The sequence below is a fragment of the Pseudomonas putida NBRC 14164 genome (assembly GCF_000412675.1).
Lineage (GTDB): Bacteria > Pseudomonadota > Gammaproteobacteria > Pseudomonadales > Pseudomonadaceae > Aquipseudomonas > Aquipseudomonas putida.
This window is the reverse complement of record NC_021505.1, coordinates 2,442,152-3,364,897: the sequence shown is the minus strand read 5'-3', so window position 1 is coordinate 3,364,897 and position 922,746 is coordinate 2,442,152. Positions and strand designations below refer to the sequence as shown.

Genomic DNA, 922,746 nt, shown 5'->3' with positions numbered 1-922,746 from the left:
AAAGCTATCAACAACCCCTGCGCGTCGGTGTCGGCGGCCCGGTCGGCTCTGGCAAGACTGCACTGCTGGAAGCGCTGTGCAAGGCCATGCGCGACCACTACCAGATCGCCGTGGTTACCAACGATATCTACACCAAGGAAGACCAGCGCATCCTCACCGAGGCCGGCGCCCTGGAGCCCGAGCGCATAGTGGGCGTGGAAACCGGCGGCTGCCCGCATACGGCGATCCGCGAAGACGCCTCGATGAACCTGGCGGCCGTCGAGGCGCTGGCGCGTAAGTTCGGCAACCTGGAGGTGATCTTCGTCGAAAGCGGCGGTGACAACCTCAGCGCCACGTTCAGCCCGGAGCTTGCCGACCTGACCATCTACGTGATCGACGTGGCCGAAGGCGAGAAGATCCCGCGCAAGGGCGGCCCAGGCATTACCAAGTCGGACTTCCTGGTCATCAACAAGACCGACCTGGCGCCTTATGTAGGGGCTTCGTTGGAAGTGATGGAGCGCGACACCCAGCGCATGCGCCCGCAGCGGCCGTGGACCTTCAGCAACCTGAAGAAGGGTGAGGGGTTGCAGGCGGTGATTGATTTCATTGTCGAGCGCGGCATGCTGGGTGTGCGTGGCTGACATATCGCGGCCCCTGTGGGAGCGGGCGCGCCCGCGAATCAGGCGACACGTTGCCTGGCACCGGCTTCGCCGGTGTTCGCGGGCATGCCCGCTCCCACAGGAGTGCGTGCTCCTTGCTTCAGTTGTGGCAGCAGTGTGGCTTGTCTGGCTGCCCTTCATAGCGGTCATGGTGCCGCACCCAGTCCATGGTTCCGCTTTCGTTGCGCCCCAGTGGCGCAATGTCGAGGAAGTTGTAGGTATTGACCAGAATGTCCAGCCCGCGGGCATAGGTCGAGTAGGTGTGGTACACGCTGCCATCCGCTTCGCGGTAGAACGCACTCAAACCGGGCAATTCGCTTTCACTGCCCTCATACGGCTCATAGTTGTACTGCCGCTCACCCGCGCTGCCGACACTGACGCCAAAGTCTTCGTTGAACCCGCTGCCGTGTGACGAGTACCAGGGGAACTGCCAGCCCATGCGCCGGCGGAACGCCTGGAACTCGGCGTAAGGTGCCCGCGATACCGCCACCAGCGACACGTCGTGGTGAGCCAGGTGCAGGTTGGCACCGTCAAAATGGTCGGCCAGGAACGAGCAGCCGGGGCAGCCTTCGCTCCAGCCCTCGACGAACATGAAGTGGTAAAGCAACAACTGGCTGCGCCCCGCAAACAGGTCGGCCAGGCTCAGCCCGCCCTCCGGCCCCTGAAACTGATAGTCGTGCTCGACCTTGACCCAGGGCAGGGCGCGGCGGGCTGCTGCCAGCGCGTCGCGGTGGTGGGTAAAGGCTTTTTCGTGCAGCCACAGTTGCTGGCGGGCCGCCAGCCACTGGCTACGTGAAACCACCGGGTGCCTGCTTTCGCTTGTGCTCATGGTGCTGTCTCCACACTGGGGGATTCACACACTAGTCGAGCACGCCAAGGTCGAATCGACAGGCACCGGTGGCCGGCTGATGAGCGGTAAGGCGCTCAGCCCGAATGGGCGATATGCCCCTCGGTCAGTTCATCCGCTGCGTCTTCCTCGCCGGGCAGCGCGGTGATCACGCTGAAGTCACTGACCTCCACCTTGCCGCCGCCGTAGCCCAGCAAGTGGAAGGAAAACGCTTTGCGCTCGATCGGGTTGTCAAAGCTGAACTCCATTTCCAGCGGCTCGTCGGCGGTGACCTTCACTTCAGCAGGCAAGCCCAACGGTACGTCCTGCTCCAGTTGCTTGGCCTTGAGCTGGATGTAGGCCACACGCTTGGGGTCCAGCGAGCGAACCTTGACCCGCACGCGGGTATGCGAGCCTTCCGGCATTTCCAGGTACTGGGCGCCGATCAGGTTGTCGGCCCAGTCATCGTGAATGCGCTTGCGCAACTTGATCGGCGAAGGGCCGCCGAACTGGTAGCGCAGGTTGAGCGGGGTTTGCAGCAGTGACTGGTCGAGCACCCCGGCCAGGGCGCCGATCTGCTGGCCGAGCAGGCTGTCGCCCGGGCCCAGGTAGCGGGCCTGATCGGCAATGAAGCCTTCGCTGGCGTACCGTCGGCAGCGTTGCTGGAAGTCACACTCTGTGAACACGCCTTGGCCATTGTGGTAACGCAGCATGCCGTTGGTGTAGGAAATCATCTCGCGGCCGGTGTCGTAGTCGCGGTACAGCGAGCGGCCGCCAAGCGCCATGGGAATGGGCAGCGCAAAGTAGTCGAGCACCGAGGTGGCCAGGTCGATATGGCCATAGGTGCCGCGTTTGATACGCGGCAGCTGCGCCTGCTCCGGCGCGAGGGTGAGGTTGAAGCCCCAGGACGAGGCCAGGCGCACGCCGTCGATACCATGGGACTCGTCGGAGGTCACCACCACCAGAGTGTCCTTGAGTACGCCCTGGCGTTCGAGGTTGTCGAGGAAGGCCCCGAGCGCGTCATCCAGGTAGGCGACCGCTGCCTGTTTTGGCGTGTCATAGCGCTCCAGGTATTCGGCTGGCGCGGAGTATGGCTGGTGGGTACCCACGGTGAGCAGGGTCAGCATCCACGGCTTGTCTTGTTTCTGTAGCTGGCCGACGTAGTCCAGGGCACCTTCGAAGAAGGCGCGGTCATCCTTGCCCCAGGGGAAGTCCAGGTAGTTCTTGTTGCGGAACCACTCCAGGCCATGTACCGAGTCGAAGCCGATATGCGGCATGATGCGGTCCTTGGCCATGAAGCGCAGGCCGGCACCTTGCAGGTAGTGGGTGGTGAAGCCGGCCTGGCGCAGTTGCGCTGGCAGGCAGGCCTGGTTGCGTTCGTTCTGCGTCAGCAGCTCTACGCCCTTTGGCGTGCCATTGGCCAGCTTGTCGTAATCACCACACAGCATCGCGTACAGGCCGCGGATGGTCTGGTGGGTATGCAGCACATAATCCGGGGTATTCATGCCCCGCTCGGCCCATTGACTGACCTTGGGCATCAGATCTTCGTCAAAGCGGCTGTGCAGGGCCTGGCGGTTGGGCCGCAGGTAGGCACCGGGGATGCCCTCCACGGTAATGACCAGCAGGTTGCGAGCGCTGCCCGGCCCGGCCAGCAGCCGCTGTCCGTGCAGGTCGGACTGGGTCAGGCCACTGCTGGCCAGCGGTGTGAACGTTTGCGTATGGCCCATCCAGCCTTCGACCGTGCGCTCCAGGCTGCCGACCCCGGCCGACATCAGTTGGTGGGTGAGGTTGTATTGGCGCCACTGGTCGGCGTCGGTAGGTGCCAGCTGCTGGCTACCCCAATGGGCACCAAACAGCACTACCGGAATGGCCCAGGCCGTGCGTGGCAGCGGGGTGCTGCGCTGGCTGCGGCTGCGCCAGGCGGTGGCCAGCCAGGCCAGCAGGCCGGCCCCCAGGGTCAAGGGCAGCCAGGCATGGGCCAGGCCGCCGCCGGTTGAATTCTCCATGAACTGCGGGTCGACCAGGTAGGTCAGGTCGGCGCTGGTGGGTAACCGGCCCACGGCGCTTACCAACTCGGCTGAAGCCACCCACAGGGCTGCCCAGGCCAGCAGCACGGGCAGGGCCAGCCACCATGGCCGACGGTGCAGCAGCACTATCAGCAGGCTGCCAAGAGCGAGGTCGGACAGGTAACCGAGCGGGTTGGACCAGCCCAGCATGGCGCGCGTACCCAGTGGGATCACCAGTACCAGGGTTGCCAACGCGGCAAGCCGGGTACGTGGGTGGTCTGACAGGTTCTTCACAAAAACTTCCCTTTTGCCATTAAATCGTCATGCATCTGTGCTGGATGATAACAGGCCGGGGAAGGGAAAGCGGTTTGCTACAAGGATGGTAACCAAAAGCCGGGCCCGCGCTAGCGGGCCCGGCCGAGGGCAAGTTTCAGAAGTAGTAGGGGAATTTCAGGCTGAAGGAAAAGTCTGGCGCATCATCGGTCAGACCAATGGACAGGTTGGGCACGATGGTCAGGTTGTTGGTGGCGGCGAAGGTCAAGCCCACGTTGAAGTTGGCCGCGTTGTAATCGCTGTTGGAGATCGATTGCCAGTCGCCGCCATCGGGTTTGATCTTGCTCTTGCGGGCGAACTGGTCAGACACCGAGAACGACATGCTCATCTTTTCGTTCAGGGCAAAGGCAATACCGCCGCCAATCTGCCAGGAGTCGCCAAGCTTCACGTCACCCGGCACCTTGCTGTTGACCTGTGGGCTGATATCGCTGAACGAGTCCTGCATGTTGTAGGTGTACGACAGGCTGCCGAACAGCACGGCCGGGTCGAAGGTCTTGACCAGCGAGATGCCCGGTGTGATCGACCACACCCCGTTGCCGGTCGGCAGGCTGTCCGGGACTGCCAGGTTGCTGTTGCCGTCAACCTCGCGCAGCTTGATGCCGTATGGGTCCTTGCCGGTCGGCGCCTTGACCCGCAGGGTGGCAACCGCGTCAGGCCAGGTCTCGTCCTCGTCGAGAAACTTGTAGGCCACGCCCACGTTGATGTCGCCGATTTCCGGGTCGCGGGTGACGGTCGCATCGGAGGTGGTCGCCCCGGCGCCTCCCGCACCGCCGGAGGAATACGTTGATTCGCGGTACACCACGGGCACGTTGATGTCGAACTGCCAGCGCTGCGCCAGGTTGTAGCGCGCGGTCATGTCCAGGGTCCAGTTGTCGGCCTTGATCCGGTCAAGGTTGATACTGCCGAGGAAGATCGAATCCAGTGCCAGGAAGCCATTGAGCGTCAGCGCACGGGTATCGTAATGGGTGTAGGTGACACCGGTTTCGAAGCTGAACTTGCCGCCGCCAAAGAATCCGCTGGCTTCGTCGTACAGGTTGGAAACGCTTTGCGCCGGCTCGGAATCGGCGGTCAGCGCCTGGCCGTAAGAGCTGCCTGTGGTGCCTGGCGCGCCTGAGGCGACGGTCTGCGCACCTTTGACCCCCTCGGCGGGGGACTTGACCAGGCGTTTGGGCGGCGCTGCTGCGGGGGCCTCCTCGACCTGGCGCACGCGCTGTTCAAGTACCATCAGAGCCTGTTGCTGGGCCTCGTAACGGCGTTTGAGTTCGATCAGTTCCTGTTTCAGCGCTTCGACCTGTGGGTCGGCGGCTGCGTAGAGTGCTGTGGGTGCCAAGGTAGTCAAACACACAAAAGCTCTGAGCGTAAAAGATCGGTACATGGAGTTGCCGTCCCTTCCAACTACTTTTGATGAGACTGAGCGTAGATCAGTATCCGAAGGTGCGAAGACCTTTGAGCTGGTCAAGGCTGCCGTTGAGCGAAGCCGCTGTCGGCACGTTCTCACGCATGACGACATTCAAGGATGTCATGTTGCTGACCCGGTTGCCGTTGCCGAGCAATGTCGAGTTCTGCATCAGCCCCCCCTGGGCCAGGCGTTGCACGCTGCTGCCCTGGTTGTTGCTGGCATTGATGTTGAGCTGCACACCTACACCGCTGGAAGACACACTGAGCGCGCCTGCGCCGTTTTCCCCGACCAGGGTCTGGCCGGCGGCCAGCACCTGGCCTTGCTGTTGCACGGCGGGGGCCTGATTGGCCTTGGTGACGTTGATATCGACGTTGTTATAGGCCGCGTTGTTGTCACCGGCCGCACGTACCACCTGGGTCACACCCTCGGTAGTGGCAAGGCCATTGCCGCCCGTGACCACGCCAGTCCCGGCAGAAGGCGCACTGCCCGGCGCCGTACCCGTGCCTTTTTCATCAATCATCGATACATAGAACTGAGGCTTGATGGTCGACTGCTGAACCTGCAGCGTGGACGTTGCCCCAATCACGTCGCCCTTGGCGTTTTGCCAGGTGCTGCTCATGACGATGCCGAAGCTGACGATGCGTCCCGGCATCACGTAGCGGCCACGCAGGTTCGCCAGCTCCTGGTCCTTCAGTTCAATGGGTTTCAACGCCTCGGCGTGGCTTGGCAGGCTGGCAGCCAGGCAGGCCATGGCCAGCCACAAAGAAGTCTTCATGAAATGCTCCCTGGAGCATCATGCTCCTTGTCATTAGAACAGTCGTTAGAAGAAGTCGCTTTTGATGAAGCCGAAGTCCAGCAGCTCGTTGTCCTTCACGGGGGTGAAGGTGTCCACCCGGCCCTTGGCGGTCAGCGGCAGGGGCGGGTCGAGCAGGATGTTGTTCTTGTCGTAACCCTGGCCGATCACGGCGAAGATGATGCCGTTCCAGCCTTTGAGGAAGTCTTCGACTTTGTAGCGTCTATGGCCCAGTACCGGGTCACCGACGTACACCCAGCCTTTATCGACCTTCTGCATGACCACAAAGTGCTTGTAGCCGCGTACATCCATCAGCACCACGACCGGGATGCGCACGTTGTGCAGGGTGTCGGGCGCTACGCGATACCCGCGGGCACGCATTCCTAAGCTTTCGACGTAGCGTTTCATGTCGAGCATCGAGAAGCCCTGCGTGCGCACCAGGTCCTGGTCGGCGTGGGCCAGCATGCCTTCGATGATTTGATGTTCGTCCACATCCAGCCAGTAGGCCTGGCGCAGGATGGTGGCCAGTGCGGCGGCGCCGCAGCTGAAGTCGGTTTTCTGTTGCACCAGGTCGGCAAACTTGCGTTCGCGCACGCTCTGGATGGGTTTGAACACCACGGCGCCGCCCGGCAGGACGGACAGCGGCATTTGTGCAGCTTCGCTCACGCTGGCCAGGCACAGCAAAAACGCCAAGGCGAAAATACGCATGATCGGACGCCTTACGGTGTGTTGAAGAAAGGCCCCCCGAAGGGGGCCTCAAGCGCAGCGTTTAGAACGAGGTGTTGGAGATGGCCAGCGAGTTGCTCTGCTGGTTGCCCACACCGGCTGCCACGTTTACGCCCAGGTTGCCGCTGCCACCGTTTACCGAACCGCTAAGGGTTGCAGTATTGGTAACAGGGTTGGCCCAGCCGGTCGGGGTCAGCACTTGGAAGGACACGGTATTGCTCAAGTCGTAAGCGCTGCTTTCGCTGTAGCTCTTCGAAACGTCGTTCGAGGATTGTTTTGATTTCTCGCCAGACTTCGAGAAATCAGACGCCGAAGCATTCTCGTACGAAGAGTCGTGAGACTTGGTGTACGAAGACTCTTTGGACTTGTCGTACGACGAATCACGCGACTTGTCGTAGTTGGAGTCGAATGCTTTTTCGAACGACGAGTCGTATGCACTTTCGTGCGACTTGTCGACCGATACATCCAGCGATGCACTCAGCGAACCGTCGAAGGTGCTGGAGCGGGTGCGCTCGCGACGGCCATCATCGGTGGTGAGCGTACGCGTAGCGTTGGCGGCTGCATCCAGCGATGCGTTCAGGTTGGCACTGCTCGACGAGCTGTTGCTGCCGCTGGCCGAGCCGCTGGCACCCCAGCTGTTCGAGCCGCTTGCGCTCGAACTGTTGGACCCGCTGGCGTTGCTGGTTTTCGAACCGCTGGAGTTCCAGCCACTGGAGCCGCTGGAGCTGGCGCTTTGCGCGCCGGCCACGCTGAAGCTCGACGACGAGTTGCGGTCATCGGTCGAGTTGAACGTGCCATCACGCGAGCTCGAACCGCTTGCCGAGGTGGTGATGGTAATCGTATCCACCCGATAGGTACGGTCGGCGGAGTTGTTCACCGTCAGGCCTGGGCCATTCTGATCGGCGGACGCGGTGGCAGTGGCATTACCCAATGGTGCATTGGAGTTGGCGATTGCCATGGTGTTTTTCTGTTGGTTGAGGTCGCCACCGGCCACGTTGATGCCGATATTGCCTTCAGCCCCACTGGCCGAGCCGCTCATCACAGCCGACGACTGGGTCGACCAGTTGTCGACCCGGTTGTTCCTGCTGGTTTGCTGAACGTCTGCAGTCGCGTCGGCCATACCGAACACGAAGCTGTTATCCAGGCTCGAATCGGCGCCAGCATTGGCAATGGCAGCGGCGTTGTCCTGCTGGTTGCCGTTACCGGCCGCCACGTTGACACCAACGTTACCGCTGGAACCTTGGCCCGAGTCGCTCATCTCGGCTTCGTTGATGGTGCCTTGGTTGGTGATGGTGTTACGGGTGCTGCTTTGGGTGTCTATAGCATTGGCCGTTGCATACACAGGGATTTTGGTGGGTGGAGGCGTATGCTGACCATTGTTATGGTGGCCGTTATGGTGGTCATTACGCCGATCGTTTTGCCCAGCTTGTACAGCAACAGCCATGACCGCAGCAATTGCGAACACCAGAGGCTTGATTGCCATCGAGGGTTTCATGGTGATTCTCCGTACTTTATTAGGTTAAGTGTTGTTCTTAACTGATTGGGTCAATCCGCGACCCGGATGCTCAAGGTGTTGGCCATGCGGTTTCCCACCCCGGCACTCTGGTTCAACTGAATCACCCCACGGCTACCGGTGAATGCCTGGTCACTGGTGGTGACCTGGCGATAGCCGGCTGGAATGTCAGTTGCTCCGGAGTTGTTGATCAGCGCCACGTTCTGTTGCATGAGGACGCTGTCGTCGATACTTTGCGGTTGAGCACTGAGGGTGATGCTCAGGGCGTTGGCTTGCTGGGTGTTGGCCCCGGCGCTCTGGTTGACGCCCAGTGCGCCACTGCCGTTGCTGAAGGCGTTGCCCTGAATGGTCGAGCGGGCATCCATCGCGGGGTCGGCAGGCGTGTTCAGCCGTTGCCGGATCTGCGTGCTGGCGTTCGCTTCAGGCCCCACGGCGATGGCGCGCGCATTGACCTGTTGCTGTTTGTCGCCAGCCGCCTGGTTGACAGAGAGGTTGCCCTGGTATCGGCTGCCGGAGCTGTCGATGTTGGCGTTATTGATGACGGGAACGAGTGAATCGGCGAGGGCTGGCGCACTGCAAAGGGTGGCCAGAATCAGCAGCATGTGCTTCATCTCACTTGCCCCCGCCCGTCAGGATCTGCAACGGAGCGAGCCCGCGCTGAACACTTGAGTTGACCATATTCGAGATGCCGTTGCCCGAACCGGTGCCCCGGCCACCCGCCAGGTTGGGCAGCTGGTTATGATTGCCGAGGTTACCGCCCAGGTTGTTGGTCTGCTGGGTGATCATGTTGCTGATGCCAGCGCCGCTGCTGATGCTGGCGAAGTCGCCATCGCTCAGCTCGTTGGTTTGTTTGAGCACGTAGGCAGAAGGGTTGGCGTTGACCGTGGTCGGGCTCGGGTCAGGGATCAGGGGGGGGATCGTCGCGTTGCGCACCTGCACGTCACGCTTGATGATGATGATCCCGTTGTCCGCCTGGGCCGCCAGGCTCAGTGACCCCAATACACAACCCACCAGTACGAGGTGATAGAGGCGTTTGTCACTTTTCCTCACGACGGCGACTCCTTCTTTGAGCGCTGGCCCTGTTCAGCGATGCGAACAACAGAGCAGAAGGTGTGCCGCTTTTGAGAATCGTTTTCAGATCAACGGGTTAAGGCAAATGGCTGAGAATCTGCGGCGTATTCTGTCTCAGGGTTGATACAGGTAGCCGTGGGTATTGCCGGGCAAGCCAGCAGTGGCTTTGACTGGAAGGGTTTTTGCAGGGGTGTTTCACTGGCTTGACACTGTCCCCGATGAGGGGGAAACCCTCGCGTTTTCGGGGGCTTTGCCCCACTGGTGTGTCTCAGTGGCTTAACACTCGGTAGGGCATGATGGCGCATCGATATTAAGCAGCATAGCAACCGCCTGCAGTGCCCGCAATTGGCGCTGCGGCCAATTGCCCTCAAGTATCTGGTGTGCCTGATGATGCCGCTTCAGCCAGGCCAGGCTGTCGTCGAAAAAGCGTTGGCGATCGTTGAGATCGGGCTGGCTGCGCTGGCCGTCGGCAACCCAGTCCACACCTTGCGGGCTGGGCAGCAGGTGCAGGTCGTAACGTCTTGCAAGCAATGCCTGTTCCAGCCAGGGCGGACAGTCATCGAACAAGGCGTGACTCCAGAGCATGTTGCTGAGCAGGTGGGTGTCGAGGATGAGCAGCGGTGGGGCCTGCTCGCGGGCCCGGTCCTCCCAGGCCAGTTGGCCCCGGGCGATGGTGGGGATATCCGCGTAGCAGGTATCGCGGCACTCCTGGTCGATAAAGTGCCGCACGTACTCGGCTACCACCACGCCGCCGAAATGCGCCTGAATCACGCCACTGAGCCAGCTCTTGCCGCTGGATTCGGGGCCGCACAGCACCAGTACCTTCATGGCCTGTTCTGCGCTCATGGCTGCACCAACGCCGGGTCACGGCGCCATTCCAGCCAGCCGCGCACGGCAATCAGGGTAAGCACGACGAAGAAGCCGGCGGTGAAATACAGCTGCTGGTGCAGGTACTGGCCTACATAGACGATGTCTACCACTACCCACAGCTGCCAGCATTGCAGACGCTTCTGGGCCATCCACAGTTGCGCTACCAGGCTGAAGCCGGTGAGGGTGGCGTCCAGCCAGGGCAGGGCGGCATCGGTCCAGTTGGCCATGGCCGCGCCCAGCGCCGCGCTCAGCAGGAGCCCGGCGACCAGGCCGCTGAGCAGTGCCGGGCGTTGCAGGCGGGAAACCTGGCGGGCGTCTTCCTCATGACCGGGGCGCTTCCATTGCCACCAGCCGTACAGTTGCAGGATGGCGTAGGCCAGTTGCAGCAACATGCCCGAATACAGCTTTACCTCGTAGAACAGCCAGCCATAGATCAGCACCATGACCAGGCCGATCGGCCAGCACCAGGCGTTCTGCTTGACCGTTAGCCAGACAGCGGTAACGCCGAGGACGGCGGCGATGAGTTCAAGGCCGGTCATCGGCGATCCTTGGAGGCTTAGGGGAAGGGGCGAGATTGTAGCGGCTCATTGGGCCAAGTTGTAGCGCACATTGTGGGAGCGGCCTTGCCGGGGCGCCGGACCGGTCGGAAAGGGCCGCAAAGCGGCCCCGGGATTTCGGCATCAAAACATAGATTGCTGGGGTCGCGCTGCGGCCCTTTCGCGGCGCAAGGCCGCTCTTACAAAGGCCGCGTCGATGTCCAAAGGCTAGACCCGGAACTGCCGCAGCAACTGTTCCAGCTCCTCGCTCAACTGCCCCAGCGCCACCCCGGCATCACTCGATTGGCGCGCCGCGTCAGCGGTTTGCTGGGACAGCCCGGCGGTATCCAACACGTTTCGGTTGATCTCTTCGACCACATGCGCCTGCTGCAAGGTGGCACTGGCAATGGATGCATTCAAGGCCGTGAGATTGTTCAGCACCTGGTTGATGGCATCCAGGCTGGCGCCGGCCTCGCGGGCTTGCTCGACGGTCTGGCGCGAGGCTTCGCTGCTGGTGTCGATGGCCTTGACCGCCGCGTCCGACTGGCTTTGCAGGTGCTCGATCATGGTATGGATCTCGGCCGTTGACTGCGCTGTGCGCTGGGCCAGCAGGCGCACCTCATCTGCGACCACCGCAAAGCCGCGACCTTGCTCCCCGGCCCGTGCCGCCTCGATGGCTGCGTTCAGCGCCAGCAGGTTGGTCTGCTCGGCGATGGAGCGGATAACGTCCAGTACGCCACCGATGCGCGTGCTGTGCCCGGCCAGGTCGCGGATCACTTGCACGGCCTGGTCGATGGTCAGCGACAGCCGATCGATCTGTGCCAGGCTGCCATGGATGGCTTGCTGACCATGCGCTACCTGCTGCTGCGCGGTGCGCATTTCCCCGGCGGCCTGTTCGGCGGTCTTGGCCACGTCCTGCACGGCGTACGTCACCTCGTTCACGGCGGTGGCCACTTGGTCCATCTGTAGCGATTGCTGGGCACTGTGCTGTTGTGCGGCACCCGCATTGTCACCCACATGCCCGGCGGATTGGGCCAATGCGTGAGCGGCGCCCTGCAGCTGGCCGACCACACCTTGCAGCTTGCCGTTGAAGCGGTTGAAGTGCTCGCCCAGGTGGGTGATTTCGTCACGACCGTGGGTGTCCAGGCGCCGGGTCAGGTCGCTTTCGCCGCTGGCAATGTTGCCCATGGCCTGCACGGCCTCCTGCAAGGGCCGGGCGATGCTACGGGCAATCAGCAAGACCACCAGCGCCATCAGCAGGGCGATGCCCACGCCCACCAGTGAGGCGTCGCGCAGCTGGCGGGCGAATTCGGCCTGCACATCATCAATGTACACGCCAGACCCGATGATCCAGCCCCAGGGCTTGAACAGCTGTATGTAGGAAGTCTTGGCCACTGGCTCGCTGGCGCCGGGCTTGGGCCAGCGGTAGTTGACCGGCCCGGCGTCCTGCAGGCGGGCCAGTGCGACCATCTCGTTGAACACGGCAAAGCCGTCAGGGTCGCGAATGGCCGAGAGGTCCTGGCCGTCGAGCTTGGGGTTGGCCGGATGCATGATCATCCTGGGCCCCAGGTCGTTGATCCAGAAGTAGTCGTCGTGGTCGTAGCGCAGAGCCCGCACCACTTGCAGCGCCTGCTGCTGGGCAGCTTCGCGGCTGAGTGTGCCGGCCGCTTCCAGCCCTTGGTAATAGGCCAGTACACCGGCCGCCGTCTGCACCACGTGGCGGGTTTTCTCCGCCTTGGCCTGGTACAGGTCACCGTGGATCTGGCGCAGCATCAGCAGGCCCAGCACCACCAGCATGGCCACTGCCACCACCAGGATCAGCCACAGCCGACGGCTGATCGACATCGATCTCAGAGTCTTCATCCACGAGCTCCCGCATTGTTCTTTTTATTGAGGTGCATCCAAGCATGCTTTGCGCCAGGGCCCCACTCGACTAATGGCTAAGTGATATCTTAGTTATAGTCTGCAGCAGGTCTCGTAAAGCGAATGCAAAGGCGCTCTGCTAGGATTTCGGCCGCGCAAGATGAAACCTTTAGCAGCCGTGAACTTTTCCACTGGCGTTGCGCCCAACAGTCGCTGTAAAACAGCCGGGCCGCGTGCGGCAATTTCAAGCAAATCAAGAACAAGGGGCCTGCAGCAAGCAGCGCTCCATCCGGGGGAATGATGGATTTTTGGACTGCCTTCCAGGCAATCATCTTGGGCGTGGTTGAAGGGCTGACGGAGTTTCTGCCGATTTCCAGTACCGGGCACCAGATTATCGTCGCCGACCTGATAGGTTTTGGCGGCGAACGGGCCATGGCTTTCAACATCATTATCCAGCTGGCGGCGATCCTGGCAGTGGTGTGGGAGTTTCGCGGCAAGATTCTCGAAGTGGTATTCGGCCTGACCAGCCAGCCCAAGGCACGGCGTTTTACCGGCAATCTGCTGTTGGCGTTCATGCCGGCGGTGGTTTTGGGGGTGCTGTTCGCCGACCTGATTCACGAGTACCTGTTCAACCCCATCACCGTGGCGACGGCGCTGGTGGTGGGTGGGGTCATCATGCTCTGGGCCGAGCGTCGCGAACACAGCGTGCAGGTGGACCATGTGGACGACATGCGTTGGAGCCATGCGCTGAAGATCGGTTTTGTCCAGTGCCTGGCGATGATCCCGGGCACTTCGCGCTCTGGCTCGACCATCATCGGCGGCTTGCTGTTCGGCCTGTCGCGCAAGGCGTCGACCGAGTTCTCGTTCTTCCTGGCGATGCCGACCATGGTCGGTGCGGCGGTGTACTCAGGCTACAAGTACCGGGACCTGTTCCAGCCCAGTGACTTGCCGGTGTTTGCCATTGGCTTCGTGACTTCGTTCATTTTCGCCATGATCGCTGTGCGTGCGCTGCTCAAGTTCATCGCCAACCACAGCTACGCGGCATTTGCCTGGTATCGCATTGTCTTCGGCCTGCTGATTCTGGCGACCTGGCAGTTCGGCTGGGTTGACTGGTCCACAGCTCATGGCTGAGGCGTTGCGCGGGCAACGTGAAGGCGTACGCAATGTGCGCCTGAAGCTGCTGCTGTTGGGCCTGCTTTGCCTGTTGCCTGGCCTGGGTGCTGTGCGCATGGCCTGGAACGATCAAGCCTGGTGGCCATTGGCGCTGTACCCGGCAATGAGCCTGATCAGCCTGTTGCTGTATTGGCAGGATAAACAGCAGGCGCGTACGCGGGCCTGGCGCACGCCAGAGAATGTGCTGCATGCCAGTGAATTGCTGGGTGGTTGGCCGGGTGCGCTCCTGGCGCAGCAGCTGTTTCGGCACAAGACCCGCAAGGTTTCGTACCAGTTGGTTTTCTGGGGGATTGTGCTGGTGCATCAGGTGTTCTGGGCGGACTGGCTATTTTTTGAAGGGCGTTATCTGCCCTTCAATTGATGTTTACCTGTACTGGCCTCTTCGCGGGCTTGCCTGCTCCCACAGGTACAGTACAGTCTTCAAGACTGTGGTGGCTCTGCGGGAGCGGGCAAGCCCGCGAAGAGGCCGGTACAGGCTGACTAGATCAACAAACCCACCTGCAACCGCTTGGGCAACCGCCGCACCACCAGTTGGTGCGAGCGCTGCAGCAAATCACACAGCTCATCACGCCCCATGGGATAGGGCAGCGCCATGCTGATCCACCGCGCCCGCGCCAGATACGGCGCAGGCCGCACCCCTGGGCGGTCGCAGTAGCCGAGAAACAGCTCATCGGCCACTTTGAAAGACAGCCCCGCACCTGCCAGGTCCAGCACCGCGAACATCTTGTTGCCCGCCACCGAAAACACCCGAATGCCGCCCCATTTGTAGTCTTCCCGTGCACCCGGCAGGCTCAGGCAAAACGCTGCCACCTGGGCTTCGCTCATCTTCCTGTCAGACATACCGCTCTCCACAGGCCTCGAATGAGGCCGCCAGGTGATCGATCCATACCCGCACCGCGGGCAATACACCGCGCCGATGCGGGTACACCGCCTGCAGGTAGCCGCCTGGCAGTGACCAGTCTGGCAGCAGGCGCACCAGTTCACCGCGTTCCAGTTCCTCTTCGCAGAACATGCTGGGCAGCGCGGTGAACCCCAGTCCCGCCCGTACAGCAGCGTTACGTACTACGAAATCATCGATGGCCAACCTTGGCTCCAGGGCAATTTCCTGCTGTTTGCCCTGGGGGCCGAACAGGCGGAAGTGCACCAGCCGGTCTGCCTCGGCGGCGCCCAGTACCGGCAATGACGCCAGCTCACCCGGCTCGCGGATGTGGTCGGCGAAACCGGGCGCGGCCACCAGTTGCATCTGCGCCTGGCGCAGGCGGCGGGTGACCAGGGCCGGGTCTTCATCACCCAGGTCCCGCACGCGCAGCGCGACGTCGATGCCCTCGGAAATCAGGTCGACCCGGCGGTTGAGCAGCACCATGTCCAGCTGCACCAGCGGGTACTGGGCAAGAAAGCGGCTGATCACATCCGGCAGAAAGGCATGCGCCAGCGCCACCGGGCAAGACACCCGCAAGCGCCCGCGCGGCTCGCTGCTCATGCTGGCCACGGCTTCATCGGCGGCTTCGGCCTCCAGTAGCATGGCCTGGCAGTGGTGCAGGTAGCGTTCGCCCACCGCAGTGAGTTTCAGCTGCCGTGTGGTGCGTTGCAGCAGGCGGGTGCCCAGACGTTCTTCCAGTTCGGCAATGCGCCGTGACAGGCGCGACTTGGGGATGCCCAGCTGGCGCCCGGCTGCAGCGAAACCGCCGGCTTCGACCACTCGGGCAAAGTAGAAAAGGTCGTTGAGGTCTTGCATGGGAATGTCTCACTGTTCCATATGTGGGACAAACTAGCGCATTTTTGCCGGCTTATCAGTCATTACTCATCCCGGTAGGATTCTCTCCATCGTGATCGCCCAACGCTGCGGTCTTCAATCACAGGAGAGTCCCATGAAACTGTTGCACATCGATTCGAGCATCCTGGGCGACAATTCCGCCTCCCGCCAACTGAGCCGTGAAGTGGTCGAAGCCTGGAAAGCCGCTGACCCGAGCGTGGAAGTGGTGTATCGCGACCTGGCCGCCGACGCCATCGCCCACTTCTCTGCCGCCACCCTGGTGGCCGCAGGTACCCCTGAGGATGTGCGCGATGCAGCCCAGGCGTTCGAAGCCAAGCTGAGCGCGGAAACCCTGGAAGAGTTCCTGGCCGCTGATGCCGTGGTGATTGGTGCGCCGATGTACAACTTCACCGTGCCGACCCAGCTCAAGGCCTGGATCGACCGCGTTGCTGTTGCCGGCAAGACCTTCCGCTACACCGAAGCGGGCCCGGAAGGCCTGTGCGGCAACAAGAAAGTGGTGCTGGTGTCCACCGCCGGTGGCCTGCACGCTGGGCAGCCGACGGGCGCCGGGCATGAAGACTTCCTGAAAGTGTTCCTGGGCTTTATTGGTGTGACCGACCTGGAAATCGTCCGCGCTCATGGCCTGGCTTATGGCCCGGAACACCGCAGCCAGGCGATTGATGCTGCCCAGGCGCAGATTGCCAACGAGCTGTTTGCTGCTGCCTGATCCTCATTAGCTGGCCTGTCATGGCCTCATCGCAGGCAAGCCAGCTCCCACCCAGCACTTGTGGGGGCTGGCTTGCCGGCGATGAGGCCGTTTCAGGCCACCGGGATGGTGGGGTCGGCAGCCGCCAGTGCCACTGCCCGATCGGCCGCTGGCGGGTAGATCCACTGTGTATTGATCTGCGCCTTCAGCACCTTGGCCTCGGCCTTGTCCTCCGGTGGCGACACGGCACGCTCCCACCCCTCGGTATACACCGCGCCCCAGGCGCCCAGGTCCAGGCACGTCACGTACTTGGGCTGGCTGTAGGTCATGGGTGCCACGTCAATCAGCTCGGCAGCGGCATTGTTGCCTGCATGGCGCCCCAGCGGAATCGCATGCTGGCAGGACATCACTGCGTAATTGTCTAGCTCGTCACAGGCGGCATAGGCCACATCGCCGGCTGCGTATACCGCATCATTGCCCTTGACCTTCAGGTTGCCATCCACGTGCAGGCGCCCCAGGCGGTCACGCTCGCCGGTGATCTGTTCGGTGAGCGGGTTGGCCTTGAAGCCCACCGTCCACACCACGGTATTGGCGTCGATGCGCTGGCCGTTGTCCAGCAACACACCGGCCGGGTCAACCGAAGCGACTGTGGCACCGCACACCCACTCCACCCCCAGCGCCTCGCAAGCCTGTTCGATGGCCGGGCGGATGCCGTCTCCCAACGCAGCACCCATCCTGGCGCCGCGGTCGATGACTAGCACACGCAAGGCTGCGTCCTCACCGAGGATTTCCCGAAGCCGTGCCGGCAGTTCGGTGGCCGTCTCGATACCTGTAAAACCGCCACCGGCCACCACCACGGTATTGCGCGCCGGCGTGTCGGGCAGGCTGGCCAGCGACTTGAGATGGGTTTCCAGCCGCGCAGCGCTGTCGATCTTGTCGACGTCGAAAACGTGCTCGATACCGACCATGTCAGGCCGGTTGAGCACACTGCCGCAGGCCATGATAAGGCGGTCGTAGGGCAGGGCGCACTGGGTGCCGCTGCGGGTACGGTAGCTGACCCGGCGGGCCGCTTCATCAATGTGGAATGCCGTGCCTTGCACGAAGCGAACGTTGACGGCATCGAGCAGGTCCTGCAGCGGCGCGGCCATGGTGTGAACGTTGGGCTCGTAGAAGCGCGGGCGCACATGCAGTTCGGCCTGGGGGGCGAGCAAGGTGACCTCGACGTCCTTGCTACCGTTGAGGTCAAGCTGGCGGATGGCGCTGAGTGCGCTCCACAGGCCGGCAAAGCCCGCGCCAATGATCAGGATCTGCTTCATGGTTGTGCTCCTTTTCAAGTTCGGTGGACAAAGTAGACCGTATTGCAGGTCAACGGTGTTACGAACGCCGGCAGGAGTGCTTCAGAATGTTGGCGGCGTGATCACCCAGATCACCACGGCATCCACCTCGCCGGGGTTGCCGTAGCGGTGGGGCTCCTGGCTGGAGAAGCTGAAACTGTCGCCTTCACCCAGCTGGAAGTACCGTTCGCCCACCCAAAGCTCGAAGCTGCCACTCAGGATGTAGCCGGCTTCTTCGCCTTCATGGCTGTAGCTTTGCTGGCTGTAGGTGCCTGGGGGGAAGCGCGAGTGCAGGATCTCCAGCTGGCGGTTGGGCTGGGGGGTGAGCAGCTGATCGACGATGCCATCTTCATAGTGCACGCTCAGGCGGCTGTTGCGGCGCACCACATAGCCCTGGTCCTCTGGTGCAGTGGTGGCTTCGCTGGCGAAGAACCACTGGATGGTGACACCCAGGCTGCGGGCGATGTTGAACAGCGCCGGGATCGACGGGTAGGAAAGGTTGCGCTCCAGTTGGCTGATGTAGCCGGCGGTCAGTTCACTGTGCGCGGCCAGCTCCGCCAGGGTCATGCCGCGGCGCTTGCGCAGGCCGCGGATGCGGGTGCCCAGGAACTGCGGCGCGGCGCCCCCTGCTTCGCTGGCGGGGGGCTGGGGGAGTTGGCTCATGCACGTCGGTCCATCGCAAAAGCCGCAGTATGTACAGCCTCAGAGCGACCAGGCAACCGTCAAGCCGTCGTGAATCGCTTCTTCCGCGGTACGTGGCGCCAGGCAGTCGCCAACGCGCCGCACTTCTACCAGGCCGGTCAGGTCGCTGGCCAGGCTGTCTTCCGGCTGATGGCCCATGCACAGCACCAGGGTGTCGATGCCCTCGAAGATCATCGGTTCGCCGCTGGCGGTGTGCTGCAGGTACACCGTGTTGTCGTCGCTGCCATACAAGCGCGCATAAGGGGTGATGGGGATGCCCAGGCGATGCAGCTCGCCGGCCAGTTGGTCGCGCACGTACAGCGGCAGGTTCTCGCCGCAATGGGTACCGTTGACTGCCAACTGCACCTGGTGCCCCTCGCGCACCAGGCGTTCGGCGATGCCAGGGCCGATCCAGTCGCAGCGCCAGTCGATCACCAGCACCGAACGCCCCAGCTTCATTTCATTGCGCAGCACCTGCCAGGCATCCACCACCTGCAGTTCACCCGTGCGCTCGAACGACGGCCAGTAGGGGGTAGCGCCAGTGGCGGCAATGACCAGGTCGGGGCGCTCGCGCTCGACCAGGGCACGGTCCACCCGGGTGTTGCGAACGACTTCCACGCCGGCCAGGGCCATTTCCCGTTGCAGGTTGGTGCTGGCCCCGCCGAACTCGCTGCGCCGCGGTAGCAATTGGGCCAGCAGCACCTGGCCACCGAGCTGCGGGCCGGCTTCGTACAGCGTTACCTGGTGCCCACGGGCGGCGGCCACGGCGGCGGCCTTCATGCCGGCCGGGCCGCCACCGGCGACGAGGATACGTTTGGGCGTGGTGGTGGGCGTCAGCTGCCCGTACTGCAATTCGCGGCCGGTTTCTGGCCGCTGGATGCAGGAGATGGCCAAGCCACGATGAAAGTGGCCGATGCAGGCCTGGTTGCAGGCAATGCAGGCGCGTACATCTTCGACCTGGCCGCGTTCGGTCTTGCTCGGCATCAGCGGGTCGCAGATCAGTGCACGGGTCATGCCGCAGACATCCGCCTGGCCGCGGGCCAGGATCAGTTCGGCTTCCTGGGGCTGGTTGATGCGCCCGGTAACGAACAACGGAATGTCCAGTTGCTGCTTGAAGGTTCCCGCTTCTCGGGCCAGGTAAGCCGCCTCGATGGCCATAGGCGGGACGATGTGCACGGCGCCGCCCAGGGACGCCGAAGTGCCAGCGACGATGTGCAGGTAGTCGAGCTGGGCTTGCAGGGCAACCGCAGCGGCCAGCGACTCATCCTCGCTCAGCCCTTGGCTGTCGCGCTCGTCGGCGCTTATGCGCAGGCCGATGATGAATTGCTCGTCGGTGGCGGCGCGCACGGCGGCCAGCACTTCACGCAGGAACCTCAGGCGCTGTTCCAGGCTGCCGTTGTACCCGTCGCTGCGCAGGTTTACCCGCGGATTGAGGAACTGCGCGGGCAGGTAGCCATGGCTGGCCACCACCTCGACGCCATCCAGCCCGGCCTGGTGCAGGCGCCGGGCCGCACTGGCATAGCCCTGGACAATTTCGTCGATCATCGGCTGGTCCAGTGCACGTGGCATCACCCGGAAGCGTTCGTTGGGCACCGAAGACGCGGAGTAGGCAACCGCCAGCAGGCCGTCCGCCGACTCCATGATTTCCCGCCCGGGGTGAAACAGTTGCGACAGCACCACGGTGCCGTGTGCATGGCAGGCCTCGGCAAGCTGCCGGTAGCCGTCGATGCAGGCATCGTCGGTGGCCATCAGCACATGCGAGGTGTAGCGGGCGCTGTCATGTACCCCCGCAACCTGCAGCACGATCAGGCCGACGCCACCGGCTGCGCGGTCGCGCTGGTAGGCGATCAGCTTGTCGTTGACCAGGTTGTCGGTGGGCAGGCAGGTGTCATGGCCAGTGGACATGATGCGGTTCTTCAAGCGTTTGCCGCGCAGCTGCAAGGCTTCGAACAGGTGAGGGAAGGCGGTCTGCATACAGGCGGCTCCGGTGCGGTGTTGTTCTTGTTTTGTTTATGAAAGTGTAGCGCCAGTAAAAAATCAACTTGTTTTTTTACTTGTGCGCGACTAGGTTTTGATCACCCTCACCGCGAGGGTGTGACCTCACAACAACAAGAAAACGGGCCCTAGGGCACCGGCAGGAGGAAGCTAAGATGCAGTTAATACCCCGTGTTCCTGGCCTATGCGCAACGTTGCTTGCCCTTGGCCTGGGCAGCGCGCATGCCGCGCCGCAGATGGTCGTGGTGGGCTATGGCGGCGCCGGCCAGAAGGCCCAGGATGAGGCCATCTTCAAGCCCTTCAGTGCCCAGGATGGCAGCAAGCTGATCCAGAGCGAATACAACGGCGAGATGGCGCGGATCCAGGTGATGGCCGACACCGGCAACGTCGATTGGGACGTGGTGCAGATCGAGGGGCCGGACTTGATGCGCGGCTGTGAAGAGGGGGTCTACGAACACCTTGACTGGCAGCGCCTGGGCCATGGCGCCGAGCTGATCCCCGACGCAGCTCAAGACTGCGGTTCGGCTGCGCTGGTGTGGAGCGTGGCCATCGCCTACGACCGCAACAAGCTGGCTGAGGCACCGACCTCGTGGGCCGACTTCTGGGATGTGAAGAAGTACCCGGGCAAGCGGGGCCTGCGCAAGCGTGCGGTGTACAATCTGGAGTTCGCGCTGCTGGCCGATGGGGTGAAGGTGGAGGACGTCTACAAGGTGCTGTCGACGCCGGCCGGGGTTGAGCGTGCGTTCGCCAAGCTCAGCGAACTCAAGCCCTATATCCAGTGGTGGGACGCCGGCGCCCAGCCTGCGCAGTGGCTGGCTGCAGGTGATGTGGTAATGACTTCGACCTACAGCGGGCGCATCGCCGTGGCGGCGCAACAAGGTAGCCCGCTGGCCGTGGTATGGCCTGGGAGCCTGTATGGCATGGACTACTGGGCCATCATCAAAGGCTCGCGGCATGTCGACCAGGCCAAGCGATTGATTGCCTATGCCAACCAGCCTGATACCCAGGTGCGCTATGTGCAGCAGATTCCCTATGGGCCGACCAATACCCAGGCAGCTGCCAGGCTGGACCCGGCCTTGGCCAGATGGGTACCCACGGCGCCGCAGAACCTGCAAGGGGCGCTGGCGATGAATGTGGAATTCTGGGTCGACCATGGCGAAGAGCTGGAACAGCGCTTCAATGCTTGGGCGAGCAAGTAGTTTCAGGCCACTTCATCTATAGAGATAACGACCATGAACGCCACCGAGCAGCGCCTGCGCCAGGAACTCGCCGCCTGTTATCGGCTGATCGCGCATTTTCGCATGAGCGACCTGATCTTCACCCACATATCCCTGCGCCTGCCAGGGCCGGAGCACCACTTCCTGATCAACCCGTACGGCCTGCTGTTCGACGAAATCACGGCCTCCAGCCTGGTGAAGATCGACCTGCAGGGGAGGCCGGTCGAACCTTCGCCGCACCCGGTCAACCCGGCTGGCTTCGTCATTCACAGCGCCATTCATGCCGCCCGCGAGGACGCCCACTGCGTGCTGCACACCCACACCCGTGCAGGTTGCGCGGTGGCTGCGCTGGAGTGCGGGCTGCTGCCGGTCAACCAGATGTCCATGGAGTTTTACGGCCGAGTGGCTTACCACGCCTATGAAGGTATCGCGCTGGATATGGACGAGCAGCAGCGGTTGGTGGCCGACCTGGGCGACAAGCCAGTGATGATCCTGCGCAACCATGGCCTGCTGGCCACCGGGGGTAGCGTGGCCGAAGCATTCCTGCGCATGTACTACCTGGAGAAGGCCTGTGAGATCCAGTTGGCAGCGCAGATTGCCGGGCAAGTGATACTGCCGCCGGCTGAAGTGTGCGCGCATACCGAGCGGCAGTTCAACGCGCCGGGGAGGGGGTTGAAGCAGGGTGAGCTGACCGACCCGGATGCGCTACAGCTGGCGTGGGCGGCATTGTTGCGGATGCTGGAGCGGGTAGCGCCTGGTTATCAGGATTGAGCGCCGTCCAGGCGGCCAGGAACAGTCACTGTTGCGCAACCCTTGGCCGCAACTGTAATGGTCCCATTTGAGGGAATCGTCTTATGCTGTAACGAAATATGTATATAAAGCTTGAGGAAGGACGCTGCAATGCCGCTTAAGGACCTGCTCATCGCCCTGGTGGTGATCGTCGCCTGGGGAGTCAACTTCGTGGTCATCAAGGTAGGCCTCGATGGCTTGCCGCCGATGTTGCTGGGGGCGCTGCGCTTCTTGTTGGTGGCGTTTCCGGCAATCTTGCTGGTCAAGCGGCCGAAACTGCCCTGGCGCTGGTTGATCGCCTACGGCGCGACGATTTCGCTGGGTCAGTTTGCCTTCCTGTTCCAGGCCATGTACAGCGGCATGCCGCCTGGGCTGGCCTCGTTGATCCTGCAGTCTCAGGCATTCTTTACCCTGGGTTTTGCCGCGCTGTTTCTCGGTGAACGGCTGCGCGTGGCCAGTGTGCTGGGGCTGCTGGTAGCGGCCAGCGGCCTGGCGTTGATTGGCAGCGAAGATGGCGGCCATGTGCCCCTGCTGGCACTGCTACTGACCTTGTGCGCTGGTGCCATGTGGGGCATGGGCAACATCATCACCCGGCGTTTTGGCTCGGTTGACCTGGTGGCGTTGGTGATCTGGGGCGGGCTGATACCGCCACTGCCGTTCCTGGCGTTGTCCTGGTGGCTGGAAGGGCCGGAGCGGATCGGCCATGCACTGGCCAACATCAGCTGGAGCTCGGTGCTGGCCCTGGTGTACCTGGCCTTTGTCGCCACCATGCTCGGCTACAGCCTGTGGAGCAAGCTGCTGTCGCGCCACCCGGCCGGCAAGGTGGCACCGTTCTCGCTGCTGGTACCCGTGATTGGCTTGAGTTCGTCGGCGCTGTTGCTGGGCGAACGCCTGACCGCCATCCAGGGCTGGGGCGCCTTGCTGGTGATGGTGGGGTTGCTGGTGAACGTGTTCGGCGCGCGTATCGGGCAAAGGTTGCGGGCAGTCAGCGCGTAAACCGCGCAAATAGGCTGCTCGGCGCTCTGTTAGAATCGGCCTCTTTATCCAGGCCTACGGAGCGCTTTCATGATCATTTCCACCACCAGCCAGCTCGAAGGGCGCCCGATTGCCGAATACCTGGGCGTGGTCAGCTCCGAATCGGTGCAGGGCATCAATTTCGTACGCGATTTCTTTGCGCGTTTTCGCGACTTTTTTGGCGGCCGCTCGCAAACCTTGGAAAGCGCCCTGCGTGAAGCACGCGAGCAGGCCACCGAAGAACTCAAGGCGCGGGCACTGCAGTTGCGCGCCGACGCGGTAGTGGGTGTGGATTTCGAGATCAGCATGCCGTCAGTGCAGGGTGGCATGGTGGTGGTATTTGCCACCGGCACGGCGGTGCGCCTGAAGTAGAGCAGTTTGCCACTGGTCGGCTGCAAGGCCCTTGTCCGGGCGGTCCGCAAATGACCAGCTAGTCTCTTTTTCACAGGCCGCGTTTTCTGGGCGACTCTTCTGGTTGCCGGCGCGACTGCCACTGGAGGGAGACAGGGCATGAGCGAATCCTTTTTCGAAGACCTGAACGATGCGTTCCCGATCAACAGCCAAGTGCGTTGCGGCCAGGCGGCCTTCCGCCTGGGGTTCGCCCACATGACGCTGGATGATTCCGAACAGCTCCAGCCTGCACATTTGCAGCGCAGTAAAAAAGGCCGCTTCATGCCGCGGGTTCCGCTGAAGAAGTGATCCCGCCCCAGCACATAACCCCGCCCAATGGCGGGGTTTTTATTGCGCTTTATTGATCCGCCTCATGGCATTGCCGGGTTGCGCTCGCCGGCTGGGTGAGGTTGTGGTTTTCTGTCGGGGCATTCCAGCAACGGAGGATTGAATGCTCATGCGCGTCAGGGAACAGACTTATTGGCAGTGGGCCGACGCCCAGTTGCACAGCCGCAGCCACGACGAAGTCCTCAGTGACGGCACCACGCTGGATGTGCAGGTGCGGTTGTCACGTCTGGGGGCGACTCAGCTGTTTTTGGGGTTGTATGCCGGGGATGGGCGGGCATTGCTGGAGGAGTACTACCCTGCGCGGCCAGGGGAGACCATGACCCGCGCCCTGGTATGGGGTGTGGACCGTGCCCGTGCGATGGCTACCGGGGCCTTGCCATTGCCGCAAAGCCGCCGCCAGCGGCGCCAGGCATGAAAAAGCCCGGCCTATGTGGGCCGGGCTTGGTTAAGGGTGAGAACCCTCAGTTGAGCGGTTCGATCACCTTGACTGCCTGCCGCTCACGGGCGGCTGGCCATTCTTGTTGCAGGGTCTGCAGGACGCGGCCAACGAACTCGGTGTCGGCGGCGGCCTTCTTGCCGACGTAGCCTTGGCCACGGCGGTAGACCTTGAAGCGGGCACGCATGCTGGGCAGGTGCTCTTCAAATTCATCTTCGATCGTGTTCGGTGGCAGGCGGTCGAGCCGCACCTCACCGGTTTGGCTGACCCACAGCAAGTGATCGTCAAGGCTGTCCTTGCGTACGGCGAACAGCTGCGCCAGTTGATCGATAGTCGGATTGTTGTTCAAGTTCATCATAAAGCCCCCATTACCCATTCGTAGGTGATTTTCACAGTTGGCGCTAACACGGTGTAGCGCACTACCAACGCTGCTACAGCAGCATCGCAACAGGGGCTTTCTCACGCTGCCTTTTGGACAGTTCCCTCTCCACGGACGGCCTGCGTTACCGCGCAAGCCGTCTGGAACACCCTTGCCACCGCTCCCGATCAGGGAGACGGCTTCATCATGCACAAGGGCGATGAGCGGCGTCAATGGTTTTGTAGTGAATTTTTTTACCCACTACATTTCTGTCGTTTTGTTCGACAATCGCTGCTCGTACTACAGCCCGGACAGTATCTTGAAGGCTGCGCGAACCCGCTCTTCGTTCGGGTAATTTCGATTCGCCAGCAACACCACTGCCAGCTTTTCACTGGGCACAAAAGCGGCGTATGCACCGAAACCGTTGGTTGCACCGGTCTTGTTGTACCAGGCCGCTGGCAGCGGCGGCAGGGCCGGTTGCAAGCGCGTGGTCGCATGCGGTTCACGGATCATCCGCGCGCTGTTGCCGTCTACCAGGGTACCCAGCGTGACCGGGTAGGGATAACGTTCCCAGCCCAGGCCCTGGGTCATGCTGCCGACCTGGAAGTAGCCCTGCCCGGTAATGGCGGTTGCTTTTGCAAGTGCCGGTGGCAGGCCCTGCGGCTGCATGTGCAGCCGCACGTACTGCAGCAGGTCGCTGGCGCTGGTCTTGATGCCGTAGGCCTCGTCGGCGTACGGGCCGGGGCCGACGCGCACCGGTTTGTCGGCGGCGTCGTAACCTTGGGCATAAAGCCCCTGAGCACTGGCCGGGACGTGCAGGTAGGTGTTTTTCAGGCCCATTTTAGCCAGCAGGCCCTCGGTCATCAGTGTAGAAAACGGTTGATGCTGCGCGCGGGCGGCCAGGTCACCGAACAGGCCAAGGCTGGGGTTCGAATAGCAGCGCTGGGTGCCGGGTTCGGCATGGGGTTGCCAGTGGCGGAAGAAATCGACGACTTGCTGCGGTGTCTGCACCGCATCGGGGAACTGCAAGGGCAGGCAGTCGGCACTGTAGGCGCCCAGTTCCAGCACCGTCGCATCACCGATGGGCGCCCCCGCCAGTGCCGGATGGTAGCGCTTGGCCGGGGCGTCAAGGTCCAGCTTGCCCTCGGCGCTGGCCAGCGCGGCCAAGGTGGCGGTGTAGGTCTTGCTCAGCGACCCGATCTCGAACAGCGTGTCTCGGCTGACGGGCACATTGTCGGCCTTGCTGGCCACGCCATAGCTGAAATAGTGCGCATGGTCGCGGGCGTAGATCGCCACGGCCATCCCGCTGATACCTTGCTCCTGCATCAACGGGCGGATGATCTGGTCGACCTTGGCTTGCAACTGGTCGTCGGCCTGGGCGCCGGTGTGGCCCAGAACCAGTGCGATGACAGCCGCTAGCGCGGCCGGGCGGGAGAGGGGCATGAGCGGGTCCTTTTGCGGAACGTGTCCGTTGAGCGATACCGATGGGGGTTCCGGCGTTAGCGGCGAAAAGCCGTAGACCTTATCGTCTGCCCTTGCACAATGACAAGACGGACACTGTGATGAAGTATTTGCGCATGTTATTCGATAATTTCACCCTGGCCTTGCTCGGGGTGGTCCTGATCGCCACCGTGCTGCCTTGCTCGGGCGACGGTGCGGTGTATTTCGGCTGGCTGACCAACCTGGCCATCGGCCTGCTGTTCTTCCTGCATGGCGCCAAGCTGTCGCGTGAGGCGATCATTGCCGGCGCCGGGCACTGGCGCCTGCACCTGCTGGTGTTCTCTTGCACATTCGTGATGTTCCCGCTGCTTGGCCTGGCGTTCAAGCCGCTGTTCGTGCCGCTGGTGGGTAACGAGTTGTACCTGGGCGTGCTCTACCTGTGCGCCTTGCCGGCCACGGTGCAGTCGGCCATCGCCTTCACCTCGCTGGCCCGCGGTAACGTGCCAGCAGCCATTTGCAGCGCGGCGGCATCCAGCCTGCTGGGCATCTTCCTGACCCCCTTGCTGGTGATGATGTTGCTGGGCGCCAGTGGTGACACCGGTTCTGGCCTGGATGCCGTGCTGAAGATCACCCTGCAACTGCTGGTACCGTTCGTTGCCGGGCAGATTGCGCGGCGCTGGATCGGCGCCTGGGTCAAGCGCAATGCGCGCTGGCTCAAGGTGGTGGACCAGGGTTCGATCCTGCTGGTGGTGTATACCGCCTTCAGCGAAGCCGTGGTCACGGGCTTGTGGCACACGGTATCGCCGCAGCACCTGGCCGGGTTGTTCGTCGTGTGCGGGATCCTGCTGGCGGTGGTGCTGTTTGGCACCCGCGTGCTTGGCAAGGCATTGGGCTTCGACCTTGAGGACCGCATCACCATTTTGTTTGCCGGCTCCAAGAAGAGCCTGGCTACGGGCGTGCCCATGGCCCAGGTGTTGTTCGTGGGCAGCGGTATTGGCGCGATGATCCTGCCGCTGATGCTGTTCCACCAGATCCAGCTGATGGTCTGCGCGGTGCTGGCGCAGCGTTATGCCAGCCGTGAGCAGGACGCTGAAGAGGCTTCGGCGGCGTCCTGAGCGCATGCGCGGTCCCCTGTAGGAGTGGCCTTGTGTCGCGATGGGCTGCAAGGCAGCCCCGGCGATATCCGCAGCGATACTGAAATGGGGGCTGCTTTGCAGCCCATCGCGACACAAGGCCGCTCCAGAGATCGCGTAGTAACTGATATCAGCGGGCCTGCCCCGAAGCGCGTTCGCGCAGCGCCTTGCCGACTTCGGCCTCGATCTTGTAGGCCGGCCCCTCCAGATCGTCATAGTTGCGCGTATAGCGTCGGGCAAATTCCTCCACACCCAGCTCCTGATACTGCTGTACATGCTTGAGCTCGTGCGCCCACAGGGCCACATTGTCCTCGGCATCGCCGGCCCGGCGGAAGATGATCGTGTCGATCAGCGTCACGGCGTTCACGTCGGGGTTCTGCAGCAGCGCGTTGGCCGCGCTCATTTGCTGTTCGTCACCCACCCGGAAGCGCGCCGCATCGAGCACGGCAAAGTCGTACCAGGGTTCGAGTTGCGCACGGATATGCAGCGGGATCGGCTCGACGCCGCTGGCGGTGGCCTCATCCCTGGCCTGGCGCAAGGCGAACGTCAGGCTGGATGAGGCCATGACCTCCACATCCTTTAGAATCTGGCCCGCTTGACCAGGGTCTATCGGCGCACAAAAACAGCCCATCAGGCACACTTGATACTGCCCGGGTGGGCAGGCTTGTTCGGCAAGCGCGGGCAGCGCCAGCGTCAGGCCCAGGAGCAGGCTAATCCACTTCATGCAGGGCCTTTTCGACAAACTGGCGGCTTGCGTCCAGCACTTGCGACTGCACATGTTCAGTGGCCAGCATGCGGCCGACCATCAATGCACCTACGCACTGGCTGATCAGCACCCAGGCCAGTTGATCATCCTCCAGCGTTGCGCTCCAGGCCTGGTGCAGGTCGACCAGCCAGTGCTCGGCCTCTTCGCGCACCGGTGCTGCGGCCCGGGCGATTTCCACACCCAGCGGCGGCAGCGGGCAGCCGCTTTCGGCATTGTGCAGGTGGGCCAGGCTCAGGTACTGCTGCAGGCAGCGGCCCAGGCGCTCGCGGCTGGCGCCTTGAGTGGCCAGGCGGGCCAGCGGGCTGTTGTGCAGCTCCTGGCGTACCACCTCGGTAAACAGGTCATCCTTGGAAGGGAAGTGGTTGTAAAAGGCGCCGCCGGTCAGGCCAATTGCCTTCATCAGCCCGGCGACGCCAGTGCTGGAAAAGCCCCCACGCTTGGCCAGCGCACCGCTGCTGCTCAGCAAACGTTCGCGGGTTTGCTGCTTGTGTTCGTTGGAATAACGCATTCACTTGCCTCTGCAGGCGGGCTTGACGATGACGGGGATCATAACATAGCGTTCGTTTACTAAACGATCATTCACTAATGGAGGCGGGCATGTCAGAACAACAAAAAGTAGTGCTGGTGATCGGTGCGGGCGACGCTACCGGTGGCGAGATTGCCAAGCGCTTTGCCCGGGAGGGCTACATTGCCTGCGTGACGCGGCGGCAGGCAGAAAAGCTGCAACCGCTGCTGGAGGAAATCCGCGCCGCTGGCGGCCAGGCCCATGGTTTTGGCTCCGATGCGCGCAAGGAGGAGGAGGTGGCAGCGCTGGTCGATACTATCGAGCGCGATATCGGCCCGATCGAGGCGTTTGTTTTCAATATCGGCGCCAATGTGCCCTGCAGCATCCTTGAGGAAACCCCGCGCAAGTACTTCAAGATCTGGGAAATGGCCTGCTTCGCTGGCTTTCTTACCGCTCAGGCGGTTGCCCGGCGCATGGTCCAGCGTGAGCGCGGCACCATCCTGTTCACCGGCGCCACCGCTGGCACCCGGGGTGCGGCAGGTTTCGCGGCTTTCGCCGGGGCCAAGCACGGCTTACGCGCCCTGGCCCAGAGTATGGCGCGAGAGTTGGGGCCACGGAATATCCATGTCGCGCATGTGGTGGTGGACGGGGCCATCGACACCGCCTTCATCCGCGACAGCTTCCCCGAGCGCTATGCCCTCAAGGACCAGGACGGCATCCTCGCCCCGGCGCACATTGCCGACAGCTACTGGTTCCTGCACGCCCAGCCCCGGGACGCCTGGACGTTCGAACTGGACCTGCGCCCCTGGATGGAACGCTGGTAAGCCCCTCTCACCACGCAAGGACCGTAACCATGCACAAGACTGTCGATTTCTTTTTTGACTTGGGCAGCCCGGCCAGCTACCTGGCCTGGACCCAACTACCAGGCCTGTGTGCCCGCCAGGGTGCCACGCTGCATTACCGGCCCATGCTGCTGGGCGGAGTTTTTCAGGCTACCGGCAATGCTTCGCCGGCCATGGTCCCGGCCAAGGGGCGCTACATGTTCACCGACCTGGCACGCTTTGCCGCGCGCTACGGGGTACCGTTCGGGCTGCCGCCGGGGTTTCCGGTCAATACCTTGGCCTTGATGCGTGGGGTGATGGGCACCCAGTTGCGCTCGCCAGAGCGGTTGGAGGCGTTGCTGTCGGTGCTGTTCAATGGGCTGTGGGTGCAGCGTTGCAACCTGAGCGATAGCGCCGTTCTGGACGAAACACTGAGCCAGGCAGGGTTCGACCCGCAGGCGTTTCACGCGCTGGCGGCTGACCCTGAAGTGAAAGCAGCGCTCAAGCAGGCGACCGAGGTGGCAGTCGAACGCGGCGTGTTTGGCGCGCCGACCTGCTTTGTCGGTGAGGCAATGTTCTTTGGGCAGGACCGCCTGGACTTTGTCGAGGAGGCGTTAAGTCAGCGGGCCAGCAGCTTCTCGAGCTGAGTGCGTTCCCACAGGCTGAGCAGGTCGACCGGGTTGGTGCCGTAGCGCTGCCAGTCCTCGGTCCCGGCATGCTGGCCGTCAGGGGATTGGCAACTGATGCAATGCGCCAGGCCTTCGGCATCGAGGGCCAGCGTCAATTGCCAACCCTGGATGTCGATATCGACCAAACCGCCATCGCGGCGTGCTCTCACCTCAAGGTGATGCACGCCAAGGGCCGCGTTGCGCAGGCTCTGGTAGATGGCTCGGGTGTTCAGCGTACCGCTGCGCGTCAAGGTCAGAAATTCGCCGGTGTGTTGGCGCTGATGATCTCGGCCTCGTCCGGGCCGATGTTCTTGAAGCTGTGCGGCAGGGTAGTGGGGATGTAGTAGCCGTCGCCCGAGCTGAGCACGCTGACTTGGCCATCGACCCACAGCTCCACGGTGCCGCGGGTGACCAGGCCACATTCTTCGCCTTCGGCATGCACGATCGGCTCGCCGGAATCCGCACCCGGTGCGTACAGCTCGCGCAGCATGCGCATCTGCCGGCCCTCGACACTGGCGCCGACCAGCAGCATGCGCAGGCCGTTACGGCCCAGATCGGGCTGCTCGCCGCCACGGAACACAAAGCGCTCTTCTCGCACCGGCTCGTCGAAGCTGAAGAACTCCGCCAGGCTCATGGGAATGCCTTCGAGCAGTTTTTTCAGGGAGCTGACCGAAGGGCTGACGCGATTCTGCTCGATCTGCGAGATCGTCGAATTGGTCAGCCCGCTGCGGCGGGCCAGTTCCCGTTGGGAGAGGTTGTTGCGTTCACGCACCAGTTTGAGTCGCGTCCCCGTGTCCATAGCCGCCTTGTAATCAGAGGTGTAAAAAATAATGAGCGATGCGCATTAAAACACACTCTGCACGCTTGCGCGCTGTGCTTCTCAGGCACGCTGGTCGCGCGGCATCGGCCATAGCCCGACCAGCAGCAACAGCGCGGCCACGGCCAGAAATGGCAGGCGCGGATCGAGGGCATAGACCAGGGTGCCGGCCATTGGACCGATCACCGCGCCCATGCCTTGGGCCGCACCAATGGAACCGGCTGTGGCACCTTGCTCGGGCGTGCATGGCGTTGGCCGCCAGCGCTGAAAACGACGGGAAGACAAAGCCCATGCCTGCAGCCGCGACGAAGTAGCAGCCCCATAGCCAGGGTGCGGTGGTCGCGAGCGCGCCGCAGGCAAAGCCCAGGGCCGAAACCGTAGCGCCTACCCGGATCATTTTCAGTGGCGGCCATTCCAGTTTGCGCAGCAGTACCTGTGACAGCATCAGTGCCACGCCCACCGTGGTCAAAGCGATACCGGCGGCCTGGGCAGCTTCTGTCGGGCCGAGGTGCAGGCGGTCCAGGGCAAAGAAGCCGACAATGATCTGCGACACGGTAACACTGAGCATGGCACTGAACGCTACCAGCAAGGGCCGGCGCAGGCGTGGGTCGTTCAAACGCACCGGGCTTGGGGCATGGTTGTGGGGTAGCGCCTGCGGCTTGAGGGTGAACAGCAGCACGAGAAAGGCACTGGCCGGCAGCAGCGACATGATATGGAAAGGCAGGCTCAGGCTGTGCCGCGCCAGTAGCGCCGCCAGTGCCGGCCCTACTACCAGGCCGACCGCGTTGGCCGCCCCCAGCGAAGCCATGGCCCGAGCACGCCGCTGCGGCTCGACATGGTCGGCGATCAGCGCGTTGCAGCCTACCGGGATTGCAGCATAGAAGGCGCCGATGCAGCCGCGTGCGACCATCAGTCCGATGAACGCTGCGGTCGCGCCCGGCAGCCAGCGCAGCGCGCCCTCGACAAACAGGCATAACAGCCAGTAAGCCAGGGTGAAGCCGGCGGTCCCCAGCAACAGGATACGTCGCCGGCCCAGGCGATCTGCCGCACGGCCCCAGGGCCGGGCCAGCAGCACCCAGACTACGCCGGCCACCGTCACGGCAGCGCCGGCCTGCCAGGTGGCCATGCCGAGTTGGCGGGCAATCGGGCCGATCAGGGCGACGAAGGCCATCATCGACATGGTACAGGCCATGTTGGCCAGCAGCAGCGGACGCAAGTCCAGGGTGCTGGCAGGTTTCAGGGTTGCAGGATCCTTTGCGACGTTCATTGGGCAGTCCAGGGCAGTAAGGCAAATAGAAAGCCGATCTTATTAAGAACGATTATTGATTGTCGAATGCCCCGGGCTGCTGCAGGTCATTCGCTGCGGCGCAGGGGGCCAGGCCACATGCTACGCAACACGCCGTCACGGCGCACCCACGCGTGCATCAAGGCTGCACCCACATGCACCAGCACTGTGGCGAACAGCAGGTAGCCGGCCCAGCCGTGTGCCAGGCGCAACACGGCATACAGTTGCAGGTTGTGCGGGGCGATGGCGGGCAAGCCCAGCGGGCGAGGGTAGTCACCAGCCGACAGCATGGCCCAGCCCAGTAGCGGCATGGCCAGCATCAGGCCATAGAGCAGCAAGTGCGATGCCCCGGCGGCCCAGCGCTGCAGGGTTGGCAGGTCTCGCGGCAAGGGTGGGTGAGGCACGGCCAGGCGCACCCCGATACGCAGCACTACCAGCACCAGCAGTGCCAGGCCGGTGGCCTTGTGCAACCCGATCAATACAGGATGGCGTAGCGACAGGTCTGCAACCATGCTCACACCAATGAACAGCATGGCCAGGATCAGCACGGCCATCAGCCAATGCAGCAGGCGGGCAAAAGGGTGGAAGGCTTCGGGTTTCATGGGCGGGCTCCGGTGCTGAGCGATTCACGGCTGCGGCGGTTGAACGATTCCGAGTAGGCAGCCGAACGGGCGGCGAGGATCGGGTCGGCAGATGCCTCTATGCCTCGGGGCAGGATCAACGGGTCGAAATTGAGGTCGCGGCATGCCCCCTGCTCAGGGGCGTCGACCTGTTCCAGCACCAGGGTGCCGGCGTCTACGCTGCGCCGCTCGGCGGGCCAGGGCCGGGCAGGGTCATCCACCGCATCGCCGGGTTCGGCCAGCACCAGGCGAAGCGTCCAGCGCAAGGGGCCCTGGGCCAAGCGTTGCTGCAGGTCGTGTTGTAGAAACTGTTTGTCATCGATCTGGGTGGGCAGCGCGGCAAACGCGGTTTGCGGCTCAAGCTGCCAGCGCACCGGGTGGCGCGTGCCGCCTGCGTCGATCAGGTGAAAGGCGTTGATACTGTGGTATTGGGTGCTGGCGAAGCTGTTGCTGGGCTTATAGCCCGCCGCCCATTGGCGAAACGCCGCGCTCTCCGGGTGGGCTGCGAAAAACGCCTGCAGGCTGGCAGGGTTCGGTTTGCCGGTGGCCGGGTCTGGCGTGTTGGCCAGCACTTGCTCGTAGAACCCTTGCGGTGTGCTGATTGCCAGCACTGGCGGGTTGTTCATGCCGGTGCGCCATACCTGCCCGTCGTCGGTACTCAGCTGAATGGCCAGGCTGCGCACGGGTATGCCGGTGTCCGGTGCGAACGGGTTGGCACCGCCAATGGCGAAACGGCCGGTTACCGGCACGCGTGCCTGGCTGAAGACGCGCGCAGTAGAAAGGTTGGCGGCCTGCCCGCTGGCCTGGAAGTAGCCGCTGACGCACAGGCCCTTGGCATGGTTCTTCCGGTAGCCTGGGTAATGCCCGGCCTGGGCCTCGAAGGTATCGATGATACGCTGTGGCGTCAGCCGGCTTTCGCCGAGCCAGCCGGCGGCGTAGGCAAAGCCGGCGCCTGCGGCCAGCATCACGGCGCCGATGGCAGCCAGGCGCACGGCTTTCGCCGGGCCGTGCAAAGGTGAGTTCATGGTCATCGTCCGGTTTGGTGAAGGTGCCAGTACGACGCGGCAGGGAAAAACTTATTCCATCGGCGGGAATAGAATTTCCTGGCAGGCGTCTGCCTTTACAATGACAACTTCAACGGCCGGGACTTTTCCATGCACGATCTGGATGACCACCAGTGGCGCGAGCTGCTGGCCCGCCTGCGCCGCTTTGCCGTGTGGCTGACCCGCGAGCCGGGCAGCGCCGATGACCTGGTGCAGGCCACGGTCGAGCGGGCCCTCAGCCGACGTCACCAGCAACGCGATGCCGAGGCGCTGCGGGCCTGGCTGTTTACCATCCTCTATCGGCTTTTCCTTGATGGTAAGCGCCGCGACCGCCTGCATGCGCGCTGGCTGTCCTGGTTCGGCCGTGCCGAGTACGAGGAGGAGCCGCAAGGGGCCAACCTTGAGGCCAGTGTCCTGGCCCAGGCCGACTTGCAGGCGTTTGCCCGGCTGACGGCCGAACAGCGCGCCTTGTTGCTGCTTATCAGCATCGAAGGCTTGAGTTACAAGGAAGCCGCCCAGGCCCTGGGCATCCCTATCGGCACTGTGATGTCGCGCCTGTCGCGCGCCCGCAGCGCCTTGCGCGAACTGACCGAGGGCAACCCCCAGCCCCCGGCCTTGCGGAGACTGAAATGACGCGTCTGATCCCCAGCGAAGACGAATTGCACGCTTACGTCGATGAGCGCCTGGCGCCTGTGCGCCGGGCCGAGGTGCAGGCCTGGCTGGCGGCCAACCCACAGGCGGCGGCACGGGTGGAGGGCTGGCGCGCCGATGCCCGCCGGTTGCGTACTGCGCTGGCCGGGTTTGGCGAACTGCCCGGGGCAGCGCAATTGGACCTTGGGCAGGTGCGTCGGCAATTGCGACAGCGTCGGCAGCGGCGTTGGGCCGCAGCGGCGGTGGTGATGCTGGCATTGGGTGTGGGAGGGCTGGGCGGCTGGCAGGTGCGCGATGCGTCCCTGGCACGAGTCGACCTGCCCATGGCCGATGCCGTCCAGGCGCACCGTTTGTTTGCCGGCAGCGAGGCGCTGGATATCCAGGCCAGTGATGCGGGGCAGTTGCGCGACTGGTTGGGGCGGCATTTCAGCCGCGTAGGGCAATTGCCGGACCTGGCGGGCTATGGCTTCAAACCGGTGGGGGCGCGCTTGCTCAGCAACGAGCAGGGGCCGGCGGCGCTGCTGGTGTTTGAGGATGGCAAGGGCCAGCGCATCAGCCTGTTCTTGCGCTCACCAGGCGAGCTGTATCGGCGCATGCCGGACGGGCAGCGGGTCGATGGCCAGCTGGAGGCGCGGTACTGGTCGCATGGGGCTTACAACTTTGCCCTGGTCAGCGCGGCGGACGATGTCCGTGGGGCCGGGGTGGGGGAGGCGTTGCGGTTGGGGTTGTGAGTGCGGAGGTCGAAAGCGCCACACACCTACTGTGGGAGCGGCCTTGTGTCGCGAAAGGGCCGCGCAGCGGCCCCAGGATTTCTGCGTCAACGTCTACATTGCTGGGGCTGCGATGCAGCCCTATCGCGACACAAGGCCGCTCCCACAGGGTGGCGGTGATGCGGATATGGCACCCGGCGATCAGCTCAGTTCCAACCAGATCGGCGCATGGTCCGAGGGCTTTTCCATGCCACGCAGTTCATAGTCCACGCCCGCTGCCTTGATGCGCGGCACCAGGTGCTGCGAGGCCATGATCAGGTCGATGCGCAGGCCGCGCTTGGGATCGTCCTCGAAACCACGGCTGCGGTAGTCGAACCAGCTGAAACGGTCGGTGACGTCCGGGGGCAGGTGGCGGAAGCTGTCAACCAGGCCCCAGCCTTTCAAGCGCTCCATCCACTCACGCTCTTCTGGCAGGAAGCTGCACTTGCCGGCCTTCAACCAGCGCTTGGCGTTGTCCGGGCCGATGCCGATGTCGCAGTCCTGCGGCGAGATGTTCATGTCGCCCATGACAAGCAGTGGCTGGTCGTTGCGGAACTGGCCTTCCAGCAGTGCCTGCAGGTCGCTGTAGAAACGCTGCTTGGCCGGGAACTTGGTGGGGTGGTCGCGGCTTTCGCCCTGGGGGAAATAGCCGTTCATGATGGTGATCGGGTTGCCATCGGCATCGGCGAAGGTGCCCCAGATGAAGCGGCGCTGGGCTTCTTCTTCATCGGTGGCAAAGCCCTTGTGCAGGCTCAACGGGGCCTGGCGCGACAGCAGCGCCACGCCGTAATGGCCTTTCTGGCCGTGGTAGTGCACGTGGTAACCCAGCGCCTCCACCTCGGCCAGCGGGAACTGATCGTCGCTGACCTTGGTTTCCTGCAGGCCGATTACGTCCGGCTGGTGCTTTTCGATCAGCGCTGCCAGCTGGTGCGGGCGGGCTCGCAGGCCGTTGATGTTGAAACAGACGATCTTCATGGAAAGACGATCCCGGTAAAAGGCGGGATGCTAGCCGACATCGCCCCACATCACCAGCATGGCGGCTTCGGGAGCCTGCTGCTAACGTGCTGTAGGGGGTGAACGAAGCGCGGTGGTGCACCTCCAAGGCAATGTACGCCCATTCCAGGAGGTCTGCCCGCAATGCCCGAAACCACTGCCGCCCCGGCTCAAGTCTGCCTGCTCGATGACGGCTACAGCCGCGAGGCGCGTTCGCTGCTGTACAACGCCTACCGCCACGAACCTACCTTTGCCTATATCTTCGAAGCCCAGCGCCCAGGGTATGAGCAACGCTTGCGGGTGATGGTGCGCGAATGGGTGCGCCAGCACTTTTACTTGCAGTTACCTGCCATCGGTTTGCTGGTGGACGACCGCCTGATTGCCCTGGCCCTGATCGTGCCGCCGGTGCGCCGGTTGGGCGTTGCCGACAGCTGGGCCTGGCGCCTGCGCATGATCCTCGGCACTGGCCTGCGCTGCACGCGGCGTTACATGGACTACCAGGCCGCCCTGTCCACCTGCCTGCCCACCGATCAGGTGCATGTGTTGCCATTGCTGGGGGTACATCCGCAGTTTCAGGGCAAGCATTACGGGGAGCAATTGTTACAAGCCGTGCACGACTGGTGCGCGGATCAACCAGGCACCCAGGGCGTGGTGCTCGACACCGGCAATGAGCATTACCTGGCCTTTTACCAGCGCCAGGGCTATGAAGAAATTGGTGAGGTCGCCGTAGGACCTATCCGGGAACGGGTCTTCTTCCATCCCAATCCAGTCTCTTCAACCTCCACTTTTGCCTGAACATCCCGCCAGGCGGCTCCCTTGAGCGCCTGGCTCTGGTAGCATTTGCCGCATGACGTATTCAGGAAGATTGACCTGGGGCCTGGTTATCTGGGCCGCCAGTTTCGCAGCATGGGGCCAGAGCGAGTTGCTGGTGAAGGTAAAACCAGCCAACAAAGCGCTCAAGGCCAATGTCGAAGGCTATATAGGCACCCTTGGTGACCGCGATGAAGAAGCATTGTTACGCTTCAGTCGCGGGGCAGAGGAGCAGGCGCGCAAAGCCGCGCAGGCACTTGGCTACTACCAGGCGCAGATTGATACCGAGGTAAAGCCCCCCAAAGACGCAGACCATTCCCCGCAACTGATCCTCAGCATCAACCCGGGCGAGCCGATCCGCCTGCGCAACGTGACCGTGCGCATCGAAGGCCCCGCCAGCGAAATGAAGGCCTTCCGTGTGCCCGACAGCAAGGCACTGCGCCCAGGTGAACAACTCAACCACGGCCATTACGAAGATGCCAAGCGGCTGATCCAGAACCAGGCGTCGCGCTACGGTTTTTTCAGTGGCCGCTTCAGCAGCCAGCGCCTGGCCGTCGACCCGCAGGCCGGTGTGGCCGATATCGAACTGGTCTACCTGAGTGGTCCGCGCTATCACTTGGGCGCAGTGACCTTCGGCGGCGACACGCCGCTGGACGATGACCTGCTGCAGCGCATGGTGTCGTTCAAGCCGGGCACCCCCTACGACTCGGAGCTGATTGCCGAACTGAACAATGACCTGCAATCGAGCGGGTATTTCGAAGGCGTGCGGGTGGATGCTGCGCCCACCGCCGCGGTGGGTGAAGAAATCCCGGTGGATGTCCGCCTGGAAACCCGCAAACCACGCACCATGGGCTTGGGCCTGGGCTTCTCGACCGACGTCGGTCCGCGTGGCAAGGCCAACTGGACCCGCCATTGGGTCAACCCGCAGGGCCACAGTTATGGTTGGGAAACCGAGCTGTCGGCACCGCGGCAGAACGTTGGCCTGTGGTACGACATCCCCCTCGACCCGCCACTGACCGACAAGTTGCGCTTCGCCGGCGGCTACCAGAACGAGGAGCTTGCCGGTACCGATACCCTCAGCAAACTGCTGACAGTCGGCCCCGAGTGGCACAGCAAGCTGCCCAGCGGCTGGCAGCGGGTCATTTCGCTCAAGTACCAGCGCGAGGAGTATCGCCTGGGTGACGATTCCGGGCTGAGCAACCTGCTGATGCCTGGCGTGAGCTATTCCTTCCTGCGCAGTGACAACCGCATCGATCCGCACAACGGCTACCGACTGCAGTTCGATGTGCAGGCGGCCAAGGAAGGGCTGGTTTCCGACACCAACCTGTTGCACGGCAATGTCCTGCTCAAGGGCCTGACCACGCTTGGCCAGAACCACCGCTTGCTCGGTCGCGTACAGTTCGGCGGCAGTGCGACCAATGGGTTCAAGAACAACATTCCGCCGTCGCTGCGCTTCTTCGCCGGTGGCGACCAGAGCGTGCGTGGCTACGACTACCAGACCCTGTCGCCGAAAAACAGCGATGGCGACCGCATCGGCGGGCGTTACATGGTGGCCGGCAGTGTCGAGTACCAGTATTCGTTGACCGAAAAGTGGCGGATCGCGACGTTTGTCGACCAGGGTAACTCGTTCAACAACCTTGAGCTGCCCAGCCTCAAGACCGGTGTCGGTTTTGGTGTGCGCTGGGTATCGCCGGTCGGGCCATTGCGCCTGGACCTGGCCAAGGCGCTGGATGACGAAGGGGGCATTCGCCTGCACTTTTCCATGGGGCCTGAGCTGTGAAACGCGTGATCAAATACATTCTGCTGGGCCTGCTCGGGGTAGTCGCGAGCCTGGGCCTGGTGCTAGGCCTGCTGCTGGGTACCGAGGCGGGCAGCCGCTGGGCGCTGGGCAAGGTGCCCGGGCTTGAGGTGGCCGATTTCCAGGGGCGCCTGGCGGGTAGCTGGCAGGCCAGCATGCTGCGCTGGGCCGACGGTGGCAGCACGGTAGAGTTGCAGGCACCGCTACTGGCCTGGTCGCCTGCCTGCCTGCTGCGCGCCACCCTGTGCATCGACCGGTTGCAGGCACAACGCATCGACATGGCCTTTGCGCCAAGTGTCGAGCCGGCCGAAAGCGGCCCGCTGCAGCTGCCGGCGCTGCGCTTGCCGCTGGCCATCGAACTGGGCGATGTCAAGGTCGGCCAACTGCGGCTGGATGGCAGCGACCTGCTGGGTGACTTGCAACTGGCGGCGCACTGGACCGGCACCGGGATGCGCATCGACAGCCTGCACCTGCAGCGCGATGACCTGCAATTGAACCTGCAGGGCGACCTGCAGCCCGAAGGTGACTGGCCAGTGCAACTCCAGGCGCAGCTGCAACTGCCAGCCGTGGACGGCAAACCCTGGCAGTTGGCACTGACCGCCACCGGCGGATTGCAAAAGACCCTGAAGCTTGCGGGCACCAGCAGCGGTTACCTCGACGCCACGCTGAACGGGCAGTTGCAGGCGTTGGCCGAGCATCTGCCGGCGACCCTGCAGATTCGTTCAGAGGCGTTCAAGCCGGCGGGCTCGCTGCCCGATACCTTGCAGTTGAATCAGCTCAAGCTTGATGCCAAGGGCGACCTGCTCAAGGGTTATCAACTGTCGGGAACGGCCAGCCTGCCGGCTGAACAGTCGCCAATCGCGTTGGCGCTGTCCGGGTTGGTCGACAGCAAAGGCGCCAGGCTCGATGCCCTTGACCTGACCGCCAGCGACACCCAGCGCGTGAAACTGCAGGCCACGGCCGACTGGCAGCAAGGCTTGACCGCCGATGCGCAGCTGGACTGGCAGGACTTCCCATGGTTGCGCCTGTACCCACTGGAGACACCGCCCGAGGTTACCCTCAAGCGTTTCAATACTCAGGTGCATTATCGCGATGGCAATTATCAGGGCACCTTCAAAGGCGACCTCGACGGCCCGGCAGGGGCGTTCAGCCTGGTCAGCCCGTTCGAAGGTGACCTGACCCAGGTGAAACTGCCGCAACTGGCGCTGACCGCCGGGCAAGGCAAGGCCGCCGGCAGTGTGGCCGTGCGTTTTGCCGACACCTTGGCCTGGGATGTCGACTTGCAGCTTTCGGCGCTCGACCCGGCCTATTGGCTGGCGGAGCTGCCGGGCACCTTGGCGGGTCCGCTGCGCAGCAATGGCGAGATGAAGGGCGAGGTGCTCACCCTTGATGCCCAGCTTGATCTCAAGGGCCGCCTGCGCGGCCAGCCGGCAGTGTTCAAGGCTGAGGCCCAGGGGGCGGGGCAGAACTGGACACTCGGCGCCCTGGCGATCCAGCTGGGGGACAACCGTATCAACGGCAGTGGCAGCTTGCAGCAGCGCCTGGCCGGGCGAATCGACCTTGACCTCCCGCGCCTGGGCCAGCTGTGGCCAAGGCTGCAAGGCCAGGTCAAGGGCCGGCTGGATGTTGCCGGCACCTTGCAGGCTCCTCAAGGCACGCTGACCTTGCAGGGCCAGCGCTTGGCCCAGGCCGAAAACCGGCTGCAACAGCTGGACCTGGATGCCCGCCTGGACAACGCCCAGCGCGGTGTGATCGAGCTAAAGGCCACTGGCATTCACCTGGGCGACACGGCATTGGGCACGCTGCAGGCCAACGGCAAAGGCGACATTCGCCTGCAAGCCTTGACCTTGGCGCTGGATGGCCCGCAACTCAAGCTTGACCTGGGCCTGGATGGCCAGTTGAGCAAGGGTGACTGGCGTGGCCGCCTCGCGAGTGGGCGTATCCAGGCCGGTGGCCAGGATTGGCAGCTGCAATCGCCGGCACGCCTGCAGCGTCTGGCCAGCGGCCAGCTGGACTTCGGTGCCCATTGCTGGCGATCTGGCCAGGCCAGCCTGTGTGGTGACGACCAACGCCTGGCGCCCGAGCCGCGCTTGCGCTACCACCTCAAGCAGTTCCCGCTCGACAGCCTTGCCCAGTGGCTGCCAAAAGACTTCGCCTGGCAGGGCCTGCTCAATGCGGATATCAATCTGGACATCCCGGCCAGCGGCCCCAAAGGCAACATTGTCATTGATGCCAGTGGCGGCACGCTGCGTGTGCGCGACAAGGGCCGTTGGGTCGATTTCCCCTATCAGGCCCTGCGTGTCGACAGCACGTTGGCGCCACGGCGTATCGATACCCGCCTGGTGTTCCGTGGAGAGCGCCTGGGCGAGCTGAACGTCAATACGCGCCTCGACCCGTTGGGCAAGAACAAGCCTCTGTCAGGTGATTTCCGCCTGGCCGGGCTGGACCTGTCGGTGGCGCGTCCGTTCGTGCCGATGGTCGAACGCCTGGCCGGGCAGCTCAACGGCAGTGGGCGGCTTTCAGGCACCTTGCTGGCACCACAGGTCAACGGCAACCTGATGCTCAGCGGTGGCGAAGTGAGTGGCGCCGAGTTGCCGGCCAGCCTTGAGGACCTGACATTGCAGGCGCTGATCGCCGGCGATCAGGTGCAACTCAATGGCAACTGGCGCAGCGGCGATGCAGGGCGCGGCCAGTTGAGCGGCAACCTCACGTGGGGGCAGGCATTGGGCATGGACTTGCGCCTGCAAGGCCAGCAACTGCCGGTCACGGTCGAGCCTTATGCAACGCTGGAGGTCGCCCCGGACCTGACCTTGCGCCTGATCGACGACAAACTGGCGGTTACCGGCAAGGTGCAAGTACCCAAAGGCAAGATCACCGTGCGCGAACTGCCACCGTCGACCGTGAAGGTATCGGATGACACGGTAATCGTCGGTCACCAGACCGAAGAGGGCAAACCGCCCATGGCGATGGCCATGGACATCGATGTCGAGGTGGGCCGCGACAAGTTGTCGTTCAGTGGCTTTGGCCTGACCGCCAACCTGCTTGGCCACGTGCATATCGGCGACAACCTCGACACCCGTGGCGAGTTGAGCCTGGCTGACGGTCGTTACCGTGCCTACGGCCAGCGGCTGACCATCCGCCGTGCGCGCTTGCTGTTCGCCGGCCCGATCGACCAGCCGTACCTGGACATCGAAGCCATCCGCACGGTCGATGATGTGATTGCCGGTATCCGCCTGAGCGGCAGTGCCGAGCAACCCACAACCAAGGTGTTTTCGGAACCGGCCATGAGCCAGGAGCAGGCGCTGTCGTACCTCGTGCTGGGGCGGCCTCTGGGCAACTCTGGCGAGGACAACAACATGCTTGCCGAGGCAGCGTTGGGCCTGGGGCTGGCAGGCAGTGCCGGCATCACCGGCAGCCTGGCATCGAGCTTGGGGATCGATGACTTCCAGCTGGACACCGAAGGCTCGGGCAACAGCACCAGCGTGGTCGCCAGCGGCAACATCACCGAGAAGCTGAGCCTGCGTTACGGTGTGGGTGTGTTCGAGCCTGCCAACACCATCGCGTTGCGTTACAAGCTGAGCAAGAAGGTGTACCTGGAAGCCGCCAGTGGGCTGGCCAGCTCACTGGACATCTTCTACAAGCGCGATTTCTGAAGCGGTGTCGGGGCGGCCGTCAACGGACAGTGGCCGCCTCGATGAATTCGTTGGTGTCGGGCGAGGGCAGTGGGCCGGGGGCGCGTACCGGGGTGATCAGGCTGGTGTACTCCTCGATGAGCCGGTTCAGGGCTTCCGGCGGCTCGCTGGCCTGGAACTGCATGCGGATCTGCACTTCGTCAGGGTCACGGCCTTCGCCCTGACGGCCTTGGCCACCGATGGTGACCTTGAAGCTGGCAGCCTTGTTCTCGCTCGCGGTCAGCAGTGCCTGTTGTGCTTCGGTCCCTTTGACCCGGACCGACAGGTCCACCTGCATGCGCTCCAGGGCCAGGCCCTTGGGCGACACCAGTGCAAACAGGGGGACGCGCATGATGTGCTGCCCATCCATGGCCACTTCGACCATCTTGGCTTTCATGGGGGCGCCCAAGGCGTCGCTGTCGCACTCGAAGAACTGGTCGAACAGGTTGATGTACTGCTGTGCAATCAGGCTGTTGGTGGCGCTTGCGGCTTCCTGCAGGCCACGTGTGATCTCACGCAGGTCAATGGAGGTCATCGGGGCAGGGGGCTTGTTCATGGGCTCGACTCCTCAGGCCAGGTGGTGCCCCCCCGGTGCTGGCCAGGGGGCTGTTTGCGGCTCGTGGAGCGTCTCAAGGGGTGTTGTTGCCTGCATCGGCAGCAGGGTCTTTCAAGGTGTCGGCCTGGGAAATTTCGTCCGGGCTCTGCAGTTCGGCAGTTCTGACCACGGTTGGCTTGGTTGCCGCGTCGGTGAGGAACTCGATCACCCTCATCATTGCTTCAGGTGGCTCCTGGCGCTTCATCGTCGTATTGAAGGCGTAGCGGGCGCGGGTGTCGGTCTTGCGTGTCTGGGCGGACTTGTGGCTGACGCTGCCCTTTACGTTCAGCTTGAAGGGCCCCCACCCCAGTGAGCCGGTCACGTCCGCACCCATTTCCGTGCTGGAGGTGTCTTCCGACATCTGATTGATGATCAGCTCGAATTCGACATTACCTTCATCGATGGAGATGTTCGGGTGTGTGATGGCCGCCAGCAAAGGCACCTTCATGGTCTTGCTGACCACGCCCTTGTATTCACCCTGTTCGTCGACGATGGTCTCGTCGTAATCGAACTGGATAGCCACGGCCTTGCCGTCCTGCACACATACCTGCATCAGGAAGTCGGCGTACGACTTGCTGGCGGTAACCTGGGCCTGGACCATGGCCTGCAGGGGGCCTGCGATCATGCGGTCCATGGGCAAGGCGTTGATCACGGATCCGATGAGGCTGTTATCTATCGACATGTTTTGTTGCTCTTTTTATGGAGGGGAAGGGTGGCCACCTCTGGCGGCCTCGGTGCTGGTCGTCAGCGAGCGCAAGGTTCCTGGCGACGGATGTTGCCGATCTGGCGCAGGCTCAGGCCGTACTTGTTGGCCAGCAGGCTGCGTGAAAGGCCATTGGCGCTTTCTTTCTGGATCTGCTGATTGCGCAGCTGGCGTAGGAAGTGGTCAGCCTTGGGGATCTCCAGGGCTACCCCGGCAAAGCGCTTGATCAGTGCGTCCAGCGCTTCGGCCGGCAGTACGTCGGCGAGCTTGGTACGCTCGCGGTACTTGGGGATGTATTTGGGCCTGCCGCCGTAGGCGCAGGTCAACTGGTAGGCATTGTCGATGCCGATACAGTCGACCAGGGCCTGCAGCGAGTGGGGCAGTTGGCTGATATCGATGAGGCTCAAGTCTGGTAATTCCATATGGCGCTCCTTCGGGATGGGGGTGTGCGACCCGATCACCAGCGGCGTTATGTCGACGGTGTGAGCAAATTCTGTGTGACAGCCACGGCGCGTCGCTAGGCGGCATATGGGTTGCAATTTGTAGCCTCGGTGAACAGCAGTTGCAGGCAGCGATATCCTGCGTTGTAGGACATGTCTTCAAGATGTGGCTGTGGCGGTTGATTTCCCATCAGGGCGCTGTGCACGTCGAGTGATGGGGCGGGGCACCCCTCAGTTACAGGGGTAGCTGGTCACCAGACTGGCGCTGCGCAGGTAGGCCTGAGGCGCATCGAGCATGCTTTGTGGCAGCGCCCGCCAGTCGACCAGCAGGCACAAGGCATGCAATGGCTGCCCGCCGCGCTGACCGATAACCGTGCCGGAAAAGCTGCGGCGGTACAACGCCTGGGTCTGGTGCAGCGCCTGCACCTGATCGGCTTGGGCCAAGGTCTGCCGGACCAAATCGGGCAACTGGGCCATGGGGGCGCTGAAATGCAGTGGGGCGCCGGGTGCCTGCAGGTAGCCAGCCTGACGCACCCGCTGCCACAGTTGTTGCCACTGGCTGGCGCCAGCATGGCGCTCCAGGTCGCGACCAAGCTCAAGCAGTTGCGCTGCCGTTACCTCGCGGGTGTCCAGCGCGTGAAGGGTAAGCGGGGTCAGAATCAGGGACGCGAACAGCAGGGGTTTGTACATGGTGCCTCCGGCATGGGTGCTTGGAGACCCATGCTTTCAGGCAGTCGCCACCCTACCCAGCAGGAAATGCAGCGCCGGGCCCTATGGGCGTTGTATCATTGCCACGGCTCGTTGCGAGCCATTTGCCTTTGATGTTGCAAGGAACTTTCGATGACACACGTGCAGCGCCTCAAATATTCCCTTCTGATCATCCTGGTGGTACTGGGCCTGATGCTGGGCCTGTCCCACCTGCAGAAGCAGGGCACGATCAGTGAGCAGACCTTCCAGATGGCGGCCATCGCCATCGCCGTTGTGGTCGTGGTGATCAACGGCATTCTGCGGCGCAAGGTCAAGCCCTGATCCGTGCGGGCCGGCCAGGTGTGGCCGGCCATGCGCTCAGCGCGTGTGTGTCTGCTCCAGTACGGCGCGCGCCTGGGGGTTGAGGCTGTAGCACTTGTCGTTGCCCAGTTCGATGACACCTTCGGTGCACAGCCGCTTGAGCACCTCACGCACGCTGAGGAACGACAGCGGAATATCCAGCTGTTCCAGTTGTGCGTGCACGCCGCGTACGCCAATGCTGCGGCCATTGCGGTCAGCGGCGTGCAAGGCATCGATCACCTTGAGCCGGATCAGGCTGGTTCGCAGGCCGAAAGTGCGCAGCAGCTCGCGGATCTGTTCGTTGCCGATGCGTTCCTCAGAAAAAACGTCCTGTCCGTTGGGCGCTTTGCCTGGGACGCGCCCGGCGTGAGTCGAGGGTTGCGGGTTGTACATGTGAATGCTCCTTTTCGTGGACGAACCCGAAATGTGGTTGCCTCACTTACTAGGACGAATGAGAACGCAAAAACTGCAACCCACTCGTAAAAAAAATGGCTGTTCCTCTTCAAGACGTTCCATCGCCTTGTAACACGTAAAATTTTCACCTGGCCGTTCGTCTGATCGGGATAGACCCCGAATCCGAGGAGTGCCCGTGTTTCCACTTTCCCGTCCCATGACGTGCGCAGGCCTGGCCGCTGCACTGGTGGCCTTCAGCGTTGCGGTGCAGGCGCAGCCCGCTACTGATGCCAGCGCGCAGATCCGTCGAACCAGTTACGGGGTGCCGCATATCGTGGCCAAGGATGAGCGCGGCCTGGGCTACGGCGTTGGCTATGCCTATGCCCAGGACAACCTGTGCCTGCTGGCCAACGAGGTGCTGACCGTGAGCGGTGAGCGCTCACGCCATTTTGGTGCCAAGGGCAAGACCCTGGAGCAGCGTGACAACCTGACCAGCGACCTGTTTTTCACCTGGCTCAACAGCCCGACGGCGGTCGACGCGTTCCTGCAAGCGCAACCGACGCAGGTGCAGGCACTGCTGGCGGGCTATGCCAGCGGCTACAACCGGGCGCTCGCCGAGCGCCGCCGCGAAGGCTTGCCCGCCGAATGTGGCAGCGGTGAGTGGCTGCGGTCGATCACCAGCCAGGACCTGGTCAAGCTGACCCGCAGGCTATTGGCCGAGGGGGGTATAGGGCAGTTCGTCGAGGCACTGGCAGGCGCGCACCCACCTGCGGCGGGCAGCCAGCAGGCGTCGGCAGGTTTCGCCAAAGCGCTGGCGCGGCAAGAACGCTTTGCCACGGAGCGCGGCAGCAATGCGGTGGCCGTGGGCGCGCAGCGTTCGGCCAATGGCCGCGGCCTGTTGTTGGCCAACCCGCACTTCCCGTGGATGGGCGGCATGCGCTTCTACCAGATGCAGCTGACCATCCCTGGCCAGCTCGATGTGATGGGCGCGGCATTGCCGGGCCTGCCGGTGGTCAATATCGGTTTCAACAGGCACCTGGCCTGGACGCACACCGTCGACACCTCCAGCCACTTCACCCTGTATCGGCTGCAGCTCGACCCCAAGGACCCGACCCGTTACCTGCTTGATGGCAAGTCGCTGCCACTGGCCAGGCAAACCATCAGCGTTGCGGTCAAGGCAGAAGATGGCAGCGTGAGCCAGGTAGAGCGGCAGGTCTACAGCTCGCAATTCGGCCCGGTGGTGCAATGGCCCGGGCGCCTGGACTGGGATGCGCACGCGGCCTACAGCTTGCGTGACGCCAACCTGGACAACACCCGAGTGTTGCAGCAGTGGTACCAGATCAACCGTGCCGACAGCCTTGCGGCGCTGAAAGGCTCGGTCGAGCAGTTGCAGGGTATTCCTTGGGTCAACACCTTGGCCGTGGACCAGGGCGGTGGGGCGTTGTACCTGAACCAGTCGGTGGTGCCGTATGTCGACCAGCAACTGCTGGGTGCCTGCAGCAACCCACAAGGGCAAGGGCGCATGGTGGTGCTGGATGGTTCGCGCAGCGCCTGTCAGTGGAAGGTCGATGCGCAGGCTGCGCAACCGGGAATCTTCCCGGCGCGACTGTTGCCGAGCCTTGAACGCCAGGATTTCGTGCAGAACTCCAACGACCCGGCATGGATGGCCAACCCGGCGCAGCCGCTGACCGGCTATTCACCCTTGGTCAGCCGCAGTGACCAGCCGCTGGGCATGCGCAGCCGCTTTGCCCTGCAGCGCCTGCAGGGCACGGCAAGGCTGGGCGTGGATGACCTGCAGCGCATGGTGACCGACGACGAGGTCTACCTGGCCAGCCTGGTGCTGCCAGACCTGCTGCAATGGTGCAAGGGCGCAAGCGCGGATGTACAGGCCGTGTGCAGTAGCCTGGCGGCCTGGAATGGCAAGGCCGACCTCGACAGCGGCATTGGCCTGGTGCATTTCCAGAACCTGTTCAACGCCCTGGCCGAACACCCGGAAAGCTGGCGCGTAGCCTTTGACCCGGCCGACCCGCAGCACACGCCGCGTGGTTTGGCGGTGGAGCAGGCGGCCGTGCGCAAGCTGGTACACGAGGCGGCACTGGCTTCGCTCAAGCAGGTGAGCGACAGCGGTGTAGCGGGGGAGGCGCGTTGGGGGCAGGTGCAGCAGGCGCTTGATGGCACGCCGGTACCGGGTGGCCCGCAGGCGCTGGGCGTGTACAACGCGATGTACAGTGTCCCGCACGGGCAGGGCAAGCGGCTGGTGGTGAGTGGCACCAGCTACCTGCAATTGGTCAGCTTTACCGACAAGGGGCCAGAAGCCCGTGGCCTGCTTGCCTTTTCCCAGTCGAGTGAGAAGGCTTCGGCGCATGCCAGTGACCAGACCAAAGCATTTGCGGCCAAGCAACTGGCGGTGATTCCGTTTACCGAGGCTCAGATCAAGGCAGACCCGGCGTATCGGGAAGTGGTGATCAGTGAGCGGGACAAGGGGGTGGTAGTCAGCCAGCCCTGAAGCGTCAGCGTGCGCCGGCCCATTCGCGGGTAAACCCGCTCTCACAGGAATCGCTCCGCTTGCAGCGTTGATACGGAGTCTGTGGGAGCGGGTTTACCCGCGAAGAGGGCGACCCGCCGGGTCAGGAAAACTCGAACGGCGCCAACTGAAAGCCCTGCTCGTCAACCTGCAAGGCCCAACCGCGGCGGTCCCAGTCCCCCAGCACGATGCGCCGTGCCGGCTCCCCATCAACCACCAGCTTGTGTATCGCCGGCCGGTGGGTATGGCCATGCACCAGCGTACGCACGCCATGCGCCGCCATCACCTTGGGCACTTCCTCCGGTGTGACGTCGACAATTTCGGTGGACTTCATCCGCACTTGCGTGCTGCTTTCACTGCGCAGTTTGCGCGCCAGCTTGTAGCGGGCTGACAGTGGCAGGTGGCGCAAGATCCACAGGCTCAGCGGGTTGCGCAGCAAGCGGCGCATCTTCATGTAACCCAGGTCGCGGGTGCACAAGGTGTCGCCATGCATCAGCAGTACCTGTTCACCGCCCAGCTCGATCACACTGGGGTCGCTCAACAACGTGCAGCCCGCAGCATCGCAGAAAGCCTGGCCAATCAGGAAGTCACGGTTGCCATGCATCAGGAAGATGGCCGTGCCGCTGTCGCTCAGCCGGCGCATGGCCTGGCAGATCGACTGCTGGAAGGCGGTCATGGCATCGTCGCCGATCCAGGCTTCGAAAAAGTCGCCCAGGATGTACAACGCCTTGGCGTGGCGGGCACGGCCGTCGAGCAGATCAAGAAACGCCCGGGAAATGTCCGGGCGCTCTTCTTGCAAATGCAGATCGGAGATCAGCAGTATCACCCAATGATCTCGGCTTTCTCGATGATCACGTCTTCTTTTGGTACGTCCTGGTGGCCGGACTTGGAACCGGTGGCGACCTTCTCGATGGCATCAACCACTTCACGGCCTTCGATCACTTCGCCGAACACCGCGTAGCCCCAGCCCTGTACGTTCTTGCCGCTGTGGTTGAGGAAGTCGTTGTCGGAGGCGTTGATGAAGAACTGCGCCGAAGCAGAGTGCGGCTCCATGGTGCGGGCCATGGCGATGGTGTACTTGGCGTTTTTCAGGCCGTTGTCGGCTTCGTTCTGGATGCTGGCACGCTTGTCACGCTTTTCGTTCATGCCTGGCTCGAAACCGCCGCCCTGAATCATGAAGCCTTTGATCACCCGGTGGAACACGGTGTTGGTGTAGTGGCCTGCGTTGACGTATTCGATGAAGTTGGCCACGGTAATCGGGGCTTTTTCAGCGTTCAGTTCAATGACGATGTCGCCGTGGTTGGTGGTCAGTTTGACTTTGGACATGCTGAAACTCGCTTTTTCAAGGCAATCGGGAATTAGGGTGCGCAGGGCGCCGATTATCACCTGACGCATGTTCAGGCGATCACGACACATGGCGCGCACTGGCCATTTTGCCAGGCTTGGGCAAAAAGCCGTGATAAATCACGCCAGTTTGTCCGGGCCCGACTGTCAGCAGCTTGACTGCTTCGGCTATGATAGGCCCTTTGATTCAATCGGCCTACCCAGGCCGGACACGTGCATTCAAGGATCCTATGAGCAAGCCCACTGCCGACAACGCGCCCAACGCCGCTGCCAAAGGCGCCCCCGCTGTCCCTGCGAACTTCCTGCGGCCGATCATCCAGGCCGACCTGGACTCGGGCAAGCACAGCAGCATCGTCACTCGCTTCCCGCCGGAGCCTAACGGCTACCTGCACATCGGCCACGCCAAGTCGATCTGCGTCAACTTCGGCCTGGCCAAGGAATTCGGGGGCGTCTGCCACCTGCGTTTCGATGACACCAACCCGGCCAAGGAAGACCAGGAATACATCGACGCCATTCAAAGCGACGTCAAATGGCTGGGCTTCGACTGGGCCGGTGACGTGCGTTATGCGTCCAGCTACTTCGACCAGTTGCACGACTGGGCGGTGGAGCTGATCAAGCGTGGCAAGGCCTATGTCTGCGACCTGACCCCTGATCAAGCGAAAGAATATCGCGGCAACCTCAAGGAACCGGGCAAGAACAGCCCGTTCCGCGATCGTAGCGTGGAAGAAAACCTCGAGCTGTTCGCCCGCATGAAGGCCGGCGAGTTCAAAGACGGTGAGTGCGTGCTGCGGGCCAAGATCGACATGGCCTCGCCGAACATGAACCTGCGCGACCCGATCCTGTACCGCATCCGTCATGCCCACCATCACCAGACCGGTGACAAATGGTGCATCTACCCCAACTACGACTTTACCCACGGCCAGTCGGACGCTATCGAGGGCATCACCCACTCGATCTGCACCCTGGAGTTCGAAGGGCATCGCCCTTTGTACGAATGGTTCCTCGACAACCTGCCGGTGCCGGCGCACCCGCGCCAGTACGAGTTCAGCCGCCTGAACCTGAACTACACCATCACGTCCAAGCGCAAGCTCAAGCAGCTGGTTGACGAAAAGCACGTCGACGCCTGGGACGACCCGCGCATGTCGACCCTGTCCGGCTTCCGTCGCCGCGGCTACACCCCGGCTTCGATCCGCAACTTCTGCGAAATGATCGGCACCAACCGTTCCGACGGCGTGGTTGACATGTCGATGCTCGAGTTCAGCATCCGTGACGACCTGGACCGCACCGCACCGCGCGCCATGTGCGTACTGCGCCCACTGAAAGTGGTCATCACCAACTACCCGGAAGGCCAGGTGGAACAGCTTGAGCTGCCACGCCACCCGAAAGAAGACATGGGCGTGCGTGTGCTGCCGTTCGCGCGCGAGCTGTACATCGACCGCGATGACTTCATGGAAGAGCCGCCGAAGGGCTACAAGCGCCTGGAGCCGGCCGGTGAAGTGCGCCTGCGTGGCAGCTACGTGATTCGCGCCGACGAAGCCATCAAGGACGCCGATGGCAATATCGTCGAGCTGCGTTGCTCGTACGACCCGGACACCTTGGGCAAGAACCCTGAAGGCCGCAAGGTCAAGGGCGTGATCCACTGGGTGCCGGCCGAGGGCAGCGTCGAGTGCGAAGTGCGCCTGTACGACCGCCTGTTCCGCTCGCCGAACCCGGAAAAGACCGAGGACGGCGGCAGCTTCCTGGACAACATCAACCCGGACTCGCTGCAAGTGCTCAGCGGTTGCCGTGCCGAGCCGTCGCTGGCCCAGGCGCAACCCGAGGACCGCTTCCAGTTCGAGCGCGAAGGCTACTTCTGCGCCGACCTGAAAGACAGCCAGCCGGGCCGCCCGGTGTTCAACCGCACTGTCACCCTGCGTGACTCCTGGGGCAGCTGAGGAAACGCCGTGCTTACCATTTACAACACCCTGAGCAAAGCGAAGGAAACCTTCAAGCCGCTGGATGGCAACAAGGTGCGCATGTACGTGTGCGGCATGACCGTGTACGACTACTGCCACCTGGGCCATGGCCGCAGCATGGTGGCCTTCGACCTGGTCACCCGCTGGCTGCGCAAGAGCGGCTACGAGCTGACGTATGTGCGCAACATCACCGACATCGATGACAAGATCATCAACCGGGCCAACGAGAACGGCGAAAGCTTCGACGCGTTGACCGCCCGCATGATTGACGCGATGCACGAAGACGAGCGCCGCCTGAACATCCTGCCGCCAGACCAGGAGCCACGTGCCACCGACCATATCGCCGGCATGCACGCGATGATCCAGACCCTGATCGACAAGGGTTATGCCTATGCCCCAGGCAATGGCGACGTGTACTACCGCGTCGGCAAGTTCGTCGGCTACGGCAAGCTGTCGCGCAAGAAGATCGAAGACCTGCGCATCGGCGCACGCATCGAGGTCGACGAAGCCAAGCAAGACCCGCTGGACTTCGTGCTGTGGAAGGGCGTCAAGCCCGGTGAACCGAGCTGGGAATCGCCATGGGGCCCGGGCCGTCCGGGCTGGCACATTGAGTGCTCGGTGATGTCCACCTGCTGCCTGGGTGAGAGCTTCGACATTCACGGCGGTGGCAGCGACCTGGAGTTCCCGCACCACGAGAACGAGATTGCCCAGAGCGAGGCGGCCACAGGCAAGCAGTACGCCAACGCCTGGATGCACTGCGGCATGATCCGGATCAACGGCGAGAAGATGTCGAAGTCGTTGAACAATTTCTTCACCATCCGCGATGTGCTCGAGAAGTACCACCCTGAAGTGGTGCGTTACCTGCTGGTGGCCAGCCACTATCGCAGCGCGATCAACTACTCCGAAGACAGCCTGCGCGACGCCAAGGGCGCGCTTGAGCGCTTCTACCACGCCCTGCGCGGCTTGCCACGGGTAGCGGCCAAGGGCGGCGAAGCGTTTGTCGAGCGTTTCAGCGTGGCGATGAACGACGACTTCGGCACCCCCGAAGCCTGCGCCGTGCTGTTCGACCTGGTACGCGAGATCAACCGCCTGCGCGACAGCGACCCGGAGGCTGCTGCCGGCCTGGCTGGCCGCCTGCGCGAGCTGGGTGAGGTGCTGGGTGTGCTGCAACTGGAGGCCGATGACTTCCTGCGTGCAGGTGCCGAAGGCAAGGTCGATGCTGCCGAGGTGGAAGGCCTGATTCAGGCGCGGCTGCAGGCGCGTGCGGACAAGAACTGGGCCGAGTCGGACCGTATCCGCGACCAGCTCACCGCGATGGGTGTGGTGCTGGAAGACAGCAAGGGCACGACTACCTGGCGTTTGGCTGACTGACCGGCGTACTGGGGCTGCTTTGCAGCCCTTCGCGGGCACGCCCGCTCCCACAGGTTGGCGCGACATGTCCGGTGTGCGCTATCCCTGTGGGAGCGGGCGTGCCCGCGAAGGGCCGCAAAGCGGCCCCTGCTTTTATTTGGCCAGCCCGGCAAGCGGGCAGTGCAATACCAACTTCGCCCCACCCAACTCGCTCTCCCCAATTTCCAGCCTGAACCCATGCAGGTCCACGATCGCCGCAACGATCGACAATCCCAGCCCAAACCCGGCATGGCGATGGCCTTCATCGCTGCGATAGAACCGCTTCAGCACCGCAGTACGCTCTTCTTCGGGAATGCCCGGCCCGCTGTCCTCGATAGCCAGGTGCACGCCGGTGTCGTCGTGTGTCGCGCTAATTCGCACTTGCCCACCTTCGGGCGTGAACTTGATACCGTTGCCCATCAGGTTGGCCAGTGCCTCGAACAGCAGTTCGCGGTCACCGTGCAGTGCCGGCAGCTGCGCGGGCTGGTGCAGTTCCAGGTGGATGCCGCCATCCTCGGCCAAAGGCAAATAGAAGTCGTGCAGTTCGACCAGCAGTTCATGCGGGTCAAGCTGGACGAAGCCGGCCCGGCGCTGGCGGTCTTCCAGTTCGCTGATGCGTAGCAACCCGCGAAAACGCGCCATCAGCGTGTCGGTTTCGCCGATGGCCTGGTCCAGCGCCTCGGCTTGCGCGGAGTCGACGTCGCTCTGCTGGCGAATCCGGTACAGCTGGGCGCGCAGGCGGGTGAGCGGGGTGCGCAGGTCATGGGCAATGTTGTCGCACACCCCCTTGACCTCATGCATCAGCCGCTCGATGCGGTCCAGCATGGCGTTGACGATGGCTGCCAGCATGTCCAGCTCATCGCGCCGGGCCGACAACGGCAGGCGGTGGGTCAGGTCGCCGGCAACGATCAGCTCGGCCTGGGCCTGGATTGCGCGGATACGCTTGAGCGGCCTGCGCCGTAGCAGGTACCAGCCGGCAAAGCCTGGGATCAACGTCAAGGAGATACCCCAGAGCAGGGCATCGAGGATGATCCGGGTAACCACGAACAGTGAGCCGTTATCGCGGAACAGTACCAGCCAGCGGCCATCTTGCACTTTGATCGCCACCGCATCGCAGCTGTCGCGGGGCAGGTGTGGGTCGTCGGCATCCAGGCAGCGTTTCAACTCATGGATCTTGCCGTCCAGCCTGAGCTCCGGGGGCAGGGCGCGCACACTGCCGCCAATCGGGTTGAGCTGGGTGTCGAACAGGCCATAGGCGTCAAAGCTGCGCTCCTCGAAGGCCTGGCTGGCGATCAGGGCGTCGTCCAGCTGCTTGCCGCTCATGTGCGCGAACAGGTGTTGGCGCTGCAACATGGAATGGCGGGTGAGCTTGTTCAGGTAGCTGGACACCTCGAAGTACAGCACCCCCATGAGGATGCTGCTCCAGGCCACGAACAGAAAGCTGTACAGCGCCAGCAGGCGGCTTGTCGAGGAGCTCCAGCCTTTAGACGGGTTCAGCAATGGCATAGCCGGAGCCCCGTACCGTACGGATCAGCGGCGACTGGCCGGGGGAGTCGATTTTCTTGCGCAGGCGACCGATGTGCACGTCGATCAGGTTTGTGCCGGGGTCGAAATGGTAGCCCCAGACTTCTTCGAAAATCATCATCCGTGTGATCACCTGGCCGCTGTGGCGCATCAGGTACTCCAGCAGTTTGTATTCGGTGGGCAGCAGGTTGAGCGTATTGTCACCGCGGCGCGCCTCGTGGCTGATCAGGTCCAGTTGCAGGTCGGCGACCTGCAGGCGTGTCTGGGTCATGGGCACACTGTTGCGGCGCAGCAATACCTCGACCCGTGCGGCCATTTCGTCGGAGGCAAACGGCTTGGTCAGGTAGTCGTCACCGCCGGCCCGCAGGCCGCGTACCCGTTCGTCGACGTCGGAGAGGGCGCTGATCATCAGGATCGGCGTGGCGATCTTGAGGCTGCGCAGGGTGGTGACGATGGTCAGGCCATCGACCTCGGGCAGCATGCGGTCCAGGGTGATCAGGTCGTAGCCACCGGCAATGGCCTTGGCCAGGCCTTCACGGCCGTTGTCGGCCCATTCGACCTCCAGGCCGTGGCTGGTAAGTTCGGCGACGATTTCCTGGCCGGTGACGGCGTCGTCTTCGATGGTCAGTACGCGAGGCATGCTGGTTCCTGGGCATCTAATAGAGATTTGATTGTGCCAAAGAATAGACAACCGGCGATTTAAGAAAAATTCATCTAGTCATCTGGCTGCTCTGGAGCGATCCGCTGTCTTGCCTGAATTCAGAAGCTTGCGCGGTCATTGTGGGAGCGGGCATGCCTGCTCCCACAGAGTATCGTGCAGTTCTGGATTGAGGGCTCATCGGGCGCCGATACCCTCGGCATGCATGATCTGCGCAATGATCGGCACCGGGGTCATCAGGTGCGAGCGCATCATGGCGCTGGCGCGTTCGGCGTCACGGGCGAGGATCACCTCGACCAGCGCCGCATGCTCCTGGCGCTTGAGCTCAAGGGCCTGTTCGGAGAACACCGTCTGCGTCAGCCACAGGTGGCGGTAGCGCTCGGCCTGGTCGAACAGGTAGGTGCGCGCCTGAAGCAGGTGCTTGGAACCGCAGCCCGAGGCAATGGCGGTATGAAACGCCTTGTGCCGCTCGTCCCACACATCCAGGCGCTGCTCGCGGGTTTTCACTTCCACCACCTTGGCCAGGGTATGCGAGTGGGCCAGCACTGACGCCTCCCAGGCGTCGTCGCCGCGCTCGATGGCCAGGGCGATGATCATCGCCTCCAGGTTGGCGCGGGCATCGTAGATGTCGTTCATCTCGTCCAGCGACATGGGCGCCACCCGGTAGCCTTTCTGGCTGATCGCGTTGACCAGGTGCTCGGCCACCAGTTGCGACAGTGCTTCGCGCAGCGGACCCACGCCCAGGTCGTAGCGTTCCTTCAGGGCGCTCATCAACAGTTTTTCACCGGGTTTGAACACGCCCCGGATGATGTCCTTCTTGAGCCTCTCATACCCGCTGAAAGCTGAGTTTTGTCGGGGGGCGAGCGCGTCCAAGATCCTGTTCCTCAAAACGTTTTGCCGATCATACCGAAACCGCCTGCTGACGAAAAACAATGGATAAAAAACTAAATTGTCGCTCAAATACAAAAATGTAGACATTTTCAGTTAGTGGCGATATTTTTACCTCGCCCGCACTGATCCAGGTCATGACCGGACGGCGCTCTCCACTTTTTCTGCCAGGACACTGCCATGAACGCTTTTACGCAGATCGAAGAACTTGTGATGCCACTGCCCCTCGAGCCGCGTGGTTACACCATTGCCCCTTCGAAACAGTCGCCGCGCCTGCTTGAACTGACCTTCGCCCCTGAAACCGTCGAAGCGTTCGTCCAGGCTGTTGCCGAGTGGCCGGTGCAGGCGTTGGAGTACAAATCGTTCCTGCGTTTCCGGCTGGGTGAAATTCTTGACCAGCTGTGCCAGGGCACCCTGCGCCCTGTGCTGCTCAACACCATCCTCGATCGAGCCACCGGCGGCATGCTGATTACCCCGCTGGGCCTGGATGACGTGAGCCAGGCCGAAGACATGGTCAAGTTCACTACCGCCTGCGCACACCTGATCGGCCGTTCCAACTACGACGCCATGAGCGGGCAATTCTATGCGCGCTTCGTGGTGGTCAACTCCGACAACTCAGACAGCTACCTGCGCCAGCCGCATCGGGTGATGGAACTGCACAACGACGGCACTTTCGTGAACCAGATCACCGATTACGTGCTGATGCTGAAGATCGACGAAAAGAACATGGAAGGCGGCAACTCGCTGCTGCTACACCTGGATGACTGGGAGCAGTGCGAGGAGTTCTTCCGCCACCCGATGGCCCGCCGCGAAATGCGCTGGACCGCACCGCCGAGCAAGAAGGTCGCCGAAGATGTGTTCCACTCCGTTTTCGACACCGATGGCGAAGGCCGCCCGACCATGCGCTACATTGACCAGTTCGTGCAGCCGGAAAACTACGAGGAAGGCATCTGGCTGAACGCCCTGTCCGATTCGCTGGAAGGCAGCGGGAAGAAGGTGTCGGTACCGGTGGGTGTGGGCAGCTTCCTGCTGATCAACAACCTGTTCTGGCTGCATGGTCGCGACCGCTTCACCCCGCACGAGGGCCTGCGCCGTGAACTGATGCGCCAGCGTGGTTACGTCGCCTTCCCCAAACCGCTATACCAGCGCGGGCAATAATGACAGGGCGCAGGGCGGGCGCCCGCCCATGCGTCGTTGCACAACATGATGCCACCAGGGCCCGAGCGGGCCTTGGTGAGCGAGCCAGGCAATGCCTGCGTGTGAGGTAAGGCTGTGTACGATTTCATCATTATTGGCGGTGGCATTGTGGGCATGTCCACGGCCATGCACCTGATCAAGGTCTACCCGGACGCGAAGATTCTTCTGCTGGAGAAGGAGTCCGGCCCGGCCCGCCACCAGACCGGTCACAACAGCGGCGTGATCCACGCTGGCGTGTACTACACCCCCGGCAGCCTCAAGGCGCGCTTCTGCCTGGAAGGCAACAAGGCCACAAAGGCCTTCTGCACCCAGCACGGTATCCCCTTCGATGAGTGCGGCAAGCTGCTGGTGGCCACCAACGAGCTGGAAATGCAGCGCATGAAGGCGCTGTGGGAGCGTACCGCGGCCAACGGCCTGGAGCGCCACTGGCTGTCGGCCGACGAACTGCGCGAGCGCGAGCCCAATATCGTGGGGATGGGTGGCATCTTCGTGCCGTCCAGCGGCATCGTCAACTACGCCAAAGTGACTGCTGCGATGGGCGCTGAATTCCAGCGTGCCGGCGGCGAAACCCGCTATGGGGCAGAGGTGGTCGGCCTGCAGGAGCAGGCCAGCGAAGTGATCGTGCGCACACGGCGCGACGAGTTCCGTAGCCGTTTCCTGGTGACCTGTTCGGGCCTGATGGCCGACCGCGTGGTCAGCATGCTGGGCCTGCGCACCGAGTTTGTCATCTGCCCGTTCCGGGGCGAGTACTACTTGCTGCCCAAGCAGCACAACCAGATCGTCAACCATCTGATCTACCCGATCCCCGACCCGTCGATGCCGTTTTTGGGCGTGCACCTGACCCGCATGATCGACGGCACCGTCACGGTTGGCCCCAACGCCGTACTGGCGATGAAGCGCGAGGGCTATCGCAAGACCGACGTCAGCCCCGGCGACCTGTTCCAGACCCTGACCACCCCTGGCATTCTCAAGGTGCTGGCGAAGAACTTCCGCCCTGGCCTGATCGAGATGAAAAACTCGCTGTTCAAGGGCGGCTATCTCAAGCAGGTGCAGAAGTACTGCCCGAGCATCACCAAGGCCGACCTCACGCCTTACCCGGCTGGTGTGCGCGCCCAGGCGGTATCGCGCGACGGCAAGCTGATCGACGACTTCCTGTTCGTCAACACCGCGCGCAGCGTCAACGTGTGCAACGCACCGTCGCCGGCGGCCACCTCGGCCATCCCGATCGGCGCCTACATCGTCGACAAGGTGTGTGAGCAAGTCACCCTGGCGGGTGGCAGCGTCCCCAAGGCGGACCTGGCGGCCAGCCGGCGGGCGGCCAGCTGACAACGCGGTAACAGGTTCTGCGGTTTCCTTTTACTCAACCCGAACTGCCCTGCTAACCATTCAGGGCAGGGCGGGCTTTTTCGCGCCTGCGTCGGCGACCGTGCAGCCGGCGGCACCAGCGTGGGCATGACAAAAACAACAAGGTAGTGCCATGCAAACCCACAAGAACAATTTGAGTCATGGATTGAAATCACGGCATGTCACCATGCTGTCCATTGCCGGTGTGATCGGCGCCGGCCTGTTCGTCGGCTCTGGTCGTGCCATTGCTGAAGCAGGGCCGGCCACCATCCTGGCCTACATCCTGGCCGGCGGCCTGGTGGTGCTGGTGATGCGCATGCTGGCCGAAATGGCGGTTGCTTCGCCGGATACCGGTTCGTTTTCCACCTATGCCGACCTCGCCATCGGCAAGTGGGCGGGTTATACCATCGGTTGGCTGTACTGGTGGTTCTGGGTACTGATCATTCCCATCGAAGCCAATATTGCCGCCACCATCATCAATTCCTGGGTCCCGCAGATGGAGATCTGGGTATTGTCGTTGGTGATTACCCTGTTGCTGACCGCCACCAACCTGTTCAGCGTGAAGAACTACGGTGAGTTCGAATTCTGGCTGGCACTGGTAAAAGTGGTGGCGATCGTCGCGTTCATTGCACTGGGTGTGTGCGCCATATTTGGCTTGCTGCCCGGTACTGGCGTCAGTGGTGTTTCGCGCCTGTGGGATACCGGCGGATTCATGCCTAATGGTTTCGGTGCGGTGCTGAGCGCCATGCTGATCACCATGTTCTCGTTCCTCGGCGCCGAGGTGGTGACCATTGCCGCAGCCGAATCCTCTGATGCGGGCAAGCATATTTCCAAGGCCACCAATTCGGTGATCTGGCGGATCACCTTGTTCTATATCCTGTCGATATTCATCGTCATCGCGCTGGTGCCCTGGACTGACCCGCGCCTGGCGACCGAAGGTTCCTATGTCACGGTGCTGGATACCCTGGGCGTGGCGAATGCCAAGGCCATCATCGATTTTGTGGTGTTGACTTCGGTGACCAGCTGCCTTAACTCGTCGCTGTATACCGCTTCGCGCATGGTCTACTCGCTGAGCCGCCGCGGTGATGCACCGGCTTGCGCCCAGGTGACCAGCCGCAGTGGCACGCCGGTGGTAGCGGTACTGCTATCCACTGGCGCGGCATTTTTGGCCGTGATCGCCAATTACCTGGTGCCGGCCAAGGTGTTCGGCTTCCTCATGGCCAGCTCGGGGGCCATTGCCTTGCTGGTCTACCTGGTTATCGCGATTTCCCAGCTGCGCCTGCGCCAGCGCCTGACCGCACAGGGCAAGAGCCTGGGGTACCGCATGTGGCTGTTCCCGTGGCTCACCTGGGGCGTGATCGTATTCATCTGCAGCGTGCTGGTCGTGATGCTGCTGCGTCCAGATCATCGCCTGGAAGTGGTGTCGACCATGGTGCTGGCTGTTTTGGTGGTGTGTTCCGGCTTGCTGGTCACGCGCCGGCGGGCGCGCGGGGTGCCGATCAACAGCTTAGGGCAGGGCGCCTGATCAGCCTGGGCTGAAGACAGACGAGCAAGTCGTCCCCGGCTGTGAGAGGATGTCGACCATCACAGCCAGGACCCCGAACACAGCCTGATGAAGACACCCAAAAGAATCGAACCCCTGATCGAAGACGGCCTGGTCGACGAAGTACTGCGGCCGCTGATGAGTGGCAAGGAGGCCGCCGTGTACGTGGTGCGCTGCGGCAACCAGGTGCGCTGCGCCAAGGTCTATAAAGAAGCCAACAAGCGCAGTTTCCGCCAGGCCGCCGAATACCAGGAAGGCCGCAAGGTGCGCAATAGCCGACAGGCCCGGGCCATGGCCAAGGGCAGCAAGTTCGGCCGTAAAGAAGCCGAAGATGCCTGGCAGAACGCCGAAGTTGCGGCATTATTCCGCCTGGCCAGTGCGGGTGTGAGGGTACCGAAGCCCTACGACTTCCAGGACGGCGTGCTGTTGATGGAGTTGGTGACCGATGCCGATGGCGACGCCGCCCCACGCCTGAACGACGTGCACCTGGAAGCCGAGGATGCCCGCACGTTCCATGCCTTTGTCATTCGCCAGATCGTCCTGATGCTTTGTGCGGGGCTGGTGCATGGCGACCTGTCCGAGTTCAACGTGCTGCTCGGCCCGGACGGCCCTGTGATCATCGACTTGCCGCAGGCCGTGGATGCAGCCGCCAACAACCACGCCTTCAGCATGCTGCAGCGCGACGTGGACAACATGGCCCATTATTTCGGGCGCTTTGCCCCGGAGCTGAAAAGCACCCGGTATGCGGAGGAGATGTGGGCGCTGTTCGAGGCCGGTGACTTGCTGCCCGACAGCCCGTTGACTGGGGTGTTCGCAGATGACGAACATGAAGCTGACGTGTCCGGGGTGATGCGCGAGATCGACGCGGCCCGTCTGGATGACGCACGCCGCCGTGCGGCGCGTGACGAGGCTGAGCATGGAGCGGTCAAGGCTGAGGAACCCACGCCACCCTGGTTGCAATAAGCCGTTGCAGACGCCTCACATCGTTGTGGGGCCTTTCCTGAAGCTGTGCTGTCTCTGTGGGAGCGGGTTCACCCGCGAAGGGGCCGGCACAGGCAAAACCTGGCCATTGCCATTGACGCAAGACACAATCTCGTCATTTAGCCTTTTCACTGGCGCGCGACAGGCATAAGGTATACGCCGTTCAAAATGCCCTGGAGCTGTCATGTCCAACCAATTCCCGTCCGTTCGTCCACGCCGCCTGCGCCAGAACGAATCCCTGCGCACGATCTTCCAGGAAACCGAATTCCGCCTGGAAGACCTGATCCTGCCGATCTTCGTCGAAGAGGGCATCGATGACTTCGTGCCGATCTCCAGCATGCCTGGGGTCAACCGCATCCCCGAGAAGCTGCTGGCCCAGGAAATCGAGCGTTATGCCCGTGCCGGTATCAAGTCGGTAATGACCTTTGGCGTGTCGCACAACCTGGACGCCACCGGCAGCGACACCTGGAACGAAAACGGCCTGGTTGCGCGCATGTCGCGCATTTGCAAGGACACCGTGCCGGAAATGGTGGTGATGTCCGACACCTGCTTCTGCGAATACACCAGCCACGGCCACTGCGGCGTGCTGCATGACCATGGCGTGGACAACGACGCCACCCTGGCCAACCTGGGCAGGCAGGCGGTCATTGCCGCCGCTGCCGGTGCGGACTTCATCGCCCCGTCGGCGGCAATGGACGGCCAGGTACAGGCCATCCGTAGTGCGCTGGATGGGGCCGGTTTCCACGACACCGCGATCATGGCCTACTCCACCAAGTTCGCCTCGTCGCTGTATGGTCCGTTCCGTGAAGCCGGCGGTACCACGCTGAAGGGCGACCGCAAGAGCTACCAGATGAACCCGATGAACCGCCGCGAAGCCGTGCGCGAATCGCTGCTGGACGAGCAGGAGGGGGCGGATGTGCTGATGGTCAAGCCAGCGGGCGCCTACCTTGACGTGATCGCCGACATCCGCGCTGCCTCGCGCCTGCCGTTGGCGGCGTACCAGGTGAGTGGCGAGTACGCGATGATCAAGTTCGGCGGCCTCGCGGGCGCCATCGATGAAGGCCGGGTGGTGCGTGAAAGCATCGGCGCAATCAAGCGTGCCGGCGCCGACCTCATCCTGACCTACTTCGCCATGGACCTGGCGCGCGAAGGTATCTGAAGCCAGGCCTTGGGTACGAAAAGCCGCTGCAGTTGCAGCGGCTTTTCTTTGTGCGCTGTTGGTGAAGCGGCGCAAACGCACAAAAAATCAGTAAGCGCTGAATTATTTAGTGTCCCGTTGTATCTGATCCCTTAGAGCATTCATCGACAGGGATACGGGTATGAAACCTCGCAAGAAAAAAGTCCAGCCAATCGGCCTGAAGGACATCACCATTGTCGACGACGCCAAGATGAAAAAGGCGATCACCGCCGCCGCTCTGGGCAATGCCATGGAGTGGTTCGACTTTGGCGTCTACGGCTTCGTGGCTTATGCCCTGGGGAAGGTGTTTTTCCCCAACGCCGACCCCAGCGTGCAGATGATTGCGGCGCTGGCCACGTTCTCGGTGCCGTTCCTGATCCGGCCATTGGGCGGTTTGTTCTTCGGCGCCTTGGGCGACAAGTTCGGGCGGCAGAAAATCCTCGCGGCGACCATCGTCATCATGTCGCTCAGCACCTTCGCCATCGGCCTGATTCCGTCCTATGCCAGCATCGGCATCTGGGCACCGATCCTGTTGTTGCTGGCCAAGATGGCCCAGGGCTTTTCGGTGGGCGGCGAGTACACCGGCGCGTCGATCTTTGTGGCCGAATACGCCCCCGACCGCAAACGCGGTTTTCTCGGTAGCTGGCTGGACTTCGGCTCGATTGCCGGCTTTGTCCTGGGCGCGGGCGTGGTGGTGCTGATTTCAACCATTCTGGGCGAAGAAAAGTTCCTTGAATGGGGTTGGCGCCTGCCGTTCTTCCTGGCCCTGCCGTTGGGCATCATCGGCCTTTACCTGCGCCATGCGCTGGAAGAAACACCTGCGTTCCAGCAGCATGTCGACAAGCTGGAGCAGGGCGACCGCGAAGGCCTGGCCTCCGGGCCCAAGGTGTCGTTCAAGGAAGTGGCCACACAGCACTGGCGCAGCCTGGTGACCTGCATCGGCGTGGTGATTGCCACCAACGTCACCTACTACATGCTGCTCACCTACATGCCCAGCTACCTGTCGCACAACCTGCATTACAGCGAAGACCATGGCGTGCTGATCATCATTGCGATCATGGTCGGCATGCTGTTCGTGCAGCCGGTGATCGGCCTGCTCAGCGACAAGTTCGGCCGCCGGCCGTTCATCATCCTCGGGAGTGTCGGCCTGTTCGCCCTGGCCATTCCAGCGTTCATGCTGATCAACAGCGGCGTGCTGGGGGTGATTTTTGCCGGGCTGCTGATCATTGCCGTGCTGCTGAACTTCTTCATCGGTGTGATGGCCTCGACGCTGCCGGCGATGTTCCCTACGCACATCCGCTACAGCGCCTTGGCAGCCGCTTTCAACATTTCGGTGTTGATCGCCGGGCTTACCCCGACCCTCACTGCCTGGCTGGTGGAGAGCACGGGCGACCTGTACATGCCGGCCTACTACCTGATGGTGATCGCCGCTATTGGCCTGCTGACCGGGCTGACCATGAAGGAAACTGCCAACAAGCCGCTGCGCGGCGCGGCACCGGCGGCGTCGGACATCGAAGAAGCGCGTGAGCTGTTGCAGGAGCACCACGACAACATCGAGCAGAAGATCGAGGACATCGATGCGCAGATTGCCGAGCTGGAAGCCAAGCGCGAGACGCTGGCACAGCAGCACCCGCGCATTGATTGATCAGCGCGGCATGTAGCCACGCTGCCAGCCGCGCGGGATGAACCGCGACACCAGGGCCAGCACACAGGCCAGCGCGCAGCTGCCAGCCAGTGCCTGCAGGCCCAGGCGCTGTTGCAGCCAGGCGCCCAACGCGGCGCCTAGCAGCATGCCGGCCCAGGGCACTAGCTGCACCCGCCAGCCGTTGCGCCGCTCGCCCATCAGCCAACGCCCCAGGCCACGGCCGAAGCGGGACAGGGCGCCGGTGACGTAAGTCAGGCCGATGGGCAGGCCGTTCACCTGTTCAACCACGGCATTGATCATGCCCATGGCCAGTGTGGCGGCCAACAATGCCGGGAAGGTGGCCGCCAACGGCCACGCCGCTGCGAACGCCAGCAGTACCGCAACCATCAGCAACACGGGCCAGGCCCGGCGGCGCAAACCACGCGCCAGCATCACGCCCAGCGCATTGCCAGCGACAAAACCCAGTATCGCGCCACTCAGGCGCAGCACCAAGGCAAGGTCTGCCTCACTGATGGCCACTGCCAGGCGTGTTGTATTGCCACTCATGAACGACACGAAGTCCCCCAGCGCCAGCAGGCCGATGGCATCGGTCATGCCGGCCAGCACCGACAAACCAGCGACCAGGCCAAGGCCGACACGGCCACGCAACACTTGCACGCGAAGCCGCCTGGCCGTGCGCGCGGGGAGGGCGTTAGGCAGCATGGGCAGGCCTCAGCGCAGCAGTTTTTCGCGGGCCAGGGTGCCTTTGATGGTGCGCTCCACCACATCGACCAGCACCATGGTCTGGTGATCGACCTCGATATTGAGCTGATCGCCGGCCTTGTAGCTGGCAAAAGTGGTCTGGCGCAGGGTTTCCGGGATCAGGTTGATGGTGATGACGTTGTCGTCGACATCGGCGACGGTCAGGCTGCAACCATTGACCCCGATGAAACCGCGTGGGAACACGTACTTGCCCCATTCCGGGGGCATGCGGAACTTGATGAAGGCGCCGGTTTCCTTGATCGACAGTTCGACGATTTCGGCGGTGGTGGCGATATGGCCGGCCATCAGGTGGCCACCGACTTCGGCGTTCATTTTCGCCGAACGTTCAATGTTGACCCCCTGGCCCGCCTTGAAGAAGCGTAGGTTGGTGCGTTCGAGCGTGGCGGTCATGGCGTCGAACCTGACTTGGGTGCCGGCGATTTCAGTGACCGACAGGCAGGTGCCTTCGACACTGACGCTGGCACCGATCTTCAGCTCCTCGAGCAGCTCCGGTGTGAGGTCGATGGTGAACTGGTTGTGGCCCGGGTAGGTGGTCACATCAAGCAGAGGGCGAACGGCCTGGACGATGCCGGTGTACATGGAATTGCTCCTGGGCACGGAAAAGAAATCCCCCGAACGCTATGCCCGTAGCGTTGTAAATGCAAGACCGACCTGCCCCTCTGCTGCTGCACCGCCTTAGCCCGGCGCCATTTACACATGTCCACTGCTGTTGACGATTCGCAGGCACAGTGCCTCGTACGGGTCCAGGTTCACCAGCAGTCGCCCATCCTCGGTCAGGTCCCCTTCGACCGTTTCGTTGATCATGTCCACTACCGGCCCCGGCGTGAACCCGGTCAACTGCAATTGCTCGGCAATTACTTCCTGGCCAAAATTCAGTGCACTGATCTGGATACCGCGCCCGGCTGGCAGTTCATGCACCATCACCAGCAACCCTGGGCTGCTGACTTCAGGTACCAGCACCTGGCGGCTGGTGGCGATGCCATAGGCCTGTCGCACTGCCAGCAGTTTTTTCACCTTGCAGGCAAACGAATCACCACGGTCCAGCTGGCTGTCGAGGCTGCCATACAATGCCCGGGCCCGCGGCATTCCGCGCACTGATTCCTCGGCCTGTGGGGCGAGCCCGGCCAAATCGTAACCGCCTCGGTGAATCCAGCGGGTATCGCCATCCAGCATTCGTTGCGCGACCGCCTCGGCGGGCAAGGGCAGGGCGCCGACCAAGTCCCAGCCGGACAGCGCGACCACCCCGGGCTGCATGGCGTTGTACATGACCAGCAGCAGGTGCACTTTCTGGATCAGCTCGATTTCGGCTGCACCGATTTGCTCAAGGTCGCGGATGCCCAGTGCTGCGGCGATCAGGCTGGCCGTGGTGCAGGCGATGCCATTGGTCACGAAGCGCAGGTTGTAGGGGGCGTGCTCGCCCGAGAGGCGTTCGTAGATCTCTTCGCGGACATGCTCACGCAGGATGCTGCCGGGCAAGGTCTGGCCCTTGTACAGGTACATGTCGTGGGCGTGCAGGGTCCAGAAATGCACCAGTTCCACGGTCAGCTCGTCGTGGTTCTGAAGGGCATGGATCAGCGAGGCCGGGTCGATGCCGAAGGCGTGCATTTCCTTGAGCATCAGGCGCAGGAACTCAGTGTCACCGGTCAGCAGCGCATGCTGATAGGCCGGGCGGGTGATGAAGTCGTAGGACAGGTCGGCCCCGCCCTTGGACATCTGCGCGATGTCGTCCAGGGTCAGGTTCAGTTCCTGGAAGCTGAAGCCGCCCGCCTTGCGGATCATGCCGCCGATCAACTGGTTGCCGACGATCGACAGGGGGTGGCTTTCCGACCAGGCGGTGCCGCTGGCCCGCGTTTCCACGCCCAGAAAACCGTTGGCGTCCAGGCGCAGGCCGCGCGCGCCCAGGCAGTCCAGGGCGTGCAGGGCATCACCAATGATCATCTGCTGGGCCGCGAAGGTCGGGTCCAGCCAGTTCAGCGAGGGTTGGCCGTCCTTGAAGTAGTGCAGGTAGACCCAACGACGGGTTTTGCCATCGACACCGGTGATGGGCGGCGTGACGCTCCAGTCGGTTTCTTTCACTCCGGGCTCGAAGAAGATCACCCGTTGCAACTGGCCGACGATGTAATGGCGGGCCTTGAGCTCGTCGCACTGGGCCGGCAGCAGGTTGACCGAATCGCGGCCGTTGGGCACCTCTGGCAGTAGTGGCCAGTCTTCTTCGCGGATTTCGACCATGTGGTACAGCCCCGGGTAAGGCCCGTGGGCCATCTCGGCCAGGCGGAAGTCGGCACCTTTGCCGGTGTGCGAGGGGATCAGGTCGTCGATGGTCACGGCATTGTGCGCGGCGGCCATGCGGCTCATCTGCACCAGTTCCTGCTCGCTGCCGTACAGCGGGTCGATATCGAAGCTGATGCGGTCGAAGTTACCGTCCACGCTGGGGGTGAGTTCGCGGCCACGGATGCCGCCGGACAACTTGATCGGGCCAGTGTGCAGGCCTTGAACGCCGATCTCCGACAGGCGCTTCCACAGCGCTTCGTGGGCCAGCGCGCCGAGCACGGAGCAGTCTTGCGGGGCGATGATGGCGTCGGGGTAGACGGTCAACCAGACCGAGGCGATTTCAGTGGCGCGGCGGGGCTGGGCTTCGGCGTAGGGCTGTTGCCACAGGCGTGACTGCCCTGAATACAGGCTGGCCCGCTCTTGGGAAGCCTTGAGCATGGCGCGGTCTTCGAGCCATTTGACGTATGACGGGTCGGGCTGGGTCATTTCGCGTCCTCTTTGCGTGTCGGCACCGGCTCAGGTTATGACGGCAGTGTGGCCTGATCGTTCGGCTGAAACCTGTGATGGCCTCTTCGCGGGTAAACCCGCGAAGAGGCTGGCCCTGCCAGTACACCCTCAGCGCCGGGCGGACAACTGCTGGGGCGCCAGGAACGCATCATGGAAGTAATTACGCACGGCCTGCATCGCCGGGCTGAATGCCCGCTCACGGTGCCAGGCCAGCCCTACACTCATGGGTGTGACCGGGTCGCTGATGGTCACCGTCTCGATGCGCTTGCCCTCCAGCGACCAAGGTCTATGCACCAGATCTGACAAGATCGCCACACCACTGCCATTGGCAACCATGCTGCGCACGGCTTCCACCGAACTGGTCCGCACCCGTACGCTCGGGCGCTGCCCGCCCAGTTCCCAATAACGCATGGCGCTTTGCTCGGCCTCGTCTACGGTCAGCAGGATGAACGGTTCGCAGGCGACATCGGCCAGGCTTACAGCCGAACGCTCGCACAGCGGGTGGTGGCCGGGCAGCCATAGCCGGCGCTCGGAGTTGAACAGGGTTTCGGAGACGATGTCGGGGTGGGTGAGGTTGGCCGTGAGCACAACCGCCATGTCGAAACGCCCCTCCAGCAAACCTTGCTCGATGGCGCTGCGCTCCTGTTCGTACAGCTCCAGGGTCACATCCGGGTGCCAGTGTTCCAGGCGCTGCAGGTGGTGTGGCAGGAAGTAGCCGATCACTGTGTAGCTTGCCGCCAGGCGCAGCAGGCCGCTGGCGCGCACGTTCGGCAGCGGGCTGTTCAGTGCGTCGTCAACACTGCGCAGAATCACGTAGGCGCGGTTCAGGAAGTGCCGGCCAGCCTCGGTCAAGCTCATGCCTTGGGCCGAGCGCTGGAACAGCAGCACGCCAAGCATGGCTTCCAGTTCCTTGATTGCCGTGGTCACCGCCGACTGGGAGATGTTCAGGTGGATGGCTGCCTGGGAAATCTGGCCGATCTCGGCGGTGGCAACGAAGTAGCGGACCTGGCGCAGGGTCAGTGACACGGTTGGCTCCTGAGGTATCTGATTTTCCGAAGACACCCTATCTGTTTATAGATCTTCCCAAGGGGGTAGGGAGAATCTAACGTGGCTTGCATGCAGTCACAAGCACCAGGAGAGACAGTCATGCAGGTGGTGGATTTCAACTCGGACATGGGTGAGGGATTTGGTCCGTGGACCATTGGCGACGGCGTCGACAATGAGCTGATGGGCTACATAAGCACGGCCAACATCGCCACGGGTTTTCATGCCGGCGACCCCGGCACCATGCGCCGCACCGTCGAGCGGGCCAAGGCCCTGGGCGTGGCGGTGGGTGCGCACCCGGGCTTTCGTGACCTTGTCGGCTTCGGTCGCCGGCACATCAACGCGCCAGCCCAGGAACTGGTCGACGACATGCTCTACCAGCTGGGTGCACTGCGCGAAATTGCCCGTGCCCAAGGGGTGCGCCTGCAGCACATCAAGCCGCACGGTGCGCTGTACATGCACCTGGCGCGTGACGAAGAAGCTGCCCGCCTGTTGGTGGAAAACCTGCGGGTGATCGAGCCGGAGCTGCTGCTGTACTGCATGCCGGGTTCGGTGATCTGCCGTATTGCCCAGGAACTTGGCCAGCCAGTGGTTCGCGAGTTCTACGCCGACCGTGAGTACGACCTGAGCGGCTCGATCGTGTTCACCCGCAATGTGCGCGGCCATGAGCCCAACGCGGTTGCCGAGCGCGTATTGCGGGCATGCCAGCAGGGCCTGGTGCGCACGGTCGAGGGGCAGGACCTGGCCATCGAATTCGACTCAATCTGCCTGCACAGTGATACCCCCGGCGCGCTCGACCTGGTCGAGGCCACGCGCAGGGCGCTGGACGCGGCGGGTATTGTGGTGCGCGCGCCACGCTGAGCCCGTGAGGCATCCGTCTGGCACAAGCCGGAGCCCGTGTATTTTTTTCGCCTGCCTTTCTATAAAGATTCCAAGAAAAGGAACAGTCATGGCCGAACCGCTTGCTACAACCCCGATCCGCTACAGCTTCGGCGCAGACGAGCACCTGTTTGCCGAAGTCAGCGACAGCATGTCGCTGGAAGCGTTTTTCAAGGGCATGGCCGTCACCCGCGCCGTTGAACGGCTGGCTCTGGATGGCGTGCTGGACGTGTGCCTGGCAAATGCCTCGTTCCAGATCCGCTTCGACCCCGACCGCATTGCGCCGCAGGCGCTGCTTGAAGCGGTGCAAGGTGCCGAGGCCGAGGCTGTGGCCGAGCGCTCGTTGCAGACGCGGATCATCGAGATCCCGGTGCTGTACAACGACCCCTGGACCCATGAAACCCTGATGCGTTTCCGAGACCGCCACCAGGACCCGGCCAGCACCGACCTGGAATACGCGGCGCGCATCAATGGGCTGGCCGATGTCGACGCCTTCATTGCCGCCCACAGTGGTGCGCCCTGGTTCGTGTCGATGGTCGGTTTCGTGGCCGGCCTGCCGTTCATGTTCCAGATGGTCGAGCGCGAGCGGCAGTTGCAGGTGCCTAAATACCTTCGCCCGCGTACCGACACGCCCAAACTCACCCTGGGCCATGGCGGTTGCTTCGGTTGCATCTACTCGGTGCGCGGTGCGGGGGGCTACCAGATGTTCGGCGTCACCCCGGCACCGATCTACGACCCTCGGCAAACACTGAACTACCTGAAGGCGCACATGGTGTTTTTCCGCCCGGGTGACATCGTGCAGTTCAAGCCCATTGATCGCCGGGCCTACGACCAGGCAGTGGCAGATGTGGAAGAGGGCCGTTTCGACTTGCGTATTCGCCCGGTCGAATTCTCCCTGGATGCCTTCCTTGCCGACCCGGTCGGTTACCCCAAGTCGCTGCAGGAGGTATTGGCATGATCAAGGTACTCAAACCCGGCCTGGCCACCTCGGTGCAGGACCTGGGCCGTGAAGGCTACTACCACCTGGGCATTCCGCCGTCCGGTGCACTCGACCAGTACGCCCTGCGCGCGGCCAACCACCTGGTGGGCAACCCGGCCGGCGCAGCAGCCCTTGAGTGTGCGCTGGTGGGGCCGGAGCTGGAGTTCCAGCAGGATGCGCTGGTAGCGGTCTGCGGTGCACAGATGCCCGCTTTGCTGGATGGCCGCGAGCAGCGCCCCGACACGGCATTTACCGTGCGCGCAGGGCAGGTTTTGCGCTTCGGCTTCCCCACGGCGGGCGCCCGTGCCTACCTGGCCGTTGCCGGTGGCATTGATGTACCTGAGGTGCTCGGCAGCCGTTCTACCTACGCGCTGGGGGCGTTGGGCGGGTTCCAGGGGCGCAAGCTGATGGCAGGCGACGTGCTGCCGGTCGGTGTGCCCAGCGGCAAGACGCGCGCCGGTGCGAGCCTGCCCATGGCCCTGCGCCAGGCCCTGGGCGGCGAGGTGGTGGTGCGGGTGGTGCCCGGGCTGTACTTCCATCGCCTGACCGAGGCCGCAGCGCAAAGCTTCTTCACCCAGGCCTGGACAGTCGGCTCCGAAGCGGACCGTATCGGCTATCGCTACAAAGGCGGCAGCGCCTTGAGCTTCCAGCCGCGGGAGCAACCGTTCGGTGCCGGCTCGGACCCGTCGAACATCGTCGATAGCTGCTATCCGATCGGTTCGATCCAGGTGCCAGCGGGGCTGGAACCGATCGTCCTGCACCGTGATGCGGTGTCGGGTGGCGGCTACGCCATGATCGGCACGGTGATCAGCGCCGACCTCGACCTGATCGGCCAGATGCAGCCCAACCAGCAGGCAAGGTTCCTGGCGGTGAGCCTGGAGCAGGCGCTGGAGGCGCGGCGATCATACAAGAAGAAACTGGCCTGCCTGGCCAAGCTCTTTGGCTGAGCGCGAGGCGCTTGTGGAAGGGTTGTGCGATCCCTGCAGGAGCGGAAAACCCGCTCCTTCAGGGCGCTATTCTCTAGCAGGATGTTGCCAGGGAAACGTTTGGAAACTTGATTCAGAGAAGGATCCTACAAGCATTTGGGAAGCCCCAGACTCCTTGGAGAATTGATTCCCCGATAGTGTTCATGTCTTCAGTTTTCTCGAAGACAAGGACCACTTCATGCCCGGCCCATCCGATCTGCCTCCGGTAAAACCCGACGGCGCTGTCGATGCCCATGACGCTTCAGAACGCAGCGTCTACGCGATGCTCGAAGTGCCGGAGGGCAGCGATTCACCCTATCCGGCTGACCAGGGGCAGCGAGCAGGACCGGATTTTGAAGGTTACCCCGCCGACCTGGAGTTCCAGCTGCGTGGCGGCTTCGCAAACCTGATGCTCGACGCGGCAAGCCCGCTGTTCGGGCTGGTCATTCGCCTGCGCACCCTGGATGACCTGCCCAACCTCTCCTACGTGCACAAGACCGTGCAAAACCAGGTCAGCAACATTCGCGAAGAAATCCAGCAGCACGGGTACCCCATCGTGCACCAGGAAGTCTATTCCTACGCCCTGTGCCTGTACCTGGACGAGGCCGTGATGAGCCGCCCGTGGGGCAGCAATTCGTGCTGGAGCCACCAGCCGCTGCTCAGCATCTTCCACGACGAAACCCAGGGCGGCGAAAAGATCTTCGTGCTGCTCGAGCGGGTCATGCAGGCGCCCAGGGAATTCCAGGATGTACTGGAGTTCCTGTACTACTGCTTCTGCCTGGGCCTCAGGGGCAAGCACGCCCTGGACCCCAAGTGCGAAGACATCATCAAAGCCTTGATCTCGCGCATGCACACGGTCATCCGCGAACTGCGTGGCCCCACGCCGGAAGAGGTGTGCGACCCCTACAGCAACGTCGTTCATTGCCCCCACCGCCCGCGACGCTGGGAGTGGCCCTGGTGGAGCCCGCTGGTGATCTCCGCCGTCGCCATGGTCTGCGCTTACAGCTACTACAGCTACTACAGCTACCGCCTCGACCTGCTCACCGCCGAAGTCCTGGAATCGCTCAACGCGATTCTGCAGCAGTAGCAGGGGCCGCCATATGCCTAGCCAATCCGATTTGCGCTTTACCTTCCAGCCGCTGGCTGGCCGGAGTGAGTTCGAAGTGGTGTCGTTCGAACTGGACGAAGCCATCAGCACGCCGTTCCAGCTGAAGCTGGAACTGGTCAGTTTCGAAGACGATGTCGACTTTGGCCAGTTGCTCGACAAGCCGGTGCTGTTCACGATCTGGCGCGGCGAGCGCCCGCTGCGTTACGTGCACGGCCTGGTCAGCACCTTCAGCCAGGGTGAAACAGGCTTCCATCGCACCCGTTACCGCGCCCTGGTCGAACCCGTGCTGGCCCGCGCCGGGCTGCGCTCGAACTGGCGCATCTTCCAGCAGAAAACCGTGCCGCAGATTCTTGAGATCATGCTCAAGCGCCAGGGCATCACCGGCTACGAGCTGAGAAGCATCGACAAGCATGAGGTGCGCGAGTTCTGCGTGCAGGCCGGTGAAACCGACCTCGACTTCATCGCCCGCCTGGCCGCCGAAGAGGGTTTTGTCTACCGCTTCGAGCACACGCCAAAACTGCACAAGCTGCTGATCACCGACCGGCTGCTGGGGCTGGGGCAGATCAGCCAGGGCGCCATCAAGGGCGATGACGAGGACGAAGTTTTCTTTGACGACGACACCGACCCCAACCAGGTGCTGTACCACGCCAACAGCGGCGGCAACCAGGCCAGGCCGTGCCTGCGCCGCCTGCGTTACAGCGAGCAGGTACGTACCGCGCGCCAGGTGCAGCGCGACTACACCTTCACCCACCCGGCCTACCGCCAGGAGCAACGTGCCGACGGCAGCGACCTGAAGCACCAGTCCACCACGTACGAGCGCTTCGACTACCCCGGCCGCTACAAGCGCGGGGCGGTCGGCGCGCCCTTCACCGCCACCCGCATCACAGCCTGGCGCCATGACGCCCGCATGGCCGAGGTGGGCGGCGACGACGTGCGCCTGCAGCCGGGGCTGAGCTTCACCCTGATCGAGCACCCGCGCAACGACCTGAACATGCATTGGCGTGCAACCCGCGTGCACCATGAAGGCACCCAGTTCACCAGCCTTCAGGAAGAGGCTGCGGGTGCCCGGCAAGACACCCGCTACACGCAGGCAGCCGTGCTGGTGCCCGGCAGAACCGAATGGCGCCCGGCGCCGTTGCCCAAGCCGCGCATCGACGGCCCGCAGATGGCGACGGTGGTGGGGCCCAAGGGCGAGGAAATCTACTGCGACCAATGGGGCCGGGTGAAGGTCAGCTTCCCCTGGGACCGGGAAAGCCAGGACAACGAGTTCAGTTCCTGCTGGGTACGCGTGTCGCAAGGCTGGGCCGGTGGCAGCTGGGGTTCGATGGCCATTCCGCGCATAGGCCAGGACGTGATCATCCAGTACGTCGACGCCGACCCGGACCAGCCGATGATCACCGGGCGCACCTACTGTGGCAATCAGCTGCCGCCGTATGACCTGCCCAAGCACAAGACGCGGATGACCATCAAGAGCCAGACCCATAAGGGCGATGGCTTCAACGAACTGCGTTTCGAGGATGAACTGGGCAAGGAGGAAGTGTTCATCCATGCCCAAAGGAACCAGGTCAATGTGGTGGGCAATGACGAAACCACGACTATCGGGCGCAATCGAGTGGAGCAAGTTGGCCAGGATGAGCAACTGACCATCGGCAACAACTTCCGCCAGGACACGGCCCGTGACCATACCCAGGTCATCGGGCAAAACAGCCGTGTGGACATCAAGCATGACCTGAACGAACAAGTGGGCAACAACCGCAGCGAGTCAACGGGCGCCAACCAGCGGGTTGTCATCGGCAACAACAGCGAGCTTGTGATCAAAGGGGTTCAATCGATCAGCGTCGGACAGGGGGTGCAAACACGCACGACGGTCTACCAGTTGCTGGCCAGTGAACGCATCGAGTTCAGAAGCCCCGGCGGCAGCATCGTGCTGGATGCCCAGGGCATTACCATCAACGGCTTGACACTCGATCTGCAGGGGCAGACCAAGGCGGTAGCGAAGGGGGATGGCAATAGTCAGTCACTTGAGTTTACGGCTGATGGCAGTAACAAGTGCGAGGTCAAGGCATGAAGATCGAGAACCTGGCCCGCAGCATTGAAGGGCACCATGCGGCGCATTTGCATTGCCATGTACTGATAGACCCACTGGCGGTTACGGCTGGAAGCGACCAAAACTTGCTTGCCCGACTGCGCGAAACGTTAGGCGAAGCGGCGTTGACGCGTGTGCACAGGGCCGATCTGGCCCATGTGCCTCACCTGCACCCGGTATTGGCCTGCTTGGCCTCGCCCGGATCTTTTCCCCGCAGTGACTTGCTCGAATTGACGGCTCGTGCAGCGTACAGAGGGCTGCACCAGCACCGACGCTACTTGAGTGGCTGGCTGTTCAGCGAGGCAACACCGGCCACTGTAGCCGCTCACCTCACGGCCATGTGCCAAATACCCGATGCCAAGCGCCACTTCAACTTTTACCCAGTCTATGAACCCGTTCGCCTGGAGCTGCTCGCGGCAACGTTCAAGCAGGTCGAGCATGGCCCGTGGTGGCCGATCAACAGCTGGTTGTTCCTGAGTAGCGGTGGAAGGTTGGCCCACCTCAAAGGGCAGAGCGGACCGCGGCACTCTTTGCCGGAGCCTGCCCAGCGGATTCAGGAGGATGTGGGGTTGGTCGAGCGCGTGCTGGCTGTCTGGAGAGTGCTGCGTGCGGGCTCGGAGGACGCGAGCCAGTGCCAGATACCGCCATTAGCCGCCGTGCGTGTATCAAACCATATTGACGACGCGCGAGCGTTGGGCCTGAGCGCAGAGGAGGACATCACGGTTTTCGCTCTTCATCACCTGTGCATCCATCCCAAGCTGAATGCCGTTGCTGCAGTGCGCAGCATGGTTGAGGCAGCCGTCAACGATCGCCGTCCACTTGCCCCAATGCTCGCTCGTTATTCCGAGGCGCAATGGTGTCGCCTGATCGACCCCCTCCCAGTAAACGAGAGGCGCTTATGACCCTCAGTCAACGTATCGCCATTGCGACAGCCGAAGCCGGGCTCCCTTCTGACCAGTGCATGGCCTGCGAGCGGCAAGGTTTGCCGATACTACCGCTGCGCCGCGCCCTCGTGCCGGATGCGCGCCCAGGTTGCGTCACCACCGTCGCCGGTAGCCTGCACGTTTCAGCCAGGATGGGCCTGCGCACCTTGCGCCTGGGTTACCTGTATGTGCTGCTTGATCAGCAGGTCTGGCATGCCTACGAAGTCAGCGAACAGGGCCACCTGCGGCGCTTCAACCCCTACGAACCGTCAGACGGCCTACCCGCGTCGCTACCCGAAAAGTGTGTGAATGAGAACCACGATATCCCTTCGGCCTTCCTGAACATCGATACCGACCGGTATGGCACAGCCTGGCTGGCCTTCTCCAGCGATGCCTGGCCGGTCAGCGTGCTGAATGCCTACAAGAAAGGCCAGGCGCCTGCGCACCGCTTCGAGGGGGTCGACCTCACGCAAGCCCGCAACAACCCAGAATTACTGGGCATGGCCATGACGCCCGACAACCTGCAGATCGACAAGGATGTGTTCGAGTACGCACAGCGCGGCTGCTCACCGTTCGACAGTGCACATGGGTTTCACAGCCGCTGGCTGCGCCGGTTTGCGATGCGCGGCTATCTGGTCAACGCGATGAACCGGCACAAGCTGGAGAACGGCGTGCTGGCGGTGGTGCTCGACGATACCGTTGGCCTGATTCAGGAACTCAACCATCAGCGGTTGAACTGGGTGGTGAAGCGCCAGGTCTGGCGCGAAGACCCCATGCGTGCCTACCAATTGCAGACTTCGCAGATCCTGCAGGTCATTCGCGCCACGCAGCGGGAGTGGGCAGCGCAGAAGGTGCCTTCACTGGAGCCGATGGCGGGTAGAGGGCCGTTTGTACCGATTGACCCTACGGTAGAGCGGCCGCGTATGGTCGAGCAAGCGATGAAGGACAGCGACGATAAACTCGAACAGCGCTACCACGAACCGCAACGGGCGGCGTTCCAGGCCGGGTATGACCAGCAGGAAGCCGAGTTTCAGCGCTACATCGACAAGGACGCCCGTGCTTACGCCGTGCTGTTCGACACGCCCATGTTCAAGGTGGCCGAGCAGTACGACTACGACGGCGATCATCGTGAGTCTGGCGTGGCGTACGCCAAGACCATGGCGCTGTGCCTGGGTGGCGGGATTACCGAGGCGATTGTGCCTGGCGCGGCTGCTGCGGCCGGCACTAGCGAAACCCTCTGGCTGAAATGGCTAGAGGATCCAGACAGCCCACCCTACCGCGCATTGCTGATGCGCGACCGTATGTTGTTGGCTGGCCTGCTTCCCAGCTTTTCAGCTGCCGAAACCATCAACTGGAATGACAGCGACAAGCTTTATTCGATGCTGAGCAAAATCATCGCCAGCGACGATGCCGGCTTGCACATGCGCAACACCCTCAAGCAAGCCATCGCCGAAACCCAAGGCGCGCTCAACGCCGCCAGCCAACGGTTGTCGCCCAACTTGCCCCCTGGCATTCAGACTGCTGTGCGGCACCTGAACAGTGCAACCCAGTTCCTTTACAACGGCGTGCACCTGATCGAGCTGGAAGTGAAGATGAAGCTGGGCGAGTACTACGCCCTGCAGAGTGCTCATTTACGCGAATTACAGCACAAGGCCAACGCCTCGATCGCCGAGGCCAGGGACCGGATGCATCGCAACATTGATGACATCGACATTCATTCAACCAGGGCCTGGAACAAGGTGCGGCCGATCATCCAGCACGGGCTGATGAGCCTGGCAGTGCTGGATCCGCGGTTTACCAACACCATGATCAATGTGTCGGTGTGGGTCGAGGGTACTGCGGCGGACGTGCAGGGTCGGTTGTTTGAGGAAGCCAGCATGAAGGTGACTCAGGCGAGCAGCTTGGCGCAGCGGGCGTTGGTGGATATCTCGGTGGCGGCGGGGACGCTAGAGCCGGATGCGCGAAAGGTGTTCCAGAGGATGAAGATCACTGCGCAGCAGGCGGCGGAGTTGGTGCGGACTGGCTTTCGCGGCTTGCGGGGTGTGGCGGGAAGCTGGGAAGTACTGCTGGCGATTGGAGGGCTGTACTTGCAATACGACAGCCTGGCCAAGAATCAGGAAAAAGCGGAAGCGGAGATTGGGCCCAAGGCGCATGAGGCCAAGTTAGCGTTGCAGGGTTCGCAATTGGGGTTGCTGGGCGGGCAAATTGAGCTGATTGGGCTCGTGCTGAGGTCAATACCCGGGGCTAAGGGCGCGGCGGGAACTGGCGTTTCGCTAATCAAGTTTGGTGCAATTATTAGTGCAATAGCCGGGATATTCGATACGGCGCAAGCATTTGCTGCAGCAAAGCGCGTGCTAGCAGCAGGAGACAACAGAGCCGGAGCTATATATATCGGGGCGGGATTTGGGTTCACCGTTTCAACTGGCGTATTTGTATATGCAGTATTTAAACCGCTCATATTAGGGCCTTTAGGGTTGGCAGTGATGCTGGCGCTCACGGCGTACGCAATCAGCAAGTGGGCTGAAGGAAACGAATCTGTAGCCTTGGAGCGATGGGCGCGACGCTGCTGCTTTGGCAAAGCTGATGAGAAGCCAGCCGTATTCTGGGGCAGCCCGGAATATGCGGATATTGCGTTTGCAGAGCTTAATGCGGCGACCCTGGGTGTTTGCGCGGCGATTAACTTCGAGTCCAATCGGTCAATCAATTCGGCTGCGCCCAGGATAGGAGGGTTGGTCAGTTTGGAGTTAGAGCATAAACTTAAATTTCAAGTCGTGTTACCTAGTTACAGTGATGAATGCTCAGCTTTTCGCTTGGTCCTCGTAGTGCATCGGCATGGTGATGGCACTTTCCCCGACTTCTTTGGTGGAGAAACTGTGCTTGTGGAAGAATATCAGGCTCTCCCGATTGAGGCTCTCACTAAAGCGGCAAGATTTTCTGGTTTCTCTCAGCCCAGACTACCCGACTATAGAAAAAATATTTCAGTGAATAGAAAGCGTAAATCCGAGAGGTCAGAGGATTTGGCAATATCTTGGCTGGAAATCACTGGGGTTACAGAACTGGTGCCGACTATCGGGTCGCACACCATAGGTGCTGCGACGCTGCTAGTAATGTACTGGCCAGATACAGCGCTGCCGGATGCTTATATTGAGATTTGCGTCAAGGAGCTTAACGAGTGAAAGCCAAGCCTAGAGCTCTTTGGGATAGGGCTTTGTTTTGGAGCTATGATCTGCCTGATGTGAATTCGCAGTCAGCTCCGCGTTTTGGTGTTGAGGATGTTAAGCCAGCGCCGAATTATCTTGATGATGTGTGCCTAGAGCTTCCGAGGTCGAGTGTCAGTTTGCGCGGTGTTGCTGCTCTGGTAGGAGGGGCAACTTTAGTCATATCATTTGGAATGGCCATATATTTATATTTGCTAATGTTGAATGTTAATTGGTCGCGTGACTGGTTTGTTTGCCTCGTCATGGTTTTATTGCCGCCGATCGCCATGTGGGCAATTGCATCCCATGTAAAGATGGACCTGATGCTCCCAAGGGACGAACCCATTCGTTTCAACCGCCTGCGTCGGAAAATCTATCTCTATCAATTCAGATTCCATTACATCTACCTATTCAGCCGAAAACACTGGGGTGTTAAACCTGTCGCCTACAACTGGGACGACGTAACCGCCGAGGTTTATCGCGTCTATGCCCCCGGCCACGGCGGCCTGATAGAAAACGTCATGCTGTCGGTGCGCAATCCTGAAAGCAACGAAGTCATCGATCGCGTCTTCTTCACCCACGACCTCTACCACGGCGAGGCCTACTGGGCCATCGCCCGGCTGTTCATGCAACAAGGCCCCGAAGCCCTGCCAGAATTCGTGCACCCACCCCGCGACTGGAACGATGACGATGGCTTGAGCCACATGCATTGCCTGGCGCCGAAGGTTCATTGGCCGGAGGCCATAGATCGCGAATCCCGTACTGCACCGTCTGAAGGCGAAGCCCTATGAATCCGGTTGTACTTGTAGGACACCAACATAACTGTCCGCTGCATGGGGTAAACCAGGTCGAAAGCGGCAGCGCTACGTATACGTTTAACGGCAGGCCGGTCGCCAGGGTAGGTGACCGGACCACCTGTGGCGCGGTGATAGAGAGTGGGGCCGGGCATTTCCTGATCGAAGGTGCGGCGGTGGCCCGCAAAGGCGACCGGACGGATCACGGTGGTGTGCTTGAGGAAGGGGATGCTGGGTGGCTGCTGTAAGAGGGGCTTGTGAAGCAGGTATTGAAGTGGATGGCACCGGCTACGCCGGTGTTCGCGGCTAAAGCCGCTCCCACAAAGATGGCGTGTGACCTGGGCTTGCGCCGTACCTGTGGGAGCGGGCATGCCCGCGAAGCAGGCAACGCGGTGGATGGCACGGGCTGCGCCCATGTTCGCGGGCGCGCCCGCTCCCACAGTGATCGTGCAAGCCTCAAGACGCCATGCAAGACAACGTGAGACAGTTATTTTTTCAGCTATCTGCTGGCGCGTTGATCTGTTTGCCGGGTTTGGCGGCAACTTCAACGGCTTGGCCGTCCCGCTGTTTGCCTTGGCGGGCCAGGCCTTCGAGTTGCGGTATCAGCATGCCTTCCGGCAAATGCCGCCAGAACCGCCCGGGCATGTGCAGGCGCAGGGCATCGGGGTTGAGGCGGGCGGGGTTGAAGGTGTGGCGGTAGTAGGTGCGCCATAGTTCGGCGCCTGGGTCGTCAGCGTTGCGCGCCCATTGCTGCCAGCGCTCGGGGCATCGGCGTTGGTAATCGAACACCTGGCCGTCGAACCGAATGCCATCCTGTGGTGTGGCGATCAACCAGCGCAAACGCCCCAGGCGGTCAGCAAAATGTGGGCTGGCACTTTCCAGAATGTCATGTGCCGGTTCGTGGTAAGCGACCAGATCAAGTTGCAGGCGTTCTGCCAACGCCTCTGGCAATGGCACGAAGCGCACAAACGCATGCAGGTGATGCGCCTCTCGGCTGACTTGCTTGATGCGCCTTTGCAGTTCACTGCCCAATCGGTCGCCCGCCAGCATGGCCGTGCGGTCACCATGGGCCACCCGCCAGAGCACTTCGTACAACAGGTTCCAGCGTTGCTCGCCGCAGTAACGGGCAGCCTGCTCCAACTGGTCCAGCAGCGCGGCAGGCACTTTGGCGCGAAAAGGGCCAGGGCCTTCGGGGGGCGACGCAGGCACTGCCAACAGGTCTGCCATCGGGCCCTGTGACCAGGTGACTTGCGACGGGTCGATGCCATGCCCCAGCAACACGCGGGCCTGATCCCGCCAGGTGGCGAACCGGTCATCGCAGTCGAGCGCAATCATCCCCACAGCCCCATCTGCACCGGCGCTTGCGGTTCACGCAAACGCGCCCGCAGCAAGCCGCTGCGCAGCTCGGACTGGGCTGGGCGGTAATCGCTGGTGACGATAAACGGCCGTGCCTTGTCCAGCACGCAGCGCAGCTGGATGAGGTCGTCATAGCGGATGCGCCGTTCCCGGCGCAGCGCGACCAGGCGCTGCACGCTGCGCAGGCCGATACCGGGAATACGCGCGAGCAGCGCAGGCTCGGCGCGGTTTACATCCAGCGGAAAAATGTCGCGGTTGGCCAGCGCCCAGGCCAGTTTCGGGTCGATGTCCAGCGCCAGGTTGCCGCTCTGTCCCAGTAGTTCACCTGCCTTGTAGCCGTAGCCACGCAGCAGGAAGTCGGCCTGGTACAGGCGGTGCTCGCGCAGCAGCGGCGGTGCAGCCAGGGGCACGCTGCCCGGGCTGTCGGGGATCGGGCTGAAGGCAGAATAGTACACGCGCTTTAGGCCGTAACCTTGGTACAGCGACTCGGCATTGCGCAGCAGGGTGCTGTCGTCGGTGCTGTCGGCGCCGACGATGACCTGGGTGCTTTGCCCGGCAGGGGTGAAGCGCGGGGCCTTGGGTTCGTTGGCCACGGCTTGCTGGCCCTGGTGAATCACGCCCATCGCCTGGCGGATGGTATGCGCGTGTTTTTCCGGCGCCAGGCGCTTGAGGCTGGCGTCGGTGGGCAGTTCGATATTGACGCTGAGGCGGTCGGCCAGGCGGCCGGCCTCTTCGATCAGTAGCGGGTCGGCATCGGGGATGGTCTTGAGGTGAATGTAGCCGCGGAAGTTGTGCTCTTCGCGCAACAAGCGGGCTACGCGGATCAGTTGCTCCATGGTGTAATCCGCCGAACGGATGATGCCGGAGCTGAGGAACAGGCCACTGATGCAATTGCGTCGATAGAAATCCAGGGTTAGGCGCACCACTTCCTCAGGGCTGAAGCGCGCGCGGGGGACGTTGCTGGACCGGCGGTTCACGCAGTACTGGCAGTCATACAGGCAGAAGTTGGTCAACAGTACCTTGAGCAGCGACACGCAACGGCCGTCGGGGGTGTAGCTGTGACAGATGCCCATGCCGTTGGTAGCGCCCAGGCCGTCGCCGCCGCGCGAATTGCGCTTGGGTGCACCGCTGCTGGCGCAAGATGCATCGTATTTGGCGGCGTCGGCAAGGATGCCGAGTTTGGCGATGAGTTGCATGAGGCTGTCTCACTGTACTGAATATTCATACAGTATTTTGAGATGTGTCTGATTGCAAGTGGTTGTGCGCCAGCCATGCCCGACTAAATCCGTCAGCTAAGCTTGTGGCTGGACTTACGGATAGCAACGAGGCGCGGAAAAGGTTATGAAAATTACCCTGAAGCCGGAGCTGGCGCTGGCCGGGCTGGCCTTGGCCTTTGGCATGTTCAATGCCCAGGCCGCAGAAACCAGGAAGGTCGATGTGATGCTGGTAGGCGGCGGCATCATGAGTTCTACGCTGGCGGTCTGGCTCAACGAACTGGAGCCGGGCTGGTCGATGGAAATGGTCGAGCGCCTGGACAAGGTCGCCGAAGAAAGCTCCAACGGCTGGAACAACGCCGGCACCGGCCACTCGGCCCTCGCCGAACTCAACTACACCCCGGAAAAAGACGGCAAGATCGACATCAGCAAGGCGGTGGAGATCAACGAGTCGTTCCAGGTCACCCGCCAGTTCCTGGCCTGGCAGGTGAAGCAGGGGGTGTTGAAGAACCCGCATTCGTTTATCAACACCACGCCCCATATGAGTTTCGTCTGGGGTGACGACAACATCCGCTTCCTGAAAAAGCGTTATGAGGCGCTGCAGGCCAGCCCGTTGTTCAAGCCCATGCAGTACTCCGAGGACCATGAGCAGATCCGCAAGTGGGTACCGTTGATGATGGAGGGGCGCGACCCCAACCAGAAACTGGCGGTAACCTGGACGCCGATTGGCACCGACGTCAACTTTGGCGAGATTACCCGGCAGTACGTGGGCTATCTGCAGACCCGGCCTAACTTCGACCTCAAGTTGTCCACCGAAGTACAAGACATCACCCGTAACGACGACGGCTCGTGGCATGTCGAGTACAAGAACCTCAAAGATGGCAGCAAGGCGGCCACCGACGCCAAGTTCCTGTTCATTGGTGCTGGTGGTGCGGCGTTACCCCTGCTGCAGAAGTCGGGGATTGACGAGGCCAAGGACTATGCCGGTTTCCCGGTCGGCGGTTCGTTCCTGGTCACCGACAACCCGGCTATCGCGCAGCGTCACATGGCCAAGGCCTATGGCATTGCCGCCACCGGTGCGCCACCCATGTCGGTGCCGCACCTGGACACCCGGGTGCTCGATGGCAAGCGCATGATCCTCTTCGGGCCGTTCGCCACCTTCTCGACCAAGTTCCTCAAGCAAGGCTCGCTGCTCGACCTGCTTGCCAGTACCAGCGTGCACAACGCCTGGCCGATGGTGCGGGTCGGGGTACGCGAGTTTGACCTGGTCCAGTACCTTATCGGTCAGGTGCTGCAATCCGACAATGACCGCTTCGAAGCGCTGCGCACTTACTTCCCCGAGGCGAAGAAGGAAGACTGGCGGCTGTGGCAGGCGGGCCAGCGGGTACAGATCATCAAGAAGGACGAGGCATTGGGTGGCGTGCTCAAGCTCGGTACTGAGGTGGTGATGTCCAGGGACGGTAGCATCGCCGGGTTGCTGGGCGCCTCGCCGGGTGCCTCGACCGCGCCACCGATCATGCTCGATGTGCTCAACAAGGTGTTCAAGGACAAGGTAGCAACGCCGCAATGGCAGGGTAAGATCAACCAGATCATCCCGTCCTACGGAACGCGCCTCAACGACCACCCCGACCAGGTATTGAAGGAGTGGGCGTACACCAACGAGGTGCTGCAACTCGATCCGCCAGCCGGCACCGCTGCGCCGTAGCACGGCGGGGGAGCAGGTTTTAACGAGCGACGGGCGCGTCTGCCCAGGCAAAGCGGTAGACGTGACCCGGGGCAGCGGTTTGGCAATGGCCGTTGTCGGCATCGGCACCCACCACATACCACTCGGCCCGCGAAGTCTCGCCAAGCTTGCGTGCCTTGTCGGCACTGAAGCAGCGGCCCAGTTCGGAGGCCGGGATCAGGGCGAAGGCGGTGGGGTTATGGCGCAGCCAATAGGCCGCCGCATCCGCCCTGGATTGGCCGGTAAAGCCGAAATGCACGATGGGCTGCCGGGCAAACAGCCAATGCCCTTCGCGCCAGTTGACCAGCACCAGCTCGGCTCCGCCGGTGGCGCGTGCCGCTTCGCTCATCAGCGCCTCATGCGGGTTGCGGCCCTCCTTCAGCGGCTCGACGAAGCCGCGGGCGAACCACAGCGCGAACCATGTCAGGGCCACGGCGACAAAGGCCTTGCGCCAGGCCGGCCGGCCCAGCAACCAGCGTTTGAGCAGCCACGGTATCAGCGGGGCGATGGCCAGCACCAGGCCCGGCAGCGCTGGGAAGATGTACAACTTGCGCTTGCCACTGCTGAAGCTGAAAAACAGCAGCACCAACGCCACCCAGCCGAGTAGCAGCAAGAAGCGCCCGTCGCGCTTTTGCAGCTGGCGTCGCCACGCCGGTACCAGCCAGGGCAGGGCCAGCACCAGCGGCAGCCAGTACTTGGGAATGACCTTGACGAAGAAGTACCAGAATGGCTCGCGATGGTCCCAGGCATTGGTATAGCGGCTGGCGGTCTGGCGCAGCAAGATTTCGTTGAGGTAGGCCAGCTCCGCTGCGCCACCGCCCTGGGCGATCGACACCAGCAGGGGCACAAGCCACACCGCGCAACCGGCCAGCAGGCAAAGCAGCCCAAGGCTCCAGCGCCAACCTTGGCCAGGCAGGGCCACAACGCCGTGCCAGCCTTGGCGCACCGCCCAGGCATAGGGCAGCAGCATCAGCGCCGGCACAAAGCCCACGCCCTTGCTGATGATGCCCAGCCCCATGGCCGCACAGGCCAGGTAGAACCAACCCCACGCCGGCCCCGATAGCAGGTGGCGCACCATGCCATAAAAACCCAGCGCTACCCATAGGCACAGGAAGCTGTCGATCTGCCCGGTACGCAGGATGCTGTAGCTCTGGTAGGTGGCCAGGAACAGCAAGGCGGCGATCACGCCGATGCGCCGGCTCCACAGGCGCCGCCCCAGGTCGTGCAGCACCCAAGTGATGGTTGCCGCCGACATCAACCCGGGCAGGTAGAGGGCAACCTTGGGCGAGCCGGTCAGTTGGCTGAACAGGGCCACGGTCCACATGAACAGCGGCGGCTTGTCGCCGTATATTTCCGCTGCCCGGTGGGGGATGAACCAGTTGCCGCTTTGCAGCATTTCCAGGGCTACGCCCAGAAAGCGCTCCTCATCCACATTCATCGGCTGTCGCCAGCCGATACCTGCGCCCACCAACATTACGGCGAGGGCAATCAGGGCCAGGCGTTCGGCCCCAAGCGTCTTGAACCTGGGCAAGGGCTAGTCCTTCTGTTCCTGGTTGCGGGCGATCAGTTGCAGGTTGCGCAGGTACACCAGAAAGCCGAAGCTCTGGCCGATGATGAACACCGGGTCCTGGCGGTAGATGGCGTAGGTCAGCAGCAGGGCACTGCCGAGCATGCTGAGGTACCAGAAACCTACCGGGATCACGCTGCGGCGCTTGAACTCGCTGTACAGCCACTGCAGCACGAAGCGCCCGGTGAACACCGCCTGGCCGGCGAAGCCGATGATCAGCCACAGGGTTTCGCGGGTCATCCTTCAAGTTCCTGCGGGCGGCTGTCCAGGCGGGTGCGGCGAATCAGCCACCACACCCCGAACAAGTCGAGGATGCCAACCAGGGCGCGGTCCAGGTTGCCGTACTTGGAAACCCCGGCATGGCGTGGCCGGTGGTTGACCGGGTGCACCAGCATGCGGCCGTTGTGGCGCAGGATCAGGGCCGGGATAAAGCGGTGCATGTGGTCGAAGTAGGGCAGGCGCAGGAAGGCTGCGCGTTCTATCAGCTTCAGCCCGCAGCCGGTGTCTGGCGTGGCGTCCTTGAGCAGGCGCCTGCGCAGGTTGTTGGCAAAACGCGAAGCCCAGCGCTTGCTGGCGCTGTCACGGCGGTTGACGCGGTGCCCGGCGACCAGTTTCACGCCGCCGGCCAGGGGCTGGTTGGCGCGCACCAGGGCCAGCATGCCCGGGATGTCTGCGGGGTCGTTCTGGCCGTCGCCGTCGAGAGTGGCCAGCCACTGGCCGCGGGCCGCCTGCGCGGCATGCCACAGTGAGGTGCTCTGGCCCAGCGAGCGCTCGTGACGCAGTATGCGCAGTTGGGTGTAACCCTGGCTTTTCAGTTGCTGCAGCACGCTCAGGGTACCATCGCTGCTGCCGTCATCGACCACCAGTACTTCATAGGCTTCGGCCGCCAGTGCGGCGCGGATTTCCATCAGCAGTGATGGCAGGTTTTCGACCTCGTTCCTGGCGGGGATCAGTACCGAGAGGTGAAGTGGATCTGTCATGAGGCTACCTGTGGTCTTGTTGTGAGGGCGCGGCTCAAACCCGGTAAAAATCCCGGTACCAGCCAACGAAAGCGTTAACGCCGTGTTCCAGCGATGTGCCCGGGATGAAGTCGATCCAGCGCGCCAGCGAGCCCACATCGGCCCAGGTCTCCAGCACGTCTCCCGCTTGCAGTGGCAGGTAGTCGCGCTGGGCCTTGATGCCCAAGGCGTCCTCCAGGCACTCGACGAAATGCAGCAGCCGCACCGGCTGGCCACGGCCGATGTTGAACAGCTGGCAGGGCGGTTGCCCGTGGGCAGGCTGTGGTGGCTTCAGGCGCAGGCGCAGGATGCTTTCGACGATGTCGTCGATGTAGGTGAAGTCGCGCCCCATCAGGCCGTTGTTGTAAATCTCGATCGGGCGGCCTTCGAGCATGGCGCGGGTGAACTTGAACAGCGCCATGTCGGGGCGGCCCCACGGACCGTAGACGGTGAAAAAGCGCAAACCCGTGGTCGGTAGGCGATACAGGTGCGCATAGCTGTGCGCCATCAGTTCATTGGCGCGCTTGCTGGCGGCATAGAGCGACACCGGCTGCTCGACCGTGTCGTCGACGCTGAACGGCAGCTTGGCGTTGGCGCCGTACACCGAGCTGCTGGAGGCGTAGATCAAGTGGCGCGGCGGATGCTGGCGGCAGGCTTCGAGCATATTGAGGAAACCGACCAGGTTGGCTTGGCCATAGGCCCCGGGGTTGTCCAGCGAATAGCGCACCCCGGCCTGGGCCGCCAGGTGGATCACTTCACTGAACGCCTGCCCGGTGAACAGCTGTTGCAGGTCGGCGCTGTTGGCGATGTCCAGGGGCTGAAAGCGGAAATTGGCGAAGCCGGACAGTTGTTGCAGGCGCGCCCGTTTCAGCTCGACGCTGTAGTAGGCATTGAGGTTGTCGATGCCGAGCACCTCGATGCCAGCCTCGCACAGGCGGCGCGCGACGTGGAAGCCGATAAAGCCGGCCACGCCGGTAATCAGTACGGGCATGCTGGCTGCACCTGGCCTCGGCCGATACCGTAGTAAGTCAGGCCGGCAGCGGCCATGTGCTCGGGTTCGAACAGGTTGCGGCCGTCGAACACCACTCGATCGGCCAACAGATCCGGCACTTTGTCCAGATTCAGCACACGGTAGTCCTGCCACTCTGTGACGATGACCAGGGCATCGGCGCCCTCCAGCGCATCGTCCTTGCACGGCACCAGCTGCAAATCGGTGCGCGGGCCGTAATGCCGCAGGATTTCGTCCATCGCCTGCGGGTCGTGAGCCTGCACTCGCGCGCCAGCAGCCCACAGCGCTTCCAGCAAGATTCGGCTGGAGGCTTCGCGGATGTCATTGGTGTTGGGCTTGAACGACAACCCCCACAGGGCGAATACCTTGCCGCGCAGGCCATCGGGATAATGCCGCTGGATCTTGCTGAACAGCCGACCCTTCTGATGTTCGTTGACCGACTCCACCGCACGCAGCAACTGCGGCTCGAAGCCTTCAGCTTCGGCGCTGCGGCGCAGGGCTTGCAGGTCCTTGGGGAAGCACGAGCCGCCAAAGCCGCAGCCGGCGTAGATGAAGTCGTAACCGATGCGCGGGTCGGAGCCGATGCCGCGGCGCACCATTTCGATATCGGCCCCCAGGTGCTCGGCCAGGTTGGCGATTTCGTTGATGAAGGAAATTTTGGTCGCCAGCATGCAGTTGGCCGCGTACTTGGTCAGCTCGGCGCTGCGTGCATCCATGACCATGAGTTTTTCGCGGTTGCGGCTGAACGGCAGGTACAGCTCGCGCAGCAACTCCACTTCGGCCGGTTCGGCGCCGCCGATGATGATGCGGTCCGGCCGCATGCAGTCGTCCACGGCCGAGCCTTCCTTGAGAAACTCCGGGTTGCTGATTACCTGGAAGCGAGCGGGGTCGGCGACGGCCTGGGCTATGCGCGACTTGATGCGGTGCACCGTGCCGACCGGGGCGGTGGACTTGTTGACGATCACCTTGGCGCCGTCAGCATGTTCGAGAATGCTGTCGACCACGGCAAAAACCTGCTTCAGGTCAGCGCTGCCATCGGCTTGCGGCGGTGTGCCGACTGCAATGAACTGCAGCCTGGCGTAATTGGCTGCTGCCCTGGCGTCGGTGGTGAAGCGCAGGCGGCCACAGGCCAGGTTTTTCTCCAGCATCGGCGCAAGGCCGGGCTCGAAGATCGGGCAATGGCCTGCATTAAGGGTGGCAACCCGCTCGGCGTCGACATCCATGCACAACACCGAGTGCCCCACCTGGGCCAGGCACACTGCCTGGGTGAGGCCGACATAGCCGGTACCAAAAACCGTGACTTTCATCTTTCCGCTCCTTGATAAGAAAGCTGAAAAAAAATGTCACAGTCTTGTTTAGGAATTGTTACCTGAAGGAGGAATTCCGCCGCTATTTAGACGGGATCTCGTCGCGTATGTGCAGAAGATCTAGACTTACCGAGTGCTCGCGATAACGCGCTGTAGGGCGAGCACAAACCCTTGAACCGACCACCGCCTCCCCGGATCGGAGTTCCCTCGCTGGCGATGGCCTTCTTGCAGAGGAGGGCAGGTCATGGACGAGGCAAGGCTTCACGATTTCATGGGCAAGCTGGTGGGCGACATGGGTGCAGCGGCGACCCTGGCCAATGTCATCCTGGGCGATGAACTGGGGTTGTATCGAGCGATGGCCGATAGCCAGCCAACTACCCCCGAAGCACTGGCGGAAAAAACCGGCTGCCATCCGCGGCTGGTGCGCGAATGGCTGAACGCCCAGGCCGCTTCGGGTTACATGGCACACGACAAGGGCTCTTTTGTGCTGCCCGAAGAGCAGGCCATGGCCTTGGCGCTGGAGGACTCCCCGGCTTACATGGCCGGTGGGGCCGCAGTGATCGCTGCGCTGTTCCATGACAAGGACAAGCTGGTCGCGGCCATGCGCGGCGATGGCGGGCTGGCCTGGGGGGACCACCACCCGTGCATGTTCAGCGGTACCGAGCGGTTTTTCCGGCCGGGCTACCGTACGTTTCTGGTCGCTGAGTGGTTGCCAGCGCTCGAGGGTGTAGTGGCCAAGCTACAGGCGGGCGCCAAGGTCGCGGATGTAGGCTGCGGGCATGGCGCCTCGACGCTGGTCATGGCCCAGGCGTTTCCAGCGTCTACCTTTGTCGGCTACGACTACCACGGGCCTTCCATCACCACCGCCAACGATCGTGCGCGTGAGGCGGGGCTAGCCGAGCGGGTGAGTTTTCAGCAGGCCAGTGCGAAGGATTACCCGGGGCATGACCATGACCTGGTGTGTTTCTTCGATTGCCTGCACGACATGGGCGACCCGGTGGGGGCGGCCAAGCATGCCTATCGGGCGTTGAAGGCCGACGGCACGGTCATGCTGGTCGAACCTTTTGCCGAGGATTCGCTGGACGGCAACCTGACGCCGGTAGGGCGCTTGTTCTACGCAGCGTCTACCTTCATCTGCACGCCGAATTCGCTGTCGCAGGAGGTGGGCTTGGGGCTGGGCGCGCAAGCCGGGGAGGCGCGGTTGCGGGCGGTGTTCGAGGAGGCGGGGTTCAGCCGGTTCCGGCGTGCGACGCAGACGCCGTTCAACCTCATTCTTGAGGCGCGGAAGTAGGGTGTAGTCCTGCACGGGCCTCTTCGCGGGCTTGCCCCCCCACAGGATAACTTGAGGCCTGAGAAGCACGTTACCTGTGGGAGCGGGCGAGCCCGCGAAGAGGCCAGGCCTGGAAACGCAGAAGGGGCGCCATGTGGCGCCCCTTCTGTTTGTTACTTAGGCTTCAGCGTCCCAAGGACGATCGCCTTTTTCATCCTTGACGCAGGTTGGCAGGCCCATCACGTCCAGCGCCTTGAGGAACGGCTCGGCTGGCAGCTCCTCGACGTTGACCATGCGCTTGGCATCCCATTCGCCACGGGCAACCAGCAGGGCAGCAGCCACTGGCGGTACACCGGCGGTGTAGGAAATGCCCTGGCTGTCGGTCTCGGCGTAGGCTTCTTCGTGGTCAGCCACGTTGTAGATGAACACTTCGCGCGGCTGGCCATCCTTGGTGCCCTTGACCAGGTCACCGATGCAGGTCTTGCCGGTGTAGCCAGGGGCCAGGGAGGCCGGGTCTGGCAGTACGGCCTTGACCACTTTCAGCGGTACCACTTCCAGGCCTTCGGCGGTTTTCACCGGTTGCTCGCTGAGCAGGCCCAGGTTTTTCAGCACGGTGAACACATTGATGTAGTGCTCGCCGAAGCTCATCCAGAAACGCACGTTCGGTACGTTGAGGTTCTTCGAAATCGAGTGAACTTCGTCGTGGCCGGTCAGGTACAGGTTTTGCGAACCTACCACGGGCAGGTCGTCGGTACGCTTGACCTCGAACATGGTGTTGCTGGTCCACTGGCTGTTCTGCCAGCTCCACACTTGCCCGGTGAACTCGCGGAAGTTGATTTCCGGGTCGAAGTTGGTGGCAAAGTACTTGCCATGCGAACCGGCATTGACGTCGAGAATGTCGATCGAATCAATGCTGTCGAAATACTGCTGCTGCGCCAGTTTGGCGTAGCTGTTTACCACACCCGGGTCGAAACCGACGCCGAGAATGGCTGTAATGTTCTTTGCCTGGCACTCTTCGAGGTGTTTCCACTCGTAGTTGCCGTACCACGGCGGGGTCTCGCAAATCTTGCCCGGCTCTTCGTGGATGGCGGTGTCCAGATAGGCGACACCCGTATCGATGCAGGCACGCAGCACCGACATGTTGAGGAAGGCGGAACCTACGTTGATCACGATCTGCGATTCGGTCTCGCGGATCAGCGCCTTGGTTGCCTCGACATCGAGGGCATTGAGCGAGAAGGCCTGGATGTCGGCGGGTACCTTGAGGCTACCCTTGGCCTTGACGCTGTCGATGATGGCCTGGCATTTGGAGATGTTCCGTGACGCGATAGCGATACGACCCAGTTCGTCGTTATGCTGTGCGCACTTGTGGGCCACCACCTTGGCGACACCTCCTGCACCAATGATAAGAACGTTCTTCTTCAATTTACCTTTTGCTCCTTACTTGGAAAGCCGGCCTTACGACAGGCTGGAAACGTAGTCTTCAAAACCGAACTCGCGGACGACTTCGACGCTGCCGTCGAGTTGCTTGACCACGATGGATGGCATTTTCAGACCGTTGAACCAGTTTTTCTTGACCATGGTGTAACCCGCCGTGTCGATGAACGACAGGCGATCGCCAATGGCCAACGGGCGATCGAATTGGTACTCGCCGAAGATGTCACCGGCCAGGCACGACTTGCCGCAGACCATGTAGGTGTGCTCGCCGTCGTTGGGGGCCATCTTGGCGTTGAGGCGGTAGATCAGCAGGTCGAGCAGGTGCGCTTCAATCGAGCTGTCGACCACGGCCAGGTGCTTGCCGTTGTACAGGGTGTCGAGCACGGTCACTTCCAGCGAGGCGCTGTTGGTGATGGCCGCTTCGCCCGGCTCCAGGTACACCTGCACGCCGTACTTCTCCGAGAAGGCTTTGAGGCGTGCGCAGAAGGCGTCTACCGCATAGTCTTCACCGGTGAAGTGGATGCCGCCACCGAGGCTGACCCACTCGACCTTGTGCAGCAGGTGACCGAAGCGCTCTTCGATGTGCGTGAGCATCTTGTCGAACAGGCCGAAGTCGCCGTTCTCGCAGTTGTTGTGGAACATGAAGCCGGAGATCTGTTCGATCACCTGCTCGATCTTGGCAGGGTCCCATTCGCCCAGGCGGCTGAACGGACGTGCCGGGTCGGCCAGCAGGTAGTCAGAGCTGCTGACCTGCGGGTTGACGCGCAGGCCGCGCACCTTGCCTTCGGACTGTTCGGCAAAGCGCTGCAGCTGGCCGATCGAGTTGAAGATGATCTTGTCGCAGTTCTCGAGCATTTCCTCGACCTCGTCGTCGGCCCAGGCCACGCTGTAGGCGTGGGTCTCGCCGGCGAACTTCTGGCGGCCGAGCTTGAGCTCGAAGAGGGAGGACGAGGTGGTGCCGTCCATGTACTGCTGCATCAAGTCGAAGACCGACCAGGTGGCGAAGCACTTGAGGGCAAGCAGCGCCTTGGCACCGGAGTGTTCACGCACGTAGGCGATCTTCTCCATGTTGCTGAGCAGCTTGGTTTTATCGATGAGGTAATACGGCGTCTTGATCATTTAAAGGCCCCCGGCCAGGCCGGCCAAAAAAAGGACACGCATTGTGCCTTCACTTGCCGCAGACCGAAAGGGTGCGATACGCATTTCGTCAGGGTTGACGCCGTTGCGAGGGCATTTTTCCGGTTGCGGCGGGCTCAGTAGAACAGGCGCATGTGACTAACGTAATCACCACCGACAGGTGGCAGCCTCAATCGGCTTGCTGCAGCCACGCCCGAATTTGCTCAAGCGTTGCCGTAGCACCACCACAAACCACCACCAGCACATTCTGGTATTGCGCCAAGGCGCCCGGCGCATACGCCAATGCCAGCGCCGCTCCACACGCTGGCTCGACCAGCACGCGATGGTCCAGCAGGAACCGCTCACAGGCTTCCAGCGCTGCACGATCGCTGACCAGGTGGCTGTGCACCGGGTGTTGCTGCGCGCAGGCCAGCGCCTGATCGGCTACCCGCTTTGCCCCCAGCGAGGTCGCCACCGAGGCGATGCGCTCCAGCTCGACCGAATGCCCCGCCTGCATGGCCGCATGCAGCGACGCGGCGCCGTGGGTTTCCACCGCCAGCACCGGGACATCACCCCAGCCATTGCGCTGCAGCCCCTGGACCACGCCGCTGAGCAAGCCGCCACCGCCCACCGACAGCACCACGGCGTCCGGTTTGACGCCTGCTTCGGCGACTTCATCGATCAGGCTGGCATGCCCGGCCCACAGCAGCGGATCGTCAAACGGGTGGATGAACGCATCATCCGGCCCCACCAAGGTCTGCGCCAGGGCGTTGGCCTCTTGCCAAGAGCTGCCATGCACCACCACGTTGGCGTCTTCCAGGCGCAGCAGCTCCTTGGCCCGCTCGGTGGTGGTCTCGGGGACTACCACGGTCACCGGCACACCCAGTTTGCGCCCTGCATAGGCCACCGCCAGGCCGGCATTGCCGCCCGACGATGAGATGAACTGCCGGGCGCCACGGGCCTGATGCACTTCGCAGGCGTGGCCCACCCCGCGCAGTTTGAATGAGCCGCAAGGTTGCAGGGCATCGAGCTTGAGCCAGACGTTTCGGCCCGCAGCCAACGACAGCGAGCGGGATTCGATCAGGGGGGTGTGGATATGCAAGGTCATTGGCTGGTTCCGCGTAATTGTTCAAGGTAGTTGTAAATGGTGTAGCGGGTTACGCCGAGCGCACTGGCGGCCTTTTCCACGCCGCCCTTGACGATGAACAGGCCGCGCTCCTGCATGACCCGCACGGCTTCAACCTTGGCCTGTTTGTTCATCCGCCCTTGGCCGCTGCGTTGCAGGGAAGCCTGGATGATCTCGCTCATCAGCAGTTCCATGTCGGCGGGTTCGTTGACGGCAGGCGTGGCCCCCAGCGGTTGGAACTGCTGGAGAAAGTTCATGGCGGCGTCCAGGCCGGTGACGTCGGTGTTGACGCAGAGGCTGGCGAAGGGGTGGCCGGTGCTGTCGCGAAAGATCGCGGTGGCGCTGCGCAGGGTGCGGCCCTTCAGCGTGGTGGGGTAGTCGGGCAGTACCACCGGCTCGCTGCCGTGCTGGTCCGCTGAGGCCTGCATCAGTGCCTTGAAGCCTTGGTCCTGCTCTGGGGCGGCGAGGATCGGGCTGCCGACGCTGCGGCCGGAGAGGTGACCGTTGACGATCGCCACCACGGAATGCTCCGGGTGATCCAGGTCGTGCAGAAGGATTTCCATGTTGCGTGCGGCAACGCTGCCCAAGGCCTGGATGGCGGCCTTGAGCACCGTGAGTGTGAGGTGGCGTTCTTCGCTGGGGGGGATAGGCATGGCAGATCGCAAAATCAACATTTTGTGTATTTTTACACATTGAGTTGAATTAAGCGATCTGCGATGGGCCGCAAAGCGGCCCTTGTAAAAGTCAGCCCAGCGCCGGGGTGCGCGGCGGGATCATCCGGCGCGAGCCGGTCGCCTCGAAGGCGGCACCAAAGCTCAACAGCGCATTGTCGCTATAGGCACGCCCGGCAAAGGTCAGCCCCACCGGCATGCCGATGTCGGCCATCACGCCCATTGGCACGGTGACGGTCGGTACACCCAGGTGACGGATCGCCAGGTTGCCGTTGGCCACCCAGATACCGTTGCTCCAGGCGATGTCCGCCGATGCCGGGTTGACGTCGGCATCGGCCGGGCCTACATCGGCCACGGTCGGGAACAGCACCGCATCCAGGCCCAGGTTGTCCATCCAGTCTTCCAGGTCCAGTTTGCGGGTGTGCTCCAGGCCGCGCAGGCCATCGGGCACGGTCTCGATCTGGTCCCAGGCCTTCAGCCCGCGCTTGGCCATGTTGACGTACTCGTCCATGCCCGCAGCCAGGTCGTCCTCGCGGTTGGGCAGGGTGCCCGGGTCGTGCGGGAATATCTGTGGGCCATCGACATCGGCCAAGCGGTTGAGCTTGGGGTCGCCGTTGGCTTGCAGGAAGTCGTCGAACGCCCAGCCCGACAGCTCCCACAGCTCGTCATGCAGGAACTCCTTGCTGACGATGCCGCGGTTGTAAACGGTCGGTGCGCCCGGGCGGTCGCCCTCGCAGTTGGACACCAGCGGAAAGTCCACTTCCAGCACTTCGGCACCAGCCGCTTCCAGGGCCTGGCGTGCCTGTTGCCACAAGTCGATTACAGTAGCGCGGGTGTTGATGCGTTGGCCGGTCGGGCCACCGATGCCTGGTTTTTCGGAGGTGCCTGCTTCGGCATCGGCATTGATGTACATGCGCGGTACGCCAAAGCGTTTGCCCTTGAGTGCGCTGGCATCCACTGCCAGGTCCAGGTAAGAGGCAGGGCGCACAGTCGATGCCGCCGGGATCGGCACCCAGGGCTGCAGGCGCCACAGGTCGCCGCGCTTGTCAGCGTCATCGGCGACCACCACGTCGAGGATTTCCAGCAGGTCGGCCATGGTACGGGCGTAAGGCACCACCACGTCCATGGTCGGGGTCAGCGGCCAGTTGCCGCGCACCGAAATCACGCCGCGCGATGGGGTGTAGGCGCACAAGCCATTGTTGGACGCCGGGCCACGGCCGCTGGACCAGGTTTCCTCGGCCAGGCCGAAGGCGCTGAAACTGGCGGCGGTGGCGGTGCCGGCACCGTTGGACGAGCCCGAGGCGAAGGGCGCAGTCAGGAAGTTGGCGTTGTACGGGCTTTCGGCGCGGCCATACACGCCGCGCTGCATGCCACCGTTGGCCATGGGCGGCATGTTGGTCTTGCCCAGGCACACGGCACCGGCGGCGCGCAGACGCTCGATGGTGAAGGCGTCGCGTTGGGCTACCAGGTCCTTGAACGCAGGGCTGCCCGAAGCGGCCGTCAGGCCTTTGACCAGGTAGCTGTCCTTGGCGGTGTAGGGGATGCCATCCAGCGGGCTCAGAACCTGGCCTTGGGCGCGGCGGGCGTCGGAGGCCTCGGCTTCTTTGAGCGCCTCGGGGTTGCGTACCACGACAGCATTCAGGGCGGTGGCGGTGTCGGCGCCATCATAGGCGTCGATACGCGCCAGGTAAGCCTTGACCAGCTCGACCGCCGTCGTGCGGCCCGACTCGAGCGCGTCGCGCAGCTCGGCAATGGAAACCTCGGTTACCTCGATCATGCGTTCACCAAAAAATTTGTGCAGGTGGGGGCTAGTGCGAGGAGTGTACAAGAAGGGCTTGGCGGACGCAGGTTTGCGCGGGGGCAAATGGTTTTATGCAAGCGGGCATTGTCGGGGTCGCCCAGCGACCCCGGCCAACCCTCAATCCAGGTCCTGCGCCGTATGCCGCTCGGGCACCTGGCTGGCCTCATCCCCCCACGTCCGGTTTACCCGAGTTCCGCGCTGCACCGCCGGGCGCAGGGCAATTTCCGCGGCCCAGCGCTGTACGTTGGGATACTCATCCACCGCCAGGAATTCTGCCGCGTCATACAGGTTGCCGCGCACCAGCTGGCCATACCACGGCCACACGGCAATATCGGCAATGCTGTACTCATCACCGCCCAGGTAACGGCTCTCGGCCAGGCGGCGGTCAAGCACGTCCAGTTGACGCTTGGCCTCCATGGTGAAGCGGTTGATCGCGTATTCGAATTTTTCCGGGGCGTACACGTAGAAGTGACCGAAGCCACCACCCAGGTAAGGCGCCGCGCCCATCTGCCAGAACAGCCAATTCAGGCTCTCTGTGCGTGTAGCGGGCGATTTTGGCAGCAGTGCGCCGAACTTGTCTGCCAGGTACAGCAGGATCGAACCCGATTCAAATACGCGCACAGCTGGTTCGACGCTGCGGTCGAGCAGGGCAGGGATCTTGGAATTGGGGTTGACCTGGACGAAGCCGCTGGAAAACTGGTCGCCCTCACCAATGCGTATCAACCAGGCATCGTACTCGGCTGCGGTATGGCCCAAGGCAAGCAGCTCTTCAAGGGCAATGGTGACCTTGACGCCATTGGGTGTTGCCAGGGAATACAGCTGCAGCGGGTGCTTGCCCAGCGGCAGGTCCTTGTCGTGCGTCGGGCCGGCAACCGGGCGGTTGATGCTGGCGAACTGGCCGCCGGAGGCTGCCTCGTTGCGCCAGACCTTGGGGGGTACATAGGCGGGCTTGCTCATGCATGAATCTCCTTCATTGGCGCGAAACGGTCACGTAAAGACGTGGACCTGTATCTATGCCACGGGTTCGACGCCATGCGCAAATGCATAGGGTGCGCGCGCAACTTGCATGACGATGGTTTCATCCAGTTTTCATCCGGCGCCAGCCAGGCCGGCTCTATGCTGGGCTTTCTCTTCGCCCTGCAAGGAACCGCTGGCCGATGACTATTCCCCGCTGCCTGTTGGCGCTGGTCCTGCTCGGCGGCCTGCTGGCCCATGCCGAGGCTGCGCCGCGGGTTGTCGGCCTGCACCCTATGACCTTGGCCGACCCGGTCGATAGCCGGCCGATGCAAGCACTGGCGTTCTACCCCGCTATTGGTAAACCCCGTAGTAGCCGTATAGACGGCTATCCAGTCGAGGTGGCTGAGGAGGCACCCGTCGCCACGGGCCGATTCCCGTTACTGGTCCTGTCCCACGGCAATACCGGCAGCCCATTGGCGCTGCACTACCTGGCAACCGCGTTGGCGCGGCGAGGCTTCGTGGTGGTGGCGGTAGTGCACCCGGGGGACAACGCCCGCGACCACAGTCGTCTGGGCACCCTGAGCAACCTGTATGGTCGGCCGCTGCAAGTCAGCGCCGCAATCACCGCCGCCCGCGATGATGCATTGGTCGGGCCTTATCTGGACGAAGGCAAGGTGGGCGTGATCGGTTATTCGGCTGGTGGCGAAACCGCGTTGATCCTTTCCGGTGCGCGCCCGGACCTGGACCGCCTGCGCCAGTACTGCCTGGAACGCCCGAACGACGCCGACGCCTGCAAGACCCACGGCATATTGATTGCCGACCGCAGCGAACTGGCGCCGCAGGCCGACCCGCGGGTAGGGGCGGTGATGCTGATGGCACCGCTGAGCCTGCTGTTCGGGCGCCATGCCTTGGCCGGGGTTCAGGTGCCAGCCCTGATCTATAGCGGCGATAGCGACCAACTGGTGGCGGTGGACCGCAACGCCGAGGCTCTGGCCCGCAAGCTGCCGGTCACACCCGATTACCGCCTGTTGGCCGGCGCCGGCCACTTTGTGTTCATGGCCCACTGCGACGCCGAGCAGTACGCGCGGATGCCGGCGCTGTGCAAAGATGCCGAGGGCGTGGACCGCCGCCATATCCATCATTCGCTAGAGCGTGAAACGGCGGCGTTCTTCAGCCAGGCGCTGGGCACGCCGCAACTGGCCGAGCGGTCAGCTGCGGCGAGCGTGCCGCGACAGCAACAGCGTTAGGCCCACCCCGGCCAGGGCGAGCAGGGCAGCCACGCAGAAGATCGAGGCATAGCCCAGGTGCACGGCTACTGCGCCCATCACCGGGCCGGCGATAGCCAAGGCCATATCGAAGAACACCGCATAGGCCCCCAGCCCCGCGCCGCGGCTGCTGCTGGGGACCTGCCGGATTGCCTCGACGCCCAGCGCCGGGTACACCAGCGACAGCCCGAACCCGGTAAGCCCTGCGCCAACCAGAGCCCAGGCCGGCGAAGGCGCGAGCCACAGCAGGCTCAGGCCGAGCACTTCAGTGGCCATGCAGGCGACCGCCACGTTGTAACCACCAAACCGGTTGACCGCGTTGACGAACAGCAGCCGCGAAATGATGAAACACACACCAAACGCACTCAAACACCAGGCTGCGCCACCCCAGCCGCGCTCCAGATAGTACAAGGTGACGAAGGTGGTCAGGGTGCCATAGCCGATCGAGGCCAGGGTCAGGCCAAGGCCGCACGGCGCGACCCGGGCAAACGCCGACCAGAACGGCAGGCGTTCGCCGCGTACCACCACCACGTCGGGACGCTTGCGCAACACCAGCATGGCAAGGGTTGCCAGCACCAGCAAAGCTGGCCCCAGCACGCTGAAATCCAGCCCATCCACGGCCAACACTCCCAGGGGCGCGCCAATCGCAATCGCGCCGTAGGAGGCGATGCCGTTCCATGAGATCACCCGGGCGGTGTGTTCGGGGCCGACCTGGCTGATGCCCCAGCTCAAGGTGGCCACACCGATCAGCCCCTGGGCGATGCCGAGCAGCAAACGGCCCACAAGCAGCAGCGCCAGGCTCAGCAGGGGCAGCGTCAGGGTCCAGGCCGATAACAGGGTCAATACCCCGCAGCCGGCAATTCCCATCAGGCCGAAACGGATGGCTTGCTTGCCCCCGAGGGTATCTGCAACGCGCCCGGCAAACGGGCGGCTGAGCAGGGTGGCCAGGTATTGCAGGCCGATGGTTATCCCGGCGATCACTGCACCAAAGCCCAGTTGGTCGTGCACGAAGCTGGGTAGCACCGCAATCGGCAGGCCGATGCAGAGGAAGGCAATGAAGGTGTAGAAAACGATCGACAGGATCTGCTGAGTGATGTGCTGCGTGTTGCTGGCGGGGGCAGGTTGTTGCGCGGTCATGGGCTCTTTCGCGGGCGGGCGGTTGGGCGTGGTTCCATGATGGCTGTTACATGAAGGAAATGAAAGCAGGCTAACGAATTATTCGTCGGGTTGCGTCAGCTGTAGGGCTGGCGGTGGGATCTTCGCGGGCAAGCCCGCGAAGAGGCCCAGCCATACACAATGGCCAGGCCTTACCCATCAATCAGACCAGTACGCCCTGGCTGCGCAGGTAATCGTCGTAGGTGCCGCTGAAGTCCACCACGCCATCGGGCGACAGCTCGATGATGCGGGTGGCCAGCGACGACACGAACTCGCGGTCGTGGCTGACGAACAGCAGGGTGCCCGGGTAGTTTTCCAGCGCCAGGTTCAGCGCCTCGATCGATTCCATGTCCAGGTGGTTGGTAGGCTCGTCCATCACCAGCACGTTAGGCTTTTGCAGGATCAGCTTGCCGAACAGCATGCGGCCTTGCTCACCACCGGAAATCACCTTCACCGACTTGAGGATCTCGTCGTTGGAGAACAGCATGCGCCCCAGGGTGCCGCGAATCACCTGCTCGCCGGAGGTCCACTGGCCCATCCAGTCGAACAGGCTCAGGTCGTCTTCAAAGTCGTGAGCGTGGTCCTGGGCGTAGTAGCCCACTTCGGCGCTGTCGGTCCATTTCACCGATCCGGCATCCGGGGTCATTTCGCCGACCAAGGTACGCAGCAGGGTAGTCTTGCCAATACCGTTGGGGCCGATGATCGCAACGCGCTCGCCCGCTTCGACGGTAATGTCGAAGTTCTTGAACAGCACCTTGTCGTCGAAGGCTTTCGCCATCTTCTCGACCACTACCGCCTGACGGTGCAGCTTTTTGGTCTGCTCGAAGCGGATGAACGGGCTGACACGGCTGGAAGGCTTGACCTCGGCCAGCTGGATCTTGTCGATCTGCTTGGCGCGCGAAGTCGCCTGCTTGGCCTTGGAGGCGTTGGCCGAGAAGCGGCTGACGAAGGTCTGCAGCTCTGCGATCTGTGCCTTTTTCTTGGCGTTGTCCGACAGCAATTGCTCGCGCGACTGGGTAGCCGCAGTCATGTACTCGTCATAGTTGCCCGGGAACAGGCGCAGCTCGCCGTAGTCCAGGTCGGCCATGTGGGTGCAGACGCTGTTGAGGAAGTGGCGGTCGTGGGAAATGATGATCATGGTGCTGTTACGCGCCGTGAGGATCGTTTCCAGCCAGCGGATGGTGTTGATATCCAGGTGGTTGGTCGGTTCGTCGAGCAGCAGCACGTCCGGGTCCGAGAACAATGCCTGGGCCAGCAGCACACGCAGCTTCCAGCCTGGCGCCACTTCGCTCATCGGGCCGAAGTGTTGCTCCAGGGGGATACCCAGGCCGAGCAGCAGTTCACCGGCGCGGGATTCGGCGGTGTAGCCGTCCATTTCGGCGAATTCGGTTTCCAGCTCGGCGACGGCCATGCCGTCTTCCTCGGTCATTTCCGGCAGCGAGTAGATACGGTCGCGCTCGGCCTTGACTTTCCACAGCTGGCCGTGGCCCATGATCACGGTGTCGATCACGGTGAATTCTTCATAGGCGAACTGGTCCTGGCGCAGCTTGCCCAGGCGGGTGTTCGGCTCAAGCATGACCTGGCCACCGGACGGCTCCAGGTCGCCGCCGAGGATCTTCATGAAGGTCGACTTGCCGCAACCGTTAGCGCCGATCAGGCCGTAACGGTTGCCGTTGTTGAATTTTACGGAAACGTTTTCGAACAGCGGCTTGGAGCCGAACTGCATGGTGATGTTAGCGGTAGAAATCAAGTGCTTGTCCTGCGGGGGTTCCAGAGGTGTATTTAGGCCCTGTCGTCAGTCTTGGGCCAGTTTTGGGCCAATTCGACTCGGGGCGGCAGCTTCTCCAGCTCCCTCCAGTCCGAGGAGGAGCTGATCCATTTCGCGTAGGTAGAGAGCAACATCTCGACGCTGTGGCCAAGCTGGCTCGCGATGAACACGGGGTTCATCCCAGACATCAGGCACATGGTTGCGTAGGTGCGGCGGGTGTCGTACTGACGGCGTTCACGGATGTTCAGCGCCTTCAGCGCCGATTTGAATTGGCGGATTGTAACACTTGGTTCGTTGATCCACAGCCCACCTTTGCTCGGTTGGAACACGAAAGGGCTTTCGGGGTTAGCTGACTTGGAAGCCATGCGTCGAAGATTCGCAATCTGCCGCGGTCACGCTCATACCCACGGGCACCGGGTTCCTCATGGGCGGACTGCTGTCAGACCAGCCGGCATTCATCTAAAGCGGCCTGCGTTTGCCTTGTCATCAGACCTGACGGTGGGATCGGTCACTGTGGCGAAGACGGTCGCTAACCAGCCGCTCCCACTCGCGCACTCTGGCCACTTCTTCCGGCCACCTGGCGGCGCTCTCTCGCCGATCATCAGCGGCAAGAAGACGTCTTCGATGGTCGGGTTGCTTAGTTGCTGGATGTAGACGCTTTCTCTGATGAGGTAAGCAAGTGTGAGTGCATCTGCGAAGTGAGCATCTCGATTCTTTCACTCATTTGCTTTGTTACTTCCGTGAGCTGTGTATTTTGCTCCAATAACTGCAGTATCTGCTGGCTGTGAATCTCTGCGTCCCGCTGCCGTCGTTGATTGGCCATGGCAATTGCCTCTCGATGTCGTGCGTCTGCTTCAGAGGTAGCTTTGTCACGGTCGGCTTGGCGAGTTTGGGCAAGAAGAATTAGAGGGGCCGCATAGGCCGCCTGCAGACTAAACGCTAGGTTCAATAGAATGAAAGGGTAAGGGTCGAACGCTGACAGCCCCGATAAGCTGATACCCATCCAAATAAGAACCACTACTGATTGAGACCCTAAGAACAACGGTGTGCCAAAGAAACGGGCGAAAGCTTCGGCTCTGCGGGCAAATGCATCATTACCAAAGGGATGGTGCATATGCTCATGGGCGCGATGAAACCTGAGATGGTCGGCGTCTTCAGGAGTTTCATGAGGTTTCGACTGATCAGAGGTTAACGGGTCCATTTGCTGGCTCCGTGGTGGTTTCTCATGTCCAGTCTAGACTAGCCCCCCCGCTTTCCCGGTAGGCGCCACCTTCAGCGAGCAGGCTTTATCGTTGAACGGAGAAGCGCTGGCTGACGGCACGGCGCCACGTTATCAGTGCTGTTGCTCAGTGGATGCTGGGAGCGCACATACCTCACCTCTCGTCCGTCAGAATTTTTACCGGTCAGGATTGACCGGGCAGCCGATGCCAGATTTACTGTATATACATACAGCTCGCATCGGACCTTCCACCATGACCATCAAATTTTTGGGTACGCCAACCGGCGGAACCGAACTGCTTCCGCTGTATTCGTTTCACGTTCCGGCTGGTTTTCCTTCACCTGCCGCGGACCATCTGGAAGGCCATATTTCCCTTGATGAGCTATTCGACCTTCGCGCACCTCATGTGTATCTGGTGAAAGTGGAGGGCGACAGCATGCAAGGGGCAGGGATCTACTCGGGTGACATCGTCATCGTCGACCGCGGTCGTGAGGCGGAGCATGGGGACATTGTCATCGCTGCAGTCAACAGCGAGCCCGTTTGCAAGCGTCTGCATCGTCGCGATGGCGTGGTAATCCTGAAATCTGAAAATCCCGCCTACCCGGCACGGTACATCATGGAAGGCGACGAGCTCGTTGTCTGGGGCGTTGTGCGTTACAGCGTTCGCGACCATGCGCAGTGACCAGGTATTCGCGCTGATCGACTGCAACTCGTTCTACGCGAGCTGCGAGCGCGTGTTTCGGCCCGACCTGGCCAAAACCCCGATCGTCGTGTTGAGCAACAACGACGGCTGCGTGATCGCCAGGTCATACGACGCGAAGCCCTTCGTGAAGATGGGCGAGCCGTACTTTCAAGTGAAGGACAAGCTGCGCCGGCACGGCATCAAGGCTTTCAGCAGCAACTATGCGTTGTACGGCGACATGAGCGAGCGGGTCATGACCCTGATCGATTCGATGGTGCCGGCCACTGAGATCTACAGCATCGACGAGTGCTTCGCTGATCTGTCCGGAGTACAGGAAAACCTGACCCAGTTCGGACGCAAGATGCGGTCCAGGATCTTCCAGTGCACCGGTATCCCCGTGGGTGTCGGTATCGCCGGCACAAAGACGCTCGCCAAGCTGGCCAATCATACGGCGAAGTGCCTGCAGGCGCAGACCGGGGGTGTGGTCGACATTACCGATCCGTTCAAGCGCGATTGGGTGCTGCGCAACACCGAAGTTAAAGAGGTATGGGGCATCGGGCGGCGGATGACCGCCCACCTCGAGGCGATGGGCATTCACACGGCAATGGATCTGGCCAAGGCTGATGCCTGGACGCTGCGGCAGAAATTCAGTGTGGTGGTGGAGAAGACTGCCCGCGAGCTCGCAGGCACGCCGTGCCTGGAACTGGACGACCCCGACCCCCCAAAGCAGGAAATCTGCTGCAGCCGGATGTTCGGCAAGCGGCTGACAGAGCTGGCGCCCATCAAGCAGGCAGTGGCCACTTACGTCGGCCGAGCAACGGAAAAACTCCGCGCCCAAGGCTCAGTGTGCAAGCGCATGCGTGTGAGCATTCGCACCGGCATGTTCAACCCGGATGAGGCGCACCACGCACAGGGCGCGTTGGTGGAGCTGCCATACCCCACCTGCGACACGCTGCTGATGACCCGACTGGCCACCGATGCGGTCGGGCGAATCTTCAGGCCAGGATTTCGCTACAGCAAGGCAGAAGTGCTGCTGATGGACCTGCGGCAACCAGGTGATTTTTCAGAGGATTTGTTTGCGCTCAAACAGTCAGTGGCATGTGATCGACTGATGCAGGTGATGGATGACATCAACGGGCGCTGGGGGAGGGGGACGATGCGAGCCGCCAGCGTGCCGGCATCCCCGGACTGGGGGATGAGGAGGGAGATGATGAGCCAATCCTATACGACGCGGATCGATCAGCTCTGGACGGTCAAATGTTAAGCCTGCCATCGGCGTGGCTGGACGAGCTGAGCGAATGGCCTTGCCGGAGGTTATGGCGTAGAGGCATGCAGATGGACAGCTAAGCCGGGAGTAACCAGACCGTTGGCAATGGCACTGGCTTCAAGCTTCGCATGCTCTGCGTTCAGAAAGACATACGCGGCTTGAAGCGTGGCGATCTTCGCTTGAATTTCGGTCATCTTGCTGGCGACCAAGGCTGCGCCTTGCGCGCAATCGATCTTGTTACCTCGCTTGGCTGCAAGAATTTCTCCAATCTCAGCGAGGGAAAAACCGCCACTCTGAGCGCTCTGAATAAAGGCCAGGTCAACAACCGTCTGATCGCTGTAACTGCGGTAATTGTTGGCTTGCCGTTGTGCCACGATAAGCCCGAGCTGTTCGTAATAGCGCAATGTATGCCGACCGACACCACTGCGGCGCTCTAATTCTCCAACGTTCACATTAAAAACCCCTTGACTGTAGAGCGTGCTCTACACCTTAGCCTGCACCCATTATCCAGACAAGGAATCAGGCATGAGTGTGGAATGCTTCGTCACAGGCGGCAGTGGATTTGTGGGGCAACATCTACTGGCCCGTCTTACTGCTGCCGGGTACAAGGCCTGGGTGCTTATGCGCACCCCTGGCAATATTGAGCGTCTCAGAAAACAGGTAGGTCAACTGGGCGGTAATCCTGCGTATATCCATGCCGTTGAGGGCGATATCAGCAGAGAGGGGCTCGGGATCAGCGAAGCGGACAAGCAGTGCGTGTCTTCGGCCTCTGTGATCTTCCACCTCGCCGCGGAGTTTTCCTGGGGGCTGTCAATGGAGCGCGCCCAGGCAGTCAATGTGCTTGGGGCGCTGAGGGTCGCCAAGCTTGCGGCGAGCCAGCGCATCCGATTGCTGATGGTGGGCGGCTTCATGCTGCAGAACCTTGATCACCTTGCCAGTGTCGGTGTTGATAAAGAGTGCCCTGAAAACACAAATTGGCCTACAGTCTACGGCCGGGTAGGTGGCTACGAAGGCAGCAAGATCGAGTCACATTTTGCAGTCATCCGTTATATGCAGGATGCGGGCGCGGACTACACGATCGTTCATCCTGCTACGGTGTGCGGCCACAGCGAGAGCGGTCACATCCTGGAAGGGCAGCCTCTGGTCGCACTCGTTCGAAATTTGGCACAAGGTCGGTTCAAAGCGGTCCCCGGCTCCCCCAGGCACTGGCTGCCATTAGTCAGCGTTGACTACCTGGTGGCGATGATGACCTGTGTGGCGTTCGACCCCTCGATGGCCAACCGCCAGGCGCTGGCGCTCCATGAACACACATCGGGCCTGCAGGGGATGCTTGAGCAGATCGCAAAAACGCTGGAGGTCAGGGCGCCACGCCGGCATGTACCAATAAGATTGCTCAGGTGGCTTTTGGCGATTCCCGGGCTGGAAGCACGGTTTGCGATCAGTGCCGAGTCATTGGACTTTATCCAGACGCAGCGCTTCGACATGAGTGATAGCGAGCAACTGGAGCGCAAGTATCAGTTAATACATCCCGATATGGCGCGCACTTTGGACAAGACGGTGCAATACGTCAAGGATCACTTTCTCCACTGAGGCAGGCCAGTGGTAATGGCTTAAGCAATACGTGTGACAGCGAGCTCGCGTTCGACGCGCGTGGCCCCGTATCAGCAAGACCTCGCCATACTCTAAAGACCCCGTGACAAGGAATGTATTAAATAGCGGAATACTGGCGCGATGATGGTATTTTATCCACGCTGGAATGGGTCAGGTTAGAGATTCAGCTCTATTGAGACGCTGCGCAAGCGCCACAGCAGGCGGCCTGCCGCAGTAGTATGCGTAAGGTCCTCTATCGGAAAAGGGTGAGTGTGTTGAAGGGAGTTCAGATGGCATTTAGAGCGTTTGCGGTTGTCGGTCTCTGTTCGGCCATATTCCAGCCAGCCCTTGCGGGCGACGACAAAAACAGGGTGTTCGTCGCCAAACGATGGTACACGGAGTCCTACGTCAGGGAATACACCGAAAAAAATCATCCCTTGATATTCAGAGATATTTTTAGCAAGCAAATGTCCTATAACTTTGCCGCTGACGGGCCCCCGCCTGGTATGGAAGCTTACAACTATTACGCCAAGCCCAAGTCGATTCGAGAGGGAAATTTTTTAAAGTGGAAGGCTGCAGGCAGTGGCAGGAGCCTGGAGGCTGAGCTTGATAGGCTGTGTGTGCTTGAAGTGTCCGGGGCATTGGCAAGGTTGAAGGGGTGGATAAGGAATACTGTGCGGATGCGGGAGGTAAAACCTCAAAAGGGCGATCTGGATCATGTCATAGTCGCCGCCGTTCGGTCGGGCCAGCTCAGTCGCGCGCCCTTGAATCTGGATCAAAGCAACAAAAATTCAATCTCTCCGATTCCTCCTGAAGGCCCCGGGCGGCTTCTCTGCAATCTCTATGCAACGAGAAAAAGCAATGAGGTGATCTACCACGCATCTGTGGCGCTTACTGCAGAGGGTTTCTACTATGGCTCGGGGCGATAGGTGATGATGGGGGAAACACTGGAAAACTTCCGAGCGTGGTTCACACCACGTAAGCGCCTGTGGACAGGAATAGGTCTGTTCGCACTAACTATTGTTGTACCGGCTGTTAGCCCAGGCACGAGCGTCAGTTGGCTTATAGGGCCGGCGGGTGTTTTTTTCGCAGGTGGTTTTATGCCTGCATCGAGCGAAAAGCGCCAAGGCGATGGCGGCCAGCGCTGATCTGGGGTATTGCTTCGATCTCGGTCAATCCATTGGAGATGTGTGAGATGAAACGCTTATTGCTGGGTGCTTTGCTGGTAGCGTCGGGCGCTGCCCAGGCCGGGATTCCATTGTTGAACGCAACGTGCCCCGGCAACATCGAGGTCCATGCCGACAAGGGCGGGCCGATCTATATCAATGGCAAGGAAGGCAAGCTGAAGAAGTTCAACGATAACTACTTCGAAGCCAAAGGCAGCGGGGTGACGGTTTCACTCTCGATCAATCCCGACGGTTCGCCCGATGTCTCGTATACCGGCAAGAACAAAGCCAACGGGGTGTGCCAGGTCAAGGCGTCGTAGAAGGCCGCCACGCATGAGCGCAGTGGTAGCTGTTGGATGCGGTTCGATGCTGGAACGGTAATTGCTGTGACCCTGAGACATTGACCTCGCGGAGAGCGCCGAAATGACTCAGGATGACCGCTATTACATGGTTTTCGTTGTGGCTGCTGTGCTGGTACTGGATCTGGTGGCAACCCTGGTGTTTCTCAAGGCCATTGCCTGACCCCGAAAGTGGGCTCGGTAATACTCGGAGTTGGGGTCATTTGCCGTCGCTTATGCCCGTCCGACTGTGACATGCCCGAACCCCGCCGGAATCCTTGCGGCCAGGCTGGCCGGCCTGATGCTTGCGAGAAAAGCAGCAGGAGAAAAGCCTGGCTATAACTCAAATGAATCCTGAACCCATATAGCAAACAACCCTATGGCACGGTTGTGATTGAGCAGTAACATGGGTTCACGAAAACTAAAAAATGGGCGTACTACTTGGCAACACTTTTCCAGGTTCTCAATGGGGGAGCAGGAGTGTGTCGCGTGAAGCGTTCAACATCGGTAGCAGGCGCATTGCTTGTGTCCACCCTCGCTACAGTGTTCCTGGCAGGTTGCGCACAAAACCCTGACGTGCGTGACGGGCATGATTATACCTCTGGCACCACCGCGAAAAGCCCACCGGCGTATCTGGGGTGCGTGAAGGGCGAACTTCCAGGGAATGTGAAAACCTACGAGGTCGATGGCGATCACTCGGTCAGACTGTTCATCGAAAGCACCGACCCCAGCAAGGCAGAGGGCCTTGTGGAGTTGCGCAGCACAGCAGGCCAGCAGCGGTTCACCGCCTATCAACGCGATGCCTGGTACGACCACGGCAGGTTGCTGGATGCCGCGTTGATGTGTTCAAGAGCATGATCATCCAACACCAGACGCAAAATGCCCGCCGTCGAGAGCGGGCTTTTTGCCTGTGGGCCGGGTAAGCTTGCGTGCTCAAGAAACGGCAGCAGGCGCCGATAGCCTGCCCGCTAATGTCTCGATGACGCCGTCACTGCCCTCACCACCGTCGGACTTCTCGCTTGCTCTTATTCGTCGCAAAACTCAAAAAAACATTATCCCCTCGTCAGTTCATGCGCTTGCTGGATACCCATGACCTGGGCAAGAAGCAGGTGAATCGCCTCTTGGCCAAAACAGGTGCCAGCACCGAAAGCCATGTGGTCATTCGACCGCCGTTCTACTTCGAGCGCGGCAATCTTGAACTGGGGCAGGGCGCTTTTATCAACAGCGGATGCGTGTTTCTCGACGAAGCCACTATCCGGATCGGCCGCATGGCCATGCTCGGCCCACAAGTACGCCTGTGCACGACCAGTCACGATATCAACCCGCAGCGGCGCAAGGACAATGACTACATTGCCCCGATCACCGTGGGCGACAATGCCTGGATTGGTGCGGGCGCCGTGGTCTTGCCCGGTGTCAGTATCGGCCACAACAGTGTGGTCGCGGCGAACAGCGTGGTAACCCAGGATGTTCCGCCCAACGCGCTTTATGCAGGTTCACCGGCAAAGTTCAAGAAGTGGCTGGTAGAACCGGACAGGACTTGAGCAGCGCCTGTTTTGCATTTGCCTGCCTTGCCCGTGATAATTCACGCATTTGAATGGAGGACAGTGGGTGGAAGCAAGAAGCGTTGTCGCCGAAATGTTCATTGGGATCCCGACGCATTTCTGGGTGTTGCCCGTTGCCGGCCTGGTTGCATACTTCGGCCTGAAATGGTCCGCCAGATTCAGCAGCCGTAGCACCCTCCTGCAAGCCTCGACTTACCTGTTGTTGCTGGCCTTGGCGGTGTTACCCAACGGCTTTTATGCCCTGTTTCCACCGGCGCCCGACCCGGATGTGCTGTTGAATCACGCGCCATTGCCCAACTATGCGGGGCGCTTCTACCTGGATGCGTTCTACGTGTTCAGTGGTTGGGCGCTGAGCAAAGTGGCGAAGCTCAAGTTCAGCTGACTGGCTGCCCTGGCACCTGATGCGACCTGGTCACCCGCTTCGCTCATCATCAAGCGCCTTTGATGTCGTCGATTTTCGCAGCCACAGAGCGCAACTCGTCCGCAACCACATCGATGGAGCGGATGTGCGCCGTGACATCGATCTCGCGCTGTGAACCTCGCGCCTCCATGAACCGGGCGTGGCCGCTCATGGCCTGACTGAGTTTTTCCAGATGATCGGCTGTTCTGACCAGATCCGACTTGATGCTGTGAAGCGTCTCCATAGTGCTAAAGGCCTTCCTTGTCTATTGCTTCATCGGTCCCGTGAGCATCGCCTCAGGGCCGGGTGAAACGCAACAGATTTGTGGAAGGCCCATCCTTGACGGAGCTCTGAAAAGCTTGTGCGATCCCTGCTGTGGGGGCGGAGGTTTCAGCTTTTTTCCTGCACCTGCAGTACCGAACCCTTGTCGTCGGTCACCAGCAATCCGCTGGAGTGAGTGCCGTCTGATTGCTGCTCGGCAAGTGGCACGTCCGAGGAGCGAAAGATGCTGCGGCCCTGTTCACCGGTTTTAAGAGTGACCAGCTTGCCGTTCTGATAGAAGAATTGCGTGGTGTTGGCGTTCTTTTGCATGGTGTGTAATCCCTGGCCGAGTCGCGGTGTGATGCCCCATTGGCAGGTTCACTTTCCCAGCGTTCAGCCGGCCATGCTACTGGCAGAAATATCAGGTGCACTGTATGTCACCCGTTCACGCTTCGTCCGGCAACCGCCCTGGGCTGAAGAAAAACGAGGCCACCACCACCGCCGTGATCACGCCTGTAGCATCTGCAAGAAACAGCAGCAAAGCACGGGTATCACCCGGTGTCAGGTGTTTGCCTAGCGCGAAGTCCACACCGTGCGGGCATGCGGCGATCATGAGCAGCATGGCGGCCAGCAGGCCAGAAAGCAGCTTCATGTAGGCCCTGCCGAATGCCAGGCCATAAGCCCAGAACACGAAAATACAGAGCACGGCCAGGCCGGTGGAGGTTGCATATTGGGCGAGTAGGTCCAGCCACCAGAGCATGGGGTTCTCCTGAGCAAAGCCGGCCGTTGATGCCGTGATGTTAATCAGAAGCAGGGCAGAATGAATTCGTTCCTTGGGTCACAACAATTAATTGCTGCTCCCGGGCGCTAGTAAACAAGCTGCTATGTGTGTTTGTTGTTGCTGGCGCGTTGGTACTGTGTCAATTACGCGAAAATTCAGCTGCAAGACCTTGGTTGATTAGGAACTCGGCGCAACCCTCGCTAGAATGCAGCGTATCCCTGACGGCCAATTGCAAATGCCTACTTTTCGTATCTTTCTCGCCTCTGCGTTAGTTGCCACTCTTGTCGGCTGCGCAACGCCCGGCAAACCCACTGCCAGCAAGCTGACCAAAAAATCACCGCAGCAGTATGCTGCCTGTGTCCTGCCCAAATGGCAGGCCTTGGCACCCCAGGCCACACAGAAGTCGATTGCCCACGGTTACCGGCTGACGGCATCCAGTGCGGTGGCAAGTGACGATGTGCTGGACGTGGTCGACGCTCGCGAGGGCAGCCGCGCGACCTTCTACAAGGGCAGCTTCCTGTCTGGCGACAGATTGCGCCAGGCGGCCAAGGAATGCCTGGACTGAATCGGTACCCGCGAGCCTGGGGCGGGGGCATGTACTGTCCGGCGTTCAGCGCTCCCGCATGAAGAAACCGGCGACGAACTTGCGGAAGGTTTCCAGGCTCTTGAAGTCGGCGTAGCGCTTGAAGTTTTCGGTGTCCGGCTCTGGTCCGATGGGCTGTTCCAGCAGCGACACTGACAACACCCTGTCCTGGTCCGAGGTCAGCACCAGCTCATCCATCACCTGGCCGCCGATCACTGGCCGGCGCATCTGCACCTTGACGCCTTTGCTGGCCATCCAGTCGATCAACGACACCAGGGCCTTGAGCGGTTCGCGCTCTTCATCGCGATACACCGGGAACAGATGCGAACGGGACAGCACCGGCACGCTGGCCACGTGGATCAGCTCATAGAAATGGCTCCCGGCGCTGGTCGGCGAGTAGATCATCAGCGCCAGCAACGGCCCGGTGGTACGGCTACCGCCCCAGTACAGGTGGTGCCCCTGGAAGCCGAAGCCGTCTTCACTGCGGTTGTTGAACAGCTTGCGCCCTTTGATCTGGTCGACGCAGTCCAGCATCAGCCCATGGCGGCGATGGTTGCCGAACACGGTGGCTTCGCGCAGACGGGACTTGAGCATCATCATGTGCTTCATGTCCAGCCGGGTTTCCAGGTAGTTGCTGGCAGGTACCCGTTCCAGCAGCGGGTAGCGGCTGGCCACGCTGCGCAATTCGGCAAACTGCGTGGTCAGGTCTTTTTTCAAGTGGGTGGCGTAGAGATTGAGGCCACTGGTTTCGATCCAGGTCAGCAACAGCGACAGCAAGCGCTGCTGTTCGCGCCGCTCGTGACCATCACTGGTGGCACTGGCGTTACCGGCGCGGAAGTCACCAATCAGGCGCAATGGCGCGTCAGGCGGTAGCCAGGCGGCGGGTGGCGCAGGGTCGTCTTCGCGCCCGGAGGCCTCCCGCTCGTCCTTGGTGAACGGGCAGCCAGGCGCGTGCTCGGCGGTGCCTGGGTTGTTCTTGAGGAACAAGGTGCCGGTGCTGCCGTTAAGGGTGACATTGAGCACCGGCAAGGCGTCTTTGCGGCAGTCACAGGCCAGCCACTGGTTGGCGTTGCGCACCTTCATCAGTAGCTGGTTGGCCTGCAGCAGGCGAGGGCCGACGAGGCTGCCGGCAGCAAAGCCGACCAGCAGCTCCTCTTCGGCGGAGGTCAGGCTGCGCACCTGCGCAGCGGTTTTGTCGATGATTCGCATGAAGCAGCTCCAGGCTACGAGCCTCAAGCTTCAAGCAAAGTCGCGCCGCTTTCAACTTGCCGCTGGGTTACCACCGAACATCTTCGCGGCGCGGGCACGAATTTCATCAGGGCTCAGGTCCTCCTTATGGGTGGAGACGAACCAGATATTGCCGAACGGGTCCTTCAGGGTGCCGCTACGGTCGCCGTAGAACTGGTCGGTCAAGGGGTGCAACTGGGTGCCGCCAGCCGCCAGGGCCTGGGCGTATACCTTGTCGCAGTCCTCGACATACAGGTGCAGGCCCACGCCTGCGCCACTGAGCTTCTGGCTGGCGGTAAGGCCGCCCTCCATGTCGCAGGGGTCGCCCAGCATCAGCGACGAGTCACCGATCCTCAATTCGGCATGGCCCACGCGCCCACCAGGGGCATCGAGGCGGAACATCTCGACCGCACCAAAGGCCTCCTTGTAGAACTCGATGGCCTTGGCGGCGTCGTTGATAGCCAGGTAGGGGGTGATGCTGTGCTGGCCTTCCGGGATGGGTTTGACTGCCATGTTCGACTCTCCTTTGCGGTGGGCGCCGGAGGGCGCCCTGTTGCTTAGAGTCGTTTGCGCCGATGGAAAATCGACAATGGCGCTAGATCGATTTTCTATAAGTGCGGCCGTCAGAAGATGTAGTCGGTGGTCAGGAAGCTCGATTGGCGGTTACGGATGATTTCGCTGATCAGTGCCTTGTTGGCCTCCTGGAAGCGGGTGGCGACCAGGGTGCGGATAGAGAAGACACGCAAGGCGTCATGTACCGACAGGGTGCCTTCGGCGCTGTTCTTGCGGCCGTTGAACGGGTAGGTGTCCGGGCCGCGCTGACATTGTGCATTGATGTTGATGCGCCCCACCTGGTTGGCGAAGATGTCGACCAGGCTGCCGATGGTCGCCGGGTCGTTGCCGAACAGGCTCAGCTGCTGGCCGTAGTCGGAGTCCAGCACGTAGTCGATGACGGTTTGCAGGTCGCGATATGGCACTACGGGTACCAGGGGGCCGAACTGCTCCTCGTGGTACACGCGCATTTCGTGGTTCACCGGGTACAACAGGGCCGGGTAGAAGAACGACCCGCGGCTTTGCCCGCCACCTTCGTTCAGCACGCGCGCGCCCTTGGCTGTGGCATCGGCGACAAGGCCGTCGAGGTAGTCGACTTTGCCGGGCTCCGGCAATGGCGTCAGCGCGACGCCCGGTTCCCAGGGCATGCCGGGCTTGAGCGCGGCCAGTTTGCGCTGGAACTTGTCGAGGAAGGCGTCGACCACGTCCTCGTGGACAAACAGGATCTTCAGTGCCGTGCAGCGCTGGCCGTTGAACGACAGCGCGCCGGTAACCGCTTCTTCGACGGCGTTGTCGAGGTCGACCTGCGGCAGCACGATGCCCGGGTTCTTGGCATCCAGGCCCAGTGCGGCGCGCAGGCGGTGGGGGCGTGGGTGCAGCTTTTTAAGGTCGCTGGCAGCCCTGTGTGTACCGATGAAGGCGAACACATCGACGTTGCCGCTGGCCATCAGCGCGCTCACCGTTTCCCGGCCGCGGCCATAGATCACGTTGATCACACCCGGCGGGAAGCTGTCACGGAAGGCTTCGAGCAACGGTCGGATCAGCAGCACACCGAACTTGGCCGGCTTGAACACTACGGTGTTGCCCATGATCAGCGCCGGGATCAGCGTGGTGAAGGTTTCGTTCAGTGGGTAATTGTAGGGCCCCATGCACAATGCCACGCCCAGGGGCGCGCGGCGGATCTGGCCGAGGGTGCCCTGTTCCAGCTCGAAGCGGCTGGAGCGGCGGTCGAGGTCCTTGAGGGCGTTGATGGTGTCGACGATGTAGTCGCAGGTGCGGTCGAATTCCTTTTCCGAATCCTTGAGGTTCTTGCCGATCTCCCACATCAGCAGCTTGACCACCGCCTGGCGCTGCTCGCGCATGCTTGCCAGGAAGGTTTCGACATGCTGGATACGTTCGGCCACTCGCATGTTCGGCCAGGCACCGCGGCCCTTGTCGTAGGCCTGTACGGCGGCGTCGAGGGCGGTGAGGGCGGTGTCGGCATCGAGCAGCGGTGCGCTGCCCAGCACCACCTGGCGTTCATCAGCACCCTCCTTGAGCCATACCGGACTGCGTACCGTGGCCAAGGGGCCGTCCCAGCGCCTGAGCTCGCCGTTCACCAGGTAATCTCGTTGTTCCAGAGGGGCTCCCAGGCGCCAGATTTCAGGGATGTTCTCGGCGCTGGGGAAGAGTGAATCGAGCAGACGGTCCATAGGTACTGCACCTCACATTGCGGGGCTGGTTTCAAGCCGGGTGAATCGCTTCAGCTGCGAGCATGCACCGGCCGCCGGAAAAACACCAGTCTGGCTCAAGCGGACCTTGTGTGCTTGCCAAATGAGCCAGCAGGCACCTTGTAAAGCGTTCAGGCAGTTTGACGTTTCTTTTATGCAAAGAAGATATCAAACGCTAATTATCAATAGCCAAGTGGTAATGAAATGCCAGGTGTGTCGGCACGCTTATAGCAAACTTGCGATTGGCGTGGGTTTCTACGCAGGAAATTTGACGCCATCAAACTTGATCTAAAGTCAGCCAGAAGCCGCTTGCCAAAGCGTTTGCAGGCATCTTAAATTGTTACTGAATGTGATAGGCAAGTTTCACGGCAAACTATAAAAATCAAAGCGTTAAGTGTTTTTGCTGATTTTTTCTCTTTTTCAGATAGACCATAGAGCACTTCAAAGGACGTCGAAGAAGAAATGAAAGAGACCTTGACGGCTGTGGCGCGAAAGCTCCTGTCACCCTCCATGCGCTACGAACTAAGGCTGCTGGCCAGCAAAGTTCGGGAAATGGCGGCGCGTGCCTGTTTCTGGCGTTGGGAAGTAGCCAGGTTTCGGCTACAGCAGGAAAGCCCTTACGAAATTCTTTACATCGGCCGCAAGCAACAGCGGGAAATGGCCAAGCTGCTGATCGGTGGCAAGGGCCAGGGCAGCGCTTCTATCGTGGACAGTGCAAGTGCGACGGCGGCTGCCAGCCATGTCGTGGTCATCAGCGAAATGCCCTCGTCGGGGGCGCTGTCAGTGCCCCATTACCTGAGCGCCGTAGTGCCACTGGGCCGCTCGCTGGAGGACATCACGGCGCGCTACGACAGCGAACTGCGGCGCAGTATTCGCAAGAATCGCCCGCTGTACCAGATGCGTCAGGCCCTCTCGGACGACGAGATCGCCATGGCAGACCGTGAGCTGCTGCGCCCCTATGCCACCGCCAGGCAGGGTATCCATGCTGCGCAGTTCCCCACGGAAGAAGTGTTCCGCATTGCCAAAAGCGTCGGCAGGCTCGACCTGATCACGTTGGGTGACGAAGTGATCGGCTGCCATTTGGGTTGCGAAGTGGTACGCGGTGGCAGGCGCTACTGGAGCACGTTGCGTTTCGGCTATTGCGAGGCGGTGTTCAGTGATGCCAAGAGGTTGCGCGAGGTCAATTCGATTACCACTTTCATGGCGCTTGAATGGGCCTTGGAGCAGGGCTTCGATTATTACGACATCGGCCTGTGCCTGGCGCGCCCGGACGACGGCCTGCTGAAATGGAAGCGCCGTCGCGGGGGGGACATCGACTCTTTGGGCAACCATGCCTACCTGTTTGTTCGCCTGCCCAAGACCGGTACGGCGAAGTTCTTGTGGGATACCCCGATGTTTGCAGTGGAGGGCGACAAACTCACGCTGCACCTGGGGTTGCCGGATGGCCCGAGCGATGAGGAGGTTGCCAGCCGTTACCACGAAATGGTGTTTGGCGGCCTGCACAAGATTTATCTCTATGGTGGCAGAAGTGCGGGTGAACCGTTCGTGGAAACCCTGCGCAGCCGTTACGCCAGCCTGCAGTCGCCGCCCACCATGGAAAGAGTCACATGCAACTGAGTGGTTGCCAGGGATGCATTGATCTGGCGCTTTACGCCAGGGTTTAGACTTCGTCATCAGGGGAGGACGCTTCATGGGAAGCGACATCTCGCAGTTCAGTGCATCGCCCGAAACCAAGCAGCACACGTGGACGTTGGCCGCCTACCGCTACATGGCGCGCAAGCGGCTGGGCAAGAACACGGCCCTCGACCTCAAGAGCATCGCCACCAAGAGTTGGGACATTGCCCCGGGTGAAACCACGGTGTCGCCGCCGGCCATTTTCCTGCCTGGCCAGATGGAGCGGGTCACGGGCTGGGAGGGCAAGCGTTTTTACCCCTACGTGCACCCCGCTCGCACCATGGAGGGCGGCATCAGCACGCTACAAGGGCCAACCCGCGGCTACCTGATCAAGAATGTGTGGCTGGTCGATGGCGCGTTGTACAAGGGCAAGGCCAGCCACTGGCTGTCGCTGAAACCGAGCACCTTTCCGACCATCATCGTTGACAACGAAATAGACCGCGGGGCCATTTATTGCACGCAAAACGGCAACTCGTGGTTCGGCACCTGGCTGATGGAAGATTGCCCGACCTATGCGCTGGCCTGTAACGAGGGCATACCGGTGACCACCGCGCCATCGGCCCGGTACCCGCTGTTCACCCAGGCGCCGGCCTACGAAGACTGGCTGGGCATGAAACCGGTGCGCCTGCGCAGTGCTTTTTTCCGTGAGCTGGTGCTGTTCGATGACCAGAGCAACAATCGCAGCCGGCATGCCCGCTACCGGGCCATGGGTGACAAACTGCTGTCGCACGTGCCGCATGCCCCGCATCCTGGCGTATTCCTGCTGCGCGGGGGGGATGGTGACCTGCGCCTGTTGCGCAACGAGCTGGAGCTTGCCGAGCACCTGCGTGTGACCCGTGGTTTTCGCATCGTCAATCCGCTGAAGTCCGACGTGCCGAGTATTGTTGCGGCCTGTGCCGGGGCCAGAGTGGTCATCGGCGTGGAGGGCAGCCAGTTGGTGCACGGGGTGAATGTGCTTCAGCCTGGCGGCTGCCTGCTGACCTTGCAGCCGCCGAACCGCTTTGTCAGCTACTACAAGTACCTGACGGATCGTGACTACCAGCATTTTGGCTTTGTGGTCGGCCTACCGGAGGGTGATGGCTTCGTGATTGATATCGGTGAGGTGGAGCGGACGCTGGACCTGTTTCCACAGGTAAACGTGTAGTATCGGTGCATGTCGGCAGCGAGTGGGCAAGGGGATGATCGAGGTTTCGCGGTTCTGGCGTGACCCTGCATTACCCTTTGTCGAAGCGCGGCGGGTAGGGGACGGGCGGCAGGTGTGCTACGCCGCGCACTCGCATGAGAGCTTTTCGATCGGTGTGATCACCGGCGGGCGAAGCACCTACCTCAACGGTGACCTGCGCATCCAGGTAGGGGCCGGTACCACCGTGCTGATGAACCCGGGCGTTGTGCATACCTGTAATCCCATCGACGGTGAGCCCTGGTCTTACCTGATGCTGTTCGTCGACCTCCCCTGGTTACAGGCGCAAGGCTTTGAATTGCCGACGCACACCTGGAGTGACTCCCCTGCGTTGTACCAACGGTTATTGCAGGGGTTTGCAGACCTGTTCGATGCGGGTGTGCCTGACCGGGAAGGCCGCCTGGCCGCGCTGTTCGGCTCATTGCCGGACTTTCTCGGCGCCAATGCCCGTGTCACTGACGAAGGCCACCCACGGCTGGACGCGGCAGCAGCGTTCATACGCGCTCATCGCAGCGATCCGCTGAGCCTGGCAGATGTCTGCGCAGCGTGCGGCCTGTCGCGCGCCTACCTGATTCGTGCCTTTCGCCAACATTACGGGCTGACACCGCATGGCTATCTGCTCGACCAGCGCGTTCAGCTGGCCAGGGCGCAGTTGCGTCAGGGGCGGGCCATTGCCGAGGTCGCGCAGGAGGCCGGGTTTGCCGACCAGGCGCACTTGCAGCGGGCGTTCAAAAAGCATTTGGCTGCGACGCCGGGTCATTACCGCAATGCCACCGGGGTCAGATAACCAGGTACACAGCGCTGCCCGCCAGCAAAACCGCCAACCCTCGATTGAGCAGGCGCATGTGCCGTGGGTTGCTCAGGTACTGGCGAATCACGCTGCCTGCCCATGCCCAGCTGGCCACCGAAATGAAACAGATCGGCCCGTAGATCCAGGCGAACAACCACAGCAAGTGCTGCTCACCGCCGGTATAAGCGCCGACCCCGGCCACTGCCGCCAGCCAGGCCTTGGGGTTCAGCCATTGCATGGCCGCGCCGTGCCAGGCCGAGGGGGCGGGTGTTGAGTGCGCGCCTGTCAGCTGGCCATCGTCGCGGGCCAGTTTCCATGCCATGTACAGCAGAAACATCACCCCACCCCAGTGCAGCAGCACACTCAGCATGGGCCAGCGCAGCAGCAACTGGTGCAGGCCCAGCCCGACCAGCACCAGCAACAGACAGAAGCCCAGGGTGGCGCCGGCGACATGCGCCAGGCTGGCACGTAAGCCATGGCTGGCGCCGCTGCTCAGGGCAACGATGTTGACCGGGCCGGGGGAGATTGACGCCGCCAGTGCGAAGGCGGCCATGGACAGGGACAGGCTCATGTGAGAGATCCGGTGGTTGCAGGGAACCCTGATTTTCAGCTGTTGGTTGTCTAGAGTATTGAATAAAAGTACCCCCAATGCGGACTCACACGCGTTACAGGTTTTGTAATAGTTTTGCGCTATCAGAGAAAACTGCTGTGCCTGTAGGATTATTTTCCCAATTTTCTATCAAGGTATATATGAGCACCTTCGCGGAGCCCCCCAGTCTCTGGCCTCTCAGGCCGTCCTCCCTCTGTCCTCGTGACGCTTCCTTCGTGAGTACCCGCTAATGGAATGGCTAGCCGATCCCACGGCCTGGCTGGGCCTGTTGACGCTTATCGTCCTTGAGCTGGTGCTGGGTATCGACAACCTGGTGTTCATTGCCATCCTGGCAGACAAGCTGCCACCGCATCAGCGCGATCGCGCGCGGGTGATTGGCCTGAGCTTGGCATTGATCATGCGCCTGGGCCTGTTGGCCAGTATTTCGTGGATGGTCACCCTCACCGCACCGTTGATCGACGTGTTCGGCAAGAGCTTCTCTGGCCGTGACCTGATCATGCTGTTCGGTGGTGTGTTCTTGCTGTTCAAGGCCACCATGGAGTTGCACGAACGCCTGGAAGGCCATGTGACCCAGGCCAGTGGCACGCTGCGCCATGCCGCATTCTGGCCTATCGTCGCCCAGATCGTGGTGCTGGACGCGGTGTTCTCGCTGGATGCGGTGATCACGGCAGTGGGCATGGTCGATGAGCTGTCGGTGATGATGATCGCGGTGATCTTCTCGATCGGTATCATGATCGTTGCCAGCAAGCCGCTGACCCGCTTCGTCAACGCCCACCCCACGGTGATCATGCTGTGCCTGGGCTTCCTGATGATGATTGGCTTCAGCCTCACCGCCGAGGGCCTGGGCTTCCATATCCCGAAAGGCTACCTGTACGCAGCGATTGGCTTCTCGATCCTGATCGAGCTGTTCAACCAGCTGGCTCGTGCCCGCCGCAAGCGCAGCTTGCAGCAGCACCGGCCGCTGCGTGAGCGCACCGCACATGCCGTGCTGCGCCTGCTGGGCGGCCGCCGGGTCGAGGCTGACGAGGTGGGCGAGGAAATAGCCGACCTGGTCGAAGGTGGCGAGGAACAGGTGCTGTTCGATCGCAGGGAGCGGGTAATGATCAGTGGCGTACTGAACCTGGCCGAGCGGCCGATCCGTACGGTGATGACCGCACGTGCCGAGGTTGATGTGATCGACCTTGCGCAACCGGCCGAAGCCATTGCCCAGGCCCTTGCCAACTCGCCGTACTCGCGCCTGCCGTTGATACGTAATGGCCGTGTCGACGAACCACTGGGCTTCGTGCACAAGAAGGAGCTGCTCAAGGAGTTGTTGTCGGGCCACCAGCCGGAGCTGGAAGGCATGGTACGGGCGCCGTTGAACCTGCTGGAGAGCTTCAGCATCCTCAATGCCCTGGAGCAGATGCGTGGGCAGTCGACCCACATCGCCTTTGTGGTCAACGAGTTCGGTGACTTCACCGGCCTGCTGACCATGACCGACATCCTTGAGTCGATTGCCGGTGAACTACCGGACGCGAGCGAGGTTGAAGGCCCCGGTATCGTCCAGGAGGGTGAAGGCTTTGTGGTGAGCGGTGCACTGAACCTGAGCCAGGTACAGGCACGTACCGGCTTCAGTGCCCGTGCCACCGATGATTACCAGACCCTGGCAGGCCTGGTGATGAGCCTGCTCGACCGCCTGCCGATGGTGGGGGATCGCCTGGCCTGGAATGGCTGGACGCTGACCGTGGAGGCGGTTGAAGAGCGGCGGGTGCGCCAGGTTCGGCTCATACCGAACGGCGACGCTGACGCAGCAGGTGCTTGAAGCCTTCGAGCACCAGCACCAGTACCGCGGCCCAGATCGGCAGGTAAGTCAGCCACTGATCCGGGCCGATGGTTTCGCCCAGCAGCAGCGCCACCCCCACCAGCAGCACGGGCTCGACGTAGCTGAGCAGGCCGAACAGGCTGAATGGTAATAAGCGACTGGCCAGCACGTAGGCGATCAAGGCCGAGGCGCTGATCGCCCCAAGGACCGGGATCAGGGCATACAGGCCCGGGTGAGCCTGCAGGTCGCCGGACGAAAGCGGGCCCTGGATCACGAAGTACAGCGCCCACGGCAGCAGCAGGCACATGTCGCACCACAGGCCACCCAGGTGGTCGGTGCGGCAACGCCGGCGCAGTACGAAGTAGATCGGGTAGCCGATCGTCACCAGCAGGGTTTCCCAGGCAAAACTGCCATTCTGGTACAGCTCGTGGCCTACGCCCAGCGCGGCGCAGGCCACGGCTACCTTCTGCAGGCGCGACAGGCGCTCGCCATACACCAGCCGCCCGGTCAGTACCATGGCCAGCGGCAGCAGAAAGTAGCCCATCGACACTTCCAGGCTGCGACCGTGCAGGGGCGCCCAGAGGAACAGCCACAACTGCACGCCCATCAGCCACGACGTACCGACCATGCCCAGCAACAGTACGGGCGTGCGTTTTACCCGGGCCAGCAGCTCGCCTACCCGTTTCCAGTCCTTCGAGACAAGCATGAACAAGGTGAGGCAGGGCAGCGTCAGCAGGGTGCGCCAGCCAAAGATCTCTTCGCCATCGAGTGGCGTGAGCAGCGAGGTATAGAAGTACATCACAGCGAACAGACAGGACGCCATGACCGATGAAACAATGCCTTTTGACACAAATGCCTCGAATGGGGAGTTGAGCGGTTGGATCAGCCGCGCATGATCTCAGGGGGCGCGCCTTGCGGCAACCGTGACGCGCCCGGATGTGAGGCCAGTGCCTCAAGGAACTGCGCCGCAGGCATGGGCCTGGCGAACAGGTAGCCTTGCTGGAAGTCCACGCCATGGCGGGCCAGGTAGTCGCGCTGGGTGTCGGTTTCGACACCCTCGGCAACGATGCCAAGGCCCAACTTGGCAGATAGCTCGATGATGGTTTCGAGGATGTGCACGGACAGCGCATCGGCGCCGATCATGGCAACGAAGCTCTGGTCGATTTTCAGGTAGTCGACCTTGAACTGGCGCAGGTAATTGAGGCTGGATTGCCCGGTGCCGAAGTCGTCGAGTGCAATCATCACCCCCATGGCATGCAGTTTCTCGAACAGTTCCAGGGTGACCGGGGTGGGCTCGATAAGCTTGCGCTCGGTCAGCTCCAGGGTCAGTACCACCCGGCCAGGCGGGAAGTGCTGCAGGAAGGTGCGGCAGTCGTCCAGCAGGCGCAAGTCGCGGCAGTGGTCGGCGGTGATGTTGACCCCGATGTGAAAGCCATCCTCCAGCAGCCCAATGTAGGGCGCGAGGCTCTGGGCAGTGTGCATCATCAGCGCCCGGGTCATGGCGACGATCTGCCCGCTGTGCTCGGCATAGGGGATGAACAGGTCAGGGCGAACCAGGCCTTCTCGCGGGTGGTTCCAGCGCATCAGCACTTCAGCACCGGCCCAGCGGTAATCGCCCTTGCGCACCACCGGCTGGAAGTACGGCAAGAATTCGTCAGCCTGCAGGGCCCGATCCAGCTCGGCGCGGGGCGAGGTGGCGCGGCGAATTTGCCAGCGGCAGACCAGCGCGGCCACGGCCCCCAGTACCAGCAGCAGGCTGAGCAGGGCAGGGTAGTGGCTGCGCAGCAACTGGCCTTGCTTGTCGGCGCTGTAGCCGCCCTGCACGCTAAACGGGTAACGCGTCGAGCCCAGCAACACATTGGCACTGGCTGCGGCAGGTGGTGCGCCTATGTGTACAACGCCGTCCTTGCCCATCCAGGCGTTGCCCACGCGTATTTGCAGCTCTTCATCCGGGCCGATCAGGCGCAATGCGGTCAACAAATGGTCGCCATCCACCGTGGTGATCGCGCCGTTGTCGCCGTCGCTGGCGCGGTACACCAACAGCGGATGCCCCGGGGTGACCGAGTTGCCGTCCATCAGCCACAGCTTGCCGTCGGTGTAGTCGCTGGCGTTGACCGGCTCGTCGAACTCGCCGAACAGCGAGGTGCAATAAAGGGTGTTGTGCCTGAACAGGTTGGTCGAGCGCACGAAGGCATTGCGGGTGACCTGGGCACGCAGCGTAAGCTGGACCTGGTCGCAAGGGCTGGCAGTCAGGGGGAGTAGCGCATTGGCAGCACGGGACAGGTTGTCGAGGATGCGTTCGACGTGCTCCACCGCCTGGCGGGCGGTGGCCTGGCTGCTGGCCTGCATCTCGCGCTCTACCTGCCAGTTCATCACGGCAAGGCCGCACAATACTGGCAGCACGCCGACGACCCAGGGCAGCAGGTTGCGCCAGCTCAGGCTGGCGCGGCGTTTGACGGTAAGAGGCATGCGGGAATGATCTGTGTGAAGGGTAACGAGAGGATAGCCGCTTGTCGGGACGTGCGGCCAACTAAAACGCGACAAACGTTTTTACGCAATGTAGAATCCATTTACGAATACAACAATAAGGTCCTTTAATACCGAAGGATCAAGCCCGCCGAGAATGGGTCCATATGACATACCATGGGTTCAAGCTGATCATAGGTGACTTCCTCGCCCGCAGCGTGCGAGGCATCCCCTGCGCCCCGCCGTTTCTGTCCCACATCCTACGCAATCAATAATATTTCGCTGCAGATGAGGACACGAACATGGCTGATATCTTCGAAAATCCAATGGGCCTGATGGGCTTCGAATTCATCGAACTGGCTTCGCCGACCCCGGGCGTACTTGAGCCGGTCTTCCAGATTCTGGGCTTCACCAAGGTGGCCAGCCACCGTTCCAAGGATGTGCACCTGTACCGCCAGGGTGGCATCAACCTGATCCTGAACAACGAACCCAAGAGCATCGCCTCGTACTTCGCGGCCGAACACGGCCCGTCGGTGTGCGGCATGGCGTTCCGTGTGCGCAATGCCCATGAGGCCTATGCCCGTGCCCTGGAACTGGGCGCCCAGCCGGTTGAAATCGAAACCGGGCCGATGGAGCTGCGTCTGCCGGCAATTAAAGGCATCGGTGGTGCGCCGCTGTACCTGATCGACCGTTTCGACGAAGGCAGCTCGATCTACGACATCGACTTCAACTTCATCGAAGGTGTGGACCGCAACCCGGTGGGTGCCGGCCTGAAAATCATCGACCACCTCACCCACAACGTTTATCGCGGGCGCATGGCCTACTGGGCTGGCTTCTACGAGAAGCTGTTCAACTTCCGCGAAATCCGCTACTTCGATATCAAGGGTGAGTACACCGGCCTGACGTCCAAGGCCATGACTGCTCCCGATGGCCTGATCCGCATTCCGCTCAACGAAGAGTCGTCCAAGGGTGCAGGCCAGATCGAAGAGTTCCTGATGCAGTTCAACGGCGAAGGTATCCAGCACGTGGCCTTCCTGACCGACGACCTGCTCAAGACCTGGGATGCCCTGAAGGGCTTTGGCATGCGCTTCATGACTGCGCCGCCGCAAACCTACTACGAAATGCTCGAGGAGCGGCTGCCTGGTCACGGCGAGCCGGTCGATCAGTTGCAAGCACGCGGCATCCTCCTCGATGGTGCCTCGCAGCCCGAAGACAAACGCCTGTTGTTGCAGATTTTCTCGGAAACCCTGCTCGGCCCGGTGTTCTTCGAGTTCATCCAGCGCAAAGGTGACGATGGCTTTGGTGAAGGCAATTTCAAGGCGTTGTTCGAATCCATCGAACGTGACCAGGTACGCCGCGGTGTGCTGAGCACCGACTGATGCCCTCTGGGTAGCGCCGCCTTCATGTAGCATTGGCGGCTCTATCTCGGCTGCTGGCGCGTGCCCTGAACAGCCCCAGATAGACGATCAGGCCGGTCACGGTCCCCACCAGCACCAACGAGGGCAGGATCTGCAGCATGGACTGGCGGATTTCCTGGGCGGTGTAACCCTGTGCGTAGCCGCCTTTTACCCTGTACCCATATTTGGCCGACAACGCGGTGGCGAAAAACTCGGACTGCGAAGGGCGCTGTGAGTCACGGCTATCGCCTTCGCTCCAGATCCAGCGGTTGCCAAACTCCACCAGCAGCGTCAGTCCGTCCTGAAAGGCATCCAGTTCATTGCGCAGCTGTGAGGCATAAGCGGTCACGATTACGCCGCTTTCGTTGCCTTGCAGGTAAAAGTTGACCAGCAGTTTGCGGCGCCTGTCAGGTTGGCCATAGGACAGTTCGACCTGTTGGCCAGATGAGGCGAAGGCAGATAAGTGGTCAAGTGAGTCTGAAGCGCTGCTGCAGTAGGCTTCATTGCCCTTTACCAGGGTCAACGACCTGAGCATGGAACGGCTCACGACCTGCTCCTGTAAAGCACTGTTAACGCTTTGGCAGGGCTTGCCTGCCAGCGGCAGGGTGCGCTGGGCAGCCTCTTGCAGTCGATTCAGTGCCTGGTCAATGCTGAAAACCGCTTCCTGAACGGAAATGGCCGCGTTTTCCTCAAGCTTCATTTCCAGCTGCACAATCATCACCAGCAAACCGGAAATCACAGGCACCAAGCCTACAGTGGTGAGCAGCAGGAGCTCCCGCAGGCGGCGCCCGGCGTGCATGATTTTCAACATGGTGCATTAGTTCTCCGGGCAGAAGCTGTTCGTGGTGTACAGCTGAGCCCAGAGCCTATGCATTCGATGACCTGCCGGCTGTAGTCCGCGTGCAGTCTGCGCCACAGGAAAAACAGAAGGCTGATGTAAGGGTTTACTTGGCGTGGAGTTTCTCCAGTACTTTCTCTGCGAGCAGCGCAGTGGAATCTGGGTTCTGACCGGTGATCAGCAGACCATCCTCGACGACGTATGGCTTCCACGGGTCATCATGTTTGCTGTACTCGCCGCCTCGGCCACCTAGCTCTTTTTCCGTCGAGAAAGGCACCACCTTGTCCAGCTCGACCAGTTGTTCCTCAATATCGGAAAAGCCGGTCACTTTGCGACCTTTCAGCAGAAGGCTGTTGTCGCTGAGCTTGATGTTAAGCAGGCCGGCCACGCCATGGCAGACCGCGGCAACAATGCCGCCTTTTTCGTAGACCTTGCGCGCCAGCTCCTGCAGCGGCTTGTTCTCGGCAAAGTCGTACATCACCCCATGCCCACCGGTGTAATAGATGACGCTGTATTCCTCGGCTTTTACCTGGCCAGGGCTCAAGCTGGTGCCCAGGCGGGTCATGAAGCGCTTGTCGTCATACCATTGCCAGTCCAGGTCGGGGGCCATCTGCAGGCTGTGTGGGTCGACAGGGACATAGCCCCCCTCTGGGCTGACATAATCGACCATGTAGCCGGCCTTTTCGACTTTCTCGACAAAGTGCACCGCTTCACCCAGCCACAGCCCCGTCGCACGTTTCAAGGTCGGATACTTGGCTGTGTTGGTCAGCACTACCAGCATTTTCTTGCTCATGACCACGCTCCTGTCGGCAACCTGGATGGGCCGTTGCTCCCTGGCCCGGAGAAAACCTAATCAGCATAGCTGCCGGGCGCACGTACGCCATAGTTCGCAGCTTATGCTGTGCTAATTTGAACGAAACCCTCGGGGGAAGCCTTCGGCACTCGGGGTGAATCCTTGCATTGCTGGAGTAACGCTATTGGCCGTACACGGTACGCCGCGCAAACCTGCGCGGCAGCTCACCTTGACAACGCCCGTATCGCCATCGCTCGACCTGATGAGCGATAGAATTGCGCAATTTGACTGGGGGCGTACAACCCTTGGGCCGTTGCCGCGATGGCCGGCATCGTTGCGCATTGCCGTCGACATGATGCATTTGTCACCGTTTCCCTGCGCAGTGGTTTGGGGGACGGACCTCTGCGTGGTTCACAACGATGGCTATCGGGCGCTGCGGACCGCCCGACCGGATGCACTGGGCAACGGGTTCGATGCGCTGTGGAGTGATCTCTGGCCGGCAATGGGCCCCTGGGTGTTCAAGGCGCTTGAAGGGCGTTCGAACTTTGTCGAGGACCCGCCCCAGCGTATCGTCTGCGGCGAAGGCAGCGAGCCGCTGTGGTGCGCGTTCGGTTATGCACCACTGCACGATGAACTTGGCAACGTGGCGGGTTTTCTGCACACGGTGATCGAGACCACGGCTAGCGTTGAGGCGCATCATCATTGGCGTGAGCAGGCGCAAGGCTTTGAACGGCAGATAGAGCGGCATGTGGCCGAGCGCGAGCAGATCTGGCAGTTGTCGCGTGATGCAATGATGACGATAACCCCTGAGCTTAGGGTGCATGCCGCCAACCCGGCCTGGTACCGCATTCTGGGCTGGACCCAAGAGCAGGTTCATGATCTGCCGTTACTGGAGCTGGTGCATCCGGCGGATCGCACCGAGGTCCAGGTGGCGGTCTCCGGGCTCCTGCAGTACCACGATGCCGAGCAGGTGCAGACTCGCTTGCGCCACCGCGATGGCCATTATCACTGGTTTAGCTGGAGTGCCCGGTTCGACGGCAGCCTGCTGACGGCAGTCGGTCGGGATATCACCGAAGACCGCGAAGAGGCCGCGCGTCAGTCTGAAGCGCTGATGCGCAACAGTGAACGCATGGAGGTTGTGGGGCAGTTGGCCGGGGGCATGGGCCACGAAATGAACAACCTGCTGTCTGGTATCGGTGGTAGCCTCGAACTGTTGCAGCGGCGCTTGCAGGAGGGGCGCATGGAGCGGATTGAAACCTATGTGGAGGTCGCTCGCGACTCCGTGCTGCGCGCCATGGAGCTGACTCATCGCCTGCTGGCATTCTCTCGGCATCACCCACTTGCACCCAAGAGCCTGGACTTCAATCGGCAGTTACGGCAAAGCGAGCCGTTGCTGCTCAAGGCGCTGGGCGCAGAGATGCGCTTGCACTGGCAACTGGATGTCGCGCCGTGGGCGGTACGTCTGGACATTCCCCAACTTGAAAATGCCTTGGTTAACTTATGCGCAAATGCCCGGGAGGCTTGCCTGGAGCGTGGCAATGTCACTGTTCGCAGCGTCAACGAGCGGTTGACGGCCAGTTTTCCCGATGAGGGTGGCCTGCCGCCAGGCGACTATGTGGCCTTGCATGTCGAGGATGACGGCCATGGCATGTCGGCAGAGGAAATTTCCAGGGCCTTTGAGCCATTTTTCACCACCAAGGCCATCGGACGTGGTTCCGGGCTAGGGCTATCGATGGTGTATGGCTTTGTCGGCCAATCGGGGGGGTATGCGTGGATCGAATCGGCCCCGACCCAAGGCACCAAGGTTTCCATGCTGTTCCCAAGATGCCATGAGCCAGTACCCGAAGAGCCCAAACCCCGGCTGCGCTCCCAACGTATGGCCCAGGGCGAGCGTTTACTGCTGGTGGATGACGAGCTCAACTTGCGTACCGTGATGCGCGAGTACCTGACCGAACGCGGTTTTGTGGTCACTGATGCGAGTGATGCCAATACTGCGCTGGAGCGCTTTCGCCTGGATGATCCCTTTGACCTGGTGATTACCGACATCGGTTTACCGGGCGGCTTCAGTGGCCGGCAAGTGGCCAAGGCCATGCGCATGCAGGTGCCTGCTCAGAAAATCCTGTTCATCACCGGCTATGCTGACCATTCTGTTGAAGCGCAGTTGATCGATCAACCGGGAACGGCATTGATGAACAAGCCGTTTTTGCTGGCGGACCTTGCCGATCAGGCGCTAACCATGCTCGACCAACAATAGGTTTCAGGACTCGGCAAGAATCCGCGTCACCTGCGCCTTTATTTCTTTCAGTTCAAACGGTTTGCAGATCAGGTGCATGCCCGCGTCAAGAAACCCTTCGCGGGCCATGGCCGTTTCCGCGTAGCCGGTGATGAACAGCACCGGCAAATGCGGATGCAGGCTGCGGGCAATTTCGGCCAGTTGCCGGCCATTCATGCCGGGCAAGCCGATATCGCTGACCAGTAGATCAACGGGTTGTGCCGAGCGCAGGACTTTAAGGCCTTGGGTGGCGTCGGACGCGCTGTGGCAGGGGAAGCCGCTCTCGCGCAGCGCCTGACACAACAATTGACGTACATGGGGGTCGTCCTCGACGACCAGCACATGACGGCCTCGGGGAACTTGCACAGGTATCGGCTTGCTCGGTTCCCGGGCCTGGCCGATATGGCGCGGCAGGTACAGGTCTACCTGGGTGCCTTGGCCGATCTGGCTGTGCAGCGTGACATGCCCGCGGGACTGCTTGCTGAAGCCGTACACCATCGACAGGCCCAGGCCAATGCCCTGGCCGATCGCCTTGGTGCTGAAAAACGGCTCGAAAGCGTGCTCCATCGTACTTTGCGCCATGCCCTGGCCGTCATCTTTGATGCTCAGGCGCAGATAGTCACCGGCGCACAGGGTTGCGCCGGTGAATTGTGTGCTCTCGATGTGCTGGTTGCTCGCCTCAATTCGTAACTGGCCGCCATTGGGCATGGCTTCGCTGGCATTGAGCAGCAGGTTGTCCAGGGCTTCCTGCAACTGCTTGTTATCAGCTTCTACGGGCCACAGCCCTTTGGCGATGTGCACGTGCAGGGTTACGGCAGGGTTCAGGCAGGCCTTCAGTCGTTCCACCTCAAGCAGGCTGTGCAGGTCGACGCGCTGGCTGTGCAGCGATTGGCGGGAGGAAAACGCCAGCAAGCGGTGGGTGAGGCGGGCAGCGCGTGCAACTGCCTCACGGCCCATGCGCAGCACGCTGTCCAGGCCATCGCAGCGGCCTTGATGCAGTCGCCGTTCAATCAGCTCGAAGCTGCCGCCAATACTGGTGAGCAGGTTGTTGAAGTCATGAGCAACCCCTCCGGCCAATTGGCCAATGGCTTCCATCTTGCGTGCCTGGTAGTGGGCGAACTCGTTGCGTTCCTGCTCCTGGTCTGACGATGCGACCGGGGTGTTCAGACGCTGCTGCAGGTCCTGCAACTGGTCGCGTGTCAGGTATTGCCGGCGCCGGTTGCGCAGGGCGGATCGGGTCATGTGCAGCAGTTGGGCATTGTCGAACGGGGCGACCATCAGCAGAAGATTGCCTACCGGGTGGTTACTCGCGCCCGTGGCCGACCAGGCACCCTGGATCAGCAGCACGATGGGCAGGTCCGACCAGCTTTGTTGCTGGTCGAGGAATGCTTGCAGCAACGCGCTTGGGCCCTGGCTGAACACTTGCTCGGCAATGATTGCCAGGCCTGCGCCTTCAGCCAGGCAGCTGTGCAGGTTGGCCAGGTCGACAGTGCACAGGCTATCGATGCCGGCGGAGGCGAGCAGGCGCGAGGTATCCGCCGCTAATGGCGGAGGTGCCAGAATCAAGGCACGTTCATCCAGCGCCAGTGAATGGGCCAAAACGACTCTCCTGTAGGGTGGCCTGATACCCACTGGACCCTGGGCACACACTCAGGGTTCAACAATATTCAGGTGTTGCCTACAGGCCCTGTTGTAATACGGGGTCGTCCGGGTTCTGACGCTCCAGCTCGGCCAGCAGCACTTGTACGTTCTGCAGTTGCCCGGTCTCTTTCGAGTACTGGATCAGCAGCACCCGCGCCCGGCGGTTGGCCGGTTGCCGGCTGAGCACGGTTTCCAGCTGCTTTTGCGCGGCGTCGAGTTGTTCCAGCTCGTGCAGCGTGACTGCCAGCGTATAACGGTAGTCGGCGTTGTCCGGGTCCAGTTCGACGGCGCGGGACAAAGCCAGCAAGGCGTACTCGCGCTGCTCGTGGCGGTTCAGCCAGAGCCCCAGCTCGTACTGCAGGAAGGCTGAGTCGGGGCTTAGCGCCAAGGCTTTGCCCAAGACCTGGCGCGAGGCATCGTGGTGGCCCTGACGCTCCAGCAGGCGCACCTGGGTGGCCAGGGCGTCGAGGTTGCCGGGTGCAACCTCTAGCGCCCGCTGCAAGGCCGTGGCTGCCTGGGTGTGGTCGTTTTCGTGCAGGTACAGGCGCGCCAGGTGTACCTGGGCGTCGGCATCCTCGGGTTGTTGCTCGAGCGCCTGCTGGTATTGTTCCAGGGCTGCCTGCAACGGGCCGAAATACAGGCCGATGGCATCGGGATCGAGGCCCAGTAGGGCATCCACGGCAGCAAAGCGCACGCTTTGTTCGTCGTCGTCCAGCAATGGGCCGAGCACCAGGCTGCGCTGCGCCGCCGGCAGCAGGCGGCGGATACCGGCAATGGCCGCACGGCGCACCAGCGGGTCGGCATGCTCCAGGTCCTGGCGGGCGAGTTTCAATGCCTGGGGGGAGGGGTAGTTGGGTAACTCGGCATACAGTGCAGCGCGGCGGACAGGGGACAGGTCGTCGCGTTGCAATTGCTGGTACAGCACGCGCGCAGCGCCGGGTTGGCCGTCATGGGCCTGGCGCAGCGCCTTGGCATAGCTGTGTGCGGGCAAGGTCGGCGGGGCTGGCTGCTCATCGCGCCACAGGTAACCGAACAGGGCCGATACCAGGATCAACAGCAGTAGGGCGATCAGGTAGCGGTTGCGTCTGTGCATCGGACGGTCCGTGGCGGCGGGAAGGGCAGAGCTTGGGCCAGCCGGGGGGTAAATGCAACCGAGTGCAGGCGCCAAGGCGGTCGCGCGCGTATCTCGCAGGTTCGATTGGCCCGAAACAAGCGTAGGAGCGAGCGCAGCTCGCGATGCGCCGCGCGGGCGGCGCTCGTTCTCGCAAGCGCTGAAGATTAAACGACATAAAAAAGCCCCGCGGACCAAGGCCAGCGGGGCAAACGGTTGGGGGAGGAGCCAACCAAAGGAGTCGTTGAAACGGGTGTGTCAGCGTGTGCTGGCTACGGTCTCCGGTTGCCAGCCGCCGCCCAGGGCCTTGTAGATGGAAACGATACCGCGGTACAGATCGACCTCACCCTGGGCCTGCGCATCCTCGGCGCTCAGCCGCTCGCGCTCGGCGTCGAGCAGTACCAGGTAGTCCACCGTACCTTCGCGATATCGAATCGAGGCCAGCTCCGCTGCCTTGCGGCTGGCGTCGCTCTGGCGCATCAGCGACAGCAGCCGCTGCTGGGTCTTGTCGTAATCGCTGAAGGCATTGGCCGATTCTTCCAGGGCCAGCAATACCTGCTGCTCGTAGTTGGCCAGCGCCCCTTCGGCATCGGCCTTGGCGCCACGCAGGCGGGCCCGCACGCTGCCCAGGTCGAAGGCTGCCCAGGTAATGCTTGGGCCCAGCGCCCAGGCATTGGCTGCCGAGGAGCCGATCTGCGAGCCGCGTGCGGCAGTAAAGCCAAGGAAGCCGCTGAGGCTGACACGGGGGAACAGGTCTGCCGTGGCCACGCCGACGTTGGCGGTGGCGGCAGCCAGCTGGCGCTCGGCACTGCGGATGTCCGGGCGACGGCGCAGCAGTTCACCCGGGTCACCCACCGGCAACGCCTTGGCGATGGCCGGCAGGTCCTTGGGTGACAGGTCTACGCTGAGCGCGTCCGGGCGCTGGCCGAGCAGGGTGGCGATGCGGTGCCGCGCCCGTGCCTGTTCGGCCTGCAGTTGCGGCACGGTGGCTTCGACCCCGGCCAGGCGTGCATCGGCACGTACCACGTCGAGGTCGTTGCCCACGCCGGCATCGCGCAGGGTTTCGGTAATGGTCCGCGATTCCTGCTGGGTCTTGAGGTTGGCCAAGGCGATCTTCTCGCGCAATTGCGCACCGCGCAGTTGCCCATAGGCATCGACCAGTTCGGCGATCAGGCTGACCTGCAACTGTTGAAGGTCGGCGGCGGCTACCGCTTCCTGGGCTTCGCTGGCCTCGATCTGGCGCTGGATGCGCCCGAACAGGTCAAGCTCCCAGGCCATATCCAGGCCCAGGTCATAGCGCTCGCTGTTCACCCGCTGCGTGGTCTGGCCGGGGATCTGGCCCTTGCCGATGTCGCTGCTGGCGCGGCTGGTGACCACCGGGAACTGGTCGTTCTCGGCGTCTTCGCGGATCGAACGGGCGGATTTCAGGCGGGCGAAGGCCACGCGCAAGTCACGGTTGCCGTCCAGCGAAGCCTGCACCAGCTGGTTCAGCACCGGGTCGTCGAACTGCTTCCACCACAGGCTTTCGAAGCGGCTACGGTCGTAGGCCTTGGCCTGCACATCGCTGCTCATTTGTGCAGGTTCGGTTGCCGGGGCCTGGTAGTCCGGGCCTACCGCACAGGCTGCCAGGGCCAGTGCCAGCAGGCTTGGGGTCAGGGGTTTGAGCAGGTTCATGCATGGTTCTCCAGCACTTGAACGCGCTCGGCCTTGCGGGCCTGGCGACGCTCGACGAAACGGCGAATCAGGAAGAAGAACACCGGGGTCAGGAACAGGCCGAAGACGGTCACGCCGATCATCCCCGAGAACACCGCCACACCCATGGCATGGCGCATTTCCGAACCTGCACCCGAGCTGAACACCAGCGGAACCACACCCATGATGAAGGCAATCGAAGTCATCAGGATCGGCCGCAGGCGCAGGCGGCAGGCTTCCAGCACCGCAGCCAGCGGATCCAGGCCCTTGGCCTGTTCATCCTTGGCGAACTCGACGATCAGGATCGCGTTCTTGCACGCCAGGCCCACCAGTACGATCAGGCCGATCTGGGTGAAGATGTTGTTGTCGCCACCCGACACGATCACACCGGTGATGGCCGACAGCAGGGTCATCGGTACAATCAGGATCACCGCCAGCGGCAGGCTCCAGCTTTCGTACTGGGCAGCCAGCACCAGGAACGCCAGCAGTACGCACAGCGGGAAGACCAGCAGTGCGGTATTGCCCGAGAGGATCTGCTGGTAGGTCAGGTCGGTCCACTCGAAGGTCATGCCGTTGGGCAGTTCCTCTTTAAGCAGCTTCTCGATGGCAGCTTCGGCCTGGCCAGAGCTGTAGCCCGGGGCTGCGGCACCGTTGATTTCTGCGGTGATGAAACCGTTGTAGTGCATGACGCGGTCCGGCCCGGAGGTGTCGCTGACCTTGAGGAAGGTCGCCAGCGGGATCATCTCGCCGAGGTTGTTGCGCACCTTCAACTGGCCGATCTGTTCGGCATCGAGGCGGAACTGCTGCTCAGCCTGGACGTTGACCTGGTAGGTGCGGCCAAAGCGGTTGAAGTCGTTGGTGTACAGCGAGCCCAGGTAAACCTGCAGGGTGTCGAAGATGTCGGTGATCGCCACGCCGTGGGTCTTGGCCTTTTCCCGGTCGATGGCGGCATCGACCTGCGGCACGTTGACCTGGTAGCTGGTGAACAGGCCTGCCAGCTCCGGCACGTTGTGGCTCTTGGTGATGATGTTCTGGGTTTCCTTGTACAGCGCTTCGTAACCCAGGTTGCCACGGTCTTCGATTTGCAGGCGGAAACCGCCGATCGTGCCCAGGCCCTGTACAGGCGGCGGCGGGAAGATGGCGATGTAGGCGTCCTGGATATCGGCGAACTGGGCATTCAGTGCAGCCGCGATGGCCGCCGCCGACTGGCTCGGGTCCTTGCGCTCATCGAACGGCTTGAGCGGAGTGAACACGATGCCGCTGTTCGGGCTATTGGTGAAACCGTTGATCGACAGGCCAGGGAAGGCCACCGAATCGGCCACGCCAGGCTGCTTCAGGGCGATTTCGCTCATGCGCTTGATCACCGCTTCGGTGCGGTCGAGGCTGGCGGCGTCCGGCAGCTGGGCGAAGGCCACCAGGTACTGCTTGTCCTGGGCCGGCACGAAACCGGTCGGCGTGGACGAGAAGCCGAGGTAGGTCAGGCCCATCAGGCCGGCATAGACGAACAGGGCGATGCCGCTGGAGCGGATGACCCGGCGCACGCCACCCACGTAGCGGTGGCTGGCGCGGTCGAAGAAACGGTTGAACGGCGAGAACAGCCAGCTGCCCAGCAGTTTGTCGAGGAACCGCGAGAAACGGTCCTTGGGCGCATGGTGGTCCTTCAGCAGCACGGCAGCCAAGGCCGGCGACAGGGTCAGCGAGTTGAACGCCGAGATCACGGTGGAAATGGCGATGGTCAGGGCGAACTGCTTGTAGAACTGCCCGGTAAGGCCGGAAATGAACGCAGCCGGTACGAACACGGCGCACAGCACCAGGGCGGTGGCAATGATCGGCCCGGTCACTTCGCTCATCGCCTTTTGCGTGGCTTCCAGCGGTTTCAGGCCCAGCCCGATGTTACGTTCGACGTTCTCCACCACGACGATGGCGTCGTCCACCACGATGCCGATGGCCAGCACCAAGCCGAATAGCGACAAGGCGTTAAGCGAGAAACCGAACAGGTGCATCACTGCAAATGTACCGATCAACGATACCGGCACGGCCAGCAGCGGGATGATCGAGGCACGCCAGGTCTGCAGGAACAGGATGACCACCAGCACGACCAGCACCAGGGCTTCGAACAGGGTGTGCACCACTGCTTCGATGGAGCCGCGCACGAAGATGGTCGGGTCATAGACGATGCTGTAGTCCATCCCTTCAGGGAAGTCCTTCTTCAGCTCGGCCATTTTCGCCCGCACTTCGTCGGAGATCTCGATGGCGTTGGAGCCTGGGCGCTGGAAGATCGGGATGGCCACCGCCGGCTGGTTGTTCAGCAGCGAGCGCAAGGCGTACTGGCTGGAGCCGAGTTCGACCCGGGCGATGTCCTTCAGGCGGGTGATTTCGCCATCGGCACCGGCACGGATGATGATGTTTTCGAACTCTTCCTCGTTGACCAGACGGCCCTGGGTGTTGATCGACAGCTGGAAGCTGGTGGAGCCCGGGGCGGGCGGGGCGCCCAGCTGGCCGGCAGCCACCTGGCGGTTCTGCTCGCGGATTGCCGCTACCACATCACTGGCGGTGAGGTTGCGCGAAGCGGTCTTGTTCGGATCGAGCCACACGCGCAGCGAGTAGTCGCCCATGCCGAACAGTTGCACGTCGCCTACGCCGCCCAGACGCGCCAGCTCGTCCTTGATGTTGAGGATGGCGTAGTTGGACAGGTAGAGCATGTCGTAGCGGTTGTCCGGCGACGTCAGGTGCACGACCATGGTCAGGTCGGGCGAGGCCTTGTCGACGGTGATACCGATACGCGTCACTTCCTCGGGCAGCTTGGGCTGGGTACGGGTGACGCGGTTCTGCACCTGCACCTGGGCGTTGTCCAGGTCGGTGCCCAGGGCGAACGTGATGGTCAGCGTCAGCTTGCCGTCAGCGGTGGACTGGGAAGACATGTACAGCATGTTTTCCACACCGGTAATTGCCTGCTCCAGCGGCGCGGCGACGGTTTCGCCGATGACCTTGGGGTTGGCGCCGGGGAAGTTGGCACGTACCACCACGGTGGGCGGCACCACTTCGGGATATTCGCTGATCGGCAGCTGGAACAGCGAGATCGACCCCGCAATCAGCAGCACCAGCGACAGCACCGCGGCGAAAATCGGCCGGGTAATGAAGAATTTCGAGAAGTTCATCGGTATGTTCCCTTAACCGCGTGGCGCCTGGGCGCTGGCGACTTTCACGTTGTTGCCCGCCACTTTCGGCGCCGGGTTGCTGGCCTCCAGTGCCTGGCGCTGCTGGGCGAGGGCGGCGAGGGTCTGTTCGCTGGCCATTGGGGTTTCTTCCGGGGTGACCGGCGAGCCTGGGCGCACGCGCTGCAGGCCCTTGACCACGATGCGGTCATCCTTGGCCAGGCCGCTACGCACGATGCGCAGGCCTTCCAGCTTCGGCCCCAGTTCCACGGCGCGGTAGGTGGCCTTGTTGTCCTTGTCCATGACCAGCACGAACTTCTTGCCAAGGTCGGTGCCCACGGCTTCGTCGTTGATCAGCATGGCGTCGTACTGGGCGCTGCCGACCAGCTTCAGGCGTGCGTACAGGCCCGGGGTGAACTGGCCGTCGCGGTTGTCAAACACCGCACGACCACGGATGGTGCCGGTGCGCGGGTTGACCTGGTTGTCGACGAAGTTCATCTGGCCCTGGTGCGGGTTGCCGGTTTCATTGGTGAGGCCCAGGTACACCGGGGTGCTCTGGCCACGCTGGCCTTCGCGTGCCAGCTGGGTGTACTTGAGGTACACGCGCTCGTCGGCGTCGAAGTAGGCGTAGACCTTGTCGGTGGACACCACGCTGGTCAGCGGGGTGACATCGGCCGTGACGATGTTGCCGGCAGTGAACTGGGCACGGCTGACGCGGCCACTGATGGGCGCGGTGACGCGGGTGAAGCTGAGGTTCAGGCGCGCCAGGTCGAGCTGTGCCTGGATCGCGTCGACCCCGGCGCGGGCTTCGGCGGCAGCGCTGCTACGCGATTCTGCAAGTTCGGCGGAGATGGCGTTGCTGTCGCGCAGGCGTTCGCCACGGCGCGCTTCGTTGGCGCTGCGAATGGCGGTGGCCTTGGCCTGTTGCAGTTGGGCTTCGAGGCGGCGGACTTCAGCCTGGAACGGGCGTGGGTCGATCTGGAACAGCAGGTCGCCTTTTTTCACCTGGGCGCCTTCGGTGAAGGCGACCTGGTCGATCTGGCCGGCTACCCGCGGGCGAACTTCAACAGTTTCCGGGGCTTCAAGGCGGCCGGTGAATTCGTCCCATTCGTTGATCGGTTGCTCGATCACCTTGGCCACAGTGACCTTCGGCGCGGCGGGAGCCTGCACGGCGTCTGGGGTTCGACCGCAAGCGCTGATCACCACCACTGCCAAGGCAGCGAGGGGAAAGCGCAAGGGTTTGAGAGATTGTTCCATGGAGAACTCCGCCAATGTATTAGTAGTGGGCGGAGTGTGAGTGTGTTGCGCGTGAGGCACGAATCGAACGGGACGAAGGTTAATATCACGCTGAATGATATGTGTGGATCATTCATCGATGGCGGGCATGATGGGGCTGCCTGGCAGCCCCGTTCGCGTGCATTCCCTCAGAACCGCCAGCGGGCATTCGCCACCAGGTTGCGTGGCTCACCATAAGAGCCGGAGCTGAACGTGCCCAGGCCGTCATAGTACTTCTTGTCGAACAGGTTGTTCAGGTTCAGCCCTACGCTCAGGTGTTCATCGAAGGCATAGTTGGCCAGCAGCCCGACCACGCCATAGTCACGCTGGTGCGCCTTGGTGCCCAGATCTGAATTGACCGCGTAGATGTCGCTTTGCCAAGTCATGTTGCCGCCCACGGTCAGCTTGTTCCAGTCACCGGGCAGGCGATAAGTTGTGGCCAGCTTGAACAGGTTCATGGGCTGGTTGGTTTCGACGCGGTTGCCCTCCTTGTCGTGGGACTCGCGGTAGGTGTAGCCGCCAAATACATTCCAGCCTGGCAGTACTTCGCCGGAAATTTCCGTCTCGATGCCGCGGGTGGTAGTGCCGGCAATGGCCCGGTAGATTTCCTGGGGGCCACTGTCATCCACCAGTTGCGGCGTGTTCTTCTGTTTGACTTCGAACAGTGCGGCGCTGGCGTTCAAAGCGCCGTCGTAGAACTCGCCCTTGATGCCAAGTTCGTAGTTGTCGCCTTCGAGCGGGTCCAGCGAGGTATTGCTGGCGGTCTTGTAATAGGTCTGGGGCAGGAAAATCTGCGTCCAGCTGGCGTACACCGAATACGTGTCGTTCAGGTCCAGCACCACACCGGCGTAGGGCGTGACCACGCCGGATTTCTTCGTGCGGTCGCGGCCAGTGACCTCGCCGGTCAAATCATCGCTGCTGTCGTCCTTCTGGTTCCACCAGCTCACCCGGCTGCCGAGAATAATCGACAGCGGATCATACGGCTTGAGGCGCACGGCGGCGTAGACACCGGACTGGCTCAGGCGTGACAGGCTCTCTTCGGTCTTGGCCAGGTGCGGTTTGCCATGGGGGTCGCCATCCCATGCATAGATGTTGTCGACCGCAGGGAAGCCGCGTTCGTAGGTGGGGTAGTTGAGGTGGGTGTAGGCCAGGTTGCTGCCCAACACCAGCTCATGTTCGCGGCCGCCCAGCTGGAAGGGGCCGGTGGCGTACAGGTCGAAATTGTCCTGTGTCTGGTAGCTGTCGAGGCGGTTGATATACATCGATACGCCGCTGCCGGTAAGGGGGGCGGGCGTACCGGCGCTGGCGGAGCCGGTGACGCCACAGCGGTACGCGTACTGGTGGCTGTAGGCGGCCTTGGCGACCCAGTCGTTGGCCAGCTTGTGCTCCAGCAGGCCGGTGAAGTTGTACTGGGTATTGTTCAGGTAGCTCCAGCGCGCGGCGGGGTTGAACGACCGCGAGAAGTTTGTTGCGCTGCCATCGCTGTTGAACAAAGGGATGTGCCCGAAGCTGACGCCATCGGCATTGTTGTTCTGGTAGTCCAGGCTCAGGCGCAGCAGGGTGTCTTCGCTCAGGTCGATGTCCAGGGCACCGTACATCACGCGCTTGTCGGTCTTGTACCAGTCAACGAACGAGTTGGCGGTTTCGTACACCCCGACCAGGCGGCCGCGGATGTTGCCGGCTTCGGTGAGCGGCCCGGAGACATCGGCTTCGGTGCGGTAGCGGTCCCATGAACCGACTTCGCCAGCCACCGTCGCCTGTGCATCCTCCGTAGGCCGCTTGCGCACCAGGTTGAGCGTGGCCGACGGCGTGCCTGCACCACTGAGCAGGCCGGTGGCACCTCGGACCACTTCGACCCGGTCATAGATCGCCATGTCGGCCAAGGTACTGGTGAATTGTTGCGACTCGTTGGCGATTTGCGCCGGGATACCGTCGTACTGGAAGTTCTGGATCTGGAAGCCGCGGGCATAGAAGGTATAGCGTTCGCTGTCACGATGGTTGCTGGACAGCCCCGGGGTGAATTTCACCACATCGTCGATCGAGGCCAGGTGGTGATCGTTCATCACCTGGCGAGTGACCACGCTGACCGACTGCGGCGTTTCGCGCAGTGACAGGCCCAGTTTGGTTGCGGTACGGGTACGCCCGGTGGTGTAGGCCCCCGTGTTCTCGGTGGTTTCGGCCAGGCCATCGCCCACCACGCTGGTCGCGCCCAGTTGCACAGCATTGCCGGACTCGGTCGGGTACAGCACATAGGCGCCTTGCTCGGCGGGCGCAGCGCCCAGGCCGGTGCCAGCCAGGAGTGCGGCGAAGCCCTGTTCGACACTGTAGGTGCCCTGCAGGCCGGCACTTTGCTTGCCAGCAGTGAGCTGGCTGTCGAACGACAGCACAACCCCGGCTGCGTTGGCGAAGCGGCCGAGCACCGTGCTCAGCGGGCCGCCGCTGATGGTGTAGGTCTTCTGCGCGTTGGCTGCCTGGGCCATGGCTGCACCGGGCAGCAGCGGCGGGAGCAGGGCGAGCGAGGCGCCGAGCAAGGCAAACGTGAGTGCTTGGCGGGGTGGTGAGATAAGGCGGCGCATGCGGGCTTCCTGGGCGTAGTGTTTTCGGTGTTATTGCCAGGGAGGCGAATGGGCGAGGGCAAATCGACAATGCCCTGTGCATTTTTTTCAGGCATTGCCGCTCAATGGCTCCACGCGTGTCCAGAAGCGGGTATGGCGCACCAGCTTTACCGGCAGCGAGCGGGCAACGGTGGCCAGGGTCAGGTCAAGATCGGTGAGCGAATAGGCGCCGGAAACCCGCAAGTGGCCGACGGCCGTGTCGCAGCCCAGGTAGCCAGTGCGGTACCGCTGTAATTCTTCGAGCAGGTGATCCAGGCGCCAATCGTCTACCACCAGTTGGCCTTCGGTCCAGGCCGCGTCGGTACTGGCCAGTGGCATGCGATGCAGGATGCGGGTGTTGTCGAACAACAGGCCATGGCCACTGTCCAGGCGGGTTTGCTCGCCACCCGCGTTGATCGGGTTCACGACGACGGCGTGCTGGTAAACGCATACGCGGGTCTGGTGGTCCTGTTGTCTGACGCTGAACCGGGTGCCCAGCGCCCTGATGTACCCTTCGCCAGTACTGACCATGAACGGGCGGTGATCGGCGGCAGTTTCGACAAAGATCTCCCCGGCACGCAGCCGTAGCTGGCGGGTGTCGTTGCTGAAGGCAATGTCTACCGCACTGCCGGTGTTAAGGATAAGGCGGCTGCCGTCACTCAGCGTCAACCTGCGCTGTTCGCCGATGGCAGTGCGCACATCGGCCAGCCACGCCGGCGCATCCCGATAACCGCGCCAGCCCAAGGCGCCGAGCGCCGAGCCCAGCAACAGCCCCTTGAGCAGCATGCGCCGCTGCAGCGCCGGGCCCTGCTGGCCGACACGCTCCAGCACGTCATGGCCTAGTGCGCCTTGTGCCTGGTTCAGTTGTGCCTGCAACATGGCCACCCGCTGCCACGCCCACTGGTGCTGCGGGTCGGCTGCATGCCAGGCCTGCCAGCGTTGCTGCAGGTCCGGGTCTGCAGGGGCCTCGCCCAGCCGGGCAAACCACTGCGCGGCGGCACTCAGTGCCTGTCGTTGGGGCAGCGGGCTCACTGGCCGTGTTCCAGGGCAAACAGCAAGCAGTGCTCGGTGGCGCGGGCAATGTACTTGGTGACCGAACTGACCGATACGTCCATCTGGGCGGCGATGTCCTTGTAGCCCAGGCCACGCAACTGCGATAACAGAAACGCCTGCTTTACCTTCTTGCCCAGGCCTTCAAGCATCGCATCCAGTGCTTGCAGGGTTTCGACCAGCATCCAGCGTTCCTCGGGGGAAATCGCATACTGTTCGGGCTGTTCGGCCAACAGTTGCAGGTAGGCCTGCTCCAGTGCCCGGCGGCGGAAGCTGTCGATCATCACGCGCCTGGCCATGGTCACCAGAAAGTGGCGCGGCTCGCGCAGTTCACTGAGCAAAGGCTGGCTGCGGTCGGCCAGCAGTACACGCACGAACGTGTCCTGGGCCAGGTCGGCGGCCTGCTGCGAACACTGCAGCCGGCCGCGCAGCCAGTTCACCAGCCAGCCATGGTGGTTGGCGTACAGGCCGGCCAGGCTGTGTCCGGTCGAGGGGAGGGAGTCAGGCATGGTGCTGTTGCGCGCTAATGAGAATTAGTCGCAATTTATTTCAATTGCGCACATTCAGCAATGGCCCAGCTAAAAAGGTGAGGGGGAAGAGAAGCTGCCCGGAACAAGCAGGGCGCAGTGATGTGTTGCGAAAAGGGGCGCAACGCGCCCCGGCAATCTCAGCTCAATACGTTGAACCCGTGGGTGCCATCCCGCTCCAGCTGGGCAATCAGCCCGAACTCCCAGTCCAGGTACCCCTGCATGGCCTCACGCGGGTTATCAGTGCCTTCATAAGGCCGGCGATAACGGTCGGTACGCGCCACCGCCAGGTGCTTTTCGCCACTTTCCAGCGGCTTGCCTGCCGCAATCCACTGCGCCGTGCCGCCGTCCAGTACGTACACCGGGGTTTGCGTAAGCGCCTGCAAGTCTACCGCCGCAAAGCGTGCCAGCAGGCTGCTGCCGCAGGTCAGTACATAGCGCTCGGCTACTGGCAGCTGTTCCAGCACCTGCGGCAACTGCGCGCGAATTGCCCAGTGGGCGCCTGGAATATGGCGTTTAACGTAGTTGGCACTGGTGGTGAAGTCCAGCACCACGGTGCCTGGCGTTTGCAGCCAGTCGTCCAACTGCTCGACGCCGATTTCGGTGACTGCGGGCAGTGGCGGTTGGGGAGCCTGCCAATCACCGGTCTCGCTGAAATCTTGCGCCGACACGCCATCGAGCACGGCGACCTGCCAGCCCATTTGCGCCAGCCAGGAAGCGCTCATGTTGGCCCGCACGCCGTCGTCATCCACCAGCACGATTCGCGCCCCCCGCACGCTGGCGACGTGGTCGGTTTCCTGCACCAGTTGCCCGCCCGGTACACTGCGGCTGGCCGGCAGGTGGCCGTGGGCATATTCCTCGGGGGTGCGCACATCGAACAGGTAGGTGGTGCGCCGGGTATCGGCCTGCCAAACGGCCAGGGCTTCGCGCTCCAGGCGCAGCACACCGGCGCGGTCGGCCACATTGCGGGCGCGTTGGGCGGCGTTTGCGCGGGTGTTGTCGCTCACCTCGGCGAAGCGGCGCTCCTGGCCGTGTGCCAGCGTTTGCCCGGCCAGGGTCCAGCCGATGGTGCCGTTGCGCAGGGCAGCCACGGGGTTGGGGATGCCGGCGTTGACCAGCGACTGGGTGCCGATGATGCTGCGGGTGCGCCCTGCGCAGTTGACGATGACCTGCGTGGCGGGGCTGGGCGCCAGTTCGGCAACCCGCAGTACCAGTTCGGCACCCGGCACACTGATGCCCCCCGGGATGCTCATGGTCTGGTATTCGTCGAAGCGGCGGGCGTCGAGCACCACCACATCGGCCTTGTCGTCCAGCAGCGCCTGCACCTGTTCGGCCGCCAGCGACGGGGTATGGCGCACGCTTTCGACCAGCTCGCCAAAGGCCTTGCTCGGTACGTTCACGTCACGGAACAGCTCGCCACCGGCGGCGCGCCAGCCGGCCAGGCCGCCTTCGAGCAATGCGACATCGCTGTACCCTAACGCCACCAGGCGTTCGGCGGCCTGATGTGCCAGGCCTTCACCGTCGTCATACACCGTAATGCGGGTGTCGCGCCGTGGCACGCGGGCGAAAATCTCCAGTTCCAGCTTGGACAAGGGGATATTGGCAGTGAACAGGGGGTGTTCCTGGGCGAACGGGTCTTCCTCGCGCACATCGATCAGCGCCAGTTCTTCGTGGGCCAGCAAGGCCTGGCGAATGTCTTGGTAGGAACGGGGGGCAACGGTACTCATGGGGCAGGGTTCTCTTTGGACAGGTCCCAGATGTTGGGCAGAAGGCTGTTGGAATAGCCGGAAATGAACGGTTTTTCGCTGCCGTCGGGCGAGTACACCGCGCGGCTGACGGCACCGATGTTGGCGCCATACACGTGGATGCTGATAGAAACCCGGTCGTCGAACGCGTTGCTGACTTGATGAACATCGCCAATACGCGGCGAAACGGCCTCTACATGGCCGGGATCAAGGCGTACAGGCTCACCCGCTGGCAAAAATGCGCCGTGTTCGCTACGGGCGAAGCCTTGCGAATATTCCGCGCCGCGCAGCATGCCGATCAGGCCCCAGACCCGGTGGTCGTGGATCGGTGTCTGCTGGCCTGGCCCCCAGACGAAGCTGACGATGGAAAAGCGTTGGCGCGAATCGCAATGCAGCAAATATTGCTGGTAACGGGTCGGGTCTGGCTGCGCCAGTGCTTCGGGCAACCAGTCGTCGTGGGCGACCAGGCTGCGCAGCAGGCTCTGGCCGTGGTCGAGGAGGGTGGCTTCGTCGTTTTCTTGGTCCACCAGTTGCGCAAGCGCGTCGATGAAGTGGCGCAGGCGCTCAAGGCGCAGGGGTTGGCTCATGGTTCAGGCTCGGCTGACGGTTTGGGTTAACCCTAGCAAACGCACTGAATATTCTCAAAAGTAAAAATACGAATAAACTAATATGCAAATAACGCATTTACAGATGGGTGAATCTGTTTTGAAATGGGCGCATGGGCAAAGCATTAGGTTATGCCCAAAACGAATTTCACGGCGCTGCGCTTAATCGATAACTTATAAGCATTGCTCTGGTTATATTCAAAGTGAATATATCAGCCCCATGCCCCCCACGAGACCGCACGCGCGGATCGGCCTGAAGTACCCCTACGGTACCTGGAGACGAACGTGCGATACCTCAAGCAATTGGCTGCCGGTGTGCTGGCCAGCTCCCTCAGCCTGGCCGCTGCCGCGCAAACCTTGGTGGTCGGTGACCAGAGCTTCAATGCCCGAGCGGTCATGGAAGCGGCCGGCGTGCTCGACGACCTGCCGTATACATTGGAGTGGAAGCAGTTTACGGCCGGCTCGCCGGTAGCCGAGGCGCTGAACGTGGGCAGCCTGGACATCGGCCTGCTGGGCGATGCGCCGCCGTTGTTCCTTGGTGCCCTGGGCGCCCCGATCAAGGTGATTGCGGTCAGCCGGCAGAACCTGGATGGCGTGGCGATCCTGGCGAGTAAGGACTCGAACATTCACAGCCTCGAAGACCTGCGCGGCAAACGTGCGGCGATCTGGAAGGGCTCCTGGAGCCAGCAGTTGCTATTCAGCGCGCTGGACAAGGCCGCCGTGCCGCGTGATGCCCTGGAGCTGCGCTACCTCAGCGCCCTGGACGCCTCCCATGCCCTGGATGGCGGTTCAGTGGATGTGATCGCGACCTGGGAGCCCTATGTCACCCAGCAGGAGCGCCAAGGGGCGCGGGTGCTGGCCACGGCCGAAGGATTGATCCCGGCGCAGAGCTTCGTGGTGGCCAATGCCAAGGCGGTGGAGGCCAAGCGGGCACAGATCAGTGATTTTCTGCAGCGCCTGAAAAAGGCCCGTGACTGGACCCTGAGCGACCCGGCCCATACCGAGGCTTATGCCGATGCCTGGGCCAAACGCACCCGTGCCGACCGCGACATTGCCCGCATCTGGTTTGCCCGCGCCCGTACCGATGTCGCGCCGCTGAACCCGCAGGTGATCGTGGATGCGCAGAAGACCGTGGACTTCTTTGCCGGGCTGGGGCTGATCAAGAACTACCCGGCGTCGAGCCTGTTCGATACCTCGTTCGCGGCAGCGCTCGACCATTAAGCACTTCTGTAATGGCCCTATCGCCGGCAAGCCAGCTCCCACAGGTGCACCGTTGGGCTTCGGCCTTAGGGGCTCCTGTGGGAGCTGGCTTGCCGGCGATAGGGCCGGTACAGGCAGAACCTTTTTGAGGAATGACCATGACTACTCGCAAAATCAAGCTTGGTGCCCTGACCATGGGCTGCGGCGGCCCAGGCCGGCACAACCTGTGGCTGGACCCGGAGCTGCCCGCTGACGCCAGCGTCAATATCGACTGGTACATCGACATCGCCCGCCAGGCCGAAGCGGCGCTGTTCGACCTCATCTTCATCGTCGACAGCCAGTACATCACCCCCGGCTCGCCGTCTCACTACCTCAATCGCCTGGAACCGCTGACCCTGCTCTCGGCGCTGGCAGTGACCACGCGGCACATCGGCCTGGTCGGCACCCTGACCACGTCCTACAACGAACCCTTCAACGTCGCCCGCCGCCTGGCCTCGCTGGACCTGATCAGCAAAGGCCGCGCTGGCTGGAACGTGGTCACCAGTGGTGACGCTGGTACCGCTGGCAACTATGGCCGTGACGAGCACTACGACTACGACACCCGGTATGCCCGTGCCCAGGAGCATGTGGCTGTGGTGCAGGGGCTGTGGCACTCCTATGAAGACGGCGCGTTCCCGCGCAACCGCGCGACCGGGCAATTCCTCGACCCAAGCCGAATGCATGCCCTGAACCACAAGGGCGAGCACTTCTCGGTCGTAGGGCCGCTGAATATCCAGCGTTCCCCCCAGGGCCAGCCGGTGATCTTCCAGGCGGGCGAGTCGCAGCAAGGGCGCGAGCTTGGGGCGGCCACGGCAGATGTCATTTTCACTCATGCCGCCAGCATCGAGCAGGGCCAGGCGTTCTACCGCGATGTGAAAGACCGCGCTGCGCGGCTGGGGCGCGACCCCGAGCAACTGCTGGTATTGCCTGGTGCCGAGATCTACGTAGGCGATACCGACGAACACGCCCGCGAGATCGAACGCCATTACCACCAGCAGGACCATAGCTTCGAGCTGGCCCTCAAGGAATTCGGGCGCAATTTCGGCTGGCACGAGTTCAGCCAGTACGACCTTGATGCGCCGTTCCCCCAGGAAAGCCTGGAGCACGCACGCAGCAGTTTCTTCACCAACGCCAAGCGCATCGCCGACCAGGCCCGGGAGCAGGGGTTCAGCTTGCGCCAGGCGGTGGAATTCGGGCGCAAGCTGCGCCCAGGGGCGTTCGTTGGCTCGGCCGAAACGGTAGCGGCAAAAATGACCGAGTGGTTCGAGGCGCGGGCGCTGGATGGCTTCAACATTTACATCGGCCACCCCGGGCAGTTCCGCCGGTTTACCCAGCAGGTGGTGCCGCTGCTGCAAGAGCGCGGGGTGTACCGTACGGCATACGAAGGCAGCACTCTGCGCGAGAGCCTAGGCCTGGCCATTCAGTGAATGCTTGAGGCCAGTTCGAAGATCGGCATGTACATCAGGATCACGATCAGGCCGATCAGCAGGCCGATGAACGTCATCAGCAGCGGTTCGAAGAGTTTCACGAACCATTCCACCCAGCGGCCGATTTCCTGGTCATGGAAGTCGGCGCAGCGTTCCAGCATCTCGCCCAGGTTGCCGGATTGCTCGCCGGCCCGCAGCAGGCGCAGCGACACGGGTGTAACCAGGTGCCCGGCCTCCAGCGCATCGGACAATGGCAGCCCTTCGCCCACCCGTTGGCTGGCCTGGCCCAAGCCCTGGGCTGCTGCGCTGCCGAGCAGGCCGCGGGCCATGCCCATGGCGGTGAGGATGGGAATGCCGCCTTGCAGCAGGATGCCCAACGAGCGATAGAAGCGCGCCAGCTCGTACATCATCAAGCGTTGATGCAGCGCCGGCAGGCGGCGCAACTGGCAGGATGCCCAGCGCCGTACCCGTGGGTGGCGGCGTAGCAGCCACAACGCCGTGCCCCCAACGACCGTGCCCAGCGCCAGCGGCAGTTGCTGGGCATGCAAAAATAGCCCGATCTGCATCAACACCCGTGACAGCCAAGGCAATTCGGTACCCATGCCCTCGAACACCTGGCTGAAACGCGGCACCACATAGCCAAGCAGGAACAGCACTACGCCGCCACCCACCAGCAACAGCAGCAACGGGTAGACCGAGGCCCCCACCAGCTTCTGCCGTACCAGGTCCAGGCGCTGGCGATAACTGATGTAGCGCGTGAGGGCGTCGCCCAGCGCACCGGTGCGTTCGCTGGACTGCACCAGCGCCACGTACAGCGGCGGAAATATCCGCGGTTGCTGGCCCAGGGCCTGGGACAGCGAACGGCCTTCGTACAGCTGGCGTACCAACTCGGCCAGCACCTTGCGTGTGGCGGATGCAGGGGCCTTTTCTGCCAGGCTCTCCAGTGCGTCGATCAGCGGCAGGCCGGCATTGAGCAGGGTCGACAGTTCCTGGCTGAACAGAACCAGGTCGAATGCCGCTTCGCGTCGCCAGGCCATACCGCGCAAGGCGCCGCCGTTGCTGCGCAGGCTGAGCACGCGCAAGCCTTGGTCCTCGGCCTGGCGGCGGGCCTGGTCGGCGTCCTCGGCGTCGATCTGCAACTGCACCACGCCCTGTCTGCCCAGGGCCTTGAGGCTGTAGCGCATGGCCACTCTCCTTACTGCCAGCTGGTAATTTCGGCGTTTTCCCCGTCACCGCCGGGCTGGCCGTCCTTGCCCATCGACAGCAGGTCGTATTCACCACCGTTTTCGCCAGGTTGCCGGTAGATGTAAGGGCGGCCCCATGGGTCCTGGGGCACGGCCTTCTGCAGGTACGGGCCGGTCCAGCGCGCTTCGCCACTGGGGGCGATTACCAGGGCCTGCAGGCCTTGCTCGCTGTTGGGGTAGTGGCCGACCTCCAGGCGATACAAATCCAGCGCCTTGCCCAGCCCTTCTATCTGCGCCCGCGCCACCTTGGCTTCGGAGCGACCGAGCTGGCTGAAGTACTTGGGCGCGACGATGCCGGCCAACAGGCCGAGCACCACCAGCACCACCAGGAGTTCGAGCAGGGTGAAGCCACGTTGCGGTTTGGTTCTGCACTGCATGGTGAAGCCCTCCACTGCATGGGGACACGGGTTGCCAAGCACCATGCAACAGCCGTGCACGTCTGCCTCGGGGCCTTGCGCCATGCGGTACAGGAAGCGGCACAGTGCTTGCGTCGTGGTCATCGACCTCGGGTTTTCCGGGGCATTTCCCCCACTTCGGGGGCCACGACGAAGAGGCAACCGTCATGCGTGGACTCATCCTCGGTTTGATCTGGCTGGCGGCAGGTGCCGCCCAGGCCGATGTGTACATCTCCATCGATGCCAAGGGCGGCTACGTACTGACCAACGTCCATCGACCCGGGCGCCACTATGAAAAGGTGATCAGCGAACAGGCGGCCCAGGCTGGCCCGGCCAATGCGCAGATGATCACTGGCCGGCCTTACGCCGAGGTGGTCGCCACGGCAGCGCGCATCCACAACGTGCCACCGGCCCTGCTGCATGCGCTGATCAAGGCCGAGTCCGGCTACAACCCGAAGGCCCGGTCGCGGGCGGGGGCAGTAGGGTTGATGCAACTGATGCCGGATACTGCCCGCGAAATGGGCGTGGAAGACCGCCTGGACCCTGAGGACAACGTGCAGGGCGGGGCACGATACCTCAAGCAGATGCTTACCCTCTTCGACAACGACATCACCCTGGCCGTGGCAGCTTATAACGCTGGGCCGGACGCCGTGATGCGGCGGGGCGCCGTGCCGCCGTTTGCCGAAACCCGGCGCTATGTGCCCACGGTGCTGCGCGAATACCGCAGGCTGCAGGGGTTGGCGAATGATTCGCCACTGTAATTGCGTGTCAGAGGTTACGCGGTCCCTGTACCCTTCGGCGGTTGCCATCAATTTAGCACTACGGTTTCCCCAGGTCTGGGCTATAACCTTCTGAAGGTGCCCAGCTGTGGAGCCCGCCATGGACATCGCCCCCCGTTCCGACGCCATCGAAGTGCCTGCCGGTAACGAGCTGACAGCCCCACGCAAGCCGTTCAACCTGTTGCGCTGGTATGCCTGGGTCAGCCTCGCCATCATCCTTTCGGTGGCTGTCGGCCTGGGGCTGATTTCCAGCCGATTCATCATCGATGAGAGCGTTGAGCGTGATGCCTTGCTCACGGCACAATTCATCACCTCCATCGCCGACGCCGAAGTGCGCCATGTGTCGATCCCCAACGTGCGCACAATGGGCGAGCTGCTGGACCCGCGCACCGACCGCAGCAACCTGCCGGACGTCGACCCGGATGCCCGGCGCAAGGCCCGCGGCGAGTTTCTTGACCATATCGCCCACCTGCCAGACATGCTGCTGGCCAATATCTATGCCCCCGACCGTATGGTGATCTGGTCCACCAACCCGGCGCTGATTGGCAAGCTGATTGACAGCGACGACGACCTGGAGCGGGCTTTCGAGTACAAGATGCGAGTCTCGGCCAGCTACCACAACTTCGAAGAGGCCCGCGCCGAGCAGAAGTTTGTCACCCCGCCCGAGCAGCTGTTCATCGAAAACTACATTCCGCTGTTCGCTGCTGATGGCGAGCATGTCACGGCCATGGTCGAGATCTATAAAGAGCCCCATGACCTGATCGTGCGTATCGAGCATGGCCTGATACTGATCTGGCTGGCGATCACCGTCGGCGCCGCACTGGTCTACGTTGGCCTGTACGGCATCATGCACCGCGCTGCGCGGTTGCTGGCAGTGCAGCAGAAGCGGCTGATCAACAACGAAACCTATGTGGCACTCGGCGAGGTGTCCTCGGCGGTGGCCCACAGCCTGCGCAACCCGCTGGCCAGTATCCGCTCCAGTGCCGAGCTGGCCCAGGCGTTCGACGAAGGGCCGGCACAGCGCAATATCAACGACATCATCAGCCAGGTTGACCGCATGTCGCAGTGGATCCGCCAGATGCTGCAGTCGCTGCGCCCACTGAACGATGAGGCGGTCGCGGTGGACTTGTCGCTGGCCTTGCAGGAGAGCCTGCAGAGCTACGCCGTGCAGTTGGCGCGTGAAGGGGTGAGCCTGGACCTGCAACCGTTACCGGCGGTACAGGTGTTGGGGCATCCGGCGTTACTGCGGCAGATTTTCAGCAGCCTGATCGCCAATGCGCTGGAATCGATGGAGCAGGGCGGACGGCTGCGTATCGAGGTGGTGCGCCATGACCGGCGCAGCCTGACCCTGCGCCTGTCCGACAACGGCAAGGGTATGAACGAACAGCAGCAGCGCATGGCCTTCCGGCCGTTCTTTACCACCAAACAGGGTGGGTTGGGGGTGGGGCTGGTGCTGGTGAAACGCATCATGGAACGCTTCGGCGGCTCGGTCAGGCTCAGCAGCAGTGAAGGCCATGGTACGCGAGTGTCGTTGAATTTCCGCTTGGCGACGAATTGTTAAATGGCTTTAAAAATCCATCACAAGATATTGATTTAAATGAATTAATTGTTTTTGGGTCATTAGTACCCAAATGTGGGGCCTGATCTTTATGTAGTTTTTAAAAAGACCTCCTAAGATACTGAAAGATATGGTTTTTAGATTTGTACTGTGCGCTGGCCGAGTTCTTGCAGCGTGATAGACGAAGCGCGACACGCGACACATGGCAGCTTATGGCTGCCCAGGCGGGGTGCTATCAACTGGCTGCTGTTGGTTGGCCTTGATGCATTTCTGAACGGACGCCTTGTGCGGGAACCACGCGATGCAGATGCTGGAAAACGACGTTCGCGACAAGGCCAGTGCGACTGCCAGCGGTCTGGCCGTGCCATTGCGTGAGTTCAACCTGTTGCGCTGGTTTTCGGTCATCAGCCTGTTGATCATCACGGCGGTGGCGGGCGGGCTGGGTTATGTGTCCACGCGCTTTGTGGTCCGCGATAGCGTGCAGCGTGATGCGATGCTGACCGCGCAGTTCATTCAGGCCATGGCCCAGGCCGAGGTACGCCATTCGCAGTTGCCACCGGGCACCACGATGGGTGAACTGCTCGACCCGCGCCTGGACCAGCAGCACTTGCAGTTCACCCCGGCGCTCGCCGAATCGACCCGCGTCGAATTTCTCGACCATGTCGAGCATCTGCCTGATACCTTGCTGGCCAATGTCTACGCCCGCGACCGCACCATCGTCTGGTCCACCAACGTCGAGCTGATCGGCAAGCGGATAGAAGCCGATAGCGATCTGGATCGCGCCTTCCGCTCGCGCAAGGCGGTGTCGGCCAGCTACCACAAGGCCGAGGATGACCGCGAAGAGCAGAAGTTTTTGCGTCAACCGCGCTACCTGTTCATCGAGAACTACATTCCGCTGTTCGACAGCCAGGGCGAACAGGTAATGGCCATGGTGGAGATCTACAAGGAGCCGCAAGACCTGATACGACGCATCCAGCGCGGCTACGTGCTGATCTGGGCTTCGACCCTGGTAGGCGGGGCGTTGATCTACTTCGGGCTGTTCTGGATCGTGCGCCGGGCGGCGCAGATGCTGAACCTGCAACAGGACCGGCTGGTGGCCAGTGAAACCTACGTGGCACTGGGCGAGATGTCGTCTGCAGTGGCGCACAGCCTGCGCAACCCACTGGCCAATATCCGTTCCAGCGCCGAACTGGCCCAGGAAATCGCCAACCCCGCAGCGCAGAAGAACATTACCGACATCATCAGCCAGGTGGACCGCATGTCGCGCTGGGTACGCGACCTGCTGGTGTCGTTGCGCCCGCTCAGCGACGAGGCCGAGGCGGTGGACCTGGTGGCGGCCATCGAGGACACCCACCTGGCGTTCGTCCAGCAGATCGAGCGCAACGGGGTGCGCTTTCATTTCGAAGGGCCTGATGAGCAGTGGGTGGCCAGTCAGCCGCTGCAGCTCACGCAGATTCTCAACAGCTTGTTCTCCAATGCCCTGGAGGCCATGCCGGCAGGCGGCATGCTGACCGCCCAGGTCAATGTCAAGGACGGCCAGCGTGCCGAGTTCGTGCTCACCGACACCGGCAAAGGCATGAGCCAACAGCAGGAGCGGATGGTGTTCAAGCCGTTCTTCACGACCAAGCAGGGCGGCCTCGGTGTAGGCCTGGCCCTGGTCAAGCGCATCATGGAACGTTTTGGCGGCTCGGTCAGCCTGAGCAGCCGCGAAGAGGAAGGAACCCGCGTCAGCCTTACATTCAATATCGCAGCGGGAGGGGACCATGGAGCACAGCATCCTGGTAGTCGAGGATGATGAAATCCTCGCTGACAACATTCGCACCTACCTCAGCCTCAAGGGCTTCGAGGTCACCGTGTGCCACAGCGCCGAGCTTGCGCTGGAGCAGGTCAAGCGGGCCCAGCCCGACGCGGTGCTGACCGACAACTCATTGCCAGGCATGAGCGGGCACGACCTGCTGCGCAGCCTGGTGGTGCAGGTGCCGGGCCTGAAAGTGATCATGATGACCGGCTACGGTAATGTCGAAGATGCCGTGCAGGCGATGAAGGAGGGCGCCTTCCATTATCTGACCAAGCCGGTAGTGCTTGCCGAGCTCAAATTGACCCTGGACAAGGCACTGGCTGCCGAGCGCATGGAGCGCACGCTGTCGTTCTACCAGGAGCGCGAGGCGCAGAAGTCCGGGTTGCAGGCGTTGATCGGCGAATCGTCGGTGATGCTCACCCTCAAGCACACCCTGCGCCAGGTGCTGGATGCCGAGCGGCGTATGGCCAGCGACGATTTGCCACCGGTGCTGGTCGAAGGTGAGACCGGGACGGGTAAGGAGCTGGTGGCGCGCGCCCTGCATTTTGATGGTTCTCGCGCCAAAGGCCCATTCATCGAGTTCAACTGCGCCTCAATCCCTGCCAACCTGCTGGAAGCCGAACTGTTCGGCCACGAGAAGGGCGCATTCACCGATGCCAAGGAGCGACGGCTGGGCTTGGTAGAGGCCGCCGACGGCGGTACCTTGTTCCTCGACGAAATCGGCGAAATGGACCTGGTGCTGCAGGCCAAACTGCTCAAGCTGCTGGAGGATCGCAGTATCCGCCGGATTGGTGCGGTGAAGGAGCGCAAGGTAGACCTGCGGGTGATCAGTGCCACCAACTGCAACCTGGAGCAGATGGTGCAGCAGGGCAAGTTCCGCCGCGACCTGTTCTTCCGCCTGCGCATAATCGCCATAAAGGTGCCGCGCCTGTATGCCCGTGGCCAGGACATCCTGTTACTGGCAAGGCATTTCCTGGCCCACCATGGCCGGCGTTACGGCAAGCCGAATCTGCGGTTTTCCGCCGAGGCCGAGAGCCTGATGCTGGGCTATAGCTGGCCTGGAAACGTGCGCGAACTGCGCAACATGCTGGAGCAGACCGTGCTGCTGGCGCCGAACGAGGTGGTGCAGGCGCACCAGTTGAACCTGTGCATGACCTTGATTGACGAGCCATTGGTTCAGCAACCGGCGCCAGCGATGTTCGAGATGCCACGGCACGACCCGGAGCCAGGCACCAGCCTGCCGGACATGGAACGCGACCTGGTGTGCAAGACCCTGGACCGTACGGACTGGAATGTGACCAAATCGGCGCGGATGCTCGGGTTGTCGCGGGACATGTTGCGTTACAGGATCGAGAAGCTGGGGCTGACACGCCCAGACAAACGCCAGTGGTAATTGATCAATCTTTACTGCCCATGTCGGCCTTTTCGCGGGCATGCCCGCGAAAAGGCCAGTACAGGCATACACCAATCCCTGCGATTTTTTAAGGTGGACCACTGGTTAGCGTAGTCAAGGGTTGCCTGTACTGGTACCGCTGTTTCCCTGATATCCGCTACCCTCCGAGCCACTGCCATCCATCCCCGGCAGATCGCGGTTGTCATTCTGCTTGGCCGGTGGGCTTTCCGGGTCGTTACCTTGGATGCGCGTGTCAGTATCCCGCGGCATGGGCTTTTCGATCGGGTTGAGGGTGCTGTCCACGCCCGGCCGTGGCGCCGGGTTGTGTGGGTCGTCAGGGTAGGTGGGGCCAGTGCCGGCGGCCAGGGCCATTGGCGAGGCGAGCAGGGCAATCAGCAGAATGCTTGAGCGGGGCATGGCAGGCTCCTTTGCTTCGGATAGGTCTCATGATTTCCTTTGGCCCTACCCAAAGCATCAAGGTGCCATTACCCCGATAAACGGTTACACCACCTGCGCCAACAACATGATGAAGATGATGCCAACCACCGAGAGGATGGTTTCCATCATGCTCCACGTCTTGAAGGTTTCCGCTACGGTCATGTTGAAATACTGCTTCACCAGCCAGAAGCCGGCGTCGTTCACGTGCGACAGGATCAACGAGCCAGCACCGGTGGCCAGCACCAGCAACTCACGGTTCACACCCGGGACCAGTTCGATTACCGGTGCAACAATACCTGCCCCGGTAATGGTAGCGACCGTGGCAGAGCCGGTCGCGATGCGGATTACCGCTGCCACCAGCCAGGCCAGCATGATGGGCGAAATCTCTGCCTGCACGGCCATCTGCCCGATCACGTTGCCCACGCCGGTGTCCACCAGCATCTGCTTGAAGCCGCCGCCAGCACCCACGATCAGCACGATGGCGGCCGTGGGGGCCAGGCTCTGGTCAAGCATCTTCATGATCTGCTGGCGGTTGAAGCCGCGGGCCGAACCAAAGGTGTAGAAGGCCAGCAGCAGGGCCGCGAGCAGGGCGGTAATGGGGTGGCCGATCAGGTCCATCCACTGGCGCACGATGTGCTCGGCCGGCAGTACCACGTCGGCGAAGGTTTTCAGCAACATCAACGCTACGGGTAGCAGCACGGTAATCAGGGTGATGCTGAAGCTTGGCAGGTTGCCCTGGTCGGACTCCTTGGCGATCTGGTCCATCAGCTCCTGGGACGGGTTGCCCGGGATGTAGCGGGAAATGAAATTGCCGAACAGCGGCCCGGCGATGATCGCGGTGGGCAGTGCGACGATCAGGCCGTAGAAGATGGTCTTGCCGATATCAGCGTGGAAAATACCGATCGCCAGCAATGGGCCCGGGTGTGGCGGCACCAGGCCGTGCACCACCGACAGGCCGGCCAGCAGCGGGATGCCGATCTTGACCAGCGATACGCCGGAGCGCCGCGCCACGATGAACACCAGCGGAATCAGCAGCACAAAGCCGATTTCAAAGAACAGCGGAATGCCCACCAGGAAGGCGGCAAACATCATCGCCCAATGCACGTTCTTCTTGCCGAAGGCCCGGATAAGGGTTTGTGCAATCTGGTCGGCACCCCCAGAGTCGGCCATCAGTTTGCCCAGCATGGTGCCCAGGGCGAGCACGATGCCGACGAAGCCGAGCACACCGCCAAAACCATCCTGGAACGACTTCATTACCTTGGCCACCGGCATGCCGGAGGTAAGGCCAAGGAAGCCGGCCGCAAGGGTGAGGGCGACGAAGGGGTGCACTTTGAAGTGGGTGATCAGCAGGATCAGCCCGACGATGGTAACCAGCGCATCGAGCAGCAGGAAGGTGTCAGTAGCCAGTCCGAACATGGTTTGAAGGCCTCGATCTTATCGTTGTTTTTGGCGTAGCGTTTTGGAACTTTGCCCGCACTCACGGGTCAAGGTAGCGCTGTCTTTGGTGAGCCGGGAAAGCCGCCGGAGTCAGGCGGTTTGCGCTAGCCCCTGCTCACCACAGCGCTTTAGCCAGCGGTCCACCGCTTCGGCGAGTGCTTCTATGGGCTGGGTAGCGTCCAGCGCCAGCGTCAGTGGCTCGCCGCGTGGCGATTCCAGAGCGGCAAACTGGCTGTCGATCAGGCTAGCCGGCATGAAGTGGCCGGGCCGGGCCAGTACGCGTTTTTCCGCCTCGGCGGGCGACAGTTCGAGGAACACGAACACCAGCCCCGGCATGGCATCGCGCAGGGTGTCGCGGTAGCGGCGCTTGAGTGCCGAGCAGGTCAGGATCGGGCGCTCCCCAGCCTGGGTGGTGGCCTGCAACTCCTGGCCAAGGCGCACCAGCCAGCCGGCGCGGTCACTGTCGTCCAGCGGGATGCCATCGCTCATCTTGCGGATGTTTTCGGCAGGGTGGAAAGCGTCGCCTTCGATCAGGCGGCCGCCGCTTCGGGCAGCAATGGCAGCGCCGATGCAGCTTTTGCCGCAACCGGCCACGCCCATCACCACGATGGCGGACAGGGGAGAATTCATCAGTACCTCCTGCGGGGTGAGATAGCGCTGTCTCGTCGCCGACGAACAGCCACCTCCCCGGTGTTATTGGTCTTGTCCTTACGCAGTATGGACGCCTGGTAGCGAGCGCGTGCGGGCTGCTGCCAAAGATTACATTGCCTGCGTCCTGAGACAGCGCTACCTTAGTGGCCGTTCCCTATCCTTGCAAGTAGTAAAATTACAACATCCATGTCCCGCACCGGCTCCCGTACTACAGGTCGTCCCACCCTGGCCGAAGTTGCCAGGCTTTCCGGGGTTTCCCCGATTACCGCCTCGCGCGCCCTGCGCGGGGTCAGCACGGTTGCGCCTGAACTGGTCGAAAAGGTCGTCGCTGCAGCGGCGAGCCTGGGCTACGTGGCCAACCCGGCGGCCCGCGCCCTGGCCTCGGCCCGCAGCCAGTCGGTGGTGGTGTTGATCCCGTCGTTGTCCAACCAATTGTTCATCGACACGTTGGAAGCCATTCACGAGGTCATGCGCCCGCGTGGCCTCGAAGTGCTGATTGGCAACTATCACTACGACCTTGCCGAAGAAGAGAATCTGATCCGCAATTACCTGGCCTACCAGCCCTGCGGCATGCTGTTGACCGGTTTCGAGCGCAGCGACGCGGCGCGGCAGATGCTGGCCGCCAGCGGTGTGCCGTGTGTGCACATGATGGAGCTCAATGGCGAGCCAGGGGCATTGTCGGTGGGTTTTTCGCAGCAGCAGGCCGGGCGCGCTGCGGCCAGGCATTTGATCGAGCGTGGGCGCCAACGCCTGGCGTTCATTGCCGCGCAGCTCGATCCACGGGTAATGCAGCGGGCCGAAGGTTTCCGCCAGGCGTTGGCCGAGGCCGGTTTGCAGGCGGCCGAGCTGGAGGTACTGGCGCCGGAGCCTTCGTCGATTGCCTTGGGCAGTGTGCTGTTCAGCCAGTTGCTGCAACAGTCGCCGGATGTCGACGGTATCTTCTTCTGCAACGACGACCTGGCCCAAGGGGCGGTGCTGCAGGCACTGCGCCAAGGGGTGGAAGTGCCACGTCAGGTGGCCATGGTGGGGTTCAACGACTTGCCCGCTTCGGCACACATGGTGCCGCGCCTGACCTCGATTCGCACGCCCCGGGCCGCAGTCGGGCGTGGCGCGGCGCAGGCGCTGCTGGCGTTGCTCGATGGCAAGCGGGTGGCGGATACGCAACAGGATCTGGGCTTTGAGCTGATGGTGCGCGAGAGTTCGTAGCGAGAACTCGTGGCTGTGCAGGCGCGTCCTGTCATATCAATGTAGTAATCCTAAAGTGATAGCACTGTGCTTGCACGGCGCCAACGGCGATCTATGCTCAGGACACCGCGCATAAAGGAGCCCGGCGTCATGTTCGATTTCCATCGCAAATCCGATTTGGTTGAGATCCAGCGCACTCACCAGGCCTTGAGCGGCACGCAAGCCAAATTGGCGGCGATCAGCCGTTCGATGGCGATGATCGAGTTCGCCCCTGATGGCACCATCCTCGATGCCAACGAGCGTTTTTGCCAAGCCATGGGCTACAGCGCAGACGAGCTGCGGGGCAAACACCATCGGTTATTCTGCGAACCGGGCTATGCGCAAACTGCCGAGTACCAGCAGCTGTGGCGTGAACTGGGCCAGGGCAAGGCGATCAGCGGTACGTTCGAACGCCTCGACAAGGCCGGCCGCGAGGTTTGGCTGGAGGCCAGCTACATGCCGGTGCTGGACGAACAGCGCCAGGTAACCAGCGTGATCAAGGTGGCAGCCGACATCAGTCAGCGGGTCGTGCAGGAGCACGAGAGCGAGAGCCTGCTCAAGGCCATCGGTCGCTCCATGGCAGTGATCGAGTTCACCCCGCAAGGCCGTGTGATCAAGGCCAACCAGAACTTCCTCGACACCATGGGCTATCGCCTGGACGAGGTGGTTGGCCGCCATCACGGGTTGTTTTGCCTGCCGCAGGAGCGCGAATCGGCCGAGTACCGTGAGTTCTGGGCATCGCTCAACCGCGGCGAGTACCATTCGCACCGCTTCGAACGCATCAACAAGCAGGGCCAGATGGTCTATCTGGAGGCCTCCTACAACCCGATATTCGACAGCAAGGGCCGCTTGTACAAAGTGGTGAAGTTCGCCAGTGACATCACCCGTCAGGTCAGTACCCAGCAAACCGCCGCCGACGCCGCCCATGCCAGTTCCATGCAGACCGATGCCTGTGCGCGCAAGGGCACCGAGGTGGTGCAGCAGACGGTGCAGGTGATCGAGCAGATTTCCCATGAGCTGAACGAGGCTGCACGCAGCATCGATGCCGTGAGCAAGCAGTCAGATGTGATCGGCCAGATCGTGCTGACCATTCGGGGCATTGCCGACCAGACCAACCTGCTGGCCCTGAACGCGGCCATCGAGGCGGCCCGCGCCGGGGATCACGGGCGCGGTTTTGCCGTGGTGGCCGACGAGGTGCGCAACCTGGCGGCGCGGACCAGCAAGGCCACCCTGGAAATCGTCGATGTCGTGCGGCAGAACCACGACCTGTCACTGCTGGCCGTGGCCAGCATGCAGTCGAGTTTGACCCGCACCGGTCATGGGGTTGCACTGGCCAATGAGGCCGGTACGGTGATCATGGAAATCCAGCAGGGTTCGCGGCACGTGGTGGATGCCATCAGCCAGATCAGCTCGACGCTTCAACTGCATTGAGTGCGTCGCTCAGCTCGTTCAGCAGGGCTTGCAGGCTGATTTGCAGTTGTTCACGCTGATCAACCGTTGGCAGGCCCCGCGCATGAGCGTTCTCGATGGCTTCGCAATCCTTGACCACGCCGCGCACCCTTATCATCTTCGCGCCGCCCTTGATGCGGTGAGCCAGGGTGCGAACGGCCTCATCGGAGGCCTCGGGTGCCAACGCGCGCAAAGAGGCGAGATCTTCGCCGACACTTATTGAAAGCTGTTCCAGCAGATGCCGCGTCAGTTGCCTGTCGTCCTGGGTCAGGTGGCGCAGTTCAGCCAGGTTGAAGCCGCTACTGCGCAGTGGCGGTTCTGGGGCGCTGCGGGCTTGAGGCAGGTGAGCCTTGAGGGTGCTCAGGCCGATCGGTTTGAACAGGCATTCGTTCATGCCGCTGGCCAGGCATCGGTCACGTTCTTCGGCCTGGGCATTGGCAGTCACGCCGAGGATCTGGCACGCCGGCAGGCCGCGTTCGGCTTCAAGGCTGCGAATGCGGCGGGTGAGTTCGTGGCCGTCCATCACCGGCATGCTGCAGTCGGTGATCACCAGGTCGAAATGCCCTGCCTGCCAGCGCTCCAGCGCGACCTGGCCATTTTCTGCCAGGGTCACGTGATGGCCCAGGGTGTGCAGTTGTCGCTCCAGCAACAGCAGGTTGGCAGGGTAGTCGTCGATTACCAGGATATCCAGCGGGCCACTGCTGCTTTCGGCTGCCGGGGTGTGCTGCTCAACAGGTTGCGGTGCCGGGCAGGCTGGCAATTGCAGGCTGACTTGCACCTTGGTGCCGACACCTTCGACGCTTTGCAGGCTCAAGTTGCCGCCCATGAGTTCGGCAAAGGTGCGGCTGATCACCAGCCCCAAGCCCGCCCCTTGGCGTGCCCGCGGTCCATCAGCCTGCACGAAGGTGTTGAACAGCCGGGCCTGATCAACGGGGCTGATGCCGATGCCGGTGTCACGCACAGACAGGTCGATAGACTGGCTACTGTCCCCCCCAGTTGAAGGTATCAGCAAACTGGCCTGTACCTCGCCGCGGTCGGTGAACTTGATGGCGTTGCTGATCAGGTTGGACAGGATCTGCTTGAGCCGCAGCGGGTCTGCCAGCACCCAGACCGGCTCGGCAGGCAGTGCTGCGTGCAGATACAAGCCTTTGGCCCGAGCGTTTCCTTCGAACACCCGTACTGTAGCGCGTACCAGCTCGACCAGGTTTGTGGGTACCGGTTGCAGGGTAATGTGCCCAGATTCGATGCGGGAAATGTCGAGAATATCGCCAATCAGCTCAAGCAGGCCGATGGCCGAGTCATGGGCAGTCTGAAGGGTCTGGGCGTCGCAATGCCCCTTGCGGCTGTCTTCCAGGGCCAGCTCCAGCAGGCCGATCACGGCATTCATCGGGGTGCGGATTTCATGGCTCATGGTGGCCAGGAAGGTGCTTTTGGTCTGGCTGGCCTGTTCGGCGTCGTCCTTGGTCTGACGCAGCTGTTCGAGCAGGCCGCGGCTCAAGGCCAGCTGCGCCTGCAGCGCGTGCTGGGCCTCGGTGCGCTGGTTGATCAGCTTGCGCAGATAGCTGTTCCAGAACACCACGCCCGCCAGCAGCAGGGCCGACAAAACCAGTACCTGCAAGGCCAGGGTGCGGTAGTCGCGCCAAGGGCTATCGCTGACCAAGGTGCTGGTGCGCCAGCGGTTGGCCAGCTGGTCGAGCTCTTCGGGTGGAATGCTCAGCAGTGCCTTGTCGAGGATGGCCTGTAGCTGCGGCTGGTCCGCGGCCACGGCGAATGCGGCAATGGCCGGGTCGTCGTCCAGCACGCTGGCGATGCGCAAGCGGCCCTTGAAAACATGGCTGATGTAGTAGGCGGCGTTGATATGGCTGCTAAGGGCAGCGTCGGCAGCCCCCCCGGCCACGGCCTCCATGAGACCGAGCGGGTTGTCCACTTCCACCAGCCGGGCCTGCGGGTAGCGTTGTTGCAGCAGCGCCCGCTGCGGCGAGCCGCGTACCACGGCGATGCGCTGACCATCCAGCGCCTTGGCCTGTGCCGGGAAAGTACTGTCGCTAAGGGTAACCAGAACGCGTGGGCTGACCAGGTAGGGGCGGGTAAAGCGCAGTTGTTTCGCGCGATCCGCGCCATAGCCCAATGCGCCAATCATTTGTGCATCGCCACGGGCCAGACGCTCGACCATTGCCTGCGCCGAATCGCTTTCGACCGCGCTGAAGTGCAGCCCTGTGCGCAGCGAAATCTGTTTCAGCAGGTCCAGGGTGATGCCGGTTGGGCGGTGTTCGGCGTCGTTGAACGTCAGTGGCGCCAACGAGGTGTTGACCAAGACATTGATGTTGGGGTGGGCCGCGATCCAGGCTTCCTCTTCCTTGCTCAAGGCGGTGAGGTGACGCTGCAGCAGCAGGCTGGTGTGGCCACTGCTCCAGCGGCGCAGGATATTCAGCCGCTCGCTGTCGGTGATGCGCGCTAGCGCCATGTCGACCAACCGACGCAAGCGAGGGTTGTCGCTGGCCAGGGCAAAGGCAAATGCCCCCGCAGGGACCTGGCAGAAGTGGTCGATTCTGAGCGTGCCCTGGTAACTCTTGCCAATCGTGAAATCGGTACTGATGGCATCGCCCAGGTAGGCATCGGCCTCGCCCAGATCGACAGCGGCCAGCCCGGCCAGGGTCGAGCGGTACAGGCTTAACTGCGCCTTGGGGTACAGATTGCGTACGGTGCTGGCCGGCAGGTAGTGATCGACCATCGCTAGGCGCAGGCCGGCGAGGTCGGGTTTGTTCTTCAGGCTGGTTCCTTCGCGGGTGACGATGACGGGCATGTCGTCGGCATACGGGGTGCTCAGGTCAAGCTGGGCATCTGCCGCCTCGAAGGCATTGGAGCTGCCCAGCAGGTCGATACTGCCCTCACGCAACGCAGCGATGGCCTCGTGGCGGTTGTCGAACCGCCGTACTTCGACGTTTATGCCCAGCTGCTCGGCGATGATGCCGGCGTAGTCTGCGCTAATGCCTTCGTAGTCCTGCTGGCTGGCGTTGAGTTCGAAGGGCGGATAGTCGGGACGCGAACTGCCCAGCACCAGGTATTGGCGTTGCTTCAGCCACTCCCGGTCTTCCCTGGACAGTTGCAACGGCGCTGCGGCACTGACCGAGCGCGCCAGCAGTTGGCGAGGTTCGCTGTCGGCCAGCAGCGCGGCGGGGCCGGACAGGCCGATGGCCAGGAGCATGCACGCCAGCAGGCGCTTCATGGCGGCCGAGCGCTCAGTAGACGCTGTTGCGTTTGGCCAGGTCGACCATTTCAACCAGCGATTCGGTCTTGAGCTTTTCCATGATACGGCCCCGGTAGGTGCTGATGGTCTTGGCACTCAGGTTCATGCAGGTGCCGATATTTTTGTTGTTTTCGCCGCGCGCCAGGCGCCGCAGCACTTCCATTTCACGGTTCGACAGGCTGGCCAGGCGTACCGGTTCGCTCTCCAGCGAGTTGCTGTTGACCGACATTTGCGGGAAGGTCGAATAGCCCTTGACCAGGGCCTTGAGGGCAAACAGCAGCGCTTCGTGGTCTTCTTCCTTGGTGACGAAAGCGCCGATGCCGGCATCCAGACAGCGCCGCACGTACAGGTCGGTGGCCTGGCCGGTCAGCACCATGATCTTGGGCACTGGCTCCAGGCACTGCAGGCGTTTGATCACTTCCATGCCGTCCAGGCCGGGCAGGCCGATGTCGAGCACTACCACGTCCGGGCGCAGGTCGCGGGCTACCTGCGCCACTTCGCTGCCGTTACCCACCTCGCCAACGACATGAAAACGTTCACGCTCCAGTAGTAGGCGCAAAGACAGTCGGACAATGGGGTGGTCGTCGACGATCAGCACGGTTGTCATGTGGAAAACTCCTGTCAAGATGTGGTCCGCTTCCTGGAACACTCAGGAATACGTCTGCAAGTGGGTTAATCGGAAGCGCTGCAAGATACGACCAATCCCGAGGTTTGGTAATGCCGAGTATAGAAGTGTTGATAATCCGCGCGCTTGTTGTTGAAAAGTCCTACAAGCAACGGGAAAGGCATCACCCTATCAAAGCGGCAATGCCTGGTTTGAGGTGTGGAGTCAGGCGCAAGCAGCGTGTGCTTAGTTCACGCGTTGGGTGGCAGCGGGGTTATTGACCAGCGCCTGGCCGACCCGCGTCGGGCGGGCCACCAGCTGGCCGGCACAGTTGGGGCAGCGGCCCTTGAAGCGGGTATCGGCGCAGGCGCGGCAGAAGGTGCATTCGAAGGAGCAGATCAGCACATCGGGGCTGTCGCCCGGCAGGTCGGTATCGCAGCACTCGCAGTTGGGGCGTAATTCCAGCATGGGTGTGACTCCTGTTCGCAGGCGGGAACCCGGAGTCTGCTACGCCCGTGGCAATGCTGGCAATGCTCAGTCGCCAGGGCGGTACAGGTGCGCGTGCCCGGCACGGTACAAGGCCGACTCGGCGAATGGAGTGTCCCCGAGCACATGGCCTACCAGGATCAGCGCCGTGCGGCGAAAATCCTTGGCTGCGACGCGCTCGACGATATCGCCAAGGGTGCCGCGCACCCAGTCCTGGTCAGGCCATGTGGCACGATGGACCACCGCCACCGGGCAGTGCGCGCCATAGTGCGGTAGCAGTTGTTCGACGATTCGCGACAGGTGCTTGACCCCCAGGTGAATCGCCAGGGTGCTGCCATGGCGCGCAAGGTCGCCCAGTTGTTCGCCGGGTGGCATTGGCGAACTGTCGCCATAGCGGGTGAGGATCACCGTCTGCGCGACCTGTGGCAGGGTCAGCTCGCAGCCAAGCAGAGCGGCGCTGGCCGCCGTGGCCGTGACCCCGGGTATGATCTGGTAATCGATGCCCAGCGCCTGCAGGTGGCGGATCTGCTCACCGATGGCGCCGTACAGGCTGGGGTCGCCGCTGTGCACCCGGGCCACGTCCTGGCCTTGTTCGTGCGCGCTGCGCATGGCGGCGATGATCTGCTCCAGGTGCAACTCGGCACTGTTGATCACGGTCTCGGCCTGGTGGCCGTCGAGCACGGCAGCAGGTACCAGTGAGCCGGCATAGATGATCACCGGGCACTGGCGGATCAGCCGTTGGCCCTTGACCGTGATCAGTTCCGGGTCGCCGGGGCCGGCACCGATGAAATACACCGTCATGGAAAGTCCTTGCAAGAAAGAGGAGCGAATTGTTCAGCAGGCCAGGGCGAGGGTCGCCGGGCCCAGTACCTGGCGGGTCAGCAGCAACCGGGCTGTGCTCCCGGGCTGCTCGCTGGCGAGGGCCAGCGCCGCGCTTTCGGCCACGCCCCAGCAGCCGCTGTGGGCATGGGCTGTGGCAGAGCGGTGGCTGAGCAGCGGCTCAAAGGCTTGCAGTTGTGCGCTATGGTACAGCACCAAAGGCAAGCCAAGGCGTTCGGCCAGTTGCTGCAAGCCGGCTTCGTCGGCCTTGAGGCTGATACTGGCAATGCCGCGCAGGTCGGCAAGCGCCAGGCCCTGGCTAGCCAGGGCTTGGTGCAGCAGGGTTTGCAGGGTGTCCGCCGGGCAGCCCCGGCGGCAGCCGAAGCCGGCGTAGAACGCTGGCATCAGGCCTGGCTGGAGCGGCGGAACAGCCACGCACTGAGCAGGCCCAAGGCTACCCAGAATGCAGCGTTGGTCAGCCAGGAGGCCATCTTGAACTGGGTCTCCAGTGCTTCGGGGGCCAGGCTTTCATGTACTTCGGGCTGCGGAGCACCGATTACATGGGGGATTACCAGCAGCACGGCGCCCAGCGCCTTCAGTAGCCAGTGGCGGGCGAACACCAGCAAGGCCAGGCCAAGGGCCGTGGCGCTGGCCGTGCCAATCCACCAGGCCTGGCGTTGCCCCAGGTCGGCGGCAGCAGTGCCGGGCAGCTCCGGTGGCAGCCCCAACGTCGGGGCCAGGCAGAACACGGCAAAACCGGCCAGGCCCCACAGCGCACCGGTGCCGGCACGCTGCGGTTCGCGCAGGCTGTACAGGGCGGCGAGAATAAGGGCGAAGCCGACTGCGACCACCAGGTTGCCCCCGGTGGTGGACAGCACCCGCTGCCAACCGTCTTCCGGCGACCAGGCTTCGGCGCTGTGCTCATGGGCGGCCACTTCGCCACCATGTTCGTGCTGTGCGGCAGGGGCCGAGGATTCGTAGGTTTCCGCCTCAAGAATCAGCGGGGCGACCCAGAAGCTTTGCAGCAGGGTCAGCAGCAGGGCCGCAAGCAGCCCGCTGAAGCCCGCGGTACGGGCAATGCGCGTGATCATCAGGCGTACTCAGTGGCAGGGGAAGGCGGCGCTGTGGCGGGTGTCGTGGGCGGCGTTGTGCACGGCCTCGATGTGCGAAAAGCCGGCGAAGTACACCAGGCACAGGCCCAGCAGGCTGGCGCCGACGGCGATGACGACGCGCTGGCTGAGGGTGACGGGTGTGGCAAGGCTGTGCTGCTTGGTGCTGGTGACGGGCATGACGCGTTCCTCTGCTTTTTGTGGGCAACGGGCAAGCGCGGCATCCCCGATGCGTGGCCGCCCAGGGGAATGCAACAGCGCCCGCCCTCCGCGGGGTGTTCATGAACGCCAGGCCGGTCTCCGGGCTTGCGAGGAGGAGCAGGGCTCCTGGAAAGCGTCACCTTCCCATGCCGGACTACATGGCACAGTGGTACAGACGCTTCACTCGCTTACCGTTGCGGGGGCAGCACCGGCATTGTCCGGCCCTGCTGGAGGGCCTGGGACGCACCGGTTTCCCGTTTCACCCCCTGTGGGGGCACCTGAACGTGAGGCATAAGGAGAGCATGGGGGCGGGGTTTGCGTCAATTGCCAAGTACCGAAGGTGCAAGGCACACCTGTGGGAGTGGGTTTACCCGCGAACACCGGCTTTGTCGGTGCCATGCACCGGGTTGGATGCTTCGCGGGTGAACCCTCTCCCACAGGCCAGGAGCAAATGTGCAGATGCTTCAGAAGTCATAGGCCAGCTTGGTGTACCAATAGCCGCCACCTGGGTGGAACGGTGGGTTGCCGTACGCCGCCTGGTTGCCGTTGGCGTTGTACACGCCGTTCTTGTCGGGTCGCACATTGAAGATGTTGGTGCCACCCACACTGACGGTCAGGCTGTCGAACAGCAGGTAGGACAGGTCCAGGTCGGTGATCCACTTGGCGCCGAAGGTGCGGTCCTGGGCCTGGTTCTGCTGCCAGGTTTCGACCTTGCCGTAGCGGGTGGTCTGCAAGGTGCCGGTGAAGCTGCCCAGCAACCACTGGCTGCCCAGTACCCATTTGGTTCTCGGCGAGGCTGCCACCAGGTCGCCCTCGCGGCCATGGCCGACCACGTCGATACCGGCGGCGGCCAGCGCTGCGGGCGTACCCCGGGTGCCGCGTACGGTCGTCTTGTTCCAGTTGAAGCCCAAGGTCCAGCGCACATCGCCCCAGGCACCGAACTCGCTGGTGTGGTCGCCCACCAGGTCGAGGCCGCGGGTGCGGGTGTCGAAGGCGTTGGTGTAGTAGTTGATCCAGGTTGTGCGTGCCAGGCCCAGCGATTCGAGGATGTCGCCAATGGCACCGGCACCGTTCTGCCGGTCGTAGAGGTTTTCGGTGAGCAGGATGCGGTCGTCAATGTCGATCAGGTAAGTGTCCAGGGTAACGCTGGTGCGGTGCGCCGGTTGCCAGGTCAGGCCAAGGCCGGCGTTGCGCGATTTCTCCGGGTCGAGCTTGTCGCCGCCGAATGCCAGCGCGGCGGCACTGCCGGGCGCCACGGTGCGGCGCAAGGCCGGCACTACGTTGCCGTCGGCGTCCAGCGCGGTGCGGTTGTCGCTGACGGTGTAGCCGCTCTGGGTCAGCGACGGGGCGCGGAAGCCGCTGCCCAGAGTGCCGCGTACCGCCACGGTTTCGCTCAGTTCATAGCGTGAATTGAGCTTGAAGCTGGCGGTGTTGCCCGAGTCGTCGTCGTAGTGCTCGACGCGCGCGGCGGCGCCCAGGTACCAGCGCGGCGTCAGGTCCAGGCCGAGGTCGATGTAGGCGGCATAGTTGTTGCGCTTCACATCGGCCTCGTCTTCCGGGCGAATGGTCAGCGCAGCCTGGGCGCCCACGGCGGTCTGGCCGTTGGCCAGCGCATAGAGCGGGTTGGGGCGCCCGTCTGCCAGGGTAGCCGGGTAGGTGTAGGGCCCGACGCTGTAGGCGATGGGGTCGCCGGCAAAGGTCTGGAAGCGCTCCCAGCGGTGCTCCAGGCCGGCCGAGACGCGGGTCGGTACCGCCAGGCCGAACAGGCCGTCGAAGGCGCGGGTGAGGTCCAGGTTGTTCACCCACTGGTCAAACCGCAAGGTTGCCAGGTCATCGAACGAGGTTGGCGAGGCCGGGCCGTAGGTGGGGTTGATGGTCAGGTCGCTGGACTGCTGGTTCTTGTTGCGCCCGTAGGTGGTGGACAGGTCCCAGTCCCAGGCACCGGCGGCGCCACGTGCGCCGAGCAGCCACTGGTAGTCGGTGTCCTTGATGTTGTTGAGCGGGAAATACCCGTCGGGGAACAACTCCGGGATCGAGGCGTTGCTGTTGGGCAGGCGGTAGTTGTTGAAAGCCTCCAGCTTGCGCTCGGCATAAGTGGCGAATGAATACAGCTTCAAATCGTCGCTGATGGGCAACTCGGCGTTGTAACCGAGGTTGAAGGCGCGCAGGTCAGGGTCGCCGTTCTTCACCGCCCGGTGGTCCCAGGCGGCCTGGCGGTCGTCTTCGAAGTAGGCGCGGTAATCGGGGGCGGCCTTGTCGATCCAGTTGGCGGTGCCGCGCTTGCGTGCCTCGCCCGACAGGTGCAGGAAACCGCCGTCACCCAGGCTGAAGCCCTGGTCGCCCGCCAGCTTGATGGTTTCGCCCTGGCCGCTGTACAGCTGGCCGTAACTGCTTTCGTAGTGGCCGCCGCTGCTGGCGCTCTTGAGGATGATGTTGATCACTCCGGCCACCGCATCCGAACCGTACTGGGCGGCGGCGCTGTCTTTCAGAACCTCGATGTGCGACACCGCGCTGACCGGGATCATGTCGATATCAACGGCGTTGGCACCGCTGTTGTCGGTCGAGCCGCTGGCCGGCACGGCGCTGTTGTGGCGGCGTTTTCCATTGACCAGCACCAGGGTGTAGGCCGGGCCCAGGCTGCGGTTGCTCAGTGGCCGCACGCCGGATTGGAAGCCGGCAATGTTGGTGCCGAAGTTGAACGAGGGCAGTAGTTTGGAGATGGCCTCGGACAACTCGGCGCGGCCGGTACGCAATAGCTGCTCGCTGCTGATCACGTCGATGGGGGCCGGGCTGTCGGCGACGGTGCGCTGGTTGCCTCGCAGGCCGGTGGAGATCACCGTGACGGTGTCCAGGCGCGGGTCTTCGGTAGTTGGGGCGGCATTGGCGAAGGGGGTGAGCAGGCAGGCCAGGGGCAGGGCGAAAAGCGGTGTTCTAGACATCATGTCCTCGGAGTACGGTGGAGCACGCAGGCGAATAGGCGCCAGGTCCTGATAAGGCTGGCGTAGGGTGTTGGGGAAGTGTTTGCCTGCACCGGCCTCTTCGCGGGCATGTCGAGGCGTCGAACCGCCGCGAAGAGGCTGGTGAAGCGAATGGAGATCTAGGCTGTGCGGGTGCTGCGTCCAGCCTCATGCTGTTCTACCAACGCCCGAATACGGGGAATGAGGTCCTGCCCGTATTCCACCGCATCGCGCAGCTGGTCAAAGCCGCGGAACAGGAAGGTGGTCACCCCCAGTTCGTAGTAGGCCAATGCGGCCTCGGCCACCTGGTCTGCAGTGCCTACCAGCGAGGTGGAGTTACCGGCACCGCCGCCCAACGCAGCAATCTCGGTCCACAGCCGGGTGTCATGCACCTTGCGCTGGCTGGCCAGTTGCACCAGGCGTTCGGAGCCGGTGTTGCTCTTGCCGAAGTTTTTCTCGCGGCGGTTGCCCTGACGGATGCCGATGCGTTCCTGGGCATCGGCCAGAATACGCTCGGCGCGGGCCCAGGCTTCGGCCTCGGTGCCGCCCAGGATCGGTCGCAACGACAAGCTGAAGCGGATGTGCTTCTCGCGCCCGTAGCGGGCGGCAGCCTTGCGCACCTTGGCGATGCGCTCGCGTACCTGATCCAGCGGTTCGCCCCACATCATGTAGACGTCGGCGTGCTTGGCGGCCACTTCAACCGCGGCGTCTGACGCACCGGAGAAGTAGATGGGCAAATGCTGCACCGGTTTGACCAAGGTCAGGTTGTCTTCAACGCGGTAGTGAGTGCCCAGGTGGTCGAACGGCTCCTGGCGGGTCCAGGTGTTGCGCAGTACCTGCAGGTACTCATCGGTGCGGGCATAACGGGCATCCTTGTCGAGGAAGTCGCCATCGCGCTGCAGGTCGCCGCTATCGCCGCCGGTGATGACGTTGATCGATGCCCGGCCCCCGCTCAATTGGTCAAGGGTGGCGAACTGGCGGGCAGCGAAAGTTGGCGCCTGGAAGCCCGGGCGGTGGGCGACCAGCAGGCCGATACGCTCGGTAAGCGCTGCCACGTAGCTGGCCAGGATCATCGAATCCGGCGCACTGGTGTTGACTGCCAGCAATGCCTTGTCGAAGCCGCCATATTCCTGGGCCTGGGAGAAGGCCTTGATGAACTCAAGATCAACCAGCGGGCCACGTGGCGCCTGGGATTCGCTGCTTTCCTGCGGGCCGATGAGGCCGATGAATTCGAGGCTCATGGAACAAAACTCCTTGTCTGGGTAGGCTCAGGCAACCGCTGCCTGGCTGCGGCGCAGGGTGTTGCGGTTTTCCGGCACGCTGAGGCCGAAATTGTCGCGCAGGGTTTTACCGGTGTACTCACTGCGCACCAGGGCACGGGCTTGCAGCAGCGGTACCACGTGTTCGGTGAAGTACTGCAGGCCGTCGGGTAGCAACGAGTTGATGATGAAACCGTCGGCAGCGTCGTTTTCGAACCAGTGCTGCAAGGCATCGGCAACCTGCTCCGGGGTGCCGACGAAGTCTCTGCGTGGGCGCGAGAAGCGCAGTGCCAGTTCGCGCAGGCTCAGGCCTTCATCACGGGCCAGTTGCTTGAGCTGGTCCGAGGTGCCCTTGTGGCTGTCGTTGCCCAGGGTGCCCAGGTCGGGGAAGGGCGCGTCCAGGTCATGCTGGCTGAAGTCGTAGTCGTTGAAGGGGCGACCCAGGGCTACCAGGGCATCCTCGATGCTCACCAGGTTGACGGCCTGCTGGTAGCGCTGCTCGACCTCCTTGGCGTTGCGGCCGACGATGGGGCGGATGCCGGGCAGGATGAATAGTGCGTCGGGGTCGCGGCCATGGCGCGTGGCACGCTGCTTGAGGTCCTGGTAATAGGCGTGAGCGTCGTCGAACGATTCCGGGCTGACAAAAATGGCGTCGGCGTTTTGCGCCGCGAAGTTGCGACCGTCTTCCGACACGCCAGCCTGGAAGATCAGGGGCTGCCCTTGGGGCGAACGCTGGATGTTCAGTGGGCCCTTGACCTTGAAGTACTCGCCCTGGTGGCCGAGGGTGTGCAGTTTGGCCGGGTCGAAGAACTGCCCACTTTGCTTGTCGCGGGTAAAGGCGTCGTCTTCCCACGAGTCCCACAGCCCCTTGACCACATCCACATGCTCACGGGCAATCCGGTAACGCACGGCATGCGGCGGGTGTTCAGCCTTGCCGAAGTTGTCGGCGGTGCCGGAAAGCCAGGAGGTCACCACGTTCCAGCCAGCACGCCCGCCGCTGATCAGGTCCAGCGAGGCAAATTGGCGTGCCACCTGGAACGGCTCGGTGTAGCTGACCGTGACCGTGGCCACCAGGCCGATGTGCTCGGTAACCGCAGCCAGCGCCGAAAGGATGGTCAGCGGCTCGAAACGGTTGAGGTAGTGGGGGCTGGAACGGGCGTGGATGTGCAGGCTGTCGGCGATGAAGGCGAAGTCGAACTTTGCCGCCTCGGCCAGCTTGGCCTGCTGTTTGTAGAAGCCGAAATTGACACTGGCATCGGCCAACGCCTCTGGGTGGCGCCATTCGCCCCAGCCGTGGCCGACGCCATGGATCATGGCGCCCAGGCGGATCTGTCGTTTGCTCATCGGAGTACCTGTGGGTTGTGTTGCAAAGGGAATGGGGACAGCCATGCGTCACCTGGCCCGTGGGCGAAGATGAAGCAGGGGTGCGGGTGAGAGAGGTGGCATGCGTGCAAGGCTCCTGGGGTGGTCGTGGTGGACGGCCTCCGCCAGGAAAGGGGTCGGTCTGGAGTGACCTTAGCGGGTGTGGGGCGGGGTTGTGAAAGGCTTTGTGGTTCTATGCTAATATTATTTAATGGTATTAAAATCAATGCGATGATGCATAATATGCATTTTAGGTTGCGTCAAATGCTATGGAATAACCCCGTTCATTGGGGGCGTTCTTAATGCTCTCTTCAATCATGCGCTTCGAAATTTTTTAGCGTCTTGTGGTGTGAATTCTACGAATGAGTAAGCCCGTGGGCGTTGTGGTGTTGTCTCCGCAATGCCTTCATAAGGTTCGGATAAAAGCCCGAAACTGAAGGTGCCAGGTTCTACGCCGTTTACCATCGTTGCGTCGCCGATGCCGGGAATAGCGCTGACCTTGACATTGTTCTGATTTGAGAATTTTTGCCCAAACGATTCGCCGTAGCCTCCTAGGCAAGTGGCAAAAATGACTTTCCTGTATTTCTGAAGATTTATATTTTTGCTCGTTAGCCATGTGGCGAATTCAAATGGGCCCATGGCGACGTCGTCGATTAGTATTTTATTCTCGTTGCCATGAGTGTATATCAATAGCTTGGGCTTTTTAAAAAGACCAGGTTTGGATTCATAGACCCCAAAATTTTCATCGAATGCTTGAATTTTTCTGAAACCGTATTGGAACCGACGCATCTTGGTTCCATGGAGTATCGGAGCCGACGGCGCGTGACCGTCTAGATCGAGCAGATTAACCGGGTCGTTGCGAACATAGGTGTAGGCATTGATGCCCCCTTTAGCAAAAGGGCTGAGGTTGTCAGGGCTCGAAAAACGCATACATTTTGTTGAAAGCCAACGGTATCCTGCGCCCAAACCGTACATGCCTGTCACAGCGTCGCAGTGCTCGCCGTTAAAGCCTACAGGCAGTTCCCCGGTCGCTTGGTTGAAGCCAAAAGGGGTGTAAGACAGTGAGTGCAGGACGTGGCCGCGAGCCTCCACGACGGAGGATTGCATTTTGTCTGAGGCAATTATACTAATAGAGGAGTGTGATCTGTATTGGATGGCGAGCGCCTGTCGGCTTTGATTGAATATTCGAGTAGTTCTGGAAGATTGAACCAAGGCAGTGGGTTTGCCAGACTGATAAAATATAAACATGAATAGAGCCTCCTGATTTCAATCTAGCTTGATGGGATGCCCACAGCCTTGCAACTGGCAAAAATATCAGGCTGTGGGGCGCTAGAACTCAAGCCGCAGCAGAGGCTGGGCGCCCAGGAATGGCAGCAATCAACTCCCGCGTATACTCGCTCGCCGGCCGCTCGAAAACCTGCTCCACCGCCCCGTGTTCCACCACTTGACCCTTGCGCAATACCAGCACCTGGTCGGCCATGCTCGCTACCACCGCCAGGTCATGCGATACCAGCACATAAGCCATGCCCAACTCTCGTTGCAGCTCATCCAGCAGTGCCAGAATCTGCGCCTGCACCGACACATCCAGGGCACTGACGGGCTCGTCGAGCAGCAACAGTTCTGGCTGTAGCGCCAGCGCCCGGGCAATCGCCACGCGCTGGCGCTGGCCGCCGGACAGTTCGCGGGGCAGGCGGTCCAGGTAATGCAAAGGCAGGTGCACGCGTTCGATCAGTTGACGCGCGCGTTGCTCCAGGGCCGCACCTTTGAGCAGGCCAAACGACACCAGCGGCTCGACGATGCTGTCGAACACCGTGAAACGCGGGTCGAGGGCAGCGAAGGGGTTTTGCTGCACCAGTTGCATGCGTCGGCGCAAGGGGCGGAACTGGCGCCAGCCGTGGCCCGTGACATCCTGCTGGTCGAACAGCACGTGGCCTTGGCTGGGCGTTTCCAGGCCCAGGGCAATGCGCAGGGCGGTGCTCTTGCCCGAACCGGATTCACCGACGATGGCCAGCGTTTGCCCCGGGTGAACCTGCAAGTCCAGGCCCTGCAGCGCGACAAAGCTTTTGTCCTGCCCTTTGACCTTGGGCAATTCGAACGTTTTGCCAACACCCTGCAGGCTCAGGATCGGCTTTGAGCCCGGCGCCAGTTGGCGGGGCTGGCGACGAGCGCTGAATGCCGGTGCGGCATTGAGCAGGGCGCGGGTGTACGGGTGCTGCGGTGCCTGCACGATCTGCGCGGGTGGGCCTTGCTCCACCAGTTCGCCCTGTTTCATCACCAGCAGGCGGTCGGCGCGGTCGGTGGCCATGCCCAGGTCGTGGGTGATGATCAGCAACGAGATGCCACGCTCGGCCACCAGCCGCTGCAAGTGATCGAGGATCTTGCGTTGCACGGTCACGTCCAGCGCGCTGGTGGGTTCGTCGGCGATGATCAGCCGTGGGTTACCGGCCAGGGCGATGGCGATCAGCACCCGCTGGCGCATACCGCCAGAGAGTTCGTGCGGGTACTGGCGGGCGCGCACCGCCGGGTTGTCGAGGCCAACCTGGGCTAGTAACTCCAGCACATCGGCATCGACGCTGCGCGAGCGGCCGCCTTGGGCCAGCACTAGCGCCTCGCCGATCTGCTGGCCAATGCGCAGGGTGGGGTTGAGGCTGACCATCGGGTCTTGCGGCACCAGGCCGACGGTACGCCCACGCAGCTGGCGTTTCTGCCGTTCGCTGGCGCGCACTACATCCAGCCCGTCGACCCACAGTTGGCCACTGTCGATGCGCGCCGTGCCCGGTAGCAGGCCGAGCAGGGCGTTGGCCAAGGTCGACTTCCCCGAGCCTGACTCGCCGACAATGGCCACGGTCTCGCCCTGGGCCAGGCTGAAGGCAAGGTGCTTGACGGCCTGCGTAGCCTGGCCGGAGGCCTGATAGCTGATGCTGAGGTCGCGTACCACAAGCAATGGCTGGTCGTTCATCGTGGGTGCTCCTCGAAGGTGCGGGCAAGGTGGTTGAGGCTGAATACCACGGCGACCACGAACAGGCCGGGCAGCAGCGACACCCAGGGAGCGGTGATCAGGAAGTGCCGGCCGTTGGCAATCAAGGTGCCCCATTCGGCCGCTGGCGGTGCTGCGCCAAAACCGAGGAAACTCAGGCCGGCCGTAGCCAGGATGGCGGCGCCGAAGTCCAGCGTGGCCAGCACGGCCACCGGCGCCCAGGCATTGGGCAGCACATGCCGCAGCAAGGTGCGGCGCCAGCTGGCGCCACCCAGGCGTGCGGCCTCGACATAGGGCAAGGTCTTGACCCGCAGCACTTCGCCGCGGGTGGTGCGGGCAAAGCCGGGGATGATGCCGACGCCCACGGCGATCGCCACCGGCACCGTGCCAAAACCGATGGCGGTGACAATGGCCAGGGCCAGCAGCAGGCCGGGCAGGGCCAGCAGCACATCGACCAGGCGCATGAGGGCGGCATCCAGGCGCCCGCCGGCGAACCCGGCGAGTACGCCCAGGCTCAACCCGCCTGCCAGGGCAATGCCAACCGCCAGCAGTGCGGCCTGCACCGACAGGCTGGCGCCATAGACCACGCGGGTGTACAGGTCGCGGCCAAGCTCGTCGGTGCCGAACCAGTGGACGGCGCCAGGGGCGCGCAGCTTGTCGACGGGGGACGTGGAGTAAGGGTCGAAGCTGGTCAGCCAGTGCGGCGCGAGAGCCGCCAGCAGGGCGAACAGCACCACCAGCAGCGCCAGGCTGAAGCCCGGGCGCGCCAGCAAAGGGACGAGTGCCTGGCCCAGGCGCTGCAGGCGTGTGCGGCGCTTCCAGGTGGCTGGGGGGGCGGCGGCACGCAGGGGGTGAGTATCGGCGGTCATGGTCAGGTCACCTTCGTGGCGTGGGCGATGCGGGGGTCAAGGTACGGGTACAGCAGGTCGACGATCAGGTTCACCAGCACGAAGGCCGCTGCTGACACCGCGACAATCGCCAGCACTACCGGGATGTCCTGGCGCAGCACGGCTTCCTGGGCCAACCGGCCGACGCCATTGCGCGAAAATATGGTCTCGACCAGTACTGCCCCGGACACCGTGTTACCCACCTGTAACCCGACCAGGGTAAGGATCGGCAGGGCCGCATTGCGCAGGCCGTGCCGCGCCTGTACCTGCGCACGGCTCAGTCCCTTGGCGAATGCGGTGGCGATGTACGGCTCCTGCCATACGCTTTGGAAGCCGCGCTGCAATACCTGGGCGTACACCGCAGCACTGGGGATGGCCAGGGTCACGGCCGGCAGCACCAGGCTGGCAAAGCCCTGGTTGCCGGTGGCCGGGAACCAGCCCAGGCCGAAGGCGAACACCTGGATCAGCAGCAGCCCCATCCAGAACACCGGTACGGAAAAGCCCAGTGACGGCAAGCGTGACAGCGCCACTTTCAGCGGCTGCCATTGCAGGTAGGCGGTGAGGTAGGCCAGGCCGATGCCGCCAAGCACCGACAGCGCGATGGCAAAGCCGGCCAGGGCCAGGGTTTGCGGCAGGCGCTCGGCCAGCAGCGCGGTCACCGGCCGGTTCAGCGACAACGACTGGCCCAGGTCGCCGTGCAGGGCCCGCCACAGCAGGTCGAAGTACTGCTCGAAGATACCCTTGTCCAGCCCGTAGTAGGCACGGGCTTTGGCCAGGTCCTCGGCCGACAGGCCATCGGCTTCCATGCCCGATGCACTGAGCATGATCGCCAGGGTGTCACCGGGCAGCAGATAGAGGATGAAGTAGGTGATGGTGTAGGCGCCCCACAACACTAGCAGCGCCTGGCCGATGCGGCCGATCAGGTAGCGGTTCATGGCTGCGCGACCTGGATGTCGCTGAGGAAGGCAAAGCCTTCGGCTGTCCAGCGGAAGTCCTTGACCCGTGGTGCGGTGGCGGCTTGCCACACGCGCTCGTACAGCGGGAACGCCGAGGCTTCGTCAACCAGCAGGTCTTGCAGCTGGCCATAGGCCTGGGCGCGTTGATCGTCGCGGGTGGCGGTAATGCCGCTGTCGAACAAGGTTTGCGCCTGCGCCAGGGTGTGTGGCTCGTAAGTGTTTGTGGCCAAGGTGGCACTGCTGGCGGCGCGCGGGTCGAGGATGGTCTGCAGGATGATCGGGTCGGCGCGGGTCATGTAGGTGGAGGTGAGATCGTAGTTGCCCGAGGCGTTGCCGGCCACCCATTCGGCACGGGTCAGCACGTTCAGCTTGAGGTCGATGCCGACCTTGCGCAGTTGGTCTTGCACCAGCACATCGCCGGCACTTTCGGCGGGGGTGAGGTTGTAACGCAGGGTCAGGCGTTTACCGTCCTTGTGCCGGTAGCCGTCGTCACCCTTGCTCCAGCCGGCGGCGTCCAGCAGGCGCTCGGCGCCCTGCGGGTCGTAGGCCAGCTTGTCGGCCTGGGGCTTGAAGTACGGCGTGGTCACGTCATACACCCCGGTCACCACCGGGAACTCGGCGTTGTATACGGTGTGGGCGTAGCTGGTGCGGTCGATGGCCTTCTGCAGGGCCAGGCGCACCTGGCGATCGCCCAGCAGGCGGTTGTTGCGGGTGTTGGGGTAGAGGTTGAGCGCCGGGCCTGGCAACGATCGGCTCTGGATGGTCGCGCCTTTTGCCTGGAACAGCTTCAGGTCAACTTCGGAAAACGGGTTGCGTGGCCAGAGGATGTCGGCCTTGCCTTGCAGGAACAGGCCGTTGCGCACGCTTTCTTCGGGGATGTAGCTGATGTCCACGCGGTCCAGGTGGGCGGCGCCGGGGTTTTTGACGTTGGCGGAGGCCCAGGCATAATCCGCCCGCTTGACCAGGCGTGCACCTACTTCCGGGGTGTAGTGTTCGAGGATGAACGGGCCGGTGCCGATGATCTTGCCCAGCGAACGCTCCTGGGCAGTGAGCGCGTAGGAGGCCGGAGCGAGGATTGCCAGGTTGGTGGTGGACGTGGCCTGCAGGAAGCCGGCGTTGGGCCGTGAAAGCACCAGGCGGACGGTGAACGGATCGACCACTTCGGCATGGTCAAAACCGGCCAGGTAGGTGGCGCCGAACGTGGCAGGCAGTTGCGCCGCGAAAGCCTTGTTGCTGTCGAAGGCGGTTTTCACGGCTTGGGCGTCGAAGCGCTCGCCATTGCTGAAGGAGACGTCCTGGCGCAGGTGGAAGGTGTACTGAAGCGCGTCGTCGCTGACCTCCCAGCTGCTGGCCAGCCAAGGGATGATGCGGCCTGTGGCCGGGTCCTGGTCGGTGAGCGATTCGGCGACGTTGCGCAGTAGTACGCGGTGCTCCAGCCAGTAGACCTGGAACGGGTCGACGCTGACCAGCGTGGTGTTGTCGCCCCAGAAGGCGATGTTCAGGGTTTTGCTGGTGGCATCTTCGCCGGAGGGGGAGCAGGCGGCGAGCGTGAAGGCCAGGGTGGCGCAGGCCAGCAGGCTTCTGGCCATGTGAAGTGGAGGCATTGGGCGTTCCTTCAAGGGGATATGAGGTGTTTGTTCGGGCCCTATCGCCGGCCAGCCAGCTCCCACAGGACCAGCACAGGCCTGAATCCGATGGAATTCCTGTGGGAGCTGGCTGGCCGGCTATAGGGCCGGTACAGGCCACAGCAAACCTGTCAGTCCTGGTAATCCAGCCCCTCCCGGTCCAACTGCCGGATCAGCGCATCCCAGTGCCGCTGGATCCCTTCACCCAACCCGTCGGAAAACCGCTTGGACTGCTCATGCACCTTGGCGATCGCCGCCGGCGCAGCATGCAGCAACTGGTCGTTGCCCCCGGCCTGCGCCGCTACCTGGATGTTGCAGGCACGTTCCAGCCCGTGCAATTCACGGAAGGCATGCTCCACGCTGACCCCCCCGGCGAGCAGCCCATGGTTGCGCAGAATGAGGATGTTGCTGTCGCCCAGGTTGGCCACCAGCCGCTGCTGCTCGTCCAGGTCCAGGGCGACGCCTTCGTAGTCGTGGTACGCCACCCGGCTGTAGTACGCCAGGGCGTGCTGCGAGATCGGCAGCAGGCCGTCGCGCTGCGCCGACACCGCCGCGCCATCTCGGGTGTGGGTGTGCAGCACGGCCTTGAGGTCATGCCGGGCGCGGTGGATCGCGCTGTGAATCACATAGCCTGCCTGGTTGATGCCCAGGCCCAGCGGGTCGTCGATGATGGTGCCATCCACGTCCACCTTCACCAGATTGGACGCGGTGATCTCGTCGAACAGCAAGCCAAAGGCATTGATCAGAAAGTGCTCGTCAGGCCCCGGCACGCGTGCCGAGAAGTGCGTGTAGATGTGGTCGGTCCAGCGGAACAGCGCGGCCAGGCGGTAGGCGGCGGCCAGCTTGACACGCACCTCCCATTCTTCGGCGCTGACCCGCTGGCGTACGGTGTTTTCCTGGGCGATGACGACAGACAGTGCAGTCATGGTGTTCTCCAATAGGTGTGGGTTCAGTAGCCGCGCTGGGTGTCGACCAGGTTGTGCAGCGGTGCTTGTTCGCGGTAACGGGCGAAATTGTCGAGAAACGCGTCGAGCAGGGCCGGGTAGCCGTCCTCGGAAATGGCCGAGGTGTGCGGTGACAGGAACACCCGAGGGTGCTGGTAGAGCGGGTGGCCCGCTGGTAGCGGCTCCGGGTCGGTGACATCGAGGCTGGCGCGACCGATCAGCCCGTTGTCCAGGGCTTCGAGCAGGGCGCCCTGGTCGAGCAGCCCGCCACGGGCGATGTTTATCAGGTGCAGCCCGGGTTTGGCCTGGGCCAGCACCTGGCGGTCGATCAGGCCACGGGTGGCGGGGGTGAGCGGGGCGGCGATGACCAGGTGATCGCTGCCGGCAAACAGCTGCTGCAGGCTGTCGACGCGCTGCACGCCCGGCACCTCGGCAATGGGTTGGCCTGGGCGGTTCAGCGCCAGTACCGGCATGCCCAGGGCGTTTGCCTTGCGTGCCAGGCTCTGGCCGATGCTGCCGAAACCGAAGATGCCCAAGGTGCGGCCACGCACGGGGGCCAGCGGGGTCAGGCGCCAGTCGGCGTCCTTGACCCACAGGCCCGGCAGCTGTTTGGCTGCGGCAAACACCAGGGCCAGGGCGAATTCGGCCACCTGCTCGGCATTGGCGCCGCGGCCACTGGTGACCGGCGGGCCCTGAAACACCCAGTCGGGGTAGAAGTCGATGCCCGAGGACACTACCTGCACCCAGCGCAACGCCCACGGCCAGCCCGCTGGCGGGTTGTCCACGCGGTTACCGCGTACATTGATGGGGCGCACGATGAACACATCGGCGGAGACGTCCAGCTGCAACTGGCCCGGGGCGATATCGATCACCTCATGGTCGGGCAATCGATCACGCAGGTATTGGTTGGCCGGTGCGTCCAGCTGGCTGGCGATGATCGAGTGGCTCATGCCGCCACCTCCGCCAGGGCGGCACGGCCGACATGGCCGAGCACCACGTCGTCCTGAGGCGTGTGGATGCGGCTGCACAGCACATCACGGTAGTGCCGCTCCAGCGGGTTGCGCCGCGACAGGCCTGGGTTGCCGGCAGCCTCGATGGCCAGTTCCACGGCCTGGATGGCGTTGCGGCTGACCAGGTGCTTGAGCTGCCCGGCGTGGCGCGGATCGACCTGCCCGGTCACGGCCGCGTTCAACAGGCTCTGGTTGGCGAACAGCAACGTGTCGATACGCCCGACCACGTCCTGGAAACGTGGCAGGCTGGCCAGCGGTGCACCGAGGTTGGACGGCGCGCGCTGGTTCAGGAACTGCACCAGCCAGTCGCGTGCGGCCTGGGCCACCCCGTCGTACAGCGCAGGCAGCAACACTGCCATCCACAGAAGGCCCGTGCTGTCGAGCTCGGCGCGGGGTGCGCTGGCCGGGCTGACGCTGACGGCATGATCGAGCGGGATCAGCACCTCGTCGAACTGCACTTCATGGCTGCAGGTGGCGCGCATGCCCAGGTGGTCCCAGTCTTCGATGATACGGATGCCCGGGGTGTCCTTGTGCACCAGGAAACCGCCCACCAGTGGGTCCTGGTCGTCGCTGCGTGCCCATACCAGGTACCAGGTCAGGCCATGGCTGCCGGTGGAGTAGATCTTGCGCCCGGACAACCGCCAGCCTTCGGCGGTACGCCGGGCAAGGGTGGCCGGCAGGCCGCCGCGGGCGGGTGTGCCCAGTTCGGGTTCGACGCGAAACGCGTTGATCAGTGCGCCGTCGGCCACCGCGTCGCGGGCCACTTGCAGGCGCAGGTGCTCGGGCCAGCGCTCTTCGTCCTGCAGGCGAAAGTGCTGCAGGTACTGCATGACGAGGATCAGCGCGGTGGACGGGCAACCTTTGCCGACCGCAGCAATGACCTGGCGCGCACTGGCCAGGTCGGCGCCACCGCCGGCCAATGCGCGGGGCACGGTGAAACCCAGCAGGCCGTGGCGGTGCAACAGGTCGAAGTTGTCGGCGGGGAACTGGCCGCTGCGGTCGTAGCGTTCGGCGTTGGCGGCCAGGGCCTGGGTGAGTTCGGCGAGCGCGCTGGCGGAAGGGGGGTGACTCATGGGTATTCATCCCTGGAACACGGTGGGTTTCTAAGACCGTATTCGTATGGATGATCGCTGTAAAAGTCTTTTTAGTTCTATGCTAATTATTAACTGTAAGAATTACGTTGATATTTAGTTATGCGAGTTGGTTATTTTATTTCGGTGGAATGCCAGGGCTGCTGCGCAGCCCAATCGCGACGAAAGGTCGCTCCCACGGTGATCGCGCGAACTTTTGGATTTTGAACAAGGCAGTTGTTCTCACAAGGGATTGCGCTTTCAGCTCACCCGCACAGTTGCTGCCCGGCCACCCGGCCAAACAGCTCGACCGGCTCCTGCAGGTTGCCCAGGTAGCGTGGGTGGAACAGCCACAAATCCACCTGCGGCTTGAAGTCCGTCACACTGACCACGTCCAGCGCATCCCGGTGGCGGCTGTTATGCAACAAGGGCTCGGGCACCAGCCCAAGCCCCTGCCCATTGGCCACCAGCCCCAGTTGCAACTCGGTGCCAAAGGTCTCCAGGTTGATCGACAGCCTCAGCCCCTGTTCGCTGAGGGCGCGCTGCAACCCCGCGCGAAAGCCGCAACCATCAGGGTTGAGCACCCAGCCACGGGTGTAGCAGTCCTTGAGCTTGAGGCTGCGCTTGCCGGTACTGCCCTTGGCCGCTACCACCCGCAGCGGCATGCGGGCGATCGACTGGCTGGCGATGCCCTCGGGGAAGATCTTGCCGGGCGGGAACAGTGCCGCAGCGGCATCCAGCTCGCCGTTTTCCATGCGTGCGATCAGGCTGCTGCCCCAGCCACTGGTGACCTGGGTGCGCAGGTCGGGGTAGGTTTCCCGAATCTGTGCCAACGCATCGAGCAGCACCACATCGCCAAGGGTTTGCGGCACGCCCAGGCGCAGGGTACCGGACGGGGCCCCGTCGTTGGCCACCAGCTCGCGCAGCGAGTCGATCTCACGCAAGATCGCCTTGCACTGCTCGTAAACCCGCAGGCCCATGGGGGTGGGCTTGAGTGGCTTGGTGTTGCGGTCGAGCAGGGTGGCGCCCAGGTCTTCCTCGAAGTTCTGCACGCGGCGGGTGATGGCCGGCTGGGTCAGTTGCAGGGCCTCGGCGGCAAGGTTGGTCGACTGGCAACGGATGACCGCCACGAAGGCGTCCATGTCATCGATTTTCATATTCGGCGCTCACATATTGGGGCGGTGGGACATACCGGAGGAGAATAATCCTCAATGGCCGGATTGTCACAGCACCTGTGCACCTCACGCGCTTTCGCGGGCAATCAACTCACACGCCAGCAGGTTCAGCCGCTGCACTTCACCCTCACACGCCACCACACCCAGGTGCTGCAACACCCGCAACGCCGCCACTTCGCCTATTTCCCGCGAGGGCGGGCGCAGGGTGGTGAGGCTGGGCAGCAGCATGTTGGCGAAGGGATAGTCGCCAAAGCCGACGATGGCCATGTCTTCCGGCAGGCGCAAACCGGCGCGTTGCCCGGCCAGCACAGCGCCGGCCGCCAGGTTGTCATTGGCGAAGATGATCGCCTCGGGCCGTGGGGTGCGGCGGATCAACGCTTCCATGGCCTGCTTGCCCGCCTCGAACGGCGCGCAGTCGGCCGAGGGCACGAATACCCAAGGCTCAAGCCCGGCTACCCGCAACGCCTCGATATAGCCATCGCGCCGCTCCAGCGCACTCAGGTCGCCGGCCGCGCTGTTCTGCACGAAAGCGATGCGCCGGTGGCCCTTGTCCAGCAGATAGCGGCAGGCCTGTACGCCCACCTGGTGATGAAGGAAGCCCACTTGCAAGGGCGACCGCTCAGGGCGGTAGTCCCATATTTCCACGACGGGCACGTCTGCGTCGGCCAGCATCTTTTCTGTGGCCGGGCTGTGGAAATGGCTGGTCACCACCAACGCTGCCGGCGACCAGCCGAGAAACGCCCGCACCGCGCTTTCTTCCTGCGCTTCGCTGAAGTAACTGGACGCCAGCAACAACTGGTAGCCATGGCGGCTGAGGGTGTCGCTGAACGCCTGGATCGTCTGGGCGAAGATCGGCCCGGAGATATTGGGGATCACCATGCCGACGATGCGCCCACGGGCCGACGCCAGCCCCCCGGCGACCAGGTTAGGCACATAGCCCAATGCCTGCACGGCAGCTTCGATACGCTCGCGCAAAGGTGGCGACACCTGGTCTGGCTGGTTGAAGTAGCGCGACACGCTGATGGCCGAAACCTCAGCGGCTCGTGCTACCTCGGCAAGGGTGACACGGCCTGCGCCGCGGCGCTTGCGGGGGGGATCCTTGGCCTGGCTCACCGGGCTGCCTCCTGGGGAAATGGCGCGATGGTAGCGCTAACGGGAAGGCGGTTGGCAAATAGCTTTATTGCATATCAATCTGACTTTTAAGTATTTGACGTGCTAAGCGAAGGCCTCTGATACTTGCTCATGTTAGCGCTAACAAGCGCAGCTGTTGGCAAGCGCCTGCCACTCGCACGAGCGAGACCAGACAACCACAGCAACTTCGTGTCGGCCCCGCCTGAAGGGGCCTGGTCTGGTTTCCCGAGGCAGTGAGCACCATGCAGAAAAGCCGTACACCATTCCCCGCTACGCAACGTCGGCCGCTGGCCGCAGCCATCCTGTTGGCCGCTTTTGGCCAAGGTGCCCAGGCAGCCGAGCCGGCCGAAGCAGCGGCTCCGCAGGCCACTGCATTGGGCGCCGTCACTGTGACCGCCACGCGCCGAGAAGCCACGCTGCAGGAAGTGCCGGTGGCAGTGTCGGTGATCGATGGCGAACAGTTGGAGCGAGACAACCGCAACAACGTTGCCAGCATCGTCCAGCAAGTGCCTACCCTCAATTACCGCGCCGGCGCCTCGAACAAGGACACTTCGTTGTTCATCCGCGGCGTGGGCACCATTTCGACCTCGCCCGGCGTCGAGCCAACCGTGGCGACGGTGGTCGACGGCGTGGTGTTCGGCCGCCCGGGCCAGTCGACCCTCGACCTGCTCGACCTTGAACGCATCGAGGTACTGCGCGGGCCGCAGGGCACCCTGTTTGGCAAGAACGCCTCGGCGGGTGTACTCAACGTGGTCAGCAAGGCCATCCCCGAGCAGACCCAAGGCTATGTGGACTATTCGCACTTTGGCGGTGGCGACGAGAACCGCCTGCGCTTTGGTATTGGCGGGCGCCTGAGCGAGCAGCTCAAGGGCTCTTTGAGCACCTTGTGGGGCGATTACGATGGCAATGTCGAAAACGTTGCCAGTGGCCACGACGTCAATGGCTACGAACGCAAAGGCGCCCGCGGCAAGCTGGAGTTCGAGCCCAACCAAGACTTGCGCCTCACCCTGATTGCCGACTACATGAAGGGCGAGGACACCTTGCCCAGCGGCGTGATCACCAGCGCCAGCGCCGCATTCGCCAGCCAGTTGCGCCCGGTGACGCCAAGCGCCCACAACCGCGACATCAACAGCGACTTCAAGACCCACGTCGAAGACCAGAACCAAGGGCTCTCGGCCCAGCTGGACTGGCAGCTGGGCGACTACACCCTGACGTCGATCAGCGCCTGGCGGGGTTGGGACAATACCCAGTACCAGGACGGCGACCGCCGCGCCTTGCTGCCGGTGACGGCGTCCCATGACAAGGGCACGGTGGACTATGACCAGTACAGCCAGGAGTTTCGCCTGACGTCGCCCAAAGGGCAGTTCAACGAATACGTGCTGGGCGCCTTCTACATGCATGGCACGTCCAGCGAGACCTACCAGCGCCTGTCGGTCAATGGCGGCGTGGCCAACACTGGCCGCGCCGACTATTCCACCACCAACGACAGTGTCGCGCTGTTCGGTGAGAACACCTTCAACTTCACCGATGACTTGCGCGCCATTTTCGGCCTGCGCTGGACCCACGACGACCTTGAGTACGACCACCGCCGGGTCTCTACCTCCGCCACCGCAGTGACTGGTATCCAGCCCTCTACTGCAAGTTCCGGCTCGGTGGACGAGGACGGCTGGAGCGGGCGCACCGGCTTGCAATACGACTTCAACGACAACCTGACGGGCTACGTCACTTACTCGCGCGGCTATAAAGGGCCGGCCTACAACGTGTTCTTCAACATGCAGCCGCGCGACACCGGGGCACTCAAACCCGAAACCTCGGATGCCTACGAAATCGGCTTGAAAAGCACGGCGCTGGACAATCGCCTGACCGCCAACCTGGCTGTGTTCCACACCGACTACGACAACTACCAGGCCAACTTCTTCGACACCGTGGCCAACCAGGTGGTAACCCGCCTGGTGAATGCCGGCAAGGTCAAGACCCAGGGTGTGGAGCTGGATGCCAGCTTCCAGGCCACCTCGCGGCTGAAGCTGTCGACAGCCGTGGCCTACACCAAGGCCCGTGTCGATCACTTCAACTGCCCGGCCGGTGCGGCGGCCAACTGCAACATCGATGGCGGCCGCCTGCCGTTCACGCCGGACTGGAAGACCTACCTGCGCGCCGATTACGTGATCCCGCTGGACAACGGCCTGGATGTGGAACTGAGCAGCGACTACAGCTGGCAGGACGCCGTGCAGTTCAGCCTCGACCAGAACCCGGACACCGTGCAGGGCGCCTATGGCATCTGGAACGCCAGCATTGCCCTGGCCGACTACAACGATGGCTGGCGCGTAGCCCTGCTGGGCAAGAACCTGGGCGACAAATCGTATGCGCAGATGCTGGCCAGTGGCGGCGACTACATCTACCGCTCAGTACCGCGGGATGACGGACGCTACTTCGGCGTACAACTGCGCAAGGATTTCTGAGTGGCGACCGGTGGCCTGTACCGGCCTCATCGCCGGCAAGCCAGCTCCAACAGGTACAGCGCAGCCTGAATGAATTGCGCGCTCCCTGTAGGAGCCGGCTTGCCGGCGATGCGCCGCAAAGCGGCCCCAATCAAGATTTCAAGGAGAACAACATGCCCCGCCAAATGAATCTGGGCGCTTTCCTCATGGCTACCGGTCACCACGTGGCCGCCTGGCGCCACCCGGAGGTACCGGACGACCCGCTGGACTTCGCCACCTACAAGCGCACCGCACAAATTGCCGAAGCCGCGTGCTTCGATGCCTTGTTCGTCGCCGACAGCGTCGCCGCCCCCAGCGACCCCCTGGCCAGCCACAGTGCCCGCTCGGTGTACTTCGAACCACTGACCCTGTTGTCGGCGCTGAGTGCAGTCACCGAACGCATAGGCCTGATCGCCACCGCCACCACCAGTTACAACGAGCCGTACCATGTGGCACGCAAGTTCGCCTCGCTGGATCACCTGTCCGCAGGCCGTGCCGGCTGGAACCTGGTCACCTCCGACGCTGCCGCCGAGGCCGGCAACTTTGGCCGCCAGGCGCATATCCCGCATGCCGAGCGTTACGCCCGCGCCCGTGAATTCCAGCAGGTGGTGCAAGGGCTTTGGGACAGCTGGGCCGATGACGCGTTCTTGCGCGACAAGGCCAGTGGCCTGTTCCACCACCCGCAGGCCGTGCGTGCCCTCGACCATGTGGGCGAGCACTTTCGCGTCAAAGGCCCGCTCAATGTCGCCCGCTCGCCACAGGGGCGACCGGTGCTGGTGCAGGCTGGCTCGTCCGAGACCGGCCGCGAGCTGGCCGCACAAAGTGCCGAGGTGGTGTTTACCGCCCAGCCGAGTCTGGCCCGCGCACAGGCTTTTTACGCCGACCTCAAGGGCCGCCTGGCTCGCCATGGGCGAGATGAGCATTCGCTGAAGATCATGCCCGGCGTGTTCGTGGTGGTGGGGCAAAGCCAGGCACAGGCCGAGGACAAGTACGAACAGTTCCAGGCGCTGGTCGACCCGCGTGTCGGCGTTGGCTTGCTCGGGCGCATGCTCGGCAACTTCGACCTTTCCGGCTACCCGCTGGATGGGCCGCTGCCAGAGTTGCCGCCCACCGAGGATGGCCAGCGCAGCCGCCAGCAACTGCTGACCGAACTGGCCGGTACCGAACAGCTGACCCTGGCCCAGCTTGGCCGGCGCATCGCCGGTGGGCGAGGGCACCACAGCCTGGTCGGTACCCCGACGCAGATCGCCGATGAGCTGCAAGCCTGGTTCGAAGGCGGCGCCGCCGATGGCTTCAACGTGCTGGTGCCGCACCTGCCCCTGGGCCTGGAAGACTTCGCTGTGCACGTGGTGCCCGAGCTGCAGCGTCGCGGCCTGTTCCGCCGTCAGTACCAGGGCCACACCCTGCGCGAGCATCTGGGCCTGCAACGCCCAGCCAACCCACACTTTGCCGAACGAGGCCAACCATGAGCTACACCGCCAACCCCGAGCGCTATGCGCGCATGCCTTACCGTCGTGTCGGTCGCAGCGGCCTGGTGCTGCCGGCCCTGTCCCTGGGCCTGTGGCACAACTTTGGCGATGCCACGCCTATCAGCACCCAGCGCGCCTTGCTGCACACGGCGTTCGATGCCGGTATCAACCATTTTGACCTGGCCAACAACTACGGCCCGCCCTATGGCAGTGCCGAGACCAACTTCGGCCGACTGCTGCGCGAGGACCTGCGCAGCTACCGCGACGAGCTGATCATTTCCAGCAAGGCCGGCTGGGACATGTGGCCGGGACCGTACGGGCAGGGGGGCAGCTCGCGCAAGTACCTGATCGCCAGCCTGGACCAGAGCCTGGCCCGGCTGGGCCTGGATTATGTCGACATCTTCTATTCGCACCGCTTCGATGCCGACACCCCCTTGGAAGAAACGGCCATCGCACTGGCCGACATCGTGCGCCAGGGAAAGGCGCTGTACATCGGCATCTCGTCCTATTCGGCTGGCAAGACTGCTGAAATTGCGGCGTTGCTGGGGGCAATGAATGTACCGCTGCTGATCCACCAGCCGTCGTACAACCTGTTCAACCGTTGGATCGAACGGGACCTGCTCGACACCACCGATGCCTTGGGCGCCGGGGTGATCGTGTTCACTGCGCTGGCCCAGGGCCTGCTCAGCGATAAATACCTCAATGGCATCCCGGCTGATGCCCGTGTGAACCGTGCGGGAGGTGGCTCGCTGCTACCCCAGCATTTGTCGGAAGCCAACATCGCCCGCGCACGCGCCCTGAATGAGATTGCCCGTCAGCGTGGCCAGAGCCTGGCCCAACTGGCGCTGGCCTGGACCCTGCGCGACCCACGGGTGAGCTCTGCGCTAATCGGCGCCAGCCGGCCCGAGCAGATCACCGAGAACGTGGCCGCGCTCGACAACCTGGCCTTTACCGCCGAAGAGTTGGCCGCCATCGACCGGTACGCCGTGGAAGGCGGGATCAACCTGTGGGAAAAACCCTCGACCGACTGGAAGGAGTGACCCATGCGCATGCTACGCCTTGCCATGCTGCTGTTGCTGGCCTTGGCCAGCGCGGCCCAGGCCGCAGACCCGGCTACCTTGCGTATTGGCTACCAGAAGGGCTCGATCAGCCTGGTGCTGGCCAAGCAGCATCGGCTGCTCGAGCAACGCTTTGCCAACACCCGCGTGCAATGGATCGAGTTCCCCGCCGGCCCGCAGATGCTTGAAGCGTTGAACATCGGCAGCCTCGATATCGGCTCGACCGGTGATATTCCGCCGATCTTCGCCCAGGCCGCAGGCGCTGACCTGTTGTACATCGGTGCCGAGCCGCCCAAGCCCCAGGCTGAAGTGATCCTGGTGCCGAAAGACAGCCCGATCAGCGCTGTGGGTGAACTCAAGGACAAGCGCATTGCCCTGCAGAAGGGGTCGAGCGCGCACAACCTGCTGTTGCGTGCCTTGGCCAAGGCCGGGCTGAGCATTGGCGATGTTCAGCCGGTGTACCTGGCACCTGCCGATGCCCGGGCAGCGTTTGAGCGGGGCAGCGTGGACGCCTGGGCAATCTGGGACCCGTTCTACTCGGCCATCGACCTGGAGGGTAAGGCGCGGCTGCTCGCCGACGGCCAAGGGTTGGGGCTGATTGGGCCGTTCATGCTGGGTTCACGCACCTACGTCGAAGCCCATGGTGCCTTTGTCGGGCAATTGCTGGACGAAATTAGCCGAGCCGAAGCGCTTACCCGCAGCGACGAGGCCGGCAGCATCCGCTTGCTGGCACAGTTCATGGGCTTGCCGGAAAAAGTGGTGCAGCGCAGTTTCAGCCACCGGCCAGCGTCACCAGTGCTGCCTGTGAGTGATGAGATCGTGGCGGCGCAGCAGCGTACGGCGCAGTTGTTCTTCGACAACAAGGTACTGCCCAAGCGGGTCGACATTGCCGGGGCAGTGTGGCGGCGGCAGTAACTTTACCTTCGGGCTCACATCGGTCCCTGTAGATACTCTGTTGGCGGTCAAGCTTTTCTAAGGTGTTCAGAGCTGAAAAGCTTGGCCGTATCAAATGGTTCATCGCCGCGCATGCATGCCCATATGCCTGTCAGGTACTTGCGCATGACAGCGGCGATCGCTTGCATTTTTTTCTTGCCCCTGCTGACCAGCGATTCATAAAAGGCCTTCGCGTAAGGATCGCAGCGCACCGCCGTCAACGCAGGCATGTACATGGCTGCCCGTAAATAGGCATTCCCGCTTTTGCCGAGCCGACCAGGTTTATCAATGCTTGTCCCCGACTGTGTCTGTCGAACATCTAGACCAGCATGACGAGCGACCTGAGAGGACTTGAGCATTTGAGGAAGGGTGGTCAGCTCGGCCAAGGCAGCAAGTGCCGAGACTTCTCCCATTCCCGGGCCCGCTAGTAACTGCTTGTACTGCCGGTTAAGCGTCGGACACTGAGCGATCAACTCACGTCCGGCCTTGCGGAAACGCTCAATGCGATTGTCCAAAGTGGCAATCGCTTCCTCTTGATCTTCGATCAGCATCGACACGGTCGTAGCGGTCGCCTGCAATGCATGCAGTTCATTCTTCGCCCTGGTGCGGTGCCCGACCAGACGATTGATGTGCCGGCCAAGAGCCCTCAGCTCAAGCTGTACGGAGCTTGGCGGTGTCCACAAGCGCGGTGTCATACGTTCACCGTACTCGGACAGCAACTGAGCATCTATCGAGTCAGTTTTACTGTTCACCAGCATCAGCTTGGCGAAATTATGGAAGCTCTTGGGGTTGATCACCGAAACAGGAAGGTCGGCAGCATGCAGCTCAAGGGCCAGGTCCAGGTAATAGATTCCGGTAGCCTCCATCACGATCGACTTGGGCTTGAGCGCCTGCAGCTTTTTCACCGCTGCCTTACGACCAGCAGGGGTTTGAGCGATATCCCACTGTCCAGCGGGACGCCCATCTTTACGCACCCCAACGATCGACGTACGAGAACCAATATCCAGGCCCACACAGACATTCATTCTTCCCACTCCCAAGCGAGTTAGGTAACAATGGCCTCCGGTTCCCCGACCTCGAACTTCATGCCGCTGCAACCTTGTAATGCGAAGTCCGACTTGTCGGCTTCTCGATACTCTTCGTAGTGGGCAATGAGGCGGGGGGCCTCTCTACATACAAGGTCAGGGGCAAGCCCTGCCTTCAGGAGCGATCGGCCTCCCCGGAAGTGCTTCTATAGCCTGACGAGAATAACCTCTCTCATCAGGCTAGGCACAACATACAAGGAGCGGCCTTGTGCCGCGATCGGGCTGCATAGCAGCCCCGGCAATGTGTGCATATGCGCAGAAACCTGGGGCCGCTTCGCAGCCCGTTCGCGGCACAAGGCCGCTCCTACAAATGACCGCGTAAACCCGGCGGTCACCCGCGGGCGAATGCCGCCAGCTTCTCGCCATCCAGCCGGTAGCGCACCCACTCGTCCTGCGCCTCGGCCCCCAGCTTCTGATAGAAGCCGATCGCTGGCTCGTTCCAGTCCAGCACGCTCCATTCCAGGCGCCCGCAGTTGTTCGCCACAGCCTCGCGGGCAATGTGCCGCAGCAATTGCCGGCCAGCGCCGTCGCCACGTTGTTCAGGCGTGACGTACAGGTCTTCCAGGTAAATACCGTTGCGCCCGAGCCAGGTCGAGTAGCTGTAGAAGTACACGGCAAAACCGACTGCCCGGCCATCGCGTTCGCACATCAGGCTACGCACTGTGCTGCCCTCGTCGAACAGGCTGTGCTCGATGTCGGCCAAGGTGGCGACCACCTCGTGGCGGGCACGTTCGTACTCGGCCAGCTCGGTGATGAAGGCCAGGATCTGCGCGGCATCGGTGCGAACGGCTGGGCGAATGGTGAGGCTCATGGTGACGGCTTCCTTGATCCGGGTTAACGGTACAGTGATGTGTATCTGAATAATTTAATATAACTGTATCGGTCGCTGGAGTGGGCGACTCCGTTAGTGTGACAGCACCTATAACGAAAGTGGAATGCCCGCCATGCTTGCCTCTGCCGACCTGCCGACCTGCTGACTGCTTTCGTGCTGTTTGCCTTCGTATCCTCCATCACCCCCGGCCCCGGTTGGCACGGCCTCGTCCAGCGCCCGTAAACCGCTGGGTTTCTGGGGGGCGGCGGCGTTCCAGTGGGTCAACCCCAAGGCCTGGGTGATGGCGGTGGGTGCGATTACCACCTACACACCGGCGCAAGGCTATGTAACCAACGTGATCGTCATCGCCGCCTTGTTCGCCCTGGTCAACCTGCCCAGCGTCGGTGTGTGGGTCATGTTTGGGAGCGCCCTGCGCAACGTATTGCAAAACCCGCGCTGGCTGATGCTGTTCAATGTCCTGATGGCCTTGTTGCTGGTGATTTCCCTCTACCCGCTGCTGTTTGTAGAATCGGCGTTTTCCTAGCCCCGCGAGTACAGCAAGCCGATGCAGTTGATCCCCTGGTCCCATGAATGCGCCGAAGGTTTTACCCTGCGGGGTTGGCGAACCCCGGCCAGTGGCAAGCCGTTGCTGCATTTTTTGCACGGCAATGGCTTCTGTTGCCTGGCCTACCAACCGCTGCTGATGCGCCTGGGCGAACATTTCGACCTGTGGCTGTGCGACGTTCAGGGGCATGGCGACACTGACCATGGTGGGGTGTTTCGGGGGTGGAACCGCACGGCCGAGCTGGCAGTGGAAGCCTTTCAGGCCGGGCGTGGCGAGTACGGCGATGTGCCGCGGTTTGCCGTGGGGCACAGCTTTGGCGGCGTGCTTACGGGCCTGATCCTGGCCGCTGAACCTGCGCTGTTCGCGCGTGCGGTGTTGCTTGACCCGGTGTTGTTCAGCCGTCGCATGCTGGGTGTGATGGGCGCGGCAGCACTGGTTGGCCTGCACCAGCGTCATGCTCTGGCGCGCAAGGCCGCCAGCCGCCGCAGCCACTGGCCTGATCGCGAGGCAGCGCTGGCCTCCCTGCAAGGGCGGGGCATCTTCAAGGGCTGGACCGATGCGGCGCTGCAGGCTTATATCGAACACGCCATCGGCGATTGTGGCGATGCAGTGGTGCTCAAGTGCCGGCCCAGCCGGGAAGTGGAAATCTTCAGTTCATTCCCCAAACGCATGTGGGCGCGCCTTGCAGCGATCAGTACGCCGACACGGATTCTGTATGGCGAACAGACTTATCCCTTCGTGCCTCATTCGGTGAACCGCCTGGCCACGCTCAACCGGCATGTAACCGCCCGACAAGTCGGCGGTGGGCACTGTTTCATGCAGGAAGACCCGGCCATGGCGGCCGAGCAGGTGCTCGCTTTCTTGCAGGGTTGATTGTTCCATAGGTGGAACGATGCATGCCGAATAACCCGTCTACCGCCTGATTGGTATCATTGATAAGGTTATCCCAGCCAAGAGAGGAGCCTTCTCATGAAAAACATTCTGGGTATCCACCGCAGCCCACACGCCCATTGGGTAGGTGATGGCTTTCCCGTTCGCAGCCTGTTCACTTACGACAACCTTGCCAGCCGGATCAGCCCGTTCCTGCTGCTGGACTACGCTGGCCCCCATGACTTCACCCCGACCACTGCGCGGCGCGGCGTTGGCCAGCACCCGCACCGCGGTTTCGAGACCGTGACCATCGTCTACCAGGGTGAGCTGGAGCACCGTGACTCCACGGGCGCTGGCGGCCTGATCGGGCCAGGTGATGTGCAGTGGATGACCGCCGCCAACGGCATCATCCATGAAGAGTTTCATTCCCCGGCCTTTGCCCGCAGTGGCGGTACGCTGGAAATGGTCCAGCTGTGGGTCAATTTGCCAGCGCGTGACAAGCGAGCAGCCGCCGGTTATCAGACGCTGCTGGGCAGCGACATCCCGGTGGTGGCGCTGGACGGAGACGCCGGTAGCTTGCGGGTGATTGCCGGTGACTACCGTGGGCACCAGGGGCCTGCCCGGACCTTTACCGCCATGGATGTGTGGGACCTGCGGCTGAATGCCGGGGCGTCCTTGCAGCTGCCAGTTGCTGCCGGTCGAAACGCCGCGCTGGTCGTGCTGCGCGGTAACGTGCGAATCAACGGCGAGCGTGAAGCGGGCCCGTCCAGCCTGGTCCTGCTGGACCGTCAGGGTGAGGATGTCACCGTCGAGGCGTTGGAAGGTGCCAGTGTGCTGCTGCTCAGTGGCGAGCCGATCGATGAGCCGATTGTCGGCTATGGCCCGTTCGTGATGAACAGCCAGGCGGAGATTGCCGAGTCGTTCGACGATTTCCATGCCGGGCGGTTCGGGCAGATGCAGGATGAGCGCGAAGGTGTTCAGCACTGAGTCTTGGTTGAAAAGCTGGGGTTGCGAAGCGCCCCCGGCTTTCTTGAGCATGGATTGAACCCCAGGGCTTTGGCATGATCAGCCCATGCCCAAGCCCACACTCCAGCACGCCGTCCGCCGATCATTGCCCACCCCCGGCCAACACACCTTGTGGCTACGCTACCGTGCCCCGTATCACTGGCCCTCGACCCTGGGTTTCCTGACTGCCCGCTGCATCCCCGGTATTGAGACCTGCATCGACGGCACCTATCGCCGCACCCTGGCTATTGCCGGCCACCACGCTGTCTTGCACGCCACCCCCTTGCGCAACCAGTTGCGCGTGCACCTCGAAGGCGTTCCCTCAACTGCATTGCCTGGCCTGATCGCCAGACTGAGGCGCTTCTTCGACCTCGACGCCGACCCTGTGCGCATCGCGGCCGAATTGTCCCGCGACCCCTTGATGGCCCGTTTGGCCCGCGAGCGCCCAGGCTTGCGTGTGCCCCAAGGCTGGGATGCCTGCGAACAAGCCATGCGTACTGTGCTGGGCCAGCAAATCAGCGTGGCCGGCGCCATGACCCTGGCAGGCCGGCTGGTACAACGTCACGGCACAGCGCTGCGTTCGCCGGTCGCGGGGCTGAGCCATCTGTTCCCGGCTTTGCCGGCATTGGCCAATGCGCAATTCGAAGACATGGGCATGCCGCGAGCGCGCGCCATCACCCTCGGCACCTTGGCAAATGCACTACTGGCTGAACCCGGGTTGCTGCGTCGCGGGCAAGCGCTGGATGAGCTGCTGCGCAACCTGTGCCGGCTAAAAGGCATTGGGCCGTGGAGTGCGCACTACCTGGCGCTGCGCCAGGCCGGCGCTGCTGATGCCTTGCCGTTGGGTGATGTGGCGTTGATCAAGGCATTGCGCCTGCTTGAGGGTGATGACGCGAAGCTGGCCGAACGGGCGCTGGCCTGGCGACCGTGGCGGGCCTACGCGGCGCAGCACCTGTGGGCATCGCTGGGGTCGGCAGGGACCGCTCGTCGTTAAGTCGGCCAATGCATTCGAACACTCGGCTCACGCCTGCAATCTTCCACTAAGGTGCTAGAGGATTCCCCGCATGATCATTGCCCCCGCGCATGGACGGCTGCCCGGGCATGTGCAATATCAATTGGCGCCCCGCCCGATAAAGGCGTACTCACTCACAACAGGCCATCGCACAGAGAGGGTCGTACCATGTCGTTGATAGGAGTTTCGATGCTGGAAATGCGGCAGATGATCGAGCAGGCCTGCTTGCCTGATCGCTGTGAAGTCAGCTGCCTGGATGGCGCCAACCTGACCATCCGCCTGGGTCAGGGTCAGAGTCTGGACGAGGGCGTGACCCTGAACGGGGTCCCGCTGCAAAGCCTTAACAGCTGCCGTGATCTGGTCCACCTGGTGGGGCAGCTGCACGCGCTGCGTGACAGCCGCCCGGCGCGAATCAGGTCGATTGCCTGAGCGCGCCCGTCGTGCCCCGGTCAGCCCAGGCTGGCCGGGCGTACGTATTCCGGCATCAGGCCGTTGAACCAGAACAGGATCATTGCCACCAGCATGGTCACCAAGAGTAGAAGCCCCACACCCCAGACGCACGTCGCAAACAGCATCGCCTGTTCCTTCTTCAGCCGCAGGAATGTCTGCAACCCGCCATACAGCAATACGCTGGCGTAAGCCGAGGCGGCGAGCAGTGCGGCGAAGGCCAGCCAGCGGATGGGCACCAGGCCGACCACGCCGGCAAAGAACCACGGCGTGGCACAGTAGGCGGCAAAACCAATGCACTGGTTGAGGCTGGGCTGCGCATCGAACCCTCGCGACATCCAACGTATCATCACCCCCATCAGCATCACGCCCACGACGGTAGTGGCATACAGCAGCCCTGCCAGTTGCGCGGCGCTGCCCATGCTCAGGCGCACCCGCTCCTCGGCTGCGAGGCTCCAGCCGAAGGTGGTAGTACCGACAAACAGGCACACAGCGGGTATCAATGCCAGGGCCAGGAGGCGCGGCAGGTATTGCTGGGGGTGGTCCTCTTCGGCTCGGCGGATATCCAGCCAGGCGTCGGCGGGGTGGGTGAAGAGTTTGAGCAATGGACTGTTCATGGCGTTCTCCGGCAGGCACGGGCCCTTTTGCTATGGAGATACGCCGCACCGGGCCGGTTCAGCCGGTTTGGCCGCCGTTGATCGGCTTATTGCAGTTCCAGAAGCAAGTTCAGGCCGCCATCGCCGCACTTGCCCTTGTCCCGGACTACGCCATGGTAACTGCGCCCATCCCAGATAAAGGCCACGCTGTGAGCACGGTCGACCTTGTCAGGCAGTGGCGGGCAGATGTGCAGGCGCAGCCCCGGTCGGCCCTGCAGGTTGAGGGCGGCAAGCTGGCACTGGCATTCCACGCTTTGCGCCACCGGCCCGAACAGGGTGTCGCGTACGTAATCGAGCTGCAGCGAGGCATTCGGTGCGCGGCCAGGCATCTTCATCGGTAGGTGGCTCCATCGCAACGGCTTGATGGGCAGGGCGGGTTCGGCATGGCAGGCTCCAGGCAAAAGAAGGCGGCTTAATATTTGAAGCTTGCCTGGCCAAGATGTTCAACGTGTTTCATGTGCATTCATCTTGTTTGCGCCGGGTGGCAGACCACAGGTCCTGTTCAGGCACCCGCCTTGCGCAAGGTCAGGTTGATCCGCCGTTCGCCCATGCGTGGATGCACGCCAGGTTTTATAGGCAGCACGCCGTGAAAGCGCAAGCGGTCCTCACCGCCCCAGACCAGTACATCACCGTGGCTCAGCGGGATGCGACGGGCCTTGTCGGCGCGCTGCAGGCCGCCGAACAGGAACACCGCCGGGAGGCCCAGCGATACCGACACGATCGGCTGGCCGAAGTCTTGCTCGTCGCGGTCCTGGTGCAGGCTCAGGCGTGTGCCTGGCAGGTAATGGTTGACCAGGCAGGCATCCGGCACGAAACCCTCGAAGCCGGCCAGGCCCGCAGCGCGGGCGGCGAGGGCGAGCAGCACCGGAGGCAGCGCGGGCCAGGGCTTGCCGCTGAGCGGGTCGCTGGGGCTGTAGCGGTAGCCGTGTTCGTCACTCACCCACCCCAGCGTACCGCAGTTGGTCAGGCCTACTGCCATGCGCAGGCCACCCGGCGTGTACATGTGCCGGAAGGGCGCTGCGCGCAGCACCGGGCGCAGGGCATCGAGCAGCGCCTCGGTTTCGGCCAGGGCGAAGCCGGGCAGCAGCAGGGTGTGGCTGGCCAGGCGTTGCGGCTGGGGGCCGAACAGGTCTAGGTCGGACTGGATCATGGCATCGCACAGGTTCGAGGGATTGGACATTGTATCCCTGCAATCGCAATCCCTGTAGGAGCAGCCTTGTGCTGCGAAGAGGCCGGTATCTCCCAAAGATGTGCCGGTGCTGCAGGCCCTTTCGCAGCACAAGGCTGCTCCTACCGGGAATGCACATATCCGGCAGAACGAGAAGTTGCGTAGGGTGTGAGCGAAAAAGGAACCGCGGCACCAGGGAGAGGAGTGCCGCGATTCAAGGGGGGAGAGGTTTACTTCTGGGTCACAGTGGCCAGGTTCGCGCTGCCCAGCTGGGTGATGGTGGCGGTTTGGGCGATACCGCTCTGGTCGACGAACGCCTTGTTGCCCTGGCCTCCCTGGGTCACGTAGGCGACGTTGATGCTGTCAGTCTGTTTGATGGTGGCTTCGTTGCCGCTACCGTACAGCTGGTTGGTATAGCTCTGGTTGCTGTAGCCGGACTGGTCCAGGGTGATGGAGTTACCGGTGCCCTGACTGTTGCCGTAGGCATAGTTGTCGGTACCGCGCTGGTCGGCGATCAGGATGTTGTCGGTGCCGTTCTGCTCGAAATACAGCTCGTTGTTGACGTCGTCCTGCTTGGTCGACATCTGGTTGCCTTTACCGGTCTGGTTTAGCGTGGCCACTTGGTCGGCGCCTTTCTGGGTCAGGTTGACGCCGTTGCCATTGCCGTTCTGGTTGATGGTGGCGTTCTGGTTGGTACCGAACTGGCCGCCCATCTTGGCGCCTTTCCAGTTGCTGGCGGTTATGCTGTTGCCATTGCCCTTGGTGTTGATGGTCAGGTTGAGGTTTTCACCATTCTGGTAGGTGAAAAACAGATTGTTGTTGCCGGTCTGGGTAATGGTGGCGGTCGCGTTATTGGTCTCGAACTGGTCCGACCAGCTGGCGTTGGCATTGCCTTGCTGCGACAGGCTGACCTTGTTGGCGGTGCCGAAGCTCTGGTCGATATAGCCTTCGTTCGTCTGGCCGGTCTGGACCACGGAGGCCTGGCTACCGACCTGGGTGTCCTGCCACACTTCCACCGAGTTGCCGCCACCGTACTGGCCAATGCCAATGGTGCCACCGGTGCCTTCGCGCTGGTCGCCGTAGGCCCAGTTGTCGTGGCCATCCTGGTACACCTGGATGTCGCCATCGACGTGGTTCAAGTGCTCGGCGGCGGCGTAGTTGTCCTGGCCGGTCTGGTTGACGGTACTGCGGTTGTTGGTGCCACCGAAGGTCTGCTCGATGAAGGCTTCGTTGCGCTGGCCGGATTGCCAGGTGGTGGCTTTGCTGCCTTCCTGGGTGTCCTGCCACACGGTGGATTTGTTGCCGACACCTTGCTGGGTTTGCAGCGATTCATTGTTCAGCCCTACCGACTGGCTGGCGAAGGCATCGTTGTAGCTGCCCCCGGCACGCTGGGTGATCTTGCTGCCGTTCTCGAACAGTTGCTCGGCGTAGCCGGCGTTGTACTGGCCGGTGGCGCTCTGCTGGATATCGCTGGTGCTCTCGGTCTGCACCGCCATATGGTTGTGGCCCTTGCCCGTCTGGTTCTGGGTGGCCGAGGCGAAGGATGCTTGGGTCTGCGAGACTTCGGCGATGTTTTCCTTGCCGTCCTGGGTCTGGGACGAGGTGCTGTCAGCAGCCATGGCCTGACCTGCGAGGGCCAGGACGATAGCGGCACTTAAAGGGGCGAGCTTGTACATGGTGGTGCCTCCAGGTCTATCGATATTGGGTGATCTGAACATGCTGGCCATTGCCGGTCTGGGTCACGGAGCTGTTGAGGCCCGAGCCGGACTGCACGATGCTGGCGCTGTTGTCGTTCCCGATCTGCTCGATGGCTGCGCTGTTGCTGCTGCCGCTCTGGCGGATCGACGCGCTGTTGCCGTTTCCCTGTTGGCTGATGCTGGCCATCAGGTCACTGCCTTCCTGCAAGATGTAAGCTTCCTGCGTACCGCCAGACTGGACGATACGGCCCAGCAGGGCCTGACCGTTCTGGTCGAGGGCGGCGCGGTTGCCTGAGCCCTGCTGCTCGATCACCGCAGCCTGGCCGGCACCGACCGGCAGCAGGCGGATGATCACCGGTTCACCGAGGTCGTTGCCGGGCGCGAGGTCGGCATTGTCCATCAGGTCGTCGGCCCAGCTGGCCTGGCCCGCCAGGGCCAGGCTGAACAGCAGTGGATACAAGCGTTTCATGGCGTTTCCCCGCCTTTACTGCACAACCACGTTGACGGTGCGGGTGGTACCCGGGCTGGTGGTGATGGTTGCCGTCGGTGCGGCAGTCGGGATTACCGTGGTGCTGTTGCTGACTGCCAGGCGCCAGCGGCCGTTAACCGGTACGGTGGCGGTGCCCAGTGTCTGCACCCCGGTGGTGGTGGTGACCCGGACGGTTACAACGTTGCCCGTGGTTACCGACGAAGTACCGCTGATGTCCCAGTTGTAACGGTTGTTGGAGCGCGCCGTGACGGTGGCTGCCGTGACCGCGAAGGTTTCGGCGGCGGGCCGTGGCGACACGTTGACGGTGACCGTACCCGGGGTGGACAACGCCCCCAGCGAGTCACGTGCCTGGTAGGTGAAGGTGGTGGTGAAGGCCGCCGTAACCGTGGCCGGCGGGGTATAGGTCACGGTGGCGCCGTCGGTGCTGACCGTACCGCGGCCGGCAGCCGGTTGGGTGACGGCAGCAACAGCCAGCGGTACATTGCCTTCCGGATCGGTGTCGTTGGCCAGCACGTTGATGGTCAATGGCACACCCAGGGTGGCGACGGTTTCCGGGTTGGCGACCGGTGGCCGGTTAGGCGCCACATTGATGGTGACCGTGGCCGGTTCCGATTTCAGGCCCTTGGCATCCACCGCCCGGTAGCTGAAGGTGGCCACCAATGGTTGCGTAGCGCCGACTGGCGGGGTGTAAGTGACCGAGGTGGTACCGTTGAGCACCACACCGCCCAGGCCGGTACCCGGCTGGGTGAGGTCACTGAGGGTCAGCGGCACATTGCCGTCCGGGTCGCTGTCGTTTTGCAGCAGGTTGAGGGTGATCGGCACACCAACGCTGGTGCTGCCGACATCTGTCTGGGCCAGCGGTGGCTGGTTGGCCGCCTCGACGGGTGCGTTGCCGACCACGATCACGGGTTCCACGTCAGTACCACCATGGGCAGACTTGACCGTGACGGTAGCTGGCGGTTGTGCCACGTCGTTGACCGTGATGCTTTGCAGCGTGCCGGATTTCGACAGGCGGCCGTAGCCCTGGGCGAGCATGTCGGGGATAGCGACTTCGTCACTGGACCTGGCCTCGATCAGCAGGCGCTTGTTGGCCCAGTCGTAGCGCGCGGTGCTGACCTTGACCACGTCGGTGAGCTTGCTCGACAGTGCGGTTGGCTGGGTGCCGCCGGCACTGTTGCTGGCCGTGACCACCACCACCGCGGGTGGTGCTGTCTGGGCGAGCTGTTGGTGGAAGAACAGGCCGTTGTTGTCTGCCGTCAGGTTGAACTGGCAAGGCGAAGGAGGCGTGCCGATCAGTGCCAGGCCGTTGCGCATGCACAGGCTGGCCTCTTTCGGCGCCTTGGCGAACACTTCCACGCGGGTCCCGCTGCCGTTGCGCGAGTAGGTGGCGCGCTCCAGGGCGACCGAGGTTTGTGCACGTTGGTCCAGCACCTTGCCCGAAACCGTGAACAGCGCGGTTTCGATGCGCCCGGGCGGGCCGTCGATGCGGATGAAGTTGGTGTTGAACGGGCTGCCGACCACGGCTTCCGGGCGATTTGGGTCACCGATGAAGGTTTCGGTGGCGCCAGTGTCCGGGTTGACCTCGGTGTAAGGCCCGCCAACCCCGCGCAGCCATGGCCCGAGTGCGCCGTTGAGAGCCCCCGTGAAGTTACCCGGCGCTCCGATGCCTATGTCGCGGGTGATGTTGATCGCCCGCCGGCCGGGCGTTGTGACATTGACCGTCTCGACGCCGAAGGGGTGGGTGATGGTGTATACCCCCGCACGCGGGACCGACACGCGAAGCCGGATGCGGGCGAAGCTTTGCTGGTCGCCGTCTACCGGATTTTCGGCGGCAAAGGCCGCTTCCAGGCCTGCGACGTAGGCATCCAGCTCATAGCCGCTGTTACCGACGGCAGGGATGGTGGCTTCGGCCAGGAACCAGAACATTTCTGGCGGCCAGTTATCGGGGAACACCAGCGGCAAGGCGTCGTCGTAGATGCCGGGCTCCGGCAGCAGGGTGCACATGTATGACGGTGCGGCCGGAGTGCCGGGTACCCGGGTACTGGTCGCACGTGACTGGCACAGTTCCAGCGACTGGTTGAGGCTGTCCTTGTACCACATCGGGTAGCCACCAGTGGCGAAGGTGTAGGGCCCCGGGTCTACATCAGACAACGCGGCAAAGGCGGCGCTGGTAACGGTGAGGGAAAAACCGGCGGCGAACAGCGCACGGCGCGACCAAGTGTTCATGCGGCCTCCTTGAAGGCTGAGCCTTTGTCTGTTCATGGCACCAACACCACGTCTTCGGTGTCGCTACCGCCATTGGCACTGGTGACCTGCACCTTGGCCGGCGGGATGGGCGAGAGGGACATGCTCAACGTCTTCACGGCGCCGGTGCCGCCCAGATTGCCGATCAAGGTACCGTTGCCGGTATGGGCAGTGAGCACGGGCGGGGTGGTTTCGTCGCTGGTGCTGGCCACCAGGGTCAGCTCGCCGGTGGACAGGCGGTACTGGGCCTGGGTGATAGTGACCAGGTCAGTCAGTGGCACATTGCGGGTGGTCAGGCTGCTGGTCGGGATGGCCACGCTGTTGTCGGCGGTCAGGGTCACGATGGTACCGGCCGCCGGGTTGAGGGCCGACTGGGCGTACCAGGCGCCAGTGGCGTTGGCCTCGGTCAGGCTCAGGTTGGGCGTCTGGCTGGTCAGGGTGACGCTGGCCGGTGGCGGCGGGGCCATCACGAAGATGTCTTGCTGGGCACGCAGGTCGCCGTTCTCGGTGTGCCGTGAGTAGGTGCTGCGCTGTGGCATCAGCGGGGTAGGCAGGGCAACGGTCGAGAGCTTGCCCGATATTGCGAACAGCTCGGTGCGCAGGTCGATGCCGCCCGGGCCTTCGATGCGCACGAAGTTGGTGTTGAACGGGCTGCCGGTCACCCGTTCTTCAAGGTTCGGGTCACCGATGAAGCGCTCGTTGCCTTCGGTGTAGGGGCCGTTGACACTGCGCAGGAACGGCCCGACATCGCCCTTCAACGCACCAGTGAAATCGCCTGCCCCGGCAATGCCGATGTCGCGGGTCATGTTGATCGCCCTACGCCCTGCGGCGGGGACATCGAACACTTCCACGCCATAGGGGTGGGTGACCACGTAGGTGCCAGCGGTGGGAACGTCGACCCGGATACGCACCCGGGCGAAGCTGACCTGGTCACCCTCGACCGGCTCTTCGGCGGCGAATGCCGCTTCGATCGCGGTGCCGTAGCTGAGGTCGATGCCACGCGCGGCGTCGACGATGGCAGCGTCGGCAGTGAACCAGAACGCTTCGTCAGGGAAATTGGTGGGGAAGACGATGGGTTGGGTATCGTCGAACACGCCGGGCGTGGGCAGCAGCGTGCACATGTAAGACGGTGCGCCGGGTGCGCCGGCAACCCTGGAGCTCACCGCCTTGGTCAGGCACAGGTCGAGGGTACGACCGTGACTGTCCTGGTACCAGGCGGGGAAGCCGCCGTTGGCGGGCACGTAGGCGCCTGGATCGACAGCATTCAAGGCAGCCTGCGCCGGGAGCTGGAGCATGCCGGCGAAAATCGCCACTGCCAGCGGGTGAGGTATCGGTCGGTGCATGAGTCAATTCCTCCTGCAAACGGGCCAATGGACTTGGGGCGTCTGGGAGGAGATCGGCAAGAGCTGTGCCACAACCTGGAAATAGCGTTGCAGGCCTTGTGGGGCAAGGGGGCGAGCCTTTCAGCGGAGCATTTTGCGAGTGGCCGGCAGTGGGCTACGTTCCCCCAAGGTTGGGGATTGGGGGCAGGTAATTCAAACCCGGTTTTCGAAGCAAATGCGGTTTTTGCTACATTGCATCGGCGGTCCCATTCCCCTGCCGAGCCAAGCGATGCAACCCCTCGACCACCTTTCCCTGAACCTGTTCATCGTTGTCTGTGAAGAAGGCACCATCGCCCGCGCTGGCGAGCGCGCGTTCATGGCGCCTTCCGCCGTCAGCAAACGTATTTCAGACATCGAGGCGCGCTTTGGCACCGCCTTGCTCAAGCGCAGCAAGCGTGGCGTGGAGCCCACCCCAGCGGGCTTGGCGCTGCTGCGTCATGCCCGGGGCAATCACTCGATGGGGGCGGCCGGTTTCTCATGCGATCGCGACTTTGATCTGCGCGGTTTGCGTGGTTTTTTCTCAGGCCGTTTGCCGGGTTTGAGCTGCCAGCGGTAGGCATTGGCGAGCAGGCGCTCCTGGATTGCGGGTGGGTAGTCGCTGAGGGTGGTCACGGGTGGGACGGGCTTGCCGGGCAAGCCGGCCTCGCGGATTACTTTCGGCCAGCGCGGTCGCCAGCACAGCAGCAGACTGAGCCAGTGGCCGGTGCCAACGATGACGAAAGCGGGCCAGACCATCAGCAGGATGACTTTGAACAGCCAGCTGCTCTTGCGGAAGAAACGCCCAAGCCCCTCGAACTGGGCGCTGAAGGCCTGGATGGGTGATGGTAGTTGTGTGCTCAGCCGGGGGCGGGGGACGGCGTGGGGACCTTCTTCCATGTAGCGGCGGATGAATTCCCACTCGTCACGCAGTTCGCTGCCGCCTTGGCCTTGCTTGCCGAGTAGGGCCATTTCCATATGGGGAAGGCCGGTGCGGCTGGGGTGCCAGACTAGCCCTAGTCGCATGCCCAAGCTGAGTGAGTCATCTTCTGGGTCGATGGCTGTGCTTCCGGTTGTTTTCCACGGAAAAGTGACGATGCCGCCGCAGTATTTCGGTCGATGTAGGTGAACTTGTTGAGTTATTCGATTGAAACGGATGAGCTGGTGACGGCTAGTCAGCATTTCCAGTCGGGTTAAGTGAATTCCATACTTTGAATAAAGATACACTAAGGTCGAGGTGACTGAGAGCATTATAAGTGTTGTAAGAATAGTGATTACGGAGCGACCCTCAGGGTCTGTGATGTCCATCCATAAAAATCCAGTGGTGGTAATTAGTCCAACAGCAATGGCCGGGGCGATAGCGCCGAGCGTTGCGAGCGTAATCAACCCGCGCTTTTCTTCTGAGCCACCACAGCGAATGTCTAAGAAGATGTCGTTAAAAGCGAATACAGGGCCTCTTGTGCGTGGGTTTTCACTCACCGGTTGAAAGTGCATTTCTTCAGCCAGCTCGTCCTCATACAAATCCTGACGTTTTTCTTTCGTTGTCAGTTCTGCTTCATAGGCTTTTCGCGTAGCTTCGGATTCAGTAGCCATTTGCCAGAAACCCCATTCGATCAGATACATCACAATACCTCGCTGAATGCGGAGTGTAGGGTATTCAGTTCTTCGTGTTCTTCAAACGGTTTTGAGTTTTTTGCAAGGCGGAAGCTGCTGCGTTTGCACCACTTCTCCAAAGCGTCGTCTTCAAATATGTAAATTATCACTGTCAGGACTATGCCAATCCAGAAAGCGCCAAGAATAAGGCGGGCAAGTAATAACCGAGCGGCCTGCGTTCCGAGCTTTGCTGCAAGTGCTCCAAGGGACGTGGATAGCGTCTTGGCCAGCTTGGTCTTGGCATTTTGAGAAAGGTAATCGAAGAAAGGTTTTGCAACAGCAATGGCTGTTCCTATTTCGGCCAGCGACAGGGTTATTGTGGCCATTCCTCTTACAAGGTACGTAGTGGCCAAGAGCCTGGATTTTTTTTGAGTCAGTTTGGTGTGTCCAGCGTGACTGTCGTTGAAATTTTCCAGCCAATCTGTGAAATCCCACCACGCCAGCAGCGAACCTCCAACGCCAGCCAATCCAGCCCCCCAGAGCTTCAACCTCCCCAATGTCGCGGCGGCCCCTTTCCCGGTCACACTGTTAGTGCCGTATCGGGTTACCACTTGGTCCACATAGCTGGCTCCAATTTCAAAGCCTGCTGCAGCCGTAGTCATCGCGGCCGCCATGAGTTCAGTCTTGATCCGTGCATCACTGTCAGGCAGCTCGCGGGCTTTGAAGGCCATCAGCATGCCCTCTATGAGGCATATCAGGCCGGCAGCACGAACTTTATAGAAGTCGCTTTGCTTGTTATCAGCCTGCATTAGCCCTTCGGCCCAGGCCTGATCCAGGTACCGTGCAATCTGGCCACCGCTGCGTTGCGGGTTGATTGGCTGCCCACTCCGTGCAGCTTCACTCACGCGTATTTCGACAGCCGTTTCATGTACCGAAGCAAACAACGCCAGGCGCAGGCCATGGTGCAGCGCACGGTCTACGCTGCTCGGTGCGCCGGTTCTCAGCACCTGTCGACCCAGCGCGACGTACCAACCGTACAGGCCGATACTGACGCTACTGTTCCGCTTCTGCAGTTCTTCATACAGTGCATTCAGGCGTTCGAAGGCATTCGCAGCGGCGTGGGCGCGTTTGGCAAGGCCTTCGGCCAGCGTGAAGTTGAATTCTGCCGGTGGTTCGGCCTTGGCGGCTTGCAGCAGCGCCGCAAGCTCCTCTCGGATGTCATCCTGGTTGTAGCTGATGCCGCGTATTGCCAGGTTTGCCCGGTCGGCCACGTCGCTACGCCACCAGTGGTCCAGCACCTTGGTGCCCCATTCACTCAACTCCATGCCGATCACGCACTGGCCGGTCTGCTCGGCAAAGGCCAGGCCGTTGATGAGGTCGGCGTTGTCGTAGCGGTCCAGCGCTTGCAGCAACCGTTCGCTGACTACCCAGCGGGCATGGTCCTTGGCGCGGTCTTCTGCCGCTTGCTGGGCGTGTTGCATGGCCTGCTCAAAGGCTTCGAGCTGATCGTGCATGGCCTGACGGTCGACCAGGTGGCCGTATTTCTGGTCGAACTTCTTGCTGAACTCGCCAGCCTCCTGACGGGCCTGGACTTTGGCGCGGACATCGCGCTCGAACTGCGCCAGGTGAGGTTTCATGCGCTCGTCATGGGCATCGGCCTGCTGCCTGGCCCGCTCGGAAAAGGCGTAGATCTCGGCGTGCACGTAGGGTTGGTTGCGTATGTTTTCAGCCATGACTTCGCGCTTGACGATCTGCTCGGCCATCATCTGCGGGTAGAGCTTTTCGATCTCCAGGAACGACTGCGCGACCAGCAGCTTGCGCTCGTTGTCCACGCCAGGCTCCACGGTGCGTTCCAGCCACCTGGTCTTCACATCATCGACAGCGGCATTGCGCCAGGCGTTGAGCTCCTGGGTGATGCCGATGGCGTCTTCGATGACGATGGCGGCGCCACGGGGCTTGCTCTGGTTCATTAGCGGCGCCAGCGCTTGCCGTGAGGCGTGCGGCGAGACGATCTGGTCATTGTTGAACGGCTGCAGGTCCAGTAGCGCCTGCAGATCTGTGTCGTCCTGGGCCTTGAAGTCGGCTACCCAACTCAGTTGGTCATGCTTGAGCACGTGGGGCTGCGGTGGGGCGTCGGAGGGCTGGATGAAGCGGGCGATATCGATCGCAGGCAGGCTGCTGCGGTACTCGTCTTCAAGCAGGCGGCAGCTGTCGAGCATGCGCGGGGTCAGCGGGGAAGGGCTGAACAATGGGCGCAGTTCCTGAATGTCATCCAGGTCATAGAGCGTGATGGTCCAGCCGAAGCTGCGGATGATCTCATCGAGATTGCCGGCGCTGGGGGCGGGCTCCCAGGGGGCGTCGGCGCTGATGTACAGCAGGGAGCCGTTGGGTGCGACGCGGTACTGGCTGTGCCACTCGTAGGCAGGGGCGCTGTGGCGTTTTATCAGCAGGTAGAGAAAGCCCTCCCGCAACGGGCGGATGGCGTAGCTGGAATGCGTCATCTCGGCGACGTCCGAGAATGGGCTGAGATAGCTTGGCAGTTTCGGCAGGCGGGCGCGTTGTGCCGGGTTGCCGCCGATGGCGGCGTAGCGCAGGGGCAACAGTTCGAAGCGGCGGGTGCAGTTGGCGACGGGGCTGTTGCGCAGGGCGGGGCGGTAAGCGGGCCAGACCATCAGCAAGATGACTTTGAACAGCCAGCTGCTCTTGCGGAAGAAACGCCCAAGCCCTTCGAACTGGGCGCTGAATGCCTGGATGGGTGATGGTAGTTGTGTGCTCAGGCGGGGGCGGGGGACGGCGTGGGGGCCTTCTTCCATGTAGCGGCGAATGAACTCCCACTCGTCACGCAGTTCGCTGCCGCCTTGGCCTTGCTTGCCGAGTAGGGCCATTTCCATGTGGGGAAGGCCGGTACGGCTGGGGTGCCAGACTAGCCCTAGTCGCATGCCCAAGCTGAGTGAGTCATCTTCTGGATCGATGGCTGTGCTTCCGGTTGTTTTCCACGGAAAAGTGACGATGCCGCCGCAGTATTTCGGTCGATGTAGGTGAACTTGTTGGGTTGCTCGATTGAAGCGAATGAGTAGGTGACGGCTAGTAAGCATTTCCAACCGCGTTAAGCGAAGGCCGTATTTTAGATAAAAATAAACAATAGCACCGTCCATGACAGACATCAGCATCATTATGATGATGTCTATGACAGCAGGATCTCTACTGGTGAAAAGGTAAAGATAAACGGATCCCAGGGTTATTGTGACGCCGCTATATAGGATTGGCCCTAGTCCTCCCAGCGTCATGATTGTGATCAAGCCACGTTTTTCCTCCGATCCGCCGCAACGCATCTCAAGGAAATTTTCATTGAAGGAGTAAACAGGGCTGCGTGCGCGAGGGTTTTCGCTCACCTTCCGAAAATGGACTCCCTCTTCCAAGTCACCTTCATAAAAGTCCCGCATTGCGCGTTGGTCTACTGGCGTCATTTTCGCAACGTACGCCTTACGCGTAGCCTCAGACTCGATTGCCATCTGCCAGAAACCCCATTCGACTAGATACACTACAAGACCTCGCTGAAAGCCGAATGAAGCTCTTTCAATTCTTCGTGTTCTTCATAAGGCTTTGCTGTTTTTCCGATTCGGAAACAGCAGCGCCTACACCACTTCTCCAATGCATCCTCTTCAAGGAGGTAAATTACGATCGTCAGGACGAGACCTATCCAAAAAGCTCCGACTACCAGGCGTGCGAGCAGAACGCGCGCAGCTTGGGTTCCCAGTTTTTTTGCAAGCTCACCCATAGAGGATGCCAACATTCTTGCAAATTTAGTCTTGGCGCTATGGGATAGATGATCAAAAAAAGGTTTTGCCATAGCAATTGCTGTTCCGCCCTCAGCCAGAGCAAGAGCTATCGTCGCGGCGCCTCGAGCTCTGTACGCGGAGGCTAGCCTTATGTTTCGCGCGCTTGATTCTTTATTTTGGGCTTCACGGATATGTTTATCGGCATCGGCGAAATCCCACCACGCCAATACCAGCCCTCCAGTACCGGCCAATCCAGCCCCCCAAAGCTTCAACCTTCCCAAGGTCGCCACAGCACCTCTGCCAGTCGCACTTCTTGCGCCGTATCGGGTTACCACCTGGTCCACATAGCTGGCCCCAATCTCGAAGCCCGCCGCTGCCGTGGTCATCGCGGCCGCCATGAGTTCAGTCTTGATCCGTGCATCACTGTCAGGCAGCTCGCGAGCCTTGAAGGCCATCAGCATGCCTTCCAGCAGGCAGACCAGACCGGCGGCACGCACTTTATAGAAGTCGCTCTTCTGACCGTCAGCCTGCATCAAGCCTTCAGCCCAGGCATGATCCAGATAGCGCGCAATCTGGCGACCGCTGCGTTGTGGGTCAATGGGTTGCCCGCTGCGCGCAGCGTCGCTCAGACGAATGTCGACCGCCGTCTCATGCACCGACGCAAACAACGTCACGCGCAGACCGTGGTGCAGCGCTCGGTCTGCACTGTTGGGGGCGCCGGTTCGGAGTACCTGTCGCCCTAGCGCCACATACCACGCATGCAGGCCGATGCTGGCGGTGTTGTTGCTCTTCTGCAATTCCTCGTACAGCGAGTTGATACGCCCGAACGCATTCGCGGCGATGTGTGCCTGCCGGGCGAGCGATTCGCGCAGTACGAACGACGACTCTGCCGGTGGTTCGGCCTTGGCGGCTTCCAGCAGCGCCGCAAGCTCCTCTCGGAGATCATCCTGGTTGTAGCTGATGCCGCGTATTGCCAGGTTGCCCCGGTCGGCCACGTCGCTGCGCCACCAGTGGTCCAGCACCTTGGTGCCCCATTCACTCAACTCCATGCCGATCACGCACTGGCCGGTCTGCTCGGCAAAGGCCAAGCCGTTGATGAGGTCGGCGTTGTCGTAGCGGTCCAGCGCTTGCAGCAAACGTTCGCTGACTACCCATCGGGCATGGTCCTTGGCGCGGTCTTCTGCCGCTTGCTGGGCGTGTTGCATGGCTTGCTCAAAGGCTTCGAGCTGATCATGCATGGCTGGACGGTCGACCAGGTGGCCGTATTTCTGGTCGAACTTCTTGCTGAACTCGCCAGCCTCCTGACGGGCCTGGACTTTGGCGCGGACATCGCGCTCGAACTGCGCCAGGTGAGGTTTCATGCGCTCGTCATGGGCATCGGCCTGCTGCCTGGCCCGTTCGGAAAAGGCGTAGATCTCGGCGTGCACGTAGGGTTGGTTGCGTATGTTTTCAGCCATGACTTCGCGCTTGACGATCTGCTCGGCCATCATCTGCGGGTAGAGCTTTTCGATCTCCAGGAACGACTGCGCGACCAGCAGCTTGCGCTCATTGTCCACGCCGGGTTCCACGGTGCGCTCCAGCCACCTGGTCTTCACATCATCGACAGCGGCATTGCGCCAGGCGTTGAGCTCCTGGGTAATGCCGATGGCGTCTTCGATGACGATGGCGGCGCCACGGGGCTTGGTCTGGTTCATTAGCGGCGCCAGCGCTTGCCGTGAGGCGTGCGGCGAGACGATCTGGTCATTGTTGAACGGCTGCAGGTCCAGCAGCGCCTGCAGATCTGTGTCGTCCTGGGCCTTGAAGTCGGCTACCCAACCCAGTTGGTCATGCTTGAGCACGTGGGGCTGCGGTGGGGCGTCGGAGGGCTGGATGAAGCGGGCGATATCAATCGCAGGCAGGCTGCTGCGGTACTCGTCTTCAAGCAGGCGGTAGCTGTCGAGCATGCGCGGGGTCAGCGGGGAAGGGCTGAACAATGGGCGCAGTTCCTGAATGTCATCCAGGTCATAGAGCGTGATGGTCCAGCCGAAGCTGCGGATGATCTCATCGAGATTGCCGGCGCTGGGGGCGGGCTCCCAGGGGGCGTCGACGCTGATGTACAGCAGGGAGCCGTTGGGCGCGACGCGGTACTGGCTGTGCCATTCATAGGCCGGTGCGCTGTGGCGCTTGATCAGCAGGTAGAGAAAGCCCTCCCGCAACGGGCGGATGGCGTAGCTGGAATGCGTCATCTCGCCGACGTCCGAGAATGGGCTGAGATAGCTTGGCAGTTTTGGCAGGCGGGCGCGTTGTGCCGGGTTGCCGCCTATGGCGGCGTAGCGCAGGGGCAACAGTTCGAAGCGGCGGGTGCAATTGGCGACGGGGCTGTTGCGCAGGGCGGGGCGGTAGCCGGTGGTGATGCGCCGACACAGTTCGAGGGTTTCACTCAGAGAGTCCATGGTCATTTGCCTCAGTCCTTGGTGCGCAGGCATCGCTGCACATTGTCCATCAGGGATGTCTGTTGCTCGCGGGTGGCGGCAACCGCCTCCTGCCAGGCCGGTGAGTTACTGAGTTGTTCCCCACCGCGAGCCAGCATGAGCACATAGCTGATCAGATCGTCCTCACGGTCCAGGCCTTGCTCGCGCGCCTGATCCAGGTAGTGCTGGATCAAGCCAACCCGCGTGCCGTGGCAAGCGGCAGCCAGGGCAGTGCAGGACGGCTCGACCTTGAGCAACTCGGCAAGCTGATAGCTCAGCGGGTCACCCGCCAATTCGGCCCAACACGCTTCGTTCAACGTGATTGGCGGGAAGTGCGAGGATTGAGGCTGATCACCGCCGGAGATCTGCAGCCACAATCGCTTGTTCGGGTGCGCGACGGGCGACCACCAGTGATGGATGGGCGCCAGCCATTCGCTTACACCGGGCAGTTCACGGTGCGTATCCAGCACTTGCAAGGCTGCAGCGGTGTGAAAACGCAGGAGGTACGAATGGCCGTCAGCACCCGTGACGATGTTGGCGTGGCTTAAATGCCGCGCGAGCCGGTCGGGGGGGAGGGCGCTGACTATCCAGCCGCATACTGCGCCCGCTGCACCCTGTTCAAGTTGCCATTGAAAATCATACTGGGCCGAGACATCCGAGCCCGGGCGCGAACCAAACAACCAGGGGCCTGCTGTGCGCAGGTTGCTGAACTGTGCTTGCTGCAGCAGTGGCCAGCATCGGTCGGCGTAGTACCCGGTCAGTCTTTCCTGCACCTCGGGAGTCAGATTGGCCATTTCCACGATGGCGCTCAGGCGGTAACGGTCGGATGCTCGCAGCACCTCGACCATCGCTCTGACAAATGGGCTGGGCATCAGCTTGCTCCTTCCATGCGAATCATGTTGTGGCCGTCGGCGATCGCTTTCAGCAGGCAGCTGAGGCAAATGGGTTCGCCGGGCTCAGGTACACCAGAAGTTGAAGTGATGCGATTGCTACCCGTAACCTGCTGGTTGACCGGCCCTTTGAAGGACAGCGCAAGGCCGTCCAGCGTGATACCGGCGCCATCGATTCGCAGCAGGCCCGCCGGGCTCCTGATCGTCAGGCTTTCGCTGACCTGAATGTCATAGACCTTGGTGGTGTGCCGGATAGCTTCACCCGTTTTCAGGTTGTGGTGACCGGCCACGACCTGTTCCAGATGGCCGCCGATTTCTACCGTGTGGTTGGCCTTGGTGATGTCCTGGCGGTGGTTGCCTACCTGTTCGATTCGATCCTTGCCTGTGGTGATCGTGTGGGTGCGACCAATGCTCAGGCTGTCGTCGTTGGCGATTTCATGTACCCGGTTCTGGCCAATGCCGACGGACTCGTCACGGGCTACTTCTTCGCGACGGTCCTGCCCAATAGAGATTGTCTCGTCCCGTTCCACGCGCTCCGTGCGGTCGTTGCCCACCCGCGTGGTTTCGTCGTGCTTGACGATGTTGTTCTGGTCCCGCTGGGCATGGATGAACACTTCCTCCTTGCCCAGTTCATCCTCGAAACGCAGTTCGTTGAAGCCATCGCCCTTATGGGTCTGGCTCTTGATGGTCATCCGCGTCTTGTGCTTGGGCAGGTCATACGGCGGCAGCTGATTGCCACAGTAGGTGCGCCCGGTGATCATCGGCTGGTCCGGGTCGGCGTCGACGTACTGGATGATCACGTCCTGGCCTATGCGCGGAATGGCCATCGAACCCCAGCTGCCACCGGCCCAGCCTTGCGACACGCGTACCCAGCAGGAACTGAACTCGTTGTCCTGGCTTTCCCGGTCCCAGGGGAAGCTGACCTTCACCCGGCCCCATTGGTCGCAGTAGATTTCCTCGCCCTTGGGCCCCACCACCGTCGCCATCTGCGGGCCGTCGATGCGCGGCTTGGGCAACGGCGCCGGGCGCCATTCGGTTCTGCCGGGCACCAGCACGGCTGCCTGCGTGTAGCGGGTGTCTTGCCGGGCACCCGCAGCCTCTTCCTGAAGGCTGGTGAACTGGGTGCCTTCATGGTGCACGCGGGTTACACGCCAATGCATGTTCAGGTCGTTGCGCGGGTGCGCGATCAGGGTGAAGCTCAGCCCCGGCTGCAGGCGCACGTCGTCGCCGTCCACCTCGGCCATGCGGGCGTCATGGCGCCAGGCTGTGATGCGGGTGGCGGTGAAGGGGGCGCCGACCGCCCCGCGCTTGTAGCGGCCGGGGTAGTCGAAGCGCTCGTACGTGGTGGACTGGTGCTTCAGGTCGCTGCCGTCGGCACGTTGCTCCTGGCGGTAGGCCGGGTGGGTGAAGGTGTAGTCGCGCTGCACCTGGCGCGCGGTACGTACCTGCTCGCTGTAACGCAGGCGGCGCAGGCACGGCCTGGCCTGGTTGCCGCCGCTGTTGGCGTGGTACAGCACCTGGTTGGGGTCGGTGTCGTCGTCAAAGAAACCTTCGTCCTCGTCATCGCCCTTGATGGCGCCCTGGCTGATCTGCCCCAGCCCCAGCAGCCGGTCGGTGATCAGCAGCTTGTGCAGTTTTGGCGTGTGCTCGAAGCGGTAGACAAAACCCTCTTCGGCGGCCAGGCGGGCGATGAAGTCGAGGTCGGTTTCACCGGCCTGCACGCAGAACTCGCGCACCTCGTGCTTGTCGATGCTTCTCAGCTCGTAGCCGGTGATGCCCTGGCGCTTGAGCATGATCTCGAGAATCTGTGGCACGGTTTTCTGCTGGAAGATGCGCCAGTTCGAGCGCAGCCCGGCGCGGGCCAGCACGGGTTCGACCAGGGCGCGGTAACGGGTGCGATGGAAGCCTGTTTCACCCTGGCTGAAGGTGCTGACCAGGCCGTGCACGTAACGCAGCGGGCGCTCGCCGCGCCAGATCGTGAACAGCACCGGCTTGTCGAGCAACTGGCCAAAGTCGACATCGTCTTCGAAACTGACCAGTTCCAGCTTCAGCTGGAACGGCGTGCTGATAGCTTCGTCCAGTTCGAACGACACCACTTCGAACTCACTCCGGCCAGCCAGCGGCTGGAAGGTAAAGCGCAAATCGGATTGGCTAGGCATATGGCGGCCCCTGCTACTGCTGCAGAATCGCGTTGAGCGATTCCAGGACTTCGGCGGTGAGCAGGTCGAGGCGGTAGCTGTAATAGCTGTAAGCGCAGACCATGGCGACGGCGGAGATGACCAGCGGGCTCCACCAGGGCCACTCCCAGCGTCGCGGGCGGTGGGGGCAATGAACGACGTTGCTGTAGGGGTCGCACACCTCTTCCGGCGTGGGGCCACGCAGTTCGCGGATGACCGTGTGCATGCGCGAGATCAAGGCTTTGATGATGTCTTCGCACTTGGGGTCCAGGGCGTGCTTGCCCCTGAGGCCCAGGCAGAAGCAGTAGTACAGGAACTCCAGTACATCCTGGAATTCCCTGGGCGCCTGCATGACCCGCTCGAGCAGCACGAAGATCTTTTCGCCGCCCTGGGTTTCGTCGTGGAAGATGCTGAGCAGCGGCTGGTGGCTCCAGCACGAATTGTTGCCCCACGGGCGGCTCATCACGGCCTCGTCCAGGTACAGGCACAGGGCATAGGAATAGACTTCCTGGTGCACGATGGGGTACCCGTGCTGCTGGATTTCTTCGCGAATGTTGCTGACCTGGTTTTGCACGGTTTTGTGCACGTAGGCGAGGTTGGGCAGGTCATCCAGGGTGCGCAGGCGAATGACCAGCCCGAACAGCGGGCTTGCCGCGTCGAGCATCAGGTTTGCGAAGCCGCCACGCAGCTGGAACTCCGGGTCGGCGGGGTAGCCGGATAGATCCGTTGCGAGTTGAGGACCAGTACCGGTACGAGGCTGTTGGGTACCCTTGATATCCTCCAGCAGAATTGGCTTTTTCTTGGCCGGCACGGGTGTTTCAGTGCCATCGGACTCTTTGGACATCCTTAATCCTCGTCTAGTTGGAAGGTCAACTCACACAATGGCTGCGAACTTCCCATATGATCGGGCGCAAGCATTATGCGAAAGCCTGAAGACTAACGAGGAATCAATATCTATGGGAGATTGAAACTTCCTAATGGTCTGTAGGAAGTTTCGCTTCAAGTTATTTTTAAATAATTATTAACGAGCAGAGGCTTGATGATTTGTCTGAATTGTTGTTGCTTTTGTGACTGCCGGAGGCTCTATTACGAAGGCTGCGGGATAGCAGGATCACGCATGGCAGGGCAGTTTTCCGGCGCCTGCAACGCGACGCGCCCATAGAAGAACAATGCCGTTGCCCAAGTTGTCAGCCAGACAAAGATCCCAGCCCAGAACGTATGGGACATATAGTGCCAACCCTGCACCACCCGGGTAGTGCCGTACACGAACCCGATCAGCAGAATTGCCACCAGCAACTTGCGCGCATGTGCCCAGCGGTGGCGCAGGGCTACGAAATAGAGCGCCAACAAGGTAAATCCGCTGGAGGCATGGCCACCCGGCCAGCAGCGACCATCGCCGGCCTTGTTCCACACGGAGAAGTTTTCGAACCATTCGACCCGGGTCTGCGAGCCGCCATATAGCGTGGTTTCCACAGGGCAATACACGCTGGTGTGGCTTTTCAGGTAATGAATCACCGTCGTGCTCAGTGCGAACGCCACCACCACGAACAGCAGGTCACGGCGGTGTCGGGTGGTAAAGCGCAGCAATGGTGCGATGCGAGCCTTTTCCAGCATCCGGGTCAGGCCCAGTTGAGGGTGGTTGGCCAGACGCGGCCAGATGAACGACAGCAGGCTGCCGATGACTGCCAGCTCGCCGGTCCAGTCCGGCAGGATGCGAGGCCATTTGTGGGTGGCTTTTTCGAACCACTGGTTGTGCAGCAATGGGAACTGGCCGGTGGCCGGGTCGAGGAGCAGGTTGCTGATCCAGCGATCGAGCTCGGTGAGATCGAATGCAATAAACACGATGGCAGCCAGCAACAGCGGCAGCAGCAGATTATTACGGTAGAAGGCGGTACGAGAGGGCATTGTTCAGAGTTCCTTGGCATCAACGAGACTGGGCCACTCACTGGCCGCTATCTGGCCCAGCAGCTTCGCCTTGCCATCGCTGCCCTGGGTGATGAACAGGGCGCTGGCATAGCTGTTCGACGTCGCGCTGGCAGGTACTTCGAGCGCCTGCTCCAGCCGTTCCATGCAGCCGCTGTGGCTGACCAGCACGAGGTTGTGGCCGTTTCGCTTGAGGGCCAGAGCGTTTTCGGCGAAGTGGCCGTCACACTGATTCAGCCAGCCTCGCGTGGGAACGGTCTTATCAAACATGGCGTGTGCGGTCTGCCGGGTACGCACTTCCGGGCTGGCCCACACGTCGGCTGAGCCCAAGCCAAGGTGCTGCAGGCCGTTGCCGACCTCGGCGGCCACATGGCTGCCCGCGACCGTGATTCCGCTGGGGGCACCCAGGCAAGCACCGCTGGAGCGGTCGCAGCGTTCGGCATGGCGCAGCACCACAATCACCGAGCCTTTCGCCCAGGCGGCCACTAGCCCGCTGTGTTGCAGGTGATGAGGGTTGCCCAGGTTGGGGATGGCCGTGCGGGCATGTGCCCAGGCTGCCGCTACGCCCAGGATCAACAGCAGGCACAAGACTGCGAACACCGCAGTGCCCCAAGGCAATCGGGGTACCTGGGACGCGGGTGATTTGTCGATTACGCCTTGCAGCATGTTTGCCACTCCAGTCAGCTCGCTCCACACAAGAGCGTCGGCACTGTAGGTAGCGGGATGTCGCTAGAGAGTGAGGCTGATGTGAAAAACGCGTTGCCCCGACAGCAGTCAGCCAGTGAGAAGTCAAGTATGAAACCGGTTTCAAAACATTTCTGAACGCGCTAGATTATTCGGCTGTCTTCTTGATGGCCTATCAAGATCACCCCCCATGGAAAATCAGATGGCGCTTATCAAGGCCGCCGCACAGCCGATGAGGATTCGCAATGCCTGAGCATGCTCCAGACAACCCGCGCAGGGATTTTCTGCGCAAGACCTTGACCCTGATCCCCGTGGTTACCGTGGCCAGCACAGGGCTTGGCGTTGGCGCCAGCCAGCTGCTTGCGGCCCCCCAACCGCGTCAGCAACCGAACGTACCGGCCACGCCGCCAGCGGGCAACTATCAACCGACGTTCTTCAGCGCCGAAGAGTGGGCGTTTATACAAGCTGCGGTATCGCGCATCATCCCGGCTGATGAGCTTGGCCCCGGCGCACTCGAAGCCGGCGCCGCCGAGTTCATCGACCGCCAGATGAACACCCCCTACGCGACTGGCGCGCAGTGGTACATGCAAGGCCCGTTCAACGCCGACGCCGCGCCCGAGCTGGGCTACCAGTTGCAGCTCAGCCCGCAACAAATCTATCGCCTGGGCATCGCTGCCGTGGACGGCTGGTGCAAAGCCAACGGCGGGCAAGTTTTTGCCGCGCAAGATAGCGCTACCCGAGACCGTATTCTCAGCAAGGTCGAGGCAGGAGAGCTGGTGTTCGACACCGTCCCGGCGAAGGTGTTCTTCAGCCTGTTGGTGCAGAACACCCGTGAGGGGTTCTTCTGCGACCCGATTCATGGCGGCAACAAGGGCATGGTCGGCTGGACCCAGATTGGCTTCCCCGGTGCCCGCGCCGACTTCATGGACTGGGTCGAGCGTAACGAGCCTTACCCGTTCCCGGCTGTATCGATCCGCGGCGAGAGGGCCTGAGGCATGGCGACTGTGTTGAACAAAGTGGATGCGGTTATCGTCGGCTTCGGCTGGGCTGGCGCGATCATGGCCAAGGAACTGACCCAGGCCGGGCTGCATGTGGTAGCCCTGGAGCGGGGGCCGATGCAGGATACCTACCCGGAAGGCAGCTACCCGCAAGTGATCGATGAGCTGACTTACAGCGTGCGCAAGAAGCTGTTCGTGGATGTGTCGAAAGAAACCGTCACTATCCGCCACAGCGTGAAGGACGTGGCACTGCCCAATCGCCAGCTCGGTGCCTTCCTGCCGGGCAAGGGCGTTGGCGGCGCAGGCCTGCACTGGTCGGGCGTGCACTTCCGGGTCGACCCGGTCGAGTTGCGTCTGCGCAGCCATTACGAAGAGCGCTACGGGCGCAAGTTCATCCCTGAGGGTATGACCATCCAGGACTTCGGCGTCAGTTACGAAGAGCTGGAACCGTATTTCGACTTTGCCGAAAAGGTCTTCGGCACCTCAGGCCAGGCCTGGACCGTCAACGGCCAGGTGGTGGGTGAAGGGAAGGGCGGCAACCCCTACGCGCCGGACCGTTCCAACCCGTTCCCGCTGCCTGCGCAGAAGAACGTGGTGTCGGCCAGGCTGTTCGAAAAAGCCGCCACCAGCCTGGGCTACAAGCCCTACAACCTGCCATCGGCAAACACCTCCGGGCCTTACACCAACCCGTACGGGGCGCAGATGGGGCCGTGCAACTTCTGTGGTTTCTGCAGCGGCTACGTGTGCTACATGTACTCCAAGGCCTCGCCCAACGTGAACATTCTGCCGGCGCTGCGCCAGGTGCCCAACTTCGAGTTGCGGCCCAATGCCCATGTGCTGCGGGTAAACCTGGACGACAGCAAGCGCAAGGCCACTGGCGTGACCTACATCGATGCGCAGGGGCGCGAGGTGGAGCAGCCGGCGGAGCTGGTGATCCTGGCGGCGTTCCAGTTCAACAACGTGCGCCTGATGCTGCTTTCCGGCATCGGCAAGCCCTACGACCCAGTCAAGAACGAAGGTGTGGTCGGGCGTAACTTCGCCTATCAGAACATGGGCACGGTCAAGGCGTTCTTCGACAAGAACACCTACACCAACAACTTCATCGGCGCGGGTGGCAACGGCATTGCCATCGACGATTTCAATGCCGACAACTTCGACCATGGCCCCCACGGCTTTGTCGGCGGCTCGCCGATGTGGGTGAACCAGGCCGGCAGCCGGCCGATTGCCGGCACCTCCAACCCGCCGGGTACGCCGGCCTGGGGCAGTGCCTGGAAGAAAGCCACGGCCGACTACTACACCCACCAGGTGTCGATGGACGCCCACGGCGCCCACCAGTCCTACCGTGCCAATTACCTGGACCTGGACCCCACCTACCGCGACGCCTACGGCCAGCCGCTATTGCGCATGACCTTCGACTGGCAGGAAAACGACATCAAGATGAACCAGTTCATGGTCGACAAGCTGAGCAAGATCGCTCAGGCGATGAACCCCAAGGCCATTGCCGTGCTGGGCAAGCAGGTCAAGGACCACTTCAACACCGCCAGCTACCAGACTACCCACCTGAACGGCGGTGCGATCATGGGCACCGATCCCAAGACCAGTGCACTGAACCGCTACCTGCAAAGCTGGGACGTGCATAACGTGTTCGTGCCGGGGGCTTCGGCGTTCCCGCAGGGGCTGGGTTACAACCCGACCGGGCTGCTGGCCGCGCTGACTTATTGGTCGGCACGCGCGATCCGCGAGCAGTACCTGAAAAACCCCGGCCCGCTGGTCCAGGCCTGAGGAGCGATGAGCATGAAGACAATGTTGATCGCAACCCTGCTGATCGGTGCCACTACGGCCTTACAGGCCGTGGCGAATGACGATGCGCAGGTGCGCCAGGGCGAGTACCTGGCCCGCGCCGGTGATTGTGTGGCCTGCCACACCGCCAAGGGCGGCAAGGCCTTTGCCGGCGGCCTGCCGATGGAAACGCCAATCGGCACGGTGTACTCCACCAACATCACCCCGGCGGCCAGCGGCATCGGCAATTACAGCTTCGAAGACTTCGACCAGGCGGTACGCAAGGGCATTGGCAAGGATGGCAGCACCTTGTACCCGGCCATGCCATACCCGTCGTATGCGCGGGTCAGCGAGCAGGACATGCAGGCGCTGTACGCCTACTTCATGAAAGGTGTGGAGCCGGTCGAGCAGGCGAACCAGGCCACTGACATTCCCTGGCCGCTGAGCATGCGTTGGCCGCTGGCAATCTGGCGTGGTCTGTTTGCGCCAGAGGCCAAGCCTTGGCAAGCCTCGGCCGCAGCCGACCCGGTGGTGAACCGTGGCGCTTACCTGGTTGAGGGCCTTGGGCATTGTGGCGCCTGCCATACGCCGCGGGCGCTGACCATGCAGGAAAAGGCGCTGAGCCCTGCAGAGGGCGAGCAGTTCCTGGCCGGCAGCGCACCGCTGGAAGGCTGGATCGCGAAAAACCTGCGTGGCGATCACAAGGACGGCCTGGGCAGCTGGAGCGAAGCGCAGCTGGTGCAGTTTCTGAAGACCGGGCGTAGCGATCGCAGCGCGGTGTTCGGCGGCATGAGCGATGTGGTCGAACACAGCATGCAGCACATGAGTGACGCCGACCTTACCGCTATCGCCCGTTATCTGAAGACCCTGCCGCCGAGCAACCCGAATGACCAGCCGCACGTCTACGACAAGCAGGTGGCGGATGCGCTGTGGAAGGGGGATGACAGCAAACCCGGAGCGGCGGTGTACATCGACAACTGCGCGGCCTGCCACCGTACCGATGGCCAAGGCTACACCCGCGTGTTCCCCGCGTTGGCTGGCAACCCGGTGGTACAGACCGCAGATGCCACGTCGCTGATTCACGTGGTGCTTGCGGGGGGGACGGTGCCGGCGACGCACACCGCGCCGTCGAACTTCACCATGCCGGCATTCGGCTGGCGCCTGAGTGACCAGGAGGTTGCCGAGGTGGTGAACTTCATCAGAACCAGTTGGGGTAACCACGGCAGCGCCGTTACGGCGGGTGATGTGAAGTCGCTTCGCTGACCTCTCCAGCTGCACACTGATCCACTGTGGGAGCGGGTTTACCCGCGAATGCGATGTCGAAGCTACCGACGCATTCGCGGGTGAACCCGCTCCCACATTTTTTTGGTTGAAATTGTATTTGCATCAATCATTTAATTTTATTATCTAACCTTGAATATCAAGTTTTTTTTCAACATTGCCGACCAACGGCAGGTTGACGAACTGCCGTAGTTTTGCTGTATTGAAACCGGTTTCATCGCTATCACAATAATCATAAGGACAGCCCATGACCGACGCGCCTGCCCATCCCCGCGAACGGGTCACCATCAGCGAAGTAGCGCGTGTCGCTGGCGTTTCCAAAGCCACCGTCTCCCGTTACATCGGTGGCGATCGCCAATTGCTGGCCGAAGCCACGGCCAAGCGCCTGGCAGATGTCATCGAACGCCTTGGCTACCGCCCCAACCAGATGGCCCGCGGCCTCAAGCGTGGCCAGACGCGACTGATCGGCATGCTGGTGGCCGATATTCTCAACCCCTATTCAGTGGCCGTGATGCATGGCGTGGAAACCGCCTGCCGTCAGCACGGTTACAGCCTGGTGGTGTGCAACACCAACCGCGACGACGAGCAGGAGCGTCACCACCTGGTGGCCCTGCAGAGTTACAACGTTGAAGGGTTGATCGTGAACACGCTCGGGCATCACCCCGGCGAACTGCTCAACCTGCAGCGTGACATCCCCATGGTGCTGGTCGACCGCCAATTGCCCGAGCTGAATGTCGACCTGGTGGGCCTGGACAATGCCGATGCGGTCGAGCAGGCCCTCGACCATCTGCAGGCCCAGGGCTACCGCGACATCCTGGCGGTCAGCGAACCCCTCGATGGCACCAGCTCACGCCTGGAGCGGGTGCAGGCATTCGGCGCGTCGGTCAGCCGCCGGCCCGGCATGCGCCAGCAGGTGCTGGAAATCAGCGCCGGGCTGCAGGGCCAACTGGCTACGTTTCTTGCCAGCCGCGGCCATGGCCCGCAAGCCATCTTCACCTTCAACGGCGTTGCCACTTTGGCGGTGACCAGGGCCCTGCACGAGGCCGGATGCAACCTGTTCGCCGATGTCGGGCTGATCGCCCTCGACGACCTCGACTGGTACCCCTTGGTGGGCAAAGGCATCACTGCACTGGCCCAACCCACCGAGCGTATCGGTGTGGCGGCATTCGAAAGCCTGCTCGGTCGCCTGCGCGGCGACAGCGGGGCAGCCCGGCGCATCGACTTCAAGGCCAACCTCATCATCCGCGGTTCAACCCAACCCCAGTAAGCAACGGCAGGTCTGCGCCTGCTACTGCCGACTAAAAATGAAACCGGTTTCATAAGGATAAAAACAATGCACCCGAACCCCGTTTCCATCAGCCTCTCAAGCTACGGTGCCGACTTTGTGCGGCAGCGTGGCCAGGAGCAGTTCCTGGACATGCTGGCGGCCGCTGGCGTCAGCCGAGTGGAATTGCGCGAAGAGTTGTTCGCCAGTGCACCGGACGCGGCTGCACTCGGTGCGGTCATCGCCGCACTGCGCCTGGAGTGCCTGTACTCGACACCTCTTGAACTGTGGACCGCGCAAGGCGTGCCTGACCCGCTACTGGTCCATAAGCTGGAAACTGCCCGGGCGCTTGGCGCTGTAGCGCTGAAGGTTTCCTTGGGGCACTTCGATGCGCACTGCGATGTAACCGCCCTGGCAGCGCTGCTGCCTGCGCATGGGCCGCTGCTGCTGGTGGAAAACGATCAAACCGCACAGGGTGGCAGGATCGAACCGCTGCTGCAGTTCTTCCAGCGTGCCGACACGCTTGGGCTGCGCCTGGGCATGACCTTCGACATCGGCAACTGGCAGTGGCAAGGCGAGCCTGCGCGGCAAGCCGCACGGCAACTGGGCCGTTGGGTGCGCTATGTGCATTGCAAGGCTGTGCAGCACCGGGCCGATGGTCGCCTGGTTGCCATACCGCCCCAAGCGGCGGACCTGCAGGCGTGGGCAGCGCTGATGACCGAGTTCGCCCCCGGTGTGATGCGCGCCGTGGAATACCCCCTGGTTGGCGAAGACTTGCTGGCGGTTACCCGTGCCCAGGTACGCAGCCTGGCTGCATTGGGCGCGAGGGTGGAGGTGGCCCATGCATGAGCATGACGTGCTGTGCTTCGGCGAGACCATGGCCATGTTCGTCGCCGAGCAAACAGGTGACCTGGCCAGTGTCGGCCAGTTCGGCAAACGCATCGCCGGCGCGGACAGCAACGTGGCCATCGGCTTGGCACGCCTGGGCTTCAAGGTGCGCTGGCTGAGCAGGGTAGGCGACGACTCGCTCGGCCGTTTCGTGCTCGAAAGCTTGCGCCGCGAAGGCCTTGACTGTTCCGGTGTCGAGGTGGATGCCAGTTACCCGACGGGTTTTCAGCTCAAGGCGCGTTGCGATGATGGCAGCGACCCGGCAGTGGAGTACTTTCGCCGCGGTTCGGCAGCCAGCAGGTTGTCGCCCGCACTGCTGAGCCCTGCCTGCCTTCAGGCTCGCCACCTGCACGCCACCGGCATCCCGCTGGCGCTGTCCGACAGCTGCCGTGCGCTGTCCCACGCGCTGGTGGACGCCATGCGCGCAGCCGGGCGCAGCATATCGTTCGACCCCAACCTGCGGCCCTCGCTGTGGCCGGATCAAGACAGCATGGTGCGCGAAACCAATGCCCTGGCGGCCAAGGCCGACTGGGTTCTACCGGGCCTGGAAGAGGGGCGGTTGCTGACCGGCCAGCATACCCCGGCGGACATCGCCGCGTTCTACCTCGACCAAGGGGTGGAACTGGTGGTGATCAAGCTGGGCGATGCCGGCGCCTACTTCCGCAGCGCCAAGGGCGAAGGACAGGTAGCACCCGTGCCGGTCAGCAGAGTGGTGGACACCGTCGGTGCCGGTGACGCCTTCGCCGTCGGCGTGCTCAGCGCGTTGCTGGAGGGCCGCGCCGTGCCCGCAGCAGTGGCGCGTGGCAACTGGTGCGGCAGCCGCGCCGTGCAGTCGCGCGGCGACATGGAAGGGCTGCCGTTGCGCCACGAGCTGGAGGCCTACGACCTGCGCAGGAGCGCGTGAGCCAGCCAACCCCGAATCACCTGTTGCAACAAAAAAAACAAGCTCAGGAGAACCAAACCATGCAAAGCCAAAGCCTGGCACCTCGCCGCTGGTGGTATATCATCCCGATTGTGTTCGTCACCTACAGCCTGGCGTACCTGGACCGCGCCAATTACGGCTTCGCCGCCGCCTCCGGCATGGCCGAAGACCTGCACATCACCCCCGTGCTGTCTTCGCTGTTGGGTGCGCTGTTCTTTCTCGGTTACTTCTTCTTCCAGGTGCCCGGCGCCATCTACGCCGAAAAGCGCAGCGTGAAGAAGCTGATCTTCGTCTGCCTGATCCTGTGGGGCGGCCTTGCCACGCTCACCGGCATGGTCAGCAACGTCTACATGCTGATCGGTATCCGCTTTCTGCTCGGGGTGGTAGAGGCCGCCGTCATGCCGGCCATGCTGGTATACCTGTGCCACTGGTTCACCCGTGCCGAGCGCTCGCGTGCCAATACCTTCCTGATGCTCGGCAACCCGGTGACCATCCTGTGGATGTCGGTGGTTTCGGGGTACCTGATCAAGCATTACGACTGGCGCTGGATGTTTATCATCGAAGGCCTGCCTGCCGTGATCTGGGCGTTCTTCTGGTGGCGCCTGGTGGATGATCGCCCGGCCCAGGTGAAGTGGCTGAGCGATCAGGAGAAGGCGGCGCTGGCGCAGGCACTGGCTGCCGAGCAACAGGGTATCAAGCCCGTGAAGAACTACCGCGAGGCGTTCCGCTCGCCGCAGGTGATCATCCTGGCGCTGCAGTACTTCTGCTGGAGCATTGGCGTGTACGGTTTCGTGCTGTGGCTGCCGTCGATTCTCAAGCAGGCCGCGAATGTGGATATCGTGCAGGCCGGCTGGCTGGCCTCGGTGCCGTACCTGGCGGCGGTGCTCGCGATGGTGGGTGTGTCCTGGGCGTCCGACCGCCTGCAAAAGCGCAAGCGCTTCGTCTGGCCGCCACTGTTGATTGCCGCCGTGGCGTTCTATGGCTCGTACGCGTTGGGCAGCGAGCATTTCTGGCTGTCGTACGCGTTGCTGGTGGTTGCCGGCGCCTGCATGTACGCACCCTATGGCCCGTTCTTCGCGATCGTGCCCGAGATCCTGCCGGCCAACGTCGCAGGCGGGGCCATGGCGCTGATCAACAGCATGGGCGCGCTGGGCTCGTTCGGCGGCTCGTGGCTGGTGGGCTACCTGAATGGCGCTACCGGTGGACCAGGGGCCTCTTACCTGTTCATGTGCGGCGCACTGCTGACCGCGGTGGCACTTACCGCCGCACTCAATACATCCCAGACGTCTGGCCGGGCCAAGCGCGGTAGCTCGCGGCTGGCCATGAACCCATAGGAAAACTGCAATGAAGAAGCGAATCGTGCTGTACAAACGCCTGTCCGACGACTTGATGGCCCGCCTGCAAGAGCGCGTTGAGGTGACCTGGGTGGATACCTCCCTGCCCGATGGCCTGGCCCGCCTGCGCGATGCGTTGCCGGGGGCTCACGGGTTGCTGGGGGCCAGCCTGCGCCTGGATGCCAGCCTGCTGGACCTGGCGCCTCAGCTGGAAGTGGTGTCCAGCGTTTCGGTGGGCGTGGACAACTACGATGTTGGCGAACTCAGCCGGCGTGGCGTGATGCTGACCAACACACCTGACGTGCTCACCGAAACCACTGCCGACACCGGCTTTGCCTTGATTCTGGCTAGCGCCAGGCGGGTGGTGGAGCTGGCGAACTGGGTGCGTGACGGCCATTGGCAGGCCAACCTGGGGCCGGCGCATTTTGGCTGTGACGTGCATGGCAAGACCTTGGGCATCGTTGGCATGGGCCGCATCGGCGAAGCCTTGGCCCGGCGTGCGGCAGCCGGCTTTGGCATGCGCGTGCTGTACCACAGCCAGCGCGCCAAGCCCGAGGTGGAGGCGCGCCATGCGGCACGCCAGTGCAGCCTGGATGAGTTGTTGCAGCAGGCGGACTTCGTTTGCCTGACGGTGCCGCTGAGCGCCAGCACCGAAGGCTTGATCGGCGCACGGGAGCTGGCGTTGATGAAGCCTGAGGCTATCCTGGTGAACATCTCACGCGGGCGCGTGGTGGATGAGCAGGCGCTGGTCGAAGCGTTGCGGGCCAGGCGCATACGCGGTGCGGGGCTGGATGTGTTTGTGCAGGAGCCGCTATCAGTAGACTCGCCGCTGTTGCAGCTCGATAACGTGGTAGCGACACCGCATATCGGCTCGGCGACCGAGGAAACCCGGCAGGCCATGGCGCGTTGCGCGGTAGACAACCTGCTCAGCGCGCTGGCCGGCGAGCGGCCGGCGAATTTGGTGAATGAGGTGTGCAGGACGTGAGAACAAGGGGCCGCTATGCGGCCCATCGCCGGCGAGCCAGCTTGCACAGGCCTGAGCCTTGCGCAGTCCCTGTGGGAGCTGGCTTGCCGGCGATGGGCTGCACAGCAGCCCCCGGACAATACAGGTCTATCGGCAGTTACCTGCCTTGCGATAGCCCGCTGCCTGAGCCTCACCCTCGTTAGCGAAGGTAACCTGGTTCTTGGCGGCCACCTGGTTGAAGCCCGGGCAACCTACAGACAGGTGATAAACGTGGCTGTTGCGGTTGCCAAGCACGGCCCCGACTGACTGGACACTGGCCAGGCTCGGTTTGGCCTCTGCCTTGGCGGCTTTCACCGGCACCGCTTGCACTACGCCACTGCCAACCGGCTTGTAATCAGCCGTCCACTTGCGTTCCCCGCTCACGAACGGGTTGGCATGCCCCATGATCGCGGCAATGCGCCGGTCGCGCTCTTTCTCCCAGGCCGACACCGGGTGCTGTTTGTCCCAGGCCATCAGCAGCTGTTGCTGCTGGCGCGACATGCTCAGTTGGTAACGGTCGAACATGTAGAACGTGGTACGGGCCACCAGGCCTTTGACTTCATCGCGCGGTTCGGCGGCGCGCTGGACGAAGTCGACCTTGGTGGTGCACTGGCCATACTCGCCGGCATTGCCAGCGACCATGCCGTAGTTGAAGTTGCTGCGGTCACCGTTGACCTCGCCCACGGCCGGGTAGAGGTTGAACAGGTCGGCTTCCATGGCGCGGAACACCGGGTCGTTGTCCACGCAGTGCTCGCGGCCGCCGTTCTTCCAGCACTGGCGCTGGTTGCCGAAGGTGTAGGCGGGCACGATGTGTTCCCACTCGGTGCGCTCGGCGCGGTTCTGTTGCTTGCGCGTCTGGTAGCCGCACGAAGCCGCATCGATGCGCCCACCCGACTTGCCCACCCAGGTCCACTTGCAGCCGCAGTACAGGTCACCCATGGCACTACTGGCCTGGTCCAGGTACACCTTCTGCTTGGCCACCACCTTGGCCTCGGTGAACGTCGCTGGCGGGTTGGCCAAGGCAGGGAGGGTGAAGGAAAACACTAAGGTTACGGCGTAAAGCAGTGATTTCATGGGAAAAACATATTTCAGATTGGGGGGCGCATTGTAATGCTTTCCCCGTCGCTGGCCAGCTCGCTGAGCCATACCAGCGGTCGGCCCGGGTCGTCGCCGGCCATGCGGTCGAACGTGGCTGAGTCGAGCATATCCCTGACCTGAGCGCCCATGCGCAGCAGCCGCTCGATGAAACCGGCACCGACGTCGCCATAGTCCTCAAGCGAAACGCCGCTCTGGTTGTGCTGTATTGCCAAGTGGTAATGACTGACCCCGGCGCCATTGCCACTGCCGCCCAGCACCACGGTAAAGCGTGGGCCCAGCAGGCCGGCCAGGCGTTGCTGGACCAGGTCGAGCAGTGCGACCGGTACTTCATCGTGGCGCAGTGATGTGGGGAAACAGGGTGTGAACGGAGGCATGAGGGTGTCCTGGTGGGCGGGTTCGAGTGTTGCCCAGCTTAGGCAAGGTGACTGTCAACTTGGGTTAAGCGGGGGTAAAAGCGGGTAATACTCAAACAGGCCCTACGCGGTCCCTGTAGGAGCGGCCTTGTGCCGCGATGGGCTGCGCAGCAGCCCCGGGATTTCAGCGTCATGGCAACAACTGATGGGGCTGCTGCGCAGCCCATCGCGGCACAAGGCCGCTCCTACAGGGACCGTGCATGGCTGGTGTATCAGAACGTTTGCCCCAGCGAGAACTGGAAGATCTGGGTCTCGGCGTTGTCCGGCTTTTTCAACGGCGCCGCCAGGCTGAAGCTCAGCGGCCCCATCGGGCTGTACCAGGTCACGCCCACCCCGAGCGACACGGCCAACTGTGCCAGGTCGACGCTGCCGCAGCCCTGGGTGGTCGACAGGTAGCAGGTGTCGGCATAAACGTTGCCGGCGTCGACGAACAGAGAGCTGCGCAGCTGGCTCTGGTCCTTCACGAACGGCAACGGGAAGAGGTATTCGGCACCGCCGGTCACCAGAATGTTGCCCCCCAGCACATCCGTGTCACGGTCGGAATAGTAAGCCTGGCCCGCGCTGGCGTAGGTGCCGGTGGCCGGGGTATTGCGCGGGCCGAGGGTGCCGTCCTTGAACCCGCGTACCGAGCCCTGGCCCCCCGCGGTGTAGCTTTCATAGAACGGCAAGCCGTCGGTGGACCCGTAGCCATTGCCATAGCCCAGGCTGGTGTGCAGGCGCAGCGAGGTGTTGTTGGTCACCGGCAGGAAGGTCTGGCCGTTGTAGTCCAGCTTGTAGAACGACAGGTCGCTGCCAGGGGTGGTGGCCATCAGCGTGAGGCTTTGCGAGTGGCCACGTGTGGCCAGCACGCCTTTATTCAGCGTGGACTCGGACCAGCCGATCGACGCTTTGAGGTTGTTGAAACTCTTGCCCTCACGGGAGATGAAGTCGTAGATCTCGTCGGCGCTGTAGGTACCCGGCGAAATGTCGTCATGCTGCAGGGTCAGGCCGTAGGTCAGGCGCGAGGTTTCGTTGATCGGGTAGCCAAAGCTGACCCCGGCGCCGTAGCTGTTGATCGCATAGTACGAAACGCCATCGTCGTAGTAGTCGCTGTAGTCGGTGGTGTTGTAGAACAGGTTGTAGCCCAGGCTGACACCGTCGGCGGTGAAGTAGGGGTTCACGAAGCCGAAGTTGTACTTGGTCTGGTATTCGCTGCGAGTCAGGCCGATGGACACCTTGTTACCGGTACCCAGGAAGTTGCTCTGGCTGATCGAACCACCGAGGATCAGGCCGGCGCTCTGGGCGAAACCGACGCTGGCGGTGATCGAGCCGGAGGCTTGCTCTTCGACGCTGTAGTTGACGTCGACCTGGTCGTCAGTGCCGGCTACCTGCGGGGTCTCGACGTTGACTTCCTTGAAGAAGCCCAGGCGCTCCAGGCGGGTCTTGGACTGGTCGATCAGGTAGGTCGAAGCCCAGCCGCCTTCCATCTGGCGCATTTCGCGACGCAGCACTTCGTCTTCGGTCTTGGTGTTGCCGCGGTAGTTGATGCGGTTGACGTAGGCACGCTTGCCCGGGTCGACCACGAACATGATGTCGACCGTGTGGTCCTGGTCGTTCGGCTGTGGCACGCCGTTGACGTTGGCAAAGGTGTAGCCTTCGTTGCCCAGACGACGGGTGATCAGCTCGGAGGTGGTGGTCATCACCTTGCGCGAGAACACCTGGCCCGGCTGCACCAGCAGCAGCGACTTGACCTGGTCTTCCGGCACTTTCAGGTCACCGGACAGCTTCACGTCGCGAACGGTGTACTTCTCGCCTTCGTTGATGTTGACGGTGATGTAGACGTGTTTCTTGTCTGGCGTGATGGACACCTGGGTGGAGGCGATGTCCATCTTGATGTAGCCGCGGTCCAGGTAGTAGGAGCGCAGGCGCTCCAGGTCACCGGACAGTTTTTCGCGGGCATACTTGTCGTCGTTCTTGAAGAACGACAGCCAGTTGGTGGTCTTCAGCTCGAACAGCTGGCCCAGGGTGTCATCATCGAACACGTTGTTGCCAACGATGTTGATGTGCTGGATGGCAGCGACGGTGCCTTCGTTGATCTTGATCTTCAGCGCCACGCGGTTGCGCGGCTGCGGCACGACTTCGGCGTCGACCTCGGCCGAATAGCGGCCCTGGGCCACGTACTGGCGCTGCAGTTCGTTACGCACACCTTCAAGGGTGGCACGCTGGAAGATCTCGCCTTCGGCCAGGCCCGATTGTTTCAGGCCCTTCATCAGGTCTTCGGTGCTGATCGCCTTGTTGCCTTCGATCTCGATGCTCGACACCGATGGGCGCTCGACCACGTTGATGATCAGCACATTGCCATCGCGGTTCAGCTGGATGTCCTGGAAGAACCCGGTCTTGAACAGGGAACGGGTCGAGTCCACCAGGCGGCGGTCATCGGCCTGATCGCCGACGTTCAGCGGCAAGGCACCGAAGACACTGCCAGCGGAAACCCGCTGCAGGCCGTTGACCCGGATGTCGGCGATCCTGAAAGGGGAGGCTTGGGCCAGCGAGGCTTTCAGCAACAGGATGGAGAGCAACAGGCGCGGGTAGTTCATCGGGGGTTCCAGACAAGCGGATTCGTAGGGGAGCAAGCGCGGGCAACCCGCTAGCAGCGGGCGATGAGGATACGGGCGGGCTGTGTACGGCGCGGTTAGCCGAGGGTAAAGATGTGTAAAGTCCGACCGGCCGGCGGTGACAGTGCCGGCCTGCGGGGCGATCATTACAGCCCCTGCAATTGCGATGTCTGGCCCCGATGATCCCTGTGCTGCTGGTCGACGACGACCGCGAACTGACTGAAATGCTCTCTTTGTACCTGGCGCGCGAAGGCTTTCAGGCCACTGCCGTGAATACGGGTGAAGAGGGCGAGACCCAGGCGTTGTCCGGTCACTTCCAGGTGGTGGTGCTGGATGTGATGCTGCCGGGTATCTCTGGCATTGAAGTGCTGCGGCGCGTGCGTGCGCGCAGCCAGGTGCCGGTGCTGCTGCTGACTGCCCGTGGCGACAACATCGACCGTATTGCCGGCCTTGAGCTGGGGGCCGATGACTACGTGCCCAAGCCCAGCTCCCCGGGTGAACTGGTCGCACGCCTGCGGGCGATCCTGCGCCGGGTGCAGCCGCATTCCACGGGTGAGGGCAGTGCGCCCGAACACGTGCGCACGGGCGCATTGAAAATGTGGCCGGGCCGTCGTGAGGCGCATTGGGGCGAAGCCACGCTGGAGCTGACCGGCTCGGAGTTCAGCCTGCTCGAAGCGTTGGCCCGCCAGGCTGGCCAGCTGGTCAGCAAGCAAGACCTGTCACTCAACGCCTTGGGCCGGCCGCTGACTCGTTATGACCGGCGCATCGACGTGCACGTCAGCAGCATCCGGCAAAAGCTCGGCCCACGCGCCGACGGCAGCAGCTGGATCCAGAGCGTGCGTGGCATGGGCTACATGCTGATAGTCGAATGATGCGCCGGCGCCTGTTCTGGAAGCTGTTCCTGGCGTTCTGGCTGGCCAACTGCCTGACCTTCCTGGTGGGCGCGGGCGCCTTCATGCTCAATGAGTGGCGTGGCGATACCCCGGCGCTGCGTTCGCTGCTGGCCACCGAGCTGCAGGTACTGCAGCGTTATGGTGAGCAGCCCGGCCGGCAGTTGCTGGAGGTGTCGCCGCAGCCGCCGGATGTGCAAGTGGGCCTTTACGACGGCCAGGGCCAGTTGTTGGCAGGCAAAGCGGTGCCGGTCGTGCGTTTCGAGCAGGCGTTGAACGACAGTGAAGGCCGCCCACTGGTGCTGCGTGCTTCGGTGGCCACGGTGCTTGGCGAACCGCCGCGTCCTCGAGGCATGGGCCCGCTGTTTACCGGCACGCTGATGAGTGCGCTGTTTGCCTTCCTGTGCAGTTTGTACCTGACTCGCCCGTTGGCCTGGCTGCGCGAAGCCATGGGCCAGGTAGCTCAGGGCCGGTTCGATGTGCGCGTGAAACCCAGGTTGGGCAAGCGCCGCGACGAGATCGTCGAGCTGGCCGAGGACTGCGACCGCATGGCTGGCCAGCTAAAGGCCCTGGTGCAGGCGCAGCAGAACCTGCTGCACGATATTTCCCACGAACTGCGCTCACCGCTGACCCGCATGCATGCCGCCATCGGCCTGATGCGTCAGCAGCCCGACCGGCACGACATGCTGGAACGGGTGGAGCGTGAGTCACGGCGTATGGACGACCTGATCGAGCAGCTGCTGACCCTGGCCCGCGCCCAGGCGCGGCAGGGTGACAGCGACTTTGCCAGTGTCGATGTGGTAGAGCTGCTGGCGCAGATCGTCGAGGACGCCCGTTTCGAGGCGGGCATGAAGCAGTGCCAGGTGTCCTTGCACGCCCACGGCGCGTTTCTCATCCATGGGCATGAAGAGCTGCTGTACCGTGCGTTCGAGAACATCATCCGCAACGCCGTGCGCTACACCGCAGCCAGCACCGAAGTGTTGGTCGAGGCCGCGCTGGCGCCGGGCGGGCAATGGTTTCAGGTCAGTGTCAGCGACCACGGTCCGGGCGTGGACCCGGCGCGGCTGAAGCGCATCTTCGAGCCGTTCGACCGGGGCACCGACAGCAGCGATGATGGTTTTGGCCTGGGTCTGGCGATTGCCCAGCGCGCCATTATCCTGCATGGTGGCAGCATCACCGCGCAGGCCGCAGCCAGCGGTGGGCTGCGGGTGCGTATCGACCTGCCGCAAGCCAGCGCTACTTGAAACCGGTCACCGTGTGGGGGACGTAAGGGGCCTGCAAGCGTGCCACTTCGTCCTCGCTCAGCTGCAGTGTCAACGCGCCCAGTGCATCGTCCAGATGTGCAGGCTTCGAGGCGCCGACGATAGGGGCGCTAACGCCGGTTTTACCCAGTACCCAAGCCAACGCCACTTGGGCCATTGGCACGCCCCGTTCGCCGGCGATTTGCTCGACCACGTCGATCACCCGGCCGTCTTCCACCTCGGTCTTTTCATAGAACGACTGGCCGGATACATCGCTGCGCGTGCGTGCGGTCTGCTGCCCATGCGGCCGTGTCAGGCGCCCGCGGGCCATCGGGCTCCAGGGCATCAGGCCGACGCCCTGGTCCAGGCACAGCGGGATCATCTCGCGTTCTTCCTCGCGGTAGATCAGGTTGAGGTAGTTCTGCATCGACACGAAACGGCTCCAACCGTTACTGACCGCCACCTGCTGTGCCTTGGCGAACTGCCAGGCGTACATGGACGATGCACCGATGTAACGCGCCTTGCCGGCCCTGACCACGTCGTGCAGGGCTTCCATGGTCTCCTCGATGGGGGTGTGGTAGTCCCAACGGTGGATCTGGTAAAGGTCGACGTAGTCGGTGCCCAGGCGGGTAAGGCTGGCGTCGATGTTGGTCATGATCGCCTTGCGCGACAGGCCTTGTTCATTGGGCCGGCTGGCCCCTTCCCACATGTTGGCCGGGAAGAACACCTTGGTGGCGATCACGGTTTCTTCGCGGCGGGTGAACTCCTTAAGCAGTTTGCCCAGGATGCTTTCCGAAGTGCCGGCCGAGTAGCTGTTGGCGGTGTCGAAGAAGTTGATGCCTTGCTCGACGGCATGGCGAATGATGGGGCGGCTGGCGTCTTCGCCCAAGGTCCAGGGATGAGTGCCGGCGTCGGGTACGCCGAAGGTCATGCAGCCCAGGCACAACCTGGAGATGTCCAGCCCGGTGTTACCCAGCTTTACGTATTGCATCGTCGTCTCCTTCAAGGGCGTTAGTGATGGAGTGAGCCTAACGCGGGCAGCCTTGCGCGAAAATTCCATATTGATGCAGGTCCAGTCCGCAAAAATTCACAAGCGCAGCAGTGGCCGCACCTGTTGCTGGAGGAAGTCGGTAACTGCCTTGATCCGTGGGGTGGCGCGCACGTCCTCATGCACTGCCAGCCAGATTTCGATGCTCATGGTCTGCTCGGGGCTGCCGGCTTCCTTCAGGCCGTGCTCGTGCGCCATGAACGCGGGCAGGCAGGCGATTCCGATGCCGCCGGCACAGGCTTGAGCCTGGATGCGCAGGTCGTTGCTGTGCAGCACAAAGGGCTGCTGGCCGGCTTGGCGGTACAGCCATTGTTGCTGTGGGGAACTGGCCTGGGACTCGTCGTAGCCGATGTAACGCCAGGCCGCGGCGCTGGCCAGGTAGTTGGCAGAGGCGTACAGCCGGTAGTGCAGGTGGCCCAGCAGGCTGACCACCAAGGTCGGTTCCGTGGGCCTGGCCAGGGCGATGCTGATGTCGGCTTCGCGGCGAGCCAAGGATGCCTTTGATTTGCTGCCCACCAGCTTCAGGCGCAACTGCGGGTAGCGCTGGTACAGCTCGCCCAGGCGCCGGGCGACGATGCTGCCGAGCAGTGCCGGTGGTGCCGACAGCACCACTTCGCCTTCCACCGCCTGTTGGCCGGCGCTGGCGAAATGTTCAAGGGCGAAGGAGGACAGGGTCATTTGCTCGGCTAGTTCGGCAACGCGTCGGCCTTCGTCGGTGAGCACATAGGCGCGGGGGCGCCGGTCGACCAGCTTTAGCTTGAGCGAGGCTTCGAGCGAAGCGATGCGCCGGGCTACGGTGGCGTGGTCGACGCCCAGGGCCTTGGCGGCGGCGGACAGCGAACCGGCCGAGGTGAAGGCAGAGAAATGACGCAGGTCTTCCCAATCGAACATGGAGGGCTCGGCAGTAGCTTGTGCAGAAGGGGGTAGGGTAGCGTTTTTTTGGGGGGCCATAGTGGATTGCGGTTGATTGGAGATTTTGGGGCTGCTTTGCAGCCCCTCGCGACACAAGGCCGCTCCTACAGGATTTGCATTTGCCTGGAAGGCCGTAATGTACGTGTGGGAGCGGGCCTCAGTGCCCGCCTTTCATCCGTCGCGCCACCAGATAGATGCCCAGGCCAACCAGCGCAGTCGCCGCGCCGATATAGCCAGTACTGGTCCAGCCCATGCCCGCAGTAATCGCCATGCCACCCAACCATGGCCCCAGCGCATTCGCCAGGTTGAATGCGGCATGGTTGGACGCTGCAGCCAGGCTCGGCGCTTCATGGGCAATGTCCATCAGGCGGATCTGTAGCGGCGCGGCCAGGGCAATCATGGTCCCCACCAGGCCGATACCCAACAGGAGGCTCCACAGCGCCTGGGCGGCGAAGGTGAAGAACAGCAGCACGGCGATCGACCACACCAGCACCAGCCCCACGGCGCGGAACTGCAGGCGGTCGAACAGTTTACCGCCGGCAATGTTGCCGACGATGCCGCCCACCCCGAACGCCGCCAGGCCGAACGGAATCCACTGTGGCGATACCTGGGTCACTTGCAGCATGGTCGGCGCCAGGTAGCTGAACACCGTGAACATGCCGGCGAAGCCGATCGAGGCGATGGCCAGCGCCATCCACACCTGTGGCAGGGTGAAGGCTTGCAATTCCTTGCGTGGGTCGCTGCGCACTTCGTCGTGGCGCTGCGGCACAAAGCGCCACACCAGGGCGATGGTGCACAGCGCGATGGCGCCAACCAGCACGAACGCCGAACGCCAGCCAAAGTACTGGCCCAGGTACGTGGCTACCGGGTTGCCGAGCAGCATGGCCAAGGTCAGGCCCATCATCACCCGGGCAACCGCACCCGCTCGCTGGTCCTTGGCCACCATGCTCGATGCCACCACAGCGGCAATGCCGAAGTATGCGCCGTGGGGCAGGCCGCTGATGAAGCGGAAGGCAACCAGGCTGCTGAACGAGGGGGCGAAGGCGGTCGCCAGGTTGCCAAGGGCGTACAGTGCCATCAGCAGCAACAGCATGTGCTTGCGCAGCAGCCGGGCGCCCAGAATCGCTAGCGTCGGGGCGCCAACCATCACCCCGAGTGCGTAGGCACTGATGGCATGGCCCACCTGGGGCTCACTTAATTGCAGGTTGCTGGCGATGTCGGGCATCAGGCCCATGATGGCGAATTCGCCGGTGCCGATGGCAAAGCTGCCCAGCGCCATGGCGGCTTCCATCTTTGCGACGGTGCCTTTACTGGGGAGAGGGGGTATTTCCTGGACTGACATCTGTATCCCTTTTGAAACATGCTGAAACGTTCAAGGCGGGATCATAGTCAATATTTGCGGGCAACGTCGAGGAAGCTGAGTAGCTGTAGGGTCATGACGGCTCTGCCGGGGGAGACTACAAGGTCAGCTTCTTGCTGAACTTGGTTTCCATGACAATGTGCGAAGCTGTGTGCGTGACGCCCTTGATCATGTTGATGCGGGTCAGCTCGGCATTGAGCTCACCCAGCGTATGGGTAGTCAGGTGGATGATGAAGTCCATTTCGCCCGACACCGCATACACCGCCTGCACCGCGTCCATCTTGCGCAAGGTGGTCATCACATCGGTGTAGCTCTTGTTGCTGCACGAGGTCATGGTGAAGCAGTTGATCACCTGCTGCAGCTTGTCCTGGTCGATGCGCACACTGTAGCCGGTGATAACCCCAGCGTTTTCAAGGCGGTTGATGCGCTCCTGTACTGCCGAACGCGATACGCCCAGCTTGCGCGCCAGCGAGGCGGTAGGCTCGCGGGCGTTGGCCTGTAGCAGCCCCAGCAGTTGCCGGTCTTTTTCGGTCAGTTTGAACAGTGCGCCGGGTGGAAGGGCGTCCATGGTGGTTCCTGGTGATTTGTTCTAGTTGTTGTACTGCGCGCGGGCTTCCTGGAACCTGTCCATCAGCTTCAGGCCGGCATACACCGTTTGGGCCGCAGCGGGTCCGAACGGCCCGCCATTCCATTGCAGGCCATAGGCGTCGAACAGGCGGTAGCGGTCGCTTTCGCCGCAGATTGCCTCGGTGACTACCCGGGCGCCTACAGGTGCGGTGTTCATACCATGGCCCCCAAATGAAGTACAAGCCCACAGCCCCGGGGCCAGGGGGCCGATGTGCGGCATCTTGTGGCGGGCGTAACCCATCAGCCCTGACCACGCCTTGGCGATTTTCAAACCCTGCAACTGTGGGTAGACGCTGAGGATGTCGCGGGTCAGCAACTGCCCCAGCCGCTGCTCGTCCTGCAGGTTGCGCGTGGTGATATGGCCGCCCCACAGCAGGCGGTCACCCTCGACGACGCGGTAGTAGTCGGAGGCGCGGCGGTTGTCGCCGACTGCGTCCGTGGTACGTACTACATCACGCAGGCGCTCACCCAGGTGCTCGGTCAGCACCACATAAGTGGCAATCGGCAGGAACGCCCGGCGCAGCTGGCCGAACTCCGGGCCGCCGTAGCCACCGCAGCAGTACACCACATCGGCACAGGTCACCGAGCCGTCGGCTGTGATCACGCGATGACTGCCGGCCCTGCGCTCTACCCGCAGCATCGGCGACTGTTCGTGGATGCGACCACCGGCCAGCTCGACCAGCTCGGCCAGGCCCAGGCAGTAGTTCAGTGGGTGGAAGTGAAAACCATGGCTGTCGCGCAGCCCCTGGAAGTAGCAGTCGGTGTTCAGGCGGCTGCGCAGTGCCTGTTTGTCCAGGTATTCCAGGTTGAAACCGAAGTCGCGGGCCATGCGGTCGCGGGTGCGCTGCAGGTTGTCGGCGTCGTCGTAGCGCACCACGCTCAGCTTGCCAGTGGTGGCGGCGCAGCCTGGCAGCTGGTGGCCGGCGATGGTGTCACGGACGATATCGACGCCTTCCAGCGATAGCCGGAACAAGGCGGCGGCGGTCTGCTTGCCGCAACGCCGCTCGATGGCCGACAGCCCCTCGGACCAGCCCTGCAACACAAAGCCGCCATTGCGCCCGGAGGCGCCCCAGGCCACCCGTGCTGCCTCCAGCAACACCACCGAGCGCCCACGCGCCAGCAGCTCGCGGGCCACGCTAAGGCCTGCCAGGCCGCCGCCAATCACGCATGCATCGGCCCGGGTTTCACCGGCCAACGCGGCACGCTGCGGGGCAGGGCGCATGGTCCCGGTATAGTAGTTGTTGCTGTAGCTGGGCATCGGCTGGGTCATCCTTTTACTGGGCGAGGCAGGTTTGGCGGGCATGGGGGTGCCGCACGCCCTTCAAGCAAAGGGCGCCGGGTTGCGGGTAATGGGTTACTGCACTTGTGTGAGGTCGGCGCCGTACCATTTTTCGGACAGCTGCTTCAGCGTGCCGTCGGCTTTCATGTCGTCGACGGCCTTGGCCAGTTCAGCGTTGAAAGCGTCGTCGCCCTTGTCGGTGGCGATGGCCAGTGGCTCGTAGTAGGCAGGCTTGCCCTGCACCGGGGCAATCGGGTAACCGGCCTTGATCGCACCCATGATGGTTGGCAGTGCCGACAGGGTGGCGTCCAGACGGGTGCCATTGCCTATGCGCAAGTCGTCCAGCGGGCCCATGCTGTCGCCGTACGTTTGCACACTGCCGGGCTCCACGCTGTAGCTGAACGCGGGTACGTCCGCGGCGTCGATTTTCAGCCGCCGGTTGATGTAGTCCTCGGAGGTGGTGCCGGCTTCCACGCCGATGGTCTTGCCATTGAGCTCGGCAGCGCTGGCACCGGCGGCGTCCTTGTGCACGGCGAACACATACGGGGTGTAGTAGTAGATGGCCGGAAAGTCGAGCACCCGTCCACGCTCGGTGGTGGGTGTCATCGAACCGACCGACAGGTCCCAGCGGCTGGCCCAGCGCCCGGCGGTGATGATGCCGTATTCAGGGGTGACGAACGCCACCTTGGTACCCAGACGTTTGCCAATCTCGTTGGCCACATCAATGTCGAAGCCCTTGAGGGTGTTGTCTTCGCCAAGGAAAGACTGCGGTGGCCAGTTGGCGGCAGTGGCCACTTTCATGACCTTGCTCTGGTGGATCCGATCAAGCGTGGCGCCGGCCCACGCGGCCCCTGTCATCATGGACAGGCAGCTGGCAACGGCGGTCAGGGCGAACAAGCGAGCGACAGGGTTCATTCGGTAAGTCTCCGGGCATGCAATTGTTGTTGTGGTGTTGGCACAGCGGTAGACACAAGTTCAGTGGCTGAGGATTTGCGAGAGAAACTCCCTGGCGCGCGCATGGCGAGGGTTGTCGAAGAACGCGTTGGGCGGGCCTTGTTCAATAACCTGGCCCTGGTCCATGAAGATGATGCGGTCCGCCACCCGGCGGGCGAAGCCCATTTCGTGGGTGACGCAAAGCATGGTGATGCCGTCCTGGGCCAGCTCGCCCATCACGTCGAGCACCTCCTTGACCATTTCCGGGTCCAGCGCCGAGGTGGGTTCGTCGAACAGCATGATGCGCGGCTTCATGCACAGCGCACGGGCAATGGCCACACGTTGTTGCTGGCCGCCGGAAAGCTGCCCGGGGAACTTGTCGGCCTGGCTGGCGATACGCACCCGGTCCAGATACTCCAGCGCCAGGGCGCGGGCATCGGGCTCGCTGAGTTTGCTGACCAGGCGTGGGCCGAGCATCAGGTTTTCGAGCACGGTCAGGTGCGGGAACAGGTTGAACTGCTGGAACACCATGCCCACCTGGCGGCGGATGGCGGCGACGCTCGCCGCATCGCGGTTCAGCGTGTTGCCGGCGATCTGCACCTGACCCTTCTGGAAGTCTTCCAGCAGGTTCAGGCAACGGATCAACGTGGATTTGCCCGAGCCGGAAGGCCCACAGACCACCACGATTTCGCCGCTGGCGATCTCCAGGTCGATGCCCTTGAGCACATGAAAATCCCCGTACCATTTCTGCAGGCCGCGAATCGAAACGGCGGCCTGGGCGGCAGCGGGGGTAAAAGGCTGGTTCATGTTGGGGCTCCTCGATCAGCGGTGGGCGCGGTCGAAACGTTTTTCCAGGCGCGACTGCACGGTTTCGAGCAGGATCGACAGCACCCAGTACAAGACGGCAGCGGTGATCAGCATTTCCAGGTGGCGGAACTCCGCGCGGCCCTGGGTGCGGGCGAGGAACATCAGCTCCCATACGCCGATCACCGACACCAGCGAGCTGTCCTTGAGCATGGAGATGAACTGGTTGCCGGTAGGTGGAATGATCAGCCGCATCGACTGCGGCAAGATCACCCGGGTCATGGTTTGGAAGGGCGTCAGGCCGATCGCCCGCGAAGCTTCCCATTGCCCGCGCGCGATGCTGCTGATGCCGGCGCGGAAGATTTCCGTCATGTAAGCGCCGTAGCACAGCGACAACGCCAGGATGCCTGCCGGCACGGCGCCGACCACATAGCCGAGCTGGGGGATGCCGAGGTAGATCAGGTAGATCTGGATCAGCAGAGGCACGCCGCGGAAAAACGAGGTGTAGAAGCTGGCAATGGCGATGGCGAAACCGTTGGACGACAGCCGTGCGGTAGCCCCCAGCAGCGCCAGGACGAAGGCGATGGCGATGGAGAGGGTGGACACGTAGACGGTGGTGAACACCCCCTGGGTGATCATGAAGCCCACCTTGGTGGCGATGAAGCTGTACGACAGGTCGAAGGTGTCGAAGAACAACAGGAATAGCAGCAACAGTTCACACCACACCGTGATCACCTGGGCCCGTAACGGAAAGCGGCCAAGGATGAACAGGTTAAGTACCAGGGTCACCGCCAGGGTGCCGGCCACGGCGGCGTTGCGCAGCAGCGGTGCCTGGAGGTCTAGCACGATCGGGCCCATCAACCGCGCCAGGCTACCGTCACCCACGCCGTAGAGCAGGGCGAGGGCGAATATCACGGCGGCGACCAGGCCCATGAATGCCGGTTTATCGGTCGCACGCGGTTTGACGATGTGGTCTCTGTACATGGGGTCGTGCCTCACGGAGCTGGGCTCGTTTGTTGTTGTGGGGTCATTGTAGGGAGGCGAAGCGCAGGCAAGAACCTGCGGAATCGCAATAAATACGCAATTTGTTTTGGCAATAGCCGAGGTTGGACCCTGACATTTGCACCTCAATGCCTGCCAGATTGCTACCGTGGCATAGGGCGAGTACAAATGTACTCCGCACGTATTTTGAGCTGTCTACCGCGCGCATAACTGAAATGCCGGGATGTTATGGCAAGCCGTACGCCAGCTCTTTTAGACTGCCGCCTGCGTGTGCCGACATCCGGCCCGCTTGGTCGATAAGGTTGCTTTAGTGAATGCTGGCGTACGTTTTCCCGGGCCCTTGGGTATTTTCTGGCTGGGGCTGCTGCAAATCCTGGTGTGGGGTGGTTCGTTCTTCCTGCTGGCGGTGATGGGTAAACCGATCCTGCGCGAGACCGGCTGGGACAGCGGCTGGGTATATGGGGCGCTTTCGCTGGGCCTGATGGTTTCGGCGCTGCTGGCGCCGCTGTCCAGCCGCCTTGTGGCGCGTTATGGCGGGCGCTCGCAACTGGCCGCCAGCGGTGTGGTAGTAGGGCTGGGCTTGCTGGTGGTTGCCAACTGCCACAGCCTGCCGGTGTTCCTGCTGGCCTGGGTGATCATTGGCGCGGGGATGGCAATGGGGCTTTATGAAGCGCTGTTTGCCACCCTCGGTGCCTTGTATGCGGAACGGGCGGGGCGGGCGATTACCGGTATCACCCTGATTTCGGGGTTTGCCACCACCATCACCTGGCCGGTGGTGGCCCTGGCCATCGAGCAACTGGGCTGGCGCACGGCGTGTACGGCTTATGCGCTGGTGCTGATCGTTGCCGTGGCGCCGTTGTACCTCTGGGTGTTGCCGGCAGGCCAGCCCCTACACAAGGCCCAGGGCGCGACGGTGACGAACGATCTGCCTGTGGACCGCCGCTTGTACTGGCTGCTGACCGCAATCTTTGCCATCGGCGCGATCATCATGACTGCTGTTTCGGTGCAGCTGGTAGCGGTACTGCAGGGCCAGGGCCATTCGCTGGCGGCTGCCATTGGCCTGAGTGCCTTGCTCGGGCCAAGCCAGGTGGCGTCGCGGGTACTGCAGATCATCGCCGGCAAGCGCCACCCGATCTGGACTGCACTGGTGTCGTCGGTGCTGGTCGCAGTCGGCCTGACGCTGGTGGCCGTGGCGCCGGGCGTGACCGCGCTGGGCCTGCTGCTGTATGGCTGTGGCAATGGCTTGCGGGCGATTGTCAGGGGGCTGCTGCCGCTGGCCCTGATGCCACCAGCCCAGTATGTTGCGCTGATGGGCAAGATGTCGCGCCCCTCGTTGGTTGGCCAGGCACTGACGCCCTTGGTGGGTGGCTACCTGTTCCAGCACTTCGGCGCGACGGGGATACTGGCAACGCTGTCGGCACTGGCATTTACCAGTGTCGTACTGGTGTTGCTGGTGATGCATGGCCTCCCGCGGCAAACGGCGTGATCACGCGCCACTCATTTGGCTAGCAAGGACGAACACGATGTCGGATGCACCACGTAACCCGTTGCTTATCGCTGGGCCGGCCGGCCAGATCGAGCTGCTGATCGACCACCCTGCCGGGCCGCCCAAGGGGGTGGTGCTGGTCAGCCACCCACAACCGCTGCTGGGCGGCACCCCGCGCCATATTGTGCCGCTGACCCTGGCGCGGCAGCTGTGCGCAGCCGGTTGGCAAGTGGTGCGGCCGAGTTTCCGTGGGGTAGGGCAGACACAAGGTGCGCACGACGAGGGTATCGGCGAAGCGCAAGACTGCATCGCGGTCATCCGGCACTTCTGCCGGGAGTTGCCGGAGCTGCCAATAGCCTTGGTAGGGTTTTCTTTTGGTGCCTATGTGTTCGCCCGTGTGGCCTGTGCGCTTGAAGGGCAGTTGCAGGCAGTGGCGTTGCTGGGGCTGCCGGTGGGTGATGTACCAGGTGGGCGCTATTACGAGCCATTGCCGGTGCCTGCGGATTGCCTGCTGCTGCATGGCGAACAGGATGAAATGGCGCCGCTGGCCAACCTGTTGCAATGGGCAGGCCCGGGGCAACGGGCGGTGTCGGTTTATGCAGGTGCCAACCACTTTTTCAAGGGCTGCCTGGGGCGGGCGGCTGAGCAGGTGATCGCCCACCTGGCATTGAAAACCGGGCGCTGACAGGAACACCTGCGTCGGTCTGGCACCGGCGTTGCCGGTGTTCGCGGCTAAAGCCGCTCCCACATCGGTCGCGCTCGCTTCAAGGCATGCGCCAACCTGTGGGAGCGGCTTTAGCCGCGAAAGGGCCGGAACAGGCTAGCCTCACCGCTCCAGGTAATGCGTCTGCGCAGCAAAGTCGATGAACCGCTTGCTGGCCAGCGACAGGTATTCCCCCGAGCGCCAGCACAATCTGAAGCTCATCTGCTGCGCGGGCCGGAACGGCACCCCAACAATGCCCGGCGTGCGTTGCTGGACCGAGCGCAGCAGGGTCGCCACGCCCATGTTGTCCAGCGCGGCCTGCACCACCAGCGAGACGAAGTTGCTCTGTAACGCCACCTGGTAAGTGATGCCATGTTCGGCGAAGAACGCGTCCAGCAGGTGACGTTGAACGAATGTGCGGTCGAACACCACCATGTCGGTATTGCGCAGGTCTTCCGCCGTGAGGAAGGCCTTACCGGCATAGGGGTGGTCGGGGTGCATGCACGCGAGCATCTCGTCACTGCCCAGCAGGATCGATTCCTTGTCGGGGGGCACGCGCCTGGACTCCAGCAATGCCAGGTCGATTTCCCGTTGTTCCAGGCGATGGCCAATGTCCTCGGCACTGCCTTCGAACACGGTCATGGCAATGCCTGGAAACAGCCGGCGGAAGGCATTCATCAACCCGGGCACATAGTGCAGGCCGAACATGGGCGGGATGCCCAGGCGCACTTCGCCGCGCTTCAGGTCGGCCATGTCACGCAGCTCTTGCCGGGCAACATCCATTTCGCGCAGCGCGGACGCAATGCGTGGCAGGAACTGTTCGCCCTCGGCGGTGAGGATGACTTTGCGTGTGGTGCGGTTGAACAGGGTCACGCCCAGTTCTTCTTCCAGCCGGGTTACGGCCATGCTCAGCGCAGGTTGGGCGATGTGCAAATGCTGCGCAGCCTTGGTGAAGCTGCCCTGGCGCACGATCTCGACGCAGCAGCGCAATGCCTTGAGGTTCATTGAGGCGTTCTACCATTCATAACGAACTGTGATGCTAAGCATCATAACAATATATTTATTATTATTAACCAGAGGGCCTACGATGCGCGCCACTGAGACATCCTGCAATATCTCAGTCACGCAGCGAAATAAAGCTGCAATCCCACAAAGATTTTGAGGTAGTACCCCAAATGGCCAAGGCCGCCGATGTCGTTGTGCAATGTCTGGAAAACGAAGGTGTCGAGTATGTGTTCGGCATTCCTGGTGAGGAAAACCTCGACCTGCTCGAATCCCTGCGCAAGTCGAAGATCAAGCTGGTACTGACCCGTCACGAGCAGTCTGCAGGCTTCATGGCTGCCACCTACGGCCGCCTGACCGGCAAGACCGGCGTCAGCCTGTCGACCCTCGGCCCTGGCGCCACCAACCTGGTTACCGCCAGCGCCTACGCCTACCTGGGCGGCATGCCGATGATGATGATCACCGGGCAGAAGCCGATCAAGAAGTCCAAGCAGGGCCGCTTCCAGATCATTGATGTGTGCGGCATGATGGACCCCATCACCAAGTACACCCACCAGTTCGCCTCGGCTGACAACATCCCGGCCCGCATGCGCGAAGCCTTCCGCCTGGCTGAAGAAGAGAAGCCAGGTGCGGTACACCTGGAACTGCCTGAAGACATCGCCGCCGAGCAGACCGACGCACTGCCGATCCCGCGCAGCCTGCACCGCCGCCCGCTGGCCGAACACGTGGCCATCGAAGCTGCAGTCGAGAAGCTGAAGACCGCCCGTAACCCGATTCTGGTGATCGGCGCTGGCGCCAACCGCAAGATGACCGCCAAGGTCCTCAAGCAGCTGATCGACAAGACCGGCATCCCGTTCATCACCACGCAGATGGGTAAAGGTGTGGTCGATGAGCGCCACCCGCGTTTCCTCGGTAACGCTGCACTGTCGTCGGGTGACTTCGTGCACCGCGCCGTCGAAGCGGCCGACCTGATCATCAACATCGGCCACGACGTGATCGAGAAGCCGCCGTTCTTCATGGTCCGCGGCGGCACCGAAGTCATCCACATCAACTTCCGCTCTGCCGAAGTCGATGCCGTGTACTTCCCGCAGGTGGAAGTGATCGGCGACATCGCCAACGCCGTGTGGCAGATCAGCGAAGCGCTGAACGACACGTCGCACTGGGACTTCACCCGCCTGATGGCCATCCGTGAAGCCAACGAAGCACAGATCGCCGAAGGCGCTGATGACAACCGCTTCCCGGTCTACCCGCAGCGCCTGGTGGCCGACATCCGTCGCGTACTGCCGTCCGAAGGCATCGTTGCCCTGGACAACGGCATCTACAAGATCTGGTTCGCCCGCAACTACAAGGCGCACAAACCGAACACCGTGCTGCTAGACAACGCCTTGGCCACCATGGGCGCCGGCCTGCCATCGGCCATGGCGGCGCACCTGGTGCACCCGGACCGCCCGGTGATCTCGGTGTGCGGCGACGGCGGCTTCATGATGAACAGCCAGGAGCTGGAAACGGCTGTACGCCTTGGCATGCACATCACCGTAGTGATCCTGCGTGACGATGGCTACGGCATGATCCGCTGGAAGCAGGCCAACATGGGCTTCACCGATTTCGGCCTGGACTACGGCAACCCGGACTTCGTCAAATACGCCGAAGCCTACGGTGCCAACGGCCACCGCGTGGAAAGCGCCGAAGGCCTGCTGCCACTGCTGGAACACTGCATCAAGACCCCAGGCGTGCACGTGATCGACTGCCCGGTCGATTACAGCGAGAACGACCGCATCCTCAACAGCGAGCTGCGTGAGCGCGCGCTGGCGGTGTAAGCCTTAAGGTACGGCGCCAGCCTCAGGGCTGGCGCTGTCCTCCTGCAAGAGCGGCTTCTGCCGCGCCATCCCCCCAGGCCTTGCTGGCCGCACAATGTCCGTCACTTCTGTCAACGATCCAACAGGCCCTGCAGGCTGGCCAGGATGCTATTGGCATCGTAAGGCTTGCGCGCTACGGGGACGCCCTTCAAGTGCTCGGGAATGCTGATGCCATCGCCATAGCCTGTGGCAAACAGGAATGGAACCTGACGGCGCACCAGTTCATCGGCCACGGAAATGGATGTGCCGGTGCCCAGGTTGACATCCAGTATCGCAACGTCCGGTGTGCGGCGGGCGAGCAATTGCATCGCCTCGGCTTCGGAATTGGCGGTGATCACCTCTTTGATTTGAGCATCGTTGAGAATCTGCTCCAAGCCGACTGCAATCACCAACTGGTCTTCGAGGATCAGCACGCACAAGCCCGCCCGTGTTGCAAAGGTATCGCCTACGCGGGCCATGGCCGAGACCGGGATGGCTGGCTCGAAGGTGTCAGCGACGGTCAGGTGCTTGTCAGGGATCCGGAAAACGCCTTGCAGGCCTTCGGGGTAATATTCCACCGTGCTGGTGCCGCCCAGGTCGAACGGGATACTGCGGTCGATCAGTACCGATCCAAAGCCAGTGCGGCTGGGCGGGCGTACCGTTGGCCCGCCACTTTCACGCCAGCTGATGACGCAGGCGCTGGCGGCGTCGATCGCCCAGCTCACCGCAAGCTTGCCGCCGGCCCGCGATAGCGCACCATACTTGGCCGCATTGGTGGCCAGTTCGTGCAGCACCAGGGCCATCACCGAGTAGGCGCGCGCGTCGAGGATGACGTTCGGGCCCTGCAGCTCGATCACGTCGGCAGCAGTGCGATAGGGCGAAAGCTCGGCCTCCAGCAGCATTGCCAGGCGGCCGCCACCATCCCCACGCACCACTTGGTCGTGGGCCAGTGACAATGCCTGGATACGCCCTTTGAGGGTGGCCACATAGTCCTGGAGGGTCTGGCTCTCGGAGGTCGGGTGGGCAACCAGCGCACCAATCAGCGACAGGATATTCTTGACCCTGTGATTGAGCTCCTCGTTAAGGATGCGCTGGCGCACTTCAGCCTTCGAGCGCTCGCTGGCGAGCAGCTCGCTGTTGTGCAGCACCACTTCGACGATGGCGGTGCGGATGGCATCGCCAAACTGGCGATCCTGTTCGGTCCAGGGCAGCGACTGCTGGTGAACGGTTTCTTTCCAGATGGCGAAGCTTTTGCGTGGCGTCAGGCGATCGCCCAGCGCGCCGCTGTCGTAGGTCTTGTTCGGGTCCCCGGCCCATTCGAGCGTCTCGATGACCTCCTTGCGAAAGAAGATCAGGTAATCCCTCGGCTGCTGCGACATCGGGATGATCAGCACGCCGGACACATCGGTGAAATACGCCTGGGCCGAAGGGTGCACCATCGACAGGCGGTTGGACGCCCAGGTACGGCCATCGGCGACCGTATCCGCCAGGCGCAACAGGTCGGGCACGGCAGCCTTGGGCAATGTCAGCCCCGCCGATGCCCAGCGGCCTTGCAACGACATGCCGATGCCATCGCAGGGGATCAGCGACATCAGCCGCGGCAGGCGTGAGTGGAAGAACCCATCGATGTCCGCTGACTGGTTGGCATCGCGCACGATGCTGTCCAGTGCTTTGTGAACCCGCACGGCGGCTTCGAGTTTTTGCCGGCTGCGCAGGGTCTCGATATGCAACGCGAAGAACTCGCCGAACATTTCGGCGGCCACCCGCTGCCCCATGGCCAAGGTACGTGGCGCGTAGTGGTGGCAGGCGATCATCCCCCACAGCTCGCCGTTGACGATGACCGATATCGACATGGAGGCGCCCACGCCCATGTTGCACAGGTACTCGCAATGGACCGGCGACACGCTGCGCAGGTGCGCGTAGGACAGGTCGAGCGGTTCGCCTGACGGGTCAAGGACCGGCTCGATGGCGACCGTTTTGAACTGGGCGTCGGAAATCACCCGGACCGGGTTGCGCAGGTAAAGCGCTCGGGCCTGCTGTGGGATGTCGGAGGCGGGGAAGTACTGGCCCATGAAGCTTTCAAGGTCGCCACGTTTGGCTTCGGCGACCACCTTGCCGGCACCGTCTGCGCCGAGCTGGTAGATCATCACCCGGTCGTAGCCCAGTACGGCCCGGACAAAGCGGGCAGCGTCGCGGAACAATTTGCCGGTCTGGTCGATTTCGCGCAGCTGCGCGATCAGGGTACGGGCCAGCTCGATGGGCTCGGCGATGCTGGCACCGGCCGGTTCAAACTCCAGGATTGCCGTACCTTTGAACAGGTGGGCGGCGATATCGAAGGCCTGGCCGTTGGGCAGCATCACGCTGAAGCTGAGTGCAGGGCGCGAGGCTTCGCGGGTACGGGCCAGTGCGTTGCGCAGGGTATGGGCTACCTCGTCCCCTAGCACCGTGTGCAGCTTCTGGCCGTTGATATCGCCTGCCAGGCCCAGCAGATGCGGGGCGTTGACCGAATGGCGCAGCACCACTGTCGCGGATGCATCACAGGCCAGCAGGCAGCCGTGGGGCTGGATGCTGCCAGGGATCTGGATGGGTTCGCGGTCGCAGTTTGTCAGGTTTACTTGTGGGTCGAAGGTCATTTGGCCCGTGCCTAAGGGTAAAGAATAGGCTGCCAGGACGGCCGCCATCGTCAGCCTAGCAGGCATTGTCCGCCTTGGGCATTGCCGGGTGGTTGCCTTTTCAGGCTGATGGGGTCTCCCCCCGTTCATCTGCGAACCCCAGCTCCCGTATGAACATTGAAAACAATTCGGGGTGAGACGAGATGTTCAGCTTCGCGTATAGGTGGCGCCGGTGCACCTTTATGGTTTCTGGCGAGATACCGAGCCGTTGCGCCATCGCTTTCGACGAGTAGCCGCGCAGGATAAGGCGGGCGATTTCCAGCTCCCGCTCGGACAACAGGCCTTGGGCGAACCTGGCCAATGCATCGCCAACCGGCGCCTGCACGGGCACCGGCACGCCACTACGCGCCCAGTGCTGCCCAAGCAGTGCCAGCACCCAGGCACTGATCAGGTTGAGCTTGCCCAGCTCTGTTGCGTCGAAAGCGCGGCGCATGCCCAGTGACAGCGACAACACCCCATCGGGCAGCTGTAACAGGAACTGGACTTCGTCGACCAGCACATGGTCCTGGAAGTAGTTCTGGTAATAGTCCGTTTGCCAGAAATGGTCCGGGGCCACTTCTTCCAGGTGGTAGCAACCACTGGCCAAGCCTTCGCGGCCGGCCTGGTAGAAAGGGTCTAGCAGGTACAACCCGTCGAGGTACAGCTCACCCGCTGCGGGGGCTGGCGCTGCATCGTATTCCTCCAGCACTTGTGGGGCGCCCTGGGGAGGGAAGTGCATCGCCAGCGCGTTATCGAACGGCACCCAGTGCCTCAGCACCAGGATCAGCTGACGCCAGAAGCGCTGGCTGCCAATCTGCTCGATCGTTCTGGCCAGCGCGGTGTGGCCGGCAACCTCATGAAAGAGAATTTCCACGACAGCGTCCTTGAAAGAAGTAGGGCATTGGCACCCGCTTTGCCTCAGCTGTCAACCGGGGGTACCCCTTAGTGGGAATTGTCCTGCCGGGCGCCGCCGCATAGATTTCATACCAATCAAGCGGGCCGTCGAGCTCGCCACGTTTCGCTTACTGGTTCTGCCTCTGACACTAACAACAACGTGAGGATGAACAAATGACGTCCTGTAGTGCACCCACCCCAGAACTCAAACCGACGCTGAGCGTCGCAGATGTAGTCGCCATCACCGTGTCATCGGTGACACCCGCAAGCTCCGTCTTCGTCATTGCGCCCTTTGCTATCGCCCAGGCAGGTACAGGTGTGATCTGGGCCTTCGTGCTAGGTGGTGTGCTGGCGCTGATGTTTGCGCTTTGCTATGCCGAACTGGGCCGCGCGCACAGTGCGGCAGGGGGTGAATACGTGTTTGCCAAGCGGGTATTTGGCGGGATGGCCGGTTACGCTACGTTCCTTACCGTGCTGGCTATGCTGGTGTTCATTCCACCGGTCTTGGCCACGGGGGCAGCCACTTACCTGAATGCAGCGCTCGGCACCCAGCTTGACGGGCAGACGGTGGCCTTGGTGATCGTGGCTCTGGGCTATTTGCTTGGCATTCTCAACATCAAGCTGAACGCGTGGGTCACCGGCATTTGCCTGTTCCTTGAGGTGGCGGCACTGATGGTGATCGTGGTGTTGGGCTTTGGCCACGCCCAGCAACCGGTCAGCAGCCTTGTCAGCCCGCTGGTACTCCATAACGGGATACTGCACGCGGCGCCCTGGGCGCTGGTGATTGGTGCGGTGGGCACTGCGCTGTTCTCTTTCAACGGTTATGGCGGCGCCGTGTTGCTGGCCGAAGACATGAAATGTGGCGGGCGTGGGATCGCCAAGGCAGTGCTGTGGTCGCTGGTGCTGGTGCTGGCCATCGAAGTGGTCCCGCTGGTGGCGCTGCTGGTAGGGGCACCCTCGCTTGAGGCGATGCTGGCCAGCCCGGACCCTATCGGCTACCTGCTGACGGCCCATGGCAACGAAACACTCTCGCGCCTGGTCAGCGCCGGGATTTTCCTTTCGGTGTTCAATGCCATCATTGCCCTGGTCATCCAGAGTGGGCGGGTGATCTACAGCAGCGGGCGGGATGCGTTGTGGATGCCGACCCTGAACCGCGCTTTCATCCGCATTCACCCCAAGTGGGAATCGCCCTGGCTGGCCACGCTGTTCCTCGCCGTGCCTTCCGCTGCCTTGACGTTCAGTTCCAACCTGTCGGAGCTCACGTCCTTCACCGTGCTGCTGATCCTGTGCGTGTACCTGGTGGTCGGGATGTGCGCGCTGTTCAGCCGCGTGCTGCGCCGCGACCGTGAGCACCCTTACCGGATGCCGCTGTGGCCACTGCCGGCCTTGGCTGCGGTGACCGGGGCCGGGTACCTGTTGACTACCCTGTTGAGTACGGCTTCAGCCCGGGACATTTTCATCATTCTTGGCATTCTGCTGACCTCCGTGTTGCTGTACGGCACGTATGGCAAGTTGAGCCCGGCCTTCCAGAAACTTTGAGCGAGAGACAAGATGCGAGCACGCGATTTCGGTATCACGCTGGGCCTTGGTCGGCCTGGCCCCCACAACGCCATTACCGATGTGCCGGGTGTGCGGGTTGGCCACGCCACCCTGGACAAGCACCACAATGGCAAGCCTGTACGCACCGGTGTCAGTGTCATCGAGCCCCGCGAAGGCCCGGCGCGCCATCAACCGTGCTTCGCCGGCTGCCATGTGCTCAATGGCAATGGCGACGCCACAGGCCTGGAGTGGATTCGTGAGGCGGGCCTGTTGACGACAGCCATTGCCACCACCAACACGCACAGCGTCGGCGTGGTGCGCGATGCACTCATCGCCCATGAGCATGCGACCCTGGCGGACGCGTCGACCTACTGGTGCATGCCGGTGGTGATGGAGACCTACGACGGCGTGCTGAACGACATCTGGGGGCAGCATGTGAATGCGGACCTGGTTCAGCAAGCGCTGGGGGCGGCCCGTGGCGGGCCCGTTACCGAAGGTGCGGTAGGGGGGGGTACCGGCATGATCTGCCATGAATTCAAAGGCGGGATCGGTACTGCGTCGCGGGTATTGCCGGCAGAGCAGGGTAGCTGGACGGTGGGTGCCTTTGTCCAGGCCAACCATGGCCAGCGCCGCGATCTGCGGGTGGATGGCTATCCCGTAGGCCGGGTGTTGCTTGACCTGCCCACGCCATTTGACCAGCAGGATACCCCCGGCATGGGCTCGATCGTGGTGGTACTGGCCACCGATGCACCGTTGCTGCCGCATCAGTGCCAACGGCTGGCGCAACGTGCTGCGCTGGGCATTGCCCGCACGGGTGGCGGCACCGATGACTCCAGCGGCGATATCTTCCTGGCATTCTCGACGGGGAATACCGGGCTGGCGCCTGCCGACTACAATCGCCGCGATCTGCCGATGACAGCGCAAGTGGCGATGGTCAACAACGACCATATATCGCCGCTGTTCGCAGCAGCGGCCGAGGCGGTGGAAGAGGCCATTGTCAACGCGATCCTGGCTGGCAGGACCATGCAGGCAGAGGATGGGCGAGAGGTGCCGGGCCTGCAGGGTAAGCGGCTGCTGACGGCCCTTGAGCAAGTGGGTTGGAAGGCTCAGGGTTGACGCAGAAAGAGAATCGCTTGAAGCCGAGCCACGATCAATGGTCTCATCCCGCGCCTGAGCCTACTGGTATTGAACGATGAACCGCCCGCTGTTTGTTTCCATTGATGGGCCCAAGGGTACCGGCAAGACCACGCTGCTGGAGGCCGTCACTCAAGCCTTGCGGCTGGACGGGAACAAGGTGATCCGCCTTTGTGAAAGAAAGAACGACCCTTGCCGGGGCGAGACCATGGCCCTGGTCAACCAGCTTGCCAGAAGCCCATGCCGGGACCTGGAGTTCAAGGTGTGCGAGCGCTTTGCCGAGAGCCGCGCCTGGATTTCCCGGCATGTGCTGCCCAGGCAGCCAGCTGACAGCATCATCCTGATTGATCGCTGGTACCCCTCCGATGCTGCGTTCCGCCGCACGGTGCCGTTCGACCAGATTTTGCGGCTGAACCTTGAGCGAAACGTGCAAGTGCCCGATTTGCATGTCGGGGTTGTCACAGCCCCTGAAACCTCATGGGCACGAGCCGCAGCGCGTACGCGAGGGCTGGGCAGTACGGTGATCTACAACCTTGATGAACAGGTGGCCTGTACCGAGGCGTTTGAGCGTGCCGTTGCAGAGCACGGCTGGGTGCTGTGCCGCAATGAAGGGGCGATCGACGAGGCAACCCGGCAGGTGGTTGGGGAAATTCAGGGCGTGCTTGCACGCATGTGAGCTGTACCCGCAACGTGATCTGGCTGTTACAGCCCGGTTTCCTCAAGGGCCCATCGGGCTGCCAGCTGGTCAATGAAAATGCGTATTGCAGCAGGTACATACATGCTGTTTCGGTACAGCGCATGAATGGGTTGCCGTGCAAAGTGTTGTGGGTCAAGGACGGTGCAGAGCTTACCCTTCGCGATGGCGTCGTCTACCAACCAGCTTGGTAGAAGCGCAACCCCGAGCCCGCGCGAGGCCATGTCCAGCAACGCCTCTGCGCTATCTGCCTGAAAGCGGGACGGGCGCACGAACTGGCAGCTTTCGGTCATGGACTGTGAGTTGAAGAAGCGCCAGGGCGCATCGCTCAGGTGCGTATGAGCCAGCCAGTGCACGTTGACCAGCGCCTCCGTTGAGCGAACCGGGTGCCGTAGCAGATACGCCGGGCTGGCGACCAGCTGCAAGGCATAGTCGCCAATCCTGGCGGCCTTGTAATCGGAGTCCGCCAACTCGCCTAGCCGGATTGCAACGTCGAAGCGTTCAGCAACCAGGTCACAGAGGTGCGATGACGCTACGTGCTCGATCGACAGATCCGGATGAGCTTCTGCCATGTCTGCCAGCACCGGCAGCACTGCACGCTGTGCAAAGGCAGAGGTACTGGTGATGCGTAACCGCCCGCCAAGCCCCGCGGATGACTGTTGCACGCTGGCTGTCGCGCGCTCCACCTGGTCAAGCAGCTGACGTGCTTCAACCAGAAACCGTTCACCGCAGTCGGTCAGCACGCTGCGGCGTGTGTTACGGGCCAACAGGCTGGCGCCTAGCTCAGCTTCCAGGCGCCGTACATTGAAGCTGATCCGCGCCTTGGACTGGCCCAGCAACTGGGCAGCCTTGGTAAAGCTGCCGCTATCTGCAACGGCGACAAAGCTGGCAACGCGATTGAGGTCGAGCATCATTGTCAAAAATCAGTTAACAGTGTGGGCGATATTACAGCACTTATGTCGCTGTCGGTGCAGGGGTACAGTCACGCTCGCTGACTGGAGTTCACCGTGGCCTTACTCAACCTGCGCCGTCGCATCACGCTGTTCTACTTGCTGGGTTTCTTCGTAGACCTGATCAATACCTTCATCACCGCCGTGGTTTCACCGAAAATAGGTGAAGCACTGCACGCTGATGTCGCCACGCTGGCTTGGGTGAGTACGGCCTATCTGCTTGGGCTGATGCTGGGAATGTTGCCCAGCCGATGGCTGGGGCAGCGCATGGGCGAGCGCCCGGTGCTGCTCGGTTCACTGGTGTTTTTCTCAGGCGCCACACTGCTGATCGCCTGGTCGGGGCAGATGGCAACGCTGTTGCCTTTACGCGGGCTGCAGGGTTTTGCCGCCGGGCTGTTCATTCCCCTGGGCCAGGCACTGGTCTACCGCCTGTACTCGGCCCATGAGCGGCCAAGGGTGACCATGGCGATCATGGCCATAGGCTTGCTAGCGCCAGCCGTATCACCCCTGGCAGGCGGTTGGTTGTCGCAACGGATGCCCTGGCAGTGGGTGCTGCTCGCCAGTCTTCCCATGGCACTGCTGGCCTTGCTTCTGGGTGCTTGCTGGTTACCGCGCCCACCGGCAGCAGCGCGCAATGAACCCTTTGATGGCAAAGGCTTGCTACTGGCTGGGGCAGGGGTGGCCAGCGGCTTGCTGGGTATGACTGATGCGGGGGGTGGCCAAGGTGGCATGGCTATGGCCTGGGCCGCACTGGCTGCAATCTTGCTCGGCAGCTATCTGCGTCACTCACGGCGTATCGCTGCACCCCTGCTGGACTTCTCGGTGATGCGAGAGCCCGTTTTCGCCGGATCGATGATGTTGTACCTGGCTGTGCCGGGCCTGTTCATCGGCGTAAACCTGTTGGCCATGCTTTACCTTCAGGCCGACCTTGGATGGACCGCAAGCGCAGCAGGCAGCCTGATGTTGCCATGGACCGTGGGGGCAGCGCTGGCGATCGCTTGCACCACCTGGTGTTACAGATCATTCGGGCCCACCCCGTTACTGCTGCTGGGGCTGGCGCTGCAGATACCGGGTTATGCGCTGCTGGCGCTGGCTTACAGCACGTCTTCACTGATGATTGCCTACGCGCTGCTCGGTGTCGGGGGGAGCTTATGCACCAGCGTCGCGCAAAGCGCTGCCTTTTCAGCATTGGCATCATCGGAACTTGGCCAGGCCAGTACCTTGTGGGCCCTGAACCGGCAGTTGAGCTTCTGCCTTGGCGTGACAGCCGTCAGCCTGTTCTTCAGCTTGCTGACCATGCTCTTGGGGACTCGGCAAGCCTACCAAGCCACATTCATGCTGGCAGGAGGGGTGCAGGCAACCTGCCTGGCCGTCCTGTTCTGTCTGCGGATACGCTCACTTGTCAAACGAAAGGAACGTCATGAATCGGTATCTGAAAGAAGTCATTGATCTGCACGTATTGATCGAGGTGCTCTTCGCCAGGGGGGAGGGTTCTGTTGCAGCCATGGTCGAGCGGTTTCACGCGGATTTTTCAATGGCGACGCCTGCCGGTGCTCAGGTAGGCCTGGGCGATGTTTCATCCCTGTTTGCTCAGCGTGCAGGGTCTCAGCCAGGGTTGAGCATTGAGGTCACCGAACTGGAAACCATCGCACAATGGCCGGAGGGTGCCGTGGTGTGCTATCGCGAGACGCACCATTTGCCCGGCCAGAAAGCGAAGGCGCGCATCTCCACTGCATTGTTAAGTGCTGAAGGCGGACGCGTGTTGTGGCGCCATCTTCAGGAAACCTGGGCGGCTTGAGGCTGCGCGATGATGGGTTGGAAAAGCCGCTTTCCGTGATCCGAAAGCGGCTTTTTCCTACTTGGCAGTAAAACCTGCAAACCGCTTGTTGAAGCCAGCCACCCGGCCCTCGGCCTTCGCCTTGCGTTCCTGGCCGGTGTAGATCGGGTGCGAGGCACTGGAAACGTCGAGGGTGACGTAGGGGTAGCTGATGCCATCGGTGTGCACGTGGGTCTTGTCTGTTTCGATGGTCGAGCGGATCAGCCAGAAGGCACTGGCAGCCACATCGTGAAACAGAACGGGGCGGTAGTCGGGGTGAATGCCTGGTTTCATTGTAGAACTCCTTAGCGAATGTTATACAGTAACAAAATAAGCCAAGTGACGATTCATTTGCAACCCGGGCCCGACCTTCGAATGCTGCCGCGAGCGTATGGACATGACCGAACAAGAACTGCTTTGCATGCCTGCAGAGGCCTACATGGATGCCCGCCAGCAGGGGTTCTTCCGCGACCTGCTGTTGTCGCAGCGCAACGAGTTGCAAGCGCGAATATCCAGCGATTTCGAGCTGATGCGCGCATTCGAGCCAACCAGCGACCCATCTGACCTGGGCACTGTGGAAGAGCAGCGGCAATGGCAGCTGCGCCTGCTTGAGCGGGAAAAAAAGCTGCTGGACAAGATCGACGAAGCCTTGGAGCGCATTGCACGAGGTGAGTACGGGTGGTGCAAGGACACCGGCGAGCCCATCGGCCTGAAGCGCTTGCTGCTGCGGCCGACAGCGACACTGAGCATCGAGGCCAAGGAGCGGCAGGAACGCCAGGAGCGGCATATACGCGAAGCTTGATTCCCTAGGCGTGGATGGCACCGGCCAAGCCCGTGCCATCCTGCAGGTCGTCAGGCACCCTGGCGGTCGATATCACGGCGCAGGACTACCGACGTGGTAATGTCATCCACGGATTCGTGGCGTGCGACGTTGTCGCGTACCTGGTTGAGGTCGTCGATGGTCCGGGTCTCCACTTCAACCACCAGGTCAAGCTGACCGCTCACCGAGGAAACCCGCCGCACGCGTGCGTCAGTAGCCAGCTGGTCAAGCAGCCCCATGGCAGGTGTGCGCTGTAACGTTACCAGCAAGATCGCGCGGATGACATTGGCGTCTATCTCGCCGATATCCGCCCGATAACCGCGAATGATCCCGCTGCGTTCAAGGTTGGCAACGCGCTCGGTCGTGGCGCTTCTGGAAAGGCCTATGCGGCCGGCTAATGACTTCAGCGCAATGCGCGCGTCCTTCGAAAGTACTTCAAGAATCTCACGATCTTTTGCATCCAGCTCACGCATTGCAGCACCCGATTAGCTCGCCGTCTTTATGCCGGTCAGAACCGGCATAATGCCTGTTGATCCCGACCGTATGCAGGGTGTCGGTTTCGCTGGTGCATGACAAGCTATTGAAAAAACAATTTGCTCGCTCGGAACGTGATGATATGACAGACCTTTCCCACCCGGCACCTCGGTTTTCGGCAAGCGATGCAGAGGGCCTCGCAAAAGATTTCTTCAATGTCTCTGGCACTGCCACGCCCCTGGACGGGGAGCGTGATCGCAATTACCGGCTGCAGACGGGCCTGGATGCGGGCTGGATACTCAAAATCGTCAATGCCAGCGAGCCCAGGGTAGAAAGCGAGTTTCAAACCGCGCTGCTCGATCACCTGGCCGTGCACGGCGGGCATCTGGGCGTGCCTCACTTGCGGGCCAGCGTGGCTGGCGACTACCTGCCGTCGGTGACCGGTGCCACAGGTGAAAAGCATGCAGTGCGCCTGGTCAGCTGGTTGGCCGGCACGCCACTTGCCGAGGCCAGGCGCTCATTGGCACTGATGAGCAACTTCGGCCAGGCACTCGGTGAACTCGACCGCGCGCTGCAGGGCTTCATGCACCCGGGGGCCATCCGCGACCTTGACTGGGATCTGCGCCATGCTGCGCGCTCCCGTTCGCGGCTGCACTTCATAAAGAGCCCTGAACGTCGGGCCATTGTCGAGCGCTTCATCACCCAGTTCGAACAGTCTGTACAGCCAAGGCTGGCTTCCCTGCGGGCCCAGGTGATCCACAACGATGCCAACGACTGGAACATTCTGGTCGATGCCGAAACTACCAGTACCGTGACTGGCTTCATCGATTTTGGCGATGCCGTGCATACCGTGCTGATAGCCGAGGTTGCGATCGCCAGTGCCTACGCCATTCTCGACATGGACGACCCGATCGGCGCCGCTGCTGCGCTGGTCGCCGGTTTCCATGAAAAGTACCCTCTGCAAGCGCAAGAGCTTGATGTGTTGTTCAACCTGATCGCCATGCGCCTGGTCATCAGCGTCACCTTCTCCGCTTCCCGGCATGACCAGACAGACGACAACCCCTACCTGGCGATCAGTGAAGCGCCTGCCTGGCGCCTTCTGGAACAGCTTGATGCGATGAACCCACGGCTGGCCACCGGCATCCTGCGCAAGGCCTGTGGTTTCGATGCCATCGAAGGCGCGGGTGATGTCCGCCGCTGGATTGCGGACAACCACAAATCCTTCGCCGACCTGGTACGCCCGTCTGCCGCCATCCTGAACAAGGTGATTGCCCCATTTGGCGACGCCACCCACGAGATGACCATCGCCTCGGCTGAGCAGCGCCCTGCAGATGCAACCCGTTGGTGGGACGAGTTCTCTGCTGCTCACCAGGTGCCGCTGGCCATCGGGCCGTGGGGTGAGTTGCGCAGCATCTACACCGACAGCGCGTTCGAGTCCCGCTTCATCAAGGGGCAACGCCGTACACTGCATGTCGGTGTCGACCTGGTGATGCCAGCAGGTACGCCGTTGTACGCACCGGTCGCTGGCACTGTCAGAAGTGTGGAGGTTGAACCAGACCCGCTGGGGTATGGTGGCCTGGTGATGATCGAGCACACGCCACCCGGTTGCCCGCCATTCCTGACCTTGTGGGGGCACATGGCCCATGAAGCGCTCAGCCGCTTGAAAGCCGGTGACAAGCTCGAAGCTGGCGACCTGGTCGGCTACATGGGCACCGATCATGAAAACGGCGGCTGGATTCCCCACCTGCACCTGCAGATGACCACCGATACCCAGCTGAGCGCGAGCGAGGTCATTGGCGTGGGTGAGCCAGAGTACCGCGAAGTGTGGGCCGACCTGTTCCCCGATGCCTCGTCCTTGGCGGGTATCCCGCCAGAGACCTACACCCAGCAAGGGCTGACCAAGGCCCAGATCATCGCCAGGCGCAAGGAACTGCTGCTACCGAACCTGTCGATTTCGTACAGCGACCCGATCAAGTTCGTGCGCGGTGATGGCGTATGGCTGATCGACAATTTCGGGCGCGCCTACCTGGACTGCTTCAACAACGTGTGCCACCTGGGCCATAGCCACCCCGACGTGGTCGAGGCCTTGACCCGCCAGGGCGCGCTACTCAACACCAACACCCGCTACCTGCACGACAACATCGTCGAATACGCCGAACGCCTGACCGGTACCCTGCCAGAGGGCCTTTGCGTAGCGTCCTTTGGTTGTTCGGGGAGTGAAGCCAACAGCCTCATGCTGCGCATGGCGCGCAACTACACCGGCAGTGACCAGGCGATCGTGCTGGACTGGGCCTACCACGGCACCACGCAAGAACTCATCGACCTTAGCCCTTACAAGTACAAACGCAAGGCCGGCAAGGGCAAGGCAGCGCATGTATACGAGGCGGTGGTCCCGGACAGCTACTACGCGCCTGAGCACTGGCCAGTGGAACAGCACGGCAAGCGCTTTGCCGAGTCGGTAGCAGAGCAGCTGGATGCCATGCGCAAGGAAGGCAAGGGCCCCGGGTTCTTCCTTGCCGAGTCGATTCCCAGCGTGGCAGGCCAGGTGTTCCTGCCTGACAACTACCTCAAGGAGGTCTACGCCATGGTTCGCGCCGAGGGTGGGCTGTGCCTGGCCGATGAAGTACAGGTCGGGTTCGGCCGCGTCGGTAGCCACTGGTGGGCGTTCGAGACCCAGGGCGTGGTGCCGGATGCCGTCACCATGGGCAAACCGATTGGTAACGGCCACCCGATGTCGGCGGTTGTGACCACCCGTGAGGTTGCCGATGCCTTCAACAACGGCATGGAGTATTTCAATACCTTCGCCGGCAACCCCGTGTCGTGCGCGGTAGGCCTGGCGGTGCTCAATGCAATCGAGCGCGACCAGTTGAAAGAAAACGCCTTGAACGTCGGCAATTACTTGCTCGAGGGTTTCCGCAAGCTTCAGCAGCAATTTGACGTGATTGGTGATGTGCGCGGGCTGGGGCTGTTTCTCGGTATCGTCCTGGTCACCGACCGCAAGTCGAAGGCGCCGGCCACGGCCCTGGCCCGGAAAGTGGCTGATGGCGCCAGGGAACGCGGCGTGTTGATCGGCACTGAGGGCCCGCATGACAACGTGCTGAAAATGCGTCCTTCAATGATTTTCAGCCGGGCCAATGCCGACTTCCTTCTCGAGGTGCTGAAAGACAGCTTTGTGGCAGCCTTGAAGTAGCCCTTACAGATTGCGCGGTCCCTGTAGGAGCGGCCTTGTGCCGCGATAGGGCTGCGCAGCAGCCCCGGCAATTAGTGCATCAGCACTGAAACCTGGGGCTGCTTCGCAGCCCTGTCGCGACACAAGGCCGCTCCTGCATCACGCCTTCTGCCGGTCTATGTCACGCCGGAGCACTACCGCCGTGGTGATGTCGTCTACAGAGTCGTGGCACGCGACGGCGTCCCGTACACGGTTCAAATCATCAATCGTCCGTGCTTCAACCTCCACTATCAGGTCGAGCTGCCCGCTGACCGATGAAACCCGTTTTACCTGGGCGTTCTGTGCCAGGAGGTCCAACAACCCGAGCGCCGGTGTACGTTTCAGCGCTACCAGAATGATTGCTCGTATGACATTGGCATCGATTTCACCGATGTCGGCGCGATATCCTCGTATGACCCCGCTACGCTCCAGTTGCAAAACCCGCTCGCTGGTGGCACTTCTTGACAGGCCAACTCTTGCAGCCAGCGCTTTAAGTGCCACACGCGCTTCCTTGGAGAGTATTTCGAGGATTTCCCGATCTTTGACGTCTAATTCGCGCAATGCTGACACTCCCGCCTGATCACCGGTAAATGACTGGCCGCCCCGGAAAAGTGCAGTAGGCAAACCCGCCGAATACTTGCTTGTTTTTAGTGCATTGGCAGACACTACTCCAGTTTTCCAATGCCCGATGTAGTACCGGCATTGTGTCGGTGGATTCCGGCAATGTGCCAGTCGAACGCGCACATTGCAGGGTGATTTCAAGGTATCAGTGTGCAAAGCTCTCAGTGAAGGTTGGGGCCTCAGAACCCAAGACAATAAGAAATAGAAACTTCCAAGGAGTGCCTCGATGCTGGCAAGAAAAACCAGGATGCTACTGGCTTCCACCGCTGTTGCGGCGGCTGGGTTGTTCTCTCACGGTCTGGCGCACGCCGATGACTTGCAGGCCGTTCAAGCGTCAAAAGTACTGCGCGTGGCAATGAGCGGCCAGTACGCTCCCTTCAGCTTTGCCAATGAAAGGAATGAAATTGTCGGTTTCGACGCCTCTATTGGTGAAGCACTCGCTCAGCGTTTGGGCGTGAATATAAAAATTATTACCACACCGTTTGACGGCATTATCGCCGGGCTGCTGGCCAAGAAGTATGACGCTGTCATTGCCTCGATGACCATTACCCCCGAGCGGCTGAAAGCCGTTGACTTCGTGGGCCCTTATTACCATGCAGGCCGTACCATCGGCGTCAAGCAAGAGTCTCCGATCAAGGGGCTGGTTGACCTCAAGGATGTCACCGTCGGCGTTACCCTGGGCGACTCGCATGACAAATGGGCGCGTAATCGCGGCAATCTTAAGGTGCGCACCTATAAAGGCTTGCCGGAAATGCTGGTGGACCTGGAAGCCGGTCGTATCGACGCGGTAGTAATGGACAGTATTCCGGTAATGGTTGCGGCAAAAGAGACCGGGCAGAAGGTGCGGATCATCAGCCTGCCGGACGAGCAGGGTGGTCGTGAAGGCCTGGGCATTGCCATTCGCAGAAACAACCCTGAACTCAAGGCCCAGTTACAGAAGGCCCTGGACGAGATCCTGGCCGATGGCACCTATGAAGAAATCTCCATGAAATGGGTGGGTAGCGACATCCGCTGATGCACACCTGGAGTGGCCTGACCGAGAGGCTGGGCCGGGTTGGCTGAATTTTGTGAGTGGTTTTTATGGACCTGTCATTGATCCATCGCACCTACCCGTTCTTCCTGGAAGCCGCCTGGGTAACTGTGCAGATCTCGTTGCTGTCACTCTTGCTGGGTTTACTCCTTGCAATCGTTCTGGTGGCGTGCCGGTTATCACCATTTATTATCTTGCGGTGGGCAGCCAACATCTACGTCAGCGTATTTCGCGGTACACCCTGCCTGGTGCAGTTGTTCATTATCTATTTTGGTGGGCCACAAATAGGTATTGAGCTTGAGCCGTTTGCTGCTGCGGTGATCGGTTTAGGCATGAATATAGCGGCGTATATGTCGGAGTCCATTCGAGGGGCTATCGATAATGTCGACCCAGGCCAGGAGGAAGGCGCGCGGTCGATTGGCTTCAGCCGCAGGCAGACGCTGTTGTTCATCATCATTCCCCAGGCAATGAAACTGATGATCAGGCCGCTCGGCGTAAATGCCATCGGGCTGATCAAGGGTTCTGCCCTGGTGTCGGCCATTTCGGTGGTAGAACTGACTTACACCGCGCAGCGTTTTATCAGTTCAACTTACAAGCCGTTCGAGATATTCATGGTGTCGGCGTTGCTTTATATCGTCATGGTCTACTCGGTCAAGTACCTGGTGGACATACTGGACCGGCGATACGCAACCCAGTGAGGAGTGCCAGTGGAAGGACTAAACCTGAGTGTCATCACGCCTTACTATGAAATGCTGGCAACCGGCCTGTGGTGGACGCTTGTCATGTTTCTCTGTTCCAGCGTCATCAGCCTGACGGTGGGTGTGCTGTTTGCCCTGATCGACCTGTATGCGCCGAAAGCCATGGCATTGCCTGTACGTTTCGTGACCTGGCTGTTAATGGGCACGCCATTGTTGCTGCAACTGTATCTGATCTATTACGGGCTGGTTCAGGTCGGTATCGATATACCGGCGCTGGCTGCGGGGATAATCGGGCTAAGCCTGCATTTTGCGGTGTACAACGCCGAGGTGATCAAGTCCGGGATCGAGGCGGTCGACCCAGGTCAGATCGAGGGCGCGCGCTCGATTGGCATGAGCAGGGCCATGACCCAGCGCTACATCATTGTTCCGCAGGCGCTCAGAAAAACCATTGCGCCGCTGGGGAACAACCTCATTGTGTTGCTGAAGGACACTTCACTGGTGTCGATCATCGGTATTGCCGAACTCGTCTACAGCGCCCAATTGGCCGTCAGCGAAACGTACAGCCCGTTTGAATTCTATATCGCCGTCGCAGTGATCTACTACGTGGCCAACCTGGTGCTCGAGGCCGGGTTGCATCTTATTGAAGCCAAGGTCGAGATGTCACGATGAACAACAACGCTATGGTAGAAGTGAAGGGCGCTCGCAAAGCCTATGGCACACTTGAGGTGCTCAAGGGCATCGACCTGTCGGTTTCGCGTGGGCAGATCTACGCCATCATCGGCCCGAGTGGCTCTGGCAAAAGCACCTTGCTGCGGTCGATCAACCATCTCGAAGTGCTCAATGACGGTGAAATCTGGCTGGATGGTGATCAAGTCAACCGCCCCTTGAAAGGCCGCGCCTTCGAGCAGCACATCAATCGGGTGCGCCAGCAAATGGGCATGGTGTTTCAACACTTCAATCTGTTCCCGCACCTTACCGTCTGTGAAAACGTCGCGATCGGGCCTGTGAAGCTCAAAGGCTACTCGAAAACTGCGGGCAGAGCGCTGGCCCTGGAGTACCTGCACAAGGTCGGGCTGGCTAACAAGATCGACGAATATCCTTCGCGCTTGTCCGGTGGGCAGAAGCAGCGCGTGGCCATTGCCCGGGCGTTGGCCATGCAACCCAAGGTCATGTTGTTCGATGAAGCAACCTCAGCCCTGGACCCGGAGCTCGTGGAAGAAGTGAACCTGGTGATGAAGCAACTGGCGGCCGAGCACATGACCATGTTGATCGTCACGCATGAGATGCGCTTTGCCGGCGAGGTTGCTGACCAGATCGTATTCATGGATGGTGGGGTTTTTGTGGAACAAGGGGCTCCTGGGGAAATCCTGAGGAATCCGGTGCAGGATCGTACCCGGGCTTTTCTGAAGAAGCATTTGCAAGCCGACCCTTTGTAAGAGGGCCGGGCTGCTTCAAAAACCAGGCAGGCTGGTCAGGCCAGCTTTTCCAGCTCCGGAACCGCTTCGAACAGGTCGGCAACCAGGCCGTAGTCGGCCACCTGGAAGATCGGCGCCTCTTCGTCCTTGTTGATCGCAACGATCACTTTGGAGTCTTTCATGCCGGCCAGGTGCTGGATCGCGCCGGAGATACCGACGGCGATGTACAGCTGTGGCGCAACGATCTTGCCGGTCTGGCCGACCTGCATGTCGTTCGGCACGAAGCCTGCGTCGACCGCAGCGCGCGAAGCGCCGACGGCAGCGCCGAGCTTGTCGGCCAGGCTGTACAGGTGCTTGAAGTTGTCACCGTTGCCCATGCCGCGGCCGCCGGAAACGACGATCTTGGCAGCGGTCAGCTCTGGGCGGTCGGACTTGGCCAGCTCTTCACCGACAAAGGCAGAGATACCGGCGTTGTGCGCGGCACTCACCGCTTCAACAGCAGCCGAGCCACCTTCGGCAGCGACTGGGTCGAAGCCGGTGGTACGCACGGTGATGACCTTGATCGAAGCGCTCGATTGCACGGTGGCAATGGCGTTACCGGCATAGATCGGGCGCTTGAAGGTGTCGGCGGACTCGACCGAGACGATCTCGGAGATCTGGTCCACGTCCAGCAGCGCGGCAACGCGCGGCAGGATGTTCTTGCCATTGGTGGTGGCCGGGGCCAGCACGTGGCTGTAGCCCTTGGCCCCGCCTTGTACAACAAGAGCAACGATCAGCGGCACGACGTTTTCCGGCAGAGCATGGGCATAGGCGGCGTTATCGGCCACCAGCACCTTGGCCACACCAGCGATCTTGGCAGCGGATTCGGCAACGCCACCGACGTTCTGGCCTGCGACCAGCACGTGCACATCACCACCGATCTTGGCGGCTGCGGCGACAGTGTTCAGGGTGGACGGGGCTACGGCACCGTTTTCCGGACCTTGTAGAAGGTCAGCGACAACCAGGACAGTCATTTAGATTACCTTCGCTTCGTTCTTCAGCTTCTCGACCAGTTCGGCCACCGACTTGACCTTGATGCCAGCGCTGCGGGCAGCCGGCGCTTCAACTTTCAGGGTCTTGTTGGTGGAGGCGAGGGAAACGCCCAGCGCGTCTGGAGTAACGGTCTCCAGCGGCTTCTTCTTGGCCTTCATGATGTTCGGCAGCGACGCATAGCGTGGCTCGTTCAGGCGCAGGTCGGTGGTAACGATGGCTGGCAGGTTCAGCGACACGGTCTGCAGGCCGCCATCGATTTCACGGGTGACGTTCAGCTTGTCGCCGGCGACTTCCACCTTGGAGGCGAAGGTGCCCTGGGCGTAGCCGGTCAGCGCAGCCAGCATCTGGCCGGTCTGGTTGTTGTCGCTGTCGATGGCCTGCTTGCCAAGAATGACCAGCTGAGGCTGCTCCTTGTCGACAACGGCTTTCAGCGCCTTGGCCACCGCCAGGGAGTTCAGCTCGTCAGCGGCTTCTACCAGGATGGCACGGTCGGCACCCAGGGCCAGGGCGGTACGCAGTTGCTCCTGGGCAGTGGTCGGGCCGACGGAAACGACGACGATCTCGGTCGCAACGCCTTTTTCCTTCAGGCGTACGGCCTCTTCCACGGCGATTTCGCAGAAGGGGTTCATGGACATCTTGACGTTAGCAAGGTCGACGCCGGAGTTGTCCGCCTTGACGCGAACTTTGACGTTGTAGTCGACCACTCGTTTGACGCTTACCAGTATCCTCATAAGCTCTCCAGTCATTGATATTGCGAACGCGGGGCAGCGGGTGTCTGACAATGACGGTAACGTAGGGAATGTGCGGGTGGATCGTCCGTTTCAACTAGTTGATCGGCGATTCTGCGCCAATGTTCAGGTTTCAGGCATAGGCAGAAAGCCGCGAGGGCGCGGCCAGGTGTTGATAGGTCCGCCAGAGCAGCACGATCGGTATGACAATGGTAAGACTGACCAGCAGCAGGGCGTAGCGCAGCGACTCGTCTCCCAGCAATGGCATCAGTACATCGCTCAGTAGCCCGGTTGCCAATGGGCCGATACCGACCCCACACAAGGTCGAGATGATGGTCTGCAGGGCGACGGCGGTAGCCCGGCGGTGGGCGGGCACCAACTGGGTCAACAACGAGAAGCACGGGCCCACCCACCATACCGAGAAAAAGCTGCCCAGCGCGCACCAGAGCATCGCGCTGGGTACCGGAACTGCACCCGCATGCAGCAGGATGTCACGTGGCCAAAGCAGGTAAATGACCAACGCGCAGTTGCCGACCACATGGCCGATGAGCGGAATGCCGATTTGCCACTGCTGGCTCCTGATCACCAGGCGGTCAGTTAGCCACCCACTGAACAACGCCCCTAGCCCGGCAAAGGTGCCGCCGACCAGGCCGGCCAGGAGGCCGGCGTAATGCAGGGGCAGGTCATGCGATCGCACCAGGAAGCTGGCATTCCACATGGCAAAGGCGTAGGCGCTGAAGGTGGTGATGCCGCAAGCCAGTACCAGGCAACGGTAGGCCGGCTGTGCCATGAGTGCACGAGCACTGCCCAGCAGGCTTTGAATGGGCGGTGCAGCCTGGCTGGCGTGGCTATGGGGGAGGTCGAAGCGACCACGTACCGGGTCGCGCATCACAAAGGCAAACACCGCGCTGATCAGCAGGGAAGGCAGGGCGACAGCAAAAAAAGCGCTGCGCCAGCCATATTGGTCGACCACCCAGGCGCCGGCACTAAGCGCAACGATGGTCGAGAACGTCGGCGCGGCGGTGTAGCAACTGATGGCAAAAGAACGCCGGTGCGGTGGGTAGATATCGGCAATGATCGACATCGAGGTGGAGGTGCTTGGTGACTCGAAGACTGCTACCGCCATGCGCGCGATCACCAGCATCGCAAAGCTTGTCGAGAGGCCGCAGGCCACCGTTGCCAGCGCCCACAACGAGCAGGTGATGGCCAGCAGGCGTGTGCGTGACAGGCGATCGGCCAGGCGCCCGGCAGGCAGGCCCAGCAGCACATAGACGGCAGCGAAGGCCAGGCCCGAAACCAGGCCCATGGCGGTGTCGCTGGCACCGAACTCTTGTTTGAGCGGTTCGATCATCACGGCAATGATCTGCCGCCCGACAAAGTTGTCGGCGTACATCATCGCGAGCACAAACAGCAGACCATGGCTGCGCCAGCCGATGGGTTGAGGGTGCGTACTGCTCATGGATGACTCCCGGTCAAACCGCAGAGATGGGCAATGGCCCAAGCTGTGCCTGGGCCTCGTGAAGCGGTCAGGCGCTGGCTTGGCGTTGCCTGGCCAGGGTCATCGCGGTGTCTTCGATCATGTCTTCCTGGCCGCCGACCATGCCGCGCCGGCCCATTTCGACAAGAATTTCCCGCGCGGGGACGCCGTACTTTTTTTCAGCGCGCTTGGCAAACAGCAGGAACGAGCCGTAGACACCGGCATAGCCCATGGTCAGGGCATCGCGATCGCTGCGGATCGGGAAGTCCATGATCGGCACCACCAGGTCCTCGGCAACGTCCTGGATACCAAACACACTCACGCCGGTTTCGATGCCCATGCGGTCGCAGACGGCCACCAGTACTTCCATGGGGGTATTGCCGGCGCCGGCGCCCAAGCCTGCGCAAGCGGCATCGATACGGGTGGCGCCAGCGGCAATGGCCGCGATCGAGTTGGATACGCCCATCGACAGGTTGTGATGGCCATGGAAGCCGATTTCAGTCTCGGGCTTGAGCGCTGCACGCAGCGCCGCGACCCGCGCGCTGACGTCGTGGGGCAGCAGGTAGCCGGCCGAGTCGGTGATGTAGATGCAATTGGCACCGTAGCTCTCCATCAGCTTGCCCTGGGTGGCCAGGCCTTGCGGGCTGTTCATATGGGCCATCATCAGGAACCCGACGCTGTCCATGCCCAGCTTGCGGGCCGCGCCAAGGTGCTGTTCGGACACGTCTGCTTCCGTGCAGTGAGTGGCGACGCGAATCGTGCTGACGCCCAGTTCGTAGGCCATCTGCAGGTGATCGACCGTGCCGATGCCCGGTAGCAGCAGTGCGGAGACCTTGGCGTTTTTCATCAGCGGGATGACCGCCGACAAATACGCCTCGTCGCTGTGCGCCGGAAAACCATAGTTCACCGAACTGCCACCCAGGCCATCGCCATGGGTCACCTCGATCATCGGCACACCGGCGGCGTCGAGGCCACAGGCAATGTCTTTCATTTGCTGCAGGGTGATCTGGTGGCGTTTGGGGTGCATGCCGTCACGCAGGCACATGTCGTGGACGGTGATGGATTTGCCGTGAAGGTCCATGGTGCGCTCCTTAGGCGATGGCAGGTTGTGGGGTGCTGGCACGCAGGGTCAGCTCGCCTTTGAGCATTGCTTCGGCAAACATCTCGGCGGTGCGCGCGGCGGCGGCGGTCATGATGTCGAGGTTGCCGGCATACTTGGGCAGGTAGTCGCCCAGGCCTTCGACTTCCATGAAAATCGATACCCGGTTACCGTCGAACACCGGGCCGTTGACCAGCTTGTAGCCGGGCACATAGCGCTGGACTTGCTTGATCATGTCGGCAATCGCGACGGTGATGGCTGCCTGGTCAGGCTCGGTTTCGGTCAGGCAGTGCACGGTGTCGCGCATGATCAGCGGCGGCTCGGCGGGGTTGACGATAATGATTGCCTTGCCCTTTTTTGCGCCGCCAACCTGTTCCACGGCCGCCGCGGTGGTGCGGGTGAATTCATCGATGTTCTTGCGTGTGCCCGGGCCGACCGATTTCGAGGCCGCCGTGGCAATGATCTCGGCATAGGCCACCGGCTGCACGCTGGACACCGCGGCCACCAGCGGGATGGTCGCCTGGCCGCCACAGGTCACCATGTTGACGTTCATCGCGCCCAGGCCAAGGTTGTGCTTCAGGTTGACCGGTGGCACGCAGTAGGGGCCGATGGCTGCCGGAGTCAGGTCGATCATCAGCACACCCAAGGCATTGAGCTTGCGGCTGTTTTCGGCATGCACATACGCGGAGGTAGCATCGAAGGCGATCTGGATGCCGTCTTCCAGTACATGCGGTAGCAGGCCATCGACGCCCTCGCTGGTGGTTTTCAGGCCCAGCGCGGCGGCGCGGGCAAGGCCTTCGGAGGTGGCGTCGATACCCACCATCCAGACGGGTTCCAGTACTTCACTGCGCTTGAGCTTGTACAGCAGGTCGGTACCGATGTTGCCGGGCCCGATGAGGGCGCATTTTATCTTTTTACTCATGGCATTGTTCTCGATCGGAATAAGGAACGGCCGCAGGCTCAGGGCACGAAGTTCAGGTGCATCTCGCCCATGCCGCTCAGCGACAGGCTGACGAAGTCACCCGGTGCAACCGGTACCAGTGGCGCGAGGGCGCCGGACAGAATGATTTCGCCCTTGCGAAACGGGATGCCCAGTCGGCCCAGGGTATTGGCCAGCCAGGCCACGGCGGCGCAGGGGTGGCCTTGCACCGCCGAGCCCAGGCCGCTGCCCACCGGCAGGCCGTTCTTGAACAGGTGCAACTTGACCTCGGCCAGGTCCAGTTCACGCGGATCGACGCGCTGCTGGCCCAGGGCGAAAACACCGCATGAAGCGTTGTCGGCAACGGTGTCCTGAATGCGGATCTGCCAGTTCTCGATACGCGAGTCGACAATTTCGAAGCACGGCATAACCCACTCGCTGGCCGCCAGCACATCGTTGGCGGTGATATCCGTACCTTGCAGGTCTTCGCCCAGTACAAAGGCAATCTCGCCTTCGGCCCGTGGCTGTACCAGATGGTGGGCAGCAAAGCTGATGTCGTTGCCATCGGCAACCTGCATACGGTCGGTTAGAAAACCAAAATCGGGCTGATGCACATCGAGCATTTCTTGCACGGCGCGGCTGGTCACCCCGATTTTCTTGCCGATCACTTGCTCGCCCACCGCTTCGCGACGCGCCAGAAATCTCCGGGAAATCTGGTAGGCGTCGTCAAGGCTGATGGCCGGGTAACGTTGGGTCAGCGGGGGCAGGCTCTGGCGTGCGTTCAGGGCATGGAACAGCTCGTCGCCCAGTGTTTCAATCAGTTGCGCATCCATAGGGAGGTCGCTCTGTGGCAAGTGGATAACAGGCCGGGCCAGCTGCAGGCACGCCCGGCAAAAAGGCCTCAACCCGGCCAGACACTGGAATCGGCGCCGCCATCGACATCGATGATCTTGCCGGTGACCCAGGCCGAGGCGGGGCTTGCCAGGTAAAGGGCCGCGGCTGCGATGTCCTCTGGTTGGCCCAGGCATTTGAGCGGGGTGTTGCTTTCCATCGTTTTGCGCATGGCATCGGGCATGACCCCGGCCAGGGCGTCGGTCAGGATTGGCCCTGGCGCCACCGCATTGACCCGGATCTGCGGCGCAAACTCTTGTGCCAGCAGGCGCGTCAAGTGAGTCAGGGCAGCCTTGGCGGTGCCATAGGCGCTGAAATGGCGCTGGGCATAACGGGCGGCGACCGAGGTAATGTTGATGATGTTGCCGCCCCCGGCGTCGCGCATCAGGGGAACGCAGAGCTGTGAAAGGGCATAGGCGGCGCTGACGTTGAAGCTCAACACCTGCTCGAAGTCTTGCGGGCTCATCTTCAGCGGGTCATTGGGGCCGCCGCCCCCGGCATTGTTGACCAGATGGGTGATGCGCCCCAGCTGTTCGGCGGCGTTGGCGACCAAGGCGCAGCGCTGTTCGCTGTCGGTGACATCGCAGCTCAGGGCCAGGGCGCGCCGCCCTCGGCTGCGTACCTCTTCGGCGACGGCCTCGACATCTGCCAGCGAACGGGCGCTGCAGACCACATCTGCGCCAGCATCGGCGTAGGCCAAGGCAATGGCGCGACCGATGCCGCGGCCGCTGCCGGTGACAATGGCGACACTGCCAGTGAGGTTGAAGCGTTGCAGAATGCTCATGGCTGTCCTTGTTGTTCTAATGGTTCAGGGAAGTCACAGTGCTTAGCGCGGCGCCCACAGGTCCGGCAAGCCCGGGTCGGAGGTGGCGATCAGGCGCTTGAGCAACACCTTGAGTGCCTGGCTGTCACCGGCGCCGAGACGGGCAGCGATATCCTCCTCGACGGCTTTGGCCAGGGCCACCTCCTGCAACGAAGCCTCCCGCCCGTCGGCTGTGAGTACATAGCGGACCTGCTCATTATCAAGCTCACGGGCGACCAGGTTCTGGCGTTCCAGGAAGCGCATGCTGGTGGCGCTGACCACATGGCCGGTGTAGCCGACGAAGGCGTTGATCTCGTCCAGGGTCAGGTTGTCCCGAATGCACAGGGTGGAGAGGATGAAGAACGCGTGTTCATCGAGCTGCTGGTTCTTCAGCAGACGGCGCAGTGCAAACAGCATCTGGTAGTGCGAGCGCCCGAGCAGGTAGCCGAGCAAGTCTTCGGTATAACTGCACTCGGGCGGTGGCGGGGTGGTTGCCAGGCGCAGCTCGTTGCGCGGTTTGCGCATTGCCAGGGCGTACTGGCCACTCTGGAAGGCCAGCGGCGCGCGATCGCTATGGTCGAAGGCGAGCACCTCGCCGACGAAGATGACATGGTCGCCGCCCTCATACTGGAAGGCCGTACGGCATTGGAAGCGCGCCGTACAGTCTTGCAGCAGCGGTGCCTCGCTGATGCCGGTGTCGAGCTGGATCTCGGAGAACTTGTCTTCCCCTTGGCGTGCAAAACGGCCGGACAGGGTTTCCTGCTCCGTCGACAAAACGTGCACGTTCCAGTGGCGACCACCGCTGAACACCGGCAGACTGCGGGCGTTCTTGGACAGACTCCAGAGCACCAGAGGTGGGTTGAGCGAGACCGAGTTGAAGCTGTTGGCGGTGATGCCAACCGGCGAGCCGTCTTCGGCCTGGGTAGTGATGATGGTCACTCCCGTGGTAAAGGTGCCGAGCGCGGCGCGAAACGCTTGAGGGTCGAAACAGGCGGGCGTTGCCATGATGGGCCTCATGGAATGAGTGTGCGTGCTGGCAGTATTCCCAGCGTCACGGGGCTTAGCATCGTCTCAACGGACTAACGTTTTTGGCTCGATCGTCCACTTGGACGAGGCGGTCTCCGGGGTCTGGGGCTAGTTTGCGGGGCAGGGCGTCGTGCAACGACGGCCATGGTGGGCACAGAGGCGACATGCTGGCCCTTGTTCAGTTGAGGAGGCACCAATGAGTTGTGCAAATTCTTCCGTCGACACGCTGTCGGCCTTGCTGCGTGAACAAAAGGCTGCATTCAACGCTCAAGGGGCTGTCACTGCCGTGGCCCGCCGCGCGCGGATCCAGCGGGTGATCGACATGCTGGTGGCGCACCACGAAGCGCTGGCCGAGGCGATGGACGCCGACTTTGGCGGCCGCCCCCAGGGTTTTTCGTTGATGAATGATGTGCTGGGTTCGCTGGGGTCGCTCAAGCACGCGCGCGACCACCTCGAAGGATGGATGCAGGATGAGCCGCGGCCCGTCTTCAGCCCTTACGATCAGCTGGGCGCCGAGGCCTGGGTGATGTATCAGCCCAAGGGTACGGTGGGCATTCTGGGCACCTGGAACGCCCCCCTGTATACCTTGCTCAGCCCCCTGGCTTCGGCGTTGGCGGCGGGTAACCGGGCGATCCTCAAGCCTTCAGAGGTGGTGCCACGCACTGCTGCGCTGGTGGCGAAGCTGTTTGCCGAGGCGTTCGATCCTCTCGAAGTGGCTGTGGTCACCGGTGGCGCCGACCTGGCCCAGGCCTTCACCGCACAGCCGTTCGACCACCTGGTGTTTACCGGCAGTACCGCGGTGGCCAGGTCCGTGATGCGTAACGCGGCCGAGCACCTGGTGCCGTTGACGCTGGAACTGGGCGGAAAGTCGCCGGTCATCGTCGCCCGCAGCGCCGACCTGGGCACCGCAGCGTTTCGTATTGCGCTTTCCAAGACCACCAACAGTGGCCAGGTCTGCATCAACCCGGACCTGGTCTACGTGCCACGCGAGCAGCTGGAAACCTTTCTTGAGGCCTTTGCCAGCGCTTACCGCCAGTTCATCCCTGAGGTGAGCGACAACCCGGACGTGGTCGCGGTGGTCAATGCCCAACACCTGTCCCGTGTTGAAAACCTGGTTCAGCAGGCGCTTCAAGCCGGTGCCCGGGTAGTGAGCCTACCCTACGCGCAAGCGGCTGATGAGCAAAACCGCCGCCGACCGCTGCAACTGGTGATCGACCCGCCCCAAGGCAGCCTGATTCTGCATGAAGAAATCTTCGGCCCGGCAATGGTGGTTCTGCCTTTTGATGAGGTTGACCAAGTCATCGCCCAGATCAACGCGCGCCCGCGGCCTTTGGCCCTTTACTACTTTGGCAGCGACGCCAGGGAGCTGCGCCAGGTGCTGGAGCACACATTGTCCGGCGGTGTCACCCTCAACGATGTGATGATGCATGCCGCCTTGCATGATGCCCCGTTCGGTGGGGTTGGCGGGTCAGGCATGGGCCACTACCACGGTCGCGAAGGCTTTATCGAGTTCAGCCACCTGCGCACAGTACTCAAGGCGCCCGAACATGATCCGCGCGGTGAATGGGGCCTGCTACCGCCTTACAGCGAACACTTCCTGGCCGCGATGAAAGCGCAGATCACCCCGTACTGATCGGGGAAACCGGCGCGCTGAGCGAATCGAACAGACACAATAAAAAACGGAATTCTGCACATGGAAAAAAACGCATTGCCACTGGCCGACACGCTTGCCCCAGCGGGTGCCGACGCCGCTGACGGATGGCCGCGCCGGCAGGTGCTCAAGGCCGGCGCGGTGGCGCTGGGCGTCGGGCTACTGGGGCGCTTTGCCGATGCCCGGGCCGCAGGCGGCTTGTCGGCCAGCGATTACCTGGGCCTGGATGCCTGGGCCATGGCCAAGGGCTTGCAGGCCGGCCACTTCAGTGCCGAAGACTTGCTCGGCGCAGCATTCGCCCGTTGTGACCTGGTGAACCCGAAGATCAATGCAGTCAACATGCGCCATGACGATTATGCCCGCGCGTTGCTGGCGGCCAGGCAGAAGGCCGGGACCCTGGCCCAGGGCTCGCTGGCGGGCGTGCCGATCCTGCTCAAGGACCTCAACACCTACTTGCAGGGCACGACCACCAGCAACGGCAGCCGGCTGTTCAAGGACGCGCCACCGTCGAGCATTACCAGCACCTTGATCCGCCGTTATGAAGCCGCCGGGGCAGTGCCTTTCGGTAAAGCCACCAGCCCGGAGTTCGGCCTGACCACCACCACCGAGTCGTTGGCATGGGGGCAGACCCGCAACCCCTGGAATCTGGCGTTGAGCTCGGGTGGTTCGTCCGGTGGTTCCGCTGCGGCGGTGGCCGCCGGTATCGTCCCGGTCGCCCATGCCACCGACGGTGGCGGCTCGATCCGGATCCCGGCGTCTTACTGTGGGCTGGTCGGCCTCAAACCGACACGCTACCGCACGCCCAGCGGGCCGGCACGCCTGGAAGGCTCGTTTGGCGCCAGTGTCGCCAACATGGTCTCGCACAGCGTGCGCGATACCGCGTTGTTTCTTGATGCCGGTCAGGGTCACGAACCAGGGAGCCCGTACTGGAGCTCACCGCTGGTGCGTCCCTACGTTGAGGAGCTGGGCCGTGACCCGGGCCGTTTACGGGTTGCACTGGTGCGCGAATCGCTGACAGGGGCACCGCTGGACCCGGCGATTGCCAAGGTTCTGGAGGACACCATCAAGCAATTGCTGGGCCTTGGCCACGAGGTGGAAGAACTGCGCTTGCCAATTCAGGCCCAGCAGCTGTTCGGCGCCCACGGCGTGGCTATCGGCAACTCGTTGCTGGTCACGGTTAACGACCGGGAGAAAGCCCTGGGCCGCGCGTTAGGGCCGCAGGACCTAGAAAGCATCACCTTTGGTGTGCTGGAGCGCGCAGCGAAGGCCACAGGTGAGGGCGTAGTCCGTGCCCGGCATGCGTTTGAAGACATCAGCATGGCCATGGAACAGCAGTTCGAGCGCTTTGATGTGATCCTCTCACCGGTGACCGCCAGCCTGACACCGGCCTTGGGCGAGCTCTCGCTCAACCAGCCTTACGAAAGTTACGCCCGCAAGGCCATGGGCAGTGCCGCATTCACCGTGCTGGCCAACGTCAGCGGCCAGCCGGCAATTTCCTTGCCGTTGGGCATGAGTGACAACGGCCTGCCAGTAGGCATGATGTTCACCGCTCGCCTGGGCGGGGAAGACGTGCTATTGCGCCTGGCCTCGCAGCTGGAGCAGGACCGCCCGTGGGCCGCCAGGCGCGCCGCGATCTGAACCTGAAAAGGCGCCAGGGACGGCGCCGTGCTGTGTTTCCCTAGTCCGCTTTGACGATGAATATTCGCCTGCTGCATTCGATCATCAACCAAGACTCGCGCAACCGCGCAACGAGATTGGGAGAACGAACGGATGGACAGCATGCGAGTAAGAACGCCGGAAGAAATCGAACTGCTTGAACACGCCCGGCGCCTGGTGCCGGCGCTCAAAAGCCGCACCGCGCGCGCTGACCGCGAGTTCCGGGTACCTGACGAAACCATCTTCGAATTGCAACAGGCCGGCTTGTTGCGGGCCTTGCAACCACGTGCGTTTGGCGGCTACGAGGTCGATCCGCGGACGTTTTTCGAAATCCAGATGATCCTCGCCGAGGGCTGCATGTCCACAGCATGGATTTATGGCGTGATGGGCGTACACCCCTGGCAGCTGGCGCGTTACCCGATCGAGGCCCAGCGCGATGTATGGAGCCAGGATCATACGACCCTGATCTCGTCCACCTACATGCCCGTGGCCAAGGTAACCGTGGTTGAAGGCGGTTATCGCATCAGTGGTCGCTGGGGCTTTTCCAGCGGCAGCGAACACTGCCAATGGTGTTTCCTTGGTGGTGTGCTGCCCGCCGATAGCGACCGTGCAGCAGAGCACGGCACCTTCCTGATCCCGCGCAGCGACTACCGTATCGAGCACAACTGGGACGTGCTGGGCCTGCGCGGCACCGGCAGCCACGACATTGTGGTCGAAGATGCCTTCGTGCCGGCACACCGCGTGCAACGCACCAATAACTGCACGCTGGAGGCGACGCCAGGACGCCTGGTGAACACCAATCCGATTTATGCCATTCCTTTCGCCCAGGTGTTCACGCGCGCTGTGTCCTCATCGGCCATCGGTGCCTTGCAGGGGGCGATCAACGAATTTCGTGCCAATGCCGCTGCGCACATCGGCAAGCACGGCATGAAAACCGCCGATGACCCGGTGGCGCAAACCACCGTTGCCGAGGCGACGATCATCGTCGACAGCCTGAGGCTGGTGCTGGAGCGCAACTACGCGCACCTGATGGCGCTGGCTGAAGCGGGTGAGTACCCGGACGTGGAAACCCGCCTGCTGTACCGCTACCAATCCTCCTATGTGACCAATATCTGCGCCGAGAAGGTCAACGAACTGCTGCGCTGTATGGCCGCTTCCGGGCTGTACAACACCAACCCTGTGGCGCGCCTGTTCCGCGACCTGCACCAGGCACGTGGTCATATCGCCAACAACTACATGGCCTTCAGCCGCAGCCTTGGCGCCGTGCAACTGGGCCTGCCCAACCCTGATCCTTACGTATGAGCCGTGCCCGGGCCTGGCTGCAGGCCCGGGTATGCGCACCCCTGGCCGGCACGCCGGGATATTTCCGATCACAGCCAAGGCACAACAACAATGACAGCTAAAGCTCAGCCTGTTTCACACTACGACGTGATCGTCGTCGGCTCCGGCGCCGGTGCGATGACCTCGGCGCTGTTTGCTGCCGAGCAGGGTCTATCGGTACTGGTTGTCGAGAAAAGCGACAAGTTCGGCGGTACGTCGGCGATCTCCGGCGGCGGCATCTGGATTCCCAATAACCACTACTTTGCCGCCAAAGGCGGTGGCGACAGTGTGGAGCTGGCCCTGCAGTACCTCAAAGCTGCCACTGGTGAGCATGGCGATGACAAGCGCTTGCGTGCCTACGTCAAGCACGCGCCGCAGATGATCCGGGCCCTGGTGGACAACAGCCATGTGCGCTACGCCGTGGCGGCGAAGTACCCGGACTACTATCCGCAACTGCCAGGCTCGCTGGCCGGTGGGCGCACCCTCGACCCGGAACTGTTCGATACCAGCCTGCTCGGTGATGAACTGGCCAACCTGCGCACACCGTCACCCTCGACACTGCTGATGGGGCGCATCGCCTGGACCGCACGGCATGCGCACAAGGCCATGTCGCGCTCCTTTGGCTGGCGCCTGCTAATTCTCGGCCTGATGCTGCGCTACAAGCTCGACTTCAAATGGCGCCGCAAAAGCCGGCGCGACCGCCGCGCCGCCTTGGGCAGTGCGCTGGTCGCCTCGTTGCGCCGTTCGCTGATGGACCGCAACATTCCACTGTGGTTGAACACCGACTTCCAGAACCTGATCACCGAAAACGGCCGGGTCATTGGCATGCAGGTTTGTCGTGACGGGCAGACGCTGCAGCTGCATGCCCGCCATGCGGTGATCTTCGGCTCCGGGGGGTTTGAACAGAACCAGGTGTTGCGCGAGCGCTATCTACCGCAGCCGACCCTGCGTGACTGGAGCGCCACGCCACCGGGCAATAACACCGGTGCTGCGTTGCAAGCCGGTATCGAACTGGGTGCGGCGACCGCCCTGATGGATTGGGCCTGGTGGGCGCCGACCATTACCGTGCCCGGCGAAGACAAACCCCGTGGGGTATTTGCCGAGCGGGCGTTCCCTGGTGCCATCGTGGTCAACAGCCTGGGCCGGCGCTTTGTCAATGAGGCTGCGCCGTACCTGGAATTTGTCGACGCCATGTACCGCGATAACCAGCACACCGGCGGCAAGTCGATCCCATCCTGGGTGATCTTCGATGGCCATTTTCGCTTCAACTACGCCATGGGGCCGTTGATGCCGGCCCAGGTCATGCCCGACAGCCGACTGCGCAAGGAATGGCTCAATACCTTGTATTTCAAGGCTGACAGCCTGGCGGCGCTGGCGGCGCAGATTGGCGTCGACCGCGCAGGGCTCGAGCAGACCGTGCAGAAGATGAACGCCTACGCCCGCAGCGGCGTCGATGCCGACTTCGGCCGTGGCGGCAACGTTTTCGACCGGTACTACGGCGACAGCAACGTCAAACCCAACCCGTGCCTGGCGCCCCTGAGCAAGGGGCCGTACTACGCGATGCGCCTGGACGCCGGCGATATCGGCACCAAAGGTGGGCTATTGACCAACGAACACGCCCAGGTTGTGAGCCAGGACGGCGAGGTCATTCCTGGCCTGTATGCCATTGGCAACTGCTCGGCGTCGGTCATGGGCACCAGCTATCCCGGTGCGGGGGGCACCCTGGGGCCGGCCATGACGTTCGGCTATATCGCAGCCCATCACATTGCTGCCAATCGTTGAGGAGTTGCCATGCCAGCCGCTGTCAAATCGACATGTACCGATATCCAGCCGGCGTTGCAGGTGGCTGATGCCGACGCCATGCTCTGGGATGACCACTGTGATGTGCTGGTGATCGGCTGGGGGGCAGCCGGCGCCTGCGCTGCCCTTGAGGCACGCGCCCAGGGCGCTGACGTGCTGGTCGCCGACCGTTTCACCGGCGGCGGCGCCAGCGCCAAGAGCGGTGGCGTAGTGTATGCCGGCGGTGGCACCCGCCAGCAGCAGGCCGCAGGCTTTAGCGACACGCCCGAGGCGATGTTCGCCTATCTCAAGCACGAAACCCAGGGTGTCGTCGCCGATACTACGTTGCGGCGTTTTTGCCAGGACAGTGCCACCAACCTGGCCTGGCTCGAGGGCCATGGCGTGCCTTATGCCCACAGTATGCCGCCCGGCGGCAAAACCTCGTATCCAGCCGATGGCCAGTTTCTGTATTACTCCGGCAATGAGCTGGTGCCGTCGCACCGTAGCGAGTTGCCGCCTGCCCCGCGTGGCCATCGCACGGTAGGCAAGGGCCAATGTGGTGCGGTGCTGTACGCGCACCTGAAGGCTGCTTGCCTGCGCAACGGTGTGCGGCCGCAAGTTCAATCCGCTGCGCGGCGTCTGGTGAGCGATCACACGGGCAGGGTTGTCGGCGTGGAACTGTGGTGCCTGCCGGCCGGAAGTGCCCAGGCGCGGTTACATGCCAAGTTGGCTGCGCGTGCCGAACGGCTGCAGAACTTTGCCCCACGCTACTGCGATACCTTGCGCAAACGCGTGCGCCAGCTGGAACTCGACTTTGCCCGGCCGCGGCTGGTGCGCGCCCGGCGTGGTGTAGTGCTGAGCACCGGTGGCTTCATCTTCAACCGTGAGATGGTCAGCGAGCATGCCCCCAAGTTTCGCCGCAACTTCAAAGTCGGCGCGACTGGCTGCGATGGCAGTGGCGTACGCCTGGGCGTGAGTGTCGGTGGGGTCAGCGACCGATTGCATCGGGTGTCGGCCTGGCGGTTTATCAACCCACCGTTGTGCTGGCCCAAGGGCATTGTGGTCAACACCCTCGGGCAGCGCTTCGTCAACGAAGAAGTATACGGCGCCACCCTGGGCCAGCCCCTGTGTGAAGAGCAGGGCGGCAAGGCCTGGCTGGTGCTGGACGCACGCCTGCGAAAGCAATCGATCAAGCAAGCGCTGTTCGACGGTTACTGGTGGTTCCAGAGCTTGCCGGCATTGCTGCTGATGCTGCGCGGTGTGCGCAAGGGCCAGAGCATCGAGCAGTTGGCCAAGGCCACGGGCATGCGTGCTGATGTATTGCGCAGCGCATTGCACGCCTACAACGCAGCCGCCCGGGGGGACGCCGAGGATGCCTTCGGCAAGTCGCAAAGCAGCCGTCAGGTACTCGATCAGGGCCCTTACTATGCCTGTGACATTTCTGTCAGCAACCCGCTGTTCCCCCTCGGGGCGTTGACCCTCGGCGGCCTCAAGGTCAATGAAGACAGCGGCGCGGTGCTGGGCCCTCAAGGCCTGCCGATACCCGGTTTGTACGCCGCCGGCCGTACCGCCATCGGCATTCCTTGCCACTTGTACGTCAGCGGCCTGTCGCTGGCCGATTGTGTGTTTTCCGGGCGACGTGCCGGGAGGTCGTTGACCGCGGCCACGGCTGACGTCGAAATCGAACCCAGCGAGCAATTGATATGAGCCTGGATTACCTGTCAGTACGTGTAACCCGCGTGATTGAAGAGACCGCCGACAGCCGCTCCCTGGAGTTCGAGCTGCCAGAAGCGCTTGCCGAGCGCTTGCGCTATCGACCTGGGCAGTTTCTGACCCTGCGTGTGCCTCACCAGGGGGGGTGGTTGCCGCGCTGTTACTCTCTGTCGAGCACGCCACTGCTCGATGAGCCATTGCGGGTCACGATCAAACGGGTGCGCGACGGACGCGCGTCGAACTGGCTCTGTGACGCCGTGCAGGCGGGCGATACCTTGCAGGTGCTGGCGCCGGCCGGGGTGTTTGTGCCGCGCCAGCTGGACACCGATCTGCTGCTGTTCGGCGGCGGCAGTGGCATCACCCCGGTGCTGTCCATCCTGCGCTCGGCGCTGTTGGCGGGCACTGGGCGCATTCTGCTGATCTACGCCAACCGGGACGAAGCGTCGGTGATATTCCGTGACTCGCTCAAGGCCCTGGCCAGCGCGCACCCACAGCGCCTGCAAGTGATCCACTGGCTCGACTCGGTGCAGGGCATTGCGTCGGTGAGCCAGTTGGCCGAGCTGGCGCGCCCGTTCGTCAGTGCCGAGGCGTTCATCTGCGGTCCTGGACCGTTCATGGATGCTGCCGTCGCTGCCTTGCAGGCGTTAGGCATGCCGAGTGCGCAGGTCCATGTCGAGCGGTTTGTCTCGCTGCCCGAAGAGGGCGAAGTCGCAGTACCGGCTGCCGTCGATACCCGCCACCCGAGCAGCCAGCTTTCGGTGCGCCTGGACGGTGAAGAGTTCGAGGTGCCCTGCGCCGAAGGCGAAACCCTGCTCAACGCCATGCGCCGGGCCGGCCTGAACCCGCCAAGTTCTTGTCTGGTCGGCTCCTGTGCCACCTGCATGTGCACGGTTGAACGGGGTGAGGTGCAGATGTTGCGCAACGATGCCCTTGACCAGCAGGAGATGGACCAGGGCTGGACACTGGCTTGCCAGTCCCTGGCCCGCAGCGAGCACCTGCGGGTGCTCTTTCCCGAATAACCCGATGGCGAGTTTGTCACTATGACTGCATGTTCAGCATTACCGGGCAGCGTCCATGCCTGGAACTTGTTGCCTTTATCGATTCCTGCCTTGTTGTTCGCCAGTGCCGAACGCTTTGCCGGTCGGGCAGCGATCGAGGAAGACGGCAGTGTCACTGATTACCGGGATTTGCCGGGGTTGGCGCTGGGTGTCTGCCGCAGCCTGATGGCTCTGGGGATCGAGGCGGGCGACCGCGTGGCGATCTGGGCACCCAATTGCCGCGACTGGGTGGTCGCCGCCTTGGGCGTGCATTGCGCAGGGGCTGTGCTGGTGCCGATCAATACCCGCATGAAAGGCGCCGAGGCGGCCGATATCCTGGCGCGCAGCCAGGCGCGGGTGCTGTTGACGCAAGGGGTATTTCTGGGGCTGGACTACCCGGCCATGCTGGCGCCGCTACGTCCGGCCAGCCTTGAACAACTGGTGGTGTTCGGTACACAGCCGCCGCAGTTGGCCAGCGACCTGGATTGGGCCGGTTTTCTCGCCAGGGGCGAGTCTGTCAGTGAGCTGCAAGCCCGCCAGCGTGCGGTGGCGGTTGGCCCGCGGGACTTGTCCGACTTGCTGTTTACCTCCGGCACCACCGGCAAACCCAAGGGTGTGATGAGTGCCCATGGGCAGAACCTGCGGGCGTACCACGAATATGTGCGGGTCATTGGCCTGCAGCCGGGTGATCGTTACCTGATCATCAACCCGTTTTTTCATGCCTTTGGCTACAAGGCCGGATGGCTGACCTGCCTGCTGGCTGGCGCGACTATCCTGCCGCATGCGGTGTTCGATGCCGAAGCTGTATTCCAGCGTATCGCCGCGGAGCGCATCAGCGTGCTGCCAGGGCCACCCACGCTGTACTTGTCGATGCTGGCCCACCCGCGCCTGGCCCAGACTGATTTGTCCAGCTTGCGCATCGCTGTGACCGGTTCCTCGACGATCCCGCCGGTGTTGATCGAGCGCATGCGTCGCGAGCTGGGGGTAGATGTGGTGACCACCGCCTATGGCCTGACCGAGTGTGGCGGCCTGGCGACCATCTGCAACCCGGATGACCCCGCCGACATTGTTGCCGGCACCAGTGGCCGGGCCATCGATGGCACCGAGGTGTGCATTCGTTCGGCAGATAACCAACCGGTCGCCACGGGCGTGTCGGGGGAAATCTGCCTGCGCGGTTTTCATGTGATGCGGGGTTATTTCAATGACCCGCAAGCGACGGCGCAGGCCATTGATGCCGAGGGTTGGCTACACACGGGCGATATTGGCAATCTGGATGTGCATGGCAACCTGCAGATTACTGACCGCCTCAAGGATATGTTCATTGTCGGTGGCTTCAATTGCTATCCGGCAGAGATAGAGGCTGGTTTGATCGAGCATCCGGCCATCGCGCAGGTAGCGGTGATCGGGGTTGCGGATGAGCGCATGGGGGAGGTGGGGTGTGCCTGCGTGGTATTGCGTGCAGGCCAGCAGCTGGATGAGCCGTCTCTGATCGCCTGGGCCAGAGAGCGGATGGCCAACTACAAAGTGCCGCGACAGGTTCACTTCTTTGAATCATTGCCGGTGAATGCCTCGAACAAGGTGGTCAAACCAGAGCTGCGTCAGGCGGTTCTGCAGGCTGAGGGCGGGCGGGCCTCGTGATGAGGCCCTCATTGAACTGCAGTGATATCGTGTAGCACCGCAGCAGCGAGGGGGCCCGAAGTTCAGCGTAGGGCCCCTGAAGCGTTCATTGGCGCTGGGCCGGCACCTCTATCAATGGCCTTCAAAGCGGGCAGGCCGCTTATCAATGAACGCCTGCATGCCTTCCTTCTGGTCACGTGAGGCAAACAACAACGCATTGGCCTTGCGCTCCAGCGCCAAACCCGCTTCCAGGGGCGCATCCATCCCCGCAAGAATCACTTCCTTGATCTGCTCGGCAGCCAACGGCGGCATTGCCGCAACCACCTGCGCCAACTTCAAGCCGTGAGCGAGCACCTGATCATCGGCCACCACCTCACTGACCAGCCCTGAAATCCAGGCCTCCTCAGCCGTGATCGGCTGACCGGTCAGCGCCATTCGCATCGCCTTGGCTTTGCCGACCGCCCTCACCAAACGCTGGGTGCCGCCAATCCCGGGCATGATCCCGATCTTGATCTCCGGCTGGCAGAAGCGTGCACTCTGCCCGGCAACAATGATATCGGCGAGCATCGCCAGCTCGCAGCCACCGCCATAGGCATAACCGCATACCGCCGCGATCACAGGTTTGGGGCAGTGCTGGATCGGCGCCCAGACCCGCTCGGTGTGGCGCTGATAGATATCAATCGGACCCACCCCGGCCAGGCTGTTGATATCGCCCCCGGCGGCGAACACCTTGTCGCCACCGGTCAGCAGAATGCAGCGCACATCAGCATTGCTCCCCAGCTCAATGAAGTAGTGCGACAGCAGCGCCTGCAGCTCCAGGCTCAGGGCATTGGTGGCGTGCGGGCGGTTGAGCCGCACCAAGGCAACCCCTGGGGCCGGGTACTCCAGCAGCACCGGCGCGGTAAGTGAATCGGACATGATCAACCTCTGGCAGTAGGCACCGCAGAGCGGGCGCCATTGCGCGGATTGTTGCCAGCGCCACGCCACGCTTCATCGTCCGTTCAGACGACGTGGCCGAGCAGTTTTGCCCCTAGAGTGGCCCTCAACACAAGCATGAGGAGCGTGCCATGAGTGGTCACTCGGGGCTGGATTACAACGGCAAGGTGGTACTGGTCACCGGCGGAACCAAAGGCATTGGCGCTGGCATTGCCCGCAGCTTTCTGGCTGCCGGGGCCAAGGTGATCGTGTGTGGGCGCAACCTGCCCGAGCAATTGCCGAGCGTTGCTCAGGGCCAGGCGGACTTCATTGCCGCCGATGTGCGCGACCAGGCCTCCTTGCAAGGCCTGTTTGACAGCATCCGCAGCAACTACGGCCGCCTCGATGTGCTGGTCAACAACGCCGGTGGCAGCCCCTCGGCCGACGCCGCTAGCGCCTCGCCGCGTTTTCATGAGGGGATTATCCGCCTCAACCTGATCGCACCGCTCAATGTCGCCCAGCAAGCCAACCTGCTGATGCAGGCCCAGGCCGACGGCGGTTGCATCGTGTTTATTGGCAGCATCAGCGGCCTGCGTGCCTCGCCAGGCACGGCAGCGTACGGCGCGGCCAAGGCCGGCGTGTTGGCCCTGGTGCAGTCGCTGGCAGCGGAGTGGGCGCCAAAGGTGCGGGTGGTGGCGATAAGCCCAGGCCTGGTGCGCACCGAGCTTGCCCATCTGCACTATGGCGACGAGCAAGGTATCGCTGCGGTCAGCGCCGGTATCCCGGCCGGGCGCATGGCGGTGCCCGAGGACATCGGCAACGCCTGCCTCTATATCGCTTCACCGCTGGCCACTTACGCCAGCGGTTGCAACCTGTTGCTGCATGGCGGTGGTGAACGCCCGGCTTATCTCGGTGCGGCGCAGGCTACCCCGCACTGATCGACCCACGTCGGCGTTGCGTTGCGGGCGCCGCTTTGAACACGCAGGAGACGAACTTGGCTGATCCAGAATTGCTATCCAAAGTGCGCGCCCTGGTTGGGCGCCAATACGGCCGTGTAAACGCCTGGGACGAGGTCAACGCGCCAATGATTCGCCAGTGGTGCGAAGTCATCGGCCTTGAAAACCCGCTCTACACCGACCCTGTGGCAGCTGCCAACAGCAGCAATGACGGCATCATTGCGCCGCCACCCATGCTGCAGATCTGGTGCATGGAAGGCTTTCACATCAATAACTACGCACCAGGCTCGACCACCGAAAACCCATATGAAGTGCTCGGTGTGATTGAAAGCTATGGCTACCCGTCGGTGGTAGCGGTGAACTCTGAGCTGACCTTCGAGCGCAACCTGCGCCTGGGCGAAAAGCTCTACTACACCACGCGCCTGGACTCGGTCGGCGAGGAAAAGACCACCGGCCTTGGCACTGGCTTTTTTGTCACCCTGGTCATGAGCTACTTCTCGCAGCAGGCCACGGGCGACGAAAAAGTCGGCGAGCTGTTGTTCCGGGTGTTCAAGTTCCGCCCGGCCAACGCGCACAAGGTCCAGGCGCAGCCCCAGGCCGTGGCCGAGCCGGCGCAGGCGCAGGCGCAGGCGAAGCGTCCGGCGCCCGGCGTCAGCGACGACACGCGGTTTTTCTGGGACGGCTGCAAGGAAGGCAAGCTGTTGATCCAGCGCTGTACGCAGTGCCGCACATTGCGCCATCCGCCGGCACCGGTGTGCATCGAGTGCCATTGCTTCGACTGGGATACCCAGCAGGCCAGCGGCAAGGGCCGGTTGTACTCCTTCGTAGTGATGCACTACCCGCAGGTGGCACCGTTCGATCATCCCAACCCGATCGGTCTGATCGAACTGGATGAGGGAGTACGCCTGATCGCCGGCCTGGTTGGCGTCAAACGTGAAGACATCAGCATTGGCCAGCGTGTGGAGGTCGAGTTTCAGACCTTCGACGACGACCTGGCGCTGCCGATGTTCCGTCCATCGGCACAGTAGGGGGCACCATGGATTTTGAACTCAGCGAAGAGCAGCGTGCCATTGCCGAAATGGCGGGCAGCCTGATGAGCGACTACTGCACCGACGAGCGCCTGCGTGACTGGGACCTCTGCGGGCAAGCCTATATGCAAGACCTGTGGCACAGCTGCGTACAAACCGGCCTGCATGCCCTGGCTATCCCCGAAGCTGCTGGTGGCAGCGGGCTGGGCATGACCGAGCTGGTGCAGATCCTCGATGCCCAGGGCGGTGCCCTGGCGCAAGTGCCGTTGTGGCGTCACCAATTGGCCGCGACCACCCTCGCCCAGTTCGGCGACAAGGCCCTGGCACCATGGGTGGAACAGGCTGTGGCGGGCTCAGGCTTGCTGACCCTGAGCCTCGATGGCCTGAACACGGTGCGCGGCATCGAGCTCGAGGCCAGCGCCGAAGAGGGCGGGTGGCGCCTGGATGGCCGGGTTGCGGCACTCGCCTTGGCCGAGCAGTCGGTGGCAGCGCTGGTACTGGCCCGGGTTATGGGGCAGCCACGGCTGGTCCTGGTGGACCTGAGCCAGTCGGGCATCAGCCGTGTAGCGGGGGTCATGACCCACGGCGAAGCCATTGCCGACCTGGACTTGCGCGGCGTCACCCTGAGCAATCAGCAAGTGCTGCCCGCCGCCGCCCTGGATTGGCTGGCCCCGCGCGCAATTGCCTCCCTGGCGGCCTTGCAGCTGGGCGTCAGCGCCGAGCAGGTGCACCGCACCGTGGCCTACGTCAGTGAGCGTCAACAGTTCGGCCGCTGCATCGGCAGTTTCCAGGCCGTGCAAATGAGCATGGCTGACACCCATGTGCACCTGGAGGTGTTGCGCAGTGCCCTGTGGCAATTGTGCTACCGCCTCGACGCCGGTCTGCCGGCCCCTTCGCAAGCCTTGGCCACCGCGTACCTGGCGTGCGAGGCCGGGCACCGCATTGGCCACACCGCACAGCATGTGCATGGTGGCATCGGCGTCGACCTGACGTACCCGATCCATCGCTTTCTCTACTGGAGCCGCGCCCTGAGCTGCGCATTGGGAGGGTCGTCGATGATCCTGGAGCGTCTGGGCGACTGGTTGAGCGATAACACTACCTTGGGATGGAAATATGACCTCGATGAACACCAAGCGCTTTGAAGACGTGCGCCCTGGGGAGCAACTGCCCGAGCTGACGATCCCGATCACGGTTGGCCTGATTGCCGGTGGGGCGATAGCCACCCGCGACTACTTTCCCGGTCACCATGACCTGGACGCGGCGCGCGAGCTGGGTTCGCCTCATATCTTCATGAACATCCTGACCACCAACGGCCTGGTGCAACGCTTCATCGAGCAGTGGAGCGGCCCGCAGGTGCAGTTCCGTACGCTGAAAATAAAACTGGGCGCGCCAAATTACCCCGGCGACAGCATGACCTTCAGCGGTGAAGTGACCCATCAGGATGCCGCTACGCGCAGCCTGGAAGTGACCCTCAAGGGCAAAAACTCCATGGGCAATCACGTGACCGGCACGGTCGCGCTGGTTCTGCCTTGATCCGCGGGAGACAACACAGATGACGAATTCGTCGATTTCCGGGCGCGCCGCCATTGCAGGGCTGGGCGCGACCGAGTTTTCCAAGAATTCCGGGCGCACCGAACTGCGCCTGGCCATGGAAGCGACCCTGGCAGCGCTCGAGGACGCCGGAATTGACCCTGGCGAAGTGGAGGGTTTCAGTTCCTATTCGGTCGATAAGGTACCGGAGTACGAAATTGCCCGCCTGCTGGGCTGCAAAGACGTCAAGTTCTTCTCCCAGGTGCCCCACGGTGGCGGCGCCGCCTGCGGGCCGGTGATGCATGCGGCGATGGCGGTGGCCACCGGGGTGGCCAAGGTGGTGGTGGTCTATCGGGCGATGAACGAACGCTCCTGGTACCGCTTCGGTACCGGCAGCTATGGCTTTGCCTCGACGCCGACCTTCGAGAACGTGAACTACGGCTGGTACATGCCGCACGGCTTTCACACCCCGGCGGCCTGGGTCGGCATGTTTGCCCAGCGCTACATGCACACCTACGGTGCTACCTCCGAGGACTTTGGCCGGGTGGCGGTGGCAGTGCGCGATTTTGCCGCCACCAACCCCCAGGCATTTTTCTACGGCAAGCCCATCACCCTTGAAGAACACCAGGCCTCGCGCTGGATCTGCGAGCCGTTGCACCTGCTGGACTGTTGCCAGGAGTCCGATGGCGCGGTGGCCATGGTGATCACCTCGGCCGAGCGGGCCAGAGACCTCAAGCAAAAGCCTGTGATCATCAAGGCCGGCTCCCAGGGCATCAGCGCCGGGCAACAAGTGATGACCTCCTACTACCGCGACGACATTACCGGGCTGCCGGAAATGGGTGTGGTCGCCAAAGAGCTTTACAGCCAGTCGGGCCTGGACCCGGAGGCGTTGCAGACTGCCGTGATCTACGACCACTTCACGCCATTCGTACTGCCGCAACTGGAAGAATTCGGCTTTGCAAGGCGCGGTGAGGCCAAGGAATTCATCCGTGCCGGGCACCACGCCCGTGGCGGCAAACTGCCAATCAATACCCACGGCGGGCAGTTGGGCGAAGCCTACATCCACGGCATGAACGGCATCGCCGAAGCCGTGCGGCAGGTTCGGGGTACGGCGGCCAACCAGGTGGACAGTGTTGAAAACGTGTTGGTGACCGCCGGAACCGGCGTGCCCACCAGCGGCCTGATTCTCGGCGCGGTATAAGGAGCGTCCCATGTTCGTCGATCTCACCCCCGAACAGCATGCCCTGAGGCTGAAGGTCCGGGACTATTTCCAGAACCTGATGACCCCCGAGCTTCGCCAGCAGATGCGCGGCACCGAAGGCGGCGAGCTGTTTCGCCGCACCATCGCCCAGATCGGCCGTGACGGCTGGCTGGCGGTTGGCTGGCCGAAGGCCTATGGCGGCCAGGGTTACGCGGCCACTGAGCAATTGATCTTCTTCGAAGAAGCCAACATCGCTGGCGCACCGCTGCCGTTCGTGACCATCAGCACCGTTGGCCCGGCCCTCATGGCCCACGGCTCGGCGCTGCAAAAAGAAAAATTCCTGCCCGGTATCGCCGCCGGCGAGATCAACTTTGCCATCGGCTACTCCGAAGCCAGTGCCGGCAGCGACCTGGCCGTGCTGAAAACCACCGCGCGCGAAGACGCCGACGGCTTTTTGGTCAACGGCAGCAAACTGTGGACCTCGGGCGCCGACTCGGCCGACTACATCTGGTTGGCGGCACGTACTGATCCTGAGCAGGCGCGGCACAAGGGCATCTCGATCCTGATTCTCGATACCCAGGCCGAAGGCTTCTCCAGTACGCTGATTCCAACCTCCGGCAACCCCACGGCCGCCACGTATTACGATAACGTGCGGGTGCCGAGGGATATGCTGGTGGGCGAACTGCACGGTGGCTGGAAACTCATCACCGCACAGCTCAACCACGAGCGCCTGGGCCTGGGTGCCTGGTCGGACAAGGTCGTCAGCCTGTTCAGCCGGGTGTACCTGTGGGCACGTTGTGCCGACGAGCAAGGCCAGCGTGCTACCGACCACGCCTGGGTGCGCCGCGATCTGGCCGAGTGTTATGCCCGGCTCGAAGCCATGCGCCTGATCAACTTCCGTATTGCCGCCGACCTTGAGCGGGACCGCGTCGATGTCGCGCTGGCCTCGACCACCAAGGTCTACGGCTCGGAATCGGCGATCGAGATCCTGCGCAAGCTGTCGGCCATCGTCGGTGCCAGCGGCTTGACGCGGGCGGGCTCTGCAGCGGCTTATCTGCTCGGCGAGCTGGAGTATGAAGTGCGCGCCTCGGTTAACCTGACCTTCGGCGGTGGTACCAATGAAATCCAGCGCGAGTTGATTGCCCAGTTCGGCCTGGGCATGCCGCGCACGCAACGCTGAGTCACCGTTGTACCCTTCAAGCGAATAACAATAACGTCCCTTTCAGGTGAACGAATGAGCGCAATCGAGCAGTTCAGGCAAGCGACGCGCCAATGGCTGGAGGCCAATTGCCCGCCATCGCTGCGCACGGCCACCCCCGACGGCGAAATCGTCTGGGGTGGCCGTCAAGTAGACTTTCCCAGTGAAGACGCCCGGCTCTGGTTCGAGCGTATGCGTGACAAAGGCTGGTTCTGCCCGCAATGGCCCAGCGAATACGGCGGTGGCGGGTTGAGCGCCGAGTACAACGCGGTGCTGGAAAGCGAGCTGCGCCGGCTAAAGTGTCGGCCGGCGCAGATCAACCTGGGCATCTGGATGCTCGGCCCGGTGCTGCTGGAGTTCGGTAGCGAAGCGCAGAAGCAGGCGCTGCTGCCACCGATGTGTCGCGGCGAAGTGCGCTGGTGCCAGGGCTTCTCCGAGCCCAATGCCGGTTCCGACCTTGCCAGCCTGAAAACCTCGGCGGTGGTCGATGGCGATGACTTCGTGGTCAACGGCACCAAGATCTGGACCTCCTATGGCGACAAGTCCGACTGGATGTACGCCCTGGTGCGTACTGATCCGAAGGCGCCCAAGCATCAGGGGATCAGCCTGATCGTGCTCGACATGAAAAGCCCTGGGGTGAGTGTTTCACCGATTGACCTGATCAGCGGCAAATCGGCTTTTTGCCAGGTGTTCTTCGATAACGTGCGTGTTCCGCAAAGCCAGTTGATCGGGCCGCTCAACGGAGGCTGGAACCTGGGCAAGAGCCTGCTGCAGCACGAGCGCAAGGCCATGTCCAAGTTCGGCGAGTTCAGCCTGCCCACGCACTTTCACCTGCTGCCGTTGATCGAACGCTACCTGCCCGACAGCCAGGCGCCTGCCGACCAGGCCCTGCGTGCTCGGGCCCAGGCCTGCGCGATGAATGAACATGCCTACAACCTCACCGTGCAGCGCATGGGCGAGGAGGCCCGGGCTGGCCTGGATATCAGCGCGATCATGGCCATCATGAAACTGGTGCATACCGAGCAGGAACGCGACAAGTTCGAGATTCTCCTCGATGCCCTTGGCTACCGCGCGCTGGGCGTTGAAGGCGAGCCGTTCAGCGGCCAGGAACTGGCGATTACCCGAGGCTGGCTCAACAGCTATGCCCTGACCATTTCCGGCGGTTCGTCGGAGGTGCAGTTGAATGTCATCGCCAAGCGGGTCTTGAACCTGCCCAGTGCTTGAGGGGAGTTTGAACATGAGTCTGGTGTATAGCGAAGAGCAACGCCTGTTGGCCGACAGCGCCCGCGAATTCCTCGCGGCGCGCAGCCCGGTGGCGGCGCAGCGGCGCCTGCGCGATGAGGCAAGCGTGCCAGGGTATGACCCGCAGCTGTGGCAAGAAGCCGTGGGCCTGGGCTGGAGTGGCATTCCATTTCCCGAGGCATTGGGCGGGCTTGAATTCGGCTGCATGGGGCTGGGGCCGATTTTCGAGGCCATAGGCAGAAACCTCTCGGCTTCACCCTTGTTGTCCAGTGTGGTACTCGGTGGCTCGCTGATCCACCTGGCTGGCGGCGCGGCGCAACAGGACCAGTGGCTGACGGCGGTGATCAGTGGCGAGCGGCGCGTGGCCCTGGCACTGGATGAAAAGCCGCGCCATGCCCCTGAGCATACGGCACTGACGGCGACGGCCGAGGCTGGTGGTTATCGTCTGGATGGCGAGAAATTCTTCGTCATCGATGGCCTGGGCGCCGATGCCTACCTGGTAGCGGCGCGCACCAGTGGCCGCGCGGGTGAGAAGCAGGGCATCAGTGTATTCCTGATCCCGGCGAACACACCGGGCTTGCAGGTCAGCGCATTGACGCTGATCGACTCGCGCAATTGCGCGCGGCTGCGTCTGAATGCCGTGCAAGTGGCCAGCGAAGCTTTGCTTGGTACGGTCGGTGGGGCTTGGTCGGTGCTGGACGAGGCGCTGGACCGGGGACGTGCTTGCCTGGCCGCTGAGTTGCTCGGCGCTGCCGAGCAACTGTTCGCCATGACCCTGGAGTACCTCAAGACCCGCGTGCAGTTCGATGTCCCCATCGGGTCGTTCCAGGCCCTGCAGCATCGGGCCGCGCGCTTGCATGTGGAGTTGCAGCTGGCCCGCAGCGCGGTGATGGCAGCATTGGCCGCGCTCGATGACAGCGCATTGAGCGCGGCCGAGCGCGGGCGGCTGGTGAGCCTGGGCAAATGGAAGGCCGGCGAGGTGGCCGCCCAGGTCAGTAATGAGGCGGTGCAGATGCACGGTGGCATCGGTGTCACCGATGAACTGGACGTCGGCCTTTACCTCAAGCGGGTTCGCGTGGCCCAGGCGTGCCTGGGTGACAGTGATTTCCAGTGCGCGCGTTACGCCGCTTTTGCGTCTTTGGAGAACTGAGAACATGAAGCTGGAACAGTGGCGCAACGCCTGGCAGCAATTGATTGGCCCTGGTTCGCCGTTCGAGGTGGTGTCTTCGCCCAACGACGGCCTGCGGTATTTTCGCCATGCACCTGCAAACTTGCTCGAAGCCATCGATGCAGGCCGTGCACACGGTGAGCGTGAGTTCCTGGTGTGGGAGCAGCAACGTCTGACGTTCGCCGGCTTTTTCGATCAGGTCGACCGCCTGGCTGCGCAACTGGCGCAGCGCTTCGGGGTAAAGCAGGGTGATCGAGTGGCCATTGCCATGCGCAATCAGCCGGCCTGGCTGGTGGCCTTCGTGGCGGTGCAGCGTTGTGGCGCGGTGTGCGTGCCGTTGAACAGCTGGGGCCTGCGTGACGAATTGTTCCATGGCCTGCAAGACAGCGGTGCGCAGGTGCTGGTCTGTGACGAACAACGCCTGCAACTGCTGACCAGCGACCTGCTCGCACAGCGGCTGGTCAGCATTGTGGTTGGCGTGCCGGCGGGGCAAGCATTAGCGGCCAACTGCCAGCGTTTCGAAGAGCTGATCCAGGGGCCGCTGCTAGCGCTGCCGGCCATCGAGATCAATCCGGCTGACCCGGCGCTTATCCTCTATACCTCTGGCACCACAAGCCGGGCCAAGGGCGTGCTGTCCAGCCATCGGGCCATTTGCCAGGCGCTGGCAGCACTGGAGTTCCAGTCGGCGTTCTGCGCCGTGAGTTCGCCCGAACGGATCCAGGCGGTGATCGCCAGTGGCTTGGCACCGACCAACCTGATGGCGGTGCCGCTGTTCCATGTCAGTGGCCTGCACGCGCAGTTTTTGCTGGGGCTGCGCAGCGGCAGGCGCTTGTTGCTGATGTACAAATGGGACGTGGACAAAGCGTTCGACCTGATTCGCGACGAGCGCTGCACCCAGTTCAATGGCGCACCGGTAATGATGCAGCAATTGCTTGGCTCGCCGCGGTTTGCCAGCACCGACAGCGACAGCCTGTACGGCCTCGGCCTGGGCGGGGCGGTGGCCTCCAGTCGGCTGCTGGCGCATATCAGCAAGCGCAAGCCCCATGCAATTGGTGGCAGTGGCTATGGCTTGACCGAAAGCAACGGCATCGGTGCCGCAGTGGGCGGCGATCAGTTCGTCTACAAACCCGACTCGGTGGGCTGGCCGCTGCCGATCGTGGATGTATGCATTGGGCCGGACCCGTATTCACCGCTACCGGCGGGGCGCAGCGGTTTGATCTGGCTACGTTCGCCGACCTTGATGAGCGCTTACTGGCGGCTGCCTGAAGCCAGTGCCGAGACCTTGCGCGACGGTTGGCTGGACACCGGTGATATCGGCCATCTGGACGACGAGGGCTTTCTGTACATCACTGACCGTGCCAAGGACCTGATCAACCGGGCGGGCGAGAAGATATCCGCCAGTGAAGTGGAGTCGTGTATCTGCGAAATGCCTGGCGTGACCGAGGCGGCCGCCTTTGCCCTGGACGATGAGGAACTGGGCGAGCGCCTGGCCCTGGTATTGCGCAGCGAACTGCAGCCAGCGCCTACCCCGGAGCAAGTGTGTGCCTTTATCGGCCAGCGCCTGGCGGCCTACAAGGTACCGGCCGAGGTACACCTGCGCCGCGATCCGCTGCCGCGTAATGCGTCGGGCAAGGTGATCAAGGCGCAACTGAAGGAATCATTGGTCGGCGCCTGACTGATTAGTCTTTCCGGACGATGTACTCCCCCGCAGATCAGGAACAATGGAGGTACCCCAGTAGTCCTGGTCTGCGAAGGAGCCAACCGATGAAAATAACAACAAAAGGCGTGATGTTCGTAGCTGCAGTGGCCGCCAATGTCGGCCTGCAAGGCAACGCACTTGCGCAAGTGTCGCCTGAAGAGGCTGCCAAACTCGGCAAGGAACTGACCTGTGTCGGTGCCGAGAAAGCCGGTAATGCCGAGGGCACCATCCCGCCCTACACCGGCAAGTACCTTGGCGAAGTGCCGGGCTGGAACCATGTGAAGTTCTCTGGCGATCAACCTGTCGACCCTTACGCCAACGAAAAGCCCATCCTGGTGATCACCGCGCAGAACATGGGCCAGTACGAGAGCCATTTGACCGAAGGCCAGAAGGCCCTGCTCAAGCGCTATCCCACCACCTACAAAATGAACATCTACCCGGGCCATCGGGACTTCCGTTACCCGGACTACGTCTGCGAGCGGGCGATGAAGAACGCCTTGAGCGCCAAGCTGGTCGACGACGGCATGGGCATCGAGGGGATTGGCCAAGTCCCGTTCCCGATTCCGAAAAACGGCATGGAGCTGCTGTGGAACCACCAGTTGCCGGCACGGGCCTACACCGAAGAAAAGGTCAGCGACCTGGCTTCGGTGTTGCCAAACGGCAGCATCGGCTGGGGCCGCGCCTATGCGCGCAACCTCTCGCAAGCGAACTCACCGACCGTCGAGCCAAAAACCGAAGGCCAGATACAGGCCATGAGCTGGAACACCACCTTGAAGCCGGTGCGCGACAACGGTGTGGTGAGTATTTCGCAAGAGCCCTATAACTTCCTCGCCAACCCCCGCCAGGCCTGGAGCTACAGCCCGTCCACCCGGCGTGTGCGGCAACTGCCTGGCTACGGGTACGATCAACCAATGATCGGCACCAACGGCACGATGACGGTTGACGAAGACCGTCTTTACAACGGTTCGCCCGAGCGCTTCAACTGGACGCTGATCGGCAAGCGCGAAGTCTACGTGCCGGCCAACGCCTTCAAACCCAATACCGGTGACATCAAGTACGCCGACATGCTTACCCCCAACCACCCCAACCCCGACTACATGCGCTACGAGCTGCGCCGTGTGTGGGTGCTTGAGGCCAAGTTGAAAGAAGGCTACCGCCATGTGTACGGCAAGCGTGTGCTGTTTATTGACGAAGACACCTGGAACGCAGTGGTTGCGGACAACTATGACAGCCGTGGTGCCTTGTGGAAGCACGCGATGATCAATTACTACTACCACCCGGACATGAGCGCCTGGCAGGCCGGTTCGCAGTTCTTCATGGACCTTAACTCGGGCCAGTACACCGGCTACGCCATGACCAACGAATCGAAGAAAGGGCCGATTCTCAACGAAGCCAAATTCACCCCGGATATGTACACCGCTGATGCGGCTAGGGCGATGGGGCGGTAACGACAAAGCCAAAAAAACCCCAGGTAGAACCTGGGGTTTTTTTTGGCTTCAGGCTTCTCGCCCAGCGCGATTGCCGGCGGCGATGGCGCCTTCGATATAACCCAGGCTCTGACAGTCACCAATGCTCACCACCTTCAACCCGGCACTGCCCAGTGCATCGCTCAGGCGGGTATCAGGCGTCGCACCACTGGCCAGCACCACGGAGTCCCCGCGCACCTCGGCAGCTTCACCTTCGGCTGTCTGATAGCGCACGCGGTTACCGTCGATGGCGGTAACGCTCACCCCGGTCAGCAGCTGGCCACCGTGCACACGGATGCCATGCAGCACCCGCCAACGCCGCACAATCGCCAGTTCCCGGCCCAGGTGGCCGCTGCTTTCCAGCACACACACCTGACGCCCACGCGCCATCAGGAACTCCGCCAGTTCCAGCCCCACCAGCCCACCGCCGACAATGATCACGCGTTTGCCCAAGGGCATCCACACGCGTGACAGCTTTTGCATGGCATCGGTGCTGTCGGTGACGCCGATCAGGTTGCCGGCCTTCATCAGGGTGCGTTGCGTCAGCGACAGCTTGCGCCGGGCGATCTCTTCGGCACGGTCGCCGGTCATCAGCCGGCGCAGTTCATCACCACTCCAGACATGATCCTGCTCGGCGCCTGGGATGCCCGGTGCGGCGCGCTGTGCGCCGGTGGCCACAATCACTTGATCGACGCCCAGGTCGCGCAGCAAGGCTGCATCCACCGTACTGCCCATGCGTACATCGATGGGCAGTTGCCGCACCTGGTACAGGAGGTTGTCGAGCAGGCGTCCGTTTTCGGGGTAGGCGAGGGCAGCAAAGAACAGGGTGCCGCCCAGGCGGTCACTGCGCTCCAGCAGCGTCACGCGATGGCCACGCAATGCCGCCACGCGAGCGGCTTCCAGGCCTGCCGGGCCACCGCCGATCACCGCAACATGTTGCGGGGCTGCAACCGGCGTGATGATGCGCTCGCTTTCATGCCCGGTTTGCGGGTTGACCGCGCATTTGACCCGCTCGTTGATAAAGATCTGGCTCACGCACACATAGCAGTAAATGCACGGTCGAATGGCCTGCAGCTCACCGGCCTGCAGTTTGTTGGGCAATTGTGGGTCGGCCAGCAACTTGCGGCCCATGGCGATGAAATCACACTGGCCGGCGGCAATCGCGGCGTCGCCGGTTTCTGGTTCGATACGCCCGACTGCAATCACCGGAATGCTCACGCATTGCTTGAGGGCCGCTGTCCATTCGAGAAAAGCCCCGGGCTTTTGCACCAGCGGCGCTTCGGTAAAGGCCACGCCGCTACTGGTCATGGCGTAGGCCGAGACACTGACTGCATCGGCGCCAGCGCCCTCAGCCAGGCGAGCAACCGCCTTGGCGTCGTCGAGGGTGATGCCCCCGGGGGTGAGCAGTTCTTCGGCATCCAGCCGCAGCCAGACGCCAAAGCCGGTGCCAACCCGCGCGCGTATGGCCGCCAGGACCTCAAGCAGCAAGCGCGCACGGTTTTCCACTGCGCCACCGTATGCATCTTCACGCCGGTTGTAATACGGCGATAGAAAGCCGGCGATGATGTAGTTGTGCGCGGCATGGATTTCCACACCGTCGAACCCGGCGCGCTGTGCACGCTCGGCAGCGGCTGCGAACCATTCGACCATCTGTGCGATGTCGTAGTGGTCCATCACCCGCATCTCGATGCCGCCTTTGCGACCGCGTACGGCGCTGACAAAGGAGGCGAGTTCTTCCGGGGTCAAGGCCTGCATCATGTCGGAGGTACTGGCCGGGGGCAACGACGGCACCCACAGCGGCCGGCCCGCAGCCATGTCCCGTATGGCGTTCTTGCCGGCGTGCTGCAGCTGCATGGCGATCTTTGCGCCGTGCCTGTGCACGCGTCCAGCCAGTTGGGCAAGGCCCGGGATGAATTCATCAGAAGAGACACCGACCTGGTAAGGCTCGGCGGTACCGGCGGGGAAGGCGACGGCGCACACGCCCATGATCAACAGCCCGGCACCGCCTTCGGCACGTGCTTCGTAGTAGGCCTGGATACGTTCGCCACAGTGCCCGTCGGCTTCGGCGAAGTTGGAGCCCATGGGCGCCATGATGATGCGATTACGCAGTTGAAGGGGGCCGATGCGGCCAGGCGCAAGCAACTGGGAGAGTTTTGTCATTGTTATGTCAGCCCTTGGTGGAAGCCAGTCGATACGACAGCGGCCAGGTTGCTGCTGTCGCAAGGTACGTTGCGTACGACGACTAGGCTTGGCGCAGGAACTCGAGGCAGGAACGGTTGAACAACTCACGGTGCTCCACCTGGACCCAATGTCCACAGCGATTGAGCAGAATAAAGCGGGCGTCAGGGGCGTTGTCGAGCACTTTCATCGCGCCACCGACCGGGTTGAAGTTGTCGTTGGTGCCCCAGAACCCCAGAATCGGTACGCACAGCTCCTCGAGGCGCTCGGTCATGTTCGGCACCATCATGGTCGAGAACAGGCAGTGCGGCTGGTATTTGGCCACGGCAACGCGTTCGGCCAGCAGGCTGTCGGGCAGTTGCGAGGCATCGAACAGCTGCAGGCTCATGATCTGGCGCATTTTGTCGATGTCGAGCGGGCCGGCATTGAACAGCTCGACCATGCGCTGAATACCGATCTTCTTGAAGTAGGTTTCGCGCTCTTCGACACCGCCCGGGGCCATCAGGATCAGCTTGTCGAGCATTTGCGGTTCGGCCAGCCCCAGGCCAATGGCGATGGCACCACCCAGGGAATTGCCGAGCAGGGTACAACGATGCACTTCAAGGGCCTTGAGCAAGCCGGACACGGCGTTGACGAAGAAATCCAGGTTGTACTGGACGTTGTCGGGCTTGTCCGAACGGCCGAAGCCGGGCAGGTCGATCACCAGGTTACGAAAGCCGGACGCGACGAACTCTGGGTAGTTGCCCTTGAAATTGCTGTAGCCACTGGCGCCCGGGCCACTGCCATGCAACCACACCACGACAGGGCCGCTGCCTTCGTCGAGGTAATGCAGGCGCAGGCCGTTGTCGAGGGTGACGAAGTGGCCGATAGGCAACGGTAGGTCTTGTTCTGACATCTTCGAATCTCCATTGATCAGGCAGTTACGGCATTTTCAGGGGTGGCAGTCGGTGCAGCCGATCGCTGCAGTTGCGCGCGGTAGCGGGGCAGGGCCATGCCCAGGAATACGGTCGAGAGCATCAGCATCGAAATGGAGGCGGCCAGCGCATAGCGCAGTGCCTCGGTGCCGAGGGCCGGGGTGAACAGATCGCTGAGTACCCCGATCAGCAGCGGGCCGACGCCGACACCCAGTAGGGTCATGGCCATGACAAAGATTGAAGTTGCCTGGGCCAGGCGCGCTGCCGGGAACAAATGCGTGACGGCGCCCAGGCACGGGGTCGCCCACCAGGTACCAAAGAAGGCAAAACCTGCATAGAAGAGAAACGCGGTCGGTACCGGGGTGCTACCCAGGTGGAACAGAATGCCGGTTGGCCAGAGGAAGTACGCCAACGCGAACGGGATACTCACCAGCGTGGCAAGCAGCGGTACGCCGATCTGCCAGCCGGCATCACGGCGGGCCATGCGGTCGGAAATGATGCCGCAGGCCAAGGTGCCGAAGGTGGCACCGCTGCCGCCCACGACGCCGACCAGAAAGCCTGCGTCCTGAAGGTTCAAACCGTGGGAGCGGATCAGGAAACTCGGGCTCCAGGTGCCAATCGCATAGCCGGCGATGGCGCTGGATGCGCCGGTCAGCACCAGCCAAAGAAACGATGGGGTCTCCATCAGCTTGGCCACGGTCTTTGCCCAGCCTTCCTGGGCGACCTGGACCTTGGTCTGCACTTCGCTGGCAATTTTCGGCGCACGGACCGTAAGCCACAGCAGCAGCCCCAGCAGGATGCCCGGTACGCCAATGATCAGGAACGCCGAGCGCCAGCCGTAATGCTGGGCGATCCAGCCACCGAAACCGAGGCCGAATATGGCGCCGAAGCTTGAGCCGAGCATCAGGATGGACAACGCAGTGGAGCGATTTTTTGCTGGGTAAAGCTGCGAAATCATCGCCACCGAAGGCGCCGTGCCGCCCGCTTCACCAACGGCTACGCCGATCCGCGCCAACACCAGCAGCCAGAAGCTGGTGGCCAGGCCGCAGGCCATGGTCATCACACTCCAGGCAATGCAGCATGCTGCAATCACCGGTTTCGGCCCGATACGGTCGGAAAGCCGGCCCAAAGGGAAGCCGAACAGGGTATAGAACACCGCAAATGTCACCCCCGAGAGCAGGCCGATGCCCGTGTCGGAAATGCCGAACTCCGCCTTGACCGGTTCGATCAGGATCGCCATCAACTGCCGGTCGATGTAGTTGAAGATGTAAATCACGGCCAGCACGAACAGTGCGTAGTGGCTACGCCAGGTGACGCGGTTGGAAGAGTTCACGACGGGTGCTCCCGGTTTTGTTCTAGTGAGCAGGAGCGTGGCGCCGATCACGCTCGGGCACATCGTCCATTCAGACCACTTGCTTACGGCACACAGGGCAAGCGCGGCTGCGTAGTCTTATCGGACGATGTTGCGGTTTTGTACAGGGTTAATGATTTGTCCCGTGCTCGATCATCCAGCGCGTTGTGCAGCTGATCGGGGAAGCCAAGGCTTGCGGGAGATCAACGATGAAGTTAGCGAACAAAGTGGCCCTGATCACGGGTGCCGGGCAAGGCATGGGGCGGGCGATTGCCCAGCGCTTTGCAGAGGCCGGCGCACGGGTGGTGGCGGCCGACATCAACCTGCAGGCTGCCGAGCAGACGATCGAAGGGCTCGGTGAGCACGCCTTGGCGCTGGCGTGCAACGTCGCCGACAGCGACTCGGTGGCGGCGGCGATGCACAGGCTGGAAGCCCGGTTCGGTGCCCTCGACATCCTGGTGAATAACGCCGGTGTCGGTTCAGTCGACACCTTTGTCGACACCCCGGACGCGCATTGGCAGCGGGTCATTGGGGTCAACCTCACGGGCACCTTCCTGTGCAGCCGTGAAGCGGTGCGGCTGATGCAAAAGCACGCCATTCAGGGTGTGGTGATCAATATCTCCAGCACCGCCGCGATGACTGGCGAAGGCCCAAGCCATTACTGCGCAGCCAAAGCCGGCGTCATGGGGCTGACCCGCAGCATGGCGCGGGAGCTGGCCGCCAGCGGCATCCGCGTCAACACCCTGGTGCCCGGCCCGACCAACACCCCGATGATGGCCGACATCCCCGATGAGTGGCTGCAAGGCATGCTCAAGGCAATCCCCCTGGGCCGTATGGGTGAGGTCGATGAGATCGCCCGCGCCGCCGTGTTTCTGGCCAGTTCCGACGCCAGCTTCATTACCGGTCAGAACCTCGCCGTCAACGGCGGCATGGCCTTCATTTGAACCGGGAGCAGGCAATGAGCACACGACTTCAAGGCAAGATCGCCTTCATTACCGGTGCCAGCTCCGGGATTGGTGCCGCCACCGCCCGACGTTTTGCCCAGGAGGGCGCCACCGTGGTGCTCTGCGGGCGTAATCAGGCGCCATTGGACGCTGTGGCCAGCGCCATTCGCGAAGCGGGTGGCAAGGCCCATTGGCAGGTCGCCGATGTCAGCGACGAGCACGCCTTCGTCAGCGCAATCGAGGCCGCAGCGCAGCAGCATGGCCGCCTGGACATCCTGGTCAACAACGCCATGGCCTACACCTGGGGTGCCATCGACAGCACCAGCACGGGTGACTGGCACGCCAACTTCCGCACCACCGTGGACGGCACGTTCTGGGGCACGCGCACGGCCATGGCGCTGATGAAAGCCCAAGGCGGCGGCGCCATCGTCAACATCGCCTCGATCTGCGGGTTGTTCGGTACGCCCTGGATGGCCGGCTACTCGGCAGCCAAGGCCGCAGTGATCAACTTCAGCCGCGCTGCAGCCAGCGAAGGGGCGGCCAACAGGATTCGCTGCAACGTGGTGGTCCCGGGCGTCATCGAAACCCCGGCAACCGCGGGCATGCTGGCCGACGCCAAGGCCCGTGGCAACACCGAGAAACTGATCCCGCTGCGCCGTATCGGCCAGGCGCAGGAGGTAGCCAACGCGATTCTGTTCCTGGCCAGCGACGAAGCGTCCTATATCACCGGCGCGTGTGTGCCGGTGGATGGCGGGCGCAGCTCGGAACTCTACACGGTGCTGGAGTGATGAGCATGGAACCGAACACGTTGTTGGCACGCATCGACCGGCTTGAGTCGATTGAGGAAATTCGTCAATTGGCGGCCAAGTACTCGCTGTCGCTGGACATGCGCGACCTCGATGCCCACGTCAATCTGTTTGCCGAAGACATCCGCGTCGGCCGCGACAAGACCGGCCGTGCGCATCTGAAAGCGTGGGTCGATGCCACTTTGCGCGATCAGTTCAGCGGCACCTCGCATCACCTGGGCCAGCACATCATCGAACTGCTTGACGCCGACAATGCCGTTGGCGTGGTGTATTCCAAGAACGAGCATGAGACCGGCCCCGAGTGGGTGACCATGCAAATGCTTTATTGGGATGACTACCAGCGCATCGATGGCCGCTGGTACTTCCGTCGCCGCCTGCCGTGCTACTGGTACGCCAGCGACCTCAACAAGCCGCCGATCGGCGAGCGAAAGATGCGCTGGCCAGGGCGTGAACCCTATGCCGGCAGCTTCCACGACCTGTTCCCGTCGTGGGCCGAGTTCTGGGCGCAGCGCCCGGACAAGGACCAACTGCCCGATGTCGCCCCGGCCGCGCCCCTGGAACACTTTCTAGCCACCCTGCGACGCGGTGCTGCGGCACCGAAGATTCGTGTGCGCTGAGGAATCGCGATGAGCATTTTGTTTGAGCCCGTGCGCCTGGGCGAGCTGGAGCTGAGTAACCGCATTGTCATGGCGCCGATGACCCGCAGCCGCGCCACCGCACAGGCGGTGCCGACGGCTGAAATGGTCGACTACTACCGCCAGCGCGCCAGTGCCGGGCTGATCATTGCCGAAGGCACTGCACCGTCCGCCGACGGGCTGGGCTATTGCCGCACGCCGGCCATCTACGACAGCGCGCAGATCGAGGGTTGGCGCCAGATCACCCGGGCGGTGAGGAATGCCGGCGGGCGCATGGTGTTGCAGTTGATGCACGTCGGCCGCGCGGCCAGTTGGCAAAACAAACCAGTCGGGGCACGGACCGTCGCCCCATCGGCGATACGTGCCCGCACCCAGGTGTTCTGCGACGGGGCTGGCCTGGTCGATACCGATGAGCCTCTGGCGTTGAGCCTGGAGGACATTGAGCGCGTGATCGAGCAATACCGGCGCGCGGCCCTGAACGCCCGCGAAGCCGGGTTCGAAGGGGTCGAGCTGCATTGCACCAGTGGTTACCTGCCGATGCAGTTCATGGCGTCGGGCAGCAACCAGCGCAGTGATGCGTATGGCGGCGCGGTAGCCAACCGCGTGCGTTTTCCAGCCCAGGTGCTGGCCGCGATGGCAGCGGCAATCGGCTCGGGGCGTGTGGGGTTCCGCCTGTGCCCTGGTAACCCTTACAACGACATCAGTGACGCAGACCCGGCCGCCACAGCACAAGCCTTGTGCGAGCAGGTCGAGCCGCTTGGCCTGGCGTACCTGCACATCATGCGCTCGCCGCTGGCCGCACTGGATGCCTTTGCCATGGCCCGCAGCCATAGCAGCAGCGGGCTGATCCTCAATGACGGTTTCGACGGGCCTTCGGCCGCTGCGGCAATAGAAGCCGGGCAGGGCGCCGCGGTGTCGTTTGCCCGCCACTTTATCGGCAACCCCGACCTGGTCGAGCGCCTGCGCGCCGGCCTGCCGCTGGCCGGCTTCGACCGCAAGACACTTTATACGAAAGGCTCGCCTGGCTATTCGGACTATCCGACCCACGCCCAGGCGACTGCATGAACAGCCGGTTTTATCGGAGGTAGGGATGAACAATTTCAATAACAACGCAAGCCTGCTGTCCAGTATTGATCGCGGGGTTGTGCCACGCGAACAAACCCAGGCCATCCTTGATCGCCGGGCCGAAGCCGCCGCGCGGATCAAACCTGCGGATCGCTATACCCTGGCTGATCGCCTCGAAGAACAGGCGCAACGCCACGGCGAGCGGCCTTTCGTCATTTATGGCGATCAGCGCTTGAGCTACGCCCAGGTTAACGCGCGGGCCGACCAGCTGGCTCACGTTTTCCATGCCCGAGGCTTGCGCCCCGGCGATGTCTGCGCACTGGCCATGGAGAACCGGCCTGCGTTTTTCTGCTGCTGGTTTGGCCTGGTCAAGCTCGGTGTGGTGGTGGGCTTCGTCAATACCCAGGTCAGTGGCCGGCCGCTGGTGCACGCGCTGGAGGCCATCGAGGCCAAGGCAATGCTGGTCGGCGAGGAAGTGCTGGGCAACGTGCTGGCCACCGAAGGCCTGCCGCCGCTGCCGCTGTGGCTGGTCGAAGATGCCGAGCAACCGTGGGGCGGGGCGATGCCTGCACAGGTTGACACCGGTTTGGCCGAAGCATTGGCCAATGCCCCGTGCACGCCATTCCCGCGTGACCTGCGTGCCGACCTGCGCGCCGAGTCGCCGAGCCTGCTGATTTTTACTTCGGGCACCACGGGTTTGCCAAAAGCGGCGCGTTACAGCCACATGCGCTGGATGTCGACGGGCGACATCATGGAAGTCACCCTGCAGACCACGCCGAGCGACGTGTTTTATTGCTGCCTGCCGCTGTACCACGGCGCTGCGGCCACTTCAGTGACGTCAACCGCGCTGAAAACCGGTGCGGCGATCGTGGTGCGGCGCAAGTTCAGCGTCCGCGAATTCTGGAAGGACGTGCGCGAGCACCGCATCAGCGTGTTCCAGTACATCGGCGAGATCTGCCGCTACCTGCTCAACCAGCCCGAGGCGGCCGGCGAACGCGAGCACGGCCTGCGCTGCATGCTCGGCGCCGGGTTGACGCGTGAAACCTGGCAGAACTGGGTGCAGCGTTTCGGACCGATCCAGGTGTTCGAGGGCTGGGGTTCTACCGAGTCCAATACCAACGTGGTCAACGTCGACAACTATGTGGGCGCCTGCGGGCGCATACCGTTCTGGGACAAGAGCAACCTGCGCCTGGTGCGCTATGACGTTGAAGCCGACAGCCACCCACGCGACGAGCACGGCTTTTACCAGCTCTGCGAAGTGGGTGAAGTGGGTGAAGCCCTGGGCTTGATCATCGACCATCCGCAGATCGGCGGCGGCCGCTTCGAGGGTTACACCTCGGCCGAGGCAACCGACAGCAAGATCCGCCGCAATGTCTTGCGCCATGGGGATGCCTATTGGAGTTCGGGCGACCTGCTGCGTTATGACGAAGACGGCTACCTGTACTTCATCGACCGCATCGGCGACACCTTCCGCTGGAAAAGCGAGAACGTTTCTACTCTGGAGGTGGCGGCCGCGCTGGGCGATTTTGCCGGGCTCGAGCTGATCAACATCTACGGTGTGCAGGTGCCCGGGCAAGAGGGGCGCGCCGGCATGGCGGCGGTGCTGATGCAGCCAGGGCAGCCTTTTGACCCTGAAGCGTTCTACGCGCTGACCGAAGCGCGTTTGCCACGCTATGCGGCGCCTGTGTTCGTGCGGGTGTCGGCGGCGGCCGACCTGACCAGCACCTTCAAATTGCGCAAGGTCGACCTGCAGCGCCAGGGCTACGCGCCGACGGCGTTCAGCGACCCGCTGTTCATCCGTGACGAAAGCAGCCGCAGCTATGTGCCGTACAGCACCCCCGTGCTGGAGCGCATTGGCCTGGCCGCTTTTGCGGGTGACGTCAGTGAGTAGCCTGGATGCCCAGGGGCACGAATGGCGCGCAGGCCTGCGCTTCCCCTGGCCGCAGCCACCGGCCAATGGCGAGGTTCAACAGGTCGCTGAAGGGCTGTTGTGGCTGCGCATGCCGCTGCCGTTCGGGCTTGACCACATCAACCTGTACCTGTTGCGCCACGGCGAGGGCTGGGTGGCGGTCGATACCGGGCTCAACAACACGCAGACCCGCGACATCTGGGAAGCGCTGTTTGTCACGGTGTTGGGTGGTTTACCGCTGCTGGCGGTGATCTGCACGCACTTTCACTCGGACCATGTCGGGGTGCTCGGCTGGTTGACCGAGCGCTTCCGCTGCCCGGTGTTCATGAGCGCCAGTGAATATCAGGCGATGCACCAGTTGGGCGCGCCAGGCGACACCGGCACTAGCTGGGCGTTCTACCAGCATTACCAGCGCGCAGGTTTCAACCAGGAACAGACCGCAGCGTTGTTCCCGCTGCTGGGCTCCGCGCACTTCCGGCCAGAGGTGCCGACCAGCTTCCGGCGCCTGCGTGAAGGCACCCGACTGATGATTGGCGGGCGCCGTTGGCAGGTCCTGATCGGCCGCGGCCATTCGCCGGAACATGCCTGCCTGTACTGCGCCGAGGACGGCCTGTTGATTTCCGGTGACCAGGTGCTGCCGCGCATCACCTCCAGTGTCTGCGTGCAGGTCACCGAGCCCGATGCCGACCCGCTGCGCGACTGGCTGGACTCGGTCGAGCGCTTGCGGGAGGTGCCCGACAGCGTGCTGGTGCTGCCGGCGCATGAACGGCCGTTCTACAACCTGCATCTGCGCCTTGATCAACTGCGCGCACACCACCAAGGGCACTTGCAGCAACTGTTGGCCGCCTGCACCGCGCCGCGCAGTGCCGTGGAGCTGATGGCCGAGCTGTTTCCGAAGGTGAAGGGGCGCTTCGATGAATTGATGGCGATTGGCGAGACCCTGGCGCATGTCAATTACCTGATTGCGCAGGGGCAACTGGTGCGTGAAGAAACAGCCGGCGTGTTCCGCTACGGGCGCACGCCCGAGGGTGTCAACGTTCAGTCGGTGCTAGGGCAGCTGTGAGCGGGCTGAAGGTAACGAGTGGTGTTCTTGCACTTTTGCGCGACCGTCAGGTCGTTAATCGGAGAGGCAGTGTGACTAATAAAAACAACAAATATGGTGCTGGCCCAGCTGTATCGGGTTTCGAATTATCGGGTCTGGTGGTGGCAACCGCATTGGTTTGCACACCCGCATGGTCTGGTGAAACGATCGAGTTCGACAACGGCACGACAATCGACTGGACGGTGACCACCAGCTACGGCCTGGGGGTTCGCCTGTCGAACCCGTCAAGCAAGCTGTTGACACCCAACGCCGATGATGGCGATCGCAACTTCGACAAGGGCAGCCTGGTGACCAACCGGATCGGCGCCCTGGCCGAGATGATCGTGCGCAAGGACAACTACGGCGGGGTGCTGCGGGCCAGTACCTTCTACGATGATGTTTACCATCGTTCCAACGACAACGACTCACCGGGCACGGTCAACAAGGCTGGCGACCATGACGAGTTCACCAGCGACACCAAGTATTACAGCGGCGGGCGCAGCAAGTTCCTCGATGCTTATGTGTTCAGCGGCTGGCGCTTTGACAATGGTTCGATGCTCGACGTCAAGGCCGGGCGGCATATCGAGTCGTGGGGTGAAAGCTTGTTCTACCCCGGCGTCAGTGGTGTACAGAACCCGTCCGATGCGGTCAAGGCCGCGCAGCCAGGGGTCGAGGTCAAGGAAGTGCTGTTGCCGGTCGGCCAGGTGTCGGCGTCGTATCGCCTGAACCCGCAGTGGACCTTGGGCGCTTACGTGCAATACGAATGGATGGGCACGGAACTGCCGCCGGTGGGCAGCTACCTGTCCACCAGCGATGTGGTCGGGCCAGGGCGAGAGTTTCTCATCGGCGCCAATGGGTCGCGTATCAACTACCAGGGCACCGATGAGCCGCGTGACAGCGGTCAGTGGGGGGCACAGGTACGCTTTCGACCCGTGCCCGCCCTGGAACTGTCACTGTTTCATGTCAATTATCATGACAAGAACCCAGCCACTGCCCTGGTGGGTTACCGGGCCGTCCCGGCCGGGCCAGGCGTGTTCTTCGGAACGCCGGATGGCTACCGCATTACCTACTTTGAAGACATCAAGCTGACCGGGATCAGTGCCTCGACCAAAATCGGCGAGACCCAGATCGGTGGCGAGTGGTCGTATCGCGACGGTGCACCGGTCATGGTCAACACCGGCCTCGGCCCCACGCCTGCGCGTGGCAAGGGCCAGCAAATGCAGTTGTCGGCGATCCGTATCCTGGGTGACCGGCCTTGGGCGAGCCAGACCTCGCTCACCGCCGAAATCGTGCATGTACGTGTCGACAGTGTTGATGAGGCCTCGGCCGCGCCGAACCTGCTGGGCCTGGGCAACAGCCTGATTCCGTCCATGCGCCCGCTGGTGCAACCGTCCGACGACTACACCTACAAGACCTCGACTGGCTGGCGCAGCAAGACCGCCAGTGCCTACACCCTGGGTGCGTCCTTCAGCTACCCGGGCGTGTTCGAAGGCTGGGACCTGGAAGTGCCGGTGAACTTCTCCAACGTGTTCAGTGGTGCCACGCCGATGGCCGGGACCATTTCCGGGTTGCAGGGTGACCGCCGGTTGAGCCTGGGCGCCACCTTCAAGTACTTGGGCAACCTGGAAGTCGCCCTGCGGGTTACCGGTTACCTGGGCGACGCTGACCCGGTCAAGCGCTTGCTGGCAGACCGCGACTACGGGACATTCTCGGTCAAATACAGCTTCTGACTGGCGCGACGGCGTCAGGGTTGAGTCAACCCTGGCGCTGGCCGCTGTTCTAGTCAAAATGGACGATCACTCGCCACGGCACCTGTGGCATGGTCGCAAGACAAAAACCTCAAGCACACAGCCTTCGAGTGGGGGATACATGGGTCTTAAAGGTCATGCGGCGATTGTCGGCGCCGCGCAATACAAACCCGAGAAGTACGCCACAGCGCCGCGAATGTTCCATCTTGAGCAAGTGGCCGACCTGGCGGCGCAGGCGCTGCGCGACGCCGGCTTGCGTGCCGAAGACCTGGACGGTCTGGTGATCAATGGCCCGCACTTCCACGAAGCTTCGGTGTTCGTGCCGGCCATGGCCGCCGAATACCTGGGTTTGTCTGTTAATTTCGCCGAAGTGGTCGACCTTGGTGGTTGTACCGCAGTGGGTATGGTCTGGCGCGCGGCTGCGGCGATCGAGCTGGGCCTGTGCCAGGCGGTGCTGTGTGTAATGCCGGCGCGCCTGGCGCCGATGGGCCCCGATGAAGATCCCGGGGCAATGGCCCGCGCCATGCGTTACGGCGGTCACAGCACCGCCTTTGGTGCGCCGGAGGCGGAGTTCGATCTGCCTTATGGCCACATGGGCCAGAACACCGGCTACGCCATGATCGCCCAACGCTACGCCGCGCAGTACGGTTATGACCCGATAGCCATGGCCAAGATTGCCGTTGATCAACGCACCAATGCCTTGGCCAACCCCCAGGCGATGTTCCATGGCCAGCCGTTGACGATCGAGCAGGTGCTGGCGAGCAAGCGCGTGGCTGATCCTTTGCACGTACTCGAGATTGTCATGCCGGTGGCCGGTGGCGCGGCATTGATCATTGCCTCCAAAGAAGTGGCCGCACGTGCACGCAAGCGCCCGGCATTCATCACCGGCTTCGGTGAGCACCTGGCGTTCAAGTCGCCTTCGTATGCCCAGGACATGCTCCATACGCCGATTGGGCCTGCTTCGCGCCGTGCCTTCGAGATGGCCAGGCTCAAACCGGGCGATGTCGATGCGGTGCAGATCTATGACTGTTACACCATTACCGCGTTGCTGACCCTGGAGGACGCCGGCTTCTGCGCCAAAGGCGAGGGCATGCAGTTTGTTCGCGAGCATGACCTGACCTGGCGCGGCGATTTCCCCATGAACACCCACGGTGGCCAGCTCAGTTTTGGCCAGGCCGGCGCTGCCGGGGGCATGTCACAGGTGATCGAGGCTGTCACGCAGATCAGCGGTGAGGCGGGCGAGCGCCAGCTTGAACGCTGCGACGCTGTCTACGTGTCCGGCACTGGTGGCGTGATGAGTGAGCAGGCCGCGTTGATACTTCAGGGAGCATGACCCGCATGTCGAACAATAAACCAATGCCGGTGCCGACTGAAATTTCCGCGCCGTTCTGGGAAGGCCTGAAGGCACAGCGCCTGTTGATCCAGCAGTGCAACGCCTGCGAACACTGGGTGTTCTACCCGCGCAGGCATTGCCCGCAGTGCCTGGCCCATGACCTGAGCTGGCGCGAAGTCAGTGGTGGCGCCACCCTGTACAGCTTCACCGTGGCACGCATTGCCACGTTGCCCGATTTTGCCGATGAGATGCCACAAAAGCTGGCTGTCATCGAGTTGGACGAAGGCGTGCGAATCAACACCACCCTGGTGGGGCTTGAAGAGGATCAGATCCGCATCGGCATGCGGCTCAAACCGGTGTTTGCCGAAGTCGACGCCAAGGGTACGCGTTTACTGCGCTTTACCGGTCCGGACCAGGACAGCAGTGCGCTACAGCGCTACAACGGCACGCCTCAGGCGCAAATGCCGGAGCAGGGTGAAGCCGCATCTGTGCGTTTGGTCGCCATGGATGATGATGTGGCGCTGCAGAGCCTGGTCAGTGAGACCTTCAGCCCCTGGAGCAACCAGATTGTCATCGATCAAGCCCTGATCGATGCCTTTGCCGCGCTGTCGGGTGATGACTACTGGATTCACACCGATCCGCAGCGTGCACGCAAGGACAGCCCGTTTGGCGGCACCATTGCCCACGGCGCGCTGGTACAGGTGTTGCAGTCGCGGCTCAAGCTGGCGCTGGGTTATGAAATCACCGGTTTCAGCACCATGGTCAATTACGGCTCAGACCGCCTGCGCTTCCCGGCGCCGGTGCCGGCCGGCTCGCGGGTTCATGCGCGGGCCAGGGTCAAGCAGGTGGCGCGGGTCAAGCGCGGCACCCAGTTGACCCTGGAGGTGAATACCCACGTCGTCGGCAGTGATCGCCCCTCGGTCATCAACGACCTGGTAATCCTGTACATGTAACCACTCCGAAGGCGCGAGATTGCCCTGCGATGCGATGTGCCTGGCGCATCACTGTCGCGGGGCAAGCCTGTTTCCACCGCCTGCATTTCAGTATTCCCGATAGATCAACTGCTTAGTCTCAACGGACGATGAGCACCAGGCCTGCCCTCAGCACAATGAAGACCAACAAAGGTCCAGTCATTGAGGAGCAGGGCATGATGGATATCCGGGGGCTGAGCTACTTCGTCGCTCAAATCGAAAACCTCAGTCAGTGGCAACGTTATGCCGAAGACGTGCTGGGCATGATGGTGGTGCCCGCGCCCGGTGGCGGACTGTATGTGAAGATGGACGAGCGGCCGTTTCGCATGCTCATCGTCGAAGGCGCCGAGGCAGGCTACCTGGCCTCTGGCTGGGAACTGGCCAGCGAGCGGGCATTCAACGCCGCATTGCAGGCACTGGAACAAAACGGTGTGCGCTGGCAAGCAGGCTCTGCCGCCGAGATCGAGCAGCGTGGCGTACAGGCACTGGTCAGTGTCCTGGACCCCTCCGGCAACCGCCACGAATTGAGCTGGGGACACCGTTCCGACTGCCTGCCATTCGTTTCGCCGCAAGGCGTGCCGGGTTTTGTCACCGGCGACATGGGCCTGGGCCACACCGTGCTGCCGGCCCCGGAGTTTGACGCGACCCTGGCCTTCGTCAAGGACGTGCTGGGCTTCGAACTGTCGGACATCTTCAACTTTCGCCCCGACCCGGCAGCACCGCCAATCCGCATTCACTTCCTGCATTGCCGCAACAGCCGCCATCACTCGCTGGCGCTGGCGGAGTACGCGGTGCCTTCAGGCTGCGTGCACGTGATGGTGGAAGTGGGCTCGATGACTGAAGTGGGCCGCGCCCATGACCGGCGCCTGGCCCATCAGGTGCCGCTGTCGGCGACCCTCGGCCAGCACCTCAATGACCGAATGACCTCCTTTTACATGAAGACCCCATCCGGCTTCGACCTGGAGTACGGCTACGGCGGCCTGCAAGTGGACTGGGCTGAGCACTCGGCCTTCGAATTTACCCGGGTAAGCCTGTGGGGGCATGACTTTTCCGTCGGCCAACAGCAAGGAGATGTGCAATGAACAAGCAAATGACGGCGGCCGATGCCGTTGCGCACCTGCGCGATGGCATGACCATCGGCTTCGGCGGCTGGGGGCCACGGCGCAAGCCGATGGCGGTTGTGCGCGAGATTTTGCGTTCTCCCGTCAAAGACCTGACTGTGGTCGCCTACGGTGGCCCCGAAGTGGGCATGCTGTGTGCGGCGGGCAAGGTCAAGAAGCTGGTGTTCGGCTTTGCCACCCTTGACGCCATTCCGCTGGAGCCCTATTACCGCAAAGCCCGCGAAGCCGGTGGGCTGGAGTTGCTAGAGGTGGATGAAGGCATGTTCCAGTGGGGCCTGCGTGCAGCGGCCATGCGTTTGCCGTTTCTGCCGACCCGCTGCGGCCTGGCCACCGATGTCACACGGCTGAACCCTGACCTTAAAACCATCCAGTCGCCGTATGACGACGGCGAAGTGCTGCTGGCCATGCCCGCCCTGAACCTGGACGTGGCGTTTGTCCACGTCAACGTCGCCGACCGCCTGGGCAACACCCTGGTGACCGGCCCAGACCCTTATTTCGACCATCTGTTCGCTCGCGCGGCCCAGCAGTGCTTCGTGTCTTGCGAGCAATTGCACGAACGACTGGAACTGACCACCGAACAGGCACGCTGCAACACCTTTGAGCGGTACCTGGTCAGTGGCGTGATCCATGCACCGCTCGGCGCCCACCCGACCGCCTGCCAGCCCGAGTATGGCTGGGACCTGAGCCACCTCAAACGCTATGCCGCCAGTGCCGGGGAAGAGGGCGGCTGGCAAGCCTATGTGGCGCAGTACGTGGCGGCCGGTGAGCGGGCTTATCAAGAGCAGAACGGCGGTGCCGAACGCATGGGCTCCCTGGCCCTGCCAGTGTTCTGAGGAGGATGAAAATGTCGACTACCTGTGAATTTACCCTCGCGGAACTGATGATTGTCGCGGCCAGCGAAGCCTGGCGTGACAACGGCGAGCTGATCGCCTCGGGCCTGGGCGTGATCCCGCGCCTGGGCGCTAGCCTGGCCAAACTCAGCCACAGTCCGCAACTGTTGATGACCGACAGCGAGGCCTACCTGGTCGAAGAGCCGATCCCGCTAGGGCCGCGTGGCGATCATGTGCCGAAATATTCGGGTTCGCTCAACTTCGAGCGGGTGTTCGAGTGCGTCTGGGGTGGCCGCCGTCACGCCATGATCGGCCCGACCCAGATCGACCGCTGGGGCCAGAGCAACCTCTCCTGCGTGGGCGATTACCACAAGCCCAAGGCTGCAATGCTCGGTGTGCGCGGCTTGCCCGGCAACAGCATCAATCACATCAACTCGTTCTTTGTACCCAGCCATAACACACGCGTGTTCGTCAGCGGCGAAGTGGACATGGTTTCCGGTGTCGGTTTCAAGGCCGACCGCTGGCCAAAAGGGGTACGCCGCGACCTGATGGACATCCGCCTGATCGTCACCGACTTGTGTGTGATGGATTTCGACGGCCCGGACCGCGCGGTGCAGGTGCGCAGCTTGCACCCGGGGGTGAGCTTTGAGCAGGTGCAGGAAAACACCGGCTTCCCGTTGCTCAAGTCAGCGTCGCTGAAAGAAACCGTACATCCGACGCCTGAGCAATTGGCGCTGATCCGTCGGCTCGACCCCCATGATCTGCGCAGTTCGGCGATCAAGGGCAACCCGGCTGGCATTCGCGTGGCGTAAGGCGAGGGACATGAGCATGAACAGCCCTGACAGTGAATTCGTCGAGCGTGCAGACCACTCGGTCTACGAAACGCAGGAACCGGTGTTGTACAGCGTGGCCGAGGGTATCGCCACGCTGACCATGAACCGGCCAGGCTTCAATAATGCGCAGAACTCGCAGATGACGTATGCGCTGGATGCGGCGCTGCGCCAGGCTGTCAACGATGACGCGGTCAAGGTCATTGTACTGCGCGGGGCGGGCAAGCATTTTTCGGCCGGCCATGACATTGGCACGCCCGGGCGCGATATCAACAAACCGTTCGAGCGTGCACACCTCTGGTGGGATCACACCAACAAACCCGGCGGCGAGCAGCTGTATGCCCGCGAGCAAGAGGTTTATCTGGGCATGTGCCGGCGCTGGCGTGAGCTGCCCAAGCCGACCATTGCCATGGTCCAGGGTGCGTGCGTGGCCGGTGGGCTCATGCTGGCCTGGGTGTGCGACCTGATCGTGGCCAGCGATGATGCGTTTTTCCAGGACCCCGTGGTACGTATGGGCATTCCGGGGGTGGAGTATTTTGCCCACCCGTATGAGCTGAACCCGCGCATCGCCAAAGAGTTTCTGTTCACCGGCGATCGCATGAGTGCCGAGCGTGCCTACCAGATGGGCATGGTCAACAGGGTAGTGCCACGTGAGGAACTGGAGCAGGGCACCTATGCGCTGGCGGCCGGTATTGCCCGGCAGCCGCGAATGGGCCTTGCGCTGACCAAGCAGGCCATTAACCACGTCGAGGATCTGCAGGGTAAACGCACGGCGATGGACGCTGCCTTTGCCTGGCACCACTTCGCCCATGCCCACAATGAACTGCTGTCGGGCGACAAGCTGGGCGGCTTCGATGCCAAGGCCATGGCCCAGGCCAACAAGGCTGCCGCCAGTGGAGAGCAGGCATGAGCCGCTGGTTGTGTACGCCACTGACCGAAGCCTTGGGCTGCCGTTACCCGATCGTGCAGACCGCCATGGGTTGGGTAGCTGACGCCAACCTGGTGATTGCCACGACCCGCGCCGGTGGTTTCGGTTTTCTGGCCGGGGCCACGATTGCGTCCGATGCCCTGGAAGGCGAGATCAACAAGGTAATTGCCGCCACCGGTGGCAGCAATTTCGGCCTGAACTTTCATATGTTCCAGGAAAACGCGGCCCAATGCGTTGACTTGGCGATTCGCTACCGCTTGCGGGCGGTCAGTTACGGACGTGGCCCGGACAAACAGACCATCGCCCGCTTCAAGGCTGCCGGGGTGCTGTGCATCCCGACGGTGGGCGCACTCAAACACGCCCTGAAGGCGGTGGAGCTGGGCGCGGACATGATCACCATCCAGGGCGGCGAGGGCGGCGGGCATACCGGTGGTGTGCCCAGTTCGATCCTGTTGCCCCAGGTACTCGCCGCGGTGTCGGTCCCGGTAATCGCCGCAGGTGGTTACTCCACCGGCAGGGGCCTTGCCGGCGCGCTGGCGACCGGCGCCGTGGGTATTGCCATGGGCACGCGCTTTTTGATGACCCGGGACTCGCCTACGCCGTCGAGCACCTTGGTGCATTACCTCGAGGTCAACGACCCGCAACGGGTGCGGGTGACCACGGCGGTAGATGGCATGCGCCACCGCATGATCGAGAACCCGTTTATCAACCGCCTGGAGCAGGCCGGGTCTTTCGGGCGCCTGCGCATCGCGTTGCGCAGCGCCTGGAAATGGAAGCAGCAAACCGGAATGAGCCTGAGCCATCTGTTCGGTGTGCTGCGCCAGGCACTCAAGGAAGACCCCGGCGCGCTGTCGCAAACGCTGATGGCCGCCAACCAGCCGGTACTGCTGCAGCGTTCGATGATCGACGGTGTTCCGGACGAAGGCATTCTGCCCAGCGGCCAGGTAGCCGCCGCCATTGGTGAACTCAAGAGTTGCCAGCAAGTGATCGAAGAAATTGCCCAGGAAGCCGAACGCTGCCTGGAAGCCCTGTTGGCCTGCCGTAGCGAGCATCCGCCTGCCGAACTTTGGAGAACACCCTCATGAGTCAAGCATTTACCACACAGATCGAGGCGGGCATTGCCGAGCTGGTGCTGGCCAAACCGCCGGTCAATGCCCTGGGCAGCCAGGAGTGGATGGACCTGGCCCATCAGGTAGAAGCCCTGGGCGCCAACCCCGACGTCCGGGTGATCGTCATCCGTGCCGAAGGCCGTGGTTTCTGCGCGGGTGTCGACATCAAGGAACTGGACGCCCACCCCGAACGCATCGTAGCGGTCAACGCCGGTAATTATGCGGCGTTCAAGGCGGTACATCGCAACCCTGTGCCGGTCATCGTCGCCGTGCACGGCTTCGTCCTCGGTGGTGGCGTCGGCATTACCGGTGCTGCCGACATTGTCGTGGCCTCAGAGTGCGCCACCTTTGCCTTGCCCGAAGTTGACCGTGGGGCCATGGGCGGCGGCGCGCACCTGCAGCGTTTGTTCCCGGTGCAGAAGGTTCGTTATCTGTTCTTCACCGGCGACAAGATCGGCGCCGCAGAGGCTGCGCAGTATGGCTTCATCGAGCGCGTGGTGCCCAAAGAGCAGCTGCGCGAAACCGCGCTGGAGATTGCCGCCAAAATCGCTGCCAAGAGCCCGGTGATGATCCGTATCGCCAAGGAAGCCCTGAACGGTATCGAGGACGGCAACCTGGAAGACAAATACCGCTGGGAGCAGGGGCTGACCCTGCAGGCCTACACCAGTCCGGATTCTGCGCAAACCCGCCGCGCCTTCGTCGAAAAACGCGACGCCAAGTTCTGAGAGAGTGCCATGGAACTAGCTTATACCCCCAAACAGAAGGCCTTCCGTGAGGAAGTGCGTGAATGGCTGGCGGCCAATCAGCCGACTACGCCCCTTGCCAACTATGACACCCGGGAAGGGTTCGAGCAGCACCGGGCCTGGGAGGCGAAGCTGTTCGAGCAGCGCCTGTCGATGGTCATGTGGCCCAAGGCCTACGGCGGGCGCGGTTGCGACCTGATCGAGTGGCTGATTTTCGAGGAAGAGTACTACGGCGCAGACGCACCGATGCGTATCAACCAGAACGGTCAGCTGCTACTCGGCCCAACGTTGATGGAGTTCGGTACCGAGGCGCAGAAGCAGCGCTTCCTGCCGCGCATGGCGTCCAGTGTCGACATGTGGGCCCAGGGCTGGTCCGAGCCCAATGCCGGCTCCGACATGGCCGCGATCACCAGCAAGGCCATCCGTGATGGCGATCACTATGTGCTCAACGGGCAGAAAACCTGGTCCAGCCGCGCACTGTTTGCCGACTGGCTGTTTGGCCTGTTCCGCAGCGATCCGGCCTCGACCCGGCACAACGGCTTGTCGTTCGTGATGGTGCCGCTCGATGCCCCGGGCGTGACCATCCGGCCGATCAAGGCGCTGAATGGCAAGAACACCTTCGCCGAAGTGTTTTTCGACGATGTGCGCGTGCCGCTTGAAAACTGCATTGGTGCCGAAGGCCAGGGCTGGCATGTGGCGATGGCCACCGCGGGCTTTGAGCGTGGTTTGCTGTTGCGTTCGCCGGCACGCTTCCAGGCCACGGCGCGCAAGTTGATACAGCTGTACAACGCCAACCGGCAGAGCGCCGACCGTGACCCGAGCATCCGCGAAGCGGTTGTCGAGGCCTGGCTGGGCGCTGAAGGCTACGCGCTGTCGTCCTACCACACCGTCGGGCGCTTGAGCCGTGGCGCGCAGATCGGCGCCGAGTCGAGCATCAACAAGATCATCTGGTCGGAGCTCGACTTGAAGATGCACGAAACCGCCATGCGCATCCTGGGTGCGCACGGGGAGTTGTTGAGTAGTGCTGCGCAAGCGGTCGAAGGCGGCTGGCTTGATGGCTTCCTGTTCGCTCAGGCCGGGCCGATCTACGCCGGCACCAACGAAATCCAGCGCAACATCATCGCCGAGCGCATGCTCGGCCTGCCGAAATAGGAGCCGGCCATGGACTTTACCTTTACCGATGATCAGCTCACGTTTCGCGAAGCCATCAGCCGTTTCCTGATGACCGAGGCGGCGCCCGAAATGCTGCGCGAGATCTGGGAAACCGATACAGGCCGCTCCGCTGACTTGCGCAACAAGATAGCCGAACAGGGCCTGACGGCATTGTCGGTGCCCGAACAGTTCGGTGGCCTGGGCATGGACGATGTGGCCTGGGCACTGATGACCCAGGAGCTGGGCTACTACGCCATCCCGGACTCGCTGGCCGACACGGCTTATGTGGTCACCGGGCTGCTCAACGGCCTGCCAGACGACAACCCGGTCAAAGCCCGCCTGCTGCCGCGCATCGCCGATGGCAGCGTGCGCCTGGCTATCGGCCACCCGATCAACCCGTTGGTGCCTGATGCACCGCTGGCAGAGTGGCTGATCCTTGCCCACGGCGATGAGGTGCATGCGGTGCCGCGCGCGCAGGTCGATGTGCAGGCCAACGCCAGTATCGATGCCTCCAGGCGCCTGGGCCTGGTGAGCTGGCAGCCAACTCGCGACACCTTGCTGATCGGCGGCGAACAGGGGCGGGCCTTGTGGGCCGATACCTTGAACCGCGGCGCCTTGTCGGTTGCCGGGCAACTGCTCGGGCTGGCCCAGCGAATCCTCGACCTGTCGGTGGACTACGTGGCCCAGCGCAAGCAATTTGGCAAGCCGATCGGCAGCTTTCAGGCGGTCAAGCATCACCTGGCCGATATCGCCAGCAAGATCGAATTCGCCAAACCTGTGTTGTATCGCGCGGCCTATGCCCTGGCGCAGGGGGATCGCCGCGCCGATGTCTATGTATCGCAGGCCCGGCTGGCCTGTTGCGACGCCAGCTGGCTGGCGGCGCGCCACGGTATCCAGGTGCACGGTGCGATGGGTTACACCTGGGAAGTCGACCTGCAGATGTTCATGAAGCGCGTGTGGTCGCTGGACCCGTCCTGGGGCGACCGTGCCACCCATAAAACCCGCGTCGCCGCCTATGTGCTCAGCGATGAAGCCCGGCTTGGGCCGGGCGCTACCTTCGAGGACTGAGCCATGCCCCAAGCGTATATCGTCGATGCCCTGCGCAGCCCCACGGGCAAACGCAAAGGCAGCCTGGCCCATGTGCATGCCATTGACCTGGGCGCGCATGTGTTGAAAGCGCTGGTCGAACGCAACGCCATTCCTGCCCACGCGTATGACGACGTGATTTTCGGATGTGTCGACGCCATCGGCTCGCAGGCGGGTGACATCGCTCGCACCAGCTGGCTGGCTGCCGGCTTGCCGCTGAACGTGCCGGGCACCACGGTCGACCGGCAGTGCGGTTCGTCGCAACAGGCGCTGCATTTTGCCGCGCAAGCGGTGATGAGTGGCATGCAGGAGGTGGTGGCTGTCGGTGGTGTGCAGACCATGACCCAGATCCCGATCTCGTCGGCGATGCTCGCTGGCCAACCGCTGGGCTTCAGTGACCCGTTTTCCGGCAGCAAAGGCTGGCAGGCGCGCTTTGGGCAGCAGCCGGTCAATCAGTTTTACGCCGCCCAGCGCATCGCCGATCACTGGCAGATCAGCCGCGAAGAAATGGAGGTGTTTGCCCTGGAAAGCCATCGTCGTGCCTTGGCGGCCGCAGAAGCCGGCTATTTCGCCCGTGAGATCGTTGCCTGCGAAGGCCTGGCCTTTGATGAAACGCCGCGGTTCAGCAGCCTGGAGAAAATGGCCAGCCTGGAGCCTGTAAGCGCTGAGTTCCCGTCGATCACAGCCGCCGTATCGAGCCAGACCTGCGATGCGTCCGCGGCCTTGCTGGTGGTATCGGAGGCGGCGCTCAAGCGCTACAACCTGACCCCCAGGGCACGCATTCATCACCTGTCGGTGCTTGGCGACGACCCGATCTGGCACCTCACGGCACCGATTGCAGCCACCCGTGCGGCGCTCAAGAAGGCTGGCCTGCGCATGGCTGATATCGACCTTGTGGAAATCAACGAAGCGTTTGCCTCGGTGGTCATGGCCTGGGCCAAGGAGCTCGATTACGACCCGGCTCGCACCAACGTCAATGGCGGCGCCATCGCCCTTGGCCACCCGCTGGGCGCTACCGGTGCGCGCTTGATGACCACCTTGCTGCATTCGCTTGAACGCACCGGCGGGCGTTATGGCCTGCAGACCATGTGTGAAGGCGGTGGCCAGGCCAACGTCAGCATCATCGAACGGCTTTGAAGCCACCCACACTCAACAACAGGAAAACATCCTATGGGAATCTGTGCAGGTCGTACCGCGATCATCACCGGTGCCGGTGGCGGGCTGGGCCGCGCGTATGCGTTGGCATTTGCCGCCGAAGGCGCCAATGTGATGGTCAATGACATTCGTCGCGAGGCCGCCGAGGCAGTGGTCGACGAGATTTGCTCCAAGGGTGGCCGAGCAATCGCCAACGATGGCGACATCACCACCCTGAGCAGCGCTCAAGGCATCGTCGATGCTGCATTGGCGGCGTTCGACGAAGTGCATGTTTTGGTCAACAACGCCGGGGTCTTGCGTGACCGCATGTTCATCAGCCTGTCGGAAGAGGACTGGGACATGGTGATGCGCGTGCACCTGAAGGGGCATTACTGCCTGGCCAACATCCTCGGCCGGCGCTGGCGCGATCAGGCCAAGGCCGGTACGCCGGTGGCGGCGCGCATTATCAATACCAGTTCCGGCGCCGGCTTGCAGGGCTCGATCGGGCAGTCCAACTATGCGGCGGCCAAAGGCGGTATCGCTTCCCTGACCCTGGTGCAGGCGGCGGAACTGGCCCGCTATGGCGTCACCGCCAACGCCCTGGCCCCGGCGGCGCGTACGGCGATGACCGAAAGCGCAATGCCGGACATGGTCAAGCGGCCCGATGACGGCAGCTTCGACGCTTGGGCGGCAGAGAACGTCGCGCCTTTGGTGGTGTGGCTGGGCAGTGAGGCTTCCGGGCATGTCAGCGGCCAGTTGTTCGAGAGCCAAGGTGGCCGGATTTCCCTGGGTGATGGCTGGCGTACCGGCGTTACCCGCGACAAGGGGGCACGCTGGCAGGTCGCTGAAGTCGGGGCGGCGGTCGATGCGATCCTCAGCGAAGCACCCAAGGCGCAAAAGGTCTGGGGCACGTGAGCGCAGCTTGAAGCACAGGCGTCGGCATTACCGGCGCCTGCCTCTTGTTCCCCTGCCACAACCGACCCCGTCCGTTTTGACGATGTGCCTGCCCCCTGCGGCCTTTATACCTGTCGACAACCTGTTTTCTGTCAGAGGTATACCGCGTGAAACAAGCCCCTCCTTATGTGCCAGGCCACCAGTTGCTGGCTGGCAAATCCGTGCTCATCACTGCCGCCGCCGGCGCTGGCATCGGCTATGCCGCAGCCAGGCGCTGCGCCGAAGAAGGCTGCCGCGCCCTGATGATTTCCGATGTTCATCCCCGGCGCCTGGAGCAGGCGGTGGAACAGCTCAAGGCCGACACCGGCTTGCAGGCCGTGTACGGCCAGCTGTGCAACGTCACCGTCGAGACCGAGGTGCAAGCCCTGGTCGCCGCCGCCGAACAGGCCCTTGGCGGCGTCGATGTGCTGATCAACAACGCAGGCCTTGGTGGTTCCAGGCGGGTCACCGAGATGAGCGACGAGGAATGGCTGCGGGTAATTGATGTGACCCTCACCGGCACCTTCCGCATGACCCGCGCGATGCTGCCGCATATGGAACGCCGAGGGAGCGGGGCGATCGTCAACAACGCTTCAGTACTCGGCTGGCGTGCGCAAAAAGAGCAGGCACACTACGCCGCCGCCAAGGCCGGGGTCATGGCGCTGACCCGCTGCAGCGCGCTTGAAGCCGCCGAAAGCGGGGTGCGCATCAACGCCGTGTCGCCGTCGATTGCCTTGCACGATTTTCTCAAGAAGGCCAGCAGCGAAGAACTGCTGGCCAAACTGGCCGACCGTGAAGCCTTCGGCCGCGCCGCTGAAGTGTGGGAAGTCGCCAACGTCATGATCTTCCTGGCCAGCGATTACGCCTCCTACATGGTCGGCGAAGTGCTGTCGGTCAGTTCACAACAGGCTTGAGGGCACCCCATGAGCACCCGATTCAGTAGCGCCGAGCAAATGCTCAAAGCCCAGGGCCTGGACTTGGGCGTCACCGACTGGCTGCAGCTGACCCAGGCGCGGGTCAATCTGTTTGCCGAAGCCACTGGCGATCAGCAGTGGATACATGTCGACCCCGAGCGCGCCGCCAATGGCCCGTTCGGGGCGTGCATCGCCCATGGCTACCTGACCCTGGCGCTGGCCAACCTGTTCATGCCGCAGCTGATGAGCATCGACAACATGGCCATGGGGGTGAACTACGGCACCGACCGCGTGCGATTCCCCGCCGTGGTGAAAGTCGGCGCGCGGGTACGCGGCAGAGGCCAGATTGTCAGCGCCGAGCTGATCGGCAGCGCGGTACAGCTGGTGGTGCGCATCAGCGTCGAGATCGAGGGCGCCGAACGCCCTGGCTGCGTGGTCGACACCATCAGCCGTTACACCTTCAACCCCATCACCGAGTGAGCCTGTTCATGGACAAGCAAGACGTTGTAATCGTAGCGACTGCCCGTACCGCGCTGAGCAAATCCTTTCGCGGCTCTTTCAACGACACCGAAGCCCCGGTGCTTGGCGGCCATGTGGTGCGCGCGGTGGTCGAGCGTGCCGGTATCGAGCCTGGCGCGGTGGATGACGTGATCATGGGCGCGGCGGTACAGCAGGGCACCCAGGGCTACAACATTGGCAGGCTGTGTGCCTACACCGGCGGTTTGCCCGACAGCGTGCCGGGCATGGCCCTGGACCGTATGTGCGCTTCCGGCCTGATCAGTATCGGCATGGCGGCGAAGAACATTCTGGCCGGTGAAATGAGCATTGTCATTGGCGGGGGGGTCGAGTCGCTGTCGCTGACCCAGAACAAGCACAAGAACACCTACCGCAACCAGTCGGAGGCGGTGCTGGCGTGCATGCCAAGCGCCTATATCCCGATGATCGAAACCGCCGAGATCGTTGCCCGGCGCTATGGCATCAGTCGCGCGGCCCAGGACGACTACTCACTGCAAAGTCAGCAGCGCACCGCAGCCGCCCAGCGCGACGGCCTGTTCGACGAAGAAATCGTACCGCTGCAAGTGCGCAAGCTGCGCTTTGACAAGGAAGGCCAGCCCGATGGCCATGAGCAGGTGGTGGCCGAGCGCGACGAGTGCAACCGTCCTTCGACCCGCTTCGAAGACCTGGCGGCGTTGAAACCCGTGTGGAAGAACGGCCAATGGGTCGAGCAGGGCGAGTTCATTACCGCCGGCAACGCCTCACAGTTCTCCGACGGCGCATCGGCCAGCTTGCTGATGAGCCGGGCCGAGGCCGCCCGGCTTGGCCTGAAGCCGCTGGGGACGTACCGCGGCATCGCCGTGGCCGGCTGCGCGCCGGAAGAAATGGGCATCGGCCCGGTGCTGGCGGTGCCCAAGCTGCTCAAACGCTTCGGTTTGAGCGTGGCCGACATCGGGCTGTGGGAAATCAACGAAGCCTTTGCCTGCCAGGTCCTGCATTGCCGCGACGCCCTGGGCATCCCTGCGGAGCGCCTGAACGTCAACGGCGGGGCTATTTCGATTGGTCACCCGTTCGGCATGTCGGGTGCGCGTATGGTCGGTCATGGCCTGCTGGAAGGGCGCCGCCGCGGCGTGCGCTACGTGGTCGTGGCCATGTGCATCGGGGGGGGCATGGGCGCGGCGGGCCTGTTCGAGCTGGACTGATCCGCGGTTCTGTCTATCGGCAGCGGGGTAGGCCATTTGGACGATGTCCCGCAGGTCGAGCAGACGGACTATCTACACACCTCAGACACCGCGCCCAGGTGGCGCGGTGATTCACGACTACAAGAACAAGAGGGTGGACCGTATGTCTATTGTCGAGCGCCTGGATGTCGCTGCACGCAGTCGCCCATGCGCCAAGCTTATTGCCTATTTCGTGTGCATTACGGTTGCCGCAATCGTTGCGCTGGCATTTACCCCACGCGGCGCGCTGAACATTGCCCAGACCACACTGAATACCGAGCGCATGCAGATAAACGGCCTGCTCAATCTGGGCACCCGTCAGGTGGCGGTGGGTGAGCGCGGCACCATCCTGATCAGCGACGACCGCGGCCGCAGCTGGCAGCAAGCCACAGTCGAGCCGCAACGTCAGATTTCCCTGACGGCTTTGACCGCGTTGAACCCCGAGCAATTGGTCGCCGTTGGCCAGGACAGCCTGATTCTGCGCTCCAATGACGCTGGCAGCAGCTGGCAAGAGGTGCATTTTGATCCCGCAGCTGGTGAGCCGCTGCTCGGTGCGTGGGCGGCCGGTGGCAAGCAGGTTGTCGTGTTCGGCAGCTACGGCAAGTTCTACCAGTCCGACGATGCCGGGCGCAGTTGGCGCGCGGTGGCGCTGGAGGTCGACCGTGCTCATCTCAATGCGCTGGATGGCGGCAGCGATGGCCGGCGCATGCTGGTCGGCGAACAGGGCCTGGTCATGCGCAGCGCCGATAACGGGCAGCATTGGCAACAGTTGCCGGCGTTCTACAACGGCTCACTGTTTGGCGTGGTTCGCCTGAGCGCCCAGCGTTGGGTGACCTATGGCATGCGCGGCCATGTGTTTGTCACCGACAACTTCGGTGAGCAGTGGCAGGCGATCAAGGTTGGCAATACCCAGCCGCTTTATGGCCATGTTGTGCTACCAGACCACAGCGGCGTACTGATTGTCGGCGGCGGCAGCTCAATGGTGCGCCTGGACACAGAAGGCCGCTTGATCGGCACCACCCGCCAACCGGGGTTGGGCACCTTGACCGCAGCCATCGTGGTGGGCACCGATCAGTTGCTGGTAGCCGGTGAACGGGGCGTTTTCCAGGGGAACGGTAACAGCGTTGCCGCTCTGGGCAAAGGAGAGCAAGTGCATGAAGTACGCTAAAGCCCGAGCCGGGCGCCTGGTCGAGCGTTGCGCCGACCTGCTGTTGGCACGACGCAAACTGCTGTTGACGGTGTTCCTGCTGCTGACCCTGGGCCTGGGCTATAGCGCCACGCATACCCAGCTCGACCCTGGCTTCAATAAGCAGATCCCGGTGCGGCATGAGTACATGCTCAACTTCCTCGAATTCAGCCAGTACTTCACCGGCGCCAACCGCTTTCTGGTGAGCGTCAGATGGAAGGGCGAGGGTGACATCTACAACCCCGAGTTCCTCGACACGCTGCGCAAGGTGACTGACGATGTGTTCTTCATCAACGGGGTCAGCCGCGCCAGCGTAACCTCGCTGTTCACCGCCAACGTGCGTTACATCGAGATCACCGAAGAAGGCTTTTTTGGTGATGTAGTCGTACCGCCACGCTTTACCGCCAGCGTCGAAGACCTGGCCCAGGTACGCAGCAACGCCGCGCGCTCGGGGCAGGTCGGGCGGCTGGTGGCCAATGACCTGAAGTCGGCCATGGTCCGGGCCGACTTGCAGGACGTTGACCCACAAACAGGCAAATCGGTCAGTTATGTTGAAGTCGCCAAGCGTCTGGAGGACATTCGCGACAAGTACAGCAGCGATCAGATCGAGATCAACATTGTCGGTTTCGCCAAACTGGTGGGTGATGTTGTCGAAGGGCTGATGACCGTGATCGGCTTTTTTGTCGTCGCCTTCCTGATCACCGGCCTGTTGCTGTGGCTTTATTCACGCTCGTTGCGCCTGACCGTAGTGGCGCTGTTGGTGGCGTTGTTGCCGGTGGTGTGGCTGCTGGGCTTGTTGCCGCTGATGGGCCTGGGTATCGACCCGATGTCGATCCTGGTGCCGTTCCTGATTTTTTCCATTGGCGTTTCGCACGCCGTGCAGATGACCAATGCCTGGAAACAGGAAGTGCTGGCCGGCAAGAATTCGCTGCAGGCGGCGCACCTGGCCTTTTGCAAGATCTTCATTCCTGGCTCCCTGGCGTTGCTGATGAATGCCTTGGGCTTTGGCGTGATCATGCTGATCGACATCCCTATCGTGCATGAACTGGGGGTGACGGCCTGCATCGGCGTGATGCTGATGATCATCACCAACAAGCTGATGTTGCCGATCATTATTTCCTACCTGCGCCTGGAGCGTAGTGTGCTGAGCAAGGAGTGCGTCCAGCAGCAGGGCAGGCACCCGCTGTGGTGGCGCTTGTCGGCGCTGGCCGAACCGCGCCCGGCCCTGGCGGTGCTGGTGCTCAGCGTGAGTTTGCTGGGCGTGGCGGTGCTCAAGGCCCGGCAGCTGGAAGTCGGTGACATCGGTGCTGGCGCACCGGAACTGCGCGCCGAGTCGCGCTATAACCAGGACAACAGCAAAATTGTCAGCAGCTATTCCATCGGCCTGGATGTGCTGGCGGTGTTCGTCCAGGCCCAGGGCATGGAAGAGGCATGCCTGTCACCATCGGTGATGCGTGCGGTGGAAGCCTTTGACTTCCAGATGCGCAGCGTCACCGGCGTGCAGTCGGTGCAGTCGGTGGCCGGCTTTGGCAAGACGGTGATTGCCGGCAACAACGAAGGCAACCCACGTTGGGCGGCCATTCCTGGGTCGGCCCGGGGCTTGAGTCAAGGTGCCCGTGCCTACATGCCCGAGGACGGCCTGGTGACCGATGGCTGCCAGCAGATGCAGATTCTGGTGTTTCTCACCGACCACGATGGCGCCACGGTCTCGCATGTGGTCCAGGAGGCCAAGCTGATCATTGCCCAGGTCCAGGTGCCGGAAATCAGGTTCTTTCTCGGCGGTGGCAATGTGGGGGTAATGGCGGCGTCCAATGATGCGGTCAAGCGCGCCGAAGTGCTGATGCTGGTGGCGTTGTTTGGCTCGGTGCTGTTGTTCTGCTGGTTGACCTTCAAATCGTTGCGCGCGGTGTTGTGCATCCTGGTGCCGCTGGCCATCGTGGCGGTACTGTGCAATGCACTGATGGCCATGCTTGGCATCGGGTTGAAGGTGGCGACCCTGCCGGTGATGGCGCTTGGGGTTGGCGTCGGGGTCGACTACGGCATTTACCTGTATGAGCGAATCCAGCACGAGATGGCCGGGGGCGCCAACCTGCGCCACGCGTTCTACCAGGCCATGTGCCAACGCGGAACAGCAGCTGTTTTCACTGCCCTGACCATGGCGATCGGGGTGTGCACCTGGGCCTTTGCACCGCTGAAATTCCAGGCCGATATGGGGGTATTGCTATCGTTCATGTTTCTGGTCAATGTACTTGGGGCCATTTTCCTGCTGCCGGCCTTGGCCGCCTGGTTCAACCTCGGCAAACCCCTGGTTGCGGTCAAAGCCAACCGTGCAGCGCGCGCACACGTGTTTGAATCATAACAATAAAAGCGGGCACGGCCTGGGCTGTGCCCCGCGAGGAGACGGGCGATGGGCAATTCCACCGTGGGGTTTGAAGCGCTGGCAGAAATGGGTATGGAGCTGGCGGAATATGACACGCTCATCGGCGAGTTCTATGACGGCTCGCTGAACCACAAGTTGATGGCCAAGACCTTGCGCCACGTGCGCAGCCTGTACCAGGCCAATTACGTCACCTTGATCTTGAGAGTGCCTGAGCAACCGGACCTGGGCCTGATGATTGTCGTCGGTGACATCGAAGGCGAGGGGGAGGTGAGCTACTGGGCCTACCCACAAGCTGTCACCCCCTTCAGCAACCCGCCGATGGACCAGGTGTTCACCGTCGAAGACCTGATGAGCGAAGCCGAGTGGGCCAATTCGGTCTACTACAAGACCTACGGTACCGTGCACGACACCTACCACATCATGGGTGCGGACGTTTCCACCCCCGACGGCGGCAAGCTGCGCTTTCGCATTACCCGGCCTAAAGCCGCGCCGAAATTCACCGCCTCCGAGCGCACCCTGTGTGAAATGATCCTGCCGCATTTGCGCCGTGCGATGCACGTGCACAACCTGCTCGACCGCAGCGAGTCGATCAGCGAGCTGTATGCCCAGGCCATCAGCCGCTTGTCAGTGGCCACCATCGTGCTTGACCAGAATGGCAGCGTGCTGCGCCTCAACCCGGTGGCCAGCGAACTGCTGGAACAGGCGGACGGCCTGAAACTGGTGGGTGGGCGCCTTGAAGCCACCTATCCCAGCGACAACCGCGAACTGCAGCGCCTGGTACGCAATGCCTTCGCGCGTGACGTCAATAGCGAAAAGGTCAGCACTGCGGCCGAAGCGATGTCGGTGGCCAGGCCATCGGGCCAGGTCAACCTGGGGGTAGTGATCGAGGCCATTCCTACCCAGGACTGGGCCGAGGGCAAGAGCAAACCTGCAGTGGTGGTATACATCCGCGATGCGGTGGGCCGCTCCATGGCTAGCGAAACGGTAACCAAGCAACTGTTCAACCTGACCCGGGCCGAAACCGCACTGGCCATGGAGCTGGCTAACGGCCTGTCGCTTGAAGAGGCCGCCGAAGTATTGAATGTGCGCCGCAACACCGCACGGGCGCATTTGCGCTCGATCTTTTCAAAGACGGGTGTGCGCCGGCAGACGGAGTTGGTGCGCATCATTCTCAACAGTGTGGTTGCCTTGGGAAAGCCCAAGCTGGCAGCACTGCCAAACGATAAGCCGGAAAAACCGGTGTTGAAGCTGGCCACCCCGGCGCGCAATAGCGCCTGACCTTCGCCCGGCTTGCCCGAACGCCCCGGTCCTGCTTGCAAGGCCGGGGCGTTTTAGTCCGTGCGGACGATGTTGTGGGGTTTGCGCGGCACCAATACTAGCCAACACCACCATTCAACAAGGAGCAACGTTATGCCAGTTACAGCGGTCAGCGGTTCTGCATCCGGTATCGGCGCGGCAGTCTGCCAGGCGCTACGCGCCGCCGGGCACCGCGTCATCGGCATCGACCGGGCAAATGCCGAGGTGATTGCCGACCTGTCCAGCGCAAGCGGGCGCCAGGCCGCCATCAGTGCGGTGCTCGAGCACTGCGACGGGGTGCTCGACGGCCTGGTGTGCTGCGCCGGGGTTGGCTCCAGCGCGGTGTCCGACACCATCGTGTCGGTCAACTACTTTGGCGTCTGTGAGCTGCTTGACGGCCTGGCCGATGCGTTGGCCAAGGGCGAGCGGCCGGCCGCTGTAGTGATCGGATCGATTGCGGCCACCCACGTCACCCCCGATCAGCAGCCGATGATCGCGGCCATGCTCGCCGGCAACGAAGCGCTGGCACTGGAACACGCCAATACCTTGGGGCAGTCCCATGTGGCCTATGCCAGCTCCAAATACGCCGTGACCTGCAATGCCCGTAGCAAGGCAGTAGCCTGGGCAAAACAAGGCATACGCCTGAATGTGGTAGCGCCTGGTGCAGTCGAGACGCCGCTGCACCAGGCGTCGCTGAACGATCCGCGCTTTGCCAAGGCGGTCCGTGAGTTTGTCGCACCGCTGGGGCGCGCCGGCAACCCTGAGGAGATCGCCCAGGTCGTGGCATTCTTGCAGTCGACTCAAGCCAGTTTTGTGCACGGCACTGTGATGTTTGTAGATGGCGGTATGGATGCCATGGTTCGTCCGGCACGTTTCTAGCCTATGTCCACGTGAGAACAACAATGACCAAAGTGGCATTCATTACCGGGGCAAGCCGCGGTATCGGGCGCGAGACGGCATTGGCCTTTGCCCGGGCCGGGTTCGATGTGGCGATCAGTGCCCGCACTGTAGAGGAGGGCGAAAGCACCGCGCATCGGCTGTGCGATGCCCAGGGCGTGCCGCTGGCGGGCAGCCTCAACAGTACGGCAGCCGCGATCCGCGCCTTGGGGCGCAGAGCGCTGGTGGTGCCTATGGATCTGCTCGACAGCGCCTCGGTATTGGCCGCCGGCCAGGCAGTACTGGCCGCGTTCGGGCGCATTGATGTGCTGATAAACAACGCCATCTATCAGGGCCGCGACCTTAACAGCGCATTCATGTCGCTGCAGCCGCAGACCATGCAGCGGGTATTCCAGGGCTATGTGCTGGCGCCGCTGTTGCTTACCCAGACCGTGTTGCCCGGCATGCTCGAACGGGGTGACGGGGTGGTGATCAACGTCACCTCCGGTGCCGGTGAAGGCGACCCGCCCGTGGCTGCCGTCAACGGTGGCTGGGGGTATGCCTACGGTGCGGGCAAGGCTGCGGTCTCCAGGGTTTCGGGGGTGCTTGCAGCCGAACTGGGCGAGCAGGGGATTCGCGCCTTTACGCTTAACCCGGGGGTGGTCACCACCGACGCGCTGAAGGCTACCATCGGCGAAAACGGCCTGCTGGCCCTGCGCATCGGCACTGCGCCTCCCCAGGTGCCGGCAGAGGTGATGGTATGGCTGGCCACCCACGATCAGGCTGCGCGCTTTCAGCGGCGCACCATCGCCGCGCAGGCGTTTGCGCTGGAGCACGGCATCGTCGCCAGCTGGTGATGAACACTGGCTGAAGAAGTACTCGTGGTGCTCATCTAGTCCATGCGGAGGATGAGCACCGGCTGCTGCTCGGTGAAGATTGACCGGGCAAGTTACCGGGGATTTCCACACGAGGAACAATAACAATGACCAAGCTCGCAGCAATCAATGTCGAAACTGCTCTGGCCCCGCGCTTCGGCCGAGGCTGGCACTGCCTGGGTGAAGCGGCCGACTATCGTGATGGCCAGCTGCACACCCTGAATATCTTCGGTACGCGCTTGCTGGCATTTGCCACTTCCAGCGGCCAGATCAGCGTCATTGATGCGCATTGCCCGCACATGGGCGCCGACCTCTCGCGCGGCACCCTGGAAAACGACCGGGTGGTATGCCCCTTTCATCACTGGCAGTACGACGCCAGCGGCAAGTGCGTGGAGATCCCGTACTGCAAGCGCATCCCTCCGAAAGCCAAGACCCGCAGCTGGCTGACCTGTGAAGAAAACAACCTGCTGTTTGTCTGGAACAACCCGGAAGGCAAGGCGCCGGCAGACGGCGTGGTGATTCCTCATCTGCCAGAGCAGGACAGTGACGAATGGCTGCACGACTGGCACATGGACAAGCTGATTATCGAAACCAACCCACGCGAACTGGTCGATAACCTTGCAGATGCCCAGCACTTCGGGCCGGTTCATGGCACGCCAACCAAGTATTTCGCCAACGTCTTTGAGGGGCACATTGCCCAGCAGATTTTCCATGGCGACTCCGAGCGCCTGGGCGGTGATCTGGTGGCCGAGTCGGCGTACTACGGGCCGGCCACGCACTTTACCCGGATGCGCGCGGTGTTCGAGGGCATGGAGATCCACTCGATCCTGCTCAACTGCCATGTACCGATCACCGCCAACAGTTTTGAGCTGCGTTTTGGCTGCATGGTGAAGAAAGTGCCGGGGTGGAGCGAAGAACAAAATCGGGAAATGGCCAAGGACTATGTGATGCGCAACCGCGAATCCTTTTATCAGGACGTGGATATCTGGGCGCACAAGATTCGGGTGAACAACCCGGTCCTGGCCGAAGGCGATGGCCCGGTCTATCAACTGCGCGAATGGTACGAGCAGTTTTTCATGGACGAAGCCAGCGTACCGGCCGCCATGGCCGAGCGCCGCGAAATCATTACCGTCGGCCAGCGCTGAAAGCCACCCGAGCAGGAGAGAGCAATGAACATGAGTGGCCGTAATACACTGGCGATCATGCTGGCCGCCAGCTTCGCTTCGACGATTGGCGGCTTGCCGTTCAATACCTTGCCTATCCTGCTCGGGTCGATGGTCGACAGCCTGGGCTTTACTGTCGAACAGATCGGCCTGCTGGGCTCGGTGTGTTTTGCCGGCTACCTGCTCGGCACGCTGCTGGCAGTGGTGCTGATCGACCGCATGAACTGGCGCTGGTTGACCCTGGGTTGTGCGCTTGGCGCTGCGGCGGCGTATGGGATGTCGTCCTGGCTGCCGGCCACGGCCCAGCTGCCGCTGTGGGCGGTGATCGGCTTTTTTGCTGCGCTCATGACCTGCCTCGGCATGCGCATCATGGGTGAAATGGCCAACAAGGAACGCGCCCTGGGCATGCGTCTGGGTATTGAACTGGGGGTGGTGGCGGCAGTGCTGTTCGCCTTGCCGTCGCTAGTGATTGCCTATTTCCACTATGCCGGCGCGGCCTTGATGCTGGCCGCGATCATTTTGCTGTTGAGCTTAAGCGCGCTGGCCTTGCCCAGGCGTCAGGACTTCATTCACGAAGCGCAGCAGGCGCAAACCGACTCGTTGCTGGCACGCTTCAGGTTCCCGCCGGCGGCATATGCAGCGCTGGCATTTTTCTTCCTGTTCGGCGCCGGGCAGATTGGCCTCTGGGCGTTCCTTGAGCGCTTGGGCCATGGCCTGGCGTTGCAGCCGGCGGAACTGGGTGTCGTCTTCGCCGTGCTGAAACTGCTGGGCGGCGCAGCCGCGCTGGCCTTGGCGGTGGTGGGTGACCGCCTGGGCGTACGCGTGCCCCATCTTGTCGTGCTCGCGGTACTGGGTACCGGGCTGTTGTTACTGGGCAACGCCGAAGGCTTTTTGATGTATGCCGCGGGCGCCTGGATCTGGGAGGTCGGCTTTACCTGGGGCTGCGTCTACCAGACCGCAGCGATTGCGCGGCTGGACCGCAGCGGCCGCTCGATCATGCTGATTCCAGGGGCCTTTGCCCTGAGCTCCATGGCAGGTCCGGCCTTGGCCGGGCAACTGGTCGGTGAGGGCTTCGGCATGCTGCTGTGGCTGGCGGCTGGCTGTGCGCTGATCCCGGTGCTGGCGTTTACCTGGGTGCTGGCGCAACGTTTGCAGGGCGCGGGCACTGGCTGTGCAGTGGGTATGCAGGCATGATGGCTGACACGCAGCGTGGTGGTGAGGCTGGTCGAGACGCAGGCGGCAGGGGCGGAAAATGAAAAATTTCGGGGTAGCTGTGTGGTAACCGCCGAATTTTGATAGCCTCCTAACATTTTGGAGGCTTCTCATGACATCCAACGCTCAGGCAAAACTCGCTGCACGCTATGGCGCACCGAACATTTCTGCGCTGCAACAATGGAATGACACCATCGACCAACTGCTCGAACACCGCAGCGTCAGGGCGTTTACTGATCAGCCTCTGCCCGAGGGTACGCTCGAGACCTTGGTTGCTGCCGCGCAATCCGCATCCACATCATCCAACCTCCAGGTCTGGAGTGTGGTTGCGGTGCAAGAGGGGGATCGCAAAGGCCGCCTCTCGGCGCTGGCCGGCAACCAGCCCTACATCCATCAAGCGCCACTGTTCCTGGTCTGGCTTGCCGATTTGTCCCGCGTCTCGCGCATCGCAGACCAGCATGGGGTAGAGCTGGAGGCTTTGCCATACCTGGAAAGCCTGTTGCTCGGCACCATCGACGCAGCGCTTGCGGCCCAGAATGCGGTTGTTGCGTTGGAGTCGCTTGGGCTTGGAAGCGTGTACATCGGCGGTATTCGTAACGACATCGAAGCCGTTGCCAAGGAACTGCAACTGCCGCCTCAGGTCTATCCGGTCTTCGGCCTGTGCGTTGGCTATCCGTCGCCTGATCGGCCAGCCAAGGTGAAGCCGAGGCTGCCACAGGCAGCAGTGCTTCATCACGAAACGTACTCGGCTGCCGACGAGCAGGGCGTTCTGGCGGAATACGACAAGCGCCTGGGTGCTTTCTATCAAGGCGAAGGCATGAAGGCTTCAGGCTGGTCGGAGCAGGTGGTCAGCAGGCTGCGGAACGTTTCTAGCCTGCATGGGCGCGAGGAGCTGCTGGGGGAACTGAGCCGGATGGGCTTTGGGCTGCGCTGAACAGATCAGGTGAAGGGCTTTGCTCGCCATAGCTCGGCATCACACTCTAGAATCTTATCCATTGGCTTGTCGTTCATGTGCGTAAGCAAAAGAGGCAATATATGGATCGCGAAGGCGCCGGCTTTTCAGGAGAGCTGGATGCTCCCGCATTACCCAGTCAGGAGTCCGCGTTTCCGACAACCGCTTTGGAGCGCCTGCAGTTGGCGCTCGATGCGGGCGCGATCATTGGAACGTGGGTGTGGGATATTCGGCACAATCAGGTGACCGCGGATGAGCGGTTCTCGCGATCGTTCGGGCTTCCTGCAGATAAATGCCTGGCGGGTATTCCGATCGAGGAAGCTTTTGCCTCGATTCACCCTGACGACCGTGAGCGTGTCTCTGCCGATATTCAGGAGGCGATGAGCCGTGGCGGCGCCTACCGGTGTGAATACCGGGTCAGACAGGATGACGGCAGCTACCGCTGGATTGAGGCCAATGGCAGAGCTGAGCTTGACGAGGGGGGCGAGGCTGTTCGGTTCCCTGGCATCCTCATGGACATTGAGTCACGCCGGTCAGCAGAGGCTGAACGCGACAGGATGTCAGCGTTGCTGCGTACCTTCACGGCTGCCGTTCCGGGTGTTGTCTACGCAAAGGATCTCGAGGGGCGGCTGATTGTTGCAAATGACGGTGTCACTCGACTGGTTGGTAAACCACCAGAACTGTACCTGGGCAAAACCGACCTGGAGTTTCTGGAAGACAAGGCCCAGGCACGCCAGATCATGGAAACCGATCGTCATGTCATGCATGGCGGGAAGGGCGCGCTGCAGATCGAAGAGCGTGTCGACATGCCGGATGGCACGGCTACCTACTGGCTTTCCGTCAAGGCACCCCTGTGCGACGAAGCAGGCGAGGTCATCGGGCTGATCGGCTCGTCCATCGATGTCACCGCGCGAAGAAATGCCGAGGCGCAGTTGCTTGAGCTTAACCGCACCCTGGAAGCGAAAATCGAACAAGCCGTGGCCGAGCGGGAAGCGGCGCAGGCGGCGCTACGGCAATCGCAGAAGATGGAAGCGGTCGGTCAGCTGACCGGGGGTATCGCTCACGACTTCAACAATTTGCTCGCGGGCATCACGGGAAGCCTTGAACTGATCAAGCTCCGCCTGAAGCAGGGGCGCATTGCTGACGTGGAGCGTTACCTGATGGTGGCACAGGGTGCCGCACAAAGGGCAGCATCCCTGACCCATCGACTCCTGGCGTTCTCTCGCCGGCAGACGCTGATACCTGTTCATACCGATGTGAACACCCTGATCAGCGAAATGGAGGAGCTGATACGTCGGACAGTAGGGCCGGCAATCCAACTCAAGGTAGAGCTCCATGCAACCTCAAGTACCTGCCTGGTGGATCCGGCACAAGTAGAGAACTCGCTGCTAAACCTGTGTATCAACGCGCGTGACGCACTGGAAGGCGGAGGGTCGATCGCCATCAGGACGTACAACGAGGAGCTGGCACAAGGGGCAGATCTTGACCCTGAACTGTCACCCGGCACGTACTTCACGATCTGTGTCGCCGATGACGGTGTCGGCATGAGCACCGAGACGTTAACGCGTGCATTCGAGCCTTTCTTTACCACCAAGCCTGTGGGGGCGGGTACCGGGCTCGGCCTGTCCATGATCTATGGTTTCGCCAAGCAGTCAGGCGGGCAGGTTCGGATCGAGTCAGAGGTGGGCCAAGGCGCCCGCGTATATCTGCAGCTACCCAGCCATGAGGTTGAGGTCGATGCTGCAGGTCGTGCCGAGCCATTGCCTGAATCAGAACTGACCTCGTCAGGCGAAACGGTTTTGGTTGTCGATGATGAACCCTCCGTCCGCATGTTTGTGAGTGAGTCACTGGGCAGCTGCGGATACATCGTCATTGAGGCGACCGATAGCCTTGCGGGGCTTCAGTTACTCCGCTCGGATACCCGCATCGATCTGCTTGTCACAGACATTGGCCTGCCAGGAGGAATCGACGGCAGGCAAATGGCCAATACCGGCCGCAGTTTCAGGCCGGGCCTTCCGGTCTTGTTCATGACCGGGTATGCGCAACCCAATATATTGGACAACGCCCAGCTAGAGCCCAACACGGCTGTGCTGACGAAACCTTTCACACTCGAAGCGTTGACGTTGAACGTAAATGCGTTACTTAAGCATTGATGATGCATAAGGCACGCGAGCACCGCCTCCCCAGTGGCATCAGAGCGTTACCCGATCTTCGGCCACTATACGGTTACGTCCATTCTGTTTGGCCAGGTACAAGCGCTCGTCGGCGCGCTTGAGGATGGCCGGGGCACTGGGAGTGTCTGCGTCCCGACAGGCCACACCGATGGAGATGGTCAAGGTGCCGATCTGTGCCACCGCTGTAGCGCTGAGCGTGGTGCGGATCCGCTCGGCGACTTCGCAGGCCGTGCTCAGCGCGGTGTTCGGCAGCAGCAGGCAGAACTCTTCGCCACCGGCCCGGCACGGCAGGTCGCCGGCCCGGGTGCAGTCGCGGATCACTTGCGCGACCCTTTGCAACGCCAGGTCACCAACATCGTGACCAAAGTTGTCGTTCACCCGCTTGAAGTGGTCGACGTCCAACGCCAGGGCCGAATACGGCTGTTGGCTTGCATCAAGCGCCTGAAGTGCAGCGTTCATCGCACGCCGGTTGGCCAGGCCGGTCAACGGGTCGGTGTCGGCTGCGGCGTTCAGGCTGCCGATCTTCTGTTGCAGTTGCTGCGACTGCACTACCAGCGCCTGGCGGATCGCCGCCGCTTCGGCGTACCAGGCGTTGATCGCAGACAGTTCAGCGGTGGCATTCGGCGTCGAAAGGTCGATGGCATGGCCGGCCAGGGCGCGCAGTGGGCGCGTGATCAGCATGACGCCGAGCAGTATCAGGACCAGACCGATCACCCCTGCCGGGATGATCCTGACCAGCATGTCGCGCATCAGCTTGCCCAGTGGCGCCAGTGCCTGCTCCCGGGGTTGCTGGACGACCACGGCCCAGTTGGAACCCTGCACGTGCGCGAAGCCGGCGAGCATGGGCACCCCATGGTAGTTGACCGTCTCCAGCGGGCCGTTGTCTCCGAGCAAGGCCTTGTCCACCGTCTCGCTCCAGCCGAGCACTTCACCGATTCGCTGCTGATCGGGGTGGTAGAGCAACCGGCGGTTGCCATCGGCGACGAAGGCGAAGGCGCCATCGAGGTGGTGTTCACCAATCAACGAATGCATCACACCACGCTGTTGCAAGAACACGGAGCCGCCGACCAGCCCGAGATACTCGCCTGTGGGGCTGAAGACAGGTTGGGAGACGAAGACGATCAGCTTGCCGCTGGTTGAGGTAAACGCCTGGCTGACCATGGGGCGACGCACGTTCAGCGCCTGGTGCAGTTCATCGGAGCTGACGGTCGAACCGATTGGTACCGCAGGCGGGTAAGCCTGCAATACCTTGCCCGCAGGGTCGGTGATCAGCACGGTGTTCAACTCCGAGTCCTGGGCCTGCAGGCGGCGTGCTTCTTCCTCGAGCAACGCTCGATTGGCAAAGTCGTTGCCCAGGCGTTGGCTGCTGTACTTCAGGCGTTCATTGACCGAGTACAGAAACTGATCGATGCTCGATGCGACCTTGAAGGCATAGGCACGGTTGGCCTCCAGTGCCGAGTGCACCAGCGCATCGCGTTGCACACTGTAGGCCGTAATCAGGCTGTTGCAGAGGGTACTCAGCACGGCGAGCAGGACAAAGCCAAGAACCAGGCCACGCAGGCCAATACGCGATGACAGCACCTTGCTCATGAGTACGCCTCGTCCCTCGATAGCTGGAAAGTTCGGCACAAGCTTAGACGGGTATGGCAGCAAAGGTGCATCTGCGCAGGGGGTGAGCCGTCAGGCCAGAAACTCCGAATCCGCAGGGCAAGCCGGCTGCTTGTCCTGCTGGATGTTGCTGTACACGGCAACCCCGCACACGCAAGCCAGGCCGACACTGGCAAGCAGGATTTCGCCCAGCAACATGCCTGCGACCAACACCAGCACGCTGATGCGAAAGAGGGTTGTCATGACTGCCTCCGATGCAGTTCGATATCAGAACCCTGACCATACCGGCGCAGCCGAAATTGTGCAGCCCACTTGCGCGCCTGCGGCCGTGTTTACCTGTGAAATGGCAGAACGGACCTATTTCGCACGGTATGCAGTGCTGGTTGGCGGTATCCTGAAAACCCCAGCCCCAGGTGCATCGATCATGCGCACAATGATGCTTTTATTGGCAATCACGGCAGTTACCGGTTGCCAGTCGCCGCTGCCAAGCGCCAATCCTCACATGGCCTGGGTCGATTTCTCGGTGCCATTTCCCAATGACAGGTTACTGATGGCTGAGCGGCTGGATAAGCAACGGTTGAGCGACGGGCGCTTCTTTCAAGTGAGCCCGGGCAGCCATGAGCTGATCGTCAGGTTCGATTATGAAGTGGGCGGTGGCGGGGGGCTGAGCCTGATGGGCGGCACCACTGTGCGCGAATGCTACCTGACGGTCCCTTACGCCAACTTCCAGGCAGGCCAGCGCTATGTGCTGGAGGGGAGGTCGATGGCGCTAACTCCTGAGGCGCGGTTGTACGACGCCAAGGGGGAGGTGGTTGCAGAGGTCAGCGAATTCTATTGCCTGTAAGGGGCAGGGCTTCCTGCAACACGTGGTAGAGCGAGCAGGCGTTCGGCCGTGTGGTGAGTGGCCAGCACAAGCTTGCCCTGATCTCACCCCGGCTTAGTTTGTTTGAAGTAAACGGCCATGCCCTCTAGGCATAGCTGTTAGATCTTCGGCAGGTCTTCCGTCACACCATCGCTGTGCAAAGCTGTACCCGAGTTGGCAAAACAATAACAACAAGGGTAGCGATCATGAATGCAGATATGGGCACGGCACGTCCGTTGACTCGCAAAGAGCGTACAACTGCAATTGTAGGTGTCTGTTCCGGCAACCTGGTGGAGTGGTACGACTTCTTCATCTATGCCTACACATCAATCTATTTCGCCTCACTGTTCTTTCCGGCGGGCGATCAGACCAGCCAGCTATTAGCCACCGCCGGTATTTTTGCGGTCGGTTTCTTCATGCGCCCGCTGGGTGGCTGGATATTCGGTTATATCGCCGATACGCGTGGTCGCAAGATATCGATGATCATCTCCGTGTTCATGATGTGCGGTGGGTCGTTGATGATCGCTGTCATGCCTACCTACGCCACTGTCGGTGTCGCGGCGCCGGTCCTGTTGGTGGTCGCCCGCTTGATGCAAGGGCTATCGGTCGGTGCAGAGTATGGCACCGGCGCGACCTACATCAGTGAGGTATCACGCGCTGGGCGCCGCTCGTTCTATGGCTCGTTCCAGTACATGACCATTATCGCAGGGCAACTGCTGGCGCTGTTGACGGTGGCAGTGCTGCAACTGGTGCTGTCTGAACAGGACCTGAAAGCCTGGGGTTGGCGAGTGCCGTTCCTGATCGGCGCGTTGGCCTCGATCGTGGTGGTGTACCTGCGCCGGACCATGCGCGAAACAGCCACTGCGCAAGGTATGAAGAGCAAGGAGGCGGGTTCGCTCAGGGGCCTCATGCAACACAAGCGCGCTGTACTGCTGACTTTCACCATTACCATCGGCTGTTCTCTGTACTTCTATACCTTCACGGCCTACATGCAGAAATTCCTGGTGGTGAGTGTCGGTATACCGGCACCGACAGTGAGCATCATCATGGCTTCGGCGCTGGTGATCTTCATGTTTGCCCAGCCGGTTTTCGGCATGCTAGCGGACAAGATCGGCGTACGCCGCAACATGATAATTTTCGGTCTGCTGTCCACGTTCCTGGTCATACCCCTGTTGTCAGCGATCAAGTCTGTTCAGGACCCGCTGAGTGCATTCGCGCTGGTGGTCGCCGGGTTGCTCATTGCAGCTTTCTATACGCCGGTTACTGGCGTGCTGAAAGCAGACTTCTACCCGCCAACCGTTCGGGCCCTTGGTGTAGGGCTGCCTTATGCGGTAGGTGCTGCAATGTTCGGGGGTTCCGCTGAATACGTGGCGCTGAGCTTCCGCTCGCTGGGCATGGAGCAGTACTTCTATCTGTATGTCGCAGCCATCGGTGCCATCACCCTTGTTTCCTCCCTGTTGATGCCAGACCTCTCCAGACATGGATACCTGGATGGCGATGGCAAGGTCGAGGAGAACATTGGGGTTCGCAAATTCATGGGACGCAAATCCACGCCATCCCACATCAGCCATTGAGATGAGGCGAGCATGAATAGCGAAGTGAAGAAGATCGTACGCTTCGACGTCTGGTACCACCCGGTGATGGCCCAGACGCTCGAAGCCTCAGCCGATGTGGTGTTGCAAACCGTACCTCGTGACCAGGCGCCCGCGCTGATCATGCAAGCGCTGCGCAGTTGCCAGGTCTACCAGGTGCCATCCGCACGCGATGAGCTGCCACCTGCATGGCATGTGACGGAACGTTTACTCAACCAACTGCCAAACCTGCTCTGTGTCTCATCCAATGGGGCCGGTTATGACACCGTCGACGTCGATGCCTGCACCCGTGCCGGAGTTTTGGTGGTGAACCAGTCCGGTGCCAATGCCCAATCGGTAGCGGAGGCAACCATCGGACTGATGCTCGACAGTGCACGGCGCATCAGTGAATCGGATCGGCGGTTGCGCAGGGACCGAGGTTTCTCTCGCGAAGATTTGATGGGCTTCGAACTCTCAGGGAAAACGCTGGGTCTGGTCGGTATCGGGGAGATAGGTACACGGGTAGCGCGTATCGCCCAGGCCCTGGGCATGCGGGTCATCGCCCATGATCCGTTATTGACAAGCGACCAGATCAATCAACGGGGCGCAACAGGCTGCGAACTGGTGGCGCTTTTGCAGCAGAGTGATGTCGTGTCGTTACATTGCCCCCGCCTGGCTTCGACGCTGAACATGATGAACGCAACAACGTTTGCGTCGATGCGCAAGGGCGCCATTTTCATCAATACGGCGCGTGGCGGCCTGCATGACGAGGCCGCACTTCATGCGGCGCTGGCCTGTGACCACCTTGGGGGCGCGGGTATCGACGTCTGGGACGAAGAACCGCCAGCCCTCGATCATCCATTGCTTGGGCTTGATAACGTGGTGGGCCTTTATCACACCGCAGGGGTAACCCGTGAGGCCCGTCTGCGCATGGGGCTATGGGCAGCGGAGCAAATTCTGCAGGTGCTGCGCGGCGAGGAGGGGCCACGTATGGTCAACCCTCAAGTGTTTGCAGCCTATCGACAACGGCTGCAGGCCAGTAATCATTCGTCAGCCTAGGGTTCATCGGGACGCGCCCTGGCGGATCAACTGATTCGCCAGGCGTATTACGCCGATCAGGACGAAACCTGCCAACACCCCCTCCAAGCGGATGAACCCGGGCGAAGGGCTGACGTTGACGTACGTATCAGGCACCATCACTACCAGATACACGAGGGAAAATTGGGTGCCGGCGTAAGCGTATGAGCGGTTGCTGTTCTCGATGTGCCGCCCGGCCATCACGCCGATGCACATTGCCAGGGTCATGGCGATCCAGTTCGAGCCTACCAGCCATAAAGCCAGCCCTGCACAGGCAGCGCCCGCGCAGCAGCCTGCCAGGCGATGAACATTGCGCAGCGTGACTGCGCGGCTACCTGGCAAAAGCGCCCCAGGTGGCACCATCATCACGGCCATGACGGTGATAGCTGCCTGGCTCACCCCCCCCACCTCCAGCCAGATACCCAAGGAAGGGATCAACGCCAACGCCAGGCCTGCCTGCAGCACATGACCTGAAAGGCAACGGTCAAGGTCCGGTTCGCTCACGCGCGCGCCAGATCGGGAAGATAACGCACCATCGGGAAACATCTTGCGTACAGTACGGCCGGAGAGCATGGCTACGAACCAGCAGGCAAGGGTGCCGCATGCCACTTCCTCCAGGCGGGTTCTGGCTATCTCGATCACGGATGGGCCACCGGTCGCGTCAAATCCGGAGATAGCCACCATGGCGAATGTCAGCCCGGCAAACAGCCAGGCGTAACCATGCTCATGGCGGATGGCGCACCACAGTGTGCATGCGCCGACCAGCCCTATGACGGGACCAAGCCAATGCACGCTTATTTGCAGTTGAGTCAGTAGCGCTGCTGCGGCCAAGCCGCCTGCGGCAGTGCCGATGATCCGGAGCCCGCCACGGTAAACGCAGTCATGCAGACTTGAACGCATCACCATGTAGCCACTGAACGCAGCCCAGCCAACATTATCGACAGCCAAGTAATGCGCCATGCCGATAGCCAACAACACGGACAGCAGCGTCTCGGCTTCGTCCAGCAAGCGTTGGGGGAGGCGGTCCGGGTTGGAGAACTCTTTACCGATCCCCTGGGTGAATTGCGCGAGGCTCGACCACAGCGTGAATCTGAATGGCATGATCTAGGTCCTGATCCGTTCCGTCCGGGCGTGCTTGCAGACAGGATAGGTCAAGGATGATTGCGGTGGCCTGAGCACCAGAGCGCGCGTTGATGAGGCCGCAGCAATGCATTGCACGCCTGCAGGATGTGCTCCTGGATCCAGGTTTCATCGAAATGCGCCTTGCTGAGCCGCAGGCTGTTGGCGCTTTCGATAATCGCAACGATCGCCACCGAGGCTTTGGAGGGCTCATCGACGCGGTAGTGGCCTGTCGCACAACCTTTCTGAATGATGCATTCCACAGGTTGGGCCAGGCGCTCACTTGCCCGGTCCAGCCAGCGCCGATGGCTGGCTCCAAGGTGCCTGACCTCGTGTCGCAGGATCAAATCTTCCTGTGGGACGGTGACTTGCCGCTCGAGTGAGAAACACACATATCCCTTCAGGTCGCGTGGACATACGCTTGCATGCCACGCCTGAAGACGTTTTTCGACGATGTCCAGGACCACATTGAGCAGCAGATCCTGTTTGCAGTCGACGTGATGGTAAAGGCTGCCTGGGAGTATTCCGACACGTTGTGCCAGCTTTCGCATGGTCATGGCGGTATAGCCTATTTCAACCATCAGCTCTGACGCGGCCTGCATGACAGGTGCAGGGCATGTACGGGCGGCCTCAGCCATACGCCGGCAACCTGGACAGGGCACGCAGCAGCCGGCAGATCAAGCGCTTGCAGCACTTGCGCGGCGGCGGGGCTAAGCCATTCATCAACCACATACGGCACCTCGACAGGAGCCCCGATACAGATTACCCCTGCGCGTCAGAACAGTGGTCGCGTGCTGTAACGGGAGCATGAACTGAACCCTTCAACCCGCCTGCAGCAAGATTGCCCGGGCACGCAGGATCACCGGAGCGTCGACCATCTGACCATCAAGGGTGAATACGCCGGCGCCAGCTTCGGCCTGCTTGACCACCCGTCGAGCCCAATCCAGCTCGTGATGCGAGGGCTTCAGGGCATCGTGGATCACCTGGACCTGGCTTGGGTGGATGCACAAGGCACCGCCAAAGCCCATGTCCCGTGCAAACCGGACTTGACACTGCAAGCCGTCGGTATCCTGGATGGCGGGGAACACACCGTCCAAGGGCGCGGCCAGTCCCGCGACCCGGCTATGTAGCAGCACTGCATAACGGGCATGCCCCAGCACGTGCTCGGCTGCTGCGCTACCCGTGCTGAGGCCAAGGTCCAGGCCCAGGTCCAGGCTGCCAAATGACAACCTGTCTACGCCAGCCGCTGCCGCCAGGGATGGTAGGGCAGCCAGGCCCTTGGCACTTTCGATGATTGGCCACACCGCCTTGCCAGTAGCATGGGCGCGATCTATCTGGTCGACGCTTTCAGCCTTTGGCAGCAGAATGCCGATGACCCCGGCATGACGCCGGCAAAGCGAGAGGTCAGCCTCGTGGGCCCAATGACCAGGCGCATTCACCCGAACCAGCACCTTGGCCTGCGGATGATCGTTGAGGAATTGGTCGAGGTTGTTGCGCGCCTGCTCTTTCAGCGTCTCTTCCACAGCGTCTTCAAGGTCGACAATGACCCGGTCGGCGCCACTGGCCAAAGCTTTCGGAATGCGTTCTGGTCGAGTAGCGGGAACGAAAAGCGCGCTACGCACTGGTTGTTGTGTCATCGGCGTGCCTCCTGGACGAATTCGATCTCGCCGACCTGGGCCTGGCCTGCCTGATTGCCAGCCCAGACTTGGGCTTTACCCTCACCGATCAATCGGCCACCGACATCGAACGCGTCAGGGCAGATCAAGGGACGAACACCACGGAAGCTGAATCGACGCACTGTCAATTGAGGGTTCGCCCGTACGAACGCTTGCACGTTCAGCGTTGCGATCAGGGGGCCGTGCACCACCAGGCCAGGGTAACCTTCGGTTTCGGTCACATAAGGCCAATCATAGTGAATGCGGTGGCCGTTGAACGTCACTGCCGAATAGCGGAACAGCAGCGTCGGGGTTGGCTGAACGTGGAGATGCCAGTCTCCCTGCGGCATCGGCTCGGTTCCGCCCAGTTTGGGTGGCGAGGGCTCACGATAAACGATGTCCTGTTCCTCGATGAGCGCCTGCTGGCCGTCTTGCACGTACTCATGTTGTACGGTGACAAACAGCAACGCCCCCGTACGCCCATGCTTTTCCTGAACGTTGAGGATGGTCGAACGGCGGGATACCTGGGCATCGACGCGCAGCGGGTGCAGGAACTCCAGGCGACCACCTGCCCACATGCGGTTGCGGTTATCTGCCGGGGGCAAGAAGCCGCCTCGCGCTGGATGACCGTCCCCACCAAGCCCGGAGTGCTCGACGGCGTCCTGGAAGAATGCCCAGTGCCAGAGTTCGGGCAGGGGGGTACCCGGAGCTGGCGCTGGCTCACCCAAGGTTGCGGCAATGCGTTTTACCAGGTTATGGCTGATGCAATCGTGCACGGTCTCACTGCGACCGATCCACGTTTCAGGTGCTGATGTGGTCATTGTTTTTGTCCTGTTACAGCGTGGAGGTGAGTTCTGGCACGATATCGAACAAGTCGCCGACCAGTCCGTAATCGGCCACCTGGAAGATCGGCGCTTCTTCATCCTTGTTGATCGCAACGATCACTTTGGAGTCTTTCATGCCGGCCAGGTGCTGGATCGCGCCGGAGATACCGACCGCGATGTACAACTGCGGGGCCACGATCTTGCCGGTCTGGCCGACCTGCATGTCGTTGGGAACAAAGCCTGCGTCTACTGCGGCGCGTGATGCCCCAACTGCCGCGCCCAGCTTGTCGGCCAGGCGGTACAGGTGGCTGAAATTGTCGCCGTTGCCCATGCCGCGGCCACCGGAAACAACGATGTCTGCCGCGGTCAGCTCGGGGCGATCGGACGTGGCCAGTTCTTCGCCGACAAACGCCGATATGCCTGTATCACGCGCGCCAGCCAATGCCACAATCGGCGCATTACCGCCTTCTGCCGGCAGGGCCTCAAAGCCGGTGGATCGTACGGTGATGACCTTGACTGCGGCGTCCGACTGCACGGTGGCGATGGCGTTACCCGCATAGATCGGGCGCTTGAAGGTGTCGGCAGACTCGACCGAAATGATTTCGGAGATCTGATCGACATCCAGCAATGCTGCCACCCGCGGCAGGATGTTTTTGCCGCTGCTGGTGGCAGGGGCCAATACATGGCTGAAGTCGCGCCCCAGGTTGGCCACCAATGGGGCAACATTTTCCGGGAGCTGACGCGCGTAGGCAGCGTCGTCTGCCATTAGCACCTTACCCACTCCAGCGATCTGCGCAGCCGCGAAAGCGACACCGGAAACGTCCAGCCCCGCGACCAGCACCACGACTTCCCCTCCGATCTGGCGGGCTGCAGCCAGAGTATTCAAGGTCGGCGCGGCGAGTGTGTGATTGTCGTGTTCAGCTACTACCAGGATGCTCATCAGATTACCTTCGCTTCGTTCTTCAGCTTCTCGACCAGTTCGGCCACCGACTTGACCTTGATACCAGCGCTGCGGGCAGCCGGCGCTTCAACTTTCAGGGTCTTGTTGGTGGAGGCGAGGGAAACGCCCAGCGCGTCTGGAGTAACGGTCTCCAGCGGCTTCTTCTTGGCCTTCATGATGTTCGGCAGCGACGCATAGCGTGGCTCGTTCAGGCGCAGGTCGGTGGTGACGATGGCTGGCAGGTTCAGCGATACGGTCTGCAAGCCGCCATCGATTTCACGGGTGACGTTCAGCTTGTCGCCAGCAACGATGACCTTGGAGGCGAAGGTGCCCTGGGCGTAGCCGGTCAGCGCGGCCAGCATCTGGCCGGTCTGGTTGTTGTCGCTGTCGATGGCCTGCTTGCCAAGAATGACCAGCTGCGGCTGCTCTTTGTCGACAACGGCTTTCAGCGCTTTGGCCACGGCCAGGGAACTCAGCTCATCGACGGCTTCGACCAGGATGGCACGGTCGGCGCCTAGCGCCAGGGCGGTACGCAGTTGCTCCTGGGCAGTGGTCGGGCCGACGGAAACGACGACGATCTCGGTCGCAACGCCTTTTTCCTTCAGGCGTACGGCCTCTTCCACGGCGATTTCGCAGAAGGGGTTCATGGACATCTTGACGTTAGCAAGGTCGACGCCGGAGTTGTCCGCCTTGACGCGAACCTTGACGTTGTAATCGACCACACGTTTGATAGCGACCAGCACTTTCATAAGCAGTAATACTCTGTTCTTGAGCTTTCACAACAGGCGTTAAAAAGAGGGGTCAGATGACCCCTGAAGCGCGCAGCTGTTGAATTCGTTCATGCGTCAGGCCAAGTTCGGCAAGGATGTTTTCGCTATGCTCGCCAAGCGCGGGCACCGGGCCCATGCGTGGTGCAAAGGCATTGCTGGTGGCGGGTGGGAGCAGGCTGGGAACGCTGCCTGCGGCCGTATCGATGCGCCGCCAGCGGTCTCGGGCTTTTAGTTGTGGGTGCTCCCAGACGCCCTGCATGTCGTTTACCTTGGCGTTGGCAATGCTGGCCTGATCCAGCCGCTGAATAACGGTATCGAAGCTCAAGGGGGCGAAAGCCTCGATGATCAACGCTCGCAGGGCGTCGCGGTTGGCCACGCGTTTGAAGTTGGCAGAAAACCGATCGTCATCAGCCAGCTCCGGCCGGATCAGCACATGCTGGCAGAACAGCTGCCACTCCCGTTCGTTCTGCAGGCCGAGCATCACGGTGCTGCCATCGCCAACAGGGAATGGACCGTATGGATAGATCGTGGCGTGCGCTGCACCGGCGCGAGGCGGTGGCGGGGCTCCTTCGTAGGCGTAGTAGAGCGGGTAATTCATCCACTCCACCAGGCTCTCAAGCATCGAAACTTCAACGTGGCTGCCGATGCCGGTTTTTTCCCGCAACAATACGGCCGAGAGGACGCCCGTGTAGGCATACATGCCGGCAGCGATATCCGCGATCGAGTTGCCCGCCTTGGCCATCCCGTCTTCGCCGGGGCCACCGGTGACCGAAAGAAAACCGCCTTCGCTCTGAATCAGCAGGTCATAGGCTTTTTTCTGCTCGTAGGGGCCCCCAGCGCCATAGCCGGAGATGTCGCAGACGATGAGCCGCGGGAAACGCTCGTGCAATTGCTCGAAACTCAACCCAAGGCGCGCGGCCGCCCCTGGCGCAAGGTTCTGCACCAGCACATCGGCTTGCTCCATCAGCTGGCCAAGGATGTCCCCGGCGATGTCCTGCTTGAGGTCAAGGGCCAGGCTTTCTTTCGAGCGGTTGGTCCAGACGAAATGCGAGGCCAGGCCATTGACGCGCTCATCGTACCCACGGGCGAAGTCGCCACTGCCCGGGCGTTCGACCTTGATCACCCGAGCACCCAGGTCAGCCAGCTGACGGGTACAGAAGGGCGCTGCGATCGCATGTTCGAGGCTGATGACGGTTATGCCGTCAAGTGGGCGAATGGGCTGACTCATGATTGTTGTCTCTCTTGTTATGGCAGGCCCTCGCGGTTGGCGAGGGGGCCCCGGGTCAGAACGAACGTGGCAGTTCCAGCAGATGTTCGGCCACGTAGGACAAGATCAGGTTGGTTGAAATGGGCGCGACCTGATAAAGGCGGGTTTCTCGGAACTTGCGCTCGACGTCATATTCATTGGCAAAGCCGAAGCCGCCGTGGGTCTGCAAGCATGCGTTGGCGGCCTCCCAGCTGGCTTTGGCCGCCAGGTACTTGGCCATGTTCGCGGCGGCGCCAGCGTTGCGGCCGCTGTCGTACTCGGCGCAAGCTCGCCAGCGCATCAGGTCGGCGGCTTCGATTTCGATGTGGGCTTCAGCGATGGGGAACTGCACGCCCTGGTTCTGGCCGATCGGGCGGCCGAATACCACGCGATCACGGGCGTACTGGCTGGATTTCTCGATGAACCAGCGGCCATCGCCGATGCATTCGGCGGCGATCAAGGTACGCTCGGCATTGAGCCCGTCGAGGATGTAGCGAAAACCCTTGCCTTCTTCGCCAATCAGGCTGCTGGCAGGGATTTCCAGGTTGTCGAAGAACAGCTCGTTGGTTTCGTGGTTCACCAGGTTGGCAATCGGCTGTACGGTCAGGCCGTTACCGATGGCTTCACGCAGGTCGACCAGGAAAATCGACATGCCATCGACCTTCTTGGTGACCTCGGCGAGCGGGGTGGTACGCGCCAGGAGTATCATCAAGTCAGAATGCTGGACGCGAGAGATCCACACTTTCTGGCCATTGACCACGTACTTGTCGCCTTTGCGAACCGCCGTGGTCTTGATCTTGGTGGTATCGGTACCGGTGGTCGGCTCTGTCACGCCCATCGACTGCAGGCGCAGCTCGCCACTGGCCAATTTGGGCAGGTAGTAGCGCTTTTGCTCTTCGCTGCCGTTACGCAGCAAGGTGAACATGTTGTACATCTGGCCATGGATGGTGCCGGAGTTGCCGCCGCAAGCGTTGACTTCTTCAAGAATCACCGACGCCTCGGCCAGACCCAGGCCGGAGCCGCCAAACTCTTCGGGTATCATCGCCGACAGCCAGCCGGCCTCAGTCATGGCTTTGACGAAGGCTTCAGGGAAGCCTTTTTCTTCGTCGACCTTGCGCCAGTATTCGGCCGGGAAATCGCCACACAGGGCACGTACACCCTCACGAATGGCGTTGAGTTCTTCTTGATTGTTGTCGATCATCATCATTCTCCAGGGTGGGACAGGCCGGCAGCGTCATCGTGGTTCGGCCGCCGGCCCGACCCTGTAACACGGTCAAATAGGCTGGAAGCCAAGGGCGGCGCGGAAACGGTTCTTGATGTATTGGCCATCACGCGGCGGGAGTACACGTGGCGGGTTTTCGGCTTTGATCTTCACCGTGGCCAGCTTGACCCCGTCCCGGTTGGCGAAACGCTCACGCAGGGCATGGACCCCGTCCATTTCACGAATTTCCTGGGTCCAGGCAAAGCCACAGGTTTCAGCGACCCGGTCCAGCTGGATGCCGAAGCCGGCGTGGCTGACTTGCATGCCGGTTTCACCAAAGTGGCCGTTGTCCAGCACCACGATGGTCAGGTTTTTCGGCTGCTGCAGTGCAACAGTGGCCAGTGCGCCGAACCCCATCAGCAGCTCACCGTCACCCGTGACAACCACCACGCTTTTGTCCGGCTGCGCATTGGCGAGGCCCAAGCCCACGGTAATGGCACTACCCATGGCCGCCCAAAGGTAGTAGTTGTTGTCGTGGTCACCCGCGGCCATCACATCATAGGAGGCAGAGCCCAGGCCGGTGACGACGAGCACATCATTGCGATCGGCGAGCAAGGTACGGACGACCTCTCGGCGGCAAAGCACGTGGTTGGCGCTTACTTGACCCATTTCTTTTCTCCGATCAGGCGCTGACCAAGCAGCAGGGCGGTGGCGGCATCGCCGTTGAAGGCCATGGTGGCGGCGCCATGCAGCAGTGGGGCCACATCCTCAGGTTTGTCAGCGCGCCAGGTCATCACTTTCATCAGGTTCAGGGAGGCTTCAGTGGCCTGACCCATCGGGTTTTGCCAGGCGTTGAATTCAGCCCAGTCACCCCGCATGGTCACTACCATCAGCAGGGGGAAGCCGGCACAGTTCTGCAAGGCGAGGGTGTTGATGCAGTTACCGACACCGCTCGATTGCATCAGCAGCGCGCCGCGTTCCCCACCCAGCCAGGCGCCGGCCAGGTAGCCAATGCCTTCTTCTTCCGTGGTGAGCACAACGGCCTGGATGTCGGGGTCTGCATAGGACATGCGAATAGACGCCGAGTGGCCAGCGTCCGGTACGAATACGACGTGCTTGACGTCGTGGGCCTTGAGAACACGGAACACGTCCTCTTGCCAGTTCTGTTCAGCTTCTTGCGATGACATGGGTATCTCCCGGCAGTGCTGCTTTTGTTTTTCCTCATCATGCGGCGAGATACAGCGCAGGACGACTACCGTTTTTTTCTTTGAGATATGCCGTAGCGGCATAGGTGAGCCCATAGCACGCTGTAGGCAAGCCGAGCATCAGGAAGACGCCCCCCCATAGCCCAATCGTGCTGTGGCGTATACCTTTGGTTCTAGCTGCTATGCCCAAATGCTATAGCTGCCGACCGAGGCTGTCTTTAGACTGTGAAAAACGCCGTTCAGAGGCGCCCCTTTCTTTGCCAGTGGTTGACCGATGGACGTAGTGCAACTGAAAACCCTGATCCATGTGGCCGAACTTGGCAGCCTGAGCAAGGCTTCGGACCGGCTCCATGTGGCGCAACCTGCATTGAGCCGGCAGATTCGGCAGTTGGAAAAGGAATTGGGCGTCTACCTGTTCGAGCGGCATGGCCGCGGTATGGAAATCACCGCTGCCGGCCTCGAGGTTCTTGAACGGGCCACCCGGATCATGGACGAGCTCGAGTCCATCCGTACCTCGGTAGCCGGCGGCCGTGCCGCATTTCGCGGCATGGTCGCCATCGGTACCACGCCGACCATCGCCGAGATTGTCACTGTGCCGTTGGTTCAACGCATCCGCGACACTCACCCGGACCTCTCGATCCGCTTTTCATCGGCGTTCAGCGGCTATTTGCTGGACTGGTTGCAGCGGGGCGAGCTGGAGCTGGCCATCTCCTACGATCCGCAGCCACTGCACACGTTGCGAATCGAACCGGTAATGATGGAGAACCTGGTCCTGGTTGGCCCTCCCGAGGCCAGGTTGAACCTGGACACGGCCGTGCCGTTCGCAGAATTGGCCAATGAACAGATGGTGCTGCCCAGCCCCCGCCATGGGCTGCGCAAGATCATGGACCAGTGCGCCCTAGAGCGAGGCTTCAAGATCACCACCAGTGTCGAGGCGGACTCCTTTGGCGCGATGATCGACCTGGTCCGTCATGGTTTTGGCTATACGGCATTGCCACTGGCCTCCATCTATTCTCGCCTTGATGACGGCAGCTTGTGCGCCGCGCCGCTGGTTGACCCGACGCCAATGCGCAAGCTGGTACTCGTGCTGCCCGCCGATCGGCAGGTAAGCCCCGCAACACGCTACGTCGGCCAGACCTTTGTGGACATTGCCAGCGAGCTGGTGGCCAAAGGCATCTGGGCGGGGCACATGCTCTGAAACGGCTGCGCCAAGCTATTCAATCGCGGCATAACTGCTAGAGGGCAGCGGGTCTGGCCGCTACCCAGGTGAGGGCGTAGCTTTGCCCGGGATAAAAGTCAGTGCGCTTTCGCTGACTTGTAAAATAATAGATCCCAGAAGGTGCCCCCATGATGTGCGTTCCATCGCCCCGCGTACTGCCGCCCGCTTTTCCTGTGATGACTCCGAGCCAGTAGATCGACGCAGACCAACGCTGTTGTTCTTGCCTCGCGTTTGCCTCAGATTTGGAGTTCCCCCATGCACGCCAACAATCACAATCCTGCTGCGCCTGATATCCGTAACCTGACCAATCGCCAACGGATCCGCGCCATTCTCGGCGCCTGTTCCGGAAACCTGGTGGAGTGGTACGACTTCTTCATCTACGCCTACACCTCAATCTACTTCGCCGCGCTTTTTTTCCCTCAGGGCGATCAGACCACACAGCTTTTGGCAACGGCCGGCATTTTTGCTGTGGGCTTCTTCATGCGCCCCCTGGGCGGGTGGATTTTCGGTTACCTCGCTGACACGCGTGGCCGCAAGTTTTCCATGATCATCTCCGTCTTTCTGATGTGTGGGGGCTCGCTGATGATCGCGGTCGTGCCCACCTACGAAACCATTGGCATGGCCGCGCCGGTTCTGTTGCTGATTGCCCGCTTGATGCAAGGCCTTTCGGTAGGGGCTGAATACGGTACCGGTGCGACCTACATCAGCGAAATTTCCAGTACGGGCAAGCGCTGCTTCTTTGGCTCGTTCCAGTACTTCACTATCATTGCCGGGCAACTGCTGGCATTGCTGACTGTGGTTGTACTGCAGAACCTGCTGCCCATCGAAGAACTCAAGGCCTGGGGCTGGAGGATTCCATTCTTCATTGGTGCAGTAAGTGCGCTGGTGGTGGTCTACCTTCGCCGCTCGATGCTTGAAACGGCAAGTCACCAAGGCGCCAAACACAAGGAAGCGGGCTCGATAAAAGCGCTGATGAAGCACAAGAAAGCCGTGCTGCTGACGATTGCCATCACTGCCGGTTGCTCGTTGCACTTCTATACATTCTCCACCTACATGCAGAAATACCTGGTGGTTTCGGCGGGCTTCGATCCGTCGACGGTGAGCTTCATCATGACAGCCGCGCTGGTGGTGTTCATGTGCCTTCAGCCGGTGTTTGGAATGATGGCTGACAGGATTGGTTCGCGAAACAGCATGATTGCCTTCGGCTTGCTGTCGAGCCTGTTGATCGTACCGCTGCTCACGGGTCTCAAGACCGTCAACAACCCGTACGAAGCCTTCGCGCTGGTCATGCTGGGCCTCCTGATTGCTGCGTTGTATACGCCGGTCACCGGCGTGCTGAAGGCGGACCTGTACCCCGCCACGGTCCGCGCGCTGGGCGTAGGGCTGCCCTATGCCTTGGGCAACGCGCTGTGTGGCGGTACTGCCGAGTACGTGGCGCTGTCCTTGCGTGGCGCGGGCGTGGAGTCGTACTTCTACTACTACGTGGCGGCGATGAGCGTCATCACCCTGATTGCCGCAGTGCTCATGCCCGATCTACGCAAGCACGGTTACCTCGACGGAACGGGGGCTGTGGAAGAAAACACGGGCTTGCGGCCCGGTACCCATTATTCGAATGCACGAAGCTGACACCAAGCCCAGGCAACCACTACGGTTGCCTGGGCTTCCTGCCAATCAGGATGTTTTTGGTGGTTCAGGCTCGAGCACACCCAAGCCCTGATCTTTTGCGACCTGCTCTGGAGCATTGCCCCAGATGGTCCTGTCTATGTTGAGGTCCTGGAAGGCACTGGCGGTGAGAACCGGCTCGGCAACTCCGGCTTTGCGCTGTGCGTCGTAATCTGCGAGCAGTCGCAGGCCGACTCGGCATAGCAGGACCAGGGCGATGAGGTTCACCAGCGCAGAAAGGGTCATGGTGATGTCGGCGAAGGCAAACACCGTGGACAGGTCCTGAACCGAGCCCCAGAGAATCAAGGCCAGCACCAGCGCGCGATAGCTCAGCAGTGCCTTGCGGTTCTTGCCCAGAATAAACCTCAGGTTGTTTTCGCCCAGGTAGTAGTTGTAGAGAATCGAGGTGAACACGAACAACGCAAGTGCAACGCTGATGAAGATGCGGCCCCAGTCACCGACCACTGCGGCAAGCGAGTTCTGCGTCAGCACGATGCCGTCACCCGCGAAACCAGCGGTATAGAAGCCCGACAACAAGATCAGCAAAGCGGTGCAGGTGCAGATGATGAATGTATCGAAAAACACGCTGAACGCCTGCACGACACCTTGTGAGACAGGGTGCCGAACTTCGGCCACCGCGGCGACGTTTGGCGCACTGCCCAGGCCAGCTTCGTTGGCGAATACGCCACGCTTCACACCCATCACGATTGCGCTGCCGATCAGGCCACCAAAGGCTTGATCGAGCCCGAACGCGCTTTTCACGATGGTCACCAGCATGAGGGGCACGTGATCAAATTGCAGCACAATGACGTAAACGGTGACCGCTATGTAGGCCAGCGTTTTCACCGGTACCAACAGGTCTGCCACCCTGGCGATGCGTTTGATGCCGCCCACGAACACCAGCGCTAGCACCGCAGCCAGGGCGATGCCGGAATAGGCTGGGTCAACGCCAAATGCATTCTGCAAAGAGTGGGTCACTGCGTGTGACTGCAGGCCATTGAAGGAAAAACCGAACGTGACGATCAGCAGTACCGCCATAACAACGCCCAGCCAACGCTTGTTCAGCCCGTATTCGATGTAGAACGACGGGCCGCCATGAAACTGGCCGCTACCGTTGTGGCGCTTGTACAACTGCGCCAGGCTGCATTCGAACAATGTGGTGGCCATCCCGACCAGTGCGGTAACCCACATCCAGAACACCGCACCAGGACCGCCCAAGGTTACAGCCACGCCGACGCCGGCGATGTTGCCCGCCCCGACACGGCCGGCCAGGCTGAGCATGAGGGCCTGGAAGGAACTGATTTGAGTCGAACTGCGGGTAAGGCTGTCCTTGAACACCTTGAACATGTGCAGGAAATAGCGCAGCTGCACAAACCGTGTCTTGACGGTGAAATAAGCGCCCAGGCCGACGACCAGGACGATAAGCAGCTTTCCCGAAAGAAAGCCATTGATGGCTTCGAGCATGACGCAACCTCATTGTTATTATGACTGGGTGTGCGGGTACACACGGCCGCAAGCAGCCGTGTAGGGGTTGGAGCCGGTAAACGGGGTCAGGCGCGGTCTTGCAGTGCCTTGATGTGCTGCCACATCAGCGCCGGGTTGGAGTACATCGGGAAGTGGCCACAATCAGGGATGCAAGCCAGTTGCACCCCTTGGGCAGCGATGTCGTCCAGATAGGAAAGGTGGGCGTTGGTTGCGCCGTACATGTACTGGCGCGGGAAGGGTAGCGCCAGGAACTTCTCCATCAGACCGCCGTTATCTGACAGCTCAACCATGGACTCGAAGATGCCGCGCACCGCCCCGGTACGTACCTTGTGCGTCAGGCTGGCCGCATAGAGTGCGCTGGCAGGATCAGCGGCAAGCCGGGTGCGCTCGATGAAGTCGCGGAAAAAGCGCAAATCGTCTTCGCGCGAGTGATCGTGGATCTGCCGGCTGAGGAAGCAATCTTCGGGCGCAATATTGCCCTCGATGTCGACGAAACTCAGCACTCGGTCTGGAGCGGCATCAGCGAGCATCAGCCCGGTCAGGCCGCCCATGGAGTGGCCAACCAGATGGAATCTGTCGACGCCAAAGTGTGCAAGTACAGCCTGGGCAGTCTTCACCAGCAAGGGGATGTCGATGCGGGCGAGGTCGGCGCATTCGGTTTCCCCGCAACCAGGCGCATCGTAGGCAATGAAGGGATGGCCTTCGAATGCGGGCTGCAGCGTGATGTCGGCATAGTCTTCTTTGGTAGAACCGAACCCATGCAGGAAGAGGATAGGTGCCTTGGGGCCGGAACGATGGATCACCGCCAGATCCAGCAGTACGCCGTCGATGTTCAACGGCAGTTTCTCGTGAGTGAAGCGAGCAGGGTTTGCCACGGTGGGAACTCCTTTTACAGAGGCCCCAATGTCGGGCCCACCCTGAATTTTGTAAAATACGAAGCCGCGAACCCTGTCATATGCCCAGCCTATGACGCAAAAACCTGCTTGGCCTGGTCAATCATCGCATCCACCAAGGGATTACCGTTTACGCCGTGCCATGCCATGGCGGTGGTGACAACCTTCACTTCTGGCTGCAACGGCCGCACCAAAACATTTTCGGGAGCAAGCTTGTCCATGGAGGTGGGCACCAAAGCGATGCCCTGGCCACAACTGACGAACGCCACCTGCGCCGTGACAGAGCGGACCTGATGCACGATACGCGGCGCGAAGCCGCTGGCCTTGCATAGCCCCACCAGATAGTCGAAATACACCGGGCTGACGTCTCGTGAGGCCATCACCAGGGTTTCATCGGCAAGTGCCTTGAGCTCAATGGCTGCACTGGAGGCCAATGGGTGGTCCTTGGGCATCGCGACTGCCAGGCGATCCTCTGACAGCGGCATGGACTGCAGATGCCGGCCGAGGTTGCCTTCAAGGCGTGCAAAGGCGATGTCGATATCGCCGGCCTCAAGCGCGGGTATCGCCTCCGCGCTATCGATCTCTCGAACCGAAACCGTGACCAACGGGTGGTCTTGCTTGAACCGCTCGATCAGCTGGGGCAGCACATCGATCATGGCCGAGGTGATCGCCCCGATGGTCACCACGCCGGCGTGCCCTGCCACAGCCTCGTGAACCGCCAACTCCAGTCGCTCCAGCTGATCAGCAAACTTTCGCACAGCGGGGAGGATTGCAGCCCCGGCGGCAGTGAGCTGAGCGCCACGGCGAGAGCGGGTGAACAGTTGAATGCGAAGGGACTGTTCAAGCGCCTGGATCTGCTCGGTCAACGGCGGCTGTGACATGCCCAGCCGCTTGGCCGCGCGGCTGAAGTTCTGGTCCTCGGCAACGGCCAGGAACAGCCACAGGTGACGTATCAAGCGAAAGTTGATCACGGCATTCTTCCATAGGTTTGGAGTATGACAAGCTTAGCTTCTTCGTAATATACGTATCAAATGCCCGCGCAGATACTCAAGCCTCACTTACAAGAGGCCTGCAACCGATGAGCTTGAAAGCCCCGCTTGAGCGCCTGGCTGTGCTCGATACCAATACGGTGTCGGACGCGCTGGACTTCCTCCAACTGCCTGGAGCCACCAACGGCCTGATGCCGCTCTGGAACTGCCCGAAGATTGTTGGCCGAGCCAGCACCGTGCAGTTGGGGCCAAAGCAGGACGTGGCACCCACCGTTCACCTGATTACCCCAGTCATCGAACAGATCACCACCGATGACCGCGTGCTGGTGATTGCGGGTGGCGTTGACGGTATTTCCAGCTGGGGTGACATCCTGGCCAACGCCGCCCGGCGCAAAGGCATCCGTGGCTCGATCATCGATGGCTTCAGCCGCGACATCTGCGGCAGCGCCGACATCGGTTACCCGGTCTACGGCCGTGGCGTGACCATGATCAGCGCGCGCAACAGGCTCATCCAGATCGACGCGGCCGTCACCATTCGCATGGCCGGCGTTGACGTGGATGAAGGCGACTACGTGATTGCCGACGCATGCGGCACCGTTTTCGTCCCGGCCGGTGCCATCGAGAAGGTGCTTGACCTGGCCGAGCGTATCGACCGTCGCCAGGCCGGCATGGTGGACGCCGTCCGCGCAGGCCGTTCGGTCGAGGAAGTGATGCACGACACCCAATTCGAAGCCATCAAGGTGGAGCACTGATATGAGCCTTTCTGATAAAGACCTGGTCGCCTTGTTCGAAGGCCTGGATACCCCGGGGGTGTCCGACGCGATGGACAAGCTGGGCCTTCCCGGCCAGGCCTTTGGTATCGCGCCGCTGGCCAACTATAGCCAGGTCGTGGTCGGCCCGGCCTTCACTGTCCAGTATGTCAGTGCAAGCACACCGCCAGGCACCGTGGGTGACTTCATTGATGAAGTAGCACCAGGCGACGTTGTGGTCATCGCCAACGAAGGCCGTACCGATTGCACGGTGTGGGGCGACATCATGACCCAGTACGCCCTGGCCCGCGGTATTGCCGGCACGGTCATTGATGGTGTCTGCCGCGATGTGAACAAGGCGCTGGGCGAAGGCTACCCGCTGTTCAGCAAAGGCCGCTTCATGCGTACCGGCAAGGACCGCGTCGAGGTCGTGGCCGTCAACCAGCCGGTGTCGGTTGGCCATGCCCGGGTTTGTGCCCGGGACATCGTCGTCGCTGACGCCAATGGTGTCGTCATTGTCCCGCGTGAGCGTGCCCAGGAAGTTGCTGAAACGGCACGTCGCATCGAACACGTTGAAACGCAGATCCGCGAACAGATTGCGGCTGGCAAGAGCCTTAAAGACGCCCGTGCCGCCCTCGGTTACCACTCCCTTCAGAGCAAGCAATCATGAGCCTTCCACACGATTACCAGAACATTGCAAAGGTCCTCGGCAGCTCCACCCTGTACGAGGCGTCCGGGCTGCCATGCGCGGTCGACCGCGAGATTCGCGCTGTCTGGAAAGGCGCATTCATCGCCGCGCCGGCTTACCCGCTGCAGTGCTCGCCAGGTGACAACCTGGGTCTGCATCTGGCTGTTGCCAAAGCGCCGCGCGGTAGCGTGCTGGTCTGTGATACCGCCGACTTCGTGGCCGGCTATTGGGGTGAGGTGCTTACGGTGGCGGCGGAAGCGGCAGGCATCGTTGGCCTGGTGATCAACGGTGGTGTGCGCGACATCGCTGCGCTCGAAGCACATGGCTTCCCTGTATTTGCGCGAGGCATCTCGGTCAAAGGCACCGTCAAGGCAACCACGCCTTCGGTCGGCAAGCCGTTCGATTTCAGCGGTGCGCAGGTCAGCGCCGGCGATCTTGTCGTCGCGGACGAGGATGGTGTGATCATCATTCCGGCCAATGCCGTTGAACATACCCTGCGGGAGGGGCAGAAGCGCGCGGACAAAGAAGCCGTATTCATGGGCAAGCTGCGCGAAGGCAAAACCACCATGGACCTGATGGGCCTCTCCCACCCGGAGGAGCAAGCGTGAGCCTGGCAACGCTGAACCGTCGCCTGGAGGCTGCCAAGCCTTCGGCGACCTACAAGATCATCGACCGCGTGGCTGCGCGCCGCGCAGACGGGGCGAAGATCATTTCGCTCTGTGCGGGTGAACCTGACTTCGATACACCGGAGCACATCCGGGCTGCGGCCATCAGTGCGATCGACAACGGCCATACCCGCTATACCCAGGTAGCCGGCCTTCGCACGCTGCGTGAAGCCATCGCGCGTAAATACCAGCGTGAGAATGGTCTTGATGTCAGCTGGCAGGACACGCTGGTGTGCAGTGGCGGCAAGCAGGTCATCTTCAATGCCCTGGCCGCGACCCTGAACGAAGGCGACGAGGTTGTAATCCCCGCGCCATACTGGGTCAGCTATCCAGAAATGGTTGAACTGTGCGGTGGCGAGTCGCGGATCGTCGCTTGTGGCGCCGAGTCGGGCTTCAAGTTGTCCCCGCAAGCGCTGGCCGAAGCCATCGGGCCGAAAACCCGCTGGCTGATCCTGAACTCACCGTCCAACCCCACGGGCGCCGTGTACGACCGCGACGAATTGCAGGCTCTTGCTGAGGTGTTGTTGGCCCATCCGCAGGTACTGATTCTGGCGGACGATATCTACGAGCACCTGATATTCGACGGCCGTGACTTCCTCACACTTGCCCAGGTCGAACCACGCCTGGCTGCGCGGACATTGACCATGAACGGCGTGTCGAAGGCCTACGCCATGACGGGTTGGCGGATCGGGTTCGCTACCGGCCCTCGCTGGTTGCTTGAGGCGATGGAAAAGCTTCAGGGTCAGCAGACCTCGGGTGCGTGTTCCATCTCGCAGCACGCTGCAATCGCAGCCCTGGACGGTCCGAAAGACTTCATCGCCCACAGCCGCGAAGTATTCCAGCGGCGCCGTGATTTCATGGTCGAGTTGCTCAACCAGGCGCCGGGCATCAGTTGTGAGGTGCCAGGCGGGGCTTTCTACGCTTTTGCCGACTGCTCTGGGCTGATCGGCAAGCGCTCACCTGCTGGGCGCGAATTGGTCAATGACGAGGCTGTGGCCCTGGCGTTGCTGGAGGAGGCCAATGTTGCAGTCGTTCAGGGCAGTGCTTTTGGTCTTCCAGGGTACCTGCGCATTGCTTATGCGCTGGATGACGAGTCGCTGCGTGCGGCTTGCCAGGCCATTCACCGCTTCTGCGAGGACGCACGGTAGATAGATTGCCTCGCTGAAGCTGGGCACCCTAAGGCTGCACGTCCTCAATTGCATACCTGCGATGAAGGGCGTGCAGCTTTTTTGCTTGGCAGAGCCTTCCGCTCGATGGGCAGCCCGGGCTCTCCATTCATCCAATAAGAAAAACAGATACCTGCTTAAGGATTTCATGGAGGCGGGGAAGGGATGCCCGCCTTAGAGTCACCTTCGTCCATAAGTCAGATGGCGCTTGCCCTCGCGGCAAGCCCATCGCCTCGGCTTGGTCCCTACAAAAACAAGAAGGTGAAAGCATGAGCAACGAAGCGGTCGATATCAAGGCATGGATCGACGACCGACCAGTATCCCGGTATCAGTGGCTCATCATGGCTCTGTGCTTTCTGGTTGTTCTGTTCGATGGTTTCGATGTGGCGGTGATGGGTTTTGTCGCACCTTCATTGATTCAGGAGTGGGGCCTTACCCGCGCGGCTTTTGGCCCGGTCATGAGCGCCGGCATGGTAGGCCTTGCGATTGGCGCTTTGACCGCAGGCCCTTACGCTGACCGCTTGGGTCGCAAGCGGGTGCTGCTGATCGCCGTGACTGGGTTCAGTGTGCTGAGCCTGGCCTGCGCCTTTGCCCGCAACCCCTACGAGCTGGGCTTGCTGCGTTTGCTCACCGGGGTAGCCTTGGGTGCAGCGCTGCCGAACACCACCACTTTGCTGTCTGAATACCTGCCAGAGCGGAATCGCGCGCTTTTCATCACCATCATGTTCACAGGCTTCAACATGGGTTCCGGGCTTGGCGGTTTTCTGGCTGCCTGGCTGATCCCGGCGTATGGGTGGCATGCAGTATTGCTCGCGGGTGGCATCATGCCGCTGGTACTGCTTCCGCTTCTTTGGTTGTGGTTGCCTGAGTCGGCACGGTTCCTTGCTGCCCGCAATGCACCTGCTGCCGAGATCGCCAAGGTATTGAACCGGCTCGGTGGTGTGTTCACTGCCGCTACGCGGTTCATCGTCAGCGAGGGCCAAGCGAATCACAAGGCACCGGTACGCATGCTGTTCACCGGTCAGTTCCGTTTCGGCACGCTCGCGCTGTGGAGCACCTATTTCATGGGCCTGCTGGTGATTTACCTGACCATGGGCTGGATGCCCACACTGTTGCGTGACAGTGGCTTGTCCATCGAGCGGGCAGCCAGCATCACAGGCTTGTTCCAGCTCGGCGGTACCGTTGGCGCAATTGCAGTGGGCTGGGCAATGGATCGGCGCAACCCCAATCGCGTTATTGCCGGGGCTTATGTGCTGGGTGGCTTGTGCATCCTCTTGCTGGGCGCCACCAGCCTGGAGTCGACGCTGCTTGCCGTTGGGGTAACTGCAGCCGGGTTTTTCATGAGCGGGGCACAAACCGGGCTCAACGCCTTCGCGCCGGGCTACTACCCAACAGATTTTCGCGCTACAGGGGTCAGCTGGATGCTAGGGATCGGGCGTTTTGGGGCGATCTTCGGCTCGCTCATTGGCGGCGCAGTGTTGAGTATGGGCTTCGCTGTTCCAGTGCTCTTCGCGTTGTTGAGCGTACCGGCCTTTATCGCTGCGATGGCGATCCTGGCCAACGGCCATGCCCGGCGCCGGCCGATCCAGGCTGCAGTGGCCCAGTAGCTTCATTCAAGTAAAGGAACATTCCATGGCACGTATCATCGGCGGCCTCGCCGTCTCTCATACACCCACTATCGGTTTCGCGGTCGACCACGACAAGCAGCAAGATGCGGCTTGGGCCCCCATCTTTGAAGGGTTCGAGCCAATCAAGGCCTGGCTCGATGAGAAAAAGCCCGACGTGCTCTTCTATATCTTCAACGATCACGTGACATCGTTCTTCTTCGACCATTACGGTGCTTTTACCCTTGGCGTCGACGAGCGTTATGAGGTTGCAGACGAGGGCGGCAACCCTCGCGATCTGCCCGCGGTGAATGGCCATGCGGCACTGTCCCGGCACATCGGCGAAAGCCTGGTGGCCGATGAATTCGACATGGGGTTTTTCCGTGACAAGCCGCTTGATCACGGGTTCTTTTCCCCCATGTCTGCGTTGCTTGCCTGCGACGACGGCTGGCCGGTAGAAATTGTTCCGCTGCAGGTGGGCGTGCTGCAATTCCCCATTCCGAGTGCCCGTCGCTGCTACAAGCTGGGGCAGGCGCTGCGCCGGGCGATTGAAAGTTACCCAGAGGATGTCAAGGTGGCCATCGTGGCGACAGGTGGGGTTTCTCACCAGGTCCATGGCGAGCGCTGCGGGTTCAACAACCCCGATTGGGATGCGCAGTTCCTGGATCTGCTGGTCCATGACCCGCTGCGCCTCACGGAAATGACCCTGGCCGAATTCGCTACGTTAGGCGGGCTGGAAGGGGCAGAGGTGATCACCTGGTTGATCATGCGAGGTGCGCTGTCATCCAACGTGAAGAAGCTGCACCAAGACTACTACCTGCCGTCGATGACAGGTATTGCAACGCTGCTGCTGGAGAATGAGGATCGGCCAGTGCCCGTCGAAACCACTGCCCGGCACCTCAAGCACATGCGGCACCAGCTAGACGGCATCGACAAACTCGAAGGAACTTACCCGTTCACGCTGGAGCGAAGCGCCAAGGGCTACCGCCTGAACAAGTTTCTGCACCGCATGATCGAACCTGACTGGCGCCGTCGCTTTCTTGAAACGCCAGAGGCGCTTTTTGAGGAGGCGGGTTTGAGCGAAGAAGAATGCGACCTGTTACGCCGCCGTGACTGGCGAGGGCTGATCCAGTATGGCGCAATCTTCTTCGTACTGGAAAAGCTTGCTGCGGTAGTGGGGGTGCCAAACCTGCAGGTGTACGCCGCGATGCGTGGGCAGAGCCTGGAAGACTTCATGAAGACGCGCAACCAGCAGGTGCTGTATTCGGTGGCCGGCAAGCGATAACCGAAATCGCCGGCGCGCTTACAGCAATTTCTCTAGACGGTTGCCGGCTCGCCCGTCACTGCGCGGATCATCTCCATCAGAGCCTGCGCTACTGGCGAGTGCAGGCAGCCGTTTCGGTATGTCAGCCCGATGGCGCGGGAAGTCTGTTTCAACTCGACAGGCAAGACACATAACTCGCCAGAGGCTATTTCTTGCTCCAACTGGTGTGCGGAAACGGCTGCGATCATGTCGGAACGCAGCAACAAACCTCTGATGATGGCCATATCGGCGCTTTCCACCACCGGGTGTGGGCTGGCCATGCCCAGTGCAGTGAAACATCCATCCAGCATCTGCCGCGCGGGTGAACCGGCCCTTGGCAATACCCATTTTGCGGTTGAAAGCGCGCTGTAGTTCAGGCTTTTCGCGAGTGGGTGGTGTTGCCGGGCCACAAGCACCATTTCTTCGGACATCAACTTCTCTCCTGTAAGGTCACTTGCGTAAGCCGCACTGCGCAACGCACCGAAGATGAAGTCCACATCGCCTGCGCGCAACTCGGTGGCCAGCAGGTCGAAAGGGCTTTCGTTGGTAATCACCTGGATATGGGGGTGGGCGGCCATCAGGCGCACGATGGCCGCAGGCAAGATTCGCGTGCGGCCCAGGGGCAGGGCGCCCACATGCACTGCGCCTTGCAATTGGCCTTGAAGGGCTGAGATGTCTGTTTCCATGTGGCGCAGTTCATTGAGTGCACGCCGGATAGGGAACAGTATTTCGTGGCTCGTGCGGGTAGGTTGCAGGCCTCGAGGGGTTCGCTCGAACAACGTCTGCCCACAGCCGCTCTCCATGACCTTGAGCGTTGAGCTGATGGCCGGCTGAGTCAAGCCCATGAGGTTCGCAACGGTCTGCATGTGATGCGTCTCGCAGAGGCTCACGAAAATTTGCAGCCGCTTGACCTGGAACAGGTACAGCGGCTCCACGGGCTGCTTGTCTGCCGGGGCAAGCAGCCGAGGGACAGTACCGAGCTCCTCCAGCACCCTGCGCGCCCGCGGCAGCACGCGCTCACCATAGCAGGTGAGGCGCATGCCATTGGTGTGACGCTCGAACAGAGGCGCATTCAAGCGGGCCTCCAGCTCGGAGATCGAGCGTGTAACCACTGATTGCGCGCGGTACAGCGCTGATGAAGCTTTGGAAACACTCCCGAGCTCCGCAACGCGCACAAATGCCCGCACGTGCATCAAGCCTGGCAGCTCTCTGGTTTCCATTGCGACAGTCAACTTTCTGCTTGAGGTGCGTTGACTATGCCGATCCGAGACGAGGAGGGCAATAAGGAAAACGCATACCCCATACACCCGAACGCATTACTGCTTCAGTCAGACCGAATGCGAAGCTGTGCCTATCGAAACAGGAGCACTCGCAATGACAGGATCTCAACAAAACGCATTGGTTGTCAGCGCCCATTCTGCCGATTTTGTATGGCGTGCAGGTGGTGCTATCGCGCTGCACGCCCAGCAGGGTTACAACGTGCACATCGTTTGCCTGTCCTACGGCGAGCGGGGCGAGTCTGCAAAGCTGTGGCGAAAGGGCGACATGAGTGAGGGCAAGGTGAAAGCTGCTCGCCAGGAGGAGGCGATGGCTGCAGCCGAAATACTTGGCGCAAGTGTGGAGTTTTTCGACGTTGGGGATTACCCCATGCGGGCTGACAAGGACACGCTGTTCCGCCTGGCCGATGTCATGCGCCGCGTCCAGCCGGCTTTCGTACTCAGCCACTCGCTGAAGGACCCGTACAACTATGACCATCCGCTGGCAATGAACCTCACTCAGGAAGCGAGGATCATCGCCCAGGCAGAAGGTTACCGACCGGGCGAAAAAATTGTCGGGGCACCCCCGGTCTATGCCTTTGAGCCGCATCAGCCGGAACAGTGTGAGTGGCGCCCGGATGTGTTCCTGGACATCACCGATGTATGGGACCAGAAATACGCTGCGATTCAATGCATGGCCGGGCAGGAACACCTGTGGGAGTACTACACACGTGTCGCCCTGCAGCGGGGGGTACAGGCCAAGCGCAACGTTGGCATCACCTGCGCCCGCAACATTGTCTACGCCGAGGGCTACCAGAGCACCTTCCCGCGCGTGACGGAGAACCTGGCATGAGTACGCTCGTGGGAAAAACCGGCGTTGTCCTTCGCAACATCGAGCGAGCGGGCGCGGGCCTGGTGGACGAACTGGCGGCGTACGGTGTTGCCACCATCCACGAGGCACAAGGGCGCAAAGGGTTGCTGGCGCCCTCGATATCGGCGATTCAGCAGGGCACTTCTGTCAGCGGCTCGGCCGTCACTGTGCTGGTGGCGCCCGGGGATAACTGGATGTTCCACGTTGCTGTTGAACAATGCCGTCCTAGCGATGTGCTGGTAGTGGCACCCAGCTCTCCCTGTACCGACGGCTACTTTGGTGACCTGCTCGCAACCTCGCTCAAGGCGCATGGTGTTCGTGCGCTGGTGATCGATGCCGGGGTGCGCGATACCCGTACCCTTCGGCAAATGGGCTTCCCCGTATGGTCACGGGCGGTCAGCGCGCAAGGCACCATCAAGGAAACACTTGGGTCGGTCAATCTACCGATCATTTGCGGCGGGCAGCTGGTCAACCCCGGTGACGTGGTCGTGGCGGATGATGACGGTGTGGTTATTGTGCGTCGCGATGAGGTGACGCAGGTGCTGGAGGCGACCCGTCGGCGTGCTGATCTGGAAGAGCAGAAGGCGTTGCGCCTGGCCAGCGGCGAACTCGGTCTGGACATCTACAACATGCGTCCCCGCTTGGCCGAGAAGGGGTTACGGTACATCGACAGCCTGGATGAACTGGGAGAGTAGACATGGCCCAGACACGCATTCCCTGCCTGTTGATGCGCGGCGGCACCTCCAAGGCTGCGTGCTTTCTGGATAGCGACTTGCCAGACCAGGGCGAGCTGCGCGATCGGGTGCTGTTGGCCGCCATGGGCTCACCTGACAGTCGCCAGATCGACGGGGTAGGTGGCGCAGACCCGCTCACCAGCAAGGTCGCGATCATCAAGGCGTCACGCCGGCCCGACGCTGATGTGGATTATCTGTTCGCACAGGTGATCGTAGATGAGCCGCGTGTCGACTATGGTCAGAACTGCGGCAATGTCCTTGCTGCTGTCGGCCCTTTTGCGATCGAGCGCGGGCTGGTCACCGCGGCGGGGGAGGTCACGCCCGTTCGCATTTACATGGAGAACACCGGGCAAATGGCGGTTGCGTATGTGCGCACACGCGACGGCTGCGTCGACTACACCGGTGATGTGAAGATTGATGGCGTGCCGGGAGCCGGCGCACCGTTGATAATTGAATTCCAGGACATTGCCGGCTCCAGTTGTGGTGCGTTGCTGCCGACAGGCAACACGCAGGATGTGTTCGATGGCATCGCGGTCACCTGCATCGACAACGGTATGCCTGTGGTACTGATGCGCGCTGAGGCATTGGGCTGTAGCGGTTACGAGAGCCCGCAACAGCTGGAGGCCGATTCGGCGTTGAGAGGGCGGCTGGAAAGTATCCGACGGCAGGCCGGCCTGGCCATGAATCTTGGCGATGTCAGCCAGCGCAATGTGCCCAAGATGTGCCTGGTGTCCGCTGCTGCCTCGGGAGGTACGCTGAACACGCGTACCTTCATTCCTCATCGCTGCCATACCAGCATTGGCGTGTTCGGCGCTGTCAGCGTGGCGACGGCTTGCACGCTACCAGGGACGGTTGCTTCGCAAATTGCTGGCGTGGCACTTCAGGACCGCATGCGTTTGTCGATCGAGCATCCCACCGGAGAGTTCACGGTTGAAGCAAATCTTCAGAAGGGAGAGCTTCTGGGTTGCGGGTTGGTACGGACTTCCAGGGTTCTGTTTGACGGGGTCGTGTGTATTGCGCGGTCGCTTTGGGAAGGACGGTAGCCGTTCCCACAGGTAGCGCGTGACGCTGAAACTTGTGGTTTACCTGTGGGAGCGGGTTTGGTTGCAGGAACAACAGAGCCCAGGTGGAGGTATATCTGATTGTAATGCCCGCTGCCAAAATACGTAGGCAGCGGGCACGAGCCTGAAGCGATCTTTACTGAATCACGCCGTTATCAGGCGAGGCCTGGTTGCATGTGATCGACGCGATACCGTTGCAAAGGCCAATTGGCGTTTCATGCTGGCGCCATTGATGAAGGCTGGGGGATCAGGTGATGGCGCCGATCTGCCACGGCACGAACTCGTTCTGGCCGTAGCCATGCTGTTCGCTCTTGCTGCGCTCGCCCGAGGCGATGCTCAGCATCATCCGGTAGATGTGTTCGCCACGTTCTTCGATGGTCATGCTGCCGTCGGCAATGCCCCCGCAGTTGACGTCCATGTCCTCTTCCTGGGTTTCCCAAAGGCGTGTGTTGGTCGCCAGCTTGATTGAAGGCGAGGGTGCGCAGCCGTAGGCCGAGCCGCGGCCAGTGGTAAAGGCGATGAGGTTGGCGCCGCCGGCGACCTGGCCCGTGGCGGAAATCGGGTCGTAGCCGGGCGTGTCCATGAACACCAGGCCGTGGGCGCGCACCGGTTCGGCGTACTCGTAAACATCCATCAGGTCACTGGAACCGGCCTTGGCCACGGCACCCAGGGACTTTTCAAGGATGGTGGTGAGGCCGCCGGCCTTGTTGCCGGCCGAAGGGTTGTTGTTCAGCTCGGCGCCCATCCGCTGGCAGTAGGCCTCCCACCACTGGATGCGGGCGATCAGCTTCTCGCCCACCTGCTGGCTGACCGCACGGCGCGTCAACAGGTGTTCGGCACCGTAGATTTCCGGGGTTTCCGAGAGGATTGCAGTGCCGCCAGCTGCCACCAGGCGGTCGACAGCATTGCCCAGAGCCGGGTTGGCGGTGATCCCCGAATAGCCGTCCGAGCCCCCGCACTGCAGGCCCACCGTGAGGTGGCGGACGCAGACCGGCTGGCGTTCGACCTGGTTGGCTTCGGCCAGCAGCGACTTGACCTGGGCGATGCCGCTGGCAATGGTCTTGGACGTGCCGCCGGCGCCCTGGATGGTGAACGTGCGCAGTGCGTGGCTGCTTTGCAGGCCCTGGGCCGCCAGCAGGTCGGGAATCTGGTTGGTCTCGCAGCCCAGGCCGATCAACAGCACCGAAGCGAAGTTGGCATGCACGGCATAGCCGCCGAGGGTGCGGCGCAGCATCGCCAGCGCCTCGCCACCGGGGTCGACCGCGCAACCGACGCCGTGGGTGAGGGCGACCACGCCATCGACGTTGGGGTAGGGCGCCAACGCCTCGGGGTGGATGTCGCGGCGAAAGTGGTCAGCGATCGCCCGCGCGACCGTGGCCGAACAGTTCACCGAGGTGAGGATGCCGATGTAGTTGCGTGTGGCGACCCGGCCATCGGCGCGCACGATTCCCATGAAGGTATCGTCGTTGGGCGCCTGCTGGCCTTTGGCATCGACGCCGAAGGCGTAGTCGCGGGCAAATTCGCCCATCGCCAGGTTGTGCACGTGCACATGTTCGCCTGCGGCGATCGCCTGGCTCGCGAAACCGATGATCTGCCCATAGCGGCGCAGGGCCTGGCCCGCGCTAAGCGCGTGGGCAGCCACCTTGTGGCCCGCCGGGATCGGCTCGCGCACCACGATGCCCTCGTCCAGCAGCAGGCCTTCGGTCAGCGGCTGGCGTGCCACCAGCACATCGTCCAGTGGGTTGAGTCGGATCACGGCGTTGGCAGCGCTTGCACTGCCTGTTGTTGTAATGAGTTGCATGGTGTTCACCTCAATAGGGCGCGTGGCTCAGGCCAGCCCGCGCTCGCGGTAGTCGATCAGGCCAGAGAACAGCATCAGGCCGAAGGCCATGACCACGAAGAAGATCAGGGCCAGGAAATAGGAACCGGTGAACTGCACGATCAGGCCAATGAGGATCGGCACCAGTACGCCCACCATGTTGCCGCAGAAGTTCATGCTGCCGCCTAGCACGCCAGCTTTGGACTTGCCACCGAGGATCGCCGGCAGGCACCAGTACATGCCGCACCACCGGATGAAGAACAGCGCCACGCAGAGCAGGGCGATGACCAGGCCGGCATCCGGGGTGTAGGCCACCAGCAGGATGCACAGGGCGGCGACTGCAGCAGAGCCGGCGAACATGCTGCGCATGACGGTATTCGGCTGGCCGCCTTTTGCTTTCCACTTGTCGGAGATCCAGCCGCCAATCAGTTCACCAATGAAGCCACACATGAAGATCAGGAAAGTCGCACCGCCCATCGCCTTGATATCCAGGTTGTGTGCCTGGTGCAGGTAGCTGGGCATCCAGGTCAGCAGCCCGTAGAACACGCTGTTGTAGCAGGCATAGCCAGCAAACATGCACAGTACCGAACGGCTCTTGAGCAACTCCTTGAGCACCGCCTTGCGGTTGCCGTTGGCCTTGCTCGCGGCGTCGTTGGCCTGGGTGATGTAAGCCAGTTCAGCGGCGTTGACTTGCGGGTGCTCGCTGGGGTGGTTGCGGATGTACCACCAGGCCCAGATACCGGCGGCCACCGTGCCGACCCCGGCGACGATAAAGGCGATGCGCCAAGAGTCGAACCAGGTAATCAGGCCCGCGATGATGATTGCGCCGAATGCGGTGCCCAGCGGCGCGCCGCCGTCGACCAGCGTGGCACCGCGGCCACGCTCGTTAGGCGTCAGCCAGGCACCATTGAGCTTTGCGCCGGCGGGCATGATCGGCGACTCGGCCACGCCAAGGCCAATGCGCGTGACCAGCAAGGTAATCCAGTTGTGAGCAAACCCGCCCAAGGCCTGGAAGGCACCCCAGCCGATGGTTGCGACGCCAATGATATTGCGCACCTGGAAACGGTCGAGTAACACACCGGCAGGAATCTGCATCAAGGCGTATGACCAGAAGAACGCGCTCAGGATCAAGCCTTCGAGCGCTGGAGTGAGTTCAAACTCGGCGGAAATCAACGGCAGCGCCACGGACAGCGAAGCGCGGTCGATGTAGTTGATCGCTGCCAGTAGCAGCAGGATCAGGAATATACGCCAGCGCACGGTGGTTGGCTTGGCGCTGTCGGTGTTGGCAGTCGCCAGGGCCGACGCGGGGGCCGGAGGGTAGGGGGTGTTGTTCATGCTCATCTCACTTTTGTGATTGTTATGAAATGCTGCGGCGGCGCGGCCCTGCGCCACCGTAGGGTCAGAGCGTCTTCACCGCGCCGGGTGAGATGGCCGCAGGCGTCTCGCTGATGCCGTTTCGCAGTGGGGCGCCGAACTCCGCCAGGCTGATTTCGAACACATCGCCCTCGACGGCCTTGACCTGGTCGGCAAACGACAGCGTTGCAGTACCGAAGAAGTGGATGTGCACATCACCGGGGCGCAGAAACTGGCTGTACTTGAAATGGTGGTACTCGAGATTCTCCAGCGAGTGGCACATGTTGTCCTCACCGCTGAGAAAATCCTTTTCCCAGATTACCCGGTCACCGCGCAGTATCCGGCTGGTGCCCTGCAGATGCCGTGGCAACTCGCCCACTCGCAGTTCGGGGCCGAATGAGCAATTACGCAGCTTGGAATGCGCCAGGTACAAGTAGCTACGCCGCTCCATCACGTGGTCGGAAAACTCGTTGCCGATGGCAAAGCCCAGCCGGTAAGGCAGGCCATCTTCACCGATCACGTACAGCCCAGCCAGTTCCGGTTCTTCACCCGCGTCCTCGGCAAAGGCGGGGGGCTGCAAGGCTTGCCCTGGGCGGACGACGATCGAGCCATCACCCTTGTAGAACCACTCTGGCTGCGCGCCGGCGCTACCTGCGGGGGGACGGCCACCTTCAATGCCCCACTGGAACATGCGCGCGGTGTCGGTGAGCGCCGCCCCATCATCGATTTTTTGTTGGTGCATCTTGTCGCGGGTGGAGGCACTGCCCAGGTGCGTGAGCCCGGTTCCGCTGATCAGACAGTGTGCCGGGTCTTCGTGGTCGAGCGGTGGAAGGACCCGACATTCACTCAACGCAACGCTGTAGCGCTGCTCGGTGCTGTCCAGACCGCGTTCGAGCACCTCAGCGGCGAGACTGCGCTGGTTGCGGATGGCAGCGAGGGCCAGTTCTCGCAGATGCGTGGTGTGGCGCACAACCTGAATCAGGTCGCCTTCCACTACGCCGACATGGCGCTGGGCGGGTGCGGTTTCAAATTGGATCAGGCGCATGCTGGCTCCGGTTTGCTGTTGTGGGGAAGCACTTGCCAGCCACTTTAAATTTCCATGGCATTGCTGCCTAATGAGAGCTGTGGACTGCCCGATAACTTTTAGTGATCCCCTATGCTGCCATCATTAAGCTCCATGGCTTCGCGCCTTCGTTTACGCCAACTGCGCCTGTTGATCAGCCTTGACGAACTGGGCTCGATACACAAAGCCGCAGAGGCGATGTCGATCACCCAGCCTGGCGCCACCAAGGCGCTTAATGAAATTGAGTCGACCCTTGGCGCAGTACTGTTCGAGCGGACCAGCAAAGGGCTCGAAGCCAATGACCTGGGCCGCTGCGTGGTGCGTTATGCGCGGTTGATTGGCAATGACCTTGCGCATCTGCGTGAAGAGATGCTGGGCATTCTCCAAGGACATGGGGGACGTTTGTCGGTGGGCACCATCATGGGCGCCGTGCCGATCATGGTGGAAGGCCTGGCGCGTTTGCGCGAGAACCAACCGGACCTATCAGTATCGGTGGTAGAGGACACCAGTGACCGTTTGCTCAACCTGCTCGACCAAGGGCGTGTGGATGTGGTGATTTGCCGAACCAGCGTCAGCCCGAGACCTGCAGCCTATGAGAGCCGGGTTAAACACCAGGAGCAGTTGGTGCTGGTGGCAAACCCGGCGCATCCGCTGGCAGCCTGCGCTGAATTGACGCTTGAGCAATTGGCGCACTCGCGTTGGGTGGTGTTCCCGGTGAACATGCCGATGCGTCTTACCCTTGAGCGCGAGTTTCGCGAGGCAGGCTTGAGCTTCCCGCAGTATCCCATTGAAACTTCGTCGACTTTCACGACGCTGTCCATGCTCATGCAAGATCGCGATCTGCTTGCGGTGATGCCGTGGGATGTCGCCAGGATGGCCCTGGACCACGGCATGCTGGTGCGGTTGCCGCTGCAACTCAAGTCGCGAAGCGAGCCTTACGAGGTGGTGACTCGAGTGGGTGTCGAGCTGAGTAAGCCTGCGCAGGTGCTGGTAGACATTCTGATGGACTAAACGCCTCGAGACAGATCGGACAGCGTGGTGCAAGTTGATGAGAAATCGCGCACAAAAGAAAGCCCGCTGCTAGGCGGGCAAGGTCTATCACACGTAGGGATAGCTCAAGAATGCGCAACCACGCGTGAAAATTGCGTGAATGAAAAGTCCTTGAGATGTCATGAACGTGCTGCTCTTTGGTATTTCAGGCGCCATGCTCACAGGTGCTTCCTGAAGGCTGATTGTCCACGCGCCATGTTGAAGGAGGGGCCTTGCAAGCAACATCCAGCTTAAGGGGCAAGCGATACCAGCCAGACACATCTACCTAATATGACATTTAACAAGTGGGCGATGTCAAATGTTCATAAGCCACTCACGGGCCGGAGATTACTGACTCAAAGTCCTCGAAACGAATGCGGCCGTTCATCGATTGATGTTTATAAAACTAGCTTTATTGGCCTCAGTGCAAGACAAAGAGGTGCCTACGAAGCTCAGGGCGATTCAGAACCTGTTCCGCAAGTATCTCGGTATCGCCAATTGATGTATTCAAATTGAAGGGCGAGTCCTTGATCAGCAACCTGGCTGATCGAGGAGAATTTTTCACCAGCACGATTTAACCAAGCCGCAGAGTGTGGCTATAAAATCGCTACTGAGCCTGATCGAACAGCGCCGCGGTGGCCTTGAGCACTAGCGCTGTTGAGGCGATGAAGCGGTACTACGAAGCGTAGGTCTTCCACAGGAGGTCATTTTTATGCTAATGATGGCACTGCGCCACTGTTCGATGTGCAAGCTGCGCCTCAAAATGTCTATTTGCAGCCAAGCTAGCCCAGCCTCCAACCACTCTGCGCAGAACTTACCAGACCGTTTCCTCTGCTTTGAAAAGGAGTTTTTATGAGTACTGAAAATATTGAGACGCTTCTAGAGCGGCTTGTCGCTATCAATGAAGAGGTTTCACAAAAGCTAGATGATATAAAATATGATTTATCGGAAATAAAAAATGAGCTGAACTGGGTTGGTGAACATTCCTATGCAAAAGTTGTGTATGACGGCTTGAATAACATTGAGATGAGATTGATAGGTATTGAGTCCAATACATCTAGCTTATAGTTCGCTGGAATGTTTTAGGTGGCTGGCTTTCCTTGAACTAGTCAGTCTTGATGTGACTTTTTGCAGTTTTGTGCCACTTTTGAAAAACCTTTGATACTAATTTTTTACACCCGATAGAGCTGATAGGTCTGTGGCAAGTCAGGATGCATCTGCGCTTTGCTGCAGATCGCAGCTGAACAGATTAAGCATCAGCGAACGACCAAAGGATCATTACGCCTGAAGCAGGAAGCGCTATCATCCCGCCATCAGCTCAAGAGGATCCCTTCGCGGCCGGTCTGTCCGGCACTCCCTTGAGCATCACAACAAGGAAGGTTGCGCATGGACGACATCGTTCAGCCCCCCGCTGCTCCAGAAGAAATCCCACCTAAAGAAGTCAAGATCCTTGCCACCCTTGTGGCGAAGCTGAACCTTGCCGACTTCCAGAACGCCATTCCCGTAATTCGCGAACTTCGTATAGCGAACGAGACCGAAGACCGTTTCGTTAATGCGACCCTGACATTGACCTCAGAACCTGAGGTGTTCAAGGCCAAGGTGTGGCGGATCGACGAGATTGGGGCAGATAGCTTCCGGATCATTCCTGGTCTTGATCTGGTCTTGGACGGCCCGTTGCTTAGTCGTCTGACCGAAGCTGAGCTGTCGACATTCACCTTCGTGCTTGAGGCGGACGACAAGGAAGCCGAGAGCGGCAGAAAGGAGGTCTCCCGTTTTGAGCAAGTCGTAGACCTTCTGCCCCGAAATCAGTGGGGTGGGTTGCGGCATATTCCTGACATGACGGCTGCCTTCGTGCAGCCGAATGATGCGGCAGTTGAACGACTCTTGAAGCAGACGGCTGAGTTGCTTCGCCAAAGTGAACTGTGCTCATCGCTGGATGGTTACGAGGGTGGCGCGAAGCGAGCTTGGCAGCTGGCGTCTGCGGTCTGGAGCGCCGTCGCACGGATGAAGCTCGACTATGCATTGCCGCCGGCAAGTTTTGAACAGTCAGGTCAAAAGGTGCGAAGCCCAAGCCAGATTGCCGATACTGGTTTGGCAACCTGCATGGATCTTACCCTGCTATTCTGCGCTGCCCTGGAGCAAATCGGGCTGAACCCAGTCATCGTGTTCACCCGCGGTCACGCTTTCGCGGGGTTGTGGATGAAGCCCGAGGAATTCACTACTGCCCTTGTCGATGATGTGACGGCGGTACGCAAGCGGGTGAAGCTGCGGGAACTGGTTCTATTTGAAACGACGCTCAGTACGCAGAATCCTGTCCCAACCTTCTCTTACGCAGTCGAGAGAGGTGAGAAGCAGATTGCCGAAGACGCGGACAGCGAATTTGAAATGCTGCTCGACATTCGCCGGGCTCGACTGCAACGGATCAAGCCACTCGCAAGTGCTGAGGCTCAGATCGCACGGATTGCTGATGAGGTTCCGGTGGACTCTCCGACGCTCCTGGTCGAGGACGGGGCTGGAATCCCTGATGAGATCCACGAGGTAGTGGTCGAAGACCTTTCCAAGCTCGACCCAGCAGACCGACTTGGCCGGTGGCAGCGCAAACTCCTGGATCTCTCGCTTCGAAACAACCTCTTGAACTTCAAGACAGGCAAGCGGGCGCTGAAGCTGGAGTCCCCAGATCCAGGAGCCCTCGAGGACGTATTGGCCAGTGGTCAGTCGCTGAAGCTGCTCACCCGCCCAGACCTCATGGATGGTGCTGATCCGCGGGAGCGCGCTCTGTATGAGCAACGTGAGCGTGAGGATGTTCGTCGCCGGCATGCCGAGGATGCCCTCAATCGCAGAGAGGTGTTTGTTGCGCTGACATCCAACGAGATGGACGTTCGACTCACCGAACTGTACCGAGGTGCTCGTACAGCGCTGCAGGAAGGCGGCTCCAATACGCTCTTCTTGGCCATTGGCTTCCTGAGTTGGACACGCGAGGACAGAGCAGGGCAGAAGTACAAGGCGCCATTGGTTTTGATACCGGTTACGCTGGAGCGCAAGAGCGCTCGCTCCGGATTTACCATGGTGCTTCACGATGATGAGCCGCGCTTCAACCCCACCCTGATTGAGATGCTTCGACAGGATTTCGAATTGGGCTTGGGGTCGCTGGAGCACGAATTGCCTCGGGACGATTCTGGACTTGATATCGCCGGTATTTGGAACAAGGTTGGCCATGCCATCAAGGACATCCCAGGTTGGGAGTTGAGCGAAGACGTCGTGCTGTCGATGTTCTCGTTTGCCAAATACCTCATGTGGAAGGATCTGGCCGAGAGCGCTGAGCACCTGCGGCAGAGCCCAGTCGTTCAGCACCTTCTGGATACCCCACGCGATTCGTTCGTTTCGGATACACCGTTCCCAGAGGCGCAATCGCTGGATCGCGACTACGGCCCGACAGACGTTTTCTGCCCGCTGCCGTCTGACTCATCTCAGTTGGCTGCAGTGATGGCTGCAGCCAAGGGCAAAGACTTTGTGCTCATCGGCCCACCCGGTACTGGCAAGAGCCAGACGATTTCCAACATGATCGCCCAGTCGATTGCCCAAGGGCGTCGCGTGCTGTTCGTCTCGGAGAAGATCGCCGCGCTGGATGTCGTGTACCGTCGCTTGCGTGAGATTGGCTTGGGTGAGTTCTGCCTCGAGTTGCACTCAAGCAAGGCTCGGAAAACTGATGTGCTGGCCCAGCTGCAGTCCGCTTGGGAGGCAAAAGGGCAGGTCGATTCCGCTGCATGGGAGGTTGAGGCTCAGCGTCTCGCAACGCTGCGCGACAGCCTGAACATTTACGTCGAGCGACTGCACCGGCGCCATCGCAACGGTTACACCATCTACGATGCGATTGGCACGGTCACTTCGGGTGTCGATGAAGCTGTTGCCCCTGTTGGCTGGGCGTCACCTGACACGCATGACCACAAGGCCATGCTTGAGCTTCGTGAATTGGGCGATCGCCTCGAAGTGAACGCGCAGGCTGTGGGCTACAGCCTGCTTGCTGGTAATGCGTTATCCGCAGTTGGTCAAGCGGAATGGTCACCTCATTGGCAACAACAGTTCGTGCAGGCGGCTCGTGATGTGTTGCCTGCCGTCTTGGATGTCCAGTGTGCGGCTGATCGGTTCGTTGAGTTGGCTGGGCTCCTAGCTTCGGAATACACCCCGGGTGCACTGGAGGGGCTGTCAGTCCTTTCCCAGGCACTACCCGCGGCAGCAGGACAGGATTGGCGCTTCGCGTTGCGGCCTGAAGCCCGCTCCATTTCTCAACGGCTGAGCGATGGCTGTGCGTGGGTTGAACAACATCGAGAGCTAAACGCTAAGCTTTCGCCGCTCTGGACTTCTCGCGTTGTGGCGGATGCGAAGCAGGGTATTGACCTGCTGCAGCAACGTCGCACCATATTCGGTGAGCTCAGCCCGGCCTGGCCGGAAAGTGTCACCGATGTGCTTGCTCAGGCGGTGGCACTGCTTAGCCAAATAGTAGAGCTCAAGCAGCAGCTCAGTGCGACCTATGGCGATACGATCGAATCGCTCGACATCGATTTGTTGCTGAGAGAGTGGAAGGAGGCTGAGGAATCGTTCTGGCCAAAGTCCTGGTTCGGTAAGCGTCGTATCGCAGGTTTGCTAGCCCCGACTCAAACCTCTGCAGGCGAGGCCGATCAAGGTAAGGATTTAGCCACCTGGGCAGAAATACGTGCCGTGCGCCGCGCTATTGATGAGCTTGAGCCAGGGCAAGAGTGCGTTGCCGTTTGGCAAGGTTCTAAGTCTGACGCTGAGAAGCTTTCGACGTCGATCAAACTTCAAGAGGCCATTCGGCTCCAGCAATCAGACTCGGACTGGATCGATGATGGGCTCCAGTTGGTCGAGCAAGGCCAGCTCGGTGATGCATTAAAGGAAGAACTGCGACGGCTTCGCACGCTGACTCGCCTTGATAGCGATATGGGTGCCTTGTCCGACCTTGGCTCGAGCACTCAGCAGCTTTGGTGCGGCAAGGACACTAACATTGAACTCCTTACTGCAGCGCTGTGCTTCCAGGCTGAGCGTCGGGATATCGAAGAACGTGGTCGCCTTGTTGATGATCACCCAGAAGTGCAGGAGGGCCGCTGTGGAGCCTTGCTGAAAGGTGACTTCGATCTGTTGAAGGAGCGGGCAGCGGTTGAACGTGATCTGTCCGACCTGGCTGACCTGCGAGAACTGGTACCGGTCTGGAGTGACCTGAAGACCAAGCTTGAGATTGCACGTCAGGCTGTGGTGTTCCAAGGGCAGGTAGCAACTGCTGTTGCGAAGCTCGCGCTGAACCCGGAGCAGATTGCAGCTTACAAGGCTCCCCTTCAAACGCTCTTGGGCGATGGCAACGCTTTGCTAGAGCCTGAAGGTGCGATAGCTCTCGCAGGCGTTGGCCTGCGCGAAAAGCTTGCGTTGTTGCAGGAGCGTTCATCGCATCTGACTTCGATCGGTCACTTCACCGAGGCCGGTGCTGATGAGACCTCACACCTTTCGTTGAATGACCTCAAGAAAAATTGCGAAACCGTAGTTTCGTCCGAGGCACGACTCAAGGCATGGTGTGCCTGGAGGAAGGTGCGCGATGAGGCCTTCGCCGTTGGCCTCGCCCCAATTGTCCAGGCCATGGAAAGCGGAGCCATCACCTCCGGAAAAGTCCGCCGCGTCTTCGAGGTGAATTATGCTCGCTGGTGGCTGAATACCACTGTCGATAACGAGGAAGTGATCCGGACATTTGTCAGCGTTGAGCATGAACAGCGTATTCGCGATTTCCGAGCGCTGGATGACAAGTTCACCGAGCTGACGAAGGACTGGCTCCGTGCTCGGCTGTGTGCTGACCTGCCAAGTCAGGACAGCGTGAGCCGCTCTTCAGAGTGGGGCTTGCTGCGTCATGAGATGGGCAAGAAAACCAAGCATATTCCATTGCGTGAGTTGATGACCCGGGCACCAGAAGCCCTCACCAAGCTGACGCCTTGCTTGCTGATGAGCCCGCTCTCGATTGCCCAATACCTGCCGCCAGCCTCAACCCCGTTCGACCTCGTCATCTTCGATGAGGCCTCTCAGATTCCGGTCTGGGATGCAATTGGTGCGATGGCGCGAGGAAAGCAGGTCGTGATGGTAGGTGACCCGAAACAGCTGCCGCCGACCTCGTTCTTTGACCGGGCTGAGTCTACTGCTGATGATGAGGATGTCGAAGCGGATCTCGAGAGCATCCTGGATGAATGCATCAGCGCGAACCTGCCGATGCGCAACCTGAACTGGCATTATCGCAGCCGTCACGAGAGCCTGATCGCGTTCTCCAACCAGCGTTACTACGGCTCGAAGCTGGTGACGTTCCCTTCGCCATTCACGGCTGATAAGGCTGTGAGGCTGTGTCCAGTTGCTGGTGTTTACGACAAGGGCGGCTCACGTACCAACCTGATTGAAGCAAGAGCCCTAGTTGCTGACCTTGTTGCTCGCCTTCAGTCACCGGCCTTCCGTGAGAGCCGTCGTACTGTGGGAGTGGTCACGTTCAACGGTGAGCAGCAGAAGCTCATCATGGACATGCTCGATGAGGCATGCCGGAGGGATCCGTCGCTCGACTCGTACTTCGCTGAGTCTGAGCTCGAGCCTGTGTTCGTGAAGAACCTGGAAAGTGTCCAGGGCGACGAGCGGGACATCATCTATTTCTCGACCACCTACGGAAAAGACGCTGCCGGCGGGATGTCTATGAACTTCGGCCCGATGAACCGTCCAGGTGGCGAGCGCCGACTGAACGTTGCAATTACGCGTGCTCGCCAAGAATTGGTGCTGTTCTCGACCCTCCGCCCAGAGCACATTGACCTTGCTCGGACGCAAGCCGTCGGGGTGCGTGACCTGAAGCATTTCCTCGAATTTGCTGAACGTGGGCCGCAGGCCTTGGCTGAAGCTAATTTCGGTAGTGTGGGTGGATTCGATAGCCCATTTGAAGAGGCAGTCGCTGCTGCCTTGGCCAAGAAGGGTTGGCAGATCCATACCCAGATTGGTGTCTCTTCCTTCCGAGTAGACTTGGGGGTTGTGCACCCTGATGCTCCAGGGCGCTTCCTAGCCGGTGTCGAGTGCGATGGGGCTACCTATCACCGCAGTGCGACTGCGCGTGATCGCGACAAGCTGCGTGAGTTTGTGCTGCGTGGACTTGGCTGGGAGATCGTTAGGATCTGGTCGACCGACTGGTGGGTTGATGCCGTGGGAACCGCAGAAAAGGTGCATCAACGTCTCACCGAACTGCTTGCCGAATCGAGGGCCAAGCAGGCGGTCATCGATGCTGCCCATGAGGCTGAGCGCCTAAAAGTCGATGCTGCCATGGCTGAAGTCATTGAGGTTGTGGATCAGGTTGCTGTTGTAGCTTCGACTTCAGCTGCCGGAGCCAATGATCCGTCTGGTGCAATGCCAGAGTTGAAATACGCCAGAGCTGCCGCGGCTCAAGCAGCAGAAGATACCGTGATTCCTTATGTGCCAGTAGAGCACCTGGTTTACAAGGAAGCAGACCCTGCCGAGGCTGTGAAGGCGGTTGATCCAGACAGATTCTTCGAAGCGAGCTACACGGCTACCTTGGAACAGATGATTGCCCATGTGGTGGCAGAGGAGGGGCCTGTGCTCGATATGGCGCTTGCACGGCGTATCGCGCGTGCTCATGGCTGGGTCAGAACGGGCTCGCGCATTCGTGATCGCGTCGATCAAATAGCGCGGGCACGATTCCGATCTCATGAAGAGGAGCAGGCAGGAACATTCTTCTGGCCGACTCATCTCGAGTCGGATATGAACGTTGTCTTTCGTAGGCCCGGTGATGACGATGCCATTCGCCCACTTGCTGAAATCTGCTTGCCCGAACTAGGTGCCTTAGTAGATGAAATGACTAAGCATGGTCACGTAGGAGAGGGGCTGGTTTACGCAGTAGCCAAGGAAGCCGGGGTCGGTAAGCTTGCCCACGCGGGCCGTCAGCGTATCGAAAAAGCGATAAAGCGGATCGCAGAGTGATACTCGATAGGGCGCATTACCAGCGCCCCTTATCGATTCAGGGTGTAGCACTGTTGCTTCGAATTGTGCCGCGCCTGTGTACACACGAAGGCTAATTTGCAGTGGCAGAACAGGTCAGCAGCGAGATCGTATGCTGCTGACCTGTAAACCGTCATTTGCCGCGCGGTTTGCCAGCATCGCTCCGTTTATCGCGGACTTGACCGTCCTTGTTGCGAGACCGTGGTTGTTCACCACCGCCAGGCTTTGGAACGTTCACGTTGGGGTTGAGAGGGCGACGATCTGTCATACGGAATCTCCTTCATCCAGCAATGTGAGATACATGAGGTTTTCAGTAAATCGCGAGCCGCGCAGAAAGGTTTTCACACATCATATGGTGGTTTTCCTTGCTGCAAGACACAACATAGTGCGCTCCGCTGGTGTTCGCAAGTGTTTTGGATCCCTTTAAATTTCTAAATTTTTACGCCCGTGCAGTGTGCCGACTGTTCGACGGCATATGCTAATGTGCCATCACGCATTCGGTATGGAGCATCGTGATGGGTTGGAAAGGAACTGTAAGATCGCTGCAGGCATCAGCCAGACGAGCTGAGCGCAACGCTCATCGTCGGCAGCGTGAACTCGAGAAGCGGCAAAAAGTGTAGTGGTCTACTAACCCCGGACAACCATTTTGGCGAGAATGCTCGCCACAGAGAGGTGTCCGATGACCAAGCAACGCCGTACCTTTACCCCTGAGTTCAAGCGCGAAGCCGCCTGCCTGGTGCTCGATCAAGGCTACAGCCATGCCGAAGCGGCCCGTTCGCTCGGCTTGGTGGAATCGGCCCTGCGTCGGTGGGTTAATCAGCTTCAGCAAGAGCGTGGCGGCATCACGCCGGCCAGCAAAGCGCTGACGCCAGAGCAGCAAAAAATCCAAGAGTTGGAAGCCCGGATCACGCGCCTTGAACGCGAGAAATCGATACTAAAAAAGGCTACCGCGCTCTTGATGTCGGAAGATCTCGAGCGTACGCGCTGATCCGCCAGCTAATTGGTTGGTCAATGAAGCCAAGGATGTGCAGCGACCTGGCTATCGACGCAATGTTGATGGCTGTGTGGCGACGCAAGCCACAGCAGCAAGTGATGATTCACTCAGATCAAGGTAGTCAGTTCAGTAGCTCAGATTGGCAAAGCTTCTTGAAGGCTAACAATGTAATCAGCAGCATGAGCCGGCGGGGAAACTGCCACGGCAATGCCGTAGCCGAGAGCTTTTTCCAGCTTTTGAAGCGGGAGCGAATCCGACGAAAGATCTACACAACCCGTGAAGAAGCCCGAAGTGATATTTTCGATTACATCGAGATGTTCTATAACCCTAAACGCCGACACAGCAGTGCTATGCAGCTGTCTCCCGTAGAGTATGAGAAACGCTATTTCTTGAGCTTGGAGAGTGTCTAGGAAACCAGGGGCGATTCATACTGCTTCAACTGCCGCAGGTACTGGTCACGGGTGTGCGGATCTATCGGTGGAAGAGATGCCATTGCAGTTGTGCCGATTCGGGCGACTAGATTATCCGCCTGGCGGCCGCTTTGGAGCCAGAGGGAGTAACCGTCCAGTAGTGCCAAAATCGTCTCGAAGTGACAGGCCAGGATGGCCTCATCGATATCCAGCTCCCGGCTTTTGGCATAGGTGTAGAAAGCCTGGATCGCACGCAGGTGCGCTGCGACGGTGTTGTATGCACGATGCTTGAATTTGAGCTGGACGTAGATAAATGGGACCAGCTTGGGCAGGGGCGCCGCTGAACCATCCTGCACAAGCACTGGCACGCGCTGACCTGACGAGAAATGACACTGAACCAGCTTCATTGGCAGACACCTCATTCAAGGTCTCGCCATGAACACGAAACACATGGCCCGTAGCAAGACTAGGCGTCCAAACCGAATTCGTCGAATCAGTGACTTACGTGGGTTATGAACATATCGGACATAGCACCTTGTTTAACATAATATGCATTATCCGAACCTTCGTATTTTACCGCTGCACCGTGGTTGCCCAGATGGTGAGCCTGCTCAAGGCCCTCATGCGTCGAACCCGGTTCATTCGTTGACCCAGGTTAAGGTTGGCTCTTGTTCCCTTGATTAAAATGCGGGCACCGTACCCTCACGGGGAATCTGTCATGACCATCATCGTAACCGGTGCCGCAGGATTCATCGGTAGCAATCTCGTACAGGCGCTCAACCAGCGCAACGAAACCGAGATCATCGCCGTCGACGATCTGACCGATGGCGACAAATTCCGCAACCTGGCCGACAGTGAAATTGCCGACTACCTGGACAAGGACGATTTTCTCGATCGCTTTGCTTGTGGTGAGTTTGGCAACGTGCGTGCTGTGCTGCACCAGGGAGCGTGTTCAAGCACCGTCGAAGCTGATGGACGTTTCATGATGGATAACAATTACCGGTTCAGCCGTGAATTGCTGGCGTCTGCGCAGCAACAACGGGTCCCGCTTTTATATGCGTCATCGGCAGCTGTGTATGGCGCCGGGCAGGATTTTCGCGAAGAACGTGAATGTGAGCGCCCGCTAAACGTCTATGGCTATTCCAAGTTCCTCTTTGATCAACAGGTACGCCGGCAGTTGATGACAGCCAGGAGCCAGGTCGTCGGCTTGCGTTATTTCAACGTCTACGGGCCCCATGAACAGCATAAAGGTGCGATGGCGTCAGTGGCCCTGCACTGCTTCAACCAGTACCAGTCCCATGGAAAAGTCAGCCTGTTCGGCAGCTATGGTGACTATCCCGGCGGTGGCCATCTGCGTGATTTCGTCTCTGTGGATGATGTGGTCAAGGTCAATATGTTCTTCCTTGAGCGCCCACAGTTGAGCGGTATCTTCAATGTCGGCAGTGGTCGCGCCCAGCCGTTCAATGACGTTGCCTTGGCTGTGATCAATCGGCTGCGTGAGCAACAAGACCAATCGCCCTTGTCACTTGAGATTGCCTTGCTTGAGGGGGTGCTTGAGTACAGCGAATTTCCTGATCATTTGCGTGGCAAGTACCAGTGCTACACCTGTGCTGACCTGGAGCGCTTGCGCGCTGCCGGTTACCAGGCGTCCACATTGACCGTCCAGCAAGGCGTGGCCCGCTACTGCGACTGGTTGCAGGGTATCAAAAGCCCGCCGCCTGCTCCGTTCCAGCAGACGGCGTAAGCTTGATATTGCTTGCATTTAGAGAAAACCAGTGATTTTATCTCTGTGTTTTTCGTTGTTTGGGCAACAATTGCTGATAACTACACTAAATGTCTATTTAGTGTAGTTATTGACGTGCTGTTCTTCAAAACGCTTACGAGCCATCTGCCCTACTCTTCACGACCTCAAATTAAACAACCGCTGCGGACGCTCAGCCAGTCTGGGGGGAAAGCCCCTCGGTCAAACGTCAAGAGCCCCCCGGTGCAAGGCGTTCAGCATGCGCGCGGCGTCGGCGCCCCCCTCGTCCAGCAGGCATAGCGGAATTCCGCTCAGGGCGGGTTGCGAATCGACCAGCCCCTCGCCTATCAGGGCCAGCGGGCACGCGATTTCCATCTGCAACGACCGCAAGCGCTTGGCCAAGCCGGGGCCCACCGGCACCTGGACTTTTATCACCAGTGCCGCAGGCTGCATGGCCGCACAGACGATGGGTAGCTCTTCAAGTGGCTGCCCGCAACCGAGCACGTCGATACGCTGTAGCTCACTGCTCAACAGTAGCCCGGCGCACAATACACTGAGTTCGGCTTGCCCCTCGCTACCCGCTAGCAAAACCTGCGGCGCATCGACCTGGTTGACCTGCAGGCGCAGCAGCAAGCGGGCGCGCAGGAAAGTGTCGAGAAACAACCACTGGCTGCGCTGGCCTGGCGCAGTGCCTGAAGCCAGGTCATGCCACACTGGCATCAGCACTTCACGCAGCACGGTGGCCTTGGGCAAGAGTGTGAACAACTGACCATGGATCCCCTCCAATGCCGGCCGATCGAATGCCTTGGTTGCGCGCACAACGGCAGCGCGCCAATCGTCAAAGGCCGAATGCTGCTGCACAGACGCCTCAGGCTGGGCTGCGAGCAGATCACCGACCTTGCTGACGGACAGGCCGCTTGCTGTCCAGCGCAAGATGTCGCGTATGCGCTGTACATCCCGCGCCGTGTAGAGTCGGTGGCCACCCTCGGTGCGCTGCGGACGTATCAACCCATGGCGCCGCTCCCAGGCACGCAGGGTCACCGGATTGATGCCGGTCAAGCTGACAACATCGCGCATAGGTAGCAAATCAGGTGGGGTAGCGTCAGTCATAACGAGGGGATATCCGAGTGGTAGGCCATTCTAAACCCATATGCACCTTCTGCGGCGAGCCTCCTTGGTCCATCATGCAACAAACAGCGCCGATACCTTCTGCACAGAAGCTACGCTGCGCATATCGCATACAAAACGCCTGTAGGTGGGCCCTATGATCACCGCGAAACTCCTGCAACTGATGGTCGAGCATTCCAACGATGGCATCGTCGTCGCCGAGCAGGAAGGCACTGAAAGCATCCTGATTTACGCCAACCCCGCCTTCGAGCGCCTGACCGGCTATTGCGCCGACGATATCCTCTATCAGGACTGCCGTTTTCTTCAGGGCGAAGATCATGACCAGGCGGGCGTGGCAACCATCCGCGAGGCGATCCGCGAAGGCCGCCCCTGCTGCCAGGTGCTTCGCAACTACCGCAAGGACGGGAGCCTGTTCTGGAATGAGTTGTCCATCACGCCCGTGTACAACGAAGCGGACCAGCTGACGTACTACATCGGTATTCAGCGCGACGTCACCGCGCAGATATGCGCCGAGGAGAAAGTACGCGCGCTGGAGGCTGAAGTGGCTGAATTGCGCCGGCAACTGGGACAGATAGAGCATTGACAAAAACCTATACAAGATCGTCTCTCTGTATAGATTAATGCTTGGCTTTCAGCTATACCTGTACAACAAACAACTTTTGTACAGGATTTCCTGAGGCCCAGCATGCCAGCGTACCTACAGCAATTCGTCGTGCGCCTCGCCAGGTTCGATGGGGCTAACATCGACACGCGGGAAAAACTGTACGACGAGCTAAGACCATGGCAAGGCTACCTGCACTGGACGCTGCAGTTTTGCCACCCACGCCTGGCCCGCGGTCACCCTGGTCAACCCTGGCTTCGTCGACACGCCACTCATATGTCCCGGTCTTTTCACATTGGTGATGCGCCTGTCAGGGGCACTACCCGCGCGCCTGCGTTTGGCACTCGGCCAACGCCTCGCCCGTCATGAACAGGAATGATGATCCATGCGTATCGCAATCATCGGCAGTGGCATCGCGGGGCTGACCTGCGCCCATCTGCTGTCACGCAAGCATGAAGTAACGGTGTTCGAAGCCGAGCAATGGATCGGAGGGCACACGCACACGCTCGATGTGGTCTGGAAGGGCCAGCGTCATGCAATAGATACCGGCTTCATCGTTTTCAACGACTGGACCTACCCCAACTTCATACGCTTGCTCGACCAGCTCAAGGTCACCTCGCAGCCGACCGAAATGAGTTTTTCCGTGCATGATCCGGCCATTGGCCTGGAGTACAACGGTCACGATCTGAACACACTGTTTGCTCAACGCCGTAACCTGGTGTCGCCAGGTTTCTGGGGCATGATAAGGGATATTCTGCGCTTCAACCGCCAGGCGCTGGCCGACCTGGACAACCAGCGAATCGATACAGACACCACCTTGGGCGCCTACCTTCGGACACAGCGCTACGGGCAGCGCTTCATCGACCACTATATCGTGCCGATGGGGTCTGCGATCTGGTCGATGTCCCGCGCCGACATGCTCCATTTTCCCCTTGAGTTCTTCGTCCGTTTCTGTCGCAACCACGGCTTGCTGTCGGTCAACCAACGGCCGCAGTGGCGGGTGGTTGAAGGCGGTTCACGCAGCTATGTCGCGCCGCTGTGCAGACCGTTTGCTGAACGCATACGCCTCAACTGCAAGGTATCCCGGGTCAGCCGCGACGAGGGAGGCGTGACTCTGGTGAGCGCGGCCGGCACCGAACGCTTCGACAATGTGGTGTTCGCCTGCCACAGCGACCAGGCTCTTGCGGTATTGGAAACCCCAACCATGCTGGAGCGCGCTGTACTCAGCGCCATTGGCTACGCCAGCAACGATGTGGTGCTGCACACCGATACCCGCCTGCTGCCACGCCGCAAGAGCGCCTGGGCCAGCTGGAACTACCGCCTGGGCGGCCCCGAGCAGGCTCCCGCCGCGCTGACCTACAACATGAACATCCTGCAAGGAATCCAGGCGCCGACAACCTTCTGCGTAAGCCTCAACCAGACCGCACTGATAGACCCGGCGCAGGTGATCGCGCGCTTCCAGTATGCCCATCCGCAGTACAGCATTGCCGCGTCCGCTGCACAGGCGTGCCAGGCACAACTGCAGGGTCAGCAGCACAGTTACTTCTGTGGCGCTTACTGGGGCAACGGCTTTCATGAGGACGGGGTGGTCAGCGCGCTGAAAGTGGCTGCGCACTTCGGAGAGCAATTGTGAACAGCAGCCTTTGTCTGGGCTGGATCAGTCACCGTCGGCTGACCCCGCGGCGCCATGCTTTCCGTTACCGGATTGGCATGTTCTACGTGGACCTGGACGAACAAGCCTGGCTCATGGGCCTGTCACGCTGGCTGGGGCGCTGGCGCCTGGCACCGCTGTGCTGGCGCGAGACCGACTACCTGCCAGCGCAGACCCGGCACGGCAAAACCCTGGCACAGGCAGCACGCTTGCTGGTGTGTCAGGCCACTGGGCATATGCCCGAAGGCCCGGTACGGCTGCTCACGCAACTGCGTTGCTGGGGGCTGTCGTTCAATCCGGTGAGCTTCTATTTCTGCCACGACCGCGACGGCTGCCTGACGGCAATCCTGATGGAGGTGCGCAACACCCCGTGGCGTGAGCGTTTTCATTACGTACTGCCGGTGCAAGAGAACATTGCCAAGCCGTTCACCGTGGCCAAGGCCTTCCATGTTTCACCGTTCATGCCGGTGGACATGGACTATCACCTGCGCTTTTTCCTGAGCGCAGACCATGTACGCATCCACATGCAGAACTGGCAGGACGGCCACAAGGTGTTCGAGGCCGACCTCGCCCTGCACCGTCAACCACTGGATGGAACTGCACTACGTCGATATGTCATGACCTTCCCATGGATGAGTCTGCGCACTGTCTCGGCCATCTACTGGCAAGCGTTACGCCTGCTACTCAAACGCACCCCCGTGCATGACCACACCACCAGCCAGAATGACCTGGCGCTGGGCCAACCTTGCGAGGACCCTGATGATGTCAAATCCCACACTGAGCGTTAGCAAGTTCGCAGGCCTTGCGCCCTTGCTCGGCGGTCTGGCACGCAGCGCCGTGCTCGCCCAGCTGGGCAAGCTTCGCCACGGCCACCTGCGCCTGCTCTGCCACGGGCAGCAGTGGAGTTTCGGTGATGTCGACAGCCCGTTGCAGGCCGAGGTGGAGATCCTCGATGACGCCTCCTGGAGCCTGATCGCCGGCAATGGTTCGATCGGTGCTGGCGAGGCCTACATCCACGGCTATTGGCGAAGCCCCGACCTGGCGCTGGTGACCCGCCTGTTCGTCGCCAACCTTGAAGTGCTCGACGCGCTCGAGGGTGGCCTGGCCCGTTTCGGCCGCCCTGCCCTGCGCCTTCTGCACCGGCTCAACCGCAACAACAGACGCGGTGCCCGGCGCAATATTCTGGCCCATTACGACTTGGGCAACGCCCTGTTCGAGCGGCTGCTGGACCCCACCATGATGTATTCGGCGGCCCAATTCGAACATGCTGGGCAAACACTGGAGCAAGCCCAGTTGCACAAGCTGGAGCGCATCTGCCAGAAGCTTGAACTGCACCCCGACGATCACCTGCTGGAAATTGGCAGCGGCTGGGGCAGCCTGGCAATCCACGCGGCCACCCGTTACGGCTGCAGGGTCACCACCACAACGCTCTCCGAGGCCCAGTACAGCCATACCCTGGCGCGTGTTCGGGCCTTGGGGCTTGAGCAGCGCGTGAAGGTGCTGCGCGAAGACTACCGCGACCTGCAAGGTACCTTCGACAAACTGGTTTCGATCGAAATGATCGAGGCAGTCGGCCATCGTTACCTGCCTGCGTATTTCCGCCAATGTGCCTCGCTGCTCAAGCCCGACGGCCTGATGCTGCTGCAGGCGATCACCATCCGCGACCAGCGCTATGCCCAGGCGCGGCGCTCTGTCGACTTCATTCAACGCTATATTTTCCCAGGTGGCGCCCTGCCTTCGCTAAGCGTGTTGCTCGACACCGCCAGCCGGCACACCGCACTCAACCTCGTGCACATGGAGGACTTCGGCCAGGACTATGCCCTCACCCTGCAGCACTGGCGTGAAAACCTGCGCCTGGCGCGCACGGCACTGACGGACCTGGGCTACGACGACATGTTCCAGCGCCTGTGGGAGTTCTACCTGTGTTACTGCCAGGGCGGTTTCGAGGAACGCACCATCGGCGTTGCACACCTGCTGTGGGCAGCGCCACTGGCGCGTCGCGCTCCATTGCCTGACGGTGCCTGATGCCGGGGCGCTGGCTCGTCGCCAATGCCGTCTGGTTACAGGCAGGCTGGTGGATCTGCGTGCTAGGCGCCGAACGCCCCTGGCTATTGCTCCTGGTGATTGCAGGTGTGGTGGTGCACCTGCGCCTGTGCCCGGATGTTAACGCTGAGGTCAAGGCGCTGTTGCGCGTCACCTTGGCCGGGTGTGTGCTCGATAGCACGCTGGGGGCGCTGGGCGTGTTCGGTTTCGACGGCTGGCCGCTGCCACTGTGGCTGGCGCTGCTGTGGCTGGTGCTGGCCAGCGGCATGCGCCACAGCCTGGCATGGGCCGGCAGGCACTGGCAGATCGGTGCGCTGATCGGGGCACTCGGCGGCCCCTTGGCCTACGTAGGCGGCGCAAGGGTTACACAGGTCGCCCTGCCGTTGGGCACGCTGGAAACCGGCCTGCTACTGATGCCGATCTGGGCGTTGGCCCTGCCCCTGCTCGCGCGCCTCGCGGCGCGGCGCTGACCTACGGCATCGCTCGGAGCAGTAGCGCACCTGCTCCCAACAGCGTGCCCAGCGCTTTCGCCAGTTGAACGGCCGGCCACACACCACGCAGACCTTGCTGGGCAAAAGACTCTTTTTCATAGCGGCTGCCGCGCATCAAGCTGCGCCAACAGCGCCTGGCCACGCTGCCACACAGCGTCGCGCCGGCTAGCCGTCATGCCATCCAGGCTGCGATACACCAGGGTCAAACGCGGGTTCGTCGACAGCAGCGGACGATGGCGGATAAGAAAATGCCAGTACAGGGCATTGAACGGGCAGGCATCGTCCTCGATTACATGATCGACCTTGTAACTGCAAGCCTTGCAATGATCGGACATGCGCTGGATGTATCGACCACTGGCGCAGTACGGCTTGGACCCCAGGTATCCGCCGTCGGCGTGCATCACCATGCCAAGCGTGTTGGGCAGCTCGACCCAGTCGAAGGCATCCATGTACACCGCCAGGTACCACTCGCAAATCGCGGTGGGCACGATACCTGCCAGCAAAGCGAAGTTGCCGGTCACCATCAGCCGCTGGATATGGTGCGCGTAGCCCAACCGCAGGGTCTGCCCGATGGCTTGCTCCATGCAGCGCATGCGGGTGCGCCCGGTCCAATAGAATTCAGGTAAAGCTCGGTCGTTGCCCAGGTGATTGAGCCCGGCATACTCCGGCATGCGCAGCCAGTAGATACCGTGCACATACTCGCGCCAGCCGATCAACTGGCGAATGAAGCCCTCAGCTGCATTAAGCGGCACCCGCCCCTCGCGCCAGGCCTGGTCGACCTCCTCACACAGGCATCGCACATCCAGAAGCCCGATGTTGAGCGCCGCACTGATGCGCGCATGGAACAGGTATGGCTCGCCCTCGGCCATCGCGTCCTGGTAGTCGCCGAATGCCGCCAGGCCAAAATCCAGAAAATGCTGCCACAGCTGATGTGCCTCGGCATGGGTCACGGGGTAGTCAAAGCCGTCGATGTCCCCGTAGTGGTCGCTGAAGCGCCGACGGACCAGGGCGACCACCGCTGCCGTGATCCCGTCCTGCGCGAAATGCGCAGCGAACGGCCCACGCAACTGGCGAGGTAATGGCTTGCGGTTTTCACCATCAAAGTTCCAGGCCCCACCTGCCGGGCTGCCGTCCGGCTCCATAAGCAGCCCGGTTCGCTTGCGCATGCCACGGTAGAAGTGCTCCATACGCAGTTGACGACGCTCATGGGCCCAGCGCGCAAAAGCTTCGCGGGAGCACAGAAAGCGCGTGTCGCGATGCCACACGAGGGGCAATGCGGCATCATGCAAAGCCTGCTCCAGGCGCCACTCTCCGCACTCGGTCAGGTGAATGTGCGTGGCGCCCAAGGCGTGTTGCCAGCGGTGCAACTCGCCAACGATGCTGCCGCTATTGCCGTCAGCATCGAGCTCGACGTAATGCACCTGCCAACCCCGCTCACGCAGGGCCTGGGCAAAGTGCCGCATGGCGCTGAAGATGAGCACGATCTTGAGCGGATGATGCGGCACATAGCGGGCTTCACCCTCCACCTCCGCCATCAGAACAGCATCGCGGGCGGGGTCAAGGGCAGCTAGGCTCGCCAGGTCGAACGACAGCTGGTCACCCAGCACAAGGCCCAGGCGCATCGTTCAGGCTACCATTGGCTGGTGAGCGTTACCGGTACGCGCAGCGGCGCAATGGGGCCGTCACGTTGCCCGCACATCTCATCATGCACCACCTGCTGTACCAGCATGCACGGCACGGTTGGCAGGTCGGCCAACAGCTGGCGTAGCTCGGTAGTGGAGCGCACGCGAACGGGCTGCCCATGGGCATCGCTCAATGTCACAGGGCCGGCGTCGGTCAACGCACGCAGGAGGTAGAAGCCACCCTCCAGCGACAGCAGTTCAAGTTCCTTTGCTTCGCCGGTCGAGACCAGCTGGGTAAGCGCGATCAGGTTCATGGTGTACCCTCTGGCAGGCGGCGGAAGAACAGGGTGATCTGGCCGATTTCAACGCCCAGCTTGCTCATGCTTGAACGGTTGATCAGGGTGTCGTCATCCATGAGGTACATCCAGTCGTCCAGGTCTACCTGCCAGTGCCGCCCGTCCACTGGCAGGTCCAGCTGGTACCGCCATCGCAGCGCGTTACCCGCCACTTCGCCGCGCGCCTCGCCGATCACGTCCCCCGCGGTACCGCGCCAGCGCCCCGGGCCGTCTGGCACAAGTGTCCATGTACGCTGCTGGCGAGTGCCATCACTGTAGAGAAAATGTTCGTCGAGGATCAGCCGCTCACCCTCGCGGCGGCTGTCGATACGTACGTGGAAGCGCTTGACCACTTCGCCGGAACACTTCTGGAACATCCCCCAGGCCTGCACCGGTCGCGAGAAGAATGCGGCCAGGTCCAGTTTCGGTTGCTCCTGGGCATAGTGCTCAACACCGACATTGCCACAGCTGCCCAGAAGCAGGCACGACACCAGCAACAGCACTTTGTACATGTCATGTTCCTCAGTCGTTACCAGCCAGCCCAAGCAGGCGCTGGCGCAGTTGTGTATCCCGGGCTCCGGGGTCGAGCCAGATGGCAAAAAACGCCTTGGCAAAGACCGGGTCGGCGATTTCGCGGCTGAATTTACCGTCGACGTAAAAGCGGCAGCCCTGCCCCGGCAGGTACAAGCCGGTAATGCGCATGCCGGGGTGCACATCCACGAATGCCTCTTCAAGCCCATGGGTCCACGCCGTGCGTTGTTGCGGCGTTATGCTGCTACCGTTGAGGCGGCGCATTTCCTCAAGGCTGGCCTGTACCAAGGTGCCCCTGGACAAGGAGCGGTGGTAGAGCAGCTCAAGGGCGAATGGCTGGTTCCAATCATGAACTTGCCCTGCCGTCCATAATTGCGCTGTATATAGACGCAGACCAAACCAGGTGAACTCACCACTCCCAAGCCGTTGCGCCCCAGTAAGATCCGCCCTCCAGTCCGCCACCGTCGAAAAGGCAGCCAGTAGCAGACAGAGGCAAGCCCAACGAGCACGGTGCGCCATACTGACCTCGATCACGCGTAAATACTGTACAACGATAGCATCTTGTATAGATATTGCGTTAATACTGCATAGGTTTTTCATGCGCAGCGCCAGATCAGGCCTCATGGCAGGCTGTCCCAACTATAAAAACTACAGCGTCACTAGCCCAAGGAGCCTGCCGTGTCAGAACACACTCAGTGCGGCGTGAAGCCCAGCGACTCTGCCTGGTCGGTGTTTCTGGTGTTCTTGCGCCTGGGGCTGACGTCTTTCGGTGGCCCCATCGCGCATCTGGGTTACTTTCGTGAAGCATTTGTCGCGCGCCGCCGGTGGCTCAGTGAGCGCAGTTATGCCGAGCTGGTCGCCGTGTGCCAATTGCTCCCCGGCCCCGCCAGCAGCCAGGTCGGCATTGCTCTGGGCCTTTCACGGGCGGGGTTCGCGGGCGCTGTCGCCGCGTGGGCAGGGTTCACATTGCCATCGGCCCTCCTGTTGACGCTGTGTGCTCAAGGCCTGGGGGCATGGGGAGGTGGCGCCCCAAGTGGCCTGTTGCATGGCCTGAAAATCGTCGCAGTCGCCGTGGTGGCCCAGGCGGTGTGGGGCATGGCGCGTAGCCTTTGCACCGATGTTGCGCGGGTAACCATCGCCCTGTTCGCTGCCTGTACCGCGCTGCTGTGGCCCAACGCAATCGGGCAGATAGCCGTGATCACAGGGTCGGCCATCACAGGCTTGATCCTGCTCAAGCCTCCGGGCTCCCCTGCAGGGGAAGAGCTGCCGTTTTCAGTCAGCCGAAAGGCCGGGCTGGCTGCGCTGGTAGTGTTCTTTGTCTTGTTGGTCGGCTTGCCGCTATTGACCCGCATCTGGCCCTCGCAAGCACTGGCAATGGTCAACGCCTTTTATAGCGCAGGCTCACTGGTATTCGGCGGCGGGCATGTGGTTCTACCGTTGCTTGAGTCGGCCACAGTAGCCCACGGCTGGGTCGCAAATGACACCTTTCTGGCTGGTTATGGCATGGCGCAGGCCATACCGGGCCCACTCTTCACGTTTGCAGCCTTTCTGGGCGCATCGATGAGCGTGCAGCCATCCGGCTGGGTGGGCGCGACTGTTGGCATTCTCGCCATTTTCACCCCCTCCTTCCTGTTGGTGATCGGTGTGGTTCCCTTCTGGGAAACACTGCGGCGCAGCGCCCGCAGCCAGTCAGCGCTTGCCGGGGTAAACGCCGGCGTGGTCGGGCTTCTGCTGGCTGCCTTGTACCAACCGGTGTGGACGAGCGCCATCGCCAAGCCAGCAGACTTGGCATGGGCGCTGATCGCCTTGATGGCCCTGATGTTCTGGAAGTGGCCTGCATGGGTGGTTGTCCTGGGCTGCGGCGTGTCCGGTTGGCTGCTGAGCGGCACCTTATAGCCGCGCTCTGTTTCCTTTTTCGTCAATGCAGGTCGCGGCGCAGGATATCGTCGAATGCCATGTCCCGCCCTTCGAGGCAGCGTCTGCCTTGAAGTGATACGCCACGGCCGGCGCGACGAAGCACTCTGACTCTGCTGGCAGGCGCAGGCCTGACATTTGTCAACCGCGCAGCGTCTGTTCGCCGAGTTTGACCTTTATCAATCGCCCCGCCCGGTGCAGGGGGTAGAAACAAGGACGCAGGGCACTCCAGCCCCCACTCTCGGTCTGCAAACGGAGCCCATCATGAACGACATCGATTTGCGGGACCTTGTAATCGAAGAGCTGGAATCCAATCCCGATATCAATGGCGCCAGCATCAGCCAGCCGTGACCCTGCAACCCCGTGCCGAGTAACGACGATGTTCACTGTCACTCTGATCAACATGCTGATCGTGATCCTGGTGGTGGTAATTCATTACGAATGCCTGCTGCGCCTGAATGACTGGCTACCGCGCCTCAGGCTGTGGAGCCGGTTCCGTATCGTCGCAGGGGTGTTCGGGGCGTTGCTGGCCCACGCGGTGGAGGTCTGGTGCTTCGCCCTGGCTTATTACCTGATGGCCCATACCGAGGGCTGGGGCACGCTCAGCGGCAATTTCGACGGTAGCTTTCTGGACTGCGTATATTTTTCCTTCACCACCTACACCACCATAGGCTTCGGCGACATCGCCCCCACCGGCCATCTCAAGTACCTCACCGGCCTGCAGGCGCTGACGGGCCTGGTGATGATCACCTGGACCGCTTCGTTCCTGTTCCTGGAAATGCAGAAGTACTGGAAAGCCAAATAGGGCTGATCAACCACTTGGGAATTGAGGACCACATCCAACAGGTCCTCGTTCAGGTTCGCGGCGATCAGAGGCCGAGGCAGCACATCGACCGCCTGCAGGTTTGACAGGTCATGAGTGAAGCATTTGACAACTGTCAAGTCAGGGCAAGGCCCGCTGCCGAAACTGACCTTCCTTGTTCATTCAACACAGAGGACATTGCCATGGCGCCCGCCGAGACTTCCCGTGTGCACACAAACCCTTCGTTTCCCAAACCTTCGGGTGAATACTGGATCGAAGCCCTTGAAAACGGCGTTCACGTGCTGATCAGGCCCCTGCAGGCCAAGGACCGAGAACGCGAAAAAGCCTTCATCGAACGGCTGTCGCCCGAGTCGCGGCATTTCCGCTTCCTGTGCCAGCTCAGAGAGCCCAGCAAAGCCATGCTCGACCAGCTGATGAAGGTCGACCAGGACCGCCAGGCAGCCTACGTCGCTCTCGCCCACGTGGATGGCGAATTGCAGGAAGTGGGCATTTCCCGCTACGCCACCGCCAGCGGCAAGGACGAATGCGAATGCGCCGTTACTGTCATGGACAGCTGGCAGCACCACGGCTTGGGTCGCCTGCTGCTCAACCACCTGATCGACCATGCGCGGGCCAAGGGCTTGCGGCAGATGTATTCGGTTGACCCAGCAGCCAACCAAGCGATGCGCGAGCTGGCCAAAGCGGCGGGGTTCACCACCGTCGCTGACCCAAATGATCCCAGCCAGGTCATCCACCGGCTCTCCCTGATCTGACCCAGGGCCGCCGCACCCTGACAGGTCAAGGCGCGGCGGCGCGACGACGGGAGTTTTCCCCTGAACGGCCCTTCGAATAAATTGATGGAAAAACTGTGCGGCAAGCAGTATCAGGTCGACACTACCTCCCGCGCCGGGTTCAGCGCACCGGGTCGATGGCAACGGTTTCCTGATATTCCGGCACACTCACCTGCCAGCCCAGCTCCAGGCTGATGCGCCGTCGCAAGGTGTCGGCAGCGTGTGGCTCGCCATGAATGACGTAGGTCTGCCGCGGTGGCCGGGTGAAACCACGCAACCACTCCATGATCTCGTCGGCGTCGGCGTGGGCGGAGAGGTTTTCCATGGCGTGCACCTGCGCCCGGATGGGCACGTCTTCGCCCTGCAGGCGTACGCTGTGGGCGCCAGCGACGATATCAGCCCCGCGCGTGCCTCCCGCCTGAAAACCGGAGAACAGGATGCTGTTGCGCGGATTGGGGGCCAGCGCCTTCAGGTGATGCAGCACCCGACCACCGGTGGCCATGCCACTGGCGGCAATGATCACCGCCGGCTCGCGCAGCTGGTCAAGGTGGCGGGACTCATCGACCGTGCGGATGATCCGTGTGCCCTTGCACATCGCCGCACACTCCGCCGCCGGTAGCCGATGTTGATTGCGAAACTGCTGATACAGGGCCGTGGCATCGGTGGCCATCGGGCTGTTCAGGTACACCGGGATATCCGGGATCAGCCGGTCACGCTTGAGCTTGTAGAGGTAATACATCAGCAGCTGGGCGCGCCCGACAGCGAATGAAGGAACCAGGACGATGCCATGGCGCAGGAGTGTCTGGTTGATGACCTGGGCCAGATACTGCTCGGTCGATTCTGTCGGGTGCTTGCGATCACCGTAGGTGGACTCCACAAGCAGCACATCCGCCGTACGGACCAGCTCCGGTGCCCGCATGATCGGGTCTTGCGGCCTGCCCAGGTCACCCGAGAAGACCAAGGTCTGGCCCTGTGCACTGATCTGCACAGTCGCCGCGCCCAGGATATGGCCAGCCGTGCGCAGCAGCAGGTCCATGCCTTCGGCAATCGGCGTTCCCTGATGCAGCTCCACCGGGCGCAATAGTGCCAGCGCCTGTTTGGCATCCTGCTCGGTATAGAGCGGCCGCGCCGGGGTGTGCTTGGAATAACCGTGGCGATTGGCATGTTCGGCCTGCTCCTCCTGCAGCCGCGCGCTGTCGAGCAGGAGCACTTCAGCCAGGGCGCAGGTTGCCGGGGTGGCATAGATCGGTCCGCTATAGCCTTCCCTGGCCAATACTGGAAGGTAGCCACTGTGGTCGAGATGGGCGTGGGTCAGCACGACTGCATCCAGCGCCCGCAGTGCCGAAGGCAAGGGTTCCCAGTTGCGCAGGCGCAATTGCTTGTAGCCCTGGTACAGCCCGCAGTCCACCAGGATCCGCGTGCGGTCGCGGGTCAACAGGAATTTGCTGCCGGTCACCGTCCCGGTGCCGCCGAGAAAGGTCAGTTGCATGGCCAAGGCTCCTGGGTTTCGAACACATGAGGATGGACCGCGAGCACACTGCACGGCGGATGGCCGACCATGCGTTCAGTAGTGTCGCCCAGCAGCTTGTCCAGCCCTTTGGGCTGCACCACGCCCATCACCACGGCGTCGACTTCAAGGGCCACGACCTGTTCGCGAATCACCTGCACCGAGCCGCCCTCCACGAAGTGTCGGCGGTCCGGCGCCACACCTTCTGCCTCTGCCAAGGCGTTGAAGGGTTCCTGCAGCGCCGCGCGCAGCTCGTCAATCCACGCCTCGGTGACGTTCATGTCCGCGGCGAACACACCGGCCAGGTTGTAGGCCGACAGCAGATGCAACGCAGCATCGCACTGCAGTGCCAACGCCTGGGCGACGCGAATCAGCCCTCGATTGAACCGTTCCTGAACCTCTGGCGTCTCGCTGAAACAGGTATCCACGGCGACCAGAACGCGCCGAGGCAATGAAACGGCCGCTTTGGGCACGAAGAGGGTGAGCCCCTTGAAACCTCGCATCAGCGCACTGTCCAGCGGGGTACCGAACAGCCGCGCCAGGGCCGACGCGGATTCGCTGTCCTTGATCACCAGGTCCGGCTGCAGTTCGCTGATGTAGGGGATGGCCTCGCTGCGGATATCGTCGGCGGCAAGGCTGTCGACCGTCAGTGTCACACCGGTGCCGGGGTGCCGTTCGGCCAGCGCCCGCAGTTGCACGCAGTAGTGGTCGTACTGGCGTTTGATATCAGCCTCGTTCAGGCGCTCTTCGCGCAGCAGGTGCTCCTCGCTCGGCTCGAACAACCCCAGCACATGCACGCTGGCACCGCTGACATGCGCCAGCGCCAGCCCACTGCGCAGTGCGGCTGAATGGGGATCGACTTCAGTAAGCAGCACCAGCAATTGTCGAAACTGACCCATGATGAACCTCCGTAGCTTTCGTGAGGACTGGCAGCGCAAAGGCCTGGGTGCGCGCTTGCTGCGGTCCCTGCTCGGCGCGGCCCGGAGCAGTGGCTATGAGTGGATGATTTCCAGGGACCTGGCGAACAATTACGCCATGCACCGGCTGACCAAGGGGCTGGGGTTCAGCTCACGGTACCTGGGCGGCGATGTCAGCGAGATAGTCCACGAACTGGACCTGCGGGCCTTGTACCTCACCCCTGGGAATGCTCGGGGGAAATCACCAGCACACTGCTGGACAAGCGATGCAACACCCGCTCGGCAGTACTGCCGATGAACCAGCCGATGCCATGGTGGTGATAACTGCCCATGACCAGTACGTCGATATCATTGTTGTCCATGAACACGGCCAGGGCTTTGGCCGGGTCGCCGATGCGCATGTGGCGGTGCTCGGCGGCAATGCCATTGCGCTCGGCAAGGGCCTGGAAGGCGTCGCTCTGTGCTTCGTGTAGCGTCCGGGCTAGGTTGGAATCGAACAGGAACGAATGCGCCCGGCTGCCGCCCGCGTCCAGGTACATGGAACCCAGGTCGTAGGCATACAGCAATTCGATCTGCGCGCTGCACTGCAGAGCCAGTTTCAGCGCCTCACTGATGATCTGGTCGTTGAAGCCTTCGAACTGGTCCTCGGGCCTGGACAGGTCCACGGCCGCCAGGATTCTGCGCGGTAACGCATGGCTGGCGTTGTGCACCAGATGCAGCGGTATGCGGGTTTCGCGCAGCAGCTGGATATCCAGGTTGGTGAACATGGCACGCGCCCACCAGGGCTCATGCTCGAACTCCTTGATCAGCAGGGCGAACGACTGTTCGCGCAGGTGCACCAGGATCTCGTTCAAGGGATGCTGCACCCACACCACTTCAGTCGTGACTGTGACGCCGTTGCGCCGCATCGGCTGCGCCTGGTTTTCCAACCACTCCCGGTGTTGCTGCACGTAACCTTCGCGCATCACTGCCAGCGCCTGGTCATTGACCAGGCCCGCCGTGGCAAGCCCTTCCACATAATCGAAAGCCACGATGTGCAGCGCCATGCCCTTGGCCTTGGCCAAGGCTGCGGCTCGGTCGTAGACGGGGGTACGGCGCATCAGGGGCGATGCGATCAACAGCAGTCTTTGCGGGGTTTCCATGGCACACCTCGACGGTTGCGATACGTAACCGAAGCATCGTTTACCCGTGCTTTGCGGACTTGACGTTTGTCAACTGACGCCCCAATGGACCAACGGTATTTCCCACAGCACAAAAACTTGACGAGGATCAACGTATCGCCGATTGCCGGGCGCACGCTACGCGCATATCAACAACAATTTCCAGCCCCGGAGGCGTGCCATGGCCCTAATGAAAGCAGCGGTGTTCGTCGAAAAAGTGGCGATCACCCCCTGGCCCTCGCGCACTGGATGCAGGGACCCCTTTGTTTGCATCGTTCCGCAGTTTTCTTGCCCATGCATGCTCTTGGACTGGTCACCGCGCCCAGTTGCGCAGACTCGGGCTGATTTCCGATGTGCGAAGGAGGCCTGAACATGTCTGGCCAACTGAAAGTCACGCTGCTCGAACAGCCTGCTTCGCCTCCGGTTCACCTGAAACCGCTGGCGACGCTGTGCCGCGATTGTCGGGTCAGCGGCTTGTGCCTGCCCACCGGTTTGCCCCTGCACGACAATAACTGCCTGGGCTCGCTGATCGGGCCACGCATGCGCATCCGCAAAGGCACGGCGCTGTTCAATGCCAATGATCCCTTGACCATGCTCTATGCCGTGCGCTGCGGCAGTTTCAAGACCAGCCTCAACAGCGTCGAGGGCCAGGGTGTCGTGATCAACTTCTGGATGCCGGGCGACGTGCTCGGGCTGGATGCCATCGCTACCGATCACCATGTCTGCGACGCGATCGCCCTGGAAGATAGCGAAGTCTGCCCGGTCCCCTATCGTCGCCTGCAAGCGCTGGCGCGCGACTTTCCGGCCTTGCAGCAAAGCCTGAACCGCTTGATGAGCCGGGAGATCGTACGTGAACACGAGCGCGTGCTGATGTTGTGCAACCTCACCGCCGAACAGCGCCTGGCCAGTTTTCTGATCGGGCTGTCCCGGCGCTTCGTCAACCGTGGCTACTCCGCCCATGGCTTCATGTTACGCATGTCGCGCGAGGACATAGCATCCTACCTGGGCCTGCGCCTGGAGACCGTATGCCGATCGGTCGCCCGCTTGCGTGCGCAAGACGTCGTCAGCCTGCACGGCAGGCTGGTGGAAATACTCGACATGCCAGCATTGATGGCGTTCGAGCAAGGCGGCCTTGACGGTGAACGCAAGCACTCCCTGAAAGCATCATGCTCGACACCCTGAAGCCCTGCCTCCGCCGGGCTGAGAACCTTCGCCATCACCGACCTGCAGGGTGTAGCATTTTTGTTCAGGCCAGCCCGCCAAAGCGCTGGTAGAAGCCCTCGTTCACATCCGGCAAAGGCCCGTCGGCCGTCTCCAGCGCCGCATTCAGCCACTCCTCTGCCTTGGCAAACACCAGCCGATACAGGTTGCGGCACAACTGTCGCGCGGCCCTTCCCTCCCAATCCCCTGGCAGCAGCTCGTCTGGCAGTTGCGGGTCGCGCAACAGCAGGCGGCGGTACTCGTGAATCAGCAGGGTGCGCGCCAGGAAACAATCTTGCGCATCGAGCAGTTGCTGCTCTTTCAGGCTCTGCCACAGCGGCCTGAACAGCTGGATGAACTCGCTGTACTGCTGCCCCAGCTCATCGATACGCCAGCTCTCCCGCACCTGGGCGCGCATGGCCTTGGACGCGAGCACTTCCTGGGTGTGGGTTTCGAAGACGATACTGTCGTCGCTGGCTTCCAGGTCACGCAAGGTTGCGGTCAGATCAGCGCGGTCTGCCCGTGGGCAGCCAAGCAGGTTCGGCGCCATCACGCCAAACCCCTGCCATTCCAGCTCTTCACGCAAGGCCTTGCGCTTGCCGGCCTCAAGCTGCGACAGCAACACCAGCGTCCAGGCGCCATCCCAGGCCGGTTGGCTCGGGCTGTAGACACGTTTGAAGGCTTTTTCGAAACGGCGGCGGCCAGTGCCCGTCAGGCTGTAGTAACTGCGTCGGCCAACTTTTTCAGCGGTGAGCCAACCCTCTTTGGTGAGGCGAAAGATCGATGTGCGGATCAGTCGTTCGTTGATGCCGATCGGCTCCAGCAGGTTGATCAGGCTACCCAGCCAGACGGTCCCCCCATGGGGCTCGATGGCATCGCCGTACAAGGTGATGATCAGTGAGCTGGCGCGGATTGGCGTCTGCTCCTGAAAGCGAGTGATCAGGTTGTTCAGTGGGGCAAGATTGCTCATGGGCGAACTGTGCGCGGATAAAGCACCGACTATACCTGTGCGGCGGGCCGCCTGACCATTGCGTGACGCTACCAGGCTCATGCCGAAGCCTGGCCTTTGGGCCGTACACCGGTATCTTCCATGCGCGGGCGCCCTGGTTCGGCTTCGGCCAATGGCGGGCATTCGACCATGCTGTTCATGCAGCGCTGCGCCAGGTGCTGATACTCCGCAGTACCGCGCTGCTTCCAGGCCAACTCCTGTTCGCTCAAGGGACGTTTGACCTGGGCCGGCGACCCCATCACCAGGCTCTGCGCTTCACATGCGAATCCGGCTTTGACGAACGCCGTCGCCGCGACGATGCAGCGTGGTGCGACATGGGCGCCATCCATCACCACTGCGTTCATGCCGATCAAGGCGTCCTCGCCCACTTTGCAGCCGTGCAACACCGCGCCATGACCAACATGCCCGTTTCGTTCGACCACCGTGTCGCCACCCGGAAAACCATGCATTACACAGGTGTCCTGCAAGTTGGCGCCCTCTTCCAGCACGATGCGGCCGAAATCGCCCCTGAGCGATGCCAAGGGCCCTATGTAGCAACGTGGGCCGACGATGACGTCGCCAATCAGTACTGCGCTTGGGTGCACGTAGGCTGTGGGGTGAACCACAGGCGTCAAGCCGTCCAGTCGATAGCAAGGCATGAAAGCTCCAGAAATGATTTGAAATGGCACCCGATCTTGTATCAAAAAATATTTCGTCGTCAATCAGCGTAGTCGTGTATCGCTTTCTTGTGGCTAACATCCCCCTGCAAACCTAGCAAAAAAATCAGCAATTTCGCCATTATCAGCGCTGAATACGGCATTTGCACCGCACGACAGCAACACTATCGTTGGCACAACGAGATACACGAAACAATTTTCTATGTTGCATTTCCGTATCACGTAATGCATATACTCACCCCACCTGGTCGTGATCCATCGTCACGCCCCTGCAAACAATTCCAAGAAATGCCGGCCCACGATGTGCCGTGCGTGCAGCCAGAGGAACCCGACATGCCGCGATATCTCGACGTGCAGGCGCCGGAAAAGGGCGTTCAGCTCATTATCCTGCAACGGCCCGAGGCACTGAATGCCCTGTGTACCGAGTTACTGGCAGAGCTGGCCACTGCGCTCGACGCAGCCGCCCGGGATGACCAGATAGGCGTTGTTGTGCTCACCGGCAGCCGCAAGGCGTTCGCCGCAGGCGCTGACATCCGCGAAATGGCCGAGCGCGACCTGGTCGGCATCCTCAACGACCCTCGAGTAGCCCACTGGCAACGCATCGCCGCCTTTGCCAAGCCGCTGATTGCTGCGGTCAACGGCTACGCCCTGGGTGGCGGTTGCGAATTGGCGATGTGTGCCGACATCGTCATCGCCGGCAGCGACGCCCGCTTCGGCCAGCCGGAGATCAACCTCGGCATCATCCCCGGTGCTGGCGGCACACAGCGCCTGTTGCGTGCCGTGGGCAAGCCGCTGGCCATGCAGATGGTGCTGACCGGCGAAGCCATCACCGCCCGTCACGCCCAGCAAGCCGGCCTGGTCAGCGAAATAACCCAGCCCGAATTCACCGTAGAACGCGCCATGCAGATCGCCCGCAACATCGCCGCCAAGGCGCCGCTGGCAGTGCGCCTGGCAAAAGAGGCGCTGCTCAAGGCCGGTGATACCGACCTGGCCAGTGGCCTGCGCTTCGAACGCCATGCATTCACCCTGCTGGCCGGCACCGCCGACCGTGACGAAGGCATTCAGGCCTTTCAGGAAAAGCGCCCGGCGCGCTTCCAAGGCCGCTGATCATTTACCCCTCGACTGACGGAGCGAGTCTGTCATGACTTTCCAGCACATCCTGTTTTCCATCGAGGACGGCGTGGCCTTCCTCTCCTTGAACCGCCCCGAGCAGCTGAACAGCTTCAACGCCGCCATGCACCTTGAAGTGCGCGAAGCCCTCAAGCAAGTTCGCCAGAGCAGTGATGCACGGGTGCTGTTGCTGACGGCTGAGGGCCGCGGCTTTTGCGCCGGCCAGGACCTGTCCGACCGTAACGTCGCCCCAGACGCCGAGGTGCCAGACCTGGGCGAATCGATCGACAAGTTCTACAACCCGTTGGTGCGCACCCTGCGCGACCTGCCGCTGCCGGTGATCTGTGCGGTAAATGGTGTGGCCGCCGGCGCCGGTGCCAACATCCCACTGGCCTGCGACCTGGTGCTGGCCGGGCGATCGGCCAGCTTCATTCAGGCATTTTGCAAGATCGGCCTGGTGCCGGACTCTGGTGGTACCTGGTTGCTGCCGCGCCTGGTCGGCATGGCGCGGGCTAAAGCACTGGCCATGCTGGGCGAGCGGCTTGGTGCCGAACAGGCTCAGCAATGGGGGCTGATCCACCGCGTGGTGGACGATACCGCACTGCGCGACGAAGCCCTCACCCTCGCTCGCCAGCTCGCCAGCCAGCCCACCTATGGCCTTGCGCTGATCAAGCGCAGCCTCAATGCCAGTTTCGACAACGGCTTCGATGAACAACTGGAACTCGAGCGCGACCTGCAACGCTTGGCCGGGCGCAGCGAGGACTACCGTGAAGGCGTGAGCGCCTTCATGAACAAGCGCACACCCGCATTCAAGGGGCGCTGAACATGGGCGCACTCGCAAGCACAGCGCAAGTAGCGGTGATCGGTGCCGGTGCCATGGGCGCCGGCATCGCCCAGGTCGCCGCCCAGGCCGGTCACCCGGTAAAGCTTTACGACAACCGCCCGGGGGCTGCCGCCCAGGCAGTGGCCGGTATAGACCGGCAACTCGCCCGGCTCGTGGAAAAAGGCAAGCTGCAGGCCGTAGAGCGCGAAATGATCAGCCTTCGGCTATGCCCGGTCGACACGCTCGAAGCATTGGCTGATGCCGGCCTGGTGATCGAAGCCATCGTCGAGAACCTGCAGGTCAAGCAGGCGCTCTTCAGCCAGCTAGAAGCCCTGTGCACGGCTGATTGCATCATTGCCAGCAACACTTCGTCGCTGTCCATTACCAGCCTGGCTGCAGGCCTTGCACGCCCGCAGCAGGTGGTGGGCATGCACTTCTTCAACCCGGCACCGCTGATGGCGCTGGTCGAGGTGGTGTCAGGCCTGGCAACCGAACCGGCCGTGGCCGCGTGTATCTACGACACCGCCCAGGCTTGGGGCAAACAGCCGGTGCACACGCGCTCGACACCGGGCTTTATCGTCAACCGTGTGGCACGGCCTTTCTATGCCGAGAGCCTGCGCCTGCTACAGGAAGGAGCAGCGGACTGCGCCAGCCTTGATGCGCTGCTTCGCGATGCGGGTGGTTTCCGCATGGGGGCGTTCGAGCTTACCGACCTGATCGGCCACGACGTCAACTACGCCGTTACGTGCTCAGTGTTCGATGCGTTCTATGGGGACTTCCGCTTCCAGCCTTCACTGGTGCAAAAAGAGCTGGTGGATGCCGGCCGCCTCGGCCGCAAGACTGGGCAAGGCTTCTATAGCTACGCCGAAGGCGCCGAGCGCCCTGCACCGGTCGAATTGCACAGCTCCACCATGGCCGAAGCCTGCGTTATCGAGGGGCAACTGGGTGTACTTCAGCCACTGGTCGAACGCCTGCGCCAGAACGACATCGTCGTGACCCAGCGTGCCGGTAGCGGCGTGATCCAGGTCGGTGATGCCACCCTGGCATTGTCCGATGGCCGCCTCGCCAGCCAGCGCGCCCGTGAAGATGGGCTGCGCAACCTGGTGCTGCTCGATCTCGCGCTGGACTACAGCACTGCCTCGCGGATTGCCATCAGCTGGTCGGGCAATACCACCGAAAGCGCCCGCGACCAGGCGGTGGCCCTGCTGCAGCGGGCCGGCCTCAAGGTCACTGCGGTCGCCGACCTGCCCGGCCTGGTGGTACTGCGCACCGTGGCAATGCTCGCCAACGAGGCCGCCGATGCAGTGCTGCAGGGCGTCGGCAGCGCCGCCGACATCGACCTGGCCATGCGCGCCGGTGTCAATTACCCCTGCGGCCCGCTGGCCTGGGCGACGAACATCGGTATTGCCCACACCCTGCGCGTGCTCGACAACCTGCAGCGCAGCTATGGCGAGAGCCGCTACCGCCCTTCCCTGTTGTTACGTCGCTGCGAGGCCAAAGGAGGCACCCTGCATGACTGAACTCGAACTGGCACACGCCTGTGCCGACGCCATGTATGCCCGCGACCCGGCCACTCAGGGCCTGGGCATCAGCCTGCTGGATGCCGGCCCGGGCCGGGCAAGCCTGCGTATGACGGTACGCGCCGACATGATCCAGGGCCACGGCACGTGCCATGGCGGGTTCCTCTTCGCCCTGGCCGACTCGGCGTTTGCTTTTGCCTGTAACAGCTATGACCAGGCCACCGTGGCGCTGGGCTGCAGCATTGACTACCTGGCCCCGGCGTTGCGCGATGACGTGCTCACCGCCGACGCCAGCGAGGTCAGCCGCAAAGGCCGCACCGGCCTGTACGACGTGCGCATCCACAACCAGCGCGGTGAGCTGGTGGCGATGTTCCATGGCAAATCCTACAAAGTGCGCGGCACCGTGCTGGCGCAGGAGACACAACATGACTGAACCCACCCTCGCCGATGCCTTGATCATCGACGCCGTGCGCACCCCCATCGGCCGCTATGCCGGGGCCTTGAGCGGCGTACGTGCCGACGACCTCGCCGCCATCCCACTGAAGGCCTTGATCCAGCGCCACCCCGAGCTTGACTGGAAAGCGATCGACGACGTGATCCTCGGCTGTGCCAACCAGGCCGGCGAAGACAATCGCAACGTGGCGCACATGGCCAGCCTGCTGGCCGGGCTGCCGATGGAAGTGCCCGGGACCACGATCAACCGACTGTGTGGTTCGGGCCTGGACGCCATCGGCAACGCGGCCCGCGCCCTGCGCTGCGGTGAAGCCGGGCTGATGCTGGCTGGCGGCGTAGAGTCGATGTCGCGTGCGCCCTTCGTGATGGGTAAGTCGGAGCAGGCGTTCGGCCGCGCAGCGGAGTTGTTCGACACCACCATCGGTTGGCGCTTCGTCAACCCACTGATGAAGGCTGCCTACGGCACCGATTCGATGCCGGAAACCGCCGAGAACGTGGCTGAACAGTTTGGCATTTCCCGCGTCGATCAGGATGCCTTCGCCCTGCGCAGCCAGCACAAGGCGGCTGCAGCTCAGGCCTGCGGCCGGCTGGCGCAAGAAATCGTACCGGTCGAGATCCCGCAGCGTAAAGGACCGGCCAAACGGGTGGAGCACGACGAGCATCCGCGCGGCGACACGACGCTGGAACAACTGGCCCGCCTCGGCACGCCATTCCGTGAGGGCGGTAGCGTCACCGCCGGCAATGCCTCCGGCGTCAACGACGGCGCCTGTGCCCTGCTGCTGGCCAGCAGCGCCGCTGCCCGGCGCCATGGCCTGAAAGCCCGCGGCCGTATCGTCGGCATGGCGGTGGCCGGGGTTGAGCCGCGGCTGATGGGCATCGGCCCGGTACCCGCAACCCGGAAGGTGCTTGAGCTTACGGGATTGTCGTTGGCCGACCTGGACGTCATCGAACTCAACGAAGCGTTCGCCGCCCAGGGTTTGGCAGTGTTGCGCGAGCTGGGCCTGGCCGACGACGACCCCCGGGTCAACCGCAACGGCGGAGCCATCGCCCTCGGCCATCCGCTGGGCATGAGTGGTGCGCGGCTGGTTACAACCGCCCTCCACGAGCTGGAAGCAACCGCCGGGCGCTATGCCCTTTGCACCATGTGCATCGGGGTTGGCCAAGGCATAGCCATGGTCATCGAGCGCCTCTGAGCGGATCAGACCATCAGCCTGTTACCGAACCGAACGCAGCCGTATATGCTGCGCTCATGACACTCACCGCGTGGCTTGCAACCGCTGGCGCGCGGCGTACAAGAACAATTCGAGTGAAGCCATGAACATGTACCATGATGCCGACCGTGCCCTGTTGGACCCGATGGAAACCGCCAGTGTCGACGCCCTGCGCCAGCACCAGCTGGAGCGCCTGCGCTGGAGCCTGAAGCACGCCTACGACAATGTGCCGCTGTACCGCCAGCGCTTTGCCGAATGCGGCGCCCACCCCGACGACCTCACGTGCCTGGAAGACCTGGCGAAGTTCCCCTTCACCGGCAAGAACGACCTGCGCGACAACTACCCCTACGGGATGTTCGCCGTCCCCCAGGAAGAGGTGGTGCGCCTGCATGCTTCCAGCGGCACCACCGGCAAGCCGACGGTGGTCGGTTACACCCAGAATGACATCAACACCTGGGCGAACGTCGTGGCGCGCTCGATCCGTGCGGCCGGCGGGCGAAAGGGTGACAAAGTGCATGTTTCCTACGGCTATGGGCTTTTCACTGGCGGGCTTGGTGCGCACTACGGCGCCGAGCGCCTGGGCTGTACGGTAATCCCGATGTCGGGTGGCCAGACCGAGAAGCAGGTGCAGCTGATCCGCGACTTTCAGCCCGACATCATCATGGTCACACCGTCCTACATGCTCAACCTGGCCGACGAGATCGAGCGCCAGGGCATCGACCCGCATGACCTCAAGCTACGCCTGGGCATTTTCGGTGCCGAACCTTGGACCGATGAACTACGTCGCTCGATCGAGCAGCGCCTGGGCATCAATGCCCTCGACATCTATGGTTTGTCGGAAATCATGGGCCCCGGGGTGGCCATGGAATGCATCGAAACCAAGGACGGCCCGACCATATGGGAAGACCACTTCTACCCCGAAATCATCGACCCGGTCACCGGCGAAGTATTGCCAGACGGTCAGCTGGGCGAACTGGTGTTCACCTCGCTAAGCAAAGAGGCGCTTCCGATGGTGCGCTACCGCACCCGTGACCTCACCCGCCTGCTGCCCGGCACCGCCAGGCCGATGCGGCGGATCGGCAAGATTACCGGGCGCAGTGACGACATGCTGATCATTCGCGGCGTCAACGTGTTCCCGACCCAGATCGAGGAACAGGTATTAAAAATAAAACAGCTTTCCGAGATGTATGAGATTCATTTGTATCGCAATGGCAACCTGGACAGCGTAGAGGTGCATGTTGAGTTGCGTGCGGAGTGCCAGCACCTCGATGAAGGCCAGCGCAAGCTGGTTATCGGGGAGCTGAGCAAACAGATCAAGACCTACATCGGCATCAGCACCCAGGTGCACCTGCAGCCTTGCGGCACGCTCAAGCGTTCCGAGGGCAAGGCGTGCCACGTGTACGACAAACGGTTGGCCAGCTGATTCATTCGGCTGCCTCTTCGGCCCCGGCATAGTCCGGGGCTTTTTTTTGCGTTTTATGCGCGCTTGCAGGTCCCGCGCAACCCCTGTGGCAGCGGGTTTACCTGCGAAGAGGTCGAAAAGCGATACACAAATCTTATGTGATACACCTAAAACTGTTTGACGTTGTGTTTTGTATCGCTTACAAATGACTCATGCCTTAGCAGGAGTCGCAGCACATGTACGCACAGCTAGTGGAAACCGGAGTCAAGCGCGTCAAGTCGCTGGAAGAAATGTCCCCCGAGGAGCGCAACTTCCAGGAAAAGATCGACGCCGAAATCAAGATCGAAGCCAAGAACTGGATGCCCGAGGCCTACCGCCAGACCTTGATCCGGCAGATTTCCCAGCACGCCCACTCGGAAATCGTCGGCATGCTGCCCGAAGGCAACTGGGTCACCCGCGCGCCTAGCCTCAAGCGCAAGCTGCAACTGATGGCAAAGATCCAGGACGAGGCCGGCCACGGCCTGTACCTGTACAGCGCCATGGAGACCCTGGGCGCCGACCGCGACGAGGAGATCGCCAAGCTGCACAGCGGCAAGGCGAAGTATTCGAGCATCTTCAACTACCCCACCCTCAGCTGGGCCGACATGGGCGCAGTGGGCTGGCTGGTGGATGGCGCCGCAATCGTCAACCAGGTGGTGCTGCAGCGCACCTCCTATGGCCCCTACTCCCGCGCAATGGTCCGTATCTGCAAGGAAGAGAGCTTTCACCAGCGCCAGGGCTACGAAATCCTCCTGACCATGATGCGTCACGGCACACAGGCCCAGCGCGAGATGGTCCAGGACGCGATCAATCGCCTGTGGTGGCCATCGCTGATGATGTTCGGCCCCAGCGACGAACACTCCCCGAACAGCGCACAGTCCATGGCCTGGAAGATCAAGCGCCAGACCAACGATGAACTGCGCCAGCGTTTCATCGACCAGACCGTGCCGCAGCTCGAACTGCTCGGCTGCACCGCCCCCGACCCTGAACTGAAGTGGAACGCCGAGCGCGGTCACTACGACTTCGGCGAAATCCAGTGGGACGAGTTCTACGAAGTGATCAAGGGCAACGGCCCGTGCAATCAGGAACGTGTCGCCACCCGCCGCAAGGCCATCGAGGACGGCGCCTGGGTACGCGAGGCCGCCGTGGCCTACGCGCGCAAGCAACAGAACAAGAACGCCGCCTGAGCGGCGATTGATGCGGAGATCGAAAATGTCTGTCTGGACCCTCTACGAAGTGTTCGTGCGCAGCAAGCACGGCCTTAACCACAAGCATGTCGGCAGCGTGCACGCCGCCGACGCCGCCATGGCCATCGAAAATGCCCGCGAGCTGTACACCCGCCGCAGCGAGGGCGTCAGCCTGTGGGTAGTGCCTTCGGCGCTGATCACCGCCTCCTCCCCCGACGAGAAAGACCCGCTGTTCGCTCCTTCGGACGACAAGGTCTACCGCCATGCCAGCTTCTACGAGCTGCCCGATGAAGTCGGACACATGTGAGGTTGGCCATGCACAACGAAGCCCTGATCCCTTATCTGTTGCTGCTCGGCGACAGTGCCCTGGTCCAAGGCCAGCGCCTCTGCGAATGGTGTGGCCACGCCCCTGCCATCGAAGAAGAGCTGGCCCTGATGAACGTTGGCCTCGACCTGGTCGGCCAGGCCCGCAACTGGCTGGAATACGCAGCCGAACTGCTTGACGACGGTCGCGACGCCGACGCCCTGGCCTTCCGCCGAGACGAGCGCGCCTACCGCAACCTGCTGCTGGTCGAGCAACCCAACGGTGATTTCGCCGTGACCATGACCAAGCAGTTCCTCTACGACGCCTGGCACTTCGCCGTGCTACAGGGCCTGGTCGGGTCCCGCGACGAGCGTATCGCCGGTATCGCCGCCAAGGCACTCAAGGAAGTCACCTACCACCTGCGCCGTTCCAGCGAGTGGGTACAGCGTATGGGGGGCGGTACAGAAGAAAGCCGCCAACGCATGCTCGCCGCCATTCCGGCACTGTGGCGCTTCACCGTCGAACTGACGGCCGCCAGCGACAACGAGGTGCGGTTGGCCGAAGCGGGTATTGCCGCTGCCCCGGCAACTGTGGGTGCCGCGTGGCTCAAACAGGTGAGCGAGACTTTCGCTTCGGTCGAGCTGCCGCTGCCCAAGGCTGCCAGCCACTTCTACCTGGACAGTCGCAAAGGCCTGCACACCGAGCACCTGGGCCTGCTGCTGGCCGAGATGCAGTTCCTGCCAAGGGCTTACCCCGATGCAACCTGGTGAGCTGATTGCCGGCGACCGTGGCGCGCGGCCGCCACGCGGCGACGACCTGGCCCGGGCCTGGGAGGTCCTTGCCCAGGTCATGGACCCGGAAGTGCCTGTGGTCAGCGTGGTCGACCTGGGAATAGTCCGCGACCTCGACTGGCGCGCCGGCCACCTGCACCTGGTGGTCACGCCGACCTACTCCGGCTGCCCGGCCACCGAGGTGATCGAGGGTGATATCCGCCAGGCGCTGGAGCAGGCGGGCTTCCCCGCACCGGATCTTGAGCGCCGGTTGACCCCGGCCTGGAGCACCGACTGGATCAGCGAGCTGGGCCGCGAGCGCCTGCGCCTCTACGGCATCGCTCCGCCGCAAGGCAGCGCCAGCAAGCGCAGCCTGCTAGGTGAAACACCCCAGGTGTGCTGCCCGCAGTGCGGCAGCGCCCATACCGAATTGCTCAGCCAGTTCGGCTCCACCGCTTGCAAGGCGCTGTACCGCTGCCGCGAGTGCCTGGAGCCGTTCGACTATTTCAAATGCATTTGAGCCGTGGAGAACGCCATGAGCCAGTTTCACAGCCTGACCATCAAGCAAGTGCGCAACGAAACCCGTGATGCGGTTTCGATTGCCTTCGACGTGCCCGAGCACCTGCAGGCGCAGTTCCGCTTTACCCAGGGCCAGTACCTGGTCATGCGCACGCAGCTGGACAACGAAGAGGTCCGCCGCTCTTACTCTATCTGCAGCGCCGTGCAGGACGGCGAGCTGCGCGTGGCCGTCAAGCGCGTGCCAGGCGGGCGTTTCTCGGCGTTTGCCAATGAAGTGCTCAAGGCCGGCCAGCAACTGGAGGTGATGCCGCCAGCGGGCAGCTTCTTCGTGCCGCTGGACGCTGCCCGCCAGGGCAATTACCTGGGCGTGGCCGCTGGTAGCGGCATTACCCCAATCCTGTCGATTATTGGCACCACCCTGGACAGTGAGCCGCACAGCCGCTTCACCTTGCTGTACGGCAACCGCTCCAGCTCTGGCGCGCTGTTCCGCGACAAGCTCGAAGACCTGAAAAACCGCTACCTCGACCGGCTGAACCTGATTTTCGTGTTCAGCCGCGAGCAGCAGGATGTCGACCTGTACAACGGTCGCATCGATGCGGACAAGTGCGGCCAGCTGTTCTCCCGTTGGCTGGATGTGCCAGGCCTGGACGCCGCCTTCATCTGCGGCCCCCAGGCGATGACCGAAACCGTGCGTGACAGCCTGCAGGCCAATGGCCTGGGCAAGGAGCGCATTCATTTCGAGCTGTTCGCCGCCGCCGGCAGCGAAGCCCGCCGCGAAGCCCGTGAGGCCGCGCGCCAGGTGGATTCCGCGCTCAGCCACATCACCGTGATCAGCGACGGCCGTGCCCTCACCTTCGACCTGCCACGCAACACCCAGAACGTGCTGGACGCTGGCAATGCCATCGGTGCGGAACTGCCCTACTCGTGCAAGGCCGGCGTGTGCTCGACCTGCAAATGCCGGGTGATCGAGGGGGAAGTGGAAATGGACAGCAACCATGCCTTGGAAGACTACGAAGTGGCAGCCGGGTATGTGCTGTCGTGCCAGACCTACCCGGTAAGCGACAAGGTGGTGCTCGACTTCGACCAGCTTTAAGACCGCGCCGCCTGCTTCGCGGGCGCGCCCGCTCCCACAGGGACCGCACAAAGGCTGAGGGCAACAGCCTCCCTGTGGGAGCGGGCATGCCCGCGAAGAGGCCCTTTGCAATACCGCAACACCCGCGTGACCTCAACAAAACAATTACAAAACCAAGAGATCGCTTGCCATGACACCCGAACGCATAGAAAGCATCGCCAACCACCCCGATTTCCAACACCTGGTGCGGCGTAAACGCCGCCTCAACGGCAGCCTGACCTTGGCCATGCTGGTGATCTACTACGGCTTCGTCCTGTTGGTGGCGTTCTCACCCAGTACCCTTGGCCAATCCCTTAGCGGCGGTGTGACCACAGTCGGCATGCTGGTGGGGGTGCTGATGGTGCTGCTGTCCTTCGCCCTGACCGGCATCTACGTACACCGCGCCAACAATGTGCTCGACCCGCTCAACGAAAAGGTCAAGCAGGAGTGCGCACAATGAACTGGACCGCCATCTCGATGTTCATGGTGTTCGTCTGCTTCACCCTGCTGGTCACCCGCTGGGCGGCCTTGCGCACCCGTTCGGCCAGCGACTTCTATACCGCCGGTGGGGGCCTGACCGGCATGCAGAACGGCCTGGCGATTGCCGGCGACATGATCAGCGCCGCCTCCTTCCTGGGCATTTCCGCGATGATGTTCATGAACGGCTATGACGGCCTGTTGTATGCCCTGGGCGTGCTGGCCGGCTGGCCGATCATTCTGTTCCTGATCGCCGAACGCCTGCGCAACCTGGGCAAGTACACCTTTGCCGACGTAGTCAGTTACCGCCTGGCACAAACCCCGGTGCGCCTGACTTCGGCGTTCGGCACCCTGGTGGTGGCGCTGATGTACCTGGTGGCGCAGATGGTCGGCGCCGGCAAGCTGATCGAGCTGCTGTTCGGCATCAGCTACCTGTACGCCGTGATGCTGGTCGGTGTACTGATGGTTGCCTATGTCACCTTCGGTGGCATGCTCGCCACCACCTGGGTGCAGATCATCAAGGCGGTGATGTTGCTGTCGGGCACCAGCTTCATGGCCTTCATGGTGCTCAAGCACTTCGGCTTCAGCACCGAAGCCATGTTCGCCAGCGCCGTCGCCGTGCATGCCAAGGGCCAGGCCATCATGGCCCCGGGGGGCCTGCTGTCCAACCCGGTGGATGCCATTTCCCTCGGCTTGGGCATGATGTTCGGCACCGCCGGCCTGCCGCATATCCTGATGCGCTTCTTTACCGTCAGTGACGCCAAGGAAGCCCGCAAGAGCGTGTTCTACGCCACTGGTTTCATCGGTTACTTCTACCTGCTGCTGATCGTCATCGGCTTTGGTGCCATCGTGATGGTCGGCACCGAGCCGTCCTACCGCGACGCGACCGGTGCAATCATTGGCGGCGGCAACATGATCGCCGTGCACCTGGCCCAGGCTGTCGGTGGCAACCTGTTCCTTGGCTTCATCTCCGCTGTGGCCTTTGCCACCATCCTGGCCGTGGTCGCCGGCCTGGCGCTGTCCGGCGCATCGGCGGTCTCCCACGACCTGTATGCCTGCGTGATCCGCCAAGGCAAGGCCACCGAGCAGGAAGAAATGCGCGTATCGCGTATCGCCACCCTGCTGATCGGCCTGCTGGCGGTGCTGCTTGGCCTGATGTTCGAGTCGCAGAACATCGCCTTCCTGTCCGGCCTGGTGCTGGCGGTGGCTGCCTCGGTCAACTTCCCGGTACTGCTCCTTTCGATGTTCTGGAAGGGCCTGACCACTCGCGGCGCGGTGTGCGGCAGCATGGCCGGCCTGGCGTCGGCGGTGCTGCTGGTGGTACTGGGCCCGGCAGTGTGGGTCAACGTGCTGCATCACGAGAAAGCGCTGTTCCCGTACAGCAACCCGGCGTTGTTCTCCATGAGCCTGGCATTCCTCAGTGCGTGGGTGTTCTCGGTTACCGACAGCTCCGAACGTGCCACTGAAGAGCGGGGCCGCTACCTGGCCCAGTTCATCCGCTCCATGACCGGTATCGGCGCTGCCGGCGCCAGCAAGCACTGACCTCAAGGACGAACAACCATGTCGGGTAAAACAACAACAATGAACCGCACTCACTTCATGTCAGCTGCCTGCCTGGCCACCCTTGCGTTGCCAGTGCCGGCGATGGCCGATTTCATCGGTGACAGCCACGCACGCCTGGAGCTGCGCAACCACTACATCAACCGCGACTTTCGCCAGAGCAACGCCCCGCAGGCCAAGGCAGAGGAATGGGGCCAGGGCTTTACCGCCAAGCTGGAGTCCGGCTTCACCGAGGGCCCGGTCGGCTTTGGCGTTGACGCCATGGGCCAGCTGGGTATCAAGCTCGACTCCAGCCGCGACCGCCGCAATACCGGGCTGCTGCCCTTCGGCCCGAACAGCCACGAACCGGTTGATGATTACAGCGAACTGGGCCTGACCGGCAAAATCCGCGTGTCCAAAAGCACCCTGCGCCTAGGCACCTTGCAGCCAATCTTGCCGGTGGTGGTTTACAACGACACCCGCCTGCTGGCGTCCACCTTCCAGGGCGGCCTGCTGACCAGCCAGGATGTCGATGGCCTGACCTTCAACGTCGGCCGCCTGACCAAGGCCAACCTGCGCGACTCCTCGGGCCGCGACGACATCGGCTACGGCGCTGCCAGCAGTGACCACCTGGACTTTGGCGGTGGCAGCTACGCCATCACCCCGCAAACCAGCGTCAGCTACTACTACGCCAAGCTCGAGGACATCTACCGCCAGCAGTTCGTCGGCCTGATCGATACCCGCCCCTTGAGCGAAGGCGTGAGCCTGCGCAGCGACCTGCGCTACTTCGACAGCCGCAACGACGGCGCCGAGCGTGCCGGCAACATCGACAACCGCAACTTCAACGCCATGTTCACCTTGGGCGTGCGCGCGCACAAGTTCACCGCCACCTGGCAACAAATGTCCGGCGACAGTGCCTTCCCGTTCGTCAACGGCGGCGACCCGTTCACCGTCAACCTGGTGACCTACAACACTTTCACCCGCGCCGGGCTGGACTCCTGGCAAGTGCGCTATGACTACGACTTTGTCGCGATGGGCATCCCCGGCCTGAGCTTCATGACCCGCTACACCGACGGCCGCCACGCCGAAACCGCCACTGTCAGCAATGGCCGCGAGCGCGAGCGCGACACCGACATCACCTACGTCATCCAGAGCGGCCCGTTCAAGGACGTGAGCCTGCGCTGGCGCAACGTCACCTTCCGTTCCGGCAATGGCCTGACCAACGCCGTGGACGAAAACCGCCTGATCATCGGCTACACCCTGGCGCTGTGGTAACAGCGCCCCCTTAAATTTGAAAAGCATGGAGAACAGCATGTCTGCCGCCCCTACCCTGCAAAGCTTCATCGCCGGCCGCTGGCTCGGCCAGCACGGCGCCCAGGCCCTGCGCAGCGCCCTTGACGGCCACGTACTGGCCTACAGCCACGAAGAGCGCCCGGACTTCGCCGAAGCCGTCGACTTCGCCCGTGCTCGCGGCCTGGCCAGCCTGATGGCCATGGACTTCCAGCAACGCGCTGCACGCCTGAAAGCGCTGGCCCTGTACCTGGCCGAACGCAAGGAACAGCTGTACACCCTGTCGCACCATAGCGGCGCCACCCGTGCCGACAGCTGGATCGACATCGAAGGCGGCAACGCCACGTTGTTCGCCTATGCCGGCATCGGCAGCCGCGAGCTGCCGTCGGGCAACCTGGTGCACGAGGGCCCGGCGATCCCGCTGGGCAAGCAAGGTCACTTTGCCGGCAGCCACATCCTGGTGCCGCGCGCCGGGGTGGCGGTGCACATCAACGCCTTCAACTTCCCCATCTGGGGCATGCTGGAAAAGTTCGCCCCGACCTTCCTGGCGGGCATGCCGTGCATCGTCAAGCCGGCCACTTCCACCAGCTACCTGACCGAAGCCGTCGTACGCCTGATGAACGCCTCCGGCCTGCTGCCAGAGGGCAGCCTGCAACTGGTGATCGGCAGCACCGGCGACCTGCTCGACCGCCTGCAAGGCCAGGACGTGGTGACCTTCACCGGTTCCGCCGATACCGCCGCCAAATTGCGCGTCACGCCGAACCTGATACGTAATTCGGTACCGTTCACCGCCGAAGCCGACTCGCTGAACTGCGCCATCCTCGGCCCGGACGTAACGCCAGACAGCGAAGAGTTCGACCTGTACATCAAAGAGGTGGTGCGTGAAATGACCACCAAGGCCGGGCAGAAGTGCACCGCCATCCGCCGCGCCATCGTGCCGGCCAAGCACATCGACGCAGTTGCCACGCGCTTGCGCGAGCGGTTGAGCAAGGTGGTAGTGGGTGACCCGTCGCTGGAAGGCGTACGCATGGGCGCCCTGGCCTCTCACGACCAGCAGCACGACGTGGCCGAGCGGGTGCGCAGCCTGCTAAACAGTTGTGATCAGCTGTTCGGCGCCAGCGATGGCTTTGCTCCGCGTGGCGAGGGCGTGGCCGAGGGTGCATTCTTTGCCCCAACCCTGCTGCAGGCCCGCGACCCGCATGCCGAAGGCGGCGCCCACGATATCGAAGCGTTCGGCCCGGTCAGCACGCTGATGGCCTATGACGATCTCGACGAAGCTTTGGCGCTGGCCGCCCGAGGCAAAGGCAGCCTGGTGGCGACACTGGTCACCGCCGACCGCAGCATCGCTGCCAAGGCCATTCCGGTGGCGGCTGCCTGGCATGGCCGCCTGCTGGTCCTCGACAGCGAAGCCGCCAAGGAATCCACCGGCCACGGCTCGCCTCTGCCGCAGCTCAAGCATGGCGGCCCGGGCAGGGCCGGTGGCGGCGAAGAGCTGGGTGGCTTGCGCGCGGTCAAGCACTACCTGCAACGCGCCGCCGTACAGGGCTCGCCAAGCATGCTTACGGCAGTCACCGGCGAATACGTACGCGGTGGTGAAGTGATCGAGACCGAAGTGCACCCGTTCCGCCGCTACTTCGAGCAGCTGCGCATCGGTGAATCCCTGTTAACCCATCGCCGCACCGTCACCGAAGCAGACCTGGTCAACTTCGGCTGCCTATCGGGTGACCACTTCTATATGCACTTCGACGAAATCGCCGCCAAGCAATCGCAGTTCGGTAAACGCATTGCTCACGGCTATTTCGTTCTGTCGGCAGCTGCCGGCCTGTTCGTATCGCCTGGCGCCGGGCCAGTACTGGCCAACTATGGCCTGGACACCCTGCGTTTCATCAACCCGGTGGGCATCGGCGATACCATTCAGGCGCGCCTCACCTGCAAGCGCAAGATCGACCAGGGCAAGACCAGCCCGCTGGGCCAGCCGCAGGGTGTGGTGGCGTGGGATGTAGAGGTGACCAACCAGCTGGGTGAGCTGGTAGCCAGCTATGACATCCTGACCTTGGTGCTGAAACAGCCTGAGTGACTTGTTGACCTCGCGTGCCTCTTCGCGGGTACATCGGACCGCGAAGAGGCACGCACAGGTTACATAAAGGCCAAGGGCCACCTCGTACATCTGCCCTAATCGCCCACCTCGTCCCTCGGCGTTATAGTCCAGCGATAACAACGCCAAGGAAGCTCCCATCATGCACGCCCTCAAGCTCGTCCTCAGTGCCGCCCTCCTTGCCGGCGTCGCCGGCTGCCAGACCATCAAACCCTCCGAAGACACGCTCAAGCAGCGCACCGAGTTCATTCTGAACACCAAGGTTTCCAATGTCGCCGACGTGCGCAGTGACAGCACCATCACCTACTACACCGCCACCACCGCCAAAGGCCGGTACGAGTGCCAGATGCCCAGCGGTGGCATCGTCGCGGTCGCCGGCATGGGCCTGTACGAGCCCACGCCCTCCTGCATGAAGGAAGGCCAGGCGATCATCCTGCAATAACCCACGCACAACCCCTGCGCCCTTGCGCCGGTCTAAAGCGCCGGCGCCGCAGGCTCCTCGCGCAATGCGCGCAGGGCCGCACGCAGTTCAGCTGGGCGTACCGGCTTGGAAAGCACGGCGATATTGCGCTCATGCACCGCTGCCTGAATCTTCTCCGGGTCGTGCCCGGTCATGATCAACGCGGGTACGTCCCAGCCGCGCTGGGCCCGCAACCGGTCGATGCAGTCGACCCCGGTTGCCTCCTGCCCCAAGTCATAATCGGCAACGATCACTTCACAATCACTGCTCAAACCAGCAGGCGAACTGTGCGCCTCTACTTCACACCCCCAGCGCTGCAGCAGCGCCGAGGTCGCCCGCAGCACATTGTGGTCGTCCTCTACCAGGCATACCCGCAAGCCGCCAAGCAGGCCGGCCGCTGCCGGCGAGCGCTCGCCCACAACCAGGGCTGGCTGAGCGCTGAGGCGCGGCAAGCCTTGCAGGCTGACCGCCGTGCCGTGGCCTGGCCGCGAACGCAGCTTTACTTTCAGGCCCATCAGATGCCCCAGCCGCCGCACAATCGACAAACCCAGGCCCACACCCTCGACATCGTTGTCGCGTACCTGGCGTACCCGGTAGAACTCTTCGAACACCAACCGCTGGTGCGCTTCGTCTATGCCTCGCCCCTGGTCATAAACGACGATGGCAAGGCCTTCGTCGCAGCGCCGTACCGCCAGCAGCAGCGGGCGATGCGCCGCATATTTGAAGCAGTTGGACAGTACGTTCTGCACCATGGTCGTCAGCATGCCGCGGTCGGTGCAGGTCCAGTACGCGCAGGGCCGCAAGCGTATCTCCACCCCGGCCCAGCGGGCGGGCTCGGTGTTCTGACGCACCAGCTCCGCCAGAAATCCGGCCAGGGCGAATGTCTCGCTGCGCGGTTGCACGCGCCCGTTGTCCAGGGTGTAAAGGTCAAGAATCGAGCGAAAAAGCTGCGATACATTGAGCAGCGAGCGGTCGATGCTGTCCACCAGTCGCCGCTCCTCTTCGCCCAGCTGCGCCTCGCGCAGGCATGCCGTGAACAGGCCGATAGAGTGAATCGGTTGGCGCAGGTCGTGGCTGGCCTGCGCCAGGAAGCGGGATTTCTCGCGGTTGGCCGCCGCAGCCTGTTCAGAGGCCTTGCGCGTGCGCTCCAGCAGCAGGTGCGCATACACCGGGATGACCGTGCTGGTGGTAAGCAACATCAACACCATGAACGGGTTGGCCTGCCAGTAAGGCGTGATCTGGTACACCACCAGCAACGCCGCCAGCGCCAGCACCGTGGCAATCGCCAGGTAGCGCGAGCCGAAGCGCATGCCGTTGCCCAGGTTCACCCACACCATCACCGCATAGATCGGCAACGCCGCCTCGCCACCTACCACCAGGCCGAAGCAGGTACCGGTGTAGTCATGCACCATCCCCAGTACCCGTCGCCAAGGGTAATTCCCGGGCCAACGGGCAATGGCCTGGCGCAAACCGATGGACACCAGCACAAAGGTGACGATGTAGTAGATGACCGGCAGATAAGGGGCAGGCGAACTGCCCGGCAGAAAGCCCAGCACGGTCATGTAGACCAGCGCACAGCATGCGACGATCACGCGCAAGTTGGCTTGATCGAGTTCGTTGTTCTTGTCCAGGTCCATGGCCAGCCTCCCTGTGCACGGGGTCGCATTGCTGCCATCCGTAGGCAGCACCCTTTCTCCGAGGCTGCTAAATTAGCATGGCCTTCTACACTTGCGGCTACAGGGAGTTGCCAAGCGTGACGTGTCGCATCATCGTGGCGGATGACCATCCGCTGTTCAGGGAAGCCCTGGCGCGCACCGTAAAGCGCGTGGTTGCGGGTGCCTGCATAGAAGAGGCCGGCAACCTGGATGAAGTAATGGCCTTGGCTGATGGCGGGGAGGTACCTGATACCCTGATCCTCGACCTGCGTTTCCCCGGGCTGGTAGACATCCAGTGCCTTGCGCGTTTACGCCAACAGTTTCGACGCACCACGCTGATCATTGTGTCGATGGTCGACGACCCCGCTATCGTCGAGCAGGTGATGGCTACGGGAGTCGAGGGGTTCATCGGCAAAAGCATCGCCGCAGATGAGATAGGGGCGGCAATCCTCGCCATACGCAATGGCGAGGTGCTGGTCAGGTATGCGCCCTCAGGCTTGCTGCCCAACCTCGGTGGCGAATGTGCAGTGGAGCAACTTACCCACCGTCAGCAAGAAGTACTCCGGCTGATTGCCCAGGGCAAGACCAACAAGGAAATTGCCAAGGCCCTGAATATCTCCCCGTTTACCGTGCGCATACATGTTTCGTCGCTGCTCAAGCTGCTTGGGGTCAGCTCGCGTACCGCTGCTGCGGTGAAGTACACCGGCAGCTGACACCCTTGGTCAGGGGCTGCCGGCGCTCAGATGGCGGGTTAGACCGTCGCCGCCGGGTCCCCCACCGACTGGTTCGGCTTGCTCCCCGAAATTCGCCAGCTCACGGCGGTAATCCCGTAGCGCTCGGCCATCGGCCGGCTGATCTTCCTGATCTTCTCACGCCCGAACTTGGGAATGATGCCGATACCCGCATCGCAACTTGCCCAATGCCAGGCCTCGGCATTGTCCAGGCGTTCCAGGCGAATGATGAAACTGCGCGGTTGGCCATGCAGTTGGTAATCGATGATGTAAAGCTGTGGGCTAGGCATCGCAGGGGCCTCCTCTTCTCCATGGATGACTCCCTGATTGATCAGGCCATCGCCAGAAGATTCAATATTTTGTCGAGCAATTGGCACCAGCGGCCGTTACCGGGTGCTAGAGCAGGCCAGGTCATGGGGCGATTCCGGGTCGGCAAACCCGGAATCGCTGCGTGTCAGCAAGGGTGTTCACTGCTGACTGCGACCGCTGCCGTGGCTATTCTGACCACCTTTGCGCCCCGCTTCCGAAGCCCGCTGGCGGTCGTTGGCGAAGTTGCCGCCAGAAGCCTGCCCGCCCTTGTGACCCGCGCGCGAAGCCCGTTCCCGGTCGTTGGCAAAGTTGCCCGGGTTGGTTTCCTTGGTGCCGCCGCGCCGGCTTGTTCGCTCTTGGTCCTGCGCCATTTGGTTTCTCCTTGAGATGGATTGGCTGGTCGCATGAGCATGTGCCCTGCCTTTGTTCCGAGCGGGCTATTGCCGGGTCTGCTCAAAGCTTTTGATTGCAGCTGGACCAGTGGCACGAAAAGGACGCCGACAAAATGTTTGCGTGGGTGCACGATTAAAGGACAAATCCCTGTCTTGACCGTTCGTCGGGTTAAACGCAACGTTTGTTTCTGCCAAGGGCCGAATCCTCATAAAACAAGCGCATCGCTCAGGAGGCCTGATGAAGTTGAACAAGGACCGCGCCACCATCATCTGCCGACATGGCAAGCAAACCCATAAATGGTTATGGGTGAGAAAGTCCAAAGGCGCCTGGACCCTTCCCGGTGGCAAGATTGAACCTGGCGAAACGCCCATGCAGGCAGCTGAGCGTGAATTGCTCGAAGAAACCGGGTTGCAGGCCGATTCCCTGACCTTGTTGATGCGCCACGAAACCTCCGAGCGAATGCACTACGTATTCGAAGCAGAGTTTGCAGACGCACCGCAGCCCAAGGCACGGCATGAAATTGCCGATTACCGCTTCGCCCACCTGGACCAGGCACCCGGGCTCAAGGGTGAGATCAAGTCGCTTATCCGCTCGCTACTGGCTTGCGACAGAACCACTGCGGCGTCAGTCCGGTAAGCCTGCGCGGAATGTTTTCGCCGAACCTCGGGAGCGGGTTTACCTGCGAAGAGGCCCGCCAAGGCAAACGCTAGGCATGCACACTCCACTGAACTGACTCCGGCTCGATCGGCATCTCGTCCACGGAATGGATCATCCCGTTCTCCAGGGCCTCGCGTGGGCTCAGAATCCGCGGGTGGGCCATCAGGTATCGCGGCACATCCAGCACCTGCGCCGCACCCTCGGTCCGTTCGGCAACGATCTGCGCATACAACTCCAGATCGTAATCGAGGCTCATTGCATATTCGGCCATCCGCGCATGGTCAACCGAACCATGCAAGGTCCAGTGAAACGGATGGAACAGGAACTTGCTGAAGCTGCACGCCGTGCGCCGCTCCCCCGCCAGGAACAGGATATTACCCATGGATTCCACCGTGCCCAGGTTGTGGGTATGCACCGCTACCGGCAATGCCCGCAAGAAGTTGTACAGGGTAAACCCGTAACTGCATTCGCCGCCCATGGTGGCGATGTTCAACTGCAGGATCCCGGCGCCCTGTTGCAACGCCCGCGAGCAGGTGTTGATCAGGTTGCCACAGGTCGACGAATTGATCGGCCCGGTGAAATGAATGATATGTCTGGCCATGCTTTCCTCCAGGGTTGGCAGGCATCCGTTGCTCTGGCATCGTCCCCTGCCCGGCCACCTGCCAAGGCTGACCTTCCAAAAGCCTGATATGCGGTGGAAACGCCAGAGGCTGCAAAGTTCAACCCGGCATCGGTCTATCCGTTGGTCAAGCGCGTTGAACCCCCGCCACTCATCACGACTCGACCGATTCGGGACCGCAATGAGCTGCATCGCGCCCTTGACTCAGGAAGCGCTGGCCAATCCCAAAGCCGTCGGTGGCGACAAGCCGGCTTTGCCCAAGGATGCCCGCGTGATCACCTACTACTACGATACTCCCAGCCTTGGCCAGGCACGAACCGACTGCGAGCGTAACAACGGGGTCTGGCAGACTCATTAAATCTTCTAACCCATGCCTGTCCCACTCGCAGCAACTACCGTGCTCAGCAACTACACGTCAGGGGGTGCGCTGTGGGACCGGTTCTGGCCGCGAACACCGGCAACGCCGGTGCCATCCACCGCGTTTTCGATCAGCGCTCAAACCTGGCTGAACAGCACCCGCTTGAATGCCTCGGCCGCCAGGTGCACCTGCACGGCCCAGTCCCCTGCGGCATCGCTGCCGGCATCATCGGATATGTATTTCAGGCACACAAACGGAATGCCTTCGCCGCGTGCGATCAACGCCAGCACATAGGCTTCCATGTCGACCACGTCATAAGGCGCCTCGCCATGGTTGATTTCGAAGCTGTCACCGCTGCCACAGGTTTCCAGCGGCAGGCCGGGGATTGCTGCGCCATGTTCCAGGACTACCGGGACACCCGACAAGGGCGTTTCGTAACGGGCAAAGCCCAGCGGTGTCACGTCCATGTCGCGTTGTACGAAACGGTTACAGCACACCACCTGGCCCTTGCCATGGCGCTGGCTGCCCGCCGAGCCAAGGTTGACGATAAGTCTGGGCCTGCGGGTTGCAATTGCCTTGGTCAGTGCGATCGCCGCATTGACTTTGCCAATGCCGGTGAACACGGTGTTCACCTCTGTGAAAACATCGCCAGCCTCGGCCTCGAGGGCGAATACGAACAGCGTGTCATCCAGGGAAATGTCGGGGAATTGCTTGATCAGCATCATGGAGCAGGTGTTTCCGCGTGGCTGCAAGGGGCGCGGCCATTGTCGGCCAACCCCGGCTAATTGCAAGTCCCGGCCGCCACCACGGCCTGCAGCGCCTGTGCCTTGTCGAGCCCGCCCTCGATGGCCTGTGCCAGGCGGTGCAACTGCTGGTCGGCATGGGTGCCGTCGCGCAGCAGGTGCCGGGCATGCTGGCAGGCACGCTCGGCATCCACGCTGTCGACCGGCACCTGCTCTTGCAACTGGCCAAGCCAGCCTTCGGCCGTGACTGGCTGTTGCTCGTGCATACCAATGAATTGTGCATGGCGCCCATAGCGCATGGCGCGCCAATAGTTCTCCTGGGCGATCCAGCGCAGTTCGCGGTTGCTGGGCAACAGGTCATGGCGACCAGTAATGGCGTGCTCCACCAAATGGCGAAACAGCGCGGCGATGCAGAGGGCATCTTCCAGTTGCGGGCAGCCATCGCAGATACGCAACTCCACCGTAGGGAAGCGCCGCGAAGGCCGAATGGCCCACCAGAAGTCGCCATCCGCAGCCAAGGCACCGGTTCGCTGCAAAAAGGCCCGGTAGCGTTCATAGGCGGCCCAGTCCGGCAAGGCTTCGGGCAAGCCCATATGCGGCCACTCCCCGCAAATCACTCGGCGGTAGCTCATGTAGCCGGTACGCTGGCCAGCCCAAAAGGGCGACGAGGTGCTCAGTACCAGCAACAACGGCAGCCAGACCAACACGCGGTTGATCAGTTGCATGCGGTCACAACCTGGAGGAACCCCAACGTGCACATGCAAGCCGTTGAGCAGGCTTCGCCGGGCCACATGCCGGTAGTCATCGAACAGTTGCTGATAATGTGCCGGGGCTGCAGCCTTCTGCCGCAGCCAGGCGGCACTGGGGTGACTGGCCGCACCGTACAGTCCCATCCCCTCCTCGGCCAGCGCCACGCTCAAACGCTGCCGCCTGTGCTGGAAGAACTCACGTGCTTCATGAAGGTTGTTGAACACCGGCGAGGCCAGCTCGATCTGGCTGCGGAACATTTCCTGGGCAAAATATTGGCCCAACGCTTCGCGACAACGCCCTATTACCGCAGGTGACGGTGTTGCAGGGACCTGCCCTGAGTCCAGCCTCACCAGCAGGTATTCCTCCTCGATGCCAAATGTGCAGGCCCGGGCCATGTTGCCTCAGCGATGACGGGTTACCGTGAGCGCCACGGCGGCGATGCGTTCGACCTGCTCATAGCCCGGTTCGGCCAGTTGCTCGCCAAACACGTCAGGGTCGATCTCGCGGTATACCCAGGCCCATTGCGGCCCTGCCAGGCGCAAGCGGACAGCTTCGAGCAAGGCGTCGCGGCCATCGACAATGGCCACGCCGGTGTATAGCAGCAAGGTGCCATGGCGGGTCAGGCGTTCGCATGCCTGCTCAACGATGCGCAGCGACAGTTCAGCGCCCAGCGCACCACCGCCGTGGCGATAGGTGCGGGCGCTGCGGTCGAGCATGTAAGGCGGGTTGGCGACAATCAGGTCGAACGTACCGGTGATGCCGTCCAGCAGGTCGCTGGACGCTATCGACACATTACCCACCCCCGCCAGCGCCGCGTTGATCGTGGCGTAGCGCAACGCCAAGGGGTTGATGTCCACGGCGCTGACCTGCGCATGCCGGGCGGCGCGAGCGATCAGCAACGCACCCACCCCGCTGCCGCAGCCGATATCGACTGCATGCTCGACCGGCATGGGGTTGTGCTGCAGGTGCTGGTGGATGACCTGGGCAAAGCGGTAGCTGTCCGGGCCGAAGAACACCGCATCGCTGGCCTCGGTGGGGAACGCTGAATGCACCAGCAGCAGGTCTTCCAGGCTGGACCAGCGCACCGAACTGCCCAACAGTTCGCCCCTGGGGGCCAGCACCTGCGCGCGTTCGAGCAACTGAAGTTCATCATTTGATAACAAGCCTGGGGCGAAAGGTCGGCTCCAGCCGAACACGTCGCGCAAGCTGCTGGCCTGTCCGGAACCCTCGCGGGCATTGACGCGGCTGTGGGTCGCGGGTGTCACGCAGGTAAATCGGTAGCCGTCGGCGCGTAACCGCTGGCCCAGTTGCAGCAACGCCTGGTCGGCCTCGACTTGTCTGGCATCAAGCATCATCAGCGGGGTTCCTCCTGAAGCAGCCCGGTGGTGCGAATGTATGCCCGGGTCGCCGCCAGGCCCTCAGGTGTGGCATGGCGGTTGCCGGCCATTTGCCCTATCAACGCGGCGGGTGCTTCACTGGGCATTTCGGCTTGTGATTCCCCCGGGTATTCGGGCAGGCCCCAGCTACCGGGCGCGACACGGCGGATCGTAGGGCGCCAGGTGTCGGCTATCCAGTCGTGCCACAGTTGTTTCTCGTAACTGTTGAACACACCGAACATAACCGCCGCAGGCCCTTCGATCAGCTTCCACCAGCGGCTGTGGGCCGGGTCCTGGCCCCGCACAATCCAGCCTTGGGCCTGCAACGCGGCAACGAACTCGGGCATGGCGCCAGGTGTGGCCAACCACTGATTGATAGTGCGCTGCTGCAGGCGGCAGCGGTCGGCATGCATGAACTGGCCGTAAATACGCTTGCGTTCCAGGGCTGCGAACAGTTCACCCTGCAGGTTGAACTGGCGGATCAGGTCAGCTGCCGCAGTACCCAGCTCGTTCAGGCGATAACCGTTGCGCACCCTGTCGTAGAACGCTTGCTGGTCGTGCTGGGGGCTGAGCTGGCGCAGGGCCTGAAGCGATAGCTGAGCGTGGCCGCTGGCGGCATTGTCGATCGTCACATGCAACTGGAAGTAGTGGCCGTCGATGCCGAGCTCTGCCAGCTCGTAAGTGGTGATCAGCAGGTGCAGCGGTGGTTGTTCATAGCCGAGGTTATAGCCAATGACCTCAGGCAGGTGCGTGTCGCAATGCTGCCCCAGGGCCAGCTGCAGGCTACCTTGGAGATACCGTGCATCGTCCAGTGGCATCGCCTCTACACACCCTAGGCGACCCAGCAGACGCTGGTAGATCAGCACATGATTGCAACGCGGGTCACCATTGCCGAGCTCTTCCAGGTAAGTCCGGATCAGACCGTGAAAACGTGGGTCGCCCCAGTGCTGCAGCGTGCCGTGCAGCCAGGCTCCATCCACCGCCTTGGTCGGTGCAACCTGTTGCAGAAACCACAGCGCATGTGCGCGGCAGGCAAAGAAGCGGCGTGGTGCGCCTTGCCGGCGTTGCTCAAGGTACTCGGCGTAGCCGGCGGCTACATCACCAGCGCACCTCGCGCTCCAGGCTGGCAAATTCGAAGGTGAGTCAGGCAGGTCATCCGGCAGGCGTGCAGCACGTGAAAGTTGTTCGTCGAGCCATGCGGCGCTGCCGTCATAGTGGCCTGTCAGCATTGCCTGATAGCGCTGTTGCACGCTGGACCGCTCGGCGGCCATGGGCAAAATTGGAGCGGTGTCGCGGTTCATCACCCTCATGCCGTGCTCCTTGTGGGCCTATTGGCTCGGTTTCTGCCCCGGCATCGGTTCCGGGTCGGGCGCAGGCTGCGGTGCCGGCTTGGTATCGGGTTGCTGCATCTGCAGTGATGGCTTGCTGGGGTCGGCATCCTTGCCCGGGTGGTCATTGTCGCGGTCAAAGCAGCCGCCGACCAAGGTCAGCGAGCCCATGAGGATGATCAGTGGAGTCAGTCGCATGGGTATTCCCCCTTTGGCTGATTGCAGTGCCAGGTCGCCCCGGCACTGCGCGTCGGTCAATTACGAGCGGCCGCCCTTGCGGCCCGACTCGTGCGGCATGTCCTTGCCAGAGGACTGGCCGCCCTTGCGTCCGGCTTCGGAAGCCTTGTCACGATCGTTGGCGAAGTTGCCTGGGTTCTTGTTACCGCCTTGGCTGCCTTGTTGGTTGCCGGTACGGCTGTTGTCTTTAGTGGCCATGGTGTTCAAACCTCGTATGACTTCGGAATGCACGGCAAGCTGCCGTACACAGGTTGGGAGTTCGGCGATATCGCGGGATTCGTTTTATTGCGAAGGGTTCGGACCGGTGGCGTTAAATAAGCGGCAACACCATATTTGGCGCGCCTGTCAGTCGTGCGGCGGGTTATCCAGATGGGCCTGGCGGCGGCCCAGCCAGCTACCGGTTGCAGCCCAGCCCAAGGCAATCACGGCGCCGATCAGCATCGCCAGTTGCGGGTGCTCACCCATTACGTCCAGCGCACGCTTGACCCAGCCGCTGAGGGCATCGCCGCCTCGGTAGACCACCGTGTCGATGAAGTTCTTGGCCTTGTACTTGTCCTCGGCGGGCAGCACGGTGAACAGCATCTCCCGCCCTGGCCGCACCAACGCGTACTCGCCGGCCCGGCGCACCACCATCACCACGACGAACACCGCGAACACCGGGGCCAGTGCCAGCCACAGGAAACCCGCAGCCATTACCAGCGGCACTGCCACCAGCAACACCCCCACACCCAAGCGCCGGGCCAGGCGCCCGGTGAGGAATACCTGAGTGAGGATGGCCAAGGCCTGCACCACCGTATCGATCAGGCCGAAGACCTGGGTTTGCCGGGTGCGATCGGTGAAGGTTTCACTGACGATGCGCGCCTGCTCGAAATACAGGAAGGTGCTGACACTGGCCAGCAACACCACGAACAGGGCGATGCCCAGCAGATACGGGGAGCGCAACACGGCGGTAGCGCCGGCAAACGGGTTGCCACCCAAGGGCCGCGAGCCAGCCCGCTCGGCCTGTTCTGGTAGTGGGTGGCGCAGTCGCCAGCGTTGCAGGAACAGCGCGGCACCGATACTGCCCAGCAGAAACACTGCTGCCAGCACCAGCAGCCCGGAATGGCCCAGCGGGGCCACCAGCAAGGTGCCAACGATTGGGCCACTGAGCCCGCCCAGGCTGGCCCCGGCGGCCAGCAGGCCGAACAGGCGCTTGCCCTGCGCAGTGGAAAACAGGTCGGCGAGCACGCTCCAGGCCAGAGAAATGGTCAGCAGGTTGAAAACCGATAGCCAGATGTAGAAGGCTCTGGCGGTCCAGAGATCGTCCGGGTTGCCGGCAAACAGCGCCGCGAACAGCAACAGGTTGCTGGCAAAGAAACCGTAGGTCCAAGGCAGGATATACCTGCGCTGCACCTTTGCCGCCAGCCAGCCAAACAGCGGCATGCAGGCCAGTGTGGCGATGAAGGTGCCGGTGAATAGCCATTGCAGGTTGTCTACTCCACCGGCGACGCCCATGGTTTCTCGCACCGGGCGCAGCATGAAGTAGCCGGTGAACAGCAGGTAGAACAGCAACAGGCCGGCGATTACTGCTGGCCCCTCGCCGGGCTGAATGTTCAGCCCTTGGTCCAGGCGCCGCCGCCAGCCATGCATGATATCAGGCAAACTGCTTGATCAGCGCCTGTTGCTGCGCCTGGGTGAGCATGGGTGCTTGTCCGGCCTTGAGCTGGTCGAGCTGGCGATCGGGCCGGCCGGTGGCGGGGATTACCGTGGTCACTGCCGGGTGGCTGATGGCGAACTTGAGAAACAGCTGCGCCCAGCTGCCAATGCCTGCCTCAGCAGCCCAGCCGGGTAACGCCAGGTCCTTGACCTTGGCGAACAGGCGGCCATCGTCGAAAGCCCGGTTTATGAGCACCGCAACGCCCTTGTCCTGGCACAGCGGCAGCAGTTCGCGGGCAGCGTCGGGGGCATTGACCGAATAGTTGATCTGGATGAAGTCCAGCGGCTCGCTGCGCACGATACGGGCGACTTCGTCTTGCCCGCTGTTCAGGTAATGGGTTATGCCGACATAGCGGGTCTTGCCCTGCCGCTTCAGCTCGCGGGCATAGGGCAGTTGGGTCTGCCAGTCACGCAAGTTATGGATCTGCAGCAAGTCGACCTTGTCGGTGCGCAGGCTCTTCAGGCTGCCGGCCCATTGCGCTTCGGCGTCGGCACGGCTGTCGGCGGCGATTTTGGTGGCAATGAAGCACTGCCTGTGCCAGCCGCCCTCTTCCAGCAACTGCCCCAGGATGCTGTCGGCACCGCCGTAGTTGGGCGAGGTGTCGATCACCCGGCCGCCCCCTTCGAAAAATGCCTTGAGCACCGCTTTGAGCTGCTGATATTGGGCCGAGTCGGCTTGTACCTCAAAACTGCCGGAAGTGCCGGCACCGATCACGGGTAACGCCTCACCGGTGGACGGTACTTTGCGGGTCAGCAAACCCGCCGGGGTGGCGGCGTGCAGCCAGGGGCTGACGGCGGCCAGCACCCCCAGCGTGGCACCCGCGCGTAGGACATCACGACGTGCGTACATGGAAAAGCTCCCGTCATGAATCGGAAACTTTCAATGCTAGCCGCACTATCCCGTGCCGGCAGGTGTTTCTGTATCTGGATGTTTAGTGATCAGGCCAGCAGCAGGCTCAGGTCAACACCCGTCTCGCCCATCGGCGGGCACCAGTAATAGCCACCGGTCAGTGGCCGACTGAAGCGGTACAGGCCGTCGATGATGCCATCCTCCAGGCCGCTCATGCGCCGCAGCTGTACTTCAAATGCATCGAAGCTGTGGCCCAGGGCAACGAAGGCAAGGCCGGCGCCACGCTGGTCTGCCCAGGCCACCGAGCGACGGACCATGAATGCTTCGGGCTCAAAGCTTTCCTGAGCGGTGCGTTTGACGTGCGCAGACTCGGGCGCATCGTCCAGCTCTTCGTTGTCGCTCAGGCGGCGGCCGATGATGTTGTCCTGGTCAGCCTGGGGCAGCGACTTGAAGTACTCCAGGTCGTGCTTCCACAGCTGAAACGCCGCAAAGCTGGAGCCGTCGGCAGCAATGGCCGCCTGCACAGCGTCTTCGTCCACCGGGTTTTCGGTGCCGTCTTCATAGCCGGTCAGGTCATGGCCGCCACGGTGCAGGAAGCCGTCAACGCTGTCCGTCAGGCGCAGGGCTGGTGCCAGCGCGTGCTCCAGGGCCTGGGCGCGCAGTAGCAGATCGCCGCGCTCGTTACCGCGCAGCCACAGCCACAGCGCGTGCTGGGTGCTGGGGTTCTCCACGGCGGCGTCCAGCAGGGGGAAAGCTCGCAGGCCAGGCACGGCTCGGCCCAGGGCCTTGGCCAGCGGTGCACCGACACCCAGGATCAGCTGGTCGCCATCGACCTGTGGCAGCAAGGCATCCAGAGCGGCGGGCAGCGCCTCGGGCGATTGCAGGGTGAAAAACAGGTGACGGGCATGGGCCGGCACCGGGGTGGCAAGCAGCCCTTTCTGGAACGGCATGACAGGCTAATCCTCGGATAAAAGCGGAATGCTACTGCGCCTGCAAGCCTGCTGCAATGCGGCATGCAGCCTCGCCAACTGCCGCAGTTGGTAACAAACGGTTACCAATAGCTGGCCCTTTGCGATTAGCTATCAATCAGGCTCGACCTACACTGCTCGAGATCCTTCGCCCGAGAGACTGCCCATGACCGCCTCGCCCTTGCTCACCGCCTTTCTGCCGCTTGCCTTGGGCATCATCATGCTCGGCCTTGGGCTGTCGCTGACCCTGGCCGACTTCGCTCGTGTGGTGAAGTACCCCAAGCCAGTGGTGGTGGGCCTGGCCTGCCAGATTCTGCTGCTGCCGCTGGTGTGCTTCCTGATTGCCAACGGCTTTGGCCTGGAGTCGGCCCTGGCGGTGGGGCTGATGCTCCTGGCCGCTTCGCCGGGTGGCACCACGGCCAACCTGTTCAGCCATCTGGCCCATGGCGATGTGGCGTTGAACATCACGCTCACGGCCGTCAACTCGCTGATCGCGATTTTGACCATGCCGTTGCTGGTGAACTTGTCGCTGAGCTGGTTCATGGCCTCGGACCAGGCCATTCCACTGCAGTTTGCCAAGGTCTTGCAGGTATTTGCGATTGTCCTGCTGCCGGTCGCCCTGGGTATGCTGATTCGCCGTTACGCCCCTGCTTTTGCCACACGCATGCAGAAGCCTATGAAACTGGTGGCGGCACTGTTCCTGGCCTTTACCATTGTCCTGGCGCTGGCCAAGGATTGGCAGACCGTGGTCGAGTACGCACCGGTGGTGGGCCTTGCTGCGCTGTTGTTCAACCTGCTGAGCCTGGCCGTGGGCTACTGGGTGCCGCGCCTGTTGAACATCCCCAAACGTCAGGCAATTGCCATCGGCATGGAGATTGGTATTCACAACGGCACGCTGGCGATTGCCTTGGCACTGAGCCCGTCATTGCTGAACAACCCGACCATGGCGGTACCGGCGGCACTTTACAGCCTGATCATGTTCTTCACGGCGGCAGGGTTTGGCTGGTGGGTGAGCCGCGGGCATGTGGCCGCGCAGCCCGAGGGTGAAACCGCAAATTGATGGTGCAGACCTGCACTGGCCTTTGTAGGAGCGAGCCAACCGCCCGGGTCGTTATTGCCGGCCGCGCTCGCGCCGAAGCTGCTGCTTCAACACCTTCAACGGCGGCGCATAGAAAAACCCGAACGACACACTCCCCGTGCGCCCCTTCACCGCGTGGTGCAACTGGTGCGCACGGTGCAGCCGCTTGAGGTAACGGTTGACCGGCCGCGGCGCGCGCGGCCAATGCCGGTGAAAGAACCCGTCGTGGGCCACGACATACAACATGCCGTACCCCGCCACCCCGCCACCAATCCACTGCAAAGGGGCATAACCGCTCTTGCCCAAGGCGACCAGCGCTGTGGCGATCAGCCCCAGCGCCACCAGGTACAGGTCGTTGGTTTCGAGCATGCCCAGGTGTGGCTCATGGTGCGAGCGGTGCAGCCACCAGCCCCAGCCATGCATGATGTACTTGTGAGCCAGCGTGCCAACGCCCTCCATGGCCACCAGGGTGCCGAACAATACGGCGAGATTGAACAGCATGGAACGGTCCGGTGGATGGCAAAGGGAGGCGCAAGGTTACCGGCTGCCCAGGTTTTTTTCCATGCGGGCGTGACCGGTTGCAGGCCACCCACGGATGAAGCCATCGTCATGTTTTCACCCTTGACCTGCTCTGCCACGCGGCGTATGGTCCGCGACGCAATTTTGCCTTCCTCAACAGGAGACCTGCCTTGGACAGTAGCCCCAGTCGCTTGCGACAGGCCCGCGTGGCGCGCTAGCCCGGCAGTGTCCTGCACTGTCTGGCCGCTCTGGCAAGACGGTGGTTTCCTGTAACCCCCGCTTCTTCTCCCCTCCTCGTGGTCCTGCGCATTTTTCTGGTTTTTCAACCACGCCAACTGATGGCGTTCATGCGGGCGTGTGCCTGCGGAAGAGGTTTGCTATGGATTGGAAAGTATTTCTGCTGCGCGTGAGCATTGCCCTGCTACTCGGAGCACTGATCGGCGCCGAACGGCAATTGCGCCAACGCCTGACCGGGCTGCGCACCAATGCGCTGGTAAGTACCGGTGCCTGTCTGTTCGTGCTGATGACCCAGGCGGTGCCAGGCATGGCACCTGCCGATGCGTCGCGCGTCGCCGCCTATGTCGTGTCGGGCATCGGCTTTCTCGGTGGCGGTGTGATCATGCGCGATGGTTTCAACGTGCGCGGCCTGAACACCGCGGCCACCTTGTGGTGCACAGCTGCGGTCGGCGTGCTGTGCAGCTTGGGGCTGTTGCTGGAGGCAGCATTGGGTAGCCTGGTGGTGCTATGCGCCAATATCCTGTTACGTGACATCGCCCAGCGCCTGGACCGACAGGACGTGGTGCCGGCCAGCGAAGTGGAACAGCACTTCGAAGTGCGCATCGTCTGCCGCGCCGAGGACGAAATCCAGGTGCGCAGCCTGATGCTGCATAGCCTGGGCGATCCGCAGCTGCGCTTGCAGTCACTGCAGAGCGAAGACCTGGACACCCCTGCGCGCCTTGAAGTGCGCGCCGAACTGCTGGGCACTGCGCAGGCGCCGGCGCAACTGGAGCGGCTGGTCAGCCGCGTCAGCCTGGAAAAAGGCGTAAGCTCGGTGCGCTGGCAATTACAGCCGCAGGTGTTGGCGGCGGACTAGAACGACAGGAGTGATTCATGCTTATCCGCCCTACCCTTGAACACGATGTTCAATTCCTGCCGGACATCGAGCGTTCCGCAGCCCAGGCATTTGTCGGCTGGCCGGTACTGGCCTGGCTGGCGCAGGGTGATGTGATGGATTGCGCTGCACACAGGGCTTTCGTCGAGGCTGGTGGTAGCTGGGTGGCTGAGGATCCTGCCGGGCGTATTGTGGGATTTGCGTGTGCCCGGCTTGTGGGCCAGGCACTGCACCTGCATGAGATATCGGTGTGCCAGGAGGCCCAAGGGCGGGGTGTCGGGCGCGGATTGCTGCAGCAGGTGGTTAATGCTGCCCGCTGCGCCGGTGTGCGCGAGCTGACGTTGACCACCTTTGTCGATGTGCCCTGGAATGCGCCGTTTTATGCACGGCTCGGGTTTGAGGTGATCGATGAGGGGCTGTCAGGCGAACGGCTTCAGGGCATTCTTGCCAGCGAGCGCGCTCACGGCCTTGAAGGGCGTTGTGCAATGCGCCTCTGCGTTGCGCGTTAGGCGTTGGGGCTGCTTCGCAGCCCATTGCCACAGCCATCCCACCGGGACAAACGCCCGCATCGAAAACGGCGGCAAAAAAGATTAAACCTTTACCGCTCCCTCACCCTCAACCGTACGCGACACTGAGGTCGCGCCACGGTTTAAGGAGTGAAGCATGAGCAATCTCTTCATCAAGCGCGTAGGTTTCTCCATGGTGTTGGGCCTGGCATCGGTGCATGCACTGGCGGCGAGTTCCGATGACTTCGTCGATGCGGCTACCGAAGCCGGCATTGCCGAAGTGGTCACCGGCAATCTGGTCAAGGAAAAAAGCCAGAATGCCGATATCAAGGCATTCGCCCAGCAAATGGTCACTGATCACACCCAGGCTAACCAGAAACTCGGCGACATCGCCCGCAAGCTGGACATTTCCGTTCCGGATGACGCAGCCATGACCGACAAGGTCAAGAAAATGATCCTGGAATGGCGGGATGAATCCTTTGACAAGTCGTACCTCAACAACCAGGTCGATGCGCACGAAAAAGCGGTGGAACTGTTCAAGAAAGAAGCGGCATCGTCCGACAAGGCCGAGCTGAAAGCCTTCGCCAGTGAAACCCTGCCCAAACTCGAGCAGCACCTGGAGCATGCCAAGGCGCTTCAGGCCAAGCACGCCAAGTGAGGTTCGACATGAGTAACGATGCATTGAAAACCGAAGTCCTTACTCGCCTGCTGCATTCGCACCCTGAAGGCCTGGGCAAGGAAGTGCTGGACAACTACCGCGGAGAGAAAGCGGTGGCCGGCATGCTGAAGACACTGCAGGAAGCAGGCCTGATCCACGACGGCAGTGTGGTAGTGGGTAGTGATCACCAGATCAGCGTGCACTACCCGATCAAGCTGTCGGCGTCGGGGGTCGAAGCGGCGCGAAAAGCCGAAGCCTGAATACTCGCCCGTCGGGCTATAAGGCCGCTATTACGGCAAACCTGCTAGCTCAATGAGCTAGCAGGGCGCTGTTGGAGCGCTGGGCATAGCCGCACTCACTTGCCCTTCTCAATGTCTCCGGGCGCCTTGGCCGGCCCTTGCGGGTCCACCTGTGGGTCGTCAACATCCGGGGAATCAGGGTCGAAACCAAGGTCGTCCGGTTTATCCGACTGCTCCGTCGAGTGAGGCCCCTCTTTGCGTACCGGTTCAGAATCATGCATGGTGTTTTCTCCCGTGAGTGTCAAAGGAAGAACACGCCAGCCACGGAAAGTTTGATTAATCTCCAACGGGTGCCAGCTGTGCGCGACATTGCGCCAGCGCCTGGTCCCGTTCCTTCAACTGATCCTCAAAGCGCTGCAATTGCCGCGCTTGTTCGGCGCACAGGTCTCGTCTGGCCTCCAGGCTTTGCGCCTGCACATCCAGCTGCCGGCGCATTTCTTCGCTGGCGCCCTGAGCTTGGGCCAGGATCGTGCGCAAGCCCTGGATCTGCGCATCGCGTTGCTCCAGCAACTCGTCCTGCGCCCGGCACTCGCTGGCCGCCTGGCGGTGTTCGCCCAGCAAGCGCTCGTTGTCGCGGTGCAGGCGGGTCAGTTCATCCTGCTTGACGATCATGCCCTGCTGCAACTGGCGCACTTCCACCTGCATCTGCTGCAACTGCGCTTCGTGGCGGCGCTGCTCCTGCTCGCGCTGCTCACGGCTGGCATTGCGGTAGTGCTCCAGAGCATCGCGGGCATGGCGATGCTTGTCTTCCAGCGATTTGACCTGTTCGTCCTTGTCGGCCAGACGCACCTGCATCTCGCCCAGTGACTGGTTGAGGCTGGCACTGCGCAGCTGTTCGGCCTGCAGGGTGCTTTGTGTGGACAGCAGCTTTTCCGTTTCGGCGGCCAATGCCGCTGCATCGATCTTGTGTTGCTGATGCGCTGCCGCCAGCGCCTGCTGGGCAATCTCCAGCTGCGCTTCAAGCGTTTCCCGCTGTTGAGTGAAGGTGCTTTCGGCCTGCTCAATCGTCAGGTCGGCCTCGTCCTGCAACTGGGTTGCCAGTTGCCCGACCAGGCGGCTCAGCACATCGCTCAGCGCGGCGCCGCCTTCGGAAGCCACGGGCTGCTGGCCGTTCAACTCCTTCAGGTAACGGTGAATGGTGGTCTTGGAGCCGGTATTACCCAGCTCGATACGTATGGCATCGATGCTGGGGTTCTCGCCCCGGGCAATCAGCGCCTGACGCGCCTGCTGCACTACCACCTTGTTGATACCGCCCCGGGCCATGCTTGCTCCTACGATTTTGTACTGTGTTATGTACCATGTAATTACGTACTAATTATGGCGATATCCAATCGCTCCTGCAAACAGTTCCTGACATGGAATAATCACGGCTTATCGCATGTGATAAGCAAAATGTTGTTGTTTTCGACGCTGGCAGCCGTACGGAGGCGCAGGGGCACGACCTTGTGCCGGTTACGCTTTGCCGCCACCATGGGCGTCCAGCATTGATTACCGACAGAAAATGAACCTGGAAAACTACAAGGCAATCGCCGACAGCATCGCCCTGCTGCTGTACCCGCACGCCGAAGTCATCGTCCATGACCTGCGCAGCCAGACGGTGGTGCACATCGCCAACAACTTCTCCCAGCGCAAGCTGGGCGATGATTCGGCGATCGATCACGAATTGGGCGACCTCCTTGACGGCGCCAACCTGGGCCCGTACGAGAAGCTCAACTGGAATGGGCAGAAGGTCCGTTCCATCAGTACCGTCCTGCGCAACGCAGAAGGCGAAGCCGAGCACCTGATGTGCATCAATCTGAACGTGTCGGTACTGGAGCAAGCCCGTGTGGCGCTCGATGCGTTCTTCCAGATGGGCCGGCTGGTACCGCAACCTGACTCGTTGTTCCGCAACGATTGGCAGGAACGTATCAACACCTTCCTGCACGCGTGGCTGCAAGCACGCAACCTGTCGCTGCAGACACTGCAGATGAAGGACAAGCGCAGCCTCGTGCAGGCACTGCACGCAGAAGGCGCGTTCGAAGGGCGAAGTGGTGCTGACTATGTCGCCAACGTGCTGAGCATGGGCCGCGCCACCGTGTACAAGTACCTGAAAGAACTGAAGCCCTAGCAGCGCGAAGTTGACCGACAGGAGGTCGCCAAGCGGGCCTGCTCGTACACTTGTCTGGCATGGATAATTATTCTACTGTGGACAAATATTCCATTCGGAGCAGAGCATGCCAGCCACTACAGCCTCACCGACCTTTGCCGACAGCCTTTACCTTGATGCACTCTACGAATCCATCAAGGAAGCACACAGCGCACTGCGCCCAGCCGTCTGCATTACACCACTCACCTACAGCGCCCGGTTGTCGGCATTGAGCGGCTGCGAAGTCTTGCTGAAATGCGAACACCTGCAGCACACGGGGTCGTTCAAGTTCCGTGGCGCCAGCAACAAGATCCGCCTGCTGCCGACCGAAGCACGCAAGCGCGGTGTAATCGCTGCCTCTTCCGGCAACCACGGGCAGGCACTTGCACTGGCCGGCAAAACGGCTGGCGTGCCAGTGACTGTCTACACCGCCACTTCCGCCTCGCCATACAAACTGGAGGCGATGCGGGCGCTGGGCGCCGAAGTGCTTTGCCTGCCCACGGACCCGCTAAGTGCAGAGCTGGAGGCAGCCAGGCAGGCCAAGGCTCAGGGTGTACCGTTCGTGTCCCCCTACAACGACCTGCAAGTCATTGCCGGCCAGGGCACCATCGGCATGGAGTTGTTCGAGCAGGCACCCGACCTGGACGCGGTATTTGTCGCCGTCGGCGGTGGCGGGATGATTGCCGGCATCGGTGCCGCCCTGCGCGTACTCAAGCCGGGTACCGAGATAATCGGCTGCTGGCCGGCGAATGACCCTGCGCTGGAGCAATCCCTCAAGGCCGGAGCGATTGTCGAGGTGGACGCCCGCGAAACGCTGTCGGACGGCACAGCTGGCGGCGTCGAGCCCGGCGCTGTCACCTTGCCGCTGTGCCAGGCGTTGCTCACCGATACCGTACTGGTCAGCGAAGACGAGATTCGCACCGCCATGCGCGTTATCGCCAGCACTGAACGCTGGATCATCGAAGGCGCTGCAGCGGTTGCGGTCGCCGGCATGCAAAAGCTCGCCGAGCGCTATCAGGGCAAACGTGTCGCAGTGATCCTGTGCGGCCGTAACATCGTGCTGGAAAAATTCCTCGAGGCCGTGCAATGAAAGTCTTCAGCAAGGCGCAGATCACCGCCAGCTTCAATCCCGAGCTGGCGGTTAGCCTGCTGGAAGAAGGCTTCATCGCCTACTCCAACGGCAAGGTCCAGGTGCCGCCCGTGCAGGCCTTCGCATTTCAAGCGGCGAACGGTGACTGCTGCGTGAAATCGGCCTACATCGAAGGCAGCCCTACCTTTACCGTCAAGCTTTCAACCGGTTTTTATGACAACCCTTCCAAGGGCCTGCCGAGCAACGATGGCCTGATGCTGGTGCTCTCGGCGCTAACCGGGCAGCCGCTGGCACTGCTGCAGGACCAGGGCTGGCTGACCGCGATGCGCACCGCGCTGGCCGGGCGTATCGCTGCCCGGCTGCTGGCACCGGCCGAGGTCAAGGCCATTGGCATCCTCGGCACCGGCATGCAGGCGCAGATGCAGCTTGAACAGCTGCGCGCCGTTACCGATTGCCGCCAGACCATTGTCTGGGGCCGGCATGAAAACGGGCTTGCGGCCTATGCAGCATTTGCCCGTGAACTGGGCTTCGAGGTCCGCACCACACGGGATGCCGCCGAGGTCGCCGGCGCGGCAAACCTGATTGTCTGCACCACCCCTTCCCGCCAGGCGCTGCTGCACAGCGAGTGGGTCCAACCGGGTACGCATATCACTGCCGTCGGCGCCGATGCACCCGGCAAGCAGGAGCTGGAGCCGGCACTGGTGGCCAGGGCAGACCGCATCATCGTCGACTCGGTCGCCCAGTGCAGCCAGTACGGCGAAGTGGCTCACGCGCTCGAGAGCGGTCAGCTACACGCGAACCAGCTGATCGAGTTGGGTGCGCTGTTGGCTGGCCGCGCCATAGGGCGCGAGCACGACGGCCAGATCACCCTGGCAGACCTGACCGGCGTGGCTGTGCAGGATGCTCAGGTTGCGAGCTGCGCCCTGGCAGCACTGAGCACCTGAGCCCATAGCGAAGTCAGAGCAAACGCTGCACCTGCGCCGGCGTACGCTGCATCAGCACCTTGCCATTGCGTACAGACACCAGTGCATGCCCCTGGGTACGGACCATTTCGTAATCATCAGGCGCCGACAACAGCAACAGGTTCGCCGGCCGCCCCACCTCGATGCCATAGCGCTCGCCAAGGTTCAAGGTGCGGGCGCTGTTATCGGTGATCAGGTCAAGGCAACGCTGCAGGTCTTCGTAGCCGAGCATGTGGCAGATGTGCAGGCCGGCTTCAAGAATGCGCAGGATGTTGCCATTGCCCAACGGGTACCACGGGTCGACGATGGAATCCTGACCAAAGCACACGTTCATCCCGGCACGGTCGATCTCGGCAACACGGGTGACGCCACGGCGTTTGGGGTAGTTGTCGAAACGCCCTTGCAGGTGAATGCTCTCGGTCGGGCACGACACGAAGTTGATGCCCGACAGCTTTAGCAGGCGGAACAGCTTGTAGCAGTAGGCATTGTCATACGAGCCCATGGCCACGGTATGGCTGGCCGTCACCCGGGCACCCATGCCGCGCACCCGGGCCTCTTCGGCCAACACTTCAAGAAAACGTGATTGCGGGTCATCGGTCTCGTCGCAGTGCACGTCCACCAGGCAACCGGTACGCTCGGCCAGGTCCATCAGGAACTTCACCGACGACACGCCCTGGTCGCGGGTATTCTCGAAATGCGGAATGCCGCCGACCACATCGGCGCCGATGGCCACCGCTTCGGTCATCAGCGCCCGGCCGTTGGCGTAAGACTCGATCCCCTCCTGCGGGAAGGCGACAATCTGCAAATCGACCAGTTCGCGTACTTCGTCACGTACTTCGACCATGGCCTTGAGCGCGGTGAGTTTCGGGTCGGTCACATCGACGTGGGTGCGCACATGCTGGATTCCGTGGTCCACCAGCATGCCGATGGTCTTTTTCGCACGGGTCTTGATGTCTTCATGGGTGGTGATTTCCTTGCGCTCGGCCCAGCATTCGATGCCTTCGAACAGGGTACCGCTCATGTTCCACCGGGGCTCGCCGGCAGTCAGTGTGGCGTCGAGGTGGATATGCGGTTCGACGAAGGGCGCCACCACCAGGTTTTGCCCTGCGTCCAGGTCATGGGCGGCAACGGGCGCCACCACCTCGGCCTGCGGCACGATGGCGGCAATGCGCTCGCCGTTCAGTTCGATGCGGAACAGGCCAGGCTTGCCGCGCAGCCGTGCGTTGATGATGTTCATGCTGTTACTCCTTGCCGTGGGCTTCGCTCATGCGCCATACCAGCATGGCGACCGAAGCATTCATGCGAAAAAGCGGGTCATCAATGGACTGCCCGCTCAGGTGTTCGATGCGCTGGATGCGCTGATTGATGGTGTTGCGGTGCAGCCCTAGCCGCTGTGCGGCCTTGAGGCCGTTGCCGTTTTCCATGAGCAAGGCGTCGAGGGTGTGCACCAGAGCATTGGCCTGCTTGCGGCCAGGGGCGATCAGCGGGCCAAGCGTACGGCTGACGAAATCGTCGATCAGCGAGCGGTCGACGATGCCTTGCAGCAGGCGCAGCACGCCCAGTTCGCTGAAGTTGCAATAGCCGTTGGCTGGGCGCAGGTGCTGGGCGACGTCCAGGGCCTGACGCGCCTCGTTGAGGGCCTGTCGATAGTGCGCGCAATCGTCGGCGACGCTCGACAAACCCATGTGCAAACTCAGTTCACCCGTCGTGGCCTGCAGCTGCCGGTAAAGCGCAGCCAACGTCTCGGGCAGGTCGTGTGTATCGGCCAGCAGCAACACGAACAGATCACCCGGCAGCTGCGCGGTAACGCTGCCTGGCCGTTGGCGGCACCAGGCTTCGAGCTGGTCTTCCAGGGCCTGCCGGCTAGCTTGCCAGGTACGCTCGCCGTGGGCCAGCCCGTGGCGCTCGAACAAACCGTCCACGCCCGCCAGGCGCAAAGCCAGCAAGCGACGCGGCTCGTCCAGTGCCAGCTGTAGGTGCGTTGCGCGCTGCCGGGCAATCGCCAGGCTTGGGTAGTCGCCCGTGAGCAGCTGGCCAAGGATATCGTGACGCGAGCGGCGTACCTGGCTCATCTGCACCAACGCCGTGCCGATCAGGTGGGTAACCACCACCATCTTCAGCGCGTAGGGCTGCTCGATCAGCGGCAGGCCAAGTTGCTCGGCTCGTGCGATGACAGACGCCGGGACGCTCTGGATAAAGCTGCCGCCGGTGAGGATCACCATGCCGGCGATGCCCACGGCGTCGCCGTCTTCCAGCAGGCTCAACAGGTTGGCCTCACCGCGCGGGTGGTTGATGCCGGTAACGAACACCAGTTCACCGCCCATTACCCATTCAGCGATGCCTTCGTTTTCCGCCACATACGGCCAGCGCACCCGCCGCTGAAGGTTACGTGCGCCGGCCAGCACACGCATCTCGTGCAGGCCAGGCAAATGCAGGATCTCGTCCAGCGCCAGGCTCACGGCTCCACACCTGCCTGGCCCGGCGCCCGGCGGCGTGCGCCCAGTTCGAGCATGACGATGTAGCACAGGGCCGAGGCGCCTATACCCACCAGCGGAGCGACCCAGGGCGAGGCGTACGCCAGTACTGCGCCCACGGCATAGGCAAACAGCCCGGTGAGGTTGTAGCGTGGCAGGCTTGCGGTGCCCAGTGCCGGGTATTGGCCGCGGTGTCGGTACCAGAAATCAGCCATTATCACCCCGCCCACCGGGGGAATGATCGACCCCAGCAGCACCAGGAACGGGATCAGCATTTCGTACATACCACCAATCGCCAGCACAATGCCGACCCCGGCCGCCACCAGCGTTGCCGTGCGCCGGCGCTCACTGCGCAACAAATGGCAGGCGGCCGCCGACACGTTGTAGATGGTCGGCCCCTGAATGGTCCACAGGTTCAGGCACAGCATCACTACCGCCGCGAACGACAGGCCCTGCAGCATCATCACTTCGACAATATCGGCCTGCTGGTAAACCATCGCGCACCACGCACCGGCCACCACCATCAGGCCGTTGCCAAGCAAGAATGCCACCACGCTGGCGATCACCGCCACCCGGCCGCTACGCGACAGCCGTGTCCAGTTGGTGGCTTGGGTGGCACCACTGGCGAAGGTGCCGAACACCATGGTCACTGCTGCGGAAAAGGTCATGGTCTCGTGCGGCACTACTGCAGCCAGCCCGGCAAAGCCACCGGCATCGCGGGTAGCGATGTACATCGACACCAACAGCAGCACGAACATCAATGGCACCGACACGCGCGACAGCACATCCAGCCCCTTGAAGCCGATGATGGCAGTAATGCTGAAACCCAGCCCGAAAAGCACCATCAACGGTAAACCGAAGCCTTCCGCCAACCCCAACAGCTTGACCAGCACGATGGCCACCGTGGCCGTACCCCAGGCGTACCAACCCAGCTCAGCGAAACCCAGCAGAAAGTCCGAGAGCCGGCTACCTGCCTCACCGAAACAGAAACGCCCCATCAGTACGGTATTCAGCCCGCTGCGCGAAGCGATGAATGCCAACGCTGCGGCATACATCGCCAGCAGGCTGTTGCCGACGGTGGCCACCCACAACATGTCGACAAAATTGAAAGCCATGCCCAGCTTGCCACCGGCGAACATCGTGCCGGTGAAAAAGGTAAAGCTGAACAAGACCATGGCAATCGGCAGCAGGCCCTTGCGGGCAGACTGCGGGGCTTCGCTGAGGGGAAATTCGCTGGGTGAGCTCATTGCACGGGGCTCCGGGTGGTAGTTGGGAGCTGGAAGAGCAATATGCGGGCCGCTTTTTCGAGGGCCGAAACCCGGAATCAAATCGGGCAGGCAGCCCAGAAGGTGATGTGCACTGTGAACATTAAAGTCGCATTTTGGCTTTATGAAGGTGTGCTGAACGACTTATTTTGAGGCATTCATGCACCAAAGCAGGCTTGGGCTGGGTAGGATTCACCCAGTCGACCAAGCACTTTGGGGCTGCTGCGCAGCCCATCGCCGGCAAGCCGGGCTCCCACAGGTACGGTGCAACCCTTCAAGCATCGCGCGGTCTCTGTGGGAGCCCGGCTTGCCGGCGATGGGGCGCAAAGCGGCCCCGGGGGCTACGCCACCCCGTCCAAACCCATCTGCCAGAAGTCCGCCTCCAGGCTGGAAGCCTGGCCAAAGATCCCCACCAACTCGGCAAACCGCTGCTCGGTCATGCTCCGCGCTGCCAGCTCATCCAGGTGCTTGCGCGCTGCGGCCGCCACCCCTTGGTAGCCTTCACCGGCATACTCGCCAATCCACTCGCGGTACGGGTGGTTGCTCAAGTCGCCAATGCGCTCGGACAAGGTCCGGCCGATTTCCGCATAGCCGATCACACAAGGCGCCAGCGCCACATGCAGTTCCAACAGGTCGCCAGCGGCGCCACAGTCCAGCACGTAACGTGTGTATGCCACCGTGGCCTGGTGCTCTGGCGCGGCCTCGATATCCGCCTGGGTCAGCCCCCAGCGCGCGCACAGGCGCAAGTGCAGGTCGGTTTCATCCAGAATCGCCGCCAACCCGGCCTGCGCCGCGCGGATGTCGGCCGGGCGCCGGCTCTTGTAGGCCGCCAGTGCCCAGGCGCGGGCGAACTGGATGAGGAACAGGTAATCCTGTACCAGGTAGGTCCGGAACGCTTCCTCGCTCAGCGTGCCCTCGCCCATCTGCCGCACAAAGTCATGGTCTACATAGCTGTGCCACTGTTGGGTGGCTGCGGCCTTGAGGCGCTCGAAGATATCCATGCTCATTTGCCCTCCGGGTAGACGGCATCGAAGAAGGCCAGCTCCAGCGCAACGGTGCGCTGGTAGAAATCGCTTGCCAGTGCCGCTTCCTGCGGGCCGACACGGTCCAGCTCAGACTGCAGGAAGGCAACAAAGGCCTGGAATGCCGGGTTGTCGTGCAGGGTGATCCACTCGGCATGGACAAAATTGTCTGGCATCGGCTTGGGTGCCTTGAGCGCCCAGTCGAGGTAAAGGCCTTCGGCAACGTTGAGCACTGCCAGCGCCGCTGCATAGGAGCGGGTCGCTGCCGCTTCACGCATGATCGCCTTGAACCCTGCGGTTGGCACGGTATCAGCGGGTGCGCTGCGTTGTGCGGGGCTCACGTCCAGGGCCTCGAAGGCACGCAGGAAGTAGGTGTTCTCATCGCTGGAAATCATCCCGGCAAAGCGGCCGAAGCGCAGACGCGCCTCGAACGTATCGGCGGTGGCGATGGCCGCACCCAGCAAGGTCAGGAAACTGTCGAGAAAGCGATGGTCCTGCACCAGGTAGTCGACCATGATCGGGTCCGGCAGGCTGCCTTCGCACAATTGGGTCACGAAACGGTGGCCAACGGCCGCCGACCAGGTCGGCTCGCTTTGGCTGCGCAGGGACTGGCTGAAACGTTCGGTCATGTTGCTGTCCTTGATGAAGGTGACAGCGAGACCTTGGCAATTGACATGGACGGGCCTCGCAGTGAGGCCGGCAAAAAGGCAGGTTACAAGCCCCATCCCTTCGCCGGCATGATCCGGATCAGGTTCGAAGGGTCACCGCGCTGCTGCTTGCAGCGGTTTCTCAGCCCTTTGCCGGGCTCCCCTTGGTGGCGAACAGGTATACCCGAGCAGGTCGGGGCTGTCACGCCCCAATCCACCCAATTAGTGGGCATTGGGCCCCCGCTTGTGGGGAGTTATACCCATTCTTGACGCCCCGTCATTTAGCGCACATCAGGCGCCACAAGGATTTGTTTAACAAAGCATTACTGAAACTGTTGTTGGCACAGCCGTTGCTCAAGGCCTTTTACCGGGCAAAACGCCATTGATGGCTATAAGCCATACAGCCGCGAGCGAGGCACAAGGCAATGAAAACACCTGCCGTGATTCACCCTACCAGGCACGCATTCCAGCTGTCTTCGGTCACTGCGCTGATGCTCAGCCTCGGACTGATCACGGCCATGGCGTCCCCCCTGGACGACAACAGCCAGCCGCCGCCGACCGACTCATCGGCCTATACCGACCAGCCGGCTGACCCGACCCCGGCCTTGCTCAACCTGAACACTTTGCCAGAAGCCAACCAAGGCTCACTGGAGCTGATCAATGGTGCGTACGGCGACCGCAATACAGTGCGGATCGACAACGTGCTGCCGCCCGCCTTGCAAACCTCGGACAGGTACCCCACCAACGGCAAACCCAGCCCGTTGTTCGGCGCGCAGCCCTTCACCCAGCAATTGCTGCTGTTCGAAGAGTTCGGACCAGAGAAGCTCGACCCGACCACGCCGGCGCCAGAGCTGACCTTCCCGGTCCCCACCCTCGGCGCGGCCCCCGCGCAAGACCCCAACGTAGTGGCGCGCAGCGGGCCAAGTGGCACCGCACTTGAAGCGTTCCTCAAGCAACCCGGCCTGTACCCCTTCCCGACCCAGTACTCCAACGTGCTGGACCGCAACCCATGGAAGGCGCAGATCGAGATGTTCCTCAACCGCCAGCCGGTCGGTTCGCCTGCTGAAGGCCGGCCACCAGGAAAAGGCTGGTCGCACCAGCGCTGGAATGAGTTCTACCCGCAGGCGGCGTTCAAGACTGCCCAGGCCGGTGCGCGGATCAACCTCGGCCTGCGTGACCGCAAGCAACTGCACAACTATGCGTATGGCGAGTTCGCACCCGGCGGCCTGTACTACCAGACCTCCGACATCCCGACCACGCTGGGCACCACTAAAGGCATCGATACGCGCTTCCACCCGAACATGCCCTTGCAGAACCACAAGTCACTGTGGACTTTCGACGGCACCTTCCCGCCTAAACTGTTGATGGTGCGCTACGGCCAGCCGATCCTGATGCGCCATTACAACGCCCTGCCGATCGACCCCTCGGCCAACGGCGGCTTTGGCCTGCACACCATCTCCACCCACGAGCACAATGGCCACTCCCCGGCCGAGAGCGATGGCTTTGCCAATGCCTACTTCTTCCCGGGCCAGTACTACGACTACCGTTGGCCAGTGCAACTGGCCGGGTACGACACCATCAACACCCGTGCCCAGGACCCGCGTGCCGCCTTCCCCTGCTCACCGGGTGAAACCCTGTTCGTCAACGACGGCACGCCGGGCCTTAAAACCTGCCAGAACGGCAGTATCAAGATTCGCGGTGACTGGCGTGAAACCATGAGCACCCACTGGTTCCACGACCACATGATGGATTTCACGGCGCAGAACGTCTACAAGGGCAACGCCGTGATGATGAACTACTACAGCGCCCTGGACCGCGGTAACGAGGCCCTGCAGGATGGCGTAAACCTGCGTTTCCCCAGCGGCTCGGGCATGCCATGGGGTAACCGCGACTACGACGTCAACCTGGTGATCGCCGACAAGGCGTGGGATGCCAACGGCCAGCTGTGGTTCAACCCGTTCAACACCGACGGCTTCCTCGGTGACCAGATCCTGGTCAACTGGCAGTACCAGCCCAGGCTCAAGGTGCGTGCGCGCAGCTACCGCTTCCGTATCCTCAACGGCTCGGTATCGCGCTACTTCAAGTTTGCCGTGGTGCGGGAAATTGCCGGTACCAGCGGTGAGTTCAAAGGCCCGTCCGGTTCCAACCTGTCGTATGCGCGGGTGCCGTTCCACATGATCGCCAACGACGGCAACATCATGGAACACGCCGTGCCATTCGACGGCACCATGGACCTCAACGGCGACGGCAACCTGCAAGACAACAACGGCATCCTTCCGCTGCAAGGTATCGCCGAGCGCTATGACATCATCATCAACTTCGCCAAGAACGGCATCAAGGCGGGCGACAAGCTGTACTTCGTCAACCTGGAGGAGCACCGCACCGGCAAGGGCCCGGAAGGTACCATTGCGCTGGCCGACGTGCTGTCGGGGAAATACAAGGCGGTGATCAAGCAGACCAGCAAAGGCCCGCAGTGGGACAACGGCGACCCCGCAGTCGGCAAGTTCCTGCAACTGCTGGTGCAGCCCTACACCGGCCAGGACGTGAGCATGGACCCGGTGGCCTATGAACCGGCCAAGCCAGGCAAGGCCGCAGGCCTGAAAATGCTGCCGCTGCCAATTGACCGCGACTCGGCCACCGACCAGGCCAAGATAAAGAACGCCCGCCACCGCGAGTTCATCTTTGGCCGCTCCGACGGCACCGACACCAAGCCGTGGACCATCAAGACCGACGGCGCTTTCGGCTACAGCATGGACCCACGACGCATCAGTGCGGCGCCGCAACTGGCCAACCAGTCCACCGACGGTGGTTTCAGCGGCGACGGCACCCTGGAAGTGTGGAAAATCGTCAACGGCGGCAATGGCTGGAGCCACCCGGTACACGTGCACTTCGAGGAGGGCGTGATTCTCAGCCGCGACGGCAAGGCCCCACCAGAGTGGGAAAAATGGGCGCGTAAAGACGTGTACCGCATCGGGCCGGATGCCGACTCTTCGGAAGAGGTGGAAATGGCCATCCGCTTCCGCGAGTTCGCCGGCACCTACATGGAGCACTGCCACAACACCCAGCACGAGGACTCGTCGATGCTGCTGCGCTGGGACATCGAGCACCCGGGGCAGTTCCAGGTGATGCCGACCCCGCTGCCAGGATGGGATGGCGTGCAATACATGGCTTCGGTGGGCCTGCCGACCTTCCGCACCAAAGGCCATGACGACATCGACGACCCGGCCAACAAGCCACCCGTCGCGGCCAATGACAGTGCAGCCACTACCGCTGGCAAGCCGATCACCCTGAACGTGCTGGCCAACGACACCGACCCGGACGGCAACGTGCCGCTGACAGTGACCGGCCTCAGCCAGCCAGACTCCGGCCAGGGTACCGTCAGCACCGACGGCACCACGGTGACCTACACCCCACCCGCCACGGTCGCCACGCCGTTCACTGCCAGCTTCAACTATACGGCGCGTGATGCCAAGGGTGCCGAGTCGGTGACCCCGGCCACGGTCAGCATCGCCGTAACCGCAGCGGCAGCGGTCGACCAGATCCAGGTCACCAGTGCCACAGTGCAGGTGCGCAGCGGCAACCGCTTCACCTGGGATGTGCAAGGGACCACCACGGTGGCCACGGGCAACAGCATCAGCGTGACAGCGGCAACCACCGGCGGCCCGGTAAGCCTGGGGAACGCCACGCTGACAGCTGCAACCACGGGCGCCCGTTGGCGGGTATCGGTCACCACCACCGGCTTCGGTCCGGCCACGCCAGCGACGGTCACGGTGAAGTCGGCGTTGGGCCAGACGGTGACTGCGCCAGTGAAATATCAGTGAGTGCACCGCTCCCACAGAAATCACGCAGCTGCGGCTCTGTGAAGTTTCTGTGGGAGCGGGCGTGCCCGCGAAGGGCTGCACACCATCGAGGACCCTATCATGCCTGGCTCATGGCGTTTCCTGCTGGTACTCGCGGTATTTGCCGCCAGCATCCCGTTCTGGCCACTGCAGCCGCAACAACCTGTGGCCGAAAAAACCGCAAGCCCATGGGGCGCTGACTACTTTCCCAACATCCCCCTGCTCACCCAGGACGGCGAGAAGCTGCATTTCTTCGACGACCTGATCAAGGACAAGGTGGTCGCCATCAACTTCATCTTCACCGGCTGCACTGACTCATGCCCGGTGGAAACCGCGCGGTTGCGCCAGGTGCAAAAGATTCTGGGTGACCGGGTTGGCAAGGACATATTCCTCTACTCCATCAGCATCGACCCCTACAACGACACCCCCGCCACCCTGAAACGCTACGCCGAAAAGTTCGGCATCGGCCCTGGCTGGACGCTGCTCACCGGCGAGCCCGACGACATCGAGCAATTGCGCCGTAGCCTGGGTTTGTGGATAGACGGCCTGGAAAACGGCCGCTCCAAAGACCACAACCTGAGCCTTATCATCGGCAACCAGGCCACCGGTCGCTGGATGAAGGCCTCGCCCTTCGAAAGCCCGTACATCCTCGCTGACCGGCTGGGCAACAGCTTGCACAACTGGAAGCAGGCCAGCGCCATGAACAATGATTATGCCCAGGCCCCCGAGATACGTTCGCCCAGCAGTGGCGAGCAGATTTTCCGTACGCGTTGTTCTTCCTGCCACACCTTGGGCAACATCGAGCCAGGCCAGCCAGGTATCGGCCCCGACCTGCTGGGCGTAACCCGCCAGCGTGACGCCAACTGGCTGACCCGCTGGCTGAAGGAGCCCGACCAGATGCTGGCCGAGAAAGACCCGCTGGCCATGCTGCTGTATGAGCAATACAACCGCCTGGCCATGCCCAACATGCGCCTGGGCGATGCCGAAGTCAGCGCATTGATGAGTTATATCGAGGAAGAAACCGCGCGCCTGCAAACACCCGTCGCGAATAGGGAAAACCCTTAAAGGCTATTAGCCATTAGTCATCAGCCTGTCATCTCCTTGTCGTATTTTTTGAGCATCACCCAGGGTCGGGAACTGTCAGCAGTGATACGCCGTTCGCTTTCATCCGCCAGCCCCCTGCGGCTGCTGATCCTGATGCTCTGTGCGGCCACCCTGGCCTTTCTCTGGGGGCTGCACATCACGCAGAAAGCCGCCGCCCGCCAGGACGCGTTGTCGGCCAAGGCCGCCGAGCACCTGAACCTGGCCAGCATCGTCGGTGAAAGCCTGCGCCAGCTGGTCGACCGCGCCCAGGCCGTTGGCCGGGTCACCCAGGACGACATGAAGGTGCTACGCCAGGGCAACATCAGCCTGGCGCGGATACTGGCCGAGGACCCGGTGTTCAAGCGCATGAGCCTGTACGACCGGCAAGGCCGGCTGTTGTCAGCCAGCCATACCGACGAAGCTTCCGCACTGCCCGAGGACTGGTTACGCCAGCTGCAACGGCACGTTGCCCGCTATGGTTTCAAGCCCTTTCTGCCCAGCGTGCAGGCGCCGGACCAGCAGGCCACCCTCCCCAACTGGCGCCTGCCGTTTCTGCTGCCGTTGACCGACCTGCCAGGCCGCGAAATCGAAAACATCCTGGTGGTGCAACTGGACATCGGCTACCTCGCGGTACTGTTCCAGCATATCGACCTGGGCAGCAGCGGGCTGGTGCGCCTGCTGCAGGATGACGGGCTGGAGCGGCTGCGCATAGATACCAGCGGCGTGGTGGTGGCCGGCGACGGGTTGCAGCCTGAACTGCCGGATACCGGCAGCGACGCGGGCATGCTGACCCAATACGCGGCCGGCGACGCGTACCAGAGCCTGTACCGACATGTGCCAGAGCGCGGGTTCAGCGTAGTGGTCAGCCAGCGCCAGGATGAAATCCTCGCGCCTTCGACCCTGGCCTATTCCCGGCAATTCTGGTTGAACCTGAGCATGACGCTGATGATCATCGCCAGCCTGCTGTGGACCTTGCGTCTGCTGCGCAAGCGGCAAGAGGCCTTCAGCGCCCTGGAACATGCCCAGCAGGTCAATCAGCAGCTTATCGGCCGCCTTGAGGACGAACACCGGCGCAGCAGCCATGCCGCCGCCACCGATCACCTCAGCGGGCTGCACAACCGCCGCCAGTTCGTCGAGGTGGCCGCCCAGGCGCTGACCCGCCAGCGTGGCAAGCGCCGGTTGATGGCGATTCTGTTCATCGACATGGACCGCTTCAAGTCGATCAACGATTCGCTCGGGCACAAGATCGGCGACCTGCTGCTGCAGGCCGTGGCCGGCCGCATCCAGCGTTTGCTGGAGCTCGGTGACGAGGCTTCGCGCTTTGGCGGCGACGAATTCGTGGTGCTGCTGGCGGGCGAGCGCAGCGAAGACCAGATCAATGCCTGGGTCCGTGAACTGGTCCAACGCTTGTCGGCCACTTATGCCCTTGACGGCCAGGAGGTCAACACCAGCCCGAGTGTGGGCGTAAGCATCTGCCCGCGCGACGGCCAGGACATCGACAGCCTGATCCGCAGTGCCGATGCCGCAATGTATTCGGCCAAGCAGGCCGGCCGGGCCCAGTACCGCTTCTTCGACCCCTCGCTGAACCTGGCCGACATCCAGGCCTTTACCCTTGAACAGGCGTTCGGCAGCGCCTTGGCCGAGCGCCAGTTCGTGCTGCACTACCAGCCGCAGATCCGCCTCGACACCCAGCAGGTACTGGGCTACGAAGCGCTGGTGCGCTGGGACCACCCCGAGTTCGGCCTGCTGTACCCAGACCGCTTCATCGACCTGGCAGAGCGCAGCGGCTTCATTGTCGATCTGGGCTGGGAGGTGTTGCGCCTGGCCTGTGAAGCCTTGGCCGGCTGGGACGTGCAGGGCCGGGAAACGCGGTTGGCCGTGAATGTATCCGCCCTGCAACTGCGCCAAGGGGACTTCGCCATGCGGCTGCTGAACGAACTGCAAAGGTATGCCATCGCCCCGCAGCGGCTGGAGCTGGAAATTACCGAAACCACCATCCTCGACCCCGAAAGTACGGCCGTGGAGCACCTGCATACCCTGCGCGGCGCCGGCCTGGGCATCAGCCTGGATGATTTCGGCCGTGGCTACGCCGGCTTCGCCCATCTGCATTCGCTGCCATTGAGCAAGCTGAAGATCGACCGCTCGCTGATCGCCCCGCTGTCCAACAGCCCTGATGACAGCCCGATCGTGTCCTCCACCATCATCCTGGCCAAGCGCCTGGGCCTGGAAGTGGTTGCCGAAGGCGTGGAAACCCGCGAACAGGTGGTGTGCCTGAAGCTTGCCGGTTGTGATATCGCCCAGGGCTACCACTTCAGTCGGCCACTGTCGCCGGCGCAGTTACGCGAGTACCCGCCGTTCAATGGTGTCGAGGAGAAAGCGTGCGTGTAATGCGAACACTGGCGCTGCCCCACTGCCCCCCAGCTGACAACCTGGGCCCGCTTCGCGCGCCATCGCGACGCAAGGCCGCTCTACAGAGACCGCGCTGGCATGCAATATCCCTTGATTCGGTTTATGGTGTGCCCATTACCCATCGACACCCGTACCATGACCGATATCGAGCGCTACCTTCGCGCCGCCACCCGTGACAACACCCGGCGCAGCTACCAGGCTGCCATCGAGCACTTCGAAACCCACTGGGGCGGTTTTCTCCCTGCCACTGCCGAGAGCATTGCCCGCTACCTGGCCGACCACGCCGACCAGCATGCCGTCAGCACCCTGCGCCAGCGCCTGGCTGCGCTCAGCCAATGGCACGTCGCCCAAGGCTTCCCCGACCCGACCAAGGCGCCTCTGGTGCGGCAGGTGCTCCGCGGTATCCGCACCCTGCACCCGACGCCGCCCAAGCAGGCAGCCCCGCTGTTGTTGCAGCACCTGCAAACTGCGGTGACCTGTTTTGAAGAGGAGGCCCGCCAGGCACGTGAACATCACGACCTGGCCGCCCTGCGCCGGGCCCGCCGTGACAGTGCGCTGCTGTTGCTGGGTTTCTGGCGTGGCTTTCGTGGTGATGAACTGGCGCGCCTGCGCATCGAACATATCAAGGCCGAAGCGGGTGTCGGTATCACGTTGTTCCTGCCGCGCAGCAAGGGCGACCGAGAAGCCCTGGGCGTGCAACATCGCACCCCTGCGCTGAAAGCCTTGTGCCCGGTCACGGCCTACCTGCAATGGCTGGAGGTTGCCGGCATTGCCCATGGGCCGGTGTTCCGCAAGCTCGACCGCTGGGGCAACCTCGGTGACAGCGCGCTCAACAGCAACAGCCTGGTCGGCCTGCTGCGGCGCATGCTGGAGCGTGCCGGGGTACCGGCGGCGCTGTATACCGGCCATTCGCTACGGCGTGGCTTCGCCACCTGGGCAACCGCCAATGGCTGGGAACTGAAATCGCTGATGAGCTACGTGGGTTGGAAAGACGCCAAGTCGGCCTTGCGCTATATCGACTCGGCGCAGCGCTTTGGCGAATTGGCCGTTTTACCGGCCAGCCAGATGCAACGGCTTATTCCTTGAAGCTGAGCCTGGCAACGCCGCCAGTTTCCGGGCGGATGGCATACAGGTCGCCAGCATCGGGGTAATGGTGCAGCTCTTCAGGGCTCATGTCGAAGCGCGCGGTGCTGATGTACAAGGTGTTCAAGCCCGGCCCACCAAAGCAGCAACTGGTGGGGCACGGTACCGGCATCAACACCTGGTCGGTCAGGTGGCCGTGGCGGTCGTAACGCAGCAGGCAGCTGCCATGGTACTGGCACACCCACAGCCCGCCTTCGCGGTCCAGCGCCAGGCCATCCGGCCGCCCCAGCTCGGCAGGGGTTTCGGCAAACAGCGTCACCGCACCCAGTCGGCCTTCGACGAGATACTCGGCGCGGTAGATGGCGCGCGCCGCCGAATCGACGAAGTACACCGTATGGCCGTCCTGCGACCAGGCAAGCCCGGTGGGCAAGGCCATGTCGTCGTGGATCACCTGGTCGTTCAACTGTCCGTCGAAGCGGAACAGCGCCCCGGTATTGCCGCTCAAGGCTTCGTCCATCAGCCCGGTAACGAAGCGTCCTTGCGGGTCGCAAGCGCCGTCGTTGAAGCGGTAGGTTGAACGCGGGTGGACAGATGCAGAATGCTGGAGCACCTTGCGCGCCGGCACATCGAAGATGGCCACGCTGGCATCTTCTGTGAAAATCAGGTTGCCCCGGTCGGTCAGCGCCAAGGCGCCAATGCGCGCGGCTGACGCGTAAAGGCTGTGAACTTCGCCATCCGGCGTCAGGCAGTTGATGCGCCCGCCAGAAATATCGACGAAGTACAACGCGCCGCTGCGCTCATCCCAGACCAGGCTTTCACCCAGGTCCGCGCGCGTGTTGGCGACTTTGACCGGCACGTAGTTGCATTCCTTGATGCGGTTCCAGCGCTCGGCCACTTCGGCCAGGTCGGCGGCCTGCACACGGCCCAGGTCACGGGGGTAGCTGACGCCGCTGTTTTCGTTGAAGCGGGTGGCGGTGAACTGGCCGTTGCTGGCGCGCAAGATGTAGCCGGTGTCATGGCACAGCGCACTGGCCAGGTACAGCACGCCAGGCGTAACCCACTCGGGCTTCAGCTCTTCTGGCGGTTGGCTGATGCCCCACATGCGGGTCTTGGCCACCGGCGATATGGCATTGACCAGGATGCCGTGCTCCTGGCCCTCCATGCTCAGGGCGTTCATGATGCCGACCTGGGCCATCTTGCCGGCGGCATAGGCCACCAGCCCAGGCTGCGCATAGCGCTGGTACATGGCACGGTCCGAGGTGGTCAGCACTACCCGTGGCGCTGCGGAGCGCTTGAGGTGGGGCCAGGCATGCTTGGCCAGCCACACGGGCGCATGCACATTGATGCCCAGCGCGCGTTGCAGGAAGGCGGATTCATGATCTTCGATACGCTGGTAATCGACCCAGCCGGCATTGTGGATGAGGATATCCAGCGCGCCAAACTGCTCGATGGCCAACTCGACCAGTTGCTTGCAGGCGCCCTCGTCCTCCAGTTGCCCGGCGTGCCCAACCACCGCAAAGCCTTTGCCACGCATGGCCGTCAGTGCGTGTTCGAGTGCCGAAGCGTCCTGCCCTTGCCCCGATCGGTCGGTGCCCAGGTCGCTGATGACGACCTGCGCACCACGTTCGGCCAACGCCATGGCATAGGCCAGGCCCAGGCCTTGTGCGGCACCGGTGATGACCGCAACTTTATTGTGAAAAGGGTCTGTAACGGGCATTTCTGGCTACCTTCAATTCTCCTTTTTACGATATCAACAAACAAATCTATGACTTAATATTAAAAGCATGCACCTTTGATATCTCATGGATATCACCGACGAGTAGCCACGCTGCAGGAATAGTGGATGATCGAAACACGTTTGCTCAGGCAGTTCATCGCTGTGGCCGAAGAATTGCACTTTCACAAGGCCGCCGAGCGCCTGCACATGGCGCAACCACCGCTGAGCCAGGCGATCAACCGCCTTGAAGAAAAACTGGGCTTCAGCCTGCTGCTGCGCAACAAGCGCGGGGTGCGCCTGACCGCAGCGGGTGCGGCGTTTCTTGACACGGCCTACCGCACGCTGGCTGAGCTGGAACAGGGGATCGAGTACGCCCGCAGTGTGTCTGCGGGGGTCAGCGGCAAGCTGACCATCACGGCCATTTCCATCGCCTATTACGACTCGCTGCTCAGCAGCTTGCGCCGTTTTCGCGAGACTTATCCGAACGTGCAGTTAACCATCCGCGAGATGCCATCGGCGTCACAGGCCAAGGCTTTGCTGGCCGGTGAGGCAGATATCGGTTTCATGCGCAGGCTGCCGCTGCCGGCTGGCACCCTTGAAGCACGGTTGTTGCTTGATGAACAGATCGTCATGGCCTTGCCCGCCAGCCACGGGAAAGCGCAACAGGGGGAAGTCGACCTGCGCGAGTTTGCCGATGAGGATTTCGTATTCACCCCGCAAGCCTTGGGCGGTGGCTATCACGCGCAGTTGCTTGCGCTGTGTGAGGCGGCGGGTTTTTACCCCCGGGTGGTGCAGGAAGCTGCGCAGATTCACACTTTGCTGGGCCTGGTGGCATGTGGTTTTGGCGTGGCCCTGGTGCCGGCCTCGTTCGTCGGTTCCACTGCGCGTGAGCGGGTGCAGTTTTGCCCGATCCGGCCGATCGATAAGCAACCCGCACCCGGGATCGGCCTGTACATGAAATGGAACGCCCAGAACGCTTCGCCAGCACTGGCCAACTTCATTGCCATGTTCGAGACGCAGGAGTGACGCTTTTGTAAGAGCGGCCTTGTGTCGCGAAAGGGCTGCATAGCAGCCCCAGGATTTCTGCATTGACGCGAATACGCCTGGGTCTGCTACGCAGCCCTTTCGCGACACAAGGCCGCTCCTACCCGATGTTCATGCTCGCTTTGCAGCGCGCCACAGCCGACCAATGTCACAAGCCCGCGCCTGCAGCAACTGCGCAGCATTGGCACAAGCCTGCTCCAGGCTCATCGGCCCGCTGGCCAACGCAAATGCAGCATCGACCCCATGGGCATACAACTGCTGATAACCCTCACCCAAGGTCCCGGCCAGCACCACCACCGGCACGCCATGACGCTTGGCTACCCGGGCCACACCCATCGGTGTCTTGCCACGCAGTGTCTGGGCATCGAAACGGCCTTCACCAGTCACCACCAGATCTGCCCCCTGCACCAATTCATCGAGGCCGGCCAACTCGGCCACTACCTCCACCCCAGGGCGGAACTGTGCGCCCATGAAGGCCCGGGCAGCGAAGCCCATGCCACCGGCAGCGCCGCAACCTGGGTAGTCGCGCACATCCTTAGCCAGCACCTGTGCACAGATATCGGCAAAATGCCCCAGCGCCTGGTCCAGCGCCTGCACTTGCTGCGGGTTGGCCCCCTTCTGCGGGCCGAAGATCGCCGAAGCACCATTGGCGCCACACAGCGGGTTGTCGACGTCAGCCGCCACTTCAAATTGCACTTCGGCGAGCCGTGGGTCGAGGTCGCTGGCGTCGATGCGGGCCAGCTTGGCCAGGGCCAGGCCGCCCTCCTCCAGCGCTTGCCCGTCAGCGTCCAGCAGGCGCAGGCCAAGTGCGCGCAACATGCCGCTGCCGGCATCGTTGGTGGCGCTGCCACCGATGGCCAGTACTACCCGCTGCGCACCGGCGGCCAAGGCGGCTGCAATCAGCTCGCCTGTGCCCCAGGTGCTGCTGCGGCAAGCGTCGCGCTGGCCGGTCGGTACCAGTTGCAGGCCACTGGCCTGGGCCATTTCGATGATTGCCGTACGGCTTTGTGGCAACCAGCCCCACCCGGCCTCCACGCTCTGCCCCAGCGGCCCGCGCACGGTCTGGCGGCGCAATTCGCCGTGGCTGGCGGCAAGGATCGCCTCCATGGTGCCTTCGCCGCCGTCGGCCATCGGGCACTCGACCAGTTCAGCGTCCGGCCACGCCTCGCGCAGGCCCACGGCGATAGCGCGGGCGACACCGGCAGCGTCGAGGCTGTCCTTGAACGAGTCGGGGGCAATGACGATCTTCATGGGGATTCTCCTGTCCTGATGAGCGGCATGCTGACAGCTGTTCGCCAACGGGGCCTCGGTCAAATGCACAAAACGCCGGACGGGTTGTTTGGGCGGATGCCTTCTTGCCTGCACTGGCCCTATCGCCGGCAAGCCAGCTCCCACAGGTGCGACACAGCCCTGAGGGCAGCATGCATCCTGTGGGAGCTGGCTTGCCGGCGATAGGGCCAGTGCAGGTGAATAGTTCAGGCTGCTGGCAACAGCTGTAACCCTAGATACAAGCTAAGCATCCCTTCCATGCGTAGCGGGTCGACCTCGCCCAGTTCGGCAATCCGCTCCAGGCGGTAGCGCAGGCTGTTGCGGTGGATGCCCAGGGCATCGGCACAGGCCTGGCTCTGGCCGTCATGGGCACACCAGGCGCGCAGGGTGGTGAGCAGCTGGCCGCTGTTGTCCCTGGCGCGAATGCGCTGCAGCGGCTCCAGCAGCTCATCCAGCGCATCATCATTGCGGTGGCGCCACAGCAGCGCCGGCAGCCGGTAGCGCTGCAGGCTGAGCAAGCGTTCGGCAGGCAATACCTCGCGGCCATAGGCCAGCAAATCGCGTACCCGGCGGTAACCCCGGCGCAACTGCTCCAGGCTCTGCGCGGCACTGCCCAGGGCCAGCCGCTCCACGTCCCAACCGTGACGTTGCAGGCGCTCCAGCAGGCGCGGTTCATCCAGTGCCACGCTGGCCGGCCGGCACCACAGCAATGACTGGCGTGCCGGGCTGACACACCAGCTGTCCGGGTACCGGCTCATCAACCACGCCGACAACGCCTCGGCGGGTGGCCCCGAGGCCAGTTCAAACAGGCAAGGTACCCGCGGCAGCTGAGGCTTGAGGCCCAATTGCCGGGCTTCGTCGAGCAGCCGAGGTGAATCACCGCTGCCGCCCAGCAACAGTGCCAGCAAATCATCACAGCGCTGCCTTCGCCATTGCTGGTCGGCCTGTAGATGGCGCTGGGCCAACAGCATCTCGGCAGTCATGCGTACCAGCTCACCATAGGTGCGCACCTGCTGCGGGTCCCCGGTCAGGCCCAGTACACCCATCAGCCGGCCATCAAGCATCAGTGGCAGGTTCACCCCGGGCTGCACACCCTTCAGGCACTTGGCCGCGTCAGTGTCCAGTTCGACGATCCGGCCATTGGCCAAAACCAGTTGCGCCCCCTCGTGACGGGTGTTGATGCGCTCCGGCTCGCCGCTGCCCAGGATCAAGCCCTGGCTGTCCATGACATTGACGTTGCACGGCAGAATGGCCATGGCCCGGTCAACGATATCCTGTGCCAGGTCATGGTCGAGTTCGAACATTGCGTGGTCCTTTAGGTGTTAGGCTTTTGGGCTCGGGCACAGCAGCCTGGGCCGAGCGCTGTGCAAAAGCACAAAGACAGGCTAGCCGCAGTCCCCGAGACTCGTCAGGGCGAGCGCCGGAACAGGCGACGCGGCAAAAACCATAACAAAAGAGAACCCGATCATGGCACACAGCCCCGCCCCTGACCAAGGCTCGGACACCACCCGCAACGCGTTGTACCGGCGCATCACCCTGCGGCTGATTCCGTTCATTTTCATCTGCTACCTGTTCAACTACCTGGACCGCGTCAACGTCGGCTTTGCCAAGCTGCAAATGCTCGACGCCCTGAAATTCAGCGAAACGGTGTACGGCCTTGGTGCCGGCATCTTCTTCATCGGTTACGTGCTCTGCGGCCTGCCGAGCAACCTGGCACTCAACCGCTTCGGCCCGCGGCGCTGGATTGCGCTGATGATGATTGCCTGGGGCAGCCTGTCCACCTGCCTGCTGTTCGTCACAACTCCCACCGAGTTCTACGCCCTGCGGCTGCTTACCGGCGCTGCCGAAGCCGGCTTCTTTCCGGGCGTGGTACTGTACCTTTCGCGCTGGTTCCCGGCCGCCCGTCGCGGCCGCATCATGGCCCTGTTCATGTCGGCAATCCCGGTGTCGGGCCTGCTCGGCGGGCCGTTCTCCGGCTGGATCCTCCAGCACTTCGCCGCCGGCCAGCACGGCCTGGCCGGCTGGCAATGGATGTTCCTGATCCAGGGCCTGCCCACCGTTGCCTTGGGTGTGCTGGCGGTGTTCCTGCTCAGCGACGGTTACCAGAAAGCCGCCTGGCTAACCCCGGCCGAACGCCAGCTGATCGCCAACGACCTCGAAGCCGACGCTGCGGGTAAGCCGAAAACCACGGGCGATGGCGTGCTCGCCGTGTTGACCAACCCGCTTATCTGGACCTTTGGCTTCATCTACTTCTGCATCCAGAGTGGCGTGTACGCGATCAACTTCTGGTTGCCGTCGATCATCAAGAACATGGGCTTCGACAACCCACTGCTGATCGGCTGGCTCAGCGCCATCCCGTACCTGCTGGCCGGTGTGTTCATGATCCTTTGCGGCCGCTCGGCAGACCTGCGCAACGAGCGCCGCTGGCACCTTGTGGTGCCGATGCTGATGGGCGCCGTTGGCCTGCTGATTGCGGTGAACTTCGCCGGCAACCCAGCCATCGCCATTCTGGGCCTGTCGATCGCCACCATGGGCGCGCTGACCGGGCTGCCGATGTTCTGGCCGATGCCAACCGCCCTGCTTAGCGCCGGTACAGCAGTTGCCGGGCTGGCGATCATCAACTCCGTGGGCCAGATGGCCGGTTTCCTCAGCCCGTACCTGGTGGGGTTCATCAAGGACCAGACCGGTTCCACCGATGCCGCGCTGTATTCGCTGGCGGCGTTGATCGTGCTGGGTAGCCTGGTGGCCCTGCGTGTCACGCGGTCGGGTGCGCTGAGTTCTGCACGTGCCAGTTGAGCCTGTTCGCGGGTAAGCCCGCTCCCACAGGCATGCCACAGCCTTCGAGGCTGTGGTGATCCTGTGGGAGCGGTTTCACCCGCGAAGAGGCCCGCCCGGCCACCCTACATTTCCCTCCTCCACCGATCGTCGGTTCAACGCATCCCCTCCCTACCCCAGGCGTCAAATGGTTCCAAAGGCCCCTTTGGAGAACTCCATGACCCAGCACGCCGTGGCCCGTCTGGCCCAGCTCGACGAACATCGCCCCTTGCGCGTCCAGGCCGGCAATGAAGAGCTCATCCTCATTCGCCAGGGCGATCAGGTGCATGCCTACCAAGGCAACTGCCCCCACGCAGGTGCCCCACTGGATGAAGGCCTGGTCTGCGGCGGCCTGCTGGTTTGCCCTTGGCACAAGGCTGCATTTGCCGTCGATGACGGAGTGGTCTGCGAACCCCCGGCGCTGGCTGACCTGCGCCGCTACAAGGCCTGGGTGAAGGACGATGAAGTCTGGGTCGACGACCAACCGCTGCCCGCCATCGCCCCCCCCAGGCACAGCGATGCCCGCTGCTTCGTTGTGGTCGGCGCTGGTGCGGCCGGCAGCGCCGCGGTAGCCACCTTGCTGGCCCATGGCTTCGCTGGCCGGCTGGTGTGGATCGACCAGGAGCGCCAGCCGGCCTACGACCGCACCGCGCTGAGCAAATTCGTGATTGCAGGGCAGATGACGCCCGATGAAGTACCGGCGTTGCTCGAAGCCGACGCCCTGCGCAAGGGCCAGTTGGAGCGCAAGCACGGCAAGGTGCGCACCCTGAACAGCCAGAAACGCCAGATTACGCTGGTCGATGGCCAGCAGATCGGTTACGACGCCTGCCTGCTGGCCAGCGGCGGCAAGGCACTACGCCCTGATATCCCCGGCGCCGACTTGCCCGGCGTGTTCACCTTGCGCTCGCGGGAGGATGCCGCACAGCTGCTCGACGCAGCCGAACCCGGCCAGCCGGCGGTGATCGTAGGCGACGGCTTCATCGGCCTGGAGGCGGCCTCGGCCCTGCGCAGGTACGGCGTTCAGGTGCACGTGGTGACTCGCCATGAAGTCCCGCTTGCCAGGCAGTTAGGTGATCGCATCGGGCGCAGTATCCGCGAACTGCATGAGCGCAAAGGGGTCACCTTCCACGGCCCTACGCAAGTCCAGCGGTTCGAAGGCCGGGACAAGGTCGAAGCGGTGCTGCTGGCCAACGGTGAACGCCTGGAGACGCCACTGGTATTGCTGGGCACCGGCGTGATACCGGCCACCGCCTTCCTGCAGGGCGTGCAGTTGAACGAGGACAAGTCGCTGCGGGTCGATGCAGAAATGCGCGCCGCTGACGGTTTGTGGGCTGCAGGCGACATCGCCACGTTCCCGCTCTCGGGTCGCCCTGTACGCATCGAGCACTGGCGCCTGGCCCAGCAACACGGGGTGATCGCTGCCGCCAACATGCTCGGCGAGCAGCGCCGCTACGCCGATGTGCCATTCTTCTGGACCTACCAGCACGGCCGAACCTATGAAGTGCTCGGCCACGCACGGGAATGGAACCGGATCGAGTTTGTCGGTGAGCCGGAAAAAGGCGATTTCATTGCCTTTCAGTGTGTGGGTGAACAGGTCGAGGCCGTCATCGCCAAAGGTTACTCCGATGCCATGGCGGCGCTGTCGCAGCGCCTGAAACGCCCATTGAACCTGCAGGAGGCGATCACGCTGCTTGACTGACAGCCGCCTTTAAAAGCGCCCCGGTTGTGTGTACAACAGGTAGATCAGCTGACTGCAAAAGGACCCACGCGCATGATCTACCGCCCTCTCGGCCACAGTGGCCTGCAGGTTTCCGCCCTTACCCTGGGCAGCATGATGTTCGGCGAGCAGACCAGCACCGAGGACGCCCTGCGCATCATCGACAAGGCCTGGGACCAGGGCATCAACTTCATCGACACCGCCGACGTGTACAACGCCGGGCGCTCGGAAGAAATCGTCGGAGAAGCAGTGGCGCGCCATCGCCAGGACTGGATCGTTGCCAGCAAGGTCGGCTTCGGCCCGGCCGACGGCCTGCCGAACCGCAGCGGGCTGTCACGCAAGCACATCTTCAACGCGCTGGAAGCCACCCTGACGCGCATGGGCATGGACTATCTGGATATCTACTACCTGCACCGCGAAGACCACAAGGTGCCGCTGGAGGAGACCGTACAGGCCATTGGCGACCTGCTGCGCCAGGGCAAGATCCGCTACTGGGGCGTGTCCAACTTCCGTGGCTGGCGCATTGCCGAGGTCTGCCACGTTGCCGAGCGACTGGGTGTGCCCAAGCCGGTGGTCAGTCAGCCGCTGTACAACATCGTCAACCGCCAGGCCGAACCCGAGCAGCTCGCTGCAGCCGCCGCACACGGTCTGGGCGTGGTGCCATTCAGCCCATTGGCCCGGGGCGTACTCAGTGGCAAGTATGCGCCGGGTGCCGTGCCCGATGCCGGCAGCCGCGCCGGGCGCCAGGACAAGCGCATCATGGAGGTGGAGTGGCGCCAGGAGTCGTTGGCCATCGCCCGGCAGATCCAGGCTTATGTAGAGGCAAAGGGTATAGGCATTGTCGAGTTTGCCATTGCCTGGGTGTTGAACAACCAGTGGGTGAGTTCGGCGATTGTCGGGCCGCGTACCGAGGAACAGTGGGATACCTATGGTGGTGCATTGGCGGTGAAGATCACGACGGAGGATGAAGCGTTCATCGATTCGCTGGTGACGCCGGGGCATGCGTCGACGCCAGGGTTCAATGATGTGGCCCACTATGTGAGCGGGCGGTTGGCCCGTAGCTGATTGTTCCCGTACCGGCCTCTTCGCGGGTAAACCCGCTCCCACAGGATCTGCGATGGTTTCAAGGCAAACACAAGCCCTGTAGGAGCAGCCTTGTGCTGCGAAGAGGCCGGTACTGACAACGCCATTGGGGAGCCCTGCGCCGGGCTTCCGGTCCCCCCTTTCCCCAATCATCTCGGTATCGTGCGCACCATTGGTTTTCACCTCTGGAGCTGCAATGAAACTCTTCCAACCCCTGCAAATCGGCCCGCTCACCTTGGCCAATCGGGTGTTCATGGCCCCCCTCACCCGCCTGCGCAGCCTCGAGCCGGGCGATGTGCCGACCACCATGATGGCCGAGTATTACCGCCAGCGTGCCAGCGCCGGGCTGATCATCACCGAAGCCACCCAGATCTCCTTCCAGGCCAAGGGCTATTCCGGCTCGCCCGGTATTCATAGCGCCGAGCAGATTGCCGCCTGGAGGCACATCAACGAAGGCATTCATGCCGACGGTGGCCACAGCGCCGTGCAGGTGTGGCACACCGGCCGGGTGTCGCACACCTCGTTGCAACCCGGCGGCGAAGCGCCTGTGGCGCCCTCGGCGCTGCCGGCCGGCGCACGTACCACCCTGCGTGACGAGCAAGGCAACCTGGTACGTGTAGAAACCTCCGCACCGCGCGCCCTGAACGAGAACGAAATTGCAGGCATCGTCGCCGACTTCGGCCAGGCAGCGGTGAACGCCCGCGAAGCCGGCTTCGACTTCATCGAACTGCACGCTGCCCACGGGTATTTGCTGCACCAGTTCCTTACCCCGAGCGCCAACCAGCGCGAGGACCGCTACGGCGGTAGCGTCGAAAACCGGGCGCGCATCGTGCTTGAAGCAGTGGACGCGGCAATTGCCAACTGGAGTGCCGAGCGCGTGGGTATCCGCGTGTTCCCGCTGGGCGGGTTCAATGGCGTGGACAATGGCGAAGACCAGGAGGCCGCAGGGCTGTACCTGATCCGCGAACTGGCCAAGCGCAACCTCGCCTACCTGCACCTGTCCGAGCCGGACTGGGCCGGCGGCAAGCCGCTGCGTGACGAGTTCCGCCAGGCGATCCGCGATGCCTATCCGGGGATTATCATTGCTGCGGGTGCCTACACCGCCGAGAAAGGCGAAGACTTGATTGGGCGCGGTTTGATCGATGCCGTAGCGTTCGGGCGCAGTTACATTGCCAACCCGGACCTGGTACAGCGGCTGCGGGTGCAGGCGCCTCTGAACGAACATCGGGCACAGTTCGATTACGCCAATGGGCCCGAAGGCTATACAGATTATCCGTTTCTGCACCAGGCCATGGGCGCTGGTGAAGCTTGGGCTCACCGATAATCAGGGTATTCACCGGGTACAGACGGCCATCCTGCCCCTGGATCTGAAAGATCGAGTAGGAGGCGGATTCACACCCGCCGTCCTCTCACACCACCGTGCGTACGGTTCCGTACACGGCGGTTCAAGTTATGCGGCTAAGCCGGTTGATCGTATCCAGTATCGAGACCAAGCCGAGGCGATCCCATAGTTTCTTCGGCAGCGCCTGATTCATATGCGGCGCGCCCTAGTTCCACCAGGGGCCCCGGCCATTGGAGGCTGATTTCCAGGCACGCTCCTCGCCTAGCCCTAGGCGCACCAGGTTGCGTGCCCTCGTAGAGGGCCGCTTCCATTGACGCCAGATGGCGCAACGAAGTTTGTGCCTGACCCAACCATCCAGTTCCTCAAGCGGCCGCTTACTCTGGCTGAGCTTGAAATAGCTCGCCCAACCTCGCAGAACCGGGTTTATCCGCTCGATGACGCTCGCTATCTTGCGGCCCCGAGTTACGCGCAGCAATTCTGCAAGTCGATCACGCAGGCGACCTAAACTCATCGTCGCCACACGCAGTCGAGGCTGCTGGTGCCAGCTCATGCCATAACCCAAGTAATCACACTTCCAGGCCCCTGCCACTCGACTCTTCCTTCGATTCACCGACAGCTTGAGGCGCTGGCTCAAGAAGCGCTCGACGCTATCCATCACCCGCTGGCCTGCCCGGGGACTGCGCACATAAACGTTCGCATCATCGGCATAACGCACGAAGCGATGGCCTCGCCGCTCCAACTCACGATCGAGCTCATCGAGCAGGATATTCGACAGCAATGGCGAGAGCGGGCCGCCTTGCGGCGTCCCCTCCTGCCGTTGACTGACAATCCCGCCAGACATGATTCCGGCCTCAAGGTAGCGGCGAATCAGCCTGAGCACTCGCTTGTCTTCGACACGACGCTGTAAGCAAGCCATCAGGATGTCGTGGTTGACTCGATCAAAGAATTTTTCCAGATCAAGTTCCACACACCAGCGGTGGCCCGCCTCCACATGGGTGCGGGCCATCTCGACGGCTTGATGCGCGCTTCTGCCCGGACGAAAGCCGTAACTGTAGTCCGAGAACAGCGGGTCGAAGATGGGCGTGAGCTGCTGCTGTAGAGCTTGCTGTATCAGGCGATCCACGACGCTGGGGATACCCAGTTGCCGGGTGCCGCCCTGCGGCTTGGGAATTTCAACCGCTCGCACTGCTTGGGGATGGTATTCACCGGCCAGCAACCTGACCTTGAGGGCTGGCCAATACTGTTTCACGTAGCCCGCCAAGTCAGCTACCGTCATGCCATCGGCACCCGGTGCTCCCTTGTTGCTGACCACGCGTTGATACGCACGTCTGAGGTTGGCCGGTGCAAGCACCCGCTCCATCAGCGCGTCCGGCTCCGCGTTCGTCCACGTTACTGACGCCGTCGATACCTTTGCACTGTCATGCATCACCCTCGGCTTCTGGCCGGGACTCGGGGTGACAGTTTCCGTTGTGGGAAATTTCTGCATTACGGTTACCAACGAGACAGTAACGCCTACTGGCGGCATAACCTGTTCGGCCCTTGGTGACGCGGTTAACCGCCACTTACTACGGACTCGGCTGACTTCTGCACGTTCATCCCGTCGCCTCTCGACGCTCGGTAGCACAGTGGCAAACGTGCAGATCTCCCAGGGTAATTCGCGTGACCTTCCTGCTTATACCTGTCGGATCTACGTCGCAGCGTTCCGTGCAAGTATTGGGCTTTGGCGATTTGTGCCACCTCACCCCGCTGCGCCGCCTCTATCCGCTTCCTGTTCGTCAGGCCAGCATTTTGCCTCGGGCTTCCTTCAGATTCGCAGTCGCCTGCGACACCCTTGCCTCTAGCTAATACTTCCCCTTGCCGGGTGTGTAGAGGACTTTCACCTCCAAGTCACCAGCGAGGCCACCACAGCCCAGCTGGTTGCGCTAACGCGCAACGCGCCATGCCTGGCGCACACAAAAAACGGAGCCCTCCAGGGGCTCCGTTTTCCAGTGGCCGGGCACGCCTTAGCGTACCAGTCACTCAGGCATCTTACTCGGCGCGCACTTGCGCAGCCTGCATGCCCTTCTGGCCCTTTTCGGCAACGAAAGACACTTTCTGGCCTTCTTTCAGCGACTTGAAGCCGTCCGATTCAATGGCTTTGAAGTGGACGAAAAGGTCGTCGCCACCGCCGTCGGGAGTGATGAAACCGAACCCCTTCTCATCGTTGAACCACTTGACCGTTCCTGATTGTCTGTTGGACATACTCTAAATCCTCTAATGCTGGCTGGTGCGTTTACGTGGGTAGCTGAGCCGCCAGTCGATCGACTGGCATCTTCACACTCCATCTTGGGCGATATGAAGCCAACTAGCCACTCACACTTTTACCAGTACACAAAAAAGTCGCCGATGCCAGCGATAAACCCAGATGCAGGCTCGGCATGGGGGCCTGATAATCCCCAATCAGTGCTCCCAAGGCCCGCCCGATTCCCAGCTGGCGACCAACAAGTCGATGAAACCGCGTACCCGAGGGGACAGGTGGCGCTTGCTCGGGTACACGATGCGAATCGGGTCCGCCGGTGGCCGGTAGGCGTGCAGTACTTCCACCAGGGCGCCAGCGCGCAGGTCGTCACCGGTGATGTAGGTAGGCAGGTGAATCAGCCCGAAGCCGGCCCGGGCGCCGTCGAGCATCGCCTCCGAGCTGTCGATGTTCAACCGGCCAGGGTCTTCGCACAGGTGCAGGCCTGCTTCAGTGTCAAAGCGCCAAGGCATGGCTTTCTCGCCCGCGAGGAAGGCAATCTTGTCGTGACCATAAAGGTCGGCAGGCACCAAGGGAATACCTCGCGCTTCGAGGTACGCGGGCGAAGCGCAGGTGACAAACTGCTGCCAGGCCACCGTGCGGGTCAACAGCTGCGAGTCTTCCTTGGGTGCGCCGATACGCACCGCAACGTCCACGCCTTCCTCGACCAAGTCGACGAAACGGTCGGTGAAGCGGATGTCTGCGCGCAGTTCAGGCCACTGCTTGAGGTACTGATCCAGCACCGGCAGCACATGGCGCTGGCCGAGCGACAGCGGCGCAGTCAGGCGCAAGGTACCGATGGGCTTGCCGCGGCGCTGGGCCATGGCACTTTCCACCTCGTCCAGGTCATCCAGTATCTGTCGCCAGCGATCGAATGCCACCAGGCCTTCATCGGTCAGGCTCAGCTTGCGCGTGGTGCGATTGAGCAAACGCACCGCCATGCGGGCCTCCAGCCGAGCAATGCTCTTGCCCACCGCCGACCGGGTCAGGCCCAGGCTTGCGGCGGCGGCAGTGAAGCTGCCGGCCTTGGCGGCGCTGACGAAGGCGGCGATATCGCCGAAGCGGTTGGGTTCCATGGACGGTTCCTGAGTGTGATGCGGCCGGTTTAGATGGGTCTGGATCTGTGAATTGCAAGCGCCAGGAACGGCAAGCCTCACGACAAGCCTTTGATCACGAGCAGATGCACGGGATAGAACAGGTATCCCCACCGCCCTACGGCAGGTACCTGCCAAGCATCATGGCGCAACAACAGCCACCCGACAGGCACTGCCAGCACAGCAGCAAACAGCGTCAGCAGGGTAATGGGTGCCAGAAAGTGCTCGCGCAGCCAGTTGTTGGTCAGGTTGCCACCAATGGCCATGAGGCAGGGTAGCAACCAGGCCAATCCGCCCTGCCTGCGTGCCACCAGCCAGGCGCCAGGTAGCAACACCCCCGCCAGCCCGTACATCAATTGATCACTGAACAACCACCCCGCCAGCAGGCCTGCAAGGCCAAGCACTCGCGCCGACCGCAATGGGTGGTGCACACCCCAGGCAACCAGCAATCCCAGTACCAGTGTCGGCATTACACTGAACGTCTGCAAACCACTGTCCAGCCAACGATAGGCAGGCTCCGAGAGCACCGCGAACAGCAGCATCAGCGACAGATAGCGCAGATTGGCGCGGGTATGGAACAGCTCTGCCCTGGCGCGCCCCACATTCACCGCAATGGCCAGGCAAAACAGCGGAAACGCCAGGCGGCCGAGCACGAACAAACCCTCGGCCTCAGGCCATATGAAGCGCAGGTGGTCGGCAACCATGGTCAGCATCGCTGTCCATTTGACCAGGTCCAGCCCGGCCGAACGCATGCCTCAGTGCCCGCGCTCGACCGCACCTGCCCCCAGGTACCGGTCGGTCCAGGCAGCCAGGGGCAAAGGTGGCTGCTGGTCGACGATACGACGCCAGATCAACACCAGGTCATTGCCGTTGAACATTGACCCGGGCCCGGCGCCGTCCCACGCCGAAGGCACATCGACAATCCAGTGGCCCTGGGTGTCGCGGTGCGCCATGTTGAAACGGAAGGTATAGTTGCCCGGGATGCCCATGCGCAGGTCGGTGACCACCAGCGCATCGCCTATCTGGTCATACCGCAGCCAGTCGCCGGTGAACCAGCGCAAGCGCTGGTGCAAAGGGTCGCCTGCCAGCGCGTTTGCCAGTTCCAGGTTACGCGGCAAGCGTTGCATTTCCGGCGCCTGCCGGTCGAACCCGCTGCTGATGCCTTCGTAGTAGTCACCATTTTGGGTCTTGGCCATTACCCGCCAGACCAGGCTGTTGAACGCGATAGGCACGGCGCGAACCTCGCTCACGACGATGCCTTGCTGGTCCAGTGCCGCCTGGAAGCGTTGCTCGGCTGCCATGCGCCCGGCAAGGCCGAAACCCAGGTAAGCGGTACTGAACACCAGTGCAAGGGTCAACAGGCGTGTAGCCCGGCCGGTAACGCCCTTGATGCTTGTGTAGATGACCGCCGCCAGCAGTGGCAAGGTATAGACCGGATCAATAATGAACACTGCGGCCCAGCTTTGGGGGGTGGGTTGCAGTGGCCAGAACAGTTGCGTGCCGTACACCGTAAAGGCATCCAGCAACGGGTGGGTGACGAGTACCAGCCAGAAAGCAAGGAACAGCCTGGGCAAGGTGTAGCCTTTGCCGGGCCAGCATTTATTGACCAGCCAGGCCAGCAGCAAAGCCAGCCCGGTGAGCACGAACAGCGAGTGCGAGAAGCCGCGATGGTAGGTCATCTGCGACACAGGGTCTGCATAGCGGATGATCACATCGAGGTCGGGCAGCGTGCCCAGGGCGGCGCCATACAACAATGAGCGGCGGCCCTGGATGCGGCCAAGCACGGTGCCTTGCAGGGCAGCGCCGAGTACGGCCTGGGTAATGGAGTCCACGGATAGCATCCCTGAAAGGTGGTTCCTGAAAGCTACCCCCAACCTGTGCCGATACGCAATTCCTGTGTAGTAGCGGCGAAATGCTCGTGATTTTGTGTATACCTTTCAGAACAACTGCCAGGTGTACACCAGGGTAAGCCGGTTCTCGTCGATATCGCTGCGGTAATTGGAACGTGCCATGGCGTTCCTCACCCGAATCCCCAGCCCTTTCAGTACCCCGCTCTGTACCGCATAACCGATGTCCAGGTCGCGCTCGCGATCACGGCCTTCATAGCCCAGCCCGGTATCGACATTGTTACCGGTGATGTAGCGCACGGTCGCCGTCAGGCCTGGCACGCCCATGGCGGCGAAGTTGTAGTCGTAGCGCACCTGGTACGAGCGTTCGTCTGTGTAAGCGAATTCATAGGTCGGCACCTCGTTACCCAGCGGCGAAATATTGGCGAACACCCGTGGGAACGGGCTGTCGCCATAGATGCCCTGGTAGCCCGCATGGAAGCTGTGTCCGCCATGCCGGGCGGTGAACATCGAGAAGAACGCCTGGTTGTCGATGTTGCCCAGCAACGCCTCGCCATCCTCACGCGCGGTGAAGTAGCCCAGATTGGCACTGAGCACCCAATCGCCCACTGGCTTGCTGTGCTTGAGGCCGACAAAGCCCTGTTCGTAGATATCCTCCAGTTGCCCGTACCACAGGCTGACGCTGCTCTGGTTGGCATTGAACGCATAGTCCCCGCCCACGTAGTTAAAGGCATCGCTCTCGGCCTGGCGCATCGGCACATGGCCGAGCATCGCGTTCATCTTGCCGTCGCCGCCTTCGTTGCGCAGGTGGGTGCTTTTCAGATGCCCGGCCTGCACGGTCAGCCCGTCAATTTCAGACGAGCTCACGCTGGCGCCCTGGTAGGTCGGCGGCAGCAGGCGGATGTCGCTGAAGGTCAGTACCGGAAGGTTCGGTTGCAGTTCACCGACGCGCAGTTCGGTCTTCGACAGGCGGGCCTTGAAGGTGGGCGCAAGTCGGCTGTACTCGTCGGCAGCACGGCCGTCGCCATGCACCGGCAGCAGGCCGGTGTTGGTGCGGTCGGGGCTGCTGTCGAGCTTGATGCCCAGCAGGCCCAGGGCGTCCATGCCAAAGCCCACCGTACCGGGCGTGTAACCGGACTTGAAGTCGAGGATGAAGCCCTGCGCCCACTCCTCGGCCTTGGACTGCTTGTTGGCCCCGACAATGTCGGAAAAATCACGGCTGAAGTAATAGTTGCGGGCGCTCAGGGTGGCCTTCGAATCCTCGAAGAAACCGCCTTCGGCGGCCAGTAATGGTTGGCTGAGCAAAGTCAGGCCCAGGGCTACGCAAGGGGTGTTGTTCATTCCGAAGCTCTCTTGATCTTGTTTTTATGGATAAAGCGTTGGGAACACGGCAGTTCATCTGGTGCGGCGCAGCACCTCCCCGGCAAGCGGCTGGCGCAGCCTGAGCAGTGCATGGGCCAGCAGGCCGAACAGCAGCCCCCAGAACGCTGCCGACAGGCCAAGGAAGGCGACCCCCGAAGCGGTGACCAGGAAGGTGAACAGGCCTGCATCGCGCTCGGCCGGTTCCGCCAGGCTGCGGGCCAGCGCCTCGCTCATGGCGCCGTACAGGGCCAGCCCGGCCAGGGCCGCGATCAGTGCGGCGGGAAAGGCTGCGAAGAGCGACATCAGCGTGGCACCGGCAATGCCCAGCAGCAGGTACAGCGTGCTGCCAGCCACTGCCGCCACATAGCGCCGTCGTGGGTTTTCGTGGGCCTCATGGCCCGTGCACAGGCTGGCGGTAACCGCCGCCAGGTTCAGCCCGTGGCAGCCGAATGGCGCTAGCACGGCACCGGCCAGGGCACTGGCGCTGATCAACGGGCTGGCCGGTGTGGCGTAACCCGCATTGCGCAGCACCGCCATGCCCGGCATGAACTGCCCGGTCAGCGCCACCAGCACCATCGGCAGCGCCAGGCTGAATACCGCTGGCAGGCTGAACTGAGGGGTGATCCACTGCGGCGAAGCCAGTTCCAGCACCAGCGCCTCGCTACGGAACGCACCGCTGGCCAGGGTCACCAGGGAGCCCACGCACAGCACCGCAGCCACTGCGTAACGGGGCTGAACCCGGCGCATCAGCACGTAGGTGACGAACATCGCCAGTACCAGCAACGGCTGCACTGGCAAGGCGCGGAACACTTCGATACCAAAACCGAACAGGATGCCAGCCTGCATGCCAGCGGCGATGGACCCCGGCAAGCGCGCGATGATGCGGTCGAAGGCCCCGCTGATGCCGATCAGCAGCAGGAGCAGGTTGGCCACCAGGTAGGCACCTACGGCCTGTTCCAGGCCGAGTTGCGGCAAGGCAGTGACCAGCAGCGCGGAGCCTGGGATCGACCAGGCGATCACTACCGGCACGCGGTAGCGCAAACTGAGCAGCGCACCAAGCACGGCACTGCCCATGGACACGGCCCAGACCCAGGATGACAACTGCTGGTGAGAAAGCCCGGCCGCTTCGGCGGCGTGGAAAATGATCACCAGCGGGCCGGCGTAGGAGATCATCGTGGCGATGCAGCCCGCGACAATGGCGGACAGTGAGCTGTCATTGATCAGGGTTTTCATGGCGCATCCCGCAAGGCAGTGGCCGGTCTTTGTGGCTGGCTCTTGTTCTGTGTTGGCTTCTTCGTGGGCGTGCCCGCTCCCACAGGTCCAGTGCAGTGCACCGACTGCGCGCAATCCTTGTGGGAGCGGGCAAGCCCGCGAAGAAGCCAACGCGGTGTATCCTGGTCTTGTTCTTTTCGGGTCATGCCTGCGCCGCGATGGCCCGGGCCTGCCGACGGCCGCTGGCCAGGTGCACGGCCATGGCCAGTGCGGCAATCGCGCCAGGGATGGCGAAGGCGATGAAGTTGAGTTGCAGGGGCAGGTTGATGCCCATCAGTGCGCCGCCCAGCAAGGGGCCGACGATGGCGCCGTTGCGGCCGATACCCGAGGCCCAGCCAAGCCCCGTGGAACGCACCGACAGCCCATACATTTGCGCGGCGCCGGCATACAGCAGGATCTGCGTACCAATGGTGGTGGCGCCGGCAATGAAGATCAGCAGGTACAGCACCGGCATCGGGCTATTGACGCCCAGCAAGCTGATCGACAGCGCGGCGGCAATGAAGAACGCCACCTTTACCTTGACCAGGTTGTAGCGATCACCCAGCCAGCCGCCGAGGATGGCCCCAGCCATGCCGCCGAAGTTCAACGCCAGCAGGAACGACAGGCTGGAACCCAGGCTGTAGCCAGCGTTGGCCATCAGTTTCGGCAGCCAGGAGCTGAGTGCATAAACCATCAGCAGGCAGCAGAAGAACGCCAGCCACAGTGCCAGGGTGCGGATGGCGAGGCCGTTGCGGAATAGCTCCAGCACTGACGCCCCGCCACCCGCTTTACGGTCAGCCGCCTGCAGCACGTCATCGGCCTGCACGTCGCATTGCGGGTCGAGTCGTTTGAGCAACGCCCGCGCTTCCTCGGTACGCCCCTTGCGCACCAGAAAACCAATGGACTCTGGCAGGTAGTAGAGGATCACCGGCAACAGCAGCAGTGGTACAGCAGCTGCGAAGAACATCGACTCCCAGCCGAAACGCGGCAGCATGAAAATACCGACGCCCGCCGACAGCATGCCGCCCAGCGAATAGCCGCTGAACATGATGGCGACCAGCGTGCTGCGCAAGCGCTTGGGCGCGTACTCGTTCATCAGCGCCACAGCGTTGGGCATCAGGCCGCCACAGCCCAGGCCGGCAATGAAGCGGTAGATGCCAAACTCGCTCGGGCTGCTGGCAAAACCATTGAGGATGGTCGCCACCGAGAACAAGGCGAAACAGATGGCAATGCCCTTCTTGCGCCCGATGCGGTCGGCCAGGCTGCCGAACGCCAGGGCGCCGAACATCATGCCGAACAGCGCGTAACTGCCCAGCGCGCCGGCCTGCAACGGGGTCAGGCCCCACTCTTTCATGATCACCGGCAGTACCACGCCGTAGATGAACAGGTCATAGCCGTCGAAGATCAACAACAGGCCGCACCAGGCCATGACCATCCAGTGAAACGGGGTAAAGCGCGCGTTATCGATGATCGGGTGTACGTCAAGGGTTCGCATGGCATCTGTCGCTCTTGTTTTTGTTGTGATGGAAAGCTGTTGCCTTGGGGTGTTGCTCAGCCGAGGTCGCCGCCCCCTACCGGCAGGGTCACGCCGGTGATGTAAGAGGCCTCGTCGGAAGCGAGGAACAGGATCGCCCCCACCTGCTCGTCGATGCTGCCGTAGCGGTGCATCAGGCTGCTGTCGAGGGTCTGGTCGACGATCTGCTGGTACCAGCGTTTTTCCTGTTCGCTTTGCTCGGCGCTGTTGCGTGGCACACGCCGGGGTGGCGCTTCGGTGCCGCCGGGCGCAGTGGCGTTGACACGGATGCCGCGCCCTGCAGTTTCGAAGGCCAGGCATGCGGTAAGCGCGTTGACGCCGCCCTTGGCTGCGCCATAAGGCACCCGGTTGACGCCACGGGTGGCGATGGATGAAACGTTGACGATGGCGCCGCTGCCGCGCTCAAGCATGTACGGCAGCGCGGCATGGCAGCACCACAGGGTGGGGAACAGCGAACGGCGCACTTCGGCCTCGATCTGCTCGACTTCGTAGTGCTCGAAAGGCTTGGCCCAGATGGTGCCACCGACGTTGTTCACCAAGATGTCGAGGCGGCCGAAGGTTTCCACCGCACTGGCCATGACCCGGGCGCAATCGGTGTGTTGCTCCAGGTCGGCGGTGAGGGTGAGCATGCCTTCGCCGGCCAGTTCGTGGACCAGTTCGGAACGGTCTACCGCCACCACTTGCGCGCCTTCGGCCTTCAGCCGCCAGCACACGCCCCGGCCGATGCCTTGAGCGGCACCGGTGACCAGGGCAACCTTGCCTTGGAATCTGTTGTTCATATGCAAATCTCCAGTTCGCGAGAGACCCTGTGGCAGCAATTGTCTTGCTCAAAGCCGAAAAGGCTGCGCGATCACTGTGGGAGCGGGCATGCCCGCGAACACGGGCGAAGCCCGTGCCATCCACCGCGCTGCCTGCTTCGCGGGCTCGCCCGCTCCCACAGGGTCGGCGTATTGCTTTGAATCAGAGGGGCTGTCAGGCCGCCGCCGCAAACTTCTCGTAGTAGAAGTTGGCCGGGGTAATACCCTGCTCGCGCACGTACTGGCTGACCGCCTCGACCATCGGCGGTGGCCCGCACAGGTACAGGTCCACATCGCCGTCGTTGAGGTGGCGTGGCTCGATGTGCTGGGTCACGTAGCCCTTTTGTGGGTACTGGCTGTCCGGGTTGGCCACACAAGCGCTGTAGGTAAAGTTGGGGATGCGCGCCGCCAGCGCTTGCAGGCGGTCGAGCTCGACCAGGTCGAAGTCGTTGGTCACGCCATAGATCAGGTGCAGCGGGTGCTCACTGCCCTGCTCGGCGATTTTCTCCAGCATCGCGGTGAACGGCGCCAGGCCGGTACCGCCAGCCAAAAGCAACAGCGGGCGCTGGATCGGCCGCAGGTAAAAGCTGCCCAGCGGCCCTGCCAGGCTCATGCTGTCGCCGGCTTTGGCAAGGTTGGTCAGGAAGCTGCTCATCAACCCACCCGGTACGTTGCGGATCAGGAAGCTGACTTCGCCGCCCTTCTGCAACGAACTGAACGAATAGGCGCGGCTCTGCTCGCTGCCCGGGACCTTGAGGTTGACGTACTGCCCCGGCAGGAAGGCCAGGCGGCTTAACGCTTCACCCTTGATCGACAGGGCAATGGTGCTGGCCGACAGTTGGCGCACATCGCTGATGGCGGCCTCGAAGCTGGCCTGTTCGGTCTTGCACAGCTGCGACGAAGCAGGGATGCGGATGACGCAGTCGCTTTCAGCCCGCATCTGGCAGGTCAGTACGTAGCCTTCGGCGATTTCGTCTTCGTTCAGGGCATCTTCGATGAAGTTATCGCCCAGGTCATAGCGGCCGGATTCGGCCTTGCACTTGCACGTACCGCAAGCGCCGTCGCGGCAGTCCAGCGGGATGTTGATGCCCTGGCGGTAGGCAGCGTCAGCCACGGTTTCATGGCCGGTAGCCTCGATGAAGCGGGTAACCCCGTCTTCGAAATTCAGTGCGATCTGGTAGCTCATGTTGCACCTCGCAGGCGAGCCGGCCCACGGCGCGTCGCAGGACGCACCGGGCAGTACTCGCAAAAACCTGTATCAGATGTGGTAGATGTCGATGACCTGGCGCACGTAGTCGTTCTTCAGCACCACCTTCTTGGCCTTGATCAGCGGCTGTTCGCCGCGCAGGTCGAGGGTGTAGAAGCTGGTGCCGAAGTAACTGTCCGTGGTCTTGTAGCGGAAGCTCAGGGTATGCCAGTTGAAACGCACCTGGCAGCTGCCCTCGGCCTGCTCGACGATCTCGATGTTGCTGATGTTGTGCGAAGTACGAGTGTCGGGCACGGTCGCACTGGAGCGCTCGGTCTTGATGCGGAACACGCGGTCTTCCAGGCCGCCACGGTTGCCGTACCAGATCAGCGAGATTTCGCTTTGTGGGTCTTCGGTGAGGGTGTCGTCATCGTCCCAGCTCGGCATCCAGAAGCTGGCATCGCTGGCGTACAGTTCCAGCCACTGGTCCCACTGGGCGTCGTCCAGGTAGCGCGCTTCGCGGTAGAGGAAGTCGCGCACGGTTTCATACAGGCTCATTGCACGGCCTCCACAGGGATCAGCTGCTGTTCGTCCTTGAGGGCCTGGATCATGGTGTCCTGCCAGTACTTGTGCTGCAGCACGAACAGGCCTTCGTCTTCGGTACGCACGCCAGACAGCAGGGGTTCGAGGTCAATCTCCCTGGCTGCCTCATCGGCGCCTTCGACCCAGTGCTTGGCGCCACGGGACATGTCGTTCCAGCCAGTGCCGCCGCCATAGCCGGTCTGGCACGAGCGGAACTCTTCCAGGTCGTCCGGGGTGGCCATGCCGCTGACGTTGAAGAAGTCTTCGTACTGGCGGATGCGCTTGGCTCGGGCATCGGCACTCTCGCCTTTGGGGGCGATGCAGTAGATGGTGATTTCGGTCTTGTTCACCGAAATCGGCCGGGCAACGCGGATCTGCGAGCTGAACTGGTCCATCAGGTACACGTTCGGGTACAGGCACAGGTTGCGCGAGTTCTCGATCATCCAGTCGGCACGCGCCTGGCCGTAGTCGGCAGCCAGCTGGTCGCGGCGCTCATAGGCCGGGCGGTCTTCCGGGTTGGCCCAACGGGTCCACAGCAGCAGGTGGCCGTGGTCGAAGGAATAGAAACCTCCGCCCTGCTTGGCCCAGGCGCCAGCACTCATGGTCTTGATCTCGTCGCCCGCCTCGCGCTGCTTGCGCTGGTTCTGGGTGGCGGCGTAGTTCCAGTGCACGGAGCTGACGTGGTACCCGTCGGCTCCGTTTTCGGCGGTGAGCTTCCAGTTGCCTTCGTAAATGTACGAGCTGGCACCGCGCAGCACTTCCAGGCCCTCAGGTGACTGATCGACGATCATGTCGATGATCTTGGCCGATTCACCCAGGTGTTCGACCAGCGGTTTCACATCGGCATTCAGGCTGCCAAACAAAAAGCCCCGGTACGACTCGAAACGCGCCACCTTGGTCAGGTCGTGGGAGCCGTCGCAGTTGAAGCTGTCGGGGTAGCCGGCGTTGCTCGGGTCTTTCACCTTCAGCAGCTTGCCGCTGTTGTTGAACGTCCAGCCGTGGAACGGGCAGGTATAGCTGGAGCGGTTGCCGCGCTTGTGCCGGCACAGCATGGCACCGCGATGGCTGCAGGCGTTGAGGAAGGCATTGAGCTCACCGTCCTTGTTGCGCGCGATGAAAATCGGCTGGCGCCCCATGGTCAGGGTGAGGAAGTCATTCTTCTCGGGGATCTGGCTTTCGTGGGCCAGGTAGATCCAGTTGCCCTCGAAGATGTGTTTCATCTCCAGGTCGAACAGGCGTGGGTCGGTGAACATCTCGCGCTTGCAGCGATAGATGCCCTTTTCACGGTCGTCCTCGAGCATGGCATTGAGGTAGTCGAATCCCAGGGACATGGCCAGGGTCTCCATTGTTATTGTTAAGACCTGGTCAGGTTAGGGAGACGACTGGCGGGGAGCTATCCGGATTGTGCAGAGTGTTATCCAGTTCTGCCGGGATCTACTGTTGGAGGATATAGGGGCCGCACCAGGGTTGACGGTATGGCCCGCGGCCAGCTTCAAGCTTTGAAATATGAGGTGATATCGGTACCGCGCCTCACCCCCGACGCTTGAACGTCTGCGAAGGCAACTCGCCAAATTGCTGCCGATACACCTCGGAAAACCGGCCTAAATGAAAGAAGCCGTAATCCAGGGCAAGTTCGGTCACACTGCGCACACCGCAAGTCGGGTCGCTCAGGCACGCATGCACCCGCTCAAGCTTGCGCTGGCGCACGTAATGCTTGGGCGTGGTGCTCAGGTGCTGTTCAAACAGCGCATACAGCGAACGCAAACTCATGCAGGCCTGCTCTGCCAGCACCTCGGCCGACAGCTCCAACTTCAGGTTGCGCTCTATGTAATCGAGAATGCGCTCAAGGCCGGCCTGCGGTGCACTCAGGCTCTCCCGGCGGATATTGGTGGTCATCAGGGTCAGCAACTTGCTGGCGACAATTTGGCTGTAGTGCCCCTGCACCCTGGGCAGCGACTCGCTCACTTCCGCCTCATGACAAACCATGGCCAGCAGGTTGACGAAGCCATCCAGCTCATCCAGCCGGTAATGATTGCGCAAGAACCGCACGCCCCCATCAGGCCGCTGCCAGCGCTGTTCATCGCAGATCGAGTCCAGCAGCCGGGTCGGCACCTTGAGGATGAACTTCTCGCAGTCTTCCGAATAGGTCAGGTCAACCGGGTCGTCCGGGTTGATCAGCAGCAGCTCGCCCGGCACCAGGTGCTGCTCGTGCTTGTGCCCACGCCACAGGCAGTTGCCGTTGAGCAACACTTGCAGGTGATAAATGGTTTCCAGCGCTGGAGAAGTCACGCGAACACTGCCGCCATAGCTGATACGGCACAGGTCGAGCTCGGCAAACTTGCGGTGGCTGAGGCTAGCCTGGGGATGGGTGGTACGGGACAGACCGATGCAATGCTGGCCTACATGCTGGTTCACATAATCGGACACAGCATAAGGGTCGGCGTGGTGAAACACGCTACTTCGCTCGCTCAGCAGGCGGCTTTCCATAGGCAAGGCACTCGGTATCGTTATTGTTCTGGTCGCCGCTTCCTACAGGCTTGTGGGCGGTCGTCACGGTCATTCTATCGGGTCGGTTGCGGATAGCGGGGGCAGGCGACAACCGGTGAATGGCCACACTACAGCAAAAAGGCTGCGGTTGAGCAATGCGGCGATGGGATTGGATGGGCGGATAGCGGACAGGTCAGGTGAAGCTAGTGTGCGTTTATCGAACAGGATTTCCCTGCCGCCCTGCCCACCCCTGGCTCCGAGCCCGGTACTGCCTTGGCGCAATCGCGAACAACTCACGAAAGCGCCGGTAAAAGTGCGGGAAACTGACAAACCCGCTGGCCAGTGCGACCTCGGTCAATGACTTGCTGGTGTGCTGCAACAACTGCCGCGCATGGGTGAGACGTAGTTCCAGATAATAGCGTGGCGGCGTGGCCTGCACATGCCTGCGGAACAGCCGCTCCAGGTGCCGCCGCGACAATCCGGCATGCTCGGCAATTTCATCGATGCCGATCGGGTCTTCTATGTTGGCGTGCATCAGTTCCAGGGCCAGGCGCACGCCTTTGGGCAGGCTGGGTTCGATTTCCGCTGCGCCTGCTGGTGCTTCGCTCATTACCCGCGAACGGTCACAGGCCAGCATCTGCTCCACAGCCCGGCGCAGTGGCGCCCCGCCGCAGTGCTCGAGCAACGCCAGCATCATGTCCAGCGCGCTGCTGGCACCGGCGCAGCTCATGCGGCGGCGGTCCAGCACATGGGCCTGGCGGCTGATACGGACCTTGGGGAACAGTTCGCTGATCATCGCCCGGCCATCGGGGTGGAAGGCGCAATCGTGGCCATTGAGCAGGCCGGCCTCAGCCAGGAAGTAAGCACCGTTCCACAACCCGCCCAGCTGGCAGCCGTACTGGTCAGCCTGGCGCAGCTTGGCGCGGAGCATTGGCGCGGTTTCCAGGCGTACACGGAAGCCGCCACACACCAGCAGGCAGTCAAGGCCTTGCACGTCCAGTTCGGCCAGTTGAGTGTGGACCGGCAGGGCGATGCCCAGGTCGCTCATCACCTGGGCCCCCTCACCCACCACCAGGACCTGGAACAACGGCGTGGCACTCATCAGGTTGGCGGTGACCAAGCTGTCCATCGCGGCGGTAAACGCCATCAGCGAGAAGTGCTCACGCAGGACGAAAGCCACCCGCTGGCACGGCATGGGCAGTGAAGTGCGGATGGCAGGGTCCAGGTGGGCCAGGTTGGAGTGCTTGAGGATGCTTTCGAAGTAGCTCATGGCTTTAACTCAACTGCAGGAATCGCAGGGGCCTCGCGGGCAAGCCCGCGAAGAAGTCAACACTGATGGAACAGGTTACTTGCCGGCCTGGGCCGCCGCGTCACGCGAGGCTTGCAGCCACTGGTCAAACTGCTGGCGGTGGGCGGCAACCCACTCCTTGGCATGGCGCTCGATGTCTTTAGGCTTCTTCTCGCCCTGCTGCATCTTCAGGTTCTGGTTGCTTTCGTCAGCGGTGCTGATCTGCACCTGCGAGAGGAACTTCACCGCCGCCGGGTTCTTCTCGGCAAAGTCCTTGTTCAGCACAGCCACAACCTTGTCGATGGCAAAGCCCAGGTTCTTGCCGTGGTACGTGGTGTCGACGTCGTTCTTGCCGTCCGGCAGGTCGGTCTTCGGCACTTCCAGCCAGACGACGTCCTTGCCTTCGACCAGCACGCTGGCGATCCACTGCGGCACCCAGGTGAAGTAGAAGACCGGCTTGCCTTCCTTGTAGCGGGTGATGGTGTCGGCCATCAGCGCGAAGTACGAGCCCTGGTTGACCGTGATGCTCTTGTCCAGGTCATAGGCCTTCATGTGGTGGGCAATCACCAGCTCGCAACCCCAGCCTGGGTTGCAGCCGGTCATGTCGGCCTTGCCGTCACCGTCTGTATCGAACAGTTTGGCGATCTCGGGCTTTTTAAGGTCGGTGATGTACTTGATGTTGTACTGATCTGCGGTTTTCTTGTCGATCAGGTAACCCTGGGCCACACCCGGCAGAATGTCGCCGGTCTTGACCATTACATCGTCACCCCCAGCCTGCTGGTAGAACTGGTTGTGCAGCTTGTCCCACAGGTGCACGGTGAAATCGGCATCGCCGTTGGCCAAGGCCACCATCATCACGCCGTACTCGGTCTCTTTCGGCTCCTGCACCTTGTAGCCCAGCTCTCGCAGGCCTTCCATGGCCACTTCACCCCGGAAGCGCTCTTCAGCGATGGAGGGGAAAATCGGCGTTACCTTCACGCCATCACCCGGTTTTTCCGCCGAAGCGTGTACGCCCAGCGCGGCGGCCACCAGGGTGAGCGCCGTGGCGCATTTGAGGATGCTGCGGGAGAACTTGGATTCGTACATCGTCGCTTACCTTCTTCTGATTTTTATCTTCAAGTGCGGCAGATCGAACGTCTCAAAAGTCTTGCTGTGCTCAGGCGGTCTTGCGCCGCCCTTGCGGTTGTGCAGCACCACACAGGCGCATCACCACGCCCACCGGGCCGGTGTGGTACCAGCGCAGGCTCGGGTCGGCGCTGGTGCGTGCGCCCATGGCCTGGGTCAGGCGGTCGAGGAAGATCGCCAGCAGCACCAGCCCGACACCACCGACCGTGGCCAGGCCCATGTCCAGGCGGCCGATGCCGCGCAGCACCATCTGCCCCAGGCCGCCGACCGAAATCATCGAAGCAATCACCACCATCGACAGCGACAGCATCAGGGTCTGGTTGAGGCCGGCCATGATGGTCGAAGTGGCCAGCGGCAGCTGCACGCGTGTAAGCATCTGCCGTGGGGTGCAGCCGAAGGCGCGAGCGGCCTCGATCTTGTCTTCCGGCACCTGGCGAATGCCCAGGTTGGTCAGGCGCACCAGCGGCGGCAGCGCGAACACGATGGTGACCAGCACGCCGGGCACATTGCCGATGCCGAACAGCATGACCACCGGCACCAGGTAGACGAAGGCCGGCAAGGTCTGCATGGCATCCAGCAGCGGGCGGATGATGCGCTCCATGCGGTCACTGCGGGCACACAGGATGCCCAGCGGGATGCCGATGAGCGCGCAGAAGAACACCGAGGTCAGTACCAGCGCCAGGGTGGTCATAGACTCGGCCCACACACCGATCAGGCCCAGCAGGGTCAGGGTGACGAAGCACAGCAAGGCCATGCGCTTGCCCGCCAGCTGCCAGCCCAGCAGCGACGAGAGGATAATGCCGATGGTGGGTGGAATGCTCTGCAGGGTGAACTCGATACCGTTGAGTACCTGGTCGATCGGCCAACGAATGGCGCGAAACACCTCGCGGAAGTTGTGCACCAGGAAGTTCAGTGTGGCGGTGACCCAGTCACCCAAAGGGATGGTGGCCGCCTGGAACGGGTCAAGCAGGCTGAATTCAGACATGAGGGCTTACCTCTTCTAGTAAACGCTAAGGGCACTGCTTTTATTAGTTGCGGCTCAGGGTCTGCAGCAGCTCGTTCTTCGACAGCGTGCCCTTGAAGGCGCCCTGGCGGTCGAGCACCGGCACCGGGTAAGGCAGGTTGGCCGCAATCCCGAGCACTTCGTGCAGCGGCGTATCGGTGTACACCGGGCACTGCTCGTGCAGGCTGTAGCGGTCACTGGCGGTAGCACCGTTGGCGTCGGTATCGACCACGCCCAGCAACTGCCCGCGTTCGTCGACCAGGTAGCCGAACGGCACACCGGCCTGGAAGCTAGGGGCCTTGCCGTTGACCTTGCACACCACCGCCGGGTCAAACCTGGCCACATCACCGGCCTTGAGTACCCGCGAGCTGTCGAAGCTCTTGAAGAAGGTACGTACGTAGTCGTTGGCCGGTTGGTTGATGAGCTCTTGCGGGGTGCCGATCTGCACCACGCGGCCACCTTCCATGATCGCAATGCGGTGCCCGATGCGGATGGCTTCCTCGATGTCGTGGGAGATGAAGATGATGGTGCGCTGCTGCTCGGCCTGCAGGCGAATCAGCTCGCCCTGCATTTCGCTTCGGATCAGCGGGTCGAGGGCGGAGAACGCCTCGTCCATCAACAGGATCGCGGGATCGTTGGCCAGCGCTCGGGCCAGGCCCACACGCTGCTGCATGCCGCCGGAAAGCTGGTGCGGGTAGCTGTGTTCGTGGCCCGCCAAGCCCACCTGGCTCAACGCCTCACGGGCGCGACTATGGCGCTCTGCCTCTGGGACGCCGGCGATTTCCAGGCCGAAAGCGGCGTTTTCCAGCACGCTCATGTGCGGCATCAGGGCAAAGGACTGGAACACCATGCCCATTTCCTTGCGGCGCACATCAAGCAGGGCTTTGTCGGAGAGCCCGGTAATTTCCTTGCCGTTGAGGTGAATGCTGCCGGAGGTAGGTTCGATCAGGCGGTTGAACAGCCGCACCATGGTCGATTTGCCCGAGCCCGACAGGCCCATGATGACGAAGATCTCGCCACGCTTGACGGAAAAGCTTGCACCGAACACCCCGACGACGTGGCCGGTCTTGCTGAAGATTTCGTTCTTGTCGGCGCCCTTGCGGAGCATCTCCATGGCCATGTTCGGGTTGGGACCGAAAACCTTGAAGATGTTTTTTACCGAAAGAATCTCATCGGCATGGCTCATACGACCCTCTTTATTATGCTTATTAACCAATCATTCAACATCGCACTTTCAATAAGGCGGGTAGAGATCAGTGCGAGTACGCTTGGCAGTCCGTTCAAATTCGAACGTGAGTCAAAACCGGCACGCAGAATGTCCTGCTTCAAAAAGTTTTCGACATCGATGTCTCGTATGTCGCGCCGTGGTTTAACGTTAGGCCTTGTACCCAGAGCGGGTCCAACGACATTTGCATGACGCTAACCATTACCTGAAGTTATCAATCGGGCGCCGAGCCCGGCAGCAGAGCCCCTGCGGATTTACCCGCAGGCGCACATCAGGCTAGAGTGACCGTATTGGCTAGACGAAGGACTTCGCGCGCCCCCATGGTCAGACACTCCGAACCCGATCAGACCCTGATCAAGATGCCCTCGCTGCGCGCGGTCAAAGTCTTCGTGGCCGCCGCCAAATACCAGAACTTCACCCGTGCCGCCGAGGCGCTGTGCGTCACCCAGGCCGCAGTCAGCCGCCAGATTCGTGAGCTGGAAACCTACCTGGGCGCCGAACTGTTCAGCCGTGTGGGCCGTGCGGTGGAGTTGACTGTGGCCGGTTCAATCTTCTTCGATGCTGTGCAGTTATCGTTCGTCAACATCTCCCAGGCGGCCGAGCGCATCCGCAGCAACACCAACACCAAGCACGTGGTCACCCTGTGCTGCTCACCGGCATTTGCCGCGCTGTGGCTGGGGCCGCGCATGCCGAAGTTTTTCGACGAAAACCCGGACATCGACATCAACCTGGTGACCACGCAGAACTTTTTGTCGATGGAGCCTGGCGTTCGGCCGGACATCTACATCACCAAACTTGGAAAAGTGCAGGCCGGCTACAGCTCACACCCTCTCAACCACGACGTGATCTACCCGGTTTGCACACCGCAATACCTGGTGCAACACCCTGAAATACGCAACCTGCAAGGGCTGCGGGATGGCACGTTGCTGAACCTCAGCCCCTATGGTCGCTCGCAGGTGGCCGAGCATGTGGACTGGAACGTGTGGCTGGCCTTTCATGACGTCGACCTGAAAAGCCGCGCCAATACCGCGCCGCACTTTTTCAATGCCAACGACTACAACCTGCTGGTGCAGCTGGCATTGGGGAGCCAGGGTGTGGCGCTGGGCTGGCATCACTTGATTGCACCGCTGGTGGCGCAAGGCATGCTGGTGCGGCCGGTGGAACAGGAACTGGTATTGAAAGATACCTTCCACTTCCTGGCATTCAACGAAGACAAGGAACATGACCCCAGCTGCCGGCGGTTACGCGACTGGTTGCTGGACGAGTTTCAGCCGTTGCTGGAAACGCTCCGCACTCGCTGACCTTGGGTCCCCCTGAAACAGCTTGCAACCAGGCCAGCCCGCCGTTGGGCCACTTTTCCTGCATCAGGCTCCGCACTTCTGTTAAAAACGCTTTCATGCCTACCCTCGTCATCACCCACCTGCGCCGCCGTTGGTTCACCTGGCTGTGCGCCGCCACACTGGTCATCGGCTTGCCGTCCAGCTGTGCTGTCTTGCAGCACAAGGAGCGCGAGCTGGTGTTCCGCATCGAGCCCGGCCAGGCCAGCTGGTTCCGTGGGCTGCCCAGCGGTGTGCAGGAACTGGACCTGCGCCCGCGCAGCTTCGCCAGTAACCAGAACCTGCACGCCTGGTGGTGGCCGGCCAAGCGAGCCAACGCGCCGGCCATCCTCTACCTGCACGGTGTACGCTGGAACCTTACCGGCCAAATGTTCCGTATCGAGCAACTGCATGCCATGGGCTATTCGGTGCTTGCGGTGGATTACCGAGGCTTTGGCAAGAGCCGGGGCGACCTGCCTTCCGAAGCCACGGTCTATGAAGATGCACGCATTGCGTGGGAGCGCTTTGCCCAGCTGCAGCCGGATGCCGGCAAGCGCCTGATATTCGGTCATTCGCTGGGCGGCGCGGTGGCGGTGGAACTGGCCAGTGAACTGAGACGTGAAGCGCAGCAAAGCGGTGTTGCGGCGCCGGCCCGCGGGTTGATCCTTGAGTCGACCTTCACCTCCCTGGGCGATGTCGCGGCAGCGGTGGCCAATACCTCCCTCCCGGTGCGCTGGTTGATGTCGCAGAAGTTCGACTCGCTGGACAAGATCGGCAACATCGGCCTGCCAGTGCTGCTGGTGCATGGAACGGATGACCGTCTTGTACCCCCTCGCTTCAGCCAGCAGCTGTTCGACGCAGCCCGGCAGCCCAAGACATTGCTGCTGGTGCCGGGGGCCACCCATAACAACAGCATGAGCCTGGCCGGGCAGCGTTACAGGCAGGCAATACAGGCGCTGCTCTGAACCGTCCAATAGCCCTGGGTGGCTGAAATCCTGGGGCCGCTGCGCGCCCCTTTCGCGACACAAGGCCGCTCCTACAGGGCCTGCACAACGGCTACGGTTCACTGCACCGGCAAAAAATTCATTAGCAACAGGCTTTGCGCGTAATTCAAACCAATCCGCCGATAACGTTCATCCAGCAACTCGGCCAACAGGTCCAGCCGCGCAACGATCTTGCCAAACTCCACGGCAAAACTCAGGTTGCTGCCCTCTTCCGAAATCTCGTTGGAGAACAGCAGCAACACCCCATTGGCGTCCTGCCGCTGGCTGAGCATCCAGGTGGCCTTTTCGATATTGCGCGCCGCATTGTTGATGAACAACGGGTCGATGGTATCGGTCATGTAGAACTCGGTACGCCCGCCGTGCGCGGTAATCAGCATGCTGCCGATGGCGTAGATGAATGCGCCCACCCGATCACCACGAAACTCCGGGCTCAGCGCGTAGCTCAATGCCGCCAGGTCACGGCGGTTGCCCAGTTGCGGCAGTGGCTGACGATGTTCGATAGCCATGCGGATCTGCCGCTCGGCCGTGGCAGCGTCCACATAGCCCGACATCTTCCACTGGTTGGGGTTGCGCAGGTACAGCTTGTTCATCAGCAGGTACAGGCTTTGCAAGTTGTCGCGCATCGATAGCGTGGCCAGGCGGTCGACGCTGGTCTGGAACAACTCACTGGGTTTGCCGTTGCCGAACTGGCTGACAATATCGCGGCCTTGCTCCTGGGTGCAGGCGCACAGGCATGTGAGGGCGCCTGCCAGCAGCAGGCGTGGGAGGAAATTCGGGGAGCTTGCAACCATCGGCACCGGGTCGATATTCGGCGGCCGCACCGGGGGTCAGTGCAGCCTGGCCAAGCATAGAGCCCGGAAATCGTAAAAAGTGCAGTGATCGGGATAGGTGGCTCACATGGCGTGGCGCAACATCTCTACCATCTGCGCATGCAGCGCCGGGTCACCACAGGCCACAACGCACCCGCCATTCTGTGCACTGCTGCCATCCCAGGCAGTGATCACCCCACCCGCCCCTTCGATGATCGGCATCAGTGCCTGTACGTCATACGGCTGCAGGCTCGCTTCGACAATCACGTCGACAAAGCCCGAGGCCAGCATGCAGTAGGCATAGCAATCGCCGCCGTAGCGCATCAGGCGCGCCTTGCCGGCAACGGCCTCGAACGCGGCTTTGCGCTCGGCGGTATCGAACATGTCCGGCGTGGTGCACATCAGCGTGGCCGAAGCAAGGTCCGCACAGGCACGGGTTTTCAGTGGCGTACCGCTGCGCCAGGCACCTTCAGGGGTACCGACAAAGCGTTCACCGGTGAATGGCTGGTTCATCACGCCAACCACAGGGCGCGTGCCATCGTTCAGGGCAATCAACGTGCCCCACAACGGCAGGCCGGTGATGAAGGCCCGGGTACCGTCGATCGGGTCGAGCACCCAGGTCAACGGGCTGCTGCCGACGGCCACGCCCGCCTCTTCACCAAGAATACCGTGGTCCGGGTAGCGGGCCTGGATCAGCGCGCGCATGGCGTCCTCGGCCGCCTTGTCAGCCACGGTCACTGGGTCGTACAGGCGCCCGCCCTTGTCCTCGACATCCAGGCTGGCGCGAAAGTATGGCTTGATCGCCACTGCGGCAGCATCGGCCAACTGCTCGGCGAAAGCGCAAAATTCGCCAATCTGTTCAGCGCTCAGGGACATGGGACAGGCCTCGTGACAATGATGGGGCCCGCATCATACCCGACACATGGCGCTAGCCGCACTCAGGCAGGTGCAGGTGAAAAAAGCCTGATCGGTTTGACCGGGCGCACACGGGTCTAGACTCAACAGAACCAGGTAACCGGGGGGCTGCCACACGTGGAGGTGTGAGATGAGCCAGTTCAAGCGCTTGTTTGTCATGCTCGGCCCGCAGATGCGCCATACGCCAGCGCTGCAACGCGCGGCGGCGCTGGCGGAATCCAGCGGTGCACTGCTGGATATCAACGTTTTCGTCGACGATGTCGACACCTTTGGCTTGATGAGCGATGGCCGCGAGCGTGAGCGGCTGCTCAGTGACAACCGCCAGTGGCTGGCAGATGAGGCTGAACAGTTGGGCAATGCTGGCCTGGACGTGTCTACCGAACTGTTGTTGACTCGCGACCCGCTGGGCAGCGCGCTGGAGCGGGTCGAACGGCAAGGCTGCGATTTGCTGGTCAAGGACGTGCAGCACGAACCGGTGCTCAAACGCCTGCTGGTCACGCCACTGGATTGGCAGTTGCTCAAGGACAGCCCGGTTGCCGTGCATCTGGTCAGCGACATCCGCCTGCCCCTGCCCCGGCAGATTGCCGCGGCAGTAGACCTTAACAGCCACGGTGCTGGCGAGCACCTGGACGAGCAGGTGATCCACAGTGCCCGTGCCCTGGCCCTGCAGTGCAACGCCGAGTTGCACTTGCTGCATGTGTGCGACGCGGCCAAAACCCATATTGCCGACTTCGGTGCCGGTACGGTGACCATGCCCGGCTTCGACGGCAGCGTGCGTACTGCGCAGCGGGCGGCGTTCAACCGGCTGGGTGACCATCACCAGATCCCGCTGGAGCGTCGGCACTTCCTGGAAGGCCCAGCTATCAGGGCCATTGCCGAGTTTGTCGGCCACAGCCGGGCAGATGTGATCGTGATGGGCAGCCATCGGCATGACGCGATGCAGACATACCTGGGCGGGACCACAGCGCATGTGCTGGAACACCCGCTGTGCAATGTGCTGGCGATCAAGGCCGTTCGCTGAGTGTTGGCATGCCTTGGCCGGCCTCTAGGTGGTTTGATCCGCGAGAAGGCTGGCAACGATCCGGCACGTACGCCGACCCGGGAGCACCTCGGACGGTGCAGGCCGGGTTTCGTATACGTACTGAAAGGCTGGGGCCGCACCGCGGCCCTCTGCTTCAGAAACCTTTGCTGTAGAACAGCGAGTAGGACTCAATACCGTCGTTTGGCTGCTTGATTCCCGCATTGGAATAATGCAACGCGCGAATCCCGACTTTCTGCTCACCTGGCAACTTCAGGCCGAAACCGATGCGGTCTTCGAAGTTGACCGCCGACCCCATGCGCTGGTCACCCACGTCGGTCTTGGAAAACGCCGCCAGGCCAATACCGGCCTCGATGTACGGCGTGTAGGTAAAACCGCTGAACTCGTAAGTGAACACCGGGCTGAACGACAGCGAGTGCGCACCACTGGCGTCACCGCCCTCCCAATAGGTGTAGGCAGCATCCCAGTAACCGGTCACATAGCCAGTACTGCTCTCCAGCCACTTCTTGTCCCAATCGAAGGACAAGCCAATACGGTAGGTCATGTCACCTTGGCTGGTGGCGCCAACGGCGCCGGATACCTGCGCAGCCTGGGCCAGGTTGGCCCCTGCAAAGGCCAGCACTGCAGCGGCCAGCGAAGCAGCGAGACGGGTTTTCATCAATGACTTCTCCTGATGGTCTATAGAGCAAGCGGGGGCTTTGGCCCCTCGATTTTTAGAGTGAACCGGTGCATCCAGACCGGTCACACGAAGTAATAGTTTTTTGATTATTGTCCAGATGATCAGAAAGTTGAAAGTGTATTGCCACTATTGGCTAAATCGCTTGCTTAAGATGTGCCTTCTCGTGCTCCGCGCCTCAGTCGTATTCCGCCTCTTCATGTTCGCCCAGCAAGCGCCGCCCTGCTCGTTCAACATCTCCAGCTGAAGATCCAGGCTCATGGCGATGCGCTCCTCTCAGGCAGGAGTACATCCGTACTCCTGCCGTATTTTTTTATCAACGCCAGTTAAGGTTCACGGTCGCGGGGCCCTTGCCGTTCACGGTCACCAGTTGCTGCACCGTCTCACCTTGGGCATTGCCAGTGACCTTGTACTTGCCGGGAGGCAACTGCACATACAGCAGCGGCCCGGCATCCGCGACGCTGAGGACGGGCTGGCCTTGTGCATTCTGAATGTCGACTGTGGCACCACTCTGGAACTTGCCTTCCGGGCCAGTGGAAAGCTCCACGTGCAAGTCATAGCCGGTGGTTTTGCGTAGCGCATTGGCCTCATCCTGGCCAATACCACCTTGCAAATAGCGCACGCCGTTCTGCTCCTGCGGTTGCAACCGCACGGCCTGCATGTCGATGGGGGCATTGAGGTCGGCGGCAGCAGCCAGGGTCCATGGCATGGCCAGGGTGATCAGCAACGCCGCGCCGAGGGCATAGTGATGGTTACGCATGGTATGACCCTCCTTTAGAGGATGGCTTACCTATTATCTGATCCTCCCGGGGTATTGGTGTTCTGGCTGATGCATGGTCGTCATCGTGACATTCGGCACTAACCCATCAATCGAATGTAAATTTAGATACTGATCAAGAGGTTGTACGCCCTTCCTCAAGCAGTTTCACGAACATGCTCAAGCTGCGTGATACAGCGCCCCGCCGCCAGACCAGCCAGGTTTTCAGGTAGCGAAAATCTTCCGACATAGGCCAGGCACTGACTGTGCTGCACCCGGGCATATTGTCGAGCATGCTGCGCGGCATCATGGCCAGGCCTGCGCCAGCGCTGACGCACGCCAACATGCCATGGTACGACTCCATCTCGTGAATCTTGCCCGGCACTGCCTGGTCCTTAACGAACCAGTTCTCGAAGTGATGGCGATACGAGCAGTTGGCACGGAAGGCGTAGATGCTCTCACCGTTCACATCCTGGGCGCGCGTAACTGGCGCATGGTTGAGCGGCGCGATGACCATCATTTCCTCTTCGAACACCGGCATGCCTTCCAGTGTCGGGTGCAGCACCGGGCCGTCGACGAACGCGGCCACCAGCCGGCCAGACAACACGCCTTCGAGCATGGTCCCGGATGGCCCGGTGGACAGGTCAAGGTCTACCTTGGGGTAGCGCTGGTTGTACGCCGCCAGCAAAGCCGGGATGCGCACCGCTGCCGTGCTTTCCAGCGAACCGAGGGCAAAGGTGCCCTGCGGGTCTTCACCGGCGACGGTAAGGCGCGCCTCGTGCACCAGGTCGAGGATGCGCCGGGTGTATTCAAGAAAATTCCAGCCTGCAGGCGACAGGCGCAGGCGGCTTTTCTCGCGAATGAACAGCTCCACGCCCAGGTCTTCTTCCAGTTGCTTGATGCGCGTGGTCAGGTTGGACGGCACCCGATGGATGTGCTGCGCGGCGGCGCTGATGCTGCCCTGCTCTGCCACCGCCTTGAAGATCTCCAGTTGCACCAGGTCCACAGCCTTTCTCCAAACGTGAATGTTTCGCTCATTATTATTCAGTTTTCATTAAAGCCATAGCCCACTAGTCTGGCGTCACTGATTAACAACAACGAGAGTGTCCCGCCATGAGCGCGATCAGCAGCCTGACCCACGCCATCTCCCTCGACCCGTACAGCGGCGAGCAGATCGGCGCCTACCCGTTCGACACCGACGCCGCACTGGAAGCGGCGCTGCAACGTGCCAAGGTTGGCTACGGCCAGTGGCGCCAAGTGTCGCTGGGTCAGCGCAGCGAGTACCTGCTCGCCTTGGCCAGCACCCTCGAAGCCAAGGCCGAAGCCTTTGCCCAGATGATCAGCCGCGAAATCGGCAAGCCGATTGCCCAGGCCCGTGGCGAAGTCAGCAAGTGCGTCGGCCTGTGCCGCTGGTATGCCGAACACGGCCCGGCCATGCTTGCCGCTGAGCCGACCCAGGTTGAAAAAGCCCGTATCGAATACCGCCCGCTCGGCCCGATCCTGGCCGTGATGCCGTGGAACTTCCCGGTCTGGCAGGTACTGCGCGGCGCCGTGCCGGCGATCCTGGCAGGCAATACCTACGTGCTCAAGCACGCGCCGAACGTGATGGGCAGCGCCTACCTGCTGGGCGAGCTGTTCAAGGATGCCGGCCTGCCGGATGGCGTGTTCGAAGTGCTGAACGTGACCCCGGATGGCGTCACCCGCGCCATCAACGACCCGCGTATCGCCGCCGTGACCCTGACCGGCAGCGTGCGTGCCGGCATGGCGATTGGTGCCCAGGCCGGTGCGGCACTGAAGAAGTGTGTACTGGAGCTCGGTGGCTCCGACCCGTTCATCGTGCTGGCCGACGCCGACCTGGATGCAGCCGTCAAGGCCGCAGTCATTGGCCGTTACCAGAACACCGGCCAGGTCTGCGCAGCGGCCAAGCGCCTGATCGTGGAAGACAGCATTGTCGAGGAGTTCACGCGCAAGTTCGTTGAAGCAACCCGCGAGCTGAAAGTCGGCAACCCACTGGAAGACGACACCTACATCGGCCCGATGGCCCGTTACGACCTGCGCGACGAGCTGGACGGCCAGGTTCAGGCGACCCTCGCCGAAGGCGCCACCCTGCTGCTGGGCGGCAACAAGGTCGAAGGCGTGGCCAACTTCTATGCGCCGACCGTGTTCGCCAACGTCACCCCGCAAATGACCGCATTCAAGCAGGAGTTGTTCGGGCCAGTGGCTGCGATCATCACTGCGCGTGATGCCGACCATGCGGTGGAATTGGCCAACGACAGCGATTTCGGCCTGGCCGCGACCATCTACACCGCCGACTATGCGCTGGCCGAGCGCATGACTGCGGCACTGGATACCGGTGGCGTGTTCATCAACGGCTACTGCGCTTCCGACCCCCGTGTGGCGTTTGGTGGCGTGAAGAAGAGCGGGTTCGGGCGTGAGCTGTCGCACTTTGGTGTGCGCGAGTTCACCAATGCCCAGACGGTGTGGCTGGACCGTAACTGATTCAAAACTTCTGGGGCTGCTTTGCGGCCCCAGATGCCTCAATCCCGAACCAGGTCCTTGACCCAGTCCAGCATCCCCCCCGGCACGATCAGTTCATGCCGCGCCCGCGAACAGGCGGTATACAGCCCCGCCAGCATCCGCGCCCGCTCATTGCGGTTGCCCGCCACCTGCGGCGCCACCATCAGCTCCGGCGACACCATCACCCGGGCGAACTCCATGTTTTTCACATCCCGCACCCGCCCCAGGAACAACTTGGGCGCCTTGTCCCAGCGGTAACGGCTCTTGGCTTTGGCAAAATGCTCCGGCGTATAGCCTTTGCGCAGCATGTTGGCCACGGCAACAAACGCCTTGTCATCGCCCTTGTCCTGCTCCAGCGCCTGCCAACTGGCGTAGCGGAACAACATCGGGTGACGCGGTCGAGTGCCAAAGCGGTATAGCTCGATGCAGTCCTCCACGAACAGCTCGAAGTCCTTGCGCGCGCTTTTCAGCAATACGAACGGCACACTTTGGTGCGTCAGGCGCTGGAACCAGCCAAACAGCCCCCATTCATCATCGACGATCAGCGCCGTGGGCTGTTCCGGCACGGTTACCGTATCGAAGAAACTGACCCGCGTGTAATGCTCGGCGCTGCCACTGAAGGCTGCCTGGATCGCCGCCGGGTGCGCCTGGATCAGCGGGTTGAGCACATTGTCCATCGCCGGCCCGGCACGCAGGGAATGGTCGATGTAGCGTTGGCGGATGAAGCTGCCATGGTGCGGGCTGAGGCCGTTGAGGTTCTGCAACTCGTCGCCCAGCGCAATGATCGACTGCGGGCTGCGGTCCAGCACGGCAAGCATCGGTGCCGACAGCTCGTGAGCCTCGTCGACGATCACGTGGGTGTAGCGGCTATCGATCACATAACCGGTCAACGACAGCAACTTGACCCGGTGGTAGTCGCGCACCGGCAGCTGGACTTCCCGCGCGGACGGGCGAATCAGCTCTTGCCAATACAGGCGGGCCTTTTCCAGCAGTACCTCCTGATCCAGCGGCGAAGTACCCGGCCCGGCCCAGGGCAAATGGTGCAGCTGAAGCTGGGTATCGGCACTGTGGCAGAAGGTCCGCACGGCACGGACGCACAAGGCAACCACATCGCGCGCGGCGAGCGGGCCGATGTCAGGGATGGCCAGCCAGCGTACAACCTGCTCATTCTGCGGGCGCCATGACAATTTGGTGCGATACGGGTCGCGCAGACGCCAGCCGTTGTTGGTGAGGTCGCGGTTGAGCAGCTCGTCAGCCAACTGACCGAAAGTCAGCGCGGTGTAGGCGGCAGCGTCCTTTACCCGCGCCTGCAAGGCGCGCAACTGGCTTTCGGTCAAAGCCAGAAGCAACGTGCGCTGTGGTTCCAGCAGGCGGGCGAACTGGTGAATCAGGAAGGTCTTGCCAGTGCCAGCAAAGCCCTGCACCGCCACTGACTCGTCGATACCACTGAGAAACTCGCGCAGCAGGCGGTTCTGCTGGTCGCTGAGCATCAGATCACTGGCCAGCGACGGCAGGTACACCGGATGCAGCGGTGTGGCCCGCTGGCGGTAGGTGTCGGCGAACTGGAAATTCCACTGGCCTTCGGTATCCAACAGTTCGTCAAGCGTGTACTGCACCTCGGCGGACAGCAGAGCAATGCCGTTTTCGCCCAGCATGCCCAGGCCCATGGCAAAGGCTTCACGATCGAAGTGCTGCGCTACCTGGCCTTGAAAGCGACCAGGCGCCGCGCTTTCAACTTCGTTGGCGATGCGTACGATTTCGGCGAAACGGCGCTCTTGGGCGTCGGCCGAGGCGGTGGCGGGCTGGCGCGGCAGGTTTTGCGCGAACAACACTGCGGCGGCTTCGAGGACGCTGGCAGTGGTGAAAAAGTCGGTTTTTGGTTCGCTGGCGAGGCGGTCGGCCTGGTCGCAGGGCAAAGGCAGGTAGAACATCGGCACCTCGGTTTGGATCAGGGCGGCACGATAGCAACTTTCGGCGTGAGATGCTGAGTTCAGTGCTGGCTGGGCTGCCTCCTGGCGGGCGCGCCCGCTTCCACAGGATCGCCTCAGGTCCCTGTGGGAGCGGGCAAGCCCGCGAAGAGGCCAGCAGCTTTTTCGCTACCTTAGCCCCTGCTCCGCTTCAAGGTTTCGCTCGGAAACTCCTTGAACAATTGCCGGTAACTCTCTGAAAACCTTCCTAAATGCCAGAATGACCAGCGCATCGCGACCTCGGCCACGGTCGCCCTGCCATCGCGTAACAGATCGCGACGCGCGCCATTCAGCCGGCGCAAGCGCAGCCACTGGGCAGGCGGCATGCCGGTAAATGCCTTGAACGCCTGCTGCAACTGGCGCAACGAGACCCCGGCAACATCTGCCAGCTCCACCAGGTTCAACGTCTCTTCTGGGCAGTCCGCCGCCCACTCGCTGACCCGGCGCATGATCGCCCGCTCTTCGTCGCGCCGCCCCAAGGCTATGCCCTGCAGGCGCTGGCTGGCGTTATCGAGAATGAACAGGCAATCCTCCAGCAGTTGTTCCGCCAGGGCTTGCCCCTGCAATGGGCAGTCGGCCTGCCCGAGGCGGGTCAGCGTGGCACTCAGCCAGCTGCCAAACAATGCGTTCTGCCCACTGCCCAGCGGCACCATGAACAACCCTTCGAGGCGTTGCGGGTCCAGCCCATGGCGGGCCAGGAAGGCTTGGTCGAACACCACTGCCACTTCCTGGTAGTTCTCCGGGGTGATCCAGATGTTGCGGCTTTGCTCGTTCAGCAGGTACAGGCTGTTTTCGCTGCGGTCGAAGCAGAACGCCAGTGAACCGCTCGGCGCACGGAAAAACTGTTCCACGCGGGTGTTCAAGCGCTCCTCGTACACCTCCACGCCATCCATCCCCAGCCAGCGCAGCTCACCGCTGAAATGCCCCGGCGACATCTGCCGGTACTGCTGCTGCCAGCCGGGGGTAGCGCGCACTTGCTCGGAAACGTCGGTGGTATGGAAGGCCTGGACTTGCAGCGCATTGGGCGTTGTCACGCGAGATCCTAGTTGCACTCTTTTGGTGCATTTCTTGCCGAAGAAAATGGATAGATCGGCCCGGGGGGCTGCGACCAAGATAGTCTCCAGTGCGTCACCTGGGAAGTACAACGCCTTGTTCGCCTTGCCATGGCTTTCGCGAGCAGCATTGCTCCCACACTAAAACCCAACCAAGAGGTCTGTATGAACGCCCCCTTCGATCAGCTGTACACCTGGCTGAAAGAACACCGCATCACCGAAGTCGAATGCGTGATCAGCGACCTGACCGGCATCGCCCGCGGCAAGATCGCGCCCACCGCCAAGTTCCTCCACGAGCGTGGCATGCGCCTGCCCGAAAGCGTGCTGCTGCAGACGGTCACCGGCGACTACGTTGACGATGACATCTACTACAACCTGCTCGATGCCGCCGACATCGACATGGTCTGCCGGCCCGACCCCTCCGCCGTTTACCAGATCCCGTGGGCGATCGAGCCCACCGCGATCGTGATCCACGACACCTTCGACAAGCAAGGCAACCCCATCGAACTGTCGCCGCGCAACGTGCTGAAGAAAGTGCTCAAGCTCTACGCCGACAAGGGCTGGCAGCCGATCGTCGCGCCTGAGATGGAGTTCTACCTCACCAAGCGCTGTGAAGACCCGGACTTGCCATTGCAGGTGCCGCTGGGGCGTTCTGGCCGTGCGGAAAGCGGTCGCCAGTCGTTCTCGATCGATGCCGCCAACGAATTCGACCCGCTGTTCGAGGATGTCTACGACTGGTGCGAGATCCAGGGCCTGGACCTGGATACGCTGATCCACGAAGACGGCCCGGCGCAGATGGAGATCAACTTCCGCCACGGCGACGCGCTGGACCTGGCCGACCAGATCACCGTATTCAAGCGCACCATGCGCGAAGCTGCACTCAAGCACAACGTGGCCGCCACCTTCATGGCCAAGCCGATCACCGACGAGCCGGGCAGTGCCATGCACCTGCACCAGAGCGTGGTCGACATCGCCACCGGCAAGCCAATTTTCGCCAATGAAGATGGCAGCATGAGCCAGCTGTTCCTGCACCACATCGGCGGTTTGCAGAAGTACATCCCCAAGCTGCTGCCGATGTTCGCGCCCAACGTCAACTCGTTCCGCCGCTTCCTGCCAGATACCTCGGCACCGGTGAACGTTGAGTGGGGTGAAGAAAACCGCACCGCCGGGCTGCGCGTGCCTACCTCCAGCCCAGAGGCAATGCGGGTGGAAAACCGCCTGCCGGGCGCCGATGCCAACCCCTACCTGGCCATCGCTGCCAGCCTGCTGTGCGGCTACCTGGGCATGGTCGAGCAGCTTGACCCAAGTGCACCCGTACAAGGCCGTGCCTACGAGCGGCGCAACCTGCGCCTGCCGATCACCATCGAAGACGCCCTGCAGCACATGGAAGACTGCGAGACCGTACAGCAGTACCTGGGCAAGCAATTCGTCCAGGGCTATGTGGCGGTCAAGCGTGCCGAGCACGAGAACTACAAGCGGGTCATCAGCTCCTGGGAGCGTGAGTTCCTGATGATGAGCGTCTGACCCACCCCGGGGCGCTTTGCGCCCCCGTACACCGAACTCGAAGAACAAAACCAACGAGGTGTCCCCATGCGTCATCTGCAAGCCCTGATCCCCGCTGCGTTCACCCTGCTGTTCGCCACCACCACCCAGGCCACGCCCTCGGTCAGTGTGTACAACTGGACCGACTACATCGGCGACACCACCCTGGCTGACTTCCAGGCCAGCAGCGGGATCAAGGTGGTCTATGACGTGTTTGACTCCAACGAAACCCTCGAAGGCAAGCTACTGGCCGGGCGCACCGGCTACGACGTGGTGGTGCCGTCCAACCACTTCCTCGCCCGCCAGGCCCAGGCTGGCGCCTTCCTGCCGCTGGACCGCAGCAAGCTGCCGAACTGGCAACACCTGGACCCCAAGCTGCTCAAGCAGCTTGAACAGAACGACCCTGGCAACCAGTACGCGGTGCCCTACCTGTGGGGCACCAACGGCATCGGCTACAACGTCGACAAGGTCAAGGCGGCATTGGGCGTCGACCATATCGACTCGTGGGCGGTGCTGTTCGAGCCCGAAAACCTGAAAAAGCTCAAGCAGTGCGGCGTGGCCTTCATGGACTCGCCCGACGAATTGTTCCCGGCAATACTCAACTACCTGGGCATGGACCCGCGCAGCGAAAAGCCGGCGGACTACGCCAAGGCTGAAGCACGCCTGCTCGAATTGCGCCCCTACATCACGTACTTCCATTCATCCAAATACGTGTCCGACCTGGCCAATGGCGACGTCTGCGTGGCCTTCGGCTACTCCGGTGACGTGTTCCAGGCCGCCAACCGCGCTGTTGAAGCGAAGAACGGCGTAAAAGTCGCCTACAGCATTCCCAAGGAAGGCAGCAACCTGTGGTTCGACCTGCTGGCCATCCCCAAGGACGCCAGCAACCCCGACCAGGCCCTGGCCTTCATCAATTACCTGCTCGACCCGAAAGTGATCGCCAAAGTCAGTGCCACGGTCGGCTATGCCAACGCCAACCCGGACGCCAAGGCCTACATGGATGCGTCGCTGGTGCACAACCCCGAGATCTACCCACCCCAGGACGTGCTGGACAAGCTGTACATCTCCAGCACCCCGAGCCCGAAGATCATGCGTGTCATGACCCGCTCCTGGAGCAAGATCAAGTCCAACCGCTGAGCCGAGAACGCCCATGTCTTTCGATTCCCAACACACTGCTTCGTACTACGCTGCCACGGCACGCAACGCGGCGCCCTACCCCAGCCTGGACGACGAACTGACGGCCGATGTGTGCGTGGTCGGCGGCGGGCTGACCGGCGTCAACACCGCCCTGGAACTGGCTGAGCGCGGCTTGTCGGTGGTGCTGCTGGAAGGCCGGCGCATCGGCTGGGGCGCCAGCGGGCGCAATGGCGGCCAGCTGATTCGCGGCATCGGCCATGACGTCAGCGGCTTTACCCGGCATGTCGGTCAGGACGGCGTGCGCTACCTGAAGCAGGCCGGCATCGATTCGGTGGCGCTGGTGGCCAGCCGCATTGCCCAGTACGGCATTGCCTGCGACCTGCGCTGGGGTTTCTGTGAACTGGCCAACACAGCCGAGCAGTTCGCCGCTTTCAAGGACGAGCAAGATGACCTGGCAACGCTTGGCTATCGCCCTGAAACCCGTCTGGTAGGCCCCGGGCAGTTGCACGAAATCGTCGCCAGCGACCAGTACGCCGGCGGCCTGATAGACATGGGCTCGGGCCACCTGCACCCACTGGATCTGGTCCAGGGCGAAGCCCGTGCCGCGCATAGCCTGGGCGTGCGCATCTTCGAACAAAGCCCCGTACTGCGAATCGAGCACGGCCCCCGCGTGACCCTGCACACGGCCCGTGGCAAGGTGCGGGCAGACAGCCTGGTGCTGGGCTGCAATGCCCACCTCGATGAGCTGGAACCGCGGCTGAGCGGCAAGGTGCTACCGGCCGGCAGTTACGTAGTCGCCACCGAACCCTTGCCCGAAGCACTGGCTGCGACCCTGATCCCGCAGAACATGGCGCTGTGCGACCAGAAGGTCGGCCTGGACTATTACCGCCTCACCGCAGACCGCCGCTTGCTGTTCGGCGGTGCCTGCCACTACTCCGGCCGCGATCCCAAGGACATCGCCGCCTACATGCGGCCCAAGGTGCTGAAGGTATTCCCGCAACTGGCCAACGTGCGCATCGACTACCAGTGGGGCGGCATGATCGGCATCACAGCCAACCGCTTCCCCCAGGTCGGGCGCCTGAGCCAGCACCCAAACGTCTATTACGCCCAGGGCTATTCCGGGCACGGGCTGAACGTGACGCACTGGACGGCGAAACTGCTGGCCGAAAGCATCGCAATGGGCCACAGCCAAGGCCTGGACGTTTTCAGCGCCGTGCCCCACCTGACGTTCCCTGGCGGCAAGGCCCTGCGTTCGCCGCTACTGGCAATGGGCATGCTGTGGTACCGGTTGCGCGAAGCGCTGGGTTGAGTTCACCGCAAACCACGCGGCGCCCGGGAGATCGGGCGCCGCCACTTTTTGCCTTTTCCACAGGGGATTGAACTCGCCCACTGGCCAACTGCGGCGCAGCTGCTAGCGTTGTTCTGGCCGACCTCTCATGGATACGCCTTCATCATGAAATCACTGCCTCGCATTACCCTGTTGTGCGCCGCACTGCTTGCCGTGGGCGCCTGCTCCAGCAATCGCGTGGACCCCAAGGATTACTCCGGCTTCCTCAAGGATTACAGCCGGTTGCAAGAAGCCAAGAGCCCGTCGGGTGCCCCGGTAATGCGCTGGATCGACCCCAAGGTCAACATCAACCAGTACAGCCAGGTGTTCATCGAGCCCAGCCAGTTCTACCCCAAACCGCAGCCCACCCCGGTCATCTCCGCGCAGACACTGGGGGAAATCACCCGCTACTTCAACGAAGCGCTGCGGCGTGAAATCGGTGGTGTCATGCCGCTGGCCAATGGGCCTGGCCCGGGCGTGATCGTGGTGCGGCCGGCGATCACGGCAGTGTCTACCAGCAACGAGGGCCTCAAACCCTATGAGGTGATCCCCATCGCGCTGATCGCCGCAGGAGTGAACACCGCCACGGGCGGCCGTGACCAGGACGTGGACGTGGCCGTGGAGGCGGCGTTCCTGGATGGTGCCAGCCAAAAAGTGCTGGCCCAGGTGGTACGCAAAGGCGCGGGTCAGGAGCTGGAGAACGACACCCAGAAGCTGACCTTGAATGACGTCAAGCCGGTGCTCGATGGCTGGGCCAAGGACATGCGGGCGAGCTTCATTGAAGCCAAGCAGAAAGCCCGCTAAGGGGCCGCTCCCACAAAAGACCGCATTGCCCGATGCGGTTTTTTAGCACTCGACAAAAGCAACTGCCAAGCCGCCGCGCGAGGTCTCTTTGTAGTTGGCATGCATGTCTGCCCCGGTATCACGCATGGTGCGGATCACCCGGTCGAGCGAAATGAAGTGCTCGCCATCGCCACGCAACGCCATCTGCACCGCGTTGATCGCCTTCACCGCAGCAATCGCATTGCGCTCGATACACGGCACCTGCACCAGGCCGCCAACCGGGTCGCACGTCAGCCCCAGGTTGTGTTCCAGGGCAATTTCGGCCGCGTTTTCCAGTTGTGGCGGCGTCGCCCCCAACACCTGGGCCAGGCCGGCGGCAGCCATCGAACAGGCCGAACCCACCTCGCCTTGGCAGCCTACCTCTGCCCCCGAGATCGACGCATTTTTCTTGCACAGGATGCCGACGGCCGCTGCCGCCAGCAGGAAGTCGACCACATCGGCATCGCAAACGGTCGGGTTGAACTTCATGTAGTAATGCAGCACTGCCGGGATAATGCCTGCGGCACCATTGGTGGGCGCGGTGACCATGCGCCCGCCGGCGGCATTCTCTTCATTCACCGCCAGGGCGAACAGGTTCACCCACTCCATGGCGCTGAGCGTCGAACCAATCACGTTGGGCTTGCCCAGTTCCTGCAAGCTGCGGTGCAGCCGGGCAGCGCGGCGCTTGACGTGCAGCCCGCCAGGCAAGATGCCTTCGTTGCGCAGCCCGTTATCCACGCACTCACGCATGGCCGCCCAGATGCGCAGCAAGCCTTCACGTATTTCCGCTTCCGGGCGCCAGGCCTGTTCGTTGGCCATCATCAGTTGCGCCACGCTCAAGCTGTGTGCTTTGCACAAGGCCAGTAACTGGGCAGCACTGTCGAACTCATAAGGCAGCACAACGTCATTGGCTTTGGCTGCAGGGGCATCAATTTCGGCCTGCTCGACGATAAAGCCGCCGCCAACCGAATAGTAGGTCTGCAGCAGCAGGCTGCTCTCCCCGTCCATGGCCTCCAGGCTCATGGCATTGGGGTGGTAAGGCAGGTTTTCGTCGAGCAGCAACATGTCCCGGCCATACTCGAAGGCCAGCGGGTGGCTGCCATCCAGCATCAGGCAATGCTCCTGCAACACTTGGCCAATGCGCGACTCGATGGTGGCCGGGTCGATGCGGTCCGGCCACTGGCCCATCAGGCCAAGCAGGCAGGCGCGATCGGTGGCGTGGCCAACCCCGGTGGCCGACAGCGAGCCATACAACCGCACTTCGACGCGCGTTACCCGCGCCAGCAGCCCCTGCTCACGCAGGACCTGGGCAAACATCGCCGCTGCTCGCATGGGCCCGACGGTGTGGGAACTGGACGGGCCGATGCCGATTTTGAAAAGGTCGAAAACACTGATAGCCATGCTAATGCCTGACCGTGCCCTGATATGAATCCACAGCACGGTTATCTGATGAAATTGAGCGGTAGTGCGATTTTGCGCGATACTGACGCGATGGCTCATGGATGACCAACGAAACTTTCTAAGCAAGCCTTTAGCAGGACTAAACAATGCGACGGCAACTCAATGGGCAGATGTTCGTCTGGCTGCATGTATTCGCCTGTGCAGCCCGGCATCTGTCCTTTACCCGATGTGCCGAAGAGCTGCACATCACCCCCGGCGCGGTCAGCCAGCAGATGCGCCAGCTGGAAGAACGCCTGGGTTACCGGCTGTTTCTGCGCCGGGCGCGCGGTGTGGAGTTGAGCGCCGAAGGGCAACGCCTGGCCCAGACGGTGGCCGAAGCCTACGGCAGTATCGAGGCTGAACTGTTGCGCCTGGACGCCGGTGAAATTCGCGGCACCTTGCGTGTGCGCTCCATTCCGTCGTTCCTGGCCAAATGGCTCACCCCGCGCCTGCCGCGCTTTCAGCAGCGATACCCGGACATCGAGCTGCGCCTGGTGGCCGAAGACAGCGCCCAGGCATTGACCCCGGGCGACTTCGACCTGGCTATCGACCTGAACGATGGCAGCTACCCTGGCATGCTTTCGACACCGCTGCTGGACGAACAGATCTTCCCGGTGTGCTCACCCACCTTGCTGCGGGGGCGCCCGCCACTGCATGGGCCGGCAGACCTGGTGCACTACCCGCTGCTGCATGACATCACAGCCTGGCGTGGCAGTTCGGAGTATGCAGAATGGGAGTTCTACCTGGAGGGGATTGGCGCCGCCGGCCTGAATGTGCGCCGTGGCCATACCTTCAACCGCAACCACCTGACCATCGAAGCTGCAATTGCCGGTATTGGTGTAGCGATCGCCCGACGGACACTGCTGAATGACGAACTGGAGCGCGGCGCGCTGATCGTGCCGTTTGGCGTGGCGATCGCCAACCACAAACGCTACGTGGTGCATTACCCGCCAGGCGGGTTGAATCAGCCGGGAGCGCGGGCGGTGCATGACTGGCTGGTGGAGGAAGCGCGGGGGTTCAGGGAATTGCATCCACTGAACAAGGTGTAGGAGCGGCCTTGTGCCGCGATGGGGTGCGAAGCGGCCCCGGCAAGGCCGCTCCGACAGGGGGCTTGCGAGCGTTCGATGATTAGTAAGCCTGCTTGCCGGTAAACGCATTGAGGGTGCGCACCAGAATCACAAAGTCCAGCCACAGCGACCAGTTGTTGATGTACTCGATGTCCGAGTCCACCCGCTGGATCATCTGCTCAATGTCCTTGGTCTCCCCCCTGAAGCCGCGCACTTGCGCCAGGCCAGTCATACCCGGCTTGATGTTGTGGCGGGCAAAGTAATCGACGATGTCCTGGGAATATAACGTGTCATGTTGCAACGCATGTGGCCGTGGCCCCACCAGTGACATCTCTCCGGTCAGCACATTGAATAACTGTGGCAGTTCATCGAGGCTGGTGCGGCGGATGAAAGCGCCAATTTTAGTCAATCGCGGATCATTCTTCTGCGCCTGTTTGACCACGCCATTGTCCGGCTGATGAACATGCATGCTTCTGAACTTCCAGATACGGAATGACTCGCCGGTCCAGCCCGTACGTTCCTGGCGGAAGAACACGGGCCCGCGGCTGGTGAATTTGATAGCCAGTGCAACGCCAATCAACACAGGCGATGCACACAGCAGTATCAATGCCGCCAGCACCCGGTCCTCGATATTCTTCAGGAACAAACTCATGCCCGTCAGCGGTGTTTCAGACAAAGTCAGCACAGGAATACCGGCAATTTCCCGCACGCTGTGGTTGATCAGGCGCAACGAGAAGATATCCGGCACCCAGTTCACGGCAATGCACTTGTCGAGCAACTTGAAGTACACGTCGTTGATAACCTCGGAGCCCCCCAGCGGTGTCACCAGGTACACGGTGCGAATGCCATACTGGGCAACGATTTCATCCAGATCTCCAATGTGGCCGAGCACGGGCAGGCGCTGCTTGCCCTCGCCACCTTCGTACGCCTGCTCGCCAGCCTTGTCGGTCAGCACACACCCCAGAACCCGTTCGCCAAACCAGGGGTTGTTGCTGATTTTCTGATAAAGGAAATTGGCCAGGTCGCCGTTGCCGATAATCAGGGCATTGTCCAGCCGCGCATGCGCGGTAAACCGTTTTTGCAGTTCACGAACCGCAAAGTGCAAGAACAACTGGGCAATGTAACCAATGATGAACAACTGCACGACCAACAACCGTGAGTACGTTTCACTCTGTTTAGTGAGAAAGGCCATGACCACAAGAAAACAGAATGTTGCCGACCACGCCTTGAACAGGCGGAAGGCCTTGATCGAAAGGCCGACGTTAGTGCGGTAGATTGCATAATGGTCGTAGATGACGGCCAGTGCGCCAATCAGCAACAGCAGCATGATTACATAATCAGAGGTAATGTAACCAAACTGGTCATAGATGAGATACCAGGCAATACCGATTACTGCAATGCCATCGAGCCCCGCCTGAATGGCGTTACTTACGCTGCTTCTTCTTTGGAGTAAGGAACGACTGCTTCTGGGTTCGAAAACCATTTCAGACCTCATCTATTTGAGCGTAGCAAGTGCCGTCCATCAAACATCAAGTCTTGAATACAGCTTATTCAACGCCAGTGAAGCAGGATCGTGCAGCCCCCAAGCCACTGCTTTCACTGTAGCAGCCACCCGCCATCAGCGCGGATTTTGGCCGATTCATACGGTGCCCCTGGCCGAATCGGCTGCCTTGCGGCACAGCAGGGTGCGCAGCAAGAACAATGGATTGCCTACCACATAACGCATGAACAAACGTTTCGGCTCACGCAACAGACGGTAGGCCCACTCGCCACCCACATGCCGTAACCACTGCGGGGCCCGGCTGACCTTGCCACCGAGGAAATCCAGAATCGCCCCGCCGCACACGATCAGGCACGGCCCGCCAACGGCTGCCAACCTGGCCGCCACCGCTTCCTGCTTGGGCATGCCCATCCCCAGCACGATCAGTTCCGGTTGCTGTTCCTTGGCCAACTGCAGGTAGGTGTCGATGCTGGCAAAGCCATCGTGGACCGATACCGGCACCACGCCAAACAAGGCTTCGCTGCGCTGCACCGCCTGGTTCAGGTACGGTTGCTGCGTGCCCCAGAACGCAACCCGCCGCCCGCGGTATGCCTCCATGAGGCTGGGTATGAAGTCGGTGCCATTCATGTTGAGCCCAGGCTCCAGCCCCAACCGGCGATAAAGGATCGCCATGCCAGAGCCGTCGCGCAACAGCACATCGGCCGCCGACAACGCCTGACAATACTCACCGTCGTGCACCACCAGGTTCATTGCATGGGCATTGACGAACCCCAGCACGGTTGCAGACTCCGGGGCGGCAAGCCGGTCGAGCAGGCACTGCGCCGCGCTGCTGTCAGGCACCACCTCAAGCGTGTCGATAATGCGCTTCCAGCGTTTCTGCCATTGCCACTGAGCCATCAGTCATCATCCCGTTTGGAGCGCACCCATTCGACCTGGCGCTTGATCAGGAACCCCAAATACAAGGGGATCTTCCTTGCGGCGTAAAAAGGCGCGTACAACAGCACGGAAAACGGGATCAGCTCACGGCAGAAGCGTGCCCACGCCAGCACAACGGCAAGGCCGAGCATGACCAGCGCAGCCAGTGCGATCCACGCAGGCGCCGCATGGCCTGACAGCAGGTAAGCCAGCCAGGTCACCAGGTTGAGCCCCAGCAGCGCCAGCACCAGTAGCGCCAGAGGTGGCACCAACAGGTCCAGGGTCATGGCCAGCAGGTTGCCGTTACGCTGGCGGATGGCGGCCAGCGCACGCTTGGGCGCATCGGCCAGCATCAAGCCCAGGTGGCCATGCTCCCAGCGGGTGCGCTGGCTGTTCATGCCTTGCTGGCTGGCAGGAAACTGGCTGGTGACCAATGCCTCGGGGCAAAACACCGGCGGCTTGCCCTGCTGGCACAGGTCCAGGCCCAGCTTCACATCTTCCACCAGGTGCCCATTGGCCAGGTTGATCAAGGCCAGGTCGTGCCAACCAAATGCCATGCCTGCCCCCATCAGCTGGCACGGTAGCCCCAGCCGCGCCCAGCCCCGCGGGCGTACCAGGTTCTTGACCCGCCAGGCAAACTCGGCCACCTGCACCTTCAACCCGCTACCGGCAGGCGCGCGCATCAGGTACAGCGCCTGCACCGGGCGTTGGGCCTGGTGATAACGGCGTGCCAGGCAGTCAATCGCGCCCTCGGCTACCTGGCAGTCGGCATCCACCACAATCACCACCTCGGGCGGCTGCAGGGCCAGGTGTCGTACGCCGAAGTCCAGGGCATAGCCTTTGCCACGCAGCACCGTATCAAACCGCTCTACCACCTCGGCGCCGGCCTCGCGGGCAAGCCGCGCCGTGTCGTCCGTGCAGTTGTCGGCCACCACCAGCAAGCGGTCGCCTGGCAGCAACTGCGGGGTTACGCTCGCCAGCGTTGCACGAATGATCGCAGCCTCATCATGGGCCGGTACCAACACTGCCACCCGCGGACGCACGCTGACGCCCAACGGCCGCGATCGCGGCGGCAGGCAAGCCAGCAGCATCTGCAGGAAGAAAACGGACACAGGCACAAGGGCGATGACCGCCAGCAGGCCCAGTAACCAACTCAATACACTCATCATGCGGATGCCTTGAAGTAGCCGGCCAGCTTGGCCGCCTCGGTGTCGATGTCATGCCGTTGCAGCACGCGCTGGTAAGCCGCCTCGCCCATGCGCTGCAGCACTTCGGCGGGTTGCGCAAGGCACTCGCCCATGGCCTGGGCCAGTTCGTCCACGGCGCCAGCGGGGAACAGCCAGCCGTTCTCGCCCTGGCGCACCAGCTCCGGGATACCGGCCACATAGGTAGTCAGCACCGGCCGGCGCAAGGCCATGGCTTCCATGATCACCACCGGCAGGCCCTCGGCGAAGCTCGGCAATACCAGCGCGCGGGCGGCGAGTATTTCCTCGCGCACCTGTGCACTGCTGATCCAGCCGGTGATGCGTACTTGCTGCTGCAAGCCATGCCGGGCAATCAAGGCCTCGACCTGCTGGCGCATCTCACCGTCACCCGCCAGCACCAGTTCGAAGGCGATCGACTGCGCCGCAAGCTGGCCCGCCGCCTCAAGCAACAACAGTTGGCCTTTCTGTTCACAGAGCCGCCCGACGCACACCAGCCGCGGCACTGCCGGCACACCGACTGGCGCCACCTCATGAAACCCTCGCTCCAGGCCGCAATGCACCACTTTCACCTTGGCCCAATGCTCGTGCGCCACCCAACGAAACAGCTGGCTGCGCCCGTAAGAACTTACCGCGGCAACAAAGGCGGCACGCCGCACCTTCTCGCCCATGTGCAGGAACTGTGGTTTGTCGAATTCTTCCGGCCCATGCACGGTAAAGCTGTAGGCCGGACCGCCCAGCAAGTTGGCCAGCATCACTACCTCGGTAGAGTTGGTGCCAAAATGGGCATGCACGTGTTTGGCCTCCCCGGCCTGCAGCCATTGCAACACCTGGCAGGCCTCGGCCAGGTACACCAGGTGGTAGGGCCACGCGCGGTCGGCGCGCAGGCCAAGGCGCATGGCCACCCGCAATGCCTGGAAAAAACGCCGCGGTTGCGCACGCAGCACCTGCAACGTTGGCGTCAGCAACCCCTTGACGCCGCCTTGCAACACATACCGGGTCCTGGCCCGTTCGCTCGTGTCCTCGGCGTCCTGCAACTCGGCGTCCCACCCCCGCAGGGCAATGCGTTGTACCTCTATGCCCTGGCGCTCCAGCGCCAGTATCTCGCGGCGGATGAAACTGTGGCTGACCTTCGGGTACTGATTGATGAAGTAAGCGATGCGCATACGAATCCAGATCCAAACCCGCTTGATGACCCACCTCCCCTGCCAACCTTCACTTCAGGCTGTCGACTACGGGCGGTCGGTCCACTGCCGATGCACTCACAGCAAATGCATCCCCCTGTTTTCCTTGTAGTCCAAGGTTGTGACTGCTGCTTGGCAATGCGGCCTGCAAGCGTGAGAAAACATCGTCGAGCATCGCTTGGCGGCGGCGGTACATCGCCCGTTTCTTCGCTGGAATGTCGGCTTCTGCCCGCTGCGCCTGGGCAAGCGGAAGGCTGAAGAAATCCGCAAAATTCGATGCACTGGCACCGTGTTCATGCCAGATGACGTCATAGTTGGCGGCAAGGTCCTGGCCCTTGTCGCTGCCAAAATACGCATGCCGATGGTGCCGGCAGTCATCGCTGACCGCGTACAGGTGCGTGACACCCAGCGCCCGGGCCAGGCACTTCAGCGCTTCGAGCACCAGGCTGCGCGGGCGCAGGCCTTCGAAGTCCTTGGTCAGGTCGCGGTAGATAGCCAATGAGGTTTCGCTGTCGATGCCTTTGTGAATGCCCTGCACGGCCCCGATGAACAGGCACAGTTCGCCCTGGCTGCGGCACAGGGTGAACGCCAGTGAAGCCACGCGCAGGTCGCCCTGGAACAGGTTCAGCACCAACTCGCCTTCGCGTTTGAACCAGATCGGCCGGTCCAGCACCAGGCGGCAGCCCGGCGAATGGCTGGCCAGATCGCACAGCGTCAGGCTTTCGTCCCGCCCCAGCAGCAACAGCGCCGGAAACTCGCCGGCCAGCACTTCATAGTGCGAAGCGACCACCGCCAGGCGCTGCGGGGCTTCCCAGCATTTGCTGAGGTAAGGCCACTGCACCACACCGATGCAGTCCACACCCAGCCGCCGCACGCCTTGCTCGCCGAGTGCCGCCGTGATGCGCTGCATGAAACCATTCAACTCAGGCCATTGCCTGGCAATCTGCAGCATCAATTTGTACTTGTTGTTCAACGCCCGCAACGAGTAGCCCGGTTGCAAGGTAAACACGCTTGTCACGAGGGTGCCGAGCATCATGGTCATCTCTCATTTGTACTCGATCAACGCTGATTTGCCGGCCGCGAAGCGGTGGCGCAAGAACTTCAGCTGGCCGAGCATTTCCGGGAATTTGCCCAACACCAGGAATACCGCCTGCAGCCAGTTTTCGCGCGCCGACTTGCCACCGCGGCGAGCCAGGCGCACGACCTGCAACGGGTAAATCAATAGCAACAGCAAGCCCCAGCCACCCAGCAGCAGGCAGGCCAGCACGATCACCAAGGGTATGCCCAGGCCCCATAGCCAGGCCCGACGTGACTCGCGCAACCAGTGCTGCTCGGGCGGCTGGCCATGCAGGTAGGCCCCTTCGGCATAGGCGTGGCCGGCACGCAGGCTGCGCCGCCACCACTGGCTGAACCGGGTCATGGCAGCGTCGTGCAAGGTCATTTCGGCGGCCAGGCGCCAGACCTTCCAGCCCTTGGCGCGCAAGCGTACGCACAGTTCAGGCTCCTCACCGGCAATCAGCTCGGAGCGAAAACCACCGACGGCGGCAAAAGCGTCTGCCCGCATCAGCGCATCGCCACCGCATGCCTTGGCTTCACCGATGGGGGTGTCCCATTCCAGGTCGCAGAGCAGGTTGTACACCGACCGCTCCGGGAAGCGCTCCCGTCGGCGACCACACACCACCGCCACCTCGGGGTGCTGGTCGAGAAACACCTGCGCCGTGGCCAGCCAGTGGGCATCCACCTCGCAATCGCCATCGACAAACTGCACCAGTTGCATCGAAGGCAGCAGCCGCTGCAAGGCGCTGAAGCCTTCGTTGCGCGCGCGCGCGGCGGTAAACGGGATGGCCATGTCCAGCGCCAACACCTCCACCCCGAGGCTGCGGGCCAGTTGCAGCGAGCCGTCGGTGGAGCCCGAGTCGACATACATGACCTTGCCCGCACCGTTTACCAGCGAACGCAGGCAGCGCTCCAGGCGCGGGCCCTCGTTGCGGCCAATGACCACCACACCGGTTACTGCCGCCATGGGCCTCACTCGGCGGCGGCCGTGGCGGCTGGCTGCCTGGCCTTGATGGTGGCTGGCACCCCTACTGCCAGGCAATTGTCCGGAACATCCACCAGCACCACGGCATTGGCGCCGATGATCACGTTGTTGCCAATGCGGATGCTGCCCAGCACCTTGGCCCCGGTGCCGATATCGACATTGTTGCCGAACACCGGGGCAATCGGTTCATCGACGTTCTTCAAGCCCACCACCACACCGTTGCGGATGCGGCAGTCATCGCCAAACCGGGCATAGCCACTGACGACGATGCCACCAAAATGGTCGATGACGAAGTTGCGGCCGATCACCACTTCGCACGGCAGTTCGATACCCGTGATGATCTGCACGAACTTGAACAGCACCTTGTAGACCAGCGAGAAGAGTTTGCGCAGCAGTGCCGGGCGCACGGTGTAGCGCCAGCGGCCAAAGCGGTACACCAGCAGTACCCAAAAGCCCTGCGCGCCCCAATCTCCGCCATGGGCGCGCAGGTCGGCACGAATATTCTCGAACATGGCTTTACCTACCTTGTCGGTTGGCTGGCGTACCGGGTCTTGAACAACAGTGACCAGGTCGCCCGGCAATGACGCCAGCAGGCCTGAATCGCGCCCCAGCCGCGTCGCTTCAACAGCGCCTTGAGTGCCAGCACCAGGTCACCCAGGGTGACCAGCACCATGTGCAGGGCAAGGCCCGCCACCCCGTGATGCTTGCGGAAATACAACAGCTCGCTTTCGATCTGGTAGGACGAGATCTGCCGGCTGGCCGCCTCCAGCTCTGCCACCGACTTGGAGCTTTCGCCCCCGATGTGCACCACGGTGGTATGCGGGTAGAACACGACTTTCCAGCCCGCTTCCTTCACCCGCTTGCAGTGGTCCACCTCTTCGTAATAAAGAAAATAACGCGGGTCGAACAGGCCCACCTTGTCCAGCACTTCGCGGCGCACCAGATAGAAGCAACCCGGTAACCAGTCACACTCGCGCACCGAGGCGTGGTCCCAGGTCATTTCATCGACCATCTTCAGCCCCGGGAAAAACCGCCCCAGCCCGGTACGCCCGACAAAGACGTTGAGCGGCGTTGGGAAGTAGCGGCAGCTGGGCTGCAGATCACCGTCGCGGCCTTCCAGGCGCACCCCTAGCACGCCGCACTCCGGGTGAGCGTCCATGTAGTCGAGGGTTTTTTGCAGGGAGTCGGCGGCAACGAAGGCATCGGTATTGAGCAGCAAGGCGTACTTGCCCTTCAGGTGCGCCAGCAACTGGTTATTGGCCCGCCCGAAGCCCACGTTCTGCTTGTTACTCAGCAGCAGTGCCTCGGGGCACACCTGGGCCATGCGCTGCACCGAGTCATCGCGCGATGCGTTGTCTACTACCAGGTAACTGGCCAGCCGCTCGCTGTCGGCCCGGCGCAGCGCATCGAACATCGGCTGCAGCAGCCCGGCGGTATTGAAGTTGACCACCATGACATCCACAGGTTTGCTAGCCATTGTTGCCGTCCCCGAAGAAGTACTGGCGCCTTTGCGCCATCAACAGCGGTTCAACTTCCGGGTCGTAAGCGCCGTTGCGCTGTTTTACCAGTTCGATCCACGGGTAACTTTCGCAACGCGCCTCGACCCGTTTGATCAACTGTTCGGTGGTGCAGATGAACTGCGCCGGGTTGCCGCCAAACACGGTGCCTGGTGGCACGTCCTTGGTCACCACCGCGCCTGCGGCCACGATCGATTCCGGGCCGATGGTCACGCGGGGCATGATGATCGCGCCATGGCCGATGAAGCAGTTGTCCTTGATATCGATGAAACCGACCGAATCCAGGTGCTTGCCAAAGCGATGTTCGATCAGCAATACCACCCCGTCATGACCGATCAGCGTGCAGTCGGACAAGCCCACGCTGTTACCAATGCGAACCAGCGAAGGGTCGAGAAACTTGCAGCCGGTATTGACGAAGAAGTTGCTGCCGACAGAGTGGAAGTTCCCCCATCGGGCGAGGTAGGCACCCCATTCAAGACCAGAAGGGTTGCAGAACCTCCTGTAGAACTTGCCCCCTCGCCCGGTTGCATGGGCGTAGTGCGCCACTGCCTTGCGTATCCATCCCTTCATACTGCCTGGCCTCGCGATCTGAACAATCTGGAGTGTCCTGAGGCGTTCCGGTCTCGTTCTTCTAGGTGCTGACCGCAGCGCTCAACCCATGTACAACCTGCATCATGCAGCGGCGCCGCTAGCCGCTCTCATCCTGGTGTCGAGGTGGTCGGCCAGCCGCACGGCAAACTGCAACAACGGCATGGTCGGGTTGGAAGCGCCGCCCTTGGCGAAGATACTGCTGCCGGCGACATACAGGTTCTCGGTACCGAACACCTTGCAATTGGCATCCACAACACCGAACTGCGGCGAAGATGCCATGCGCGTGGTACCCATGTGGTGGGCATGCGGCGCCATCTTCAGCGGTATCGAGGTGTCGTAGACGAAATCGTTGAGCTTGACGAAGCCCAGGTCCATTTCAGCGAACTGCTTGGCCAGTTCGCTGCCAATGCACTTGATGGTATGTCGGTCATCAGCACTCAGCGCCCAGTTGACATTGACCTTGGCCACCCCCAGTGCGTCCTGCTCGTCCAGCAGCGAAATGCGGCTGTGCAGGTTGGGGAACTGCTCGATCATGGTGCTGATCACGCCGTCACCGGGGCAGCTGAACTTGGCGACGAAGGCGATCTTGCTGGCAACCCCCATGTCGCAGGCCAGGTTCTCGAGAAAATGCTTGACCTCGGCGGTGCGGCCATAAGTCTGCACATCGGCCAGCAGCGCGGCGGTGACATTGCCTTTACCGGCCTTGTACTCCTCGACAAAAGCATCGGTGGTGTAATACTGGCGCGGCTCCGGGTCCTGGCCGGACTTGAGGATGAACGTGCCCAGGTCGATGTTCAGGTGCTCCATGAAACAGCCACCGACCAGCCCTTCCTTGCTCACCACGCCTGCCGCCACCAGCGTCTGGCTGTTAAGCAACTGCCGGGCGTTCTCGATGGCACCCGTAGCCAGAATGAAGTGCCTTGCCACCAGGCGCTGACGATTGCGTTCATAGTCGGATAGAACCACCGCAGCCAGATGGCCGGAGCCTTTATCGAACTCCAGGTCTACGCAATTGCAGTTGATGAACACGTCCAGGCCTTTGGTCTGCTCCATTGCCGTGGCGTACTTTTGCGCAAAACGTGTCGGGGTGCTGAGCAGAAAGCGGTCTGCCTCGAAGTCACCGCCATCCAGGCCGGTATTCATCGCACGAAAATCCGAGCCGGCTGGCAGGTCGACGATGTCCATGGCCGCCGGCAAGTAGCCTTCGATCTCCGAATAGGGAATCGGCCAACCGGGCAAGTCACCTGGCGGGGCGACGGTAAAATCCGACGGGGTGAAAGGCCGGCAACGGCCGGCCCAGTGGTTGGAGGTGCCCCCCAGGTAACGCAGGCGGGTCTCCTCGGCATACAGCTCCAGGCCCGTGGATGCGCAGGCGTACAAGCCTTGCGAGTGCGGCGCATACTCGCGTCCACCGCCTTCGGCGAGTAATACGTTCCAGCCGGCGGCGGCCAGGCGCAAGCCCAGGGTAATACCCGCCGGGCCGGCACCGATGATGCAGAAATCGTAGTTGTCGCGCAGCGTTTTGTGCTGCTGAAAGTCCTTGATCATGCTGGCTGGTTCCGCAGGTAACGGGACGGCAATACCCAACCGTTGATTATCACGAACCCGGGCGGTTCGACAGGTTTGCCAGCCACGGACGCCGAGGCGCCGAACACCGCCCCACCCACACCGAGCAAGACACAACTCTGGAGAAAGCCTCTACGGCCCAACTGCGCAGTACAAAAAATGAGCTTCCCCATGATCACGTGACCTGTACCCATGAAAGTTACACCCAGCACGCCGCTTTACAGCCAGTCGAAAAAGGCCGTCAGCAGCGCCCCGCACAGAGCCCCGACCAGCAGCATCGGCAGCACTACCAGCTCACGTTTCAGGCTGAACATGCCCAGTTTGCAGTTCACATACACAACCAGCACCAGAGTTGGCACGGCATGCAGGGCAACCCCCCAGATCGCCCACTCCACACCACCAATCGCCAGCAATAGCGGCAGCAGCCCCCATAGCGAGACCAGGCGGATGATGTTGTCCATGGCCTGATACTTGGTCAGGCCCAAGGCAATCCACACCTGATGAGCCAATGTATAGCGCATTACGATGAACGACAGCGAAAGAATTGCCAGCATAGGGCCAGCTTCACGGTAGCGATCATCGTACATCCAGCCAATCAGCAGAGGGCTGGCGGTCAGGAAACCACCGCAGATGAACAGCACCAGCAGGTCGACCAGCAGGCGGAAGCGGTGATACAGCGCTGTCAGGCGCTCCTTGTCATCGGCCCTTGCCGCTTCACTGAAGGCAGGAAGCGCCACGGCACCGACAATTTTCATCAACGCTGTCTGCACCGCGCCAAGAATCAGCACGGCAATCGAATACACCCCCAGTTGCGCCGCCGACATGCTGGCGCCAAACCAGATGCGGTCACCGTACATGGCCAGCACGCCAACCATCGATGACAACAGGATCCAGCGGCCAAACACGATCAACTCGGTCAGCGCCGTACGGTCCCAGCGCAGGTGGTTGTTCGGCCCCTCCAGGGCGGTATGCCCCAGCACGGTCCAGGCTACCGCCGAAACCAGGCCAGAGATCACCAGGGCCCAGATCGAATGGGTCAGCAAGCCCAGCACCAGCATCACCACCAGGCCGGCCACCTGCGAGGCCAGGTCGACCAGCACCACGCGCTTTTGTTGGAAAGTTCTTACAGCCACATCTATCTTGGTGGACTGGAATCCCCAGATGGCTGCCGACAGGCCAGTTACCGCCAGCACCATCGGTAGCACCGGGGCAGCATAGGTGGAATCCGCAGGCCATAGTTCCGCCAGTTGGGCCAACCAGGCGCCCACCGCCAGCAGCAGGGTGAGGGCAAACAGCAGGAAGCCGCGAATGATCTGCACGGTCCAGGCGGTGTTGAGGAAATCCGGGTCGTCACCCCGGTGACTCTGGATGATGTTCTGGCGCAGGCCGACATCGGAAAGCAGATGCAGGAGTACCGAAACGGTGGTGGCGATAACCATCACCCCGAACATTTCCGGCAGCAGCAAGCGGGCCATGATCAGATTGCCGCCCAGGCGCATCACCTGAGAAGCCACCTGCGAGACCAGGTTCCACGACCCGGCCCTCAAGGCCCGGTTGCGCAGGCTCGCAGCGGCTGACACATCAATCGACGGCATGACTTCAATCTCTGACTGATTGGCTAAAAGTCACTATAGTTTCAATTAGCCACGATGCTAGCCGTTGCCCACCGAGGGAAAGGTGTACATAGCCGATGCCTGAACATTTTCGTGCGTTGATCGTCATCCTGTTTTTGGCGAGCGTGGTCTTCCTGATGGCGCGGCGACCCGCCACCGACCTTATTCCGCTCAGCGACTACAAGCGCCGGCGCAATCTCTGGTTCCTGCTGACAGTGCTGGCCTTTGCCTCGCACAGCTTCTGGCTGTACCTGGGTGCAGGCGCGGTCATCCTGTTGCTTGCAGGGCGTCGCGAGCACAACCCCATGGCGCTGTTCTACATGCTGCTGTTCCTGATTCCGCCGGCATCGGTGCAGGTGCCCGGGTTTGGCGTGGTCAACTACCTGGTCGACCTCAACCATATCCGCCTGCTCACCCTGTGCGTGCTGCTGCCGGCCGCGCTGCAGCTGCGCCGGCAAGCGGACACGTTGCGCTTCGGCCGTACCTGGGCGGACAGGCTGCTGGCGGCCGGGCTGCTGCTGATGAGCGTTTTGTATCTGCGCGAAACCACCCTCACCGACACCCTGCGCCAGGCGCTGTACCTGTATGTCGACGTATTCCTGCCGTACTACGTGGCCAGCCGTGGCCTGCGCCATATCAGCGATTTCAAGGATACCTTGCTGGCCTTCGTGCTCACCGCCTTCGTCATGGCGTTGATCGCCGTGGCCGAGTATGTGCGTCACTGGTTGCTGTACAGCGCCCTGATCGATGCAATGGGGGTGCCGTGGAGCATGTCCGGCTACCTCAGTCGCGGCGGCGCGCTGCGGGCCAGCGTCACCACCGGCCAGGCGATTGCCCTGGGTTATGTGATGAGTGTGGCCATCGGTCTGTTCCTGTTCGTCCAGGGGTATGTGCAACGCCCGCTGCACAGAGCCATGGGCGCCCTGCTGCTGGCCGCCGGGCTGTTCGCGCCGTTGTCACGTGGGCCGTGGATCGGCGTCGTGGTCATCGTGGTGGTGTTCATTGCCATGGGCAAAGGCGCAATCAGGCGCCTGGCGCTGCTAGGCGCGGCTGGCATGCTGGCGCTGCCCTTGCTGACCGTCGTACCGGGCGGTGACAAGGTGCTGGACCTCTTGCCGTACATCGGCAACATCGAAAAAGAGAACATCACCTACCGCGAGCGGCTGATGGACAACTCCTGGATCGTCATCCAGCGCAACCCGCTGTTCGGCTCGTTCGACTTCCGCAACACCCCGGAAATGCAGTCGATGATCCAGGGCGAAGGCATCATCGACATCGTAAACACCTACATCAACCTGGCGCTGCGGGTGGGGCTGGTCGGGCTCGGCCTGTTCGTTGCGTTCTTTGCTGTGGTGTTGAGGGGTATCCGCAGGGCCATGCTCACTTTCCCCGACAAGGATGACGAACGACGACAGCTGGGGCGAGTGCTGCTGGCAACACTCATCGGCATTCTGGTGATCATTTTCACCGTCAGCAGCATCACCTTCATACCGGTGGTGTACTGGTCAATCGCGGGGCTTGGCGTGGCGTACATCCAGATGGTCCGCCGGCTGGACGACAGCCCGGCTAGCGAGCTGGCCGAAACCGGCCTTCAACCCAGGTAATGTCCATGAACGTGCTTACCCTGCGTCACCTTGTGCAGGCTTCGGCCATGGCTGGCCTGGCTTTGCTGCCGTTGGCCGGCTGGGCTTCGCAGTGGCAGGTCAGTGTCGATGAGCAGAATGGCCTGCCTACTGTGACATACGGCGGCGGGCCGGTGATGAAAGCCAAGTTCGACTTCTGGGCGGCCAACTGGAGCTGGACCGGCTTTTACACCGATTTCAAGGTCAATGGCCCCTACCAGTACACGCTGCTGGGCAAGAACAAGGAACTGGACTTCGACCTGAAGGCGGATATCCGCAAGGAACAGGCACAAACCCTGAGCTGGGCCTTCGACCTTACCGCCCACAGCCGCCAGGCCGGGGTGATGGGCGGCGGCATGGTGTTCCAGTTCGACCCGGCGCAAATCGCCGGCGACATGGGCGCCCCGCAACTGCTGCCCGACAATCGCGGCTGGTCATGGGGCAAGGCGGACCAGGGCCGACGCGTCGAGATGCGCTTCGATCCGCCACTGGCCAAGGTCTATTTCGAGCGCGGCAACCCGTCCGAGCTGCGTGCGTTCCTCTACAAAGACCCGATCAACGCCGGCCGACAGCAGCTGAAGGCGGTGCTCAACGTTACCGGCGACATCGAGCTGGGGCCCACCCCCACCGAGCGTTTCGGCCTCGCCGACCCCGCCAGCTGGCCCGATGACCAGCTGGACTGGCGCACCTCGCCGGTGGACCTGTCCTTCCTCAACGCCGCGGAAAAGCCCGCCGGCAAGCGCGGTTTCGTCAAGGCGGTCGGCGAACAGCTGATGTTTGCAGACAACACCCCGGTGCGCTTCTGGGGCACCAACCTGTCTGCCTATTCGCTGTTCAAGAGCCCGGACGAGGAAATCCGCCAACAGGCCAAGCGCCTGTCGGCACTGGGCTTCAACCTGGTGCGCCTGCACCACCACGATTCGCCGTGGGTCAGCCCGAACGTGTTTGGCGACGGCACCCTGGTGCGCGATACCCAGCAGCTCAGCGCCGAATCGCTGCGCAAGCTCGACCTGTGGATCAAGGCACTCAAGGACGAAGGCATCTACATCTGGCTGGACATGCATGTGCAACGTGCGTTGACCGCCAACGACAACATTGAAGACTTCGATGAACTGCCCGAAAAGGAGGGCCGCGCAGACCTGAAGGGTTACGCCTACATGAACGACAGCATCCAGAACGCGATGAAACGCTTCGCCGAGCAGTATCTGACCCATGTGAACGAATACACCGGCCTGGCCTACAAGGACGACCCGGCCATCGCCGCCGTGTTGATCACCAACGAAAACGACCTCACCCAGCACTACGGTAACGCTCTGATGCCGGACAAGGACGTACCGCGCCATAGCGAGCGCTACATGGCGGCAGCCAAAGCCTTCGCCAGGCAGCATGACCTGCCCGCCGACCTTACCTGGCGTGCCTGGGAGCATGGCCCGTCGAAGCTGTTCCTCAACGACCTGGAGCAACGCTTCAACGCCGACATGATCGCCCACCTGCGTGGCCTGGGCGTCAAAGTGCCGATTGCCACGACCAGCACCTGGGGCGGCAACGGCCTGAGCGCACTGCCGGCGCTGACCGCAGGCGATGTAGTCGATGCCCACAGCTACGGCGCCATTGGCCAACTGGAGAAAAACCCGTTGACCAGCGACGGCATGATCGACTGGATCGCCGCCGCCCAGGTGGTCGGCAAACCGCTCACCGTCACCGAGTGGAACGCCGAGCCGTTCCCGCTGCCCGACCGCCACTCGTTGCCGCTGTATATAGCCGGCACCGCCAGCCACCAGGGCTGGGACGCCATGATGCAGTACGCCTATAGCCAACAGGGGTTCAACCCGGGCTGGCGCACGGCGGACAACTGGCACGCGTACAACGACCCGGCGATGATCGCCACCCTGCCCGCAGCCGCCCTGCTCTATCGCCGTGCGGACGTCAAGCCGGCAACGACCCGCTACGTGTTCGCGCCGACGCCCGCCACCCTCTACAACCAGGAGATCACCCCGCGCAATTCGGTACTGCTGCGCACGGCCATGGAAAAGGGCCAGTTGCAGATTGCCCTGCCGCCGACACCGGAACTGCCCTGGCTGAAACCCGCTGCCATCCCGTCTGGCGCGCAAGTGTTGCAGGACCCGGGGCAATCGCTGCTGCCCGCCGATGCAAAGGAGTCGGTGACCGACACCGGCGAGCTCAAGCGCGACTGGCAACAAGGCATCTATACCATCGACACGCCACTGACCCAGGCCGCCACCGGCTGGCTGGGTGGTCGCTCGATCAGCCTGGGGGCCGTCCAGGTACAGACGAAAACACCTTACGCCAGCGTCGCGGTACAGAGCCTGGACGGCAAACCCTTGGGCCAGTCGCGTGAGCTGCTGCTGTCGCTGGGCACGCGTGCCATGCCCAAGGCCGATGACAAGACGCCGTTCAACGTGGAACCGCTTCAAGGCACTTTGACAATCAAGGCACCCGCCGGTCTGAAACTGTTCGCCCGCGATGCACAGGCACAATTGAAGGCATTGCCGGTGGCCTACAAGGATGGGCAGTACAGCATTACGTTCGACGGCAACTACATGTCCAACTGGCTGTTCTTGAAATAGGGCATAGGGCCATCTACGCTCAGGTCACCTGTAGCTGATCATCCCACCTGCACGTTTCAGGGACGGTTCACTGCGTCTGTAAACAGCAGATTCCAGGAGGTGCGGATGAAATTTCTGGTAGTGGGTGGTGCAGGCTACATTGGCTCACACATGGTCAAGCACCTGCTCGGTGCCGGCCATGAGGTGGTGGTGGCGGACCTGGTTTCGCCTGGCCCCGGCATCCAGTGGGCCAAGCTCGACATTGCCGACGAAGCTGCCCTGGATGTGCTGTTCGGCGTCTGCCACTTCGATGCGGTGTTCCACTTTGCCTCTTTCATCCAGGTGGGCGAGTCGGTCAGCGCACCCGGCAAGTACTACCAGAACAACGTCGCCGCCACCCTCGCCTTACTGCAGGCCATGGTGAATGCCGGCATCAAGCACTTGGTGTTTTCTTCCAGTGCCGCCGTTTACGGTAACCCGCAGTACGTACCAATCGATGAAGCGCATGCCAAAGGGCCGATCAACCCTTATGGGCTGAGCAAATGGATGGTCGAGCAGATTCTCGAGGACTTTGACCGGGCTTATGGCTTGAAGTCTGTATGCCTGCGTTACTTCAATGCCGCCGGTGCCGACCCCGATGGCCAGCTGGGGGAACGCCACGAACCGGAAACCCACCTGATCCCGCTGATCCTGCAGGCCGCTTCAGGCCGCCGCGAGGCGGTGACGGTGTTTGGCCGGGATTACGATACGCCGGATGGCACCTGTATCCGCGACTACGTGCATGTGGCCGACCTGGCGGCCGCGCATGCGTTGGCGGTGGATTATCTGTTGGCGGGGGGCGAGCGTACTGCATTCAACCTGGGCAATGGCCAGGGCTTTTCGGTGCAGCAGGTGATCGATACAGCCAGGGCGGTGACGGGGCGGCAGATCAATGCCCTTGACGCGCCACGCCGCGCTGGCGACCCTCCACGGCTGGTGGCGGATGCGAGCAAGGCGCTGCAGGTGCTGGGCTGGCGGCCGGAGTTTGCTTCGCTGGAGCAGATTGTGCGGCATGCGTGGCAGTGGGAGTTGCAGTATCCCTGGGTTACGCGCCAGCAGACCTGAGATTCCGAAGGCGCTGCGCCTTCTGGGAGCAGCAGCTGTCTTGCTCAGACTCTGCAAGCTTGCGCAATCACTGTGGGAGCGGGCACGCCCGCTCCCACAGGGGCCATGATCCACGGACAAGCCAATGAATCAGTAGTAGGTTCGCGGCTGCTCGTCAGCCTTGTTCAGCACCGTCCCGACCAGGTTCACCGTGGCCAGGTGGTGCAGGCAGTCCTCGATTTCCTTCTTGTTGTTCATTCCGTTGGCCACCACCAGCAGTACACAATCGAACTTGGGTATCACGGTGATCGCATCGTCAGAGCTGAGCAGTGGCGGCAAATCGAAAATGCAGATGCGCGAGTCGTAGCGGTTGCGTAAATCACTGATCAGGTTGTTCACCTTGGGCGACGACAGCATCTCGGTCGACATCGGCACCGGTACACGTGTCGGCAACACCACAAAGCGCGGCAACGTCGGGTTGACCAGGCATTCCTGCAACTCGGCCTTGTCCGTCAGGTACTCGTTCAGCGCCTGCTCCATGGGCAGGCCAAGGGTACTGCCGACTTTGGGCCGGCGCAGGTCAAAGTCCACCAGCAACGCAGTCTTGGTCGTGTGGTGAGCAATACTCATGGCCAGATTGATCGCCAGCACCGTCTTGCCCGCCTCAGGCGTTGGCGAGGTGATCGCCAGCGTACGCCAGCCGTTCTCCTCCATGGCCCTGAGCACCTGCGTGCGCAGCAGGTCGATCGGCCCGTTCATGTTGGAGTTCTTGTTGTACGCCACGATGCGGTGGCGCTCCAGATGGTCCGCCCGCAGCGGCACCACTTTGGTGTTCACATAATCGAACTGGCCTGGCACTTCCGCCAGCGCGGTTCCGGGGGCGGGTGACAATGCCTGGGGGGTGCCCGGGGTAACCTGGTGAAGATTATTGCCAACAGACGGCTTGGTCCTGTCCATCACTGCTTTCCCTATGCAAACCGAGATATGACTTTGAACAACAGCACATCCAGTGGCATGTAAAAGACGTGCACCAGCACTACCATGATAGCCGCCAACGCCAGTGCCGCCAGGATCAGCCAGTTACGCCAGCGTTTGCGCCTGGCCACATCGGCCCGGGTATCGATGTAGGGGATTGCCACCAGCACCCGTTTGCCCAGCAGGTTTTCCAGAGCACCGACGCCGCGCACGCGCTGGTTGAGCATTTCCAGCAGCATCACCAAGGCGCCGCCGCCTGCCGGTGCCAGCACCAGGCCCAACGCAGCGATCTTCTTGCGATTAGGCTTGATCGGTTTTTCAGGCATCAGCGGTGGCTCCAGCAGCACAAAGCGCTCGGCCTTGTTCTCCTGCTCCAGGCTTTCGGTAATCTTCGCGCCCATTTCCTTGGCGCGGATTTCTTCATACTTCTTGCGCGCGTTATCGTGGTCACGCATCAAGGTCACCAGGCCACGCTCGACTTGCGGCGCCTCGAGGATTTCGGCCTCGTAGCCCTCCATCTTTCTGGTCAGCTCGCGCTTCTGATCGGCCAGCGAGCTGATACGTTCCTGGGCCGCGCTCATCTTGGCGCGAACGCGCGCCACGTCGAGGCTGACTGTGGACGTGGTGGCCGTGCGCCCGCCGCTGGCTTCGAGCGCCTGGATCTTGCGCTTGACCGCCACCACATCCGGGTGGGCATCCTTGTAGCGGGTCAGCAACCGGGCGTATTCGGCCTTCAGGCTTGGCAGGTCCTGGGGCTGGTCGGCACTGGCTGGCTTGCTGCCTTCGGTAGTCTTGGTGGCCAGGCCGGCATTGGCCGCCGACAGCTCAAGCTCCAGGTAGCGCAGTTCTTCCTGGGCGGCCTTGTAGTCACGGTCGACTTCGCGGAACTCCAGCTCCGAGCGCGAGAGCATGTTCATGCGCAGGGTCTGGTGCTCTGGCAAGGCATTGGCGTGGGCCTGTTTGAAGTCGGCCAGCTGATTCTCCAGGCTGGCCAGTTCGGCACCCAGCTTGTTGGCCTCCTGGGTAAGAAACTCGGTGGTTTCGTTGGCCCGCTCGGTGCGCTGCTTGAGGTTTTCGTTGAGAAACAGGGTGACCAGTTCATCGGCCACTTCCTTGGCGACTTCCGCCTGCTTGTGTTCGAAGGACACATTGAACGCAACCGTCGCCTCGCCTCGCCCGCGCACGAACGTGGTAAGGGTTTCGACCACGATGGCATTGCGCATCTGGTCGATCTTGTCGGACTCGCTCAAGCGCTTGTCGGCGAACAGGTTGTACTTGTCGATAATGCGCAGCAGGTTCTCGCGGGTCATCACCCGCTGGCGAATCACCTCGATGCGCTCATCGGCAAAGCTGGTGGTGTTGGTCGACACCAGCTCGGGCGAAATCTGCTGTGACTCCACAAGGATGGTGCCGGTCGACTGGTAGAGCGGCGGCACCATCAACGCGACCGCCACGGTCGCGGCAAGAATGACTACGGCACTCACCCCTAACACCAGGGCCCTGTCCTTGATAATGGCGATGTAATCTCTGATGGAGAGTTCGTAGTCAGACTTCATGGGGCCACCTGCCTGAAGTTCAGATGTCGGGGTACCTGTACGTCAACGTCAAACCAACGATCGTAGCGGTTGCATCGGGCGCCTGGTCCTGTTGCCGCTCCTTGTACATCAGCGAAAGACGCAGGTCCCAGTAAGGTGAAAACTGGCGGCTGGCCCAGACGCTGTACGTCTGCAATGTATTAGGGCTCTGCCCTTTGCTGTCTTGCCAGGCAGCGTCAGCGCCCACCCGGTCCAGTTCGGTGAGGGCGTAACTCCACACGCCACGCACCTGGTCCAGCTCGGCAAAGCCGCCTTCAGCACTGGCCACCGTGCTCCGCTCGGCGGTCAGGCTGGCAATGGCACGTGTGCCGGTGTAGAGCAACGCCACCCCACCCTCCCCGCGTCGACCGCCGTCGTCGCCAGACACCTGGTTGACGCCAATGTGGGCATCGGCGCTCAGGCCTTCGGCAAGCTGGTACTTGATGCCGACTGCCGGGGTGTAGCTGTTGGACGCGGTCGCGGTAAGGTCCTGCTCTGGCTCATAGCGTCGGGCACCGAAGCGGGTATACACATCGGCCCGCTCGCTCCAGGCATAGGTCCAGGTAAACACGTTTGCCAGTTCGTCGTACCCCGTCAGCGTACTGATGTCATAACGGGCACGGTTAAAGGTGGTTTCGTTGCTCAAGGTGCTGCGCTCGGTAACCGCCTGGCTCCAGTTGCCGGTCAGGGTGTAGAGCTTTTGCGTACCGTCAGTGGTGATCACCCCGGTATCCAGCACTGTCCCCGACAGTGTCGAACTTTCGTTGTAACGCGCCACCAGGCCGAAACGCCCACGCTCGGTGGTACGCTGCCAGCCCAGGCTGATATCAGGGTCTTCACGGTCATCGACCACATCCGTGTCGGACGAGCGCAACACATGCATGCCCAGCCCCAACCTCAATTCGTCCTGGCCGAAGGTACCGATCAGGGTGTAGTCCGGCGCGATGATCGTGCGCGTTACACCCTTTTCCCCCGAGGTCAGCAACAAAGGGTTGCTGTCATATTCGACGGATGTCGGTACCACTACCGTAGACTGCCAATTTGCCGCCAGGACCGCGTCCGTGAACGGCAAGACCAAGATTGCCGTTGCAATGCTAGTTGTTCTAAGAAGAGGCATTAAATGTTCTTATTAAAGGCAAGATCAAGGAACGACCAGCGTATCGCCAGCCTGAAGTTGGATGTTGGTGGACATATCCCGCCCAGACACCAGGTCCTTATATCGCACGGGCAGGATCTTTTGGGAAGCACCGGTGCCGCGGACCACCTTGATATCGCTTTCGTCAGCAAACTTGTCCAGGCCGCCCGACATGCTCAGCGCCTGAAGCACTGCGGTAGGGCCTGCCATCTGCACGGGGCCTGGCTTGATCACTTTGCCTTGGACATAGACCAGGTTGCCGGCGATGCTCTTGACGACAACGCTGACATTCGGGTCGGGGAGGAATTTTTCGAGTTTGGCAGCCACTTGCTTCTCAACTGCCGTTACATCCAGCCCGGCAACATTTATGCGCCCGGCCAAGGGGAAGGTAATACTGCCATCGGGTAGTACGGTGGCTTCTTGACGCAGGCTGTCTTCCTGCCACACCGAAACCATCACCACATCACCGGGGCTGAGCAGGTAAGCCGCACCGCTCTGATCGGCGTTGCCAGCACTGGACCACACGGTCAGCACGCAGAATGCGGCAATCAATGAACGCATCATGAGGGTCCCTCCGGCCAAATGGCCCGAAAAAGAGCACTGAATGAGAACAGCACACCAACTCTCGCTCTGCTTCGCGGCTCAAGCCCGCCGCGATGGCCTCGTCTTTCCTGGAGGCCCCAACCTTGACGCTGTACAGGTAGGCTGCCTTGCTCTGCAAACCAAGGCCTTTCAAGGGCTACTGGGAATATAGCAACGGTTGGGAAATTCACAAGCCAGGCCCCGGGCTTGCAACAACCTCTGCCCACGCTGCAAAAAAGGCGGTCAGCCTCAGATTTTTCTTCTGTTTGCCACCAGCACAAAGCCAACCACTGCGAAGGCTAACAACCAGCCGGCGGTTGAAACAGGAATGATACTGTTTTGGTTTACATATGAATCTGCCGCACGCGCAGCGCCACTCAGCAACACCAGCAAGAACATCGATTTGATAATCAGAGTCGTGCGCATACGCCCCTCCAAAAAAACAGGAAAATCAATTAGTTATTTGCTCGGTGTGGCGGGAGTTGTTTCGCTGTTGACTTGAGCTTATGGGCACAATGACACTACGTCAATGATCCGACACCATAATAAAATTCAATGGGAGATGGGGGTATTCGTCAAAATACCGACATGCAAATTATGCAAAGAAATGCCGCTGCAAGGGACGCTGCGTTTCACGGATGAGAATACGTGGGGGCGTTGCCCTGCCCCCTGTGGTTTTATTCGTCTGCGTGGTGAACCACGACCAGCAATTGCGCCGGCTGGGCACCTACCGAGCGTAGTCGGTGCGGTGTCTGGGCGTTGAAATGCAAGGCATCGCCCTGCTCCAGCAGCACCCGTTCGTTCATGAAATCCACCTCCACCTGGCCTGCGTGCACAAACAGAAACTCCTCGCCCAGGTGTTCCTTGAACGTGGGGTCGCTGAACTCGTTCGGCGGCTGGATCAGAAACGGCAGCAGGCTGCGCTGCCCGACCTGGCTGGTGAGGGCTGCATAGCCCGGCCCTTGCCCATCGCCTACCAAGGCCTGACGTTCGCCATGGCGCACCAGGCTGTAGCGGCTCTGGCCGGCCTGCTCTTCAGCGAACAGCTCTTCGACATTGACGTTCAATGCCCGTGCGAGCTTTAGCGCGGCGGCAATCGAGGGTGTATTCAGGCCGCGCTCGACCTTGGACAGGTAGCTTTTGGTCATGCCGGTCTTCTCGGCCAGCATTTCCAGGGTCATTCCCAGTTTCTTACGCAGCAGTTTCAATCGGATAGACATGTGACGCGGGTTTCCCAGGCTGAGGCAGCCTGGTAATGATACGTGGACTGCCGGCGAAATGCTGGGGCTGCTTTGCAGCCCATCGCCGGCAAGCCAGGCTCCCACAAATAATGCATCACTTTTTGACCATGAGCCGTACCTGTGGGAGCTGGCTTGCCGGCGATAGGCCGCACAGCGGCCCTGCCTTCATGGCATCACAGGCGGTACGTATTGCAGCGTCGTACCCAGCGCCCACAGCAACACCAGCACCAACGGCACGTGCACCAGCAACTGCACGAACGAGAAGCCGATCAGGTCGCGCGCCTTGAGCCCCAGCACGCCCAGCAGCGGCAGCATGTAGAACGGGTTGATCAGGTTCGGCAAGGCTTCCGCAGCGTTGTAGATCTGCACCGCCCAGCCCAGGTGGTACTGCAGGTCGTTGGCCACCAGCATCACGTACGGCGCCTCGATGATCCACTTGCCACCGCCCGACGGGATGAAGAAGCCCAGTACCGCCGAATACACCCCCATCAGCACGGCATAGGTGTCATGGGTGGCAATCTGGGTGAAGAACAGCGAAATATGGTGGGCCAGCGTCTGTTCATCGACACCCTTCACCTGGGTGAGAATGGCCGCGATGGAGCCGTACAGCGGGAACTGGATCAGTACTCCCGTGGTGGTCGGTACGGCACGCGCCACTGCGTCAAGAAAGCTGCGCGGGCGCCAGTGCAGCAAGGCACCGAGCATGATGAACAGCAGGTTGTAGGTATTCAGCCCGGAGATCGCGGTAATCGCAGGCTTGGTGGCGAACTCCTGATAAAGCCAGCCAGCGGCCAGGGCCACCAGCAGCAGGATCAGGATCGGGCTGTGCTCCAGCCACTCACCCGGGCGAGTACGCTGCGGTGCAGGTGGCGCGGTGAAGCTGGGGTCGACGCCGCAGTCTTCGGCGCTACGTGCACTGTTCGGGCCTGGGGCCGTGGCATAGGCGATGAACAGCGAGACCACCACCAGCGCCGCCAACATGACGCCGGACTGCCAGAGGAAGATGGTTTCAGTGAACGGAATCACGCCGGTAATCGACAGGATCGAAGGTGGCAGGCTGGCCGGGTTGGCCTGCAGTTGCGCCGCCGACGATGACAAGCCCAGTGCCCACACTGCACCCAGGCCCAGGTAGGCGGCCGCGCCGGCGGCGCGGTAGTCCATCTTGAGATCGGTGCGCCGCGCCAGCGCGCGTACCAGCAGGCCACCGAATACCAGCGACAGCCCCCAGTTGAGCAAGGAAGCCAGCATCGAGATGAGCGCTACCCAGCATACTGCCGAGCGACCATTGCCGGGGATGCGCGCCAGGCGATCGATCAGCCGCGCGGCGGGCGGCGAGCTGGCCACCACATAACCGCCAATGACCACGAAGGCCATCTGCATGGTGAACGGGATCAGGCTCCAGAACCCGTCACCAAAGGCTTTGGCGGTGTCGGTCGGCTTGGCCCCCATGGCCAGGGCACCGATGCACACCAGCAGCACCGCCAGGGCGGCGAATACCCACGAGTCGGGGAACCAGCGTTCGGCCCAGTTGGAACAGCGCAAAGCAAAGCGCGCGGAACGGCTGTCTTGGATTTCAGCGGCCACAGTTGAATTCCTTTTATTGGTTTTATCGGATAAATCAGCAAAAACACAAAACCCCTGTAGGAGCAGCCTTGTGCTGCGAAGAGGCCAGTACAGACAAACATTATGTGAATGCCTGCACTGGCCCCCTTCGCAGCACAAGGCTGCTCCTACAGGGGAATGTATGAAGCCCGTTGAATCAGAAGGTCATTTCCTTCACATCATCCGGCACGATCAGCTTGCCGGCGGTTTTCGCGATGATCTCTTCAACGCTTACCCCTGGCGCGGTTTCGCGCAGGATGAAGGCGCCGTCTTCGATTTCCAGGTAGGCCAGGTCAGTCAGCACCTTGCGGATGCAGCCGGCGCCGGTCAGCGGCAGGCTGCATTGCGCCAGCAACTTGGACTCACCGTCCTTGGAAGCGTGGGTCATGGTGACGATGATGTTCTCGGCGCCAGCCACCAGGTCCATGGCACCACCCATGCCCTTGACCAGCTTGCCGGGGATCATCCACGAGGCGATGTTGCCTTGTACGTCCACTTCAAAGGCACCCAGCACGGTCAGGTCGACGTGGCCACCACGGATCATGGCGAACGACTGTGCCGAATCGAAAATCGAGGCGCCGCGGCGGGCGGTGACGGTTTGCTTGCCGGCGTTGATCATGTCGGCATCGAGGGTGCTTTCGGTCGGAAACTCGCCCATGCCGAGCAGGCCGTTTTCCGATTGCAGCATCACATCCATGTCTGCGGGTACGTAGTTGGCCACCAGGGTCGGAATGCCGATGCCCAGGTTGACGTAGTAGCCGTCTTTCAGTTCACGTGCGACGCGTTGCGCCATCTGTTCGCGGGTCAGTGCCATGGTCAGGGTCTCTTTGTTGTTCTGGTGGATGGCGCTCAGGCCTTGACGGTGCGCTTTTCGATACGCTTCTCGAAGGTGCCGACGATGACACGGTCCACGTAGATGCCCGGGGTGTGGATTTCGCTGGGCAACAGCACGCCGGGTTCAACGATCTCTTCCACTTCGACCACGGTGATCTTGCCGGCGGTGGCAGCCAGCGGGTTGAAGTTTTGCGCGGTGTTGCGGTAGACCACGTTGCCGTAGTGGTCGGCCTTCCAGCCCTTGACGATGGCGAAGTCACCGGTAATGGATTCTTCAAGGATGTACTTGCGGCCCTTGAACTCGCGTACTTCCTTGCCCTCGGCAACCGGGGTGCCGTAACCGGTGGCGGTGAAGAACGCCGGGATTCCGGCACCGCCGGCGCGCATCTTCTCGGCCAGGGTGCCCTGCGGGGTCAGCTCCACGTCCAGCTCACCGCTGAGCAGTTGGCGTTCGAATTCGGCGTTTTCTCCCACATAGGAGGCGATCATCTTGCGAATCTGCCGGTCTTCCAGCAACACGCCGAGGCCGAAGCCGTCGACGCCGCAGTTGTTCGACACTACGGTCAGGCCCTTGACGCCACGTCGCTTGATTTCGCTGATGAGGTTTTCCGGGATGCCGCACAGGCCGAAACCACCGGCCAGCACTGTCATGTTGTCGGTCAGGCCTTCGAGGGCCTGTTCGTAGGTTGCAACGCGCTTGTCCAGTCCGGCCATGCTGATCCGCCTTTTGTAGTTGTAGAACCGACGAGGCTGTCGGTGAGCGTGTGCAGACATCTTCACCGCACGCGACTGATTTGTTAATTTTGTTTTCGTCATCGATTGATAACTTTTACAAAACAAACAATAGGCCTGTCATGAACGTCAAGCAACTGCGTGCCTTTGTCGCCGTGGCCAAGTACCAGAGCTTCGCCCAGGCCGGTGAGCACCTGCATATATCGCAGCCCGCCCTGAGCCTGACCATCAAGGCCCTGGAAGAAAACCTCGGCGGCGCCCTGCTCAGCCGCACCACGCGCAGCGTCAGCCTGACCGCCGAGGGCGAAGTGTTGCTGCCGCTGGCACGGCGCCTGCTGGCAGACTGGGACGACACTGAAGAGATGCTGCGCCAACGTTTCACCCTGCAACTGGGCCGGGTGTCGGTGGCGGCCATGCCAGCCTTTGCCGGCAACCTCCTGCCCCAGTCGCTCAAGGTATTTCGCCAGTGCTACCCCAAGGTCAACGTCACGGTGCATGACGTGATCAACGAACAGGTGCTGGAACTGGTACGCCATCGCCGCGTCGAACTGGGCATCGGCTTCGAGCCGGACAACATCGACGGGCTGGATTTTCACCCGTTGTACCTGGACCGCTTCGTCGCGGTGGTACCGGCCGACTCGCCCCTTGCGCTGCTGCCTCAGGTCAGCTGGGCACAGCTGATGGCCGAAGACTTCGTGGCCCTGCAACGCCCTTCGGCGGTGCGCCTGCTGATGGAGCAGAATGTGGCCACCCACCACGGCAAACTGGCCGTGGCATTCGAGAGCCACCAGTTGGCAACCATTGGCCGCATGGTCGCCAGCGGCCTGGGGGTCAGTGCCGTACCGGCGCTGTGCATCAACCAGATGCAGGAGCTCGGCGCCCGCTGCATTACCTTGGTGGAGCCCACCGTCGAGCGGCGCATCGGCGTGATTGCCCTCAGTGAACACAAGCTTTCCACCGCAGCGCAAGCGCTGCTTGAGGTTCTGCTTTCCAATACACGGATCCCGGAGGTGACATGCGTTACGTGAAACTGGCAGGTTCGAGCGTTCCGGCCATTGGCCAGGGCACTTGGTACATGGGTGAGGACCCCGGCCGCAAGGCTGCCGAAGTGGCGGCCCTGCAACAGGGTATCGAGTTGGGCCTGACCCTGATCGACACCGCCGAGATGTATGCCGAAGGCGGCGCGGAAGAAGTGGTTGGCCAGGCCATTGCCGGGCGCCGCGACCAGGTGTTTCTGGTCAGCAAGGTGTACCCGCACAATGCCAGCCAGCGCGGCATGGCGGCCGCCTGCGAGCGCAGCCTCGCCCGCCTGGGTACCGACTGCATCGACCTGTACCTGCTGCATTGGCGTGGCCAGCACCCCCTGGAAGAAACCGTCGAAGCCTTCGAGCGTTTGCGCGAGCAAGGCAAGATCAGGCGCTGGGGCGTGTCCAACTTCGACGTCGACGACCTGCGCGAACTGCACAACCCTGAATGCGCCACCAACCAGGTGCTGTACAACCCGGCGCAGCGTGGCATCGAATTCGACCTGCTGCCGTGGTGCGAAAAGCGCGCGCAGCCGACCATGGCCTACTGCCCGCTGGCCCAGGCCGGGCGCTTGCTGCAGCACCCGGTGCTGGCAGAAATTGCCGAGCGCCATGGCGCCACGCCGGCCCAGGTCAGCCTGGCCTGGGTGACCCGTAGTGACGGAGTGATCGCCATCCCCAAGGCCGTGGCGCCCGAGCATGTGCGGCTTAATGCAGCCGCAGGTGCGCTGACCTTGAACAGCGAGGACCTTCGGGCAATCGACCGGGCGTTCCCGGCACCGACGCGCAAGCAGCGGTTGGCGATGGTGTAACTCACGAGCCGTGAATCGTTTTTATCTTGCCGATCTGAAAGCGTGCGCGGCCCCTGTGGGAGCGGGTTTACCCGCGAAGAAGGCAACACGGTGGATGGCACGGGCTACGCCCGTGTTCGCGGGTGAACCCGCTCCCACAAGGAATACGCGAGAATCACGGTTTTTGGTAGGGGCCGGGGTTAGTGGAAATCCCGGCTGCGCACATCCAGCCCTTGCAGCAACGGGCTCACATCTTCCAGCCGCCGTGCAATCAGGTGCCGCACGCCGTTCTCCTGCTCCAGCCGCCCACTGACCTTGAGCAGCTGCGACCCCACCAACGCCCGCCGCTGCCGTTCGGCAATGTCCCGCCACACCACCACGTTGACCATCCCGTGTTCATCTTCCAGGGTGACAAAGGTCACTCCGCTGGCGGTCTGGGGTCGTTGGCGGCCTACTACCAGGCCGGCCACGGCAATGCTGTCGCCATGCTCGACACCTTGCAGCTCACTCGAACTGCGACACCCCAGCGCCCTCAGGCGTGAGCGCAACAGTGCCAGCGGATGCGGCCCCAGCGTGGTACCCAGGGCCTGATAATCGGCCATCAGGTCTTCACCTACGGTTGGCACAGGCAAGTCCACTGGCGTTTCAGGCACCGGTTGCACCTCGGCAAACAGGGGCAGCTGCGGCTGAACCGCCGCCACCTGCCAGCGTGCCTGGTGCCGGTCACTGGCCAGGGCACGCAGCGCCCCGCCATCGGCCAGGCGGGCCCGGGCCCTTGAATCGAGCCCTGCACGCAGGCACAGGTCTTCGACATCGCGCCATGGCCGTTGCCCCCTCGCCTGCTCCAGGCGCCTGGCATCGGCCTCGGCCAAACCGCGCACCAGGCGCAAGCCCATGCGAATAGCCAATGTGCCTTCAGCATCAGGCTCGAGGGTGCAGTCCCACTCGCTGTGGCAGACATCAACCGGTCGCACCTCGATACCTTGGCGCCGGGCCTCTTGCAACAACTGGTCAGGGCTGTAGAAGCCCATGGGCCAGCTGTTGACCAGCGCGCAGGTAAAGATTGCCGGTTCATGGCACTTCAGCCAGCTGCTGGCATAACACAGCAAGGCAAAGCTGGCCGCGTGCGATTCCGGGAAGCCATAGCTGCCAAAACCCTTGATCTGCTCGAAGATGCGCTCGGCAAACGCCAGGTCGTAACCATTGCGCAGCATGCCTTGCACCAGCCGCTCACGGTGCGGTTCCAGGCCACCGTGGCGCTTCCAGGCCGCCATGTTGCGACGTAGCTGGTCGGCCTCGCCCGGCGTGTAATCGGCAGCAACCATGGCCAGCTCCATCACCTGCTCCTGGAACAGCGGCACGCCCAAGGTACGCTCGAAGACTTCCTTGAGCTGCGGCGATGGGTAGGTGACGGGCTCCTGCTTCAGGCGCCGGCGCAGGTACGGGTGCACCATGTCGCCCTGGATCGGCCCGGGGCGGACAATCGCCACCTCGATGACCAGGTCATAGAACGTGTTAGGCCGCAGCCGGGGCAGCATGGCCATCTGCGCCCGCGACTCGATCTGGAATACCCCCATGGTCTCGGCGCGGCTGATCATTGCGTAGGTGGCCGGGTCTTCGCCGGGGATGGTGGCCAGGGTCAGTTGCTGGCCGCGATGGCGCTGGAGCAGGTCGAAGCAGCGGCGCAAGGCACTGAGCATGCCCAGCGCCAGCACGTCGACCTTGAGCAGGCCGACCATGTCCAGGTCGTCCTTGTCCCACTGGATCACCGTGCGCTCCGCCATCGCGGCATTTTCCACCGGCACCAGCTGGTCGAGTGGCTGCTGGGAGATGACAAAGCCGCCCGGGTGCTGCGACAGGTGCCGGGGGAAGCCGATCAGCTCGCCAGCCAGCACCAGCACCCGCCGCAGTGAAGGGCTGCCGGCCTCAAAGCCGGCCTCCGCCAGGCGCTGGTCATCGGGGATGCGGTCGCTCCAGCGACCACAGCACTTGGCCAGGGCATCCACCTGGTCTGCCGGCAAACCCAATACCCGCGCTACATCACGCACCGCACCCGCGGCATGGTAGGTGTTGACCACCGCCGTCAGCGCCGCACGGTGTCGGCCATAACGGCGAAACACATACTGGATCACTTCTTCGCGCCGGTCGTGCTCGAAGTCCACGTCGATATCAGGCGGCTCGTTGCGCTCACGCGAAAGGAAGCGCTCGAACAGCAGGCGATGCTGCATGGGGTCGAGCTCAGTAATGCCCAGCACGAAACACACCACCGAGTTGGCGGCCGAACCGCGGCCCTGACACAAGATGCCTTGGCTGCGGGCGAAGGCGACGATGTCGTGCACGGTCAGGAAGTAACTTTCGTAACCAAGTTCCTCGATCAGTGCCAACTCCGTGGCCAGCACATCACGCACCTTGTCACTCGGCCCGCCTGGCCAGCGTAGCGGCAAGCCTTGCTCGCACAGTTCACGCAACCAGCTTGCCGGGGTATGGCCCTGGGGCACCAGTTCGCGCGGGTACTGGTATTTCAACTCGCTCAGGTCAAATTGGCAGCGCTCGGCAATGGCCAGGGTCTCGGCCAGCAGGTCGGCAGGATAGAGTTCGCCCAACTGTGCCTGGCTGCGCAGGTGCCGCTCGCCATTGGCAAACAGAAAGCGCCCGGCTTCATCCACCCGGCAATGCTGGCGGATGGCGGTCATGCAGTCCTGCAAGGCACGGCGACCGCGCACATGCATGTGCACATCGCCACAGGCCACGGCGCGGATACCTACTTCAGCCGCCAGGCCTCGCAAGCCTTGCAGGCGCAGGGCATCGTCACTGCCCCGGTGCAGGTGCACGGCCAGCCACAGGCGTTCGCCGAACACACTGCGTAACCACTCACCCGTGGCAGTGTCGGCGCAGTCATCGGCCACCCATAGCGCCAGCAGGCCTTGATGGTGTTGTTGCAGGTCTTCGCGAAACAACTGGTACTCGCCCTTTTGCGCCCGCCGGCGGGCCCGCGTGATCAGCGCGCACAAACTCTGGTAACCGGCCAGGTTCTCTACCAGCAGCACCAGCTTGGGGCCGCCCTGTAAAAGCACCTCGCTGCCCACGATCAGCCGCAGCTGATGCGCCTTGGCAGCCTGCCAGGCACGAACGATGCCAGCCAGGGTGCATTCGTCAGTGATCGCCAGGGCCTGGTAGCCCTGTTCACCCGCGCGCCGGAACAGCTCGTCAGCGCTCGAGGCCCCGCGCTGGAAGCTGAAGTTGGACAGGCAATGCAGCTCGGCATAACCCGGCGTGCTCATGCGAACCACCCCTGCAGCCACAGCGGGCCGGCCTGGCCCAGGTCGCGGTAGGCCCAGCCGCGCAGGCCATCACGGGTTTCGATGCGGTAGTAGTCGCGGCGCACGTCGCCGCCATCCCACCAGCCCGACTCGATGCGTTCGGCCTGGCCGTGTACCTGGTAGCTGGCGGTGTCCAGCGCCATCGGGGCTGGCAGCAGCCAGCCGGGGCGAGTGCCCGGGGCAACCGGCATGCTGCCTTGGGCGCCTTGCTCGGTCAGCTGCCAGGCGCATTCGGGGCGATGATCGGCTGCCGCGCTCAGCCCCTTCACGGCCTCATCCCCCAGGCGAGCGCGCAGCCGCTCGCGCAATTGTTCCCAGGGTTGCGCCTGCTGCGCACGAGGGTCGAACAACGCCTGGTGCTGGGGCACGAAGGTTGGCAGGTCCTCGGCAACCAGCCGCACGTTGCGCACGGGTGCGGGAATGCGCAGCGGCTCCAGGCGCCCACGGGTCAGTTCGAACAGCATGGCGGCATCGCGTTCGGCAGCCAGCAGGCCGACCGTGAGCAGGGTGTCCGGGCCTTCGGCATGTTCCAGGTGCAGGCAAAAGCGCTGCACGCCACAGTCGCGCCCGGCGAGGAATGCGGCAAGGTCGTTGAGCATGCGCCGCAGCGGGAACAACAGCGCCTGGTGCGACTCGACATCGAAGTTCAGCTCCAGCCGGGTTTCGAAACGGTCCGGTGGCTGGTAGAAGGCCAGCCCCAGATTGCGCAGGCCAAGCAGCTGGTCGAGGTGCAACTGCACCTGGGGTGCAAAGCGCTTGGCCAATGTATCGCGCGGCAAGGACAGTACCTGGCCCAGCTGGCGCAGGCCCATGCGGGCAAAGGCTTCGGCGGCGTCTGCCGGCAAGCCGATACGTGTGATGGGCATGCCTAGCAGCGCCGCACGGGTGGCGTCGGCATCGCCCACGGCCAAGCCATCATGAGCATTGGCAAGCATGCGCGCCGCTACCGGGTTGCTGGCCAGGACAATGCGTTGGCGCAGGCCCAAATCTGCCAGTTCCTGGCGCAGACGTGCCTCGAACAAGGGCCAAGGGCCGAACAGTTGCAGGCTGGAGCCTACTTCCAGGAGCAACGCCCGCGGGTAATGCAGGCTGACCTGGGCACTGAAGCGATAGGCCCAGGCCGCCAGCAATTGCTGCACCTGCTCGATACGCCTGGGGTCGGCTTCAACGCAGGTGAAACCCTCCGCCAGGGCACGTGCCGCCGTCAGGGTCTGCCCTGCCCTCAACCCAAGTGCGGCCGCTGCCGGGCTGACCGCTTGCAATACCCGGCGCTGGGTAGGCCCGCCAAGCAGCACCAAGGGAGTATCGGGGTCGTCACGCTCACGCAGGACCGTGTCCAGCGCCAGCTGCGGGAGCAGGATGCAGGCCCAGAGCATGGTGCATCAGCCCCGCCCCGGGCAGGCGATGGGCAGCGCAGGTGGCATGCCGCCCCGGCTTTTAAGCACACGCCACTGCGCCGGACGGGTGTCGACGGCAACCCGCAGCGCTGCTGGCGAAGGGTTGTGTGCTGCCTGGTGCGGCCGGCAGGCGAATGCCAGCGCCTGTCCGGTTTCTGCGGCCACCTGCAGACGCCGCAGGGCCCGGTCATCGGCACGTTCAGGCCAGCACAGCACCGCCGCGCAACTGCCCGAGCGCAGGCACTGCTCGGCCGCCCACAAGGCATCGGCAGGGGCGGCATCTACCTGCACCAGCCAGCGCAGGTCTACCCCGGCTGCCTGCCAGGCCGGTGCGTAAGGGATGAACGGCGGTGCCACCAGTACTACCCGGCTGCCTTCAGTACTCAGCCGCGCCAGCGTGGGCCACAGCAGTTGCAGTTCGCCGCAACCGGGGCTGCCCAGTAGCAACTCGCTGAGTGCCGCCGCCGGCCAGCCGCCTTCAGGCAGGCGCTCGTCAAGGGCCGCATGGCCGGTCGGCTGCAAGCCGAGTGGCCGTGCCTGGGCCTGCCGCCCGCGCCAGACACGCCGCTGATCGAGCAGCCTGTCGAGGTCGACCACTGCGCCCATCAGTCACGCCTCAGCAGGCCGCAGAACACGCCTTCGATGAAAAAATCCTGTTCAGGCTGCACATCGATGGGTGCATAGGCCGGGTTGCGTGGCAACAGCCGGTAACCGCTGCCCTGGCGTTGCAGGCGCTTGATGGTCACTTCGCCGTCCAGGCGCGCAACCACGATCTGGCCATCGCGGGCGTCGGCCTGTTGCAGGATGCCGACCAGGTCACCGTCGAAGATGCCGTCGTCGAACATCGAATCGCCACGCACTTTAAGCAGGTAGTCAGGGGTGCGGCGGAACAGGCTGGGGTCGATCAGCAACTGTTCGTGGATATCGAGGTCCGGGCCGATGGGGGCGCCCGCCGCCACCTGGCCCAGCACCGGCACTTCGAGGATTTCTGGCCGACGCAGCGGTTCGGCCAGGCGAATGCCCCGCGCCTGGTTCGGCGTGACATCTATATAACCGGCCTGGCACAAGGCGGTGATGTGCTTGCGCGCAACGCTGCGCGAAGCAAAACCGAAGCGCGTGGCGATATCGGCCAGGCTCGGTGGCTGCCCTTGATCGGCAATGCGCTCGCGGATGAATTCGAAAATCGCGCGGCGTTTGGGGGTAAGATTGTCCATGGAGCACATTTGTACTCTTTTCGGAGCACGCTGAACAGCCCCCTTCGTCGTCAGCTTTGGTTATGATCCCCTGGCTTGTGTTTTCTTGATCTGGATACCCCATGCTGACCGCCCTGCTGTTCGACCTCGACGGAACCCTCACCGACACCGACACCCTGCACCTGCAGGCCTTTCGCCAACTGCTGCGTGAGCATGACGGCCGCGAACTGAGCCAGGCGCAGTTCGATGCCCAGGTCAGCGGCCGCGCCAACGGCGAGCTGTTCGCCGAGCTGTTTAGCGGTGCGAGCGTCGAGCAGTGCCAGGCGCTGGCCGACCGCAAGGAGGCGCTGTTTCGCGACCTGTCACCGTCTCTTGACCCGATGCCAGGCCTGTTGCGCCTGCTGGAGCATGCCAAGGCCCATGACATCGGCATGTGCGTGGTGACCAACGCACCGCGGCTGAACGCCGAACACATGCTGAACGCCATGGGCCTTGGCCAGCAGTTCGAGCATGTGCTGGTGGCCGAGGAACTGGCGCGGCCCAAGCCAGACCCCCTGCCCTACCTAACCGGCCTGCAGCGGCTGGGCGCCGAGGCCAGGCAGGCGCTGGCCTTCGAGGATTCATTGCCGGGGGTTGCGGCCGCCAGTGGCGCGGGGATATTTACCGTGGGCGTGGCCACGACGCAGACGCCGCAGCGGTTGCTGGAGGCGGGTGCCAAGCTGGTTGTGAACGACTTCAATGACCCGGCGTTGTGGGCATTGATCGAGCGTATGGCTTAAGGTGTGGGGTGTGTTTGAGACCGAGCGCCGCGCGGGCGGCGCTCGATCTCAAACACCCCATAACTCTATAGCCATACCCACCCAGGCCCCCATGCTGATCGACGAAGAACTGACCCTCAAAAAGCTGGAAACCTTTCTTGCCTTCATGCGCACCGGCAACCTCGGCCGCGCGGCGGTCGAGTTGTCTACCAGTGCCGTCAGCGTGCACCGCGCCATCCATTCGCTGGAAAGCGCCCTGCGCTGCCCGTTGTTCAAGCACGAAGGCCGCCAGCTGATCCCGCTGGAAAGCGCCTACGTGCTGGAAAAGAAAGCCCGGCAGCTGATCCAGGACGCCGAGCAGATGGTGCGCCAAACCCGCGAAGCCGCGGGGTTCTACGCCGAGCGCTTCCGCCTGGGTGCGCTCTACTCGCTGACGGTAAAAACCGTGCCCAAACTGGTCATGGGCCTGAAACTGCGCCGCAGCGAGCTGAACATCGACCTTACCCTGGGCTCCAACGTCGACTTGCTGCAGCGCCTGAAAAACCATGAGCTGGAAGCTGTCCTGGTGTCACTCGACGAAAGCGTCAGCGACCCGGCCTGCGAGCAGCTGCCGCTGTTCTCCGACGACATCTTCCTAGCTGTCCCCACCGACTCGCCCTTCGCCGGACAGGCCGAGGTAGACCTGGCCGACCTCGCCGACTCCACCTTCATCACCCTGACCCAGGGCTTCGCCACCCACCGCGATGGCGCACGGGTGTTCCAGCAGGCCGGCTTCGAGCCCAAGGTGGCCATGCAGGTGAATGACATCTTCACCGTGCTGAGCATGGTCAGCTCGGGTGTGGGCTTCGCCCTGCTGCCCGGGCGTATCGCGGCTGTGTACGAAAACCGCGTCCGGCTGATTGCCTTGAAGCCGCAATACCGCTTGCAGCAGCACATTGGCGTAGTGTTTCTGAAGGCTAGGGAGCGGGAGCCGAACCTGCTGGCGTTGCTGGCGGAGTGCCGGATGTACAGCCTTGAGCGCTAAACCGTAGCGCAGCATTTCGCCCCTGCAGCCATACTGCCAATGCCGCCAGCGCAGCAGGCAACAGCAGCGAAGCGAACACTTGTTCAAAACTCCAGCCCAGCGCCAGCATCTGGGCCCCGGCAAAGGCGCTGAGCACGGCGCCAATGCGCCCGATGCCGCTCATCCAGCTGGCCCCGGTCGCCCGCGCTTGCGTCGGGTAAAAGGCCGCCGCCAGTGCATTCATGCCAACGCTCGCGCCATTCAGCCCAAAGCCCACGGCGCAGGCAATGGCGCACAGCCAGGCGAAATCCCCCGCCACCTGGCCAATCGTGAAGATAACCGCGCCGCTGAACAGAAACGTCAGCATCAGTACGCGCTGCGGGTTACAGCGGTCCATGGCCCAGCCCACTGAAATCGCCCCTACCGGGCCGCCAATCTGGAAACAGGCCGTGACAATGGCGGCTTCAGACACCGAAAAACCTCCGCCCTCCTTCACCAGTGTCGGCAGCCAGCCGCTGAACAGGTACACCAGGAACAGCGCCAGCACGTAGCCAGCCCAGAGCATGCAGGTACCAAAGCGGTAGCGCGGCGAGAGGATGGTGCCAATCGCACCGCCAGTGCCCTGGGGTTTGGCGGGCATGACGAAGGTACTGTCGGCATTGACATGTTCAGGGGCCAGGCGGCGGACAATGGCCAGAATGCGCTGGCGGTCTGCACCTTTGCTGACCAAAAAGGTGACCGATTCCGGTAGCCGCCAATACAGCAGCGGCAGGACCAGCAGCGGCAACACCCCGCCCAGCACCAGCACACTGCGCCAGCCCAGGTTGGGTATCATCCAGGCGCTGACGAAACCACCCATCGCTGCCCCCAGGGAGAACCCGCAGAACGCCAGGGTGATCAGCAGCGAGCGGCTGCGCGCCGGGGCGTATTCGCTGACCAGGGTGCTGGCATTGGGCATTGCAGCACCCAGGCCCAGGCCGGTAAGAAAACGCAGCGCGACCAGGGTTTCCAGGTTTGGGGAAAACGCCGAGGCCAGGGTCCAGATGCCAAACAGCAGCACGCTGCACAGCAATACCGCCTTGCGCCCGTAGCGGTCAGCCAAGGGGCCGGCAATCAGGGCGCCAAGGGCCAGGCCGATCAGCGCAGCGCTCAATACCGGGCCCAGGCTTTGCGCATCCAGGCCCCAGTCGTTTTTCAGCTGCGGGGCAATGAAGCCGATGATGGCCACGTCCAGGCCGTCCAGAGCGATGATCAGGAAGCCGAGGAATACTACCCATTTCTGGTAGCGGCCGATGGGTTGCTGGTCGATCAGTTGGCGCACGTCGAGTGTGTTGTTCATGGGTATCACCTGTTGTTGTTTTTATGACGGTGTTTCGGGGCCGCGTTGCGGCCCAATCGCCGGCAAGCCAGCTCCCACAGGGGGATCATGGCCCCTGAGAACAGCACTCCACCTGTGGGAGCCGGCTTGCCGGCGATTGGGCCAGCACAGGCAACATCACTGCCTGTCGAGGCTGCGCAGATACACAGGCCTGATGATCCGTGTTTCCTGCGTCACCACCAGGTCACGGGTGGCATGCAGATAAGCAGCAAAATCCGGGTCGGCATCCCGCGCCGCGCTGCGCTTTTCAAAGTCATCCAGGCTGTCATAACCCCACAGGTGCACCACCTGGTTCAGCGGCCCGATGCTACTGGTGTAGAACGCCAGTGGTGCGCCGAGGTGGCGCAGCAGGATCGGCATCGCCAACTGGTCGAAGGCTTCGAGAAACGCCGCCATGCAGCGCGGCCGGATGGTATAGATGCGGTGGTCGACCACTGCCTTGTCCATCACGCCACCTCCCGCGCATTGCCCGCCGCCGCCAGCCCCTGCTCCACACCAGCCAGGTGGCGCCCGGTGATGTAGCCAAAAGTCATGATCGGCCCGAGGGTAATGCCAGCACCGGGGTAGTTGCCGCCCATGATGCTGGCACGGTCGTTACCCACCGCATACAACCCTTCGATGGCCTGCCCGTCGGCGGCCAGCACTTCACCGACCACGCTGGTGCGCAGCCCGTCGAAGGTGCCCAGATCACCCATGATGACCTTCACGGCAAAGTACGGCCCCTCAACCACTGGCGCCACGCAGGGGTTGGGCTGTTGCTGTGGGTCTGCCAGGTAGCGGTTGAAGCTGGTACTGCCGCGGCCGTGCTGGCGGTCTTCACCCTGCACTGCGCCAAGGTTGTAATCGCGCACGGTCCGTTCCAGCCCTTGCGCATCGATACCGGCCTTGCCTGCCAGCTCAGCCAGGGTATTGCCCTTGAGCAGGTAGCCGTTACGCAACAGGGCCCCCGTCGGCATGGGGGCAGGCTTGGCGAAACCCAGGCCGTACTTGGCCAGGGTGCGGCGGTCGCACACCAGCCACATGGCTGTTTCTGCCTGGCCGGCACAGGCTTCGATCAGTGCTGCGCCCACGTCGTGGTAGGAGTTGGACTCGTTGGTGAAACGCTGGCCCGAACGCAGCACCCCGATCACACCCGGTTTGTAGCGGTCGAGCAGATGCGGAAAGGCGATGTAACGCCCGCCCGCCACCGGCACCTTCGACACGGGCATCCAGGCGGCTGGCGCTTGCAGGCGGATATCAACCTTTGCCCCCAACGCCTCGGCCATGCGAGCGCCATCGCCGGTATTACCCGCTGGCACCGGTGAAAAATGCTCACCACCACGGCGCACATGCGGGTAGGCCTGGCGCAAACGTTGCAGGTCATGGGAGAACCCGCCACAGGCCAGCACCACACCGCGCCGTGCCTGAATGCGCAGTTCGCTGTTGCCTTGCCCGGCCAGTGCCCCCACCACCCGCCCACCGTCGCGCAGCAACTGCCGCGCCGGGGTGCCGGTGAGGATCGGGATGCCCAGGTCCAATGCCGAGCGCACCAGCCGCGCCGCCAAGGCATTGCCGCTGGTAACCTGGGTACCGCGGCGATACAGGGCAAGCTCCTTCAGGTGGGTGAGCAGGCGCCTGGCCACATACACGAACGAAGTCAACGAGCGGGTAACGTTGAAGAAGTGCTTGAGGTCGGCATTCGATGAATTGAACATCATGCCGATGAAGGTGATGGTTTTCAGCGGCGGGCGCAGGCGTGCCATGTCCGGCCCCAAGCCGCGGATGTCGTAAGGTGCGGCCAGTATCGAGCGGCCCACATCCACGCCCCCTTCGACTTGCGGGTGATAGTCGGGGTACAGCGTGGGCACGAACTTCACGGCGGTTTCCGTCTCGAAAAAGTCCACCATCTGCGGCCCGTAGCGCAAGAACGCCTCCACCCCGGCCGCGTCAAAGCAGGCATCGGTTTCGTTGCGCAGGTAAGTCATGGCCGCCTCAGGGCTGTCGTTGGCGCTGTGCCTGTTACCGGGCACCCACAACACACCGCCGGAAAACGCCGTGGTACCGCCAAAACAGTCGTCTTTTTCGATGACGATCACGTCAAGGCCATGCTTCTTTGCAGTAATGGCGGTCGCCAGGCCACCAGCACCCGCCCCGACAACCAGCACATCGCAGTTACGTGTGGTCATGCGCGTGCCCCCTCAAAGCCTGGGCGCGGGATCAGCGCCATGGGCATGCTTTCGAGGCCGCCATCCACGGTCAGCTCTGCACCGTTGATGTAGTCGGCGCGCTGGCTGGCCAGGAACAGCACGGCTTCGGCGATATCCTGCGGCTCACCAATGCGCTGGTTGGCCGTCATGGCGCAGCGCTGGCGTTCGATCTGCGGGTCGGCATAAAACGCTGCGGACAAGGGTGTGCGGATCAACCCCGGGCAGACTGCGTTGCTGCGTACACCGCGCGGCCCCCATTCCACGGCAATCTGCCGCGACAACATGCTGACCCCGGCCTTGGCCGCACTGTAGGCACCGCTGTTGGGTTGCGGGTAATGGGCGGCGATCGAGGCCACGTGCACGATACGGCCCTGGCCACGGGCCAGCATCGAACGGCCGAAGGCCTGGGCACACAACAGGTAGCCCGTGAGGTTGACCGCCAGCACCTGGTTCCATTGCTCCAGGCCCAGCCCGTCCAGCGCACCGGGGCGCAGCACGCTGGCATTGTTGACCAGTACATCGCAGCGCCCATGCAGCGCCTGAACCTGGGCGGCGGACTGCTCCACGCTGGCCGGATCGGCTATGTCGCAGCCCAGGGCGCTGACCTCACCGACGCTGTGTTCACCCAAGGTGGCAGCCAGTTCACGGCATTTGTCCAGGTCACGGTCCAGCAGGACCACATGGGCGTTCTGCCCGACCAGGGCGCCGGCCAGCGCCGCGCCAATACCACCGGCGGCACCGGTTACCACACAGACGGCCGAGTCCAGGCCCAGCCATTGAGAGGGGATTTTGTTGTTGTGCATGGTGCTCTCCAGAGTGTCGCTTCATCTGGGCCACAGCCTAGGGCCGGCAGGCACACCGGCAGAATGGACAAAACCTGCAACCAGCCCCACATTCCCGACAATTTTCGCCCTGCCGCCTGAAGCCTGCAGGCAGCTGTGGCACAGTAGCCAGGTACCGAACAGAACAATTACAACAACATGAACAAGATCCCCAACTACGCCCTGTACGGTGAAACCGCACAACCGGTGTGGCACGAAGCCCTGCATGTGGAGCAGATCTCCCAGCGGTCTGGCGCACACAACTGGGAAATTGCCGCGCACCGCCATGAAGGCTTGCTGCAGCTGCTGTACCTGCAGAGCGGCGGCGGTGAAGTGCTGTTCGACAGTGACCGGCTCCAGGTACAGGCACCCTGCGTGGTCTATGTACCGGCGCAAGTGGTGCATGGTTTCCATTGGGCCGGCCAGGTCGAGGGCCTGGTGATCACCGCCGCCCAGCACCCGCTGGAAAGCATTACCCAGGTGCTGGCACCCAACCTGCTGGCGCAGGTGCGCAAACCACAGGTGATCGCCCTGCCGTCGTGGGCAGCCGACGAAGACCCGTTGCTGCCGCTGTGCATGGCCTTGCGCGAGGAGTACCACAACCGCGCCCGTGAGCATGTGGCCAGCAGCATGGCGCTGTTGCTGACGCTGCTGATTCAGGTGCTGCGCCATGAACCGCACCTGCCCCACGGTGGGCAGCGCCCAGTGTCAAGGCGCAGCCAGCAGTTGACCGCTTTCCGTGAATTGGTGGACATGTATTACCGCGCGCACTGGCCACTGGCGGACTACGCCGCCGAGCTGGGCATGACCCTGGCGACCCTGGGGCGGTTGTGCCAGGAGCACCTGGGCATGACGCCCATGAACGTGATCAATTCCCGGCTGGTGCTGGAGGCCAAGCGCATGCTTGGGCATTCGAGCCTGAGTGTGAAAGAGATCGCCCATGAGCTGGGGTTTGCCGATGTGGGGTATTTCAGCCGGTTCTTTCGCAAGCATGCGGGGGTGAGCCCTAGCGGGTTTCGCGAGGGCCAGTAACATCTGCCGGCTTTTGCTGTGGCCTGCACTGGCCTCTTCGCAGCACAAGGCTGCTCCTACAGGTATCGCGTGCTCACATAGGAGCAGCCTTGCGCTGCGAAGAGGCCGGCGCAGGTCAGCACTAGACCGCCAAGGCCCGCTGCACCTCGCCTACCGTGGTCGCCAGGCTGCTCAGGTGCAAATTCATTACTCGCTCAACCGGCGCCTGATCGAGCGGCCAGTGTAAGGCAATGCTCCCGGCCAGGCGCCCTTCGGCATGCACCGGCAGCGCAATGGCGCGGATCAGGAATGGCAAACGCACCGGGTACTCCCAGTACCCTTCGGTCCGCTGGCCAAAGCCCTTGTGCGCGTCTTCTTCGATGTTGCGCAGCACCGCGTCATCGCGCAGCCGCTCATGGGCCGCCAGGCGTTGCACTTCATCGACCGTCAGCTCACCCAGGCAGGCCCGCCCCATCGCCGAGTGAAACAGGCTGGCATGGTGGCCGACGATCTGGCAGGTATGCGGGTACCGCTTGCGCAATACCTGAGGGATGGCGCTTTCCATCACCTCCAGCCGCTCGCCGTCGAAACACGACAGGTCCACCACCAGCCCGGTGCGCTCGCTCAGGTCCAGCAGCATTGGTGCAGCACTTTCCACCAGGCGCCGCTTGAAGCGCATCTGCCGGTCACCGAACAACCGCCGCGCGCACAGGCGATAACGCCGGTCGCTGAGGCCACGGTAGACCCAGCCCTGCTCCTGCAAGGTGGCCAGCATGCGCGAGGCCGTGGCCTTGGGCAGGCCGGTAAGGTAATGCAGTTCTTCCAGGCCCAGTGCCTGATGCTCGCCCAGCAGGTCGACAATGGCCAGCGCCCGCTCCACCGAACGCACGCCGCCACTGTCTGCCGTAATGCCCATGGGTATGACCTCCCTGTAGCTGGATGGTCAGCATAGCCAGCAAGAACCGCGCCTGCCCAGTGCTTTCATCAGGCCAGCAGGCACGGTGGCGGGCGCCGCTCAACCCACCGGGTCCGCTGCTCATGGGCGTATGCCAGTTGCAACACCGCATGATCGGCCTGGGCCGGGCCTATGATTTGCAGGCCCATGGGCAAACCGTCGCTGTTGAAGCCGACCGGCACACTGATGCTCGGCAAGCCGGCCAGGGTCGGCCCGATCACCACCTCCATCCAGCGATGGTAGGTGTCCATCGCCCGGCCCCCGACGGCCATTGGCCACGCCAGTTTTGCATCGAAAGGGAACACCTGGGCCGACGGCAACAGCAGGTAGTCGTAACGTTCGAACAGGTTGGCCAAGGCGCGGTACCAGTCGCTGCGGTCCAGCGAGGCCTGGTACAGCGAGGCCGCGCTCAGCTGCAAGGCGCCCTCTACCTCCCACTGTGCTTCGGGCTTGAGCAAGGCGCGCCTGGCGGGGTCGGCATAGGCCGCGCCGAGGTTGCCGTGCACCAGGAAGTGGCGGTGGGTGAGCCAGCATTGCCACAAGCGAGCTGGGTCGAATGCCGGTTGGCAAGCCTCGACCCGGCAGCCCAGTTCCGCGAAATCGGCCAACGCTGCTTCACACAGGCCCAACACCCCCTCATCCATCGGCAGGTAGCCGTTGTAGTCACCCAGCCAGCCAACCCGCACACCCCGAAAATCGCGGTGCAGCCCTGCGGCGAAATCGCGTCGGCCCTCGCTCAGCGACAGCGGCACTCGTGCATCAACGCCTGCCTGGGTCGACAACAGCCGCGCCACATCCACCACACTGCGCCCCATCGGCCCTTCGGTAGCCAGCTGCTGCACGAACAGTTCGGGTGCCGGACCATGGGGCACACGGCCCTGCGACGGGCGCAGGCCGAACACATTGTTGAACGCCGCCGGGTTGCGCAGCGACCCCATCATGTCGCTGCCGTCGGCCACCGGCAGCAGGCGCATGGCCAGCGCCGCTGCAGCCCCGCCACTGCTGCCGCCGGCCACCCGATGCGGGTCGTAGGCATTGGTGGTGGTACCGAACAGGGTGTTATAGGTTTGCGAACCGAGGCCGAACTCCGGCACGTTGCTTTTGCCAACGATCAGCGCCCCGCTCGCCCGCACCCGCGCCACGCTGATGGCGTCATGCTCGGGTACCTGTTCGGCGAACAACGGCGAGCCCAGGGTGGTGCGCAACCCGGCAGTGGCAGCCAGGTCCTTGATCGCCTGTGGCATGCCGTGCATCCAGCCGCGGGAATGGCCTCGCGTCAGCTCACGGTCACGCTCATCGGCCTCGGCCAACACCGCCTCGGCCGGGCGCAGCGACACCAGTGCGTTGACCTGCGGGTTGCAGCGTTCGATATGCGCCAGGTAGGCCTGCATCACTTCCCGGCACGATACCTGCCGGGCATGGATGGCCTGGGACAAAGCTTGGGCATCGAGGGCAACGATGGGGTCGATGGCTAACGGCTTCACGGTTTTACTCCAAGGTTGAAAGTGGCAGGCTTGCCCGCCAGGGGTGCTTCTTTCAGGCAATAGGTACCCATCAGCGTCAGCAGGCAGGCGAACAGCACGTAGAACGACGGTGCCACCGGGGTAGCGAGCACCTTGGTAAGCCAGGTGACGATCAACGGGGCAAAGCCGCCAAACACCATCACCGCTACGTTATAGGCCACCGAGACACCCGTGGAGCGCACCTCGACCGGGAACTGCTCGGCCAGGGCGGTCGGGGCCGGGCCAAAGAAGCCGCCGATGGCCGTGCACAGCAGTAGTTGCATCACCAGCAGGCGCTCCAGCGAAGGCGCAGCGGCCACCCACACATACAGTGGGTACACCATCACGAAAAAGGCCAGGGTGAAAGCCATCAGCACCGGGCGCCGCCCCACCCGGTCAGACAACGCCCCTGCCAGAGGAATGACCACGGTCATCAGCCCCACGGCCAGCATCTGCACCAGCAGCACCTGGTCCAGCGGCAGCCCGAGGCTCTTGTGGGCGAAGGTCGGCATGTTCACCAGCACCACGTAGAACGACACCGTGGCGCCACAGGCCAGCCCCATCGACACCAGCAGGCTGCGCCGATGCTCACGCAGTACTTGCCACAGGCTAGGCGACTGGCCGTTGGCCTGGCGGCGCGCCTCGACGAACTCCTCGGGCTCTTCCATATGCTTGCGTATCCACAACCCGACCGGGCCGATCAGCAGGCCCAGCACGAACGGGATGCGCCAGCCCCAGCTGTCCAGCGCCTCAGGCGAGCACAGGTGGGTAACCAGTGCCACCATCGCCGCCCCGGAAAACACCGCCAGGCACTGCCCTACCAATTGCCACGAGCCATACAGGCCCTTGCGGTGTGCAGGCGCGCTCTCCACCAGAAACGCCGTGGCGCTGGCGTACTCGCCACCGGTAGCAAAGCCCTGCAGCATGCGCGCCACCACGATCAGCAGCGGCGCGGCCATGCCGATGGCCAGGTAGTCGGGGGCAAACGCGATCATGGCGATCGACACGGTCATCAGGCGGATGATCATCTGCATCGCCGCCTTGCGGCCCTTGCGATCGGAGTACATGCCCAGCAACACGCCACCCACCGGGCGCATGAAAAAGCCGACGCCAAAGGTGGCCAGGGCCATCAGCAGCGAAGCGTACTCGTCGTCGGACGGGAAAAACTGCCGGGCGATGATGCTGGCCAGAAAGCCGTAAACAATAAAGTCGTACCACTCCAGGGCGTTGCCGATAACGGCGGCGACCACTTGCCGGGTTCGCGACACGCCGGTGCTCGAAGTCTGCATAGGGAACACTCCACACAATGATTGGGTGATCGCCCAGGCGCGGTCGCGCCCGGGTTCCAGCGGCAGTCGTCAAAAAGGAAAGGTCAGGCGGGCGCGAGCCAGCGCTCTGCCAGCGCGCCCCAGTAGGCGGCACCGGTCAGCAGGATGTCGTCGTTGAAGTCGTAGGCCGGGTTATGCACCATCGGCCGCGATACACCATTGCCGATGAACAGGTAGGCGCCCGGGCAGCGCTGCAGCATCCAGGCGAAGTCCTCGCTGCCCATCAGCTTGCGGGTGTTGCCATCCACCGCCTCGGCACCGAGCAACTCCACCCCCACCTGCGTGGCGAAGGCATTTTCTGCGGCATGGTTGACCAGCACCGGGTAGGCCGGGCGGTGCTCGATGCTGGCACGGCAACCAAAGCTTTCGGCCTGGCTGACGATAATTGCCCGCACCCGCTCCAGGGTCTGCGCCCGCACCTCGGCCTTCAACGCACGCAGGCTAAGGCGTAACAGCGCCTGTTGCGGAATCACGTTGGCCGCTTCGCCGGCCTGCAGGGCGCCGACGGTGACCACCGCAGCCTCCTGCGCATCGATGTTGCGCGCCACCACGGTTTGCAGCGCCATCACCACACTGGCCGCTGCCACCAGCGGGTCTACGCTCAGGTGCGGCATCGAGCCATGGCCGCCCACCCCGTCGAGGGTCACCGTGAGCAGGTCTTGCGAGGCCATCATCGGCCCCTCGCGAAAACCAAGATGCCCGGCCGGCAGCCCGGGCATGTTGTGCATGCCGAACAGCGCATCGCAGGGGAAGCGTTCCAGCAGGCCGTCGGCCAGCATCGCCTCGGCACCGCCTTGGCCCTCCTCGGCCGGCTGGAAGATCAGCGTCAGCGTGCCGTCGAACTGCCGGGTTGCCGCCAGGTAGCGCGCAGCGCCCAGCAGCATGGTGGTGTGCCCGTCATGGCCGCAGGCGTGCATGCAACCTTGGTGCTGGCTGCTGTAGGCCGCGCCCGTTGCTTCGTGGATGGGCAGCGCGTCCATGTCGGCGCGCAAGCCCAGCCGGCGTGTGCTGCTGCCATTGCGCAGCACACCGACCACACCGGTCTTGCCGATGCCGGTGTGCACTTCATAGCCCCACGCCTCGAGCAGCCGGGCGACCAGCGCCGAGGTGCGGCTTTCTTCAAAACCCAGTTCCGGGTGGGCGTGGATATCGTGACGGATCGCGTGCAGGTCGCTGGCCACATCGTTCAGCCAGGCCAGGATGTGCTGATGTCGGGACATGTAGAGTCTCCTCGCGCGGGTGGTTTCCCGTTCTTGTTGTTCGCCTTGAGGTCACGACGGGTAAGGCAGGTCGTGCTTGGCTGACAGATAAGCGCGAGGAGAGATGAAGCACAATCGAATCTGGTTTCACACCGTGGAACCGAAAGCATCGAGGCGACCTGGCACCGTTTGCCAGACTGTTCATCCCCTGCCGGCAGGCAGGCGAACCAATGATACTTTTTCTGGCAACGGCTCGAGGATGGCCGACTCCTGGCCGCGTATTCGGTTCCACCCCGTAGCTTCCTTGATGGACTCAATGGCCAACCTACCGAAGGGCAGTCTATTCAACCTGGCTTGATGATAGGTCGACCTCATATCGGTCAACAGTTGCCTGATTTTACCCACACCCGCAAAAGACGCAGCCCCTATCCCGGCCCCAGCCACCAGTTCCGCCCCTATTGACTCAAAGGGCGCTGAAAGAGCGAGCGCTGCCCCGGGTGCCTTGATCACGGTACCGGCCAACCCACCAATAAATATCATCGCATTGTTGGTTCGGCTCGCGTCATCAAACTCCTTCGGTACTGGCCGTCCTTCAGCCTTGGCAATCGAACGTTTGACTATTGCTTTGGATGCCTTGTTCAGCGACGAGAGCATCCCCACCGTTCCCCATACGAGTCCGGTGGCCTGCCCAACTGCACGTGTGGGCGAATGGCCATCGCGGTCGACATGGTTGATGGGGTCACCCGTGCAATAGGCGTATGCATTGAGGCCTCCCCGACCAAACGGGCTGAATGCATCGGGGCTGAGAAAGCGCATTTGCACGGTGTGGTAGCCACGTTTGCCATTACCCAGCAGATAACAGTGCGACGCTTGCGCAACAGCCTCGCCGGCAAAGGCCAACAAAGGCCTGCCCCGAACCACGTGATAACCATAGGGCGTGTATGCCCGCAGCAGGGCATCATTGCCTGTGTGTACTGGGGCTTGTTGGTAGGTTTGCATGGCTTCAATTTCCTGTTAGTGGTGATCGGCCATGTCACTGATCAGCAGCCCGTCCAGGTTCAACTGGTGCAGGTGGCCGCTGCCGTAGTACAGGTGATTGACCTTGCGCCCATCCGGTAACGTTAGCGTGGTCAGGTTGCTGAGTGGGTCGTACTCATAGCCCAAGGTGCCAGCGGGGGTGATCTCTTTGGTCAGCCGACCGAGCAGATCGTAGGCGTACTCAAGCTTTTCTTCCGTGATCCCAAGCTGCTTGCCGATCCCGGTCGGTTGCCGCTCGATGCTCAGCAACCGGTCACCGTCGTCATAGGTGAATCGCTGTTGTGCGTCGCTATTCAGTTTGGCGATCAGGCGACCAATGGCATCACGCTCGAACAGCGTATGACGCTCTGGCCGTTCGGCATTTTCGCCATAGCCAATCTCATCCAGTCGTGTGAGATGGCCACCGACGTTGTAGCTGAAGCGCCGGGTCAGGTTATCCACCCGTACTTCTTCGCTAAGCCGGTCCGACACGTCGTAGGCAAAGCTGTACGTGGCGTTGTTTTCGTTGACCAGTGCGGTCAGGCGAATGGCCTTGTCGTACTCGTAGCGAACCCGCTGGCCCTTGCCATCCTGGCGGCTGCTCGGCAGGCCGCGGGCTGTGCGCATCAGGCGGGTGGTCTGGCCCTTGCCGTCGGTGTGGCTGAGTACCTGGCCGTAGACGTTGTAGGTAAAGGTTTCGGTGGTGCCGTCCGGGTGGCTGATGCGCTGCACTTCGCCGTCGGGCTTGCGTTCCAGCGTGGTGGTCTGGTTCAGCGCGTCCGTTACCGCGACCAGGTGCTGGCGCTCGTCATAGCGGTAGTACGTGCTCTTGAAGCTGCGCACGGTGTCGCCGTTGCGGTTGATCACCGCGCTCAGCTGGCCGTGTTCGTCGTAGCGGTACTGGGTGAGCGTTTCGACCGCCTCATTGTTGACCACGCGCTTGATGTCGGTCAGGCGCCCCAGCGGGTTGTCGTAGTGCAGGTGCACGCGGGTGCCGCCGGTGGCGCTGATGTCAGTCAGCATGCCGTCGGGTGTGCGGGTGAAGTGCAGGAAGTGGCCGAGGGCGTTCTCGATGCGTTGCAGCGGCACTTCGGTGTTGGTGTCGGGCACTTCGCCGAAGTAGAAGAACAGGTTGTCGAGGTATGGCTTAGACCAGACGACGAGTCGCACATTCGTTGGCAAAAAGAATATTTGAAGCTAGAAAAGCTCATGATGAAAAGCTTAATAAGACTTGCTGAAGATACCAAGCCTTTTAGTAACGCTCGTAATTTGGAAGCGAATGAGGCAAAAGTTGGCATTCGCTTCCACCTCATCGATGTTAAAGATCCAGCAACTCAACCCACTAGCACTGCAGGACTTAATTCCCTCTACACATTAACGCCCACGCACCGCGTACCAATCAATGGATATTCATGCCTGCGCCATATGCGTTCAATTCCACACCTTACAAACAGCATCTCACGACACATCAAAACATAACCTAGGCTCTACCGCCTCAATATCGACCATTAGCAACGGATCAATAATAGGCTCATTTTCTTCCCTGCTAGCAGTGATTACCGAAAGCGGAGGTCCAACGCCGACATTTGGAATGTAGAAACCCATGACACTAATTTCGACTTTCAACAACTCCCCTTCCCCACCTATGTGTATCTTCGGAAAGCTCTTGCTAAGGCATTCAGGCCAATTCAGCAAAAACTCACCTGGAACAACGCTTGGATTTTGAATATCATGATGCAATCTATAGGTACCTTGGAACTGGGGATTCCTGAGCTTTGGGATATAAGCAGCATCTTCAGGCTCGCTCGAGCCATACAGATAATAGTGCCACGGCGTCATCCCCCAGATTAAAACCAATAAGCCCTCCGAAAACAGCTCGTTTGCAATTTCAGTCTGACAGAATGCGTCCTTAAGATTAATCACGCCATTACCCAACCTGGAAATAATATATTCATGCATTTTATCCAAGTCAGCAAGAAAAAAACCCAACTCTCCGTACCCATCATACACCGGACGGTTGGAGCTTGATTCTATGTGCGTGCCTACATCGCCGCCAGAGAGGGAAATCGTGACATGCAGTATTTCAGAGTATTGCACTAGCGGCTTAACATGATCCGGCACCTCACCAAACGCTTCCAGCGGAACTTCCAATGAAATTTTAACAAACAACTTGTAGGATGTTCGAGCCTGCCTCTGTTCATCCAGCACATCCAGCAACAGTTTTTCGCAGCCGAGATCTAGTACAACTGGCCCATCCGACTCGACAACTATGGATATTTCCTTGGAGGAAATTTCTCGCGCACGCACAGCACTAGAATATCTAGCTCGCTCTTCACCAAGCCAGCCTACAACAACTTTTCTCTGGATAGACCCAAACTCGCCAAAATCGAATTCGTCCAACCCCACTACCGCACTACCAATCTCTAGCTTACCGCCAGCCACTAGCCTCGAATCATTAACTGCTACGTAACTAACTTTAGCGTTATTCATCAACTACACCCTGGCAAACTTGCACCTTTGGATCGCGCCCATGCCTTGGTTGCTGCCCAACCTTCGGCAGGGGACACATTTGCAGCAATAATACGCCCAGGATTTCCGTTCTCAACAAGCCTTAAATCCCCTCTAAGGTGGGAAATTTCCGGGTTATTATAATGTGCCTCCAACGACTGCAACCATTTCTCATTCGTTAGGCCTTCGGATTTGAAAGCATCTAGCGTCACAGCCGGCTTGGTACTCGCGCCCAAACCATTGTAACCGTGCATACCGCTGTGCTCCATTCTATTCCATTGCCCAGGCTCCAGCCAGAACATGGAGGGGACGTTATTAAATGAGTTGAACGGGGTTATCCCTAAAGAGGTAGCTAAAGAATGAGGAACCATGTGATGACCCACTTTAACTGGGTTGGCCAATGGCATCCAGCCGAGAGGATCAATCCATAGTATTGGGTTCGGGCCGTAACGATAAAGATTATCCCCACCCATCAAACCTAATGGATCCTGGACTTTAAACCTACCCATTTCAGGATCATAATAGCGGAACGTATTATAATGCAGAATTGCCTCATGATCGAAGTACTGCCCTTGGAACCGCAGGTTCTGCTCTACCTCATCGATAACCAGTTGCTCTAACGCTCCCCAGGAACGATATGTCGCCTGCCAGACGATCTGCCCGTCGCTGTCCGTCAGCTCCAGCGGCGTCCCAATCTGATCCGTATGGAAGTAATAGACCTTCTGCCCTTCCCCTTCCACCTGATCAACCCGCGCCAACGGCGCATAGCTTCCCGGCTCGTACAGGTACAGAATGTTCTGCCCAGGCGTCTCCTCACGCAGCATCCTCAGCCCCTGCCAGAGGAAGCGCTTCTGTTCTAGTTCGCCGTTGATTTCCGCCTGCTTGGCCACCCGCCGCCCAAGGCTGTCGTACCGATACTCACCTTGGCTTTCCAGCTTGCCATCGACCACCGTCTCCGCCGGCACAAGCCGGTTCTCGCAGTCATAACTAAAGCTCTGCAGCTTGCTGTGCCCAGAGCGTTTCTCGATCAGGTTGCCCCACGGGTCGTAGCGGTATTCTTGGTCCCGCCACTGTTTGATCCGTTTGTCCTTGACCTTGGCAAACTGCTGCGCGTTGAGATCCAAGCGGTTAGCTGCCGCGTCGTAGCGGAATTCTTCGCTACGGACAAGCGAGCCGGTATCGAGGATCTTCTACCCCCTGAGCCAGAGTCTTTGTACGCTGATCAAAGAATTCAACCTCCCAGCAGTTCATTTCCCTCATGAAAGTTACTAGCTCACTAGGATGGCTCACCACCATATTTCCTTAGTTATATTAATTCCCCAAAATACCTTCGAGCATTTTCTCGCCTTGACGATACGTCACAGGTTGACATTGATAAGATCTAGCCCCAAAAAACAGACGTTACATTCATGCCATTCCTAATGCAGATTCAACGGCGCTAAAATATTTTTTATCTTCGCCTCTGAAAATATCTACCCCTTCCAAAAAATATGCTTTGCATAAATAATCCAACGCATCTGGATTTTCTTGTTCGTATAGACACTCGCCTAGACGTAGAATTACGAACGCATTCTGTGCACCGCCCGGGCCGTTGGCGGCTTCAAAAAACTCGCTCAAGGCCCGACTATAGTCCTGCATAAAAAATAGAGCGTCCCCAATACTGGCCTTCAACCAAACGAACGCCTCCCACTGCTCGACGGGTTCAGGCAGTTTGACCAAGGCAGCCGTGAAAGCTTCGACAGCATCAGGATATCGACCTTTTTCCATCAGCAGATTACCCTGTTCACTAAGAACCAGTATCTCCTCATGAACCTGATCTGGTAAAAATCCCATTCTTTAACCTTTGAAACCAGCAAAGAAAGCAAGATATTTTTTATCAAACCCCTTGAATGCTCTCTCGCCGCCCATATCGAAAGCTTTTTTCATTTCGTCAAATGCATATCTCTCCTCACCCAACCCGAGAAAACATGCACCAAGAATAATAAAACTGGACGTTTCTCGAGGTGGTTTCGACTCAACCGCCTTGAGCGCCCATATCTTCGCACTTTCATAATCTTGCTGCTTTAAATAGACCTCGGAATTGCATTTTTCGATCCAGTGGGAAAGATCCCACTGCTCTTTTGGGTCGGGAAGCATACTCCACGACTCTTTGTACTTTTCTAAAGCAGCCTGATAAGCTCCTTTCTCTTGCAGTTCATTTCCAGACTCCATAGCCACTACTATCCTTTGAGACAGCTGCAAGTTCACTTCCGACAAATCTTTCATAAACACCTCAATACTGAAAACTTTCGTGCGGACCAACAATATTATCTGGCGACCGGTAAAACTGATTCAATTTTGCACCTGCCGACCTGTTGTACGAATAATGCTCTAGCTCATAGTTTTTCGGATCAAGCATCCACTTTCTAACCTCCTTAGACTTAGCTCCAAAGAACCCACCTCTATCATTCCAATATGTTACCGCATCATACTTATGTGCCATATCAGCCTCTCGAACCGGATACCACTGCTTATCGGTCGAGCTTTTGAATTCCATCGAGTCACCTTTACCTCTAATTCGACCCTCGCCTCTCATATTTTCAATTACTTTTCGGCCGGTCCTGCTAGATTTGCCCGGGGTTCTGCCCAGATACTCTGTTCGACAGCTTAGCCCCCAAGGATCAATCCATCCAGTGGTACTAGGTGCGAAAATGTATAAATTATCACCACCGAGCAAGCTTATAGGGTCATGAGAAATAAATCGTCCAATTTCAGGATCATAATATCGGAACGTATTGTAATGAAGCTCCGCTTCAACATCAAAGTACTGGCCCTGGAACCGTAGATTCTGCTCGACTTCATTGACCGTCAGTTGCTCAATCGCCCCCCAAGACCGAAATGTCGCCTGCCAGACGATCCCACCCTCGCTATCCGTCAATTCCAACGGCGTACCAATCTGGTCAGTATGGAAGTAATAAAGCTTCTGCCCTTCCCCTTCCACCTGATCGACCCGCGCCAACGGCGCATAGCTTCCCGGCTCGTACAGGTACAAGATGCTCTGCCCTGGCGTTTCCTCCCGCAGCATCCTTAGCCCCTGCCAGAGGAAGCGCTTCTGCTCGGTGATGCCGTTAATTTCCGCCTGCTTGGCCACCCGCCGCCCAAGGCTGTCGTACCGGTACTCGCCTCGGCTTTCCAGCTTGCCGTTAACCAACGTCTCCGCCCGCACCAGCCGGTTCTCGCAGTCATAACTAAAGCTCTGCAGCTTGCTGTGCCCCGAGCGCTTCTCGATCAGGTTGCCCCACGGATCGTAGCGGTACTCCTGGTCCCGCCACTGTTTGATCCGGTTGTCCTTGACCTTGTCGAACTGCCGCGCATTGAAGTCCAGGCGGTTGGCTGCCGGGTCGTAGCGGAACTCCTCACTGCCTACCAGCGAGCCGGTATCACGGCTACGCAACTGGCCGTTGGCTTCATATTCGTACTTGATCTCGCCACGCAGCTTGTCGAGGGTGCGCACCAGTTCACCGGCCGGGTCGTACTGGTAACGCCGGTGGATCGGGTTGTACGCATGCTCCACCAGCAACGAGGTATTCACGCCAGTGTTATGCACCTGCGAGAGCTTGTCAGCCGACAAGGTTGACGCAAACTGCCACGCCTTGCGCCCCATGGCGTCATAACCGAAGCAACTGGTGAGCTTGCCCTGGGTCCGGTACACCTCGCGGTGCAGGTCGTCTCGCTCCATGTCGCTGATCACCAGCCCGTCCAGGTTCAACTGGTGCAGATGGCCGCTGCCGTAATACAGGTGATTGACCTTGCGCCCATCCGGTAACGTTAGCGTGGTCAGGTTGCTGAGTGGGTCGTACTCGTAGCCGAGCGTGCCGTCAGGGGTGATTTCTTTGGTCAGCCGACCGAGCAGATCGTAGGCGTACTCAAGCTTTTCTTCCGTGATCCCAAGCTGCTTGCCGATCCCGGTCGGTTGCCGCTCGATGCTCAGCAACCGGTCACCGTCGTCATAGGTGAATCGCTGTTGTGCGTCGCTATTCAGTTTGGCGATCAGGCGACCAATGGCATCACGCTCGAACAGCGTATGACGCTCTGGCCGTTCGGCATTCTCGCCATAACCAATCTCATCCAGTCGTGTGAGATGGCCACCGACGTTGTAGCTGAAGCGCCGGGTCAGGTTATCCACCCGTACTTCTTCGCTAAGCCGGTCCGACACGTCGTAGGCAAAGCTGTACGTGGCGTTGTTTTCGTTGACCAGTGCGGTCAGGCGAATGGCCTTGTCGTACTCGTAGCGAACCCGCTGGCCCTTGCCATCCTGGCGGCTGCTCGGCAGGCCGCGGGCTGTGCGCATCAGGCGGGTGGTCTGGCCCTTGCCGTCGGTGTGGCTGAGTACCTGGCCGTAGACGTTGTAGGTAAAGGTTTCGGTGGTGCCGTCCGGGTGGCTGATGCGCTGCACTTCGCCGTCGGGCTTGCGTTCCAGCGTGGTGGTCTGGTTCAGCGCGTCCGTTACCGCGACCAGGTGCTGGCGCTCGTCATAGCGGTAGTACGTGCTCTTGCCCGAGCAGTCCTGATAACGCTCGACCTGGGCCAAGGTGTTCCACCACAGGTACTTGGACTTGTAGGTCGCGTCGATGATGGTGTGCGGCAGGCCGTCATCGCTGTTCAGGTACTCGGTCATCTGGCCGAGGGCATCGATTTCGGCGAGCAGGTTGCCCTTGTCGTCGTAGCGCGCCTGCCAGGTGCTGCCATCCGGGTAGCTGACTTTGGTCACCAGCGTGGTCAGGTGGTGGTACTCGTACTGGATCTTGCGCCCCAGTGGATCGGTTTCTTCCAGCAGGCGGGCGTATTCATCGTACTTGAAGGCGAGCCGGTTGCCGTCTGGCAGGTCAAGGCCGACCATGTTGCCCTGCTCGTCCAGTTCGATGGCATAGCGTTCGCCACCGTAGTCGCGGCTGGCGACCACGCGGTGGTCGGCGTTGTACTGCACTTGCAGCTCACGGCCGAGCACGTCGGTGGCCCAGCTGGTGCGGCTGTCGAGGTCGTAGCGGAAGTGGTAATGCTCGCCGTCGCTGGTCCAGTGCTCGACCACGCGCGGCTTGTCGCCCAGGGTTTGCCAACGGTAGTGGCAGCCCAGGCCCAGGGCGTTGCTGTGGGTCACCATCAGGCCGTCGGCGTAGCTGAAGCTGCGCACGGTGTCGCCGTTGCGGTTGATCACCGCGCTCAGCTGGCCGTGTTCGTCGTAGCGGTACTGGGTGAGCGTTTCGACCGCCTCATTGTTGACCACGCGCTTGATGTCGGTCAGGCGCCCCAGCGGGTTGTCGTAGTGCAGGTGCACGCGGGTGCCGCCGGTGGCGCTGATGTCGGTCAGCGTGCCGTCGGGCGTGCGGGTGAAGTGCAGGAAGTGGCCGAGGGCATTCTCGATGCGTTGCAGCGGCACTTCGGTGTTGGTGTCGGGCACTTCGCCGAAGTAGAAGAACAGGTTGTCTAGGGTCTGCAGGATGTAGTGGCCGCCCTCGGTGCACACCAGGTACACCTGCTCATGCGGGTTGTAGATTCGTTCGCCCGGTTGCAGGGTCACGAACGGGACTTCGCGGCCTTGGTTGTCGGTGAGGTAGATGAATGCACCCTGGCGGCGCAGGCTCTGCTCCCAGGGCAGCACCCAGCCGCGACCGAGCACGCTGTCGACCGTCAGGTCGCTGGCGTAGAAGCGCGACCACTCGATCGGCATCAGGCCCGGCAGGCTGAAGTCGATTTCATCGGGGATCAGCTTGCGGCCCGTGGTGAGATCGACCGGGTTGCCGACCAGGCCGCCGATCGCCTTGCGGGCCACGGGTTCGACCACGTAGCGGCTGGCCACTTCACCGGCGACGAAGCCGGCAGTGAACTTTAGCGCGCAAGGCATGATGGCTTTCATGCCGGCTTGGCTACCGGCCTTGATCAGCTGGGCAATACCGCCTGCGGCACCGGCGATGGCCATCAGCACATCCACGGTGGTGCGCAGCCACTCCGGGACTTCATCGTCCACGGGCAGGTAGCGGTGGGTGCCGCCGCCGATGATGACGTTGTCAGAACCACCGGAAATGGTCGCGCCGCAGGTCAGCTTGTCGCCCTTGCGCGCAGCGGCCACGCTGTTGATGAATACATTGGTCGAGCCTTCGGCAATTTGCACCGGCCCCGGGTGTTTGTCGCAGGCGCCAATGCTTTTTTCAACACGCGCAGCCTTGCGGCTGTTGATGAATACATTGGGTGAGGCAGTGGTTATCGTCCCTGAAGGGGACGAGAACATACTGCCTATCGCCTCTCCGGCAGCGGTCAGCAAGCTGCCTCCAATACCAGCTGCAAGACCGGCCAGCAACGCCACGCCAAACCCGCAGGTGAACGTGGCGATCGCCACCGTGGCAACCAGCGCTATACCCAGGGCGGCGCCAATCAGGAAGCCCCCCAACGCGCTGGTGTGCGATATCTCGTCGCCGAACCTGGCCGCTTCGAACATGAGGGGTTACTCCTGTTCGCCGGGCTCGGAACGGCTTACGGGCGTGCGCGGAGTGAAGCTCGCCAGCAGGTTGTCCCAGTCCTGGTTCTGTTGGGCACTGAAATCGGCCTGTGCCGTGGTGGAGAAGATCAGCGCACGGCCAGGGCTGATGATGAAGGCGGCCTGGCGCTGGTAAAGCGGGCGGCCTTGGTTCATGTAATAGGCGTCGATCTGAATACCAGCAATGGGTGCGGTAGCAGAAAGCGCGACGGCCTTGTTGCCCAAACGGGTGTAGCCACGCAGCTTGGAGGTCAGCATCTTGACCTGGCGATCGACATAGGCCTGCAGGGCTTCGTCTGGCAGCAAGGTGTCACGCGAGATGGTGATGCTCAACGGCGCGGGAACACTGGCACCCAAGACGAACATGTTGACCGTGCGGTCCTCGAACCCTGCTGGCAGCGCTATGCCGCCTTCCTGCAACTCGTAATCCATGCGATGAAAATTCCTGATAACAAAAAATGGGGGTCAGCTCAGCGCGAAGCCATCGAGCATGCGGTCAAACTCGGCCAGCCACTGGCTCAGGCCCGGCTTGCTGGGGTCGATTACGCATGAGACATCCAGCCATTGCAGTGACTCGCTGCCGGCGATGGGCACCAGCGCGCCGACCAGGCGACCGTGGCGGGGCTCGTGGCCGGCATTGAAGTGAAAATCCACCACTTTGGCGGGGTTGCCGGCCAGGCGGCAGTCACGTTTGCGAATCACGCGCAGTTGCGGGCTCATTTCGCGCAAGGCCTCGATTGCACGCTCGAACAATTGCTCCAGCGGCTGCCTGTCGCGGACATCACGGCGGCGGATGCTGAGGCTGACTGGCTCGCCTTCATGCTCGAGGGTGGTCTGGATATCGCGGAAACGAAAGCCAACTGGAAATTGCAGGTTGAAACCCGCGAAGGTGAAACCGCTGGCCACATCCTGCAGCACTGCCGGCACGGGTTCCGGTGTGGGCACAGGTTCGGGCACATGAGCAGCTTCTGCCAGCTTGGCCAGGCGCGCTGCCTCCTCTTGCGCTTCGCGCCTGGCGGAGATGCGGTCGTAGATCGAGGGCTTGTACATGTACCTTGCCTCAGTCGTTGATCCGCACTGCGGCGCCAGTGATTTGGGTAGTATCGGTACTGGTGGTCACGATGACCTTGCCTTTGATCTCGATGCCTTCCGGGGTCAGCGTGATGCTGCTGTCGCCCACCTGCAGGATGATGTGCTGCTTGGCGGCCACCTGGATGAACTGGTTGTCGACCTGCAGGGTGTAAGAACCTTCGGTCACTTGCACCACGGTGTCTTTCTTGACCGTTTCGGTGTGCGTACCGCCAACCGTGATCGAGCGGTTGTTCCCTACATCATGGGTCTCATCCAGCTCGATTTCGGTATCCATGTTGCGCTCGGCATGCATGATGATCTGCTCGGCGCCGGCCTTGTCTTCGAAGCGGAAGAAGTTGGCGGTACCGCCGTCACCCTTCATCGAACGTGTCAAGAACCCACTCTGGGTCTTGTTCGCCGGCAGCGACCATGGCGGGGTGTTGGTGCTGTTGTAAAGGCTGCCCATGATCAGCGGCCGGTCCGGGTTGCCGTCGAGGAACACCACAACCACTTCGTCGCCTATGCGTGGGATCTGAATGCTGCCGAAGCCGCCGCTGGCACCGGACTGGGCGACACGTACCCAGCAAGAGCTGTGATCGTTGTACTTGCCATTGCGGTCCCAGTGGAACTGGATCTTCACCCGGCCTAGTTCGTCGGTGAAGATCTCCTCACCCGGTGGGCCGACGATGATCGCGGTCTGCGGGCCGGCAATGGTCGGTTTGGGCGTACTCAGCTGCGGGCGGAACGGGATCTTCTTGCGCACGCAACTGAAGGTGTTGAAGTAGCTGGCCTGCTGGCCGGTAAGGTAGTTGTTGTGGCCTTCGCTTTCCACGCTCATCAGCAGGAACTGGCGGTCTTCTAACGGGCCTTGGTCGTGGATGTAGTGCTGCAGCAGCTCGAAGGTATAGCCTGGCTTCATGGCCCGGCAGTTACTGGCACCTTCGAACTTCTTGCCGCGCAGCTCCAGCGCCTCAATGCGCAGGCGCAGCAGGGTTTCGCCTTCGTCATAGGTACCGTGGGTGTACTGGCCGGGGAAGTCGTAGATCTCGAAGTTCTCGACATCGCCCTGCTTGTTCACGCTGTTCAGCGCCACCGGCAGGCGGTTGTTCGGTTGGCGGTAGTCAAAGGTTTGCGTGGCCATCTTGCCGGATTGCAGTTGACGGTTGCCGCTCCACTGGGTGATGGAGTCGGCGGTCTCGGTGACCGAGGCGCTGTGGAAGCGGATTTGCGGTTGCTCGGGGATGGCCACCAGCGTGCTGGAGTCATCGCAGATGATCATGGTGTGGCCTTCGGCGGTGTGCTCGAAGTAGTAGAACATCCCCTCTTCCTCCAGCAGGCGCTGGACGAAGTTGAAGTCGGTTTCGCGGTACTGGGTGATGTAGGTGTAGCGCTTCTGTGGCCGGGTCAGGCGAAACTCGTGGCGGGAAAACGCCGGACACAGGGCGAACACTTCGGTGACCACTTCCTCGACCGTGTTGCCCTGGAAGATCCGCGTGTCGAAGCGGTTCTTCAGCATCGAGAACCACGGGTTGAGGGTAGCGGTATAGCGCGCCATGCCGCCGTCGCTGCCGATGCTGGCAAAGCGTGTGAGGTAGCCGGTTATGTACCGCGGGCCGCCTTCGGCCAGTTCGATCTCGATGCTGACGTGCTGGCCCATCATGGATTTGAGCGGCACGCCGGAGTCTTCGCAGACCAGCAGCAGTTCGTAGTTGAACGCCCGCGACAGGGCTTCGGTGCCCTTGAAGGTTTCCAGCAGCAGCTCCTGCTCGGGGTTGGCCAGGTTGTGAAACTTGAACAGGCGGCGGTTCTGTGGCGACAGCAGCGCGGAGGCCAAGTCCATGATCATGCGAAATCTCCTTGAAAACACGGCCAGCACGCGCTTGCGATGCTCAGCTGCAACCCTGATCTTGCGGGCGTATTCTGCATGCGCGCATAACGCGCGTGCTTGCGGAATCATGCGACTGCCTGCAGAAAGGAAAGTGCCATCGTGCATTGAAATAAATGCGACAGGGTTCACATTCCCGAATGCCAGGCAGGCAGAAAGGCCCAAAGGAAACACCGGCAAAAGCTGCCCTGTCAACTCACTACAGGCCTAGGAAAACCGGGCAATACCGCCCTACAAGGCAATGTCATATCGCCATCCTTCATCCTCCTCTCTGGCGCCCGGAAGCGCCCCCGGCAATCGCCGAACGGCCCGTCGCAGAAGGTTCTTGAGGTATCGATCAGCGCCCATGCCTGACAGCTCCCACTCGAGCTGTCTCGCTACCTGACGCATCAACTCCACTGGCGGAGAAAAATGTTTCATAACGTGGATTGGTTCAAATTTTTTGCCACTAGCCAATTCCGCCAAATGGCCATCGCGAACGCGGCCGTAATGGCACTTGCGGGATGCGGTCAGCCACAAAGCCGTGCAGCGATGCTCAATTGCCATCATTGCCGCGTACGCCTGTCATGAGAACAATGGGCTCTCCGCCGGACTTCGCCCCCATCCTGAGGTCTGAAGCGACATGCTGCGCTCGCCGCCGAGCGCCGCCACTTCCATGGACAGTGAAGCGAAAATGGATCTTTTAGCCAACATCCCCAGTTGGGGAGACATCGAACGCAATCTCGAGCAGAAATTCAGCGAGCTCAACCAGAGCGTCGACAGCGGCCTGAACAGCGCCCATGAGGCCTGGGACGGTTTCAGCCGACGAGTGAGCAATGGCGCCAACCAGGCCTATGGCTACCTCGGTGGCCAGCGTATCGACAACGTGCGCCAGGCCATGGCCCTGTCCTACCCGATCATTCAGGACAACCTCAAGCGCAAGTGGTCCTCGATAGGTATCGAGCAAATCCTGCCGGTGCTGCTGCAACTGGTCAAAGAGGTGTCGATGATCCTCGGTGGCAGTGTGGCGGTTGGCTCGCTCGCCGGTGGCGTGGCCGGGGCGTTCGCCTTCGGCGTCGGCGCGGCGCCGGGCGCGGTGGCCGGCGCCGGCATTGGCCTGCAGGTCGGCAACCTGATCCTCATGGGCCTGGGGCTGTCCGCCATCGCCGAGTATTTTTATCAGGGCCTGCCGGCCTGCCTGTCGACCCTTCAGCAAGGCATGGCCACGGCCTGGTTCGCCGAGGATGGCCTCAAGCCCGCTGGCCTGGACCCGAGCGGCGGTTCCACGGCGCAGGCCCAGGAGCGTGTCGAGCGTGCTGCACGCCAGCTTGCTCGCGGGCAGGAGCAGTTGGTGCTGCTGTTACTGACAGCGATCGTCACCTACCTTACTCGGGGGCAGATGAAGGCCGGCGTCATGAGCAGCATGGAAAGCATTGCCGCCCGGAGCGCTCGGCTGCAGGCCGAGATCTCCAACAAGCAGCTGGCGGCCTGGTTGGCGAAGAATGAGCAGAAGCTATTGGCGCAGCCGGAGTTGCAAGTTAAAGAACCATCTCCCATCAGCCAGGTCGAGCCAAAGAGCTTGCGAGAATTTTATGCGAAACAGGACCCTGACTTTGTAGCGCACGATCAACAACTAAAATATGCAGAGACTTTTGCACCCCGAGGCCTTAGCAACAAACAGATTAATGAGTATCTCGACAGCCCTGATGGTGAGCTATATCTGCAAAAGCTACGTGCCGCAGACCCCAAAGCATCAGACATGGACATTTTCAGCCGAGCCATCTCCCAGATAGGCTCGGGCAGTAACACTCCAAAACTGTCCATCATAGATTCGCCCCTCGTGAAAATCGTGCCAGTGGGACAAGAGGCAAGCCGTTACTCTCCATTTTTCACCACTATGGAGGAGCTGCAGTCTGCTGCGCAGGGAAGCCGAACCCTGGCTGATAGCCTAGGGTTACCGCTGGGCAGTGAGGCTACAAAATATTCAATTTTTGAAATGACGCCACTTAAACCAACAGAGGTTTTTGTCAGCAAGATTGCGCCTACCACCGAATTTGGAGGTAACATTGACAGGGTGGGTGGCGCACTTCAATATCTTACCCCTAACCGTAATGAGTGGTCGGCCACCAAGCTCATAGGCACTATTGATAACTAGGATAGACAATGAACACGCACACACTGAAGGCTACCGCTACAGCGCTTCGTGAAAAACTTGAGGCTCTCGAAGATCAAGATTCCGATGCGAAGCTGATGCTCAACACCCTACGCGGCCTCTTATTAAAAGCTGAAAATGGAAAAATTCATGCCCCCATGGAGGCTAGAGACATACCTGGTTACCGCTACTTACCGGAAACCAACTTACAGGACGATCGTAATCTCAGTCAGTTATTTGCAGAATTTTACATGGCATTGATTGATGGAGAGGAGTGGAGTTCCTTTAAGAAATTCCAAGCCAAAAATAAAAATCACGATTAGAAAAAGATGGAGCACATACAAGAAGCTTGCTCGAACGGGCAACTTGGCAGGACACCAATATACGAGGTAACCAGGATACTGCTGCCAACTTCTTCAAGCCACAGGGCTATAAGTCTGCCGATTACATCCCCCTGCTCATTGAGACTCTGCATGATCACCGGAAAGAAATTTCGCGACTGACTATAGTCAAAGGTACGAACGGCGATCTTTCCGGAAACTTCTTCAAGTCACAGGGCTATAAGCCTGCCGACTACGAAGGCTACATGAACGGCTTGGACTTCACTCAACCAGTCTTCACGGAAACAATCAACCGGGGCAAGACACTTTGGCAATTCCAGGTGCCCGGCGGCCGGCAAGGGATGCGGTACTCTCCTACCCCTGACGTGGTGCCAGGGCAACTGGGGATCAACCCGCTTGGCCAGATCTACAAAACGGAAACCATCGTGCCCAAGATCGTGAACGTCTATCAGAGCACTGAGAAGGTCACGCTGCTGAGGAGCACCTCGGCACCGGTACTGGATACCTGGTCCGTTTCTTCCCAACCCTATAACGCCATTGGTGGTGCTCGGCGGATGACCTCTGGCCAACGCGAGCTCTTCAAACTGATAACACCAGGTGCATTATGAAACCCACAACCCCCCTCGGCTATGTACAGAAGGCTATCGACATCACCGCGCAGCGGAACAAGGCCTGTCCCGCTTACCCCATTTATGGGATGCTACTAAACCAACTTGACTATGTGAAAGCCGTGTTCGAAGGGCGTGAGCAAGATAAATCGAAACTCCACCAACTCAGTATCGGTGCCATTGCCACGAAAGAATTCGAAGAAAATGACCCCGAGTTGGCCAGAGCACTGAAAGACGCCTATTACGTAGCCATCCAGTCGGCTCGTGGCCTCAAAATTCAACTGCCCGATTGATTGCCGACGTTCGATCAGGCCAGCCACTGAACATCGAGCGCAGTCACTGACGAAAGCTATAAACCCTACACCCCGCAGGCTGAGCCACGATGGACATTTACGCACTCCGGCAAAAATCGATAGCGCTGCGTGTCATCATTGAACGGCTGAAGTCACACGACCCGGCCGCCATGAAGTTGAGTGTAGAGCTGACGCTCTTGTTGAACGCGGCAAAGCAGCAGCGGATCCGCACCCCGATGGAATGGCGTGACATCCCCGGAAGCTATCTGTTCACCGAAGAAGGGCTGCAGCAGTATGCCGATCTCGAGCACGCCTTCGCCGAGTTTCGTATCGAGCTGTCCGGGGGCGAGTCCCCTACCCTGCACAAGCTCAAGGCGCGCATGGGGGAGAAACCCTCCCAGGGATGATGGGCGGGCAGCCTTGCCATCTTTTCATGAGTCCATTACGCCTTTCGATTTGTTCAGGCTGAAGTCGTACTTTGCCAAGCTGCCGAAGCCTGCAAACACCTCGCCAACTAGGTCCTGCACCATCTTACCCTGGAAGATTCGCGAGTCGAGACGGCAAGTCAACATCACGCTTTCTTGATAACTGGCGTTTAACATCGCTTATTTTCGGCTCTTGAGTGAAAAAAACCGAGCCAACCATGAAGCATCACGTAACGCACGCACATATTCGATCTCAAGAAATGTGTATTGACGCGCCTCACGACGCTCGCGTTCTTTTAACGCCCTTAACGAAGCGATATTGGTGCGATTGTAGAGACCATATACAGCGAAATGAAAACCATCACACACAGCACCACGGCCATTCCATTGAACTATTATAGTTCTTAATCGTCGGATACAGCAGACTACTCAATCCTGCACCAAGCCCGCCCACAACCCACGAATTGGCCTGCTCGGGTTCGAATACTTCTACCCGCTCACCGCGTAACAGGAATGAACTCGCTTTGCTTCTATGCCCATAGGCCAATGCGAAAGCCAGCGCAGTAAGAATGAGCGGCACGGCGCTGATCGCAGGCGCCGCTACGCCTCCCATTTTTGCTTGTTTGTACGTTATCGCCATTGACAGGACAAATGCAAAAAGCGGCACGGAAGTCAAGCTGAAACAGAGACGCAAGGACGCAAAATCAGCAAATCTTTCAGAACGATAGGCGCATTTCACGCACCAGCAAAATGTAACAAAAGACGCTACAGCCATGAGCACAAAAACAATCTTCGGCGCCACCCCAAGTGTCAACACTGAAATCATAAGCGTCAAAAACCAGAAGGCCCAAACTCGCGCAAAAAACCGTTCGGTCGTAAACATTTAATTCAATCTTTCCCAGTCAGGTAATCTCCCAAGTCAGTCCCCAAACCGGTTGCCGTCAAGGCTGGCCATAAAGCAATGCGTCCAGTTCATCATGCTGCGGCGAGAGATCGAAGAGCTTGGCTGCCAGTTCCTGGATATGTTGCGACCACGCAACCTTCTCCACCCACTCCGGCGGCATGCCGGACACGCCGTACAGCGCACCCGCAAACTGGCCGGCGGTGGCCGCGACACTGTCGGCATCATCGGCAAGGTTGGCGGCCAGGAGGATCGCGTCCTTGAAGTTGTCGGTGTTCCATACGGCCCACAGTGCCGCTTCCAAGGTATCGATGACGTAGCCGGAGGAGCGGATCTGTTCGCGGCTCTTTTGCTTGTACTCGCCCGCATTGATGATCATCGGGCGAGGCCGCAACGAACGCACCGCTGGGGCCAGGGCCTCTTCCTTGTCTGCACCGTTGAGCGCCAGATGCAGCTGTGCCGCAAACAGCTGACAGCAGTTCACTGCCTCGTCGGCGTTGTGGGTCACGCTGCTTTGCGTGACGCTTTCCCACCAGCTTGCCGACAGCGAGTGCCGGCGGAAGATTGCCGTAGGCGCAAGGCGGATGATGGAGCCATTGCCAGCCGTCGAGGGGTCATAGTTGCCTTGCCAGGTAATACCCTCGCGCAGCCAGCCTTCAAGGGCATTGCGCGTGGCATTGCCGATATCGAAACAACGACCGTTGGCACTGTTTTCCCCGCGCCGGTACCAGCGGACCAAGGCATCTGCGTAGGTGGCGTAATCGAACTTGCCCTTGCTCACATACGTGTCTGCCAGGCACAGCGCCATGCTGGTGTCATCAGTCCACTCACCCGCAACGAGGTTGAACGGGCCACCCCCGACCATGTCGCTCACCTGCCCCCTGTCGCGGGCCTGGAACTCGAGCGTGGTGCCGACCGCATCGCCGATGGCCAGGCCAAGCAGCGCGCCCTTGGCGCGGTCCAGTGCCTGCTCCGCGGTCAATGTGCAGGCCCTGGAGTGCAGCCAGCTTGGCTTGACCGCCGGCGCCGCCAGTGCATCAGGCTGCAAGGTGGAGTCCATCCGCTGCTGCAACTGCCGGGAGGGCTCCGGCGACAGATGCGCATAACGTTGCACGTAGTCGGCCAGCAATGCGTTTGAGCTTCTTAGATCGATCATGGGATTTCTTTGAGAATGAATTGGGTAACGGAGCCATTGGCGTATCAACGGTACCATTGCCTGCGGTCGAGGCCTTGATATTGCCGATGTCGAAGCAACGGCCGTTGACGCTGTTTTCACTCTGCCGGTACCAGCGCGCCATGGCATCGGCAAAGGAAGCGAAATCGAATTGGTGGTTGGCCCTTGGCCCTTTGTAGCGTAGGTGCCCCCAGGCACAGGGCCATGCTGGTATCGTCGGTCCACTCACCAGACGCCAGGCGGAAAGGAGTACCGCCGACCCTATCGTAAACATGCCCTTGATCGCGCCGCTGACACTCCAGCGTCGCGCCTACTGCATCACCAATCGCCAGATCAGGCAATGCGCCCTGAGCGCGATCCAGTGCCTGGTCCTGTGATAACGTCCAGGATCTGTTGTCCAGCAATGCTGGATTGATCCGCGGCAGCCAGGGAATGCTCAGGCACACATGAAAGACCATCCCGAACTCTACGTAAGGTCCCCTGTTCTTTTCCGGCTTACGGCCATCGGTCTGATGCTGTCCATGCTCGCCATGGGAGCACTGGCGGTGTACGCCTTATGGACGGATATCGTACCCCTCTACGGCCGGATCTACCGTAATGCGCCGGTCGTGGAAACCCCGCTCAAAGCTTTCTTCATGATTGCATTCATTCCGCTGGGGCCTTGCCTGATCGTTGGTAGCCTGATCGCCGCATGGACCGGTCGAAAGTTTGACCCACTGAAAACGTCTTGGCTGCATGGGTTCCAGCTACGCTCGCTGCAACTCACGGTTGTGCTGATGGTTATCGTCGCACCGGCAATGATTACGCTGACCACAGCAACGCTTTCGGCAAAGGGCTACTGGTCGTGCCCGAAGCTCAGGATCTCGGGCTCCGGTTGGCAGATGTTCTGGGTTAACGATGAACGCGTGTGCTTCAAGCCGGATCATTACATCAACGACAATTGGCCATGTAAGGCAATCAATGGCAGAGACGTTTGCGTACAGGTCGATGGTCGCTGAGTTGGATGCAACCGGCTGCGCCGGTGTTCGCGGGCAATCCCGCACCTACCCGCACCTACTAGCATCGCGCTAGTTATCGATTTTGAACAATAAAGTTACCCTGCTGGATGCGACAAAACTCGTCGCATTGCCATCATCCTGACGCGCTTCCCTAACCCCGCAACGCGCAGGCGGCCAGCCCACAAAATGAGAACTGATTCACTTTTTGAAAAAAACTTTTGCCAATGATTTTCATGTCTTCCCAGCCCCTTTCGCACCCAGTCTTTAGGGCTTAACCCCCCCATTTCCTGCGACCAGTACCGCTGTCAATATCACAGCGCCATTATTGCGCAGCGTCGTAAAACAGGGAAAAAATCGCCACCCTCGCCGGAACTTCTTCCTCAGCGAGGTGCCCTAGTCGGCATTGCTGGCAACACAATATTCATGTGCCAGCACTCAGATTTGCCGCAGCCGATGGCTCAATTTCAGGTCGACGCCACTGGCGTTCAGGACGATCAAGCAGGCACATGGACGCGATGTACCGATGACACAATCATTCGATGTCGAAGCACTGATCAAGCTGCGTAGCCAGACGCGGGCGATCTCCGATGCACTGAAGGCGCAGGCGGCGGATTACCTTGCCACCGTGGCACCGCTGATCCGTCCGCAAACCCTGTTTGGCGAATACCTGCAAGGCGCCCAGCGCAGCAGCGGGCGCGAAACCCAGGGCCACTTCCAGGCCCTGGTCGAACTCTACGAGCGTATCGGCTCGGCCGCGCCGTTCCAGCTGGTCACCGAGCTGGAAGTACCGCTGAACCTGATCAGCACTACCCCCGAACTGTTCCCGCTGGAATACGACAAGGTCCTCGAACAGAGCGGCCAGACCATCCGTATCACCAGCCCTACCCGCTGGGTAGTGGGCTTCCACGCCTTCGACCTGGCGCGGTTTCGCAATGTCATCAAAGACCCCAACCGCAGCAGCGCCGAGCTGTACCGCTTTGTGGTGCACTACCTCGTGCTGTTCTACTGCCTGAGCAAGTCGCCTGGCCTTGGCCGGCTGTTCGAAGGCCTGCGCTACGGGCTGAGCTTCGAACGCCTCAAAGGCTTTGGCGACCTGCCGTTCTGCGTCATCAGCTCGCCGGTGCGCTCGGAACTTCCCGACGATTCGGTCATCCGTAGCAGCACGCAAATTGCCGGCAACACCAGCTTCGAAGAACTGGTGGGCCGCGACAACATTCTGGAAATGAACGACGACATCCGTCAGCGCCTGCTGCTGACGATCGAAGGACTGTAACCCGCAGTGCCCCACACCGGGCCGCGCAATGATTCGCAGCGAACTGCTAGCACTGGAGAACACGATGGCGAAGAAGGAAAGCACCCAGCACAAACTCGACCGCGTCCGCGCGCCGCGGGTCCATATCACCTACGACGTGGACATCGGCGATGCCATCGAGAAAAAGGAGCTGCCCTTCGTCGTCGGCGTACTGGGCGACTTTTCCGGCAACCCGCTGGAGCCGCTGCCCAAGCTCAAGGACCGCAAGTTCGTCTTCATCGACCGGGACAACTTCAACGGTGTGCTCAAGGGCATCAAGCCACGCCTGACCTACCGGGTCGACAACACCCTGGCCAAGAACGGCACCCAGCTAGGCGTGGAGCTGAACTTCAACAGCCTTGAAGACTTCGAGCCACAGAACGTGGTCAAGCAGGTCGAGCCGCTGCGCAAGCTGCTTGAAGTGCGCAACAAACTGGCCGACCTGCGCAACAAGATGGGCGGCAACGACAAGCTCGAAGAGCTGCTGATGGACGTGCTGCAGAACACCGAAAAACTCAAGACCCTGGGCAAGGAATTCGGCCGTGAAGCCGAAGTGAAAGACCCATCCAGCAGCGATCGCGCCTGAGCAGGAGCCCGAACATGACCGACAAGCAAACCGCACCGCAACAGGCCGGCGAACTGGTCGAAGTAGAAAACTTCGCGCCACAGCCCTCACTGCTGGACAGCATCATTTCGCAAAGCCGCGTGGCCCGTTCCGACACCGAGCGCAACCGCACCCGCGACCTGATTGGCGAATTGGTGAACCAGGTGCTCGAAGGTGAGATGACGCCGAGCAAAGACCTGATCGCCGTGCTCGACTCGCGTATCGCCGAGATCGATTCGATGCTCTCCGAGCAGATGAACGAGATCATGCACGCCCGCGAGTTCCAGCAGCTGGAAGCCTCCTGGCGCGGCCTGAAATACCAGGTAGACCAGACCGAAACCAGCACCACGCTGAAGATCCACCTGCTCAACGCCTCGAAGAAGGACCTGGTACGTGACCTGAAGGCCGCCAGCGAATTCGACCAGAGCGCGCTGTTCAAGAAAGTCTACGAAGAAGAATACGGCACTTTCGGTGGCGCGCCGTTCGGTATGCTGATCGGTGACTACGAGTTCAACCGCAACCCCGAAGACATGTACTTGCTGGAAGAGATCTCGCACGTGGCAGCGTCGGCGCATGCACCGTTCATCTCCGCCGCCTCCCCCGAGCTGTTTGGCTGGGACTCGTTCACCGAGATGTCCGGCCCGCGTGACTTGGCAAATCTCTTCGACACCGTCGAATACGCCAAGTGGAAGTCGTTCCGCGCCTCGGAAGACTCACGCTACGTCGGCCTCACCCTGCCCCACGTGCTCGGCCGCCTGCCATATGGCCCTGATACCACGCCGGTGGAAGAATTCAACTTCGTCGAAAGCGTCGACGGCCGCGACCACAACAAGTACCTGTGGATGAACGCCGCCTATGCCCTCGGCACCCGCGTCACCGATGCTTTCGCCCGCTACGGCTGGTGCGTGGCCATCCGCGGCGTAGAAGGTGGCGGCCTGGTCGAAGGCTTGCCAACCCATACCTTCAAGACCGACGACGGCGAAATCGCCCTCAAGTGCCCGACCGAGATCGCCATCACCGACCGCCGCGAAAAAGAGCTGTCGGACCTGGGCTTCATTCCCCTGGTGCACTGCAAGGGCACCGACTATGCCGCGTTCTTCGGCACCCAGTCGGCGCAGAAGCAAAAGCAATACAACACCGACATCGCCAACGCCAACGCACGCCTGTCGGCCCAGCTGCAGTACATCTTCGCCACGTCGCGCATCGCCCATTACATGAAGGCAATCATGCGCGACAAAATCGGCAGCTTCGCCTCGCGCATGGACGTGGAGCGCTTCCTCAACCAGTGGCTGGCCAGCTACGTGCTGCTGGACGACACCGCCAGCCAGGAGGCCAAGGCCAAGTTCCCGCTGCGCGAAGCCCGCGCCGAGGTGTTCGAGGTACCAGGCAAGCCAGGCGTGTACAAGGCTGTAACCTACCTGCGCCCGCACTACCAGCTCGACGAACTGACCGCCTCGCTGCGCCTGGTCGCCGAACTGCCTCAAGGGGCGCGCGGCTGACAAGCCGGTGTGTACAGGGATGACACATGAGTAACCACGCCCGCCTGCTGCCCTCGCTGCTCGACCGACTGCTGGACGACCGTCCGTTCCAGTCGGCCGAGCCGGCCGCGCAGCGTACCTGCTCGCTGGCCGAGTACAAGGCCAGCATCGTCCGTGACCTTGAGGTGCTGGTGAATACCCGCCAGTCCCTGGTCGCCGAAGAGCTCGACGGCTTCAGCCAGCTCGGTGGTTCCATCCTTGAATACGGCATGCCCGACTTCATCAGCCGCAGCGTGCTCGACCCACATGACCGCCGCCTGATCCAGCAACAGCTGGAGCGGGCGATCAGTACCGGAGACCGGCGTTTCCGCCGGGTCCGTGTGCAGCTGTTGGCCCAGCAGAACGGCCACCGCATGTTGACCTTCCGCGTGGACGCCGTATTGCGTCTGCAGGACATCAGCCGCCAGGTCTCGTTCGACGCCGTGCTGCAGGTCAACACCCAGGAATACAAAGTGCAGAACCTCAACTGATGCTCGACGAACTGCTGCCCTACTATGAAAAGGAACTGTCGCACCTGCGCTTCCTCGGCCAGGAGTTTGCCGCGCAGTACCCGAAAATCGCTTCGCGCTTGCTGATCGAGGGCGACAACTGCGAAGACCCGCACACCGAGCGTCTGATCGAGGCGTTCTCGTTCCTTTCTGCGCGGGTGCACAAGAAGCTCGATGACGAGTTTCCGGAAATCGTCGAATCCTTCCTTGAGGTGCTGTACCCCCATTACCTGCGCCCTACCCCCTCGATGTCGATTGCCGAGCTGAGCCTGGGCAGGCACGAGAAAGTCACCGAAGCGTACCGGGTGGCGCGCCATACCGAGATGCATGCCAACGCCATAGAGGGCGTGGTGTGCAAGTTCCGCACGTGCTACCCGGTAGAGCTGTGGCCGATTGCCGTGCAACAGGCCTCGTTCGTCGAAATGGAACGTTCGGCCTTCAACGGCCACAGTGCCGACCTGGTCGCACACCTGCGTATCCGCCTTGCAGCCACCGGCGATGCTCTGTTCGGGCAGATGCAAATGGACCGCCTGCGGTTTTTCCTCGACGGCGAAGCAACGCTCATGCTGCACCTGTACGAGCTGCTGTTCAATAACCTGGCCAAGGCGACCTTGAGCTTCAACGACGGGGGCCGCAGCCGTGAGGTCGCACTGCCCGTCGATGCCCTCAAGGCCGTAGGCTATGCCCGCGACGAAGGCCTGGTTGACTACTCGGAGCGCTCGTTCCTCGGTTACCGGCTGCTGCACGAATATTTCACGTTCCCCGACAAGTTCATGTTCTTCGACCTCAGTGGCTTTGCCCGCATTCTGCAGGGCAAGGCCATCGAGCAGGTCGACATCAATTTCTATTTTTCCGAATACGACCTTGGCGAGCGACTGGCGCGGTTGACCCAGAATATCGGGCGCAACAACTTCAAGCTCAACTGCACGCCCATCATCAACCTGTTCCGCCAGCAAGCCGAGCCGATCAAACTGACCCACACCCAGCACGAGTATCCGGTCACCCCGGACACCCGGCTGCACAACGCAGCAGAAGTGGTATCCATAGACCGTGTGCGTCGGGTTCGTAAACTGGGGGGCACCGACCAGGTTGCCACTTGCCAGCCGTTTTTCGAGCCGCGAGGCGAGCAAGACCCGCACAGCAGCTTCTGGGTTGCCCGGCGGCGCGCCCAGGGTGACGCCACTGCCATGAGCATTCGCGTGGTCGACCGCGACCTGGAGCTGATCAGCGCCAGCAGCGACACCCTCAGCATCGCCCTCACCTGCAGCAACCGCGATGTCCCGCTCATGCTCCCGTTCGGCGGCGAGCGTGGCGATTTCAACATTCCCGCCAACTCGGTAATCAAGGATATCCGCTGCCTGCGCAAGCCCACCGCCACGGTGCGCGTGCCATTGGGCAAAGGCTTGATATGGCGCCTGATCGCGCACCTGTCGCTGAACCATATGTCACTGGTCAGCCAAGGCCGTGAAGTGCTGCTGGAGCTGCTGTCGCTTTACAACTACCGCAACGTCTCGGCCATCCGCAAACAGATCAACGGCATCAAGGCCATCAACAGCGAGCCGGTAGTTGCGCGTATCGGCCATCCGCGGCCGAACTTCGTGCGGGGCGTGGGCATTACCCTCACCCTCGACGAGCACCAGTTCACCGGCAGCGGCGTGTTCCTGTTCGGCATGGTGCTGGACCACTTCTTCGGCCAGTACTGCTCGATGAACAGCTTCACGCAACTGACCCTGCGCACCCAACAACGAGAAAAGAGAGTCGTCCAATGGCCAGCACGTACTGGCGATCAGCCCCTGGTCTGATCGATCAGGCCCGAGCCGAGCCGCACCGATTCGAATTCTTTCAATTGGTCCGCCTGCTCCGCCTGCACTACAGCCGCACCGGGCGCATGGACCTGGCAACCCGGCCCCACGAAGACCCGCTGCGTTTCCGCACCCAGCTGTCGCTGGCGTTTCCGGCCAGCGAAGTCAGCGACCTGCACTTCGAGCACGCAGGCAAGGTCTCGCCTGCCGGCCTGCCACTGTCGCAAGTGCAGGTTACCTTCATGGGCCTGGTCGGGCCTTCAGGCGTGCTGCCGCGTCCGTACACCGAGTTGCTGCTTGAGCGCCATGTGCAGTTTCGAGACGATGCCGCCCATGCCTTTCTTGACATTTTCTCGCACCGCATGACCACGCTGTTCTACGAGGCCTGGCAAAAATACAAATTCCATATCGAGCACGAGCGCACTGGCAGCTCGGGCTTCGATGGCTACCTGCTCAACCTGGTGGGCCTCGGCCCGCGGGCGCAGAAGCTCAAGTTTGAAGAACAACCGTCAGCATTGCGTCGCGAGCTGTTCAGCTATTTTGCCGGCCTGCTCAGCCAGAAGCCGCGCAATGCGCTGAACCTCGAGCGCATGCTCGGCTTCTATTTCTCGCTGCCGATCCACGTCAAGCAGTTTGCCGGGCGCTGGTTGCACCTGCCGCCTGAGCAGCGCACCCAGCTTGGCCGGCGCAACGCCCAGCTTGGCCACAGCGCCGTTGCTGGCAAGCGGGTGTGGGACTACCAATCGTGCATTCGCATTGAGCTGGGCCCACTGAGCCTGGCCGATTACCAGCGCTTCCAGCCTGGTACCGAGTGCTATCGCAAACTCGTCGAGCTGGTGCGCTTCTATATAGGTGCCGGCCTGGACTTTGAAATCGCCCCGCGCCTCAAGCGCGAGGCGGTACCGTGCGCCCGGCTCGGCCGCAACGGCAATGTCGCGTTGGGCTGGCTCGGCTGGCTCAAACGCCCTGGCCGTGACGCGGAGCCTTCGCGTTGCGCCGTTTTCCATATTCCTTACGATGGGGTCGCCTTGTGAACCTGAAGTCGCTGTTCGCCAAGCTCAACGAAACCAGCCGCACGGCCACCGAAAGCGCAGCGGCCCTCTGCCTGTCAGAGCACCACTACGATGTCGAGGTGGAACACCTGCTGCTGCAGTTGCTCGACACCGGTGACAATGACCTGGCCCCGATCCTGCGCCACTATGAGGTGGTCGCCGAGCGCCTGCAGGCGCAGCTGGTCACCGCCCTGGGCACGTTCAAGAAAGGCAATACCCGCACCCCGGCGCTGTCGCCGCACATTACCCGCATGATCGAGCAGGCCTGGCTGCTGGCGTCCATCGAGTATGGCGTCGGCCAGGTGCGCAGCGGCCACTTGCTGCAAGCCCTGCTCGACGACGCCGAACTGCGCCGGGTGGTCGTTGCCTCGGCGCCGGAGCTGGAAAAAATCAATGCCAACGACCTGCGCCTGAACCTCGCCGCGCTCGTCGAAGGCAGCGCCGAGTCCCGCCAGGCAAGCGCCCTGGCCAGCCCGGCGGCACCGGTGGCCAACAGCAGCAAGGCAGGCGGCAAGACCCCTGCGCTGGACCAGTACACCGTCAACCTCACCCAAAGTGCACGCGAAGGCCGCATCGACCCAGTGCTGGGCCGTGAGTTCGAAGTGCGGCAGATGGTCGACATCCTCACCCGCCGCCGGCAGAACAACCCGATCCTCACCGGTGAAGCTGGCGTTGGCAAAACCGCCGTGGTCGAAGGCCTGGCCCTGCGCATCGCCCAGGGCGACGTGCCAGCTGTGCTCAAGAACGTTGCCGTGCATACCCTCGACCTTGGCCTGCTGCAAGCCGGCGCCGGGGTAAAGGGTGAGTTCGAAAACCGCCTGAAGGCGGTCATCGAAGAGGTCAAACGCAGCCTGCACCCGATCATCCTGTTCATCGACGAAGCCCACACCCTGATCGGCTCTGGCGGCCAGGCCGGGCAGAACGACGCTGCCAACCTGCTCAAGCCGGCGTTGGCGCGTGGCGAACTGCGTACCATCGCCGCCACCACCTGGGCCGAGTACAAGAAGTATTTCGAGAAGGACGCCGCCCTCGCCCGCCGCTTCCAGGTGGTAAAGGTCGAAGAGCCTGACGAGGACAAGGCCATTCACATGTTGCGCGGGCTGCTGGGCAAGATGCGCGAGCACCACAAGGTGGCGGTGATGGACGAAGCGCTGGTGCAGGCGGTGCGCCTGTCCAGCCGCTACATCACCGGGCGCCAGCTGCCTGACAAGGCGGTCAGCGTGCTCGACACCGCCTGTGCGCGCATTGCCCTGGCACAATCGTCGCAGCCTGGCTTGCTGGAAGACTGCCGTCGACAGATCGACAACCTGCAGGCAGAAATTGACGTGCTCGGCCACGAAGCTGGCAAAGGCCACGACCATGCCCGCCGCTTGAGTGAGCTGCAGGCCAGCCTGCAGGCCAAACAGCAGCAGGAACAGCAATTGAACGAGCAGTGGCAGCAAGAGCTGGCGCTGGTCGAACAGCTCAAGGCGCTGGATGCCGCCAACGACGCCGATGCCGGGCAGCTCAATAGCCTGCGCGCCGAACTGGCTCGCGTGCAAGGCGACCAGCCACTGGTGCACGCGCTGGTCGACAGCGGCGCCATCGCCCAGGTCATCAGCGGCTGGACCGGCATCCCGCTGGGCAAGATGCTGCGTGACGAAATCGACACCGTACAGCGCCTGCCCGCCCTGCTCGGCGAGCGCGTGCTGGGCCAGGACCATGCCCTGCACGAAATCGGCAAGCGCATCAAGATTTCCCGGGCGCGCATGGAAGACCCGAACAAGCCGATCGGTGTGTTCCTGCTGCTCGGCCCCAGCGGCGTCGGCAAGACCGAAACCGCCCTGGCCCTGGCCGATACCCTGTACGGCGGCGAGCGCAACCTGATCACCATCAACATGTCCGAATACCAGGAGGCTCACACCGTGTCGAGCCTCAAGGGCTCGCCACCCGGCTACGTCGGCTATGGCGAAGGCGGCGTGCTGACCGAGGCGGTGCGCCGCAAACCGTACAGCGTGGTGCTGCTCGACGAGGTTGAAAAAGCCCACCCGGACGTGCTCGAACTGTTCTTCCAGGTATTCGACAAGGGCGTACTGGACGACGGTGAAGGCCGCGAAATCAATTTCCGCAACACGGTGATCATCCTCACCTCCAACACTGGCACCGAGCGCATCATGCAGACCTGCCTGAATGCCACCGAGCTCCCCACGCCGCAGGCCATCGTCGAAGGCCTGCGCGACGAACTCAATCATGTGTTCAAGCCGGCCTTCCTTGGCCGCCTGAGCATCGTGCCGTTCTACCCGGTGCAGGACCAGATCCTGGAGCGCATCGTCGCCCTCAAGCTCGCGCGCATCGCCAAGCGCTTCGCCCGCAACCACCAGGCCGAACTGAGCTACGACGAGGCGCTGGTCAAAGCTATCGCTGCGCGCTGCACCGAGGTCGACAGCGGTGCGCGCAATATCGACAACATTCTGTCCCAGACCTTGATGCCCGAACTCGCCCAGCGCGTGCTCGAACGCATGGCCCAGGACACGCCCATCGAACGCCTGGTGATCGAATTGGGCAGCGATGGCGACTTTGCCTATCGCCTGGCCTGATCAATGACCGGAGGTTTAGCCGTCATGCAACTCAAGCACACCGCCCTCAAACGCCTGACCACCGCGGCCCTGCTGCTGGCGCTGGCCGGTTGTGGGGTTACCGACCGAATCGGCAAACGCATGGAGGACAGCTGGGCTGCCGACATGCTGGCCGACAACGAGAAGGTCATCCTGACCTCTGACGGCGGCAACCAGCTCAACCCTGATGCCGAGGGCAAGCCACTGTCGGTGGTGATGCGCGTGTACCAGCTGACGGACCTCGAGCGCTTCGCAGCGACCGATGCAGAGACCCTGTGGGATACCCCGCAAAAGGCACTCGGCAACACCCTGGTGGAAGCACGCGAGATCACCCTGCTGCCGGGCATCGGCCAGATCGACCAATGGCCGCTGGCCAAGAATGCTCGCTACGTTGGTGTGGCGGCGTTCTTCCGCGATGAACAAGGCGCGCGCTGGAAAGTCGCTTTCGACGCCAACTCGCTGCGCAAGGACGGCATCTGGTTCTCCTCCGACGGCCTGCGGGTACTGGTGGACAAGACTGAAATCAGCGCCATGCGTGGCGTGGATGTGCTGGACAAACCACCCACCGCCGACCAGCTCGCGGCTGCGCAAAAGGCCAAAGACGCTGACCCGACCCTGACGGACAAGGTGCAGGGCGCAGTTATCGAAAAAGCCTCCGACGCCGCAGGCCAGTCGGCCAGCAACGCCATGGATTCAACCTTCAACTCTTTAGTGGATAGCGTCAAATGAGCAAGCAGAGCCGGGTGATGTGGTCGGAAGGCATGTTCCTGCTGCCCCAGCACTTCCAGTACCAGGACGAGTTCCACCAGCACCAGTTGGCTGAGTCGACACTGCGCAGTACCCCTTTCCATTGGGGGGTACAAGCGCTGCAGGTCGACGAAGACGCCCTGGCCAACGGTACGCTGCAGCTCAAACGCCTGAAGCTTGTGTTCCCAGATGGCAGCCTGTACGACGCGCCGCAGCACGACCCGCTGCCTGCCGCACGCGACCTCAAAGACCTGCTCAAGGCCAATGACCTCAAGGTCTATGCGGCACTCAAGCTGCCTGAGCCCTTTGGCCTCAATTACGTCGAAGATGGCCACGAACACAAGGCTGCGCGGCGTTTTCGCAAACAGTTCGACACCCTGCCAGACCTTAACGAAGGCGAACTGGAGAACGAAATCACCAGCCTGCGCCTGAACGTGGTAATGCTGGTCGACGGTGACAGCCTCGACGGTTACACCCATTGTCCATTGGCCAAGCTGACCCGCAACAGCATGGGCGGCTTCAATATTGACCCGCATTTCGTCCACCCTACCCTGCACCTGGGTAGCCACGAAACCATCGCCGGGCTCGGCAAGCGCCTGCTCGGGGCCCTGCAGGCCAAGAGCAAGGCACTTTCCGGCCGGCGACGTGAGCGCGCCGACCAGATCGCCGAGTTCGGGTCCAGCGACGTCACGCTGTTCTGGTTGTTGAACACGGTCAACCGTGCCCACCCGCAGTTGGCTCATCTGCTGGCTCATCCGCGCCTGCACCCGGAGCGCTTGTACCTGTTCCTCGCCGACCTGGCTGGCGGGCTGCTGACCTTCACCCTGGACACCCAGTTAAGCGACATCCCTGAGTACGACCATCAAGACCCCGCAGCATCATTGGTGAAACTGGACGAGATGATCCGGGTAATGCTCGACAACGTCGTGCCCAACCAGTGCATCGTCATCAACCTTACCCAGACCAAACCGTCGCATTGGCAAGGCCAGTTGCACGATCCACGCCTGGCCGAGGCGGACTTCTATATTGCCGTGCACGCCGACATGCCCGGCGCCAGCCTGTTGGAGCTGGTGCCCCGGGCGTTCAAGGTCGGCTCACCGGAAGACATCGAAGTGGTGGTCAACAGCGCCATGCCTGGTGTCACCCTCAACCATGCCGCCCGGCTGCCGAACGCGATTCCGGTACGCCTGGACAACCAGTACTTCGCCATCGAGCCGCACGGCAATGTGTATGAGCGAATGATCAATGCCCAGGCCATCTGCTTCTATGCGCCCAGCGCCTTTACCAACCTCAAGCTTGAACTGATGGCGGTGCTCAAATGACCGAAGCCGTATTGCAACAGGGCGCCGTCGCGGCCGCCAATGACAAACCGACACTCAAGGACCTGGTCCAGGACTTCATCAGCATGGCGCTGATCGTGCGTCGCGGGCGCCAGGTCACCTCGGTGCAGGCTTTCGAAGGCAGCGTCGAGCGCTTTTTCACCAACCTGGAGCGTGATGCCCGCGCCGCCAACTACAGCGTCGAGCAGGTCAAGGACACCCAATACGCGCTGTGCGCTTTCCTCGACGAAAGCGTACTGCGCTCAGGCGACAACGAACTGCGCCGGCACTTTGAACTGCAGCCGTTGCAGTTCCGCTATTTCGGCGTGCACCTGGCAGGTGAAGGCTTCTTCGAAAAAGTGGATGCGCTACGTGCCGACGTCAAGCAGAACATCGACGTGCTCGAGGTCTACCACCTGTGCCTGGCCCTGGGCTTCGAGGGCAAGTTCAGCCTCGGCCAGAAAGACCAGCTGCGCTACCTGGCCAATACCTTGGGCCAGGATATCGCCCGCTACCGCAAGGCGCCCAAAGCCCTGTCACCGGACTGGGCCCTGCCCGACCAGGTGTCGCAGATGCTGCGCCATGAAGTGCCGCTGTGGGTGTATCTGACGCTGATCGCGCTGGTCTGCATCGCCGTGTACCTCACGCTCGACTGGTTGCTGGACAAGGACGTCGCCGCCCTGTCCGAACAAATCCGCCAGCTGTTCAGTGCCTGAGCACACGTCAGGTAGCCGAGTCAGGAAGACATGAAAACATTACTGCGTCTGTTGAAAAGTTTCTGGGTGCTGCTGCCATTGCTGTGGCTGGCCAGCCTGTTGATTTGCTGGCTGGCCGCGCCGCTGGTGCCGTGGCTGCGTCATCACGTGCCGGAAGCGCTGGCAATAATCAGTGCCTGCTTCCTGCTGGTGATTGTGCTGCGCCAATATCAGCGCATCCGTGCCGAGCACAACCTCGAGAACCTGCTGCAAATCGAGGTCGACCGCTCGTGGAATGCCACCGGCGAGTTCCGTGACCAGCAGGTACTGCGCGAGCGCCTGAAGCACGCCATCGCCATGCTGCGCACCGACCGCTCTGCCGGAGGCGGCGGCAAGGCCGCGCTGTCCGATCTGCCCTGGTACCTGGTGGTTGGCATGTCGGCTGCGGGCAAGACTTCGCTGCTGACCCATTCCGGCTTGTCGGCCAGCATTGCCACGGCCAACGACAGTGAAAGCGGTACCCAGCACTGCGACTGGTACTTCAGCCCCGATGCCGTGATGATCGATACCGCCGGGCGCTACCTGCGCGACGACCAGTCGGCCAGCGAGTTCTCGGCCTTTCTGCGGATGCTGCGCAAGCAGCGCGGCAAGGCGGCGATCAATGGCCTGGTCCTGGTGGTAAGCCTGCCCGAGTTACTGGCGGCCAACAGCGATGAGCGCAATGCCTTGGCCAACCAGTTGGTGGCACGGGTCGAAGAGTACGCCGAATGCCTGGGCGCCAACCCGCCGATCTACCTGATGCTGAGCAAGACCGACCAGTTGCCGGGGTTCAGCCAGGCATTTGAGGGCCTCGACCTGCACGAACGCCAGCAGCCGCTGGGCATGACCTTTGGCCTGTCGGAAATCCGCAACAATGGCCTGCACGCCGTGCTGCAAACGCGGCTGAAAAACCTGCAAGGCCGTATTCGCCAGCACGTCGACGCACAGATGATCGCCCTCGGTGCCGAAGCCGATAGCACCCTGTTGAACTTCCCGCAGTATTTCGCCGCCCTCAGTGAAGTGCTCGAACCCTTCCTTGACCACTTCACCCAGGGCCATCGCGGTGGTAATCCGCTATTGCTGCGGGGCCTGTACTTCACCAGTGCGCTGCAGACCGGGCAGCAGCTGGGGCAGGTTTATGAAGACGTCATCGCCGATGAGTTCGCCCTCCAGGCGGCCTACGACGAGCGCGTCGAAAGCACCACCAAGGCCGTCGGTAACCGCAGCTACTTCATCACCGACACCTTCCGCCGGGTGATCTTCCCGGACCGCGACCTGACTTTGTACCAGTCGCGCCAGGGCAGCCAGGCCGCGTTCAGCCCTCTGTTACTAGGCCTGGCCGTCGCCACGGGGGTTGTGTTCATCGGCTGGCAGGCACTGTCGTTCATCAACAACCGGCAATGGCTCGAAGGCCTGCGCGGGCAACTGGCGCAGATCGAACAAGCGCAGGAGCGCGAGCAACTGCTGGCTGCCGGCAAGGGGTTGGAGGTGCTGCGCGAACAGATGTCGATCGTCGAAGCCCATCGCCTGCAAGGTGTCCCGCTGCAATTGGCTGCCGGCCTTTACCATGGCGAAGCGATCCACCAGGTGAGCAGCACCGCTTACCTGGCGCAATTGCGCAGCCAGGCGCTGGAGCCGATCGCCCGTAGCCTGCAAGTGCAGATGCGCGCGTTCAACACCTTTGCCAACGGCATCAACCAGGCCCTGGAGTTCACCCCGGCGCCGCAGCCTAAAAAACGCAGCGGCAAGGCGATCGCCGCTGCCGTGGCCGCCAAGGCCGCCGCAGTCGACACCCGCCTGGGCGCCTACGCCGCCAAGGTCAACCTGGCCACGGCCAGCGATGCTGCCGAGTTGTCTGCCACTACCGGCGGCCTGTCGTTGTCCGAAGAAATGCTTGGCCGGCTGAACGAACAACAGGTGGCCTCGATCATCGAGGCCTACAACACACTCAAACTGTACCTGCTGCTGACCGAACCCCAGGCTCACCCGGACCCGGCCTTCGTCTCTGCAAGCCTGCCCCAGGCCTGGGCCGGCGCAGCAGCTGAAGGGTCCCCGGCCGACACCCGGGTAATCGAGGAAAACGTGCCGCTGTACGTGCAGCTGCTGGAGCAAGGCCAAGCGCCCGCGCTGCCGCGCAACGAGCAGTTGATCAATGAAACCCGGCAGAACCTCAAGGCATTCATGATCTCCAGCTCCCTGGTCGATCGCGAATACCTGCGCCTGCAACTTGAGTCGAGCCGCCAGTTCCCGGCGCTCAGCCTCAACGACCTGGTCCCGCAACCGGGCCGCGCGCTGCTGTACAGCTCCGCTGGGGTACCGGCAATCTACACGCGCCAGGGCTGGGACACCTTCGTCAAGCCCGAGCTGATCAAGCTGGTGTCGGGCAACCTGCGCAACGAGTCGGACTGGGTGCTGGACGGCGAAGGCGGCGATGCCGTCGTGCAAAAAGCCAACTTCGTGCGTGAGTTCATGGCCCGCTACAAGCGCGACTACACCCAAGCCTGGTACAAGATGGTCAGCAGCGTCGGCATGCGCCACTTCGCCGACCTGGCCTCGGCCACCGATCAACTGGGCCTGCTCAGCGACGTGCAGAACTCGCCGGTGAAGAACCTGCTGGCTGCGGTCAATGACAATACCCGCTGGGACCTGCCGATCAACCATGCTATCCCGAGCCCAGGTGCCGCCCGCGATGACGGCTTCTGGAGCAAGGTCACCGGCCTGTTCGATGCCGATCACGCCCTGCCCGCCAACGTCGCCCCGGCCCTGCCGGCAGTGGATGACGGCAGCCTGGCCAAGCGTTTCGAACCGGTGGCGCGGGTGTTCGCCGAGAACAACGCAGAAGGCGCCGACAGCACCATCATGGACCGCTACCTGGCTGCGCTGCGCAAGCTCAAGGTGCGCATGAACAACATCCAGCGCTCGCAGGATGTGGGAAAGGGCAGCAAGCAGTTGATCAGCGAGACCCTGGAAGGCCAGCCGAGCGAAGTCACCACCGTACGCAATTATGTGGAAGGCAGCGTCGATACCAGCCAGGACGGCCTGTCCCGCTCCTTGCAGGGGCTGTTCAGCCTGCCCATCCAGTACGCCTGGGCCACCCTGCGCGACCCGGCCGGCCAGCAAATCGCCAAAGCCTGGGCACAGCAGATCGCCAAACCGTGGGAACAGGTCATGGCGCACCGTTACCCCATTGCCGGTAGCAGCAACAACGAAGCGTCGGTGAAAGACCTGCAGCGCTTCGTCGACCCGCAAAGCGGCCTGCTCCCGGCGTTCAAGCGTAACGAAATCGGCAACCTGGCCGGCGGTGAAGGCCTGGGCGTGGGTGACAGCAAGGGGCCAGCGCTGGTCAACCCCGGCATGCTCAACAGCATCGACAAGGCCAGCTCGGTGGGCCAGGTGATCGCCAGCCTCTCGGACCGTGACAACGGCTTTGAGATCATGCTGGAGCCTTCGGCCAACTTCACCGACATCGTGTTCACGCTCGATGGCCAGGAACAGCACTACCGTAACGGCCGCAGCAGCTGGAACCGCTTTGCCTGGCCGGCCACCAGCAACGCCCCCGGCGCACGCCTGGACGTGGTTACCCTGAGCGGCGCACGGCTTACCGTGTTCGACTTCCCGGGCCGATGGGGCCTTCTGCGCATGAACGAAAGCGCCCGCGTCGACGACCTGGACGGCATTCAGCAACGCTTTAGCTGGAACACCGCCAGTGGCCGCGTGAGCCTTGTTGTACGCAACTTCGGTGGGGTCAAGCTGACCGATCTGGGTAACGTCAAGGCCCTGAGCGCCCTCAACGACAGGGGCGCGCAATGATCGGTTGCTTCGGCAAGCTACCGACGAGCGCGGACTTCGTCAGCCTGCACGGCGCGACGGAGGAAGCCTGCGAGTTCGACGCCTGGTTGCAATCATCGCTGGTGGCCATGCGCCACCGCGATGACTGGCAAGCGTTGTTCGACACGCTGCCGATGTGTTTTTTCAACTACCGCGCACGCAACGGCAACTGGCTGCTGGGCGGCCTGCTCAGCTCGCGCGATGCCAGCCAACGGCGCTACCCGTTCTTCATCTTCCAGCTGATCAAGGGCGAGGAAGGCATTGCAGGGGTCAATCCGTTCACCCTTGGCGAACTGTTCAGCGCGCAGATCAAGCCTTTGCTGCATCAGGCCGTACAAGGCGCCGATTGCGCCAGTCTGTTCGAACGGATCAAGGCCTTGCGCCCGCTGCAGGGCCAGGACCTGGACCTGTTCCGCCGGGTTCATGCCAAGTTCCTGCACGACTTCAGCTTTGCTGATGTCGCCCGCGCCCTGCACGGTTCGTGGCCGGGCTTCGACAGCGCCACCGCGCTCGCTCACCTGAAAAACAGCAGGGGCTCGCTGCACGGCGACTTTGCGGGCGGCATTGAATTGCCACTGCCGGCAGAACGCGGCCTTAAAAATCCTGTTGCCGATCTGTGGCTGACCTGGCTGACACGCATGAGCGGTAGCCATGGCGTGCCGGCGGTAAGCCTGCTGGCCGATGACTTCATGCACCCGCGCCTCTACTGCTTCCCGTCGCGCCATGCCAACTGCGCCTACCGACTGCTCAGTGGCTGCGCTGACAAGGGTGAGCATCTGAAATTGCTGAGCCCGCTGACAGGTGCGCCACAGCTGCACGATTACGACCGACCTCTTGAACACGTCATCGACCAGTTCGTCGATGCACTGGATGCGACGCCTGTATGAACAAGATCAAGTACTACTGCCTGCGCTACCAACCCTACCTGCTGGGAGTGGCGTTCTTCCTGGCGATTTTCCTGGTCTGGGCCATTGGCCGTGCCTTCGGCTTCGCCTCGCTGCACAGCTTGCTCGCAGGTATCGGCGTGTTTCTGTTGCTGTCAGCGGGCTATGTACTGCTGCTGTACCGCGGTGTCGGCCAACACCACAACCTCGAAGGCTTGCTGCGTGACGACGCTGACCAGGCCGTACTCAGCGCCACCCCGGCCGACCGCGAAGAAGTCAGCCTGTTGCGCGAGCGCCTGCTGCAGAGCATCGAGCGCCTGCACAGCAACAAGCCCCGCGGCGCCTCGGCCAAAGACGCGCTGTATGCCCTGCCCTGGTACCTGGTGATAGGCCAGCCGGCCGCGGGCAAGAGCACCATGATCCTGCAGTCGGGCCTGAACTTCCCCTATGCCGAGCGCGAAGGCGCAAGGGTGGCGGGCCTGGGCGGCACGCGCAACTGCGACTGGTTTTTCAGTTCCGAAGCGGTGCTGCTGGACACCGCCGGGCGCTACATGAACAGCCCGGAAGAAGCCGGCAAATGGCGCGGCTTCCTGCAGCTGCTGCGCCAGCATCGCCAGCGCCGTCCCCTCAACGGGTTGATCGTGAGCGTCAGCATCGACGACATCCTGCATGGCTCGGCCGAGGACCAGGAGCGCGTGGCCAAGCGCCTGCGCGAACGCATTCAGGAAAGCTGCGCCCTGCTCGAAGTGCGCCTGCCCATCTACCTGGTGTTCACCAAGTGCGACCTGATACCCGGGTTTACAGCGTTCTATCGCCAGCTGGACGACGCCTCACGTGGCGAAGTGATGGGCAAAACCTTCTCGCACAAGGGTTACGAACAGGCCGACTGGGGCCAGCGCTTCGGCAAGGCCATGGACGAGCTGACCGGTTACTGGCGGCAGGTGGCAGGCCAGCAGTTGGTGCAACAGGACATTCAGGTAACTCGGCAGAACAACGCTGCCTATCGGTTCCCGCTGGAGCTCGCCGCCCTCAAGCCGCGCTTGCAGCAGTTCGTCGACAGCCTGTTGCGTGCCAACCCGTACCAGAGTGCCGAAATGCTGCGCGGTTTCTATTTCACCGCCGCGCTGCAAGCCGACGAAGCCCAGTGGGGCAGCCACGGCCAGCATGTGGCCGAGCGCTTCGCACTCGAACACGCCGCAGGTGCTGCCGAAGCTGGCAGCCAGCCGGCGCCGCTATTCATCAATAGCCTGTTCCGCAAGGTCATCATCCCCGACCAACACCTGGTGGCGCTGTACACCAGCAACCACCGCGAACGCCGGCGCAAGGCTGGCTGGGTCGGCGCCGCCGGCCTGGTAGCCATTGTGCTGTGCAGCCTGTGGGGCTGGTCGTACCTGAACAACCGCGCCACCCTGGCCAGCATTGCCGGCGAACTGGCCCAGGCCAAGGCCGACGACCAGGCTGCCAGCGGCCAGTACACCGCCTGGCGTAGCCTGGATCGCTTGCGCTTCTGGGCCGCGCACTACTATCAGCAACACCATGAGCAGGGCGTGCCGCTCGGCATGCGCCTGGGCCTTTACCAGGGCCATGAAGTCGAGCCGCTGCTGCGCAGCCGCTACTTCGCCACGTTGCAGAACGTGATGCTCAAACCCACGGCCGACAACCTCACGCGAACCCTTTACCTGTTGACCACGCTCAAGGTCTACCAGCGCAACACCCGCGAGTTGCAGCCGGTGAGCGGTGTTGACAGCGTCGAGGCCGAGGCGCTGCCGCATGACAACCGCGCCCAGTCGATCGCCGATTTCGGCAAGGCCACCCTGGACACCTATGTGATGCTGTCCCCGGCCCAGCGCGAAAAGGCCGACCCGGCGTTCCTCAAGGCGCACCTGCCGGACTACTGGTACCCGGCTATCGCCCGCCACACCGGCCAGCGCATGACCGCAGCCGGTAGCGAAGCAGGCAGCAACCAGGACTACCTGTACGCAAGCCGGCAGATCACTTTCTATAGCGACCAGATCCGTGAGCCGGATGCGCCACGCATCCTCGACAACGCCTTCCTGATGTCCAGTTCGCGTAACTACATCGACAGCCTGCGGGCTCAGTCGCTGCGCTCGATCGAGACCATCACGCTGGAATCCGACACCCTGTTCGCTTTCGGCCGCGCCGACTTCCAGAGCCTTAGAAACGAAGGCCAGGGCCAGCTTAGCGCGATTGCCAGCAAGCTGCTGAACACCCCGAACATCGGCAAGATCGTCATCTCGGGCCACGCCGACCAGTTGGGCGACAGCCAGGGCAACCTGCAGGTTTCGAAACAACGGGCGCAAACCATACGCACCTATCTGGTCGGCAAGGGCGTGCCTGCCGAACTGGTGGTTGCACAAGGCGAAGGGAGCCGCAAGCCATTGGTCAATTGCGACATGCAGCAACCGCGCGCGCAATTGATCAAGTGTCTTGAGCCCAACCGCCGGGTAGAAATCGAAGTGCGTGGTCTCAACTGAGCCATGCCGCAAGAACCGGTCGCCCGGGCCTCACAGGAGGAGGCCCGGGGGGCGGCAAGCTACCTCTGCCGGCGTGCCCGGCGAGGTCAAAACCAAGGGGCGCATGAGCAACCCTTTACATGTTGTTAATGGAGAGTTTCACAATGGCATTTGACGCGTATATCCAAATCGACGGCATCCCGGGCGAAGTACTGGATGACAAACACAAGGACTGGATCGAAGTGCTGGGCTACGAGTACGGCGCCACCCAGGCTACCTCGGCAACTGCCAGCTCCTCGGGTGGTGCGTCGTCCGAGCGTGTTGCCCTGAGCGACTTCAAGATCCGTAAAGCCGTCGACAAGGCTTCGGCCAAGCTGTTCGAGCACTGCTGCACCGGCAAGCACATCGCCAAGCTGAAACTGAACGTGAACCGTGCAGGTGGCGATAAAGTCACCTACCTGACCATCGACATGGAAGAAGTCGTGGTCTCGTCGGTGAAGTTCGTTGCCGGTGGCAACCAAGGGGGTGAAGACAAGGCCGTCAGCGACCTGCCAATTGAAGAAATCAGCTTCAACTTTGCCCGTATCAAGACCACCTACACCCAGCAGAACCGCACCGACGGTCAGGCCGGCGGCAACATCGTCGGTGGCTGGGACCGCACCGCGAACAAAGTGTTTGCCTAAGCAGGTGACAAACCATGGGCCGCTGCGGCGGCCCATACCCGGCAGCGCCGCCAGTTTTTCTGGCGCGCTGTTCATTAGCCATGTCCAGAGTGTTATATGCCTGAAATTCTCAATGACCTTTCGCTGGCCACGCTGGCCGCCCCCATCGAGGGTGGCAGTGGCGAAGACTTGAGCTTCTCTGCCTTGTTCGACCAGATCAAGGAGGCACGCCGGGCCGACCCTGACTACCTGACCCAGGGCGACTGGCAAACCGACCTGAAGACTGCCAACTGGGAGCAGGTGATCGACCTGTCGGCGCAAGGGCTGGCGGAGCAGAGCAAAGATTTGATGCTGGCGGCCTGGCTCAGTGAAGGGCTGGCTCAGCGCGAGCACTTCAAAGGTATCACCTTTGGCCTGGAGCTGACCGAACGGGTGCTGGACGCGTTTTGGGAGACGCTGTACCCAACCCTGGAAGACGGCCTGGATGAGCGCGCAGCGCGGCTGTCCTGGCTCAAGACCACGCTCAGCGACATTGCCGGTGGTTTGCCCATTACCCAAGGGCAGAATTTTGGCGTGTTGCGCTATGACGAATCACGCCACGTAGAAAACCTCGCCTTGCAAAACCCCAAGGCAATGCAGACAGCGCTTAACGAAGGCAAGATCAACGCTGAGATTTTCCAGCGCTCGGTAGCACTTAGCGACACCGATCACCTGCGCGCCAAGGCCTTGGAGATTGCCACCAGTCTCAATGCATGCAAGCGCCTGCAGGCTACGGTAGACCGCCTGTTCGAGCGCGAGGCACCCAGCTTTGCCAGCCTTGCCGACATGCTCTCGCGTGCAAGCCAGCTGGCGGAGAAACTGCTCAAGGACCGCGGTGTCGAGCTGCACCCCACCCTCCTCGAGGAGCAGGAGCCAGAGGCCGTCACGGCCAACCCCCAATCAGCAGGTGAACAAATGGATACACGCCCACCGGCGACTGTGCCAGCCGCCATGCGCACCACGCCGCTGACCCGCGATGAGGCGTTCACCATGCTTGCGGGCATTGCCCAGTACTTCAAGCAGAGCGAACCGCAAAGCCCGGTACCCTACCTGATAGAACGTGCAATAAAGTGGGGCAACATGCCGCTGGAAGGCTGGCTCAGTGATGTGATCAAAGACAACAATGTCGTGGACAACATCCGTGATGTGCTGGGCACCCGCTAGAATGCTGTTACTTTGACGGCCACTCCCCAACGTTCAAGGATCGCCGCATGCGTCAGCGCCCTACCTCGCCAACGGGTTTTGTCCTAGTCCGTGGCGCCCGCGAGCACAACCTGAAGAACATCGATGTGGATGTGCCCCGCGATGCCTTGGTGGTATTCACCGGCGTGTCCGGCTCGGGCAAGTCTTCACTGGCTTTTTCCACGCTGTATGCCGAAGCCCAGCGTCGCTATTTCGAATCGGTGGCCCCCTACGCCCGGCGCCTGATCGACCAGGTTGGCGTGCCAGACGTGGATGCCATCGACGGCTTGCCGCCGGCGGTGGCGCTGCAGCAGCAACGCGGCACGCCCAGCGCACGTTCCTCGGTGGGTAGCGTCACCACCCTGTCCAGCTCGATCCGCATGCTCTACTCGCGCGCGGGCCACTACCCGGCCGGGCAGGCGATGCTGTATGCCGAAGACTTTTCACCGAACACGCCCCAGGGCGCCTGCCCGGAGTGCCACGGCCTGGGCCGGGTCTACGAGGTGACCGAAGCGACCATGGTCCCCGACCCGTCGCTGACCATCCGCGAGCGCGCGGTGGCGGCGTGGCCAATGGCCTGGCAGGGGCAGAACCAGCGCGACATCCTGGTAACGCTGGGCTATGACGTCGACATTCCCTGGCGCGACCTGCCCCAGGCGCAGCGCGACTGGATCCTGTTCACCGAGGACACGCCCACCGCACCTGTGTATGCCGGCCTGACCCCGGCACAGACCCGCGAAGCGCTAAAGCGCAAACAGGAGCCCAGCTACCAGGGTACGTTCATGGGCGCCCGGCGATACGTGCTGCATACCTTCATGCACTCGCAAAGCGCGCAGATGCGCAAGCGCGTGGCCCAGTACATGCGCCCCAGCCCCTGCCCGCTGTGCCAGGGCAAGCGCCTGAAGCGCGAGGCACTGGGCGTGACGTTCGCCGGCCTGGACATCGCCGAGCTGTCGCACCTGTCGTTGCAGGCGCTGGCCGAGGTATTGCGCAAGGTGGCGGCAGCGGACTACCTGACCCAAAAACAGGACCCGCTGACGGTAGAAAAGCGCCTGGCTGCCCAACGCATCGCCAACGAGTTGCTCGAACGCATCGATACCCTGCTTGCCCTTGGCCTCGGTTACCTGGCACTTGAGCGCAGCACCCCGACCTTGTCCTTCGGTGAGCTGCAACGCCTGCGCCTGGCCACCCAGCTGAATTCGCAGCTGTTCGGCGTGATCTACGTGCTCGACGAGCCGTCGGCCGGCCTGCACCCTGCCGACAGCGAAGCGCTGTTCGAAGCCCTGCAACGCCTGAAGCAGGCTGGCAACTCGGTGTATGTGGTGGAGCACGATCTGGACACCATGCGCCGCGCCGACTGGCTGGTGGATGTAGGGCCAGATGCCGGCGAGCATGGCGGCACCATCCTCTACAGCGGCCCGCCCGCAGGCCTGGCCGAGGTCGAGCCGTCGCGCACTCGCGCCTACCTGTTCAGTGCCCCGGCCCGGTCCACGCGTGAGCCGCGGCAGGCCCGCGACTGGCTGAAGCTTGAGGGCATCACCCGCAACAACCTGCACAACGTCAGCGCCGCCTTCCCGCTTGGCTGCTTTACCGCCGTTACCGGTATTTCCGGCTCTGGCAAGTCCAGCCTGGTCAGCCAAGCCCTGCTTGACCTGGTGGGCGCGTACCTGGGCCATGCCGAGCAACGTAGCGAGCCGGAAGAACAAAACCTGGAAGACGAACCTGAACAGGCCAGCAGCGGCCACGTGAGTGCGGGCCTTGGCAGCATCAAGCGCCTGGTGCAGGTCGACCAGAAGCCGATCGGCCGCACACCTCGCTCCAACCTGGCCACCTACACCGGCCTGTTCGACCATGTGCGCAAGCTGTTCGCCGCCACCGATCAGGCCAAGGCCCAGGGCTTTGACGCCGGGCGCTTTTCCTTCAACGTCGCCAAGGGCCGTTGCGCCAACTGTGAAGGTGAAGGGTTTGTCAGCGTCGAGTTGCTGTTCATGCCCAGCGTCTACGCGCCCTGCCCGACCTGCCATGGCGCCCGCTACAACCCCGAAACCCTGGCTGTCAGCTGGCAAGGCATGAACATCGCCCAAGTGCTGCAACTGACGGTCGACCAGGCCCTGCAGGTATTTGCCGAACAGCCACCGGCGCGCCGTTGCCTGCAAGTGCTGCAGGATATCGGCCTGGGCTACCTGCGCCTGGGCCAACCGGCCACCGAACTGTCCGGTGGCGAAGCGCAGCGCATCAAGCTGGCTACCGAATTGCAACGCCAGGCCCGCGGTGCAACCCTGTATGTGCTGGATGAGCCCACCAACGGCTTGCACCCGCAAGACATCGATCGGCTGCTGGTGCAGTTGAACCGCCTGGTCGACAGCGGGCACAGCGTGGTGGTGGTCGAGCATGACATGCGCGTGGTGGCGCAGAGCGACTGGGTGATCGATATCGGGCCTGGGGCCGGAGATGCCGGGGGCAAGGTAGTGGCCAGTGGCACGCCGCAGGAGGTGGCCGGGTGCGCCGACAGCCGCACAGCGGCGTTTTTGGCCAAGGCCTTGTAGCGCCTGCGCATTGCCAGGTTCCACAAACGGCGCTTAGAATGCGATCAATTCTTAATTGCACCCCTTTTGCCGGAACCTTGCGCACGCCATGCCGCCCGCCGACCCTACCCTCAACCTGCAGGTCCAGACGCTGTACACCGAGCACCATGGCTGGCTGCAGGGCTGGCTGGGGCGCAAGCTGGGCAATGCCTGCGATGCAGCCGACCTGGCTCACGACACGTTCGTGCGCCTGCTCAGCCGCCAGGGCAATAGCTATTTCGGCAGTGAACCCCGGGCCTTGCTTACCCACATCGCCAAGGGCCTGGTGGTCGACCGCTGGCGCCGGCAGGATGTCGAGCGCGCCTATCTGGAAGCCATTGCCCACTTGCCGCAACCCGAGGTGCCCGCGCCGGAAACACGCTGGCTGATCCTGGAAACCCTGTGCCGCGTCGATGCCATGCTGCGCGACATGCCGGCTCGGGTCCGCCAAGTGTTCCTGCTGTCGCAGCTGGACGGGCTGACCTATGCGCAAATCGCCGAGCAGTTGCAGCTGTCTCTGATTACCATCAAGCGTGACATGCGCACGGCCTTCCTTGCCTGCCTGAGCATTGACGGATGACCGCGCGTATCGACCCGCTGATCCTTGGCGAAGCCGCTGACTGGCTGGTGCACCTGCAATCGGGCACCGCCACCGATGACGATCATCACGCCGTGCAGGCCTGGTGCCAACGCAGCGCCCAGCACGCCCAGGCCTGGCAACGTGCAGAGGCGATTCTCGGTGATTTGCGTCGCCTGCCCACCCCCGTTACCGGTGAAACCCTGCGCCGCCTGAGCCGCAACGGCGCAGTGAGCCGCCGCCAGGCCCTGCATCGCCTGGGGCTGTGGCTGCTGGCAGCACCGGCGGCGTGGTTGGCCTGGCGTGAAGCACCCTGGCAGCAATGGGCCGCCGATGCCCGCACTGCAGTCGGCGAGCAACGCGCGTTGACGCTTGCCGATGGCAGCCAGGTGCTGCTGAACACCGACACAGCCATCGATATCACCTTCGATGCCCGACAGCGCCGCATCGACCTGCTGGCGGGCGAAATCCTGCTTACCAGCGCCAAGGACCCTGCCACTCCGGCGCGGCCACTGATGGTGCGTACCCTGCATGGCCGGGCCATTGCACTGGGCACCCGTTTCAGCGTGCACCTCGATGGCCCGTTGACCCGGGTAGCCGTGCTCGAAGGCGCGGTCGAGGCCCGCCCGGTGCACGCCACCAGCGGCCTGCTGCTCCGGGCCGGCGAGCGCAGCGCTTTCGATGCCGACCGGGTACTGCCCGCCGCTGCGCTGGAAACCGGTGACCTGGCCTGGGAGCACGGCATGCTGCTTGCCCGTGACATGCGCCTGGCCGATCTGCTGCAAGCGTTGGCCCGCTATCGCCCCGGTGTGCTGCGCTGCCACCCTGCAGTACGCGAGTTGAAGGTGTCCGGCGCCTTCCCGCTGGCCGATACCGATGCCAGCCTGCGGCTGCTGAGCGACACCCTGCCAGTGACAATCCAGGGCCTGACCCGTTACTGGGTAACCGTAGAACCTCTCGCCTGACGCGGGCCCTGTAGGAGCGGCCTTGCGCCGCGATGGAGCGCGTAGCGGTCCCAAGTTCTGTGCCTTCTTGCAAGATTGCCGGGGCCGCCTTGCGGCCCATCGCGACGCAAGGCCGCTCCTACAGGGGCCGTGAATATTTCGTTGATACCTTTTCCTGCGTCGTCCGGTGATGAGTGCAGAACCTTCAATTTTCTGCACCTACAGGACCCTCGCATGACGCCCCGCCAGACGTACCGCTTGCCTTTGAAGGCCCTGAGCCTCGCCATCGCCATGGCCGCCCTGGCCCCCACAGCGATGGCCGCCGATGCCACCTCGCGCAGTTACCACCTGGCTGCCGGGCCACTGGCCGACGTGCTGGCGCGCTTTGCCGCCAGCGCCGGGGTACCGCTGTCGTTCGACCCGGCGCTGCTCAAGGGCGCACAAAGCCAGGGGCTGGAGGGCAACTACAGCGTGCCGGAAGGCTTCGCCCGCCTGCTGGCCGGCAGTGGCTACAGCCTGATAACCACCGACAGTGGCGGCTACACCCTGGCGCCGACGGTGGACCTGGGCAATGCTTTGGAGCTGGGCGCAACCACCATCAACAGCGACCTGGCCGCCAGCAGCGACACCTGGCAAGGTGGCCAGGTAGCCCGTAGCGCCCGCCTGGGCGTGCTCGGCGACCAGGCAATCAGCGACGTGCCGTTCAGCGTTACCAGCTATACCGCCAAGACCATCGCCGACCAGCAGGCCCGCACTTTGGGTGACGTGTTGCTCAATGACGCGTCGGTGCGCCAATCGGCGGGCTTCGGCAACTTTTCGCAGGTGTTCACCATCCGCGGCCTGCCGCTGAATACCGACGACATCAGCTACAACGGCCTGTACGGGGTGCTGCCGCGCCAGATAGTGACCACCGAGGCCCTGGAACGGGTGGAGGTATTCAAGGGGTCGAGCGCCTTCCTCAATGGGGTCGCGCCCCAGGGCAGTGGCATTGGTGGTGCCATCAACCTGGTGCCCAAGCGCGCCGAAGATACCCCCACTCGGCATATCACCCTCGACTACGCCACTGGCGACAACGTTGGCGGCCACCTGGACCTGGGCAAGCGTTTTGGTGAAGACAACCGTTTCGGCGCTCGCATCAACCTGGCCCAGCATGACGGCGGCACCGGCGTCGACGACGAAGCCCAGCATTCCACCCTGGTTGCCGTGGCCCTTGACTACCGTGGCGAACGGCTACGCCTGTCAACCGACCTGGGTTACCAGAAAGAGCGCATCAACCAGGGCCGGGCGGTGATCTACCCCAACGGCAGCAAAGTGCCCCACGCCCCGTCTGCACGTGACAATTACTCGCAGGACTGGACCTGGTCACAGCTCGAAGACACCTACGGCATGGTCAACGCCGAGTATGACCTGAACGACAACTGGATGCTGTACGCCGGCGCCGGCGCCAAGCACACCCGCGAAAATGGCGAGTATTCCTCGCTGTACGTCAGCGACGCCAACGGCACCGCGCGTGGTGGTTTCCTGTACTCGCCCCACGACGAAGACAACAAGAGCGCCGTTGCCGGGCTGAATGGCCGCTTCGCCACCGGCCCGGTCAGCCACCGCTTCAATTTCGGCCTGTCAGGCATGTGGGGTGAGCAGCGCTCAGCCTATGAAGCACTGGCTGCGGCCAAGCGCTACGACAGCAACCTGTACAACCCGGTGAAGGTGCCGCGCCCGACCGATACCTATTTCGGCAGCGACCTGCACGACCCGCGCATCGTCGGCAAGAACCGCAACAAAAGCGTGGCGCTGTCCGACACCCTGGGCTTTTTCGATGACCGCGTGCTGCTGACCGTGGGCGTGCGCCGCCAGTCGATCAGCGTGGACAGCTGGGCGACCGCCACCGGTGCGCGCAACACGCCGTATGACGAGTCCATCACCACCCCGGTGTATGGCCTGGTGATCAAGCCCTGGGAGCATGTGTCGTTCTATGCCAACCGCATCGAGGGCCTGGCCCAGGGCCCGACGGCACCGTCGAGTGTCAGCAATGCCAACGAAGTATTCCCGCCCAAGCGCAGCAAGCAGGTAGAGGCCGGGGTGAAGCTGGACTGGAACAGTTTCGGCGCCACCCTGGGTGTGTACCGCATCGAACAACCAAACAGCGTCACCTACCGCGCACCCGGCGCAACGCTGGACACCTTCAGCATGGACGGCGAGCAGGTCAACAAAGGTGTGGAGCTGAACCTGTTCGGTGAACCGGTGGACGGCCTGCGCCTGTTGACCGGTGCCGTGTTCATGCACACCGAGCAGAAGAACACCGCCTATGGCAGCAACGACGGCAACCGTGCTGCCGGTGTACCGCGCTTCCAGTACAACCTGGGGGCCGACTGGGACGTGCCGGGCATTCAGGGCGCCGCACTCAGCGCCCGGGTATTGCGTACCGGCGGCCAGTATGTGAATGCGGCCAACAGCCTGAGCATCCCGGCCTGGACCCGGGTGGACCTGGGCGGGCGCTACCGTTTCAAGGTCGATGACAAGCAGGTGACGTTGCGGGCCAATGTGGAGAACGTGGCGAACAAGGCGTACTGGGCATCGGCGTCGACCTCGAACAACTATCTGACCCAAGGTACACCGCGGGTTTTGCGCTTATCGGCCAGCGTGGATTTCTGAGCCTGGAGGCTGGGGCCTGTTTTAGCCTGCTCCGGCTTCTTCGCGGGTGAACCCGCTCCCACAGGTACAGCGCCAGCCTCAAGGCCAGTGTCATACCCGCGAAGAGGCCGGAGCAGGCGGTAACTGTTTTCCTTGCAGTTGCCGCTCAAGTACAGTCTGCCCCATGGACAAATACGCCCCCCGCCAGTGGCTCCCCCACGAAAAACCCAGCCTGCCGGGCTCGCCCTCCACGCCCCTGCATTCGCCAGCCAAACGCCTGGCCTACGGGGTGGTCGGCCTGCTGGTAGCCATCACCGGTGGCTTGGGCAACGCGCTGGTCACCGCCAACCTGGTGTTCCTGCAGGGTGCCTTGGGCGCGACGTCCGCAGAAATGGCCTGGCTACCGGCCGCCTACGTCATGACCAACGTGTCCATCAACCTGCTGCTGGTGAAGTTTCGCCAGCAGTTCGGCCTGCGCGCGTTCACCGAAGTGTTCCTGGTGCTGTATGCCTTGGTCACCTTCGCCCACCTGCTGGTCAACGACCTCAATTCGGCCATCGCCGTGCGTGCGGCCCACGGCATGGTCGGGGCAGCGCTCAGCTCGCTGGGGCTGTACTACATGATCCAGGCGTTTCCCGCGCAATGGCGGCTGAAGGCGATGGTGCTGGGCCTGGGCGCCTCGCAACTGGCGCTGCCGCTGGCGCGGATCTTTTCCGAAGACCTGCTGCAGATCGCCGAATGGCGTGGCCTGTACCTGTTCGAACTGGGGCTGGCACTGGCAGCGCTGGGGTGCGTACTGATGCTCAAGCTTCCGCCAGGTGACCGCTTCAAGACGTTCGAGCCCTTGGATTTCCTGACCTTCACCTTGATGGCCAGCGGCACCGCCCTGCTCTGCGCCGCGCTGTCGCTGGGGCGCATCGAATGGTGGCTGGAGGCGCCGTGGATCGGCGTGGCACTGGCGGCATCGATCGCCCTGATCTTCGCTGGCCTGGCCATCGAGCACAACCGGCGCAACCCGTTGCTGATGACCCACTGGCTGGGCAGCGGTGCGATCATTCGCCTGGCACTGTGCGTGGTGCTGATCCGCATGGTCACCTCCGAACAGTCCACCGGTGCGGTCGGTTTCCTGCAAGTGCTGAACATGGGCAGCGAGCAGATGCGCACGCTGTACTGGATCATGCTGCTGGGTGCCGTGGCGGGCCTGGCCAGCAGTGCCCTGACCATCAACCCCAACCACCTGGTGATCCCGCTGCTGGTCTCGCTACTGGCCATGGCCACAGGTGCGTTCATGGACAGCAGCTCAAGCAACCTCACACGCCCGGCACAGATGTACTTCAGCCAGTTCCTGCTGGCGTTCGGGAGTACCTTTTTTCTCGGCCCGTCGATGGCCCTGGGCATCAGCCATGTACGCGCCAACCCGCGCAACCTGGTGAGTTTTTCGGTGTTGTTCGGTATCTGCAACAACCTTGGCGGCCTGATTGGCGCGGCGCTGCTGGGCACCTTCCAGACCTGGCGCGAGAAATTCCACTCCAGCCACCTGATGGACCGCCTCAGCTTCCTGGAACCGTTGGTTACCGCCCGCGTACAAAGCGGCGGCGCCGGCTACGGTGGCATCTTTGCCGACCCGGCCCTGCGCAACGAGGCCGGCATGCGTGTGCTGGCCAATGCCGCCAGCCGTGAAGCGAATGTCATGGCCTACAACGATGTATTCGTGCTGATTGGCAGCATCGCTATCCTGACCATGATCTGGATATGCATCCGTAGCACCTGGCTCTGGTACGCAAGACGCCAGACCACCTCCACCGACTCCACCCCCGGCGCGCCTACCCGATGACCGACGACACCCGCACCACGACCACCACCGCCATCGCCGAAACCCCGGAAGGCACCACACCCCCCAGCGAGCCGACCAGCCCGGGGCGCTCTCGGCGGGTGCGCATCCTGTCAACGATCAGCTTCGCCTGCGTGGCCCTGGCCGGCATCCTGCTGGTGCTCTATGCCTGGCGCCTGCCTCCATTCGGCAGCGCTATCGAAAGTACCGAAAATGCCTTGATACGCGGCCAGGTGACCATCATCGGCCCGCAACTCAGTGGCTACATCGTCGACGTGCCGGTGCACGACTTCCAGTTCGTCAGGGCAGGCGACCTGCTGGTGCAACTGGACGATCGCATCTACAAGCAGCGCCTGGCCCAGTCCATCGCCCAGTTGCAGCAACAGCAGGCGGCCCTGGCCAACAACCTGCAGCAGCGTAAAAGCGCCGAAGCCACCATTGCCCAGCGTCAGGCAGCCATTGGCGATGCCATGGCCCAGGCAGCCAAGGCCAAAGCCGACCTTGGCCGCAACCAGGCGCTGGTCAATGACGGCTCTGTGTCACGCCGTGACCTGGACCTGGCCCGGGCCAGTGAAGCCGCTGCCGTCGCCAGCCTGGCCCAAGCCAGAGCGGCGCTGGAAATCGCCCGCCAGGACCGGGAAACGGTGGTGGTCAACCGGGCCGCGCTGCAGGCCTCGGTGGAGAATGCCAAGGCGGCCGTGGAGCTGGCGCGCATCGACCTCGACAACACCCGGGTCACCGCCCCGCGCGACGGCCAGCTCGGCCAGATCGGTACACGCCTGGGGGCTTATGTGAATTCCGGCGCGCAATTGATGGCGCTGGTGCCCGACACCTTGTGGGTGATCGCCAACATGAAGGAAACCCAGATGGCCAATGTCCGCATCGGCCAACCGGTGAGCTTCACCGTGGATGCGCTCAACCACCTGAAGCTTCAGGGGCATGTACAGCAGATCTCGCCAGCAACCGGCTCGGAGTTCGCCCTGTTGCAAGCGGACAATGCCACCGGCAACTTCGTCAAGATTGCCCAGCGGATTCCGGTGCGCATTACCGTGGATGCCGACCAGCCAGATGCCAGACACCTGCGGCCGGGGATGTCAGTGGTGGTCAGTATCGATACCCGTACTCAGGATTGATGTGCTTGCTGCCGGCCTACATCCACCAGGCCAGCACCACCGGCAACCAGGCAAACGACAGTACCGTGGAACACATCACCAGGTTCGCCACCTGCTCTGGTTCACGGTTGGCCCGTACCGCCATCAGGTAGTTGAACACCGCCACCGGCATCGCCGACTGCACCACCAGGACCGCGCGCTCAAGGGTGTCCATGCCTAGCGCCGCCCCCACTGCCCAGCCCATCGCAGCCCCCAGGCCAATGCGCAAGCCGCCCAGCAACAGGCCACTGCCCACGTGGCGCAGGCGAATGCTGGCCAGCGATACCCCCAAGGTCAGCAGCATCAGAGGGATGGTCATGCCGCCCAGCAGGTCTGCGGTGTTGGCCAGCCAGCGCGGCAGTTCGAAATCGAGAAAGATGATGGGCATGGCGCCCGCCAGGCTGATGACGATCGGGTTGCGCAACAGCGCCTTGAGCGAAGCCGCCGTGCCGGAAATGGCCATGCCGATGGTGAACTGCACGATCGACAGGGTCAGGAAAAACGCCACGGCCAGGGCCAGGCCGTGCTCACCGAAGGCGTACAGGCTGATCGGCAGGCCCATGTTGCCGGTGTTGGGGAACATGAACGCCGGCAGCAGTACTCGCCAATGCATGCCAGAAGCGCGACACACCAGCAACGCGGCCAGGGCCATGCCCAAGGTGCACAGCAGGCAAGCCACCGCCATGCTGGTGAAGGCATCCGGGTTCAGCTCGGTGCGGCTGAGTGTGGACAGCACCAACGACGGGGTTCCGACAGTCATCACAACCCGGGCGATGAAGTCGGTTGGGTAGTCCAGGCCTTTGCGGGCCCAGGCATAGCCGATGCCGGCGACGATGAAAACCGGGGCCAGGACTGCGAACAGCGACGCGAACATGATGGGCCTTCCTTGGTGTGGGTTCAGCATTATGCAGCAGTCCGTGAGAGGGCCGGGGCTGCTTTGCAGCCCAATCGCCGGCAAGCCAGCTCCCAAAGGAAGCGTGTTATTTCCAAGGCATGTGCAATACCTGTGGGAGCTGGCTTGCCGGCGATTGGGCCGCACAGGGGCCCCAAGATGTCTGCCCAAGACACTTTCATGTCGCCCTTGGACTGCGGCGTCTCGTCGCATACCCGTGCCCCTTGGGCAAAAGCTTCCAAGCCCGTAGAATCCCGCTTCCTTTTCGCCCGTCGCCTTGAACGGTGGCAACCCGCAGCAATGACAGAGTCCGTGCCTGAACACATGAACGCACATGTGAAATAGGCTCAACCCTCCCCGCCCGGCCCATTCCCAAAGGTGCCAGCGGTTGAGTCTTGCCCAGGTCGCATCCGTGTCGCCACTCGCCCCCTTGTCGGGTCGAGCCGGTGTGCGCGTCCGAGAAGGCGCTCATTCCGCTCATCCAACTAGAGGTTCGTATGTCTCCGCGTTTGCTGGCCATGGCGCTGGCGCCCCTGCTCGGGCTGTTCATCATTGCCCTGGGCAACGGCTTCATGTCTTCGCTGACCACCCTGCGCCTGGGCGCTGCCGGTGAATCGGCCACCACCATCGGTGTCGTCTCGTCGACCTACTTCATCGGCCTGACCCTGGGTGCCATCTTCAACGACCGGCTGATCTTGCGCATCGGCCATATCCGCGCCTATACAAGCTTTGCTTCACTGATCGCCGCGACCATTCTGCTGCAGGGGCTGTTCTACGATGTCACCTGGTGGTCGGTGCTGCGCCTGATCAACGGCTGGGCAGCAGTCGGCGTATTCCTGGTGATCGAAAGCTGGCTGCTGCTGGCCGGCGACGCGAAAATCCGCGGCCGCCTGCTGGCGCTGTACATGATTGCCTTCTACGGCGCCGGGGTGATTGCCCAGGCAGGCCTGGGCGAAATCACCCAGCTTGGCGACACCGCACCCTTCATGCTGGCTGGCGTGCTGGCTGCCCTGTCTGTGCTGCCTATCGTGATCCTGCCGCGGGTATCGCCCCTGCTGGACCAGGTCGAACCCCTCAAACCCCGCCAATTGCTGGGTGTGGCGCCGTCTGGCCTGGTTGGCTGCTTTGGTTCGGGCGTGGCGATTGCCGGTATCTATGCCCTGCTGCCGTTGTACCTGCAGCGCATCGGCCTGGCAGTGGGCGAGGTCGGCAACATGATGGCCTGGGTGATCCTCGGCGCCATGCTGCTGCAATACCCGGTGGGCCGCTGGTCCGACCGCAAGGACCGTCAGGACGTCTTGATCGCCCTGGCCGCGCTGTGCGTGGTGCTTTCGCTGATCACGGTATTCCTGCCGTCGGACTCTTTCCTGCTACCGGCCATGCTGTTCCTGCTGGGTGGTGGCGTGTTCACGCTGTACCCGGTGGCAGTCAGCCACGCGGCCGACCGGGCGCCTTCCGATGCGCTGGTACCGATGATTCAAGGCTTGCTGCTGATCAACTCGCTGGGTTCGGCCATGGCGCCGGTGGCGATTTCGCCGATGATGACCGAGTTTGGCGAGGCCGGGTTGTTCTGGGCCTTTGCCGTGGTCAATCTGGCCATGGTTTGCTTCTTCATGTGGCGCCGTGGCAAGCGCCCGGCCGCAGAGCACCCGGCGCCGTTCACCGCCTCGACCACCTTCTCGCCAACCGGTGCCGAGCTGCGGGTGACCGAAGACCTGATGCATGCGGCGCAGGAGCATCCACCGCTGGAACCGGTCGAAAGCCCGGCGCCAGCGCAGCGCTCGGAATCTCATTGATTCCAGGGCCGCTCTCACAGGAAATCGCATTTCCTTGTGGGAGCGGCCTCGCGTCGCGATTGGGCTGCAAAGCAGCCCCGCAAATGACCACCCGTCGCCTAGAAGGCACCCCGCCACCCGTCGCCAGCCAAACGAATGACAGATCATCCGCAAAGGAGCATTCCCATGATCCGCATTCGCCCGCTTTCCCTGTGCCTGGCGCTGGCCTTGACCAGCCTCACCGGCACCAGCTTCGCCGCCACTGACACCAACACCGACAGCCGTCCGCAAACCGACCAGTCTGGCGGCAAGACCGCCGGTGATGACAGCAGCGTCAACAGCCCCGGCAGTGGCCAGGACAACGACAGCAGCGACACCGGCAGCAACAGCGATGCCGCCGACGGGGCCAGTGGGGGTTCCAACAGCACGGGCGAGGCGACCGGCTCTGGGGCCGGGCACACCGGCGGCACCGCCGAGGACCAGGACAGCCACTAAGGCTCGCCTCGGCTACACTGCGCCCCAAAGCCCTGCCAAGGATTCGTCATGAACGTCAAACCGTGGCTGCTCGCCGCCCTGCTCCCTTGCACGGCGTTGGCCAACAGCAGTAACCAAGGTGCGCTGTCGATCAGTTCTTCGTCGTTTACCGATGGTGGCGTGATTGCCCTGCAGCAGGTCGGCCCAGACCCGGCCTGCGGCGCCGGTGAAGAGCGCACCCCGCAACTGAGCTGGGAAAACCTGCCAGCAGGTACCCGGTCGCTCGCGTTGATCATGTTCGATCCGGACGGCGGCAAGGGTATCGGCGTGGTGCACTGGGTTGCCTACAACATCGACCCGGAACACGATGGGCTCAAGGAAGGCATGGCGGGGCTCAGTGGGCAATACGTGACTGTGGGGCGCAACTCGCGGGGCACCCTCAGCTACCGGGGCCCCTGCCCACCCGCTGGCGACAACCCGCACCATTACGCACTGACCCTGATCGCCACCGACCTGCCGTTGGGCACCTTGCCCGAAGGCCTGGACCGCAATGGCCTGCTGCAGTTGCTACAAGGCCACGCATTGGGGGCGCAGAGCCTGGTCGGTCGTTATGGCCATTGAACCAATCAGTACAAAAACAAATGATCGGCCCCATAGCATTTATCCATTGAATGGCCCGGTAAAACTGAAGTAAGCTCGGGCTCATTCACTGGAGAGCAACATGCCAAAACACACCCGCAACCACGCCAACCACACCGGTCGCAACCTGCGCCCTGTGCTGGCCGTTGCCGGCTGCGTGGCACCTGCCAGCTATTACTTTGGGTATTGGTTTAGCCACTAGGCGCCGATACCCACACGGCGCCCACCTTCGAGGGGCCGCCGAACATGAGAATACTCAAACCCCCGGTCGGCTCCCCGACCGGGGGTTTTGCTTTTCAGGCCTTTGAACAACACCGATTCATATTGAGGACAGATTCATGAACTACGCCACTTACTACTACGCAAACACCTATGCCTGGCGATTTAGCCAATCCCGCTCGGGCCAGCCTGCCGCCTCCGATCGGTCTTCTACAGGTGGCAATGCAGCAGCCAATACGAATTCAACGATCTGTCGAACACCTCGATAGGGCCGACCACGCGGGCCAGAACCCGCCGTCCGCCCAGGGAAAAACGCCATGCAAGCTACCAACCTCGCCCTGCCCCTGACCCAGCCGCAAGCAGCCAACACCACCGTCAGCAAGCGCCTGCCCAGCCCGCACCTGCTCAAGCAGCAGATGCCGCTGTCCAGTGAACTGGCCCAGCAAGTCCAGGCCCACCGCCAAGCCATCCGCAACATCCTCGAAGGCCGCGACGAGCGCCTGCTGGTCATCGTCGGCCCATGCTCGATCCACGACCCACGCTCGGCCCTGGAATACGCCGACCGCCTGGCCGCCCTCAGCAGCGAAGTGGATGACAAGCTGCTGCTGGTGATGCGCGCCTACGTCGAAAAACCGCGTACTACCGTGGGCTGGAAAGGCCTGGCCTACGACCCGCACCTTGATGGCAGCGACGACATGCACTCGGGTATCGCCTTGTCCCGCGGGCTGATGCTGAGCATGATCGAGCGTGGCCTGCCGGTTGCCACCGAGCTGCTGCAACCGATGGCCGCCGGCTACTTTGACGACCTGCTGGCCTGGGCTGCGATTGGCGCACGCACCACCGAATCGCAGATTCACCGCGAAATGGTCAGTGGCCTGGAGCTGCCGGTCGGTTTCAAGAACGGCACCGACGGCGGCATCGCCATCGCCAGCGACGCCATGCGCAGCGCTGCCCACCCGCACCGCCACTTCGGCATGGATGCGCAGGGCCACCCGGCAATCATCGAAACCCTGGGCAACCCCGATACACACCTGGTACTGCGTGGTGGCCACAAGGGCCCCAACTATGATGCCAACAGCATCGCCATGGCCCGCCAGGCCCTGGCCAAGGTGGGGTTGCAGGCGCGGATCATGGTCGATTGCAGCCACGCCAACAGCGGCAAGGACCCGGCACGCCAGCCAGCGGTGTTCAACGAAGTGCTGGAACAACGCCTGGCCGGTGACCGCTCGATCGTTGGCGTGATGATAGAGGGGCACCTGTTCGATGGCTGCCAAGCGCTGGGCAAGGGGGCACTGAAATACGGCGTGTCGATCACCGACGGCTGCCTGGGCTGGGCCTCGACTGACACCCTGTTGCGTGAGGCGGCACAAAAACTGTAAGCCCAAGGTTGCGAGCCTGGCGAGACATACCCCAAGCAAGTGCGCTAGGCTTGCCTTTTTACCCCAAGGAGCAGTACCCATGGCCCGTGCAACCGCCCGCCACATCCTGGTCAGCAGCGAAGACAAGTGCAACGAACTGAAAGCCCAGATCGAAGCAGGCGCCGACTTCGCCGACATCGCCAAAGCCAACTCCACCTGCCCGTCCAGCCGTCAGGGCGGTGACCTGGGCTCGTTCGGCCCAGGCCAGATGGTCAAGGAATTCGACACCGTGGTGTTCAGCGCCCCGGTCAACACTGTGCAAGGCCCGGTGAAGACCCAGTTCGGCTACCACCTGCTGGAAGTGACCAGCCGTCAGGACTAAGTCCTCGCAGCCGATGAAACTCCCTGTGGGAGCGGGCGTGCCCGCGAATGCGGCGGATCAGTCAACAAGGTTGTCTGGCCTGGCCTATTCGCGGGCATGCCCGCTCCCACAGGGGTTGTGCTGGCTGCTCCTGCTTTGCCTTGCCTTCGATACACAGGCCGCTCCCAGCCACGCCCTCACCGTCTACGACGAAGCCCCCCGCTACACCCCCGACTTCCAGCATTTCGACTACGTAAACCCCGACGCCCCCAAGGGCGGCATCCTGCGCCGCTCGGCCATCGAGATCGGCCAGTTCGACCATATCCTGCCGTATATCGACAAGGGCATCGGTGTCAGCGAGGTCGACGGCCTGCTATACGCGCCACTGGCGGTCCGCTCGTTCGATGAACCCTACACCGTCTATGGCCTGATCGCCCGAAACATGGAGCGTGGCCCGGACGATGCCTGGCTGCGTTTCGAGATAGATCCGCGTGCCACCTTCGCCGATGGCAAACCCGTTCGCGCCGAGGACGTACGGTTTACCTTCGAGCTGTTGATGAGCAAGGGCAGCCTTAAATACCGCACCCAGTTCGCCGACGTGACCGGCGTCACCGTGGAAGGCCCGCAGCACGTGCGCTTCGACTTCAAGCCCGACCACGGCCGCACCCTGGCGCTGGACCTCGCCAGCCTGCCGGTGCTGCCCGAACATGACTGGCAGCAGCGCGACTTCGCCAATGGTGCCGGCTTCGACAAGCCGGTCGGCAGCGGGCCGTACCGCATCGGGCGCATCGACAACGGCCGCAGCATCACCTTCGAGCGCAACCCGACCTGGTGGGCGCGCAACCTGCCGGCCAGCCGTGGCCGCTACAATTTCGACCAGCTGCGCATCGAGTACTTCGGCGACACCGAAGTGGCGCGGCAGGTGCTCAAAGGCGGTGGCTACGACTATAACCGCGAGTTCTCCGCCACCGCCTACACCCTGGGCTACAACGGCGCGCAACTGGACGACGGCCGCCTGCAACGCGCCCACCTGGGCCCGGCCAAACCGCAGGTTGCCCAGGGTTTCGTGTTCAACCTCGACCAGCCGCAGTTCAAGGACCGCCGCGTGCGCCAGGCGCTGGGCATGCTGTGGGACTACGAGTGGAGCAACCGGCAGATGATGCGCAACCTGTACATCCGCCAGCAGAGCGTGTTCTCCAACACCCCGCTGGCAGCCCGCAAGCTGCCGGATGCCGGCGAACTCAAGCTGCTCGATCCGCTGCGTGGCAAAGTACCGGACGAAGTCTTCACCACCGTATTTACCGCACCGGTCACCGATGGTTCGGGGATTATCCGCAAGCAGCAGTTGCAGGCCTTGGCGCTGCTCGAACAAGCCGGCTGGCACCCCGAAGGTGACCGCCTGGTGAACAGCCAGGGCACGCCGCTGGCATTCACCTTCCTCAATGGCCAGTCCGGCCTGGAGCGCCTGCTGCTGCCGTGGAAACGCAACCTGGCACAGATCGGCGTCACCTTGAACATTCGCAATGTCGATTCAGCCCAGTACGTCAACCGCCTGATGGCACGCGACTACGACATGATCGTCACCGGCTACCCGGTCACCCTGTCGCCCGGTGCCGAGCTGTACAACTATTTTGGCTCGGCAGCCGCCCACGACCCCGGCTCGAACAACCTGATGGTGTTGCAGGACCCGGCCGTGGACCACCTGATCGACGGCCTGGTGCGCGCCGACACCCAGGCCGACATGCTGCAGCACGCCCATGCCCTGGACCGGGTGCTGCAATGGAACTATTACTGGATCCCCAACTATTACCCGCCGGGCAGCTCCACCGCATGGTGGAACCGCTTTGGCCTGCCCAAGGTCCAGGCCGCCTATGACGAAGGCCTGGACACCTGGTGGGAAGTAAGCCCCACCCCGCTGACCAACGCGCAAATGGCCGAACGCCGGAAGGCCACGCCATGACCACCTACATTTTGCGACGCCTGTTGTTGATCATCCCGACGCTGCTGGCGATCCTGCTGGTGAATTTCGCCATCGTCCAGGCCGCCCCGGGTGGCCCGGTGGAACAGGCCGTTGCGCGGCTGCAAGGCCTGGGTGGCGGCGCACCCGGCGCCCGGGCGGAAGTGGTGCACAGCGAGTCGCGGGCCACCCGCGGCCTGGACCCGAAACTGATCGAAGAGATCAAGCGCCAGTACGGCTTTGACAAGTCCGCCCCCGAACGCCTGTGGTTGATGCTCGGCCAGTATGCCCGCCTGGACTTTGGCAGCAGCTTCTTCCGTGGTGCCAAAGTCACCGACCTGATCCTCGACAAGTTACCGGTCACCCTGTCGCTGGGCTTCTGGGCCACGCTGATCACCTACCTGGTATCGATCCCGCTGGGTATCCGCAAGGCGGTGCGCCACGGCAGCCGTTTCGATGCCTGGAGCAGCGCACTGATCGTGATCGGCTACGCGCTGCCCTCGTTCCTGTTCGCCTTGCTGTTGATCGTGCTGTTCGCCGGCGGCACCTCGCTCAACTGGTTCCCGGTACGCGGCCTGGTCTCGGAAAACTTCGACGAACTCAGCCTGGTGGGCAAGGTGGCCGACTACTTCTGGCACCTGGTGCTGCCGGTCGGGGCCTTGGTGATCGGCGGTTTCGCAACCCTTACGTTGCTGACCAAGAACGCCTTCCTGGACGAGATTTCCCGCCAGTACGTGGTCACCGCCCGCGCCAAGGGCCTGAGTGAGCGCCGGGTGCTGTACGGCCACGTCCTGCGCAATGCCATGCTGCTGGTGGTGGCCGGGTTACCGCAGGCACTGATCACGGTGTTCTTCGCCGGGTCGTTGCTGATCGAGGTGATCTTCTCGCTCGATGGCCTCGGCCGCCTGAGTTACGAGGCCGCCGTGTCGCGGGATTACCCGGTGGTGTTCGGCACCCTGTTCATCTTCACCCTGGCGGGCCTGTTGATCCGCCTGATCGGTGACCTGTCGTACACCCTGCTCGACCCGCGTATCGACTTCGACACGAGGGCGCACTGATGCTTTCGCCCGTCTCGCGCCGCCGCCTGCAACGCTTTCGCCGCAACCGCCTGGGCTGGGTCTCGCTGTGGCTGTTCGCCGGCCTGCTGCTGTTGTGCCTGTGCGCAGAGCTGGTGGCCAACGACAAGCCGCTGCTGTTGGGCTACAAAGGCGACCTGTATGTGCCGGCGCTCAAGCGCTATAGCGAGCAGGAATTCGGCGGCCAACTGCCATTCCAGCCCGACTATCGCAGTGCCTATGTACGGCAATTGATCGCAGGCCAGGGCGGCTGGATGCTGTTCGCGCCCATCCCGTTCAGTGCCGATACGCCCAACTACGACCTGCTGGTACCCACCCCCAGCCCGCCCAGTGCGAGCAACTGGCTAGGCACCGACGACCAGGGCCGCGACGTGCTGGCTCGGGTGTTGTATGGCACGCGGGTATCACTGCTGTTTGCCTTTGCACTGACCGTGGTCAGCGTGTTTATCGGCGTGGTGGCCGGCGCGTTGCAGGGCTACCACGGCGGCTGGGTCGACCTGCTCGGCCAACGCCTGCTGGAGGTGTGGTCGGGGTTGCCGGTGCTGTACCTGCTGATCATCCTCAGCGGTTTTGTGGAGCCGGATTTCTGGTGGCTGCTGGGCATCATGGCGCTGTTCTCCTGGCTTGCCCTGGTCGATGTGGTGCGCGCCGAGTTCCTGCGTGGGCGCAACCTGGAGTACGTGAAAGCCGCTCGCGCGCTGGGGTTACCGGACAGCCAGGTGATGCTGCGGCATATCTTGCCCAATGCCATGAACGCCACGCTGACCTATGTACCGTTCATGCTGACCGGGGCAATCACCACCCTGACTGCACTGGATTTTCTCGGTTTCGGCATGCCGGCCGGGAGTGCCTCACTGGGTGAGCTGGTGACCCAGGGCAAGCAGCATCTGGAAGCGCCGTGGCTGGGCTTTACGGCGTTTTTTGCGCTGGCGGTGATCTTGTCGTTGCTGGTGTTTATCGGCGATGCCTTGCGCGAAGCCTTCGACCCCAGAGGATGAGTTATCAGGCCCGTCCTCTTCGCGGGTAAACCCGCTCCCACAGGACCTCTACAGACGCTGAATCTTCGGACCTGCCTTTACTTGACAAGGAGCTTTGCATGACCCTCACAGGCAAGACTGCACTCGTCACCGGTTCCACCAGCGGCATCGGCCTGGGTATCGCCCTGGTACTGGCCCGCGCTGGCGCCAATATCGTGCTCAACGGCTTTGGCGACCCGGCACCGGCCATAGCCGACATCGCCCGCCATGGCGTGAAGGTGGTTCACCACCCGGCCGACCTGTCGGACGTAGCCCAGATTGAAGCGCTGTTCGCCCTGGCCGAACGCCAATTCGGTGGCGTCGACATCCTGGTCAACAACGCCGGCATCCAGCATGTAGCGCCGGTGGAGCAGTTCCCGGTGGAAAGCTGGGACAAGATCATTGCCCTGAACCTGTCAGCCGTGTTCCATGGCACGCGCCTGGCCCTGCCGGGCATGCGTACGCGCAACTGGGGGCGCATCATCAACATTGCCTCGGTGCATGGCCTGGTCGGCTCGACCGGCAAGGCGGCCTACGTTGCAGCCAAGCATGGTGTGGTCGGCCTGACCAAGGTGGTAGGCCTGGAAACCGCGACCAGCAATGTCACCTGCAACGCCATCTGCCCCGGCTGGGTGCTGACCCCGCTGGTGCAAAAGCAGATCGACGATCGTGCTGCCAACGGTGGCGATCCGCTGCAAGCACAGCATGATCTGCTGGCCGAAAAGCAACCGTCGCTGGCGTTCGTCACCCCCGAGCACCTGGGTGAACTGGTACTATTCCTGTGCAGCGAGGCCGCAAGCCAGGTTCGCGGCGCCGCCTGGAACGTCGATGGTGGCTGGTTGGCCCAGTGACGGGCAGCCTGGGCCTGGCGGCGGGTTCGCATTCGTTTATCTGCAAGGAGGCCCTATGCGCCCTACCCCGATGACCGCAATTCTGGCCCTCACCCTGGCTGCCGCCACGCCTGTGATGGCGGCCAGCCTGAAGGACGTCGCGCCTTACCCCGAAGCGGAAAAAGGCTTTACCCGGCAGGTTATCCACCTGCCGGCACAGGCCGATGAATCGGCCTACAAACTGGAAATCCTCGCCGGCAAGACCTTGCAGGTCGACTGCAATCGCCAGCGCCTGGGCGGCAGCCTGGAAGAACGCACCCTGGAAGGCTGGGGCTACAACTACTACCGCCTGGACAAAGTCAGCGGCCCGGCCAGCACCCTGATGGCCTGCCCGGATGGCAAGAAGACCAAGGCCTTCGTACCAGTGATCGGTGACGGCTTCCTGTTGCGCTACAACAGCAAGCTGCCGGTGGTGGTGTATGTGCCCAAGGATGTCGAGGTGCGCTACCGCATCTGGTCGGCGTCGCAGGACGTGCAAAAGGCTAAAGTCGAATAACTACCGCAGCCCCTGCAGGAGCGGCCTTGTGCCGCTCCTGCAAGGCGAATCTATCAGGCATAATGCGCCCCTTTTTTCGCGCCCGAAGCACAGGTACCTCATGAAAGCCCAAGCCCGCCACATCCTGGTCAAGACCGCTGACGAAGCCGAAAAGCTCAAACAGCGCATCGCCAACGGTGAGGCTTTCGACGTGCTCGCCAAAAAGTTTTCTATCTGCCCTTCGGGCAAGCGCGGCGGCGACCTGGGCGAAGTCCGCCCGGGCCAGATGGTCGGCGCTATCGACCAGGTAATTTTCAAAAAACCTTTGCGTGTGGTGCACGGGCCGATCAAGAGCAAGTTCGGCTACCACCTGGTGCAAACGTTCTACCGCGATTGATGGCAGCGGGCCACCTGACATTTTTGCCAGTTGTCCCGTCACCCAACATTACATACAACTCCGGCAGGGCCGAAGCCGTCCTGCTGGCGTCGCTTCAGGTAGTGGACCCTTGAATGGACCCGGAGACCTGCCTATGCGATGCCCCCGCTTGCTGCTGCCCTTCCCCCTGCTGGCACTGCCATTACTGGCTCACTCCCAATCCCTGACGGTTACCCCCGGTGAGACCCTTGGCGCCCTCGTGCAAACCGATGCCGCTGATGAGTTCACCCTCAGCGGCGCAACGGTCCAGTCATTGCAACAAGGCAATGGCCAAGACACCTTCACCATGTCTGGCGGCACGCTAGGGTCATTGAACCAAGGCGGTGACATGGACACGTTCACCATGACCGGCGGCACCATCACAGGCGCTTTTGAAGATGGAGACACGGCGTGGTTCAAAGGCGGCAGCATTGGCCGAATCGATCTCAAGCTCGCTGACAACTTCCTCGAGATTTCCCAAGGGCTCGGTGTCGAAACCGTTGTTGTTGGCAACGTGGTCAGCGGGCTTGGCAACGACACGATCATCATGACGGGCGGCACCGTCGGCGGTGATATCAGTACCAGTAGCGGCGTTGACAAGATAACCATCAGCGGCGGCACGCTCAAAGGCGAAATACGCACTGGCAACGGCAAGGATGAATTTACCTGGACGGGTGGCCAGATCGGTAAGCGGGTCATCATGGAGAATGACGATGACACCGCCATCGTCCGCGCCATCGACCTGGGCAACTCTGCCGTTATCCTGGACGGCGGTACCGGCACGGACACACTGACATTCGAGCAGAGTCAGGTCGGCCAAGGTGCGTCGTACATGAACTGGGAGTCCATCAACCTCCAGCAAGGCAGCCGGCTCACCCTCAACGACACCCTTACACTGGGAGACCTGGGCAGCGATCAGCCACGCGTGATCCCGGCCACTGGGACCGGGACCCTGCAAATCGATGCAAGCAGCGCGCTGAACAGCCGTCAGGGCAGCATCGTCAGCATCCAGAGTGACAGCAAGGTATCGGTATTCAACGCCGGCACCATCGACCTGAGTCGTGGCAACGACGCTCAAGGCCGCCTGACCGTTCAGGGCGATTACACCGGTAACAACGGCACCCTGCGCCTGAATAGCGTGCTGGCAGGCGATGGCGCTGCCTCCGACCGCCTGGTGGTCAGCCGTGGCGCCATTAGCGGCTCCACGCAATTGCTCGTCAACAACCTCAATGGCGCGGGTGCAGCAACCGCACAGAACGGCATCCAGGTCGTCGAAGCCCGTGACGGCGCCACCAGCACGGCCACTGCATTCGTGCAGACGCAAACGCTATCGGTGGGTGCCTATGACTACCGGTTGTTCAAAGGTGGTGTAACCGCTGGCAGCGAAAACAGCTGGTACCTGCGCTCGACGCTGGTCGCGGCACCCGCTCCAGCACCTGTACCCGGGCCCGTACAACCAACACAACCTTCACAGCCGGGCGAGCCACCTTTGATAGCACCGGCCCAGACGCCACCTGTTGCCGCACCGGCACCTGGCCAGGTCGACCTGCCCGCCCCCGTGCAAGGCGAAAGCCTGCCGCTGTATCGCCCGGAAGTCCCGGTTTACGCTGCCGTTCCAAGAGGCGCTGCGATCATCGCCCGCCAGGCCTTGGGCACCTTCCATCAACGCCAGGGTGACCAACAGTTGCTCAAAGGCGAAGGCGCCCTGCCTGCCAGTTGGGGGCAGGCCTACGGCGGCACGCTGCGCCAGCAATGGAGCGGGACGGTCAGCCCGAGCCTGGATGGCGACCTATACGGTTTCAAGGTGGGCCAGGACCTGTATGCCAAGGTCCACGACAACGGTTACCGCCAGCATGTCGGCTTCTACGTCAGCCATAGCCGCCTGGACGCCGACGTCAAAGGTTTCGCCCTGGCCGTGAAAGACCGCAGCGTGGGGGACCTGAAACTCGATGGCGACAGCGTCGGCACATACTGGACGCTGGTCGGGCCCCAAGGCGCGTACCTGGATGCAGTGTTGCAGTACACCCGCCTTGATGGGCGAGCCCGCTCGGACCGCGGCGACAAGCTGGACATCGACGGCCACGCCTGGACGGCGTCGCTGGAGTCCGGGTACCCCATTGCCCTGTACGAGCGCTGGAGGCTGGAGCCGCAAGCCCAGCTGATCGCACAAAAAGTTTCGCTCGACAGCGCAAGCGATAGCATTTCGCGCATCAGCCATGACGCCCAGGTCGAGCTGACGGGTCGCTTGGGTGTGCGCCTGGAAGGGGCGTTCACGGGAAGCAGCGGGCGCCTGCTGCAGCCCTATGCGCAGGTTAACCTGTGGCACGGCGACGGTGGCCGCGACACCTTGACCTTCGATGGTGTCGACAAGATCAAGACCGACTACCGCTATACCTCAGTGCAACTGGAAAGCGGCGTGGTGGCGCAGGTCAGCGAAGCGCTGAGCCTGCATGGCGGCGTGCAGTACACCGCCAACCTGGACAGCCGCCAGCAGGAAGCCAGCGGCGTCAACCTGGGGGTGCGCTGGCAGTTCTAGCGGCGCGCCGCCAGCAAGCCGAGGCCAGCGCAGCCCAGCAGGGAGGCGCTGACCCGGTTGAACACGCGGCGCGGGCCAGGCTGGCTGAACCAGCGCTGCATGTAGGCACCCAGGCCTGCATAGAGGGCAATGGCAGCCCATTCCAACAGCAAGAACAGCGCGCCCAACCACAGAAACTGCTCGCTCACCGGGGTGGCGCTGCCGACTGTAACGAACTGCGGCAGGAACGCGGTGAAGATCAGGATGGCCTTGGGGTTGCCGGCCGCCACCCAGAACTCCTGGCGCGTCAGGCGCCAGGTGCCACGCGGGTAGTCCGCTGCCACCACTGCCTCGCCTACCGGTGCACGCCACAGTTGCCAGGCGATGTAGAACAGGTAGGCCGCCCCCACTACCTTGATGGCCATGAACAGGTATTCACTGGTATGCAGCACCACTGCCAGGCCCATGGCCGCCAGGGCGATCATGCCGCTGAAGGCGACAATGCGACCCCCCCCGGCCACGCAGGCCGTGCGCAGGCCGTAGCGGCTGGCGTTGTGCAGCGACAGCAAGTTGTTGGGCCCCGGCGCCATGTTCAGGGCAAAGCAGGCGGGGATGAAAAGCAGCAGGCTTGAAAGGTCCATTGTTGTTTTCCTTTGGCAACAGGCGTCTATTTCGGCCTCTGCCGGGCCTTGCGGTCAAGTTACAGCCAGCGATAAAAACTGTATGGGTACGCGGCACCTGTTACGCTGCCGGCGAAATAGAGGACCTTGTGATGCCCCGCTCCCACGCCGCGCTGTGGCGCGACCCGGCACTCCCGCATGTGGAAAGCCGCCGCGCCTGTCATAGCCGGGCCTGTTACAAGGCCCACAGTCACCCAACGTTTTCCATCGGTGCAGTGGATGCCGGCCACAGCCATTTCAGCGGCGCCGTGAATGGGCAGGAACGCCTGACACCCGGTACGCTGGTGTTGGTGCCAGCCCACCGCGTACATGCCTGCAACCCCGAGCCCGGGCAAGCCTGGAGCTACCAGATGCTGCATGTGGACGCCGACTGGCTGGCACAAGTGCGCCTGGAATCGGGGCTGGGCGGCGCCGGCCCCGGCGAACCGGCGCGTATCTGCCGGGCGCCGGCGGTGTATGGGCAGTTCTGCGAGCTGAACAGATTGCTGTTCTCCAGCGCCAGCAACCGTGAGAAAGATGCGGCGCTGATTGCCTTTGTGGGTGACCTGGACTTTTCCGCACAAGCCCCTCTGACGGCAGCCCCCGCCTTGGGGGCGACTGTGTTGAGCGGGTTGATCGCGCGCCTCGAAGGGCAAGACCCCGCGCAACTGTGCCTGGAGGTGCTGGCCCGCGAAGCCGGCCTTGGGCGCTACCAGCTGATCCGCGCGTTCCGCACCGCCACTGGCTTGACCCCGCATGCCTATGTGCTCAATGCCCGGATCAATCGCGGGCGGCAGTTGTTGGGTGAAGGGCTGGCGTTGGCGGAGGTGGCCTACCGCCTCGGGTTTGCCGACCAAAGCCATTTCCAGCGGGTATTCAAGGCCCATGTGGGCGTGACGCCAGGCCAGTATCGGGATGTGCGCAGCCCTTGACATCCTGGGGGCGCTCTGCGCCCCGATCGCGACGCAAGGCCGCTCCCGCATTGAACGGCATACGCAGTACCTGTGGGAGCGGCCTTGTGTCGCGATAGGGCTGCGCAGCAGCCCCAAGGCACTACCACGCAATATTCTTCAATACGCCTGACAAGCCCGGCAGCAGACTGCGGTTTTTCCCGCAGAGCCGCGCCGCCCATGCAACAGTTCCTGATCATCGCCCTCGCCCACTTCCTCGCCCTGCTCTCACCTGGCCCGGACTTCTTCCTGGTCGCACGCAGCTCGATCAACAGCGGCTGGCGCATCGCCAGCGGCGCCTGCCTGGGCATTGCCCTGGCCAATGGCGCGTTCATCGCCATCGCCTTCACCGGCCTGTCGGTGTTGCAGGAAGGCAGCCTGCTGTTTACGTCCCTGCAACTGGCCGGCGCCAGCTACCTGCTGTACATCGGCGTGCTGTTCCTGCGCCATGCGGGGCAAACCAGCCTGCGCTCAGTCACGGACAACCAGCGGGTTCAAGGCTGGTGGCACAATCTGGGCATGGGCTTCTTGTCCGGCATCCTCAACCCCAAAAACGCGCTGTTCTATGCCAGCCTTGCCAGTATGGTAGCCAGCGCCAGCACCGGCTGGAAATCGGCCTACGCCGTGTGGATGTTCAGCATCGTCCTGCTCTGGGACCTGCTGGTGGCCGTGGCCATCGGTAACCAGCGGGTACTGCGGCGTTTCGCTCGCAGCCTGCCGTGGCTGGAGCGGGCCTCAGGGCTCATGTTGGTGATATTGGCTGCGGCGCTGGTGCTGCATCTGGCCCGGGGCTGACCAGTTGCAAGGTGCGCATGTCCATCAAGGTAAAGTGGCCACTCGCCCAGCCCCCCGTGTCCAGGTGCCAGACATTACCCAGCAGCTTTGCCTCCAGCACCGGCGTGTGCCCGACCAGCAAAGCACGCAGGCCCTGCACCGGTTGGGTATCGCCTTCCTTCAGGCGCCGGCGCGACCACTGGCATACCTCACGTACCTTCGGGTCGTGATCCAGCTCCAGCTCAAGCCATGAACGCAGCACTGCCCAATCAGCAAACGGGCTGTCTGCATGCAGCAACCCGACCAGGCCGGCCGCGCTTTCCACTTCGATGGCAATTGGTAACTGCTCGAAGCGCTCCACGAAGCGCAATTGTGCGGCCCGCGGCAGGTCCAGGAACCAGCTGCCACCCGCTGCGCGGTACATGTCCAGGTCAAGCCGCCCCCCACGCACGCGAGTGATTGCCAGCGCCTCATGGTTACCTTGCACCGCATGGAACCAAGGCTGCGCGAGCCACTCCAGCACGACCTCGCTGTGCGGCCCCCGGTCGACCAGGTCACCCACACTGAACAGGCGGTCTACCGCGGGGTCGAACCCCACCGCTTCAAGGCACTGTTCCAGGCGCTGGAAGTGACCATGGATATCGCCCACCGCCAGGTCACGCCCCCGGATATTGGCGAGCAACCGCCGAAACCGTCCCATTACAATCTTCCTCTGCAGGTGCTGCCATGGCGGGCGTAAAATGGAAACACCCCCAATCTACCCCGGAGGTGCATCATGCGTACCGCCCTCGTGTGTGCCGTGCTCATGGCGCTATCACTGAACAGCATGGCACAAGGCTCCCCGGCCGCGCAGGTCGAGGTGCGTTTCGACCACCCGGAACATTTCCGCGACGCCAGCCTGGACAGCCACGGTTATGAGCGTGGCGCCGACGACTATGTGATGAAATCCCTTACCCAGTACCTGCAAAAGCTCGGTCAGCGTTACCTGCAACCGGGCCAGCAGCTGGTCATCGATATCCGCGACATCGACCTGGCCGGGCGCTTCGAGCCCTGGCACAGCCAGGCCTACGATGTGCGTTTCATGCGCGAGATCACCTGGCCGAGCATCGACCTCACCTACACCCTCAGTCAGCCGGGCAAACCCGCCCAGCAGGCCGAGGAGCGGGTCAGCGACAAGATGTACCTCAGCCGCCCCGGCCGGGTCGCCAGCAGCAGCGACCGCCTGTATGCCGAGAAGGCCATGCTCGACGACTGGTTCCGCCAGCGCTTCGCGACGCACCCGGCAACCTGAAAAAGCCTTCACTGGTACAGGCGTTGGTGCCGATAGTATGCTCGACCCTTCAACCTGTACCAGGGAAGGGTATTTCATGAAACTGTGCGCCGTACAACTGGCGTCGCTCAAGGGCGATTTGCCAGGCAACCTCCAGCGTCATCTGGCCTGCATCGAGCAGGCCGCGGCCCTTGGCGCGGCGCTGGTGGTGTTCCCCGAACTCTCGCTGACCGGCTATGAGCCAAGCCTTGCGCGCCAGGCCGCCTTGCCGGTCAGCTCCGAGCGGCTGGGCCCGCTGCAGGCAGCCTGTGACCGCCTGGGTATCACCGTGGCCGTTGGCCTGCCGTTGCCGACACCCGACGGTATTCGCATTGGCATGCCCATCTTCAGCCCCGGGGCACCGCGCCAGGCCTATGCCAAACGGCGCCTGCATGATGACGAGCTGCCCTACTTCACCCCTGGCGATCAGGCACTGCTGCTGCAAGTAGGCGATCATCGGGTGGCACCGGCGATCTGCTACGAATCGATGTTCATGGCCCACGCGGCCGCCGCCCGCGAGCACGGCGCCGACCTGTATCTGGTCAGCGTGGCGAAAACCGCCAAGGGCATCCGCGAGGGATACGCACATTACCCGGAGGTGGCACGTGAACTGGGCATGCCGATACTGATGGCCAACTGCGTGGGGCCAGCCGACACCTTCATCGGTGCGGGCGGTTCGGCAGCGTGGGACAGCCAGGGGCGCTTGCTGGCCAGCCTGGACGACCACAGTGAAGGGCTGATCATGCTGGACACTGGCAACGCCAGCGCAATGGCCCTGCCTTTGGACCCACACCCGGCATGATCTATCTGTTTCTGGCGTTGCTGAGTTACACCTGCACCTACTACCTGGTCGGCTTGCTGATCCAGGGCCAGCTTGCCGATGTGGCCGAGGGTTTGCGCCATCGGCCCGATGCACCGACACCGGGCGAGTACCTGCGTGCGGTCAAGGCCCATGCACGTCGGGCCCATCGGCAGTACACCCTGATGGCTGGCTCGGCGCTGGCGTTGCTGGCCTGCCTGGTCGCCAGCTGGTTCAGCTGACGCCTACAGGTCCAGCGCGAGGCTTTGCCGGCCCTCCAGCGCCAGCAAGTACTGCTTGGCCGCCAGGCCACCGGCAAAGCCGGTCAGGCTGCCCGAAGCGCCGATCACGCGGTGGCACGGGGCGATGATCGAGATCGGGTTGCGGCCATTGGCGGCGCCTACCGCCCGCACCGCGCTGGGGTTGCCGATCTGCCGGGCGATGTCGCCGTAGCTGCGGGTTTCACCGAAGGGTATCGCCAGCAGCGCGGCCCACACCTGGCGCTGGAACTCGGTACCGGCGAAATCCAGCGCCAGCTCGAAGCGCTGGCGTTTGCCCGCAAAATATTCGCCAAGCTGCCGCGCGGTGTCCAGTAGCACCGGGCACTGGTCGTCACGGTGCAAGGCACCGAGGCGCACGCGGTTTTCCCGCTCCTCTTCCCACAGTACGGCTGCCAGGCACTGGCCCCGGGCAACCAGGGTCAGGGTGCCGACGGGCGAATGCATGAAGGTGAATGCGCTGGACATGAGCGGGTTCCTGCCTGTTTGCGTTCGGCGTACTGTACGCATCCACAGCCCTGCACGCACCCGCTTTCTTGCTCAGGTAATTGCACAACCGGCAATCCGGCGCGCCTCCCTGAGGTTGACCCTGGGGATCAGCTCGGCTGGAATCCGCGAGATCGACGACAGGTTGTAAACGTGGAAGTGCTCGTTCACGACCTCCCTGGCCATCAGCGTCAACGACGGCAGGATACGGCTGTCCCAATGCTGGTCGAGCCCACAGGGCGAACACTGCCCCTGGCCGTTCTCGTAGAAGCGGCCGACGCTCTGATCCAGGTCCACCCCCACCAGCAACACTTCTTCGAAGCCCAGGTGGTAGGCCAACTGCAAGGCCACGTACGCCACTGTGCGGGCGTCGAAGAAACCCTGCGCCAAGTCTTTGCTGAAGGCAATCGAGCGGCTGCGTTTGCTCCACAGGGTGCGGTTGCACACGCAACTGTCACCATGGCCACGCAACCCGTCCAGCAGGCCCGGCGTATCCGCTTTATGCAAGGCATAGCACTCGGTGCCTACCGGCACATCGGCACCCGCATACTGCTCGGGCCAGAGCGCCAGGCGCTCGCTGTCGCGCAAGGCAGTGGCGAACAGGGCCGGCTGTTGCTGGCGAAAGCTTTTGTCGGTGCACACGTAGAAGAATGGCTGGATGCCGTGTTCGGCGGTCATCGCAACCGAACCGTTCATGGCGATGATGGGTAAATGGGCGAATTCGCCCAGCGGAAAATGCTTGGCAGAGGCGCCAGAGGCAAGGATCACCACGGGGCCCTGTTGGGTGTTGCGACACGCCTCGAAACTGGAGAACGCCCCGCGTTCAGCGCTTGGCTGCGACGGAAGTGTGTTCATCAATGGCATCTTTAACTGGACAGTACAAACCACAATACTGATCCGTGTATATGCCGTGGCCGCTTTTACCTAACTTTACCTACCTGAACATAATCGACCGCCATGTCCCTGACTGGCGGGGTTCTGAAGCGCTGCAAAGCGCTCAGACGGTGCATGTTCAATGCCGCCTGGTTCGACTTAGGCCATCTCAGCAGACCACTTGGCCCAAGGGTTGTTCCCCCCACTTTGGATCAGGAATACCGATTACCACTCTGGAGGCGACAGACGGGCCGCCGCCTTTTCATCAAACGCGGTTTTATTCATGAGCCTGCTTGATGCTTATCACGGGCGAGACTAATACTTAAGTCTCTGCCTGGGGAGGCACAAAACATGCAAACCAGATTCGTTATCGTTCCTGCGGTGCCGATAGAAAAGGAGTCGTTCCGCGTGGGTAGCCGCTACTACGCCGCTACCGTGTGTGGAGGGTTCGACATTTATGACAACCAGGCGAAGGAGCGGCTCACGCCGAGCTACCCGAGCCGGACGGATGCGCAGGTGCAGTGCGAGCAATTGAACAAGCGAAGTGAAGTGGGGTGATCGTGGGCGCTCGACATACAGGCGCCCGTGCGATCCCTGCGGGCGCAACCGGGGGCCGCACAGCGGCCCCCGGTGTCTACTCAAATTAACTGTCAGCCCAGGAACAGCTGGTACGCCGGGTTGTCAGTCTCATCCCAATACCGATACCCCATCTCGTCCAGCGCCAACGGCAAGCCTGCCAACTCATCCCCGGGCACCTCCAGCGCGGCAAACACCCGCGCCTCCGCCGCGCCGTGGTTGCGGTAATGGAACAGGCTGATGTTCCAGCGCTTGCCCAGCCGCTCCAGGAAGCCCAGCAACGCCCCTGGGCGCTCGGGAAACTCGAAGCGCAGCACCCGCTCATCAGCGCCCGGCGCTGCGTGGCCGCCCACGGTATGGCGCACATGCAGTTTGGCCAGCTCGTTGTCGGTCAGGTCCAGCACGCTGTAGCCCTGCTCACGAAGGTTGGCCAACAGCTGATCACGCGGGTCGTGCACCGGGTGAGTCTGCACCCCGACGAACAGGCGCGCTTCCTTGCCTGGGTAGTAGCGGTAGTTGAATTCGGTGATCTGACGCTTGCCCAGCGCCTGGCAGAAGGCGCGGAAGCTACCTGGCTGCTCGGGGATGGTCACGGCGATGATCGCCTCGCGCTGCTCGCCCAGCTCGGCCCGCTCGGCCACATGGCGCAGGCGGTCGAAGTTGACGTTCGCCCCGGAGTCAATGGCCACCAAGGTCTGCCCTTGCACGCCTTCGCGTGCCACGTACTTCTTGATCCCGGCTACGGCCAGGGCACCAGAAGGCTCGGTGATCGACCGGGTGTCGTCGTAGATGTCCTTGATCGCCGCGCACAACTCGTCACTGCTGACGCTTACCACTTCGTCGACAAAATGCCGGCACAGCTCGAAGCAATGAGCGCCGATCTGCGCCACCGCTACACCGTCGGCGAAGGTGCCGACCTGCGGCAGGATCACCCGCTCGCCGGCGGCCATGGCGGCCTGCAGGCAGTTGGAGTCCTCCGGCTCGACGCCAATCACCTTCACCTCGGGGCGCAGGTACTTCACGTAGGCAGCGATACCGGCGATCAGCCCGCCACCGCCCACCGGTACGAAAATGGCGTCCAGCGCGCCCGGGCGCTGGCGCAGGATCTCCATGGCCACGGTGCCTTGCCCGGCGATCACGTCCGGGTCATCGAACGGCGGCACGAAGGTGGCGCCTTCGCTGTCGGCCAGCGTCAGGGCATGGGCCAGGGCGTGCGGGAAGCTCTCACCGTGCAGCACCACATGCCCGCCGCGCGACCGCACCCCCTCAACTTTGAGTGACGGCGTGGTGGTCGGCATGACGATGGTGGCCTTCATGCCCAGGTGCGACGCCGCCAGGGCCACGCCCTGGGCATGGTTGCCCGCCGAGGCGGTGATTACCCCACGCTCGCGCTGCACAGCACTCAGGCGTGACAAACGGGTGTAGGCGCCGCGGATCTTGAACGAGAAGGTAGGTTGCAGGTCTTCGCGCTTGAGCAGCACCTGGTTACCCAGGCTGGCAGACAGTGCAGGCGCGGCTTGCAGCGGCGTTTCGATGGCCAGGTCGTACACCGGCGCGGCCAGAATGCGCCGCACCTGCTCCGACAGCAGTTGCTGGGGGGTGACGGTAGGACGAGGGACGCTGAAGCTGGTCATCGATGACTCCTTGGCTTTTTTATGTTGCCCAGGAGTCAGAGAGAAAAAACCCGCCTCCAGGGCGGGTTCGGTGCACGTACGCGCTAGCCCGCCAAGCTGATAATGGCGGTAATAATAATGGCGTTCACATGCGGGAATGTATTCATGGGGTAGGAACTTAGCCGTTAGTGCGGCACAAAGTCAACACTTGGCTTGCTGCGCCGAAAGCGGCACATCGAACACCTTGTCGAAGCCCCACTGGAAGGCAAAGGCGTAGACGAAGAAGAACACGAACAACGCCAGGTTGGTCAGCAGCGCCGCCCACAGGCTCACATCCAGCCAGTACGCCACCAGTGGCAGCAGGATCACCACCAATCCGCCCTCGAAGCCCAAGGCGTGCAGCAAGCGCCGCATGAATGTGCGCTCACGCTGGCGCTGGCGCGCTTCCCAGCGCTCGAACACCCAGTTGTAGCCCATGTTCCAGCTCATCGCGATGCCTGACATCAGCACCGACAGCACCGTCGACTGCGCCATGCCGGCACCGAACGCCAGCTCCAGCGCGGGCGCCACGCAGGCAACCGCGATGGCTTCATAGAGAATGGCCTGGACGATCTTGCGGGCCTTGCCTTGCATGTTCAGCTCCCTGAATGAACGACCTGTAAAGCTACAAGATGTAGCTCACAAGAAAAAGCCCGAAATTTGGACAACAGCGTATAGGGCTGCTTGTATCTATCCCGTACAGAAGTGACATTTCGTACAACTTCGTCGAGGGAAGCGAGCGAGGATAAAGACGATGGCCCACTCTGCCATGCCGGTGCCTGCCATATGAGCCTGGCATTCATCGATTTTCTCACCTACGTGCTGTTCGGCCTGAAGATCCTGGCCATCATCCTTGCCTCGCTGATGTTCCTGCTGGGCCTGGACGACCTGTTCATCGACCTGTGCTACTGGGTCCGCAAGTTGATCCGGCGCTTTCGCGTGTATGACAAGTACGAAAAGGCCGACGAAAAGCGCCTGTACGAAGTGCCGGAAAAACCCCTGGCCATCATGGTCCCGGCCTGGAACGAAGTGGGCGTGGTCGGTGAAATGGCGCGCCTGGCGGCCTCCACCATCGACTACGAGAACTACCAGATTTTCGTCGGCACCTACCCCAACGACCCGCAAACCCAGGCCGACGTCGACGCGGTGTGCCTGCACTACCCCAACGTGCACAAGGTGGTGTGCGCACGCCCTGGGCCCACCAGCAAGGCCGACTGCCTGAACAACATCATCGACGCCCTGCTGCGCTTCCAGCAGGACGCCGGCATCGAGTTCGCCGGTTTCATCCTGCATGACGCCGAAGACGTGATCTCGCCCATGGAGCTGCGCCTGTTCAACTACCTGCTGCCGAACAAGGACATGATCCAGATCCCGGTCTACCCCTACGCACCGGAATGGAAAGGTTTTACCGCCGGCCACTATGTCGACGAGTTTGCCGAAAACCACGGCAAGGACGTCATCGTCCGCGAAGCGCTGACCGGCCAGGTGCCCAGCGCCGGTGTCGGTACCTGCTTCAGCCGCCGCGCCATCAGTGCGCTGCTGGAGGACGGCGACGGCATTGCCTTCGACGTGCAGAGCCTCACCGAAGACTACGACATTGGCTTTCGTCTGAAGCAAAAGGGCATGAAGTGCATTTTCGCCCGTTATTCCATCACCGACCCGGCGCTGACCCTGAAGCAGGAGTGGCGCCCGGGCATGAGCCGGGAATTCTCCCAGGTGATCTGCGTGCGCGAGCACTTCCCGCGTGACTGGCAGCATGCCATCCGGCAGAAGTCGCGGTGGATCGTCGGCATCGTGTTCCAGGGCACCAGCAACCTCGGCTGGAGCCGCAAGGGCGCACTCAACTACTTCCTCTGGCGCGACCGCCGTGGGCTGTTCGCCTACCTGCTGAGCTTTTTGGTCAACATGTTGCTGCTGGTGTTGCTGGCCATGTGGCTGGTCACGGTGATTGCGCCGGACTCGTGGCGCTTCATGTCGATCCTTAGCGACAGTTGGCTGCTGTCTACCCTGCTGTGGCTGAACGGGCTGATGCTGTTCAATCGCCTGTTCCAGCGCGGCTGGTTCGTCACCCGTTTCTACGGCATCGGCGAAGGCCTTCTGTCGGCACCGCGGATGATGTGGAGCAACTTCGTCAACTTCTTCGCCAACCTGCGTGCCCTGCGCCAAGTGATGGAAATGGGCGACTCACGGCGCGTGGCCTGGGACAAGACCACCCATGAATTCCCCGCCATCGCAGCCCCTGCCCGCACGCCGCTGGGCCAGCGTCTGGTGGCCAAAGGGCTGATCAGTGACGAGCAGTTGCAACAGGCAATCACCAGCCCGGTACGCCGGCGCCTGGGCCGCGAATTGCTGTTGCGGGGCTGGGTGAACAGCGAACAACTGGTGGCCACCCTGGCCGAGCAGCTGGACCTGCCCTGGGCGCCGCTTAACCCGTTCAAGCTCGACCCGCAACTGATTGCCACACTGCCACGCAAACTGGCGACGCACTATGGCGTGCTGCCCGTTGCCGAAGACGGCGACACGCTGATCCTTGCCAGCGAAAGCCCGGTCAGCCAAGTGTCGCTGGGGGTGATCAGCCGCTACCTGAAACGCCCGGTCCGCGTGCGACTGGCGCCGCAGGGCCGGGTAACCCTGGGCCTGCGCTACCACTACCCAAGCCCTTGGCAGAAGCCGGAAACCCGCGACATGCTGGCCATTCTGGAGCGCCATCAGGACGATGAAGCGCTGCTGGAGCGTGTCAGCCACCACCAGATCATGCTCGGTACGCTGTTGCAGGTGCGCGGCATGGTCCCGGTCACCCTGTTCAACCAGGCGCTGATCGACTTCGACCCCGAGCACCAAAGCCTGGGCGAGCACCTGATCGCCCGCGGCATCATCACCGCACAGGTGTTGCAGCAGGCGCTTGACGAACAGGCCATCGAGCAGCAGGCCGCCCTTGACCTGACCCGGGAGGTGGCATGAAGCCGCGCTTTTCCCTCACTTTCACTGGCCTGTTGCTGTGCTGCGCCGCGCTGCCTGTCGACGCCTCGGCACCGATGACCGACTTCCAGCGGTTCACCAGCTTCCCGTTCATGGACCGCGGCTATCGTGAGGCCAAGAAAGACAACTGGGCCGAGGTCGAGCGCCTGACCCGTCACGTGCTGGGCCGGGTGCCGAACAACGACGAGGCCCGCGCACTGCTGGTAGAAGCCCTGGCCCATCAACGCCGCTACGAGGAAGCCGAAGCGCTGGCCGCACAGCTCGACGGCAGCCCCGAATACGCCGACGCCCTGCTCGAACTGCGCCTGACCTGGATCGAACAGGACCCACCGCCGGCAAGCCAGGTGGAACAATGGCTGGCTGCCAGTGAGGGCAATCAACGCGTGCGCCTGTGGCAGGCCTACAGCCTGAGCCTGGCCAAATTCGGTGGCGCGGGCAAGGCGCTGGACTGGCTCAGCCAGTTGCCGCCCAGGGATGATGGCCAGGTATTGCGCCTGGTCCGGGCCAACTTCGCCGAACAACTGCGCAACTGGAAGGAAACCATCGAGCAACTGCAGCCGCTCGCCGACAAGGGCCAGTTGCCCGCCGAAGACTGGCAACGCCTGGCCAATGCCTATGTCCAGCAGGTGGATGAAAAAGGGTTGAACAAACTGCTGCCCAGCGCGCCCTCTCCTCAAGCAGCTGACCAGGCGCGCCTGGCCATGGCCAACCGCGCCATTGCCATGGGCCACAACCAGCAAGCCCAGCGCTGGCTGCAGTCGCTGCCGCCAGATCAATTGAATCAGCCCGACCAGCGCCAGCAACTGTGGGAGCTGGCCCGCGAAGGTAATGATGCGGCACTGGTGCGCCGCCTGAGCAACGACCTGCAACGCCCCTGCCTGGACACCGTCGACTGGCTGTCACGCCATGACCCGGACCTGGCCCGCGAACAGTTCAAAGGCTGCACACCCACTACCGACACGCGCGCCTACGCCGTGCTCAAGCAACGCCTGTATGGTGACCCGCCGCAACCCCCACAACCGCGCACAGCCAGAGAATGGGAAGACCGCTACCGGCAAAGTGGCGACCTGGCCGCATTGGAGCAAGCTACGTTCCTGCTGGTGGAACAGGGCCAGACCGGTCACGCCCGGCAACTGCTGGAACAGGCCTACGAGCGCCGTCAGGGCCGCCTCAGCCCATCGCTGTTGCAGCGCCTGGGCAACCTGTATGCCCGCAACGATGGGCCTCTGGACAGCCACCGCATGCTCGGCCTGATCCCGCGGGTCGATGCCAATACCCGTGCCCAGTTGCTCGGCCGCCTGGCCGAGGCCGGCCAGTGCGACGCCGTTCGCCAGGCGGTGCCGTCCACCCCCCGCGAGCCCGGCCAGTACCGCGCCCTGGGCCGCTGCGCCATGCCCGACCAACCCGGTGAAGCGGTGGTCTACTACCAGGCCGCCGAGCGCCTGGGCGACGCCGGCAACCGCCTGGCGTTGGCCTATGCACTTGAAGCGGCCGGCGACTCCGAGGCCGCGCTGCCTATCTGGCGCAGCCTGCCGGACAGCGCCTGGACCGACAACGCCCGCCTCACGGCCGCCGGTGGCGCGCTGAACGCAGGCGACGCTGACGCGGCCCGGCGCTATTGGGACGCTGCCGCACACCACAGCGCCGATGACTGGGCACTGGGCGCAGCCATTGCCCAGCGCCAGGGCAATTACCAGGCGGCCTTGGGTTTCCAGCGCCATGCCTTGGCAAGCAACCCCCGGGCCGACCACTACTACGCCGCGGCCAGCACCGCGCAACTGGCCGGCGACAGCGCCCAGAGCATGGCCTGGCTCGCCGAAGCCGTGCGCCTGGCCCCCGATCAGCCGCGTTACCGGGCCGACTACGGCATGCGCCTCGCCGGCTCGACAGACAGGGCCCAGCGCCGCCAGTCGATCCCCTACCTGGAGCGTGCCACGCATGACTTCCCCGAGGATTACCGCCTCGGCGAAACCCTGGCCTTGCGCTACGACGAAGCCGAAGACAGTGCCTCGGCACGCCGCGAGCTGCGCCGCATCCTCGATGTGGAGCAGAACCTGGTCGACGGTGACGACGAATACGGCAGCCTGGAAGCCCGCAAATACCGCCAGCGCCGAGCCCACGAAAGCTTGTCACGGCGTGACACCATCACCCTGGCCAGCACCTGGTCACCCGCCGGCACCTCGACCAACGACAAGTTCCTCGACAACGGCCAGCGCAGCGGCAGCTCACGCCGTGCCCGATCGCAGAACGTGCAGTTGGCCATGTGGGACCATGCCCTGGGCGAAGAACCCAGCCGCAACGGCAGCACCCTGTCGGTGTACGGCCGGGTACTGTTCGGTGGCCAGAGCCGCACCGACTATGCGCAAAGCATGGGTACCGGGGTCGGCCTGCGCTACAAGCCGCTCGGCCAGGCCAACCTCAACCTGTACGCCGAGCTGTACCACCAGCGGCAGATCGACGAAGCGCACTACCGCGGCCTGAGCCTTGGCCAGCTACTGAGCCCGGCCAAGGTCGGTGGCAACTGGGGCGACCTGCGCCACCATGCCGAATCGAGCAACGACCTGCTGTTGCGCGCCACCGCCTCGGTCCTCGACCAGGGCGACTGGCGCAATGACTGGCGGGTGGATGAAGACGACTGGAACGAGCGCTTCCTCTACCTCGACGCGGCCTGGTGGACCCGCGCCGGCGATCACGCCTGGCTGTCGCGCTACCAGCAAGGCCATGCCTGGAAACTTCCCGGCAGTACCCCGCAAACCCTCATGCCCTATGGCTTTTTCGAGTTTTCCAGCCAGGACCCGAGCAACGACTGGCGCCAGGACGCCCGGGCCGGGGTTGGCGTGCGTTGGCAATGGTGGTTCGATGACGACCGCTACAACGCCTACCGCGGTTCGCTGAAAGTGCGTGCCGAGTATCAGCAGTCGCTGGGCGGCAATCTTTATGAGCGCGCCAACGGCGTGCTGGTCGGTGCGGAGATGACCTTCTGATGCGTATGTTCCTCGCCTTCTGCCTGCTTGCCCTGTGCCTGCCCGCCACGGCCGACCAGCGCCTGTTCTACCAACCGCTCAACCGCGACGCCAATGTCAGTCCCGCCCAGTGGCAACAGCTGTGGCATGCCACCGTGGCCCAGGGGGGCAAAGCCCTGATCGTGCAATGGAGCGCCTATGGTGACAGCGACTTCGGCGGCGCCCAGGGCTGGCTGGCCAACAGCCTGCGCAGCGCACGTGCCCAAGGCCTGCAGGTGGTGCTGGGGCTGTACATGGACCCGGCCTACTACCAGCGTCTGGATGAACTGGACGGCGAAGGCCTGAGCAGCTATTGGAAAGCGCAACTGGGGCGCTCGCTCACCCAGTACCAGCAACTGCGCCAGGCCTGGCAGTTGTCGGTGGAGGGCTGGTACCTGCCCATGGAGCTGGATGACCAGCATTTTCGCGACCCCGCGCGGCGCGAAGCGCTGTTCAGCCAGTTACAGGCCTTCAACCGCCAACTGGACAAGCCTCTGCACATCAGTGCCTTCAGCGCAGGCAAGCTGTCGCCTCGGGTCAACGCCGCCTGGCTGGATCAACTGGCAGGCCTGGGCTTGACTGTGTGGTGGCAGGATGGCGCCGGCACCGGGCGATTGCCGCCGTTGGTGCGCCAGGGTTACGAACAGGCCTTGCCGTGCCGAATACGCGTGGTGCGCGAGGCGTTCCGCCAGGTGAGCGCACCTGGGCAGGTATTCAGGGCTGAGCCTACGGAGCCGAAGCTGGTTGGCGGGTGCCATCTCGAGGCGGTGTTTGACTTGCGCTACCGGCCCTGGGCCCAGGGTGTTTTGCCACAGAATTGAGTCGCCAGGGCTGGCCCTTTCGCAGCACGCTCCTGCAGATAGCGCACGCCTCCTGTAGGAGCAGCCTTGTGCTGCGAAAGGGCCGGGCCTGGCAAAGCAGTACCCCCAGGAGCTCACCCATGTTCAAAACCATCGAGGAGCACGTACGCAAGCAGGTCGCCCCCGCCGCCCTGCGCGCCGAGTTCCGCCAGCACGAATTCGAGTCCATGCGCCCGTTCTGCCTGCTGGTAATCTGCGTCAGTATCCTGGTCTGGCTGGTCTTCGACCTGATCGTCAGTTTTCTCGCAGGCCAGGGCTTCACCTGGCTGTCCTACCTGTTCATCTCCCTGCTCGGCTGCCTGGCCGTCGTGCTGAACTTTACCCGCCGCAGCCATCACTTCGACGTGCTCAACCTGCTGTTCATCACCGTCATCACCCTGGGCATGCGCCTGGTGATCGAAGGCCTCCCGGTGGCCCTGCGCCCGGTATGGCTGATCCTCGGGGTCTCCACCGTGCTGTATGCCATGTCGGTGCTGCCGGTGCGGCGCTGGTCATTCTTCTGCGCCATGGCCATCACTTGGGTGATGCTCAGCCCGTTCTACCACACCCGCATGGAGCCCGACGCGGTCGAAGGCGCCATGTTGATCAGCTACGCGGTGTTTCTCAGCGGCCTGGTCAGCTACAGCTACCTGCAGATCCGCAAGACCAAGCTGCACAACTTTTACCTGTCCAAGGTACTGCTGGAGCAAGCATACGTCGACGCCCTGACCGAAATCCCCAACCGCCGCTCGTTCATGGCCAAAGCGGAGCAACAGTTGCATCAGGCAACCCCCGGGCAGTACCTGGCGATGGTCGACATAGACAACTTCAAGAAGGTCAACGACCGTTTCGGCCACGACATCGGTGACGAAGTACTCAAACGCGTTGCGCTACACATCAAGGCAGCCATGGTCGACGCCGAGTTTGCGCGGTTGGGCGGCGAGGAATTCGCAATTTTTCTTGAGGGGCTGGACCAAAAAGGCGCTGAACAGCGGGTGGAGGCATTGCTACGCAGAGTGCGTGAAGATCCAGGTGCTCATCCGGTGACTATCAGCATCGGCCTGGCACAGGTGAGCGCGGGCGATACGTTAACCATGGCGCTGATCAAGGCCGACCAGGCGTTGTATGAAGCCAAACACACCGGCAAGGACCGGGTCGTGCTGTGGACTACACAGTTGGCGGAACAGGGTTAGCAGGCCCGGCCTCTTCGCGGGTGAACCCGCTCCCACAGGGACCGCACAGATTTTGAACGCTGTGGCGTACCTGTGGGAGCGGGTTTACCCGCGAAGAGGCCGGCACAGGTACCCCATCACCCCGCAGGCAAGCGAATCCTGAACTGCGCCCCACCCAGCGCCGACTGCGCCACAGTCAGGGTCCCGCCCTGCCCTTCGATCGCCCGCCGGCTGATCGCCAGCCCCAGGCCAAAACCGCCGGTGTTGCGGTCGCGGCTGCGGTCCAGCCGGTAGAACGGCTGGAAAATCCGCTCCCGTTCCTCCACCGGAATACCAATCCCGTCATCCTCCACCGTCAGCAGGCAAGCGCCATCGTCCTCCAGACGCAAGCGCAGCAACAGGCTTTCGTCGCAGTAGCGCATGGCATTGCGCACCAGGTTCTGCACCGCCCGCGCTGTCAGCCGTGGGTCCAGCACAAACCGGGGCAAATTGCCCTCGGCCCGGACTTCCCACTGGATACCCCGGCCATCAAGCTCTTCGGCAAAACCGCCGAGTACGCTGTCGACCAGTTCCAGCAACGACACCTCGACACGCTCGCGGGCCTGGTCGGCGTTATACAGGCGGCTGTAGGACAACAGTTCAAGCACCAGCTCATCCAGCTCGCGCACATGCCCCACCAGCTCCAGCAGCCGCTTGCGGCTGGCCTGCGGCACTTCGTCGAACAGCAGCACAAGGCCGAAGTCCAGGCGGGTCAGCGGCGTGCGCAGCTCATGGGACACCGCATTGAGCAGCTCGCGCTGCTGGTTGACGTGGCGCTCCAGGTCACTGGCCATGGTGTCGAACACCCCGGCCAACTCACCAATGTTGGAATGCGGCGAAATGTGAGTGCGCTCGGCCATCTGCCCCTGGCCCAGGCGCCGGGCGGTTTCCTTCAGGCGCTCAAGGTCGCGCCAGTGCGGCCATACCCATAACAGCAGGCAGCCCAGCATGGCCGCACCGATCAGCACGGTCACGCCCCACGACAGCACATTGATGTCCAGCGGGTCTGGCGGTGCATGCAGGCGCACCAGCCACTCCTTGTCCAGCGGTGCCAGCACTGTTTCGTAGTAGCCCCACTCGGCAATTCTCACCGCGTACTGGCCGTGCTGCAGCCGCGCTTGCTCATCCGCGCTGAGTTCGGCCTGGCCCATGCGCAGCAGCTTCACTTCCAGCGGGGCGAACGCATTGGCCAGGTCTTTCTCCACGGCCGGCCACTGCTCGCGCGGGGCTTGGTGGAACTGGCGCACGATCAACGATTGCACACCTTTGGCCTGGTCCAGGTTGTAGGCCATGAAGCGTTCCTGGAACAGGCCAACGATGGTATCGGGAATGAACAGCAACGCACCGGCGTAGGCGACGATGATCACCAGATACAACCGCACCAGGATTTTGAGCATGGCCGGTCAGCACTCCCACTCGACGCGGCTGAACAGGTAGCCCTTGCCCCACACGGTCTTGATCTTGCGCGCTTCGCCGGCGTTATCGTCGAACTTGCGCCGCAGCTTGGAGATGGCCACGTCCACCGAACGGTCGGTGCCGTTGAACTCGATGCCGCGCAGCTGCTGCAAAATGCGGTCGCGGTTCAGCACTTCGCCGGCATTGCGCGCCAGTACCACCAGCAGGTTGTACTCACCGCTGGACAGCTCCACCTCTTCGCCGCGCCAGCTGACCGTGCGCTCGGCCAGGTCGATGCGCAGGCCTCCGATCAGGATCAGGTCGTTATCCAGCCGCGGCTCGTTGACGCTGCTGCGGCGCAGCAGGGTACGCACGCGGGCCAGCAACACGCGGGGCTCGCAGGGCTTGGTCACGTAGTCGTCGGCGCCCATTTCCAGGCCCAATACCTGGTCATGGCTGTCGTCGCGGGCGGTCAGCATCAGGATAGGCAGGGTCTGTGACTCCTGGCGCAGCAGGCGGCACAGTTGCAGGCCATCGATACCCGGCAGCATCAGGTCGAGGATGACCAGGTCGGGCTTTTGCCGACGATATTCGTCCAGCACATGATCGCCCCGGGCGATCACCTGGACATGGAAGTCGTTGCGTTGCAGGTAGCTGGCGATCAGCTCGGACAGGGCGCTGTCGTCTTCGACCAGGAAAATATTCGGCATAGGTGCTTGGGAATCTGGGTTGAGGTAGGCCTGTACGCGATCCCTGTGGGAGCGGGTTTACCCGCGAAGAGGCCGGCACAGGCATACGCAGAATATAGAACCCAGCCGCACGAAAGGATTGTTCTTCACACTTTTTCACACTCGCCCTACAGGTGTTAACAGCCGCATGGGCAGTACCTGCCGTACCATAGGCGCGGTCATCATCGGAAGATCCGCATGCCTACTACCCTCCCCCCTCGCCTGCGCCCATTGGCGCTGATGGCGTTTCTGAGCCTGTCCCTGGCCGGCTGTGGCGACAGCGCCGAGCAAGACGAAAAAGCCCCCACACCGCAAGTGCGGGTAGAAACCCTGCAACTGCAGCCACTGGCCATCAGCAGCGAACTCAGCGGCCGCATCCTGGCGCCGCGCACCGCCGAAGTGCGCGCGCGCGTCGAGGGCGTGGTGCTCAAGCGGGTGTACCGCGAAGGCAGTGACGTCAAACAGGGCGATGTACTGTTCCTGATCGACCCAGCGCCATTCAAGGCTGACCATGACAGCGCCCGCGCCACCCTGGCAAAGGCCGAGGCCACCTTGTACCAGGCGCGTTTGCAGGAGCAGCGCTACCGCGATCTGGTCGACGACAAGGCTGTCAGCCGCCAGGAATACGACAACGCCAAGGCCAGCTTCCTGCAGGCCGATGCCGAAGTGGCCGCCGCCAAGGCTGCCCTGGAACGCACCCGCCTGAACCTCGGCTACGCCACCGTAACGGCACCGATTTCCGGCCGTATCGGCCGTGCCCTGGTCACTGAAGGCGCACTGGTCGGCCAGAACGAGACCACCCCGCTGGCGACCATCCAGCAGCTGGACCCGATCCATGCCGACGTTACCCAGTCTACCCGCGAGCTCAACGCCCTGCGCCGCGCCTTGCGCGCAGGCGAACTGCAGCAGGTGGGCGACGGCCAGGCCCGCGCCACGCTGATCCAGGACGACGGCAGCGCCTACCCGCTGCCCGGCAAGCTGCTGTTCTCCGACATCAGCGTCGACCCCACCACCAACCAGATCACCCTGCGCAGCGAGTTCCCCAACCCGGACCTCGACCTGCTGCCCGGCAGCTACGTGCGCGTACGCCTGGAGCAGGCCGTGCAACCCAAGGGCCTGAGCGTGCCCCAGCGCGCCATCCTGCGCGACAGTGCCGGCGTGCCCAAGGTGCTGGTGGTCGACCAGCAGGCCCGGGTCAGCGATCGCCAGGTGGTACTGGGCAGCGCCCAAGGCGACCGCTGGGTCGTCAGCGAAGGCCTGGCCCCCGGCGAGCGGGTGGTGGTCGAGGGGCTGCAACACGTCAAGGCCGGTGACCAGGTGCAGGTCGACAACGCATCCGGGGCACCGCCCATCGCACAGCACACCGGCCAGTGAGGGCCTGATTCATGCCGCAATTCTTCATCGACCGCCCGGTGTTCGCCTGGGTGGTCGCGCTGTTCATCCTGCTGGCCGGTGCGCTGGCCATCCCGCAGCTGCCGGTGGCCCAGTACCCCAACGTGGCACCGCCGCAGGTGGAAATCTACGCCGTGTACCCGGGCGCCTCGGCGGCGACCATGGACGAAAGCGTGGTGAGCCTGATCGAGCAGGAGCTCAACGGCGCCGACAACCTGTTGTACTTCGAGTCGCAGAGCAGCCTGGGCAGCGCCACCATCACCGCCACCTTTGCCCCGGGGACCAACCCGGACCTGGCCCAGGTCGACGTGCAGAACCGCCTGAAGGTGGTCGAGTCGCGCCTGCCGCGCCCGGTCACCCAGCAGGGCCTGCAAGTGGAAAAGGTGTCCACCGGCTTCCTGCTGCTGGGCACCCTCACCTCTGAAGACGGCAAGCTCGACGAAACCGCACTGTCGGACATTCTCGCGCGCAACGTGATGAACGAAATCCGCCGCCTCAAGGGCGTCGGCAAGGCCCAGCTGTACGGTTCGGAGCGCGCCATGCGCATCTGGATCGACCCGGGCAAGCTGATCGGTTTCAACCTGACGCCCAACGACGTGGCCGAGGCCATTGCCGCGCAGAACGCCCAGGTCGCGCCTGGCAGCATCGGCGACCTGCCCAGCCGCGACACCCAGGAAATCACCGCCAACGTGGTGGTCAAGGGCCAGCTGAGCACCCCCGAAGAATTTGCCGCCATTGTCCTGCGCGCCAACCTGGATGGCTCCACGGTCACCGTCGGTGATGTCGCCCGGGTCGAGATCGGCGCCCAGGAATACCAGTACGGCACGCGCCTGAACGGCAAGCCGGCCACCGCGTTCAGCGTGCAGCTGTCGCCGGGTGCCAATGCCATGGAAACCGCCACCCTGGTGCGGGCGAAAATGCAGGAACTGGCGCGTTACTTCCCGGAAGGCGTCAAGTACGACATCCCCTACGACACCTCGCCGTTCGTCAAGGTGTCCATCGAGCAGGTCATTACCACCCTGTTCGAAGCCATGTTGCTGGTGTTCGCGGTGATGTTCCTGTTCCTGCAGAACCTGCGCTACACCCTGATCCCCACACTGGTGGTGCCGGTGGCGCTGATGGGCACCTTTGCGGTCATGCTGGCCATGGGCTTCTCGGTCAACGTGCTGACCCTGTTCGGCATGGTGCTGGCCATCGGCATCCTGGTCGACGATGCCATCGTGGTGGTGGAAAACGTCGAGCGCATCATGGCCGAGGAAGGCCTGCCGCCCAAGGAAGCAACGCGCAAGGCCATGGGCCAGATCAGCGGTGCAATCGTCGGCATCACCCTGGTGCTGGTGGCGGTGTTCCTGCCCATGGCCTTCATGCAGGGCTCGGTGGGGGTGATCTACCAGCAGTTCTCGCTGTCGATGGCAGTATCGATCCTGTTCTCGGCATTCCTGGCCCTCAGCCTCACCCCGGCGCTGTGCGCCACCTTGCTCAAACCGGTGGCCAAGGGCGAGCACCATGAACGCAAAGGCTTCTTCGGCTGGTTCAACCGGCGCTTTGAAAGCATGAGCAACGGCTATCAGCGCTGGGTGGTGCAGGCGCTCAAGCGCAGCGGCCGCTACCTGCTGGTGTACGCGGTGCTGCTGGCGGTGCTGGGCTATGGCTTCAGCCAGTTGCCCACGGCATTCCTGCCCACCGAAGACCAGGGCTACACCATCACCGACACCCAGCTGCCACCAGGGGCCAGCCGCATGCGCACCGAGCAGGTGGCCGCGCAAATCGAGGCACACAACGCCGAAGAACCCGGCGTGGGCAACACCACCGTGATCCTCGGCTTCAGCTTCTCTGGTAGCGGGCAAAATGCGGCGCTGACGTTCACCACCCTCAAGGACTGGTCCGAGCGTGGTGCCGACGACAGCGCCCAATCGATTGCCGACCGCGCCAGCGCGGCCTTCTCCCAGTTGAAGGACGCCGTGGCGTTTTCGGTGCTGCCGCCGCCTATCGACGGTCTGGGTGAGTCGACCGGCTTCGAGTTCCGCCTGCAGGACCGCGGTGGTATGGGCCACGCCGAACTGATGGCCGCCCGCGACACGCTGCTGGCCAATGCCGGCAAAAGCAAGGTACTGACCAACGTGCGCGAAGCCTCGCTGGCCGAAAGCCCGCAGGTGCAACTGGAGATCGACCGCCGCCAGGCCAATGCCCTGGGCGTGTCGTTCGCCGACATTGGCTCGGTACTGGATGTGGCGGTGGGCTCCAGCTACGTCAACGACTTCCCCAACCAGGGCCGCATGCAGCGGGTGGTGGTGCAGGCCGAAGGCGACCAGCGCAGCCAGGTCGAAGACCTGCTGAAAATCCACGTACGCAACAACAGCGGCAAGATGGTGCCACTGGGGGCATTCGTCCAGGCCAGGTGGGTCAGCGGCCCGGTGCAGTTGACTCGCTACAATGGCTACCCGGCGGTGTCGATTTCCGGTGAGCCGGCTGCCGGCCACAGTTCGGGCGAAGCCATGGCCGAAATCGAACGCCTGGTGGCGCAGCTGCCGCCCGGCGCCGGCCTGGAGTGGACCGGCCTGTCGCTGCAGGAGCGTTTGTCCGGCAGCCAGGCGCCGATGCTGATGGCATTGTCGTTGCTGATCGTGTTCCTGTGCCTGGCAGCGCTGTACGAAAGCTGGTCGATCCCGACCGCCGTGCTGCTGGTGGTACCGCTCGGTATCCTGGGCGCGGTGCTGGCCGTGACCCTGCGCGGCATGCCCAACGACGTGTTCTTCAAGGTTGGCCTGATTACCCTGATCGGCCTGTCGGCGAAGAACGCCATCCTCATCATCGAGTTCGCCAAGCACCTGGTCGACCAGGGCGTGGACGCCGCAGACGCCGCCGTACAGGCCGCCCGCCTGCGCCTGCGGCCCATCGTGATGACCTCGCTGGCGTTCATCCTCGGGGTGGTACCCCTGGCCATTGCCAGCGGCGCCAGCTCGGCCAGCCAGCAGGCCATCGGCACCGGGGTGATCGGCGGCATGCTCAGCGCCACGTTGGCGGTGGTGTTTGTGCCGGTGTTCTTCGTGGTGGTGATGCGCCTTGCGGGACGGCGTCAGGCGCGTGAAGCCAACGCACAAGGCGGGATCAGCGAAAGCTGACTGGACAAGCCCCGTGTGAAATGGGAGGGTTCCCGGCAATGACTGCCCGGAGCCCTTTTTCATGCCTGATGCACTGCCCCCCTGCTCCATCCTCATTCTCGCCGGCGGCCGTGGCCAACGCATGGGCGGCCGTGACAAAGGCCTGGTCGCGTGGCAGGGCGAACCGCTTGTTGCGCATGTACAGCGGGTGGTGCGACCGCTAAGCGATGACCTGGTGATTTCCTGCAACCGTAACCAGGAGGCTTACCGTACGTACGCTGACCAGCTGGTGGGCGATGCCGAAGCGGACTTCCCCGGGCCGTTGGCGGGGGTGATTGCCGGGCTCAAGGTGGCACGCCATGAGTGGATGGTGGTACTGGCCTGCGATGCACCACTGGTTGACCGCGATTTGATCGAGGCGCTGTCAAGGCTGGCGGTGGCCAGTGACAGTGCGGCGATGGTACGTCAAGGTGGGTTTTGGCAGCCGATGTTCAGCGTGCTGCCACGGCGGTTACTGCCAATGCTGGAGCAGGCCTGGGCGACGGGAGAGCGAAGCTTGCAAAAGGCCTTGCTGCGCGAGGCGGTGCAGGGGTTGGAGTGTGTCGATGATGATCGCCGGTTGAGCAACTTCAACAGCCCGGAACTGCTGCAAGGCTGAGATTCTCTGCTGCCTGTACCGGCCTCTTCGCGGGTAAACCCGCTCCCACAGGTTCATTACCGTGTTCGAATTCCGTGCGGTCCCTGTGGGAGCGGGTTTACCCGCGAAGAGGCCGGTACAGGTAATGCATCATCCAGCAGACAACTCCGCGACACTGATCTCGCGCATCCTGAACTTCTGCACCTTGCCGGTCACCGTCATCGGGAACTCGTCGACAAAGCGGAAGTACCGGGGCACCTTGTAGTGCGCAATCCGCGCCCTCGCCCACTCACGCAGCGCTTCTTCACTGGCAGTATGCCCCGGGTGCAGCCGCACCCAGGCCACGATTTCTTCGCCGTACTTGCTGCACGGCACGCCAATCACTTGCACATCCGCCACCGCCGGGTGGGTGAAGAAGAACTCTTCCAGCTCGCGCGGGTAGATGTTCTCGCCGCCGCGAATGATCATGTCCTTGCTGCGCCCGACGATGCGCACATACCCCTGCTCGTCCATTACCGCCAGGTCGCCGGTGTGCATCCAGCCCTCGGCATCGATGCTGTCGGCCGTGGCCTTGAGGTTGTTCCAGTAACCGAGCATCACGCTGTAGCCGCGGGTACACAGTTCGCCGATCTCGCCACGCGGCACGGTATTGCCGTCGGCGTCCACCACCTTGTTCTCCAGCCGTGGCTGGGTACGGCCAATACTGGTTACGCGGCGCTCCAGGTCATCATCGGGCCCGGTCTGCAGCGACACCGGGCTGGTTTCGGTCATGCCATAGGCAATCTGCACCTCGGCCATGTGCATTTCGCCGATCACCCGGCGCATCACCTCGATCGGGCAGGTGGCGCCGGCCATGATCCCGGTGCGCAGGCTCGACAGGTCGAACTCGCCGCGTTGCGGGTGGTCCAGTTCGGCGATGAACATGGTCGGCACACCGTACAGCGCGGTAGCCTTTTCCTCCGCCACCGCACGCAGTGTGGCCAACGGGTCGAACGCATCGTTGGGGTAGATCAGGGTGCTGCCGTGGGTCATGCAGCCAAGGTTGGCCATGACCATGCCGAAACAGTGATAGAGCGGCACCGGCACCACCAGCCGGTCGTGCTCGGTAAGGCCCAGGCTTTCGCCGACCATGTAGCCGTTGTTGAGGATGTTGCTGTGGCTGAGGGTGGCGCCCTTGGGGAACCCGGTTGTGCCGGAGGTGTACTGGATGTTGATCGGGTCATCGCAGCGCAATTGCGCCTGGCGCTCGGCCAGGGCCTCGCGGCTGACAGCGTCGGCGCGGGCTTGCAACGCGGGCCAGGCCAGGAAGCCTGGGGGTGGCGAGACGGCCAGGCTGACCACGCCGCGCAGTTCGGGAAAGCGCTCGCAGATCAGCGCGCCGGGTTGGCCGCTGGCCAGGCCTGGGATCAGCCCCTGCAGCATGGCGTGGTAATCGGAGGTCTTGAACGCGTCGGCACAGATCACCCAACGGCAGCCAGACTGCCCGAGGGCGTAATCCAGCTCGCTGGAGCGATAGGCCGGGTTGATGTTGACCAGGATCGCGCCCACCTTGGCGCTGGCGAACTGGGTGATGCACCACTCGGCGCAGTTGGGTGCCCATATACCCAGCCGGTCACCGGGTTGCACGCCCAGTGCCATCAGCGCGCGGGCGTGCTGGTCGACGGCCTCGGCCAGTTGCTGCCAGGTGTAGCGCAGGGCCTGGTGGCGCACCACCAGCGCATCGCGGTCGGGGAAGCGGGCGACAGTGGTATCGAAGGCGTCGCCGATGCATTGGGTAAGCAGGGCTTTGTCTGGATTGCCCTGGGAGTAGCTTGGCTGGGGCATGGGCACTCTCTTGTTGTTTTTGTGGTGTCTGGGCCGGCCTCTTCGCGGGCTTGCCCGCTCCCACAAAGACTTCCACAGGATTGGAATACGGCGCAAATCCCTGTGGGAGCGGGCGAGCCCGCGAAGAAGGCAACGCCGATCTAGCGGATAAACACCTGTGGCGTAGTGGTAGACATGTCACCACCGGGCAACTTGATGTTCTTCACCTTCTCCAGCGTATCCGGGTTGAACACTGCCAGGTCGTTGAAGGTGCCGCCCAGGTACAGCTTCTCGCCCTTCTTGTCGAAGGTGACGCAGTAGTAAGTGTGCTCAAGGTTAGCCGCCTTGATCAGCTTGCGCTGCTTGATGTCGTACTTGGCCAGGCGGTTGAGCACGCCGTAGATCTGGTTCGGGTCTTTAGGCGAGCGCAGGCCAGTGAAGTACAGCTCGGTCAGGTCGGCGAATTCCTGGGTGTGGGTCTTGCCGGTCTTGAGGTCGACGCTCAGGTAGCCATACAGTGGCTCGGCGGTGGCCGGGTCCTGCTTGTCGTCCTTGAACCTGGCAATCGTGTACAGCATGGTGAACTCGTGCCGCGGGCTCTGGTGCGGCCAGAAGTACAGCACGTCCGGGGCGCTATAGCCTTTGCGGTTCCAGTTGCGCAGCGGCAAGGCCACCGTGTACTTGCCGGTTTTCACATCCATCTTGTAGATGTCCGGCCCTGCGACAAACAGGCTGCCATCGTCGGCAGCACGCATCAGGTACACCTGGCGCGGCATCGGGAAGGTGCGCACCGGCTTGGCCTGCAGGCCATCGTCGGTGCTGAACACCTCCAGCCGTGGCGGCTTGACCACGTAATGGTCGTTCAGCATCTGGGTCGGGTTGACCGTGGCGTACACTTCCTTGCCATCCGGGCTGATGGCGAACGAGTACATCGACCGGCCCACTTCACCCGCCACGCTCGACAGGTTGGCCCGGAAGGTGTTCTTGCAGGTATCCAGGTCGATGCCGTAAATGTCGCCGTAGTGATTGTTGAGCACGTAGGCGGTACGGTTGTCCGGCGCCATCATCGCAGTGCCAGGGCCGAACTTGTCGGGCATCTGGCAGCTTTTGTACACCGTGTCGGCGGCCACATCGACCACATGCAGGTTGTTCGGGTAGTTGGTCACGATCATGTATTCGTGGCCAGCCTTCAGCGCAGGCCCGGTGTCGTCAGCCTGAGCCAGCCCGGCGCAGGCCGTGGCGGCGATGGTGAGCGCGAGTTGCGCGCAGCGTCCAGCTTTCATGCGGTTTCCCCTTGTCATTCTTGTTGGGCCGGTCACTTGTCTTTCGGGAACACAGTGCCCAGGTTGCGCCAGTCATCCGCCGAGTTGGTCGCCTGGGCGTTCCAGTCCTGATAGGTGCTCATCATGTCCGGCACCTGGGCCGGCCACCAGCAAGGGTCGGAGCAGCCATACAGGTCGGCCTCCATCGGTTGGCACAGCGAGCTAACGCCACCAAAGGCATCCACTTCCCAACCCGGGTCCGTGGTGGCCGTGCAGCCGGCCACCGCACTCATGGCCATGACTTCTTCGATGCGGTCTTCGGCAGCGGCCTGCTCAAGGATGCGCGCCTTGTTGTTCAGGGGCTTCAAATGCTTCATGTCAGTGCGCCTTCCGCGGGGTGATGTAGCGGTCGATGAAGGCCGGGTTGGCGGCCATGATGCGGCTGTAGACTTCGATGCCGAAGTCGACCCAGTCGCGCATCAATTCGCAGTAGTGGTAAGTCGGGTGCTGCGGGTCGCCGTAGCGGGCGTAGCTTTCGTGGTAGCAGCCGCCAGAGCACAGGTTGCGAATGCGGCAGCTCTCGCAGCCGGTGTTGCTGCGGTCCAGGCGCTGCGACAGGAAGTCGTTGAGCTCCACCTGCTTCACCCCCTGATGCACGTTGCCGAAGGTCGGCAGGCTAGAGCCGGTGAAACGGTGGCACAGGTTCAGCTCGCCTTCATGGTCCACCGCCAGCATTTTCAGCCCGGCACCGCATGGCAGGGCCTTCTTGTGGCCCTCGTGAATGTCGGTGATCAGCTGGTGCAGGTTGGAGAAACCGATGTTGCGGTGTTCCAGCGCTGCGTCCAGGTAACGGCGGCCCAGCGCCTTCATGTTGGCGAAGACCTCAACCAGTTCTTCGCCGGTGAGGTTGAAGGCCGCCATGTCGCCGGAGGTGACCGGGGCAAAGCCGACTTCGGCAAAGCCCATTTCGTTGAACAGGTGGTTCCAGATGGTCTCGATATCGGTGATGCCGCGGGTCAAGGTTACCCGCGCCCCCACCGGGCGACTGTTGTAACGCGACAGCAGCATGTCGGCCTTGCGCCGCACCACGTCGTAGGTACCCTGCCCGCCCACGGTGATGCGGTTGCGGTCATGCACGGTCTTGGGGCCGTCGATACTGATCGACAGGCCGAAACGGTGGGCATTGAGCCAGTCGACAATTTCTTCGGTCAGCAACGTGGCATTGGTGGTCATGATGAACTCCACCTGCTTGCCCGCCTCGGCGAAACGCCGCTCGCAGTAAGCCACCATGTGCTCGATCAGCGGCCGGTTGGACAACGGCTCGCCGCCGAAGAACACCACGCTGTAGCGCTCCTCGTCGGGCGACTCTTTGAGCAGCATTTCCACCGAGGCTTCGGCGGTGGCGGTGCTCATCTTCTTGCCGGCAGAAGGCTTGTCCAGGTCTTCCTTGTAGCAATAGGTGCAACTGAGGTTGCAACCGGTGTTGACGTTGAGCACCACGGTATTCAGCGCGGTGCGCTCGACCCGCTTGGCGCCGATTTCCGGGGTCAGCGGCGAGCCGTCACTGACCAGCTCCAGCGCGATCAGCTCGCGCAGGGTGTCCTGGATATCATTGCCGGCAAACTGCTGGCCCAGGCGCTGCATCAGCTCCTCGGCCGAACAGCCTTGCTGGCGCAACATGTCGATGATGCCCCCGGTCACCGCGTCGGCGGTGAACAGCGAACTGCTGGGGATATGGAACAGCATGCGGTCGGCATCAACCTGCACTTCATGCAGGTTGCGTTCGACCAGGTTCAGTAGTGCGCCCATGGCGACCTCCCGGTAATCGATCCGATGGAAAACCGTTGCACCCTGCCGTTACGGCAGCGGCGGGTTGTTCCAGCGCTGAACGGTGACGATCATGTGCCCTTCGCCGGTCTGGCCACCGTCGGCCAGCGTGGCGATAACCTTCAGGTTGCCCGCGTTGTTGGTCATCATCTTGCGTTCAGGGTTAGGGCCGGCACCGCCTGGAACGAACACGCCATCGGCCTGCATTTGCCCGGCGAACTTGACGTCCTCGTCCTCGACCGCACGCTCGTTGAACGGCTCGACCTTCCAGGTGGCCGGCAGGTAGCCGATGCGCAGCGGCTGGCCACTGGCATCCTTGCCCCAGGCTTCCGCCTCGAAGCGGCCTTGCACCTTCGGCACCGAAGCGCCGTTTTCGCCGATGCGGGCAATGGAGAACGCCGGCACGACTTTCACTTCCTCGACCTTGTCGTACACCGCCAGGCTCACGCCTTTGAGCGCGCCCACTGCAACTTCGCGCTGCCCTGGCTTGGCGTCGGCCGCCGCGCGGGCCTTGACCCGTACCAGCGTCGGGGTCTGCTCCAGTACCTGGGTCACCTCTACCCCGGCACCCAGGTCGGGCTTGCCGTCCAGGCCGCTGCCCACCAAGGTGATCTCGCTCTCGCCACCGGCCTTGATGAATGCCGGTTGCACCGCCAGCAGGCGCGCCTTGCCTTCCTTGGCTGCCATGAAGTCCAGGCCACGCTCGTCGTGTTCGGCCTCGAACATGCGGCCTTTCATTTCGCCATCCAGCGCCGCGAATACCTGGCGCAGATTGGTGTCGCCAACCTTGACGTTGCCGCGCCATTCATAGCCGTTGTACAGGATCGCAGTGCCGCTGCCGTTGAAAGGAGTACCGTCGGCATAGGCGCCCTTGACCTCGACCTTGAAGGTGTCGCCCTCTCCGGCCGAAACGCTCATCACACCGCGCACATCGCCCTTGGCCAGCATGTGGCCGCTGAACGCCCACTGCCCCGGCAGCACGTCGGCCTTCGGTTTTGCCTGCTGCCATTCAGCCCAGGCCGGGTTGTCCAGCGGGTAGCGCCTGGCGAGTTCCGGCACCACCTGTTGCAGGGCAATCGGCAACCAGTCGCGGTCCCGCGCCTGGGCCTGGTATTCGAGGGACGGCCACTGGCCGAGGTGGAAGTTGACCAGGTGCTCCCACTCCTTGGCGGGGCGGCGCTGCAAGGCGACGCGAGCACCAGAGTGGCAGCGGCCACAGGTTTCGCTGAGCTGGGTGTCGAAGTGCTCGACCGTGTTCAGCCGGCGCTCCATGGCGTAGCGCACGCCATCGGTTTCGCTGGGCGCCAGGCCCTGCTTGTCGGCCAGGTACTTGACCAGCGTGCGACGGTCGTCGTCGCTGATCTGCAGGCCGTGCATCACCTGCATGCGAGCGATGCTCATCAGCCAGCCTTCCGGCGTTTTACGCTGATGGCTGATGCGGCTGTAGGTATCGTTGCCTTCGGGGATATGGCACCCCATGCACTTGTTCTGCAACAGGCTCGGGCCCTGCTCGGCCGCCATGGCCTGGGTGCTCAGCAGCGCGGCGGCGACCAGCGCCAGTTTGCCCGCATGCCGCCGGAGTCGAGTCGTCTTCAAGGTCAGACCTCCACGGTTGTTGTTCTTATCGTTTTTCGCACGCTTTGGTACAGCAGGTGTGCATGTGGCAGATGTGATACAGGAACTGTGCCAGTTGCAGTAAAAGCGTGGCCTTTCAACCTCTTAGGCAGTTTCCGTGGCCTGGCCAGCAACCAAGATGGCCACTTGCAGCGTGCCATTTCGCGACTAGGTGTTTCATCCTGAGACAAGGGCCTGCCACGCAGGCCTTCGCGGGCATGCCCGCTCCCACAGGAATGGCACAACGCCTGGGGTCAACGCTGTACCTGTGGGAGCGGGCAAGCCCGCGAAGAGGCCGGGACATCCACTGTTGCACCACCGTCTCACACCGTCTCAATGTGCAACAGCGCACGCCTGCAATCACAACCTTGGGCCCAGGCAAAACCCAACACCTTCAACGCCTTGCGGCCATCTGCCCACCTTGGCACGCCCATTGCGCCTGTGCCCTTTACACCCAATGACAAGAGGCACAGCCCCATGCTTTGTGAACTGCCCATCCTGCCCGCCACCCGCGCCTTTCTCGAACGCAAGCTGAAAATGCGCATCGGCGCCGACTGGCAGGACGCCGCCAGCGGTCGCACCCTGTCGTTCCGCAACCCGGCCACCGGCGAAGTGCTGGGCGAAGTGCCCGCCGCCGACGCCGAGGATGTCGACCGCGCCGTGCGCGCAGCACGCCAGGCCTTCGACGACTCGCCGTGGAGCCGCCTGCGCCCGCGGGAACGCCAAAACCTGCTGTGGCGCCTGGCCGACCTGATGGAGCGCGACGCTCGCCAGCTGGCCGAGCTGGAATGCCTGAACAACGGCAAGAGCGCCGCCGTGGCCCAGGTGATGGACGTGCAGCTGGCCATCGACTTCCTGCGCTACATGGCGGGCTGGGCCACCAAGATCGAGGGTAGCACCGTAGAAGCCTCCATGCCGTTGATGCCCAACGACCAGTTCCACGGCTTTGTGCGCCGTGAGGCCATCGGCGTGGTCGGCGCCATCGTCGCCTGGAACTTCCCGCTGCTGTTGGCCTGCTGGAAGCTCGGCCCGGCCCTGGCTACCGGCTGCACCATCGTGCTCAAGCCCGCCGATGAAACCCCACTGAGCGTGCTGAAGCTGGCTGAACTGGTAGACGAAGCTGGCTACCCGGCAGGCGTGTTCAACGTGGTGACCGGCACCGGCCTGAATGCCGGCGCCGCGCTCAGCCGCCACCCCGGCGTCGACAAGCTGACCTTCACCGGTTCCACCGAAGTGGGCAAGCTGATCGGCAAGGCGGCCATGGACAACATGACCCGCGTCACCCTGGAGCTGGGCGGCAAGTCGCCGACCATCGTCATGCCCGACGCCAACCTGCAGGAAGCTGCTGCCGGCGCCGCCACGGCGATCTTCTTCAACCAGGGCCAGGTGTGCTGCGCTGGCTCGCGGCTGTACGTGCACCGCAAGCACTTCGACAATGTGGTGGCCGACATCGCCGGCATCGCCAACGGCATGAAGCTGGGTAACGGGCTGGACCCGGCCGTGCAGATGGGCCCGTTGATCTCGGCCAAGCAGCAGGACCGCGTCACCGGCTATATCGAGCTTGGCCGCGAACTGGGTGCGACCATCGCCTGCGGCGGCGAAGGCTTTGGCCCGGGTTACTTCGTCAAGCCGACGGTGATCGTGGATGTCGACCAGCGCCACCGCCTGGTGCAGGAAGAAATCTTCGGGCCGGTGCTGGTGGCGATGCCGTTCGATGACCTGGACGAAGTAATCGGCATGGCCAACGACAACCCCTATGGCCTGGGTGCGAGCATCTGGTCCAACGACCTGGCGGCGGTGCATCGGATGATCCCGCGCATCAAGTCCGGCTCGGTGTGGGTCAACTGCCACAGCGCGCTTGACCCGGCGCTGCCGTTTGGTGGCTACAAGATGTCTGGCGTGGGTCGTGAGATGGGCGCAGCGGCCATCGAGCACTACACCGAGCTCAAGTCGGTGCTGATCAAGCTCTGATCCTCTGCCTGTACCGCCCTCTTCGCCGCATACAAGCGCAAGCGGTTCCTGTAGGAGCAGCCTTGTGCTGCGAAGAGGCCGGCCCAGGCAACCCAAAAACAACAATAAAAAACCATGGAGCCCCCCATGAGGCACACACTCGCCTGCACATTGGCCCTGCTGCTCGCCGCGCCCGCTAGCCAGGCCTACGAGCTGTACAACCAGAACGGCACCACCCTCAACGCCGACCTCGAAGCCCTGTTCGGCACGTTCCATAGCGACGAAAGCTTCAACCAAGCCGGCAACCGCCAACCCGGCAGCACCGCCTGGCAGGAAGGCTACGTAAAATACGGCCTCAGCGGCAGCCAGGCCCTGGCCGATAGCGGGGCCGCGTACGGCGCCTTCAACCTGCTCAGTTCCGCCACCTGGGGCGACGGCGATGCTGCCGGCCTGACCCTGGGCGATGAGCGCCGTACCGCCATCGAAGATTTGTACCTGGGCTGGCGCTCGGCCAACCTGTTCCCGGCGCTGGGCGAAGACGGCGTGGATATTTCTGGCGGCCGCCAGGTGGTGACGCTGGGTGACGGCTTCCTGATCCAGGGCGACCCGGTGAACCTGGGCAAGGTCGACCTGGGCGCCAACTTCGACCGTGGCGGTGCCTACTACCTGGCTGCCCGCAAGGCCTTCGACCGCACCGCCGTGCTGCGCCTGGGCGGCAAACAGGGCTGGCGCGGCGACCTGATGTGGCTGAAGTCCGACAACCACTACCAGGCCGACACCTCGATGGCGGTGGCCAACCTGGAGCACGTCGCCGACGCCGGTACCCTTGGCCTCAGCTGGATCCGCGGCCTGGACGTGGACCAGCGCTACGCGCAGATCATGGGCCTGGAGCACCGCGACGGCATGAACACCGCCAGCCTGCGCGGGCGCGGCAACCTGGGCGTGAAAGACCTCGAGCTGGCTGCCGAGTACGTGACCCAGGACAAGACCGGCGGGCGCGAGAATGCCTGGTACCTGGAGGGCAACTGGACTTTCTCCGAACTGCCCTGGTCACCCACCGCCACCTACCGCTACAGCCGCTTCTCCGAAGGTTTCGACCCACTGTTCTACGGCCTGAGCCGAGGCTATGGCACCTGGTTCCAGGGTGAAGTGGCAGCCAACTATGCCGGGCCGTTCAACAAGAACAGCCAGGTGCACCACATGGCGCTCAAAGGCAAGCCACTCGACAACCTGACGGTGGGGGCGCTGTATTTCGACTTCGATACGCTGGATACCGACCAGGGCAACCTCGGCGGTCGGGAGCTGGATCTGTATGTGGAATGGATGGTCAACGACCACTTGTTGATCAGCCCGGTACTGGGGTTCTACAAGCCGGAGCGCAGTGCAGCGAATGGTGGTACGCAGTTGGGCGGGCGGGATACCGGCACCTACATGCAGCTGGTGGTCGGGACCTTCTTCTGATTTTAAGTTCAGGTCCCGCCCTGCAGCCCAGCGCAACACAAAAACGGTAGTGTCTTAAAGGAGAATCAGAATCTGGAGTGATAGCGTCCAGGGACGGCCGGAACTACGGCGCTCTGCATTCAACTACTGCTTCTCGTTTGAGACACAGCAACCACCAGACGTGCAAGTGCCAGCGCCTGCGAAGCGGCCTGCTGGCCAGATGGCGTATTGTGGTTAGGGATGTAGTTTATATAAGCTATTTCTATCGGATATGGAGGCGACCCTCCTCGGGCCTGCCTTTGCAAGTGCCCGACCAAGGTGGGAACAAGTCTCGACCCAGGGAGTAACTGAGAACTAATAAATGGATAGGTTTGAGCAGTTCGCATTGTAACGGCTACATTCTCCCGTTCTTCCGCTGTGAAGGGACCGCTCATCGGAAGCTGTGGGGCTGCTTGCCGATGTACTCTCGCTGGAGCTGGTGGATCTGCTTGCCGCTGTACTCTCGCTGGAGCTGGTGGAGCTGCGGCTGGACCATCTACGAGCTCGCCGCCGATTCGTGGGCGTACCACCGCAGTTGGCAATGCGGGATCTCGTGGTTCAAGTATCCGTGTTCGATTTCGTGTCAAACGCTTCAGGGCGATATTATATTTTATATTTCCCGTTGGATCCGTATAGTTGATAGGGTCACCCCCACAATATGCGTATGCATTGACACCACCCAGGCCGAATGGACTGAGATCATCAGGCGAATTGAAGCGCATGCGCAATGGACTGAATGCTCTCTTCCCATTCCCTAATAAATCAGAATTGATCACAGGATCACGTGCCTGACCATTGAAGCCCAGCGCACAGCCATGACGAATCAGGTCAAAATGGCCATAGGGGGTGTAAACAGTGGTGCCCGCCGCATGCACAACTGAGTTTGCGGTATCGGTGGAAATAAGGACAGCACTAGCAGCTACTCCTGCCCATTGCTCGGCAAGTGGTGCAAAACTACTCTGCAGAATCACGCTCATCTGATTGCTCGGGCCGAATCTCGATAGCTTGTTGCCTTGGTAGAAATGATGCTTCTTCATAGCACACCTATTTGTGCAAGAGGTTGTCATGCTGCAATCTGAGCAGTAACCATTCCTACCCACAACTGGTAGTTTGGATAGTTGCCGACATTCGATATTCATGAAAAGACGGGATCATGAGGAACTGTCGGCCTAATCGAAATTCACATGCAGTTGGGCCCCGGAAATATCAAACCAGTCCCAGTTCCAACAGCCAGCGTCTAACCATCATCTGCTGTTCACCCGACATCCCTGACAGAACAGCCTCTACGGCTTGCCCAGTCTGCAATGCCCGCACCATCGGCGCCAGCTCCACCCCCTGCAAATGCCAAACCCCCAGTGGCTGATCCGTCGTCACCACCACTTCGGCCTCATCCACCAGCCCATCACGCAACACTGGCCGGCGCTCAACCCGCACTGCCTGCCAATCCGCCGCCTGATGCAGTGGCAGCGCATCCGGCCAGCCTTGGCGCTGGCCCCAGAACGGCTGCCCCGCCCGTCTCTGTTCCTGAGCATAGAAATCGCGGCCAATGCGGGCAAAGCGCAGGAACAGCTGCTCGACCCTCTGTTGGTGAAACTGCCGCGCCAGCTCCGCCCGCTCAGGCCTGCGCAGCAGCGTATTGATCACCACCGGGGCCTGTAACGCCGAAGACAACGACTGGAAAATCCCGTTGCCCGACAGCGGATCGACCGCCATCGCCGCATCGCCCACGCGTATCCAGTCCGGCCCAACGCACTCACCGGCAAGAATGGCGGTACTGCTACGCGCATGCACCTGCGCGGGTAACGATGCCTGGGCGTCGAACAGCTCGGCCACCAGCGCACTGCAGCCACGCCGAGCCGCGCAGTAATCTGCCAACCCAGCCTTGCCTGGCAACCCGGCAGCATCCAGGGTGACTTGCCAATAGCAACGCCCATCCTCAAGCCGTGCCATCCACGCCCAACCATCCTCCAGGCTTTCCACCGCCGACGCAGGCGCCCCGGGGCTACCTTGCCAGGCATTGAGCAGGCTGACCGTCTCTGGCCCACGCAGGCGGTCTGCGGCAAGCGGCGCCTGGCGACCACGAGCCTCAACGAGGAAGTCAGCGATCAGTACCTGCCCATCGTCCAGACGGACATGGTGAACGTTCTCCTGCACAACGTCGCGCACCCGCCCCTCGACCACACTCACGCCCGCACGCTGAAGGTCGTCGCGCAGCGCCCGGTCAAACCGTTGCCTATCCAGCAGGAATTCCTGGTTCATGTGCAGGTGCTGGCCATTCCAGTGCACCTGCCGGGTAGCCGGCATGGCCGCCTGGCCCAACGCCCCGCCAAGGCCTGCATGCCGCAAGCCCTCCAGTACCCGTTGCGAAACCCCTTCCACTGCCGCGAAACGGCGCCATTGCGACACCACCGTCACGGTGTAGCCAAGCCGCCGCAAGCCGATGGCGGTGGCAGCACCTGCAGGGCCGGCGCCCAGTACCACAATGCGCGGTTCAGGCATGGCTGGCACCCCGTCGCTCAGGGCCGGTAAACGCTGCATTGCGGCGCAACCAGTCATAAACCTGCTGGCGGTCCATCGCCGGCTCCTCACGCATCAGCGCCGCGATCCTGCCGCTCAAGGCTGCGCAACCCAAACTCGCGCCCGCCCTGCCGCCTGCCCCGACATAACCGCCAAAATCTGCCTGCCGGGTGCCCAGCCAGGACCACTGGCCGGGCGCGCAACGGGCATCCCCGGTAACCCGGAGCACCCCGGGGTAGCTGGCCGGGTACACCGGCTCACCCTGCGCCGGGCTGGATGCACACAACAGCACGCCAGCCGCCAGCGCTTCGGTGCAGGCCTGGTGCAGCACAGGCCGGTCCTGCTGCAACCCCAGGCTGAGGTTGACCAGCGTGGCCCCTGCCTCCACCAGCCACAACAGCCCGGCCGCCACCTGCAAGGCGCTGGTGCTGGCCTGGCCACCAAACACCTGGGCCACCAGCAACGGTACCGGGCCGGCCTCGCGTTGCAAGCCGGCAAGCACCGCACTGCCATGTCCAAGCTGGTCCGGCCGTATTTCTCCTTCACGCAACTGGCCGTCTTCCAGCCAGAATCGGCGGGCACCCAGCAAACCGTTGGCCTGCTCCGGCGAGCAGCCGCTGTCGATGATGCCAACGCGCACGTCAGTGCCCATGCTTGATCACCTCCTGCGGCAGCACCTGCAACTGGCCGTCATGCAGCTGCAAGTGCAGGTCGGCGTCGGCCAGGGTCGAAGCCCGATGGCTGATCAGGATGCGCGTGCGGCCAGCGAACAGTTGGTCGATGGCCGCAATCACTTCGCGCTCAGTGGCTTCATCCACTGCCGAGGTAGCCTCGTCCAGCACCAGAATGGCCGGGGCCTGCAGCACCGCACGAGCGATGGCAATGCGTTGCTTCTGGCCGCCGGACAACTGCTGGCCACGTTCGCCCAAAAGGCCGTCCAGGCCCAACGGCAGGCTATCGACCAGGCTGTCCAGCCGCGCCAGGCGCACCACCCGCTCCAGCTCCGCGCGGCTGGCTTCCGGCGCGCCGTAGGCAAGGTTTTGCGCAAGGGTGCCTCGGAATAGCACGATGTCCTGGCTGACAACGGCTATGCGACGGCGCAGCGCGGCCAGGTCCAGTTCGCGCAGGTCGGTGCCATCCAGCAGGATGCGCCCGGCGTCCGGGTCATAGAAACGTTGCAGCAGGTCGATGAGGGTCGACTTGCCCACCCCCGAGGCACCGCTGATGGCCACCTTCAGGCCACCCGGCACGCACACCTGCACGTTGTCCAGCACGGCGCCTTGCCGCCCTTCATGGGCGAAGCTCAGCGCCTCAAGGCGCAATTCGCCCGGCCCGTCGGGCATGGGCAGCGGGTTGGCTGCCGGGCGCACGGCCACGGCCTCGCGCTTGAGCTCCATCACCCGCCCCAGGCTCACCGCCATGCGCTGCACCGCCACGTACAGGCCCAGCAGGCTCTGCACCGGGCCTACCGCCATGCCCATATAGGTGGAAAAGGCGATCAGCGCACCCAACTGCCAGGTCCCCTGGATCACCCACCAGCCGCCGACCAGGAACGCGCAAGCGCGGCACCAGGAAGTGAGCGTGCCGGGGATGGCCTGGGTGAAGAACTCTGTCACCTGTACCTTCAGCAACTGGCGCATGTAACCCTGGCCAAGCTGATCCAGCCTACCTGCCTCGCGGCCTTGCTGGCCGGCTGCCTGAATGAACTTCATCGCCGGCAAGGTCTCCACCAGGAACGAAGACACATCCGCCGAACGCTCGCGCAGGCTGTGCACCTCGCGCTCCACCTTGCGCCGCATCCAGCGCAGCCACAGCACCTCGATCGGCACAAGCAACGCCAGCAACAGCGACAGCTGCCATGACAGCATCAGCATCAACGCCACCGCGCCCACCAGGCCAATGACGGCAGATACAGCCGAGAACAACGAATCCACGGCAAACCGCTGGATCTCCGCCACATCGCCATCCAGGCGCGAAAGAATGTCGCCCATGCGCCGCCGCCCGTAGAATGTCGGCGACAACTGCTGCAGGTGACGGTACAGGTCATCACGCAGGGCAAACAGGATGCGCCCCGACAACCGCGTATGCAGGTAGCGGTTGACCCCGGCCAGCACCGTGCCCAACAGGCCCGCGCCGATCATGATCGCCGCCATGTGCCAGAGGGTCTGGTAGTCCTTGGCCAACAGCCCCTCGTCAATCAGTGTCTTGACCAGCCAGGGCTGTGCCAGCGCCAGCAGCGAGGCGCCCAGTGACAAGCCGAGCAACAGGCCGATGGCACGCCGATGCGGGCGTACGAAACCATACAGCCAGGCCAACGCCTGGCGCATGAGCGCAGGGTCGCTGGAGTCCACCAGCCTTGCGAACAATAGGCCCATGGTTAGCCGCGCAACTGTTTGAGCTTGCGGTACAGCGTCGCCCGGCTGATCCCCAGAGCCTCGGCCGCGGCGGAAACGTTGCCCTGGTGGCGCGCCAAGGCGCCGCGGATCAACTCCAGTTCGTTGTCCTTGAGGCTGCCGGAGGGCGCGGTGCCGCTGGCCAGTTCTTCCAGCAGGCAATCGGTGAGGTGGTCCAGGGTCAGCACCTGCTCGCCGTCCTCGCGCATGGCCAGGGCCGTGCGCACCACCATTTCCAGCTGGCGGATGTTGCCCGGCCAGTCGAAGCCTTCGAGCAATGTGGCCAGTGCCGGGGCCAAGGTCACGCCACGGGCATCGGACTTTTCCAGCAGGCTTTGGATGATCTGCGCCAAGTCGTCACGCTCGCGCAGCGCCGGCAAGCGCAGTGATACGCCATTGACCCGGTAGTACAGGTCTTCGCGGAAATGCTGTTCCTGCACCAGGCGTTTGAGGTCGCGGTGGGTGGCGCAGATCAGCGCCACATCAATGTCCTGCTCGTCGCCGGCACCCAGCGGCGCCACCCGGCGTTCCTGCAATACCCGCAACAGGCGCGCTTGCAGGGCCAGCGGCATGTCGCCGATTTCGTCGAGGAACAGCGTGCCACCATGGGCCTGCATCAACCGCCCGACCATGCCGCCCCGGCGCGACCCTGTGAACGCGCCCTCGCGGTAGCCGAACAACTCGGATTCGATCAGCCCTTCGGGGATGGCCGCGCAGTTGACTGCCACAAAGGGTTTGTCGGCACGTGGGCTGGCCTGATGCAAAGCACGCGCGACGACCTCCTTGCCCGTACCGGTTTCGCCCAGCAAAAGCACTGGCAGGCCATTGCCCAGCCCCTGACGGGCCATGCGTAAATTACGCGCCAGCCGTGCGTCACCGCCGGCCAGGGCGTCTAGTGCGGGTGACTGCTTGCCCAGCGCCGGTTTGCTGACCGGTGTGCTGCCGTTGACCCGGCCGTGGCGTGGCAGTTGCAAGGCGCGGAAGTAGAACTCTCCCTTGGCCGTTTGCACGCTGCTTACCCCACCCTGCCACAGGCGCGCAATGAAGGCTGGCGAGCGTTCGCCCAACAGGTCGCTGCTGTGCCGGCCGATCAGTTCATGGCGCGGCACCTGCAATAGCTGGCAGGCGCTGTCGTTGGCCGCCAGCACCTCACCGTCCAGGCTCAACGCCAACAGGCCATGCCAGGCACTGTTGAGGTATTGCGGGCGGCTGTGGAAGGCCAGCACCAATTGCTCTGGGTGGCACAGGCCAAACATACGGCTCTCGATGTTGCCGGCGGCCAGCATCAGCGTCGACAGGCTGTCCTGCGGCTGTGCCATCACCCCTTCGCGAGTGATGTCGAGCACGCCGATCACCTCCCCACGCGGGTCGCGCAGGGGCACGGAAGTGCAGGAGAACGGGCTGAGGCGGTCAAGGTAATGTTCGCCGCAGTTGATCAGCGTCGGCCGGCCTTCCACCACGGCGGTGCCGATGGCATTGGTGCCGCGCAGCGACTCGCTCCAGCAACTGCCCGGATGCAGGTCGCGCAGGCCCTCGCGCTGCAACACATGCTTCTGCCCTTCGATGGCCAGCACGTTGGCCTGGGCGTCGCCGAGGATGACAATACCGGCCTTGCCCTGACGTGCTACCAGGTAGTCCAGTTCCGGGGTGACGGCGTCGACCAACAGTCGGTTGCGCTCCAGTAGCATGCGCAGGTCGTGGCCCTGCTCCAGCCCCAGGCCGACCTGTTCGCCCTGCAGGCAATCCAGGCCATGGCCCAGGCTGCGGCGCCAGGACGCGTCGATCTCGTCGCGCAGCATGCCCAGCGGTAATTCGCCTTCGCTGGCCAGCTTCAGGCGGGCCTGGCGGGATTCGTGCAGCGGGTCGTGGGCGTTTGTTATTAGTTGTCGCGCCATTTTCTACTCCGGCTGTGCCCCGCAATGTGACGGGGTACGGGCTTGGGAATTTTCCGCAGTGTGCGGGAGAAATGGCTGGCCGTCATCTGGTAGTGGATGGATCGGGGTGCAGCTGGCCGGGTTACTTGAAGCTGGCGCAATCCCTGTGGGTGCTGGCTTGCCGGCGATCACCGGCGTTGCCGGTGCGATCCACCGCGTCGCCTGCTTCGCGGGCTTGCCCGCTCCCACAGGGTTCGCAGCAAGCCTGAGAACTGCACTGTACCTGTGGGAGCGGGCGAGCCCGCGAAGAGGCCCTCCAGACCAATCACGGCTGCTGATTCTGGCTCAGGTACTTGTCCACCGTAGCCTTGCCCTCCCCCGCATCCCCCGCCACCTGCCACAGCCGCCGTTCAATCCCCTGCGCCAGCAAATGCCCCACCGCCGATTCAATCGCCGACAGCACGCACAGCTGCGCCGGTTCGTTGGTGGTATACCCCACCTCGGCTTCCAGCAGCTTCTTGAACTCGATGAACTTGAACACGCCGGCACTGCGCCCTACCGAATAGATCGTCTTGCTGGTCATCACGTTGGCCAGCACCTGCCCGGTGCGCACGTCCACGGCGCGCAGGTTGACGGTTACCTGATCCACCCGGTACTCGCGGGAGATGTCGATGCCCAGGTAGCGGGCACCCTCGCCGCCGCTGCGCACGTTGGTGTCGTAGGCGATGATGCCGCCTTCGAGCATCAGGTTGGCGGCCTGCAGCGGTGGCAGTTCGCCCATGATGTTTTCGGCTACATCCGGCTTTTTCTGCGAAGCACGGATGATCTTGCGCTCGGTCAGCAGGTTCTGCAGGCCTTCACGCTCCAGCACCACGAACCAGCCGCTGGCACTGAGGGCGTCCATCAGCATGCTGGCCGCGCCCTGAGTGACGCTGGTGGAGAACGAGCTGGCCGGAGTGGGCTTGTACTGCCCGGTCTGGTCGCGGAAACCGTACACCACGGCCATCAGCCGGCCTTTGGGCCGTGGCATGTTGATCAGGTCGTAGTAGGTCGAGGCCCGAGGGGTCAGGGTCGGGGTTTCCGAGTCCTGTTCGGCCGACATGGGTTCGCGCAGGCTGCAACCAGTTTGCAGGCCCAGGGCGGTGAGGATCAGCAGCGTGCTCAGCAGACGTTTCATGGTGTTCTCTCCCCAACATAAAAGCCTTTCCCTCTCAGGGGTTCAGGCCGCTGACCTCAATGATCGAAATTTCTCCTGTGGCACGATCGGTGACCTTGATGCTCAAGGCCCCTGAATCGTCGATGACGTCGATGAGAAACGCATCGGTCGCCATGCTGCCGGTGCTGCCGTTGCTGATGTTGTCCAGCAACTGCGACAACATCCGCGACTCCAGCTGGTTGCTGAAGCGCTCCAGGGCCGTGGTGCCGGTAAAGGCCGAGGCACGGTCCTTGAGGTCGGGGTCGTCGTAATCGTTTTGCGCCTGGGCGTTGTTCAGCAGCCAGGTGCCGTTCAACGGGTTGCCGCCAAAGGCCGGGTTGACCGGGGTGTACACCAGCTCGGTGGCCTGGGCAGCGCAAGCGCTGGCCAGCAGGCAGGCGGCGATGCAACGTGGAATGCGGTGGTTCATAGCTCGTCCCTCTCCAAGTCGGTGGTGTCCTGTAGCAGGCGTTGCAGCTTGCGTTGAATGATTTGCTGCTTGACCAGGTCGGCGGCTGCCACGGCCTCGTCTTTGAGCTCGGTGGTGTTTGGTGGCAGGAAGCGGCGGTACATCACCTCACGCTCGAACTCCACGGTGACCAGGCTGCCCCAGCGGGCATCCGGGCGTTCGCGTACCACCAGGTTGAAGTCCAGGCGGCTGGTGGCGCGCAGGCGGTCGGCGAAGTAGTAGTAAAAGTCGTGGCCGATGTGCGAAATGGTGTTGTCGACGATGAAGCCCTGCATCTCGTCTTCGTCCCCGGCCTTGGCCGAAGTGGCCAACGCCAGCAGCAGGCCCAGGCACAGCGCAGCCAAGGTATTCATGGCGTGTCTCCCGGGCCGCTGTGGGTCTGCACGCCGCCGGCGCTTTCACTGAAGGCCTGCTCGGCGACGAACTGCCAGTCGCTGTAGTGTTCCAGCCCTTCGAAACCGCTCCATTCGGCGCTGAAGCCACTGCGCTTGAACGGGGTGGCGTCCGAGCGGCTGTACACGCCGGTGATGCGGCCGTCGATTGCACGCAGCAGGCCCCACTCGTCGCTGTTGGTGATGGGGTCGGGGTACAGCCGACGAATGTGCCGCTGGGCCTGCGGGAAGCGGTTGTCCTGCAGCAGGTCGGCCAGCGCCTGCGGGTATTGGGCCAGGCCCGGCGAGGCACGGTAGTAGCTGCGCAAGGCTTGGGCGTACTGGCTGCCCACCCACAGCAACTGGCGCTCGCGATCACGCTGGGCGGCGCTGGCCCAGATCGTGCCAGTAGCGGCCAGGGCCACACTGCTGACCGCAATCAGCAGCAGCACACCCAGGTAGGTAAAGCCACGCTCGGCCTTACCATTCAGCGAAGAGACTGCCATCACGCGCCCTCCCTGTGGCACCGCTCTTGATATCCGCCACGCCGCCGGCCACGCCTTCGGGCGGTGGCACCAGCTGCCAGGCATCGCTGCGCTCGGTGATCGGGTCGACCGGGGTGTTGCGCAGGTAACGTTGCTCCACCAACTGCTCCAGCGAGTCCGGGTAGTGACCGGTGTCGCCGTAGTAGTGGTCCAGCGACTCGCGCAGCACCGCCAGGCTTTGGCGCAGCGTGGCTTCACGGGAGCTTTCCAGGCTGTTGAAGTAACGCGGCATGGCGATGGTCATCAGCGTGGCGATGATCGCCATGACCACCAGCAGTTCGATCAGGGTGAAGCCTTTGCTGCGTTTCATGGCTGTCACCATTGCCCGTAGGGGATGCTGTTGAGGCCTTTGCCACGGGCCCTGGAATACACGTCGAACACGTCTTCGCCTTCGCGCGGGTTGTCGGGGCTGCTGTCATAGGCGCGCAGGCCCCAGCCGCCTTCGTCTTCATCCTTGGCCGCCACCAGCGGGTCATGCGGGATGCGCCGCAGGAAGTAGAACTTGGCGCCCTTGGCGCTGCGCACATCGCGCACACCGTCCACCAGCACCTGCAGGTTCGGTGGATAGCCGCTGGCGTCCAGGCGCTTCTCGATGTAGCCAGCGTCGAAGGCCCGCTTGTAGGCGTCGATGGCATCACGAATCTGGTACAGCGCCTCGCGCAGTTGCTGCTCCTTGCCGCGGCGCACCACGGTTTCGGTCAGTGGCGCGGCCATGCTGGCCAGCAGCCCAAGCAGTGCCAGGGTCAGCACCACTTCGATCAGGCTGAAGCCCTGCATGCGGCGCCGGGCTTTCATGGCCGTGGGCTCCCGTTGGCCGGGGCCACTGCCATCTGGCTGTCCACGACCGGTGCGTCGGTAGCCGGCGCGTTGCCGGGCACGTCCGTTGGCGGTAGCGGGGCCATCTGACGTACCTGCATGGCCGACTCGGTGCCGGTGGAGAACTCCATGTCCGACGGGCTCTGGTACGGCAGGTTGCGCACGATGCGCGGGGTAATCGCCAGCACCAGCTCGGACTTGCTCATGTCGTCCTTGTTGCTGCCGAACAGCCGGCCCAGGCCGGGGATGTCACCCAGCCCCGGGATCTTGTTGCCGCTGGCGTTGTGGTCGTTGCGCACCAGGCCGGCCAGTACCTGGGTTTCGCCATCGTGCAGGCGCAGGGTGGTCTGGGCATTGCGGGTGTCGACCTGAACCGGGATGGTGCCCTGACGGGTAGCCTCCAGCGGGGTGGCGTTACTGACTTCCAGGGCCACCTTGATCGCCACTTCGTTGTTCAGGTGCACGGTGGGTTGCACTTCAAGCTTGAGACCCACGTCCAGGTAGGTGACGCTTTCAGTGATTACCGGGCCCTGGGTGGACGGCACCGAAGTGGCGCTGATGATCGGCACTCGCTGGCCGATGTGAATACGTGCCTGCTCGCGGTTGCTGACGCGGATCACCGGGCTGGCCAAGGTGTTGATGTCTTTGTCCGAGGCATTGATCTTGGCCTGCGGTGCCGGCCCGATGCTGATGCGGCTGGAGTCGATGCCCCTCAGCTGGTCGAGCACGCTGACCGGTTTGCCGTCGGAAGTCAGCACGCCGAACGTGTTGGGCCATTGCAGGCCAAGGTCGAGGATGCGTGAGGTTGCCACTTCCATCACCTCCACTTCCAGCACCACTTCGGGGTTGGACTGGTCCTGCGATTGCAGCAGCTTTTCGGCCATGCGCACGGCATCGGGGGTGTCGCGCATGGTCAGGGTGTTGAGGCGCTCGTCGACGAACACGTCGCGGGTCTTGAGCATGGTCTTGACCATGTTCAGCGCGGTGTTGGCGTCGATGCTGGTCAGGTAGAAGGTGCGCATGACCAGTTCCTGGTAGTCCTTGGTCTTCTGCGGCGAGTCGGGGTACACCATCAGGGTGTTGTCGTTGACGATCTTCTGGCGCAGCTGGTTCTGCTCCAGCAGCAGCGCCACGGCGTCTTCGATGCGCACTTCACGCACGAAGATGGTGGCCTTCATGTCCGGGCGAAGGTCTTTGTCGAAGATGAAATTGATACCGGCGACCTGGGACAGCACTTCGAAAATGGTCTTCAGGTTGGCATCACGAAACTCCAGGGTGACCGGCCGGTCCAGCTTGCTGCGCAGCTGCGGGAAGGGTTGCGCGGTGCGCGCCTGGACATTCTCGATGTCGCTGCGCAGGGCCATGCCCTTCTGGTTTTGCGGGTCCAGGCGCAGCACTTCGCGCATGTAACGCTCGGCGCCGAACAGGTCGCCCTGGCGCAACGCTGCCTGGCCCAGGGCCACGCGCTCGTCGAGGGTGCGAATCAGTTCCAGCTGGCGCGTACCTTCCTGGGCGCGGCGGTTGTTCGGCTCCAGGGTAAGCACCCGGCCATAGCCCATGCGGGCGTTGGCAAAGTCGTGGCGGATGCGGTCGGCATCGGCCTGGGTGATCAGCGCCTCGACTGCTGCCTGACGGCTGTGGGCCAGGGCGATGTTCAGCTCGGTATCACGCGGGTCATCGCGCAGGGCTTCTTCCAGCCGGGCGATACCGGCTTCGTACTGGCCCTCCTTCATCAACTGGTCGCTGTCCTTGCGTACCGCACTGGAGCCGCAGCCGGCAATGGCCACGCACAACGCCAACAGCAGGAACGGAGCAGGCTTGCACAGCTTTGACGACTTCATGGTGCGCTCCCGACAGACAAGGTCTGCGACTGGTGCAAAGGCAGGTAGACCAGGCTCAGCTCGCTGGCCGATACCCGATCGAGGCGATACGTGTCTTCGATGACGTCGCCCTGGCGCACGACGTAGAGTTTTTCGCCGCTCTGCAGGAAGATCTGCAGGTCGTTGTCGTTGCCCATGCGGCCGATGAACTGGAACGGCAGTTCCGGGGCGGTCGGCGCTGCGGCCACGATGGGCGCTACAGCCACGGGTTGTTCGGTGACCGTGGCCAGGGCTTGGGGTTTGGTCCATTGCTGGGTTGGGAACAGATCTCTGGAGGCCTGTTCCGGCCCTTTCGCGGCTAAAGCCGCTCCCACAGGTTCGGCGTTGCCCACAACGCCTGTGGGAGCGGGCGAGCCCGCGAAGGCCGCGACGCTGTCTTCCGTGTCAAACCAGTGCCCTGGTGCCCAGGCGAGGACTGCGCTCACGCCGAGGAAGCTGGCCCAGATGACTGCACGTTGTGTGTTCATCATGACCTCGACAGGTAAAGGGTCATGCGCAGGCGGGCATTCAGCTCGCTGTCGCCGATGCGTTTGCGTTGCAGCTCGAGGTCTTCCAGCACCAAGGTCGGCAGCTGCTTGAGCAGGCCTTTGATAAAGGCGCGAATCTGCGGGTAGCTGCCGCGCACCGGCAGCACGATCTGGTAGCGCGCCAGCTGGGTCTTGGGATCGACGCCCAAGGCGTACTCACCGCGCGCCAGGCTGATGTGCTCGGCGCTGGCCAGGTGGTACAGGCGCTCGATCAACTCGCTGGCCTGGGGCTGCCCCGGCAATTGCTGGCGCAGGCTGTCGAGGGCCTGCTGCTCGGGCTTGACGGCGATCTTCACCTCGCCACGCTTGACCCGCCCGACCTGAACGCTGGCGTCCGCTTCGGTGGCGCGCAGTTCACGCACGCTCTGCCACTGCGGCAGCAACCCGGCGCACACCACGCCCAGCGCCAGCACGCCCACGGCGACGGCGGCCAGGCCAACCGGGCCGACGCGGCGCAGGCGTTCCTGGAGGATCAGGCTGTTCAGCGATTCAAGGGCGCGCATGGCCAGTCTCCCAGGTGGCGGTGAGCGTGAAGCGCACCGGGTGCTCGGGCTGCGCGGCCAACACCTCATGGTTGAGCAGCGATACATCGCTGAGCTCATCGCTGGCTTCCAGGCGCTGGTGGTACTGCAGCATCGCTTCCAGGTTGCGTGCTTCCGCGGCGATACGGACCTGGCCTTTGCGCGCGTCCGGGGTCAGGCCGAGCAGCGCCACATCGTCCTGCGGCAAGGCTTCGAGCATGGCGAACAGCTGCTGCCAGGGGCGTTGCAGTTGTTGCGACACGCTGCGCATCTGGGCCAGCCGCTCGGCCTGCTCACGGCTGGCAGCAGTACTTTGCGGGGCCACGGTGGCAGGGCGGCGGCCCAGTTGCAGCTCCAGGCTGTGCACGCTGGCCTCAAGGTCTACCTGCTCGGTCTGCAAATGCTGTTGCAGCAATACGAGGCCGGCGACCACGGCGCAGCCCAGGGCCAGCAGCGACCAGGCCAGTGGGCCGCTGCGCCGGGGTTGGAATTCCAGTTCGAGGCGGCGCATGTCAAGCCACCGCCCGCCACATGGCGCACAGCGGGTCGGCTTCGCTGGCCGGCTGGCACAGCTGCACCGCCGCCAGTTGCGGCACGTCGCCCCGGCCCGGGGCATGCAGGTACACCCGTGGCAGGTGCTCGCCATACAGCTCGCAGGTGCGCTCGATCAATGCTTGCAGGGCCTGGTCGCTGTCGGCGCAGCCTTGCGTCAGCACTTGCTGCCAGGCGCCGCCAGCGGCCAGCAGCAGCACGCTGCGGCGCGGCTCGGCCAGCACGAACAGGAAGTCGCCCTGCTCCAGCTGCGGCGAGCAGCGGTTATAGGCAGCCATCAGGTACGGCTGCACCGAGCGCAGGCTCAGGCGGGTTTCCCGGCCCAGCCCCTGCAACCGTTGCAGCAGGGCTTCGGGCAGCGCCGTGGCGATGCGGGCGGCACCGGCAGGCTCAGGCGACAGCACGATACGCCAGTCGTCCAACGGCTGCCCGTAGAGGTTTTCGAAGCAGGCCCGGGCATAGGCGTCCAGCTCGCGCGGGTGGCCGATGGCATCACTCCAGGGCACCAGGCAGAAGCGGCTGTAGCGGGCCGACAACAGCACCCGCAACTGGGCGCCCCGTACAGCATGCTCGGCCAACAGCCCGGCCAGCGCGTCGACGGCGGCGTCCCAGGCAGGCTGGGCGGCGTCGCAACTGAACTCGCGGCTGCCCAGCCACTGGTGTTGGTGTTTGTGCCAGCAACCCAAGCCGACACCCTCGGCGCCGACCACGGCACAGAAACGATCAGATGAATGTGACACGGTTGATCTCCTCAAGGGTGGTGCGGCCATCGCGGACCAGGTCCAGGGCCGAAGCCCGCAGCAGGCGCAGGCCACGCTGGCAGGCGAGGGTCTTGATTTGCGAGAGGGGGCGGCGCTCGACAATCATCTGCCGCAGGTCGTCGTCCAGGTGCAGCAGTTCGGCGATGGCGCTGCGGCCGCGAAAGCCGCTGCCCCGGCACTGGCCGCAGCCCTGCACGCGGACGAACTTCCAGCCGGCCACGCCCTCACGGGTCAGGCCCGAGCCGTACAGGGTGTCGTCATCCACCTCGCAGGGGCTGGAGCAATGGGTGCAGGCCAGGCGGATCAGGCGCTGGGCCAGCACCGCGTTCAGCGCGGAAACAAAGCTGTAGGGGTCGACCTGCATCTGGCTGAAGCGGCCGATCACGTCGAATACGTTGTTGGCGTGGATGGTGGTGAACACCAGGTGGCCGGTGAGCGCCGACTGCACGGCAATTTGCGCGGTGTCCGGGTCGCGGATCTCACCCACCAGGATCTTGTCCGGGTCGTGGCGCAAGATGGAGCGCAGGCCGCGGGCGAAGGTCAGGCCCTTCTTCTCGTTGACCGGGATCTGCAACACGCCGGGCAGTTGGTACTCGACCGGGTCTTCGATGGTGATGATCTTGTCCACGCCGTGGTTGATCTCGCTGATCATGGCGTACAGGGTGGTGGTCTTGCCGCTGCCGGTGGGGCCGGTGACCAGGATCATGCCGTAGGGTTCGGCAGCCAGCCGGCGCAGCGCGCGCAGGGTTTCGTCGGCAAAGCCCAGGGCCTGCAGTTGCACGCCGCTGACCCGGTCGGACAAGTCCTGCTTGTCGAGCACCCGCAGCACGGCGTCTTCGCCAAAGATGCTGGGCATGATCGATACCCTGAAATCGATTTGCCGGTCACCCACGGCAACCTTGAAGCGGCCGTCCTGGGGCACGCGTTTTTCGCCAATGTCCAGTTCGGCCATGACCTTGATGCGCGAGATCACCTGGTCGGCGAAGGCGCTGCCACTGGCCTTGCCGGCGCCGTTGAGCACGCCGTCGATGCGGTACTTGATGGTCAGGCCCTGGCCGGTCATGCCCAGGTGGATGTCGCTGGCGTGCAGCTTGAGGGCGTCGTACAGGGTGGAGTTGACCAGCTTGACCACGCGGCTCTGGTCTTCGCTGATGCTGGCCAGCGAAAGGCGTTGCAGCGGGTCGCCTTCGCTGCTGGCCTCGGCGTCATGGTCGAGGGCATCGACGGCGTGGAAGCTTTCTTCGTGGCGGGCAAGGAAGGTGGCCAGTTCGGCGGCGTGGGCCAGGTACAGCGGCGCGCCTTGCAGTACATCATCGATCCAGGCCAGGCGGGCGGGGTCGAAGGGGTCGGCGAACACGCCCAACAGCTGGCCGCCCTGCTCGATCAGCACGAATTCGCGCTTCAGGCACGCGGCTAGGCTGACCTTGTCAAAGCGTGGGCTGCTGGCCAGCAGGGTGTGGCTGTCCAGCACCGGGTAATGCAGGGTCAGGCCCAGGCGTCGGGTGAAGGTAGCGGGGTTGTCGCAAGCAAGGCGTTCGAGGCAGTTGAGCAGGCGCTCGTCGCTGGCTTGCAGACGGGCCTGGGCCAGCAGGTCGCGGGGGTAGGCCGAGAATGGTGCCGGATTCTTCGCGGGCATGCCCGCTCCCACAGGTTCACTGCAAACCTGAAGATCGCGCGATTCCTGTGGGAGCGGGTTTACCCGCGAAGAAGCCGGTGCAGGCTGTTGCAAATCCCGGGTTGCATCGAATGCTTCTGGCATGGCCTGCGACTCCGCTCAGGGGGCGCGTCGCAGGCTGGCTCAGCCAGGGGTGCGGGCGCCGCTATTCCCCTGTGAGCAGTTGATCGTCGTCGGGCCCTCGTGGCTTGGCGCCATTGCGGCGGCGGTCAGCCAACACCCAGCTTCCATCGTACAACTGCAGGGGGAACGATTCGTTCCTGTTCTGGCGTCGTTCGACGAAACCTTCAGCCGGGTTGTCCGTGGCCCTGCGCCGGCGCTCGATGCCCATCAGGTCGAAGATTGCACGGGCCAGTTCCACCAAGGGGAACGGCTTGAACAGGACATGGCTCACCCCCAGCTCCGCGGCCCGCTCACGCACCTCGACGGTGGGGTGGGCGGTGATCAGCATGAAGTGGCACTGCCTGTTCTTGCGTACAGCCTCCAGAACCTGAAAACCTTCCATGTCGGGCAAGCGGTAATCCAGCACGATCACTTGTGGCGCCAGGCGCTCAGCCTGTTCGATACCACTAGCACCGTCGTGGGCAACATGAACTTCCAGGCCTTGCGCCTGCAAGTACGCTTGCAGGTTCTGCGCAAGGGTCTGTTCGTCATCGACTACCAATACTCTGTTCACCAAGGTCGACTCCCAAGAACTGCCCGGTTTCCCGGTCTGCGAAGTGCGCCCTTGTACAGGCTTGAGCAGGCTTCGTGCCAGGCGTGAATAGTCATGTTGCACCGCTGTAAGTCATTGATTTGCAAAAGGTGCCAGCCAGCACCCAGCACACGGCGGGCAGGCACACCCGCCCGCTTCCCCACAACCGGGGAAACTGATGGCACATTGCCAAACCCTAATTCCCCAGCTTTGGGGGGAACGCCACCAGGGGCTTCAGTCAGCGATCTCCACTTTAGCGGAATTGCGCAAACGTTGGCGCACAGACTTGCGCGCTTGCGCCTCGCGCTCACCGATGAGCGCGGCCCTGGCCAAGACCAGGCCCTGTTCGTGTATGACCGAAGGGTTAACACTTTGGTTCTGCGCTCCTTGCAGTGTTTCTCGGTTGGCATCATAGAATGCTTGCACTTCGGCCGGGCTCGGCGCGTCGACTGCGCTGAGCTGGGCATACATCTGCTGGGCCGCCATGTCTTGCCGGGTGTACTCAGTGTACTGTGCCCTGTCAAAGCCCGCCTCTGCCAGACGCCGTTCAAAAATTGCCGGGCTGCCGAACGCAGCTTCTACCTCGCCGACATGCGCCGACACCTGCGCGTCGCTGATGGCGATGCCTTGTCGCCGGGCTTCCTGCCACAGCAGCTCCTTGTCGATCAGCTCATCCAGCGCCTGATCGCGCAGGCGCTTGTAAAGCCCCGGGTTGCGGATGCTGGTCACCGCGCGGCCCTGGGCGGCCAGGTATTCGCTGAAATAGCGCTCCAGGCGCGTCAACCCAATCTCCACGCCATTGACCCGTGCAGCAGGTACATCGGCCCAGCTCGCCTTGGCCATTACCAGCAACAGGCACAGCAACATAATACGCATGGCAACCTCCACTCAAAGGCTGTCCGGCACCGGCCGGTAAGGGGTAACTGCGGTGAAACGCGGCCCGGGCAGGGCCACCGCCACTACATGGGCACCGGCCATGCCCTGACGGCGACCGGGGCCAAAGCCCAGCGCCGGGGTCAGGCCGGTAGACACATCGTGCAAGCCTTCCAGTGCGCCAATCAGTTGTTCACGGCTGGCATCACGGCCAATCTGTTTCAGCGCTTCGCTCAACAGGCGCAGGGCGCACAAGGTATTGACCTGCAACGACGCCTGGCGTGGGTCCAGGCCCTGGCGCTGCTGCAGCCCGGCGAGGGTGGCCAGGCCCTGCTCGGTCCAGTCTTCGGGGACATAGGGGTAGGCCAGAAACACCCGTTGCGACCATTGCTCGGGCAACCGCGCCACGGCGCCGGCCACCTGGCCGGACGCAGCGAACAGGTAGGGCTGGCGGCCTGCGGCCTGCAACGCCGTCGCCAGCTCGACAAATGCCTGGGCGCGGCCAAGGAAGACGATGCCCTGCCCGTCCACGGCCTGGCCCTCGAAGGCCTCGATGGCGGGCGGCGCCCAGCCTTCCTGCAACAGGCGCTCACGTACCTGCTCGGCCGCCTCCGCCTGGTCGCTGCCGGCGTACACCACGCGCAAGTCGCCCGGTGCCAGGCCCACCCCTGCACGGGCGTGGCCCGCCAGGCTCAGCAATTGCGCAGGTAAGCCGGGCAGCGGGTCGAAGATCTGCGGGCTGCCGCCGCTGCGCGGGGTACTGCCAATCAGGGGTACATTCTGTGGTGCCAGCAAGGTTGTCAGGCGCGGGTCGAGCATCGGTGCCAAAGGCGAAATCAGCGCGAATACGCGCTCTTGCTCCAGCAACTGCTGCAAGGCCTGCTCGGCGCTGGCCGCGTCGAAACCAGGGTCCAGCACAACCAGCTGCAGGTGCCGCCCATGAATGCCGCCTTGCTGGTTGAGTTGCGCCACCCCGTCTTCCAGTACCGCACGTACCACCTGCCCGGCTTCGGCCAGCGGGCCGGACGCCGGCAGCAAGGTGCCCAGGCGCAGTACGCCCTCCTCTATGCCGGGGTCGCGTTCCTCGGCCAGGCGTTTCAGGTAGGCGGTAAGGTTGCGCTGGTCGGCCATGGTCAGTTCGAAGCGTGGCATGGCCGGGTCCAGCCGATTGCCCGCCGGGTCTACGCCATGCTGGATGGCCCGGGCCAGGCTGCGCTCGGTATATGCCGGGTAGCTGCGGCCATTGGCTTCGCGTGCGCCCTGGCCTTGTGCCAGGCGTTGCCAGTCCAGGTTGGGTGGGCGCACGCCGCCTTCGGCCCGGCCACGGCCGTCGTTGCCGTGGCAGCTGGCGCAGGGCAGCACGCTGGCGGGCACACTGATGTCGCTGGCACCGACCCGGGCCTGCAATTGTGCATCGCTGCTGGAGACGCCCTCGCGGTAGAGGCGTTTGCCGGCTTGTTCGTGTTCGGTCAGGTCAAGGGCTGAGGCAAAAGGTGCCATGCCCAGCAAGCATGCCAAGCAGATCGAAAGCCCGGTGCGAATACTTGTGGGAGCGGCCTTGCGTCGCGAAAGGAGCGCGCAGCGCTCCCCGCTTTCTGGGTTGAGGCTGCCATTGCCGGGGCTGCTGCGCAGCCCTTTCGCGACGCAAGGCCGCTCCCACAAAGGCTGCCCTCTCAGTCGTTGTCTCCACGGGGATCGCACCATGGCAATCACCGGCCTGCCAAGGGCTGGGTCAGCAGTTGCATGCGCTGGGCTATGGCCGCGGGTGGTGCATCCGGGCGGATCTTGCTCCAGCGTTTGCCCGCCACATCGCCGGCAATCAGCTGCGTGGAGTGCTGCTCGGGGCTAGGCAGGAACTGGCCAATACGGCCAAGCACCAGGTCGACATTGGCCTTGTCACCGGTCAGGAACAGCCAGTTCGGCCCATCAACCCCCTGCTTCGCGGCAAACGCCTTGAGTGCTTGCGGGGTATCGTTGAGCGGGTCGCTGCTGATCGACACAAAGGTCACCTGGCTGGCCAGTTGCTGGCCCATGGCCTCGCGCACTTCGCGCAGCTTGCGGGTGATCAGCGGGCAGGCGTCGGTGCAGTGGGTGAAGATCACGTTCAGCATCACCACCTTGTCCTTGAGTACATCACTGTAAAAACGCAGCTCGCGGCCATTCTGGTCCTTCAGCACGGTATCGGTGAACCAGGTCTGGGCATCGCGGGTGCCGCCGCCACTGGTCATCGCCTGGGGGGCGGGCTGTGGCTCGGGGGCCTGCTCCAGGTGGCCTTCATGGGCGAACGCCACAGAAGCGAGAATCCACAGGCAGCCGCCCAGCACCAGCCAGTCGAAAGCGCGCATGCCGCCGCGGCGGGAGGTTACAGAGCTCATGGTTGCACCTCATGGTGGTCGGCAATGGCCGTACTTTTGGCATGCACCCGGCGGGCGCTGAGACGGTTGATTTCTTCAATCAGTACGGTGGGGTCGGTGAAGCCGTAGTAGCGGGTCCAGTGCCCGCTGCGCCCGTCACCCACCAGGATCAGCGGCGGGTGCTGGCTGAGGTCGGCGCTGAAGCTGCCCAGGCCCTTGAGGGTTTCGGTGACAGCGTACGGGGTGCCGGTCAGCCAGCTCCAGCCTGGCCCCTTCTGGAAGGCCTTGGCGTAGTCTTGCAGGCGCTTGGCGTCGTCACGCTGCGGGTCGACGCTGATCGACACCATGTGGATTTCTTCGCCTACCCGGCCACCCAGCTGTTGCTGGACCTTGCCCATGATCGACGACACCACCGGGCACACCGTGGTGCAGCTGGTGTAGATGAAGCCCATGACCACCAGGTGGTCACCGACCAGGTCCTTCTCCAGGCGCACCGGCATGCCGTCCTGGTTCAGCAGGGAAACGTCGGCAAAACGTACACTGGTCTTTTCCTGGCGCGCCGCCGGTGGCTGTTCGGCGTGGCCCTTGTGATCGTGGCCGGCGTGGGCCAGGGCCAGGTTGCTGGCCAGTGCCAGGCTCAGGGCCAGCAGTTGGAAAGAATGCTTGGCGTTCATCGCACACTCCTCATTTCAGTCTGGGAAGCGTTGGTTGCTGCGGCCGGCAGGATGCGCAGGCTGGTGTAGTTTTCTTCGGCAAACTTGCGCCCCAGCGATGGCGACTGCACATGCAGGTACCAGGCGCCGGCTTCGGGCAGTGTCAGGGCTGCCTGATAGACACCCTCACCCACTTCCTGCAACTGCAGGTTGCGCGGCATCGACGACGGCGCCAGGAAGTAGCGCAGGCTCAGGTCGTTCAGGCCCAGCCGTGGCTGGCCGTCGTCACCGACGATACGCACCCGTGCGGTAATGGCGCTGTGCTGCGGCATTGGTTGGTCCAGGCCGATGAACTCGGCATGCGCGGCCTTGCGCTTGCCGGCATTGGGCGCTTCGGCGACATCGGCGCTGAAGCAGTGGATGATCTGCGGCTGGTTGAGCAGGAAGGCCACGTCGAACTTGCCGGCAGCGGGCAGTTTCACCGTCGAGCCGTACACCCCGGGCGCCACCTCGCGCAGGCTGCGGTCAACGACCAGGGCAGCGCGGGCCTGGTGACCACGGTTGTTGTAGCCGGACATCGGCGCGTTCATGCCCTCGGCGTAGAAGTAGGTGGTGTTGTCCACCGGGTTGACCACGAACACCGAATTGTCATCACGCGACACCGACAACCCCTGGGCCAGTGGCAGGTCACCGGCCTGCCGCGGCGCTGCCGGGCCAGCCTCGAAGCCCTGCACGATCGGCGAGCGCCCTTCGCCCAGGCTGGACAGGTTGATCATGGTCACTTTCGGCGAGGCCAGACCACGCACATAGGCATAGCCCTTGGTAAAGGTCAGCTGGTAGGGTTCGGCCGCTACCGGGATGTGGTGGATCAGCTTGTCGGTACTGGCATCGATCACCAGTGCCTGGCTCTCAAGGGTGTTGAGCACCACGCCGTAGCGGCCATCGCTGCTGAAGCGCATCGGCCCCAGGCCCTGCTCGGCCTTGACCATATGGCGCAGCTCGTGGCTGCGGGCATCGAACACCCGCACGCTGCCTTCCTCGCCATCGACCACATAAACGGCCTGGGACAGCGCCGAGTAGCTGACCGACAGCGGGTGCGGGCCAACCTTGATGGTTTTGGCAAGACGCATTTGCGGGATATCAATGACGCTCAGGGTGCCGCTGTCGCGGTTGCTGACGTAGGCAAAACGCGAGTCGGCGCTGAAGGCAATTTCGTGGTGCCCGGTGCCGGTGTTGAAGCTTTTCAGGGTGGTACGCCCTGGCACGTCGATCACCGTCACCCCCCCCTTGGCCGGGTCACTGCTGTTGTTGCCCACCCACAACCGGTGCTGGTCGGGTTGCAAGGCCACGCGCAGCGGCTGGTCACCGGCGTCCAGGTCGGCCACGCGGGTGAAGGTTTCGGTATCGATCACCGCCACCTTGCCGCGCTCGGGGATCGACACGAACACCTGCTTGTCGTCGCTGGTGGCCACCCAGTCCATGGGCCGCCCAGGCAGGTCGATGCGGGCCATGGTGCTGGTCACGCCGCCCACCGAAACGGTCGGGTCGATCACCGTCAGGCTGGCGTCGTTGTTGAGCATCAACAGGAAGTAGCTGTTCAGGTCGAGCAGCGGCCGGGCGCCGATGCTGCTCTTGAGAAACAGCGCAACCCGCGCCTTGCAGCTTTGGTTGCGGTCGCCTACCGGCGCCGACTGCGCCGGGTCGATCCACGCCCCCGGGGCCATGCCCGACAGCGGCTGGCCACTGGTCTGGTCGCTGACCTTGAAGCGGATATTGGCGAAGGCGCCTTCCTTCAACTCGCCCCCGGCCAGCGGCCGGGCCTCGAACTCCACGGTCACGCCGTCCCGGCTGAGGCGGTGCAGGGCCTGCGGGTCGGCAGGTTCCTGCAACAGCTCGCGGGGATCGCACCAGAGCTTTTCATACGCCACGCCCAGGCCGATCAGCGCTACCCCCAGCAATACCCCCAAGTAAGCAGGGCGAGTCTTTTTGTTCATGCTCGCGCTCCCCTTCCGTCACTGCGCCGGGGCCGTTGCCGGCGGCGCTTCGTTGGTCACCCGCAGAATCCCCCACAGCCCCGAGAGGTTGCCGTAGGCGGCGTAGTCGCGGAACAGGTAGTCACCTGCCACCGCGTTTGCACCACCGGCACTCGGCAGCATGAAGCTGAAGTGCGCCGCAGGCAGTACGCTCTCCTGGGCACCGATGTACATGGCCATTGGGTTGTAGCCAAAGCGCACCGAACCGATGCCAGGCAGGCTCATCGGGTAGCCGTCCGCGTCATTTTTCTCGGCCTGGTAGTTGTGTAATGGCCACAGGTGCCCGTCCAGCTGGTAGACCATGCCGCGGCTGCCACCACTGGGCATCACGATATGGTTGCGCACCGGTTGCCCAGGCTTGGCGTACAGCACCGGGGTTTGCGGGTCGCCGCCGACCAGGGCGTTGGCGTAGGCCATGTGGGCGTTTGGTACATCACCAAAGCCCAGGCCATTTGCACGGCCGAACGGTGAGTCAGGCGCCATGCCGAAGCGCAGCCACAACGGCTCGGTCTTGTAGTTGACCGCCATGTTGCCGTTGTCTTGCGGGTCACCGGCAGCACCGTTGCCTTCGGTGTTGATGCCTTCTACCGGACGACCATCGGCCCAGCGCATGTTCAGTGCGCGCTGCCACACCGTGACGAAGTCCCGGTAGTCCGGCTGCCCGCTGACCTTCACCGTGGCCTGGGTACGAGACGCGGCGTCCTCGGTCCAGGTGGCAGTTTGCGGCAGGATGCTCATGGCGCCCACCAGGCCTTTCTGCGGCTGCTTGATGAAGTCTGACGGGGTCAGGTTGAGGCCGCCGAACTCGATGGCAGTGGAGTTGATGTTGTCCACCGTGCGACCTAGCTGCGACACAGGTTTGCCTTCCCGCTCCAGGTGGCCGGCGTAGTACTGGTACACCTTGGTCGGGTAAGCACCACTGGTGCCGGCACGTGGAGGTACGGTCTGCACCGGGTTCAGGCCAACGTTGGCGCCGTCGGACTTGGTGATGTCGTAGGCCAGCAACTGCGCATGCAGGCCCACGTGGCTGGACGGCCGCATCAGGTTGTTGGCAAAGGCGGTGGAACCCTCGCTGTCGAAGCGGTCACGCTTGACCACGTTATGCATCACTGCAGTGCTCGGCAGGTCTGGCATCACCAGTGGCAGGCGGTTCTCCAGGGTAACGCTGATGCAGTCGCCGGCGTTGGCCCGCAGCACCAGAGGCTCAACCGGCACACCCGCCTTGAGCTTGCCGGTGGTGGCGTCCAGGTCGGCCTTGCGCACGTACAGGATCGCGGTCGGGTCATGCAGCGGCGCACTATGCCCCCCGATGGTGAAGGGTTCCCCATCTTCGGGGTCTACCCCACTTACCAGCGGGATCGCGGTTTTACGGCTGTTGAACACCAGTGTGCCACCGTTGGCCTTCAGCGTGCCGCCGACATGCTGACCGATGCCCGCCGGGTCATTGATACTGACCCCATTACGGTTCTCGAGGATGTCATTGGCCAGCGCTGCGACGATTTCGTAGTTTCGCTTGACCGTGGTGCGGGTGCCAATGCCGTTGGGGTTGGCCGTGGTTTTCGGGCAGATGCCGTCAAAGTTCACGGTGTTGCGCATGGCCACCGGTTGCGGGTTGTTGGGCAGCGGGAACAGGTCGGCACGCTGCGCGGTGTAGTTGCGCATGATGCCCCAGATACCGTTCCAGTAGCCTTCCAGCGCGGCGTCCAGCGAGTACAGGTAGTCGCCATTGGTGGCGGCGGAACTGGAGATCATCGACACCGGTGCCATGAAGCCCATCTGCTCGGAGATGCCGATCATCTGCGACGATTTCCAGCCCGAGTTGGAACTGTTACCGAAGCCTGTGCCGTTTTGCAGCCACTTCACGCCATGCAGGGTGACGTTGTGCTCCTCTTCATGGCCACCGGCGTGCATGCGCAGGCGTACATTGTCACCCGAGTAGGTGCGCAGCAGCGGGGTGAAAGGGTCGCCCGGCTCGGCGCCAGCCTTGTTGATGTGTGGCGGAAACAGCGTGGTGCCGCCGGTAGGGCCAACTGCCGAGGTTATTGCCGAGGGTGACAGGTTCATTGCCGGAATGGCGCGGTCGGTTCGAGTTTGCATGGCAAAGCTGAGGTCCCCGGCCAGGCCGTCGGCCTGCATGCCACGCTTGCCGTCCGGGCCGACCTTGTTCGGGTCGTACACGCGCAGGGCCAGCGGCTCGTTGCGATAGTTGACCACGAACATGCCCGGGTCATCCACCGAGATCGCCTGCGGGCACGGACGGCTTGGGCAGCCCGGGTTGATACCGCCGCGCTCCTCGACAATGGCTTCCAGCAGGTTCGACGCCTTGCCGCGCACTGGCGGGTTGATGGCGTAGCGGAAGCTGTCTGCGGTGGCCGGGTACGACTGGGCATTGGGGATGCCGTCCGGCCCTGCACCTACATACACCCCAGCTTCATAGGCATGCTGGAAGTCACTGTATTCCAGGAAGAACTCACGGTAGCTGTCGTTCTTGCCATCGCCATCGTGGTCGCCAGTCTGGATTACCGCCTGCCACGAGGTCGGGCCGCCATCCTGGCGCGTGGCCGGGTTGTACAGCTGCTCGCCGGTTTCGGCATGGTACCAGGTGGAGCCGGCCGGTTCGGCCAGCACGGTGGCATACAGGCCCAGTTGCTGGTGGGTCGATGGGCCAAGGTGGTCGTGGGTGAAGATGGTGCCCAGGCCACGGTCGACGTTATGCACGTTCACCAGCGGGTCAGCGAACCAGCGCTGCATGGCCGTACGTGCGCCCAGCCAGTCGGCCCGGCCGAAGCGGCCAAAGTACGGGTGCTGCCTGGCTTTCGGGCAGGCAGCGGTGCCATCGCGGCTATCGCCCTCGGTGCAGCCGTTGTAGGCACGAATGGCTTGCACCCGCTCGACCACGCTGCCGGGCGATAGAATGCCGTCTTCGTAGTTCCAGCCGTTGGCCGAACCGTCGGCAGCGGTCAGGTCCCACTTCGGCAAGTGGATGTGCTGACCGATCACGTCGGTCGGGGTGCGCACCTGGTAGTCGTCCATCTCGTAGATGTTCGGGATCAGGTTGGTGTGCTGGTACATGGTGCAGTCGAAGGTGTTCATGCGCATCACCAGTGGCTCTGGCGCGCGCTGCTTGTTAATCACTGCCCAGGCATCTTCCCACAAGGCGATGATGCGAGCCTGCGGGAAGTGGTAGCCGACCTTGTTGTACACCGCGTCGAACTGGATGTTGGCACCCTTGTAGATGCGTGGACGGTCGGCGGTAAAGGCGGAGGAGCCACGGAAGTTGACGCCGGTCAGGCTCTCGCCGCTGAAAAACTCACCCACACCGGAGGACTGAGTGAGGCGCTTGCCGCGGTCATCCATGCACGGCTCGTAGAACGGCGCGCCAGCAGTCGGCAAGGCACCATTGGTGCGGAACGCCTTGGCCACCGGCTGGCTGCCGGGGATCAGGGCATAGCTTGGGTGCTCGGCCATGGCGTGGAACTGCATGGCCGCCTGTTCGACATCGGTGCCTTCTTCTGGCAGGTAGATAGGTTTGGCCTTGTGCACGACCTTGGTGAAGTCCAGCTTGGTGGTGGTCGTTTGCGCCTCGCCACCTGCGGAAACACCGTCGAGTGCATGGCGGCCAAGGCCGCCGTCCCAGCCATCGACCTGGTTTGCATCCAGGTTGGCCCACAGGGCTTTGCCGCTGTCTTTCAACTGGCGCGCCAGGGCTGGGTCGAGCATGTCCAGCGGCGGGGTTGGCGGGCGGTTGCCAACGCTGCTTTCCATGCCGCCGATCCAGAACGGGTAGCCTGGGTTTTTCAGGGTGCCATCAGCGTTGCGGTTGGCATCGGTGCGGTCGACAAGTGCCAGCGAGCCGACGGCTTTGCGCACCGGCGCCGGGTTGGCGTGGTCGTCATCGCCTTCGTCCTCGGCTTCGTCATCATCGTCGCTGGCGGCGACCAGTTCCTCAGACAGTTTGGGTACCACCACGACCTTGCCAGGCATCGGCGCCATGGCTTTGCCAGGCAGCGGCACGATGGCCGGAATCGGCGTACCCGCAATGATTTCGCCATCGGGCAATGCCCGGGCGCCAGCGGCAGGCTTGCCGCTGCGCAGGGCGAACGGTGTGCTGTGGAAGCCGTTCTCGCCCTGCCCGCTCACCTCAAGACGGGTGCCTTCTTCGAACACGTCATGTACCCGCCACATGGCCCACATGCCCTGGGCAAAGTGCGGGTAGAAGTGGCAATGGTAGATAGCATCACCGGCCACCCGGTTGCGGTTACCCGACCCACCGTTGGCGATTTCGTAGGTGTAGCCAACGCCGGCGCCGATGCCCTGGGCATCGATATAGTCGGAGTTGTCGTCATTGGGGTTGAACAGCCACTGGTGGCCGTGCAGGTGAAATATATGCTGCTCGTGGCCGTTGTGGGTGTTGCGGAACTTGGTGAAGTCACCGATATAGCTGTGGTGCACGTTGGCAGGTTCCGAAGGGTACAGGGCCATGCTGGCCTTGACCCCGACAGCACTGGCCGGTGGGACCTCACCCGGGCGGATGTGCTCCAGGCCCACATTGGCCGGCACATCCACCAGGGTGCCGATGTCTCCGACGGTGTGAGCGCTGAGGAAGAACTCTTCGTAAGCGCACGACAGGCAGTCGTGCATCGGGCCTACCCCCAGGCGGTTGGCCACCACTTCGGCGCCCATGCCGCCAGAGCCGTAGTTGATCATGAACGAGTCTCGCGCCGGTTCCAGCACGTGCCCCATCACCGGGTCTGCCCAGTAGCCGGGAAAGGCCTGGGTGCCGGCGACCTCGTCGGCGAACTGCGAGGCGAAATCACGGAACGCCTCCAGCCGGTTGGGCAGCGCCGGGTTGCGCTTGCCGATGCTTTCCAGCGGGTAGGTCGACTTGGGGAAGCTGCCATCGGCGTTGGGGCCCATGACGATGGCATCGGTTTCGCTGTTGATGATCTCATTGCCATTGACCATGGCGATGATCGGTTTGCCGGCCTTGCCCTCGGTGATCCACGGTTCTGCCTGGGGGTAGCGGGCTTCGTAGTCGATCACGGGCTGGCCGGTGGCAGTACGGCCGGTAGTGGCCAGGCGCATTTCTTCCTCGGTGAGGGTGTTGCGGTAGGTGCGGCCCAATTTGGGTACCACCACCACCTGCCCGAACAGGCCATTGGCAACATTGCCCGCCGTGCCTTCGCCGCCGAACGTGGCGGCTTTGCTGGTGGCGGCGAATGCCCCTTCGCGCTCGGCATACAAGGTATAGCTGCGGGTGCTGCCGGGGCTGGCGAAGAAGTTGCCATTGCGCCCTGTATAGGCGGAGATATCGGCGATGCTGTTGACCGCCTGCATGCCATTGACCTGGAAGCCGACCATACGCTCGGCGACCTGTTCATCGGCGACATCGCCTTCACCGCCCTGGTTTTCAACCTCCGGCCCCTCCTCCTCACCCTCGGGCTCTGCGGCCTCGATGCCGTGCTTGTTGGGGTTGGCCTGGTAGGCCAGCAGGTTGGTCAGGTTGACCGTGAGGCAGTCACCGGCGGCTACCCGCAGCACAATCGGCCGTGGGCGCTTGTCCGGGCGCAGGGTGACCTTGCCCGGTACCGCGGCCCCGCCCTTGCTGAGGGGGACTTGCTTGTCGTCCACCACATCTTCACGAAGCGCGAACATCATGCCATTGGCGTTCTGCGCGCCAAGGCGGTTGAACATCAGTGGCTGGTCCAGTGCCACCACATTGGCGACCAAGGTGCGCTGGCACTGCACGGCCGCCTCGCTGGTCGATTCCAAGCCTAACAGGGCCAGAACGAGTGATGACAGAAGGGGGCCTTTGCGTGGCGTAGACATGCTGCACCTCCAAGACACGGGAACTCTGCGGAGGTGTGGAGCAAGGTGTATGCCAGGAGAAGATAGCTAATATTTTCAGATGGTTGCGTAGGTAACCGAATCGGATTGGGGAGGATCACCCGGCGGTTTTCCCCGATTTGGGGGCAACGGGTTGCATGACTGAAGGCGACGCAATCACTGTGGGAGCGGCCGTGGCCGCGAACACCGGCGAAGCCGGTGCCATGCACCGCGTCGCCTGCTTCGCGGGCACGCCCGCTCCCACAGAGTGAAGGCTACGACGTCAGCCGACCAGGCCGCGTACGCAGAAGTACAGAATCGACGGCCCCATCAGGCACCCCAGCCCGGTATGGAAGGTGGCGGTCAACGCGCCATACGGCACCAGCCGCCGATCCGTCGCGGCCAGCCCGGCCGTCACCCCCGACACCGTCCCTGCCAACCCGCCGAACACCATTGCCGAGCGCGGGTTGTCCAGCGCCAGCAGGCGCGCCGACACCGGGGTGAACACCATCACCAGGATCGCCTTGATCAGGCCGGTGGCGATCGACAGGGCCATCACGTCCGAACTTGCACCCAGCGCCGCCCCGGTCACCGGCCCGACGATATAGGTCACCGCCCCCGCGCCGATGGTGGTCATGCTCACCGCATCGCGGTAGCCGAAGGCATAGGCCACTGCCGCGCCGACAATGAAGGGCAGCACGGTGCCCAGCAACAGCGCCACCAAGCCAATCATCCCGGCCTTGCGCGCTTCGGTGGCCTGCACCTCGAAGGCCGTGGCAACAATGGCGAAGTCCCGCAGCATGGCCCCGCCCATCAGGCCGATACCGGAGAACAGCGCCATGTCGGCCAGGCCTTTCTGCCCACCCGTCACGGTGCCGCCTACCCAGGCCAGCACCAGGCCGATGACGATGGCGATGGCCGAGCCGTGCACCCGGCCGAAGGTGAGGTACTTCGACATCACAACCGACAACCACATGATTGCGCCTACCACTGCAAAGGCAGTGATCAGGCCGTTGTGCTCCAGGGCATTTTCAATGATCGGCCACATGTTCAACGACCTCCTGCAGGGGCAACCTGCGCGCGGGCTTCGGGGGTGGGTTCAAGGGCCGGCAAAGGCTCGCCACGGTGGCTGCGGCTGATCAGGGCGATGGTCGCGCCGCACACCAGCACCGCGCCCACTGCCGCCAGCAGCGCTACCGGCCCGCCGTGCAGGGCCGTGACCACGTTCTGCTGGGCGGCCATGGCCACCACTACCGGGATATACATGGCGCCCCAGAAGCCCACGCCAAACTCGCACTCCTTGCTCATGCCACCGTTGCGATGCATGTACAGCCGCGCGCAGATCAGCAGGATCATGGCGATGCCGACCCCGCCCACATTGGATTTGACGCCCAGCAACACGCCCAGGAAGTCGCCGACGATAACGCCGGCAAGCGTGCAGACCGCCAGCAGTGCCACACCATAGATGATCATTATTGTTGTCCTCAGGTAGTGTCGAAGTTGCTTGTTGTTGTTCTTCGTAAACACACACTTGCCCGGCTCACGCGGTCAATGTGGGAGCGGCCTTGTGTCGCGATAGGGGTGCGCAGCGCCCCCAAGGATCTTCGCTTCACTTCAGAATTGCCGGGGCCGCTCTGCGGCCCTATCGCGACACAAGGCCGCTCCCACAGGAATTGCGTTGCCTGCCATCATCGGTTCTGGGCCACCTCCTGGCGCAGCAGCGCGTCCAGGGTGTCCCACCGTGTACCCTCCACGGCCACTACCCTGCCCTGTTCGAACACTGCCCGGGCCAGCCCGCTGAGCACGCTGCCGGGTGGTATTTCCAGATGCAGGCGCACGCCACGCTCAAAGGCATTGCGCAACGTGGCGCGCCAGTCGACCACCCTGGCCATGTTGCCCGCCAGGTCGTCGCGCAGACGCTGCGGGTCGAACACCGGGCGCGCGCTGCTGGCGCTGAGGTAGGTAATGCGTGGGCGGTGTAACTCAACCGTGGCGAAGGCACTGGCCAGTTCCGCTGCCGGGCCATCCAGCAACGGGCAATGCGACGGCACGCTGACTGCCAGGCGTCGGGCCACGCCCTGGCCTTGACGGCGAGCCCTGGCGGCGACCGCAGCCATCGCCGTATCGCTACCGGCGATGACGATCTGGTTTTCGCTGTTGAGGTTGGCGACGAACACCTCGCCCTCCACCTCGCTCAGCAAACGCTCGACACTTGCCAGGTCCAGGCCGCTGAGTGCGGTCATGCCGTAGCCTTGCGGGTAGGCGCACTGCATCAGCTCGCCACGCAGGGCGACCAGGCGCACGGCATCGGCAAACCCCAGGGCGCCAGCCGTAACCGCCGCGGGATAGGCGCCAATCGACAACCCCGCCACATAATCCGGCGCTGGGCTGCGCTGCATCAGCCAGCGTGCCCAGGCCACACCGCTCAGCAGCAGGCACAGCTGAACAGCGCGGGTAGACTGCAGCGCTTGCCGGCTGTCCAGTGCCAGCGCGGCTTGGCCAAGGGTATCGCTGGCCTCCTCCAGCAGCTGCCCGGCGCCCTCAGGCAAGCGCTGTAGCATGCCCACCTGCTGGGCGCCCTGGCCGGGAAAGGCGAACAGGCTGCTCATGCGGCACGCTCCATCATTGCCCAAGGGTCGCTGACCAGGCGCGGGCCATGGGGCGACTTGAGCAGCACACGGCGGGCAAAACCGGCCCATTCGCGTAAGGCAATGGCACCTGCCGGGGTTTCCAGCTGCACATCGATACGGCACGGCGCGCAGTCGAGGATATCCAGCAGCTCTCGCGCCTGGGCGCGGGCAAGCGGTTGCGGTGTGCGCAGCAGCAGGTCCAGGTCACTGTCGGCATGTACCACTTCAATGCCGGTCGCAATCTGGTACCCCACCCCGCCCGTCGGCCCCCAGGCCAGGTCGCTGGCCTGCAATACCGGGGTGACCGAGGCCAGTGCCTGTAGCGCAGGCCATGGGCTTTGTACGTGCACCCGCAGCACTTCGGGGCCTTGCTGACGCTGGACATCGGCCAGGCGCATCAACGCACCCAAGCGCTGCGCCCGGCCCTGACCACGTACCCCAACCGCTACCCAGCCATCCTCACAAGAGGCACGGCGCACCACCACCGGTCGACCGCTTGCCAGTACGTCCTGTGCCCACTGCGGCGCATCGGCGGGCAAGCCCGACACGGGCATCCCCCACAGCAGGTCGTGCGGCCTTGGCGAGTTCATCTCAGGCGCCCTGCCACTGGCGGCGCAGCTGTTCGCGTACCTGACGCGAGGCACTGCGGTTTTCCCCCGCCAACCGCGACGACAGGTCGGTGGTGCTACCAATATCGCGCACCGCTTCTGCCAGGCAGGCACGCACCTGGGCAATGTCGGCGGCGCTCGGTGCCTGGGCGTTGTCTACAGTCAGGCGGCGCCACAGCAGGCCCAGCGAGGCGTAGCTGGCCAGGTCGTAGGCCATGGGCGGCACTTCGGCGGCCAACGCCTCCAGTTGCTCGACGCTGCGCAGGGTAATCCGCGCCGCAGCCGCCTTGCCCATGGCGTGCACCATGACCCCCGTGTCGTCCAGGGCAATCAGCCGCTGGGCCTGGTAGCCGTGGGCCAGGAAGGCGCCGGACATGGCCTTGCCAACCAGCAGACCGATCACCGGGTGCCCGGCCAACCGCGCCTCGGCGTAGGCCTGCACGGCACCGGCCAATGCCTGGTAAATGCCCAACGCTTCCTCGCGGCGGCCATAGGCCTGGCTGGGCACATCGATAACCGCGACAATGGCACGCTTCTGGCCGTTACGGTCAGCCTCCACCGCCTCGCTCACCGCCTTGGCCAGGCCCCAGCCTTCAAGCAGGCCGACTTCACCCGAGCGGGCACGGGGGAATGGGTTGTCGGCATCGGGCACCACGGCGATGAAGCGCGCCAGGCGGTTGTCCAGTTCGCCGTCAATCACCCGCAGCGACGCGGGGTAGCCTGGCAAGGTTTGCCCGCCGGCCAGGCCCGGCAGCCAGTTCAAGGCACGGTTCATTGGGCTTCTCCTTGGTAAAGGGCGCGCACGGCGGCGGCATCCAGTTGCGGGCAGTCATCGCCCAGCCGGGCCAGGCGGTCGAGGAACCAGGTGTGCTGGCTGGCGCGGTCTTTGGAGGGTGCGTCCAGCAGTTGCAGCAAGCGTTCGCGCAGCGCATCGATGTCATCGGCCACGTAGCCGTCCACCAACCCGCTGGCGTGGCGTTGTTCGCCACCGGTCAGGCTCCAGATGAAGGGGCGGTCCTTGGCGTCGTATTCGCCGATACCGGCCTCCTGTTCGATCACCTGCGGGCCGTTCAGGCCCAGGCGCGCTTCGCGGGTAACCAGCAGGTGGCTGCACAGGCCCGCGGCAATGGACATGCCGCCAAAGCAGCCCACCGAACCTGCGATCAGGCCGATCACCGGCTGCAAGGCCCGCAGCTCGACAATGGCCGCCTGGATTTCGGCAATCGCCGCCAGGCCGAGGTTGGCTTCCTGCAGGCGCACACCGCCGGTTTCCAGCAGCAACACGGCGCATGTGGGGATGCCATTGCGGTTATCTTCAATGGCCAGTTCCAGGGCACCCGCGATTTTGGCCCCTCCCACCTCGCCCATGCTGCCCCCCTGAAAGCCGCCTTCGATGGCGGCGACCACGGCATGGCGCCCGTTCAGCCGGCCCTTGGCGATAACCACACCATCATCGGCCTGCGGCACGATGCCCTGGCGCGGCAACCACGGCGACATCAGCCGGTCGAACGGGCCCAGCAGTTCACGGAAGCTGCCCGGGTCGAGCACGGCGCGGGCGCGCTGGCGGGCGCCCAGTTCGACAAAGCTGCGGCTGCGCAGCAAGCGTTCGGTGTCAGTCATGGGCAATCTCCTCGAAGCCTTGCTCCAGGCGCAGGCGCACCACGCCTGGAGTGGCGCCGAAATCATGGATGTCGATGTTCACGGCCGGCCACGCACGGCCCTCGAACAGGCGCTGCAACAGTTGCGCCCAACGGGCGCCGCTGCCGTTGACCGAAGTCACTACCTGGATGTGCAGGTTGCCGGCAGTGCCGGGCTCGATCAGCACTTCGAGGTCGCCGGAGCTGACGCAGCCCACCAGCGTCCGGCCGCGGCCCGGTTCGGCGGCGGGGAATTGAAAATTCAGGGTTTCCATGTCACAGGCTCCCGGCTTTGTCGAGGAACAGGCAGGCGGCCAGCAAGTCGGCGGCGCCGCCCGGTGAGGCGTTCAGGTGTAGCAGTTGCCGGTCCAGCTGGCGCAGTTGGCGGCGCCCCGCCAGTGTGGCGCTGCCGCCTTCGGCAAGTACGGCGTGGGCACCTTGCTGGACGGCAGCCAGCCCGGCCGGGCCGCTGCGCCAGAGCACGCAGGTGTCGCTGAGCACGCCCATGATCGCCAGTAACGCGTCGAGACGGGCGTGCTGCTCGCTGGCACCGGCGGCGCGGCTGCGCTGCAGTTGTGGCAGGCCATGGCCGATGACGGCGGGGAAGCCTTGCTGTGCCTGTTCGCGGGCGCCGCTGGTGCCGTAGCGGTGGCGGACCTGCAAGCCATGGCTGTGGTGGTACGGCATGGCCGGGTCGTCGAACAGGGCTATACGCCCGGCGCGGGCGGCCAGGGTGCAGGCGTCTGCCTGGGTATCGAGGGCCGTGGACGCGACCAGCAGGCCCAGTGCCCAAATGGCGCCGCGGTGGGTATTGACCCCGTGGGTGGCGGCAAGCATGGCGGCCTCGCCTTCGCGGCCGAGCTGGCCCAGTGTGGCGCGCAGGGGCTGGCCAACCTGACCGATGGACCGGGCGGCTTCGGCCATGTTGCGCAGGCATGGCCACAGGGCCAGGGCCGAGGCGTGCATCAGGGCCAGGGTCATGTCGTGGTGGGCGCCGTTGCTGCGGCGGTCGACCAGGCCGGGTTTGGGGGACAGGTCGGCTTCGTCGATCAGGGCCTCTACTGCAAGGTCGGCCAGGTGGTCAGCCAGTGGGATTTCGGTTGCCTGGGCGGGCCTTTTCGCGGGCTTGCCCGCTCCCACAGGGACTGCACAAGGTTCAAGGACGGCGGTAAGCCTGTGGGAGCGAGCATGCTCGCGAAGCTGCACATGCGGTTGCAAGTCGAGTGCTTTCATCACCAGCTCCTGAACCGGGCAGGCGGGTTGTAGAGGCCGCCGGACCACTCGACCAGGTCGGCAATGCTGCGCGCGGCCAGCAGCTCGCGGCTGGCGTCGGTGCGGCGGATGCCGAGGTCCTCAGGCAACGCGATCAGGCCTTGCTGGCGCATGCGCAGGGTGTCTTTCGGGTCGTGGCGCAGGCCGATGGCGGTAACCCCGGCCACGGCGGCAATCATCTGCTGGCGTTCTTCCAGGCTGCGGGCCTTGTACAGGTAGGCAATGCCCTCCTCGGTCAGCAGGTGGGTGACGTCATCGCCGTAAATCATCACCGGCGCCAGCGGCATCCCGGCCTTCCTGGCCACTTCCACGGCATCGAGGGTTTCCACGAAAGTGGGCTTGCCGCCTTCCTGGTAGGTCTCGACCATTTGCACCACCAGCTTGCGCCCGCGCTCCAGCAGGGTTTCCGGCACGGTCATGTCGAGCCAGGCCGGGGTAGCGTGGCGCCGGCCACGCGGGTCGTGGCCCATGTTCGGCGCACCGCCAAAGCCGGCCAGGCGGCCGCGGGTCACGGTCGAGGAATGGCCATCGCCATCCACTTGCAAGGTGGCGCCGATGAACAGGTCGACGGCGTATTGCCCCGCCAGTTGGCACATCATGCGGTTGGAACGCAGCGAGCCGTCGCGGCCGGTGAAGAACACGTCGGGGCGCTGGGCGATGTAGTCCTCCATGCCCAGCTCGGTGCCGAAGCAATGCACGCTTTGCACCCAGCCAGTCTCGATGGCCGGGATCAAGGTCGGGTGCGGGTTGAGCGTCCAGTTGCGGCAAATCTTGCCCTTCAGGCCCAACGACTCGCCGTAGGTGGGCAAGATCAGCTCGATGGCGGCGGTATTGAAGCCGATACCATGGTTCAGCGACTGCACCTGGTGTTTTTCGTAGATGCCGCGAATGGCCATCATCGCCATCAGCACATGCACCGGCTTGATGTGGCGCGGGTCCCGGGTGAACAGCGGTTCTATATAGAAGGGCTGGTCGGCGACCACCACGAAATCGACCCAGGACGCCGGGATGTCGACCCGTGGCAGGTCGCCCACGCGCTCCACCAGCTGGTTGACCTGGGCGATGACGATACCGTCGCTGAACGCGGCCGGCTCCACCAGTGCCGGGGTGTCCTCGGTGCTGGGGCCGGTGTACAGGTTACCGTCACGGTCGGCCATGAAGCCGGCCACCAGAGTGACGTTGGGGATCAGGTCGACCAGCAGCCGCGAGTACAGTTCGATATAGGTGTGGATGGCACCGACTTCGAGCAGCCCATCTTCCAGCAACTGGCTGATGCGCAGGCTCTGCGGGCCGGCGAAGGAGAAGTCGAGCTTGCGCGCGATGCCACGCTCGAACAGGTCCAGGTGCTCGGCGCGGCTCACGCTGGGCATGATCATGTGCAGGTCGTGCAGGCGCCCGGGGTCGACCTTGGCCAGCGAGCGTGAAAGGAAGTCGGCCTGCTTTTGGTTGTTGCCCTCCAGCACCACCCGGTCGCCCGGGGCCAGCAGCAGTTCGAGGGCTTCGACGAGACGCTCGGTGGGCAGCACCACGCCGTCGGCGAGGTGACGTACCCGATCAAGGCGGCGCTGCTTTTCGGCGCGCCGCCGCGACCATTGCGGCGGTGGATTCTGAGTTATTGGCATGGTGGCTCCACAGGTTCGCTGTCGTGGAGGTCACCTTAGGGCTGCGCTGCCTGGCGGATCAATCAAGCTGCTGGCGTGTTTGTTACGCTCAGGTTAATGAATTGCCGAGCCGGATCAGTGGCCTAAAGCAAAAATGCACGATGCCCCTGCATAATTGTCGATTGTGCAAGGCAAATTCGCATGACAGGATCCTGCGATCCTCCAGCGAACTCCAGACTTCACTTGGAAAATCAATAACAAAGCAGGGAGAACGCAATGACTGCGCAAGCTAATACCTCGGCAACCGATCATGTACTGGCCGAGGTCCGCAACCAGGTCGGCCACCTGACCCTGAACCGCCCCGCCGGCCTCAACGCCCTGACCCTGGACATGGTCCGTAGCCTGCGCCAGCACCTCGACCAGTGGGCCGAGGACCCGCAAGTGCGCGCTGTGGTGCTGCGCGGCGAAGGCCCCAAGGGCTTTTGTGCCGGGGGCGATATCCGGTCGCTGCACGACAGTTTCAAAGCTGGCGACACGCTGCATGAAACCTTCTTCGTCGAGGAATACGCCCTCGACCTGCTCATCCACCGCTACCGCAAACCCGTGCTGGTGCTGATGGACGGCTTCACCCTTGGCGGCGGCATGGGCCTGGCCCAGGGCTGTGATCTGCGCGTGGTCACCGAGCGCAGCCGGCTGGGCATGCCCGAAGTCGGTATCGGCTACTTCCCCGATGTAGGCGGTAGCTACTTCCTGTCACGTATCCCCGGCGAACTGGGCATCTACCTGGGCGTCAGCGGTACCCAGATCCAGGCGGCCGACGCCCTGTACTGCGGCCTGGCCGACTGGTACCTGGCCAGTGACCAGCTCACCGCCCTTGACCAGGGCCTGAACCAACTGAACTTTGGCGACAACCCGCTGAAGGACCTGCAGAACCTGCTGGCCACGCTCGGTACCCAGGCGCTGGCAGATGCACCACTGGAAAAGCTGCGCCCGGTCATCGACCACTTCTTCGCCCTGCCCAACCTGCAAGCCATCGTCGAGCAATTGCGTGCGGTCAGTATCGGTGACAGCCATGCCTGGGCCGTGGCCGCCGCCGACCAGCTGGAAAGCCGCTCACCGCTGGCCATGGCGGTTACCCTGGAGATGTTGCGCCGCGGTCGCCACCTTGGGCTGGAAGACTGCTTTGCCATGGAGCTGCACCTGGACCGCCAGTGGTTCCGGCACGGCGACATCATCGAAGGCGTGCGCGCCCTGATCATCGACAAGGACAAACAGCCTCGCTGGAACCCGCCGACCCTGGCCGCGCTGCAACCGCAGCGGGTTGACCAATTCTTCGAAGGCCTGTGAGCCCGGGAGTACACAGATGCAAGACCTGGAACTGAGCGAAGAGCAGATCATGATCCGCGACATGGCCCGGGACTTTGCCCGTGGCGAGATCGCCCCGCACGCCCAGGCCTGGGAAAAGGCCGGCTGGATCGATGACGGCGTGGTGCGCAAGATGGGCGAACTGGGCCTGCTGGGCATGGTGGTGCCGGAGGTCTTCGGCGGCAGCTATACCGACTACGTTGCCTACGCCCTGGCCGTGGAAGAAATCGCCGCAGGCTGCGGCGCCACCGGGGCGATGATGAGCATTCACAACTCGGTAGGCTGCGGCCCGCTGCTGGCCTACGGTACTGCCGAGCAACAACAGCAATGGCTACCGCGCCTGGCCAGCGGCGAGGTCATCGGCTGCTTCTGCCTCACCGAGCCGCAGGCCGGCTCCGAGGCGCACAACCTGCGCACCCGTGCCGAGCTGGTCAACGGCGAGTGGGTAATCAATGGCGCCAAGCAGTTCGTCAGCAACGCCCGCCGCGCCGGCCTGGCCATCGTCTTCGCGGTGACCGACCCAGAGCTGGGCAAGAAGGGCCTCTCGGCGTTTCTGGTGCCCACCGACAACCCGGGCTTCAAGGTAGACCGCAGCGAGCACAAGATGGGCATCCGCGCCTCCGACACCTGCGCGGTCACCTTCGACAACTGCCGCATCCCCGCTGCCAACCTCCTTGGCGAGCGTGGCAAGGGCTTGGCCATCGCCCTGTCCAACCTTGAAGGCGGGCGTATCGGCATCGCCGCCCAGGCGTTGGGCATTGCCCGCGCGGCGTTCGAGGCGGCGCTGGTCTACTCGCGCGACAGGGTGCAGTTCGGCAAGCCGATCAACGAGCACCAGAGCATCGCCAACCTGCTGGCCGACATGCAGGTACAGGTAAACGCCGCACGTTTGCTGATCCTGCATGCCGCCCGCCTGCGCAGCGCTGGCAAGCCGTGCCTCTCGGAGGCGTCGCAGGCCAAATTATTCGCTTCGGAAATGGCCGAGCGGGTGTGCTCGATGGCGATCCAGGTGCATGGCGGGTATGGCTACCTGGAGGATTACCCGGTGGAGCGCTACTACCGGGATGCGCGGATCACGCAGATATATGAGGGGTCGAGCGAGATCCAGCGCATGCTGATTGCACGCGAGCTGAAGCACTATCCCCTGTAGTACGGCGGTCCCCGTCTGTGGGAGCGGCCTTGTGTCGCTCCCACAAGGAAGCCGATCTGCGATTCAGCGCCAGTAACGCGAATCATCCACCACCTGCGCATGCCCCTCGAACACCGCTGGCAACTGCTCCTTGAGGTAATCGATCCACGTCCGCACCTTGGCGTCCAGATAATGCCGTGACGGGTACATCGCATACAGCGCACTCTCGCGCAACCGGTACGGCGCCAGCAGCCTGCACAAACGCCCTTGCTCGATCGACTGGCTGGCCGTATAGAACGGTAGCAGGCCGATGCCCATGCCCAACTCACTGGCCACCAGCATGGCGTCGGCAACGTTGGTGGAGAAGTTGTCACTGGGTGCGATCACGCACTGGTCCACCCCCTGGGGGAATACCCAGTCGCCTTCATACATGGGATACGCCATTCGCAGGCAGCGGTGCGCATGCAGGTCCTCGGGGCGCTCAGGCACGCCATGCCGCTCCAGATAGCTGGGCGCCGCGCACGGGATACTGAAGATATTGCCAAGCGGGACGGCAATCAGCTGGGAGTCCGGCAGCGCACCGTCCACGGTGATCACCACGTCATGCCCTTCGGCCAGCGGGTCAGGATTGCGCTGGGACAGCGTCAACTCGATCACCACCTCCGGGCACAGCGCGTTGTAGCCGGCCACCAGCGGCATCAGCAGCAGACCCAGACCGTGCGGGCAATGCAAGCGCAGATGGCCGCGAGGGGTGAGGTGCGCACCGCGGGCTTCACCCACCGCCTCTTCGGTCAGCAGCATGATCTGCCGCGCACGCTCCAGAAACCGCTCACCCGCCTCGCTCATGCGCAGGCGCCGGGTGGTGCGGTGCAGCAGGCGGGTCTGCAGCTGGTTCTCCAGCTCGGCAACAATTCGCGAAACCTGTGCCGCGGAAATATCCAACGCATTGGCGGCCGCAGCGAAGCTGCCACACTCCACCACACGGGCGAAGGTACGCATGGCATGCAGCATGTCCATGAGGGTGTGCTCCTTGTTCAGTCTTATTCTTGCGTTACAGGCAGGAATCTATCACGGACTGGCCCATTTATTGTGGATGACCAATGAATACATCATTAGTCATACATTCAAGAAATGGAGCCTGTCATGAAACGTTCGATCGCTGTCCTTGCTGTGGCCGCCACCCTCGCCTCGTTCGGTGCCTTTGCCGATGCGGGCAGTACGCAGCCAACCAGCAGCAATTATGAGTACGGCATGCCGCTGGATGTGGCCAAAGTGATCTCCATCACCCCGGCCAGCAACGCTGCCGACTGCCAGGTTGGCACTGCGCACATGGTGTACGTCGACCACCAGGGCCAGAAACGCGAAATAGACTACCGCGAAATGGGCAACTGCTCGCAGCAGTGAGTCAGGCGAGTACCTGGGTGATCCAGCCCACCTGCTGATTGAAATCGTCGATTTTCGCCTGAGGCACCGCATCGCGGGCCCGTTGGAAATTGGCCAGGGTCTGCTGCTTCTGGCGCAGCATGCGCCGCCACTTGACCAGAAATGCCTCGCTTTTCTCCTGCATCAACACCGGGCCGAAGTACAGCTGTTCAACGCTATACACCACGCTGCCCGGCTCGGCGACGATGATTTCGTAGTCGAAGCGGTTTTCCCGCAGCAGCTCTTCGCTGACGATCTGGTACCCATTGCCCGCCAGCCATTGGCGCAGCTCGCGCTCACCGCCATTGGGCTGCAGTACCAGGCGCGTGACGCCGCCAAGGCGCTGCTTGCCGGCCTCGAGGATGTCGCACATGGTGTCGCCACCCATGCCGCAGATGCTGACCACCGAGATGCGGTCTTGCGGTTCGACCGCCGCCAGGCCATCGGCCAGGCGCACGGTTAACCGGTCTTGCAGGCCGTTTCTGCGCACATTGCGCTGCGCCGAGGCAAACGGCGTCTGCGCCACCTCGCCCGCCACCCCGGCCTCGATCACCCCCCGCAGCATCAACGCTACCGGCAGATAACCATGGTCCGAGCCGATGTCGGCCAAGCGGGCGCCCTGCGGCACATGTGCAGCCACGCGCTCCAGGCGCCTGGACAAAGTCTGTTCGTTCAAAATGTGCCCCTGGCTTTGCAATGGGGCGCGATTCTGACGGCGAACGCCGCGCATTTCAAACACCTGGGCGCCCTCGACCCAACCCGCCTGCTCGCGTAGGCTTGCCGTTTTCCTTCCGTCGCAAGTGGATCCCCGCCTACCCCGCCCCACCTAGATCAGGGTATTCAGAAAAGACCATCCGACCGTAAACCACCAAATATGCCACCTGTGGAGCGAAGACGATGGGCAACCCTAGAATCGAGGTACCTGCACCGATAGCTGACGCGCTGGTGCACCCTACCCCCCTGTGCCAGGCACTGGGGATCAGCCGGATGACCTTGGATCGCTGGGTTGAGGCCGGGCACTTCCCCGCCCCCATCGTGATTGGTCAGATGCGCGGGAGCGGCAAGGTTTCCCGCACGGCCTTCCTGAAAAGCGAAATCGATGCCTGGATCGAAGCCCGAAAGGCCGAGCGTGACGCAGCAAAAAAGCTGCGTACCGAAACCTTGCCAGCCTGAAAAGAAAACCCCGGCGGTTCAGGCCAGGGTTCAATGAGGTATTGCTATGAATGGTTATATTGTAACGCTTGCAGCGAGTGCCGCAAGCCCGTCCGTCACCACCGATGAATGCTGGGACGAATACGATCCGGGCGTCATCCATGCCCTACTCACCGGTGAGCCAAGCACCTGCGCCAGCAGCAACGCGGTCATGCTCAGCCCCGAGCAAGCCACCGCCGCAGTGCTGCGCCCGGCGCTAGTACCCGCCCCTGCGCGGCGACCACCTGTGCCGATGCCCGCGCCAACAGTCCGCAACACGGGCCAGCAGCGGACGCGCCAACAAACGGCACAGGGGGCGCCCCAGTGCGTAATGCGGACTCAACAGACGGCAGTGGTTAGCGGGGGTGTGCAATGGGCATGAACATCGACACCGAGTCGAGGGAAATCCTTCGCTACATCTCCCAGGACTTCGTGATGCTGACGGCGAACGGTGAGCAGCGCGCCTATCACATCGAGTCGGGGGATATTTTCGGCCTGAAGGGATTCATCAAGTATTGCAGCAAGCACTACGGTGAAATCACGATCATTCAGGGTGACGGCAAGGAAGAACGCACCGCCTCGGGCGCCATCTGGTGGAGCTGGGAAGACCCGCTGCAACGGGTAGCACGGCGTGTCGTCATGGAACCGACATCCAAGCCCGAGCATGAGGGCAACCCCGAGGTGTTTAACCTCTGGTACGAGCGCAAAAAGACCATGTGCCCGCCCGATCTGTACGCCACGCCCGAGAGCATTGAAATTTTCGTCAAGCACCTGCTCTACCTGGCCGACGATGACGAAGTCGTGGTCATGTACTTCTTGAACTGGCTGGCGCAGCTGTACCAGACACCTGAAACCAAAATCCCGAGCGCGTTCCTCTTTTATTCCAAGCTCGGTGGCGTGGGTAAGTCCACGATGTTCAAGCTGCTGGCCAAGGTATTCGGGCCTTGCATGGTGGGCAGCTGCAGCGGGCGGGCGCTGACGAAATCCTTCGATGATGTCACCGAGCACAAGCGCCTGCTGATGGTCAACGAAATGGCCCGGTCCGAGAAGGCAGACGGCTACGAAAACTTCAAGAACATGATTTCTGAGGAACAGGTATCGTTCGAGGGCAAGGGCCGGGCGGCCAAGGACATCAAGAACATCACCCACTACATCGTCACGACCAACAACAAGGACGCGCTGCCGCTGATGCAGGGGGACCGCCGCATTGCCGTGTTCATGTGCAATGCTGCCCCGAAGCCAGATAGCTACTACGTCAAGTTGATGGACTGGATGGAGAACGAAGGTCCGGCGCTGGTGGCTGGTGTTCTGGCGCAGTGGAGATTCCCAGCCGACTGGAACCCATACGCACCTGTGCCGCAAACCGCTGCAGCCAGAGCCATGCAGGACGCGGCACAGGGCGAGCTTTACGGCGTCGTCAAAGAGCTGATCGATCAGCGTCGGGAGCCCTTCGATAAGGACATCATCGTGGTAGGTGAAGCCGCTACCAAGCTCAACAACATGGGGCTGGCCCTGACTAAGCCGGCAAACATCACCAGCCTGGGCAAGGTGCTTAAAGTTCTTTGCGGGGAACCGGAACCGCTGCGCATCTTGAAGCGGGAAACCGGCAAGTCGATGCCACTCAATGTGTACCTGATCCGTAATGCCGAGCAGTGGAAAGCTGCGTCCGCCGAGCAACGCATGAACCACCTCGACACCGGGGTGCACCTGTTCCCTGTTCAAGATCAATCTGCTGAAAGCGAGGTGGCCAATCATGAATAGCGGAACGGGTTCTGCCCACACAAGTCCGACACATCCGCCTTGAGACGCGTTGCACGTGGCGCAGCGCTAGACATTGTGATGGCATTTAGATAGCGTTAAGCGCATCCCATAATCCTCGAAGCACTACTACAGAAAAATGATTTCTAACGAAGATCAGGTTCGCGCAACAGTCGAAAAACTGAAACAAATTGCGGATGTACTCAAAAGTGACATCGGCCCCGTTCAACTCACCCTAGAACTTCATGAGCGATTTGAAAACTTCAGACACGAACTTGAGATATTTGAAAGCCAACTGACGAGCTCTCATTTACTGGACCTCATGGGCAGGGCGAACTATGTTGCTTCTCGCGGAGAGCATTTAGTCTCAGTTACCAGGGCGGCCAAACTGAATGTTCGACAGGAGTTGCTTGACGAACTTCTAAAGCAGGCCGCGCGGTTAAGCGCGATGATATCAGTGCCAAATGAAAACGGTATGATCTCACTCCGAGATTTAGAAGAGGCCGAAAAGGACCTGCGGAAACAAATAAACATCGAGCAAGGGCGATTGACTGAGATAGAAATAAAAATCAATACCTTGCACGACACCGCTAGTAACGAAATCCAAAAAATCTCTCTAGCATATGAAGAGACTAGAGCCGTTCTGGATGAAAAAAAGGCTCAGATTGATGAGCTTGTGGGCCACGCTTCGGCTCAGGTAGTGGCCGGCGACTATGCGAAGTCATCCGAAGTTGAAAAGAGGATGGCGGATATGCTCAGGTGGGGGTCGATTGCGTGCATGGCATTCGTCGTTGCCATTCTGGGTGTGACCGCATTTAAGAGTCTGGATGCTGAAATACATTGGGAAAATTTTGTCATTCGGATCACGTTGGCGCTCTTGCTGTCGGTGCCGGCTGCTTACTTGGCAAGGGAGTCTGCGAAGCATCGGGAGCAGCAGTATCAGCACTTGCAGACATCGCTCGACCTGAAAGCCATTACCCCGTTCCTGGCCTCCCTGCCTCCGGAGGAACAGCACAAGATCAAGATCGACATTGCTTCCAAGATTTTCGCAGGTCGGGATTTCTCCCGGGTGGGTGCTGATCCTTTCCCAATCAATGCCCATGAGCTAGTCATGGAAATCATCAAGAAACTTGAGCTGCCCAAGGGGGCTTCTCGCGGCCCAGGACAGTAATCGCGAAGGCTGCTAAAGGCCGTCGCTGTAGCGCTGTAGCTCCCTGTCGATCAGCTCCTTCAGCGCTGCCTCACTCCCTGTGAAATCAATCTCTACCGGCTCGCCTTTCAGCCTGGAAGTCACTGCCAGCTTGAGCCTGGTGGGACCGCCACCACTGTGCTGTACTGCTCGGAAAATCCGATTGCTGTCAGCACCACGACGCGGAGCCCCGAGGAAGAAGGCCCAGCCGTCAGGGTTGTGGCGTGGCTCTGCTACTAGGTGGCTGTACTCACGCTCAATGAAGGCGCGGATCTGTTCGGGCGTCATGGCTGCATGCTCCAGCGGGTGGCCCAAGAAGTTCAGCACAACTGTGACAGCCTGCAAGAGTTCCCTCAGCAGATCGACGCCGCTATCATCGCTGGCCATGTGCCACGGATAAAGCAAAGGGGTTGCAATGGCGGGTTTGTGGGAGCCGGTGGGCGGTGTCTACTGGAAGGTGCCGCCTGACGATGTAATGCCGTTTCTGCACTGGGCGACTGTGCTGGTGTTCGCGGCCGTCGCGGTTGTGGCGGTCGCAGTGCGTATCAACAGGAAACGCAGCGAACCAGAATGGCACTTGCGCCAGCACATGGTAGAGATCGGTGCTGCCGCCACACTAACCTACTTGGTTGGTATGACTGTGCTGACCTGGGGGCGGATCGGTTCTCTTGGCGAAATGCCCTTGAACGAAGTGGGCGACTTCCTTGCCGGCGCTTTCGGCCCGGTGGCATTCCTCTGGCTTGTGCTGGGGTTCCTGCAGCAAGGCTACGAACTGCGAATGCAGGCTACCGAATTGAAAAATTCGGTCGAGCAGCATAAAGAGATGGTCAAGACCACTAAGCAGGAGCGGGATAGAGCCCTCAAAGCGTTATTTACCTTTGACGTCGGCTCATTCATCCACAGTCCGACAGAACGTTGGGTGCGACGAAAAATTCGCGCTAGAAACGAAGGCAAGAAAGCGCTCAATGTGGTACTGCAATCCGATCCGCATGTTAATGATGGTGAGCCGCTAGAGTTGGGCGACATGCCCGAGGGCCATCAGGTAACTGTCGCTTTCGATTTCCCGCTCTTAGAAGGCGTGACTACAGGGAAATTCTGGATTGAGTACGACGATGCAGTCGGTGGGAGAAGGAAGGAGGCCTTTTGGTATTCCACCTCTGAATTCGATTTGAGCGTGGTTAGAGCTAAAGCTGACGATTAAGAATAAGGCATCCCTGCCCACCTGTGATTGACCTCCTCACTTGCCCCTGCCTTTCCCACCCTTGGGTTTGCGCTTAGGCATTGAGGGGTGAATCGTCTGCGGGAAGAACGTCGAATCTCCCTGCGGCTTCTTGGTAACGCCAGGTCGTTTGTCAGCCATTCTCTAATACCTCATGTGCGCCACGCATTGCACACTTTGTATTCGCTCTGCATGGCAGTTGTGGTGGAGCCGTACCGAACAACTCGGCGCGCAGCTCCGCTTCTAGTTGGCTCGGTGTCATGCGCATGCTGACGCACCACAGCGCCACGCGCACACCGCGCAGAAACGCCCGTCCTTGGCGGCGTTCGTCGGCGTTCGCCCAGCGCTCGACACCTAGCTGTACAGCGGCCAGGCAGCGAGCCATTTTGGTTTCCCTCGAATCCGCGCCCATGATCAAAGCCCAAAGCCGGGTGTGCGTGCGTCGGCTGCCATCTGCGACCACAGCGCGTCAAAATCCTCGTTCGACATGTTGGATACCTGGCTGGCGCTGAGGTGCCCACGCTGGTCTGGGGCCTTGCCGTCAGCGGCCAGGGTCGACAGGCTGGTCGGGGCCTGGCGCCGTGCCGGTGCGGGGGCACGATGTTGTGCCTGGTAACCCAGTTCCTGCGCCTTGCCGTAGATCAGCTGTGCCGGATTCAATCCCTTGGCCTGGCTGTCCTTGACGAACGCCAACAGGGCAATCTGTTTGGCGAAGGCGTGTTCGGCCGGACTGGCATGCGGGTGTTGCTGCGCGATGCGGCGGTCGACCTCGGCGTTGAGGTGCGCGTAGGCGTCGTGATAATCGCTGTGCGTGGCTGCGAATTCCTGTTCGATAGCCACCACCTGCGGCGCCATCTCCTGCAGCTCTTGACCAACCTGAGCGGCGGCCTGCTCGAACTGTGCGCGCTGCACAGCTGCTTGCTGCTGGCCGACAATATGCTGCTCAATCTGCTGGAACTTCGCAGCGACATGCCCTTCGGGATCATCCTCAAAGGCTGGGATCTGTTGTGCCTGTTGTTGGGCAGCCAGCTGCTGTTGCATGGCCCGGAACTGATCCTGCTGCGCCTGGAGTTGGGCGAGCTGCGCTTGCAGCTGGCGAGCCTGCTCCTGTGCGGCCTGGCGTGCGCGTCTTTCTTCCTGCAACGCGCCTAATGGCACACGTTGCTGCTGTTTGCCTTGCGGTCCCTGTTCGTCCTCCTGGCCATCGTCGCTCAGGTGTTCATCCCGTTGCTGTGCGTGGGCGTCGTATTCCTCCACCGCTGTGGCGTCTGCTTCTGGCACAGGTGTGTCAGGGCCGGCGTCGTTGGGGATGCCCACGCTGTCGGTCAACACGGCGGCGATGCCGTCGACCGGTACGTCTTCGTCAGGACCGTCGATTGGCTCGACTTGAATGGAATCACTCATGGTTCACCTCTTGGCGCGATGCGCGCTTGGCTTTGCTTGGGCGACCGCTGACGGTGCCGGTGGGCTTGCTGGTTTGCACAGGTGCGGCTGCGGCCAGGCCGTAGCGCTCAGCCAGGTCGGCGGCGCCTTGTGCGGCTGCAGCGCGGGCGGCTTGCCGTGCCAGGGCTTCGGTCAGCTCTTCCTGCAATTTCTCGATCTTCCGGGCCGGGTTGGTCCTGGCCTTGAACGCAGCAATTTCTCCGGCGGTCAACGGTTTACGGGCGATGTCGGCACAGGTCCAGCCGACCACGACACCGGTACGCACACGGCGGCGCTCGCACACATGCAGCTTGACCAGGCCGTGGAGCAGTGCGATTTCTGCGCCTTCGGCGCTGCGGGCGGTGACAGTGCGCTCTGGTGCGGACTCAGTCCACGGGCCAAGGTCCACGACGGGCCTGTCGAAGGTGATGATGTACTCACCATCCACGGTAGTGGTCAGCTTGGCGCGGGCGGTGTCGACGTTGTGCCACTCGGCCGATTGCCGCAGGTTGTTCAGGTGTTCGATGTCATGCATGACTGCGGTCCTCGTTGGCTGCGGCGATGGCGGCGGTGAGTCGGTCGATTTCACGCTGCTGGCACAGTGTGGCGGCGGTGCCGTCCTCCTGTTTCAAGCGGCGCAGCTGTGCGCGTGCGGATTCCAGTTCCTGCTGAGCAGCGGGCAGGCGGTCGCGCAGCATGGCGGCAGCGCGCTCCAGTTCGCGGTACTCGCCTTCGGCCTGGCGCACAGCGGCTTCGGCCTGTTCAATTTCGGTGGTCATCGTTGTGCCTCCATCTGGTCGCGCAATTTGTCGAGGGCAGCGCGGTTGCCTCTTGTGACAAAGGGGATCGAGGCCAGGCGCACAGAGGTGCGGGCCTTGGTTGCCGCGTCCTGCAGGGCGTCACGCTTCTGGTCGTCATCCAGCTTTGCCCAGCCTGGAGAACGCATGAGTTTTTGCGCAGCGCGGTGGGTCAGCTTGCCGGCCAGCTCTGCCAATTCATGGTGCTGCTCGGCGGGGATTTCGATTTTCTTGCCACTGAGGGTCAGCGACTTCTGGAACTCGGTAGGCGCCCAACCTAATCGGCTAGCTTCGATGCGTACCGGGTCGGTTGTTTCCTGTGACTGGGCGATGGGCGCGCCAATCGAGAACGGGCCACCCGGATACCGACGGTTGGGCACAGGTTCACCGTAGCCATCGAGCTTGGTAGCCAGGTCGTTGCGCAGGCCCGGTAGGCGGTACTTGATCGAATCAAGGATCGAGTCACCTTCACGGGCGAAGGGGTCGGTCTCGCTGGCGATGTTGCTCAGCAGTGTGAACGGCTGGGCCATGGTCCCGACCATCTGCCGGGAGTACCATTCGGCGTTGCGCTTCGGGTCTTGCATGAACTCGACGAAGTTACTCAAGCCAGCCATGTAAGTTTTATTGATCGTGTTGTTCACCAGCGAACCAAGCGCGGCAACGGCAACATCAGCCGCGTCTTTATGCTGGTAGTCCATGGTGGTCATGTCGGCGGCCAGGCCGAGCCATTGGGCGAAGGGATCCAGGCGGTTGTATTCGTGGTAGGTGTCGCCCACCTTGACCGAGTACGGACGCCAGCCGGTAGCTAGCAAGGCCTGTTTTTCCTTCTTGTCATCAGGGCCTGCACCCGTGATGTATCCAGCCTGAGCAGCCATCCCGGCCATGACCATCACGCCAGTGCCCCAAACGATCCGGGCGGCGGCGCGCTCCTGTCGTGCACCACCTGCGGCGAAGTCTTCGCGCACTTCTTTGAACAGAGGCGCCAGCGGCGTGCGGTGCAATCCGAACTTGACCACGTTGGCCGGAGTGCGGACGAAGGGCACAATCAGGTTCAGCCAGGGCGCTTTGCTCTTGGCTGACATGACCGCTTGCGCAAATGCACCGGCTTTGCTGTTGAACGTGTTGGTGCGGGCGTGAAGGCCTGCCGCTTCGATCATCTTGGGCGTGGGGTTCTGCGTGAGCTGGTCGATGCGCTGGCTGAACTTCACGCCCTCGGGTAATTGGCCTTGGCGTTTCTCGACCAGTGCTTCACGACGGGCCAAGGTGCGCAGTTCGGCTTCGAAATTAAGCGTGCCAAACCAAGCGTCTTCCGCACCGAGTGCGCGGTAAGGCAGGCTTGCGATGCGGTCGGCTGCGAAGGCTGCACCACCCAGCACACCGGGCCGGCGCGGGGTGTTGTTCAGGCCCTGGCTGTTGTCCTGTTTGGCCTGGCCACCCAGCACAGCGGATTCGCCGGTGCGGAAAGCATCGGTGGCTGCGGTGCCGGCCTTGGCCATGCCCCGGCTCATGCCGATCAGCAGGTCGAGGGGTTCAGCGAAAACGGTCTGGCCGGACTTGCCGCCAGTAGCGAGGCGCTTGGCACTACCGATGCCTGCGGCAATGCTGCGCTCGATAATCTCGTTGCCAAGGGTGGCGGTGTTGCTGGTGATGTTCACCGCGTGGGTGCGCACGCCACTGAGCAGGGCCGCCCGGAAGTAATACCCGAACAGGCGTTGCATCTTGCTCTCGGGCTGGCCGACCAGCTTAGCCAGGTTCTGTACGCCACCAGCCTGGACTGCCTTGCCGATGGCTGCTGCCAGGTCGTCAGCGCCTTGCACGCCCCCAATACCCTCAAGGATTCGCGCTGCGTCGTTGATGTTCTGCACCTGGCGGCGCTGTGCTGCCAGTGCCCGGCCACTCTCGGCGCGGGCGCCCATGAGTTCACCGAACATGACTTTCATGTCGCCCAGGTCTTGCACAAATGCGGCCTTTTCCAGGTCGGTAGCCTGGCCGCTGGCGATGCGTTGTTGCTGCTCCATGACCGTTTTCAGGCGGTCACTCACAAGGTCGGTGCCAGCGATGATCTGTTCAGCATTCCAGGCCTGGCCAATCTTGCGGCTGAATGCCTGCGCCTGTGCCCCATCGAGGCCGATCAGGCTGGCCAGGCGGCGTTGTTCGTCCATGGTCACGACGCCACGGCGGCGGGTCTCGATGTCCTGTTCGGCTGGGCGCAGCAGGTCGAGCGACTGGGTGCGCTGTTCACCCTGTACGCCTAGGTTATCGAGTAGCGGCGCAATGTCCTGGCTACCGGCGAATGGGGTTTTTGGCACAGGTGCCGGGACCGGCTGCGGTGAAACTGGCGGGGCTTCGGGCTGCTGGGCCTGGGCCGGCATGGCAGCGGGGTCAGGAGCACGACCCAGCACACCGCCCAGCACCGAACCCATGGCAGCGTTAACCATCGCGTCTTGGGCGTTGAATGGGGTCTGCATACTGCTCGGGACGGCAGCGTTGCGCAGTTGTCGCGATGCTTCGCCCGTCGCTACGCCAAGGGGAGCACCGGTAGCCAGGCGCGTTGCCAGATTGCCGGGCAGATTGGCGGGGATTAGCCCCATTGCCACATCACCCGCACCAGCGGCGATTGCAGCTTTCAGGCCTTCGGGGACGCTACCGGTTTCGGCGGTCACGTCGTGCCCCGTGTTGATTGCATTGGTCGTGGCGGGCACGGCCATGGTCTTGGCTGCTTGTCCAAGTTGGCTGGCCACGCCGGGCAGCACAGATGTCGGCGCTGCTGCAGGGAGTGCAGCCGTAGCGCGGGACAGCCCACCAGTGGCGAGCATAGCGGCAAGATTCCCGGCAAACCCGCCGCCCGCGTTCATCAGCTTGTTGCCGAACAGTGCGTCTGGAGCGGGCGCCAGGGAATCAGCGCGCCGCTGCAGCGGATCAAGCACATGCTCGCGCAGGGCGTTCTGCGCCATGTTCGGATCGTCGTCGGTAAACATCCCGCGTGCCGCGTCGAAGGTCTGCGCAGCGGGGATGCCTAGGATGCGACCAGCAGCCAGCCCCATGTTGTCCACCGACCGCGCAGCGCCCCGGTATAGTTCCATCGGGTCGAGGCCCTGCGGTTGAACAGTTGGCGCAGCGGCGGGCTGCTCGTCTGGCAGGTCGTCAAAGGAAAGACCACCTTGTGCGACGGGCGCGGTCTGCGCGGCAGCTACTACCGGTTGTTCGTCCGGCAGGTCGTCAAAGGACAGGGCCATTTCAAATCCCCGCTCCCTTGATCTGCTCGGCGGTGTAGCCGGCCTGCATCAACCGGTTGACCACTGCCTGCCGAGACTTGCCGGCGGAGATAGCGCTTTTCGCAGCGGCCAGGTCGCCGCTGACTGCGGGCTTGCGGGTGTTCGGCACACGTGTGGTTGGTTTCTGCGATGCGTTCCCGCCAGCGGCTGACATTGGCAGGACGCCGACCGGGCCTTGCGGCCTCGGCATGTAGCTCTGCATGCTGCCGGTACCGGGCAGGCTGCTGGCGTCTGGCACAGCTTCGGCGTCTGGCTGTTCAGGGTTGAGGATGGCGCCGACCATACCGTCAGCACCGCCTTTGGCTTTGCGGCCGGGGCTGTATTGGTTGAATGGCTCACCCCAAGGGGCATAGTCACCAATCGACGGATCGAACTTGTAGCGCTGCATCTGGTTGTTGCCGATGGGCTGGTCGATGTACGGGCGCGGCGCTGGAGTGCGTGGGCCAGACGGTTGACCACCACTTCCATGATTCGCCTGGCGGGCGTCGAACTGGCCTTGCTGCTGGGCCAACTGCGCCTGGCGGTGCTGGGCCAGGTTGTCGGCGGACTGGGCGCGGATCAGTGCGTTCGGGTCGACGCCCAGCTGGGCCATCATTCGGGCGGTTGGCGACAGGCCGGCGAGGAAATTCGGATCGGCAAGACGGGCTCGGTATTCCTGTTCCCGCTGTGCCTTGGCCTGGGCGGCCTGTTGCTGCATGGCCAGCTGATCCTGTTGCATCTGCGCGAGACGGTTGCGGTAGTCGGCCAGGCCCCGCTGGTGCTGCTGTTGCTGATACATCTGCACAGCTTGGGCGCCGCCTTGGCCGAGGGTCTGCGCGCTGGAACCCGGGCGCCCTTGGGCCATGAGCTGCAATCCCAGGGCTAGCCGGGGATCCTGCATCAAATTGCCGACGTTCTCGGCGGAAAAGAGGTCTGCAAAACCGGCCATTTCATGTTTGCTCCCCACGGCACACTGGCCGGGCGTTTACTCGGGTTGACGGGCCTTGTAGGCCGCGAGGCTGACGACGTTGGCGGGCCATTGCACAGCGGGCATTGGCGGTGCCGCCAGAACCTGGGCAAGCAGCGCCTGGAAGTCGGCTTCGACGGCTGCCGCAAGTTCGGGGTCATCTGCGAAAGGCGATGCCGCGTTCGGGTCAGCGGCGAGAATCTGGTCAGCGAAGTTCATTTCGATTGCTCCATCACGGCGGCACGCAGGCCGCGTTGTTCGGTGAGTGTGAATTCGTCGGGTTCGAGGATGGGCACCATTTCGTGGGTGCCGTCGCCGTTGTCGAGCAGGCGGAACGGACCGGGCTTGGCACAGGTGCGCTTGCTGGTGCGGGACGGTTCAGTGCGACCGATCAGGGCTAGGCGCAAGCGGCATTCGGCTTCCGTGAGGTGCGCAGTCTGGTCGTAGGCGAATGCGGCCAGGGCATCCAGGGCGAAGGCGTGTTCGGGGCGGTGGGCGGCGCCAGTGTGCACAGGGGCGCCTTCCGGCAAGCGAGGGTTGCGGCACAGCGCGCTGCGGTCGGTGGCGACCAGATCGGCCAGTTGGCTCAGGGTTACGGCGGCGCTGTTGGTTTTCATGCTGACCACCCTCGTCGATGGTTTAGTGCATGTTTGTAGATTACAAGCAGATATTAATATGAGCAATAGTTATTGGACGAATGGCATATATTTGTGTTAATTGCGACGAAGATTAAGTCAAGCGTTTGAATCTCTGTTGCGCTTGGGATTATCCCGGTGCGGATTTATCCGGAGCGCTGGCAAGTAGCTGATGGGGCAAAGGTTTATTTAATTTTGCGTTTATGAGCGCTAAGCGGCGGGAGTTAAATTCAATAATTTTAAGGGCGGAAAATTTTTTTTGGGGGGTACAGGTCTTAGGCCGTTGGTTTTTTGTTTTGCAGAGTCAATGCGTAAAAGTTAGGGCTTAGAATTTTGGAAAAATTTTGCAGGGGTATACGTGTGGATACGTATATTTCGTGACGCACAAAGGACGGGTGGCGGTGGGGACGGCCCGATATTCCTGTCCGGCTGGGGGCCTTTTTCTGGCTGGCAGGCGCTACGCTTGGTCGACAGTCATTCACCTGGAGCGACCATGGACAAAGCGACAGTAACCGCAGACACCCTTGAACTGATCCTGCTCAACCAGCAAGCCTTGCGCGCCGGCATTGAAGAGCTGTCGCTATGGATCAAACAGCGCGGCTCTACCGCGACTTGCGATAACGTGATGATCGCCCTGCAAACCATGGACGCGAACGCCGAGGGCATCGAGCAGGGGATTCGGGTGCTGAGGGGGTGAACCTGATTGGCTCATAATGTGTACGCTATGAGCCACCCGTCGGCTGGGCGTTTCAGCCTGGATCATAGGTGTTGATTAGTTGTGAGCCATGCTGTTCTATATGAGCCATAGGTTGTGAGCCACCCGGCCACATCGGAGTGAGGGTCAGCACCATGGCAATCATTGGATATGTGCGCGTCAGTACTGGCGAGCAGAGCGTTGCTGCGCAGAAGCACTCAATGCGTGCACACGCCATCGACAAGTGGTTTGAAGACTCGGGCGTATCAGGGGCTGTGCCCGCACTAGAGAGGCCTGGATGCGCAGCAATGCTGGCCTATGCCCGCGAAGGCGATACCGTTGTGGTGGCCGCCGTGGATCGCCTTGGGCGCGACACCATCGACGTACTGAGCACAGTGGAAGCACTGCAGGCGAAGGCTGTCAGCGTTATCAGCGTGCGCGAAGGCTTCGACCTGAGCACAGAGATTGGCAGATTCATGCTCGCCATGCTCGCCGCCGTGGCCAAGCTGGAGCGCTCGAACATCAAGGCTAGGCAGATGGCTGGCATCGAGAAGGCCAGGTCCGAGGGCAAGGCGCTGGGGCGTAAGGCCACGGTCGATCCCGTCGAGGTCAGCACATGGCGCCGGGAGAACAGTGCGAGCATCGCGCAGACGGCCGAGCAGTTCGGCATCAGCACAGCGACGGTCAAGCGGTGCTGCAGGGTGTGATCGTGGCCCTCGGGGCCATGGATGGCGCCTGATGATGGCACCGCTATCGGGAGTGTAGCTGGGAAACGGCGGAGTGTAGTTAGGACCTAACTACAGGCAGAAACGGCTCTAGCACGGGAGCTTGAGCACACGTGTAGTTAGCGTAGTTGGGTTTTTCCCCATTTTGCTGGCAATACCTGTATAACCCTGTAGTAGCTATAGGGTTATTACTCTTCCTCTAATTCATGTAAAAACCTAACTACATAGCTACAGTAGAACTCAAATACCTGTGCTAGACGCCTCAAGCCTGTAGTTACCTTTTCCGAAACCTACCTACATACCGAACTACCTAACTACACGCTGTGCCATCATGCCGAAGACCCAAAATCCCCGCCTTATCCGCTCGGCACCCACCCCTACCCGCCTACATCCCCGTAAGTGCAGCCTCAGCCTGCGCCCTGGAAACGCCGTGCACGACCTCGAACCACAGGTCCTCCACATACGCAGCCCACTTCTCCATCGCCTCCCGACGCTGTGGCAGCAGGTGCGCCCTGGCATAAGTGTCACCCAAAACCCCCGGCATCCTGTGCCCAAGGCAAAGCTCCAGGACGATAGCCTCGATGCCCAGTTTTTCATGAGCCAGGCTGCGGAACGTCGATCTAAATCCGTGCGAAGTCAGTTCGCCCTTTTCGTACCCGAGCGCCCGGATGCCATTGAGCATTGTGGTAGAGCAGATGGACTTCCCGGCACCACGGGTGGAAGCGAATACCCAACCTGTCGGCACTTCTGGCTTGGCAATGCCCCCGAAGGGTGACGGCACAGTTGCAGCAGCCGCCTGCGCTCGATGCTCCCGAATCATGGCGAGCATGCTGACAGCCCGATCAGGCAGTGGCACGACATGCTGCTTGCCGGTCTTGGGCACCGTATAGCGCCATTCGGCCTCGCCCATGTCGATGTCCTGCCAGCGCATCTTCGCGAGTTCACTGGGTCGCACAGGCAATAGAACCAGCATCCACAGCGCCCAGGTGGTCGGGCTGCCGGCTGGGGCCTGCTGTTCGAGCCGGCGCAAAAATTCCTTGAGGTCGTCAGGACGCTCGATAGCGGCGTGGTGGACGGTCTTGCGTTTTCGGATCAGCCCCTTGCCCCGCCGCGCCACCACGTTGTCGTCGATCAGCTCCGCCTCAACCGCGTAGTCCAGCACGGCACGTATGGTGACGAGTGCATGATTGGCAGCTGCAGGGTGCTGACCAAGATCGACCAGTACCTTCTTTACATGACGGTACTGCACCAAGTGGACCGGCAACTGGCCCAGCGCTGGCAGTACGTGGAGGTCCAGCGTACTGCGGTAGTTCAGCAGCGTCTTGTGAGCCAGGTCGCCCCTGCTCGACAACCACTCGCTACACACCTTCTCGAACGTCTCGCCCTTCTGGGCAAGTTCGGCCGCGATCCGCGCATCCCTCATATCCTTCGGCTTGTGCCCTTCAGCAACCCAGGTACGGGCCTCCTGTGCCAGCTCGCAGGCTCTGTCGTGCCTGATATCAGGGAACCCGCCAATGGTATAGGTGCCTTCGACGCCATGAAGCCGGTACTTGAGGGACCAAACCTTCGAGGCCTTTTTGACATGCAGATACATGCCAGGAACTGACCCTTCAGGGTACTTGCCTGGCTCGTTTATGTCGCGGGCTGCGTCGTCGCTGCTAGCGCGCTTTTTAGGGGGCTGGGCTTGATCTGACACTGGGGGTATCCGTTGCGGCATGAGGGTACGATTAGCGCGGATCATACCACCACAAATCACTATATACACTCCCCGGTAGTGGGGGTATAGTTAAACCATATCAGGACAAAAGCACCGTAATTGCTAGCCCTGACAGATGGTCACTGAAATTTAGGCGAATAACAATCCTTCCGTCGCAAGGCAAAACACACCATGGCACATGCAGACATCATCTACACCCCGGACCCGGACGCCGAGTCGATTTCGTCCGACGTCGCCGAGTTCAACGGCGTGCTGGTCACTACCCAGATTCCGACCCACGCCGATGGCAGCCTGGAGCTGGGCGGCATCGTCGAGCAAAGCGAATGCACCCTGCAGGCGCTGAAAGTAGCGCTGGAAAAGGCCGGCAGCGGCATGGACCGTGTGCTGCACCTGACCATCTACCTGACCGACATGGCCGACCGCGCCGCATTCAACGAGGTGTACCAGCGCTTCTTCAGCAAGCCATGGCCGGTGCGGGCGGCCGTGGGTGTGGCTTCGTTGGCATTTGAAGGCATGCGCGTAGAAGTCACGGCGATGGCTGCCAAGCGCTGAGCTACCTGCAAGGGCCCTATCGCTGGCAAGCCAGCTCCCACCTCGACCGCATCGGCCTCCAGCCCTATGCAATTTCTGTGGGAGCTGGCTTGCCGGCGATAGGGCCGGTAAAAGCAATACACCTCCCGGCACCCCGATGGTGCCGCCAGCCCGTTTCGCCGCTACAATGCCCGCCTAAACCGTGGCAGCCCGAAAATATAACGATATGTCCCTTCCAAAGAATCACCTGGAACTGCTCAGCCCTGCCCGTGACGTGGCCATCGCCCGTGAAGCGATCCTGCACGGCGCTGACGCCATCTACATCGGCGGCCCAAGCTTTGGCGCACGCCATAACGCCTGCAACGAAGTGGGCGAGATCGCCGAACTGGTCGAGTTCGCCCGCCGCTACCATGCGCGCGTGTTCACCACCATCAACACCATCCTGCACGACAACGAGCTGGAACCCGCGCGCAAGCTGATCCATCAGCTGTACGATGCCGGCGTCGACGCGCTGATCGTGCAAGACCTGGGGGTGATGGAGCTGGACATCCCGCCGATCGAGCTGCACGCCAGCACCCAGACCGACATCCGCACCCTGGAACGGGCCAAGTTCCTCGACCAGGCCGGTTTCTCCCAGCTGGTACTGGCCCGTGAGCTGAACCTGCAGCAAATCCGCGCCATCGCCGCCGAAACCGACGCTGCCATCGAGTTCTTCATCCACGGTGCGCTGTGCGTGGCATTCTCCGGCCAGTGCAACATCTCCCACGCGCAGACTGGCCGAAGCGCCAACCGTGGCGACTGTTCGCAAGCCTGCCGCCTGCCCTACACCCTGAAGGATGACCAGGGTCGCGTGGTAGCGTTCGAGAAGCACCTGCTGTCGATGAAGGACAACAACCAGACCGCCAACCTGGCCGACCTGGTGGATGCTGGCGTGCGCTCGTTCAAGATCGAGGGCCGCTACAAGGACATGGGCTATGTGAAGAACATCACCGCCCACTACCGCAAAGAGCTCGACGCCATCCTCGAAGGCCGCCCGGAATATGCCCGTGCGTCCAGCGGCCGGACCGAACACTTCTTCTTGCCCGACCCGGACAAGACCTTCCACCGCGGCAGCACCGACTATTTCGTGACCGACCGCAAGGTCGACATCGGTGCCTTCGACTCGCCAACCTTCACAGGCCTGCCGGTGGGTGTGGTGGAAAAGGTCGGCAAGCGTGACATGCAAGTGGTTACCGAGGTGCCACTGACCAACGGCGACGGCCTGAATGTGCTGGTCAAACGCGAAGTGGTGGGTTTCCGCGCCAACATCGCCGAACCACGTGGCGAATTCGAGGAAGACGGCCAGAAGCGCTACCGCTACCGCGTCGAGCCCAACGAAATGCCCGAAGGCCTGCACAAGCTGCGGCCCAACCACCCGCTGTCGCGCAACCTCGACCACAACTGGCAGCAGGCCCTGCAACGCACCTCTTCCGAGCGCCGGGTTGGTGTGGAATGGCATGCTGTACTGCGCGAGCAGCGCTTGATGCTTACCCTCAGCAGCGAGGAAGGCGTCAGCGTGCAGGTGGCCCTGGACGGCCCGTTCGGCGAGGCCAACAAGCCGCAGCAGGCCCTGGACCAGTTGCATGACCTGCTCGGCCAGCTGGGTACCACGATGTACCACGCCAGCAGCATCGAACTGGACGCGCCGCAGGCGTACTTCATCCCCAACTCGCAGCTCAAGGCCCTGCGCCGCGAAGCCATCGAGGCGCTGACCGAGGCGCGTATCAAGGCGCACCCGCGTGGCGGGCGCAAGGCCGAAACCACGCCGCCGCCGGTGTACCCCGAGTCGCACCTTTCCTTCCTGGCCAACGTGTACAACCAGAAGGCCCGCGACTTCTACCATCGCCATGGCGTGCAGCTGATAGACGCGGCCTACGAGGCCCATGAAGAACACGGTGAGGTGCCGGTGATGATCACCAAGCACTGCCTGCGCTTCTCCTTCAACCTGTGCCCCAAGCAGGCCAAGGGCGTGACCGGCGTGCGCACCAAGGTGGCACCGATGCAGCTGATTCAGGGTGATGAAGTGCTGACCCTGAAGTTCGACTGCAAACCGTGCGAAATGCATGTGGTCGGCAAGATGAAAAGCCACATCATCGACCTGCCAACCCCAGGCAGCGCGGTTGCCCAGGTGGTGGGGCACATCAGCCCGGAAGACCTGCTGAAAACCATCGTGCGCGCGCCACACTGACTCTCGGACAGTTCAGTCAGCGTATCTGATGCTTGTGCAGCAAGCGGTAGAAGGTGGGCCGGGAGATCCCCAGCACCTTCGCCGCTACGCTCATGTTATCGCTATGCCGGTTAAGCACATCGCACAAGGCCTGGCGCTCGGCCCGCTGCTTGTATTCCTCTAGTGTGCCCAGCGGCTGCTGCCCTGGGTCCAACGTCTGCAGGCCTAGGTCCTGCGCCTCGATCTGCCGGCCTTCGGCGAGTACCAGGCCGCGGCGCACCCGGTTGGCCAGCTCGCGTACATTGCCCGGCCAGTCATGCCGGCCCATGGCCGCCAGGGCATGGTCGCTGAATGAACGCGGCCGGCGCCCGGTTTCCAGGCTATAGAAATGGGCAAAATGGCTGGCCAGCATCGACAAGTCACCATGTCGGTCCCGCAGGGGCGCGGTCACCACCTGCAATACGTTCAGGCGGTAATACAGGTCTTCGCGAAAACGCCCCTGTTCGATGGCTCTTTCCAGGTCCACGTGGGTGGCGGCCAGAACCCGCGCATCCACCGGAATCGGCTGGCTGCCGCCCACCCGCTCGATGTGCTTTTCTTGTAGAAAACGCAGCAGATTGGCCTGCAATTCCAGCGGCAAGTCACCAATTTCATCCAGAAACAACGTGCCACCGTGGGCGGCTTCAATGCGCCCGGTCTTGCGCTGATGGGCACCAGTGAAAGCGCCCTTCTCATGGCCGAACAGTTCGGACTGGATCAGGTGCTCGGGGATTGCCCCGCAGTTGATGGCGACGAACGGCTGGTCACTGCGTTGCGACTGCCGGTGCAGGGTGCGAGCCACCAGTTCCTTGCCCGTGCCGCTTTCACCACGGATCAGCACAGGCGACTCGGTGGGTGCCAACTTGCCCAGCAACTTGCGCAACTCGCGGATCGGCCGGCTTTCGCCAAGCAGTTCGTGGGTGGCGTCGTCCACCTTGGCGGCCCCTTTGCCCCGCAGGCGCGCCATGCCGAACGCCCGGCCAAGGGTGACCTGCACGCGGGAGACATCGAATGGCAGGGTGTGGAAGTCGAAGAACCATTCGCAGACAAAATCGCCGACGGCCGGCATGCGCAACTGTTCGGCGCTTAACACCGCGATCCATTCGGTGTTACTGCGCTTGATCATGTCCTTGACCGCGTCCGGGTGCCTAAGGTGCGAAGCCTGCAAGCGCAACAAGCCGACATCACAAGGGTGATCGAGCGCGGCACCGAGCACGCAACTGTCCACATCCCAGCCTGCGCTACTCAGGCCTGGCAACAATTGGTGGCAGTCGTCGCAGGGGTCGACGATGAGCAAACGACGTTGGGCGGCAGGCTGCAGCATGACCGTTCCTTGGCGCCAGTTTTAGGTTTTATGAAGTAAAACAGCAAGTTGTGGCGCCCGTTTAACAGTAGCAACGAAGTTGACGGTGCCCACTACCGTCTGTCTGCTGACGCATTTTTTTACAAAGTGCCACGGGAATTTTCGCACTTTATCGACATCACATGGCGGCGCAGGGAAGAACGGATTCAAGCCTGACAAAAAATTTTACACCTAATGTGTGACTTGCCCACGGACAACGAGCATCAGTACACATAACCCCGCGCTGCACTTCGCGACCATTGAGGCGACTTTAAAGCAACGCGGAATCACTTCGATGTTTGGGACCATAGAGAGACCGAACCATGAATGCCCCGCTCCGTGTCAACGAAGCACTGCTGATTGCCGACCACGCCTTCGAACCTTTCCAGTGCGTAGCCTGGGATGCACCCAACGGTACTGGTGAGCTGAGCCTGGCAGTGATCGACCGGACCAACACCCGCATCGGCAGCAAGCGAGTGTCTTCGAGCACCTACTCCGACCCAGCCCAGTGGGCCAGCCTGATCGAAGAAGTGCGCGCCGAACTGTGCGAAAAAGGTTACGACCTGCAACCGTGGTCAATGCCAAAGTAACATCGCCTGGCAAACCAAGTGCGTGCAATGCCACGCACTTGTTCAAATGCAAAGTTGCTGTTCTGGCAACTTCCACTATAGCGACACAGTGTCGCATCCATGCTGTTCAGTCCACCGCCTTGAACTGCTGCAAGTGCTGGTAATCAGCCTGCAATTGTTCGGCCAGGCGTTGCGCGCGCCCAATACGCACCGGCGCCAACTCCATATCCACCACCAATGTAGTACAGGGCATGGGTTGTAAGGCGTTCCAGTGCTGAAGGCGACCATCGGTAAACACCAGGCAGCGTACCGCTTCATCCGGATGGGCGCGCTGGCGCGCCTGTAGCCAATTCCGGGCCTGTTCCAGTGCCGCGATCAGCGGCGTACCGCCACCGGCGCCCAATGCCTGCAGCCACGGCTGCAAGGCCGCCGAAGCCTTCAGGCCATGGCGCTGCCACTGTGGTGTGCGCCCGCTGGCGGTCAGCAAGGCCAGGCGGGCGCGCTGGCGGTAGGCCTGGTCGAACAATGCCGCCAGCAGCCCTTTGGTGTGTGCCAACGCCTGATGGCGGCGGGTCGAGGCCGAAGCGTCGACGATCACCAGCCACAACTCTGCCGGTTTGGCCTGGCGTTGTTGCCAGCACAGGTCCTGGCGTAGCAGTGGCCGCCCTTTGAGCAAGGTCGGCAGCCAGGCCACCCGGCCGCTTGCTGCACTGCGAGCGCGGCCACGGCTGGCGCCGTTCTGCTTGCCTGCGCCCGCTTTGGCATCCGCCCCTTTTGCAGGTGACTGGGGGATGCTCAGGGCTTTTTTGCCCAGTTCGGTACCTCGCGGCGTGCGCCGCTGGCCACAGGTTGCGCCGGCAATGCCCCCCAGTCGCCCTGCCCGCCCTGTTCACCCGCGTTGCCAGCGCTTTGCTGGCCGGGCTGCTGGTCAGGCGGCTGCGGCGCCGACGGCGGGTTGGCCTGGGGCGCAACGCGGCGGCGATGGCGCAAGGCAAACTCGGCCACCGCTTCGACATCCACTTCTTCGATGGCCGCCGCACCGCGCCACGCGCAGTGGGCGCGCGCAGCACGCAACCACACCAGATCGGCACGCAAGCCGTCGACACCGGCGGCGTAGCAACGCTCGGTAATCCAGGCCAGCGCCTGGTCATCCAGGGCAATACCGGCCAGGGCATGGCGCGCCGCCTGGCAGCGCTCGCGCAACTGCGCCTGGGCCGCAGCCCATTGCGTGCAGAAAGCCTGCGGGTCACTGTCGAAGGCCAGGCGCCGGCGAATGATCTGCTGACGGGCCTCAGGCTCAGGCAGGCCCTCAAGGGCCACGTTCAGGCCAAAACGGTCGAGCAACTGCGGGCGCAGCTCGCCCTCTTCCGGGTTCATGGTGCCAATCAGCACGAAGCGGGCGCTGTGCCGATGCGAGATGCCGTCGCGCTCGATGCGGTTGGTGCCACTGGCAGCCACATCGAGCAACAGGTCGACCAGCGTGTCGGGCAGCAGGTTGACCTCATCGACATACAGCACGCCACCGTCGGCCTGGGCCAGCACGCCCGGGGAAAACTGCGCCTTGCCCTGCCCCAGCGCGGCATCCAGGTCGAGGGTGCCGACCAGCCGTTCTTCACTGGCACCCAGTGGCAAGGTGACAAACGGGCCTTCGCCAAGCAGGTCGGCCAGGCCACGGGCCAGGGTGCTCTTGGCCATGCCACGCGGCCCTTCGATCAGCACTCCGCCGATTTTCGGGTCGATGGCGGTCAGGCACAGTGCCAGCTTCAGGTCGTCGGCACCGACCACAGCGGCCAGCGGAAATTGCACGGGTTCACTCATTTCAAGCCTGTTCCTCGCCGTCGAGCAGTTGTTCCTCAAGGGCTTCGCGGTAGTCGCCTGGCGCCTGCCACAGCCCGCGCTGCTGGGCCTCCAGCAGGCGCTCGGTAAGGTCGCGCAGGGCCTCGGGGTTGTGCTCGCGCATGAAATCGCGGGTAGCCGGGTCGAGCACGTAGGCATCGGCCAGCCCTTGGTAATGATGGTCGTCGATCAGGTGGGTGGTGGCATCGAAGGCGAACAGGTTGTCGACCGTCGCCGCTATCTCGAAGGCCCCCTTGTAGCCGTGGCGCTTGACCCCGTCTATCCACTTGGGGTTGAGCGCGCGGGCGCGGATCACCCGGTTCAGCTCTTCCTTGAGGGTACGGATGCGGGGTCGGTCTGCCTGGCTGTGGTCGCCGTGGTAGCTGGCCACCGGCGCCCCGGACAAGGTTTCTGACGCCGCCAGCATGCCACCCTGGAACTGGTAGTAATCGTTCGAGTCGAGCAGGTCGTGTTCGTGGTTGTCCTGGTTCTGCAGCACCGCCTGCACTTTGGCCAGGCGTTGGGCGAACTGGGTGCGGGCCGGGGTGCCGTCGTCGCTGCCGCCGTAGGCGTAGCCACCATGGTTGAGGTAGACCTCGGCCAGATCGTCGCGGCTGTGCCACAGGCGCCCGTCGATAGCGTTCTGCACCCCCGCGCCATACGCGCCGGGTTTGGCGCCGAACACCCGCCAGCCTGCCTGGCGCGCGGCCTGCTCGGCGTCTACGCCTTGCGCTTGCAGCGTGGCACGCTCGCTGCGTACACGGGCGGCCAACGGGTTGAGATCATCGGGCTCGTCCAGCGCGGCCACTGCCTGCACGGCCGCATCGAACAGGCGGATAAGGTTGCCGAAGGCATCGCGGAAAAAGCCCGAAACGCGCAAGGTCACATCCACCCGCGGGCGGTCGAGCAGGCTCAGCGGCAGTATTTCAAAATCGTCAACGCGTTGGCTGCCGGTCGCCCACACCGGCCGTACACCCATCAGCGCCATGGCTTGGGCGATGTCGTCGCCGCCGGTACGCATGGTCGCCGTGCCCCACACCGACAGGCCAAGCTGGCGCAGGTGATCGCCATGGTCCTGCAGGTGGCGCTCGAGGATCAGGCTGGCCGAGGCGAAGCCCAGGCGCCAGGCCGTGGTAGTGGGCAGGTTGCGCACATCCACGGTATAGAAGTTGCGGCCGGTGGGCAGCACGTCGAGGCGGCCACGGCTGGGCGCACCGCTGGGGCCGGCAGGCACGAATCGCCCGGCCAGCGCCGCCAGCAGGCCACTCATTTCAGCAGTGCCGCAGGCATCCAGGCTGGGCGCCACCGCTTCGCGCAAAGCCTGCACCACGTCGTGCACCGGCTGCCATTCGCTCGGTTCAGGCAACTGCAGGGTGCCGCCCAGCGCTTGCTCGATCACCTGCTGCGCCAAAAGCTCCAGGCGCTCGCGGGTATCGCCACAGGTGCGCCAGGGTTCACTGCTCATGGCCAGAAGCTGCTCAGGGCGTTCGCCCTGCCAGGGCAGCCCAAGCTCACAATCGAGCGGGTCAAAGCCTGGCACCAAGGCCTTGGCCAAGGCCCGCAGCAGGCTGGCATTACCGCCACGACCGTCGCCACGCTCGACCCGCAACAGCGCCAGCAGCGTGTCCAGGCGCAGCCGCCCTTCTGGCGATTGACCAAACACGTGCAGCCCATCGCGAATCTGCGATTCCTTCAGGTCGCACAGATAGGTGTCCAAGCGCGGCAGCCAGACGGCGGCATCGTCCAGCTGCCCTTCCAGTTGCAGCTCACGGTCGATGTGGTTGACCTTGACCAGCTCGAGGATGTCGCGCTGCAACTCGCGGGCACGCCGCGGGTCGAGTAGCTGCGCTTCGTAGAACTCGTCGGCCAGTTGCTCCAGGTGGCGCAACGGGCCGTAGGTTTCGGCACGGGTCAGCGGCGGCATCAAGTGGTCGATGATCACCGCCTGGGTACGGCGCTTGGCCTGGGCGCCCTCGCCCGGGTCGTTGACAATGAACGGGTAGATGTTCGGCAGCGGGCCAAGCAGCGCGTCCGGCCAGCACTGCGCCGACAAGCCGACGCCCTTGCCGGGCAGCCATTCGAGGTTGCCGTGCTTGCCGACGTGGATCACCGCGTCGGCGGCGAACGCGTGGCGCAGCCAGAAGTGGAACGCCAGGTAGCCGTGCGGCGGCACCAGGTCGGGGTCGTGATACACCGCGCTGGGGTCTACCTGGTAGCCCCGGGCGGGCTGGATGCCGACGAAGGTCAGGCCAAAGCGCAAGCCGGCCACCATCAGCCGGCCGCTGCGGTACATCGGGTCCTGCTCGGGCGGCCCCCAGCGCTCCAGCACTGCCTGGCGATTGGCCTCGGGCAAGCGCTCGAAGGCGGCCTGGTAGTCGGCCAGGCTCAGGCTCTGGGCGCAAGGGCGCTGGTCGAGGTGGTCAAGGTCGTTGGTCACGCCGCCGAGCAGCTGGTGAATCAGTTGCGTGCCGCTGTCCGGCAAATCGGCCAGCGGATAGCCTTCGGTCTGCAGCGCCTTGAGAATGTTCAGTGCGGCAGCGGGCGTGTCCAGGCCAACGCCGTTGCCAATGCGGCCATCGCGGGTCGGGTAGTTGGCCATTACCAGGGCCACGCGTTTCTGGGCGTTGGGCAGGCGCGCCAGCTCGACCCAGCGGCGGGCCAGCTCGGCGACGAAGTCCATGCGCTCGGGGTGGGCGCGGTAGCACACCACGTCGGACTGGCTGCGCTCGCTGCGCCAGGCCATGTCCTTGAAACTGACCGGGCGGGTAATGATGCGCCCGTCCAGTTCGGGCAAGGCGATGTGCATGGCCAGGTCGCGCGCACCGAGCCCCTGTTCGCTGGCTTCCCAGCCGGGCTGGTTGTCCTGCGCGCAGATGGCCTGCAGCACCGGAATGTCACGGCGGAACGGGCGCAGGTTGGGCCGTTCGGGGCTGGACAGGGCAAAACCGGTGGTATTGACCAGCACTTCGGCACCGACTTCGTCCAGCCAGGCCTCGACCTGCTCCAGGCAGGCGCTTTCCTTTAGGCTGGCCACGGCAATCGGCAACGGGTTCAAGCCAGCGGCTTGCAGGCGCTGGCAGAACACGTCGATGAACGCGGTGTTGGCCGCCTGCAAGTGGGAGCGGTAGAACAGCAGCGGCGCCACCGGGTAATCCGGGTGCCAGTGCGGGTACCAGTCTTCCAGTGCCACACTGCCCTTGGCCGGGTGATACACAGCGGTGCGCGGCAAGGGTTGCGGCTCGTCCCAGGCATAATCGCGGCCCAGCCACTGGTTGGCCAGGCAGTTGAACAGGTTGATGGCATTGGCCTTGCCGCCCTGGCGCAAGTAGTGCCAGAGGCGCTCGGCCTGGTCGCCCGTGACGGTGCCCAGGCGGGTCAGCTCCGGGTCCGGTCGATCATCGCCCGGCACCAGTATCAGCTGCACGCCACGGGCGGCCAGCTCGACCAGTTGTTCAACACCATAGCGCCAGTAGCCGACACCGCCGTGCAGCGACACCAGGATGACCTTGGCATGGCGCAGCACCTGGTCGACATACAGGTCGACCGAAGCGTGGTTCTGCACCTGCATCGGGTTGGCCAGGCGCAGGCTGGGGAAGCCTTCAGGCAATTGCTCGGCGGTATCGGCGAGCAGCGCCAGGTGCGAATCGCCGCTGCAGAGAATCACCAGCTCGGCGGGTGTCTGGCCGAGATCGGCAATACTGTCGTCCGGCACGAAGCCGCCGGGCTGGGTCCGCAGCAGGTGCACGGGTCAGGCGCCCAAGGCCTGGCGCAGGCGCGCTTCCAGCTGGGCAGCGTCCAGTTCCTGGCCGATCAGCACCAGGCGGGTGATGCGCGGCTCGTCGGCACGCCAGGCGCGGTCGAAGTGCTTGTCGAAACGCGTACCCACGCCTTGTACCAGCAGGCGCATCGGTTTGCCCGGGATGGCCGCGAAACCTTTGGCGCGCAGGATGCCGAATTCCACCACCAGCTGGGTCAGGGCGTCGAGCAGCAGGCTTTCGTCAGCCTCTGGCAGGTCGATGGAGATGGAATCGAAGGCGTCGTGATCATGGTCGTCATGATCATCGCCGTCGTGGTGCGAATCGTGATGGGTGCGGCGACCATCGATGTGTGCCTCGGACTCGGCGCCCACGCCCAGCAGCACCTCCAGTGGCAGCTTGCCGCTGCTGGCCTCGACCACCTTGACTGCCGGCGGCAGTTCTTCGGCCACTTCGGCGCGGACCTTGGCCAGGCCTTCCGCGTCGATCAGGTCGGCCTTGTTCAGTACCACCAGGTCGGCGCTGGCCAGCTGATCGGCGAACAGCTCATGCAGTGGCGATTCGTGGTCCAGGTTAGGGTCGAGCTTGCGCTGGGCATCGACCTGGTCCGGGTAGGCGGCAAAAGTGCCGGCGGCCACGGCCGGGCTGTCGACCACGGTGATGACCGCGTCGACAGTGCAGGCGTTGCGGATTTCCGGCCACTGGAAGGCTTGAACCAGCGGTTTGGGCAGGGCCAGGCCGCTGGTTTCGATCAGGATGTGGTCCAGGTCGCCGCGGCGAGCTACCAGCTCGCGCATGACCGGGAAGAACTCTTCCTGCACGGTGCAGCACAGGCAGCCGTTGGCCAGTTCATAGACACGGCCGCTGGCTTCTTCTTCGGTGCAACCGATGCTGCACTGCTTGAGGATTTCGCCGTCGATGCCCAGCTCGCCGAATTCGTTGACGATGACCGCAATGCGGCGGCCCTGGGCGTTGTCGAGCATGTGGCGCAGCAAGGTGGTCTTGCCCGAGCCGAGGAAGCCGGTAACGATGGTAACGGGGAGCTTGGCCAGTGTTTTCATGTCGCATTGCCCTTGGCAGAGTGGCGCGGGCATGCAGGACGACAGCCGCGGGCCAGGCCGGCCGGGCTTGTTCGCCACCGGATCACCCCGCCCGGTTGAAAGTCGAAAACGTTGCGAGGCAGGTCTCCTGGCTTGCACCGTTCCATCCCCCGTTCAGTTGAACCGCGGGCTGGCGGGATGACGCCTTCCCGCGCGTTGGCGCAGTGGCTGTGTCGATCCGTTGTCGGTGCTTACAGTTGCGGGGGCAGCCGCGGCTTTTACCGCGTTCCCGTCTTAGCTTCGGCCTGGCCGAAGAACCTCGAAGTGGCAAGGCTACGCAGTGGCTGGCGGGTGGTCAACCATTGCTGCGGGGCGTGCCGACAACTCTTGGCGGCACTGCGGTACAGTGGCGACTTTGCCCACTGTCAAGGACGCCCCATGCCCCTCGCCCCCGCCATACCGGTACTGCGCATCTTCTCGGTCGACAAGGCCAGGGAGTTCTACATGGATTTCCTCGGCTTCAGCCTGGACTGGGAGCACCGCTTCAGCCCGGACCTGCCGTTGTACATGCAGATTCACCGTGATGGCCTGATACTGCACCTTACCGAGCACCATGGCGATGCCTGCCCCGGCTCTACAGTGTTTGCCCGCCTCGACGACCTGCGGGCGCTGGAGCATGAACTGCAAGGCAAACAGTACGGTTACGCCCGGCCCGAAGCCGAGCGCCTGGACTGGGGCCTGCAGATGCAGGTGTGCGACCCGTTCGGCAACCGCCTGCGCTTCTGCCAGCAGATCGATGACGAGGCCAACCTGTGAAGGCGCTGGGCAAACGCGAAATGGCCCGCCTGGAGCGGGAGCTGGTAGCGTGCCTGACGGACGCCTGTGAAACCGCCAAGGCAGAAATCGTCGGGTTCACCTGGCTCACCCATCGCCTGGATCCTGAGAACTTTCCGGCCAGCCTGCGTATTACTTGGGTGTTTGAACAAGAGGCCGAGAAAGTCGCTGCTGTGGCGGGTGAAGCAAAGGCACGCATGCTTGCGCTGACCCGTCAGGCGTTGGACCACGCCGGCATACAACTGGATCACCCGGCCTGGCATGTACGGTTCGACAGCGAAGAGGCCTGCAAACAGAGCCACGGAGGCGACTGGGCCAGGCGCTTGACGGGGCGCTGAGCCCAGGGCCAGTCAAGATCGGGCGCCGCTCACGCGGCGCATCGCCGGCAAGCCAGCTCCCACCTGACCGCGCCGGCCTGAAGCCAGCGCAGTTCCCACCTTGACCGCGCAAGCCTGAAGCCAGCGCAGTTCCCACCTTGACCGCGCCGGCCTGAAGCCAGCGCAGTTCCCACCTTGACCGCGCCGGCCTGAAGCCAGCGCAGTTCCTGTGGGAGCTGGCTTGCCGGCGATGAGGCCAGTGCAGAAAACCCATACAGGGCGGGCGGTACTTTACCCGCCCCCAACGGGCCGTTAGCCTACGCAATCCGCCAGTACGAGGTATTCGTCCAATGCGCCATTAATGCCGCCGTCCATTCGACGGCCAGTCTTCAGGCTCCGGTTTGCTCCGGAGATGTCGCGGCATTTGTGGAGTTGTGCATGACGAACACGTCGATCCTGACGCTGGACAGCGTCTGTTTGGCCTTGCCTGATGGCCGGGTACTGTTTACCGACCTCAACGAAACCTTCGACCAACGGCGTACCGGCCTGGTCGGGCGCAATGGCGTGGGCAAGAGCCTGCTAGGGCAGGTTCTTGCCGGCCAGCGTGCACCGAGCAGCGGCCAGTGCAGGCGCCGTGGGCCTGTCCATCTGCTGAACCAGCAGGTAATCGAGCGCAGCGCCACGCTTGCCGACCTGGCGCACGTGGGGGCGGTGGTTGCGGCGCTCGAGCGCATCGAGCAAGGCAGCATCAACCCCCAGGATTTCGACACCGTTGGCGAGCGCTGGGATATCCGCGAGCAATTGCAGATGCACCTGCAGCGCAGCGGCCTGGGTCACCTTGACTGGCGCCAGCCCGCACGCAGCCTGAGCGGCGGCCAGGCCATGCGCGTGGCGCTGGCAGGCGCATGGCTCAGCGGTGCCGACTACCTGATCCTCGACGAACCGAGCAACCACCTGGACAGCGACGCCCGTGCCCAGCTGCTGAGCATGATCGAGGGCTGGGACCGAGGTTTGCTGGTAATCAGTCACGACCGCAGCCTGCTGGCGCACATGGCACGCATTGTCGAACTGTCCAGCCTGGGGTTGCAGGCCTATGGCGGCAACTACAGCTTCTATGCAGCACAAAAAGCCAGCCAGGTGGCGCAAGCCCAGCAGCAACTTGCCCGGCTGAAGCAGGAGCAACAACGCCAGGCCCGTGAACTGCAGCGCCAGCGCGAAGACCTGGAACGCCATCAGGCCCGGGCCGGGCGTCAAGCCAGGCATGCCAACCAGGCCAAGATCCTGGTCGACCGCCAGCAGGAACGCAGCCAGGCCACGGCGGGCAAGCAGCGGCGTGATCATCGCGATGCCCGGCAAGCATTGCTGGGCAAAGTGCATGACGCCGCCCGCGAGGTCGAGCAAGCCACTGCAATTACCTTGCATGCCCCCACGCCCCAGCGTCATGTCGGCCGCGAAGTGTTGGCCCTGCAGGCACTTCGCTTGCCCCATGGCACCCGCAAACCGCTTGACCTGCGCTTGTGCCTGGGCCAGCGGCTGGGCCTGGTCGGCGCCAATGGCAGTGGCAAGTCCACGCTGCTGAGGCTGCTGAATGGGGAATTACCGGCATCACCCGACATTTTGCGCCGCAGTGGCGAAACTGCCCTGCTCGACCAGCACTGCAGCACGCTGACAGGCCACAGCAGCGTGCTTGAACACCTGCACCAAGCCAACCCGGTGCTGGCCCAGGGCGAATTGCGCAGCCGCCTGGCACAACTGGGCCTGGATGCGGCCCGTATCGAGCTGCCCAGCAGCCTGCTCAGCGGCGGCGAACGGATGAAGGCAGCGCTGGCCGCCGTCCTATACCGCGAGCGCCCCCTCGACCTGTTGCTGCTGGATGAGCCCGGCAACCACCTTGACCTGCCGTCACTGGCAGCCCTGGAGCGCATGCTCCGGCAGTTTCGCGGGGCGCTGATAGTGGCGTCCCATGATGCCGTTTTGCTGGAAAACCTTGAACTGGATGAGTACCTGCAGTTGTAGGAACCGAAAAAAAAGCATCGCAGGCTATCAATTCGTGACTGGCCGTTCCCGATCCGCGACGGATGTATTATGGTGGCGTGGTGCGCGTATAACAGCAGCCCGAGCGATCGGGCACTTGCAAGACAATGAGGGTGTCATGAGCAACGAAAGCATTAACTGGGACAAGCTGGGTTTCGACTACATCAAAACCGACAAACGCTACCTGTCCGTATGGCGCAATGGCGAGTGGGACAAGGGCACCCTGACCGACGACAACGTGCTGCACATCAGTGAAGGCTCCACGGCCCTGCACTACGGCCAGCAATGCTTCGAAGGCCTCAAGGCCTACCGTTGCAAGGACGGCTCGATCAACCTGTTCCGCCCCGACCAGAACGCCGCCCGCATGCAGCGCAGCTGCGCCCGCCTGCTGATGCCGCACGTGCCGACCGATGTGTTCATCGAAGCGTGCAAGCAAGTGGTCAAGGCCAACGAAAAGTTCGTGCCACCGCACGGCAAAGGCGCCCTGTACCTGCGCCCGTTCGTGATCGGCACCGGTGACAACATTGGCGTGCGCACCGCCCCCGAGTTCATCTTCTCGGTCTTCGCCATTCCGGTTGGCTCGTACTTCAAGGGCGGCATGAAGCCGCACAACTTCCAGATCTCCAGCTTCGACCGCGCCGCCCCACAAGGCACCGGCGCAGCCAAGGTCGGTGGCAACTACGCCGCCAGCCTGCAGCCAGGCGCTGAAGCCAAGAAGGCCAACTTCGCCGACGCCATCTACCTCGATCCGCTGACCCATACCAAGATCGAGGAAGTCGGTTCGGCCAACTTCTTCGGCATCACCGCCAACAACGAGTTCGTTACCCCGAAATCGGCCTCGGTGCTGCCGGGCATCACCCGTCTGTCGCTGATGGAACTGGCGCAATCGCGTCTGGGCCTGACCGTGATCGAAGGCGATGTCGAAATCAGCAAGCTGGACCGCTTCATCGAAGCCGGCGCTTGCGGTACTGCCGCGGTGATCACCCCGATCGGCGGTATCGAGTACAACGGCAAGCTGCACGTGTTCCATGACCTGGAAAAGGTTGGCCCGGTTACCCAGAAGCTCTACAACGAGCTGACCGGCATCCAGAGCGGTGATGTTGAAGCACCGGCAGGCTGGATCGTCAAGGTCGCCTGAGGCGCATCAGCTGTATGAAAACGGGGCATGCCAGCGATGGCATGCCCCGTTTTTTTGACAGAGTTGATGACCCTGTGGGAGCGGGCGTGCCCGCGAACACCGGCGCAGCAGGTGCCATCCACCGTGTCGCCTGCTTCGCGGGCTTGCCCGCTCCCACAGGGAACGCGTGAGCATTCGCAATTGGGGCCGGCTACTCATGCCACGCGACGCTGCATCAGCAGATGCCGGGCTTTGTCGAACGCCCAGTTGTACAGCACGGTGTAGGGCAGGATGATCACGAAGAAACCCAGCTCCACCATGAACGCCTGCAGCAGCGAAATATCCAGCATCCACGCCGCCACCGGCAGGCACCACACCACCAGCCCGGCCTCGAAGCCCAGGCCGTGCACAAAGCGTGCACTGGCCTTCCAGTGGATGCGTTCAGTCTGCACCCAGCGATCGACCAGCGCGTTGTAGACCATGTTCCACAACATGGCGATCACCGATAGGGTTATTGCCAACGCACCCGCCGTCGCCAGCGATTTGCCCATCACCCAGGACAACAGTGGTGCGCATAGCAGCACCGCGAATATTTCATAGCCTACGGCGTGTACCAGGCGTTCGGTGAAAGAGACCGTTTTCATTGCAAATTCCATCCATTGCGTGAGTCGTGCTTCCTATTTTCTTTGATAGAACTGATACTCGCGACATAGCTACCATCGGTTTTATCAATACCATGCGCTACTCACCCGAAGCTCTGGTCGCCTTTGTCGAAGCCGCATCGCTGGGTTCGTTTTCTGCGGCGGCACGCAAATTGCGCAAAAGCCAGTCCACGATCAGCATCGCCATCGCCAATTTCGAGGCCGATATCGGCTGCCCGCTGTTTGATCGCGGTGGCCGCCACCCCACGCTGAATGAAGCGGGCCGACAGGTGCTAAGCCATGTCGAAGCGATCCTGGACGCCAGCGCCCAGCTCGATGCCCTGGCAGTCAGGCTGGCGCAAAACGTCGAGGCGCTGGTCTCGGTGGTGATGTCGGACAGCTACAGCGTCACCTTCCAGGGCGCCGTGATGGCCCGCTTCGCCCAGCAGTACCCGCACACCGAATTGCGCTGCGGCCCGGCGGAAGACGCTGATGTGATCGATATGATCCAGCAGGGCCTGGCCCACGTCGGCATTCTGGCCACACAGCCCAGCTACCCCGCCGACGTTGCCGTGGCGCGCTTGCCCGAGCAGGCGGAGTTCGGTGTGTATGTGGCCAGCGAGCATCCGTTGGCGGGGCTGAAAACGGTGCAAACGCAACACCTTGAAAATGCGCGGCAGCTGTACATCAAGACCTACGCCCCCAGCCTGCACCGCGGCCGCGGCCAAGCTTGGTCGGCACCGGATTACCTCACCCTGCTGGAATTTGCCGTGCGCGGGTTTGGCTGGGCCGAACTGCCCAGGGCGCTGGTGGCGCGGTTTGGCAACGAGCTGGTGGAGTTGCAGATAGCGGGTTACCCGCGCCGGGTGGATATGGATGTGGCCTGGTCGAGCCGGCGGGCGCTTGGGCCGGCGGGGCAATGGCTGGTGCGGCAGATGCTGGGGCAGTAGGTCTTAACCTGCCAGAATCTGGGGCTGCCGCGTAGCCCATCGCGGCACTAGGCCGCTCCTGCAGGGGGTCGCGTTCTCTTGCGGGAGCGACCCCGTAGTGCGCCAGAACACAACAACCAGTACACCCAGCGACAAGCCTTCCCCCCGCCCTGCCCCGTAGCCTGTCACCACGCGCCGCCCCGCCGCGGCACGCACCTAAAGCACAAGAACAAACGTTGGTGACCTATGCAGACAGTAGATCCGATCACCCTTGCGGTTGTCCGGGGTGCGCTGGAGACAGCGCAACGCGAAATGACCCTGACCCTGGAAAAGACCGGGCGCTCCAGTGTGTTCAACCTGGCCCACGATTACTCCAACTCGCTATTCGACCACCTGCCGGAAATGATCCTGCAAGGCCAGGACATCCCCATCCACCTGGGCTCGCTGATCCCGGCCATGAAATGCGTGGCCGGCTTCTTCGGCGACGACATCGCCGAAGGCGACGTGATCTACCACAACGACCCCGCCTACAAGGGCAGCCATATTCTCGACTGCTGCATGTACAAGCCGGTGTACTACCAGGGCGAACTGGTGTTCTGGACCGTGTGCAAAGGCCACCTGACCGACATCGGCGGCCCTGTACCCGCCGGTTACAACCCCGACGCCAAGGAAATCTACGCCGAAGGGCTGCGCATTCCACCGGTCAAGCTGTGGGAAAAGGGCAAGCGCCGCGAAGACGTGATCAATTTCATGCTCACCAACATGCGCGCCCGCCCCTATCAGGAAGGCGACCTTAATGCCCAGTACGGCGCCTGCAAGGTCGGCGAGCGGCACTTGCTGGAGCTGCTGGACAAGTACGGCGTGGCCCAAGTGCGTGCCTGCATTGCCGAGCTGAAGAACATGGCCGACCGGCACATGCGTGCGCTGTTGCGCGATGTGCCGGACGGTGACTACAGCGGCACCGCCGTTCTTGAAGATGCCGGCCACGGCCTTGGCGAACTGGCCATCACCGCCCATGTGCAGATACGAGGTGACCAGGCCCACGTGCGTATCGACAGCCCGCCGCAAGTGCCGTACTTCATCAACTCCTACGAGGGCAACTCGGTATCGGGCGTGTACCTGGGGCTGATGATGTTCGCCCAGGTCGCACCGCCCTACAACGAAGGCCTGTACCGCTGCGTCACGGTCGATGTCGGGCCCAGGGGTACACTGTGCAACGCCGAAGAACCGGCGCCCCATGTCAACTGCACCACCACGCCGATGGAAACACTGGCCGATGCCGTGCGCACCGCGCTGGAGCAAGCCTCACCACAGCGGGTAACGGCCTCCTGGGGGCACACCAGCGGCATCAACATCGCCGGCCACGACCCGCGCAACGGCAACAGCGAGTACGTGACGATGGTGCTGGCCTCGATCATTTCCGGTGCCGGTGCCAACCAGGTGATGGATGGCTGGCACGCCTGCGGCCCGCTGTGCTGCTTCGGCGCGCTGATGAGCGGCGACATCGAACTGCTCGAGCACGCCTATCCGGTGCTGATCCACCGTTACAGCCTGATGGCCGACAGTGGTGGCGCCGGTGAATTGCGCGGTGGTTCGGGCACCCGCCTGGAGATCGAACCGCTTGACCACGCCATGACTGTGGTCGGCTTCGGCGAGGGCCGCCAGCTGCCCACCGCCGGTGCCGCCGGGGCTCGCAATGCCCTGCTCGAACCCAAGCTGGGCCGGCTGATCCACCGCCACGTCGACGGTAGCGAAGACCACTATACGCAAAACCCGATGCTCACCCTGCAACCCGGTGAACGCATCATCAACATCAACCCGGGCGGCGGTGGCTACGGCGACCCGCTGCGCCGCCCGGTCACCGCCGTACTGGAGGATGTGCGCAACGGCCTGGTCTCGCCACAAGGGGCAGCCCTGGAGTATGGCGTGGTCCTCGATGACGATGGCCGCCTCGACGAAACCGCAACCCGCCTTGCCCGCGCCCCGCACTGCCCGGAGAACCATCATGCGTAATCAATATCGCCTGGGCATCGATGCCGGCGGCACCTTCACCGATTTCATCCTGGCCGACCGCGACGGCGGCGTGCAGCTGTTCAAGGCCCCGTCCACGCCGCAGGATGGCACCTTGGCCATTCGCGCCGGCCTGGCGCAGATCGCCGACGCCACCGGGCGCAGCCCGGCCGAGCTGATCGCCAACTGCGACCTGTGCATCAACGGCACCACGGTAGCCCTCAACGCGCTGATCGAGCGCACCGGGGTCAAAGTGGGCCTGCTGTGCACCGAGGGGCACGAGGACAGCCTGGAAATCCGCCTGGGTCACAAGGAGGAAGGCCACCGCTACGACGCTCATTATCCGCCGGCACACATGCTTGCCCCGCGCCATCTGCGCCGCCCGGTAGGTGGCCGCATCCTCGGAGATGGACGTGAGCACAGCCCGCTGGACGAGCGCGCCATTCATGACGCCATCGACTACTTCCGTGCCGAAGGCGTGCAGGCCGTGGCCATTTCCTTCCTGTGGTCGGTGCGCAACCCCAGCCACGAGCAGCGGGCCGCCGAGCTAGTACGGGCCGCCCTGCCCGGGGTGTTCGTCTGCACCGGCTGCGAGGTGTTCCCACAGATTCGCGAGTACACCCGCACCTCCACCACCGTGGTCAACGCCTACCTCAGCCCCGTGATGGCGCGCTATGTGGCGCGCATCGACAGCCTGTTCCAGGAGCTTGGCGCGCAGCAGCCAGTGCGCTATTTCCAGTCCAACGGTGGCCTGGCGCCCGGGCACCTGATGCGCGAGCGCGCCGTCAATGCGATCAACTCCGGCCCCGCCTCGGCGCCACAGGCGGGCCTGGCGGTGGCGAGACCATTCGGTATCGATAACGTCATCACCGTGGACATGGGCGGCACCTCGTTCGACATCACCCTGACCAACGCCGGCCGTACCAACTTCAGCAAGGACGTCGACTTCCTGCGCCAGCGCATCGGCGTGCCGATGATCCAGGTGGAAACCCTGGGTGCTGGCGGCGGGTCTATCGCCCACCTGGACGAGTTCGGCATGCTTCAAGTCGGCCCACGCAGCGCCGGTGCCATGCCTGGCCCGGTGTGCTATGGCAAAGGCGGTAGCGAACCCACGGTAACCGACGCCAACCTGGCCCTGGGCTACCTGCCCGACGGCGCACTACTGGGCGGCAGCATCCGCCTGAACCGCCAGGTCGCAGTGGACGCTATCCGCAGCAAGATCGCCGAACCGTTAGGTATCAGCGTGGAACGCGCAGCATTTGGCATCACCACCCTGGTCAACCTGAACATGGTCAACGGCATTCGCCGCGTGTCCATCGAACGCGGCCACGACCCGCGCGACTTCGCCCTGATCGGCGCTGGTGGCGCAGCGGGCATGCACGTGGTGCGCCTGGCCGAGGAAATCGGCATGCAGACCGTGTTGATCCCCAAGGTGGCCTCAGGCCTGTGCGCGTTCGGCCAGATCCTGTCCGACGTGCGCTACGACCAGCTCACCAGCCTGTCGATGCGGCTGGACGCCGGGCACGTGAACCTGGCGCAGCTCAACCAGGCCCTTGCCGAGCTGCGCCAACAAGGCCTGGCAAACTTGCGCGAAGACGGTTTTGGCGACCAGGCCAGCAGCTGCCACTACACCCTGGAAATGCGCTATCTGGGGCAGATCCATGAATGCAGCGTGGAGCTGCAGCAGCATGTACTGGATGACGCGGGCCTGGCCGCACTGATCAGCCGCTTCCACAGCCGTCACCAGACCCTGTACTCGTACAGCGAGCCCGACAGCCCGGTGGAGCTGGTGAACCTGGAGTGTTCGGTAATTGGTCACCTGCCGCGTCCGCCACAGCCCGAGTTGCAGGGCCCGGCCCAACCACCCGCGCCTGCCCCGGAAGGTGTCCGCCCGATGCTGTTCAGTGCCGAGGGCGAATGGCAGCCCACGCCGGTGTTCAACGGCAACCGCCTGCTGCCGGGGCAGACCGTGCATGGCCCGTGCGTCATCGAAGAAGACACCACCAACATCGTCCTGCCCCCCGGCTGGCAGGCGCGCCTGGAGCCTTCGGCCACCTACCGGGTGACACGCGGGGCTTGATCAAACGGTCGGCGTGCGCCGATCATGGGCCTGAAGCCGCCCGGCAGCCTTGCGCTGCCGGGCGGTTTGCACAATAACAAGAGCTGCTTGAGTAGCTTGCCTGCAGTTCCTTTTTTCAATGCTGCCCTCTTTGAAAAAGGACCCACCATGCCCACAGAAATCTCGACCCACGGCTGGGCACAGCCGGAACGCCAGGCGCGCTGGGTCGAAGCCATCAGTGAAACCTATTTCCCGTTGAGCCTGGAGTTTGCCAGCGAGCAGCCATTCGATGGCCACCTGCAGCGCTGGAGCACGCCCAGCACGCCACTCAGCCTTTCCCGCCTGCGCTCCAGCCCGCTGGGCTACTCGCGCAGCAAGGCGCACGTTGGCCAGGACCATGAGGCGTTCTATCTGGTGACCGTGCCGCGCAGCAGCGAAGTGCACTTCGAACAGGAAGGCCACCCGCTCAGTTGCAGCCCAGGGGGGTTCATCGTCGAGCGCGGCGATGCGCCTTACCGCTTCCATTACGGCACGCAGAACGACCTGTGGGTGCTCAAGCTGCCCGAGCGGGCACTCAAGGCCAACCTGCTCGGGCACAAGCGCTATACCCGGCATTGCTTCGATGCCAGCCAGGGCCTGGGGCGCATCTTTGTAGAGCAACTGGACCTGTGTGCCCGCCATTTCGACGCCAGCCCGGCCGCTGCCCGGCATTTACTGCTGGAACAGGCTTCGGCCACGCTGCTGCTGGCCCTGCAGCAGGATGAGCGAGTACTGGGCAGTGAAGGCAATAACCTCAGCACCCTGCACCTGACACGGGTCGAGCAGTATGTGCAGCAACATCTGGGCGACCCCGAACTGTCGCCACAAACCATCGCCAGTGCCTGCGGGCTGTCGTTGCGCTACCTGCACAAGCTGTTCGCGATCACGCCCTACACCCTTGGCGAGTGGGTGCGCCAACAGCGGCTGGAAGCCGTGCACCGCCAACTGTGCGACCCGCATTGCCACCTGGCCATCGGCGAGTTGGCATTCCGTTGGGGTTTTACCGACCAGGCGCAATTCACTCGGGCGTTTCGCCAGCACTACGGGTGCACGGCGCGAGAAGTCAGGGCTGCGCGATTGCAGTGATTTGCGGGCTCAATCCCCCGCTGTCACCTCCACCACCTTCCAGCTGTCATCCGGGTCGAAGCGCTTCATCTCCTTGGCCAGCCTGTCGCCGTGCGGCCCGAGGTCTTTTTCGAACACCTGGCCGTCGTGGCTGATCATGAAGCTCATCACCCCGGTGTCGTCGTACCTGGCCGGCCAGGCGACCATGGCGAAGCCACGGCTCATCTGGTTGCCGATCAGGTAGCTGTAGGCGCCACCGGGGGCGGACGGGCCTTGTGCGTCGAGGATGCGGAAGTGGTAGCCATACCAGTCATCACCCACCACATCCTGGCCAAACAGCGGCCCCAGCGGGCTGACCTGGCCATCGCCGTCGTCATCCCAATACAGCCCGTCATGCTTGCCGGGTTCGCTGAAAATCTTCTGCGCGTACTCCAGCGCACCGTTGCCGTTGCGATCCTGGCTGGCATAGTCCATCTGCGCGTCGTGGTAAGCCAACAACGCCTGCATGGCACCCAGTTCGTTGCGGCCGATGCGCCGGGCGCGGATTTCGGTGCTACCGGCCTTGAGGTCGAAGCGCCAGCCCTGGCTGCTTCTGGTCAACGGTATGGGCAACCTCCAGTGATCACTGCCCACCGCCAGGATGGCCTTGCCCTCGCCTGCCATGTCGATACTGTGCTGCGCGCGATACTGCTCCAGAAAGGTGTCCACGTCGCTGCGCTGCACACCACCACGCGGTATGTAGGTGCGCCAGTCATCACCCAGCAACTGGGCCAGGCGGGCTTCATCGGCCTTTTCCGTGCCCAGCGCCGTAATGAAGGACTCCACGGCTTTCTCCGGCGTCGGGAATGCCTCCTGTGCAGCCGCCAGGGAAGCCCATGCCAAGCCTGTCGCAAGCAGCATTGCTGCAAATACTGGACGTTTCATCGACGGCCTCCTCCGCCACGACGCACTGGCGCACTGGGCCGGGAGATCTGGTGGCCGGCAGCCCGGGATGCATTGGGCCGCTGGGCAAACGACTGGCTGGTACGACCGCGGTTGGCCTGCAGATTGGTGCGTGACGGCGAACGCACGCCATCAAAGGCATTGTTACGCGCCCGGCCGGCGCTGTTGGCCGGCCGGTTCTGTGCCACCTGCCGGGCTTGGCTATTGCGTGTTTCCTGGCGACGGTCGGTTGCTCTGGCAGTGTCGCCACGGGATTGCATGCGGTTGCCCACCGAATTACCCGCCTGCGCCTCGCGCATTTGCTGGCGTGCCTGGCGGTTGTCGGTGGCCGGCCGTTCCATCCCCGCGCGGTCCATCGAGGCCCGGGCCTTGTTCCGCGCCTGCGCCCGCTGCGCGTCGTCACCACGGAAAGCAGTGCGTTGGGTGGCGCCGTCCAGTTGGCGGCCATACTGCTGGCGGCTGCGGGCATCGCGGTAAGGCACGCCTTCACGGTTGACGGCATTGTGCTGCCATTTATTCTGATTGTTAGTGATGCGGTTGTTGGCGTTGATGTTGTTGTAACGGTTGACGTCGATGTCGATGTCGTTGTGGCCCCAGTCGCAGTCACCCCACAACGAGGCGACAACCGCCACGCCGGTACCAAAGGCCAGGCCCGCCACCAGCGCTGAACCGGGGTAGTACATGGGCGGCGGCGGGTAGTACACGGGCGGTGAAGCCGGGTAAGCCCAGGTACCATAGGTGGTGGTCGGGTTGTAGCTGGGCACGTACACCACTTGCGGGTCGGCCGGCTGGATGATGATGGTGGAGGGCGGGCTGCTGGCAGCCTGTGTCGCCGGTGCGGCTTGCACGGTCACGTTCTGGTACTGGTTGCTTTGCAGGTTGCCGGCCGCCTGTGCCTGGTGACGCAAGCGCTGCACCGCGCCCATGACATCGTCGGGCTGCGCCAGGAACGCATCACCCAGTCGCTGCACCCACACCGGGTCCTGGCCCAGGGTCGCCAGCAACTGCGGGAAGGCCACCAGCGCTTGCACGCTGGGGTCCCACGGCTGCTTCGCTACCTGTTTGACTGCAGCATCGCCCGACGCCTTGGGGTTGGCCTTGGACCAGGCCACCGCTTCGCTCACCTGCCCCGGGTAGGTGGCCGCCATCAATACCTGGGCCAGCAGCGGATCGGGGTATAACGCAACCGGCGCGAGCATCTGGTCCAGCTGCTCTTGCGTGAATACCGGGGTCTTGGCCGCGACCGTGTCGGCTTGCGGGGCTGGGTCGGGGGCTGGAACGTCTTGCGCCAGCACCAGGCCGGGCGCCGCGTTCAGGCACATCAGCGCCGACAGCAAAGCAAACAATGGCATGCGCATCGCTTATCCCCAACAGGTCAGATTGCGTGGGTTAAGGGTAGCAATGGCGATGCGTTTGGCCAGATGCGGGGGCGCAAAACTTTAGCACTGATGCTTGCGTCAATAGTGACTATCGAACAAGGCAATTTCTACTGAGCGGCCCGGCTTAATAACCTAGCTCCATCGATTCGAACCTGGCGAATCCCCTGCATTCCGGAGCTGCTCGATGAACACCAAGGCCCGCCTCCTCCTCACTGCCCTGGCCGCTGCCAGCATTGCTGTACTGGCCGGTTGCGCCAGCCACCCGGAACTGCGTGCGTACAGCGCCGAAGAAACCCGCCAATTGCAACTGGAAGCGTTGCAGCGCCGCGGCCTGTCCCTGGACGACTACGAGCAGCAACGCCGGGTGATACAACGTGCCGGCAACCTGCCCGTGGTGACCGAAGCCGCCGACGCAGCCCCTTCGACCAAAGGCTGAGCGGGCCAGGCAAAGGTTCCCTCCTTTCATCTGCGCAGGTATCCTCTACCGCTCAACCGCAAGCCTTCCAGGACGGAGACCATGACCAGGCCCTTTCTGTTGCTGAGTGCTGCACTGCTGTTCAGCCCAGTGTTGATGGCCCAGCAGATAAAACGCGAACTGGGCGACTTCGACTTCACACTCGGCACCACACCCTCGCGCAGCATGGCCCAAGGCCTTATCTCACCCAGTGCCGTCGGCGCATTCCACGGTGGTCTCGACTTCAGCCACCCCAGTGGCTGGTACCTGGGCCAGTACGCCCCGAGCATGGGCGTCACCCCCAACTCGACCCTGCGACTGGACAGCTACCTGGGCTACAAGCACCAATTCGACAGCAGCCTGGGCTATGAAGTGGGGTTGATCCATTACAGCCAGCCGACTATCGCAGGCCCCGACAGCTATGCCCTGTACGGTGGCATCTCGCTGTTGGGCAATCGCTTCGGTGGCGCGCTGCGCGACAACCCGGATAACCGCACCGGCACCCTGTTCGCCGACTTCGGTCAACTGCCCCTGTTCGATGTCGACCTCACCGTCAAGCTGGCCCATCATCGCCTGGGCACGCCGTTCACCATTGGCGACGGCAGCCAGGTAAATGCCTTTTCCGACTGGTCGCTGGAGCTGTCGCGGCCCTGGCTGGGCATCGACCTTAACCTGATCTACAGCAACTCCAATCTCAGTGGCGGCGGTTGCGATGCCTATTCGGGCATCAACACCTATTGCGACAGTGTGGTCACGCTCAAGGCGCAGCGCAGTTTCTTCTAACGCCGTGGTGCCAGCGCCAGGGCTATACCGCCCAGCACCACCACACACGCGATCAGCAAGCGCAACGACAGCGGTTCGCCAATCAGGACAACACCGCCCAGTGCGGCAATCACAGGCACACTAAGCTGCATGGTCGCTGCTTGCTGCGCACTCACCTGCCTGACCACGCCGTACCACACGGCGTAGCCCGCACCTGAGGCCAGCACGCCGGAGCCCAAGGCATACAACAAACCCGGCGGCGTGAGGTGCGGGCCGGCGCCCAGCAACAGCACCGGTAGCAGCAGCGCCAGGCAAGGCAGACTGCGGGCAAAATTGCCTGCAGTATCGGCCAGCGGCCTGGGCGAGCCCCTGCCCAGCAACGTGTATACGCCCCAGGCCATACCAGACAGGGCCATCAGCAAGGCACTGGACAAGGGTGGCGCCGCTGCACCGGGCAACAACAGCACCAACAGGCCGGCAAAAGCAATCAACATGCCCAGCAGCATACGTGCGGTGATGCGCTCACCTTTGAACCAGGCAAAGCCGAACATGGTGATCTGCACTGCGCCGAACAGCAGCAATGCCCCCGCACCTGCACCCAGCTGCAGGTATGCCGCAGAAAAAAGAAAGGCATAGAGGAACAGGGCCAAGCCACCGCGCCAACTGCCGCCAATGCCCAGCGCAGGTTTACGCAGGCGGATCAACAGCAGCAGAAACAACGCCCCACTGGCCAGGCGCACCACGGTAAACAAAGCCGGGTCGATGGCCCCGTCCTTCAGCGCCAGCCGGCAGAACACCGAGTTGGCGGCGAAGGCCATGAGGCTGAAGAGCGCCGGCCAGAACCAGGCCTTGGCCTTGCGGTCGGTCAGTGTGGTGGTGCCGGTGCTCATGGTGTGGTCACCTCTGAGGGAACATTGTTGTTATAGCGGCCATGCGTGTACCGATATACAACAAAGTGTTTCCAAGGCGCCACCACCGCATCACTCAGCGCTAAAGCGCTGCCACCGCTTCGATTTCCACCAGCATGCCATCCAGCGCCAGCCGGGGTACCGGGATCAGCGTGCAGGCCGGTTTCATGTGCGGGCCCCAGGCCCTGTCGGCCTCAGCCACCCATTGGCGCAGGCGGGGTTCGGAGTGCTCGACAATCAGCAGTGTCAGCTTGAACACCTGGGCCAGGCTGGCGCCTTTGGACGCAAGGGCCAGTTCAAGGTTGGCCAGCGCCTGGCGGGCCTGTTCGGCGAACAGTGGGGGCAACTGGCCGTTGCTGTCTTCCCCGCCCTGGCCGGCGATGAACAGCAAGCGGCTGTTAGCGCGCACTTCGGCGACATGGGAATAGGCATTGCCACTGGGGTCGTACAGGCCTTCAGGGTTGCTCAACTGGAATGCGGTTGATTGGGTCACGACAAGCCCTCACTCGGTTGGAAGAGTGGCGCAGTATCGGACCTTAAGTTAACTCGAGGTCAAGCGCGGGGTAGGACATTTCGCACAATCCATTGCCATGCTTGAACCACGCGTATGTTTGCGCCGCGGCTGTCAGGCAGTAGATTGCAAGACCCGGCATGGAGGCCTGTACGTCACAAGGAAAAGCGCATGAGCAAATATGATTTTCAGCTGGCCTATACCCTCAAGCCGCACAACCCTGCCCACGATGAAGCCGATGCTGCGCAGGCACGCCTGCACCTGCGCGAGAAGCTCGGCCTGGACACCGTCGAGCAAATCGAAACCACCCTGCTCGGCATGATCACGCTTAAAAGCACCACCCTCGCAGACCGCAAGCGCGAAGCTGAAAAACTGCTGCACGATTACATCCACGAAGCGCTCAAACAGCTGCAGGTATTGTCGACCGTGAAATTCTACGGCTGCCTGATGGTTGATGGGCTGGGCCCAGCCATTCGCTTCCAGATCCTGCCCAAGTGAACATCGACGGCATCAGGCGCCCCCACGCCTGATGCCGGAAGCCCTCATTTCTCCTGCAGGACCGCTCTGCCCTTCACCGCCCGCGGCCCGCGCCAGGCCCAGAATAACAGCCCCGGGAATGGTGCGTAGACGACAAACACAATCCACAGCATCTTGCGCTCGGCGCGCCGGTCACTGCCGATGATGTGCCAGATGGCCCAGATTTCCAGCAGGATGACCAAGGCTGCGATGATGATCCAGATCGTTCCTATTTCCATGAGCGCTCTCCCGTTTGGCATGTAATGCATTGGGTTACCGACAGCGTTGAGGGTTCAGATTGATTTGGCTACCAGTATGGCACTGCGAACAGTTGTAGGAGCGGCCTCAATGCTGCGGCGCGTTCTCCAGCGCCGCCTTCAACGCCGCGGCATCGGCAAAAGAATGCTGGCCCACCAGTACACCCTCCCGCAGTTGCAACCACTGCACCTGGCCATCCTGCCCGGAATAACGGCTGGCCACGCGCCCTTCCCGGTCGAGCAGCACCCGGTAGTTGTAATCGCGCATGGCCGGAATGGCGAATAGCTTGCTGATCAGCGCCGGCATGCGCTGGATGTCGGCAACGAACACCGCATCACGCGCTTCCAGGTAGCCCCGGGGCTGCTCGCCCAGCGCCGCTTTGACCAGCTTGGCACCGTCCATGTCGCGGGCTACCAGCAGGATGTGCGTGCGGGTATCGAGGCTGTAGGCCTGATCGTGCTGGTCGAGCAGCGTCCACGGGGCCAGCTTCTCACCCGGTTCCAGGGCATTGGCCAGCAGCGGCAGCAGGCTGAACAAAAGGGCAATGGCGTACTTCATCAAGGGCGTCCTCAGTGACAGGGGGCAACATGGCGGCAATAGGCCAAGCCAGACAGGTTGCCTGAACACGACCTGAAATACGACACACCCACCCGGAACATTGTCTTTCCCCCGGCCACCCGCCACACTCTGCGAGCCAGCCAGGAAGCGGAGTCCAGAGTGCCCACGCCACGTCAGTTCAGCAAGAAGACCAGCACCAGCAACATGCTGCGGCTGAAATCCACCAGCGCCAATGCCCAGACCCCCTATCGGGTTGATTTCGTCCTGCTCGAACATTTCTCGATGGCCAGCTTCACCGTGGCCATGGACGTGCTGGTCACGGCCAACCTGCTGCGCGCCGACAGTTTCCAGTTCACCCCGCTGTCGATGGATGGCGACCGGGTGACCAGCGACCTGGGTTTGGAACTGGTGGCCACCGAGCTGTCCGCCGGGGCGCTGAAAGAACTGGACCTGCTGGTGATCTGCGGCGGCTTGCGCACCCCACTGAAGTACCCTGAACTCGACCGCCTGCTGGACGACTGCGCCGCCCACGGCATGGCCTTGGGCGGCCTGTGGAACGGTGCCTGGTTCCTTGGCCGCGCCGGGGTGCTGGACGACTATGGCTGCAGTATCCACCCCGAGCAGCGCGCCAGCCTGTCCGAGCGCAGCCCGCAAACCCGCATCACCCCGGCCAGCTTCACCCTCGACCGCGACCGCCTCAGCGCCGCCAGCCCCAATGGTGCCATGGAGCTGATGCTGGGCCTGGTACGCCGGCTGTATGGCGACGGGCTGGCCGAAGGCGTGGAGGAAATCCTGTCGTTCTCCGGGGCCCGCTACCGCCAGGTTGGCCCAGGGGCGAAGAAGTCCATGAGCCTGCACCTGCGCACCATCGTCGAGCTGATGGAGAACAACCTGGAGGAAACCCTGAGCCTCGACCAGCTGGCCGCCTACAGCGGGCGCTCGCGCCGGCAGATCGACCGCCTGTTCCAGGCTCAGCTGGGCACCTCGCCACGGCGCTATTACATGGAGCTGCGCATCACCAAAAGCCGCCGGCTGCTGCAGTATTCGGACTTGTCAGTGATGGAAGTGGCAGTGGCCTGCGGGTTTGTTTCGGTGTCGCACTTCAGCAAGTGCTATGCGGCGTACTTCGGCTACCCGCCGTCACGCGAGCAACGGCTGGGCGAGTAAGCGGGGTTCAGGCGCAGATATAGCGCAATACGGCGTCACAGATCATGGCTTTGTGGCGCAGTTTGACCTGGTCATCGGACAGGTCGATCTGGAAGATCTCGCCAAAGGTGTGGCGGTTCGACACCCGGTAGAAGCAGAACGAGCTCATCAGCATGTGCAGGTCGATCACCTCGATGCCGGCGCGGAACACGCCTTCCTGCACGCCACGGCGCAGAGTGTTGCCCAGGGCTTCGAGCACCAGGCTGCTCATTTCGCGGATCGCCGGCGACTGCTTGACGTACTCGCCATAATGGATGTTTTCGGTACAGATGATCCGCACGAAATCGACGTTGCGGTCATGGTGATCGAAGGTGAACTCGACCAGCCGGCGGATCGCCTGCTCAGCCGGTAACGACTCCAGGTCCAGGCTTTGCTCGGTCTTGCGGATATCGCCGTACAACTTCACCAGGCATTCGCAGTACAGCTGCTCCTTGCTGCCGAAGTAGTAGTAGATCATGCGCTTGGAGGTAGCGGTGCGCTCGGCGATCGCGTCGACGCGCGCGCCGGCCAGCCCTTGCTGGACGAACTCGTTGATGGCTGCCTGGAGGATGTCCTCGCGTGTTTTCTCGGGGTTGTTCTTGCGCGTTTTGCGCCCCCCTTCAGTTTCAGGCTGGCCAAGGCTGACTACGGAATCACTCATACCCACTCACAGGCTATTTATTGGAATACGGGGGATTATCCGCGAGCGCAGCCATGCAGGGAAGCACGCTGTTGGTCGGGTAGCCATAATGCATTGCGGGTGGCCGGCCTTGCTATCGCGCCGTGCAACCCGCTAGCCTGCCTGCCCCTGCCCTGGATGGACCCTGCCTCATGCAACCGCGCGACCTCGCCGCCTATATGTTCCTGGCCATCGCCTGGGGCTTTTCGTTCCTGGTGTTGCTCAAGGTGGTGCATGCCTTTGGCTGGGTGGGCGCGGTCAGCCTGCGGGCACTGATTGCCAGCGGCACCCTGGCGGCCCTCGCAGCCCTGCTGGGCCGCCCGCTGCGCCTGCGCCCGCTGCTGTTGCCCTTGCTGGTGGTAGGCGCGACCACGGTGGCCGGGCAACTGATCGGCATGTCGTACGCCACCCCACGCATCGGTACGGCGATGGCGGCGATTTTTGTCGCCACCATTCCGCTGTTCTCGATGCTGATCGGGCGGGTCTGGGGGCTGGAGAAAATAACCCCGCAAGGCCTGGCCGGGCTGCTGCTGGGCATTGCCGGCATCGCCATGTTGGTCGGTTTTCCGGCCCGCGCGGTCGATGAGGACTTCATCCACGGCTGCATCGCCTCGCTGCTTGGCGCCATCAGCGCCGCCTACGGCAGCAACTACGCCAGCCTGCACCTGCGCGGCCAGGTCCCGTGGACGGTCACCTGCGGCGCGTTCCTGGCTGGCGGGCTGCTGACCCTGCCGCTATTGCTGGTGGTACCGGTGCCCAGCATGCCACAAGCAGGCGACTGGCTTTACCTGTTGATTAGCGGCGCAGTGATGAGCGCCACCACCTACGTGTTGTACTTCGGCCTGGTGGCACGGATCGGCGCCACCCGCGCCATTAGCGTGGAATTCGTGGTCACGCTGGTAGCGGTACTGGTGGGCGCCTTGTTTCTCAATGAAGCGCTCAGCCTGTTACAGGCGGCGGGTGGCCTGGTGATTCTGCTCGGCTGCATGCTGGTGCTGGGCCTGCTGCCAGCGCGCAAGCGGCGCCTGCCCAGCTAACGCTGGGCGGTGTCGTGCGCGGGTGGCGGGGTCAGGTGCAGCACGCGGTTACGCCCGCCTTCGGCCAACAGGTAGCCGCCCTTGCCGTCCGCCACGATCGACTGCGGCGCCTTCAGGAAGGTCAGCATGGCGTGCTGGACGCCGTCAGCGTCGATGAGCAACAAGCGTGCGCGGTGGGTGTTGTCTTCGCTGACCCACAGGCCACGCTGGTCACAGAACAGGAAGGTGGGGTTGCGCAGCCCATCGACCACCACCGGGTCCTTGCCATCGTCAGACAGGGCGCGAACCTTGCCATTGGCTTTTTCGGTGTACAGCAAGCGGCCATCGTTGCAGCGGGTGAGGCCTTCGGTTTCGGTCAGGCCGGAACGCAGCACATCAAGCTGGCCGCTGGCCCAGTCATAACGCATCAGGCGGCCATTGCCCTTGCGGTCTTCGATGGCATACAGGTGGTTGCCGTCATTCCACAGGCCCTGCACGCTTTCACCGTCAAACAGGTGGGTAACCTGGCCATCGCGGGCCAGGCTCACAGGCGCCTGACCGCCTTCCTGGCTGAACACCCATCCGCCTTGTGCCGCGACCATGCCATCGGGCTTGGAAAGATTGTCGACCACCACGACACGGTCACCGGTCGCGGTGATCTTGAGGATGCTGCCGCGGCCATCATCCAGCTCGCGGCTGACCAGCAGGCTGCCATCCGCTTGCGGCAAAAGCGATGCGGCCTTGGCAACATCACGATGCAGCACTTCGACATCCCAGCCGGAGGCGGCCTGGACCGGGTAGAAGCTCTGCCATGCAAAGAAACCCAAAGTGGCGGTGAGCACGCCGGTAGTGGCGGTAAGGGCGATGCGGGTGCTGCGCTTGCGCAGGAATTGCGGCATGTAGGGCTCCTTGGGAATGCCGGCGATGCTAGCAAGCGAATGTGAAAAAAATGTCGAAGAATGCAAAGCGTTACAAAACAAAAGGATATAAAAATAACAAAACAATCTAACGAAACGGAATATAAAAATTGAAAGCCAAACGCCATCTCCTTAGTCTGGGCGCATCGCTTCCCACCCGGTTTCAAGGAGCAAACCCATGCCAATCCGTGCCTTCTCCCCGCTTCGTCGCCTGCTGATCGGCGGCCTGCTGGCCAGTGTCGCCAGTGCCCTGCTGCCCTGGTCCGAAGCCTTGGCCAACGACGCCAAGACCCTGCGCATCGGTTACCAGAAGTTCAACAGCATCAACATCCTCAAAGGCAGCGGCGCGCTGGAAAAGGCCCTGGCCCCGCAAGGCGTGAAGGTCAGCTGGCACGAATTTGCCGCCGGCCCGCAGTTGCTCGAAGCCCTGAGCACCGGCGCCATCGACCTCGGCCACGCCGCCGACGCACCTTCGGTGTTCGCCCAGGCGGCCGGCAAACCGGTGGTGTACCTGGCCGCCGAGCAGCCTTATCCACGCGGCATCGGCCTGGTGGTACGCGAGCAGGACCATGTGGCCGGCGTGCAGGACCTGAAAGGCAAACGCGTCGCCACCGGTCGCGGCTGGAATGCCCAGTACCTGCTGGCCGTCGCACTGGAACAGGCCGGCCTGAGTTACCAGGACATCACCCCCGCCTACGTGAACAATGCCGCCGATGCCGTGGCCGCCTTGCAGTCGGGTAGCGTGCAGGCCGTGACCCTGTGGGACCCGTTCCTCGCCGCAGCAGAAAGCCAGCCAGGCCTGAAAAACCTGCGTGACGGCAGCGGCCTGTCCAACAACCGCACCTTCTACCTGTCCACCGCCAGCTATGCCGACCAGCACCGTGCGCTGCTGAAAACCTTCTTTACCGAACTGGGCAAAGTCAGCCAGTGGGCCAACGCCAAGCCTGCAGAGGTCGCCGCACTGCTGGCCCCGCAGCTGGGCATCAACGCCAACGTGCTTGAAGTGGCAAGCGAACGCCGTAACTACAACGCCGTGGCCATCACCCCGCAGATCGTCGCCGAACAACAGAAACTGGCTGACACCTTCCAGGGCCTGGGCCTGATTCCCCACAAGTTGCAGGTGGCCGACGCGGTCTACCCGGCTTCCGTGTTGCCTTGAGCGGAGCGCACCTGACATGCTCCGCCCGATCCGCTTCAACGCGTTCAGCATGAACGCCGCCAGCCATCAGTCCCCCGGCCTGTGGCGCCACCCACGCAATACCAGTGTGGCCTTCAACCGCCTGAGCTACTGGACCGACCTGGCCCGCCTGCTGGAACGCGGCCTGTTTGACGCTCTGTTCATTGCCGATGTGCTGGGCATCTACGACGTCTACCAGGGCGGCCCTGAAGCCGCCCTGCGCGGTGGCGTGCAGGTACCGGTCAACGACCCGCTGCTGCTGGTGCCAGCCATGGCCGGCGTCACTCAGCACCTAGGGTTTGGCGTCACCTTTTCGCTCACCTACGAACACCCCTACCCCTTCGCCCGGCGCATGTCCACACTCGACCACCTGAGCAATGGCCGGGTCGGCTGGAACATCGTCACCGGCTACCTCGACAGCGCCGCCCGCAACCTTGGCCTGGCGCGTCAGCTGGGCCACGACCAGCGCTACGACCTGGCCGAGGAATACCTGCAGGTGCTGTACAAGCTGTGGGAGAAGAGCTGGGACGACGACGCGGTGCTGCTGGAGCGCGACAGCGGGCGCTACATCGAGCCAACCCGGGTGCACCCTATCAACCATGTGGGCGAGCACTTCCAGGTACCCGGCATGCACCTGTGCCAGCCGTCACCGCAGCGCACGCCGGTGCTTTTCCAGGCCGGCGCCTCAGCACGCGGCCAGCAGTTTGCCGCGCGCCACGCCGAATGCGTGTTCATCAGCGGCCCGACCCCCACCGTGTTGCGCCGCTACGCCGACGGCATTCGCCAGGCCAGCGAGGCCGCCGGGCGGGGTCGTGATGAGGTGCTGATCTATGCCCAGGCGTTGTTGATCGTCGCCCCTACAAAGGAAGAGGCCGAGGCCCGCTTCGCCGAATACCGTCGCTATGTCGACCTGGATGCCGCCCTGGCGCTGCTGTCGGGCTGGACCGGCATCGATTTTGCCGGCCTAGACCCCGATGCGCCGATCGAATACGTCGAAAACGACGCCGGCCGCGCCGCCCTGGCCGCGTTTACCGCCGCCGACCCGAACCGCCGCTGGACCGTACGCGAGGCCGCCGAGTTCGTTGGCCTGGGTGGTCGCGGACCGGTACTGGTAGGCGCCGCCAGCGAGGTCGCCGACCAGCTGGAAAGCTGGCTGGACCAGACCGGCATCGACGGTTTCAACCTGACCTACGCCGTGCAGCCGGACGACCTGGCCAACGTGGTCGAGTTGCTGGTGCCCGAGCTGCAACGCCGCGGCCGCTACCCGTCGGACTACGCCGAAGGCACCCTGCGCCACAAACTGTTCGGCCAAGGCGATCGGCTGCCGGAACAGCACGCCGGACGCCAGGTCGACATTCAGCGATCAAATACCGGGTATTCCAACATTTAATTTGTGGATGGCGCGCGCTCGACCCTATTCTGTTGCCACATCCCCTGCGCCGCACCGGCCGGTGCGGTTCACGGCACGGGGAGAGAACAACAAGTCGAGATTGTCCATGTCGAACCATTCGTACTTCGCCCCCCACGGTGGGCACCCAGCTCAAACCGAGCTGCTGACTGACCGTGCCATGTTCACCGAAGCCTATGCCGTCATCCCAAAGGGCGTGATGCGTGACATCGTCACCAGCCACCTGCCGTTCTGGGACAAGATGCGCATGTGGGTCATCGCCCGCCCGCTGACCGGTTTTGCCGAAACCTTCTCCCAGTACATCGTCGAGCTGGCCCCGGAAGGCGGCAGCGAGCGTCCTGAGCTGGACCCTAACGCCGAAGCCGTGGTGTTCATTGTCGAAGGCGAGCTGGACATCACCGTTGAAGGCAAACACCACACCCTGGTACCAGGCGGCTACGCCTTCCTGGCCCCGGGCGCCGAGTGGAGCCTGCGCAACAACAGCAAGTCCAACGTCACCTTCCACTGGCTGCGCAAGCACTACCAGAAAGTTGAAGGCCTGGACGTACCGGAGTCGTTCGTCACCCACCGCGACAACGCCACCGTCATCGAGATGCCGGGCACCGAAGGCCGCTGGAAAACCACCCGTTTCGTCGACATGGCCGACATGCGCCACGACATGCACGTGAACATCGTCACCTTCCAGCCGGGCGGCGTGATCCCGTTCGCTGAAACCCACGTGATGGAACACGGCCTGTACGTACTGGAAGGCAAGGCGGTGTACCGCCTGAACCAGGACTGGGTCGAAGTGGAAGCCGGCGACTTCATGTGGCTGCGCGCCTTCTGCCCGCAAGCCTGCTACGCCGGCGGCCCAGGCAACTTCAGCTACCTGCTGTACAAAGACGTGAACCGTCACGTGCACCTGACGCTGAACCCTAAGCGTTAACACATCGGGGGCTTCGGGCCCCACCCTCGAAAGGCCGGCATATACAGTGCGCTGTGGATGTCGGCCTTTTTACATATGCAGCAACTTCAAGACATCTATTCCTGCCTTTCACGCTTACTGCAAGCACTCACACCTCCATCCCCCGCACTCATCCCTCACCTTCCCCCTCCAATAAAATTGTTTAAATACACAGTCACCCTGCAAGAACGTTCCTACAGAAACTTCTGATTTTCAAGCCCACCCGAAAATCTTGCTCCTGGTGCGTTTATGCTCACATTTCATCTTACTGCTCAGCCTTGCGAACAGAGCGCCTATTCACAGCCCAAAAAGTCCGGAAACACGTACTAAATACTGCATCGCACCAACACTGCAAATATAACTTTCCACTTAAACCAAAAACCATTTCAGAGATTCGCCCTACACAGCTTGAGGCAAGTGCTTAGCGAACAATCACGAACTTCGCACTACGGCCCTCAGTGAACTTATGCCGTACGCCCTATACAAGGGACTCTGCAAACTTGCCCAAAAGATTTAACAGCGGGAGAACATATGATTAGCTCAAGTGATGTGTGCTTTATCTTCAGCATCCTCCCAGGGTGGGGGCTGAAATCGTGAGCGCACAAGCCAAGCAAGAAATCGAAGCGCGCGAAGTCGCCCTCGTCCCGTTGAACAATCTGGTCGCGGAAGACCTGGGCCAAGGCGAAAAAATCGTCAACGAGTGGCTGCTGGACCTCAGCGGCAATCAGATCGACCTCGCCACCGTCAAGGCCTGGGCCGGCGCGGTGCCGGTGGTCGGCAACATCGTCGCCTTGTTCGATGCCCTGGGCGACATCATTCACCTGACCAAAACCGGCTCCAGTGACCCACTGGACTGGGTCAGCCTGGGCATCAACCTGATCGGTGTGGTCCCCGTCCCGCCCACCATGGCCGCCGCGCGGATGACCCTGCGGCCGGTGCTGTTCCTGGCACGGCAGCAACTGAAGAAAAACAAAGGCGACTTTGCCCAAGCCGTGATCAGCCTCATGGTCGGCCACCTCGGCGCCACGTTGATGGGCGAAATCGAAACCTTTGTCGAGCAGGCCGAAACCGAACTGCCCGGCATCCTCAACAACGCCGCCAACACCGGCTTCCAGGCCCTCAACAGCCTGGCGGATGCCATCGAGCGCATCGCCAGGGGCGAGATCGACACCACCCAGCAGCGCAAGGCGATCGTCAACAGCGCCCAGGCGATCTATGCCCCCATCGAAGAACCTTCCCTTTGGGGCCTGCTGGACAGGGCCGGCGCGGTCATCAGCACCGCAGCCGGGGCGCTTCAGTACGGCGCGACCGAGGGCTACAAAGCGGCAGCGAGCAACACGGGCCTGGTTGTAAAGCTCGTTCAGCCACACATCAATGTGCTCAAGGGGCTGGCCCGGTTGATCCGGCAAATGCTCACCGCCCTGGCCAACCCGGCCACGCAAAACAGCATTGCCTGGCTGCTCGCCCAGCTCAACGCCGGCCTGCGCAAGCGCAAACCCGCGCGCCGGCTCTCGGTCAACACCCCGGCGCACGGCTCGGGCGTGGCCAGGCAAAAAGGCACCGGAAGCACCGTGGAAGCCACCCACAACGAAGCCCGGCCCAAGAATGACCCACGCTGTAACCTCAACGGCACCTGCCCCGGCACCAGCAAGAGCATCAGCTTTGCGCGGGGCACCGAAACCCTGGTGCATGTCGACTTCAACCTGCCCGGCGTATTTCCCATCGCCTGGCACCGCACTTACCGCTCCAGCCTGGATGCCTACGATGACAGTGAATGCGGGGCGCGCTGGACCACGCCGTTCTCGATGCGTTTCGATGTCGTCGACGAGGGCGTGCTGTACCACGCCGACGATGGCCGCACGCACAGCTACGCCCTGCCCAAGCAGGGCAAGCCGCTGTACGACCCGGTGGAAAAAACCCTGCTTATCCGGGTCGATGAAAACCGCCTGGCCCTGGCCCGCGGTCATCAGCGCCATGAACACTACCTGCGCGTGGGGGATCGCTACCGCCTGGTCGGTATCATCGAACGTGGCGGTGCGCGTATTGCGCTGCATTACGAGCATCAACACGCCGGCAAGGCCGTGCTCTCCGACCTGATCACCTATCAGGATGAAAACCAGCACCGCCATGTGCAGACCCAGCTCGATGAGCACGGCCGCATCCGGGCACTCTGGCTGATGCAGGATGGCCGGCAGCAACGGCAGCTGGCCGGTTACGACCACGACGAGCACGGCGACCTGCGCGCGGCACGCGATGAACACGGGGCACAGTGGACCTATCAGTATCAGCACCACCTGGTTACCCGCTACACCGACCGCACACAACGGGCCATCAATCTTGAATGGCTGGGCGAAGGCCCGGATGCCAAAGCCGTGCGTGAATGGGCAGACGACGGCAGCTTCGACACCCGCCTGAAGTGGAACAGGCATATTCGCCTCACCACCGTCACCGATGCGCTTGGCCAGGAAACCCGCCACTACTACGATTACCTCGGCTACACCTACCGCATCATCTACCCCGACGGCAACGAAGAGTGGCTGTTCCGCGATGATGGCAAGAACGTCATCCAGCATGTGCACACCGACGGCAGTGTCGACCGCTACATCTACGACGAGCGCGGCAACCTGCTGCAGCACACCCGCCCCGACGGCTCCTTGGTGCAGCATGCCTATGACGACCTCGACCAGCGCTTCAAGACCCGCGATGCCGAGGGCGGGTTGTGGAAGTACGACCATGACCTGCGCGGCAACATCATCGAAACCCTCGACCCCCTGGAGAACAAGACCCAGTACACCTACAACAGCGACAACCTGCCCACCGCCATCATCGACGCCAACGGTGGCGAGAAAAAGCTCGGCTACACCCGCGATGGCCAGCTGGCCAGCTACACCGACTGCTCGGGCAAGACCACCCTGTGGAAGTACGACGCACTCGGCCAGCTGAGCAAAGCCATCAACGCGGCGGGTGAAACCACCCAGTATCACTACCAGGCCGGCCAACTGACCCGCCTGGTGTATCCCGACAACACTGAAGACCGTTTCGAGCACGACGCCGAAGGCCGCCTGCTCAGCTACACCGACGCCCTGCACCGGCGCACCGCCTGGGCCTACAACGAAGCCGGCCTGATTCACCGGCGCCACAACCCGGACGACAGCACCCTCACCTATCGCTGGGACAAGCTCGGCCAGCTGGTGAGCCTGCGCAACGAGAACAACAGCGAAGCCAGCTTCAAGTACGACCCGGCGGGCCGGCTGATCAAGGAGACCGGCTTCGACAAGCAGGCCACCGACTACCTCTACGATCACAGCAGCAATCAGCCCACCCGCCGCCTCGATGGCGACCGCATCACCCACTTCGTATACGACGCCATGGGCCGCCTGGTGGAAACCCGGGCGGGCGCGCGCGGCGGCAAAGAGTGGGAAACCGAAACCTTCGCCTACGACGGCAATGGCAACCTGCTGATCGCCGAGAACCAGGACTGCAAGCTGCAATGGTTCTACGACCTGGCGGGCAACAACACCCGCGAGCATCAGCACTTCAAGTACATGAAGCAACCGAAGGTCGCGGTGTTCCAGCATGAATACGACGCCCTCAACCTGCGCGTGGCGACCACCCGGCCGGACGGCCATCGAATCAGCTGGCTGACGTATGGCAGCGGTCACCTGCTCAGCCTCAAGCTCGACGACCGCGAACTGCTCAGCTATCAGCGCGACGACCTGCACCGGGAAATCGCCCGGGAGCAAGGCAACGGGTTGATCCAGCGCCAGTCCTGGACGCCGAATGGCCAGCTGCAACAACAGACCCTGGCCCGGCGCGGCGCCACCAGACGGATTGCGCTGCGCGACTACGCCTACGACACCAGCGGCCAGCTCACCCACATCAATGACCTGCTGCGTGGCGATACCTTCTACCGCTACGACCCGGTCGGCCGCCTGCTCGAAGCGGGCGACTACTACAAGAAAGAGCTGTTTGCCTTCGACCCGGCCAGCAACCTGCTGGATCCACAGGCACCGCCCGGCCCCAACCGGCACTCACCGCAACGGCTGAGCGACAACGTACTGCGCAGCTATTACGGCACGCAGTACCGCTATGACGAGCGCGGCAACCTGCTGGAGCGCACCACGGACGGCAAGCAAGGCCATTTCACCTGGGACCTCCACAACCGCTTGCGCCGTTACGAAGATGACCGCCTGACCGTCAGCTTTGCCTACGACGCGCTGGGTCGTCGCCTGTACAAGAAATCCCACGCCAAGTACCGCGACCGGCGGCAAGCCGGCCCGGTATGGAACGAGAACCAGCGGCGAGAGCTGGATGAACAGCTGGGGTGTGGCTTTACCTGGTATGTGTGGGAAGGCGACACGCTGGCGTTCGAATGCCGGGACCGCGAGCGCCATGGGCGCAGCACGCACTATGTGTTCGAACCCGGCACCTTTGTGCCGGTGGCGCAGGCGGTGTCCAACCATGTGGTCGAGTTGATACCGCAGCCGGTGTATGTCTTCCCGTATGACATCGACAAGGATCCGGTGTGGCAGCACAAGCCGACACCCAAGCCGTTTGATGCGTTGGCCTGGTACCAGTGTGACCACCTGGGCACGCCCATGGAATTGACCGGCGAGGATGGCGAGATTGCCTGGCGCGGGACGTACAAGGCCTGGGGGTTGGCGGAGGAGACACGGAGCGACAAGGCGAAGTGGGGAGATATCCGGAATCCGCTACGCTTTCAGGGGCAGTATTGGGATGTTGAGACGGGGTTGCATTACAACCGATATCGTTACTATGACCCACAGATCGGACGGTTTATAGGAAAGGACCCGATTGGTTTCATAGGTGGGTTCAACAGTTATACTTATGCTTCGAACCCAATAGAATGGACTGACCCATATGGTCTAGCCGGAAACAGGGCAAATCGGCGAGCAGGAGCTATACTTCAAGATATTGATAGCAAAGGGGGTGGTCATGCTAACTCTCGACATGGCGCAGGTACCACGCTAGCTCAGCAAAAACACCGGGCCCTCACAGGAGTACCACCTGATTGCCCATGCATCAAAAATCCAAAGCCGACCGACTCAACGCGATTTTTAAATAATATCGACCAACTGGATGCAATCCAACGCGGCAATGCTCAAATGAACTCCAACGGCACTAACAGCGCAATGCTAAACATGAATCGTACAATTGGCGAAGGCTACCGTGCAGGCGGGGGCGCTCGCATTGAGACCTCAACTGCGATCATCGTTCGCAAAAACAACAACATTTTAACAGCCTACCCAAAGCTATAATGAAAACCGCAAACATAAACTACATCCATTTCTTATACTACCCCTTAATATCAATGACAGATGCAGAACTCAGCGAATTTGAAATAAACAACAAAGAACATAGATCCGAGCTCTTTCGCCTCATGAAAGAAACCTCTAATGGATTCGGCCCAAAAACAATGGAAAACATATCTAACTGCCTTGAGCATATAATATACACACAAAGCTATGAAAAGCATTGGCGCGACCTTGTACCGCACGAAATCCCCTTAGACGACGTGAAAAACAAAGATGAATTCATAAATCAACTCTTTCTCGCCCTCTTCCAGCGTACGCCATCACCAACCGATATTGACAACATATGCATCTCCCGGTTAGTCCCACTTCAAGGCTTGAACATTAAAGATTAAAAATTTGCCGATGGCGCAGGCGGTGTCCAACCAGGTGGTCGAGTTGATACCGCAGCCGGTGGTCTTCCCGTACGACATCGACAAGGATCCGGTATGGCAACACAAGCCGACACCCAAGCCGCTTGATGCGTTGGCGTGGTACCAGTGTGACCACCTGGGCACGCCGATGGAATTGACCGGCGAGGATGGCGAGATTGCTTGGCGCGGGACGTACAAGGCGTGGGGGTTGCCGGAGGAGACAGGGAGCGACAAGGCGAAGTGGGCGGATATCCGGAATCCGCTACGCTTTCAGGGGCAGTATTGGGACGTTGAGACGGGGTTGCACTATAACCGACATAGGTATTATGACTCCTTTACTGGCCGCTACGTCGGTAAAGACCCTATTGGCTTTGAGGGAGGTCTCACCCCCTATAAATACTGCCCCGCACCAACTCATTGGGTGGATCCGCTAGGACTAACCCAAAAATACATTCCCGCACCCAGTAGGCTTTCAGGATTTCCCGATGCAGTGCGAGCGAAGCCAACAATAGCGGTTCACGGTGGTGGGGGATTAAGGAAACGTTGGCACCTTCCTGATGGCTGCATATGCGAATGGGATTCACAACATGGTGAAATTGAAAAATATGATCGCAGAGGAAGACATCTTGGGGCATTTGACCCAGAGACAGGGGAACAGATACCAACCAAAAACCCTAAATCAGACCGGAGAGTTGAACCACGAATCCAAACGTAAAATATTCAATATCTGTATTTGACAAGCATAGTGAAAAATACATTGGAGAGCTTAACTTTATCAACCCCATCGAAATAGGCGAACTTCGCTTGCTACTAAAGATAGCCAACGATTCAGAGCAGCTTTATGATGACTACCCTATAGACTCCCTAGCAGCGGCTAAAATCGAAAAACTAACCGACAGCTCGCTTGATTTAAATAAATTGAGCACTTCCTCTCATGCGAAAGAATAGATTGATATTTAAGATTGACGACAAAAGGTCAGAACATGCAAAGTGAACGAGCGCGGGCTGATTTAGAGTGAAAATGCCAATCCCTTATTGGTTCGACCACGGATTGCAAGCAAGGCCATTTCACCTGGGACCTCCACAACCGCTTGCGCCGTTACGAAGATGACCGCCTGACCGTCAGCTTTGCCTACGACGCGCTGGGTCGTCGCCTGTACAAGAAATCCCACGCCAAGTACCGCGACCGGCGGCAAGCCGGCCCGGTATGGAACGAGAACCAGCGGCGCGAACTGGATGAACAGTTGGGGTGTGGCTTTACCTGGTATGTGTGGGAAGGCGACACGCTGGCGTTCGAATGCCGGGACCGCGAGCGCCATGGGCGCAGCACGCACTATGTGTTCGAACCCGGCACCTTTGTGCCGGTGGCGCAGGGGGTCGTTGTTACTCATACTGAAAAACCCATCCCCCACGCGGTACCGGCCATGAACCGCTGCCTGCTGCTCACTGCCCTGCTGCTGTGTGCCCCTGCCCCTGCCCCGGCCGCCGATGACTGGAACCTGGCCTACGACCGCGAAGGCATCCGCGTGTACCTCAGTGGCGCGGCTGACTCGTCCTACCAGCAATTTCGTGGTGTGAGCACCATGAAAGCCAGCGTGCGCACCCTCACCGATCTGCAAGAGAACCTGCGGGTAGCCTGCAAATGGCTATACGCCTGTGACCAGATGCGTTTGCTGGAAGTAGAGGGCGCCAATACCTGGGTGTACCTGACCACCAACCTGCCGTGGCCGACGATGCCGCGGGACATTGTGCTGAAAGTGACCAGCGAACGCCTGGATGACGGCACCCTGCTGCGGCGCCTGAGTGCCGAGCCCGACAGGATCCCCGAGGTGGACGGCCTGATCCGGGTGCAGCATCTGAGCGGTGAATGGCGGATGAAACCACTGGGCGAGCGCGAGACGGAGGTGACCTACCAGTTGCAGGCCGACCCTGCCGGCGATGTGCCCGGCTGGCTGGCCAACAGGTTCGTGGTGGATGCACCGGTGGTGACGTTGCGGACGTTGCGGGCGGTTGCTGAACGCCAGCCTTGAGGTGTCTCGCCGGCAAGCCAGCGCCCACAGGTACAGCGCGAATCTTGCGACTCGCGCAGTCCAGGTGGGAGCTGGCTTGCCAACGATGGGCTGCACAGCAGTCCCATGGTGCTATGTAGCAGTCGCTGTCTGCGGTTGCGCAGAGGCCTTGGTCCTGCGTCGATAGGCGAGCAACAGGCCCGCATACCACAACGGCATCACGTACAACGCCGTGCGGGTGTCCGGCTCCAGGGCCAGCAGGCACAGCACGAAAATCAGGAACAGCTGCGCCAGCGCGGCGGTGACCTTGCCGCCGGGCAGCTTGAACCTGGACTGCTCATGCGCCTGCGGATTCTGTCGGCGGTAGGCGAAATAGGACAGCAGGATCAGCGACCAGGTAACGATGATCATCACCGCGGAAATGGTCGACACCAGGGTGAACACGGTCATCACTTCCGGGATCACGAACAGCAGCGTCAGCGCAATCGCCATGCACACCCCGGAAAACACCAGCGCCCGCACCGGCGTACCCGAGCCGGACAGACGCCCGAACGCCGTCGGCGCCTGTTGTTGGTGCGACAGGCCGTAGAGCATGCGCGAGCCCGAGTAGACGCCACTGTTGGCCGACGAGGCCGCAGAGGTCAGCACCACGAAGTTGATGATGCCAGCAGCAGCGGGCAACCCGCCAAGCAGGAACAATTCAACGAACGGGCTGCGGTTGGCCGGCACATTGGCCCAGGACACCACACTGATGATGCACACCAACGAACAGATGTAGAAAAGCAGGATACGTACGGGGATGGTATTGATTGCCTTCGGCAGGGTCTTCTCGGGGTCTTTGGCCTCGGCCGCTGCGGTGCCGATAAGCTCGGTGCCGACGAAGGAGAAGATAGCGATCTGGAACCCGGCGAGGAAGCCAAGGATGCCATGCGGCATGACCACGCCAGGCGCCACCAGGTGGCTGAACGACGCCGTCACCCCGCCCGGCGAGGTATAGGAGGTGGCGACCATCACCAGGCCGGTTACCACCAGCAGCACGATGGCGACGATCTTGATCAGGCCGAACCAGAACTCCACTTCACCAAAGGCCTTCACCGCCAGCATGTTCAGGCCCAGCAACAGGAACATGGTGCCGAAAGCCGGTAGCCAGGTAGGCACATCGGGGTACCAGTACTGCACGAACCCTGCGACCACCACCACGTCGCCCACCGCCGCCACCACCCAGCTGAGCCAGTACGACCAGCTGAGAATGTAACCGGCCCGCGGCCCCAGGTAGTTGTGCACCAGGTCGGCGAACGATTCCATCTGCAGGTTGGCCAGCAGCATCTCGCCCATGGCGCGCATAATGCAGAACACAAAAAAACCGATGATGGCGTAGACGAGGATGATTGAAGTGCCAGACAGCGCAATGATCTTGCCCGAGCCCATGAACAAACCGGTACCAATGGCGCCACTGATCGAAATAAGCTGTATGTGTCGGTTTTCCAGCCGTCGCTTGAGCACTCGGCCCTCTTGCGGAGCTGCGCTTTGCGCATTGCACGTTTGATGCATAGTCGACCTCTTATTCTTTTTTGGTAAAACTTCAGCGCCCCGCGCCGCACCATTTAATTGGCACCAAGGTGCAAGTTCACTGTCATTGAAAATGATAAAAGCGCAGGTAATAACGAAAACGGACACTCACGCCCGACGCAACTTCGCTGCGGGCTATTTTATTGTTTGAAACGCACCTTGGGTGGTGCGCCGTGTACCGTTGCACGGAAACAGTTTCATTCTGCCAGTGGCCCGGGCCAAGCGGAACGCTACAGAATGCGCACAGCCCAAGGGATTTTTTGCACTGTGGAAAGCCTGGGTGACAGTTTGCGCAATGCGCCTGTCAAAAGGCCTGACCCAGCGGTCACATCTTGTAGGTGGAGAGCAGGATGCTGGTCTCGGTATTCTCGATGTGCGGGATGGAGCGAATGGTGTTAAGCGCCCGGTCGAACGCTTCAAGGGTGTCTGCGCGCAGCTCTGCCATCAGGTCCCAGCGGCCATTGGTGGTATGAATGGCCACCACGTTGGGGTGCCCACGCAGCGCGTGCTTGACCTCTGCGGCGTGGTGGCCGCTGATGCCGATGCTGGTGATCGCCCGCACGCCCTGGTCCAGCGCATCGGAGCGCAAGCGTACCGTGTAGCCGATGATCACGCCCTGCTCTTCGAGGCGAGTGATGCGGTTTTGCACCGTTGCCCTGGCCACCTTGAGTTTTTTTGCCAAGGTCAGCACGGGGGTACGTGCATTGTCCCGCAACAGCGCAATCAGTTCCCGATCGATAGTGTCCATATGCCTGCCAAATAATCAGATTGCTACTTTGGGGTGGCAGATTGTCTAGAAAGTTGGCGAAACTGGCAACCTGCATTCTTCCTGTTGACGCAACCTTTCATCAAAATATTCGAGCCGGCGACACTTCGATAATCCTAAGCGCTCACCCTGCAATATCCAGAGGGCAGCGCACAATAACAAGGTGCAAGAGCATGACGTATTTCATTGATGTTCCAACCATGTCGGACTTGGTGCACGACATTGGCGTAGCGCCGTTCATAGGCGAGCTGGCTGCGGCCATTCGTGAAGACTTCAAACGCTGGCAGGAGTTTGATAAATCCGCACGGGTTGCCAGCCATTCGGAAGTGGGTGTGATCGAACTGATGCCGGTCGCCGACAACAGCCGCTACGCCTTCAAATACGTCAACGGCCACCCGGCCAACACCGCGCGTGACCTGCATACCGTGATGGCCTTCGGCGTATTGGCCGATGTCGAAACCGGCTACCCGGTGTTGCTGTCCGAACTGACCATTGCCACCGCCCTGCGCACTGCGGCTACCTCGCTGATGGCAGCCCAGGCACTGGCCCGACCGAACTCGCGCAAGATGGCGCTGATCGGCAACGGCGCGCAAAGCGAATTCCAGGCGCTGGCCTTCCACAAGCACCTGGGCATCGAAGAAATCATCGCCTACGACACCGACCCGCTGGCCACCGCCAAGCTGATTGCCAACCTCAAGGAATACAGCGGCCTCACCATTCGCCGGGCCGGCTCGGTGGCCGAGGCGGTGAAAGGCGTGGACATCATCACCACGGTCACTGCCGACAAGGCCTACGCCACCATCATCACCCCTGACATGCTCGAACCCGGCATGCACCTGAATGCCGTGGGGGGAGACTGCCCGGGCAAGACCGAACTGCACGCCGATGTGCTGCGCAACGCCCGGGTGTTCGTCGAGTACGAGCCGCAAACCCGTATCGAAGGGGACATCCAGCAGCTGCCCGCTGACTTCCCGGTGGTTGACCTGTGGCGTGTGCTGCGCGGCGAGACCGAGGGGCGCCAGAGCGACAGCCAGGTCACCGTATTCGACTCGGTGGGCTTCGCCCTGGAAGACTACACCGTACTACGTTACGTACTACAGCAGGCCGAAAAGCGCGGCATGGGCACGAAGATCGACCTGGTGCCATGGGTGGAAGACGACCCGAAAGACCTGTTCAGCCACACCCGCGGCCGCGCTGCCAAAAGCCGCATCCGACGCGTTGCCTAACCCCGCTTCCTACCCGGTACTTCCAGATGGCATTCCCGACGCGTTCGATTCAAGCACCTGCAGCAGTGGTCATGGTCAGGCCACATGCGTTCACCCCCAACCCGGAAACCGCAGCCGACAACTCATTCCAGCGCAGCAACCCCAGCCTCGCCGCACAGGCGCTCGCCGAGGTTGCCCGTGATGAAGTCACCCAGGCCGTCGGCCGCCTCGAGGCCGAAGGCGTACGCGTACACCTGTTCGACGATTTTGGCGAGCACAACACCCCGGACTCGGTGTTCCCCAACAACTGGTTCTCGACCCACCCCGGTGGGCATATCGCGATCTACTCGATGTACTCGCGCAACCGCCGCCGCGAGCGGCGCGCCGATGTGATCGAGATGCTCAAGAATGAGTACCGCGTGCAGGATGTAATCGATTATTCAGGGCTGGAGCAGGACGAGCTGTTCCTCGAAGGGACCGGCGCCATGGTATTCGACCACCTGTCGCGGGTGGCTTACACCGCACGCTCCAACCGTGCCGACCCGATTGCCCTGGAGCGCTTCAGCACGCACTTCAACTTCGAGCCGATGGTATTCGACACTGCCGACGAGCAAGGCACGCCGATCTACCACACCAACGTACTGATGTGCGTGGCGACCGAGTTTGCACTGGTGGGTTTTGGCACGTTCACCAACAAGGCGCGGGCCGAGGAAGTGCGCATGCGGCTGATCGAATCGGGCCGCGATGTGATTGACTTGAGCAACCAGCAGATCGGCCAGTTTGCCGGTAATGCCATCGAACTGTCCGGGCGTGACGGGCGTATTCTGGCGCTGTCACGCAAGGCCTTCGACAGCCTGACCAGCGAGCAACGCCGGCGCATCGAGCGCTCGGCGCGGCTGGTGCCACTGGACGTGCCGACCATTGAGATGGCCGGCGGCTCGGTGCGCTGCATGATTGCCGGCATTCACCTGTCGCCACGCCTGGCGGCGGCTTGCGCCTGACCCATCCACCCTCGGCCGACTCGATCTTCTGTGGGAGCGGCCCTGCCGGGGCGCCCCCACAAAGACCGCGTCAGTTCGTAAGGCCGTGTCAGATCCCGCCGCCCGCCAGCAGTTGCGTCATGACCTCGGCCAACGCCTTGACCATCACATCCGCTGTCGGCCGGTGGACGATGACGATTTCATAGCTGTCGACCTCCGGTAGCCCCTGCCCTGCCCCCAGCACCCGGTGCTCACCCGTGGCTGCCCTTGGTGGCAGCAGGCTGATGCCCATGCCATCGGCAACTGCCGCCTGGATACCGCTGAGGCTGGAACTGGTGAAACTGATGCGCCAGCGCCGGCCCATGCTTTCGATAGCGTTGATCATGTCCTCGCGGTACAAGCCGCGCGGCGGGAAGGTAACCAGCGGGATCGGGTCCAGCTCGAAGGCGGGGGTGCGCGCACTGTCGATCCATTGCAGGCGCTCGGGCCAGCAAGCCACGCCCTCCCGGGTGTTGCGCCGCTGCTTGAGCAGCACCAAGTCGAGTTCACCGTTGTCGTAGGCTTGGCTGAGGTCGCGGCACAGGCCGCTGGTCACTTCCAGTTTCACTTGCGGGTGCAGCCGGCTGAAGGCCGACAGCGCATTGGTTGTGCGCCCGCCAACGAAGTCCTCGGGCACGCCCAGGCGTACGGTGGTGCCGACCATCGCCCCGGCCAGGGCTTCGAGCATCTGGTCATTCAGCGCCAGCATGTGCCGCGCGTAGCCGAGCAAGGTCTGCCCGGCGTCGGTTGGTAGCACATCGCGGTTACCCCGCACCAACAGGCGATGGCCGACCATGTCTTCCAGGCGGCGCACCTTCTGGCTGATGGTCGATTGGGTCGAGTGCAGGCGCGCCGCCGCCGTGGTGAAGCTACCGCAATCGGCCACCACCACAATGGCGCGTAGCAGGTCGAGGTCGAACAGGGCTCTATTCGATTTCACGCTGATAGACATCTTGGTATTCAACTGCGGAATGGCAAGACTGCGTTCTATCACGGCTAGTCGCCAAGGGCCACACCTTCCCGCCGAGGGTCGGCGCCACCGGACCAGCCATCGCCGCTGCGCTGGATGATCTGCATGCCGCTGGTCATGGTCATCGGCGTGACCTCATGGCCCCAGGCTGCCAATTGGCGGATCAGCGATTGGCTGGCCAGCCCGGCTTCCACTTCAGTGCCGGCATTGCGGCTGCCGAAGTTGGGCAGGCCGGCCGCCTGCTGCGGGTCGAGCTGCCAATCCAGCAAGCCGATCAGCGCCTTGTTCACGTAGCCAATGATCTGCGAGCCCCCTGGCGAACCAAGGCTGGCCACAAGCTCGCCAGAGGCCCGCGAAAACACCAGCGTCGGCGCCATCGCTGACAGTGGCCGCTTGCCCGGCTGCACCCGATTGGCCACGGGCTTGCCGTGTTCCCGGGGGATGAACGAGAAGTCCGTCAGATGATTGTTGAGCAGGAAGCCCTTGACCATCAGGTGCGAACCGAACGCGGCCTCCACCGAGGTGGTCATGGCCAGTGCCTGACCATTGTCATCCACTGCGCTGAGGTGCGAAGTGGAAACGCGCAAAGGCGAGCGATCGGGTGCCAGGGCCAGGTCGGCGCCTTGCGGCTGGCCAGGGCGAGCGCGCTTCATGCTGTGCTCGCCGATCTGCGCTGCTCGGCGGGCCAGGTAGGCGGGGTCGGTCAGGGCCTTGACCGGGACCGGCACGTAATCACTGTCGGCCAGGTACTGAGCGCGGTCGGCGTAGGCCAGGCGCTCGGCCTCGGCGATCAGGTGCACGGCCAGCGGCGGTGCCTCCAGGCCTGCCGGGGACGCGCTCGCCAACGGCCGCAGCGCCGCCAGGTCGCGTTGTGGCGTGGCGCGCTGCACGGCTTCAAGCATGCCCAGCGTCTGCAACACCGTCACCCCACCCGACGAGGGCGGCGGCATGCCGCAGACGCGCCAGGCCTTGTAGGTGCCGCACACCGGCTCGCGCTCTTTGGCGGTGTACTGCTCAAGGTCCTGCAACGACAGGTAACCGGCATTGGTATGGCTGCGCACCTTGGCCACGATGGCCCCGGCGATTTCACCGGTGTAGAACGCCTGGGGCCCGTGCGCGGCAATCTGCTCGAACGTTTGCGCAAGTTCAGGGTTGCGCAACCTCGTGCCCACCGGCAGCGGCTTGCCGTTTTTATCCAGGAAGTAGCGCGCCATGGCCGGTGACCGGGCGATATACGGGTCGCCCGCCACCAGGGTGTGGAGGCGTTCGGAAACGGGGAAACCGTTACGTGCCAACGCGATGGCCGGGGCAAAGAGTTGCTGCCAAGGCAGCTTGCCGTGCTGCTCGTGAGCCAGTTTCAGCGCGCGCAGTACCCCCGGCACACCCACTGAGCGCCCGCCGATCTGCGCCGACCTGAACGGCATCGGTGAACCATTGGCTTGCAAGAACAGTTGCTCCGTTACCTGCGCCGGGGCTGCCTCGCGGCCGTCGAAAGCCTGAACACGTTTGCCGTCCCAGTAGAGGATAAAAGCCCCACCACCGATGCCGCTGGATTGCGGCTCTACCAAGGTCAGCACCATTTGCATGGCGATGGCCGCGTCGATGGCGCTGCCACCGTCACGCAGCATCGCCCGCCCCGCTTCGGTGGCCAGCGGGTTGGCAGCGGCGGCCATATGCCGGCTGGCGTGCACCGGCTGCAGGCCAGTGCGGTAGCCGGAGGCCAGTTCGGGTGGCGCGGGCAACACTTGCTCGGCACAGGCCCACCCACTCGCGATCGCCAGGCACAGCGCGCTCATCAGCGATGTGGAGAACTTCATCGTTTTGCTTCCTGCTTTGTCTATTCAGCAGACCACTGTCGGTCATGCGCAAACTTAACTTCAAGACTTTGTGCGATTTTTCTAGGATGCAGGCAGGTCAATCAGGAGCCACTCCATGCGTAGATCACTCACAACCATGCTGTTCGCCCTGCTCACCAGCCTTGCCGCCCACGCCGAGAACACCACCATGGACAACCGCCTGCACAACGCCGCCCGCCAGGACGACGTGCGCACCCTGCAACAGTTGCTGACAGAAGGTGCCCGGCTGGAAAGCCGTGATGAGCAGGGGCGCACTGCCCTGCTGGTGGCCACCCACGGCAACCAGGTGGCGGCGGCGCAAGCACTGATCCAGGCCGGTGCCGACGTGAACGCCAAAGACAATATCGATGACAGCCCTTATCTGTATGCCGGCGCCCGAGGCCTGAACGATATCCTGCGGCTGATCCTGAGCCACGGTGCCAACCTCAAGAGCACCAACCGCTACGGGGGGACTGCGTTGATCCCTGCGGCCGAGCGCGGCCATGTCGAGACGGTGCAGATGCTGATCGATGCCGGGGTGGACGTGAACCACCTGAACCGCCTGCACTGGACCGCGCTTATGGAGGCAGTGATCCTGGGGGATGGCGGACCGCGGCATGTGGAGATTGTGCGCCGGCTGCTGGCGGCGGGGGCGGACCGGCACATTGCCGACAAGGATGGGGTCACCGCGCTGGAGCATGCGCGTCAGCGAGAGTACCGGGAGATGGAGGCGTTGCTGGCCCAGTAGGCAAGGTTTGCATGGCACGGGCTTCGCCCGTGATCGCCGGCAAGCCAGCTCCCACGTTGACCGCATCGTATTCAAGTCATGTGCAGTACCTGTGGGAGCTGGCTTGCCGGCGATGGGGCCAGCACAGGCAGCACAGAACCTCAGACTACTTCTTCGTACGGCAGCCCCACATAGTTCTCGGCAATGTTCAGCAAGCCCGCCGGGGAGTTCAGGAAGTACTCGCGGTCAGCCTCCTGCATCTTCTGGTCCCAAGCATCCTTGTGGCTGCCGAAGTCATGCAGCAGCTGGGTCATGAACCAGCTGAAACGCTCGCCTTTCCATACCCGGCGCAGGGCCAGCGGCGAATACTGCTCAAGCAGGTCGGTACGACCTTCGCGGTATACCTTGACCAAAATGCGGTAGAGGTAGTTGACGTCCGAGGCTGCCAGGTTCAGGCCTTTGGCACCGGTGGGTGGGACGATGTGCGCGGCGTCACCTACCAGGAACAGGTGGCCATACTGCATGGGTTCGACTACCAGGCTGCGCAGCGGCGCGATGCTTTTTTCCAGCGCTGGGCCAGTCACCAGATCAGCTGCTACGTCGGCGGGCAAACGGGCTTTGAGTTCGTCCCAGAAACGCTCGTCAGACCACGCCTCGACACGGTCCTGCAAAGGTACCTGCAGGTAGTAGCGGCTGCGTGTCTGCGAACGTTGGCTGCACAACGCGAAGCCACGTTCGTGGTGCGCATAGATCAGCTCGTGATTGACCGGCGGTGTGTCCGACAGCAGGCCCAGCCAGCCAAATGGATAAACCCGCTCGTACTGCTTCAGCACGCCCTCAGGGATGCTCTGTCGCGAAACGCCATGGAAGCCGTCACAGCCAGCGATATAGTCGCAGTCCACCCGGTGCACCCGGCCATCTTTTTCGAAGGTCAGATATGGCTTCTCGCCCTTAAGCTCATGCGGCTGGACATTGCTGGCGGCATAGATGATCGGTGCACCTGTGGCTTCACGGGCCTGCATCAGGTCACGGGTGACTTCGGTCTGGCCGTACACCATCACCGTCTTGCCACCTGTCAGGGCTTTGAGATCCAGGCGTTGACGGCGCCCGCCAACCAGCAACTCGACACCTTCGTGCACCAGGCCTTCACGGTCCATGCGCTCGGCCACACCGGCTTCGCGCAGCAGATCGACCGTGCCTTGCTCCAGCACACCAGCGCGGATGCGGCCAAGTACATACTCGGGCGTCTGGCGCTCTACGATGACGTTATCGATACCGGCCTTGTGCAGCAGTTGGCCCAGCAGCAGGCCAGACGGGCCTGCGCCAATAATTGCAACCTGAGTTTTCATTGTTGTTGTCTCTGTTCGGACGATGCCGGCCCTGGACTGGCAGTGGGGCGGCATCTGCTGTTAGGGTTTGCCCTTGCATTTTTACTGGCAAAAAATGCCCATTAAGTGTGCTATTCCATGAATAACCTGCACTTTTACAAAAATCGTTCGATTAACGGACAGGCTTGCCCGCATGAAATCCACCCTCCCCGGCGTCCCGTTGTTCAAGCTGTATGGTGAAAACACGGCCTGGCCCGGCACCGACCTGTTGCACTGCGAGTCCATCCCGGCACGTAGCCGTTTGCACCACTGGGAAATCAAGCCGCATCAGCATGCCGAACTGTTCCAGCTCCTTTACGTACAGCGCGGCCAGGCCCAGGTTGAGGTCGAAGGCGTGCGCAGTGCCATCGGCGAGGCGGCGATCCAGGTGGTGCCGCCGATGACCGTGCATGGCTTTCGCTTCAGTGCCGATATCCAGGGGTATGTGCTGACCTTTGGCACCGCACTGGTGGCGAACCTGGAACAGCGCCTGGGCGCGCCCCTGACGGTGCTTGCGAAACCGGCGTGTTACCCGCTGGGCCAGGACCGCGTGCACCTGCGCAGCCTGATCAGCACCTTGCAGCAGGAATACCAGGGCAATGCCCCCGCGCGGGCGGCCATGCTCGAAGCGCTGGTCACCGCGCTGATGGTGTGGATCAGCCGCCGCCAGCAGCTGGGTCAAGCGCCGCGAAATCGGGATGAGCGTGACCGCCAGTTGTTGGGGCAGTACCTGCGACTGGTCGAAGCGCATTACCGCGAGCACCTGTCGATGGAGGACTTCGCCGCGCGACTGAATATTCCGAGCCTGCAACTGAACCAGTTGTGCCGGGCGCTGAGTGGGCAGACTGCGCTGCAGGTGCTGCACCAGCGTTTGTTGCTGGAGGCGCGTCGCAACCTGGTTTACACGCGGATGAGCATCGGGCAGCTGTCGGACAGCCTGGGGTTCACCGACCCGACGTACTTTGCCCGCTGGTTCAAGCGCTTGAGTGGGCAGACGCCCAATGGCTATCGTCGGTCGGTGCAGCCGGAATGAAATGTGGTTACCTGCATCGGCCTCTTCGCGGGCCTGCCCGCTCCCACAGGGATTGCGTCAGGCCCGCAAGCGTCGCACTTCTGTGGGAGCGGGCAGGCCCGCGAAGAAGGCAACACGCATCTTCAGCCCCTGCTTGACGTATACGTCAACCTGCAGTCAGGATAACCGCATACCCCACGCCGAGCCCCAGCATGAGCACCCAGACCTACAGCATCTCCGACCTGTCCCGCGAGCTGGACATCACCACCCGTGCCATCCGTTTCTATGAGGAGCAGGGCCTGCTGAGCCCCGAACGCCGAGGCCTGGAACGTATCTACACGGCGCGCGACAAGGTCAGCCTGAAGCTCATCCTGCGCGGCAAGCGCATCGGCTTTTCGCTGGCCGAGTGCCGCGAGCTTATCGAGCTGTACGACCCCACCAGCGGCAACCTCAAACAGCTCAACAGCATGCTGGCGAAAATCGCCGAACGGCGCGCCCAGCTGGAACAGCAGATGCTTGACATCCACCAGATGCAACTGGAACTGGACACCGCCCAGGAGCGCTGTGAACAAGCCCTGGCCGCCACCCTGAACAACAAAGACAACCGCTGAACGCCACAGGAAACCCGCCATGTCCTTGCCCAAAGAAGTCCGTCTGGTCGAAGTAGGCCCCCGCGACGGTTTGCAGAACGAAGCCCAGCCCATCAGCGTTGCCGACAAGGTGCGCCTGGTGGACGACCTTACCGCAGCGGGCCTGGCCTATATCGAGGTGGGCAGCTTCGTCTCGCCCAAGTGGGTGCCACAGATGGCCGGTTCCGCCGAGGTGTTCGCCGGTATCCAGCAGCGCCCCGGTGTGACGTATGCGGCGCTGGCGCCAAACCTGCGCGGCTTCGAGGACGCCCTGGCTGCAGGGGTGAAGGAAGTGGCGGTGTTCGCAGCGGCCTCTGAAGCGTTCTCCCAGCGCAACATCAACTGCTCGATCAGCGACAGCCTCAAGCGCTTCGAACCGATCATGGAGGCCGCGCGCAGCCATGGTGTGCGCGTGCGCGGCTATGTGTCGTGCGTACTCGGCTGCCCCTATGAAGGCAAGGTCAGCGCCGAACAGGTGGCCCCGGTGGCCCGCGCCCTGCATGACATGGGCTGTTACGAGGTGTCGCTGGGCGACACCATTGGCACAGGTACCGCCGGCGATACCCGGCGCCTCTTCGAGGTGGTTTCCGCCCTGGTACCGCGCGGGCAACTGGCCGGGCACTTCCATGATACCTATGGCCAGGCATTGGCCAACGTCTATGCCAGCCTCCTCGAAGGTATCAATGTGTTTGACAGCTCGGTGGCAGGGCTGGGTGGCTGCCCTTATGCCAAAGGCGCTACCGGCAACATCGCCACGGAAGATGTGGTGTACCTGCTGCAGGGGCTGGGCATTGCTACCGGTATCGACCTGGACAGGCTGATCGCCGCCGGCCAACGCATCAGCGATGTGCTCGGCCGCAGCAATGGGTCGCGGGTAGCGCGGGCGCGCAATGCGCAGTAACGCGCAGGAAGTCACACGGGTGTCACATACATGTGGGTGAAGTGTTACCGGCCCCACGTTCCACAGCAAAAAATCGGGTAACAGGGAAACAAATCGACAAAATTTCAGGCCTGGCGATTTCGACGAAATCGCCAGGTGCTTGATTTTAAAGGACTTTAAAAAGTTGGCACGCACCCTGCTATATCTTTGGTACAAGAACAAAAAAAATGTGACACCCAATAAAAACAACAGGTAACGGCTCTGACATAACAAGAACAACACGGCAGAGGCGTAGCAAGCAGATCTTTTTGGAGTCGACACGCTTTTCAGGGGTACGCCCCGCGGTCTGGCACAGAACAATAAAACTACCTCAAGGTAGCTACAGCCAGGTTCGGATCAATGATGAAAGCAGGTCAGCGCTCAAAAAAATACGTTTGCTCTTGACCCCGCATGGGGGTCGCTCGCACCACCAAGGCAGGCTGACAAAAACAACAAAAAGCCGGTCTCAATAATAAAAAAAGAGCAAGCAACAACGCTTTGGGGGGAGCTTCGGCTCCCCTTAGTGCTTCCTGCCTTAGTGCTTCCTGCCTTAGTGCTTCCTGCCCTCCTCCTCCTGCTTCTCCTCGTTCTGTCCTTCGACCTTCTCCACCAGCAACGGCATCGTGCCCAGTACCAGCAGGGCCAGTACCGTGCTGATCAACGCCGTGGCTTCGCGGCCCATGCCGGCAGCCGTACCGATGGCAGCGGTCATCCATAGCCCTGCGGCGGTAGTCAGGCCTTTCACATGGCTGGTGTCCTGGCCGTTTCCCTTGAGGATGGTGCCTGCACCCAGAAAGCCGATACCGGCGACGATGCCCTGGATCACCCGGCTTAGCGCCTGCTCATCAGCCCCGGCCATGCTGGGTGCCAGCACGAACAGCGCGGCGCCCAGCGAGACCAGCATGTGGGTGCGTACCCCGGCGGATTTACCCTTGTGTTCGCGCTCGAAGCCCAGCACCGCGCCAAGTATGGCTGCCATCAGCAGGCGCACGAGAATGCGAGTGACCTCGCGCTCATCGGTGACATCGGCGAATTCGGCCTGGATAGCTTGCCAGATAACGTCCATTACAGTTGTCCCCATGCTGAGCATTGTGTGGCCAGGTCCGGCCTTTTCGCGGGCATGCCCGCTCCCACAAGTAATGCACAGTTCTTGATACGTGTGGTGACCTGTGGGAGCGGGCGTGCCCGCAAAGCGGCCGGCCAGCCCTATGCAAGGGTTGACCTCTGTACACAGGGCAAAGTGCCGCTCAGCCTGTTGATGCAGCAACCAGCCCCTCACTGTGGTCCACCCTGTAACCACCAGCAGGAGCACGTCACCATGCCCATTGAAATCGACGAAGCCACCCAACGCTGCACCTTGATCGGCGAAGACCTGCGCATCGAGGGTGATGGCCCCGATATCGAAATCATCACCGACGAACAACTGCGCATGTCTGTGGCCTTGCTCGCAGGCCAACGCGTGCCCATCACCGAATCCGAGGCCGATGCACTGACCGTGGCGGGTGCGGTGGATAGCCGCAGGCATCTGAAGACCAGCGTGCCAGGCTCGGTGATCTAAGGCCTGGCGGGGCCGAGCGGTTAATCTGATACGGTTTTTATCGCAAAATCTGAGCCTGTGCTGATAACAGCCTCAGGGCCATAGTGCTCATGCCTGATCGAGGCCTGATGAGCACCGAACCATGAATAACAGAATCCCTTTTACAGAGATCGCCGCCGCCCCAGCCAGCCAACAACCGCGACGCATCGACAGTGGCATTCACACCCGCAGCTTTACCGGGCTGTACCGTAGCCTGCGCATCGGCTTTGCCGGGGCCCTGTTCGTGCTGTTTTTTGGCACTGCCTGGCTGAACTGGAATGGCCGCCAAGCCGTGCTGTGGGACTTGGGTGAAAGCAAATTCCACATCTTTGGCGCCACCTTCTGGCCACAGGATTTCATCCTGCTGTCGGCGCTGCTGATCATCTGCGCATTCGGCCTGTTCGCCATTACCGTGTACGCCGGCCGCGTGTGGTGCGGCTACAGCTGCCCACAAAGCACCTGGACCTGGCTGTTCATGTGGTGCGAAAAGGTAATGGAAGGTGACCGCAACCAGCGCATCAAGCTTGCCGCCGCGCCGTGGAGCCTGAACAAACTGGCGCGCCGCACCCTGAAACACAGCCTGTGGCTGGCCATCGGTGTAGTCACCGGGCTGACCTTCGTCGGCTACTTCACCCCAATCCGCCCACTGGCCGCAGAACTGTTCACGTTGCAATTGGGCGGCGTGGCGCTGTTCTGGGTGCTGTTTTTCACCGCTGCCACCTACATAAACGCAGGCCTGCTGCGCGAAGCGGTGTGCCTGCACATGTGCCCGTATGCGCGCTTCCAGGCGGTGATGTTCGACAAGGACACCCTGGCGGTTGCCTATGACCCGCGCCGTGGTGAAGCCCGCGGCCCGCGCAAGAAAGGCAGTGACGTTGGCGCACAAGGCCTCGGCGACTGCATCGACTGCACGCTATGCGTGCAAGTGTGCCCTACCGGCATCGATATCCGCGATGGTTTGCAAATGGCCTGCATCGGATGCGCGGCGTGCATCGACGCCTGCGACGGGGTGATGGACAAGATGGGTTACGCCCGCGGGTTGATCGGTTACAAGTCCGAACACAGTTTGCAGGGCGGCACCACCCACTGGCTGCGCCCGCGCCTGCTGGGCTACGTCGCTGCACTCGGGGTGATGATCGCAGCACTGGTGGTGGCCTTGCAGATGCGCCCGATGGTTTCGCTGGATGTGATCAAGGACCGCGGCCTGTTCCGGGAAAACGCCCACGGCCAGATCGAGAACATCTACCTGCTCAAGGTCATCAACAAGACCGAGCGCACTCAGCACTATGCGCTGCGCCTGCTGGACGCTGACGGTTTCACCTTGCAGGGCACCACCGCATTGGTGATCCCGGCTGGCGAAATGAGCGAACTGCCGGTATCGGTGGCGATGCTGGCCGAGCGCCCGGCCAGCAGCTCGCAAACGTTGAGCTTCGAAATCAGCGAGCGCGACGACCCTGCCATCCGCAGCGTGGCCCAAAGCCGCTTCGTCGCACCGATGAACCGCTGATCCCTTACACTGACTCAACCTTGCCTGCCAGGCTTCGACAGAAGGCCAGAATGAAACGCTACGAACGCTTCGCCGACGACATTGCCGAACTGATCCGCTCCGGGGTCCTGGGCCCCGGCCAACGCGTGCCTTCGGTACGCTACGCCAGCCAGACCCACGGGGTCAGCCCGTCCACCGTGTTCCAGGCCTACTACCTGCTGGAGCGGCGCGGGCTGATCCGTGCCCGGCCGCGCTCGGGTTATTTCGTCAACGCCCACGCCCCGCGCCAGTTCAGCGAGCCGCAGGCATTGCAGCCGGTCAGTGAGTCGACGGACGTGGACGTCAGCGGCCTGGTGTTCTCGATCCTCGACTCGATCAAGGACCCCAACACCATACCGTTCGGCTCAGCCTTCCCCAGCCCCGAACTGTTTCCGCTGCAGCGCCTGTCGCGCTCGCTGGCCAGCGCCAGCCGCAGCATGGACCCGCGCATGGTGGTGACCGACCTGTCGCCCGGCAACCCGCAGCTGCGCCGGCAGATTGCCCTGCGCTACATGGTTGGTGGGCTGATGCTGCCGATGGAAGAGCTGTTGATCACCAACGGTGCACTGGAAGCCTTGAACCTGTGCCTGCAGGCAGTTACCCAACCGGGCGACCTGGTGGCCATCGAGGCCCCCGCCTTCTATGCCTGCCTGCAAGTGCTGGAGCGGCTGAAGCTCAAGGCTGTGGAAATCCCCGTGCACCCGCGCGAAGGCATGGACCTGGGGGTACTGGCACAGACGCTGGAAAAGCACCCGGTAAAGGCCGTGTGGTGCATGACCAACTTCCAGAACCCGGTAGGCGCCAGCATGCCGGAGGCGAAAAAACAGGCGCTGGTGGAACTGCTGGCGCGTCACCAGGTGCCGTTGATCGAGGACGACGTGTACGCCGAGCTGTACTACTCGCAGCAGGCACCCAAACCGGCCAAGGCCTTCGACACCCAAGGCCTGGTCATGCACTGCGGCTCGTTCGCCAAAAGCCTGGCACCCGGTTACCGCATCGGCTGGGTGGCGGCCGGGCGTTTTGCGCAGAAGATCGAGCGGCTGAAACTGATGACTTCGCTGTGTGCCTCGATGCCGGCCCAGGCAGCGATAGCCGACTACCTGCAACACGGTGGCTATGACCGCCACCTGCGCAAGCTACGCTACGCCCTTGAAGGCCAACAGGCCAACATGCTGGCCGCCATCGCCCGCCACTTCCCGGCGCAGACACGGGTCAGCCAGCCCTCGGGTGGCTACTTCCTGTGGCTGGAACTGCCCGAGCAGATGGATGCCCTCAAGCTGTTCCACATGGCCCTGGCCCAGGGCATCAGCATCGCTCCGGGGCCGATCTTTTCGCCCACCCGCCGCTTCGGCAACTGCATCCGCCTCAACTACGGCAGCCCCTGGCATGACGGTGCTGAACGGGCCATGGAGACGCTCGGGCGAATCATTCGCTCCTTCTGACCGCTACGAGCCTGAAGGGCGACTATAGTTGCCCGATCCGTTCATGGGGCTTGGGTCATGCAGCCAGATTCGCTTCCATCGATTACCCAACTGCAGGCGCGTGTCGCAGAACTGGAAGCATGCCTGGCAGAACGCGAAGACAGCGCCCATGCACACAACAAGCTGCTCGGTGAACTGCTCGACAACAGCCTGGCCAACGTGTTTGCCGCCGACCGCAAGATGCGTCTGGTGGCCATCAACCGAACGGCTCGCGAAACCTTCCAGCGCCACCGCGGCTTCTTGCCGCAGATTGGCGATTACGTACCGCAGTTCCTGACCAATCAGCCCGATGTCATGAACCGGTTGGCCCCGGTTTGGCCGCGTGTGCTGGCCGGCGAAGCGTTCGTCGATACCGTCACCTTCGGTCCGCCTGATGCGCCGCGCCATTACGAAATCCGCTACCACCCGTTGCGCGATGCTCAGCAGCGGATCCAGGGCGGATACATGTTTGCCTATGACATCACCGAGCGCATCGCCGAACAGCAACGCCTGCGCCAGGCCGAGGAGGCTCTGCGCCAGTCGCAGAAAATGGAAGCGATCGGTCAGTTGACCGGCGGCATTGCCCACGACTTCAACAACCTGCTGGGCAGCCTGCTCGGCGCAGTGGAAATGGCCGAACGGCGCCTGGACCAACAACGCCATGCCGACACCGCCCGCATGCTCGAACTCTGCCGCAGCACTGCCTTGCGCGCTGCGGCGCTGGTAAAGCGCCTGCTGGCCTTCTCGCGCCAGCAGACGCTGGTGCCGCAACCGGTTGATGTGCAATGCCTGGTAGCGGGCATGCAGGACCTGATCGTCAGCTCTATTGGCCAGCACATTGACTTTCACGACCAGACTTTGCCCGGGCAATGGTCAATCCACGTCGATCCGCAGCAGCTGGAAAATGCTCTGCTGAACCTGTGCATCAATGCCCGTGATGCCATGCCCCTGGGCGGTACGCTCAGCATCGCTTGTGCAAACAGCGACCTCACCGTGGCTGAGGCCGGTCACTTGGACCTGCCTGCGGGGCGCTACTTGCACATTCGCGTTGGCGATACCGGCATGGGTATGTCCAGCACGGTACGCCAGCGCGCCCTGGAGCCTTTCTTCACCACCAAGCCACTCGGCCAAGGTACCGGCTTGGGGTTGTCCATGGTCTATGGGTTTGTCCGACAGTCCGGCGGGCAGTTGCAGATCGAAAGCGTGCCCGGGGAAGGCACCTGCGTTCATCTGTACTTCCCCCTGGAGGCAAGCATTGCTGCCTGCAGCCAGCCTGTGCCACTCACCACCGGCATCGAGCTTTCTGCCCCCCGCGTGCAGCGAATCATGCTGGTGGAAGACCAGCCAGCCATGCGCCTGGTGCTTGTCGAAGTACTGACTGACCTGGGCCATGAAGTACAGGCTTTCGACCGTGGCCGCCCCGCGCTTGAGGCTATGCATGCGGGCGTACCACCGGACTTGCTGATCACGGATGTCGGCCTGCCCGGGGGAATCGACGGATATCAGCTGGCAGAAGCGTTTCAAACGCTTGTGGCCAAAGCGCCTGTTCTGCTGATTACGGGCTATGACACTGCCGACATCCCGATCAGTAGCCGCCCGGACAGGCGCACCGAGGTGCTGTGCAAACCGTTCAACCTGCAGAGCCTTGGCCAGCGAATTGACCGTCTGCTGGGAATTGCCGCACAACGTTGACCGCCTATCCGCCTGCGGGTGAACACGTTAAAGTCTGCGCATCCTTTTTCGTCGGACGTCGGCATGCCATCCCGCGACCTGCTCACACTGCGTCAACAAGTCGAAGCCCTGCAACGGCGCAATGCGCTGTTGGAAGCACAGCTCGCCAGCTATCAAGACCAGGATCAGGACTTTTACCGGTCGTTGTTCGACACCATGGACGAAGGCTTTTGCATCATCGAGTTCTTTGACGGCCCACATGGCCCGCTGAGTGACTATGTGCATGTGCTGGCCAATGCCGCCTATGCCAAGCACGCCGGCATCCCCGACGTGGCCGGGCAGAAACTGCGCGAAATGGTGCCTGATGAGGCCGATGACTGGGTGGCCCGCTATGGCGCTGTGCTTCGCACAGGCGAACCGCTGCACTTCGAGCAGGAGCTGGTCGCCACCGGCCATGTGCTCTCGGTGACCACGTTTCGCGTAGAGCCTGCAGAGAAACGCCAGGTAGCCGTGCTGTTCAAGGATGTCACCGAACGCCGGCGTGCAGAGCAGGCCCTGCAGCGCCTCAACGAAGAGCTGGAACAACGGGTGAATGCCGCACTGGCGGAGCGACGCTTGTTTGCCGAATTGGTCGATCACAGCGTGGTCAATGTGCATGTGGTGGACAAGGGCCTGCGCTGGCTGGCTGTGAACCGCCAGGCCAAGCATGACTTCCACCTGCTGTACGGAAGGACCCCGGAAATCGGCGACTACCTGCCCGGGCTGTTCGAAGACGGAGGCGCTGGCCAGACACCTATTCTGCCAATGTGGCAGCGCGCCCTGGCTGGCGAGCAGTTCATCGAAATTGGCACCTTCGGCAAGCCTCCCATGCTGCGCCATTACGAATTGCGCTTCAACGCCTTGCGCGACCCAAAAGGCGAGATACAAGGCGCGTTTCTTTTTGCTTATGACATCAGTGAACGGGTGCAAGAGCAGGAACGCCTGGCCAAGGCCGAAGAAGCACTGCGCCAGGCACAGAAGATGGAGGCCGTAGGCCAGCTCAGTGGCGGCATTGCCCACGACTTCAATAATCTGCTGGGCGGCATCCTTGGTGCCCAGGAACTGATGCGCCAACGCCTGGACCAGTCACGTTTCGACGCCCTGGAACCCTTGCTGGAGCTGTCCAGCGGCTCGGCGCAGCGGGCCTCTTCGCTGGTGCACCGGCTGCTGGCGTTCTCTCGCCAGCAGACTCTGCAACCCTGCTCCACACAAGTGGCCACGCTGGTTGCCGGCATGGAGGACCTTCTGCGGCGCACCATCGGCCCTGCCATTAGCCTGAGCAGCCGCTTCGCCAGCCAGCTGTGGCCGACCTTCATCGACCCGCCTCAACTGGAAAGCGCCCTGCTCAACATCTGCATCAACGCCCGCGATGCCATGCCTGCGGGTGGTGTGATCGAGATCATTGGCGATAACCTGGTGCTTGACGACGAGCAGGCCCTGGCAGGGGGGCTGCCAGGCGGCGAGTATGTGCGACTGAGTATCGTCGACAACGGCAAGGGCATGTCGGCTGAAGTGGCCGAGCGCGCAGTCGACCCGTTCTTCACCACCAAACCGATGGGCCAGGGAACCGGGCTGGGTCTGTCCATGACTTACGGCTTCGTGCGTCAGTCGGGTGGGCAATTACGCGTGCTGTCGGTGCTTGGCGAAGGCACCCGCATCGAGCTGCTGCTACCCCGCCACGACGAGCAACCCAAGGCCCCTGCCGGCAAACCGCAGCGCACGCCTTTGCAAAGAAGCAGCGCGGCTGCGAAGCGCATTCTGTTGATCGAAGACCAGACCGCCTTGCGCCTGGTGGTGGGCGAAGTGCTGGAAGAGCTGGGCTATCGGGTGGACGCCTTCGAGAATGGCCCGACCGCCCTCGCCCACCTGCAAAGCGGCGAACGGCCAGACCTGCTGCTGAGCGATATCGGGCTGCCGGGTGGCCTAAATGGCCGCCAGGTGGCCGAGCGCTGCCGTGTGCGCTACCCAGACCTCAAGGTGCTGTTCATCACCGGTTACGATGAGAGCGCGGCGCTCAGCGACGGCCAGCTGTTGCAGGGTACCTCGGTGCTGACCAAGCCGTTCGAGCTGGAAGCACTCGCCGAGCGTGTACGCGAGCTGCTGGGGGATTGACGGGCGCGCTCAGCGCCCGCCGCTCAGGTCGATGAAACTGCCGGTGGAATAGGACGCTTTGTCCGAGAGCAGCCAGAGAATGGCTTCGGCCACTTCCTCGGGGCGCCCGCCGCGCCCCATGGGCAAACCGGGCTCAAGCTTGCTGACCCGGTCGGGGTCGCCGGACAAGGCATGGAACCCTGTGTGGATGTAGCCTGGCCGAACGCCATTGACCCGCACGCCCTCGCCTGCCACTTCTTTTGCCAGGCCGATGGTGAAGGTGTCGAGCGCGCCCTTGGAGGCGGCATAGTCGACATATTCGTTGGGCGAGCCCAGGCGCGCAGCCATCGATGACACGTTGACAATGGCCCCGCCGTGCCCACCATGCCGATGCGCCATGCGCAACAAGGCGTGCTTGGCGCAGAGCATGGGGCCGACGACGTTGGTTTTCATGATCTTCAGCAGGCGGAACTCGGACATTTCCTCGACGCGACTCTGCTGGCCGATGGTGCCGGCGTTGTTGACCAGTGCGGTGACCGGGCCGAGCTCTTCGTCGACGCGCTGAAACAGGTGGATGATCTCATCCTCGACGCTGACGTCGGCGCGCACGGCGATAGCCTCGGCGCCCAGGGCGCGGACCTGGCCGAGGAGGGTTTCGGCGGCCTGGTCGTCGGCGTGGTAGTTGATGCAGACGCGGTAGCCCTGGCGGGCCGCCAACAGCGCCGTGGCGGCACCGATACCGCGGCTGCCGCCGGTGATGACGATGACGTTCTCCATGATTATGCCAATCGCTTGGGAAAGGGAGGGTCGACAATAGGCGAAAAGGCTACAGATGGGAATGACCGAGGTCAGCTCACACAACCGTGACCGTGTGTTTTAGCTCAATGCCCCGCCGATGCCGGCCCGGCCTTGGCAGTGAACGGTGGCTTGGCGAACCACACCAGCAGGATCAACCCTGCAAACACCCAGGTCATCAGGGTGAAGTAGTCCACTGTTGACATCATGTAAGCCTGCCCGTTGAGTATCTGCTCCAGCTGCGCATAACTCTGCGGGCTGGCCCCACCCAACTGCTCAAGCGTATGCCGCGTCGCCGGGTCGAACTGGCTGATGTTTTCGCTCAGATAAGCATGATGCTGGTCCGCCCGGCGAATCCAGATCCACGTCGTCAACGACGCCGCAAAACTCCCGCCCAAGGTACGCAGGAAGGTCGCAAGCCCCGAACCGTCGGCAATCTGGTGCGGCGGCAGGTCGGACAGCAGGATGCTCAAGGTCGGCATGAAGAACAACGCCACACCAATGCCCATGAACAGCTGCACCAAGGCCACATGCTGGAAGTCCACCTCGCTGGTGAACCCGGCACGCATGTAGCAACTGGTGCCGATCGCCAGGAACGCCAGCCCCGCCAGCACACGCAAATCGAAGCGGTGCGCGTACTTGCCCACGAACGGCGACATGATCACCGGCAGCAAGCCGATCGGCGCCACCGCCAAGCCCGCCCAGGTGGCGGTGTAGCCCATCTGCGTCTGCAACCATTGCGGCAGGATGAGGTTGATACCGAAGAACCCCGCATAACCGCCGACCAGCACGATGGTGCCGACGCGGAAGTTGCGGTGCACGAACAGGCGCAGGTTGACCACCGGGTGGCGGTCGGTCAGTTCCCAAATCACGAACACCGCCAGGAACACCACCGAAATCAGGCTACCGATAATGATGAACGACGACTCGAACCAGTCCAGGTCGTTGCCTTTGTCGAGCACGACCTGCAACGCCCCGACACCGACAATCAGCGTCAGCAAGCCGATGTAGTCCATCGGCTGGCGGCTGGTGATCACAGGCCGGGCACGCATCTGCTGGCGCACCACAGCGGCGGCAAACAGGCCAATGGGCACGTTGATGAAGAAGATCCACGGCCAGCTGTAACTGTCGGTGATCCAGCCCCCCAGGATCGGCCCGGCAATGGGCGCCACCACCGTGACCATCGCCAGCAGCGCCAGGGCCATCCCCCGCTTGGCCGGGGGGTAGACGGCAATCAGCAAGGTCTGGGTCATCGGGTACAACGGCCCGGCGACCACGCCCTGCAATATGCGGAAACCGACCAGCTCGGGCATCGACTGGGCGATACCGCACAGGAACGACGCCAGCACGAACAACAACGTGGCCCAGATGAACAGTTTCACTTCGCCAAACCGCCGGCTGAGCCAGCCAGTCAACGGCAAGGCGATGGCATTGCTCACCGCGAACGAGGTAATGACCCAGGTGCCCTGCTCGTAACTCACCCCCAGGTTGCCGGAAATGGTCGGCAATGCCACGTTGGCGATGGTGGTGTCGAGCACCTGCATGAACGTCGCCAGCGACAGCCCGATGGTGGTCAGCAGCAGGCTCGGCGGCGTGAACTGGGCAGCGGCGTTGTTGCTCATCGCTGGGCCGTCTTGCCGGTTGCGCTGTTATCGTGGATCAACCGGGCGATCAGGTTGTCGGCCTCGACCAACTGACGGTCATACACCTGGGTGGTGTAGCTGGCCTGCTGTGGGGGCTGCTGGGCCAGGGCCGGGCCGCTTTGGTCATGCAGGTCGACTTCTACTACGGTGGACAGGCCAATGCGCAGTGGGTGGTCCTTGAGCTGATCGGGGCTCAGGTGAATACGCACGGGGACGCGCTGGACAATCTTGATCCAGTTGCCGGTGGCGTTCTGTGCCGGCAACAGGGCGAAGGCACTGCCGGTACCGGCGCCAAGGCTGTCGACCGTGCCGCTGTACTTGACCTCGCTGCCGTAGAGGTCGGCGCTGATCTGCACCGGCTGGCCGATGCGCATCTCACGCAGCTGGGTTTCCTTGAAGTTGGCGTCGATCCACACCTGGTCCAGCGGGATCACCGCCATGGTCGCGGTGCCTGGCTGCAGGCGCTGGCCCAGTTGCACAGTACGCTTGGCAACGTAACCGGTAACCGGTGCCACCAGGGTGGTGCGAGCGTGGTCGAGGTAAGCCTGGCGCAGGTCGGCGGCGGCGGCCATGACCTCGGGGTGCGAGGAAACCACGGTGTCGTCGACCAGCGCGCTGCTGGTGCTGAGCTGCTGACGTGCGCTGTTGACAGCGGCCTGGGCGACACTCAGGTCATCGCGGGCGTGGGACAGCTCTTCTGCAGCAATCGCCCCGCTATCGGCCAGCACCTTGCGCCGGTTGAAGTCCTGCTGGGCTTTGCGCAGTTCGGCCTGGCGGGTTTCCAGCTGGGCCTTGAGCGAGTCGACATTGCTGTACAGCCCGCGCACCTGACGCACGCTGCGTGCCAGCTTGGCTTCGGCAGACTGCAGGGCCACCTCGCTGTCGGCCGGGTCGAATTGCAGCAACACCTGGCCGGCATGGACCAGGTCGCCGTCATCGGCACCGATGCTGGTGACGGTGCCGGTGACTAGCGGGGTGATCTCCACCACGTTGCCGTTGACGTAGGCATCGTCGGTGCTTTCGTGCCAGCGCCCCACCAGGCTGTACCAGGCCCAGGTGCATGCACCGGCAAGTACCAGCAACAGCAGCAGGCCAAGCAGCCAGGCCTTGCGCTTGCGCGACGGCTCGGGCGCGGCGGAGGGAGTCGGGGTATCTGCGGGAGTAGCCATGACAATACCTTGGATAATTCGTGACAGGGTTCAACGGTCGCCAAAGCGGCGGATCGTCAACGGGTCGCCAGCACCGAGCAGGACCTTGGCCAGCAGGCCTTCCAGGGCCTTGAGCTCATCGGGCGCCAGCACACCGCACAACTCGTTCATGGCGGCAGCGCCAATTTCCGGGAGGCGGTCGGCCAGGCGCTGGCCATCGGCGGTGAGCGCCAGGCGCACCAGGCGGCGGTCGTCGGCGCAGCGGTTGCGCACAATCAGCTCCTTCTGCTCTAGCCGGTCCAGCATGCGGGTCATCGAACCGCTGTCCAGGCCCAGGTAGCGGCACAGCTCGGCCGGGGTATCCACCTGGTACTGGGTGACGATGATCAGCACCTTGAACTGCGCGGCGGTGACGCCCTCTGATTCGAGGTGCCAGTCGAGAATGCGGTCCTTCAGGATCGCCGCACGGCCAAGCAGCATGCCGATGGCGCAGGTCTGGAAGTTTTCGGGGGAGAAGTGGGCCATCGGAGGCTGCTCGGGCAATTGTGTGAAAATATTACTGCCTAGGCAGTGAATGTCAAAGCTTTGATTAGCTAGCTATGGAAAATTTCATGCTTTGTGCCTTAAGTACGGCCCTTGTAGGAGCGGCCTTGTGCTGCGATGGGGCGCGAAGCGGCCCCAGTTTTGTGCCAGGGCGGTTATTGCGCCCGCAGGCCCAGCGCCTCAACCGCCCCGCAGGCAATCGCCATGCCCACCAGCTCTGCCAGGCTGCCCGCCTGCAGCCGCTTCATCACCCGGCCGCGGTAAAGGTCGACGGTCTTCACACTGATGCCCAGTTGCTCAGCAATCTCGCGGTTGCTCAACCCTTGGGCCAACGGCACGAAAACGTCGCGCTCACGCGGCGTCAGGCCATCGATGCGCACTTGCACCAAGGCCAGCGCCTGGTCGCCCTGCCGCGCCCGCCCGGCGTGCTCCAGCGCCGCCTGCACGCTGTCGAGCAGCAACTGGTCGTTGTAGGGCTTTTCGATGAAATCACAGGCGCCAGCCTTGAATGCCCGCACCACGATCGGCACATCGGCATGGCCGCTGACGAAGATCACCGGCAGCGCCAGGCCACGCTCGCGCATCGCCTGCTGGACGGCCAACCCTCCCAGCCCCGGCATACGCACATCCAGCAGCACACAGGCGGGCCCATCGTCGACGCAGGCATCGAGAAACGCTTGCCCGCTGGCGAACGGCAAGGCTTGCAGGCCCACCGACTGTAACAGCCAGACTGTCGAGTCGCGCATACCCTGGTCGTCATCAACCACATACACTTTTGCTTGCACCACCGCCCCCTTTACGCCCTGCTGACTGCCAGCCGGCAGCACAGTACCAAACCGCCGTTATCACCCGCGCGCGCCCACAGGCTGCCGCCAAAGCCTTCGATCAGGCTGCGGCTCATGCTTAAACCCAGGCCCAGGCCGTCGGCCTTGCTGGTGGTGAACGGCGTGAAGATTTCATCCAGGCGCTCGGGCGCTACACCCGGGCCCTGGTCGGCCACCTCTACCACCACACCATCGCCGTCCCGCGCGGCGCCGAGCAGGATACGTGACGGCTGGTCGCCGTGCAGCTCACGGTTGGCATCGATGGCATTGCGCAACAGGTTAAGCAGCACCTGTTCCAGCAATACCCGGTCGGCATACACCGAAGGCAGCTGCGCACTCACGCGCAGCTCGACCAGCACCTGGTCGCGCGCGGCCTCCCAGGCGCACAGCCGCATGGCTTCGCCGGCCACTTCGGCCACGTCCAGCGCCTGCAGGCGCCGTGGCCCTTTGCGCAGGAAGGCGCGCAGGCGGCGGATCACTTCAGCGGCGTGGGTGGCCTGCTCGCGGATACGCAGCAGGCCCTGCCCTACCCGCTCGCGGGCCTGCGGATCACCCTCCAGGCCCTGCAGGTAACGCTGGCTGGCGTTGGCGTAGTTGACCACCGCCGCCAGTGGCTGGTTGATCTCGTGGGCAATGCCTGAAGCCAGCTCGCCGAGGGTGGCCAACCGTGCACTGTGCGCCAGGCTTTCCTGGGCTTCGATGCGCAAGGTGATGTCGCGGGACACGCTGACCACCTCCACCACCGAGCCGGTGTAGGTTTCGCGGATGGCCCGGCTGGCAATTTCAAACCAGCGATAGCCGCCACAGGCCTGGCGCACCCGGCAGGTCATGGTGTGATAGCCATCCTGGTCCAGGGCAGCGGCCGCCTGGCGCAGCACCTGGCGGCGCTCACGCGGGTGCAGCAGGGTGTGCACGGCTATGCCACGCAATTGCTCGGGCCACAGGCCGAGCAGGCGAAACGCTGCAGGCGAGGCATCCAGGAAACGGCCATCCGGGCTGTGCCGGGAGATCAGGTCGGTGGTGTTTTCAATGATCAGCCGGTACAGGCGCCGGGCGCGGCTGGCCTCGCGTGCACCACGGCGCTCTTCGCTGGCGTCGCGACAGCGCCCGAGCACCTGCTGGCCTTGGTCATCCGGAATGAAAGACCACAGCACGGTGCGCTCCCCCACTTGCACCTCGACGTCGGCAATCGCCCGGTGCTGGCGCAAGCACGCACGCACCAGGGCGGCACAGTTGGCCGGCAGCCAGCTGGTCAGCGCCGGGCCTTCGTCAATCCACGCTTGCAGCGCCGCGTTGAGTGCCAGTGGCTTGGCGTCGGCTGCCAGCATAAGGCTGGGTTGTGGGTCTTTGGCAAGCAAGGGGTAAGCAGTCTGGTCCAAGGTAGGCGGCTCGTTGTTATAGTAGTTTTACTATATTGCTATAGTCGATATTCCTACTACCATAGCGACTCGCGTAAAACTGCGACAGAGGGAGCGGCCCACCGTCCGCCTCCCTGCACCCTGAACAGAGCTAACAATCAGCCATCGGGGGCCAAGCGCACAAGCAGCGCCTGCCTCCCTTACAGGATTACCGCATGTCGATCTATGCCCAGGGCCTGATGCCCGCTGCCGTCAACCATGTCGCCCTCACCCCGCTAAGTTTCATCGAACGCACCGCCGCCGTGTACGGCAACTACCCGGCGGTGATCCACGGTGCCATCCGCCGCAACTGGCAAGAAACCTACCAACGCTGCAGACGCCTGGCCAGCGCCCTTGCAGGCCGTGGCATAGGGCGTGGCGACACGGTGGCGGTGATGCTGCCCAACACCCCGGCGATGCTCGAAGCGCACTTCGGTGTGCCCATGACCGGCGCCGTGCTCAACACCCTGAACGTGCGCCTGGACGCCGAGGCCATCGCCTTCATGCTGCAGCATGGTGAAGCCAAGGTGCTGATTACCGACCGCGAGTTCCATGCGGTGATCGAGGCCGCCCTGGCGTTGCTCGAACACCCGCCCCTGGTGGTGGATGTGGATGACCCGGAGTACGGCGAAGGCCGTGCGGTCAGCGCGCTGGACTATGAAGCCCTGCTCGCCGAAGGCGACCCGGAATTTGCCTGGGAATGGCCGGATGACGAGTGGCAGGCCATTTCGCTCAACTACACCTCCGGCACCACCGGCAACCCCAAGGGCGTGGTCTACCACCACCGCGGCGCCTACCTTAACGCGCTGGGCAACCAGATGACCTGGGCCATGGGCCACCGCCCGGTGTACCTGTGGACATTGCCCATGTTCCACTGCAACGGCTGGTGCTACCCCTGGACCATCACCGCCCTGGCCGGCACGCACGTGTTCCTGCGCCGGGTCGACCCGCAGAAGATCCTGAACCTGATCCGCGAACACCGGGTCACCCACCTGTGCGGCGCCCCGATTGTGCTCAACGCCCTGGTCAACATGCCCGAGGCCGCCAAAGCCGCCATCGAGCACCCGGTACAGGCCATGGTCGCCGGCGCCGCACCACCGGCCAAGGTCATTGGCGCCGTGGAAGAGATGGGCATCCACGTCACCCACACCTACGGCCTGACCGAAGTCTATGGCCCGGTGACCGTGTGTGCCTGGCATGACGAGTGGAACGAACTGTCGCTGGAAGAGCGTGCGCGAATCAAGTCACGTCAGGGCGTGCGCTACCCGACCCTGGACGGGTTGATGGTGGCCGACCCGCAGACACTGGAGCCGGTGGCACGCGATGGCAACACGCTGGGCGAGATCTTCATGCGCGGCAACACCGTGATGAAGGGCTACCTGAAAAACCCCGAAGCCACCGCCGAAGCGTTCCGCGGCGGCTGGTTCCACACCGGTGACCTGGCCGTGTGGCATGCCGACGGCTATGTCGAGATCAAGGACCGCCTCAAGGACATCATCATTTCCGGTGGCGAGAACATCTCCACCATTGAAGTCGAGGACGCCCTGTACAAACACCCGGCAGTGCTTGAAGCCGCCGTGGTGGCGCGCCCGGATGAAAAGTGGGGAGAAACCCCGTGCGCGTTCATTGCCCTGAAGCCAGGCCGGGAGGACACCCGCGAAGCCGACATCACCGGCTGGTGCCGCGAGCACCTGGCCGGTTTCAAGGTGCCGAAGACCGTGGTGTTTGGCGAGTTGCCCAAGACCTCCACCGGCAAGATCCAGAAGTACGTCCTGCGCGACCGGGCCAAAGCCCTCTGAAGCCGTAACGGCCTCATCGCGGGCAAGCCAGCTCCCACAGGGACCCAGCAAGCCTCAAGCCCTGTGAAGTACCTGTGGGAGCTAGCTTGCCAGCGATGAGGCCCGCCCAGCCACTCTCACTCTTCCAAGAGCACACGATGACAACCTATACCGCCCCCCTGCGCGACATGCGCTTCGTCCTGCATGACGTGTTCAACGCCCCGGCCCTGTGGGCCCGCCTGCCCGCCCTGGCCGAGCGCATCGATGCCGACACCGCCGACGCGATCCTGGAAGAAGCAGCCAAAGTGACTGGCCAGCTGATCGCCCCGCTCAGCCGTAACGGCGACGAGCAAGGTGTGCGCTTCGACGCCGGCCAGGTCACCACGCCAGACGGTTTTCGCGAAGCCTGGCAGACCTACCGCGAAGGCGGCTGGGTCGGCCTGGGCGGCAACCCGGCATTTGGCGGCATGGGCATGCCGAAAATGCTAGGGGTGCTGTTCGAAGAAATGCTCTACGCCGCCGACTGCAGCTTCAGCCTGTATTCGGCGTTGAGCGCCGGCAGTTGCCTGGCAATCGATGCCCACGCCAGCGAAACGCTCAAGGCAACTTACTTGCCGCCTCTGTACGAAGGCCGCTGGGCCGGCACCATGTGCCTGACCGAGCCTCACGCCGGCACCGACCTGGGGCTGATCCGCAGCCGCGCCGTACCCCAGGCCGACGGCAGCTATCGCATCAGCGGCAGCAAGATTTTCATCACCGGCGGCGAGCAGGACCTGACCGAGAACATCATCCACCTGGTGCTGGCAAAGCTGCCGGATGCGCCCGCCGGCGCCAAAGGCATCTCGCTGTTCCTTGTGCCGAAATACCGGGTCGAGGCCGATGGCCGACTGGGCGCGCGCAATGCCGCCCACTGCGGCTCGATCGAGCACAAGATGGGCATCAAGGCTTCGGCCACCTGCGTGATGAACTTCGACGATGCCGAGGGTTACCTGGTGGGCGAGCCGAACAAGGGCCTGGCGGCCATGTTCACCATGATGAACTACGAGCGCCTGTCCATCGGCATCCAGGGCATCGGTTGTGCTGAAGCGTCCTACCAGAGCGCCGCCCGGTACGCCAACGAGCGCCTGCAAAGCCGCGCCGCCACTGGCCCACAGGCGCAGGACAAGGCTGCCGACCCGATCATCCACCACGGTGATGTACGGCGCATGCTGCTGACCATGCGCACCCTCACCGAAGGTGGCCGGGCGTTTGCCGCCTATGTCGGCCAGCAACTGGACCTGGCGCGTTACGCCGAAGACGCCGGTGAACGTGAGCACGCCCAGCGCCTGGTGGCACTTCTGACCCCGGTGGCCAAGGCCTTCTTCACCGACAACGGCCTGGAAAGCTGCGTGCTCGGCCAGCAGGTATACGGTGGCCATGGTTACATCCGCGAATGGGGGCAGGAGCAGCGGGTGCGCGATGTGCGCATTGCGCAAATCTATGAAGGTACCAACGGTATCCAGGCGCTCGACCTGCTGGGGCGCAAGGTACTGGGGGCCGGTGGCCAGGCACTGGCCAGCTTCGCCGCCGAAGTACGTGCTTTCAGTGTGGATGCACCGCTGCACCGCGAGGCCTTGCAGGCGAGCCTGGCGCGGCTGGAGGCTACCAGCGCCTGGCTGCGGGCACGGGCAGGCGAGGATGCCAACCTGGTCAGTGCGGTGGCGGTGGAGTACCTGCAGCTGTTCGGGCTGACGGCGTATGCCTACATGTGGGCGCGGATGGCGGCAGTGGCCTTGGCCAGGCGTGAGGAAGATGACGCGTTTCATGGGGCCAAGCTTGCATGTGCGGCGTTCTTCTTCCAGCGTGTGCTGCCGCGTGGTCTGGGGCTGGAAGCCAGCATCAGGGCGGGCAGCGGCAGCCTTTATGGGCTGGAGGCGGCGCAGTTCTGAACTGCCTGCGCATTATCTGTGGGAGCGGGCATGCCCGCGAAGCAGACCACGTGGTGCATGGCACGGGCTTCGCCCGTGTTCGCGGGGCAAGCCCGCTCCCACAGTGATCGCGCAAACTTTGTGATTTCGTACAAGCCAGCTGCCCCACAAGAGGTACGCGATTACAAGTGGGAGCAGCCTTGTGTCGCGATGGGCTGCAAGGCAGCGCCAGGGATTTCAGCCTCGATTGCCGCCCGCGAAGGGTTCTCAAACGCTGAAAAACCGTTGCAAATCTGACGAAAAACAGTCACAACTGATAGTCATTCGCCATTACGTCGGTTCTCGGGAGCCCTCCAGCAAGGGTAGAATACGCAAAATCCGGAGCCGCAATGAATCACGACCGCCTCAACACCAGCCCTGACGATGCCATCACCGACGCCGCCGCGCACTGGTGCATGCGCCTGCACGCCGATGATTGCACGGCGTCCGAGCGCGAGGCGTTTGCCCGCTGGCTGGCGGCGGACCCGCGGCATGCCGAGGAGTACCAGGCAATGCTGGAGATCTGGCAAACGGCCGACCTGTTGCCACGCAACGCCACCGTCGTCGACTTCAACCCACCCACCCGTCAACCTGCCCGCCCTCGCAACTGGCGCCCGCTGGCATCTGCTGCCGCCATCGCCCTGGCCGTGCTGCCGCTGGCCGGCTGGCTGGGCTGGGAACAAGGCTGGCTGCCCAACCACTACCAGCATTTCGAAGCCGGCGACCGCATGCAGACCGTGGAGTTGAGCGACGGCAGCACGGTACAGCTCAACCTCCACACAGAGCTGACCTACCTCAACTACAAGGACCAGCGCCAGGTCACGCTCAAGCGCGGCGAGGCGTTCTTCAAGGTGCAGCACGACAGCAGCCACCCGTTCATCGTGCATGCAGGCCGTGGCCAGACCCGCGTCACTGGCACGCAATTCAACGTGTGGAAATACCAGGACCAGGTCAAGGTCACGCTGGTGGAAGGCTCGGTGCTGGTGTCCAGCGACGGCACCACCGGTGGCTATCGTCTGGGCCCTGGGATGCAGGCCAGTTATCACAAGGGCGACTTCGAGCCGCAGCTTGAACAGAGCGACGACTACGGCAACAGCCTGGCTTGGCGCAGCGGCAAGCTAGTGCTCGACAACCTGAGCCTAGAGCAGGCGCTGCCGGTGATCAACCGCTACCTCGACGCGCCGCTCCAGCTGGCAGATGCCAGCACCGGCCGCATTCGCATCAGTGGTATCTACAACACCCGTGAGGTCGCGCGCCTGGTCAACAACCTGCCCAAGGTGCTGCCGATCTACCTCACCCGCAGCAAGGACGGCAGCACCGTGCTCAACCGCATCTCGCCGCCGCCCGACAAGGGCTGACCCCTCGCCCCTTACAGCGTCATCGCCGCCACCCACCCAAACGCCAGCAATGGCAGGTTGTAGTGGATGAAGGTCGGTACCACGGTGTCCCAGATATGGTGGTGCTGGCCATCCACGTTCAGGCCCGAGGTCGGCCCCAGGGTCGAATCCGAGGCCGGCGAGCCTGCGTCCCCCAAGGCACCGGCAGTACCGACGATGCAAACGGTGGCCAGCGGGTCGAAGCCCAGCTGCACGCACAGTGGCACAAAGATCGCGGCCAGGATCGGCACGGTGGAGAACGACGAGCCGATGCCCATGGTCACCAGCAAGCCCACCAACAGCATCAGCAAGGCACCGATGCCCTTGCTGTGCTCGATCCACTGGGCCGAGGTTTCCACCAGGCTCTTCACCTCACCGGTTGCCTTCATCACGTCGGCAAAGCCCGAGGCGGCAATCATGATGAAGCCGATCATGGCCATCATCTTCATGCCCTCGGTGAAGAGGCCGTCGGTGTCCTTCCACTTGACGATGCCGGACAGCGAGAAAATCAGGAAGCCGACCATGGCACCGATGATCATCGAGTCCAGCAACAACTGGACGATGAACGCTGCGGCAATTGCAAGCCCCGCCACCAGCAGCGTCAGCGGGTTGTACTGCACGCTCACCTGCTCCACCTGCTCGATGCGCGCCAGGTCGTAGTCACGCTTCTTGCGGTAGCTGATGAACACTGCCAGCAGCAGGCCGACCAACATCCCCGCAGCTGGTATGGCCATGGCGTGGGTGACGTTGACACCGCTCACGTCGACACCGGCACGGGCAACGTTGGCCAGCAGGATTTCGTTGAGGAAAATGTTGCCGAAGCCCACCGGCAGGAACATGTACGGGGTGATCAGGCCGAAGGTGATCACGCAGGCGATCAGGCGGCGGTCGATGCGCAGGCGGGTCAATACATACAGCAACGGCGGGACCAGAAGCGGAATGAAGGCAATGTGGATGGGCAGGATGTTCTGCGACGACACCGCCACCACCAACATCAGGCCGATCATCAGCCATTTGACCTTGCCGCCATTGGCATGGCCCTGGCGATCGATCATGGCCAGTGCACGGTCAGCCAAGGCATGAGCCAGGCCGGACTTGGCAATGGCCACCGCAAAAGCGCCCAGTAGCGCATAGGACAAGGCAACCGTGGCGCCACCGCCCAGGCCACCGTTGAACGCCTTGAGCGTGCCTTCGATGCCCAGGCCGCCCACCAGCCCACCGACCAGGGCACCGATGATCAGGGCGATGACCACATGCACGCGGGACAGGCTGAGTATCAGCATGATGCCGACCGCGGCGATCACTGCATTCATGGTTGGCTTACCTCATTACGGCAGAAAAAAGCGCGCACTCTGAAGCAGTGGGCGGCAGATGTCAAAAGCGCCATGTTGCGGCGGATTTCACAGAAGGCCGGATTTAAATTGAATGTTTGAATAAAGAAAAAAATGAAAGGGCCGATAAGCTGTTGGGCTCCCCGCCCAACCCAGCCCCAAAGCCATAACCCTTAGTGCCCAAAAAAAGGGATCCGCCCCCATGCCTTTGCGCCAACTTTCCATCCAGTGGAAGATCACCCTGCTCGCCGGCCTTTGCCTGGCTGGCATCGTCACCTTGCTTGTCGGCCTCTCGTTGTACCGGATGGACCATAGCTCGGACCTGGTCAAGGCCAGCAGCATGCAGATGCTGACCGAGGCGGCGCAATCACGCATCGAGTCGCAGGGTGAAGTGCAAGCGCTCAACATCCGTCGCCAGTTCATGGACGCCTACCAGTACGGCGCCGGCTTCGCCCGCCAGGTGCTGTTCCTGCGCGAACAGGCAGAAAAGCGCTACCTCGACGCGTTTGACCTGCGCGAAGACATGACCCGCCAGGTGCGTACCGCACTGCAGGCCAACCCCGACCTGCTCGGCCTGTCGCTGGTGTTCGAGCCCAACGCGCTGGACACCAAGGACAGCCTGTTCGCCGGCAAGGCAGAGCTGGGCAGCAACGAAACCGGGCGCTTTGCCCTGTACTGGTCGCAGCCGCGCGCCGGCCAGCTGACCGCCATGGCGCTGCCTGAACACGACATGGCCAACACCGAGATCGGCCCCAGCGGCCAGCCGGCCAACACCTGGTGGGTGTGCCCGCGTACGACCGGCAAGGTGTGTGTGGTAGAGCCCTATTTCTATGACATCGATGGCCAGCAGGTGCTGATGACCAGCATCGTCTTCCCGCTGGCGGTCAACGGCAAGATCATTGCCACCCTCTCCATCGACATTAACCTCAACAGCCTGCAGGCCCTGAGCCAAGAGGCCAGCCGCAGCCTGTACGAGGGCCGCACCACGGTCGCTATCCTCAGCCCGGTCGGCCTGCTGGCCGGCTACAGCGCCGATGCCAGCAAGCTGGCCCAGCGCTTCGACCAAGTGGACTCGGCCAAGGGCGCCGAGTTGGTACGCAAGCTGGCCGATGGCAAGATGACCATCCTGCACGACCAGCAGCGTCTGAAGGTGCTGGCCGCGTTCCGGCCGATCCCCGACGCGCAACCCTGGGGCGTGCTGCTGGATGTGCCGGAAAATGCCCTGACCGGGCCTGCCGAAACACTGAAGCAGGAACTGGACGCGCTGAACACCAGTGGTACCCTGCTGGAGCTGGGCCTGGGCCTGGCGGCAGCCATTGCCGGCCTGCTGATGGTGTGGCTGATGGCCCGCGGCGTTACCCGGCCAATCCTCGGCGTGGCCGCCATGCTCAAGGACATTGCCAGCGGCGAAGGCGACCTGACCCGCCGCCTGACCTACCAGAAGCAGGACGAGCTGGGTGAACTGGCCGGCTGGTTCAACCGCTTCCTCGACAAGTTGCAGCCGACCATCGCCGAGGTCAAACGCTCCGTGCAGGCTGCACGAGGCACCGCCGACCAGTCCTCGGCAATTGCCACGCAAACCAGCGCCGGCATGGAGCAGCAATACCGCCAGGTCGACCAGGTGGCCACGGCCTCGCACGAAATGAGCGCTACGGCCCAGGACGTGGCGCGCAGTGCTTCGCAAGCCGCCCAGGCCGCCCGTGATGCCGACCAGGCCACCCGCGAAGGCCTGGCAGTCATCGACCGCACCACCCAAAGCATTGATGCCCTGGCCGCCGACATGAGCAACGCCATGGCCGAAGTCGAAGGCCTGGCGCAGAACAGCGAAAAGATCGGTTCGGTGCTGGAAGTGATCCGCTCGATTGCCGAACAGACCAACCTGCTGGCGCTCAACGCCGCCATCGAGGCAGCCCGCGCGGGTGAAGCCGGCCGTGGCTTTGCAGTGGTTGCCGATGAAGTACGCAACCTGGCCCGACGCACCCAGGAGTCGGTAGAAGAAACCCGCCAGGTGATCGAGGCCTTGCAGGACGGCACCCGCGAAGTGGTCGGTGCCATGGACAACAGCCACCGTCAGGCCCAGGGCGGTGTCGAACAGGTTGGCCAGGCCGTGACTGCGTTGCAGCGTATCGGCCAGGCGGTGACGGTGATCACCGACATGAACCTGCAGATCGCCTCGGCCGCCGAAGAGCAAAGCGCAGTGGCCGAAGAGATCAACAGCAACGTGGCAACTATCCGCGATGTCACCGAATCGCTGTCGGGGCAGGCCAACGAGTCGGCGCGAGTCAGCCAGTCCCTGAACAGCCTGGCCAACCAGCAGCAGGCGCTGATGGACCAGTTCCGCGTCTGAGGCAAACGGGGCCGCTCCGCGCGGCCCCGAGCCCCGCCAACAGCTCGTCGTCTACACTTGCCCCCACCCCCAAGGCGCGGCAAACGACGAGGTCTGGATGAACAAGTTTTCAACGCTGCTGGCTGGCTTGATGCTGGCCTTAGGCCTGGCCAACACCCACAACGCTGTATCGGCAGAGCAACGCCCACCGATCCATTTCGGTGCCATCGGCTGGGAAAGCGGTGCCCTCACCACCGAAATCCTGCGGCTGATCGTGGAGCGCGGGTATGGCTACACCACCGATACCTTCCCCGGCAGCACCGTCAGCATGGAAGTGGCCCTGGCCAGCAACGACCTCCAGGTGATCGCCGAAGAGTGGGCCGGACGCAGCCCTGCCTGGGTCAAGGCCGAGCAGGCAGGCCAGGTATTCGCACTGGGCGACACGGTCAAGCATGCAGAAGAAGGTTGGTGGGTACCCGCGTACGTGATCGAAGGCGACGCTGCTCGCAAGTTGAAGCCTTTGGCGCCCGAACTGCGCAGCGTCGACGACCTCAAGCGCTACCCGCAGGTATTTCGCGACCCCGAGTCACCCGACAAGGGCCGTTTTCTGAACAGCCCCAGCGGCTGGACATCGGAAACGGTCAACAGCCAGAAACTCAAAGCGTATGGCCTGGATGAGCTGTATACCAACTTCCGCAGTGGCTCCGGTGCAGCGATGGATGCGGAAATCGGCTCGGCCATCCGCCGTGGCCAGCCGGTGCTGTTCTATTACTGGAACCCGACCCCGTTGATGGGGCGATACAAACTCATCCGCCTGCAAGAGCCGCCGTTCGATGCCCAGGCCTGGGCCACCCTGACAGATGCCGCCAACCCTGACCCGAAGGGCAGCCGCTCACTGCCGGCGAAACTGTCCATCGGTGTATCCAAAGCCTTCCGCGATGGCTACCCGGACCTGGTCGCGGTGTTCGAGCAGGTCGACCTGCCGATCGATCGGCTCAACAAGGCGCTGGCCGTCATGAGCGAAAAGCGCACGCCACCGCGCGAGGCCGCCCTCACCTTCCTGCGTGACAACCCAGAGGTGTGGAAAGCCTGGCTGCCTGCCGAGGTTGCCACCAAGGTTGAGGGCAGCCTGTGAGCAACGGCTTTCCCCAAGCCCTGCAGTTTTCTTTCGCTGACAGCGTAAACAGGCTGGTCGACTGGCTGGTGCTGAATTACGGCGATCAGTTGCGCGCGGTTTCTGACCAGCTGCTGCAACTGCTGGTCGGCCTGGAGAACCTGCTGCGCCTGCTGCCCTGGTGGTTGCTGTTGCTACTGGTTGGCCTGCTTGCCTGGCACGCCAGCCGCAGCCTGCTGCGCAGCGCGGTGCTGGTAGCGCTGCTGGCCTTGATCGGGATGCTCGGGCTGTGGGACAAGCTGCTGCAAACCTTGGCCTTGGTGCTGGTGAGTACCGGCCTGTGCGTGCTGGTGGGCGTGCCGCTGGGCATACTACTGGCTTCCCGGCCACTGGCGAGGCGGCTGCTGTTACCGGTACTGGATGTGATGCAGACGCTGCCGGCCTTCGTTTACCTGATCCCGGTGCTGATGCTGTTTGGCCTGGGCAAGGTACCCGCCGTGTTCGCCACGCTGATCTACGCCCTGCCGCCACTGGTACGGTTGACCGAACTGGGCCTGAGCCAGATCGACCCTTCGTTGCTGCAGGCCGCACACGGCCTGGGGGCAACCCGCTGGCAGCGGCTGCGGCGCATTGCCCTGCCGCTGGCGCTGCCAAGCATCATGGCCGGGCTCAACCAGTCGGTAATGATGGCCTTGTCGATGGTGGTGGTGGCATCGATGATCGGTGCCCGCGGGTTGGGTGAGGATGTGCTGGCGGGGATCCAGACCTTGAATGTCGGCCAAGGTGTGGAGGCCGGGCTGGCGATCGTCGCCCTGGCCATGGTGATCGACCGGATCAGCCAGGCGTATGGGCGTATTGAGCGCTGAACAATGTGGCCTGTACCGGCCCTATCGCCGGCAAGCCAGCTCCCACAGGGTCACCACAATGGCCGCTGCCGGTGGAGTACCTGTGGGAGCTGGCTTGCCGGCGATAGGGCCGGGCCTGACAATACCGCCCTGTCAGCTTGTAACCGGACCTCCTCCGCATGTCTCTCAAAGCCTTGCGCACCCTGGTAACCATCGCCCGCCACGGCACCTTTGCGCGTGCCGCCGACCTGCTCAGCCTCACCCCTTCGGCGGTGAGCCTGCACATCAAGACCCTTGAAGACGAGTTGCAGGCCCCCCTGTTCGACCGCAGCCGCAGGCAGGTGGTGCTGACCGAAGCAGGCCAGTTGGCGGTGGCCCGCGCCGAGAGCATCCTGGCTGCCTACGACGAACTGGCCGACGCTGTGGCCAGCGGCCCGAGCCTGCGCGGCCGCCTGCGCCTGGGGGCGATCCATACCGTGCTGGCGCGGCGCTTGCCCAAGGCGCTGGTATGGATCAAGGCCAACCACCCACAGTTGCACATCAGCGTGGCCTCGGGCATGTCGGCGGAGCTGGCACGCCGCGTGGAGGACGGTGAGCTGGACGCGGCAATCACCACTGAGCCGGTCAGCCCATACCCACAAAGCCTGGATTTCACACCGCTGTTCGAGGACCGCTTCTGGGCCATCGCCAGCCCCGAACTGGCCGGGTACAGCGTACCGCAGCTGCTCGCCAGTCAACCGTTCCTGCGCTTCGACAAGCGTGCCTGGGCCGGGCGGCAGATTGAGCAGGAACTGCGCCGCCAGCATTTGCAAGTGAGCGAACAGATGGAACTGGACAGCCAGGAAGCGTTGGCAAGCATGGCCGTCATGGGCCTGGGTGTCGCGATCATCCCCATGGCAGACGACGACCTGAAACGCCTGCCGCCGGCCACCTGCCTGCCGTTTGGCCAACCGCAACTGACCCGCCGTGTGGTGTTGCTGGAGCATGAGAAAAGCCAACGGCGGCATTTGAGCGCGGTGTTGAAGACTGCGCTTGAGGCGTAGTTGCAATTAGTGACTGTCCTGGCGGGATCTCTGTGGGAGCGCGTAATGCCTGAACCATGCATTTTTTCTCAACAGTCAGTGCAGAAAACAACGTTTTTACAGATCAGTCCTCAGCAGTAGTCTGTGCGCGTACCCGACCACGGAACGTCGACCATGCTTCACTTGCTGCTGACCACCCTGCTACCGATCATCCTGCTGATTACCCTGGGTACTTTCCTGCGCCTGCGCGGCTTTCTGGCCGAGAGTTTCTGGCCCGGCGCCGAGCGCCTGAGCTACTACGTACTGCTACCTTCGCTGTTCCTGCACGGCCTGGCCACGGCCAACCTCGATGGCGTACCGGTGATGGGCATGGTCGGCGTGCTGATGCTCTCCACCCTGGCCGGCGCCGTGCTGCTGGTGCTGTACCAGGGCGCAATCAACCACGATGGCGCTGACTTCACCTCGGTCTTCCAGGGCGGTATCCGCTTCAACAACTACATCGGCGCTACCCTGGCCGCCGGCCTCTACGGCAGCGCCGGGATTGCCCTTGCTGCAGTGGCCAATGCCGCCATCGTGCCCTTGGTCAACCTGCTCTGCGTGCTGGTGTTCGCGCGTTTCAGCGCCCGCCACAGCTCACCGGCCACAGTGCTGCGGGCAATCTTCGCCAACCCGTTGATCGTCGGCTGTGCCGGCGGCCTGCTGCTGCGGGTAACGGGGCTGGGCTTGCCGCCGGGCATCGAACCCACGGTCAAGGCGCTGGGCCAGGCCGCCCTGCCAATGGGCCTGCTATGTGTGGGCGCAGCGCTAGGTGGGGCCAGCCTGGGCCAGCAGGTGCGGCCGCTGATGGCGGCGTCAGCATTCAAGTTCCTGATCATGCCCTTGACCACCTGGGGCCTGTGCCGCGTGCTGGGCCTGAGTGGCCAGGCAGCCGTGGTGGCGGTGCTGTTCCAGGCCCTGCCCACTGCGTCGTCCTCCTATGTAATGGCCAGGCAAATGGGTGGCAACGCCCCGCTGATGGCCACCATCATTGCCCTGCAGACCGTAGCGGCCGCCGCCACCCTGCCTTTGGTGTTAATGCTTACGCTTGGCTAGACTGGCAATCAGCCCCCACTCGGATGCCTCGCCATGCGCCCTGTCTGGATAGTGATCGGCTTGACCTCGGCCCTCCTCGCAGGCCCCTTGCACGCAGCCGACACGGCCAAGGCCGCAGTGGCCGAAGACAAGGCCGAAGTACTGGAAAAAAAGGTGGTCAACGATGCCCCGCCGCCAAAAAAAACAGAAAAACTGACCTCAAGCGAAACGCAAGCAGTCGACCCGGCCGGCCAGGCGCCCCTGGACGACAGCATCACCTGCCTGGCCCGCACCATCTACTGGGAAGCCAAGGGCGCCGATGCCGAAGACATGTCGGCGGTGGCCAGCGTGGTGCTCAACCGCCTTGGGCATGATGGTTTCCCCGACACCATCTGCGGCGTGGTCAAGCAGGGCGTCGAGACCAAGGCCTGCCAGTTTTCCTGGTGGTGCGACGGGCGCCCGGACCAGGTCGAGGAAGCGAAACGCTACGATGTGGCCAAGGAGATTGCCCGCAAGGCGCTCAACCAGCAATTGAAAGACCCCACCGGCGGCGCGCTGTACTTCCACGATCGCACGGTCCACCCCGACTGGGCCAAGGCCTACCGCAAGACTGCGCAGACCACGCACTTCCTGTTCTACAAGCCGCACCCGGCGTTGGCCCGTTGATACCGAAACAGCTGAAACCGCCAGCTCGATACGAATGATTAGCAACTCATCGCACTTTTCCAGCGACCAGTGGTCTACTCCCTCTTTTGCCGCCAGCAACGATTGCCGGCGTTTTCATTGCTTTGCACCCGCTAGGGCCAAAAGCCCCCAGCTTGTGTAGGATGAGCAGCGCATACCACGACGCTGCCAGTCATAGGGAGATCCACATGCGCGTCCTGTCATCCGTTGCCGCCTTGTCGCTGGGCCTGGTCGTCTCGACCGGAGCACTGGCTGTCACCGGCGAAGAGGCGCAGCTGATCGATTCGATCAATGTCTACCGCAGCAAGGCCCAGCCCTGCGGTGGCGAAGCGTCGCTGGAGCTGCCACCGCTCAACAGCGACACCCGCCTGGCACTGTCGCCAGAGGGCACCCGTGACTTGCAGCAGGCCATGACCCGCGCTGCCTACCCTATGGTCAACGTGCAGGCCATCAGCCTGTCGGGGCCACGCGATGCGCGCGCGGCCATGCATGCCATCGAAGAAAGCTTCTGCCAAGTGGTGCTAGACCCGCAGTTCGTCGATATCGGCGTCAGCCAGGAGGGCCGAGACTGGCGCATCGTGCTGGCCCGGCCGCTGCTCAGCGGCCGCCTGGGCGACTGGCAGGCCGAGGGGCAAAAGGTATTGCAAGAGATCAACGCTGCCCGCAAGGTGCCGCGCCAATGCGGCGGCCAGCCGTACGCCGCAGCCCCCGCCCTGAGCTGGAGCACGGTACTGGCCGGGGCCGCCGCCAACCACACACGGGCCATGGCCAACCAGAACTTCTTCGACCACATCGACAAGGATGGCCGCACCCCCGGCGACCGGGCGGAGCTGGCTGGCTACCTGTACCAGCAAGTCGGTGAAAACATCGCCGCCGGGCGTGACACCGCGCACAAGGTGGTTGATGGCTGGCTGGAGAGCCCGGGGCATTGCGCCACGTTGATGAACCCGGATTTCCGTGAGCTGGGTGCCGCCTATGCCGTGGACCCGAAGAGTGACGCAGGGATTTACTGGACGGGGTTATTCGGGACGCCGCAGTAACTCTGCAGCGGCTTCAGGTTGGGGGGGGTGCCTGCCCGCAACTCAAGGGCTGAACAACCAAACCGCCGCCGCACACATTTACCCAGGTAGCTGGCATCGCCCAGCCCCACCTCATCGGCAATCTGCGCCAGGCTGTGGCTTGAGTTGAGCAAGCGCCAGCGCGCCTGCTGCAAGCGCATTTCCAGCCACCAAGCCTTGGCGCTCATGCCGTGGCTGGCGTGGAACTGCCGGTCCAGCTGGCGCCGGCTGATGCCCAGTTCAGCGGCCAGTTGCTCGACCGCCAGCGGGGTGCCCAGGTGGTGACGCATCAGGGCCTGTGCCCGCTGCACCTGGCGCCCCTGGCCGGCGCCCAGTTCCAGCGAACGCAAGGCATGGCGGCTGTCGCGGGTTTCGTCCACCAGCATGTCGGCGAGCCCTTTGAGCGCCCGGCTCCGCCCACAGGCTTGTGACAACAGCGCCACCGCCAGGTCTATGGCCGCCGTGCCGCCAGCACAGGTGATACGGTTTGCGTCGATGCAATACAGTTGATCGCGCAGCACCTGCAACTGTGGGAACGCGGCGCGAAACTCGGCTTCGTGACGCCAGTGCACGACCACCTTGTGCCCCCGTAACAACCCGCACGCGGCCAACAGGAAGGCGCCATTGTCGACCCCCACCAGCTTGACCCCGGCTTTGCCGGCCTGCCTGAGCAAGGTTTGGTAGCGCGGCGCCAACGCAGCTGTAGCCATGGCATTGCGGCCGCCGAACACCACCAGGTAGTCGAAACTGGCCAGTTCCAGCTGGCCGGCCACCGCCTCGACCTGCACCACTGCACCGCTGCTCGACGGTACCGGGTCGAGCGTGAGCCCGGCCACAATCCAGCTGCAATACCGCTGCTGGCTGTAGTCTTCGTCGTCGGCGCTGAAACGCAATTTGTCGAGAAAGCCGCCGAATGGCAGCAGGGCGAAATCCGGTAACGGCAAGATCAGCAGGCGGATATCAGGCAACATGGCATTGCGTCCAGAAACGACTATTCAATGTCCAGATCATACCCTTGCTGACTGGGCACCGCGCCCTAGACTGGCACCCTTCAAATCAACAAGGCGTTGCACCATGGCACTCGACACCTGGCTTATCTACCTGCTGGCCAGCATCGGCCTGTCGCTGACACCAGGCCCCAACAGCCTGCTGGCCCTGACCCACGGCGCCCTGTATGGCGCCCGTCGTACGTTGTTCACCATTGTTGGCGGCGTGTTTGGCTTCAGCGCGCTTATCGGCCTGACCATGTTTGGCCTCAGCGCGTTGCTGCAAACCTCGGCTTCGGTGTTGAGCGTGCTCAAGTGGGTAGGCGGCGCTTACCTGGTCTGGCTGGGTATCCAGCTGTGGCGCAGCCCGGGCCTGCATCTGGAATTGACCGAGCGCAGTGCACGGCTCGGCAATGCGGGTTTGTTCCGCCAAGGCTTGTTGTCGGCCATGGCCAACCCCAAAGTGCTGCTGTTCTATGGTGCCTTCCTGCCGCAATTCATCGACCCGCAACGCGGGCTGATGCTGCAGTTCGTAGTGATGGCGGCGACCTTTGCCAGTGTGGAGTTTCTGGTCGAGTATGTGCTGGCCCGCCTGGCGTTTCGCATCCGGCCGTGGCTGGCCAAGGGTGGCAAAGGTTTCAATCGCTGCTGCGGCAGCCTGTTTGCCTTGATTGGCGTGGCGCTGCCGCTTGGCCGATAGCACCTGGACAGATATGCACGGTCTTTGCAGGAGCGCATACCGGTCAGGATCGGGAAGCTTTGGCCATAAAAGCGATCAATGCCAGGCCAGGCAACCCTGCCCCCACCAGCGCCACACCTTGCCAGCCAAACTGGCTGAACAGCGCACTGGCCACTGCCGACCCCAGCGCCCCACCCAGGAAGATGCTGGTCATGTACACCGCGTTCAGCCGCCCGCGGCTGGCCGGGTCCAGTGCATACACTTCGCGCTGGCCGATGACCATGTTCATCTGCACCGCAAAGTCCAGCAGCACGCCGGTCAGGCCCAGCCCGATCACGCTGTAGCCCGGCGTCGTCAAGCCCAGCAACAAGGCCGCCGGGGCCAGCAGCAGCGCCAGCAGCGAGCCGGCCCGTGCATGCCCGGCATCTGCCAGGCGGCCAGCCAAGGGCGCGGCAACGGCGCCCACCGCGCCCACCAGGGCGAACACGGCGATCTGGCTTTGCGACAGGCCGTGCTCACCCGCCAGCGCCATGGGCACCGCCGTCCAGTAAAGGCTGAACGCTGCGAACATCAGTGCCTGATACAACGAGCGCTGGCGCAGCAGCGGATAGCGGCGCAACAGTGTGAGCAACGACAGCATCAACCCGGCATAGCTGGCCTTGTGTTCAGGCCGCCGCTGCGGCAGGGTCAGCGCCAGTAGCAGGATGATCGCCAGCATCACCCCGGCAGCGCCAATGAACACCGCGCGCCAGCCGAAGTGGTCGGCCACCAGGCTGGACAACGGCCGCGCCAGCAGGATCCCAAGCAGCAACCCGCCCATGATGTTACCCACCACCCGGCCACGCTGCTGCTCCGGCGCCAGGTGCGCCGCGAGCGGAATGAGCATCTGCACCGCCACCGAACTGAACCCGATCAATAGCGCATAGCCCAGGAACAACTGGCCCTGGCCGCTGCTGCTGGTCCCTGCCAGCAGCAGGCTGACACACGCCAGCACTGCGGTGGCGACCATCAAGCGGCGGTTCTCCAGCAGGTCAGCCAGCGGCACCAGCAACAGCAGGCCCAAGGCATAACCCAGCTGGGTGAGTGAAACGATCAGGCTGGCATGCTCGGTGGACAGCCCCAGGTCCGGGGCGATCAAACCGACGATGGGCTGGGCGTAGTAGATGTTGGCCACGATCGCGCCGCAGCAGAACGCCAGCAGCACGACCAGTGCCCGGCTCAGGCCGGTTGCTGCAGGTTGCGCGGCGGCAAGGGAGGGATTCATGCGAGGTTCCTCGACAAGGGGTGGAATATGCCGGCTACCTTAACCAGGCGCGTCAGTGCCGGGAATCCAACCCTGGCGCAACGCGCCTTTGCGCACAGCGCAACGCTAGCCGTGCCGGCCTAACAAACCTTCGCAAAAATCGATAAACGCATTCACCCGCCGCGAACCACGGTGGTTGGGCAGGTACAGGGCGTTGATGCTGTCATTGGCCGTGCCAGGGCTGGCTCGCCAATCTGGGAACACCCGCAGCAGGCGCCCGGCCAGCACATCCTCGCGCACCAGCCAGTCGGCCAGCAGCGCGATGCCAGTGCCCGCCAGGGCGGCTTCGCGCAACATGTCGGCATTGGCACTGCGCAGCGGCCCGCTTACGTTCAACTCCAGGCTTTCCTGGCCAAGCACCAGTCGCCAGGGGCGCGCTTTCTGCCCGTAGCGAAAACGCAGGCAGGCGTGCTCCAGCAACTGCCGGGGGTGCTGCAACGTATCTCGCCCGGCCAGGTAAGCCGGGCTGGCCACCAGCCAACGCTCGAAGCAGCCGAGCTGGCGACACACCAATTCGTCATTGGCCGACGGGTCGCCCAGGCGAATCGACAGGTCATAGCGCCCGTCCAGCAGGTCATCCAGGCGGTCGCTGAGGTCGATGTCCAGCTCCAGCGCCGGGTGCCGTGCCAGAAACGGCCCCAGATGCGGGGCGATGACCCGCCTGCCGAACTCCACCGGCAGGCACAGGCGCAACACGCCGACAGGCTCCTCGCCACGGTCGGCAACACTGGCATCGGCCTCATCCAGCGCCTCGAAAATGCCCCGCGCACGCTCATAGTAACGGGCGCCGGCTTCGGTCAGGCTGACCTGGCGAGTCGAGCGGTTGAGCAACGTGGTGCCCAGCGCCGTTTCCAGCGCATCAACCAGGCGCGTTACCGACGAAGTGGCCAGCCCAAGCCTGCGCGCAGCGGCAGAAAAGCCCTGAGCATCGACAGTGGCCACGAACATCTTCATCGCCTGGAGTTTGTCCATTTGCTGCCCGTCATCCAAATCTCGGAAAGGTCTTACAAACAGCCGGGCGGGTCAAGAAGCGCGCTGCAGGGTATTTGCGTCCATAGTGGCAACACACCTTCAAAGCGAGGCTTTCCATGACACCGAATAACCTGCTGACTGCCCTGCCTCCCTGCGACCCCACCAGTGCCGAACGTGTCGACGAGCTGCTCAGCCGCCCTGGCGTGCGTGTGGAACGTATTGTCTCCAGCGGCCAGGCCAGCCCGCCCGGTTTCTGGTACGACCAGGCCGAAGGCGAGTGGATCGTGCTGCTCAGCGGTGCTGCGGGCCTGCGTTTCGAGCACGAGCACCACACCCGCTTGCTGGCGCCGGGCGATTGCCTGGACATCCCGCCCCACTCCCGCCACCGCGTGGAGTGGACCGCCCCCGGCACAGCCACCATCTGGCTGGCAGTGTTCTACACCAGCTCCACCCCGTGGCCAGCGTGATACCTGGCCATTTTTTACCCGACCAAAGTATGAATGCATATTACACAACGCGCATGAACACCCCATTTAATGCATTTTTAAACGCCTGATCTACACTTTTAGCCACACCATCGCACGATCAGCCCTGCGACAATCAGCCTCATAAAATTATGTACCAACTTGTTAATTAGCAAGCTAAGGGCTTAGACTGCGCGCATTCCACCTGCTGAGATCCCTGGCATGAACGAAACACCGCGCGCTTCTGGCGCCACAAACATCATCCTGATCGGCCTGGGCGTGATCATCGCCCTGCTCGGCCTCCTCCTGGCTGCTGGCGGCATCAAGCTGGCCGGCCTGGGCGGTTCCTTGTACTTCCTGATCGGCGGCCTGGCCATGGCCATCGCCGGTGTCCTCATCGCCCGCCGCAAGAAGGCCGGCGCATGGCTGTACGCAGCGTTCCTGATCGGTACCGCGATCTGGGCGCTGATCGACACCGGCCTGGTGTTCTGGCCACTGTTCTCGCGCCTGTTCATGTTTGCTGCGATCGGCATGGTCGTGGCGCTGGTCTACCCGCTGCTGGCCCGCGCCAACGGCGCCAGTGCCGGCCGTGGTGCCTACGGTGTTGCCGGGGTGATGGCCATTGCACTGGTGATCGCCGCCGGCAACATGTTCGTCGCCCACCCAAGCGTCGCCCCTACCGGCAAAGGCCCGGGCATGACCCCGGTCGAGGCTGGCAAAGAGCAGAAGGACTGGGCCCACTACGGCAACACCGAAGGTGGCAGCCGCTTCGCCGCGCTGGACCAGATCAACCGCGACAACGTCAACAAGCTGAAAGTCGCCTGGACCTATCACACCGGTGACGTGGCCATCAGCGACGGCAATGGTGCCGAGGACCAGCTGACCCCGTTGCAGATCGGCAACAAGGTGTTCATCTGCACCCCGCACAACAACCTGATCGCCCTCGATGCCGATACCGGCAAAGAGCTGTGGAAAAACGAAATCAACGCCCAGTCCAAGGTCTGGCAGCGTTGCCGTGGCATGGCCTATTTCGACGCCACTGCAGCCATCGCCCAGCCGACCCAGCCGAACAGCTCGCCGGTCGCCGGCGGTAGCGTGCCGGCCGGTGCCAACTGCCAGCGTCGTCTGCTGACCAACACCATCGATGGCCGCCTGATTGCCGTCGACGCCGACAACGGCGAGTTCTGCCAGGGCTTCGGCAACAACGGCCAGGTCAACCTGATGACCGGCCTGGGCAATGTGCCGGACTCCTATTACCAGCTCTCCTCCGCACCACTGATGGCCGGTACCACCGTGGTGGTCGGCGGCCGTGTCGCCGACAACGTCCAGACCGACATGCCAGGCGGCGTGATCCGTGGTTTCGACGTGGTCACCGGTGAAATGCGCTGGGCCTTCGACCCGGGCAACCCGGAAGACCGCCAGGCACCGCAGGGCGACAGCACCTACGTGCGCAGCACCCCGAACAGCTGGGCACCGATGTCCTACGACCCGGCAATGAACACCGTGTTCCTGCCGATGGGTTCGTCGTCCACCGACATCTACGGTGTAGAGCGCAGCAAGCTGGACCACACCTACGGCGCTTCGGTGCTGGCCCTGGACGCCACCACCGGCAACCAGAAGTGGGTGTTCCAGACCGTGCACAACGACCTGTGGGACTTCGACCTGCCGATGCAGCCGAGCCTGATCGACTTTACCAAGGACGACGGCCAGTCGGTTCCTGCGGTGGTGATCGGCACCAAGGCCGGGCAGATCTACGTGCTCGACCGCGCCACCGGCAAGCCGCTGACCCAGGTCGACGAAGTACCGGTCAAGCCAAGCAACATCCCGAACGAGCCGTACTCCCCAACCCAGCCGAAGTCGGTGGGCATGCCGCAAATCGGCGCGCAAACCCTGACCGAGTCGGACATGTGGGGCGCCACCCCGTATGACCAGCTGCTGTGCCGCATCGACTTCAAGAAAATGCGCTACGACGGCCTGTACACCGCGCCGGGCACCGACCTGTCGCTGAGCTTCCCGGGTTCGCTGGGCGGCATGAACTGGGGCAGCATTTCCACCGACCCGGTTCATGGTTTCATCTTCGTCAACGACATGCGCCTGGGCCTGTGGATCCAGATGATTCCGTCGCAGAACAAAGGTGGGGCATCTTCCGGCGGCGAAGCGCTTAACACCGGCATGGGCGCAGTACCGCTCAAGGGCACGCCGTATGCGGTGAACAAGAACCGCTTCCTGTCGGTAGCCGGCATCCCGTGCCAGGCACCACCGTTCGGCACCCTGACCGCCATCGACATGAAGACCCGCCAGGTGGCCTGGCAAGTACCGGTGGGCACCGTTGAAGACACCGGCCCGCTCGGTATCCGCATGCACCTGCCGATCAAGATCGGCCTGCCAACCCTGGGCGGCACCCTGTCGACCCAAGGCGGCCTGGTGTTCATCGCCGGCACCCAGGACTTCTACCTGCGCGCCTACGACAGCAGCAACGGTAACGAAATCTGGAAGGCTCGCCTGCCAGTGGGCAGCCAGGGCGGCCCGATGACCTATGTTTCGCCGAAGACCGGCAAGCAGTACGTGGTCGTCACTGCTGGCGGCGCCCGCCAGTCGACTGACCGCGGCGACTACGTGATTTCTTACGCCTTGCCGTAAGAGCGCGTCGCCCCCTTCGCGGGTGAACCCGCTCCCACAAGGTCAGCACTGGCCATGCGGGCGCGGGTTCAGCCGTGAATGGCCCTGAATAACAACCCGAGACACAGCAATGCCATCCGCAATTCGCATTACCCCTACCCTGCTGCTGGCCTTGGCCAGCACCACCGCCCTGGCCGACGGCGACCTGATGACCCGCAGTACCCTGACCGGCGACTGGGGCGGCCTGCGCCACCAGCTTGAAGACGACGGCGTGAAGTTCACCGGCGACTACAGCGGCGAAACCGCCTACAACGCCCACGGCGGCCTGCACCGCTCGGCGCGCTATTCGCAGAACCTGAAGCTGGGCGTGCAGTTCGACCTGTCGAAACTGTACGGCCTGGACAACGGCGGCAAGGTCCAGCTGACCATCAACGACCGCCGTGGTAACAGTGCCTCGGAAGACCTGGTAGGCAACCGCCTGCCGATCCAGGAAAACTTCGGTGGCCTGTACACCCGCCTGACCGAGCTGAGCTACGAGCGCACCCTGTTCACCCCGGCGCTCAACGTCAAGCTGGGCTACATGGCCATGGGTAACGACCTGGGCGGCCTGGACAGCGGCATCCTGTGCAACTTCATGAACGCCGGCTTCTGTGGCCACCCGCTGAACATGTCCGGTGGCAGCGGCTGGACCAACTACCCCAACGCTCACCTGGGCGTGCGGGTGAAGTACGACCTGTCGCCTGCCTGGCAATTGCGCGTGGCGGCGTTCAACGTCGACCCCGAGAGCAATGGCAACTCCAGCCGCGCCTGGCACCTGGGCCCCAAGCACACCACCGGCACCGTGGTACCGGTGGAGCTGGTGTACAAGCTGCAGGGTGAACTGCCCGGCGAGTACAAGCTGGGCTACTACTACGACAGCTCCGACGTGAAACGCATCGGCAGCGATGACGAAGTATCCGGCCGTGGCGGCCACTACCTGCTGATCGACCAGGCCGTGTGGAACGACCAAAGCTCGCCAGGCCGCAGCCTGCATGCCTTCGGCCAGTACTCGGCATCCAGCAAGGCCGCCTCGCCGTTCACCAAGTGGTATGGCGCCGGCGTGGTGCTGTACAAGCCGTTCGAAGGCCGCCCGAAAGATACGGTGGCGCTGGGTTACGGCCGTGCCGTGCCTAACCCGCGTAGCCGCGATGTGCTGGAAGACGCCGCCTTCAACGCTGGCCAGCAGTTCCCCGACATCGACAGCGCCGAGCAGTTGATCGAACTGAGCTATGGCTACCAGGCGACGCCATGGTTGAACCTGCGCCCGGATGTGCAGTACATCATCGAGCCGGGGGCGTTCTCGGGGAAGAAGATCGACAACGCGTTGGTGGTTGGCCTGCAGGTCAAGGCCAGCTTCTAACCTGAAGCAGACACCGATCCCTGCAGGAGCGACACAAGGTCGCTCCTGCATACGTTCTTTACCCTGTCAGACGGGAGCCTGCCGCAGGTAATCCACCAACCTCAGCAGCATGGCATCACACCCCCGTAACTGCTCGACACTGACGAATTCATCCGGCTTGTGCCCCTGGTCCATGCTGCCAGGCCCGCACACCACGGTCGGGATCCCTGCCTGGTCGAACAGGCCGCCTTCTGTACCAAACGCCACCGTGCCGAATTCATCCGTGCCACTGAGCAACGCCACCAGCCGCGCAGCCTCGCTGTCTGCCGATGTCGCCAGCCCTGGGTAGGCGCTCAACGGTTGTAGGCGAATCTCACTGGCCGCATTGACCTTGCGCATACGCGGCAGCAGCTCGGCCTCTGCATAAGTCTGCAACTGGTCGGCCACTGCCTGTGCCTCGAACCCTGGCAGCGCGCGCACTTCGAAATCGAACTCACACTCTGCCGGCACGATATTCAGTGCCCTGCCCCCTTTGATCACCCCGGTCTGCACCGTGGAGAACGGTGGGTCGAAGCGCACGTCGTGATGCACCGGCAATGCCAGCGCGTCACCGATGTCACCCAACTTGCCGATCAGCTTCGCCGCATACTCGATGGCATTCACCCCATACGGCGCATACGCCGAATGGCAGGCCGCACCCTGCACCTGGCAGCGCATCGCCAGCTTGCCTTTGTGCCCCAGCACCGGCTTCAGCTCGGTGGGTTCGCCAATCAGGCACAGGCGTGGCTTGTGCGGGCGCTGTTCGAGCGCGGCCAGCATCGACCGCACACCCAGGCAACCCACTTCCTCGTCGTAGGAAAATGCCAGGTGCACCGGCAGGTGCAACGGCTGGGCAAGGAACGCGGGCACCGCGGCCAGCACCGACGCGATGAAGCCTTTCATGTCGGCCGTGCCGCGGCCATACAGGCGCCCGTCACGTTCGCTCAGGGCAAACGGCTCGACGGTCCAGGCCTGGCCGTCCACCGGCACCACATCGGTGTGCCCCGACAGCACCACGCCGCCAACGCCCTGGGGGCCGATGGTGGCGAACAGGTTGGCTTTGGTGCCTTCGGGGTTATGGAACAGTTCACTTTCCACCCCCTGCTCTGCCAGGTAATCACGGATAAAGCCGATCAGCTCAAGGTTGGAGTCCCGGCTGACCGTTGCAAAGCCGACCAGCCGGGCCAGCAGCGCGCGGCTGGCAAAATCACTCATCGCCCGGCACCCCGTAGCTGGGCGCGGCCGTCGGGTTCAGGGCGCGGGTAACGTAATCCTGCATCTGCGGGCGGTACGCCTGCCACAGGCCATCGAGCACACCGATCGGGTCGGTATCGGCCCAGTCCACGCGCAGGTCCACCAATGGCCAGGTCAGCTCGCCAGCGATCTTCAACGCTGCCGAGTGCACCGGCCCGGCCTCGCCACCTGCGGCCATCGCCGCATGCATGGCAGCCAGCAAGCGGTCGGCCAGGTGCCCGCCGGCCTCTTCAAAGGCCAGGACCATCGCTTCGATCACCTGGGTCGAGGACAACAGGTTACCCGCCGCCGCGCATTGCTCACCGGCCACGGCATTGTGCGTGCCCAATGCCTCACGACCGGTGAACAGTGCCACCTGGCCTTGGCTGTCGATCACTGTGACCTGCCGGTACTCGCTCCAGCCATTGGCGCTCAGTACCCGGTCCAGCGCAGCCGCAGGCGGCAACTGGCCCTGCTCCAGGGCATCGAGAATCTGCGGGCCCAGTGCCGGCAAGGTGATGTTCTGGGTGGAAACAGCGCCAACACCCGCACGTACCCAAGGGCAGCGGGCCCCCACGGCGATGCTCGACGAACTGATGGCGATGCCGACCTGGCCGGTTTCCTGGCAGCGGCCAATGATGGAGAAGGTCATGGTAATGCTCCTGTTGTCCTGTGCGATGCAGGGCATTCTGGGCGCAACCTTCTAGCCCACGAAACCAACATTTTCCGAGGGGTTAGGCAGGAAAAAACTTTGCTGTGGCAGAGATCGTGCGCCGCGCGGGCGGCGCTCGATTTCCGCCCCCCAAAAAAGCCACGACATACACGGGATCAACACACCTACACACCACAAAATCCAAGGCCTTCGCCGTTTTATCGGCAAGCACCAGCTAAATACTATTTTCGCCATTTGTGCAGCATCCCTAGTCTGGCTCCAGGCAACGGCGGTCCTCCAAACCGACCTTACAAAAACCGCCTGAACAAGGGCTCGGACATGACACTGAACAACCTCGAAATCGACACGCTCGTCGTCGGCGCCGGCCAGGCCGGCGTGGCCATGAGCGAACACCTGAACAAGCTTGGCGTGCCGCACCTGGTGCTGGAGCGCAACCGCATCGCCGAGGCCTGGCGCACCGGCCGCTGGGACTCGCTGGTGGCCAACGGCCCGGTCTGGCACGACCGCTTCCCAGGCCTGGAATTCAACCTCGACGCCGACGCCTTCGCGGGCAAGGACCAAGTGGCCGACTACTTCGAGCAGTACGTACGCAAGTACAACCTGCCAGTGCGCACCGGCATCGAAGTGAAGCGCGTGGTGCGCAACAGCGACCGCCCTGGCTTCACCATCGAAACCAATGAAGGGGTGATCCGCGCCAACCGTGTGGTCGCTGCCACCGGCCCGTTCCAGAAGCCGGTGATCCCGGCCATCGCACCGAAAGACAGCAACCTGCACCAGATCCACTCCGCCGCCTACTTCAACCCCGGGCAGTTGCCTGAGGGCGCAGTGCTGGTGGTGGGCGCAGGCTCCTCCGGCGTGCAGATTGCCGAAGAACTGATGCGCGCAGGCCGCCAGGTGTACCTGTCGGTCGGTGCCCACGACCGCCCGCCACGGGCCTACCGCAACCGCGATTTCTGCTGGTGGCTGGGTGTGCTGGGTGAATGGGACGCAGAAATCGCCAAGCCCGGTCGCGAGCACGTCACCATCGCCGTCAGCGGCGCCCGTGGCGGCCACACCGTAGACTTCCGTGCCCTCGCCCATCAAGGCATGACCCTGGTCGGCCTTACCCAGTCGTTCGAGAACGGCGTGGCGCGTTTCCAGGACAACCTGGTCGAGAACATCAACCGCGGCGATGAAAACTACCTGGCCCTGCTGGATGCCGCCGATGCCTACATCGAAAGCAACGGCCTGGACCTGCCGGAAGAACCCGAAGCCCGCACTCGCCTGGCCGACCCGGCCTGCATGAGCAACCCGCTGCGCGAACTGGACCTGGCCAAGGCCGGCGTTACCAGCATCATCTGGGCCACCGGTTATGGCGTGGACTTCAGCTGGCTGCAGGTGGACACCTTCGATGCCAACGGCAAGCCCCAGCACCAGCGCGGCGTTGCCCGCGAACCTGGCGTGTACTTCCTTGGCCTGCCGTGGTTGTCGCGCCGGGGTTCGTCGTTCATCTGGGGCGTGTGGCACGACGCCAAGCACGTCGCCGGCCACATCGCCACGCAACGCACCTACCTGGCCTACCGCGACCGCGAACAGCGCGAGGCGGATGAGCAGCAAACCAACACGATCAGCAACGTCAGCACCCTCGGAGCCCACTGATGCCTACCCATACTCGCATCCGCATGTTCAACACCAAGGAAACCTACCCCAACCAGACCCTGGACAACGACCTGTGCCAGGCCGTGCGGGCCGGTAACACCATCTATGTGCGCGGCCAGGTCGGTACCGACTTCGAAGGCAAGCTGGTGGGCCTGGGTAACCCCCAGGCGCAGACCGAACAGGCGATGAAGAACGTCAAGCAACTGCTTGAAGAAGCGGGCTCGGACCTGTCGCACATCGTCAAGACCACCACCTACATCACCGACCCACGCTTCCGCGAGCCGGTGTACAAGGAAGTGGGCAAGTGGCTGAAGGGCGTGTTCCCGATCTCCACCGGGCTGGTGGTCGCCGGGTTGGCCCAGGCCGAGTGGCTGATGGAGATCGACGTGATCGCCGTGGTACCGGATCAGCAGTGACCCGCAACCTGCACAGCGGGTGACACAGGTCGCCTGCCGTGCAGCCAGCCGTGGGTTACCTGTGCCGCCGCTTGCAGCCGCTGCTCGGCGGGCAAGCCGGCGCACGGCACCTCAACACTGATCTTCACGTCCCCCGGCAACGCCGCCAGCAACGTTGCCAGCGGCAGCTGCCCTTCGCCCGGCAGCAAGCGGCCCTCGCGCGCTTCCGCGATGATCAGCGCCTCTGCAGGCGCCAGCATCGGTGCATCACACAGTTGCACCGCACGCAGCAAATGCGGGTCGACTGCGCCGATGTCGACCACCTGGCCACCGGAGCGGAACAGGTGCAAGGCATCAACCAACACGCCACTGTTGGCCTGCCCCGCCCCCGTCACCACCGCGCAAGCCTGTTGCAAAGTCGCCACCGGCCGCCAGCGCATGAACTCCAGGTCCACACGCAGGCCATGGCCACGCGCCAACTCACACAGCGCTGCAAAGTTGCTGGTCAGCCGTGCAACATCCTCATCGTCGCCGGACACTGTCAGGCTCACCGCGCCCAACTCGGCACCTGCCGCCAGCAGCGGCTGGTAGTCAGCCACCCGGGTTTGCGCCGTCAGCGACACGAACTCGATGTCCGTCACCCGCACGCCTTCCCCAGCCAGCACAGCCCGCAGCTCCCGCATTGCCTGGCTACCGGCCGCAACCGGGTAGGCCAGTGCACCCGCCATCACCGGGTGCAGGCGCAGCCCCACCGCACTGAACCCGGCGTGGCGCGCCTCGCGTACCAGCCTCGCCGGCGCCAGTTGCAGCGCCGTCAGGTGTGCCACGCCCAGGCCAGTCAATAGGTCGCCCTCCCACCACTGAGGTCGAAGACAAAGCCGGTGGTAAAGCTGCACTCGGGCCCGGCAATCCAGCTGACCATATTGGCGATCTCCTCGGCCTTGAGGAAGCGCCCCATGGGGATCTTGGCCTTGCTCGCGGCAATGTGTTCCGCTGTCATCTCGGCCATCAGCGGCGTCTCGACCATGGCCGGTGCCACGCAGTTGAGCAACACACCGTCCTGCGCCAGCTCCTTGGCCGCCGCCTTGGTGAAGGCGATGACCCCGGCCTTGGCGGCCGAATATGCCGAGATGTACTGCACCCCATCCTTGCCGGCCATGGAGGCGATATTGACGATGCGCCCGTAGCCACGTTCACGCATGTGCGGGATGGCGGTGCGGCAGCAATAGAACACACCGTTCAGGTCGATGGCGATGACTTTGTCCCAGGCCTCTGGCGGGTACTCCCACGACGCCACCACCGGGCCGTTGATGCCGGCATTGTTGACCAGGATCTGGACTTGGCCCAAGCGCGCCAGCGTCTCGGCAAAAGCCGCCTCGACCGAGGCCAGCGACGACACATCGACCGCTTGGCGCAGCACCGGCTCAAAGCCGTTTTCCACGCTGTTCCAGCCGTCGACAGCGAGGTCCCAGATCACCACTTGGGCGCCGGCCGTATGCAGGCGCTGGGCGATTGCCAGGCCGATGCCACGCATGCCACCGGTCACGATTGCGGTCTGGCCTTGCAGGTACTGGCTCATTGTTTAGCTCCATTTTCGACAGAAGGAATTTCCGGCAAGCGACGCAGGTCGCTGACCATGAACAGGTAGCACAGCGCCCCCAGCACGGTGATCGACGACACGAACGCCAAGGCCCAGACGAACGAGCCAGTCATCGAAACGATGATGCCGATGGTAAGGGGGGTAACGATGCCCGCCGCGTTGGCAAACAGGTTGAACAGGCCACCACTGAGGCCCAGCAAACCTTTGGGGGCAATGTCGGAGACGATCATCCAGGCGAGCGCCGACATGCCCTGGGCGAAATAGGCAATGCACAGGATGGTGATGACCAGCGCATCGGACTCCACATAGTTGGCCAGCACGATCACCGAAGCGGTGAGCAGCCCGGCGATAACCGGTAGCTTGCGCGCCACGTTCAGCGAGTAACCCCGGCGCAGCAAGGCGTCGGACAGCCAGCCGCCGACCAGCGTGCCCAGCGAAGCGGCAATGAACGGCAGCACCGCCACCCAGCCGACCTTGAGCCAGGGCATATGCCGCTCGGTGACCAGGTAAGTGGGGAACCAGGTCAGGAAGAACACGTTGGTGGAGTTGCAGGCGAACTGCCCCAGGCAGATGCCCAGCATGTTGCGGTGCTTGAGCAGCGCCGGGATCTGCGACCAACGGAACTGGGTGGCTTTCTGCCCGCCATCGACCACCCCGCCACCGGCGGCGATGTAGTCGAGTTCGGCCTGGTTGGCGGTGGTCGACTCGTGCGGCTCGTGGTACTTGCGCCACCACACCAGGCCATAGAGGATGCCCATCAGGCCCACGGCCAGCAGCAGAAAGCGCCAGCCATAGGCATGCAGCACCCAGAACAACAGCGGCGTCAGGAACGCCAGCCCGGTGTATTCGGCAAAGGTATAGATACCGGTCGCCCTGGCCCGCTCATTCTGCGGGAACCAGGTAGCCACTACCCGGCTGTTGGTAGGGAAACACGGTGCTTCGGTCATGCCCACCAGAAAGCGCATGCCCAGCAACGACAGAAAGCCCTGCGCCAGCCCTTGCAGGCCGGTGAACAGCGACCACAACGTCAGTGCCAGCCAGTAGGTGAGCTTGGTGCCCAACCGGTCGATGAGGATGCCACCGGGGATCTGCGCGGCAGCGTAGGTCCACGAGAAGGCAGAAAAAATCACCCCCATCATCGCCGCGTTCAGGCCCAGGTCGGCACTGATGCTGGGCGCGGCAATGCCCATCACACTGCGGTCGAGGTAGTTGATCATGGTGCCGCCCGATATCAGCGCCAGGATCATGAAGCGGGTGCGGGTGCGTTGCTGCGCGCGTGCCGGGGTGTCAAACACCCCGAGGCTGGCGTTCTGTTCAGTGTTCATGACGGTTGCTCTCTTGTTATTGGAATGGCAAAACGGGGTTCTAGGCGAACCCGAACAGACGTCGTGGGGTGTCCCACATCACTGCCTGGCGCAGCCGGGCATCCGGCATCAGGCGCTCGGCCAGTTTCAGCAACGGGCCGTAGTCCACCCGCGAGCGCTGGCGAATGAACGGCCAATCCGAGCCCCACACGCAGGCATCCGCACCGAAGGCTTCGAGCAAGGCGTGCACGTAGGCACGGCTTTGCTCCAGCAACGCATCGGCCGCCGCGAACTTCTGCATGCCAGACAGCTTGACGCTGGCGCGGCCACTGTCAGCCAGTTGCAGTAGCGCCTGGAAGCCCGGCTGCTGCACGCCAGCCGCCACGTCCGGCCGCCCGCAATGGTCGATCAGCAAATGTGCACGCGAGCCCTGAAGCAGGCTCCGCAGTTCAAGCAGTTGGTCTTCGCACACCTGCACCTGGGCGAACAGGTCGAGCTCGGCAAGCTTGCCCAACAGGCCGTCAACGTCCTTGAGGCTGGCTACCCCGTACAGCGCGGGATTGAAGGCGACACCGACCACCCCTTGCGCCTGCAGCGCAGCCAGCGCATCGAGCTGGATATCCACCTCGACCACCGCCACGCCCTTGAACCGCCCTTGCCCGGTGGCCAAGGCATGCAGCAGGCAGCGGTTGTCGGTGTGGTAGCCGCTGTTGGGGCCCACCAGCAAGGCATGTTGCACGCCATAGGTGTCCATCACCCGGGTGAACTGTTCCTGGGTGGCGACTTCCTGGCCAGAGGGGGCATAGGGTGCGTCGGGGTGGTAAGGGAAACGGGCGGGGTCAAACAGATGGTTATGGCAATCGATCTTCGGTTCGTCAAAGATGTTCACGCAGCACTCCCGGCAGCGCCACTGCGCTTGCCTTCAGATCTTGTTATTGTGCGCCGCAAGGGCAATTTGGCTGGGTTAACGATACTGCGTGGCCAGGTTTGGCGCTCATACCCAGATGGCAAAGACCATAACCGAAGGTAATAGATATGCTGCTTGGCAACGAAGGCGCAGACGCAAGCCCCATGGTGTTCAAGCTGCGGCACATGGAAGTGTTCCGTGCGGTGATGCTGACCGGCTCGATCAGCGCGGCGGCCAAGCTGCTGTACGTGTCGCAGCCGGCCGTCAGCAAGCTGATCCAGTACATCGAGGGGCGTTTGAGCTACCGCCTGTTCGAGCGCATCAACAACCGCCTAGTGCCCACGGCCGAGGCGCAGGTGCTGTTCCGCGAAGTCGAGCGGGTGTACCAGGCAGCGCTGGAGGTCAACGAATGCGCCCTGTCACTGGGTGCAGGCGGCCACCGCAAGCTGCGAATCTCGTGCAGCGCTTCGCTGTCGACGGTGGTCATCCCGATTGCCCTGGCCCAACTCAAGCGTGAGGCGCCTTCGCTGAACATCGAGTGGCAAACTTCGCTGATGGGCGAAATGCCCAACCAGATCCTGTCGAAAAAGGTCGACCTGTCGATTGCCGCCCTGCCCGTGGTACACGATCACCTGCATTCGCAGCCCTTCATGCGCGGGCGCATGGTGGTGGTGATGCCAACCGAGCACGCGTTGGCCGGGCATACCTCGCTGACCTTGCAACAACTGGAAGGCCATCCGCTGCTGCTGTTCAGGCCCGACATGCCGTTTGGCAAGCTGCTTGCCGAGCACATCGAGCGCCACGGCGCGCAATTGCCGTCACTTTTGTCGTTCACCAATGCCAACGAGGCTGTGGCGCTAGTCAAGCAAGGCATGGGCATCAGCGTGATCGACGAATTCGTGGCGCAGGACAGCGGCCTGGCGGTGGTGCCGCTGGCGGACGAAATTCACTTCGACATCAGCTTTGTCTATTCGCGCTTCGAGCCGCCATCGCATGCGGCGATGCACCTGATGCGCGTGTTGCAGGGCCAGGCGCAAAAGCTTGGGCGGGCGATGTAGGCTGGTGAGGCCATTGGGGCTGCTGCGCAGCCCATCCCCGGCAAGCCAGCTCCCACAAGGATGGCATTGTTCCCGGCTGGCGCGAACAGTGTTGGAGCTGGCTTGCCAGTGTTGGAGCTGGCTTGCCGGCGATGGGCCGCAAAGCGGCCCCGGCTGCTTGAGCTAGAAACCTACGGTTGCCGATAGGAGGTAGGTCCGCGGCGTGGAAAGGGTCAGCCCCGGCTCACTGTCATCCGAGGCACCGGCCGAGCTCCAGTAGCGATCATCCAGCACGTTCTCGACACTGGCCCGCAAGGTAACCTCGGTAGCGTCCACGTTGAAGGCGTAGCGCGCCCCCAGGTCGTAGCGCTCCCAGCCGTCGATCTGCTTGCTGTTGTTCTGGTCCAGGTATTGCGAGCTGGAGTGAATGCCCCGCGCCGTCAGTGTCAGGCCACTCACTCCCGGCACGTCCCATTCGGCGCCGAGGTTGACGTTGTACTCGGGCGTGGCCGGCGCGCGGTTGCCATCAACGGCGCCACCCACGGTATCGGTCAGCTCGCTGTCGATATACATCACCCCACCCAGCACCCGCACCCCTTGTACGGGCTCACCGAACACGCTCAGCTCGATACCACGGTTGTCGCGTTTGCCATTGGGGCCGAACACCCGCGAAGTGGCGTTGGTCTCGTAGGCCGGCTGGCGGATGCGGAAGGCACTGGCGGTAAAGGCGACCTGGCCCAGGTCGTACTTGGCCCCCACCTCAACCTGGCGGCTGGTGAACGGCGGGAAGATCTGGTCTTCGTTGACCGAGGTCGACGGTGCGATCTTGCCCTGGCTCAGGCCTTCCATGTAGTTGGCGTACAACGACAGCTGGTCGGTAACCTTGAGCAACACGCCGCCAGAGGGCGAGACTTTTTCTTCGTCGTAGGCGGTGTCGCCTTTGACGCCATCGCTCCAGTCATCCACTTGCACCCGCTGCCAACGTGCCCCCAGGGTCAGCAACAGGCGGTCATCGAAAAACCCGAGGGTGTCGGCCAAAGCCACGCCAGAGAAGCGGTTTTCCGTGTAGACCTCTGGATCAATGCGGGTGGGCGTACCAGGCATCGGTGTCGCTACCGGGTTGTAGAGGTTACTGGGCGCCGAAGCATAGCGCGCGCCGCCGTTGGTGAAGTCCATGTAGAAGTAGGTAGCGGCCAGGTTCAGTTCGTGGCTGACTGGCCCGGTGTGGAACCAGTTGCGCACACCCGCCATGGCGGTGCGCACCGTTTCATCGCGGGTAAAGTCGCGCGGCTGCACGGTGAAGTCACCGGCATCGTTGGTGATGGATACGTTGTGCCGCAGGAAGTCATGGTTGCTTTTGCGCGCGCCGATAGCGCCATAGGCCAGCAGCGACTCGCTGACGTCGTACTCGGCATGCAGTGCGCCAAAGGTGTCGTTGGTGCGCGCCTTGCTCCAGGCCTGGGCATAGTTGTGGCGTACATCGTTGGCGTCCGGCACTTTGGCGTTGGCACCGACCAGCACACGCTCTTGCGGCGCATCGGTGTCACGCTCGGTGTGGCCGAGGTCTGCCGACAACCGCAGGCGCTCGCCACGAAAATCCAGGCCCAGCACCGCCATTTCGCGCTCGACGCGCTGGTGGTCCCACTCGGTATCGCCCGCCTGCTTCACACCGTTGAAGCGCACGCCAAACTGCTGACCTTCGCCAAAGCGCCGGCCAACGTCCACCGCGCCGCCTGCCTGGCCAGCCGACGCATAGCTGCCGGTGAACTCGGTGATCGGCTTGTCGCCGGCCCGCTTGGGCTGCACATTGATGCCGCCGCCCACGCTGCCACGCGGTGAAATGCCGTTGATCAACTGGCTGGGGCCTTTGATGATATCGACCCGGTCGGCCATTTCCATGTCGATCGAGTAGGTCGGCAAGATGCCGTACAGGCCGTTGTACGCCACGTCACTGTTGAACAGGCTGAAGCCGCGAATGGTGAATTGCTCGAAACGCCCACCCGCCGGGTTGGTCGCACGCACCGAGGGGTCGGTGGCGATGAGCTCGCCCAAGGTGCGTGCTTGCTGGTTCTTCACCAGCTCGCTGGTGTAGCTGGTGATGCTGAACGGGGTTTCCATGAAATCGCGTGCGCCAAGCAGGCCCTGTGCACCTTGGCGCGCAACCTGCCCACCGGCATATGGCTGTGCTTCACCGCCTGCCGCCAGGCCGCCGACAATGCTGGTAGGGGCAATTTCCAGCGCGCCACCCGCCTGGGGTGCCGGTACCAGAGTGAACGCGCCCTCACCCACGGGCAGCAATTGCAGGCCGCTGCCACTCAGCAGCTGCAAGAACCCTTCTTCGACACTGTAGCGACCCGACAGGCCATTGCTCTGCCGGCCCTGGACCAGTGCCGGGTCCAGCGAAAGGCTGACGCCGGCCTGGTCGGCAAACCGGGTGAGTGCGGCGCCCAGGCTGGCGGCTGGCACCTGATAGGCACGCCGCGCCGCTTCATCGGCCCAGGCGGGTGCACACAACAACAGGCTCATGGCAAACAACGGACGCGCTGCGCGCACCAGTGGGCGCAGGCGGCAAGACATTAGTGCAGGCATTGAACAAGGCTCCCCTTTGGTTTCTGCTACCGGTAATGACCGGCGAGTGAAAAAAAGGGGACAGCCTCATGCGCGATTTTCTCGCGCCGCCAGGCTCACCCAGTAACGCGTGCGCGTCTGCACCTGCAATGGCAGGCTGGCGGCCAGCAAGGCCAGCACCCGGTCGGTATCGTCCAGGCGGAAAGTGCCAGTCACCCGCAGGCGTTCCAGTTCCGGCGCCCAGCGCAGCACACCGTGGCGATACCTTCGCAGCTCATGCAACAGCTCGCCCAAGGGGCGGTCATCCAGCCGCAGCACGCCTTCGCGCCAACCCAACAACCATTCGTCCAGGACTGTGACCGGCCCGACGTCTGCCACCTGCAAGCTGGCCTGCTGCCCGGCCTGCACCACCCGGGCCGGGCCACGCAGTGGCTGCAGGCTGGCCAGCCCCGTGACGACCGAAACCCGGCAGGCCTGATCGACCAGGCGCAAGCACACTTCGCCCGCATTGAAGCCGCCACCGCCAAGTGCAACCTGGCCGTAAGGCACCTGCACGGCCAGGCTCAGGTTATCGGGCATCCTGATCGCCACTTCGCCGCGCAACAGCGTCAGCCGGCGCGCGCCCAGGTCGACGTCCACCGCACTGTCAGTGTTCAACTGCACAAAGGTGCCATCGCTCAGCAGCACCTGCCGGCGCTCCCCTACTGCGGTGCGCATGTCGGCCGTCCAGGCCTCCAGCGGCAATTCCTGGCTTGCCAGCCACGCGGCCGGTAGCAATGCTGCTACACCCAGGGCTTGCTTGAGGAGCGCGCGGCGGCCGGGGTCCGGGCGGTCCAGAGTGGCCAGGGCCAAGGCACCGGGTAATCCGGAAAAACGCTCGCGCAGCACTGAAGCCTTTTGCCAGGCGTCTTCGTGCAGCCTGTTGCTGGCCCGCCATTGCGCCAGGCGCAACAAATCCGTCTCGCTGACGTTGCCAGAATCCAGCAGCGCCAGCCAGCGGGCGGCAGCACGCACAGCTTCGCGGGTTTCGGGTGAGTGGGTGGTCATTGCAACTCGACCAGCAGGCAATGTTCGTAGGCCTGCGCCATGTAACGTTTGACGGAGCGTTCGCAAACGCCCAGGCGCTTGCCTATTTCGGCGTAACCCAGGCCTTCGAGCTGGCTCCATAGAAAGGCCTTGCGCACCGGCGCCTTCAGGCCATCGAGCAGCTCATCCAGGGCTTGCAGGGTTTCCAGCAACACCCAGCGCTGCTCTGGCGAGGGCACGTGCTGCTCGGGCAGATGCGCCAGGGCATCAAGGTAGGCCTGCTCCAGGCTGCGCCGCTGGTAGAAGTTGCTCAACAGCCGCTTGCCCACGGTCAGCAAGTAGGCGCGTGGCTCACGAATGTCTGCCAATGGCTGGGCACTGGTCAATACCCGCAGGAAGGTATCCTGGCTGAGGTCGGCGGCATCCCAGGCATTGCCCAGGCGCCGGCGTAGCCAGGTTTCAAGCCAGCTGCGATGCTCCCGGTACAGGGCAGGCAAGCTAGGCTCCGGTGGCGGCGCGGCGTCGATCATGGGGATGGCCCTGCGGCGGCGTAAATAGGATTAATTCTAATTTACGTTGCGCCGCAGCACCAAGCGGTTTGTTACCGGTCAGGCAATCGCCGCATCCACCAGCACCTGCGCTTCCTGCACCAGGCGCTGCAGGTGCGCCTCGTCGATGAAGCTTTCGGCGTAGATCTTGTAGATGTCCTCGGTGCCCGACGGCCGCGCGGCGAACCAGCCATTGGCGGTCATCACCTTCAGCCCGCCAATCGCCTGGCCATTGCCCGGTGCGTGGCTGAGGATCTGCACGATCGGCTCACCCGCCAGTTCGGTCGATTTCACCTGTTCCGGCGCCAGCTTGCTCAACAACGCCTTCTGCCGCGCATCGGCCTTGGCCTCGACGCGGGTGGCGAACGGCTTGCCCAGCGCGTCAGTCAGGTCGGCATAGGCCTGGCTCGGGTTGCGCCCGGTGCGGGCGGTCATCTCGGCGGCCAGCAAGGCCGGGATCAACCCATCCTTGTCGGTCGCCCAGACCGAACCATCACGGCGCAGGAACGACGCACCGGCGCTCTCTTCGCCGCCAAAGCCAAGCGAGCCGTCGAACAACCCTTGGGCAAAGTACTTGAAGCCCACCGGCACTTCGTACAGCTCACGGCCCAGGCGCTGGGTGACGCGGTCGATCAGGCCGCTGGACACCACGGTCTTGCCCACCGCGGCGTCAGTGCGCCATTGCGGGCGGTGGCGGAACAGGTAGTCGATCGCGACGGCCAGGTAGTTGTTCGGCGCCAGCAGGCCGTCGGAGGTGACGATGCCGTGGCGGTCGTGGTCCGGGTCGCAGGCAAAAGCCACGTCGAAGCGCTCGCGCAGGCCGATCAGGCCTTGCATGGCATACGGCGAGGAAGGGTCCATGCGGATCTGGCCGTCCCAGTCGACAGTCATGAAGCGGAAGGTCGGGTCCACCTCGGTGTTCACCACTTCCAGGTCCAGCTTGTAGTGCTCGGCAATGGCCGACCAGTATCGCACCCCTGCCCCGCCCAACGGGTCGACGCCCAGGCGCAGCTTGGCGCTGCGGATGACGTCGAAGTCGATCACGTTTTCCAGGTCCGCCACGTAGCTGCTCACGTAGTCGTGGCGGTGGGTGGTCGGCGCCTGCAGCGCCTGGGCATGGTCCATGCGCTTGACGCCCGCCAGGTTCGCTGCCAGCAACTCGTTGGCCTTGGCCTCGACCCATTTGGTCACGTCGCTGTCTGCAGGGCCGCCATTGGGCGGGTTGTACTTGAACCCACCGCTTTGCGGCGGGTTGTGCGATGGGGTGATGACGATGCCGTCGGCCAGGCCCTGCTTGCGGCCACGGTTATGGCAGAGGATGGCATGGGACACGGCCGGCGTGGGCGTGTATTCGTCGTCCTTGGACAGCATTACCTGCACGCCATTGGCAGCCAGCACTTCCAGGGCGCTGGCAGTGGCCGGTGCCGACAGCGCGTGGGTGTCGGCGCCGATGAACAGCGGGCCATCGATGCCCTTTTCCTGGCGGTACAGGCAGATGGCCTGGGTAATGGCCAGCACGTGGTATTCGTTGAAACTCAATTCAAGCGAAGTGCCCCGGTGCCCCGAGGTGCCGAAGGCCACCCGCTGGGCCGCCACGGCAGCGTCGGGGCGGCCGGTGTAGTAGGCGGTGAGCAGTCGGGGAATATCGACCAGCACGCTGGCCGGAGCCGGCTTGCCTGCCAAAGGACTGAGCGTCATGCAAAAACCTCGAGTTCAACGGATGTTGGTGTTTGAGCATGCAGTGTACTGAGAGTTGCAATGCCGTGCGATGGGCGACATCAAAGAAAACCGCAGGCAACGCGCCCACAAAGACCGTGTAAACCAGTACTCCGGCCGCAACCGTCTAGAGTAGTAGCCACACCCCCAGTAAATGAGGCCCCATGGCTTTCCACCGCCTGACCCGAACCCACCCCCGCCTGAGTTTCGCCGCCGCAGTCGGCCTTGTCGGCGCCTGGCTGATCCCCGCCGGTGACACCGTGCAGCACATCCTCGCCGGCTGGAACCTTGGCGTATGGCTGTACCTGCTGCTGGTGCTGTACCTCACCTGGGACGCCAGCCCGGAAAAGGTCCGCAAGGTTGCCCGCGTCGAAGACGAAAACGCAGGCATGGTCTTGTTCACCGTGTGCATCGCGGCCATCGCCAGCCTCGCTGCGGTCACCCTGCAACTGGTGTCCAGCAAAGGCCTGCAGGGCACGGCACTGGCCCTGCACTACCTCTACACCGGCCTGACCGTGGCCGGCTCCTGGCTGTTGATCGGCTGCATCTTCAGCCTGCATTACGCCCGCCTGTTCTATACCGGGCACAACCATGAACCACCGTTGCGTTTCGCCGACGGCGAGCGCAACCCGGACTATTGGGACTTTCACTACTTCTCGTTCACCATCAGCGTGGCCGTGCAAACCTCCGACGTAGGCGTTGCGGGCAGGCAACTGCGCCGGGTGGTGCTGGCACATTCGCTGGTGGGTTTTGTGTTCAATACGGCGATTTTGGGATTCACCATCAACATTGCTGCGGGGCTGCTTGGGTGACTGCGCCGCTCGTCCGAAAAACACTTCACCAACAAGCCGTGAGATCTACTTGATTGGACAGGCTAACCGGCGCGATCGTGCCAGGAAAACGTTTGCCTGGAAGCCGCCGTCACATCGGCATGGTGACCCGGATGTGACCGCTGTCATGGATTGGCACATTTGTCATGTTGGCAGCCGAGAATCGCTCGTGACAGCTGCTATCTTTACATTCCCGGCAGCCACCACGTGTGTGGCGGGGTGTTGACCATGTCCAGGCACGGACCAAGGAGGCAGGCATGAACAAGATGACGTTCCCCAACGCCTGCCAGGTGATGCGCTGGCATTTCCACCCATTGGGTTTCGAAGCCACCATGGATGCGCCGCGCAGCATGATCGCGCGGCTGTTCGACCGCGCCACCGGCGAAACCCTGATGGCCATCGCCGGCATCCCGTGTGCGGCAATCATGGCCGCAGCTGATGTAGAGCGCATCATCGAAGCCGTCGAAGCGGAAATGGACGCTTTCATCCCCGCCTTCACCTTGCGCAACGCTGTCTAGACCAAGGCGCTCTTCTCCTGGTGCAAGGCCTGTAACTTGCCCATGAATTGCTCGGCTGGTACCGGCTGCCCCAGCAGGTAACCTTGCAGCGAATCACAACCCAGACGGGTCAGGAAGTCTTGCTGCTTGTCGGTCTCCACCCCTTCGGCAACGATGCGCAGGCCCAGCGCCTGGCCCAATGCGACGATTGCCGAAACAATCGCTGCATCGTCACTGTCCTGCTCCAGGTCTCGCACGAAGCCACGGTCGATTTTCAGCTCATTGGCCGGCAGGCGCTTGAGGTACATCAGGCTGGAGTAGCCGGTGCCAAAATCATCGATGGACAGGTCCACGCCCATGTCGGACAGGCGTTGCAGCACGGTCAGGCTGGCATTGGCGTCGTGCATGGCAGTGGTTTCGGTAATTTCCAGGGTCAGGCAGTTGGCCGGCAGCCCGTTCTCCCTCAAGGCCCGGGCCACGCTCTCGACCAGCCCGGCATGGCAGAACTGGATGGCCGACAGGTTCACCGCCATGCGCCAGCCTTGGTGCCCCTGATCCAGCCAATGCCGCATCTGCCGGCAGGCTTCGTCAAGCACCCACTCACCGATCGGGATGATCAGGCCGGTCTTTTCCGCCAGACCGATGAAGCGGTCGGGCAGCAACAGGCCGTGCTGCGGGTGCTCCCAGCGCAACAACGCCTCGGCACCGATCGGCAGGCAGGCCTGGGCGTCGAACTTGGGCTGGTAATGCAAGCGGAACTGGCGTTGCTCCAGGGCCTGGCGCAGGTCCTGCAGCAGTTGCAGTTGCTGGCGTGCGTTGCTGTTCATCGACACATCAAAGAAACTGTAGCCGTTCTTGCCAGCGCTTTTGGCGTGGTACATGGCGGCATCGGCATTGCGCAGCAGCTCGTGCTGGTCCTGGCCGTTGCCGGGATACAGGACAATGCCCAGGCTCGCCGACAGCTGCAAGTCATGCTCGGCCACGCGGAATGGCCGTGACACCAGGTTCACCTGCTTGACCGCCACGTCCATGGCATCGTCAGGCTCCTGCAGCTCTACCAGCAGCACGAATTCGTCGCCGCCGATACGCGCGAGGGTGTCCTGGCTGTGCAGGTGGCCGCGCAGGCGGGACGCCACGGCCTTGAGCAGCAGGTCACCGATATGATGGCCAAAGGCATCGTTGACCGGCTTGAAGCCGTCCAGGTCGATGAACATCAGGGCAAAACAGCCACCCTGCTCCGCCACCTTGGCGATGGCCTGCTCGATGCGGTCGGCCAGCAGGGTACGGTTGGGCAGGTCGGTAAGGGTGTCGTGCAGGGCCAGCTGGGTCAGTTCCTGGTTGGCCAGTGTCAGCGAACGGGCCAGCTCGGCAGTGCGCGCCTCCAGGCGGGCATCCAGCACCGAGGTCAGCAAGGCCACCGCCAGCACCGCCAGGGTGGTGATCAGCACCAGATAGACCAGGCCGTCGCCCTGCAGCCCGCCGCCCAGAGCACCGCAGAAGCTGCCCTCGGGGAAATTCGCCGCCGCCATGCCGGTGTAGTGCATGCCAACGATGGCGATGCCCATCACCACCGCCGCCAGGCCACGGATCTGCCGCACATAGGGGGTGTGCCGGCGCAGACGGAAGGCGATCCACAACGCCGCTGCCGAGGCGCCCACGGCGATCAGCAGCGAGGCCCCGAACAGCGCCGGGTCGTAGTCGATGCCCGGCAACATGCGCAGCGCAGCCATGCCGGTGTAGTGCATGCAGGCAATACCGGCGCCCATGATCAGCGCGCCAAAACCCAGTTGCAGGCACGGCAAGCTCGGCTGACTCACCAGCCACAGGGCAAAACCCGAGGACAGGACGGCGATCAGCAGCGAGAACGCGGTAAGGGCCAGGTCATAGCCCAGGTCGATGGGCAGGCTGAACGCGAGCATGCCGATGAAGTGCATCGACCACACGCCGATGCCCATGGCCAGCGCGCCGCCTCCCATCCACAAATACGACGCCCGCCCCTTGGCCGTGGCAATACGGCCGGTCAGGTCAAGGGCGGTATAGGACGCCAGAATCGCCACGCACAGCGAAATCAACACCAGCGAAGAGGAGTAGCTACCGGTCAGCATTGGGAATTCCAGCGACGGGACAGGGGGCCCGGCAAAAGCTGACGATTGTACTCAAGCTTAGGCGAAACGCACGGGGTTTTTGCGAATGGGAATGGATCCAATGCGAGCCCTAAGCAGATCTGCGGCGTACTTTGTGGGAGCGGCCTTGTGTCGCGAAAGGGCTGCGAAGCAGCACCGGCAATATTGATGTTTGTGCTGATAATCTGGGGCCGCTTCGCGACACAAGGCCGCTCCCACAAAAGCGTGCGTTCACTTCAGTCCTGCTCGGCAAACGCCTGCTCTGCATCCCAGCCGCCGCCCAGCGCGGCCACCAGTTGCACACTGGCCACCAGGCGCCCTTGCAGCAGGTTCAACACGCTGCGCTCGTTGCTCAGCGCCGTGGTCTGTACGTTGACGACATCCAGGTAGCCAATCAGCCCCGCGCGGTACTGGTTCTCGGTCAGGCGCAGCGACTCGCGGGCAGCGTCCAGCGCCTCCTGGCGAACCACGGCTTCATCGCCATACACCTTCAACTGCACCAACAGGTTTTCCACTTCCTTGAAGCCATCCAGCACGGTCTGGCGATACTGCGCCACGGTCTGGTCATACACCGCCACCGTACGGTCCACCTCGGCGCTGCGCTTGCCGGCGTCGAACAGGGTCAGCGCCAGCTGCGGGCCTACCGACCAGTAGCGGTTGGGCAGTTCGATCCAGTTGCTGAAGCTGCTGCTGGAATAACCACCACTCATGCTCAGGCTGAGGTCGGGGAAGTACGCGGCCCGCGACACACCGATATTGGCGTTGGCCGCCATCACGTTGCGTTCGGCAGCAGCGATGTCCGGCCGACGCTCCAGCAGCTGCGACGGCAGCGAAACCGGAATTTGCGGCAATGCCGGAATGGCCTTGCTGTCAGCCAGGGCAAAATCGGCCGGGGTCTTGCCCAGCAGCACGGCGATGGCGTTCTCGAACTGCGCACGCTGCCAGATCAGGTCGATCAAATCAGCCTGGGTGCTCTTCAGCTGGGTACGCGCCTGGGCGACGGCATCCGGGCCAGAGACACCAGCGCGGTACTGGTTTTCGGTCATCCGCAACGAGCGCTCATAGGCCGCCACGGTGGCTTCCAGCAAACGCTTCTGCTCATCGATGACCCGCAATTGCAGGTAGTTCTGCACAAGCTCCGATTGCTGGCTCAAGCGGATCGAAGCGAGGTCGGCGAGGCTGGCTTCGGCACTGGCCTCGTTGGCATTCATGGTTTCGCGCAACTTGCCCCACAGGTCGATTTCCCAGCTGACACCGAGCTGGGCGTTGTAGGTATTGCGGATGCCGCTGCTGTTGTTGGACAAGCTGGAACTGGAGCTGCCGGTACCCTGCGCCGAGCGGTTCTTGCTGGCACTCAGGTCCAGGCTGGGGAACAGCGCCGCACGGCTGCTGCGCACCAGCGCCTGGGCCTGGCGGTACTGCGCTTCTGATTGCGCCACGGTCTGGTTGCTGCGGTTAAGCTCCTCGACCAACGCATTCAGCCCGGTATCGCCGTAGATTTCCCACCAGGCGCCGCGGGCGATGGCATCGGATGGCGTGGCCTGGCTCCAGCCTTCGGCGTGTTTGAACTGCGCCGCCGGGCTGTTCAGCTCGGGGCGGTGGTAGTCCGGGCTCAGGGTACAGGCACTGAGCAAGGCCACGCACAACCCGGCGCCGAGCAGGCGCGAGCCACGCCCACGGGTCAGCGCTTGCAGCGCACGGTGAAGTGGGGTCTGGGCAAAAGTCATAGCGGGGTTTCCAGGGCGGCGTCGGTGCGCACGCCGCGCCAACGGTTGAAACGGTGGCGCAGGCGGTCCAGGTACAGGTAGACAACCGGCGTCGTGTAAAGGGTGAGGACCTGGCTGAACACCAGGCCACCGATGATGGTCAGGCCCAGCGGCTGGCGCATTTCCGCGCCTTCGGCATGGCTCAGCAGCAGCGGCAAGGCGCCAAGGATGGCGGCCAGGGTGGTCATCAGGATCGGTCGCAGGCGCAGCAGGCAGGCACGGCGGATCGACTCTTCCGGCGACATGCGCTGATGGCGCTCCAGCTGCAAGGCCAGGTCGATCATCAAAATGGCGTTCTTCTTCACCACACCGATCAGCAGGAACAACCCCAACAGCGAGATCAAGCTGAATTCGCCACCGGTGACGTACAACGTCAGCAAGGCACCAACGCCTGCCGAAGGCAGTGTCGAGAGAATGGTCAGCGGGTGGATATAGCTTTCATAAAGAATGCCCAGCACCAGATACACCAGCAGCAGTGCGCCAAGGATCATGAACGGCTGGCCCTGCTGGGTCTTGGCGAAGGCATCGGCCGTACCACCCAGCTTGGCAATTACCTCTTCGGGCAAGCCAAGTTTGGCCACCGCACGTTCCAGCGCCGCCATGGCCTGGTCGGGGCTGTAGCCTTCGGCGACGTCGAAGGCGATGTCTTCCGAGGCGAACTGGCCTTCGTGGCTGACCCGGTCGTTGGCCAGGCTGTTCTCGTAGCGGGCGATGGTCGACAGCGGCACGCGAGCGCCGTCGGCGGTAATCACTTGCACCTGCTCCAGCGTGCTCGGGTCCCAGGCGTATTTGGGGTTGATCTCCAGCACCACCTGGTACTGGTTGAGGCTGTCGTAGATGGTGGAGATCTGACGCTGGCTGTAGGCGTTGTTAAGGACCGTGGTCACCATGTCCATGTCGATGCCCAGGCGCTTGGCCTGGTCACGGTCGACCACCAGCGTCACCTGCTGGGTACCGGAGCCGTCACGGGCGTCGATGGCGGTCAGCTCCGGCAGTGCACGCAGCGCCGCAACCACCTTGGGGAACCACTGGCGCAATGCCGCCAGGTCGCCGCTCTGCAGGGTATACAGGTACTGCGACGAGCTCTGGTCACGCCCGCCGCCACCCAGTTGAAGGTCCTGGTCGGCCATCAGGAACAGCCGACCTCCGGGCACTTTGGGCATTTCCTTGCGCAGGCGCTCGATCACCTTCTGCGCATCGATCTTGCGCTCGCTGATCGGCTTCAGGCGCACCAGCACCATGGCATTGTTGGTGCCGCTGTTGCCACCGATGAAACCGGCAACGCTCTGCACTGCCGGGTCGGCCAGCAAGGCGCGCCGGTAGATCTCCATTTTCGGCTGCATCACGCTGAACGACAGGCCGTCATCACCGCGGATAAAGCCCATCAGCTGGCCAGTGTCCTGCTGCGGCATCAGCGTCTTGGGCACCACCACATACAGGGCGATGTTGATAGCAATGGTCGCCAGCAGGCTGAGCAGGGTCAGGCCCTTGTGGCGCAAGACCCAACCCAGGCTGCGGTCATAGGCGTTGACCATGCGCTGGTGCACCTTGTCGCTCCAGCGCTGCACGCGAGTCGGCTCGGCCTGGTGTGGCTTGAGCCAGCGCGCGCACAGCATCGGCGTGAGGGTCAGCGATACCACCAGCGACACGATGATCGCCGCCGCCAGTGTGATCGAGAACTCCTGGAACAGGTTGCGCACGATGCCGCCCATGAACAGGATGGAGACGAATACCGCCACCAGCGACACGTTCATCGACAGCAATGTGAAGCCCACTTCCTTGGCCCCCAGGAAGGCCGCCTTCATCGGCGGCTGGCCGTCCTCGATGTGCCGCGAGATGTTCTCCAGCACCACGATGGCGTCGTCCACCACCAGGCCAGTGGCAAGGATCAAGGCCATCAGCGACAGGTTGTTGAGCGAGAAGCCGCACAGGTACATGACCGCGAAAGTCCCCACCAGCGACACTGGCACTGCCAGGCTGGGGATGAGTGAGGCGCGCAGGCTGCCGAGGAACAGGTACACCACCAGGATCACCAGCACCACAGCGATCAGCAGGGTGTGTTCGGCCTCCTTCAGGGTGGCCTTGATCACCGGCGAGCGGTCCATTGCCACGTTCAGTTGCACATTGGCTGGCAGCAACGACTGCAGCGCTGGCAACTGCGCCTTGATCTGGTCGACCGTTTCGATGATGTTGGCACCGGTCTGGCGGTTGACCACCAGCAGCACCGCGCTCTGGTCATTGAAGAAACCGCTGTTGTAGCGGTTTTCCACGCCATCGGTAATGGTGGCCACGTCGGACAGGCGCAGGATGGTGCCGCTCTGCTGCCGGATCACCACCGGCTCGTAATCCTGGGCGCTTTCCAGCTGGTCGTTGGCCCTCACCTGCCAGTTACGCTCGGCATCCTCGACAAAGCCCATGGGCCGGCGCTGGTTGGCGTTGGACACGGCAGTACGCACATCGTCCAGCGACACGCCGTACTGGTTGAGCAATTGCGGCTCGACGGCAATGCGCACCGCCGGCAGCGAACTGCCGCCGATCTGCACCTCCCCTACCCCCGATACCTGGGCCAGGCTCTGCGACAGGATAGTGTCGGCCAGGTCGTACAGCTGGCCTTTCTGCAGCACGTCCGACGTCAGCGACAGCACCATGATCGGTGCTTGCGACGGGTTGATCTTCTTGTAGGTGGGCATGCTGCGCATGCCGCTGGGCAGCAGGTTACGGGTGGCGTTGATCGCTGCCTGCACCTCGCGCGCCGCGCCGTCGATGTCGCGGCCCATCTCGAAGCCGATGATGACCCGCGTGGAGCCCTGGTTGGAGCTGCTGGTCAATGTGGTCACGCCGGCGATGCTGCCCAGCTTGCGCTCCAGTGGCGTGGCCACGGTGGAGGCCATGACCTCCGGGCTGGCGCCGGACAAGTTGGCCGACACCACGATTACGGGGAAGTCCATCTGCGGCAGCGGTGACACAGGCAAGAGACCGAAGCTGACTCCGCCCAGCAGCATGATCGCCAGGCTCAGCAGCATGGTCGCTACAGGGCGACGGATGAAAGGACCAGACAGGTTCATGCCTCGGCCTTCTTCACGTCAGTGGCCGGGCGCCAGCGGCGGGCCAAGCGGTCGAAGTACAGGTAGATGACCGGCGTGGTGAACAGCGTCAGCACCTGGCTGACCAGCAACCCGCCGACCATCACCAGGCCCAGCGGCTGGCGCAGCTCGGCCCCGGAACCGGTGGCGAGCATCAGCGGCACGGCACCAAACAGCGCGGCCAGGGTGGTCATCAGGATCGGCCGGAAGCGCAGCAGCGCCGCCTGGTAAATCGCATCGCGCGGGCTCATGCCCTGATGGCGCTCGGCCTCAAGGGCAAAGTCGATCATCATGATCGCGTTCTTCTTGACGATGCCGATCAGCAGGATGATGCCGATGATGGCGATCATGCCCAGGTCGTTGCCGCTGATGAGCAAGGCCAGCAAGGCCCCCACCGCCGCCGACGGCAGGGTCGAGAGGATGGTCACCGGGTGGATGTAGCTTTCGTACAGCACGCCCAGCACGATGTACATGGTCACCACCGCCGCCAGAATCAGCAGCAAGGTGCTCGACAGTGACGCCTGGAAAGCCTCCGCCGCGCCCTGGAAGCGGGTTTGTACCCCCAGCGGCATGCCGATGTCTTTCTGCACCTGCTCGATCACCTGCACCGCCTCGCCCAGCGATGCACCGTGGCCAAGGTTGAACGACAGGGTCACCGCCGGGAACTGGCCGATGTGGGAAATGGCCAGTTGGGCCTGGCGCTGCTCGATGCGCGCCAGTGCCGACAGCCTTACCTGGCCGCCATCGGCGGCCTTGACGTGGATCGACTCCAGCGCCTGTGGGCCGATGACTGCCGCGTCCTTCGACTGCAACACCACGCGGTACTGGCTGGCCTGGGTGTAGATGGTCGAGATCTGCCGCTGGCCGAAGGCGTCGTACAGGGCGTTGGTGATCTGCGCCACGTTGATGCCCAGGCGGCTGGCCATGTCACGGTCGATCACCAGGTACACCTGCAGGCCCTTGTCCTGCAGGTCACTGGCCACGTCGGCCAGTTCCGGGCGCTGCTGCAGCGCCTGCACCAGTTTGCCGCTCCACTGCGAAAGCAGGTCGGCGTCCGGCGATGACAGGCTGAACTGGTACTGGGTACGGCTGACCCGGTCTTCGATGCTCAGGTCCTGCACCGGTTGCATGAACAGGCGGATGCCCACCAGCCGGTCAAGTTGCGGCTGCAAGCGGCTGATCACTTCAGTGGCGGTGACATCGCGTTCGCCGTGTGGCTTGAGGTTGATCAGCAGGCGGCCGCTGTTGAGCGTGGCGTTGTCGCCATCGACGCCAATGTAGGATGACAGGCTCTGCACGGCAGGGTCCTGCAGGATCACCTTGCTCAGGGCCTGCTGGCGCTCGCTCATGGCGGCAAACGAAGTGGACTGCGGTGCTTCGGAAATGCCCTGGATCACCCCTGTGTCCTGCACCGGGAAGAAGCCCTTGGGTACCACCATGTACAGGAAGACGGTCAGTACCAGGCTGGCCACGGCTACCAGCAGGGTCAGCGGCTGGTGCTTGAGTACCCACTGCAGGGCGTTGCCGTAATGTTTGATCAGCCAGTCGATCCAGGCGCCGCTGGCGCGGTAAAAGCGGCCTTGTTCTTCTTCCTTGGGCTCGCGCTTGAGCAGGCGCGCGCACATCATCGGCGTCAGGGTCAGCGACACCACCAGGGAAATCAGGATGGCCACCGCCAGGGTGATGGCGAACTCGCGGAACAGGCGGCCGACCACGTCAGCCATGAACAGCAGCGGGATCAGTACTGCAATCAGCGAGAAGGTTAGCGAAATCAGGGTGAAGCCGATCTGCCGGGCACCCTTGAGCGCCGCCTGCATGGGCGTCTCGCCCTCTTCGATGTGCCGGGAGATGTTCTCCAGCATGACGATGGCGTCGTCGACCACAAACCCGGTGGCAATGGTCAGGGCCATCAGCGTCAGGTTGTTCACCGAGAAACCCGCCAGGTACATCACGCCGAACGTGCCGATCAGCGACAATGGCACGGCAATCGACGGAATGAGGGTGGCGCTGAAACGGCGCAGGAATACGAAGGTGACCATTACCACCAGGACGATGGCGATCAGCAGTTCATGCTGTACGTCCTTGACTGCGGCGCGAATGGTCTGGGTGCGGTCGGTCAGCACCGACACATCGAGGCCCGCCGGCAGGTTGTCGGTGATCGACGGCAACAGTTCCTTGATGCGGTCGACCACTTCGATGACGTTGGCGCCTGGCTGGCGCTGGATGTTCAGCAGCACCGCGTGGTTTTCGTTGGCCCAGGCGGCCAGGCGCTCGTTTTCTGCACCATCGACGATTTCGGCCACGTCTTTCAGACGCAACGGCGCACCGTTGGTGTAGGCCAGGATCAGGTTGGCGTATTCCTCGGGGGAACGCAGCTGGTCATTGGCATCGAGCATCGACACCCGGGTGGGGCCATCGAAATTGCCCTTGGGCTGGTTCACGTTCGAGGCACCGATCAGCGTACGCACGTCATCCAGGTTCAGGCCATTGGCCGCCAGGGCGTCGACGTTGACCTTGATGCGTACCGCCTGGCGCTGGCCGCCGGCAATGCTGACCATGCCCACGCCGCTGATCTGCGCGAGCTTTTGCGCCACACGCGTATCGACCAGGTCGTTGAGCTTGGGCAGCGGCATGGTCTTGCTGGAAATGGCCAGGGTCAGCACCGGGGTGTCGGCCGGGTTGACCTTGTTGTACACCGGCGGTGCCGGCAGGTCGCTGGGCAGCAAGTTACTGGCGGCGTTGATCGCGGCCTGCACCTGTTGCTCGGCAACGTCCATGTTCATGTCGAGGTTGAAACGCAGGGTCAGCACCGACGCCCCGCCGGAGCTGGTCGAGGCCATCTGGCTCAGGCCCGGCATCTGGCCGAACTGGCGCTCGAGCGGAGCGGTGACCGCGCTGGTCATCACCTGCGGGCTGGCACCGGGGTACAGCGTCATGACGCGGATGGTCGGGTAATCCACCTGCGGTAAAGCGGAAACCGGCAGCAGCTTGTAGGCGATCAGGCCGGCCAGGACGATGGCCAGCATGCTCAGCGTGGTGGCGACCGGCCGCAGGATGAACAGACGCGAGAGGTTCATGCGCCCGCCTTGCCTGCTGCGTTGCCAGGCTGCGCTTCAGTGTGCGCCGAACCTTTGGCTTCCTGGCCTTGCAGGTGCTGGCCTGGGGTGGTCGGTACTTGCGAGCTGTCTTCGACCACTTCCACCTTGGTGCCTTCGCGCAGGCGGTCGGTGCCTTCCAGCACCAGGCGGTCACCCGCCTTCAGGCCTTCGAGGATGACGCTGTTCTCGCCATCGCTGGCGCCGACCCTGATCTTGCGCACGTTCACCGTATTTTCAGCGTTTACCACATAGGCAAAGGTACCGTCGTTACCAAACTGGATGGCCGCTGCCGGGGCCATGATCACCTGCTTGAGGGTATCGGCCAGCAGGCGCACGTTGACGAACTGGTTGGGGAACAGGGCGAGGTCCTTGTTCTCGAAGCGGCCCTTGAACTTGAGCGTACCGGTCGTAATGTCGATCTGGTTGTCGATGCTACCCAGCACGCCTGTGGACTGCAGCTTGCTGTCACTGCGGTCCCAGGCCTCGACCGGCAGGCTGGCGCCGCTGCGGTAGCGTTCCAGCACGGTGCTCAGCTCGGTTTCCGGCAGGGTGAAGGCGACGTTGATCGGCTCGGTCTGGGTAATCACCACCAGTGCCGTGGTGTCGTTGGCCGCAACGAGGTTGCCCAGGTCCAGCTGACGCAGGCCCACGCGGCCGTTGATCGGCGCACGGATCTGGGTGAAGTCGAGGTTCAGCCGGGCGTCGTTGACCTGTGCCTGGTTGGTCTTGACCAGCCCCTGGAACTGCGCCACCTGCGCTTCGGCGGTGTCGAGGGTTTGCTTGGCGATACTGTCTTCGGCGTACAGGCCTTTATAGCGGGCTACATCCACCTGGGCGTTCTTAAGCTGCGCCTGGTTTTGCGCCAGCGTACCTTCGGCCTGCTGCAGGGCGATGCGGTACGAGCGCGGGTCGATTTCGGCGAGCAGGTCGCCGGCCTTGACCTGCTGGCCTTCCTTGAAGTGGATCTTCACCAGTTCGCCAGCCACACGGCTGCGCACATTGACCGTGTTGGTGGCAGTGACTGTGCCCAGGGCTTTGTAATACAGGGGGAAGTCACCCACGCGTACCGGTTCGACGCGCACCGGCACCGCTTCGCTGGAGCCGCCGAAGCCCGGGCGGCCGCCCATCATGCCCATGCCCTTGCCACCGCGCCCGCCGCCGCCGGCTTCTTTATGCGCAGGCGTTGCTGCAGGCCACAGCCACCAGGCCAGGGCAGCCACCAGCAGCAGGATCAGCAGGCCGACGAGCCAGCGACGGGGGGAACGGGAATTGGACACTTGCATGGGTTGAACGAACCTTGTTCGGAATGGCGGCTTGGGGAGGGTGAACGATAAGCAATGGCATCGTTTTAGCAAAGGGCCTTTACCAGAGGTTTACCTTTGGCTGACGTTGCCAAGACGCTGAACTTTAAATGAAAACGGCCCGGAAAGCGTTCCGGGCCGTTTCAGGGTGTTGCTTGGAGTAGTGGCGGGCTGAAAGGTTTCGGTTGCCTGGGCGGGCCCTTTCGCGGGTGAACCCGCTCCCACAGGTACCGCACAGATGTCAAAAGCTGTGCTTTACCTGTGGGAGCGGGTTCACCCGCGAAGAGGCTACCACAGGACTCAGCCGCCCTGCCCCGCAACCCTTACTTCAGTACTGCCAGCGCTGCATCGTAGTTCGGCTCGTCAGCAATTTCGCCAACCAGTTCGCTGTGCAGCACTTTGTCGTTTTCATCCAGCACCACCACGGCACGGGCAGCCAGGCCGGCCAGCGGGCCGTCGGCGATGGCAACGCCGTAGTTTTCGAGGAACTCGCGGCCACGCAGGGTCGACAGGTTCTTCACGTTTTCCAGGCCTTCGGCACCGCAGAAGCGTGCTTGGGCAAACGGCAGGTCGGCGGAGATGCACAGCACCACGGTGTTGGCCACATCGTTGGCCTGGGCGTTGAACTTGCGCACGGAGGTGGCGCAGGTTGGGGTGTCAACGCTCGGGAAGATGTTCAGCACCTTGCGCTTGCCGGCGTAGTCCTTCAGCGACTTGTCAGCCAGGCCTTCACCGACCAGGGAGAATGCCGGAGCCTGGGCGCCGATTTTCGGCAGTTCGCCGTTGACCTGAACCGGGCCGCCTTTGAGAGTCACTTGAGCCATGACGAAATCCTTATGCTGGGTTTGAAAAGGACACTGAGTTAAGCATGAAGGCGGCCGGGTGCCTATGGGGGCAGGTGAAATTGTTCTATTGCCGGACAATTTTTGTGGACAAAAAAATGCCCAGGTTGCGACAAGCGACCCGGGCATTCTTTATTTCAGGCAGCGAATCAGCCCAGCAGGCCGTACACCACCGAGGTCAACGCAACCAGGCCGACCACTACAACGAACACGTTGGAGGCTGCACCGCTGTACTTGCGCATCGACGGTACACGGTGGATGGCGTACATCGGCATCAGGAACAACAGCACCGCAAGGATCGGGCCGCCGAGCGATTCGATCATGCCGAGGATGCTCGGGTTGAGGGTGGCAACGATCCAGCACACCACCAGCATCAACGCGGCTACCACGCGGTCCAGGGTTTTGGCACCCGGGCGTGCACCGGTCTTGGCGATAATACCCTTGAGGCCTTCACTGGCACCGATGTAATGGCCCAGGAACGACTTGGCGATGGCCACGAAGGCGATCAGCGGCGCAGCGAACTCGATGGTCGGGTTGCTGAAGTGGTTGGCCAGGTACGACAGGATCGACAGGTTCTGTGCCTTGGCTTCGGCCAGTTGGGCGCTGCCCAGGGTGAGCACGCAGCTGAACACGAAGAACAGCACCATCACCACCATCAGCAGGTGGGCACGGCGCAGGATCTGGCCGCTACGCTCGTCGGCATGCTCGCCGTAGCGGCGTTTCTGGTCGACGGCGAAGGCCGAAATGATCGGCGAGTGGTTGAACGAGAACACCATTACCGGAATGGCCAGCCACAGGGTGTGCAGGAAGGCCGAGGCCGGCGGCACCTGAGTGGCGCTGTCGAGGATGCCACCGGTCCAATGCGGCACCAGGTACAGGCCCAGCAGGGCCAGGGCGACGATGAACGGGTACACCAGCAGGCTCATGACCTTGACAGTGGCCTGCTCGCCACAGCGCACGATGGCCAGCAGGCCGAGGATCAGTACGAACGACAGGATCACACGCGGCGGCGGCTGCATGTGCAACTGGTGCTCGATGAAGCTGGACACGGTGTTGGTCAGTGCCACGCTATAGATAAGCAGGATGGGGAAGATCGCGAAGAAGTAGAGCACGGTGATCGCGGCACCGGCGTTACTGCCGAAGTGCTCTTTGACCACTTCGGTGATGTCGCCACCATTGCGCCCGGAGAGCACGAAGCGGGTCAACCCGCGGTGGGCGAAGTAGGTCATTGGGAAGGCCAGTACAGCCAGGATCAGCAGCGGCCAGAAACCGCCAAGCCCGGCGTTGATCGGCAGGAACAGGGTCCCGGCGCCAATGGCCGTGCCGAACAGGCCCAGCATCCAGGTGGTGTCGTGACGCGCCCAGCTGCCGAGAGTGGCGGGGGTCGATTCTACAAAGCGTTGTTCAACGCTTGGGGCCTGCTCATTCATTCCGGGTGAAGCTCCACTCGCAAGACTGTAACAGGCTGAGAATGGCGAAACAGTGCCTTCGCCCAACTCAACCGGAAAAGAGGGGCGCGATTGTGCACGGAAAGGTTGCACTTGCGAAGCCCTTTTCCGAGGGGCGGTTGCACTTGTCATGACAAGGGTGGCACCAGCGGCCCAAGTTGGCACGGTCGCGCTCAAGGAGCAGTAGTGTTGCAGCGGCACCACACATGGGTGGTCACACATCTTGTCCAGCAAATCTACTCAGGTTGCTTCAGAAGGCCGCCTAGCCGAATAGCCTCCGCATCGCGATTTTTTTTCATTTCCGCCATCCAATAATCTATTTTCGCCATGTTCGCTGTGTGGGCACGCTGGTACTCTGCACGGCTTCCGGTTTCGCGTAACTTTCTGACCATTTCATTTACTTTATCATACTGCATTTCAAACATGCCCTTTCGCGGAACATCTAACCTATATACGGCCCCGGCTATATAGGCACGCTTAGCATTTTGCATAGATCGATACAGAACGAACGACTTAATAGGAGCCATATCATCAACGCTTAGTTTATTTATGGGCGCCTTATCAAACTCTACTTTAAAGCCTTGATCAAGCTTGGCAACCTTGACCTCCCCCCACTCCCCCCCAGCAGACGTAATTTGTCTCCTGACCTCAAACCTGTTACTTCTACGAACCTTGAAACTTACAACTTTCACGCTCAATGCCCAGCCCCAGAATCGGCCATTATCATCTACACGATTAATCGGGTCTCCGGAACAATAGCCATAAGCGTTCAGACCTCCTAAATCAAACGGGCTCAGGCTATCGGGTGACAAGAAACGCATCATCCTCGGGCTGTAGCTACGATAACCGTTGCCCAGCAGATAACAAGTGGACAATGCGTCGAAGTAATACCCTGAAAAGCCGATGAGGCCGACTGTTTCAGCAGCAAATTCATGAACGCCGTAGACGGTATAGCTTTTTCCATGAACCCCGACTGGCCCCATGCCCCCAAAAACTGAAGCCTGCTTATCCCCCCAGGTCATGTAGCTACTAGCGCCCCGCTCTACCAGCACTTCTCTATCATGGCGAATGACCTGCCGAACGCCATCCTCCGACTTCAGGCTATGCACTTTTCCTGCGCAATAGAATAGCTTCACTCTTAGCCCTCGCACCTGAGTTCATTTACTGCTGCACTAGTATTGGCAGATCACACTCAGGCCACAACTGGCAGAACTAACAGGTACACGGGACCATGCGAACCTATCCGAGGACAGCGATTTTTATCTATGCAGGAAGATGCAAGAGGGGCGTTTTCTGGGAGCGCTTTTGCGTAGAGAAAGGGGCGCGGGGCGCCCCGTACGGCATTATTTCTGAACAGCAGCGAACGCTTCGGCAACCTGTTGCAGGTTGGCCGGGCGCAGACCGGACATGCACACGCGGCCACTGTCGATCAGGTACACGCCAAACTCGTCACGCAGGCGGCGCACTTGCTCGACGCTGAAGCCGGTGTAGCTGAACATGCCACGCTGGCGCAGGAAGAACTGGAAGTCCTGGCCTGGCAGCAGCACGGCCAGGGCATCGACCAGCGCCTGACGCATGTCGAGGATACGCTTGCGCATCACTTCGACTTCCTCGGCCCACTGGGCATTGAGGGCTGCATCGCTGAGCACGCCTGCAACCAGCTGGGCGCCAAAATTGGGCGGGCTGGAGTAGTTGCGGCGCACGGTTGCCTTGAGCTGGCCCAGCACGCTCTGGGCAGTGGCGTCATCGTCGCAGACCACCGACAGCCCCCCTACCCGCTCGCCGTACAGCGAGAAGATCTTCGAGAACGAGTTGCTGACCAGGCACGGTACACCGGCGCGGGCCATTTCGCGGATGGCGTAGGCGTCTTCCACCAGGCCTTCGGCGAAGCCTTGGTAGGCGATGTCGAGGAACGGGATCAGCTGGCGTGCCTTGACCACTTCGACCACTTGTTGCCACTGGTTTTGCGTAAGGTCGGCACCGGTGGGGTTATGGCAGCACGGGTGCAGCAGTACCACGCTGTTGGCCGGCAGGGTCTGCAGGGTAGCCAGCATGCCGTCGAAGTCCACGCCACGGGTGGCCTGGTCAAAATACGGGTAGGTGTGCACCTTGAAGCCGGCGCCTTCGAAGATGGCGCGGTGGTTGTCCCAGGTCGGGTTGCTGACCCAGACTTCGGCCTGCGGGAAGTAGCGCTTGAGGAAGTCGGCACCGACTTTCAGGGCGCCGGAGCCACCCACAGTCTGCACAGTGGCCACGCGACCGCCGGTCACGGCCGGGTGATCGGCACCGAACAGCAGCGCCTGGATGGCCTGGCGGTAGCTGGCCAGGCCTTCCATCGGCAGGTAAAGGGACGCTTCGTGGTCCTGGCCGGCAATGCGTTTTTCCACCGCATCCACAGCCGCCAGTTGCGGTACTACGCCAGCCTCATCGTAATACAGGCCGATACTCAGGTTGACCTTGTCGGCGCGCGGGTCGGCCTTGAAGGTTTCCATCAGCGAGAGGATCGGGTCGCCGGCATAGGCATCGACATGTTTGAACACAGCGTGCAGCTCCTTGGATCAGGACAGTTCGAAAAGGCAGACCTGAGCATACCCGGAGTGTGCGCTCAGGAACATCCACTATTGTGCAAGGTTGTCTATGCAACATTGCATGGCTTGGGATTTGTGCTGGATTCTTCGCGGGTAAACCCGCTCCCACACGGGTACCACTGCCCTTGGAACCTGTGCAGTACCTGTGGGAGCGGGTTTACCCGCGAAGAGGCCGGGTCAGCCAAGCAGCGCTTTCAGCCCCTGCAGCTCCTGCTCGGTTAGCGCCACCCCCTCCTCCTCGGCCACCTCGCGCTCACGATAGCGCCGCTCACCCGGCATACGCGTCAGGCCCACCGCCTGCATCTGCTCCACCAGTTCGCGGCTGCGCTGGGCAAATTGCTCGCCTTCTGCCTTGCCGGGGTCGATGACGATAAGCAGCTGCCCGGTCCAGGGTGTCTTCGCCCCCGGGTGGCCCGACCAGTCGAATTCCCAAGAGAAATTACCCCCGGTCAGCGCCGCCGCCAGCAACTCGACCATCATCGACAACGCCGAACCCTTGTGCCCGCCAAACGGCAGCAAGGCGCCGCCTTCGAGAATGGCCAAGGGGTCGGTGGTCGGTTCGCCATTGGCGTCCACGCCCATGCCTTCCGGCAGTTGCTGGCCGGCACGCGCGGCAATCTGCACGTCACCGTGGGCCATGGCGCTGGTGGCCATGTCGAAAACGATCGGATCGTGTTCGGCACACGGCGCCGCAAAAGCGATGGGGTTGGTACCGAACAGGGGCTTGCGTGCGCCATGCGGCACCACGCAGGTCATGCTGTTGACCACGCTCAGTGCCACCAGGCCCTCGTCGGCGAACGGTTCTACATCCGGCCACAGCGCGGCGAAGTGGTGCGAGTTGTGGATCGCCAGCACGGCAATACCCGCGTTGCGCGCTTTGGCTACCAACAGCTCACGGGCCGCTGCCAACGCCGGCTGGGCAAAGCCGCCCGCTGCATCGACACGTACATAACCGGCCGCTACGTCGCTGACCTTCGGTGTGGCCTGGCCATCGACCCAACCGCTGGCCAACGTCGAGACGTAGCCAGGCATACGGAATACGCCGTGGCTGTGAGCACCATCGCGCTGGGCGCTGGCGCAGTTGTAAGCCAGCACCCGGGCCACGCTCTCGCTGCAGTCATGGCGCTGAAAAATGGCCTGCAACAGACCCTGCAGCTCGGTAAAAGGCATACGCACGACGGTGCTGGTGGAAGGTGCGGACATCTGAAGCTCCTTGTTGGTATTGGAATGGCTACAGCGTTGCAACGACAAAAACTTTCCGGCATGTGACAGCAATCTGTCAAATGTTGACTTGATGACAGAAAACATTCATTTTCTTCCCAAGCCTTACCCCTGGAGCCGCAGCATGAGCCAACCGATCAAGCAACGCCTGGAAAACAGCCTCGAAGGGGCCGCTGCCTCGGGCCGCAAGATCGCCACCTACATGCTCGCCAACCTGCACGAACTGCCGTTCCAGACCTCCGCCAGCATTGCCGCCAAGCTGGGCGTCAGCGAATCGAGCGTCGGGCGCTTCTGCCGCTCACTCGGTTATGCCCACCTCAAGGCGCTTAAGCAAGACCTGCAGAACGACCTGGGCGACGGCCCATGGCTGGTGGGCGACCGCCTGCAAGATTACCGCCAGAACCAGGACGCCAGTGACAACGCCGGCAGCCTGGAGCTGGAAATCGCCGCCTTGATGCGTGTGCACGAGTACCGCCAAAGCCCCACCTGGCACAGCGTAGCGCAACGCCTGGCGAGCAAGCCGCGGGTGTTCATCGCCGGTTTCCAGACCGAGCGCGGCATCGCCATGTGCATGAGCCACCTGCTGCAGTACCTGCGCGATGGCGTGCAACTGGTGGACATCAGCGCCGGGCACTTCGGCGAGGTGCTGCTGGGCCGTGCCGAAGACAGCGCCCTGGTGGTGTTCGAGGCGCGCCGTTATTCCCGCCACGCCCTGCTGCTGTGCCAGAAGGCACGCGAGGCGGGCATTGCGGTCACCCTGGTGACCGACACCTTCTGTGACTGGGCCGATGCCAACGCCGACGAGGTGTTCCGCATCCCCACCGAGTTCAATCTGTTCTGGGAATCCACCTCGACGATGCTGTCGTGGGTACACCTGATGGTCAACGAGGTCTGCAAGAAACTCGGGCCTGATGTTGAAAAACGCTTGGAAGCGACTGCCGCTCTACATAACGAATTCGTCGGCTACACCTCGTGGCCGACGGGCAAACAACAATAGCAAGAGTGCAATGAGGTGCGAGATGAACAAGACCATGGCCTTGGTGGGTGCGTGTGCCCTGCTGCTGACGGGTGCCGCCAGTGCCGAAACCCTGCGCTTCGCCACCGAGGGTGCCTACCCGCCCTTCAACTATGTAGACGCCGATAACAAGCTGCACGGCTTCGATATCGACATCACCCATGCCCTGTGCGAACAGATGAAAGTCGAGTGCACGCTGGTGGCCCAGGACTGGGAAGGCATCATCCCCGCCCTGATGGCGCGCAAGTACGACGCCGTCGTCGCGTCGATGATCAATACCGAAGAGCGCCGCAAGAAAATCGCCTTCACCGACCACTACTACCGCACCCCGCTGACCGTCGCAGTCGCCAAGGACAGCAAGATCGACAGCGCCCAGACCGACTTCGTCGGCTACACCGTCGGTGCCCAGTCGTCGTCAACCCAGGCTATTTACGCCGAAGACGTGTATGGCAAGGCCGGGGCCGATGTGAAGCTGTACCCGACCATGGATGAAGCCAACGCCGACCTGGCCGCCGGGCGCCTGGACGGGGTAATTGCCGATAAATTCCCGCTGCACGAGTGGATGACCAAGAACGGCGGGGATTGCTGCAAGATCCTCGGCGACGTGGCCGACACCAAGGCCGATGCCGCCATTGCCGTGCGCAAGGACGACGAAGCCCTGCGCCAGCGCCTGAACACCGCGCTGCAACAGATCGTGGCCAACGGCACGTACCAGAAGATCGCCAGCAAGTACTTCGCTTTCGATATCTACAACTGACCTTAGAGCCCGGCTCGCCTGATCCGGCCCTATCGCCGACAAGCCAGCTCCCACATAACCGCACAAGGCCTGACAGATGTGCAGTCTTGTGGGAGCTGGCTTGCCGGCGATGAGGCCGGTAAGGTCAACACAAGGTGTTCGTCATGCTCGATCAATTGTCCTTGCTGTCCTTCGCCAGCGGAGGCTGGGGCCAGGCGCTGCTGGCCGGCGCCCTGGTGACTGTTTCACTGGCACTGGCCTGCCTGCCCATCGGCCTGCCGCTGGGCCTGCTGGTAGCGCTGGCAGCGCGCTCGCGCAAGCGCCTGCCACGGGCCTGGGCCACCACATTCTCTACGGTGTTCCGCGGCCTGCCCGAACTGCTGACACTGCTGATCATCTATTACGGCTGCCAGATCGCCGCGCAGAAAATCCTCGCGGCCATGGGCTATCAGGGTGAATTCCTGATCAACACCTTCCTCGCCGCGATGATCGCCTTCAGCCTGGTGTTCGCCGCGTTCTCAAGCGAGATCTGGCTGGCCGCCTTCAAGACCCTGCCCAAGGGCCAGCTGGAGGCCTGCTCGGCATTGGGCCTGAGCAAGCGCACCGTCTTCTTCAAGGTGCTGCTGCCACAACTGACCCGCATCGCCCTGCCCGGCCTGTCGAACAACTGGCTGTCGCTGCTCAAGGACACTTCGCTGGTGTCGACCATTTCGCTGGTCGACCTGATGCGCCAGACCAACCTGGCCGTCAGCGTGACCAAGGAGCCGATGTTCTTCTATGGCGTCGCCTGCCTGGGTTACCTGCTGTTCGCAGCGCTTTCCGGGCGCGTGTTCGCCTTCATCGAACGGCGCAGTAACCGCCACCTGCTAGGAGCACGGGCATGAGCTTTGAACAACTGCTGGCACTGGTGGTGGACCCAGACCTGCTGGAACGCTACGGCCCGCGCTTCCTCGACGGCCTGCTGGTAACCGCCAAACTGGTGGCCATTTCCTTCACCCTGGGCGCCGTACTCGGCCTGTTGCTAGCCCTGGCGCGCATGTCGCGCAGCCTGCTGCTGCAGCGCATGGCCGCCGGCTACGTGTACTTCTTCCGCGGCTCGCCGCTGCTGGCCCAGCTGTTCCTGCTGTACTACGGTCTGGGTTCGCTCAAGGGCTTCTGGCAGGACGTCGGCCTGTGGTGGTTTTTCCGCGAAGCGTGGTTCTGCACCTTGCTGGCCTTCACCCTGAACACCGCTGCCTACCAGGCGGAGATCTTCCGCGGCAGCCTGATGGCCGTCGCGCCGGGGCAGCATGAGGCGGCGCGGGCACTGAACCTGAAGCGCTCGACCACCTTTTTCAAGGTGATTCTGCCGCAGTCGTTGCTGGTGGCCATCGGCCCGCTGGGCAACGAACTGATCCTGATGATCAAGGCCAGCGCAATTGCCTCGCTGGTGACCATCTACGACCTGATGGGCGTAACCAAACTGGCGTTCTCGCGCAGTTTCGACTTCCAGATCTACCTGTGGGCCGCCGTGCTCTACCTGGTGATCGTCGAACTGGTGCGGCGCCTGCTGAAACATCTGGAAGGCCGCCTGGGCCGCCACCTGAACTGACCGAAGGATACGTTCCATGCATTGCCAGACCCTTGTCCTCGGCGCCGGCATCGTCGGCGTCAGCACCGCCCTGCACCTGCAGGCCCGCGGGCGCCAGGTCGTCCTGATCGACCGCGATGAACCCGGCAGCGGCACCAGCCACGGCAACGCCGGGCTGATCGAGCGCTCCAGCGTCATCCCCTACGCCTTTCCCCGGCAGTTCGGCGCATTGTTGCGCTACGGCCTGAACCGCCAGCCCGACGTGCGCTACAGCCTGGCACACCTGCCCAAGGCCGCGCCGTGGCTGTGGCGCTACTGGCGCCAGTCGGCCCCCGGGCGCCTGGCCGGGGCCGCCGCCGACATGCTGCCGCTGGTGCAGCGCTGCGTCGAAGAACACGACGCGCTGATCAAAGCCGCCGGCCTTGAAGGGCTGGTGCAGGCCAAAGGCTGGATCGAAGTGTTCCGCGACCCGGCCCTGTTCGAGCAGGCCAAGGCCGACGCCAAAGGCCTGAGCCGCTATGGCCTGCAATTTGAAATCCTCGAATGCGGGCAGTTGCAGGCCCGCGAGCATCAGCTGGACGCCACCGTGGTCGGCGGCATCCACTGGCTCGACCCCAAGACCGTGAACAACCCCGGCGCCCTCACCCGCGGCTATGCGGCGCTGTTCCAGCAGCGCGGTGGGCAGTTCCTGCATGGTGATGCGCGCAGCCTGCGCCAGGCCAACGGCAAATGGCGGGTAGAGAGCCGCCGTGGCCCGATTACCGCCGACGAGGTGGTGGCCTGCCTCGGCCCGCAGTCGGCTGACCTGTTCAGCGGCCTGGGCTACCAGATTCCGCTGGCGATCAAGCGCGGCTACCACATGCACTACAGCACCCGTGACGGTGCGATGCTTGAGCATTCAATCTGCGACACCCAGGGCGGCTACGTGCTGGCGCCAATGGCGCGCGGTGTGCGCTTGACCACCGGCATCGAGTTCGACGCCAGCAGCGCGCCGGGCAACCAGATCCAGCTGGGCCGCTGTGAGGCCTTGGCGCGCAAGCTGTTCCCGGCCTTGGGTGAACGCCTGGACGACACGCCTTGGCTGGGCCGCCGCCCATGCCTGCCCGACATGCGCCCGGTGATCGGCCCGGCAGCCCGCCACCCGGGGCTGTGGTTCAACTTTGGCCACGCGCACCACGGCCTCACCCTGGGCCCGGTCAGCGGCCGGCTGGTGGCCGAGCTGATCACCGGAGAGCGCCCTTTCACCGACCCCGCGCCCTACAGCGCGACTCGTTTCGACTGAACCCACGCGGGAGAACAACAACATGACCGCACCACTGAGCATTGCAAGCCTTGCCCCCGAGCCCGACCCACGCCCGGTGCTGATCCGCATCGAAGGCCTGAACAAGCACTACGGCGCTTTCCAGGTGCTACACAACATCGACCTGCAGGTGCGCGAAGGCGAACGCATCGTGCTGTGTGGGCCGTCCGGCTCGGGCAAGTCGACCTTGATCCGCTGCATCAACCGCCTGGAGGTAGCCCAGCAGGGCAACATCCAGGTGGACGGCATCGACCTGGCGGCCACTACCCGTGAAGCGGCGCAGGTGCGCAGCGACATCGGCATGGTGTTCCAGCATTTCAACCTGTTCCCGCACATGAGCGTGCTCGACAACTGCCTGCTGGCACCCACCAGCGTACGCGGGCTGTCGCGCAAGGACGCCGAAGAACGGGCGCGCATGTACCTGAGCAAGGTGGGTATCGAAAGCCAGGCGCACAAGTACCCCAGCCAGCTGTCAGGCGGCCAGCAGCAGCGCGTGGCGATTGCCCGGGCCCTGTGCATGAAGCCGCGCATAATGCTGTTTGACGAGCCTACCTCGGCGCTGGACCCGGAAATGGTCGCCGAGGTGCTGGATGTACTGGTGCAGCTGGCCGGCACGGGCATGACCATGCTTTGCGTCACCCATGAAATGGGCTTTGCCCGGCAAGTGGCCGAGCGGGTGCTGTTCCTTGAGGGTGGGCAGATCATCGAAGACAGCCCACCGCAGGTGTTCTTCAACCAGCCGCGTACCGAGCGCGCCAAGGCGTTCCTGGCGCAGATACTGCACTGAGCAAAATGTTTGATGCCTGTGCTGCCCCTATCGCCGGCAAGCCAGCTCCCACAGGTACTGCATCCGCCTTTGAAAGCTGCAGATATCCTGTGGGAGCTGGCTTGCCGGCGATAGGGCCAGTAGCACAAACTCCAGCCCCCTTCATTGCACCGCTGCAAAGAGCCAACTGCGTCGTTAAATATTATTGACCAACACCCCCGCCAAACCCACGCCGCCACAGGCCCGCATCGGTTTCAGCCCCCAAAAACCGGTGCATTCCCCGCGTTAAAGCCCTGTTCCGTCGTTTGACATATCGAACGGCTCTGGCAAGCTATCTACATGCCCCGACCGGAATCGTCGCCTCTGACGAGCCGGCAGTGCTCGGAGCTTCAGGCTGCACTCAGGGCCCCGCGCCGTGCACCTGCACAACAACGACAGGCTGAACCTGTCCCAAGGTGACATATGTCCAACAGCAACATTGGCAACAAGCAACCTTCCCTGCGCAAACCCGTCGTCCTGATGACCATGGGCAGCCAAGAGCGCAAAGGCCATGACTATCAGGTCATGACCCACAAATACATCACCCCGCTGGTCGAGTTCTCTGATTGCGTCCCGGTTCTGGTGCCCACCTGCTGCGGCACTGAAGACCTCGATACCTATCTGGACATGGCCGACGGCGTGTACCTGACCGGCGCCGGCAGCAACATCGACCCGGCCCTGTACGGCCAGGAGAACGAAACCCCAGGCAAAGGCCAGGACCAGAACCGCGACCTGTTCGATATCCCGCTGGTGAAAGCGGCGATCAAGCGTGGTCTGCCGATTTTCGGCATCTGCCGTGGCATGCAGGAAATCAACGTGGCCCTGGGTGGCGACATCTACCAGAAGGTATACGCCGAGCCTGGCTTCAACGACCACCGGGAAAACCCGGAAGACCCGGTTGAAGTGCAGTACGCCCAGGTACATGGTGTGAAGATCAAGCCAGGCAGCTGGCTGCGTGACACCCTGGGTACCGACGAAATTCGCGTCAACTCGCTGCATGGCCAAGGCCTGCGCACCCTTGGCGCCGGCATCGAAGCCATCGCCCTGGCCGAAGACGGCCTGGTCGAGGCCATTCACGCCCCGAGCATTTCGCCCTTCCTGTTCGCTGTGCAGTGGCACCCGGAGTGGCAAGCTGCGAAGAACCCAGATTCGATCAAGATGTTCCAGGCCTTCGGCGATGCTTGCCGTGCCCAGGTACGCAAGGCGCAAATCAAGCGCCAGCACGCTGCCTGACCTTCAGTTTCCTCTGCTTTGATCGCGGGGCGGCGCAAGGCCGCCCCCGTTTCCCCGGTCACCCTCTGCTGGTCCCAGAACACTTCCCGTGGAATCGGGCGGCGGCTTAATGCCTGTCTCCGCGATCGTTTTTTTCCTTCCCCATCAAGAGATACGATGACTGATTGCAGATAGTCTGCCATCGGTCTCTTTTCCTCCCGTCATGGTTCGCTTGCGTTGGACTCTTCGCGGGTAAACCCGCTCCCACAGCGATCTGCACAGGGTTCTGAGGGGGCGCCGTACCTGTGGGAGCGGGTTTACCCGCGAAGAGGCCAGTACAGGCAATTCCCCTTCCTCCTTGCCCCATTGCAAAAAATCTCGCAAAGGGGACTAGTCATCGCGGAGGTTGTACGATAACTTACCTCCAACGCAAAACAACACCCTTCACCCAAGCGCCACAGGATGCCTACAACAATGAATCCACAAGAACTCAAATCCATCCTCTCTCACGGCTTGCTGTCTTTCCCGGTCACCGACTTCAACGCCCAGGGCGATTTCCACCAGGCTGGCTACATCAAGCGCCTGGAATGGTTGGCCCCGTATGGCGCCAGCGCACTGTTCGCAGCCGGCGGCACCGGTGAGTTCTTCTCCCTGGCCGCCAGCGAATACAGCCAGGTGATCAAGACTGCCGTCGACACCTGCGCTACCTCCGTACCTATCCTCGCTGGCGTGGGCGGCTCCACCCGTCAGGCGATCGAATACGCACAGGAAGCCGAACGCCTGGGTGCAAAGGGCCTGCTGCTGCTGCCGCACTACCTGACTGAAGCCAGCCAGGACGGCGTTGCCGCCCACGTCGAAGCAGTGTGCAAATCGGTGAAGATCGGCGTGGTGGTGTACAACCGCAACGTCTGCCGCCTGAATGCCGACCTGCTGGAAAAACTGGCCGAGCGCTGCCCGAACCTGATCGGCTACAAGGATGGCCTAGGTGATATCGAGCTGATGGTGTCGATCCGTCGCCGCCTGGGCGACCGCTTCAGCTACCTGGGTGGCCTGCCGACCGCCGAAGTGTATGCTGCCGCCTACAAGGCCCTGGGTGTACCGGTGTACTCCTCCGCCGTGTTCAACTTCGTGCCCAAGACCGCCATGGACTTCTACAACGCCATCGCCCGTGACGACCACGCCGCCGTGGCCAAACTGATCGACGATTTCTTCCTGCCGTACCTGGACATCCGTAACCGCAAGGCTGGCTATGCCGTGAGCATCGTCAAGGCCGGTGCCAAGATTGCCGGTTACGACGCTGGCCCGGTGCGTACGCCGCTCACCGACCTCACCGCAGAAGAGTACGAGATGCTCGCCGCGCTGATGGACAAGATGGGCCCGCAGTAAGCATCGCCCGCGGCCTGCCAAGTGCCGCGCCCGGAGCGGGCCAGCCCCGCTCCGGTTACAATTCGTGAGCCCGCACAAAAATAACTAGTGGGAGTATTGCCAGCATGCAAGCGACTAAGAAGACGCATGTGCGCTACCTGATCCTGTTCATGCTGTTCCTGGTGACCACGATCAACTATGCCGACCGCGCCACCATTGCCATCGCAGGTTCCAGCCTGCAGAAAGACCTCGGCATTGACGCCGTTACCCTCGGTTATATCTTCTCCGCCTTTGGATGGGCTTACGTGGCTGGCCAGATTCCTGGTGGCTGGCTGCTCGATCGCTTCGGTTCCAAGAACGTCTACGCCTTCAGCATCTTCACCTGGTCGCTGTTCACCCTGTTGCAGGGTTTTGTCGGTGGCCTGCCGGTTGCCTGGGCCGTGGTCACCCTCTTCACCCTGCGCTTTCTGGTCGGCTTTGCTGAAGCCCCGTCGTTCCCGGGCAACGCGCGCATCGTCGCCGCCTGGTTCCCGACTCAGGAGCGCGGCACTGCCTCAGCCATCTTCAACTCCGCGCAGTACTTCGCCACGGCGCTGTTCGCCCCGATCATGGGCTGGATCGTATTCAGCTTCGGTTGGGAGCACGTATTCGTGGTCATGGGTGCACTGGGCATCGTGTTCTCCATGGTCTGGCTGAAAACCATCCATAACCCGCGCCAGCACCCACGCATCAGCCAAAGCGAGCTTGAACACATCGAGCAGAACGGCGGCCTGGTGGACATGGACCAGAAGCGCGGCAACGCCGGCCCGAAATGGGGCTACATCAAGCAACTGCTGACCAGCCGCATGCTGCTGGGCGTGTATCTGGGCCAGTACTGCATCAACGCCATCACCTACTTCTTCCTCACTTGGTTCCCTGTGTACCTGGTGCAGGAACGTGGCATGACCATCCTCAAGGCCGGCTTCATCGCTTCGCTGCCGGCGGTCTGCGGCTTCATTGGTGGCGTGCTGGGTGGCGTGATCTCCGACTGGCTGCTGCGCCGTGGCAATTCGCTGACCTTCTCGCGCAAACTGCCGATTGTGTGCGGCCTGCTGCTGTCGACCACCATGGTGTTTTGCAACTACGTCGACGCCGAGTGGATGGTGGTTGGCTTCATGACCCTGGCGTTCTTCGGCAAAGGCATTGGCGCGCTGGGCTGGGCGGTGGTGGCCGACACCTCGCCCAAGCAGATCGCCGGGCTGTCCGGTGGCCTGTTCAACACCTTCGGCAACATCGCCTCGATCACCACCCCTATCGTGATCGGCTACATCATCAGCGCCACCGGCTCGTTCAAGTGGGCGCTGGTGTACGTGGGTGCCAACGCCCTGGTAGCGGTGTTCAGCTACCTGGTGATCGTCGGCCCGATCAAGCGTATCGAGCTGCGCGAAGATGCCCCAAAGCCACAGGCTGAGCCTGCCGCCAACGGCGAACTGGCCAGCTCGCGTCACTGAGTGAACACGCCCGCACCGGGGCAACCGGTGCGGGCGGATGTACAAAAAAGCCTGAGAACCTGACAAGTAGGGCCCAAACATGCAGTTGATCGAACATTCCGACTCGCCCCGCTACGTCCGCCTGCACCACGACGATAACGTCGTGGTGGTGGTCAACGACGGCGGCCTGGGCGAAGGCGCCCGCTTTGCCGACGGCCTGACCCTTGTCGAAGGCGTGCCTCAAAGCCACAAGGTGGCCACCGTGGCCATCGCCAAGGGCGAGCCCGTGCGCCGCTACGGGCAAATCATCGGCTACGCGCTGGAAGACCTGCGCCAAGGCAGCTGGGTGCAGGAAAGCCAGCTGGCCATGCCGGCCGCGCCCGAGCTGGACAGCCTGCCGCGCTGCGACGCTGTCCCTCAACCGCTGCCGCCGCTCGAAGGCTTCACGTTCGAAGGCTACCGCAACGCCGACGGCACCGTCGGCACCCGCAACATCCTTGGTATCACCACCACCGTGCAGTGCGTGACCGGCGTGCTGGAGCATGCGGTCAAGCGCATTCGCAGCGAACTGCTGCCCAAGTACCCCAACGTCGATGACGTGGTGGCCATAACCCACAGTTATGGCTGTGGCGTGGCCATCAACGCCCGCGATGCCTACATTCCGATCCGCACCGTGCGCAACCTGGCGCGCAACCCCAACCTGGGTGGCGAGGCGCTGGTCATCAGCCTCGGCTGTGAAAAGCTGCAAGCCGGCCAGGTGATGCACGACAACGACCCTTCGGTAGACCTGAGCGAGCCGTGGCTGTACCGCCTGCAGGACGCCAGCCTGGGCTTTGTGGAAATGATCGAACAGATCATGGAACTGGCCGAAACCCGCCTGAAGAAGCTCGACCAGCGCCGCCGCGAAACCGTACCGGCCAGCGAATTGATCCTTGGCATGCAATGCGGTGGCAGCGATGCGTTCTCGGGCATCACCGCCAACCCGGCGCTGGGGTACGCAGCCGACTTGCTGGTACGCGCCGGCGCCACCGTGCTGTTCTCGGAAGTGACCGAGGTGCGCGACGCCATCTACATGCTGACCTCGCGCGCCGAAAACCAGGAGGTGGCCGGTGCCTTGATACGTGAAATGGACTGGTACGACCGCTACCTGCAGCAAGGCGCCGCCGACCGCAGCGCCAATACGACGCCGGGCAACAAGAAAGGCGGCCTGTCCAATATCGTCGAGAAGTCGCTGGGGTCGATCGTCAAGTCCGGCAGCGGCGCCATCCAGGGCGTGCTTGGCCCGGGCGAGCGGGTAATGCGCAAGGGCCTGATCTTCTGCGCCACCCCGGCCAGCGACTTTGTCTGCGGCACCCTGCAGCTGGCCGCCGGCATGAACCTGCATGTGTTCACCACGGGCCGAGGCACTCCCTACGGGCTGGCCATGGCGCCGGTGGTCAAGGTGTGCACGCGCAGCGAACTGGCCCAGCGTTGGCCCGACCTGATCGACATCGACGCCGGGCGCATCGCCACAGGCCGTTCGAGCATCGAAGAACTGGGTTGGGAACTGTTCCATTACTACCTGGACGTGGCCAGCGGCCGCAAGCAGACCTGGGCCGAACAGCACCGGCTGCACAACGACATCACCCTGTTCAACCCGGCACCGATTACCTGATGCCAAGGATTCACTCTTTTTCCCGGTATTTCGCGTCCCCTGTAGGAGCGGGTTTACCCGCGAACACCGGCAAGGCCGGTGCCATACACCGCGTTGGATTCTTCGCGGGTAAACCCGCTCCCACAGCCCATGCGACTACCCCCCAGATTTTTTTCAGCCAACAGGAGCACCCCAATGCCTGAAATCCTCGGCCACAACTTCATCGCCGGCCAGCGCAGCGCCGCTGGCCCACAGCGCCTGCAGAGCCTGGACGCCAGCACTGGCGAAGCCCTGCCCTACAGCTTCGCTCAAGCCAGCGAAGCCGAAGTAGACCAGGCCGCCAAGGCCGCCGCTGCCGCCTTCGCTGAATTCCGCCAACTGGCCCCGGCTCGCCGCGCCGAATTCCTCGACGCCATCGCCGCCGAACTGGATGAGCTGGACGACGCCTTCGTCGCCATCGTCTGCCGCGAGACCGCCTTGCCCGCTGCCCGCATTCAAGGCGAGCGTGGCCGTACCAGCGGCCAGATGCGCCTGTTCGCCCAGGTGCTGCGCCGTGGTGACTTCCTCGGTGCGCGTATCGATCTGGCCTTGCCCGAGCGCCAGCCGCTCCCGCGCGTGGACCTGCGCCAGATGCGCATTGGCGTCGGCCCGGTCGCCGTGTTCGGCGCCAGCAACTTCCCGCTGGCCTTCTCTACCGCCGGTGGCGACACCGCTGCTGCACTGGCCGCTGGCTGCCCGGTAGTGTTCAAGGCGCACAGCGGCCACATGGCCACCGCCGACCTGGTGGGATGCGCCATCGTACGCGCCGCCGAGCGCACCGGCATGCCCAAGGGCGTATTCAACATGGTGTTCGGTGGTGGTGTGGGCGAATGGCTGGTCAAGCACCCGGCCATCCAGGCCGTCGGTTTCACCGGCTCGCTCAAAGGCGGCGACGCCCTGTGCCGCATGGCCGCCGAACGCCCGCAGCCGATTCCAGTGTTCGCCGAGATGTCCAGCATCAACCCGGTCATCATCCTGCCAGCCGCCCTGGCCAAACGTGGCGAGGCCATTGCCCGCGAACTGGCCGGCTCGGTATGCATGGGCGCCGGGCAGTTCTGCACCAACCCGGGGTTGGTGATCGGCCTGCAATCGCCACAGTACAGCCAGCTACTGGCCGACCTTGGCCAGCACCTAGATCAGCAGGCCGGGCAAACCATGCTCAACGCGGGTGGCCTGCGCAGCTACGTTGGCGGCCTTGAGCACCTGCAGGCCCATACCGGTATCGAGCACCTGGCCGGCCAGGCGCAGGAAGGCAGCCAGGCCCGCGCCCAGCTGTTCAAGGCCGATGCCCGCCTGCTGGTCGAGTCTGACCCGCTGCTGCAGGAAGAAGTGTTCGGCCCTACCACCGTCGCCGTGGAAGTGCGGGACGACCAACAACTGCGCGCCGCCCTGCTGGGCCTGCGTGGCCAACTGACCGCTACCCTGATCGGCGAAGCGGAAGATTTCGAGGCCTACGCCTGGCTGGTGCCGCTGCTGGAGGAGAAGGTCGGGCGCATCCTGATCAATGGCTACCCGACCGGTGTCGAGGTATGTGATGCCATGGTCCACGGCGGGCCTTACCCTGCGACCTCGGACGCCCGCGGTACCTCGGTGGGTACCTTGGCCATCGACCGCTTCCTGCGCCCGGTGTGCTACCAGAACTACCCGCAGGCCCTGCTGCCTGAGGCGCTGCGCGATGGAAACCCGCTGGGGCTGCGCCGGCTGGTGAACGGGCAATGGAGTGATGAGGCGATCTGATCGAGCGCCTGAAACAAGAAAGCCCCGCACATGGCGGGGCTTTCTATTGGCGGCCTCTTCGCGGGTAAACCCGCTCCCACAGGGTTTGCACAATTTTCAGGCCTTGTGGTGATTCTGTGGGAGCGGGGATGCCCGCGAAGAGGCCGGTACAGGTCACAAACGCCTCAGACCCCTTGCGCCTCAGCCTCTTCATGTACCTGACGCAAGCGCTCCCGGCTATTGCTCAGGTGCATGCGCATGGCCATCTTTGCCCCTTCGCTGTCACGCCGGGCGATTGCTTCATAAATCGCCTCGTGCTCATGCATCAACCGGCTCATGTAATGCGCCTGGTCATCACGGGCCAGCCGCGCCGAATTCACCCGGGTACGCGGGATGATGCTGGTGCCCAAGTGGTTGATGATGTCGGCGAAGTAGTGGTTGCCGCTGGCCTGGGCAATGCGCAGGTGGAACTGGAAGTCCGCTGACACCGCATCATTGGCATGGGCCGCCCCTTCGTTGAGTTCGTCCAGCGCCGCACGCATGCCCGCCAGCTCTTCATCGCTGCGCCGCTGCGCCGCCAAGCCTGCCGATTCAATTTCAAGGGCAATACGCAACTCCAGCACCGCCAGCACTTCACGCAGGGTGACCACAGTCGCCGGGTCGATGCGAAAGCCCCCCGACGCCGGCGCGTCCAGCACGAACGTGCCGATGCCATGGCGGGTCTCGACCTGCCCGGCGGCCTGCAGCCGCGAGATTGCCTCACGCACCACGGTGCGGCTGACGCCCTCCTCGACCATGATCTGCGACTCGGTCGGCAGCTTGTCGCCACGCTTGAGCTGGCCACTGCGAATGCGTTCGGTCAGCACTGTGACCAGTTCCTGGGCCAGACTACGCGGCTTGCGCCGGGTCCTTGCCTGTACCTGTTGCTCTGTCATTGCCCTGTATTTCACCTAGAAAGACAGCGCTCATCATAGCGCAAGCAGTTGTACGATCACATACACCCGGTGCGGTATTTCTTGCTCTCCCTCGCAAGCCACGCCTATGAAACAGCCGGCGCAAGTGCTGGCCCAGAGGCCGCGCAAGCCTGTACTGTGCGCCTTTGCGCTCACTCATCCATGGAAGGAAAATGCCGCATGAAACCCCTCGACCGCCTATTGCTCGCCAGCGGCCTGCTGATACCCCTCTGGTTGCTGGCAGGTGTTTGGCTCACCGCCCAGGCTTACCCCGGCTATGACCACCTGCAACAGGCCATGAGCCAGCTCAGCGCCGTAGGCGCGCCAACCCACAGCTGGTCGCCACTGGTAAACAACTTCCCACTGGCCGCGCTGTTCGCGCTGTTTGCCTGGGGCCTGGCGCGGCGCTGGCGTGGTTCGAAACTGGCAATGCTGAGTGCAGCCCTTGTCTTACTTCATGGTGTCGGTAGCCTGGGCACCGGCTGGTTCCCCTGTGACCAGGGTTGCACACCGGCGCAGCCGTCCACCTCACAGCAACTGCATAACCTGTCCGGCCTGCTGATGTTCCTCTCGCTGACCCTGGCCAGTGCCCTGTGGGCGTGGCTAGGCAATCGCATTGCCGGCTCGCGGGCCTTTGCGCTGTTTTCCCTGGCCTGTGTGGTACTAGCGATCATTACCGTCGCGCTGATGGGCCAGGCAGCGCAAAACGGCCAGTTATTCGGCCTGTATCAACGCCTGAACTATGGTGTGTCGGTGATCTGGGTTGCCAGCCTGGCCTGGGCAAGCCTGCGCACACCAGCGGACAGCCCGCTGCGCATGGCGGTGATCTGACGGCAAATTGCTGGCCCCCAGCATCGGAAAGCGAAGGCAAACTCCGTTTTTCTTCAGATGCTTAGGACAGCAACATGCGAGTATTTCTAGCAACGATGGCCGGTTGCTTGCTGGCCACGCTGGCTTTCGGCGCCCAGGCCCGGGCGCTGAGCCAGAATGATCGCCACACCTGCGGCTGGGGTGCGCAGATAGCGGCCGAGGCGCAGCAGGCCAAGCTTTCCGGGGTGACCCTGTATGCCACGCGCAAGAAGCTGCAGGTACGCAAATTCCCCAAACCCTGGATGCGCATGACCGCCTTCGGTATTACCGAGCAGACTTACAACAGCCGCTCGCGGTTGAAGCCTGCAGCCATCAAGCAAACTTACTATGAGCAGTGTGTTCAGCATGCGGTAGCCAAACGATAATCTGTTATTTATCAGACTGTTATGCGTTAAATCTGCAGAAGAGTATCAAGACCGCCACGGTGCCCCGGCCCGGAAGCGGTCTTCCAGCCAGGCCTTGAAGGCGCCCAGGGCCGCAGTGTTCAGCCGAGCGGTCGGGCGTACCAGGTAAATGCCCGCTGCCACGTCCAGCTGCCATTGCGGCAGCACCCGTACCAGGCGGCCGCTGGCCAGGTCCTCACCCATCAGCCAGTCCCCGCCGGCAAGAATGCCCACGCCGCGCCGCGCCGCCTCCAGCAATGCCTCATTGTCGTTGCTGCGCAGGCTGCCGGCGACTTTCACATTCACCTGCCGCTCACCGCTCATCAGGCGCCATTCAGGAAATGAACGTAAGCCACTGAAACACAAGCAATTATGATCATTCAATTGCTCAGGCTGTACCGGTACGCCATGCCGAGCGAGGTATTCGGGCGACGCACACAGGATGCGCCTGTGATCGCACAGTTTCCTGGCCACCAGGCGGTTGTCCACCAGCTCGCCAATGCGGATGGCGGCATCGAAACCCTCGCCGATCAGGTCGACAAAACGGTCGGCATACTCGGCCTCCACCGTCACCTGCGGATAGGCCAGCACGAAGTCAGCCAGCATCCCGCTCAACCAGCGCCGCCCCATGGCCGCCGGCAATGCCAGGCGCAAGCGCCCGCGTACTGTTGCCGCACCCTCGGCAGCTTCCTGTTCCGCCTCGGCGATCAGCCGGTTGGCCTCGCGTACCTTGGCCACCAGCCGCTCGCCTTCATCGGTAAAACGCAGCTGCCGCGTGCTGCGCTCCACCAGGCGAATGCCCAACCGCGCCTCCAGCGCACTCAGGCGCTTCGACAGCACCGTGGGGTGGCGCTCCAGCTGCCGCCCGGCAGCGGCAAACGAGCCCTGCTCGTGGAGGGCCAGCAAGGTGGCAAGTTCATCGGCGCGGCGACTGGCGAAGGCATCCATGGCTATGCTCGGTGGCAGGGTTCGGGCATCAGGCAGTAAGGACCAGCGCGCCCTCCGACAGCCCTTGTTCCAGGTCCCGATGGGCCCTGGCCACTTCGGCCAGCGGGTAGCGACGCCAGACCCGAGGCTGGATAATACCCTCGGCGACGGCTGCCAGCACATCGGCGGCGCGCTGCTGGTACTCCTCTACCGTGCGGGTATGTGCCGCCAGTGACGGCCGGGTCAAGTACAGCGAGCCCTTGGCATTGAGCGTGGCCACCTCGATCGCCGCCGGCGCACCGGAAGCGCCCCCGAACGACACCAGCAGGCCCCGCACCCGCAGGCTGTCCAGCGAAGCTTCCAGCGACACCTTGCCGACACAGTCATAGGCCACATCCACGCCCTGCCCCTGGGTCAGCTTGCGCACATCGCTGGCCAGCGTTGCCGCGTCGAACACCAGCACATGGTGGCAACCGGCCGCCTGGGCCCTGGCCACACTTTGCGGGCGTGATACCACGCCGATCACCGTCGCCCCGAGATGCCGCGCCCAAGGCGCCATCAGCTGGCCCAGGGCACCGGCGGCGCCGTACAACAGCACTTGGGTACCCGGGCCCACAGCGTAGGTGGTTTTCAGCAAGTACTGCGCCGTGATGCCTTTGAACAGCACCGCTGCTGCGGCCTCGTCCTCCAGCTGCGGCGGCAGCTTGACCAGCCGTTCGGCCGGGAACAACCGGCCGCTGGCATAGGCACCGACCGGCCCCATGGCATAAGCAACCCGGTCCCCCACCTGCACGTTGTGTATTCCATCACCGACGGCAGTGACTCGCCCGGCGCCTTCCAGCCCCAGACCGGAAGGCAAGGCCAGAGGGGCACCGCCCTTGCGCTGCAACAGGTCCAGCGGATTCACGCCCATGGCTGTCTGCTCCAGCCAGACTTGGCCGGGCCCCGGGGGGTGTGCTTGCACGTGTTCAGGCTGCATGACGTCGGCGCTGCCGGTGCAATTGAGAGTGATACGGGTAGCCATGTTCGAATCCTGCTGGATGGGTGTTCGAGTCAGGCTAATCAGTTGGGAAAAGTTGAACAATCAGGCGAGGTGCAGATGATTTCTGCACCTCTTGCAGCAATTCACTCGGTGCTTCAGCAGCCCGTCAGCACCGCAGGGCGCCGCTCACCGGCGAAAAACAACGGGCGCAGGCGCACGCCGATCAGGTTGCCTGTATAGGCCGCCACCAACCAAAGCCAGCCATGCACGCTGCCCGAGGCAATGCCACTGAAGTACGCGCCGATGTTGCAGCCATAAGCCAGGCGCGAACCGTAGCCCAACAGCAGGCCGCCGATGACCGCGGCGACCAGCGACGGCAGCGGAATTTTCAGGCTTGGCGCAAAGCGCCCGGCAAGGCCGGCCGCCAGCAGCGCACCCAGCACGATGCCCAGGTCCATCACCGTGGTGATGTCTTGCCACAACGGCGAGGCCAAAGCCTTGGCATTGGCCGGCGCCTGCCAGAACACCCAGCTGCCGACATCCACGCCCAGGCCGTTGAGGGTTTTGGCACCCCACAAGGCGAAGGCGGAAGTAATGCCCCACGGCCGCCCCGCCAGCGCCAGGGTCGCGTAGTTGAGAAGTGCCAGGGCAATAGCGCCCCACAGCAACGGCCAAGGGCCACGCAGGAAGCGACGCATACCCTGGTGTTCGCTGGCAACTGGCGCTTCCAGCGCGCCGTGTCGGCGCTTTTCCAGCACCACTGTAGCCCAGGCGATCAGCCCGAACACTGCCAGGCTCACCAGCAGCGCCGGCCCCACACCCCAGGCCTGCACGATCGAGGTTGCCGGGAACGACGGCAAGGCAAACCACCAGTCAGCGTGATGGGTGGCGGTTACAGAACCGATGATGAAGAACAGCAGGGTCACCAGCATGCGCGCATTGCCACCGCCAACGGTGAACAGCGTGCCCGAAGCGCACCCGCCGCCCAGCTGCATGCCAATGCCGAAGATGAACGCACCGAACACGACCGAGACACCCGCCGGGGCCACCAGGCCAGTGACCGGGTTGCCGAACAGGCTGCCATCTGACAATGCCGGGAAGAACAGCAGCACCGCCAGGGCCAGCATGACCATCTGGGCACGCAAGCCCGCGCCTCGTCGCTCGCTGATGAACACCCGCCACGCCGAGGTGAAGCCAAAGGCGGCGTGATACAAGGTCAGGCCGAGCGCTGCACCGATCAGCAGCAGCAATACCTGCTTGAAGCCGGCATTCAGATTGAGGAACCAGGCGCCAGCCAGCAGTAAAGCCATGGCGATCAAAGGGGCGCCCAGGCGACGCGGTTCGGGTGTGGCAGTTGCAGAAAGACCCATCGGAGTACTCGGATAACAGTAAAACGGACCGGGAGTATAACCCCAACGGTCAATGCGGGCCTTGTGGGGGCGGCCTTGCGTCGCGATAGGGCGCGAAGCGGCCCTCAGCCTTTAACCTCCGTAGCAGATATCGTCGGGGCCGCTTTGCGGCCCATCGCGACACAAGGCTGCTCCCACAACGACTGCGCAAGGCTTGTTAAGCTAATAAACACCGCCGGAATTAACCAAGGCCATTCACCCCATGGATGAACTGCGCAAGATCGACCTCAACCTGCTACTCGCCCTGCATGCCCTGCTCAGTGAAAAGCACGTGACCCGGGCCGCCCTGCGCCTGCACCGCAGCCAACCCGCCGTTAGCCACGCGTTGGCGCAACTGCGCAAGCACTTCGACGACCCCTTGCTGGTACGCCAAGGCGGCGGCATGGCCCTCACCGCCCGTGCCCAGTCGCTGGTAAAACCGCTACAGGACGCCTTGAGCAATCTCAACGGCCTGCTGGCCACCCCACAGTTCGAGCCAGCCAAAGCCCAGCGCCGTTTCCGGCTGTCGCTGTCCGACTACTCCTCGCGCATCATTCTGCCGCCCGTGCTGCGCCACCTGCGCCAGGTAGCACCCGGGGTGGACCTGGCCATCAGCCAGGCCAGCCGCGAAACCATGCTGGCGCAACTGCTCGATGGGGAACTGGACCTGGCACTGGGCCTGTTCCCCGAGCTGCCTCAGGACATCACCGCCCAGCCCCTGTTTGCCGACCATTTCATCAGCGTTGCCGATCGCCAGGTGTTGCCCCCCAGCGGCGGCCTTACCCTTGAAGACTGGCTGGCACGCCCGCATGTGTTGATGGCCATGCGCCCCGATGCCTTCGACGAGATCGAGCGTGCGCTGGCCGCCCAAGGCCTGCGCCGCCGTATTGCCTTGGCCTTGCCACACTGGAGCGCGGCAGTAGAGGTACTTGCTGGCACCGACCTGATCCTGACAGTAGCCAGCCGCGCAGTGGGCTCCTTGCGCCAGCACAAGACACTGCGCCAGTTCAGGCCGCCCCTGGCCATCCCCTCGTTCGACTACCAGCAGGCCTGGCACAGCCGCAAGGACAGCGACCCCGGGCACCGCTGGCTGCGCGAAACCGTGTGGGCCTGCAGTCAGCCGGGGCGCTGATCAGCCCTCTGGCTGCTTCACCGCAGTGATTGCACTGGTCGCTGGCGCCGTCGACCAGGTGCCTTGCACCAACAGTACGCCGCACAGAATCAGCACTACGCCTGCCACCCTGGCAAGGCTCAGCGGCTTGCCTCCCAACCCCATCACCCCGAAGTGGTCGGCAAGCACCGCTGTTATGATCTGCCCCGCCACCACCAACACCAGGAACCCCGCCGCGCCCAGCTTGGGCGTTAGCGCCGCAGCACCAGCCACATACATTGCCCCCAGCACACCGCCAACCCACAGCCACCAAGGCCCCTGCAGGGCTTTGCCCAGGTCCGGTACCGGCACCCTGAGAATCAGCAGTGCGGCGATTACCACCAGCGAACTCACCGTCAACGAAGTGAATGCCCCCCACAACCAATGCCCCAGGGCACGGCCAACGGCGGCATTACCCGCAGCCTGGAACGGCAGCACTGCCCCAGCAAGCAACGCCAAAGCAAAGGGAAGCACCAAAAGGCACAGCGTTTTACTGAACATGGCAGCCCTCATTACTGAAAATGTTCAGGCAATGATCGAAAATTCTCTCCATTGATGGAAATTGAACGCATGCACGTAGATTATTCGTCAGGCGCATGTTCGCAGTGATTGCGATTCGCTCCCGATGAGGATTTTTGCGTGCTCGGGTCGCCTACAGCATCCGTCGTCATGCAAGGCATCACGACGGATTCATGTACGGGCAACCCGTAGCTTGTCTCAGGAAATGCTCAGCGGGAGGTTTCGACGCGCAGCACTTCGGTAAAGATCGCATCGACCGTCTGGCCGACCTTGAGATTCTTCATGCGTGCCTGCAAGTCCGGGTTTTCGACCTTGACCACCTGCAACTTGCCCTCGGGTGGCAGCAGGCTCACTTCATGCTTCTTGAGGTCGATCTTCTTGATCTGCGAGGTGACCCGGACCTGGCGGAATGCCTCGCCGCCCGGGTTCGGGTTTTGCGCAGTGGCGCGAATGGTGCCGGCCTCCTCGCTGGCCTTCGCCGCCCCGCCCACATCGGTGTTGAGCACATAAGCCACGGCGCGGGTAACAAAGATGTCGACCTGGTCACCGACCTTGAGGTTGGGCAAGGCCTTGGCCTTCTCCGTGAGCTGGAACGTCACATCCTTCTTGTCATCAGGGCCTTTCACCGTGACCTGGCGGTTAGCCAGATCGATGGCTGTAACTTGCGTGGTGACGTGGCTTTCAAGCGCCTCGCTGGCAATCGGGATATCGGCAGCCTGCGCCGTGAAGCTGGCAGTGGATGCCAGCGTGGCCAAGGCAACAGCACGAGCGAGAGAGCGAATCGGATTCATAGACCTGCTTCCATGTGATCAACTAAAAAAGGGCGCGAATTGTTCACGCGCCAACAAGCATAGACGTTGCCCGCCACCCTGCCGGTGCCACCACCTCGCCGGCTTTTCGCGGATGAACCCACTCCCATGGGAGCGTGGACTTGGGCCAGACCAGGACTCAACGATTTCGCGTCACCCGCCACACCGTATTGGCCAGGTCATCGGCAATGATCAACGCCCCGCGCGGGTCCACGGTCACCCCCACCGGTCGCCCACGGGTCTTGCCATCCTCACCGCGAAAGCCCGTGGCAAAGTCGATTGGCTCACCTGCCGGCCTGCCATTGCTGAACGGCACGAATATCACTTTGTAGCCAACCGGGTCGGGCCGGTTCCAGCTGCCGTGCTCGCCCACGAACACTCCGTCGGCAAACTCCTTGCCCATTGCCGGGATCGAGAAGTCGACACCCAGTGCAGCCACATGCGAGCCCAGGCTGTAGTCCGGCTTGATCGCCGTAGCCACCTTGTCCGGGTTTTGCGGCCGCACCCGATCATCTACATTCTGCCCCCAATAGCTGTAAGGCCAACCATAGAAGCCACCTTCGCGCACCGAAGTGAGGTAGTCCGGGACCAAGTCGGGGCCCAGTTCATCGCGCTCGTTAACCACCGTCCACAACTGCCCGGTCTGCGGCTGAATGGTCAATGCCGTCGGGTTGCGCAAGCCGGTGGCATAAGGCCGGTGCGCGCCGGTTTCGGCATCGACCTGCCAGACCATGGCCCGATCAATCTCTACCTCCAGGCCGCGCTCGGTGATGTTGCTGTTCGAGCCGATTCCCACGTACAGGTAGCGACCATCCGGGCTGATCGTCAGCGCCTTGGTCCAGTGGTGGTTGATCTCGGCCGGCAGGTCGGTGACCTTGGAGGGCGGGGCGTCGGCCTGGGTCTGGCCTTCCTTGTAGTCAAAGCGCACCAGCGCATCCTGGTTGGCCACATACAGCTTGCCGTTGGCAAAGGCCAGGCCATAGGGTGCATTGAGGTTTTCCGCGAACACGGTCTGCACCTCGTAGGTGCCATCGCCGTCGGCATCGCGCAACAGGGTCAGGCGGTTACCACCCTTGACCTGCGTATTGCCCTTGGCCTTGATCTGGCTGGCAATCACATCCTTGGGCTTGAGCTTGGCCGCGCTGCCACCCCTGCCCTCGGCCACCAGAATATCGCCATTGGGCAGCACCAGGCTCTGCCGCGGAATCTTCAGGTCAGTGGCAATGGCCGTGACGCTGAAACCCTCCGGCACGGCCGGTTTCTGCTCGCCCCACGCAACCGGCTGCGCAATCTTCATGCTCGGCAGCAGCCCGCGCTGCGGATCGGGCAGCTTCGGGTCCGGCCCATGGGCCTGGGTAGGCTCACCGTCACCCCCACAGGCACTCAGCAACACCGCCATGCTCAATAAGCTCAAGGCATGCAAAGGCTTCATGCTGCACCTCCCGAACGCAGGTTGCTCAAGCCGGTCCAGGCAGCCACCACCGAGAGCACGGTCACGATCACCGACAACACCAGCCCCGAGGGCATCACCGCCCAGGCGTCCTTGGCGTGCTCGAACGCATTGATCAAGCCGAGCACCCAGGTCACCAGCAGCAGCACGAAGTACAGTGTGGCGCGCCCGCCCTTGCGTTCGGCGCGGATCAGGTTGGCCAGCGCAAACAACAGGGCTAACCCGCAGAACACCAGGCCGCCGGCGATCAGCCAGGCGGCGAAGTTGCTCCACTGAATCTGGTAGCTGTTGAAGTAGGCGATATCGCTCAGCAGCGCGCCAAGGAACAACGGGACACTGCCTGCCAGCAACAGGGCGTGCAGCGGGCTGGGGGTACAGCGGTAGAGGGTTTGGTCAGTGGCGGTCACAGTGCCTCCTTTTCATTCAGTGGCCCAGGGGGCTGATGGGCTTGCGCCATCAGGTGAGCGCAGGGTGCGCTTAGCAAAGGAGCCCCGTCACGACGCGATAGTTCACCGCTTCGCTACAATGAAATATCCTGCAAGGCATTTGCTGCCAAGCGCAGAAGGGGAACACGTGAGCAGACCAAACGCATCCTGGGCCCTGACCACCCTGCTCGCCCTCAGCCTGGCACTCACCGCTGGTTGCTCCAGCAAAGGCAGCAAGGCGCGGTACGCCACGCCTGCAGTAGGCTCCAACTGCTTCGCCAAAGCCGTACCCACGACTGGCGAAGGCGGCCTGGCCTGGGGCAATACCCTGAGTATTGCGCGGCAGAAATCCATGAACAATTGCATACGCTATGCCGGCCGCTCGGGGGGCGCACCCCGAACTTGCCAAGTAGTAATGGCCAAGTGCAAGAACTGAAAGTTTAAAGACCGCCTAAAATGTAAGACAACTCCTACAGCAAAGGTCAAACTTTCCACTTATAAACCACACTCGCGAAACACAAAAAACATTCAAATAAAATATTACACTTTCAGCCTCGACCAAAAAGGAGAAATCGAGGCATTGTCTGTCGCCTGAGCCTTAACAAGCCGAACGTTTTTTTCATCTTCTAAAACAAGGAAGATATTTCCTACAGCATTAGCCTCAGCCAACTCCCTTCCAGTCGTTATTTGCACTGGAACAGGCCGTTCTACGCGTTTGGTCTGAAAAGACTGCTCTCTGAGCAAGGAACTCGCATGAGCAATTCTTCCGTTAGCAGCGCCACTTCCGGTCCCGCCTGTACTGCACGCATCCCCATCCTGCCAGTGCGCTATGCCATCGTGCCACGCACCGGCGACACACCCGCCTGCCGCTATGCCGGTGCAGGTTTCAACCTGGAACAGGGCTTCGCCCCGCTGCAACACTCTGCCTACACCCTGCGCGCTTTACGCCCGGGTTATGTATACGTGTTCATGAAAGGCCCGAAGGGCGAAAAGCTGGTCATCCATGAGTACATTGGCGCGGGTCTTTACAAGGAACTGAGTTACAAAGGGCTGGAAAACTACCACCTGCGTGATCGCTACCTCTCCAGCCGGAGCATGGGCTGGGTGTGGGCCGATACCTGCCCCGATACCGCCAGGGAAGTGTGGATCGGCTACAGTCCCCACCTGTGGACCAACGCCGTGACCGCCCGCATCACCGGTTCATCAGCCCTGCGCAAACGGTACATGCGCCCGCTGGACATGGCCGAACTGATCGCCGGCAACCAGGCGCCGTCCACCCAGCCCCATGTGTTGCCGGTCAGTGCCCTGCAAACCTGGGTCGAAGACTTCAAGCCAACCGAACGGCGCATGCCGCTGACCTGGAGCAGCGACCCCGCCACCGAAACCTTGCCTATCGGCAACCTGGTCGCCGTGGCGCGTCACTACCCCTGGACCCAACCGAAGGTACCGGTGGTGGTAGCACTCGCCGACGCCGAAGGCATGGCCCTGGACCTGAGCCTGTCGGTCTCGGCCTACCAACATCAAATGCGCGACCTGATGCCCGCCGAGCAACTGGCACACACAAAACCCGCGCAACCTCCCGAGCAGGAACGCGTGCCGGCGTGCTACCGCCTGGATGCCGAGCAACTGAGCGTGCAAAGCCGCGATTTCCACCATCGCAACCTGGTGGGCATGCTGCTGAACAAGACGCTGGAAAGCATGTACCCGGCCGATGCGCCTTCACCTGAACTGGCCGCGTTCAGGCTTGGCACGGAGCGGCGTGGGCCTGCGCTGTCTGCGGCCGAGTCACATTTCCAGGCCCTCACCCATGAGGATTACTCCCCCCACGGCGCACGCCTGGCGAAGCGCATCGATATCGCGAAATACCGGCGTTTCCTCGCTGAACGCGATGAACTGGAAGGGCGTATTGCAGCGCTGCGCAACCTGGCCTTGCAAGCCAGCAATGATCATGACGCCTGGCTGGCCACTGCCGAATCGCAACATATCGACAACCACTACAGCCTGGCAGTCGCGCTGGCGTGTTACGACCGCGACGAACGCACCTCCGCCCGCGGCCTGGAAATCTCGCTGGCTTTGCTGATTCACCCGATGGGCCAGCCGACACCCGGCACCGAAGAGCATGACCGACGCTTCAAACGCCTGGAGCAATGGCTGGACCAGCACGACAGCCCGCTGTACACCGCCTTGGCGCCGTTCAACCCGTTCAAGGACAAGGCGGATTCGACCGGCTCTTTGTTCGGCGCCAGCGACAACGTAATCGAAGGATTGGCGGGTCGCTTCCCGGCCATGGCCGACATCACCGACCTTACCGCCCAGGCGGTCAATACCGTAGTGCTCAAGCGCCTGCATGGCCAGACACGGTGGGATGCCAGTCATGGCCTGCGTCAGCAGGTGCTGTTGGCGGCACGGGAGGCGAATGCCGAGAAGGCGTTGGGGCTGTTGGCAGCGCGCTATCGAATCACCGAACAGGCCATCACGGAAAATCCATTTAGCCAGGAGGCACAGAAGTATTTGAAGAGCGGCATGGCGCAGGTTGAGGAAATGAAACAACTGCGCATCTCGGGTAGCCGGACAATATCGATAGAACTGACCACCACTGCGCGAGTGAAGCCCAACTTTCTCGGGTTGCTCACCTCGGGCGGTGGCGGTGGTTTGAACGCGGGGATGCTGTGGTTCAACATCTTATCGCTGAAGACGGCCTATAACAGCCTGCAAAAGAACGATGCACCGGAATACACCTTGGGCTTTGCTTCATCGATTTTCGGAGTGATCGGTGCAGCGGCGGCGACGATGGTCAGCGTGCGGGCAACGCAGAAAGCCGTGATGTTGAGATTGAGCTCAACGGCGCCGGGCATGGCCTTTGGTAATGGAATCATCAAGTTCTTAAGCAGTAATTTGTTTGCGCGTTTAGCCGGATATCCGGCAATAGCATTCAGCCTATTTTCAGACATATCAAAGGGAATGCGTCAGCTCAAAAGTGGTGGTTCAACTGCAGGCGGATACACCTTGGCCGGAGGGGTAACTATGGCCATCGGCTCTGCTGTCGCCCTTGAAGCAGGTCTTGCCGTTGCGGGCGCTACAACGTTAGTACCCTTTGCCGGATGGGCCGCAGCCGCCCTTGTCCTCGTAGGCGTAGCCATCATTGCAGGGGGCCTCTATCTACACGCAAAGGCACACGAGCACCTTCATAGCCCAATTGAGCTGTGGGCAGCACGCAGCGTCTTCGGTAATCGAATCAATGATGGAGAGGTGCACCCTGACATCACCTTGAACTATGAGCAGAAACTTCCTGCTTTCGCGTCGCTACAAGCTGAAATCAAAGCTTGGCACAACGAGCATTACGGACCAAAACTACTATCGGCCGAACAGGCCCTGTCACTCGGCATAACTAAAGTTGACACTAAATGGCATCGAAATGATGACTGGTCTCCGCCCAATTGGACAGCTATCACCCATAACGAAGCCGCCACACCTCAACCAACTGTTGAGTTCACAGTGCTACTGCCTGGCTTCAGGCTAGGCGTGAGTGAATGGTCAGGGAGCTTGAGCGCACTCCGTGACGACCAAGGGATGGACGTTTTCCCAATCGTCTCAACCGGTCACATCGTAGGCGCTGGCTTGGTTCTGCATTTCGAGAATACGCTAGCCAACCAAAATCATGTCTCACTGCATCTCGCTTACAGCGCCAATCAAGGGTTGGACGAAGACAATGAGAGCCTCGCAACTTTTCGTCTGGAACGCTGACCATGGCAACCATCTGGATGTTCAATTCAAAGACAGGTTCAGGACACAAGCCCGCTATCACCGGGCAGCTATTGAGCTTATCCGACAATTTTTTATGTTTGAGAAACCCATGGGTAACAGACTCGGTATTCATGGGGAAACTGTACTGCGCAATGATAACTATTTCAATGATCGGCTTCTACCCTTATCTATTTGACGGGGAGTTCATGAAGTATTTTGAATCCAACCCACTTTTAATGACCAGCTTCGCACTCACGCCCTTCACATTCCTACCATTCCTAATTTACCGAATATACTTCATAAAGCGCTTATCGGGCATATGTTTCAACCGATCAACTCAGAAGATTTACTATCAACGCTTGAGCAAGATATTCGTCTTTGAGTGGAGTAACACTGGCGGAGGCGTTTTCAAACGCACCGAGTTTGGCGGCTCATCCTTCAGCACCAGCTACGCCCTCGCATTCGCCCCTCGCCGAGCGGATGGCAGCCTCCACCAGGAAGACTGCCTCTGGGTCGACAGCAACGAACCCACCGAGCCCGGGGTCAGACACGTCGCCGAAGTGTGGGAGTACCTTCGCCATTTCATGAACCACGGTACAGACAAGCTTCCGCCCCCCGGCGAGCCCAATTGGTGGCACAAGCCACTCCACGCCATCTGCCTGACCCCGGCTGAAGCCTGGCGCCACTATGCCCCCTGGCGTACCGGCGAGCCCGGTGAAATGCAGGGCAAGAAAAACTGGCAACTGCCGTTCTGGGCCGTGTTGTTCCCCTATAACCTAACGGTCGCGATCGCTTGGTACTTCGTCTGCAAGCTTTTCAATGTCCGTGCAGCCCCCCCACCCGCGGAGGCATTGGAAGGAGCGCCTACTAGCCCCGAATGACCACCACCTCAATGTATTCACTCGGCACCACCAACGATGAAGGCCCCGCGACGTTGTTCTCCTCCAGCAATTGGGTCAGATCCCGCTCCAGCGCACTGGCCGCCTCTGGCTCCAATGAAGCAAACGCCTTGTGTACCGGCCCATACCAGGTGCGGAACACCTGGATGAAATGCGCCGCCGAGCGATAGCGGAAGTTGAACTGCTGACGACTGACTTTCAGTTCGCCAAGCGCCCCTTCGAACATTACCCGCAACTGCTCCTCATCGCCCCAGCGCGAAGGCGGCAAGGCACCGGGGGGTGGAGGCACATGCCGGCCTAGAATTTTGAACATCTGCCCGACAAAGCCTTGCGGGGTCCAGTTGGCCAGGCCGATGCGGCCACCGGGCCGGCACACCCGGGCCAGCTCGCGTGCGGCCTGCGCCTGATCAGGGGCGAACATCACGCCGAAGGTGGAAAGCACGGCATCGAAGGTTCCGTCGGCAAACGGCAACGCTTCGGCATCGGCCGCCTGGAACAGCACATTCAAGTGCTCGGCCCGCGCGCGCTCTTCGCCGCGCTTGAGCAATTCGGGCACATAGTCGGTGGAGGTGACGCGACAGCCGCGCCGGGCAGCGGCCAAGGTGGCGTTGCCGTTGCCGGCAGCAACGTCCAGCACCTGCTCGTCCCAGCGCAAGTCGCAGGCCTCGGCCAGGCGTTCGCCAACCAGTTGCAGGGTGGTGCCGATTACCGCGTAGTCACCGCTGGCCCACGCGGCCTGCTGGCGGGCTTTAAGGGCACTGGTGTCCAAAGGGGTGCTCATCGTCTGCGCCTTCTTGTCGTGCGCGGCCGAGGTCCTTCTGGCGGTTAACGCGCCATATATTGGGGGGGATTAATTTACTCGCCTGTCAGGCGAAGCGGAAAGACGCTTTGGGGATAGCGCCAGGATCAAAGTGCTATATGAGCGCTGCTGGCCCAATCGCCGGCAAGCCAGCTCCCACAAGGGTGCAGTACCTGTGGGAGCTGGCTTGCCGGCGATGAGGGTGGTACAGCCAGCAGAAAGTAACGAGTGGGACAGCAGCTATCAGGCGAATTTGGCCCGGGCTGCGTGCAGCTTCTTGTAGCTCTCGATCAGGCGCAGATGGCGATCAAGGCCTTCGAGCTTCATGCTGGTCGGGGTCAGGCCATGGAAACGCACGCTGCCGTCTAGCGAACCCAATACTGCGTCCATGCGCGCATTGCCGAACATGCGGCGGAAGTTGGCTTCGTAATCATCCATCTCCAGCTCGTCATCCAGCTGAACTTCCAGCACCACGTTCAGCGCCTGGTAGAACAGGCCACGCTCGACGGTGTTGTCGTTGAACTGCAGGAATGCCTCGACCAGCTCCTTGGCCTCCTCAAAACGCTGCACCGCCAGGCAAATCAGCAGTTTCAGCTCGAGAATGGTCAGCTGGCCCCACACGGTGTTCTCGTCGAACTCCACACCAATCAGCGTGGTGATGGTGGTGTAGTCATCCACATCGCAGTTGTCCAGGCGCTTGAGCAGCAACTTGAGGGGGCGGCTTTCGAGGCTGTGCAGGTTGAGGATGTCGGCGCGGAACGACAGGGCGCGGTTGGTGTTGTCCCAGATCAGGTCCTCGACCGGGTAGATTTCCGAGTAGCCCGGCACCAGGATGCGGCAGGCAGTGGCGCCAAGGTTGTCGTACACCGCCATGTACACTTCCTTGCCCAGGTCTTCGAGAATGCCGAACAGGGTTGCGGCCTCCTGAACATTGGAGTCCTCGCCATGGCCGGAGAAGTCCCACTCGACGAACTCGAAGTCGGCCTTGGCGCCGAAGAAGCGCCACGACACCACGCCGCTGGAGTCGATGAAGTGCTCGACGAAGTTGTTCGGCTCGGTCAGCGCATGGCTCTCGAAGGTCGGCTGCGGCAGATCGTTCAGGCCTTCGAAGCTGCGGCCCTGCAGCAACTCGGTGAGGCTGCGCTCCAGCGCCACTTCAAGGCTCGGGTGGGCACCGAACGAGGCGAAGACGCCACCGGTGCGCGGGTTCATCAAAGTCACGCACATGACCGGGAACTCGCCACCCAGCGAGGCATCCTTGACCAGCACCGGGAAGCCCTGCTCTTCCAGGCCCTGAATACCGGCGACAATGGCCGGGTACTTGGCCAACACTTCCTGCGGCACGTCCGGCAGGCACAGCTCGCCTTCGAGGATTTCGCGCTTCACGGCGCGCTCGAAGATTTCCGACAGGCATTGCACCTGCGCCTCGGCCAGGGTATTGCCGGCGCTCATGCCGTTGCTCAGGAACAGGTTTTCGATCAGGTTGGACGGGAAGTACACCACCTGCTGGTCGGACTGGCGGACGAACGGCAGCGAGCAGATGCCGCGCGCAGTATTGCCCGAGTTGGTGTCGTACAGGTGCGAACCGCGCAGCTCACCGTCCGGGTTGTAGATTTCCAGGCAATGCTCGTCGAGGATCTCGGCCGGCAGCGCGTCGCGCGGGCCAGGCTTGAACCACTGCTCGTTCGGGTAGTGCACGAACGGCGCGTTGGCCAGCTCCTCGCCCCAGAACTGGTCGTTGTAGAAGAAGTTGCAGTTCAGGCGCTCGATGAATTCGCCCAGCGCCGAGGCCAGCGCCGCTTCCTTGGTCGCGCCCTTGCCGTTGGTGAAGCACATTGGCGACTGCGCGTCGCGCACGTGCAGCGACCACACATTGGGCACGATATTGCGCCACGAAGCGATCTCGATCTTCATCCCCAGCCCGGCGAGGATGCCCGACATGTTGGCGATGGTCTGCTCCAGCGGCAGGTCTTTGCCTGGGATGTAGGTGCTGCTGTCCGCCACCGGCATCAACAGGCCCTGGGCGTCGGCATCGAGGTTTTCGACCACTTCGATCACGAATTCAGGGCCGGTCTGCACAACCTTCTTGACCGTGCAGCGGTCGATTGAGCGCAGGATGCCCTGGCGGTCCTTGTCTGAAATGTCCTCGGGCAGCTCGACCTGGATCTTGAAGATCTGGTTGTAGCGGTTTTCCGGGTCGACAATGTTGTTCTGCGACAGGCGGATGTTCTCGGTGGGGATGTCGCGGGCCTGGCAGTACAGCTTGACGAAGTAAGCCGCGCACAAGGCCGAAGACGCCAGGAAATAGTCGAACGGGCCTGGGGCCGAACCATCGCCTTTGTAGCGGATCGGTTGGTCGGCGATCACCGTGAAGTCGTCGAACTTGGCTTCGAGACGGAGATTGTCGAGAAAATTGACCTTGATTTCCATGCGGGGTTACCGTGATTTAAGCGTGCAAAACGAAATTGGCCGGCATTATCCGGGTTTTTACGCCAGAAGTCCTGTTTGCCTGCCTGGCCCCATCGCCGGCAAGCCAGCCCCCACAGGGACTTGGGAGCTGGCTTGCCGGCGATGGGGCCAGTACAGACTTGCGCATTCCACCGGATTGCTTGCCTGATCCTCTGAACCTGCCCTCGCCTCCAGACCAGCGGTCATCCCCCTGTGCTAGCGTTTCTCCTCTGGGGAACAACGTATTCCCGCACAGAAAAAACACAGCGACAGCAACCGATGACTGGCAGGTGAACCATGGAACTACGCATTAACCAGCAGACCTACCAGGTCGAGGCGGACGCCGACACGCCCTTGCTGTGGGTGATCCGCGATGACCTGGGGCTGACCGGCACCAAGTACGGCTGCGGCCTGGCCCAGTGCGGCGCCTGTTCGGTGCTGGTGGACGGCAACGTGGTCCGCGCTTGCGTCACCCCGGTGGCCGGTGTGGTGGGGCGCGAGGTCACCACCATCGAGGCAATCGAAGCCGATGCCGTTGGCAAACGGGTGGTTGCGGCCTGGGTCGAGCATCAGGTGGCCCAGTGCGGCTACTGCCAGTCTGGCCAGGTCATGGCCGCCACGGCGTTGCTCAAGCACACCCCCAAGCCCAGTGATGCGCAGATCGACGCGGCCATGGTCAACCTGTGCCGTTGCGGCACCTACAACGCCATCCATGCTGCCGTGCATGACCTGGCCCAAGGGGAGCAGGCCTGATGAACACGCCAGTCGATAGCCCCGCAGAGCTGCTCAAGTTGCAACTGGGCGAAACCGTCAACCTGTCGCGGCGGCGCTTTCTTGCCGGCACCGCAGTCGGCGCCCTGGTGCTGGGTTTCGGCCTGCCCATGGGCTCGGCCCGCGTGCAGGCCGCGGCAACCGCAGAGCGCGGCACCCAGGTGCCGGCGTTTCTGGAGATTCGCCCAGACGGCACGGTACGCCTGCTGAGCCCCTTCATGGAAGGCGGGCAAGGCCCCTTCACCGCCATGGCACAGATTGTGGGTGAAGAGCTGGATGTCGACCCCGTCAACTTCGTGGTCGATAGCGCGCCACCGGGCGAAGCTTATGTAGTGATGGAAAACGGCATGCGCATCACCGGTGGCAGCATGTCGGTGCGCATGAGCTACCCGACCATGCGCCGCCTGGGCGCCCTTGCACGGGCCATGCTGCTGCAGGCGGGCGCCGAACAACTGGGCGTGCCGGTCGACGAACTCTCGACCACACCAGGAAACGTAGTACATACCACGAGCGGGCGTTCGATACCCTACGGCGACCTCGCCGGGCGCGCCATGGACCTGCCGGTACCCGACCCGGCCAGTGTCAAGCTGCGGGATCCCAGCCAGTTTCGCTGGATTGGCAAACCCGTTCGCCGCCTGGATGCCTACGACAAGTCCACCGGCAAGGCCCAGTACTGCATCGACATAAAGGTCGACGGCATGCTCCACGCCGCCGTGCAGCACGCGCCACGTTTGGGCATGACCGTGGGCAGCCTGCGCAACGAAGAGCAGGTCAAGGCCATGAAAGGTGTGCATTCAGTGCACCAACTGCCTGGCGCCGTGGCCGTGGTGGCCGAGCGCTGGTGGCACGCAAAGCGTGCGGTGGAGGCGGTTCAGGTTGACTGGCAAGAGCCGACCGCCGACAGCAAGGTGCGGCCGATGCCGGCCGATTTCTCCAGCGACGCCTGGCGCGAGCACTTGGCAACGGTCGAGGGCCCGGCCCGTGATGAAGAGAACGAAGGCGATATCGCCGGCGCCTTGAGCAATGCCAAAACCAAGGTCGAAGCCAGCTACCACAACCAGTACCTGAACCATGCCCAGCTCGAGCCACCGTCCGCCCTCGCCCGCTTCAACCCGGATGGCACCCTGGACGTCTGGCTGCCCAACCAGGCCCCGGACATGTTCCGTGACGACATTGCCAAGCGTACCGGCCTGGAGCCTGCGCACATCAACCTGCACTCGCCACTGCTGGGCGGCTTCTTTGGCCGCCACTTCCTGTACGACTCGGCCAACCCCTATCCGCAAGCCATTGCCTTGGCCAAAGCGGTTGGCCGGCCGGTAAAACTCATCTGGAGCCGCGAAGAAGAATTCCTGCGTGATGTGCTGCGCCCGGTCGCAGTGGTGAAATTCCGCGCCGGACTGGATGCCGATGGCATGCCAGTGGCCCTCGAAGCGGTCAGCGCCACCGAAGGCCCAACCGAGGCTCTTGCTGGCAAACAAGGGGAAAAGATCGACCCGACCGCGCTTGAGGGGCTATCAGGCAAGGCGTACGCCATCGCCAACAAGCGCATTGCCCAGATCTACGTCAAAGGCCCGGCCATGCTTGGCTACTGGCGTTCGGTGGGTAACTCGCTGAACGACTTCTTCTATGAATCATTCCTGGATGAACTGGCCGACAAAGGCGGCAAGGACCCGTTCGAGCTACGCCTGCACCTGCTGCGCGACAAACCGCGCCTGACCAACCTGCTGAACGCGGTCGCCGACTTGTCCGGTGGCTGGAAACGCGGGCCGTTCACCGCCGAGGATGGCAGTAAACGGGCACGCGGCGTGGCCATGGCTTCACCATTCGGCTCGGAGGCGGCAGTCATCGCCGAGGTATCGATCGAGAACGGCCAGGTCAAGGTGCACGACATCTGGGAGGCCATCGACCCGGGCAGCATCGTCAACCCGGCGATCATCGAACACCAGGTTAACGGTGCGGTTGCCCTTGGCCTGTCGCAGACGCTGGTGGAGGAAGCGGTATACGTGGATGGCAAGCCACGCGCACGCAACTACGACCTGTATCCGATCCTGCCGCCCTCGCGCATGGCCCGGGTGCATGTGCGCATAGTCGAAAGCGGCGCGAAGATGGGCGGTATCGGCGAGCCACCGCTACCCGCCGTCGCCCCGGCAGTGGCCAACGCAGTCGCGCAGCTTACCGGGCAGCGCGTACGCAGCCTGCCACTGAGCCGCCATACCTTCAGCTGATCGCACAAGGGACGCCCCATGACCCATCGTTTCGCAAGAACCGCTGGCTGGCTGGCGCTGCCGTGCCTGGTCGCGGCAGGCCTGCTGGCCTGGTATGTCACCCGCGAGCCGGCCACGCCGTTTGCCGACGTACAGGCCACTGCCGCTGACCCGGCATTGGTCAGCCGTGGCGAGTACGTGGCCCGCCTCAGTGACTGCGTTGCCTGCCACAGCCTGCCGGATGGCAAGCCCTTCGCTGGCGGGCTGGAAATGGCCACCCCGCTGGGTGCCATCCACGCCACCAATATCACCCCCGATCGCGACAGCGGTATCGGCAGTTACAGCCTGGCCGATTTCGACCGTGCCGTGCGCCAGGGTGTCGCGCCCGGTGGCCGCCGGCTGTATCCGGCCATGCCCTACCCGTCCTACGCCAAGCTCAGCGATGACGATGTAAAGGCGCTATACGCGTTTTTCATGCATGGTGTGCAACCGGTGCAACAGGCCAACCTGGCCAGCGACATCCCTTGGCCATTGAACCTGCGCTGGCCAATCGCCTTGTGGAATGGCCTGTTCGCGGCCACCACCCCTTACACCGCCAAGGCAGGGCAGGATGCGCAGTGGAACCGGGGTGCCTACCTCGTCCAGGGCCCCGGCCACTGTGGCAGTTGCCACACCCCGCGCGGCCTGGCCTTCAACGAAAAGGCCCTGGATGAAGGCGGCAAGCCGTTCCTGGCCGGTGCCCTGCTCGACGGCTGGTACGCACCGAGCCTGCGCGCCGACCACAACACCGGGCTGGGGCGCTGGAGCGAGGCAGAAATCGCGCAGTTCCTGAAAACCGGGCGCAACCGGCATGCCGTGGTGTTCGGCTCAATGACCGAGGCGTTCAACAATTCCACGCAGTTCATGCATGACGATGACCTGGCCGCCATTGCCCACTACCTGAAATCACTGCCCGGCGATCCCCAGCGTGACGGCGCGCCATGGCAATACCAGGCCGAATCGGCAGCTTCACGGCTCGATAGCCCGGGGGCGCACACCTATGTGACCCACTGCGCGTCTTGCCACGGTCTGGACGGCAAAGGCCAGGCCGAATGGATGCCGCCATTGGCAGGCGCCACCTCGGCACTGGCCAAGGAGAACGCCTCGGCGATCAATATCACCCTCAATGGTTCGCAGCGGGTGGTGGCTGCCGGTGTGCCGGATGCCTATCGCATGCCGGCTTTCCGCGCGCAATTGCGTGACCAGGACATTGCTGAGGTGCTGAGCTTCGTGCGTACGGCCTGGGGCAACCAGGGGGGTGCGGTGGATGCGCAGGCGGTAGGCAAGCTGCGTGGTCATACCGACCCGGCCAGCAGCAGCCCGATCATCTTGCATATGCGCTGATTTGCCGTGGTTCATGCACCTGCCTTTTCGCGGGCATGCCCGCCCCCACAGGAAACACGCCGCCCTGTAAATGGGTGTAATACCTGTGGGAGCGGGTTTACCCGCGAAGAGGCCAGCACAGCCACCCTTGAACATCAGTTTTAATGGACCCCCAATGGAAAGCATTGATCTGTTGGTTTTGCGCACCACCCGAGACTGGCTCGCCACCGGTCACCGCGTCCTGCTCGCCACGGTCGCCCGTACCTGGGGCTCCTCCCCCCGACCGGTCGGCTCGATGATGGCCTTGCGCAGCGACGGCCGCGTGGCCGGCAGTGTCTCCGGCGGCTGCATCGAAGACGACCTCATCCACCGCTACACCACCGCATACGGCGGCCCCGGCATGCCCGATGGCCAGCCTCAGCTGGTACGTTACGGCGTCAGCGCCGACGAGGCCCACCGCTTTGGCCTGCCCTGTGGCGGCACCCTTGAACTGGTGCTGGAGTTCGCCCCGGCACTGGCGCACCTGGACCAACTGCTGGCCTGCCTCGGCCGCGGAAGCCTGGTGCGCCGTGACCTGAACCTGCGCAGCGGCGAAGCCAGCCTCTGTGCCACCAGCACACCCGAACTGTTCAGCTTCGACGGCCAGCGCATGCTCAGCACCCTCGGCCCCGGCTACCGCCTGCTACTGATAGGGGGCGGCGCACTGGCCGAGTACCTCGCCACCATGGCCCTGTTCAACGGCTTCAATGTTTCGCTGTGCGACCCGCGCCCGGAGTACACAGCAGGCTGGGCAATCGCCGGGGTCAACGTGCTGCCCGGCATGCCGGACGACGTGGTCCGCGCCTTCGCCGCAGACATTCGCAGCGCCATCGTCGCGGTCAGTCACGATCCCAAACTGGACGACCTGGCCCTGCTCGAAGCCTTGCACAGCCCTGCGTTCTACATTGGCGCCATCGGCTCGCGGCGTAACAGCCAGCTGCGCCGCGAGCGCCTCATCGAACACTTCGGCGAAAGCGAGACCTCGCTGCAGCGCCTGCATGGCCCGATTGGCATCTATATTGGCAGCAAGACGCCGGCCGAGATCGCTGTCAGTGTAATGGCCGAGATCCTCGCGGCAAAAAACGACGTCACCCTGCCTGGTGCGGTCAACGTGAGCCAGGCCAAGGAAGCGGAACAACTGGCACGGTCCCTGTAGGAGCGTACCAGTGCTGTTACTGCCAGCGTTCCAGGTTCTGCTGCAGCAGTTGCTCAGGCAGCGCCCCGCCAACGATCTTCGCCATCTCCCGCGCCAGCGCTTCACGCAGCTGCGGCTTGTTGCAGGGCGATTCATGCGACATCGCCAGGTACAACCCTTCGCTGGACACCGGGGGCTGCAACACCTGCACAGTGGCTGCAATGCCCAGGGTGCGCGCCAACGCCATGCCGGGGTACTGCTCGTACACCACGTAATCACTGCGCTTGTGCATCAACTTCTCGAACGCCTGCCGTGCGCCAGGCACCGCTTCGAGGATGAGGTTGGCCTGGGCGTATTCATCGAACTGCTGGCCATGGCTGTTGTTGACCAGGGTCCCGCCTTTGCGGCCCTTGAGGTCTGCCCACTGGTGGTAGGCAAAGGCATTGTCCTGGCGTACCCAGACCACGCTGGGAGTACTCAGGAATGGTGGGGCGATGAAGTCCATCTGTTGCTTTCGGGCCTGGGTGATGAAATACCCGGCCAGCAGGTCGATCCGGCCGGTGCGCACTTCTTCCTGCGCCCGCGACCAGGGGCCGCCGTACACCACCTCGATTTCCAGCCCCAACTGCTTGCCCAGGTACTTGAGGAGGTCGGCGTTGGCACCGATCAGTTGCTGAGGGTTCTGCGGGTCGCGCCACAGGTAAGGGGGGTATTCCGGGTTGCCGGTCGCGGTCAGCCGTCGGCATGGCTCGTCCGCTGCGGCCGCCAGGGGCAGCAACAGGCAAGGCAACAGCAGCAAGGCTTGGCTCAAGCGACGCTGGATCATCTACAACCCTCGGCACATGTAACATCCGGCGACCCGGCGTGGTGGCCAAAGGCTGCCACATCCTGTGCTCGACCGCAGCATTCATCTGCGCGTGCTGTAGACAGTCTGGACTAAGAGTTGTTAGTGGGGCGGCCTTTCATCGGCCAGCCAAGAAACAGGCCAACCCAATACCTTGGCCGGCCACGACGCCAGTTATCAACCGGCGCACCGTTCGAGGTGTCGCGCCTCAGGCCCCTTGCCGACGCATCGCCAGAATCGCCGCGCCAAAGCCGATAAAGGTGGCGCCCACCACGCGGCTCACCCAGCGTGACATCGACGGCCGGGTCAACACACCCTTGGCCCGCGCCGCCAGTGCGGCATACAAGCTCAGCGAAGCAAGCGACAAGCCCACGAAAATCCCCGTGAGGGTCAGGAACTGCGGCAACAGTGCCGCCCCTTGGTCGATGAACTGCGGGAACAGCGCAGTGAAGAACATGGTTGCCTTGGGGTTGGTCACCGCTGTGAGGAAAGCCGACTTGTACAACTTCAGCGGTGTGGGCCGTACCTTGGCAGCGCCCTCAGCAGCGCCCTGCTCCAGCATCGGGCTCTTTTTCAGCAATTGCCGCGCACCGAGGTAGAACAGATAGCCTGCCCCCAGGATCTTCACGGCGTTGAACAGTACTTCGGAACTGGCCAGCAACGCGCCCAGCCCGAGCATGGCCGCAGCCGACAGGCAGAACAGGCCCGAGCCATTGCCCAGCGACGACCAGACCGCGCTGCGTTGGCCGTGGGCCAGGCTGTTGTTGATGGCCATCAGGGTGGCGGGGCCAGGGCTGGCGATCGCGATGGCAGCGACAAGGGTAAAGGCAAGCAGCGAGTGAGAATCCATTTCAGGCTCGTCAGGCAAATCAGGCTAGGCCGCGTGCAGGGCACGCAGGATCAGCCAGCATTCTGCCGCTTGGCTGCCTTCTTGGCGATAGCTTTCATGCGCGTTGCCGCGCGCTGCACGGTGGCCATCTTTTCCGGGCGTTTCATGCCCCGCCATTTGCGAATTTCGTCACGGGTACGGCCACAGCTCACGCACAGCTCGCTGTTGAGCTGGCATAACGAGACGCAGGGGTTGTCAATATCTTTGGCCATGCCACCACTCAGCCGGGCATTTCTGCCCGTGCACGTTCGGCAGCGCTCTGGAACACCTGGCGTACTTCTTCGGACTTGGCTTTGCTGACCGACCTGGCAGCCAGCAATTCATCGACCACACGAATGCACTGGCCCAGGGCGGTGTCCAGTTGCTCAGCGTCAGAGGCGTCAGCGATATCACCCAGATAAGGAGCGATGAGGTACACGTAACGGTCCTGCAGCTTGAGCGCTGCCAGCGCATCGAGGGCTTTCTGGAACCGATCGGCGGCGGCAGGGCTCATGCTCAATTTATCGAAATGAATCAGGCTCACACGGTCAGTGGCCATTGACGAATCTCCGTTTCCTGGTGCGGCCTGGCCCACAAGCAGCAACGCTTCTACGGTGCCCGGATGTGCAGGCCAGGGTAATGCCCACAGGGTACCAGAACGCGAGGCAGAAAGGGCCACCGCCCCCAGAACTAAAAGTATTTGGCAGGTCGCGCAATGGACGCCCCAAGACGTTTACGGGACAGGTACAGCCGTTTCGAGCACAGGATAATCGGCCGGCAATCTCCACGCCGAGGCCGTCATCGAACTCGGTCGCCCATACAACAAGAAGCCTGCGCGTGCAGGTAAACCACAAAGGGGCCTCATCATTCATGGCAAAGGAACACATCACCGAAACACTCGACCTTGGCGTGACAGACCCCTCGAAAACCGCAGAAGCCCGCCAGGACCGGCATTTCGAGGGCAAACTCGACTGGATTGTCTTTGGTTTCACCAGCCTTCTGGCCATCGCGTTCGTCCTCTGGGGCTTCCTCAACCAGGCCAGCCTCGCCAGCAGCGCCTCCAGCGCGCAATCCTGGGTCATTCTCAACTTTGGCTGGTTCTTCGTGCTCACCTCGACGCTTTTCGTGGTGTTCGTGCTGTGGCTGGCCGCCAGCCGTTATGGCCGGGTGCCACTGGGCCGCGATGGCGAACAGCCAGAATTCCGCACGGTGTCCTGGGTGGCAATGATGTTCAGCGCCGGCATGGGCATCGGCCTGATGTTCTTCGGCGTTGCCGAGCCGCTGTCGCACTATGTGACGCCGCCACCCGGCTCGGCCACCGCGCAAACGAGCGAAGCGATGCAGGTGGCAATGGCTACCACCCTGTTCCACTGGACCCTGCACCCTTGGGCGATGTACGCCATCGTCGGCCTGGTGATTGCCTACGGCACCTACCGCCGTGGCCGCTCGCAGCTGATATCCGCCGCATTCCGGCCGTTGATCGGCAAGCACGCCAACGGCCCGCTCGGCCGCCTGATCGACATGATGGCAATTTTTGCCACGCTGTTCGGCTCGGCGGCCTCGCTGGGCCTGGGTGCGCTGCAGATTGCCGGCGGGCTGGAATACAACGGCTGGGTCGAAAGCCCCGGCAAGTTGTTCTACATCGCCATCATCACCCTGCTGACCATTGCCTTCGTCACCTCGGCGGTGTCAGGCATCGGCAAGGGCATCCAGTGGCTGTCCAACACCAACATGGTGCTGGCACTGGTGCTGGCGGCGTTCGTGTTCATGGTCGGCCCTACCCTGCTCATGCTCAACCTGCTGCCGACCTCGATCGGTATCTACATCAAGATGCTGCCGGAAATGATGGCCCGCACCAACGCCAGCGGCGGCGATCAGATGAACAGCTGGCTGGCCGGCTGGACCGTGTTCTACTGGGCCTGGTGGATTTCCTGGACACCGTTCGTGGGCATGTTCATCGCCCGCATCAGCCGCGGCCGCACCATTCGCCAGTTTGTCACCGGGGTGCTGCTGGTGCCGAGCCTGGTCAGCCTGGTGTGGTTCACCATTTTCGGCGGTGCATCCATCGATGCCTTGCGCGAAGGCGCCTTCCAGCTGGCCAACGGTGCGGTCAACAGCAACCACGCGCTGTACCAGCTGCTGGACAGCTACCCGCTGGCGTCGGTTTCCTCTGTGCTGGTGATGATCCTGGTGGGCATCTTCTTCGTCTCCGGTGCCGATGCGGCGTCACTGGTGATGGGCACGCTGTCGGAACACGGCACCACCGCGCCATCGCGGCGCACGGTGATTTTCTGGGGCGCGCTGACCGGGACGGTGGCGGCGATCATGCTGGCGATCGGCGACCCGCGGGACCCGGGCGAGGCGCTGACCGGGCTGCAGAACCTGACCATCGTCGTGGCCCTGCCCTTTGTGGTGGTGATGGTGCTGCTGTGCCTGGCGCTGTACCGCGACCTGCGTAAGGACCCGATGATGCTGCGTCACCTGCGCGGCAACGAGCTGATCGAGAAGGCCGTGTTGTATGGGGCGGTGAAGCATGGTGAGGAGTTCTACATCGTTGTGCAGGAGAAGAAGGCTGCGGTGAAGCAGGCGGCAGCAGCGAGCGAAGTGTCCGAAACCTGATACGCCAGCCCCGCCCGGTCCCTTGCAGGAGCGGGCGGGTACAGCGTCTGGTTCGGGGCGCCACTTGAGGTATGGAACAGCGCCCCCTCGATAAGCGATTTTCCAGGGCAAATCGATAACCACAGCCCATGAAACGCCTGCGGTTCACCCCTTCAATGCCGCCGCTATCCTGGCCACATCGATCTTGCCCATCTGCATCATGGCCTCAAACGCCCGCTTGGCCGCCGCGCGGTCGGTGTGGCCAATCGCCTCGATCAGGATACGGGGGGTGATCTGCCAGGAGATCCCCCACTTGTCCTTGCACCAGCCACACACGCTGGCCTCGCCGCCATTCGCGATGATCGCATCCCACAAGCGGTCGGTTTCGGCCTGGTCTTCGGTACTGACCTGGAACGAAAACGCCTCACAGTGCTTGAACGTCGAGCCGCCATTGAGCCCCACACAGGGTATGCCCATGACAGTGAACTCGACAGTGATGACATCGCCCTCCTTGCCCGAAGGGTAGTCAGCTGGCGCCTTGTGCAGCGCAATCACCTTGCTGTCCGGGAAGATGCTGGCGTAGAAGTTGGCGGCCTCCTCGGCATCGTTGTCGTACCAGAGGCAGATGGTGTTCTTGGCAGTCATGGCCGTGCTCCATGAAGGGTGTGGACCCTTGAGTCTAGCCCGCACCCTTGAACATAAAAAAAGCGCCCCATACGGAGCGCCAAAACATCCACCCAAACCAAAGGAGCTGCAGCGCTACCCAGGTGAATTCACAGGATCGACAATGGGTACTCCACGATCAGCCGCACTTCGTCCAGGTCCGACTCGAACGCCGTGGCCCGGGTGGTGGCCTGGCGCACGCGCAGCGACAAGTCCTTGGCCGCGCCGGTCTGCACCACGTACTTGACCTCGATGTCACGCTCCCAGCGCTTCTGGTCGGTCAGCGGGTTGCCGTCGGCATCGCGACGCATGTACACCGCGTTGGCGTTGGAATAGTCGGCATCGGTGCCTTTGCCGTAGCGCGTCATGAACGACAGCCCGGGAATACCGTAGGCGGCCATGTTCAGGTCATAACGCAGCATCCACGAACGCTCTTTGGGCGAGTTGAAATCGCTGTACTGGATGGAGTTGTCGAGGAAGATCGAGTCGGACTGGCGCAGGTAGTCGAAGTCATCGTCGCCCTTGTTGCGCTGGTGAGTCAGCGCCAGGGTGTGGGCGCCGAAGCTCACACCCAGCCTGGCGCTCCAGATGTCGTTGTCGAAGGCGCCCAGCCGCTGCTGCCCTTCATCCACGGCTTTGTAATAGTTGAAGCCGCCGATCAGGGCCAGCTCATCGCTCAGTGGCCAACTGAGGCTGGTGCCGGCGTAGTACTGGTTCCACACATCCTTGAGCCGGCTGCTGAACAGGCTGACGCTGACATGTTCGTCGAGCGTGTAGTCACCGCCGCCATAGGCGATCCACGGCGAATCGACCGGGCCGCCATAGAAGGTCACGAAGTTCTCCCGCAGATCACTGGACACCGGCTGGCTCATGGCATGCAGGCGCCCGGCTTGCAAGGTGAGGTCCTTGATACTGGTGTTTTCCAGGGTCACGCCACGGAAGCTTTCCGGCAGCAGCCGTGAGTCGCCAGCGGCCACCACCGGGTTGGCCGGGAACACATCGCCTACCTTCAGTACCGTGTCGTACAGACGCACCTTGGCCGCGCCACCCACCTTGGTGTACGCGTCTCGGGCCTGGCCGTCATGGTCTACCGGCAACACATCGAACGAACTGCGCCCGCCATTGCGGCCGCCGCCGGTGTCCAGTTTGAGGCCGAGCATGGCGAACGCATCCAGGCCAACACCCACGGTGCCCTGGGTAAAACCCGACTCGAACCGGGCAATGACGGCGTGGGCCCAGGCTTCGGAATAACCGTTATCGGGTTGCTTGCCGGGGTTGTGCGTGGGGGCTGCGGAATCGCGGTTGTCGCGGTTGAAGTAGAGGTTGCGGTTGAGCACGCTGAGCGTGCTGCCCTCGATAAAGCCTTGCGCGGCCTCGTCCGCCGCCATCGCCAGGTTGCCGACGCCGGAGAGCGCCATGCACGCAGCCAGTTTCAGGGGTGATCTGCAGGTCATCCGATGCTCCTTGTACGTCATCTTTATAGTTGTGTCGGCTGGCCGAGATTGACGGCCGGCAGATAACGCCAAGGTGATCCGCGCATTACAATTGCGTCATCGCCGGCGAAGCGCTCTGGGGCGAGTTTCCGCAACATCCTGCAGACATTTCCGATATCAGGTAGTGAACCTGCCTACAAAAAAAGGGTCTTTGGCTGACGGTCAACTCAGCGACCGGTTCATCGGCCCAGTCATCGGGCCTACTTTTGTCCTGTTTCAGCGAAGACCCAACATGCCCGAATCCCGCCCAACCGCTTCCGTCCTCCCTGCCCTGCGCGGCGGCCTGATTGCCGCCTTGGTGGCCCTTGCTGCGCCGGTGCACGCCGAAGAGCCCGCCAGCGACGCACGCTGGGTCAGCGACAGCCTGAGTACCTATGTGCGCAGCGGCCCCACCGACGGCCACCGCATCGTCGGTACCCTGAAGTCGGGGCAACAGTTGACCCTGCTCGGCACCCAGGGCAATTACAGCCAGGTGCGTGGGCAGAATGGCGATGTGGTATGGATACTCAGCAACGACTTGCAAGCGGTGCCGGGCCAGAACGAGCGCCTGCCGCAACTCGACGCCCAGGTCGTGGAGCTGACCGGGCAGTTGAAGACCATCGACGACAGCTGGAAGAGCCGGGTACAGGGCATGCAGGAAACCCTCGACTCACGGAAAAAACTCATCGACGAACTGGAAGCGCGCAACAAGGCGCTGAATGAACAGTTCGACCAGAGCCAGTCGGAGCTGCGCGATACCCAGGCGCGCCTGGGTGACGAGAACAAGCAGGTGATGATGCGCTACATGGTGTATGGCGGCAGCATTGCCGGTGCGGGCTTGCTGGCCGGGCTGATCTTGCCGGCGTTGACCCGTGGGCGGAAGAAGAACGATCGCTGGTTCTGACAGCGGGCCATCCTGCACCGGCCCCTTCGCGGGTAACGCCGCGAAGGGGCCGACCGAGGCTTACTTGCTACGCGCCTTGTTATAGATGGTCTTGGCTTGGTCCGCCGAGGACTGGCACTGGGTAAAATCACCCTTGCTCTGAGCATCCTTGGCATTTTGCAGGTGGACTTTGAAGTCATGGGCCATGCCGCCATGCATCGCCTGGCCGCTGGCCTTGTGGAAATCTTCAAGTTCCTTGATCTTGGCCTCACAGTTGCTCGCAGGGTCTGCGTGTACGGCAAAGCTGAGGACGGACGCAATCACCAACAAGGGTATGCATTTCGTGGATTTCATGGAGCGTTCTCCTGGAAAACCATAGGGTTCGTCGAGGTGTATCTTGCTCGACGCAGCAAACAGCATAGTTGGCCGAAAGTTGAATCGCAGGGCTTCAGCCCAGCGGTAAACCGGTCTTGGCGAACAGGAAATCGATGAAAACCCGCACTCGCAGCGGCATGTACGACGCCTGTGCCCTACTGTCGCAAGCGCTCCAACGCCTGCAACACATACCCCGTGGCCCGTTCCACCTGGCCCTCCCGGCAGGCGATACCCAACTGCCGCCACAACCCTGGGCGCAGCGGCCGGCGCGCAATGCGCCGGTCCAGTTCGGCGGCCTCGCCTTCCTGCGGCAGCAACGTCGCGCCGTACCCGGCCCCGACCAGGCTTTTGATCGCATCGTTGTAGTTCAACTCGATCCGCGGCTCGGGGTACAACCCCGCTGCCGCGAACCATTCCCCGGTAACCCGTGACAGCTGGGTACTGCTGTCGTTGAGGATCAACGCCCGCTGCGCCAGCCAGGCCGGTGTGACCTTCGTCGGCGGCTGCCAGTCGGCCGGTACGTAGGCCAGGATCGGGTCGCGCCGCCAGGGAGTAACTGTCAGCCCTTTGCCGGCGACCTGCGGCAGGGCCACCAGGCCGATGTCCAGCGTCCCCTCGCGCAATCGCCCCAGCGATGCCTGGGAAGTCAGCACTTGTACCTGCACGTCGATCCCCGGATGGTCCGCACGCAGGTGCTCCAGTGCCTGCGGTAGCAAGTGGGCGATAGCACCGGTAGACGCGCCAAGGCGTACCCGGCCGGTCAGCCCCTCGACTTGTCGGCGTACTTCGTCCAGCGCCAGGTCGGCGTCGGCCAGCAGGCGCCGGGCACGCGCCAGCAGCGTTTCGCCAATGGCCGTGGGGCGCACCTGGCCGCGGGTGCGGCTGAGCAACGGGGCGCCGATACGTGCCTCCAGTTCGGCCACATGCAGGCTGATGGTGGGCGGTGCCAGGTTGAGCTGGCGGGCGGCCTCGGCAAAAGAGCCCAGGTCGGCTATGACCACCAGGGTGCGGAGGCGGTCAAGGCTGATTTCGCGCATGGTCTTTATTGGCCTACATTCAGAATAAATGAACATCAGCATCATGATATTCAAATTTCCTTTAGTCCAGCCACAGGCGAGCATGGGCCATCCCAACCCGACCGGACCCTGACCATGCATACCCCTGTTGTCTTCATCGACGGTGACCAAGGCACTACCGGCCTGCAGATCCACGCCCGCCTGCAAGGCCGCAGCGACCTGCGCCTGCTTACCCTGCCCGAGGCCGATCGCAAAGACCCGCAGCGCCGCCGCGAGGCCATCAACAGCGCCGACATCGCCCTGCTGTGCCTGCCCGACGACGCCGCTCGTGAGGCCGTGGCAGCGATCCACAACCCGCAGGTGCGGGTGATCGACGCCAGTTCGGCGCACCGTACCACCCCGGGCTGGGTCTATGGCCTGCCAGAACTGGACGACCAGCAGGCCGAACGCATTGCCCAAAGCAAGCGCGTCAGCAACCCGGGCTGCTACCCCACTGGCGCCATCGCCCTGCTACGCCCGCTGGTCAAGGCCGGGCTACTGCCAGCCGACTACCCGCTGGGCATCCATGCCATTTCCGGCTACTCCGGCGGTGGCCGCGCGGCGGTCGAGCGCCACGAACAACCCGGTGCCGGTAATGCACCGGTCTTGCAACTTTATGGGCTGGAGCTGGCGCACAAGCACGTACCCGAAATCCAGCAACATGCCGGGCTGTTGGCACGGCCGGTGTTCATGCCAGGCTACGGTGCTTACCGCCAGGGCATCGTGCTGAGTATCCCACTGCAATTGCGACTCTTACCGGGCCAGGTCAACGCCGAACAGCTACAGGCCTGCCTGGAGCGGCATTACCAGGGCGCACGCCATGTGCAGGTGATGCCGCTGCATCAGCAAGGCGCAGCTGCAAACCTTGACCCCGAGGCATTGAACGACAGCAACGACCTGCGCCTGGCGCTGTATGCCAACCCCGAGCATGGCCAGGTCTTGCTGACCGCAGTGTTCGATAATCTGGGTAAAGGTGCCTCCGGCGCGGCGGTGCAAAACCTCGACCTGATGCTTGGTGCACTACAGCAACAAGGCTGATACGGCAAAACCGGTTAAACTGTACAGCCCGCGCCAACCTGGCCCGGGCTGTATTCCCACCCGCCGGAGCCCGCCCCCCGATGTTCATCCTGAGCCGCCTCGACAGCGTGCCGCCCGAATCTTTCCAGAACCAGATCCGCGAGCTGGTGATCCACCATGTCGGCGAACTGAGCAGTGTCGCCATTACCGCCGAAAACCCGCTGTACCCGCTGTACCAGTACGGCGTCGGCATGGAGGTGCACCAGTACCTGCAAGCACTGGATGGCACCCGCGGCCTTGCCGTGGCGCTGACCCTTGCACTGGATGCAGAGGCGCCGGACCAGTTGCTGGGCTTTGCCCTGTCGCTGCCGGCCGACGACGATGAGCAGGCGTGTTCACTGGCATTTCTTGCCGTGCGCGCCAGCCATCGCCGCCAGGGCATCGCCCGCGCCTTGCTGGGCGACCTGCAGGCTCGGCATGCCTGCGTGGAGCTGAACGCCTTTGCCAGCCAGGTGCCGTGGTTCGAGGCGATGGGCATGCAGGTGGTGGCCGCCAATGGGCCGCAGGTGCTGATGAGCAGTACCGGCCATGCCAGTGGTGCGTTGATCGGGCGCCTGGACATTGCGCCGATTTATCAAACCGCTGAAGTGATGCAGATTCACACCTACCTGCTTAACCAGCAGGGTGAGGATGCGATGATCGAAGCAGAGCAGATGCGCGATGAACGGCTGGATGAGCTGGCCGCCCAAGCGCTGGAGTGTGTACGGCAGCGCAAGACCGTGCATTGATCCGATGGCCTGTTCGCGGGCTTGCCCGCTCCCACAGGAGTACCGTCAGGCCCAAGGCCGGTGATGTACCTGGGGGAGCGGGCGAGCCCGCGAAGCAGCCGCATTGGCCTTTCAGCCATGCACCCATCGCCGATGCAGCGCACGCGCCAGGGCATCGAGCACGAACCCCAGCACGCCAATCAGCAGCACCATCGCCATCAGTTCGGAATACGCCAGCCGGTCGCGGGTATCGAGGATGAAATACCCCAACCCCGCACTCACCCCGAGCATTTCGCACGGCACCAGCACGATCCACAAAATGCCGATGGCCAGGCGCACGCCGGTCAACACATGACCGATCACCCCCGGCACGATCACCTTGCACAAGGTTTCCCAGCGCGTGGCGCTCAAGCTGCGGCTCAGTTGCAGCCAGCGTGGGTCCAGCTGCCTGACGCCCGCCGCGGTGTTCAGCAAGATCGGCCATAACGCGGCAAACGCCAGCAGGAAGTAGATCGGCTGGTCACCCACGCCCATCAACATCACCACCACCGGCATCCACGACAAGGGCGAGATCATGCGCAGAAACTGGAACGCCGGGGTGGTTGCCGCCTCCAGGTGCCGGTAGCTGCCCACCAGCAAGCCCAGCGGCACGCCGATCAGCAGCGCCAGCAGCAACCCGACCAGGATGCGCTTGAGGCTGACCCAGATGTGCCCGTAAACCTCGCCCTGCCCCAACAGCTCGGCCAGGCTGGCCAAGGTTGCCGCCGGTGAAAAGCGCGCCGACAGGCCGTCGGCCTCGCCGAACACGGCAACGCCAGCCCACCACAACAGCAACAAACCCAACAATCCGGCCAGCCCAAGGCCGGCATGTACGACATGCGTGCGCATCAGACCGCGAACTCCTCGCTACGCTCGAAGTTGTCAGCGATGCCAAACACCGACGGCCCCCCGACCGCCGCGATGGCATTGCGCACGAAGCGATCGTCGACCAGGTCGCGGGCGGTCTGCGCCGGATCAAGCCCGGCAAGGAACGCGTTATCACCTTCGATCAGGGTGGTTTTCAGGCGTTTGACCAGCTCTTCGGTGTAACTGGGGAACGGGTATGGCTGGAAGTCGATGCGCTTTTCGTCCCACTGCTGATGGCGAATGGCACCACTGGCAATGTAGCCGGCACGGTCCTCGGCGGCCGGGGCCAGTACCTTGGCCAGCACCGCGGGCTCGTGCGGGGTGTACTTGTTGGGGCCGGCCTTGGACAGCAACGCGGCTGCTTCGGCGCGGTGGTCGCGGGTCCAGTGCTGGGCCTTGACAATGGCGTTGACCACCTTCTGCGACCATTCGGGGCGATTGTTCAAGTCATGCTCATGCATGAACACCACGCAGCACGCGTGGTTGCGCCACACATCGCCGGTAAACCGCTGCACGCGGCCAACCTTGAGGTTCTCGGCCAGGGCGTTGAACGGCTCGGCGACGATATAGCCGGCAATGCGCTTGCTGGCCAAGGCTGGCGGCATGTCGGATGGTGGCAGCACCAGCAGGTTGACTTCGTTGGCGGCCAACTGCGCATTGGCAGGCTTCGACACAGGCGTCAGGCCATTGTCGTTGAGCATCTGCTGCAACACCACGTTATGGATCGAATACCAGAACGGGATGGCCACGGTCTTGCCCCCGAGCTGTTTCATGTCGCTTATATCGGGCGCCACGGTCAGGCCCGAGCCGCCCACATGGTTCCAGGCCACCACCTTGGCCGGCACTTTGCTGCCATAACGCGCCCACACGGTCATCGGCGACAGCAGGTGGATCACGTTGACCTGCCCGGAGATGAACGCCTCGATCACCTGCGCCCAGCTGCGCAGCAACACCGGGCGCTCGGCCTTGATGCCTTCGGCCTCGAAAAGGCCGTTGTTATGCGCCACCAGCAATGGCGTGGCGTCTGTGATTGGCAGGTAGCCGATACGCACTGGCGCGTCCGGCTCGGAAGCGGCACGGGCTTGCAGGCTCGAGAGCAATGGCAGCGCGCCAGCGGCCGTGAGCATGGCACCGAGCTTGAGAAAATCACGACGCGATGAAGAGGAACAGCAGTCATCCATGCACATGGACAGCCTCCGAGGGCAACGGGGTTGAGATAGGTTCGACTGTGCGGCTTGCCCGCCGAAGGGTTTTGAGGATTTCGATGCGCAGGGCGCCCAGTTCTTCGACCCGTTGCGTGCGCGGTTGCGGCAGGTCGATGTGCCACTGGCCGAGGATGTGCGCTGGGTGGTTGCCCAGTAGCAGGACCCGGTCGGACAGCAGCAGGGCTTCGTCAATATCGTGGGTGATCAGTACCGCCGCCGTGTTGTGGGTGGCGATCAGTTGCAGCAGCAGTTGCTGCATGTCGGCGCGGGTCACTTCATCCAGCGCGCCGAACGGCTCGTCCAGCAGCAGCACCTCGGGCTGGCGGGCCAGGCAGCGGGCCAGTGCGGTGCGCTGAGCCATGCCACCGGACAACTGCGCCGGGTACTGGCCACGGGCGTGGGCCAGGCCCACGGCGGCAATCGCATGGTCGATGCGGGCGCGCCGCTCGTCAGCGGCCAGCTTGGGCTGGCGGGCAAAGTCGAGGCCGAAGGCGACGTTCTTTTCCAGGTTCAGCCAGGGCAGCAGGCTCGGGTCCTGGAAAGCCACCGCCAGACGGGGGTGCGGGCCCTGGAGCGCCTGGCCGTGCAAGGCGACACTGCCGCCGCGGGGCTGTTGCAGGCCGGCCAGCACCCGCAGCAGGCTGGACTTGCCGACGCCACTGGGGCCAAGAATGCTCACCACTTCGCCTGGCGCCAACTGCAGGTCGAACTGCGCCAGCACCTGCTGCCAGCCACCCTCGCGCGGGTAGCCCAAGCTGATGTCGCGAGCTTCGAGCAACACTTCACTCATGCCGCGCCCGCCTGGCGTTGCAGTTCGGCGCGCAGTTGCACCAGGCTCGGCGTCACGATCGGCACGAACGCCGACTCGCGCCAGCGGCGGGCGAAGCCTTCGCCATACTCGCTGAGGTAGGCCTTGCCACCACTGGCCTGCAGCTCCAGCTGCACCGCGTCGGCGGCACTTTCTGCCAGGATGATGCGCAGCTTGAACAGGGCGGCCGGCTGTTGCTGGAAGCGGCCATCGAGCAGCCCCTGCTTCAGCTCGCTCACGGTGTTTTCCAGCCGCTCGCTGAGCACCTGTCGGGCTTCGTCGAGGAAAGAGGTGCGGCCGTGCAGGTGCGCCTGAACCTCGTCCAGCGCTCGTCGCGCCAGGCCGATGGCCATGCCGCATTGCAGCGCCAGGAATGCCGGGCGTACCCGTGGCAGGAATTCGCGGGCATTTTCGTGCAGCAGCCAGTCACGCGCCAGTGGCACCTGGTGAAAGGCCAGCGCCGCCGTATTGCTCGACTGCAGGCCCATCAGTTGCAGGTCGTCGGAGCGCTCCAGGCCGTGGGCCTCGGAAGGAATGGCCAGTACAAACGGCGTACCACCGGCTTCGTCTTCAATGGCCGCCGCCACTACAAAACCGCTCTTGCGCAGGTTGGTCACCCAGTGCAGGCGCCCTTCCAGGTGCCAGCCATCGCCTGCAGGGCGACCGCGCACCTGCAACGCTTCGATACCGGACAAAAACTTCATGGCGTTGGACAGCCCGGTGGCGCCGGCAAGTTCGCCGGTCAGCAGGCGCGGCAGCAGGCGCTCGCGCAGGGGCTGGTTGGGGCTGTGCAACAAATATTCGATAAAGGCACGCTGGCCCCAGCAGACGAAGGCTGCGGCCAACGAGCGACTGGCGATGGCGGCAATCGCCTCGACCGCATCGGTCACGTGCCCGCCCGTGCCGCCCAGGGCCGGGTCGACACCAATGCGCAACAGCTGTGATTCGGCGATCTGCGCCAGCACCTGCTGCGGTTCGCACAGGCCCCGGTCGATGGCCTCGGCATTGGCATCCAGCCAGTGTCGAAATGCACAATCTTGCATGGTCTTGCTCCTTTTGGAACGCCGGGGCCGCTTTGCGGCCCATTCGCGGCACAAGGCCGCTCCTACAACGACCGCGTCAGGGCCGCTCTCACACGTGGGCTATGCAGAAGGCTGCCAGCGGTACTTGCCAAGCTCTTCATTGAGCGGCGTCTGGGCGAAAACATTAGCAAAGTTGCAGAGGGTTGCGAGACTTACCCCGAGAATCACTTCCAGCGCGTTGCCTTCGCTGAAGCCAGCTTCACGGAACGCCAGGTAGGTGGCTTCGCTGACGTTACCGCGAGTGTCGATCACTTCACGGGCGAAGGCGGCCAGGGTTTCGTAACGGGCATCGGGCAGTTCGCCGCGAGCACGCAGGGCATCGACTACTTCCTGCGGCAGCTTGGCCTTGTTCAGCGCCACGGCGGTGTGGCCGGCCACACAGAAGTCGCAGCCGTGCCGGGTGGCGGCAATCAGCTGTACCACTTCACGCTCGGCCAGGCTCAGCTCGGACTTGCCATTGAGTGTCGAAACGGTCACGTAGGTTTCCAGCGCCGCCGGGGCGTTGGCCAGCACGCCCAGCAGGTTGGGGATGAAGCCGGAATTCTTCTGGGCATTCTCCAGAAACGGCCGGGCCGCTTCCGGAGCACTCTGCAGCGTGTGTAAAGTAATGCGCGAGGACATGGAGTGGTCTCCTTTGATGGGTGTCACTACAGTCTGTTGGTTATAAGAATTACCCTCCATATTCATCAGTCGCCTTTCCTTGCTCCTGAGTCTTTGTATTAGATGATTTCGTCGAGCCACCTTGTCGATTGGTTATTAGAGGGCCTGGAGCTTGATGCCAGCCTGTTTCATGTCGGCCGCTACTGCGGTGGCTGGCACGCCAGCACCCAGGGCATGGGCCGCGCCAGTTTCCACCTGGTGGTGCAGGGCCATTGCTGGCTGCACATCGACGGCCAGCGGCAAGCGGTGCGCCTGGAAAAGGGAGATGCCGTGTTCCTGTTGCGCGACCTTGCCTACCGATTGTCCAGCGATCAGGACCCGGTCGACGCCTGTGCCCAACCGCGCCAGGCCATGCAGACACTGGACAGCGAGGCCAGCGACGGCGTCGGGCTGGTGTGCGGCTTCTTCCATTTCCAGTCCGGCCTGTCCTCGCTGATTGTCGAGGGCTTGGCTGACTGGATCCTGCTGCGCGCCGAAGACCCCGCTGGCAGTGCGGCGCGGGCGCTGTTCGAGCTGATTCTGGAAGAATGCCGGCGCACCGCTGGGCCGTCACAGACGTTGCTGGAGCGGCTGACGCACCTGTTGTTCCTGTACGTGTTGCGCCAGCAGGTCAATGCCGGGCAGTCACTGGGCGGGCTGATCGCCCTCGCCCGCCAGCCGGCATTTGCCGGGTTGCTGGAACAGTTGATCGAGCAACCAGGGCAAGCCTGGAAACTGGAAAGCATGGCCGCCTGCACCGGCTTGTCGCGGTCGGCGTTTTTCAAGCGTTTCAATGAACTGGCCGGGCAATCGCCGGGGCAAGTGCTGCTGGCGCTGCGCATGCGCCATGCCAGCCAGTTGCTGCGGGCGGGGAATACCGTGGAGCAGGTGGGTGCGCAGGTGGGGTATCAGTCGGTGGCAGCGTTTACCCGGGCATTTGCCAAGGCGGTGGGGGTGCAGCCGGGGGCGTATCGGCGCCAGCATGAAGGGCGCTGAAAGCGTTGCTCCTGTACCGGCCTCTTCGCGGGTGAACCCGCTCCCACAGGGTCACCACAGCTTTGAAGACCTGGAAGTACCTGTGGGAGCGGGTGAACCCGCGAAAAGGCCGGTGCAGGTAACACATTCAGACCTGGCTGACCGGTATATCCCCGCCACCTTTACCCTCGCGCCGCTCACCCATCCAGCTATTCACCTGTTGGCCGAACTCGGCCGGGGCCTTGCGCCCGAAACGCCGCGCCAGATCGAGGATGGTCTGCTGCACCAACGCTTCTTCCATGCGCTTCTGCGCCCCCAGCATCACGGCATGAATCGCACAGGTGCCTTCCGTCGCCCAAGCGGGCGGCGAGCCCTCGAACAGCGTGCAGCGTTCGCGAATCTCGCGGCAATCGAAAATCTTCTTCGGCCCGTCGATGGCGTTGACGATATCCAGCACGTTGATTTCAGCCGCCGGTCGCGCCAGGCGAAAACCACCGCGCACGCCTTCGGTGGCGGCCACCAACCCGGCACGTGCCAGCTTGGTGAAAACCTTGGCCAGGTATTCCTGCGGCACGCCCTGCAACTCGGCCAGGTCGCGCACGCTGGAATCACGGCTCTCACCGCCCTCGCCTACCAGAAACAGCAAACAATGGATGCCGTATTCGACGCCAGCACTGTAAAGCGACATATCAATCTCCGACCAACCCTGTCGCAAATGATACGCGGGGAGCGTCGGTACGGCAAAACACTTCCCCCCGCTTGCACGCATCCTGATCGTGCTGGCCGGTCCGGCAGCTACCCCCGCAGCACCTTCACCTCGCCTTGCTTGCCATCCGTTTCGCGCAGGTACTCCTGCAGCGAGTCGTCCATCGCCTGCATCCAGCGGGTATGGTGTGGTACCGCTTGGGTGCCGGTGATCACCGAGCGGTAGGATTTGTCACGGTAGCCCATGATGTCGTGCTTCTTGTCGGTCTTCCATTGCAGGAAGATGCGGTTCACCGCATCGATGTCGAAGCGCGGGTAATCCGTCTGATCGATCAGGTGCTTGATGTACCGGCCCTGGAATTCATACATCGAAGCAGTGGTTGCCAGTTGCTCCTCATCCTCGCGCCAGCGCGCGCTGTCGGCCTGCATGCCAGCCTTGGTCGGCAGCTTGATGCGCCCCAGCATGTAGTCGCGAGCAAACCAGGCCTGTGCATCAAACAGGTTGAAGCTGTACCAGAGGTCCTGCATGCCCAGGTAGAGCAACTGCGGGTTCTGCTCCCACACCACGCCTTGGTACAGGCCGGCAGGCCATAGGCGGTTGTTGGTCTTGAGGGTGAGTTCATCGGGCAGGAACGGGAAGTGATGCTGGTAGCCCGTGCACAGGATGATCGCATCCACGCGCTTGTTCGAGCCATCGGCGAAAAACGCCAGGTCGTTTTCGACGCGCACCAGTTGCGGGCGCTCTTCCCAGCCCTTGGGCCATTTGTAGCCCATCGGTTGGGTACGGTAAGCCGTGGTGATCGAGCGCGCGCCGTACTTGTAGCACTGCGAGCCAATGTCTTCGGCCGAGTAGCTGCTGCCAACGATAAGCAGGTCCTGGCCGTTGAATTCCATCGCTTCGCGGAAGTCGTGGGCATGCAGGATACGGCCGGTGAAACGCTCGAACCCTTCAAACTCCGGCACGTGCGGGGTAGAGAAGTGCCCACTGGCCACTACCACGTAATCGAACACCTGCTCGATGCCAAGCCCCGCGCTGTAGTCGTGGGCACTGACGGTGAACTCGCGGGTGTTTTCATCAAAGGTGACGTTCTTGACCGCAGTATTGAAGCGAATGTAGTCGCGCACCCCGGCCTTCTTCACGCGGCCCTGGATGTAGTCCCACAGCACCTCGCGCGGCGGGTACGAGGAAATCGGCCGGCCAAAGTGCTCATCGAAGCTGTAGTCGGCGAACTCCAGGCATTCCTTGGGGCCGTTGGACCACAGGTAGCGGTACATGCTGCCGTGCACCGGCTCGCCATGCTGGTCGAGGCCGGTGCGCCAGGTGTAGTTCCACATACCGCCCCAGTCGGCCTGCTTTTCGAAGCATACGATTTCGGGCATGGGTGCGCCCTGGGCATGGGCGGATTGGAAGGCACGCAGTTGCGCAAGGCCGGACGGGCCGGCACCGATGATAGCGACACGAAGAGTCATAGTGATTCCTGAACAGTTGAACGCTGAAAAAATGCAAAGGCTCTCCAACCCCGAACGGCAAAAGACCGGGGGTGATAGAGAATTCAGGCGCTACGGTGCAGGTGGAGGGACGGGGCGTTTGCGCATCTGGGTCAGCAGGAGCTTGACCGGTGGGATCGACAACACGTGGTACAGGCTCGAAAGCGGAGAGAGGGTCATGGGGGCGGGCCCGTATCCATCTGCGCAGGGCGCAAAATGGGGGCCTGAGGGGCGGAAGATACGTGTGATCTCGTGCATGGGGGGCTGAAATGGCCTCTTTTCTTTATGGTTTCTTTTTTATCTATAACGGATGGGGGTGGGGATAGCAAGGTTTGCGGCCCTGGCCGCGGCAGTCACGGCAGCACGAAATACGGCCTTTGCGTACGCTCGTCCTGGGGCTCGCCTCATCGCAATGATGAAAAAAAACTTGCAGAGACAAACTACGACCAATAGAGTCGTAGTTATTCGAGCAGCACCTATCGTGTGATCGAAGCCACCTTTTCATCCCCGACCTCTGCGGAGCACCTGCATGAAATCCAACATCCTGATCATCGGTGCCGGCTTTGCCGGTGTGTGGAGCGCCCTGAGCGCCGCCCGGCTACTCGACCAGGCCCAGCGCGACGACCTGAGCATCAGCGTGCTCGCGCCGCAAGCGGAACTGCACATCCGCCCGCGCTTCTACGAGGCCAACGCACACACGTTGAAGGCCCCCGTAGGTGAGCTGTTCAATGCAGTGGGCGTGCACTTCATCACCGGTAACGCCGAAGCCATCGACGCCGATGCGCGCACCGTGAGCTACATCGACAGCCAAGGCCAGCGCCAGCAGATCAGCTACGACCGCCTCATCCTTGCCGCTGGCAGTCAGGTAGCGCGCCCGGCAGTCCCGGGCCTGGCCGAGCACACCTTCGACGTCGACAAGATGGAGTCGGCCGTACGCCTCGAGCAGCATCTGACGGGCCTGGCCGCCCTGCCCGCTTCACCTGCCCGTAATACCGTGGTGGTCTGCGGCGGTGGTTTCACCGGCATCGAAACGGCCACCGAAATGCCCGCCCGGCTGCGCGCCATCCTCGCAGACGCCGATGTGCAGGTGCTGCTGGTAGACCGTGGCGCCAGCATCGGCGCGGCATTGGGTGCAGGCATCAAGCCGTCGATTGTTGCCGCCTCGCAGGTTGCTGGCGTGCAGTGGTTGACTGGCACCTCGGTGGTGGCTGTCGACGCCGGTGGCGTAACCCTGGACAACGGCGAATACATCGCCAGCAATACCGTGATCTGGACCGTCGGCGTCAAGGCCAGCCCGCTGACCGCGCAGGTTGCCGGCGAGCGTGACAACTTCGGTCGGCTCAAGGTCGACGGGCACCTCAAGGTAATTGGCCAGGACCACATCTATGCGACCGGCGATACCGCCTGGGCTGCTGTCGACGACGTTGGCAACCACGCCCTGATGACCTGCCAGCACGCCATCCCGATGGGTCGCCACAGTGGCAACAACGCCATGGCCGACCTGCTTGGAGTGGCACCTGTGGTGTACCGCCAGCCCAAGTACGTCACCTGCCTCGACCTGGGTGAGTGGGGCGCGGCGTACAGCGAAGGTTGGGAGCGAGAATTGAAACTGCAGGGCCAGGAAGGCAAGGAACTGAAGCGTCAGATCAACTCGGTGTGGATCTACCCGCCGGCAGCCGACCGGAGCTTGGCGCTGGCTGCTGCCGACCCGATGATTCCGATCGCTTGATGTTAAAAACCTGACAAAACCGTCAAAAATGGCGGTTTTGTCAATTATTTCGTTACATTGGATGACTGTTCAATAATGATGGCCATATGGCATCATTCGAAGAAAAACCATGCAAGAGGGTGAGAAAAATCTACTAACCCGCAGTGCATCAAGAGCCTGGCGCCACCTCGGTGTCCCGGCTTTGCAGCCAGCTCCTGACGCCTGCACGCCACCGTCAAGGAGCATTCCATGCAGTTAAGGAATTTGAAGATCGGCATTCGTGCTGCCGGCGTATTCGCCCTGTTGGGCATCCTGGTCCTGGTCATGGGCCTTACCGCACTTTACGAAACCCGCCAGATGGACAAGGCCACCGACGAAATCCGAGTCACCTGGATGCCCGCCGTGGTAGCGCTGGGTGAGATCAGCAGCAACCTCGGGCGCGCCCGCGCCGTCACCCTGCGCGCCGCACTGGACGACAACCCCGCCGAACGTTCCCGCAACCTGCAGATGCTCGATGGCATCAATGCCGAGCTCAAGGACGGGTTGAAAGACTACGCCGACACCATCATCGCCGCCGACGACCGCGCCCTGTTCAATACCTTCGATGAGGCGCACCAACAGTACCTTGACCTGCAGGTGAGCGTGCTGCAGGACATTGCGGCAGGCCGCATGGACGAGGCCAAGCAGCAGATAAGCGGCCCGCTCACGCAGCGCGCCGACACCATGATGAAGGCCCTGACCGCGCTGATCGCCTATAACAGCAAAGGTGCCGAAGAGGCCTCGCAGCGCAGCAGCGATGTGGCCGACGAAGCGTTCACTGCCATCATCGTCTCATTGCTGGTGATCATGGTTGCCCTGGCCGCCATTGCCACCGTGCTCACCCGCAGCATCGTGGTGCCGCTGGCCGATGCCGTGGCTGTCGCCGAACGCGTAGCCACCGGCGACCTCACACGCGAAATCAGCGTTACCGGCCGCGACGAGCCCGCCATGCTGTTGCGCGCCCTGGGCCGCATGCAGGAAAGCCTGCGTGACACCTTGCGCAAGATCGCTGCGTCGTCCGACCAGCTGGCTTCGGCCTCGGAAGAACTGCACACGGTCACCGAAGACACCAGCCGCGGGCTGCACCAGCAGAGTGCCGAAATCGACCAGGCCGCCACGGCCGTCAACCAGATGACCGCCGCGGTCGAGGAAGTGGCCAACAATGCGGTCAGCACCGCCGATGCCTCGAAAGGCGCCGACCAGACCACCCGCGATGGCCGTGACCGGGTCAACCAGGCACTGGCCTCCATCCAGCACCTGGTGGCCGACGTGACAGGTACCTCGGCCGAAATCGAACAGCTGGCCAGCAATGCCAATGAGATCAGCCGCGTGCTGGATGTGATCGGCGCAATTGCCGGGCAGACCAACCTGCTGGCACTGAACGCCGCCATCGAGGCCGCGCGCGCCGGCGAGGCGGGCCGTGGCTTTGCCGTGGTCGCCGACGAAGTCCGCGCCCTCGCCCACCGCACCCAGCAGTCGACCGCCGAGATCGAGCAGATGATCGCCGGTATCCAGAACGGTACCGAGCGGGCCGTGACCGCGATGCACAGCAGCCAGGGACGTGCGACGGGCACGCTGGAAGTGGCACAGGGCGCCGGTCAGGCATTGGAAGTGATTGCCGAGGCGATTGCCTCGATCAACCAGCGCAACTTGGTGATTGCCAGTGCTTCGGAGGAGCAGGCGCAGGTGGCGCGCGAAGTGGACCGCAATTTGGTGAACATTCGCGACTTGGCGATGCAGACGTCGGCCGGGGCCAACCAGACCAGTGCGGCGGCGCAGGACCTGTCGCGGTTGGCAGTGGACCTGAATGGCATGGTGGCACAGTTCAAGGTTTGATCGGATACAGCCGGGGCCGCCCTGCGGCCCATCGCCGGCAAGCCAGCTCCCACAGGTTCTACGTTGCCCTTGAAGGGTACGCCATCACTGTGGGAGCTGGCTTGCCGGCGATGGGCTGCAGCGCAGCCCCTGTTACAGCACCGTCAATCTGTCAGTCGTTGACACTCACAACCCGCCCCGCCTGCTCGGCAGCCTTGCCGCGGGTCGCCAGGCAGTAATACAAGGGCACCGTCACCAGCAGCCCGAACAGCCAGGACAAGTCCGCCCCTTCGACAATGTTCGAATACGGCCCCACATACAGCGCCGTATTGGCAAACGGCAGCTGCACCACGATGCCGCAAGCATAAGCAATGATCGCGTGGTGGTTGAAGCGGCCATAGATGCCGCCGTCAGCACTGAAGATCGAAGCGATGTCGTACTGGCCTTTCTTGATCAGGTAGAAGTCGATCAGGTTGATCGAAGCCCACGGCACCAGTACCAGCAGCAGCGCCAGGATCAGGCCGATGAAGTGGCCGATGAAGTCCGCCGAGGCGTTCAGTGCAACCATCCCGCAGCCCACCAGAATCACCGTGGCCAGCATCACCCGCACCTTGATGCTCGGCGTCCATTCGGCGATGAAGGTCTGGATCGCGGTGACGATCGACAGCACCGCGCCATACAGGTTGAGGGCGTTGTGGCTGATGATGTTGAGCAGGAACAGCACCATCAGGATCGGGCCCAGCCAGCCGGTGGCCTGCTTGACCGCGTCCATGGCGTCGGTACCTTCCGGCACGCACAGCACCGCCACGGCACCAAAGCTGAAGCACAGGATGGTGCCCAGGGTCGCGCCGAAGTACGTGGCCCAGAACGGCCTGGCAATGCCCACTTCACGCGGCAGGTAACGCGAATAGTCGGACGTGTACGGCGAGAAGCTGATCTGCCAGATGGTGCCCAGCGACACGGTGGCGATAAAGCCCGACAGATTGAATGCACCACGGCTGAAGAAGTCTGCCGGCAGCTCCTGGGCGAACATCATGATGAACCCCGCCAGCAGCGCAGAGCCCATCACCCAGGTACCGATGCGGTTCAGGACATGGATGAAGCGGTAGCCGATCACGCCAATGGCCGTGGCGCTCAGGGCACCGATCACGATCGCGCCCGGCATTGGCATGCTCGGGGCAATGCCGTGAATGGTCTTGCCCGCCAGGACGATGTTGGAAATAAAGAAGCCGACATAGATCAGTGCGGTGAAGAACACGATCAGCAAGGCGCCGTAGCGGCCGAACTGGCCACGGCTTTGCACCATCTGTGGAATGCCCAGCTGCGGTCCCTGCGCAGAGGCCAGGGCGATGACCACACCCCCGACCAGATGGCCCAGCACAATGGCGATCAGCCCCCACAACAGGTTCAGGTGGAACACCTGGACCACCATGGCGCCGGTAACGATAGGCAATGGCGCAATGTTGGTACTGAACCAGAGGGTGAACAGGTCGCGCGCCTTCCCGTGGCGCTCGGCAGGCGGAACGTAATCGACCGTGTGATTCTCGACAAACTGGTGTTGCGATGACGGTTGGGACATAGGATTCAGCTCGAAAGGTCGTTTTTATCTTTGTAAGGAAACCGCGTCTAGGCGGCCTCTCAGCTGCGGACCATATTATGGTATTCCAAACTTTTGACAACACTGATCCGCACGAAAAAGCGTCCACTGATCTGCTTTGGAAACCCCTTCTACAAACCGCCTCACCGCGCTAAGCCACGGCCTACGTGGCTTAGCGCCGTTCATCGCGCAATACCCATGCTTGAAAATTCCGCTTGCAAAATAGGTATTACGGTATACCATCAGACACATCAACGATAAAAACCGCGGACCACCGCAGCCTTTTAGAGGTACTCCCGATGATCGACGCAACCGTCTACAAGAACGTCCTGGGCTCCTTCCCGTCCGGCGTTACCGTCATCACAACCCTGGACGACGACGGCTCGGTTGTCGGCCTGACCGCCAGCGCCTTCTCCTCCCTGTCGATGGACCCGCCGCTGGTGCTGTTCTGCCCCAACTACACCTCCGACTCCTACCCGGTGCTCATCAAGCAGAAGCGCTTCGCCATTCACCTGCTGTCCGGTGAACAGCAAGCCGAAGCCTATGCGTTTGCCAAGAAGGGCAAGGACAAGGCCAGCGGTATCGAGTGGTCCATGAGCCAACTGGGCAACCCGATCCTGGCCGGTGCCACCGCTGTCATCGAATGCGAACTGTGGCGTGAATATGAAGGTGGCGACCACGCCATCATGGTCGGCAAGGTGCATAACCTGATCGTGCCCGAAGAAGCGCCACGGCCGATGGTGTACTGCCGCGGCAAGATGGCCAGCCTGCCCGCCTTTGCCTGAAGCCTATTCTGAATCGTGACCACTGGCGCCCACCCTGCCAGGCGCCAGCCCCTTTCAAGCGTTGAGGAAAGCCCCATGAAATTTTCGTTGTTCGTACACATGGAACGTTGGGATGAACAGGTCAGCCACCGCCAGTTGTTCGAAGACCTGACCGAACTGACCCTGATGGCCGAAGACGGCGGTTTCAGCACCGTGTGGATTGGCGAACACCACGCCATGGAGTACACCATTTCGCCAAGCCCGATGCCGCTGCTGGCCTACCTGGCCGCGCGCACAGAAAAAATTCGCCTGGGTGCCGGCACTATCATTGCGCCGTTCTGGAACCCGATCCGCGTCGCCGGCGAATGCGCCCTGCTCGACGTGATCAGCAACGGCCGCATGGAAGTGGGCCTGGCCCGTGGCGCCTACCAGTTCGAGTTCGACCGCATGGCCAACGGCATGCCAGCCACCGACGGCGGCAAGGCGCTGCGCGAGATGGTGCCTGTGGTACGCAAACTGTGGGAAGGCGACTACGCCCATGAGGGCGAAGTCTACAAGTTCCCCACCTCCACCAGCGTGCCGAAACCGTTCAACGCAACGCCGCCGATGTGGATCGCTGCCCGCGACCCGGACTCGCACAACTTCGCCGTGGCCAACGGCTGCAATGTCATGGTCACCCCGCTGATGAAGGGTGATGAAGAAGTGCTCGACCTGAAGAACAAGTTCCAGGCCGCCCTGGACAACAACCCGGACGTGCCGCGCCCCCAACTGATGGTGCTGCGCCATACCCACGTGCACAGCCCGGCGGAACCTGAAGGCTGGAAAATCGGCGCCCAGGCCATTTCGCGCTTCTACCGGACGTTCGATGCCTGGTTCGGCAACAAGACGGTACCGGTCAACGGCTTCCTGGAGCCGAGCCCGGAATCGAAGTTTGCCGAAGTGCCGGCATTCCAGCTGGAGAACATCCGCAAGAACACCATGATCGGCACCCCGGAAGAAATTATCGCGCGCATCAAGTACTACCAGGAGCTCGGCGTCGACGAGTTCAGCTTCTGGTGCGACAACAGCCTGCCCCACGCCGAAAAGAAGAAGTCGCTGGAGCTGTTCATCAAGGAAGTGGTGCCGGCGTTCGCCTGAATTCCCATTGCCTGAATCATTGCGGGACGCGCCCGCTCCCGTGGGCCCCTTCGGCCTGCGTGAGCGGGCTTTTTTTTGAAACCTGTGCAGTCCCTGCGGGAGCGGGCAAGCCCGCGAAGCGGCCAGTACAGACAACAGAGAAATCAAGGCATCAGGCCACCTTTCGTCCCCCGGCAAGAGAAATTTCGTGACACCTCTTGCACAACAAATATTATGGTATACCATCAGACAACAAGAGCTGATAACCCTCACCAGGAGCCACCCATGAGTTTCGAAATCCGCAAGATCGTCACCTACTCCGAAGAGACCCGCATCGAAGGCGGCAAGGCCACCGACAAACCGGTGACCATGGTCGGCCTGGCCGTCGTGATAAAGAACCCATGGGCCGGTCGCGGTTTTGTTGAAGATCTGAAGCCGGAAATCCGCGCCAACTGCTCGGAGCTGGGTGCCCTGATGGTCGAGCGCCTGACCGCCGCTATCGGTGGTGCCGACAAGATCGAAGCCTACGGCAAAGCTGCTGTGGTCGGCGCCGACGGCGAGATCGAGCATGCGTCGGCGGTGATCCACACCCTGCGCTTCGGCAACCACTACCGCGAAGCGGTCCAGGCCAAGAGCTACCTGAGCTTCACCAACAAGCGCGGCGGCCCTGGTACCTCGATCCAGATCCCGATGATGCAGAAGGACGACGAAGGCCTGCGTTCGCACTACATCACCCTGGAAATGCAGATCGAAGACGCCCCGCGCGCCGATGAAATCGTCGTGGTGCTGGGCGCCGCCGACGGTGGCCGCCTGCACCCGCGCATCGGCAACCGCTACATCGACCTGGAAGAACTGGCTGCCGAAAAAGCCAACGCTCAATAACAACAACCAAGACGGGCCGGGGCGTGGCGTGCTTTCCCGCCGTGCCCGACCTTCAAGGAGCGCCCTCCATGATTCAGCCTGTCGCTGAACGTACACCTGCCGGCACCAGCTACCTGTCCGTAGGCCAGGGCCAACCCGTGGTACTGATCCACGGCGTGGGCCTGAACAAGGAAATGTGGGGCGGTCAGATCGTTGGCCTGGCCAACGACTACCGCGTCATCGCCTACGACATGCTCGGCCATGGTCAAAGCCGCGTGCCGGCTGCCGACACGCCGCTGGAAGGCTACGCCGACCAGCTCGCCGAACTGCTCGAGCACCTGCAAATTCAACAAGCGACCGTGATCGGCTTCTCCATGGGCGGGCTGGTTGCTCGTGCCTTTGCCCTTAACTACCCGCAGCGCCTGGCTGCACTGGTCGTGCTCAACAGCGTGTTCAACCGCACCCCCGAGCAGAGTGCCGGCGTGATCGCCCGCGCTGCCCAGGCGGCAGAGCTGGGCCCCGACGCCAACGTCGATGCTGCCCTCGACCGCTGGTTCAGCCGTGAGTACAAGGCTGCCAACCCGGCGCAGGTCGCCGCCATTCGCCAGGTGCTGGCGAGCAACGACCCGCAGGGCTACCACACCACGTATTCGCTGTTTGCCACCCAGGACATGTACCGCGCCGGCGACCTGGGCAGCATCCAGGTGCCGACGCTGATCGCCACGGGCGAACTCGACTCGGGCTCCACCCCGGCCATGACCCGCCAGCTCGCCGCCAGCATCCCGGGTGCGCACAGTGTGGTCCTCGCCGAGCAACGGCATATGATGCCGGTAGAAGCACCCCGTGAAGTCAACAAGATGCTGCTGGACTTCCTCGCGCAAGCCCGCACCCTCACCGAATCCGCCAAGGGGATTGTTGCATGACCCTCGTTCGTTTCCAGATGTGCATCGACGGCCAATGGCGCGATGCCCAGAGCGGCAAGACCTTCGACAGCCTCAACCCGGCCACCGCCCAGGCCTGGGCACAGCTTCCCGACGCTGACGAAACCGACGTCGAGCTGGCCGTGCAGGCCGCCCAGCGTGCCTTCGAAAGCAAGGAATGGCGCAGCATCACCGCCACCGCGCGTGGCAAGCTGCTGCGTCGCCTGGGTGACCTGATTACCGAGAACAAGGAACACCTGGCCCAGCTGGAAAGCCGTGACAACGGCAAGCTGATCCGCGAAACCCGCGGCCAGGTCGGCTATCTGCCAGAGTTCTTCCACTACACCGCAGGCCTGGCCGACAAGCTTGAAGGCGGCACCCTGCCGCTGGACAAGCCCGACCTGTTCGCCTACACCGTGCACGAGCCCATCGGCGTGGTGGCCGGGATCATCCCGTGGAACAGCCCGCTGTACCTCACCGCGATCAAGCTGGCCCCGGCCCTGGCTGCCGGCAATACCATCGTGCTCAAACCTTCCGAGCACGCCTCGGCGACCATCCTCGAGCTGGCCCGGCTGGCCCTCGAAGCCGGCTTCCCGGCTGGCGTGGTCAACGTGGTCACCGGCTACGGCCCAACCACCGGCGCAGCACTCACCCGCCACCCGCTGGTGCGCAAGATCGCCTTCACCGGCGGCGCCGCCACAGCCCGCCACGTGGTACGCAGCAGTGCCGAGAACTTCGCCAAGCTGTCGCTGGAGCTGGGCGGCAAGTCGCCGAACATCATCTTCGCCGACGCCGACCTGGACAGCGCCATCAACGGTGCCGTGGCTGGCATTTATGCCGCCTCCGGGCAAAGCTGCGTGGCCGGTTCGCGCCTGCTGGTGCAGGACGAGATCTTCGACGAATTCGTAGAGCGCCTGGTTACCCGCGCCAAGCGCATCCGCATCGGCAACCCGCAAGACGACGCCAGCGAAATGGGCCCCATGGCCACCGCACAGCAGCTGGCCGTGGTCGAAGGTCTGGTGGCTGCGGCCAAGGCTGAAGGCGCCAAATTGCACATGGGCGGCAAGCGTGCCGAGGTCGAGGGTGACGGCTGGTTCTACGAGCCGACCCTGTTCGAGTGCGACAGCAACTCGATGACCATCATGCAGGAAGAAGTGTTCGGCCCGGTCGCTGCGGTCATCCGCTTCAAGACCGAAGAGGAAGCCCTGGCCATCGCCAACGACTCGCAGTTCGGCCTGGCAGCCGGCATCTGGACCCGCGACCTGGGCCGTGCCCATCGCCTGGCCCGCGACGTGCGCTCGGGGATCATCTGGGTCAACACCTACCGCGCCGTGTCGGCCATGGCGCCAATTGGTGGTTTCAAGAACAGCGGCTACGGCCGTGAGAGCGGCATCGATTCGGTGCTGGCCTATACCGAGCTGAAGACCGTGTGGATCAACCTGTCCACCGCGCCGATGCCCGACCCGTTCGTGATGCGCTAGGAGGAACACGAGATGATCGAACCCGGCATCTACAAAGACGTGATGGGCTCTTTCCCGTCCGGCGTCACGGTAGTCACCACCCTGGACGCCGACGGCGCCATTGTCGGCATCACCGCCAGCGCCTTCAGCGCGTTGTCGATCGACCCGGCGCTGGTACTGTTCTGCCCCAACTACGCCTCCGACACCTATCCGATCCTGCGTGACAGCAAGCAGTTCGCCATTCACCTGCTGTCCGCCGAACAGACTGCCGAGGCCTATGCCTTCGCCGGCAAGGGCAAGGACAAGGCCAAGGGCGTCGAGTGGCACTTGAGCGAGCTGGGCAACCCGCTGCTGGCCAAGGCGACGGCGATCATCGAGTGCGAACTGTGGCGCGAGTATGACGGCGGCGACCACGCGATCATCGTCGGCGCAGTGAAGAACCTGGTGCTGCCGGCCGAGCCGGTGACGCCGATGGTCTACCACAAAGGCAAGCTGGGCGCCCTGCCGCCCCTCGGCTGATATAGCTTGAAGTCGGTGTTGGCCTCTTCGCGGGCTTGCCCGTTCCCACAGGTATCGCCTGCAGAACCTGTGGGAGCTGGCAAGCCCGCGAAGAAGCCAACACGATGACCCTGTTTTCAGGGGTCGCGCTAATCGTCTCACCCTCGGTTGCGGCCCCTGTTTTATTCCGGAGTACTGCGCATGAGCAATGAAAAGTACGAGAAAGGCCTGCAGATCCGTACCCAGGTGCTGGGCGAGGACTACGTCAACCGCTCGATCCAGAACGCCGACGAGTTCACCAAGCCATTGCAGGAGCTGGTCACCGAATACTGCTGGGGCCACGTCTGGGGCCGCGAAGGCTTGTCGCTCAAAGAGCGCAGCATGATAAACTTGGCCATGATTTCCGCGCTCAACAGGCCCCACGAGCTCAAGCTGCACATTCGCGGCGCATTGCGCAATGGCCTGAGCCGTGAACAGATTCGCGAAATTCTGCTCCAGGTCGGTATTTATTGCGGCGTACCCGCGGCGGTGGACAGTTTCCGCCTGGCCCGTGAAGCGTTTGCCGAAGCCGATGCGGAGTCAACCCGATAACAACGGGCTGTTCGAACCACTGCATGGAAAGCCTCGGTTCGGGGCGTTCCGCGATGTTGGCGCAACAGCCTCTTAAAGAGCGCACCTGATGAAACGCCAGCCACTCGACGACAGCTTCAAGGTCAACCGCAACCCCGTTACCCTGCGCGAAATCGTGCTAGACAAGCTGCGCGCGGCGATCATGAACTTCCACCTGCTCCCGGGCGACCGCCTGGTCGAGCGCGACCTCTGTGACCGCCTTGGCGTCAGCCGCACCTCGGTACGCGAAGCCCTGCGTCATCTGGAGTCTGAAGGCCTGGTGGAGTTTGCCGACGCCAAGGGCCCGCGCGTGGCCATCATCACCCTGGAAGACGCCCGCGACATCTACGAGCTGCGTTGCGTGCTCGAGGGCCTGATCGTGCAGCTGTTCACTCTCAACGCCAAGGCCAAGGACATTCGTGCCCTGGAGCGTGCGCTGGAGGTGAACCGCGAAGCGCTGGAAGAAGGCGAGCTGCAACAGGTGCTGGATTCGGTACAAGGTTTCTACGATGTGCTGCTGGAAGGCTCCGGCAACCAGGTGGCGGCCCAGCAGCTGCGCCAGTTGCAGGCACGCATCAGCTACCTGCGCGCCACCTCGGTCTCGCAGGAAAACCGCCGTGGCGCCAGCAACCGCGAAATGGAAAAGATCGTCGAAGCCATCAAGGGCGGCGACCCGCTGGTGGCCCACCAGGCTTCGGTCGACCACGTCCGCGCTGCCGCCAAGGTGGCGCTGGACTACCTGCGCCAGAAGCAGGATGACAACCCCAAGGTGCGCGACATCGTCGAGCCCCTGGCCCTCAAGGAACCCCGCATAGGTCGCTGATCATGCCTACCGCCCCGCGCTATTGCCCGCACTGCACCACGGAACTGGCCCGGGGCGTTCCCACAGGCGACACCCACGAACGCCTGCACTGCACCGGCTGCGGCTACATCCACTACATCAACCCGAAGATCATCGCCGGCTGCATCATCGAGCGCGATGGCAAATACCTGTTGTGCCAGCGCGCCATCCCGCCACGCCCCGGCACCTGGACCTTGCCGGCCGGGTTCATGGAGGCTGGCGAAACCACCGAGCAGGCGGCACTGCGCGAAGTCTGGGAAGAAAGCGGCGTGCGTGCCGACATCGTCTCGCCCTACTCCATCTTCAGCGTGCCGAAAATCAGCGAGGTGTACATCATCTTCCGCGCCAGCGTCACCGAAGAAACCGGGCAGTACGGGCCGGAGACCCTGGCGTACAAGTTCTTCGAACCCGACGAGATTCCGTGGGAAGAGATCTACTACCCGGCAATCCGGCAGATTCTCGAGCGCTACATCCTTGAGCGGCAGGCTGGGGTGTATGGCATTTACATGGGCAATGATGACACCGGCAAGGTGCACTTCATTCGCTAGCACAGACCACCACAAAATACTCGCCAACCGTCTATTCTCGGTGCACCCTAAAGACCTTGAAACAAGGACCGACAGAGCACATGGCGAAATGGCTAGACGGCGGCGGGCTGATGGCCGAACGCATCCGCAACCACGACTGGGCCAACACCCCCCTGGGCCCACTGGAACATTGGCCGGATGCGCTGAAGACCACCATGGCCCTGTGCCTGGCCTCGCGCTTCCCGCAGGCCGTACTCTGGGGCCCGGACCTGCTCACCCTGCACAACGATGCTTTCACCCAGATTCTCGGGCGCAAGCCCCTGGCCCTTGGCATCCCCTTCCGCGACGTGTGGCAGGAAGCCTGGGCCGACATTGGCAGCATGGCTGACCGTGCCCTGGCTGGCGAAGCGGTGTACATCGAAGACTTTCCGCTGATCATCGACCGCAACGGCGGCCCGGAGCGGGCCTATTTCACCTTCTGCTACAGCCCGATTCGCGGCCTCGATGGCGAGGTGCTGGGCATGCTCGACACGGTCACCGAAACCACCACCAGCGTGCTCGCCAACAGGCACCTCAACTTTCTCGACGCACTCGGCCGTGCCATAGCCGACGCCACCGCCGCGGACCAGATCCTGGACACCACCACGCGCATGATGGTCGAGCACCTGGGCCTTTCCAGTTGCGCGTATGCGGTGATGGACGCTGACGAGGACGGTTTTACCATCTGTGGCGACGCGGTGGCCCCCGGCTCGCCGAGGCTGGTGGGCCAGTACCAACTGCACGACTTCGGCCGTCTGGCACTCAGCCGCCTGCGCAGCGGCCTGCCGCTGGTGATCAACGACAACCTCAGTGAACTGGCCGCCGACGAAGCCGCCACCTTCCAGGCCATCGGCATTACCGCCACCATCTGCATGCCGCTGATCAAAGGCGGCCGCCTCATCGCTCTGATGGCGATCCATGACAACGCCCCGCGCACATGGACACACTACGAACAGGCGCTGATCAGCGAAGTGACCGAGCGTTGCTGGGCGCATATCCAGCGGGTTCAGGCCCATGCCGAAGTGCGTGAGGCCATGGCTGCACTGGAGGCGCTGAATGCCACCCTCGAACACCGCGTCGACGAGCGCACCACCCAGCTGGTGCACACCGAGGCAGTGTTGCGCCAGGCCCAGAAGCTGGAAGCCATCGGCCAGCTGACCGGTGGCGTGGCGCACGACTTCAACAACCTGCTGACGATCATTCGCTCGTCGTTGCACTTTCTGCAGCGCCCCAACCTTGATGAAAAACGCCGCGAGCGCTACATCAAGACCATATCTGACACAGTCCACCGTGGTGCCAAACTGACCGGGCAGCTACTGGCCTTCGCCCGCCGCCAGGCCCTCAGCCCCGAAGTGTTCGAGGCCGGGCCACGGCTGGAGGCCATGGCCGACATGCTCGACACCGCCACCGGGGCGCGCATTCAGGTCGAGCTGCAACTACCGCAGGCGCCGTGCCACATCCGCGCCGATCTCAGCCAGCTGGAAACCGCGGTGATCAACCTGATGCTCAACGGCCGCGACGCCATGGCCGGCGAAGGCACCTTGCAGCTGCGCCTGCAGGCTGACCAGCGCCTGCCTGCCCTGCGCGGCCAGCCTTCGCCGCCAGCCCGGTTCGCGGCGATTTCGGTGAGCGACAGCGGTGTGGGTATTGCCGCCGAGCTGCTGGAGCGCATCTTCGACCCGTTTTTCACCACAAAAGCCCCGGGTGAGGGTACCGGGCTCGGGTTGTCGCAGGTGTTCGGTTTTGCCAAGCAGTCCGGGGGCGATGTACAGGTGGCAAGCATCCCCGGCCAGGGCACCACCTTCACCCTTTACCTGCCACAGGAGGATCCGCCTGCGGCCTCGGCCGAAGACGCCTCGGCCAGCAGCCACTGATACCTTGCAGCGCAATGGACGATCAACGGCGCCCTTCTGCCAGCATGCATCGAACGGGAGATCAGGTTGATCATGTTCGGCCCCGGGGTCAGCACCATGCCGAGGCAGATCAGGGCGAAGGTGAGCAGTTGGGTGGTTTCAGGCATGGGGCACATCCTGGTTGTGCGTGGGTTTGCGGCGAGTGTATCTGAGGCCATTTGTCACGGGTGAAATCAGTTGATCTGCCCGGCTATCAAACCCAGGGCCACGGTAATCATCGCCACCCCCGATACCCGCCCGACCAGCTTCGCCGCCCCCGGCCGGGTGCTCAGGACGGCTTTGGCGCCATAGCCGACCAGTGAGTAGATCACCAGCGAGCTGCACAGGTGCACCAGGCCCAGCAGCAAGATCTGCAAAGGCACCGGCCAGCTCGACTGCGGGTCGGTGAACTGCGGCAGCAAGGCCAGGAACAGCAGGAACACTTTCGGGTTCAAGCCGCTGACGCAAAACCCTTTCAACGCCCAACGCGAACCCGACTCCCCCTCACCACCCTGCCCGGCCTCGGGCAACGCCGGGCTCAGCAACAGGTTGCCGCCCAGCCACAGCAGGTAGCTGCACCCTGCCAAGGTCAGCAGGGTCAGCGCCAGCGGGTGGCCTGCCAACAGGCTGCCTACACCCGCAGCCACCACCAGTGTCGCCAGGAAATGCCCCGACAACATCCCCGCCACTGCGGGCATCACCCAGCGCCCGCGCATGCCTGCCGAAATGGCGTAAGCCCAGTCTGCACCTGGGGTAATCACAAACAGCATCGACACGGCCCAAAATGCCGTCAGCACACTGATAGCCACTTGAATCTTCCTTATCTACTGCCTTGGGATGTCGAAAGATTACGGATTCCGCTCGGGGATTTTCTTTCGTATATTCCCTGCAATGGTTCATTTACCGGAAGATTCTTCTCAATGGACAGAACGGACAGAAAAATACTTGCCGAGCTGCAAAAAGACGGTCGGCTGTCGGTAACCGAGCTGGCCGAGCGTGTGGGGCTCAGCCTGTCGCCGTGCCATCGGCGCTTGAAGGCACTGGAGGAGTCCGGGGCGATACTCGGCTATCACGCCCGCCTGGCCCCGAGCGCCCTGGGGCTGAACTTTGCTGCGCTGGTGTTCGTGACCCTGCGCGAGGTCACCCGCCAGCCAGTGGCGGATTTTGAAGCGGCACTTTCGGAGATCCCGCAGATCGTCGAAGCGCAGCGGTTGTTTGGCGATCCGGATTACCTGCTGCATGTGGTGGCCAAGGACCTGCCGGCGTTTCAGAAGCTGTACGACGAGAAACTGACCAGCATTCCCAACGTGAAGCGCCTGAGCTCGACCCTGGTAATGAAAGAAGTGATTCAGGACCGGTTGCTGCCGATGTAGCTCCATCGCCTGTACTGGCCCTTTCGCGGGCTCGCCCGCTGCCACAGGTTCACTACAGGTACCAAACGCTGCGCCATACCTGTGGCACCGGGCAAGCTCGCGATAGGGCCTATACAGGCAACGATTCAGCTGCCCTGAAAACGCGCATCACGCACCATCAAAGCCCACCGATTTCTACCGACACAGGGCTCAACCCCTCTATCCCAGGCCCTGCCGCCAACTGGCACCGTCCTTGCTACCGTCACCCGCTTAAGCTTTTGTCAGCCTTAGGTTTTTTAAGGTTTATGGGTACATATTTACTAATTTCTCGTTATCCCCGCGCCCCGCATCATCCCTCCAACAAGAACGCGTCGCCCATCGCCGGCACGCCCCCGGGCAGCTCCCGATGCCCTACCTTGCCTTGGAGTCAGTCATGACCAGTGCAGCCAATTCGGCACCCCTGATAGAAAAACACACAATCGGCTACGTGCCCCCGCAAGACCGCCATGGAAAGGTAAGGGATCTGTTCACACTGTGGTTCGGCGGCAATATCGCGCCGCTGCCCATCGTCACCGGCGCGCTGGGCGTGCAGCTGTTTCACCTGAACCTGATATGGGGCATCGTCGCCATCCTGGTCGGCCACCTGGTCGGCGGGGTACTGATGGCTCTGCACTCGGCCCAGGGCCCGCAAATGGGCATCCCGCAGATGATCCAGAGCCGCGCGCAGTTCGGCACCCTCGGTGCGCTGCTGGTGGTGGTGATCGCCGGTGTCATGTACATCGGCTTCTTCGCTTCCAACATCGTGCTCGCCGGCAAGTCGCTGCATGGCGTGGTAGACACCGTGCCGGTACCGGTGGGCATCGTCATCGGTGCGCTGGGGTCGGGCATCATCGGTATCATCGGCTACCGCTTCATCCACGTGCTCAACCGTATCGGCACCTGGGTGCTGGGCATCGGCATCGTGGTCGGCTTCGGCTACATCTTCACCCACGTGCAAAGCGACGACTTCCTGACCCGTGGCAGCTTCAACCTGGCCGGCTGGCTGGCCACCGTATCGCTGGCGGCGCTGTGGCAGATCGCCTTTGCGCCCTACGTGTCGGACTACTCGCGCTACCTGCCGGCGGATGTGAAAGTCAGCTCGACGTTCTGGACCACCTACCTGGGCTCTGCCCTGGGCTCGAGCCTGTCGTTCATCTTCGGCGCCGTGGCGGTACTGGCGATCCCGGCAGGCATGGACACCATGGATGCGGTCAAGCTGGCCACCGGCACCCTGGGCCCGATCATGCTGGTGCTGTTCCTGCTCAGCGTCATCAGCCACAACGCCCTCAACCTGTATGGCGCGGTGCTGTCGATCATCACCCTGGTGCAAACCTTCGCTTATCGCTGGATTCCTACTGCCAAGAGCCGTGCGGTGCTGTCGCTGATCGTGCTGTCGGCCTGCTGCGTGGTGGCGGTGTTCGCCTCGGCAGACTTCATCGGCCACTTCGTCGACATGGTGCTGGTGCTGCTGGTGGTGCTGGTGCCGTGGACAGCGATCAACCTGATCGACTTTTATGTCATCCACAAAGGTGACTACGACATCCAGTCGATCTTCCAGGTCGATGGCGGTATCTACGGGCGTTACAACCCACAGGCGTTGATTGCCTATGCGGTAGGTATCGTGGTGCAGATCCCGTTCATGAACACGCCGCTGTATGTCGGGCCGATTTCCGAGCACATCAACGGGGCTGACCTGTCGTGGCTGGTAGGGCTGGCAATTACCTCGCCGCTGTACTGGTGGCTGGCCAGCCGTGACAGTGCCTACCGTCGTCGGCAGACGAGTGCCAAGTTGGCCATGGGGCACTGATTCAACCTGTAATGGCCCTATCGCCGGCAAGCCAGCTCCCACATGAGCACCCCAGGCCTGGGCCTAGTGGGTACCTGTGGGAGCTGGCTTGCCGGCGATAGGGCCGGTGCTGGCAACACATCAATCAGAGGTTGTAAGCCCGCTCATTGTGCTCCGCCAGGTCCAGCCCCTGCTCTTCTTCCTCCCGGCTGGCCCGCAGCCCGACAGTCAGCTTGATCGCCCCGAGAATCGCCCAGCTCACCACGAAGCAGTACACGAAGGTGAACACCACCCCCTTGAGCTGCACCAGTGCCTGCCCGATGGGCGATACGCCCTCCACATAGCCCCCCAGCGATGGCGCTGCGAACACCCCGGTCAGCACCGCCCCGACCATCCCGCCAACGCCATGCAGCCCGAACACATCGAGGCTGTCGTCATACCCCAGCGCCTGCTTGAGCCGGGTCACGGCAAAGAAGCAGATGGCCCCCGTCAGCACACCGATCACCAGCGCACCGAGGGGCCCGACGAACGCGCAAGCCGGTGTGATGCCCACCAACCCGGCCAATGCCCCCGACGCTGCACCCAAGGCAGTCGGCCGGCCATGCATCACCTTCTCGGTCAGCAACCAACCGACAATCCCCGCACAAGCCGCCACCATGGTCGCCAGCATCACCACCCCGGCCCCCTCGTTGGCCGCCAGCCCCGAACCCACGTTGAAGCCGAACCAGCCCACCCACAACAACCCCGCACCCACCAGGGTAAAGCCGAGGTTGTGCGGCGGCATGGCCACCTGAGGGTAGCCCTTGCGTTTGCCCAGCATCAACGCTGCAGCCAAGGCAGCCACGCCAGAGTTGATATGCACCGCAGTACCACCGGCGAAATCGAGCACGCCCCAGTTGACCATCAACGCCCCCGGCCCGCCCCACACCATATGGGCGATGGGTGCGTACACCAGCACGAACCACGCCGCCATGAACAGCAACGAAGCGCTGAACTTCATGCGCTCGGCAAAGCCGCCGGCAATCAGCGCCGGGGTGATGATGGCGAACGTCAGCTGGAACACCGCAAACACGCCTTCGGGGATGGTGCCGACCAGGCTGTCATGGCCGATATCCAGCATCAGTGCCTTGTCCAGCCCGCCGATAAAACTGTTCAAGGTGATCTGGCCCTCGACCATGCCGGTGGTATCGACCACCAGGCTGTAACCGAACAATACCCAGAGGATGCCGATAACCCCAGCCACGGCGAACAGCTGGGTGAACACGGAGAGGAAGTTCTTGGCACGCACCATGCCGCCATAGAACAGCGCCAGGCCAGGGATGCACATCATCAACACAAACATCGCGGCGCAGATCATCCAGGCGGTGTTGCCGGTGTCCAGGGTGGTTTCGGCGGCAGTGGCCTGGGTGGCCAGGGCTAACAACATTACAGCGAGGCTGAGGTGCTTCATCGAGTCACTCCTGTGGAAATGGTGGGGGCCCTTGGGGCTGCTTTGCAGCCCTTTCGCGACACAAGGTCGCTCCTACAGGGGAGCGCGCAAGCTCAGGCCCGGCAATCCCCTGTAGGAGCGGCCTTGTGCCGCGAAAGGGCCGCAAAGCGGCCCCAAAAATGGTGGATCAGTACTGCGCCTGCCCCGGCACCCAGGCCGTCCCCGCCAACGGCACCCGCGCCATCGCCGCCGCTTCCACGGTCAATGCCACCAGGTCCTCCGGGTCAAGGTTGTGCAGGTGCGACTTGCCGCACGCCCGCGCCATGGTCTGGGCCTCCAGCACCAGCACCCGCAGGTAATTCGCCAGACGTCGCCCTGCCTCCTCCGGGTTCAGGCGCTTGGCCAACTCCGGGTCCTGGGTGGTGATGCCGGCCGGGTCGCGGCCGTTTTGCCAGTCGTCATAGAAGCCGGCGGCCGAGCCAATCTTCCTCAGCTCGCTGTCCAGGCGGGGGTGGTTGTCACCCAGGGCGATCAGCGCCGCCGTACCAATGGCCACCGCGTCAGCCCCCAGGGCCATGGCCTTGGCCACGTCGGCACCGTTGCGGATACCGCCAGAGACAATCAGCTGCACCTTGCGGTGCATGCCCATTTCCTGAAGCGCCTGCACCGCCTGCGGGATGGCCGGCAGAATCGGGATGCCGACGTGCTCGATGAACACTTCCTGAGTCGCTGCGGTACCACCCTGCATGCCATCGAGCACGATCACGTCAGCACCGGCCTTCACCGCCAGCTTGACGTCGTAGTACGGGCGGCTGGCGCCGATCTTCACGTAGATGGGTTTTTCCCAGTCGGTGATCTCGCGGATCTCGGCAATCTTGATCGCCAGGTCGTCCGGGCCGGTCCAGTCCGGGTGGCGGCAGGCGCTGCGCTGGTCGACACCGATCGGCAAGGTGCGCATGCCGGCCACCCGCTCGGTCACTTTCATGCCAAGCAGCATGCCGCCACCGCCCGGCTTGGCGCCCTGGCCGAGGACAATCTCGATGGCGTCGGCCTTGCGCAGGTCATCGGGATTCATACCGTAGCGCGATGGCAGGTATTGATACACCAGATGCTGCGACTGGCCGCGCTCTTCCGGGGTCATGCCGCCGTCGCCGGTGGTGGTGCTGGTGCCCGCGATGGTCGCACCACGGCCCAGCGCTTCCTTGGCATTGGCCGACAGCGCACCGAAGCTCATGCCGGCGATGGTCACCGGGATTTTCAGGTGAATCGGCTTTTTCGCAAAGCGGTTGCCCAGCACCACGTCCGTGCCGCACTTCTCGCGGTAGCCTTCCAGGGGGTAACGCGACACGCTGGCGCCCAGCAGCAGCAGGTCGTCGAAGTGCGGCACACGGCGCTTGGTGCCACCACCGCGAATGTCGTAGATGCCGGTTTCGGCGGCACGCTGGATTTCCTGGATGGTCAGGCGATCGAAGGTGGCCGACTCACGCAGTACCGGGGGGAATTGCTCGCTCATGGGAATGCTCCTGGATCAGTACGCGCTGGCGTTGTCGACTTTGAAGTTGTATAGCTGGCGGGCCGAGCCGTAACGTTTGAAATCGGCGGCCTTGTGGTCCAGGCCAGCCTTGTTCAGCAGCTCCTGCAGCTCTTGCAGGTGTTCGGCGCGCATTTCCTTTTCGATGCAGTCCGAGCCCAGTGACTGCACCGAGCCCTTGACGTAGATGCGCACCTCGTACAGCGAGTCGCCCAGCGCATCGCCGGCATCGCCACACACCACCAGGCGCCCGGCCTGGCCCATGAAGCAGCTCATGTGGCCGATGTTGCCGCCTACCACGATGTCCACGCCTTTCATGGAAATACCGCAACGGGCACCGGCGTCACCCTCGATCACCAGCAGCCCGCCATGGGCAGTGGCACCAGCGGCCTGGGAGGCACTGCCCTTGACCCGCACCGAACCGGACATCATGTTCTCGGCCACACCCACACCGACGTTGCCGTGCACGGTGACACTGGCCTGCTGGTTCATGCCGGCGCAGTAGTAGCCGGCATGGCCTTCGATATCCACCGCCACGGCAGCGTTGATGCCGACAGCCAGGTTGTGCTTGCCGCCAGGGTGGGTCACTTGCCATTCAAGGTCCTGCACCTCGCCGTGCAAGGACTGGTTGAGCACACGCACCGAAGTGCTGGACAGGTCGATCGTCTTCATATGGTTCTCCAGGGGTTCGGTGGCAGGTCAGGCGCTTTCGCGTTCCCAGACGTACAGCGTGGCCGGGGCCGGTTCCCAGACCTTGGCGTGCTCGATGCCTGGCAGGCCGGCCAGTGCCTGGTATTCCGAGGCCATGGCCACGTAGTCTTCGGTCTCGGCCAGCACCGCCGGCTTGCAGGCAATCGGGTCGCGGATCACGGCAAAGCCGTTGCGGGTGCCGATGGCAAAGGTGAAGAAGCCGTCCAGGTCTTCCAGTGCGCCATCCAGGGCCTGGGCCAGGCTGTCACCCTGCTGCAGGCGCCAGGTCAGGTAGCCGGCGGCCACTTCAGTGTCGTTGTCGGTTTCGAAACTGATGCCTTCGCGCTTGAGCTCCTGGCGCAGGCGAAAGTGGTTGGACAGCGAGCCGTTGTGCACCAGGCACAGGTCGGCGCCGGTGGAAAACGGGTGGCTGCCTTCCATGGTCACGGCGCTTTCGGTGGCCATGCGGGTGTGGCCGATAATGTGGCTGCCCTTCATGCCGGCCAGGCCGAAGCGACTGGAAATTTCCGCCGGCAAGCCCATGCCCTTGAGGATTTCGATGCTCTGCCCGGCGCTCATGATGCGCACCTCCGGCGCGAGCGCAGCCAGCGCGGCGCGGGCCGCAGCTTCATCGGTATGCACTTTGAGCACTGCGGCGCTGGCATTCTGGAACCAGTCCAGCGAGCAGCCCAGGTGCCCTTCCAGCTGGCCCATCAGGGTGGTCCACGGGTAATTTATATCGGCCGCTTGCAGGGTCAGTTTGACCCAGCCATCGGCCACTTCGTCGCCGTAGATGGCAAAGCCGGCGCTGTCCGGGCCACGGTCGGTCATGGCTTCGAGCATGGGTTCGAAGAGCTTGCCAAGCTGGGCTTCCAGCTCGGGCTTTTTCAGGTACAGGCCTACAATTCCACACATGGTGATGCTCCTTACTAGGCAGTGGGCGACAGCTCTCGTATTGGCCGCCCAGGGGATTGGGGGCGGTCAGAAGAACTCGGTGTAACGCTGGATTTCCCAGTCGGAGACGTGGCGGCAGTACTCCACCCACTCCATGCGCTTGAGCTTGATGAACTCGTCGACGATTTCGGCGCCCAGCACCTCGCGGAACAACGGGTCGGCTTCGAGGGCGTCGGCGGCCTCCTTCAGCGATTGCGGCAGGGTCTTGATGCCGCGTGCGGCAATTTCTTCAAGGCTGAGGGTGTACAGGTTTTCATTGCACATCTCGCCCGGGTCCAGCTGGCGGTCAATGCCATCCAGGCCGGCAGCAATGATCGCGGCGGTGACCAGGTACGGGTTGCAGCCGGCGTCCGGCAGGCGAAACTCCAGGCGACCATAAGGAATGCGTACCATCGCCGAGCGGTTGTTGGCTCCCCAGGCAACGAAGGCCGGGGCCCAGGTGGAGCCCGACAACGACCGGCCCACCACCAGACGCTTGTAGGAATTGACCGTCGGCGCCGCAAAGGCACACAGCGCCGGGCCGTGTGCCATCAGCCCTGCGGCAAAGTGGTAGGCCAGCTTCGACAGGCCCATGCCGCTGCTGTCGGACGGGTCGTGGAACAGGTTCTTGTGGGTGCTGCTGGCCAGCGACAGGTGAAAGTGCATGCCGTTGCCGGCGCGCTTGGGGTCGGGCTTGGGCATGAACGAGCAGATCATGCCCAGGTCGTTGGCGATCTCACCGGCGGCCATGCGGAAAAAGGTGAAACGGTCGGCCGACTCCATGGCATCGCTGTAGGTGTAGTTGATCTCGAACTGGCCGTTGGCGTCTTCGTGGTCGATCTGGTAGATGTCGAAGCCCACCGGCTGCAGCGCCTCGGTCAGGCGCTCGAGGAACAGCCGCGAGCGCGACAGGCCCTTGTAGTCGTAGCAGGGTTTGTCGAGGTTGTCGGAGGCGTCCACCAGTTGCAGCTTGCCGCCTTCGTCGCGGCGGAAAAGGCTGAACTCAGGCTCAAGGCCGGTATTCAGGGTCCAGCCCTTGTCGGCCAGGCGCTGCACCTGCTGCTGCAACACGTAGCGGGTGTCGTAGGGCCAAGGCTTGCCGTTGACATGGCCCACGCACACCACCCGGCCATAGCCCGGCTGCCAAGGCACCGGAACCAGCGTGGACAGGTCGCCGCGGGCCATGAAGTCCGGGCCGTGCGGCTCCATGCCCATGCCGCAGATGGCGAACCCGGCAAAGCCGGCGCCCTCCTCGGCTACCATCTTCAGGCCCGATACCGGCACCGATTTGGTCTTCGCCGAACCATGGATGTCGACGAACTGCGCCAGCACGTACTTGATGCCGTGTTGGTCGAGGGTGCGCTGGGTTTCTGCTGGCAACATGGGTTGAACACTCCTGGGCAAGGGGCAATGATTCCGCAAGGGAAACTTACTTTCCTCTCAGGAATGCAATGCGCTTGCCAAGTTTGTTCAAGGTGCGCCTTGGGTGCCTGTTGGGGCCTCTGCGCGGGCAAGCCCGCTCCCTCAGGATTCGCCGCAAAGCCCTGTGGGAGCGGACTTGCCCGCGCAGAAGCCGGCACCGGCAAGACAAAACCCAGACAGGTTTTTCTGTTCTATTTATGGGAAACTTGTTTTCACCTGAGGAAAGAAGCGGCCAGCGCAGCTGCATTTCGCACTTTCCCAGTGCGAAAACTTTATTCTTGAACTGAAACTGTGCAGGACATTCGATGTCGACTGAAACCGAACCGCGCCTTCGCCTGGAGCAGTACCTTGGCCTGCAGATCAAGCGCCAGCGCCAGGCCCAGTCCCTCAAGCTCGCCGATGTGGCACGGATCGCCGGCATCAGCCAGGGCATGCTGAGCAAGATCGAGAACGCCCAGGTGTCCACCAGCCTCGACACCCTCAGCCGCCTGTGTGACGTGCTGGGCATGCCGATGGCCAAGCTGTTCAGCCAATATGACCAGCCCGATGGCAATGCCCTGCTGGTGAAGGCCGGCGAAGGGCTGGAAGTGGTACGCCGCGGCACCGAGAAGGGCCACACCTACCACTTGCTCAATCACGCCAGGGGGCCGAAGAAGAACTTCGAGGCCTATATGGTGAGCATGGACGACGCTAGCGAAGAGTTCCCCACCTTCGCCCACCCCGGCACCGAGTTCCTCCACTTGCTGGAGGGCGAACTGGTGTATCGCCATGGCAACCGGCTCTACCACATGCACGCCGGCGACAGCCTGACCTTCGACGGCGAAACCCCACATGGCCCTGAGCAACTGGTGCAGGTGCCCATACGCCTGCTGTCGATCATGAACTACGGCGACGAATGACGCGGCGCTGCAAGGCAACCGCCGATGTCGCGATCAGACAAGCACACGTCGCCCGCAATCGGCTGCAAAACCCTGTATACAAAAATAATACACACATCGACCAGCCCCGCGCCGTGGGCTGGCCGACGTGGTAGCCGCGAGTAAAACAGCCTCGCTTCACAATTCCAACGCTGTGGCGCCTTTTTGCACCGGGCAATTCGCTTGGGCTCATAACGATAAAAACTCCCAGTATCAGAGACCTGCGCAGCGCCAGCAGGGAGTGTTTGCGCGCGCCACATTGTGAAGACTTGACTGCCATGATCGCGACTTCAATCCCCGTAGCCGGTGCTGCCACCGGCCACCGTAACGCCCTGTGCGTTGCCCATATTGCCGCTGTGCTGTTCGGCCTGACCGGCATCCTTGGTCACTTGATCGACGCCGACGCCAGCATCATCACCTTCGGCCGCGCCACCTTCGCCTTCATTGCCCTGGGCTTCGTCGCCGGGCTCAAGGGCACCCGCCTGCTCGATGCGCTCACTCTGCGCAATTTGCCGGTGCTGGGCCTGACCGGCGCCCTGCTGGCAGCCCACTGGGTGACCTTCTTCATTGCCGTCAAAGTCGGCGGCGTGGCGATGGCCACTCTGGGCTTCGCCAGCTTCCCGGCGTTCATTGCCATGATCGAGCGCGGTGTATTTGGCCAACGTATCGGGGCCGTGCAAGGTTTGCTGCTGCTGATGGTTACCGCCGGCCTGGTGTTGGTGGTGCCGACTTTCGACCTGCTGGACAACGGCACCATCGGCCTGCTGTGGGGACTGGGTTCGGGCCTGGCATTCGCCCTGCTGACCGTGGCCAACCGCCGCAATGCATCAAGCATGAACGCCATGCAGGTGGCCTTCTGGCAGAACGTGGTGGTGGCCGCGCTGGTGGCACCGTTTGCCTTCACCCACCTGGGCAGCACCAGCCTGGCGGGCAGCGACTGGGTCAACCTGGCGCTGCTGGGCGTGTTCTGCACCGGGCTGTCGCAGTTTTTGTTCGTCAAGAGCCTGGAAGGCCTGGAAGCGCGGACGGCCGGCATGATCATCGCGCTGGAACCGGTGTACGCGATCATCGGCGCCTGGTGGCTGTTTGGTGATCAGCCGAGCCTGCGCATGGCCGTTGGTGCAGCGCTAATCGTGCTGGCGACCCTGCTGGCGGCGGCGCGCAAGGCACCGGCGGAGCAAGGGGATACCAGCCGCTGCGCGCATTGATCAAAGCACTGTAGATATAGCGCCCGGAACCAAGCATATTCCATAATGTTTGTATCAACTGATTTTATATTGCGTTTTAATATTAAAAATCAAAACCTATGGAGTGTCAGTCGTTGAAAGCCTTCCCACTTTTACCTTTGGGCCTTGCCTTACTGGTGGCTTCCTCAACGGCCTTTGCGGGCGCAACGCTTGATCGTGTCCAGGGCAAGGGTGAGCTTACCGGCGTGCTGATGGAGAACTACCCGCCATTCTCATTCTTGAATGAGCAAAACCAGCTGGATGGCTTTGACGTGGATGTCGCCAAGGCCGTAGCCGAGCGTCTTGGGGTGAGGCTCAAGCTCGAAACGCCCTCTTGGGATGTCATCGCCGCAGGCCGCTGGAGTGGCCGTTACGATATCTGTGTCTGCTCAATGACGCCGAGCAAGGCGCGTGCTGAGGTGTTCGACTTCCCGGTCGAGTATTACCAGTCGCCAGCGGTGATTGTGGTCAACGCCAAGGACACCGCCATCACCTCGGGAAAAGATTTGTCAGGCAAGAAAGTTGGCGTCATTAGCGCCTCGACCTACGAGGCTTACCTGAACAAAGATCTCACCATCGAAGGGGCAGAAGACAAACCTCTCATCTACCCGTTTGATAACGCCCAGGCTGCGCCGTATGACAACGAAACTGTCGCCTTCCAGGATCTGGCACTGGGCACCGGCGTGCGCCTGGACGCAATGGTCACCAATCTGATCACTGCCAAGGAGCGTATTGCCCAGGATCCACGCTTCAAAATCACAGGCGAGACTTTGTACGCCGAACCCAACGTAATCGCTATTGAGAAAGGCGATCCGCAGTGGAATGAAAAGGTCACTGAGGTCATCACAGCACTCAAGGCCGATGGAACACTGGCCAAGATTTCCCAGAAGTGGATCGGCGCCGATATCAGTAAATGACAGCCCTCAACCCACATCCCGCAAAGTCCGTTCTCGCACCCAACGTGAAATCGAGCCTGCTTGGTCGGACCTTTGGGTTCAAGACCCGCCTGTATCTGACCTGGGGGGCATTGCTTGGCTTTTGCATCTTCTTCTTCCTGAGCTTTGACCTGAAGTTCTCGATCATCCTGGATAAATGGCCCAACCTTGTAGGCCTGCGGCTGGGACCAAACGGCTTCCTTCAGGGTGCAGCACTGACGCTGTTCCTCTGTATTTGCTCGATAGGGTTTTCGTTGCTGCTGGGCTTTGTTACGGCGCTGGCGCGGTTATCACGCAGCGCTGTGGCGTTCGGCGTGGCGAGCTTCTATGCATCGTTTTTTCGCGGTACGCCGCTGTTGATCCAGATCCTGCTCATTTACCTGGGCTTACCGCAACTGGGTGTGGTGCCGGGAGCGATTAGCGCAGGGATCATTGCACTGTCGCTCAACTACGGCGCCTACCTCAGCGAAATTTTTCGTGCCGGCATCATGGCTGTCCCGCCTGGGCAGCGAGAAGCGGCTGCTGCGCTTGGCTTGAGGCCGACCTCGGCGTTCCTCCATGTTGTGCTCCCGCAGGCGATGAGGACGATCATCCCCCCGACCACCAGCCAGTTCATCTCGATGCTGAAGGACTCGTCGCTCATTTCGGTAATGGGGGTGTGGGAAGTGATGTTCCTGGCGCAGTCCTACGGACGCTCCTCATACCGTTATATCGAAATGCTCGCCACTGCCGCGCTCATCTACTGGCTGCTGTCCATTGGGCTGGAGCTCATTCAGCACCGTCTTGAACGCCACTTCGGCAAAGGGTTCCAGAATCAGCGGTGAGCTGCCAGCTGATATCAATGAAGACAGGAAAAATGATGTCCGACCCCAAACCCCTATTGTTTGCGCTATACGAACAAGCGAGCGTTGGCTGCGGTGGAGCACCCAGCCTATGGACTCATCCAGCTGATGAGCGCCTGGCCGCCAACACGTTTGATTTCTGGTCGAACCAAGCCCGTATCGCCGACCAGGCTAACCTCGACATGCTCTTCTTCGCAGATGTCCTGGGCTTCTATGACGTCTTCGGCGGGAGCGCTGAAGCAGCAGTGAAGTGGGCGGTAGAAGCGCCTGCGAACGACCCGTTGATGATCATTCCGGGGCTAGCTGCGATCACCAGGAATCTGGCATTCGGCGCTACCGTTACCACCACCTACGAGCATCCCTTCACACATGCCCGACGCTTCAGCACGCTCGATCACATGACCGGTGGCCGGATCGCCTGGAACATCGTGACGTCCTACCTTTCCAGTGCTGCTCGCAACTTCGGCCTGGAAGAGATGCTCAAGCATGCCGACCGCTACGAACGCGCGGAGGAATTCATGGATGTGGCCTACAAGCTCTGGGAGGGCAGCTGGGCGGACGACGCAGTGGTGCAGGACAAAGCGGGTCAGCGCTACGCCCGTGGCGAGCGGGTGAGACCGATCAATCATTGCGGGGAGCGCTACCACGTGGCAGGCCCTCATCTGACAGCGCCTTCCCCGCAGCGAACCCCGCTGCTTATCCAGGCCGGTTGGTCAGGCCGGGGCCGAGAGTTCGCAGCCAAACATGCAGAGCTGATTTTCATCGCCAAATCCAACCCACATGAAATCCGCCAGGGGCTGGAAGAAATCTGGACGATGGCACAGGCTCGTGGACGTGCTCGGGATGACGTGAAATCGCTTACGGTGCTGCGCATCGTCACGGCGAAAACAGAGATCGAAGCCCAGAGAAAGTATGACGCGCTTCAGAGCAACTATCACCTGGAAGCACAATTGGTCAGCTATGCCGGCGATACAGGCATCGACCTTAGCCGCTATGCGGACGGCGATGCGCTCTCGACCCATACCGAAGGTTTGACCTCCTACATGATGCGACCAGACGGCAGCGGCAAGCCGTTGACGGCAGGTGACGTCAGGAAGCGTTTTGCCAACGTCACACGCGGTACAGATTTGATTCTGGTAGGAACGCCTGAGCAAGTAGCCGACTGCATCGAGGAGCACGCCCGCATTTCGGGAACAAGTGGTTACATGCTGAACCCGCTCACCAGTCCTGGCACCTTGGAGGATTTCGTCGAGCTGATTGTGCCTGAACTCCAAAAACGCGGGCTTTATCGCACGCAAGCGCAAAGCGGAACCTTCCGGTCTCGCCTCAGAGATGACCGCTCGAGCCGACTGCCATCATCTGCTTATGGAGCGTCTTTCCGGCAGCAGTGACTCAGGGCTACTTTTCCCTGATCCCCCGGCCTTCACGCGCTGAATTTAGTTGAAGGCGGGTTACCGCTGTCCATGCAGGCTGAGACCGATACCTCGATGCGTATGAATGCGTACGCTACAGCCCAGGGCGACGAGTACCTTGCGTAGATAGCTTAGCTGCACTTCCAGCACCTTTGTCCCAGGGTCGAAATGGAAACCCCAGACCGCCTCGAACAGGGCGGATCTCGACACGATTTGCTCAGGATTAACTATGAGAGCTTCCAATAGCCTGCATGACGTCGCTTTGAGGATGATGCGCCTACCATCGCAGCTAACCTCGCGACAAGCAGGATCCAGATGCAGGTCTGAAAAGGCTAAGTGACCTGCACCAGCAGCAATTCTGTTCAAGATTCGCAATGTCTCGGAGGGTTGCAGGTCATTGACCTGCAACCAGGGAGGGATATTACTTGCCAGCGCTCGGCAAAGCGTAAGCGATCACATAGTCGCCACGGTTTTCGTTGGAACCTGTACGGGTTGCCCCGCCCACGGTAACAACGATGCACTGCTTGCCGTCACGACCAACGTAGGACATTGGAGCGCCCTGACCACCAACCGGCAGACGACCGCGCCACAGCTCTTCACCCGTGTCGTTATCCAAGGCTCGGATGTAGTAATCCAGAGTGCCGTGGAAGAAGGTCAAACCGCCTTTAGTAACCAGCGGCCCGCCCATGGTGGGCATGCCAAGCGGCATGTAGACGCCAGGGACGATGCCGTGCACGGGTGCATCCTGAATACTGCCCATCGGCACCTGCCATTTGGTCTCACCCGAGGTGAGGTCGATGGCAGTCATGGTGCCGAATGGGGGCTTGAAGCATGGCACGCCCAGCGGCGACACAAACATCGAACGTTCTACACCCCACGGCGTGCCCAGCTGCTCGGAATATTCGCCTTCGGTAGTCGGTACCAGGCCAATGCGCTTGGCCTCATCCTGTTTGATAAAACGACCCCATTGAGCCATACGGATATCGTTGACGATCAGGGTACCAGTGGATGCATCAATTGCACCGCCGCCCCAGTTGAAGCCCCCATAGTAACCCGGGTAGATCAGTGTGGCCTGGCCTTCAACCAGCGGCGTAAACTCCCCTTCCCAACGCATGCCTTTGAAATCGATTCGGCACATCAGTTGATCAAAGACAGTACCGCCCCACATATCCGACTCTTTGAGACGATCCGCTCCAACGGACAGCTGTGAGTAAGGCTGGGTCGGCGAAATCCGCATACCTGGGACGCCATCGGTTGCAACCTTGCGCTGCTCCACCGGGAACACAGGGGTGCCATCGCGTCGATCGAGAACAAAGATCTGGCCACGTTTGGTCATCGCGATCACAACCGGAGTCGTGTCACCCTTTTTGTTCGGGAGGTCGTACAGAATCGGTTGGGCGGACACGTCGTAGTCGAACATGTCGTTGTTGGCAGTGCGGAAGTGCCATTTATCGACACCGGTCCTCACGTCGATAGCAACGATCGAATCGTTGTACTCATCCGAGCCAGGCTTGCGATCACCGTTCCAGAAGTCCGGTGTCTGATTGCCTGTAGGAATGTAGGCCAACCCCAGCTTTGCATCATACGAAGCGGTACCCCAGAAGTTGGGCGACTCTGCAGGATAGTTTTCACCCGCAGGTAATGGCACGCCCCGCTTCGGGTTCAACGCCTCCCAAGCCCAGAGCAATTCGCCGGTTCGAACATCAAAACCGCGCGTCACACCTGACGGTTCGCCGGTCTTGAGGTTGTCGTTGATCTTGCCACCGACAATGATCACGTCCCCGGCCACAAGCGGAGCCGAAGTCAGATAGTAAGAGCCGTCGGTGTTCGGGCCAATGCCTTTGAGCAAATCAACGGTACCGTGATTACCAAAGCTACCGCATGTCTTACCAGTATCCGCATCGAGCTCAATCAGGCGAGCATCCACTGTCGTCATGACGATACGGCGACGACATTCAGCAGGCTGAGCAGCTACCGATGGGTCGACTACCGTATCCCCGTTTGCTACGGCAGCTTGAGCCTTGTCTACATCGTAGTAGCCAAGTCCACGGCACCGCTTCCACGTACGGTTGGACGGGGTTTCCTGAATCACCGGGTCGTACTTCCACTTTTCGGCACCCGTCACCGGATCAAGTGCAAATACTTTGTTAAGTGGTGTGCAGAGGTAAACCGTGTCATCAACCTTGAGCGGTGTGCCCTGGTACTCGGCGCCATTGATCGCCATATCGCCAGTACGGAACGTCCAGGCAACTTGCAGATCCTTGACGTTGGCCTTGTTGATCTGGTCGAACTGAGCGAAACGCTCACCATGGGTATTGCGGCCATACGCTGTCCAATCATTACCGTCTGATTGACCTGCATCCGGCACGACCACTGAGGAGGTGCTGCCCTTCTTCGCCACTACGGTTGCATGTGGCTGGAACATACCGTAGCCAAAGCAAACCAGGCTGATGATGAGGAGCGAGCTGATAGCGGCGCGTGCCGGATTGCCCATCAGTCGACGATTACCCTCAAGCAGCGGCACGATCAGCACCAGTACCAATGCAATCACGATGAAGGTGATCAAGCGCGGAACAAGCTGCCAGAAATCAAAGCCAACTTCCCAGAATGCCCAGCACGCGGTAGCCACCAGCAACGCCAAGGAAATCCAGGTCGCAACGATCTTCTTTTTGACCAGGGTGAGACCAGTAGCCGCCATGGCTAGGCCAGCCAAAAGGTAGTACCAGCTGCCGCCCAGCGATATCAGTTTGGCTCCACCAAAGGCGAGCCCTGCGCCAAGCAACGTCAACACGACACCGATGGCTATCGGTAAGACGCTCTTAAATCTCATGCGTTTTCCTAGATTCACGCGAGGGGTCAGGCCCCTCAATCAAAAACCGTCCAAAGCGCTGCGCCAGACCCTCTCCCGAGGCTCCATCCACGCGTCCCTAAACCAGACTTTCGAACATCCATGTTCTATGAGAGCGCTCTCATTTGCACGCCTGAACGGCCTGCAGACTAGAGCACGTCACCGCCAATGAGAGCGCTCTCATTTGACGATCAAAAAACGGCGCTCTCCGAGCGCCGCCTACGAAACGGGCGCATGGTATGTCCTGTAACAAAGTGAGTCAATGTGACGCATATCAAAAGATGGGAGCTATTTGCATCTCGGACAGTGACGGGGCTCGCTTAGCCTGAGTTTGACCCAGTTGACTTTCGAGTTATGAGAGTGACCGGCATGTCCACACGGCGGGGGTGGGCAGCATTGCCTGCCAACATCGCCTGCAAAGCCACAACAGCTGCCTGGGCCTGGGCATCCGTATCCTGCTTTAAAGTCGTCAGCGAGAAGAGGCTGTTTTCGGCATCAGGAATGTCATCAAAACCGACAACCGATACGTCAGATGGGACGCTTAACCCCATGCCCTTCAACCTGTCCAGAACACCCAAAGCGATGAAGTCGTTCGAGGCGAAGATGGCGCTTGGACGCTCATCCCGGGCAAACAGCGCATCCACTCCTCGCCTACCGAACGCGGCATTGTGCTCGCCTCTGATCAGGATCGGATTCAAACCAGCAGCCTTCATGATTTCACAGTAGAACCTTGCCCGGTCTTTGGAGGAAGGCTCGCGTCCCCCTGCCAGGTGAGCAATTCTTCGGTGCCCCAATGCGAACAGATGATCCATCGCAAGACGCACTCCTGTCTGGTCATCGACCGCGATTGAGATGACTTTTTTGTGAGCGACCCGTTTGCTTCCGATAAAAACGCAAGGGAGCTTATCGGCGATCTCGCCAATGACCTTGGGATGATGCGGAGTACCCAGGAGGATCACCCCAGCTGCTCGAAGCGTAAGCAACCTTTCTATCTCGAAAGCTGCTGAATTACCTTCAACTGGCCGTAGGGAAGTGACAGGCTCGAAGCCCGCAGCAAGCAGTCTCTTGTCGACCGACTGAGCCAACTGGATATGGAAAGCATTGTTGGGGTCTCCGATCACCAACCCAACGATGGATGATCGGGCGGAGACTAAACTCCGAGCAGCCAGGTTCGGACGATACTCGAGCTCAGAAGCAATCTGATCGATCCGCTCACGCGTTTCAGGCCGAACACCAGGATCCCCTCGAAGCGCCCTCGACACCTGAGCACGTGACATCCCAGCAGCTTTAGCTACGTCATCCAGGGTAGTGAAAGGCTTTGCCATGATCTACAGAAAGCTCCGAGCATGATGCCCGCAGGCTTCGTCGGTAGACGGGCAAGCCAAGAACTAGGCATAACAGTGTTCGGGTCGAGGATAACACACGCCCTGAGCAAGGACTTAGCTGCGCATAGCTAGGCGGGCTTTACCATGCTGCTTGTGGAAAATAGTTTTCCTAATCCGGGCCTTACATCCCCTCAACCGCGCGAATACATTGGGGTTTTATGTTGAGACGCACGGATGACGCACAGAGTAGAAGACCTGACGCCCAGCCTGACATACACCATGCCGTTTTCTAATGTCCTCCACCTGCCCTTCCCGGACAAGGTAAGAGCTACTCGGTTGGCAGGTTTCCATGAACTTGCTATTCAACCACAGGAGGTAGCCAGGATCGCGGCATCCGGTCTTTCCATTCAGAACATGCGACTGATCGCTGAGGATAACGGGATCAAGATCAGCCGCCTGGATCCTCTCTGCACATGGAATCCTGATTGGCACCCCAATAACATGGATGACAGCTTCATCGCGGATCACTCGACAACCGCCCTGGAATTTTTCGAGATCGCGAGTGAGCTTGGCTGCACCCACATGAGCTTGAACGCTACATTCACAGCCAATGCCTATGCACTGGATGAACTGGTCTCGCACTACGCCGAGATCTGCCGTCTGGCCCACGAGGAAGGCATGGTTTGCGACCTTGAACCTATCCCTATGTGGGGAGTGACGTCTCTTGAACAGGGCTGGGAGATCGTCGAGCGTGCCGGTGCCCCTAACGGCGGCCTTGTGCTCGATACGCTCCATTTCGTTCGCAGTGAATCCAAGCTCGAGACTCTGGCAACGATTCCAGGCAGCTCGATTCACTGCGTGCAGATCTGCGATGGCATCCATCCGTTGAAATCCGGCGTGACCCTGGAGGCCGATTGCTTTGAACGCATGTGGCCTGGCACCGGTAACTTCCCACTGGCAGACATTGTCTCCGGTCTGCACAAGATCGGTGGCCTGAATGGTGTCGGGCCAGAGGTTTTCTCTGTGCTGAACCAAAATATGGCGACAGAGGACGTTGCCAGACTCTGCAAGCAGTCGCTTTTGGCGTATGCGGAGCTCAGGGTCTAACCACGGCTACTAGCTTTTGCGCCACTACACAGCAGAAAAAAATCCCGGCTCAGTAGCCGGGATTTTTCCATCAGATTTGAGCCTCTACGCCCTGTTCTTCTGGTACACGTCTACGAACACGGCGGCCAGCAATACTGCCCCCTTAATCATTTGCTGGTAGTCAACGCCGATGCCCATGATCGACATGCCGTTGTTCAGCACCCCCATGATGAAGGCACCGATCACCACGCCCATCACCTTCCCTACCCCACCGGATGCCGAGGCTCCCCCGATGAATACGGCGGCGATGACGTCCAGTTCGAAACCGCTGCCCGCACGGGGCGTTGCGCTGTTCAGGCGTGCCGCGAAGATCAGGCCCGCCACAGCAGCCAGTACGCCCATGTTCACAAAAGTAAAGAAGGTCACTCGGACGGTGTTGATACCGGAAAGCTTCGCGGCCTTCAGGTTACCGCCCACTGCGTAGATCCAACGCCCGATCACCGTCCGATTCATGATGAACGTGTAGAGGCCGATGAGTGCACACATGATGACCAGTACCGTAGGAAGCCCTCGGTAAGTCGCCAACATGAAGCAGAAGGCGATGATGGCGCCACCCAGGATGCCATGCTTGAGCGCAAACAAAGGCAGGGGCATGACCTCCCCACCAGCTTTGCTGACCCTCCTACGAGCACGCCATTCAATCCAAAGGAAGCACGCAACTACCAATACACCAAGCACCAGGGAGGTGACTTTGAGACCTTGGCCTTGGAAGGGGTCAGGCAGGAAGCCCGCACTCAGGGCGACGAACTCTGCCGGGAATGGCCCAATCGACTGCCCTTCACCAATGGCGATGGTCGCCCCACGGAAGATCAGCATGCCGCCCAGTGTCACGATGAATGAGGGCATTCCCCAGAACGCCACCCAGTAACCTTGGGCAGCACCTATGAGGCCGCCGATGAACAAGCAAAGCAGCGATACCGTGATGAAGTCGAACTGGTACTGCACCATCAACACAGCTGCTATCGAACCGATTACCCCAACGATGGAACCAACCGACAAGTCGATGTGACCGCAGACGATGACCATGAGCATGCCCAAGGCCATAACCACGATGTAGCTGTTCTGCAGGATCAGGTTCGTCAGGTTGAGAGGCTGGAGCAATGCGCCGCCCGTGGCGATTTGGAAGAACACGATGATGACGAGCAAAGAGCTCAACAACCCGTACTCGCGGGCACCTCGTTTGATAGCAGGAAGCAAGCTCGGTTTTACCGCCACAGGGGCGATGACATCAGTCATTGGATGACCTCATTTTTCATGATGGCGTGCATGATTCGCTCTTGAGACGCCTCTTGGATTGGGAACTCCCCGACGAACCTTCCCTCGTTCATCACATAGATCCGATCACAAGTGCCCAGCAGTTCGGGCATCTCCGAAGAGATCATGATCACAGTCTTGCCCTTGGCCACCACTTGATTGACCACCCCGTAGATCTCGTACTTGGCACCGACATCGATGCCCCTGGTAGGCTCATCCAGAATCAGTACCTCGGGGTTGGAGAACAGCCATTTCGCGAGCACGACTTTCTGCTGGTTACCGCCAGAGAGACGCTCCACTGGCTGACGAAGATCAGGGCTGCGAATGCGCAGGGTTTTCTTGTAGCCTTCACCGACACCAAGCTCCTCGGTTTCGTTGATGACCCACCGGCGTGCCAGCGATTTCAGGCTGGCGATACTTACGTTTCGCCCGATGCCATCCCCCAACAAAAGCCCAGCGCCCTTACGGTCTTCAGTTGCGTAGGCGATACCGTTATCAATGGCTTCACGAACGTTTCGCACGCGTAATTCCTGGCCATTGAGGCGAACAGTGCCTCGAATATTCTTCCCAAAAGAACCGCCAAAGATGCTCATGGCAAGTTCGGTTCGGCCAGCCCCCATAAGCCCGGCAATCCCAACCACCTCACCTTTGCGAGCAAAAAAACTTACGTCACGGATGAAGTCCTCGCCTGGGCGTTCTGGATGCTCTACCGACCAGTGCTCCACCTCGAATTGCTTATCGCCAAGGTTGGGCTCTCTGCCGGGATACCGGTCGGCCAGCTCGCGGCCAACCATCGCCTGAACAACTCGGCTCTCGTTCAACGGCGACTCTCGGCAATCAATGACATCGACTGTTGTTCCATCCCGAATAACCGTGACCCCATCTGCTACGCGGGAAATTTCATTGAGTTTGTGGGAGATGATGATCGAGGTTATGTCCTTGGCTTTCAGCTCGAGCATGAGCTCCAGAAGCCGCTCGCTATCCTTTTCGTTGAGGCTGGCGGTAGGCTCATCGAGGATTAAAAGGCGAACGTCCTTGCCGAGTGCTTTTGCAATCTCGACGAGTTGCTGCTGACCGATACCCAGTTGGTTTACACGGGTCTGGGGCAAAACGTGCAGACCTACCTTTTCCAGCAGAACCTTGGCTCTGCGATGAGCAAGCGACCAATCAATAACCCCCCTTGTGGCGATCTCATGCCCAAGGAAAAGGTTTTCTGTGATCGAGAGCATCGGCACAAGCGCAAGCTCTTGGTGGATGATGCAAATTCCCAGGGCCTCGCTGTCACGCAGGTCGCTGAACTGGCGAACCTCACCGTCGAAACTGATCGAGCCTGCATAACTTCCGGTTGGGTAAACGCCACTCAGGATTTTCATGAGGGTAGATTTGCCGGCACCGTTCTCACCGCAGATCGCGTGTATTTCTCCCCTGCCCACCTGAAGGTTCACGCTGGTCAGGGCTTTTACCGGGCCAAAGCTTTTTTGAATGCCGCGCATGTCAAGAAGATGAGGTGACATGACTATCCTCCTATCGCAAAAAAGCGACCCGAAGGCACCGGGCCGCTGGCATTGGGTAGTTATTGCAGGCGGTCTTTGCTGTAGTACCCGGAGTCGACCAACACTTTTTGCACGTCTTTGGCTTCTACGGAGACAGGAGAAAGAAGTTGGGTAGGCACGACCATGGAGCCGTTGTCATAGGAGGTGGTGTCGTTGACCTGAACATCTTTGCCTTGCAGGGCGCTATCGATCATTACGGCTGCAGCTTCAGCCAACGCTCGGGTGTCCTTGAATACGGTCGAATGCTGATCACCGCGCATGATCGCTTTGACACTCGGGATTTCGGCATCCTGGCCTGTCACGATGGGCATCGGAGTGCCGCCGCTACCGTACCCGACACCGCGCAACGAAGAGACCACGCCAACGGCTAACTGATCGTTCATCGCGAGCACCGCATCGAGATGGGCTTTGCCGTAGAAGGCGCTGAGGATGTTGTCCATTCGGGACTGGGCAAGCGCCCCATCCCAGTTCAACGTCGCCACCTGGTCGAGCTTGACCTGTCCGCTACGGATCACGAGCTTTCCGCTGTCGATGTAAGGCTGCAGAACGGACATGACGCCGGCGTAGACGACGTGAGCGTTGTTGTCGTCGGTTGAGCCTGCGAATATCTCGAAATTGAAGGGCCCGGTGCCTTCGTTCAATTTCAGGGCACTGACAATCGACTCCCCCTGAAGCACACCCGTCTTGTAGTTGTCGAACGTGGCGTAGTAGTCGAAATCTTTTGAGTTTCGGATCAGGCGATCATACGAGATGACCGTGATGCCCTTCTCTTTTGCCTGCCGCAGCAAGTCGGTCATGGTGGTGCCATCGATAGGAGCAATGATCAGCCCTTTCACGCCTTTGACCAAGAGGTTCTCGAGCTGCGACAACTGGGTCGAAACCTCATACTGGGCGTATTGGATATCAGTTTTGTACCCAAGTTTGTTGAGCGCATTCACCATGCTCTGGCCATCTGAAGTCCACCGCGCCTCGGCCTTGGAGGGCATCGAAATACCAATAAGACCTTTGGTATTTTCTTCTTTCTTCGAGCAGCCGATAACCGCAACCGCCACGCACAGAGACGCAGCAAGTTTCATAAACTTGTTCATGACGTTCACCCAGTACTGTAGGAATTATTTTTCTTTTTACTCAGAACCGCCCCCATTGCGGGGGCGGTACAGCAAGGTGGAGCGAGTAACTACTTAGCCGAGCTTAACTTCCTGACCTGCTTTATCGGAGGACTCAAAAATTGCTTCCAGCAGGATGTTGATGTTGTGAGCCTGGCTAGCTGGCACTTGCGACGGAGTACCGTTCTGCAAGGCCTGGACGAACGCCGCAGCTTCACGGTCGAAGTACACCGGATTACCGATTTCAGCGATCTCGGGGGAGTACACGGTTTTGCGTACCGCCCAGATTTCGGGGAAGCTGGTTTCATTCCAGTGAGTCCAACCTTGCGGATGGCCATTTTTGCCGTCGTGGTACAGCTTGTAGGACGCCGGCATTGGAGTGGAATGCATCACACCATGGGTACCGTAGGCAGTGATGTCCCAGGTTTCAGTCCACGGCATCGGATCCCACGACATGAAGTCGATGGTGACCATCTTGTCGTCGTAGTTCAGAACAGCGGCAGCCGCATCTTCACGAGCAGAATCGCTCATCTGGCCAGCGAACTTGCTAATGCGGGCGTTGACGGAGCGAGGCATGCCGAAGTGCAGGAGGATCCGGTCGATGGTGTGGCAACCAATCACATAGAACGCACCGCCACGGTCACCTGGCTGCTTCATGTGGTTGGTATCAGCTTCATCATGGGAGCAGCCGGCATGGGCACGCACTTGAAGTACCTTGCCGATCTCACCGCTCTCGAGAACCTGCTGCATTTTTTCCACCGAAGGCGCGAACCTCCAGCAGTAGCCGACCTGGAACAGACCTCCGGTACGCTCAACGGCCTCGACGATGCGCTGGGTGTCCTGCGGCCCACGACCGGCTGGTTTCTCACACAGCACAGCCTTACCTGCTTCCAGGGCTTCAATTGCCCAATCGGCCATCAGGTAGCTCTTCGGGTGAACCAGCACTACGTGAACATCAGGGTCGGCCAGGATTTCGTCCTTGGTGCGAGCCTCGAGCTCAAGCGCATCAACGAACGGCTGCAGCAGCGGGCTGTCGTCATAGGCGCCGAGGAAGCGAACGCCTGGGATCCGCTTGAAGGCTTTGACGCGTCCCGAAGTATGCGGGTGGGTGATACCCAGGCAAGCGACGCCCAGTGGTTTGCCATTCAGATTCAGCGACATCGTTGTTCTCCTATCTCACGAAATCGGGCGCCCGAAGGCGCCCGTCGTCAATCAAAGCTTTACAGCGCGACCAGTGCTTACGGACTCGACACAGGCATCAGCCAGGCGCAGGGCCTGGAGGCCGTCAGAAGGAGTAACCGGCAGCGGCTTCTCTTGCACCAGAGCTGCAACAAAGGCGTCCAGTTCGGACTTGTAGGCCTGCTGGTAGCGCTCCAGGAAGAAGTTCAGCAGCGGCTCACGGGCGTCAGTTGCTTCCTGAGTCCAGCGGCGCATGGTAGTTGGGCGCAGGTTGTCTTGGAGCAGCATGCCTTTGGAGCCGAAGACTTCGATACGCTGGTCGTAACCGTAGACGGCCTGACGGCAGTTGTTGATGTGGCACTGCTTACCGCTGGCGGTCTTCATGTGCACCATCGCGGTGTCGTAGTCGTCGTACTTTTCCATCAGGGGGGAGTCGACCAAACGGCTACCCATGGCGGTGATTTCCACCGGCTCTTCACCCAGCAGCCAGCGACCGATATCCAGGTCATGGATGGTCATGTCGCGGAAGATACCGCCGCTGTATTGAATGTAGTCTTCTGGAGCGAGGCCAGGGTCGCGGCTGGAGATGATGACCTGGCGCACTTCACCGATTTCACCGGCGATGATCGCTTCACGCATCGCTGCGAAGGTGTTTTCGAAACGGCGGTTGAAGGCCAGCATGACGCGACCGTTCAGGCCTTCGATTTCTTCGACGGCTGCTTGGCTTTTCAGCAGATCCAGATCAATCGGCTTTTCGCACAGAACAGCTTTACCCTGGCGAACCGCACGCATCATCAGCTGGATGTGGGTATTGGTAGGGGTACCGATTACGATGGCGTCAACGTCATTGCGGTCGATTGCGGCTTCGCAATCGGTCATCGCGTCAGCACCCAGCGCGCCGGCCAGGGACTGAGCTGCGGAAGCATAGGGATCGGCCACAGCGATCAGACGAGCATTTGGGTTTGCGGCAACGTTGGCTGCGTGAATTTTACCGATACGGCCTGCGCCCAGAACTGCAATTCCAACCATGATGCATTCCTCGTTGTTCTTAAAGTGATGGTTAAACGCGGGCTCAGAAGCGCGCGTGTACGAATTGGGCCATCGTCGAGTCGAAGGCACGCTTGGCCACAACTTCCAGGGGAAGCTTGCGCAGCTCAGCCGAGATGAGCTCCACACCCCATGGGCCCCGATAGCCGGTGTCGAGAATTGCCTGAACGAAATGTGGAAGATCCAGCTGCCCCTCACCACAGCATTTGCGGTGGTGGGTGGAGTCGTTGAACACGTCGCCGACCAGGGCCAAGTCAGCGTCATCGATCTCGACGCCCTTGATCAGCTCTAGAGGAATTTTGCTGATCTCATCGAAGCCCATGCCACCACGAGCGATGTGCCAGCTATCGACCATGAGGCCACCGTTAGGGCGAACGCCTTCGGATACAGCCAGCGCCTTATCGATGGTGTTAACGCTAGAGAACGGCAGGAACTCGATGGCTACGTTGACCTTGTATTCCGCAGCTTTGTCACAGAGGATCGCGAACGATTCACGCATCAGCGGGACGTTAACGTCGCCTTCTTCAAACAGGCCTGCAGCACATTTCAGGCGAGTGGCGCCGACAGCTGCAGCGATGTCGAGCAGCTCTTTGCACATACGATCCGACACCGAACGACGCTCGCAAGCCAGGTGCCAGTCGATCAGGAACTCGACCTCCAGGTGCTTCATGCCGTTGTCCTGGAAAATCTGGCGAACGGTTGGCAGCCCAAGTTTTTCGATGGAGTGAACAATGTCGGAGTACACCAACCCCATGCCTCGCCATCCGGCTTTGGAAGCTGCTTCGGCGCGCTCCTGCAAGGTGTAAGGACTGATTTCGCTCTGCGCACCTGGATAGGTGTCACCTGCGATAGTCCAGTAGGAGGCGATCAGATCAACTTGATTACTAGGCATGTCGAATCACTCAAATTACGAGGGAAAAGCGAACGGTGTTCGCGAAGCACGAAGCGCCATCCACATGAATACCATCCATGGGAAGCTGGGTAAGGCGTTCAGGAAGATGAGAGTTGTTGAGGTCGAGCAACAAGAAGGACGAGCGGAAGCCTCGGAATGGCTGACCGCGAAAATATGAAGTGCACGAAGCTTGGGCTTGGCGTCTCATGGTTTGTACCAATTCTTGTTTTTGTGACGTTGAGGTGAGTCTAATTTCTCCCATGGAAGGAAAAAACCCGTAAGATCGGGATACAGCTTCCCACTTAGCGGGAGAATCGCGTGGATCCGTTCAAAGAAGTCGAGTTTTTTATCCAAGTGGCCGAGGCAGGCAGCATCAGCAAGGCAGCCGAGCGACTTGGATTGTCTGTCTCTGCGGCAAGCCGTCACCTAATCGCTTTGGAAACGAGGTTGGGTGTTCGCCTTGTGCAGCGCACAACTAGGCAACTGTCACTCACCGAGGTGGGAGAGGAGTTCTACAGGCGCACCAGGTCTGTGATGGCAGACCTGAAAGAAGCCGAGAGCGTGGCCAGGGACGCGGTAGTGCAGCCACGTGGTGTGCTCCGGGTTACTGCCTCCCTTTCATTCTGCCTGCTCCACATCGAACCGCTGCTTCCTGAGTTCACTCGGCGCTACCCCGAGATCAGTGTCGACGTGATCGCTGCCAACCGATACCTGGACGTGATGGAAAACAACGTAGACGTCGCCATCCGCACCAGGCAGTTCGAAGCAGATAACAACCTCACGATCAGGCGCCTGGCAGAAACCCGTAGGATCCTCGCCGCCTCCCCCGCTTACCTCGAGAAGAACGGCATCCCCAAGCATCCGATGGATCTTATCCGCCACAAGATGCTGGTCTACGACTATGCGATCAACCCGACCGAGCTGCCATTCAAGCGGCGTGATGAAACCGCGACAGTGAATGTGAGATCTTTCATTTCTGCCAATGACGGCCAGTTTGTATTGAAGGCAGCACTCGATGATCTCGGGATTTTGATCCAGCCGAAATACATCGTGCAGGATCACCTGGAGCGTGGAGAACTCGTCTCGGTGTTGGACGACTGGGATCTTCCACGCCTCACCATGAACATCGCCTTTCAGACACGCCGGCACATGCCTGCAAAAGTGCGGCTGTTCATTGAAGCCTTGGCGGAACGGTTCCGGAAAAACGACTACGAGCGCCTTTGGACTAAGTAAGCAGTT

General features: G+C 62.5%; 807 protein-coding genes, 16 pseudogenes and 3 riboswitches (1 of these 826 running past the window's edge). Of the genes and pseudogenes, 396 read left to right on the top strand and 427 right to left on the bottom strand.

Annotated elements, in window-relative coordinates; all coding sequences use genetic code 11:
- Positions 1-620 carry the 3' portion of an urease accessory protein UreG gene (gene ureG, locus PP4_RS14960; protein WP_010953755.1) on the top strand. 4 nt of this gene lie to the left of the window's left edge, so only the last 620 of its 624 coding nucleotides appear in the window; the start codon falls outside the window, past its left edge; the stop codon is at positions 618-620.
- Positions 621-738: 118 nt separating this feature from the next.
- Here the strand turns inward: ureG and PP4_RS14955 are convergent, their stop codons facing one another.
- From PP4_RS14955 to mcpP, 11 genes are all read right to left on the bottom strand, one after another.
- Positions 739-1,467 carry a DUF899 domain-containing protein gene (locus tag PP4_RS14955; protein WP_016500033.1) on the bottom strand — a complete coding sequence of 243 codons (729 nt, stop codon included), beginning with the start codon at positions 1,465-1,467 and terminating at the stop codon, positions 739-741.
- 95 nt (positions 1,468-1,562) lie between these two features.
- Positions 1,563-3,764, bottom strand: coding sequence for an LTA synthase family protein (locus PP4_RS14950; protein WP_016500032.1), 2,202 nt, complete (start codon positions 3,762-3,764; stop codon positions 1,563-1,565).
- A gap of 136 nt (positions 3,765-3,900) precedes the next feature.
- Positions 3,901-5,178 carry a hypothetical protein gene (locus tag PP4_RS14945; RefSeq protein ID WP_041167754.1) on the bottom strand — a complete coding sequence of 426 codons (1,278 nt, stop codon included), beginning with the start codon at positions 5,176-5,178 and terminating at the stop codon, positions 3,901-3,903.
- Positions 5,179-5,224: 46 nt separating this feature from the next.
- Positions 5,225-5,977 (bottom strand): hypothetical protein, encoded by a 753-nt coding sequence (locus PP4_RS14940; RefSeq protein ID WP_016500030.1) that lies wholly within the window; start codon positions 5,975-5,977, stop codon positions 5,225-5,227.
- Between the two features lie 45 nt (positions 5,978-6,022).
- Positions 6,023-6,703, bottom strand: coding sequence for a C39 family peptidase (locus tag PP4_RS14935; protein WP_016500029.1), 681 nt, complete (start codon positions 6,701-6,703; stop codon positions 6,023-6,025).
- A 61-nt stretch (positions 6,704-6,764) separates the two neighbouring features.
- Positions 6,765-8,216, bottom strand: coding sequence for a hypothetical protein (locus PP4_RS14930; protein WP_016500028.1), 1,452 nt, complete (start codon positions 8,214-8,216; stop codon positions 6,765-6,767).
- Between the two features lie 50 nt (positions 8,217-8,266).
- Positions 8,267-8,845, bottom strand: coding sequence for a hypothetical protein (locus PP4_RS14925; protein ID WP_016500027.1), 579 nt, complete (start codon positions 8,843-8,845; stop codon positions 8,267-8,269).
- 1 nt (position 8,846) lies between these two features.
- Positions 8,847-9,284, bottom strand: coding sequence for a hypothetical protein (locus PP4_RS14920; protein ID WP_016500026.1), 438 nt, complete (start codon positions 9,282-9,284; stop codon positions 8,847-8,849).
- Between the two features lie 297 nt (positions 9,285-9,581).
- Positions 9,582-10,151: an AAA family ATPase gene (locus tag PP4_RS14915; protein ID WP_016500025.1), complete on the bottom strand. Its 570-nt coding sequence runs from the start codon at positions 10,149-10,151 to the stop codon at positions 9,582-9,584.
- On the bottom strand, positions 10,148-10,714 hold the full coding sequence (gene pnuC / locus PP4_RS14910) for a nicotinamide riboside transporter PnuC (RefSeq protein ID WP_016500024.1): 567 nt from the start codon (positions 10,712-10,714) through the stop codon (positions 10,148-10,150). Before pnuC ends, PP4_RS14915 begins: the two co-directional genes overlap by 4 nt.
- Before the next feature lie 225 nt (positions 10,715-10,939).
- Positions 10,940-12,574, bottom strand: a complete 1,635-nt coding sequence (gene mcpP / locus PP4_RS14905; protein ID WP_016500023.1) for a methyl-accepting chemotaxis protein McpP — start codon at positions 12,572-12,574, stop codon at positions 10,940-10,942.
- 300 nt (positions 12,575-12,874) lie between these two features.
- Between mcpP and PP4_RS14900 the strand changes: the two genes are divergently transcribed.
- Positions 12,875-13,705, top strand: coding sequence for an undecaprenyl-diphosphate phosphatase (locus PP4_RS14900; protein WP_041168051.1), 831 nt, complete (start codon positions 12,875-12,877; stop codon positions 13,703-13,705).
- Positions 13,698-14,108 carry a DUF1294 domain-containing protein gene (locus PP4_RS14895; protein WP_016500021.1) on the top strand — a complete coding sequence of 137 codons (411 nt, stop codon included), beginning with the start codon at positions 13,698-13,700 and terminating at the stop codon, positions 14,106-14,108. The genes PP4_RS14900 and PP4_RS14895 overlap by 8 nt, the downstream gene beginning before the upstream one ends.
- Before the next feature lie 119 nt (positions 14,109-14,227).
- Here PP4_RS14895 and PP4_RS14890 read toward each other — a convergent pair whose 3' ends face one another.
- Both PP4_RS14890 and PP4_RS14885 read right to left on the bottom strand, forming a co-directional pair.
- On the bottom strand, positions 14,228-14,587 hold the full coding sequence (locus PP4_RS14890) for an MmcQ/YjbR family DNA-binding protein (RefSeq protein WP_016500020.1): 360 nt from the start codon (positions 14,585-14,587) through the stop codon (positions 14,228-14,230).
- Positions 14,580-15,482 (bottom strand): LysR substrate-binding domain-containing protein, encoded by a 903-nt coding sequence (locus PP4_RS14885; RefSeq protein WP_016500019.1) that lies wholly within the window; start codon positions 15,480-15,482, stop codon positions 14,580-14,582. Before PP4_RS14885 ends, PP4_RS14890 begins: the two co-directional genes overlap by 8 nt.
- Before the next feature lie 133 nt (positions 15,483-15,615).
- Here PP4_RS14885 and PP4_RS14880 point away from each other — a divergent pair, with 133 nt between their 5' ends.
- Positions 15,616-16,227 (top strand): FMN-dependent NADH-azoreductase, encoded by a 612-nt coding sequence (locus PP4_RS14880; RefSeq protein WP_016500018.1) that lies wholly within the window; start codon positions 15,616-15,618, stop codon positions 16,225-16,227.
- Positions 16,228-16,319: 92 nt separating this feature from the next.
- Here PP4_RS14880 and PP4_RS14875 read toward each other — a convergent pair whose 3' ends face one another.
- The 3 genes from PP4_RS14875 to PP4_RS14865 form a co-directional block, all read right to left on the bottom strand.
- Positions 16,320-17,522, bottom strand: coding sequence for an NAD(P)/FAD-dependent oxidoreductase (locus PP4_RS14875; protein WP_016500017.1), 1,203 nt, complete (start codon positions 17,520-17,522; stop codon positions 16,320-16,322).
- An 81-nt stretch (positions 17,523-17,603) separates the two neighbouring features.
- Positions 17,604-18,203 (bottom strand): helix-turn-helix domain-containing protein, encoded by a 600-nt coding sequence (locus PP4_RS14870; protein WP_016500016.1) that lies wholly within the window; start codon positions 18,201-18,203, stop codon positions 17,604-17,606.
- 39 nt (positions 18,204-18,242) lie between these two features.
- Positions 18,243-20,195, bottom strand: a complete 1,953-nt coding sequence (locus tag PP4_RS14865; protein WP_016500015.1) for an oxidoreductase — start codon at positions 20,193-20,195, stop codon at positions 18,243-18,245.
- 176 nt (positions 20,196-20,371) lie between these two features.
- Here PP4_RS14865 and PP4_RS14860 point away from each other — a divergent pair, with 176 nt between their 5' ends.
- The 6 genes from PP4_RS14860 to PP4_RS14835 all read left to right on the top strand — a co-directional run bounded on the left by PP4_RS14860 (position 20,372) and on the right by PP4_RS14835 (position 24,389).
- On the top strand, positions 20,372-21,415 hold the full coding sequence (locus PP4_RS14860) for an ABC transporter substrate-binding protein (protein WP_016500014.1): 1,044 nt from the start codon (positions 20,372-20,374) through the stop codon (positions 21,413-21,415).
- Positions 21,416-21,448: 33 nt separating this feature from the next.
- Entirely contained in the window at positions 21,449-22,204 is a 756-nt protein-coding gene (locus PP4_RS14855) for a class II aldolase/adducin family protein (RefSeq protein ID WP_016500013.1), read from the top strand.
- 129 nt (positions 22,205-22,333) lie between these two features.
- Positions 22,334-23,218, top strand: a complete 885-nt coding sequence (locus PP4_RS14850) for an O-acetylserine/cysteine exporter (RefSeq protein WP_016500012.1) — start codon at positions 22,334-22,336, stop codon at positions 23,216-23,218.
- Between the two features lie 69 nt (positions 23,219-23,287).
- Entirely contained in the window at positions 23,288-23,608 is a 321-nt protein-coding gene (locus PP4_RS14845) for a YbjQ family protein (protein WP_016500011.1), read from the top strand.
- A gap of 138 nt (positions 23,609-23,746) precedes the next feature.
- Positions 23,747-23,935 (top strand): hypothetical protein, encoded by a 189-nt coding sequence (locus tag PP4_RS14840; protein WP_003253897.1) that lies wholly within the window; start codon positions 23,747-23,749, stop codon positions 23,933-23,935.
- A 142-nt stretch (positions 23,936-24,077) separates the two neighbouring features.
- Positions 24,078-24,389, top strand: a complete 312-nt coding sequence (locus PP4_RS14835; RefSeq protein WP_016500009.1) for a hypothetical protein — start codon at positions 24,078-24,080, stop codon at positions 24,387-24,389.
- A gap of 46 nt (positions 24,390-24,435) precedes the next feature.
- On the opposite strand, the gene PP4_RS14830 is transcribed toward PP4_RS14835, so the two are convergent.
- Together PP4_RS14830 and ampC are read right to left on the bottom strand one after the other, a co-directional pair.
- Complete coding sequence (locus tag PP4_RS14830; protein ID WP_016486521.1) at positions 24,436-24,768, bottom strand: hypothetical protein; 333 nt, start codon at positions 24,766-24,768, stop codon at positions 24,436-24,438.
- A 300-nt stretch (positions 24,769-25,068) separates the two neighbouring features.
- The gene (ampC, locus tag PP4_RS14825; RefSeq protein ID WP_016500007.1) at positions 25,069-26,211 is read right to left on the bottom strand and encodes a class C beta-lactamase; all 1,143 of its coding nucleotides are present in this window, start codon (positions 26,209-26,211) and stop codon (positions 25,069-25,071) included.
- Between the two features lie 119 nt (positions 26,212-26,330).
- On the opposite strand from ampC, the gene PP4_RS14820 reads away from it, so the two are divergent.
- Positions 26,331-27,323, top strand: coding sequence for a bile acid:sodium symporter family protein (locus tag PP4_RS14820; RefSeq protein ID WP_016500006.1), 993 nt, complete (start codon positions 26,331-26,333; stop codon positions 27,321-27,323).
- A gap of 148 nt (positions 27,324-27,471) precedes the next feature.
- Here the strand turns inward: PP4_RS14820 and PP4_RS14815 are convergent, their stop codons facing one another.
- Positions 27,472-28,065 (bottom strand): eCIS core domain-containing protein, encoded by a 594-nt coding sequence (locus tag PP4_RS14815; protein ID WP_016500005.1) that lies wholly within the window; start codon positions 28,063-28,065, stop codon positions 27,472-27,474.
- On the bottom strand, positions 28,052-28,615 hold the full coding sequence (locus PP4_RS14810; RefSeq protein ID WP_016500004.1) for a TetR/AcrR family transcriptional regulator: 564 nt from the start codon (positions 28,613-28,615) through the stop codon (positions 28,052-28,054). Before PP4_RS14810 ends, PP4_RS14815 begins: the two co-directional genes overlap by 14 nt.
- An 89-nt stretch (positions 28,616-28,704) precedes the next feature.
- Between PP4_RS14810 and PP4_RS14805 the strand changes: the two genes are divergently transcribed.
- Together PP4_RS14805 and PP4_RS14800 are read left to right on the top strand one after the other, a co-directional pair.
- Positions 28,705-29,436, top strand: coding sequence for an SDR family oxidoreductase (locus PP4_RS14805; RefSeq protein WP_016500003.1), 732 nt, complete (start codon positions 28,705-28,707; stop codon positions 29,434-29,436).
- A gap of 29 nt (positions 29,437-29,465) precedes the next feature.
- Complete coding sequence (locus PP4_RS14800) at positions 29,466-30,080, top strand: 2-hydroxychromene-2-carboxylate isomerase (protein ID WP_016500002.1); 615 nt, start codon at positions 29,466-29,468, stop codon at positions 30,078-30,080.
- Here PP4_RS14800 and PP4_RS14795 read toward each other — a convergent pair.
- The 5 genes and pseudogenes from PP4_RS14795 to PP4_RS14775 form a co-directional block, all read right to left on the bottom strand.
- Positions 30,053-30,352 (bottom strand): DUF7693 family protein, encoded by a 300-nt coding sequence (locus tag PP4_RS14795; RefSeq protein WP_016500001.1) that lies wholly within the window; start codon positions 30,350-30,352, stop codon positions 30,053-30,055. The two genes, PP4_RS14800 and PP4_RS14795, sit on opposite strands and share 28 nt — an antisense overlap.
- A 2-nt stretch (positions 30,353-30,354) precedes the next feature.
- Positions 30,355-30,900 carry a cupin domain-containing protein gene (locus PP4_RS14790; protein ID WP_016500000.1) on the bottom strand — a complete coding sequence of 182 codons (546 nt, stop codon included), beginning with the start codon at positions 30,898-30,900 and terminating at the stop codon, positions 30,355-30,357.
- An 81-nt stretch (positions 30,901-30,981) separates the two neighbouring features.
- Positions 30,982-32,185: pseudogene (locus PP4_RS14785) on the bottom strand (MFS transporter).
- 86 nt (positions 32,186-32,271) lie between these two features.
- On the bottom strand, positions 32,272-32,805 hold the full coding sequence (locus tag PP4_RS14780; protein WP_016499998.1) for a cytochrome b: 534 nt from the start codon (positions 32,803-32,805) through the stop codon (positions 32,272-32,274).
- Positions 32,802-33,854: a catalase family peroxidase gene (locus tag PP4_RS14775; protein WP_016499997.1), complete on the bottom strand. Its 1,053-nt coding sequence runs from the start codon at positions 33,852-33,854 to the stop codon at positions 32,802-32,804. Before PP4_RS14775 ends, PP4_RS14780 begins: the two co-directional genes overlap by 4 nt.
- Before the next feature lie 123 nt (positions 33,855-33,977).
- Here PP4_RS14775 and PP4_RS14770 point away from each other — a divergent pair, with 123 nt between their 5' ends.
- Both PP4_RS14770 and PP4_RS14765 read left to right on the top strand, forming a co-directional pair.
- Complete coding sequence (locus tag PP4_RS14770; protein WP_016499996.1) at positions 33,978-34,499, top strand: sigma-70 family RNA polymerase sigma factor; 522 nt, start codon at positions 33,978-33,980, stop codon at positions 34,497-34,499.
- Positions 34,496-35,248, top strand: coding sequence for an anti-sigma factor family protein (locus PP4_RS14765; protein WP_016499995.1), 753 nt, complete (start codon positions 34,496-34,498; stop codon positions 35,246-35,248). Before PP4_RS14770 ends, PP4_RS14765 begins: the two co-directional genes overlap by 4 nt.
- A gap of 180 nt (positions 35,249-35,428) precedes the next feature.
- Here PP4_RS14765 and xthA read toward each other — a convergent pair whose 3' ends face one another.
- Positions 35,429-36,241: an exodeoxyribonuclease III gene (gene xthA / locus PP4_RS14760; protein WP_016499994.1), complete on the bottom strand. Its 813-nt coding sequence runs from the start codon at positions 36,239-36,241 to the stop codon at positions 35,429-35,431.
- Positions 36,242-36,403: 162 nt separating this feature from the next.
- On the opposite strand from xthA, the gene PP4_RS14755 reads away from it, so the two are divergent.
- From PP4_RS14755 to PP4_RS14745, 3 genes are read left to right on the top strand one after another with little or no spacing between them, the layout of a single operon-like run.
- Positions 36,404-37,054, top strand: coding sequence for a GNAT family N-acetyltransferase (locus PP4_RS14755; protein WP_016499993.1), 651 nt, complete (start codon positions 36,404-36,406; stop codon positions 37,052-37,054).
- A gap of 52 nt (positions 37,055-37,106) precedes the next feature.
- The gene (locus PP4_RS14750; RefSeq protein WP_041167753.1) at positions 37,107-38,849 is read left to right on the top strand and encodes an autotransporter assembly complex protein TamA; all 1,743 of its coding nucleotides are present in this window, start codon (positions 37,107-37,109) and stop codon (positions 38,847-38,849) included.
- Positions 38,846-42,520: a translocation/assembly module TamB domain-containing protein gene (locus tag PP4_RS14745; protein ID WP_016499991.1), complete on the top strand. Its 3,675-nt coding sequence runs from the start codon at positions 38,846-38,848 to the stop codon at positions 42,518-42,520. The genes PP4_RS14750 and PP4_RS14745 overlap by 4 nt, the downstream gene beginning before the upstream one ends.
- 19 nt (positions 42,521-42,539) lie before the next feature.
- Here PP4_RS14745 and PP4_RS14740 read toward each other — a convergent pair whose 3' ends face one another.
- From PP4_RS14740 to PP4_RS14725, 4 genes are all read right to left on the bottom strand, one after another.
- Complete coding sequence (locus tag PP4_RS14740; protein ID WP_016499990.1) at positions 42,540-43,094, bottom strand: DUF2589 domain-containing protein; 555 nt, start codon at positions 43,092-43,094, stop codon at positions 42,540-42,542.
- Positions 43,095-43,167: 73 nt separating this feature from the next.
- Positions 43,168-43,815 carry a DUF2589 domain-containing protein gene (locus PP4_RS14735; protein WP_016499989.1) on the bottom strand — a complete coding sequence of 216 codons (648 nt, stop codon included), beginning with the start codon at positions 43,813-43,815 and terminating at the stop codon, positions 43,168-43,170.
- Positions 43,816-43,877: 62 nt separating this feature from the next.
- The gene (locus tag PP4_RS14730) at positions 43,878-44,258 is read right to left on the bottom strand and encodes a Mor transcription activator family protein (RefSeq protein ID WP_016499988.1); all 381 of its coding nucleotides are present in this window, start codon (positions 44,256-44,258) and stop codon (positions 43,878-43,880) included.
- 249 nt (positions 44,259-44,507) lie between these two features.
- The gene (locus PP4_RS14725) at positions 44,508-44,966 is read right to left on the bottom strand and encodes a hypothetical protein (protein WP_016499987.1); all 459 of its coding nucleotides are present in this window, start codon (positions 44,964-44,966) and stop codon (positions 44,508-44,510) included.
- A 150-nt stretch (positions 44,967-45,116) separates the two neighbouring features.
- Here PP4_RS14725 and PP4_RS14720 point away from each other — a divergent pair, with 150 nt between their 5' ends.
- Entirely contained in the window at positions 45,117-45,305 is a 189-nt protein-coding gene (locus PP4_RS14720) for a hypothetical protein (RefSeq protein ID WP_016499986.1), read from the top strand.
- A 36-nt stretch (positions 45,306-45,341) separates the two neighbouring features.
- On the opposite strand, the gene PP4_RS14715 is transcribed toward PP4_RS14720, so the two are convergent.
- Positions 45,342-45,716 carry a hypothetical protein gene (locus tag PP4_RS14715; RefSeq protein ID WP_016499985.1) on the bottom strand — a complete coding sequence of 125 codons (375 nt, stop codon included), beginning with the start codon at positions 45,714-45,716 and terminating at the stop codon, positions 45,342-45,344.
- A gap of 196 nt (positions 45,717-45,912) precedes the next feature.
- Between PP4_RS14715 and pvdQ the strand changes: the two genes are divergently transcribed.
- Entirely contained in the window at positions 45,913-48,222 is a 2,310-nt protein-coding gene (gene pvdQ, locus PP4_RS14710) for a bifunctional acylase PvdQ (RefSeq protein ID WP_016499984.1), read from the top strand.
- 121 nt (positions 48,223-48,343) lie between these two features.
- Here pvdQ and PP4_RS14705 read toward each other — a convergent pair whose 3' ends face one another.
- The gene (locus tag PP4_RS14705; protein WP_016499983.1) at positions 48,344-49,066 is read right to left on the bottom strand and encodes a UDP-2,3-diacylglucosamine diphosphatase; all 723 of its coding nucleotides are present in this window, start codon (positions 49,064-49,066) and stop codon (positions 48,344-48,346) included.
- The gene (locus PP4_RS14700; RefSeq protein ID WP_041168048.1) at positions 49,063-49,566 is read right to left on the bottom strand and encodes a peptidylprolyl isomerase; all 504 of its coding nucleotides are present in this window, start codon (positions 49,564-49,566) and stop codon (positions 49,063-49,065) included. Before PP4_RS14700 ends, PP4_RS14705 begins: the two co-directional genes overlap by 4 nt.
- A gap of 248 nt (positions 49,567-49,814) precedes the next feature.
- On the opposite strand from PP4_RS14700, the gene PP4_RS14695 reads away from it, so the two are divergent.
- Both PP4_RS14695 and cysS read left to right on the top strand, forming a co-directional pair.
- Positions 49,815-51,518, top strand: coding sequence for a glutamine--tRNA ligase/YqeY domain fusion protein (locus PP4_RS14695; RefSeq protein ID WP_016499981.1), 1,704 nt, complete (start codon positions 49,815-49,817; stop codon positions 51,516-51,518).
- 9 nt (positions 51,519-51,527) lie between these two features.
- Entirely contained in the window at positions 51,528-52,910 is a 1,383-nt protein-coding gene (cysS, locus tag PP4_RS14690) for a cysteine--tRNA ligase (RefSeq protein ID WP_016499980.1), read from the top strand.
- Between the two features lie 132 nt (positions 52,911-53,042).
- On the opposite strand, the gene PP4_RS14685 is transcribed toward cysS, so the two are convergent.
- From PP4_RS14685 to csiR, 3 genes are all read right to left on the bottom strand, one after another.
- The gene (locus PP4_RS14685) at positions 53,043-54,434 is read right to left on the bottom strand and encodes a sensor histidine kinase (protein ID WP_016499979.1); all 1,392 of its coding nucleotides are present in this window, start codon (positions 54,432-54,434) and stop codon (positions 53,043-53,045) included.
- Positions 54,412-55,092, bottom strand: coding sequence for a response regulator transcription factor (locus PP4_RS14680; RefSeq protein ID WP_016499978.1), 681 nt, complete (start codon positions 55,090-55,092; stop codon positions 54,412-54,414). Before PP4_RS14680 ends, PP4_RS14685 begins: the two co-directional genes overlap by 23 nt.
- 195 nt (positions 55,093-55,287) lie before the next feature.
- Complete coding sequence (csiR, locus tag PP4_RS14675) at positions 55,288-55,983, bottom strand: DNA-binding transcriptional regulator CsiR (RefSeq protein ID WP_041167752.1); 696 nt, start codon at positions 55,981-55,983, stop codon at positions 55,288-55,290.
- A gap of 195 nt (positions 55,984-56,178) precedes the next feature.
- Between csiR and glaH the strand changes: the two genes are divergently transcribed.
- The 6 genes from glaH (at position 56,179) to proP (ending at position 63,885) form a co-directional block, all read left to right on the top strand.
- Positions 56,179-57,156: a glutarate dioxygenase GlaH gene (gene glaH, locus PP4_RS14670; RefSeq protein ID WP_016499976.1), complete on the top strand. Its 978-nt coding sequence runs from the start codon at positions 56,179-56,181 to the stop codon at positions 57,154-57,156.
- A 114-nt stretch (positions 57,157-57,270) separates the two neighbouring features.
- Complete coding sequence (lhgO, locus tag PP4_RS14665) at positions 57,271-58,521, top strand: L-2-hydroxyglutarate oxidase (protein WP_016499975.1); 1,251 nt, start codon at positions 57,271-57,273, stop codon at positions 58,519-58,521.
- Positions 58,522-58,672: 151 nt separating this feature from the next.
- Entirely contained in the window at positions 58,673-60,064 is a 1,392-nt protein-coding gene (gene gabP / locus PP4_RS14660; protein WP_016499974.1) for a GABA permease, read from the top strand.
- An 87-nt stretch (positions 60,065-60,151) separates the two neighbouring features.
- A complete protein-coding gene (locus PP4_RS14655; RefSeq protein ID WP_016499973.1) occupies positions 60,152-61,045 on the top strand; it encodes a PA4780 family RIO1-like protein kinase in 894 nt (297 codons plus the stop codon).
- A 202-nt stretch (positions 61,046-61,247) separates the two neighbouring features.
- On the top strand, positions 61,248-62,222 hold the full coding sequence (hemB, locus tag PP4_RS14650; RefSeq protein ID WP_016499972.1) for a porphobilinogen synthase: 975 nt from the start codon (positions 61,248-61,250) through the stop codon (positions 62,220-62,222).
- Positions 62,223-62,382: 160 nt separating this feature from the next.
- Complete coding sequence (proP, locus tag PP4_RS14645; protein ID WP_016499971.1) at positions 62,383-63,885, top strand: glycine betaine/L-proline transporter ProP; 1,503 nt, start codon at positions 62,383-62,385, stop codon at positions 63,883-63,885.
- Here proP and PP4_RS14640 read toward each other — a convergent pair whose 3' ends face one another.
- From PP4_RS14640 to PP4_RS14625, 4 genes are all read right to left on the bottom strand, one after another.
- Positions 63,886-64,587 (bottom strand): YoaK family protein, encoded by a 702-nt coding sequence (locus PP4_RS14640; protein WP_016499970.1) that lies wholly within the window; start codon positions 64,585-64,587, stop codon positions 63,886-63,888. It abuts the gene before it with no gap.
- A 9-nt stretch (positions 64,588-64,596) separates the two neighbouring features.
- Positions 64,597-65,226, bottom strand: coding sequence for a riboflavin synthase (locus tag PP4_RS14635; RefSeq protein WP_016499969.1), 630 nt, complete (start codon positions 65,224-65,226; stop codon positions 64,597-64,599).
- A 111-nt stretch (positions 65,227-65,337) separates the two neighbouring features.
- Positions 65,338-67,404: a maltose alpha-D-glucosyltransferase gene (gene treS, locus PP4_RS14630; protein WP_016499968.1), complete on the bottom strand. Its 2,067-nt coding sequence runs from the start codon at positions 67,402-67,404 to the stop codon at positions 65,338-65,340.
- 129 nt (positions 67,405-67,533) lie between these two features.
- Positions 67,534-68,451 (bottom strand): LysR family transcriptional regulator, encoded by a 918-nt coding sequence (locus tag PP4_RS14625; RefSeq protein WP_016499967.1) that lies wholly within the window; start codon positions 68,449-68,451, stop codon positions 67,534-67,536.
- Between the two features lie 120 nt (positions 68,452-68,571).
- On the opposite strand from PP4_RS14625, the gene PP4_RS14620 reads away from it, so the two are divergent.
- The 9 genes from PP4_RS14620 to PP4_RS14580 all read left to right on the top strand — a co-directional run bounded on the left by PP4_RS14620 (position 68,572) and on the right by PP4_RS14580 (position 79,648).
- On the top strand, positions 68,572-69,330 hold the full coding sequence (locus PP4_RS14620; protein ID WP_016499966.1) for a 5-oxoprolinase subunit PxpA: 759 nt from the start codon (positions 68,572-68,574) through the stop codon (positions 69,328-69,330).
- An 88-nt stretch (positions 69,331-69,418) separates the two neighbouring features.
- Complete coding sequence (locus PP4_RS14615) at positions 69,419-70,306, top strand: 5-oxoprolinase subunit B family protein (protein WP_016499965.1); 888 nt, start codon at positions 69,419-69,421, stop codon at positions 70,304-70,306.
- Positions 70,303-71,274: a 5-oxoprolinase subunit C family protein gene (locus PP4_RS14610; protein WP_016499964.1), complete on the top strand. Its 972-nt coding sequence runs from the start codon at positions 70,303-70,305 to the stop codon at positions 71,272-71,274. Before PP4_RS14615 ends, PP4_RS14610 begins: the two co-directional genes overlap by 4 nt.
- Before the next feature lie 217 nt (positions 71,275-71,491).
- Positions 71,492-72,379, top strand: a complete 888-nt coding sequence (gene icmH, locus PP4_RS14605; protein ID WP_016499963.1) for a type IVB secretion system protein IcmH/DotU — start codon at positions 71,492-71,494, stop codon at positions 72,377-72,379.
- 13 nt (positions 72,380-72,392) lie between these two features.
- Positions 72,393-74,468 (top strand): type VI secretion system Vgr family protein, encoded by a 2,076-nt coding sequence (locus PP4_RS14600; protein ID WP_016499962.1) that lies wholly within the window; start codon positions 72,393-72,395, stop codon positions 74,466-74,468.
- Complete coding sequence (locus PP4_RS14595; protein WP_016499961.1) at positions 74,465-75,388, top strand: hypothetical protein; 924 nt, start codon at positions 74,465-74,467, stop codon at positions 75,386-75,388. Before PP4_RS14600 ends, PP4_RS14595 begins: the two co-directional genes overlap by 4 nt.
- Entirely contained in the window at positions 75,385-78,585 is a 3,201-nt protein-coding gene (locus tag PP4_RS14590; protein WP_016499960.1) for a T6SS effector BTH_I2691 family protein, read from the top strand. The genes PP4_RS14595 and PP4_RS14590 overlap by 4 nt, the downstream gene beginning before the upstream one ends.
- On the top strand, positions 78,582-79,397 hold the full coding sequence (locus PP4_RS29545; protein ID WP_231859005.1) for a DUF6708 domain-containing protein: 816 nt from the start codon (positions 78,582-78,584) through the stop codon (positions 79,395-79,397). The genes PP4_RS14590 and PP4_RS29545 overlap by 4 nt, the downstream gene beginning before the upstream one ends.
- Positions 79,394-79,648, top strand: a complete 255-nt coding sequence (locus PP4_RS14580) for a PAAR domain-containing protein (RefSeq protein WP_016499958.1) — start codon at positions 79,394-79,396, stop codon at positions 79,646-79,648. The genes PP4_RS29545 and PP4_RS14580 overlap by 4 nt, the downstream gene beginning before the upstream one ends.
- Positions 79,649-79,895: 247 nt before the next feature.
- Here the strand turns inward: PP4_RS14580 and PP4_RS14575 are convergent, their stop codons facing one another.
- Together PP4_RS14575 and PP4_RS14570 are read right to left on the bottom strand one after the other, a co-directional pair.
- Positions 79,896-80,741, bottom strand: a complete 846-nt coding sequence (locus PP4_RS14575) for a TIGR03915 family putative DNA repair protein (RefSeq protein ID WP_041167751.1) — start codon at positions 80,739-80,741, stop codon at positions 79,896-79,898.
- Positions 80,732-81,952, bottom strand: a complete 1,221-nt coding sequence (locus tag PP4_RS14570) for a putative DNA modification/repair radical SAM protein (protein ID WP_016499955.1) — start codon at positions 81,950-81,952, stop codon at positions 80,732-80,734. The genes PP4_RS14575 and PP4_RS14570 overlap by 10 nt, the downstream gene beginning before the upstream one ends.
- A 145-nt stretch (positions 81,953-82,097) precedes the next feature.
- Here PP4_RS14570 and mqo point away from each other — a divergent pair, with 145 nt between their 5' ends.
- Positions 82,098-83,675, top strand: coding sequence for a malate dehydrogenase (quinone) (gene mqo / locus PP4_RS14565; RefSeq protein WP_016499954.1), 1,578 nt, complete (start codon positions 82,098-82,100; stop codon positions 83,673-83,675).
- Between the two features lie 19 nt (positions 83,676-83,694).
- Here mqo and PP4_RS14560 read toward each other — a convergent pair whose 3' ends face one another.
- The 5 genes from PP4_RS14560 to PP4_RS14540 are packed head-to-tail and all read right to left on the bottom strand — an operon-like array spanning position 83,695 to position 88,574.
- A complete protein-coding gene (locus PP4_RS14560; RefSeq protein WP_016499953.1) occupies positions 83,695-85,224 on the bottom strand; it encodes an ArnT family glycosyltransferase in 1,530 nt (509 codons plus the stop codon).
- Between the two features lie 3 nt (positions 85,225-85,227).
- The gene (locus PP4_RS14555) at positions 85,228-85,500 is read right to left on the bottom strand and encodes a lipid-A-disaccharide synthase N-terminal domain-containing protein (RefSeq protein WP_016499952.1); all 273 of its coding nucleotides are present in this window, start codon (positions 85,498-85,500) and stop codon (positions 85,228-85,230) included.
- Positions 85,497-86,240 (bottom strand): glycosyltransferase family 2 protein, encoded by a 744-nt coding sequence (locus PP4_RS14550; RefSeq protein WP_016499951.1) that lies wholly within the window; start codon positions 86,238-86,240, stop codon positions 85,497-85,499. The genes PP4_RS14555 and PP4_RS14550 overlap by 4 nt, the downstream gene beginning before the upstream one ends.
- A gap of 34 nt (positions 86,241-86,274) precedes the next feature.
- Positions 86,275-87,249 (bottom strand): NAD-dependent epimerase/dehydratase family protein, encoded by a 975-nt coding sequence (locus PP4_RS14545; RefSeq protein WP_016499950.1) that lies wholly within the window; start codon positions 87,247-87,249, stop codon positions 86,275-86,277.
- Positions 87,237-88,574 carry a UDP-glucose dehydrogenase family protein gene (locus PP4_RS14540; RefSeq protein WP_016499949.1) on the bottom strand — a complete coding sequence of 446 codons (1,338 nt, stop codon included), beginning with the start codon at positions 88,572-88,574 and terminating at the stop codon, positions 87,237-87,239. Before PP4_RS14540 ends, PP4_RS14545 begins: the two co-directional genes overlap by 13 nt.
- 244 nt (positions 88,575-88,818) lie before the next feature.
- On the opposite strand from PP4_RS14540, the gene PP4_RS14535 reads away from it, so the two are divergent.
- Positions 88,819-89,865 (top strand): class I SAM-dependent methyltransferase, encoded by a 1,047-nt coding sequence (locus tag PP4_RS14535; RefSeq protein WP_016499948.1) that lies wholly within the window; start codon positions 88,819-88,821, stop codon positions 89,863-89,865.
- A gap of 156 nt (positions 89,866-90,021) precedes the next feature.
- Here PP4_RS14535 and PP4_RS14530 read toward each other — a convergent pair whose 3' ends face one another.
- The 6 genes from PP4_RS14530 to yghU all read right to left on the bottom strand — a co-directional run bounded on the left by PP4_RS14530 (position 90,022) and on the right by yghU (position 96,949).
- Positions 90,022-91,266, bottom strand: a complete 1,245-nt coding sequence (locus PP4_RS14530; RefSeq protein WP_016499947.1) for a saccharopine dehydrogenase family protein — start codon at positions 91,264-91,266, stop codon at positions 90,022-90,024.
- Between the two features lie 33 nt (positions 91,267-91,299).
- A complete protein-coding gene (gene nspC, locus PP4_RS14525; RefSeq protein WP_003248125.1) occupies positions 91,300-92,397 on the bottom strand; it encodes a carboxynorspermidine decarboxylase in 1,098 nt (365 codons plus the stop codon).
- 187 nt (positions 92,398-92,584) lie between these two features.
- Positions 92,585-93,502, bottom strand: a complete 918-nt coding sequence (locus tag PP4_RS14520) for a pyridoxal-phosphate dependent enzyme (protein WP_016499946.1) — start codon at positions 93,500-93,502, stop codon at positions 92,585-92,587.
- Positions 93,499-94,173 carry a helix-turn-helix transcriptional regulator gene (locus PP4_RS14515; RefSeq protein WP_016499945.1) on the bottom strand — a complete coding sequence of 225 codons (675 nt, stop codon included), beginning with the start codon at positions 94,171-94,173 and terminating at the stop codon, positions 93,499-93,501. The genes PP4_RS14520 and PP4_RS14515 overlap by 4 nt, the downstream gene beginning before the upstream one ends.
- Positions 94,174-94,264: 91 nt before the next feature.
- On the bottom strand, positions 94,265-95,968 hold the full coding sequence (locus tag PP4_RS14510; protein WP_016499944.1) for an amidase: 1,704 nt from the start codon (positions 95,966-95,968) through the stop codon (positions 94,265-94,267).
- Positions 95,969-96,109: 141 nt separating this feature from the next.
- Entirely contained in the window at positions 96,110-96,949 is an 840-nt protein-coding gene (yghU, locus tag PP4_RS14505) for a glutathione-dependent disulfide-bond oxidoreductase (protein ID WP_016499943.1), read from the bottom strand.
- Between the two features lie 200 nt (positions 96,950-97,149).
- Here yghU and PP4_RS14500 point away from each other — a divergent pair, with 200 nt between their 5' ends.
- Positions 97,150-98,196, top strand: coding sequence for an alpha/beta hydrolase family protein (locus PP4_RS14500; protein ID WP_016499942.1), 1,047 nt, complete (start codon positions 97,150-97,152; stop codon positions 98,194-98,196).
- Here the strand turns inward: PP4_RS14500 and PP4_RS14495 are convergent.
- The 4 genes from PP4_RS14495 to PP4_RS14480 form a co-directional block, all read right to left on the bottom strand.
- Positions 98,158-99,420 carry an MFS transporter gene (locus PP4_RS14495; RefSeq protein ID WP_302073963.1) on the bottom strand — a complete coding sequence of 421 codons (1,263 nt, stop codon included), beginning with the start codon at positions 99,418-99,420 and terminating at the stop codon, positions 98,158-98,160. The genes PP4_RS14500 and PP4_RS14495 overlap by 39 nt on opposite strands.
- A gap of 112 nt (positions 99,421-99,532) precedes the next feature.
- Positions 99,533-101,119 carry an ABC-F family ATPase gene (locus PP4_RS14490; RefSeq protein WP_012272468.1) on the bottom strand — a complete coding sequence of 529 codons (1,587 nt, stop codon included), beginning with the start codon at positions 101,117-101,119 and terminating at the stop codon, positions 99,533-99,535.
- Positions 101,120-101,151: 32 nt separating this feature from the next.
- On the bottom strand, positions 101,152-101,502 hold the full coding sequence (locus PP4_RS14485) for a site-specific integrase (protein WP_016499940.1): 351 nt from the start codon (positions 101,500-101,502) through the stop codon (positions 101,152-101,154).
- Between the two features lie 272 nt (positions 101,503-101,774).
- Positions 101,775-102,338, bottom strand: coding sequence for a DUF1003 domain-containing protein (locus PP4_RS14480; RefSeq protein ID WP_016499939.1), 564 nt, complete (start codon positions 102,336-102,338; stop codon positions 101,775-101,777).
- A 271-nt stretch (positions 102,339-102,609) separates the two neighbouring features.
- Between PP4_RS14480 and PP4_RS14475 the strand changes: the two genes are divergently transcribed.
- Positions 102,610-103,038 carry a LexA family protein gene (locus tag PP4_RS14475; RefSeq protein WP_016499938.1) on the top strand — a complete coding sequence of 143 codons (429 nt, stop codon included), beginning with the start codon at positions 102,610-102,612 and terminating at the stop codon, positions 103,036-103,038.
- A complete protein-coding gene (locus tag PP4_RS14470; RefSeq protein ID WP_016499937.1) occupies positions 103,028-104,302 on the top strand; it encodes a Y-family DNA polymerase in 1,275 nt (424 codons plus the stop codon). Before PP4_RS14475 ends, PP4_RS14470 begins: the two co-directional genes overlap by 11 nt.
- 50 nt (positions 104,303-104,352) lie before the next feature.
- Here the strand turns inward: PP4_RS14470 and PP4_RS14465 are convergent, their stop codons facing one another.
- Positions 104,353-104,757, bottom strand: coding sequence for a MerR family transcriptional regulator (locus tag PP4_RS14465; RefSeq protein WP_016499936.1), 405 nt, complete (start codon positions 104,755-104,757; stop codon positions 104,353-104,355).
- Positions 104,758-104,830: 73 nt separating this feature from the next.
- Between PP4_RS14465 and PP4_RS14460 the strand changes: the two genes are divergently transcribed.
- The 6 genes from PP4_RS14460 to PP4_RS14435 all read left to right on the top strand — a co-directional run bounded on the left by PP4_RS14460 (position 104,831) and on the right by PP4_RS14435 (position 109,343).
- Positions 104,831-105,895: an SDR family oxidoreductase gene (locus PP4_RS14460; RefSeq protein ID WP_016499935.1), complete on the top strand. Its 1,065-nt coding sequence runs from the start codon at positions 104,831-104,833 to the stop codon at positions 105,893-105,895.
- A gap of 290 nt (positions 105,896-106,185) precedes the next feature.
- Entirely contained in the window at positions 106,186-106,824 is a 639-nt protein-coding gene (locus tag PP4_RS14455; protein WP_016499934.1) for a hypothetical protein, read from the top strand.
- 266 nt (positions 106,825-107,090) lie between these two features.
- Positions 107,091-107,381, top strand: coding sequence for a hypothetical protein (locus tag PP4_RS14450; RefSeq protein ID WP_016499933.1), 291 nt, complete (start codon positions 107,091-107,093; stop codon positions 107,379-107,381).
- Between the two features lie 507 nt (positions 107,382-107,888).
- Positions 107,889-108,257 carry a hypothetical protein gene (locus tag PP4_RS14445; protein WP_041167749.1) on the top strand — a complete coding sequence of 123 codons (369 nt, stop codon included), beginning with the start codon at positions 107,889-107,891 and terminating at the stop codon, positions 108,255-108,257.
- A gap of 161 nt (positions 108,258-108,418) precedes the next feature.
- Complete coding sequence (locus PP4_RS14440; RefSeq protein ID WP_229609833.1) at positions 108,419-108,940, top strand: DapH/DapD/GlmU-related protein; 522 nt, start codon at positions 108,419-108,421, stop codon at positions 108,938-108,940.
- A 94-nt stretch (positions 108,941-109,034) separates the two neighbouring features.
- The gene (locus PP4_RS14435; RefSeq protein ID WP_041167748.1) at positions 109,035-109,343 is read left to right on the top strand and encodes a hypothetical protein; all 309 of its coding nucleotides are present in this window, start codon (positions 109,035-109,037) and stop codon (positions 109,341-109,343) included.
- Between the two features lie 49 nt (positions 109,344-109,392).
- Here the strand turns inward: PP4_RS14435 and PP4_RS14430 are convergent, their stop codons facing one another.
- The 3 genes from PP4_RS14430 to PP4_RS14420 form a co-directional block, all read right to left on the bottom strand.
- The gene (locus PP4_RS14430; RefSeq protein WP_016499929.1) at positions 109,393-109,605 is read right to left on the bottom strand and encodes a hypothetical protein; all 213 of its coding nucleotides are present in this window, start codon (positions 109,603-109,605) and stop codon (positions 109,393-109,395) included.
- A gap of 146 nt (positions 109,606-109,751) precedes the next feature.
- Positions 109,752-109,952: a hypothetical protein gene (locus PP4_RS14425; RefSeq protein WP_016499928.1), complete on the bottom strand. Its 201-nt coding sequence runs from the start codon at positions 109,950-109,952 to the stop codon at positions 109,752-109,754.
- Positions 109,953-110,067: 115 nt separating this feature from the next.
- Positions 110,068-110,382, bottom strand: a complete 315-nt coding sequence (locus PP4_RS14420) for a hypothetical protein (protein WP_016499927.1) — start codon at positions 110,380-110,382, stop codon at positions 110,068-110,070.
- 226 nt (positions 110,383-110,608) lie between these two features.
- Between PP4_RS14420 and PP4_RS14415 the strand changes: the two genes are divergently transcribed.
- Positions 110,609-110,968: a hypothetical protein gene (locus PP4_RS14415; protein WP_016499926.1), complete on the top strand. Its 360-nt coding sequence runs from the start codon at positions 110,609-110,611 to the stop codon at positions 110,966-110,968.
- 45 nt (positions 110,969-111,013) lie between these two features.
- On the opposite strand, the gene PP4_RS14410 is transcribed toward PP4_RS14415, so the two are convergent.
- The 3 genes from PP4_RS14410 to PP4_RS14400 form a co-directional block, all read right to left on the bottom strand.
- Positions 111,014-112,195 (bottom strand): hypothetical protein, encoded by a 1,182-nt coding sequence (locus PP4_RS14410; protein ID WP_016499925.1) that lies wholly within the window; start codon positions 112,193-112,195, stop codon positions 111,014-111,016.
- A gap of 51 nt (positions 112,196-112,246) precedes the next feature.
- Positions 112,247-112,726, bottom strand: a complete 480-nt coding sequence (locus PP4_RS14405) for a VOC family protein (protein WP_016499924.1) — start codon at positions 112,724-112,726, stop codon at positions 112,247-112,249.
- Between the two features lie 110 nt (positions 112,727-112,836).
- A complete protein-coding gene (locus PP4_RS14400) occupies positions 112,837-114,456 on the bottom strand; it encodes an NADP-dependent glyceraldehyde-3-phosphate dehydrogenase (RefSeq protein ID WP_016499923.1) in 1,620 nt (539 codons plus the stop codon).
- A 480-nt stretch (positions 114,457-114,936) separates the two neighbouring features.
- Here PP4_RS14400 and PP4_RS14395 point away from each other — a divergent pair, with 480 nt between their 5' ends.
- From PP4_RS14395 to PP4_RS14385, 3 genes are all read left to right on the top strand, one after another.
- Complete coding sequence (locus PP4_RS14395; protein ID WP_016499922.1) at positions 114,937-116,091, top strand: GNAT family protein; 1,155 nt, start codon at positions 114,937-114,939, stop codon at positions 116,089-116,091.
- 73 nt (positions 116,092-116,164) lie between these two features.
- Positions 116,165-117,292 carry a glycosyltransferase 61 family protein gene (locus PP4_RS14390; RefSeq protein ID WP_016499921.1) on the top strand — a complete coding sequence of 376 codons (1,128 nt, stop codon included), beginning with the start codon at positions 116,165-116,167 and terminating at the stop codon, positions 117,290-117,292.
- Between the two features lie 34 nt (positions 117,293-117,326).
- Positions 117,327-118,115, top strand: coding sequence for a helix-turn-helix transcriptional regulator (locus tag PP4_RS14385; RefSeq protein ID WP_041168046.1), 789 nt, complete (start codon positions 117,327-117,329; stop codon positions 118,113-118,115).
- Here the strand turns inward: PP4_RS14385 and PP4_RS14380 are convergent.
- Positions 118,108-118,689 carry a LysE family translocator gene (locus PP4_RS14380; protein WP_016499919.1) on the bottom strand — a complete coding sequence of 194 codons (582 nt, stop codon included), beginning with the start codon at positions 118,687-118,689 and terminating at the stop codon, positions 118,108-118,110. The genes PP4_RS14385 and PP4_RS14380 overlap by 8 nt on opposite strands.
- 268 nt (positions 118,690-118,957) lie before the next feature.
- On the opposite strand from PP4_RS14380, the gene PP4_RS14375 reads away from it, so the two are divergent.
- Positions 118,958-120,529 carry a TerC family protein gene (locus tag PP4_RS14375; protein WP_016499918.1) on the top strand — a complete coding sequence of 524 codons (1,572 nt, stop codon included), beginning with the start codon at positions 118,958-118,960 and terminating at the stop codon, positions 120,527-120,529.
- Here the strand turns inward: PP4_RS14375 and rarD are convergent.
- Both rarD and PP4_RS14365 read right to left on the bottom strand, forming a co-directional pair.
- Positions 120,492-121,379 carry an EamA family transporter RarD gene (gene rarD, locus PP4_RS14370; protein WP_024717647.1) on the bottom strand — a complete coding sequence of 296 codons (888 nt, stop codon included), beginning with the start codon at positions 121,377-121,379 and terminating at the stop codon, positions 120,492-120,494. The two genes, PP4_RS14375 and rarD, sit on opposite strands and share 38 nt — an antisense overlap.
- Positions 121,380-121,411: 32 nt before the next feature.
- Positions 121,412-122,998, bottom strand: a complete 1,587-nt coding sequence (locus PP4_RS14365) for an EAL domain-containing protein (RefSeq protein WP_016499916.1) — start codon at positions 122,996-122,998, stop codon at positions 121,412-121,414.
- 299 nt (positions 122,999-123,297) lie between these two features.
- On the opposite strand from PP4_RS14365, the gene hppD reads away from it, so the two are divergent.
- The gene (gene hppD / locus PP4_RS14360) at positions 123,298-124,374 is read left to right on the top strand and encodes a 4-hydroxyphenylpyruvate dioxygenase (protein WP_016499915.1); all 1,077 of its coding nucleotides are present in this window, start codon (positions 123,298-123,300) and stop codon (positions 124,372-124,374) included.
- 22 nt (positions 124,375-124,396) lie between these two features.
- Here the strand turns inward: hppD and PP4_RS14355 are convergent, their stop codons facing one another.
- Positions 124,397-125,203 (bottom strand): CSS-motif domain-containing protein, encoded by an 807-nt coding sequence (locus tag PP4_RS14355; RefSeq protein ID WP_016499914.1) that lies wholly within the window; start codon positions 125,201-125,203, stop codon positions 124,397-124,399.
- Between the two features lie 133 nt (positions 125,204-125,336).
- A complete protein-coding gene (locus tag PP4_RS14350) occupies positions 125,337-126,023 on the bottom strand; it encodes a type 1 glutamine amidotransferase domain-containing protein (protein ID WP_016499913.1) in 687 nt (228 codons plus the stop codon).
- Positions 126,024-126,429: 406 nt separating this feature from the next.
- On the opposite strand from PP4_RS14350, the gene PP4_RS14345 reads away from it, so the two are divergent.
- The gene (locus PP4_RS14345) at positions 126,430-128,277 is read left to right on the top strand and encodes a hybrid sensor histidine kinase/response regulator (protein WP_016499912.1); all 1,848 of its coding nucleotides are present in this window, start codon (positions 126,430-126,432) and stop codon (positions 128,275-128,277) included.
- Between the two features lie 3 nt (positions 128,278-128,280).
- Here PP4_RS14345 and PP4_RS14340 read toward each other — a convergent pair whose 3' ends face one another.
- From PP4_RS14340 to PP4_RS14295, 10 genes are all read right to left on the bottom strand, one after another.
- The gene (locus PP4_RS14340) at positions 128,281-129,894 is read right to left on the bottom strand and encodes a response regulator (RefSeq protein WP_016499911.1); all 1,614 of its coding nucleotides are present in this window, start codon (positions 129,892-129,894) and stop codon (positions 128,281-128,283) included.
- Positions 129,895-129,973: 79 nt separating this feature from the next.
- Positions 129,974-131,029: a tetratricopeptide repeat protein gene (locus tag PP4_RS14335; RefSeq protein ID WP_016499910.1), complete on the bottom strand. Its 1,056-nt coding sequence runs from the start codon at positions 131,027-131,029 to the stop codon at positions 129,974-129,976.
- Between the two features lie 276 nt (positions 131,030-131,305).
- Entirely contained in the window at positions 131,306-132,721 is a 1,416-nt protein-coding gene (locus tag PP4_RS14330; protein WP_016499909.1) for an efflux transporter outer membrane subunit, read from the bottom strand.
- On the bottom strand, positions 132,718-135,897 hold the full coding sequence (locus PP4_RS14325; protein ID WP_016499908.1) for an efflux RND transporter permease subunit: 3,180 nt from the start codon (positions 135,895-135,897) through the stop codon (positions 132,718-132,720). Before PP4_RS14325 ends, PP4_RS14330 begins: the two co-directional genes overlap by 4 nt.
- 12 nt (positions 135,898-135,909) lie before the next feature.
- Positions 135,910-137,151, bottom strand: coding sequence for a multidrug efflux RND transporter periplasmic adaptor subunit MexE (gene mexE / locus PP4_RS14320; RefSeq protein WP_016499907.1), 1,242 nt, complete (start codon positions 137,149-137,151; stop codon positions 135,910-135,912).
- A gap of 167 nt (positions 137,152-137,318) precedes the next feature.
- A complete protein-coding gene (locus PP4_RS14315; RefSeq protein WP_016499906.1) occupies positions 137,319-139,745 on the bottom strand; it encodes a TonB-dependent siderophore receptor in 2,427 nt (808 codons plus the stop codon).
- 87 nt (positions 139,746-139,832) lie between these two features.
- Positions 139,833-140,795: a FecR domain-containing protein gene (locus tag PP4_RS14310; RefSeq protein WP_016499905.1), complete on the bottom strand. Its 963-nt coding sequence runs from the start codon at positions 140,793-140,795 to the stop codon at positions 139,833-139,835.
- Complete coding sequence (locus tag PP4_RS14305) at positions 140,792-141,322, bottom strand: sigma-70 family RNA polymerase sigma factor (protein WP_016499904.1); 531 nt, start codon at positions 141,320-141,322, stop codon at positions 140,792-140,794. The genes PP4_RS14310 and PP4_RS14305 overlap by 4 nt, the downstream gene beginning before the upstream one ends.
- Before the next feature lie 158 nt (positions 141,323-141,480).
- Positions 141,481-143,067 carry a rhodanese-related sulfurtransferase gene (locus tag PP4_RS14300; protein WP_016499903.1) on the bottom strand — a complete coding sequence of 529 codons (1,587 nt, stop codon included), beginning with the start codon at positions 143,065-143,067 and terminating at the stop codon, positions 141,481-141,483.
- Entirely contained in the window at positions 143,064-143,672 is a 609-nt protein-coding gene (locus PP4_RS14295) for a cysteine dioxygenase family protein (protein WP_016499902.1), read from the bottom strand. Before PP4_RS14295 ends, PP4_RS14300 begins: the two co-directional genes overlap by 4 nt.
- A gap of 303 nt (positions 143,673-143,975) precedes the next feature.
- Here PP4_RS14295 and PP4_RS14290 point away from each other — a divergent pair, with 303 nt between their 5' ends.
- Together PP4_RS14290 and PP4_RS14285 are read left to right on the top strand one after the other, a co-directional pair.
- Entirely contained in the window at positions 143,976-144,911 is a 936-nt protein-coding gene (locus tag PP4_RS14290; protein ID WP_016499901.1) for an ABC transporter substrate-binding protein, read from the top strand.
- Positions 144,912-145,048: 137 nt separating this feature from the next.
- Positions 145,049-146,356 (top strand): LLM class flavin-dependent oxidoreductase, encoded by a 1,308-nt coding sequence (locus tag PP4_RS14285; RefSeq protein ID WP_016499900.1) that lies wholly within the window; start codon positions 145,049-145,051, stop codon positions 146,354-146,356.
- Here PP4_RS14285 and PP4_RS14280 read toward each other — a convergent pair.
- Positions 146,350-147,540, bottom strand: coding sequence for a type II secretion system F family protein (locus tag PP4_RS14280; protein ID WP_016499899.1), 1,191 nt, complete (start codon positions 147,538-147,540; stop codon positions 146,350-146,352). The two genes, PP4_RS14285 and PP4_RS14280, sit on opposite strands and share 7 nt — an antisense overlap.
- A gap of 11 nt (positions 147,541-147,551) precedes the next feature.
- Positions 147,552-147,977, bottom strand: coding sequence for a type II secretion system major pseudopilin GspG (gspG, locus tag PP4_RS14275; protein ID WP_041168041.1), 426 nt, complete (start codon positions 147,975-147,977; stop codon positions 147,552-147,554).
- Between the two features lie 185 nt (positions 147,978-148,162).
- On the opposite strand from gspG, the gene PP4_RS14270 reads away from it, so the two are divergent.
- The 4 genes from PP4_RS14270 to PP4_RS14255 all read left to right on the top strand — a co-directional run bounded on the left by PP4_RS14270 (position 148,163) and on the right by PP4_RS14255 (position 153,523).
- The gene (locus PP4_RS14270; RefSeq protein ID WP_016499897.1) at positions 148,163-148,756 is read left to right on the top strand and encodes a lytic transglycosylase domain-containing protein; all 594 of its coding nucleotides are present in this window, start codon (positions 148,163-148,165) and stop codon (positions 148,754-148,756) included.
- Positions 148,757-148,874: 118 nt separating this feature from the next.
- Positions 148,875-150,335, top strand: coding sequence for a sensor histidine kinase (locus tag PP4_RS14265; protein ID WP_041167747.1), 1,461 nt, complete (start codon positions 148,875-148,877; stop codon positions 150,333-150,335).
- A gap of 298 nt (positions 150,336-150,633) precedes the next feature.
- Positions 150,634-152,127 carry a sensor histidine kinase gene (locus tag PP4_RS14260; protein WP_016499895.1) on the top strand — a complete coding sequence of 498 codons (1,494 nt, stop codon included), beginning with the start codon at positions 150,634-150,636 and terminating at the stop codon, positions 152,125-152,127.
- Complete coding sequence (locus tag PP4_RS14255) at positions 152,096-153,523, top strand: sigma-54-dependent transcriptional regulator (RefSeq protein WP_016499894.1); 1,428 nt, start codon at positions 152,096-152,098, stop codon at positions 153,521-153,523. Before PP4_RS14260 ends, PP4_RS14255 begins: the two co-directional genes overlap by 32 nt.
- Positions 153,524-153,637: 114 nt before the next feature.
- Here PP4_RS14255 and PP4_RS14250 read toward each other — a convergent pair whose 3' ends face one another.
- The 3 genes from PP4_RS14250 to PP4_RS14240 all read right to left on the bottom strand — a co-directional run bounded on the left by PP4_RS14250 (position 153,638) and on the right by PP4_RS14240 (position 156,028).
- Positions 153,638-153,940, bottom strand: coding sequence for a hypothetical protein (locus tag PP4_RS14250; protein WP_016499893.1), 303 nt, complete (start codon positions 153,938-153,940; stop codon positions 153,638-153,640).
- Between the two features lie 84 nt (positions 153,941-154,024).
- Positions 154,025-155,377: a GntP family permease gene (locus PP4_RS14245; RefSeq protein WP_016499892.1), complete on the bottom strand. Its 1,353-nt coding sequence runs from the start codon at positions 155,375-155,377 to the stop codon at positions 154,025-154,027.
- 111 nt (positions 155,378-155,488) lie between these two features.
- Positions 155,489-156,028 carry a gluconokinase gene (locus PP4_RS14240; RefSeq protein ID WP_016499891.1) on the bottom strand — a complete coding sequence of 180 codons (540 nt, stop codon included), beginning with the start codon at positions 156,026-156,028 and terminating at the stop codon, positions 155,489-155,491.
- Positions 156,029-156,235: 207 nt separating this feature from the next.
- Between PP4_RS14240 and gntR the strand changes: the two genes are divergently transcribed.
- The 3 genes and pseudogenes from gntR to PP4_RS29850 all read left to right on the top strand — a co-directional run bounded on the left by gntR (position 156,236) and on the right by PP4_RS29850 (position 158,704).
- Complete coding sequence (gntR, locus tag PP4_RS14235) at positions 156,236-157,255, top strand: HTH-type transcriptional regulator GntR (protein WP_016499890.1); 1,020 nt, start codon at positions 156,236-156,238, stop codon at positions 157,253-157,255.
- 93 nt (positions 157,256-157,348) lie between these two features.
- Positions 157,349-158,167, top strand: a pseudogene (locus tag PP4_RS29855) (PAS domain-containing protein); the annotation flags it as partial.
- Positions 158,168-158,209: 42 nt separating this feature from the next.
- Entirely contained in the window at positions 158,210-158,704 is a 495-nt protein-coding gene (locus PP4_RS29850; RefSeq protein WP_232107066.1) for a methyl-accepting chemotaxis protein, read from the top strand.
- Here the strand turns inward: PP4_RS29850 and PP4_RS14225 are convergent.
- From PP4_RS14225 to PP4_RS14130, 20 genes are all read right to left on the bottom strand, one after another.
- Positions 158,679-161,948: a transporter substrate-binding domain-containing protein gene (locus PP4_RS14225; RefSeq protein WP_016499888.1), complete on the bottom strand. Its 3,270-nt coding sequence runs from the start codon at positions 161,946-161,948 to the stop codon at positions 158,679-158,681. The two genes, PP4_RS29850 and PP4_RS14225, sit on opposite strands and share 26 nt — an antisense overlap.
- Before the next feature lie 13 nt (positions 161,949-161,961).
- Complete coding sequence (locus tag PP4_RS14220) at positions 161,962-162,576, bottom strand: response regulator transcription factor (protein WP_016499887.1); 615 nt, start codon at positions 162,574-162,576, stop codon at positions 161,962-161,964.
- 243 nt (positions 162,577-162,819) lie between these two features.
- Positions 162,820-163,041 carry a DUF1272 domain-containing protein gene (locus PP4_RS14215; protein ID WP_016499886.1) on the bottom strand — a complete coding sequence of 74 codons (222 nt, stop codon included), beginning with the start codon at positions 163,039-163,041 and terminating at the stop codon, positions 162,820-162,822.
- 66 nt (positions 163,042-163,107) lie between these two features.
- Positions 163,108-163,860: a precorrin-4 C(11)-methyltransferase gene (cobM, locus tag PP4_RS14210; protein WP_016499885.1), complete on the bottom strand. Its 753-nt coding sequence runs from the start codon at positions 163,858-163,860 to the stop codon at positions 163,108-163,110.
- 33 nt (positions 163,861-163,893) lie between these two features.
- Positions 163,894-164,283, bottom strand: a complete 390-nt coding sequence (locus PP4_RS14205) for a cobalamin biosynthesis protein (protein ID WP_016499884.1) — start codon at positions 164,281-164,283, stop codon at positions 163,894-163,896.
- On the bottom strand, positions 164,283-164,969 hold the full coding sequence (locus PP4_RS14200) for a CbtA family protein (RefSeq protein WP_016499883.1): 687 nt from the start codon (positions 164,967-164,969) through the stop codon (positions 164,283-164,285). The genes PP4_RS14205 and PP4_RS14200 overlap by 1 nt, the downstream gene beginning before the upstream one ends.
- Positions 164,970-164,978: 9 nt before the next feature.
- Entirely contained in the window at positions 164,979-165,167 is a 189-nt protein-coding gene (locus PP4_RS14195; protein WP_016499882.1) for a CbtB domain-containing protein, read from the bottom strand.
- Between the two features lie 94 nt (positions 165,168-165,261).
- Positions 165,262-165,485: riboswitch (cobalamin riboswitch) on the bottom strand.
- A gap of 167 nt (positions 165,486-165,652) precedes the next feature.
- Positions 165,653-168,127 (bottom strand): TonB-dependent receptor plug domain-containing protein, encoded by a 2,475-nt coding sequence (locus PP4_RS14190; protein ID WP_016499881.1) that lies wholly within the window; start codon positions 168,125-168,127, stop codon positions 165,653-165,655.
- 158 nt (positions 168,128-168,285) lie between these two features.
- The gene (locus PP4_RS14185; RefSeq protein WP_016499880.1) at positions 168,286-169,386 is read right to left on the bottom strand and encodes an LLM class flavin-dependent oxidoreductase; all 1,101 of its coding nucleotides are present in this window, start codon (positions 169,384-169,386) and stop codon (positions 168,286-168,288) included.
- A gap of 27 nt (positions 169,387-169,413) precedes the next feature.
- Positions 169,414-170,748: an LLM class flavin-dependent oxidoreductase gene (locus PP4_RS14180; protein ID WP_016499879.1), complete on the bottom strand. Its 1,335-nt coding sequence runs from the start codon at positions 170,746-170,748 to the stop codon at positions 169,414-169,416.
- A 333-nt stretch (positions 170,749-171,081) separates the two neighbouring features.
- Positions 171,082-172,014, bottom strand: coding sequence for an RHS repeat-associated core domain-containing protein (locus PP4_RS27500; protein ID WP_049824894.1), 933 nt, complete (start codon positions 172,012-172,014; stop codon positions 171,082-171,084).
- Between the two features lie 88 nt (positions 172,015-172,102).
- Positions 172,103-173,725: a dipeptide ABC transporter ATP-binding protein gene (locus tag PP4_RS14170; RefSeq protein ID WP_016499877.1), complete on the bottom strand. Its 1,623-nt coding sequence runs from the start codon at positions 173,723-173,725 to the stop codon at positions 172,103-172,105.
- A complete protein-coding gene (locus PP4_RS14165) occupies positions 173,722-174,612 on the bottom strand; it encodes an ABC transporter permease (protein ID WP_016499876.1) in 891 nt (296 codons plus the stop codon). The genes PP4_RS14170 and PP4_RS14165 overlap by 4 nt, the downstream gene beginning before the upstream one ends.
- 2 nt (positions 174,613-174,614) lie before the next feature.
- The gene (locus tag PP4_RS14160) at positions 174,615-175,565 is read right to left on the bottom strand and encodes an ABC transporter permease (RefSeq protein ID WP_016499875.1); all 951 of its coding nucleotides are present in this window, start codon (positions 175,563-175,565) and stop codon (positions 174,615-174,617) included.
- The gene (locus PP4_RS14155) at positions 175,562-177,190 is read right to left on the bottom strand and encodes an ABC transporter substrate-binding protein (protein ID WP_016499874.1); all 1,629 of its coding nucleotides are present in this window, start codon (positions 177,188-177,190) and stop codon (positions 175,562-175,564) included. The genes PP4_RS14160 and PP4_RS14155 overlap by 4 nt, the downstream gene beginning before the upstream one ends.
- Positions 177,191-177,342: 152 nt before the next feature.
- Positions 177,343-178,137, bottom strand: a complete 795-nt coding sequence (locus tag PP4_RS14150) for a class II aldolase/adducin family protein (protein ID WP_016499873.1) — start codon at positions 178,135-178,137, stop codon at positions 177,343-177,345.
- Positions 178,138-178,160: 23 nt separating this feature from the next.
- A complete protein-coding gene (locus PP4_RS14145) occupies positions 178,161-179,105 on the bottom strand; it encodes a D-isomer specific 2-hydroxyacid dehydrogenase family protein (RefSeq protein ID WP_016499872.1) in 945 nt (314 codons plus the stop codon).
- Positions 179,102-180,238, bottom strand: coding sequence for an acyl-CoA dehydrogenase family protein (locus PP4_RS14140; RefSeq protein WP_016499871.1), 1,137 nt, complete (start codon positions 180,236-180,238; stop codon positions 179,102-179,104). The genes PP4_RS14145 and PP4_RS14140 overlap by 4 nt, the downstream gene beginning before the upstream one ends.
- Before the next feature lie 263 nt (positions 180,239-180,501).
- Positions 180,502-181,392 (bottom strand): LysR family transcriptional regulator, encoded by an 891-nt coding sequence (locus tag PP4_RS14135; protein WP_016499870.1) that lies wholly within the window; start codon positions 181,390-181,392, stop codon positions 180,502-180,504.
- Positions 181,393-181,476: 84 nt separating this feature from the next.
- Entirely contained in the window at positions 181,477-182,523 is a 1,047-nt protein-coding gene (locus PP4_RS14130; RefSeq protein WP_016499869.1) for a LacI family DNA-binding transcriptional regulator, read from the bottom strand.
- 260 nt (positions 182,524-182,783) lie between these two features.
- Between PP4_RS14130 and PP4_RS14125 the strand changes: the two genes are divergently transcribed.
- The 4 genes from PP4_RS14125 to PP4_RS14110 all read left to right on the top strand — a co-directional run bounded on the left by PP4_RS14125 (position 182,784) and on the right by PP4_RS14110 (position 188,460).
- A complete protein-coding gene (locus PP4_RS14125) occupies positions 182,784-185,000 on the top strand; it encodes a TonB-dependent receptor (RefSeq protein WP_016499868.1) in 2,217 nt (738 codons plus the stop codon).
- Positions 185,001-185,152: 152 nt separating this feature from the next.
- Positions 185,153-186,487 (top strand): LLM class flavin-dependent oxidoreductase, encoded by a 1,335-nt coding sequence (locus PP4_RS14120; protein ID WP_016499867.1) that lies wholly within the window; start codon positions 185,153-185,155, stop codon positions 186,485-186,487.
- Positions 186,484-187,527: an L-glyceraldehyde 3-phosphate reductase gene (gene mgrA / locus PP4_RS14115; protein ID WP_016499866.1), complete on the top strand. Its 1,044-nt coding sequence runs from the start codon at positions 186,484-186,486 to the stop codon at positions 187,525-187,527. Before PP4_RS14120 ends, mgrA begins: the two co-directional genes overlap by 4 nt.
- Positions 187,528-187,530: 3 nt before the next feature.
- Positions 187,531-188,460: an aliphatic sulfonate ABC transporter substrate-binding protein gene (locus PP4_RS14110; RefSeq protein ID WP_016499865.1), complete on the top strand. Its 930-nt coding sequence runs from the start codon at positions 187,531-187,533 to the stop codon at positions 188,458-188,460.
- Between the two features lie 47 nt (positions 188,461-188,507).
- Here PP4_RS14110 and PP4_RS14105 read toward each other — a convergent pair whose 3' ends face one another.
- On the bottom strand, positions 188,508-189,503 hold the full coding sequence (locus PP4_RS14105; RefSeq protein WP_016497900.1) for an IS110 family RNA-guided transposase: 996 nt from the start codon (positions 189,501-189,503) through the stop codon (positions 188,508-188,510).
- 391 nt (positions 189,504-189,894) lie between these two features.
- Entirely contained in the window at positions 189,895-190,374 is a 480-nt protein-coding gene (locus PP4_RS14100) for a GNAT family N-acetyltransferase (RefSeq protein ID WP_016499864.1), read from the bottom strand.
- Between the two features lie 211 nt (positions 190,375-190,585).
- Between PP4_RS14100 and PP4_RS14095 the strand changes: the two are divergent.
- The 5 genes and pseudogenes from PP4_RS14095 to PP4_RS14075 form a co-directional block, all read left to right on the top strand.
- Positions 190,586-190,918: pseudogene (locus PP4_RS14095) on the top strand (LysE family translocator); the annotation flags it as partial.
- A gap of 21 nt (positions 190,919-190,939) precedes the next feature.
- Complete coding sequence (locus tag PP4_RS14090; RefSeq protein ID WP_016499862.1) at positions 190,940-191,812, top strand: alpha/beta fold hydrolase; 873 nt, start codon at positions 190,940-190,942, stop codon at positions 191,810-191,812.
- Positions 191,813-191,908: 96 nt separating this feature from the next.
- The gene (locus tag PP4_RS14085; protein WP_016499861.1) at positions 191,909-192,796 is read left to right on the top strand and encodes a pirin family protein; all 888 of its coding nucleotides are present in this window, start codon (positions 191,909-191,911) and stop codon (positions 192,794-192,796) included.
- An 85-nt stretch (positions 192,797-192,881) separates the two neighbouring features.
- Complete coding sequence (locus PP4_RS14080; protein WP_049824893.1) at positions 192,882-193,808, top strand: DNA-3-methyladenine glycosylase family protein; 927 nt, start codon at positions 192,882-192,884, stop codon at positions 193,806-193,808.
- Positions 193,809-193,994: 186 nt separating this feature from the next.
- On the top strand, positions 193,995-194,255 hold the full coding sequence (locus PP4_RS14075; RefSeq protein ID WP_041167745.1) for a DUF1652 domain-containing protein: 261 nt from the start codon (positions 193,995-193,997) through the stop codon (positions 194,253-194,255).
- A gap of 20 nt (positions 194,256-194,275) precedes the next feature.
- On the opposite strand, the gene PP4_RS14070 is transcribed toward PP4_RS14075, so the two are convergent.
- From PP4_RS14070 to PP4_RS14040, 7 genes are all read right to left on the bottom strand, one after another.
- A complete protein-coding gene (locus tag PP4_RS14070; protein WP_016499858.1) occupies positions 194,276-194,890 on the bottom strand; it encodes a Yip1 family protein in 615 nt (204 codons plus the stop codon).
- Between the two features lie 86 nt (positions 194,891-194,976).
- A complete protein-coding gene (locus PP4_RS14065; RefSeq protein ID WP_016499857.1) occupies positions 194,977-195,264 on the bottom strand; it encodes a hypothetical protein in 288 nt (95 codons plus the stop codon).
- 167 nt (positions 195,265-195,431) lie between these two features.
- Positions 195,432-196,079, bottom strand: coding sequence for a DNA oxidative demethylase AlkB (gene alkB / locus PP4_RS14060; protein WP_041168038.1), 648 nt, complete (start codon positions 196,077-196,079; stop codon positions 195,432-195,434).
- A gap of 248 nt (positions 196,080-196,327) precedes the next feature.
- Complete coding sequence (locus PP4_RS14055) at positions 196,328-197,773, bottom strand: curlin-associated protein (RefSeq protein ID WP_016499855.1); 1,446 nt, start codon at positions 197,771-197,773, stop codon at positions 196,328-196,330.
- A 16-nt stretch (positions 197,774-197,789) separates the two neighbouring features.
- Positions 197,790-198,263 carry a curlin minor subunit gene (locus tag PP4_RS14050; protein WP_016499854.1) on the bottom strand — a complete coding sequence of 158 codons (474 nt, stop codon included), beginning with the start codon at positions 198,261-198,263 and terminating at the stop codon, positions 197,790-197,792.
- 15 nt (positions 198,264-198,278) lie between these two features.
- Positions 198,279-200,510, bottom strand: a complete 2,232-nt coding sequence (locus PP4_RS14045) for an Ig-like domain-containing protein (RefSeq protein ID WP_016499853.1) — start codon at positions 200,508-200,510, stop codon at positions 198,279-198,281.
- Positions 200,511-200,542: 32 nt separating this feature from the next.
- Complete coding sequence (locus PP4_RS14040) at positions 200,543-201,871, bottom strand: hypothetical protein (protein ID WP_016499852.1); 1,329 nt, start codon at positions 201,869-201,871, stop codon at positions 200,543-200,545.
- Positions 201,872-202,139: 268 nt separating this feature from the next.
- Here PP4_RS14040 and PP4_RS27985 point away from each other — a divergent pair.
- Positions 202,140-202,355: pseudogene (locus PP4_RS27985) on the top strand (LysR family transcriptional regulator); the annotation flags it as partial.
- 5 nt (positions 202,356-202,360) lie between these two features.
- Here PP4_RS27985 and PP4_RS27980 read toward each other — a convergent pair.
- The 8 genes from PP4_RS27980 to pmrG all read right to left on the bottom strand — a co-directional run bounded on the left by PP4_RS27980 (position 202,361) and on the right by pmrG (position 215,364).
- Positions 202,361-203,509, bottom strand: coding sequence for a DUF6708 domain-containing protein (locus PP4_RS27980; RefSeq protein ID WP_016499850.1), 1,149 nt, complete (start codon positions 203,507-203,509; stop codon positions 202,361-202,363).
- A complete protein-coding gene (locus tag PP4_RS14030; RefSeq protein WP_408002853.1) occupies positions 203,509-206,634 on the bottom strand; it encodes a T6SS effector BTH_I2691 family protein in 3,126 nt (1,041 codons plus the stop codon). Before PP4_RS14030 ends, PP4_RS27980 begins: the two co-directional genes overlap by 1 nt.
- A 386-nt stretch (positions 206,635-207,020) precedes the next feature.
- Positions 207,021-209,690, bottom strand: coding sequence for a T6SS effector BTH_I2691 family protein (locus PP4_RS14025; RefSeq protein WP_041168035.1), 2,670 nt, complete (start codon positions 209,688-209,690; stop codon positions 207,021-207,023).
- An 11-nt stretch (positions 209,691-209,701) separates the two neighbouring features.
- Complete coding sequence (locus tag PP4_RS14020) at positions 209,702-210,580, bottom strand: DUF4123 domain-containing protein (RefSeq protein ID WP_016499847.1); 879 nt, start codon at positions 210,578-210,580, stop codon at positions 209,702-209,704.
- The gene (locus tag PP4_RS14015; RefSeq protein ID WP_016499846.1) at positions 210,580-212,757 is read right to left on the bottom strand and encodes a type VI secretion system Vgr family protein; all 2,178 of its coding nucleotides are present in this window, start codon (positions 212,755-212,757) and stop codon (positions 210,580-210,582) included. The genes PP4_RS14020 and PP4_RS14015 overlap by 1 nt, the downstream gene beginning before the upstream one ends.
- Positions 212,758-212,770: 13 nt before the next feature.
- Positions 212,771-213,619, bottom strand: coding sequence for a type IVB secretion system protein IcmH/DotU (icmH, locus tag PP4_RS14010; protein WP_016499845.1), 849 nt, complete (start codon positions 213,617-213,619; stop codon positions 212,771-212,773).
- Between the two features lie 242 nt (positions 213,620-213,861).
- The gene (locus tag PP4_RS14005; protein ID WP_016499844.1) at positions 213,862-214,680 is read right to left on the bottom strand and encodes a phosphatase PAP2 family protein; all 819 of its coding nucleotides are present in this window, start codon (positions 214,678-214,680) and stop codon (positions 213,862-213,864) included.
- 3 nt (positions 214,681-214,683) lie between these two features.
- Entirely contained in the window at positions 214,684-215,364 is a 681-nt protein-coding gene (pmrG, locus tag PP4_RS14000; RefSeq protein ID WP_016499843.1) for a lipopolysaccharide core heptose(II)-phosphate phosphatase PmrG, read from the bottom strand.
- A 263-nt stretch (positions 215,365-215,627) separates the two neighbouring features.
- Here pmrG and PP4_RS13995 point away from each other — a divergent pair, with 263 nt between their 5' ends.
- From PP4_RS13995 to PP4_RS13960, 8 genes are all read left to right on the top strand, one after another.
- Complete coding sequence (locus PP4_RS13995) at positions 215,628-216,374, top strand: gluconate 2-dehydrogenase subunit 3 family protein (protein ID WP_016499842.1); 747 nt, start codon at positions 215,628-215,630, stop codon at positions 216,372-216,374.
- Positions 216,375-216,377: 3 nt separating this feature from the next.
- On the top strand, positions 216,378-218,162 hold the full coding sequence (locus tag PP4_RS13990) for a GMC family oxidoreductase (RefSeq protein WP_016499841.1): 1,785 nt from the start codon (positions 216,378-216,380) through the stop codon (positions 218,160-218,162).
- Between the two features lie 12 nt (positions 218,163-218,174).
- Positions 218,175-219,422: a cytochrome c gene (locus PP4_RS13985; RefSeq protein ID WP_016499840.1), complete on the top strand. Its 1,248-nt coding sequence runs from the start codon at positions 218,175-218,177 to the stop codon at positions 219,420-219,422.
- Between the two features lie 265 nt (positions 219,423-219,687).
- A complete protein-coding gene (ptxS, locus tag PP4_RS13980; protein ID WP_016499839.1) occupies positions 219,688-220,707 on the top strand; it encodes a transcriptional regulator PtxS in 1,020 nt (339 codons plus the stop codon).
- Between the two features lie 66 nt (positions 220,708-220,773).
- The gene (locus tag PP4_RS13975; protein ID WP_016499838.1) at positions 220,774-221,553 is read left to right on the top strand and encodes an epimerase KguE; all 780 of its coding nucleotides are present in this window, start codon (positions 220,774-220,776) and stop codon (positions 221,551-221,553) included.
- Positions 221,546-222,496 (top strand): sugar kinase, encoded by a 951-nt coding sequence (locus PP4_RS13970; protein ID WP_016499837.1) that lies wholly within the window; start codon positions 221,546-221,548, stop codon positions 222,494-222,496. The genes PP4_RS13975 and PP4_RS13970 overlap by 8 nt, the downstream gene beginning before the upstream one ends.
- A gap of 59 nt (positions 222,497-222,555) precedes the next feature.
- On the top strand, positions 222,556-223,848 hold the full coding sequence (locus tag PP4_RS13965) for an MFS transporter (protein ID WP_016499836.1): 1,293 nt from the start codon (positions 222,556-222,558) through the stop codon (positions 223,846-223,848).
- 10 nt (positions 223,849-223,858) lie between these two features.
- Positions 223,859-224,833, top strand: coding sequence for a 2-hydroxyacid dehydrogenase (locus tag PP4_RS13960; protein ID WP_016499835.1), 975 nt, complete (start codon positions 223,859-223,861; stop codon positions 224,831-224,833).
- Positions 224,834-224,959: 126 nt separating this feature from the next.
- Here the strand turns inward: PP4_RS13960 and PP4_RS13955 are convergent, their stop codons facing one another.
- The 3 genes from PP4_RS13955 to bamA form a co-directional block, all read right to left on the bottom strand.
- Entirely contained in the window at positions 224,960-225,925 is a 966-nt protein-coding gene (locus PP4_RS13955; protein WP_016499834.1) for an endonuclease, read from the bottom strand.
- A 14-nt stretch (positions 225,926-225,939) separates the two neighbouring features.
- The gene (locus PP4_RS13950; RefSeq protein WP_016499833.1) at positions 225,940-226,323 is read right to left on the bottom strand and encodes a hypothetical protein; all 384 of its coding nucleotides are present in this window, start codon (positions 226,321-226,323) and stop codon (positions 225,940-225,942) included.
- A 251-nt stretch (positions 226,324-226,574) separates the two neighbouring features.
- Positions 226,575-228,938 carry an outer membrane protein assembly factor BamA gene (gene bamA / locus PP4_RS13945; protein ID WP_016499832.1) on the bottom strand — a complete coding sequence of 788 codons (2,364 nt, stop codon included), beginning with the start codon at positions 228,936-228,938 and terminating at the stop codon, positions 226,575-226,577.
- 197 nt (positions 228,939-229,135) lie between these two features.
- Between bamA and PP4_RS13940 the strand changes: the two genes are divergently transcribed.
- Together PP4_RS13940 and PP4_RS13935 are read left to right on the top strand one after the other, a co-directional pair.
- Entirely contained in the window at positions 229,136-229,828 is a 693-nt protein-coding gene (locus PP4_RS13940; RefSeq protein ID WP_016499831.1) for a response regulator transcription factor, read from the top strand.
- Complete coding sequence (locus PP4_RS13935; RefSeq protein WP_016499830.1) at positions 229,825-231,090, top strand: HAMP domain-containing sensor histidine kinase; 1,266 nt, start codon at positions 229,825-229,827, stop codon at positions 231,088-231,090. Before PP4_RS13940 ends, PP4_RS13935 begins: the two co-directional genes overlap by 4 nt.
- Here the strand turns inward: PP4_RS13935 and PP4_RS13930 are convergent.
- From PP4_RS13930 to PP4_RS13895, 8 genes are all read right to left on the bottom strand, one after another.
- Positions 231,083-232,078, bottom strand: a complete 996-nt coding sequence (locus PP4_RS13930) for an aldo/keto reductase (RefSeq protein ID WP_016499829.1) — start codon at positions 232,076-232,078, stop codon at positions 231,083-231,085. The two genes, PP4_RS13935 and PP4_RS13930, sit on opposite strands and share 8 nt — an antisense overlap.
- Before the next feature lie 96 nt (positions 232,079-232,174).
- Positions 232,175-233,026 carry a LysR family transcriptional regulator gene (locus PP4_RS13925; protein WP_041167741.1) on the bottom strand — a complete coding sequence of 284 codons (852 nt, stop codon included), beginning with the start codon at positions 233,024-233,026 and terminating at the stop codon, positions 232,175-232,177.
- Between the two features lie 178 nt (positions 233,027-233,204).
- Entirely contained in the window at positions 233,205-234,389 is a 1,185-nt protein-coding gene (locus tag PP4_RS13920; protein ID WP_041167740.1) for an MFS transporter, read from the bottom strand.
- 115 nt (positions 234,390-234,504) lie between these two features.
- Positions 234,505-234,975 (bottom strand): Lrp/AsnC family transcriptional regulator, encoded by a 471-nt coding sequence (locus tag PP4_RS13915; RefSeq protein ID WP_016499826.1) that lies wholly within the window; start codon positions 234,973-234,975, stop codon positions 234,505-234,507.
- A 21-nt stretch (positions 234,976-234,996) separates the two neighbouring features.
- The gene (locus tag PP4_RS13910) at positions 234,997-236,292 is read right to left on the bottom strand and encodes an NAD(P)/FAD-dependent oxidoreductase (RefSeq protein ID WP_016499825.1); all 1,296 of its coding nucleotides are present in this window, start codon (positions 236,290-236,292) and stop codon (positions 234,997-234,999) included.
- A gap of 96 nt (positions 236,293-236,388) precedes the next feature.
- Positions 236,389-237,228, bottom strand: coding sequence for an ABC transporter substrate-binding protein (locus PP4_RS13905; protein ID WP_016499824.1), 840 nt, complete (start codon positions 237,226-237,228; stop codon positions 236,389-236,391).
- Between the two features lie 60 nt (positions 237,229-237,288).
- The gene (locus tag PP4_RS13900; protein ID WP_016499823.1) at positions 237,289-238,053 is read right to left on the bottom strand and encodes an amino acid ABC transporter ATP-binding protein; all 765 of its coding nucleotides are present in this window, start codon (positions 238,051-238,053) and stop codon (positions 237,289-237,291) included.
- 15 nt (positions 238,054-238,068) lie between these two features.
- On the bottom strand, positions 238,069-239,034 hold the full coding sequence (locus PP4_RS13895; protein ID WP_041167739.1) for an amino acid ABC transporter permease: 966 nt from the start codon (positions 239,032-239,034) through the stop codon (positions 238,069-238,071).
- Positions 239,035-239,413: 379 nt separating this feature from the next.
- Here PP4_RS13895 and PP4_RS13890 point away from each other — a divergent pair, with 379 nt between their 5' ends.
- Positions 239,414-240,538 (top strand): MFS transporter, encoded by a 1,125-nt coding sequence (locus tag PP4_RS13890; RefSeq protein WP_041168034.1) that lies wholly within the window; start codon positions 239,414-239,416, stop codon positions 240,536-240,538.
- A gap of 37 nt (positions 240,539-240,575) precedes the next feature.
- The gene (locus tag PP4_RS13885) at positions 240,576-241,223 is read left to right on the top strand and encodes an alpha/beta hydrolase (RefSeq protein ID WP_016499820.1); all 648 of its coding nucleotides are present in this window, start codon (positions 240,576-240,578) and stop codon (positions 241,221-241,223) included.
- Between the two features lie 141 nt (positions 241,224-241,364).
- On the opposite strand, the gene PP4_RS13880 is transcribed toward PP4_RS13885, so the two are convergent.
- Positions 241,365-242,246, bottom strand: coding sequence for a LysR family transcriptional regulator (locus PP4_RS13880; protein WP_016499819.1), 882 nt, complete (start codon positions 242,244-242,246; stop codon positions 241,365-241,367).
- A 170-nt stretch (positions 242,247-242,416) separates the two neighbouring features.
- On the opposite strand from PP4_RS13880, the gene PP4_RS13875 reads away from it, so the two are divergent.
- Positions 242,417-244,060, top strand: coding sequence for an acetolactate synthase large subunit (locus PP4_RS13875; RefSeq protein WP_016499818.1), 1,644 nt, complete (start codon positions 242,417-242,419; stop codon positions 244,058-244,060).
- Between the two features lie 110 nt (positions 244,061-244,170).
- On the opposite strand, the gene PP4_RS13870 is transcribed toward PP4_RS13875, so the two are convergent.
- The gene (locus tag PP4_RS13870; protein ID WP_016499817.1) at positions 244,171-246,711 is read right to left on the bottom strand and encodes an HWE histidine kinase domain-containing protein; all 2,541 of its coding nucleotides are present in this window, start codon (positions 246,709-246,711) and stop codon (positions 244,171-244,173) included.
- A gap of 100 nt (positions 246,712-246,811) precedes the next feature.
- Positions 246,812-247,603 carry a helix-turn-helix transcriptional regulator gene (locus PP4_RS13865; protein ID WP_016499816.1) on the bottom strand — a complete coding sequence of 264 codons (792 nt, stop codon included), beginning with the start codon at positions 247,601-247,603 and terminating at the stop codon, positions 246,812-246,814.
- Positions 247,604-247,797: 194 nt separating this feature from the next.
- Between PP4_RS13865 and PP4_RS13860 the strand changes: the two genes are divergently transcribed.
- The 3 genes from PP4_RS13860 (at position 247,798) to PP4_RS13850 (ending at position 250,972) form a co-directional block, all read left to right on the top strand.
- The gene (locus tag PP4_RS13860; RefSeq protein ID WP_041167738.1) at positions 247,798-249,162 is read left to right on the top strand and encodes an APC family permease; all 1,365 of its coding nucleotides are present in this window, start codon (positions 247,798-247,800) and stop codon (positions 249,160-249,162) included.
- Positions 249,163-249,174: 12 nt separating this feature from the next.
- Positions 249,175-250,278: a DmpA family aminopeptidase gene (locus PP4_RS13855; RefSeq protein ID WP_016499814.1), complete on the top strand. Its 1,104-nt coding sequence runs from the start codon at positions 249,175-249,177 to the stop codon at positions 250,276-250,278.
- Positions 250,279-250,354: 76 nt separating this feature from the next.
- The gene (locus PP4_RS13850; protein WP_016499813.1) at positions 250,355-250,972 is read left to right on the top strand and encodes a dTMP kinase; all 618 of its coding nucleotides are present in this window, start codon (positions 250,355-250,357) and stop codon (positions 250,970-250,972) included.
- Positions 250,973-250,998: 26 nt separating this feature from the next.
- Here PP4_RS13850 and PP4_RS13845 read toward each other — a convergent pair whose 3' ends face one another.
- Positions 250,999-251,901: a LysR family transcriptional regulator gene (locus tag PP4_RS13845; RefSeq protein ID WP_041168032.1), complete on the bottom strand. Its 903-nt coding sequence runs from the start codon at positions 251,899-251,901 to the stop codon at positions 250,999-251,001.
- 96 nt (positions 251,902-251,997) lie between these two features.
- Here PP4_RS13845 and PP4_RS13840 point away from each other — a divergent pair, with 96 nt between their 5' ends.
- Together PP4_RS13840 and PP4_RS13835 are read left to right on the top strand one after the other, a co-directional pair.
- Positions 251,998-253,389 carry an MFS transporter gene (locus tag PP4_RS13840; protein ID WP_016499811.1) on the top strand — a complete coding sequence of 464 codons (1,392 nt, stop codon included), beginning with the start codon at positions 251,998-252,000 and terminating at the stop codon, positions 253,387-253,389.
- Positions 253,361-253,738, top strand: coding sequence for a hypothetical protein (locus tag PP4_RS13835; RefSeq protein WP_016499810.1), 378 nt, complete (start codon positions 253,361-253,363; stop codon positions 253,736-253,738). The genes PP4_RS13840 and PP4_RS13835 overlap by 29 nt, the downstream gene beginning before the upstream one ends.
- A gap of 57 nt (positions 253,739-253,795) precedes the next feature.
- Here PP4_RS13835 and PP4_RS13830 read toward each other — a convergent pair whose 3' ends face one another.
- Positions 253,796-254,050 (bottom strand): type B 50S ribosomal protein L31, encoded by a 255-nt coding sequence (locus tag PP4_RS13830; protein ID WP_016499809.1) that lies wholly within the window; start codon positions 254,048-254,050, stop codon positions 253,796-253,798.
- A 103-nt stretch (positions 254,051-254,153) separates the two neighbouring features.
- Between PP4_RS13830 and dksA the strand changes: the two genes are divergently transcribed.
- Entirely contained in the window at positions 254,154-254,558 is a 405-nt protein-coding gene (dksA, locus tag PP4_RS13825) for an RNA polymerase-binding protein DksA (protein ID WP_041168031.1), read from the top strand.
- Between the two features lie 50 nt (positions 254,559-254,608).
- Here dksA and PP4_RS13820 read toward each other — a convergent pair whose 3' ends face one another.
- Positions 254,609-255,049 carry an Lrp/AsnC family transcriptional regulator gene (locus PP4_RS13820; protein ID WP_016499807.1) on the bottom strand — a complete coding sequence of 147 codons (441 nt, stop codon included), beginning with the start codon at positions 255,047-255,049 and terminating at the stop codon, positions 254,609-254,611.
- A gap of 143 nt (positions 255,050-255,192) precedes the next feature.
- Between PP4_RS13820 and PP4_RS13815 the strand changes: the two genes are divergently transcribed.
- On the top strand, positions 255,193-258,240 hold the full coding sequence (locus tag PP4_RS13815) for an aminotransferase class III-fold pyridoxal phosphate-dependent enzyme (protein WP_016499806.1): 3,048 nt from the start codon (positions 255,193-255,195) through the stop codon (positions 258,238-258,240).
- 138 nt (positions 258,241-258,378) lie between these two features.
- Here the strand turns inward: PP4_RS13815 and PP4_RS13810 are convergent, their stop codons facing one another.
- Entirely contained in the window at positions 258,379-258,819 is a 441-nt protein-coding gene (locus PP4_RS13810; protein ID WP_024717903.1) for an Lrp/AsnC family transcriptional regulator, read from the bottom strand.
- 286 nt (positions 258,820-259,105) lie between these two features.
- Here PP4_RS13810 and PP4_RS13805 point away from each other — a divergent pair, with 286 nt between their 5' ends.
- The 4 genes from PP4_RS13805 (at position 259,106) to PP4_RS13790 (ending at position 262,043) form a co-directional block, all read left to right on the top strand.
- Positions 259,106-259,894 carry an ABC transporter substrate-binding protein gene (locus PP4_RS13805; RefSeq protein ID WP_016499805.1) on the top strand — a complete coding sequence of 263 codons (789 nt, stop codon included), beginning with the start codon at positions 259,106-259,108 and terminating at the stop codon, positions 259,892-259,894.
- A 65-nt stretch (positions 259,895-259,959) separates the two neighbouring features.
- A complete protein-coding gene (locus tag PP4_RS13800; protein WP_016499804.1) occupies positions 259,960-260,607 on the top strand; it encodes an amino acid ABC transporter permease in 648 nt (215 codons plus the stop codon).
- A 3-nt stretch (positions 260,608-260,610) separates the two neighbouring features.
- Positions 260,611-261,276 carry an amino acid ABC transporter permease gene (locus tag PP4_RS13795; protein WP_231859004.1) on the top strand — a complete coding sequence of 222 codons (666 nt, stop codon included), beginning with the start codon at positions 260,611-260,613 and terminating at the stop codon, positions 261,274-261,276.
- Between the two features lie 11 nt (positions 261,277-261,287).
- Entirely contained in the window at positions 261,288-262,043 is a 756-nt protein-coding gene (locus tag PP4_RS13790; protein ID WP_080642840.1) for an amino acid ABC transporter ATP-binding protein, read from the top strand.
- Between the two features lie 35 nt (positions 262,044-262,078).
- Here the strand turns inward: PP4_RS13790 and PP4_RS13785 are convergent, their stop codons facing one another.
- The 8 genes from PP4_RS13785 to PP4_RS13750 form a co-directional block, all read right to left on the bottom strand.
- The gene (locus tag PP4_RS13785) at positions 262,079-263,035 is read right to left on the bottom strand and encodes an electron transfer flavoprotein subunit alpha/FixB family protein (protein WP_016499801.1); all 957 of its coding nucleotides are present in this window, start codon (positions 263,033-263,035) and stop codon (positions 262,079-262,081) included.
- On the bottom strand, positions 263,036-263,785 hold the full coding sequence (locus PP4_RS13780) for an electron transfer flavoprotein subunit beta/FixA family protein (protein WP_016499800.1): 750 nt from the start codon (positions 263,783-263,785) through the stop codon (positions 263,036-263,038).
- Positions 263,786-263,915: 130 nt separating this feature from the next.
- Complete coding sequence (locus PP4_RS13775) at positions 263,916-265,241, bottom strand: spinster family MFS transporter (protein WP_016499799.1); 1,326 nt, start codon at positions 265,239-265,241, stop codon at positions 263,916-263,918.
- Positions 265,242-265,308: 67 nt separating this feature from the next.
- Positions 265,309-266,340 (bottom strand): 4-hydroxy-2-oxovalerate aldolase, encoded by a 1,032-nt coding sequence (dmpG, locus tag PP4_RS13770; RefSeq protein ID WP_016499798.1) that lies wholly within the window; start codon positions 266,338-266,340, stop codon positions 265,309-265,311.
- A gap of 10 nt (positions 266,341-266,350) precedes the next feature.
- Complete coding sequence (locus PP4_RS13765; protein ID WP_016499797.1) at positions 266,351-267,280, bottom strand: acetaldehyde dehydrogenase (acetylating); 930 nt, start codon at positions 267,278-267,280, stop codon at positions 266,351-266,353.
- A 38-nt stretch (positions 267,281-267,318) separates the two neighbouring features.
- Positions 267,319-268,110, bottom strand: a complete 792-nt coding sequence (locus tag PP4_RS13760; protein WP_016499796.1) for a fumarylacetoacetate hydrolase family protein — start codon at positions 268,108-268,110, stop codon at positions 267,319-267,321.
- Between the two features lie 68 nt (positions 268,111-268,178).
- Positions 268,179-268,952 (bottom strand): glucose 1-dehydrogenase, encoded by a 774-nt coding sequence (locus PP4_RS13755; RefSeq protein ID WP_016486814.1) that lies wholly within the window; start codon positions 268,950-268,952, stop codon positions 268,179-268,181.
- A gap of 42 nt (positions 268,953-268,994) precedes the next feature.
- A complete protein-coding gene (locus PP4_RS13750; protein WP_016499795.1) occupies positions 268,995-269,975 on the bottom strand; it encodes a flavin reductase in 981 nt (326 codons plus the stop codon).
- 217 nt (positions 269,976-270,192) lie between these two features.
- Here PP4_RS13750 and PP4_RS13745 point away from each other — a divergent pair, with 217 nt between their 5' ends.
- The 7 genes from PP4_RS13745 to PP4_RS13715 all read left to right on the top strand — a co-directional run bounded on the left by PP4_RS13745 (position 270,193) and on the right by PP4_RS13715 (position 280,790).
- Positions 270,193-271,629 carry an aldehyde dehydrogenase family protein gene (locus PP4_RS13745; RefSeq protein ID WP_016499794.1) on the top strand — a complete coding sequence of 479 codons (1,437 nt, stop codon included), beginning with the start codon at positions 270,193-270,195 and terminating at the stop codon, positions 271,627-271,629.
- Between the two features lie 60 nt (positions 271,630-271,689).
- Positions 271,690-273,285, top strand: coding sequence for an amidase (locus PP4_RS13740; protein ID WP_016499793.1), 1,596 nt, complete (start codon positions 271,690-271,692; stop codon positions 273,283-273,285).
- Positions 273,286-273,417: 132 nt separating this feature from the next.
- Positions 273,418-274,605, top strand: a complete 1,188-nt coding sequence (locus PP4_RS13735) for an acyl-CoA dehydrogenase family protein (protein ID WP_016499792.1) — start codon at positions 273,418-273,420, stop codon at positions 274,603-274,605.
- 90 nt (positions 274,606-274,695) lie between these two features.
- Positions 274,696-276,405 (top strand): FAD-dependent oxidoreductase, encoded by a 1,710-nt coding sequence (locus PP4_RS13730; protein ID WP_016499791.1) that lies wholly within the window; start codon positions 274,696-274,698, stop codon positions 276,403-276,405.
- Positions 276,406-276,414: 9 nt separating this feature from the next.
- On the top strand, positions 276,415-278,109 hold the full coding sequence (locus PP4_RS13725) for an FAD-binding protein (RefSeq protein WP_016499790.1): 1,695 nt from the start codon (positions 276,415-276,417) through the stop codon (positions 278,107-278,109).
- Positions 278,106-279,134: a ferredoxin--NADP reductase gene (locus PP4_RS13720; RefSeq protein WP_016499789.1), complete on the top strand. Its 1,029-nt coding sequence runs from the start codon at positions 278,106-278,108 to the stop codon at positions 279,132-279,134. The genes PP4_RS13725 and PP4_RS13720 overlap by 4 nt, the downstream gene beginning before the upstream one ends.
- Positions 279,135-279,155: 21 nt before the next feature.
- On the top strand, positions 279,156-280,790 hold the full coding sequence (locus PP4_RS13715) for a FadD3 family acyl-CoA ligase (protein ID WP_049824892.1): 1,635 nt from the start codon (positions 279,156-279,158) through the stop codon (positions 280,788-280,790).
- 111 nt (positions 280,791-280,901) lie between these two features.
- Here PP4_RS13715 and PP4_RS13710 read toward each other — a convergent pair whose 3' ends face one another.
- The gene (locus PP4_RS13710; protein WP_016499787.1) at positions 280,902-281,687 is read right to left on the bottom strand and encodes an enoyl-CoA hydratase; all 786 of its coding nucleotides are present in this window, start codon (positions 281,685-281,687) and stop codon (positions 280,902-280,904) included.
- 149 nt (positions 281,688-281,836) lie between these two features.
- Between PP4_RS13710 and PP4_RS13705 the strand changes: the two genes are divergently transcribed.
- The 10 genes from PP4_RS13705 (at position 281,837) to PP4_RS13660 (ending at position 293,154) form a co-directional block, all read left to right on the top strand.
- Positions 281,837-282,622, top strand: coding sequence for an SDR family oxidoreductase (locus PP4_RS13705; protein ID WP_016499786.1), 786 nt, complete (start codon positions 281,837-281,839; stop codon positions 282,620-282,622).
- A gap of 56 nt (positions 282,623-282,678) precedes the next feature.
- Positions 282,679-283,668: a bifunctional MaoC family dehydratase N-terminal/OB-fold nucleic acid binding domain-containing protein gene (locus tag PP4_RS13700; RefSeq protein WP_016499785.1), complete on the top strand. Its 990-nt coding sequence runs from the start codon at positions 282,679-282,681 to the stop codon at positions 283,666-283,668.
- A gap of 8 nt (positions 283,669-283,676) precedes the next feature.
- A complete protein-coding gene (locus PP4_RS13695; protein ID WP_016499784.1) occupies positions 283,677-284,810 on the top strand; it encodes an acyl-CoA dehydrogenase family protein in 1,134 nt (377 codons plus the stop codon).
- Positions 284,782-285,201 (top strand): MaoC family dehydratase, encoded by a 420-nt coding sequence (locus PP4_RS13690; RefSeq protein ID WP_016499783.1) that lies wholly within the window; start codon positions 284,782-284,784, stop codon positions 285,199-285,201. Before PP4_RS13695 ends, PP4_RS13690 begins: the two co-directional genes overlap by 29 nt.
- 19 nt (positions 285,202-285,220) lie before the next feature.
- Positions 285,221-286,399, top strand: a complete 1,179-nt coding sequence (locus PP4_RS13685; RefSeq protein WP_016499782.1) for a lipid-transfer protein — start codon at positions 285,221-285,223, stop codon at positions 286,397-286,399.
- Between the two features lie 10 nt (positions 286,400-286,409).
- Positions 286,410-287,579, top strand: a complete 1,170-nt coding sequence (locus PP4_RS13680) for an acyl-CoA dehydrogenase family protein (protein ID WP_016486829.1) — start codon at positions 286,410-286,412, stop codon at positions 287,577-287,579.
- A 54-nt stretch (positions 287,580-287,633) separates the two neighbouring features.
- Entirely contained in the window at positions 287,634-288,821 is a 1,188-nt protein-coding gene (locus PP4_RS13675) for an acyl-CoA dehydrogenase family protein (protein ID WP_016499781.1), read from the top strand.
- Between the two features lie 13 nt (positions 288,822-288,834).
- Positions 288,835-289,989 carry an acyl-CoA dehydrogenase family protein gene (locus tag PP4_RS13670; protein WP_016499780.1) on the top strand — a complete coding sequence of 385 codons (1,155 nt, stop codon included), beginning with the start codon at positions 288,835-288,837 and terminating at the stop codon, positions 289,987-289,989.
- Between the two features lie 4 nt (positions 289,990-289,993).
- The gene (locus tag PP4_RS13665; RefSeq protein WP_016499779.1) at positions 289,994-291,682 is read left to right on the top strand and encodes a class I adenylate-forming enzyme family protein; all 1,689 of its coding nucleotides are present in this window, start codon (positions 289,994-289,996) and stop codon (positions 291,680-291,682) included.
- Positions 291,683-291,771: 89 nt separating this feature from the next.
- Positions 291,772-293,154: a DUF1329 domain-containing protein gene (locus tag PP4_RS13660; protein WP_016499778.1), complete on the top strand. Its 1,383-nt coding sequence runs from the start codon at positions 291,772-291,774 to the stop codon at positions 293,152-293,154.
- A gap of 48 nt (positions 293,155-293,202) precedes the next feature.
- Here the strand turns inward: PP4_RS13660 and PP4_RS13655 are convergent, their stop codons facing one another.
- From PP4_RS13655 to PP4_RS13645, 3 genes are all read right to left on the bottom strand, one after another.
- Positions 293,203-295,332 (bottom strand): oxidoreductase, encoded by a 2,130-nt coding sequence (locus PP4_RS13655; protein WP_016499777.1) that lies wholly within the window; start codon positions 295,330-295,332, stop codon positions 293,203-293,205.
- 82 nt (positions 295,333-295,414) lie between these two features.
- Positions 295,415-296,245 carry an alpha/beta fold hydrolase gene (locus tag PP4_RS13650; RefSeq protein ID WP_016499776.1) on the bottom strand — a complete coding sequence of 277 codons (831 nt, stop codon included), beginning with the start codon at positions 296,243-296,245 and terminating at the stop codon, positions 295,415-295,417.
- A 17-nt stretch (positions 296,246-296,262) separates the two neighbouring features.
- The gene (locus PP4_RS13645; protein ID WP_016499775.1) at positions 296,263-297,597 is read right to left on the bottom strand and encodes a spinster family MFS transporter; all 1,335 of its coding nucleotides are present in this window, start codon (positions 297,595-297,597) and stop codon (positions 296,263-296,265) included.
- A 227-nt stretch (positions 297,598-297,824) separates the two neighbouring features.
- Between PP4_RS13645 and PP4_RS13640 the strand changes: the two genes are divergently transcribed.
- The 31 genes from PP4_RS13640 (at position 297,825) to PP4_RS13490 (ending at position 332,695) form a co-directional block, all read left to right on the top strand.
- Positions 297,825-298,559: an SDR family NAD(P)-dependent oxidoreductase gene (locus tag PP4_RS13640; RefSeq protein WP_016499774.1), complete on the top strand. Its 735-nt coding sequence runs from the start codon at positions 297,825-297,827 to the stop codon at positions 298,557-298,559.
- Positions 298,560-298,573: 14 nt separating this feature from the next.
- Positions 298,574-299,347: an SDR family NAD(P)-dependent oxidoreductase gene (locus PP4_RS13635; protein WP_016499773.1), complete on the top strand. Its 774-nt coding sequence runs from the start codon at positions 298,574-298,576 to the stop codon at positions 299,345-299,347.
- A gap of 5 nt (positions 299,348-299,352) precedes the next feature.
- The gene (locus PP4_RS13630) at positions 299,353-299,982 is read left to right on the top strand and encodes a nuclear transport factor 2 family protein (protein WP_016499772.1); all 630 of its coding nucleotides are present in this window, start codon (positions 299,353-299,355) and stop codon (positions 299,980-299,982) included.
- 9 nt (positions 299,983-299,991) lie between these two features.
- Positions 299,992-301,065, top strand: a complete 1,074-nt coding sequence (locus PP4_RS13625; RefSeq protein ID WP_016499771.1) for an alkene reductase — start codon at positions 299,992-299,994, stop codon at positions 301,063-301,065.
- A 25-nt stretch (positions 301,066-301,090) separates the two neighbouring features.
- Complete coding sequence (locus tag PP4_RS13620) at positions 301,091-302,956, top strand: long-chain-acyl-CoA synthetase (RefSeq protein ID WP_016499770.1); 1,866 nt, start codon at positions 301,091-301,093, stop codon at positions 302,954-302,956.
- On the top strand, positions 302,949-304,037 hold the full coding sequence (locus tag PP4_RS13615) for an MBL fold metallo-hydrolase (protein WP_016499769.1): 1,089 nt from the start codon (positions 302,949-302,951) through the stop codon (positions 304,035-304,037). Before PP4_RS13620 ends, PP4_RS13615 begins: the two co-directional genes overlap by 8 nt.
- A gap of 71 nt (positions 304,038-304,108) precedes the next feature.
- Positions 304,109-305,785 carry a DUF1302 domain-containing protein gene (locus tag PP4_RS13610; protein WP_041167733.1) on the top strand — a complete coding sequence of 559 codons (1,677 nt, stop codon included), beginning with the start codon at positions 304,109-304,111 and terminating at the stop codon, positions 305,783-305,785.
- 139 nt (positions 305,786-305,924) lie between these two features.
- On the top strand, positions 305,925-307,136 hold the full coding sequence (locus tag PP4_RS13605) for a thiolase family protein (protein WP_016499767.1): 1,212 nt from the start codon (positions 305,925-305,927) through the stop codon (positions 307,134-307,136).
- Positions 307,137-307,141: 5 nt separating this feature from the next.
- Positions 307,142-308,089 carry a bifunctional OB-fold nucleic acid binding domain-containing protein/MaoC family dehydratase gene (locus PP4_RS13600; RefSeq protein ID WP_016499766.1) on the top strand — a complete coding sequence of 316 codons (948 nt, stop codon included), beginning with the start codon at positions 307,142-307,144 and terminating at the stop codon, positions 308,087-308,089.
- A gap of 194 nt (positions 308,090-308,283) precedes the next feature.
- A complete protein-coding gene (locus PP4_RS13595) occupies positions 308,284-309,189 on the top strand; it encodes a VOC family protein (protein WP_016499765.1) in 906 nt (301 codons plus the stop codon).
- Positions 309,186-310,061, top strand: coding sequence for a CoA transferase subunit A (locus PP4_RS13590; RefSeq protein ID WP_016499764.1), 876 nt, complete (start codon positions 309,186-309,188; stop codon positions 310,059-310,061). Before PP4_RS13595 ends, PP4_RS13590 begins: the two co-directional genes overlap by 4 nt.
- Positions 310,062-310,072: 11 nt before the next feature.
- On the top strand, positions 310,073-310,870 hold the full coding sequence (locus PP4_RS13585; protein ID WP_016499763.1) for a CoA-transferase subunit beta: 798 nt from the start codon (positions 310,073-310,075) through the stop codon (positions 310,868-310,870).
- Positions 310,871-310,886: 16 nt separating this feature from the next.
- The gene (locus PP4_RS13580; protein WP_041168030.1) at positions 310,887-311,798 is read left to right on the top strand and encodes an enoyl-CoA hydratase; all 912 of its coding nucleotides are present in this window, start codon (positions 310,887-310,889) and stop codon (positions 311,796-311,798) included.
- Positions 311,795-312,901, top strand: a complete 1,107-nt coding sequence (locus PP4_RS13575) for an NAD(P)H-dependent flavin oxidoreductase (protein WP_016499761.1) — start codon at positions 311,795-311,797, stop codon at positions 312,899-312,901. The genes PP4_RS13580 and PP4_RS13575 overlap by 4 nt, the downstream gene beginning before the upstream one ends.
- A complete protein-coding gene (locus PP4_RS13570; protein ID WP_016499760.1) occupies positions 312,898-313,650 on the top strand; it encodes an enoyl-CoA hydratase family protein in 753 nt (250 codons plus the stop codon). Before PP4_RS13575 ends, PP4_RS13570 begins: the two co-directional genes overlap by 4 nt.
- A gap of 9 nt (positions 313,651-313,659) precedes the next feature.
- A complete protein-coding gene (locus PP4_RS13565) occupies positions 313,660-314,820 on the top strand; it encodes an acyl-CoA dehydrogenase family protein (RefSeq protein ID WP_016499759.1) in 1,161 nt (386 codons plus the stop codon).
- A 9-nt stretch (positions 314,821-314,829) separates the two neighbouring features.
- Positions 314,830-315,888, top strand: a complete 1,059-nt coding sequence (locus PP4_RS13560; RefSeq protein WP_016499758.1) for an acyl-CoA dehydrogenase family protein — start codon at positions 314,830-314,832, stop codon at positions 315,886-315,888.
- Positions 315,889-315,891: 3 nt separating this feature from the next.
- Positions 315,892-317,043: an acetyl-CoA C-acetyltransferase gene (locus PP4_RS13555; RefSeq protein ID WP_016499757.1), complete on the top strand. Its 1,152-nt coding sequence runs from the start codon at positions 315,892-315,894 to the stop codon at positions 317,041-317,043.
- 33 nt (positions 317,044-317,076) lie between these two features.
- Positions 317,077-317,955, top strand: coding sequence for an SDR family oxidoreductase (locus tag PP4_RS13550; RefSeq protein ID WP_016499756.1), 879 nt, complete (start codon positions 317,077-317,079; stop codon positions 317,953-317,955).
- 146 nt (positions 317,956-318,101) lie between these two features.
- Complete coding sequence (locus PP4_RS13545) at positions 318,102-318,887, top strand: SDR family oxidoreductase (RefSeq protein ID WP_041167732.1); 786 nt, start codon at positions 318,102-318,104, stop codon at positions 318,885-318,887.
- Positions 318,888-318,896: 9 nt separating this feature from the next.
- Positions 318,897-319,367 (top strand): MaoC family dehydratase, encoded by a 471-nt coding sequence (locus PP4_RS13540; protein WP_016499753.1) that lies wholly within the window; start codon positions 318,897-318,899, stop codon positions 319,365-319,367.
- An 8-nt stretch (positions 319,368-319,375) separates the two neighbouring features.
- Positions 319,376-320,584, top strand: coding sequence for an acetyl-CoA C-acyltransferase (locus tag PP4_RS13535; RefSeq protein ID WP_016499752.1), 1,209 nt, complete (start codon positions 319,376-319,378; stop codon positions 320,582-320,584).
- Positions 320,585-320,726: 142 nt separating this feature from the next.
- The gene (locus PP4_RS13530) at positions 320,727-321,770 is read left to right on the top strand and encodes a WD40/YVTN/BNR-like repeat-containing protein (RefSeq protein WP_049824914.1); all 1,044 of its coding nucleotides are present in this window, start codon (positions 320,727-320,729) and stop codon (positions 321,768-321,770) included.
- Entirely contained in the window at positions 321,757-324,147 is a 2,391-nt protein-coding gene (locus PP4_RS13525; protein ID WP_016499750.1) for an efflux RND transporter permease subunit, read from the top strand. The genes PP4_RS13530 and PP4_RS13525 overlap by 14 nt, the downstream gene beginning before the upstream one ends.
- Positions 324,148-324,195: 48 nt before the next feature.
- A complete protein-coding gene (locus PP4_RS13520) occupies positions 324,196-325,446 on the top strand; it encodes a helix-turn-helix transcriptional regulator (RefSeq protein ID WP_016499749.1) in 1,251 nt (416 codons plus the stop codon).
- A 132-nt stretch (positions 325,447-325,578) separates the two neighbouring features.
- Complete coding sequence (locus PP4_RS13515) at positions 325,579-326,343, top strand: SDR family oxidoreductase (protein WP_016499748.1); 765 nt, start codon at positions 325,579-325,581, stop codon at positions 326,341-326,343.
- 23 nt (positions 326,344-326,366) lie between these two features.
- Complete coding sequence (locus PP4_RS13510) at positions 326,367-327,197, top strand: SDR family NAD(P)-dependent oxidoreductase (RefSeq protein ID WP_016499747.1); 831 nt, start codon at positions 326,367-326,369, stop codon at positions 327,195-327,197.
- A gap of 125 nt (positions 327,198-327,322) precedes the next feature.
- Entirely contained in the window at positions 327,323-328,360 is a 1,038-nt protein-coding gene (locus PP4_RS13505; RefSeq protein WP_016499746.1) for a Rieske 2Fe-2S domain-containing protein, read from the top strand.
- Between the two features lie 24 nt (positions 328,361-328,384).
- Positions 328,385-329,572, top strand: a complete 1,188-nt coding sequence (locus PP4_RS13500; protein ID WP_016499745.1) for an MFS transporter — start codon at positions 328,385-328,387, stop codon at positions 329,570-329,572.
- Between the two features lie 130 nt (positions 329,573-329,702).
- Positions 329,703-330,524: an NADPH-dependent oxidoreductase gene (locus PP4_RS13495; protein ID WP_016499744.1), complete on the top strand. Its 822-nt coding sequence runs from the start codon at positions 329,703-329,705 to the stop codon at positions 330,522-330,524.
- A gap of 101 nt (positions 330,525-330,625) precedes the next feature.
- Positions 330,626-332,695 (top strand): hybrid sensor histidine kinase/response regulator, encoded by a 2,070-nt coding sequence (locus tag PP4_RS13490; protein ID WP_016499743.1) that lies wholly within the window; start codon positions 330,626-330,628, stop codon positions 332,693-332,695.
- Between the two features lie 39 nt (positions 332,696-332,734).
- Here PP4_RS13490 and PP4_RS13485 read toward each other — a convergent pair whose 3' ends face one another.
- Both PP4_RS13485 and PP4_RS29375 read right to left on the bottom strand, forming a co-directional pair.
- Positions 332,735-334,306, bottom strand: a complete 1,572-nt coding sequence (locus tag PP4_RS13485) for a sensor domain-containing diguanylate cyclase (protein WP_016499742.1) — start codon at positions 334,304-334,306, stop codon at positions 332,735-332,737.
- 90 nt (positions 334,307-334,396) lie between these two features.
- Entirely contained in the window at positions 334,397-334,567 is a 171-nt protein-coding gene (locus PP4_RS29375) for a hypothetical protein (protein ID WP_016499741.1), read from the bottom strand.
- A 181-nt stretch (positions 334,568-334,748) separates the two neighbouring features.
- Here PP4_RS29375 and PP4_RS13480 point away from each other — a divergent pair, with 181 nt between their 5' ends.
- The 3 genes from PP4_RS13480 (at position 334,749) to PP4_RS13470 (ending at position 337,816) form a co-directional block, all read left to right on the top strand.
- Entirely contained in the window at positions 334,749-335,168 is a 420-nt protein-coding gene (locus PP4_RS13480; protein WP_041168028.1) for a PA0061/PA0062 family lipoprotein, read from the top strand.
- Positions 335,169-335,404: 236 nt separating this feature from the next.
- Positions 335,405-336,760 (top strand): MFS family transporter, encoded by a 1,356-nt coding sequence (locus tag PP4_RS13475; protein WP_016499739.1) that lies wholly within the window; start codon positions 335,405-335,407, stop codon positions 336,758-336,760.
- Positions 336,761-336,772: 12 nt separating this feature from the next.
- Positions 336,773-337,816: a hydroxyacid dehydrogenase gene (locus tag PP4_RS13470; protein WP_016499738.1), complete on the top strand. Its 1,044-nt coding sequence runs from the start codon at positions 336,773-336,775 to the stop codon at positions 337,814-337,816.
- A gap of 3 nt (positions 337,817-337,819) precedes the next feature.
- On the opposite strand, the gene PP4_RS13465 is transcribed toward PP4_RS13470, so the two are convergent.
- From PP4_RS13465 to PP4_RS13420, 10 genes are all read right to left on the bottom strand, one after another.
- Positions 337,820-338,935 carry an FUSC family protein gene (locus PP4_RS13465; protein ID WP_016499737.1) on the bottom strand — a complete coding sequence of 372 codons (1,116 nt, stop codon included), beginning with the start codon at positions 338,933-338,935 and terminating at the stop codon, positions 337,820-337,822.
- Positions 338,936-338,985: 50 nt separating this feature from the next.
- Positions 338,986-339,591 carry a TetR/AcrR family transcriptional regulator gene (locus PP4_RS27975; RefSeq protein WP_080642792.1) on the bottom strand — a complete coding sequence of 202 codons (606 nt, stop codon included), beginning with the start codon at positions 339,589-339,591 and terminating at the stop codon, positions 338,986-338,988.
- A 183-nt stretch (positions 339,592-339,774) separates the two neighbouring features.
- Positions 339,775-340,590: an HpcH/HpaI aldolase/citrate lyase family protein gene (locus tag PP4_RS13455; RefSeq protein WP_016499735.1), complete on the bottom strand. Its 816-nt coding sequence runs from the start codon at positions 340,588-340,590 to the stop codon at positions 339,775-339,777.
- Entirely contained in the window at positions 340,587-341,429 is an 843-nt protein-coding gene (locus PP4_RS13450; RefSeq protein ID WP_016499734.1) for an FAS1-like dehydratase domain-containing protein, read from the bottom strand. The genes PP4_RS13455 and PP4_RS13450 overlap by 4 nt, the downstream gene beginning before the upstream one ends.
- A 13-nt stretch (positions 341,430-341,442) precedes the next feature.
- Positions 341,443-342,372, bottom strand: a complete 930-nt coding sequence (locus tag PP4_RS13445) for an electron transfer flavoprotein subunit alpha/FixB family protein (RefSeq protein WP_016499733.1) — start codon at positions 342,370-342,372, stop codon at positions 341,443-341,445.
- On the bottom strand, positions 342,372-343,121 hold the full coding sequence (locus PP4_RS13440) for an electron transfer flavoprotein subunit beta/FixA family protein (RefSeq protein ID WP_016499732.1): 750 nt from the start codon (positions 343,119-343,121) through the stop codon (positions 342,372-342,374). The genes PP4_RS13445 and PP4_RS13440 overlap by 1 nt, the downstream gene beginning before the upstream one ends.
- Positions 343,122-343,173: 52 nt before the next feature.
- A complete protein-coding gene (locus PP4_RS13435; RefSeq protein ID WP_016499731.1) occupies positions 343,174-344,370 on the bottom strand; it encodes a CaiB/BaiF CoA transferase family protein in 1,197 nt (398 codons plus the stop codon).
- A gap of 55 nt (positions 344,371-344,425) precedes the next feature.
- A complete protein-coding gene (locus tag PP4_RS13430; RefSeq protein WP_162471785.1) occupies positions 344,426-345,586 on the bottom strand; it encodes an acyl-CoA dehydrogenase family protein in 1,161 nt (386 codons plus the stop codon).
- Between the two features lie 75 nt (positions 345,587-345,661).
- Positions 345,662-346,258, bottom strand: a complete 597-nt coding sequence (locus PP4_RS13425; protein ID WP_016499729.1) for a thiamine pyrophosphate-dependent enzyme — start codon at positions 346,256-346,258, stop codon at positions 345,662-345,664.
- Positions 346,246-346,776, bottom strand: coding sequence for a thiamine pyrophosphate-binding protein (locus PP4_RS13420; protein ID WP_016499728.1), 531 nt, complete (start codon positions 346,774-346,776; stop codon positions 346,246-346,248). Before PP4_RS13420 ends, PP4_RS13425 begins: the two co-directional genes overlap by 13 nt.
- A gap of 292 nt (positions 346,777-347,068) precedes the next feature.
- Here PP4_RS13420 and PP4_RS13415 point away from each other — a divergent pair, with 292 nt between their 5' ends.
- A complete protein-coding gene (locus tag PP4_RS13415; protein WP_016499727.1) occupies positions 347,069-347,992 on the top strand; it encodes a LysR family transcriptional regulator in 924 nt (307 codons plus the stop codon).
- Positions 347,993-348,268: 276 nt separating this feature from the next.
- Positions 348,269-349,639 (top strand): MFS family transporter, encoded by a 1,371-nt coding sequence (locus PP4_RS13410; protein WP_016499726.1) that lies wholly within the window; start codon positions 348,269-348,271, stop codon positions 349,637-349,639.
- Positions 349,640-349,684: 45 nt separating this feature from the next.
- Here PP4_RS13410 and PP4_RS13405 read toward each other — a convergent pair whose 3' ends face one another.
- The 3 genes from PP4_RS13405 to PP4_RS13395 all read right to left on the bottom strand — a co-directional run bounded on the left by PP4_RS13405 (position 349,685) and on the right by PP4_RS13395 (position 353,024).
- Entirely contained in the window at positions 349,685-351,139 is a 1,455-nt protein-coding gene (locus PP4_RS13405; RefSeq protein ID WP_016499725.1) for an alanine/glycine:cation symporter family protein, read from the bottom strand.
- Between the two features lie 86 nt (positions 351,140-351,225).
- On the bottom strand, positions 351,226-352,035 hold the full coding sequence (locus PP4_RS13400; RefSeq protein WP_016499724.1) for an alpha/beta fold hydrolase: 810 nt from the start codon (positions 352,033-352,035) through the stop codon (positions 351,226-351,228).
- A gap of 89 nt (positions 352,036-352,124) precedes the next feature.
- A complete protein-coding gene (locus tag PP4_RS13395; protein ID WP_016499723.1) occupies positions 352,125-353,024 on the bottom strand; it encodes a LysR family transcriptional regulator in 900 nt (299 codons plus the stop codon).
- Between the two features lie 107 nt (positions 353,025-353,131).
- Here PP4_RS13395 and PP4_RS13390 point away from each other — a divergent pair, with 107 nt between their 5' ends.
- From PP4_RS13390 to PP4_RS13365, 6 genes are all read left to right on the top strand, one after another.
- Entirely contained in the window at positions 353,132-353,794 is a 663-nt protein-coding gene (locus PP4_RS13390) for an RraA family protein (RefSeq protein WP_016499722.1), read from the top strand.
- A 1-nt stretch (position 353,795) separates the two neighbouring features.
- On the top strand, positions 353,796-354,461 hold the full coding sequence (locus PP4_RS13385; RefSeq protein WP_016499721.1) for an RraA family protein: 666 nt from the start codon (positions 353,796-353,798) through the stop codon (positions 354,459-354,461).
- Positions 354,458-355,087 (top strand): RraA family protein, encoded by a 630-nt coding sequence (locus PP4_RS13380; RefSeq protein ID WP_016499720.1) that lies wholly within the window; start codon positions 354,458-354,460, stop codon positions 355,085-355,087. Before PP4_RS13385 ends, PP4_RS13380 begins: the two co-directional genes overlap by 4 nt.
- Positions 355,084-356,292: a pyridoxal phosphate-dependent aminotransferase gene (locus PP4_RS13375; protein ID WP_016499719.1), complete on the top strand. Its 1,209-nt coding sequence runs from the start codon at positions 355,084-355,086 to the stop codon at positions 356,290-356,292. The genes PP4_RS13380 and PP4_RS13375 overlap by 4 nt, the downstream gene beginning before the upstream one ends.
- Before the next feature lie 287 nt (positions 356,293-356,579).
- Positions 356,580-357,917, top strand: coding sequence for an MFS transporter (locus PP4_RS13370; RefSeq protein WP_016499718.1), 1,338 nt, complete (start codon positions 356,580-356,582; stop codon positions 357,915-357,917).
- A gap of 25 nt (positions 357,918-357,942) precedes the next feature.
- Positions 357,943-359,199 carry a gallate dioxygenase gene (locus tag PP4_RS13365; protein WP_016499717.1) on the top strand — a complete coding sequence of 419 codons (1,257 nt, stop codon included), beginning with the start codon at positions 357,943-357,945 and terminating at the stop codon, positions 359,197-359,199.
- A 32-nt stretch (positions 359,200-359,231) separates the two neighbouring features.
- Here PP4_RS13365 and PP4_RS13360 read toward each other — a convergent pair whose 3' ends face one another.
- Positions 359,232-360,437, bottom strand: coding sequence for a LysR family transcriptional regulator (locus PP4_RS13360; protein WP_016499716.1), 1,206 nt, complete (start codon positions 360,435-360,437; stop codon positions 359,232-359,234).
- A 154-nt stretch (positions 360,438-360,591) separates the two neighbouring features.
- On the opposite strand from PP4_RS13360, the gene galB reads away from it, so the two are divergent.
- Genes galB through PP4_RS13345 form a run of 3 tightly spaced genes read left to right on the top strand, consistent with a single transcriptional unit; the run spans position 360,592 to position 363,121 of the window.
- On the top strand, positions 360,592-361,326 hold the full coding sequence (gene galB, locus PP4_RS13355; protein ID WP_016499715.1) for a 4-oxalmesaconate hydratase: 735 nt from the start codon (positions 360,592-360,594) through the stop codon (positions 361,324-361,326).
- Positions 361,323-362,039, top strand: coding sequence for a 4-carboxy-4-hydroxy-2-oxoadipate aldolase/oxaloacetate decarboxylase (locus PP4_RS13350; protein WP_016499714.1), 717 nt, complete (start codon positions 361,323-361,325; stop codon positions 362,037-362,039). The genes galB and PP4_RS13350 overlap by 4 nt, the downstream gene beginning before the upstream one ends.
- Positions 362,040-362,041: 2 nt before the next feature.
- The gene (locus tag PP4_RS13345; RefSeq protein WP_016499713.1) at positions 362,042-363,121 is read left to right on the top strand and encodes a 4-oxalomesaconate tautomerase; all 1,080 of its coding nucleotides are present in this window, start codon (positions 362,042-362,044) and stop codon (positions 363,119-363,121) included.
- Between the two features lie 265 nt (positions 363,122-363,386).
- Here PP4_RS13345 and PP4_RS13340 read toward each other — a convergent pair whose 3' ends face one another.
- From PP4_RS13340 to araD1, 3 genes are all read right to left on the bottom strand, one after another.
- Positions 363,387-364,940, bottom strand: coding sequence for a UxaA family hydrolase (locus tag PP4_RS13340; RefSeq protein WP_016499712.1), 1,554 nt, complete (start codon positions 364,938-364,940; stop codon positions 363,387-363,389).
- A gap of 27 nt (positions 364,941-364,967) precedes the next feature.
- Complete coding sequence (locus PP4_RS13335) at positions 364,968-366,293, bottom strand: MFS transporter (RefSeq protein WP_016499711.1); 1,326 nt, start codon at positions 366,291-366,293, stop codon at positions 364,968-364,970.
- Positions 366,294-366,357: 64 nt separating this feature from the next.
- Complete coding sequence (araD1, locus tag PP4_RS13330; protein WP_016499710.1) at positions 366,358-367,356, bottom strand: AraD1 family protein; 999 nt, start codon at positions 367,354-367,356, stop codon at positions 366,358-366,360.
- A gap of 111 nt (positions 367,357-367,467) precedes the next feature.
- Here araD1 and PP4_RS13325 point away from each other — a divergent pair, with 111 nt between their 5' ends.
- The 5 genes and pseudogenes from PP4_RS13325 to PP4_RS29535 form a co-directional block, all read left to right on the top strand.
- A complete protein-coding gene (locus PP4_RS13325) occupies positions 367,468-368,385 on the top strand; it encodes a LysR family transcriptional regulator (RefSeq protein ID WP_041167729.1) in 918 nt (305 codons plus the stop codon).
- 870 nt (positions 368,386-369,255) lie between these two features.
- The gene (locus PP4_RS13320; RefSeq protein WP_016499708.1) at positions 369,256-369,471 is read left to right on the top strand and encodes a hypothetical protein; all 216 of its coding nucleotides are present in this window, start codon (positions 369,256-369,258) and stop codon (positions 369,469-369,471) included.
- Positions 369,472-369,789: 318 nt separating this feature from the next.
- Positions 369,790-376,416: a DUF3320 domain-containing protein gene (locus PP4_RS13315; RefSeq protein ID WP_016499707.1), complete on the top strand. Its 6,627-nt coding sequence runs from the start codon at positions 369,790-369,792 to the stop codon at positions 376,414-376,416.
- A gap of 697 nt (positions 376,417-377,113) precedes the next feature.
- A pseudogene (locus PP4_RS29540) lies at positions 377,114-377,434 on the top strand (transposase); the annotation flags it as partial.
- Positions 377,425-377,838 (top strand): annotated as a pseudogene (locus PP4_RS29535) (IS3 family transposase); the annotation flags it as partial. The pseudogenes PP4_RS29540 and PP4_RS29535, both read left to right, overlap by 10 nt.
- Here the strand turns inward: PP4_RS29535 and PP4_RS13300 are convergent.
- Positions 377,835-378,245 carry a hypothetical protein gene (locus PP4_RS13300; RefSeq protein ID WP_016499704.1) on the bottom strand — a complete coding sequence of 137 codons (411 nt, stop codon included), beginning with the start codon at positions 378,243-378,245 and terminating at the stop codon, positions 377,835-377,837. The pseudogene PP4_RS29535 and the gene PP4_RS13300 overlap by 4 nt on opposite strands.
- A gap of 311 nt (positions 378,246-378,556) precedes the next feature.
- Here PP4_RS13300 and rfaD point away from each other — a divergent pair, with 311 nt between their 5' ends.
- Positions 378,557-379,582 (top strand): ADP-glyceromanno-heptose 6-epimerase, encoded by a 1,026-nt coding sequence (gene rfaD, locus PP4_RS13295; protein WP_016499703.1) that lies wholly within the window; start codon positions 378,557-378,559, stop codon positions 379,580-379,582.
- Between the two features lie 219 nt (positions 379,583-379,801).
- Here rfaD and PP4_RS13290 read toward each other — a convergent pair whose 3' ends face one another.
- Positions 379,802-380,689 carry a MerR family transcriptional regulator gene (locus PP4_RS13290; RefSeq protein ID WP_041167728.1) on the bottom strand — a complete coding sequence of 296 codons (888 nt, stop codon included), beginning with the start codon at positions 380,687-380,689 and terminating at the stop codon, positions 379,802-379,804.
- Positions 380,690-380,843: 154 nt separating this feature from the next.
- Between PP4_RS13290 and PP4_RS13285 the strand changes: the two genes are divergently transcribed.
- From PP4_RS13285 to PP4_RS13265, 6 genes and pseudogenes are all read left to right on the top strand, one after another.
- A complete protein-coding gene (locus tag PP4_RS13285; protein ID WP_016499701.1) occupies positions 380,844-381,290 on the top strand; it encodes a PAS domain S-box protein in 447 nt (148 codons plus the stop codon).
- A gap of 250 nt (positions 381,291-381,540) precedes the next feature.
- A pseudogene (locus tag PP4_RS28840) lies at positions 381,541-381,687 on the top strand (SDR family NAD(P)-dependent oxidoreductase); the annotation flags it as partial.
- Positions 381,688-381,693: 6 nt separating this feature from the next.
- Positions 381,694-382,941: an NAD(P)/FAD-dependent oxidoreductase gene (locus PP4_RS13280; RefSeq protein WP_016499700.1), complete on the top strand. Its 1,248-nt coding sequence runs from the start codon at positions 381,694-381,696 to the stop codon at positions 382,939-382,941.
- The gene (locus tag PP4_RS13275; protein WP_016499699.1) at positions 382,938-383,747 is read left to right on the top strand and encodes a DUF1365 domain-containing protein; all 810 of its coding nucleotides are present in this window, start codon (positions 382,938-382,940) and stop codon (positions 383,745-383,747) included. The genes PP4_RS13280 and PP4_RS13275 overlap by 4 nt, the downstream gene beginning before the upstream one ends.
- Positions 383,722-384,984: an SAM-dependent methyltransferase gene (locus PP4_RS13270; RefSeq protein ID WP_016499698.1), complete on the top strand. Its 1,263-nt coding sequence runs from the start codon at positions 383,722-383,724 to the stop codon at positions 384,982-384,984. The genes PP4_RS13275 and PP4_RS13270 overlap by 26 nt, the downstream gene beginning before the upstream one ends.
- Positions 384,984-385,472, top strand: a complete 489-nt coding sequence (locus PP4_RS13265) for a DUF2878 domain-containing protein (RefSeq protein WP_016499697.1) — start codon at positions 384,984-384,986, stop codon at positions 385,470-385,472. Before PP4_RS13270 ends, PP4_RS13265 begins: the two co-directional genes overlap by 1 nt.
- Here the strand turns inward: PP4_RS13265 and PP4_RS27970 are convergent.
- The 5 genes from PP4_RS27970 to PP4_RS13245 are packed head-to-tail and all read right to left on the bottom strand — an operon-like array spanning position 385,410 to position 388,500.
- Positions 385,410-385,592: a DUF2256 domain-containing protein gene (locus PP4_RS27970; RefSeq protein WP_080642791.1), complete on the bottom strand. Its 183-nt coding sequence runs from the start codon at positions 385,590-385,592 to the stop codon at positions 385,410-385,412. The two genes, PP4_RS13265 and PP4_RS27970, sit on opposite strands and share 63 nt — an antisense overlap.
- Positions 385,589-387,115 (bottom strand): cryptochrome/photolyase family protein, encoded by a 1,527-nt coding sequence (locus tag PP4_RS13260; protein ID WP_016499696.1) that lies wholly within the window; start codon positions 387,113-387,115, stop codon positions 385,589-385,591. Before PP4_RS13260 ends, PP4_RS27970 begins: the two co-directional genes overlap by 4 nt.
- An 8-nt stretch (positions 387,116-387,123) precedes the next feature.
- Complete coding sequence (locus tag PP4_RS13255; RefSeq protein WP_016499695.1) at positions 387,124-387,429, bottom strand: DUF6482 family protein; 306 nt, start codon at positions 387,427-387,429, stop codon at positions 387,124-387,126.
- Positions 387,426-387,962 carry a DUF3833 domain-containing protein gene (locus tag PP4_RS13250; protein ID WP_016499694.1) on the bottom strand — a complete coding sequence of 179 codons (537 nt, stop codon included), beginning with the start codon at positions 387,960-387,962 and terminating at the stop codon, positions 387,426-387,428. Before PP4_RS13250 ends, PP4_RS13255 begins: the two co-directional genes overlap by 4 nt.
- Before the next feature lie 10 nt (positions 387,963-387,972).
- Positions 387,973-388,500 (bottom strand): chalcone isomerase family protein, encoded by a 528-nt coding sequence (locus PP4_RS13245; RefSeq protein ID WP_041168026.1) that lies wholly within the window; start codon positions 388,498-388,500, stop codon positions 387,973-387,975.
- A gap of 159 nt (positions 388,501-388,659) precedes the next feature.
- Here PP4_RS13245 and chrA point away from each other — a divergent pair, with 159 nt between their 5' ends.
- The 5 genes and pseudogenes from chrA (at position 388,660) to PP4_RS13230 (ending at position 391,470) form a co-directional block, all read left to right on the top strand.
- The gene (gene chrA, locus PP4_RS13240; RefSeq protein WP_016499692.1) at positions 388,660-389,877 is read left to right on the top strand and encodes a chromate efflux transporter; all 1,218 of its coding nucleotides are present in this window, start codon (positions 388,660-388,662) and stop codon (positions 389,875-389,877) included.
- Between the two features lie 25 nt (positions 389,878-389,902).
- A pseudogene (locus tag PP4_RS29845) lies at positions 389,903-390,006 on the top strand (phosphoribosyltransferase); the annotation flags it as partial.
- A gap of 27 nt (positions 390,007-390,033) precedes the next feature.
- A complete protein-coding gene (locus PP4_RS29530) occupies positions 390,034-390,246 on the top strand; it encodes a hypothetical protein (protein ID WP_016499691.1) in 213 nt (70 codons plus the stop codon).
- A 28-nt stretch (positions 390,247-390,274) separates the two neighbouring features.
- Entirely contained in the window at positions 390,275-390,700 is a 426-nt protein-coding gene (locus PP4_RS13235) for a potassium channel family protein (RefSeq protein WP_016499690.1), read from the top strand.
- A gap of 200 nt (positions 390,701-390,900) precedes the next feature.
- On the top strand, positions 390,901-391,470 hold the full coding sequence (locus PP4_RS13230; RefSeq protein ID WP_016499689.1) for a GNAT family N-acetyltransferase: 570 nt from the start codon (positions 390,901-390,903) through the stop codon (positions 391,468-391,470).
- 139 nt (positions 391,471-391,609) lie between these two features.
- On the opposite strand, the gene PP4_RS13225 is transcribed toward PP4_RS13230, so the two are convergent.
- Together PP4_RS13225 and PP4_RS13220 are read right to left on the bottom strand one after the other, a co-directional pair.
- A complete protein-coding gene (locus tag PP4_RS13225; protein WP_016499688.1) occupies positions 391,610-392,977 on the bottom strand; it encodes an MBL fold metallo-hydrolase RNA specificity domain-containing protein in 1,368 nt (455 codons plus the stop codon).
- The gene (locus tag PP4_RS13220; RefSeq protein ID WP_016499687.1) at positions 392,968-393,894 is read right to left on the bottom strand and encodes a universal stress protein; all 927 of its coding nucleotides are present in this window, start codon (positions 393,892-393,894) and stop codon (positions 392,968-392,970) included. The genes PP4_RS13225 and PP4_RS13220 overlap by 10 nt, the downstream gene beginning before the upstream one ends.
- On the opposite strand from PP4_RS13220, the gene PP4_RS28820 reads away from it, so the two are divergent.
- Positions 393,893-394,210 (top strand): GNAT family N-acetyltransferase, encoded by a 318-nt coding sequence (locus tag PP4_RS28820; protein ID WP_016499686.1) that lies wholly within the window; start codon positions 393,893-393,895, stop codon positions 394,208-394,210. The genes PP4_RS13220 and PP4_RS28820 overlap by 2 nt on opposite strands.
- Here PP4_RS28820 and PP4_RS13215 read toward each other — a convergent pair.
- Positions 394,128-395,054, bottom strand: a complete 927-nt coding sequence (locus PP4_RS13215; protein WP_016499685.1) for a universal stress protein — start codon at positions 395,052-395,054, stop codon at positions 394,128-394,130. The two genes, PP4_RS28820 and PP4_RS13215, sit on opposite strands and share 83 nt — an antisense overlap.
- A gap of 390 nt (positions 395,055-395,444) precedes the next feature.
- Here PP4_RS13215 and PP4_RS13210 point away from each other — a divergent pair, with 390 nt between their 5' ends.
- Positions 395,445-396,254, top strand: a complete 810-nt coding sequence (locus tag PP4_RS13210) for a helix-turn-helix domain-containing protein (protein ID WP_016499684.1) — start codon at positions 395,445-395,447, stop codon at positions 396,252-396,254.
- 64 nt (positions 396,255-396,318) lie between these two features.
- On the opposite strand, the gene paaX is transcribed toward PP4_RS13210, so the two are convergent.
- Both paaX and paaY read right to left on the bottom strand, forming a co-directional pair.
- Complete coding sequence (paaX, locus tag PP4_RS13205; protein WP_016499683.1) at positions 396,319-397,242, bottom strand: phenylacetic acid degradation operon negative regulatory protein PaaX; 924 nt, start codon at positions 397,240-397,242, stop codon at positions 396,319-396,321.
- A 77-nt stretch (positions 397,243-397,319) separates the two neighbouring features.
- Positions 397,320-397,919, bottom strand: coding sequence for a phenylacetic acid degradation protein PaaY (gene paaY, locus PP4_RS13200; protein WP_016499682.1), 600 nt, complete (start codon positions 397,917-397,919; stop codon positions 397,320-397,322).
- Between the two features lie 351 nt (positions 397,920-398,270).
- Between paaY and paaF the strand changes: the two genes are divergently transcribed.
- The 16 genes and pseudogenes from paaF to PP4_RS13120 all read left to right on the top strand — a co-directional run bounded on the left by paaF (position 398,271) and on the right by PP4_RS13120 (position 414,229).
- The gene (gene paaF, locus PP4_RS13195; protein WP_041168025.1) at positions 398,271-399,044 is read left to right on the top strand and encodes a 2,3-dehydroadipyl-CoA hydratase PaaF; all 774 of its coding nucleotides are present in this window, start codon (positions 398,271-398,273) and stop codon (positions 399,042-399,044) included.
- Positions 399,045-399,078: 34 nt separating this feature from the next.
- A complete protein-coding gene (gene paaG / locus PP4_RS13190; protein ID WP_016499680.1) occupies positions 399,079-399,870 on the top strand; it encodes a 2-(1,2-epoxy-1,2-dihydrophenyl)acetyl-CoA isomerase PaaG in 792 nt (263 codons plus the stop codon).
- Positions 399,871-399,872: 2 nt separating this feature from the next.
- Positions 399,873-401,390, top strand: a complete 1,518-nt coding sequence (paaH, locus tag PP4_RS13185; protein WP_016499679.1) for a 3-hydroxyacyl-CoA dehydrogenase PaaH — start codon at positions 399,873-399,875, stop codon at positions 401,388-401,390.
- Positions 401,383-401,823 (top strand): hydroxyphenylacetyl-CoA thioesterase PaaI, encoded by a 441-nt coding sequence (paaI, locus tag PP4_RS13180; RefSeq protein ID WP_016499678.1) that lies wholly within the window; start codon positions 401,383-401,385, stop codon positions 401,821-401,823. Before paaH ends, paaI begins: the two co-directional genes overlap by 8 nt.
- A complete protein-coding gene (gene pcaF / locus PP4_RS13175) occupies positions 401,816-403,036 on the top strand; it encodes a 3-oxoadipyl-CoA thiolase (protein WP_016499677.1) in 1,221 nt (406 codons plus the stop codon). Before paaI ends, pcaF begins: the two co-directional genes overlap by 8 nt.
- Before the next feature lie 121 nt (positions 403,037-403,157).
- Positions 403,158-404,477, top strand: coding sequence for a phenylacetate--CoA ligase PaaK (paaK, locus tag PP4_RS13170; RefSeq protein WP_016499676.1), 1,320 nt, complete (start codon positions 403,158-403,160; stop codon positions 404,475-404,477).
- A 215-nt stretch (positions 404,478-404,692) separates the two neighbouring features.
- Positions 404,693-405,682: a 1,2-phenylacetyl-CoA epoxidase subunit PaaA gene (paaA, locus tag PP4_RS13165; protein ID WP_016499675.1), complete on the top strand. Its 990-nt coding sequence runs from the start codon at positions 404,693-404,695 to the stop codon at positions 405,680-405,682.
- A 25-nt stretch (positions 405,683-405,707) separates the two neighbouring features.
- Positions 405,708-405,989: a 1,2-phenylacetyl-CoA epoxidase subunit PaaB gene (gene paaB / locus PP4_RS13160; RefSeq protein ID WP_004374528.1), complete on the top strand. Its 282-nt coding sequence runs from the start codon at positions 405,708-405,710 to the stop codon at positions 405,987-405,989.
- Between the two features lie 8 nt (positions 405,990-405,997).
- Positions 405,998-406,756 (top strand): 1,2-phenylacetyl-CoA epoxidase subunit PaaC, encoded by a 759-nt coding sequence (paaC, locus tag PP4_RS13155; RefSeq protein WP_016499674.1) that lies wholly within the window; start codon positions 405,998-406,000, stop codon positions 406,754-406,756.
- Complete coding sequence (gene paaD / locus PP4_RS13150) at positions 406,743-407,276, top strand: 1,2-phenylacetyl-CoA epoxidase subunit PaaD (RefSeq protein ID WP_016499673.1); 534 nt, start codon at positions 406,743-406,745, stop codon at positions 407,274-407,276. The genes paaC and paaD overlap by 14 nt, the downstream gene beginning before the upstream one ends.
- 15 nt (positions 407,277-407,291) lie before the next feature.
- On the top strand, positions 407,292-408,368 hold the full coding sequence (gene paaE, locus PP4_RS13145) for a 1,2-phenylacetyl-CoA epoxidase subunit PaaE (RefSeq protein ID WP_016499672.1): 1,077 nt from the start codon (positions 407,292-407,294) through the stop codon (positions 408,366-408,368).
- 169 nt (positions 408,369-408,537) lie between these two features.
- Entirely contained in the window at positions 408,538-408,846 is a 309-nt protein-coding gene (locus PP4_RS13140) for a DUF485 domain-containing protein (RefSeq protein WP_016499671.1), read from the top strand.
- Positions 408,837-410,405 (top strand): annotated as a pseudogene (locus PP4_RS13135) (cation acetate symporter); the annotation flags it as partial. The gene PP4_RS13140 and the pseudogene PP4_RS13135, both read left to right, overlap by 10 nt.
- A gap of 39 nt (positions 410,406-410,444) precedes the next feature.
- Positions 410,445-411,677, top strand: coding sequence for an OprD family porin (locus PP4_RS13130; protein ID WP_041167725.1), 1,233 nt, complete (start codon positions 410,445-410,447; stop codon positions 411,675-411,677).
- Between the two features lie 37 nt (positions 411,678-411,714).
- Positions 411,715-413,769 (top strand): phenylacetic acid degradation bifunctional protein PaaZ, encoded by a 2,055-nt coding sequence (paaZ, locus tag PP4_RS13125; protein ID WP_016499668.1) that lies wholly within the window; start codon positions 411,715-411,717, stop codon positions 413,767-413,769.
- A 160-nt stretch (positions 413,770-413,929) separates the two neighbouring features.
- A complete protein-coding gene (locus PP4_RS13120; RefSeq protein WP_016499667.1) occupies positions 413,930-414,229 on the top strand; it encodes a hypothetical protein in 300 nt (99 codons plus the stop codon).
- A gap of 32 nt (positions 414,230-414,261) precedes the next feature.
- Here the strand turns inward: PP4_RS13120 and PP4_RS13115 are convergent, their stop codons facing one another.
- Positions 414,262-415,884, bottom strand: coding sequence for an ATP-binding response regulator (locus PP4_RS13115; protein WP_016499666.1), 1,623 nt, complete (start codon positions 415,882-415,884; stop codon positions 414,262-414,264).
- 116 nt (positions 415,885-416,000) lie between these two features.
- Here PP4_RS13115 and PP4_RS13110 point away from each other — a divergent pair, with 116 nt between their 5' ends.
- The gene (locus PP4_RS13110; protein ID WP_041167722.1) at positions 416,001-416,615 is read left to right on the top strand and encodes a LuxR C-terminal-related transcriptional regulator; all 615 of its coding nucleotides are present in this window, start codon (positions 416,001-416,003) and stop codon (positions 416,613-416,615) included.
- Positions 416,616-416,653: 38 nt separating this feature from the next.
- Here PP4_RS13110 and PP4_RS13105 read toward each other — a convergent pair whose 3' ends face one another.
- Together PP4_RS13105 and PP4_RS13100 are read right to left on the bottom strand one after the other, a co-directional pair.
- Positions 416,654-416,923 carry a DUF6555 family protein gene (locus tag PP4_RS13105; protein ID WP_016499664.1) on the bottom strand — a complete coding sequence of 90 codons (270 nt, stop codon included), beginning with the start codon at positions 416,921-416,923 and terminating at the stop codon, positions 416,654-416,656.
- A gap of 177 nt (positions 416,924-417,100) precedes the next feature.
- Positions 417,101-417,313 carry a con-10 family general stress protein gene (locus tag PP4_RS13100; RefSeq protein WP_016499663.1) on the bottom strand — a complete coding sequence of 71 codons (213 nt, stop codon included), beginning with the start codon at positions 417,311-417,313 and terminating at the stop codon, positions 417,101-417,103.
- 259 nt (positions 417,314-417,572) lie between these two features.
- Between PP4_RS13100 and PP4_RS13095 the strand changes: the two genes are divergently transcribed.
- Positions 417,573-417,971 (top strand): NUDIX hydrolase, encoded by a 399-nt coding sequence (locus PP4_RS13095; RefSeq protein ID WP_016499662.1) that lies wholly within the window; start codon positions 417,573-417,575, stop codon positions 417,969-417,971.
- 70 nt (positions 417,972-418,041) lie between these two features.
- Here PP4_RS13095 and PP4_RS13090 read toward each other — a convergent pair whose 3' ends face one another.
- Positions 418,042-418,593 (bottom strand): ATP-dependent Clp protease proteolytic subunit, encoded by a 552-nt coding sequence (locus PP4_RS13090; protein ID WP_016499661.1) that lies wholly within the window; start codon positions 418,591-418,593, stop codon positions 418,042-418,044.
- Between the two features lie 190 nt (positions 418,594-418,783).
- On the opposite strand from PP4_RS13090, the pseudogene PP4_RS29265 reads away from it, so the two are divergent.
- Positions 418,784-418,969 (top strand): annotated as a pseudogene (locus PP4_RS29265) (hypothetical protein); the annotation flags it as partial.
- A gap of 137 nt (positions 418,970-419,106) precedes the next feature.
- On the opposite strand, the gene PP4_RS13080 reads toward PP4_RS29265, so the two are convergent.
- The 9 genes from PP4_RS13080 to PP4_RS13040 all read right to left on the bottom strand — a co-directional run bounded on the left by PP4_RS13080 (position 419,107) and on the right by PP4_RS13040 (position 426,898).
- Positions 419,107-419,694, bottom strand: coding sequence for a phosphorylase family protein (locus PP4_RS13080; protein WP_016499659.1), 588 nt, complete (start codon positions 419,692-419,694; stop codon positions 419,107-419,109).
- 56 nt (positions 419,695-419,750) lie between these two features.
- On the bottom strand, positions 419,751-420,857 hold the full coding sequence (locus PP4_RS13075; RefSeq protein WP_016499658.1) for a carboxylate-amine ligase: 1,107 nt from the start codon (positions 420,855-420,857) through the stop codon (positions 419,751-419,753).
- A gap of 6 nt (positions 420,858-420,863) precedes the next feature.
- Positions 420,864-421,817, bottom strand: a complete 954-nt coding sequence (locus PP4_RS13070) for a methyltransferase (protein ID WP_016499657.1) — start codon at positions 421,815-421,817, stop codon at positions 420,864-420,866.
- Positions 421,817-423,148, bottom strand: a complete 1,332-nt coding sequence (locus tag PP4_RS13065) for an iron-containing redox enzyme family protein (protein WP_016499656.1) — start codon at positions 423,146-423,148, stop codon at positions 421,817-421,819. Before PP4_RS13065 ends, PP4_RS13070 begins: the two co-directional genes overlap by 1 nt.
- Positions 423,149-423,166: 18 nt before the next feature.
- Positions 423,167-423,364: a hypothetical protein gene (locus PP4_RS13060; RefSeq protein WP_016499655.1), complete on the bottom strand. Its 198-nt coding sequence runs from the start codon at positions 423,362-423,364 to the stop codon at positions 423,167-423,169.
- Between the two features lie 60 nt (positions 423,365-423,424).
- Positions 423,425-423,601, bottom strand: a complete 177-nt coding sequence (locus PP4_RS13055) for a con-10 family general stress protein (RefSeq protein ID WP_016499654.1) — start codon at positions 423,599-423,601, stop codon at positions 423,425-423,427.
- A gap of 147 nt (positions 423,602-423,748) precedes the next feature.
- Complete coding sequence (locus PP4_RS13050; RefSeq protein ID WP_016499653.1) at positions 423,749-425,032, bottom strand: NTP/NDP exchange transporter; 1,284 nt, start codon at positions 425,030-425,032, stop codon at positions 423,749-423,751.
- Positions 425,033-425,036: 4 nt separating this feature from the next.
- Complete coding sequence (locus PP4_RS13045) at positions 425,037-425,948, bottom strand: aldo/keto reductase (protein ID WP_016499652.1); 912 nt, start codon at positions 425,946-425,948, stop codon at positions 425,037-425,039.
- 89 nt (positions 425,949-426,037) lie between these two features.
- Positions 426,038-426,898 (bottom strand): Dyp-type peroxidase, encoded by an 861-nt coding sequence (locus PP4_RS13040; protein WP_016499651.1) that lies wholly within the window; start codon positions 426,896-426,898, stop codon positions 426,038-426,040.
- 184 nt (positions 426,899-427,082) lie between these two features.
- On the opposite strand from PP4_RS13040, the gene PP4_RS13035 reads away from it, so the two are divergent.
- Complete coding sequence (locus PP4_RS13035) at positions 427,083-427,976, top strand: bile acid:sodium symporter family protein (protein ID WP_016499650.1); 894 nt, start codon at positions 427,083-427,085, stop codon at positions 427,974-427,976.
- Positions 427,977-428,027: 51 nt separating this feature from the next.
- Here the strand turns inward: PP4_RS13035 and PP4_RS13030 are convergent, their stop codons facing one another.
- Positions 428,028-428,495 carry a sterol desaturase family protein gene (locus PP4_RS13030; protein ID WP_016499649.1) on the bottom strand — a complete coding sequence of 156 codons (468 nt, stop codon included), beginning with the start codon at positions 428,493-428,495 and terminating at the stop codon, positions 428,028-428,030.
- A gap of 397 nt (positions 428,496-428,892) precedes the next feature.
- Here PP4_RS13030 and PP4_RS13025 point away from each other — a divergent pair, with 397 nt between their 5' ends.
- From PP4_RS13025 to PP4_RS13010, 4 genes are all read left to right on the top strand, one after another.
- Positions 428,893-429,606, top strand: a complete 714-nt coding sequence (locus tag PP4_RS13025) for an MgtC/SapB family protein (RefSeq protein WP_016499648.1) — start codon at positions 428,893-428,895, stop codon at positions 429,604-429,606.
- Positions 429,607-429,623: 17 nt separating this feature from the next.
- A complete protein-coding gene (locus PP4_RS13020) occupies positions 429,624-430,133 on the top strand; it encodes a GNAT family N-acetyltransferase (RefSeq protein WP_016499647.1) in 510 nt (169 codons plus the stop codon).
- Positions 430,134-430,287: 154 nt separating this feature from the next.
- Positions 430,288-430,788, top strand: coding sequence for a DUF4142 domain-containing protein (locus PP4_RS13015; protein ID WP_016499646.1), 501 nt, complete (start codon positions 430,288-430,290; stop codon positions 430,786-430,788).
- Between the two features lie 8 nt (positions 430,789-430,796).
- Positions 430,797-431,048: a hypothetical protein gene (locus tag PP4_RS13010; RefSeq protein ID WP_016499645.1), complete on the top strand. Its 252-nt coding sequence runs from the start codon at positions 430,797-430,799 to the stop codon at positions 431,046-431,048.
- Between the two features lie 95 nt (positions 431,049-431,143).
- On the opposite strand, the gene PP4_RS29370 is transcribed toward PP4_RS13010, so the two are convergent.
- Entirely contained in the window at positions 431,144-431,308 is a 165-nt protein-coding gene (locus PP4_RS29370) for a DUF6021 family protein (RefSeq protein ID WP_016499644.1), read from the bottom strand.
- A gap of 55 nt (positions 431,309-431,363) precedes the next feature.
- Entirely contained in the window at positions 431,364-432,350 is a 987-nt protein-coding gene (locus tag PP4_RS13005; RefSeq protein WP_016499643.1) for a DNA-binding protein, read from the bottom strand.
- A gap of 238 nt (positions 432,351-432,588) precedes the next feature.
- Between PP4_RS13005 and PP4_RS13000 the strand changes: the two genes are divergently transcribed.
- From PP4_RS13000 to PP4_RS12990, 3 genes are all read left to right on the top strand, one after another.
- On the top strand, positions 432,589-433,194 hold the full coding sequence (locus PP4_RS13000; protein WP_016499642.1) for a helix-turn-helix transcriptional regulator: 606 nt from the start codon (positions 432,589-432,591) through the stop codon (positions 433,192-433,194).
- A gap of 106 nt (positions 433,195-433,300) precedes the next feature.
- Positions 433,301-434,302 carry a threonine/serine dehydratase gene (locus PP4_RS12995; RefSeq protein ID WP_016499641.1) on the top strand — a complete coding sequence of 334 codons (1,002 nt, stop codon included), beginning with the start codon at positions 433,301-433,303 and terminating at the stop codon, positions 434,300-434,302.
- On the top strand, positions 434,299-435,246 hold the full coding sequence (locus tag PP4_RS12990) for an ornithine cyclodeaminase family protein (RefSeq protein ID WP_016499640.1): 948 nt from the start codon (positions 434,299-434,301) through the stop codon (positions 435,244-435,246). The genes PP4_RS12995 and PP4_RS12990 overlap by 4 nt, the downstream gene beginning before the upstream one ends.
- 13 nt (positions 435,247-435,259) lie before the next feature.
- Here the strand turns inward: PP4_RS12990 and codA are convergent, their stop codons facing one another.
- The 5 genes from codA to PP4_RS12965 all read right to left on the bottom strand — a co-directional run bounded on the left by codA (position 435,260) and on the right by PP4_RS12965 (position 440,654).
- Positions 435,260-436,501, bottom strand: a complete 1,242-nt coding sequence (gene codA / locus PP4_RS12985) for a cytosine deaminase (RefSeq protein ID WP_016499639.1) — start codon at positions 436,499-436,501, stop codon at positions 435,260-435,262.
- A 4-nt stretch (positions 436,502-436,505) separates the two neighbouring features.
- Positions 436,506-437,723 carry a PucR family transcriptional regulator gene (locus PP4_RS12980; protein WP_016499638.1) on the bottom strand — a complete coding sequence of 406 codons (1,218 nt, stop codon included), beginning with the start codon at positions 437,721-437,723 and terminating at the stop codon, positions 436,506-436,508.
- Entirely contained in the window at positions 437,720-438,985 is a 1,266-nt protein-coding gene (codB, locus tag PP4_RS12975; protein WP_016499637.1) for a cytosine permease, read from the bottom strand. Before codB ends, PP4_RS12980 begins: the two co-directional genes overlap by 4 nt.
- 359 nt (positions 438,986-439,344) lie before the next feature.
- Positions 439,345-440,010 carry a thiaminase II gene (gene tenA / locus PP4_RS12970; RefSeq protein ID WP_016499636.1) on the bottom strand — a complete coding sequence of 222 codons (666 nt, stop codon included), beginning with the start codon at positions 440,008-440,010 and terminating at the stop codon, positions 439,345-439,347.
- Positions 440,007-440,654, bottom strand: a complete 648-nt coding sequence (locus PP4_RS12965) for a TenA family protein (protein ID WP_016499635.1) — start codon at positions 440,652-440,654, stop codon at positions 440,007-440,009. The genes tenA and PP4_RS12965 overlap by 4 nt, the downstream gene beginning before the upstream one ends.
- A gap of 78 nt (positions 440,655-440,732) precedes the next feature.
- Positions 440,733-440,847: riboswitch (TPP riboswitch) on the bottom strand.
- A gap of 250 nt (positions 440,848-441,097) precedes the next feature.
- Here PP4_RS12965 and PP4_RS12960 point away from each other — a divergent pair.
- The 4 genes from PP4_RS12960 to PP4_RS12945 all read left to right on the top strand — a co-directional run bounded on the left by PP4_RS12960 (position 441,098) and on the right by PP4_RS12945 (position 449,089).
- Entirely contained in the window at positions 441,098-444,493 is a 3,396-nt protein-coding gene (locus PP4_RS12960) for an Ig-like domain-containing protein (RefSeq protein ID WP_016499634.1), read from the top strand.
- 99 nt (positions 444,494-444,592) lie between these two features.
- Positions 444,593-445,576 (top strand): SCO family protein, encoded by a 984-nt coding sequence (locus tag PP4_RS12955; protein ID WP_016499633.1) that lies wholly within the window; start codon positions 444,593-444,595, stop codon positions 445,574-445,576.
- An 81-nt stretch (positions 445,577-445,657) separates the two neighbouring features.
- The gene (locus PP4_RS12950) at positions 445,658-447,982 is read left to right on the top strand and encodes a putative bifunctional diguanylate cyclase/phosphodiesterase (RefSeq protein WP_041167716.1); all 2,325 of its coding nucleotides are present in this window, start codon (positions 445,658-445,660) and stop codon (positions 447,980-447,982) included.
- 156 nt (positions 447,983-448,138) lie between these two features.
- The gene (locus PP4_RS12945; protein WP_041168023.1) at positions 448,139-449,089 is read left to right on the top strand and encodes a site-specific integrase; all 951 of its coding nucleotides are present in this window, start codon (positions 448,139-448,141) and stop codon (positions 449,087-449,089) included.
- Here PP4_RS12945 and PP4_RS29525 read toward each other — a convergent pair.
- Together PP4_RS29525 and PP4_RS29520 are read right to left on the bottom strand one after the other, a co-directional pair.
- Positions 449,079-450,188, bottom strand: coding sequence for an SMP-30/gluconolactonase/LRE family protein (locus tag PP4_RS29525; RefSeq protein WP_231859030.1), 1,110 nt, complete (start codon positions 450,186-450,188; stop codon positions 449,079-449,081). The genes PP4_RS12945 and PP4_RS29525 overlap by 11 nt on opposite strands.
- Before the next feature lie 45 nt (positions 450,189-450,233).
- Positions 450,234-450,725, bottom strand: a pseudogene (locus PP4_RS29520) (SDR family NAD(P)-dependent oxidoreductase); the annotation flags it as partial.
- Between the two features lie 204 nt (positions 450,726-450,929).
- Between PP4_RS29520 and PP4_RS12935 the strand changes: the two are divergent.
- Positions 450,930-451,829 (top strand): LysR family transcriptional regulator, encoded by a 900-nt coding sequence (locus tag PP4_RS12935; RefSeq protein WP_016499628.1) that lies wholly within the window; start codon positions 450,930-450,932, stop codon positions 451,827-451,829.
- Between the two features lie 129 nt (positions 451,830-451,958).
- Here PP4_RS12935 and PP4_RS12930 read toward each other — a convergent pair whose 3' ends face one another.
- A complete protein-coding gene (locus tag PP4_RS12930) occupies positions 451,959-453,098 on the bottom strand; it encodes a glycerate kinase (RefSeq protein ID WP_016499627.1) in 1,140 nt (379 codons plus the stop codon).
- A 224-nt stretch (positions 453,099-453,322) separates the two neighbouring features.
- Complete coding sequence (locus PP4_RS12925; protein ID WP_016499626.1) at positions 453,323-454,420, bottom strand: sugar diacid recognition domain-containing protein; 1,098 nt, start codon at positions 454,418-454,420, stop codon at positions 453,323-453,325.
- Between the two features lie 163 nt (positions 454,421-454,583).
- On the opposite strand from PP4_RS12925, the gene PP4_RS12920 reads away from it, so the two are divergent.
- The 4 genes from PP4_RS12920 (at position 454,584) to nemA (ending at position 460,054) form a co-directional block, all read left to right on the top strand.
- Complete coding sequence (locus tag PP4_RS12920) at positions 454,584-455,912, top strand: MFS transporter (protein WP_016499625.1); 1,329 nt, start codon at positions 454,584-454,586, stop codon at positions 455,910-455,912.
- A gap of 196 nt (positions 455,913-456,108) precedes the next feature.
- The gene (locus PP4_RS12915) at positions 456,109-457,629 is read left to right on the top strand and encodes an FAD-dependent oxidoreductase (RefSeq protein ID WP_016499624.1); all 1,521 of its coding nucleotides are present in this window, start codon (positions 456,109-456,111) and stop codon (positions 457,627-457,629) included.
- Between the two features lie 72 nt (positions 457,630-457,701).
- Positions 457,702-458,712, top strand: a complete 1,011-nt coding sequence (locus tag PP4_RS12910; RefSeq protein ID WP_016499623.1) for an aldo/keto reductase — start codon at positions 457,702-457,704, stop codon at positions 458,710-458,712.
- A 214-nt stretch (positions 458,713-458,926) separates the two neighbouring features.
- Positions 458,927-460,054 carry an alkene reductase gene (gene nemA, locus PP4_RS12905; protein WP_016499622.1) on the top strand — a complete coding sequence of 376 codons (1,128 nt, stop codon included), beginning with the start codon at positions 458,927-458,929 and terminating at the stop codon, positions 460,052-460,054.
- A 121-nt stretch (positions 460,055-460,175) separates the two neighbouring features.
- On the opposite strand, the pseudogene ltrA reads toward nemA, so the two are convergent.
- The 17 genes and pseudogenes from ltrA to PP4_RS12820 all read right to left on the bottom strand — a co-directional run bounded on the left by ltrA (position 460,176) and on the right by PP4_RS12820 (position 479,089).
- A pseudogene (ltrA, locus tag PP4_RS12900) lies at positions 460,176-461,597 on the bottom strand (group II intron reverse transcriptase/maturase).
- A 503-nt stretch (positions 461,598-462,100) separates the two neighbouring features.
- Complete coding sequence (locus PP4_RS12895) at positions 462,101-462,313, bottom strand: cold-shock protein (protein WP_016499620.1); 213 nt, start codon at positions 462,311-462,313, stop codon at positions 462,101-462,103.
- Between the two features lie 198 nt (positions 462,314-462,511).
- Positions 462,512-463,423, bottom strand: coding sequence for a LysR family transcriptional regulator (locus tag PP4_RS12890; protein ID WP_016499619.1), 912 nt, complete (start codon positions 463,421-463,423; stop codon positions 462,512-462,514).
- 77 nt (positions 463,424-463,500) lie between these two features.
- Positions 463,501-464,193, bottom strand: coding sequence for a TraX family protein (locus tag PP4_RS12885; protein WP_016499618.1), 693 nt, complete (start codon positions 464,191-464,193; stop codon positions 463,501-463,503).
- Between the two features lie 3 nt (positions 464,194-464,196).
- Entirely contained in the window at positions 464,197-465,273 is a 1,077-nt protein-coding gene (locus PP4_RS12880) for a metal-dependent hydrolase (RefSeq protein WP_041168022.1), read from the bottom strand.
- Between the two features lie 105 nt (positions 465,274-465,378).
- On the bottom strand, positions 465,379-466,629 hold the full coding sequence (locus PP4_RS12875; RefSeq protein ID WP_016499616.1) for an OprD family porin: 1,251 nt from the start codon (positions 466,627-466,629) through the stop codon (positions 465,379-465,381).
- Positions 466,630-466,683: 54 nt separating this feature from the next.
- Positions 466,684-467,883 (bottom strand): benzoate/H(+) symporter BenE family transporter, encoded by a 1,200-nt coding sequence (locus PP4_RS12870; protein ID WP_016499615.1) that lies wholly within the window; start codon positions 467,881-467,883, stop codon positions 466,684-466,686.
- Between the two features lie 181 nt (positions 467,884-468,064).
- The gene (locus tag PP4_RS12865) at positions 468,065-469,396 is read right to left on the bottom strand and encodes an MFS transporter (RefSeq protein WP_016499614.1); all 1,332 of its coding nucleotides are present in this window, start codon (positions 469,394-469,396) and stop codon (positions 468,065-468,067) included.
- A gap of 56 nt (positions 469,397-469,452) precedes the next feature.
- On the bottom strand, positions 469,453-470,214 hold the full coding sequence (locus PP4_RS12860) for a 1,6-dihydroxycyclohexa-2,4-diene-1-carboxylate dehydrogenase (RefSeq protein ID WP_016499613.1): 762 nt from the start codon (positions 470,212-470,214) through the stop codon (positions 469,453-469,455).
- A 193-nt stretch (positions 470,215-470,407) separates the two neighbouring features.
- On the bottom strand, positions 470,408-471,418 hold the full coding sequence (gene benC / locus PP4_RS12855; RefSeq protein ID WP_016499612.1) for a benzoate 1,2-dioxygenase electron transfer component BenC: 1,011 nt from the start codon (positions 471,416-471,418) through the stop codon (positions 470,408-470,410).
- 72 nt (positions 471,419-471,490) lie between these two features.
- A complete protein-coding gene (gene benB / locus PP4_RS12850; RefSeq protein ID WP_016499611.1) occupies positions 471,491-471,976 on the bottom strand; it encodes a benzoate 1,2-dioxygenase small subunit in 486 nt (161 codons plus the stop codon).
- Positions 471,973-473,331: a benzoate 1,2-dioxygenase large subunit gene (benA, locus tag PP4_RS12845; RefSeq protein WP_041168021.1), complete on the bottom strand. Its 1,359-nt coding sequence runs from the start codon at positions 473,329-473,331 to the stop codon at positions 471,973-471,975. Before benA ends, benB begins: the two co-directional genes overlap by 4 nt.
- A 199-nt stretch (positions 473,332-473,530) precedes the next feature.
- Positions 473,531-474,487: a benABC operon transcriptional activator BenR gene (benR, locus tag PP4_RS12840; RefSeq protein ID WP_016499609.1), complete on the bottom strand. Its 957-nt coding sequence runs from the start codon at positions 474,485-474,487 to the stop codon at positions 473,531-473,533.
- Positions 474,488-474,701: 214 nt separating this feature from the next.
- On the bottom strand, positions 474,702-475,757 hold the full coding sequence (locus tag PP4_RS12835) for a GlxA family transcriptional regulator (RefSeq protein ID WP_016499608.1): 1,056 nt from the start codon (positions 475,755-475,757) through the stop codon (positions 474,702-474,704).
- 75 nt (positions 475,758-475,832) lie between these two features.
- On the bottom strand, positions 475,833-476,861 hold the full coding sequence (gene proX / locus PP4_RS12830; protein WP_016499607.1) for a glycine betaine/L-proline ABC transporter substrate-binding protein ProX: 1,029 nt from the start codon (positions 476,859-476,861) through the stop codon (positions 475,833-475,835).
- Positions 476,862-476,931: 70 nt separating this feature from the next.
- Positions 476,932-477,885: a glycine betaine/L-proline ABC transporter permease ProW gene (gene proW, locus PP4_RS12825; RefSeq protein ID WP_016499606.1), complete on the bottom strand. Its 954-nt coding sequence runs from the start codon at positions 477,883-477,885 to the stop codon at positions 476,932-476,934.
- A 43-nt stretch (positions 477,886-477,928) separates the two neighbouring features.
- A complete protein-coding gene (locus tag PP4_RS12820; protein WP_016499605.1) occupies positions 477,929-479,089 on the bottom strand; it encodes a quaternary amine ABC transporter ATP-binding protein in 1,161 nt (386 codons plus the stop codon).
- Positions 479,090-479,448: 359 nt separating this feature from the next.
- Here PP4_RS12820 and PP4_RS12815 point away from each other — a divergent pair, with 359 nt between their 5' ends.
- Together PP4_RS12815 and PP4_RS12810 are read left to right on the top strand one after the other, a co-directional pair.
- Positions 479,449-480,429, top strand: coding sequence for a LysR family transcriptional regulator (locus tag PP4_RS12815; RefSeq protein ID WP_016499604.1), 981 nt, complete (start codon positions 479,449-479,451; stop codon positions 480,427-480,429).
- 95 nt (positions 480,430-480,524) lie between these two features.
- Positions 480,525-481,409 (top strand): alpha/beta hydrolase, encoded by an 885-nt coding sequence (locus tag PP4_RS12810; protein WP_016499603.1) that lies wholly within the window; start codon positions 480,525-480,527, stop codon positions 481,407-481,409.
- A 98-nt stretch (positions 481,410-481,507) separates the two neighbouring features.
- On the opposite strand, the gene PP4_RS12805 is transcribed toward PP4_RS12810, so the two are convergent.
- Together PP4_RS12805 and hisN are read right to left on the bottom strand one after the other, a co-directional pair.
- Positions 481,508-482,239 carry a hypothetical protein gene (locus PP4_RS12805; RefSeq protein ID WP_016499602.1) on the bottom strand — a complete coding sequence of 244 codons (732 nt, stop codon included), beginning with the start codon at positions 482,237-482,239 and terminating at the stop codon, positions 481,508-481,510.
- A 102-nt stretch (positions 482,240-482,341) separates the two neighbouring features.
- Positions 482,342-483,133, bottom strand: a complete 792-nt coding sequence (gene hisN / locus PP4_RS12800; RefSeq protein ID WP_016499601.1) for a histidinol-phosphatase — start codon at positions 483,131-483,133, stop codon at positions 482,342-482,344.
- A 169-nt stretch (positions 483,134-483,302) separates the two neighbouring features.
- Between hisN and PP4_RS12795 the strand changes: the two genes are divergently transcribed.
- Positions 483,303-484,193, top strand: coding sequence for a universal stress protein (locus PP4_RS12795; protein ID WP_016499600.1), 891 nt, complete (start codon positions 483,303-483,305; stop codon positions 484,191-484,193).
- A gap of 154 nt (positions 484,194-484,347) precedes the next feature.
- On the opposite strand, the gene PP4_RS12790 is transcribed toward PP4_RS12795, so the two are convergent.
- The 3 genes from PP4_RS12790 to ptrR all read right to left on the bottom strand — a co-directional run bounded on the left by PP4_RS12790 (position 484,348) and on the right by ptrR (position 486,650).
- A complete protein-coding gene (locus tag PP4_RS12790; protein WP_016499599.1) occupies positions 484,348-484,869 on the bottom strand; it encodes an acyloxyacyl hydrolase in 522 nt (173 codons plus the stop codon).
- A gap of 334 nt (positions 484,870-485,203) precedes the next feature.
- Positions 485,204-485,647: a hypothetical protein gene (locus tag PP4_RS12785; RefSeq protein WP_016499598.1), complete on the bottom strand. Its 444-nt coding sequence runs from the start codon at positions 485,645-485,647 to the stop codon at positions 485,204-485,206.
- Positions 485,648-485,780: 133 nt separating this feature from the next.
- Positions 485,781-486,650, bottom strand: coding sequence for a putrescine utilization regulator PtrR (ptrR, locus tag PP4_RS12780; protein WP_016499597.1), 870 nt, complete (start codon positions 486,648-486,650; stop codon positions 485,781-485,783).
- Positions 486,651-486,757: 107 nt separating this feature from the next.
- Here ptrR and PP4_RS12775 point away from each other — a divergent pair, with 107 nt between their 5' ends.
- On the top strand, positions 486,758-488,143 hold the full coding sequence (locus PP4_RS12775) for an aldehyde dehydrogenase family protein (RefSeq protein ID WP_016499596.1): 1,386 nt from the start codon (positions 486,758-486,760) through the stop codon (positions 488,141-488,143).
- A gap of 38 nt (positions 488,144-488,181) precedes the next feature.
- Here PP4_RS12775 and PP4_RS12770 read toward each other — a convergent pair whose 3' ends face one another.
- Both PP4_RS12770 and PP4_RS12765 read right to left on the bottom strand, forming a co-directional pair.
- Positions 488,182-490,092 carry an AAA family ATPase gene (locus PP4_RS12770; RefSeq protein WP_016499595.1) on the bottom strand — a complete coding sequence of 637 codons (1,911 nt, stop codon included), beginning with the start codon at positions 490,090-490,092 and terminating at the stop codon, positions 488,182-488,184.
- Between the two features lie 170 nt (positions 490,093-490,262).
- Entirely contained in the window at positions 490,263-491,162 is a 900-nt protein-coding gene (locus PP4_RS12765; RefSeq protein ID WP_016499594.1) for a helix-turn-helix domain-containing protein, read from the bottom strand.
- A gap of 183 nt (positions 491,163-491,345) precedes the next feature.
- On the opposite strand from PP4_RS12765, the gene PP4_RS12760 reads away from it, so the two are divergent.
- The 4 genes from PP4_RS12760 (at position 491,346) to PP4_RS12745 (ending at position 495,990) form a co-directional block, all read left to right on the top strand.
- On the top strand, positions 491,346-492,704 hold the full coding sequence (locus tag PP4_RS12760) for a glutamine synthetase family protein (protein WP_016499593.1): 1,359 nt from the start codon (positions 491,346-491,348) through the stop codon (positions 492,702-492,704).
- A 66-nt stretch (positions 492,705-492,770) separates the two neighbouring features.
- Positions 492,771-493,859, top strand: coding sequence for a polyamine ABC transporter substrate-binding protein (locus PP4_RS12755; RefSeq protein ID WP_016499592.1), 1,089 nt, complete (start codon positions 492,771-492,773; stop codon positions 493,857-493,859).
- A gap of 13 nt (positions 493,860-493,872) precedes the next feature.
- Positions 493,873-495,168 (top strand): NAD(P)/FAD-dependent oxidoreductase, encoded by a 1,296-nt coding sequence (locus tag PP4_RS12750; protein WP_016499591.1) that lies wholly within the window; start codon positions 493,873-493,875, stop codon positions 495,166-495,168.
- Between the two features lie 144 nt (positions 495,169-495,312).
- On the top strand, positions 495,313-495,990 hold the full coding sequence (locus PP4_RS12745; RefSeq protein ID WP_016499590.1) for a DUF3313 domain-containing protein: 678 nt from the start codon (positions 495,313-495,315) through the stop codon (positions 495,988-495,990).
- A 42-nt stretch (positions 495,991-496,032) separates the two neighbouring features.
- On the opposite strand, the gene PP4_RS12740 is transcribed toward PP4_RS12745, so the two are convergent.
- The gene (locus tag PP4_RS12740) at positions 496,033-497,409 is read right to left on the bottom strand and encodes an L-serine ammonia-lyase (protein WP_041167710.1); all 1,377 of its coding nucleotides are present in this window, start codon (positions 497,407-497,409) and stop codon (positions 496,033-496,035) included.
- Between the two features lie 146 nt (positions 497,410-497,555).
- On the opposite strand from PP4_RS12740, the gene PP4_RS12735 reads away from it, so the two are divergent.
- The gene (locus PP4_RS12735) at positions 497,556-498,497 is read left to right on the top strand and encodes a LysR substrate-binding domain-containing protein (protein ID WP_016499588.1); all 942 of its coding nucleotides are present in this window, start codon (positions 497,556-497,558) and stop codon (positions 498,495-498,497) included.
- Between the two features lie 79 nt (positions 498,498-498,576).
- On the opposite strand, the gene PP4_RS12730 is transcribed toward PP4_RS12735, so the two are convergent.
- The 11 genes from PP4_RS12730 to PP4_RS12680 form a co-directional block, all read right to left on the bottom strand.
- Positions 498,577-499,998, bottom strand: coding sequence for an undecaprenyl-phosphate glucose phosphotransferase (locus tag PP4_RS12730; protein WP_016499587.1), 1,422 nt, complete (start codon positions 499,996-499,998; stop codon positions 498,577-498,579).
- 156 nt (positions 499,999-500,154) lie between these two features.
- Complete coding sequence (locus PP4_RS12725) at positions 500,155-500,913, bottom strand: WecB/TagA/CpsF family glycosyltransferase (RefSeq protein WP_016499586.1); 759 nt, start codon at positions 500,911-500,913, stop codon at positions 500,155-500,157.
- Positions 500,913-502,100, bottom strand: coding sequence for a glycosyltransferase family 2 protein (locus PP4_RS12720; RefSeq protein ID WP_016499585.1), 1,188 nt, complete (start codon positions 502,098-502,100; stop codon positions 500,913-500,915). Before PP4_RS12720 ends, PP4_RS12725 begins: the two co-directional genes overlap by 1 nt.
- Entirely contained in the window at positions 502,097-503,299 is a 1,203-nt protein-coding gene (locus PP4_RS12715; protein WP_016499584.1) for a glycosyltransferase, read from the bottom strand. Before PP4_RS12715 ends, PP4_RS12720 begins: the two co-directional genes overlap by 4 nt.
- A gap of 49 nt (positions 503,300-503,348) precedes the next feature.
- A complete protein-coding gene (locus tag PP4_RS12710; RefSeq protein WP_016499583.1) occupies positions 503,349-504,353 on the bottom strand; it encodes a VirK/YbjX family protein in 1,005 nt (334 codons plus the stop codon).
- Positions 504,354-504,362: 9 nt separating this feature from the next.
- The gene (locus PP4_RS12705) at positions 504,363-505,340 is read right to left on the bottom strand and encodes a glycosyltransferase family 2 protein (RefSeq protein ID WP_016499582.1); all 978 of its coding nucleotides are present in this window, start codon (positions 505,338-505,340) and stop codon (positions 504,363-504,365) included.
- A gap of 5 nt (positions 505,341-505,345) precedes the next feature.
- On the bottom strand, positions 505,346-505,870 hold the full coding sequence (locus PP4_RS12700) for a serine O-acetyltransferase (RefSeq protein WP_016499581.1): 525 nt from the start codon (positions 505,868-505,870) through the stop codon (positions 505,346-505,348).
- An 8-nt stretch (positions 505,871-505,878) separates the two neighbouring features.
- Entirely contained in the window at positions 505,879-506,835 is a 957-nt protein-coding gene (locus PP4_RS12695) for a glycosyltransferase family 2 protein (protein WP_016499580.1), read from the bottom strand.
- Positions 506,828-507,445: an acyltransferase gene (locus tag PP4_RS12690; protein WP_016487256.1), complete on the bottom strand. Its 618-nt coding sequence runs from the start codon at positions 507,443-507,445 to the stop codon at positions 506,828-506,830. Before PP4_RS12690 ends, PP4_RS12695 begins: the two co-directional genes overlap by 8 nt.
- 102 nt (positions 507,446-507,547) lie before the next feature.
- On the bottom strand, positions 507,548-509,014 hold the full coding sequence (locus PP4_RS12685) for an FAD-dependent oxidoreductase (RefSeq protein ID WP_016499579.1): 1,467 nt from the start codon (positions 509,012-509,014) through the stop codon (positions 507,548-507,550).
- A gap of 236 nt (positions 509,015-509,250) precedes the next feature.
- Positions 509,251-510,627, bottom strand: coding sequence for an oligosaccharide flippase family protein (locus PP4_RS12680; RefSeq protein WP_016499578.1), 1,377 nt, complete (start codon positions 510,625-510,627; stop codon positions 509,251-509,253).
- A gap of 95 nt (positions 510,628-510,722) precedes the next feature.
- Between PP4_RS12680 and PP4_RS12675 the strand changes: the two genes are divergently transcribed.
- The 3 genes from PP4_RS12675 to galE all read left to right on the top strand — a co-directional run bounded on the left by PP4_RS12675 (position 510,723) and on the right by galE (position 515,938).
- Entirely contained in the window at positions 510,723-512,249 is a 1,527-nt protein-coding gene (locus tag PP4_RS12675) for an O-antigen ligase family protein (RefSeq protein ID WP_016499577.1), read from the top strand.
- Between the two features lie 5 nt (positions 512,250-512,254).
- Entirely contained in the window at positions 512,255-514,855 is a 2,601-nt protein-coding gene (locus PP4_RS12670) for a cellulase family glycosylhydrolase (RefSeq protein WP_016499576.1), read from the top strand.
- A 105-nt stretch (positions 514,856-514,960) separates the two neighbouring features.
- Positions 514,961-515,938, top strand: coding sequence for a UDP-glucose 4-epimerase GalE (gene galE, locus PP4_RS12665; protein ID WP_016499575.1), 978 nt, complete (start codon positions 514,961-514,963; stop codon positions 515,936-515,938).
- A gap of 129 nt (positions 515,939-516,067) precedes the next feature.
- On the opposite strand, the gene PP4_RS12660 is transcribed toward galE, so the two are convergent.
- The 9 genes from PP4_RS12660 to PP4_RS12625 form a co-directional block, all read right to left on the bottom strand.
- The gene (locus tag PP4_RS12660) at positions 516,068-516,874 is read right to left on the bottom strand and encodes a CpsD/CapB family tyrosine-protein kinase (protein ID WP_016499574.1); all 807 of its coding nucleotides are present in this window, start codon (positions 516,872-516,874) and stop codon (positions 516,068-516,070) included.
- 11 nt (positions 516,875-516,885) lie between these two features.
- Positions 516,886-518,448: a GumC family protein gene (locus tag PP4_RS12655; RefSeq protein ID WP_016499573.1), complete on the bottom strand. Its 1,563-nt coding sequence runs from the start codon at positions 518,446-518,448 to the stop codon at positions 516,886-516,888.
- A gap of 19 nt (positions 518,449-518,467) precedes the next feature.
- Positions 518,468-519,583 carry a hypothetical protein gene (locus tag PP4_RS12650; RefSeq protein WP_041167708.1) on the bottom strand — a complete coding sequence of 372 codons (1,116 nt, stop codon included), beginning with the start codon at positions 519,581-519,583 and terminating at the stop codon, positions 518,468-518,470.
- 24 nt (positions 519,584-519,607) lie between these two features.
- Positions 519,608-520,165 carry a polysaccharide biosynthesis/export family protein gene (locus PP4_RS12645; protein ID WP_016499571.1) on the bottom strand — a complete coding sequence of 186 codons (558 nt, stop codon included), beginning with the start codon at positions 520,163-520,165 and terminating at the stop codon, positions 519,608-519,610.
- 267 nt (positions 520,166-520,432) lie between these two features.
- On the bottom strand, positions 520,433-520,609 hold the full coding sequence (eppA, locus tag PP4_RS29365; RefSeq protein WP_016487266.1) for an EPS-associated small membrane protein EppA: 177 nt from the start codon (positions 520,607-520,609) through the stop codon (positions 520,433-520,435).
- A 251-nt stretch (positions 520,610-520,860) separates the two neighbouring features.
- Complete coding sequence (locus PP4_RS12640; protein WP_016499570.1) at positions 520,861-521,403, bottom strand: helix-turn-helix domain-containing protein; 543 nt, start codon at positions 521,401-521,403, stop codon at positions 520,861-520,863.
- Between the two features lie 186 nt (positions 521,404-521,589).
- Positions 521,590-523,008: a short-chain fatty acid transporter gene (locus PP4_RS12635; protein ID WP_016499569.1), complete on the bottom strand. Its 1,419-nt coding sequence runs from the start codon at positions 523,006-523,008 to the stop codon at positions 521,590-521,592.
- A gap of 175 nt (positions 523,009-523,183) precedes the next feature.
- A complete protein-coding gene (locus tag PP4_RS12630; protein WP_016499568.1) occupies positions 523,184-523,840 on the bottom strand; it encodes a CoA transferase subunit B in 657 nt (218 codons plus the stop codon).
- Between the two features lie 35 nt (positions 523,841-523,875).
- The gene (locus PP4_RS12625) at positions 523,876-524,574 is read right to left on the bottom strand and encodes a CoA transferase subunit A (RefSeq protein WP_016499567.1); all 699 of its coding nucleotides are present in this window, start codon (positions 524,572-524,574) and stop codon (positions 523,876-523,878) included.
- A 140-nt stretch (positions 524,575-524,714) separates the two neighbouring features.
- Between PP4_RS12625 and PP4_RS12620 the strand changes: the two genes are divergently transcribed.
- Positions 524,715-525,620: a LysR family transcriptional regulator gene (locus tag PP4_RS12620; protein ID WP_016499566.1), complete on the top strand. Its 906-nt coding sequence runs from the start codon at positions 524,715-524,717 to the stop codon at positions 525,618-525,620.
- Entirely contained in the window at positions 525,608-526,429 is an 822-nt protein-coding gene (locus PP4_RS12615) for an aldo/keto reductase (RefSeq protein WP_016499565.1), read from the top strand. The genes PP4_RS12620 and PP4_RS12615 overlap by 13 nt, the downstream gene beginning before the upstream one ends.
- A gap of 179 nt (positions 526,430-526,608) precedes the next feature.
- Here PP4_RS12615 and PP4_RS12610 read toward each other — a convergent pair whose 3' ends face one another.
- Genes PP4_RS12610 through lexA form a run of 4 tightly spaced genes read right to left on the bottom strand, consistent with a single transcriptional unit; the run spans position 526,609 to position 532,339 of the window.
- On the bottom strand, positions 526,609-529,689 hold the full coding sequence (locus PP4_RS12610; RefSeq protein ID WP_016499564.1) for an error-prone DNA polymerase: 3,081 nt from the start codon (positions 529,687-529,689) through the stop codon (positions 526,609-526,611).
- Positions 529,686-531,104, bottom strand: a complete 1,419-nt coding sequence (locus PP4_RS12605; protein WP_016499563.1) for a Y-family DNA polymerase — start codon at positions 531,102-531,104, stop codon at positions 529,686-529,688. The genes PP4_RS12610 and PP4_RS12605 overlap by 4 nt, the downstream gene beginning before the upstream one ends.
- A gap of 6 nt (positions 531,105-531,110) precedes the next feature.
- Complete coding sequence (gene imuA, locus PP4_RS12600; protein WP_016499562.1) at positions 531,111-531,731, bottom strand: translesion DNA synthesis-associated protein ImuA; 621 nt, start codon at positions 531,729-531,731, stop codon at positions 531,111-531,113.
- Positions 531,731-532,339 carry a transcriptional repressor LexA gene (gene lexA / locus PP4_RS12595; RefSeq protein WP_115283618.1) on the bottom strand — a complete coding sequence of 203 codons (609 nt, stop codon included), beginning with the start codon at positions 532,337-532,339 and terminating at the stop codon, positions 531,731-531,733. The genes imuA and lexA overlap by 1 nt, the downstream gene beginning before the upstream one ends.
- Positions 532,340-532,440: 101 nt before the next feature.
- Here lexA and PP4_RS12590 point away from each other — a divergent pair, with 101 nt between their 5' ends.
- Entirely contained in the window at positions 532,441-533,097 is a 657-nt protein-coding gene (locus tag PP4_RS12590) for an HAD family hydrolase (protein ID WP_016499560.1), read from the top strand.
- A gap of 91 nt (positions 533,098-533,188) precedes the next feature.
- Positions 533,189-534,100 (top strand): LysR family transcriptional regulator, encoded by a 912-nt coding sequence (locus tag PP4_RS12585; RefSeq protein ID WP_016499559.1) that lies wholly within the window; start codon positions 533,189-533,191, stop codon positions 534,098-534,100.
- On the opposite strand, the gene PP4_RS12580 is transcribed toward PP4_RS12585, so the two are convergent.
- The 4 genes from PP4_RS12580 to PP4_RS12565 all read right to left on the bottom strand — a co-directional run bounded on the left by PP4_RS12580 (position 534,033) and on the right by PP4_RS12565 (position 538,446).
- Positions 534,033-535,418, bottom strand: coding sequence for an MFS transporter (locus PP4_RS12580; RefSeq protein ID WP_016499558.1), 1,386 nt, complete (start codon positions 535,416-535,418; stop codon positions 534,033-534,035). The genes PP4_RS12585 and PP4_RS12580 overlap by 68 nt on opposite strands.
- Positions 535,419-535,574: 156 nt before the next feature.
- Positions 535,575-535,904, bottom strand: coding sequence for an NIPSNAP family protein (locus PP4_RS12575; protein WP_016499557.1), 330 nt, complete (start codon positions 535,902-535,904; stop codon positions 535,575-535,577).
- The gene (locus PP4_RS12570) at positions 535,904-537,622 is read right to left on the bottom strand and encodes an FAD-dependent oxidoreductase (RefSeq protein ID WP_016499556.1); all 1,719 of its coding nucleotides are present in this window, start codon (positions 537,620-537,622) and stop codon (positions 535,904-535,906) included. The genes PP4_RS12575 and PP4_RS12570 overlap by 1 nt, the downstream gene beginning before the upstream one ends.
- Positions 537,619-538,446, bottom strand: coding sequence for an SDR family NAD(P)-dependent oxidoreductase (locus PP4_RS12565; protein ID WP_016499555.1), 828 nt, complete (start codon positions 538,444-538,446; stop codon positions 537,619-537,621). The genes PP4_RS12570 and PP4_RS12565 overlap by 4 nt, the downstream gene beginning before the upstream one ends.
- 177 nt (positions 538,447-538,623) lie before the next feature.
- On the opposite strand from PP4_RS12565, the gene PP4_RS12560 reads away from it, so the two are divergent.
- Positions 538,624-539,496 carry a helix-turn-helix domain-containing protein gene (locus tag PP4_RS12560; RefSeq protein WP_016499554.1) on the top strand — a complete coding sequence of 291 codons (873 nt, stop codon included), beginning with the start codon at positions 538,624-538,626 and terminating at the stop codon, positions 539,494-539,496.
- 121 nt (positions 539,497-539,617) lie between these two features.
- Here PP4_RS12560 and PP4_RS12555 read toward each other — a convergent pair whose 3' ends face one another.
- The 14 genes and pseudogenes from PP4_RS12555 to tssI all read right to left on the bottom strand — a co-directional run bounded on the left by PP4_RS12555 (position 539,618) and on the right by tssI (position 557,412).
- A complete protein-coding gene (locus PP4_RS12555) occupies positions 539,618-540,391 on the bottom strand; it encodes an IclR family transcriptional regulator (RefSeq protein ID WP_016499553.1) in 774 nt (257 codons plus the stop codon).
- 68 nt (positions 540,392-540,459) lie between these two features.
- Complete coding sequence (locus tag PP4_RS12550) at positions 540,460-541,914, bottom strand: amidase (protein ID WP_016499552.1); 1,455 nt, start codon at positions 541,912-541,914, stop codon at positions 540,460-540,462.
- Positions 541,911-543,221 carry a citrate-proton symporter gene (locus PP4_RS12545; RefSeq protein WP_016499551.1) on the bottom strand — a complete coding sequence of 437 codons (1,311 nt, stop codon included), beginning with the start codon at positions 543,219-543,221 and terminating at the stop codon, positions 541,911-541,913. The genes PP4_RS12550 and PP4_RS12545 overlap by 4 nt, the downstream gene beginning before the upstream one ends.
- A gap of 83 nt (positions 543,222-543,304) precedes the next feature.
- Positions 543,305-544,480 (bottom strand): M20 aminoacylase family protein, encoded by a 1,176-nt coding sequence (locus PP4_RS12540; protein WP_016499550.1) that lies wholly within the window; start codon positions 544,478-544,480, stop codon positions 543,305-543,307.
- A gap of 180 nt (positions 544,481-544,660) precedes the next feature.
- Positions 544,661-545,458, bottom strand: coding sequence for an RHS repeat-associated core domain-containing protein (locus PP4_RS12535; RefSeq protein ID WP_016499549.1), 798 nt, complete (start codon positions 545,456-545,458; stop codon positions 544,661-544,663).
- A 30-nt stretch (positions 545,459-545,488) separates the two neighbouring features.
- Positions 545,489-546,616: pseudogene (locus tag PP4_RS12530) on the bottom strand (type IV secretion protein Rhs); the annotation flags it as partial.
- A gap of 318 nt (positions 546,617-546,934) precedes the next feature.
- Positions 546,935-547,966 (bottom strand): hypothetical protein, encoded by a 1,032-nt coding sequence (locus PP4_RS12525; protein WP_016499547.1) that lies wholly within the window; start codon positions 547,964-547,966, stop codon positions 546,935-546,937.
- Positions 547,966-549,165 (bottom strand): annotated as a pseudogene (locus tag PP4_RS29515) (RHS repeat domain-containing protein); the annotation flags it as partial. The pseudogene PP4_RS29515 and the gene PP4_RS12525, both read right to left, overlap by 1 nt.
- 226 nt (positions 549,166-549,391) lie before the next feature.
- Positions 549,392-549,817, bottom strand: coding sequence for a tetratricopeptide repeat protein (locus tag PP4_RS12515; RefSeq protein ID WP_016499545.1), 426 nt, complete (start codon positions 549,815-549,817; stop codon positions 549,392-549,394).
- Between the two features lie 3 nt (positions 549,818-549,820).
- Entirely contained in the window at positions 549,821-550,249 is a 429-nt protein-coding gene (locus tag PP4_RS12510; protein WP_016499544.1) for a hypothetical protein, read from the bottom strand.
- Between the two features lie 7 nt (positions 550,250-550,256).
- On the bottom strand, positions 550,257-554,456 hold the full coding sequence (locus tag PP4_RS12505) for an RHS repeat-associated core domain-containing protein (protein WP_016499543.1): 4,200 nt from the start codon (positions 554,454-554,456) through the stop codon (positions 550,257-550,259).
- Between the two features lie 6 nt (positions 554,457-554,462).
- Positions 554,463-554,927 carry a DcrB-related protein gene (locus PP4_RS12500; RefSeq protein ID WP_016499542.1) on the bottom strand — a complete coding sequence of 155 codons (465 nt, stop codon included), beginning with the start codon at positions 554,925-554,927 and terminating at the stop codon, positions 554,463-554,465.
- A 33-nt stretch (positions 554,928-554,960) separates the two neighbouring features.
- The gene (locus tag PP4_RS12495) at positions 554,961-555,545 is read right to left on the bottom strand and encodes a DcrB-related protein (protein ID WP_016499541.1); all 585 of its coding nucleotides are present in this window, start codon (positions 555,543-555,545) and stop codon (positions 554,961-554,963) included.
- A 10-nt stretch (positions 555,546-555,555) separates the two neighbouring features.
- Entirely contained in the window at positions 555,556-557,412 is a 1,857-nt protein-coding gene (gene tssI / locus PP4_RS12490) for a type VI secretion system tip protein TssI/VgrG (protein WP_016499540.1), read from the bottom strand.
- 712 nt (positions 557,413-558,124) lie between these two features.
- On the opposite strand from tssI, the gene PP4_RS12480 reads away from it, so the two are divergent.
- The 5 genes from PP4_RS12480 (at position 558,125) to PP4_RS12455 (ending at position 561,231) form a co-directional block, all read left to right on the top strand.
- Positions 558,125-559,585: a DUF6861 domain-containing protein gene (locus PP4_RS12480; RefSeq protein ID WP_041168018.1), complete on the top strand. Its 1,461-nt coding sequence runs from the start codon at positions 558,125-558,127 to the stop codon at positions 559,583-559,585.
- A gap of 8 nt (positions 559,586-559,593) precedes the next feature.
- Positions 559,594-559,905: a hypothetical protein gene (locus PP4_RS12475; RefSeq protein ID WP_016499537.1), complete on the top strand. Its 312-nt coding sequence runs from the start codon at positions 559,594-559,596 to the stop codon at positions 559,903-559,905.
- A 26-nt stretch (positions 559,906-559,931) separates the two neighbouring features.
- A complete protein-coding gene (locus PP4_RS12465; protein WP_016499536.1) occupies positions 559,932-560,531 on the top strand; it encodes a polymorphic toxin type 46 domain-containing protein in 600 nt (199 codons plus the stop codon).
- A complete protein-coding gene (locus PP4_RS12460; protein ID WP_016499535.1) occupies positions 560,528-560,824 on the top strand; it encodes an immunity protein Tsi6 family protein in 297 nt (98 codons plus the stop codon). The genes PP4_RS12465 and PP4_RS12460 overlap by 4 nt, the downstream gene beginning before the upstream one ends.
- Positions 560,825-560,913: 89 nt before the next feature.
- A complete protein-coding gene (locus PP4_RS12455) occupies positions 560,914-561,231 on the top strand; it encodes a hypothetical protein (RefSeq protein ID WP_016499534.1) in 318 nt (105 codons plus the stop codon).
- 379 nt (positions 561,232-561,610) lie between these two features.
- Here PP4_RS12455 and PP4_RS12450 read toward each other — a convergent pair whose 3' ends face one another.
- The 3 genes from PP4_RS12450 to PP4_RS27950 form a co-directional block, all read right to left on the bottom strand.
- Positions 561,611-562,132 (bottom strand): hypothetical protein, encoded by a 522-nt coding sequence (locus tag PP4_RS12450; protein ID WP_172488764.1) that lies wholly within the window; start codon positions 562,130-562,132, stop codon positions 561,611-561,613.
- Positions 562,133-562,190: 58 nt separating this feature from the next.
- Entirely contained in the window at positions 562,191-563,306 is a 1,116-nt protein-coding gene (gene tri1, locus PP4_RS12445; RefSeq protein ID WP_016499533.1) for an ADP-ribosylarginine hydrolase Tri1, read from the bottom strand.
- A 116-nt stretch (positions 563,307-563,422) separates the two neighbouring features.
- The gene (locus PP4_RS27950) at positions 563,423-563,782 is read right to left on the bottom strand and encodes an ADP-ribosylglycohydrolase family protein (RefSeq protein WP_016499532.1); all 360 of its coding nucleotides are present in this window, start codon (positions 563,780-563,782) and stop codon (positions 563,423-563,425) included.
- Here PP4_RS27950 and PP4_RS12440 point away from each other — a divergent pair.
- The 22 genes from PP4_RS12440 to PP4_RS12335 all read left to right on the top strand — a co-directional run bounded on the left by PP4_RS12440 (position 563,771) and on the right by PP4_RS12335 (position 595,240).
- Positions 563,771-564,322 (top strand): hypothetical protein, encoded by a 552-nt coding sequence (locus PP4_RS12440; RefSeq protein ID WP_016499531.1) that lies wholly within the window; start codon positions 563,771-563,773, stop codon positions 564,320-564,322. The two genes, PP4_RS27950 and PP4_RS12440, sit on opposite strands and share 12 nt — an antisense overlap.
- Before the next feature lie 523 nt (positions 564,323-564,845).
- Complete coding sequence (locus PP4_RS12435; protein ID WP_016499530.1) at positions 564,846-565,595, top strand: hypothetical protein; 750 nt, start codon at positions 564,846-564,848, stop codon at positions 565,593-565,595.
- A 64-nt stretch (positions 565,596-565,659) separates the two neighbouring features.
- Positions 565,660-566,199 (top strand): type VI secretion system contractile sheath small subunit, encoded by a 540-nt coding sequence (gene tssB, locus PP4_RS12430; RefSeq protein WP_012272397.1) that lies wholly within the window; start codon positions 565,660-565,662, stop codon positions 566,197-566,199.
- Between the two features lie 14 nt (positions 566,200-566,213).
- Entirely contained in the window at positions 566,214-567,716 is a 1,503-nt protein-coding gene (gene tssC, locus PP4_RS12425) for a type VI secretion system contractile sheath large subunit (protein ID WP_016499529.1), read from the top strand.
- A gap of 26 nt (positions 567,717-567,742) precedes the next feature.
- Positions 567,743-568,225: a type VI secretion system baseplate subunit TssE gene (gene tssE / locus PP4_RS12420; RefSeq protein ID WP_016499528.1), complete on the top strand. Its 483-nt coding sequence runs from the start codon at positions 567,743-567,745 to the stop codon at positions 568,223-568,225.
- Entirely contained in the window at positions 568,225-570,045 is a 1,821-nt protein-coding gene (tssF, locus tag PP4_RS12415; RefSeq protein ID WP_016499527.1) for a type VI secretion system baseplate subunit TssF, read from the top strand. Before tssE ends, tssF begins: the two co-directional genes overlap by 1 nt.
- Positions 570,009-571,079 carry a type VI secretion system baseplate subunit TssG gene (gene tssG, locus PP4_RS12410; protein WP_041167706.1) on the top strand — a complete coding sequence of 357 codons (1,071 nt, stop codon included), beginning with the start codon at positions 570,009-570,011 and terminating at the stop codon, positions 571,077-571,079. The genes tssF and tssG overlap by 37 nt, the downstream gene beginning before the upstream one ends.
- On the top strand, positions 571,076-573,673 hold the full coding sequence (gene tssH / locus PP4_RS12405) for a type VI secretion system ATPase TssH (protein WP_016499525.1): 2,598 nt from the start codon (positions 571,076-571,078) through the stop codon (positions 573,671-573,673). Before tssG ends, tssH begins: the two co-directional genes overlap by 4 nt.
- A gap of 24 nt (positions 573,674-573,697) precedes the next feature.
- Positions 573,698-574,420 (top strand): type VI secretion system lipoprotein TssJ, encoded by a 723-nt coding sequence (gene tssJ / locus PP4_RS12400; RefSeq protein ID WP_016499524.1) that lies wholly within the window; start codon positions 573,698-573,700, stop codon positions 574,418-574,420.
- Positions 574,417-575,760, top strand: a complete 1,344-nt coding sequence (gene tssK / locus PP4_RS12395) for a type VI secretion system baseplate subunit TssK (protein ID WP_016499523.1) — start codon at positions 574,417-574,419, stop codon at positions 575,758-575,760. The genes tssJ and tssK overlap by 4 nt, the downstream gene beginning before the upstream one ends.
- Positions 575,757-576,473 carry a type IVB secretion system protein IcmH/DotU gene (icmH, locus tag PP4_RS12390; RefSeq protein WP_016499522.1) on the top strand — a complete coding sequence of 239 codons (717 nt, stop codon included), beginning with the start codon at positions 575,757-575,759 and terminating at the stop codon, positions 576,471-576,473. Before tssK ends, icmH (PP4_RS12390) begins: the two co-directional genes overlap by 4 nt.
- 30 nt (positions 576,474-576,503) lie before the next feature.
- The gene (locus PP4_RS12385) at positions 576,504-580,301 is read left to right on the top strand and encodes a type VI secretion protein IcmF/TssM N-terminal domain-containing protein (RefSeq protein WP_016499521.1); all 3,798 of its coding nucleotides are present in this window, start codon (positions 576,504-576,506) and stop codon (positions 580,299-580,301) included.
- Positions 580,298-581,206 carry a type VI secretion system-associated protein TagF gene (tagF, locus tag PP4_RS12380; RefSeq protein ID WP_016499520.1) on the top strand — a complete coding sequence of 303 codons (909 nt, stop codon included), beginning with the start codon at positions 580,298-580,300 and terminating at the stop codon, positions 581,204-581,206. Before PP4_RS12385 ends, tagF begins: the two co-directional genes overlap by 4 nt.
- A complete protein-coding gene (gene tssM / locus PP4_RS12375; protein ID WP_016499519.1) occupies positions 581,203-583,698 on the top strand; it encodes a type VI secretion system membrane subunit TssM in 2,496 nt (831 codons plus the stop codon). The genes tagF and tssM overlap by 4 nt, the downstream gene beginning before the upstream one ends.
- A gap of 143 nt (positions 583,699-583,841) precedes the next feature.
- On the top strand, positions 583,842-584,360 hold the full coding sequence (locus PP4_RS12370) for an Hcp family type VI secretion system effector (protein ID WP_016499518.1): 519 nt from the start codon (positions 583,842-583,844) through the stop codon (positions 584,358-584,360).
- A gap of 96 nt (positions 584,361-584,456) precedes the next feature.
- Positions 584,457-585,542, top strand: a complete 1,086-nt coding sequence (tssA, locus tag PP4_RS12365; protein ID WP_016499517.1) for a type VI secretion system protein TssA — start codon at positions 584,457-584,459, stop codon at positions 585,540-585,542.
- Between the two features lie 47 nt (positions 585,543-585,589).
- A complete protein-coding gene (locus PP4_RS12360) occupies positions 585,590-588,106 on the top strand; it encodes an excinuclease ABC subunit UvrA (protein WP_016499516.1) in 2,517 nt (838 codons plus the stop codon).
- 88 nt (positions 588,107-588,194) lie between these two features.
- A complete protein-coding gene (locus PP4_RS12355; protein WP_016499515.1) occupies positions 588,195-588,704 on the top strand; it encodes a sigma-70 family RNA polymerase sigma factor in 510 nt (169 codons plus the stop codon).
- Positions 588,701-589,666 carry a FecR domain-containing protein gene (locus PP4_RS12350; protein WP_016499514.1) on the top strand — a complete coding sequence of 322 codons (966 nt, stop codon included), beginning with the start codon at positions 588,701-588,703 and terminating at the stop codon, positions 589,664-589,666. Before PP4_RS12355 ends, PP4_RS12350 begins: the two co-directional genes overlap by 4 nt.
- A gap of 213 nt (positions 589,667-589,879) precedes the next feature.
- Positions 589,880-592,297: a TonB-dependent receptor gene (locus PP4_RS12345; RefSeq protein ID WP_016499513.1), complete on the top strand. Its 2,418-nt coding sequence runs from the start codon at positions 589,880-589,882 to the stop codon at positions 592,295-592,297.
- A 163-nt stretch (positions 592,298-592,460) separates the two neighbouring features.
- Positions 592,461-594,110: an MFS transporter gene (locus PP4_RS12340; RefSeq protein ID WP_016499512.1), complete on the top strand. Its 1,650-nt coding sequence runs from the start codon at positions 592,461-592,463 to the stop codon at positions 594,108-594,110.
- A complete protein-coding gene (locus PP4_RS12335) occupies positions 594,107-595,240 on the top strand; it encodes an HlyD family secretion protein (RefSeq protein WP_016499511.1) in 1,134 nt (377 codons plus the stop codon). The genes PP4_RS12340 and PP4_RS12335 overlap by 4 nt, the downstream gene beginning before the upstream one ends.
- Positions 595,241-595,256: 16 nt before the next feature.
- On the opposite strand, the gene PP4_RS12330 is transcribed toward PP4_RS12335, so the two are convergent.
- On the bottom strand, positions 595,257-596,132 hold the full coding sequence (locus PP4_RS12330) for an AEC family transporter (RefSeq protein ID WP_016499510.1): 876 nt from the start codon (positions 596,130-596,132) through the stop codon (positions 595,257-595,259).
- Positions 596,133-596,647: 515 nt separating this feature from the next.
- Here PP4_RS12330 and PP4_RS12325 point away from each other — a divergent pair.
- The 12 genes from PP4_RS12325 to PP4_RS12270 all read left to right on the top strand — a co-directional run bounded on the left by PP4_RS12325 (position 596,648) and on the right by PP4_RS12270 (position 609,341).
- Positions 596,648-597,946 carry an MFS transporter gene (locus PP4_RS12325; RefSeq protein WP_016499509.1) on the top strand — a complete coding sequence of 433 codons (1,299 nt, stop codon included), beginning with the start codon at positions 596,648-596,650 and terminating at the stop codon, positions 597,944-597,946.
- Positions 597,947-598,111: 165 nt separating this feature from the next.
- Positions 598,112-598,420, top strand: coding sequence for a hypothetical protein (locus PP4_RS12320; RefSeq protein WP_016499508.1), 309 nt, complete (start codon positions 598,112-598,114; stop codon positions 598,418-598,420).
- A gap of 48 nt (positions 598,421-598,468) precedes the next feature.
- Complete coding sequence (locus tag PP4_RS12315; protein WP_016499507.1) at positions 598,469-599,020, top strand: YbhB/YbcL family Raf kinase inhibitor-like protein; 552 nt, start codon at positions 598,469-598,471, stop codon at positions 599,018-599,020.
- A 554-nt stretch (positions 599,021-599,574) separates the two neighbouring features.
- Positions 599,575-600,636 (top strand): 3-deoxy-7-phosphoheptulonate synthase, encoded by a 1,062-nt coding sequence (locus PP4_RS12310; protein WP_016499506.1) that lies wholly within the window; start codon positions 599,575-599,577, stop codon positions 600,634-600,636.
- Between the two features lie 79 nt (positions 600,637-600,715).
- Positions 600,716-600,997, top strand: coding sequence for a peptidylprolyl isomerase (locus PP4_RS12305; RefSeq protein WP_016499505.1), 282 nt, complete (start codon positions 600,716-600,718; stop codon positions 600,995-600,997).
- 13 nt (positions 600,998-601,010) lie between these two features.
- Complete coding sequence (locus PP4_RS12300; protein ID WP_041167704.1) at positions 601,011-602,936, top strand: extracellular solute-binding protein; 1,926 nt, start codon at positions 601,011-601,013, stop codon at positions 602,934-602,936.
- Positions 602,933-603,991 carry a microcin C ABC transporter permease YejB gene (locus PP4_RS12295; RefSeq protein WP_016499503.1) on the top strand — a complete coding sequence of 353 codons (1,059 nt, stop codon included), beginning with the start codon at positions 602,933-602,935 and terminating at the stop codon, positions 603,989-603,991. Before PP4_RS12300 ends, PP4_RS12295 begins: the two co-directional genes overlap by 4 nt.
- Positions 603,991-605,007 carry an ABC transporter permease gene (locus tag PP4_RS12290; RefSeq protein WP_016499502.1) on the top strand — a complete coding sequence of 339 codons (1,017 nt, stop codon included), beginning with the start codon at positions 603,991-603,993 and terminating at the stop codon, positions 605,005-605,007. Before PP4_RS12295 ends, PP4_RS12290 begins: the two co-directional genes overlap by 1 nt.
- 98 nt (positions 605,008-605,105) lie before the next feature.
- Positions 605,106-605,876: a 3-hydroxybutyrate dehydrogenase gene (hbdH, locus tag PP4_RS12285; protein WP_016499501.1), complete on the top strand. Its 771-nt coding sequence runs from the start codon at positions 605,106-605,108 to the stop codon at positions 605,874-605,876.
- Positions 605,877-605,931: 55 nt separating this feature from the next.
- Positions 605,932-606,411, top strand: coding sequence for a serine protease inhibitor ecotin (gene eco / locus PP4_RS12280; RefSeq protein ID WP_016499500.1), 480 nt, complete (start codon positions 605,932-605,934; stop codon positions 606,409-606,411).
- A 100-nt stretch (positions 606,412-606,511) separates the two neighbouring features.
- On the top strand, positions 606,512-606,787 hold the full coding sequence (locus PP4_RS12275; RefSeq protein WP_016499499.1) for a peptidylprolyl isomerase: 276 nt from the start codon (positions 606,512-606,514) through the stop codon (positions 606,785-606,787).
- A gap of 133 nt (positions 606,788-606,920) precedes the next feature.
- On the top strand, positions 606,921-609,341 hold the full coding sequence (locus PP4_RS12270; RefSeq protein WP_016499498.1) for an autotransporter family protein: 2,421 nt from the start codon (positions 606,921-606,923) through the stop codon (positions 609,339-609,341).
- Here PP4_RS12270 and PP4_RS12265 read toward each other — a convergent pair.
- Positions 609,338-609,961: a LysE family translocator gene (locus tag PP4_RS12265; RefSeq protein WP_016499497.1), complete on the bottom strand. Its 624-nt coding sequence runs from the start codon at positions 609,959-609,961 to the stop codon at positions 609,338-609,340. The genes PP4_RS12270 and PP4_RS12265 overlap by 4 nt on opposite strands.
- 131 nt (positions 609,962-610,092) lie before the next feature.
- On the opposite strand from PP4_RS12265, the gene PP4_RS12260 reads away from it, so the two are divergent.
- Together PP4_RS12260 and PP4_RS12255 are read left to right on the top strand one after the other, a co-directional pair.
- The gene (locus PP4_RS12260) at positions 610,093-610,911 is read left to right on the top strand and encodes a helix-turn-helix transcriptional regulator (RefSeq protein WP_016499496.1); all 819 of its coding nucleotides are present in this window, start codon (positions 610,093-610,095) and stop codon (positions 610,909-610,911) included.
- Positions 610,912-611,109: 198 nt separating this feature from the next.
- The gene (locus PP4_RS12255; protein WP_016499495.1) at positions 611,110-611,724 is read left to right on the top strand and encodes a LysE family translocator; all 615 of its coding nucleotides are present in this window, start codon (positions 611,110-611,112) and stop codon (positions 611,722-611,724) included.
- On the opposite strand, the gene PP4_RS12250 is transcribed toward PP4_RS12255, so the two are convergent.
- Entirely contained in the window at positions 611,672-612,403 is a 732-nt protein-coding gene (locus PP4_RS12250; RefSeq protein ID WP_041167703.1) for a metallophosphoesterase, read from the bottom strand. The genes PP4_RS12255 and PP4_RS12250 overlap by 53 nt on opposite strands.
- A 75-nt stretch (positions 612,404-612,478) precedes the next feature.
- Here PP4_RS12250 and PP4_RS12245 point away from each other — a divergent pair, with 75 nt between their 5' ends.
- The 3 genes from PP4_RS12245 (at position 612,479) to PP4_RS12235 (ending at position 614,053) form a co-directional block, all read left to right on the top strand.
- Positions 612,479-612,994 (top strand): DUF3016 domain-containing protein, encoded by a 516-nt coding sequence (locus tag PP4_RS12245; protein ID WP_016499492.1) that lies wholly within the window; start codon positions 612,479-612,481, stop codon positions 612,992-612,994.
- A 76-nt stretch (positions 612,995-613,070) separates the two neighbouring features.
- Positions 613,071-613,814 carry a carbon-nitrogen hydrolase family protein gene (locus PP4_RS12240; protein ID WP_016499491.1) on the top strand — a complete coding sequence of 248 codons (744 nt, stop codon included), beginning with the start codon at positions 613,071-613,073 and terminating at the stop codon, positions 613,812-613,814.
- Positions 613,811-614,053, top strand: coding sequence for a hypothetical protein (locus PP4_RS12235; RefSeq protein ID WP_016499490.1), 243 nt, complete (start codon positions 613,811-613,813; stop codon positions 614,051-614,053). The genes PP4_RS12240 and PP4_RS12235 overlap by 4 nt, the downstream gene beginning before the upstream one ends.
- Positions 614,054-614,056: 3 nt before the next feature.
- Here the strand turns inward: PP4_RS12235 and PP4_RS12230 are convergent, their stop codons facing one another.
- Both PP4_RS12230 and PP4_RS12225 read right to left on the bottom strand, forming a co-directional pair.
- Positions 614,057-614,557, bottom strand: coding sequence for a methylated-DNA--[protein]-cysteine S-methyltransferase (locus PP4_RS12230; RefSeq protein ID WP_016499489.1), 501 nt, complete (start codon positions 614,555-614,557; stop codon positions 614,057-614,059).
- A 72-nt stretch (positions 614,558-614,629) separates the two neighbouring features.
- Positions 614,630-615,430 carry a hypothetical protein gene (locus PP4_RS12225; protein ID WP_016499488.1) on the bottom strand — a complete coding sequence of 267 codons (801 nt, stop codon included), beginning with the start codon at positions 615,428-615,430 and terminating at the stop codon, positions 614,630-614,632.
- Positions 615,431-615,799: 369 nt separating this feature from the next.
- Here PP4_RS12225 and PP4_RS12220 point away from each other — a divergent pair, with 369 nt between their 5' ends.
- Positions 615,800-616,006, top strand: a complete 207-nt coding sequence (locus PP4_RS12220; protein WP_041167701.1) for a hypothetical protein — start codon at positions 615,800-615,802, stop codon at positions 616,004-616,006.
- A gap of 92 nt (positions 616,007-616,098) precedes the next feature.
- Here the strand turns inward: PP4_RS12220 and ilvA are convergent, their stop codons facing one another.
- A complete protein-coding gene (gene ilvA / locus PP4_RS12215) occupies positions 616,099-617,658 on the bottom strand; it encodes a threonine ammonia-lyase, biosynthetic (protein ID WP_016499486.1) in 1,560 nt (519 codons plus the stop codon).
- Between the two features lie 180 nt (positions 617,659-617,838).
- Complete coding sequence (locus PP4_RS12210) at positions 617,839-618,270, bottom strand: PACE efflux transporter (RefSeq protein ID WP_016499485.1); 432 nt, start codon at positions 618,268-618,270, stop codon at positions 617,839-617,841.
- Positions 618,271-618,462: 192 nt separating this feature from the next.
- Here PP4_RS12210 and nfrB point away from each other — a divergent pair, with 192 nt between their 5' ends.
- The 4 genes from nfrB (at position 618,463) to PP4_RS12190 (ending at position 625,689) form a co-directional block, all read left to right on the top strand.
- Positions 618,463-620,637, top strand: a complete 2,175-nt coding sequence (nfrB, locus tag PP4_RS12205) for a cyclic di-3',5'-guanylate-activated glycosyltransferase NfrB (protein WP_016499484.1) — start codon at positions 618,463-618,465, stop codon at positions 620,635-620,637.
- Positions 620,634-623,639, top strand: coding sequence for a phage receptor (locus PP4_RS12200; RefSeq protein ID WP_016499483.1), 3,006 nt, complete (start codon positions 620,634-620,636; stop codon positions 623,637-623,639). Before nfrB ends, PP4_RS12200 begins: the two co-directional genes overlap by 4 nt.
- Positions 623,639-624,478, top strand: a complete 840-nt coding sequence (locus PP4_RS12195; protein WP_016499482.1) for a DUF4434 family protein — start codon at positions 623,639-623,641, stop codon at positions 624,476-624,478. The genes PP4_RS12200 and PP4_RS12195 overlap by 1 nt, the downstream gene beginning before the upstream one ends.
- 119 nt (positions 624,479-624,597) lie before the next feature.
- Positions 624,598-625,689 (top strand): GGDEF domain-containing protein, encoded by a 1,092-nt coding sequence (locus tag PP4_RS12190; protein ID WP_016499481.1) that lies wholly within the window; start codon positions 624,598-624,600, stop codon positions 625,687-625,689.
- 116 nt (positions 625,690-625,805) lie between these two features.
- On the opposite strand, the gene PP4_RS12185 is transcribed toward PP4_RS12190, so the two are convergent.
- Positions 625,806-627,104: an ATP-binding protein gene (locus PP4_RS12185; RefSeq protein WP_016499480.1), complete on the bottom strand. Its 1,299-nt coding sequence runs from the start codon at positions 627,102-627,104 to the stop codon at positions 625,806-625,808.
- Between the two features lie 6 nt (positions 627,105-627,110).
- Positions 627,111-627,812 carry a response regulator transcription factor gene (locus PP4_RS12180; RefSeq protein WP_016499479.1) on the bottom strand — a complete coding sequence of 234 codons (702 nt, stop codon included), beginning with the start codon at positions 627,810-627,812 and terminating at the stop codon, positions 627,111-627,113.
- 216 nt (positions 627,813-628,028) lie between these two features.
- On the opposite strand from PP4_RS12180, the gene PP4_RS12175 reads away from it, so the two are divergent.
- From PP4_RS12175 to mobA, 3 genes are all read left to right on the top strand, one after another.
- Entirely contained in the window at positions 628,029-629,204 is a 1,176-nt protein-coding gene (locus tag PP4_RS12175; RefSeq protein ID WP_016499478.1) for an efflux RND transporter periplasmic adaptor subunit, read from the top strand.
- 11 nt (positions 629,205-629,215) lie between these two features.
- Positions 629,216-632,344 carry an efflux RND transporter permease subunit gene (locus tag PP4_RS12170; RefSeq protein ID WP_016499477.1) on the top strand — a complete coding sequence of 1,043 codons (3,129 nt, stop codon included), beginning with the start codon at positions 629,216-629,218 and terminating at the stop codon, positions 632,342-632,344.
- A 61-nt stretch (positions 632,345-632,405) separates the two neighbouring features.
- On the top strand, positions 632,406-632,981 hold the full coding sequence (gene mobA / locus PP4_RS12165; protein ID WP_016499476.1) for a molybdenum cofactor guanylyltransferase MobA: 576 nt from the start codon (positions 632,406-632,408) through the stop codon (positions 632,979-632,981).
- Positions 632,982-633,110: 129 nt separating this feature from the next.
- Here the strand turns inward: mobA and PP4_RS12160 are convergent, their stop codons facing one another.
- The 5 genes from PP4_RS12160 to peaA all read right to left on the bottom strand — a co-directional run bounded on the left by PP4_RS12160 (position 633,111) and on the right by peaA (position 639,448).
- A complete protein-coding gene (locus PP4_RS12160; protein ID WP_016499475.1) occupies positions 633,111-634,784 on the bottom strand; it encodes a fatty acid CoA ligase family protein in 1,674 nt (557 codons plus the stop codon).
- A 140-nt stretch (positions 634,785-634,924) separates the two neighbouring features.
- Complete coding sequence (gene peaD / locus PP4_RS12155; protein WP_016499474.1) at positions 634,925-636,046, bottom strand: quinohemoprotein amine dehydrogenase subunit beta; 1,122 nt, start codon at positions 636,044-636,046, stop codon at positions 634,925-634,927.
- A gap of 32 nt (positions 636,047-636,078) precedes the next feature.
- Positions 636,079-636,402 (bottom strand): quinohemoprotein amine dehydrogenase subunit gamma, encoded by a 324-nt coding sequence (gene qhpC / locus PP4_RS12150; RefSeq protein ID WP_016499473.1) that lies wholly within the window; start codon positions 636,400-636,402, stop codon positions 636,079-636,081.
- Between the two features lies 1 nt (position 636,403).
- Positions 636,404-637,834 (bottom strand): quinohemoprotein amine dehydrogenase maturation protein, encoded by a 1,431-nt coding sequence (peaB, locus tag PP4_RS12145; RefSeq protein ID WP_016499472.1) that lies wholly within the window; start codon positions 637,832-637,834, stop codon positions 636,404-636,406.
- A 48-nt stretch (positions 637,835-637,882) separates the two neighbouring features.
- Complete coding sequence (gene peaA / locus PP4_RS12140) at positions 637,883-639,448, bottom strand: quinohemoprotein amine dehydrogenase subunit alpha (RefSeq protein WP_016499471.1); 1,566 nt, start codon at positions 639,446-639,448, stop codon at positions 637,883-637,885.
- Between the two features lie 495 nt (positions 639,449-639,943).
- Here peaA and PP4_RS12135 point away from each other — a divergent pair, with 495 nt between their 5' ends.
- Entirely contained in the window at positions 639,944-641,437 is a 1,494-nt protein-coding gene (locus tag PP4_RS12135) for an aldehyde dehydrogenase family protein (protein WP_016499470.1), read from the top strand.
- Between the two features lie 126 nt (positions 641,438-641,563).
- Positions 641,564-642,877: an alginate export family protein gene (locus PP4_RS12130; RefSeq protein ID WP_016499469.1), complete on the top strand. Its 1,314-nt coding sequence runs from the start codon at positions 641,564-641,566 to the stop codon at positions 642,875-642,877.
- 119 nt (positions 642,878-642,996) lie between these two features.
- On the opposite strand, the gene PP4_RS27945 is transcribed toward PP4_RS12130, so the two are convergent.
- The 33 genes from PP4_RS27945 to mdcA all read right to left on the bottom strand — a co-directional run bounded on the left by PP4_RS27945 (position 642,997) and on the right by mdcA (position 679,193).
- The gene (locus tag PP4_RS27945) at positions 642,997-643,872 is read right to left on the bottom strand and encodes an RHS repeat-associated core domain-containing protein (protein WP_231859029.1); all 876 of its coding nucleotides are present in this window, start codon (positions 643,870-643,872) and stop codon (positions 642,997-642,999) included.
- Between the two features lie 229 nt (positions 643,873-644,101).
- Positions 644,102-645,394: a flavin-dependent monooxygenase QhpG gene (gene qhpG, locus PP4_RS12125; protein ID WP_016499468.1), complete on the bottom strand. Its 1,293-nt coding sequence runs from the start codon at positions 645,392-645,394 to the stop codon at positions 644,102-644,104.
- Positions 645,387-646,064, bottom strand: a complete 678-nt coding sequence (qhpE, locus tag PP4_RS12120) for a subtilisin-like serine protease QhpE (RefSeq protein WP_016499467.1) — start codon at positions 646,062-646,064, stop codon at positions 645,387-645,389. Before qhpE ends, qhpG begins: the two co-directional genes overlap by 8 nt.
- A complete protein-coding gene (locus PP4_RS12115) occupies positions 646,054-647,787 on the bottom strand; it encodes an ABC transporter ATP-binding protein (RefSeq protein ID WP_016499466.1) in 1,734 nt (577 codons plus the stop codon). The genes qhpE and PP4_RS12115 overlap by 11 nt, the downstream gene beginning before the upstream one ends.
- Before the next feature lie 2 nt (positions 647,788-647,789).
- Positions 647,790-649,700: a sigma-54-dependent Fis family transcriptional regulator gene (locus PP4_RS12110; protein ID WP_016499465.1), complete on the bottom strand. Its 1,911-nt coding sequence runs from the start codon at positions 649,698-649,700 to the stop codon at positions 647,790-647,792.
- 304 nt (positions 649,701-650,004) lie between these two features.
- Positions 650,005-650,856, bottom strand: coding sequence for a CsgG/HfaB family protein (locus PP4_RS12100; protein WP_016499464.1), 852 nt, complete (start codon positions 650,854-650,856; stop codon positions 650,005-650,007).
- 34 nt (positions 650,857-650,890) lie between these two features.
- Positions 650,891-651,304, bottom strand: coding sequence for a curli assembly protein CsgF (locus PP4_RS12095; protein WP_016487339.1), 414 nt, complete (start codon positions 651,302-651,304; stop codon positions 650,891-650,893).
- Positions 651,301-651,696, bottom strand: coding sequence for a curli production assembly/transport protein CsgE (gene csgE / locus PP4_RS12090; protein WP_016499463.1), 396 nt, complete (start codon positions 651,694-651,696; stop codon positions 651,301-651,303). Before csgE ends, PP4_RS12095 begins: the two co-directional genes overlap by 4 nt.
- Complete coding sequence (locus PP4_RS12085; protein WP_016499462.1) at positions 651,693-652,220, bottom strand: type II secretion system protein; 528 nt, start codon at positions 652,218-652,220, stop codon at positions 651,693-651,695. Before PP4_RS12085 ends, csgE begins: the two co-directional genes overlap by 4 nt.
- Positions 652,195-652,569, bottom strand: a complete 375-nt coding sequence (locus PP4_RS12080) for a type II secretion system protein (RefSeq protein WP_012272103.1) — start codon at positions 652,567-652,569, stop codon at positions 652,195-652,197. The genes PP4_RS12085 and PP4_RS12080 overlap by 26 nt, the downstream gene beginning before the upstream one ends.
- Before the next feature lie 5 nt (positions 652,570-652,574).
- Positions 652,575-653,054, bottom strand: coding sequence for a type II secretion system protein (locus tag PP4_RS12075; RefSeq protein ID WP_016499461.1), 480 nt, complete (start codon positions 653,052-653,054; stop codon positions 652,575-652,577).
- Positions 653,051-654,916, bottom strand: a complete 1,866-nt coding sequence (locus tag PP4_RS12070) for a secretin N-terminal domain-containing protein (RefSeq protein ID WP_016499460.1) — start codon at positions 654,914-654,916, stop codon at positions 653,051-653,053. The genes PP4_RS12075 and PP4_RS12070 overlap by 4 nt, the downstream gene beginning before the upstream one ends.
- On the bottom strand, positions 654,913-655,422 hold the full coding sequence (locus PP4_RS12065; protein WP_016499459.1) for a hypothetical protein: 510 nt from the start codon (positions 655,420-655,422) through the stop codon (positions 654,913-654,915). Before PP4_RS12065 ends, PP4_RS12070 begins: the two co-directional genes overlap by 4 nt.
- Entirely contained in the window at positions 655,422-655,985 is a 564-nt protein-coding gene (gene pilO, locus PP4_RS12060; RefSeq protein WP_016499458.1) for a type 4a pilus biogenesis protein PilO, read from the bottom strand. The genes PP4_RS12065 and pilO overlap by 1 nt, the downstream gene beginning before the upstream one ends.
- The gene (locus tag PP4_RS12055; RefSeq protein WP_016499457.1) at positions 655,972-656,514 is read right to left on the bottom strand and encodes a hypothetical protein; all 543 of its coding nucleotides are present in this window, start codon (positions 656,512-656,514) and stop codon (positions 655,972-655,974) included. Before PP4_RS12055 ends, pilO begins: the two co-directional genes overlap by 14 nt.
- Position 656,515: 1 nt before the next feature.
- Positions 656,516-657,295, bottom strand: coding sequence for a hypothetical protein (locus tag PP4_RS12050; protein ID WP_016499456.1), 780 nt, complete (start codon positions 657,293-657,295; stop codon positions 656,516-656,518).
- The gene (locus PP4_RS12045; protein ID WP_016499455.1) at positions 657,279-658,952 is read right to left on the bottom strand and encodes a GspE/PulE family protein; all 1,674 of its coding nucleotides are present in this window, start codon (positions 658,950-658,952) and stop codon (positions 657,279-657,281) included. The genes PP4_RS12050 and PP4_RS12045 overlap by 17 nt, the downstream gene beginning before the upstream one ends.
- Before the next feature lie 184 nt (positions 658,953-659,136).
- Positions 659,137-659,670 (bottom strand): response regulator, encoded by a 534-nt coding sequence (locus PP4_RS12040; protein WP_016499454.1) that lies wholly within the window; start codon positions 659,668-659,670, stop codon positions 659,137-659,139.
- Between the two features lie 249 nt (positions 659,671-659,919).
- Complete coding sequence (locus tag PP4_RS12035) at positions 659,920-660,561, bottom strand: SurA N-terminal domain-containing protein (protein ID WP_016499453.1); 642 nt, start codon at positions 660,559-660,561, stop codon at positions 659,920-659,922.
- A 12-nt stretch (positions 660,562-660,573) separates the two neighbouring features.
- Positions 660,574-662,058, bottom strand: coding sequence for a cytochrome c/ABC transporter substrate-binding protein (locus tag PP4_RS12030; protein WP_016499452.1), 1,485 nt, complete (start codon positions 662,056-662,058; stop codon positions 660,574-660,576).
- 209 nt (positions 662,059-662,267) lie between these two features.
- On the bottom strand, positions 662,268-662,933 hold the full coding sequence (locus PP4_RS12025; RefSeq protein WP_016499451.1) for an SCO family protein: 666 nt from the start codon (positions 662,931-662,933) through the stop codon (positions 662,268-662,270).
- Positions 662,930-663,586 carry an SCO family protein gene (locus PP4_RS12020; protein ID WP_016499450.1) on the bottom strand — a complete coding sequence of 219 codons (657 nt, stop codon included), beginning with the start codon at positions 663,584-663,586 and terminating at the stop codon, positions 662,930-662,932. The genes PP4_RS12025 and PP4_RS12020 overlap by 4 nt, the downstream gene beginning before the upstream one ends.
- On the bottom strand, positions 663,583-665,559 hold the full coding sequence (locus tag PP4_RS12015; protein WP_016499449.1) for a cytochrome D1 domain-containing protein: 1,977 nt from the start codon (positions 665,557-665,559) through the stop codon (positions 663,583-663,585). The genes PP4_RS12020 and PP4_RS12015 overlap by 4 nt, the downstream gene beginning before the upstream one ends.
- Before the next feature lie 18 nt (positions 665,560-665,577).
- Positions 665,578-671,427, bottom strand: a complete 5,850-nt coding sequence (gene mnxG / locus PP4_RS12010) for a manganese-oxidizing multicopper oxidase MnxG (protein WP_016499448.1) — start codon at positions 671,425-671,427, stop codon at positions 665,578-665,580.
- A gap of 280 nt (positions 671,428-671,707) precedes the next feature.
- Positions 671,708-672,472 (bottom strand): malonate transporter subunit MadM, encoded by a 765-nt coding sequence (gene madM, locus PP4_RS12005; protein WP_016499447.1) that lies wholly within the window; start codon positions 672,470-672,472, stop codon positions 671,708-671,710.
- Between the two features lie 2 nt (positions 672,473-672,474).
- A complete protein-coding gene (gene madL, locus PP4_RS12000; RefSeq protein WP_016499446.1) occupies positions 672,475-672,897 on the bottom strand; it encodes a malonate transporter subunit MadL in 423 nt (140 codons plus the stop codon).
- 215 nt (positions 672,898-673,112) lie between these two features.
- Entirely contained in the window at positions 673,113-674,033 is a 921-nt protein-coding gene (mdcH, locus tag PP4_RS11995; RefSeq protein ID WP_016499445.1) for a malonate decarboxylase subunit epsilon, read from the bottom strand.
- The gene (locus PP4_RS11990; RefSeq protein ID WP_016499444.1) at positions 674,030-674,644 is read right to left on the bottom strand and encodes a malonate decarboxylase holo-ACP synthase; all 615 of its coding nucleotides are present in this window, start codon (positions 674,642-674,644) and stop codon (positions 674,030-674,032) included. Before PP4_RS11990 ends, mdcH begins: the two co-directional genes overlap by 4 nt.
- A 1-nt stretch (position 674,645) precedes the next feature.
- The gene (mdcE, locus tag PP4_RS11985) at positions 674,646-675,437 is read right to left on the bottom strand and encodes a biotin-independent malonate decarboxylase subunit gamma (protein WP_016499443.1); all 792 of its coding nucleotides are present in this window, start codon (positions 675,435-675,437) and stop codon (positions 674,646-674,648) included.
- On the bottom strand, positions 675,434-676,282 hold the full coding sequence (locus PP4_RS11980) for a biotin-independent malonate decarboxylase subunit beta (protein ID WP_016499442.1): 849 nt from the start codon (positions 676,280-676,282) through the stop codon (positions 675,434-675,436). The genes mdcE and PP4_RS11980 overlap by 4 nt, the downstream gene beginning before the upstream one ends.
- The gene (locus PP4_RS11975) at positions 676,275-676,574 is read right to left on the bottom strand and encodes a malonate decarboxylase subunit delta (protein WP_016499441.1); all 300 of its coding nucleotides are present in this window, start codon (positions 676,572-676,574) and stop codon (positions 676,275-676,277) included. Before PP4_RS11975 ends, PP4_RS11980 begins: the two co-directional genes overlap by 8 nt.
- A gap of 1 nt (position 676,575) precedes the next feature.
- Positions 676,576-677,532, bottom strand: coding sequence for a triphosphoribosyl-dephospho-CoA synthase (locus PP4_RS11970; protein WP_016499440.1), 957 nt, complete (start codon positions 677,530-677,532; stop codon positions 676,576-676,578).
- Complete coding sequence (gene mdcA, locus PP4_RS11965; RefSeq protein WP_016499439.1) at positions 677,532-679,193, bottom strand: malonate decarboxylase subunit alpha; 1,662 nt, start codon at positions 679,191-679,193, stop codon at positions 677,532-677,534. The genes PP4_RS11970 and mdcA overlap by 1 nt, the downstream gene beginning before the upstream one ends.
- A gap of 255 nt (positions 679,194-679,448) precedes the next feature.
- On the opposite strand from mdcA, the gene PP4_RS11960 reads away from it, so the two are divergent.
- Positions 679,449-680,519 carry an enoyl-CoA hydratase/isomerase family protein gene (locus tag PP4_RS11960; protein WP_016499438.1) on the top strand — a complete coding sequence of 357 codons (1,071 nt, stop codon included), beginning with the start codon at positions 679,449-679,451 and terminating at the stop codon, positions 680,517-680,519.
- A gap of 16 nt (positions 680,520-680,535) precedes the next feature.
- Positions 680,536-681,687 (top strand): acyl-CoA dehydrogenase family protein, encoded by a 1,152-nt coding sequence (locus PP4_RS11955; RefSeq protein ID WP_016499437.1) that lies wholly within the window; start codon positions 680,536-680,538, stop codon positions 681,685-681,687.
- 63 nt (positions 681,688-681,750) lie between these two features.
- Here PP4_RS11955 and PP4_RS11950 read toward each other — a convergent pair whose 3' ends face one another.
- The gene (locus PP4_RS11950) at positions 681,751-682,683 is read right to left on the bottom strand and encodes a LysR family transcriptional regulator (protein WP_016499436.1); all 933 of its coding nucleotides are present in this window, start codon (positions 682,681-682,683) and stop codon (positions 681,751-681,753) included.
- A gap of 126 nt (positions 682,684-682,809) precedes the next feature.
- Here PP4_RS11950 and PP4_RS11945 point away from each other — a divergent pair, with 126 nt between their 5' ends.
- On the top strand, positions 682,810-683,070 hold the full coding sequence (locus PP4_RS11945) for a DUF2790 domain-containing protein (RefSeq protein ID WP_016499435.1): 261 nt from the start codon (positions 682,810-682,812) through the stop codon (positions 683,068-683,070).
- A 1-nt stretch (position 683,071) separates the two neighbouring features.
- Here PP4_RS11945 and PP4_RS11940 read toward each other — a convergent pair whose 3' ends face one another.
- Entirely contained in the window at positions 683,072-683,764 is a 693-nt protein-coding gene (locus PP4_RS11940) for a tRNA (adenine(22)-N(1))-methyltransferase (RefSeq protein ID WP_041168014.1), read from the bottom strand.
- 221 nt (positions 683,765-683,985) lie between these two features.
- Between PP4_RS11940 and PP4_RS11935 the strand changes: the two genes are divergently transcribed.
- The 3 genes from PP4_RS11935 (at position 683,986) to PP4_RS11925 (ending at position 687,208) form a co-directional block, all read left to right on the top strand.
- Positions 683,986-684,261, top strand: a complete 276-nt coding sequence (locus PP4_RS11935; protein ID WP_016499433.1) for a helix-turn-helix transcriptional regulator — start codon at positions 683,986-683,988, stop codon at positions 684,259-684,261.
- Between the two features lie 396 nt (positions 684,262-684,657).
- On the top strand, positions 684,658-686,040 hold the full coding sequence (locus PP4_RS11930; protein ID WP_144063132.1) for a primase-helicase family protein: 1,383 nt from the start codon (positions 684,658-684,660) through the stop codon (positions 686,038-686,040).
- A 136-nt stretch (positions 686,041-686,176) separates the two neighbouring features.
- Entirely contained in the window at positions 686,177-687,208 is a 1,032-nt protein-coding gene (locus tag PP4_RS11925) for a hypothetical protein (RefSeq protein WP_016499430.1), read from the top strand.
- Between the two features lie 12 nt (positions 687,209-687,220).
- On the opposite strand, the gene PP4_RS11920 is transcribed toward PP4_RS11925, so the two are convergent.
- The gene (locus PP4_RS11920; RefSeq protein ID WP_041167698.1) at positions 687,221-687,613 is read right to left on the bottom strand and encodes a hypothetical protein; all 393 of its coding nucleotides are present in this window, start codon (positions 687,611-687,613) and stop codon (positions 687,221-687,223) included.
- A gap of 28 nt (positions 687,614-687,641) precedes the next feature.
- Here PP4_RS11920 and PP4_RS27495 point away from each other — a divergent pair, with 28 nt between their 5' ends.
- Entirely contained in the window at positions 687,642-688,427 is a 786-nt protein-coding gene (locus PP4_RS27495; protein ID WP_016499428.1) for a hypothetical protein, read from the top strand.
- A 432-nt stretch (positions 688,428-688,859) separates the two neighbouring features.
- Here the strand turns inward: PP4_RS27495 and PP4_RS11910 are convergent, their stop codons facing one another.
- The 7 genes from PP4_RS11910 to PP4_RS11880 all read right to left on the bottom strand — a co-directional run bounded on the left by PP4_RS11910 (position 688,860) and on the right by PP4_RS11880 (position 695,502).
- On the bottom strand, positions 688,860-689,849 hold the full coding sequence (locus PP4_RS11910; RefSeq protein ID WP_016499426.1) for a hypothetical protein: 990 nt from the start codon (positions 689,847-689,849) through the stop codon (positions 688,860-688,862).
- Positions 689,842-690,402: a hypothetical protein gene (locus PP4_RS11905; protein ID WP_016499425.1), complete on the bottom strand. Its 561-nt coding sequence runs from the start codon at positions 690,400-690,402 to the stop codon at positions 689,842-689,844. Before PP4_RS11905 ends, PP4_RS11910 begins: the two co-directional genes overlap by 8 nt.
- Complete coding sequence (locus PP4_RS11900; RefSeq protein WP_016499424.1) at positions 690,395-690,646, bottom strand: hypothetical protein; 252 nt, start codon at positions 690,644-690,646, stop codon at positions 690,395-690,397. Before PP4_RS11900 ends, PP4_RS11905 begins: the two co-directional genes overlap by 8 nt.
- Positions 690,643-693,900 carry a hypothetical protein gene (locus tag PP4_RS11895; protein ID WP_016499423.1) on the bottom strand — a complete coding sequence of 1,086 codons (3,258 nt, stop codon included), beginning with the start codon at positions 693,898-693,900 and terminating at the stop codon, positions 690,643-690,645. Before PP4_RS11895 ends, PP4_RS11900 begins: the two co-directional genes overlap by 4 nt.
- A gap of 1 nt (position 693,901) precedes the next feature.
- The gene (locus PP4_RS11890; protein WP_144063131.1) at positions 693,902-694,783 is read right to left on the bottom strand and encodes a hypothetical protein; all 882 of its coding nucleotides are present in this window, start codon (positions 694,781-694,783) and stop codon (positions 693,902-693,904) included.
- Between the two features lie 120 nt (positions 694,784-694,903).
- Entirely contained in the window at positions 694,904-695,104 is a 201-nt protein-coding gene (locus PP4_RS11885) for a hypothetical protein (RefSeq protein ID WP_016499421.1), read from the bottom strand.
- On the bottom strand, positions 695,101-695,502 hold the full coding sequence (locus PP4_RS11880; protein ID WP_016499420.1) for a hypothetical protein: 402 nt from the start codon (positions 695,500-695,502) through the stop codon (positions 695,101-695,103). Before PP4_RS11880 ends, PP4_RS11885 begins: the two co-directional genes overlap by 4 nt.
- Positions 695,503-696,013: 511 nt before the next feature.
- Here PP4_RS11880 and PP4_RS11875 point away from each other — a divergent pair.
- Positions 696,014-696,217, top strand: coding sequence for a hypothetical protein (locus PP4_RS11875; RefSeq protein WP_016499419.1), 204 nt, complete (start codon positions 696,014-696,016; stop codon positions 696,215-696,217).
- A 152-nt stretch (positions 696,218-696,369) separates the two neighbouring features.
- Positions 696,370-696,921: a recombinase family protein gene (locus tag PP4_RS11870; RefSeq protein ID WP_016499418.1), complete on the top strand. Its 552-nt coding sequence runs from the start codon at positions 696,370-696,372 to the stop codon at positions 696,919-696,921.
- Between the two features lie 403 nt (positions 696,922-697,324).
- On the opposite strand, the gene PP4_RS11865 is transcribed toward PP4_RS11870, so the two are convergent.
- Complete coding sequence (locus PP4_RS11865) at positions 697,325-698,656, bottom strand: tyrosine-type recombinase/integrase (protein WP_049824913.1); 1,332 nt, start codon at positions 698,654-698,656, stop codon at positions 697,325-697,327.
- Between the two features lie 171 nt (positions 698,657-698,827).
- Between PP4_RS11865 and PP4_RS11860 the strand changes: the two genes are divergently transcribed.
- Together PP4_RS11860 and PP4_RS11855 are read left to right on the top strand one after the other, a co-directional pair.
- On the top strand, positions 698,828-699,208 hold the full coding sequence (locus PP4_RS11860) for a RidA family protein (RefSeq protein ID WP_016499416.1): 381 nt from the start codon (positions 698,828-698,830) through the stop codon (positions 699,206-699,208).
- Positions 699,209-699,413: 205 nt separating this feature from the next.
- Positions 699,414-701,414: a peptidase U32 family protein gene (locus tag PP4_RS11855; protein ID WP_016499415.1), complete on the top strand. Its 2,001-nt coding sequence runs from the start codon at positions 699,414-699,416 to the stop codon at positions 701,412-701,414.
- Positions 701,415-701,430: 16 nt separating this feature from the next.
- Here PP4_RS11855 and PP4_RS11850 read toward each other — a convergent pair whose 3' ends face one another.
- A complete protein-coding gene (locus PP4_RS11850) occupies positions 701,431-702,756 on the bottom strand; it encodes a sigma-54 dependent transcriptional regulator (RefSeq protein WP_016499414.1) in 1,326 nt (441 codons plus the stop codon).
- 341 nt (positions 702,757-703,097) lie between these two features.
- On the opposite strand from PP4_RS11850, the gene PP4_RS11845 reads away from it, so the two are divergent.
- A complete protein-coding gene (locus PP4_RS11845; RefSeq protein ID WP_016499413.1) occupies positions 703,098-703,364 on the top strand; it encodes a hypothetical protein in 267 nt (88 codons plus the stop codon).
- A gap of 106 nt (positions 703,365-703,470) precedes the next feature.
- Here PP4_RS11845 and PP4_RS11840 read toward each other — a convergent pair whose 3' ends face one another.
- From PP4_RS11840 to cobW, 4 genes are all read right to left on the bottom strand, one after another.
- Positions 703,471-704,037 (bottom strand): vWA domain-containing protein, encoded by a 567-nt coding sequence (locus tag PP4_RS11840; RefSeq protein WP_016499412.1) that lies wholly within the window; start codon positions 704,035-704,037, stop codon positions 703,471-703,473.
- Between the two features lie 101 nt (positions 704,038-704,138).
- Positions 704,139-705,161: an ATP-binding protein gene (locus PP4_RS11835; RefSeq protein ID WP_016499411.1), complete on the bottom strand. Its 1,023-nt coding sequence runs from the start codon at positions 705,159-705,161 to the stop codon at positions 704,139-704,141.
- A gap of 1 nt (position 705,162) precedes the next feature.
- The gene (cobN, locus tag PP4_RS11830) at positions 705,163-708,924 is read right to left on the bottom strand and encodes a cobaltochelatase subunit CobN (RefSeq protein WP_016499410.1); all 3,762 of its coding nucleotides are present in this window, start codon (positions 708,922-708,924) and stop codon (positions 705,163-705,165) included.
- 3 nt (positions 708,925-708,927) lie between these two features.
- Positions 708,928-709,995, bottom strand: a complete 1,068-nt coding sequence (gene cobW, locus PP4_RS11825; RefSeq protein ID WP_016487376.1) for a cobalamin biosynthesis protein CobW — start codon at positions 709,993-709,995, stop codon at positions 708,928-708,930.
- Positions 709,996-710,095: 100 nt separating this feature from the next.
- Positions 710,096-710,311: riboswitch (cobalamin riboswitch) on the bottom strand.
- Between the two features lie 101 nt (positions 710,312-710,412).
- On the opposite strand from cobW, the gene PP4_RS11820 reads away from it, so the two are divergent.
- The 4 genes from PP4_RS11820 (at position 710,413) to PP4_RS11805 (ending at position 714,297) form a co-directional block, all read left to right on the top strand.
- Entirely contained in the window at positions 710,413-710,790 is a 378-nt protein-coding gene (locus tag PP4_RS11820) for a glyoxalase superfamily protein (RefSeq protein WP_016499409.1), read from the top strand.
- Positions 710,787-711,146, top strand: coding sequence for a hypothetical protein (locus PP4_RS11815; RefSeq protein ID WP_016499408.1), 360 nt, complete (start codon positions 710,787-710,789; stop codon positions 711,144-711,146). Before PP4_RS11820 ends, PP4_RS11815 begins: the two co-directional genes overlap by 4 nt.
- Positions 711,147-711,563: 417 nt before the next feature.
- Positions 711,564-713,141: an ATP-binding cassette domain-containing protein gene (locus PP4_RS11810; RefSeq protein ID WP_016499407.1), complete on the top strand. Its 1,578-nt coding sequence runs from the start codon at positions 711,564-711,566 to the stop codon at positions 713,139-713,141.
- A gap of 136 nt (positions 713,142-713,277) precedes the next feature.
- Positions 713,278-714,297: a branched-chain amino acid aminotransferase gene (locus tag PP4_RS11805; RefSeq protein WP_016487380.1), complete on the top strand. Its 1,020-nt coding sequence runs from the start codon at positions 713,278-713,280 to the stop codon at positions 714,295-714,297.
- Between the two features lie 194 nt (positions 714,298-714,491).
- Here the strand turns inward: PP4_RS11805 and PP4_RS11800 are convergent, their stop codons facing one another.
- Positions 714,492-714,920, bottom strand: coding sequence for a multidrug/biocide efflux PACE transporter (locus tag PP4_RS11800; protein WP_016499406.1), 429 nt, complete (start codon positions 714,918-714,920; stop codon positions 714,492-714,494).
- A gap of 92 nt (positions 714,921-715,012) precedes the next feature.
- Between PP4_RS11800 and PP4_RS11795 the strand changes: the two genes are divergently transcribed.
- From PP4_RS11795 to PP4_RS11780, 4 genes are all read left to right on the top strand, one after another.
- Positions 715,013-715,867: a LysR family transcriptional regulator gene (locus PP4_RS11795; protein WP_016499405.1), complete on the top strand. Its 855-nt coding sequence runs from the start codon at positions 715,013-715,015 to the stop codon at positions 715,865-715,867.
- A 225-nt stretch (positions 715,868-716,092) separates the two neighbouring features.
- The gene (gene capB, locus PP4_RS11790; RefSeq protein ID WP_016499404.1) at positions 716,093-717,859 is read left to right on the top strand and encodes a caprolactamase subunit beta; all 1,767 of its coding nucleotides are present in this window, start codon (positions 716,093-716,095) and stop codon (positions 717,857-717,859) included.
- The gene (gene capA / locus PP4_RS11785; RefSeq protein ID WP_016499403.1) at positions 717,852-719,936 is read left to right on the top strand and encodes a caprolactamase subunit alpha; all 2,085 of its coding nucleotides are present in this window, start codon (positions 717,852-717,854) and stop codon (positions 719,934-719,936) included. Before capB ends, capA begins: the two co-directional genes overlap by 8 nt.
- A 147-nt stretch (positions 719,937-720,083) precedes the next feature.
- Complete coding sequence (locus PP4_RS11780) at positions 720,084-721,040, top strand: AraC-like ligand-binding domain-containing protein (RefSeq protein ID WP_016499402.1); 957 nt, start codon at positions 720,084-720,086, stop codon at positions 721,038-721,040.
- Between the two features lie 9 nt (positions 721,041-721,049).
- On the opposite strand, the gene PP4_RS11775 is transcribed toward PP4_RS11780, so the two are convergent.
- Entirely contained in the window at positions 721,050-721,943 is an 894-nt protein-coding gene (locus PP4_RS11775; RefSeq protein WP_016499401.1) for a DUF2950 domain-containing protein, read from the bottom strand.
- Positions 721,940-723,319 carry a DUF3300 domain-containing protein gene (locus PP4_RS11770; RefSeq protein WP_016499400.1) on the bottom strand — a complete coding sequence of 460 codons (1,380 nt, stop codon included), beginning with the start codon at positions 723,317-723,319 and terminating at the stop codon, positions 721,940-721,942. The genes PP4_RS11775 and PP4_RS11770 overlap by 4 nt, the downstream gene beginning before the upstream one ends.
- A gap of 205 nt (positions 723,320-723,524) precedes the next feature.
- Here PP4_RS11770 and PP4_RS11765 point away from each other — a divergent pair, with 205 nt between their 5' ends.
- Both PP4_RS11765 and PP4_RS11760 read left to right on the top strand, forming a co-directional pair.
- The gene (locus PP4_RS11765) at positions 723,525-723,776 is read left to right on the top strand and encodes a hypothetical protein (protein ID WP_016499399.1); all 252 of its coding nucleotides are present in this window, start codon (positions 723,525-723,527) and stop codon (positions 723,774-723,776) included.
- 81 nt (positions 723,777-723,857) lie between these two features.
- Positions 723,858-724,577, top strand: coding sequence for a TorF family putative porin (locus PP4_RS11760; protein WP_016499398.1), 720 nt, complete (start codon positions 723,858-723,860; stop codon positions 724,575-724,577).
- On the opposite strand, the gene PP4_RS11755 is transcribed toward PP4_RS11760, so the two are convergent.
- Positions 724,574-725,446 (bottom strand): DMT family transporter, encoded by an 873-nt coding sequence (locus tag PP4_RS11755; RefSeq protein ID WP_016499397.1) that lies wholly within the window; start codon positions 725,444-725,446, stop codon positions 724,574-724,576. The two genes, PP4_RS11760 and PP4_RS11755, sit on opposite strands and share 4 nt — an antisense overlap.
- A 100-nt stretch (positions 725,447-725,546) precedes the next feature.
- Positions 725,547-725,957 carry a RidA family protein gene (locus tag PP4_RS11750; protein WP_016499396.1) on the bottom strand — a complete coding sequence of 137 codons (411 nt, stop codon included), beginning with the start codon at positions 725,955-725,957 and terminating at the stop codon, positions 725,547-725,549.
- A gap of 189 nt (positions 725,958-726,146) precedes the next feature.
- On the opposite strand from PP4_RS11750, the gene PP4_RS11745 reads away from it, so the two are divergent.
- Positions 726,147-726,473 carry a hypothetical protein gene (locus PP4_RS11745; protein WP_016499395.1) on the top strand — a complete coding sequence of 109 codons (327 nt, stop codon included), beginning with the start codon at positions 726,147-726,149 and terminating at the stop codon, positions 726,471-726,473.
- A gap of 44 nt (positions 726,474-726,517) precedes the next feature.
- On the opposite strand, the gene PP4_RS11740 is transcribed toward PP4_RS11745, so the two are convergent.
- Together PP4_RS11740 and PP4_RS11735 are read right to left on the bottom strand one after the other, a co-directional pair.
- Positions 726,518-726,730, bottom strand: coding sequence for a PLDc N-terminal domain-containing protein (locus tag PP4_RS11740; protein WP_016499394.1), 213 nt, complete (start codon positions 726,728-726,730; stop codon positions 726,518-726,520).
- Positions 726,731-726,836: 106 nt separating this feature from the next.
- Complete coding sequence (locus PP4_RS11735; protein WP_016499393.1) at positions 726,837-727,307, bottom strand: hypothetical protein; 471 nt, start codon at positions 727,305-727,307, stop codon at positions 726,837-726,839.
- Positions 727,308-727,466: 159 nt separating this feature from the next.
- Here PP4_RS11735 and PP4_RS11730 point away from each other — a divergent pair, with 159 nt between their 5' ends.
- Positions 727,467-728,474: a GlxA family transcriptional regulator gene (locus PP4_RS11730; RefSeq protein ID WP_016499392.1), complete on the top strand. Its 1,008-nt coding sequence runs from the start codon at positions 727,467-727,469 to the stop codon at positions 728,472-728,474.
- A gap of 7 nt (positions 728,475-728,481) precedes the next feature.
- On the opposite strand, the gene PP4_RS11725 is transcribed toward PP4_RS11730, so the two are convergent.
- On the bottom strand, positions 728,482-729,153 hold the full coding sequence (locus PP4_RS11725; RefSeq protein ID WP_016499391.1) for a TetR/AcrR family transcriptional regulator: 672 nt from the start codon (positions 729,151-729,153) through the stop codon (positions 728,482-728,484).
- 170 nt (positions 729,154-729,323) lie between these two features.
- On the opposite strand from PP4_RS11725, the gene PP4_RS11720 reads away from it, so the two are divergent.
- The gene (locus PP4_RS11720; RefSeq protein ID WP_016499390.1) at positions 729,324-730,208 is read left to right on the top strand and encodes a DMT family transporter; all 885 of its coding nucleotides are present in this window, start codon (positions 729,324-729,326) and stop codon (positions 730,206-730,208) included.
- Here PP4_RS11720 and PP4_RS11715 read toward each other — a convergent pair.
- On the bottom strand, positions 730,205-731,086 hold the full coding sequence (locus PP4_RS11715) for an NHL repeat-containing protein (RefSeq protein WP_016499389.1): 882 nt from the start codon (positions 731,084-731,086) through the stop codon (positions 730,205-730,207). The two genes, PP4_RS11720 and PP4_RS11715, sit on opposite strands and share 4 nt — an antisense overlap.
- 196 nt (positions 731,087-731,282) lie before the next feature.
- On the opposite strand from PP4_RS11715, the gene PP4_RS11710 reads away from it, so the two are divergent.
- The 7 genes from PP4_RS11710 (at position 731,283) to PP4_RS11680 (ending at position 742,348) form a co-directional block, all read left to right on the top strand.
- Positions 731,283-732,263, top strand: a complete 981-nt coding sequence (locus PP4_RS11710; RefSeq protein ID WP_016499388.1) for an aliphatic sulfonate ABC transporter substrate-binding protein — start codon at positions 731,283-731,285, stop codon at positions 732,261-732,263.
- Positions 732,264-732,279: 16 nt separating this feature from the next.
- Positions 732,280-733,671 (top strand): LLM class flavin-dependent oxidoreductase, encoded by a 1,392-nt coding sequence (locus PP4_RS11705; RefSeq protein ID WP_016499387.1) that lies wholly within the window; start codon positions 732,280-732,282, stop codon positions 733,669-733,671.
- Between the two features lie 106 nt (positions 733,672-733,777).
- Positions 733,778-734,614, top strand: coding sequence for a bifunctional allantoicase/(S)-ureidoglycine aminohydrolase (locus PP4_RS11700; RefSeq protein ID WP_016499386.1), 837 nt, complete (start codon positions 733,778-733,780; stop codon positions 734,612-734,614).
- Between the two features lie 611 nt (positions 734,615-735,225).
- A complete protein-coding gene (locus PP4_RS11695) occupies positions 735,226-739,911 on the top strand; it encodes an RHS repeat-associated core domain-containing protein (protein WP_172488765.1) in 4,686 nt (1,561 codons plus the stop codon).
- A gap of 411 nt (positions 739,912-740,322) precedes the next feature.
- Positions 740,323-741,033: a colicin E3/pyocin S6 family cytotoxin gene (locus tag PP4_RS27930; protein ID WP_231859018.1), complete on the top strand. Its 711-nt coding sequence runs from the start codon at positions 740,323-740,325 to the stop codon at positions 741,031-741,033.
- An 8-nt stretch (positions 741,034-741,041) separates the two neighbouring features.
- Positions 741,042-741,266, top strand: a complete 225-nt coding sequence (locus tag PP4_RS29980; RefSeq protein WP_420793718.1) for a DUF7683 domain-containing protein — start codon at positions 741,042-741,044, stop codon at positions 741,264-741,266.
- Positions 741,267-741,742: 476 nt separating this feature from the next.
- Positions 741,743-742,348 carry an START domain-containing protein gene (locus PP4_RS11680; protein ID WP_041168010.1) on the top strand — a complete coding sequence of 202 codons (606 nt, stop codon included), beginning with the start codon at positions 741,743-741,745 and terminating at the stop codon, positions 742,346-742,348.
- A gap of 111 nt (positions 742,349-742,459) precedes the next feature.
- Here the strand turns inward: PP4_RS11680 and PP4_RS11675 are convergent, their stop codons facing one another.
- Complete coding sequence (locus tag PP4_RS11675) at positions 742,460-743,878, bottom strand: amino acid permease (protein ID WP_041167696.1); 1,419 nt, start codon at positions 743,876-743,878, stop codon at positions 742,460-742,462.
- 343 nt (positions 743,879-744,221) lie between these two features.
- Positions 744,222-744,644 (bottom strand): Lrp/AsnC family transcriptional regulator, encoded by a 423-nt coding sequence (locus PP4_RS11670; protein WP_016499380.1) that lies wholly within the window; start codon positions 744,642-744,644, stop codon positions 744,222-744,224.
- 191 nt (positions 744,645-744,835) lie between these two features.
- On the opposite strand from PP4_RS11670, the gene PP4_RS11665 reads away from it, so the two are divergent.
- Both PP4_RS11665 and ctlX read left to right on the top strand, forming a co-directional pair.
- Entirely contained in the window at positions 744,836-745,888 is a 1,053-nt protein-coding gene (locus PP4_RS11665; protein ID WP_016499379.1) for an ornithine cyclodeaminase, read from the top strand.
- A gap of 71 nt (positions 745,889-745,959) precedes the next feature.
- Positions 745,960-746,868, top strand: a complete 909-nt coding sequence (gene ctlX / locus PP4_RS11660) for a citrulline utilization hydrolase CtlX (protein ID WP_016499378.1) — start codon at positions 745,960-745,962, stop codon at positions 746,866-746,868.
- 88 nt (positions 746,869-746,956) lie between these two features.
- Here the strand turns inward: ctlX and PP4_RS11655 are convergent, their stop codons facing one another.
- Both PP4_RS11655 and ggt read right to left on the bottom strand, forming a co-directional pair.
- Entirely contained in the window at positions 746,957-747,838 is an 882-nt protein-coding gene (locus PP4_RS11655) for a LysR substrate-binding domain-containing protein (protein WP_016487399.1), read from the bottom strand.
- 44 nt (positions 747,839-747,882) lie between these two features.
- On the bottom strand, positions 747,883-749,673 hold the full coding sequence (gene ggt, locus PP4_RS11650) for a gamma-glutamyltransferase (protein ID WP_016499376.1): 1,791 nt from the start codon (positions 749,671-749,673) through the stop codon (positions 747,883-747,885).
- Positions 749,674-749,788: 115 nt separating this feature from the next.
- On the opposite strand from ggt, the gene PP4_RS11645 reads away from it, so the two are divergent.
- Entirely contained in the window at positions 749,789-750,439 is a 651-nt protein-coding gene (locus PP4_RS11645) for an ankyrin repeat domain-containing protein (protein ID WP_016499375.1), read from the top strand.
- A gap of 140 nt (positions 750,440-750,579) precedes the next feature.
- Here the strand turns inward: PP4_RS11645 and pobA are convergent, their stop codons facing one another.
- A complete protein-coding gene (gene pobA / locus PP4_RS11640; RefSeq protein WP_016499374.1) occupies positions 750,580-751,767 on the bottom strand; it encodes a 4-hydroxybenzoate 3-monooxygenase in 1,188 nt (395 codons plus the stop codon).
- 172 nt (positions 751,768-751,939) lie between these two features.
- Between pobA and PP4_RS11635 the strand changes: the two genes are divergently transcribed.
- The 3 genes from PP4_RS11635 to PP4_RS11625 all read left to right on the top strand — a co-directional run bounded on the left by PP4_RS11635 (position 751,940) and on the right by PP4_RS11625 (position 754,327).
- On the top strand, positions 751,940-752,818 hold the full coding sequence (locus tag PP4_RS11635; protein ID WP_016499373.1) for a helix-turn-helix domain-containing protein: 879 nt from the start codon (positions 751,940-751,942) through the stop codon (positions 752,816-752,818).
- 191 nt (positions 752,819-753,009) lie between these two features.
- Entirely contained in the window at positions 753,010-753,408 is a 399-nt protein-coding gene (locus tag PP4_RS11630) for a MerR family transcriptional regulator (protein ID WP_016487404.1), read from the top strand.
- Between the two features lie 19 nt (positions 753,409-753,427).
- On the top strand, positions 753,428-754,327 hold the full coding sequence (locus tag PP4_RS11625; protein ID WP_016499372.1) for a hydroxymethylglutaryl-CoA lyase: 900 nt from the start codon (positions 753,428-753,430) through the stop codon (positions 754,325-754,327).
- 568 nt (positions 754,328-754,895) lie between these two features.
- Here the strand turns inward: PP4_RS11625 and PP4_RS11620 are convergent.
- Positions 754,896-755,411, bottom strand: a complete 516-nt coding sequence (locus tag PP4_RS11620; protein ID WP_016499371.1) for an MgtC/SapB family protein — start codon at positions 755,409-755,411, stop codon at positions 754,896-754,898.
- Positions 755,412-755,663: 252 nt separating this feature from the next.
- Between PP4_RS11620 and PP4_RS11615 the strand changes: the two genes are divergently transcribed.
- The 5 genes from PP4_RS11615 (at position 755,664) to PP4_RS11595 (ending at position 762,728) form a co-directional block, all read left to right on the top strand.
- Positions 755,664-755,903, top strand: a complete 240-nt coding sequence (locus PP4_RS11615; RefSeq protein WP_016499370.1) for a DUF3203 family protein — start codon at positions 755,664-755,666, stop codon at positions 755,901-755,903.
- Between the two features lie 121 nt (positions 755,904-756,024).
- A complete protein-coding gene (ccoG, locus tag PP4_RS11610) occupies positions 756,025-757,428 on the top strand; it encodes a cytochrome c oxidase accessory protein CcoG (protein WP_016499369.1) in 1,404 nt (467 codons plus the stop codon).
- A 50-nt stretch (positions 757,429-757,478) separates the two neighbouring features.
- The gene (mapR, locus tag PP4_RS11605) at positions 757,479-758,888 is read left to right on the top strand and encodes a GntR family transcriptional regulator MpaR (protein WP_016499368.1); all 1,410 of its coding nucleotides are present in this window, start codon (positions 757,479-757,481) and stop codon (positions 758,886-758,888) included.
- A gap of 57 nt (positions 758,889-758,945) precedes the next feature.
- Positions 758,946-760,598: a PAS domain-containing sensor histidine kinase gene (locus PP4_RS11600; RefSeq protein ID WP_016499367.1), complete on the top strand. Its 1,653-nt coding sequence runs from the start codon at positions 758,946-758,948 to the stop codon at positions 760,596-760,598.
- Positions 760,599-760,661: 63 nt separating this feature from the next.
- Positions 760,662-762,728, top strand: a complete 2,067-nt coding sequence (locus PP4_RS11595; RefSeq protein ID WP_016499366.1) for a hybrid sensor histidine kinase/response regulator — start codon at positions 760,662-760,664, stop codon at positions 762,726-762,728.
- A gap of 9 nt (positions 762,729-762,737) precedes the next feature.
- Here PP4_RS11595 and PP4_RS11590 read toward each other — a convergent pair whose 3' ends face one another.
- The 6 genes from PP4_RS11590 to PP4_RS11565 form a co-directional block, all read right to left on the bottom strand.
- Positions 762,738-763,484: an SDR family oxidoreductase gene (locus PP4_RS11590; protein WP_016499365.1), complete on the bottom strand. Its 747-nt coding sequence runs from the start codon at positions 763,482-763,484 to the stop codon at positions 762,738-762,740.
- Positions 763,485-763,588: 104 nt separating this feature from the next.
- Positions 763,589-765,124: a DHA2 family efflux MFS transporter permease subunit gene (locus PP4_RS11585; protein ID WP_016499364.1), complete on the bottom strand. Its 1,536-nt coding sequence runs from the start codon at positions 765,122-765,124 to the stop codon at positions 763,589-763,591.
- A complete protein-coding gene (locus PP4_RS11580; RefSeq protein ID WP_016499363.1) occupies positions 765,121-766,314 on the bottom strand; it encodes an HlyD family secretion protein in 1,194 nt (397 codons plus the stop codon). Before PP4_RS11580 ends, PP4_RS11585 begins: the two co-directional genes overlap by 4 nt.
- 30 nt (positions 766,315-766,344) lie before the next feature.
- Positions 766,345-766,818 (bottom strand): MarR family winged helix-turn-helix transcriptional regulator, encoded by a 474-nt coding sequence (locus tag PP4_RS11575; RefSeq protein ID WP_016499362.1) that lies wholly within the window; start codon positions 766,816-766,818, stop codon positions 766,345-766,347.
- 173 nt (positions 766,819-766,991) lie between these two features.
- The gene (locus PP4_RS11570) at positions 766,992-767,624 is read right to left on the bottom strand and encodes a response regulator transcription factor (protein WP_041168009.1); all 633 of its coding nucleotides are present in this window, start codon (positions 767,622-767,624) and stop codon (positions 766,992-766,994) included.
- 8 nt (positions 767,625-767,632) lie between these two features.
- Positions 767,633-769,039, bottom strand: coding sequence for a sensor histidine kinase (locus PP4_RS11565; RefSeq protein WP_016499360.1), 1,407 nt, complete (start codon positions 769,037-769,039; stop codon positions 767,633-767,635).
- Positions 769,040-769,233: 194 nt separating this feature from the next.
- Here PP4_RS11565 and PP4_RS11560 point away from each other — a divergent pair, with 194 nt between their 5' ends.
- The 3 genes from PP4_RS11560 (at position 769,234) to PP4_RS11550 (ending at position 774,139) form a co-directional block, all read left to right on the top strand.
- On the top strand, positions 769,234-770,856 hold the full coding sequence (locus tag PP4_RS11560) for an acyl-CoA synthetase (protein ID WP_016499359.1): 1,623 nt from the start codon (positions 769,234-769,236) through the stop codon (positions 770,854-770,856).
- A gap of 137 nt (positions 770,857-770,993) precedes the next feature.
- The gene (locus PP4_RS11555) at positions 770,994-772,763 is read left to right on the top strand and encodes an acyl-CoA dehydrogenase C-terminal domain-containing protein (RefSeq protein WP_016499358.1); all 1,770 of its coding nucleotides are present in this window, start codon (positions 770,994-770,996) and stop codon (positions 772,761-772,763) included.
- A gap of 368 nt (positions 772,764-773,131) precedes the next feature.
- On the top strand, positions 773,132-774,139 hold the full coding sequence (locus tag PP4_RS11550) for a FecR family protein (protein ID WP_016499356.1): 1,008 nt from the start codon (positions 773,132-773,134) through the stop codon (positions 774,137-774,139).
- An 11-nt stretch (positions 774,140-774,150) separates the two neighbouring features.
- Here PP4_RS11550 and PP4_RS11545 read toward each other — a convergent pair whose 3' ends face one another.
- Positions 774,151-775,470 carry a Na+/H+ antiporter family protein gene (locus PP4_RS11545; protein WP_016499355.1) on the bottom strand — a complete coding sequence of 440 codons (1,320 nt, stop codon included), beginning with the start codon at positions 775,468-775,470 and terminating at the stop codon, positions 774,151-774,153.
- Between the two features lie 220 nt (positions 775,471-775,690).
- Between PP4_RS11545 and PP4_RS29840 the strand changes: the two are divergent.
- The 8 genes and pseudogenes from PP4_RS29840 to PP4_RS11510 form a co-directional block, all read left to right on the top strand.
- Positions 775,691-776,977 (top strand): annotated as a pseudogene (locus tag PP4_RS29840) (PDC sensor domain-containing protein); the annotation flags it as partial.
- A gap of 102 nt (positions 776,978-777,079) precedes the next feature.
- Positions 777,080-777,835, top strand: a complete 756-nt coding sequence (locus PP4_RS29835) for a methyl-accepting chemotaxis protein (protein ID WP_370453613.1) — start codon at positions 777,080-777,082, stop codon at positions 777,833-777,835.
- A 97-nt stretch (positions 777,836-777,932) separates the two neighbouring features.
- On the top strand, positions 777,933-778,949 hold the full coding sequence (locus PP4_RS11535) for an ABC transporter substrate-binding protein (RefSeq protein WP_016499353.1): 1,017 nt from the start codon (positions 777,933-777,935) through the stop codon (positions 778,947-778,949).
- The gene (locus tag PP4_RS11530; RefSeq protein ID WP_016499352.1) at positions 778,946-779,794 is read left to right on the top strand and encodes an ABC transporter permease; all 849 of its coding nucleotides are present in this window, start codon (positions 778,946-778,948) and stop codon (positions 779,792-779,794) included. Before PP4_RS11535 ends, PP4_RS11530 begins: the two co-directional genes overlap by 4 nt.
- 158 nt (positions 779,795-779,952) lie before the next feature.
- On the top strand, positions 779,953-780,816 hold the full coding sequence (locus PP4_RS11525; protein WP_016499351.1) for a LysR family transcriptional regulator: 864 nt from the start codon (positions 779,953-779,955) through the stop codon (positions 780,814-780,816).
- A 153-nt stretch (positions 780,817-780,969) separates the two neighbouring features.
- Complete coding sequence (locus tag PP4_RS11520) at positions 780,970-781,887, top strand: AEC family transporter (protein WP_016499350.1); 918 nt, start codon at positions 780,970-780,972, stop codon at positions 781,885-781,887.
- A gap of 33 nt (positions 781,888-781,920) precedes the next feature.
- A complete protein-coding gene (locus PP4_RS11515) occupies positions 781,921-782,532 on the top strand; it encodes a cell wall hydrolase (RefSeq protein WP_016499349.1) in 612 nt (203 codons plus the stop codon).
- Between the two features lie 206 nt (positions 782,533-782,738).
- The gene (locus PP4_RS11510) at positions 782,739-783,590 is read left to right on the top strand and encodes a CAP domain-containing protein (RefSeq protein WP_016499348.1); all 852 of its coding nucleotides are present in this window, start codon (positions 782,739-782,741) and stop codon (positions 783,588-783,590) included.
- Here PP4_RS11510 and PP4_RS11505 read toward each other — a convergent pair.
- Entirely contained in the window at positions 783,557-784,579 is a 1,023-nt protein-coding gene (locus tag PP4_RS11505; protein WP_016499347.1) for a GlxA family transcriptional regulator, read from the bottom strand. The genes PP4_RS11510 and PP4_RS11505 overlap by 34 nt on opposite strands.
- Before the next feature lie 103 nt (positions 784,580-784,682).
- On the opposite strand from PP4_RS11505, the gene PP4_RS11500 reads away from it, so the two are divergent.
- Positions 784,683-785,294, top strand: a complete 612-nt coding sequence (locus PP4_RS11500; RefSeq protein ID WP_016499346.1) for a LysE family translocator — start codon at positions 784,683-784,685, stop codon at positions 785,292-785,294.
- A gap of 43 nt (positions 785,295-785,337) precedes the next feature.
- Here PP4_RS11500 and PP4_RS11495 read toward each other — a convergent pair whose 3' ends face one another.
- Together PP4_RS11495 and PP4_RS11490 are read right to left on the bottom strand one after the other, a co-directional pair.
- Positions 785,338-786,537, bottom strand: a complete 1,200-nt coding sequence (locus PP4_RS11495) for an MFS transporter (protein ID WP_016499345.1) — start codon at positions 786,535-786,537, stop codon at positions 785,338-785,340.
- 105 nt (positions 786,538-786,642) lie between these two features.
- Positions 786,643-787,548 (bottom strand): LysR family transcriptional regulator, encoded by a 906-nt coding sequence (locus PP4_RS11490; protein WP_016499344.1) that lies wholly within the window; start codon positions 787,546-787,548, stop codon positions 786,643-786,645.
- A gap of 116 nt (positions 787,549-787,664) precedes the next feature.
- Here PP4_RS11490 and PP4_RS11485 point away from each other — a divergent pair, with 116 nt between their 5' ends.
- The 3 genes from PP4_RS11485 (at position 787,665) to PP4_RS11475 (ending at position 792,030) form a co-directional block, all read left to right on the top strand.
- Positions 787,665-788,015: a cupin domain-containing protein gene (locus PP4_RS11485; RefSeq protein WP_016499343.1), complete on the top strand. Its 351-nt coding sequence runs from the start codon at positions 787,665-787,667 to the stop codon at positions 788,013-788,015.
- 219 nt (positions 788,016-788,234) lie between these two features.
- The gene (locus tag PP4_RS11480; RefSeq protein WP_016499342.1) at positions 788,235-790,652 is read left to right on the top strand and encodes a glucose/quinate/shikimate family membrane-bound PQQ-dependent dehydrogenase; all 2,418 of its coding nucleotides are present in this window, start codon (positions 788,235-788,237) and stop codon (positions 790,650-790,652) included.
- Positions 790,653-790,761: 109 nt separating this feature from the next.
- The gene (locus PP4_RS11475; RefSeq protein WP_016499341.1) at positions 790,762-792,030 is read left to right on the top strand and encodes a carbohydrate porin; all 1,269 of its coding nucleotides are present in this window, start codon (positions 790,762-790,764) and stop codon (positions 792,028-792,030) included.
- Between the two features lie 66 nt (positions 792,031-792,096).
- Here PP4_RS11475 and argE read toward each other — a convergent pair whose 3' ends face one another.
- Together argE and PP4_RS11465 are read right to left on the bottom strand one after the other, a co-directional pair.
- Entirely contained in the window at positions 792,097-793,263 is a 1,167-nt protein-coding gene (gene argE / locus PP4_RS11470) for an acetylornithine deacetylase (protein WP_016499340.1), read from the bottom strand.
- The gene (locus PP4_RS11465) at positions 793,256-793,933 is read right to left on the bottom strand and encodes a DUF1028 domain-containing protein (protein WP_016499339.1); all 678 of its coding nucleotides are present in this window, start codon (positions 793,931-793,933) and stop codon (positions 793,256-793,258) included. Before PP4_RS11465 ends, argE begins: the two co-directional genes overlap by 8 nt.
- Before the next feature lie 339 nt (positions 793,934-794,272).
- On the opposite strand from PP4_RS11465, the gene PP4_RS11460 reads away from it, so the two are divergent.
- Both PP4_RS11460 and PP4_RS11455 read left to right on the top strand, forming a co-directional pair.
- Complete coding sequence (locus tag PP4_RS11460) at positions 794,273-795,592, top strand: flavin-containing monooxygenase (RefSeq protein WP_016499338.1); 1,320 nt, start codon at positions 794,273-794,275, stop codon at positions 795,590-795,592.
- The gene (locus PP4_RS11455; RefSeq protein WP_016499337.1) at positions 795,592-796,008 is read left to right on the top strand and encodes a RidA family protein; all 417 of its coding nucleotides are present in this window, start codon (positions 795,592-795,594) and stop codon (positions 796,006-796,008) included. Before PP4_RS11460 ends, PP4_RS11455 begins: the two co-directional genes overlap by 1 nt.
- On the opposite strand, the gene PP4_RS11450 is transcribed toward PP4_RS11455, so the two are convergent.
- From PP4_RS11450 to PP4_RS11435, 4 genes are read right to left on the bottom strand one after another with little or no spacing between them, the layout of a single operon-like run.
- Entirely contained in the window at positions 795,999-796,829 is an 831-nt protein-coding gene (locus PP4_RS11450; RefSeq protein WP_016499336.1) for a sugar phosphate isomerase/epimerase family protein, read from the bottom strand. The two genes, PP4_RS11455 and PP4_RS11450, sit on opposite strands and share 10 nt — an antisense overlap.
- A complete protein-coding gene (locus PP4_RS11445; protein WP_016499335.1) occupies positions 796,826-797,566 on the bottom strand; it encodes an SDR family NAD(P)-dependent oxidoreductase in 741 nt (246 codons plus the stop codon). Before PP4_RS11445 ends, PP4_RS11450 begins: the two co-directional genes overlap by 4 nt.
- Entirely contained in the window at positions 797,563-798,912 is a 1,350-nt protein-coding gene (locus tag PP4_RS11440; RefSeq protein WP_016499334.1) for an MFS transporter, read from the bottom strand. Before PP4_RS11440 ends, PP4_RS11445 begins: the two co-directional genes overlap by 4 nt.
- Positions 798,913-798,952: 40 nt before the next feature.
- Complete coding sequence (locus tag PP4_RS11435; RefSeq protein ID WP_016499333.1) at positions 798,953-799,780, bottom strand: amidohydrolase family protein; 828 nt, start codon at positions 799,778-799,780, stop codon at positions 798,953-798,955.
- A 146-nt stretch (positions 799,781-799,926) separates the two neighbouring features.
- Here PP4_RS11435 and PP4_RS11430 point away from each other — a divergent pair, with 146 nt between their 5' ends.
- Positions 799,927-800,856, top strand: a complete 930-nt coding sequence (locus tag PP4_RS11430; protein WP_016499332.1) for a LysR family transcriptional regulator — start codon at positions 799,927-799,929, stop codon at positions 800,854-800,856.
- 162 nt (positions 800,857-801,018) lie between these two features.
- Here PP4_RS11430 and PP4_RS11425 read toward each other — a convergent pair whose 3' ends face one another.
- From PP4_RS11425 to pgm, 4 genes are all read right to left on the bottom strand, one after another.
- Entirely contained in the window at positions 801,019-803,424 is a 2,406-nt protein-coding gene (locus PP4_RS11425; protein WP_016499331.1) for a TonB-dependent receptor, read from the bottom strand.
- A 66-nt stretch (positions 803,425-803,490) separates the two neighbouring features.
- Entirely contained in the window at positions 803,491-804,450 is a 960-nt protein-coding gene (locus tag PP4_RS11420; RefSeq protein ID WP_016499330.1) for a FecR domain-containing protein, read from the bottom strand.
- Positions 804,447-804,959, bottom strand: coding sequence for a sigma-70 family RNA polymerase sigma factor (locus PP4_RS11415; protein WP_016499329.1), 513 nt, complete (start codon positions 804,957-804,959; stop codon positions 804,447-804,449). Before PP4_RS11415 ends, PP4_RS11420 begins: the two co-directional genes overlap by 4 nt.
- A 78-nt stretch (positions 804,960-805,037) precedes the next feature.
- Positions 805,038-806,675 (bottom strand): phosphoglucomutase (alpha-D-glucose-1,6-bisphosphate-dependent), encoded by a 1,638-nt coding sequence (gene pgm, locus PP4_RS11410; protein ID WP_016499328.1) that lies wholly within the window; start codon positions 806,673-806,675, stop codon positions 805,038-805,040.
- A 182-nt stretch (positions 806,676-806,857) separates the two neighbouring features.
- Between pgm and PP4_RS11405 the strand changes: the two genes are divergently transcribed.
- Both PP4_RS11405 and PP4_RS11400 read left to right on the top strand, forming a co-directional pair.
- Entirely contained in the window at positions 806,858-807,505 is a 648-nt protein-coding gene (locus PP4_RS11405; RefSeq protein ID WP_016499327.1) for a DUF1345 domain-containing protein, read from the top strand.
- A 275-nt stretch (positions 807,506-807,780) separates the two neighbouring features.
- A complete protein-coding gene (locus PP4_RS11400; protein WP_016499326.1) occupies positions 807,781-808,041 on the top strand; it encodes a DUF1652 domain-containing protein in 261 nt (86 codons plus the stop codon).
- Here PP4_RS11400 and PP4_RS11395 read toward each other — a convergent pair.
- The 10 genes from PP4_RS11395 to PP4_RS11350 form a co-directional block, all read right to left on the bottom strand.
- Entirely contained in the window at positions 808,038-810,125 is a 2,088-nt protein-coding gene (locus tag PP4_RS11395; protein WP_016499325.1) for a putative bifunctional diguanylate cyclase/phosphodiesterase, read from the bottom strand. The two genes, PP4_RS11400 and PP4_RS11395, sit on opposite strands and share 4 nt — an antisense overlap.
- Positions 810,126-810,379: 254 nt before the next feature.
- Positions 810,380-811,870, bottom strand: a complete 1,491-nt coding sequence (locus PP4_RS11390) for an efflux transporter outer membrane subunit (protein WP_016499324.1) — start codon at positions 811,868-811,870, stop codon at positions 810,380-810,382.
- The gene (locus PP4_RS11385; RefSeq protein WP_016499323.1) at positions 811,867-814,974 is read right to left on the bottom strand and encodes an efflux RND transporter permease subunit; all 3,108 of its coding nucleotides are present in this window, start codon (positions 814,972-814,974) and stop codon (positions 811,867-811,869) included. The genes PP4_RS11390 and PP4_RS11385 overlap by 4 nt, the downstream gene beginning before the upstream one ends.
- Positions 814,971-818,069 carry an MdtB/MuxB family multidrug efflux RND transporter permease subunit gene (locus tag PP4_RS11380; RefSeq protein WP_016499322.1) on the bottom strand — a complete coding sequence of 1,033 codons (3,099 nt, stop codon included), beginning with the start codon at positions 818,067-818,069 and terminating at the stop codon, positions 814,971-814,973. The genes PP4_RS11385 and PP4_RS11380 overlap by 4 nt, the downstream gene beginning before the upstream one ends.
- Positions 818,066-819,373, bottom strand: a complete 1,308-nt coding sequence (locus PP4_RS11375) for an MdtA/MuxA family multidrug efflux RND transporter periplasmic adaptor subunit (RefSeq protein ID WP_016499321.1) — start codon at positions 819,371-819,373, stop codon at positions 818,066-818,068. The genes PP4_RS11380 and PP4_RS11375 overlap by 4 nt, the downstream gene beginning before the upstream one ends.
- A 341-nt stretch (positions 819,374-819,714) precedes the next feature.
- Positions 819,715-820,215: a thiol peroxidase gene (gene tpx / locus PP4_RS11370; RefSeq protein WP_016499320.1), complete on the bottom strand. Its 501-nt coding sequence runs from the start codon at positions 820,213-820,215 to the stop codon at positions 819,715-819,717.
- 167 nt (positions 820,216-820,382) lie between these two features.
- Positions 820,383-821,663 (bottom strand): serine/threonine transporter, encoded by a 1,281-nt coding sequence (locus PP4_RS11365; RefSeq protein WP_016499319.1) that lies wholly within the window; start codon positions 821,661-821,663, stop codon positions 820,383-820,385.
- Between the two features lie 254 nt (positions 821,664-821,917).
- The gene (locus tag PP4_RS27490; RefSeq protein ID WP_231859017.1) at positions 821,918-822,817 is read right to left on the bottom strand and encodes an RHS repeat-associated core domain-containing protein; all 900 of its coding nucleotides are present in this window, start codon (positions 822,815-822,817) and stop codon (positions 821,918-821,920) included.
- A 207-nt stretch (positions 822,818-823,024) separates the two neighbouring features.
- A complete protein-coding gene (locus PP4_RS11355; RefSeq protein ID WP_016499317.1) occupies positions 823,025-824,221 on the bottom strand; it encodes an amino acid aminotransferase in 1,197 nt (398 codons plus the stop codon).
- A gap of 225 nt (positions 824,222-824,446) precedes the next feature.
- Positions 824,447-825,472 carry an Ldh family oxidoreductase gene (locus PP4_RS11350; RefSeq protein WP_016499316.1) on the bottom strand — a complete coding sequence of 342 codons (1,026 nt, stop codon included), beginning with the start codon at positions 825,470-825,472 and terminating at the stop codon, positions 824,447-824,449.
- Between the two features lie 142 nt (positions 825,473-825,614).
- Between PP4_RS11350 and PP4_RS11345 the strand changes: the two genes are divergently transcribed.
- From PP4_RS11345 to PP4_RS11295, 11 genes are all read left to right on the top strand, one after another.
- Entirely contained in the window at positions 825,615-826,487 is an 873-nt protein-coding gene (locus PP4_RS11345) for a MurR/RpiR family transcriptional regulator (RefSeq protein WP_016499315.1), read from the top strand.
- A 22-nt stretch (positions 826,488-826,509) separates the two neighbouring features.
- Entirely contained in the window at positions 826,510-827,262 is a 753-nt protein-coding gene (locus PP4_RS11340) for a transporter substrate-binding domain-containing protein (RefSeq protein WP_016499314.1), read from the top strand.
- 143 nt (positions 827,263-827,405) lie between these two features.
- On the top strand, positions 827,406-828,125 hold the full coding sequence (locus PP4_RS11335) for an ABC transporter permease (protein WP_016499313.1): 720 nt from the start codon (positions 827,406-827,408) through the stop codon (positions 828,123-828,125).
- Positions 828,122-828,832 carry an ABC transporter permease gene (locus PP4_RS11330; protein WP_016499312.1) on the top strand — a complete coding sequence of 237 codons (711 nt, stop codon included), beginning with the start codon at positions 828,122-828,124 and terminating at the stop codon, positions 828,830-828,832. The genes PP4_RS11335 and PP4_RS11330 overlap by 4 nt, the downstream gene beginning before the upstream one ends.
- Positions 828,833-828,848: 16 nt before the next feature.
- A complete protein-coding gene (locus tag PP4_RS11325) occupies positions 828,849-830,093 on the top strand; it encodes an NAD(P)/FAD-dependent oxidoreductase (RefSeq protein WP_016499311.1) in 1,245 nt (414 codons plus the stop codon).
- Between the two features lie 22 nt (positions 830,094-830,115).
- Positions 830,116-830,898, top strand: coding sequence for an amino acid ABC transporter ATP-binding protein (locus PP4_RS11320; protein ID WP_016499310.1), 783 nt, complete (start codon positions 830,116-830,118; stop codon positions 830,896-830,898).
- A 441-nt stretch (positions 830,899-831,339) separates the two neighbouring features.
- Positions 831,340-832,149, top strand: coding sequence for a gamma-glutamyl-gamma-aminobutyrate hydrolase family protein (locus PP4_RS11315; RefSeq protein ID WP_016487465.1), 810 nt, complete (start codon positions 831,340-831,342; stop codon positions 832,147-832,149).
- A 453-nt stretch (positions 832,150-832,602) separates the two neighbouring features.
- Entirely contained in the window at positions 832,603-833,514 is a 912-nt protein-coding gene (kdgD, locus tag PP4_RS11310) for a 5-dehydro-4-deoxyglucarate dehydratase (RefSeq protein ID WP_016499309.1), read from the top strand.
- A gap of 104 nt (positions 833,515-833,618) precedes the next feature.
- The gene (locus PP4_RS11305; RefSeq protein WP_016499308.1) at positions 833,619-834,983 is read left to right on the top strand and encodes an MFS transporter; all 1,365 of its coding nucleotides are present in this window, start codon (positions 833,619-833,621) and stop codon (positions 834,981-834,983) included.
- A 79-nt stretch (positions 834,984-835,062) separates the two neighbouring features.
- Positions 835,063-836,616 carry a galactarate dehydratase gene (garD, locus tag PP4_RS11300; RefSeq protein WP_016499307.1) on the top strand — a complete coding sequence of 518 codons (1,554 nt, stop codon included), beginning with the start codon at positions 835,063-835,065 and terminating at the stop codon, positions 836,614-836,616.
- Between the two features lie 174 nt (positions 836,617-836,790).
- On the top strand, positions 836,791-838,371 hold the full coding sequence (locus tag PP4_RS11295; protein ID WP_016499306.1) for an aldehyde dehydrogenase (NADP(+)): 1,581 nt from the start codon (positions 836,791-836,793) through the stop codon (positions 838,369-838,371).
- A gap of 164 nt (positions 838,372-838,535) precedes the next feature.
- On the opposite strand, the gene PP4_RS11290 is transcribed toward PP4_RS11295, so the two are convergent.
- Entirely contained in the window at positions 838,536-839,285 is a 750-nt protein-coding gene (locus tag PP4_RS11290) for a FadR/GntR family transcriptional regulator (protein WP_016499305.1), read from the bottom strand.
- A 198-nt stretch (positions 839,286-839,483) separates the two neighbouring features.
- On the opposite strand from PP4_RS11290, the gene PP4_RS11285 reads away from it, so the two are divergent.
- Both PP4_RS11285 and PP4_RS11280 read left to right on the top strand, forming a co-directional pair.
- The gene (locus PP4_RS11285) at positions 839,484-840,134 is read left to right on the top strand and encodes a DUF998 domain-containing protein (RefSeq protein WP_016499304.1); all 651 of its coding nucleotides are present in this window, start codon (positions 839,484-839,486) and stop codon (positions 840,132-840,134) included.
- A 74-nt stretch (positions 840,135-840,208) separates the two neighbouring features.
- The gene (locus tag PP4_RS11280) at positions 840,209-840,538 is read left to right on the top strand and encodes a hypothetical protein (RefSeq protein WP_016499303.1); all 330 of its coding nucleotides are present in this window, start codon (positions 840,209-840,211) and stop codon (positions 840,536-840,538) included.
- Positions 840,539-840,583: 45 nt separating this feature from the next.
- Here the strand turns inward: PP4_RS11280 and PP4_RS11275 are convergent, their stop codons facing one another.
- The 3 genes from PP4_RS11275 to PP4_RS11265 form a co-directional block, all read right to left on the bottom strand.
- Positions 840,584-841,504 (bottom strand): LysR family transcriptional regulator, encoded by a 921-nt coding sequence (locus PP4_RS11275; RefSeq protein WP_016499302.1) that lies wholly within the window; start codon positions 841,502-841,504, stop codon positions 840,584-840,586.
- 28 nt (positions 841,505-841,532) lie between these two features.
- Entirely contained in the window at positions 841,533-842,507 is a 975-nt protein-coding gene (locus tag PP4_RS11270; RefSeq protein ID WP_016499301.1) for a quinone oxidoreductase family protein, read from the bottom strand.
- Between the two features lie 113 nt (positions 842,508-842,620).
- Entirely contained in the window at positions 842,621-843,835 is a 1,215-nt protein-coding gene (locus tag PP4_RS11265) for a YeeE/YedE family protein (protein ID WP_016499300.1), read from the bottom strand.
- A 241-nt stretch (positions 843,836-844,076) separates the two neighbouring features.
- On the opposite strand from PP4_RS11265, the gene PP4_RS11260 reads away from it, so the two are divergent.
- Positions 844,077-844,985, top strand: coding sequence for a LysR family transcriptional regulator (locus PP4_RS11260; RefSeq protein WP_016499299.1), 909 nt, complete (start codon positions 844,077-844,079; stop codon positions 844,983-844,985).
- On the opposite strand, the gene PP4_RS11255 is transcribed toward PP4_RS11260, so the two are convergent.
- The 4 genes from PP4_RS11255 to PP4_RS11240 all read right to left on the bottom strand — a co-directional run bounded on the left by PP4_RS11255 (position 844,986) and on the right by PP4_RS11240 (position 848,188).
- Positions 844,986-845,504 carry a DMT family transporter gene (locus PP4_RS11255; protein ID WP_016499298.1) on the bottom strand — a complete coding sequence of 173 codons (519 nt, stop codon included), beginning with the start codon at positions 845,502-845,504 and terminating at the stop codon, positions 844,986-844,988.
- A gap of 227 nt (positions 845,505-845,731) precedes the next feature.
- Positions 845,732-846,313, bottom strand: a complete 582-nt coding sequence (locus PP4_RS11250) for a hypothetical protein (RefSeq protein ID WP_016499297.1) — start codon at positions 846,311-846,313, stop codon at positions 845,732-845,734.
- A 157-nt stretch (positions 846,314-846,470) separates the two neighbouring features.
- Positions 846,471-847,763, bottom strand: coding sequence for a PQQ-dependent sugar dehydrogenase (locus PP4_RS11245; protein ID WP_016499296.1), 1,293 nt, complete (start codon positions 847,761-847,763; stop codon positions 846,471-846,473).
- Positions 847,760-848,188 carry a DUF2231 domain-containing protein gene (locus tag PP4_RS11240; RefSeq protein WP_016499295.1) on the bottom strand — a complete coding sequence of 143 codons (429 nt, stop codon included), beginning with the start codon at positions 848,186-848,188 and terminating at the stop codon, positions 847,760-847,762. Before PP4_RS11240 ends, PP4_RS11245 begins: the two co-directional genes overlap by 4 nt.
- Before the next feature lie 166 nt (positions 848,189-848,354).
- On the opposite strand from PP4_RS11240, the gene PP4_RS27915 reads away from it, so the two are divergent.
- The 3 genes from PP4_RS27915 (at position 848,355) to PP4_RS11225 (ending at position 852,831) form a co-directional block, all read left to right on the top strand.
- The gene (locus tag PP4_RS27915; RefSeq protein WP_080642783.1) at positions 848,355-848,642 is read left to right on the top strand and encodes a DUF4189 domain-containing protein; all 288 of its coding nucleotides are present in this window, start codon (positions 848,355-848,357) and stop codon (positions 848,640-848,642) included.
- 317 nt (positions 848,643-848,959) lie between these two features.
- Positions 848,960-851,950, top strand: a complete 2,991-nt coding sequence (locus tag PP4_RS11230; RefSeq protein ID WP_016499294.1) for a T6SS effector BTH_I2691 family protein — start codon at positions 848,960-848,962, stop codon at positions 851,948-851,950.
- 2 nt (positions 851,951-851,952) lie between these two features.
- A complete protein-coding gene (locus PP4_RS11225) occupies positions 851,953-852,831 on the top strand; it encodes a DUF6708 domain-containing protein (protein WP_041167694.1) in 879 nt (292 codons plus the stop codon).
- On the opposite strand, the gene PP4_RS11220 is transcribed toward PP4_RS11225, so the two are convergent.
- Complete coding sequence (locus tag PP4_RS11220) at positions 852,818-853,630, bottom strand: class I SAM-dependent methyltransferase (protein WP_016499292.1); 813 nt, start codon at positions 853,628-853,630, stop codon at positions 852,818-852,820. The genes PP4_RS11225 and PP4_RS11220 overlap by 14 nt on opposite strands.
- A 261-nt stretch (positions 853,631-853,891) precedes the next feature.
- Positions 853,892-856,078 (bottom strand): OsmC domain/YcaO domain-containing protein, encoded by a 2,187-nt coding sequence (locus tag PP4_RS11215; RefSeq protein ID WP_016499291.1) that lies wholly within the window; start codon positions 856,076-856,078, stop codon positions 853,892-853,894.
- 315 nt (positions 856,079-856,393) lie between these two features.
- Between PP4_RS11215 and PP4_RS11210 the strand changes: the two genes are divergently transcribed.
- The 4 genes from PP4_RS11210 to PP4_RS11195 all read left to right on the top strand — a co-directional run bounded on the left by PP4_RS11210 (position 856,394) and on the right by PP4_RS11195 (position 861,628).
- Positions 856,394-856,849: a (2Fe-2S)-binding protein gene (locus PP4_RS11210; RefSeq protein WP_016487486.1), complete on the top strand. Its 456-nt coding sequence runs from the start codon at positions 856,394-856,396 to the stop codon at positions 856,847-856,849.
- Complete coding sequence (locus tag PP4_RS11205; RefSeq protein WP_016499290.1) at positions 856,849-859,092, top strand: xanthine dehydrogenase family protein molybdopterin-binding subunit; 2,244 nt, start codon at positions 856,849-856,851, stop codon at positions 859,090-859,092. The genes PP4_RS11210 and PP4_RS11205 overlap by 1 nt, the downstream gene beginning before the upstream one ends.
- 18 nt (positions 859,093-859,110) lie before the next feature.
- Positions 859,111-860,454, top strand: coding sequence for a c-type cytochrome (locus tag PP4_RS11200; protein WP_016499289.1), 1,344 nt, complete (start codon positions 859,111-859,113; stop codon positions 860,452-860,454).
- Between the two features lie 154 nt (positions 860,455-860,608).
- A complete protein-coding gene (locus PP4_RS11195) occupies positions 860,609-861,628 on the top strand; it encodes an XdhC family protein (RefSeq protein ID WP_016499288.1) in 1,020 nt (339 codons plus the stop codon).
- Between the two features lie 16 nt (positions 861,629-861,644).
- On the opposite strand, the gene PP4_RS11190 is transcribed toward PP4_RS11195, so the two are convergent.
- The 4 genes from PP4_RS11190 to PP4_RS11175 all read right to left on the bottom strand — a co-directional run bounded on the left by PP4_RS11190 (position 861,645) and on the right by PP4_RS11175 (position 863,878).
- Positions 861,645-862,433 carry a substrate-binding periplasmic protein gene (locus PP4_RS11190; protein WP_016499287.1) on the bottom strand — a complete coding sequence of 263 codons (789 nt, stop codon included), beginning with the start codon at positions 862,431-862,433 and terminating at the stop codon, positions 861,645-861,647.
- Positions 862,434-862,659: 226 nt separating this feature from the next.
- Positions 862,660-863,301 carry a LysE family translocator gene (locus PP4_RS11185; RefSeq protein ID WP_016499286.1) on the bottom strand — a complete coding sequence of 214 codons (642 nt, stop codon included), beginning with the start codon at positions 863,299-863,301 and terminating at the stop codon, positions 862,660-862,662.
- 50 nt (positions 863,302-863,351) lie between these two features.
- Positions 863,352-863,552: a DUF1289 domain-containing protein gene (locus PP4_RS11180; protein WP_010954468.1), complete on the bottom strand. Its 201-nt coding sequence runs from the start codon at positions 863,550-863,552 to the stop codon at positions 863,352-863,354.
- An 8-nt stretch (positions 863,553-863,560) separates the two neighbouring features.
- Positions 863,561-863,878 (bottom strand): hypothetical protein, encoded by a 318-nt coding sequence (locus PP4_RS11175; RefSeq protein ID WP_016499285.1) that lies wholly within the window; start codon positions 863,876-863,878, stop codon positions 863,561-863,563.
- A 311-nt stretch (positions 863,879-864,189) separates the two neighbouring features.
- Between PP4_RS11175 and PP4_RS11170 the strand changes: the two genes are divergently transcribed.
- Positions 864,190-865,938 carry a BCCT family transporter gene (locus PP4_RS11170; protein ID WP_016499284.1) on the top strand — a complete coding sequence of 583 codons (1,749 nt, stop codon included), beginning with the start codon at positions 864,190-864,192 and terminating at the stop codon, positions 865,936-865,938.
- Between the two features lie 144 nt (positions 865,939-866,082).
- Here PP4_RS11170 and PP4_RS11165 read toward each other — a convergent pair whose 3' ends face one another.
- Positions 866,083-866,562, bottom strand: coding sequence for a VOC family protein (locus PP4_RS11165; protein WP_016499283.1), 480 nt, complete (start codon positions 866,560-866,562; stop codon positions 866,083-866,085).
- A gap of 128 nt (positions 866,563-866,690) precedes the next feature.
- Positions 866,691-867,998, bottom strand: a complete 1,308-nt coding sequence (locus PP4_RS11160) for an OprD family porin (protein ID WP_370453614.1) — start codon at positions 867,996-867,998, stop codon at positions 866,691-866,693.
- A gap of 307 nt (positions 867,999-868,305) precedes the next feature.
- Here PP4_RS11160 and PP4_RS11155 point away from each other — a divergent pair, with 307 nt between their 5' ends.
- A complete protein-coding gene (locus PP4_RS11155) occupies positions 868,306-868,956 on the top strand; it encodes a TIGR04211 family SH3 domain-containing protein (RefSeq protein ID WP_016499281.1) in 651 nt (216 codons plus the stop codon).
- Between the two features lie 60 nt (positions 868,957-869,016).
- Here the strand turns inward: PP4_RS11155 and PP4_RS11150 are convergent, their stop codons facing one another.
- Positions 869,017-869,289 (bottom strand): hypothetical protein, encoded by a 273-nt coding sequence (locus PP4_RS11150; protein ID WP_016499280.1) that lies wholly within the window; start codon positions 869,287-869,289, stop codon positions 869,017-869,019.
- 176 nt (positions 869,290-869,465) lie between these two features.
- On the bottom strand, positions 869,466-870,347 hold the full coding sequence (locus PP4_RS11145) for a LysR family transcriptional regulator (protein WP_016499279.1): 882 nt from the start codon (positions 870,345-870,347) through the stop codon (positions 869,466-869,468).
- Between the two features lie 114 nt (positions 870,348-870,461).
- Between PP4_RS11145 and argC the strand changes: the two genes are divergently transcribed.
- Both argC and PP4_RS11135 read left to right on the top strand, forming a co-directional pair.
- Positions 870,462-871,403 (top strand): N-acetyl-gamma-glutamyl-phosphate reductase, encoded by a 942-nt coding sequence (gene argC, locus PP4_RS11140; protein ID WP_016499278.1) that lies wholly within the window; start codon positions 870,462-870,464, stop codon positions 871,401-871,403.
- Between the two features lie 80 nt (positions 871,404-871,483).
- A complete protein-coding gene (locus PP4_RS11135; protein WP_016499277.1) occupies positions 871,484-872,170 on the top strand; it encodes a GNAT family N-acetyltransferase in 687 nt (228 codons plus the stop codon).
- A 111-nt stretch (positions 872,171-872,281) separates the two neighbouring features.
- Here the strand turns inward: PP4_RS11135 and PP4_RS11130 are convergent, their stop codons facing one another.
- The 5 genes from PP4_RS11130 to PP4_RS11110 form a co-directional block, all read right to left on the bottom strand.
- Complete coding sequence (locus PP4_RS11130; RefSeq protein ID WP_016499276.1) at positions 872,282-873,037, bottom strand: ABC transporter permease; 756 nt, start codon at positions 873,035-873,037, stop codon at positions 872,282-872,284.
- Positions 873,037-874,242 carry an ABC transporter substrate-binding protein gene (locus PP4_RS11125; RefSeq protein WP_016499275.1) on the bottom strand — a complete coding sequence of 402 codons (1,206 nt, stop codon included), beginning with the start codon at positions 874,240-874,242 and terminating at the stop codon, positions 873,037-873,039. The genes PP4_RS11130 and PP4_RS11125 overlap by 1 nt, the downstream gene beginning before the upstream one ends.
- Entirely contained in the window at positions 874,229-875,050 is an 822-nt protein-coding gene (locus PP4_RS11120; RefSeq protein ID WP_016499274.1) for an ABC transporter ATP-binding protein, read from the bottom strand. Before PP4_RS11120 ends, PP4_RS11125 begins: the two co-directional genes overlap by 14 nt.
- A complete protein-coding gene (locus tag PP4_RS11115; RefSeq protein WP_016499273.1) occupies positions 875,047-876,111 on the bottom strand; it encodes an acyl-CoA dehydrogenase family protein in 1,065 nt (354 codons plus the stop codon). Before PP4_RS11115 ends, PP4_RS11120 begins: the two co-directional genes overlap by 4 nt.
- Positions 876,112-876,210: 99 nt before the next feature.
- Positions 876,211-876,771: a carboxymuconolactone decarboxylase family protein gene (locus tag PP4_RS11110; RefSeq protein ID WP_016499272.1), complete on the bottom strand. Its 561-nt coding sequence runs from the start codon at positions 876,769-876,771 to the stop codon at positions 876,211-876,213.
- Positions 876,772-876,873: 102 nt separating this feature from the next.
- On the opposite strand from PP4_RS11110, the gene PP4_RS11105 reads away from it, so the two are divergent.
- Positions 876,874-877,785 carry an AraC family transcriptional regulator gene (locus PP4_RS11105; protein WP_016499271.1) on the top strand — a complete coding sequence of 304 codons (912 nt, stop codon included), beginning with the start codon at positions 876,874-876,876 and terminating at the stop codon, positions 877,783-877,785.
- 127 nt (positions 877,786-877,912) lie between these two features.
- Here PP4_RS11105 and PP4_RS11100 read toward each other — a convergent pair whose 3' ends face one another.
- Entirely contained in the window at positions 877,913-878,452 is a 540-nt protein-coding gene (locus PP4_RS11100; RefSeq protein ID WP_016499270.1) for an RrF2 family transcriptional regulator, read from the bottom strand.
- A gap of 107 nt (positions 878,453-878,559) precedes the next feature.
- Complete coding sequence (locus tag PP4_RS11095) at positions 878,560-879,939, bottom strand: NAD(P)-binding domain-containing protein (RefSeq protein WP_016499269.1); 1,380 nt, start codon at positions 879,937-879,939, stop codon at positions 878,560-878,562.
- A gap of 547 nt (positions 879,940-880,486) precedes the next feature.
- On the opposite strand from PP4_RS11095, the gene PP4_RS11085 reads away from it, so the two are divergent.
- Both PP4_RS11085 and PP4_RS11080 read left to right on the top strand, forming a co-directional pair.
- The gene (locus tag PP4_RS11085) at positions 880,487-881,686 is read left to right on the top strand and encodes an NAD(P)/FAD-dependent oxidoreductase (RefSeq protein WP_016499267.1); all 1,200 of its coding nucleotides are present in this window, start codon (positions 880,487-880,489) and stop codon (positions 881,684-881,686) included.
- A 228-nt stretch (positions 881,687-881,914) separates the two neighbouring features.
- Positions 881,915-883,540: a methyl-accepting chemotaxis protein gene (locus PP4_RS11080; protein WP_016499266.1), complete on the top strand. Its 1,626-nt coding sequence runs from the start codon at positions 881,915-881,917 to the stop codon at positions 883,538-883,540.
- A 151-nt stretch (positions 883,541-883,691) separates the two neighbouring features.
- Here the strand turns inward: PP4_RS11080 and PP4_RS11075 are convergent, their stop codons facing one another.
- On the bottom strand, positions 883,692-885,098 hold the full coding sequence (locus PP4_RS11075) for a purine-cytosine permease family protein (protein WP_016499265.1): 1,407 nt from the start codon (positions 885,096-885,098) through the stop codon (positions 883,692-883,694).
- A 317-nt stretch (positions 885,099-885,415) separates the two neighbouring features.
- Here PP4_RS11075 and PP4_RS11070 point away from each other — a divergent pair, with 317 nt between their 5' ends.
- From PP4_RS11070 to PP4_RS11025, 10 genes are all read left to right on the top strand, one after another.
- A complete protein-coding gene (locus PP4_RS11070; RefSeq protein ID WP_016499264.1) occupies positions 885,416-885,901 on the top strand; it encodes a flavin reductase family protein in 486 nt (161 codons plus the stop codon).
- 75 nt (positions 885,902-885,976) lie between these two features.
- Positions 885,977-887,017, top strand: coding sequence for an LLM class flavin-dependent oxidoreductase (locus PP4_RS11065; protein ID WP_016499263.1), 1,041 nt, complete (start codon positions 885,977-885,979; stop codon positions 887,015-887,017).
- Between the two features lie 264 nt (positions 887,018-887,281).
- Entirely contained in the window at positions 887,282-887,878 is a 597-nt protein-coding gene (locus PP4_RS11060; RefSeq protein ID WP_003256068.1) for an amino acid synthesis family protein, read from the top strand.
- 68 nt (positions 887,879-887,946) lie between these two features.
- Positions 887,947-888,780: an alpha/beta fold hydrolase gene (locus tag PP4_RS11055; RefSeq protein ID WP_016499262.1), complete on the top strand. Its 834-nt coding sequence runs from the start codon at positions 887,947-887,949 to the stop codon at positions 888,778-888,780.
- Positions 888,777-890,258 carry an aldehyde dehydrogenase gene (locus PP4_RS11050; RefSeq protein ID WP_016499261.1) on the top strand — a complete coding sequence of 494 codons (1,482 nt, stop codon included), beginning with the start codon at positions 888,777-888,779 and terminating at the stop codon, positions 890,256-890,258. The genes PP4_RS11055 and PP4_RS11050 overlap by 4 nt, the downstream gene beginning before the upstream one ends.
- Positions 890,259-890,270: 12 nt before the next feature.
- Positions 890,271-890,756, top strand: a complete 486-nt coding sequence (locus tag PP4_RS11045) for a flavin reductase family protein (RefSeq protein ID WP_016487520.1) — start codon at positions 890,271-890,273, stop codon at positions 890,754-890,756.
- Positions 890,757-890,936: 180 nt separating this feature from the next.
- The gene (locus PP4_RS11040; RefSeq protein ID WP_016499260.1) at positions 890,937-891,326 is read left to right on the top strand and encodes a carboxymuconolactone decarboxylase family protein; all 390 of its coding nucleotides are present in this window, start codon (positions 890,937-890,939) and stop codon (positions 891,324-891,326) included.
- 88 nt (positions 891,327-891,414) lie between these two features.
- Complete coding sequence (locus PP4_RS11035) at positions 891,415-892,167, top strand: GntR family transcriptional regulator (RefSeq protein ID WP_016499259.1); 753 nt, start codon at positions 891,415-891,417, stop codon at positions 892,165-892,167.
- Between the two features lie 2 nt (positions 892,168-892,169).
- Positions 892,170-892,733, top strand: coding sequence for an NUDIX hydrolase (locus tag PP4_RS11030; RefSeq protein WP_016499258.1), 564 nt, complete (start codon positions 892,170-892,172; stop codon positions 892,731-892,733).
- A gap of 80 nt (positions 892,734-892,813) precedes the next feature.
- Entirely contained in the window at positions 892,814-894,625 is a 1,812-nt protein-coding gene (locus tag PP4_RS11025) for an ATP-binding protein (RefSeq protein WP_016499257.1), read from the top strand.
- Positions 894,626-894,645: 20 nt separating this feature from the next.
- Here the strand turns inward: PP4_RS11025 and PP4_RS27910 are convergent.
- A pseudogene (locus PP4_RS27910) lies at positions 894,646-894,771 on the bottom strand (LysE family translocator); the annotation flags it as partial.
- Between the two features lie 66 nt (positions 894,772-894,837).
- On the bottom strand, positions 894,838-895,452 hold the full coding sequence (locus tag PP4_RS11020; RefSeq protein WP_016499255.1) for a LysE family translocator: 615 nt from the start codon (positions 895,450-895,452) through the stop codon (positions 894,838-894,840).
- 111 nt (positions 895,453-895,563) lie between these two features.
- On the opposite strand from PP4_RS11020, the gene PP4_RS11015 reads away from it, so the two are divergent.
- Both PP4_RS11015 and PP4_RS11010 read left to right on the top strand, forming a co-directional pair.
- Positions 895,564-896,016, top strand: coding sequence for an Lrp/AsnC family transcriptional regulator (locus PP4_RS11015; RefSeq protein WP_016499254.1), 453 nt, complete (start codon positions 895,564-895,566; stop codon positions 896,014-896,016).
- A 412-nt stretch (positions 896,017-896,428) separates the two neighbouring features.
- The gene (locus tag PP4_RS11010; RefSeq protein ID WP_016499253.1) at positions 896,429-897,841 is read left to right on the top strand and encodes a purine-cytosine permease family protein; all 1,413 of its coding nucleotides are present in this window, start codon (positions 896,429-896,431) and stop codon (positions 897,839-897,841) included.
- A gap of 124 nt (positions 897,842-897,965) precedes the next feature.
- Here PP4_RS11010 and PP4_RS11005 read toward each other — a convergent pair whose 3' ends face one another.
- The 5 genes from PP4_RS11005 to glnT all read right to left on the bottom strand — a co-directional run bounded on the left by PP4_RS11005 (position 897,966) and on the right by glnT (position 903,786).
- On the bottom strand, positions 897,966-899,270 hold the full coding sequence (locus tag PP4_RS11005; protein WP_016499252.1) for an ammonium transporter: 1,305 nt from the start codon (positions 899,268-899,270) through the stop codon (positions 897,966-897,968).
- A 166-nt stretch (positions 899,271-899,436) separates the two neighbouring features.
- A complete protein-coding gene (locus tag PP4_RS11000) occupies positions 899,437-900,762 on the bottom strand; it encodes an FMN-binding glutamate synthase family protein (RefSeq protein ID WP_016499251.1) in 1,326 nt (441 codons plus the stop codon).
- A gap of 15 nt (positions 900,763-900,777) precedes the next feature.
- Positions 900,778-901,452 carry a GltB/FmdC/FwdC-like GXGXG domain-containing protein gene (locus PP4_RS10995; RefSeq protein WP_016499250.1) on the bottom strand — a complete coding sequence of 225 codons (675 nt, stop codon included), beginning with the start codon at positions 901,450-901,452 and terminating at the stop codon, positions 900,778-900,780.
- 27 nt (positions 901,453-901,479) lie between these two features.
- Complete coding sequence (locus PP4_RS10990) at positions 901,480-902,385, bottom strand: class II glutamine amidotransferase (RefSeq protein ID WP_016499249.1); 906 nt, start codon at positions 902,383-902,385, stop codon at positions 901,480-901,482.
- 66 nt (positions 902,386-902,451) lie between these two features.
- Positions 902,452-903,786: a type III glutamate--ammonia ligase gene (gene glnT, locus PP4_RS10985; RefSeq protein ID WP_016499248.1), complete on the bottom strand. Its 1,335-nt coding sequence runs from the start codon at positions 903,784-903,786 to the stop codon at positions 902,452-902,454.
- Positions 903,787-904,130: 344 nt separating this feature from the next.
- On the opposite strand from glnT, the gene PP4_RS10980 reads away from it, so the two are divergent.
- The 5 genes from PP4_RS10980 (at position 904,131) to PP4_RS10960 (ending at position 909,136) form a co-directional block, all read left to right on the top strand.
- Positions 904,131-904,724: a helix-turn-helix domain-containing protein gene (locus PP4_RS10980; RefSeq protein WP_016499247.1), complete on the top strand. Its 594-nt coding sequence runs from the start codon at positions 904,131-904,133 to the stop codon at positions 904,722-904,724.
- A 296-nt stretch (positions 904,725-905,020) separates the two neighbouring features.
- Entirely contained in the window at positions 905,021-905,950 is a 930-nt protein-coding gene (locus PP4_RS10975) for a DMT family transporter (RefSeq protein WP_041167690.1), read from the top strand.
- A 113-nt stretch (positions 905,951-906,063) separates the two neighbouring features.
- Positions 906,064-906,885, top strand: a complete 822-nt coding sequence (locus PP4_RS10970; protein WP_016499245.1) for an ABC transporter substrate-binding protein — start codon at positions 906,064-906,066, stop codon at positions 906,883-906,885.
- On the top strand, positions 906,882-907,727 hold the full coding sequence (locus PP4_RS10965) for an amino acid ABC transporter permease (RefSeq protein WP_016499244.1): 846 nt from the start codon (positions 906,882-906,884) through the stop codon (positions 907,725-907,727). The genes PP4_RS10970 and PP4_RS10965 overlap by 4 nt, the downstream gene beginning before the upstream one ends.
- Before the next feature lie 35 nt (positions 907,728-907,762).
- Positions 907,763-909,136 (top strand): LLM class flavin-dependent oxidoreductase, encoded by a 1,374-nt coding sequence (locus PP4_RS10960; RefSeq protein ID WP_016499243.1) that lies wholly within the window; start codon positions 907,763-907,765, stop codon positions 909,134-909,136.
- A 60-nt stretch (positions 909,137-909,196) separates the two neighbouring features.
- Here the strand turns inward: PP4_RS10960 and PP4_RS29830 are convergent, their stop codons facing one another.
- From PP4_RS29830 to PP4_RS10950, 3 genes are all read right to left on the bottom strand, one after another.
- Positions 909,197-909,523 (bottom strand): winged helix-turn-helix domain-containing protein, encoded by a 327-nt coding sequence (locus tag PP4_RS29830; RefSeq protein ID WP_158490997.1) that lies wholly within the window; start codon positions 909,521-909,523, stop codon positions 909,197-909,199.
- Between the two features lie 55 nt (positions 909,524-909,578).
- Positions 909,579-911,987 carry a membrane-bound PQQ-dependent dehydrogenase, glucose/quinate/shikimate family gene (locus tag PP4_RS10955; RefSeq protein WP_016499242.1) on the bottom strand — a complete coding sequence of 803 codons (2,409 nt, stop codon included), beginning with the start codon at positions 911,985-911,987 and terminating at the stop codon, positions 909,579-909,581.
- Positions 911,988-912,325: 338 nt separating this feature from the next.
- A complete protein-coding gene (locus PP4_RS10950) occupies positions 912,326-913,330 on the bottom strand; it encodes a LacI family DNA-binding transcriptional regulator (RefSeq protein WP_041167688.1) in 1,005 nt (334 codons plus the stop codon).
- Between the two features lie 234 nt (positions 913,331-913,564).
- Between PP4_RS10950 and PP4_RS10945 the strand changes: the two genes are divergently transcribed.
- The gene (locus PP4_RS10945; protein WP_016499240.1) at positions 913,565-914,437 is read left to right on the top strand and encodes a sugar phosphate isomerase/epimerase family protein; all 873 of its coding nucleotides are present in this window, start codon (positions 913,565-913,567) and stop codon (positions 914,435-914,437) included.
- 84 nt (positions 914,438-914,521) lie between these two features.
- Here the strand turns inward: PP4_RS10945 and mmsB are convergent, their stop codons facing one another.
- The 6 genes from mmsB to PP4_RS10915 form a co-directional block, all read right to left on the bottom strand.
- Positions 914,522-915,712 (bottom strand): multiple monosaccharide ABC transporter permease, encoded by a 1,191-nt coding sequence (gene mmsB / locus PP4_RS10940; protein ID WP_016499239.1) that lies wholly within the window; start codon positions 915,710-915,712, stop codon positions 914,522-914,524.
- The gene (mmsA, locus tag PP4_RS10935) at positions 915,709-917,244 is read right to left on the bottom strand and encodes a multiple monosaccharide ABC transporter ATP-binding protein (RefSeq protein WP_016499238.1); all 1,536 of its coding nucleotides are present in this window, start codon (positions 917,242-917,244) and stop codon (positions 915,709-915,711) included. The genes mmsB and mmsA overlap by 4 nt, the downstream gene beginning before the upstream one ends.
- Before the next feature lie 59 nt (positions 917,245-917,303).
- Complete coding sequence (gene chvE / locus PP4_RS10930; protein WP_041167687.1) at positions 917,304-918,371, bottom strand: multiple monosaccharide ABC transporter substrate-binding protein; 1,068 nt, start codon at positions 918,369-918,371, stop codon at positions 917,304-917,306.
- Between the two features lie 93 nt (positions 918,372-918,464).
- Positions 918,465-919,550, bottom strand: a complete 1,086-nt coding sequence (locus tag PP4_RS10925) for a Gfo/Idh/MocA family protein (RefSeq protein WP_016499236.1) — start codon at positions 919,548-919,550, stop codon at positions 918,465-918,467.
- A gap of 51 nt (positions 919,551-919,601) precedes the next feature.
- Positions 919,602-920,597 (bottom strand): inositol 2-dehydrogenase, encoded by a 996-nt coding sequence (gene iolG, locus PP4_RS10920; protein ID WP_016499235.1) that lies wholly within the window; start codon positions 920,595-920,597, stop codon positions 919,602-919,604.
- A gap of 43 nt (positions 920,598-920,640) precedes the next feature.
- Entirely contained in the window at positions 920,641-921,507 is an 867-nt protein-coding gene (locus PP4_RS10915; protein WP_016499234.1) for a sugar phosphate isomerase/epimerase family protein, read from the bottom strand.
- A gap of 318 nt (positions 921,508-921,825) precedes the next feature.
- Here PP4_RS10915 and PP4_RS10905 point away from each other — a divergent pair, with 318 nt between their 5' ends.
- Positions 921,826-922,740: a LysR family transcriptional regulator gene (locus PP4_RS10905; protein ID WP_004576110.1), complete on the top strand. Its 915-nt coding sequence runs from the start codon at positions 921,826-921,828 to the stop codon at positions 922,738-922,740.
- The last annotated feature ends 6 nt before the right edge of the window (positions 922,741-922,746 follow it).

Excerpts from the sequence above, each read along its gene's own strand:
- PP4_RS14955 (WP_016500033.1), bottom strand. The coding sequence starts at position 1,467 with ATGAGCACAAGCGAAAGCAGGCACCCGGTGGTTTCACGTAGCCAGTGG.
- PP4_RS14945 (WP_041167754.1), bottom strand. The coding sequence starts at position 5,178 with ATGTACCGATCTTTTACGCTCAGAGCTTTTGTGTGTTTGACTACCTTG.
- PP4_RS14940 (WP_016500030.1), bottom strand. The coding sequence starts at position 5,977 with ATGAAGACTTCTTTGTGGCTGGCCATGGCCTGCCTGGCTGCCAGCCTG.
- PP4_RS14935 (WP_016500029.1), bottom strand. The coding sequence starts at position 6,703 with ATGCGTATTTTCGCCTTGGCGTTTTTGCTGTGCCTGGCCAGCGTGAGC.
- PP4_RS14930 (WP_016500028.1), bottom strand. The coding sequence starts at position 8,216 with ATGAAACCCTCGATGGCAATCAAGCCTCTGGTGTTCGCAATTGCTGCG.
- PP4_RS14925 (WP_016500027.1), bottom strand. The coding sequence starts at position 8,845 with ATGAAGCACATGCTGCTGATTCTGGCCACCCTTTGCAGTGCGCCAGCC.
- PP4_RS14915 (WP_016500025.1), bottom strand. The coding sequence starts at position 10,151 with ATGAGCGCAGAACAGGCCATGAAGGTACTGGTGCTGTGCGGCCCCGAA.
- pnuC (WP_016500024.1), bottom strand. The coding sequence starts at position 10,714 with ATGACCGGCCTTGAACTCATCGCCGCCGTCCTCGGCGTTACCGCTGTC.
- mcpP (WP_016500023.1), bottom strand. The coding sequence starts at position 12,574 with ATGAAGACTCTGAGATCGATGTCGATCAGCCGTCGGCTGTGGCTGATC.
- PP4_RS14900 (WP_041168051.1), top strand. The coding sequence starts at position 12,875 with ATGGATTTTTGGACTGCCTTCCAGGCAATCATCTTGGGCGTGGTTGAA.
- PP4_RS14895 (WP_016500021.1), top strand. The coding sequence starts at position 13,698 with ATGGCTGAGGCGTTGCGCGGGCAACGTGAAGGCGTACGCAATGTGCGC.
- PP4_RS14890 (WP_016500020.1), bottom strand. The coding sequence starts at position 14,587 with ATGTCTGACAGGAAGATGAGCGAAGCCCAGGTGGCAGCGTTTTGCCTG.
- PP4_RS14885 (WP_016500019.1), bottom strand. The coding sequence starts at position 15,482 with ATGCAAGACCTCAACGACCTTTTCTACTTTGCCCGAGTGGTCGAAGCC.
- PP4_RS14880 (WP_016500018.1), top strand. The coding sequence starts at position 15,616 with ATGAAACTGTTGCACATCGATTCGAGCATCCTGGGCGACAATTCCGCC.
- PP4_RS14875 (WP_016500017.1), bottom strand. The coding sequence starts at position 17,522 with ATGAAGCAGATCCTGATCATTGGCGCGGGCTTTGCCGGCCTGTGGAGC.
- PP4_RS14870 (WP_016500016.1), bottom strand. The coding sequence starts at position 18,203 with ATGAGCCAACTCCCCCAGCCCCCCGCCAGCGAAGCAGGGGGCGCCGCG.
- PP4_RS14865 (WP_016500015.1), bottom strand. The coding sequence starts at position 20,195 with ATGCAGACCGCCTTCCCTCACCTGTTCGAAGCCTTGCAGCTGCGCGGC.
- PP4_RS14860 (WP_016500014.1), top strand. The coding sequence starts at position 20,372 with ATGCAGTTAATACCCCGTGTTCCTGGCCTATGCGCAACGTTGCTTGCC.
- PP4_RS14855 (WP_016500013.1), top strand. The coding sequence starts at position 21,449 with ATGAACGCCACCGAGCAGCGCCTGCGCCAGGAACTCGCCGCCTGTTAT.
- PP4_RS14850 (WP_016500012.1), top strand. The coding sequence starts at position 22,334 with ATGCCGCTTAAGGACCTGCTCATCGCCCTGGTGGTGATCGTCGCCTGG.
- PP4_RS14845 (WP_016500011.1), top strand. The coding sequence starts at position 23,288 with ATGATCATTTCCACCACCAGCCAGCTCGAAGGGCGCCCGATTGCCGAA.
- PP4_RS14840 (WP_003253897.1), top strand. The coding sequence starts at position 23,747 with ATGAGCGAATCCTTTTTCGAAGACCTGAACGATGCGTTCCCGATCAAC.
- PP4_RS14835 (WP_016500009.1), top strand. The coding sequence starts at position 24,078 with ATGCTCATGCGCGTCAGGGAACAGACTTATTGGCAGTGGGCCGACGCC.
- PP4_RS14830 (WP_016486521.1), bottom strand. The coding sequence starts at position 24,768 with ATGATGAACTTGAACAACAATCCGACTATCGATCAACTGGCGCAGCTG.
- ampC (WP_016500007.1), bottom strand. The coding sequence starts at position 26,211 with ATGCCCCTCTCCCGCCCGGCCGCGCTAGCGGCTGTCATCGCACTGGTT.
- PP4_RS14820 (WP_016500006.1), top strand. The coding sequence starts at position 26,331 with ATGAAGTATTTGCGCATGTTATTCGATAATTTCACCCTGGCCTTGCTC.
- PP4_RS14815 (WP_016500005.1), bottom strand. The coding sequence starts at position 28,065 with ATGAAGTGGATTAGCCTGCTCCTGGGCCTGACGCTGGCGCTGCCCGCG.
- PP4_RS14810 (WP_016500004.1), bottom strand. The coding sequence starts at position 28,615 with ATGCGTTATTCCAACGAACACAAGCAGCAAACCCGCGAACGTTTGCTG.
- PP4_RS14805 (WP_016500003.1), top strand. The coding sequence starts at position 28,705 with ATGTCAGAACAACAAAAAGTAGTGCTGGTGATCGGTGCGGGCGACGCT.
- PP4_RS14800 (WP_016500002.1), top strand. The coding sequence starts at position 29,466 with ATGCACAAGACTGTCGATTTCTTTTTTGACTTGGGCAGCCCGGCCAGC.
- PP4_RS14790 (WP_016500000.1), bottom strand. The coding sequence starts at position 30,900 with ATGGACACGGGGACGCGACTCAAACTGGTGCGTGAACGCAACAACCTC.
- PP4_RS14780 (WP_016499998.1), bottom strand. The coding sequence starts at position 32,805 with ATGAAACCCGAAGCCTTCCACCCTTTTGCCCGCCTGCTGCATTGGCTG.
- PP4_RS14775 (WP_016499997.1), bottom strand. The coding sequence starts at position 33,854 with ATGACCATGAACTCACCTTTGCACGGCCCGGCGAAAGCCGTGCGCCTG.
- PP4_RS14770 (WP_016499996.1), top strand. The coding sequence starts at position 33,978 with ATGCACGATCTGGATGACCACCAGTGGCGCGAGCTGCTGGCCCGCCTG.
- PP4_RS14765 (WP_016499995.1), top strand. The coding sequence starts at position 34,496 with ATGACGCGTCTGATCCCCAGCGAAGACGAATTGCACGCTTACGTCGAT.
- xthA (WP_016499994.1), bottom strand. The coding sequence starts at position 36,241 with ATGAAGATCGTCTGTTTCAACATCAACGGCCTGCGAGCCCGCCCGCAC.
- PP4_RS14755 (WP_016499993.1), top strand. The coding sequence starts at position 36,404 with ATGCCCGAAACCACTGCCGCCCCGGCTCAAGTCTGCCTGCTCGATGAC.
- PP4_RS14750 (WP_041167753.1), top strand. The coding sequence starts at position 37,107 with ATGACGTATTCAGGAAGATTGACCTGGGGCCTGGTTATCTGGGCCGCC.
- PP4_RS14740 (WP_016499990.1), bottom strand. The coding sequence starts at position 43,094 with ATGAACAAGCCCCCTGCCCCGATGACCTCCATTGACCTGCGTGAGATC.
- PP4_RS14735 (WP_016499989.1), bottom strand. The coding sequence starts at position 43,815 with ATGTCGATAGATAACAGCCTCATCGGATCCGTGATCAACGCCTTGCCC.
- PP4_RS14730 (WP_016499988.1), bottom strand. The coding sequence starts at position 44,258 with ATGGAATTACCAGACTTGAGCCTCATCGATATCAGCCAACTGCCCCAC.
- PP4_RS14725 (WP_016499987.1), bottom strand. The coding sequence starts at position 44,966 with ATGTACAAACCCCTGCTGTTCGCGTCCCTGATTCTGACCCCGCTTACC.
- PP4_RS14720 (WP_016499986.1), top strand. The coding sequence starts at position 45,117 with ATGACACACGTGCAGCGCCTCAAATATTCCCTTCTGATCATCCTGGTG.
- PP4_RS14715 (WP_016499985.1), bottom strand. The coding sequence starts at position 45,716 with ATGTACAACCCGCAACCCTCGACTCACGCCGGGCGCGTCCCAGGCAAA.
- PP4_RS14700 (WP_041168048.1), bottom strand. The coding sequence starts at position 49,566 with ATGTCCAAAGTCAAACTGACCACCAACCACGGCGACATCGTCATTGAA.
- PP4_RS14695 (WP_016499981.1), top strand. The coding sequence starts at position 49,815 with ATGAGCAAGCCCACTGCCGACAACGCGCCCAACGCCGCTGCCAAAGGC.
- PP4_RS14685 (WP_016499979.1), bottom strand. The coding sequence starts at position 54,434 with ATGCCATTGCTGAACCCGTCTAAAGGCTGGAGCTCCTCGACAAGCCGC.
- PP4_RS14680 (WP_016499978.1), bottom strand. The coding sequence starts at position 55,092 with ATGCCTCGCGTACTGACCATCGAAGACGACGCCGTCACCGGCCAGGAA.
- glaH (WP_016499976.1), top strand. The coding sequence starts at position 56,179 with ATGAACGCTTTTACGCAGATCGAAGAACTTGTGATGCCACTGCCCCTC.
- gabP (WP_016499974.1), top strand. The coding sequence starts at position 58,673 with ATGCAAACCCACAAGAACAATTTGAGTCATGGATTGAAATCACGGCAT.
- PP4_RS14655 (WP_016499973.1), top strand. The coding sequence starts at position 60,152 with ATGAAGACACCCAAAAGAATCGAACCCCTGATCGAAGACGGCCTGGTC.
- hemB (WP_016499972.1), top strand. The coding sequence starts at position 61,248 with ATGTCCAACCAATTCCCGTCCGTTCGTCCACGCCGCCTGCGCCAGAAC.
- proP (WP_016499971.1), top strand. The coding sequence starts at position 62,383 with ATGAAACCTCGCAAGAAAAAAGTCCAGCCAATCGGCCTGAAGGACATC.
- PP4_RS14640 (WP_016499970.1), bottom strand. The coding sequence starts at position 64,587 with ATGCTGCCTAACGCCCTCCCCGCGCGCACGGCCAGGCGGCTTCGCGTG.
- PP4_RS14635 (WP_016499969.1), bottom strand. The coding sequence starts at position 65,226 with ATGTACACCGGCATCGTCCAGGCCGTTCGCCCTCTGCTTGATGTGACC.
- treS (WP_016499968.1), bottom strand. The coding sequence starts at position 67,404 with ATGACCCAGCCCGACCCGTCATACGTCAAATGGCTCGAAGACCGCGCC.
- PP4_RS14620 (WP_016499966.1), top strand. The coding sequence starts at position 68,572 with ATGCAGGTGGTGGATTTCAACTCGGACATGGGTGAGGGATTTGGTCCG.
- PP4_RS14615 (WP_016499965.1), top strand. The coding sequence starts at position 69,419 with ATGGCCGAACCGCTTGCTACAACCCCGATCCGCTACAGCTTCGGCGCA.
- PP4_RS14610 (WP_016499964.1), top strand. The coding sequence starts at position 70,303 with ATGATCAAGGTACTCAAACCCGGCCTGGCCACCTCGGTGCAGGACCTG.
- icmH (WP_016499963.1), top strand. The coding sequence starts at position 71,492 with ATGCCCGGCCCATCCGATCTGCCTCCGGTAAAACCCGACGGCGCTGTC.
- PP4_RS14600 (WP_016499962.1), top strand. The coding sequence starts at position 72,393 with ATGCCTAGCCAATCCGATTTGCGCTTTACCTTCCAGCCGCTGGCTGGC.
- PP4_RS14595 (WP_016499961.1), top strand. The coding sequence starts at position 74,465 with ATGAAGATCGAGAACCTGGCCCGCAGCATTGAAGGGCACCATGCGGCG.
- PP4_RS14590 (WP_016499960.1), top strand. The coding sequence starts at position 75,385 with ATGACCCTCAGTCAACGTATCGCCATTGCGACAGCCGAAGCCGGGCTC.
- PP4_RS14580 (WP_016499958.1), top strand. The coding sequence starts at position 79,394 with ATGAATCCGGTTGTACTTGTAGGACACCAACATAACTGTCCGCTGCAT.
- PP4_RS14570 (WP_016499955.1), bottom strand. The coding sequence starts at position 81,952 with ATGCAACTCATCGCCAAACTCGGCATCCTTGCCGACGCCGCCAAATAC.
- mqo (WP_016499954.1), top strand. The coding sequence starts at position 82,098 with ATGAAAATTACCCTGAAGCCGGAGCTGGCGCTGGCCGGGCTGGCCTTG.
- PP4_RS14555 (WP_016499952.1), bottom strand. The coding sequence starts at position 85,500 with ATGACCCGCGAAACCCTGTGGCTGATCATCGGCTTCGCCGGCCAGGCG.
- PP4_RS14550 (WP_016499951.1), bottom strand. The coding sequence starts at position 86,240 with ATGACAGATCCACTTCACCTCTCGGTACTGATCCCCGCCAGGAACGAG.
- PP4_RS14545 (WP_016499950.1), bottom strand. The coding sequence starts at position 87,249 with ATGCCCGTACTGATTACCGGCGTGGCCGGCTTTATCGGCTTCCACGTC.
- PP4_RS14540 (WP_016499949.1), bottom strand. The coding sequence starts at position 88,574 with ATGAAAGTCACGGTTTTTGGTACCGGCTATGTCGGCCTCACCCAGGCA.
- PP4_RS14535 (WP_016499948.1), top strand. The coding sequence starts at position 88,819 with ATGGACGAGGCAAGGCTTCACGATTTCATGGGCAAGCTGGTGGGCGAC.
- nspC (WP_003248125.1), bottom strand. The coding sequence starts at position 92,397 with ATGATCAAGACGCCGTATTACCTCATCGATAAAACCAAGCTGCTCAGC.
- PP4_RS14520 (WP_016499946.1), bottom strand. The coding sequence starts at position 93,502 with ATGACCTTGCATATCCACACCCCCCTGATCGAATCCCGCTCGCTGTCG.
- PP4_RS14515 (WP_016499945.1), bottom strand. The coding sequence starts at position 94,173 with ATGCCTATCCCCCCCAGCGAAGAACGCCACCTCACACTCACGGTGCTC.
- PP4_RS14510 (WP_016499944.1), bottom strand. The coding sequence starts at position 95,968 with ATGATCGAGGTAACCGAGGTTTCCATTGCCGAGCTGCGCGACGCGCTC.
- yghU (WP_016499943.1), bottom strand. The coding sequence starts at position 96,949 with ATGAGCAAGCCCGCCTATGTACCCCCCAAGGTCTGGCGCAACGAGGCA.
- PP4_RS14500 (WP_016499942.1), top strand. The coding sequence starts at position 97,150 with ATGACTATTCCCCGCTGCCTGTTGGCGCTGGTCCTGCTCGGCGGCCTG.
- PP4_RS14485 (WP_016499940.1), bottom strand. The coding sequence starts at position 101,502 with ATGGCTTCCAAGTCAGCTAACCCCGAAAGCCCTTTCGTGTTCCAACCG.
- PP4_RS14480 (WP_016499939.1), bottom strand. The coding sequence starts at position 102,338 with ATGGACCCGTTAACCTCTGATCAGTCGAAACCTCATGAAACTCCTGAA.
- PP4_RS14475 (WP_016499938.1), top strand. The coding sequence starts at position 102,610 with ATGACCATCAAATTTTTGGGTACGCCAACCGGCGGAACCGAACTGCTT.
- PP4_RS14470 (WP_016499937.1), top strand. The coding sequence starts at position 103,028 with ATGCGCAGTGACCAGGTATTCGCGCTGATCGACTGCAACTCGTTCTAC.
- PP4_RS14460 (WP_016499935.1), top strand. The coding sequence starts at position 104,831 with ATGAGTGTGGAATGCTTCGTCACAGGCGGCAGTGGATTTGTGGGGCAA.
- PP4_RS14455 (WP_016499934.1), top strand. The coding sequence starts at position 106,186 with ATGGCATTTAGAGCGTTTGCGGTTGTCGGTCTCTGTTCGGCCATATTC.
- PP4_RS14450 (WP_016499933.1), top strand. The coding sequence starts at position 107,091 with ATGAAACGCTTATTGCTGGGTGCTTTGCTGGTAGCGTCGGGCGCTGCC.
- PP4_RS14435 (WP_041167748.1), top strand. The coding sequence starts at position 109,035 with ATGTTCATTGGGATCCCGACGCATTTCTGGGTGTTGCCCGTTGCCGGC.
- PP4_RS14430 (WP_016499929.1), bottom strand. The coding sequence starts at position 109,605 with ATGGAGACGCTTCACAGCATCAAGTCGGATCTGGTCAGAACAGCCGAT.
- PP4_RS14425 (WP_016499928.1), bottom strand. The coding sequence starts at position 109,952 with ATGCAAAAGAACGCCAACACCACGCAATTCTTCTATCAGAACGGCAAG.
- PP4_RS14420 (WP_016499927.1), bottom strand. The coding sequence starts at position 110,382 with ATGCTCTGGTGGCTGGACCTACTCGCCCAATATGCAACCTCCACCGGC.
- PP4_RS14415 (WP_016499926.1), top strand. The coding sequence starts at position 110,609 with ATGCAGCGTATCCCTGACGGCCAATTGCAAATGCCTACTTTTCGTATC.
- PP4_RS14410 (WP_016499925.1), bottom strand. The coding sequence starts at position 112,195 with ATGCGAATCATCGACAAAACCGCTGCGCAGGTGCGCAGCCTGACCTCC.
- PP4_RS14405 (WP_016499924.1), bottom strand. The coding sequence starts at position 112,726 with ATGGCAGTCAAACCCATCCCGGAAGGCCAGCACAGCATCACCCCCTAC.
- PP4_RS14400 (WP_016499923.1), bottom strand. The coding sequence starts at position 114,456 with ATGGACCGTCTGCTCGATTCACTCTTCCCCAGCGCCGAGAACATCCCT.
- PP4_RS14395 (WP_016499922.1), top strand. The coding sequence starts at position 114,937 with ATGAAAGAGACCTTGACGGCTGTGGCGCGAAAGCTCCTGTCACCCTCC.
- PP4_RS14390 (WP_016499921.1), top strand. The coding sequence starts at position 116,165 with ATGGGAAGCGACATCTCGCAGTTCAGTGCATCGCCCGAAACCAAGCAG.
- PP4_RS14385 (WP_041168046.1), top strand. The coding sequence starts at position 117,327 with ATGATCGAGGTTTCGCGGTTCTGGCGTGACCCTGCATTACCCTTTGTC.
- PP4_RS14380 (WP_016499919.1), bottom strand. The coding sequence starts at position 118,689 with ATGAGCCTGTCCCTGTCCATGGCCGCCTTCGCACTGGCGGCGTCAATC.
- PP4_RS14375 (WP_016499918.1), top strand. The coding sequence starts at position 118,958 with ATGGAATGGCTAGCCGATCCCACGGCCTGGCTGGGCCTGTTGACGCTT.
- PP4_RS14365 (WP_016499916.1), bottom strand. The coding sequence starts at position 122,998 with ATGCCTCTTACCGTCAAACGCCGCGCCAGCCTGAGCTGGCGCAACCTG.
- hppD (WP_016499915.1), top strand. The coding sequence starts at position 123,298 with ATGGCTGATATCTTCGAAAATCCAATGGGCCTGATGGGCTTCGAATTC.
- PP4_RS14355 (WP_016499914.1), bottom strand. The coding sequence starts at position 125,203 with ATGTTGAAAATCATGCACGCCGGGCGCCGCCTGCGGGAGCTCCTGCTG.
- PP4_RS14350 (WP_016499913.1), bottom strand. The coding sequence starts at position 126,023 with ATGAGCAAGAAAATGCTGGTAGTGCTGACCAACACAGCCAAGTATCCG.
- PP4_RS14335 (WP_016499910.1), bottom strand. The coding sequence starts at position 131,029 with ATGCACAGACGCAACCGCTACCTGATCGCCCTACTGCTGTTGATCCTG.
- PP4_RS14330 (WP_016499909.1), bottom strand. The coding sequence starts at position 132,721 with ATGAACCTGCTCAAACCCCTGACCCCAAGCCTGCTGGCACTGGCCCTG.
- PP4_RS14325 (WP_016499908.1), bottom strand. The coding sequence starts at position 135,897 with ATGAACTTCTCGAAATTCTTCATTACCCGGCCGATTTTCGCCGCGGTG.
- mexE (WP_016499907.1), bottom strand. The coding sequence starts at position 137,151 with ATGGAACAATCTCTCAAACCCTTGCGCTTTCCCCTCGCTGCCTTGGCA.
- PP4_RS14315 (WP_016499906.1), bottom strand. The coding sequence starts at position 139,745 with ATGCGCCGCCTTATCTCACCACCCCGCCAAGCACTCACGTTTGCCTTG.
- PP4_RS14305 (WP_016499904.1), bottom strand. The coding sequence starts at position 141,322 with ATGCCTGACTCCCTCCCCTCGACCGGACACAGCCTGGCCGGCCTGTAC.
- PP4_RS14300 (WP_016499903.1), bottom strand. The coding sequence starts at position 143,067 with ATGAGTACCGTTGCCCCCCGTTCCTACCAAGACATTCGCCAGGCCTTG.
- PP4_RS14295 (WP_016499902.1), bottom strand. The coding sequence starts at position 143,672 with ATGAGCCAACCCCTGCGCCTTGAGCGCCTGCGCCACTTCATCGACGCG.
- PP4_RS14285 (WP_016499900.1), top strand. The coding sequence starts at position 145,049 with ATGACTACTCGCAAAATCAAGCTTGGTGCCCTGACCATGGGCTGCGGC.
- PP4_RS14280 (WP_016499899.1), bottom strand. The coding sequence starts at position 147,540 with ATGCGCTACAGCCTCAAGGCCCTGGGCAGACAGGGCGTGGTGCAGTTG.
- gspG (WP_041168041.1), bottom strand. The coding sequence starts at position 147,977 with ATGCAGTGCAGAACCAAACCGCAACGTGGCTTCACCCTGCTCGAACTC.
- PP4_RS14270 (WP_016499897.1), top strand. The coding sequence starts at position 148,163 with ATGCGTGGACTCATCCTCGGTTTGATCTGGCTGGCGGCAGGTGCCGCC.
- PP4_RS14265 (WP_041167747.1), top strand. The coding sequence starts at position 148,875 with ATGGACATCGCCCCCCGTTCCGACGCCATCGAAGTGCCTGCCGGTAAC.
- PP4_RS14260 (WP_016499895.1), top strand. The coding sequence starts at position 150,634 with ATGCAGATGCTGGAAAACGACGTTCGCGACAAGGCCAGTGCGACTGCC.
- PP4_RS14255 (WP_016499894.1), top strand. The coding sequence starts at position 152,096 with ATGGAGCACAGCATCCTGGTAGTCGAGGATGATGAAATCCTCGCTGAC.
- PP4_RS14250 (WP_016499893.1), bottom strand. The coding sequence starts at position 153,940 with ATGCCCCGCTCAAGCATTCTGCTGATTGCCCTGCTCGCCTCGCCAATG.
- PP4_RS14245 (WP_016499892.1), bottom strand. The coding sequence starts at position 155,377 with ATGTTCGGACTGGCTACTGACACCTTCCTGCTGCTCGATGCGCTGGTT.
- PP4_RS14240 (WP_016499891.1), bottom strand. The coding sequence starts at position 156,028 with ATGAATTCTCCCCTGTCCGCCATCGTGGTGATGGGCGTGGCCGGTTGC.
- gntR (WP_016499890.1), top strand. The coding sequence starts at position 156,236 with ATGTCCCGCACCGGCTCCCGTACTACAGGTCGTCCCACCCTGGCCGAA.
- PP4_RS29850 (WP_232107066.1), top strand. The coding sequence starts at position 158,210 with ATGCAGACCGATGCCTGTGCGCGCAAGGGCACCGAGGTGGTGCAGCAG.
- PP4_RS14225 (WP_016499888.1), bottom strand. The coding sequence starts at position 161,948 with ATGAAGCGCCTGCTGGCGTGCATGCTCCTGGCCATCGGCCTGTCCGGC.
- PP4_RS14220 (WP_016499887.1), bottom strand. The coding sequence starts at position 162,576 with ATGACAACCGTGCTGATCGTCGACGACCACCCCATTGTCCGACTGTCT.
- PP4_RS14215 (WP_016499886.1), bottom strand. The coding sequence starts at position 163,041 with ATGCTGGAATTACGCCCCAACTGCGAGTGCTGCGATACCGACCTGCCG.
- cobM (WP_016499885.1), bottom strand. The coding sequence starts at position 163,860 with ATGACGGTGTATTTCATCGGTGCCGGCCCCGGCGACCCGGAACTGATC.
- PP4_RS14205 (WP_016499884.1), bottom strand. The coding sequence starts at position 164,283 with ATGCCAGCGTTCTACGCCGGCTTCGGCTGCCGCCGGGGCTGCCCGGCG.
- PP4_RS14200 (WP_016499883.1), bottom strand. The coding sequence starts at position 164,969 with ATGATCACGCGCATTGCCCGTACCGCGGGCTTCAGCGGGCTGCTTGCG.
- PP4_RS14195 (WP_016499882.1), bottom strand. The coding sequence starts at position 165,167 with ATGCCCGTCACCAGCACCAAGCAGCACAGCCTTGCCACACCCGTCACC.
- PP4_RS14190 (WP_016499881.1), bottom strand. The coding sequence starts at position 168,127 with ATGTCTAGAACACCGCTTTTCGCCCTGCCCCTGGCCTGCCTGCTCACC.
- PP4_RS14185 (WP_016499880.1), bottom strand. The coding sequence starts at position 169,386 with ATGAGCCTCGAATTCATCGGCCTCATCGGCCCGCAGGAAAGCAGCGAA.
- PP4_RS14180 (WP_016499879.1), bottom strand. The coding sequence starts at position 170,748 with ATGAGCAAACGACAGATCCGCCTGGGCGCCATGATCCATGGCGTCGGC.
- PP4_RS27500 (WP_049824894.1), bottom strand. The coding sequence starts at position 172,014 with ATGTTTATATTTTATCAGTCTGGCAAACCCACTGCCTTGGTTCAATCT.
- PP4_RS14170 (WP_016499877.1), bottom strand. The coding sequence starts at position 173,725 with ATGAACGACCAGCCATTGCTTGTGGTACGCGACCTCAGCATCAGCTAT.
- PP4_RS14165 (WP_016499876.1), bottom strand. The coding sequence starts at position 174,612 with ATGACCGCCGATACTCACCCCCTGCGTGCCGCCGCCCCCCCAGCCACC.
- PP4_RS14160 (WP_016499875.1), bottom strand. The coding sequence starts at position 175,565 with ATGAACCGCTACCTGATCGGCCGCATCGGCCAGGCGCTGCTAGTGTTG.
- PP4_RS14155 (WP_016499874.1), bottom strand. The coding sequence starts at position 177,190 with ATGCCTCCACTTCACATGGCCAGAAGCCTGCTGGCCTGCGCCACCCTG.
- PP4_RS14150 (WP_016499873.1), bottom strand. The coding sequence starts at position 178,137 with ATGACTGCACTGTCTGTCGTCATCGCCCAGGAAAACACCGTACGCCAG.
- PP4_RS14145 (WP_016499872.1), bottom strand. The coding sequence starts at position 179,105 with ATGAGCCACTCGATCATCGCCAGCCAGCTGGACGCACCGGCCAACCAA.
- PP4_RS14140 (WP_016499871.1), bottom strand. The coding sequence starts at position 180,238 with ATGAGTCACCCCCCTTCCGCCAGCGCGCTCGCCGAACTCACCCAGGCC.
- PP4_RS14135 (WP_016499870.1), bottom strand. The coding sequence starts at position 181,392 with ATGAAAATCGATGACATGGACGCCTTCGTGGCGGTCATCCGTTGCCAG.
- PP4_RS14125 (WP_016499868.1), top strand. The coding sequence starts at position 182,784 with ATGCAGAAAAGCCGTACACCATTCCCCGCTACGCAACGTCGGCCGCTG.
- PP4_RS14120 (WP_016499867.1), top strand. The coding sequence starts at position 185,153 with ATGCCCCGCCAAATGAATCTGGGCGCTTTCCTCATGGCTACCGGTCAC.
- mgrA (WP_016499866.1), top strand. The coding sequence starts at position 186,484 with ATGAGCTACACCGCCAACCCCGAGCGCTATGCGCGCATGCCTTACCGT.
- PP4_RS14110 (WP_016499865.1), top strand. The coding sequence starts at position 187,531 with ATGCGCATGCTACGCCTTGCCATGCTGCTGTTGCTGGCCTTGGCCAGC.
- PP4_RS14105 (WP_016497900.1), bottom strand. The coding sequence starts at position 189,503 with ATGAATGTCTGTGTGGGCCTGGATATTGGTTCTCGTACGTCGATCGTT.
- PP4_RS14100 (WP_016499864.1), bottom strand. The coding sequence starts at position 190,374 with ATGAGCCTCACCATTCGCCCAGCCGTTCGCACCGATGCCGCGCAGATC.
- PP4_RS14090 (WP_016499862.1), top strand. The coding sequence starts at position 190,940 with ATGCAGTTGATCCCCTGGTCCCATGAATGCGCCGAAGGTTTTACCCTG.
- PP4_RS14085 (WP_016499861.1), top strand. The coding sequence starts at position 191,909 with ATGAAAAACATTCTGGGTATCCACCGCAGCCCACACGCCCATTGGGTA.
- PP4_RS14080 (WP_049824893.1), top strand. The coding sequence starts at position 192,882 with ATGCCCAAGCCCACACTCCAGCACGCCGTCCGCCGATCATTGCCCACC.
- PP4_RS14075 (WP_041167745.1), top strand. The coding sequence starts at position 193,995 with ATGTCGTTGATAGGAGTTTCGATGCTGGAAATGCGGCAGATGATCGAG.
- PP4_RS14070 (WP_016499858.1), bottom strand. The coding sequence starts at position 194,890 with ATGAACAGTCCATTGCTCAAACTCTTCACCCACCCCGCCGACGCCTGG.
- PP4_RS14065 (WP_016499857.1), bottom strand. The coding sequence starts at position 195,264 with ATGAAGATGCCTGGCCGCGCACCGAATGCCTCGCTGCAGCTCGATTAC.
- alkB (WP_041168038.1), bottom strand. The coding sequence starts at position 196,079 with ATGATCCAGTCCGACCTAGACCTGTTCGGCCCCCAGCCGCAACGCCTG.
- PP4_RS14055 (WP_016499855.1), bottom strand. The coding sequence starts at position 197,773 with ATGTACAAGCTCGCCCCTTTAAGTGCCGCTATCGTCCTGGCCCTCGCA.
- PP4_RS14050 (WP_016499854.1), bottom strand. The coding sequence starts at position 198,263 with ATGAAACGCTTGTATCCACTGCTGTTCAGCCTGGCCCTGGCGGGCCAG.
- PP4_RS14045 (WP_016499853.1), bottom strand. The coding sequence starts at position 200,510 with ATGAACACTTGGTCGCGCCGTGCGCTGTTCGCCGCCGGTTTTTCCCTC.
- PP4_RS14040 (WP_016499852.1), bottom strand. The coding sequence starts at position 201,871 with ATGCACCGACCGATACCTCACCCGCTGGCAGTGGCGATTTTCGCCGGC.
- PP4_RS27980 (WP_016499850.1), bottom strand. The coding sequence starts at position 203,509 with ATGTATCTGATCGAATGGGGTTTCTGGCAAATGGCTACTGAATCCGAA.
- PP4_RS14030 (WP_408002853.1), bottom strand. The coding sequence starts at position 206,634 with ATGGACGGTGCTATTGTTTATTTTTATCTAAAATACGGCCTTCGCTTA.
- PP4_RS14025 (WP_041168035.1), bottom strand. The coding sequence starts at position 209,690 with ATGGACTCTCTGAGTGAAACCCTCGAACTGTGTCGGCGCATCACCACC.
- PP4_RS14020 (WP_016499847.1), bottom strand. The coding sequence starts at position 210,580 with ATGCCCAGCCCATTTGTCAGAGCGATGGTCGAGGTGCTGCGAGCATCC.
- PP4_RS14015 (WP_016499846.1), bottom strand. The coding sequence starts at position 212,757 with ATGCCTAGCCAATCCGATTTGCGCTTTACCTTCCAGCCGCTGGCTGGC.
- icmH (WP_016499845.1), bottom strand. The coding sequence starts at position 213,619 with ATGTCCAAAGAGTCCGATGGCACTGAAACACCCGTGCCGGCCAAGAAA.
- PP4_RS14005 (WP_016499844.1), bottom strand. The coding sequence starts at position 214,680 with ATGCCCTCTCGTACCGCCTTCTACCGTAATAATCTGCTGCTGCCGCTG.
- pmrG (WP_016499843.1), bottom strand. The coding sequence starts at position 215,364 with ATGCTGCAAGGCGTAATCGACAAATCACCCGCGTCCCAGGTACCCCGA.
- PP4_RS13995 (WP_016499842.1), top strand. The coding sequence starts at position 215,628 with ATGCCTGAGCATGCTCCAGACAACCCGCGCAGGGATTTTCTGCGCAAG.
- PP4_RS13990 (WP_016499841.1), top strand. The coding sequence starts at position 216,378 with ATGGCGACTGTGTTGAACAAAGTGGATGCGGTTATCGTCGGCTTCGGC.
- PP4_RS13985 (WP_016499840.1), top strand. The coding sequence starts at position 218,175 with ATGAAGACAATGTTGATCGCAACCCTGCTGATCGGTGCCACTACGGCC.
- ptxS (WP_016499839.1), top strand. The coding sequence starts at position 219,688 with ATGACCGACGCGCCTGCCCATCCCCGCGAACGGGTCACCATCAGCGAA.
- PP4_RS13975 (WP_016499838.1), top strand. The coding sequence starts at position 220,774 with ATGCACCCGAACCCCGTTTCCATCAGCCTCTCAAGCTACGGTGCCGAC.
- PP4_RS13970 (WP_016499837.1), top strand. The coding sequence starts at position 221,546 with ATGCATGAGCATGACGTGCTGTGCTTCGGCGAGACCATGGCCATGTTC.
- PP4_RS13965 (WP_016499836.1), top strand. The coding sequence starts at position 222,556 with ATGCAAAGCCAAAGCCTGGCACCTCGCCGCTGGTGGTATATCATCCCG.
- PP4_RS13960 (WP_016499835.1), top strand. The coding sequence starts at position 223,859 with ATGAAGAAGCGAATCGTGCTGTACAAACGCCTGTCCGACGACTTGATG.
- PP4_RS13955 (WP_016499834.1), bottom strand. The coding sequence starts at position 225,925 with ATGAAATCACTGCTTTACGCCGTAACCTTAGTGTTTTCCTTCACCCTC.
- PP4_RS13950 (WP_016499833.1), bottom strand. The coding sequence starts at position 226,323 with ATGCCTCCGTTCACACCCTGTTTCCCCACATCACTGCGCCACGATGAA.
- bamA (WP_016499832.1), bottom strand. The coding sequence starts at position 228,938 with ATGAACTACCCGCGCCTGTTGCTCTCCATCCTGTTGCTGAAAGCCTCG.
- PP4_RS13940 (WP_016499831.1), top strand. The coding sequence starts at position 229,136 with ATGATCCCTGTGCTGCTGGTCGACGACGACCGCGAACTGACTGAAATG.
- PP4_RS13935 (WP_016499830.1), top strand. The coding sequence starts at position 229,825 with ATGATGCGCCGGCGCCTGTTCTGGAAGCTGTTCCTGGCGTTCTGGCTG.
- PP4_RS13930 (WP_016499829.1), bottom strand. The coding sequence starts at position 232,078 with ATGCAATACGTAAAGCTGGGTAACACCGGGCTGGACATCTCCAGGTTG.
- PP4_RS13925 (WP_041167741.1), bottom strand. The coding sequence starts at position 233,026 with ATGTTCGATTGGGAAGACCTGCGTCATTTCTCTGCCTTCACCTCGGCC.
- PP4_RS13920 (WP_041167740.1), bottom strand. The coding sequence starts at position 234,389 with ATGTCAGTCCAGGAAATACCCCCTCTCCCCAGTAAAGGCACCGTCGCA.
- PP4_RS13915 (WP_016499826.1), bottom strand. The coding sequence starts at position 234,975 with ATGGACGCCCTTCCACCCGGCGCACTGTTCAAACTGACCGAAAAAGAC.
- PP4_RS13910 (WP_016499825.1), bottom strand. The coding sequence starts at position 236,292 with ATGCCCAGCTACAGCAACAACTACTATACCGGGACCATGCGCCCTGCC.
- PP4_RS13905 (WP_016499824.1), bottom strand. The coding sequence starts at position 237,228 with ATGAACCCTGTCGCTCGCTTGTTCGCCCTGACCGCCGTTGCCAGCTGC.
- PP4_RS13900 (WP_016499823.1), bottom strand. The coding sequence starts at position 238,053 with ATGAACCAGCCTTTTACCCCCGCTGCCGCCCAGGCCGCCGTTTCGATT.
- PP4_RS13895 (WP_041167739.1), bottom strand. The coding sequence starts at position 239,034 with ATGTACAGAGACCACATCGTCAAACCGCGTGCGACCGATAAACCGGCA.
- PP4_RS13885 (WP_016499820.1), top strand. The coding sequence starts at position 240,576 with ATGTCGGATGCACCACGTAACCCGTTGCTTATCGCTGGGCCGGCCGGC.
- PP4_RS13880 (WP_016499819.1), bottom strand. The coding sequence starts at position 242,246 with ATGAACCTCAAGGCATTGCGCTGCTGCGTCGAGATCGTGCGCCAGGGC.
- PP4_RS13875 (WP_016499818.1), top strand. The coding sequence starts at position 242,417 with ATGGCCAAGGCCGCCGATGTCGTTGTGCAATGTCTGGAAAACGAAGGT.
- PP4_RS13870 (WP_016499817.1), bottom strand. The coding sequence starts at position 246,711 with ATGACCTTCGACCCACAAGTAAACCTGACAAACTGCGACCGCGAACCC.
- PP4_RS13860 (WP_041167738.1), top strand. The coding sequence starts at position 247,798 with ATGACGTCCTGTAGTGCACCCACCCCAGAACTCAAACCGACGCTGAGC.
- PP4_RS13855 (WP_016499814.1), top strand. The coding sequence starts at position 249,175 with ATGCGAGCACGCGATTTCGGTATCACGCTGGGCCTTGGTCGGCCTGGC.
- PP4_RS13850 (WP_016499813.1), top strand. The coding sequence starts at position 250,355 with ATGAACCGCCCGCTGTTTGTTTCCATTGATGGGCCCAAGGGTACCGGC.
- PP4_RS13845 (WP_041168032.1), bottom strand. The coding sequence starts at position 251,901 with ATGCTCGACCTCAATCGCGTTGCCAGCTTTGTCGCCGTTGCAGATAGC.
- PP4_RS13835 (WP_016499810.1), top strand. The coding sequence starts at position 253,361 with ATGAATCGGTATCTGAAAGAAGTCATTGATCTGCACGTATTGATCGAG.
- PP4_RS13830 (WP_016499809.1), bottom strand. The coding sequence starts at position 254,050 with ATGAAACCAGGCATTCACCCCGACTACCGCCCCGTTCTGTTTCACGAT.
- dksA (WP_041168031.1), top strand. The coding sequence starts at position 254,154 with ATGACCGAACAAGAACTGCTTTGCATGCCTGCAGAGGCCTACATGGAT.
- PP4_RS13820 (WP_016499807.1), bottom strand. The coding sequence starts at position 255,049 with ATGCGTGAGCTGGATGCAAAAGATCGTGAGATTCTTGAAGTACTTTCG.
- PP4_RS13815 (WP_016499806.1), top strand. The coding sequence starts at position 255,193 with ATGACAGACCTTTCCCACCCGGCACCTCGGTTTTCGGCAAGCGATGCA.
- PP4_RS13805 (WP_016499805.1), top strand. The coding sequence starts at position 259,106 with ATGCTGGCAAGAAAAACCAGGATGCTACTGGCTTCCACCGCTGTTGCG.
- PP4_RS13800 (WP_016499804.1), top strand. The coding sequence starts at position 259,960 with ATGGACCTGTCATTGATCCATCGCACCTACCCGTTCTTCCTGGAAGCC.
- PP4_RS13790 (WP_080642840.1), top strand. The coding sequence starts at position 261,288 with ATGGTAGAAGTGAAGGGCGCTCGCAAAGCCTATGGCACACTTGAGGTG.
- PP4_RS13785 (WP_016499801.1), bottom strand. The coding sequence starts at position 263,035 with ATGACTGTCCTGGTTGTCGCTGACCTTCTACAAGGTCCGGAAAACGGT.
- PP4_RS13780 (WP_016499800.1), bottom strand. The coding sequence starts at position 263,785 with ATGAGGATACTGGTAAGCGTCAAACGAGTGGTCGACTACAACGTCAAA.
- PP4_RS13775 (WP_016499799.1), bottom strand. The coding sequence starts at position 265,241 with ATGAGCAGTACGCACCCTCAACCCATCGGCTGGCGCAGCCATGGTCTG.
- dmpG (WP_016499798.1), bottom strand. The coding sequence starts at position 266,340 with ATGGACCTTCACGGCAAATCCATCACCGTCCACGACATGTGCCTGCGT.
- PP4_RS13765 (WP_016499797.1), bottom strand. The coding sequence starts at position 267,280 with ATGAGTAAAAAGATAAAATGCGCCCTCATCGGGCCCGGCAACATCGGT.
- PP4_RS13760 (WP_016499796.1), bottom strand. The coding sequence starts at position 268,110 with ATGGATGCGCAACTGATTGAAACACTGGGCGACGAGCTGTTCCATGCC.
- PP4_RS13755 (WP_016486814.1), bottom strand. The coding sequence starts at position 268,952 with ATGAGCATTCTGCAACGCTTCAACCTCACTGGCAGTGTCGCCATTGTC.
- PP4_RS13750 (WP_016499795.1), bottom strand. The coding sequence starts at position 269,975 with ATGGCAACGCCCGCCTGTTTCGACCCTCAAGCGTTTCGCGCCGCGCTC.
- PP4_RS13745 (WP_016499794.1), top strand. The coding sequence starts at position 270,193 with ATGAGTTGTGCAAATTCTTCCGTCGACACGCTGTCGGCCTTGCTGCGT.
- PP4_RS13740 (WP_016499793.1), top strand. The coding sequence starts at position 271,690 with ATGGAAAAAAACGCATTGCCACTGGCCGACACGCTTGCCCCAGCGGGT.
- PP4_RS13735 (WP_016499792.1), top strand. The coding sequence starts at position 273,418 with ATGGACAGCATGCGAGTAAGAACGCCGGAAGAAATCGAACTGCTTGAA.
- PP4_RS13730 (WP_016499791.1), top strand. The coding sequence starts at position 274,696 with ATGACAGCTAAAGCTCAGCCTGTTTCACACTACGACGTGATCGTCGTC.
- PP4_RS13725 (WP_016499790.1), top strand. The coding sequence starts at position 276,415 with ATGCCAGCCGCTGTCAAATCGACATGTACCGATATCCAGCCGGCGTTG.
- PP4_RS13720 (WP_016499789.1), top strand. The coding sequence starts at position 278,106 with ATGAGCCTGGATTACCTGTCAGTACGTGTAACCCGCGTGATTGAAGAG.
- PP4_RS13715 (WP_049824892.1), top strand. The coding sequence starts at position 279,156 with ATGACTGCATGTTCAGCATTACCGGGCAGCGTCCATGCCTGGAACTTG.
- PP4_RS13710 (WP_016499787.1), bottom strand. The coding sequence starts at position 281,687 with ATGTCCGATTCACTTACCGCGCCGGTGCTGCTGGAGTACCCGGCCCCA.
- PP4_RS13705 (WP_016499786.1), top strand. The coding sequence starts at position 281,837 with ATGAGTGGTCACTCGGGGCTGGATTACAACGGCAAGGTGGTACTGGTC.
- PP4_RS13695 (WP_016499784.1), top strand. The coding sequence starts at position 283,677 with ATGGATTTTGAACTCAGCGAAGAGCAGCGTGCCATTGCCGAAATGGCG.
- PP4_RS13690 (WP_016499783.1), top strand. The coding sequence starts at position 284,782 with ATGACCTCGATGAACACCAAGCGCTTTGAAGACGTGCGCCCTGGGGAG.
- PP4_RS13685 (WP_016499782.1), top strand. The coding sequence starts at position 285,221 with ATGACGAATTCGTCGATTTCCGGGCGCGCCGCCATTGCAGGGCTGGGC.
- PP4_RS13680 (WP_016486829.1), top strand. The coding sequence starts at position 286,410 with ATGTTCGTCGATCTCACCCCCGAACAGCATGCCCTGAGGCTGAAGGTC.
- PP4_RS13675 (WP_016499781.1), top strand. The coding sequence starts at position 287,634 with ATGAGCGCAATCGAGCAGTTCAGGCAAGCGACGCGCCAATGGCTGGAG.
- PP4_RS13670 (WP_016499780.1), top strand. The coding sequence starts at position 288,835 with ATGAGTCTGGTGTATAGCGAAGAGCAACGCCTGTTGGCCGACAGCGCC.
- PP4_RS13665 (WP_016499779.1), top strand. The coding sequence starts at position 289,994 with ATGAAGCTGGAACAGTGGCGCAACGCCTGGCAGCAATTGATTGGCCCT.
- PP4_RS13660 (WP_016499778.1), top strand. The coding sequence starts at position 291,772 with ATGAAAATAACAACAAAAGGCGTGATGTTCGTAGCTGCAGTGGCCGCC.
- PP4_RS13655 (WP_016499777.1), bottom strand. The coding sequence starts at position 295,332 with ATGACAAAACTCTCCCAGTTGCTTGCGCCTGGCCGCATCGGCCCCCTT.
- PP4_RS13650 (WP_016499776.1), bottom strand. The coding sequence starts at position 296,245 with ATGTCAGAACAAGACCTACCGTTGCCTATCGGCCACTTCGTCACCCTC.
- PP4_RS13640 (WP_016499774.1), top strand. The coding sequence starts at position 297,825 with ATGAAGTTAGCGAACAAAGTGGCCCTGATCACGGGTGCCGGGCAAGGC.
- PP4_RS13635 (WP_016499773.1), top strand. The coding sequence starts at position 298,574 with ATGAGCACACGACTTCAAGGCAAGATCGCCTTCATTACCGGTGCCAGC.
- PP4_RS13630 (WP_016499772.1), top strand. The coding sequence starts at position 299,353 with ATGGAACCGAACACGTTGTTGGCACGCATCGACCGGCTTGAGTCGATT.
- PP4_RS13625 (WP_016499771.1), top strand. The coding sequence starts at position 299,992 with ATGAGCATTTTGTTTGAGCCCGTGCGCCTGGGCGAGCTGGAGCTGAGT.
- PP4_RS13620 (WP_016499770.1), top strand. The coding sequence starts at position 301,091 with ATGAACAATTTCAATAACAACGCAAGCCTGCTGTCCAGTATTGATCGC.
- PP4_RS13605 (WP_016499767.1), top strand. The coding sequence starts at position 305,925 with ATGGGTCTTAAAGGTCATGCGGCGATTGTCGGCGCCGCGCAATACAAA.
- PP4_RS13600 (WP_016499766.1), top strand. The coding sequence starts at position 307,142 with ATGTCGAACAATAAACCAATGCCGGTGCCGACTGAAATTTCCGCGCCG.
- PP4_RS13595 (WP_016499765.1), top strand. The coding sequence starts at position 308,284 with ATGATGGATATCCGGGGGCTGAGCTACTTCGTCGCTCAAATCGAAAAC.
- PP4_RS13590 (WP_016499764.1), top strand. The coding sequence starts at position 309,186 with ATGAACAAGCAAATGACGGCGGCCGATGCCGTTGCGCACCTGCGCGAT.
- PP4_RS13585 (WP_016499763.1), top strand. The coding sequence starts at position 310,073 with ATGTCGACTACCTGTGAATTTACCCTCGCGGAACTGATGATTGTCGCG.
- PP4_RS13580 (WP_041168030.1), top strand. The coding sequence starts at position 310,887 with ATGAACAGCCCTGACAGTGAATTCGTCGAGCGTGCAGACCACTCGGTC.
- PP4_RS13575 (WP_016499761.1), top strand. The coding sequence starts at position 311,795 with ATGAGCCGCTGGTTGTGTACGCCACTGACCGAAGCCTTGGGCTGCCGT.
- PP4_RS13570 (WP_016499760.1), top strand. The coding sequence starts at position 312,898 with ATGAGTCAAGCATTTACCACACAGATCGAGGCGGGCATTGCCGAGCTG.
- PP4_RS13565 (WP_016499759.1), top strand. The coding sequence starts at position 313,660 with ATGGAACTAGCTTATACCCCCAAACAGAAGGCCTTCCGTGAGGAAGTG.
- PP4_RS13560 (WP_016499758.1), top strand. The coding sequence starts at position 314,830 with ATGGACTTTACCTTTACCGATGATCAGCTCACGTTTCGCGAAGCCATC.
- PP4_RS13555 (WP_016499757.1), top strand. The coding sequence starts at position 315,892 with ATGCCCCAAGCGTATATCGTCGATGCCCTGCGCAGCCCCACGGGCAAA.
- PP4_RS13550 (WP_016499756.1), top strand. The coding sequence starts at position 317,077 with ATGGGAATCTGTGCAGGTCGTACCGCGATCATCACCGGTGCCGGTGGC.
- PP4_RS13540 (WP_016499753.1), top strand. The coding sequence starts at position 318,897 with ATGAGCACCCGATTCAGTAGCGCCGAGCAAATGCTCAAAGCCCAGGGC.
- PP4_RS13535 (WP_016499752.1), top strand. The coding sequence starts at position 319,376 with ATGGACAAGCAAGACGTTGTAATCGTAGCGACTGCCCGTACCGCGCTG.
- PP4_RS13530 (WP_049824914.1), top strand. The coding sequence starts at position 320,727 with ATGTCTATTGTCGAGCGCCTGGATGTCGCTGCACGCAGTCGCCCATGC.
- PP4_RS13525 (WP_016499750.1), top strand. The coding sequence starts at position 321,757 with ATGAAGTACGCTAAAGCCCGAGCCGGGCGCCTGGTCGAGCGTTGCGCC.
- PP4_RS13520 (WP_016499749.1), top strand. The coding sequence starts at position 324,196 with ATGGGCAATTCCACCGTGGGGTTTGAAGCGCTGGCAGAAATGGGTATG.
- PP4_RS13515 (WP_016499748.1), top strand. The coding sequence starts at position 325,579 with ATGCCAGTTACAGCGGTCAGCGGTTCTGCATCCGGTATCGGCGCGGCA.
- PP4_RS13510 (WP_016499747.1), top strand. The coding sequence starts at position 326,367 with ATGACCAAAGTGGCATTCATTACCGGGGCAAGCCGCGGTATCGGGCGC.
- PP4_RS13505 (WP_016499746.1), top strand. The coding sequence starts at position 327,323 with ATGACCAAGCTCGCAGCAATCAATGTCGAAACTGCTCTGGCCCCGCGC.
- PP4_RS13500 (WP_016499745.1), top strand. The coding sequence starts at position 328,385 with ATGAACATGAGTGGCCGTAATACACTGGCGATCATGCTGGCCGCCAGC.
- PP4_RS13495 (WP_016499744.1), top strand. The coding sequence starts at position 329,703 with ATGACATCCAACGCTCAGGCAAAACTCGCTGCACGCTATGGCGCACCG.
- PP4_RS13490 (WP_016499743.1), top strand. The coding sequence starts at position 330,626 with ATGGATCGCGAAGGCGCCGGCTTTTCAGGAGAGCTGGATGCTCCCGCA.
- PP4_RS13485 (WP_016499742.1), bottom strand. The coding sequence starts at position 334,306 with ATGAGCAAGGTGCTGTCATCGCGTATTGGCCTGCGTGGCCTGGTTCTT.
- PP4_RS29375 (WP_016499741.1), bottom strand. The coding sequence starts at position 334,567 with ATGACAACCCTCTTTCGCATCAGCGTGCTGGTGTTGGTCGCAGGCATG.
- PP4_RS13480 (WP_041168028.1), top strand. The coding sequence starts at position 334,749 with ATGCGCACAATGATGCTTTTATTGGCAATCACGGCAGTTACCGGTTGC.
- PP4_RS13475 (WP_016499739.1), top strand. The coding sequence starts at position 335,405 with ATGGGCACGGCACGTCCGTTGACTCGCAAAGAGCGTACAACTGCAATT.
- PP4_RS13470 (WP_016499738.1), top strand. The coding sequence starts at position 336,773 with ATGAATAGCGAAGTGAAGAAGATCGTACGCTTCGACGTCTGGTACCAC.
- PP4_RS13465 (WP_016499737.1), bottom strand. The coding sequence starts at position 338,935 with ATGCCATTCAGATTCACGCTGTGGTCGAGCCTCGCGCAATTCACCCAG.
- PP4_RS27975 (WP_080642792.1), bottom strand. The coding sequence starts at position 339,591 with ATGGCTGAGGCCGCCCGTACATGCCCTGCACCTGTCATGCAGGCCGCG.
- PP4_RS13455 (WP_016499735.1), bottom strand. The coding sequence starts at position 340,590 with ATGACACAACAACCAGTGCGTAGCGCGCTTTTCGTTCCCGCTACTCGA.
- PP4_RS13450 (WP_016499734.1), bottom strand. The coding sequence starts at position 341,429 with ATGACCACATCAGCACCTGAAACGTGGATCGGTCGCAGTGAGACCGTG.
- PP4_RS13445 (WP_016499733.1), bottom strand. The coding sequence starts at position 342,372 with ATGAGCATCCTGGTAGTAGCTGAACACGACAATCACACACTCGCCGCG.
- PP4_RS13440 (WP_016499732.1), bottom strand. The coding sequence starts at position 343,121 with ATGAAAGTGCTGGTCGCTATCAAACGTGTGGTCGATTACAACGTCAAG.
- PP4_RS13435 (WP_016499731.1), bottom strand. The coding sequence starts at position 344,370 with ATGAGTCAGCCCATTCGCCCACTTGACGGCATAACCGTCATCAGCCTC.
- PP4_RS13425 (WP_016499729.1), bottom strand. The coding sequence starts at position 346,258 with ATGGGTCAAGTAAGCGCCAACCACGTGCTTTGCCGCCGAGAGGTCGTC.
- PP4_RS13420 (WP_016499728.1), bottom strand. The coding sequence starts at position 346,776 with ATGTCATCGCAAGAAGCTGAACAGAACTGGCAAGAGGACGTGTTCCGT.
- PP4_RS13415 (WP_016499727.1), top strand. The coding sequence starts at position 347,069 with ATGGACGTAGTGCAACTGAAAACCCTGATCCATGTGGCCGAACTTGGC.
- PP4_RS13410 (WP_016499726.1), top strand. The coding sequence starts at position 348,269 with ATGCACGCCAACAATCACAATCCTGCTGCGCCTGATATCCGTAACCTG.
- PP4_RS13405 (WP_016499725.1), bottom strand. The coding sequence starts at position 351,139 with ATGCTCGAAGCCATCAATGGCTTTCTTTCGGGAAAGCTGCTTATCGTC.
- PP4_RS13390 (WP_016499722.1), top strand. The coding sequence starts at position 353,132 with ATGAGCTTGAAAGCCCCGCTTGAGCGCCTGGCTGTGCTCGATACCAAT.
- PP4_RS13385 (WP_016499721.1), top strand. The coding sequence starts at position 353,796 with ATGAGCCTTTCTGATAAAGACCTGGTCGCCTTGTTCGAAGGCCTGGAT.
- PP4_RS13380 (WP_016499720.1), top strand. The coding sequence starts at position 354,458 with ATGAGCCTTCCACACGATTACCAGAACATTGCAAAGGTCCTCGGCAGC.
- PP4_RS13370 (WP_016499718.1), top strand. The coding sequence starts at position 356,580 with ATGAGCAACGAAGCGGTCGATATCAAGGCATGGATCGACGACCGACCA.
- PP4_RS13365 (WP_016499717.1), top strand. The coding sequence starts at position 357,943 with ATGGCACGTATCATCGGCGGCCTCGCCGTCTCTCATACACCCACTATC.
- PP4_RS13360 (WP_016499716.1), bottom strand. The coding sequence starts at position 360,437 with ATGGAAACCAGAGAGCTGCCAGGCTTGATGCACGTGCGGGCATTTGTG.
- galB (WP_016499715.1), top strand. The coding sequence starts at position 360,592 with ATGACAGGATCTCAACAAAACGCATTGGTTGTCAGCGCCCATTCTGCC.
- PP4_RS13350 (WP_016499714.1), top strand. The coding sequence starts at position 361,323 with ATGAGTACGCTCGTGGGAAAAACCGGCGTTGTCCTTCGCAACATCGAG.
- PP4_RS13345 (WP_016499713.1), top strand. The coding sequence starts at position 362,042 with ATGGCCCAGACACGCATTCCCTGCCTGTTGATGCGCGGCGGCACCTCC.
- PP4_RS13340 (WP_016499712.1), bottom strand. The coding sequence starts at position 364,940 with ATGCAACTCATTACAACAACAGGCAGTGCAAGCGCTGCCAACGCCGTG.
- PP4_RS13335 (WP_016499711.1), bottom strand. The coding sequence starts at position 366,293 with ATGAACAACACCCCCTACCCTCCGGCCCCCGCGTCGGCCCTGGCGACT.
- araD1 (WP_016499710.1), bottom strand. The coding sequence starts at position 367,356 with ATGCGCCTGATCCAATTTGAAACCGCACCCGCCCAGCGCCATGTCGGC.
- PP4_RS13325 (WP_041167729.1), top strand. The coding sequence starts at position 367,468 with ATGCTGCCATCATTAAGCTCCATGGCTTCGCGCCTTCGTTTACGCCAA.
- PP4_RS13320 (WP_016499708.1), top strand. The coding sequence starts at position 369,256 with ATGAGTACTGAAAATATTGAGACGCTTCTAGAGCGGCTTGTCGCTATC.
- PP4_RS13315 (WP_016499707.1), top strand. The coding sequence starts at position 369,790 with ATGGACGACATCGTTCAGCCCCCCGCTGCTCCAGAAGAAATCCCACCT.
- PP4_RS13300 (WP_016499704.1), bottom strand. The coding sequence starts at position 378,245 with ATGAAGCTGGTTCAGTGTCATTTCTCGTCAGGTCAGCGCGTGCCAGTG.
- rfaD (WP_016499703.1), top strand. The coding sequence starts at position 378,557 with ATGACCATCATCGTAACCGGTGCCGCAGGATTCATCGGTAGCAATCTC.
- PP4_RS13290 (WP_041167728.1), bottom strand. The coding sequence starts at position 380,689 with ATGACTGACGCTACCCCACCTGATTTGCTACCTATGCGCGATGTTGTC.
- PP4_RS13285 (WP_016499701.1), top strand. The coding sequence starts at position 380,844 with ATGATCACCGCGAAACTCCTGCAACTGATGGTCGAGCATTCCAACGAT.
- PP4_RS13280 (WP_016499700.1), top strand. The coding sequence starts at position 381,694 with ATGCGTATCGCAATCATCGGCAGTGGCATCGCGGGGCTGACCTGCGCC.
- PP4_RS13270 (WP_016499698.1), top strand. The coding sequence starts at position 383,722 with ATGTCAAATCCCACACTGAGCGTTAGCAAGTTCGCAGGCCTTGCGCCC.
- PP4_RS13265 (WP_016499697.1), top strand. The coding sequence starts at position 384,984 with ATGCCGGGGCGCTGGCTCGTCGCCAATGCCGTCTGGTTACAGGCAGGC.
- PP4_RS27970 (WP_080642791.1), bottom strand. The coding sequence starts at position 385,592 with ATGAAAAAGAGTCTTTTGCCCAGCAAGGTCTGCGTGGTGTGTGGCCGG.
- PP4_RS13260 (WP_016499696.1), bottom strand. The coding sequence starts at position 387,115 with ATGCGCCTGGGCCTTGTGCTGGGTGACCAGCTGTCGTTCGACCTGGCG.
- PP4_RS13255 (WP_016499695.1), bottom strand. The coding sequence starts at position 387,429 with ATGAACCTGATCGCGCTTACCCAGCTGGTCTCGACCGGCGAAGCAAAG.
- PP4_RS13250 (WP_016499694.1), bottom strand. The coding sequence starts at position 387,962 with ATGTACAAAGTGCTGTTGCTGGTGTCGTGCCTGCTTCTGGGCAGCTGT.
- PP4_RS13245 (WP_041168026.1), bottom strand. The coding sequence starts at position 388,500 with ATGGCGCACCGTGCTCGTTGGGCTTGCCTCTGTCTGCTACTGGCTGCC.
- PP4_RS13235 (WP_016499690.1), top strand. The coding sequence starts at position 390,275 with ATGTTCACTGTCACTCTGATCAACATGCTGATCGTGATCCTGGTGGTG.
- PP4_RS13230 (WP_016499689.1), top strand. The coding sequence starts at position 390,901 with ATGGCGCCCGCCGAGACTTCCCGTGTGCACACAAACCCTTCGTTTCCC.
- PP4_RS13225 (WP_016499688.1), bottom strand. The coding sequence starts at position 392,977 with ATGCAACTGACCTTTCTCGGCGGCACCGGGACGGTGACCGGCAGCAAA.
- PP4_RS28820 (WP_016499686.1), top strand. The coding sequence starts at position 393,893 with ATGATGAACCTCCGTAGCTTTCGTGAGGACTGGCAGCGCAAAGGCCTG.
- PP4_RS13220 (WP_016499687.1), bottom strand. The coding sequence starts at position 393,894 with ATGGGTCAGTTTCGACAATTGCTGGTGCTGCTTACTGAAGTCGATCCC.
- PP4_RS13215 (WP_016499685.1), bottom strand. The coding sequence starts at position 395,054 with ATGGAAACCCCGCAAAGACTGCTGTTGATCGCATCGCCCCTGATGCGC.
- PP4_RS13210 (WP_016499684.1), top strand. The coding sequence starts at position 395,445 with ATGTCTGGCCAACTGAAAGTCACGCTGCTCGAACAGCCTGCTTCGCCT.
- paaX (WP_016499683.1), bottom strand. The coding sequence starts at position 397,242 with ATGAGCAATCTTGCCCCACTGAACAACCTGATCACTCGCTTTCAGGAG.
- paaY (WP_016499682.1), bottom strand. The coding sequence starts at position 397,919 with ATGCCTTGCTATCGACTGGACGGCTTGACGCCTGTGGTTCACCCCACA.
- paaF (WP_041168025.1), top strand. The coding sequence starts at position 398,271 with ATGCCGCGATATCTCGACGTGCAGGCGCCGGAAAAGGGCGTTCAGCTC.
- paaG (WP_016499680.1), top strand. The coding sequence starts at position 399,079 with ATGACTTTCCAGCACATCCTGTTTTCCATCGAGGACGGCGTGGCCTTC.
- paaH (WP_016499679.1), top strand. The coding sequence starts at position 399,873 with ATGGGCGCACTCGCAAGCACAGCGCAAGTAGCGGTGATCGGTGCCGGT.
- paaI (WP_016499678.1), top strand. The coding sequence starts at position 401,383 with ATGACTGAACTCGAACTGGCACACGCCTGTGCCGACGCCATGTATGCC.
- pcaF (WP_016499677.1), top strand. The coding sequence starts at position 401,816 with ATGACTGAACCCACCCTCGCCGATGCCTTGATCATCGACGCCGTGCGC.
- paaK (WP_016499676.1), top strand. The coding sequence starts at position 403,158 with ATGAACATGTACCATGATGCCGACCGTGCCCTGTTGGACCCGATGGAA.
- paaA (WP_016499675.1), top strand. The coding sequence starts at position 404,693 with ATGTACGCACAGCTAGTGGAAACCGGAGTCAAGCGCGTCAAGTCGCTG.
- paaB (WP_004374528.1), top strand. The coding sequence starts at position 405,708 with ATGTCTGTCTGGACCCTCTACGAAGTGTTCGTGCGCAGCAAGCACGGC.
- paaC (WP_016499674.1), top strand. The coding sequence starts at position 405,998 with ATGCACAACGAAGCCCTGATCCCTTATCTGTTGCTGCTCGGCGACAGT.
- paaD (WP_016499673.1), top strand. The coding sequence starts at position 406,743 with ATGCAACCTGGTGAGCTGATTGCCGGCGACCGTGGCGCGCGGCCGCCA.
- paaE (WP_016499672.1), top strand. The coding sequence starts at position 407,292 with ATGAGCCAGTTTCACAGCCTGACCATCAAGCAAGTGCGCAACGAAACC.
- PP4_RS13140 (WP_016499671.1), top strand. The coding sequence starts at position 408,538 with ATGACACCCGAACGCATAGAAAGCATCGCCAACCACCCCGATTTCCAA.
- PP4_RS13130 (WP_041167725.1), top strand. The coding sequence starts at position 410,445 with ATGAACCGCACTCACTTCATGTCAGCTGCCTGCCTGGCCACCCTTGCG.
- paaZ (WP_016499668.1), top strand. The coding sequence starts at position 411,715 with ATGTCTGCCGCCCCTACCCTGCAAAGCTTCATCGCCGGCCGCTGGCTC.
- PP4_RS13120 (WP_016499667.1), top strand. The coding sequence starts at position 413,930 with ATGCACGCCCTCAAGCTCGTCCTCAGTGCCGCCCTCCTTGCCGGCGTC.
- PP4_RS13115 (WP_016499666.1), bottom strand. The coding sequence starts at position 415,884 with ATGGACCTGGACAAGAACAACGAACTCGATCAAGCCAACTTGCGCGTG.
- PP4_RS13105 (WP_016499664.1), bottom strand. The coding sequence starts at position 416,923 with ATGCCTAGCCCACAGCTTTACATCATCGATTACCAACTGCATGGCCAA.
- PP4_RS13100 (WP_016499663.1), bottom strand. The coding sequence starts at position 417,313 with ATGGCGCAGGACCAAGAGCGAACAAGCCGGCGCGGCGGCACCAAGGAA.
- PP4_RS13095 (WP_016499662.1), top strand. The coding sequence starts at position 417,573 with ATGAAGTTGAACAAGGACCGCGCCACCATCATCTGCCGACATGGCAAG.
- PP4_RS13090 (WP_016499661.1), bottom strand. The coding sequence starts at position 418,593 with ATGGCCAGACATATCATTCATTTCACCGGGCCGATCAATTCGTCGACC.
- PP4_RS13080 (WP_016499659.1), bottom strand. The coding sequence starts at position 419,694 with ATGATGCTGATCAAGCAATTCCCCGACATTTCCCTGGATGACACGCTG.
- PP4_RS13075 (WP_016499658.1), bottom strand. The coding sequence starts at position 420,857 with ATGGCCCGGGCCTGCACATTTGGCATCGAGGAGGAATACCTGCTGGTG.
- PP4_RS13070 (WP_016499657.1), bottom strand. The coding sequence starts at position 421,817 with ATGATGCTTGATGCCAGACAAGTCGAGGCCGACCAGGCGTTGCTGCAA.
- PP4_RS13065 (WP_016499656.1), bottom strand. The coding sequence starts at position 423,148 with ATGAGGGTGATGAACCGCGACACCGCTCCAATTTTGCCCATGGCCGCC.
- PP4_RS13060 (WP_016499655.1), bottom strand. The coding sequence starts at position 423,364 with ATGCGACTGACTCCACTGATCATCCTCATGGGCTCGCTGACCTTGGTC.
- PP4_RS13055 (WP_016499654.1), bottom strand. The coding sequence starts at position 423,601 with ATGGCCACTAAAGACAACAGCCGTACCGGCAACCAACAAGGCAGCCAA.
- PP4_RS13050 (WP_016499653.1), bottom strand. The coding sequence starts at position 425,032 with ATGCATGGCTGGCGGCGGCGCCTGGACCAAGGGCTGAACATTCAGCCC.
- PP4_RS13045 (WP_016499652.1), bottom strand. The coding sequence starts at position 425,948 with ATGTACGCACGTCGTGATGTCCTACGCGCGGGTGCCACGCTGGGGGTG.
- PP4_RS13040 (WP_016499651.1), bottom strand. The coding sequence starts at position 426,898 with ATGCCGTTCCAGAAAGGGCTGCTTGCCACCCCGGTGCCGGCCCATGCC.
- PP4_RS13035 (WP_016499650.1), top strand. The coding sequence starts at position 427,083 with ATGACCGCCTCGCCCTTGCTCACCGCCTTTCTGCCGCTTGCCTTGGGC.
- PP4_RS13030 (WP_016499649.1), bottom strand. The coding sequence starts at position 428,495 with ATGCTGTTCAATCTCGCCGTATTGTTCGGCACCCTGGTGGCCATGGAG.
- PP4_RS13025 (WP_016499648.1), top strand. The coding sequence starts at position 428,893 with ATGGATTGGAAAGTATTTCTGCTGCGCGTGAGCATTGCCCTGCTACTC.
- PP4_RS13020 (WP_016499647.1), top strand. The coding sequence starts at position 429,624 with ATGCTTATCCGCCCTACCCTTGAACACGATGTTCAATTCCTGCCGGAC.
- PP4_RS13015 (WP_016499646.1), top strand. The coding sequence starts at position 430,288 with ATGAGCAATCTCTTCATCAAGCGCGTAGGTTTCTCCATGGTGTTGGGC.
- PP4_RS13010 (WP_016499645.1), top strand. The coding sequence starts at position 430,797 with ATGAGTAACGATGCATTGAAAACCGAAGTCCTTACTCGCCTGCTGCAT.
- PP4_RS29370 (WP_016499644.1), bottom strand. The coding sequence starts at position 431,308 with ATGCATGATTCTGAACCGGTACGCAAAGAGGGGCCTCACTCGACGGAG.
- PP4_RS13005 (WP_016499643.1), bottom strand. The coding sequence starts at position 432,350 with ATGGCCCGGGGCGGTATCAACAAGGTGGTAGTGCAGCAGGCGCGTCAG.
- PP4_RS13000 (WP_016499642.1), top strand. The coding sequence starts at position 432,589 with ATGAACCTGGAAAACTACAAGGCAATCGCCGACAGCATCGCCCTGCTG.
- PP4_RS12995 (WP_016499641.1), top strand. The coding sequence starts at position 433,301 with ATGCCAGCCACTACAGCCTCACCGACCTTTGCCGACAGCCTTTACCTT.
- PP4_RS12990 (WP_016499640.1), top strand. The coding sequence starts at position 434,299 with ATGAAAGTCTTCAGCAAGGCGCAGATCACCGCCAGCTTCAATCCCGAG.
- codA (WP_016499639.1), bottom strand. The coding sequence starts at position 436,501 with ATGAACATCATCAACGCACGGCTGCGCGGCAAGCCTGGCCTGTTCCGC.
- codB (WP_016499637.1), bottom strand. The coding sequence starts at position 438,985 with ATGAGCTCACCCAGCGAATTTCCCCTCAGCGAAGCCCCGCAGTCTGCC.
- tenA (WP_016499636.1), bottom strand. The coding sequence starts at position 440,010 with ATGAGCATGGATATCTTCGAGCGCCTCAAGGCCGCAGCCACCCAACAG.
- PP4_RS12965 (WP_016499635.1), bottom strand. The coding sequence starts at position 440,654 with ATGACCGAACGTTTCAGCCAGTCCCTGCGCAGCCAAAGCGAGCCGACC.
- PP4_RS12960 (WP_016499634.1), top strand. The coding sequence starts at position 441,098 with ATGAAAACACCTGCCGTGATTCACCCTACCAGGCACGCATTCCAGCTG.
- PP4_RS12955 (WP_016499633.1), top strand. The coding sequence starts at position 444,593 with ATGCCTGGCTCATGGCGTTTCCTGCTGGTACTCGCGGTATTTGCCGCC.
- PP4_RS12945 (WP_041168023.1), top strand. The coding sequence starts at position 448,139 with ATGACCGATATCGAGCGCTACCTTCGCGCCGCCACCCGTGACAACACC.
- PP4_RS29525 (WP_231859030.1), bottom strand. The coding sequence starts at position 450,188 with ATGTGGGGCATCAGCCAACCGCCAGAAGAGCTGAAGCCCGAGTGGGTT.
- PP4_RS12935 (WP_016499628.1), top strand. The coding sequence starts at position 450,930 with ATGATCGAAACACGTTTGCTCAGGCAGTTCATCGCTGTGGCCGAAGAA.
- PP4_RS12930 (WP_016499627.1), bottom strand. The coding sequence starts at position 453,098 with ATGAAGATCGTCATTGCCCCCGACTCGTTCAAGGACAGCCTCGACGCT.
- PP4_RS12925 (WP_016499626.1), bottom strand. The coding sequence starts at position 454,420 with ATGTTCGAACTCGACCATGACCTGGCACAGGATATCGTTGACCGGGCC.
- PP4_RS12920 (WP_016499625.1), top strand. The coding sequence starts at position 454,584 with ATGGCACACAGCCCCGCCCCTGACCAAGGCTCGGACACCACCCGCAAC.
- PP4_RS12915 (WP_016499624.1), top strand. The coding sequence starts at position 456,109 with ATGACCCAGCACGCCGTGGCCCGTCTGGCCCAGCTCGACGAACATCGC.
- PP4_RS12910 (WP_016499623.1), top strand. The coding sequence starts at position 457,702 with ATGATCTACCGCCCTCTCGGCCACAGTGGCCTGCAGGTTTCCGCCCTT.
- nemA (WP_016499622.1), top strand. The coding sequence starts at position 458,927 with ATGAAACTCTTCCAACCCCTGCAAATCGGCCCGCTCACCTTGGCCAAT.
- PP4_RS12895 (WP_016499620.1), bottom strand. The coding sequence starts at position 462,313 with ATGTCCAACAGACAATCAGGAACGGTCAAGTGGTTCAACGATGAGAAG.
- PP4_RS12890 (WP_016499619.1), bottom strand. The coding sequence starts at position 463,423 with ATGGAACCCAACCGCTTCGGCGATATCGCCGCCTTCGTCAGCGCCGCC.
- PP4_RS12885 (WP_016499618.1), bottom strand. The coding sequence starts at position 464,193 with ATGCGTTCGGCCGGGCTGGACCTGGTCAAATGGACAGCGATGCTGACC.
- PP4_RS12875 (WP_016499616.1), bottom strand. The coding sequence starts at position 466,629 with ATGAACAACACCCCTTGCGTAGCCCTGGGCCTGACTTTGCTCAGCCAA.
- PP4_RS12870 (WP_016499615.1), bottom strand. The coding sequence starts at position 467,883 with ATGAAAACCCTGATCAATGACAGCTCACTGTCCGCCATTGTCGCGGGC.
- PP4_RS12865 (WP_016499614.1), bottom strand. The coding sequence starts at position 469,396 with ATGCGAACCCTTGACGTACACCCGATCATCGATAACGCGCGCTTTACC.
- PP4_RS12860 (WP_016499613.1), bottom strand. The coding sequence starts at position 470,214 with ATGAACAACAGATTCCAAGGCAAGGTTGCCCTGGTCACCGGTGCCGCT.
- benC (WP_016499612.1), bottom strand. The coding sequence starts at position 471,418 with ATGAGCTACCAGATCGCACTGAATTTCGAAGACGGGGTTACCCGCTTC.
- benB (WP_016499611.1), bottom strand. The coding sequence starts at position 471,976 with ATGAGCCTGTATGAAACCGTGCGCGACTTCCTCTACCGCGAAGCGCGC.
- benA (WP_041168021.1), bottom strand. The coding sequence starts at position 473,331 with ATGTCCCTGGGATTCGACTACCTCAATGCCATGCTCGAGGACGACCGT.
- benR (WP_016499609.1), bottom strand. The coding sequence starts at position 474,487 with ATGGAAAGCCGCCTGCTGAGCGAGCGAAGTAGCGTGTTTCACCACGCC.
- PP4_RS12835 (WP_016499608.1), bottom strand. The coding sequence starts at position 475,757 with ATGAGCTACTTCGAAAGCATCCTCAAGCACTCCAACCTGGCCCACCTG.
- proX (WP_016499607.1), bottom strand. The coding sequence starts at position 476,861 with ATGTACGAATCCAAGTTCTCCCGCAGCATCCTCAAATGCGCCACGGCG.
- proW (WP_016499606.1), bottom strand. The coding sequence starts at position 477,885 with ATGTCTGAATTCAGCCTGCTTGACCCGTTCCAGGCGGCCACCATCCCT.
- PP4_RS12820 (WP_016499605.1), bottom strand. The coding sequence starts at position 479,089 with ATGAGCCATGCCGATGAGATTCTTTCGGTAAAAAACATCTTCAAGGTT.
- PP4_RS12815 (WP_016499604.1), top strand. The coding sequence starts at position 479,449 with ATGGTCAGACACTCCGAACCCGATCAGACCCTGATCAAGATGCCCTCG.
- PP4_RS12810 (WP_016499603.1), top strand. The coding sequence starts at position 480,525 with ATGCCTACCCTCGTCATCACCCACCTGCGCCGCCGTTGGTTCACCTGG.
- PP4_RS12805 (WP_016499602.1), bottom strand. The coding sequence starts at position 482,239 with ATGGTTGCAAGCTCCCCGAATTTCCTCCCACGCCTGCTGCTGGCAGGC.
- hisN (WP_016499601.1), bottom strand. The coding sequence starts at position 483,133 with ATGTCCCTGAGCGCTGAACAGATTGGCGAATTTTGCGCTTTCGCCGAG.
- PP4_RS12795 (WP_016499600.1), top strand. The coding sequence starts at position 483,303 with ATGAGCCAGTTCAAGCGCTTGTTTGTCATGCTCGGCCCGCAGATGCGC.
- PP4_RS12790 (WP_016499599.1), bottom strand. The coding sequence starts at position 484,869 with ATGAAAACCCGTCTCGCTGCTTCGCTGGCCGCTGCAGTGCTGGCCTTT.
- PP4_RS12785 (WP_016499598.1), bottom strand. The coding sequence starts at position 485,647 with ATGCGTAACCATCACTATGCCCTCGGCGCGGCGTTGCTGATCACCCTG.
- PP4_RS12775 (WP_016499596.1), top strand. The coding sequence starts at position 486,758 with ATGAGCGCGATCAGCAGCCTGACCCACGCCATCTCCCTCGACCCGTAC.
- PP4_RS12770 (WP_016499595.1), bottom strand. The coding sequence starts at position 490,092 with ATGTTCTACCTGCCTTTGCCCTGCGACCAGGCCGACCGCCTCGCCAGC.
- PP4_RS12760 (WP_016499593.1), top strand. The coding sequence starts at position 491,346 with ATGAACGCCCCCTTCGATCAGCTGTACACCTGGCTGAAAGAACACCGC.
- PP4_RS12755 (WP_016499592.1), top strand. The coding sequence starts at position 492,771 with ATGCGTCATCTGCAAGCCCTGATCCCCGCTGCGTTCACCCTGCTGTTC.
- PP4_RS12750 (WP_016499591.1), top strand. The coding sequence starts at position 493,873 with ATGTCTTTCGATTCCCAACACACTGCTTCGTACTACGCTGCCACGGCA.
- PP4_RS12745 (WP_016499590.1), top strand. The coding sequence starts at position 495,313 with ATGAAATCACTGCCTCGCATTACCCTGTTGTGCGCCGCACTGCTTGCC.
- PP4_RS12740 (WP_041167710.1), bottom strand. The coding sequence starts at position 497,409 with ATGGCTATCAGTGTTTTCGACCTTTTCAAAATCGGCATCGGCCCGTCC.
- PP4_RS12735 (WP_016499588.1), top strand. The coding sequence starts at position 497,556 with ATGCGACGGCAACTCAATGGGCAGATGTTCGTCTGGCTGCATGTATTC.
- PP4_RS12730 (WP_016499587.1), bottom strand. The coding sequence starts at position 499,998 with ATGGTTTTCGAACCCAGAAGCAGTCGTTCCTTACTCCAAAGAAGAAGC.
- PP4_RS12725 (WP_016499586.1), bottom strand. The coding sequence starts at position 500,913 with ATGGCTCAGTGGCAATGGCAGAAACGCTGGAAGCGCATTATCGACACG.
- PP4_RS12720 (WP_016499585.1), bottom strand. The coding sequence starts at position 502,100 with ATGATGAGTGTATTGAGTTGGTTACTGGGCCTGCTGGCGGTCATCGCC.
- PP4_RS12715 (WP_016499584.1), bottom strand. The coding sequence starts at position 503,299 with ATGCGCATCGCTTACTTCATCAATCAGTACCCGAAGGTCAGCCACAGT.
- PP4_RS12710 (WP_016499583.1), bottom strand. The coding sequence starts at position 504,353 with ATGATGCTCGGCACCCTCGTGACAAGCGTGTTTACCTTGCAACCGGGC.
- PP4_RS12705 (WP_016499582.1), bottom strand. The coding sequence starts at position 505,340 with ATGGCGGCAGTAACCGGTGTGGTGGTCATTGGCCGCAACGAGGGCCCG.
- PP4_RS12700 (WP_016499581.1), bottom strand. The coding sequence starts at position 505,870 with ATGTTCGAGAATATTCGTGCCGACCTGCGCGCCCATGGCGGAGATTGG.
- PP4_RS12695 (WP_016499580.1), bottom strand. The coding sequence starts at position 506,835 with ATGGCTAGCAAACCTGTGGATGTCATGGTGGTCAACTTCAATACCGCC.
- PP4_RS12690 (WP_016487256.1), bottom strand. The coding sequence starts at position 507,445 with ATGAAGGGATGGATACGCAAGGCAGTGGCGCACTACGCCCATGCAACC.
- PP4_RS12685 (WP_016499579.1), bottom strand. The coding sequence starts at position 509,014 with ATGATCAAGGACTTTCAGCAGCACAAAACGCTGCGCGACAACTACGAT.
- PP4_RS12680 (WP_016499578.1), bottom strand. The coding sequence starts at position 510,627 with ATGCCGTCGATTGATGTGTCAGCCGCTGCGAGCCTGCGCAACCGGGCC.
- PP4_RS12675 (WP_016499577.1), top strand. The coding sequence starts at position 510,723 with ATGCCTGAACATTTTCGTGCGTTGATCGTCATCCTGTTTTTGGCGAGC.
- PP4_RS12670 (WP_016499576.1), top strand. The coding sequence starts at position 512,255 with ATGAACGTGCTTACCCTGCGTCACCTTGTGCAGGCTTCGGCCATGGCT.
- galE (WP_016499575.1), top strand. The coding sequence starts at position 514,961 with ATGAAATTTCTGGTAGTGGGTGGTGCAGGCTACATTGGCTCACACATG.
- PP4_RS12660 (WP_016499574.1), bottom strand. The coding sequence starts at position 516,874 with ATGGACAGGACCAAGCCGTCTGTTGGCAATAATCTTCACCAGGTTACC.
- PP4_RS12655 (WP_016499573.1), bottom strand. The coding sequence starts at position 518,448 with ATGAAGTCTGACTACGAACTCTCCATCAGAGATTACATCGCCATTATC.
- PP4_RS12650 (WP_041167708.1), bottom strand. The coding sequence starts at position 519,583 with ATGCCTCTTCTTAGAACAACTAGCATTGCAACGGCAATCTTGGTCTTG.
- PP4_RS12645 (WP_016499571.1), bottom strand. The coding sequence starts at position 520,165 with ATGATGCGTTCATTGATTGCCGCATTCTGCGTGCTGACCGTGTGGTCC.
- eppA (WP_016487266.1), bottom strand. The coding sequence starts at position 520,609 with ATGCGCACGACTCTGATTATCAAATCGATGTTCTTGCTGGTGTTGCTG.
- PP4_RS12640 (WP_016499570.1), bottom strand. The coding sequence starts at position 521,403 with ATGTCTATCCGATTGAAACTGCTGCGTAAGAAACTGGGAATGACCCTG.
- PP4_RS12630 (WP_016499568.1), bottom strand. The coding sequence starts at position 523,840 with ATGGCACTGACCCGCGAACAGATGGCGCAACGCGTCGCACGTGAACTG.
- PP4_RS12625 (WP_016499567.1), bottom strand. The coding sequence starts at position 524,574 with ATGGCCGGACTGGACAAGCGCGTTGCAACCTACGAACAGGCCCTCGAA.
- PP4_RS12620 (WP_016499566.1), top strand. The coding sequence starts at position 524,715 with ATGAACGTCAAGCAACTGCGTGCCTTTGTCGCCGTGGCCAAGTACCAG.
- PP4_RS12615 (WP_016499565.1), top strand. The coding sequence starts at position 525,608 with ATGCGTTACGTGAAACTGGCAGGTTCGAGCGTTCCGGCCATTGGCCAG.
- PP4_RS12610 (WP_016499564.1), bottom strand. The coding sequence starts at position 529,689 with ATGAGCACGCCGGGTTATGCCGAGCTGCATTGCCTGTCCAACTTCAGC.
- PP4_RS12605 (WP_016499563.1), bottom strand. The coding sequence starts at position 531,104 with ATGCTCTGGGCCTGCATCCTGCTCCCGCAGCTGGCGCTGGACACGGTC.
- imuA (WP_016499562.1), bottom strand. The coding sequence starts at position 531,731 with ATGGGCGCAGTGGTCGACCTCGACAGGCTGCTCGATCAGCGGCGTGTC.
- lexA (WP_115283618.1), bottom strand. The coding sequence starts at position 532,339 with ATGGACAATCTTACCCCCAAACGCCGCGCGATTTTCGAATTCATCCGC.
- PP4_RS12590 (WP_016499560.1), top strand. The coding sequence starts at position 532,441 with ATGCTGACCGCCCTGCTGTTCGACCTCGACGGAACCCTCACCGACACC.
- PP4_RS12585 (WP_016499559.1), top strand. The coding sequence starts at position 533,189 with ATGCTGATCGACGAAGAACTGACCCTCAAAAAGCTGGAAACCTTTCTT.
- PP4_RS12580 (WP_016499558.1), bottom strand. The coding sequence starts at position 535,418 with ATGAACAACACACTCGACGTGCGCCAACTGATCGACCAGCAACCCATC.
- PP4_RS12575 (WP_016499557.1), bottom strand. The coding sequence starts at position 535,904 with ATGGACAAGGCAGTGGTCGACCACCGCATCTATACCATCCGGCCGCGC.
- PP4_RS12570 (WP_016499556.1), bottom strand. The coding sequence starts at position 537,622 with ATGACCACACGTAACTGCGATGTGCTGGTTGTCGGGGCGGGTGCTGGT.
- PP4_RS12565 (WP_016499555.1), bottom strand. The coding sequence starts at position 538,446 with ATGCACAACAACAAAATCCCCTCTCAATGGCTGGGCCTGGACTCGGCC.
- PP4_RS12560 (WP_016499554.1), top strand. The coding sequence starts at position 538,624 with ATGAACAAGATCCCCAACTACGCCCTGTACGGTGAAACCGCACAACCG.
- PP4_RS12555 (WP_016499553.1), bottom strand. The coding sequence starts at position 540,391 with ATGGGCATTACGGCAGACAGTGGCGGCGTGCGTTCGGTGGAGCGGGCG.
- PP4_RS12545 (WP_016499551.1), bottom strand. The coding sequence starts at position 543,221 with ATGCAGACTTCGAGCACCGGCGTGTCGCGAACCCGGCAAGTGGTCGCC.
- PP4_RS12540 (WP_016499550.1), bottom strand. The coding sequence starts at position 544,480 with ATGTCCCGACATCAGCACATCCTGGCCTGGCTGAACGATGTGGCCAGC.
- PP4_RS12535 (WP_016499549.1), bottom strand. The coding sequence starts at position 545,458 with ATGCAAACCTACCAACAAGCCCCAGTACACACAGGCAATGATGCCCTG.
- PP4_RS12525 (WP_016499547.1), bottom strand. The coding sequence starts at position 547,966 with ATGAATAACGCTAAAGTTAGTTACGTAGCAGTTAATGATTCGAGGCTA.
- PP4_RS12515 (WP_016499545.1), bottom strand. The coding sequence starts at position 549,817 with ATGGGATTTTTACCAGATCAGGTTCATGAGGAGATACTGGTTCTTAGT.
- PP4_RS12510 (WP_016499544.1), bottom strand. The coding sequence starts at position 550,249 with ATGAAAGATTTGTCGGAAGTGAACTTGCAGCTGTCTCAAAGGATAGTA.
- PP4_RS12505 (WP_016499543.1), bottom strand. The coding sequence starts at position 554,456 with ATGTTCGAAGCGGCCAGGTTCGGCGACGAGATATCGCACACCAGCGCG.
- PP4_RS12500 (WP_016499542.1), bottom strand. The coding sequence starts at position 554,927 with ATGGATTACGAGTTGCAGGAAGGCGGCATAGCGCTGCCAGCAGGGTTC.
- PP4_RS12495 (WP_016499541.1), bottom strand. The coding sequence starts at position 555,545 with ATGTACAAGCCCTCGATCTACGACCGCATCTCCGCCAGGCGCGAAGCG.
- tssI (WP_016499540.1), bottom strand. The coding sequence starts at position 557,412 with ATGATCATGGACTTGGCCTCCGCGCTGCTGTCGCCACAGAACCGCCGC.
- PP4_RS12480 (WP_041168018.1), top strand. The coding sequence starts at position 558,125 with ATGGATCTTTTAGCCAACATCCCCAGTTGGGGAGACATCGAACGCAAT.
- PP4_RS12475 (WP_016499537.1), top strand. The coding sequence starts at position 559,594 with ATGAACACGCACACACTGAAGGCTACCGCTACAGCGCTTCGTGAAAAA.
- PP4_RS12460 (WP_016499535.1), top strand. The coding sequence starts at position 560,528 with ATGAAACCCACAACCCCCCTCGGCTATGTACAGAAGGCTATCGACATC.
- PP4_RS12455 (WP_016499534.1), top strand. The coding sequence starts at position 560,914 with ATGGACATTTACGCACTCCGGCAAAAATCGATAGCGCTGCGTGTCATC.
- PP4_RS12450 (WP_172488764.1), bottom strand. The coding sequence starts at position 562,132 with ATGTTTACGACCGAACGGTTTTTTGCGCGAGTTTGGGCCTTCTGGTTT.
- tri1 (WP_016499533.1), bottom strand. The coding sequence starts at position 563,306 with ATGATCGATCTAAGAAGCTCAAACGCATTGCTGGCCGACTACGTGCAA.
- PP4_RS12440 (WP_016499531.1), top strand. The coding sequence starts at position 563,771 with ATGAAAGACCATCCCGAACTCTACGTAAGGTCCCCTGTTCTTTTCCGG.
- PP4_RS27950 (WP_016499532.1), bottom strand. The coding sequence starts at position 563,782 with ATGGTCTTTCATGTGTGCCTGAGCATTCCCTGGCTGCCGCGGATCAAT.
- PP4_RS12435 (WP_016499530.1), top strand. The coding sequence starts at position 564,846 with ATGACACAATCATTCGATGTCGAAGCACTGATCAAGCTGCGTAGCCAG.
- tssB (WP_012272397.1), top strand. The coding sequence starts at position 565,660 with ATGGCGAAGAAGGAAAGCACCCAGCACAAACTCGACCGCGTCCGCGCG.
- tssC (WP_016499529.1), top strand. The coding sequence starts at position 566,214 with ATGACCGACAAGCAAACCGCACCGCAACAGGCCGGCGAACTGGTCGAA.
- tssE (WP_016499528.1), top strand. The coding sequence starts at position 567,743 with ATGAGTAACCACGCCCGCCTGCTGCCCTCGCTGCTCGACCGACTGCTG.
- tssF (WP_016499527.1), top strand. The coding sequence starts at position 568,225 with ATGCTCGACGAACTGCTGCCCTACTATGAAAAGGAACTGTCGCACCTG.
- tssG (WP_041167706.1), top strand. The coding sequence starts at position 570,009 with ATGGCCAGCACGTACTGGCGATCAGCCCCTGGTCTGATCGATCAGGCC.
- tssJ (WP_016499524.1), top strand. The coding sequence starts at position 573,698 with ATGCAACTCAAGCACACCGCCCTCAAACGCCTGACCACCGCGGCCCTG.
- tssK (WP_016499523.1), top strand. The coding sequence starts at position 574,417 with ATGAGCAAGCAGAGCCGGGTGATGTGGTCGGAAGGCATGTTCCTGCTG.
- icmH (WP_016499522.1), top strand. The coding sequence starts at position 575,757 with ATGACCGAAGCCGTATTGCAACAGGGCGCCGTCGCGGCCGCCAATGAC.
- PP4_RS12385 (WP_016499521.1), top strand. The coding sequence starts at position 576,504 with ATGAAAACATTACTGCGTCTGTTGAAAAGTTTCTGGGTGCTGCTGCCA.
- tagF (WP_016499520.1), top strand. The coding sequence starts at position 580,298 with ATGATCGGTTGCTTCGGCAAGCTACCGACGAGCGCGGACTTCGTCAGC.
- tssM (WP_016499519.1), top strand. The coding sequence starts at position 581,203 with ATGAACAAGATCAAGTACTACTGCCTGCGCTACCAACCCTACCTGCTG.
- PP4_RS12370 (WP_016499518.1), top strand. The coding sequence starts at position 583,842 with ATGGCATTTGACGCGTATATCCAAATCGACGGCATCCCGGGCGAAGTA.
- tssA (WP_016499517.1), top strand. The coding sequence starts at position 584,457 with ATGCCTGAAATTCTCAATGACCTTTCGCTGGCCACGCTGGCCGCCCCC.
- PP4_RS12360 (WP_016499516.1), top strand. The coding sequence starts at position 585,590 with ATGCGTCAGCGCCCTACCTCGCCAACGGGTTTTGTCCTAGTCCGTGGC.
- PP4_RS12355 (WP_016499515.1), top strand. The coding sequence starts at position 588,195 with ATGCCGCCCGCCGACCCTACCCTCAACCTGCAGGTCCAGACGCTGTAC.
- PP4_RS12350 (WP_016499514.1), top strand. The coding sequence starts at position 588,701 with ATGACCGCGCGTATCGACCCGCTGATCCTTGGCGAAGCCGCTGACTGG.
- PP4_RS12345 (WP_016499513.1), top strand. The coding sequence starts at position 589,880 with ATGACGCCCCGCCAGACGTACCGCTTGCCTTTGAAGGCCCTGAGCCTC.
- PP4_RS12340 (WP_016499512.1), top strand. The coding sequence starts at position 592,461 with ATGGACAAATACGCCCCCCGCCAGTGGCTCCCCCACGAAAAACCCAGC.
- PP4_RS12335 (WP_016499511.1), top strand. The coding sequence starts at position 594,107 with ATGACCGACGACACCCGCACCACGACCACCACCGCCATCGCCGAAACC.
- PP4_RS12330 (WP_016499510.1), bottom strand. The coding sequence starts at position 596,132 with ATGTTCGCGTCGCTGTTCGCAGTCCTGGCCCCGGTTTTCATCGTCGCC.
- PP4_RS12325 (WP_016499509.1), top strand. The coding sequence starts at position 596,648 with ATGTCTCCGCGTTTGCTGGCCATGGCGCTGGCGCCCCTGCTCGGGCTG.
- PP4_RS12320 (WP_016499508.1), top strand. The coding sequence starts at position 598,112 with ATGATCCGCATTCGCCCGCTTTCCCTGTGCCTGGCGCTGGCCTTGACC.
- PP4_RS12315 (WP_016499507.1), top strand. The coding sequence starts at position 598,469 with ATGAACGTCAAACCGTGGCTGCTCGCCGCCCTGCTCCCTTGCACGGCG.
- PP4_RS12310 (WP_016499506.1), top strand. The coding sequence starts at position 599,575 with ATGCAAGCTACCAACCTCGCCCTGCCCCTGACCCAGCCGCAAGCAGCC.
- PP4_RS12305 (WP_016499505.1), top strand. The coding sequence starts at position 600,716 with ATGGCCCGTGCAACCGCCCGCCACATCCTGGTCAGCAGCGAAGACAAG.
- PP4_RS12300 (WP_041167704.1), top strand. The coding sequence starts at position 601,011 with ATGAAACTCCCTGTGGGAGCGGGCGTGCCCGCGAATGCGGCGGATCAG.
- PP4_RS12295 (WP_016499503.1), top strand. The coding sequence starts at position 602,933 with ATGACCACCTACATTTTGCGACGCCTGTTGTTGATCATCCCGACGCTG.
- PP4_RS12290 (WP_016499502.1), top strand. The coding sequence starts at position 603,991 with ATGCTTTCGCCCGTCTCGCGCCGCCGCCTGCAACGCTTTCGCCGCAAC.
- hbdH (WP_016499501.1), top strand. The coding sequence starts at position 605,106 with ATGACCCTCACAGGCAAGACTGCACTCGTCACCGGTTCCACCAGCGGC.
- eco (WP_016499500.1), top strand. The coding sequence starts at position 605,932 with ATGCGCCCTACCCCGATGACCGCAATTCTGGCCCTCACCCTGGCTGCC.
- PP4_RS12275 (WP_016499499.1), top strand. The coding sequence starts at position 606,512 with ATGAAAGCCCAAGCCCGCCACATCCTGGTCAAGACCGCTGACGAAGCC.
- PP4_RS12270 (WP_016499498.1), top strand. The coding sequence starts at position 606,921 with ATGCGATGCCCCCGCTTGCTGCTGCCCTTCCCCCTGCTGGCACTGCCA.
- PP4_RS12265 (WP_016499497.1), bottom strand. The coding sequence starts at position 609,961 with ATGGACCTTTCAAGCCTGCTGCTTTTCATCCCCGCCTGCTTTGCCCTG.
- PP4_RS12260 (WP_016499496.1), top strand. The coding sequence starts at position 610,093 with ATGCCCCGCTCCCACGCCGCGCTGTGGCGCGACCCGGCACTCCCGCAT.
- PP4_RS12255 (WP_016499495.1), top strand. The coding sequence starts at position 611,110 with ATGCAACAGTTCCTGATCATCGCCCTCGCCCACTTCCTCGCCCTGCTC.
- PP4_RS12250 (WP_041167703.1), bottom strand. The coding sequence starts at position 612,403 with ATGGGACGGTTTCGGCGGTTGCTCGCCAATATCCGGGGGCGTGACCTG.
- PP4_RS12245 (WP_016499492.1), top strand. The coding sequence starts at position 612,479 with ATGCGTACCGCCCTCGTGTGTGCCGTGCTCATGGCGCTATCACTGAAC.
- PP4_RS12240 (WP_016499491.1), top strand. The coding sequence starts at position 613,071 with ATGAAACTGTGCGCCGTACAACTGGCGTCGCTCAAGGGCGATTTGCCA.
- PP4_RS12235 (WP_016499490.1), top strand. The coding sequence starts at position 613,811 with ATGATCTATCTGTTTCTGGCGTTGCTGAGTTACACCTGCACCTACTAC.
- PP4_RS12230 (WP_016499489.1), bottom strand. The coding sequence starts at position 614,557 with ATGTCCAGCGCATTCACCTTCATGCATTCGCCCGTCGGCACCCTGACC.
- PP4_RS12225 (WP_016499488.1), bottom strand. The coding sequence starts at position 615,430 with ATGAACACACTTCCGTCGCAGCCAAGCGCTGAACGCGGGGCGTTCTCC.
- PP4_RS12220 (WP_041167701.1), top strand. The coding sequence starts at position 615,800 with ATGCAAACCAGATTCGTTATCGTTCCTGCGGTGCCGATAGAAAAGGAG.
- ilvA (WP_016499486.1), bottom strand. The coding sequence starts at position 617,658 with ATGACCAGCTTCAGCGTCCCTCGTCCTACCGTCACCCCCCAGCAACTG.
- PP4_RS12210 (WP_016499485.1), bottom strand. The coding sequence starts at position 618,270 with ATGCAAGGCAAGGCCCGCAAGATCGTCCAGGCCATTCTCTATGAAGCC.
- nfrB (WP_016499484.1), top strand. The coding sequence starts at position 618,463 with ATGAGCCTGGCATTCATCGATTTTCTCACCTACGTGCTGTTCGGCCTG.
- PP4_RS12200 (WP_016499483.1), top strand. The coding sequence starts at position 620,634 with ATGAAGCCGCGCTTTTCCCTCACTTTCACTGGCCTGTTGCTGTGCTGC.
- PP4_RS12195 (WP_016499482.1), top strand. The coding sequence starts at position 623,639 with ATGCGTATGTTCCTCGCCTTCTGCCTGCTTGCCCTGTGCCTGCCCGCC.
- PP4_RS12190 (WP_016499481.1), top strand. The coding sequence starts at position 624,598 with ATGTTCAAAACCATCGAGGAGCACGTACGCAAGCAGGTCGCCCCCGCC.
- PP4_RS12185 (WP_016499480.1), bottom strand. The coding sequence starts at position 627,104 with ATGCTCAAAATCCTGGTGCGGTTGTATCTGGTGATCATCGTCGCCTAC.
- PP4_RS12180 (WP_016499479.1), bottom strand. The coding sequence starts at position 627,812 with ATGCCGAATATTTTCCTGGTCGAAGACGACAGCGCCCTGTCCGAGCTG.
- PP4_RS12175 (WP_016499478.1), top strand. The coding sequence starts at position 628,029 with ATGCCTACTACCCTCCCCCCTCGCCTGCGCCCATTGGCGCTGATGGCG.
- PP4_RS12170 (WP_016499477.1), top strand. The coding sequence starts at position 629,216 with ATGCCGCAATTCTTCATCGACCGCCCGGTGTTCGCCTGGGTGGTCGCG.
- mobA (WP_016499476.1), top strand. The coding sequence starts at position 632,406 with ATGCCTGATGCACTGCCCCCCTGCTCCATCCTCATTCTCGCCGGCGGC.
- PP4_RS12160 (WP_016499475.1), bottom strand. The coding sequence starts at position 634,784 with ATGCCCCAGCCAAGCTACTCCCAGGGCAATCCAGACAAAGCCCTGCTT.
- peaD (WP_016499474.1), bottom strand. The coding sequence starts at position 636,046 with ATGAAAGCTGGACGCTGCGCGCAACTCGCGCTCACCATCGCCGCCACG.
- qhpC (WP_016499473.1), bottom strand. The coding sequence starts at position 636,402 with ATGAAGCATTTGAAGCCCCTGAACAACAAGGCGCGCATCCTTGAGCAG.
- peaB (WP_016499472.1), bottom strand. The coding sequence starts at position 637,834 with ATGGGCGCACTACTGAACCTGGTCGAACGCAACCTGCATGAAGTGCAG.
- PP4_RS12135 (WP_016499470.1), top strand. The coding sequence starts at position 639,944 with ATGCTTTGTGAACTGCCCATCCTGCCCGCCACCCGCGCCTTTCTCGAA.
- PP4_RS12130 (WP_016499469.1), top strand. The coding sequence starts at position 641,564 with ATGAGGCACACACTCGCCTGCACATTGGCCCTGCTGCTCGCCGCGCCC.
- PP4_RS27945 (WP_231859029.1), bottom strand. The coding sequence starts at position 643,872 with ATGAGCGTGATTCTGCAGAGTAGTTTTGCACCACTTGCCGAGCAATGG.
- qhpG (WP_016499468.1), bottom strand. The coding sequence starts at position 645,394 with ATGCCTGAACCGCGCATTGTGGTACTGGGCGCCGGCCCTGCAGGTGCT.
- qhpE (WP_016499467.1), bottom strand. The coding sequence starts at position 646,064 with ATGGGCACTGACGTGCGCGTTGGCATCATCGACAGCGGCTGCTCGCCG.
- PP4_RS12115 (WP_016499466.1), bottom strand. The coding sequence starts at position 647,787 with ATGGGCCTATTGTTCGCAAGGCTGGTGGACTCCAGCGACCCTGCGCTC.
- PP4_RS12110 (WP_016499465.1), bottom strand. The coding sequence starts at position 649,700 with ATGGCGCGACAACTAATAACAAACGCCCACGACCCGCTGCACGAATCC.
- PP4_RS12100 (WP_016499464.1), bottom strand. The coding sequence starts at position 650,856 with ATGAAACGTCTGCTGAGCACGCTGCTGATCCTCACCGCCCTGGGCCTG.
- PP4_RS12095 (WP_016487339.1), bottom strand. The coding sequence starts at position 651,304 with ATGAACCACCGCATTCCACGTTGCATCGCCGCCTGCCTGCTGGCCAGC.
- csgE (WP_016499463.1), bottom strand. The coding sequence starts at position 651,696 with ATGAATACCTTGGCTGCGCTGTGCCTGGGCCTGCTGCTGGCGTTGGCC.
- PP4_RS12085 (WP_016499462.1), bottom strand. The coding sequence starts at position 652,220 with ATGGCAGTCTCTTCGCTGAATGGTAAGGCCGAGCGTGGCTTTACCTAC.
- PP4_RS12080 (WP_012272103.1), bottom strand. The coding sequence starts at position 652,569 with ATGAAACGCAGCAAAGGCTTCACCCTGATCGAACTGCTGGTGGTCATG.
- PP4_RS12075 (WP_016499461.1), bottom strand. The coding sequence starts at position 653,054 with ATGAAAGCCCGGCGCCGCATGCAGGGCTTCAGCCTGATCGAAGTGGTG.
- PP4_RS12070 (WP_016499460.1), bottom strand. The coding sequence starts at position 654,916 with ATGAAGTCGTCAAAGCTGTGCAAGCCTGCTCCGTTCCTGCTGTTGGCG.
- PP4_RS12065 (WP_016499459.1), bottom strand. The coding sequence starts at position 655,422 with ATGAACACACAACGTGCAGTCATCTGGGCCAGCTTCCTCGGCGTGAGC.
- pilO (WP_016499458.1), bottom strand. The coding sequence starts at position 655,985 with ATGCGCGCCCTTGAATCGCTGAACAGCCTGATCCTCCAGGAACGCCTG.
- PP4_RS12055 (WP_016499457.1), bottom strand. The coding sequence starts at position 656,514 with ATGCGCCGCCTCGAACTGGAATTCCAACCCCGGCGCAGCGGCCCACTG.
- PP4_RS12045 (WP_016499455.1), bottom strand. The coding sequence starts at position 658,952 with ATGCCCGCGAAGAATCCGGCACCATTCTCGGCCTACCCCCGCGACCTG.
- PP4_RS12035 (WP_016499453.1), bottom strand. The coding sequence starts at position 660,561 with ATGCGTATTATGTTGCTGTGCCTGTTGCTGGTAATGGCCAAGGCGAGC.
- PP4_RS12030 (WP_016499452.1), bottom strand. The coding sequence starts at position 662,058 with ATGGCACCTTTTGCCTCAGCCCTTGACCTGACCGAACACGAACAAGCC.
- PP4_RS12025 (WP_016499451.1), bottom strand. The coding sequence starts at position 662,933 with ATGAGCTCTGTAACCTCCCGCCGCGGCGGCATGCGCGCTTTCGACTGG.
- PP4_RS12020 (WP_016499450.1), bottom strand. The coding sequence starts at position 663,586 with ATGAACGCCAAGCATTCTTTCCAACTGCTGGCCCTGAGCCTGGCACTG.
- PP4_RS12015 (WP_016499449.1), bottom strand. The coding sequence starts at position 665,559 with ATGAACAAAAAGACTCGCCCTGCTTACTTGGGGGTATTGCTGGGGGTA.
- mnxG (WP_016499448.1), bottom strand. The coding sequence starts at position 671,427 with ATGTCTACGCCACGCAAAGGCCCCCTTCTGTCATCACTCGTTCTGGCC.
- madM (WP_016499447.1), bottom strand. The coding sequence starts at position 672,472 with ATGTGGCCGATCATTGAAAATGCCCTGGAGCACAACGGCCTGATCACT.
- madL (WP_016499446.1), bottom strand. The coding sequence starts at position 672,897 with ATGATCATCTATGGTGTGGCACTGCTGGCGGTCTGCACGCTTGCCGGC.
- mdcH (WP_016499445.1), bottom strand. The coding sequence starts at position 674,033 with ATGAGCAGCCTGTTCGCCTTTCCCGGCCAGGGCGCCCAGCAGGTGGGC.
- PP4_RS11990 (WP_016499444.1), bottom strand. The coding sequence starts at position 674,644 with ATGAACTCGCCAAGGCCGCACGACCTGCTGTGGGGGATGCCCGTGTCG.
- mdcE (WP_016499443.1), bottom strand. The coding sequence starts at position 675,437 with ATGAACCGTGCCTTGAACTGGCTGCCGGGCCTGGCCGGCGGGCAAACC.
- PP4_RS11980 (WP_016499442.1), bottom strand. The coding sequence starts at position 676,282 with ATGACTGACACCGAACGCTTGCTGCGCAGCCGCAGCTTTGTCGAACTG.
- PP4_RS11975 (WP_016499441.1), bottom strand. The coding sequence starts at position 676,574 with ATGGAAACCCTGAATTTTCAATTCCCCGCCGCCGAACCGGGCCGCGGC.
- PP4_RS11970 (WP_016499440.1), bottom strand. The coding sequence starts at position 677,532 with ATGAAAGCACTCGACTTGCAACCGCATGTGCAGCTTCGCGAGCATGCT.
- mdcA (WP_016499439.1), bottom strand. The coding sequence starts at position 679,193 with ATGCCAATAACTCAGAATCCACCGCCGCAATGGTCGCGGCGGCGCGCC.
- PP4_RS11960 (WP_016499438.1), top strand. The coding sequence starts at position 679,449 with ATGACTGCGCAAGCTAATACCTCGGCAACCGATCATGTACTGGCCGAG.
- PP4_RS11955 (WP_016499437.1), top strand. The coding sequence starts at position 680,536 with ATGCAAGACCTGGAACTGAGCGAAGAGCAGATCATGATCCGCGACATG.
- PP4_RS11950 (WP_016499436.1), bottom strand. The coding sequence starts at position 682,683 with ATGGACATGCTGCATGCCATGCGTACCTTCGCCCGTGTGGTGGAGTGT.
- PP4_RS11945 (WP_016499435.1), top strand. The coding sequence starts at position 682,810 with ATGAAACGTTCGATCGCTGTCCTTGCTGTGGCCGCCACCCTCGCCTCG.
- PP4_RS11935 (WP_016499433.1), top strand. The coding sequence starts at position 683,986 with ATGGGCAACCCTAGAATCGAGGTACCTGCACCGATAGCTGACGCGCTG.
- PP4_RS11930 (WP_144063132.1), top strand. The coding sequence starts at position 684,658 with ATGAACATCGACACCGAGTCGAGGGAAATCCTTCGCTACATCTCCCAG.
- PP4_RS11925 (WP_016499430.1), top strand. The coding sequence starts at position 686,177 with ATGATTTCTAACGAAGATCAGGTTCGCGCAACAGTCGAAAAACTGAAA.
- PP4_RS11920 (WP_041167698.1), bottom strand. The coding sequence starts at position 687,613 with ATGGCCAGCGATGATAGCGGCGTCGATCTGCTGAGGGAACTCTTGCAG.
- PP4_RS27495 (WP_016499428.1), top strand. The coding sequence starts at position 687,642 with ATGGCGGGTTTGTGGGAGCCGGTGGGCGGTGTCTACTGGAAGGTGCCG.
- PP4_RS11910 (WP_016499426.1), bottom strand. The coding sequence starts at position 689,849 with ATGAGTGATTCCATTCAAGTCGAGCCAATCGACGGTCCTGACGAAGAC.
- PP4_RS11905 (WP_016499425.1), bottom strand. The coding sequence starts at position 690,402 with ATGCATGACATCGAACACCTGAACAACCTGCGGCAATCGGCCGAGTGG.
- PP4_RS11900 (WP_016499424.1), bottom strand. The coding sequence starts at position 690,646 with ATGACCACCGAAATTGAACAGGCCGAAGCCGCTGTGCGCCAGGCCGAA.
- PP4_RS11895 (WP_016499423.1), bottom strand. The coding sequence starts at position 693,900 with ATGGCCCTGTCCTTTGACGACCTGCCGGACGAACAACCGGTAGTAGCT.
- PP4_RS11890 (WP_144063131.1), bottom strand. The coding sequence starts at position 694,783 with ATGGCCCAAGGGCGCCCGGGTTCCAGCGCGCAGACCCTCGGCCAAGGC.
- PP4_RS11885 (WP_016499421.1), bottom strand. The coding sequence starts at position 695,104 with ATGAACTTCGCTGACCAGATTCTCGCCGCTGACCCGAACGCGGCATCG.
- PP4_RS11880 (WP_016499420.1), bottom strand. The coding sequence starts at position 695,502 with ATGAAAACCAACAGCGCCGCCGTAACCCTGAGCCAACTGGCCGATCTG.
- PP4_RS11875 (WP_016499419.1), top strand. The coding sequence starts at position 696,014 with ATGGACAAAGCGACAGTAACCGCAGACACCCTTGAACTGATCCTGCTC.
- PP4_RS11870 (WP_016499418.1), top strand. The coding sequence starts at position 696,370 with ATGGCAATCATTGGATATGTGCGCGTCAGTACTGGCGAGCAGAGCGTT.
- PP4_RS11865 (WP_049824913.1), bottom strand. The coding sequence starts at position 698,656 with ATGCCGCAACGGATACCCCCAGTGTCAGATCAAGCCCAGCCCCCTAAA.
- PP4_RS11860 (WP_016499416.1), top strand. The coding sequence starts at position 698,828 with ATGGCACATGCAGACATCATCTACACCCCGGACCCGGACGCCGAGTCG.
- PP4_RS11855 (WP_016499415.1), top strand. The coding sequence starts at position 699,414 with ATGTCCCTTCCAAAGAATCACCTGGAACTGCTCAGCCCTGCCCGTGAC.
- PP4_RS11850 (WP_016499414.1), bottom strand. The coding sequence starts at position 702,756 with ATGCTGCAGCCTGCCGCCCAACGTCGTTTGCTCATCGTCGACCCCTGC.
- PP4_RS11845 (WP_016499413.1), top strand. The coding sequence starts at position 703,098 with ATGAATGCCCCGCTCCGTGTCAACGAAGCACTGCTGATTGCCGACCAC.
- PP4_RS11835 (WP_016499411.1), bottom strand. The coding sequence starts at position 705,161 with ATGAGTGAACCCGTGCAATTTCCGCTGGCCGCTGTGGTCGGTGCCGAC.
- cobW (WP_016487376.1), bottom strand. The coding sequence starts at position 709,995 with ATGAAAACACTGGCCAAGCTCCCCGTTACCATCGTTACCGGCTTCCTC.
- PP4_RS11820 (WP_016499409.1), top strand. The coding sequence starts at position 710,413 with ATGCCCCTCGCCCCCGCCATACCGGTACTGCGCATCTTCTCGGTCGAC.
- PP4_RS11810 (WP_016499407.1), top strand. The coding sequence starts at position 711,564 with ATGACGAACACGTCGATCCTGACGCTGGACAGCGTCTGTTTGGCCTTG.
- PP4_RS11805 (WP_016487380.1), top strand. The coding sequence starts at position 713,278 with ATGAGCAACGAAAGCATTAACTGGGACAAGCTGGGTTTCGACTACATC.
- PP4_RS11800 (WP_016499406.1), bottom strand. The coding sequence starts at position 714,920 with ATGAAAACGGTCTCTTTCACCGAACGCCTGGTACACGCCGTAGGCTAT.
- PP4_RS11795 (WP_016499405.1), top strand. The coding sequence starts at position 715,013 with ATGCGCTACTCACCCGAAGCTCTGGTCGCCTTTGTCGAAGCCGCATCG.
- capB (WP_016499404.1), top strand. The coding sequence starts at position 716,093 with ATGCAGACAGTAGATCCGATCACCCTTGCGGTTGTCCGGGGTGCGCTG.
- capA (WP_016499403.1), top strand. The coding sequence starts at position 717,852 with ATGCGTAATCAATATCGCCTGGGCATCGATGCCGGCGGCACCTTCACC.
- PP4_RS11780 (WP_016499402.1), top strand. The coding sequence starts at position 720,084 with ATGCCCACAGAAATCTCGACCCACGGCTGGGCACAGCCGGAACGCCAG.
- PP4_RS11775 (WP_016499401.1), bottom strand. The coding sequence starts at position 721,943 with ATGAAACGTCCAGTATTTGCAGCAATGCTGCTTGCGACAGGCTTGGCA.
- PP4_RS11770 (WP_016499400.1), bottom strand. The coding sequence starts at position 723,319 with ATGCGCATGCCATTGTTTGCTTTGCTGTCGGCGCTGATGTGCCTGAAC.
- PP4_RS11765 (WP_016499399.1), top strand. The coding sequence starts at position 723,525 with ATGAACACCAAGGCCCGCCTCCTCCTCACTGCCCTGGCCGCTGCCAGC.
- PP4_RS11760 (WP_016499398.1), top strand. The coding sequence starts at position 723,858 with ATGACCAGGCCCTTTCTGTTGCTGAGTGCTGCACTGCTGTTCAGCCCA.
- PP4_RS11755 (WP_016499397.1), bottom strand. The coding sequence starts at position 725,446 with ATGAGCACCGGCACCACCACACTGACCGACCGCAAGGCCAAGGCCTGG.
- PP4_RS11745 (WP_016499395.1), top strand. The coding sequence starts at position 726,147 with ATGAGCAAATATGATTTTCAGCTGGCCTATACCCTCAAGCCGCACAAC.
- PP4_RS11740 (WP_016499394.1), bottom strand. The coding sequence starts at position 726,730 with ATGGAAATAGGAACGATCTGGATCATCATCGCAGCCTTGGTCATCCTG.
- PP4_RS11735 (WP_016499393.1), bottom strand. The coding sequence starts at position 727,307 with ATGAAGTACGCCATTGCCCTTTTGTTCAGCCTGCTGCCGCTGCTGGCC.
- PP4_RS11725 (WP_016499391.1), bottom strand. The coding sequence starts at position 729,153 with ATGAGTGATTCCGTAGTCAGCCTTGGCCAGCCTGAAACTGAAGGGGGG.
- PP4_RS11720 (WP_016499390.1), top strand. The coding sequence starts at position 729,324 with ATGCAACCGCGCGACCTCGCCGCCTATATGTTCCTGGCCATCGCCTGG.
- PP4_RS11715 (WP_016499389.1), bottom strand. The coding sequence starts at position 731,086 with ATGCCGCAATTCCTGCGCAAGCGCAGCACCCGCATCGCCCTTACCGCC.
- PP4_RS11710 (WP_016499388.1), top strand. The coding sequence starts at position 731,283 with ATGCCAATCCGTGCCTTCTCCCCGCTTCGTCGCCTGCTGATCGGCGGC.
- PP4_RS11705 (WP_016499387.1), top strand. The coding sequence starts at position 732,280 with ATGCTCCGCCCGATCCGCTTCAACGCGTTCAGCATGAACGCCGCCAGC.
- PP4_RS11700 (WP_016499386.1), top strand. The coding sequence starts at position 733,778 with ATGTCGAACCATTCGTACTTCGCCCCCCACGGTGGGCACCCAGCTCAA.
- PP4_RS11680 (WP_041168010.1), top strand. The coding sequence starts at position 741,743 with ATGAACCGCTGCCTGCTGCTCACTGCCCTGCTGCTGTGTGCCCCTGCC.
- PP4_RS11675 (WP_041167696.1), bottom strand. The coding sequence starts at position 743,878 with ATGCATCAAACGTGCAATGCGCAAAGCGCAGCTCCGCAAGAGGGCCGA.
- PP4_RS11670 (WP_016499380.1), bottom strand. The coding sequence starts at position 744,644 with ATGGACACTATCGATCGGGAACTGATTGCGCTGTTGCGGGACAATGCA.
- PP4_RS11665 (WP_016499379.1), top strand. The coding sequence starts at position 744,836 with ATGACGTATTTCATTGATGTTCCAACCATGTCGGACTTGGTGCACGAC.
- ctlX (WP_016499378.1), top strand. The coding sequence starts at position 745,960 with ATGGTCAGGCCACATGCGTTCACCCCCAACCCGGAAACCGCAGCCGAC.
- PP4_RS11655 (WP_016487399.1), bottom strand. The coding sequence starts at position 747,838 with ATGTCTATCAGCGTGAAATCGAATAGAGCCCTGTTCGACCTCGACCTG.
- ggt (WP_016499376.1), bottom strand. The coding sequence starts at position 749,673 with ATGAAGTTCTCCACATCGCTGATGAGCGCGCTGTGCCTGGCGATCGCG.
- PP4_RS11645 (WP_016499375.1), top strand. The coding sequence starts at position 749,789 with ATGCGTAGATCACTCACAACCATGCTGTTCGCCCTGCTCACCAGCCTT.
- pobA (WP_016499374.1), bottom strand. The coding sequence starts at position 751,767 with ATGAAAACTCAGGTTGCAATTATTGGCGCAGGCCCGTCTGGCCTGCTG.
- PP4_RS11635 (WP_016499373.1), top strand. The coding sequence starts at position 751,940 with ATGAAATCCACCCTCCCCGGCGTCCCGTTGTTCAAGCTGTATGGTGAA.
- PP4_RS11630 (WP_016487404.1), top strand. The coding sequence starts at position 753,010 with ATGAGCACCCAGACCTACAGCATCTCCGACCTGTCCCGCGAGCTGGAC.
- PP4_RS11625 (WP_016499372.1), top strand. The coding sequence starts at position 753,428 with ATGTCCTTGCCCAAAGAAGTCCGTCTGGTCGAAGTAGGCCCCCGCGAC.
- PP4_RS11620 (WP_016499371.1), bottom strand. The coding sequence starts at position 755,411 with ATGGACGTTATCTGGCAAGCTATCCAGGCCGAATTCGCCGATGTCACC.
- PP4_RS11615 (WP_016499370.1), top strand. The coding sequence starts at position 755,664 with ATGCCCATTGAAATCGACGAAGCCACCCAACGCTGCACCTTGATCGGC.
- ccoG (WP_016499369.1), top strand. The coding sequence starts at position 756,025 with ATGAATAACAGAATCCCTTTTACAGAGATCGCCGCCGCCCCAGCCAGC.
- mapR (WP_016499368.1), top strand. The coding sequence starts at position 757,479 with ATGAAACGCTACGAACGCTTCGCCGACGACATTGCCGAACTGATCCGC.
- PP4_RS11600 (WP_016499367.1), top strand. The coding sequence starts at position 758,946 with ATGCAGCCAGATTCGCTTCCATCGATTACCCAACTGCAGGCGCGTGTC.
- PP4_RS11595 (WP_016499366.1), top strand. The coding sequence starts at position 760,662 with ATGCCATCCCGCGACCTGCTCACACTGCGTCAACAAGTCGAAGCCCTG.
- PP4_RS11590 (WP_016499365.1), bottom strand. The coding sequence starts at position 763,484 with ATGGAGAACGTCATCGTCATCACCGGCGGCAGCCGCGGTATCGGTGCC.
- PP4_RS11585 (WP_016499364.1), bottom strand. The coding sequence starts at position 765,124 with ATGAGCAACAACGCCGCTGCCCAGTTCACGCCGCCGAGCCTGCTGCTG.
- PP4_RS11580 (WP_016499363.1), bottom strand. The coding sequence starts at position 766,314 with ATGGCTACTCCCGCAGATACCCCGACTCCCTCCGCCGCGCCCGAGCCG.
- PP4_RS11575 (WP_016499362.1), bottom strand. The coding sequence starts at position 766,818 with ATGGCCCACTTCTCCCCCGAAAACTTCCAGACCTGCGCCATCGGCATG.
- PP4_RS11560 (WP_016499359.1), top strand. The coding sequence starts at position 769,234 with ATGTCGATCTATGCCCAGGGCCTGATGCCCGCTGCCGTCAACCATGTC.
- PP4_RS11555 (WP_016499358.1), top strand. The coding sequence starts at position 770,994 with ATGACAACCTATACCGCCCCCCTGCGCGACATGCGCTTCGTCCTGCAT.
- PP4_RS11550 (WP_016499356.1), top strand. The coding sequence starts at position 773,132 with ATGAATCACGACCGCCTCAACACCAGCCCTGACGATGCCATCACCGAC.
- PP4_RS11545 (WP_016499355.1), bottom strand. The coding sequence starts at position 775,470 with ATGAATGCAGTGATCGCCGCGGTCGGCATCATGCTGATACTCAGCCTG.
- PP4_RS29835 (WP_370453613.1), top strand. The coding sequence starts at position 777,080 with ATGGAGCAGCAATACCGCCAGGTCGACCAGGTGGCCACGGCCTCGCAC.
- PP4_RS11535 (WP_016499353.1), top strand. The coding sequence starts at position 777,933 with ATGAACAAGTTTTCAACGCTGCTGGCTGGCTTGATGCTGGCCTTAGGC.
- PP4_RS11525 (WP_016499351.1), top strand. The coding sequence starts at position 779,953 with ATGTCTCTCAAAGCCTTGCGCACCCTGGTAACCATCGCCCGCCACGGC.
- PP4_RS11520 (WP_016499350.1), top strand. The coding sequence starts at position 780,970 with ATGCTTCACTTGCTGCTGACCACCCTGCTACCGATCATCCTGCTGATT.
- PP4_RS11515 (WP_016499349.1), top strand. The coding sequence starts at position 781,921 with ATGCGCCCTGTCTGGATAGTGATCGGCTTGACCTCGGCCCTCCTCGCA.
- PP4_RS11510 (WP_016499348.1), top strand. The coding sequence starts at position 782,739 with ATGCGCGTCCTGTCATCCGTTGCCGCCTTGTCGCTGGGCCTGGTCGTC.
- PP4_RS11505 (WP_016499347.1), bottom strand. The coding sequence starts at position 784,579 with ATGTTGCCTGATATCCGCCTGCTGATCTTGCCGTTACCGGATTTCGCC.
- PP4_RS11500 (WP_016499346.1), top strand. The coding sequence starts at position 784,683 with ATGGCACTCGACACCTGGCTTATCTACCTGCTGGCCAGCATCGGCCTG.
- PP4_RS11495 (WP_016499345.1), bottom strand. The coding sequence starts at position 786,537 with ATGAATCCCTCCCTTGCCGCCGCGCAACCTGCAGCAACCGGCCTGAGC.
- PP4_RS11490 (WP_016499344.1), bottom strand. The coding sequence starts at position 787,548 with ATGGACAAACTCCAGGCGATGAAGATGTTCGTGGCCACTGTCGATGCT.
- PP4_RS11485 (WP_016499343.1), top strand. The coding sequence starts at position 787,665 with ATGACACCGAATAACCTGCTGACTGCCCTGCCTCCCTGCGACCCCACC.
- PP4_RS11480 (WP_016499342.1), top strand. The coding sequence starts at position 788,235 with ATGAACGAAACACCGCGCGCTTCTGGCGCCACAAACATCATCCTGATC.
- PP4_RS11475 (WP_016499341.1), top strand. The coding sequence starts at position 790,762 with ATGCCATCCGCAATTCGCATTACCCCTACCCTGCTGCTGGCCTTGGCC.
- argE (WP_016499340.1), bottom strand. The coding sequence starts at position 793,263 with ATGAGTGATTTTGCCAGCCGCGCGCTGCTGGCCCGGCTGGTCGGCTTT.
- PP4_RS11465 (WP_016499339.1), bottom strand. The coding sequence starts at position 793,933 with ATGACCTTCTCCATCATTGGCCGCTGCCAGGAAACCGGCCAGGTCGGC.
- PP4_RS11460 (WP_016499338.1), top strand. The coding sequence starts at position 794,273 with ATGACACTGAACAACCTCGAAATCGACACGCTCGTCGTCGGCGCCGGC.
- PP4_RS11455 (WP_016499337.1), top strand. The coding sequence starts at position 795,592 with ATGCCTACCCATACTCGCATCCGCATGTTCAACACCAAGGAAACCTAC.
- PP4_RS11445 (WP_016499335.1), bottom strand. The coding sequence starts at position 797,566 with ATGAGCCAGTACCTGCAAGGCCAGACCGCAATCGTGACCGGTGGCATG.
- PP4_RS11440 (WP_016499334.1), bottom strand. The coding sequence starts at position 798,912 with ATGAACACTGAACAGAACGCCAGCCTCGGGGTGTTTGACACCCCGGCA.
- PP4_RS11430 (WP_016499332.1), top strand. The coding sequence starts at position 799,927 with ATGCTGCTTGGCAACGAAGGCGCAGACGCAAGCCCCATGGTGTTCAAG.
- PP4_RS11425 (WP_016499331.1), bottom strand. The coding sequence starts at position 803,424 with ATGCCTGCACTAATGTCTTGCCGCCTGCGCCCACTGGTGCGCGCAGCG.
- PP4_RS11420 (WP_016499330.1), bottom strand. The coding sequence starts at position 804,450 with ATGACCACCCACTCACCCGAAACCCGCGAAGCTGTGCGTGCTGCCGCC.
- PP4_RS11415 (WP_016499329.1), bottom strand. The coding sequence starts at position 804,959 with ATGATCGACGCCGCGCCGCCACCGGAGCCTAGCTTGCCTGCCCTGTAC.
- pgm (WP_016499328.1), bottom strand. The coding sequence starts at position 806,675 with ATGACGCTCAGTCCTTTGGCAGGCAAGCCGGCTCCGGCCAGCGTGCTG.
- PP4_RS11405 (WP_016499327.1), top strand. The coding sequence starts at position 806,858 with ATGGCTTTCCACCGCCTGACCCGAACCCACCCCCGCCTGAGTTTCGCC.
- PP4_RS11400 (WP_016499326.1), top strand. The coding sequence starts at position 807,781 with ATGAACAAGATGACGTTCCCCAACGCCTGCCAGGTGATGCGCTGGCAT.
- PP4_RS11395 (WP_016499325.1), bottom strand. The coding sequence starts at position 810,125 with ATGCTGACCGGTAGCTACTCCTCTTCGCTGGTGTTGATTTCGCTGTGC.
- PP4_RS11390 (WP_016499324.1), bottom strand. The coding sequence starts at position 811,870 with ATGACTTTTGCCCAGACCCCACTTCACCGTGCGCTGCAAGCGCTGACC.
- PP4_RS11385 (WP_016499323.1), bottom strand. The coding sequence starts at position 814,974 with ATGAACCTGTCTGGTCCTTTCATCCGTCGCCCTGTAGCGACCATGCTG.
- PP4_RS11380 (WP_016499322.1), bottom strand. The coding sequence starts at position 818,069 with ATGAACCTCTCGCGTCTGTTCATCCTGCGGCCGGTCGCCACCACGCTG.
- PP4_RS11375 (WP_016499321.1), bottom strand. The coding sequence starts at position 819,373 with ATGCAAGTGTCCAATTCCCGTTCCCCCCGTCGCTGGCTCGTCGGCCTG.
- tpx (WP_016499320.1), bottom strand. The coding sequence starts at position 820,215 with ATGGCTCAAGTGACTCTCAAAGGCGGCCCGGTTCAGGTCAACGGCGAA.
- PP4_RS11365 (WP_016499319.1), bottom strand. The coding sequence starts at position 821,663 with ATGAATGAGCAGGCCCCAAGCGTTGAACAACGCTTTGTAGAATCGACC.
- PP4_RS11350 (WP_016499316.1), bottom strand. The coding sequence starts at position 825,472 with ATGTCCGCACCTTCCACCAGCACCGTCGTGCGTATGCCTTTTACCGAG.
- PP4_RS11345 (WP_016499315.1), top strand. The coding sequence starts at position 825,615 with ATGAGCCAACCGATCAAGCAACGCCTGGAAAACAGCCTCGAAGGGGCC.
- PP4_RS11340 (WP_016499314.1), top strand. The coding sequence starts at position 826,510 with ATGAACAAGACCATGGCCTTGGTGGGTGCGTGTGCCCTGCTGCTGACG.
- PP4_RS11335 (WP_016499313.1), top strand. The coding sequence starts at position 827,406 with ATGCTCGATCAATTGTCCTTGCTGTCCTTCGCCAGCGGAGGCTGGGGC.
- PP4_RS11330 (WP_016499312.1), top strand. The coding sequence starts at position 828,122 with ATGAGCTTTGAACAACTGCTGGCACTGGTGGTGGACCCAGACCTGCTG.
- PP4_RS11325 (WP_016499311.1), top strand. The coding sequence starts at position 828,849 with ATGCATTGCCAGACCCTTGTCCTCGGCGCCGGCATCGTCGGCGTCAGC.
- PP4_RS11320 (WP_016499310.1), top strand. The coding sequence starts at position 830,116 with ATGACCGCACCACTGAGCATTGCAAGCCTTGCCCCCGAGCCCGACCCA.
- PP4_RS11315 (WP_016487465.1), top strand. The coding sequence starts at position 831,340 with ATGTCCAACAGCAACATTGGCAACAAGCAACCTTCCCTGCGCAAACCC.
- kdgD (WP_016499309.1), top strand. The coding sequence starts at position 832,603 with ATGAATCCACAAGAACTCAAATCCATCCTCTCTCACGGCTTGCTGTCT.
- PP4_RS11305 (WP_016499308.1), top strand. The coding sequence starts at position 833,619 with ATGCAAGCGACTAAGAAGACGCATGTGCGCTACCTGATCCTGTTCATG.
- garD (WP_016499307.1), top strand. The coding sequence starts at position 835,063 with ATGCAGTTGATCGAACATTCCGACTCGCCCCGCTACGTCCGCCTGCAC.
- PP4_RS11295 (WP_016499306.1), top strand. The coding sequence starts at position 836,791 with ATGCCTGAAATCCTCGGCCACAACTTCATCGCCGGCCAGCGCAGCGCC.
- PP4_RS11290 (WP_016499305.1), bottom strand. The coding sequence starts at position 839,285 with ATGACAGAGCAACAGGTACAGGCAAGGACCCGGCGCAAGCCGCGTAGT.
- PP4_RS11285 (WP_016499304.1), top strand. The coding sequence starts at position 839,484 with ATGAAACCCCTCGACCGCCTATTGCTCGCCAGCGGCCTGCTGATACCC.
- PP4_RS11280 (WP_016499303.1), top strand. The coding sequence starts at position 840,209 with ATGCGAGTATTTCTAGCAACGATGGCCGGTTGCTTGCTGGCCACGCTG.
- PP4_RS11275 (WP_016499302.1), bottom strand. The coding sequence starts at position 841,504 with ATGGATGCCTTCGCCAGTCGCCGCGCCGATGAACTTGCCACCTTGCTG.
- PP4_RS11270 (WP_016499301.1), bottom strand. The coding sequence starts at position 842,507 with ATGGCTACCCGTATCACTCTCAATTGCACCGGCAGCGCCGACGTCATG.
- PP4_RS11265 (WP_016499300.1), bottom strand. The coding sequence starts at position 843,835 with ATGGGTCTTTCTGCAACTGCCACACCCGAACCGCGTCGCCTGGGCGCC.
- PP4_RS11260 (WP_016499299.1), top strand. The coding sequence starts at position 844,077 with ATGGATGAACTGCGCAAGATCGACCTCAACCTGCTACTCGCCCTGCAT.
- PP4_RS11255 (WP_016499298.1), bottom strand. The coding sequence starts at position 845,504 with ATGTTCAGTAAAACGCTGTGCCTTTTGGTGCTTCCCTTTGCTTTGGCG.
- PP4_RS11250 (WP_016499297.1), bottom strand. The coding sequence starts at position 846,313 with ATGAATCCGATTCGCTCTCTCGCTCGTGCTGTTGCCTTGGCCACGCTG.
- PP4_RS11245 (WP_016499296.1), bottom strand. The coding sequence starts at position 847,763 with ATGAAGCCTTTGCATGCCTTGAGCTTATTGAGCATGGCGGTGTTGCTG.
- PP4_RS11230 (WP_016499294.1), top strand. The coding sequence starts at position 848,960 with ATGAGCAATTCTTCCGTTAGCAGCGCCACTTCCGGTCCCGCCTGTACT.
- PP4_RS11225 (WP_041167694.1), top strand. The coding sequence starts at position 851,953 with ATGGCAACCATCTGGATGTTCAATTCAAAGACAGGTTCAGGACACAAG.
- PP4_RS11220 (WP_016499292.1), bottom strand. The coding sequence starts at position 853,630 with ATGAGCACCCCTTTGGACACCAGTGCCCTTAAAGCCCGCCAGCAGGCC.
- PP4_RS11215 (WP_016499291.1), bottom strand. The coding sequence starts at position 856,078 with ATGGAAATCAAGGTCAATTTTCTCGACAATCTCCGTCTCGAAGCCAAG.
- PP4_RS11210 (WP_016487486.1), top strand. The coding sequence starts at position 856,394 with ATGGAACTACGCATTAACCAGCAGACCTACCAGGTCGAGGCGGACGCC.
- PP4_RS11205 (WP_016499290.1), top strand. The coding sequence starts at position 856,849 with ATGAACACGCCAGTCGATAGCCCCGCAGAGCTGCTCAAGTTGCAACTG.
- PP4_RS11200 (WP_016499289.1), top strand. The coding sequence starts at position 859,111 with ATGACCCATCGTTTCGCAAGAACCGCTGGCTGGCTGGCGCTGCCGTGC.
- PP4_RS11195 (WP_016499288.1), top strand. The coding sequence starts at position 860,609 with ATGGAAAGCATTGATCTGTTGGTTTTGCGCACCACCCGAGACTGGCTC.
- PP4_RS11190 (WP_016499287.1), bottom strand. The coding sequence starts at position 862,433 with ATGATCCAGCGTCGCTTGAGCCAAGCCTTGCTGCTGTTGCCTTGCCTG.
- PP4_RS11185 (WP_016499286.1), bottom strand. The coding sequence starts at position 863,301 with ATGGATTCTCACTCGCTGCTTGCCTTTACCCTTGTCGCTGCCATCGCG.
- PP4_RS11180 (WP_010954468.1), bottom strand. The coding sequence starts at position 863,552 with ATGGCCAAAGATATTGACAACCCCTGCGTCTCGTTATGCCAGCTCAAC.
- PP4_RS11175 (WP_016499285.1), bottom strand. The coding sequence starts at position 863,878 with ATGGCCACTGACCGTGTGAGCCTGATTCATTTCGATAAATTGAGCATG.
- PP4_RS11170 (WP_016499284.1), top strand. The coding sequence starts at position 864,190 with ATGGCAAAGGAACACATCACCGAAACACTCGACCTTGGCGTGACAGAC.
- PP4_RS11165 (WP_016499283.1), bottom strand. The coding sequence starts at position 866,562 with ATGACTGCCAAGAACACCATCTGCCTCTGGTACGACAACGATGCCGAG.
- PP4_RS11160 (WP_370453614.1), bottom strand. The coding sequence starts at position 867,998 with ATGGCGCTCTCCGGCGTCGGCAACCTGGCGATGGCGGCGGACGAGGCC.
- PP4_RS11155 (WP_016499281.1), top strand. The coding sequence starts at position 868,306 with ATGCCCGAATCCCGCCCAACCGCTTCCGTCCTCCCTGCCCTGCGCGGC.
- PP4_RS11150 (WP_016499280.1), bottom strand. The coding sequence starts at position 869,289 with ATGAAATCCACGAAATGCATACCCTTGTTGGTGATTGCGTCCGTCCTC.
- PP4_RS11145 (WP_016499279.1), bottom strand. The coding sequence starts at position 870,347 with ATGCGCGAAATCAGCCTTGACCGCCTCCGCACCCTGGTGGTCATAGCC.
- argC (WP_016499278.1), top strand. The coding sequence starts at position 870,462 with ATGCATACCCCTGTTGTCTTCATCGACGGTGACCAAGGCACTACCGGC.
- PP4_RS11135 (WP_016499277.1), top strand. The coding sequence starts at position 871,484 with ATGTTCATCCTGAGCCGCCTCGACAGCGTGCCGCCCGAATCTTTCCAG.
- PP4_RS11130 (WP_016499276.1), bottom strand. The coding sequence starts at position 873,037 with ATGCGCACGCATGTCGTACATGCCGGCCTTGGGCTGGCCGGATTGTTG.
- PP4_RS11125 (WP_016499275.1), bottom strand. The coding sequence starts at position 874,242 with ATGTGCATGGATGACTGCTGTTCCTCTTCATCGCGTCGTGATTTTCTC.
- PP4_RS11120 (WP_016499274.1), bottom strand. The coding sequence starts at position 875,050 with ATGAGTGAAGTGTTGCTCGAAGCTCGCGACATCAGCTTGGGCTACCCG.
- PP4_RS11115 (WP_016499273.1), bottom strand. The coding sequence starts at position 876,111 with ATGCAAGATTGTGCATTTCGACACTGGCTGGATGCCAATGCCGAGGCC.
- PP4_RS11110 (WP_016499272.1), bottom strand. The coding sequence starts at position 876,771 with ATGTCCTCGCGCATTACTTTACACACGCTGCAGAGTGCTCCGGAAGCG.
- PP4_RS11105 (WP_016499271.1), top strand. The coding sequence starts at position 876,874 with ATGATTTCGTCGAGCCACCTTGTCGATTGGTTATTAGAGGGCCTGGAG.
- PP4_RS11100 (WP_016499270.1), bottom strand. The coding sequence starts at position 878,452 with ATGTCGCTTTACAGTGCTGGCGTCGAATACGGCATCCATTGTTTGCTG.
- PP4_RS11095 (WP_016499269.1), bottom strand. The coding sequence starts at position 879,939 with ATGACTCTTCGTGTCGCTATCATCGGTGCCGGCCCGTCCGGCCTTGCG.
- PP4_RS11085 (WP_016499267.1), top strand. The coding sequence starts at position 880,487 with ATGAAATCCAACATCCTGATCATCGGTGCCGGCTTTGCCGGTGTGTGG.
- PP4_RS11080 (WP_016499266.1), top strand. The coding sequence starts at position 881,915 with ATGCAGTTAAGGAATTTGAAGATCGGCATTCGTGCTGCCGGCGTATTC.
- PP4_RS11075 (WP_016499265.1), bottom strand. The coding sequence starts at position 885,098 with ATGTCCCAACCGTCATCGCAACACCAGTTTGTCGAGAATCACACGGTC.
- PP4_RS11070 (WP_016499264.1), top strand. The coding sequence starts at position 885,416 with ATGATCGACGCAACCGTCTACAAGAACGTCCTGGGCTCCTTCCCGTCC.
- PP4_RS11065 (WP_016499263.1), top strand. The coding sequence starts at position 885,977 with ATGAAATTTTCGTTGTTCGTACACATGGAACGTTGGGATGAACAGGTC.
- PP4_RS11060 (WP_003256068.1), top strand. The coding sequence starts at position 887,282 with ATGAGTTTCGAAATCCGCAAGATCGTCACCTACTCCGAAGAGACCCGC.
- PP4_RS11055 (WP_016499262.1), top strand. The coding sequence starts at position 887,947 with ATGATTCAGCCTGTCGCTGAACGTACACCTGCCGGCACCAGCTACCTG.
- PP4_RS11050 (WP_016499261.1), top strand. The coding sequence starts at position 888,777 with ATGACCCTCGTTCGTTTCCAGATGTGCATCGACGGCCAATGGCGCGAT.
- PP4_RS11045 (WP_016487520.1), top strand. The coding sequence starts at position 890,271 with ATGATCGAACCCGGCATCTACAAAGACGTGATGGGCTCTTTCCCGTCC.
- PP4_RS11040 (WP_016499260.1), top strand. The coding sequence starts at position 890,937 with ATGAGCAATGAAAAGTACGAGAAAGGCCTGCAGATCCGTACCCAGGTG.
- PP4_RS11035 (WP_016499259.1), top strand. The coding sequence starts at position 891,415 with ATGAAACGCCAGCCACTCGACGACAGCTTCAAGGTCAACCGCAACCCC.
- PP4_RS11030 (WP_016499258.1), top strand. The coding sequence starts at position 892,170 with ATGCCTACCGCCCCGCGCTATTGCCCGCACTGCACCACGGAACTGGCC.
- PP4_RS11025 (WP_016499257.1), top strand. The coding sequence starts at position 892,814 with ATGGCGAAATGGCTAGACGGCGGCGGGCTGATGGCCGAACGCATCCGC.
- PP4_RS11015 (WP_016499254.1), top strand. The coding sequence starts at position 895,564 with ATGGACAGAACGGACAGAAAAATACTTGCCGAGCTGCAAAAAGACGGT.
- PP4_RS11010 (WP_016499253.1), top strand. The coding sequence starts at position 896,429 with ATGACCAGTGCAGCCAATTCGGCACCCCTGATAGAAAAACACACAATC.
- PP4_RS11005 (WP_016499252.1), bottom strand. The coding sequence starts at position 899,270 with ATGAAGCACCTCAGCCTCGCTGTAATGTTGTTAGCCCTGGCCACCCAG.
- PP4_RS11000 (WP_016499251.1), bottom strand. The coding sequence starts at position 900,762 with ATGAGCGAGCAATTCCCCCCGGTACTGCGTGAGTCGGCCACCTTCGAT.
- PP4_RS10995 (WP_016499250.1), bottom strand. The coding sequence starts at position 901,452 with ATGAAGACGATCGACCTGTCCAGCACTTCGGTGCGTGTGCTCAACCAG.
- PP4_RS10990 (WP_016499249.1), bottom strand. The coding sequence starts at position 902,385 with ATGTGTGGAATTGTAGGCCTGTACCTGAAAAAGCCCGAGCTGGAAGCC.
- glnT (WP_016499248.1), bottom strand. The coding sequence starts at position 903,786 with ATGTTGCCAGCAGAAACCCAGCGCACCCTCGACCAACACGGCATCAAG.
- PP4_RS10980 (WP_016499247.1), top strand. The coding sequence starts at position 904,131 with ATGTCGACTGAAACCGAACCGCGCCTTCGCCTGGAGCAGTACCTTGGC.
- PP4_RS10975 (WP_041167690.1), top strand. The coding sequence starts at position 905,021 with ATGATCGCGACTTCAATCCCCGTAGCCGGTGCTGCCACCGGCCACCGT.
- PP4_RS10965 (WP_016499244.1), top strand. The coding sequence starts at position 906,882 with ATGACAGCCCTCAACCCACATCCCGCAAAGTCCGTTCTCGCACCCAAC.
- PP4_RS10960 (WP_016499243.1), top strand. The coding sequence starts at position 907,763 with ATGTCCGACCCCAAACCCCTATTGTTTGCGCTATACGAACAAGCGAGC.
- PP4_RS10955 (WP_016499242.1), bottom strand. The coding sequence starts at position 911,987 with ATGAGATTTAAGAGCGTCTTACCGATAGCCATCGGTGTCGTGTTGACG.
- PP4_RS10950 (WP_041167688.1), bottom strand. The coding sequence starts at position 913,330 with ATGGCAAAGCCTTTCACTACCCTGGATGACGTAGCTAAAGCTGCTGGG.
- PP4_RS10945 (WP_016499240.1), top strand. The coding sequence starts at position 913,565 with ATGACGCACAGAGTAGAAGACCTGACGCCCAGCCTGACATACACCATG.
- mmsB (WP_016499239.1), bottom strand. The coding sequence starts at position 915,712 with ATGACTGATGTCATCGCCCCTGTGGCGGTAAAACCGAGCTTGCTTCCT.
- mmsA (WP_016499238.1), bottom strand. The coding sequence starts at position 917,244 with ATGTCACCTCATCTTCTTGACATGCGCGGCATTCAAAAAAGCTTTGGC.
- chvE (WP_041167687.1), bottom strand. The coding sequence starts at position 918,371 with ATGAACAAGTTTATGAAACTTGCTGCGTCTCTGTGCGTGGCGGTTGCG.
- PP4_RS10925 (WP_016499236.1), bottom strand. The coding sequence starts at position 919,550 with ATGTCGCTGAATCTGAATGGCAAACCACTGGGCGTCGCTTGCCTGGGT.
- iolG (WP_016499235.1), bottom strand. The coding sequence starts at position 920,597 with ATGGTTGGAATTGCAGTTCTGGGCGCAGGCCGTATCGGTAAAATTCAC.
- PP4_RS10915 (WP_016499234.1), bottom strand. The coding sequence starts at position 921,507 with ATGCCTAGTAATCAAGTTGATCTGATCGCCTCCTACTGGACTATCGCA.